Here is a 914,303-nt window from a genome sequence, read left to right as displayed (position 1 = left end):
GCGCCGGGTTCCGAAGGGTCCGCGTCGGCACCTGGGTGTGGGTTCGCAAAGCGGCCAGGCCCTCTCCGAAAGGGGATTTCCGCCCGCCGCACACACCTCTACCGTCGGATTTAGCACGACAGAGTGACCTACGCAACAGACCCATTTGCGTGGTGTTGCGAGCCACCCCACCGAGGAGCACTCACATGACTACCGCACCTGGCCGTGAGCCGACCGCATCCGCCGCTGGCATCGACCCGAAGAACTTCCGGGATCTGATGTCCCGGGTCTGCGCACCGGTGACGATCGTGACGACTGCCGACGACGACGGCCCTCATGGAGCTACTGCCAGCTCGTTCGCCGCGCTGTCGCAGGACCCGCCGCTGATCACGGTCGCCTTCGATCGTCGATCCGCGCTATTGCAGCGCATCCGATCCAGTGGCCGCTTCGGGATCAACCTGCTCGGGCACGGACAGGACGATCTTGCGATGGTGTTCGCCAGCCGCGGTGCCGGCGCCGAGCGATTCAACAGCGCCCCCTGGCATCACGACACCGGCCTGCCACGCATCGACGGCGCCGCCGGCTGGGTCGCCTGCGAGTTGTACGACACCGTCGAGGGTGGTGACCATCTGCTGCTGTTCGGCCTGGTCACCAAGGTCAGTAAGGCGGAGTTGCCTCCGCTGGTGTACGCGCACCGCACCTTCGGCACCCATTCCCGCTACGCCGAACGTCCCCGCCGACCGATCGTCGACCAGATTGCCGCCTGCGCGTCGAGCTGAATCAGCCTTCCTGCCTGCATCCACCCCATTTTCTGAAAGGTTCCATCATGACAACCGTCACCGAACGCGCTAGCTCCAGCGCATCTGTCCCCACCGCCACCGACCTCGTCGGCCGTGTCCGCGAGATCGCGCCCATCTTGACGAAGAACGCCGCCGAGGGTGAGCGCAACCGCCGCGTCGTCGAGGAATCGATCCAGGCGATGACCGATGCCGGGCTGTTCAAGCTCGCGGTACCGAAGCGGTACGGCGGTTATGAGACCTCGATGCGCACCATGCTCGATGTCTCCGCCGCGGTTGCCGAGTCCGACGGGGGCACCGCGTGGGTGCTGACGCTGACCAACGTGTGTGCCTGGCTGACCGGGTTGTTCCCGACCCGCGCTCAGGACGAGGTGTTCGGCGCGGACCCGGACGCGAAGGTGTCCGGTGTTCTGACACCGACCTCGGAGACCACCCGGGTCGACGGTGGCTACCGGGTCACCGGCCGCTGGTACTACAACTCGGGATCCTGGCATGCCACCTGGGCGGTCCTGGGGATCCCGATCACCAACGACGCCGGTGAGGTCATCGATCAGGGGCTCGCTCTCATCCCGACGAGCGAGATGCAGCTCGAGGACACGTGGTTCGTCGCAGGCATGAAATCCTCCGGCAGCAATTGCCTGGTGGCGACGGATGTGTTCGTGCCCGACCACCGCGTGATGGCGGTACCGCCGGCGATCGAGGGAACGTACCCGTCGGAGAATCTGGCCGACGAGCCCTTCTACCGTTCCGCATTCGTCCCGATTCTCGCGCTCGTCCTGGTCGGGCCCCAGCTCGGTTTGGGGCGAGCCGCCCTGCAGCTCGTGCAGGCCAAGGCGAACAAGCCGATCGCCTACACCTACTTCACTGCGCAGTCCGACTCTGTCGCCTTTCAGTTGCAAGTCGCCGAGGCCGCGATGTTGATCGACACCGCCCATTTGCACGCGTACCGGGCGGCGGACGACATCGACACCGCGGCAGCAACCGGCACCTACCCGGACTTCACGCAACGCGCCCGGCTGCGCGCCGATACCGGCTTCGTCGCCGAGAGCATCGTCAAGGCCATCAACATCCTGCTCAGTGCGCACGGTGCCGGCAGTTTCGCCGACGTCAATCCCCTCCAGCGGATTTGGCGGGACTCCTCCACCGCCGCCCGCCATGCCGTCGTCGCCCCGGCGGTGGCGTTCGAGTCGTACGGGAAAGCGCTTCTCGGTGTCGAGGAACGGATCACACCGCTGATCTGAGCACGCGGAGCAATCCCTCGTCCACCAATTGCTGTGGCCAAAAGATGTTTCGCTCAGCACTATTCACACCCTTCTGTAGGAGATCAGTTTCATGCGTATCGCCAACATCGATGGTCAAGCCGCCCTCGTGATCGGGGAAACCGGCGCGGAGCGGGCCGTCGACATCGCCCACGCCTCCCGCGGCCGGTTCGGCCCGGGCCTGCAGGCTCTCTACGAAGCCTGGGACGACGTCACCGAATGGGCCGCAGTCCAAGACCTCTCGGCTCTGGCCGACGACAGCGTCCCGATCGACCGGTCCCACCTCCGGGCACCCTCACCGGCTCCCCGGCAGGTGTTCGCCGTCGGCCTGAACTACCACGCCCACGCCGCCGAATCCGGCTTCGAATCCCCCACCCACCTGCCACCGGTCTTCACCAAATACGCCTCCAGCTTCACCGGCCCCGACACCGACGTGATCATCCCCACCGGCGGCAACGTCGACTGGGAGGTCGAACTCGTCGCCGTCATCGGCCGCGAAGCCGGCAACATCGACGCCGCCGACGCCTGGTCCCACGTCGCCGGACTCACCGCCGGACAGGACATCTCCGAACGCATCACCCAAACCCGTGGTCCCGCACCACAATTCGGTCTCGGAAAATCCTACGCCGGGTTCTCCCCGCAAGGACCGTGGCTGGTCACCCCGGACGAGTTCGCCGACCCCGACGACCTCGAACTCGGCTGCACCATCGACGGCGAACAAGTGCAGAAAGGCCGCACCCGCGACCTGATCTTCCCCGTCTCCACGCTCATCGCCACCCTCTCCCACACCGTCACTCTCTACCCCGGGGACGTGATCTTCACCGGCACCCCCGCCGGCGTCGGTGTCGGCCGCAACCCGCAACGGTTCCTGCAGCCCGGCGACACACTCGACAGCTGGATCGACGGCATCGGCGAACTGCACCAGCGATTCGTCGCCGAACCCGACGCGCAGTAGAGGACACCGATCATGGCACTACACGGACTGGGCAAGGTCACCATCGGCGTCCCCAACGTCGACGACACCATCGCCTACTACACCGACTTCGGACTCGAACACCACGGACACGGGGTGTTCGCCACCCGCAACGGCGGCGAACAACTCCACATCGTGCACGCACCGACCCGGCGACTGGTCGAGCTGACCGTCGCCGCCGACGACCCCGACGACATCACCGCCACCACAGCGCGGCTGACCAGGCTCGGTACCGCGATCCAGCACGACGGCACCTCCGTCAGCGCCGTCGAACCGATCACCGGCACCCTGGTGCACGTCGCGGTGCGACCCCGGATCGTGATCGAGCCCGCGGTGTCGCCGACGCCGTACAACGGTCCGGGCCGGATCGACCGGTGGGGGCGGGCCCCGTTCCTCACCCGCACCGACCCGGTACGCCCCCGCAAACTCGGACACGCGGTAATCGGGTCCACCGACCTCGAGACCACCATGAAGTTCTTCACCGACGGCCTCGGCTTCAAGGTCAGCGATTACATGGGCGACAAGGCCGCGTTCCTGCGCTGCTCCGTCGAGCACCACAACGTCCTCGTCATGGCCGCACCGGTGAACTTCATGCACCACACCAGCTGGCAGGTCGACGACATCGACGAGGTCGGGCGCGGCGCCCACACCATGCTCGAGAACAACCCCGAACGCCACATCTGGGGACTCGGCCGCCACCACGCCGGCGCGAACTTCTTCTGGTACCTCAAGGACCCCGCCGGGAACTTCTCCGAGTACTACTCCGACATGGACACCGTCCCCGAGGACGAACTCTGGTCCCCGGAAGTGCTGCACGGACTCCAAGGCCTCTACGCCTGGGGACCGCCGCCCCCGCCGTCGTTCCTCGAACCCGACGACCTCGCAGCCCTGATGACCGGAGCGCATTCCGCGAAGGGGTGATCGGGTTGGAATTCGCGCGATACGCGCACTCAACCCGCTAGGAACGGGTCCGTGCCACGACCGGAGCGCCTCTTCACCCGCAGGCACGGACCAAGGGGCACGGTCCGGGGCGTCGGTGGTCGACGCCCCGGACCGTGCCCGTCACCCGCTCGTTGCTGTTGTACGACTGAGAGATACTGATGACCTGCGCAGCGAATCCCGTCCGACCGGCACATGACACGTGGGCGTGGCGTCTGCACGCCCTCTGCCGATCGATGGACCCCTACCTGTTCTTCGCCCCCGAGGACGAGCCGAAAGGGCCCCGAGTGCGACGCGAACGGGAGGCGAAACGCATCTGTCTGCGCTGCCCGGTGCTCGACCAGTGCCGCGAGTATGCGCTCTCGGCCCGCGAAGGATACGGGGTCTGGGGCGCAACCTCCGAACTCGACCGCCGAACCGCTTTCACCACCACCAACTCTGCCCAGAACACCGCCCAAGGAGCCCCATCATGGCCATCGGCCACGTCGTCATCTTCACCTTCATGCCGGACCTGCCCACCGCGACACTGACGGCGCTCGCCGAGTCCCTCGACGCTCTGTCGGCGGCGACCGCCGGCATCGAGTCCTACCAGCACGGACCCGACCTGCGGATTCGTCCGGGAAACGCCGACTACGCGGTCTCCGCGGTCTTCACCGACCACGATGCCCTCACCGCGTACATGACCTCGCCCGAACACCAGCGCATCATCACCGAACTCATCGTGCCCCACCTACGCGACAAGAGCTCGGTACAGTTCCCCGTCTCCTCCCACTGATACCGGAACAACACCGTGTCCCGGATCAGTTAACGCCTCCGTCTTTGACCGCGAAGTAGTCGCCGATAGTCGCAGAACATCGTTCGGCCGGAGGCACTCGCACTCAGCACTCGAACCCCGAAATACCGACGTAACTACAAGCAGGAGCCATCCGTTTCTCTTTCGGGTGCGCAGTGTCACCGAACTGTCCGCGATCTCACCTGGAAGTTCGACGGACGCGACTCGTCGTTTACTCGAATCGTGCACAAGATGTGGAGAATGGTGCGCATAGTGCGTCTTACGGACGTCCGAGCGGGGCGGCACTCTGGTCTACAGCTACAAGACGAGTCCCACCCGAGAGAGCTCTTTACTCCGCAGGCAGGGCACGTCGACAGCGAACAGGTGCTTTCCGTGAAGCTTGAAGGAGCTAGCCATCATGTCGTTTGTTCTCAAGCCCGCCGCTGGTGAGCCGACGCAGCGTACGAGCAACCCGGCTGTGGTCGATACTGTCGCATCGGTCATCGCCGACGTGCGCACCAACGGCGACGATGCGGTCAGGAAGTACTCGCAGCAGTTCGACGGGTGGTCCCCGAAGTCGTTCCGCCTGAGCGAGGACGAGGTGCGCTCCATCGTGTCATCCATTCCGGAGTCGACACTGGACGATCTTCGATTCGCGCAGCGTCAGATTCGCGGATTCGCTCAAGCGCAGAAGGACTCGATCCAGGACTTCGAGACCGAGACCCTGCCGGGAGTTTTCCTGGGACAGCGCAACATTCCAATCGACGCCTCGGGCGCCTACGTTCCCGGCGGCCGGTACCCGCTGACGGCCTCGGCGCACATGACGGTGCTGACGGCCAAGGTGGCTGGTGTCGAGCGGGTGGCCGCGACTACTCCTCCCAACGAGGGACTTCCGCCGCAGATCAGTGTCGCGGCGATGCACCTCGCCGGAGCGGACGAAATTCTGGTGCTCGGTGGAGTGCAGGCCATCGCTGCGCTGGCACTGGGAACAGAGACCATCGCGCCGGTCAGCATCCTGACCGGGCCTGGCAACGCATATGTCGCCGAAGCGAAGCGTCAGCTCTTCGGTGAAGTCGGAATCGACCTGTTCGCGGGCCCCACGGAGACCCTGATCGTCGCCGACGATTATGCCGATCCCTTTACCGTCGCGGTCGACCTGCTCAGTCAAGCCGAACATGGGCCAGACTCACCGTGTGTCCTGATCACCACCTCCGAGGCAGTCGGCCGTGCGGTGCTCGATCACATCGATGCGCTGCTTCCCGGGTTGCAGACCAACGCCATCGCCGGACCGGCGTGGCGTGATTACGGCCAGATCCACGTCACGGACACCCTCACCGAGGCGTATGCGCTGGCGGATCGGTTCGCGTCCGAGCACGTGCAGATCCTCACCGAGGAGCCGCGGCAGGCGCTCGAATCGATGCGGAACTATGGGGCGTTGTTCCTCGGTGAGGGAACCTGTGTTCCCTATGGGGACAAGGTGATCGGCACTAACCATGTGCTTCCGACATTGGGGGCGGCGCGATACACCGGTGGTCTGTGGGTGGGTAAGTTCCTCAAGACCCTCACCTACCAGGAGGTGCGTGATCCTGCTGCCAGCGCCCAGCTCGGCGAGATCTGCGGACGTCTGTCACGGCTCGAGAAGTTCGAAGGCCATGCCAGGTCGGGTGATCTGCGGGCCGCGAAGTTCGGTGGCGCCGACCTGCTCTGGGGAGAGATTCCCACCCGCGCCGTGACCGAACAATGACCCGGATCGAGCACGATCTCCTCGGTGACCGCGAGGTTCCGGCGGGCGCGTACTACGGCGTGCATACGCTGCGGGCCATCGAGAACTTCCCGATTACTGGTGTTCCGATCTCCGCGCATCCGGATCTGGTGTCGGGGCTTGCCGCGGTCAAGCAGGCTGCGGCGCAAGCGAACGCCAACCTCGGATTGATCGGACTGCGCGAGGCGGGGGCGATCACGAGGGCGTGCGAGGAGATCCGCTCGGGTGCCCTGCACGACCACTTCGTCGTCGACGTCATCCAGGGTGGGGCCGGCACATCGACCAACATGAACGCGAACGAGGTCGTGGCCAACCGCGCCCTCGAGTTGCTGGGGCATGCAAAGGGGGACTACGAGTTCCTTCATCCGCTCGAGCAGGTCAACCTCGGCCAGAGTACGAACGATGTCTACCCCACTGCAGTCAAGATCGGTCTCCAGACGGCGTTGGTGCATCTACGTCAAGCCATGGGGGAGTTGGCCACCGCATTCGCGGGCAAGGCCGCCGAGTTCGTCGATGTCCTCAAGGTCGGTCGTACCCAGTTACAGGATGCGGTGCCGATGACCCTCGGGCAGGAGTTCGGAACGTACGCGCTCATGCTGGACGAGGACGCGGAGCGGCTCGCCGAGTCGGCGGCCCTGATCTCGGAGATCAACCTTGGTGGCACAGCCATCGGCACGGGGCTCAATGCCCACCCCGAGTACGCATGGCGCGTCCGCGCGCATCTCGCCGCTATCACGGGGTTGTCCTTGATCACCGCGTCGGATCTGATCGAAGCGACCCAGGACGTCGGGGCGTTTGTTCAGCTGTCCGGGGTGCTCAAGCGCACCGCGGTGAAGCTGTCGAAGGTCTGCAATGATCTGCGTCTTTTGTCCTCGGGACCGCGTGCGGGACTGGGGGAGATCACGCTTCCGCCCGTGCAGGCGGGTTCGTCGATCATGCCCGGCAAGGTCAACCCCGTGATCCCGGAAGTAGTCAATCAGATCGCATTTCGTGTCATCGGAAACGATCTGACCGTAACGATGGCGGCCGAGGGCGGGCAGCTTCAGCTCAACGCGTTCGAGCCGATCATCGCGCACAGCCTCTTCGAGTCGATCGAACTGCTGACCCGGGGTTGCAGAACGCTCGCGCAGCGCTGCGTCGTCGGTATCGACGCGAATACCGAACACCTGCAGCAGATGGTGGCTGCCTCGATTGGAGTCGTGACCGCACTCAACCCGTATATCGGGTACACCGAGGCCACGACCATCGCCGCGGACGCACTTGCGAGCGGCCGCACGGTCGTCTCGCTCGTCCTCGAACGTGAACTGCTCACGCAGGATCAATTGGACAAGATCCTCGATCCGCAAAACTTGACGCGAAGTGTCGATCCCATCGACGGGTACGCGACCGTCGCCGACCGTGCCGACAGCAAGCATCGAGTCCCCGGCCCCATCTGACATCGATCCGACGTCACTGCACAGTGTGGGCAATCAGTTACCTCGAGCGTGCACGCAACGCCGCTCGTATTGCCCCCGAAACAGATCTACCGTCGAAGAAGTACACGAGCTGGCGCCGCGCAGGTGGCGCCGACAACCAGGAGCAGCTCCCATGCCCGACCTTTTCGCCCCTGACCAACCTTCGGTCATCACCAATCCACCCCAGGTGGTCGATTGCGATGTCGCCATCATCGGCTCCGGCATGGGCGGCGGCACCCTGGCCTACGCCCTGCGTGAGTCCGGGGCGCGCGTGCTCATCATCGAACAGGGCGACTTCCTGCCCCGTGAGCGCGAGAACTGGTCGATCAAGGCGGTAGTTGCCGAGGGGCGCTACAAGAATTCCGCACCCTGGTACGACGAAATCGCCAAGAAAAGCTTCATTCCTGGGAATTACCACTACGTGGGAGGCAGCACCAAACTCTATGGTGCCACGCTGCCCCGATTCCGGGAGCACGACTTCGGCGAGGTCGAACACCCCGACGGTATCTCCCCAGCCTGGCCGATTTCCTACGCAGACCTCGAATCCCACTACGGTGAGGCCGAGCACATGTTCTGGGTGCACGGCAACAAGGGCGAAGATCCCACCGACCCGTGGCGCTCGACCGACTACCCCTTCCCCGGCATCGCCCACGAAGGAGCCATGGCCCGGCTGGCGGACGGCGCGCGCCGACAAGGCCTCCACCCATTCGCCGCACCACAGTCCCTCGACGTCCGCCCCGGCGGCGCCTGCGTGCTGTGTCCGACGTGCGACGCCTTCCCCTGCATGATCGACGCGAAAGGCGACGCCGACGTCTCCGCGGTGCGGCCAGCTCTCAAATCAGCCACGGTCAAACTCCTCACCAATGCCGAGGTGACCCGCCTGAACACGGACCGCACCGGTCGTCAGGTCACCGGCGCCCAGGTGCGACACAACGGCAGCACGATCACCGTGCAGGCACAACGGTTCGTGGTCGCCGCCGGTGCCGCGAACACGGCCGCACTGCTGCTGCGCTCGTCGTCGTCCACACACCCCAACGGGCTGGCGAATTCCTCCGACCAGGTCGGGCGGAACTACATGGCGCACGTGACGACGTTCTTCCTGGCGATCGACCCCCGTCGCACGAACGACGCCGTTTATCAGAAGACCATCGGTATCAACGACTGGTACACGGCCGGTGCCGACAACCGGTATCCGCTCGGGAACGTGCAGGGTCTGGGCAAGCTGCGCGGCGAGATGGCAAAGCGCGCACGCCCACTCATCCCCACCCCGATCCTCGAGGGGGTCACCCGGCACACCCTCGACCTGTTTCTGCAAACCGAAGACCTCCCGCTACCGGAAAACCGGATCGCGCTCAACTCGAACGGAGACATCACGGTGAGGCGCACAGCCACCAACATGTCCTCACATCGAGAACTGATCAGGCGGATGAAGAAACTCGTCCACCGCGCCGGGTTCCCGATCACCTTGCACGAAGGTCTCGGTGTCGAGGCGACCTCCCATCAGTGCGGTACCGCCCGCATGGGTGACGACCCTGCGACGAGTGTTCTCGACGCGGATCTCAAGGCGCACGATCTCGACAATCTGTGGATCGCGGACAGCTCCCCCTTCCCGTCGTCGGCTGCGGTCAACCCGGCGATCACTGTGGCCGCCCTGGCCCTCCGGTTGGGTCACTCCGGTGCACTGACCGCCTGAGGCCGATCCAGAAGGCGTAAACGGAGGCCGCCCGCGGCCGTCGACGAATGACAGTCGATGGCCGCGGGCGGTCGTTGTCGGGTGCCCCTACCGTTGGATCTGCTGTGTCAAAGCAGTATTCGACCCTGGATCCGAACGTGTCGGATCCAGGGTCGGTTTGTCAGAGCCAGCGGTCGCTCGGCGGCGCCATCCGCTCACCCGGAAGTCCCGCGTAGAACGAACCACCGGGGCACGAGGTGAGTTCCATGTGCATGCCCCACGGTGTGAGGAAGTAGAACCACCGCTGTCCGGCAACGGGGGAGTCCGGCGCGACACCGTTCGGGCCTGCCATGACGACCACGCCCGGAATCGAGCGGACGTAGTCGTAGCCTTCGTCGATGTCGTCGACGTAGAGGGCGAGGTGATGGCCGCCGATGTCACTGTTGCGGGGAGGCTGGGTGGTTTGGTCGGGCGCCGAGTACTCGAACAACTCGATGTTGGTGGTCAGCCCGAGGCGGACCATCGCGAGACGGCACTTGGCGTCGGGGTGGACGTTGAGGCGGCGAGCCATGCCGTTCTCGCTGTCGGAAAAGGGGCCGTCGAAGAAGATGCATTCGCCGGCGAAGTGGTCGACGAAGAAGGCGACCGCGGCATCGAGATCGGGCACGGTGTAGGCGACGTGATCGACCGAGCGCACGGTGGGAATCTTCGGATTTCGTGAAACATGTTCAGACACAGTTGTTGTCCATCCATTATGGGGATTCGAGTGGGAGGCAGAAGTTCGGGTTCTGCACCGATCGTGATCGGTCTGCCGAGGACGGCCCGAGGATACGGAGCGCTACCGATCGCGCATTCTCACTTTACGGCCGGCCCGCCCTTCCCGCGCTACCTAGCGTGTGCATTTCTCGCCCAGAAGTTGCGCAATTCGTTCAATTCAGCACTTGTGCATGAGATCGTGCCCGCGGACCGCAAAGATCAGTGCCTGACGTACGTCGGGGTCGTCGAGTTTTCTTTTCAGCAACTGGTTCAGTCGATCGATTCGGTAGTACATCGTGCGTCGCTGCACGAACAGCGCTTCGGCCGCATGGGTCTTGTTCCCGTCGTACGTCAGGAACGCACGTAGAGTCGGGAGCAACGGACTGGCGGAATTCGCGTCGTGCTTGAGGACGGGACCGAGTTCGTCCTCAACGTAGCGGGCCAGTTCTGGGCCCTGGGCCAGGGAAACCAGGAGCCGAAGCACGCCGAGTTCGTCGAACCGCAGCACTCGTTCGTCGTTTCGCGCAGCCGCGACGGAGGCTGCGCTGCGCGCCTGTTCCACCGCTTGCGGGACCTGACTTGCCGCCACCTGCCTACTGACGCCCGCTCGCACCCGGAGCGTGGACAGCTTCTCCACCAAGGTTTCTTCGGGGCACTGACGCGACAGGCCGATGATTGCCAGTGTGTGATCGCCGATGTCGGCGACCACGGAGGGGACGTGCAGTGTGCGGCACAACTCCTCCAATGCCTCGTCGAGCGGCGAGGCGATCGACGACCGTTTGCTGACGAAGACCACGACCAGTGATCGTTCTCGCAGATCGCGGCCGATTCGGAGGGCACGGGTGACGAAAGCTTCGCCCGAGATGTCGCCCAGGAGCAGCCGATTGACCAGGGCATTCTGTCGCTGAGCCGCCTTCGCGCCGCTCTCGCGGGCACCCAGGAGAGTGATGGCGACCGCATCCGCCGCACGATCGAGAGCGTAGAGGTCAGCCCGGTCGAGCGGTTCGGTGCCGTGGAGTATGTGCAACCATCCCCACCGTTCGCCACGCAGGATGACCGCCCGTCGCGTGCATTCGGATGGCTCCCCCGCCGCGTGCGCGGCACCGTGTGCGTTCGTCGCAGTATCGTGGAGGACTCGCGAGTGTCGTTCCCAATCAGTCAGTGTGACATCGGCTTTCGCGGTGGCGCCGGAGTATGCGACGACCTGGTGAAGGGTGTCTTCCAGGACCACAGGATGATCTACCTCGGCGGCTAGCTTCTCGGCAAACGAGACGTGGTCGCGACCTTCGAGCAGCGACTGCATGAACACATCGTTCAGTCGTTCATATGTGGTGAGTTCTAGCACGCGTTCATCGACCAGCGATTCGTGAACCTGCGCCGACACCTCCACGAATGGAAGCTCGCCTCGCAGACCCACCAAGGGGAAGTTCCTCGATACAGCCTCGTCGACGAGAGCGTCGGGCATGTCACTGTAGGCGCGGCCGCTCAGTTCGAGAATGAGAACGGAGGCGCCTGCGTCGGAGATCTCGCGGATGAAACGCCGTTGCTGCTCCGGGTCTCGGGCGATGCCGAGGCCGGCGGTGAGCAACATTTCTCCACCGGTAAGGAAGCGCGCGATATCAGGTACCTCGACCGGGTGCACCCATCGTATCGATCGCGACAGGTTGGTTTCGCCGGCGAATATCGTCAACGGTATCCGCCTGAAGACCTCGAGTTTCAGCGCCGATTCGATTGTCAGCGGCTTCTCGCTCATTCTGGACCGGCGCGCGGATGAATCGGCAAATGCATGGTGTGCGATCGTGGATGACGTCATTTTCTAGCCTTGGCCTTGTGCCGCGGCGCGTGCGGCCACCAGCTGTTCTGACACGGGCGTGCTTGGAACCGTTGCGCGACTGGGTGAAAATGAGGCATTCGGGACCAGTTGCTCCAGTTGCCGGCGAAGGTGCTGGCTCGTGATGTGTGTGGATGAGAGAGCGCTGTGTATCACGATGCCCTCGATCAGCGCATTCACCGCCTGCGCGGCTTCCTCGTCCATATGGAGCTCGAAGAGCGCTTGCGTGACTCGGACCCAGTCGTCCGCGATGTCGAAGAACGCTGCCTTGCGGGTTGCGAGGGCGTACAGCTCGATCGTCACGACGAGCCCTCGCTTGTCTCCGGTCAGATCCTCGATGACGAGATCGACGAGAGAGTCGAGCAACTGTTCGCGATTTCTGACGCCCTCGAGCCGAGCCTGGAAGACGCCGAAAATGTTCGCGGCATGTCGCGTGATCGCTTCGGCGTGAAGATCTTCCAGAGATTTGAAGTAGTAGGTTGTCGATCCGAGGGGCACGCCCGCAGCTTCGGCAACTGCACGGTGCGTGGCACCTGCGACTCCGCGCTCGGCGATCACCTCGACGGCAACATCAACCAGTCGATCGCGCCGACCCGGGTCGCGTTGTCCTTGCTTGCTCACTGCTGGGCGCGTCGTCACACGCGGTTCCTTCCTCATCGTCACCACTCCTCGATGCCTGGGGACGTCGCTCGGTTCCAGGTCCACCAGGCTCGCCCTGGATCCACACGATTGACACGTGTACAAACGTACACCCATAATGTACAAATGTACATGTACATATGTACACGGATGTGAAGTGCAGACGGCTCCCGCAGTCGGAGCCGCCCACTCGCTCAGCGCCGTCATCGCACCGGATTCCTACTCACCATTGGAGTACTGACATGACACATGGTCACCTCGTCGTGATCGGCGGAAGCGTCGCAGGCCTGATGGCCGCCGCCGCCGCAAGCGACCGTTTCGAGCGCGTCACCGTGGTCGAGCGCGATCAACTTTCGGGCAGCCCCGAGCCCCGAGCAGGTGTTCCCCAAGGAAATCAAGTTCACGTGATCCTCCCGCTCGGCCTCGAACGCATGGAAGAAGTGCTTCCCGGCATTCGACAAAACTTCGTCGAACGCGGGTGCCTCGAGTTCGATCAACTCGCCACAGTGCCGATGATGTCCGAATCCGGTTGGAAGGTGCGGGTAGACAGCGCGAATGCCGTCGCATTCCGCCGCCCACTTTTCGAGCTGGTCATTCGAGAGCGTGTCCTGGCACTCGGCAACGTCAGCATTCGGCACGGGTCTGCGCGCGGATTCCTGTTGTCGGATGATCGTTCGCGCGTCCTCGGCACTCGCCTCCGGGATGGATCCGAGATCGAAGCAGACTTCGTCGTCGACGCCTCGGGCAGACGCACCAAGTCCCCGGCATGGTTGCAAGACCTCGGCTTCGGCGCACCCACCGAAGTCCGCGCGAACGCCTACATGGGTTACGCGACGCAGTTCGTTCGCATCCCGGAAGGAGTTCTCGACGGCGCTCTCGGTCTCGTAGTGCATCCCGCGCCCGGGCACCACCGGGGCGGTGTGCTTTTGCCGGCCGACAACGGGGTTCATTCCCTGAGCGCGATCGGGATGATGCGGGACTACCCGCCGCGAGAAAGAGAAGGCTTCCTCGATTTCCTCGACGATGCCCGCTCGCCGTTGCTCGGCGAGATCGCGCGTCGATCTGTTCCCGTAAGTGATATCAATACCTACCACCAGGATGGCAACCTGCGGCGGCGCTGGGAGGACGAGTCCCTTCCGGACAGGCTGCTCGTCGTCGGTGACGCGTCCGCATCGTTCAATCCCATCTACGGTCAGGGCATGACCCTGGCGGCATCCGGGGGACGTCTCCTCAAAGCCGCGCTCGACACGAGATCGTCGCTCGACGCTCTGGCACACGACGTACAAGGCGATCTGGCGAGAGTAATCGACGCCGCGTTCTCGATGTCCGCGGCAGTCGACTCGATGTTCGAAGGCTCCGAATGCACAAACTTCACCCCGCCCTCACCCGAGGAGTGCGCCTACGCCGCCGCAGTAGAGGAATTGGCGACCGTCGACCCTGAAGTGGCCCTCGCCGCCGGAATGGCAGCGTTCTACATCGACCCGGAGGTTCTGCGGACCGAAGCAATCCAGCTCAGGGTCGAAGACTGGATCGACAGCGAACGCACCACAGGTGGCGCGGATCCAGGCCGTTACCCCACCGAGGTCCGGTCCACCGATTCCACCGCGGCGGCCGCCACTTTCTAGTTTCCAACTGAACTCGGCAGAACCGGAACGATTCTGTACCAACACTGTTCGTTCTCGTGCCGGGCCAGTGCGCGCAAGGAGGATTCAGATGTCCACTATTCAATTCGTCACTCCACAGGGCGAAGCCCACACGCTCGAGGCCGAGCCCGGAACGTCGGTGATGGAAATCGCCGTTCAGGACGGTGTGCCGGGGATCGTCGCCGAGTGCGGCGGCGCAGGAGCGTGCGCAACCTGCCACATCTACATCGACCCGGAGTATGCCGACCGCGTCGGTCCGCCCGGTGATCTCGAAGACGACATGCTCGACGGCACGATGGCCGAACGGAGAAACACCAGCCGGCTGGCCTGCCAGATCGAATACCACCACGGCCTCGACGGCCTCCGCATCGAGATCGCACCGGAGCAGTCATGACCGGCACACTCATCGTCGGCGGCGGCCAGGCCGGAGCGCAGGCGGCGTTCTCATTGCGGGAGATGGGTTACACGGCGGACATCACCATCGTGGGCTCGGAGCCGCACCTCCCGTACCAGAGGCCACCGCTGTCGAAGGCGTTCCTCGCGGGAACCGCCGATCACGAAACCCTTCAGTTCCGCAAACCTGCGTACTACGACAAGATACGTGTCGAAGTCCTGTGCAATCAGCGGGTCACCGACATCGAATTCGATGGCGGGACTGCCGATGCCGCAGGCACCGCGCAGCTCCATGACGGTACGGAGAAGTCGTTCCACCACCTGATGTTGGCGGTGGGAGGCCGACCCCGCCGCTTGACGGTCCCGGGCTCCGACCTCACAGGCGTGTGCTACCTACGGACCATCGCCGACGCGGTACAACTCATCAGCCACCTCGAGCACGGGGCATCCGTCGTCGTCATCGGCGGCGGGTTCGTGGGACTCGAGGCCGCGGCCATGGCACGCGGGCGAGGCAAAACCGTGACAGTGGTCGAACTCGCAGAACGACTGCTCTCGCGCACCGTAGCTCCCGAGATGTCCGCCTTCCTCACCGAAGCCCACCAGCGTCGCGGAACGCACATCCGGCTGGGGGACGGCGTCACCGCGATCGAAGGCAACGACGGACAGGCCACCGGTGTCCGCTTGTCCGACGGAAGTCTGCTGCCGGCGGACGTCGTTATCGTCGGGGTCGGCATGACACCCCGCCTCGAGCTGGCCGAACGCCTCGGACTGGAGACCGCCGGCGGCATCGTCGTCGACTCCTTCGCCCGGACGAGCGATTCCCGGGTCGTCGCCGCAGGAGATTGCACCGTCGGGCCGAATCCGATGACAGGTTCCGGCTTCGTCCGGCTCGAATCGGTACAGAACGCAGTCGACCAGGCCAAGGTTGCCGCTGCATCTATTGCAGGGCAGCCGTTCACGCACTCGGCGCTGCCCTGGTTCTGGTCAAACCAAGGCGATCTCAAGCTCCAGATGGCAGGTCTCACGGAGGGCTACGACCACGTCGAGCTCCGTGGTGAACCTGCGGCCGAGAAGTTTTCGGCGTTCTACTACCGAGACGGACGGCTCCTGGCCGTCCACGCCGTCAACAGGCCGCAGGATTACATGCTCGCGAGGAAGGCTCTGTCACAGCGCATGACCATCCCACCGGACAGAGTCGCGGACGGCGCGGCAGCCCTCGTGGCTGTTCCCTGACATCGGGGTGCATCCGCGAACAGGGGCCGACCGCTGTGGTCGGCCCCAATGTCTCGCAGAATCCTCACGGCAGGCTTGATCCGCTGCAGCCATCAGCGTTCAGGTGGGAGAGTAGGCGTGCCCAGTCGTTCGAGGAACGTCACCCGGAGTGGGCGCATCCGCACGAATCAATTCGGCGGCACGCAAGTCTGCCCACAACTCGGTAGGGATGTCGTATTCGAACAACTCGGCATCGAACTGTTGTTCCTGCTGATTTCCCGCGCGGACACACACACTCGCCACTGCAGGGTGCGCGATCGCGAACTGAAGCGCCACTGCACGAAGCGGCACGTTGTGATCCGAGCAGATCTTTTGAATCCGTGCGGTCTTCTTCCGCACCGCTGGTGGTACGGGTGCATCGTTGAATGTCGCGCCCTTGACCGGTCCTGTTGCGAGGATTCCGCTGTTGTAGACCCCTCCGAGAATCAGCCCGACGCAGGCCTCCTGGCACGCGGGCAAAAGATCGTCGAGCGACTCCTGCTCGAGGAGGGTGTAGCGACCGGAGAGCAAGAAACAATCCGCGTCGGTGTTCTTGAGCGCGCTGTGGCAGACGTCCACCTCGTTGGTCGCGAACCCGAGCGCCTTGACGACGCCCTGGCTTCGCAGAGACTCCAACGCCGGGTACGCCGAGGAGAGAGCTTGACGGAATATCTCAGGCTGATCGTGACCATGAGTGTGGCGGTCGCAGTCGTGGATGAACAGGATGTCGAATCTATCCGTCAGCATCCGGTGCAAGCTCTGTTCGACACTGCGCATCACGCCGCCGTAGCCTGTAGTCGAAGCTCGGCTCGAGCGGCGCGGTGTCCATGCATGATGCGCGTCGCGAGGACAAGGATGACGGGGAGATGCCCCTGCCGACTTTGGTGGACAACACATACGAGTCGCGATCACGCTCACGCAGACCATGGCCCAGCCTGTATTCGCCCAGCCCGTTGCCGTACAACGGAGCGCTGTCAAAGTATCTCGTCCCCAGATCCCATGCCGAGGAGATCAATTCGTGTGCCTCGTCGTCGGTGACGCGCCCGAGAACATTGCCTATGGGCGCGCCGTCGAAACTCATCACACCGAGCGACAGCCCGGACCTGTCCAGCTGCCTGGTATCGGTGATCTTCATCGTTCGCTTTCCGGGGTTCTGGGATTGTTCGCCTTCCGGCCGCGCGGAGCCGCCCCCGCCGGCGGCTCCGCGCGGTGGACGCTCCTACAGGTGCTGTTCCTTCGCGCGCATGGACGAGTATTCGCCCTGGCGTTCGTCGTCGATATACGCGGGAACCGGGAAGTCCCACCAACCCGGAACCCACGGTCCGGCCGCGTCGCGGTCGGTGGGCACCTCGATCAGGGCCGGAGCCTTCGATTCGAAGGCTTTGCGATAGGTCGCCTCGAGATCTGAAGGATCCTCGACGCGGAACGACTCGAGCCCGAATGCCGTTCCGAGGGCCTTGAAATCGGGGCTGTACGGCGTGCCGTCCGGTCGGTTGAATTCGGTACCGATGTGCCGACTGGTCTGCTTACGCTGGCCGCCGCGGATCGACATGAACCCGGAGTTGTCCTGGACGACGAAGACAACCGGAATGTCATGGGTGACGCAGATCCCGATCTCCTGCGCAGTCATCAGGAAGTCCCCGTCACCGACGACACACGCGACCTGACGGTCGGGGGCGGCGAGCTTGGCTCCCATGGCGGCGGGAATCGCCCAACCCATCGAGGAGAACCCACCGGAGGTCAGGTGCGTGCGTGGCTGGTAGACCGGGAAGGTCTGCTTGACCGCGCCCTGGGTGTTGCCGGAGCCGGCGACGATGATTCCGTCTCGCTCCATTACATTGCGTAATCCGCCGAGGGGACGCTGTGACGTGAATGGGTACCGATCCGAGTCGCGGCGAGAGGCGAGTTGTTCCTCCCATTCCTCCTTCAGACGCCCCAGTTCGGCGAGGTACTCGCCACGCTGCGGCGAGGCGGAAGGCAGTGCCGCGGTAATGGCATCGACTGTCGGCTTGGCGTCGGCGACGATGCCGACCTCGGCCGGGTAGTTCTTACCGATTTCGTGCGGGTCGATGTCGATGTGGATGAGCTTGGCCGGCGGAATGGAGAAGGTCACCCCCTGGGCGTAACTCGATGCCGACCAGTCGGTGAACCGGCACCCGACGGAGATCACCACATCCGCTTTGGATGCAATGGCGTTGCCGACGATGGTGCCGGTCTGTCCGACGCTGCCAGCGAACAGGTCGTGGTCTTCGGGGAAGGCGCCCTTGCCGTTCCATGTGGTCACCACGGGGATCTGCCATGTTTCGGCGAGCCGCAGGACTTCCTGAGCGGCATCGGCAGTGATCGCGCCGCCGCCGACAACGATCACCGGACGCGCCGAGTCCACGAGGACGCGGGCAGCTCGATCGACCGCCAAGGGGTCGGGCTGCTGCAGCCCGACCGGCAGCCGCCGCGCGAGGTCATGCAGGGATACCTCGGCTGCCTCTGCCTGCACATCCATCGGAACCTCGATGTGGGCGGGGCCCGGACGGCCGGTCAGCATCGTGTTGAACGCCCGGTGCATGATGAACGGCAGTTCCTCGACGCGGGTCGCGACCCAGCTCCGCTTCGATACCGCGTCGGTGACCTGCGGGAAACCGTTGTCGGTGTGGCGGTCGAGTTCCTGCAGCAAGCCGTGTCCCCGCATGTGGGTCGGCGGGCCGCCGGTGATACAGAGCAGGCTCGTCGAGTCACTGTACGCGGTGGCGAGGCCGAGAACGGTGTTCGCGGCGCCCGCACCAATGGAGGTCACCGCTGCCATCGGCTTGCCGGACGCCCGATAAAAGCCGTCCGCAAGGTGCACGGCGCTCTGCTCGTGGAACACCTGGATGAAGGGGATCTCGGATCCCTTCTCCAGAAACGCATCGGTCAATGACCAGATCCCGTGGCCGGGGATGCCGGCGACGTACGGAACTCCGTACTGTTTCAAGACCTGTGCGACGACCTGGCCGCCTGTCAGCTTAGGCATGGGTGGTCCTTTCCTGCTCTGCAGAATCAAGGGAATCGGTGTGGTTGTGGTGCGCCCGGAGGAGTTCGGCGATCTCGATGGCATCGCCTTCGGGGGCGTTCGAGGCTTCGTGAGGTTTCGCGATGATCCCGTCGCTCAGCTCTGCGATCGACACCGGCAGCCTGCTCTGCCGAGGCTCCACCGTCCCGCGGGGCTCCAGCCGCGAGGCCTGGCAACGCACACGCCGCGGGATCGACGCCCGCTCATGCGACGAATATTGCTTCTGGTAGAGAACATGAATCTCAGAACTTCCTCGCGTGACGTTGTTCATGTTCAGTCTGCAGCGAGACAACTGAGATAGTTAGACCCATAGTGTGCATATGACGGCTCCACTGCTTCGCCTTTTGTGCAGCAACGCTGCATTCGCGAGTGAGAGGTCTCCGATCCACTGGGAATATGGGAACCACCCGGCCGATGCCGTTACGAGTGCGCCTCAGCTTGGGTCTGAACCGAATTCAGAGCCTCAAACGGCCAACCACTGTGCCGGTACCTGATGGCGCCGACGCCTGGGGCACGTCACAGACTGGTTGCCATTCCGGAATTTGGGGAGAGGCCTTCATATCTCATTGATCTGTTCGACCATCCACGCCGCGATCTGGACCCGCGACGCGAATCCGAGTTTGGTGAGGATGTGCTCGACGTGCCCCTGGACCGTCCGCGGGGAGATGCCGAGCTCGGCAGCGATCGCCTTGTTGGTCAGCCCCCGCGCCACGAGTTCGGCGACCTCGTGCTCGCGCTTGGTGAGAAGAGATGGCTTGGGAATCTTGCCCGCTTGGTCGGAGGATTGCCTGTTGAGCGCAAAGGTAACCGAGGCATCGAGGTCGAGAGCATTCCCCTCATGGCGTGCGGCCTCGAAAGTTTTTGTGCCCAGAGCTTGCCGCGCCCTCCGCTCGCAGTCGTTGTGGTAGTCGAGGAGGTTCGGAAGATATGCGGAGGAACTGCCTACCGCACGGCTGAGTACTTCGGCAGCCCCCATCAACACCGCGGCGCGGCGAGGCTCCTCGTCGCTCGCCGCAATCCATGCGAGTGTCTCCAAACAGGTCGTAGCCCCGACCTGGTCGTTCGCGACCTGTGCCAATCGGAGCCCCCGCTCGAGCTGCTCCGTTGCGCGACGCGGTTCGCCCCGCCGCCACCAGGCAACGCCCAGAGCCCACAGCGAATAGGCCTGCAACACCGATTCCCCTCGCGATCGGGTGATCTCGTGGACCTCTTCGAAGCGGGAAATCGCAAGGTCGGTATCGCCCCGCCATTCGTAAGCGATACCGAGCGACATCAACGCCTCGAGCCGGAGGGAGAGATCGCGCGGATCGACGAAAGCCGACACCGAAGCCTCTAGCCGAGAGCACGCCTTGGGCAGGTCACCACTGAACAGTGCGCAAAGCCCCTCCGCATGGGCGGCGAGGGAATCGATCGTCGAGTCCTGCGTCTGCTCGGCGAGCTGGAGTGCCTGCGCCACCAACCGGGCTGCGACCGAGAGGTCCCCCTGCATTTCCGCCAACACGCTATCGGCATACAGCGCCTCGACCCGTTCGATTGTCGGCTGCCCGCTGTGGCGATCCAGAATCCGGTCGAGCCAATACCGTCCTTCACTGAACAGCGACCTCGAGTTCCAGAATTGGAAGAGAGCGCTCGCGATCGTCAAGCCGATGACGGGATCTTCGGAGGCGCAGAATTCCATCGCCTCCCGGAGATTGGGTTGCTCACGTTCGATTCGCTGGAACCATTCCAGCTGTCTGTCACCAATCCACTGTGTATTGGCATCCTCAGCCAACCGGCGGTACCAATCTCTGTGTCGCACTCGCAGGTCGCGGTATCGGCCGCTTTCCTGTGCTTTCTCCGCGCCAAAGCCTCGAAGTGTCTCGAGCATCCGAAATCGAACCACGGGGCCGGATTCCTCGCGAATGAGGATCGATTTGTCGAGCAGAGAGGTCACAACGTCGACCACCCCCGATGGTGAGAGGTCGAAGCCGCAGATTTCCTCTGCCGCATCGAGTTCGAAACTTCCTGCGAAGATCGCTAGCCTTTCCCAAGCCAACTGCTCGGGCGTGGTGCACAGCTCGTAACTCCAGTCGATACACAAGCGAAGCGTCTGCTGTCGGGTCGGCGCGCTTCGGGTGCCACCGGTCAGCAATTCGTAGCGATCGGTGAGCCGTCGAAGAATCTGCTCCGGCGACATGGCGCGCAGGCGGGCGGCAGCCAGTTCGATCGGCAAGGGCAACCCGTCGAGCTTTCGACAGATTTCGGCGACGGCCGCTCGATTGCTGTCGTTGAGTTCGAAGCCCGGGACAGCGGCCGCGGCACGCTCGACGAACAACCGGACTGCGTCGGATCGGGGCATGCTCCTGGATGAGGAAGGACGGTCGGACTCGGGGACGGTGAGCGGGGGAACACGAAGGACTGCTTCGCCGCCGATGGCGAGGGCCTCTCGACTGGTGGCGAGTATGCGGAGTTCCGGGCAGCTGCGCAGGAGGATCTCGACCAGTTTCGCGACGGCGTCCACCAGCTGTTCGCAGTTGTCGAGAACGAGCAGCATCCGCTTCGAGCCGAGGAATTCCACGAGCAGGTCCTGAACCGGCCGTGCCGACTGTTCCCGCACTCTCTCTACCGCGCCATCCGGACCTACGGAATCGCCGTCACGCCAACGGGACGCGATCAGGTGCTCTCGTAGTTCTCCACCGCCCGCTCGAGGTGTCTGCGCATCTCACCCTGCGCACGATCGAGGTCGGCGGATCGTAACTCGCCCAGGAGTTTTCGGTGCTCCGTCGCGAGATCTCGGGGATTCGGGTACGACTTCTGGATCTGCGCCAGGCACAACTGCATTTCGTCTTGCAGTGTCGAATAGATTCGGCTCAGTCGATTGCTGCCGACCGCGTCGATGATGGCGACGTGGAACGCCGAGTGGACTTCGACTCGGTCCGCCCAACTGGCGTCGGCCGGCATCTGCTCCATCTCCTCGAGATACCGCTCGGCCTCACCGAGCGGGATGCCGTTCTCGACGATGACCCGGACGCCTTCGAGTTCGAGTGGAATCCGCACGAAGTACAGATCGCGGACGTCCTCGTGATCGAGAACCGGAACGATCAGCGACCGACCCTGGGACTGCTGGGCGAGGTGACGGCTCGTCAGCACCTGCAGCGCCGACCGCACCGTGGGGCGAGCGACGTCGAACATGGCCGCCAGACCTGTCTCGGTCAACGGGGTACCGGGCGCGAGGGCACCCCCGAGGATCTGGGCACGGATCTCCGCCACCAGCGCGTCGCGGGTGGTCTGGGTTTGCAGCACTGGACTCATACCGTCCTCCTCCGGGCGCAGTATATCTGCTATACCGCCTACCACTCCCGCCCTCCCTGTTGTACTGTATAACAGTAATACCGAGTTACCGCCTGATCAGGGCACTGCGACCACACCGCAAGGAGAACCACCATGAATCTGGCCGACTACGACGCCTTGAGCTTCGACTGCTACGGCACCCTGATCGACTGGGAAGCCGGCATCGCCGCTGTCCTCGCGCCCTGGGCGAAGGAAGTCGGACTTGCGTTGACCGACGAGGAACTGCTCCTCGCCTACGCGGACAACGAGGCCCGGGCCGAACGCGACACCCCCGACGCGCTGTACTCGGCCATCCTCGCCGACGCCTTCCGCCGCACGGGGGAGACGCTCGGCAAAGACGTCGGCGACGAATGGGCAGCCAGGCTCGGCGCATCGGTCCCCGACTGGCCGGCGTTTCCCGACTCCGCCGAAGCGCTTGCCTCCCTGACGAAGGACTACAAGCTGATCATCCTGTCCAACGTCCACCGTGCGGGCTTCGCCGGCAGCAACGCACGCCTGGGAGTCGAGTTCGACAAGATCATCACCGCCGAGGACGTCAAGGCCTACAAGCCTGCGCCGAACCACTTCGAGGCCCTCGACGGCGCGCTCGAAGAACTCGAAGTTCGCCGCGAGCGTCTTCTGCATGTGGCGCAGAGCCTCTTTCACGATCACGTGCCCGCCAAGCGCCACGGTCTGCCCTCGGTGTGGATCAACCGCCGCCACGACCGCCCGGGCTGGGGCGCCACCCCCGAACCCTCCGCCGAGTACACCTACGCCCTCGAATTCCCCACCATGGCGGAATTCGCTGCCGCCGCACGCGTCGCGAAGGAGGCCGGGCGGAACGAATGACTCACCGCGGGGCCCCACGCGGCCAACCGTCAGCGACCGAAGCCCATCGCCGTCACGACCTTCCGTGACGGCGATGGGCTTCCGGCTGTGCGGTACGCGGGACCGCGGTACGCGTCAGAGGACGATGTTGACCATCTTCCCGGGCACGACGATGACCTTGCGCGGATCCTTACCGTCGAGCAGTGCGACGATCTTGTCGTCGGCGAGCGCGATCTTCTCGATCTCACCACGCGGCGCGTCGGCGGCGACGGTCACGCGGCTGCGGACCTTGCCGTTGACCTGGATCGGGTACTCGACGGTGTCTTCGACGAGCCACTTCTCCTCGGCGACCGGGAAGGGTCCGTGCGCCAGCGACTTCTCGTGGCCGAGCCGCGACCACAGTTCCTCCGCGAGGTGCGGGGCCAGCGGTGCGAGCATGAGCACCAGCGGTTCCACCGCCGAGCGGGGGGCACCGGTCGGGGACGCCTTGGTGAGGTGGTTGGTGTACTCGATCAGCTTGGCCGCGGCCGTGTTGTCGCGCAGTGCGGTGTAGTCCTCGCTGACCCCGGCGATCGCCTTGTTCAGCGCGCGCAGCGTGTCCTCGGTCGGGGCGTCGTCGGTGACGCGCACGGCGCCGGACTCCTCGTCGACCACCACACGCCAGGCGCGCTGCAGGAAGCGCTGCGCACCGACGACGTCCTTGGTCGCCCACGGACGGGACGTGTCCAGCGGACCCATCGACATCTCGTACACGCGGAGCGTGTCGGCGCCGTACTCCTCGCAGATGTCGTCCGGCGACACGGAGTTCTTGAGGCTCTTGCCCATCTTTCCGTACTCGCGGTTGACCTCGGCGCCCTGGTGGAAGAACTTGCCGTCCTTCTCCTCCACCTCGTCGGCGGGCACGTACACGCCGCGCGCATCGGTGTACGCGTAGGCCTGGATGTAGCCCTGGTTGTACAGGCGGCGGTACGGCTCGCTCGAGCTGACGTACCCGAGGTCGAACAGCACCTTGTGCCAGAACCGCGAGTACAGCAGGTGCAGCACCGCGTGCTCGACACCACCGACGTACAGGTCGACGCCGCCGGGGTCGTTCGGCCCGTGGATCTCCGGACGCGGACCCGTCCAGTACCGCTCGTTCTCCTTGTCGCAGAACACGTCCGGGTTGGTGGGATCGATGTAGCGCAGCTGGTACCACGAGCTGCCCGCCCACTGCGGCATCACGTTGGTGTCGCGGCGGTACGTCTGCAGTCCGTCGCCGAGGTCGAGTTCGACGTTGACCCAGTCGACGGCCTTCGCCAGCGGGGGAGAGGGCTCCGAGGACGCGTCGTCGGGATCGAACGACACGGGTGCGTAGTCCTCGACCTCCGGGAGCTCCACGGGCAGAGCCGATTCCGGAAGGGCGTGGGCGTTGCCTTCGGCGTCGTACACGATCGGGAACGGCTCGCCCCAGTACCGCTGCCGCGCGAACAGCCAGTCGCGCAACTTGTACTGGATGGTGCCCTTGCCGGTGCCGTCCGCCTCGAGCCGCTCGGTGATGGCCTTCTTCGCGTCGGCGACGGACATGCCGTTCAGGAAGTCGGAGTTCACGATCGTGCCGTCGCCGGTGTACGCGTCCTTGGAGAGGTCGCCGCCGGAGATCACCTCGACGATGTCGAGACCGAACTCGGTGGCGAACTCGTAGTCGCGGTGGTCGTGGCCCGGCACGGCCATGATGGCGCCCGTGCCGTACCCGGTGAGGACGTAGTCGGCGATGAACACCGGCAACTTGTGCCCGTTGACGGGGTTCAGCGCGTACGTGCCGAGGAAGACGCCCGTCTTCTCCTTGTATTCCTGCCGCTCCAGGTCCGACTTGGCCGCGATCGACTTCCGGTACGCCGCAACCGCTTCAGCGGGCGTTGCGGCACCGCCGGTCCAGCGCGAATCCACACCCTCGGGCCACGCGGCCGCGACGATCTCGTCGACCAGTTCGTGCTCCGGCGCCAGCGTCACGTACGTCGCACCGAACAGCGTGTCCGGCCGTGTCGTAAACACCTCGATGTCGTGAGCAGAGGATTCACCCTCGCTTCGCTCGACCACTGCCTGGAACCGCACCTGCGCACCGTGCGAGCGCCCGATCCAGTTGCGCTGCATGGTCTTGACCTTCTCCGGCCAGTCCAGGTAGTCCAGGTCGTCCACCAGACGGTCGGAGTACGCGGTGATGCGCATCATCCACTGCTGCAGGTGCTTACGGAACACGGGGAAGTTGCCGCGGTCGCTGCGACCGTCGGCGGTGACCTCCTCGTTGGCCAGCACCGTGCCCAGACCGGGGCACCAGTTGACCATCGAATCGGAGTGGTACACGAGGCGGTAGGAGTCGAGGACCGCTTCCTTCTCGGTCACGGACAGCGACGCCCAGTCCCGTCCGTCTTCCAGGGCGCGCGCCCCCGACACGAACTCGGCCTCGAGCTCGGAGATGCGGCGGGCCTTGCCGGCCTCCTTGTCGAACCACGCGTCGTGGATCTGCAGGAAGATCCACTGCGTCCAGTGGTAGAAGTCGACGTCGGTGGTCGCGAATGTGCGGCGCTCGTCGTGGCCGAGCCCGAGGCGGCGCAGCTGGCGCTTCATGTTGCCGATGTTGGCCTCGGTGGTGGTCCGCGGGTGCGTGCCCGTCTGCACCGCGTACTGCTCGGCAGGCAGACCGAACGCGTCGTAGCCGAGGGTGTGCAGCACGTTGTGGCCCTGCATGCGGTGATAGCGGGCGAACACGTCGGTGGCGATGTAGCCGAGCGGGTGGCCCACGTGCAGACCCGTCCCCGACGGGTACGGGAACATGTCCTGCACGAACAACTTGTCCGCGGGCACGTCGCCGGCGAGGGGGCCGACCGGGTTGGGCGCGTCGAACGTGCCCTCCTCGCTCCACCGGTCCTGCCAGCGCTGCTCGATCTGGCCGGCGAGCTCCGCGGTGTAGCGGTGCTGCGGGGTCGCGTCGGACGGGTTGGCGGGCTGCACGTGCTCGGTCACTGTGGTCGCTATCTACTTGGCTGACATTCTGGATCAGGGGGATACCGACAACCAGGGTAGAGCCTCACCCCACCCGGGCTCACCTGCGCATCCGGGTCCGCCGTATCCTGGTCACGTGTTGATTGCCTCCGTCGTGCTGTTCGTGCTCGCCGTCGCCGTCTCCGGTGTCGCCGTTGCAGGCCTCGCCGAGCGCCTCCCGCGCAACCGGTGGGCGGGTGTCCGCACCCCCGAGACGATGCGGGACGATCAGACGTTTGCGCTGGCCAACAAGGTCGCGGGGCCCACCCTGCTTGCCGCGGCCGGGCTCCTCGTCATCGGCGGAATCGCCGGAATCCTGATCGGCGGAGTCTTCGGAATCGGCGCCGTCCTCGTCAGCGTCGTGGCCGCCGCGCTCACCGCGGCGACGGGCGGATCGCTCGGTGCCCGTGCCGCCGCGTCGGTGCCCGCCGCCGACACCGGTGGATGCGGCAGTTCCTGCGGCGCGTGCTCCCTGAAGGGCGCCTGCCAGCCGTCCTGACCGGCAGGCGACGGCCCTCCGGTGAACTCCTCGCGCGTCGTCGACCCCGCAGGCGCAGTCTTCGGTCTGCTGCTCCCGGTGATCGCCGCGCTGTCCGGGGTGATCCTCACGAAGGTCTGGGAACCGCGGCTTCCTGCGCAGATCGCGACGCACTGGACCACCACCTCGCCGGACGGCTTCTCCACCCCGATGTCCAGCGCCTGGACGTTCGCCCTGGTGACGGTCTTGTTCGGCGGCGGATGCTCCGCGATCGCCGCCCTCGCCCAGGCAATGCTGATGATGCGCCGCACGATGCTCGTCGTCGGGCTGTCCGTGGTCGGCCTGATCCTCACGGTGCAGGTGCTGCTGCTCTACGTCCAACTCGACGTCACCGACCCCGCGGACACCGAACTCCCGCTGTGGTCGCTCGGCCTCGGTGTCGTGATCGGCGCCGTCGTCGGCCTGATCGGCGCCGCCCTGCTCCGCGACTACCGGCCCCGGGTCGCCGCGACCGGTACTCCCGACCCACGGTTGCCGCGCGCCGACGACCCTGCGACCGTCGCGGACACGGTCGGGTTCGGCACCGTCGGCTCGCTGGTGCTGCTCCTGCTGCTCGGTGTCGCGCCTGCTCTCGCGGTCTGCCTGCTCGTCGACGGATGGTGGCCGCTCGCCGTGTTCGTTCCGGTGGGGCTGCTGATCGTGAGCCTGCTCCGATTCCGGGTGATCGTCGACCGGACCGGCATCCGGGTGGTGAACATGGGCATGACCGCGCTGCAGTACGGGATCGAGGAGATCGAGGGCGCCCGCGTCGACGTCATCGCACCGTTCGACGACTTCGGCGGCTGGGGACTCAAGGTGAAGGGCAGGCGCAACTACGGCGTCGTGACGAGGACCGGCCCCGCCGTGATCGTCACGACCGCGTGCGGCGACCGCCTGACCGTCACCAGCGCGCGGGCCGAGGAGATGGCCGGCGCACTCAACGCGTTCGCCGACAGGCGGCTCCGCCGCCCGTGAGTGCGCAAAGAGTGCAGGGACTCGCTAACCACTCACGGGCGGGAGGCTTGGTGCACCGCGTCGAGCACGCGGTCGAGGTAGCCGAGGGCGGCGCGGACGGCGGCGTCCTCGTCGCGGGCGGCGATCGCGTCGACGACGGCGTGGTGGTCGTCGGTGGTCAGCGACGGCGGGTGGACGCCCTCGGTGAAGTCGTAGGTGGCGCGGGTGGGTTCGAGGATCCCGGCGAACAGGTCGGACAGCACCGGATTGTGCGCGGCCTCCACGACCCCGAGGTGGAACGCGAGGTCGGCGTCCGCGAATCGGGATGCCTCGTCGGCGGTGCGCTGCCGTTCGTCGAGTAGCGCGGACAGCGACCGCAGGTCGTCGTCGGTGCGCCGCCCGCACGCCAGCCGGACGGCCTCCGTCTCGAGGGCCCGCCGGACCTCGAAGACGTTGAGCATCTCGGCGACCGCGACCTGCCGCCCGAGCAGCCCTCCGATGTCGGTGCGTGCCCGCACGAACGTCCCCGATCCCCGCCGGATCTCGAGGATGCCCGTGGACGTCAGGGTCTTGATGGCCTCGCGCACGGTGTTGCGCCCGACCCCGAGCAGCGTCATCAGCTCGGGTTCGGTGGGGATGCGCTCGCCCACCTTCCAGTCGCCCTCGGCGATCCTGCCGCGCATCCAGTCCAGGGACTGCTGATACGCGGACTCGCGCCGAACCACCGTCATGTACTCATCCTCACACCTCGTCGGCTCGCTCGTCCCGACCGGCCCGTCTAAACTACGTAGGACGTCCCATGTATTTGGACAGCTTCACATATTCGGACAGCCCGAGGAGGCGACCCCACACGTCCACGTCAACCGCTCGCGCCGGCACCCTCCCGACCGCCACCGCCCGCACCACCAGCCGCCACTTCCACGGTCTGAACTATCTCCTCGTCGTCCTGCTCCTCGGCTCCAACATGCCCACGGCGCTGTACTCGCTGTACCGCCACGAATTCGGTTTCACCCCGCTGGTCCAGACGCTGATCTTCGCCGTCTACGTCGCCGGTCTGCTTCCCTCGCTGCTGTTCTTCGGCCCGCTGTCGGACGCGCTCGGACGCCGCTTCGTGTTGCTGGCCGCGATCTTCTTCAGCGTGCTGGGCGCCGTGCTCCTCGCCTTCGCCGATTCGACCGTCTGGCTGTTCCTCGGCCGGATCTCCCAGGGGATCGCCGTCGGCGCGTGCTCGGCCGCCGGTTCCGCCGCCCTGATCGAGCACGAACCCGCCCGGAACCTTCGCCGCGCCGGTCTCGCCGCCACCCTCACCACCGCCCTCGGTGCGGCGCTCGGCCCGCTCTTCGGCGGCGCCGTCGCGCAGTACCTTCCGCACGCCCTGGTCTTGCCGTACGTGCTGTTCACGCTGGCTCTCCTGCCCGCGCTGATCCTGGTGCTGCTGCTCCCCGCACCCACCGGCGGACAGTCACGCCCCACCCAGTTGTTCCAGGTGCCGCACGTCCCCGCACCGCTCCGCCGGGTGTTCTGGCTGTCCTCCCTCGGAGTGGCGCTGGCGTGGGGCGCCGTCGGCCTGTTCCAGTCGGTGGTCCCGACGTGGATCATCGACCTGCTCGACGTGAGCAACCTGGTGGTCGCCGGCGGTGCCGCCGCGCTGGTCATGGTGTGCTCGGTGTCGGCGCAACTCGTCGCCAACCGGCTCGGAACGGTGCTCTGCCGAACGCTGGGCATCGGCGCCGTCGGCGTCGGCATGGTGGGTCTGCTCGTCGTCGACTTCGCGCCGTCCCTCGCCCTTCTGTGCGCCGTGACGGTCGTCGTCGGTGTGGGACACGGACTCTCGTTCGCCGGTGCGATGCGCGCGGTGGGCGCCGCGGCCGCCGAGCACGCCCCCGATGCCCAGGGCGGGACGCTCGCCGCGTTCTTTACCGTCGGCTACGTCGGTCTCGCGGTGCCGTCCATCTGCGCGGGCATCGCCATCACCGTCCAGGGCATGCACGTGGCCGTCCTCGAACTCGCGATCATCGGCGCCGTCCTGTGCGGCGTCGTCGCCGTGCTGGGCGTCCGCACGAAGGGTGGGGACCGGGCCGAGGCGGCCAGTACTGTGGCCTGAGGACGTGAAATGCCGATGCCCGAACCGCTTCGCCACTGCGAGTTCCGCTTCTACGAGGAGCTGAACGACTTTCTGCCGCCGGTGCAGCGCAAGCGCACCTTCGAGCACCGATTCGACGGCACACCGTCGGTGAAGGACCGCATCGAGGCGCTGGGCGTCCCGCACACCGAGGTGGATCTGATCCTCGTCGACGAAGTGTCCGTCGATTTCGCGTATCTCCTGCGCGGCGGCGAACGCGTCGCGGTGTATCCCGTGTTCGAGCGTTTCGACCTGACCGGGGTGACGCAACTGCGCCCGCGACCGTTGCGGGACCCGACATTCGTGCTCGACGTGCACCTCGGCCGCCTCGCCCGCTACCTCCGCCTGCTCGGCTTCGACACCCGCTACCGCAACGACTTCGACGACACGGAACTGGTGGACATCTCCCTCGCCGAGCACCGCATCGTCCTGACCCGGGACACGGGACTGCTCAAGAGGTCGGCGGTCACCCACGGGGCGTTCCTGCACGAAACGGACCCACGCCGGCAGCTGCGGGAAGTGTTGGACCGCTTCGACCTTCGGTCGCGGATCACGCCGTTCACGCGGTGCGCGCGATGCAACGGGTTACTCGCGCCGATTCCCCGCGACGACGCGCTCGCCGAGGCGCCGCCGGGGGTCGCGCGCAACGAACACCAGTTCAGCCGGTGCCGGGACTGTGCGCAGCTGTACTGGCCGGGCAGCCATCTCCCGAAGCTGAGCCGGCGATTGTCGGAGGTCGGGGTGACGCTCGAGGTGGATTCTCAGGAGGCGTGACGCAACTGCTCGGCGAACTCCGCCGAGCACCCGCAGTCACCGAATTCGTCACAGTCGATGATCAGTGCGTGCCGGACCTCGGACAACTCGACGCACGACTCGTCGGTGCATTCGGCTCCGTAGAGCGTGTGCACGATCAATGTTCCGTGACAGGTGTCGATCACGTGTGCTGTCCTCCTCACTTCTCGTTCCCCACCTCTGTTGATACCACCCGTCCCCGACAGCCCAGGGACGTGCGCGGGGTGTGTCGGCTAGTTCCGCTCGACGTCGATCGGGTGGGTGGCGAGGAGGGCGAGGGGGAGCGGCTGCCTGCGCAGCACCTGCGCCCACACGTCGACCCGGGCGGGGGCGACGACGTCCGACGCGAGCGCCGAGATGACGATCCAGTCGTCGCGCTGGAGTTCCGAGTCGAGCTGACCGTATGTCCAGCCCGAGTAGCCGGCGAAGATCCGGACACCCTCCACCAGCGGGGCGACGACCTCGGGGTCGGAGTCGAGATCGACCATCACCACGCGGCCGTGGACCCGGCGCAGACCGGGGAGGCCGTCGGCCTGCGCGCCGGTGCGCAGCGTCGCCAGGCACAGTGCGGCGTCACGTTTGACGGGACCGCCGACGTACAGCGCGGACGGGCGCGCGGTGAGCGGCGCCCACTGTGGCAGCACGTCGTGGACGGCGGTTTCGCTGGGACGGTTGATGACCACACCGAGGCTTCCGGCCTCGTTGTGCTCGATCACATAGATCACGGTGCGACGGAATGCGGGTTCGACGAGATCTGTGGACGAGACCAACAGGCTGCCGGGCCGGACCACCGGTTCCGTCGACGCCGTTCGATCTTCGGGTTCTTCTGCGTGCGCCACCTGAACATCATCCCACCGCGGCGAACGCGATGTGACGGAGGACGCGACCTGCGTCCGGTTCGCCGCTTTACGCCGCGGGCAGCCCCGCCGTCTCGGCAAGTACGGCGAGGTGGTGCTCGAACAGTGCGCCCGGTGTGGTGAACGTGTCGGCGCCGTACTGCCCGAACACCTCGAAGTTCACGGCCCCGAACAGTGCCGACCACACCAGCACGCCGCGGGCGAGCAGATGATCGGGTGTGGTGAGGCCGAGTTCGGCGCGAACGCGGTCGAGGTCGGTGGCGAGCCGGTCGTCGATGGGCGCCGCCGCGTCCGCCTCGAGCTTGCCCGCCCGGAACGCGTTGTCGAAGATCCCGACGAGCGCGTAGATCACCCGCGTTCCCGGAGTCGTCGTCTGCTCCCCGGGCGCGTCGTAACCGGGAACCGGGCTGCCGAACAGCAATCCGTAGCGGGCGGGCTCGCGCAGCGCCCACTCCCGCACCGCACGTCCGAGCGCCAGGAACTGCTCCCGCGGTCCGGCCGCGGACGCCACTGCGGCCTCCACGGCGTCGCCGAGTTCGTTGTATCCGTCGACGACGAGCAGCGTCAGCAGTTCGTCGCGGCTCTTGACGTACCGGTACACGGCGGACGACACCACGCCGAGGTCCCTCGCGACGGCCCGCAGCGACAGGGCCGCACCCCCGACCGAGGCCAACTGTTCGCGACCGATCCTCGTGATGTCCTGCAACGTCTGCTCGCGGGCGCGCTCGCGTGGTGTTCCTGGCATGGGGTCCAGCGTCGCAATTTCAGAGAGCAGTGTCAACAAACGAGAGCACTGCTCTTGACATTGCGGACCGGAGGGAGCATTCTCGAATAATAGAGAGCAGTGCTCTCGAATCACCGAAATCGACTCACTCAGCGGGAGCAGGAATGTCGAACCTCGAGATCGTCACCGGAGCAGGACCCGTCGGCTGGACCGTCGCCCGGCAGCTCGCCGAACAGGGCCGACGGGTGCGGGTCCTCACCCGCTCGGGCAGCGGCCCGGACCATCCCCTGATCGAGCGGCGGAAGGTCGACGTCTCCGACGCCGCCGCGCTGCAGGAGGCATTCGACGGAGCGACCGCCGTCTACCACTGCATCCACGCCGCCTACAACGCCGACGCCTGGGAGCGCGAACTCCCCGCCGCCGAGCAGACGGTCCTCGAGGCCGCCGGACGCGTCGGCGCGGTCGTCGTCTTCCCCGAGAGCCTCTACTCCTACGACGCGTCTCGGCAGCCGATGACCGAACACACGCCGCGGTCGGCCGACTCCGGTAAGCGCGGCATCCGGACCCGGTTGCTGAAGGCCCGCGCCGAGTCCTCGACGCCCACCGTCAGCGTCGTCGCGTCCGACTTCTTCGGACCGCGGGTGCTGAACGCGCACGCCGGCGAGCGCATGGTGCCCGTCGTCCTCGCGGGCAAGACGATGCGCGTCCTCGGTTCCGCCGACCTGCCCCACTCGTTCACGTACATCCACGACTTCGCGGCCGCGATGATCGCCGCGGCCCACGACCCGGCGCTGTGGAACTCGGTGCTGCACGCACCGACCGCGCCGGCCGTCACCCAGCGGCAGATGGTCGAGGCCTACGCGAAGGCCGCCGGGGTTCCCGCCCCGAAGGTGGGCACCCTGCCCGGCTGGGTGATCCGCGGCGGCGGGCTCGTCCACCAGGGGACCCGCGAACTCGCGGAGATGCTGTATCAGTTCGAGGAGCCGTTCGTGATGGACTCGTCCGAGAGCGAGGCCCGCCTCGGACTGGCCCCGACGCCACTCGGCCGAGCTGCCGAGGAGACCGTCCGGTGGTGGCAGGACAGGTCGGTCGCGGCCGCCGGATAGGGTCCTGTGAATGGCGAAACAGCTCGGGGACCGGCGCGAGGCGTGGCGCAGAACGGCGTACACGCTCCGGCGGTCGCCCGGACTGGCCCGTCTCGCCACCGTGCGATTCGCCAGCCAACTCGGCGACGGCATGTTCCAGGCCGCACTCGGTGGCGCGATTCTGTTCAACCCCGAGCGGGAGACGGATCCCGTCGCGATCGCCGCCGGCTTCGCGGTGCTGCTGCTGCCGTACTCGGTGATCGGACCGTACGCGGGCGCACTCCTGGACCGCTGGGACCGCCGCAGCGTGCTGCTGTGGGCGAATGTGCTGCGCGGACTGCTGATTCTGGTGACCGCCGCGCTGCTGGAGACCGGGACCAGCGAATCCGCGCTCCTCGTGCTCGCCCTCTCCGCCATCGGTGTGAGCCGGTTCGTTCTCGCGGGAGTCTCGGCGGCGCTGCCGCGCGTGGTGCACCGTTCCTGGCTCGTGGCCACCAATTCGGTGCTCGCCACCACCGGTTCCGTCGTCGCCGCGCTGGGGGCCGCGACGTCCGTCGCCATCATCTCGTTCGTGGGCGCCGGTGACCGCGGCTCCGGAATCGCCGTGGCGGCCGCCGCCTGCGGTTCCGCGGTGGCCGCGTTCGCAGCGTCGCGCTTCCACCATCGACTTCTCGGTCCGCACGCCGACGAGAAACCCGAATACGGGGCGGTCCGCGCCGTCGCCGCCGGACTGCGCAACGGGGCGCTCGCCGTGTGGCATTCGCCGGGCGTCACGACCGCCATGATCGGGATCGGCACGCACCGGATCGTGTTCGGCGTCAACACGTTGATCATGGTTCTGGTGTTGCGCGACACCGCCACCGTCAGCGCCCTGCCAGGCGGCCTCGCCGGTTTCGGTGTCGCGCTCGGCGCCACCGCCACGGGCATGCTGCTGGCAGCGATCTCGACACCGTTCCTCATTCCGCGCATCGGACGGTCCCGCACCATCGTCGGCGGCCTGATCCTCGCGCTCGTCGTGCAGTGCACGTTCGTCGCGACCCTCACGCAGGCGTCGCTGCTGTGCGGCGCGCTGCTGCTTGGATTCGCCGGGCAGTCCATCAAACTCAGCGGCGACGCGGCGATGCAGATCGAGATCGAGGACGACCGCAGGGGACAGGTGTTCGCGCTTCAGGACACCGTGTTCAACGTCGCGTTCATCGGGTCGATCGCCGCGGCGTCCCTCGTGATCGCCCCCGACGGCCGATCACTCGCACTGGTGCTGGCGGGTGGGGCGTTCTACGGCCTCGGACTGGTCGGCGTGCTGTTCAACACCCGGCGCGAACCTGCCTGAGAACCGGGCTATTCCGACCCCGGCATCGGCACGTTCTGCAGGCGGACCTGACCGCGAGCCACCTCCTTGCCGGTGTCGGACGCCGTGATCACCACCGACCACAACTGCTGCACGCGGCCCTGCTGGATGGGCACCGCGACCACGTCGACCCGCCCCTCGGTGCGGGCCCGGAGGAAGTCGGTGCCGTTGTGCACGCCCACCGCGAACTGACCGCGATCGGCGACGGCCGTGCTCGCGCCGATGCTCGCGGCCGATTCGACCGCCGTCGTGTAGACGCCGCCGTGCACTACTCCCCACGGTGTGTGATGGTCGGCGGACAGGTCGATGTGGCCGACCACCTTCGTTCCCGACACTTCGTCGAGTTCCAGTCCGGCTGCGACGACGAAGGCGCTCGCCGCCTCGCGGGTCAGATCGGTCATCGTGTGTTCTCCTCGTCGAACCCTCGGTAAGTTTGAAATCCCAACCCACCTTGCCCGGCTTGGGCGCCGGCGTCAATGGTCCCGGCCGTGCCGACCACCGGATCGGGGCGCCACGTGTGCACCGCCGCGATCACCGGTGGCTCGCGCGGAATCTCGGCGTTCCACGTCCCGTCGCCGGAAGGATCGGTGAAGTAGCGGGACTCGTCCTCGGCGTCGTAGTCGAGCACCGAACGATCGGCCACCCCGTCGCCGTCCGAATCCCACATCGCGTCGTCGAGAAGTCCGTCGCCGTCGAAGTCCAGGCGCACCGCGTCGACGCCGCCCGACGGTCCGAGGTCGAGGTCGGCGGGCGACGTCCACGCCACCGGGGCGTCGGCACCGGTTCCGAACGAGTACTCGAGAGGATCCATATGAAGGTTGGACGCAGCGGGACCGCATCCGGTTCCACCGAATATCCGCGAATTCCGCTGCGACGGTGAAACCGCACTGTGACCGGACCGCAACCGGGCGGGCCGGGCGCGTGCGCCGCGGATGCCGTCCCCCGGTGTTATCTTCGACCCCGCGCGTGCAGGTCGGTCCACCATCACTCCGACCACCGATGTGGAGGGGTCCCGTGGTCGACAAGTCCTGGTCTGTGCCCGGAGTGCCCCTGTGCGTGGCCGCCGCCGTCGCCGCGACGATCGGTTTCACCGCCGCACCCGCGTCGGCCGAGACCCTGCCGTGGCTCCCGGTGAACGCCTGCGGCGAGACCGGATTCAACCCGGCGAAGGAGCCGCCGAGCCCGGGCGGGCCACTGCTGCCCCCGATCCCGCCGACCGTGAGCATCCCGATCCCGTACCCCGACTTCGTGCCCGTCCCCGTTCCCGGACCGCGCGTCGACCAGACCCGCGTCGCCCAGGACCTACCCGCCGATCCGTGCGCGGACCCGTGCCCCGACCTCACCGACGACGTCGACGAACCGGAAACCGGCCCGGGTTCTTCGGGTTCGGCAGGGTCATCGGGGTCGTCGGGCTCGAGTGCGCTGACCATCCCGAAGATCTCGATCGATCCGCGGCCCGAGACCATTCCCATTCCCGTTCCCGGCGGTCCGGGACCCGAACCGCAGCCGGCGCCGCCGGTCGAGATCAACCCGGCCGTACGTGGTTCCCTCACCGCCGCGATGGCGAAGCCGGCCGTCGGCGACGTCCGGCTGGTGTCGCAGCTGACCGGACAGGGTTCGGAGAACCGGACGGACAAGCGCTGGCAGGTGGACGGCACCGACCTCGGCATCACGTGGGAGACGAGGCCCGGCGAGGTGGCGGTCGCGTTCGGTGACACGTTCGGCAAGGACTGGACCCCGCCCGGCGCCTTCGGCGAGGACTGGCGGAGCAACGTTCTCGGCCACAGCACCGACACCGACCTGTCCGACGGCATGACCATCGACAGCATGGTCCAGGACAGCCGGTGCCACGCCGCCGAGATCATCGACAGCAGGCACATCAACAACTTCGAGACGACCACCATCCCCACGTCGGGGTTCGCGATCGGTGACCGTCAGTACCTCAGCTACATGTCGGTGAAGCGCTGGAGCATGGTCCCCGGCATGTGGTACACGAACTACGGCGGCATCGCCTACTCCGACGACAACGGGCAGACCTGGATCAAGGACCAGCACGCCAAGTGGGACAACATCTTCGGTGCCCGGTTCCAGGTGTCCGCGATGGTGCCGCACGGCGACTACGTGTACATGTTCGGCACCCCCAACGGGCGGATCGGCACCATCGGCCTGGCCCGGGTACCCGTCGACCAGGTACTCAACACCACGTCGTACCAGTACTGGTCGGACGGCACGTGGACACCCGTGTCCCAGCGCCTCGCGACCCCCATCGTCGGTGGGGTGGCCAGCGAGTTGTCGGTGCGCTACGACGCGGCCGCGGACACGTGGCAGATGAGCTACCTCGAACCCGTCGGCGGTTCGATCATCCTCCGGCAGTCGTCGAGCCCGCAGGGTGCATGGTCGGACGCGGCGACGCTCGTCGACACGGCCGACTATCCGAAGGCGTACGGCGGCTTCATCCACCCGTGGTCGACGGGCGAGGATCTGTATTTCACGATCTCGGAGTGGGACAGCTACAACGTCTACCTGATGCATGCGTCCCTGCACCCGTGAGTACTTCTTAACCGCCCGACGTTAACAAGTACGCACGGTGTGAAGCGCAACTTCGGTGGCCTTGACCACGAAGTACACGTCCAGGCCCGGCACCAGATCGAGTTCCGCGACGGACGCCGCGGTCACGTCGGCGCTCAGCTCCAGCCGGCCTCCGGCTTCGGCGGCGCGCACCCGGACCGTCGGCCCGCGCACCTCGATCTCCGAGATGGTCACCTGGAAGACGTTGCGTGGACTGCCTTCCGGAGACCGCCTGTGCACGGCCACCGAATGCGGTGCGAACACCGCGACGGCCGGCGCGCCCCCGACGAAGTCGGCGTCGAGCAGACCCTGCATCCGAACACCGGTCTCCGTCTCGAACCCGTCCTGCGCCGCGAACACGGGGACGAGGTTGAGTCCGGCGATCCGCGCGGCGAACGCACTGCGCGGGCGCGTCAGCACGTCGCGCACCGAACCGGATTCGACGACCTGTCCGCCCTCGACGACGATCACCCGGTCGGCCAGTGCCAGCGCGTCGAGAACGTCGTGGGTGACGACGACCGCGGTCCGGTCGCCCTCCCGCAGCACCCGCCTGAGCAGCACCCGCAGGGCGGGGGCCGCAGCGACGTCGAGGGCGGACATGGGTTCGTCGAGCAGCAGCGCCTGCGGTTCCGCGGCGAGTGCCCTGGCGACCGCAACCCGCTGCGCCTGCCCCCCGGACAACTCGTGCGGACGGCGATCGGCGAACTGCGCCGCATCGACTGCGTCCAGCCACTTCTCCGCGACCGCCCGCGACTCCCGGCGTCCGCGGCCCGAACTACGCGGCGCGAACGCCACATTCGCGGCCACCGTCAGATGCGGAAACAGCAGTGCCTGCTGCGCGAGCAGCGCGATACCGCGCCGGTGCGGCGGCACCGCGATGCCACGCTCGGTGTCGGTGAGCACGCGACCGTTCAGTTCGACACGTCCGGCGTCCGGCCGGACCAGGCCCGCGACCACCGACAGCACCGTCGACTTGCCTGCGCCGTTCGGTCCGAGGACCGCCAGCACCTCACCGTCGGCGAGGTCGAATCCCACCTCGACGCCGCGCGCCGCGACCCTGGCCTCGACGCTCAGGCCGGTCACAGCGCCGCCCTCGACGCCCAGCCCCGCGAACCCACCACGATGACGACCGCGACGATCACCAGCACCAGCGACAATGCCACGGCCGCATCCGCGTCCGTCTCGCGCTGCAGGTAGATCTCGAGCGGCAGGGTCCGTGTGACGCCCTGCAGACTGCCCGCGAACGTCAGCGTCGCCCCGAACTCGCCGAGCGCCCGCGCGAACGCCAGCACCGAACCGGACACGAGTCCGGGCAGCACCAGGGGGAGCGTCACCCGCCGGAAGACGGTGGTGGGACTCGCACCGAGCGTGGCGGCGGCGTGCTCGTACCGCCTGCCCGCGGTCCGCAGCGACCCTTCGAGGCTCACCACCAGGAACGGCAGCGCGACGAAGGTCTGTGCGAGCACCACGGCCGTGGTGGTGAACGCGATGTGGATGCCCGCGACCTCGAGGTGCTGCCCGATCAGACCCTTCCGGCCGAACGTGTAGAGCAGGGCGATGCCCCCGACCACCGGTGGGAGTACCAGGGGCAGCAGCACCAGCGAACGCAGCACGTTGAGTCCGCGAAAGCTGCTGCGGGACAACACCGCCGCCATCGGGACGCCCAGCAGGATGCACAGGGCAGTACTTGCGGCGGCGGTGCGCAGACTCAGTTCCAACGCCGCGAGTGAGGATTCCGACGTGACCAGTTCGAAGAAGCGCGTCCAGTCGACACTCGCCAGCATCGCAAACAACGGCAGGACGACGAACAGGCCGCCCACCGCTGCGGGCACGAAGATCCAGCCCGGAAGCCCGGACGGAACCTTCACGCGCGGCGCTCGGATCACGGCTGAGCGAATCCGGCCTTCGCCAGCACCGCCTGGCCCTCGGGTCCGGTGACGAGGTCGAGGAAGCCCTGCGCCGCCTCCGGCTGCTTCGAAGCGGACAGCGCGGCAATCGGATAGGTGTTCACGGCCTGCGCCGCCTCCGGGAAGGGCACGGCGGTCACCTTGTCGCCCGCACCTGCCGCGTCGGTGACGTACACGAGTCCGGCGTCCGCCTGACCGGCCGTCACCTTGTTCAGCACGTCGGTGACCGACGACTCCTCGCTGACGGGGGTGAGGTCGACACCCGAAGCCGTCTCGACCTTCTGTGTCGCGGAACCGCACGGAACCTGCGGGGCACACGTGACGACGAGCGTTCCCTCACGGTTCAGATCCGCGAACGACGTGATGCCCTTGGGGTTTCCGGGTGCCGTCACGATGGTCAGCGTGTTGGTCGCGAAGTTGACGGGGGTTCCCGCGACGAGTCCGGCGTCGACGACCTTCTTCATGTTGTTCGTGTCGGCGGACGCGAACACGTCGGCGCTAGCGCCCTGGTCGAGTTGCGCGGCGAGGTCGGACGAACCCGCGAAGCTGAACTCCACGTGGGATCCGGGGTTCGCGGTCTCGAACATCTCGCCGAGTTCGGTGAACGTGCCCTTCAGCGACGCCGCGGCGAACACCGTGATGTCGCCGCCCGATGCGGCCGCGGACGTCGACTCGGCCGAACCCGAGGCACCGCTGTCGTCGTTCGAACCGCAACCGGTGAGAAGGCCCAGACCGAGCGCGGCCGCAGCAGCCCCCGTCGTGACCCGGCGCCAGGACATTTTCATGAAATTCCTCCAGGAGTTTCGACGATCACCGTGGTCGACTTGACGACGGCTACCGCGACCTTGCCGGGCTCGAGCCCGAGGTCGCGAACGGCTTCACTGCTCATCAGGGAAACGACACGGAAAGGCCCGCACTGCATCTCGACCTGGGCCATCACCTTGTCCATCACGACCGCGGTGACGATGCCGGTGAATCGGTTACGTGCCGAGGATTCCGATCCGAGCAGGTCGGGCGACTTCGACGCGTTGGCGCGCGCGAACTCGGCGAGGGCGGGACCGTCGATCACCTTGCGGCCCGACTCGTCCTTGTCCGCCGCGAGGCTGCCGTTGTCGATCCACCGCCGGACCGTGTCGTCGCTGACGCCGAGGAGTTCCGCGGCCTGTCGTATCCGGATACCCGTCATCCGGAGGTCGTCCGCGCATGCGTCATGACCGCCATACTATGTCGGCATATACGGACCGAACAAGTAGAAACCGCCGAAGATGCGGATCAGTACACGTCCCGCACGTAGCGCTTGTCGCTGGACAGCTGCTTCATGTACAGCTCGGTGTCCTCCTCGTCGAGGCGACCGTGGGTGCGGACGACTTCACGAACCGTCTCGTCGACGTCCTTGGCCATCCGGCTGGCGTCGCCGCACACATAGAGGGAGGCACCCTCCTGCATCCAGCCCCACAGTTTGGCGCCGTGTTCGCGGATGCGGTCCTGCACGTAGATCTTCTGCCGCTGGTCCCGGGAGAACGCCGCATCGAGGTGGGTGAGAAATCCGTCGCGGTGCATAGCTTCCATCTCCTCGCGGTAGTAGAAGTCGGTAGCCTCGTGCTGCTCACCGAAGAACATCCAGTTCTTGCCCGTGTGACCCAATTCCCTGCGTTCGTGCAGAAATCCGCGGAACGGTGCGATCCCGGTGCCGGGACCGACCATGATCATCGGCGCATCGGCGGCCGACGGGGGACGGAAGTGCGCCGACTTCTGCACGAAGATCGGCACGTCGACGTCGTCGCAGTGATCGGCGAGGAACGTCGAGCACACCCCGGAGCGGTTCTTGCCCTCGTGGTTGTAGCGCACCGCGGAGACGGTCAGCTGCACCTCACCCGGGTCCACCTTGGGGCTCGACGAGATCGAGTACAGCCGCGGCTGGAGGCGCTTGAGGACGCCCAGCCACTCCTCCGCGTCGGCGTCGACTTCGTACTGCGCCAGCACGTCCATCGACTGCCGTCCCCACAACCACTGCTGGAGCGCGATCTTGTTGTGCGGGCGCAGCAGTCGCGCCAACTCGGTGTCCTGCGTGCGACTCTGCACGAACCGCAGCAGTTCGGGCGTCACCTTGGTGATCTCGAGCTTCGTGCGCAGCGCCTCCCGCAGTGTCATCTCCGGCAGGTCCGGCAGCGTGACGGGTGTGTCCGGGATCGACCGGGTGACCTTCAACCACTCGTCGACGACGCCATCGCTGTTGGTGGGCCACACACCGAGCGCGTCGCCCGCCTCGTAGGAGAATTCCGGATCGTTCACCTCGAAGCCGAACTGCCGCACGTCCTTCGACGAACCGGCCGCGCTGAGCGGGATGTTCCTCGTCAACCGGGTGACGAGGGGAGACTTCCGGGTGAACGTCGCCGCCTTCTTCGCCGCGGGCCTGGCAGGCGCTGGGGCGGCCTGGGCAGCACCGCCGGCCGCGCGCTCACGGACCAGGTTCTGCACCTGGGTCAGCCACTGGTGCGCCTGGTCCTCGTAGTCGGGTTCGCAGTCGACGCGCTCGGTCAGCCGCTTCGCCTCGAGTTGCTCCAACCGGGCGTCGATCCGCTTGCCGTGCCCGCAGAAGTCGTCGTAGTTCGAGTCTCCGAAAGCCAGTACGGCGTAGCGGGTCTGCGCCAGCCTCGGTGCCTCGTCGCTGCTGAGCGCGGACCAGAAGCTGCTGCCGTTGTCGGGGGCGTCGCCGTCCCCGAACGTGCTGGTGATGATCAGGAGATCGCGGACGTCGGCAAGGCCCGCGACGTCGTAGTCGTCCATGCTGGTCAGGTGCGTGCCGTGGCCGGCTTCCTCGAGCTGGCGGGCGCATTCGGCGGCAAACTCCTCCGCGTTGCCGGTCTGCGACGCCCACACCACGACCACGGGGTGCTGGACCGATTCAGCGGTCGCGGGACTCGTGTCCGGCGCCGCGGAGCCGTCCGGTACGGCGGAGCGGGAGAACAGCCCCGCCATCAGACCGTCCAGCCACACCCTCTTCGACCCGGAGATCGGCGCGGTGCGCGGAAGAACCGGAACGCCCTGCAGTTCGGTGGACTGCAGACCCGCCAGAAGTCCGGCGAGGTACGTGCGCTCGTGTTCGTCGAAGCTGGGGGATGCCGAATCATCCAGTCCGAGAATGCGGCTCATCTCCGCGGCGGGCGAGCCGCTCGCGAGGGTGAGAGCCCCACCCGATTCGGGAACCTCGGGCTCGGACACCGGGGCCACCCGGGTCAGGGAGACGGCACACACCTTGAACTCCGGCTGGAAGGACGTGGGGTCGACGGCGTCGTTGGTGACGGCGTTGATGCTGAGGTATTCACCGAACGAGTCGTTCCAGTGGAACGGGGCGAAACAGCCTCCTGGCAGCACGCGGTCGCTGACGACGGCGGGAAGCACCGCGCGACCGCGCCGGGACGCGACCTCCACTTTGTCACCTTCGGAAATCGACAGCTTCTGCGCATCGGCCGGGTTGATCTCGACGAACGGGCCGGAGTTCAACTTGTTGAGCTTGGCGACCTTGCCGGTCTTCGTCATGGTGTGCCACTGGTGCTGCAGGCGCCCGGTGTTGAGGACCAGGGGGTAGTCGTCGTCGGGCATCTCCGCGGGCAGCATGTGCGGGCGCGGGAAGAAGGCGGCCTTGCCGCTCGCGGTGGCGAACGCGAGGCGGGGGAGTGAACCGTCGGGAGCGGACAGCAGGTTCTGGCTGACGCCGTCGTTGACGTAGCGGATCGGGTTGCGATCGGTACGGTTGCCGGGCGGGCTCGGCCACTGCACCGGCGTCTCCCGCAGCCGGCCGTAGCTGACGCCGCGAAGGTCGTAGCCGGTCTTGGGATTCCAGGTGCGCTTGATCTCCTCGAACACGTCCTCCGAGGATTCGTAGGTGAACGCGTCCGCATATCCCATCTCGCAGGCGACGCGGGCGATGATCTGCCAGTCGGGCAGCGCCTGGCCGACCGGGTCGACGGCCTGCTGGAGCAGGGTGAGGTTGCGCTCGGAGTTGATCATCACCGAATCCGACTCCGCCCACAGCGCGCCGGGCAGCAGGATGTCGGCGTACCCGTTGGTCTCCGTGTCGAGGAAGACGTCCTGGGTGATCACGAGATCGGCGGCCTCGAGGCCCTCGATCACGGTCCGCCGGTTGGCCACGGTGGCAACGGGATTGGTGCAGATGATCCAGCACGCCTTGATGTCGCCCGCCACCATGCGCTCGAACATGTCGACGGTGCCGGTGCCGACCTCGGTGCGGATGCTGCCTTCGGGCAGCTCCCACAGATCCTCGATGAACGCCCGGTCGTCGGCGGCGAGCACGGACCGCTGGCCGGGCAGACCGGGACCCATGTATCCCATCTCGCGGCCGCCCATGGCGTTCGGCTGACCGGTGAGGGAGAACGGGCCGCTGCCCGGACGGCAGATGGCCCCGGTGGCCAGGTGCAGGTTGCAGATCGCGTTGGTGTTCCAGGTGCCGTGGGTGCTCTGGTTGAGGCCCATCGTCCAGCAGCTCATCCAGTTCTCGGCCTCACCGATCCACTGGGCGGCCTGCCGGATGTCGGCCTCGGGGATGCCGGTGATCTCCGCGACCTTCTCGGGGGTGTACTCCTCGAGGAACTCGGGCATCACCTCCCAGCCCTCGGTGAACTCGGCGATGAACGCCGGATCGGTGTGCCCGTTCTGCACGAGCAGGTGCAGCAGGCCGTTGAGCAGTGCGAGGTCGGTGCCCGGCGCGATCTGCATGAACAGGCCGGCCTTGTCGGCCGTCGCGTTGCGGCGCGGGTCGACGACGATCAGCTTGGCGCCGGCCTTGATCCGGTCCATCATCCGCAGGAACAGGATGGGGTGACAGTCCGCCATGTTCGCGCCGATCACGAAGAACACGTCGGCCTTGTCGAAGTCCTGATACGAGCCGGGCGGGCCGTCGGCGCCGAGGGACTGCTTGTAGCCGGTGCCGGCGCTGGCCATGCACAGACGCGAGTTCGACTCGATCTGGTTGGTCCCGACGAAGCCCTTCGCCAGTTTGGTGATCAGGTACTGGGCCTCGATGGACATCTGGCCGGAGACATAGAAGGACAGGGCGTCGGGACCGTGCTCGTCGAGTTGTTCCTTCAGCCGGCGGGCGGTCTCGCTGATGGCGGCGCCGACGTCCACCGCGGTGGGCGCCTCCCCGCGCTCGTCCCGCACGTACCCGGTTTCCATGCGGCCACCGGCCACGAGCATCTCCGCGCTCGTCGCGCCCTTGGTGCAGAGCCGCCCGAAGTTGGTGGGATGGTCCTTGTCGCCGGACGCCTTGAGCACCCGGCGGGCATTCGTCTCGGGATCGATCCCGACCTCGAGCACCATGCCGCAGCCGACACCGCAGTACGAGCAGGCGGTCTTCACTGTGGAAGTCCCGGCTTTCTGCTGCTGCATCGACTCGCTCCTCACCTGCACGGTCGCCGCGTGTCCACCTGGCTCACGACCTGTATCAATGGTGCCGACCGGCGTGTTTCGTCGGGATTAACCCCGGTGAGCGTTCGATGACGTCTCTCGCACCCGGCCGCGGGCGCGGTGGTGATGTCGGCACCACGGCAACGGCCAGTTCATGTGACCGACGTCACTCGATTCGGGTGTGCAGGGTGGCTGAGCAGGGGAGGAACCGGCGGATCGGTCAGGCCTGCTGCGCGGCCCACCACGACAGGAGTTCGGCCTCGGCCTCGTCCCGGCTGAGAGGACCGCGGTCGAGCCGGAGCTCCTTGAGGTACTTCCAGGCCTTCCCGACCTCCGGCCCCGCGGGAATGCCGAGCAGTTCCATGATCGCGTTGCCGTCGAGGTCGGGGCGCACCCGGGCGAGGTCTTCCTGCTCGGCGATCCGGGCGATCCGCTCCTCGATGTCGTCGTACGTCGCCTGCAGCGCAGCCGCCCGCCGCTTGTTGCGGGTGGTGCAATCGGCGCGGACCAGCTTGTGGAGGCGCGGCAGCAGCGGACCGGCGTCCGTCACGTACCGGCGCACCGCGGAATCGGTCCACTGCCCCTTGCCGTAGCCGTGGAACCGCAGGTGCAGGAACACGAGCTGCGAGACGTCGTCGACCATCTGCTTCGAGTACTTCAGGGCCCGCATCCGCTTACGGACCATCTTCGCGCCGACCACCTCGTGGTGGTGGAAACTCACGCCGCCACCCGGCTCGTTGCGCTTCGTGTCCGGTTTGCCGATGTCGTGCAGCAGCGCCGCCCAGCGCAGCACCAGGTCGGGGTCGCCGTCCTCGAGGTCGACGGCCTGCTTCAGCACCGTCAGCGAGTGCCAGTACACGTCCTTGTGCTGGTGGTGCTCGTCTATCTCGAGCTTCATCTGCGGCACCTCGGGCAGCACGAAATCGGCCAGACCGGTCTCGCACATCACGTTCATGCCGTCGATGGGGAACTCGCCGAGGATCAGCTTGTCCAGTTCGGCACGCACGCGTTCGGCGGTGATCCGCTCGATCTGCGAGGCCATGTCGACGATGGCCCGATGCACGCGCTCCTGCAGGGTGAATCCCAGCTGGGACACGAACCGGGCGGCCCGCAGCATGCGCAGCGGGTCGTCGTTGAACGAGTTCTCCGGCGCCGACGGCGTGTCCAGCACCCCGGCCAGCAGCGCGTCCATGCCGTTCAGGGGGTCGACGAAGTCCTGCGAGCCGTCCGCACCGATCCGGACGGCCATCGCGTTGACCGTGAAATCGCGCCGCACCAGATCGTCCTCGAGTTTCGTCCCGAACTGGACGACGGGATTGCGCGACACCCGGTCGTAGGCATCGGCCCGGTACGTCGTGATCTCGATCTGCTGACCCGCCTTGGCGGCGCTGATCGTCCCGAACTCGATACCCGTGTCCCACTGGTTGTCGACCCAGCCGGACAGCAGTTTCTGCACCTGCTCCGGGCGGGCGTCGGTGGTGAAGTCGAGGTCGGTGCCGAGGCGACCCAGGATCGCGTCCCGGACGCTGCCCCCCACCAGGTACAACTCGTGACCGGCGGAAGCGAACTTCTCACCGAGCGGCGTCAGGACTTCGGACAGCTCGCGCAGCGTCACCGCGGCGCCGGCAAGCAGTCGCGTACGGCGCTCGTCGTCGAGAGAAGGGGCAGTCACGTCCAGGAAGCTTACCGAGGTGCGCAAATAGCGGGATACGCATACACGCTGTCACCTCGCAGTTCGGTTCACCACAGGTGTGTCACGAAGCGTCTCGGTTCGGGTGCGGCGTTCCGGTGGAAACGGCAAAGCCAACTACTATCGATGGGGTGTCTGCTGCCGAACGTGCGAACAGGAGTCGCCGCAACTCGCGGCGGCGCGGCGCCGTCGGCAAACCCGCGAAACCCCACATGAGGACGGTGCGGGAAACGTCGGCGGGCGGGCTCGTCGTCAACGGACTCGGCGGACCGCGGGAGAATCTGTGCGCCGCGCTGATCGGGCGCACCGACCGTCGCGGGCGGCTGCTGTGGTCGCTACCCAAGGGGCATATCGAGCAGGGCGAGACCGCCGAACAGACCGCGATGCGTGAGGTCCAGGAAGAGACCGGCATCCAGGGCACCGTCCTGGCGTCACTCGGCAGCATCGACTACTGGTTCGTCACCGAAGGCCGCCGGGTCCACAAGACCGTCCATCACTATCTGCTGAGATGCCTCGGCGGGGAACTGTCGGACGAAGACGTGGAAGTCACCGAGGTAGCGTGGGTGCCGCTCGCCGAGCTGGGATCACGCCTGGCCTACGCAGACGAACGGAAACTCGCAGAAATCGCCGGTGACTTGATCTCCAAGATGACTACCACTCCGCCCACTTCCGACCTGAAGCTCCAGAAGGGGCCAGACGCCGGATGAGGATGGCTTTGCGTCGGGTCGGTGCCGTGACGTTGACCGCACTCGCGGTCGTTCTGGCTCCCACCAGCACCGTGGTGGCGTCGGCCCAGGAACCCGTGCCGCCGGAGAGCGCCGGGACCCAGCTCGTCGACGAGGACCCCGAGTTCCTCGAACTGCACATCGACAACGTCACGCCGTCCACGGTGACCACCACCAGCGACCCGATCGTCACCGTCACGGGCTCGGTGAAGAACATCGGCGACCGCACGGTCCGCGACGTCAGTGTGCGACTGCAACGCGCTCCGGCCGTCGCGAGCAGCGAGGGTCTCCGCACGTCCCTCACCCTCGATCAGTCCCGCTACGACACGGTCGGCATGTTCGACACGGTCGCGGGCCGCCTCGACGAGGGCCAGAGCAAGCAGTTCGCGCTGTCGCTGCCGCTGCGTTCCGACACCGACCTCTCTCTCGACATCACCGAACCCGGCGTGTACCCGCTGATGGTGAACGTGAACGGCACCCCCGAGTACGGCGGGGCCGCGCGCCTCGACGACGCCCGCTTCCTGCTGCCCGTGTTCGGTGTCCCGGGCAGTCCGGCGGTGCCCCCGGACATCTCCAGTCCCGTCGCCGTCACCATGATGTGGCCCCTCGCCGACCGCCCCCGGCTCGCGGCGGGTGTCGCCGGCTCCGTCACCGAACCGGTGCGTCTCGTCGACGACGACCTCGCGACCTCACTGGACGACGGCGGCCGGCTCGACGAACTGCTGGGGGCGGCGGAGTTCGCCACCCGGGAGAGCGTCGACCGCGACCACACGCTGCGGGACAGTCTGTGCCTGGCGGTGGACCCGGACCTGCTGATCACCGTCGAGAACATGACGCGCGGCTATCTGGTGGTGGACGACCCGTCCGATCCCACCGGTTCCGCGCACGAGGGTGCGGGCAAGGATGCCGCGTCGGCGTGGCTCGAGCGTGCCCGGACGCTGGCCGCGACGATGTGCACCACGTCGGTGCCGTTCGCGCAGGCCGACCTGTCCGCGATCACCGAGGTCGGGAACGCCGACCTCACCGCGACCGCCGTCGACGCCCCCGCCGACATCGTCGACAATGTGCTGGGTGTCACGTCGCTGCGCAATTTCGTGTGGAGCGACGCCGGCGTGCTCGACGACGCGACCGCGCAGATGCTCCGCGGAGACGACGCGACCACCGCGCTCGTGGCCGCGAACTCCGTCGACACGACCACGCCCCGGGACAGCGCCCACGTCATCGAGGCGACACCGCCGCCCGCAGCCCCCGTCCCGGCGAACGGGGAGACCACCACCCCGGCGGCCACCGAGACGCCCGCGGCCACGGGGAGCGTCGACGCGCTGCTGTTCGATCCGTCCGTCGGCACGGCGCTCGCCGCGATGGGAACGACTCCGCAGACTCCGTCCTACACACCCCAGCGCGCCCGGTACGACCTCTCGGACGATTCCCAGACCGCCCGGCTGCAGGACGCGCTCGGTGCGGTGTCGTGGTCGGCCCTCGAACCCGAGGCCGCACGGGCCGCCGGTGTCCCCCGATCGCTGATGGTGGTGCCGCCGCAGCTGTGGACGGCAGGCGCCGACGACGCGAAGACGCTGCTGTCGACGGTGTCGTCGCTGATGCGCTCGGGGCTCGCGACGCCCCGGCCGTTGCCCGCGTTGCTCGGACGTCAGCCCGGATCACCCGAGGTCGCGAGCCTGGACTACCCGGATCAGGCCGCCGAGGACAGCGTCCCCGCCCACATCCGCGACGCCGCCGCCACCCAGATGCCCCGGATCGAGGCACTGAACGCGGCGCTGGTCGACGACCCGCAGGCCCCGCTCACCCCGGAGCGGTTCACCGCGCCGCTCCGCGAGGACCTGGTGCGGTCGATGAGCCTCGCGCATCGCCGCGACGACGAACGCCGGTCCGCGGAAGAAGCGTCCGACACGCGCGCCGACGAGGTGGCCGAAACCATGGACGACATGTTCGGGGCCGTCACCGTCGTGTCGCCGGGCGGTGTCTACACGCTGGCGTCGGAACAGAGCCCGCTGCTGCTGGTCGCCAGAAACGACCTCCCGGTCGGGATCACCGTCCGTCTGCAGGTGGACGCGCCTTCCGGGATGACCATCACGGACATCGGCCCCACCACGCTGCCTCCGCGGGGCAGTCGCACCCTCACCGTTCCCACCGAGGCCAACGACTCCCGCAAGCTCGTCGTCAACTTCTCTCTGACCACCGCCGATGGACAGCAACTGGGAGAGCCGACCAGCGTGACGGTACGGTCCAACGCGTACGGGCAGGCGTTGGCGATACTGACAGCATGCGCGGGTGCTCTGCTGCTGTTCCTCGCCGGCCGCCGGCTGTGGCATCGATTCCGCGGCCAGCCGGATCCAGCTGACGAAGGGTACGAACGTTCATGACCGGGAACTTGCCCAGTAGGGGCCAGAGGCTTCCCGATCGCTCTCATCCCCGGGTCGCGCCGTGGGAGCGGGACCACTGGGCTCGGGAGATCCGGCCGGACGAGGCGCCGACGGTGCAGTTCGCGGCCATCCGGGTCGACCCTCCGCCGCCGCCTCCGGTCCAAGACTCGGGGCCGTCGACGGCGCCGCAGAAACAGAGCAACTCCCGCCTGCTGGCGTCGACCGGGTCGATCGCGGTGGCGACGCTCGTCAGCCGCATCACCGGATTCGCCAAGCAGCTTCTCGTCCTGACGCTGCTGGGCGGGTCGGTGGCCAGCTCGTTCACCGTCGCCAGCCAGATCCCGAACATGATCTCCGAGCTGGTGCTGGGCGCGGTGCTCACCGCCATCGTGGTGCCCGTCCTGGTGCGCGCCGAACGGGAGGACCCGGACCAGGGTGCCGCGTTCGTGCGCCGCCTGTTCACCGCCACCTGTGTGCTGCTCGGAACGGCGGCGCTGCTGGCGACCGCCGCGGCGCCCGTGCTCACCACCCACGTCTTCCTCTCGGCCGACGGCAAGGTGAACACGTCCCTCACCACAGCCCTGTCCTATCTGCTGCTGCCCGCGATCCTGTTCTACGGACTGTCGGCGCTGCTCACGGCGATTCTCAACACCCGGCAGGTGTTCAAACCCGGTGCCTGGGCCCCGGTGCTGAACAACGTCGTGATGCTCACCGTGCTGGTGATCTACTACGCCACGCCGGGGGAGATCACCCTCGACCCGGTCCGGATGAGCGACCCGAAACTGCTGGTCCTCGGCGTCGGCGTCACGCTCGGTGTCGTGGTGCAGGCGATGAGTCTGGTGCCGGCGATCCGGCGCGAGGGCATCTCGCTGAAACCGCTGTGGGGCCTCGACGACCGGCTCAAGCAGTTCGGCGGCATGGCCGTCGCCATCATCCTGTATGTGCTGATCAGCCAGGCGGGCATGATCGTCGCCACCCGCATCTCGTCCCACGCGGACGCGTCGGGTCCCGCGATCTACAACAACGCGTGGCTACTGCTGCAGCTGCCGTACGGCGTGCTCGGCGTGACGGTGCTGACGGCGATCATGCCGCGGCTCAGCCGCAACGCCGCCGCCGACGACACCCCCGCCGTGGTCGACGACCTGTCCGTCGCCACCCGGCTGACGATGATCTCCCTGATCCCGATCATCACGTTCCTCACGTTCGCCGGACCGGAGATCGGTCAGGCGCTGTACGGGTACGGCAACTTCGGGTCCGGTGACGCCGAACGTCTCGGCGAGGCCGTCAGCTGGTCCGCGTTCACGCTCATCCCGTACTCGCTCGTGCTGATCCAGCTCCGCGTGTTCTACGCCCGCGAACAGGCGTGGACTCCCACGTGGATCGTCCTCGGCATCACCGCGGTGAAGATCGCGCTGTCCGCGCTCACCCCGATGATCGCCTCGAGCGACGACCAGGTGGTGATCCTGCTCGGCGTGGCCAACGGCCTCGGCTACATCACCGGTGCCCTCGTCGGCGGGTACCTGCTGCACCGCAGTCTCGGCAATCTCCAGATGGCGAACGTCGGCAAGACCGTGTGGGTGGTGGTCCTCGCATCCCTCGCGGGCGCCCTCGCCATGCTCGGCGCCGACCGGCTGCTGCAACTCGACCGGCTCACCGAACTGTTCGGCGGACCGGGTTCCATGGTCCGCGTCGCCATCAGCGGCATGCTGATGCTCGTCGTCACGTTCGCGATCCTCTGGTTCGCGAAGATCCCCGAAATCGTGTCCATCACCGTCGCCGTCACCCGCAAGGTCCGCGCCCTGCGCGGTCGCGGCGCCGCACCGGAACCGGAGGTCGACCCGCTCTCAGACGCCGAAACAGAACTGATTCCCGTGGTCCGCGCCACACCGCGCGACACCGGAGGACAGCCGCGTGGTATCGAACGACCCGGTGGACTCCCGTACCCTGGACACGAGCGGGTCGGATCGCCGCCCGGTACTGGTCGGAGTTGGGCATTCGAAAATGAAGGAGTGAGGGTGAGCGACGACGACGTGGCCGGCAGCAAGAGAGCCGGAGGTTCTACGGTGCAAGCGTCCGAACGCGATTCGGCCGCCGCACCCAACGGCGTCGACGCCCCGACGACCCGGATCTCGTCCGAGTCGGCCTCCACCGACTCCGCGAAGTCCGACAAGAAGGCCGGCGCCGACGCACCGCAGAAGAAAGACGCGGACACCTCGCAAAAGAAGGCCGCCGACGCGTCCGCGGCCTCTGCCGGCACTCCGAAACCTGCGCAGAGCAACGAGACCGGGGCGAACGCCGAGAAGAAGGCGGCGCCGAAGACTCCCAGCGAAGACTCCGGCGAGTCGCCCGCCGACGAACGTCGAGACACACGTCACATGGGCTCCGCACCCGCACGGGATCTCAGCTACGACACCGGCGTGATCCCGATCACACCCGCGCCCGGTCGTGACCCCGGAGCGGGCCCGCGTCGTACTCCCCGTGGCCCCAAGCTCATTCCCGGCGCCTCCGTCGCCGGTGGTCGATATCGCCTGCTGACCCCGCACGGCGGTTCGCGGGGACTGCAGTTCTGGCAGGCACTGGACGTCAAGCTCGACCGCGAGGTGGCGCTGACCTTCGTCGACTCCGAGCAGCGCTCCACCTCGGCCGGTCCCGAAGGCCCGCAAGCAATTCTGTCGCGCACCCTGCGACTGGGCCGGATCAATTCGCCCGGTCTCGCCCGTGTCCTCGACGTGGTCCGGGGAAGCTCCGGCGGCATCGTCGTCGCCGAGTGGACTCCGGGCCGGTCGCTGCGGGAGATGGCCGACACCAAGCCGTCTCCGATCGGCGCCGCCAGCGCCATCCGCACGCTCGCCGCGGCCGCCGAGACCGCGCACCGGGCCGGCGGGGCACTGTCCATCGACCATCCCGACCGCGTCCGGATCAGCATCAACGGCGATGCCGTGCTGGCGTTCCCGGCCACGCTCGCCGACTCCGACTCGAGTTCCGACGTGCGCGGGCTGGGCGCGATGCTCTACGCGCTCATCACCGCCCGCTGGCCGCTCGGCGACCCGTCCGCTCCCGCGGGTGAGCCGTCGGGTTCGAACCGCCCGGGCAGCGTCGGCGGCATGCGACTGGCCGACCGCGACTCCAGCGGGCAGCCCATCGGTCCGCGGGTGATCCGGCCGGAGGTCCCGTTCGAGATCTCCGCGGTGGCCCTGCGCTCGCTCGAGCCGAACGGTGGAATCCGCACGGCGGCCACCGTGCAGCACATCCTCGATCAGGCGGCCGTCGTCAACGACAAGACCGAGTTCATCCCCGTGCTGCGGCTCGGGCAGCGGGGCCCCAGCCCGTCCGGTCACGCTCTCGCCGACCCGGAAGCGCTGGAGGCAGAGAAGAAGAAGTCCAACCGGATGATCGCCGCGCTCGTCGGCCTGGCGGTCGTCACGATCATCGTGCTGGCGCTGCTGGGATTCTGGCTCGCCACGTTCCTCACGGGCAGCAGTTCCGACGCGCCGCTCACCGAACAGGACTTCGGACTCACCACCTCGGCCGAGGCCCCACCGAACCCGGAGTCGCCCGCCGCCGCGCCCGCCCCGGCGGCGAACGTCGCTCCGATCACCCCCTCGGGCGCGACGGTGTTCTCGCCGCAGGGCACACCCGACTCCGCCGCCAACGCCCGGCTGGCCATCGACGGCAACACGTCCACCGTGTGGAGCACCGACTCGTACTTTCAGCCGTTCCCTTCGCTGAAGAACGGTGTGGGCCTGATGGTCACGCTGGACGAGCCGGCGACCCTGTCGAGTGTGTGGATCAACTCGCCGACCCCGGGCACCAACGTCGAGATCCGCAGCGCCCCGTCCGAGAATCCGACGCTCGACCAGACGCAGGTGCTCGGTTCGAAGGTCCTCGGCAACGGCGTCACCGAGATCCCGGTCAAGTCGGAGGGACCCACCAAGAACGTCCTGGTGTGGATCACCGGCCTGAGCAATTCCCGCGGCACGAACCAATCGTCCATCGCCGACATCGGTTTCAACGCCTCCACGTAGTCGGCACCCGGTGCTCGCGGGCCGGCGAACTGAGCTAACATCCGCCGGTGCGAATCTTCCGGGGGGATTCCGAGGGTGAGCCCTCGGACGTCGACCTGTTGGCTGCGCACGTCGCCGGCGATCGGCACGCCTTCGAAACCCTGCTCGGACGGCACTACGACCACCTGTGGCACGTCGCCAAACGCACCAGCTACACCACCGAGGACGCGGCGGACGCCCTGCAGGAGGCGCTGCTGTCGGCCCATCGCAACGCGGGCTCGTTCCGCCGGGACGCCGCGGTCCGGAGCTGGCTGCACACGATCGTCGTCAACGCCTGCCTCGACCGCATCCGCCGGAACAAGGCCCGCCCGGCGGTGTCCCTGTCCGCCGACGAGGACGACGAACCGCGCGACACCCGCGATTACGTCTCCGAGGTGGAGCTCAGCCTGGTGGTCGAGCGCGCGTTGGCGCAGCTCCCGCCGGATCAGCGGACCGCGATCGTGGCCGTGGACCTCGAGGGCCGGTCGACCAGCGAGGCCGCGGCTCTCCTCGGGGTTCCGGAGGGCACCGTGAAGAGCCGCTGCGCCCGCGGCCGGAAGAAGCTGGCCGCTTCTCTCGAATATTTTCGGGTGGAGGGGAACCGATCATGACTCCGCAGCGTCAAAACCTAATAGGAGCGGGGAAGTGTCCTGACGTCCCGGACCATGTCCCGGACCACGATGATTCGGTGAGGAGGTGCCATGGCCGACCGTGAATCCGAGCCGTCCGATGCCGCACTGCCCGAACCTCCCTATTCCGAGGACCTACTCGCGGATCTGCATGCCGGGGTGCTGCCGGAGTCGGTCGGCGATCGTCTGTGGCCGCTCGTCCGCAGCGACCCGCAGGCGATGGCCGTCATCGACGCCCTCGACCGGGTCACCGATCAGCTCGGTGCGCTCGGCCGCGATCACTCCGTCTCGACCCCGATTCCCGCCGACATCGCCGACCGCATCAACCGCGCGCTCGCCGCGGAACGCGACACCCCCGCCGAGGCCACCGTCGTGCCGATCGCCCGGCGCCGGAAGTGGGCTGCCGCGGCCGCGGGAACGTTCGCGGCGGCAGCAGCGGTCGTGGTGGCCGTTGCGGTCGTCGTACCGGACGGCCGGGAATCCGAGCCGCCGCCCGTTGCCCTGCCCAGTTCCGAGACCTCGCAGGCACCGGAGGTTCTCGACCTGGGCTCCGATCTCGATTCCGGACGCCTCCTCACCGTGATCGGTTCGCGGCAGCTCGGACCGCTCGAGGATCCTGATCAGCTGGCAGAATGCCTGCGCGCCAACGGTATCGATCCGGCCCGTGCGCTTCTCGGTTCCGGTGAGGTCCGCCTCGACGGCGTGCCCGGGGTATTGCTCCTGGTGGCCGCGCCGCGCCCGCCGCAGATCACCGCCCTGGTGGTGGGCCGCGAGTGCGGCGCAGGCGACCCGGCAACGATCGCCGTCACCGACATCGGTTGACCCTCAGTTCGTTTCGGGTTCCGAATGGGCGACCGGCATGAGCAACTCGAGGATCTTCGCCCGCAATGCGGGAGTGTCGTCCTCCACGGCGATCAGGCTCGTGAACAGGGCCGCGCCGGCGGCGAGCACCAGCACGGCGGTCGCGGTGCTCGACTCCCCGGAATCCGCGCTTCCGAACAGTTGAGTACTCGGCCCGCTGAATCCCCGCCAGAGCGCGGTCCGGAGATCGTCGTGGTCCCGTATCGCGGCCAGCAGTCCCGGCGTGGCCGCCCGCACCTCGGGTCGTGAGAACAGTTCGGCGCTGCCGGTCACCACCCAGCGGATCCAGCCTTCGCGATCGGTGCCCTCGAACGGCGACAGGTCGGGTGTCGCGCCGAGGATGGCGTCGAGAACCAGGTGTGCCTTCGACGGCCACCGCCTGGTGATGGACGCCCTGCTCACCCCGGACCGCGTCGCGATGGCTCGCATGCTCAGTTGTTCCCAGCCCGACTCCACGAGCATCGCGCGGGTGACCGCGAGGACGTCGGTGTCGATCCGCGGGTCGCGGGGGCGGCCGGTTCCGGTTGCATTCATTGGTTCGAATTGTGGGACAGAAGTGCCGTCCGCGCTATATCGTACCTATTACGAGCCCAGTGGCACCGTAATTCGAACGAGGCGGATACATGAAGATCGCGGTCACCGGCGGCACCGGCTACGTCGGCGCCCACACCGCGCTGGCGTTGCTCGCCGACGGGCACACGGTTCGGCTGCTGGTCCTCCCCACCGAAACTCCCGACGCCCTGCTCGCGGCGGCCGCCGGTGAGGCCGCGCGGATCGAACCGGTGGTCGGCGGCATGCAGATGATCGACGTGCGGGACGTGGCCGCCGTCCATGCCGCCGCGATGCACCCCGGCCGTGGTCCACGCCGGTACGTCTGCGGCGGTGAACTCGTCGAGTTCAATCAGCTCAACGACGTCCTCGAACACTCCTCGGGTCGTCGCATCCGGCGCATCCCACTGTCGGGCAGCGCCTTTCGCATGATCGGGCGGATCGCCGACGTGATCGGCAGACTCACACACCTCAGCCCCGGGCTCGGTTACGAGGCGGCCTGGCTCCTCACCTCGGCCACCCCCACCGACGACTCGAGAACCCGCGACGAACTCGGGCTCACCTGGCGACCGGCCCGCGCGGCGCTGGCCGCGACCTTCGCCTGAGCACCCAGCACCCAAGAAGGCAGACCACCATGACCGTTCCACCACCCCAGCCCGATATCTGGGAGCCGGCCCGCCTGGGCCCCCTGACGCTGCGCAACCGCATCGTGAAGGCGGCCACGTTCGAGGGCGTCATGCCACGCGGCCGCGTCACCGACCGGCTCGTCGACTTCCACGCCGAGGTCGCCCGCGGCGGCGCCGCACTGACGACCGTCGCGTACTGCGCCGTCTCACCCGGCGGACGCGTCCACGCGAACACCCTGGTGCTCGACCGCGCCCGCGTCCCCGACCTGCGCCGGCTCACCGACGCCGTCCACGCCGAGGGGGGATTGGCCGCGGCCCAGATCGGTCATGCCGGTCTGGTCGCGAACACGCTGTCCAACCGCACCAGGACGCTCGCGCCGTCCACTCGGCTCAGCCCGCCGGCGATGGGTCTCGTGCGAGGTGCCACCCGGGAAGAACTCGACGAGGTCACCCACGACTTCGAGAACACGGCACGCAACGCCGTCGACGCCGGATTCGACGCGATCGAGGTCCACCTCGGCCACAACTATCTGCTCAGCTCGTTCATGAGCCCCAATCTCAACCGGCGCACGGACGAGTACGGGGGCAGCCTGGAGCGACGGGCGGCGTTCCCGCGCCGGGTGCTCGAGCGGGTGCGCCACGCCGTCGGCGACTCGGTGGCCGTCACCGCCAAATTCAACATGACGGACGGTGTTCCGAAAGGGCTGTGGCTCGACGACAGTCTCCGCATCGCCCAGCTCCTCGAGGCCGACGGGCACCTCGACGCGATGCAGCTCACCGGCGGCAGCTCGCTGCTCAACGGGATGTACTTCTTCCGTGGCGAAGTCCCGATGGCGGAATTCGTTGCCTCACAGCCGAAGCTGGTGGGCTGGGGACTGAAGGTGTACGGGCCGCGCATCTTTCCGACCTACCCATTCGAGGAGGCCTTCTTCCTGCCGATGGCCCGGCAGTTCCGCGACGCCCTGTCGATGCCGCTCATCCTCCTCGGCGGAATCAACCGGCTCGACACCATCGAGAACGCGCTCGGCGAAGGATTCGAGTTCGTCGCGATGGCCCGCGCACTGCTCCGCGACCCGGACCTCGTGAACAAGTTCCGCGACCGGCACGTCGCCGAGGGACTGTGCATCCACTGCAACAAGTGCATGCCCACGATCTACACGGGGACGCGCTGCGTCATCCGGGAGACTCTGCGCTGATCACGTGGCCTGCCGGGGGAGCGACCGGTATCACCTGCAGTCCGGGAACAACACCCTTTAGTCTTGTGTTGATCCATACGACTGAGCACCCCTCACTACTGGAAGGCCCGCATGACCACTCCATCGACGGTTCATGAACTCATCATCGTTGGTTCGGGACCTGCCGGATACACCGCTGCCGTCTACGCGGCGCGCGCGGAACTCGAGCCGCTGCTGTTCGAGGGGACCCAGTTCGGTGGCGCCCTCATGACCACCACCGACGTCGAGAACTTCCCCGGATTCCGCGAGGGAATCATGGGACCCGACCTGATGGACCAGATGCGCGAGCAGGCCAAGCGCTTCGGTACCGACATCCGCACCGAGGACGTCGAGGAACTCGACCTCACCGGCCCGATCAAGAAGGTCGTCGTGAACGGCGAGACCTACCAGGCTCACGCGGTCGTGCTGGCGATGGGTGCCGCAGCCCGCTACCTGGGGATTCCCGGGGAAGAGAAGTTGCTCGGCCGCGGCGTCAGCGCCTGTGCCACGTGCGACGGATTCTTCTTCAAGGATCAGGACATCGTCGTGGTCGGCGGCGGCGACTCCGCCATGGAGGAGGCCACCTTCCTCACCCGCTTCGCCCGCAGCGTCACCGTGGTGCACCGCCGTGAGGAGTTCCGCGCGTCCCGCATCATGCTCGAGCGCGCCAAGGCGAACGCGAAGATCCGGTTCGTGACCAACGCGGCGCCCGTCGAGGTGCTGGGGGAGAACAGCGTCACCGGCCTCGTGATCCGCGACACCGTCACCGGTGACACGTCCACGCTGGACGTCACCGGCATGTTCGTCGCCATCGGTCACGATCCGCGCAGCGAACTGGTCAAGGGTCAGGTCGACCTCGACGAGGCCGGCTACGTGATCGTCGAGAACCCGTCCACCGCCACCTCGGTGGACGGCGTCTTCGCCGCCGGCGACCTCGTCGATCACATCTACCAGCAGGCGATCACCGCTGCCGGTACCGGATGTTCCGCGGCGATGGATGCCGAGCGCTGGCTGGCCGAGCGCGGCGACATCACCGCCAACACCGTCGCCGCCGCCGGCTCACCGGTCGACGCCTGAGCCGGCCACCCCCACCCACCTACCCATCTCGAGTAAGGGAAATCCCCGTGTCGAATACCGTCACCATCACCGATGATTCGTTCCAGCAGGACGTCATTTCCAGCGACAAGCCCGTCCTCGTCGACTTCTGGGCCACCTGGTGCGGCCCCTGCAAGATGATCGCCCCCGTCCTGGAGGAGATCGCCGGTGAGCACAGCGACAAGCTGACCATCGCGAAGCTCGACATCGACGCCAACCCGGGCGCTGCCCGCGACTTCCAGGTCATGTCGATCCCCACGCTGATCCTGTTCAAGGACGGCAAGCCGATCAACACGATCGTCGGCACCAAGGGCAAGGCTGCGCTGCTGAAAGAGCTCGCCGACGTTCTCTGATCGACACCCGAACACCCAGCGCGATTCCCGATTTTGTGGGAATCTCTGAGACAATCGATCGATGTGCTCCAGTCGCATCAGCTAGACCGACCGGGCACATCGATCGTTTTGTTTGTACCGAGATTCGTATTTCTCGTTGATTCGGACTGAGAGGCCCTGAAACATGCACCGACTCCGTCACGGCGACCATGGTCCGGCCGTCGCTGAGATTCGGGGCACTCTGGCCGGTCTCGGTTTCCTGCACAACGGTGTCCCCGGCACCCGGCGTGAGAGCGCCAACGGATCCCACTGGATCGCCCCCGACGCCGTGTTCGATCATCACCTGGACAGCGCCGTACGGGCCTTCCAGCAGCAGCGTGGGCTCCTCGTCGACGGAATCGTGGGTCCGGCCACCTACCGGTCCATGAAAGAGGCGTCGTACCGCCTGGGCGCGCGCACGCTGATCTACCAGCTGTCCGCACCGCTCTACGGCGACGACGTCGCCACCCTGCAGACCCGCCTGCAGGACCTCGGCTTCTACGTCGGACGGGTCGACGGCTTCTTCGGCCCGCAGACCCACGACTCCCTGTCCTCGTTCCAGCGGGAGATCGGCATCGCCGCCGACGGCATCTGCGGTCCCGCCACCCTGCGGTCGCTCGAGTTGCTCGGCACCCGCGTCACCGGTGGGTCCCCGCACGCGATGAGCGAAGAGGAAATGGTCCGCAGCTCCGGGCCGCAGCTGAGCGGCAAGCGGATCGTCATCGATCCGGGCCTCGGCGGCAACACCTACGGAACCATCGTCCGTTCCCCGTACGGCACGATCTCGGAGTCCGACATCCTGTGGGACCTCGCCAGCCGACTCGAAGGTCGCATGGCCGCCACCGGGATGGAGACGTTCCTGTCCCGCCCGCACCACGAGAACCCCACAGACATCGAACGCGCATCCACGTCGAACGCCTTCGATGCCGACCTGATGATCTCGCTGCGCTGCGACGGAAACACCAGCCCCTCCGCGAACGGTGTCGCCAGCTTCCACTTCGGGAACTCGCACGGTTCGACGTCGATGATCGGTCAGGTTCTCACCGGATTCATCCAGCGGGAGATCGTGGCACGCACGCCGCTGCAGGACTGCCGCACCCACGGCCGCACCTGGGATCTGCTGCGCCTGACGAACATGCCGACCGTGCAGATCGACCTCGGGTACCTCACCAACGACTTGGACGCCGCGGTGCTCTCCAACCCGCGGGCGCGCGACGCCATCGCCGAGGCGATCCTCATCTCCGTGAAGCGCCTGTACCTGCTCGGTCAGGACGATCAGCCGACCGGAACGTTCACGTTCGCGGAGTTGCTCGCCGAAGAGCTGTCTTCCTCCGAACGTTCCTGATCTCCCGCCGAGCGCTCAGTGCGCTCCGACGGGCGTGCGTTCTCCGATGTCGACCATGCTCACCGAGGCGGTGTGGATGAGACGCTCCAGCGCGGCCTCCACGTCTTCCTTCCATCCGTGATCCCGGTTCAGTTCGAGCCGCAGTCGCGGGAACCGGTGGTGGGGCGCGACGATCTCGAAACCGTTGTCCTCGAGGAAGGTCGCCGGAATCATGCACTCCTCGGGGGAGCATTCGCGAGCCGCGGTCGCCGAGGCCAGTCCCATTGTGTCGATCGGCCCGGTTCCCTCCGTGTTGCGGATCCCGAACGCCTCGAGGGCACGAACACCGCGGCGCACCAGATCGGCCACGACGGCCTGGATCAACGTGGTCCCCAGGTTCTGTTCTTCGCCGGCGGGCTCGAGCCGGAGACTCGTGAGGAGGACGGCGTCGGCGCCGACCGGAGCGGTCGGGAGTAACTGCGCGCGGGGCACGGTCCGCGGGGGAGCGTAGAGGGCGCTGCCGACCGGCTTCCCGTCCATGACGGCAACCTGCCCGCACGATCCCCATTCGAGCATGACCATCGACAGCCAGGCTTCCTTCTCGAATTCCTGGTCGCAGAATCCGCGCGAACTGTGGATCGCCGCCGGATCCATCTCCCAGAAGACACAGCGACGGGCATGGGCGGAGAGTTTGTCCAAGCCGTCGAGAGTGAGCGATGTGACGTGAGTCGACACTGGCTAGCTCAGCCTCCAAATGTCACTACCGCAGATCATTCGACATCCTCTGGTATTCAATGTGTTTCGCCCCCGATAGTTCTGCTGGAATCGGTCCGCCGGCGGCCGCTGTCACAGTGACGGATCATCCGCGGGTCCTTCTACCTCTCTCAGGCGCTCACGAATCGGCCTTCTGTGCCTCCATCATCCCAACGATCCTCTGAAGATCGTCCACCGAACCGAACTCGACCACAATCTTGCCCTTGCGCTTACCGAGGCTGACCGTGACCCTCGTGTCGAACGAATCGGACAACCGCTCGGCGACGTCCTGCAGGCCCGGCATCTGGATCGGCTTGCGTCGCTGGACGGGCTGCGCCTGGTCGTCGCTGCGGTTGGCGAGCGTCACCGCCTCCTCCGTCGCGCGCACCGACATGCCCTCCGCGACGATGCGGGCCGCCATCACTTCCTGCGCATCGGCACCCGCCTCCAGGGACAGGAGGGCCCGAGCGTGACCGGCGGACAGCACACCCGCCGCGACGCGTCGTTGCACGGGAATCGGCAACTTCAGCAGTCGGATCATGTTCGTCACGACGGGACGGGAGCGGCCGATCTTCGCCGCCAGTTCCTCGTGGGTCACCTCGAACTCTTCGAGCAACTGCTGGTACGCCGCAGCCTCTTCGAGAGGGTTCAGCTGGACGCGGTGGATGTTCTCCAGCAGCGCGTCGCGGAGCATGGCGTCGTCGCCGGTCTCACGGACGATGGCCGGGATCGTCTCCAGCTCGGCTTCCTGGCTGGCACGCCACCGACGCTCGCCCATGACGAGTTGGAACTTGCCGTCCTCGAGCGGGCGCACCACGATCGGCTGCATCAGACCGAACTCGCGGATCGAATGAACGAGTTCCGCGAGAGCGTCGTCATCGAACACCTGACGCGGCTGCTTCGGGTTCCGCTCGATCAGGTCGGGAGCGATTTCCCGGTACACCGCACCGGTGGGGGAGGGGAGGGGTTGGGCACCGTTGCCGGATGCGCCGTCGGCGCCCTTGCTAGCTCCCTTGCGCCTTCCGTTGTTTCCCGTGGACGCGGGAGCAGATTTCTCGTCGGTCGCAGAGTCCGACGAGTTCGGTGCGGGCGCGGTCAGCACGTTGCGCCGGTCCGTCCCGATCACGACGTCGGCGGCGGCGTTGCCCAACCCCGGTCCGGTCGTGGTCGGCCCGGTAGGAATGAGCGCAGCCAGTCCACGGCCAAGTCCACCCTTACGCGTCTGACTCATCGCTGCTCCTGCTTCGTGATGTGCGCGGTGCGTGCTGCGAGTTCACGTCCCGCATCGAGGTAACTCATGGCCCCCCGTGAACCGGGGTCATAGTCGAGCACAGTCATCCCGTACCCGGGAGCTTCGGACACCTTGACGCTGCGCGGAATGACAGCGCGGAGGACGGCGTCCCCGAAGTGGGTACGAACCTCCTCGGCCACCTGGTCCGCCAACTTGGTGCGGCCGTCGTACATCGTGAGGAGAACCGTCGACACGTGCAGGTCGGGGTTGAGATGCGCCTGCACCAGTTCGATATTCCGCAGCAGCTGTCCCACGCCCTCGAGTGCGTAGTACTCGCACTGGATCGGGATCAGCACCTCCTTGGCGGCGACCATCGCGTTCACCGTGAGCAGTCCGAGCGACGGCGGGCAGTCGATCAGGATGAAATCGGCATCCACCTCGCCGAGCGCCTTCTCGGACAGCGCACCCTTCAGCCGTCCCTCGCGGGCGACCATGGAGACCAGTTCGATCTCGGCGCCGGCGAGGTCGATCGTGGCCGGAATGCAGAACAGCCGGTCGTTGTGCGGACTCTTCTGGATCGCCTCCGCGGCCGTCACCTCACCGAGGAGAAGCTCGTAACTGGACGGCACACCGGAGTGGTGGGCCACCCCCAACGCGGTGCTGGCGTTGCCCTGCGGGTCGAGGTCGATCACCAGAACAGTCAGCCCCTGAACCGCGAGAGCGGATGCGAGGTTGACGGCACTCGTTGTCTTGCCGACGCCGCCCTTCTGGTTGGCGATGGTGAGGATCCGCCGTTCGGGTGGTTTCGGCAGGCCCACCGAGTGCGGGTGCAGCACCTGGCTCGCCCGGTGCGCGGCGGCACCGATCGGAGTCTCCTCGACGGAGATTCCGTTGTAGGGGGCAGTGAATCCGTCGTCTCCGTTCCCGGAGCTAGTCGCCTGGTCGGATTGATGGTCGGTTTCACGTGAAACGGTTTCACGTGAAACGGCGGATTCAGGCCCACCCGACATTGACTACTCCTTCGATTGGGAATCGCTCGTTACTCGACATACTCACTCCCTGGTCCAGTGTGCTCATCGTCATCGACGCTGACGGCGTTTCGGTAAACGTTCTGCCCGAACGACAACGGTGGGGACAGGAAGCAGGCCCACTCCGCATTCCACGATATCCAGCTTGCCAGCACCCAACCGAGTCAAGGAAGCGCGATCACGGGAAATCTCTTCGGCGGCGCTCGAACCCTTCAATGCGAGCATTCTCCCATGCTCATGAATCAGCGGCAGCGACCACTTGGCCAACTTCTCCAACGGGGCCACCGCGCGGGAAGTGACGACATCCGCGCCACCGGCTTCCTTCACCACCCCGGACTCCTCGGCGCGACCCCGGACGACGAGCACGTCCAGACCGTTCGACTCCACGAACTCCGCGAGGTACACCGACCGTCGCAGCAACGGCTCGACCAACGTGATCCGGAGATCGGGCCGGGCGATCGCGAGGGGGATACCGGGCAAACCGGCACCGCTTCCCACGTCGACGACCGACTCGCCCTCAGCGATCAGCTCACCGACGACGGCACAGTTGAGGAGGTGACGTTCCCAGAGTCGCGGAACCTCTCGCGGTCCGATCAACCCCCGCTCGACACCGTCGGTCGCCAACGATTTGTAATAGCGCTCCGCAATATCGAATCGTTCACCGAACACCTGGCGTGCCGCCGCTTGTTCGTCCCATTCGGCCGGCTCTCCAGCATTCGGTTCCACGTGAAACATCCTCCCGCGAATAACGCGAAATCAACAAACACAGCCTCTCCATTATCCGCCCTCGCCCGCGAGTATGTCCCTCAACTCGAACGCGCAACGCCGGACAGTGTCGAGCCGCACCCCTTCCGGTGGGGGAGGGGAGGGGTTGGGCATTCCAACGGCGACGCGACGTATCGCGCCGCGGGCGGGAACGGTTGTCTCGTCACGACGTGACGTCTCGATACGGGACGGATGAGTCTGGCCGCGGGAGCCATGACGCTCGGTGCGCATCCTCCCAACGGCGCGCTGCCTTCGGCGGTTAATGGCGCGACACCGCATCGGGTCGCCCACGGGATGTTTCACGTGGAACCGCAGCGGCGAGCGCGGTGTCGCGGCAAGGTCACGTCGCCGCGCCCCCGATGGCACTGATTCTCGTTCCTACCCGGCCGGACCCGTGTCACCTCGACGAGCAGAGTTCACCGCGCCGGTCGAGTCGCGAGCGGTTTCACGGGGAACATCGGGGCGGTGTTTCACGTGGAACACACTCTGTGGGGATCGATGCCAACCGTCTCGCGAACGTTACTCGAGCCGGGCGCGCCCTTCTATCGAAATTTCGCTTTCACACCTACGATTCCGATTTCGTAATCATCACAGTGACGAAACTCCCGGGTGTGGTTGGGTGGGTGAAACTACAACCTACTTTCGCCCGAAAAGGCCCCAAAGAATGACTGTCGCCGACCCACATCGATCGCCCGTCAGACACTGGTGTCCGGAAAGGAATGATGCTCGTGAGCGACGAGCCAACGACCGTCTTCCTTCCGCAACCCAACGGTGAGCCGAAGACGGTTCTCCGGATTGTCGGCGAGTTCCGCTTCCGTTCCACACCGGAGGAGCGCGTGGGCGAATGAGACATCCTCGCCCGCGGTCACATCCAATGACACCAACTCGAACCTGGCACCACTCGACTGCCATTCGAAGAATGACGGCCATGTCTCGCGATACTCATCGATTCCGCGAGCGCCCTCGTAGGGTGGTGGCACGTCGAACATCACGATGTCGTCGGTGTGGTCCCTGAGAACCCCAGCCATATCACCACCGTGGACAGCCTCGGCCCAACCTTCGATCAGATTCCGGATCTGCTGTTCGTCCTCGCTCATCTGTCACTCCATCCAGTCGACGGGCCCCGGTTCGGCCCCTTGGAAGGTGTGGACTTCGGAACGCGTCGAAACTCACCGCCGGCGCGACGTTCGGCCCGCAATTCATTTCGAGGAGTTACATCGACGGCGCCCATCGTCTCGAGCGGGACTCGAGCACTTACCGGGGCCGCTCGACTTCGGCGCACCGGCAAGATCCACCTGACGATCGGGCTCGCGATCCGTGCCTGTCAGAGTGACGCCGACTGTTGTTCACGACGGTTGCATTGAGGTCTCGCGTCTGGTCGACCTATCCCACTACCGGAACCCGAATACCGACCCCCTCTTCGGCGACCGAAGATTGCCCTTCTCGGTTGGCGGTTGTGGTTGGGGGCGCCCCCGCGGGAAAGTCGTCGGTGACTTCGATCCGCCGGTGCGCAGCCTCTGCCCGACCTTCCACGGACAACATCCCGGCGCCCCTCCTGGCCGACTCGAGTCGGGATCAGCAGGCACCGGAACTTACTCGAGATCCGATACCTCGTCGTGTGCCGCCCACTGCGCCCGCTGCACTGTCGGCGTTCTTCACTGCCACACTGCGTTCAGTTCTCGGGTTCCGCCGCGTCTGAATTCTGCTGCGCGATGGAGGCCGGGCACGGACCCCTCGGTGGGGGAGGGGAGGGGGTCTGTGTTTCACGTGAAACGAAACGCACCCAAAGTGACGGGGTGGGACCAAAAAGGCGGGGCTCCCGGAAGTGAATCCGGGAGCCCCGCCTTGGTGCGTGGGTGGATCAGTCCTTGATGACGACCACGCGACGTGACGGCTCGGCGCCTTCGCTCTCACTCGACACGCCGTCGACCTTCGCGACTGCGTCGTGAACGATCTTGCGCTCGAACGGCGTCATCGGAGCGAGCTCCTCGCGTTCACCGCTCTCGAGTACGCGACGTGCCGCCGAGGAACCCAGCTCGGTGAGTTCGGCGCGACGGCCGGCACGCCATCCGGCGATGTCCAGCATAAGTCGACTGCGTTCGCCCGTCGCCTGCTGCACGGCGAGGCGAGTCAGTTCCTGCAGTGCGTCCAGCACCTCACCCTTGCGCCCGACCAACTTGGTGAGATCGTCTCCACCGTCGATGCTGACAACAGCGCGGTCACCCTCGACGTCCAGGTCGATGTCGCCGTCGAAGTCGAGTACGTCGAGCAGCTGCTCCAGGTAGTCGCCGGCGATTTCCCCTTCCTCGATCAGGTAGTCGTCAGAATCGGAATCCACCTCGGTGTCCGGGTTCTGCGTCGGTGCAGTCACGTCTGTCTCATCTCCGTCCACTGCGATGTCAGGCTCACTAGCCATGCTCGTTCTCTTTTCTGAATCAGCGCCGCTTGCGCTTGGGGGACTTTCCGCGGTTGGACTGGGGGCGGGCACCGGGCTTCGGCTTCGACGCCGAACCGTCACCATTCGGCTGATCGGAGATGTCGCCTTCGACGATGCCCTCGACGATCTCCGGTTCGTTGTCGGCGTCGGAACCGTCCGTTGCGGTCGCGGCCTTCTTCTTTTTCTTGGTGAGATCGGGCCGTGCGCCGGGCTTCGGAGCATTGTCCGCCCGGCGTGCGATGGCAGCCTGCTTCTTCTCTTCCTCTTCCTCGTCGATTTTGCGGAAGACGATGTGCTGCTGCCCGTACGTCCAAATGTTGTTACTCACCCAGTACAGGAGGATCGCGATGGGGAGGAACGGGCCACCGACGAGCACACCGAGCGGGAAGACCCACAGCGCGAGCTTGTTCATGATCGCCGACTGCGGGTTCGCGGCCGCCTCGGGGCTCTGGCGCCCGACGGAGGCACGCGAGTTGAAGTGCGTTGCGATGCTGGCGATGATCATCAGCGGAACCGCGACGACGGCGATGTTCAGCACCGTGGGGATGGGACCGTATGCGGCGAACGCGTCGAGCTGAGCCTTCGGCATGGTGATCCAGGCCGAGATGGGGGCACCGAACAGGCGGGCACTCAGGAAGGACTGCACGTCCTCGACGCTGAAGAAGTAGTTCGGTGTGTTCGCGTTGGCCTCGACCGACATGCCGAGCTGACCGATACCGGTGCCGGTGCGGTTGAACGAGCGAAGCACGTGAAACAGGCCGATGAAGACCGGCGCCTGCGCGAGAACCGGGAGGCAGCCCATGATCGGGTTGAACCCGTGCTCCTTCTGGAGCTTCTGCATCTCGGTGGCCTGACGCTGGCGGTCACCCGAATACTTCTTCTGCAGAGCCTTGATCTGCGGCTGAAGTTCCTGCATCTGGCGCGTCGTGCGGACCTGCTTGACGAACGGCTTGTACAGCACGGCACGCAGCGTGAACACGAGGAACACCACGGAGAGCGCCCACGTGATGCCGCTGTCCGGACCCAGGAAGGGAATGGCACCGAAAACCTTGTGCCAGACCCACAGGATCCCGGACACCGGATAGTAAATGAAGTCGAGCACGGCTCTATGTACTCCTCTGTTCGTCCACGTTCGCCGGACAGCAACGACGGCTACCCGCATGACGGTCGTGACGGGCAGGGACCGGGTCCCACCCTCCAGGGTGCCAGGGGGCACACTTCGCCAACCGAACCACCGTCAAAAGAAGGCCTTTGATCGCCCCGTGGGTACGCAGGGATTCCACCGCGTACTCGCTACAGGTCGGCATGAACCGGCAGGTCGGCAACCTCAGGGGCGACACATACGTCCGGTAGAGCTCGATGAAGAAAATGAGAGTGCGCGCCGGTAACGCACGGACCGACTTCCACGCGGAAGAGGCCGAGGAGCTGCCCTCGGCCGTGTCGGTGCGCGACTCGTGGAGTGCGCGTTTCATGTGGAGTTACTCACGGGCGCAAGAAGGTCCAATCGAAGGAGACCTGCACGAAGTTGCTTCTCCAGGTCCCGGCTACTTGCAGTCGCAGCTCCCGGAAGAGCGCGAATCACCACATCGGTTCCCCGTGGAACCACGTCCACGAGGTCGATGCAGATATGACGAAGCCGGCGTGCGACTCGATGTCGAATCACCGCCGGCCCGACAGCCTTACTCACAACCAGTCCGAATCGCGGACCGCCGCTACTCACCAGCTCATCTGCCTGCACACGGTCGAAAGCGTGCACAACCAGGTCGCGTCTTCCCATCCGACGACCACGTCGCACAGTCAACGAAAAATCTGAATGACGACGCAATCGGTGCGGCTCAGGCAACACCCCGAGCTCCCGAACCCAGTGTCGGGATCAGGCGGTGAGGGATTCGCGGCCCTTACGGCGACGCGCCGAAACGATTGCACGACCCGCACGGGTCCGCATACGAAGACGGAAGCCGTGAACGCGCGCGCGGCGTCGGTTGTTCGGCTGGAACGTCCGCTTGCCCTTGGCCACGGTCAACACTCCTCGAAGTTCATCGACGCCTCCCGGCGTCATGGATCTAACATTGGCGAAAACTCAGGTGTTCATCCACAGGGTGGGGATGAAACGACTTCGAAACTGGACTCGAGCCAGCACGAAACCGCCACCTCACCACAGGGTGACTGTTCGAGAGTACTTACCACTCCCGGTCAGGTCAAACTCGCTCACCTGCGATTCCCCCGCGAATCGGCTGACCGACACGCCGAGGATCGACAAATGCTTGCACCCCAACTTCCAATGTGCCAAACCGCTGTGAGGTTGCCGACACTGTTGCTAGCGTCTATGCATGGTCTCGCCGATGAACCCTGATCGAGTGCCCAGCTCTCGACTTCAGCGTTCTCATCTGCACATTCACCACAATTCATCCACAGGGCACAGATGGTGTCCCGCTTCGGATCATCACGAGGGTTCCTGACACCCTTCACTTCTCGGGTCCCCACACCCGCTCATCCAGGTTTCGCATGCATATGCGCAGGTCAGCGCGCTCAATCTGGACTCCTCACCGTCACACGACGCCGCGACAGCAGGCGTCTGCGGTTTGTCCACATCTGTGGATAATTGTGTGGAAACACAGTTCAGATGGCATATTCGTAGGTCCGTACGGGGTCCATCCTCAGGTCGGGGAAGCTCCCATTTCCGCCTCGACGACGGCACCGACACTGGACTCGGCACAGCACCCGCCGAGTCCGCGAACACACTGGGGAGGAACCACGTGAACGACGATCCGAATGCGCTCGCACGGATCTGGATCGACGTCGTCGCCGACCTCACATCCGATTCGCCCGGCGGCGATCTGCCGCCGTTGACGAGGGGACAGAAGGCGTGGTTGGCGCTCGTCAAACCGCTGACACTCGCACAGGGCTTCGCGCTCCTGTCCGTTCCGTCGCCCTTCGCGCAGGAAGCGATCGAACGGGATCTGCGTGAGCCGATCCTCCACGCGCTCGGCCGGCATCTCGGTGAGCAGGTCGAGGGTCTCGGTGTGCGCATCGCCGCCCCGGTCGACGACGAACCCGAATCCGAGGCCCCGAGCCGGGAGCGCAGGCCGGACCCGGAACCGGTCCACACCCCTCGCCATCTCGAGCCTTCCGTCACCAGTTCCGGCACGTTCCGCAGGCGCCGCTTCGGCTCCGGAGAAGACCAGCCCTACTCGGACACCACGGACTTCGAGGAGGTGGACGACGACACCGAGGCCCTCGCCAGCGTCCACGAATCCTGGCCGTCGTATTTCACGAAGCCGCCCGCGGGCCCGGCACCTGCGGCGACGGGTGGGAACAGCCTCAACGCGAAGTACACGTTCGACACGTTCGTGATCGGCTCGTCCAACCGGTTCGCCCACGCCGCGGCGGTCGCCATCGCCGAGGCACCGGCGCGCGCGTACAACCCGTTGTTCATCTGGGGAGCGTCCGGCCTCGGCAAGACGCACCTGTTGCACGCCGCCGGCCACTACGCCCAGCGGCTGTTCCCGGGGATGCGCGTCAAATACGTCTCCACCGAGGAATTCACCAACGACTTCATCAACAGCCTCCGCGACGACCGCAAGGTGGCGTTCAAACGCCGCTACCGCGAGACCGACGTGCTGCTGGTGGACGACATCCAGTTCATCGAGGGCAAGGAAGGTATCCAGGAGGAGTTCTTCCACACCTTCAACACCCTGCACAACGCGAACAAGCAGATCGTCGTCTCCTCCGACCGGCCGCCGAAGCAGCTGGCGACACTCGAGGAACGCCTGCGCACCCGCTTCGAATGGGGCCTGATCACCGACGTTCAGCCCCCCGAACTCGAAACCCGTATCGCCATCCTCAGCAAGAAGGCCCGAATGGACCGGCTCGAGGTGCCCGACGACGTCCTCGAGTTGATCGCCTCCCGGATCGAACGCAACATCCGGGAACTCGAGGGTGCCCTCATCCGGGTGACGGCGTTCGCGTCCCTGAACAGGCAACCTCTGGACCTCACGCTCGCCGAGGTGGTGCTGCGTGACCTGATGCCGGACTCGTCGAGTCTCGAGATCAATGCGGCGACGATCATGGCGGTCACCGCGGAGTACTTCAACATGTCGATCGACGACCTGTGCGGGCCCGGCAAGGCGCGTCCGCTGGCGTCCGCCCGCCAGATCTCCATGTACCTGTGCCGGGAGCTGACCGATCTGTCCCTTCCGAAGATCGGGCAGACGTTCGGCCGCGACCACACCACCGTCATGTACGCGGACAAGAAGATTCGCAAGGAGATGACGGAGCGGCGGAAGGTCTACGACCAGGTCCAGGAGCTCACCGCCCGGATCAAGCAGCGTTCCAAAAGGTAGTCACCCGCCTCTGCCTCTCCTGTGCCCCTGGTAGCTCGCCTACCGGGGGCACAGGTCGTTTTGCGGGCGTGATGGTCCGACTCCGCCGCCGCAAGCAACTCGAGGGACTCCTCGAGCGGATCCTCGAGGTACCGCTCGAGCGGGTCCTCGAGGTACCGCTCGAGGGTCTACTCGAGGCTCGCGCAAACCCCCGCCGGCGCGACACACCGGGGCAACACGCCGACGCCGGGACCTGGGATAAAGCATGCACACCTGTGGATAAATGTGGGGATGAGGTGGAATCTCTGTGGACAGAACGTGCAGAACTTTGAACAACCTCGAGTAGTCCACACGGGTGCCGGATCGGTCCTCGAGTTTGTCCTCGAGAATTCCCCATACAAGTACGCGGAGGGACCAGCGTCTACAGCTGTTCGTCCACAGATTCCACAGGACCTAATAGTACTTCTCATTAATTCTTATAAAAAACTCTTTGAAAACAGGGTTGGGGATCGCGTCCGTTCACAGGCCTCCGTCGGAGACTCGAGGACGGAGGCGTTCCGCTTTCAAGTTCGTCCTCGAGGGCATACGGTTATGCATCGCCGCTCTGTGAAAGACTGCAGTGCTGTGGTCACGGCCCGACCGTGGCGAACAACCGTGCCTACCGAGAGGAACAACCCGGCGATGGAGCTTGGAAGCCTGAAGTTTCGTGTCTCCCGGGAAGAATTCGCTGATTCAGTGGCATGGGTCGCTCGCAGTCTGCCGTCGCGGCCTCCCGTGCCCGTCCTCGGCGGAGTTCTCCTGGACGCGACCGAGCAAGGGTTGACGGTTTCCGGATTCGACTACGAGGTGTCGGCCCAGGTCAGGGTCGGGGCCGAGGTCGGTAGCGCCGGTCAGGTCCTGGTCTCGGGCAAGCTTCTCGCCGACATCACGAAGTCGCTTCCCAACAAGCCCGTCGACGTGACGCTCGAGGGCACTCGTGTGCTGATCACCTGCGGTAGCGCCAAGTTCTCCCTGCCCACCATGCCGGTCGAGGACTACCCCCAGCTTCCGCAGTTGCCGCAGCAGACCGGCTCGATTCCCGCGGACCTGTTCTCCGAGGCGATCAGTCAGGTGGCTGTCGCGGCGGGCAAGGACGACACCCTGCCGATGCTCACCGGCATCCGGGTCGAGATCGAACGCAACGCGATCGTGCTCGCGGCCACCGACCGGTTCCGTCTCGCGGTTCGTGAACTCGAGTGGTCGCCGGCGAACCCCGACACCGCCGCGGCCGTCCTCATCCCGGCCAAGACCCTCTCCGAGTCGGCGAAAACGCTTGCGGGAGATGCCACTTCACCGGTCGAGCTGGCTCTCGGCTCGGGCTCCGCGGTCGGAAACGACGGCCTCCTCGGCATCGTCAACGAAGGCCGTCGCACCACCACCCGACTGCTGGACGCCGAGTTCCCGAAGTTCCGGCAGCTGCTGCCGTCCGAGCACACTGCACTGGCCACCGTGGAGATCGCTCCGCTCGTCGAGGCCATCAAGCGTGTGGCGCTCGTCGCCGAGCGTGGTGCGCAGGTCCGCCTGCAGTTCTCCACCGAGGGGCTGCTGCTCTCCGCCGGCGGCGACGACGCCGGTCGGGCCGAGGAAGGCTTGAACGCGGTGTTCCAGGGCGAGCCGCTCACCATTGCCTTCAACCCCGGCTACCTGATCGACGGGTTGTCCTCGCTGCACAGCGAGCAGGTGCTGTTCGGCTTCACGACCCCCAGCCGCCCCGCGGTGCTGCGTCCGGCCACCGAGGAAGAGATCGAGCCCGACGATTCCGGCAATTTCGCGGCACCGGAGAGCGCGTACACGTACCTGCTGATGCCGGTGCGTCTGCCGGGCTGACGATTCGCGGAAGCGAAACCAGTACTGCCGTAAGAAATCTCACGAGTGGACGGAGATCACGATGCAGATCGGGTTGGTCGGGCTCGGAAAAATGGGATTCAACATGCGCGAGCGGTTGCGCGCGCACGGGCACGAGGTGGTCGGCTACGACCCCCGCCCCGAGGTCACGGATGTGGCGTCACTGGCGGAACTCGCCCAGCGACTCGAGTCTCCGCGCGTCGTGTGGGTGATGGTTCCGGCAGGAAAGATCACCCAGGACACGGTGACCGGGCTGGCGTCGGTGCTCGAGAGTGGCGACCTGGTGATCGACGGCGGCAACTCGAGATACACCGACGACAAGATTCACGGTGAGCTGCTCGGATCCCACGGCATCGGCTACCTCGACTGCGGTGTGTCCGGCGGGGTCTGGGGACTCGAGAACGGCTACGGGCTGATGGTCGGCGGGTCGGCCGCGGACGTCGAGCGGGCGCTGCCGATCTTCGACGCACTGCGCCCGGAGGGTGAGCGTGCGGACGGGTTCGTTCACGCAGGCCCGATCGGCGCCGGCCACTACGCGAAGATGATCCACAACGGCATCGAGTACGGACTGATGCAGGCGTACGCCGAGGGCTACGAACTGCTCGAGGCCGAAGACCTCGTCACCGACGTCCACGGTGTGCTGCGCGCGTGGACCAACGGCACCGTCGTCCGGTCGTGGCTGCTGGAACTGCTCGTCAAGGCACTGGGTGAGGATCCCGATTTCGCCGAGATCTCCGGTTACACAGACGATTCCGGTGAGGGCCGCTGGACCGTGCTGGAGGCGATCGACCACGCCGTGCCCGCGCCGGTGATCTCGGCCGCGCTGTTCGCGCGGTTCGCGTCCCGTCAGGACGATTCCCCCGCGATGAAGGCCGTCTCGGCGCTGCGCAACCAGTTCGGTGGTCACGCCGTGAAGAAGGCGGCAGGCGAGGCAGAAGCCGGTTCTGGAACGTAGGTGTTCGTTCGCGCACTCTCGCTCAGAGATTTCCGTTCCTGGGACGCCCTCGGTCTGAACCTGCGTCCGGGCTGCACCGTCTTCGTCGGACCCAACGGGCACGGCAAGACGAATGTGCTCGAGGCGCTCGGCTACCTGTCGACGCTCTCGTCGCATCGGGTCAGCTCCGACGCCCCGCTGATCAGGACGGGTACCGCTCAGGCGTTCGCGGGGGCCACCGTCGTCAACACGGGCCGGGAACTGACCGTCGATCTCGAGTTGAACGAGGGTAAGTCGAACCGCGCGCGGATCAACCAGTCGCCCACCCGGCGGCCGCGGGAGATTCTCGGGATTCTGCAGACGGTGCTGTTCGCGCCGGAGGATCTGTCGCTGGTCCGCGGAGATCCGGGGGAGCGACGCCGGTACCTCGACGAACTCCTCACGTCCCGGATCCCCAGGATGGCGGCGGTGCGCGCCGATTACGAACGGGTGCTGCGCCAGCGGTCGGCATTGCTCAAGACCGCGGGCGGCGCGTTGCGGCGGTCTTCGCGGGGCAGCGGTCAGCCGGGCGAGGACGGTGCGAGTGCCCTTGCCACACTGGAGGTCTGGGACGGACACCTCGCCGCGCACGGCGCCCAGCTGCTCGCCGGGCGGCTGCATCTCGTCCACGACCTCGCGCCGCACCTGGCCGAGTCGTACCAGTCGCTGGCACCCGAGTCGAGGCCCGCGAGCATCCGCTACCGCTCGAGTCTGGGGTCCTCGCTGCCGCCGGAGTTCACCGAACCGGCGCGAGCGCCCGAGTCCGGCGACATCGCGTTCCTCGAGGAGCGGTTTCTCCAGGAGTTGTCCGTGATGCGCTCGAAGGAGATCGAGCGGGGTGTGTGCCTCGTCGGACCGCATCGTGACGATCTGGAACTGCAACTCGGCGACACCCCGGCGAAGGGATTCGCGAGTCACGGCGAGTCGTGGTCGTTCGCGCTGTCGCTGCGGCTCGCGGGATTCGCCCTGCTGCGGTCGGAAGGCAGCGATCCGGTCCTCATGCTCGACGACGTGTTCGCCGAACTCGACCGCAAGCGTCGCCGCGCCCTCGCCAAGGTCGCATTGGACGCCGAACAGGTGTTGATCACGGCCGCCGTGCCGGAAGATGTACCGGAAGAACTCGACGCAGTCCGGTACGGCGTCGAGGCCCGCGACACCGATCGAGGAAGAATCTCACACATCCTGGAAGAGACGGAGGACCACCGTGACGGATGATGCCGAACCCACCGTGCCCGCGGCGACCCCCGAACCGGAGGTGAAGGGAATCGATCTCGCCCGGCGTGCCCTCGAGGAGGCGCGGGCCGCGGCGAAGGCGAGCGGAAAATCCGTCGGGCAGGGCCGCCGGTCCGGGACCGGTGTGCGGGCGTTGCGCGCCCGGCGCAGGCGAGGCTGGTCCGGTCCGGGGCCCGACGACCGTGATCCCCAGCCGTTCGGTGCGCTGACCAGCGCGCTCGCGAAACAACGCGGCTGGTCTCCCAAGGTGTCCGAGGGAACGGTCCTCGGTCGATGGGTGCAGGTGGTCGGTGAGGACATCGCCGCGCACGCCGAGCCGACCGGGCTGCGGGACGGGATTCTCAGCGTCTCCGCGGAGTCGACGGCCTGGGCGACCCAGCTTCGGATGATGCAGTCGCAGATTCTCGCGAAGATCGCCGCGGCCGTCGGCGACGGCGTCGTGAAGTCGCTGCGGATCACCGGTCCGACCGCGCCGAGCTGGCGAAAAGGGGAACGGCACATCCGGGGGCGCGGCCCCCGCGACACCTACGGATAGGCCGGAGCGGGCGTTCGGTCCCTAGTTTTGTCTATTACCCGGTGTTACAGTTACTCCAAGTCATCGAGTGAACTGTGCCACAAGCCTTCGTCGTGGCGCAGCCGCCGGCACGAAGGAGTAATGAGATGTCCGCCCCGACTGCGCCCCGGAACGCGATCCCCGAACCGGACCACATCCTGTTGCAGGCCAGAAACGTGGAGTTCGACTGGTCGAACCTCCCGATGCACTGGATCCCGGGCGACCCGTTCAGCACGCACGTCCTCAATGTCCTGCACCTCCTCCTGCCCGCGGGCGAGGAGTGGTTCGTCGAGACGTTCAAAGAGGCCCTGCCGCTGATCGAGGACGAGCAGCTCCGCGACGACGTCGTCGGGTTCATCGGCCAGGAAGCGATGCATGCCAACGCGCACACCGGCGTGCTGGTGCACCTGAAGGAGAAGGGGCTCGATCCGACACCCTTCACCGAGCAGATGGAATGGACCTTCTCCAAGATCCTCGGACCGCGACCGCTGACCGGTCTGCGCGAGAAGAACTACCTGATCGAGCGGCTGGCGGTCATCGCCGCCATCGAGCACATCACCGCGTTCCTCGGCGACTGGGTCCTGGGCGCCGAGGGCCTCGATCGGGTGGGGATGCACCCGACGATGCTCGACCTGCTGCGCTGGCACGGCGCCGAGGAGGTCGAGCACCGGTCGGTGGCGTACGACGTCATGCGGTACTTCGACAAGCGGGAGTCGCGGCGGATCCGCACCCAGCTGATCGTGACTCCGGTCATCGTATGGCTGTGGGTACGCGGCACCCGATTCCTCATGCGGAACGATCCGGAGCTCGCGCAGTGGTCGGCGCACCGGCGTAAGCCGCACCTGACCGATTTCTTCGCGGCGGGCAAGCGCGGCACCCTCCCGACGGCCCGCGAACTCGGCAAGCGGATGTCGACGTACTTCACGCGGTCGTACCACCCGAGCAACGAGGGTTCGACGGCGCAGGCCGTGAAGTACCTGGCGTCCTCGCCGGCGGCTCAGGCGGCCGAGCGATGAAGCTGTCCCAGGTGCGGGAGGTGTTCACCGGGCAGGGCCTGCCCCGGTACGACGCGCCGCCGGACATCAAGGGCCGCTCGCGTCCCGACCGCGCCATGCGGATCACCGAGGCCGTGGCCGCCAAGTACCTTCGTGTTCTCACCGCGTACGAGTACGACCCCGGCGTCGCCGGTCACAACCCCGATGTGGCGATGAAAATGGTTGTCTCCCAACGGGACGTCGTCGCGTTGGACGACAACGTCGTGCAGTTGCGGTTCGAGGCCGAGGACGGCGCCGAACTTCCTGCGTGGCAGCCGGGTTCGCACCTCGACTTCCACCTGCCGTCCGGGCTGCGACGTCAGTACTCGCTGTGCGGGGATCCGTCCGACCGCACGGGCTACAGCATCGCCGTCCGCTGTATCCCCGACGGAGGTGGCGGATCCCTCGAGATGCATGCCCTCGAGCCGGGGGCGTCGGTGACGGTTCGCGGACCCCGCAACGGATTTCCGTTCGTGGGCGAGGGGAGCGCGCTCTTCGTCGCCGGCGGCATCGGCATCACGCCGATCCTGGCGATGGTGCGCGCCGCGCGCGATCTCGGGATGGACTGGCAGTTCGTGTATTCCGGCCGGTCCCGGGAGTCGATGCCGTTCCTCGACGAGATCGAAACATTCGATCCGTCACGGATTTTCATCCGCCCCGACGACGAATTCGGACTGCCAATCGCAGAGGAATTGCTCGAGCGTGCCGCGCCCGGCGGCGCCGTCTACTGCTGCGGGCCGACGCCGATGCTCGAGTCGGTGCGCCGCGCCTTTCCCGGAAGCCCCGCCACCGCGTTGCATTTCGAGCGATTCGGTGCGCCGCCGGTCCGGGGCGGCACCGAATTCGAAGTGCAGCTCGTCAGCACGGGTGAGGTGCTCACCGTGCCCGCCGACGAATCCGCGCTCACGGTGATCAAGAAGACGATGCCCGGAGTGGGGTATTCGTGCCAGCAGGGATTCTGCGGCACCTGCAGGGTCAAGGTGCTGTCCGGCACCCCGGACCACCGCGAGACGCGGCTCACCGACGCCGAGCAGGAGAACGAGATGCTGATCTGCGTGTCCCGCACCGACGGCGGCCGCCTCGTCCTCGACCTGTAATCCACCGATTCCCGAACCCGAACCCAGAGGACACCCATGACTCCATCCACGTCCGGTACCGCCCGGCGGATCACCAACGGTTCCGTCGACCTCGCCGTGTTCGAGGAAGGCAACCCCGCCGGCGAGACGATGGTGCTAGTTCACGGCTGGCCCGACACCCACGAACTGTGGAGCCGGGTGGTGCCGTTCCTGAAGGAACGGTTCCGGGTGGTCAGCTACGACAGCCGCGGCGCCGGCGAGAGCACCGTGCCCACCCGGGTCGAGGACTACCGGCTGCCCGCCCTGGCGGGCGACCTGTTCACGGTGATCGACGCCGTCAGCCCGGGCAGGCCGGTGCACGTGCTCGCGCACGACTGGGGGTCGGTGGAGGCGTGGGAGGCGGTCTGCGAACCGGGCGCCCGTACGCGGATCGCGTCGTTCACGTCCGTCTCCGGGCCGAACCTCGACCACCTCGGGAAGTGGATGCGCCGCCGCATCTCCGACCGCCGGTTCGGCGGGCCGCTCGCGCAGGCCGTCGCGTCCGGCTACACCGTCCTGTTCCAGATCCCGGGCCTGGCGACGCTGCCGCTGCGGCTGTGGTTCTCCCGGCACTGGCCGGCGTTCCTGAAGTTCTTCGACCGCCTCGACCCGGCCCTGGTGCGTCCGGCGCCGACGCTGGCGGACGACATGGTCAACGGTCTCAAGCTGTACCGGGCGAACATCCGGACCAGCCTGCTGCGGCCGCGTGAGCGGTACACCGACGTCCCCGTCCAGCTGATCCTGAACGAGAACGACAAGGCGGTACGGCCCGTCGGGTACGAGGACACCGAGAAATGGGCACCCGATCTGCGCCGTCGAGGGGTCGACGCCGGTCACTGGTCGCCCATCTCCCACGCCGCGGACATTGCGCAACTCGCCGCGGAGTTCGTGCTGGACGTCGAGGACCGGCAATGGGGAAATGCCCCGGACGGGCCGTCCGAGAGCGCGTCAGCCTAGGTTTTCACTCCCGAGGCGCCCTGAAAATTCGTCTACGGGGCGCTCAGGGGTGTCATAGCCCGCTCCTGGGCCAGACGTACCAGTAAGATGGCCGAGGTAACTAGCGGCAAGATTCCCGATTCTCGTCTCCCGCGTGCCCGACCAGGGCGGTGGGCGCCTGCGTCGGGCATTGGACGGAGAAGGAGAGCTACCCACCCGTGGCTGCCCAGAAGTCAGACAAAAGCACCTCCAGCAAGGACTACGGCGCTTCTTCCATCACCGTCCTCGAGGGACTCGAAGCCGTCCGTAAGCGACCGGGTATGTACATCGGTTCCACCGGTGAACGCGGTCTCCACCACCTGATCTGGGAAGTCGTCGACAACTCCGTCGACGAGGCCATGGCCGGCTACGCCAGCAAGGTCGAGATCACCCTTCTCGAAGATGGTGGCGTCCAGGTCGTCGACGACGGCCGAGGCATCCCCGTCGGGATGCACGCCTCCGGTGTCCCCACCGTCGAGGTCGTCCTCACCCAGCTGCACGCCGGCGGCAAGTTCGACTCCGACTCGTATGCCGTGTCCGGCGGTCTGCACGGTGTCGGTATCTCCGTCGTCAACGCGCTGTCCACCCGGCTCGACGTCGACATCAAGCGCGACGGCTTCCGCTGGAACCAGACCTACACCGACTCGAAGCCGGGTGAACTCGTCAAGGGCGAGGCCACCAAGGAGACGGGCACCACGGTCACGTTCTGGGCCGACCCGAACATCTTCGAGACCACGGTCTACAGCTTCGAGACGGTCGCGCGCCGCCTCCAGGAGATGGCCTTCCTCAACAAGGGCCTGACGATCACCCTGACCGACGAGCGCGTGAGCGACGCCGAGGTCACGGAAGAGGTCGTCAGCCAGGTCGCGGACGCCCCGAAGTCCGCCGAGGACGAGCACGCCGAAGCCGATGCGCCGGCCGTCCACAAGGTCAAGACCCGCGTCTACCACTACCCGGGCGGACTCGAGGACTACGTGCGGCACATCAACCGCACGAAGCAGCCGATCCACAACTCCGTCGTCGGTTTCACCGCGAAGGGCACCGGCCACGAACTCGAGATCGCGATGCAGTGGAACTCCGGCTACTCGGAGTCGGTCCACACGTTCGCGAACACCATCAACACCCACGAGGGCGGCACCCACGAAGAGGGGTTCCGGTCCGCTCTGACGGCGACGGTCAACAAGTACGCACTCGACAAGAAGCTGCTCAAGGAGAAGGACCCGAAACTCACCGGTGACGACATCCGTGAGGGTCTCGCGGCGATCATCTCCGTCAAGGTAGGTGAACCGCAGTTCGAGGGTCAGACGAAGACGAAGCTCGGCAACACCGAGGTCCGGTCGTTCGTGCAGAAGGCGAGCAACGAGCACCTCTCGCACTGGTTCGAGGCGAACCCGGCCGACGCGAAGACCATCGTGAACAAGGCGGTGTCGTCGGCGCAGGCCCGCGTCGCCGCCCGCAAGGCCCGCGAACTGGTTCGGCGCAAGAGCGCCACCGACCTCGGCGGCCTGCCGGGCAAGCTCGCCGACTGCCGGTCCAACGACCCGAGCAAGTCCGAGATCTACATCGTGGAGGGCGACTCCGCAGGCGGCTCCGCGAAGTCCGGCCGTGACTCGATGTACCAGGCGATCCTGCCGCTGCGAGGCAAGATCATCAACGTCGAGAAGGCACGTATCGACCGGGTGCTGAAGAACACCGAAGTCCAGTCGATCATCACCGCGTTCGGCACCGGCATCCACGACGAGTTCGACATCGCGAAGCTGCGGTACCACAAGATCGTGCTGATGGCCGACGCCGACGTCGACGGCCAGCACATCGCAACGCTGCTGCTCACGCTGCTGTTCCGCTTCATGCGGCCGCTCGTCGAACACGGCCACGTGTACCTGGCGCAGCCCCCGCTGTACAAGCTCAAGTGGCAGCGCGCCGACCCGGAGTTCGCCTACTCCGACCGCGAGCGCGACGCCCTCGTCAAGGCCGGCCTCGAGTCGGGCAAGAAGATCAACAAGGACGACGGCATCCAGCGCTACAAAGGTCTCGGCGAGATGAACGCCAAGGAACTGTGGGAGACCACGATGGATCCGACCGTGCGTGTCCTGCGTCTCGTGACGCTCGACGACGCGGCCGCAGCCGACGAGTTGTTCAGCGTCCTCATGGGCGAGGACGTCGAGGCCCGGCGAAGCTTCATCACCCGTAACGCCAAGGACGTCCGCTTCCTCGACGTCTAGGTATCCGGCACAACAGAATACGGATCGCGTGCAGCCACCGGTGGTCGGAAGACCCCGGTGGCTGCACCCGTCTGGGCCGGTTGCGGGAACGGATGACGCAGAATTCCGTCCTCGACTGTGAACGGCGATTCTGTGTAGCCTGGTCGGCTGATCCACCCCGCGGCGGCAACGTCTGGGATCAGTGGTGCGGATGTTACTTGGAAGTAAGGATCGGGGAATTTCTGTGGTAAGAACGTTCCCCATGGGGATGTGATGAACTCGTTACATTCGGAAATCGGTGCGTCGGGCAGCGCTGCGCACAGCGCAACTGATCGATCACTTTCCTCTGTCGACGCGTGTCGTCCGATCCGGTACGGCTGCCCTCTCGCGGGCGGGGTCACGAGCACAGAGCGACAAGCTATGAGTGGTTGGAAAGGAAGCGTGGGATGAGCGACGATTCGCCGCCCCGGGCAAAGTTCTGGGATATCGAGGGCTGGGGCCTGCGGTGGAAGGTCACTGCGGTACTCGCAGTTCCCGTCACCGTCGCCATGGTGCTCGGCGGGCTCCGCGTGCAGGGCGAGCTGAGCAACGCCGTCCACTTCACCGAGGCCGCCGACCAGATCGTCGTCGTCCCGGACATCGTGGCCCTCGAGGCCTCGATGGGTACCGTGACCAGTGGTTACGCCTCGGGCACCCTCACCAAGGAAGACCGTGCGGTCGCGGAATCCCTGATGAACGACGTGTCCGAACAGGCCCGGAACCCCGAACTGGATCCCGCCGTCGCGAGTTCCATCAACCAGACCGTCTCGGACGGCCGGGCCCTCCTCAATCTGATGGACTCCCCGGGTGTCGCCACCGATCTGCTCGCGGAACGCCAGCGCGCGTTCGCCGCGGACTTCATCCGGGAAGTCGACGACATCGTCCGCCCCATCGAGGACAGCGAGGTCGTCGACAAGGGCTACCAGCTGACCAACGCCTGGCAGGCGCAGCGTCGCCTGTTCGAACAGGCCATGGGTCTCGTGATCGTGAAGGACGTGTACGCCAGTCCCGAAGGACGGGAGAAGGCCCGCACGGGCAACATTCCCACCTCGGCCGTCGTCGCGGCCGCCGGCGCCGAATCGAGCCTCCTCGACGTCCTCGACCGGTACTACCCGAAGGGCGACGAGCGCCTCCAGACGCTGCGGAACAACATCAACGACCGCAACGCCCTCATCGACCGGGGTCTGGCCGACGCGGCACGCGGCGGGGTGCTGCCCATCCTGCAGCTGCGTTCCTCGCTCATCGCCAGCCGCGACATCTACCAGGACCTGACCAGCGAAGTGGCGAAGGACATCGCGTCCACCGTGCAGATCCGCGCCGCCGAGACCCGGTCCGCCGCGCTGCGTGACACGGCGATCGTCCTCGGAACGCTGCTCGCCGCGCTTGTTCTCGCGCTCCTCGTGTCGCGGTCGCTGATCGGCCCGATCCGCCGACTGCGGTACGGCGCGCTGAAGGCCGCCCGCCGCGACCTGCCGGACGCGATCGAGCAGATCAAGGCCAGCGACGATCCGAGGGGGCTGTCGTTCGAACCGGTGGCCGTGCACTCCTCCGAGGAGATCGGGCAGCTCGCCCGCGCCGTGGACGACATCCACGGGCAGGCACTCAAGCTCGCCGGTGAGCAGGCGCAACTGCGTCTGCAGATCAACGACATGTTCGAAACGCTCGCCCGCCGAAGCAAGTCGCTCGTCGACCAGCAGCTCGGCCTGATCGAGAATCTCGAGTTCGAGGAGAAGGACCCGAAGCGCCTCGAGAGCCTGTTCCGGCTGGACCACCTGGCCGCGCGTATGCGCCGGAACGGCGAGAACCTGCTGATTCTGGCCGGCACCCGCGTGCGTCGGTCACAGGCGGCGCCGATCCCGCTCGGTGACGTGCTGCGCGCCGCGATCTCCGAGGTCGAGGACTACCAGCGGGTCCAGATGGGTGCGACCCCCGAAGGTGCGCTCAGCGGCACCGTCGTCACCGACGTCGTGCACCTGCTCGCCGAACTCGTCGACAACGCGCTGCGCGCCTCGCCGCCGGACACGGCGGTGACGTTCAGCTTCGCTCGCGCCGTCGACGGTGGAGTGCTGCTCGAGATCGCGGACCGCGGCATCGGTATCCCCGCCGACGACATGCGCGCCGTCAACGAGCGTCTGGCGTCGGGTGGCGAGGTCGGTCCCGAGACCGCCCGCCACATGGGCCTGTTCGTCGTGAGCCGGCTCGCGAAGCGTCACGGTCTGACCGTGCGCCTGCGGTCGACGTTCGACACCGCCCGCAACCCGGGTGTGACCGTGAGCATCCACATCCCGAACGCGCTGATCGTGTCGCAGGCGGCGCGGCAGGACACGGGATCGCAGCGGAAGATTCCCGCGGCACCGGTTCGGACCGCCATCCCGGCGCCCGCGGCCCCGGCGCCGCGCAAGGACACCCCGCAGTTGCCGGCGACCCGCAACGGATTGCCGACCCGCACCCCGTCCACGCCTCCGCCGGCGCCGAGCCCGGCTCCCGCGGGTGCGGTGACGACGGCGTCGGGCACCAGCCTGCCCCGACGGCAGCCCGGTGCCAGCGGTATCGCGGCCGGCGCGGGATCGTCGGCCGCTGCCCCGGCCGCGCAGTCCCAGGACACCGTCAACGTCCGCGGATCCGGAGCGATGCCGAAGCTGCCCGTGCGGCGGCCGCAGGCGGCGACCCCGGCATCGCGGCCGGAGACGGCGCCGGCGGAATCGCAGCCGCAGCACGCACCGCACGCACCCCGCAGCGAGAACCGCATCGAGGCGCGGACCGCGGAACAACCGGCGCCCCTGTTGTCGAACGGCGACGACCAGGCACCGGTCCGGCACCGCTACCGCACCAACTCGGCGAAGACCGCGTCGTTCTTCCAGTCGCGGATCGATCCGCCCCCGGCCGCGGCGACCCCGCGGCCCGGCGGCGGCACCCCGATTTTCTCCGACATGGTGTCCGACTGGCTGACCGATCCGACCGGCGCCGAGGGCGCACCCGGCGTCTGGCACTCCGCCGGCGACGCCGGATGGTCCGCCGCGGAACGGGTCAGCGAGACCCCCGTCGAGGTCGACCCGGAGATCGGACTGCCGAAGCGGCGCCCCGGTGACCGGCTGGTTCCCGGCACGGTCGAAGGCGCGCACAATACGGGGACCCTGCGCCGGGTGCGCGACCCCGAGACGATTCGCGCCAATCTCAGTCGTCACCAGCAGGGCGTCCGAAACGGCAGGGCCACGAGGCTCGCGGAACGTAACAGCATTGAAGGAGACCGATGAACACCGCTCATGGATCCGACGTCACGCGACCTCTCGACTGGTTGGTGTCGAACTTCGCCAGTGACGTCCCCGGTGTCTCGCACGCCGTGCTGGTGTCCGCGGACGGTCTCCTGATGGCGGCCAGCGCCCACCTCCCGATCGACCGGGCCGAGCAGCTGGCCGCGGTCACGTCGGGGCTCGCAAGCCTGTCGGCCGGCGTGTCCCGGCTCTTCGAGGGCGGCGGCGTGCTGCAGTCGGTGGTCGAGATGCAGCACGGGTACCTGCTGCTCATGAGCGTCGGCGACGGCTCGCACCTCGCGACGCTCACGGACGCCGAGTGCGACATCGGGCAGGTCGGCTACGAGATGGCGATCCTGGTCGACCGCGTCGGCGCATCGGTGCAGGCCACGGCCCGTACCCCGCAGGGTCTCTGACCAGCCCATGCCCATGAACGACCACCACTCGGAGCAGCGGGGCCCGAACATCGTGCGCCCGTACTCGCTGACGTCGGGCCGGACCCGGCCCGCGGTCGAGCTCGCGCTCGAAGCGTTGATTCAGGCACTGCCGCAGTCGGTGGACCGGCAGTGGGAACTCGACGACGTCAACGCGGCCATCGTCGCGTTGTGCCAGCAGTCGCCTTCGGTCGCCGAGATCGCCGCCCGGGTGGGTGTGCCCCTCGGAGTGGCACGCGTCCTCGTCGCAGACCTGGTCGAGGCCGGTCATCTTCAGATCCTGGCCACCCTGAAGGAAGACTCGACCGACTCCGAACGTCGTGAACTCATCGAAAGGGTCCTCAGTGGACTTCGCGAAATCTGATCCCCGCAATCGGGTGACCTCGACCAAGATCGTGATCGCCGGCGGGTTCGGCGTCGGAAAGACCACGCTGGTGGGGGCGGTCTCCGAGATCGTCCCGCTGCGCACCGAGGCGCTCGTGACCAACGCCAGCGACGGCGTCGACAACCTGGCTGCGACACCGCAGAAGGGCACGACCACCGTCGCCATGGACTTCGGTCGGATCAGCCTGGCCGACGACCTGGTGCTGTACCTGTTCGGCACGCCCGGTCAGCACCGGTTCTGGTTCATGTGGGACGACCTGATCCGCGGTGCGATCGGCGCGATCGTCCTGATCGACACCCGTCGGCTGGACGAGAGTTTCGCGGCGGTCGACTTCTTCGAGGCTCGGCAGCTGCCGTTCCTCGTCGCGATCAACGAGTTCGACGACGCCCCCCGTTACCCGATCGAGGACATTCGGGCGGCCCTCGCGATCTCCGAGGACGTGCCGATCATCCCGATCGACGCGCGTGACCGGGAATCGGCGAAACGCGCCCTGGTCGCGATCACCGAATACGCACTGACCAAGCTCCACACGGCCGCGTACTGAGGATTCGAAACATGTCGGACGAGTTGCAGCACTTCTCCATGGGCACGTGGATCATCGGCCTCGCCGCGGTCACGTCGTTCATCGGCGTCTTCGTCGGTATCGCCAGCGCCCGCAAGGCGGTGACCGCGCCGAACCCGAGTCAGCGGTACCTGTGGCTGGCGTGGGGCGCGCTGTCCATCGGCGGTATCGGCGCGTGGCTGCCGCACTACATCGCGATGGTCGGGTTCGAGGTCTACGGCAGCGTGGTGCGCTACGACGTCCTGTGGATCGTGATCTCGTTCGCCGTGCCCGTCGCGGCCGCCGCGGTGGCGTTGCTGATCATCAGCCCGCCGCCGACGAAGCACCGGCTGCCGAGTGCAACGGTGGAGATCGGCCGCCTCGCAGGTGGTGCGGTGCTCCTCGGCATCGGGTTCACCGGAATGGACCTCGCGATCGTCGCCTCCCTCGAGATCCAGGGTTCGGTGAACTCCGACATCCTGCTGACCTCGGCGTCGGCGGTGATCGGCCTCGTCGTCGGCGCCGGAATCATGTGGTCCATCTCGGCCCTCGAGTCGCGCACGCTGCGGCTGGTGGCGTCGGTGGTCGTGGCCGCCGGACTGGTGGCCATGCACTACACCGGGGTGTTCGGGCTGAGCGCTGCCGTCGACCAGGCCGTGGCTCGTCCGGACGGCCTCGAGGTGTTCTCGATCCTGTTCCCCGTCTTCGTGCTGGGCATGCTGGTGGTCACCATCCCGATCACCGCCCTGCTGATGGCGCCCGACCGCGTCGCCGCCGAGCTCGAACTCGAGGCCGACATGCTCGCCGCCGAATCCCTCGCCGCCGAAACGCAGGGCAGGGAGCTCGAACTCCAGTAGATCGGGCGACTCCTGCGGCACCGATTCCCGGGCGCACCCGAGTCCTTCACCCTCATAGCTGACCTGCACCTATAGACTCGGGTGGTTGCGCGACGTCGTGCTGGACCGCGAGTCCGCGAGGAGACGTCAAGCCGAGTAGAAGAAGGAGCTCATGACCGACACAACGTTGCCGCCGGAGGGACCGGGGCACGACCGCATCGAGCCCGTCGACATTCAGCAGGAGATGCAGAGCAGCTACATCGATTACGCGATGAGCGTGATCGTGGGCCGTGCGCTGCCCGACGTGCGGGACGGCCTCAAGCCGGTGCACCGCCGCGTTCTGTACGCGATGTACGACAACGGGTACCGGCCCGATCGCGGTTATGTGAAGTCTGCGCGACCGGTCGCCGAGACGATGGGTAACTACCACCCGCACGGCGACGCCTCGATCTACGACACGCTCGTCCGCATGGCCCAGCCGTGGTCGCTGCGGTACCCGCTCGTCGACGGCCAGGGCAACTTCGGTTCCCGCGGCAACGACGGCGCGGCCGCGATGCGGTACACCGAGTGCCGGCTGACTCCGCTGGCGATGGAAATGCTCCGGGAGATCGACCACGAGACGGTCGATTTCACCCCGAACTACGACGGGCGTACGCAGGAACCGTCAGTTCTCCCCAGCCGTATCCCCAACCTGTTGATCAATGGTTCCGGCGGCATCGCCGTCGGTATGGCCACCAACATCCCGCCGCACAACCTGCGCGAGGTCGCCGAGGCCATCTACTGGGCCCTGGAGAACTGGGAAGCGGACGAGGAGTCCACCCTCACCGCGGTCATGGAACGCGTCAAGGGTCCCGACTTCCCGACGCACGGCCTGATCGTCGGCGGCCAGGGCATCCATGACGCCTACACCACCGGTCGCGGTTCGGTCCGCATGCGCGGTGTGGTGGAGATCGAGGAGGACGCCAAGGGGCGCACCACGATCGTCATCACCGAACTGCCCTACCAGGTGAACCCCGACAACCTGATCACGTCGATCGCCGAGCAGGTGCGTGACGCGAAGATCGCCGGCATCTCCGACATCCACGACGAGTCCTCGGACCGCGCGGGTATGCGCATCGTCGTCACCGTCAAGCGTGACGCGGTCGCGAAGGTCGTGCTCAACAACCTGTACAAGCACACCCAGCTGCAGACCAGCTTCGGCTGCAACATGCTGTCCATCGTCGACGGCGTGCCGCGCACCCTGCGCCTCGACCAGATGATCCGCCTGTACGTCGCGCACCAGGTCGAGGTCATCCGCAGGCGCACCGAGTACCTGCTCCGCAAGGCCGAGGAACGCGCTCACATCCTGCGCGGACTGGTGAAGGCCCTCGACGCCCTCGACGAGGTCATCGCGCTCATCCGGGCGTCGCAGACCGTGGACATCGCGCGGGCAGGCCTGATCGAGCTGCTCACCGTCGACGAGATCCAGGCCGATGCGATCCTCGCGATGCAGCTGCGCCGCCTCGCCGCCCTCGAGCGTCAGAAGATCATCGACGAACTCGCCGAGATCGAGCGGGAGATCGCCGACCTCAAGGACATCCTCGAGAAGCCCGAGCGTCAGCGCGGGATCGTCCGGGACGAGCTGAAGGAGATCGTCGACAAGCACGGCGACGACCGCCGGACCCGCATCATCGCGGCCGACGGTGACGTGGCCGACGAGGATCTGATCGCCCGCGAGGACGTCGTCGTCACGATCACCGAGACCGGGTACGCCAAGCGCACCAAGACCGACCTGTACCGCTCGCAGAAGCGCGGCGGCAAGGGTGTGCAGGGCGCCGGGCTGAAGCAGGACGACATCGTCTCGCACTTCTTCGTCAGCTCCACCCACGACTGGCTGCTGTTCTTCACCACGAAGGGCCGCGTGTACCGGGCCAAGGCGTACGAGCTGCCGGAGGCGAGCCGCACGGCCCGCGGACAGCACGTCGCCAACCTGCTCGCGTTCCAGCCCGACGAGCGCATCCAGAGCGTCATCCAGATCAAGACGTACGAGGACGCGCCCTACCTGGTTCTCGCCACCCGCAACGGTCTGGTGAAGAAGTCCAAGCTGACCGACTTCGACTCGAACCGCAGCGGCGGCATTGTCGCGATCAACCTGCGCGGCGAGGACGAACTGGTCGGCGCGGTCCTCTGCTCCTCCGACGACGACCTGCTGCTCGTCTCCGCGCAGGGACAGTCGATCCGCTTCTCCGCCACCGACGAGGCGCTGCGCCCGATGGGACGCGCCACGTCCGGCGTCCAGGGCATGCGATTCAACGGCGACGACGAACTGCTGTCGCTCAACGTGGTGCGCGAGGGGACCTACCTGCTGGTGGCGACGTCGGGCGGCTACTCGAAGCGCACCGGCATGGAGGACTACCCGGTCCAGGGACGCGGCGGAAAGGGTGTACTCACGATTCAATACGACAAGAAACGTGGCACCCTGGTCGGAGCGCTCATCGTGAACGACGACGACGAGCTCTACGCGATCACGTCGGGCGGTGGGGTCATCCGCACCGCCGCCAAGCAGGTCCGCAAGGCGGGTCGGCAGACGAAGGGTGTTCGTTTGATGAACCTCGGGGAAGGCGACACCCTGCTCGCGATCGCGCGCAATGCCGACGAACCCGACGAGACCGACGACAACGCCGAGAGCAGCGGCAAAGGAGCTAAGGAGTCCTAGTGAGCACTCCCAACCAGCCAGGCAGTGACCGGCAGAACCCGGGTTCCGCCAATCAGGCGCGACCCGACCAGCAGGCCTCCCGGACTCCCGAGAACGGGTCGGCGCGACCGAACCCGCAGCAGGGTTCCGCGCCGCAGGGGCCGCAGGCGTCAGCCGGTCGTGGCCCCGCTCAGGCGGGGCCGGCTGCCCGGCCGGGCGGTGCTCCCGATGCGAGACCGGATCGGCAGGCTCCGGCCGATCCGACCCGGTCTCCGTCGACGCCCCAGCATCAGGGTCCGCGTACGCAGACCCCGCAGGGCCGGTCCGTGCCACCGCAGCAGGGTCAGGCTCCGAACCAGCAGGCCCCCGGACATCAGGCCCCGCCGCAGCAGGCTCCCGGTAACCGGGCTCCCGCGGGTGGTGCGCCCACCGAGTCCATCCGGGGAAATCAGGCACCGCCGTGGCAGCGGGGAATGCAGCGTGAGCCGCAGACCAACCTGAAGCGGCCCCTGCAGGGCGGGGCAGGAGCCAAGCAGGCCTCGCACCCGGAGGGGCAGCCGAACCCGGCCAACGGTGCGGGAACGGCGGCCGCGGGTGCCGCGGCAGCGAAGGCCCCGGGCGGTTCGCAGACCACCTCGCCGCAGAAGTCGCAGCCCGAGGGTGCACCCCAGGGGCAGCGACCGCAGGGCGGACAGAACCCGGGTGCTCCCACCCAGGCCGTGCCCACCCAGGCGGTGCCCACGCAGAAGTCGCCGGCAGCGAACTCGTCCGCACCCGCCAAGGGTCAGCCCGCGCAGAAGCAGGAGACCAATCGCGCAGCGTCCTCGACGGCTGCCACCGCGGCGGTCGGTGCGGTGTCCGGCGCAGCCGCGGCGGGGGCCGTGACGCAGCGGGAGGCCGCGAAGGCGAAGGCGTCCGCGATCGACGGACCCACCCGGCACATCAACCGGGACGTCCTCCCCAAGGACATGCCGGACCTGTCCGAGGCCAAGCACCCCCTGCCGGGGGCGGCGGCCACAGGTCAGCAGCCGAAGATCGCCGTGGCCCCGCAGCGGGTCGAGGAGGGTGAGGCCCTCCGCGCGTCGGTGCAGGTCCGCAAGATCGACCCGTGGTCGACGCTGAAGATCTCGTCCGTGATCTCGGTGTCGCTGTTCTTCGTGTGGATGGTGGCCGTCGGTCTGCTGTACGTCGTCCTGGACGGGATGGGCGTGTGGGACCGGTTGAACAACGCGTTCACCGATATCGTCGCGGAGTCGAGCTCTGACGGGCTCGTGACGGCCGGGCAGGTCTTCGGATACGCCGCCGTCATCGGTCTCGCCAACATGGTGCTCTTCACCGCGCTGGCGACGATCGGCGCGTTCATCTACAACCTGTGTTCGGACCTCGTCGGGGGCGTCGAAGTGACGCTCGCGGACCGGGACTGAACGCGAAAACCGATAGGGACTGAGCTGGGAAAAGAGCGTCTCGCCGGACCGGTTTTGGTAGTTGCCGGTCCGGTGGGGTAATCTTCCGACTCGGTTCAGGGAACTGTGCGAGATGAGTTTCCGGACTTCAGGGGCCTATAGCTCAGGCGGTTAGAGCGCTTCGCTGATAACGAAGAGGTCGGAGGTTCAAGTCCTCCTAGGCCCACTCCTGGTGCCGGTGAAAGGTCAGTCGCATGAAGGTCCTCCTGTTCGTGGGAGCCGGAGTGCTGGTGGCAATCGGACTGACCAAGTTGCTCCGCGGCAACGAGGTGTGGCACGAGGTAACGGGGCCTTAGCTCAGTTGGTAGAGCGCTGCCTTTGCAAGGCAGATGTCAGGAGTTCGAATCTCCTAGGCTCCACAAGTTGAAAGAAGTAACGGTGTGCCCCGGATTCGGAAGAGTCCGGGGCACACTGCTGTGTGGACCCCATTACGAGTGAGGTTACCCTTACTTCATGACCGCCCTCGATCCCGCAGCCCGTGACCGTCTCGATCCGCGCAGCCGCGTGGCGTCGCACCACCGGACGGGGGAGGGAACCGCGCGCATCGGTTACCCGATCGGAGTCCGCACGGTCACGGTCCGAGCGCGCGAGTACCTCACGCCCCGCATGGTGCGCCTGACGATCGGTGGTCCCGGACTGGACGGGTTCCACACCTATCAGGCCGACGATCACGTGAAGATCGTGTTCCCCGATGCGGACGGCACCCGCCGCATCCCGGTCGCGAACGACGCGATGATGCTCGACTGGCCGCGACCGCTCCCGACCAGCCGGAAGTACACCGTCCGGCGCTACGACGCCGACGCCCGCGAACTCGACCTGGACTTCGTGCTGCACGAGGGCGGGCTCGCGTCGTCCTGGGCGACGACGGTCGAGATCGGCGACGACGTGACAATCGCCGGCCCGCCCGGCGCGAAGGCGTTCGCCCACAACTTCGACCACTACGTCTTCGCCGTCGATTCCACCGCGCTTCCCGCGGTCGCGCGGTGGCTCGACGAATCCCCGGCCGAAGTGTCGGCGCACGTCGTGATCGAGACCGACGACGCCGTCGAGCACGGCTACCCGCTGGCCGCGCGCGACGACGTGGACGTGACGTGGCTCGTTCGCGACGGCAGCGAGTCCACACTGGCGTCGACGGTGCAGTCGCTCGCGCTGCCCGACGGCCGCACGTTCCTGTTCGCGGCCGGCGAGGCGAACGACATCAAGCCGTTGCGCGCGTGGAGCAAGGACCGGATGGAGTCGCTGTTCACGGGCTACTGGAAACGCGGAGTCGCCGGTCTGGACGACTGACCGGCCCTACACTCGCACCATGACGACGGCCCGGCCCGCACTCGCCCGCCGAGCGGTCCTGGCCGCGGCGATGCTCGGAATGCTGACGGCGGCCGGTGCCGCGCCCGCGAATGCGCAGACCCGCCCGCTGCAACCGATCGCCCTGGCGGTGTCGCTGCGCCTCGCCACGGCGGACACGGTCGCGGCCGCCAAGTGGGGCACGCCGTCGCCGATCGACGATCCCGCGCGCGAGGCGCAGGTGCTGGGCGCGGTCGCCACCCAGGCCGCCGACGAGGGCCTCAGCGCGCCGCGGGTGCAGCAGATCTTCCGGGATCAGATCGAGGCCAACAAGGTTGTGCAGCGCGCGCTGTTCTCCTGGTGGAGTGTCGCGCCGGGCGCGGCGCCGACCGTCCGGCCCGACCTGACGCAGGTCCGTCCCATCATCGACCGCCAGAACACGGACATCCTCCTGCAGTTGCGTGAGCAGGAGGATCTGCTCGCGGGTCCGGGCTGCGTGCCCGCTCTCGTCGACGCCGCGGTCGCGGTGGCGGCCGAACAGCGCCTCGACGCACTGCATCAGGCGACGCTGGCCCGCGCGCTCGTGTCGATCTGCGGCGCAGTCCGCGAATGACTGACCGTTTCGACATGGTCCGGCAAGATATCGCCAACTAGACTGGGGGCATGATCTCCAAGGTCGCGACACTCCTCCTCGACCGGGTGTCGATGTTCGAGTTCGGTGTGGTCTGCGAGGTGTTCGGAATCGACCGCACCGAACACGGGGTGCCGGCATTCGATTTCCGGATCTGCGGGATCTGCCCCGGCGAACCACTCGCATCGATCACCCCGGGGCTGACGCTCTCCGCCGAGTACGGGCTGGACTCGCTGCGCGACGCGGATCTCGTCGTGGTCCCGCCGCCGGGGGCGCAGTCCGGCTTTCCGGACGAGGCGCTCGACGCCGTGCGCGCGGCCGCGGAGGCCGGTGCCACGGTCCTCAGCCTGTGCTCCGGTGCGTTCCTGCTCGGCGAGGCGGGACTGCTGGACGGGCGCAAGTGCACCACTCACTGGGGGTACGTCGAGGAACTGGCCGCCCGGTTCCCGACCGCGGTGGTCGACCCCGACGTCCTGTTCGTCGACGAGGGCAACCTCGTCACCAGCGCAGGCACCGCGGCGGGCATCGACGCCTGCCTGCACGTGGTGCGCCGGGAGCTCGGTTCCACGGTGGCCAACACGATCGCCCGCCGGATGGTCGTGCCGCCACAACGCGACGGCGGGCAGCGGCAGTTCATCGAGCAGCCGGTGGTCGCGTGCACGTCGGACAGCCTGAGCGAAACGATGGCGTGGATGAGCGAAAACCTCGAGTTGCCGCACACGATCGACGAGCTCGCGGCCCGCTCGTCCATGTCGACGCGGACGTTCGCGCGCAAGTTCGCGGCCGAGACGGGCACCACCCCGGTGAAGTGGCTGACGACGCAGCGCGTGCTCTACGCGCGGCAGCTACTCGAGGGCACCGACCTCGGTCTCGAGGCGATCTCGAGACGCACCGGATTCGGTTCCGGTGCGCTGCTGCGCCACCACTTCAACCGGGTGGTCGGCCTCGCGCCCGGCGATTACCGTCGCCGGTTCGGCTGCCACACAGCCGAATTCACGCAATGAACGTTCCGATGGCCGGGTTCGCCTGGCAGATCGGGCTGCTGCCGAAGTTGATCGACCCGAACGCCGTGGCCACCACGTTCCCGACGCCGGTGTTCACCGTCGCGGACAGGAACGGGTAGACGCCGCCGAGGTTCACGATCCCCGAACGTCCGCTGTCGGTGTTGACCCAGGCGACGGTGACCTGCGCGGCCGCCGGGATCGGTGGCGCGGCGGGGTGCGACTCGAACCGGATGTCGCCGTCGGCGATCGGCGGGACCGCCTCCGGTCCGGACTGCCCGGTGAGCGCCGTCAACGACATCAGACTGCCCTGGTTCGGACATCCGATGGTGAGGGCCGGTCCGCCGAAGGGGTGGGGTGGGTCGGCGCCGGCGGGCCCGGCCGTGAGCAGGGCCGCGGTGGCGGCGAGCGGAAACGCGACGACGGCGATGCGGTGGGCGATACGTGTGGCGGCCATGTCTGCTCCTCGGAACGGATCCTCGCGCTGGTGCGCATCTACCAGCGGGATACCCCTGGTACAAGCCGTGAAACGAAGACATGACCGCACGCCAGACGACACCGCACGAGCGCGCGCCCTGCCGGTCGGGGAGGACGGATCAGTTGGCCGCGAGGGGCTTCGTCGCCGTCGGCGGCGTGGCCTCCTGCGTGTCCGCGCTGTCGATATCGCTCAGGTTCGGGGGAGCGGACGCCACCCGCGGCTGCTCCCGGCGGCGGCTCTTGAAGAACACCGCGCCCCCGGCGACAGCGGCACCGATCAGCACGATGATCGCGACGCGACGGCCCTTCCGCGACTTCTTCTCCTCGACCGGCGCAACAGTCGAGGTGAGGGGACGAATGACGTCCTGGGCGACCTCTTTCACCGGTGCGGTCCGGGCGCGTTCGTACCCCTTCTTCGCCAGCGACGCCCCCTGCCTGCCGAGGAACACACTGACCTGCCCGGCGCCGCGGGCCGCGGCGAGCGCAGCCGAGCGCGCGCAGCGCAGGGCCTGATCGACAGCCTCGGATTCCTTGACCCGAACAGCCGAATCCTCGACGTGGGCCAGCGCGGTCTCGACTCGTTCGGACACCTGCTCCTGCAGGTGCTCGGCGCGTTCGGTCGGAAGCAGGTGCGTGAGGGACTCCGTCGCTCGTGTCATGACCCCACTTTGTCACAAGAACCGGCGGCACGAACCGATCCGAAGTACTCGAGTCACGGCGGCGGAACCACGCGGAACCGCACAATGGCAACATGGTGGTGTGACTTCACCTCATCAGACCGCAACCGCAACGCTGCACACCAACCGCGGCGACATCAAGATCGCGCTGTTCGGCAACCACGCGCCCAAGACCGTCGAGAACTTCGTCGGCCTGGCCGACGGTTCGAAGGACTACAGCACCGCCAACGCCGGTGGCACCGACTCCGGACCGTTCTACGACGGCGCCGTCTTCCACCGCGTCATCGACGGATTCATGATCCAGGGTGGCGACCCCACCGGCACCGGCGCCGGCGGCCCGGGCTACAAGTTCGGCGACGAGTTCCACCCGGAACTGCAGTTCGACCGCGCCTACATCCTGGCCATGGCCAACGCGGGCCCGGGAACCAACGGTTCGCAGTTCTTCATCACCACCGGCCCGACGCCGCACCTCAACCGTCGCCACACCATCTTCGGTGAGGTCGTCGACGAGGAGTCGAAGAAGGTCGTCGACGCCATCTCGACCACGGCCACCGATCGCGCGGACCGTCCGCTCGAGCCGGTCGTGATCAACAGCGTCACCATCGCGTAGGGAACCGCAGCACATGACCAACCCCGGCTGGGGCGGTGCCGCGAACGAGGGCACTCCGCCCCAGCCGCGGTGCGTCCGCCACCCCGATCGCCCCACTGCACTGTCGTGCAATCGGTGCGGTCGCCCCGCGTGTCCCGAATGCCTGCGTGAAGCCGCAGTCGGCTACCAGTGCGTCGACTGTGTCGCCGCCGGGCAGCGTGACGTCCGCGCGGTCCGCAACGTCGCAGGCGCCGTGACCACGCAGCGTGCGGTGCCGCTGGTGACGTACATCCTGATGGCCGCGAACGTCGGCATCTTCCTGATCACCGCGGCGCAGTCCCGCAGCATCATGCAGAACCAGGCGGGATCGACGCTCTTCGCCGACTGGGCGCTGTTCCCACCCGCTGTCGTGGACGGTCAGTTCGTCCGCGTGATCGGCAGCGGATTCCTGCACTTCGGTCTCATCCACCTGGCCGTCAACATGTTCGCGCTGTGGATCATCGGCCGCGACACCGAACTGGTCCTCGGCCGCGCCCGCTACGCCTTCGTGTACTTCGCGTCGATCCTCGGCGGTTCCGCCGCGGTGATGCTGTTCCAGCTGCACGCGGTCACCGCGGGTGCGTCGGGCGCCGTCTTCGGGCTGATGGGCGCGCAGGCGGTCATCCTCCTGAGGCTGCGACGCAGTCCGGCGCCGGTGATCTCGGTGATCGCCATCAACGTGATCATCAGCATCACCATCCCCGGCATCTCACTGTGGGGGCATCTCGGCGGCCTGGTCGCCGGAGCCGCGGCCACTGCGGCGATCCTCTACGGGCCTCAGCTGCTGGGCGCCGGGAACAACCGGGAGAAGGCCGTCACCGTCGGCTGGGTCTGCCTCGGCGTCGTGGTGCTGGTGCCGCTCGCCGTCATCGCGGTGCGCACCCTGCAGCTCCGCGCGAGCTTCGGCTACTGACCCCGGCCCACCAGACGGTGCACCGCGAGGGCATCGAACACGTCCTCCGGATTGGTGCCGAGATCCCAGCGGCCGAAGATCAGGAGGCGTTCGGTGCCGTCCTCGGTGCGGACGTCGATCTCGAGCATCGGCACCCGACGGCCCAGCCGTGGGTACCGCACCAGACGCGCCCGGTCGATCTGCGAACGGGTGTACCCGTGGCGGCCCGTCAGCCGGTGCACCACGATGCCGCCGCCCTCCTTGTCGACGGCCAGGCGCGGGCGCTGCCGGAGCGCCGACGCGGCGGTCAGCAGCAGCCCGAGGGCGGCGACGCATACGAGGACACGGCCCGCCGGCTCGATCGACACCGACAGTCCCGCGACCCCCAACACGAGCCCGCCCGCGGCCAGAGCGATCACCGCACCGAGCGGCGTCGACCACTCCAGCGGTGCCTCGTCAGCAGACATCGGCACTCGACCTGCGGCTATCCACAGGCGTTGTCCACATTGGGGATGAATGACATACGTGTAATTGTGATCGTCAACGCCAGCGCATTGTCATGATCAGCCCGACCACCATGAAGCCGAATCCGATGAGGAAGTTGTAGGCACCGAGGTTGTTCATCCACTCGAGCTGGTCGGCGGCCAGGTAGTAGACGAGCAGCCACACCAGGCCGACCAGCATGAACCCGAGCATCACCGAGACGTACAGGGTGCTCGAGGGGCCTGCCTTCACCTTCACCGGGGTGCGGCTCGCAGGGTTGATGGTGTAATCGGTCTTCTTTCGGACCTTCGACTTCGGCATGACGTCCTCGTTCGTGCGGCTCTGCGGGAATGTGGGCAGGTAGATTCGGAAATACCTGCGTGTGTACACGCTAACGTAGCCGCGATTCGCGCGGCGAGGACGAGGGGACGGAAACACCGGTGACCAGGTCGATCTTCTGGCGGATCGCGGTGCTGGTGGTGTGTCTCGTGGCCGGCCTGCTGGTGGCCACCACCCGCCAGGTGTCGCACGGCAACGAGATTCGTGCCGGTGATTCCACCCGGTTGTCCGACCTCGTGCGGAACGCACAGTCCGAGACCGATCAGGTGGCCGAGACCCGCGACAACCTGGCGGCGCAGGTGGAGTCGCTGCAGCAGGACGCGGCGGCGTCCGACAGTGGCGTCGCGCAGGCGCTCGCCGACAGCAAAGCGCTCGCCACCGATGCCGGACTCACACCGATGACCGGCCCCGGTGTCACCGTCACACTCACCGACGCCCCCCGCGACGCGGACGGCAAGTACCCCGTCGACGCGTCGCCGGACGATCTCGTCGTCCACCAGCAGGACGTCCAGAGTGTGCTGAACGCGCTGTGGGTGGGCGGCGCCGAGGCCGTCGGCATGCAGGACCAGCGGATCGTCAACACGTCCGCGCCGCGCTGCATCGGCAACACGCTGCTGCTGCACGGCCGCACCTACAGCCCGCCGTACGTGATGTCGGCGATCGGGGATCCGGCGCGACTGGAGGCGGCACTCGCCAACGAACCCGGAATCCGGGTGTTCAAGCAGTACGCGACGCGATTCGGCCTCGGCTACTCGGAGGCCGCGTCCGGCCAATTGTCCGTGCCCGGGTACGCGGGCCACTGACGTGAACGGTCCCCGGCCGTGCGGGGCTCGGGGCGAGCAGAATACCCTGCTCCCATGAGGATTCTCGTCGTCGACAACTACGACAGCTTCGTGTTCAACCTGGTCCAGTACCTCGGACAGCTGGGAACCCGGGCAGTGGTCTGGCGCAACGACGATCCGAACCTCACCGGGCCCGACGCGATCGCGGCCGCAGCGGCCGAGTTCGACGGCATTCTCCTGAGCCCCGGCCCCGGCACACCGCAGCGCGCCGGAGCGACGATGGACCTGGTCACGGCATGCGCCGCGGCCGGCACGCCGCTACTCGGGGTGTGCCTCGGACACCAGGCGATCGGCGCCGCGTTCGGCGCGACCGTCGACAGGGCGCCCGAACTCCTGCACGGCAAGACCAGCATCGTCCACCACACCGGCGAGGGTGTTCTCGCGGGTCTGCCCGACCCGTTCACCGCCACGCGCTACCACTCGCTGACCGTCCTGGAAGACACCATCCCGGACGAACTCGAGGTCACCGCGCACACCGACAGTGGCATCGTCATGGCGATGCGGCACCGGGAACTGCCGATCCACGGCGTCCAGTTCCACCCGGAGTCGGTGCTCACCGAGGGCGGGCACCGGATGCTTGCCAACTGGCTCACCGTCTGCGGCGACGCCCCCAAGGAATCCCTCGTCGCCACCCTCGAAGCCGAGGTCGCGCAGGCATTGGGCGCATAGCACCCGTGAGTGGTTGACGAGTCCAGAGACTCCTCAACCACGCACGGGCGGCGGAGCCGCCTACCGCGGGATGCCGAGCGCGCCGACACCGACCGAGACGACAGCGTTCTTGGTGATTTCCGATCCCGGCGGCTGTTCCTGGCTGATGATCTTGCCGACCATCTCCGGGTCCAGCGTGGACGTCTGCGTCTGATTCAGCGAGGCCGACGACCCGCTCCAGCCGGCGCTGCGCAGCTCTGCGAGTGCCTGCGACACCGTCTTGCCCGTCAGGTCGGGCATCTCGATGTTGTTGCCGTTCGACACCCGGATCTGGATGGTGTCGCCCTTGGCGGCGGTGGAGCCGCCGACGGGATCGGTGGAGACGACCTGTCCCTTGGGCACACCGGAATCGATGTTCTGGATCTGCACCTTGAAGCCGGCGCCCTCGATGTTCGCCTGCGCGACCTCGACCTTCTGGCCGGTGACGTCGGGGATGCGGATCTGCTCGGGTCCGGTGCCCAGCGTGACGGCGACCTCGGAGTCGAGGGAGATGCTCGCGCCGGAGGACGGGTTCTGCTGGATCACCTTGTCGACGTCGGAGGCGTCGGACGGTGCGCGGGCGACGGCGGTGTCGAGCCGCAGACCGACCGCGTTCAGTTCCTGCTGGGCTTCCTGCTGGGTCAGACCCGCGAGCCGCGGGACCTTCACCTGTTCGGGGCCCGACGACACCTCGAGGGTGATCGTGCTGCCCTCGTCCACCTGCACACCGCCGACGGGCCGGGTGGTGATGACGTTGCCGGTCGCCACGACGGCGTCGGGTTTCTGCTGACGGGAGACGCGGAAGCCGAGGTTCTGCAGCGTGGTCTCGGCGTCGTCGGCCGCCTGGTTCGTGACGTCCGGCATGGTCACCTGATCAGCCTTCGAGCCCGGGCCCACGGACCACAGGAACGCGCCGACGATGCCGACGACGATGAGGGCGCCCAGCGCCATCAGTGCCAGCCGCATCGGGTTCTTCTTCTTGTCGGGTTCGCCGCCGTCCGTCTTCGTCGCCGTCGCCTGGGTGGCGGTCTGCGGACGCCGGTAGTGTCCGGCGCCGGAGTCGACGGCACCGAGGATCGTGGTGCGGTCCTCGTCGCTCATGACCATCGGCGCGCTGGGGCGCTGCCCGCCGAGAACCCGGACCAGGTCGCTGCGCATGTCCGCGGCGGTCTGGTAGCGGTTGGCGGGGTTCTTGCTCATCGCCTTGAGGATCACCGAGTCGAGCTCACGCGGAATGTCCGGGTTGACCACGGACGGCGTCTGCGGGTCCTCCCGCACGTGCTGGTACGCGACCGCGACCGGGGAATCACCCTTGAACGGGGGTTCGCCGGTGAGGATCTCGAACAGCACGCAACCGAGCGAGTACACGTCCGACCGGGCGTCGACCTGCTCGCCGCGCGCCTGCTCGGGCGAGAGGTACTGGGCGGTGCCGATCACGGCGGCCGTCTGCGTCATGGGGCTGGACGCGTCGGAGATCGCCCGCGCGATGCCGAAGTCCATCACCTTCACCGCGCCCGCACGGTTGATCATCACGTTGGCGGGCTTCACGTCACGGTGCACGATGCCGTTTCGGTGGCTGAAGTCGAGCGCCGCGCACACGTCCGAAATGACTTCCATCGCCCGGCGCGGCGCCATCGGACCCTCGCCGCGCACGATGTCCCGCAACGTGTCGCCGTCGACGTACTCCATCACGATGTACGGCAGCGGTCCCGCGTCGGTTTCCGCCTCGCCGGTGTCGTAGACGGCCACGATCGCCGGATGGTTCAGCGCCGCCGCGTTCTGCGCCTCGCGGCGGAACCGCAGGTAGAACGTGGGGTCGCGGGCCAGGTCGGCACGCAGGACCTTGATCGCGACATCGCGGCTGAGCCGGACGTCCCGGGCGAGGTGGACCTCGGACATGCCACCGAAGCCGAGAATCTCACCCAGCTCGTAGCGTGAGGAGAGGTTGCGCGGTGTCGTCATGGCTGTCCTTGTGGGGTCGGAGTAGTTGACTCCTCCGACGTGGTCGTCGTGGTCGTCGTCGTGGGTGCGGTGGTGGTCGTGGTGGTAGTCGTCGTCGGCTCTGTCGTCGTCGTGGTCGGCGGCTGGGTGGTGGTCGTCGTGGTCGGCGGCGGCGGGGTGGTCGTCGTCGTGTACGTCGGCTCGGTGGTGTACGTCTCTTCCTCGGTCGTCGTCGTGGTCGTCGGCCGCGGTGTCGTCGTGATCGTCCGCAGCGAGGATGTGATCGCAGGCGACGTCGGGTCCTTCGTGTCACCACCGTCGAACAGGACGAGTGCGAGCGCGATGATCGCCGCCAGCAGGATCAAACCACCTGCACCCCAGGCCACGGCCTTCTGGCCGCTGGTCAACCCGCCTTTCTTGCCGTCACCGTTCGCGTCGTCCGGCGGCACCTGCCCGGTGACCGGTCCCGCGTACGCGGTCTGCGAAGGCGGCATCATCTGGGTCGCACCGGTCATCGGCGGGGGCAGCACCCGCGCCGCCCCCGTGCCCGACACACCCGGCGGCGGAGGCCGCCTGCCGGCCCGGACCGCCGCGACCGCGTCGGCGAACTCTCCGCCGCTGGCGTAGCGGGTGCTCGGATCCTTCGCGATCGTGATGTCGATGAGCTCGCGGATGTTCGGCGGCAGGTCGTTCGGCAACGGTGCCGGCGCCTCCTGCACGTGCTTCATCGCCACCGTGATGGCCCCGTCGCCGATGAACGGGCGCCGTCCCGACAGCGCTTCGTAGCCGACGATGCCGAGAGAGTACACGTCGCTGGCCGCGGTCGCGTCCTGGCCGAGCGCCTGCTCGGGGGCGATGTACTGGGCGGTGCCCATCACCATGCCGGTGCGCGTGACCGGCGAGTTCTCCACGGCCTTGGCGATGCCGAAGTCGGTGATCTTCACCTGACCGGTGGGGGTGATCAGGATGTTGCCCGGTTTCACGTCGCGGTGCACGACTCCGGCGTCGTGCGCCACCTGCAGCGCCCGCCCGGTCTGCTCGAGCATGTCCAGTGCGTGCGGCACCGCGAGACGGCCCACCCGCGCGAGGACGGCGTTGAGCGGCTCACCGTTGACGAGTTCCATCACCAGGTAGGCGGTGGAGTCGCCAGTGGCGTCGCGGACCTCGCCGTAGTCGTAGATCCCGGCGATGCCGGAATGGTTCAGCTGCGCGGTGGTGCGCGCCTCGAAGCGGAACCGTTCGACGAACTCCGGGTCGGAAGAGAACTCGGACTTCAGAACCTTCACCGCGACACGACGGTTGAGCCGGTTGTCGGTCGCTTCCCAGACCTGTCCCATTCCGCCCGTGGCGATGAGCCGGATCAGGCGGTATCGATTGGCGATCAGCGCGCCGTTGTTCAGTGCCACAATCAGCCCCCTTGTAGTCCGGCTGCGATGACGGCACGGCCGATAGGTGCAGCCACCGAGCCGCCGGTTGCGGCCAGTGCACGATCTCCGCCGTCCTCGACGATGACCGCGATGGCCACGGTCGGGTTCTGGGCGGGTGCGAATCCGATGTACCAGGCGTGGGGCGGGGTGTTCCGTGGGTCGGTTCCGTGCTCGGCGGTGCCCGTCTTGGACGCGATCTGGACGCCCGGGATCTTGCCCTCGCCGCTGGTGTTGTTCTCGGAACCGATCATCAGATCGGTCAGGGTAGCCGCCACCTGGGACGACATCGCCTGGCCTTCGGACACCGGGTTGGTGGTCGCGAGGTTGGACAGGTCCGGGCCCTGCAGTTCCGACACCAGCTGTGGTTGCATGCGCACTCCACCGTTGGCGACGGTAGCCGCGATCATCGCGTTCTGCAGCGGGGTGAGCGCCACGTCACGCTGGCCGATGCTGCTCTGGCCGAGCGCGGCGTCGTCGGGGATCGACCCGATGGTGCTGTCGGCGACGGGGAACGGGACGCCGGGCATCTGCCCGCCGATGCCGAGTGCACTGGCCTGGTCGCCGACTGCGTCGGCTCCGGTCTTGATACCGAGTTCGACGAACGCCGTGTTGCAGGACCGCGCGAACGCCTCCCGCAGCGACGCGGTGGGTGCGCCGCCACACGTGGAGCCGTTGTAGTTCTCGAGCGTCGTCGACGTGCCGGGAAGGGTGATCTGCGGGGCCGCGGTCAGCTGGGTGTCGGGGGTGGTTCCGGCGGCGAGCGCGGCGGCGGTGACCACCACCTTGAACGTGGAACCGGGCGGGTACGTCTGCGACACCGCGCGGTTGATCAGCGGCTTCTCCGGGTCGGCGTTCAGGGCCTCCCACGCCTGCGTCGTCTCGGTGCCGTCGTGGCTAGCGAGCGAGTTGGGGTCGTAGCTCGGGGTGCTCACCATCGTGAGGATGCGTCCGGTGCTCGGCTCGATCGCCACGACCGAACCGGTGTAGCCCTTCGCGGTCAGTTCGTCGTACGCCACCTGCTGCATCACCGGGTTGATGGTGCTCACCACGTTGCCGCCGCGCGGGTCGCGTCCGGACACGAGGTCGAAGAAGCGACGCCCGAACAGCCGGTTGTCGGAACCGTTGAGGACCGGGTCCTCGGACCGCTCGAGTCCGGTGCTGCCGTACTGCATGGAGTAGAAACCGGTGACCGGTGCGTTGGCCAGCGGGCTCGACGGCGCCGCCGGGTTCGGCGGGTAGGTGCGCAGGTACTTGTAGCGGTCGTCGGTCGGCACGGATGCCGCGAGCACCTGCCCGGCGGCCGAGATCTGGCCGCGCTGACGCGAGTACTCGTCGAGCAGCACGCGCGAGTTCCGCGGATCGGCCCGCAGGTTGTCCGCCTTGATGACCTGGACGTAGGTGGCGTTGGCGAGGAGGGCGACCACCATCACCATGACGGCGATCGCGACACGACGCAGCGGTGTGTTCATGAGCGCGGCACCATCTCGGTCGGGGCGTCGGCGATGGGTGCGGGGCCCTTCTTCTTCGGGACGGCCGGCTCACGGGCAGCGTCGGAGATCTTGATGAGGATCGCGAGCAGGAGGTAGTTGGCGAGCAGGGACGACCCACCGTACGACATGAACGGCGTGGTCAGACCGGTGAGGGGGATCAGTTTGGTGACGCCGCCGACCACCACGAACACCTGCACCGCGATCGTGAACGACAGACCGGCGGCGAGGAGCTTGCCGAAGCTGTCGCGGACGGCGAGTGCGGTGCGCAGGCCGCGGATGACGAGGATCAGGAACAGCATCAGGACGGCGGCGAGACCGATGAGTCCGAGTTCCTCGCCGATCGTCGCGACGATGAAGTCGGTCTTCGCGAACGGCACCTGGGCGGGCCTGCCGCTGCCGAGCCCCGTCCCCGCGACGCCACCGGTCGCGAGCCCGAACAGCGACTGCGAGATCTGGTAGCCGGTGTTGTTGTAGTCGGCCAGCGGGTCGAGCCAGGTGCTGACCCGGACCCGGACGTGGCCGAACAACTGGTACGCGAAGAAGAAACCGATGCCGAGCAGTCCGACACCGATGAGCAGCCATCCGACGCGTTCGGTGGCGATGTAGAGCATCACGAGCACGGTGCTGAACAGCAGCAGCGACGTGCCGAGGTCCTTCTCCAGCACCAGCACACCCACCGACACCATCCACGCGACGAGGATGGGCCCGAGGTCGCGGGCACGGGGAAGGTCGATGCCGAACACGTGCTTGCCCGCGGTGGTGAACAGGTCGCGCTTCGCGACGAGGACGGAGGCGAAGAAGATGATCAGAAGGATCTTCGCGAACTCGCCGGGCTGAATGCTGAAGCCGGGGAGGCGGATCCAGATCTTCGCGCCGTTCACCTCGGAGAAGCTCGACGGCAGGATCGCCGGGATGGCGAGGAACACCAGTCCGGCGAGGCCCAGGGTGTAGCTGTAGCGGGCGAGGAGGCGGTAGTCCTTGAGCAGCACCAGCACGGCCACGAAACCGGCGATGGCCAGCGTCGTCCACAGCACCTGCTGGTTGGCGTCCGGCGACGGGACGGGCAGCCCGAAGTAGGCGGCGGACTGTGCGTCGGCGAGGTCGAGCCGGTGGATCAGCACCAGGCCGAGTCCGTTGAGCAGCGCGACGATCGGCAGGATCAGGGGGTCGGCGTACGGCGCGAACCGGCGCACCGCGAGATGCGCGATCAGGAACAGCGCCGAGTAGGCGGCGGCGTACTTGGCGAGGTCCCAGGTGATGCTCTGTTCCTGGCTGGCCTCCACCAGCACCAGCGAGATCGTGGTGATCAGGATCGCGAAACCGATCAGGATCAGCTCGGTGCCCCGGCGCGTCGACTGCACGGGGGCTGGCGCGAACCCGCCGGGTGGACTGGGAAACTGCGCCCCCGGTGATGCACTTGCGACCGACATCAGCTAGCCGTCCTGCAGTTCTGACCGGGAACCTGGGTCACGGTCGGCGCCGGGGTGGCGGTCGGGGTCTGGGGTGCAGGTGTCTCCGGTGCCGGCAACGCTGCCGGGGGAGCGGGAGCGGGTGCGGGCGCGGGCGCCGTGGTCTCCGGGACGGGCGCGGGTGCCGGCGTCGGAACTGGACTCGGTGCCGGGGTGGTCGTCGTCGTGGTGGCCGACTCCGACTCGCAGACCGGAAGCAGATCGTTCTGCGCGAGCCGCGTCATCTGGTTGCGGACGTCGTCGAGCTTGCCCGAGGGCAGCCCGGCACGCACCTGTTCACGGGCGGACGGCTGGAGGTCGTCGACCTCGAGGATGGTGCACCCGTTCGGTGCCTCGGTGGGCGACATCAACGTCAGGTCGCCGGAGTCGCTGACACAGCCGACCAGGTTCGCCTCCTGTAGCGAGTAACCGAGCACCGAACCGGGAACTCCGCGCAGCACGGTGACGCGTTCGCCGTCGGCGCCGACGTAGTAGTTGTTGCGGACCAGAGCCCGCCCCACGAAGGCAGCGACGGCGACCACGACGATCAGACCGAGCGCGAGCGCAGCCCACCACATGCGGTGACGCTTCTTCTTCGTCGGCGGTTCCTCGACCTGCGGGACCACCCGCTTCGGCGTCGCACGCGGCGGACGCATCGCCGCGGCACGTCCCGCAGCCGTGTTGGGTGGCGGCGCGTCCTCCTCGTCGTCGGCGGAGGCGGCACCGGCCACGATGGGATGACTCTGCCCGTAGTCGAGGTCGATGACGTCGGCGACGACGACCGTCACGTTGTCCGGGCCGCCGCTGCGCAGGGCGAGTTCGATGAGCCGGTCGGCGCACTCGTCCTGCGAGCCCTCCCGCATCGTGTTCTCGATGGTCTCGTCGCTGACCACGTCCGACAGTCCGTCGGAGCACAGCAGATAGCGGTCGCCGGCGCGGGCCTCGCGGACCGTCAGCGTCGGTTCGATCTCGTTGCCGGTGAGGGCGCGCATGATGAGCGAGCGCTGCGGGTGGGTGTGCGCCTGCTCGGCGGTGATCCGGCCCTCGTCGACCAGCGACTGCACGAACGTGTCGTCCCGGGTGATCTGTGCGAGGGAGTCGTCGCGGAGCAGGTAGGCGCGGGAGTCGCCGATGTGGACCAGCCCGAGCTTGTTGCCGGAGAACAGGATTGCGGTGAGCGTGGTGCCCATGCCGTCGAGTTCGGGGTCTTCCTCGACGTGATCGGCGATGGTGTCGTTGCCCTCGCGGGTGGCGGCCTCCAGCTTGCCGAGCAGGTCTTCGCCGGGCTCGTCGTCGTCGAGATGCGCGAGGGCCGCGATCATCAACTGCGACGCGACCTCACCGGCCGCGTGACCGCCCATGCCGTCCGCGAGCGCCAGCAGGCGGGCCCCGGCGTACACCGAATCTTCGTTGTTGGAACGGACGAGGCCACGATCGCTGCGGGCGGCATAGCGGAGTACGAGGGTCACGGGCGCAACTCGATTACCGTTTTGCCGACCCGTACGGGGGTACCGAGCGGCACGCGGACAGATGTGGTGACCTTGGCGCGATCCAGGTACGTGCCGTTGGTCGAGCCGAGGTCTTCGACGTACCAGTCGGCGCCTCGCGGGGAGAGCCGAGCGTGGCGGGTGGATGCGTAGTCGTCGGTGAGGACGAGCGTGGAGTCGTCGGCCCGGCCGATGAGGACGGGCTGAGTGCCGAGAGTGATGCGCGTGCCGGCGAGGCCGCCCTGCGTCACCACCAGATACTTGGCCGTCTTCGTCTTCCCCAGCGACGGCAGAACATTGCCGCTGCGCGAATATCGGGGCGGCACACGGACGCCGGAGCCGGCGTAGATGTCGCCACGCAACGCCCGCAGGACGGTCCAGACGAACAGCCACAGCAGGAGCAGGAAACCTGCTCGTGTGAGTTGCAGAATCAAACCTTGCACGGCAGTCCACCTCCTTCTGTGGCCGGAACAGTCGAGATTCCGGCGTCTTTTTCTCGCAGCATCATAGGGGCAACCCGCACCCTGCGATCAGGATACGGACAGCCCACAACGATACGGAGTCCCCACCGTGTTACGTCCGACACGGGCTCCGACGCGATGTCGGTCCAGTATCGAAGCCGTCTCGGTTGTGTCTCGGCGAGGGAGTTCGGGTTCGGGTCTCGGCGATGTGTCTTCGGGGTCCCAACTCGGTGGAGCCTCAGAGGATTCGGACCAGGATCTCCGAATGACCCGCCCGGATGATGTCTCCGTCGGCCAGCTGCCAGTCCTGCACCGGCGCACCGTTGACGGTGGTGCCGTTGGTCGAGCCCAGGTCGGACAGCATCGCCACCTGACCGTCCCAGCGAATGTCGATGTGGCGGCGCGACACACCGGTGTCGGGCAGGCGGAACTGTGCCTCCTGGCCGCGGCCGATGATGTTGTTGCCCTCACGCAGCTGGAAGTGGCGTCCGCTGCCGTCCTCGAGCTGCAGGGTCGCCGTGAACGTGTGCCCGTCCGGTGCGTACGCCTGCTGGCCGTAGCCGCCCTGGTCGTAGTCGGCGTACCCCTGCTGGTCGTACTGCTGCTGGTCGTAGCCACCCTGCTGGTAGCCGCCGCGGTCGTAACCCTGGTCGTAGCCCTGCGGCTGCTGGTAGCCGGCGTCGGCGTAGGAGCCGTCCGGGTAGCGCGCGGGAGCCTGCTGGTCGTAGCCGCCCTGGTAGTCCTGCTGGTAGCCGCCCTGCTGGTAGTCGTAACCGGCGTCCGCGGGCTGCTCGTAACCGGGGGCCTGCGCGCCCTGGTCGTATGCCTGACCGTAGGCCTGATCCTGGGGGTACCCGCCGCGCTGGTCGTCGGGGTACTGCTGCTGGTCGTAGCCGCCCTGCTGGTAGCCGCCGCGGTCGTAACCGTTCTGGTAGCCCTGCGGGTACCGCTGGTCCTGACCCGCATGGGCATGACCGTTGCGCGCGTACTGCGGGTCGGGATTGCGGTTGCCCGCTGGTTCGCGGCTGGGGTCGTAGCCTGAGTTCTGCGTCATGGGGCCAGCTCCTGGATTCGACGTGACGGGTACAAACGGTGCCTGTGGTCGCGGTGCGGGACCGCGTGGCGGTTCGGGTCGCCCCGGCGTGGCCGCACCCTGGCGGCCGGCGTCCGGATCCACCGAACCCCGGGTGCGGAACTGCCCGGTGTGCAGTGACGGCGACGGTTCGAACGCGACATGAATGGGACCATACGTCTGCCAGCCCTGGTCGCGAATGAAGTCTTCGAGGTGTCGGGCGAAGGCCTTGACCGTCAACTCGCGGTCGGCGGCAAGTTCTTCGTGGTCCGAGTTGTTGATGGCGATGACATAGCTGTTCGGCGCGAGCAGGTGCCCACCGTCCAGTTGCTGGATCCGGTCGGAGGCTTCCTGCTGAAGCGCGGCCTCCACCTCCTGCGGCACCACACCACCGCCGAAGACCCGGGCGAACGCGTCACCCACGGCTCCCTGGAGCTTCCGCTCGAAACGTTGAACTATCCCCATCGGAACCTCCTCACGGTGCCTGTCGGTCGGGCCTTCTGTCCTCGGTGCGCGGCAGCCGTGACAAGACACGTCCGTGTCGCGCCACTGCCATGCGTGGATCCCACGGTACTGTCATTGCCTCGAGCCATGACACGGGTCTACGCCCTTGCATGATATCGGTCTTTGCCTGGACGGGTGTTTTTGTCGCCGTTTCGGGTCCTGACCTGTACGAATCGTGATTTCTGGCGACCTCGTGTTAATGTTTCCGGGTCGCTCGGGCGAGTGGCGGAATGGCAGACGCGCTGGCTTCAGGTGCCAGTGTCCTTCGGGACGTGGGGGTTCAAGTCCCCCTTCGCCCACCACAGGCGATTCTTCGGAATCGCGAGAACGAGGCCACGAACTCCACGGAGTTCGTGGCCTCGTTTCGTTGGCCGTACCGGTGCCTACTGGGGGCGGATCGGATTGCAGGCGACGCTGACGTACGTGACGATCCCTTCTTGCAGTCCGCAGGTCGTGTAGGCGCCCGTCGAGACGCCGACCTCCCACCACGGGGCGCCGTAACCGGCGACGCACGATCCGGTGGACGGTGTCCCGGCCGGAACCCACACGCCGTCGCGGCGGTAGCCCTGGATCCAGGGAATGTGCGACACACCTCCGGGGCCGGGAATCGCCCGCGGCGTCAGGCCGAAGCACTCGACCGTCCCGATGTGCACGGCGGTCCTGCCGGCGGGCACGTCCTGCGCCGTGCAGTGCGAGGTGCCGGACGTGGGCGTGGTGGCGGTGTGACAGTCGGCCGTGGGTTCGGCCTGGGCGGGTGCGGCGCTGACGGTGACCACCGTCGCGGCGACGGCGGCCGCTCCGGCGAGAATCGTGAGGAACCTGTGGGTCATCGACTACTCCTTCGGGTCCGTACGTTGCTCTTGTCGGTACGGCACCGGAATCCGTTAGCCGACGGGCCCGCCGGGGTGGTGTCATCCCCACCCCAGGGTGCCTACCCGGGTGGTCGGCGCAGCCCGACGATGGAGTGGAAGCCACGTCGCGACCCTCCGGCCCATCCGGACCGAACCCGTCCCCCCGGCGGTTCGTGACGAATGACTCGAGTGTGAACCTGCCGTCCGGCTTCTTCCGCTCGGTTTCTGCGAACGTCGAGAGTGGGTTGTAGATGAGCATCAGCCAGGTCCGGGCCACCAGCTCGGCGAATGTCGGTGAGTACGTCGGTTCCGTCGCGACGATGGTGGAGGCCCTGTCGGTCGACTGGTGGTTCACCCCAGCGTTCGACGTGGTTGTGACCCTTTCCAGCGAGATCCCCTACTACCGCGGCCGGAAGGCGGTCCTGGCCTGGAACCGTCACTTCGGGTGGTCGCTCGGGGTCCACGGACTCTCGCAGGGCAACGTTCTGGTGGTCGAGGCGCTCGGGTTGGGACCGGCCCCGGATCCCGCACTGTGCTCGGATCGGGTCGCCGAGATGCTCACCGAACTCGCCGGCTGGGCCCCTCAGCGGGCGTCCGGACAGCCCGCCCCGCGAATCGTGCACGGCCCCGGCGCTCCTCGCGGGTGACCCAGTTCGCGGGAACCCGTGCGGCCCCGGCGTCGACCGGCTTGGATAGCGAATATGGACGGCAGGAGAGCCCCCGATCCGCTGCACCTCGCGGTCGGCGCCGCCGCGAGCGCCGGCGGCGCGCTGCAGCGCGTGATCGGATTCGGCATCGACACGGCGCGACGCCTGCCGGGAGTCGACCCCGTTCTGGTCACCCTCGAGGAACGCGGCACCGAGACACTCCGCGGCGCCGACGAACTCGCGGACCGGGTGCTGCACGCGGTGCTGCGGAAGGTCGTGCAGGTCGCTCTTCAGGAGGTGGACCTCACGACGATCGTGCGTGATCACGTCGACCTCGACGTCGTCGCCGAGGGAATCGACATCCAGCGGATCATCGACCGGGTGGACGTGGACGCGATCGCCGCCCGGGTCGACATTCCGCAGATCCTCGATCGCGTCGACATCGACGCCGTCGCCGCGCGGGTCGACGTGGATGCGATCGTCGACCGCGTCGATGTGGATTCCGTCATCGGACGCGTCGACCTGGTCGTGCTCGCCGACACCGTGATCGAGGGCGTCGACCTCCCGCGCATCATCCGTGAATCGACCGACTCGATGTCCAACGAGGCGGTCCGCGGGGTGCGCACCCAGGGCATGCAGGCCGACGACGCCGTCGCCGGGTTCGTCGGCAAGTTGTTCGGGCGCGGGCACGAACCGGACGATGCATGAGCGCCCCGGCGCATCGCGCCGCCGGGATCGTCACCCGGGGTCTGGCCTGCGGCATCGATCTGGCGATCGTCATGGCCGTGATGGGCGGAATCTACGTGGGCGCACTGTTCGTGCGGTTGCTGTTCTCCCCGCAGGAGTTCACGTTTCCCGACGCCAGTGCCCTGCTCTCCGTCAGCATGTTCATCGGCGTGGCCGTGCTGTACCTGACCGCGTGCTGGGCGGTGAGCGGCCGCACCGTCGGCGCCGTGATCATGGGGCTGCGGGTGGTCAGCCGCAACGGTGAACTGATCGGCTGGCTGCGCGCCCTTCTCCGCGCGGTGCTGTGCGTGATGTTCGGGTTCGGGTTGCTGTGGGCGGCTGTCGACGGCCGGCGCCGGTCGCTGCAGGACATTCTGCTGCGGACCGCCGTCGTCTACGACTGGGAGCCGGATCTGCACGTCGGCGAGCCGGGCGCCTGACCGCGCACCCCGGCAGATTGTCGTAGGGGCTGCCTAGCATGGGGTCATGTATACGGAGCGGCGGTCGGTGTTTCCCGGCGCCGTCGTGTGGCAGAAGACGGCGGCCGGCGGTGAGGCGGCGATCCTGCCGGACGGCTGCATGGACCTCATCTGGATGAACGGCGACGTCGTCGTGGCCGGCCCGGACTCCCGCCCGTATCTCACTCGCAGCCGAGCGGGCGACCACTACGTCGGGTTACGTTGTTCCCCGGGCACTCTGCCGGATCTTCTCGGAACCCCGGCCGAGGAGTTGATCAATCAGCGGGTGCCGCTCGGCGACGTGCTGAGCGACCGCGCCACCGCAGAATTCCTCGGCAGGATCGCCGACGCCGCCGACCCCGGCCGGGCACTCGAGGAGTTCGCGCGGTCACGCCGGCTCCTCGGGCCGCCGTCGGACGGCAGAATCTCCGTGGTCGTGCGACTTCTGCAGCAGCAGGCCTCCGTCCGCGACGTCGCGGACGGAATCGGTGTCGGCGAGCGTCAACTGCACCGCCTGTGCCGACGGCAGTTCGGTTACGGGCCGAAGATGCTGGCCCGGATCCTCCGGTTGCAGTCGGCGGTCGGGCTGGCGGGGTCGGCCATTCCCGCTGCGCAGGCGGCCGGCATGGCCGGGTTCGCCGACCAGGCCCACCTGATCCGGGAGGCCCAGGAGTTGACGGGCCGCACCTTCGGTCAGCTCGTCACGGCGTGAGCGCGGCGAAGAGGTCGACGGAGTTGCCGTCGGGATCGTCGACGGTGGCGTAGCGCTGCCCCCACGGTGCGTCCCACGGCTTCTTCTTGCCGTTGTACCCGGCGCCCGTGATCTCGTCGAAGAGATTGTCGACGCCGGCAGCGGTCTCGCAGTCGAAGGCGAGCGCGATCCGATGCCCGCCGGAAGGTTCGGTCCAGTCGGGGGTGAACGAGTGGATGGTCTCGATCGTGTCCCACAGCAGGCGGACCCCACCCGGAAGTTCGAATTCGACGTGCGGCGCCTGATCGGCGTCGGCGGGAATGTCGAGTCCGAGCCGCCGGTAGAACGCGAGCGACGTGGGCAGGTCGCGGACGACCAGTTCGATGGCACTGAATGTTGCGGTCATGTCCAGAACGCTAACGATCTCGGGCGGACCCGCATTGAAGGTTTCGGACATCGCGCACCCGGGGGTCCGATTTCTTCAATCATCCGGGTCGTGCAGCGGGGATGCTGGGAGTCATGACCACCGAATCAACCCATGTCAGTGTGTTCATCGCCCGGACCGCCGCCGACGTGTACGCGTACGCGAGCGACCCCGCCAACCTCCCCGCCTGGGCGGCCGGCCTCAGCAGCACCATCACCCGCGACGGCGACCGCTGGCTCGCCGACTCCCCGATGGGCCAGGTCGCCGTGACCTTCGCGCCTGCCAACGACTACGGCATCCTCGACCACGACGTCACCCTCCCCGGCGGCGACACCGTCTACAACCCCGTCCGCGTCATCCCCGACGGCGACCACAGCGAAGTCGTCTTCACCATCCGGCGACGCGACGGCGTGAGCGCCGAAGAATTCGCGCAGGACGCCGCAACCGTCACCGCCGACCTCCAGAAGCTGAAGGAATTGCTGGAGGCATGAGGCGGTCGCGCTGTAGTCGCTTGTTGTTGCGTTTGCACACCGATTAGCCAGAATCTCACGCAATTGCGGGCGCAAATGGCAAATTCGTGTGCGGATGTCTCGCGCGGCTCAGCTCGAACCGAATGGAATCACTTGGCGGTGAGACTGGCGCGCATCTGAGCGAGAGGGACCTCTGTCGATCGCTCGACGTCGAGTTCGTCCTCGATGGTAACCGCTTGGTTTTGCATGTCGATCAGCATGTTGAAGGCATTTAGTGCGATTTCGCGAGTTGAATTCGGCCCGGGATGAGGAGCAGCGCCGAACGGGTTCCCCCAAGACAGCCCCCTGATGTCGAATGTCCTCCCGGCCCGGAAGGGTACTGGACGTGCCGCGCTCAGACTCGTTCCTTACGACCTTCGGCCACGGCCGTTGCCGCTGCGGCGACGCGCTGGTACGCCGCCCGGGTTTCGGGTGCGAGCTTGCCGTGTTCGATGACGATTCCCATGCCGAGGTGTTCGTCGTAGGGGATGGTCTCGACGCCCCATACCTGTCCGCCCAGGTATTCGCGGAGGAGGTCGAGATCCACCTGCCAACCGGTGGAGTCTTGATTGGACACGGTGACGACGGTGCGGGCGAGTCCGGGTTCGCCGAGCGTGTCACCGATCGACTGCAGTGCGGACCGGAGGCGGTTGAACGCGTCGGCCCGGCACGGCACGACGAGGACGATGGGCGACGGGGTGGCCAGCAGCGGCGCGAGGTACGCGGCACGCAACCGGTGGCCGAGATCGTGGACGGCACTCACCCTGCGAGCACGCAGTGCCACTGTGAGAGTGTGGAGTTCACGGTCGGCCGCGATCTGATTCCCGATGCGGTTCAGGATGCGGGTCCCGGCGCTCGTGCGGGAGCAGTATCCGTCGAACACGTCGTCCGCGACGGGGCCTGCGGCGGCGGACGCCACCAGCTGCTCCAGGCCACTCACCGACAGCACGGCGTCGGCGCCGCGTTCGGCGACATCGCCGCCCGCGGGAGTCGCGTCGACGGCGACGACCGCACCGCCGCGGGCCGCCTCGGTGTTGGCGAGCCCGAGCGTCGTCGTGGTGGCGCCTGCTCCTCCGCACGCCCCGAGAACCAGGGTCGACACCGGAAGTGCTTGCTGCAGTGGGTCGGTCACTTCGCGTCTCCAATGGATGTGATGTACGTGCGACCGTCGCGGTCCGCGGTGGTCACGACCTGCTCGTACCGTTTCGTCGACCCGTCCGGTCGCAGTTCCGACAGCGTCACCGCGTAGTGGCCGGGTTCGGTTTCGGTGATGGAGAGGCAGTGCTCGGTGCCTTCGGGCAGCAGCGAGTCGATGCCGCCCTGGATGGTCTCGGCGGACCCCAGCGGCGCGTCGGGAGCGACCACCTCGCGGGCCTTCGCGCCGCTTCGTGCGACGTAGTAGGCGTGATCGAAGGCCAGGATCGCGGCGACGCCGTCGGAGGTCCCGCCGGGACCGTTGCCGACCACCGTCGCACCGTCGCGGGATGCGGTGCACCATCCTGCGGCGACCGGGTTTCCGCGCGCGTCACCGGAAGTCGAGGTGAACACGGCGACCCCACCGGCGACGACGGCGATCACCGCTGCGGCGGCTCCGGCGACCGCGAGTTTCCGCTTGCCGCGACCGTCCCGGACGGGCGGGGTGGGATCGGGTTCGTCGCCCGGCGCCAGCCATGTCGGCGCGGGGGGAGGGGGCAGCTGTTCGGGTTCGGGCTCCGCGACGGGAACCGTCGGTGCCGCGGCCGACGGGAAGGGCGGGTACCAGTGCGAGAAGCGGTCGAGGGCTGCCCTGTTCGGCGGTTCTGTCACAGTTGAATCCTCCACACCTCATTCCCCCGCGCGGAGCCCACCCCTGACGGCTCCGCGCGGGGGAATCGGATCACACGTGCAGCGTCGCCTGGCTGCGCACGTTCACGCCGCCGATCGTGGTGGTCGCCGGACCGCTGTCGGTCGACTGCAGCTGCGGGAGCTGCGGTGCGGGCAGGGACGCGATCGTCTGCACCAGCTGCCCGAACGCCGGGGACCGGTCGGCGGCGTCCGCGATCACGGCGGCGACTTGTGTGACGTCGACGGGTGCCGACCAGTTCGTCGGGTGCTCGGCGTTGGAGTCGGCCGAGAACGCGGAGACGGTGGCGGCGGTCGGCGAGGACGGGTCGACGGCGACGCCCGCGGTGCCGGTGGCGTCACCGACGCGCCAACCGATGGTCCCGACGTACCCCTCGGGGTTGCCGTACTGGCGGCCGTTGACGGCCACCGGCACCGCGCCGACCAGCGTGTCGGCGGCCGCGTTCACCTCGACCACCGGCTTCGGCACGGGCAGGGCGGGGGCGACGGGTGCCTGGTGCGACTTCGGCATGTCGTCGGGGTCGATCCACACGGTCGCGGGCTGGGCGGCCTGCTCGGCGGGCACGGATTACGCCGCGGGTGCCGGTTCCGCCGGAGCCTCGCCCTGTGCCAGGTCGGGTGCTGCGGGGGCGGCCGTCTCGGCGCCCGGGACCGCCAGCGGGGCCTGCGGGGGAGCGGGCGGCGTCGTGGCCGGGGCCGCCGGGTCGGTGACACCCGGCTGGGACGTGCCGGGCGGTGTGGACGGGACCGTCACGCCGGGTTGCGATGTGGTGGGCGGCGTCGAGGGATCGGTGACGCCAGGCTGCGACGTCGACGGCGCTGTGGCCGGAGCGGCGTGTGCCGTCGCGGCCCCGAGCAGAGCGGCGGCGGACACCGAGATCGCGGCGGCCAGAGCGTGCATGCGGATTCTCAAGTCGTGACTCCTGAAGTCGAACGGACATGGTTGATCGAACGGACTGGCGCTGACGAAGCAAACGCAAGAGAGATGCAGATCAGAGGCACCGAAAGAGGGAAGCGAGCACAGCAGAATGCCTCCACCGACACGGTGGATGTGTTGTTTCCCCGATGAGATCCGTCCGTGCTGCCGGCGCACTGCCGCAGCCGTCGTTCACCGCCCCCATGACCGCCCCCGGTTCTTTCTCTTCCCCCTACCGCGGCAAAGTACCAGACGGGCAACCGTTCCCGCGCCCCCGGATTCCGGTCAGGCCAGGCCCGCGGCCAGCCTCACCGTCAGATCGCGCAGCGGACGGAGGCGGCCGGTCATCGCGACGGCGGACATGGCGCGCGATCCACGCACCAGCCGCCGGGTCGCGGGCCGCCGCGTGCGGTCGTAGCGGCGCAGCGCGGTGTGAATGTCGGTGTCGGCGGTGAGGAATCGGCCGAGCGTGACGGCGTCGACGAGGGCCTCGCACGCGCCGCGGCCGAGGTTCGGCGCCATCGCGTGGGCGGCGTCGCCGAGTAGCGCCGTGGTGCCCGACACGTACGACGGGAGGGCCGGCGACTCGTACAGGTCGTGGTGGAGCATCGCGTCGGGGGTGGCCGCATCCAGTACTGCCCGCACGTCGGCGTGCCAGCTCCCGAACCGGGACCGGAGGAAGTCGAGGCCGCCGGGGTGCCCGGCGTCGGTGCGGATGCACGCGAACCAGTTGACGAGTTCGCCGTCGCGCGGGGTGATGCCGAAAAGTGCGTCTGTGTCCCAGGTTTCGCTGACTGTGTCGCGATGTCCGGGCACCCAGCCGCGCCAGGCGGTGGCTCCTACATACTGTGGCTCGAATTTCTCGCCGAACAGTTGCGTGCGGGTGGGGCTGCGCAGACCGTCCGCGCCGATCACGACGTCGCGGTCCGTCAGCGCGTCGAGGGTGGGAGCGGGGGTGCCGAACGAGATCATGCCGTCGGGCAGCGTCTCGGCGAGCGTGGCCAGCAGGGCGGGCCGCGACAGCAGGTAGGCGGTGCGGTCGCGGTTGTCGATGGTGCCGATCAGGGATCCGTCGGGGCGCAGGAGCGAGCCGCGGTGCTGCGGCGATCCCAGCGTGCGCACCCGATCGCCGGCGCCGATCGCGTCCAGCGCGTCGAGGGCCTGCGGCCACATGCCGAGTGCGGTGCCCGACGTGGGCAGGGTGTCGGCACGCTCGAAGACGTCGACGTGCCAGCCCGCGCGGGACAGGTAGCGGGCGACGGCGAGCCCGCCGATGCCGCCGCCGAGGACTGCTGCGGAGTGCGTCATGACCATCACGTTACTACGGGTGTAGTGAATTTACTACCGATGTAGTGTCGGTGTCATGGCAGACAAACGGGAGCAGGTGCTCGACGCCGCCATCGCGCTTCTCGGCACGAAGGGGGTACGGGCCCTCACGCACCGCGGCGTCGACGAACTGGCCGGAATGCCGCAGGGGTCCACGTCCAACTACTTCCGCAGCCGGGGCGCACTGCTCGAAGGGATCGTCACCCGGCTCGTCGAACGGGACCGGGAGGACTGGGAAAAGTTCGCGCATCTCCGCCCCGACAGCAAGCATGCGCTGGTCGACGCGCTGGTCGCGTTCGTGAGATTCTCCACCGGTCCGGACCGGGTCCGCACGGGCGCGCGATACGCGCTCTTCGTCGAGGCCTCCGTCACGCCGGGGCTCGACGCGAAGATCGGATCGGCACGGCGCGCCCTCGTGGAATGGGGCGCGGACATGCTGGAACTCGTGGGTTCGAAAAACCCCGCCTCGGACGCCGTCGTGATCACCGACTACCTGGACGGTCTCATCCTTCACCAGCTCACCGTCCCGGATCTCGATTTCGATCCGACTGCGGGAATTACAGCGGTCCTCGGCGCGCTCACTTAACATGTACTCAGTGCAGTCGGACGAGGTCCGCCCTCGACAATGCCCAGTTCAGAGGGTAAATAGGCCAACCTAAGTTGTGTTTCGTCAGGGGTTCTGAATTATCGTTTTCGTTACACGTTGGACCCACGAAAGTCCGACCCGACCGAAAAGCCACGTCGCCTGGTGCGAGGACCACACCCAGCGTGCTGCAAAAGGGCGATAGCCGATCGGTGGTGCCGAGCACGTCGTGACGGCACCTGCATTGCAAGTTGATGGCCATCAGCGCTGCTGGTCGTCGGTGCATCTTTTGGCATACGAAGGCTAGGTATGAAGCAACTTCCAGGCCCCCAGGGGCTGTATCACCCGTCGAACGAGCACGACTCCTGTGGTGTCGCGTTCGTCGTGGACATGAAGGGCCGCCGCAGCAGGGACATCGTCGAAAAGGCGATCACCGCGCTGGTGAACCTCGAGCACCGTGGTGCCGCGGGCTCCGAACCCAACACGGGTGACGGCGCCGGCATCCTCCTCCAGGTCCCGGACAAGTTCTTCCGCGCCGTGGTCGACTTTCCGCTGCCCGCGGAAGGCACGTATGCCACCGGCATCGCATTCCTGCCGCAGAGCAAGGCCGACGCGCAGCGCGCCGCCGAAGCCGTCGAGAAGATCGTCGAGAGCGAGGGCCTGAAGGTTCTCGGCTGGCGTGAGGTCGCGACCGACGACTCGTCGCTCGGCGCCCTGGCCCGCGACGCCATGCCGACGTTCCGGCAGATCTTCATCGGCAGCGAGAACAACGCCCTCACCGGCCTGGACCTCGAACGCCGCGCCTACGTCGTCCGTAAGCGCACCGAGCACGAACTGGGCAGTGAAGGCGCAGGCAAGGACGGCCCCGGTCGCGAGACCGTGTACTTCCCGAGCCTGTCGAGCCAGACGTTCGTCTACAAGGGCATGCTCACCACCCCGCAGCTCAAGGGTTTCTACCTGGACCTGCAGGACGAGCGCCTCGAGTCGGCCCTCGGCCTCGTGCACTCGCGCTTCTCCACCAACACGTTCCCGTCGTGGCCGCTGGCCCACCCGTTCCGGCGCGTGGCCCACAACGGTGAGATCAACACCGTCACCGGCAACGAGAACTGGATGCGTGCCCGTGAGGCGCTCATCGACAGCGACATCTTCGGCGGTCGCGATCAACTCGAGAAGATCTTCCCCGTCTGTACGAAGGGCGCCAGCGACACCGCGCGGTTCGACGAGGTGCTGGAGATGCTGCACCTCGGTGGCCGCAGCCTGCCGCACGCCGTGCTGATGATGATCCCGGAAGCGTGGGAACGGCACGAGAGCATGGACCCCGCACGCCGGGCGTTCTACCAGTACCACTCGTCGCTCATGGAGCCGTGGGACGGACCGGCGTCGGTGTGCTTCACCGACGGCACCGTCATCGGCGCCGTCCTGGATCGCAACGGCCTGCGCCCCTCGCGTCTCTGGGTCACCGACGACGACCTCGTCGTCATGGCCTCCGAGGTCGGCGTCCTGCCGATCGACCCCGCTACCGTCGTGAAGAAGATCCGGCTGCAGCCCGGCCGCATGTTCCTCGTCGACACCGCCGAGGGTCGCATCATCAGCGACGACGAGATCAAGTCGGAACTGGCCGCCGAGCACCCCTACCAGGAGTGGCTCGACCAGGGTCTGACCCACATGAACGACCTGCCGGACCGCCCGTACACCTACATGTCGCACGAGCGCGTCGTTCTGCGTCAGCAGATGTTCGGGTACACCAACGAAGAGGTCAACCTCCTCGTCAAGCCGATGGCGATCTCCGGTGCCGAGGCTCTCGGTTCCATGGGTACCGACACCCCGATCGCCGTGCTGTCCTCGCGGTCGCGGATGCTGTTCGACTACTTCTCGCAGCTGTTCGCGCAGGTCACGAACCCGCCGCTCGACGCCATCCGCGAGGAGGTCGTCACCAGCCTCGGCGGCACCATCGGCCCCGAGCACGACCTGCTGCACCCCACCGCGGAGTCCTGCCGGCAGATCTTCCTGCCGCAGCCGATCCTGCACAACGACGACCTGTCGAAGCTCATTCACGTCAACGACGACGGTGAATTCCCGAACTTCCGCAGCGTCATCGTCCGCGGTCTGTACCCGGTGGCCGAGGGCGGAGCGGGTCTGCGCAAGGCCCTCGACGACGTCCGCTACCAGGTGTCGGAGGCCATCGCCGGCGGTGCGCGCCTCGTCGTCCTGTCCGACCGTGAGTCGAACGAGACGTACGCGCCCATCCCGTCGCTGCTGCTGACCTCGGCCGTGCACCACCACCTGGTGCGTGAGAAGACCCGCACCAAGGTCGGCCTCATCGTCGAGGCCGGCGACGCCCGCGAGGTGCACCACATGGCGCTCCTCATCGGCTTCGGTGCGGCAGCGGTCAACCCGTACATGGCGTTCGAGACCGTCGACGAGGCGGTGCAGAACAACGAACTGCAGGGTGTCAGCCTCGACAAGGCCATCCAGAACTACATCAAGGCCGCGGGCAAGGGTGTGCTCAAGGTGATGTCCAAGATGGGCATCTCCACCCTCGCGTCCTACACCGGCGCCCAGCTGTTCCAGGTCATCGGCCTGTCGCAGGACCTGGTCGACGAGTACTTCACCGGCTTGCAGTCCAGCCTCGGCGGCATCGGTCTCGACCAGATCGCCGCCGACGTCGCGGTCCGCCACTCCAACGCGTACCTGGACCGTCCCGAGGAGCGCGCGCACCGCGAGCTCGAGGTGGGCGGCGAGTACCAGTGGCGTCGTGAGGGCGAGTACCACCTGTTCAACCCGGACACGGTGTTCAAGCTCCAGCACTCCACGCGCACCGGGCAGTACGAGGTGTTCAAGGAGTACACGAAGCTGGTCGACGACCAGTCCGAGCGCCTCGCAGCGTTGCGCGGCCTCTTCGAATTCAAGAAGGGTGTGCGCGAGCCCGTCCCGCTGGACGAGGTCGAGCCCGCCACCGAGATCGTCAAGCGCTTCTCGACCGGTGCGATGAGCTACGGCTCCATCTCCGCCGAGGCGCACGAGACGCTCGCGATCGCAATGAACCGCCTCGGCGGTCGTTCCAACTCCGGTGAGGGCGGCGAGAACCCGGCCCGCTTCACCCCGGACGAGAACGGCGACTGGCGGCGGTCCGCGATCAAGCAGGTTGCGTCGGGACGCTTCGGTGTCACCTCGCACTACCTGACCAACTGCACCGACATCCAGATCAAGATGGCGCAGGGAGCGAAGCCCGGTGAGGGCGGCCAGCTGCCGGCGCACAAGGTGTACCCGTGGGTGGCCGAGGTCCGGCATTCCACGCCCGGCGTCGGACTGATCTCGCCGCCGCCGCACCACGACATCTACTCGATCGAGGATCTCGCGCAGCTGATCCACGACCTGAAGAACGCCAACCCGCAGGCCCGGATCCACGTGAAGCTGGTGTCCGAGGTCGGTGTCGGCACCGTCGCCGCGGGTGTGTCCAAGGCACACGCGGACGTCGTGCTGATCTCCGGTCACGACGGTGGCACCGGCGCCACCCCGCTGACGTCGATGAAGCACGCGGGCGCCCCGTGGGAGCTCGGCCTCGCCGAGACCCAGCAGACGCTGCTGCTCAACGGTCTGCGCGACCGCATCGTCGTGCAGGTCGACGGCCAGCTCAAGACGGGCCGCGACGTCATGGTCGCCGCGCTGCTCGGTGGCGAGGAGTTCGGTTTCGCGACCGCCCCGCTGGTGGTGTCGGGTTGCATCATGATGCGGGTCTGCCACCTCGACACCTGCCCCGTGGGTGTCGCGACGCAGAACCCGGTGCTGCGCAAGCGGTTCAACGGCAAGCCGGAGTTCGTGGAGAACTTCTTCCTCTTCATCGCCGAAGAGGTGCGCGAGCTGCTGGCGGAGCTCGGCTTCCGCACCCTCGACGAGGCGGTCGGGCAGGTGGACGTCCTCGACACCACGAAGGCGCTCGAGCACTGGAAGGGCAGCAAGGCCGGTAACCTCGACCTGTCGCCGATCCTGCACGAGACCGAGTCGGCGTTCATGGACCAGGACCTGTACTGCACGGGCACCCAGGACCACGGCCTGGACAAGGCGCTCGACCAGCAGCTGATCGTCCAGAGCCGCAACGCTCTCGACAAGGGCGAGAAGGTCACGTTCGAGTCACCGATCACCAACGTCAACCGCACGGTCGGCACCATGCTCGGCCACGAGGTGACGAAGGCGTACGGCGGCGACGGACTGCCGGACAACACGATCGACATCACGTTCACCGGTTCGGCCGGTAACAGCTTCGGTGCGTTCGTCCCCAAGGGCATGACCCTGCGCCTGCACGGCGATGCCAACGACTTCGTCGGCAAGGGCCTGTCCGGTGGACGCCTCGTGGTGCGCCCGCCGCTGGAGACCGCGCCCGGGTTCGTCGCCGAGGACAACATCATCGGCGGCAACGTGATCCTGTTCGGTGCCACGAGCGGTGAGGCTCTGCTCCGCGGTGTGGTGGGCGAGCGATTCGCGGTCCGCAACTCCGGTGCCACCGCCGTCGTCGAAGGTGTCGGCGACCACGGTTGCGAGTACATGACCGGCGGAAAGGTCGTCATCCTCGGTGCGACGGGACGCAACTTCGGTGCCGGCATGTCCGGTGGCGTCGCGTACGTCTACAACCCGGACAAGGCGTTCGAGGACAACCTCAACACCGAACTGGTGGATCTCGAGGACCTGACGGGTGACGACTTCACCTGGCTGAAGTCCGCCATCGAGCGTCACCGCGACGAGACGGGCTCCGAGGTTGCCGCGCGCATCCTCTCCGACTGGTCGCAGCAGGTCAATCATTTCGCGAAGGTCATGCCCCGCGATTACAAGAAGGTGCTCTTGGCCATCGAGGCCGCGAAGAAGGATGGAAAGAACGTGGACGAGGCAGTGATGGAGGCAGCTCGTGGGTGATCCAAGCGGCTTCCTGAAGCACACGTCACGCGAGCTTCCGGTTCGCAGGCCGGTGCCGTTGCGTCTGCTCGACTGGAACGAGGTCTACGAGGAGTTCTCGTCGGACACCCTGAAGACTCAGGCCAGCCGGTGCATGGACTGCGGTATCCCGTTTTGCCACAACGGCTGTCCGCTGGGGAACCTGATTCCCGAGTGGAACGACCTGGTGTACAAGGACCGGTGGCACGACGGCATCGAGCGTCTGCACGCGACCAACAACTTCCCGGAGTTCACCGGGCGGCTGTGCCCCGCACCCTGTGAGGCGTCGTGCGTCCTGGGCATCAACCAGGACCCCGTCACCATCAAGCAGGTCGAGGTCGAGCTCATCGACCGCGCCTTCGACGAGGGCTGGGTCAAGCCGGTGCACCCGACGCGTTCGACGGGCAAGAAGGTCGCCGTCGTCGGTTCCGGTCCCGCGGGTCTCGCTGCAGCGCAGCAGCTGACGCGCGCCGGGCACATGGTCACCGTGTTCGAGCGGGCCGACCGCATCGGCGGGCTCCTGCGGTACGGCATCCCCGAGTTCAAGATGGAGAAGCGGCACATCGACCGCCGTCTGGACCAGATGAACTCCGAGGGCACCGTCTTCAAGACGGGTGTCAACGTGGGCGTCGACATCACCGCGGACGCACTGCGCGAGCAGTTCGACGCCGTGGTCCTGGCCGGCGGCGCCACCGAGGCCCGCGACCTGCCGATCCCCGGCCGCGAGCTGGACGGCATCCATCAGGCGATGGAGTTCCTGCCGATCGCCAACCGCGTGCAGCTCGGCGATCTGGAGCAGCCGACCATCACCGCGGAGGGCAAGAAGGTCGTCATCATCGGCGGCGGCGACACCGGCGCGGACTGCCTGGGCACCTCGCACCGTCAGGGTGCCGAGAGCGTTTACCAGTTCGAGATCATGCCGAGACCGCCCGAGACCCGCGCCGAGCACACCCCGTGGCCGACGTACCCGTTGATGTACCGCGTCGCGTCCGCTCACGAGGAAGGCGGCGAACGCCTCTTCTCCGTGAACACGGAACGGTTCGTCGGTGCCGACGGCAAGGTGACCGCACTGAAGGCCCACGAGGTCGAGATGAAGTCGGGTCGCTTCGAGAAGGTCGAGGGCTCGGACTTCGAGCTCGAAGCCGACCTCGTCCTGCTGGCGATGGGCTTCGTCGGACCCGAGAAGCCGGGCCTGCTCACCGATCTCGGCGTCGACCTCAACGAGCGCGGCAACGTCGCCCGCTCCGCGAAGTGGGCCACCAACGTCGACGGCGTGTTCGTGGCCGGCGACATGGGACGCGGACAGTCGCTGATCGTGTGGGCCATCGCCGAGGGTCGCTCCGCGGCCGCAGCGGTCGATGCGTACCTCGAGGGCAAGACGGCGCTGCCGTCTCCGATCGAGCCCACCACCGCCCCGCAGCGGTAGCTGTAACCGCCAGTTCAATCCGCACCCCGGTAGGTTTTCCTACCGGGGTGCCGGATTATCGTGCGGGGGTCACGTTCGGTCGGTAACGTTCATTTACCGATCGTGCATCTTTAGGTCACGTCGTCCTGGCAGCATCCCGTCTGCCGGACGGCGAAGGGGAGAACAGGTTGATGCCATGGCAATGAGACGGGTTATCGCATTCTTGACCGCAGTGGCCGCTGCCGCGGCCATCCCGGTGGCGTCGGGGGTGATGGGTACGAGCGCAGTAGCCACCGCGGACCCCTGCCCGAGCCTGTACGTGGTCGCCATTCCGGGGACGTGGGAAACGTCCACCAACGCCAATGTCAGGCCGACTCCGGGTCTGCTGTCCGCGGTGACGAACGGCCTGCCGTCGTCGATCCGCACCGACTACGTCACGTACGCCGCCACGGCCTTCCCGTGGGAGTCGGACGTGTACGGGCGCTCGAAGGCGCAGGCGGTCACCAATGCCAAGGGCATGCTGTCGTCGATGTCGCAGCAGTGCCCCGATACCAAGCTGTCGATCATCGGCTACAGCCAGGGCGCCGACGCCGCGGGTGATCTCGCCGCCGAGATCGGCACCGGACTCGGTGTAGTCCCGGCCGACAAGATCGCGGCCGTCGGACTCGTCTCCGATCCGCGGCGGTCGCCGACCGACGCCCTCGTCGGCCCCGCCGTCGCCGGCAGCGGCGCCGGTGGTCCCCGCATCGGCGGGTTCGGCTGGGTCAGCCAGAACACACGCACCTTCTGCGCGTACGGCGACCTGTACTGCTCCACGCCGAAGGAAGACTTCGTGACGCGGCTCGCCGGGTTCCTCGCGCAGACGTCGGATCCGACGCCGAACCTGTTCGGCCGCTACCAGCAGGAAGCGCTCGCGATCTGGAACGACATCCTCGCGGTCGGCGGTGTGCCCGCGCTGATGGCTCAGCTGGACGAGCAGCACAACGAGAAGCGGATCGACGAGCTGGAGCAGTTCTACAAGTCGCAGGCCCACCAGGACTACACCAGCTACGCGGTCGACGGTTCGGGTACGCCGGCCACCACGTGGCTGAGGAACTGGTTGCGCGACAGCGCGTGAGTTCCACCGACGGCGGCAGGGGATGATGTCCATCGTGACCGACTCCCCTGCCGCCGTCGTCGGCTACGACGCCTTCGTGACCGTCCGGTGGTCCGACATGGACGCCTTTCAGCACATCAACCATGCGCGGATGGTGACGTTGCTCGAAGAGGCCCGGATCGACTGGCTGCTCAGCGAGGGCAGCGAGAACTCGTCGCTCATCACGAGCGCGTTCATCGCCGACATCCACGTGCGGTACCGGGGACAGTTGCGGCATTCCGACAGTCCGCTCCGGGTCACGATGTGGATCGCGAAGCACCGGGCCGTCGACTTCACCATCGGCTACGAGGTCCGGGGCGCGCGTACGCCGATCACCGACCCGCCCGCCGTCACCGCGACCACGCAGATGGCCGTTGCGGATGTCGACGCCCAGCGGCTACGCCGCATCACTCCCACCGAGCGCGAGTACCTGGCCCGCTGGTCCCGTACGTGAGCGGCAAAGTGTGTTCCGGCACGCTTTCCCACTCACGTGCGGAAGTCGTCGGGGGCCGGCCGGGTGCAGGCGCCCACCCCCTGACGTCTCGGATCAGCCGAGGTCGAGGCGGGCGCCGAGCCGCATGCTGCCCGGGGTGAGGCGGCTCAGCAGGCGCCCGAACTTGGCCTCGGGCGTGACGGGGACGACGGCCTTGTTGGACTTGACGGCCTTCACGATCTGGGTCGCCACCCGGTCGGGGGTGAAACCGCGTTTGCGATAGAGCTTGTCGGTCCGGTCGCGCATCTTCGCCTGCTCCTCCGGGGTGGCGCCGGCGAAGTCGGTGGCCTGGATGATGTTGGTGTGGACGAGTCCCGGGCAGATGGCGCTGACGCCGATGCCGTGATTCACCAATTCCGCTCGGAGACAGTCCGACAGCATGAACACCGCGGCCTTGCTCGTCGCGTACGCCGTGAGTCGCTTCTGCGGCGTGAACGCCGCGGCGGACGACAGGTTCACGATGTGCCCGCCGGTTCCGCGTTCGATCATCTGCTCGGCGAACGCGCGGGAACCGTAGACGACTCCCCAGAAGTTCACGTCCATCACCCGTTCGAAGTCCTTCTGTGGCGTCTGCGTGAACGTGCCCGAGTATCCGATTCCGGCGTTGTTGATCACGACGTCGGGGGTGCCGTGCTCGGCCTGCACCGTCTCCGCGAAGCGCTGCACCTCGTCCTCCACCGCGACGTCCACCTGATACGCGTGGGAGCCGCCACCGAAGATGGCGACGGCGCCGCCGCCCTTCATCTGGGCGGAGTTGATGAGATCGGAGGTCTGCTGCGCGGATTCGAGATCGCGATCGGCGACCACCACCACCGCGCCCTCGGACGCGAACGCCAGCGCGGTCTCGCGCCCGATCCCGCTGCCGCCGCCGGTGACGACGACGAGGGTGCCGTCGAGATCCCGCAGGCGGTGATGCTTCCGTGCACCGCTGCGCCAGCCCCTGAATTCGCCGAGAAGACTCATGTGACCATCTTGTCCGAGTACGGTCGTTCGTGTGCTGATCTGGTACGTCAGCTATGGATCGAACATGGCTGCGACGCGTCTGACCTGCTACCTGAGTGGTGGGCGCCCGGCCGGGGGCAACCTCGTGCACGCGGGCGCCCGCGACGCGCGTGCTCCACGGGCGTCGATGCCGGTGGTGATACCCGGCACGGTGTTCTTCGCGGGAGAGTCGCGGATCTGGGGCGGCGGCCGCGCGTTCTACGACCCCGACGCGCCCGGCACCGTCGCGGCCCGCGCCTTCCTGGTGACGCGGGAACAGTTCGAGGACATTCACGCGCAGGAACCCGCCTGCTACGACCGCCTGGTCACACTCGGATCCCGCAACGGCGTCCCCATGTGCACGTTCACCACCCGCGCCCGCGGCGACGTCGTCGCCAGGAACGCGCCCGCGCCCGCCTATCTCGCGACCATCGCGGACGGTCTCCGCGAGGCGCACGGCTGGGACGAACCGAAGGTCGCCGATTATTTGACGCGACTTCGGGTTTCCTAGCCGACCCAACTGTGCTTACGTGAGACGGGCCACACGAGGTGGCGTTCACGAAAGGGAGTCGATGTCCGATCTGCATGTCGTAGCGACCATTCCTGCCAAGCCCGGCTCCGAGGACATTGTCGGCGGCGGACTGTCCGCGCTGGCCGCGGAGAGCCGCAAGGAAGAGGGCTGCATCTCGTACGAGGTCTTCGAATCAGCCGCGGTCGCGGGAACCTTCGTCACCGTGGAGGTGTGGACCGGCCAGGAGGCGCTCGACGCGCACATGCAGTCGCCGCACTTCCAGGCCGCGCTCGGGAAGTTCGGTGAGCACCTCGCCGGGGCACCGGGAATCCACCCGCTGAAACCGGTTTCCTAGAGTCGTATTTCGTGACCACACCACTCACCGTCATTGCCCCCGAAGGTCCGGCCCGCGGCGGCGTCGTCGTCATCCAGGAGGCGTTCGGCGTCACCGATCACATCGTCGACGTCTGCCGTCGTTTCGCCTCGGCCGGGTATCACGCCGTCGCGCCGCACCTGTTTCACCGCAGCGGCGATCCGGTGCTGAACTACGACGACCTTCAGGCGGCGATGCCGCTGATGGGTGAGCTCACCGCGGCGAACATCGACGAGGACGTCGACGGGGCCGTCGCGGCTCTGTCGGCGGCCTCGATCGACCCGTCGAACACCGCGATCGTCGGGTTCTGCATGGGCGGGACGGTCGCGTTCCACACGGCGACACGGCTCGAGCTCGGGGCGGCGGTGAGTTTCTACGGCGGTGGCATCGCGAAGGGGCGGTTCGGGTATCCGACGCAACTCGACGCCGCCGGCCTGCTGCGAACGCCGTGGCTGGGCCTGTTCGGTGACCGCGACAAGGGGATCCCGGCCGAGGAGGTCGAGGAGTTGCGCACCGCCGTCGCGCACGCCCCGGTGGACACGGAGATCGTCCGCTACCCCGAGGCCGAGCACGGCTTCCACTGCGACGACCGGCCCGCCGTGTACAACGAGGCGGCCGCCCGGGACGGATGGGCGCGAACCCTGCAGTGGTTCGGCACCCACGTCGACGGCACACGAACAGCCGGAACCGACTGACTGTGGCCGAATCCCCTCGGGTGGACGGAAACGCGATATTCGTCCACCAACGAGACACGTCACGGCGTGTTGCGTTCACCGCGTTTCGGGCGTTGCATTTCCGCAGGTTTCGACGCCGACGGGTCGCCGGGAATACGATGTGCGTCACAGGAGTACGTCGAAAACCCGCCTGACGTGGCCTCCGATCTCCTTCCTGCGCGAGACCCGTAACCGAACCGTTATAGTCGGCGGCATGACTTCAGTTCTCGGTGTATCCGTCGGCGCCAGCGCGGTGCGCTTCGCGTGCCACGACGCCGTGAGCCTCGAAACCCCGACCTTCCAATCGCGGTCGGTGACCGCAACACTCGAACGGCCGGCGGAGCTCGCCGCCGAATCCATCGGGACGGTGCTCGCCGAGCGGGACGAGACCGACGTGGTGGAGGCCATCGGCGTCGCGTACCAGGACGACGCGCAGGCCGGTGCCATGCAGGCTGCGATGGCCCGGCTGCAGATCGGCAACTTCCAACTGGTCCCCGAAGTCACGGCCGCGCTGCAGATGCTGGAGATGTCCGGGGAACTCGGCGACCACTCGACGCTCGTGTTCTACGACCTCGGCAGTTCGGGTCTCACCGTCACCGTCCTCGACCGCGACACCGGCATGGTGCTCAGCAGTGCGCGCTCGGATCAGATCAGCGGCGACCTCGTCGACCGGCTGATCTGCGACAACCAACTCGAACTGCACCGCTTCGCGCATCCCGCCGACGCTGCGGCCGCCTTCGCGCTCGCCGCGCGGTGCCGCGACGCGAAAGAGCAGCTGTCCACGAACGGCGCGGTGTGCATGCCGGGCGAGGGGGGTCTGCTGCTCCTGTCGCAGGACAGCTTCGATTCGCTCATCGTGGGCCCCGTCGAGACCTCGGCGCGCCTCACCCGCGAGGTCATCCGCCGATCGGGACGCGCCCCCGACGCCGCGGTGCTGATCGGCGGCGGCGCGCACATTCCGTTGGTCGCGTCGGTGATGGAGTCCTGGCTCGATCTTCCCGTGATCGTCCCCGCGCAACCCGAATTGGTGGCGGCGGAGGGTGCGGCCCTGCTGGCGCTCCCGACGTTCGACGAGTTCGTGGCACCCCTGCCCCAGCCGGTGCCGGAGCACGAACCTGAGCTGGAGCTGGAACCCGAGACGCAGGCCCTGTGGCATTCGTCCTCGCACTCGTACTCGGACGAGGCGATCGCACCGGCCCGGAAGCGTCGTGGCCTCGTCCTCGCCGGCGTTGCCGTGGTCGCCGCGGTCGGTCTCGGACTCGGCTTCGGCACCGACCTTCTGCAGGGTTCGGAGGAGGACGCCCAGCCGGCCGTCACACAGGCGACGACGGAGGCGCCCGCCGCGCAACAGGCCGCACCGCCGCAGTCCACGACGACCGCGGAAGTGCCCCCGCCGGTGGAGGCGGCTCCGTCGGTCGTCGACGAGCAGCCGGTGATCCCGCCGCAGACCGAGGTGCGCAGCACGTATCAGCCACGGACGCAGACGCGGACGCAGAGTCCGACGCAGGCGCCGGTCGCCCCCGATACGCAGAGTGTCGCGCCGACCGACACGTCGGCTCCGCCGACGACGACGGAACCCGCTCCGCTGATCCCGGGTCTGCCGCAGTTCCAGATGCCGACGATTCCGCCGCCCGCACCGCTGGAATTGCCGCGGATCCCCGGGCTCTGAGCCGAATAACGACGGCGGTCGCAGTGAGGCCCCGGCACGCCTGTCGTGACCAAACCGTTATAGTCTTTCCATGGTTTCAGTTCTCGGTGTATCCGTCGGTGCCAGCGCGGTGCGCGTGGCGTACCCGGACGACGAGGGGGCCGTATTCCGGTCATTTCCCGTGGATTCGGCCCACACCCAACCGGAATTGCTGGTTGCCGACTCCATCGAAACGGTGATGGCCGAGCGCTCCGCCGACGACGACGTGCAGGTCTTCGGTGTCGCGTATCGGGACGAGGCGCAGGCCGCTGCCGTGGAGGCCGCGATCGACTGCCATCTGGTCCCGGAAGTGACTGCGGCGCTCTGGATGCTCGAGGCGTCGGGACAGCTCGGCGACCATTCGACGCTCGCGTTCTACGACCTCGGCAGTTCCGGCCTCACCGTCACCGTGGTCGACCGATTCACCGGTGCGGTGCTCTCGTCGGCGCGTACCGACGAGATCAGCGGCGACGGGATCGATCGCTTGATCCGCGACCACCAGCTCGAGCAGGAACGCATTGCCCACCCGGTCGACGAGGCCGCGGATTGGGCGCTCACCGAACGCTGCCGGCGGGCCAAGGAGGAACTGTCGACCAACACCGCGGTCTGCGTACCCGGCGACGGCGGTCTGCTGCTGCTCTCGCAGGACAATCTCGATTCGCTCATCGTCCGTCCCGTCGAGGCGTCGGCGCGTCTGGCCCGCGAGGTGATCGAATCGTCCGGGCGTGGTGCCGACGCGGTGGTTCTGATCGGGGGCGGCGCGCATATCCCGCTGGTCGCGTCCCTGATGGAATCGTGGCTCGCGCTCCCCGTGATCGTGCCGGTGCAGCCCGAACTGGTGGCCGCGGAAGGCGCTGCGCTGCTGGCACAGGACCGCGCGGACTCTTCGGACCGCGGCGGCGCCGAGAGGTTCGCCAAACCCGTGATCCGCGGTGGTGCGCTGGCAGGCGGTGCGCTGGCCGTCGTCGCCGTGATCGGTCTCGGTCTCGGCTTCGGTGGTAGCCAGAGCTCCGACGGTGACGCACGTCCGGTCGCCACTCAGCCGAGCTCCGAGGAGACGTCACCGTCGCCCGCGCCGTCACCGGCGGCGCCACCGCCGGCCGCGGTGTCGATTCCGGAGCCGGCCCAGCAGGAGGCGAGCGTGCCGGAACCTGCGCCCGCACCGGCCCCCGCCCCGCGACCCCTCATTCCCGGTCTGCCGCAGATTCAGCTGCCGACCCTCCCGCCGCCCCCGCCGCTTCCTCCGCTGCCCCGGATTCCCGGCCTCTAGCGGATCGGAGCGGGTTCTACCGACGCAGCATGTCCCGGACGTGGCCGGTCTCGTTGACCGACGCCACCCGTCGCTCACCGCTGCGGGAGACGAGCACCCGCGTCACGGACACGTATTCGATCGGGAACACGAGGGGCCGGTCGAGGCCGAGAAGCTCCTGCAGGAACACGTTGATGACGCCGCCGTGGGCGAACACCGCGACGGTGTCCTCGTGACCGGACTCCTCGACGATGCGGCCGAGGGATTCGAACACCCTGGTGCGGAACGCGTCGGCGTCGACGGACTTCGGGAACTCGCCTGCCCGGATGCGGGCGTAGGCCTCCGGCGCGTGAGCTTCCGCCTCGTGGAACGGGATGTAGTGGTCGAGGTCGTAGTCGTATTCCGCGAGCCCGACGTACTCGGTGACGGGAAGGTTGAGCGCCTCGGCGACCGGCGCCGCCGTCTCGAGTGCGCGGCGTTGCGGGCTGCTCACGATCCGGGCGATGCGGTACGGGGCCAGAGCGGCGGGCAGCCGCTTGGCCTGCGCGTGACCTTCCTCGGTCAGTGCGGGGTCTGCGCGCCCGCCGGACGTGGTGACGAGCTCGGGCAGCGCGTGGCGGATCAATAGCAGTTGCACGCAGCTCAGCTTGCCAGCTCCCGCACCAACGCCGCGATCTGGCCGGGCTGATCGATCATCGCGTGGTGGTGCGCGGGTCGCACGACGCGGAACGCGGCGCCGAGGAATTGCGCGAACTGCCTTTGCGTGCGGATCCACGCCGACCCCCAGGGCGTCGTGCGGCCGGTGTGGGCGGCGGCCACGACGACGGGCGCCGTGATCGTCGTGGTCTCGCGCAGTGCGGCCAGTTCCTGGGCCAGCGCCGGGTACGACGCGTTCTCGACGATCGAGGATTCGAGGTAGGCGGGCTCGCGGTAGATTCGCTCGACCCACTGGCGGGTGTCCGGGGCGAACCCGTCGGGTGGTGTCGAATGGTTCAGGATCCGGCGGACCGTGGGGCCGAGGAGTTTCTGCAGTCCCACCGCGCTGGCCGCCCGGGCCACCCGCCTGCCTGCCGTGACGCGCCACCGGGTCGGGATCACGCGGTGCGGGCGGGTGGTGACGGTGGCGTCGAGCAGGATCACGCCGCCGGTTCGCTCGGGGTACAGCCGCGCGAACGCCTCGACGTAGATGCCGCCGAGCGAGTGGCCGACGAGCACGGCCGGGGTGGTCACCCGAAGCGCGTCGAGGACGCCGGCGATTCTGTCGGCCTCGCCACGAGCGGACGGCCGATCGCCGGAGGGGGGACTGAGTCCGTATCCGGGTCGATCGATCCGTACGACGAGGCAGATCCCGGACAGCAGTCTCACTACCTCGTCCCAGTCGAACCAGTTCCCGCCGAGGCCGCCGTAGAGGACGACGGGTGGGCCGTCGCCGTCGACGACCACATGCACTCCCGCCACCATTTCCCCAGGACGTTTCACGTGGAACCATCCCTTTCCGGGGTGACGTGAATCACGCTGAGCGCCACGAAGATCAGCCAACCGCAAAACGCGAGCAGTTGGACGCGCTGGCCGAGTCCGAGCCAGGCGTCCTGTTGGCCGCGCAACCCGGCGGCCGTCAGGGTCCACACCGTGCCCCCGACGAACACCGTCGCCACGGCCACGCCGGTAATTTTCAACCACGTCGGCCAGCGGTAGCGGAACGCGGCCAACAGGAACGCCAGGCACGACACCACGGCTCCCGTCGACGCGGACGCGCTGGTCATGGCGTGTAGATCATGGGTGAGGGGCAGGTGTCCGCCGGCCTCACGCGCGGCGCAGACGGGGTCGTTGGTGGCCGCGCAACTCATCGGCAGGCGCGAATCCGCGACGGTCGCGAATGCGAACACGATCAGTGCGATCCACCCGACCGCCGTCACCCAGCCCTGCGAGTACCGCGACAGTCCGAGGACCCCGGCCACGGCGACGATACATCCGGTCAGCAGGTCGCCGGTGCGGAACCAGAATCCGTAGGGCTGGTCCGCGGCGGCGAGTTCGCTCGCGAACCCCCGCAGCGGATCGATGCCGGTGTCGAGGACGAATTCGAGCAGCCACGACGCGTAGCCCACGGCGCCGAGGATCAGCAGAGCCGCGACGGCCACCCGGCCACGGGCGGTCATTGCCTCGGCTTGGCCAGGGGGAAGGCGAGGGTTTCGCGGATGCTGCCGCCGGTGATGAGCATGACCACCCGGTCGACGCCCATGCCGAGCCCACCGGTCGGGGGCATGGCGTGCTCGAGGGCCTGCAGGAAGTCCTCGTCGAGTTCCATCGCCTCCTCGTCGCCGCCGGCCGCGAGCATCGACTGCTCGGTGAGCCGGTTCCGCTGATCCACCGGGTCGGTGAGTTCGCTGTACGCGGTGCCGAGTTCGATGCCCCACGCGACGAGGTCCCACTTCGCGGCGACCCCCGGGATCGTGGGATGCGGCCGCGTCAGCGGTGACATCGACGTCGGGAAGTTGGTGTAGAACGTGGGAAACTCGGTGTAGTCCTCCACCAGGTGCTCGTACATTTCCTGCGCCACGGCGCCGGCGTCCCACGCCGACTGGTACGGGATCTCGTGTTCGTCGCACAGTCGCTGCAGTTCCGCGAGCGGCGTCTCGGGGGAGACGTCGACGCCGAGTTTCTCGGCGACGGCCTGGTGCATCGTCTTGACGGGCCATTCGCCGGAGATGTCGACCTCCACCAGCGCGCCGTCGGGGCCCGGCCGCATGATGATCTCGCGTCCGTACGCCGCGACCGCCGCCGTCTGGATGAGCTCTCGGCACAGGACCATCATCTTCTCGTAGTCGCTGTGCGCCTCGTACGCCTCGAGGATCGTGAATTCCGGGTTGTGCTTGAAATCGACGCCCTCGTTGCGGAAGACGCGGCCGATCTCGAACACCTTCTCCATGCCTGCGACGCACAGCCGCTTGAGGTACAACTCCGGCGCGATCCGCAGGTACAGATCCAGGTTGTAGGCGTTGATGTGGGTGAGGAACGGGGCCGCGTTGGCGCCGCCGTGCACCTGCTGCAGGATCGGGGTCTCCACCTCGAGGAAGCCGCGGCCGCCGAGCGAATCGCGCAGCGACTTCACGACGGCGCTGCGGGCCTCGAGCAGGCGGCGGGCGTCGGAGTTGATGGCGAGGTCCACGTACCGCTGCCGCACCCGGGTTTCCGGGTCGGACAGGCCCTTCCACTTGTCGGGCAGGGGGTGCAGGCACTTGCCGGTCATGCGCCACTCGTTCGCGAGCAGCGACAGCGCACCACGACGGCTGTATCCGATGACGCCGGCGACCTCGATGAGGTCACCGAGGTCGAATTCGGCGGCGAACGCCCGGATTCGATCGGTACCCACCCGTGCCTCGTCGACGAGGATCTGGATGTCGCCGGACCAGTCCCGGACCACCGCGAACACGACGCCGCCGTAGTCGCGGATCCGGAGCAGGCGGCCGGCGATGCGGACGGTGGTCCCCTCCGGCGACTCCACGGCCTCGGTCACCGTGTGGGAGGGCGGATATGCGACCGGGTACGGGTCGATGCCCTGTTCCGCGAGGCCGGCCAACTTGTCGAGCCGGACGCGGACCTGTTCGGGACGCTTCGGTCCGGTCGCCGTCGGCGCGAGCCCCTCGCCGGGTGCGCTGCCGTCGGAGTGAAGTCCCTCGGCGGCGACGAGTGCGGCGGGGACCGCGGCGTGGTGGCCGGTGTGCGCGATGGCGTCGTGGGTTCCGGAACGGCCGAACCGGGGCAACGTCACGAATCCTTCCGCGACGGCCGAGGCGAAGCCGACGCGCAGCAATTGCCGGTTGTCCTCGAAGCAGAGGAACCGCGGCACCCACTCCGGCTGGTACTTCACGTTGGACCGGTAGAGCGCCTCGAGCTGCCACCAGCGGGAGAAGAACACGAGGATCGAGCGCCAGATCCGCAGGATGGGTCCGGCACCGATGCGGGAACCCTCCTCGAAGACCGAGCGGAACACCGCGAAGTTCAGCGACACCCTGGTGATGCCGAATTGGTCGGAGGTGGTGGCCAGTTCGGACACCATCAGCTCGACCACGCCGTTCGGGGAGGTCGGCTTGCGGCGCATCAGGTCGAGGGAGACGCCCGTGGGCCCCCACGGAACCAGCGACAGGATGCCGTCGATTTCGCCGTCCTCGGCGATGGCCTCCACGAGCAGGCAGTCGCCGTCGAGGCGGTCACCGAGCCGGCCGAGAGCCATCGAGAAGCCGCGCTCGGTATCGGTGTCGCGCCAGGCGTCCGCGAGCCGGATGGCCTCGGCCATCTCCTCGGGGGGAACGTCGCGGTGCCTGCGGATCCGGACGGTGACGCCCTGGCGGCGGACCCGGGTGACGGCCTGGCGGACCTGCCGCATGTCGCGTCCGCTGAGGTTGAACTCGCGGGTGCGGAGGATCGCTTCGTCGCCGAGTTGGAGGACGGTGAGACCGGCCTTGTTGTAGGCGGTGGCCCCGGTCTCGCTGGCGCCCATCACGGCGGTGGCCCAACCGTATTGGGACGCGAGCGCCTGCCACGCCTCGATCGCGTGCGGCCACGCCTCCGGATCGCCGATCGGATCGCCACTGGCCAGGCACACGCCCAGTTCGACACGGTACGTGATGGCCGCTTTCCCGCTGGGGGCGAACACGACGGCCTTGTCGCGGCGGGTGGCGAAGTAGCCGAGGGAGTCGTCGGCGCCGCACTGCAACAGCAGTCCGCGCAACGCCGATTCGTCGTTGCCGGTGAGCGCGTTGTGGGAGCGCTGGGCGCGGAACAGGGTGATGACGGCGGCGAGGAGGGCGATCGCGCCGAACAGGCCGAGGAGCGTGTTGACGAATCCGTGTGGTCGACCGCTGAACTGTTCGTTGTCGGCGGCGGCGAGCGCGGTCACGCGGTTGAGCGCCCACAGGAAACGCTCGCCCTGCGGCAGCGTGCCGGGGAACAATTCGACGAGTCCCCACCCGACGAGGGTGCCGATGGCGAGTCCGACGATGAGCACGCCCAGCGCTTTCCAGCCTGCACCGCGCCGGACCCGGGTGTAGAACTCGGGCCGGGCCGCGATCAGGATTCCGATCAGCACCACCTGGACCACGGCGGCGACCATCGCGTTCACGTTCCGGTCGGTGATGCTCACGATCACGTTGGTGATCAGGATCAGAGTCAGATAGATCGTCAGCAGCCACCAGGCGATGCGCTTGCGGCTCGCCAGCGCCGCCGCGAGCAGCGCGACCACCAGCGCCCACGACAGGCTGGTGTCGGGAGCGTCGAAGTAGTAGGTGTCGACGTACTCCCGCGGCACGTGCACGTAGTAGCGCAGTACCGGCGAGATGCTCCACAGGAATACGAGCACCGAGAAGACGCCCAGGATCAGTCCCGCGATGTGGGGAACCTGGTGCAGGCGCCCGTTCTTCGAGCCGAGTGCGGGTCGGGGCCGTGGTGCGGTGAGGTCGGCCTCGGACGCGTGGTGTGTCTCGGTGCTAGCTGACATCGAGCGTTTCCTTCCCGGCAAGAGATACGTACCGATCACGGGAGACAGATGTTCCAGTGTTCAGTGTGAGCCGTTGGGCCGCGATTTGGGTGAAGAGGGAAGATAGAGGCATGTCCGACATTCACGACGCCGTGCCGATCCGCGACGAATCCATCCGTCTCGGCCAATTCCTGAAGCTCGCCAACCTCATCGAGTCGGGGGCCGAGGCGAAGGAAGTGATCGCCGACGGACTCGTGTCGGTGAACGGTGAGGTCGAGGTGCGGCGGGGTCGGCAGTTGCGGGACGGGGACGTCGTGGAGATCGGTGGGATGACGGCTCGGGTGAGTTCTCAGTCCTGACGGCTCGCGGTCGCGAACCGCTGCAGGAACAGTGCGTCGGCGACGGAACCCGACGCGAGACAGGCACATTCGAGCGCGGCGGGGCCGGTCCGGCACGCCTCGCGGCGGGTCGGTCCCGATGGGGACCGATCCCGCCGCTCAGGTTCCCGGCGGGATCAGCGGACGACGACGCCGTCCTGATCGCTGTACACGGTCTCGCCGGGGTTGAACGTCACGCCGCCGATCTCGATCGGGACGTTCTTCTCACCGGAGCCGGTCTGGGTGCTCTTGCGGGGGTTGGTGCCGAGTGCCTTGACGCCGATGTCCAGGGTCTTCAGGATCGCCGAGTCGCGGACCGCGCCGTTGACGATCACGCCGGCCCAGCCGTTGTCGACGCCGCGGCCGGCGATGATGTCGCCGACCAGGGCGGTGTGGATGCTGGCGTCGCCGTCGACCACGAGGACGCCGCCGTTGCCGGGCTCGCCGAGGGTCTGCTTGACCAGCAGGTTGTCCTGGAAGCACTTGATGGTGGTGATGGGGCCGGAGAACACTTCACGGCCGCCGAACTGGATGAACTGCGTGTCGCAGCTCCGGATGTCGGGTCCGATCTCGTCTGCCAGGTCAGCGGTTGCCACGGGTTCAGTCATACGCGCCAGGATAGAGGGCCGGCGCTGGGAGAATTCGGGCCATGACCATCGCAGTGACAGGAGCCACCGGGTCCATCGGCGGCAAGGTGCTCGAGCGGCTCGGCGGCGGCGCCGGTGTGCGGCTGATCGGGCGGAACGCGCAGCGGCTGGGGCCACTGGCCGAGCATTTCGACTCCGGGTTCGCCCTGGCCACCTACGCCGACGGTCCGGCGATGACGGCCGCGCTGGACGGCGTCCGGTTGCTGTTCCTCGTCTCGGGTCACGAGAGCGCGACCCGGCGCGAAGAGCACCGCACCACCGTGGACGCGGCCCGTGCCGCCGGGGTGGAGCGGATCGTCTACCTGTCGTTTCTGGGTGCGGCGCCCGAGTGCACGTTCACGTTCGGCCGCGACCACTACTTCACAGAGCAGCACATCCGGGAGAGCGGCCTGAAGTTCACGTTCCTGCAGGACGGCTGGTATCAGTCGATGATCCCGCTGATGGCCGACGATCAGGGAGTCATCCGGGGACCCGCGGGGAACGGCCGGGTGAGCGCGGTGGCGCCCGACGACGTCGCCGACGCCGTGACGGCCGTCCTCACCACCGGTAACGGCGACCACGACGGCGTCACCTACCGACTGACGGGACCGGACGCGTTCACCCTCACCGAGGCCGCGGAGACGATCACGAGGGTGACCGGACGTTCGGTGCGTTTCGAGAACGAGACCCTGGACGAGGCGTACGCGTCCCGGGCCCACTACGGGGCGCCGGAATTCGAGGTCGCAGGGTGGGTGACCTCGTACGCAGCGATCGCGGCCGGCGAGTTGGCGGTGGTGACGGGCGACGTCGAGGCGCTCACCGGGCGCCCGCCGCAGACCTTCGCCGACTACCTTTACAGCTACACTTGACCCGTCCTGGCATAGCGAGCGGTAGATAGGTCTTTGATGGTCAGCTCATCCAAGGGTGCGACGCCGCCCATCGAGGTCGGCAACGCGGCAGACTGGCGCCGCCTCGAACCCACGAAGTTGACGCCGATCCTCAGCGCCTCCCTCGACGCGTTCTACGAACACGGCTTCCACGGCACCTCGGTGCGCGACATCGCCCGCCGAGTCGGTGTCACGGTACCCGCTCTCTACTACCACCACGAGAACAAGGAAGCTGTTCTCCTCGCGCTTCTCGAGCTGTCCACCAGCGACGTCCTCGAGCGGGCCCACGCCGCGAGCGCCGACGGCGGCGACGATCCGGTGCAACGGCTCGCCAATGTCATCGAGGCGATCGTGCTGCGGATGACCATGAGGTCCCGGCTGGCGGCACTCGAGAGCGAGGTCCGGTACCTCAGCCCGGAGAACCGGCAGCGGTACCGCACCGTCCGCAAGGGTGTGGAGGAACTGGTCCTCGAGATCGTCAAGGAAGGCAAGAAGCGGGAGCTGTTCGACGTTGCGGATGCCGCGGAGACGACGCGGGCGCTTCTCGGTATGTGCCAGTCGATTCCGCGCTGGTATCACGCCGAGGGCAAGCTGACCCCGGACGCCGTGGCCCGCAAGTATGTCGAGATCGCCATGAAGACGGTCGGCTCCACCGAGCTTCCCGTCAAGCCGAAGAAGAGGCGCACCGCCGACGTCTGACCGGCGATGCGCCCCGGCAGGGTGCGGTCGTCAGCTCCCCAGACCCGATGACGCGACGACGTCGAACTGCGCCGTCGCCTCGGTCGGCTCGCCGTTCGGTGGGGCGAACGTGAAGACGGCGGTGTAGCGGCCGGCCTCGTGGGTCCGGATCGCGGCCGTCCCGGCGCCCAGGGTGAGGGGGATCGACCGCGCGGTCACGTCGCCGGAGGGGTCGGTGAGTTCCAGCTCGACCGGGGTGGATCCGTCCGTCCCCGTCGGGGTGGGGGTGACCAGCGCGCCGAGCGTCACCAGATTGTTGGCGCGGACGGTGCCGATCGGCGGAATGACGGTGATCTGGTAGGTGGTGGCGGCGGTTGCCGTGGGCGCCAGAGCGAGTGAGGCCGCTCCTGCCAGTGCGGCAATGGTCAGGGTCCCTCGCGAGAAGTTCACAAAATCCCTTCCTGTCGACGGTCGCTACGCGCAGCCACGTTACGGCAGAACCGGGAGTTACCCATCCCCATTCGCCGTGTGTCCGAGAATAGTTCGAACACACGGCTTTACGTCGATCAGGCGTCCAAAGCGGTTCGGGATGCGGTGTTTTCCGGCGCGACCGTACCGTTGGTGTGCTGCACGGGGCAGGTTCGGGGGAAGGTGCCCAGTTTCTCCACTTCGTACCCGTTCGGGTAGCTGCGAATATTGGGCAGGTCGCGAGCGAACTTGGGCACGGTGCGCACGGGATAGAACCGGACGAGCCGGGCGCGGGCCTTCAGCGCACCCCGGGACAGCGTCCGCGCGAGGCGAGACGGCCGACGGTAGGCGAACGCGTCGAGAAGCGGATCGTCCATCAGGGCCCAGGAGAACCGTTTGATCAGGGCGGCGGGTGCGAGATTGTTCGGGGGGAACGTGCAGAGGAGGTCGAGCGTGGAGTCGGCGACGGCGCGGCCGCCCGAGTCGAAGAGGAAGTGTTCCCGCTCGTAGTCGTCCAGGAACTTCTCGAACGCCTCGAAGGTCTCGGGAATCTCCTTGATGCCCATGTACTTGCCGAGCGCACGGTAGTAGTTGGTGGTACCGACGATCTCGTTGCGGGTGAGCTTCCGCCAGCCGAAGTCCTCGATCCAGCGCTCCGGGATCACCACGAACGTCGACAGCACGTACCGCATGTCGTCGTTGGAGATGTCGTAGGAGCCGTGCATCTGGTTCATCCGTCGGATGCCGGCGCGGCCGGGGTCGCTGGTGAGGCCGTTTTCGAGGACCGCGTCGAGGATCAGGCCGGTGTCGTCGTAGCGTTTCTGCACGCGTTCGGTGAATTCGCCGGTCTCGAACAGCAGCCTGCCGATGGTGGGCACCGCGTATGTCCGGAACAGCGCGAAGCTGAGGGCTTGGTTGATGTCCCAGGGAAATTCCTGCGTTGCGAGAATCCGGGCGATCTCTTCGTACTGCGTCTCGGGGTCGAGGCGGTCGGTCCGGCGACGTAGGTCGAAGCGTCTCATGAGTTTCACTTCCTGCAGCGGCTGTGACAGATGGCCAGGCAATTTAGCGATCGTTCAGATGGCTCGACTGTATCCCCTGTCACAGTGCGACACCAGAGTGGCATTATGCAAACACATGGCACGAAATTCACCCCAGACCGACCGCATCGTGATGCTGACGGAACTCCTCGCCGACGAGCCGGAGACGCCCCGGAGCCTCGCCGACATCGCCCGGCACCTCGGCGTCGCGAAGGCCACCTGCTATCCGATGGTCGTCGCCTTGACGGAGGCCGGCTGGCTGATTCGGCACCCCACCCGCAAGACCTACCGACTCGGTCCCGCGCTGATCCCGGTCGGGCGGGCCGCGGAGGCAGCCACGGACGTCGTCGATCTCGCGCGGTCGGTGATGCACGAACTGGCCGACGCGTCCGACATGGCGTCCATCGCGTTCGTGCAATCGGGAAGCGACGTGGTGGTGGCGGAGGTGGTGCAACCGGTCGGCGGGCGCCGGGGAACCCTCGGGTTGCGCCTCGGCGACAAGGTGCTGCTGGTGCCGCCGATCGGTTCGGGGATCGCGGCCTGGTATCCGCAGGAGCAGCGCGACGAGTGGTATGCCCTCGGCGGGCAGAGCCTGGGTGTCGACGTGGACGTGCTGCGCGCGACGTACGAGCCGGCTCTCGCGCTCGTTCGGGAGCGCGGATACGCGATGGAATGCATGCAGCAGCAACAGCATTCGCTAGCGGATGCGGTATCGGAACTCCGCGGTCGCGGAGTGGGAGGGCACCGGTCGACCGTCGCGCTGCGGGAGGCGCGCAAACTGCTGTCGGCGGATGCGGTGGTCGGTGACATCGACCCGGAGGGCAGCTACCAGCCGCTGTCGATCAACGCGGCGGCGTTCGACCGCGACGGTGAACCTGCGGTCGTGCTGTGCGTCGCCGATGCGTCCCGGCCGATGTCGGGGGTGCGCACGGCGGAAATCGGTGAACTGGTCCGCGACGCCGCGGCCCGGGTGACGACCGCCATGCACGGCCGCCACCCGTGAGTACTTGTTAACCGCGGGCGGTTAACAAGTACTCACAAGCTACTTGAGCTCGGCGAGGACGGTGCCCTGGGTGATGGCGGAGCCGGGTTCGACGGCGAGGCCGGTGACGGTGCCGGCCTTGTGGGCGTTGACGGGGTTTTCCATCTTCATGGCCTCGAGGACGGCGATGAGGTCGCCCTCTTCGACTTGCTGGCCTTCTTCGACGGCGACCTTGACGACGGTGCCCTGCATGGGGGCGGTGACGGCGTCACCGGAGGCGGCGCCGCCGTGGGCGCCGCCGCGGGTGCGGGCCTTGGGCTTCTTACGGGCCGCCCCGGCCGGGGCGCCGCCGGTGCCGAGGGTGAACTGGCCGGGCAGCGACACCTCGACGCGGCGGCCGCCGACCTCGACGACGACGTTCTGCCGGGGCAGGGTGTCCTCGTCGTCGAGCGGGGCTCCGCCGGTGAAGGGTTCGATCTGGTTGTCCCATTCGGTTTCGATCCACTTGGTGTAGACGTCGAATGAGGTGCCGTCGCCGATGAAGGCGGGGTCGGAGACGATGGCCCGGTGGAACGGGATGACGGTGGCGAGGCCTTCGACCTGGAATTCGGCGAGGGCGCGGCGGGCCCGGGCCAACGCCTCGTCGCGGGTGGCGCCGGTGACGATCAGTTTGGCGAGCATGGAGTCGAACTGGCCGCCGATCACCGATCCGGTTTCGACGCCGGAGTCCATCCGGACGCCGGGGCCGGTGGGGGGCACGAACTTGGTGACCGGTCCGGGGGCGGGCAGGAAGCCGCGGCCGGCGTCCTCACCGTTGATGCGGAACTCGAAGGAGTGGCCGCGGGGGGTGGGGTCCTCGAGGATGTCGAGGGGGTCGCCGTTGGCGATCTTGAACTGTTGCAGCACCAGGTCGATGCCGGCGGTTTCCTCGGTGACGGGGTGCTCGACCTGCAGGCGGGTGTTGACCTCGAGGAAGGAGACGGTGTCGCCCTGGACGAGGTATTCGACGGTGCCGGCGCCGTAGTAGCCGGCCTCCTTGCAGATGGCCTTGGCGGAGCTGTGGATGCGGTTGCGTTGGTCGTCGGTGAGGAACGGGGCGGGGGCCTCCTCGACGAGTTTCTGGAAGCGGCGCTGCAGGGAGCAGTCGCGGGTGCCGGCGACGATGACGTTGCCGTGCTGGTCGGCGATGACCTGCGCTTCGACGTGCCGGGCCTTGTCCAGATACTGTTCGACGAAGCATTCGCCGCGGCCGAACGCGGCGACGGCCTCGCGGGTGGCGGAGTCGAACAGTTCGGGGATTTCCTCGATGGTGTGCGCGACCTTCATGCCGCGGCCGCCGCCGCCGAAGGCGGCCTTGATGGCGACGGGGACGCCGTATTCCTTCGCGAAGGCGACGACCTCGTCGGCGTTTTTGACCGGGTCCTTGGTGCCGGCGGCCATCGGGGCCTTCGCCTTTTCGGCGATGTGGCGGGCGGTGACCTTGTCGCCGAGGTCGCGGATCGATTGCGGGGAGGGGCCGATCCAGATCAGGCCGGCATCGATCACGGCCTGGGCGAAGTCGGCGTTTTCGGAGAGGAAGCCGTAGCCGGGGTGGATGGCGTCGGCACCGGACTTTGTGGCGGCGTCCAAAATTTTGTCGAACACCAGGTAGGACTCGGCGGAGGTCTGTCCGCCGAGGGCGAAGGCTTCGTCGGCCAGGCGCACGAACGGGGCGTCGGCGTCGGGTTCGGCGTAGACGGCGACGCTGGCCAGGCCGGCATCGGCGGCGGCCCGGATCACCCGCACTGCGATCTCACCGCGGTTCGCGACGAGCACCTTGGAAATACGTGCACTACTCATCGAAATGTCTTCCCTTTTCTACAGTTTCAGTAGCCTGCGTTGACCAGGACGGCAGCGGCGGCTACTTGCCGACGCAGAATGAGGGCGGGGGTGCCCCACGAATCGTCATCGGACGAGGGCGTTTCCGCTGCGGAACCGGACGAGGCGATCGCAGCGAACACTGCGAGCACCGCGGCGATGTCCGTGTCGCTCGGGTTGCCCGAGAACGTCACGGCCGGCGCCGCCGGCGGCTCTTCGGCGATGCCGGAGCCGAGCGCGATCTCGTCGAGCACCTCGTCGACCGCCAGTTCCGCGGTCATAGCGGGATGTTCCCATGCTTCTTGGGCGGGAGGGTGACCATTTTGCGTTCGAGTAGGCGCAGGGCGGCCACGATCTGCCCGCGGGTGTGGGACGGGGGGATGACGGCGTCGACGTAGCCGCGTTCGGCGGCGACGTACGGGTTGACGAGGGTGTCCTCGTACTCCTGTTGCAGTTGCAGGCGCAGCGCGTCGACGTCGTCACCGTTCGTGGCGGCCTCGAGCAGGCGTTTGCGGTAGACGAACCCGACGGCGCCGGAGGCGCCCATCACGGCGATCTGGGCGGTGGGCCAGGCCAGGTTGACGTCGGCGCCCATGTGCTTGGAGCCCATCACGTCGTAGGCGCCGCCGTAGGCCTTGCGGGTGATGACGGTGATCTTGCCGACGGTGGCCTCGCCGTAGGCGTACAGGAGTTTGGCGCCGCGGCGGATGATGCCGTTGTATTCCTGGTCGGTGCCGGGCAGGAAGCCGGGGACGTCGACGAGGGTGATGATCGGGACGTTGAACGCGTCGCAGGTGCGCACGAAGCGGGCGGCTTTTTCGGAGGCGTCGATGTCGAGGCAGCCGGCGAAGACGGTGGGCTGGTTCGCGACGATGCCGACGGAGCGGCCGTCGACGCGGCCGAAGCCGACGACGATGTTGCCGGCGCGTTCGGCCTGGACCTCGAGGAATTCGTCGTCGTCGAGGATGCGGCGGATGACCTCGTGCATGTCGTAGGGCTGGTTCGCCGAGTCCGGGATCAGGGTGTCGAGTTCGAGGTCCTCGGCGGTGAGGGAGTCCTCGATGGCTCCGGTGATCGGGTCGGTGGGCAGCATCCGGGGGGCGGCGGCCTGATTGTTCGACGGCAGGTAGGAGAGGAGGTCCTTGACGTAGTCGAGGGCGTCCTGTTCGCCGGAGGCGACGTAGTGGGCGACGCCGGACTTGACCATGTGGGTGTGCGCGCCACCGAGGTCTTCCATGGTGACGTCTTCGCCGGTGACGGTCTTGATGACGTCGGGGCCGGTGACGAACATCTGGGAGGTCTGGTCGACCATGACGACGAAGTCGGTCAGGGCGGGGGAGTAGACGTGGCCGCCGGCGGCGGGGCCCATGATCAGGGAGATCTGGGGGATGACGCCGGAGGCCTGGACGTTGCGGTGGAAGATTTCGCCGTAGAGGCCGAGGGAGACGACGCCTTCCTGGATGCGGGCGCCGGCGCCTTCGTTGATGCCGATCAGGGGGCGCCCGGTTTTGAGGGCGAGGTCCATGACCTTGACGATTTTTTCGCCGTAGATTTCGCCGAGGGAGCCGCCGAAGACGGTGGCGTCCTGGGAGAACACGCAGACGTCGCGGCCGTCGACGGTGCCGTAGCCGGTGACGACGCCGTCGCCGACGGGGCGGTTGTCGGCGAGGCCGAAGTTCACCGAGCGGTGGCGGGCGAGGGCGTCGAGTTCGACGAAGGAGCCCTCGTCGAGCAGGGCGGTGATGCGTTCGCGGGCGGTGAGCTTGCCCTTGGCGTGGACCTTGTCGACCGCGGCTTCACCGCTCGGGTGCTGCGCCTCGGCCTGACGATTACGCAGGTCGGCGAGCTTTCCCGCCGTCGTGTGAATATCGGGCGTGACCGCCGAATCTGTGACTGTCATCTATGACTGCTCTTCCCGTCGAGGCTGTCGGAACCTGCGCTGCACCCTGTGGGGTACGCGGTTCGTGGGAGTACCCACTCGGACGCCGCCACTTTAACGCATTACTTATCGATCGTTCACGTGCGCTGCATCACTCTCGACGAGGGGGTGTGATGCGTCACGCTGCTGCTACCGGTCCTCGGTGCGGCCGTGGCGGCGTTCGTAGTCCTCGCGTGTGCGGTCGGCGCGGCGCTGCGCTTTCTCGCCGACGAGGTCCGGATCGAGGCCGTGGCTGAGCAGACGGTGGCGACGGTAGATGTTCATCAGCGCGACCGCAAAGTAGAGCAGCGGGAGCAGCAGCAGGGCCATCATCGCCAGCGGAATCCAGATCGGACCGGGGATGAGGAGGAACAACGCCAGCACCGCCGCGACGGGAAGCATGAAACGGAGGACGTACCGCACCGAGGCGCCCGGCCCGACGAGGTCGTTGCGGACCCAGTCCTGCATCGAATCCGGCAGCGTCCGACCGAACAGATACCCGACGTACTGACTGGGACTGGGACGCTGCGAATCGGACATGCGTTTCAGGATAGTGCTACTGCTTTTCCGCATTCGCGACGATGACGTCCCGCACGTACTGCGCCAGGCCCGGGGCGACGTCGTCGTAGTGCCTGCGGAAGCGGTCGTCGGCGAGGTACATCTCGGCGAGGTTCACCTGCATCGCGTGATCGCAGTCGTAGAACCGCTCGATGCCGGCGCGGTGCTGCTCGGCGAGTGCGTTGGCCCGATCGGATCCGGGTTCGACGCCGTCGGTCATCGCCTGTGCGAGTGCGGCTTCGACTGCGTCGCCCTCGGACTTGATGCGTTTCCAGTCGTCCTTGCTCATCTTCGCGGTGCGCTGCTGGGACTGCTTCCACGCGTCGGTGTCGCCCCACCGCTCCTCGGCCTCGGCCGCGTACTCCTCGCCCGGCCAGTTGTCGCCGAAGATGTCGTTCTGCTCTTCGGGGGTGAGTTGAATGCCCATGCTTTTCGCCTCCATCATCTTCTCCACGGCTGCAGCCATCTCGTGTAAGCGATCGATCCGTTCGCTCAGCAACGCGTGCTGTCGCCGTAGATGCGCGAGGGCATCGACGTCCGGGTCGTCGAGGAGGGCTGCGATCTCCTCGAGGGGGAATCCCAGTTCGCGGTACGTCAGTACGCGGTGCAGACGTTCCACGTCGGCGTCCGAATAGCTGCGGTACCCACCGGGGGTGCGGTCGGACGGGGTCACCAGGCCGATCTCGTCGTAGTGGTGCAGGGTGCGCACACTCACTCCGACCAGTCTGGCGACCACGCCGACCGTGTGTTTCTCACTCACGTCCTCTACCGTGCAGCCTTACGTCGCGTGAGGGTCAACTCAGGTGTAGAGATTTTCCAGTTCGCCGGAGAAGTTGGTCATCACGACCTTGCGCTTGAGTTTCATGCTCGGGGTGATCTCACCGTTCTCGACGGTGAGTTCCCGTTCGAGGATGCGGAACTTCTTGATCTGTTCCCACCGGTTCAGTCCGGCGTTGAGTTCCTCGACGTAGCCGCCGATCAGGTTGCGGGTCTCCTGGGCGTTGGCGATCTCGGCGAGAGATTTGCCGCCCAGGTTGTTGTTCTTCGCCCATTCTTCGATCGATTCGGCGTCGAGGGAGATCAGGGCGACGCAGTACGACTTCCCTTCGCCGTCGACGATGAGTTCACCGACGTAGGGGCAGATGCCTTTGAACGTGGCCGCCAGCGCGGACGGTGCGACGTATTTGCCGTTGGACGTCTTGAACATGTCCTTCTTGCGGTCGGTGATCCGCAGGTAGCCCTTGTCGTCGAGTTCGCCGATGTCGCCGGTGTGGAACCAGCCCTCGTCGGTGAGCGCTTCGGCTGTGGCTTCGGGGTTCTCGTGGTACCCGCTCATGACGCCCGGACCCTTGATGAGGATTTCGCCGTCGTCGGCGATCCGGGTCTCGGTGCCCGGGATGGGCCAGCCGACGGTGCCGAACTGGTATGCCGACGGGCGGTTGACGAACGAGGCGGCGCTGGTCTCGGACAGTCCGTACCCTTCGAGGACGACGATGCCGACGGCGTCGAACCATTGCGCGACATCACGATTGAGTGCCGCGGACCCGGAGATGAAGAACTTCAGGCGTCCGCCGAAGCGTTCGCGAATCGTGCTGTACACCAGCCGATCCGCGACGGCGTGCTGCACCGAGTCGAGCAGCGACGGGCCCTTGCCGGCCTGCTTCGCCTTCGACACCCGCAGGCCGACGCCGATGGCCCAGTCGAAGATCTTCTCCTTCGGCCCGCCCTCCGCTCGGACGGTGGAGACGATCCGCGCGTACGCCTTCTCGAAGATGCGGGGGGCGGCGCCCATGAATGTGGGCTGGACGACCGCGAGGTTCTCGACGATCTTGTCGACGCGACCGTCGACCGCCGTCGCGAAACCGATCTGCAGCGGCAGCGTGAGCAGGACCTTTCCGAACACGTGGGACAGCGGGAGCCAGAGGTATTGCAGGTCGTCGGCGTCGAGGATGCCGGTGGCGTCGATCGCTGCGGCCTCGTACGTCCACGCCGAGTGCGACAGTCGCACACCCTTCGGCCTGCCGGTGGTGCCCGACGTGTAGATCAGGGTGGCGAGGTCGTCGGGATCGATCGCCTCGATCCGGTCGTGCACGGCGTCGGGTGTCTCGGCCAGCAGTTCTTCGCCGAGGTCGTGTAGCTGGTCGAACGTGATGACCCAGTCGTCGTCTCCGGGGGTGCCGTCGATCAGGACGACCTTCTCGACGTCGCCGAGTTCGCTGCGGTTCTCGCGCAGCTTGGCGAGCTGCACGTCGTCCTCGGCGAAGACGACGCGGCTGCCGGAGTTGGCGACGATGTAGGCGACGTCGGCGGCCGTGGTGGTGGGATACACGGTGGTGGTGGCCGCGCCTGCGCACATCACGGCCAGGTCGGCGAGCACCCATTCGTAGCGGGTGGCGGAGGCCAGCGCGACGCGCTGTTCGGCCTGCACGCCGAGGACGATGAGACCGGCCGCGAGGTTGCGCACCCGGTCGCCCGCCTCGGACCAGGTGACGCTGGCCCACATGGTCGGGTCGTCCGGGTCGACGTATCGGAACGCTTCGCGACCGGGCGAGTGGGCCACCCGATCCACGAACAGTGCGGCTACCGACGGAGCCCGATTCTCGATCTTGGAGCGGTCAATGACTTCGTCCGACGCGCGCTGAGCTGCCATGTACCGATCTTAGGAACCGGGAGCGTTCCGGGGAGTGGTTTCGGCGCAGGTCAGCCGATCCCGGACGCCACCGTGCGGGGTTTCGCGACGATGGCCAGAGACATCACGGCCGCGATCGCGCACAGCCCGCCCGCGACGTAGAACGCGGCGTCGTAGCCGCCGAACTGGTCGCGCACCAGTCCCGCGAGGAACGCCACCAGGCCGGCGCCGATCTGGTGGGACGCCAGCACCCAGCCGAACACGATGGGGGCGTCGCCGCCGAAGTGTTTGCGGCACAGCGCGACGGTCGGGGGCACGGTCGCCACCCAGTCGAGGCCGTAGAAGATGACGAACGCGATCATCGGCGGGTGCACGGTGTTCGCGAACAGGATCGGCAAAAGCATCAGCGAGATCCCGCGCAGCACGTAGTAGATGCCGAGGAGCTTGCGTGAATCGAACCGGTCGGTGAACCAGCCCGACGCGATGGTGCCGATCACGTCGAAGATCCCGATCACCGCCAGCAGGGTCGCCGCCGCCGTCACCGGCATGCCGTGGTCGTGCGCGGCCGGGACGAAGTGGGTGCCGACGAGTCCGTTGGTGCTGGCCCCGCAGATCGCGAACGTGCCGGCCAGCAACCAGAACACCCGGGTCCGCGCCGCCGACAGCAGCACCGTCACGGCCCGGCCCGCGGCGCCGCCGCGACCGGTCGGGGCGGGTGGTTCCGCGACGTAGTCGGGCCCGGCGCCGTACGGGACCGTCCCGACGTCCGACGGCCGGTTGCGCAGGAACACGAGCACCAGCGGCACGACGGCGAGGGCGGCGAACGACACCGTCAGCGCCACGGTCTGCCAGTTGTAGTGCTCGGCGACCATCGCGAGGATCGGCAGGAACACCAGCTGTCCGGCGGCGCTGCCTGCGGTGAGGATGCCGGTGACGAGGCCGCGGCGGGCGACGAACCAGCGGTCGACGACGGTGGCGACGAAGGCGAGCGCCATCGAGCCGGTGCCGAGACCGACGAGCACACCCCACAGCAGTACGAGTTGCCAGGTGGCGGTCATGAAGACGGTCAGTCCGCTGCCGGCGGACACCAGGACCAGCGCGGCGGTGACCACCCGGCGCATGCCGAAGCGTTCCATGAGCGCCGCCGCGAATGGCGACGTCAGCCCGTAGAGCACCAGGTTGATCGACACGGCGGACGAGATGCTCGCCCGTGACCAGCCGAAGTCCTCGTGCAGGGGGTCGATCAGGATCGAGGGCGCCGCCCGGAAGCTGGCGGCTCCCACGAGGGCGAGGAACGCGACGGCCGCGACGAGCCAGGCGTAGTGCAGGCGCGGCGGGGCCGTCTGGGCAGGAGGTGCCGGGGGCGCGATGTCGGACGTCACGACGGTAAGTCTGCGGGACGGCGCCGCGCCGGAACAGTTGCCGGAATGACAACATATGAAAGAATCTGGCCATGGTCGTTCGTCATCGTGTGGTCGTGCTCGCCCTGGACGGTGTGATCCCGTTCGAACTCGGCATCCCGTCGCGGGTCTTCGGACGGGCGCACGACGCCGCCGGGAATCTGCTGTACGACGTGCAGACGTGCACGGCCGACGGACGGCCGGTCCGCTCGGACGCCGACTTCTCGGTGTCCGTCGACCACGGCCCGGAGTTGCTGGCCGAGGCCGACACGGTCGTGATCCCCGCGTCCTACGAACTCGGCCCGGCGTACGACGAAGGCCATCTGCCCGCCGACCTCGAGCGGGCCCTCGCATTCGTCCGGCCCGGCACGCGGTACGTCTCGATCTGCACCGGTTCGTACATTCTCGCCGCGGCGGGGTTGCTCGACGGCCTGCGCGCCACCACCCACTGGCGCAACACCGAGCACTTCCAGCGCACGTATCCGCAGGTCCGGGTCGACCCCGACGTGCTGTTCGTCGACGAGGGCCACATCCTCACCTCGGCGGGCGTTGCCGCCGGGCTGGACCTCTGCCTGCACATCGTGCGCCGCGACCACGGGTCGGACGTCGCCAACCGGGTGGCGCGCCGATGCGTCGTCCCACCGTGGCGCGACGGCGGGCAGGCCCAGTACATCGAGCGGCCGATCCCGGAGACCACGTCGGAGTCGACGGCGGCGACCCGCGAGTGGGCGCTGCATCGCCTCGGCGAACCGCTGGCGCTGAACCGGTTGGCGGCGCACGCGAACATGAGCGTCCGCACGTTCACCCGGCGCTTCGGCGAGGAGGTCGGCACCACCCCGAACCGCTGGCTGACCACCCGCCGGGTCGACCGTGCGCGCGAACTCCTCGAGACCACCGACCTGTCCGTCGACGTCATCGCCCGTGAGGTCGGGTTCGGAACCGGCACCTCCCTGCGGCAGCACATGGGTGCGGTGCTGGGGGTTCCGCCGTCGGCGTATCGCAGAACCTTTCGAGGCCAGGCCGTCTGAACGAGTCAGTCTTCCGCCGGATCCCCGGCGCTTTCGGCCCGGTCGCGGAATGCCTCCACCGCGGAGTCGACGGTCGGGTAGAAGTGCGTGGCGTCGAACCTGTCGCCCACCCCGAACCGGATGAGCCGATCCTTGATCGGGCCCTTCATCTCCGCGAACGCCAGCTGGATTCCCTTGCCTTCGAGGTAGGTGTCGAGGTCGACGAGTTCGTCGACGGCGGTGGTGTCGAGTCCGGTGATCGGCTCGGCGGCGATCACGACCCACTCGACCGGGGTCGGCGCCTCCGCCACCACCGAACGCACGTACTCGTCGAAGATCTCACCGTTCGCGAAGAACAGGGGGGCATCGAAGCGCACCAGCACCAGTCCGGGGATGCGGTCCCCGCCGGGGTGGCGCTCGACGTCGTGGAAGCCCGGCCGGTCCGCCGTCCGGACGAGTTCGGTGCGGTACGGCTGCCAGGCCTGCGCGACCACGGCGACGAACGACAGGCCGATCGCGACGAGGATGCCCTGCAGCACACCGACCAGGGCGACCCCGAGGAACGCGGCGACGGCGAGCCCGAATTCCACGCTGCTCATCCGCCACATGCGGACCATGCCGTCCACGTCCACCAGCGCCGTGGCCGCGACGATCACCACGGCGCCCAGCGTCGCGTCGGGGAGGTAGGCGGTGACACCGGGGGCGACGAGGACGAAGATCAGCACCGCGACGGCGCCGACGACACACGCCAATTGCGTTCTGGCGCCACTCTGTTCGGCCACCGGCGTGCGGGACCCGCTGGCCGAGATCGGGAAGCCGCCGAACAGCCCGCCCGCGATGTTGGCGACGCCGACCGCCTTCATCTCGGTGCTGCCGTTCACATCTTCGCCGCGCCGGGCGGCGAACGTGCGCGAGAGCACACCCGTGTCGGCGAACGCGATCAGGGCGATTCCGGCGGCCGGTCCGACGAGTTGTCCCACGTCGCCCCAGTCGACGCCGCCGAACGACGGCAGCGGCAGGCCCGCGGGGAGGGCGCCGACCATCCCGATGTCGTCGGTCAGCCCGAGCGCGGCCGACAGGATCATCGCCCCGACCACCGCGACCAGAACGCCCGGGATGCGGGGAATCCAGATGCGGAACGCCACGATGACGGCGAGGGAGCCGAGACCCACCGCGGCGGCGACGGGGTCGATGTCGCCCCCGAACACCGCCTTTCCGATCCCGCCGATCTCCCCGATGAGTCCGGACGCGTCGACGTCGAACCCGAGCAGTTTGGGTAACTGGCCGACCACGACGATCAACGCGATCGCATTCAGGTACCCGAGCCGGATGGGCTTCGACAGCAGTTCGGTCACGAAGCCGAGATGCAGGAACCCGCCGACCAGGAGGATGAGGCCCATGAGGACGCCCAGGATGCCTGCGAGAGCCAGGGCGCTCTCCGGATCGTCGGTGACGGCGAGGGGCAGGACCGCCGCGGCGATGAGCGGCGCGAGCGACGAATCAGGTCCGAGAACAAGGATTTTCGACGGGCCCACCACCGCGTACGCGAGGAGCGGGACGATGGTGGCGTACAGCCCGGCGTAGGCGGGCAACCCGGCGGCCTCCGCGTATCCCATCCCGGCGGGGATGAGGAGCGCGGTGAGGACGAGTCCGGCGGTGATGTCGGGTCGGAGCCACTCGCGGCGGTACGCCCGTGCCGTCACGATCCCGGGCAACTGCGCGAGGCCTCCTGTCCAGGACATGGTGCCGGCCTCAGCGCGCACGTTGCGGGTCGACCGCGGCTGCCGCGGAGATCGGAGTGACCGGACGCGCGTGCCGCCTGCGGCGCAGAGCCTTCTCCGCCTCCACGACCACCGGGATGATCAGCGACCACCCGAGGCAGGCGAGCCACTGCCCACCGGTCAGCGACGTGGTCATGAGGAGGTCCTGGAGGAAGCCGATCTCGACCGCGAACACGGTGACGACGACCGGGATCGACAGGATCTTCAGTGCGCCGAGGATCGGTGCGGTGAGGCCCGATTCCGGGTCGCGCCGCATGACGAGTCCGGCGAGAATCGACCCGAGCGACAGCACCACGAATGCCGTCGTCATCGGAACGCTCGCCTCGGTCGTGCTCATGTCGCCCGGTGCGAGCAGCATCGCGGCGAGGGTGACGGCGAACTGCAGGATGCCGTACGCCAGCCACTGCCCGAACGCCGTCTTGTTGGCGATCGGCGTGTGCTGGTCGCGGGGCGGCTTGTTCATCAGGTCCGGCGGCGCCGGATCGAGCATGATGACCGCGACGGGGAACAGCGTGATGAAGAAGTGCTGGAACAACACCATGAGCGGGGTGAGCGCGACCCCGTCGTTGATGTCGAAGATACTCGCCACGAGGAACAGCAGAACCAGCGAGAACAGTTTCGACATCTGGTACCGGATGTACGACACGATCTTTTCGTAGATGTTGCGGCCCAGTCGGATCGCGGTGATCAGGGTTCCGAAGTTGTCGTCGGTGAGCACCATCTTGCCCGCCTGTTTCGTCACCTCGCTGCCCGAACCCATGGCGACGCCGATGTCGGCCTTCTTCAGTGCGGCGGCGTCGTTGACGGCGTCGCCGGTCATCGCCACCACCGCACCGCTCCGCTGCATGATGTCGGCGAGACGGAGCTTGTCCTGTGGGGTCACGCGGCCGAACACATGCAGGCGCGGGAGGGCCGCAGTGAGGTCCTCGTCCGTCATGGCCTGGAGTTCGGGACCGCCGATCGCGCCGGGGCCGAGGCCGAGTTCGGCACCGATCGCCGACGCCGTGATCGCGTGGTCGCCGGTGATCATGCGGACCTCGATACCTGCTGCGTGGGCGGTGCGCACGGCGTCGATCGCCTCCGGCCGCAGCGGGTCGATGATGCCGACCATCCCGACGAACGTGAGGTCCTCGACGAACGACATGGGGTCGGCCGCCGCGGCGTCCTCCTGCCCGTCGAGTCTGCGGGCGGCGAACGCCAGCACGCGGAGACCCTTCTCGGACAACTCCCGGTTTGCCGCGGTCAGTTCGTCCCGGACCTGGTCGAGTGGCACCGCGTGCCTGCCCGGCAGGAAGGCGGTGGCGCAGCGGGCGAGGACCACGTCGGGGCCGCCCTTGACGAGTTCGACGAACTGGGTGCTGCCGTCGACCTGGAGGTGGTGGAACGTCGCCATGAACTTGTACGCGGAGTCGAACGGCACTTCCGCGACGCGGGGATACGTGCGCCGGGTGAGCGGAGCGTCGACGCCGATCTTGGCCGCGAGCACGACCAGCGCGGCCTCCGTCGGATCGCCGACGACGTCACCGGTGTCGGAGACGGTGGCGTCGCTGTCGAGGCACAGCCCGTAGGCGAGCAGGGTGAAGTCGGGGGCGGCCTCGCCCGCGGTCTGGGTGATCCGGCCCGTCTTGCTGTATCCCTCGCCGTCGACGGTGTACCACCGGCCGTGGAAGTACAGCGACCGGACGGTCATCTGGTTCATCGTCAGCGTGCCGGTCTTGTCCGAGTTGATCGCGCTGGTGGCGCCGAGGGTCTCGACGTCGGTGAGGTTCTTCACGACGGCTTTCGCCTCGGCCAGTTGACGGGCACCGAAGGCCAGCATCGCCTGCACGAACGTGGGCAGGCCGGTCGGGATCGCGGACACTCCCATGGAGATGCCCAGCAGCAGCACCGTCGTCAGGCTCTGTCCGCGGATCACCCCGAGGATCACGATGAGCGCGACCGCCGTCCACGCGATGATGCCGAGCACCTTGGTGAGCGAATTCAGTTCGCGCTGAAGCGGAGACTTGCTCGGAGCGACGGCCGACAGCATCGACGCGATCTGGCCCATCTGGGTGTTCATGCCGGTTTCGGTGACCACCATGGTCGCGGTGCCCCGGGTGACCGACGTGTTCTGGAAGACCATGTTGCTGCGGTCGCCGAGGGGGACGTCGGCGGCGCCGAGGGTCTGGGTGTCCTTCGGGACGGGTGCGCTCTCACCCGTCAGTGCCGCCTCCTGGGTCTCGAGGGTCGCCGACGTGAGCAATCGGCCGTCGGCGGGGACGACGTCGCCGGCTTCGAGTTGCACGATGTCGCCCGGTACGAGGCCGGTGGCGGCGAGTTGCAGGAGAGTCCCGTCCCGGGTCACCCGCACCTGCGGTGTCTGCATCTTCGCGAGCGCGTCGACACTGGCGCGCGCCTTCAGTTCCTGCCGCGTGCCCAGCACGACGTTGAGCACGACGAGTGCCGCGACGATGATCGCGGTCGAGACCTCGCCGATGACGACGCTGACGATCGCCACAGCGACCAGCATCAGGTTCATCAGATCCTTCAGCTGTTGCAGCGCGATCGCCCACGCGGACGGGCCCGGCTCCGAGGCGATCTCGTTGGGACCGTGCCGTCGGCGCCGTTCGTCCACCTCTCCGGCCGTCAGGCCTGCTTGCCGATCGGATGCTGTCGCGGCGACGACGGCATCGGCGTCCTGGGCGTACCAGGCCGTGTGCGTCTGCGCGGATTCCGTCGAGACCATGACCGCTCGTCCTTTCCGGCTCGGATCCTCAGTACGGGGTGGGGATCCAGTGCAGGGGTTGCCCCGGTTCCTGATAGCCCTCCGCCTTCTGCCGCTTCGGCAGGGTGAGGTCGGGGCGGTCCAGCGGCTCGTACGGGACCTGGCTCAGCAAGTGGCTGATGACGTTGAGCCGTCCGCGTTTCTTGTCGTCGTTGATCGCGACGTACCACGGCGCCCAGCCGGTGTCGGTGAGATGGAACATCTCGTCCCGCGCGCGGGAGTAGTCGTACCAGCGGCTGTACGACTTCAGGTCGAGCTCCGACAGCTTCCAGTACTTCCGGGGGTCGTCCATCCGGCTCTGCAGGCGCATCGTCTGCTGTTCCTCGCTCACTTCCAGCCAGTACTTGAGCAGGATGACTCCCGAGTCGACGATCGAGCGTTCGACCGTCGGGATCAGTTGGAGGAAGTGCTCCGTTTCTTCCTCGGTGCAGAAGCCGAGCACCCGTTCGACCCCCGCGCGGTTGTACCAACTTCGGTCGAAGATGACGACCTCTCCGCCGGCGGGCAGGTGCGGCAGGTACCGCTGCACATACATCTGCGACTTCTCGCGCTCGGTGGGGGCCGGCAGCGCGACCACCCGGAACACCCGCGGGCTCACCCGTTCGGTGATCGCCTTGATGACGCCGCCCTTGCCCGCGGTGTCACGGCCCTCGAAGACGACGCACACCTTCGCGCCGGATGACTTCACCCACTCCTGCAGCGCGACGAGTTCGGCATGGAGGGGTTTCAGGAGTCGCCGGTACTCCTTGTTCTTCATCGGTGCGGACGGCTCGGCGCCGTCGGGCCGGGACAGCTCGGCCCCGGCCCTGTCCTTGCTCTTCTTTCCCACGGTTTCTCCCGCTTTGCCGGGTGATCAGACCTGTTCCGGCTTCCAGGTCGACACGGCCCAGATGACGACGACGTCGAGTGCGATGATGAGCAGCGACCACCACGGGTAGTACGGCAGCCACAGGAAGTTGGCGAGAATCGACACGGCCGCGACCACGATCGCCGACACCCGCGCCCAGCCCGCTCCGGTGAACAGCGCGAGGCCGACCCCCAGGATCACGATGCCCAGCACGATGTGGATCCAGCCCCACGTCGTCAGGTCCAGCTTGTAGACGTATTCGATACCGACGACGAAGACTTCGTTCTCGGCGACCGCGGCGACCCCTTGGAAGAACTGGATGATGCCGACCGTGACGAGGATGATGGCTGCCCCGATCGAGGTGCCTGCCGCGACGCCCTGTTTGACCGATGATGTCTCGGACATGACAGTCCCTTTCTCTACCGCGAGTTCTCTACCGCGAGCCGGCGGCCCGGTACCCCCATTGTCCGCCGTTCCACCCCCGCCGCAGTCGTGAAACGATATTTCCGGACGGAGTCGGATACTGGATTCATTCCAGGATCCCGCACATGCGCGGAGCGGAACCGAACCGCGTTGTTCGAGAGTTCATTTCGTGTCTTGACGGTAGCCGCCCGCCGGGATGACGATTGATCGATGACGGGGGACGACGAACTGCTTCAAGTCGAAAAGGTCATCGAGCGCCTGATCACTCGATACCCGTCGGTCTCGTCGGTCGACATCGAGCACATCGTGCGCACCGTCCACAAACGACTGGCGGAGAGCCGCGTTCGCGACTTCATCCCCCTTCTCGTCGAGAAGGCGGCTCGGCGCGACCTCGCCGCCCGTGCGACAGCGACGGAATCGGTCGGGTGACTTTGTACTCTAGCGGTTCCGCACCGGCTCATGGATACTGAGCGCAGGCCCGTGTGGCTGCCGCTGCTGTCTTCAGAAGAGAGGTCCTGCGGTGAACGACAACGATCTGGATGTACTCGGGCCCATCGACTATCTCGTCGTGGAGTTCCCCGCAGACCGGAAACCCGACGGTTCGGCACTACCACTGCTGATCGATCTCGTCGATCGGAACATCATCCGGGTACTCGACCTGATCTTCGTCCGTAAGGAACCCGACGGAGCGCTGTCCGGTATCGCGATCGAGGACCTCGGGTTCGAGGGCGGAGTGGACGTGACGCTCTTCGCCGAAGCGGCAACGGGCCTGATCGACCGCACCGACCTCGAGGAAGCCGCGGCCGTGCTCGAGCCCGGGTGTTCCGGGGCGATTCTCGTCTATGAGAATTGTTGGGCCGCACCGTTCGCCTCCGCTCTGCGGCGCGAAGGGGCCCAGCTCGTGGCATCCGGGCGCATCCCCGTCCAAGGCATTCTGGCGGCGCTCGACGCGCTCGACGCCTCCAGCTGACAGGCTGCCGAATCCAGAGCTGAGGAGCACATCATGCCAGGACTTCTGCGCGGGATCGCTCGGACCGCCGTCGTGGCGGGTACCGCGACCGCCGTCTCCAACCGGGTCTCCCGACGACAAGGGCAGCGGTGGGCGGGGAACCAGCCGGCCCCGCAGCAGCAGGCTCCGCCTCCGCCTCCGCCGCCTCCGCCGCCTCCGCCGGCGCAACCCGCACCGCCGGCCGTTGGCACGGATCGTATTGCGGCCCTGAAACAACTCGGTGAACTCCGCACTCAGGGGGTCCTCACCGAGGAAGAATTCAACGCAGAGAAGGCCAAGATCCTGGCTTCCTGACCGCAACACCGAGTGGACGGAGCACTGAAAATGGAAGGCTTCTGGGAGTTTTTCTGGTTCATCTTCGTCTGTTTCGCCTTCGTGGCGTACCTGACCGTGCTGTTCTCGATCATCACCGATCTGTTCCGGGACCGCGACACTTCGGGGTGGGTGAAGGCGATCTGGATCTTCTTCCTGTTCTTCGTTCCGTTCCTGTCGGCGCTGATCTACCTGATCGTCAACAGCGACGGCATGGCGAAGCGGTCGATGGCTGCCGCCCAGCAAGTGAAGCAGGCGCAGGACACCTACATTCGGGATGTCGCCGGGCAGTCTCCGGCTCAGCAGATCTCGGATGCCAAGGCGCTCCTCGACTCCGGCGCGATCACCGAGGCCGAGTTCCAGTCGATCAAGGCGAAGACGCTGGCATAGCGTCCGTCGCCGCGGCTGCCCGAAGCCGCGGCGGCTGCGCTGCGCCTTCACTAGTGTCCCTGTGGGCGCGGCGACGCAAGACCGCTGCAGGTTTGGCGGTACGGTCGCGCATCATCCTTGCTGCTGCCGATGGTGGATCGAATACCGAAGTGGCGCAGAGGCTGGGGTTGAACCGAGGACGATCGACGACGACAAGATCAAGGATCTGATTACCTCGACCCTCGAAACGACACCGAAGAACGCCACACACTGGTCCACACGCTCGATGGCCGAGCATTCCGATATCTCGCAATCGACGGTTTCGAGGTGTGGCGCGCGTTCGGTTTGGCCGCGTTCGCCGAGTGCCGACGTCACTCAGTCGATCAAGGCGAAGACGCTGGCATAGCGTCCATCGCCGCGGCGGAGGTGCGGGCCGGACGGATGAGCAACTCGATCGCCACGAGTGCCAGCAGGCCGATGATGACGATCCACAGCACGACCAGTCCGGTGGGGTAGCGCCAGAACATCAGCAGTACTGCGGCGATACCGATCACCGCGCAGCGCAACGGAATGCGGAGCTGGTAGGCCCACCGCTCCACCTCGTTCGGTGGCCGGCCGCTGCCGGACCGCCGAACGAAGTCGAGTGCCTGCCCGTAGCCGCGACGCACGGCGGTCGCCGAGGACGAGCCACCGATGAGGTAGGCGCCGAGTGCGATCACCAGGCCCAGTACCGCGACCGCGCGCAGGCTCGTCCGCAGCGGGACGAGGACCGTGTCGATGACGGCCGTCGCCGCATCGGGCGACAGGATGTCAGGTGGGACGCTGTCGAGATAGATGGCCCGTCCGATGAGAATGCCGATTGCGAGAGCGAGCATTCCGAGAGCGATCGCGAGTCCCGCAAGGGCGAGAGCACGGAGCCTCCTGCCGGTGGGTGCGACGGCCACGGCAGCGGCGGCACAGGCGATGCCCAGCCACGGCAGGATGGCCGACGCCTTGTCGAGTGCGCGGACGGCGCGCTGCGCCTTCACGAGTTCGGGAGATTGGAAGAGCACGAATTGCTTGTCCACCGACGGGATCTTGTCGGCGAACGCGAAGCCGCGGCCGGCGAGTTCCGATTTCACGCGGTCGATGACGGTGCCGAGGGAGATGCTGACGGTGCCACTCTGGTCGACCTCCACGGAGCTGAGGCCGTAGTTTCCGGTCATCACTGCCACGAGTGCGTTGTGTGCGGCCCGGTTCGCCTGGATCCACAGGTCTTCGAACTGCTGGGATCGCACGAGCGAGCTGACGGTGTCGTGGACGAAGTTCTTGGCCTGGCTGGTGAGCACCGGTGCGAGGCCGACGACCGCCTTGTCGAGGCGCGGCGCGTTCGCGGCGAGATTCGTCATGTCGGTCAGCGCGGTGAGGGCTTCGGTGGTGAGACCCTCGACGTCGACGCGCGCGAAGATCTCGTCGGTGATCTGGTTGGTGATGTCAGCCTGCAGTGCGGGATTCGAGCCCAGCGGCGCGACCGTGCTCACGTAGCGGTCGGTGTCGAGGATCTGGCTGCGGGTGAAGCGGGCGGTGACCGACGCGACCGCGAGGACGGCGACCAGCACGAGCAGGATCGTCACCGCGGTCCAGCGCAGCCCGTTGTGGGGTGGGCGGGAAACCGGTTCGGCGGGAACACCGGCAGCTTCACCTGCCGCCTGGGCTCGCAGTGTGGTGACTTCGTCGCGCAACCGGAGTAGTTCGGCGCGTTCGTCCTTGCCGAGCGCGTCCGCGCTCGAGGCCTCGTTCATGGTCGGTCAGGCCTCGTCTGGGTTCCAGGTGGCAACCGCCCAGATCACTACCGCATTCAACGCGATGATCGTGATCGCCCACAGGGGGTAGTACGGCAGCCAGAGGAAGTTGACGAAGATCGAGACGGCGCAGAGCACCATGGCTCCGACGCGGGCCCAGGTCGCTCCGGTGAACAACGCGATGCCGACGGCGGCCACGATCACGCCGAGTACGAGATGGAACCATCCCCACGCGGTGACGTCGAATTTGTAGGTGTACTCGACGCCGACGACGATGACGTCGTCCTTGGCGATTGCGGAGATACCTTGGAGGAATTCGAGCGCGCCGACGGTGACGAGGAGAACCGCCCCGCCCATCGAGGTTCCCTTTGCCACACCTTTTTTGACCAGTGATTCCTCGGACATGACCGTTCCTCTTTCGTCAACGTACGAAATGAACTGGTATAACGAGTATCCCCCGTCGGATTGCTGCTGTCAGCGAGATTCCGGTACCGGGCGTATGTTGACCTTGCGCGACGCGGCGGCAGACAATGTCTGCATCCCACCGCATATCCGGGGAAGGGGATCGTCATGTCCGATCAATCGTTGGCCAAGCAGGGGGTCGCCGCCGCCACGTCCATGGTGGCAGCGATAGTTTTGCTCACTATCGGAATACTGCATGTGCTCTCGGGTATCTCGGCGCTGATGAAGGACGACCTGGTCGTGGCCGGGCCGGAATACGTCTACCAGTTCGACACGACGGCGTGGGGGTGGATCCACCTCGTGCTCGGCGTGATCGTCGCGCTCGTCGGCGTCATGCTGTTCACCGGTGCGACGTGGGCCCGTGTCGGCGCAATGGTGATCTGCGCGTTGTCGATACTCGCTAATTTCCTGTGGCTGCCCCACTACCCGTTGTGGTCGATCGTCATCATTCTGCTCGACGTGTTCGTGATCTGGGCCGTGGCGACGTGGCATCCGGGCTACGAGGAGAGCATTTAGGTCGTTGTTCCCAACGCGGCACGAGGGAATCGTCGCGTCCGCCCCGTCACGGAGAGGATGAGATGACCGACGAATCCGGATCGTCACGACCGCCCCAGCAGTACCGTCGCTGGCTGCCGGACCGGTATGCGTTCGGGGGACTGGTCGTTGCCGTGCTGTTCGTGTGGCTGTCGTTGACGCCGACGTTGCTGCCGCGGGGTCCGTTCTTCCAGGGATTGGTCACCGGTGTTTCGGCGGCGGTCGGCTACGCCCTCGGATTTCTGGGTTCCGTTCTGGTTCGTCATCTCGTGCGGCGGGAGCCGTCGGCGCGCGTGAAGACCTGGGTTCGGCGGGGGGCGTTGGTGATCGGGCTCGTCGGCACCGCGGCGATGCTGGTGTGGTTCGCGAATTGGCAGGATCAGCTTCGGGCACTCATGAGCGCCGCATCGTTCCCGTGGACGGGCTACGTCGTGACGGTGATCGTGGCGGTATTGATTTTCGTGCTGCTGGTTGCGATCTCCCGGTTGCTGCTGCGGGCGGTGCGGTGGGTCGAACGCAAGATCAGCCGTGTCGTGCCGCGACGGATCTCGGCGACCGTGATCGGCGTGCTGGCGATAGCGCTGTTGTTCGCACTCCTCAACGGGGTGGCGGTCCGCGTGATCATGACCGGTCTGAACAATTCGTTCGCCGCGGTGAACCAGGAGACCAAGGCCGGTGACGAACCGCCGACGACGACGCTGCGTTCGGGCGGACCGGAATCGCTGGTCACGTGGGATTCGCTGGGAAGGCAGGGTCGGTCGTTCATCTCGCGTGGCCCGACCGTCGAGGAACTGTCCGCCTTCAACGGTGGACGGCCCGCACTGGAGCCGATCCGGACCTACGCCGGGCTCGCCAGCGGTGGCGATTCGATCCGGGAGAGCGCCCAACTGGCAGCGGACGAACTCGAACGGGCCGGCGGGTTCGATCGCGCGGTGATCGGCGTGGCGACAACCACCGGCACCGGATGGATCAACGAGAGCCTCGCCTCCTCACTCGAGTACATGTACAACGGCGACACCGCGATCGTCGGGTTGCAGTACTCGTATCTCCCCAGCTGGCTGTCGTTCCTCGTGGACAAGGAGCGGGCCCGCCAGGCGGGGGAGGCGCAATTCGACGCGGTGTACGACAAGTGGAAGCAGTTGCCACCGGAGACCCGTCCGAAACTCGTCGTGATGGGGGAGAGCCTGGGCTCCTTCGGCGGCGAGAGCGCGTTCGGCAGCGTCGACGACGTCGAGGCGCGTTCCGACGGCGTTCTGTTCACCGGACCGCCGAACGCGAACGAGATCTGGACCGACGTGACGACCAACCGGGATCCCGGCTCACCCGAATGGCTTCCGATCTACGAGCAGGGCGAGACCGTGCGCTTCGGTGCGCGGGCGCCGGAGGATCTGCCCCGCCCCGACACCCCGTGGGGGAAGCCACGGATGGTGTACCTGCAGCACGCGTCCGACCCGATCGTCTGGTGGTCGCCGGAGCTGCTGGTGAGCGAGCCCGACTGGCTGAAGGAGGAGCGCGGGTACGACGTCCTGGACAGCACGCAATGGTTCCCGTTCGTGACGTTCCTCCAAGTTGCGGCGGACATGGCGGTGTCGACGGGCGTCCCCGACGGGCACGGGCATACCTACGTCGTCGACATCGCGGATGCGTGGAGCGCGATCCTGGCGCCGGACGGCTGGACCCCGGCGGACAACGAGCGATTGCGGACCGTGCTCGCCGAGATGGGGGCGGACGGCTGACCCGTCGTCACGGTTGCGGCGGCGCGGGGTCCTGTTCTCGTCTCATGCGGAACGAGTTGAGCAGTCCGGCGAGACCGGCGAGGAGGGGTACGAGCAGCGCCACCTGCAGGGCGAGTGGCCGTGCGTCGGTGTTGATTCGGACCACCTCGTCTCGTATCTCGGGTGGCTGGCCGACGAGGAGTTGTTCGAGTTGGGTGTTGCTCATGACCTCGGCGTCGTCCTCGAGTACCTGCGCCACGTGCTGCTGGTCGGCCGGCGGGAGGACGGTGCTCGATTGCGCCATGGCGGTGAACGTGATGGACAGTGTCGCCAGCATGATGGCGCCGGCGAACGCCAGTCCGAACGACAGCCCGAACGATCCCGCTGCGGAGTTCGCGCCTGCCGCCTCGCTGACGTGCTCCTCCGAGATCGGGGCGAGCGTGTAGTTGTTGAGTTGGGATACCAGCAAACCCAGCCCCGAGCCCGCGATTGCCAGCGGGAGCAGCAATGCCCAGCCGAACTCGGCCCGCGGCACGATCGGGATCAGTATTGCGACGCCGATCGTGACGAGGACGAATCCCCAGCGGATGATGCTGCTCGGACTGCGATCTCCCGCCTTCTTGCCCGCCAGCAGCGCCACGCCGAACATGCTGAGCGAGAGGGGGGCGAGTGACAGTCCCGCCTGCATCGCGTTGTACTCGAGCACCATCTGGAGGTAGATCGGAAGGGCGATCATCGTGCCGCCCAACGCTATCTGCTGGAGCATCTGCTGTGAGATTCCCAGTCGGAACACTGTGGAGCGGAACAGATCGGGGTCCAGCAGCGGCGGTTCCCCGCGACGCTTCCGGCGGACGAGCCAGTACCCCAGTCCGGCCAGCGCCAGCGCACCCACGACCAGCAGGGCGGCCACCGCTTCGCCGCCTTCCTGCCACACGAGGATTCCCAGCACGATGCCGCCCATCCCGAGGACGGAGAGGCCCGCACCCACCGGGTCGATTCCCCGGGGCCCGGTGTACGGCACGTCGCGGACGAGTCGGATCCCGGACAGCACGATCGCGATGATGACGACCTCGAGCACGAATGCGACGCGCCACGACAGGAAGGTGGTGATGAAACCTCCGAGGAGCGGTCCGACTGCGGCGGCGATCGCCGCCGCCGCGCCGACCAGCGCGTAGACCTTCTTCTGCGCAGCACCTTCGAAGTTGCCGTGGATCAGGGACTGCATGGCGGGCAACAGCAGTGACGCACCGATTCCGCCGAGGATCGCCCAGAACACGATGATCGCGGTCAGGCTCTGCGCGAGCGCCATCGCGGATGCGCCCACGGCATACCCGAGCAGACCGATCACGTACGCCCGTTTGCGTCCGATCAGGTCGCCGACCTTGCCGCCGATCAGGATGAACGCGGCCGACACCAGTGCCTCGAGTGCGATCGCCGCCTGGACGCCGCTGACGGTCGTGTCGAGGTCGCGGACCACGGCTGAGATCGACACGTTCATCAGTGAGGTGTCGACGACGAGCACGAACATCGCCATCGCCAGCAGCAGGGCGAGCAGCCGCTGCGACCCCTCCAGGTTGGTACCCGAGCTGTTGGTTCGGTCTTCGGACACGGGCGCCTCCTGTGCCGACCGGCCACTGCGGTGTCGCGCCGAGCGGTGATTCCCAGACCCGAGTCTCCCACGTGCAGGGGGTGTCCTACGTGGATTCACCCGTTTCCGGGTGTGCGAGGAACCCGGCGACGACCGGTGCGAGTCCGGATGCGTCGGTGACGATGTCGATGTGCCCGCCGGCGTGGATGTGCAACGTCGCGTGTGGCAGCAGTGCGTTCATGATGCGCGCGTTCAGGACGGGAATGATCGGGTCGTCGGTGCCCGCCACGACGAGCGTGGGCTGCCGGATCAGCGGCAGGACGGGAAGGCTCGTCCACAGGGCGCCCGCGAGGAGTTGGTGGAGATAGCCGACCCGGGAGCCGGCCTGCCGCTGCTTCCCGAAGATCCGCGCCACGTCACCGTCGCCGCCGGCGCGGCGGGCGGCGCCGCCGTACAGGTCGCCGGCGACGGCCGACGCGTAGGCGGGATCGGTGAACCGCTTCGGGGTCAGCATCTTCGAGAGCACGCGCGGATGACCCGGAATCATGAGGGCGCCGGTGCCGGTGGCGACGAGGACGAGACGACGGCAGCGCCGCGGGTGCTGCAGGGCGAACTGCTGGGCCAGCGCTCCGCCCCACGACAACCCGAGGACATCGACGGTGCCGACCCCGATCTCGTCGAGCAACCGGCTCAGCCCGTAGGCGAGGGCCGGGATTGCGTACGGAACCGGGGAGGCAGGCGAACCTCCGGTGCCCGGGACGTCGAAGCTGATGATCGTCGCGGCCGGATCCAGTGCGGCGACCAGCGGTTCGAGCACTTCCAGGCCGGCCCCGATGCCGTTGCACAGCACCAGGGGCACCCCGGTGCCGGTGCGGATCCGCACTCGGATCCGCAGCCCGCACACCGGAACGACCCTGTCCTCGAACCGGTCGCGGCCGCCGAACAGTTCGGTCACCGTCACGTGTAGAGCACCACGACGTCGGCGACGCACACCGGACGGGTTCCGCCGTCGATCTCGTAGGTCAGCCGGAACACTGCTTCGACGCCGGCCGGCTTCTGTTCGGCTGCGGTGAGAGCCACGGTGGCGCGCAGGACGGATCCGACCGGAAGCGGCGCCGGGAACCGGACCTTGTTCAGTCCGTAGTTGAGGGCGGCGTCGACGCCGTCGACGGTGAGTGCCTCCGCGAGGATGCTCGGCGCCAGCGACAGCGTCAGATAGCCGTGTGCGACGGTGCCGCCGAAGGGTCCGTCGGCGGCGCGATCCGGATCGGTGTGAATCCACTGGAAGTCGCCGGTCGCCTCCGCGAACAGGTTCACCTGGTCTTGCAGGACCTTGTAGGGGCCAGTGGTTCCGATGGTCCGGCCGACCGACTCGACGAGTTCGGCGGGATGGGTGAGATGCAGGGTCATGGTGTTCCTCTGTCGGTGACGAGCGGGTCAGGAGTGGTGCACATAGGTGCCGGGGGCGGGCGCCAGCGGCGGGTACTGCCGGGCACCGAGGGTGTGCGGTGCGTCGACGTCGGGTCCGCTGCGTTCGGCGAGCCAGTGCGCGTAGTCGGTCCACCACGAGTCCGTCGCAGTCTCCGCGGTGGCGAGCCACGCGTCCGGCGTCTCGGAGACGGGTTCGCCGAACCGGTACGACGCCCGCGGGTTGCCCGGCGGGTTCACGAGTGAGGCGATGTGTCCGTTCGACGACAGCACGAACCGCGCGTCCTTGCTGCCGAGGAGGCGAGCGCTGCGGTAGGTCGACTGCCACGGGCAGAGGTGGTCGGCGGACCCGCCGACCACGTACGAATCCGCGGTCACCGTGCCGAGGTCGACGGGCGTGCCGAGCATGGTGGCGGCACCGGGGATCGTCAGCGCGTTGCGCAGGCCGAGCAGCACGAGGTCGCGGTGCAGTGCCGCCGCCATGCGGGTGGTGTCCGAGTTCCAGAACAGCACGTCGAACGCGGCCGGAGACCGGCCCTGCACGTAGTTGTTGACCCAGTACCGCCAGACCAGATCGGTGGGACGCAGCCATGCGAACATCTCCGCGAGCGTGCGACCGTCGAGGAATCCCTTGGCGGCCGAGTCCCGGATCGCCGCGGCAGCGGCACGCTCGCTCATCATGGCCGACGCCGTTCCGGCGCGGGTCTGATCGAGAACGGTCACGGCCAGGGTGAGGCCGGCGATACGGTCGCCCTCGCCGATCTCGGTGAGGTGTGCGGCGACCATGGCGGCGAGAATGCCGCCCGAGCAGGTGCCGAGGACGTGCGCGCTCGTGGTTCCGGCGATGCACTGCACCGCGTCGAGAGCCTCCAGGATCGCGGCACCGTACGTGTCGGCACCCCAGTCCCGGTGCCGGGCGTGGGGGTTGCGCCAGGAGATCGCGAAGACCTGCTGTCCCTGCTGCACGAGGTGCTCGATCAGGCTGCGGCCCGGTGCGATGTCGAGGATGTAGTACTTGTTGATGACGGGCGGGACGATCAGCAGCGGTGTGGCGTGGACCGTCTCCGTCTGCGGCGCATAGTGGATCAGCTCGAACGTGCGGGTCTGGAAGACCACGGCACCCTTCGTCGCCGCCACGTGCTCCCCGACCTCGAACGCGTCGGGTTCGACCATGGCAGGCACCCGCGGACTCGACTGCATGTCGCGGAGGAAGGCCCGGACACCGCGTACCGCACTGAGTCCGCCGGTGTCCACCATCGCCTTCCACCCGAGCGGGCTGAGGAACGGATTGTTGGTCGGCGACAGTCCTTCGACCAGGTTGTCGAAGACGAACCGCATCCGTTCGTGATCGCGCCAGTCCAGGTCGGCGTCCTCGAGCAGGGCAGTGGCGGTGTGCGAGGTGGCGAGATACGCCTGCATGGCCCGCCGCAGGGCGGGATTCTGCTGCCACGCGGCATCGCCGAAACGCTTGTCCGCCTTGGCGGGAGCCCGGTCGGACGTGCCGGCGACGATCGCACCGAGTTCACGGACGAGGGCGCCGCCGCGCAGGGCGACCGTGCGGGGCCTGCCGGCGAGGCTGATGCCGAACCGGCTCCAGGAGCTGTCGGGGAGCATGCGGGCGGCGACGCCGCGGGTTCCGCGGGTGAGGAGGAGGTCGAGGGGAGCGGTCAGCTCGTCGGGGGTCGTCGGAGTGGGGGACGACGTACTCATGGGCGGAGCTTTCGATGGAAGTGTGCTCTGAGATGTCAGAGTGCGGAGTGAGTCAGAGCGCGGCCGGCGTGCGGCCGAGTTCGCGTTTGAGGATCTTGCCGGTGGCGGTCATCGGCAGGGAGTCGACGAATTCGACGGTGCGAGGGTATTTGTAGCTCGCCATCTGCTGCTTGGACCAGGCGATCAGCTCGCCGGGGGTGATCTGTGCGCCCGGTTCGAGGATGACGTAGGCCTTGACCTCCTCGCCGTGGCTGTCGTCGGGGACACCGACGACGGCGGCGAGGGAGACGGCGTCGTGCCCGATGAGGACGTCCTCGATCTCGCGGGGATAGACGTTGAAACCGCCGCGCACGATGAGGTCCTTGGCGCGGTCGACGATGTAGTAGAAGCCGTCCTCGTCGACCCGCGCGAGGTCGCCGGTGCGGAACCAGCCGTCGCGCAGCACTTCCGCGGTGGCCTCGGGGCGGTTGTAGTAGCCCTTCATGATGTTGTGACCGCGCAGCGCGATCTCACCGATCTGATCGGTCCCGGTGACGGTGTTCCACTCCTTGTCGACGAGACGCGCCTGGATGCCCCAGACGGGAACGCCGATCGATCCGGGCCGGGGTTCGAGAGCGGGGTCGCTGAACGTCGCGAGCGGCGACGTCTCGGACAGCCCGTAGCCCTCGAGGATCTGCACGCCGAACCGGTCGGCGAACCGGGTGAGGATCTCCACCGGCAGGGCGGCGCCGCCGGAGATGGCACGGCGCATGTTCCGGGCGATGCGGTCGATGTCGACGGGATGTTCGTCGAGGGCGCCGAGCAGCCCCCAGTACATGGTGGGCACACCCGCGAAGACGGTGATGTCCTCCCGCTCGATGAGGTCGAGTGCGGCCCGGGCCTCGAACCGGGGCAGCAGCACGAGGGTCGCGCCCACCGAGATGCCTGCGTTGAGGGTGACGGTCTGGCCGAACGAGTGGAACAGCGGCAGTGTCACCAGATACCGGTCGTGGGTCGAGGGTGTGCTGTCGAACAGCCGGTTGGCGGTCAGCGCGTTCAGCGCCATGTTGGCGTGGGTGAGTTCGGCGCCCTTGGGTTTTCCGGTGGTGCCGCTCGTGTACAGGATGACGGCGGTGTCCCCGGGTTCGCGGACCACGGCGTCGAAGTTGCTGTCGTGCCGCGCGAGGGCGTCGGCGAGCGTCCCGACGCCGTCGATCATGGCGGGGGCGGCCGGGTCGGTGGTGATGCGGAACAGGGCGCGGCAGCGGGGACTCTGCGCGAAGCCGGACAGTCCGTACTCGCCCATCGGCAGTTCGGGGGTGCCCTCGAAGCAGAAGTAGGCCTTGGCATCGGAATCGTCGAGGTGATACGCGATCTCACGATCCTTGAGCAGAACGTTGAGCGGCACGACCACCGCGCCCGCCTTGAGGATGCCGTAGTAGACGACGGGGAACTGCGGAATGTTGGGGCACGACAGCGCGATCGTGTCGCCGGGTTCGATGCCGGCCGACACCAGCAGGTTCGCGACCCGGTTCGACTGGGCGTCGAGGTCGGCGTAGGTCATCCGCTGGTCACCGAGCACCAGGGCGACGCGGTCGGGGAATCGGCGGGCCGAGTCTTCGAGAAGTACGGAGAGGTTGAGCACGGTGAACTTTCTCGTCGGGGGAACAGTGCCGTCGCGCTACGCGAACGACGCGGCGGTGGCGGCGGTCGAGTTGATCAGCTCGCGGAGCAGCTCTTCGGCGTACGGCCAGTACCCGTAGCCGGCGGCCGGGTTGAGGTGACCGACGGCGCCGAGGTCGACGAGCTTGCTGCCCCACGATTCGGCCATCCCGGCGACCCGGCGGAACCGGGCCAGCGGGTCGTCGGTGCTCGCCGCCACGATGCTGGGGAACGGGAGCCGGCGCCGGGGGACGGGGTTCCAGCCGTTCGCGTCGAGGTCCCCGCGTGCGGGGTAGCCCGCGGGGAGCGGCTCCTCGAAGTCCGGTGGGGTGGCCAGCAGGGCGCCCTGAACGGGACGGGACGCCTGCTGGGCCCAGTGCACCGTGATCGCCACGCCCGCGCTGTGCGCGACGAGCACCACCGGACCGTCGATGTCGGTGAGAACGGTGTCGAGGGCGGCGATCCGCGCGGCGAGACTGAGCTTGTCCCGCTCGAGCGGCGGCACCGTCCGCACGTTGTCGAGTCGCTCGGCGAGCAACGTCTGCCAGTGGTCGGCGACGTGATCGCGCAGTCCGGGCACGATCACCACGGTCGGTTCGGTGGAGGTGGTCACGGTCGGCTCCAGTTTCCTAAGAGATGGCGGTAAGGGCGGCGAGCTTGCGGCGTCCGGCCGGGTAGGCACGTTTGCCGAGAATCAGGGCGACGATCGCGACGACGTAGATCAGGGGCGCGATCTGCAGGGCGGTGACGAGGCCGAAGCGGTCGGCGAGCAGTCCGACGACGAACGGACCGAGTGCCAGTCCGAGAAGGTTGTTGGCGAGTGTGAGGGTGCCGAAGGCGGAGGCACGCACCGAGGAGTGGGTGAGGTTCGCGACCATCGCGGCGATCGGACCGGACGAGCCGGCGGAGAAGAAGGCGCCGATGCCGATCAGGATCAGCTGGGTGGAACCGGACGGCATCTGGAAACCGGCTCCGAGGAACACGAGCGAGAGCACGCCGTACACGACGGCCGTGGTCCATTTCTTGGTGGGATCGTCCCGGCTCACACGGTCGGTGATGATGCCGCACACCACCATGCCGCTGCCGACGGCGAGGACGAAGATCGACGCCATCGCGCCGGCCTTGTCGGGGGCGAGGCCGTATGAGCGGTTGAAGAAACTCGGCAGCCACGCCAGCAGGACGCCCGCGGTGAACATCTGCAGACCGCCACCGATGTACGCCAGCACGACGGCGGGTGTGGAGAAGAGGCTCGAGAGCGGTGCCCGGAAGCCGGTGGGTGTGTCGGCGGGGTCGTCGAGGACGGCGGCGTCCGTCAGTTTCCGTTCGGATACGAGGGCACGGAACAGGGCGACGAGGATGAGGCCGAAGACGGCCATCGCGGCGAACGACCAGCGCCAGCCGAGGTTGACGGCGATGACGCCGCCGAGGGCGACACCGATCACGGAACCGAACGATCCGCCGCCCATGAAGGCGCCGCTGAGCGCGGAGTGCACGCGCGGGGCGAACACGCTGAGCACCACTGCGATGCCGACACTGCCGTAGGCGGCTTCGCCGACACCGACGAGGAATCTGGCGCCGAGCATCTGCTCGTAGTTGGTGGCGAGCGCACAGAGCAGCGTGGCAGCGCTCCACAGGACGGCCATGAGAAGCAGGCTCTTGACCCGGCCCCACCGGTCGGCCAGTAGCGACAGCGGGAGAGTCAGCAGGCCGACCATGAGTGCGACGACGCTGCTGAGCGAAGCCAGCTGTGAATCGGACAGCGCCCATTCGGTTTTGAGGAGCGGGAAGACGGCGCTGAGAACCTGCCGGGACATGTAGTCCGACAGCAGCAGTCCGAAGGTGAGCGCGAAGACGATCCAGGGGTAGACCCGCGACCGTCGGGCCGGCGCAGCGGTCTCGCCGACAGTGTCCGGGGCGGTGGTGGTGTTCGGTCCCATGAGGCCTCCTATGGCCGACAGGATTGGTAAAGGGTGTGGGGAGGGAGCCGGGCGTGCTCGGCAGGAGCAGCGAATCCTCCGGCTCCCTCCCCGTTCGTGACGAAATCCCCTCGGGTGCGGGAACTCAGGCGTGCTGGGTGAATCCGACCTGGCCGGGACGGCGGTTCGGGGCGTAACCGAGCTTGGCGAGGGTCTCGTCGGCGTCGGCGTAGGTCTGACCGATCCGGTAGATGTCGCGGGCCTCCTTACCGGTGGCCACCTCCCGGCCCAGCTCCCCGGCCACCCGGACCAACTGCTCGACCTGCGCGACCGACGTCATCTTCTCGCCCTTGCGACCCCAGATCGTGTCCTCGTTGCCGCACCGCGGATGCAGACCCATCGCGATCGCCATCGCGTTGACCGGCAGCACACTGCGCATCAACGTCTCGAGGGTCAGGCACGCACCGTCCGGCACCCGCTGCACGAAATTCATGATGTTGTACGGATTCGGGCCGTCGAAGCCGCCACCGATACCGACCCAGGTCAAATTCAGCGGACCGGTGTAGACCCCACGCCGGATCAATCGCTCCACGGTCTCGAGCTGCGGGATGCTCGACAGCTGGAAATGCGGCTGGATCCCGGCCGCCTGCAGACGACGCAGATGCTCCTCCACCCACGCCGGACCGGCCGGGACCGTCATCTCCCGGTACGCCTCGGCCAGCTCGGGCCGCTGCATCGAGGTGCCCGCGATGTCGTCGGCGGTCATCAACTCCATGATGTTCATCTGCGAGGTGTTGATCGCGATCGTCACCTGATCCGGTGCCGGATCGAGGTCGGCGAGCATGTGCCGGGTGTCGTCGGAGAGCCACTTCGCGTCCGCACCCTCACCCTCGGGGGCGAACGAGATGGAACCGCCGACCTGCAGGATCATCTCCGGCACCGCCTGCCGCAGTCCGGCGAGCAGTTCGTTGAACTTCGACAGCCGCTTGGAGCCCTTGCCGTCGAGTTCACGGACGTGGATGTGCAGCACGGTGGCGCCGGCCTCGTAGCAGTCCACCGCCTTCTGCACGTGCTCGTCCATCGTCAGCGGCAGGTCCTCGCGGAAGTCGTCCGGCTCCCACTCCGGACCGTACGGGGCACACGTGATGACCAGCTTCTCCTGGTTTTCGGGGAAGAGGGCGTCGTCGTGGAAATGCATGGGTGTTCTCCGTTTCGAAATCGGAACTGATGACTAGTGGAAGTGAGAAATTCAGAAGGGCCGATCGCCGACGATTCCGGCGCGTTCCATCTTGCGGACGGCGGGCCAGTAGTCCTGGACGGCGTAATGCTGTGTGGACCGGTTATCCCAGATCGCAACACTGTTCGGGGTCCACCGCCACCGCACCTGGTACTCGGGGATCGAGGCCTGGCTGATCAGGTAGTTGAGCAGGTTGCTACTGCCGGGCGCGTAGTCGATGCCGTACCGGATGTTGTCCGGGGTGTGGTAATTGACGAAGTGGGTTGCGAAGGAATTGACGAACAGGATCTTTTCGCCGGTGTCCGGGTGGGTGCGCACCACGGGGTGCTCGGCATCGGGGAACCGATCGTGCAGGGCGTGCCGCTGCTCCAGCGTCTGGGCCGCGCCGAACGAGGCCTCGATGCTGTGCCGGGCGCGCAGTCCGCCGATCTGCTCCTTCACCCGGTCGGGAAGTTTCTCGTAGGCCAGCGCCATGTTCACCCAGATGGTGTCGCCACCCACCGGCGGCGTCTCGACGGCGCGGAGCACGCACCCCATGGGCGGGTTGTCACGCCAGGTGGCGTCGCAGTGGAAGGCGTTCTCGTAGTGCTCGGCCGGGCTGTCGAGGTCCTTGTAGATCCGCACCAGCCCGGGATGCTCGGGGTCGCTGCCCGCGACGGGATGATCCTCGAGCGGGCCGAAACGCTCGGCGAGCGCCACGTGCTCCGCGCGGCTCATGTCCTGGTCGCGGAAGAACAGAACCTTGTACTCGAGCAGCAGTTCCCGGAGTTCGGCGAACAGGGCGTCGTCGCGAGAGACGTCGCCGAGGTTCACGTCGAACAATTCGGCGCCGAGAGAGCAGGTCATCGGCGTCAGCCGGAACGAACCGGAGGGGGAGAGGATCGCGTGCCGCTCGGGCGAATACGTCAGTTGCGCGGTGTCGTTCATGATGGTGTCTCCGTCGTGGTGAGGGGTGGCGCGGCTCAGAGCCGGAACACCGAGGAGCCGATGCTGGTGCCGGATTCGAGGTCGCGGTGCGCCTGGACGGCGTCCTCGAGTCCGTAGCTCTGGTTGATCTCGATGCGGATCCGGCCCGCCTCGACGTGGCCGAACAGTTCACCGGCGAGTTCGGCGCGCTCCGCCGGGTCCGCGATGTAGTCGGCGAGCGCGGGCCGGGTGACGAACAGCGAACCCTTGACGGCCAACTGCATCGCGTTGATCGGCGGAATCGGTCCCGACGCCGTGCCGAAGCACACGAGCAGCCCCCGCCGGGAGAGGCAGTCGAGCGAGGTCTCGAAGGTGGACTGGCCGATGCTGTCGTAGACGACGGGAACGCCGGCGCCGTCGGTGATCTCGCGGACCCGTTCGGCGACGTTCTCACGGGTGTAGACGATCACGTGCTCGCAGCCGTGGTCGCGAGCGATCGCAGCCTTCTCGTCGGTGGAGACCGTCCCGATCACGTTGACGCCCAGCAGCTTCGCCCACTGGGTGAAGATGAGTCCGACGCCACCGGCGGCCGCGTGGAGCAGCACGGTGTCGCCGGCCTTCAGCGGGGCGATGCGGCGCAGCAGGTAGGCCGACGTGAGCCCGCGCATCGTCATCGCGGCGGCCGTGTCGAAGCCGATCGCGGACGGCAGCGGAATGAGCGGGGCGGCAGGCATCACGCGTTCGGTGCTGTACGCGCCGAGCGGACTGCCCGTGTAGGTGACGCGGTCGCCGACCTGCACGTGGGTCACTCCGGTGCCGACCGCCTCGACCACACCGGCGCCCTCGACGCCCATGCCCGCGGGCAGTTCGGCCGGGTAGAGGCCGGTGCGGAAGTAGGTGTCGGCGAAGTTCAGGCCGACCGCCTCGTGGCGGATCCGGACCCCGTGCGGGCCGGGTTCTCCGACCTCGACGGACTCCCACTGCATGACCTCGGGTGCGCCGTGCTCGTAGAACCGAACAGCCTGTGCCACAGTATTTCTCCTCTTCGACGTGATGATCGGCGCGGTACCGCTGCGGAACTGCTCGCGGGGCGGGCCGGGGTGATCCGGTGCCGTGGGGTAGCTCTCCGCGCCGTCTCTCTGTGATGCACCTAACAGTAGGGGCGCGTCCGGTCGTATGCTTATCCTGACGGGACAGGACGCCTATCATTTCGGGACACGGCCAGGTGTCGGGAGAGGGCAGGGACGGGATATGAAACCTCTCGCGCGTTACGCATCATTGAACGGGTACGTGGAACTGTGCCGGTCGCTCGGACTCGAGCCGGCACCGCTGCTGCGCGCCGCCGGCCTCGACCCGTCCGGGCTCGGTCTGCAGGACCGCTGGATACCCGCCGCAGCGATCGCGCGACTGCTCGAGCAGTCGGCGGACAGATCCGGATACGCGGATTTCGGGGTTCGCCTCGCCGAACGCAGGCAGTTCTCCAACCTCGGACCGCTCAGCCTCGTCGTCCGCGAGGAACCCGACGTCCGCAGCGCCCTGCGTGTCCTCACCCGCTACGACCACACGTACAACGAAGCGTTGCGGACCCGGATGTCGGAGCGCGGCGGGCTGGTGACTCTGCGAATCGAACTCGATGTGGGGGAGGCCACCGACATCCGGCAGTCGGTGGAACTGGCGGTGGGGGTGCTGCACCGGCTCCTGCGGGGCTTCCTCGGCGGCGGCTGGAAACCGCTCGCCGTCTGCTTCCCGCACCCGGCCCCGGCCGACGCCGCGACGCACCGCCGGTTGTTCGGGCCTGCGATGAAGTTCGACCACGAGTTCGCAGGCATCGTCCTCGAGGCCGGCGACCTGAACGCGCCGAACAAGATGTCCGATCCGCTGCTCCGCCCCTATACCCAGCAACTGCTCGAATCGTGGGAGCCGTCGGACGACGTGACGATCGTGAGCCGGGTCCGCGAGTTGATCGAACTGCTGCTTCCCACCGGCCGCTGTTCCGTCGAGCAGGTGGCCCGCAGCCTGGGGGTCGACCGGAGAACCGTGCACCGCCGTCTCGCCGAGAGTGGAGAGTCGTTCTCCACCGTCCTCGACGGCACCCGCACCGAACTCGCCGAACGGATGGTCGCGAATCCGCGGCTGAACCTCACCGAGATCGCGGACATGCTGGCGTTCTCGGCGCCGAGCAACTTCTCACGGTGGTTCCGCGGCCGGTTCGGGGTCAGCCCGAGCAGATGGCGAGCCGAGCACGCGGACGTCAGACCCTAGTGGGATGCCAGGCCGCCACAGCCCAGATCACGACCGCGTCGAGCGCGATGAGGGTGATCGCCCACATCGGGTAGTACGGCAGCCACAGGAAGTTGACGACGATCGACAGACCGCAGATCACGAAGGCGGCGCCGCGGGCCCACGTCACCCCGGCGAGCAGAGCGACACCCGCCGCGGCGACCAGCGCCCCGAGCACGATGTGGGTCCACCCCCACGAGGTGACGTCGAATTCGTACGTGTATCCGGCCTCGACGACGAGCACCTCGTCCTTGGACACGGCGGAGAGGCCCTGCAGGATCTCGAGCACCCCGACGGTGACGAGGAGGACCGCCGCGCCCAGTTGCGGTGAGGTGCGGGCCGGACCCGCTGCGGACGTCATGAGCGGATACTCGCGTAGTTCTGCAGGAACCGGGCTTCGACCAGCGACATCGCCGCGATCTCCGAGGGGTCGACACTTTCGTTGGGGGCATGGATCAGTGCCCGGGGTTCCTCGACGCCCATCAAGATGATCTCGGCGTCCGGGTACGTGTCGGCGAGGACGTTGCACAGCGGAATGGAGCCGCCCTGTCCCAGCATGACCATGGGCCGGCCGTAGGCCTCCTCCATGGCCGAACCGAGGGCCCGGTAGGCAGGTCCGTCGGTGCGGGTCCGGTACGGCGCCCCCGAGGCCTCGACCTCGACGTCGACGGCCACCCCCCAGGGCGCCGCGGAGTGCAGATGGTCGATCAGCGCTCGCTGTGCCTGCGCGGGTTCGAGCCCGGGCGGTATCCGCAGGTTCAGGCGGGCGCGTGCCCGCGGTGCGATCGCGGCCGCCGATCCGACCACCGGCGGGCAGTCGATGCCGAGGACGGTCAGCGCCGGACGCGCCCAGAGCATGTCGGAGACGGTGCCGTCGCCGAGAAACGATTCGGTGTCGAGCATTCCGGCGTCGGTGCGGAACTGTTCCGGCGGGTAGAGTTCTCCGGTCCAGGTCTGGGTGTTGTCCACACCGTTGACGGTGGTGTTGCCCTTGGCGTCTCGCAGCGTTGCCAGCATCGCGATCAACGCGGCGAGGGCGTCGGGGGCGGCGCCACCGAACATGCCGGAGTGCAGATCTGAGGTGAGTGCTTCGACGGTGACGACGACGTTGACCAGTCCCCGCAGGCTGACGGTGGCGGCCGGCAGGCCCACATCGGCGTTACCGGTGTCGCACACGAGAATCGCGTCGGCGCGCAGGAGATCGGCATTTTCGCGGACGAAGCCTTCAAGACCGCCGGTGCCCTGCTCCTCCGACCCCTCGACGACGAGTTTCAGGTGCACGGGGAGTTCGGCTCCGAGGGCTCGCAGCGCCGTCAGGTGGACGAGGATGTTGCCTTTGCAGTCGGCGGTGCCGCGTCCGTACCAGCGTCCGTTCCGCTCGGTGAGCTGGAATGGTGGTGTTTCCCAGGCGGTGTCGTCGAGCGGGGGTTGGACGTCGTAGTGGGCGTAGAGCAGCACGGTGGGGGCGTGCGGGTTCGGGGAAGGGCGTGACCCGACCACGGCGTGGCTGCCGTCGGACGTTTCTTCCAGACGGGCGTCGGTGAAGCCGTGCTGCGCGAATTTCGCTCGCACCCATTCGGCCGCACGGTGGCATTCTTCGGGAGGGTACCGGCGGGGGTCGGCCACCGATTGCATGGCGACGAGTTCGGTCAGTTCTTCTCGCGCCTGCGGCATCAGGTCGCTGATGCGTTCTCTCAGGTTCATCGCTCACTCACCCGCCACGTCGCTGGTCTCGAGGTCGCCGACGAACTGTTGGAATTCGGGAAGTTTGTCGGGGCAGTAGATCTGGATGACCAACAGTTCCCCCTTCACCACCCGTTCGTCCACGACGACGGGCCGGGTTCCAGGCCCGCCTGCTCCGTTGGCCATCTGGGACAGCAGCGTGGCCCGGGCCAGGGGAGCGTTCGGGTTGGCGCAGATCGCCCCGCCGTCGTCCCCTAGCACCCCGACGATCTGGTCGTGCGACGGTGTCCGGGCACCGGCCTGGTCGAGGGCCGCGATGAGCTGATCCGCCTTGTCGTCGGCTTCTCGGTTCGACGAGACATAGGGGAAGAGGAGCAGGGCGATGATCGTGAGGATCACGATGATGAAGGTGACGAGACCGTAGATGATCATGCGGTCGCGTCGGCTCGAGGCTTCCTTCGCGGTGGTCATGACTCGCTCTCCTCGGGTTGCTTCCACGAGGGCTTCCGGGCCCTGTAGAACAGATAGGGCACGAGCAGGCCGAGGCCGAGTGCTCCCGCGGCGACGATCAGGACGTACACGCCGGCATTGCCGGAACTGAACTGCGACGGCGGGATGAAGCCGATGAGGAGAGCGGCGAGTGAGGCGGCGAACCCGACCCCGCACAATCCGACCAGCATCGGTGCCCGGTATCCACGCGGGTGGTCGGGGGCCTTGCGGCGCAGCTGAACCGCGGCGACGAACATCAGCAGGTACATGATCAGGTACACCTGCGTGGTGATCACCGAGAAGATCCAGTACGCGCTCGACACGTCGGGGATGAACGCGTAGAGCAGGGCGATCACGGTGGTGACCAGGCCCTGCGTGACCAGAATGTTCTGCTGCACGCCGTGCTTGTTGACCCGCTGCAGGAACGGCGGCAGGTAGCCTTCCTGCCGGGAGATGAGCACCAAGCCCTTGGACGGGCCGGCGAGCCAGGTCAACATGCCACCGAGCGACGCCGCCACCAGCATGATTCCGATCACCGGTGTGAGCCATTGCCAGCCGAACTCCGCGAAGACCGCGTCGAATGCCTGCATCACCCCGGCGGTCAGGGACAGCTGTTCGGCCGGTACCACCCAGCTGATCGCCAGCGCGGGCAGGATGAAGATCGCCAGGACCAGGCCCATGGACAGGAACATCGCGCGAGGGAATTCCTTGCCCGGGTTCCGCAGGGACGACACGTGCACCGCATTCATCTCCATGCCGGAGTAGGAGAGGAAGTTGTTGACGATCAACACGAGGCTGGCCAGGCCGGCCCACGCAGGCAGCAGGTGGTCGGCGGTCATCGGTGCGGCGGAGGCATTGCCCTGGCCCAGGAAGACCGTTCCCAGAATCACCAGCAGTGCACCGGGCACCAGGGTGCCGATGATCAGGCCGGCGCTGGAAAGACCTGCCACACCCTTCGTTCCGCGGGAGGAGATGTAGACCCCGGACCAGTAGGTCACCATGATGACTATCGCGGTCCACACTCCGTTGCTCGCGAGGGCCGGGTTGATGACGTAGGCGAGCGTGCTTGCGACGTACCCGAGCAGACTCGGATAGTAGAAGATCGTCATGGCGAACTGGCACCACACCGCCAGGAATCCCATCGGCTTGGAGATCCCGCGGGAGACCCAGTTGTAGACGCCGCCTTCCCATCCCGATGCCAGCTCGGCCGACACCAGCGATGTCGGTAGCAGGAACACCAGCGCGGGGATGAGGTACAGGAACACGCACGCCAGGCCGTACACGGCCATCGTCGGCGACGGACGCAGGCTCGCCACCGAACTGGTGGTCATCAACGCCAGGGCGAGCCAGGAAATCCACGACCCCGCCGGACCGCGGGTGCGGGCCTCGGCCTGGGCGGGCGGCTGGTCGGCGGGTATGTCCGGTGCACTCATGACATCCACCTGTCCCGGAACCGGCGATCGGCGTTCCCGGCCTCGCTGCTGCGTGTCATCCCACTGCCCTCCTAGTCGACAACCCGCAGGTCGTGGCTGGTGTTGTTCAGGCGGCGTCCGCCGTCTTCGGTGACGGTGACGATGTCTTCGATGCGGATCCCGAACCTGCCCGCGAGGTAGATGCCCGGTTCGATCGAAAAGCACATGCCGGGGACGAGGAGCTGTTCCTCGCCCTCGACGATGTACGGCGGCTCGTGGGTGGTGACCCCGATCCCGTGTCCGGTGCGGTGAATGAACTGCTCGCCGTAGCCGGCGTCGGTGATCACCGACCGCGCCACCCGATCGATCTGCTGGCAGCTGATCCCGGGTCGGACGGCCTCGACGGCCGCTTGCTGCGCCCGCCGGACGATGTCGTGCACCTGCTGCACTTCGGGTGCCGGCTCGCCCACCGCGACCGTGCGGGAGGTGTCCGAGCCGTAGCCGAACATCAGGCCGCCGAAGTCCAGGACGACGGTGTCACCGCGTTCGATCTTCCGGTCACCGGCCTCGTGATGAGGATTCGCGCCGTTGGGTCCGGAGCCGACGACGGTGAAATCGACCTGCTCGTGCCCGAATCGGCGCAACAATCCGGCAAGTTCTGCCGCGACCTCGTTCTCTCGCCGACCGGCGAAACGTGTCTGCACGATCTGCTCGTACACTGCATCGGCTGCGGCGCCGGCCGCGGACAGCCGAGCCAGCTCGGCGGGGTCCTTGACGGCACGCAACATCGGCATTCCGTCGGTCAGTGCCACATACGACGAGCGCGGTAGCTGTCGCTGCAGGCCCAGCAGGTGCATCGCCCAGGCGGAGTCGGAGACGCCGTATCTACCCGTGGGGTCGAGCAGTGCGCCGGCCACCTGGTACGGATCGGTGCCGTCGGACCACTCGACGAGCGACACCGCAGCCGTCCCGTCCGCACCTTCGGCGTCGGGTCGTTCGAGCGCGGGCACCACCATGGTCGGCTGCCGATCCGGGCACAGCACCAGAATCGTGAGTCGTTCGGTGATCGCGGTCGGCCGATACGCCGTCAGCCACACCAGGTCCGGTCCCGGCGTGACGAGCAGACCGTCCAAGCCCGCGGCGACGGCGTCGTGAACGACTCGTGCCATTCGGGCGGCGTAGTCTTCGCCGGTGAACGGCGTGGGCGTCGGATGCGCGATCGATGTCATCGAGCCCTCCGGTGAGTGTGGAGATCTTCGACTGCCACCCGAAATTCGAGACAAAGAAACCGAATTCGCATTGCGAACTCGCCGCGTCCATGACCGCATGACGACGGTTGCTCAGGGCACTCCGCTCGATCGGCACCGCATCGCCACGGTCCACCTCCCACGGGCGCGTGAAGGCCCGCCAAATCGAATTGTGCGCCTGCCCGGACCGAAACCGCAGCAGAATTCCGGTAAAATTCAATTGCCATCTTGGTAACGGGGACGAGGCCGGCACAGTTCTCCAGTTGGACATCGGACTGATGCGACCGATCTCGGCCCTTCGCAGACGTGGCGGTTGCACCATGAATGACATGGACGACATGGCCCGTGAACCCCTCGACGGACGTGACTCCGGCGAGGGTGCCCCCGCGGGCGCTCAGGCCATGACCGTGCGCGGCGCCGCGTTCCTCGGCGTCGGCTCGATGGTCGGTGCCGGCATCTTCGCCCTCCTCGGGGAGGCCGGGGCCGTGGCCGGCTCCGCGGTGTGGCTGTCGTTCCTCCTTGCCGGCGTGGTGGCCACCTTGCAGGGCTATGCCGTCGCGAAGTTGGGGGCGCGCTACCCGTCCTCGGGCGGCATCGTGACATTCCTGCTCCAGGGGTACGGCCGCGGGCACATCACCGCAATCACGTCGTGGCTGCTCTACTTCGCGGCGCTCATCGTCACCGCCATGGTGGCCGTCTCGTTCGGGAGTTACGGCGCCGCACTGTTCTTCGACGATTCGGGTGCGTGGAGTCGCATACTCACCTCCGGCGTGGTCGTGCTCGTGGCGGCGATCAACATCGCGGGCACCAAGTTCATCGACCGGGTCCAGACCGCGATCGTGGTGATCCTGCTCGCGGTGTTCGCCGTCTTCGTCGTCGTCACACTCGCTCAACTCGACCCGAGCCTGCTGGCACCGTCCACGTACCCGCCGACACTGGACATCGTCGGCAGCGTGGCGCTGACCTTCTTCGCCTATCTGGGCTTCACCGTCATCAGTTTCACCGGCGGCGACCTTCCCGACCCGCGTCGCAACCTGCCTCGTGCGATGTACCTGGCCCTGGGCATCACGATCCTCCTGTACGTGCTGATCGCTCTCGGAGTCTTCGGAACCCTGACCGTGCAGGAGGTCATCGACAACGGCGATACGGCCCTCGCCGTTGCGGCCCAACCCGCTCTCGGCGACGCCGGGTTCGCGATCATGGCTCTCGCGGCGCTGCTGGCCACCTCCTCCTCGGTCAACGCCAACGTCTATGCGGCGGCCGGCTCCACCGCCAAACTCGCCGAATCCGGGACCTTTCCACCGGTGTTCGGTAGTCGAGCCTGGGTCGGGGGCACACGCGGGTTGACCATCTCGGTCACGCTGATCCTGCTCCTGGCGAATCTGGTGGATCTCACCGCCATCGCCTCCCTCGGCAGCGCCGTGGCTCTCGCGATCTTTCTCGTGATGTCGATCGCGGCCTACCGGCTCCGCCACGAAACGGATTCCCGCGCAGGCATCCTCGTCGCCGGAATCGTACTGACCGTCGTCGTTCTCGTCGTCTTCGCCGTGCAGACGCTGCTGACCGCCCCGCAGACGTTCGTGGCGATGATCGGGATCGTGGTGCTGGCGGTTGTGCTCGAGTTGTTCTGGAGCGCGGTGCGCGCTCGCCGGGCGTCCCGCACGCGGTGAGGGGAGTGGGGCGCGGTCTCAGCGGACGGGTGGGACGGGCATAAACGGCCGGATCTCGTCGTCGCCGGGGCGGATGACCCCGGCATGGGACTCGGGCACCTCCTGCCACGCGCCCTCGAGGTCGCGCAGCGGTTCGGACACCACGAACCGGGTTTCGTCGCCCAGTTCGCGCAGTACCTCCACCTCGGGGTGCAGGGCACGGACCTTGTCCATCGCGGTGGAGAAGAACAGCGAGCGCGTCTGCTGTTCGGTCGAGTACCGGAACACCCAGACGGAGACGCCGTCGGTGGTGGCGATCGTCGCCTGCACCGGGTTCTCGACCCCGTGCCGGGCGCCGACGTCCTCGACGAACCCGACGGCGCGGGCGACGGCGGTGAACGGGTCGTCGGTGAGTCCGAACGTCAGCGCGAGGAAGAACAGTGTCTCGGAGTCGGTGGATCCTTCGATCTGCGGGTAGAGACTCGGGTCGACGGCCAGGGCCAGTTCGCGCTTCATCTCGGTGAATCCGCGCAGCGCGCCGTTGTGCATCCACAGCCAGTTGCCGTGCCGGAAGGGGTGACAGTTGCTGCGCTGCACGGGAGTTCCCGTCGACGCGCGCACGTGCGCGAAGAGCATCGGCGTCCGGATCTGGCGGGAGATCTCCCGCAGGTTGCGTTCGTTCCAGGCGGGTTCGATGCATTTGAACAGGGCCGGGGTGGGGCCGTCCCCGTACCAGCCGATGCCGAACCCGTCACCGTTCGTGGTGGTCGCACCCATGCGGGAGTGCAAGCTCTGGTCGATCAGGGAATGGACCGGCCGGAAGAGGAGGTCCTCGACGAGGATCGGATCGCCGGAGTATGCCATCCACCTGCACATCTTCTCATTCAAGCAGGTCGAGTCTGCTGACGTAGTGGCTTCCGTCATCGATCGGGTTGTCGGGTGGGAGATAGCCCTCGCCGACGCGTCGGAAGCCGGCCTTCTCCAGCGCCCGCCACGACGCCCGGTTGGGGACGACGACGGGGACGACGATCGCGGTGGCGTCGGGTAGGTCGGCGCGGCACTTGGCGACGAACGCCCGGATCATCGCCGTTCCCAGCCCTCGGCCGATACGCCCGGGGTCGCCGACGAAGTAGTCGATGGAGATGCTGCCCGGTGGGATGTCGACGAGGGCCGTGAGGAGCGCGAGGTCCTCGGGATAGTCGGCGATCCGGTACCGCTGGATGAAGCCGAACGGCACGCCGCCCCGCAGCACGAGGAAATCCTCGCAGGGTTCGGTGCCGTCGATGCTGCCGCCGAAGTCGCGCTCGATGTCGGCGTCCGCGGTGTCGTGGTTCCAGAACCGCGCGACGTGCGGTTCGCGGAGCCATCGTTGCAGTTGAGGGAAGAATTCGCGGGTAGTGTGGACGAACTCGAAGGTGACTGCGCCGGCGCTCACGGTAGGGAAACTAGCACCACCCGAGTCGATACAACTTCGGTATCGATAACGAGAATCTTTGACTTGGACATGTATCGAACATCCCTCTAGCGTGATTCCTATGACTCAGGTCACGCTTCCGGATCGGGGCGTGATCAGAGTCCCCCAACTTCGTCACCCCCCGAATCCAGAGAGAGGAGTCACCGATGACCCTCCCCCTCGCCGTCTCGCCGGCAGTCGACAGCGCGGTCTCCAAGATCTTCCGCCGTGTCGTGCCGCTGTTCATCGTGATGTTGATCTGTAACCAGCTCAATCGCTCGAATATCGGCTACGCCCAGACCCACCTCGAAGCAGATGTGGGCATCGGCGCCGCGGCGTACGGATTCGGCGCGGGTGTCTTCTTCATCGCCTACGCGATCTTCGAACTGCCGTCGAACGTGCTGATGGAGAAGTTCGGCGCCAAGGTGTGGCTGACCCGCATCATGATCTCGTGGGGCCTGGTGTCCGCGGCCATGGCGTTCGTCAACGGCCCCGAGATGTTCTACGCCCTGCGGTTCCTGCTCGGTGTCGCCGAGGCCGGCTTCTTCCCGGCCATCATCTTCTACTTCACCCGCTGGCTGCCGAACAACCACCGCAGCCGCGCCACCGCCCTGTTCATCGCCGGTTCGTCGATCGCGGCCGCCATCTCGGGACCGATGTCCGGACCGCTGTTGTCCCTCGACGGACTCGGCGGGCACCACGGCTGGCAGTGGATGTTCGCCCTCGAGGGCCTGCTGTCGGTGGTCGTCGGGTGCATTGCCTACCGCCTGCTCGACTCGAAGATCGACGACGCGAAGTGGCTCACCGGCCCGGAGAAGCACGACCTGCAGGCCGTCATCGCCGAGGAGGACGTGCTGCGCAGCGAGGCGTCCGCGAAGCGCGGCGAGTCGGGCTCGCGCTGGAAGCTGCTCCTGCAGCCGCGGATCCTGGTGTGCTGCGGCATCTTCTTCGCGATCACCATGGCGATCTACGCCAACACGTTCTGGCTGCCGTCGATCATCCGCCGCATCCCGGGCACCACCGACGTCACCGTCGGGCTGCTGTCCTCGCTCCCGTGGATCTGCGCGATCTTCGCGATGTACTTCTCCAACCGCTCCGCCGACCGCACCGGACGGCACAAGCCGTACCTCGTCGCCGCGCTGCTTATCGGCGGTATCGGCACGATGGCCGCCGCGTTCGTCACGCCCTGGCTGGCCCTGCCGCTGCTGTGCGTCGCGACGATGGGGTTCAAGAGCGCGAGCCCGCTGTTCTGGTCGATTCCGCAGCGTACGCTCCACCCGATGGTGCTGGCACCGGCGATCGCGATCATCAACTCGCTCGGCAACCTGGGTGGCTTCGTGGCCCCGTTCGGCTTCGGTGTCATCAAGGAGCAGACCGGCACGGTGACGATGGGCCTGATCGTGCTGTCGCTCTTCGCCCTGGCCGCCGCCGCGGCGGTGACTTACTTCCGGCGCGACAAGGAAGACATCGACGAAGTCGCGAACGTCGCAGAGGTGGCGTCCGACGACACCCTGGCCACCAAATGACCCGTCACCGGACCATACGAAACGCAGACGAGAATTCGAGGATCGCATCATGACAGCAACGGTGAACCGGACCGACGTGACCGGACAGATGATCATCGCGGGCAACCCCGTCCAGGGTTCCGGCACGACCATCCACGGCATCGACCCCGCCACCGGCCACCAGCTCGAGCCCGGCTTCGCGCACGGTGACGACCGGGACGTCGACGCCGCCTGCGCCGCCGCCGCCGAGGCGTTCGCGCCGTACCGCGCCACGACGTCCGAGGAGCGCGCCCGGTTCCTCGAGACGATCGCCGACAACATCGAGGCGCTCGGCGACACGCTGATCGCCCGGGTGTGCGCCGAATCCGGACTCCCCCAGGGCCGCGTCACCGGCGAGGTGGGCCGCACCTCCGGACAGCTGCGGCTGTTCGCCGGCGTCCTGCGCGACGGCGGCTGGAACGGTGCCCGCATCGATCCTGCGCTGCCCGACCGCACCCCGTTGCCGCGTGCCGACATCCGCCAGCGGAAGGTCCCGCTCGGACCGGTCGCGGTGTTCGGCGCCAGCAACTTCCCCCTCGCGTTCTCCGTCGCCGGCGGCGACACCGCGTCGGCGCTGGCGGCGGGCTGCCCCGTCGTCGTGAAGGCCCACGACGCGCACCCCGGCACGTCCGAACTCGTCGGACGCGCCATCGCCGACGCCGTCGCGAGCACCGGCATGCCTGCGGGGACGTTCTCCCTGCTGTTCGGCTCGGGCCGCGGGCTCGGCACCGCGCTGGTCACGGATCCGCGCATCAAGGCCGTCGGCTTCACCGGATCCCGTTCCGGCGGAACCGCTCTGGTCGCGGCCGCCGCGGGACGCCCGGAACCGATCCCGGTGTACGCGGAGATGAGTTCGATCAACCCGGTGTTCCTCCTCGAGAACGCGCTCACCACCCGCGGCGCCGAACTCGGTCGCGCCTTCGTCGGGTCGCTGACCCTCGGTTCCGGGCAGTTCTGCACCAACCCCGGTCTCGTCATCGCGGTCGACGGTCCCGGCCTCACCTCGTTCGTCGAGTCCGCGCGCGCCGCGGTCGCCGAGAGCACGCCCACCCCGATGCTCACCCCGAACATCGCCGGCTGCTACGCCGACGGCGTCACCGCGCTCAGCGGAGCTGCGACCGTGGAGGCCCGCGGCACCGAATCCGACGCACCCAACACGGGCCGGGCAGCGCTGTTCAGCGCCGCAGCCGACACGTTCCTGGGCTCGGAGGTGTTGCAGCAGGAGGTGTTCGGCTCGTCCAGCCTGATCGTCCGCTGCCGCGACGCCGAGCAGGTGCGCGCCGTGGCGGCGAAGCTGGAAGGCCAGCTGACCGCGACCGTCCACGTCGACGACGCCGATCTCGACGAGGCAGGCCGCCTGCTGCCCGTCCTCGAGCTCAAGGCCGGGCGGATCCTGTTCAACGGCTGGCCCACCGGGGTCGAGGTCGGTCACGCGATGGTGCACGGTGGTCCGCACCCCGCGACGTCCGACTCGCGCACCACGTCCGTGGGTTCGCTGGCGATCGAACGCTTCCTGCGACCCGTTGCCTACCAGGATGTTCCGAGCTCGCTGCTTCCCGCCGCCATCGCCGACGGCAACCCCGACCAGTTGTGGCGTCGCATCGACGGCCGACTCACCCAAGCCTGATTTTTCTCTCGTGAAGGAGTTCCCCATGCTCGACGGCGTCCTGTTCTTCCCCGTCACCCCGTTCACAGCATCCGGCGACGTCGACTACGACCGGCTCGCCGAGCACGTCGCCAAGGGTGTCGACGCCGGCCCCGGAGGCGTCTTCATCGCTTGCGGCACAGGCGAATTCCATGCCCTCGGGCTGGAGGAGTTCGGCAGGATCGTCGCCAAGGCGACGGAGGTCGTCGCCGGACGGGTCCCCGTCTTCGCCGGCGCAGGCGGTTCCGTGCAGCAGGCCAAGGAGTTCGCCGCCAGCGCGAAGACCAACGGCGCCGACGGTATCCTGCTGCTCCCGCCGTACCTGGTGACGATGCCGCAGGCCGGACTGGTGGAGTACACCCGCGCGGTCGCCGAGACCACCGACCTGCCGCTCGTCGTCTACAACCGCGGCAACGCCCGCTTCGACGAGGCGGCAGCCGTGGAGGTCGCGCAGTTCCCGACCGTCGTCGGGTTCAAGGACGGCACCGGTGACCTCGACAAGGTGGGCCGCATCGTCCGTGCGGTGAAGGACGCGCTCGCCCCGTCCGGCAAGCAGTTCCTGTTCTTCAACGGCATGCCCACCGCCGAGGTCACCCAGCAGGCGTACCGCGCGATCGGTGTCACGCTGTACTCGTCCGCCACGTTCGCCTTCGCGCCGGAACTCGCACTCGGCTTCTACGACGCACTCGAATCCGGCAACCAGGAACTCACCGACGCACTGCTCCGCGACTTCTTCCACCCCCTGGTGCGCCTGCGCGACCAGGTGCCCGGATATGCGGTGTCGCTGATCAAGTCGGGTGTCGCGATGGAAGGTATCGACGCCGGGCCCGTGCGGCCGCCGCTCGTCCCCACGAGCGACGTGCACCTGCGTGAGCTCATTCGGATCACCGCGGCCGGCCGCGCCGTTCTCGCCGACGCTCTCGCCGTGCAGGCGGCGGTCTGATGACTGCCGCACCGATCCGGATCACCGGCGCGCGGATCACGCCCGTCGCGTTCGTCGACCCGCCGCTCCTCAACACCGTCGGCGTGCACCAGCCCTACGCGCTGCGCGCGATCATCCAGCTCGACACGGACGGCGGTCTCGTCGGACTCGGTGAAACGTACGCCGACACGGCCCACCTGCTCCGGCTCGAGGCGGCCGCCGAGGCGATCGTCGGGCTGGACGTGTTCGCGCTCAATGCGATCCGCGCGGCGATCGACGCGAAGATCGCCACGCTGACCGTCACGGGCGGCGACGGCGTCGCGGGCATGATCACCACGGCCAGCACCACCGACCGCGTGTTCTCCCCGTTCGAGGTGGCGTGCCTCGACGTGCAGGGCAAGGCGCTCGGCCGTCCGGTGTCCGATCTTCTCGGCGGCAAGGTGCGCGACGCAGTTCCGTTCAGCGCGTACCTGTTCTACAAGTGGGCCGGGCACCCCGGTGCCGAGCCCGACGAATGGGGCGAGGCGATCGACCCCGACGGTCTGGTCCGTCAGGCGCAGAAGATGATCGGCGAGTACGGCTTCGAGGCCATCAAGGTCAAGGGCGGCGTGTTCTCCCCGGACGAGGAGATCGCCGGCATCAAGGCGCTGCGGGCCGCGTTCCCCGACCTGCCGCTGCGCCTCGACCCCAACGCCGCGTGGACCGTCGACACGTCGATCAGGGTGGCGTCGGAACTCGACGGCATCGTCGAATACCTCGAGGACCCCACACCCGGTCTCGACGGCATGGCCGAGGTGGCGCGTGAGGCGAAGATGCCGCTGGCCACGAACATGTGCGTCGTCGCGTTCGATCAGCTCAAGCCTGCGGTGCTGAAGGATTCGGTGCAGGTCGTGCTGTCGGATCACCACTACTGGGGTGGCCTGCAGCGGTCGCGGCTGCTCGCCGGGATCTGCGACAACTTCGGCCTGGGCCTGTCGATGCACTCGAATTCGCATCTCGGCATCAGCCTGGCCGCGATGGTGCACCTCGCCGGCGCCACCCCGAACCTCACGTACGCGTGTGACACGCACTGGCCGTGGAAGACCGAGGACGTCGTCAAGCCGGGTGTGCTGAAGTTCGTCGACGGCGCGGTCGCGGTGCCGACGACGCCGGGGCTCGGCGTCGAGATCGACAAGGACGCGCTCGCCGCCCTGCACCAGCAGTACCTCGACTGCGGGGTGCGCGACCGCGACGACACCGGGTACATGAAGTCGGTGGACCCGACGTTCGAGAACACCTGCCCTCGCTGGTAGCTGTCTCACGGAAGACGCCGACCGCGAACTCGGTCGGCGTCTTCCGGGTGGGCTAGATTGAGCTTCGGGCTCGGGCCCACCTCGAGGCAAAGGAGTGGATCGAATGTTCTCCCTCGCACGGCTGTCGTGTTTCATCGCCGTCGCGGAGGAGCTGCATTTCGGTCGCGCCGCGGAGCGCCTGCACATGACGCAGCCGCCGCTGAGCCGTCAGATCCAGCAGCTCGAAAGCGAACTCGGGGTGCAGTTGATCGACCGCACCAGCCGATCCGTCACCCTCACCGCGGCCGGGGCGGCGTTCCTGCCCGACGCCCGGCGCATTCTGAGTCTGTCGGAGAGTGCCGCCCTGACGGTGCGGCGGGTGCCTGCCGGTGATCTCGGCACCGTCGTCGTCGGGTTCACCGGCGCGTCCGCGCACGCGGTGCTGCCGAGGTTGCTCGAGGCCGCACGCGACCGGCTGCCGGACGTGAAAATCGTTCTGCGGGAGATGGTCACGTCGGTGCAGATCGAATCGCTGATCAGCGGTGAACTGGATCTCGGACTGATCCGCCCCATCCTCACCCGCCCCGGCATCGACACCCGCCCCATCCACCACGAACGTCTCGTCGCCGCGCTACCTGCGGGTCACCCCCTCGCCGACGCCGGCCAGTTGGCGGTGGAGGATTTCGACGACCAGCCCGTCGTCATGTATTCGCCGGTCGATGCGCGGTATTTCCACGAACTGCTCATCAGCACGTTCACGATCGTCGGGGCCTCCCCGCGCTACGTCCAGTACGTCACGCAGGTGCACACCATGCTGGTGCTCGTCCGGTCCGGGCTGGGCCTGGCCCTCGTCCCGGAATCCGCGCAGACGATGCACCCGGAAGGGGTCGTGTTCCGGCCCGTCTCCGCGATCCGCGACCGGCCCGTCCAGATGAACGCCGCCTGGCGCTCGGACAGCCGGAACCCCGCGTTGCGCAGGCTCATGGAGGACGTCCTGCCGCAGCGGGAATGGGAATGAGGGCCGGCACGCTCAGAGCGTGAGCTTGCACGTCTGACCGATGTCGAGCACCCGCAGCACCCGGCCCGTCCCCAGCCACAACGCACACGACAACGCCAGGTCGGTCAGGATCTCGTCGGTGAAATGCTCGTGACACCGCGCCCAGAAGTCCTCGTCCTCGCGCAGCGCCGTGTGATCGGTGGCGAACCGGTGCGCGAACTCCGCCGCCGTCCGCTCCTCCGCGCTGTACCCGGGCCACGACTCCCACTCGAGGACGTGATCGTAGAAGTGCTCGTCGATGCCCGCGTCGGCGCCACTGCTGTCGCGGGTGCCGAGGCACACGGCGCACTCGTTGGCCTCCGCGACCGCCATCCGCGCGATCTCCCGCACGCGTAACGGTAACCGGTTCCGGTTGTAAACCGCGTCCGTGAAGGCGCCGAGCGCACCACCCAGTTCGGGTGAGATCGACAGCCAACCCGCCACGTCATCGTCACTGTAGCTACCTACTCGACTCATCCCCGAATGCTACAGCGAGAGCCGTCGCGGGCGATAGATCTGACACGTGTTCTACGTAGCAGTGGCCTCGGCGGCGGTGGTCATGTCCGCCTCCGACGGGGTGCGGGTTCGCGTTCGTTGTCCGATCCGCCGAGCAGCTCACTGAGCGTTTCGCCCACGCCCTCGAGTACGCCCTTGGTCTTGGATTTCGTGCTGCCGCTGCCCTTGACGTCGGAGACGAGATCGGTCAGGCCTTTCGGTTCGCTGCCGATCGCGAGTCGGTTCGCCGCCTCGGCAAAACGCAGGTAGGTGTCGACGCTCGCGACCACGACGCGGGCGTCGATGGTGAGTAGTTCGATGCCGACCAGCGAGACCCGGACGTAGGCGTCGATGACCAGGCCCTTGTCCAAGATGGTGTCGATGACATCGGCCAGGCTGCTCGAGCTCGGGCCTCCACCGGCTGTGGTCATTGCCGTGCACCTCGCTTTTGCTCGTGCCGCCCGTTACCGCATGCCCTGCGACATGGCGGAAACTGTGAATATCGTGCGGCTACCGGACTACCCGGAACCGAGGGAACCTAATCGGTCAAAGACGGGAATTGACTAGGTAATTCGTTCGTCGTGCCCGCCGGGAAACGGTCCGGACGGTCGGCTCTTTCGGTGCTCGGGTCGCCCCGGGGCCCGCAGGTGCTTATGCTCCTGACCAGGTTCGCCGAACGAAGAGGTGCACGATGGGCGACGCAAGCGATGACAGGTCGGGGCCCGGCCCCGAGTTGACCGTCGGCACACGGGTGCTGGTCCGCAGGAAGGCCGAGGCCGACGCGACCGGTGAGGTCGTCGAGGACTACGCGGCACTCACCGAGCCGGGTGGTGCCGGGCACGACTGGGCGCCGGCGCATCGGTGGGCGATCGCACTCGACGACGGGCGCCTCGTCTTCGCCGACACGGACGAGGTGACCGTCGATCCGAGCCCTCGATCCGGTCGGCGGGGGACGCACCGTCGTGAGAGTTCCGACGGGTAGTCAGATCCAGGACACGGTGTCGGCCGGGTCCAGGCGGGGGAGCCGATCGAACCACGGGTTCGCGCCGGGGTGCCCGACGTTGACGACGAGAATGGAACGGAAGCGGCCGTCGGGGAAGAACTCGGCGTCGATTCCGGCGGCGTCGAAGCCTGCCATCGGGCCTGCGGCCAGGCCGAGGGATCGGACGGCGAGGATGAAGTAGCCGGCCTGGAGTGCACTGTTGAATTCGCCCGTTCGCTCGCGCATCTTCTCGTCGCCTTCGAAGACGTCGCGCAGCTCCGGCCGGAACGGCAGCAACGCCGGGATGTGGTCGTGGAACTGCGTGTCGACGGCCAGGATGGCGACCGCGGGCGCCGACTCGGTCTTTGCCTTGTTGCCCTCGCTCATGTGTGGCAGCAGTCGCGCGCGACCCTCGTCGGTCCGGGCGAAAACGATCCGCAGGGGCTGGGTGTTCGCCGCGGTCGGTGCCCACTTCGCGAGGTCCCAGATCTGGGCGAGCTGCTCGTCGGTCACCGGGGTGGACGCGAAACTGTTGGCCGTGCGTGCCTCGCTGAACAGCAGGGCGCGACCCGCCTCGTCCAGTTCCGGTCGCGTCTGTACGTCTGAGCTCATGGTTGCTTCCCTCTCGATGACTAGCAACAAAAATGTTACTAGTAAAAAACTAGTTGACAGTTGGATGCTAGCACCTTGCTATGGTCGAGGTATGAGCTCAGGCGTCGAACAGCACGATCCGCGCGCGTGCGACGGCGCGCTCGCGAGAGCGTTCACGTTCCTGGGCAAGCGCTGGAACGGCGTCATTCTGGCGACGCTGATGTCGGGCCCGGCGACGTTCTCCGGGCTGCGACGATCGGTCGGGAGCATCAGCGATTCGGTGCTCTCCGACCGTCTCGTCGAACTGGCCGGGGCCGGTTTGGTGACGCGGGAAGTCTGCGAGGGACCGCCCGTGTCGGTCACCTATCAGCTGACCGAGGCCGGCCAGTCACTGATGCCGGTCCTCGACGAACTGGCGGAGTGGGCGAAGACGCATCTCACGGTGCAGTGACCGGCGAGTCCCGACCTGAACTGCCGCAACCGGGGATCAGGGTGCGCGCGTGGAGTCGTCGAGCGCGGGTCGGGTCCACGTCTGTTGCGAACCTGCACCTTTCGCTACGAGGCCGAGCTCGCGCAACTTGGCGATCGTCATCATCGTGTTGAACATGGGGTTCGGATTCGCACCCGATACGCCCAGCTCCTGGGATCGCGCGATGAAGGCGTGAACGAACGCCGGTAGATCGTCGATGCGATCGGTGAGCAATGCCTGTGCGGCGCCGTCGAGCGCCGAAGCCTGATCGAGTAGCGACGCCAGGCGCTCGGCTGCGGCCGGGCGATCGAACACCTCGAACGCGTGGCCCTCCGTGACGACGTCGACGGCGCCGGTCTCGACCAGCGTCAGCGCCAGGGCGGCCGCGGCGAAGATGTTCATCTGGTTGGCGTCGTGCATCGCGCCGCACGGCCCGTTCGGTTCGTCGGACAGGTGCAGCAATCGTGCCCCGGGAAGGTGGACGACGACCTGGCCGGCGCAGTGGCCGTGGGTGCGGACGACCTGGACGGCACCGTCTCCGAACGACCAACCCGACACGTGTTGAGAGCCGATGACGAGGTGCTCGAGCGGGAGTTCCTCATAGGTCCGGGTGACGTCGGTGACGGGAACGTAGGGCCGGTACATGGCAAGGAGCCGGCGCGCTGCGTCAGCCGGATCCTCGAACCCCGGCACCAGTCCGGACACGCGCTCGAGACTCGTGATCCAGTAGGGAAGACCGTCATCGCGGTACTGGCTCGCGTCGTGTGCGCTGACGAAGTGCTGCACGTTCGAGCGGTCGAGTCCGTCGCCGAGGTCGTTGACGAGGTCGTTGTTCCCGACATGGTCGGGGTGGCCGTGGGTGGTGAGCAGCAGGATCTTCGACCACGGGGCGAGGTCGTCGGCGGCGGATCGGATCGCGTCGCGGAAAGCGGTGGTCACCCCGCTGTCGACGAGCACCAGGAGATCTCCGGCCCGGTGGACGATCACGTTGCCCACGTCCGGCTGGTGCGCGGCCATGTCGAGCGCTTGACCCACGATCATGCGCGTCCGAGCGTCGATCTCGATCTGTTCGCCGAGTGCCACTCGTTCGTTCTAACACGCCACCCGACTCGTCGGTGACGGTTCACCCGAAGTAATCCGCCTCCCCGGCTGGGTACGGCCGCCCATACTGGAAACAGTGTTCCACGCAAGCTTCGAGCAGGTCGAGATTCGAGACAGCGATGGGAGAGCGGGGTGGCACGAACATCCTCGGTGCGGCGACTGGTCGCCGTTCTGGCGGTCCTCACGACGGGACTGGCGGGATGCGGTGAATCGGACGATGCACCGGTCCTGCCCGATGCACAGCTCACCGAAACCATCCCGACGGCGATGGAGAACGCCTCGGTTCCGGGGGCGATCGTCGGTGTCTGGCAGGACGGCGCTGCACCCTACGTGCAGGCGTTCGGGGTACGCGACACCGCGACCGGCGACCCCATGTCGCCGGACCTGTTCATGCGCGTCGGCAGCCTCACCAAAACTTTCACCACCACCGCCGTGCTGCAACTGGTCGATGAGGGAAAGGTCGGCCTCGACGATCCGATCGACAGGTATGTGCCCGACGTCCCCAACGGCGAGGCGATCACCCTCCGCCAGTTGGCGGCCATGCGCAGTGGGCTGTTCGACTACTCCGAGGTGGTGATTCCGGCGCTCCCGAGTCAGCCGCAGCGCCAATGGACACCCCAGGAACTGCTCGCGATCAGTTTCAGCCGTCCACCCCTCTTCGCGCCGGGAACCGCGTTCGACTACTCCAACACCAACACCCTCCTCTTGGGTCTCGTGGTCGAGAAGGCATCCGGCCTGCCGCTGAATACCTACATCGCCGAGCGGATCACGGAACCCGAGAATCTCGACGACACCTCGGTCCCCACCACTGCGGCCCTTCCGTCACCGCACGCCCGGGGATACGCGAAAACACCCGACGGCGCGACGGTGGACGCGACCGACTGGAGCCCGTCGTGGGGATTCGGCGCGGGAAACATGATTTCCACGCTCGACGATCTGCGCGTGTGGGTGCGCGACTTGGCAGAAGGAACGATGCTCTCGCCCGCCACCCAGCACGAACGGGAGCAGTTTCAGCCGGCGCCGTCGGAAGGCACGGGTTCGCTGTACGGACTCGGGGTCGAGAACCAGAACGGCTGGATCGGCCACAACGGAAACATCGCGGGCTTCCAGACCTATGCCTACTACCTTCCCCCCGAGGGCAAGACGGTGGTGGTGTTGGTCAATTCGAACGCCGACCCGCTGGGCGTGTGGAACTTCTTCACCGAGATCGTGAAGATCGTCAGCCTCGACCACCCGTGGCCTGCGCCGCCGTCGTAGCGATCCGACGAAACCGCGGGTCGGCGGAGCGGCGCGGCCGGATCCACCCTGGGTGGCGGGACGGTCACCCGCGGGTGATTACGGACAGCACTCGGGGTGCTTATTTCCCGAACCTGCGCGATGGACAGTAGAACCTGTCATCGCGAGGAGGAGGGAGGCCGGCATGTCGATCGAGAGCACCACCCAAACCCCGGTCCAGCGCAGGACCACTGTCTCGGCTGACGACGGTGTTTCGCTTGCGGTTCGCGAGTACGGCCCCACCGACGCCCCCATGACGATCGTCTTTCTGCACGGCCATTGCCTGAGTGCCGAATCGTGGATCCTGGTGCGGGACGAACTGATGCGGCAGTACACCGACGCCAGGATCGTCAGCTACGACCACCGCGGTCACGGCGATTCCGACGTGGCGCCCGCTGCGACTTACACCCTCGAGCAGTTGGGCCGCGACCTCCACGCGGTACTGGACGCCATCGCCCCCACCGATCCGGTCGTTCTGGTCGGACACTCCATGGGTGGGATGACCGCACTGACCTACGCGCGCCGGTATCCGCACGAGATCGGCACCCGCATCGTCGGGATCGGCTTGATCGCAACCGCCGCGAGTGGTCTGGCCGACGCCGGATTCGGCCGACTGCTGCGCGCCCCGGTCCTGTCCTGGGTCCAGGAGGCCGTGCGCCGAGCACCGACATCCATGGAGCAGGTGAAGCGCCTCGGGTGCAAGGTATTCGCACCGGTCATCCGCGGGGCCGAATTCGGTGACCGGAAGGTCAGCACACACGTCCTCGAGCTCGCCATCGCGATGCACGACGAGACCCCGATCGTGACGATGACCAGCTTCCTGGACTCGTTCACGACCTACGACGAGTCCGAGACGTTGCCGGCGCTCTCGGCGATTCCCACGCTCGTGCTGTGCGGTTCCGCGGACCTGATGACGCCGCCCACCCATTCGGTGGCAATCGCCGCGCAGGTCGAGGACGCCGATTTCGTCTGCGTCGACGGCGCCGGCCACTCGGTGATCCTCGAACAACCGACCGCGGTTGCCGATGCGATTGCTCGCCTCGTGACCCGGATACGCGGTTCGGAGACCGCAGAATCCGCGAACCTGGTGCTGACTGCCTGATCGGTGCACAGTTCGCGCACGATCAGCATGTCCAGGACTGGTGCTTCGGGGCCCGCTGAACTCAGCCCTGCGTGAGCCGGGCTACCAGGTCGACGTAGCCCTGCTTGGCGTCGGCGCTGCTCGTACCGGTCAACTTGGCCCAGGCGTCGTACTTGGCGCGTTTGACCATGTCCAACCGACCGGGCCGCTTGCCCTCGACATCACCCTTCGACCCCTGCTTGAACAGCGCGTACAGCTGCAGCAGCTGATCGTTGTCCGGTCGCGAGGTGAGCTTGTTGACGTTCTCCTGTGCATCGGCAAACGCCTGATCCAACTCCGACATGGCACCCCTGGCTCTCGGACGGACGATTCGACACAATCGTAGCGGCCGGAGCAGATGACGGCTGGTTGATGTCAGTCGAGATGGCCGAGTTGTCCGACCATGTAGGTCACCGCGTTGTCGATCTTGCGGCGCCAGAGCCGCGTGACCTCTTCGGGATCCTGGGCCTCGAGAGCGAGGAGTATCGCGGTGTTGTCGGCGACGATCTCATCGACCGAGTACGCGTATTCGAGACCGAGAATCGAGACGAACATCCGCAACTGCAGCGAGAGACGGACGAACATCTTCTCGATTCTCGGCATGTCGGCTGCGGCAGCGAGGGTGTCCTGCCACCGGATGTCGGCGTCGCCCGTGCCGGGAACGTCGCGCATTTCGGCCTGCTGGACGAGGTCGTCCAGCGCGTCTTTCGCCGCGGCCAGACGGGATGATCCGTTCGTGGCGATGCGGCGCAGCAGCAGGGCTCCGAGGGGGCCTCGGGCGGTGTAGGTGTCGTAGACGTCGCGCCGAGTGGGGAGGGGCACGTACGCGCCGCGGTGCGGTTCGAGTTCGATCAGTCCGTCCTCGGCGAGGATTTTCAGGGCGTCCCTGATCGGCCCGCGGGAGACACCGAGCCGAGTGGCGAGAGGCTGTTCTGCGATGCGCTGCCCCGGCCGGAACGCGCCGGTGGCGAGGGACTCGCGTAGTGCTTCGACCACTGCCGATGCCAATATGGGTGAGGGGGAGCGTGACCGGTGGTCTTCGGTCGCGGGCCGGCGAGAAGCGCGGGTGGGTGAGGCGCGGACCCAGGAAAATGGTGTGCTCGGTTGCTCCGCCCACCGGCGCACCCTGTGTTCGAGATCGAGCAGTCCCGGCGATTGGCGAGGGTCGAGGACTGCGGTGATCGAGTTCAGTTGCGCGAGCCACGAGTCGGGATCGACTTCGTACACACTGAATCGGGGATGCCCAACAAGCCAACGGTCCACCCGAGGCGGTATCGGACGATCGACGAGCGCGGTAACCGGCCAATTACGCGGCACCGCGGCGTCGACCTCGCCCAACGTGGTCAGCAGCGTCGGGGAGATGTCGTTCCCGGTGGCCGGGGTTTCGCGAGGGAAGGCGAACTGGGCCGAAAGCAGGACACGGACGGGTTCGGTGAGCTGACTGGTCTGTCTGCTGTGCGGTCGCGCTGCGGGCGTTGCCGGCTGGTGGAAGACGAGGACCCGCACGCCGGGATCGATGACGACAGCCGCGAGCACCATCGAGTTCGGCGAGTCCAGGACCGAATGTGAGATGAGGTCGGGCCGATCTGCGAACCACCGACGCCGAACCCGGCTCACCGCTGCCTGGTTGGTGCCGAGTGCCTCGGCGATCGTGCGTGTGGTCCACCCCCGGTCCGGCGGTCGCTGCAGCGGAATACGCAGGATCGCACGGTGCAAGTCGTCCCCTGAGGCGGTCGGACGACCCGGCCTCGGCAGATCCTCGAGCCCCTGCAGACCGTGGGTGCCGAATCGGGTCCGCCATTTCAGTGCCGTGTTGCGTGAGACCCCAAGGGCGCGAGCAACAGTGGAAATCGACTCCTCGGAACTCGCCAGAACGATGCGGGCGCGGAGGGCCAGCGACTGGGGGGTGCTCGGTGCCGACACCAGCCGCTCGAGTGCACGTCGTTCCGCCTCGGACAGTGGCACGTCTGCCTCCCCTTCCTCGCGATCGACTCACAAATAGTAGAGCAGGCACCGGCTCGGGTGAGCTGGCATGTTGTGCCTTCAGTCTGCTCAGGTACTTATGAATCAAATCCCAACAAGGTGACCGTTTCGACTCGAGTCGATGGTCAACAAACAGGCGGCGCATGCATACTCACCGAGGCGCAGGCACAGGGCGCGCGCGGGTTCCCTGTGCGTGACGACGCGCCCGTCGTCATGCGAGCCCGGATACGGCCCCTGTGGCCGCAATCAGCTCAGGAGAAACTCGATGGACCAGCCACCTCACGCCCGGACAGAAGCGTTCCTCGTCGACGATGCCCCGCTGTTGCGCTTCCACAAACGACTCGCACTCCACGCCGGCGGGGGACCCTTCCTCGACGGATACGTGCTGAGCATCATCGGCATCGCCATGGTGCAGATCACGCCGCAGTGGGGTCTGAATTCGGCGCAGCAAGGCCTCATTGCCGCGTCGGCAACGATCGGTATCTTCCTCGGATCGTTCCTCGGCGGACGGCTCACCGACCGCTTCGGCCGCTGGCGTCTCTATACATTCGACTTGATCGCCGTCGTCGTCTTTTCGGTCGCGCAGTTCTGGGTGGACGGCTTCTGGTGGTTGTTCCTGCTCCGGGTTCTGATCGGAGTGGCAATCGGGGCGGACTATCCCGTGGCCGCCTCACTTCTGACCGAGTTCACCCCGAAGAAATATCGTGGCCCCTTCATCGGTTCGCTCACCGTGATGTGGTTCCTCGGTGCCGCGTCCGCCTATGTCGTCGGTGACCTCGTCAGCGGAGTTGGTGATCAGGGTTGGCGGTGGGTGCTGGCCAGCGCCGCGGTACCGGCTGCCCTGACCGTGCTCGCCCGCACCGGCACACCGGAGTCACCGCGCTGGCTCGCCGGCAAGGGGCGCGTCGCCGAAGCCAGTGCGATCATCACGAAAATCTTCGGCCCACACGCCACACTCGAGATCGAGTCCGGCAGCTCCGCCGGGGCAATCGGCCCGCTCTGGAAGTCGGGCTACCTCGGACGAATCGTCTTCGTCACGACCTTCTGGACCGCGTCGGTCGTGCCGCTGTTCGCGGTGTACGCCTTCGGGCCGAGGATCCTCGCCGGTCTCGGCCTCGACGGGCGAGTGGCGAACATGGGTTCGGCCGTCGTCACGATCCTGCTCCTGGTCAGCTGCGTCATCGCGCTGACCGCCATCAACAAACTGGGTCGCCGCACCCTGCTGATCCACAGCTTCGCGTGGTCCGGACTGACCCTGCTCCTGTTGGGATTGTTCCCGGGCAGTCCGGTACCTGTCATCCTGTGCCTGTTCGCGACGTACGCGATCTTCACCGGAGGCGCCCAGGTCCTTCAGCTCGTGTACCCCAACGAACTGTTCCCGACCGAAATCAGAGGCAGTGCGGTGGGATTGGCCTCGTCACTCAGCCGAGTCGGTGGCGCCGTCGGTACCTATATGGTCCCGATCGCCCTGGACCGCTGGGGCATCGGCCCGACCATGCTCGGCGCTGCCGCGATCGCCCTGATCGGCCTCGCTGTCAGTGCCGCCTGGGCGCCCGAGACGCGTGGTAAGTCCCTCGCCGACTCCGCGCGAATTTGACGTCGGAGGCGGGCTCGACGACGCTCTCGCGTTTCGGTTCGTCTATCTGGCGTTGGTCACCGAACGTCGCGCGAGGGACAAAAGACTTTGTCCGGTCCTCGCGCCCGTCCGGCTGGGGCCTGCCGCGCTCAGATCTTGGCGGGATCCCAGGTCGCCACGGCCCAGATGACGACGGCGTTGAGCACGATGATCGTGATCGCCCACCACGGCTGGTAGGGCAGCCAGAGGAAATTGACGACGATCGACAGGCCGCAGATGATGGGCGCGGAGATTCGCGCCCAGATCACCCCGCTGAACAATCCGATGCCGGTGGCCGCGACGACCGCCCCGAGGACGAGGTGGATCCACCCCCATGCGGTGACGTCGAGTTTGTAGGTGTATTCCACTCCGACGAGGATCACCTCGTCCTTGGCCACCGCGGAGATGCCTTGCAGAAATTCGAGTACACCGACGGTGACGAGGAGAACCGCTCCACCCATCGCGGTTCCTTTTGCCACACTTTGCTTGACCAGCAATTCCTCGGACATGCGCGCCCCTTCCTCGGCACGGTGTTACGTGGTCTGTGCTCTTGCCATTCTTCCCGGGCGTAGTACGCGGTTGCAGGTACGTGGCGGTGTCGTGTCGGCGAAATTCCGGTGCACGAATGTCCGTGCTCAGCCGACGGGTCCGGTTCCGCCGAGCTGTCATTGGTCGGGAATTTCTCCTGTGACCACGAAGATGACGCGCCGCCCGATCTCGACGGTGTGATCGCAGAAGCGTTCGTAGAATCGGCCCAGCAATGTGATGTTCACGGCGGACGCGGCGCCGTGCAGCCACTCGTCGCTCTTGGTGGCGGCGAACAGTCTGCGGAGTAGTTCGTCGGTTCGTTCGTCCGCCCAGATGAGGTCCAATGCGGCCGCCTCGTCGCGGGTGTGGAGGACTTCTCGTGCCGCCGCGGCCTGTGCGGTGGCGGCGACGCCCATGTCCGAGATGATGCCCCGTAGCTCGTGGGGAACGACCGGTTCGGGATGGTGCAGCCGGGCCACCTCGGCGATGTGTGCCGCCAGACTGCCCATCCGCCGTAGATCTGCGATGTTGTGCATGCCGCCGATCAGGGATCGCAGGTCCAGTGCCACCGGTTGTTGGCGGGCGATCAGCGTGAGTGCTCGATGGTCGAGTTCTGCGGCGCGGGCCTCGATGTCGGCACTCAGTTCGGTGGCGCGGTCGGCTGCCGGGAGGTCGGTATCGAGCACGGCCCGGGTCGCGCAGTCGATCGCGGGCTCGGTCAGGGTGCACAGTTCGACCAGGTCGTCCCTGATCTGTTCGAGTTGCTCGTCGAATTGTTCCCGCATCGTCCCGGAGTTCCTCTCGCGATCGACTGGCACCAGGCTCGAGACCGGGCGGGCCGGATGGCGCACAGCCCGGGGATACCCACTCCGGGGGGAAATCAGTCATGCCGCTCACAGTCGGAGAACTCTAGGTATACAGGCGCGGTGGATTGGCCGGATGCCCTGTGAACAGTCGGCAGCGCAACAATCGACTGCCGATCCGATAAGTAAAGGGTGCAACGCCTTTCGTGCCTATCCAGGATCCTTCCCGGTCGTGCGGGTGTGGCGCGGTTGTGTTCCGTTCCGGTCGGCGCCCGGATAGGCTGCCGTCTGCGGGCCTGGGCTCGCACCGTGCTCGATCGACCATCACCCCGTCGTCTTCTCCGCCGTCCGAAGTCAAACCGGGAGTCATCGTGTCGTCCACCTCGCTCCGCATTGCCTCGTTCAACGTCGAGAACCTTTTCTCCCGTCCCCGCGCGATGGGCAGCGCGCCGGACGATGACGGGCGCGACATCCTCGAGGCACACGCCCAGCTCGGCGAGCTGATCGCCCAGGACACCTACACCGACGACGACAAGAAGCTCATCCTCGACCTCTTGGTGGCCCTGGATCTCGACCGATCCGACACCACCACCTACGCGGTACTGCGGCAGGTCCACGGACGACTGGTCAAGCGTTCGAAGGCCGCGGTGTCGGTCGTTGCCGACGGGCGCGGCGACTGGGTCGGGTGGGTGGAGCTGACCAAGGAACGCATCGATGCGCTGGCGATGACGCACACCGCCCAGGTGTTGCGCGAGGTGGACGCCGATATCGCTGCCGTCGTCGAGGTCGAGGGCCGGATCGCTCTCGAGCGTTTCGCCGAGGCCGCGATCGTCGACCAGGACCGGAATCCGCTGTTTCCGCACGCGATGGTGATCGACGGCAACGACGATCGCGGCATCGCTGTAGGAATCCTGTCGAAGAACGCCTATCCGTTGCGGGGCATCCGCTCGCACGTAGACGACCGCACCCCGACCGGTCGACCGGTCTTCAGCCGCGACTGCCCCGAGTTCACCTTCGACTTTCCGGGCGCCAGCACGCTGGCCGGCTCGTCGTTGACGGTGCTGGTCAACCATTTCCAGAGCAAGGGTTACGGCACGCCTGCCGACAGCAACGCGCGCCGCCTTCGGCAGGCCGAGCGGGTCGCCGCGATCTATTGGCAACTGCGCGCCGACGGCGCGGAGTTCGTGGCCGTCGTCGGCGATCTCAACGACACCCCCGACAGTGCGTCGCTCGAGCCGCTGCTGGTCGGCACGGATCTGCGCGACGTCTCGGAGGTGGCCGGGTTCGATGACGGCGGCCGGCCCGGAACCTACGCCAATGGCACCGCGAGCAACAAGATCGACTATGTGCTGCTCTCTCCTGCGCTGTTCGATCGGGCGACGGGTGGGGCGATCTTCCGCAAGGGTGTCTGGGGTGGCAAGCACGGCACGCTGTTCGAGCACTTTCCGACCATGACGGCACCGGTGCACGCTTCCTCCGGCCACGCCGCGATCTACGCCGACATCGACCTCAGCTGACCCCACCACCTCACTGGGGCCGTCCGGGATGCGATCGGGGCCTACCGTGCTTCACCCGGATCGGCGGTCAGCAATGGCAACCAGGACGTTGTCGGACTCATGCGACCCCGGCGGTCGACAGTAGCGAGGACGATCCGATCAGGTCGCACCAGCACCTCGGTGAGGTGATTGCGACGCATCCAGCGGTTGATTTCACCGGTCGATCCCGCGAGGGAGCCGCTGGTGACGACCTTCGCGTCGAGTCGGCGGCCGACATCGGCGAGGGCGTGCGGCGGCTCCCCGGCGCAGACGAGTGCGAAGCCGGGGCCGAGCACACTGTCGGTTCTCGCGGTCCCGGTCTCGCCGTCGAGGACGTCCTGCGGGATCGGTGTGCCGACGGTCCTGGTCCGGTATGACGGCAGAGCGAGGACGCTGGGGGTCAGTGCACTTCCGCGCAGCGGTGGTGCGAGGACGCGTGTCGCCAGTGCGTCGGGTCCCGGTAGCGCCGATGCTCGGCGCAGCACAGCGTGTCCGGCTCGAACGGGACGCGTGGGGCGCGTGGCCATGATTCGGCCGATCGCGGTGGCGGCGCGGATGGCCCGGACGACATGTCTGCTGCGTTCGGGCTCGTAGGTGTCGAGCAGTCGATCGTCGGCGTGGCCGTCGAGGACGGCGGCAAGTTTCCAGGCGAGGTTCACGGCGTCGCGTTGTCCTGCACCGAGACCCTGCCCGATGAATGGCGGCGTGAGGTGGGCGGCGTCGCCGAGCAGAAGGAGCGGTCCCCTGCGCCAGGTGCGTGCGACCCGGGCGCGGTGAGAATAGATGGTGTGCCGCAGCACCCGCAGACCGGTGTCTCCTGCCGGCACCCATGGTTCGAGCAGGTCGCGCACATCGGCCGGGCTGATGTCGTCGTCGGAGTCGAATCGGCACTCGTCCGGGAGGCGAAATTCCCACCGGTATCTGTTGTCACCGATCTGCATGAACGTTGCAGATCCGACGCCGGCGCAGACCTGGTGGACCCCCGGCCACATCCCGAGATCGTGGTCGTACTCGGCATCGACCACCAGCCATCGTTGTGTGAACCCGAGATCTCTTGTGCCTGTGCCGATCGCGGATCGGACCATGCTGTTCGCGCCGTCGCACCCGAGCACGTACCGGGCTGTCGTGACGGTCTCGTGTCCGGTGCGGGTGTCGCGGATCGTGACATCGACGGTGCCGTTCGGCCGTCGTTGCACCCGGACGGCCTCGCATCCGGAGACGAGGGCATTCGCCGCGCGCTCTTCAAGGTTCGTCCGTAGAACCTGTTCCAGGTCAGGCTGATCGAACATGTTGGTCTCCGGCCAACCGTGCAACCCGACCGGGCGGTCACGCCGGATCTCGACCAGTGTCCGTAGCTCGGCGTCGACCAGTCTCATTCCGAGTGCGCGGCGCGATATTCGGGTGATCTCGGCGGCAGCGTCGACCGTTTGCAGGATCCGGAGGACCTCGTCGTCGAGATGGACGGCCCGCGGCAGTGGATAGGGGCCGCGGTGACGTTCGAGGACGATGCTCTCGATGCCATAGCGGGAGAGGAGGTTCGCGGTCGTCAGACCGGTGGGTCCGCCACCGACGATCAGAACCGGAACGGTGGGCGGAATCCGATTGGTGGTGGTGATCGTCGGTCAGCTCCTGCTCAGCACGATCGCGAACTGCACCTGTCCGGCATCCTCGACGACGATGTTCGGGAAGAGGGTCGGTTTGTTGATCTGGTAGTCGGTCCAGATCGTGTCGATCGCGCCCGCCGTCTCGATATTCTGTCCTGACCTGCGGATCTGGAAATTCGTGGTCACGTCGCGGGTCTGGTCGCGCAATGTCAGTGTGCCGTGGACGGGGACGGTGACCGTGGTGCCGTCGGCCGGCAATTCGGAGAGGTCGACGGGTTGGGAAATCTCGAACGTCGCTGTGGGTTGACCGGCTGTGTTCATCACCAGGGTGCGAAACATGTTGTCCCGGCGGGTGTCGTCGGTGGCGATCGATTTCACGTCGACCGTCACGTTCCCGGTTGTGAGTACGGAATTCTCGACAGCTGCGGTGCCGGTGACCTGATCGGTCTGACCGCGCACGAAGGTTCGTTGGCCGCTCAAGGTTTCCCAGACTTCGTACCCGGCGTGCGAGCCGGGAGAAACGGACCACGTGCCGTCGAGGGGGCCTGTCGCGGCGGCCGCCGGGTCGTCCGACAGGTGCAGCGCATCGGGCTGATCACCGTGCAGAAACTTCGCATACGCCCAGGGCCCGACGCCGACAACCAGCACGATCACGGCGACGACACCCGCAATGATCCACCACACCCGTTTGCGCATGGAGTGAACCTAGCCGACCGAACCTGATCGCGCGCGACCTATGATCACCTGCGAGATCGATCTGGTTGCGTCGAGTTCGGCCAACTCGGCAGCCAATTCCTCGGCGCGGGTCCGGTATGCGGGATCGCGGAGAACGGTCTCGACAGCCCGGCGAATCCGGGCCGGGCCGGGGCTGCCCGAGCGCAGTCGCACGCCTGCACCGGATCGCGCGAGTCGCGCACCCACCTCCGCTTTGTCCTCGGTACTGCCCGCGACGACGAGGGGGACGCCGTGCGACAACGCGAAATGCACCCCTCCCCAGCCGCCGTTGGTGACCATGACGTCGACGTGTGGGAGGAGGAGGTCGAAGGGGACGAATTCGGACACGATCAGATTCGGAGAGTCACGCCGCACCGCCGCGATCGGGCGTCCCCCGGTAGTGGCCACGATCAGCGCACCGGTGTCGGCGAGGGCATCGATGGTCGGCTCGACGAGGCGGCCGAGGTCGTGATTGTCCAGGGTGCCCTGTGTGACGAGGACGACGGGCCGATCGGTGTTCAGGCGGTCCCACCACGGCGGCTTCGGTGCGTCGCCGGGGGCGGCAGGCAGAATCGGGCCGACGAAGGTCAGGCGCTGTTCGATGTCGCTTCGCGGATACTCGAAGCCGGGCGTGGTCAGGATGAAGGCCGTCTCGGCGTGCAACACCCAGTCCAGTAGAAAGCACGGGGGCTCGGCCCCGGTGCAGTCACGTGTCGCTGCCGCGGCGACCTGCTGGGCCCGGCGCAGAACGACGCCCCGCGCGCCGGCGTTGAGTACCCGGTTGCGCAGACGTCCGAGCCTTCCGGTCGCCGGGGACAGTCCCGGACCGAACGGCGCGGTATCGACGCTGGTTGCCATCAGCGGGGATGTGCACACGCCGAACACGCGCGGGCGAGTGCCCGGGCTTCGGCCAATCAGCGGAAGCATGCCCAGGAACAGGTTCTCGGCGAGGATCGTGTCGGCGTCCACCCGCTCGAGCGCCTCGAGGACGGCACGGTACTGGTCTGCCAGCGGCGCCGCGAACATCCGCTCCGCGTCGAACCGGGACCGGAGAAACGCCGGCCGCCGGGCGCGACCGGCGAACCGTTCGTTGAGCGAGGCTTCGTCGTAGTCGCAGCTGTCGGGGAGCGCGATGAACCGGATCCCGGCACGTTCGGCGTGGGGCCGAAACTTGCGCCCCGTCAGGATCGACACCTCACACCCGTCCTGCACCAACTGTCGGCCGATCGCAATCATCGGCTGCACATGGCCGGTCAGCGGGGCGCTGCACAGCAGGATCGACGACATCGCGTTCCTCCTGCAGAGGCTCGACGGAACTTGCATGACGTTGCGACCGTACCCTCGAGTGGCGACCGACGGTGCTCTTGCAGAGCGGCGGAACGCGGTCTAACGTTCTCGCCGTCGTCGGTTCAGCGATTGCACCCACACTGCCTCCATCGGTTCCTCATCCAGTTTCGGAGCACCCCGTCATGGTTACTGCCTTTGTCAATCGCATCAGTACGGTTGTTCCGGAGCACGATGTCCATCAGGCATTCGTCGACTTCGCCGACGGCACGTTCAGCCAACGTCGCAAGCAGTTGCTCTTCCGCCGGATGGCCGACAGGTGCCAGATCTCGCACCGATGGGCGGGTATCGCCTCACCGGAATCCTTTTACGGTGACGATCCGAACAAAGTGGACACCGCGACCAGGATGGTCGAATTCGAACGTAACGCACCAGATCTCGCCGTCCGGGCCGTCGAAGGTCTCGAACTCGGCGACCGTGCCGCCGAGATCACCCACCTGATCGTCGTCACCTGCACCGGGTTCTATTCCCCCGGAATCGACTTCGAGCTCATCAAACGGTGCGGAATCAGCTCGTCCGTCGAACGCACCCAGATCGGCTTCATGGGCTGCTTTGCGGGCATCAACGGACTCAAACTCGCCCATCACATCGTGCGGAGCGAACCCGGTGCCCGCGTGCTCGTCGTCAGCCTCGAATTGTGCTCGCTTCACCTGCAGCGGTCCGAGTCGCTCGAAACGATGCTGTCGTTCCTCGTATTCGGTGATGGATCCGCCGCGGTGCTGGTATCCGCGGACGAGGAAGGCATCGCTCTGGACTCGTTCAACGCCGTCATGGTTCCGGACACCTCCGAGCTGATCACCTGGCGCATCGGAGACATCGGCTTCGACATGGTGTTGTCCGGAAAGGTCCCCGGCGCCCTCTCGCGAGCACTCGACGAGAAGAATCTGAAAACCATCCTGGCCGGCGCCGACAAGGATTCCATCGACCTGTGGGCCGTGCATCCCGGTGGACGATCGATCCTCGACGCCGTGGAAGAGTCTCTCGGACTCGACCATCGAGACCTCGCACCGTCCCGTCATGTCCTCGACAACTACGGCAACATGTCCTCGGCGACAGTGCTCTTCGTTCTCGCTGAAATCATGGAACGAGCGAAGAACGGCGGACCCACAGGCTCCGGTTGCGCCATGGCATTCGGCCCGGGCCTGACCGCAGAAACGATGCTGTTCCACATCTGACCCTCACGCGTCGTCGCCGATCTCCGATGCAGAACGTGCAGTGTCGCTTCGGAAGTCATGATCGATTCTTTCCCAGGATGGTGCGCGTCTACCCGACGGTGCCGGTGGACCCGGTCGGGTGGACGCGAGGGTGGTGTTGTCGCGGGAGGCGATCAGGAGCGTAAACGATATCGCTATGCTGCAGCGAGATTCGTGGATGGAACGGTGTGTCTGTGCCAGGCGGGGTCGTACACGTAGGCCAACCGGCCGAGGGTGAGTGCGCCGAGCATCAGTCCGAAGTCGCGCAGTGCGATGTCGTAGAAGCCCGGGTAGGTCAGCAGGTTGATCACGATTCCGGCGAGCCAGGCGGCCACGATATAAGCGGCATATCGTGGTTTGATCGCGACGGCGATCCCGGCGACGATTTCGATGACTCCGACAACGAGCATGGTGTCGTGCGCATCGAGCGGACTCAGGTCGACGATCCACGGTGCCAGGTAGTCCTCCCAGGTGGTGAGCACGTTGGTGAACTTGTCGAGGCCCATGGCGATCGGGAGCACGGTGAATCCGATCCGCAGCAAGAGGAACGCGCTGTATGCGGGGTCGCTGCGGGCGCGTTCGAGAGGCCCGGGTGAGTGTGCAGGCGTTGGGGTGGCCATCAGAAAACCTCCTTGTAAAAGTAATGGGATGTGTTTTTAGAATCGTCCGCCGCGCCCTATTTGTCAATACTGTTTGGTGTTACAGTCGGGGTATGTCCGCATCCGGGTCCGCAGCCCCAAATGCATTGGCGGCGTTGAGCAACCTGGACGATCCGTTGCGGCGCAGACTCTATGATTTCGTGGCCGAAAGCGACACGCCGGTCTCGCGGGAGCAAGCGGCTGCCGCCGTCGACATCGGCCGAACCCTCGCGGCCTATCACCTCGACAAGCTGGCCGACGCCGAGCTGTTGACGGTCAGTTACCAGAGACCGGCCGGTCGCGGCGGACCCGGCGCCGGGCGCCCCGCGAAGCTCTACACCCGGGCGACGACGGAAATGTCTGTCAGCGTGCCTCCCCGGGATTACGAATTGCTTGCCCGGTTGCTGGTCTCCTCGGTCGAACATGACACCAGCGGAGTCGTCAGGGCGGCAGTGAACGAGGCAGCGCTCGACGCCGGCAAGCGGGCTGCGGCCGACGCCGGCGGAGACCTCCTGGCGGCGCTCCGCGGCTGCGGATATCTCCCTCAGATCGACGCGGACGGCCGTGTCGACCTACGCAACTGTCCGTTTCATCGGGTTGCCCGTAACCACCTGGAGGTCGTGTGCGGGTTGAATTTACGACTGGTCGAGGGAGTGATCGCCGGCAGCGGCCGGAGCGGAGCGCGCGCCGAACTGGCCCCCGAGCCGGGTCGATGCTGTGTGGTACTCCACGATGCAGCACCGGTCACTTCGGACTCGCGCCCCGCTTGAGACATCGCCCACCCTGTCGTCATCGCTCGAGACGATCCCGATCGGCCGAAGGACCGGGGTCAGTCGTGACCGTTCTTGTTCCAGAACTGGTGGGTGAGCCCGCTGGGGGAGGCGACGGTCTCGACGGTGAAGCGGTCTTCGATGCCGTCCAAGCCCTCCCAGAGGGATACGCCGCGCCCCAGGGTGATGGGCACGATCACCAAGTGCATGAAATCGATCAGGTCGGCTTGCAGAAACTGCCGCACCGTCGAGGGGCCTCCGCCTATGCGGACGTCCTGACCGTCGGCAGCGTCCTGGGCCATGCGCAGCACCTCATGGGGTGACGCATCCACGAAGTGGAAGCTGGTTCCGTTGGGAAAGTCGATGCTGGGGCGTGGGTGATGGCTCATGACGAACACCGGTGTTCGAAATGGCGGCTCGTCGCCCCACCAGCCTCGCCACCCGTCGTCGGGCCAATCGCCGGTTTGGGGCCCGAACTTGCGGCGGCCCATGATCTCCGCGCCGATGCCCTGGCCCCACAGGCTGGTCACGGCGCGGTCCAGGGTGATCGGGTCGTCTACCCGGTCGACCCCGTGGATGACGCGTCCGTCGAACGAGGCGAACAGCCGTTCGGCACCGCCGATCGGGGCGTCGAACGTCACGTGCTCGCCGGCGGCGTAGCCGTCGAGGGAGATGTTCATGTTGTGGATCCGGGTGCGGGGCATGCGCGACTCCTTCAATGAACGGATGGACCGGGATACGAGTATGCAGACCGCAAGAGGCGGCCGAACTCATCGCGGAACGTCGAACCTCGTGTTCCGTCGGCCCGCGGGGGCACATCCGATCCGTCAGCCAGCGCGGATGCCCTCGATCGCCTGCAGCATCCGTTCCCGCAGCGCCGCGTCACGACGTCGCGTCCCCGCGCCCGCCGAGCAGTTCCACTGTCACCGACAACCAGGTGCGTGCCACCCCCCGAGGATGGCACGCGGACCGCGGCGCTGTCCGGTCATCGCCGCAGACGCGCGCATCGGTGTTGTCAGACGCAGTCCCGGCAGATCAGCTGCCCACCCGGGGCGAGTCGGCTGCGGTGATGGACCAGGAAGCAACTGGTGCAGGTGAATTCGTCGGACTGCTTCGGGATGACGCGGACGGTGAATTCTTCACCGGACAGGTCGGCGCCGGGCAGGTCGAAGGATTCGGCAGGGTCGGTGTCGTCGATGTCCACCGCGGGTGATTGGGATTCTTTCCTGCTGGCGGTCAGCTGTTCGAGCGACGTGTCCGTCGACTCGTCGGAATCGGTGACTCTGGGTGCGTCGTAATCGGTGGCCATAATTTTCAACCTCGTGATCTGCGTGTTCTGACCCGCCAGGTTAGAGCCCCCGGCGGCACGGGATGCGCCCGGGGGGTGTGACGGTGCTCGCAAAGGGCCAGGTCAGGGGTGGCTGGGCTCGGCCGCGTCGATCGGGCACGCGTGTGGCGCGGCGTGTGTCGGGATTGGATACCCCCGGTGGTGGCTGCTATTCCGTTGGGGGCGACGCGCGGTCGCAAGTTCGGTCACGATCGCGGACGGATCTGTCACGATTCTCTCGTAAATGATCTTGCTGTGCTCGATGCCCGGTCAGATGGGACCGCATCGGAATCGTCATTCGAGGGGGAAGGGTTCGTTATGCATCGCTGTCGCCAGCTGTTCCTTGTGGTCGGGTTCGTGTTGTCGATTCTGTTCGCCGAAGGGGCGGTCGCCGGTGCGGCGCCGGGTTCGTCGGCAGGTTCGAGTGATCTTCTCGGCGGGCAGGGTTGTTCGACGGAGTTGTTCGACGGTGACCGGAGGCTCGGACCGCAGACGCTGTCGGATCTGTTCCCGGTTGCCGTGCAGCTTGCCGGATACCAGCGCACCGGCGATCTCACGGCCGATCAGTTTCTGAGCAAGTACTGGGATCCGACGGTGGTTCCGGCGGGTTCCTACAAGTACCCGCCGAAGAACGGTTACGTCCTCGACGGCAGCGGGAACCCCCGGCGGGTGCAGGGGCAGTTGGATGTGGGCACGCTGATCGACCGGTACGGCAGCGAAGGCGGCAACTTCCTGGCCCCGGCCGGCGCGAGTTACACCTCCCGCGCGCTTCCGCCGGTGAACCTGGTGTCCGATCCCGCGGACTTCTGCAACTACCACGTCTACGTCGTGACCAAGCCCCTTCCCCTGTACACCGGTCCTATTGCACCGTGGTTCGAGCAGCAGGGGTTCGGTACGCAGTTCGAGGTGGTGCCTGACTTGCTGCCGCAGGTCGCCGAATGCGGGACGAAGGTCGATGTCAGCTGGCTGCGGTGCGCCGGGTATGTGCGCAGCGTGTACCCGCTGCAGTGACGCGTACATGGTTGATCCGTTGAACGACGACCTGCTCGATCACGACATGCGCCGGCGGATCCTGGAGGTGACGGGGCGGATGGGTGCGCGCCCGGAGGATCTGCCGGCGCTCGGGCAGGCGCACGAGGACGCGCGTCCGTTCTGCTGGAGTGCGCCCGAGGGCGGGTGGCATCTGACCGTCCGGGAACGCGATCGGTTGCTGTCGGACCGGCACACCACCGATCCGGACGAGTTCGTGTCCTGGGTCGCGGAGTCGGTGGCCGAGCGCATCGCTCTGCGCCTGCATCCACCGGAACAGCCCGGATTCCGGGCCGCGTCCTGGCACGCGCAGTACCAGTTGCTGCGCGGCATCGAACCGGCGTGGGCCGATGCGTGGCTCGCCGCGACCCGGTCGGCGTTGACGGCCGCCGGCGCCGAGCGGGCCGTCCTCGACATGCTGCCGGCGCCTCCGTAGGTCGTCAGTTACCGGTCGCCGTCGTGGTCACGCTCAGGTCGAGGGTCCAATTCTGGCCGACGAGGTCGTGGCCGAAGCTGTGGTGTGGTTCTTCGTCGGTGAGGACGAACCCGGCACCCTCGTAGATCCTGCGGGCCGACGCCAGCACGTCGTTGGTCCACAGCGTGACCTGCCGGTAGCCGGCGTCGCGGGCGAACGTGATGCATCGCTCGACCAGCCGGGACCCGACGCCGAGACCGCGGGCGCCCGGGGCGACCAGCAGGATCCGTAGTTTGGCGACTGCGCGTTCGTCGCCGGCGACGCAGAAGATGCACCCCACGCGCTGGCCGTCGACCTCGGCGATCCAGGCGCCTTCCCGGGCCGGGTCATGGTCGGTGGCGTAGTCGGCGACGATCTGTGCAACCAGCGCCTCGAAGCCGGCGTCCCACCCGAACTGCTGGTGGTAGATCTCGCCGTGGGCCATCACGGCCCAGCCCAGATCGCCGGGACGATCGGCCGGGCGCACCACGACTTCCGGTCGCTGGGGTGATTGCGACGACATGGGTTTCCTTTCCCGGAGCGCGTCCCTGGCGGGTGATGCTCTGCACTCACTGACACGACTGTTTCAGTGGAGGTAGGCTACCGCCGTGTCCCCGGAAACGACAACCCCGTCCGCGCGGCAGACCGAGTTGCTCGACGCCGCCTACCGCTACGCGCTCGAGCACGGGTTGGCCGATCTGTCGCTGCGTCCGTTGGCGGCGGCGATCGGCTCGAGCCCACGTGTGCTGATGTTCTTGTTCGGCAACAAGGACGGCTTGGTGCGCGCCTTGCTGGCGAAGGCCCGCAGCGACGAGCTGACGATGCTGGACCGCCTCGGGCAGGACGCGGGCGCGGAGCCGATCGGGCTGCCCGCGGCGGTCGAGCGGGTATGGGAGTGGCTCGCCGCCGAGGAGCATCGTCCGTTGCTGCGGTTGTGGACCGAGGCGTACGCCCGCTCACTCGTCGAACCCGACGGTGCGTGGGCCGGGTTCGCCCGGTCGACGGTCGACGACTGGTTGGCCGTCCTCGCCTCGTGCCAACCGCAGCCGGAGAGGGACCGCGAGGCCGGTGCGGTCCGTCGCACCGCGGCGTTGGCGGTACTGCGGGGCGCCCTGCTCGACCTCCTCGCCACCGACGACCGGCAGCGCGTCACCGCCGCGGTTCGGCACCAGCTCGCCGCGCTGTCCTCGGATGCGGCGACGTAAGGCGAAGTCGGCTGGCTGTCCGGGCCGGTCGGATGGCTGGTGGGGTCAGGTCGCCGGTGACGAGGTGTGAGGAATGTCAGTGTGCAGGGCCGTCTTTCGTTGGGCTGCGATCGGGACGAACTGTGCAAGCGCGTCGGCGTCGTCGAGTGCGGCCGGGTTGGCGACACTCGATAGTGCGGCGCCCTGGAGGACTCGCTTGATGGGGACTTCGAGGCGTTTGCCGGTCATGGTGTGGGGCAGTGCGGGAACGGCGATGACGTCGTCGGGGACGTGGCGGGGGGAGACTTCGGACCGGATCCGGCCGCGAATTCGGGCGATGAGGTCGGGGTCGAGGTCGTGTCCGTCGGCGAGGACCACGAAGAGCGGCATCCAATAGCCGCCGTCGGATTCCTCGACGCCGACGATGACTGCGTCGGCGACTTCTTCGAGTTGGTCGACGACTTCGTAGATTTCGGCGCTGCCCATGCGGACGCCGTACCGGTTCATGGTGGCGTCGGAGCGGCCGTGGACGATGACGCCGCCGCGGGTGTTGACCGTGACCCAGTCGCCGTGGCGCCACACGTCGGGGTAGGTGGAGAAGTAAGCGTCGCGGTATCGGGCTCCGTCGGGGTCGTTCCAGAAGTACAGCGGCATGGACGGCATCGGGCGGGTGACGACGAGCTCGCCGACCTCGTCGGTGACGGGTTGTCCGTGCTGATCCCAGGATTCGAGGGCCACGCCGAGTAACCGGGCCTGCATCTCGCCGGGGTACGACGGGAGGGTGGGTACGCCGCCGGCGAACCCGGAGGCGATGTCGGTGCCGCCGCTGGCGGCGGCGAGCCAGGTCGTGGGCAGGGTGTCGTGGATCCATTGGGCGGTGCCGGCGGGCAGTGGTGAGCCGGTGCTGCCGAGGCCGGTCAGCTGGAGGTCGTAGGCCGCGGCGAGGTGGGTGCCGTCCTTGTGGGCGGCGGTCAGGTAGGCGGCGCTGGTGCCCAGGAATGTCAGCTGCTCGTCGGCGGCCAGCTGCCACAGGGCGCCGGGGTGTGGCCAGCCGGGGCTGCCGTCGTAGAGCACGATCGTGGCGCCGAGGAGCAGGCCGGAGACCTGGATGTTCCACATCATCCAGCTGGTGCTGGTGTACCAGGCGAAGCGGGAGGAGGCGTCGAGGTCGAGGTGGAGGCCGAGGAACTTGAGGTGCTCGAGGGTGACGCCGCCGTGGCCGTGCACGATGCCCTTGGGGCGGCCGGTGGTGCCGCTCGAGTACAGCACCCACAGCGGCTGGTCGAACGGCACCGGGGTCGTTTCGAGCAGGTGGTCGCCCTGGGTGAGGGTGTCGAAGTGCTCGGTGCCGGGTGGCTGGGCCGCGCCGAGGTGCGGCACCCACACGGTGGTTCGCACCGAGGGCAGCAGGCGCCGGAGTTCGTCGTTGTGGGTGGAGCGGTCGTGTTCCTTGCCGGCGTAGCGGTAGCCGTCGGCGATGAACAGCACGGTGGGTTCGAGCTGGCCGAGGCGGTCGGCGGCGCCGTCGGGTGAGTACTCCTGGGAGCAGGCCGACCAGGTGGCGCCGACGGCGGCGGTGGCGAGGAACGCGACGACGGTGGCGGTGATGTTCGGGAGGTAGCCGACGACACGGTCGCCCGGGCCGATGCCCTGGGTTCGGAGCCAGTGTGCGAGGGAGGCGACCTGGTTGCGGAGCTCGTCGCGGGTCACCTCGTGCCGGTGCCCGCCTTCGGAGACGGCGACGATCGCGGTCCTGTCGCCGGTGTGGCGCAGCGCCTGGTCGGCGTAGTTGAGTGTGGCGGCGGGGAACCACTCCGCGCCCGGCATCGCGTCGTCGGCCAGCACTCGCGTTGCCTGCTGGCGGAAGCGCACGTCGTAGAAGTCGGCGATCGCCTGCCAGAACTCCTCGAGTTCGGTGGTCGACCAGCGCCAGAGCTCGTCGTAGCCGCCGAACTCACCACGTCCTTCGGTGGCCAGCCACCGCCCGAACGTGCTGATCTGTGTTCGGGCGGCGGCGTCCGCTGTCGGGGTCCACGCCGGCACGGGGACGTGTGCACGGTCATTAACCGGCATTGTGGGCCCCGGTCATCATCGCGGCGACGTCCTCGGGCATGAGGAAGGACGGCGGCGGGGGCGGGCCCCAGTTGAACAGGCCCTTCACACCTTCCCAGGTGCCGGGTGTCCAGAGCGCGTCGTCGACGATGCAGTCGATGTCGGAGTAGTACTCGGAGAAGTTGCCGGCCGGGTCTTTGAGGTACCAGAAGAAGTTGGATCCGACGTGGTGGCGACCCAGGCCCCAGACGTGCCGCTCGGGGTTCTCCTCGAGCATCGCCATTGCGCCGCGGCCGATTTCGTCGATGTCCTCGACCTGCCAGGAGGTGTGGTGCAAGAAGTTCACCGGTGCCTGCTGAACCAGCACGTTGTGGTGGTCGGTCGAGCACCGCATGAACGCGGCGATGGACGGGACGACGTCGCTGACCTTGAACCCGATGCCCTCGGTGAAGAACCGCTGGGTCGCGGCCTGGTCGGTGGACCCGATGACCACGTGCCCGAGCTTGCGCGGGGCCACCGGGCCCTCGCGCACGATGCCCGGCGCCCGCACGTTGGCGCGGTCGATCCGGCCGGGCCCGTTGTACGGGGTGGGCTCGGTGCGCTGCTGCTCGATGCGGGGTGCCACCGAGACGACGGCGCGAAAGCCCGCGATCGGCTCCTCGGTGACCAGCGCGTCGGCGGTCCGCTCGACCGGCAGGTCCAGGGTGCGGAGCTGACGGGCGATGCGGTCGAGGTCGTCGGGATTCTCCGCGCCGATGCCGATCTCGACGAGGCGCCTGCGGGGTGCGTGGGCGAGCTTGAACTGCTCGCCGCCGTCGGTGGTGGCGAACGCGTTTCCCCCGAGCGGTGTGAGACCGAAGTCGGTGTAGTAGGCGGCGGTTTCCTCGACGTTGGGGACGCCGACGGTGATCGAGGTGAGGCGGTGCAGAGCCATGGCGGGTCTGTCCTTCCCTGTCAGGTGTTACGAGGCGGAGGCGGTGGTGTGCGGGGTGCCGGGCACGCATCGTTGACGGAGTGCACCGATGCCCTCGATCCAGGTGACGACCTCCTCGCCGGGGACGAGGAACCGCTTCGGGGTTCGTCCGCCGCCCACGCCGCTGGGTGTGCCGGTGAAGATCAGGTCACCCGGCTGCAGCGGCAGGACCGCGGAGAGTCGCTCGATGAGGACCGGGATCGAGAAGATCAGGTCGCTGGTGCGGGCCTTCTGGACCTGTTCCCCGTTGATGCTGCAGCCGATCTCGAGGTCTGCGGGGTCCGGCAGCTCGTCGAGCGTGACGACGACCGGGCCGATCGGCGCGAAGCCGGGGAACGACTTGCCGAGGCTGAACTGCGGTGCGGGCGCGACGAGTTGCCGCGTGCGCTCGGAGTAGTCCTGCCCGGCGGTCAGGCCGGCGACGTAGTCCCACGCGTCTGCCGCGGCGACGTGACGGGCCTCGCGGCCGATGACGACGACCAGCTCGGCCTCCCAGTCGACGGTCTCGCCCGGTAGGGCGAGGTCACCGACTGGACCGGTGATCGAGGTGCGGAACTTGGTGAAGACCGGCGGCTCGACCGGGAAGTCGAACCCGCTCTCGGTGGCGTGCGCGCGGTAGTTCAGACCGATCGCGAACACCTGACCCGGCTCCGGGACCGGTGCGCCGAGTTCGGCGTCGTCGTAGGGTCGGCCGGACGGAAGCTCGGCCGATTCGGCCCAGGCGGTGAAGTCGGGCCACCGGCGGTAGATGGCGGTCGGGTCGGGCCCGAACTGGCCCCGGCTGGCCTCTTCGACGTCGACGGCACCGGTGTCGGTGACCAGGACGAGCCGTCCGGCGAGGTTGGCGATACGCATGGGGGATTCTCCTTGTGAGATCTAGGTCAGCGGAGCTCGGTGGAGAGCACCTGGGACAGGGCGTCCTCGAGCGCGGCGTGCGGGTCGGCGACGCCGTCGCTCGACCGGAACGCGACGTATCGGTCGGGCCGCACCAGGACGGCGCCGGTGGAGGAGATGCCGCGGTTCTTCAACCAGGCGCAGCGCACGTCGATGAAGTCGGAGTCGAGGACGCCGACGGTGCCGGCGACCAGCGGGAGGTCGTTCTCGGCGGCGATCTTGTTGGCGGCCTCGACCCAGGCGTGGCCCTCCTCGCCGGCGAGGAGCAGGAACTTGCCGCCGTGGACGAGGGTGCCGAGCGGGATCCGCTCGCCTCGTCGCTCCACGAACGCGTGCGGCATCGGGTGGCCCGGCTGGGTACTGGGCTCGTAGAGGCGGACCGGGTCGAGCGGCACGTACTCCGGGCTCCCGTCGGACACGATGGCGGTGGAGTCGTAGCGGTAGCCGAATTCGACGTTGTGGTGGCGGAACTCCATGGTCTGTGAGCCGATCGCCCGGTTGAGGGCGTGCCGCTTGGCCGCCGACTCCGGAAGCTCGTGCCACAGCGGGGCGAGCTCGGCCCAGTTCTCCTCCGGGGTCTTCTCGGGCGAGAGGCCCAGGGCCTTGTCGATCGTGAAGTGGTTCATCGCGTTGGCGATTGCGTTGTCGATGTTGTTCTGGTCGACGGGCTTGCGCTCGGCCTCGTAGGTGTCCAGCAGGCCGTCGCCGGCGCGGCCGGCCAGGACCGCGGCCAGCTTCCAGCTCAGGTTGTAGACGTCGTGGATCGCCGAGGTCAGGCCCAGGCCACCGGTCGGGGGGTGACGGTGCGCGGCGTCACCCGCGAAGAACACCCGGCCCTGGCGGAACTTGTCCGCGATGACGCCCTCCATCACCCACTGGCTGATTCGGTGCACCGTCGGCACCAGGTCGGGCGGAAGGCCGAGTGAGGCGCGCATCCGAGCGAGGACCTTCTCCTCCTGCATCGCGTCCGGGTCGTCGGTGGCGTACTGCATGTGGAAGACCCACTCCTCCGATTCCGGGCCCCAGTGGTCGGGTCCCATCGGGACCAGCACCCCGCTCCACGAGCCCCCGAAGTCGGGGTTGACCAGCCAGCGGATCAGCACGTCGTCGTCGGCGGCCCACGGGGAGAGGTCCGCGGTCATGTGGATCGAGACCATCTTCATGATGTCCCGCGGTCCGTTCATCTCCACCCCGACGAGCTTGCCGACCGTCCGGCCGCCGTCGGCAGCGATCAGGTACTGCGAGCGCACCTGGTAGGTCGCGTCGGCGTCCTTGTCCCGCACGGTGGCGGTCACACCGTCGGCGTCCTGGACCAGATCGATGAGCTCGTGGTTGAACCGAATCCCACCTGGGTTCAGCTTCTCGGCGTGCCCCTTCAGGACCGGCTCGAGCCGGATCTGCGGCAGGTTGCAGGTCCGGCAGGGGCTCGCGGCCACGTAGTCGGGGTCGGTGTAGCCGCCGCCCCACGCCTCGAGCTCGCCGAGCTTGCGTCCGTAGCCGTCGTGGGCGCCGGCCAGGCCGGCGTACCAGCCGTTCGCCCGCATGTTCGCCGCAGGGGTGCTGCGCTTGTAGATCTCGGGAGCCACCCCCACCTCGGTGAAGATCTCCATCGCGCGCTGGTTGAGCACGTGCGCCTTCGGCAGCGTCGACGTGCCCGGCAGACCGCTCACCAACAGCGAGTCGACGCCGAGGTTGGACAGCGACATCGACGCCGTGAGCCCGGCGCCACCGCCGCCCACGATGAGAACGGGAACCTGGATGTCAGTCATGGAATGTCTCCTTTATCGGGACCGCCGAACGAGTGGACGAGAGGGTTGCCGACGGCCCGGCGCTGAGGCCCTGGCAGGTGTATTGCCTGGATCACAGTGTGCTCCAGGTCTCATCGATGTGTCAACAAAAAATCGATTATTTCTTCCCATACCGATATTTCGGTGGATTCCGTAGACTGACCGCATGACCAACACTCCCGCCAAGCCCACCCGCGTCCAGGAGGTCTACGACCGCATCCGCGGCGACCTCCTCAGCGGCGAGCTGGCGCCTGGGAGCAAGCTCAAGATGAACGACTTCACCGAGCAGTACGGCGTGAGCCTCTCCGTAGTCCGGGAGGCCGTGATCCGACTGGCCGGCGAGGGCCTCGTCGAAGCAACACCCCAGCGCGGCTTCGCCGTCACGACACTCACGATCGACGACCTGCAGGACCTGACGCGCACCCGGGTCCTGATCGAGACCCTGGCCCTCGCGGAGTCGATCAAGCACGGCGACTTGGCATGGGAGGCTTCGGTCATTGCCACGCACCATGCGCTGGCCCACACGCCCATGATGACCAGCGAAGGGCACGTCGACCCGGCCTTCACCACCGTCCACCGCGACTTCCACCGCACTCTGCTCGTCGGCTGCGGCAGCTCACGGCTCGCCGCCATCGCCACCGGCCTGCGCGACTGCGCTGAGCTTTACCAGCACTGGTCCCAGGAGTTCGCCCGCGACGCCACCCGCGACATCGCCGCCGAGCACAAGACCATCGCCGAACTCACCGTCGCCCGCGACGAAACAGGCGCGACCCAGGCGCTGCGCGAGCACATCGAACGCACCACCGCCGCGCTCGTCCGGTACGCCGAGCAGCTCGACGGCAGGGACGACCAGCGCGCCCTCGCCTGAGCAAAGCTCTAGCACCACCTGGCGCAGCTATCCGACATCGATCTCGAGTCTTACGCATCGCTCTCGCAATTCGTGCTTGCCGTGCAGTGGAATCGCTACCCGGAGGAGAACACTTGATGGTCCCGAGGATCTTGTCGCGGCGGGGTTGGCCGTGACGGCGGCCGGCGTGGGGGCGCTGGTCGCTCGCGACTACCGGCAGTGGAAGGCGCTCGGCGAGGGGGGTATCATCGCACCCCACCCAGTCGGCATGATCGAACCGCAGGTGCGAATCCGCGGAATCGCCGAGGCTTCTTCGGCGCCGGAATGCCCTCCAGCGCAACGCATCGGCGACCTAGGTGACGATCGGAACGGGCTCCGTCAGGAGATGCCCTCGAATTGCCTTTGGCGGCGCCGACCGTGAAACCGATCGCGCTGCTCGTCGAGGAGTATCAGGCCGTGATGGTCGCGCCTGCTGTTTGCGCGCGTAATCGCCTCTCGCACAGCGGCCGTATGCCGGTGCAGTTCGGTGGCGCGCCTGTCCGCATTGTGATCACCGAGCAGTTGGGCGGCGGCGCGATCACATTCGATCAGTACCTCTTCGTAGGCGAGCCGGATCGGCGCCTGTTCGTCGAATCGGGTCAGCACCGCTTCGACGAATCGCAGCGGGATACGCGACAGCCGGTAGTTGATTCGCAGGAGGCGCATCGTCGTGCCGCGCAAGGTGACCACGATCGGCTCTGCGGGGGCAGTTGGTGATTGCGTCGGAGCTCCAATCATCAGGGGATTTCGGTCAACCTGCCCGAGTATGTACGCGGCGCGCTGTGAGGACGCTGAGAGACGGCGTCCCCCTGGGTGCCGGGCGACGCCGGTCGCGCTCTCAGCGCTTCCACAGCAGCCGGCGCCGATACTGCGAACGTGAAACAGGCACCACCACTTCTCTTGCTTTCGAAGGCATCCGCGTATGGACACCACGACAATCTGATCGGACGAGCCCACGACGCCGCCGCCGATGTACATCAGAGCACCGGCGCCGCCCTTGCATTCTCGCTGCTGGTGGCCGGAGCGGCTGTTTTCCTGGCCGCAACCACCTGGCGGGCGGTGGCGGGGACGAACCGGCGTTCGGCGACACCACCGCTGATCGGCCTGCAGATCCTCGGGCTGACCGTGGCGTTGAGCGCGCTGGCCTACCAGGTCAGGGTCGGCGCGTGGGTCACCACCGCGGATCCCGTTGTGCTGGGCTGGTTCGCCGATCACCGGACGGAGTGGGTGACCGGCCCGGCAATCGCGATCACCGACGCCGGTGGCCCCGTCGGCACCGCCGTCATCGCGGTGGTGCTGGGGGCGCTGTTGTCCCGGCGGGCACGATCACTCGTCCCGGGACTGATTCTCATCGGGACCGTCGGGGCTGCCGCGCTCGCGTCGACCGTCACCAAATCCATTGTCGGGCGGTCGCGCCCGCCGATCGTGTCCCAGGTACTCCTCGAGACTGACCACTCGTTCCCGTCCGGGCACGCGACGGGGGCGATGGTGCTGTCCACCATGGTCGCGGTCATCCTCGGATACGGGTCGCCGGCTGCCCGGCGCGGGCTGCTGCTCGCCGCGGCGTTCGCGGTGACCGTGGTGGTCGCGGTCACCCGCCTCTACCTCGGCGAGCACTGGCTCACCGACGTGATCGGCGGAATTCTCCTCGGCGGCCTCGCCGCCCTGATCGGTTCCGCGCTCTATGGCATCTGGATGCGGCGAGCCTCTGATCGCGTGCACAGTGCCACACAGGTTGATCCCCCACACGCGGTCTCACCTGTCGATGCGGCGACGACGGGACGAGCGGCATGACGTCCTGGCGCGCCGTTCCGGCTTCTCGCCCGCGGGTGTCCGGTGGCGGAGGATGGCCCCATGAACAGCGCACCTGTGTGGCTCATTCCGTCGCGGTGGGGGCTTGCCCTGCGTTCGGCCCTGAGCGCCGGAGCGGTGGTGGCGGTCGCATTGGTGCTCGGCGCCGCAGCCCTGTTGTTCGTGCTGGACCGGACCCTGTTGTCGGCCCTGGACGACGCCGCGACCGGCCGCGCCGCCGACCTCACCGTTGGATTGCGCACCGATTCGCCCGCTGATCTCGACAGCCAGCTCTTCGACACCGACCAACGCATCGCTCTGGTGCAGGTCGTCGACAACGCCGGCGCGGTGGTGCGCTCCTCACAGGATGATCTCGGGCTCCCGGTCACCGTGGTGCGGCCACCGGTAGGCGGTGCACCGGTCCGCAGTCTGGTCTCTCACGAAACAGGCGGCGCAGATCTGCGGACCACCGTGCAAGGGGCGAACGGGGTCGGCGGCGACTACACCGTGATCGTGGCCGCGAGCGAGGAGTCGGTGGAAGCAACCCTGGCCACGGTCGGCGGGCTCGTCGCCGCCGGAGCACCGGTCATCGCCCTCGTCGCGGCGGGAGTGACCTACAAACTGGTGCGCCGATCGCTGGGCTCGGTCGAGCGCATCCGCACCCAGGTCGCCGCGATCTCGACCACCGACCTCGGTGAACGGGTCCCGGTGCCGCGTCCACGCGACGAGATCGCCGCGCTCGCCCGCACGATGAACGACATGCTTGCCCGCATCCAGGCTGGGCACGCGGCCCAGCGGCGGTTCATCGCCGACGCCTCCCACGAGCTGCGCAGCCCGCTGGCCACGCTGACCACCGCCCTCGACGTAGCCGATGCGCGGCCCGAAGTCCTGAACCGCGACCTGGTCCGCGGGACCCTGCGTCCCGAGACCACCCGCATGCAGCTTCTCGTCGACGACCTGGTGCTGCTCGCACGGGCCGACGAGCACGGATTGCCGCTGCGGGTCGCCGACGTCGATCTCGACGACATCGTCGACACCGAAGTCCGCCGCTCCCGCGCCGACACCACCGTCACGGTGACCGCAACGCTCACCCCGGTCCGCATCCGCGGTGACGCCGCCCAGCTGTCCCGGGCGGTGCGCAACCTCGTCGACAACGCCGTCCGATTCGCCGCCACCACCGTGTCCATCGGGGTGTCCCGATCCGGCCGCCAGGCGTGCGTCACCATCGACGACGACGGACCCGGCATTCCCGAGTCCGATCGTGCGCGTGTGTTCGAGCGTTTCGTGCGACTCGACAGCGCCCGCTCCCGCGCTCACGGGGGTTCCGGACTCGGACTGGCGATCGTCGCAGAAATCGTGTCGGCGCATCGGGGTTCGGTGCGCATCGACGCGGCCGAGCACGGCGGGACACGAGTGGTGGTCACGCTTCCGGTGCAGGAGGTGCGTCCGGACAGCCGGTCGTGAGTCGATAACCGACCCCGCGCACCGTGTCGATCGTGCGGGTACCGAACGGGGTGTCGATCTTGCGACGGAGATACCCCACATACACCTCGACGACGTTTTCGTCCCCCGCGTAATTCGCGTCCCACACGTTCCGCAGAATCTCGTTCTTGGTGAGCGCGGTGTCCGGGTTCCGCATCAGGTACTCGAGCAGTCCGAACTCGCGGCGGGTCAACTGCAACTCCTCGGTCCCGCGGGTGACCCGGCGGCGGCCGGGATCGAGGCTCAGGTCCCCGGCGGTGAGTACTACCGGCCGCATGGGTGCGCCGCGCCGGACCAGCGCCCGCAGCCGCGCGACCAGCACGACGTAGGAGAATGGCTTCGTGAGATAGTCGTCGGCGCCGAGGTCGAAGGCGTCGGCCTCGTCGTACTCGCCGTCCTTGGCGGTCAGCATCAGGATCGGCGTCCAGTTCTGCCTGGCCCGGATTTCGCGGACGACCTGATACCCGCTGATCCCCGGCAGCATGATGTCGAGCACGATCACATCGAACGATTCCTCGGTGGCGCGCCAGAGCCCGTCGGGTCCGGTGGCGGCGGTGACGACCACGAATCCTTCCAGCTCGAGGCCGCGACGGACCATCTGGGCCAGCCTGGGTTCATCCTCGACGACCAGCACCCTCATTGCACAGACCTGTGATCGAACACGTGACCACCGTATCCCGGCCAGGCCCCGAGATGTCCGAGAGGCCTGATGCCGGAGAAATTCCGGACGCCGAGCCGTTCGTCGAGGTGGCTTCGTGTGCCGCGTTCACGTGACCGTCCTGTTTCTCAACTCCGTTGCCGCGAAGCAGAATTCGGGTGAGTGAGTCCCGTGGGGAGGCAGCGCTGTACCGCGAGCGGTGTGTGCCGAAACTGTGTGGAGAGAAGGCATTTACTGCTCGCGGTGGTGGTGGGACGGTTCCGATATGCGTCTGTTGTATCCCCTCTGTCGGTTGGGTCCTTCTGTCAACTGGCGAGTATGCACCCGGCATCCTGTGGGAACGCTGAGAGGCGCCGGGCTCGCCCGTCGGAGTCCGGGCGTGTCTGAGACCCCGCTGAGAATCGGCGCTCAGTACTTTCCGGACAACGTTGCGGTGGAATAGCATTCGGATGCTGATGATGATCGATGCAACCGATACGTCAGTGCACCGGGCCCTCATTCCCAGGCGAGAGATGAGCTCCGGTTCGTCGGCTCCCGCCGGCCGCGACCCCAGAGGCCGGCGGGAGCCGTCGGTGTGCGCGCAGGCGGGGTGATCCCTGCCGTTGTGGCCAGGATTTGCGGTTTTCCTCGTATCCCGAGCAGCAGGCCAAATCGCCGGTTACCCTCAGCTCCTACGCATTTCGTAGAAAATTCCGAACGAATGGGGTCGGTATGACGAACATCAGCAAATCTCGCTCGAAGTACACCGGTCTTACCCGCGCCCTCGCGGTCGCAGGTGTTGCGGCGCTTGCGATGGTGCTGGGCAATGGGACCGCGTCTGCGGGCGTGGACAATTCGAGTTCCGTCGTCGATGCGAGGGGCAATCGCGTCGAGGTCCTGCAGGGCGACACTCAGTTTCAGGTCGTTCCGCCGTTGGACGGTGTGCCCACGTCGGTCGAGTTCTTTCACAACGGCTACGCCGGGGTGAATATCACCGGGCCGAATGCCGCGGAGTTCAAGGGCACCACACTCACCATCGGTTACCAGATCGGCTATCCGATCGCTCTGTCCGGCGCCACTGTGGTGCTCAACTCGCCGGGTCTCGGCTTCGTGATCGGCGCAAGTAACGGAATCGACCTCGGCCTCGTCCCGACACCCTCGCTGAGCCTGAATGCGTCGAACCACGCTGACCTCGCCGGCGACATCATTCCGTCCCAGGAACTGGACATCGATCTGGCGCCGGGTGGCATTACCACAGTTCCGCTCCTGGAGAACCAGTCGTTCGACGGTCCGGCGGCATCGGTGCGATTGCAGGGCATACACGGTTCCATCTCGGGCGCGCTCGGGGCAGTCACCATCCGGCCGTACGCGACAGCTGTGACGGCCCGGGGCGATACCGTCACGACCTACGGGGTGCCGCAGAAGCTCAACTAGCAGTTCACGCTTCGTGGCAGACGTTTCGGCCCGCTGCCCGACACCGATCCGCGATCGGTGCCGGGCAGCGGTGTCTGTGGTGACGCCTGCCTACGCGTCGCCCTGCTCTCGGCGAAATCGTCGGGCCGTGTCGGCGGGCGACCAGGTGCCGGTGCGGGCACGGGTCAGCGGGTAGCAGCACAGGCCGATGAGAACGGCGGCGAAGTGGCCGATCGCGGTGAAGGTCAGATGCACGAAGAGGGGTACCGCGAAGAAGGCGAGCACGCCGGCGAGGTAGAGATAGCGCCAGGGCGCCGCGATTCGGTAGGTGAGGATCGCGACCACCCCGGCCAGTCCGTAGCTGACGCCGACGTCGAGGGTGTCGACCGCCGAGGCAGGGACGCGGCCATGACGGATCGCGGCATACAGTGCACCTTCGCTGATGTAGGTGGCACCGATGTGCGCGATCGCCACCACGCACAACCATCGAAGTGTTCCCAGCCACCGCTCCGCCGGCACGTGGAAGATGTTGTAGACGATGAAGTACGTGATCCATCCGCCGCCGGCGAGCCAGAAGGCGCTCGCGATCAGGACTCGAACGGGGTCCTCGGCGAGGTGGTGCAGGTTGGTCGAGCGGTTACCCAATACGTCGTGGAGCACATCCGGCGACAGGTGCCTCGCCACCACAGTCGTGACCAGCAGTATCGCCAGCCAGACGTAGGTGCCGGGTGCCCGCCGGATGTACGTCCAGGCTGCCCGCGGAAACGATCGAAGGTGCGACGAGATGGCGGCGTCCACCGGGGTAAGTATGCGCCGGGTGGTGGTATCGGCGCAGGCACGCCGCTCGACCTCGTTCCGCATCGCGACCCTCCTCATCATCGTCGCGATGGTGGCAGTCGTTCGCGGGGGATGCCGATCTCGCGCAATTTCTGCAGGGCCCGATGCTGGTCGAGCAGCACCTCGGCGGATGTGCGCCCGAGGGAGGTCGCGGTGTCGTCGACGCTCAGTCCCACCACGAGTCGCAGGATCAGGACCTCTCGTTGGGTGCCCGGTAAGGCCGCGAGCGGTCCGGGTTTCCGGGAGGTCGGGTCGGCCGCGCCGGTGCGGTCGATCATCGAGTTCGTGGTCGCCTCGAGGACGCGCAGCAACGGCTGCTGGGGTGGCCTGCGGTGCGGAAATGCGCGCAGCGCCGTCGATGACACCGCTGTCGCGACGGAATCAGCTGTTGTGCTGTCGAGTTCGGCCCGGCAACGTCGGACCAGGATAGGCCAGACGATGTCGAGCAGGTGCCTGGCGGCGTCCCGATCTCCGGTGGCTGCCGTGTCGGCCAGGGTGTCGAGCGCACCGAACGGTGATGATCTCATCGGACCTCAGCTCACTTTCGTGTTCCACTTACCCGGTGTCAGCTGGACCCGAACAACCCGGCGAAGGGGTTGGTCGCGAGCAGCCCGGCGAAGGGGTTGGTGGTCGGAGCGGGGGTCTGATTGTCGGTCTGCGGGGGCCAGGGGTCGGTGTCCTGCCAGTTCTCGTGCTGTTTGTCGTGGTGGTTCCCGTCGTGCCAGCCTCGGTCCACCTGAACTTGCGCTGGTGTGGTGGTGGCAGCGAATGCCGGCGCGGTGACCGCGGCCAGCGGAATGGCCGTGAGTGCCGCTGTGACGGCGATTCTCGACAGACGTCGCCGTGTTCCCGTCGTCGTGGAGTGTGTGATCATCATCGATCCTTTCACTGGCAAACCCACCGGGGAGGTGGGTTGGTGCACCCCTGGTCGAGGAGTGCACAATCCCAGTGCAGGCCCGCATCCTGGCGGTCGGCTGGCATGAACCTGTGAATCTCCTGGCAGCATTTAGGGCGTGCGAAAAATATAGTGGCACAACGTATATCCGCTGACGTCAATTAGGCGGAGGGTTCGACTCGGGTCCAGTCGCGAGTGATTCGTCCCCGGTCGTGGACTCTCCAGTGCGTGCCGATCCGGCGGCGGGGGCAGGTGACGACTCGACTGAGCATCCACTCGCCACCGGTGTTGTCGAGTTCCGCGTCGACGGCGAGGACGAGTTCAGCGGTGCACCGGTCGACGAACCGATGGCCCAGAATGCCGGCGCGTACGAGGATCTCCCCGCTGCGGAGTGCGAACCCACGCGAGCTGATCGCATTGGTCGACAAGGACACCCGGCCGCCTTCGAGGCTGCGGATCCGCCAGGTCGGCACGTACACCCGGCGCCCGCCGACCGCGGCCACGATTCCGGTTACCGGTGGGGACTCGGTGCCGCCGTCGACTCGGACGACGATGTCGTCGACGCGACCGACAGACCGGCCGGTACGGGCGATGATCGATTTACCGAGCAACCGCGCCACAGTCACGACCGTCCGCGCCGACCCCGTGGTGGGCGCCGCCGAGGAACTGCGCCGATGGGCATTCATTGCGGTCTACTTCTGTTTCATGCCTTGCTGTTTCGTCAATTCATTCTGCGAAATACTGCCGGGGTGATGCGACCCCATGTGACCAGGCTACGCACGGTCGCCGGTCGATGATCCTGCCCTTCCTGAGTATTCGCTGAGGATCTGAAATGAATGGTCTTGCGTCGGAGTATGTTCGATATGTGCCCCGCTTCGCCCAGTGCTGGGAGCACCCCTCGGTCACGCCTTGCGGCAGGCGGAAGTCCCACATGTGGTTGGCGCGCCACGCCGAGGTGGTGTGGGACAGCGGCAGCAACCTCGAAAGGTCGTCATGAATATCGTCAAGAATGTCATCGTGGTCGGATCCGTCGCGGCGGGCTTCGCCCTGGCTGGCCCGGGAATGTCTCTCGCGTCGGCGGCGACGCCCGCGCAGACGGTCGTCAATCAGCCGTCGGCGCCGTCCTCCACGCCGCCCAAGGAACCGACCTGTGGTCCGTTCCAGGACGCCCCGCACTGGGATTTCGACGCGCCGAGCAATCCCCTCGGTGACTGGTGCACGCAGTGGCAAGGGCAGCCGCGGGACACCACCAAGGACGGTGGCGGGGGCACCGTCTTCATGAAATGACGCCGAACCCGCCCCCGGTGTGAATCCTGTTGTGAGGCATGCCGGCGTTTTCACCCGGCACGGGTGATGGCCGGGTGGGCGCCGCGGGGGCACCGTGTTCGGATGGGTACTTCGTTCGACGACGTCGCCAGAGGGTTCACGCCCGCACACGCCGGGCTGGCCCGGTCTGCGGGGGTTCCTGCCGCACTGGCGGGTGAAAGCTATGTGGAGGCCCTCGCCCGCGTCGTCTACTACTGGGGATACCCGGCGGTGGACACGTTCGGCCGCACGTCCATGTGGGACCTCATGGAGGGCAGGGCCGGACTGCAACTCGGCATCCTGCCCGGCGCACCGAAGAACCGCACCGGTGCGCTGGCCGACTACATGAGTCCGGCGCAGCGGTGGGTGGTCTCGCCGAACAACGACACGATCTACGGTGTCGGGTTCGCCGATCTGACCCGGGACGCCGTAGTCGTCCAGACGCCGACCGACGTTCCCGCCGGACACTACTGGACCGTCCAGATCGTCGACGTACTCACCAACGTCATCCACCAACTGGGCTCGGCCGCAGGCACACCCGGCGGTAAGTTCCTGCTCGTCGGACCCGCCTGGGAGGGGCACGAGGCCGCGGAATTCGTGAGCGTCCTGCGGATGCCTACCAACGTGGCCGCGGTGATTCCGCGCAGCTTCGCCGCGCACTCGGAGGAATCCAAGCAGCAGGCCCGCGTCGTCCTCGACCAGATCGGGATGTATCCCCTCGACGAGGATCAGCCCGGGCAACGATCGTTCGGATACGAGGCCGACGCCGCCACTGCCATCTTTCCCCCGGGCCTCACCGCCGAGATGCTCGCGGCGAATCCGGACGCCAGCAGGCCGCAATGGGTCAAGCCGGAATCGTTCTGGGCCGATCTCGGCGCGATGCTCGACTTCAATCCCCGGATGAGTGACTCCGACACCCCGATGGCCGATCAAGCGCGCACACTCGTCGCGTTGCACCGATCCGACGAGTCGTACCGCGCGCTCCTCGACCGTGCCGCGCTCAGCGCCGACGTCGCCCTCCATGCGTCTGCGACCTACGTCCAGGTCGGCGTGGACGTCGGCAACGGGTGGCAGCGCCAACGCAACGGCGGTGTGTGGGGTACCGACTGGTTCGGCCGGGCCCTCGCCTCGGTGATCTACATCTACGTCAACGACTTCCACGAGGCGGTCTACCTGATCCGGGGCACCGACAGCGCCGGTGGTCTCCTCCACGGCCGCGAGCAGTACACGATGACGTTCGCCGAGAACGCCCTGCCACCGGTCGACCGAAGCCGTGGCGGGTTCTGGTCGTTGACCATGTACGACAAGGACGCTTTCATGCTCGCCGGTGCCCCCGGTGGGCGTGTCAATCTCGGCACCGTCGACCTCGACGCCGGCGACCTCGTGTTCCGCGACGGGACACTCACTGTGCACCTGTCGCACGAGGAGCCCAGTGACCCTGCTGCACGGGCGAATTGGCTCCCCGCGCCCGACGGTGAGTTCTGTCTGATCATCCGTGCGTACGTCCCCGACCGGACCATCCTCGACGACTCCTACCAGTTCCCGGACGTCATCCGAAAACAGTAGGCGGGTTCGGGTTCACCCGTGTCGGGTGAGGTGTGTGAGCGCACGAGTGTCGAGGCTGTCAGCAGGAGTGTAGGCGAGGAGAGGCGCATCATGGTCAAGCCATTTCGCGGTGTTGTCAACGTCGATATCCGGGATTCGGTCCCGGATTGGACGCCGTTCGAGCCCCCTCGGGCCCCTGACGGAGCGCCGAACGTGCTCTACATCGTGCTCGACGACGTCGGATTTTCGGCAATGGGATGTTACGGCGGGCCGATCGAGACGCCGAACATCGATCGGATCGCTGCGAAGGGGGTTCGGTACACGCAGTGGCACACCACGGCGCTGTGCTCGCCCACGCGGTCCTGTTTGCTGACCGGGCGAAACCACACGCGTAACAGCATGGCCTGCATCACGGAGGCGTCGATCGGATTCCCCAATGCGAGTGGCACGATCCCGCCGGAGAACGGCATGCTCTCGGAGATCCTCGGCGAGCGGGGTTGGAACACATACATGGTGGGCAAATGGCACCTGTGCCCGACGGACGAGATGAACCTGGCGGCGACCCGCCGAAACTGGCCGAGCGGGCGTGGTTTCGAGCGCTGGTACGGGTTCCTCGGTGCGGAGACCAACCAGTGGTATCCGGATCTGGTCTACGACAACCACCCGGTCGACCAGCCCAGTTCGCCGGAGGACGGTTACCACCTCACCGACGACATCACCGACAAGGCCCTCGAGTTCATCAAGGACGCCAAGGTGATCGCGCCGGAGAAGCCGTTCTTCCTCTACTACGCGCCCGGTGCGTGTCACGCTCCGCATCACGCCCCGGAGGAGTGGATCGCGAAGTTCGAGGGCAAGTTCGACATGGGTTACGACGCGGTCCGTGAGCAGACCCTTGCCCGGCAGAAGGAGATGGGCATCGTCGCGGCGGACACCGAGCTGCCGCCGATCAATCCGATCGGCACCCCCGACACCCGGTCGGGACCCGAGGGGCAGCCGTTCCCGGAACTCGACTACACCCGCCCGTGGGACACGCTCAACGACGACGAGAAGCGGCTGTTCGCGCGGATGGCCGAGGTCTACGCGGGTTTCCTGGCCCACACCGATCATCACATCGGGCGGGTGCTCGACTATCTCGAGCAGAACGACGAGTTGGAGAACACCGTGATCGTGGTCGTCTCCGACAACGGCGCGAGTGGTGAGGGCGGCCCGAACGGCTCCGTCAACGAGATGAAGTTCGCCAACGGCATCCCGGACGACCTCGCGGAGAACCTCTCGAAACTCGACGATCTCGGCGGACCCAAGACGTACAACCACTACCCGAACGGTTGGGCGATGGCGTTCAACACCCCGTTCAAGATGTGGAAGCGCTACGAGTTCAACGGCGGCACCGCGGACCCGTGCATCATCTCGTGGCCGGCCGGAACGAAGGCGCGGGACGAGATCCGTGACCAGTACCATCACGCGATCGACATCGTGCCGACGCTCCTGGACCTGATCGGCGTCGAACCACCCGAGACCATCAAGGGCCATACCCAGGCCCAGTTCGACGGCGTCAGCATGCGGGGCACGTTCGAGGACAAGTCCGCGCCCTCGGCGCGCCGGACCCAGTTCTACTCGATGCTCGGCTCGCGATCGATCTGGCACGAGGGTTGGAAGGCCGTCACGACGCACCCGACCATCGCCGGGTGGGGCCACTTCAACGAAGACGAGTGGGAGCTCTACCACACCGATGTCGACCGGGCAGAGGTGAACAACCTGGCGTCGGAGCACCCGGACAAGCTGCGGGAATTGGTGAACATCTGGTTCGCCGAGGCAGGCGCGAACCTGGCGTTTCCACTCGACGATCGATCGGGTGTCGAAATCATGGGCACGCCCCGCCCCCAACTGGCCGCTGCCCGCGACCGGTACGTGTACTACCCGGACGTGGCCGCGGTGTCCGAATGGCAAGCGGTCAACACCCGCGGGCGGTCCTTCGTGATCGGGGCGCTCGTCGACATCCCCGAGCCGGGCGCCGAGGGCGTGCTCTTCGCGATCGGATCCCGCTTCGGCGGGCACGCACTGTACGTGAAGGACAACCGACTGCACTACGTCAACAACTTCGTGGGCAGCGACGAACAGATGATCGTCGGCTCCGAGGACGTCCCCACCGGCACCGACCTGATTCTGTCCGCGTCCTTCGACAAGGACGAGCAGGAACCTGCCGCCACCTTGGGAACACTGTCCCTCTTCCATGGGGATCGGAAGGTCGGCGAGGGCCGGATCAGAACTCAGATGGGGGCGTTCGCGATCGCCGGTGCGGGGCTGTACGTCGGCAGGCACCCGGGCGAGCCGATCACCGACGACTACCCCGGCGAATCACCCCATCGTTTCACCGGCGGCACGATCAACCGGGTCGCGATCGACGTCAGCGGTGAACCGTACCTCGACCTCGAGCGGGAAGCCGCCCTGATGCTGATGCGGGAATAGAGGACTTGACCGCATTCATGCGAATTGCAGCACGATACGGCCGTCGACCGTGCCCTGGCGCAACTCGTCGAAGACGTCGTTGATCTCGTCGAGTCTGCGGGTGTGCACGGTCGGATGAATCTTCCCGCGCGTATAGAAGTCGAGTGCCTCGCGCATGTCCTGCCGAGTGCCGACGATCGACCCCCGAATGGTCAGCCCCTTGAGGACGGTGTCGAAGATCGGAGCGGGAAAATCCCCGGGTGGCAGACCAATGAAAGTGATCGTCCCACCCCGCCGGGCCATTGCGATGGCCTGCCCGAACGCGGCAGGATGCACGGCCGTGACCAGCACGCCGTCGGTTCCGCCGGTCGCCGCTTGAATTCGAGCGGCCGGATCCTCCTTGGTCGCATTCACGAGGACTTCCGCGCCGAGGTTCCGGGCGAGTTCGAGCTTCGAATCCGACACGTCGACGGCGGCCACCCTGAACCCCATCGCCACCGCGTACTGGACCGCGACGTGACCGAGGCCTCCGATTCCCGAGATCGTCACCCACTGACCCGGCTCGAGGTCGGTGACCTTCAGTGCCTTGTACACCGTCACACCGGCGCAGAGTATCGGCGCCACCTCCACCGGGTCGGAACCGTCCGGAATGCGCGCCGCGAAGCGCGAGTCCACCAGCATGTATTCGGCGAAGGATCCGTTGATCGAGTATCCGCCATTGATCTGCTTCTCACACAAGGTTTCCCAACCCGTGCGGCAGTACCGGCAGTCCAGACAGGCCGACCACAGCCAGGCATTCCCGACCCGCTCGCCGATCTCGAGGTCGGCCACACCCTCGCCCAGTTCAACGACCGTCCCATAGCCCTCGTGGCCGGGGACGAACGGTGGGGCGGGCTTGACCGGCCAGTCTCCGTCCGCGGCGTGGAGGTCGGTGTGGCAAACACCGGTCGTCTCGACCTTCACCAGCGCTTGATGGCGGCCCGGCGTCGGAATCGGCACCTCTTCTATGGTCAGCGGCCGTCCGAATTCTTTGACGACCGCGGCCTTCATCGTGCTGGTCATGGGGCCTCCTTGCGTCTGTGGTGCACACTACGAGCGGGGGTGCCACTACGGTGGGTCGGCTGCGCCGGATGCCACGCGGAATACGCGGTTCAGGCGCCGGATCTCAGGATTTGGACGCCTCGTCGATCTCCTTGCCGACCCGCTCCGTGTCCGCCTCGAGCTGCTTCTTTGTCACCTTGGATGCGCGTTCGAGCGCCTTCTCGACCCGCGCCTCGAGGTCCGTCGCCGCAACGACGATCAGTCCGCTGTCCCCGTCGTCGAGTAGCTCACCCACGTCCTTGAGGTCGGAGCGGCTCATCCCGGCGGCGACGTGCCCGCCGAGTGCCCCGAGACCGGCGCCGCCGGCACCGCCCAGCAACAACCCGGCACCGAGCCCGACGGCCGGGAACAGGGCAACCAGTGCACCTCCAACCAGGCCGATGCCGAGCCCACCCCACGCTCCCTGCCGGGTCGGCTGCTCATGTTTCTTGACGATCTTGACCTTGCCAGTTTCGGTCCGGGTGATGACGGCCGCATCGTATGTATCGATCAGGTCCGCCTCGACGTAGAGATCGTGCACGGCGTCGTAGTCGGCGATCGCTGCGTCTTGCGAGTCATAGACCGCCGCGAGCAGGGCGAATGTATCGAGGGCCATGATTTCCTCCGATGGGTTGGTTGACGGTGAACCCGCTTCCAGCCTCGGCACTCGCGGTCCCGCTCGCATCGCCCAAAACGGGTGATCACCAGCGTGTCGTCGCCGCGCAGCGAGCGCTCACGATGTCTCCGGCGCGCAAACGTCACCGCTGTTGCCCGTCGTCGGCGATATCCTGGGGAGGCGTCCTCGAGAGGTAAGTGGTGCTGAACCGGCGACATGGCTCGGATGAATCGACCTAGCAGTGGCCGATGACGATCCGTTCGAGACCCAACGCGATGTGGACCCGACGGCCACCGCGCAGTTGAGTGCGGACGGATTCGACGACGCCCGGGAGATCGGGCGCGGCGGCTTCGGCGTCGTCTACCGGTGCACGCAGGCCACGCTCGACCGGACCGTCGCCGTCAAGGTTCTGACCACGGATCTCGCGAAGGAGAATCGGGAACGATTCTTCCGGGAACAGCGGGCGATGGGTCGTCTGACCGGCCACCCGAACATTGTGACCGTGCTCGAAGTCGGCATCACGGGAAGCGGTGATCCGTTTCTCGTGATGCCCTACCACCCGCAGGGCTCCCTGGACACTCGTATCCGACAGCACGGTCCGCTGTCGGTGGACGAGGTGCTGCACCTCGGGGTCAAGCTCGCTGGTGCACTCGAGACCGCACACCGGCAGGGCATCGTCCACCGTGACGTGAAACCCGCAAACGTCCTCCTCACCGAATACGGCGAGCCGGCTCTCACGGACTTCGGGATCGCCCACATGTCCGGGGGCTTCGAAACCGCGACGGGCATCGTCACGGGTTCGCCCGCGTTCACCGCGCCCGAGGTCCTCGGCGGCGCGTCCGCGAGCCCGGCGTCGGATATCTACGGGCTGGGTGCGACCCTGTTCTGTGCGATCACCGGGCACGCAGCGTTCGAGCGGCGCAGCGGCGAACAGTTGGTGGCCCAGTTCGTCCGCATCACCACCGAACCGACACCGGACCTTCGGGAGCAGGGGATCGCGGACGACGTCACCGCCGTGATCGAGCAGGCAATGGCCCGCCGACCCGAGGACCGGCCACCCTCTGCCGCCGCATTCGGTGAGAAGCTGCGCGACGTCCAGCTTGGCCGTGGTGTGCCCGTCGACGTCATGGCTCTGCACGCATCGCCGACCACCGCCGCCCCGGACCCGGCGGACACTCCACGGCGAACACCGCTCGGTCCCTCCGCTCATCGGACGGGAAATCTCCCGCTGGAATTGACCAGCTTCGTCGGGCGCAGGCACGAACTCACCGAGGCGAAAAATCTACTGGCAGCATCGCGGCTGCTGACGTTGACCGGAATAGGCGGAGTCGGGAAGACCCGTCTGGCGATACGCGTCGCTACGGCAATGCAGCGCGAATTCGCCGACGGGGCATGGCTCGTCGAACTCGGGGAGGTCCGCGACCCGTCTCTGGTGATCGACGTCGTCGCCACCACCCTCGGATTGCGTGACCAGACGGCTCGGTCTCTTCGTGAAGTCCTGCTGGACTTCCTCTCTTCGCGAGAACTTCTGCTGATACTGGACAATTGCGAACAAGTGGTCGATGCCGTGGCGGACCTCGCGACGACACTGTTGCAACAGAGCCCCCGCCTGCGTGTTCTCGCGACCAGCCGGGAACCCCTGACAATCGGCGGTGAAGCGACCTTGCGCGTCCCACCGCTGGCGGTCCCCGACCCGGATCGCGAGCCGTCACTCCAGGGTCTTCCCCGCTACGACGCCGTGTCGCTGTTCACCGAACGCGCCACCGCCGCGGTACCGGCCTTTGCCCTGACCGAGACGAACAAGACCGCGGTGACCCGAATCTGCCGCCGACTGGACGGGTTGCCGCTACCGATCGAACTGGCGGCGGCGCGGTTGCGGGCGATGTCGCCCGAGCAGATCCTGCAACGCCTGAGCGACCGCTATGCGTTGCTGACGCGCGGAAGCCGCGGGGCACCGTCGCGCCAGCAGACGTTGAGGTTGTGCCTCGATTGGAGCTACGAACTCTGCACCGTGCGAGAGCAACGCGCATGGGAACAACTGTCGGTATTCGCGGGTAGCTTCGAACTGGATGCGGCAGAACAGGTATGCGGTGCAGACAGCGACGCAGAGGACCTCCTGGACGCGGTGGCATCGCTCGTCGACAAGTCGATCCTGAACCGGGAGGACCAGGGCGTCACGGTGCGATACCGGCTGCTCGAGACTCTCCGCGACTACGGCCGGGAAAAGGCTCAGCAGACCGGCGACTATTCGGACCTGCGTCGTCGGCACCGGGATTGGTATCGCCAGCTGGCCCGGACCGCTGAAGCCGAGTTCATAGGCCCTCGGCAGATCGAATGGCTCTCCCGGTTCAGTCGCGAGCAGCCGAACTTGCGGGATGCCATGGAATTCTGCCTGACCGAGGGCGACGTCGAGGAAGGTTTGCAGATCGCGACCGCCTCGTCCCTGCTGTGGAGTACGCGCGGTCTGCTCAGCGAGACACGGCGCTGGCTCGACCGATTCCTCTCGTCACCGAATCTGCCGCCGACGATCGTGACGGTCAAAGCGCTCTACGCCAACTGCCTGATGGCCGAACAGCAACGGGACCATCAGCGAGGTGCTGCCCTCGTCGAGCAGGCGCATGCCCTTGCCGACCATGTGCCCGATCCCGTCGCGCGCGCCATCGTCGATCACGCGGACGGCGTCTTCGGGATCTTCAACGGTGATCTCGTGCGCGCGTGTACCGGTTTCGAGCGGGCCCTCACTGTGCTTCGAGAAGCGGAGCGCGAGTTGGTCATACACGTCGAGACGCTCACGTTGCTCGGTCTGACCTACGAGCTGCTCGACGACGATCCTCGCCGGGCGGTCGACTGCTACGAGGAAGCCCTCTCGATCACCGATCGCCACGGCGAATCCGTGTACCGGGCCTACGTCCTGTGGGTCATGGCGGTTGCGCAGTGGCGACAGGGCGAACGGCGTCGTGCAACCGAATTGCTCGCGGAGGGGCTGCGGCTCAGCCGTCTCGTCGACGATCCGGTCAATTGCGCAAACAGTCTCGAAGCTCTCGCGTGGATCGCCGGCGGCAGTGATCCCAAGCGCGCCGGCATTTTGATGGGAGCCGCCGAAGCCATCGGTCACGCAGTGGGAAGCTCCTCGGTTTTCGTCCCCGACCTGCTCGTTCATCACGACGAGTGCGAACGGGTCGTCCGCGGAGCGCTCACAAAGAACGATTACGAGCAGGCGCTGCAACAAGGCCGGAACATGGATCTCGACTCGGCCGTCTCGTACGCACTCGGCGAACGGCTCCAGAAAGATTCCGGACCCTCCGGATCGGTGAAACTGACGAAACGTGAACGACAGGTCGCCGAGCTGATCGCCGAGGGGCTGACCAACAAGGCCATCGCCGCCCGGCTCGTGATCTCACAACGCACCGCGCAGGGACATGTCGAACACATACTCACCAAACTCGGATTCAACTCGCGAGCCCAGGTCGCGGCCTGGGTCGTGGAGGAGCGGCAATCGACCTGACCTCTGCCTCCACCGTGTCGACGACGAATGCGATCACTGCGTTCGGCCCACTGCTGCACGATCGCGTCCGGTGGCCGGTCAGCGGCGGTTCACCAGCCGAATGGGTTACGGTCCGTGCCGGGCATCCACGGTCGAATGGCCACACCGAGCAGAGTGCTCGAGTCCCAGGCCGAGACGGGATCACCAGCTGCTTGCTACGGCGGCCGACTCGGTGCGGGCGTGTGGACGCAGTACGGTGCCGCCCTGTCCGACCCCATCGGGCGTGTGCACCGGGCAGGCGCGGAAACCTGCGACACCTGGAACGGCTACATGGACGGGGCGATTCGGACCGGCTACCGAGCCGCGGCCGAAGTGCTGGCACAACTGAACTCGTGAGGCCGGCCGGGATTGCCGGTCAGGCCAGTGATGCCGCGATCGCCTCGGCGGCCGCGAAGCTTGCGTTGTCGAGTTCGTCGTCCACCGGTGTCGGGCACGACGACAGTTTCACCACCACGACGTCTCGGTCGAGGTCGACGTAGATGGATTGGCCGTAGATCCCCAGGCACAGCAGCACTTGCCGATCGGCGTGCGGTACCCAGAACTGGTTGCGGTACATGCCACCCGGCAGCGGTGTCGCGGTCGGTGACTCGGCATACGCTGCACGAGAATCGGGCGCGCCGCGCAGGGCGTCCTCGATCCAGGACTGCGGCACCACCTGGTCGGTGCCGTTTCGTCCGCCGCAACGGAGCATCTCGCCGAACCTCGCCACGTCGCGGAGTGTCGCGGCGAGCCCGCCGTCCGCGAATACCGCTCCCGCGCGGTCCACTCCGGCATCCATGTCGTCCGAGGCAATTCGGGACCAGATCACACGCGACAGCAGCGACGGCATGCGCTCACCGGCGGCGCGTTCGCAGACCCATCCGAGTACGTCCGTTTCGCAGGATCGGTATTCGAACGGGCCACCGTGTGGGCGAGCCGCTTTCAGCATCGGAAGGAATCCATACATCGACTGCGGGACCCAATCGTCGACGCGCGGAACCCAGCCGACGGCCTGGTCGAGAAGGCGTACCTCGGCGCCGGGTTCGAGGTACTCCTCCGAGAATCGGATACCCGACCGCATGTCGAGAATGTGCCGCACGGTGGCTCCGGCGTAGCCCGAGTCGGCGAATTCCGGAACATACGCGGTGAGTGGGGCGTCGGGATCCAATGTGCCGGTCGCGATCAGGTTCGCGGCCACCGTGCCGACGATCGACTTGCTCACCGAGAACAGCATGTGGGTCCGGTCGGGGTCGAGATCGCCGGGATACAGCTCGGCGAGCGCGGTGCCGCGGTGCAGGACCATGAAGCCGTCGGTGTAGGTGCGCTCGAGGACCGAGCGCACGGTCTCGTTGCCGACGGGAAGATCGAGGTCGAGTGCGCCGTCCTCGGGTAGCCGCAACGGTGCGGGGCCTGCCGCGACTCGTGCCGTCGGCACCATCTGGCGCATTCGGCCGAAGGTGTACCGGTTGTGCGGGGGACTCTGCCAATCCGCGAGTGTGACAAGTGGTTCGGTTCCGATCATCATTTCCGGCCCTCGCTGATCTGTGCGGCGGCCACGACATCCTGCTCGTGGGTGAGGTTCATTTCGGGTGTCGGCCGGCGGAATCCGCGAGTGAGCCATACCAGGTAGACGATTCCGACGGCGAGCCAGGAGATGCCCGAGATCAGTGCGTGCTCGCTGAGCTGGGTGATCATGCCCAGCGTCACGGCTGCGCCGATCGCCGGCATCACGACGAAGCGAATTCTGCTCAGCGGCCGGGTCGAGCGATGGCGGACGTAGTAGGCGATGACGCAGAGGTTGACAGCGGTGAACGCCGAGAATGCGCCGAAGTTGATGAATCCTGTTGCAGTTTCGAGGGGCATGTTCATGCCGACGAAGCACATCGCGCCGGTCACCAGCACGCAGAAGATCGGAGTGCGCGTGCGGGCGTTGAGCTTCCCGAACAGGCGACGCGAGAGCACACCGTCCCGGCCCATGATGTACAGCAGTCGGCTCGAACTGAGCTGGACGGCCAGGCACGACGCGGACCCGGCGACGATGCCCGCGAGGTTCGTCCAATCGGCGTAGAACTGGCCACCGACGTCGACCGACATCGTGTACGCCACCGCCTGCGCGTCCTCGAAGACACCACCGGGGTGGACCAGCTGCATCACGTACGCGACGGTGACGAAGATCAGGCCGCCGATCGCGACGATCCAGATTATGGCTCGCGGGATGTTGCGGGCGGCGTCCTTGGTCTCCTCGGCGAGAGTGGTGACGGCGTCGAACCCGAGGAACGAGTACGCCGCGATGGCCGCTGCGACCGAGATGCCGGACATCATGCTGTTCGAATTCCAGAACGGTTCCGTGTAGGACGCGACGGGGTTGCCCGCGACGAATTTGACGCAGTAGGCGAAGAACAGCAACACGAGGAACACCGACACGGCGAGCAACACCCGGTTGATGCGGTCGGCGAGCGCGATGCCGATCACGTTCACGGCCGTCGTCAGACCCGCGTTGATCAACATCCACACCCAGATCGGGATGGCGGGGAACTGGGCGTTGAGCAGGATCGACTGTGCCAGCCACGCGACCATCGGCAGGAACAGGTAGTCCAGCAGGATGGCCCATCCCACCAGGAATCCGACCGACGACCCCAGGTTGCGGCGCGCGTAGAAGTACGCCGAACCCGACACCGGATAGATCCGGGCGAGGCGGGCGTAGCTCAGTGCGGTGAGCAGCATCGCCACCGTCGCGACGAGGAACGCGGTGGGCGCCGTGCCCGCGCTCGCCACGGCGATGATGCCGAAAATGATCATGACCAGGCTCGGCGCCATATACGACAGGCCGAATGCCACGACGGACGGAAGCGTCAGTCGCGGGGTCAATCGAGGTTCGTCCGTCGCTGTCGCGGCCTGCGAATCCGTCATGTGAATTCCTCCGTGGAGTGCTGTGATCGACCACACTAAACAGGCATCGCATCAGTGTTGTCAACAACGTTGGCAGTTGTGTTGGTAACGCGGTCGGAAACAGGGATTGCTACGGTGGACGCGGGAATCGAGGGGAGAACGATGGCAAAGGACTCTGCACCTGCGACGACGCCGCGGCCCTCCCGGCGGGAACGCAGGGGTGTGCAACAGGAGGCGGCCGTCGCGGCGGCATTCGAACTCGCCCGACGTGAAGGCGTCGGCGGGCTGACGATGCGACGGCTCGGCGAAGCGCTGAACGTGGACGCGAGCACGTTGTACAGGCTTTTCCGTGACAAGGACGAGTTGCTGCTCGCCGTCTACGATCACGCGACCGCGATCGAACTCGACGAGATCGGCGAGGTGAACGAGGACGAACACTGGCAGGACACGCTGCGGCGGATCGCCGACCGGATCTGGGCGACGGCGGCCCACTCACCGGCGATCGCCGCGCTGACGTTCGCGCGCACGACCGGCGGGCCTGCGGAGCGCCGGATGGTGGAGCTGATTCTCGACACGTTCTCGCGGTCCGGTCTGTCCCGGAGCGCCACCGTCCGGTACTACCGGGCGTTCGTCGACGCCGCGCTCGGGCTCGCGGGCCAGGTCGCCACACTCGCCACCCTGGACCCCGAGATCCAGGCGAAGGACGCGTCGTCGTGGACCCGCATCTACGCCCAGTTGCCCGACGGCGAGTACCCCACCGCCCGTGCCCACATCACCGAACTGACCAGCATCGATCGCCGCGCCGTCTTCGACGTGGTGATCGAGGCGATCCTGGCGGCGGCCGAACGCGAGAGCCGCGAATCCGGTCTGTGAGGCGCTGAGCGACGAGCTATGCCCGCGCGATCTCGCGCAGGTGCAGGCACACCTCGTCGATCGCCTGTTTCGCCTGCGCGAACACGCCGATCTCGGTGACGAAGCCGTGGAAGACGCCGGCATGGCGGGTCAGCGAGACGGGGACGCCGTCGCGCCGCAGCCGTCCGGCGTATGCCTCGGCGTCGTCCCGGATCGGGTCGACCTCCGCGGTCAGAATCAGGGCAGGCGGCAGGCCGCGCAGCGATTCGGCGCGCATGGGGGCCGCGAGGTGGTCGTCCGCCCGATGCCCCGGGCCGACGTAGTGGTCCCAGCACCAGCGCGCGTCCACGGTGCTCAGTAGCGGCGCATCGGCGAATTCCGACCACGACGGCGTAGTGAATGTCCCGTCGACGGCGGGGTAGGCAAGTACCTGAGTCGCGGGTAGGGGGCTGCGCTCGTCGCGTCGGTGCAGGCAGAGGGCGGCGGCGAGATTGCCGCCGGCGGAGTCGCCCCCGACCGCGATCATTCCCGGATCGATACCGAACTCTGATGCTGTCCGGGTCAGCCACGCGTAGGCGTCGAGGCAGTCTTCCAGGGCTGCCGGGTAGGGGTTCTCGGGAGCCAGCCGGTAGTCCAGGGACACGACCGTCCATCCGGATCCGGCGGCGATCGCACGACACAGCTCGTCGGCTCCGTCCAGGGTTCCCAGGACGAAACCTCCGCCGTGCAGATAGACGAGGGCGGGCGTGTCGCCGTCCGGAGCGGCACTGTTCGCGCGGTACAGGCGAGCCCGGATCGCACCTGCGCGGGTCGGCACGGTCAGTTGTTCGACACGGTCGAGCGGCGTGATCGGCTCGGCAGGTGGAGTCGTGTTCAGGAGCGCCCGGGCCTGCTGCGGTCCCAGCTCCCGGATCGGTTTCTGCAGGGCATGGGCGATCATCCGGGCCGCGGCCTGCGCATCGCCGTCGAGCAGATTCCACCAGGTGGGCGCGTCGTCGTTCATCTCGGAAACCTCGCAAGTCATTGACAACAAGTGATCTGTGCCTCACCATCATAGTCACGTGACCAAGACGTTTGACTGTGAAGGTCGCATTCCAACTGGGATCCGCTGCTGACGGTGTACCGCGCACATGATCTCGTCGAATCGAAAGGACTGAAGGATGACCGAAACGACGATCGGCCACGCGACATGCGAGGCCGACGCGGTCGACGGGGTCGACATCCGGATCGAGGACGATGCGAGTCCGATCGTCCGGCTGATCGGCCGCACGATCACCGATTCCGTCCGCGCGAACCGTGCGGATTCCGTCGTGGAGGGGGTGGAAGGAATTGTCGCGGTCCGCTCCCACGACACCCCGCAGGCTGCGACGATCAGCATCTCGAACGGTGTCGTCGCGGTGTCCAGCGGCGTGTTCACCTCACCCGACGTCACCCTGACCGTCGACCTGAACGCGCGGCTCGCTCCGGTCGGCGAGCCCGCGGGCGAGCGCGACCTCGCCGCAACGTCGCTGGCACTGCTGTCGCCGCCGCTGCCGGACTGGCAGGTTGCCGCGGAGACGTTCTGGGCCGCGGCCCGGTCGGTACCGGGGATCCCCGACGTGCTCGTCGCGGTCGCGGACGGCCCCGACGGATTGGCCCAGCTGGTCGTCGGCGAGGGTGAGACGCACTATGTGATCGCCGGCCCCCCGGAGCTGCTGGCCGGGATCTTCTCGGGCGCCGACGATCTGATCGCCGCCCTGTCCACCGGTCTGATCGGCGTGCGCGGCACGCTCTCTCAGCTGTCGGTGCTCGTCGCCGCATCCTGGAAGGTTCGATACGATGTCTGAAATCACCGCCACCGCAACGGATCGCGATGCCGCCGTCCACACGGTCCGGCTCGAGGCCACCAATCACGATGGCTCGTTCCTCGGAAAGAACGTGGCGCCCAAGAAGTTCGCCGCGAGCGCGGGGTCGGGTTTCGCGTTCGCCGATCTCCTGTTCGGCCTCGATCTGGGCAACGACCCCACGTTTGGATTCGCCTACCCCGACTGGCGTGGGCACCTGGCCGACGTCCAGTTCCGGCCCGACATGTCGACGCTCGTGCAGTGGGAGCCCGGCCTGCAGTCCGTGATCGGTGACTACTGGCAGACCGACGGCACCCCGGTCGGGACCTGTCCGCGTAACCTGGCCCGAAAGCTGGTCGACCGACTCGCAACGCATGGTTTCACGGCCACCGTGGCGGTCGAGATCGAGGCGACCCTGTTCCAGGAGTCCATTCACGAGGCCCGCGCCAAGGGATATCGCGACCTGACGCCGCTCGGCGGTTCCGCTGGAACCGCGTACCACCTCGCGAAATCGAAGGACTGGGTCGACTACATGTCGGCGGTCGCCCGTCGCCTCGAAGAGATCGGCATCGAGTGGGAGGCGTGGAGCGACGAGGACGCGGCAGGCCAGGTCGAACTCAACCTGGTTCCCGGTGACCCGATCTCGGTGTGCGATGCCTGGGCTCGCGCCCGGCAGGTGATGCGCGAGGTGGCCTTCGAACTCGGTCACACCGTGACCTTCATGGCCAAGCCGACGGCCGGATACGGTCAGGCCTCGCACGTCAACCTGTCCCTGCAGCGCGACGGGGTCAACGCGTTCTACGCCGAGGACGGACCCTCGCCGACGATGCGGCACGCGATCGGCGGACTCCTCGCGACGATGCAGGGCGCGACGTCGATCGTGCTCCCACAGATCACCTCGTATCGCCGCCTGGTCGACCTGAGCGGCCCGCCGACGACGGTCACCTGGGGCATCAGCAACAAGACCACCGCGGTGCGTGCGGTGTGCGGGCATCCGGCGTACTCCCGCCTCGAGTACCGGGTTCCCGGTGCCGACGCGAATCTGTACCTCGCGGTCGCGGCCATTCTCGCCGGGGTGATCGCCGGCCTCGACGGCGCGATCGAGCCGCCCGAGCCGGTCAACGACATGGCGTGGTGTGCGCCCGATCTCGAGCGGTTGCCGAACACCATCACCAAGGCGGCCGCCGCTCTCGAGGCGGATCCGATCCTGCGCGAACAACTCGGGGACGAGTTCGTCGACTACTGGGTGGGTACCCGCCGGTGGGAGTGGATGCAGTTCCACACCGCGGGGGGCGATCCGTTCGCCGAACTCTCGGAATGGGAGTCGGCGCGATACTTCGAGTTCCCGTGAGCACGGAGAACGCGACGCCGGGCACCATCCGGCCGCTGATCGGCATCACCGGCCGGCGGTTCCGGCTGGGGCTGGTCGATGGACTCGACAAGCGTTACGGCCACCTGTTCGCCGACGCCTTCATGTCCGACTTCTCGGACCGGATCGCCAAAGCCGGTGGCATTCCGGTGAACCTGCCTTACGATGCCGACCCGGAGGCACTCTGCCACTGGCTGGCGGGCGTGGTCGTCACCGGAGGCCAGGACGTTCATCCCGCGCGCTGGGGTGGCGACCCGTCGGTGGTCCGGGACGTGGATCCGCGGGACGATCCGATGGTCCACGACCCTGATCGGGACGAGTTCGAGATCGCTCTCGTGCGTGCCGCACTCGCCAGGCACATTCCGGTACTCGGGGTGTGCCGCGGCCTGCAGATCCTGAACGTCGCTCTCGGTGGCACGCTGATCGCCGACCTCCCGCCCGGCTCCGTCGAGCACCTGTCGGTTTCGCCCCCGCTCACCGACGGTGCCGACGACCACAAGGTGACGTTCGAGCCCGGTTCGATCGCGGAACGGCTGTTCGGTGCCGGCGCGGTGACCAACTCGTGGCACCACCAGGCGGTCGACCGTTGCGGTACCGGCCTCGTGGTCACGGGTCGCGCGGCCGACGGCGTCGTCGAAGCGGTCGAGCTGCCGGGGGCCGCGGTGCTCGGTGTCCAGTGGCATCCCGAGTGGATGGAACGCGACGATCCGGCGCTGAGCTGGATCGTCGCCGAAGGCAACCAGCGGATCTGACCACAAGAGACTGTCGGCCGCCACCGAAAGGGGCGGCCGACAGCTGTCTTTCGGATCAGTGCGGTATCACTCCACGCTCACCCAGGACACGAGCGAGCGCAGGGTTGGCTGGGAGGAGACCGTCGACGCTCGGCCCACCGGCACGGAGGAAGCGCCGAGGTTCGTGGCCATCCACGCGTCGAGCACGCCGAGGGTGAGCTCGATCTGCGGCTCTGCCGATGTGCGGTCGGTAACCAGCCAGTTGAGCGCGAATCCGTCGGACAATACGGACACGATGTACGTCAGTTCGTCGATGGTTCTCGGGTCGACCGGCTGGCCCGCAGCGGTAGCAGCGGCGTCGAGGATCGGCCGCATGGTCGCGAATGCCTCGTTGTACACCATCTCGGCCAGCTTGGCCTCCTGGCGCTGGGCCCAGCTGATCAGCTCGACGATCGCCGCGCCGAGATCGGGATTTGCCACGTACCACTCCATTACGCCGCGCAACAGAGCGCGGGCCGTTGTCGCCACGTCGCCGTGGACATCGTTGCGCGTCAACACCTCTCGATACTGCGCGTTGACGTACTCGAACACCGCCGCGAACAGCACCTCCTTGGAGGAGAAGCAGTAGTGCAGCGTGGCCAGCGGAGCGTTCGCCTCTTCCGCGATGCGGCGAGTGGTGGCGCCGTCCACCCCGTGGGCGGCGATTACGCGTACGGCTGCCGCCACCAGTTCGGCGCGACGTTCGGCGGCGGGGATGCGAGCCATGCGTTCTCCTGTCTGGGCAGAGCTGAGCAGATGATCAAGTCGGTTCCCACGTTAGCAGTCGGATCGGAAAGCGAACTGGCGTATCGCCGAGGAGGGCCGCCTCGAGCTGCAGGTAATGCCATCAAATTTATGAGTCAAACATCTTGATCGTATGACTGACTTGACCTACGGTATGAGCCGGATCACACAGTCGTCGGCGTCCCTTCACTGCGACCAGCCCACTTTCGAAGGAACAGGCCCCTCATGACGACGAACGAACTCCCGCGCCTGATCACGAATCGGAGAAACCTATGACAGAGATCCACCCGCAAGCCGGACTCGCCAGTGAGGTTGTCGGTCGCCCTGCGCCGAACAAAGGAGTGCTCATCGGTGTCGGCACGCTGCTGATCGTCCTGACCAACGCCGTCATCTTCATCCTGCCGCCGCTGCTGCCGATCATCCAGGCGCAGTACGGCCTTGCCACAGTGGCCGAGACGACGTGGCTGTACACGGCGCTGACCCTCGGCGGGGGAGCGGGCTTCATCCTGCTGCCGCGCCTCGCCGATCTGTACGGCGACCGAAACGCCTCCGTGGCGGCGTCCGCATTCCTGGCGGTCGGCGCGCTCATTCCGGCTGTCGGCGACTCCTATCCGACCCTCCTGGTCGGCTGCATGCTCATGGGCTTCGGTGGTGCGGCGCAGCTGCTTCCGCTCGGCTTCCTGCGTCGCAATCTCGGCGAGGAGGGCATCACGGTGGGCGTCGCGGTTCTGGTCGTCGCCACCGGTGTCGGCATCGTCGTGGGCATGATCGGCGGCGGCTTCATCGTCGAGAGCCTGTCGCTGCGGAGCTTCTTCGTCATCCTCACCGCAGTGTGCGCGGCCACGACCATTGCGTGCTTTGTCACGATCCCACATGCCCCGCCTGCCGAGCGTAACGGCCGCATCGCAGTACTCGGCACGGTGTGGATGATCGCGTGGGTCGCGGCGATCCTGCTGACTCTGACGCAAGGCCTCGTGTGGGGCGTCGCGGCACTCGTTCCGTTGGTGGTCGGCATCGTCGGTGGCATCGCATGGGTGCGCGTCGAGCGCCGGTCGACCTCGGCGGTGTTCGACGTCGCAATGATGAAGACGCCTCTGGTCACCGCGTCGTGCCTGTGCATCGCGTTGTTCGCAGCGGTGAACTCGGCCTTTCTGTTGCTGCTCAGCACGTACGCCCAGATCTCTCCCGAGAATCTTCGGCCCGAAGACTCCTACGGACTCGGGCTCAGCGCGCTGCAGACGGGCTGGCTCATGGCACCCTTCGCGGCGGCGTTCCTGGTCCGCGGAACCGTGCTCGACCGCGCCCTGCTCAACGGCCGTGGTGTCCCCGTCTTCGTCATCGGAGCGCTCACCAGCGCATCGGGGCTGGCCTGGCTCGCCCTGGCGCACGACCAGCAGTGGCAATACCTCGTGGGCGCTGCCGTCATGGGGCTCGGGACCAGAATCGGCTACGCAGCCGGCTTCACCATGGTGCAGATGGCAGTGCCCGAAGAGAAGGCCGGGATGGCGGCCGGTGTCGCCGGCACGTCCATGGCCGTGGGTTTCGCCCTCGGCACGGCACTCATCAGCGGCGACCTCAGTGCCTCTTTGGTTCCGGTGGTCGGCACCGGCCTCGAGGTCGCGGCAAAGGGCCTCTACGGCACCGGCTACTGGCTGTCGGGAGTTCTCGCCCTGCTCGTCGTGGTGACCGTGCTGATCTCACGCGCCCGGTCCGGTCGACGCGTCGACAGCGCCGTGTCCTGAATCAGTCCCACGCCTGTCTCCACGCTCGGCGTCGAGGGTGCGTCACTCCACGCTCACCCAGGACACCAGCGAACGCAGGGCGTCTTCGGGTGACGCCTTCGCGGCCGGAGCCGCCGGTCTGGGCACATCGCCGACGTTGGCGGCCATCCACGCGTCGAGGACACCCAGGACGAGCTCGATCTGCAGCTCGGCCGCTGTACGGTCGGTGAACACCAGCCAGTTGAGCGCGAATCCGTCGGACAGTGTGGACACGATGTAGGCCAGTTCGGCGATCGTTTTCGGGTCGACCGACTGGCCCGCATCGGTCGCGGCGGCCTCGAGGATCGGCCGCATGGTCGCGAATGCCTCGTCGTACACCATCTCGGCCTGCTTGCCCTCCTGGCGCTGGGCCCAGCTGATCAGCTCGACGATCGCTGCGCCGAAATCCGGATTCGCCAGGTACCACTCCATCACGCCGCGCAACAGGGCGCGCGCGGTGGTCTCGACGTCTCCTTGGACATCGTTGCACGCCAGCACCTCTCGATACTGCGCGGTGACGTGTTCGAAGACCGCGGCGAACAGCACCTCTTTCGTGGCAAAGCAGTAGTGCAGCGTGGCCAGCGGAGCGTTCGCATCCTGCGCGATGCGGCGTGTGGTCGCACCGTCCACTCCGTGGGCGGCGATCATGCGCACGGCCGCCGCCACCAATTCGGCGCGACGTTCGGCGGCGGGAATGCGGGCCATGCATTTCTCCTGTCGATTCAGATGTGAACGACTGATCAAGTCAATGCAAACGCTACCAGTCGGCTGGGCGGGCGAGCTGCCTCATCGCCGAGATGGGAACCTCACGACTCGCAGCGTTTATAGTCATACGATCATTTGCCTTGATCATATGACTATGTTCTTCTACGCTATGACTGAGCCCACTGCCCGGCGCCATCGCGATCGGAGGGGCACGAGCGCACCGCGAAATGCGCCGTCACGACATGAGATCGCGAGCAGCACCCGCATCAACGCCGCATCGCACCCGACAAGTCTGAAGAGGATGACCATGACCGGAGTCGACTCAGTTCGACTGGAACGTGTACCAGCCCTGGCCCGGTTGGCGCAGGACCCGCCGATCGACACCCTCGTCGGCCTGCTGGCGATCCAGGCCCTCAGGTATCCGGACCGCGAGTTCCTCCGGTTCACGGAAGGGTCGTGGACCTTCGGCGAGATCGACGACTGGACGTCACGCCTGGCGCAGCGACTTGTCTGCGAGGACGGGGTCCGCGAAGGCGACCGGGTCGCGATCATGCTGCCCAATGTGGTGCAGTGGCCGGTCGCCTGGCTCGCGATTCTCGCGGCCGGCGGCGTCGCGGTGCCGATCAATTCGTCATATCAGCGCGCAGACCTCGAATTCGTGCTGCGGGATTCCGGCGCCCGGGTGATGGTCACCGACGCCGAACACACCCCACTCGTCGAACAGGTGCGCGCCGCGAACGCCGATCTGGCCGATGTCCGGATCGTCGAAGCCGCCTCGTGCGACGAACTCGCGCAGTATCCGGCGGACAGGCCGGGGGTCGCCATCTCCGGCGAGACGCTCGCGAATCTCCAGTACACCTCGGGCACTACCGGATTCCCGAAGGCGTGCATGCTGACCCACGACTACTGGGTTCGGTTGGGGTGGGTCTGCGCGAGCGCGGCAGGCCTCGGGGCCGACGACGTGGCGCTCACCTCGCAGCCGTTCTCGTACATGGACCCGCAGTGGAACACCTCGCTGTGTCTCACGATCGGCGCACCGCTGGTGGTACTGCCCCGGTTCTCCGCCTCGGGTTTCATGGCGGACGTCCGCAGGCACCGGGCCACATTCTGCTACGTGCTCGGCTCGATGCCCACGCTGCTGTTCAAGCAGGAGCCGAGTCCGCAGGACCGGGACAACTACCTACGCCTCGTGCTGTGCTCGGCAATCCCCGTCGCGCTGCACGCTGAGCTCGAACAGCGTTGGGGTGCACCGTGGCGGGAGATCTTCGGAATGACCGAAAGCGGGGTCGACCTGGTCAGCTTCCCCGAGCGCTCGGCCGACGTCGGCAGCGGGCGGCTGGGGCAGCCGGTTCCCACGAAGCAGGTCCGGGTGGTCGATCCGCAGGGCGCGGAGGTTGCCGAGGGAGAATCCGGCGAGCTGATCACCTCGGGCAGACCGATGATGCTGGGCTACTGGAACCGGCCCGAAGACACCGCGCAGGTCCTGCGCGACGGCTGGCTGCACACCGGCGATGTCGCGGTCCGCGAGGCGGGCAGCTACCGCCTGGTGGGCCGGATCAAGGACATGGTCCGCCGCGGCGGCGAGAACATCGCGAGCGCCGAGGTCGAACGCGTCCTGGAGCGCGACGACACCGTCGTCGCGGCAGCGGTGGTCGGCGTCCCGGACGAGCTGTTCGGCGAGGAGGTCAAGGCTTTCGTGCAGCTGGCCACCGGCGTCGACGAGAGCCGCGGAACCGCAGAGCGAATCGTCGACGGCGCGCGAGCCCAGCTGGCACGTTTCAAGGTTCCGCGCTACGTCGAGTTCGTCGCCGATTTCCCGCGCACCCCGTCGGAGCGTGTGTCGAAGCCGGTCCTGAAGGCGCGCTCCGCAGAACACCCGCGCACCACCTACGACCTGCAACCGCCGCGCACCGTCCGCAGCGGTAGCTGAGGAGCCGGACATGACCGAGAACTACCTGGACGTGCACATCGACCGCGACGTCGCCGTGCTCACACTGAACCGTCCGGCGAAGCTGAATGTGATGGACGTGGCCACCCGGGTGAGGTTCGCGCAGACGATCCGCCGGTTCGGGACGGGTGACGTCGTCCGCGGGATCGTGCTCACGGGTGCGGGGCGGGCCTTCTCCGCCGGTGAGGACCTGCAGTCGGTGCCGACCAGCTACGACGAGATTCACGAGGCCTTCGCGACGTTCCACGACATCACCCGCGCGATTCTCGAGACGAAGGTCCCCGTGATTGCGGCCGTGAACGGGATCGCGGTCGGCGGCGCCTCGGAGATCACGTTGTGTTGCGACTCCCGGATCGGCACTCCCGCCGCCGAGTACTACCAGCCGGAGAACCACCGCGGGATCATCATCTCGAACGCCTCGAGCTTCCTCCTGGGTCGCCTGGTTCGGAACCATGCGATGCGAATCATTCTGGCCTCCAGCCGGATCGATGCGGACGAGGCTCTGCGGATCGGGCTGCTCGACGAGATCGTGGCCCCGCAGACACTGGTGGACCGCGCGGTAGAGGTGGTCGGGCAGTGGAACTCCGATCCCCGTACCACCGCACTGCACCTGGGTCTGCTGCGGCCGCGGCCCGAAGACATCGAGGCCGCGTTCGCCCGCGAAGACGACGCCGCCCGCCACTCGTGGGAGTCCGGCGCCTTCACCGAGGGCATCGAGGGCTTCTGGGCATCGAAGAACGCGGCGCCGACGGCGCCCACGACGAGCAATTGAGATCGGAGACAAGAGTGATCACCACCGAAGCAGCACTTCTCACCGCGGTGAACGAGCCGCTGGAATTCACCGAGATCCAGGTCGACGACCCGGAGCCCCACGAGGTCCGCGTCGCGGTCTCCAACGTGGGCCTGTGCCACAGCGACCTGCACTACATGACCGGAACCGTGCACGCCGACCTGCCGGTGGTGGTCGGGCACGAGGTGGCGGGCATCGTCGAGTCGGTCGGCTCCGCGGTGACCTCGTTGCGTCCGGGCGACCGCGTCGTCGGCGCCCTCACGCCCTCGTGCGGGTTGTGCCGCAACTGTCAGGCCGGGCACTCGACGCAGTGCCAGCGCGCCTCGCAGATCCGGCAGCGGCCCCGGCCCGCTTTCCAGCGGCCGGGAGGCCGGGTCGTGGAGCGGCTCGGCGACATCGGCGCGTTTTCCCGCCACACCCTGATGCGGGAGAACTCGCTGGTGACGGTGCCCGACGAGGTGGGGCTGCACGTCGGGTGCCTACTGTCGTGCTGCATCATCACCGGCGTCGGTGCCGTCTTCCGCGGCGCGCAGGTACGCCCCGGCGCCACCGTGGCCGTGATCGGTTGCGGCGGTGTCGGGTCGGCCATCATCCAGGGCGCGCGGCTCGCCGGTGCCTCGGCGATCGTCGCCGTGGATCTCGACGATGCGCGGCTCGCGGCGGCGCGGACATACGGTGCCACGCACACCGTGAACGGCGCGGCCGATGTCCCCACCGAGATCCGGAAGGTGCTCGGCGACGGGGTGGACTACTCGTTCGAGGCCGTCGGCTCCGCGCGCACCGCGGCCACCGCGCTGTCGGTCTTGCGCGCCAGGGGTACCGCATGCCTGGTGGGCATCGCACCGGACGGCACCGACCTCACCGTTCCCGCGTCGGATTTCTTCTTCGGCGAGAAGCGCCTCATCGGCTCGTACATGGGCTCCGGCCAGGCGCACGAGGACATCACCCAGTTCGCGCGTCTGTACCTCCAGGGCAGCCTGCTGCTCGACGAGATGGTCAGCGACGTGATCCCGTTCCGCGAGATCGACAAGGGCTTCGAGGCGATGAAGTCGGGCGAGGTGACCCGCATCGTCGCCGACCTCACCGTGTGACCGCACCGACCCCAACCATACCCACGCACCGAAGGAAGACGCGGATGTCGAACCCTCAACTGCCCCAGCCGATCAACTACATCGCCGACGAGTGGTCCGAGTGCCGGACGATCCCGGACGCGTGGAATCTCGACCCCAACACGGGCCGGCCGGTCCACCGCGCCGTCACCACCGGCCCGGACGACGTGGAGCGCGCACTGCGGCATGCCGAGCGGGCATACGGCTTCGAGCGCTGGGACGACGCGGCGAGCGAGGAACGCGCGGCGGTCATCGAGCGTGCGGCCGACGTCGTCGAGTCCCGGATCGAGGACATCGCTCGAACCGATGCCCTCACCAGCGGCGTCCCGATCGCGAAGGCTCGGATGGTCGCGCAGTTCCTTCCGCACCGGATCCGCTCGTCCGCTGCGGATCTGCGCGCCATCCCGCGTCGCACGGCGTTGGAGGCCGGCGGCCGCGACGTGCGGCTGTACAAGGTTCCGTGGGGCCCCGCCGCCGTCCTCACCCCGTGGAACGGTCCGAGTTTCATCCCCGCCGCGAAGATGGTGAGCGCCCTCGCCGCCGGTTGCCCCGTCATCCTCAAGCCGTCCGAGCACGCGCCGAGCAGCGCCCAGATCATCGTCGAATGCTTCGTCAAGGCCGGGCTGCCCGACGGTGCGCTGCAGCTCGTCCACGGCGCGGGCGACGTGGGCGCGGCGATCACCGGCGATCACCGCGTGAAGATCGTCTCGTTCACCGGCGGCCCGAACGCCGGCCGCGCGATCGCCCGCGCGGCCGCGGAGGACTTCAAGGTGCTCCAGCTCGAGCTCGGCGGCAACAACCCCGCCCTCGTGCTGGACGATGCCGACATCGACGTGGCCGCCGACGGGATCCTCGACGGGATGACCAAGCTCAACGGTCAATGGTGTGAGGGCCCCGGAAAGGTGCTGGCGCACAAGAGCCTCGTCGAGCCGCTCCTGGAGTCGCTGCTCGATCGCATCGCCCGCATCGGCATCGGGCACTCGCTCGACGAGAACACGCAGCTGGGCCCGATCTCGAACGCCCCGCATTTCGCCACGCTGCAGAGCCGGATCGAAGGGCTGCGGGCCCACGGCGGGACGATCCATCAGCCCGCAGAGCTCCCCGCACTCGACGGGTTCTTCCTTTCCCCCACAGTCGCTTCGGGAGTCGACGCGTCGATGGCGACCGCCGAACTGTTCGGGCCGCTCGTCAGCCTGCACGCCGTGGAGTCCGACGAGGACGCGTTGCGCGTCGCCAATGCGAACCCTTCGGGCCTCGACGCGTACGTGTTCGGTGGCGACCTGGACCGCGCCATCGAGGTCGGATCCCGGGTGCGGTCGGGCGAGGTGCGGGTGAACGGTGCCAAGATCGCCGATCTCGCCGACGGTTCGGCACAGAGCTTCTGGGGTGCTTCCGGAATCGGCGGTCATGCCCCCGGTGAGTCCGTCCGGGTGTTCTGCGGCGATCGCGTGGTCGGCGTCGATTCTCCCGACCTCCCTCTGTAGCGATCGCGTCTACTTTCGCGTCACCCCTTGACTGTGACCGGGACCACTGGTCTACTCAACTAAGTCAGTTGATCGAGTCGTTTGACCAATACAACGAAAGCGACAGCATGAACTCCACCTCCACCTCAGCCAGCGGGATCGTCGATATCATCGGCGTCGGTGCCGGCTTCTCCGGCCTCTACCTCTCGCACCGGCTCACGAACGCCGGGTGGACCTTCGCGGGTTTCGAGGCCGGACCCAGCGTCGGCGGCACCTGGTTCTGGAACACCTATCCGGGCGCCCGCTGCGACGTCGAGAGCATCTACTACTCCTACTCGTTCGACGAGGCACTCCAGCAGGAATGGACGTGGAGCCAGCGATTCGCGCCGCAGGCCGAAATCCTCAGCTACATCGAACACGTCGCCGACCGCTTCGACCTGCGCAAGCACTTCACCTTCGACACCCGCGTGGTCGGCGCGACGTGGAACGCGGCCGACCGGTTGTGGGAGGTGCGGCTGGACAACGGCGAGACCCGACGTAGCCGCTACCTGATCTCGGGTGCGGGTGGCCTGTCCACCCCCAAGGACTTCGACCTGCCGGGCCTCGGGAACTTCACCGGACTCCAGGTGTCCACCAGCAGGTGGAACATCTCGCTCGACGACCTCGAGGGCAAGCGGGTCGCCGTGATCGGCACCGGATCTTCGGGCGTGCAGGCCATCCCACTGATCGCGGAGGTCGCGGAGCACGTCACGGTGTTCCAGCGCACCCCGAATTACGTGATGCCTGCCCGCAACACCGAACTGTCCACGGAGCAGATCGAATCCATCAAGGTCGACTACCCGGCGATCCGTGAGGAATGCAGGCACTCGCCCGGCGGCATCCCCGACCGCCCAGTGGCCGACAAGGCCTTCGACGTGTCGGAGGAGGAGCGCCGGCGGCGCTACGAGGCGGCGTACGAGCGCAGCGGCTTCCAGGGCGTCGGCGCCGAGTTCGCCGACCTCCTCACCGACGCCGAGGCGAACCGGACCGCCTCGGAATTTCTCCACGACAAGATCCGCGAGATCGTCGAGGATCCGTCCACCGCCGAGCTACTGGTGCCCAGGTACCACCCGCTGGGCGCCAAGCGCAGTGTCTTCGGTACCGACTACTACGAGACCTACAACCGGCCGAACGTGTCGCTGGTGTCGCTGCGCGACGAGCCGCTGGAGACGATGACCGCGAACGCGATCGTCACATCGGAGGGCACGTACGAGGCGGATGCCGTCGTGCTCGCCATCGGGTTCGACGCCTTCACCGGCCCGCTGTACGGGCTCGGTCTCACCGGTGCGTCCGGCACGAAGCTGCAGGAGGCCTGGCGCGACGGTGTCCGGACCTACCTCGGGATGATGACCACGGACTTCCCGAACTTCTTCATGGTCGGCGGCCCCCAGAGCCCCGCGCTCGCCAGCAACGTGGTGATGACCATCGAGCAGGCCGTCGACTGGATCGCCGACCTCATCGAGCACGCCCGCGACTCCGGAGCGACGCTCGTCGAGACCACCGTCGAGGGTCAGAACGACTGGGTCGACATCACCGAGGAGACCGTCGCCCAGACGCTGTACGCCACCACCGACTCCTGGTACCGCGGCTCCAACGTCCAGGGCAAACCCAACACGTTCATGGGCTACGTCGGCGGTGTCGGCAAGTACCGCCGGATGTGCACCGAGATCGCCAAGCGCGGCTACCCCGGCGTCGAAATCGACGGTGAGGCAGAGTCCCGCCACCTCGGCGCGATCCATCAGGAGATTTCATGAGTAAGGCGGTCCACCGGCGCTATGTCGCCTTCTCCGACGCGCACTACGCGGGCAATCTGGTCGACGGCGCCTACGCCCTGAAACTTTTCGGGGACGTCGGCACGAACCTGTCGATCGAGCTGGACGGTCACGAGGGCCTGTTCGCCGGCTACTCGTCCGTCGAGTTCCTCGCCGCTGTTCGTGGCGGCGATGTCGTCGAGGCCGAGGCCACGCTGGTGAAGAAGGGAAATCGCAGTCGCACGGTGGATTTCGAGCTTCGGGTGATCTGCCGCGTCTCCGACGACACGGGCAGCTCGCACGTCCTGGAGCCGCCACTGGTCGCGGTGCGCGCTCGCGGCACCGCGGTCATTCCCGCAGACGAGACGGAGGCGTAACCATGGAGCTGATCTACGACACCGGTTGGGCCGCAACGCCCACCACCGCCGAACAACCCCTGACCGGTGACATCGACTGCGACGTGGTCGTGATCGGCGGCGGCGGGGGCGGCATGTCGGCCGCACTCCGCCTCGCCGAGAAGGGCGTCGACGTGGTGCTCCTCGAGACGCAGACCCTCGGTTGGGGCGCCAGCTCCCGCAACGCCGGATACGTCACGAATTCGATTGCCGCCGATCCGGAGTTGCTGGGCTTTCTGCTGAAGAGCGAGCGGCTGCGCGACCTCTACCGGTACGCCGAGAACGCGGTGCACTTCGCCGAGGACGCCATCGCCCACCACGGGATCGACTGCGGCTACGAGCAGGCCGGCATCGTGATGGCCGCCGTGTCCAAGGGGCAGCTCCGGCATGCGCGCCGCAACGCGAAGGTCATGGCCGAGGCCGGATCGTCGGCCGAATTCGTCGAGGGTCGGGAGGCGGGCCTTCCGGACGGCTTCCTCGGCGGAATGCGCGAGGGCGTCGGTGGGACCCTCAACCCGGGTGAGTTCGTCCTCGGCCTGCGGGCCGCGACGATCGCATCCGGCGTGCGGGTCTACGAGCACACTCCCGCGCGCGACATCACGGACACCGGCGGCGGGGTCTTCGTCGAAACTCCGGACGGAAGGGTTCGGGCGCGCAAGGCGCTGCTGACCACCAACGCCTACAGCGCAGGCCTGTCCAGCGCGCCGAAGAACCTCGCCACCCCGGTGTGGACGTCGCTGGTCGAGACCGAACCCGTTGCGCCCGAGCGACTCGACGAGATCGGCTGGACCAGCCGTGCCCCGATGGTCACGCTGCACATGATCATCGAGAGCTACCGTGTGACCCCACGGGGCACGATCGTGTTCGGCACCCGCCGCGTGCAGACCGGGCGGAATCCGCTGCCGGACCGCACCCCTGCCCGGAACGTCGCCGACGACCTCGTCCGCGGATTCCGCGACCGCTTCCCCGGCCTGCGCGACATCGAACCGCAGAAGGCCTGGGGCGGCTGGATCGGCATGAGCTCCACGTGGCTCCCCGTCGCCGGCGAGGCCTCCGGCAACGTGCTCTACTCGCTCGCCTGCAACGGCCACGGCTTCGCCCAGGCGCAGTACGTGGGCCACCTGCTCGCGGACCGCATCGGCGGCGCGCCCTTACACGACGACCTGGCCGCGATCTGGCACGGCCGGAAGCGCTTCTGGCCCAGCCTCGTCAGCGGCCCCGCGCTGCACGCGGCCTGGCTCGCCGACCGTGCCTCGGATCGCCTGGCAGCCCTCACGAAATAACCATCGGCGTAAGCCACCCTCCAAGGAGAAAATCATGTCCATCCGAGAACTGCTCTTCGCGGTAGCGGACATCTGGATGATCGCCGTCGGATTCACATACGGGATCAAGTTCATCCGGAACTACAAGAACTACCTGCTCGGCCTCGAGTGGATCATCGTTGCAACGTCGGGTTCGAACTTCCTCGTCTACGGCATCCTGAAGGCCGGTCACGACAGTCCGATGTACACCGGCGCAGCCTTTCTGGACGCCTTCTCCCGGTCGGTCGGCATCACGCTGATCCTGGTTCTGGGGCTGATGAAGGTCACCCACCGATACAAGCCGTCCGTCGCGGTGGACATCGGCGCGTTTGCACTCGCCGCGGTGGTGGGCTTCCTCCTCCTCGGGTACCAGTACCACATCGGCACCCCCGCCAAGATCTTCTTCATCGTCGTCAACGTGCTCACCACGTTGTTCCTGATCTACTTCGTCAAGCGCCTGTGGGGTATCGGCGAGCACGGTCACGCCGTGTCGGTCGCCCTCGCCACCGCCTGCGGATTCGTCATCGCCTCGACCTACGACTTCGTCCACATTCCGGGCGACGACGCGGAGCACACGATCTTCTACATCTTCGCGCTGTCCACGTGGGGCCTGCAGATGTTCACGTACTTCCGTGCGTACCGGGCGTTCGACGCCCACAACAAGCGCGTCGACGCTCAGGCCGTCAGCGGCGCTGAGGTCACGGCCTGAGCGGCCGGACCTTCTCTTGTGATCGATCGAGAGTCAGGAACCGAAATGACAACGCACGTACAGGAAGAGACCACCGAGGTGGTCGTCGTCGGCGCCGGAATGGCGGGTTTGACGGCGGCGACGTCGCTGTCGCCCGAGACCGACGTAGTCGTGCTCGAATCCACCGACCGCGTGGGCGGCCGAGTCGAGACCGTTCGGAAGGGCGACTACTGGATCAACGTCGGCACTCAGTTCACCGAGGGCACAGGCACACTGATCGATGCCCTCGACCGGCACGGCATCGAGATGGGCTCACTCGCAGGCAAGAGCGTCGCGCTGTACCTGAACGGCGAGGTGATCGACACCTCGAATCCCGTCGCACTCATGTTCCGCACGCGGATGACCCTGATGGACCGAATCGGCATGGCCATCGTCGGTGCACGCATCCTCGCGGTCACGCCGTTCCTGGAGTCGCAGAGCCGTATTGCACAACGGGTTCGCGCCAACCTCGACACCAAGCTGGCGTCGTACCTACTGAAGGGCGTCCGGTCGAAGCTGGCCGCCGACGTCGTCCGGTCGTGGTCGGCGCAGTGGATGGGATGCGAGGTGGAGGAGACGGCCGCCACCCAGTTCGTCACGTCGGTCGGCCTCGCACTGGCCGACCCGGAGAAGATCCCGAACTTCTCGCTGCCGGTGGGTGGCAACCAAACGCTGACCGACGTGCTGGCGGAGGATCTCGGTGACCGGATCCGGCTGAACTCGGCGGTGCACTCGGTGCGGCGCGACGGTGACGGCGTGGTCGTCGACTACCACGACGGTGACCGACCGGTGCGGCTGCGGGCGAAGCGCGCGATCGTGACCGCACCCGCCGATATCGCCGAGCGGATCATCCCGGACCTCCCGCAGCAGCACCGGAATGCGTTCGACGACATCACCTACGGCCGGTACGTGATCGTCGGATTCTTCACCGACGAAGTCGGGCCGCAACGCTGGGACGAGTACTTCGCTGTCTCGACGCCGCAACTGTCGTTCCAGGCGATGTTCAACCACGCCGCGGCGATGCGGAACGGCGACGACCGCAAGCCCGGTGGAGCACTGGCCTGTTTCGCCGGCGGCGCTCACGCCGACGCGTTGTTCGACCTCCCCGACGAGGAGATCGTGTCGCGATACCGGCAGGACCTGCTCGCAGTGTTCCCCGAGCTGGAAGGGAAGCTGGGCGAGGGCATCGTGCGGAAGCACCATCGGGTCGTGCCCTTCTGGGCGCCCGGGCGAAGGAACTCGCTTCCGACGTTGCGTGATCCGCTCGGCACCATCTACCTCGCCGGCGACTACCAGCTCGATCTGCCGTCGCTCGCCGACGCAGCCACGTCGGGCGAGCGCGCGGCGAAGGCCGTACTGGCGAGCCTGAGCCGGCAGCGCTAGACCAGTCCCCGAACAGAAGAACGAGGAAGCGCATGTTCACCAACACCTTCACCGAGACCTTCGGGATCGAACACCCCATCGTGTGCGGCGGCATGACCGCCGTCGGCACCGCAGACCTGATCGGCGCGGTGGCCAACGCCGGGGCGCTCGGATTCCTCACCGCCCTGACCCAACCGACCCCCGAAGCGTTGGTCAAGGAGATCGCCCGCTGCCGCGACCTCACCGACAAACCGTTCGGCGTCAACCTCACCATCCTGCCGACCATCCAGCCGGTGCCCTACGACGAATACCGCGACGCCATCGTCGACAGCGGCATCACCATCGTCGAAACCGCCGGGGGCAACCCGACCCCACACCTGCCCACCTTCAAAGCCGCGGGTGTCAAGGTGATCCACAAGGCGGTCTCGGTGAGGCACGCCGTCAAGGCCGAGCAACTCGGCGTCGACGCGATCAGCATCGACGGCTTCGAGTGCGCCGGGCACCCCGGTGAGGACGACGTTCCCGGGCTCGTGCTGATCCCCGCTGCGGCCCGGGCACTGTCGATCCCGATCATCGCCAGCGGCGGACTCGCCACCGGCGCCGGACTTGTCGCCGCCCTCGCGCTGGGAGCGTCGGCGGTGAACATGGGCACCCGATTCATGGCGACCACCGAGGCGCCCATCCATCACAACGTCAAACAACAGATCGTCGACAACACCGAACGCGACACCGTCATCGTCTTCCGCGAGTTCCACAACTCCGCCCGTGTCGCCCGCAACTCGGTGTCCGAAGAAATCGCCACACTGTCGCGGCGACCGGGTGCCACGTTCGACGACATCGCCCACTTGGCCAGCGGTGTCCGCGGCCGCGAGCAGGTGTACGGCAACGGAGACGTCGAAGGCGGCATGTGGTGGGCGAGCCAGGCTCAGGGGCTGATCCACGACATCGGCAGCTGCCAGGACGTGGTCGCCTCGATCCTCACCGAAGCCCAGCAGATCATCACCCGCACACTGCCCGATCAGCTCCGCGACTGAATCAGCCCGGCAACCGGACGCTTCAGAATTCGATCTTCAGCGTGAGACTGGTCGGCTTCGCCTGGCAGCCGAGGATGTAGCCGTCGGCGACGTCGTCGGGATCGAGGGCGTCGGTGACCCCGGGATCGACGGTCCCTTCCAGGAGGGTGCAGGCGCAGGATCCGCATTCGCCTTCGCGGCAGGAGTACGGGGCGTCGATCCCGGCGCCCACCATCACGTCGATCAGGGTCGCGTCGGCCGGCCAGGACAGGGTGTGGGTGTCGCCGTCCAGGGTGACGTCCACGGTCGACGACCCGGCGGCGTCGGCGGTGACCTGCTTGATCGGCGCGAAGGGGTCGCCGTCGAGGGACCGGAATTCCTCGATGTGAATCCGGTGCCGGTCGTACCCGATGCTGGTCAGCGTCTCCTTGACCATGGCCATGAAGGGTGCGGGTCCGCAGACGAAGACGGTGCCGTCCTGGCCGCCGTCGGCGAATTGGGTGAGATTGTCCGGGGTCGGTAACCCCGCCTCGCTCTCGAGTCGGTGCTCGACGGTGAGCCGGTCTGCGTGCTTCTTGGCGAGGTCGGCGAGTTCCGCGTCGAAGATGATCGATTCCCGGTCCCGGTTGGCGTAGTACAGGGACACGGTGCCGGTCGCGGACGCCAGCACGGACTTGAGGATCGACATCACCGGGGTGACGCCGCTGCCGGCGGCGAACAGCTGGAAGTCGCCGTCGAGACTGTGCGGGGTGAACGTGCCCGACGGTGGCAGCACATGCACGTCGTCGCCCGCGGTGATGTTGTCGCACAGCCAGTTCGAGCCGTATCCGTCGACGGTGCGTTTGACCGTCACCTTGATCCGGTCGTCGGTGGTGGGCGAGCTGGCGATCGAATAGCAACGCGCCACCGAACCGGTGCGTTCGCTGGGGATCCGGACGGTGAGGAATTGCCCGGGCCGGTACGCGAACCTGTCGGCGATCTCCTGCGGGACGTCGATGACGAGGGAGGAGGCGTCGGGTGTCTCGGCGATGACGTCGGCAACACGGACGGTGTAGCCGAGAGAATCGGGTGCGACGTTGGTCATGGGTGCGTCTTTCGTTGCAGCTCAGGATGGGGAAGCGACACGTGTCGGCCGTCGGCGGCCGAAGGGAGCCGGTGGAATGTGGTCAGTGCTCGGACGGCAACGCGGCCGGGGGCAGCGCCCGGAACCAGACCTCACCGAGGGCGCGGCCGAGTTCGTCGATGCGTTCGCGTTTGGGGGTGGAGGCGGGGAGACCGACGTGCACGTAGGCCATCTGCTCGGTCATGCAGCCGAGCGACTCGGCGAGCAGGTCGAGGTTGGTGTCCCCGATCTCCCCGCGGTCGTGCAGTTTCTCCAGCCAGCGGCGGGTGCGTGCGATGAAGTCGTCACGCAGTTGCAGCCACAGCTGCTGAAAACCCTCGTTGGCGCTGGCGGCGGCAGCTTCACGCAGCAGTCGCAGGATGTGCCGGTGCCGGGAGTAGGCGTGCAGGTAGGTGCTGTTGACCTCGATCAGCGCTTCGAGTTCGCCGCTGGTGGTCGTCTTGCGGCTGGTGGCCTCGGACAATTCCTGGAGCCCGGTGTGCATGGCGGCGAGGAAGACGTCGTCCAGGTCGGTGAAGTGCCGGTAGAAGTTTCCCTGCGCGGTCTTCGCGCGGTGGGTGATGTCGGAGACCCGGGTGCGGGTGTACCCGTACTCGCTGAAGCATTCGATCGCGGCCTGCACGATGCGTTCCCGGGTGAGCTCCCCGCGGCGGTTGGGACGTTTCGGGGTGGCCGCACCGGGTTCGACGAGGCCGACGTGGGTGTAGACGTCGTCGAGCGTGCGTGGTGGGACCTGCCGCTGTGTGGTCATCGCCGCCCCCTCTCCGTCGCCCGAGTTTGCGAACAAGATATCACTGACCGTGGATGTCGCATCGTTCTGACCTCGCGTTATGCCCGTTCCAGGTGCGCAGAGCGCAACTGTGCGAGCGGATGATCCACCGGGACGGTGCCGGGCAGGTAGCCGAGGAGTTCGGTGAGGTACTCGTCGACGTCGCCCTCGTCCGGGGTGTGCAGGGCGTCGCCCTCGTAGACCGCGCCGGTGGTGCCGTCGACGGTCACCGTGAGCCCGGTCAGTTTCGCGACGGTGCCGACTCCGGCGCCGACCACGCACGGCAGCCCGATCTCCCGGCACACCAGCGCCGCGTGGGAGGTGCTGCCGCCGAGTTCGGTGACGACGGCGACCGATTCGAACATCGCGGGCACATCGTCCGGGGCGGTGGAGGGACGAACGAGCACGACGGGTGTGCCGGCCGCGGCGAGGTCGAGGGCCTGGTCGAGGTCGCTGACGGCCTGCCCGACGGCGACACCGGGGCCGGCGCCGAGGCCGCCGGCCAGGACCGTCCGGTCGGCGTGCACCGCCTGCGTTTTCGCCAGGCTCGCGGCCTGCTCGGCCGAGACGCGGGAGACCGCCTCGTCGGCCGTGATGAGACCTTCGCGGACGAGGTCGACGGCGATCCGGACCGCGGCGCGCGGAGCACGCTTCCCGGCCCGGCACTGCAGGACGTACAACCGGCCGCTTTCGACGGTGAACTCGATGTCGACCAGGTCGCGGTGCTCACGTTCGAGGACCTCGGCGATGCGCTCGAGTTCCGGGTACACGTCGGGCAGGATGTCGCCGACGGTGACGAGCGGGTTCGGGGTCTTCTCCCCGGACACGACGTCCTCGCCCTGCGCCTTCGCCAGCCATTCGCCGTAGAGAGTGTTCTCGCCGGTGGCCGGATCCCGGCTGAACAGCACCCCGGTCCCGGACCGTTCGTCGCGGTTGCCGAACACCATGGCCTGCACGGTGACTGCGGTTCCGGCGCCGGCGCCGAGGTTGTGCCGGGCGCGATACGCCTTCACACGCTCGTTGGTCCAGGAATCGAAGACGGCGCCGATCGCCGATCGCAACTGGTCGAGCGGATCGCTCGGCGGCGCGGCACCGGGGTCGCCGGCGACGATGTCGGCGTAACTGTGACAGAACCGCTGCCAGGTGTCCGTCGCCCACCGCTGATCGCCGGTCTCGGCGGCGAGCGCCTCACACAGTTCGGGGGTCAGGCCGAGGTTGAGGACGGTGTCCATCATGCCCGGCATGGACTGCGCGGCGCCGGACCGAACGGACACCAGCAGCGGGGACGGACCGGCGCCGAACCGGCGGCCGGTCTCCGTTTCGAGTCGTCGCAGGTGTTCGAGGACCTGCTGCCAGATCTCGTCCGGCAGGGATCGGCCGTTGTCGTGGTAGACCGCGCAGACACCGGTGGGCAGCGCGAACGCCGGGGGGACCGGCAGTCCCATCGCCCGCATCTTGTTGACGCTGTAGGCCTTGCCGCCGAGTACCTCGCGGGTGCTGGGGTGGGTGCCGTCGAGGGTGATGACGTGCTCGGCCGGACTGCTGGAGGAGGTCATAGCGAGAGTCCTTCGAAAACGGGGGATTTGGCGGCCGCACGGGTGGCGAACAGGCCACCTTCGACCGGGATGTCGATGCCGTTGAGCCACGACGCGGCGGGGGAGAGGGCGAACGCGACGACCGCGCCGATCTCATGGGGGTAGCCGTGTCTGCCGACCGCGTCGTGGGATCGTGCCATCGCGTCGGCGCCCATGCTGGCTTCGAAGTCGGCGAGGATCGGTGTCTCGACCGGTCCGGGGCTGACCGACAGCGCCCGGATGTGGCGTGCCGTCAGTTTCGCCGACAGCAGTTGCGTCCAGTCGACGAGGGCGCGTTTGGAGGTGTCGTAGGCGGCGGGCCCCTTGACGGGGTGATCACGCAACCAGGCGTGCAGGTCCGCGCGGTCGCGGACCCGCAGCAGTTCGTCGATCGACTCCGGGGATTCGGTGTTGCGGTACGCGGCGACGGAGGCGACGTTGACGATCGCCGCTCCCGCAGTCATGCGGGGGAGCAGAAGTTCGGTGAGCAGGCGCGCCCCGAGAAGATTGACCGCCAGCACGGTCTGCGCGGCAGCGGTGCCCGGGACACCGGCGACGTTCGCCAGCCCGGTGACCTCACCGGGGAGGGCCGCGACGGCGTCGCTGATCGAGCCGGGGTCGGAGAGGTCGCACAGCAGGGTGCGCACCGGTCCGATCGGGCAGTCGCGCCGGTCGAGGGCGTAGACCGTGGCGCCTGCCGAGCTCAACTGGCCGGCGAGGGCGAGTCCGATCCCCGATGCCGCGCCGGTGACGACGATGTTTCCGCTGAAAGTGTTGCCGGTCATGACATTACCGCCGTCACGTCGGTGAACTCCTCGATGCCGAGGTGGCCGAGTTCGCGGCCGTAGCCGGAATTCTTGACGCCACCGAAGGGAACTGTGGGCCGATTGCGGGTGCGGACGCCGTTGATCTTGACCTGGCCGACGTCGAGCCGTCCGGCGACGGCGCGGGCGCGCTCGACGTCGCCGGACCACACCTCCGCGGACAACCCGTACGCGCAGTCGTTGGCGATGCGGACGGCGTCGTCGACATCGGTGTAGATCTGCACGGCGATGACGGGGCCGAAGATCTCCTCACGGATGGCCCGGGCGTCCTCGGGCAGTCCGGTGATGACGGTGGGATCGACGAAGTACCCGGTCGGGGACGCCTCCGACGGCTTGCCCGTGCCGGTGAGCAGGTGCCCGCCGGCGGCGACGGCGTCACCGATGTGGTCGAGGACGCGCTCACGTTGGCGCGCCGAGACGAGCGGCCCCTGCCGCGTCCGGGGGTCCGCGGGATTACCCAGGACCTGCTGCGCGACTGCATCTTCGATGATGTCGACGGAGTCGGCGGCGAGGTGTTCCGGGATCAGCAGGCGGGTGGTGGCGTTGCAGGCCTGACCGGAGTTGACCAGACCGGATGTGACGACCCCGGTGAGCGCGGTCTCGAGGTCCGCGTCCGGCAGCACCACGGCAGGTGACTTTCCGCCGAGTTCGAGGGTGCAGCGGGTCAACGTCTGCGCCGCCAGGGAGGCCACCGTGCGACCGGCGACGACGCTGCCGGTGAACGAGACGTGCGCGAGGCCCGGGTGCGCGGCCAGTGCGGCTCCGGTGACCGCACCGGTTCCGGTCACGACGTTGAACACCCCGGCCGGAAATCCCGCCTCGAGGAACAGCGCGGCGAGCGCGTTCGCGTCGTACGGGGTCATCTCCGACGCCTTGAGCACCACGGTCGATCCGGCGGCGAGTGCGGCCGAGACCTTGGCGACGATCTGATGGACCGGCATGTTCCACGGCGTGATCGCGCCGACGACCCCGCTGCCGCGTCGGACCAGGGTGGCCCCGTCGATGTCCTGCGACCACGGGAAGTCGCGGGCGGTGCGGGCGGTGGCCCGCAGCACGTCGGCGGGGAGCTGGGCCTGTGTGACCTCCGCGAGCGAGATCGGCATACCCATTTCCCGGCTGACCAGTGCCGCGATCGCCGAGCCGTCACGGGTGAGCAGATCCGCGGCACGGTCGAGCAACTCCGCCCGCTCGGCGACGTCGGTGCGCCGCCACGCCGGATGGGCTGCTGCGGCCGACCGCACGGCGTCGTCGACGACCTCGGATCCGGCGTCGACGACCTCACCCATCACGGACTCGGTGAACGGGTCGATCACCTCGATCACCGGCCCGGCCGGCACGAACCAGTCGCCGTCGATCAGACAACCGGCCCGGTCGAAGGTGTCAGCCATGGCGCGGCTCCAATCGCACGGGCAGGGTCTTGATGCCGCGGAAGAAGTTGCTCTGCAGTCGCTTCGGGGAATCGGCCACGTCGATGTCGATGCCGCGTTCGACGAGCTTGGTGAAGAACAGCTTCGCCTCGAGGCGGGCGAGGTTGGCGCCGAGGCAGGCGTGATCGCCCCACCCGAAACCCAGGTGCTCGTTCGGGAACCGATCGGCCCGGAACGTGTCCGGCTCCTCGAACACCCGCTCGTCCCGGTTCGCGGAACAGAACCACATGACGACCTTGTCGCCGGCCTTCACGGTCTTGCCGTGTATCTCGACGTCCCGGGTGGCGGTGCGCCGCATCGACAGCACCGGCGACACCCAACGCACCATCTCTTCGACCGCGGAGCGGATCTTGCCCGGATTCTCGCGCAGAACGTCCCACCATTGCGGGTTCTCGTGCAGGGCGAGCACACCGCCCGACAGCAGGTTCCGAGTGGTTTCGTTCCCGGCGACCATCAGGATCAGGTAGTAGGCGTCGAGGTAACCTCGGCTGAGCGGGACCCCGTCGAGTTCGGCGGCGGTCAGCACGCTGACCAGGTCGTCGGCCGGGCAGGCCCGACGCTCGGTCTCGAGGGCCCGGAAGTAGGCGAACACCTCGTCGCGGGCGCGCACGGCGGTCTCGGGGCCCGCGGAGTAGTCGGGGTCCTCCGAGGCCATCTGGTTCGTCCACCGCAGCAGGTTCGGGCAGTCCTCGAGCGGGGCGCCGAGCAGTCGACCGATCATCACCAGTGGCAGTTGGGCGGAGATGTTCGCGACCAGGTCGATCGGCCCCGCGCCGACGGCCTTGTTCAGCAGGTCGTCGATCACCGCCTCGATGTCCGGGACGAGGGCCTTCACCTTGGCGGGTCGCACGTGCGGGGTGACGATCTTGCGCAGCGGACCGTGCTCCGGTGGGTCGACGTGGTGAATGCTGCGGGCGCCTTCGCCTTCGGCGCGCCTGCTCGCGATCTGCGTCCCCTGGGTGACGGTGAACGTGTCGTGGTCCGCGGCAACTGCTTTGACGTCGGCGTATCGAGTCACCGACCAGAATCCCGGGCCGTTCGGTTCCTCGTTCCAGTGCAGAGGGTCCTCGTTGCGCAACTGCGCGAAGATCTCGTCCGCGTAGCCGGAGGCGAATGCCCGCAGGTCCATCAGGTCGATACCACTGCTGGTGGTCATTTGGATGTCTCCCGTCACGGTCACGTTCGTTTGTGACATTGGTGTCACTAAAGCACAAATCGCCGGATTTGCAAATACCCCTTGTAAGACGAGTCAAATCGCTTGTAGCCTGACCTAGATAGTGACGAACAATTCACAAAAAGAGGTCACGTGTACCCACCCGCAATCGCCACCGAGCATCCTGATTCTCTCGCGTTCGTGATGGCCGCCTCCGGTTCTTCGCTCACCTACCGGCAGCTCGACGAGCAGTCCAACCAGCTCGCCCATCTCCTGCGCAGCAGAGGCGTGACAGCAGGCGATTCCATCGTCCTGGTGATGGAGAACCGGATCGAATGGCCGGTGGTGGTCGCGGCCGGAATGCGCGCGGGCCTGTATGTCACACCGGTGAACTGGCACCTCGGCGCCGCCGAACTCGCCGCGCTCCTCGCCGAAGCGACACCGGCCGCGGTCGTCACCAGCGGCTCGCTCGCCGGAGCGGTCGCCGACGCCCTTCCCGGCGGGCACACCGCGCTGACCCTGTGCACCGATCCTGCTCCCGGGGTCGAGCACCTCGCCGCGGCGATCGCGAACCACCCGAGGACTCCCATCGCGGACGAGCGCTTCGGCGCCCGCGTCCTCTACAGCGGCGGCACCACCGGCCGTCCGAAGGCGTTCCGGCAGAAATTGCTGGACATCCATCCCGCGGACGCCCCCACCCGTCACGCGGGCCTCGCCCTGAAACTCGGCATCGACTCGGACACGGTGCTGCTCTCGCCCGCCCCGAACTACCACGCGGCGCCGTTCACCTTCCAGCTGATGACGATGGCCGCCGGCGGCACGGTCGTGTGTATGGAACGCTTCGACGCGTCCGCGGCCATGACGGCGATCGCCGCCCACGGGGTCACCCACTCGCAGTGGGTGCCGACGATGCTGCTGCGCATCCTCGCCCTGCCCGACAGGAGCGCCATCGCGCTGTCGCCGACGCACACCACCGCCGTCACCTCCGGCGCGCCCTGCCCGGTGGAGGTCAAGGAACAGATCAACGCGTGGTGGGGGCCCGTCCTGCACGAGTACTACGGCGCCTCCGAGGGCTACGGGCACACGTACATCTCCGCCGCCGAATCCGCCGACCACCCCGGGTCGGTCGGCCGACCCCTCGGCGGCACCCGTGTGCACGTCACCGACGACGCGGGCACCCCGCTGCCGACGGGTGAGATCGGCAAGGTCTGGTTCGAACCGCCGGCCGCGGCGGCCTACGTCAACGCGGGAGACACCGCGACGAGTGCCGGCTGGAAAAGCATGGGCGACCGCGGCTACCTCGACGAGGACGGATTCCTCTACCTCGCCGGGCGGGAAAGTTTCATGATCATCTCCGGCGGGGTCAACATCTACCCCGAGGAGATCGAGGCCGCCCTGGTGCGCCATCCCGATGTCGTCGACGCTGCGGTATTCGGCATCCCCGACCCGGAATTCGGGGAACAGGTCAAGGCGATGGTGGAATTGCGCGAGGGTGTACCGGGTGACGCCACCACCGCCGCCGACCTCATCGATTACTGCCGCGGCTGCCTGGCGACCTTCAAAGCGCCCCGCTCGATCGACTTCGTCGACCGCCTGCCGCGGCTGCCTACCGGAAAACTCAACAAGAAGGCCCTGCGCTCGCACTATTTCGCGAATTCCTGACGAAGACACAATCTGACCACCGATCACCCGAACAGGAGCCAGACATGGTTCACGCCCAGCAAGATCAACACACCTTCGACGTCCTGCATTCGCTCCGCGTGAAGGGACTGGCCAACGACAACGTGCTCAGCGCCCTGTCGGGCGTGCCCGTCGAGGACCTGCCGGCGGCCCTGGATCCGCTCGTCGAGCAGGGTCTGGTGGTGCGCCGGGAGGGCCGGATGCCGGGAGCGATGCTGACCCCCGCGGGCAAGGCCGAGCATCTGCGGCTACTCGCACAGGATCCGGCCACCACGGGCGCGGCCACCGCGCTGACAGCCTTCTACGACCGATTCCTGCCGATCAACTCCGACTTCAAGATGGTGTGTCAGCGCTGGCAGATGCGCAGCGACGACACCCCCAACGATCACGGCGACCCGACCTACGACGGCGAGGTCGTCGGCGCGCTGGCGCAGACTGACGAGCAACTGCGGGCGTCGCTCCCGGAACTGGTCGATGCGCTGCCGCGGTTCGGTCGCTACCTGCCGCGCCTCTCCGCGGCGCTCGACCGCATCCGCGGCGGCGACAACGCCTCGTTCGCGCGGCCGATGTACGACAGCTACCACGACATCTGGATGGAACTGCACGAAGACCTCATCCTCAGTGCCGGGCGGACCCGGGGCGCCGCCGACGAAGGCTGAACAAGCGCACAACACGGGAAGGGTCGGGCCGGTCGATGACCGGCCCGACCCTTCCGTGTTCGATATACGTTGCAGCGCCAGGGAATCCTGCGCCTAGGACTCGGCGGCCACCGGGAACGGCAGGCACGCCTCGACGTGCGCCGCGACGCCTGAGCCCTCGGAGTTGGCCGCCACGGCCGAGATGGCGCTGATCGACACGTAGCCGTCACGCACGAGAGCGGAGTCGGTTCCGGTGCCGAGGCGTTCGGTATTGGCGAATCGCAACAGCCGCACCGTGTCCGGGGTCTTGTCGAAGGTCAAGCCGAGCAGTCCGCGTGGCGCCAGCGGTGCCATTCGCACACCCTTGACCTCACTGATGTCGAGATCGGGCACATTGACGTTCAGCACGGCACGGTGGGCGCTGTGGGCGAGCATCCACTGTGCCGCGGACACCGCGATGCGGCCGGCTGTGTCGAATCGGTGCTCCGGCGGAAACCCGCAGCTGACGGCGAGACCGCGGACGCCGAGGGTCGACGCGGTCAGCGCGGCCGCCACCGTACTCGAATTCAGAATCATCCGGCCGGTGTTCGGGCCGGGATTGATGCCGCTGACGACCAGGTCCGGCGGAGGGCCGAACACCCCCGCGCACGCCGCGAACACCGCAAATGCGGGCGGGGCGTCGAAGCTGAGCGCCTGGACTCCCGGCAGGTGCTCGAAGCGGCGCTCCGTGTAGGCGATCTCCGCTCCGTGCTCGAGGGTGCCCAGCGAAGAGCCGCTGCCGCTGCACTCGCCGCGCGGCGCGGCGATGGTGATCTCGTACCCCTCGGTTGCCAGAGCTGTCGCCACCGCATGCAGTCCGGGTGCGTCGATGCCGTCGTCGTTGGTGACCAAAATGCGCATGTGAGCGCTCTCCTTCCCTGCCGACCTCCACAAACCAGACGCCAGCTCAGACCTCGTATCCAAGGATTGTGACGCAGTATTCACACTTTTGTCTACCGGCAAGCGTGGAAACTCGTCAGACGTGAGGTCGGTCAAGGCCCGGGAGTCTTGACAGAGTGACGCCACTCACATAAGAATGTGAATTCACAGTCGCTAACACGAAAGGCGACGTGCATCGTTCCGGAATGAAACCGGCACTCCAAAACATTTGTCTGAAAGAAGGCATCGCATGGCTGAGTGGCCCATCAACGACACTGTGTCGAAGGTGTTTCCCCTGTACTCCCGCGCGAACGTCGGGGAGATCTTCCCCGACCCGATCAGTCCGTTGAACGCCTCCGCCGGCTTCCAGCACAATCTCGAACCGGGCTGGCGGGACGCCTTCGTCGCATGCAAGGTCTGGGACCACGACCTCTACGACGCCACGGTCGACTACAACATCCTCCCGGCCTTCGGCAGCTACCTGTACATCAACATGTCGCTGATGCGGCTGTTCGGCGTCCGCGTGCCGGGGATGTCACCGGAAGCGGTCGACCTGCAGTACTTCGGTGACATGCCCGGGATTCCCAGCTACGAGAGCGAGAAGCGGGACTTCGACGAGAACCCGGAGTTCGCCGAGCGCGCCGGCGCCTGGCTGGTCGAAGAAGTCATCGGGGCCACCGGGCTGCCCGAGTACGACGCCGACCGTCAGGACGTGGTGCGGATCCGCGCCGACCGGCCCGACATGACCGCGTTGACCGATCAGCAGTTGCGCGAGCGCATTACCTCCTTCGACTACATCCTGCGGCCGCTGTTCCAGCACCACATCGAGGCCAGCCTCAAATCGGGTGTCGGGCTGGGGGCCGTCGCGCAGATCGCCGCCGCCGTCGGCAGGCCCGAGCTCGCACTCACCCTGGTCGGCGGCATCGGTGACGTCGACTCCACCGGACCCTCCAAGCGGATGTGGACCCTCAGCCGCACCGCCCAGGATCCGGCGGTGGCCGCCGTGTTCGACGAGGGCGTCCCCGGCCTCTACGACCGGCTGTCGGCGAGCACCGACCCAGCCGTCACCGCGTTCCGCACCGATCTCGACGCGTTCCTGTCGGACTGGGACTTCCGCGGCCCGGCGGAATGGGAGATCCGCGCCCAGACGTGGGGCGTCAAACCGGAACTGGCGCTGGCCACCGTCGACCGCATGCGGCGGGTCGGTGACGACGAGGCGCCGGAAGGTAAGGGCGCCATCCGAAGTGAGGAACGCGAGGCCGCCGCTTCGGTGGTCCGTGAGCTCCTCGCCGGGGATCCCGAGACCTCCGCCCAGTTCGAGGCCACCCTCGCCGCCGCCGCTCTCTGGCTCCGCGGCCGCGAACGCGCTCGCACCACGGCGGCCATGGTGATCCACGAAATCCGGCTTCCTGCAAGGGAGCTCGGCCGACGCGGGGTCGAGGCGGGAGCCCTCGACAGCGTGGAGCAGATCTTCATGCTCTTCGCCGACGAACTCGATGCCTACCTCGTCGATCCCGCTGCGTTCACCGACATCGTACGCGAGCGGGAAAAGAGCTACATCGCGCTCTTCGACGTCAAGCCGCCGTTCGTGGTGTCCGAGGAAGTTCCGCCGCTAGAGGGTTGGTCGCTCCGCGCAGGCGCCGCCGGTGCTGCGCTGGCCGCGGGCGAGTCTGTGGTCGGCGTGTCCGGCTGCACCGGCACCGCCCGGGGCATCGCCCGGGTCCTGACCACCCCCGACGACCCCTCCGCGCTCGAGCCCGGAGAGATCCTCATCGCCCCGATCACCGACCCGTCCTGGACACCGCTGTTCGTCGCCGCCTCCGCGGTGGTCGTCGACGTCGGAGCCCCGTTCTCGCACGCCGCGATCGTCAGCCGGGAAATCGGTATCCCGTGCATCGTCTCGGCCACCGACGCGACCAAGCGCATCCCGAACGGAGCACTCATCGAGGTCGACGGCACGACAGGTGTCGTGACGGTGCTCGAGATCTGAGTCGGTACCGGCCCTCGATAAGGAGAAGACATTGCACGCAGCTGATATTTGCGCGAGCTGGCTGGATCGAGTGTTGCGCGACAAGGGAATACTCGCCTCCGGTAACCGCGTGACCGACACGGCAATCGAACCGATAGGCACAGGTCTGGTCGCCGACAGCTATCAGATCACGATCTCGTACTCCGACCCTGGCAGCGGCCCCGTGTCGCTCGTCGCGAAACTGACCTCCGACAGCGAGCAGAGCCGCGCCGCCGGACGCAGCGAGCTCAACTACGCCCGTGAGGTCGGCTTCTACACCGAGATCGCGCCGCACCTCCAGGTCCGCGTCCCGTCCTGTTTCCACGCCGAAATCGATTCGAACAATACCGAATTCGTTCTCATCCTGGAGGATCTCACTCCCGCACGTCCCGGAAACCAGCTGACCGGCTGCACGGTGGCCGAAACGCGGCTCGCCGTCGAACAAGCCGCGCGGATCCACGCGCCTTACTGGGGTTCCGAAGAACTCAGGGGCAACCCGTGGATGGACATCTCGTCGAGCTACTGGCAGCGATTCGCCGAGATGATGCCCGAATGGTACGACGGATTCCGTCAGCGCTACGCCGGCCGGCTCAGCGAGGCCGACATCGCACTGGGGCAGGAATTCGTCGACAACATCGCCGGGTACTACCAGGCGCTGGAGAGGATGCCCTACACCGTCCAGCACGGAGACTACCGACCCGACAACGTTCTGTTCGACGCGCACGGCGGAGAAGTACCGCTCGTTGTACTGGACTGGCAAACAGTGGTGTACGCACCGGGAGTCGTCGACGTCGCCTACTTCATCGGTGGCGCGCTGGACGCCGCGACACGTCGAGCGAACGAGGACGAACTACTCCTCCACTACCACTCGGAACTCGTCGACCTCGGGGTCGAAGGCTATCCGTTCGAACGTCTCGTCCAGGACTATGCGTGCGCGACCTTCCACAACTTCATCATCGGGGTTGCGGCTGCGATGCTGGTGGAACGAACGGAGCGCGGTGACGACCTGTTTCTGTCCATGGTCACCAATTCCCTGACACATGCACGGGACCGCGACGGCGCCCGCCACATCGGGATCCACCCACTCGCCGCGGTGAACCGTGGGTAGGTCGGCGCCCGACTGCGGTTCTCACGAAAGGCACACTCAGTGAACGATTCGATGCCTGAACTGGGCTTCTACGCACTCGGCGGACACGTCGAGTCTCCCCGAGAGATGTACGGCGAACTGGCACTGGCCGAGCGCCTCGGCCTGGGCACCGCGTTCTTTTCCGAACGGTTCAACGTCAAGGAACTCGGGTCGTTGACGGGCGCGGCCGGTGCGGTGACCGAACGCCTGAACATCGCCACTGCTGCGACCAACCACAACACCCGCCACCCGATGGTGACAGCAGCATGGGCGACGACGATGCACCGGCTGACGAACGGCCGCTTCGTCCTCGGCCTCGGTCGTGGGCTGGCACCGCAACTGAAAGCCTTCGGCCTCCCGCCGGTCACCACCGCGCAACTGGAGGATTTCATCGGTCTGATGCGCCGATTGTGGAAGGGAGAGACCGTCGAGGGCCATAGCGGCCCGGCCGGAAACTATCCGGCGCTGCGCCTCGACCCGACATTCGACGAGAACATTCCGATCGGGCTGACCGCATTCGGGCCTGCGACCCTGGCCCTGGCCGGGCGAGCCGCTGACGTCGTCGTTCTCCACACGTACTTCTCGGACGACACTGTCGTGCGGTGTGTGAACGCGGTCCGCACCGCCGCGGAGAAGGCCGGTCGTGATCCCGCAGCGGTCAAGGTGTGGTCCTGCTACGCAACGGTTCCCGATCACCTGCCCGTCGAACTGCAACTGAAGAAGACCGTGGCTAGACTCGCCACCTACCTGCAGGTGTACGGAGACCTGATGGTGAAGACGAACAACTGGGACCCCAACGCGCTCCAGCGGTTCCGAGAAGATCCGGTGGTCGCCGGATTGAACGGCTGGTGCGATGCGGTGGCGACCCCGTCCGAGATCGAGCACATCGGCACAGTGCTGCCCGCCGAGTGGCTCGACGCAGCCGCCACAGGATCAGCCGAGGCCTGCGCGAAGAAGGTCTCCGCCCAACTCGATCTCGGTGTCGACGGTGTCATCCTGCACTGCTCGACCCCGGCAGAACTCGAGCCGGTCGTCGAGACGTACAGGAGTCTCCGGTGAGAACCCCCGTCGAACTCGTCGAACAGTATGTGTTCGAGATCTACAACAAGCAACGGGTCGAGCTCATCCACGAAATCTGCGGAGACCCGGTCATTCGACACGAAGCGGGTAACACCGTCGCGCTCAGCCGGAATCAGCAAATCGAGCGCATTCGTGCCGACCTGGCGTCGAACCAGCCGACATTTGAGGTGACCAACCTCTCCGGCAACGAGGAATTCGCGACGCTGACGTGGAACGCGATCCGCCTGTCCACCGGAGAGCGGCTCTGCGGAATCGAGGTCTTCAAAGCGACCGCGGGACTCATCACGGATGTGTGGAACTCCAACTACTTCGAAGGGTCCTGGTCATGAATCACCCGACTCCCAGAGTGCTCGACGTCGCCACCGAGATCGACACCGCATGGGTGCAGTCCGTGCTACGGCAGGCAGGCCACACTGGGGTCGAGGTCGCGTCGATCTCGGCGCAGCCGATCGGCGCAGGCAACGTGAGCGACACCGTACGAATCGGCATCGAGTACGCACGAGCCGAATCGGGTTCCCCCGCCGCGGTCGTGGTGAAGTTTCGTCCGAGCGCACCGGGTGCGCACGCGCACGGACTGCGGAGCGGTGCATACCACCGCGAAATCGGCGCTTACCGGGAAGTCGGTGGCCGACAGGCTTGCCGGATTCCGCGGTGCTTCTGGGTGGCCGGCGACGAGACGAACATCAACCTCGTCCTGGAGGACTTGACGGCAACGACGACGCCCGGCAATCAAGCCGCGGGGTGTGGTGTGGCCGAGGCGGAATCCCTTGTCGCGGAACTCGCTCGCCTGCACTCCAGCTTCTTCCCACTGACAGACGAGGCAGCGCCAGCGTGGTTGGTGCGCATGTCCGAGGTCTCCGACTACTGGTGCGATGCGGCGGAACGCGGGGCCGCGGCCGCGCTGACTCGCTTCGCCGGGGACCTCCCGCCGGACTTCCTCGCCGCCGTTCGAGATGCCGTCGCACTCGTTCGCACCTGGTACGGGCTGCCGCAGCAACACCTGACACTCACTCACGGCGACCCTCGCGTCGACAATGTTCTCTTCGAGAGGTCGGAGGCGGGAGTGTCGGCCGTGCTCCTGGATTGGCAGTTCACCGGCTTGCGCAATCCGATGTACGACTTCGCGTACTTCATGTCGGGCAGTGTCGACGTCGCCGAACGCCGACTACACGAAACACGATTGCTGAAGACGTACATCGACGTGTTCGCGGAGAAATCCTCCGGATACGACGAGGGGCAGGCGACGGCCGACTACAGGATCCAGCTACTCAGCGGCCTCTACGTCACACTCGCCGCGGTCGCGGTTCTCCCCGACAACGATGTGGTGAACCAGCTGATTCTCGCGCTGCTACGGCGTAACTGCGCAGCCGTGGTCGATTGGAAATCCGTCGAAGCGCTCGGCGACTTGGCCGCATCTCGCCACTGACAGACACCCAGAGACCCGGGCGGTGTGAGCCGACAGACAGATCCGGAACCTACAGCTTCCGCCGTAGGTTCCGGACCTTGATGACGTGCAGATCTACTCCAGTCCGTCAGAGGACGTAGAGCATCTCCTGGTACGTGGGCAGCGGCCAGAGGTCGTCGGCCACGATGTCCTCGAGGCTGTCTGCTGCTGCGCGAACGGCAGCCATCGCGGGCAGGAGGGCGTCCTTGGCATGCGTTGCCTCCGCCAATGCCTCCGATTCACCCTGAGCGGTGAGCGCGGACTTCAACTCGGCGAGCGCGACCCTGAGGTTTGTCAGGAGTGCCGACACGGCTTCGAGCGCGGACAGGTCCGCGTCCACGCCTGCGGCCTTCAGCGCCGCAACGTTCTGCGCCAACTCGGTCTGGTAGCGAATCGCGGCGGGGAGGATCGACGTCTGTCCCAATTCCAGGGTCAGCCGTGCTTCCACACCGATCGTCAGCGCGTACTGTTCGAGACCGATCTCGTAGCGAGAGTGCATCTCCCGGTGGTTGAACACCTGGTACTTGCCGAACAGTTCGACCGCCGATTCGGTGATCAGTTCGGGCAACGCGTCGAGGGTCGTGCGCAGGTTCGGCAGTCCACGCGCGGCCGCCTCGTTCTGCCAGTTCTCCGAGTACCCGTCACCGTTGAACACGACGTCACCGTGGTTGGTGATGATCTCGGTGAGCAGGTTCTGCACCGCGGTGTCGAAGTCGGTGCCGTTCGCGACCGCGGTCTCGAGTTCGGTCGCGATGTAGTCGAGCGACTCGGCCATGATCGTGTTGATCGTGACGATGGGTCCGCTGACGGTCTGCATCGAACCCGGCGCCCGGAACTCGAACCGGTTGCCGGTGAAGGCGAACGGGCTCGTGCGGTTGCGGTCGCCCGGATCGGTCGGGAGCACGGGCAGGGTGTCGACACCGATCTTCATGGTGCCCTTCCCCTTCGACGAGGTGGCCGCACCCTTCGCGATCTGCTCGAACACGCCGGCGAGCTGATCTCCGAGGAAGACGGAGATGATGGCCGGGGGAGCCTCGTTCGCGCCGAGACGGTGATCGTTGGTCGCCGACGCGACGGAGGCGCGGAGCAGGCCGCCGTACTTGTGCACCCCGCGGATGACGGCAGCACAGAAGACGAGGAACTGGGCGTTGTCGTGCGGGTTGTCGCCGGGAACGAGGAGGCTGCCGAGGTCGGAATTGCCGAGCGAGAAGTTGACGTGCTTGCCGGACCCGTTGACACCGTCGAACGGCTTCTCGTGGAACAGGCAGGCCATGCCGTGCTTCTTGGCGATCGTCTTGAGCGTCGTCATCAGCAGTTGCTGGTGGTCGGCGGCGATGTTGCCGCGTTCGAACATCGGTGCGATCTCGAACTGGCCGGGGGCGACCTCGTTGTGCCTGGTCTTCGCCGGAATGCCGAGCTTGAACAGCTCACGTTCGGTGTCCATCATGAAGCCGAGAACGCGCTCCGGGATGGCGCCGAAGTAGTGGTCGTCGAACTCCTGGCCCTTGGGCGGCTTGGCGCCGAACAGGGTGCGGCCGGAATTGAGCAGGTCCGGCCGGGCGAGGAAGAAGTGCCGGTCGACGAGGAAGTACTCCTGTTCCGGTCCACAGAACGAGACGATGTTCTCGACGTCGTCGTGGCCGAAGAGCGTCAGGATGCGTTCCGCGTGGACACCCATCGCCTGCTGCGACCGCAGCAGCGGTGTCTTGTGGTCGAGCGCGTCCCCGGTCATCGACACGAACACCGTCGGAATGCACAGGGTGTTGCCGTTCGGGTTCTCGAGCACATACGCCGGGCTGGTGACGTCCCACCCGGTGTAACCGCGCGCCTCGAACGTGTTGCGTAGCCCGCCGTTGGGGAAGCTCGACGCGTCGGGCTCGCCCTGGACGAGCGTCTTACCTGCGAATTCGGCGAGCGCCGACCCGTCACCGACCGGGTCGAAGAAGCTGTCGTGCTTCTCCGCGGTCAGGCCCGTCAGGGGGTAGAAGACGTGCGCGTAGTGCGTGGCGCCCTTCTCGAGTGCCCAGTCCTTCATCGCCGACGCGACCGCGTCGGCAACCATCGGGTCGAGAGGCTTGCCCTTCTCGATCGTGGCGATGACGGACTTGTAGACCGACTTCGGCAGACGCTTCTGCATCACGGTCTTGCTGAACACGTTCTGACCGAAGATCTCGCCCGGCTTCTCGTCGTCGACGAAACTGACGGCCGGGGGCACGTATGCCTCGACGTCCTTGATCGCCTGCAGACGGACGGCATTCCCACTCATGTGTTTCTCCCTCGCGTGTACCCCGCGGATGAGGTGGGGGTGCGTCGGGGCAACACTGTACGAACGGAACGTAACGTGAATGTTTCGTGCAGATTTCTCGGCCGTGTCAGACCGCCGTGACGGTGCTCACGCGGAGTCCCCTGAGGATAAGGCCCACAGCAAAACTACACCGTTCGGATTCGGTCCGTCGGTTGAGGCTGCCGCCGGCCGGCAGCGGCGGGAACGTCGAGCCCTCGACGAGCTTTACTTGCGCTTTACCTTATTTCGCGATAGCGTCCAATCAGTTGCAGGCGAAGCGAATCGCGAATTCGCCACCTCCAGACCTAGGTGAGAGTCCGCCCATCGAGGGATCGGGCGGTGTGCCCGTACGCAGCGCGCCGACGTCGAATCGAATTCCGTCGGACGCCGCTACACGGGCGGTGGACCCCACCGGTCAGCTTTGGGCGGCCGGGACCGGTGGGGCCATACCGGCGACTGGGCGTGATCGACTGCGCTGTGTGGCGGTGCCCCGCACCGGGCATTCTCGAAGTATGGGATCGAACGCGGGCAGCCCCACCAGTTCGTCGGCCGCGGCAGTCGGCGGCCGGCTGATGCAACTGGTCGGTGACCGCGACGTCGTCCGGTTCTCGGGCGAGATATCCCGGGTGTGCGCCGAACCGCCGGCTGTCGGAGAGCAACCGGAGTACGGCGACGTGCTCGCCTGGGTCGTCGATGCCATCGTCGGCGTTGTCACCGCGCGTTTGGGCGCCGCGCGACCGGGGGAGAGGTTCATCCTCGACCTGCGCTTCACGGACGGCGGGTTCGTCGACGTAGACGCCCTCTCGGCGTCGGAGCGTTGGGTGCTGCGGACGGTGTCGGCGTTCCTCGCCGAGGATCTCGCCGAAGCGCAGCGGTCGCTGACCGCTGCCGAGCAATTCGACGTGACCATGCGGGCGGAGACGCTCTCCGATGCCCTGATCTGGCTCGACTTCGTTCTCGACGTCGACCTTCCCGACCCTCCCGACGTCACCACCGCATAGCGGGGCGGTCAGTCCGGTGTCCTCGCCTCCGCCGGTAGAGGGCACGGCAACGCCGTGAATCCGCGATCTCGTTCAGCGGACTCTCACAGCGCTCCCCGGATCGGATTCTGTGGTGTTCCGCTTTGGAACACCCGCGTCGTGGGGCGGTGGTCGATCCTGGAGTCACCATGCCGGGTAGCCGGCACCGAACGCTCCGTCTGCGGCGTGCGGTCCATCATCAGGAGAATTTCACGTGACCTCAATTGTGACTTCGACGGCGCGCCGGGACCTTCCTCTCGACGGGATCACCGTGGTCAGCTTCGAGCAGGCGGTGGCCGCCCCGATCGCCACCCGGCACCTGGCCGATCTCGGAGCCCGCGTGATCAAGATCGAACGTGTGGGGGAGGGCGATTTCGCCCGCAACTACGACACCGCCGTGCACGGCCTCGCCTCCCATTTCGTGTGGCTCAACCGGGGCAAGGAGTCGGTCTGCGTCGACATGAAGTCAGCGGAGGGGCTCGAGGTGATACGTCGGCTCCTCGACCGGGCCGACGTCGTCGTCCAGAACTTTGCTCCCGGCGCGATGGAACGTCTCGGTCTCGGCGCCGACGCCTTGCGCCGCGACCGCCCCGAACTGATCGTGGTGAACATGACCGGCTACGGCACCGCAGGCCCACTGCAGGCACGTAAGGCGTACGACATGCTGGTGCAGGCAGAGACCGGTTTGTGCTCGATCACCGGCACCCCCGAGACGGCAACCAAGACGGGAATTCCAGCCGCCGACATCGCCGCCGGCATGTATGCGCTGACTGCGGTGCAGGCAGCACTGTTTCGGCGCGAACGCACCGGTGTGGGGGCCGCGGTGGATGTGTCCATGTTCGACGCGACCGTCGAATGGCTCGGGCACCCCATGTACCTGCAGATGTACCAGGACACTCAAGTCGAGCGGATGGGTCTGAGTCACGCCTCGATCGCACCGTACGACGCGTACCCGACCGTTGATGGGCAGATCCTGATCGGGGTGCAGAACGACCGCGGCTGGCGGGCGCTGGTCACCGAGGTGTTCGGCAGATCCGATCTTGCGGAGCATCCGAAGTTCGCGACCAACATCCTGCGGGTGGAGCACCGACCCGAAACCGACCAGGTCGTCGCCGAGCACACCCGCCGTTTCGACACCGAGGAACTGGACAAACGACTCGCCGCGGCAGGCGTGCCCGCCGCCCGCCTGAACGGAATGAGAGACCTCATCGACCATCCTCAACTGTCCGAGCGTGCCCGGTGGCGGGAGGTCGACACCGCCGCCGGGCCAGTGCGAGCGGTACTGCCGCCGATGACGTTCACCGATGTCGAACTGCCCATGGGACCTGTTCCCGCCCTCGGTGAGCACACCGACGCCGTGCTCAGCGAACTCGGCCTCACCGACACCGCGATCGCTGGACTTCGCACCGGAGGCGCCGTCGGTTAGCCTCCCGTCCCGCAGCTGAGATCGCATGGCTCAGCGCATCGACGAAGGCAGATCCGATGGCGGCCACAGAGGTCTCGTGGCCACCAAAGGCGTTGTCGCGCTGAGGCGGTCTATCGTTGCTCTCGCCCTACAGCACAGATCGGTACCCGCGCGTAAGTTCGGTGACCGAAGACACAAGCGTGTCGATGTCCGATGAGTGATGGGCGAAAGACGTCACGAACCGAACGACTCCCGGCTCCCAGCGGTCGCCGTAGAAGGCGTACCCCTGAGCCCTGAGATCAGCCGACAGGTGATCGGGGAAGTGGCAGAACAGAATGTTGGCGCCGCTCTTGCTCAGGATCTTCACGCCGGGGAGGCCTGCGAGGCCGTCGCGCAGTCTCGTCGCCATGTCGTTCGCGTGGCGTGCATTGTTCAGCCAGAGGTCGTCGTCGAGGTAGGCGCCGAGTTGCGCTGTCTGGAAGCGCATTTTGGAAGTGAGTTGACCTGCACGCTTGTGGCGGTATTGCAGTTCGGTAGCCAGCCGGCCGTCGAACGAGATCACGGCGTCCGCGGTCATCGCGCCGTTCTTCGTGGCACCGAACGACAGGATGTCCACTCCTGCCTTCCAACTCATTTCGGCCGGGGTCGCCCCGATGGCGATCAAGGCGTTGGCGAAACGGGCACCGTCCATGTGGACACGAAGACCCGCTTCGTGCGCGATCGACGACAGTTCCGCGAGTTCGTCCAGACTGTATGCGCTGCCGGACTCGGTTGCCTGCGTGAGGCTGACGACGGAGGGCTGCACGCTATGGACATCTCCTCTCCTCCGGCCCACTGCTGCGCGGAACAAGTCCGCGTCGATCTTGGAATCCGGGCCGTCCACCAGGATTGATCTCGCACCATTCGTGAAAAACTCCGGTGCGCCTGCCTCGTCGTTGTTGATGTGAGCGTCCGGGTGGGACAGGACTGCGCCCCACGGAGGCGTCAGAGCGGACAACGCGAGTCCGTTCGCCGCCGAACCGGTGCCGACCGGGAATACGTCGACGTGATGGTCGAAGACGTCGGCGAACTTCGTCCGCACCGACTGCGAAAGCTCGTCATTGCCGTACGGCGCGGCCAGGCCCTCCGCTGCTGCCGTCATCGCGGCGAGGATCTGGGGGGACGCGCCTGCAGCGTTGTCACTGAGGTATCCCTGCAGGGGTGTGGCGGCCGAGGTCATGGATGACCTTTCAATTCGATACTGGAACAATGAATGTCACGGTCAAGTCAACTGGCTCGTTCGACGTGACGTACACGTGCGGCGCGTCGCCGGCAAAGGCGAGTAAGTCGCCCGGTCCCAGCGCGGTGGGGTTGTCCACGGGTCCTGCACGAAGGTGCCCAGACGAGATAAAGAGCTGCTCGACTGTGCCGTCTGCGTGAGGGAGGCCTGTGCTGGAGTGGTTCGCGGGTAGTCGCATCCGCCATATTTCGACCGAATGCCCGCCGCTGATCCTGCGGAGAAGTTCACGCTTCACCTCGCCCGACTCGACGCCGGTTCCTCGCAGATGGAGTGGCCCAGGGTCTCGATCGCCGGAAATGAGGTCCGTGAGCGGAATTCTGAGTGCCACCGCAAGCGAATCCAGGGTAGTGATCGTCGGGTTCCCCGTACCTGATTCGAGTCCCGACAAGGTCGCTTTGCTGATCCCTGCGCGGCGTGCGAGCTCAGCTGCGGACATTCCGCGTTGGGTTCGCCGCATCACGATCTGTTCACCGATGGCGGCGCACCTGTCGTTCACCGATTGCCCCTCGGGTCCGGGCATACTCACACCTCGATCTGGCAACCGTCACTTGGACTCGGCTCACCATTGCGTTCGGTAAAGTGAACTATTCGTTCAGTGTAATGATCGTCGCGCTGGCGGGCAACCCGTCGCTGAGCTGCATTGCGTGGCGTTCCCGGAGCGGATGAGGGGCCGCTGACACCGGAGAAGGTGCCGGCGGCCCTCTTCATTTTGCCCACCGGATGGTTCCGCTGTTGCTAGCCGCCGTCGTCCACGCGAGGACGGACATCGCCCGGCCTCTCCCCGGACGCTTCGATGTGGAGGGTCTCCGGCCGGGGATGCCCCCGGAACCAGGCCGCGTAACGATCGGCGAGCGGCGCGGCGGTGAGTCCGTGGGCGAGGACCGAGACGCCGATGGTGACCAGCGCGGTCGTCAGCAGCAGGTTTTCGTGCGGGAGTTCGCCCGACTCCTCGACGATCAGGACCACGAAGACGATGGTGGCGAGCCCGCGCGGGCCGAACCAGCCGAGAAAGGCGATGGTCGGCCCCCGTGCGTGCAGGCCGACGAGGGAGAGCGCCACCGGCACCATCCGCACGACGGTGAGGCTGAGCGCCGCGTAGACGAGCACCTGCCACGACAGGTGACCGAGCGCGGGGCCGAGCAGCACCGCACCGAAGACGATGAAGGTCACCGCGTTGAAGAGATCGCCGGACTCCTCGATCATGTGCGAGAGCTCGCCCCCCGCCCGCCGCCGAATGGCACCGAAGGCGAGGCCACCGACGAACGCCGCGATGAAACCCGACCCGCCGAGCGGAACGGCGATCGTGTACGCGAGCACGGCGGCGGCGACCGGGACGATCTGGATCCACAGCGGGTCGATCGCATCGCGCCGGCCGGCGACGACCACGATTGCTGCCGCGACCGCTCCGGCGCCCAAGCCGGCGAGGATGCCGTAGCCGATCTGCTCGGCGACCAGGATCGCGGCCGAGCCACCGCCGATCGCCCCCGATTCGGCGCGGGCGATCGCGAGGACGATCAGGAACAGTGGCACGCAGATGCCGTCGTTGAGTCCGCTCTCGACGTTGAGGCCTTGCCGCACCCGCGTCGGTAGAGAGGGCAGCGTCACGACCGCCTGTCCGAGCGCCGCGTCGGTCGGCGCCAGGATCACCGCCAGCAGCAACGCCTCCGGCCAGCCGAAATCGTCGAACACGAGCACCGCGGCGCCGAAGCCCGCGGCGATCGTCAGCGGCAGTCCGAATCCGAGAAGTCGTGCCGGGAGCGCGATCTCGGGACGGAGCGCGGTGAGGTCGACGTTCGACGCGTCGGTGAAGAGCACGAGCGCGAGCGTCACCTCGGCGAGCAATTTGATGATCTCGCCCGTGACGTCCACCTCGATCAGGCCCACCCCTTCCGCACCCAGCGCGAGTCCACCCACCGTGAAGGCGATCGGCGCGGTGAGCGGGGTACCCGCAACTTTCCGGGAGATCGCGGCGAAGGCGAGCAGCATCGCGGCGATCGCCGGTATCGCCCAGGTCATCGCGTCCCTACCCCGGCAGGGCGGGGCGGCGAGGCCACCGCGGCGGATCCCACTTCGTCGAGCGCGGGATCACCAGTGAACGGCTCGTTCATGACCTTGGCTCCTCATCGGGTCTCGTGCATCCAGCCAAGCACGACGAACCCCGCGTTCACCATGGTTTGACCGGATCGCTGCGCTGGTCCAGCCGTGAGGGCCAGAGGACTACCTCGCGGCCGGAGCGCGGGCCATGTACGAACACGAACACGATCTCCTGCGGCGACGTGAGAGCCGTCCTGGCCCCCCTTCAGCCTCGCCGGCATCGTGTCCGCACCGAACGCCGCGTCCGGCGCGAGATTCGCGTAGTCGACTACTCGGTCCAACCGGCGCAGGTCGCCGTACGGTCGGTCCTGTATCGCATTCGCGAATCGACGAAAGGACACTGAAATGGCTTGGTCGACAACGCCGCAGGGGCTTTTTCTCGCCGCTGGTCAGGCGAATCAATTCTCCTTCTCGTTCGGGGACATCTGGAAGGGGCCGCAGTTGGCGACGCCGAAACTCGATGCCAGTCAGGGTGGTGGCGGCACGAAGGTCCTGGTGACGCAGTGGCAGGGCACCGCCAACGAACCGGTATTCGGCGGCCCCAGCAGGCAGTGGTACGCGCTCGGCATTCATAACAGCTCGAATTCGGGCATCTGGTTCCATCTCGAAGGAGGCGTACTCGCATGACGACACAGGAATCACCGAAGGTGTCCCACGTGCAGGTCCTGGCGGACGACAGCGGCAGCATTCTGGCCGCCGTCATGCGGACCGCGGGGGCGGACTCGATCCCGGACTCGGGTGAGGACGTTGCACCCCAGGTCTCGCTTCTCGCCTCGGAAGGGCAAGTGTTGCATGAAGTCTCCGTCTCCGGAGCGTCAGGGGAGGAGATGTTCGAGTCGCTCGATCAGTGTGTGATTCGGGTCGATGCCGGCGTCCCGACGCTGGTGCGACGCGCGGACGCATAGCCGTCGAGGAAGGCGAGGGGAACGCTGGTCCGGGGGCCGGCGGTCCCCGCCCTGCGCCGAGCGGAAACCCATCAAATTCCCCTCGAGAGCTACTTTGTCCGCACAAACGGTTGACTTCGCTGCCGGCGCACAGCACTGTCGTAGAGACACCCGCCGCGCCGAGTAGTTCCGGAGTCGACCTTGACCAACGCCCACCCCACCGAGATCGCAGTTGCAGTGGCCGGATTCGGCTGGATGGGCCGAGTGCACACGAACGCGTATCTGCGGCAGCGCCACCACTTCCCGGAAGCCCCGACGATCCGGCTGGGCGCCGTCGCCGACGAGGTACCCGGTCGCGCCGAGGAAGCCGCCGCCCAGTTCGGGTTCGGCGCAGCGTTGACGGATTGGCGCGACATCGCCGCCGACGAGAACATCGACGCGGTCAGCATCACCGCACCCAACTTCCTGCACCGCGAGATCGGCGTCGCGATGGCCGAAGCGGGCAAACACATCTGGATCGAGAAGCCGGTCGGGCTGTCGTCGGAGGACGCGAAGGCTGTTGCCGCCGCCGTCGAGAAGGCCGGCGTCCAGTCGACCGTCGGGTTCAACTACCGGCACGCACCTGCCGTCGCGATGGCACACGATCTCATCGCCTCGGGCGAACTGGGCACCATCACACATTCACGGTTCCGTTTCCTCAGCGACTACGCCGCACATCCGGACGGCGCGCTGAGCTGGCGTTACGAGAACGCGCGCGGTGGGTCGGGCGTGCTGGGCGATCTCGCCTCGCACGGCGTCGACCTGATCCGGTACCTGCTCGGGGACATCGACGCCGTGGTGGCCGACACTGCCGTCTTCATCCCGCAGCGCGCCGTCCCGACGGGGGCCACCAGCGGGCATGCGCGCGCCACCGGCGGCAAGTTGGGAGCGGTGGAGAACGACGACTTCGTCAGCGCGCTGGTCCGTTTGGCATCGGGCGGACGGGTGACACTGGACGCCAGCCGCGTGGCCGTCGGCGAGCAGAACAACTACGGGTTCGAGATCCACGGCACGAAAGGTGCGGTGTACTGGGACTTCCGCCGGATGAACGAACTCGGCACGAGTCTCGGCAGCAGGTACCAGGACCAGCCGGTCACGACGGTCTGGGTGGGACCCGACGCCGGGGCATACGCCCGCTTCCAGCCGGGTTCCGCGTCCTCGATGAGCTACGACGACCTCAAGGTCATCGAGGGAAACAACTTCATCACGTCGATCGTCGACGGAAAGCCCCAGGGCGCAACGATCGCCGACGCCGTCGCCGCGGCCGAAACCCTCGACGCCATCACGGCATCGGTCGCATCGGGTGCGTGGGTCGGGGTGCGCTGATCCGATCCGCGCCGTGTGGTCGCGGGGTTACGCTTGATCGGTTGGCGGGTCGTTCCCGTACGCGCCCCTTCTCCGCGGAGGTTGGTATGAATGCCAAACCGTTCGGCACAGGCATTGCGATTCTCGCGTTGACGATTTCGGTGGTTTCGTGTTCGTCGGATACTTCCTCCGACAGCGAGGACAGTTGCGTCCGCGCGAGTGACAGTGAGCTGGATGCGCTTTTCACGAGTTGGAACGATGCACTGGTCTCCGGCGACGCGAGCCGGGTGGCCGCGCTGTACCGGCCGGACGCGATACTGCTGCCGACTCTATCGGTGCCCATCGCCGACACCCCGGAGGAGATAACGGAGTATTTCGTCAATCTGATCAAGGCCGATCCCACGGCCCGGATGGAAGAAAGCTACAAGTATTCGGACTGCGACCTGGCCTACAACGTGGGCCGCTGGGTGATCAACGCCAACGGCCAGGACGTGGCAGCGAGGGTCACGTGGGTGTACCGGTACGAAGACGGAAAGTGGCTGATCGCCAACCATCATTCGTCGGTGAACCCCAGCTGAGGCGACGCGGTGGTGGCCGACCCGCAAGGCCGGCCACCACCGTCGGTTCAGGACGACTTGGCGCGTTTACCCGCGACGTACACCTCGGTGATGGACGTCTCGCGGATCCCCATCAGCAGCGCGAACAGGGTCTGATCGCGGGCGAGTTCGGGGTCGGCGGACCGAAAGGCGTTGCGCAGCAACCCGTCGAGTGCGGGTGTGCCCGCCGGGTCGACGACGACGAAGTCGGCTTCCTTCCCGAGGTCGAAGTTGCCGAACCGGTTCTCCATGTCCAGTGCCCGGGCGCCGCCGAGGGTGCCGACGAACAGCATCTCGGCGGGATGCATCGACACCCCGTCGTCACCGGGCTCGGTGATGTGCACCTTGAACGCGTCGCCGAGCACCCGCGGAATCAGCCATTCGTCGCCGCCGCCGAAATCGGTTCCCACGGAGATGGTGACACCCGACGCGACCGTGCGCTTCCACGGCATCGTTCCGGATCCCAGGAACAGCTGCGAGATCGGACAGTGTGAGACCGACGTACCGGTCTCGGCCATCCGCTCGAGCTCGACGTCCTGGCAGTGCACGCAGTGCGCGAGGATCGTGCGCCTGCCGAGCAGGCTCTTTCCGCCGACCGCCGAGCCGGGCAGGAACTTCCCGTCGTAGGTGTCCAGGTACGAGTTCACCTGGTACGTCTCCTTGGTCGAGTCGACCTCGCCGGTGCCGGGACGGTTGTTCTCGTTGAGATGCGAGTGCACGTACACCCCGCGGTCGCGCACCTCGTCGTAGAGTTCCCCGAGATTTTTCAAGGTCTCCGTCGTCACCGACAGCGAGAACCGCGGGATGATCGCCACGTGCAGCAGTGCGGTGTCGACGTCGCCGGTGTCGGCGCCGTGCCACTTGTCGATCTCCTCGCGGGTGAGCCGGATGGCGTCCTCTTCGGACGTCATCAACGGCTGGGCGGTTTCGTCACCGACGGTTTGAATTCCGCGGCCACTCACGATGCGCAGGCCGGCCTTCTGCGTCTCGGTGAACAACGCGTCCTGGGCGTGCGGAAACGCCGAACCGAACACCATGGCGGCGGTCGTGCCCGCCGAGATGCGCCGGTTGGTGAACTCGACGGCCGCCTGCTGCGCGAACTCCGGGTCGGCGAACTTCGCCTCCGACGGGAACATGCACAGGGTCAGCCACTCCAGAAGTTGCCCGCCGCCGTAGGAGTCGCCGGCGTACGTCTGAGGGAAATGGACGTGGGTGTCGACGAATCCGGGCAGCAGAAACCCGGGCCGGTGGTCGTACACGGTGCCGGACTCGTATTCGAACGGGAGCTCGGCGCGGTCACCGCAAAACACGATTCGCCCATCGTCGTCCAGCACCAGGGCGCCGTCGGGTATCGAAACCAAGGCGGCCGCGGCTTCGGTCACTTTCGGCGCGCCTGCGATGTGGAAGATGTGTCCGAGGTGGAGGTGCGTGGCCATGCGTGAACTCCCGTCGAGTGGTAACGGATCATGCGATGAGAAAACAGCCCACACCTACAATGCCACCGATCAGACCTGGATCGCGGCCGAACAGACCAAGCCGTCTGCGTCGGATTCTGCGCGCCCGGCGGTCACCGCAACGGTCAGCGGGCCTCGACGAATCGGCGGATGACCTTGTCCCATCCCAGCGACTCGAGGAGTTCCGCGGCGGCCGCCCGCGAGGTGAGTGGCCGAAGAGCGTCGATGTCGAGGTCGCCGCTGGTGCCCAGGACGTCGTCGAGGCGCAGGCAGTCGACGTATCCGTAGTCGGACCAGGGTTCCACGTGCCCGTCCCAGTCCGCGACGTCGGCGTACGGGCCGCCGAGTCGTAGCTTCCCGCTGCGGTGGATCATCACGTACCGGGGCACCACCTGCATCGTCTCGTCGGCGGTGGCGAGGGTCGTTGCGGGGTCGGCAGCAGGATCCGCGCCCGCGAGCCGACGGTCGTAGGAGGCCGTCTTGACGGTTGCGACCTCGACCAGCGCCCGCACGTAGATCCACCGTGCTCGTTCGACCGAGCCTGCCCACGCCGATTCCTCGTCGGCGCAGGAGAACACGTTCTCGGCGGGGGTCCGGATCAGCAGCCGCGTCCCCACCCGCTCGTGGTCGACGACCAGGTCGCCGTCGACGAGCAACTCGCCGTCGTACTCGCGGACCCCGGTGATCGTCGCGACCGCCAGCACCTCGTCGTCGGGCGCGGTGACGAACAGTTCATGTTCGGAGAAGACGCTCCCGGCGTCGCCGGAAAAGGGGCCCCGACCTCTGGTGAAGGCCTCCTGCTGGGTCAAGCCGGCCCGGAACCCTGCTTCGGTCGTCCCCAACGGATGATCGCGCATCTCCCGCAGGTCGCCGAGTCGAAGCCTCAACGTCACAGGTAGTCCTCCCCGTTCATCTCCGGCGCACCGCAGGCCGACTCTATGATAGCCGTTGACCTGCGGTGATTCCTCACCTGCGCAACCGCTGGTCGCCCAGTAGGGTCGCAGTGACTGTTCGACCGACCGAGGGGGACCGGTGACGGGTTCTGCGTCCGAAAGAATCATCTCGCCTGCCACACGCGTGTTCTGGGACCGCAGCTTCGCGGATCGTCGCGCCCTGTTCGAGGGGCTTCGTCAGCGGTCGCCTATCGAGTTCCACACCGAAACGGACGGTCCGGGTTTCTGGTCGGTCGTCGGCTACGACGACGTGCTGGCGGTGAGCCGGAACCCGGAGGTCTTCTCCTCGGCCAAGGGCTTCACCATCGACGACGTCCCTGTCGAGATCCTCGAGTTCGCCATGTCGATGATCGCGATGGACAACCCCCGGCACCAGCATCTGCGGGGGATCGTGCAATCGGCGTTCACCGCCGCGTCGGTGCGGGGCATCGCCGAGAGGGTGCGCGGTTACGCCGCGCAGATCGCCGCCGACCTGCCCCGAGATACGGTGTTCGACTTCGTCCCCGAGGTCGCGACCCGGTTGCCGGTGCAGGTCATCTGCGAGCTGCTCGGGATCCCGGAGCGCGACCGGCCGATGATCCTGGCGGCGGCCGCCGACGTCATTTCCGGGGGTGGGGATCAGGAGTTCGTCACCGCCCCCGGCGGTGCGGCGGGTCTCGGTCAGATCTACGGGTACGCCCTCGAACTGGGCGAGAAACGCAAGGCGGACCCCGGCGACGACCTGACGTCCCGCCTGGTGTCGACGATGGTCGACGGGGAGACCCTCACGCCGACGGAGTTCGGGTCGTTCGTCATCCTGCTGATCACGGCGGGTTACGAGACCACCCGGCAAGCGCTGGCGTGGGCGCTGCACCTGCTCAGCGAGCACCCCGGCCAGAAGGAATTGCTGCTCGCCGACTTTCCCGGCCACATCGACAACACGATCGACGAGGTGATCCGCTTCGCGTCCCCGGTGCCCTACATGCGGCGCACCGCGACCGTCGACACCGAGATCGGCGGGGCCCACATCGCAGCCGGGGACAAGGTCGTCATGTGGTACCTGTCCGCGAACCACGACGAGCGCGTCTTCGACGATCCGGACCGGTTCGACATCACCCGCCCGAACGCGGGCAAGCAGCTCGGTTTCGGTGCGAAAGACATCCACCACTGCCTGGGCGTGAACCTCGCGAAGCTCGAGCTGCGGGTCATGCTCGAGGAACTGTTCACCGCCCACCCCGGACTCCACACGGTGGGCGAGCCGGAGCTGCTGCTCTCCGCATTCGTCAACGGCATCGCGTCACTGCCGGCCCGGGCAGGCGACCGACCGTGACGTTCACGCCGGCCGGCGACCGGAAATCATGACGAGCGGCATGTCGGTGATGCGCGCTACGGTCGCGTCGTCGAGCTCGATCCGGTCCGCGAGGTCACGCGCCTCGTCGAGACTGATCGAGCGCCCGGCGATCCAGGTGTGGAAGATCGCCAGGTTGACCGGACCGAGAATGCGCGGCGCCTTGTAGTCCTCGACGAACTTCTCGGCGTCCTCGAACCTCGTGCTGCGGTCCGCATCCGTGATCAGCAGCGGTCCGCCCGGCTTCAGGACGCGCACGCACTCGGCGAGGCCGGCCTCGCGCGACGACCAGTGCTTGATGGAGCCGTAGCTGATCACGCCGTCGAATGTCTGATCGGCGAAGTCGAGCTTCGTGGCGTCGCCCACGTCGAAGCGCACCCGGTCGCCGTAGCTGCGCATGCGTTTGGTGGCGCGCTTGATCTGCGCCTGCGACAGATCGAGGCCCAGAATGTGCACGTCGGGGCGCTGGTCGGCGATGTACTTGGTGAACAGCGCCCCACCCGATCCGACGTCCAGAATGCGGGCGTTCGGGGGGAGATGCGGCAGGAAGTACTCGTCGATGACGCGGCGTGAGCGGTAGACGGCCGGTGCCACGATGGTCTCGTACATCCAGGCGTGCGCCGGTGTGTAGATCGCGGTGATGGGGTCGAACGGTGCCAGCGGCATGGTCGCGCTCCTAGGTGTCCCGGTTTCCCACGGCGCCCGAACCTGTGCGGGTCGACTGTCTGCGCCGTTGTCGCTCATAGAGTAAGGGTTACCTGGCGAACACGCGGTCCGTCTATACGGTTGTCCACCTACACGCGGGCGGGTGTCCAGTCGGGGGTTTCGGTGAGCACCACCTGGTTCAGCAATTCGGCCGCCCGGCCTACGCCCTCGATCGAACTGACGAGCGCGTCCTCGTGCTCGATGTTGAGCGTGCCGTCGTAGCCGACGGACCGGAGGTTGTAGACGAAGTCGGCCCAGAACTGCTGCCCGTCCGGATGTCCCAGGCCGAGGGTGACGTAGTTCCATGCGCGGTCGTGCGGGGTGGTGATCGGAACGGTGTCGAGCAGTCCGTCGTTGTCGGCGTTCCACCGGTTGATCCGGATGTCCTTGGCGTGGACGTGGAAGATGGACTCGCCGAGGGATCGGATGACGGCGGGGATGTCTGCGCCCATCCACATGAGGTGTGAGGGGTCGAGATTGGCGCCGACGACGTCGGCCCCGGCGCTGTCGATCAGCCGGTGCAGGGTCGACGCGTTGTGGACGAGTTGGGCGCCACAGGCTTCGACGGCAAGACGCACGTTCGCGTCGCGCGCGAAGGCGGCGAGTTCCTTCCAGTACGGAATTGCCACCTCCTGCCATTGGTAGGCGAGGATGTCCAAGTTCTCCGGCGGCCAGGACGTGGTGATCCAGTTGGGCGACGAGTCACCCTCGGCGCCCGGCAATCCCGACATGAGGACCACTGTCGGGACTCCGAGCGCACTGGCCACCGTGATGGTGTCGCGGACGACTTCGGCCTGCCGCTCCCCGGTGACGGGGTGGAGTTGGTTGCCGTTGGCGGTGAGAGCGCTGAGGGTCAGACCGCGGGACGTGATCTTGCCGAGGAACTCCTCCCTCGCCCCGTCGGACGACACGAGGGCGGGTAGATCGGCATGCGGACTCTCCGACCAGTTTCCCGTGGCGACCTCGACGGACGACAGTCCGTGGGTGCGCGCCAGGTCCAGTGCAGCGTCGAAGGGCAGATGGCTGACCGAGTCGGTGAGTAGTCCGATTTTCATCGCTGTGCACTTCCTGTCGGGAGACGTCGTACACAACTAGTACGTTCCAGTATCCCTATTTGTCAAGACATATGGCCGGCGGCGACGGCGAGCCGGGCAGGCTCGCCGACGCGTCCGCCGCTGCCGTTCACCCGCTCAGGACGTGAAGCTGACGCCCCGGGTCAGGGTGCCGATCTCCTTGAGCACGCGTTCGCCTTCGCTGCGTTCGCGTTGCCAGATGTTGCGGCCGACGATGATTCCGCGGGCGCCGGCGCGCAGGGTCTGCCCGATGGCGTCGACGGTGTCGTCGACGTCGCCGGCCAGTGGTCCGCCGGCGATGACGAGGGGGACGCGGAGTTCGTCGACGAGGCGGGCGGTGCGTTCCTCGCCGGGGAAGGCGATCTTGATGATGTGGGCGCCGAGGTCGTAGGCGATGCGGGCGACCTTTTCTTCTTGGATGACGACGTCGTCGGTGCGGGGTGCGCCCATGATGACCGGTTCGAGGACGAGGGGGATGTCCCAGGCGTCGCAGGCGGTGACGATCTTGCCGACGCGGGCGCACATGGTGGCGCGTTCGCTGCGGGAGATGTTCCAGGGGAAGAGCATTTTGACGGCGTCGACGCCCATGCGGACGGCTTCTTCGACAGTGGTGATCAGTTCGTGGGAGCCGCCGCCGTCGAGGGTGGTGACGTCGTAGTAGGTGTCGATGGTGAGTACGCGGCTCAGGTGTGGGTGTTCGGCGAAGAATTTTTCGGTTTGTTTGACCTGTCCGGGGGTCATCATGAATCCGGTGACGTCGGTGTCGGCCCAGGCGGCGAACGGTGCGGAGGGGGTTTCGAGGCCCTTGATCCTGTCGCATAAGATTATACGTATCGTACGTACAATCTGCACTCTATTGGGTGGGTCGCGAATGGACAAGGGGCAAGGTCGTGGACAACGCCTGGCCGTTCAACACCTACGATCGAGACATCAGTGAGCCGAAAGGAGCCGCTCCGTGACTACGAGTACCGAGGGTTCGATCGATCGGCAGTCGGTTGTGCCGTACTACCAGCAGCTGGCGTCCGTGCTGGAGGGTCGGATCTCGTCGGGGGCCATCGCCCGCGGAGCCAAGCTGCCCAGCGAGAACGAGCTTTCCGTCCAGTTCGAACTGTCGCGGGCCACCGTCCGTCAGGCTCTGCAGTTCCTGGAATCTCGCGGGGTCGCTCAGCGAATCCCGAACCGCGGAGTGTTCGCCAGCGCCCCCAAGGACGGCACCGGTTGGGTCATCCAGGGCAAGGAAGGCTTCCTCGAGAATGCGATGGGCCACCAGAACCGGTCGGTGAGCACCCGGGTGCTGCGCTCGGGAACTGCCACCTTTCCCGACCACGTCTGCCAGGCGCTGAATCTGCCGAGCGAGACAGTGGGTTTCGAGTTGGTGCGGGTTCGCTCCCTCGACGGCACGCCCGCACTGTTCAGTACCAATTACAGCCCGCCGATCCTGACTCCGGTCCTGGCGTCCGCGACCGACGTGCTCGCCGGCGAGGCGTCGCTGACGACACTGCTGACGAACGCGGGATTCAGCCTGGGCGGCGCCAACCGCATCATCCGCGCCGCCAGGCCGACGCCGGAGATCGCCGAGGCGCTGGCGATCGACGAGAACGAACCCATGTTGTGCATCCGCTCGACGTCCTGGACGCCCGAAGGTCTCCGGTACGACGTCTACGAAACCTGGGTGCGCAGCGACATCATCCCGCTGGAGGTCGACGTGAGCACGGTCGACCTCGGCAACGCGGTCCGCTGATCCGGGATCGGACGTCAGACGCCCACGGGCGCCCGGACGATATCGAAACGCGCTCGCGCCCAGGAGCGGTCGCCGAGGCTGCCCGGCGCCGCCGAGGTGTTTCCTCGTCGCTGTGGCACCTCGTGCGCCATGCGATCAGTCCCCTGTGGGGGTGGTTCGTGGTGCGCCTCGGCGTGGCCCACCCCAAGCTGATCGACATCCTCGGCCCCCGGGCCGCCCGCGACCTGCGCAAGGGCGTGGACAGCGGAAGCTTCACGATTCCCGATGTCGAGATAGCCACGGCGTGCGTATTCGGCGCTCTGCTGTCGACCCTCCATCACGTGGTGCCAGTGCCGGCACAGGACCGCACCGACGAAGTCTTCGCCCAGGCGATGCTGTGCATGGTCGGCGTCGCCCCGGACGAGGCACGGGACGTCGCATCCCGGCCGCTGCCCTCACTCCCCGAGGTTTCGGCCGTGCAGTAACAGCGCTGACCGGCCCGCCACATGCGTTTCTTCGGTGAGAGGCGCACTCCGGGACGCTAGTGCGGGTGCGTCTGGGTAAGGAAGGACTCCGGGATGGACGGCCATTCGGGCCGCCAGCGGCCGTGGCGTTGATCGTCGGCGATCCCGGTGAGGAGTGCGGTGACGAGTTCGCCGCCGTCGGCAACCAGTCGGGGCAGGCCGTATTCGGCGCAGTCGGCGGCAACGGGAATGAGGACTTGTTTCGCGTCCATGACCCTTCCCGCGGCGGCCAGGCACTGGGCGTGCAGCATCCTCGCCTCGAGGAGGGCCCGCGGTCGCCGCGCTGTTTCGAGTGTCCGCACCACCGCCTCGACTCGGGTGCAGGCTTGGGCGTAGGCGTGGGCGGTCAGGAGCAGCCGGATCTGGGAGTCTTCGTCGATTTCGGTCGTTCGTCTGCCGATGACGGTGGGTTGGTTTCCGGGCGTCGACCGCTCTGTCCGAGAGTGGAATTCGGTGCCCGGTTCCCATCCGCAGCGAATCCGCTCGTTGTCGATCCGCGCGGCGAGCCGCGGCAGTGACAACTTCCGGGCGGTGTCGGCGCCCTCGTCCAACCGCTGCGCGGCCGCGGGCATGTCACCGCGCAGGGCCTTGATCCGGGCTCCGGTGCCGTAACTGGCGAGCATGAAATCCACGACGCCGCCCTCGGCGCCGAGGCGGTAACTGGCATCCAGCAGGCGCTCGGCCTCATCGATCGTGCCCTGCTGATACAGCAGGTCACCGAGCAGGGCCCCGGACAGCTGTGCCGCATACGAGTGGACACCGACGGTGGAAACGGCGAGGTCCCAGGCGGCCCGGAAGTGATCCTCGGCGGCGGTGATGTCGAGGAGTTCGTTGGCGGCGATACCGGCGAAACAGTGCCCGATCATCCCGAAGTGCGGGCCGCGGGTCTGCTGGTGGTAGGGCCGTGCCCAGTTCTGCAGTCGACGGGCGGCGTCGAAGTCGAAAGTGCAGATGTCGGCGAAGGAAGTGACGTCGGCTGCCGCGGCGACGACGAAGGGCGGCAGGGTGTTCGGCCGTGTCAAACATTCGCGGACCTGCTCGCCGGCCCCGTCGATGACGTCGGCGTGGCACCGACCGACGTCGGCGATGACTGCCGCCTCCACCCGCAGATCGATCACCTGCGCCTCGGTCAGGGTGTGCTCGTCGAGGGCAGCCTCGACCCGCGCCAGGGAGGCCTGCATCGGCTCGAGCCGATGCAGCAGGACGTTGGCCCACGCCACGATCAGCTGGAGCCGGGCCCGGTTCTGTGCGAGCAGTGCGGGAAGTTTCGCGACCAGAGCGAGGACCGTCCCCATCTTCGAGCTTTCGATCAGGTTCATCGCGTGCGACTCGATCAGGTCGACGGCACGGTCGTCATCGCCGGCGGCCAGCGCATGATCGACCGCCTCGCCGAGCGCGTGATGGTTGGCGAACCAGTCCGACGCTCTCCGGTGCAACCGTGCGAGTTGCTCGGGTGCGTCGCGCTCGAGCCGGCGTCGGAGAAACTCGGCGAACAGATGGTGATAGCGGAACCAGTCCCGGTCGTCGTCGAGGCTGCGCAGGAACAGATCCCGCTCTTCGACCTCCTCGAGTAGCGCCTGCCCGCGGGTCGTGTCGGCAAGGACCCCCGCGAGGTCGCCGCAGATTCGTTCCGGAATCGAGGTGGCCATCAGGAAGTCGAGAAGTTCGGGTTCGAGTGCGCTCAGCACATTCTCGGCAAGGAACTCGCCGATGGCGTGATGTCGCCCGGACAGGTGGGCGATCAATTCGCCCGCATCGGATCGGCCGCGGAGCGACAGGGACGCGAGCTGCAGAGCGGCCACCCACCCGTCGGTGGAAGTTGTCAGCGCGGCGAGCTCGGAATCGGCGAGCGCGAGTCCGTTCACGTCGACGAGAAACCGGGTGGATTCGTCCAGGTCGAAACGCAGGTCCGCGGCGGCGACCTCGACCAGTTCGTCGCGAACCTTCATTCGGCCGAGCGGCAGTCCGGACCGGGTCCGGCTGGTGACGATGAGCTGAAGGTGGTGGCAGCCGTTGTCGAGCAGGTAGCCCAGGGCGGCGAGGGTCGCGGAATCGGTGACCCGGTGCCAATCGTCGATCATCACCGCCACCGGTAGCCCTCGGTCGTGCACCTCGTCGACCAATGAGGTCAGCACGTAGCGGTCGGCGTCGGCCCCGCGGTCCTCCAGTACCTGACCGAGATCGTGACCCAGGGTGGGCTGCACACGCCGGATCGCCTCGATCAGGTGCGCGAGAAACCACACGAGGTTGTTGTCGTCGTTGTCGACGGAGAGCCACGCCACCGCAGTGCCTCCGGAGACGAGCACCTCGCGCCACTGGGCGGCAAGGGTGGACTTGCCGTACCCGGCGGGCGCATGGATGAGTACCAGTCGGCGCCGCCTCGCGGCCCGCAGAGCCTCGAGCAGCCGTGCCCGGCGCACCAGGGCCTTCGGTGCGGTGGGTGGCCGGAACTTCGTCGCCGGAGTCGGCGGCGCACGCCGCACACGTTGCGTGCCGGCGGGTGTCTCGGTCGGCACGGGCACCGATTCCGGCGCGACCGTGGGCACGTCGGCGAGTGCTCCGGCCCGGGCCTGAGTGTCGCGCAACTCGTCCCCGAACTCAGCCGCAGTGTGTGGGCGAGCCGTCGGTTCGGCGGCCATGGCGTGCCCGATCACCGCCGTCACCGCAGCGGGAATGGCCGGATCCCGCAGATCCGGCACCGGCTCGGTGGTGATCCGCACGAACTGGGCCACGAGTTGCTCGCCGCTGCGCCGCTCGAACGCTGCGTGCCCGGTAAGCGCGCAGAACAAGCTCGCGCCCAGGCTGTAGATGTCCGACGCCGGGGTGGGGCTCTGCCCGGCGAGGACCTCGGGGGCGGTGAACGCGGGCGAACCGGTGATCACACCGGTACCGGTCTCGAAGCCCCCGGGAATTCGGGCGATCCCGAAATCGGCCAACTGCGGGTCGCCGTACTCGGTCAGCAAGATGTTGGCCGGTTTGACGTCGCGGTGCACGACCCCGGCCCGGTGGGCAGCCTCGAGAGCCCCGGCCAACGCGATCCCCAGATTCAGCGTATCGGCCCAGTTCAGGGGGCCGGTGCGGCGGATCGTGGCGTCGAGCGAGCCGTACCGGTGATACGGCATCACGAGGTAAGGGCGGCCCGCCGCGGTGGTGCCCACCTGCAGAACGGTGACGATGTGGGGATGCCCGGACAGCCGGCCCATCGCCCGTTGCTCGCGCAGGAACCGCTCCAAATCCTCTGGCGCCGGGTCCGCGGCGAGTACCTTGACCGCCACCGTGCGGTCCAAATGCGGCTGACGACATCGGTAGACGACGCCGAACCCTCCGCGGCCGATTTCTTCGAGATCGGTGAATCCGGCGGCTTCCAGCTCTGCCGTGATGTCCCCGGCGTTGTCACGCTGGGTGGCAAACGGGTCGAATTCGGCCATCGCACACCCCATCCCGGTCGGCGTCACCACACCGGTGCCAGGCTCGAGTAATCCCGTCGTCGGCGGGCGGGTGATCCCAGAGTATCCCCGCGACCGATACCAGGGGTACCGACCGGGGACGCCGATCGGCGGCCTTCGGAATATCGACCTGGTAGGGCAAGAGGTGTTTCACATCGGAACACAGGTGGGTTGGAACATTCTCTTACGTTTGATCCACACGCCGTGGCGGCCGTCACAAGGTCGCCCCGCCGATGCCAAGGGTCACAAACATCCTCGGCCCCCGCCCTGCTACCACTGAGCCTGCTTCAGGAGAAACACATGACAAGCACGACCTCGTCGCCGCCCGCGATGACTCCCCGTCGCGCGGCGACGGCCGCGCTCCTCGGCAGCGCGCTGGAGTACTACGACTTCTTCGTATACGGCGCCGCAGCCGCCTTGGTCTTCAACGTGCTGTTCTTCCCCTCCGGCGACCCCACCGTCGCGCTCATCGCATCGTTCGCCACCTTCGCCGTGGGGTACGTCGCCCGCCCGGTCGGCGCTGTGGTGATGGGACACTTCGGCGACCGGCTCGGCCGCAAACGCGTCATGCTGGCCACCGTCGTGATGATGGGCGTCGCGTCCTTTGCCATCGGGTGCCTTCCGACGTATGACCAGCTGGGCCTGGTCGCCCCGGTGCTGCTGGTCGCCCTCCGCGTCGTTCAAGGATTCTCCGCCGGTGCCGAATCGGCAGGCGCATCGACGCTGACCGTCGAGCATTCCCCGGTCGGACGCCGGGGGTTCTTCACCAGTTTCGTCATGGTCGGCTACGCCGTCGGCTGCTCACTGGCCACCGTCGTGTTCCTCCCGATCGCGATGCTGCCCCACGACGCACTCTACACCTGGGGCTGGCGAATTCCCTTCTGGCTCAGTGCCGTAGTCGTCGTCATCACCTACTACGTGCGAAGCCATCTCGACGAAACTCCGGCCTTCACCGAAGCGCGACAGGAAGATCAGGTCCGGAAGCGACCGCTGAACGACGTGATTACGCATCACTGGCGCGACGTGATCCGAGTCGCCGGAGCATCACTGATGGCGTCGATGCAAACGCTGTTCGCCGTGTTCAGCCTTTCGTACGCCACCTCGGTCGGGGTGGAGCGGGGCACGATGCTCGCCATCATCTCCGGGTCGATAGCCCTGTCGATCATCGGCATCCCGGCAGCCGGCTACCTCTCCGACGTCATCGGCCGGAAGCGAACGATGCTGATCGGCGCTGTCGGCGGTGCGCTCAGCATCTTCCCCTACCTGTGGGCGATTTCGACGGCGAATGTCATGCTGATCGCGATCTTCGCGTTCGTCAACATGTCGCTGTTCTTCAGCTGCTACAACGGCGTGTGGACGTCGTTCTTCGCCGAGCAGTTCCCGGCACCCGTGCGATTCACCGGCATGGCTGTGAGCAACCAGCTCGGGAACCTTCTTGCAGGATTCGCTCCATTGATCGCCGCCGTGCTCCTCGGCGCGGGCCCGTCGGGCTGGCTTCCGGTCGCATTCTTCGGTGCGATCGCCACCGGAATCGGTGCGATCGCGGTTATCGGAATGCGCGAGACGTCGAAGACCCCGGCAGAATTCCTCGGCGGTCCGAGAGCTGAAGAGCTGATCGGTCAACTGAGCTCGCCCCAACCTGCCACCCCTGCAGCACGCCCTGCAGACGCAACGATGAGCTAGCCCACCGAGAACTCCTGAATGAACAGACCCCCGACGATCCACTGCCCGGGGGTCTGTTCATTCGGCCCAGGATCTTCGTGGCACGGCCCTTTGTTTCCGCATACTGCCCACAACGCGCCCTTGATTCTGTCGCGCCCGATCGCGCGCAGAAGTTTCCACAAGGTGTTTCACATTGGAACGCAGTTGTGCTGGACCTTGCCTTTATCCTTGATCCAAACGCGGTGGCGGCTATCACATTACGACTGCCGCGGCGGGTAGGGCACAGAACGCGGAAGAGAAATCGACCGTCTGACCCAGCAATCGCGCAGTGCCATTCCGCCCCAACTTCTTTCATCCCTTCCCCGCTTCTTTCTCTGCATCGGAACGACACAGGAGTTCGCCATGACTTCCCGAACCACACCCCAGATCGTTGACGCCGTCGTCATCGGCGCCGGATTCGGCGGTATCTATGCCGTCCACAAGTTGCACAACGAACTCGGTCTCACCACAGTGGGTTTCGACAAGGCCGACGGCCCCGGCGGCACCTGGTACTGGAACCGTTACCCGGGCGCTCTGTCCGACACCGAGAGTCATGTCTACCGGTTTTCCTTCGACGAGGATCTGCTGCAGGACGGCACCTGGGAACACACGTACATCACCCAGCCCGAGATCCTCGACTACCTCGAGGGTGTGGTCGACCGGTTCGATCTGCGCCGCCACTTCCGCTTCGGCACCGAGGTCACCTCCGCGGTCTACCTCGACGATCAGGCCCTGTGGGAGGTCACCACCGACACCGGCGCGGTGTATCGGGCCACGTACGTGATCAATGCCGTCGGGCTGCTCTCGGCCATCAACTTCCCGGACCTGCCCGGCCTGGACACGTTCGAGGGCGAGACCATCCACACCGCCGCCTGGCCCGAGGGCAAGGACCTCGCGGGCCGCCGTGTCGGGGTGATCGGTACCGGTTCCACCGGCCAGCAGGTCGTCACGGCGCTGGCGCCGGAGGTCGAGCACCTGACCGTGTTCGTCCGGACGCCGCAGTATTCCGTCCCGGTCGGCAAGCGTCCCGTGACCGCCGAGCAGATCGATGCGGTCAAGGCCGATTACGACCGGATCTGGTCGCAGGTCAAGAAATCGTCCGTGGCGTTCGGCTTCGAGGAGTCCACGGTGCCGGCGATGAGCGTCTCGGAGCAGGAGCGCCGCCGCGTTTTCGAGGAGGCCTGGCAGCACGGTGGCGGTTTCCGTTTCATGTTCGCCACCTTCGGTGACATCGCCACCGACGAGGAAGCCAACGAGGCGGCCGCGTCGTTCATCCGTGCCAAGATCGCCGAGGTCATCGAGGACCCGGAGACCGCCCGCACACTGACCCCGACCGGTCTGTTCGCCCGGCGCCCGCTGTGCGACGACGGCTACCACCGGGTCTTCAACCGGCCGAACGTCGACGCCGTCGGCATCAAGGAGAACCCGATCCGCGAGGTCACCGCGAACGGTGTGGTCACCGAGGACGGTGTCCTGCACGAGTTGGATGTGCTGGTTTTCGCGACCGGGTTCGACGCCGTGGACGGTAATTACCGGCGGATGGAGATCCGCGGCCGCGGCGGTCTGAACATCAACGACCACTGGGGCGGGCAGCCGACCAGTTATCTGGGCATCTCCACGGCGAACTTCCCGAACTGGTTCATGGTGCTGGGCCCGAACGGCCCGTTCACGAATCTGCCGCCGAGCATCGAAACGCAGGTCGAGTGGATCAGCGACACGATCGCGTATGCCGAGCGCACTGGGTTGCGGGCGATCGAGCCGACGCCGGAGGCCGAGGCCGAATGGACGGACACGTGCACCGAGATCGCGAACATGACGGTGTTCACGAAGGTGGATTCGTGGATTTTCGGCGCGAACATTCCGGGTAAGAAGCCCAGTGTCCTGTTCTATCTGGGTGGTCTGGGCAATTATCGTGCGGTCCTCGCCGACGTCACCGCCGACGGCTACCGCGGCTTCGAGTCCGCGGACACGATCGCGGCCTGACACCGTTCATCACCACCACAGGAGAACGCCCATGGGTGTGTACACCACCACCGACCCGGTCACCGGGGACCAGAACGCGCAATACCCGGAGATCACGGACACGGAGCTGGACGACCTCATCGGACGGAGCACCACGGCCTACCGCTGCTGGCGGACCGCTCCGCTGGAGCGGCGCCGCGCCGTCCTCACCCGGGCCGCCGAGATCCACCGGGAACAGGCCGACGAGCTGGCCAAGCTCCTCACCCTGGAAATGGGCAAGCCGATCGCGCAGGCCCGAGGCGAGGTGGAGCTGGTGGCCTCGATCTACCAGTACTACGCCGACCATGTGGACGACTTCATGGCGGACGAGCCCCTCGACATCACGGGATCCGGCACGGCCGTCGTCCGCACCGAGCCGATCGGCCCGCTCGTCGGGATCATGCCGTGGAACTACCCCTTCTACCAGGTGGCACGCTTCGCTGCCCCGAACATCGCTCTCGGCAACACGATCATCGTCAAGCACGCCCGGAACTGCCCCCAGTCCGCCCTCGCCATCGAACGGGTCCTGACCGAGGCCGGTCTGCCCGCGGGCGTCTACCTCAACGCCTTCATCTCTTCGGCGCAGGTTGCCAACGCCGTTGCGGATCCCCGCGTCCAGGGTGTGTCGCTGACCGGATCCGAGAAGGCCGGGTCCGCCGTCGGCGAGATCGCCGGCAGGCACATGAAGAAGTGCGTGCTGGAACTCGGCGGCTCGGACCCGTTCATCGTGCTCGCCGACGCCGATGTCGACGCCGCGGCGGCCGCCGCGGTCGTCGGCCGCCTCGGCAACGGCGGGCAGGCCTGCACCGCGTCGAAACGGTTCCTCGTGGAGGAACGGGTGTACGACGAGTTCGTGCGGAAATTCGTCGACGGGATGTCCGGCTGGCAGCCCGGCGACCCGACCAGCCCCGAGACCAAGCTCGGACCGATGGCGTCGAACTCGGGAGCCGAGGAGCTGGACGAGCTTGTCCAGGAAGCGATCTCACACGGAGCCGAAGTGCTGTTGGGCGGTGGGCGGCCGGAGGGGGCCTACTACCCGCCCACCGTCCTGACCGGCGTCACACGCGAGATGCGCGCCTTCGACGAGGAACTGTTCGGTCCGGTGGCGGTCGTCCACCGCGTCGGCTCCCTGGACGAGGCGATCGAACTGGCCAACGACTCCCCGTTCGGGCTTTCGTCGAGCGTGTTCACCTCGAGTCCGGAGAAGGCCGACCGCGTCGCCGCGGAACTCGAGACCGGCATGGTGTGGATCAACAGCACCAGTAAGAGTTCGCCCGACCTCCCGTTCGGCGGCGTCAAGGGGTCCGGCGTCGGTCGCGAGCTGGCCCGGTACGGTTTCAACGAGTTCGCCAACAAGAAACTCGTGCGAAACCCACAGGGACAGAAGTAATTCAGTCGTGGATGGGAGGCGCTCCGATCATTCCGGAGCGCTTCCCCCCGGGGCTGCGAACGAGGGGAGCAGCGTGGCGACGAGCCGCTTTCCGAATCCGTCGTCCATGGGCGAGCCGCTCGCTACGCGACGTATCGTTTTTTGCACATCATCCACACTTTCAGACCCGCTCACGAGGAATACTCATGTCCACAGATCGCTACCAGCGCGGCCTCGACCGCATGATGGAGCTCGTCTCCACCGACCACGTCAACACGTTCGACCACGTCAAGCTCGTGGAGTCCTACAAGAGCCTGGACGCGGACCTGTCCGACTACATCGTCTCCTTCGCCTTCGGCGACATCTACTCCCGCAATGGCCTCACCCAGCAGGAGCAGACGATGGTGACCATCTCCACGCTCGTCGCCCTGGGTACCGAACCCCAGTTGAAGCTGCACATCAACACCGGCTTCAACGTCGGCCTGACCAAGGAGAAGATCGTCGGAGCCCTGATCCACTGCATCCCCTACATCGGGTTCCCGCGCGTGCTCAACGGCCTGACCCTCGTCAAGCAGGTCATGGCGGAGCGCGGCCTCACCGAGGGCTGAGAGGCTGCCGCCCGGCACTTCTCACATACATCTCACACCCGAGGAACGTTCATGCACTTGATAATTGGGCTCGGACCCATCGGCGGAAACATCGGAGCACACCTCGCCCAACTCGGGCGGGAGGTGTACGGCTACGACTTCGACGCGGAGCGCGTCCGCGAGTGGTCGGAGGAGACCCAGTCACCGGCCGGCAGCGACCTGGCAGCTCTGGACTGGCCGTCCGTGGACAGCGTTCACGTCGCCGTGCGGCTGGCGGACCAGGTGTCGTCCGTCTTCGCGGCGCTCCGGGAGCACACCACGCGGCCGCTGACCGTTTTCGTCCACACCACGCTGGCGCCGGAAGACGCTCGGAAGATCATGCCCTCGGCCCCGGACGACTGGCGCGTCTTCGAAGCCCCCGTGTCGGGCGGCCCCCAGGGTGCGCGCCGAGGCTCGATGACCATCTTCCTCGCCGGACCCGACACCACCCCCGCCGAGGACCGACTGCTGGACGACATCTCCGGCCGCGTGTTCCGCATGGAGTCCTACGGTCAGCCGGCCCTGGTGAAACTCCTCAACAATGCGCTGGCCACCTACAACCTGGCCGCCACCGCACGGATGCTCGATCTCGCGGAGAATCTCGGCACGCCAGCCGCGGGCCTCCTCGAGGTGATCGGGGTATCGACCGGCCAGAGCTGGATGAGCGACAATCTCGTCGATGTCCAATACGACCTGCTGCTCAAGGACGTCGAGCTGCTCCGCGGCGAAATCGGTGCGCTCCCATCGGGAGATCTCGACGACAACGTCGAACACGCGATCCTGCGGGCGCGTGCACTACTGGGCGCCCGCTAGGTTCGTCTCCCACCGCCACGACGGTCGGTGGAGGGCTGAGGGGTTAGGTCACGCAGGGCACCAGACAGGGGTGCGCCCGCCGGCAGGGGGCGCTATTGTTTGTTTCGGCGATGGATCTCCGCCGAGACACTCCCGCGAAGGGGTTGTCTGAACCGCCCCAGCCCGGGGCTGATGGCTCCTTTCCCTGATGTGGAAGGAGCATGTCCGTGCACGGTCACCACGATCCGAATCCGACGCTGCCGATCGATCCCGATACCGCACCCCGCACGCCGGGGCCGCTGCATGTGCGCCCCGCGGCCATTGCCGCCGTCGGCGTAGGAGGACTCCTGGGAACACCGGTGCGCTATTACCTCGGGGTGTGGTTCCCCACCGTGGCGGGTGGGTGGCCGGTCACCACGTTCACGATCAACATCGCCGGGGCGCTCCTGCTCGGGTGGCTGCTCGAGGCGTTGACCAGGCTCGGCCCGGACACCCGGTGGCGCCAGCGGACCCGCCTGTTGGTGGGGACCGGGGTGCTCGGCTCGTTCACCACCTACAGCACCCTCGCCGTCGATACCGACCTGCTCCTGCGTGGTCACCAGTGGTGGCAGGCCGGCACCTACGCGGCCGGCAGCGTGCTCGCTGGTCTGGTGGCTACCGTCGCCGGGATCGCGGCCGGTGCCCGGATCCGGTCGCGGCGGGCGGAGGCTGCGCAGTGATCGCCGTGTGGATCGCCTGCGCCGGCGGTCTCGGCGCCATCGCCCGGTTCGTGCTCGACGGGGCGATAAGGCACCGGAAGGCGTCGGAGTTCCCCTGGGCGACAGCGACGATCAACGTGACCGGGTCCCTGTTACTGGGCTTCGTCGTCGGGTTGGTGCTCTTCGCCGATGTGTCGCATCAGGTGCAGTGGATCGTCGGTGTCGGGTTCTGCGGTGGGTACACCACCTTCAGCACCGCCAGTTTCGAGACCGTCCGGCTGATCCAACGGCAGCAGTATCTGACAGGGGCAGCGAACGCTGTCGGCACCCTGCTGGTGACGATCGTCGCCGGTGGTATCGGCCTCGCTCTGGCCTCGGTGTGAGGAGAGGATGATGACCAAGAAGGAAAACCACGACGTCGCCCGAGACAATCTGCGGGACTGGCGCACTCCGCTGCGGGTGGACGGACCCGCTGCACCGACCGCCGCGGTGTGCCATCTGGTGGTCGGCTTCGACCGACACCGGGCGAGCCACGCCGCCCTGACCTATGCGATGGACCTCGCCGGCCGACTCGGGGCGTTTCTGCATGTCGCCCACATCGTTGATATCGACGACATGCCCGTCGAACCCGACCGCGACGACTGGGAGCAGCGCTTCGCTGACGCCGTCGAATCCGAGCGCCGTGAGGCCTGCACCATGCTGGGCACGCTGCCCGGCAATTGGGCCTACTACTCCAGGGAAGGGAACCCGGCACAGCTGCTGACCACGATCGCCGAAGCCAACGACGCCCTGATGATCATCATCGGCACCTCCCGCGGCGGAGCGATGTCACTGCTGGAACGGTTCCTCGGCGAATCGGTGTCCGGTGCCCTGGTCCACCACGCCCGACGACCGGTGCTCCTCGTACCGACCTGAACGGTAAGGGGCGGCCGCCGAGCAGGGTGAAGGTGACCGCGGCATTGCCGAGCCGCCGTCATCGTGAGGTGAGCCGGATGACCGGGTACTGACGATCGGATTTGCTCTGATACTTCGCGATGCGGGGCTGGGCGGCGGCGATGCGCTGCCAGGCCTGCTCACGGTCGGCGCCCTCGAGTTGCTGCGGGACGACGGAGGCGGCGTCGCTGCCGGGCAGTTCGATCGACACCTTCCCGGGGTGCGCCATCAGGTTGGCGTGCCAGTCGGGATTCTGGCTCCCCCCGCCCGACGCGACGACCAGCCGGGCGTCGTCACCGTCCGGGAACCACGCCAGGGGTGACTGCCGCGGTTGACCGCTCCGGCGGCCCACCGTGTTGAGGATCAGCACGTCCATGCCCATGAACTGGCCGTGGCCGCGTCGGATCTTGCGGTTCATGCGGGCGTTCATCTTCCGCTGCATCCACCGCGAAAATGCACCCGGCGTACCCGGCTTGCGCTTGTCTGCTCGGTTGTTCGTGGTCATGTGCTCTCTCCCATCGGTCCAGCCGTCGTGTTCCGATAATGACGCTACGGGCGGTCCGGTGAGCGGCGCTTCTCGATTCCTGATCGATCCGAGGCGGGCACTCGGACGAGTGCCCGCCTCGTCACACCTACCGCAGCGGCGGTGCGATCACGCCGTCGACGAGCGGCGAATCGTAGGGCTGCTCCGTGGTTCGTTCGAGGAACTCCTCCTTCGCGAGCTTCAGCAGGGTCGCGTCGGTGAGGAGATTCATCGCCGATCCGGCCATGACCTTGGCGGCGTGGACCATGCCCTTGTGTGCGGCGGGGAGCTTCCCCTGCGCGACCAGTTGCCACGAGTGCGCGGGCGTGCCGCGGCTGACGCAGGCGGTGGTGCACTGCACGGTGGGAGTGACCCAGCTGACGTCGCCGACGTCCGTCGACCCCGTGAGCACTCGCCGGGGCGCGCCGGCGTCGAACGTGATCACGCCGTCGTGCAGTGGGCTGTCACCCTCTTCGATTCGGGTACCGAACATGTCGAGCGGCTTGTCGGTGAGAAACTGCCGCGCCGTGGCGAGGTCCTGCTCGTCGAATGGCACCGGTCCGAGTTCGAGGAGCGTGTCCTGCATCGACGTTTCCAGCACCGTGTTGCCGAGAAGGTTCGAGGAGCCCCCGTCGACCTCGATCTCCACCGTGGTTTCGGTCATCAGGGCGGCGCCCTCGGCGATCTTGCGAACCCGCTCGAACAACGCACGCATCTCCCGGACATTCGGTGCCCGGACGACGTAGTACGCCTCGGCGTACGGTTGGACGACATTCGCCGAGCGGCCGCCGCCATCGAGGATCGCGTAGTGGATGCGGCAGTCGGAGAGCATGTGCTCGCGCAGGAAATTGACGCCCACGTTCATCAGTTCGAGTGCGTCCAACGCGCTGCGACCGAGTTCCGGTGACGCCCCGGCATGGGAGGCGAGGCCCGTGAAACGCACGTACGACTGCATGTACGCGAGACTGTGGTCGCGCTGCACGAGGGTGCTGTCGCCCGGGTGCCAGCAGATCGACGCATCGACGTCGTCGAATGCGCCTGCCGCGACCATGAAGGTCTTCCCGGCCGCGGCTTCCTCGGCCGGGCATCCGTAGTAGCGGACGGTCCCGGGCAGTCCGTTCTTCTCCAGGTAGCGCTTGACGGCGGTGGCGGCGAGGAGGGAACCGGCGCCGAGGAGGTGGTGACCGCAGCCCTGGCCGTTGCCCGAGGTGTTGGCCGGGTCCGGGGTGCGTTCCGGGTTGCCGGACTCCTGGCTGAGGCCGGCGAGTGCGTCGTATTCGCCGAGGACGGCGATGACGGGTTCACCGGAACCGGCTTCCGCGCTGAACGCGGTCGGCACACCGCCGATCGCCGGGGTGATGCGGAATCCTTCCGCGCGTGCCAGCTCGATGTGCCGTTCTGCTGATGCTGTTTCTTCCCAACGTAATTCGGGGTCGTCCCAGATGGCATCGCTGAGTGCGGTGTAGCGGGGTGCGAGCTCGTCGATCAGTCGGGCGAGGTCGTGGGTGGTGCTCATGTCCGTCCTATCGGTCGAAGGAGATGTCGATGGGTGATCAGTCGAGGGAATTCCACTGCGGTGTCGCCTCGGGGCCGCGGTGTGCCTCGTACCATGCGGCGACCTGAAGAACGGTCAGGTCCTGCCGTCGATCGGCGGCGATCTGCAGGCCTATCGGCCGTCCGTCCTTCGAGAAGCCGCAGTTGATCGACGCGGCGGGGGTGCCCGCGGCATTGAACGCGGACGTGAAGTTCGCCGGGCCCGCGAACTCGGTCATCATCCGGCTCTCCGCGGGTCCGGCGAGGATGCCGGAGGTGGGCGACAGGACGGCGTCGTAGCGTCCGAGCATGTTCACGGTCTCCTGTACGAACGGCCCGATCGAGTCGTACGCCTGGATGAGCTCGAGGGAGGACAGCGAGTCGATGCGCGAGACCGCAGCGACCATCTCCTGATCGGCCCGGCTCAGATCGTCGACGATGTTCTTGTCGTTCATCTGCGCCCACAGATGCGCGGTGAAGAACGGGATGAATCCGGTGCTCAGGTAGTCCCGGGACAGATACGGCTCGACGGTCTCCACCTGTGCGCCCGCTGCCTCGAACACGGCGACGGCCCGGCGTATCGCGGCGACGATCTCGGGGTCGGCGGTCTTGCCCTCCACCGGGCCGAAATTGACTCCGAGGCGGAGCCCGCGGATGTCGACGTCCAGGTCGGTCCAGTCGATCGATTCGTCGGGGAGCGAGCTGTGGTCGCGGGAATCGGGGCGGGCGATGAGCGCCATCGTGTGGGCGGCGTCGCGAACGGAGCGGGTGATCGGGCCCGCGCAGCGACCGAGATAGGTGTCGTTGATCGGGACGCGCCCGTAGGACGGTTTGAAACCGAACGCGGCGTTCATCGCCGCGGGTATGCGGATCGACCCGCCGATGTCGGTGCCGATGTTGACCGGCGCGTAGCCGAGTGCGGCGGCGACGGCCGCACCGGAGGACGAGCCGCCCGTGTTCCAGGCAGGATTCCAGGCGTTGCGCGCGATGCCGTGCCGGGACGACACCCCGGATCCGAGCCCGCTGAAATCGGGCATGCTGGTGCTGGCGACCACCACCGCGCCCGCCTCCTGCAGGCGGTCGACGACGGGCGAGTTCTCCGTCGCGATCACCGGTTCCCGCGCGGCGGTTCCGTACGACTGCGGCAGACCGGCTTTCGCGGTGTTCTCCTTGATCGTCACCGGGATTCCGTCCAGCGGGCCCAGTGCGGCGCCGCTGCGCCACCGCTCGCCGCTGCGCCTGGCGGATTCGCGGGCCTCGTCCGCGTCGATCACATAGACCGCACGGTGCGTGTCGTCCTTGGCGGCGATGCGCGCGATGGTCGACTCCAGTGCGTCGAGCGGTGTCAACGATCCGCCGGCGAATGCGTCGTTCAGTTCGGCGACGCTGCGTCCGGCGATTGTCTGGTCGGGCATGGGTATTTCCTCTCGTTCGAATGACGTGACGTGATCAGGCGGGTGCCGGCTCGTTCTCGCCGGCAGGCGGTGCGGGGGTCTCGGAGGCGGTCCGCGGGCGGCGCGAATCGAGGAACGGGGACAGGACGGCGATGCCGATGCAGAGGGCGGCGCAGATCGCCCAGACGGTGGCGTACGAGGTGAACGACGAGATCGAACTCGTCTTCTCACCGACGGTCACCGACGTGACCAGTGATGACATCAGCAGGGCGAACATCGCGCCTGCAATCGATCCCGCACCCGTTCGGGAGCTGTTGTAGACGCCGGAGGCGATTCCGACCGAGTCTTCGGGAGCGCGGCTGACGATGATCGCAGGTACGACGCCGGCGAGCGTTCCGATGCCGAATCCCAGCAGGAACAACCAGATCGAGAAGGTGAGCACGCCGTCGTGGGAGACGATCATCGCCGCATACGCGGCTCCGCTGACGAGGGCGCCGAATGCGACCGCATAACGGGGTGTCAGTGCGCGAGCGATCCGGTCGCTGATCGTCGAGGCGATGAAGGCGCCGGTGGCGGTGATCGACAGGAGGAGACCCGCGATCGTGGCCGACACGCCCAGGCCGTATCCGTACGCATTCGGGTCGGCCCTCGAGAACAGCGAGATGGGCGCCTGGGAACCGAACGACTGGGCTCCAAGCAGTGCGGCGATGAGCATCGGGAGAACCAGCCGGCCCTTCGTCAGGACACGAAAGTCGATGAGGGGATTGACCGTTCGATTCTCGACGACCGCGAACGCGACCAGGGTGGCCGCACCCCCGGCGACGAGGACGACGATCAGTGGGCTTCCCCACCCGATGGCGTTGCCGTTGGACACCCCTCCCAGGACCATGAGCAGACCGGCGGACAGCAGTGCCGCCCCGGCCCAGTCGATCCGCCCCGCACTGCGAACGGTCGTCTCCCGCACCAGGAAATGGGCGACGGGAACGCAGAGCGCCAGCATGATTCCGGGAACCAGCAGCACCACCGTCAGGTTGTCGATTCGGGTCATGAACCAGCCGGCGACGAAACCACCGACGATCACACCGCCGGTGAGTGCCCCGATCAGGTGGCCGATGTTGCGCCCCGCCCGGTCGGGAGCGCGGTGCCGGACGATGGCGAATTCCAAAGGCAGGAAAGCGATCAGCGGGGCCTGCAGGGCGCGGCCCGCGAGAAGCACGGCGAACGACGGAGCGAACGCGACGACGAAGGATCCTACGGCCACCGCCGCTGCGGACGCCACGAGCATCCTGCGGTGGCCGTACATGTCACCGAGCTTGGCGATGATCGGAACGCAGGCCACCGATGCGAGCAGGAAGATCGCATTCACCCAGTTCAGCGCTGCCGCCGAGGTCCCGTGTTCTTGTCCGATGCTCGTGAGGAGCGGGGGATACCACCCCTGCAGCAGACCGCTGCCGAACTCCATGACGATCAGAAAACCGACCGCCGCGGACGTTCCGGTGGTCCGCCTCGTGCCGGTGTGTGGCGCAGTGCTCATATGTTCCTCCAGCAGAAACCGTGTGGTGGCCGTATCCTCAGCTGGATTGAAATCCGATAGGTAAAATGTCAGGAATTGATGCAAAGTGACTTCACCGAATCAGGATTCTCTGCGGAGAGACGCCGATCTACGGCTGATTCACGCACTGCAACTCGAGCCGCGGGCGTCGTGGACCGAACTGGGTAGGGCTCTCGCGACCGATCCGGTCGCGCTCGCCCGGCGCTGGGCCAGGATCACCGAAGAGGGGCTCGCGTGGATCAGCGGGCAGCGTCGTCACTTTCCCGCCGTGGCCGTCGTCGAGATCGAATGCGCGCAGGGAAAGGCCGCCGAGACCGCATTTCTGCTCGCCGACGAAGAAATCGTGCGCACCATCGATCACACGTCCGGTGGGCGCGATCTCGTCGCCGTGGTCGCGGGACCGGACCTGGAGTCCTTGTCGGCGTTCGTCATCGACCGGCTGGGGGATCAGCGTCTGATCACCCACGCCCGTACTCACCTCGTCACCGAGATCCTCGTGGAGGGCAGTGTCTGGAGGTTGAACGCACTCTCCGACGAAGAAGCGCAGCGGGTCCCCGCGGCCAAAGCACCGCGGCCGCGTGCCGCCCGGCAGGTTCCCGCCGACCTTCAGGAGGTCGTCATCCGCGCATTGTACCGCGACGGCCGGACCCCGGCCGGTGACATCGCCGCGAAGGCCGGCGTCAGCACCCAGCGAGTTGCCGACGCCATCGCCACGATGCGCCACTCGGGTGACCTCGTCCTCCGGACGGACGTCGCGCGCAGCTACACCGGGTGGCCGATCAACGCCTGGTACTTCGTGCAGGTGCCTGCGTCGTCCATCGACCGGCTCCGGTCGACGCTGTCCCGGCTCGCGGAAGTCCGGCTCGCGGTGACCACCGCGAGCCGGTACAACCTCCTCATGACCCTGTGGGTGCGAGACCTGGCCGACGTCAACCGTTTCGAAGCCCTACTCGAGAAGGTCCTCGCCGGCGCCCGCATCGCCGACCGCGCCGTCGTCATCCGCCCCGCGGTGCACTCGGGGCGCCTGCTGGATGCCCGGGGATTCGTCACCGGGCTGTCCACACTGCACGACGACCCGGCCTAGAAATTCACCCGACCTTGCACGCCGAACGCAGCAGTCGCACCCGCGACTGCTGCGAAACTAGTTGTCCGGCAAGGGCTGAACGTCAGGTGAGCGGGATGGTCCAGATGATCGCGGGCATGTCCTCGGCCCTGCGCTCCTGCCGCTGTTCACGCTGACGGTCGCGGGTCCGGTCGTCGTTGCCGCCGGGGATGTCGCGGCCGGTGTCGGGGGCGGCCACTGCTACGACCGTGTGGTCGGCGACCGGGGTAACAGCAGCCGCGGCGCCGATGGGAAGGACGCCGAGAGCAGCCGCGGCCACCACCACGGTGACGATCCGCTTCCGCAGCGAGCCGCGGTGGGTGCGTCGGGCGTCCTGGTGCGAATGTGTGGCGTTCATGGTCTGAATTCCTGTCCGAGTGCCGCAAACCCAGCGTTCACAGCTACTAGAACGGTGTCCGCGAGGGCGCGAAACGTTACGCCCCGCCGGACATTATTTTTTGCGGGAACTCTCCCGCCGCTAGCGCCACTCCCGGAACGCGTCGAGCAGACGGTCGCGCAGCGCCGGATCGAGCTCCTCCGGGGGCAGCGTGCCGAGGGTGTGCACCGTCTGCTCGATCTGCTCCAGATAAGTGGCGCAACCCGAGCACTCGCCGAGATGGGTCTCGAATCGGGCCCGGGCGTCGGGATCCATGTCGTCCTCGAGGTACGCCGTGACCAGTTCGACGAGGTCCTGGCAGTCCATTTCTCACGCTCCCGTTCCGAGATAGTCCTCGAGGGCCTGACGCACGTGTGCGCGACCCCGGTGCAGCAGCACCCGCTGATTCGCCGCGGTGATCGACAGCATCGCGGACACTTCCGCGGCGTCGTAGCCGAGGACGTCTCGCAAGACGACCACGATGCGCTGGCGGTCGGGAAGGTGCTCGAGTTCGCGGCTCGCGACGTCGAGGACCTCCGCACCGAGGACCGAACCCTCGGGAGACTCCGGCCAGCTGGTCGGGGGAGTCGCCCAGTGGTGTGGATCCTCCGGTGCCGTCCTCGGCAGGAACCGGCCAGGGTCCACGGTGGGGCTGCCCGTGAAGGCGGCCAGTTCGGCGTCGGAATCGTGCCGGTCCCGGACACCCCGCTTCTTGGCGATGTTGACGAGGATCCGGAACAGCCAGGTTCGGAGCGTCGAGCGGCCCTCGAATCGGTCGATGCCCTGCAGCACGGCGATCCAGGTTTCCTGGACGACGTCCTCCGCGACCTCGGCGCTGGCCACATAACCCCGCGCCACACGCAGCATCATCGGCGTGTGCCGGTCGACCAGTTCGGCGAAAGCTGACTCGTCGCGCGCCCGCAACGAATCGACGAGGCGCTGCTCGTACGAGGTGTCGATCTCCGTCATCCGCTCCTCCTCGGTGATCGAGGTGCTCCGGAAGCGTGGCCGCGTGAGACGGCCGGATGACATATAACCTTACTGACCTCGGCCACAGCCGTCGATCGGTCCGCGCCCGATCGTGTGGTGGGTAGGGCCGAACGGCCCTGTCTTGACCGCACGGTGCGGGGAAGACTCGATTCGGAGGGGTGGTGGCGGTCCGCGGCGATCGGCAACGGTCGCTGCGGCCCGGGTCCCCACGGACCACCCGACCCGGCAATCCCGAAAGGGCGGCGCATGAACGTTCGGCGAACTCCGCAGGCGCGTTCGGAAAGCTACTGGGAGGAACTCGGTTCAACGGAGGCCCGTCACGTCGGCGGCGCCGAGCGGGACCGGCTCCCGGCGGCGCACGAACACGTCTCGCTCGTCGACCACTGCCGAGTTGACCCGCGAGGGTAGGCAACTGTCGCTCGACGTGGCACGATTTCGTAGGTGTCCAGCAGCCCTGCCCCGGCGCACTACCTGCGCGACCTCGCGCGCCTGCGCCGCGTCCGCGACCGGATCGACCGGGAGTATGCACAACCGCTGGACGTGGACGCGCTCGCCCGCGGCGTGAACATGTCGTCCGGGCACCTCAGCCGCCAGTTCCGGCTCGCCTACGGAGAGTCGCCGTACTCGTATTTGATGACGCGGCGCATCGAGCGTGCGATGGCGCTGCTGCGCCGCGGCGACCTCAGCGTCACCGAGGTCTGTTTCGCGGTCGGCTGCGCGTCGCTGGGCACGTTCAGCACGCGCTTCACCGAGTTGGTCGGCGTGCCGCCCAGCACCTACAAGCGCGACGCGGAGCAGGCGACGGCGGGCATACCGTCGTGCGTCGCGAAACAGGTCACCAGACCGATCAGGAATAGAGAAGCGCCGGTCGCCGAGCCGCACTTATCGTGATGGTCATGGACATCACCATTCACCAGACCTACCTCCCACAGGACGATCCGGACGCCGCGCTGGGCTTCTATCGCGACATCCTCGGTTTCGAGGTCCGCAACGACGTCGGATACAACGGACTGCGGTGGATCACCGTTGGCCCCGTCGGCCAGCCCGGCACCTCCATCGTCCTGCACCCGCCTGCCGCCGACCCCGGGGTCACCGACGAGGAACGCCGGACCATCGTCGAGATGATGGCGAAGGGCACCTACGCCGCCATCAACCTGGCGACCAAGGACCTCGACAGCACCTTCGAGAAGCTGCAGGCCGGCGACGTCGAAGTGGTGCAGGAGCCGACCGACCAGCCGTACGGGATCCGCGACTGCGCATTCCGCGACCCCGCGGGCAACATGGTCCGCATCCAAGAGTTGCGCTGAGTTCGAGCAAGTCGACCGACGGAGACCGTGAACGCGGCTCCGCCCGAACAGATGGAGACACGATGAGCATGGCCACGGAATCGGAGTCGCCTGAGCTGCATCTTGCCGACAGTCACGACCTGATCCGCGTGCACGGTGCGCGCGAGAACAACCTCAAGGACATCAGCGTCGAGTTGCCGAAGCGCCGGCTGACGGTGTTCACCGGGGTGTCCGGCTCGGGCAAGAGTTCGCTGGTGTTCGCCACGATCGCCGCGGAGTCGCAGCGGATGATCAACGAAACGTACAGCGCGTTCGTACAGGGGTTCATGCCGACGTTGGCGCGACCCGACGTCGACGTGCTCGACGGTCTGACGACGGCGATCATCGTCGACCAGGAGCGGATGGGCTCGAACCCCCGCTCGACCGTCGGCACCGCCACCGACGCCAACGCGATGCTGCGGATCCTGTTCAGCCGCCTCGGGAAGCCGCACATCGGTTCGCCCCAGGCGTTCTCCTTCAACGTCGCGTCGATCTCCGGCGCGGGCGCGGTCACCATCGAGCGCGGGGGCCAGCAGACGAAGGAGCGGCGCAGTTTCAGCATCACCGGCGGCATGTGTCCGCGGTGTGAGGGCCGGGGATCGGTCACCGATTTCGACCTGACTGCGCTGTACGACGACAGCAAGTCGCTGAACGAGGGCGCGCTGACAATTCCCGGCTACAGCATGGAGGGCTGGTACGGCCGCATCTACCGCGGCTGCGGCTTCTTCGACCCGGACAAGCCGATCTCGAAGTTCACCAAGAAGCAGTTGCAGGACCTGCTCTACAAGGAGCCGACCAAGATCAAGGTCGAGGGCGTCAACATCACGTTCGAGGGCCTGATCCCGAAAATCCAGAAGTCGTTCCTGGCCAAGGACGTCGACGCGATGCAGCCGCACATCCGCGCGTTCGTGGAGCGGGCGATCACGTTCGCCACCTGCCCCGATTGCGACGGCACCCGGCTCAGCGAGGGTGCGCGATCGTCGAAGATCAAGGGGAAGAACATCGCCGACGTCTGCTCGATGCAGATCAGCGACCTCGCCGACTGGGTGCGGAGCCTGAAGGAACCGTCGGTGGCGCCCCTGCTCACCGGGCTGCAGCACCTCCTCGACTCGTTCACGGAAATCGGCCTGGGCTACCTCTCGCTCGACCGGCCGTCCGGCACGCTGTCCGGCGGAGAGGCGCAGCGCACGAAGATGATCCGCCACCTCGGCTCTTCGCTCACCGATGTCACGTACGTCTTCGACGAGCCGACCATCGGCCTGCACCCGCACGACATCCAGCGGATGAACGGCCTGCTGCTGCAACTCCGCGACAAGGGCAACACGGTGCTCGTCGTCGAGCACAAGCCGGAGGCGATCGCGATCGCCGACCACGTCGTCGATCTCGGCCCGCGCGCAGGCACCGAGGGCGGCGAGGTGGTGTTCGAGGGCACCGTCGAGGGTCTGCGGGCCAGTGACACGCTCACCGGACGGCACCTGGACGACCGCGCCACGCTGAAGTCGTCCGTCCGCGAATCGTCGGGGGCGCTGGAGGTGCGCGGCGCAGACACCCACAACCTGTGCGGCGTCGACGTCGACATCCCACTCGGCATGCTGGTGGTCGTGACCGGGGTGGCGGGCTCGGGCAAGAGTTCGCTGATCCACGGTTCGGTGTCCGACCGGGACGGCGTGGTGTCGATCGACCAGGGCGCGATCAAGGGTTCCCGGCGCAGCAACCCCGCCACCTACACCGGACTGCTCGAACCGATCCGCAAGGCGTTCGCGAAGGCCAACGGTGTGAAGCCGGCGCTCTTCAGCTCCAACTCCGAGGGCGCCTGCCCCACCTGCAACGGCGCCGGCGTCATCTACACCGACCTCGGCGTGATGGCCACCGTCGAATCCCCCTGCGAGGAGTGCGAGGGGAAGCGGTTCCAGGCGGAGGTGCTGGAGTACAAACTCGGCGGCCGGAACATCGCCGAAGTGCTCGCGATGCCGGTGGCCGAGGCCGAGGAGTTCTTCGGCGCCGGCGAGGCACGGATCCCGGCGGCGCACAAGATTCTGCAGCGGCTCGCCGACGTCGGACTCGGCTACCTCAGCGTCGGGCAGCCGCTCACCACGCTGTCCGGCGGCGAACGGCAGCGGCTCAAGCTGGCCACCGCCATGGCCGACAAGGGTGAGATCTACGTCCTCGACGAGCCGACCACCGGCCTCCACCTCGCCGACGTCGAACAGTTGCTCGGGCTGCTCGACCGGCTCGTCGACTCCGGCAAGTCGGTCATCGTCATCGAGCACCACCAGGCGGTCATGGCGCACGCCGACTGGATCATCGACCTCGGCCCCGGCGCAGGCCACGACGGCGGCCGGATCGTCTTCGAGGGCAGGCCGGAAGATCTGGTGGCCGCAGGCTCCACCCTCACCGGCGAGCACCTCGCGGCGTACGTCGGCTCCTGACCACGGCGTCGGCCCCCCGGTTGCCCACGGCAGCCGGGGGCCTTTCCGTGTGCCGGTCGCGCCGCGACTGTGACGCCCGCCACCGGATAGTGCCGAACCGAGACGTGCCCTGCCGAACAGAGACGTCCCCACCTTCCCGTCGGTCCTAGCGTCACTTTCCGCCAGTGACCACAGACACGACAGGAGAGTGGAATGTCCGATCTCAATGCCGCGCTCGGCAAGGTTCTCGACGACGTCACCGCGGACGATGCGCCACGGGTCCCCGGAGTGGTCGCGATGGTGACCGACCGCGACCGGACGGTGTTCGAGGGTGCGGCCGGCGTGCGGTCCGTCGCGGACGGCGAACCGATGACCACCGACACCGTCTTCGCGATCTTCTCCACCACCAAGGCGATCACCGGGACCACGGTGCTGCAGTGCGCCGAAGAAGGGCTGCTCGACCTCGACGCGCCCGCCCGCGAGTACGTTCCCGAACTCGGCGACATCCAGGTCATCGAGGGATTCGACGACCACGGCGACCCGGTGCTGCGGGCCCCGAAACGCGACATCACCACCCGGATGCTGTTGCTGCACACCGCCGGGTTCGGATACGCCTTCTTCGACGAGACCTACAACCGGCTGGGGGTGGAACACGACCAGCCCAGCGTGATCACGGCAAGTAGGGCGTCGCTGAAGACGCCGTTGCTGTTCGATCCGGGCACCAAGTGGCAGTACGGGACGAACATCGATTGGGCCGGTCAGGTGGTCGAGGCGATCCGCGGCAAGCGACTCGGTGAGGTGATGGCCGAGCGGGTCTTCGCACCGCTCGACATGCGTGACACGTCGTTCACCCTGACCGGGTCGATGGCGGCCCGGCGCGCGACGATCCACCAGCGGGAGGAGGACGGCCGGCTCACCCCACTGGATCTGGTGCTCCCGCAGGACCCGGAAATCCACATGGGCGGGCACGGCCTGTACTCGACGGTCGGCGACTACCTGAAGTTCCTGCGGATGTGGCTGAACGACGGCGACGCGCCCGGTGGACGACTACTGCGGGCCGACACCGTGCAGGCGGCCGTGTGCAACGGTCTGGAGGGTCAGGAGGTCGGGATGCTGCCGGCCGTGATTCCGTCCCTCACGAACGACGCCGAATTCTTTCCCGGACAGCGTAAGTCGTGGGCGTACACGTTCATGGTGAACGAGGAGGACGCACCCACCGGCCGTCCGCGGGGGTCACTCGGGTGGGCGGGGCTCGCAAACTCGTACTACTGGATCGATCGTCGCACCGGAATCGCCGGGTACTGGGCCACACAGATCCTGCCGTTCGCCGACCCCGTCTCGTTCGGCGGCTACCTGGACTTCGAGACGGCGGCCTACCGGCACGCCCCGCTCGCGTCACCCGTCCAGGTCGGATAGTTTCCGTTCGAGCACGGTCCGCTCGCGCTCGTTGCCGCACAGCGTCACAGCGAGCTCGAGTTCGGTCCGCGCCTCGCCGGTGCGTCCCAGGCGGGTGAGCAGTTCGCCGCGAACACTGGGCAGCAGGTGCGAGTTCGACAGCGCCTGCGCGGCCACCAGTTCGTCCACGATCGGCAGCGCCGCGGCCGGTCCCTGGGCCATGGACACCGCCACCGCCCGGTTGAGGTCGACCACCGGTGACGGCGCCAGCCGGCCGAGTGCCTCGTAGACGAGGACGATCCGCTCCCAGTTCGTCGCGTCGACCGACGGCGCGACGGCATGGCATTCGGCGATCACCGCCTGCAGGCCGTAGGCGCCCAGGCCCCGGCCGACCTGTTCGGCGCGGGCGAGGGCGGCTCGTCCACGCCGGATCGCGGAACGGTCCCATCGGTGGCGGTCCTGCTGCTCGAGCAGCACCGGCTCACCGTCCGCCCCGGTGCGGGCCGGGAACCGCGCCGCGGTCAGCTCGAGCAGCGCGAGCAGGCCGTGGACCTCGGGCTCGTCGGGTACGAGCCGGGTCAGCACCCGGGCGAGGCGCTGCGCCTCGCTCGCCAGGTCGACGCGGATCAGGTCGCCGCCGGAGCTGGCCGACGACCCTTCCGTGAAGATCAGGTAGATCACGCTCAGCACCGAGCCGAGCCGCTCGGCCCGCTCCCCGGCGGGCGGCACCTCGAACGGCACCCGGGCCGCGCCGAGCGTCTTCTTCGCCCGGGTGATCCGGGCCTGCACAGTCGCGGTCGGGACGAGGAACACCTTCGCGATCTCGTCGCTCGTCAGACCGCCGACCACCCGCAGCGTGAGCGCCACCCTCGCCTCCCGCGACAACACAGGGTGGCAGGAGATGAACATCAACGCCAGGATGTCGTCGTCGATCTGGTCCGGATCCCACAGCACGTCGCCGGTGCCGCGGGCCGCATCGGCGGGCGCGGGACCCGAGACGGCGCCGCCCTCGCCCAGTTCGTGGGCGAGGACGGCGTACCGCTCGTCGAGGGCGGCGCGCCGACGGAACGCGTCGATCGCGCGGCGGCGGCCGACGGTGAGCAACCATCCCGCCGGGTTGTGGGGAATGCCGTCGCGTGGCCAGCTCACGAGTGCCTCCGCCAGCGCCTCCTGACCGAGGTCCTCGGCCAGCGCGAAATCGCCGGTGTACCGGGCGAGCGCACCGACGATCCGCGCCGACTCGATCCGCCAGACGGCGGCGACGGCCTCACGCCCGGTGTGGCCGCCGCCCGCCGACCCGCTCAGAGCTGGCCGGTCTCTTCGCGCCACGCCCGCTCCTTCTGAATCCACTCGTTGTCCTGCGGGAACTCGTCGATCGTGGTGACCCGGCGGATCTCCGCCTTCGAACCGGGACCGGCCATCGGGGCACGCTTCGCCCACTCCACGGCCTCCTCCTTCGATGCCACGTTGAGCATCCAGAAGCCGCCGAACAACTCCTTCGTCTCACCGTAGGGGCCGTCGGTCACCACCGGAGTCTCGGAGGAGTAGTCGACCACGACACCCGATTCGGGGTCGGGGTCCAGGCCCTCGGCGGCGAGCAGCACGCCCGCCCGGATCATCTCGTCGTTGAACTTGCCCATCGCGTCCATGATCTCGCCGAAGTCGGCGTCCTGGAATGCCGCGAAGGTCTCGTCCGTGGCGCGCATGATCAGCATGTACTTCATGGTTCGTCTCCTTGGATGTCGGGGCCCTCTTGGACCTTCTCATCCTCAGGTCGAACGGGGGGTGGCATGGATCGACACACCTTCAAAAAACCTTCACGTGAGCGGCAAAGAGTGCTCCCGCACTCTTTGCCACTCACGTATCCGGTCAGTGCAGGTGGCTGCCGCCGTTGATGTCGACGGTGGTGCCGGTGAGGTACGCGGCGTCCTGGGAGGACAGGAAGGTGATGACCGCCGCCACCTCGGTGGTGGTCGCGACCCGGCCGAGGGGAATGTCGCGGCAGAGCGCGGCCTCCTGCTCGGCGGTGCTGCCGACCCGGATGCTGGTGTCGACCGCACCCGGGGTGACGGCGTTGACGGTGACCCCGCTGTCGCCCAGTTCCCGCGCGAGGGACTTGGTGAAACCGAGGACCGCGGCCTTCGCGGACGAGTACGGAACCTTCCCGAAGACGCCGCCTCCGCGCTGGGCGGAGACCGACGACATGTTCACGATGCGGCCCCACCCGTTGTCCATCATCGCGGGCAGGAACGCGCGGGTGACCAGGTAGGTGCCGGTGGCGTTGACCGCCATCACCTTGTTCCACAGTTCGAGCGTGGTCTCGAGGAACGGCACCGGCGACGTGATGCCGGCGATGTTCGCGAGCGCCCCCACGGCCGGGAGGTTTCCGCCGGCGACCTCGGCGGCGACGGCGTCGTGCGCCCGCTGGACCGACTGCTCGTCGGCGACATCGATGTCGTGACCGAACGCGGGGACGCCGAACTCGTTCCCGATCTCGGCGGCGGCCTTCGCGGACTTCTCGCCGTCGAGGTCGAGAACGACGATCGCCCAGCCCTCTTCGGCGTAGCGGCGGGCGGTGGCGAGACCGATACCGCGCTCGGACGTGGCGCCGGTGATGACGGCGGTGCGCTGGATGGACGACATGATCGCTCCTCGTGTAGCTGGGATCGCGGGTCCCGGCCTGCGGTGGAGTGCAGGAAGCCGGTCGACGACGCGGTAGGTGACTGCCACCACAGTAAATCGATCAACTGTTAACAGTCAACCGTCGTCGGATAACGGTTGACAGATGAACGTGGCTCGGATCACACTGTGAACACCGCACTGTTGACAGTCAACAAATCCGCGGCAATCGTAGAAACCGGCAGCCCGAAGAGGAGTCCCCATGAGTACCGAAACACTCAGGATGCGAGGTCCTGTCCATGGCACGAAGGACGCCAGGCGCGTAGCGATCGGCTCCTCCGTGGGTGCCGTCATCGAGACCTACGACTTCATCGGGTTCGGCACCGCCGCGGCGCTGTACTTCGGTACGGCCTTCTTTCCCGGCGCGGATCCGGTCACCGGAACACTCGCGGCGTTCGCGACGCTCGGTGTCGGCTTCGCAGCGCGCCCGCTCGGCGGCGTGCTCGGTGGGCACCTCGGCGACAAGCTGGGCCGCAAGCCGGTGCTGGTGGCGTCGCTGATCGCGATGGGTCTCGCGACCTTCGCGATCGGCCTGCTGCCCACCTATTCGCAGGTGGGGCTGATCGCGCCGGTGCTGCTGGTTCTCGTCCGTGTCATCCAAGGCCTCGCCTTCGGCGCCGAATGGGGCGGCGCGATCCTGATGAGCTACGAGCACGCCCCCTGGAAATCCAAGGGCAAGTTCACCGGCATCGTGCAGGCCGGCTTCCCCGTCGGGCTGCTGCTGGCGAATCTGGTGTTCCTGTTCAGCGTGCACCTCGGCGGCGACTGGGCCTGGCGGGTGCCGTTCCTCGCCAGCATCGTCCTGGTCATGGTCGGCCTGGTCATCAGGTCGAAGGTGCCCGAGTCCCCGGTCTTCGAGGACGTCAAGAACGAAGGCGACATCGTCAAGTCGCCGGTGCTCGAATCCATCAAATACGACTGGCGAAACATCCTGCGCGGCATCGGTCTTCGAGTCGCCGAGACGGCGGGCTACGCGGTGTCGATCACGTACATGATCTCGTACCTGCACAACCAGGGTCTCGCCGGAAAGTCCGAAACCCTCGTCGCCCTGTGCATCGCGTCCGCGATCGGCATCTTCGCCACCGTCGCCTGGGCCCGGCTCACCGACCGCATCGGACGACGCCCCCTCTACATTGCGTCCTGCGCCTTTGCCGCACTGTTCGGAATTCCGATGTTCCTTCTGGTCAACACCGGTCTCTTCGTCCTGATCATCGCCACCATCGTGATCTCCTACGGCGTCTGCCAGAACTCGCTGGCGGGAGCGCAGGGTGCGTGGTTCCCCGAACTCTTCGACGCCTCGCGCCGTGCCTCGGGAGCGTCCCTCGCCTACCAGATCTCGGCGATGGTCTCCGGCTTCACGCCCTTCGTCACCACGCTGCTGTTCGTCTCCTTCGGCTGGTGGGGCCCCGCGCTGCTGTTCAGCACGTACGCCCTGATCGGACTGTGGGCGGCATTGATCACCAGGGAGACCTGGGGACCCACCGAACGTCGCCTCGCCGCCGAGGCCGCGGAGCGCGCCGATTCCAAAAGCGCCGACGCGCCGACGTCGACCGGCACCACGCCCACGATCCGCAAGGAAAAGGAACTCCTGTGACCATCACAACCGCCACCACCGCGGCCGAAGACACGACCAGTGAAGCGTCGCGCATCGCGACCGTCGAGCAGTTCGCGTACCGCATGCGGCACAACGTCATCGACATGGGTGAGGAACAGGGCCAGGGATACGTCGGGCAGGCGCTCGGGGCCGCCGACATCTTCGCCACCGTCTACGCCGACCGACTGCGGTACCGCGCCGACGATCCCGCGTGGGAAGGCCGCGACCGGTTCCTGCTCTCCACCGGCCACTACGCGATCGGCCTCTACGCCGCACTCGCCGAGGCCGGAATCATCCCCCGCAGCGAACTGCAGACGTACGGCTCCGACGACTCCCGGCTGCCGATGTCGGCGATGTCCACGTACACCCCCGGCATGGAAATTTCCGGCGGCTCCCTCGGCCACGGCCTCACCATCGCGGTCGGGATGGCGCTCGGGCTGCGCCACCAGCACTCCACCGCCCGCGTCTTCAACTTCCTGTCCGACGGCGAACTCGACGAGGGCTCGACGTGGGAGGCGGCCATGGGCGCCCACCACCACCGGCTCGGCAATCTCACCGCGATGGTCGACATCAACGCCCTCCAGGCCGACGGTGCGACCTCCACGGTGCTGAGCACCGAACCCGTCCACGACAAGTGGGCGGCCTGTGGGTGGCACGTCGAACGCGTCGACGGCAACGACGTCACCGCGCTGGTGCGCGCGTTCGACAACGCCGCCGCCGAATCCGACGGCAAACCGTCGATCATTCTCTGCGACACCCGCGTCGGGAAGGGTGTGCCCCTGCTCGAGTCCCGGGAGAAGGCGCACTTCATGCGCATCGACGAACACGAGTGGCAGATCTGCCGCGACCAGCTCACCGCCGGCTTCGACAACAAGGACGCCTGACATGACCACCGCCAGCAAGCCGAAGCTCAAGACGTCGGCCATGATCGCCTCGTTCGTCGACGACGGCCAGAAGACCACGTCCGCACCGTTCGGGCACGCCCTCGTGAAGGCTGCCCGGGAGAACGACAAGATCGTCGGGCTGTCCGCCGACCTCGCCAAATACACCGACATGCACATCTTTGCGCAGGAGTTCCCCGACCGCTTCTTCCAGATGGGGATGGCCGAGCAGCTTCTGCTCGGAGCCGCCGCCGGGATGGCCGAGACCGGCCTCGTGCCGTTCGCGTCCACGTACTCGGTGTTCGCCGCACGCCGCGCCTACGACTTCCTGTGCCTCGACATCGCCGAACCGAACCTCAACGTCAACATCATCGGCGGCCTCCCCGGCCTGACCACCGGATACGGGCCCAGCCACCAGGCCACCGAGGACATGGCCATCTTCCGGGGCATCCCCAACCTCACCATCGTCGACCCGTGCGACTCGATCGACATCGAGCAGGCCGTCCCGCAACTCGCCGCGTCCGACGGTCCCACGTACCTGCGGTTGCTGCGGGGGAAGGTCGCGACCGTGCTCGACGAGTACGACTACACGTTCGAGCTGGGCAAGGCGAAGGTGCTCCGCGGCGGCAACGACGTCGTCTTCGTCACCAGCGGGCTGATGACGATGCGCGCGCTGCAGGCCGCCGATCGGCTGGCCGGGCACAACGTCGACGTCGGGGTCGTGCACACGCCGACGATCAAACCGTTCGATGCCGCGACCGTCCTGGCCGAGATCGACACCGACCGCCTGGTGGTCACGCTGGAGAACCACACCGTGATCGGCGGACTCTTCGAAACCGTCGCGGCCGCCGTCGTCACGGCCGGACTCGGCAAGCGTGTCGTGCCGATCGCCCTCCCGGACGAGTTTCTCGACGCCGGCGCCCTGCCCACCCTGCACGATCGGTACGGCCTGAGCACCGACCGGATCGTCGCCAAGGTGCTGGACGAACTGGGATGACCTGCACGTACGGCCCTCGCCGCGGGTCCGGGGGCGAGGGCCGTACGATGGCTGTCAACAGGTTGCTGTCAACAGACCGCTGTCGACAGTTGATCGCCGACCCCACGGAGGCACCCATGGCCGGACAACCCGCCGCACTGCTCGGGCTGGAGAAGACCAGCCTCCGTCAGCAGGCCGTCGCCGCCCTGCGGGTCGCGATCACCAGTGGGGAACTGGCGCCGAGCAGCCCGCTCGTGGAGACGGAACTGTCCGAGATGCTGCAGATCAGCCGCGGCACGCTCCGCGAGGCGATGCGGCAACTCCAGCAAGAGGGCTTGATCTCCGCCGGTGCGCGGGGTCGCCTGTACGTGCGGCACCTCGATTCCAAGGAGATCCGCGACATCTTCGCTGTCCGCGCCGCCCTCGAGGCACTGGCGGTCCGGGAACTCGCCGGCCTGGCCGACCGCACCACCGCCATCGCGGAACTGCGCGCTGCCCTCGACGTCATGGACACCGCGGTCCTCGAGGCTCGCATCGAGGCCGACCTGAACTTCCACCGCACCATGTGCTCGCTGACCGGCAACGACACACTCCTGCACTCCTGGATCTCTCTCGAGGGATCCATCCGGATGTCGATCATGTTCGCCGGCCTCGACCGCGCCGTCGGCAACATGGACGTCGGCCGGCACAGCGCCATCGTCGACGCCATCGAAACCGGCGACGCCGACGAAGCGGCCAAAGCGATTCAGACGCACATGGACTGGGCCTCGGCGAACCTGGTTGCCTGACCCCCACGTGAGTGGCAAAGAGTGCGGGAGCACGCTTTGCCGCTCACGTACCCGGCGTCACCCGGCCACGAACGCGGGTGCGGGCGCGGGGGCGGGGGCGTCGAGGGTGGTCCACGACCGTCGGCGGGCGTCGAGCGGCGTGCCGGGGAGGATGCGGGCCCGCCGGTGCTCGGGTTCGAGCAGCACCGTCGACAGGGTGGCCCAGCGCTGACCGAAGACCGCGTCCGGGGCGGGGACGCAGCACAGCTGGGGCTGCCCCGGATCGGAGTACAGGTACTCGACGAGGTGATCGGCGACGGCAGGCGCCGCGTACCGCTGCTGCCGGGAGGCGATCAGCCCGTAGCGGTCCTGGGAGTCGGGCTCGTACAGGCCGGCCTTCTCGCGGGCGGCGTTGGCCGGGTCGAGAAAGTGGTTGGTGTGCGTCAGGAATCCGTCCGTCGGGTGCAGGGCGGCGACGCCGACGGGGCTGACCTCGGCGCACGCGACGGTGTCGGGGTCGATCAGCGTCAGCGCGCCCGAGGTTGCGATCGGCGCCGAGCGCAGCAGATCGAGGGCCTCGCCGACGGTTCCGGCTTCACCGAGGACCGCCGCCGACAGGATGTGCACGGGCACCCCGGCCGGTGCGTCGTCGCGGTGGCCGAGGATGTTGAAGAACACGCCGAGGCCCGCACTGTTCATCCCGATCTTGCCGAGGATGCCGTGCTCGGTCAGCCCGACGTAGGCGTGGCGGGTTCCGCGCACCTGATGGGTGTGCCAGTACGGGTCGAGTTCCTGATGCCAGTCCCAGGTTTGGATCCCGAACGGCGCCGACGCGCGATCCGCGGGTGCGTAGGCGATGGTGGAGCACTCGCCGGGGCGGGCCGCGGTGGCCTGGGACAGGATCTCCGTGCGGCCGTTCAGTGCCATCACGTGCCAGGTTTCGAGCCCGGCGCCGACAGCGATGCCCTCGATCTCGTCGAGGTACCGGGGACCCCACGCCCCCAGGACATCCGCGAGACAGTGCGCACTGTCGCGGGTCCGGCTCTCGCTCACGCCGACCGTATCGAACAGGCGCAGATACAGTTCCACGGACGCGGGCAGGTCGGTGCGCAGCTGCGTGCCGCGGGCGACACCGCGTTCGCGCGGCCGGGTGTCGTCGACGCAGACGTGAGGGCGGGCAGTGGTGGATTCGGTCATGATCGTCCTCGTTATCCAGATGGTGTGAATAAAGCTGTGGAGCAATTGATCACAGAGGGTCAGCGGGTTCGGTACGAGCGCATCAGCACGACGTACAGCGCCGCGGACACGAGCAAACCGACCGGCAACGACAGATCCACGCCGCCGACCGCGTTCGCGACGGGTCCGGTGTAGACCGGGGCGGCGACGCAGAGCGCGGCCGCGGCGATGCCGGTGAAGACGGCGACCGTTCCCGCCCAGTTGATCCCACCGCTGTACCAGTAGGGGCTGCTGCTGGTTTCGTCGCCGAGCCCGAGGCCGTCGTAGCGGTTGCGGCGCCACAGGACGTCGGCGACGTAGACGGCCATCACGGGACCCATCACGGTCACGACGAGCTGCATCATGTTGCTGACGGTGTCGAGGAAGTTGGAGACGAGCAGGGCGTACAGCGTCATGGCGACACCCATCGAGCCGTCGAGGAGGACGCTGCGCGAGCGACGCAGGCGCAGGCCGACCGATTGCAGCGCGAGCCCGGAACTGTAGGCGGTCATCGCGTTGTTGGCGATGGTGCCGACGATGACGGCGAGCAGGAAGATCGGCGTGAACCAGGAGGGGAGGATGGCCTCGAGTGCGATCTGCGGGTCGGCCATGTCGAGTCCGGTGCCGGCGAGTGCGCCGAGCGCGGTGAACAACACGCTGGGGACGAACGCGCCGAGCGCCGTCCAGGCGGTGACCGACACCGGCGACGTGGTCGCCGGCAGGTAGCGGGCGAAGTCCGCGCTGTTGGTGTAGGACAGCGGAGCCGACGCCACGATGGAAACACCCGCGGCCACCGTCGCCCACAGCCCGATTCCGTGGAGCGCCTCCGCCGGCTGGTAACCCCAGTCGGCGTTCCCGAGGACGTAGCCGGCCATCACCACGAAGATCAGGATCAGCAGGACGGCCAGCGGCTGGTAGAGCCGCACGATCGTCGCGTGCCCGTATACACCGATGGCCAGCGTGGCGGCGGCGATCGCCAGGATGACGACGACCTTCACCGGGGTGGTCGCGTGGATGCCGAACCGTTCGAGGAGCCGGAACGCCGTGTACGACGCGGCCGCCCAGTTCAGTGCCAGGTAGCAGACGCTGATGAACCAGCTGGTCACGAGGATGTTCACCCGGTTGCCGCGGATGCCGAAGATCGCCCGGGTGATCACCTCGCTGGGTGTGCCCGACGCCGGTCCGCTGGCGGCGACGATCCCGGTGAGGATCGAGAACAGGTTGCCGACCACGATCACCGCGAGCGCCTGCCAGAACGACAGGCCCATCAGGATCAGTGCGCCGCCGACGACCAGGGTCAGGTAGCTCACGTTGGGCGCCGCCCACACCGCGAACAGGTCCCGGGCGCGGCCGTGTCGCTCGCCGTCGGGGATGAAGTCGATGCCGTGCGTCTCCACCTTCCCGGCACGGTCGGCCGGCGGCGTCGCGCCGGGTTTCGCCGCGCGGGAGTCTGCTCGAGTCGATGCCATGGGGTCCTCCGGGTAGACGAGCACGGATGTGCGGCTGGTGGCGCAATCGCCGATCTGGCGTGACCCGGGTCACCGTACGGAACCAAATCGATTTGGACAAGAGCGTGAGAAGTAAATTTACAAATCGATTTGGTGCAGGTCGGACAATTGGTAGCCTGATCCGGTGACGGAGAAACGATCGCGGCCCACCATCGCCGACGTGGCACGGCACGCCGGGGTGTCGACCACCACGGTGTCGCACACGTTCAGCGGCAAAGGGGTCGTCGCCGCCGCGACGCGGGAGCGGGTCCGCGCGACCGCGAAGTCCCTGGGCTACCGGCCGGATGTGGTGGCGAGGGGGCTGCGCAGCAACCGTCTCGGCATCCTCGCCCTCGTGCTCCGGCCCCTCGAAACGCTGGATTCTTCGCTCCCCGAGGGCGTCGACTACTTCCTGCGGTTCGCGGGTTCGGCGGCGCTGGCCGCGATGGACTTCGGATACGGACTCATGCTGGTGTCGGACCCGACCCGCGAAGAGTCACCGGCCGCCGCCCTCGCCTGCGACGGGTTCCTGATCACGGAACCCGTCACCAACGATCCCCTCATCGAGATGCTCCTCGGGGAAGGCGTGCCGTTCCTGTCCGTCGGCAAAGATCCGGCACGGGCCGCGTACGAGAACTGGATCGACACCGACACCGAATTCATGACCGACCTGGTGTTGCAGCACCTCGACGAAGCGGGTGCCACGCGAGTGGCCCTCGTTGCCGGGACCGACCCCAACTCGTGGAACCTCGGCGCCGAGGCCGCCTACCGCGCCTGGGCGGAGGCGCGCGGTCAGGACCCGCTGGTCGCCCACCGGCCCGAGACCACCGGGGAGTCCGGCGGCCGCGACGCCGCCGACGAACTGTTCGACCGCGACGACCCGCCCGACGCGGTGTACTGCCTCACCGGCAGGCACGCGGCCGGAGTGCTCGCACGTGTCCGGGAACGCGGACTCGACGTTCCCGGCGACGTCCAGATCGTCGGCGGCTCCGACTCGGAGCACACCCGATCCGCGACGCCCCCCATCACCTCGGTGGACCTGCAGCCCGAACTCCTTGCCCGCGTTGCCGTCACACAGCTCGTCAACCGCCTCGACAACCTCGACCGGCCCGTGCCGCCGGGGAAACTCCACGGACGCCTCATCGTGCGGAACTCCACCCGGACGTCATGATTCGACCGATGGCAGCGATATCCTTGTGGGCACGCCATCGAGAGGCGAGTCCACGGTTGTATCTGTGCTCTGGTCGTGCCGTCGGAACCAGCGCGCGGCGGCACGAGCCGACGGGGTGAGTGGTCCGTCCGATGGGTGAAGGTGATCCGCTCGACACGCAGCGGTACGTCGTCCCCGTCGTGGCGTCGGAGCTGAGTGCGGCCGGTTTCGACGACGCCCGGGAGATCGGACGCGGCGGCTTCGGAGTGGTCTACCGCTGCACCCAGGCGGATCTGGATCGCACGGTGGCGGTGAAGGTGCTCACCGTCGATCTCGACGAGGAGAACAAGGCCCGGTTCTTCCGGGAGCAGCGGGCGATGGGCCGGCTCACCGGTCATCCGAACATCGTCGGCGTCCTGCAGGTCGGGGCCACCGACAGCGGAGTTCCGTACATCGTGATGCCGTATCACCCGCACGGGTCGCTGGAGGCCCGGGTCCGCAAGGACGGTCCCCTCGAACTGGACGAGGTGCTGCGGCTGGGGGTGAAGGTCGCCGGCGCGGTGGAGACGGCGCACCGGCTCGGCATCCTGCACCGGGATATCAAACCCGCGAACATCCTGCTCACCGATTACGGCGAACCGGAGTTGACGGACTTCGGCATCGCCCACATCAGCGGCGGTTTCGAGACCGCGACCGGCGCTGTCACCGGGTCGCCGGCCTACACCGCGCCGGAGGTCCTCCAGGGTGACCCGCCGAGCCCGGCCGCCGACGTCTACGGTCTCGGGGCGACGCTGTTCAGTGCCCTCACCGGTCATGCCGCGTTCGAACGCCGCAGTGGGGAGCAGGTGGTCGCGCAATTCCTGCGCATCACCACGCAACCCGTGCCCGACCTGCGGGAGCACGGGATCCCCGACGACGTGTCCGACGTGATCGCCCGGGCGATGTCCCGTACTCCCGGTGAACGTCCGGCGACGGCCGCCGACTTCGGGGAGGAACTGCGGCGGATTCAACTCGATCGCGGTCTTTCCGTCGACGACATGGCCCTCCGCACGGAACCCGACGCGCAGGTCCACGACCGAGGGCACGGACCGCGCGGCACCACACCAGCGAGCGGCGTGACGGGACACCTCCTCTTGGAACTGACGAGTTTCGTCGGCCGTCGGCACGAACTCACCGAGGCGAAGAACCTGCTCGCCGGGTCGCGGTTGGTGACGCTGACCGGGATCGGAGGGGTCGGCAAGACGAGGCTGGCGATGCGCGTCGCCGCGGGGGTGCAACGCGACTACGGCGACGGTGCGCGGCTGGTCGAGTTGGGCGAACTGCGCGACGGGTCTTCGCTGGTGGACGCGGTGGCCGCGGCAGTGGGGGTGCGGGACCATTCGGCGCGGCCGCTGCGCGAGGTGTTGATCGAGTTCCTCGCCTCCAGGGAACTGCTGCTGGTCCTCGACAATTGCGAGCACCTGGTGGACGCGGTGGCGGAGCTGACCGAGACGCTGTTGCGGGTGTGCCCGGCGCTGCGGATTCTGGCGACCAGCCGCGAATCCCTCGGCATCGGCGGGGAGGCGGTGCTGCAGGTGCCGCCGCTGGCCGTGCCGGATCCCGATCGCAGGCCGTCGTTGCGGGGATTACCGAAATACGATGCGGTGCACCTGTTCGCCGAACGCGCCGCCGCCGCGGTTCCCGGATTCGCACTGACCGAGGACAACGCGGCGGCGGTGGCGGGGATCTGCCACCGCCTCGACGGGTTGCCGTTGCCGATCGAACTGGCCGCCGCCCGTTTGCGGGCGATGTCGCCCGAGCAGATCCTGGGGCGCCTGACAGACCGCTACACCCTGCTGACCCGCGGCAGCCGCGGTGCGCCGACGCGGCAGCAGACCCTGCGTTTGTCGATCGATTGGAGTTTCGAATTATGCACCACCGGTGAGCAACTGATGTGGGGTCGGTTGGCGGTCTTCGCCGGCAGCGTCGAACTCGATGCCGCCGAGCAGGTCTGCGGCGACGGACTGGGCCCGGACGAATTGCTCGACACGCTGACCTCCCTGGTGGAGAAATCGATCCTGATCCGGGAGGGGCACGGGTCGGTGGTGCGGTTCCGGATGCTCGAGACCCTCCGCGCGTACGGCTACGAGAAACTCGAGCAGACCGGCGAGACCGTGACTTTGCGTCGCCGGCACCGGGATTGGTACGAGGCGCTGGCACTCACCGCGGAGGCCGAGTGGATCAGCGCACGGCAACTGGACTGGATCGCCCGTTTGAAGCGGGAGCAACCGAACCTCCGTGAGGCACTGGAGTTCTGCATCGACGACGATCCCGCCGCCGGCCTGCGCACCGCCGCCGCACTCCGCTGGTTCTGGACCTCCCAGGGTCTGTACAGCGAGGGGCGGCGCTGGTTCTCCGACCTACTGGCCCGCTGCCCCGGAGAGCCGACGGTCGAGCGGATCAGGGCGCTCTACTGCGCCAGCGTGATGGCCAACGTGCAGGGCGATCTCGAGTCCGGTGCCGCGCTCGTGGCGGAGGCGCGGAACCTCACCGCGCACACGAGCGACCCTATGATGCGCGCGTTCGTCTCCTTCGCCGACGGAACGCTGGCCCTCTACAGCGGGGACCTCCCAGACGCATGCTCGCACCTCGAAACTGCACTCACGGAGTTCAGCACACGCGGGGATCGCACACTCGAGACGAACGTGCTCTATCTTCTCGGGTTGGCCTACGGACTGTCCGGCCAGACCGAGCGGGCCGTCGAGCGCCACGAGCGGGTCCTCGCGATCACGGAAAAGTACGGCGAGAAGATGTACCGATCGCATTCGCTGTGGGCCTTGGGAATTGCGGTGTGGCGACAGGGCGCCGCCGATCGCGCAGTCCGATACCTCGAGGAATCGCTGGAGCTGTCGCGGCAGGTGCACAGCCCCCGCTTCGCCGCAGCCGCCGTCGAAGCGCTGGCCTGGATCGCGTGCGAGAGGCGAGATCCGACTCGGGCCGCGGTGCTGATGGGAGCCGCGCAATGGCTGGCGAGGTCGGTGGGCAGTGCCGCGGTCATCCATTCCAATCTGATTGTCTACCAGACCGAATTCGCCGAGAAGGCCCGGCAGGGACTCGGGGACACAGCATTCGCGGCGGCCCACCGCAAAGGTGAACAGCTCGGCTTCGACGCGGCCATCGCCTACGCCCTCCACGAAGCGCAGCCCGGTACCTCCACACCGGACACCGACGCGCCGACGCGACTGACCAAGAGGGAACGTCAGGTCGCCGACCTCATCGCCGAAGGCCTGACCAACCAGGCCATCGCCGACCGCCTCGTGATCTCACCGCGCACCGCCCAGGGTCACGTGGAGCACATTCTGGCCAAGCTGGGTTTCACCTCCCGCACCCAGGTTGCGGCCTGGGTCGTGGAGCAGGCGCACGACTAGGTCGGTGGCCGAGTCCGGTCTCTCGGACGCAGTGCACCGATAGCAGCGGCGATCAGGCAGGCGACGGCCCCGAGAAGCAATCCTGCGCGGCCGCCCCACTGCTCACACACCCATCCGGTGATGGGCCCGCCGACCGCGGTGGATCCGATGAATGCCATGCCGAACAGGGCCATGACCCGCCCGCGTTTGTCCGGTGCGGCGGCGAGTTGCAGTGTGCTGTTCGTCGTCGAGTTGAACGCGACACTGCAGGCTCCGACACAGGCCATGACGACCAGCATGACCCACAGATTGGGGACGACGGCGGCGACGAGGAGAACGGCTCCGAACGCCGTCGCGGTGACGACGAGCGGCCCGGTTCCGGTACGGCCCCAGGTTGCGACAGCGAGCCCGCTCACCACCGATCCCGCTCCCATCGCGGCGGTGATGAAGCCGGATGCGCCCGGCCCGGCGTCGAGGGTCTGGTCGGCGATCACCGGTAGCACTACGGGGAATTCGAGGGCGAAACAACCGACCAGCGCCATCATGGTCAGCGGTACGGTCAGTTCAGCGGACTGCCGGACGTACGCGAGACCTTCGCGGAGCTGACCGCGAGCCCGGACCGTCGGTGGTGACGGATTGAGCTGCGAGACATCGAGGGTGAGCAGGGAGATCACGACCGCGACGAAACTTGCGGCGTTGAGAAGGAAACACAGACCGACACCGCCGGCGGCGATGACGAGCCCGGCGACGGCAGGACCGACCATCCGTGCCGTGGAGGTGAGCACCGATTGCAGGCTGACGGCGTTGCGAAGTCGATCGGCCCCGACCATTTCGAGGAGAAACGATTGGCGTGTCGGAGTTTCGAAGCACTGGTTCAGGCCGAGCACGAGAGCGAGAACGTAGACCTGCCAGAGGTGGACTGTTCCGGTGACGGTGAGAATTCCGAGGACCAGTGCCTGCACCCCCATCAGGGTTTGCAAGGCGATCATCAGGCGCCGCTTGTCGACCCGATCGGCAACGACGCCGCCATACGGGGCGACGAGGAGCATCGGCACGGTCTGCAACGCCATCACCGCACCGATTGCGGTGGCGGAGCCGGAAAGTTCGAGGACGAGCCATGATTGGGCGATGGTCTGCATCCACTTGCCGGCCTGCGAGATCGTCTGGCCGGTGATGTAACGGCGGAAGTTGGTGGTGCGCAGCGACGCGAAGGTTTGTCCGCGGAGGCCGGAGAGGACGGTCATCGGCGTGGTTTGCTCCCTTCCATTGGCGATCCTGAACAGGCCGGTCGGCCGGGTGTTCGGCTCGAAAGAACCGAACACCCGGCAAGACCCGCGGGTTTCTCGCGAAAAGTACCTATCCGGCCAGGCCGGGATACAGCCGTCGCGCGGTGCCCGCGAAGATCTCGCGGCGTTCGGGCTCGGGTACGTCGGCCAGTACCTTGTGGGCGAGGGCGACGAGTTCGGGCAGTGACTGTTCGGCGGCGGGCAGGTTGGAACCCCACGCGATCCGGTGTGCTCCGAACGCTGCCAGCACCGGATCGAGGAAACCAGAGGCCTTTTCGCCGGCGTCGTGGAGAGGTTCGAGATTGCGGTGGGTCAGCTTGAGGTGCAGGCCAGGATGGACAGCCAGCTCCGCCACCGCTTCGCCGGCGTCGGTGGGTGAGGCCGCGATGTCGGGGTATCCCATGTGGTCGAGCAGCACGCGGACCGACGGGAACCGGCGAAGCAGCTGGTGCACTTGCTCGGTCGCCGGTCCGAGCCGCATCTGCAGGCATACCGTGACTCCGAGTTCGGTGGCCTTGTCCCAGAAGGGGTACGTCTCCGGCGCGGCGAACCACTCGCCCTGGGTGGGCACCGTGCTGCCGCTGGTGAACAGCCGGACCCCGGCGAGGCCGTTGTCGCCGACCGCCGCCTCCAGGTTGTCGGCGGCGTCCGGCCGCAACGGATCCACGGTGCCCACCACGATGAACCGGTCCGGCCGCTGGGCGCGGCTGTCGAGTACGTAGGAGTTGTCGTAGCCGTAGGCGGTTGTCGCCTGTACCAGTACGGCCTGGCCGATCCCGGCTTCGTCCATGCGCTCGACCATGCCGCCGGCGGTGACCGGGCGGGTGGTCGCCCAACCGGACTGGGTCCCGCCGATCGGGGCCCGGGGGTAGCGGGTCACGTCGTCGGAGATGATGTGGCAGTGGGTGTCGACGATGTCCAAGGTCTACACCTTTCTCGTTCGGTGGGCTGGCTCAGGCGTCTGGGTACTCGCCCTTGGCGAACACCTGGTGGGGATCGGTGGAGAAGTCCGGGTCGAGGAGACCCTGGTCCCGGGAGTACTTCACGAGCGCGCGCACACTCGCGTCGTTGGCATCGAGACCGTAGGGGATCGGATCGCTCTGGATCTGCTTGGCCTGCTTGCCCAGTCGCGCCAGCGCCGACCACTGTGGATCGGCCTCGATCTGACGGCGCTTGCTCTCGGCGAATGCGGCGTACAGGGCGGTGGGCAGCCCCGGGTCGCGGTCGACGAGTTCGCTGCGGATCGCGATCACGGAGTGCAGCGGATAGATCCCGGTGCGTAGGTACCAGTCGGTGGCGAGCACCTCGTGGTCGGGGAACAGTGGGTACGGCCCGTCCTCGACCGCGGGTTGCTCGGCCGCCGCCGACCACCCGGCCCGCGGCGCCCCAGCACGTCCGGTGCCGGCGTTGCCGCTGAATGCGGCGTCGATCTCGCCGGCCCGCAGCAACTCGCCGAGCGACCGGCCGTCGGTGACGCGCTCGACGTTCGAGGGAGCCCGGCCTTCGATGTGGTCGTCGTCGTCCACGACCCACTTCACGGTGTCGATGTCGAGGCCGTACTCGTCGCGCAGGATGCCGCGCATCCACACCCCGGTGGTCACCGTGTACGCGCGGACACCGATCCGCTTACCTTCGAGATCGGCGGGGAAGCGGATTCCCGACGCCGAACCGCACTGCACGTCGGCGTGGTGGAAGCGGCGGTTGAGGAAGACGGGGATGCCGGTGAGCGGAACCCCGGCCTGCAACGCCATCAGGTAGGAGGTCGGCGCGAGTTCGCACACGTCGAACTCGAGGTCGCGGATCATCCGGCGGTATGCGCCGATGATCGGGCTGACCTCGACCGGTTTCACCTCGTAGCCGTTCACCGTGACGTCGCCGCCCAGCAGGGCCTGCACGTGCCGGTAGTCGCCGAGTGCGACCGAGAGCGTGTTCATGTTCAGCCTTTCGTATTCCAGAGGGAGCGAGTGGTTCAGCCGCCGAGCCGGGACGCGGTCACCCCGAGCGCGGCGCAGGTGCGATCGACCAGTTCGTCGAACTCGACGCGGCGCGGCAGCACCCCCTGCTCGTAGGCGTAGCGGGCGGCGTCGGTGACAGGCCCGCGCAGACCGTCGAACCCGACGGGGCTCAGGTTCACCGGACCCGCTGCGGGACCGGCAGTCGTGGCGGCCTCGGCCAGCGCGTCGTACACCGCGAGTATCGCCTTCGGGTCCTCGCCGGCGGCCGCCGCGCTGAACCCCACCACGTGGTTGATCGGAGCGAAACCCTTGCGTGCGGCCCATTCGGCGGCGACCGCGAGGGCGTGGGGAATGGCGGTGCGGATCCGGTCGTCGGAGGGCAGTTCGTTGCCCATGATCCCGTAGTCGAGCCGGCCTTCGAGGAAGTCGGCCTGCAGTTTTGCGCCCTCGGGGGCGCGCGTGACCCACGCCGGGTCGGTGGCCCCGTCGACGTGCCCGCCCTCGTACGTGTGCCAGTCCACTTCGGACAGATCGAGGCCGTACTGCTCGCTGAGGAACCCGCGCAGCCACACCCCGGTGGTCTGGCTCCACGAGCGCACGCCGACGCTCCGGCCCCGTACACCCTCGACGTCCAGTTCGCCCAGTGTCACCAGGGTCTGATGCTGGTACCGGCCGAGCATGGTGATCGGCAGCAGCGCCACCGGCTTGTCGTATGCGGCCGCCTGCAGCAATGTCACCACGGCCAGCTCGCACACGTCCGCCGCCGCGTCGTTCACGAAGCCGCGCGATGCCTTGTGCACGGGCCGGATGTCGAGACGTTCGGGCGTTGCACCGGCGGCCGCGGCCCACTCGACGGCCACGGCAGCGAGATCGTCTCTGCCCAATACGATTTTCATTGACGAGTCCTCGTTTCGTTGGTCGTGATCAGTCCCCGCGTGGTCATACGTCCTCGCCGTACTGCATGCGCCGGTAGGGCACGCTGAGCACGTCGCGGGTGATGCGCACGTCGATCACGGTGGGCCGGGGGTCGCGGACGTACTCGGCCAGCGCGGCGCGCAGTTCGTCGGTCGTGCGGACGGTGGCGCCGCCGCCGCCGAGTGCCTTCCCGACCGTGCCGAGTTCGGGGGTGGGGATGACGGCGAGCTCCGGGTCGAGGCCCTTGGCCTTCGCCTTGTGGTATTCCGCGCCGAGGCCTTCGTCGTTCATGACGACGACGAGCACCGGAAGGCCGTAGCGGCACGCGGTCTCGAACTCCGACAGGTGCATCAGGAAACTCGCGTCGCCTTCGACCACGAACGTCGGCTTGCCGCCGTTGGCGACGACGGTGCCGATGGTCAGCAGCGGAGCCTGGCCGATGGCACCGAACATGCCGTAGTTCGAGGTGATCTCGCGGGACCGCTGGAAGAGCATGGTGCCGAAGTCCGTCTGGTGTCCGCTGCCGAGCACCAGCCCGATCTCGCCGGGAAGTTCGGCGTCGAGCACCGAGATCGCCTCGCGCGGGTCGAGCAGGCCGGGCTGACTGCGGAACTCGGCGGGGTCGATCAGCGGGGCCGTGAGCCGGCCGTGCACCTCGGGGGTGTGGAAGCCTTCCATCTCGATACCGCGAACCCCCAGCGCGCCTGTCAGGGCAACGAGGGCGGTGACCGCGTCGGCCTGCATGTAGCAGTCGGCGACCTGACCGTTGCCCATCACCAGGTGCGGCGCCGTGTCGATCTGGATGAACCGGGCTTCGGGGAACAGGTATCCGCTCTCGATGGTGTAGTGGTTGAGGCTCGCGCCCACCGACACCACGCAGTCGGCCTCCTGCAGCAGTTCCATCGCCAGCCTGCTCCCGAACAGGCCCGCGATCCCCACGTGGTACTCGGTTTCGGCGCTGAGCCAGTTCTTGGCCTGCAACGTGGTGGCGAGTAGGGCGCCGGTGCGACGCTGAAGCGCGAGGATCTGCTCGCCTGCTTCCGCGTTGCGGGCGCCCCGACCGGCGACGATCACGACTCGTTTGCTCGCCCCGATGATTTCGCACGCCTGCTGGATCCGGTCCGGGTGCGGTAGCAGCTTGGGGGTCCGGAGCAGCTCGGTGGACGGGACGTACGGCATGTCGTCCTCGAACTCCTGCAGCTGCACGTCGAACGGGGCGCTGATCATCACCGGCCGGGATTGGGTGCGGGCCAGGTAGAAGGCGCGCTGCACCACTTCTGCGGCCGACTCGGCCTTGGTCACCTGGAGGAACTCGCACTCGATCGCGGCGGCGAACCGGCGCTGGTCGAGGTACTGCACGGCGCCCTCGTCACCCAGCGGCGTCTCCCCGCAGAACGCGACCAGCGGGATGCGCGCACGGCTCGCCACGATCATCGACGTGGCTAGCTGCGCGGTGCCGGGCCCGCTCGTCGTCGTCACGACACCCGGCCGGCCGGAGGCGCGGGCGTACCCGTGCGCCATGCTCAGGCCCGCACCCTCGTGACGCACCTCGTACAGGCGCGTCCCACGGGTGGCCAGGGCATTCATCCAGTGCATGTTGGCGTCGCCCATCATGCCGAACACATCCGTGGTGCCCTCGGCGGCGAACGCTGCTGCGAGCGCTTCGTAAACCTTCACTGCGCGACCTCTTCTTGCTTGTGGTGGTTCCGGACGTGGCTCGCGAGGCGCGGGAACACCTTCAGCGCGTTGCCGCCGTAGATCGCCTGCCGGTCGGCGTCGCTGATGGAGTCGATGGAGTCGAGCAGCGCCTTGGTGTCGTCGAATCGGTGCCCGGTCTCCGGGTCGACGCTGCGGACGGCGCCGATCATCTCGGAGGCGAAGAGCACGTTCTCGGCGGGGATGATGTCGGTGAGAAGTTCGAGGCCCCGCTTGTGGTAGACGCAGGTGTCGAAGAAGACGTTGCGCAGCAACGATTCCTCCAGTGGCGGCCTGCCCTGGTCCTGCATCATCCCGCGGTAGCGGCCCCAGTGGTAGGGCACCGCGCCGCCGCCGTGCGGCAGGATCAGCCGCAGCGTCGGGAAGTCGGTGAACAGGTCCGACTGGCACAGCTGCATGAAGGCTGCGGTGTCGCCGTTGAGGTAGTGCGCGCAGGTGCCCTGGATGGCGGGGTTACGCGACATCGCGACGTGGATCATCGCGGGCACGGCCAGTTCCACCATCTTCTCGTAGAGCGGGTAGTAGATCCGGTCGGTCAGCGGCGGCGCCTGCCAGTACCCGTCGGAGGGGTCCGGGTTGAGGAGGCAGCCGACGAACCCGAGTTCTTCGACGCAGCGCTCGAGTTCCGCCGCCGACCGGCGGATGGAGGAGGCCAGCGCGTCGCCGGGCGACTGAGGAAGCTGGCACACCGCGGCGAAACGGTCCGGGAACAGGCCGCACACCCGGGCGATGAGGTCGTTGCTGACCTGCGACCAGACCAGGCTGGTCTGCTCGTCGCCGTAGTGGTGGGCCATCTTTCCCGCGCCGGGGGAGAAGACCGTGAGGTCGGTGCCGCGTTCGAGTTGGAGCTTGAGCTGCCCCTGTTCGATCGCGGCCGTGATCTCGTCGTCGCCGATGTGCAACTCGTCGGGTGAGACCCGCGCGCCCGAATCGTCGAACGCCTTGATCTGGCGCTCGCGCCACTGTCCGAGCGCGGGTGGCGCGGTGGTGAAGTGGCCGTGACAGTCGATGATCATGAAGGTTGTTCTCCAGGTGAGTGTTCGGGGTCAGGAGCGACCGGTGAGTTTGCGGCCCAGTTCCAGGCCGGGATAGCTGCGCACCGGCGCGGACATGAGGAAGCGGTAGCCCTCGTCGAGCACCCGCTCGACGTTGCTCGTCGTCACGTGCGGGTGGCCGACCACGACTTCGTGTTCGTGACAGATCTTCACGATCCGGCTCCTGGCCTCGACCATCAGCGGGTGGTCGAGTTGACGGGGCACGCCCAGTTCCTGGCTGAGATCGCCTTCACCGATGAGGATGAGACCGATTCCGGGCACCTGTTCGAGGATGGCCGGGAGGTTCTCGATGCCGAGTTGATCCTCGATCTGGATCACGACGAGGATCTCGCCGTCCGGGGCGAGTGGCCACACGTCGGCCTTCGCGTAGTACTCGTCGTTCGACAGGCCCCAGTACCGTGCGGCGGCCGCAGGCGCGTCGCCGCGCAGGCCCGGCGGGTCGTACCGGTCCTCGCCAGGCAGGCGGGGGTACCGGCAGGCCGCGACCGCATTGCGCGCTTCCTCGACCCGGCTGATGTGCGGCCACACGATTCCGTACGCCCCGAGGTCGAGAGCCTGCTTCGCGTGCCACTGGCCCTGTTCGGCACCGTTGACGGGAACCCGGATCAGCGGAGTGGGCGACGGGGCGAGCGTGCCCGATTCGAATATCCGTCGCCGGTTGAGCAGATACTGCAGGCTGTCCCGCAACGTCGTTGCGTCCCAAGGTTTGTGCTCGGCCTCGAACACCAGACCGTCGTAGTCGCTGGTTGCGAAGTCGAGCGCCGCCGCCGGCTCGGGAGCCGCGAACGCCGCGAAGGCGTGCTGCCCCGATTCCAGCGCACCGATCACACTATTGAGTCTTGCCACTTGCCACTCCGCTCTGCTCGCTCTGTCGCTTGTGAATGGTCCTGCGCCACCAGGCGCGCACGCGGGCCCACACGGTCGGCCGGCTCGGCGCCGGCACGACCGCGGTCTCCCCGGCGCACCGGCGCACCAGTTCGTCCGTGAAGTCGTTGGTCATCCGGGACACCACGGCGCCGGCGCCCGCCTCGATCACCGACGCGAGCTTGCCCGCGAGGGCCACCTCGCCGGTCACCTGCACCCGTGCGCCGCCCGCATGGTCCTCGGTGATCCGGAAGTTCGCGTGCGCGGTGAACCGCGTCGCGCCCTGCCCGTCCCGCCCGCGCGCCGAAAGTCGTCCCTCCCAGGCGGGCTCGTCCAGCTCCAGCGACATCCGGGCGCCGAACCGCACCCGGATCGCGCTGAATTTCACGACCAGCGTGCCGTCGAACGAGCCGTCGTCGTGGAACTGGCCGAGTTCGGCACCGTTGATGCACGACACCACCTCGGTGGGGTCGGAAATGACCGCCCACACCCGCCCCGGTGGCGCGGGTACGGCGATTGCTTCGTCGATCTTTATCACAACTGTGTCCTCGCTTGACGATCGTGAACAGCCACCACAGACCACTGTGGCGCTTCGGGGAAACTCGCGAGACTCGATCAGCGAGCTGGTGTCGGAGGGCGTGCCCTCGCCGGCAGCGAGCAGGCCGGTCGCCAGATAACACTGGCGTCATCCGAGTCTCCCCGGTCGGCTCTCAGATTGTTTAACAACTTTCTGTCGTCAGACTAGCAGCGGAGTGCGGCGAACAGCAAGAACTGGATTTCCCGACGCCGGAGTGCCCATCGTGCCCGACTCGATCGCGCTCATTTTGTAGAACAATTCGGGTTGGTGAGCCGATTGCCCCAGCATGATCGCGCCGGCGGACGCGAACCCCGTGTCTTCGCCGCCCGCATCGACCCGGCTTCCGCAAAATTGTTAGACGATCCGAGCCTCAAAGGCTTGTAATGGGCGTCACTCCCGCGTAAATTGAGCGAAACCGTAAGACAAAACCGATATTCACCCATCGGTCGAATGACGGCATCGGCGCACTGACACCAGTGCACTCCCCGGGTTCGGAGGCACACCACATGCACTCCCCGGGTTCGGACGCAACAGAGGAGTTGTATTCATGTCCACAACCTTGTCCATCGCGGCGAAGTCCTACCCGCACACGGCGTTCCTCGCGGAACCCGGCTTCAGCGTCGAGGGACATCCCGTCGAGCTCGCGGCAGCGGATCCGATCTACAAGGCGTTCGCTCCCATGGTGCGTGAGCTCCGGTACGACTTCAGCGAATTGGCCATCGCCACCTATCTGCAGGCCCGCGAGGCAGGAGCCCCGATCGCGCTTCTGCCGGTGGTACTCAGCGGCGACTTCCACCACCACTCCCTGACCCGCTGGCCCGGTTCGGCCGAGATCAGCCCGGCGGACCTGGCAGGCCGGCGGGTCGCGGTCCGGGCCTACAGCCAGACGACCGGTCTGTGGGTGCGCGGAATCCTGCACGAAGAGTTCGGCGTCGACGCCAAGGAAGTCACCTGGGTGACCACCGAGGAGCCGCACGTCGCCAGCTATGTCGAGCCGCCGAACGTCGAGCGCACGACCGGCAAGGTGCTCGACGTGCTCGAGCGCGGCGATGTCGTGGCCGCCGTCCTCGGTCCGCCGGCGCTCGACGGGGCGCAGGGGCCGCTGGTGCCGATCATCCCGAACTGGCGGGAGGCCGAGGAGGCATGGGGAGCCCGGCACAAGACGGTGCCGATCAACCACGTGCTCACCGTCCGGCGTGACCTCCTCGAGGCCGAGCCTCGCACAGTATCGGCGCTCTACCAGGCTTTCGGAGACCGGATCGAGGCGCGCAAGGCCGCTGAAACCGAGCCCGGTCCCCGCGTGCGCGCCCTCCGTTTCGGAGTGACCGACGAGCTCGTCGCCGGTCTGCAGATCGCGATCGACTACGCGTTGCAGCAGAACGTCATCCGCACACCCGTGACGGTGGCCGAACTCCTCGACGACTTCACCCGGCATCTCGGCGAGCTCGCCTGAGCGCGCCCGCCCGCCACTTTCCGCCCGCCACCCCACCCACCAGTCGTGAGGTACTGATGTTCACAGTCGACACACACACCCACATCATTTCGCCCGACACCGATGCCTACCCCGCAGACCCGCTCGGCGGACACCGGTCCACCTGGTCCCAGGAACGGCCCACCGACATCGACGGCCTGTTGCGGGCCGCCGACGCCGCCGACGTCGACCACCTGGTCGTCGTCCAGGCCTCCACGGTGTACGGATTCGACAACAGCTACGTAGCCGACCAGCTCACAAGGCACCCCGACCGCCTCAGCGGGGTGTGCTCGGTGGACTTCCTCTCCCCGAAGGTGGTCGACGACCTCCACCACTGGATCGACGAGCGGGGCTTCTCGGGGGTCCGCATCCGTGCCGCGGACGGAACGACCGCCGTCCCGACACCCGGCCGCGGACTCGACGACGAGCGCATGGCGCCGGTCTGGCAGTTCCTGTCCGACCGCCGCGTGCCGGTCTGCATCCAGATGCACGCCCAGCACGCTCCGATCCTCGCCGGGCTCCTCCAGCAGTACCCGGGACTCACCGCGATCCTCGACCACGCGGGCCGACCGCAATTGGACTCCGCGCCGTACCCGAACTCGGACGGAGCTCCCCAGCTCAGCGAGACGGGCCGCGTGTTCATCAAGATCACGCCGCCGGCCGTACTCCGCGCGCAGCGCGAGAGCGGATCCGCGGCACCGCTGGTCCGCACGCTGATCGAAGAGTTCGGGGCGGCCCACGTCATGTGGGGTTCGAACTTCCCCGCCTCGGCCGGATCGTTGTCGGACTTGGCCGACCTCATCAGGGAGCAACTGCCGTCACTCGACGCCACCGACCTGGAGCTGATCGCGGGCGGCACCGCCGGCCGGCTGTACGGGCTCGCCCAGGGCAGCTCCGTTTCCACCGCCGCGAAGGAATGTTGATCGCTATGAAGCGCTTTCGGCGCAGGCTCTGCATGGCCTCGGTCATGGCAGTCGCCGTCGTCCTGACCGCCTGCGGCGGTCCGCCGCCTGTTCCGGACACGAAGAACCTCGACGAGCTGTACCAGGCGGCCAAGGCCGAAGGGGAGGTCGTCTGGTTCGCGCCGAAGCCGGAGGCTCAGATGAAGCCGGCGATCGACGCGTTCGAGAAGAAATTCCCAGGGATCGAGGTCAGGTACACGAACAAGAAGGCTCCGGATCTGGTCACCCAGCTCAATGTGGAGCAGGCCGCCGACCGGGTGACGTTCGATGTGTCCAACGCAGGTGGGCTCACGGTCTTGCCGTCGCAGTCCATGGCGGCGAAGGTCGACTGGGCATCCTACGAGGTGCCCAGCGACCAGATCTTCGCCGACGACTTCGTCTACGTGTGGGCGGTACCGAAGGTCTGGGCCTACAACACCGACGCCCTGGTCCCGAACGATGTGCCCGCGAGCTGGGACGACCTGCTCGATCCGCGATGGAACGGCGGAAAACTCAGTGTCGAGTCGCGCGGGTCCTTCATGACCGTGTGGGCCCAGGACCCCACCCTCGGCGCCGACGCCGGTCTCGACTACGCGTCCCGGCTGGCCGAGCTGAATCCCCACTACACCGAAAACACGACGCAGGCTCACACACTCGTCGTGTCCGGCCAGACGCCGGTCGGCACCGACCTCATCAACCTCGTGCTCGCGGACGAGTCGAAGGGCGCGCCGGTCGCCGTCGCACCGGTGGGCCCCACGAACGCCAACAAGTCCTACCTGTTCGTGGCCGACGGTGCACCGCACCCGGCGGCGGGTCGCCTGCTCACCGCCTTCCTCGCCTCCGAAGAGGGCCAGTCCGCATTGGTCGGCACGTACAACTCTGTCATTCCCACCAACACGGACTGCACCGACGCCGCCACGAACCGTGTCATCGGCGCCCTATGTGACGCCGGCGTCGAATGGTTCAGCGAGACCGACATCGCGCAGTACGAGCAGTTCTCAGATTTCTTCCCCGAGGTCGAAGAGGCCTTGGGCACCAACGTCAACTGACGGCTCCCACCGCCGCACCGCTGCCCGTGACGGGCGGCAAACTCTATCCCCTCACCCTTGGAGACTTCAGCGATGCAGTCCGGCACCCAGCTCTCCACCGGCGTACGCCCTCGACCCGACGACGTACGCCCTCAGCCCGCCGACGTACACCACCCCAAGCGCCGGGACCGCGTCCTGGTCGGCGTCAACATCGCCATCGGCGCGATCGTCGCCTATCTCATGCTCTTCCCCCTGGGAATGCTGTTGTTCAGCAGCCTCAAGGACAGCGAGACGAAGCTGCCCTTCCAGGTCCCCGGGTTCACGCTCGACAACTTCACCGCGATCTTCTCCTCGAAACGCCTGGTCGACGTCGCGCTCAACTCGTTCGTCTTCGTGGTCGGCACCGTGTCGCTGGCATTGGTTGTCAGCGTCAGCCTGGCCTACCTGTTCGAGCGGACCGACATTCCGGGACGCCGTTTCCTCGCGCCGAGCACGCTGGCCCCCATGGCCGTGCCTGCCACGGTCATGGCGGTGGCGTGGGTCCTGGCGGCCAACCCCACCAACGGCCCCATCGCCATCGTCATCGAGCGGGTCTTCGGGCTCTCGATCGACATCTACTCGCTGCCGGGCATGATCCTGGTGGCCGGCATCTTCGGTGTCCCGGGCATGTACATCATGCTCGCGCCGACGTTCGCCCGGCTCAACCTCGAATTCGAGGAGGCCGCGGCCACGTCGGGTGCAGGCTGGTGGACGCGAACCCGCAAAGTGGTTCTGCCGCTGACGATGCCGGGGATCTCCGCGGCCAGCATGCTGCTCGTCGTCATTGCGCTCGAGGAGTTCGCGATCCCGGCCATCCTCGGAATGCCGGACCAGATCTTCGTGTTCAGCAGCCTCATCCAGGCGTCCCTGCAGCCGCCGTCGGGTCTTGCCAACTACGGCCAGGCCAGTGCCTACGGCATCATGCTCGTCCTGCTGTCCCTCGTGATGATCGCCGTCTACCGGCGTCAGACCCGCGAGTCCCACCGATTCCAGGTGGTGGGCGGCAAGGGGTACCGGTCCACACCGGTGCGGCTGGGGCGGTGGCGCATCCCGGTCGCCGGCATCGTCTCGTTCTACGTTCTCGTCGCGATCATCGTGCCCATCCTGACCCTGGTCTGGACGAGCCTGACCCCGTACCTGCAGCCGATCAACTTCGACAACCTGGGTGCGCTCAGCCTCGCCAACTACGGCGCGATCTTCACCAACCCGAACCTGACGCACGCCGTCGTCAACACCCTGGTGATCAGCCTGATCACGGCGACGCTGACCGCCGGGTTCGCCCTGTGGCTGGCACTGGCCTCGACCCGCGCCGGGCGCCTCGGCAGGGGCCTGTTCGATCTGTCCTTCCTGGTCTTCGCCATCCCCAGCGTCGTGCTCGGCATGGCTGTGCTGTTCCTGTACCTGTACCTGCCCATCCCGATCTACGGCACGATCTGGATCATCATCATCGCGTTCACCACCCGCTACATCCCACGCGGATCACGCATGATTCAGACGGCACTGTTGCAACTCGACAAGGGACTCGAAGAGGTGGGCCGCGTCAGCGGGGCGTCCAACGCCGTCGTGCTGCGCCGGGTGGTCTTCCCGCTCGTCGCTCCCGCGGTGTCGAGCACGTGGCTGTGGGTGTTCGCCAACTCCCTGGGCGAACTCCCGATCGCGCTGCTGCTGTCCAGTTCCGACAACCGCACCGTCGTGGTGCTGCTGTGGGACATGATCGGTGAAAGCGCGAACTATCCCGAGGCCAGCGCCCTCGCGGTCCTCCTGCTCGCCCTGTCCGCCGTCTCCGTCTGGTGGGTCAACCGCCGTGGCTTCCAACAACACATCTGAGGTGCCGTGAACATGAAAACCCTCGTTGGTTCCGACCATTCCGTGCAGATCTCCGGCCTGCAGAAACACTTCACCCGCCCGCACAGCGGCGAGGTGACCCGCGTCATCGACGATGTCAGCTTCTCCGTGCCGCAGAACAGCTTCTTCACCCTGCTCGGGCCCAGTGGGTGCGGCAAGACGACCACCCTCCGCTGTCTCGCCGGACTGGAGACCGCCGACAGCGGCGAGATCTGGATGAACGGCCAGGCCGTTTTCTCGGCCGCGGCGGGGCGCGACGTGTCTCCCGACGTCCGGCCGATCGCGATGGTGCCGCAGTCCTACGGGATCTGGCCGCACATGAAGGTGTTCGACAACGCCGCGTTTCCCCTGCAGTACGGCCGGAAGACGTACCCTCGCGCCGAGCGGGAGCGTCGCGTCCGAACGATGCTCGAACAGGTGGGCCTGTCGGAGTACGCGGACCGATGGTCCACCCAGCTCAGCGGCGGCCAGCAGCAGCGGCTGGCGCTGGCCCGCGCCCTGCTGTGCGAGCCGGAGGTCCTGCTGCTGGACGAACCGCTGTCCAACCTGGACGCCAAGCTGCGCTCACAGCTGCGCGCCGAGTTGCGCTCGTTCCAGCAGAAGTTCGGCGTCACCACCATCTACGTAACGCACGACCAGGGTGAGGCCCTGGCCATGTCCGACACGATCGTCGTCATGAATCGTGGTCGGATCGAACAGATCGGATCACCGAGCGAGATCTACGATTCGCCCGCGACACGGTTCGTGGCCGACTTCGTCGGCAGCGCCAACCTCATCCCCGGAGTGCTCGACCGGCCGGCGGGCTCCGGCGACCGCGTCGTCGACGCCAAGACGACCGTCGGGGTGGTGCGGTGCGAGCGTTTCACCACCCCATCCACCCCGCCCACCCCCGGCCAGGAAATGTTCGTGTGCATCCGGCCCGAAAACATCCGCATCATCCCCGAGGAGCGGGAAACTCACGGTCCCAACCGATTCCCGGGGCGCATCGTGACCACCGAGTATCTCGGCGACCGCCAGGAGATGGTCGTGACCGTCGGGGACGTGTCGCTCCGCGCGCACGCCGACGCGCACCTCCGTGCTCGCCCGGGCGACGACGTGACCGTCGTCCTGGACCCGGCATGGACGGTCGCGCTGTGGTCGTAACCGCCGCGTGGGAGCGGGCGGCCGGCGTGTCGTTCTGAGTCGGTGAGGACCTCCTCACGAATGGAGGAGGTCCTCACCGCCAGTGCTCAGCTGACGGGAGCGCCGAACCACCGCGACAGTTGCTTGTCGAGTCCCGCCTGGTCGTCGCCGGCCCAGGCGACGTGGCCGTCCGGACGGAGTAACACGGCAGGCACGCCCAACTCGGCGTCGGCATCCGCGACGGAGTCGACCCGATCCGCCCAGCCGTCGACCGAGAGCCGGCCGGTCCGGTCGAGCAGAAGTCCGCGGCCATGGTGCATCTGTTCGTACAGGCGCCCGCTCCCGAGACCGATGTCCCGGAGCCGTTTGCCGAGCAGTTCGTGCCCGTCGCCGAAGTCGTAGCGGATCCCGATGGCGGTGACCTTTTCCATCAGGTACCGGCTGACGACCTCGAAGTCCATCAGCTCCGTCACCAGCCGGCGCACAGCTTGGGGGCCCGGTTCGGTGGACATGAGTTCGCTCTGCGCGCGGGTGTTGTTCAGTACGTCGGCGCCCACCGGGTGCCGTTCGGAGTGGTAGCTGTCCAGCAGATCGACCGGTGCCCAGCCGTTGATCTCGGCGGCCAGTTTCCAGCCCAGGTTGAAGGCGTCCTGGATCCCGAGGTTGAGGCCCTGTCCTCCCAGCGGTGGGTGCACGTGCGCGGCGTCGCCCGCCAGGAACACCCGTCCGGCCCGGTAGCGCTCGGCCTGACGGGTGGCGTCGCCGAAGCGGGAGAGCCAGCGTGGTGAGTGGACACCGAAGTCGGTGCCGGCGAACGCTCGCAGCTGCCGCTCGACCTCCTCGAGCGTCGGGGGGACGGTGCTGTCCTCGGTGACGCTCTCGGCGGGGACGACGACCCCGTACAGGCCGTTCCCGGCGGGACCGACGCCGAACCCCTTGTGGGTCTTGCGGACCTCGGCAACGATGGCGGACAGTTCCTCCGGCGGAGTGATCACCTCCATCTCACCCCGTAGCCACTCGACCTTGGCGGGTTCGCCGGGGAATCCGACGCCGAGCAGCTTGCGGACCGTGCTGCGGCCGCCGTCGCAGCCGACGAGGTAACGCGCACGCACCTGCTTGCCGAGCGACCCCGCCTCGGCGAGTTCGACGGTCACCCCGTCGGCGTCCTGGCTCAGGCCGACCAGTTCGCAGCCGCGCCGGATGTCGGCACCGAGTTCGGCGGCGTGCTCGGCCAGCAGCCGGTCGGTGACCGGCTGGGGGATGCCGAGGATGTAGGCGTGCGCGGTGTCCAGATGTTCGGGCCACGGTTTGTCGATGCCGGCGAAGCGACCGCCACCCGGGTACTGCGTGCCCTGCTCGAGGAACCGTTCGAGCAGCCCGCGCTGATCCAGGATCTCGATGCTGCGCACGTGCAGGCCGAGCGAACGGACCTGTTCGTTCGGCTCGACCTCCTTCTCCAGCACCAGCACGTCCACATCGTGCAGTCGCAATTCGGCGGCCAGCATCATGCCGGTCGGTCCGCCGCCGGCGATGATCACATCAGTCATGAAGCCCCGTTCATCCTTTCCGCAGATCCCGCTGGTCGTCCGACGTCGGGAAGTTCAGCTGAAGCGCTCGCCGGGCCGAAGACAGGTGATGCCGCATCGCCGCGGCGGCGGATTCCGGGTTGTGCGTGACGATCGCCGCGAGGATGGCCTCGTGCTCCCTGACGGAGTCGGTGCGTGGGTTCGCGCGACGGTCCGCGTCGCGGTACTGCTGCATGACGAGCGGATAGAGCAGGCTGTCGACGAACCTGGTGAGTGTGGCCTGCCGTGCCGCCCGCTTGACCTGTTCGTGAAACTTGCGGTTGAGATTCCAGTATTCCTCGCGCCCGCCCGGTACCTGCAAGTCCCACATGCGCTTACAGGTCTCGGTCATCGCGGCGATGTCCGCCTCGGTGGCGCGTTCGGCGGCCTTCGCTGCCAGCGCCGACTCCAGGACCGCGCGGGTCTCGAGAATTTCGATCGCCTCGTCCACCGAGAACGAGCGGGTGCGAGCGCTCCGGTTCGCCTCGGTGGTGACATAGCCCTCTTGGGCGAGGCGTGCCAGCACCGAACGGATCGTCCCCCGTGAGACCTGGAGTTGGGTGGTGAGTCCCGACTCGGTGAGGCGGGAGTCCGGTTCGTAATGACCGGAGAGGATCAGGGCGCGCAGATCGTGATACGCCTGCAGCGTCCGGTTGGCGCCCGAATCGGGGCCGCCCTCGTTGTCCGGGTCTGCGCCCGCAGCTAGCACCATCGTGTGTCACCTGACTCGCCGGGACGAGTGGGCAGCGTCGTCATCGGAGCCTCACCCGTCAGGTTGTACAACAACATCGAACGTACCGTGTCGAGCGCTCGATGCGAACGCAGTTCGGGGGCATGAAGATCTTCCCTTCCTGAGTCGATCAGGTCCGTGCTGACGTGCACTATTGTTGCACAATTTCGGTGCAACGCCGATCGCCGGCGCACCACAAGTGATGCGCCGGCGAGCAGGTCCGCGGCGGGCCGATCAGAACAACCAGGGGACCTCGTCGTGGCCGAAGTCGTGGAAGTCGCCGAACCGCCCCGAATAGAACACCAGGCCGGTTCCTTCGCGGCAGCGCATGTCGGTGACTTCACCGTAGAAGACGCGGTGGTCGCCGATGTCGTGGGCGCTGTGGATCCTGCATTCGAGTTGGGCCAGAGCGTCTTTGATCAGCGGCAGGCCCGAGCGGCTGCGATCGCAGGGCAGATCGTCGAATCGGGCGCCGCCGCGGGTGGCGAACCGCCGGGCGAGTGCTTCCTGGCGGGACCCGAGGATCGAGACGGCGAACGAGCCCGCGGCCTCCACGGCCTCGGTGGTGCGGGAGCCGTGGGTGAGCGAGACGAGCAGGATCGCCGGGTCCAGGCTGATCGAGGTCAGGGAGCTGATCGTCATGGCGCTGGGGTCGCCGTCCCCGTCGTCGGCGCTGACGACGGCGACCCCGGTGGTGAACCGGCCCATGCTGCGCCGCATGTCCGTGGGGGTGGGGGCGTGGAATGCCGGAAGGGTCATCGCGGGCCTACTTACTGTGGTACCGGACTTCGAAGGTGACGACACCTTCGTCCGTGCTCCAGGGACCGTGGGGCATGCCCGGCGGCCGGCACGCGTACATTCCGGCGGTGAACGTCTCGCCGAGGGTGAGGTCCGTGAACGATCCCTCGAGGATGTAGACCTCCTCCCAGAAATCGTGCTTCTGCACGCCCATGGGGGTGGAGTCGGCGCCGGGTTCGTAGCGCAGGATCCGGGTGGCGACGTTGCCTTCGGGGTCCTTGGCGAGGATACGTTCGGTGATCTTCGGATCGTCACCCGGACACACGGTCCACTCGACGTCGGTGACCGGGAAGAATTCGAATTCGGGCTTGGCCATGAGGGGTTACTCGCTTTCCGCTTTGTATCCGTCGGTGAACTGCTGCACTGCCGCGACGGCGCTGTCGTAGTCGTAGTTGCGGTACGTGTACGCGCCCTTCACCACGAAGGGGGCGCCGGCGTAGAACATTTCGTACTGCTGGTGTCGTCCGGCGAATTCGGAGCCGATGATGTCCCAGGCCAGTTTGAAGAGTTTGATGCGTTCCTCGGACGGCACACCGGGGGACTGGACGTAGTGTTCGATGTCGCGGGACGTCAGCGGGCTGGTGAGGTCCTTGACGCTCGACGGGAGTTGCAGCACGCCGCCGCCGACGAGGTCACGCAGGATCGCGATCACCCGCGGGTAGATCTCCGACTGCAGGCCCATCGACCCGTACAGGGCCTGCCTGCCCGGCAGCCACATCCCCGCCGAATCCGGCTCGGCGGTGTATTCGGCGGCCAGCACCGCGGACCGGACCCCGCTGACGAGCGCGGCGAGTTCGCCGAGCTTTTCCTGCACGCTGGGGATCTTGTCGACGCCGTTGACCTGGGTGACGCGACGCGCGACGCCGGCGATGAATTCCAGCTTCGTCGCGAACCGGATCTGCGCCTGCCAGTTGCCGAGAACGTGTGCGCCCGTCTCGAAGAACTGCCGGCGGACACCGGTGGTGTCGCGGTCGACGAACACCCGATCCCACGGCACGAGGACGTCGTCGAAGACGAGGAGCGAGTCGGGCTCGTCGTAGCGGCAGGTCAGGGGGTAGTCGAACGAGCTCGTCGCGGCCGGGATGTACGGGCGCCGGACGTACTGCTTGAGGCCGGGGGCGTTGGCCGGGACGACGAAGCCGACGGCGAAGTCCTTGTCGTCCGGGCCGAGCGGTTTGATGCACGAGACGAAGATTTCGTCGGCGATCGCGCCGCCGGTGGCAAGCATCTGCGAACCGCGGATGACCAGACCCTCCGGGGTCTCCTCGACCACGCCGGCCTGCAGGTATTCGCCCTCCCAGCCCGACGCCGTCGTCGCGCGGGAGACCTGTGGCGGGATGATCGCGTACGAGACGTAGAGGTTCTCGTCGAGCAGGCGCCGGTACAACGCGGAGACGTTCGCCCCGAAATCGTGGTCACCCTCGGCGGCGAACACCTCGGGATGCGCCGCGAACGCGGCCAGGAACGTCCCCACGTGGTCGGGGCTGCGGCCGATCCAGCCGTGCGTGTGCCGCGCCCACCGCTCGATCGCCTCCCGTCGCTGCGCGAGTTCCTCCCGCGACCGCGGAATCGAGAACACCCGATTGGCCGGGTTCCCGGTTTCGGGGGCGACGTACTGCATGCCGTTGGCCTCGTCCGCGGCGAGGTCGAACATCTCCGCCATGGTCCGGGTCACGGGCGCGAAGGCCGGATGGGTGGTGACGTCGTCGATCTTCTCCCCGTCGACGAGCACGACTCGCCCGTCGTTCAGGGAGGCCAGGTAGTCGGCTCCGGTGCGCATGTCAGTGTCCTTCGGTGGTGTAGGTGTGGGTGAGGGTCCGGCCGTCGGGCAGGGTGAGTTCGAGGTCCCACCGGTGTCCGGCGGTGAACTTCCCGTCGAGCAGCGGCAGGGTGCCCGCGAAGCAGAGCAGGTCCTCGCCGGTGTCGCCGATCCGGTCGGCGAAGATCTGCAGAAGGTTGTGCGGGGTACGGAGATTGGCCAGCGTGCCGTCCTGGTACAGCACTCCGTCGACCCACGACCGGGCCCGGCACGCGTCCCAGTCGAACGACGCCCAGTCCTCGATTTCGACGACGGCCGGGCCCACCGGCTTCGGGCACGCCCGCTTGGAGTCGCCGATGTCGACGGTCTCGAGTTGCCGGTCGGTGTGATCGGAGCCGACACCGAGGTAGTACCGCCCCCGGTGCCGCAGGATCACCGGCTCCACCTCGCCCGACGTGTGCGCGCCGGTGACCGGGGCCTGCGTCGCGGTGGTGATCGTCGCGATCTCGACGGGGTAGAACATCGGGACCTGCGCCGGCGGTGCGACACCGATGGCGGCGAGTTCGTCGATGTGATGTTGCACCGCCGCTTCGTCGCGGCCGGTGTATCCGGCGACCAGGGTCCGGACGTCGTCGAATCGCAGGGTCTCGGAAGAGTCGAGGGTGTCGAAGGTGAGCACCTGCGTGGTGGCGCCGGTCATGACAGGACCTTTCTGCGGTTGAGGAAGCTGTAGTCGTCGAGCCGGTCGTTCAGGACCGGGAACTCGGCGCGGGTGCGGTCGACCGCGGTGGGGTCGATCTCGGCGATGGTGATGCCCTCGGACGAATCGGCCTCGGCGATCACCGTTCCCCACGGGTCGACGATCCGGCTGTGGCCGCCGAGTTCGACGGAATTGTGGGTCCCGGTGGCGTTGCAAGCGATCACGAAGACCTGGTTGTCGACGGCGCGGGCCGACGTCAGCAGTCGCCAGTGCTCCCTGCGGGCCTTGGGCCAGGCCGCGGGCACGATGACGAGTTTCGCTCCGGCGGCGACCAATTCGGTCCACAGTCCGGGGAATCGCAGATCGTAGCAGGTGGTGGCCGCGATCGGGCCGAACGGGGTGTCGGTGGTGTGGATCTGCGTTCCCGGCTGCAGGAGTTGCGCTTCGAGGGAGGCGTATCCGAACACGTGAACTTTGCTGTAGTGGTGGTGGATCTGGCCGTCCGGGCCGATCAGGACCGCCGTGTTGCGCAGTCTGCCCTCTTCACCCTGTTCGACGATGCTGCCGGCGTGGATGTAGCAGCGCCGTTCGACGGCGACGGAGGCCAGAACCTGGACGGTGCCGCCGCCGAGAGTTTCGGCGGCCGAGGCGTAGTCGTCGAAGTGGTTGTATCCCACGCGCCACAGTTCGGGCAGAACGATCAGGTCGACGCGCTCGTCGAGTCCGGTCAGGAGGTGGCGCACGCGTTCGAGCCGGTGCGCGGGGGTTTCGGAATCGGGGCTGGCCAGCTGGGCCAGGGCTATCTTCATGGGTTTCCTTCGTGCCGTTAGATGTTCGGCCGTTTCATGGATTGCAGCGTGGTGTCGAGGTGTTCCCGCACCGCCTGGACCGCAGCGGCGGGATCTCCGGCCGCGATCGCGTCGGCGATGGCGCGGTGCTCGACGAGGACCTGCTTCTTGCGGGTTTCGTCGGCCATGACGATGCGGATTCCCATCCGCATCTGACGGTCCCGCAGCGAGCTGTAGAAGTTGTTCATCAGTGGGTTGCCGGCCGCGCGGATGATGGCCGTGTGGAATTCGAGGTCGTGTGCGATGAAGTCGACCGGGTCGGTGTCGTTCTCCTGCAGTTCCAGGAGGATGCGGAGCCGGTCCGGCACCAGGCCCGGTTGGGGCGCGACTTCGGTGACGGACCATTCCTCGACCACTCGGCGGGCCTGCATGATGGCTTCGACGTCGCTGTCGGACAACGCCGGGATGAACGCGCCCTTGTGGGGTACTCGCCGGATGAAGCCTTCGGCCTCGAGGCGCAGCAACGCTTCTCGCACGGGGGTTCGGGAGATGCCGGAGGACGCGGCGACCTGCGCTTCGGACAGGAACATCTCTTCGTCGCGGGGCAAGGTGATGATGGTGTTCTTCAGCCACTCGTAGGCCAGCTCCGGTGCGGTTGCTCCGGTGGTCTTCGATGTCGTCATGGCTTGCCCCTTCGAGGAGAATCAGTTGATGACGGACGCAGGCGTTTCCGGCGTCCGGGACGTCGCCTCGTCACCCACGGCTGCGAGATCCACGGACTGCGTTTCCCGCGCGAGGAGTGAGGCGATCAGGGAGATGACTCCCATGGCGGCGAGGTAGGCACCGATGGCGTATCCGGTGCCGAACCGGGTGTAGAGCGCGATCGCGATGATCGGGGCCAGCGAACCGGCGAGGACCGACGCGAGGTTGTAGGCCAGCGAGACTCCGGAGTACCGGACCTCGGTGGGAAACAGTTCGGAGAAGAACGCGCCGATCACGGCGCTGTAGGCCGCGAAGATCAGCAGCCCCACCGCCACCGCGAGGGTGATCGCCGCCGGATTCTTCGTGTCCAGCAGGGCGAAGAACACGAACGCCCACACGATGGTGGCGGCGGACGCGCCGATGTAGATCGGTCGCCGGCCGATCCGGTCGGCGAGCACGGCGAACATCGGGATCGTCACCAGCGCAACGACCATACCGATCATGACGGCGTTCAATCCGGTGCTGCGGTCGAGTTCGAGGATCTGGGTGATGTAGGTGATGACGAACAGCGAGAAGATGTAGAAGCCGGCGTTCTCGCCGAAGCGGGTGAAGGCTGCGAGGAGGATCTGGCGCCAGTGTCCCCGGACGGCCGCGGCGAGCGGCATGCCCTTCTTCTCGGCAGGCGCGGTGTCCCGCGACTGCTCGAACAGCGGGGTCTCCGCGACGTACAGTCGCAACACCAGACCGATGATCACCAGGAGCGCCGACAGTCCGAAGGCGATCCGCCACCCCCACGACAGGAACGCGTCCTCCGACAGCGTGGAACCGAGGACCGCGAGTACCCCGGCAGCCAGCAGATTGCCCAGTGGCGGACCGAGATTGGGCCACGCGGACCAGAACGCCCGTCTCGTCGAATCGCCGTGTTCGGACACCAGCAGGACGGCGCCACCCCACTCGCCGCCGAGCGCGAAGCCCTGCACCAGCCGCAGAAGCACCAGCATCAGCGGTGCGGCGACGCCGATGGACGCGTAGGTGGGCAGGAACGCGATGAGGAAGGTCGACACTCCCATGAGCATCAGGCTGGCGATCAGGGTGGCGCGCCGGCCTTTGACGTCCCCGAAGTGCCCGAGCACCGCGGCGCCGAGCGGGCGCGCCACGAACCCGACCGCGTAGGTGGCGAACGCGAGCATGGTGCCCACCAGGGGATCTTCGGTGGGGAAGAACAGCTTGTTGAACACCAGTGCCGCCGCTGTTCCGTACAGGAAGAAGTCGTACCACTCGACTGCGGTTCCGGCGAGGCTCGAACCTGCGATGACGGGCAGGCTGGTGTGTGGTCTGCGATTGATAGATTTGTCGTTGGCGGTTGCCATAGTCGACTCCTAGGTCGAATCGTCGCTACGTGACGAGCTGCACGTCCTTGCGCCTACCTCCAAGTAGGCGACTCGAACGGTCGCGCAGATGGTGCTGCCTGGGCTCGGTGGTTGCTCCAACAGCCGCCGAGCCCGCTTTTTTTCTTGCCTCCGTCCGGCTGTGAAGCCGATCACCAAAGGCCGTACACCAGTTGTATACGACCGGTCTACGATCCGCAAGAGGGGTCCGGACTCTCCGTTTCATCCCCGTGACCCGGCATCTCTTGACGTCGGCCCGCGCACGACCTAGCTTAATCGAATCATATTCGATTAGTTGAAGGAGGGACCGTGGACGCCGAACTGCTGGTCGTCGGAGGCACGGTGCACACCGGCGATCCCGACCTACCCGTCACCGACGCGCTCGCCGTGTCCGGCGGTCGCGTGGTCGCGCTGGGTGAGCGGGCCCGTGCCCTGCGGGCGAGCGGTACCGAGGTGATCGACCTGGGCGGCGGCGCGTTGTTGCCGTCGTTCGGGGACGGGCACGTCCACCCGTTGCTCGGCGGCCTCGGATTGCGCGGCGCCGCGATCCGCGACTGCGGCAGCGTCGAGGAGGTCCTGCACGAGGTGCGCCGCTGGGCGGACGAGAACCCCGGGGCCGAGTGCGTCTTCGGGGACGGAGTGTCGCCGACGCTCGCGCCCGGCGGGCGCTTCGAGGCGCGCTGGCTCGACAGCGTGGTCCCGGACCGGCCGGTGGTCCTGCGCACGATGGACCATCACACCGCCTGGGTCAACAGTGCGGCGCTGCGGCGGGCCGGACTGACGCGGGACACCCCGGACCCGGCGGGCGGCGAGATCGTGCGGACCGCCGACGGCGAGTTGCTCGGCACTCTGCGCGAATGGGGTGCGATCGATCCGGTGCTCGCGCTGGTGCCGGAGGCGACTCTCGACGTCCGGGTCGACGCGCTCGCGTCGGTGTCGAGGATGCTTGCCGCCGCGGGCATCACGTGGGTGCAGGACGCGTGGACCGAACTGGACGACGTCGACGTGTGGCTGACGGCCGCGGACCGCGGACTGCTCGCCACCCGTGCCAATCTCGCGTTCCGCGCCACCCCGGAGGGCTGGGAGGCCGACCGGGACGCGTTCGCCGTGGCACGCAAGCGGGTCGGGGAACGGGGCGGCGACACGGTCAAGGCGGGAACGGTCAAGTTCTTCGCGGACGGCGTGATCGAGGCAGGCACCGCAGCCCTGCTGGCGCCCTACACGGATTGTCCGCACTCCCACGGCATCAGCAACTGGACGACGGACGAGCTGTGCCGGGCCGCGGCCGAGGTGGACCGGCTCGGATTCCAGATCCACATCCACGCCATCGGCGATGCGGGGGTGCGCATGGCGCTCGACGCGATCGAATACGCCGACCGGTGCAACGGTCCTCGTGATCGTCGCGCCACCATCGCGCATCTGCAGTTGGTCGACGGCGAAGACCTCGACCGGTTCACGTCGCTCGGGGTGGTCGCCAACTTCCAGCCGTTGTGGGCCCAACTCGACGCCCTGATGACGGAATTGACGATCCCGCGAATCGGCGCCGAGCGGAGCGCGCAGCAGTATCGGATCGGAACGCTGTCCGAGCGCGGCGCGCGGGTGGCCTTCGGCAGCGACTGGCCCATCACCGCGTACGAGCCGATCAGGGGCATCGCCACCGCGATTCACCGGCAGACACCGTCCGGCATCCCGTCGGAGGGATGGCTGCCGCGGGAACGCGTCGGCCTCGAACGGGCCCTCGCCGCGTATTCGGCCGGCGTCGCCTATCAGGGATTCGAGGAGGACCTGTGGGGCCGGCTGCTGCCGGGAATGCGCGCCGACATGATTCAGCTGCCGGTCGATCCGTACGACCTGTCGTCCACGCAGGCGCTCGGCGAGCTCGCCGTGACCCGGACCTGGCTGGGCGGCAAGCGGGTTCACTGACGCCCGGTGCTACCGCCGCACCGCGCCGCGGTCCTGCAGGAGGGCGCGAAAGCCCGCCAGTAGTGCCGCCAGGCCGAGTTCGAACGCCTGCTCGGCCCGCTCCGGGCCGCGTGGTGCGGCGGCGAGCGCCCGGGTCAGCGGATCGTCGGCCGTCGTCGCGTCCGCTTCGATCATGACCTCCGGTGCGGCCGCGTCCAGGGCGGCCCCGAGGAGAAAATTCTCCGCGGCGGTGATGACGGCCATGATGTGGTCGTCCGGGAAGCCGGCGTCGCGCAGACCGGCGGCCGCCGAGTGATACACCGAGAGCGAACCGGGATCGCGCACCGTCTCGGTGGCGAGGAGGCGGATGGCCGTGGGGTGCCGGCTGAACGCTGCCCGGTACGACCGCGCCCACTCGGACAGGGCCTCGTCCCACGGCAGGCGCTCGAACGACGATCCGTCGATCTCCCGGACGACACGGTGGCGCACCAGTTCGACGACGGCGGCGCGGCCCTTGGCGTGGTGATAGATCGACGACACCTGCACGTTCAGGTGCCGGGCCAGATCCGGCATCCGGAAGTCGCCGTCGCGATCGACCAGTTCGAGTGCCGCTTCCGCGATTCGTTCGCGGTCCAGGCGTGCGACGCGGGGTCTGCCCATCGCTGCACCCACCTTTCCAATCGAAATTCATTCGATTATGCCCTTGTGGCGCCGGTCACTTCGTTCTAGTCTAATCGAAACACATTCGATTGTTTCTCGTCGCGTATCCGCGCCCTGGTTTCCCCGCCGTCGCGCCCTTGCCCGGACTGGAGAAGTTCCTCATGAAGAAAACCGCACCCGGACCCGCCTCCGGCGCGCAACTCGAGGGCGGCGCCCTCGGCACCGCCGGCATCGTGTTCTTCGTCGTCGCGGCCGCCGCGCCGTTGCTGGTGATGGCGGGCGTCGCGCCCCTGGCGCTGAACGTCGGGGGCATCGGGGCGCCCGGCGGGTACATCCTGGCCGGGCTCGCGCTGGGCGTGTTCGCGATCGGCTTCACCGCGATGAGCAAGTACATCCACAACGCGGGAGCGTTCTACTCGTACATCTCGATCGGGCTCGGCCCCCGGTGGGGTCTGGCCGCCGCGGTCCTCGCCCTCGTGTCCTACAACGCCCTCGAGATCGGGATCTTCGGCGCCCTGGGGTATTTCACCCAGTCCACCATGGCGGATCTGGTCGGCCTGGACCTTCCGTGGGGGCTGTGGTCGCTGATCGGCGTCGGGCTCATCTGGTTCCTCGGGTCGCGGTCGGTCCATGTCGGCGCGCGGTTCCTGATCCTGCTGCTGAGCGCCGAGACCGGGATTCTGGTCCTGCTCGCCGTCGCAGTCCTCCTTCGCGGCGGTGCCGAGGGCCTCGGTGTCGAGTCGTTCGCTCCCGCCCACGTGTTCAGCCCCGGCCTGGGCGGGGTACTGACGCTGGCGTTCGCCGCGTTCATCGGGTTCGAAGCGACCGCCCTGTACCGGGAGGAGGCGAAGGACCCGTCCCGCACGATCCCCCGGGCGACGTACCTCGCGGTCGCGTTCCTCGGCCTCTTCTACGCCTTCATGGTGTGGATCATCATCCAGGCCTACGGCCCCGATCAGGCGCTCGCGCTCGCCGCCTCCGACCCCGCCGCAATGTACTTCGACGCCATCGAGAACTACGTCGGTGGCTGGGCGAGCACGCTCATGGAACTGCTGATCATCACGAGTATTCTCGCGAGCCTGCTGGCGTTCCACAACGCGATCACCCGCTACGCCTTCGCGTTGTCGCGCGAGCACGTACTTCCCCGGGTGCTCGGCAAGCTACACCCGGTCTACAAGTCGCCGTATGTGGCGAGCGCCGTGCAGAGTCTGCTCGCGGCGATCGTGATCGCCGGGTTCGCGCTCGCAGGCGCCGACCCCTACCTCCAGCTCCTGCTCTGGGTGAATTCGCCCGGCGTCGTGGGCATCGTCGTCCTCCAGGCCATGGCCGCCGCAGCCGTTCTCGCATTCTTCTGGCGTGATCGCCGCGGGCATTCGGTCTGGAGGGTCCGGATTGCCCCCGCGGCCGCCCTCGCCATGTTGATGTACGCGACGTGGCTGATCGTGGCCAAGATGGACCTGCTCACCGCCGCTGGACCCGCCGTGAACACGATCCTCGTCGCTGTCACGCCGGTCAGCCTGGCGGTCGGGTTGGCGCTCGGCACGCGGCTCGCGCGACGCAACCCCGACCTCTACGCCCGGCTGGGCACCACAGACGTGGATGCCGAGCCCTCGGTCGCGCCCGAAGAAGTAAGCAATCCGATCCCGCCGGGCACGGTGACCTAGACGTGTCCGCTCCCCGGACCCTCTGGTTCAGGTGGACCTCGCGCCGAGTCGGCCCAGGACAGGGGCCCGACCGATAGAAACGTCGACCCGCTGCGCCTCGTCAGAGCCGTACCCCTTCCGTAACGAATCCTCGTCGGATTCGGACATATCCCGGGAATCCGAACCAGGGGAGGGATCGACGTGAGTCGAGTAGTGCGAAAGTTGACGATCGGGGTGCTCGCGGTGAGCGCATGGATCGGGTGTTCGGTGCCGGCGAATGCCGAATCGCCACAGTTCGACGGCGTGACCACCCTCCAAATCCCCGGAACGGTGGTCGGCTGGCCGCTGACCCGCGGCGGCGCGTTCTACAACCCCGTCGTCCACCACGGACACGGGCAGATCTATCCGACCCCGGATGGCTACGGATACGAGTTCCAGTGGATCAATCTGTCGACCGGAGGGTCCGGGATCATCACCGATCAGCATCCTGATCGCGATGCGGTCACGACCGGCCCCGGTCAGGTGGTCGTCACCGTGACCGCGCACCTCCCGGGCCTGTACGACGTGTACGGCACACCGAGCGTCGGCACGTTCTACGTGGCGCCGTAGACGCGAGATCACGGCGAGGAGCACAGACTTCCTCCTCCCGCACACGGTTGATCCGTGAGTCTTTCGGCGCAAACCCGGTCCTTCAGGGCCGGGATGGCCGATCCGACTTTGTCGGACCCTGGGGCTAGTGTCTGGGGCATGGCGGGGAGGGTGGTGAAGCGGGCGTTCAAGTACCGTTTCTATCCGACTGCGGTGCAGGCGGAACAGCTTGCTCGGACGTTCGGGTGCACCCGGTATGTCTACAACCGGGCGTTGGCCGAGCGGTCGCAGGCGTGGTCGCAGGAGCAGCGACGGGTCACCTACGCGGACACCTCGAAGATGCTCACCGGATGGAAACGCGATGTCGAGACGGAGTGGTTGGCGGAGCCGTCGAAGGGGCCGCTGCAGGAGTCGCTGCGGCAGTTGCAGGGTGCGTTCGAGAAGTTCTGGCGCAAGCAGACCCGCTACCCGCAGTTCAGGAAGAAGGGCCAGTCGAAGGAGTCGGCGACCTACTACTCGAACTGCTTCACCTACCGCGGCGGGCAGATCCGGTTGGCCAAGCAGTCCGAACCCCTGGACGTTCGGTGGTCGAGGCCACTACCGGAGGGGGCGGTGCCGTCGCAGGTGACGGTGTCGCGTAATGCTCGTGGTCAGTACCACATCTCGATCCTCGTCGAGGACACGATCAGCGAACTCGAGCCGGCCGATCGGGTGGTCGGGCTCGACGCCGGGATCACCAACCTGTACACGCTGTCGACGGGGGAGAAGATCACCAACCCGCGACACGAGCGCGCGGACCGCGAGCGGCTGGCGAAGGCGCAACGAGCACTGGCCAGGAAGGAGAAAGGATCCCGGAACCGGGCCAAGGCCCGACTGAAGGTCGCGAAGATTCATGGTCGGATCGCCGATCGGCGTCGCGATTATCTGCACACACTTTCCACTCGGCTGGTGCGCGAAAATCAAGTGATCGCCATCGAGGATCTGAGTGTGCGGAACATGGTCAAGAATCGGTCGTTGTCTCGGGCGATCTCGGATGCGGGGTGGTCCGAGTTCCGGTCGATGCTCGAGTACAAGGCCGACTGGTACGGGCGCCGGCTGGTGGTGATCGACCGGTTCTGTCCGTCGTCGAAGACCTGCTCGGTGTGCGGGGTGATCGCCTTGGCGATGCCGCTGGACGTGCGCGAGTGGACGTGCCGGTGCGGCGTCGTCCATGATCGGGATGTGAACGCGGCAAGGAATATTTTGGCCGTAGGACTGGCGGTGGCAGCCTGCGGAGACGGTGTGAGACCGCCCCGCACATAAAGTGCGGGGAGGCGACTGTCGGTGAAACAGGAACCTCGGGACGCGAGTCTGGAGGGGAATCTCGGTCGTTCACGGCCGAGAGAACGTCAAGCTTTTCTTCACGCTCCAGGCGCCGCCGAAGGCCCTGCTGGGGATGTTCGCGAGTTTCGCGTGCGGCGTCGGCTGGGCCGGGTTGTTCCTGCTCGTCAAGGACGCCCTGCCCGGGGTGCCGTTCGAACTGATGATGGGGGTCGGCGTGGCCCTCGTCATCTTCCTGATTCTGTCGGTGCACCCGATCCTACTGGGGCGCACACCCTTCGGAGTCGTACCCGCGGTGCTGCTGGGGCTGATCGAGTCGCTGCTCGTGACGATGGTGACCCCGATGCTCGTCGACGGCGCGCCGGGACTGAACCTGCTCTGGCTGCTCGTCGTCTTCGGTTACGGCTGTCTCATGACGCTGATCCTCGTGGCGGTCCAGGACCGGCTGATCAGCGCGGTGCTCGGGACGACCTGGCGTTCCGCCCCGACGGAGGATGCACCCATACGTGCACCACGAGTGGTCGGCTGAGCGAGGACTACGGTCTGCCTATGGACGACGGTCGACTCGCGGGACTCGTCGCGCGTGCCCGGGCGCTGGCCGAACCGGGCACGCGCCGCGTTCTCGGTATCGCGGGACCGCCGGGCTCGGGGAAGAGCACGGTGGCCGCGGCGGTGCTGGCGGGGTTGGGGTCGTCCGCGGTGGTCGTGCCGATGGACGGGTTCCACCTGGCGAGTGCGGAACTGGCCCGCCTCGGCCGGGCCGGACGCAAGGGCGCACCGGACACCTTCGACGCCGCCGGGTACGTGGCACTGCTGCACCGGATCCGGGAACCGAACGGCGAGACGGTGTACGCCCCGCAGTTCCACCGCGAGGTCGAGGAGTCGTACGCCGGGGCGATCGCCGTCCCGCCGGACGTTCCGCTGGTGATCACCGAGGGCAACTACCTCCTCCTCGACGAAGGACCGTGGTCGGCGGTGCGTGCCCTGCTCGACGAAGCGTGGTTCCTCGCTCCGGACGGGGACGAGCGCGTCGCCCGCCTCGTCGAGCGGCACATCCGGTTCGGCAAGTCACCCGACGAGGCGCGAGAGTGGGTGCGGCGCAGCGACGAACGCAACGCCGCGTTGGTTGCACCCGGCCGCGCCCGGGCCGACGTCGTCGTCCTCGGCGACCCGGTGTGACCGGGTTCAGGCCGGGTAGTCGATCGCCTCCATGCGACCGCTGGTGAGAGAGCGGGTCGCGGCCTCGGCGATCGCCTGCGCCTTCAACGCCTCCGACAGGGTGGGTCCGATGGCGGCACCGTTCTCCAGTGCGTCGACGAAGTGGTCGAGTGCGATGCGGTAGCTGGCCCGGATCCTCTCGAACCATCCCGCGTGCATCCCGTCGTCGACCACGCGGCCCGCGCTGTACCGGGAAACGGACCCGGCGCGCTGACGTCGCGCCTCGACCATGCCCGTGGAACCGAGCACCTCGATGCGTTCGTCGTAGCCGTAGCCGATCCGCCGGGTGGAGTCGATCTGGACGAGTGCGCCGCCGGGCAGGCGCAGCGTGACCGCCGACGTGTCGACGTCGCCGTACTCGGCGAGGCGGGGTTCGGCCAGTGTGGAACCGGTCGCGAACACCGACTCGGGGTCGAGCCCGGAGATCCACCGGGCCAGGTCGAAGAAGTGGACGGTCTGGTCGCGCATCTGCCCGCCCGAGACGGCGATGTACTCGAGCGGCGGCATCGCCGGGCCACGGCTGGTCATCTGGATCAGCTCCACCGAGCCGATCTCGCCGGACGCGACGACCCGCTGCAGTTCGGCGTAGTCGCGATCGAAGCGGCGGTTGAAATCGACCATCGCCCGCAGCGACCGGGAGTCGGCGAAGCGCACGATGTCGATGGCGCGGGCGAGGTCGAGGTCGATGGGCTTCTCGCACAGGGCCGGGATTCCCGCCGTCGCCGCGGTGCGGAGATGCTCGGCGTGGGTGTCGGTGGACGACGCGATGAAGACGGCGTCGATCGCCGTGGAATCGAAGACTTCCGCGAGATCGGTGGTCGCGCGGCTGCCGTGCCGCTTGGCGAGGTCCGTCGCGCGCGCGAGGTCGATGTCGAAGACGAGTGCCAGGTCGACGTCGGTGTGCGCCGCGAGGTTGGCGCCGTGAACGCCGCCGATGAACCCGGCTCCGATGAGGGCGAAACGCTGCATGTCAGATACCGACCTTTTCGTGTGCGAAAGCGGGAACGACCCAGGCCGAGTCGGCGGCGTCGGAGGCGGCCGTCGCCTCGACGAACTGGACGCCGATCAGCCCGTCGCGTCCGGTGGGGAAGGACAGATCGCGGAGGGTGGTGGGCTCGCCGTCGCGGCGGGCGCGGAGTTCGTCCGCGAGGTCGCGGTAGAAGTTCGCGAACGCCTCGAGGAAGCCCTCGGGGTGTCCCAGACCGGGACGGGTGAGCCGGGCGGCGTCCTCGGACAGCGTGCGCATTCCCTGCGCGAGGATCGTGGTGGCGCCGTCGAGGTCGCGGACCGTCAGGTGGTGTGGATCCTCGTGCCGCCATTCGATGCTCGCGGTGTCGCCGAAGACCCGGATGCGCAGGCCGTGCTCGTTGCCGGTGGCGGCCATGCTCGCCCAGAGCGTCGCGGGTGCCCCGTTGGAGAGGGTGAGGCGCACGGTGGCGTTGTCGAACACCCGCCGCCCGGGGACGAGGGTGTCCAGTTCGGCCGATACCCGGGTCGCCTCGAGACCGGTGACGAAGCGCAACAGCTGGAAGGCGTGGGTACCGAGATCGCCGACGACGCTGGGGAATCCCGCGATGTCGGGGTCGGTACGCCACCGCGCCTGCCGGTGCTCGCCGAGTTCGAGGGGCGTCGCCGCCCAGCCGGACGCGTGTTCCACCGCCACGAACCGGATGCGTCCGAGGTCGCCGTCGCGCACCATCCGGGCCGCGTGCCGGACCATGGCGTAGGCCGAATAGCAGTGTGGGACGGCCAGAATGGCGCCGGACGACTCGGCAATCGCGACGAGTTCCGCTGCCGACTCCGAGTCGCGGGTGAGGGGCTTCTCGCACACCACCGAGATGCCGGCCTCCAGGAACGTGCGCGCGATGTCGAAGTGGCTGTCGTTCGGGGTGGTCACGGCCACCACGTCGACGCCGTCCTCGCGGGTGGATTCCCGTTCGGCCATCTCCCGGTGGTCGCGGTAGGTGCGCTCGGCCGTCACGCCGAGGCTCTCCGCGATCTGCGCCGACGACGCGCTGTCTCGTCCGAAGACTCCCGCTTGCAGGTCGTATCGGTCGTCCAGGCGCATCGCGTAGCGGTGGGTCTTGCCGATGTCGGCGCCCTGTCCGCCGCCGACCATGCCCGCGGACAGTCGCAAACTTCCGTGCTTGCTCAACTCGACTCCTTCCGGAAAGGGACAAACGTGGACCGGTCCCAGGTGTGATGAGCGTAACACGGCCCCGGCTCCATATGCTGTCCCTCGTGAACGAATCAGATCGCGGCACGGCCGAGGGTGAGGCGGCGGACGTGGCGCCGGGAGCGTCGTCGTTTCGCCCACCGACGATCCGCGACGTGGCCGCGCGGGCGGGGGTGTCGAAATCGCTGGTGTCCCGGGTGCTCCGCGGCGAGGCGAACGTCAGCGCCGCCCGCCGCGAGATGGTCACGCAGGCCATGAAGGAACTCGACTACCGGACGAACACCATCGCCCGCGGACTGTCCGAATCGCGCAGCGGCACAGTCGGGGTGATGTTGAACGACCTCCGCAACCCCTGGTTCGTCGAACTGCTCGAGGGGATGACGACGACGCTCGACGCCGTCGGGATCGCGCCGGTGCTGGCCGACAGTCATCTGGATCAGCGCGTCGGGCGGGATACCGTCGAGACCCTGCTGCGACAGCGGATCGACGGGTTGGTGGTGGTGGGCACCACCGACGCCGGCCCCGCGATCGAACGGGCCGCGGCCCTCGTCCCCGTCGTCCTCGCCGGAACCCACGAACCGAGTCTGCCGAACGTCGACATCGCGGCGGACGACGACATCGCCGGTGCCCGGCTGGCCACCCGGCATCTGCTGGACCTCGGCCATCGGCGGATCGCCTACCTGCAGGGTCCCGGAGTGGTGGGCACTCTGCGCCGCGACGGATTCACCGAGGCGATGACCGAGGCCGGGTGCGGCGACCTCGCGTCCGTGCAGTTCGCAGGCATGACCGAGGAGAGCGGATACGTGGCGGCCGGTCGTGTACTCGATGCCGAACCCCGGCCGACGGCGATCCTCGCGTTCAACGACGTCACGTGCGTCGGGGCGCTGTCGGCGGCCGACGACCGCGGCCTGAGAGTCCCCGACGACCTCTCGCTCGTCGGGTACGACGACACGTATCTCGCACGGATCCGGCACCTGTCGCTGACGTCGGTCAACAATGGCAATTTCGCGGTCGGTGCGCAGGCCGCGAAATTCCTGCTGCAGCGGCTGGAGCGACCGACGCAGTCGCGGCGCATCCACCTGCACACGCCGACGCTCAGTGTTCGCCGTTCGACAGCGGCGCCCGGCGGCGGGAAGGGGTGACCTCCCTGCTGCCGGGCGCCGCGCTGGAACGTGAAACCAGCTTCTACTGAGGGCTTTTGACCGCGAGAACCGGGATCGGTGATTGCAGGATGAGGCGCTGGCTCACGCTGCCGAGGAGGGCCTTGCCGACCGCGCTGCGGCGCTTGACCCCGATCACGAGGCGTTCGATGTCGGGCCGGTCGTCGATCAGATCCAGCACCGCGGTTGCGGGATCGCGGTCGCCGCGGCCGATCCGGTCGAGGACGGTCACCCCGTCGTCCGCGAGGGTGTGCACCTCTTCGGGTTCGGTGAGGGAGAGGTTCACCACCAGCAGATCGGTGTCCAGCATCGCGGCTTCCTTCTTGCCGGCGAGGAGGGCGTGCGATCCTTCGGAGGTATCGGTCACTGCTACGAGCACTGTCATGAGGTCAACCTTTCACGGGACTCGGTGCGGAGACGGTCACGAATACTCGCGCCGGAACTGCTCTTCGAGTTCCTCGAGGGAGCGGCCGCGGGTTTCCGGGACCTGGGTGGTGATGAACACGAGAGCCAGCACGCCGAGGCCCGCGAAGATGAAGAAGGTGGCCGCGATTCCCAGTGCTGCCACGAGGGGCGGGAAGACGAGCGCGACAATCGCGTTCGCGATCCACAGCATGAAGATGCAGATGCCGATGGCGAAGCTGCGGATCTTCAGTGGGAAGATCTCCGACAGCATCAGCCACACCAGGGGACCGATCGTGCCCTGCATCGAGAAGACGAACAGAACCACGAACACGAGGATGAAATAGGCCTTCGCGGTGCCGTCGGGCAGCAGGAAGGCCGACAGGCCGACGAGGAGGTGGAACGTGGTGGTGAGCACGAACCCGCCGATGAGCATCTTGCGACGGTCGATCCGGTTGATCAGGGCGATGCCGGTGAGGACGCCGAGCACGCTGAACAGTCCGTTGAGGGTGTTCGCGACAATGGCTGCGTTGGAGGAGAATCCGGCGTCGCCGAGCAGCTGGGTGCCGTAGTACATCACCGAGTTGATGCCGGTGGCCTGCTGGAACACGCCGAGGCCGACGCCGATGAAGATGAGGCGGCGGATCCACTTCACCGACAGGTCCGCGGGACCGCCGGTCTGCGCGAGCTTCTCTTCCTCCGCGAGCGCCTGGACCTCCTCCAGTTCGGCACGCGCCCGCTCCGGGGACCGGACCTGGAGGAGCACGGCGAGCGCTTCGTCGTGCCGATCCTGCGACATCAGCCAGCGCGGGCTCTCCGGCATCCTCAGCATTCCGGCGAACAGGACGATGGCCGGAGCGACGGCGATCAGGAGCATGAAGCGCCAGACGCTCTCGTGCTCACCCCAGATGTTGAAGATGACGGCGTTGATCACGAATGCGGCGAACTGCCCGCACACGATCATGACTTCGTTGCGGGAGACCACGCTGCCGCGCCGTTCGGCGGGGGAGATCTCGGCGAGGTAGACGGGCACGGTCGCGGATGCGCCGCCGACGGCGAGGCCGAGGATGAAGCGGAACAGTGCGAGTATCTCCCACGTGGGGGACAGCACGCAGCCGAGCGTGCCGATCATGAAGATGATCGCGAGTACCAGGATGTTGTGCCGGCGTCCGTACCGGTCGGACATCCGGCCGCCGATGAGGGCGCCGATCGCGGCGCCGAAGATCAGGATGCTCACCACCAGGCCCTCGGTGAACGAGGTGAGCTGGAGGTCTTCCTTGAGCGGTTCGAGTGCGCCGTTGATGACTCCGGTGTCATATCCGAAGAGCAGGCCGCCGAAGGTGGCGACGACGGCGATGACGCCGAGCCTGTGCGAGTGCCGTCCAGGCGCGTCGGCGGGCAGGTGCTGGGCGGTAGTTCGGGTGAGATCGCTGGCCATGAACATCTCCTCGACGTATTCCATGTGCAGAACACGTAATGTGTTTATGTCCGGACAAAGCTAACCCATTGTGACTCGGAGCACAACGGCTAGCCGATCATCGACCGGCTCCCACTGCGCGGCAGGGCCAGTACCTACCGACGAGTAATAGAACGCTTGATCTGTTATTGTTCGACGTATGCCCAGGCCACGCGTCCACGACCTCGACGCCGCGCTCGACACCGCCGAACGGCTGGCCGTCGAGGGCGGGCCGAGCGCGGTGACGCTGCGGGCGGTCGCCGCCACCACGGAGATGTCCAACGGCGCCATCTATCACGCATTCGGCTCCCGCGGAGGGCTCGTCGGACGCGCATGGTTGCGGGCGGCGCACCGATTCCTCGACCTGCAACAGCAATCGGTCGAGCACGCGCTGGAGCGGGGTCCCGTGGACGCCGTCGTCGCGGCCGCCGACACCCCGGCCGGCTTCGCCGAGAAGTTCCCGCAGTCGTCGCGACTCCTGCTCACCGTGCGCCGCGACGAACTGCTCGGATCCGACGTCCCCGAGGACGTCGCGGACGAGTTGGCGCGCCTCGACTCCGTCCTCGTCGAACTGTTCGTCCGGTTGGCGCTGGCGTTGTGGGGGCGCAGGGACGGTCGCGCGGTCGAGGTGATCGAAGCGTGCGTCGTCGGACTCCCCACCGGACTGCTGCTCCGTGCCCGGCGGAAACCGGACGACGCCGTGCGCCGGCGCCTGGAGGTGGCGGTCCGCGCCGTCCTCACCCTCGACCCCCCGCCCCCGGGGAAACGTCACGACAGCACCACGAAAGGTTCCTGATGACCGCCACCCTGACCTACCGGGACAAGATCGCCGTCCTCGACCTCGGCGACGACGAGAACCGTTTCTCCCCCGAGTGGCTCGACACCGTCGACGGTCTCCTCGACGACGCGCACGAGCACGGCGCGCAGGCCCTGGTCACCACGGCCACCGGAAAGTTCTATTCCAACGGCCTCGACCTGGAGTGGCTGCTGGCCAACGGCGACCGCGCGGACTGGTACGTCGGGCGCGTGCAGGCCCTGTTCAGCCGCATTCTGACGCTCCCGCTGCCGACGGTGGCCGCGGTCAACGGGCACGCGTTCGGCGCGGGCGCCATGCTGGGAATCGCCCACGACTACCGGGTGATGCGGTCGGACCGCGGGTTCTACTGCTTCCCCGAGGTCGACATCCACATCCCGTTCACCCCGGGCATGGCGGCGCTGATCCAGGCCAAGCTGACGCCGCAGACCGCGATCACCGCAATGACCACCGGCCACCGGTACGGCGGCACCGAGGCGCACACCAGCGGGCTGGTCGACGGGACCGCGCCCGAAGGCGCGGTCCTGGGTGCCGCTGTCGACCTGATCTCCCCGCTCGCGGGGAAGGACGCCGGCACGCTCGGTGCGATCAAGTCGACCATGTTCGCGCCGGCCGTCGCCGCGCTCGCCACGGGCCGGTCATAACCGGCTCCCACGAAAATTAGGTGACCACCGCGGGTGAGGACAGGGGTCGGTGACCCGCCGGGATTACGACGGGTTGACCGGGTCCGGCGGTGGTGGGTTATGCGGTGTCGGCGAGTGGTTCGAGGATGACGCGGTAGCCGAGTGCCTCGAGCTGGCCGACCGCGCGGGCCCTTGTCTTGGTGGGGGTGCGTCGGGTGAAGTAGTCGGCCCCGGGATCGCGGTAGAGGTCACCGTTGGTGAGCATGTTCCAGGCGGCGACGAGCATCGCATGCTCGACGGCGACGAGCGCCTTCATCGGATCCCGGTGGGATGCGATCCGCTTGTACTTGGCCGAGAAGTAGGTGCCCTTCGAGCGGGACACGGACAGCGCTGCGGTCCCGAGGGCACCCTTCAGGTGCCGGTTGCCGGGCCGGGTCTTGGTCGACTTCACCCGTCCCGCGGACTCGTTCGAGCCGGGTGCGGTCCCCGCCCACGAGGCCAGATGACCGGCGGTCGGGAACACGCTCATGTCGCCGCCGGTCTCGGCGAGGAACACCTCAGCGACGACCGTCGAGAAACCCGGGATGCTGATCAGCAGGTCCCGGGCCGCGCGAAAAGGCTCGATCGCCTCCGCGATCCGGTCATCGAGCTCACCTAGAGCCTGCCCGTACTGGTCGATCAAAGTCAGGTGCATGCGGATCAAGAACCCGTGATGGGCGGTGAACCGTCCGGTCAGCGCCTCGGTCAAGGCCGGGATCTTCACCCGCAGCCGCCGTTTCGCGAGATCCGCCATCGCCGCCGGATCGTCGGATCCGTCGATGAGGGCCTCCAACATCAACCGACCGGAGACACCCATGATGTCGGTGGCGACCGAGGACAGTTTGATCCCGGCGTCCTCGAGGACCTTCTCGATCCGCTGCACCGCCCTGCCGCGGTCGCGGGTCAGCGCGGTGCGAGCGCGGGTGAGATCACGCAGCCGGCGGATCGGAGGCGGCGGCACCAGTGATCCTCGCAGCAGCCCGTGCGCGCCCAGGTCGGCCAGCCAGGCAGCGTCGGAGACGTCGGTTTTGCGGCCTGGCATGTTCCGAGCGTCGTGGGCGTTGACCAGCATCACCGGCAGCGTGTCCTCGAGCAGGTAGTAGTAGGGCTTCCAGTACTCGCCGGTGGCCTCCATCACCACACAGGTGACCTTCTCGGCCAGCAAATGCTCACACAACGCCAGGATCTGGTTGGTCATCGCACCCCAGGTCGTCACCGTCGCGTTCGTCGGCCTCCTCCCGGAGCCCTGGATCCGGACACATACCTTCGCGTCCTTCTTCGAAATGTCGATTCCCGCGCACCGCGGGTGCACCACTTCCATCACCGATCACTCCCTCGCCCTTCATGTGCGACACTGCCCGTTGCAGGCGTGCGCGTTGAGGGGAGGGCGGGATGAAAACAGAACTCTCCCACTCGTGCTCGAAGGCAACAATCCACGGTTCCCGCGGATGAAGATTGGCCCTCCGCCACCATGCTGACACGCAGGCTCACCGGCACCACAGACGGATCGGGGTCGACCACAACACGCACCCTGAAATCGTGCGCCTCCGCCGCGACGCAGGCCAGGGGTGACCACCCGCCCAGGTGAGATCAACGCTCAGATTTTCCGTCCCCACGGAGGGGCCAGCGAAGCGCCCCTGAATTGCTGATACGAAACCTACTGGGCGAGAGTAGGGGTCATTCTCCCGGCACGTGGAGGATCAGGGCGTCGCCCTGTCCGCCGCCGCCGCACAGCGCGGCAGCGCCGGTTCCACCGCCGCGTCGCTTCAGTTCGAGCGCGAGGTGCAGCACGACCCGCGCACCCGACATGCCGAGCGGATGCCCGATGGCGATGGCGCCGCCGTTGACATTGACCTTCGACGGGTCGATTCCGAGTTGCCGGGTCGACTCGATGCCGACGGCGGCGAACGCCTCGTTGATCTCGACGAGATCGAGGGCGGACGCGTCGAGTCCATCTCGGGCGCAGGCCTTGTCGATGGCGTTGGCGGGCTGCTGCTGGAGCGTCGAATCCGGACCGGCGACGACGCCGTGGGCGCCGATCTCGGCGATCCATTCCAGTCCCAGTTCCTCGGCCTTGGCCTTGCTCATCACCACGACGGCCGCGGCGCCGTCGGAGATCTGCGACGCGGACCCGGCGGTGACGGTGCCGTCCTTGCTGAACGCGGGACGCAGCTTCGACAGCGACTCGGCGGTGGTGTCGGCGCGGATGCCCTCGTCCTCGGTGACGACGAGCGGCTCACCCCTGCGCTGCGGGATGGTGACGGGAACGACCTCGTCGTCGAAGAGGCCGTTCTTCCACGCGGCCGCGGCACGCTGATGCGAGGCGGCGGCGAAGGCGTCCTGCTCCTCGCGACCGATCTTGTCGGTGGTCGCGTTCCGGGTCTCGGTGAGTGCGCCCATCGCCTGGTCGGTGAAAATGTCGTACAGGCCGTCGTAGGCGAGGTGGTCGACGAGGGTGGTGTCGCCGTACTTGAACCCGCCCCGTGAGCCCGGGAGCAGGTGCGGCGCCTGGGACATCGACTCCTGCCCACCGGCGACGACGACGTCGAACTCGCCGGCGCGGATCAGCTGGTCGGCGAGCGCGATGGCGTCGAGACCCGACAGGCACACCTTGTTGACGGTCACGGCGGGCACCGACATCGGGATGCCCGCGGCGACCGCGGCCTGCCGGGCCGGGATCTGACCGGCGCCGGCAGTGAGGACCTGCCCCATGATCACGTACTCCACCAGTTCCGGTGCCACGCCGGCCTTGTTGAGGGCGCCCTTGATGGCGATGCCGCCGAGATCGGATCCGGAGAGGGTGGCGAGCGAACCCGTCAGCCGGCCGACGGGGGTCCGGGCCCCGGCGACGATGACGGACCTGGTGCGTGAAGTCATGGAAGTGTCCTTGGTGTCGTGTCGAATGTCGGTCAGACGAGCGCGGATTCGCGGATCTCGAGGGGGGTTCCGGTGGCAGCGACGACGTCGTCGACGGTGACACCGGGGGCGACCTCACGCAGGGCGAGAGTGCCGTCGCCGACCACGTCGATGACGGCGAGGTTGGTGATGATGCGGTTGACGACGCCCTGGCCGGTCAGCGGCAGGGTGCAGGTGTCGATGATCTTGGGGTTGCCGTCCCGGTCGGTGTGTTCCATGAGGACGATGACGCGGCTCGCCCCGTGCACGAGGTCCATCGCGCCTCCCATGCCCTTGACCATCTTGCCGGGGACCATCCAGTTGGCGAGGTCGCCGGTGCGGGAAACCTGCATGCCGCCGAGGACGGCGGTGTCGATGTGACCGCCGCGGATCATGCCGAACGACAGCGCCGAATCGAAGAACGCGGCTCCGGCGTTGACGGTGACCGTCTCCTTGCCCGCGTTGATCAGGTCGGGGTCGACGTTCTCGTCGGTGGGGTAGGGGCCGGTGCCGAGGATCCCGTTCTCCGAATGCAACGTGACGGTGACGTCGGTGCCGAGGTATCCGGGGATGAGCGTCGGCAGTCCGATGCCGAGGTTGACGTATTCGCCGTCGACCATCTCCGCGGCCGCGCGGGCGGCCATCTGGTCACGTGTCCATCCGTTGGTGCCGGTCATCGAGTGGCTCCTTCCGTGCTGCTGACTGTCCGCTTCTCGATCCGCTTGTTCTGGGGGCCGGTCTCGACGATGCGCTGAACGAAGACTCCGGGCAGGTGCACCTGGGCGGGATCGATGGTGCCTGCGGGGACGAGTTCCTCGACCTGCGCGATGGTCACCTTCCCGGCCATGGCCGCGAGGGGGTTGAAGTTCAGGGCCGTCTTGTCGAAGACCAGGTTGCCGGCGGTGTCGCCGCGCAGCGCGTGGACCAGGGCGAAGTCGGCGGTGATGCCGAGTTCGAGGACGTAGCGCTTGTCGCCAAACTGCCGGGTTTCCTTGGCGGGCGACGCGAGCGCGACGGAACCGTCGGCGGCGTAGCGCCACGGCAGGCCGCCGTCGGCGACCGGGCTGCCGACACCGGCGGGGGTGAAGAACGCGGGGATGCCCGCACCGCCGGCCCGGAGGCGTTCGGCCAGCGTGCCCTGCGGGGTGAGTTCCACCTCGAGCTCACCGGAGAGGTACTGGCGGGCGAATTCCTTGTTCTCGCCGACGTAGGACGCGGTGACACGGCGAATCTGGCGGGCGCCCAGCAGGATCCCGAGCCCGTGGTCGTCCACACCGCAGTTGTTGGAGTAGACCTCGAGGTTCCCGACACCCGAGTCGGCGAGCGCGCGGATCAGCGAGTCGGGGATTCCGCACAGGCCGAATCCGCCGACGGCGATCGTCGCGCCGTCGGACACGTCCGCGACAGCTTCTTCCGGGGTGTCGAACACTCTCGATCCCATGTGCATCCTTTCTTCTGGCCGCCGAACCCGGCGATACCGCCTTCCCGCGACATTTCGTCCATTCAGTGGACGACTCCTGCAACGGGCTTTGCTCCACTAAAAGGGGTCGCTTCATGCATTTCAAGGAGATCGAACATGTTGCTCGCGGTCTGGACGTCGTGGACAAGAGCGTTCACTGAGTGGACGTATACTCCGGTCATGAACGAGGCGCAGCGGCCACAGGTCATTCACCGGGTGGGATCGATCCTGCGGGCCGTCGCGGCGCTCGAATCGTCGGGATCCTCGACGTCCGCCCTGGCGCGGGAGACGGGCCTCGCCCGCCCCACCGTGCATCGCCTCCTCGTCTCGCTGGCCGAGGAGGGGCTGGTCGACCGCGACCTGAAGTCGGGCAAATGGTCGCTCGGACCCGAGCTGTACCTGCTCGGCTCGCTCGCCGCCAGCAGGTACGACATCACGGACCGGTCCCGCGACATCCTCCGCGATCTCGCCCGCGAGACCGGTGAAAGCGTGTTCCTGTCCGCTCGCCGCGGCGACGAAACGGTCTGCATTGCGAGCGAGGAGGGCAGCTTCCCGCTGCGCTCGCACGTGCTGCACATCGGAATCCGATTTCCGCTCGGGGTGGCGACGGCGGGGATGGTCATCCTGTCGCACCTGCCGGACCGCGAGATCGACGAGTACCTGGCGCGCGCGGACGTCACCGGCGAATGGGGGCCGCAGCACAGCCGGGAGAAGATCGCCGAGCGCATCGCGGAGACCCGTCTCAACGGCTACACCGTCAACCCCGGACTGCTCGTCGAGGGCAGTTGGGGGATGGGCGCCGCCGTCTTCGACACCCAGGGATCACCGGCCTGGGCGCTGAGCATCACCGGGGTGGAGAGCCGGTTCCGTGAGGAACGACGTCGCGAACTGGGAGAATTCCTCCTCCGCGAGGCACACCGGCTCACCCAGCTACTCGCCGACCGGCCGCGGAGCCGCGGCTGAACCAGCGGTCGGACCCCGCCTACGCGGCCTTCCGGCGACGCCCCGGCCGCCCGTGGCGGGTGTCGATGCTCCACACGTGCGTGCAGTCGGGGCACTGCAGGTGCACGGTGGTTCCCTGATTGCTCAGCAGGTACTGCCAGTGCCGGTGGCAGTTGCGGCCGGACCCGCAGTCGCCGCAGGACGAGCCGTGGTCGCAGCCCGGGCAGGGCAACCAGGCACGACGGGAGAAGTCCGCGGTGGGATCAATCGGCAACACGGCCCACCGTCCGATCCGGGAGCACACCTGCCTGCACCAGTTCGTCGTAGATGCGCTGCTGCTCGGGGTCGAGCCCGGAATACAGCATGTCGTAGGCCCGCTCTTCCTCCGCCAGCACGGCGACGGGATCCCAGTCCTCGCCGATCGCTTCGAGGACAGCGGTGCGCCGACGCGCTTCGTCCAGCGTGAGGTCGAGAGCGAACGAGAGTTCGGAGTCGCTACCCATGTGGTCACCTTCGTTTCGCAGTCGCCGACATCGAACGGGCTCCGACATCGAAGGGGTCAGGGTCACTCGAGCCTGCCCAAGATCACAATGACCTGGATCACGTCGATCGAAAGTGTTGCGTCGTGTTCACAACGACGCGCCCCGTCGTCCGGGTGGACGACGGGGCGCGGGTGGTTCCGGTGGTGCGGGTGGGTCAGGCCTGAAGGCCGGCCTCGATCTCGAGGGTGATGGTGATCTTGTCGCCGACGACGGCGCCGCCGCCTTCGAGGGGCATGTCGATGGTGATGCCGAAGTCCTTGCGGTTGAGGACGGTGGTGGCTTCGAAGCCGGCGACCGGCCCGTTGCCCATGCCGGGGTTGACGCCGTTGAACTCGAGGGCGAGCTCGACCTGCCGGGTGACGCCGTGGAGGGTGAAGTCGCCCTCGACCACGTAGTCGTCGCCCTTGGCGCGGACGGCGGTGGAGGTGAAGGTGGCGGTGGGGTACTGCTCGGCGTCGAAGAAGTCGGCGGACTTGATGTGGGCGTCGCGGTCGGTGTTCTTGGTGTCGATGGACGCGACCTGGATTTCGGCGGTGACGGCAGTGGTGCCGTCCTCGGCGACGGTGATCGCGCCTGCGAAATCGTTGAACGTGCCGCGGACCTTGCTGACCATGAGGTGGCGGACGGAGAAGCCGACGGTGGAGTGGACGGTGTCGATGGTCCAGGTTCCGGCGGTGAGGTTGGGGAGGGTGGCGGTGGCGGTGGTCATGAAAACTCCTTGACGGTGAACGGCACTCGAATCGAGGTAATTGAATCTGCAACTACTAAGGTAGGGGCAAGTCGTTGCGATGTCAACTAAAATCTGCGAAGGGTGGGTGAGCTGCGGTTACTGCTTCGGCCGGACCTGATGGCGACTGACGATGGAGATCCGGTTGAACGCGTTCATCGTGACGGCGATCCAGCTCACCGTGGAGATCTCCTGCTCGGACAGGAACCGCCGCGCGAAGGCGTAGTCGGCGTCCTGGCGGTGCGCGTCCGGGAGCGTGGTGATCGACTCGGCCAGGGTGAGGGCCGCGACCTCGCGTTCGGAGAACAGTGTCGTCTCCCGCCAGGCAGGCAGAACCGCGAGACGCTGCTGGGATTCGCCCGCCGCGATCGCCGCGGCGACGTGCACGTCCAGGCAGTACGCGCAGCGGTTGATCTGGGAGACGCGGACGTTGATCAACTCGACGAACCGCCGGTCCATCCCGGCCTCGGTGGTCGCGTGACGGATGGCCTTGGCGACGCCGATCTGCGCCTGATAGACGGCCGGACTCTGTTTGTCGATGTGGACGTAGTCGTTCTCCGTGGACGTGCTGCTCATGACCGGCCTTTCGGTGGGTGGCTCAGGGGTTCTCCTGCAGGTGGGCGCGCATTTCGCCGAAGTCGTGCCCGAGGATGGCGACGTCCCGGGGGCAGAGCAGGTCGAACATGTCGCGGCGCACCTCCGCCACGTGTCCGGGGCTAGCGGCGGCGAGCTTCTCGGCGCCGGCGTCGGTCAGCTCGGCCAGCATTCCCCGCTTGTCGTCCTTGCACTCCAGCCGCCGCACCCAGCCTGCCTCGACCAGCCGGCTGATCGCCCGGGTCACGCCACTGCGCGTCGTGGTGACCGCGTCGGCGAGTTCCCGCATCCGCAGTTGCCGCTGCGGCGCCTCCGACAGCACGACGAGAAGTTCGAAGTCCGTGAACGAGATTCCGGAGTCGCGGGTGAGCTGCCGATCGAGCGCCTGCAGGAGTAGTCGGGTGGCGTCCAGGTAGGCGCGCCACGTGTTCTGTTCTTCGGCGCTGAGCCATCTGGTCGATTCCACGGGACCAGCATATCCCAAGTAGTTGACAGCGCAACTACTTGGTGTACGGTGGTGATAGTTGAAAGCGCAATCATCGGCGTTTCGCGGAGAGAGGTTCGGGCAATGAGCACCACAGACGAGCAGGAGCGCTCCCAGCGGTTCGCCGCGCAACGCGACAGGATCCGCGCCGAGCATCTGAAGCCCGTCTCGTCGCGGCCCGCATCCTCGGCCCGCGGACTCCACCACACCGCGCTGATCAGCAGCGACGTCGAGCGCACCGTCCGGTTCTATCAGGATCTCCTCGAGTTCCCGCTGACCGAACTGATCGAGAATCGCGACTACCCCGGGTCTTCGCACTTCTTCTTCGACATCGGCAACGGCAACCTGCTCGCCTTCTTCGACTTCCCGGGCCTCGAGGTCGGCCCGTATCAGGAAGTGCTCGGCGGACTCCACCACATCGCGATCAGCGTCGAACCCGGCCGCTGGAATCACCTGCGCACGAAACTGGTCGACGCCGGCGTCGAACTCGTCGAACACAGCGAGGTGTCGCTGTACTTCCGCGATCCCGACGGTGCCCGCCTCGAACTCATCGCCGATCCGCTCGGCGAAATGTACGGCTCACAAGTTCTGTGAAAACCCTGCTCTGAGAACGCTGGAAAGGATTCACTCATGACTGCCGCCATCACCTCACCCCGCCTCGACGTCCGCCGCGCCGACGACCGCTTCAAGACGAACGTGGGCTGGCTCGATTCCAAGCATTCCTTCTCGTTCAGCAACCACTACGACCCGGCCAACACCCACCACGGTGTGCTCATGGTCAACAACGACGACATCGTCGTCCCCGGTCAGGGTTTCGACACCCACCCGCACCAGGACATGGAGATCGTCACCTGGGTTCTCCAGGGTTCGCTGGTGCACCAGGATTCGATGGGCCACTCCGGCGTCATCTACCCCGGACTCGCCCAGCGCATGAGCGCGGGAACCGGAATCCTGCACTCGGAGAAGAACGACTCGTGGCGACTGCAGGGAGACGCCGACGAGCACCGCGATCCGGTCCACTTCATCCAGATGTGGGTCGTCCCCGACGAAGCCGGGATCACCCCCGGCTACGAGCAACTCGAAATCGACCACGAGTTGCTCACCGGCGGGCTGGTTCCCGTCGCGTCCGGCATGCCGGGCCACGCCGACCACTCGGCGATCCGCATCAAGAACAAGTACGCCGCAATGCATGTCGCACGACTGCAGCCCGGCCAGGCGCCCATCACCCTGCCCGACTCCCCGTTCCTCCACGTCTTCGTCGCACGCGGCGAAGCCTCGCTGGAGGGTGTCGGCCTCCTCGCCGAGGGCGACGCCGTCCGGATCGGCGGTGGCGGTGGACAGCAGTTGACCACCGACACCGGTGCCGAGATCATCGTGTGGGAAATGCACGCGAAGATCGCCGGATGACGCGAGCGGCGGGGCAGGTGCGGGTGTAGGTCCCGGACCGGAGGAGTTCCGTCGTATTTCCTAGTCGAAGTTCGCATTCGCTGCCTGCCGGCACGGTCAGGTTCACGGTGAACAGGTCGTCGGTGATCGTCCAGCGCACCGCGATGTTGCCGTACGGGCTGCAGTGCTCGGCGTGGGCGGCATTGATGTCCCCGCCGGGGCGCGGATCGACGACGAATCGGCGATAACCGACGGTGTCGGGGCCGGTGGTCTCGGCCGGGCGCAGGCCGGCGACGAACTGGTGGAGAAACGAGATGATCGCGCCCTTGGCGTAGTGATTCAGTGAGGCGGTGGCGCGGCCGTTCTCGTCGACTCCGTCCCATCGCTCCCAGATGGTGGTGGCGCCGCGGTCGATCATCTCCATCCAGGACGGATTGCCGGTGGACAGCAGTACCCGGTAGGCGGTGTCGAGGTGCCCGTTGCGTGCGAGCGCGGGCAGCAACATCCCGGTGGCCAGGAAACCGGTGCCGAGGTGATCGTCGTTGTCGGCGAGCAACTGTGCGAGTTCGTCGGCGAACCGGTGGCGGGCCTCCGCCGGAACGAGGTCGAACTCCAGGGCGCGGACATAGTTCGCCTGGGTCGGGTGGGTCAGAGTGCCGTCCGGCGCGATGAATTCGCGCTGCCAGGCGTGGACGGCCCCCGCGGCGATCGTGGCATAGCGGCACTCGTCCCGGTTGCGACCCAGCACGCCGGCGATCTGCGCGAGCAGTCCCGCCGACCGCGCGAGGTACGCGGTGGCGACCACACTGTGATCGCGAGCGGGATCGGGCGCGGGAATCTCGTCGGGTTCGAGCCACTCTCCCCAGTGAAAACCGGTGTCCCACAGATATTTCTCGTGGTCGTCCGGTGTGGGACGCGCACGCGCGCGGTCGGGATGGCGGCGGTCGCGCGCCGTGCCGGCGGCCAGCTCGACCCACCGCGTCATGGAATCGTATTGGCGTTCCAGGACTTCGACGTCGCCGTACAGGCGCCACAGCTGCCACGGGACGATGACGGCGGCGTCGCCCCAACCGGCCGAGCCGTTGGCGATGTCGGCGAAATGGTTACCCGACGGCTGGTTGCCTGCCGGGTTGGGCACGATGTTGGGTACCGTGCCGTCCGGCCACTGGTCGGCGGCGAGGTCACGCAGCCATTTGTCGCTGAATCCCGCGACATCATGTGTGAAGGCCGCTGTTTCGACGTAGACCTGCCAGTCGCCGGTGAAGCCCGACCGCTCGCGCTGGGGACAATCGGTCGGGACGTCGCAGGCGTTGCCGCGGAAACTCCACACCGCGGCGGCGTGGAGTTTCTCGACACGATCGTTGTCGCACCCGAAACTTCCCACCTGTTCCAGGTCGGTGTGCACGACGGCGGCGGTGATCGAGTCGGGCCCCGGTTTCGTCTCGGTCCCGTCGATCTGGACGTACCGGAACCCGTGAGTGGTGTGGCGCGGCTCGAATGCCTCGCCGCGGCGCCCCGATGACACGACGTGGTCGACCTGACCGGCAGGCAAACTCTTGCCGGTCGCGAACTCGAAAGCGCGCAGGTGATCCGTGTCGACCCTCCCGTCGGCGGCGAGGGACTCACCGTGGGTGAGGGTCACGCGCGTGCCGGCCGGGCCGAGGTCGGACGCAGCCACCCATCCGTTGATGTTCTGCCCGAAATCCACGACGTACGTTCCGGGTCGGGGCTCGGTGACGGCCACCGCCGCCAGTGTTTCGATCCGGCGCACCGGGGGTGCCACGCCGGTCGTCAACCGGGCACGATCGTCGTAGAGTCCACCGCGAGCGACCACGGCCGGGTGGTGTACCTCGTCGGCGGGCACCCGGCGCAGATCCACCCGCTGGCCGTCCATCAGGTCGGCGGCGTCGATCTCACTCGGTGCGCTGGTCCAGCCGTCGCCGGTGCCGAAGCGTTCCGACGTTCCGTCGGCATAACGGACGTGCAGTTCCGCGAGCGCGGCAAGCCGATCCCCGAATCCGTCGCCGTGGCGCTCGAACCCGTGCCGGCCACGGAACCACCCGTCGCTCAGCAGGATTCCCAGGTCGTTGTGTCCTTGGCGCAGCAGGTCGGTGACGTCGAAATGCTGCACCTGCAGGTGCGCGCGGTAGGCGGTGAAGCCCGGGGTCAGCTCGTGATCGCCGACCCGGACATCGTTGACGAAGAACTCGTAGATGCCGTGAGCGGTCGCGAACAACGAGGCGTGTGTGATCTCCGCCCGCGGTCGCCAGGAGGCGCGCAGCCGGTATGCGGGACGGTGACCGAGCGGCGGAACGTCGGGCTCGTACGGTTCGATCCAGTCGGCCGTGAGGTCGCCGCCGTGCAGAAGGCCGGTGACCCACGGAGCGGGCTCGGACCAATCGCTCGGTCCGAGATCCGTCCAGCACCGCACCTGCCAGGTGCGTGCCTCGCCTGCGGTAGGCACCGGATGTGTTGCTGTCCAGGGCCGTACGAGGACGTGGTCGCGTCCCTCGATGATCTCGGTGGTGAACAGGGTGCTCGACGTGCGGTCGGAAATGCCAGTGACCCGGATTTGGTACGCCAGCTGACCGGTGCTTCCGGTGGGCAGCCACCAGGACAGTCGCGGGTGGGTGGTGCCGCAGGGTTCCCCGGGCCGGAGATGTTCGAGGCGCAGGTGTGTCGGTGTCGTCATCGGATCGACCGCACGAACAGAAGGGCTGCGCCGGCGACGGCGGCGCAGGCCGCCAGGACGCAGAACAGAAGCGCATAGTTGTCGCCGGTGAGTGGAAGGAGCACGGTGCCGATGAGCGGGACGACGGCATAGGGGAGTGTGGCCGCCACCTGGTACACGCTCATCGCCTTGGCCGTCTGCCGGACGTCGGGGATGACCGCGGCGGCGATCGCGATGTCGACCGTGAGGTAGCACGCCTGACCGATCGTGAAGGCGACGAACGCCAGCAGGAACCCGCTGACGTGCGGGTTCACGGCCAGATACACCAGCGCGCCGCCGGTGAGGAACGATGCGACCGCGACGAAGGCCTTGCGCCGGCCCAGTTTGTCGGAGAGGAATCCGGCGAGCAGGAACGACCCGATCGAGATGGGGGTGGTGACAGCGGTGGCGTGGGCGTATTCGGCGGCCGCGTCCGTGATGCTCAGTCCGGCCGCGTCGACCAGGAAGTAGGTCGCGTAGGTGGTGAGCCCGACCATCGCGAGCCCGAACAGAAACCGGCTGATCCAGTTGAGCGCGAAGTCCGCGTGCCGGATCGGGTTGATCCAGTAGCTTGCCGCGAACTCGCGAAAGCTGTAGGGCTGCAACGTGGCCGGGTCCACACCCGAGTCGGCGCCTCGGATGACCACGGCGACGACGGTCAGGCACACGATGGCGGTAATGCCGGGGATGATCATCATCGGCACCGGGTGGTCGGCGAGGCGGCTCCCGAGGGTGACGCCTGCGAGAACGGCGAACGCCGTGACGAAGCCGATCATCCCCGACAACCGGGCGCGCAGATGGTCGGGGACGAAGTCGGGGATGAGCGCGACGAACCCGGCCAGCGCCGCGGAGTAGCCCAGCTGCGCGAGTGCCCAGCCCGCGGCGATCGCCGCGACGTTCGTCGCCAGCGCGATCACGGTGAGGCCGGCCAACGCGACGAGAGCGCCGCCGATCAGCCACGGGGTGCGCCTGCCGAGCCGGCTGGTCGTGCGATCGGACAGGGAGCCGAACAGCGGTATCGAGGCGAGCGCGACGAGGGCGCCGATCAGCACCACCGTAGACAGTCCGAGTGTCTTGCCTTCGGCGTCCACGCCGAAGATGCGGATCGACAGCGTGATGATGGTTGGGGTCAGACTGCCGAAGTACACCCCGAATGCGCCGACGACCAGGGCGGGGACGACGTAGCGGGGGCGCGGCGCGGTGACCGCGGAGGGGTGGCCGAGCTGTGCGGGGGACGGGTGTGTGGAGCGAACGGTAGCCATCGGCGTTCCGCCTTCCGTGAAGTGGAGATCCGCGCGGCGAGGTGGGGCGCAGCGGACGTCGCAGTGTGATGCACAGCACCGTACACGAAAACCGGGTGTATCCGGTTTTCAATCCGAGAATCGTGCTGTCGTATCGTGACGACATGGGAAAACGGGCGCGTGGCAGCTACTCGGTGGGTATCGAGCGGCGCACGCGAATCGTGGAGGCGGCCGCGGGGCGATTCTCGGCGGAGGGGTACCACGCGACCACCATGGCCAGCATCGCCACCGACGCGGGAATCAGCGACAGTGGTCTGCTGCACCACTTTCCGTCTAAGAAGCACCTCCTTCTGGCCGTGGCGCAGTACCGCCTCGACACCTCGGCCGAGTGGTGGGACACCCTCCCCGCCGAGGTGTCGGGTCTGGCGACCCTGGATGCGATGGTCGACGCGGCGCGGCGACTCGTCGGACAGCCGGGTCTCATCGAACTGTTCGTGCTGGTGAGCGCGGAGGCGGCGGATCCGAGCAGTCCCGCCCACGCCGTCCTCGCGCAGCGCTACGACGGCGCCGTCGATGCCCTCGCGGCGCGCCTGCGTCAGGGGGTGCACCGAGACGGGCTGCCGGCATCGCTGGACTTCCCGGCGCTCGCGCGTGAATGCATTGCGGTGAGCGACGGCCTGCAGTTGCAGTGGGTGCTCAGCGACGGCGTCGTCGACATCGTCGAGGGTGTCCGCGGACATGCCGCGCGGCTGACCGCCGCGCTGACCGGCGCGACGGAGGAAGAATCCGGGTCTTCCGTTCAGGTTGTCGAAGCTGCTACTGTGCCCGACAGACAGTGACCTATGGAAGGGCCTTACAACCGCGCGAGCGGCGACCCAGGCCCGGGTCCTGCATCCGAAGGAGTTCAATCCCTTGGACACGGCTTCGACCGTCGTCCGCCGATCCACCGTCGAGTACGCCCCCGATCTGCTACTCGATCTCGTACGCCCCGCCGAGGCAGCGCATCCATTGCCTGCGATCGTGTGGGTGCACGGAGGTGGTTGGCGGCTTCAAGACCGCACTGCATGCCCAGATCTGGTGCAACACTTCGCAGGACACGGCTACGTCATGGTCAGCATCGACTACCGCCTCGCGCCCGGGACCTGCCACCCCGGCCAGCTCTTCGATGTCCGGCGGGCGGTGCGCTGGCTGCGCGCCAACGCCGCGGACCACGGCATCGACCCCGACCGGATCGGTGTGTGGGGATCGTCGGCCGGTGGGCACCTCGCCGCGCTGACCGGAGTGCACTCGGCCACAACACGATTGCGCGGGGAAGAACCCACGACCGTCGACAGCTCGGTGCAGGCCGTCGTCGACGGTTACGGGCCCGCCGACCTGCCCGGCCTCGTAGACCTCTCCGCGGAACGGACACCGGGGGAGGGCCATTCCCCGGAGGCGTCGTTGCTCGGTGGCGCGATCCGGGACCGACTGGACGCGGCGCGATCCGCGAGCCCCGCGCTGCACGTGGCGCCCGGAGCGCCGCCGTTTCTGGTCATGCACGGTGTCGCCGACAACCTGGTGCCGTTCACGCAGAGCGTCGCGTTGTACGACGCGCTCGTCGCTCACGGCAACGACGCCATTCTCTACCTGATCGAGGGATTCGGGCATGGGTTCTTCAACCCGGGGCACGTCCTCGAACTCGGCCCCGACCAGACCCTCGACCAAGGCCGTCTCGAACGAGATCCGCAGGCGCCGGCCTCGACCCGCGCGGTGAGCGACTTCGGTCGCGCACTGACCGAGAGGTACTCCTCCGCCTCATTCGCCGCGATCGAAGCCTTCTTCTCGCACACACTGAAACCAGGAACACGCACACCATGACTACTTTCGACATTCCCGTCCTCGACGAGGTCCACGCTGTCGCCCCGCAACTCGACACCCTTCCCGGCCGCTGCGTGCCCTACGCCATGGCTGCCGGTGAAGGTGAGCGCCACGAACTCGGCGGGCAACTGATCACCGTCATCGCCCGCCCTGAGGACACCGGCGGACAATTCGGCGCCGCATATGTGTATGGCGGCAAGGGAACCGAGACCCCGTTCCTCTCCCACGACCGCGAGCATCGCTTCCTGTACGTCACCGACGGACGGCTGCAGGTGTGGTTGCCGGGCGAATCGCACCTGCTCGTGCCGGGCGACTCGGTCACCGTCCCGGCCGGGACGCCGTACGCGTACCGCATGCTCGCGCACCGGACCCGGTTCCTGAGCTGGCTCACCGTCGGCGACGGGCACCGGTGGTCGCAGGCTACCGGCCACGCAACCCAGTCGCACGTCTTCGACTCCGCCGCGGCGCCGATGTCGGACGCGCGGCAATCCGAACTCGCGGATCGGTTCGGCATCCGGTTCCACGATCTCGAGAAGAAGGACCTGCCTGCGGTGACCGGCACGGCGTTGCCCGCCGCGGAGTCCCCCTATGTGCTGCAGGCGGGCGAAGGCGACCGCTGGGCGAGTCTCGACCAGCTGAACACGTACCTCGCACGGCCCCGGAACACCGGCGGAACGTATTTCGCGATGCACACCATGGGCGGCAAGAGTTCGTACATTCCCCGTCACTTCCACCGCGAGCACACCGAGAACTTCTTCTGCATCGAGGGTCGAATTCTCCTGCACGCCAACGGTCGGGAGATCACGCTGACCAAGGGCGACTTCCTCCATGCGCCTGCCGGAACGATCCACAGTTTCGCGTTCGACAGCCACGACACGCAGATGCTCGGCCTGCTGACCACCGGCGTGTTCGAGAAGTTCTTCGAGTACATGAACGTCCCGACGGACGCGCACGTGCACACCGAGGGCGGCGACATGCAGTTCCCGGCCGACGGGTTCGCACGGGCGCGTGCGGAGCTGGACCTCGAGGTCGTCGGCCCGCCGCCCGCCCGAGGCGCCGGGCGGTGAGTCCCGCCCGGCGCGCACGCCGCCGGAGCGGCTGAGCTCTACACTCGAGCCATGGCGATCCAGAGCACCGTCACCCGGGCAGAGTCCCTGGTCGCCCATATCCAGGATCGGATCGCCGCGGGCGAACTCGCGCCCGGTGATCGGGTGGGCACCCGCAAGGAACTCCAGGAGGAGTCGGGGATGGCCCGCGGAACGGTCATAGAGGCCGTCCGGCTCCTGCAGGATCGGGGAGTCATCACCGTCCGGCCCGGGCCCGGCGGTGGCCTGTTCGTCGCCGAACCGTCGTCGGTGGTCCGGCTCGGCCGCACCCTGCTGACCGTCGAGGGCGACGCGGCGGGAGTCGCCGACGCCATCGCCGTCCGAGAAGAGTTGGAACCCCTCGTGACGGAACTGGCCGCCCGGCACCGGACCGCGGCCGACGTCGCCGACCTGCGGAGACTGATGACCGTCCTCGAGGACTCGGCCGGCGACCCCGAGGCGTTCATCCGCACCGTGTGGGATCTGCACCGCCGGATCGTGGCGATCGGCCCCAACCGGGTGTTGCGCGAAACCTATCTGAGCCTCGAAACCTACGTGGAGCAGCACGCGACGCGCGCGAGCCGCGAACGAAGCGCCACCAACAGCGAGTACTTCGCGCGACGGATCGACGTGCACCGCGCACTGGTCGATGCCATCGAGTCCGGCGACGCGGCGAGTGCCCGCGCGGCCGCGCAGGCGCACGCTCACTGAGCGATCACTTTTCGCCGCCCTTTCCCGAATGCAGTGCTTGACAGGGGGCAGTGGTCTGTGGCTACCATCACACATAACGGTTATAACCGTTTATGGACGAGTTGATCCTCCCTCACTGACCAGGAGTGTTCCGCATGAATTTCTCCACGTCCTCGCCCGGCGGCCGCGGCAGAGTGCTCGTGCCCGTCCTCTGCTGGGCTGCCCTCCTCAGCGACGGATACGACCTGTTCGTCTACGGCGCCACCCTGCCCGCCCTGATCGGGCACGCCCCGTGGTTCATCACCGCCGGCGCGGCAGGCACCGTGGGCAGCGCCGCCCTGGTCGGAGTCCTCATCGGTTCGCTGACGGCCGGGACGCTCACCGACATCCTCGGCCGTCGCCGCCTGTTCCTCGCGTGCCTGACGCTCTTCTCGACGGCAACCCTGGTCACCGCGATCGCCCCGACCTTCGAGATCTTCGCCGCAACCCGGTTGGTGGCCGGCCTGGGCATCGGCGGGTTGATGCCCACCGCCATCGCGATGGCGGCGGAGTTCGCGTCCCCCGCCTACCGGTCCCGGATCCTCGGCATGGTGCTCACCGGGCCGGCATTCGGCGGCGTCCTCGCATCGACCGCGTCCCTGCTGCTGCTCGAAGAGTTCGGCTTCCGCCCGGTCTACGCATTCGGTGCGGTTCCGCTGATCACGTTGCTGCCGTTGGCGTTCGCGTTTCTGCCGGAGTCGCGGGCGTTCGCCGTCGAACGATCCTCCGAGGGCCGGGCGTCGAAGTCGCCGGTCGCCAAGCTGTTCGGTGACGGGATGGGGCGGGCCACGGTCGGCATCTGGTTCGTCGCGATCTGCAGCATGCTCACCATGTTCGGGGTGACCACCTGGCTGCCGCAGATCATGCGTAATGCCGGTTACCCGATCGGTTCGGCGGTGACGTTCCTGCTCGTCTACAGCGCCGGCGCCATCGTCGGAACGCTGCTCGCCTCCGTGCTGGCCGAACGGTTCGGGCCCAAACCGCTGGTCCTGACCGGGTTTTCCACGGCCGCAGTCTCTCTCGCGCTGCTGGGCACGCACCCGCCGACCGCCGTCCTGATGCTGCTGGTGGCGCTGGCCGGATTCGGCGGCCTCGGCACCCAGAACATGCTCAACGATCACATCGCGACGTTCTACCCGGCCCGGTTCCGGGCAACCGGACTCGGGTGGGCGCTCGGAATCGGACGGGCAGGCGCGATCGCGGGCCCCACGTACGGCGCGTTCTTCGTCGCCGGTGGCGGTGCCGTCATCGTCAGCTCACTGGCATTCGCCGTGCCCGCGCTGATCGGCGGTGTTGTGATGGCCACCCTCCCGAGACGCCCCCGCGCGACCTCCGCCGATGCGGACAACCGCGTCGAAGCGGCCACCCCGCGCAGCACCGAAATTTCCCGCTAGAACTCGCCACCGAAGGGTGGCGGACGAAAAGGATGAAATAGATGAAGATTGTCGGTTACCGCAAGAAGGACAAGGACGCCGTAACCGTGGGTGTCCTCCGAGACGGCTTCGTTCGACCGCTCGCCGCACTCGAGGAATTCTGGAGCGACGCGGCCGGCTGGGTGGCACGGGCGGAACATCTCGAGGCGCCGGAGATCGACGTCACGCTCGTCAGCATGGTGCCGCCGGTGCCCGACTCCGCCCGCGTCATCTGCGTCGGCCTCAACTACAAGGCCCACGCCGCCGAGGGCGGCTTCACCCCGCCGACCCACCCGACGCTGTTCGGGCGGTGGACCCCGTCGCTCAGCGTCGATGGCGTCCCGACGCCGGTGCCGGCCAACGAGGCGGGCCTCGACTGGGAAGGTGAGGTGGCCGCGTTCATCGGCACCCGGCTCGAAAGCGTCGACGCGGCCACCGGCCAGGCCGGGGTGCTCGGCTACGCCTGCTTCAACGACCTCACCGCCCGCACGGCGCAGAAGCTGACGGCGCAATGGACGCTTGGCAAGAACGGGGACCGGTCCGGCCCCCTGGGCCCGCTGGTTCCCGTCGGTGAGGTCGGGGATCTGTCCGACGGTCTGCGGGTGCAGACCCGCGTCAACGGAACAGTCGTGCAGGACGGCAACACCCGGGACCTGATCTTTTCGGTCGGCGAGATCATCGCCCTCATCAGCGAGACGTTCACCCTGCACCCCGGCGACATCATCGCCACCGGCACCCCGGAGGGCGTCGGTTACGTGCGGAACCCACCGTGGCTGCTCGGGCCCGGCGATATCGTCGAGGTGGAGATCGACAAGCTCGGCGTCCTGCGGACCCCGATCGTCGATGCCAGCGGAAGGAAGGGCGCATGACCGACAACGCGTCCGAGGTAGCGCGGACCCCGGTACTGATCGCCGGCGGCGGACCGTCCGGACTCGCGGCCGCGCTCGAACTGGCCCACCACGGGGTGGCAAGCCTGGTCGTCGAACCGAGGGTCGACGTCGACGCCGAACGCCCGCGCGCCAAGACCACCAACGCTCGCACCATGACGCACCTGCGGCGGTGGGGACTGGCCGACGAGGTGCGTGCCGCGTCGCCGCTCCCCGTCGAGTGGGCGCAGGACATCGTGTTCTGCTCGACGCTCCTGGGCCACGAGATCACCCGGTTCGAGAACGGCTTCCAGCTCGATGTCGCCACCCCGACGCTGGCGCCCGAGCGCGGCCAGCAGGCACCGCAACCCGTCGTGGAAACTGTGCTGCGGGCAGCGGTGCAGCGCAGCGAACTCGCCACCCTGCAACTCGGCGCCCGCGTCACGTCGCTCGAGGAACTTGCCGACGGCACCGTCCGTGCGACGGTCGAAGGGCCGGGACCGACCCGAACGGTCGTGGCGGACTACGTCCTCGGGTGCGACGGCGGCGCGAGCGTCGTGCGCGAGTCCATCGGCGCCCGGTTCGAGGGCACGTCCGGTGAGCGCCCCAATCTCAGCATCCTGTTCCGTGCGCCGGGCCTGGCGGAGTGGGTGCCGTTCGACGGTGCCGTCCACCACTGGGTGATGGCGCCCGGGGCGGCGGGCATCGTGGGCCGGCTGGACCTGGCGGACACCTGGTGGGCGATCGTGCAGGGCGTCGACGTCCGGGACGAGGAGGTCGACGCCACCGCGCTCGTGCACAGGCTGATCGGTGAGCCGATCCCGGTCGAGATCATCGCCACCGACCCGTGGGTGGCACGAATGTTGCTGTCTGACAGTTACCGCAAGGGCAGGGTGTTTCTCGTCGGCGACGCCGCGCATCTCAATCCGCCGTGGGGCGGGCACGGGTACAACACGTGCATCGGTGACGCCGTCAACATCGCCTGGAAGATCGCGGCGACGCTGCGCGGCTGGGCCGGGCCGCAGCTGCTCGACAGTTACGAAGCCGAACGCCGGCCCGTCGCCGCCCGCACCATCGCCGAAGCCGGAGCGCAGGAAAAGGCTTTGGCACACCACTTCTCCACCGTCGAGATCGGTCAGGAAGGCCCGGTAGCGGAGGAGGCACGCCGTCGCACCGCAGAGGCGCTGGCCGTGAAGAAGAGCGAATTCCACTCGCTCGGACTCGTTCTCGGCTACGCCTACACCGACTCACCGGTCATCATTCCCGACGGGTCGACGCCGCCGGCGGAAGATCCCGTGGAGTACGTGCCCACCGCGTGCCCCGGAGCGCTACTGCCGCACGCGTGGTTGGGCGACGGTCGTTCGCTCTACGACGTTCTCGGCCCGGAGTACACCCTCGTCCTGCTGGATGCCGCGGGATCCTCGCGGCACACCGCAGAACTCGACGCGCTGACGGCGAAGGCCGCGGAACTGGGCGTCCCGCTGACGGTGCTACGGCTGTCCGACACCGGGGGAACTCTGGGCAGCCTCCTCGGCGGCCCCTTCGTCCTCGTCCGACCCGACCAGCACGTGGCGTGGCGGGGCGGCGACCTCGCGAACGCCGAGAAGGCGATCGACATCGCCGCGGGATGGTGACGAAACCTCCCCTCGCCGAACGCTGCTCCACCTCCACTCTCGAGAAGGAAGATTCACGTGTCTGCTCTCCATGAGGCGCCCCAGACGGCGACCAAGCTGCTCGTGACCGCCATGGGTTTGATCGATACGTTCGACCCCCGGCAACGGGCGACCGCGATCATCGACGACTTCGACGACCCGCGACGGCTGAACTGGGACATCATCCCCAAGCCGGACCGCACCGGCATCCCGCTCCACCAGCTGGACCGTCACCAGAAGGTGCTGGTGTGGGATCTGATCCGGTTGGCCGTGCCGCTGCGCACCTTCACGAAGGTGCTGTCGATTCCGCAACTCGAGCACGTGCTCCGGGACTACGAGCAGGATTTCCTCGGACCGGCACTGCAGACATGGCGCACGTCGGATTCGTACTTCCTGACGTTCTTCGGCCGGCCGGGTTTCGAGGACACCTGGACGATGCGCTTCCTCGGTCACCACGTGTGCCTCAACCTGACGATCGTCGACGAGCGGTGGATCTCCGCCACCCCGGTCGCGCTGGGCGCGCAGCCCACCGAGTACGACGGCGTGCTGAAACCGCTGGCCGACGACGAGGGCCTGGCCTTCGACCTGCTGGCCTCGCTGGACGACGAGCAGCGCGGCCACGCCGTCATCCATGACGTCGCGCCGGCCGACTTCGTGACCCGGCAGGTGCCGCGGATCGGGGCCTACGAGTACCCGGACCATTACGACCTCGGCATGCCCGGCTACACCATCACCGACGCGGACCGGGTCGCCCTGAAGTTCGTCCGCGACCGGCCGTCGGGCATCAGCGGCGCGAAATTGTCCGGTGACCAACAGCAAGCGCTGCTGGGGCTCGTGGACTGCTACCTCGAGCGACTGCCGGAGGAGGCCGGCGAACGCCACCGGCAGGCCCTGCGAGATGGGGGTATCGACCGGGTGTTCTTCGCGTGGGCCGGTGCGCAGAAGCGCGGCGCACCGCACTACTTCCGCGTCCACACAGACCGGTACCTCATCGAAGCGGTCAACGCCGTCGGCGGTGGAAATCACCTGCACACCGTGCTGCGGGACTTCGACAACGACTTCGGCCACGACCTGCTCGCACTCCACGCCGGGACCGACTCGAAGTGGGGCGGCGGGCACCTGAGCAGCCGGACGGTCTCCAGCGAACAGTCCGATCCGCACCTCGAACCCTGAGTGCCGCTCGGCCCCGCACAGCGCTGAGCGGGGCCCACTCCGGACTGCACGCCTCTGACCTCGGAGTGTGAGACTCGTCAAGTTTGCCCATTTCGGTTTCCTTGTTGCCTTATCAGTGGCGACACTGGTGAAGCAGGCAATTTACGTGAACGAAACAATGAGGTGAATCGTGTTGGGGCGCTCGAAGGCAACCGTGGTGTACTCGGTGTCGGGTCGACCGTCCAACCCGTTCGCACGACCGGTCGATCGCTACGCGGCCACCCTGAGATCCGTCATCGCTGCACTCGCCGGTATCGCGATCGTGCTCGCCGCCGTGATGGGCACCTGGCAATGGAACCAGGAGAGTGCGCGGGCCGCGCAGCAGCGCGCCACCACCACCCTCGTCAAGGCCGTCACCAGCACCGACGCCCCCATCACCATGTCGCCCCGCGGCTCGGTCCGGACCACTCCGATGGTCGAGGCGACGTGGTCCTGGACCGCCGAGTCGCGCACTCAGAGCATCGAGGTCCCCTCGGGGACGCCTGCGGGCACCGAGAAGACCATCGCCGTCGACGCGGACGGCAACTGGGCAGGCCCGAGGGTCACCACCTCCGACGTCGTCAGCAGCGCTGTCGCGGCCGTGCTCCTCACCCTCGCGGCCAGTGCGCTGCTCCTCGGCATGGTGTGGGCGATGTGCGCCCGCGCCGTCGAACGCCGCCGCCAGCAGTACTGGGACGAGAGCATCCGCAGGCTGTTCGCCACCTACAGTCGCTGATCCTTCCCTCGACGGTCACCTCCTGATTGCGCCGTCCCCACGACGGTTTCGGTGCGCTCGCTCCGGGCTATTCAGGTGATGCCGAGGAAAGGTGGAGCCATGTCCGACAGGGATGCTTCCATATTCGAGAGCGAGCGGGAGCTCGACGAGGATTCCGTCCGGAACGCTCAGCGAACCGTTGCCCACCACTCGATCGACGCCGACGATTGCCGGATGCTGCTCGCTGCGCTCGGCATCCCCCTCGTCCGCGAGACCGACAAACAGACGCTCTCCGGCACGGCCGGCGCCGAAGCACTGTGACCTGCTCACAGTGACTCCGTTGTGACCTGCTCACAGTGACTTCGTGGTGACCTCCTCACAGTGACTTCGCAGCGAATCTCCAGGGTGCCCGCACCGGGGGCCGTTTGTATGGGACCCAACCCCGAAACAGCCCTTGGAGGTCCCCATGACCAACAGCCCGCGTCACCACCACGCCGAAGAAGTGCACGAGCACGATCGCGGTCTCAGCCATGACCTGAAGTCGATGTTGTCGCGTCGCCGCGCCTTGTTCGTGTTCGGCGCCGCGGGAGCGACCGCGCTCGCCGCCTGTTCGACGGCAGGCGGCGAGCAGGCGGCGAGATCGTCCTCGACGACGGACGCGGCAGCGACCACGGCGGACACGGCGAGCGACGGCACGTGCGTGGCGGCGGCGCCGCAGGAAACGGCCGGACCGTATCCCGGTGACGGGTCCAACGGCCCGAACGTCCTGGTCGAGTCGGGGATCGTGCGCCAGGACATCCGCAGCAGCTTCGGTGCGTACTCCGGGACGGCGGAGGGTGTCGCGACGACCATCGAACTCGACCTGCAGGACCTGACGAAGGACTGTGCGGCGGGCGCCGGAATGGCCGTCTACCTGTGGCACTGCGACCGGGACGGCGAGTACTCGCTCTACGGCAAGGGCATCACCGAGCAGAACTACCTGCGCGGCGTCCAGGTGGCGGATTCGGCGGGCAAGGTGTCGTTCACGTCGATCTTCCCGGCCTGCTATTCCGGGCGCTGGCCGCACATCCACTTCGAGGTGTTCGACACCCTCGAATCGGCGGTGGCCGGGGAGGACGCCCGTCTGACGTCGCAGATCGCGGTGCCGCAGGACCCGTGCGCCACGGTCTTCGCGTACGACACCGGCTACGCGAACAGTGTCTCCAACCTGTCGAAGGTCTCCCTCGACTCGGACAACGTGTTCGGCGACGGCTGGGACGCCGAACTGGCCACCGTGACCGGCGAGCCCGCCACCGGCATGACCATCGCGATCACGATCGGCGTCGCCGAGAAGTCGGCGAACACGCAGTCCGCGCCGGCCGGTCCGGGTGGGGGCGGCGGACAACCGCCGGCAGGGGCGCCCGGCCGGTAGTGCCGGCCCGTCAGCTGACGTGCCACCCCGGAGGTCTGTCGAGTTCGTTCCATTCGCGGGTCAACCGGGCCTGCTGGCGGCGGGACGCAACCCAGTGGACGATCAGGAACAGGAGGCAGTAGCCGCCGGTCGACGCCACCCAGATCCCGCACGCGACGCTCACCGCCGTGGCGGCGTTCTGCGAACCGGTCTCCGGTGCGGCGACGAGGTCGCCGTTCGGGCCGAGCCAGACGGTGACGGTCTGACCGGCCTTCGCACCCGCTGCGGTGGGAACGTCGGCGGTGTGCGTCTGCCCGTTCACCGACCACTGCACCCGCGCGTGGGCTTGGTACTGCGGTGCCGCGGACAGGGCCTCGCCGGCGCTCCCGCTGCGGGAATCCTCCACGAGCGTCGCGGGGGTCGAGTGCTGGGTGGCGAGTGCGGCCTGGGTCTGATTGTCCAGCCGCGAGTACGTCTCGGTTCCGACGGCCGCGGCCAGTGGAATCATCAGGAGCACGAAGACCACCCCGACGAGGACCAGCGCGGATCGCAGTCGGTCGCAACCCCGCATGAGTGGGTTGCGGCTCCACGGACCCAGACGCCACAGGCGTATCGGCGCTGCACACGTTTCGCTCATCGCGCACCTCCGGGTGGTTGCCCACCACCATTGTGCAACCGAAACGCCTGCGCGTGTAGGGCCTTCTGTCAGGTCTTCCTGCCTGGCCTCGATTCGCGCCCCGCCCGCCGAGTCAGACCTTTTGCACGAGGTCCGGCCACGGAGGACGGCGGAGCATGGCGAGGGTGGCGATCACGGCGGCCGCCAGTCCGATGAATTCGCCGAAGAGCGCTACCCGATTGCCGTCGACGGCGGGCTCCCACGACACGGTGCCGCCGTGGACGACGAAGACGCCGACCGGCGCGGGGCCCAGGACGCCGCGATATCTGGTCACGGTGAGGATGGTGGCTCCGTCGGTCGTCTCGTAGGGCTCGCCGTAGATCCGCGCGGCGGCGTTTGCCTCCGACTGGTTCACCACGTCCCGAAGTTTCACCGCGACTCCTCTCGCCGTCCGATCGAAGACCGATCTCATGATGGCACTCGGGCCCGCCCCCTACGGGGCATTCCCGGATCGCGCGTCAGGCACCGACGCCGGCGAAGGCCTCGGTCAACGCCTCGATGCCCGCGCGGACCGTGGGCCGGTCGTTGTCGGCGCGGCGGAGTGCGTAGATCTCCCGCTCGAGAGTGGGACGCACCGGGACGATCGCGACGTTGTCCGGCACCCAGACGCGGGCGAGGCGCGGCACGAGGGCGGCGGCGAGTCCGTGTGCGACGAATTCGAGTTGCGCCGCGAATTCGGGTGCTTCGTATCGGATGTCCGGTTCGATGCCGCGGTTGCGCAGCGTCTGCACCAGCCAAGTGTGGAACACCGCCCCCTTCTTCCACGTCGTCCACGGCATGTCCGCGATCTCGTCGAGGTCGACGTGGTCGCGGGATGCGAGGGGATGGTCCCGGGACAGTGCGACGTCGGCCGAGTCCCGGTGCACCAGGGTGTGCACGGCGTCCTCGGGGAGGTGCAGGGGCATCGTGACCCAGCTGTCGACGACGGCGAGGTCGAGTTCGCGGCGCACGATCGCCGGTATGAGCTCCTCGGTCTCGCCGGCGGAGAAGCTGACCGCGAGTTGCGGGTGCCGGCTGCGCAGCGTGGCCACCGCGGTCGGCACGACGACCCTGCCTGCGGAGGAGAACGATCCGATGCGCAGTTCGCCCACCACGTCGCGATCGAGGGAGACGACCTCGGATTCGGCCTGCGCCAGCAGTGATATCGCTTCCTGTCCCCGGCGGGCCAGGAGCCGGCCGGCGTCGGTGAGCTGAACGCCGCGGCCCGCGGGCACCAGGAGTGTGACGCCGACCTCGCGTTCGAACTTGCCGAGTTGCTGCGACACCCCGGACGGTGTGACGTGCAGGGCACGCGCTGCGGCACCGATCGAGCCGTGTTCGGCGACGGCGCACAGCGCGCGGAGGCGCTCCAAACTCAACATGGTAGTGATGCTACTGCTTTCATGACACGACTATTCACTTGTTGTAATGGTTGGCGGCTCGGAGAATTCTCGGTGTGACTACTGCCCTCCGTTTGCGTCCCCGTGCCCTCGTCAGCCCCTCGTTCAGCATCGCGTCCGTGGATCCGCGACTGCTCGTTCTGGCGGGTGCGGTGGCAACTTCGCTGACCGGCAGTCTCATCAAATTGTCCGGGGTGGAGCCGGCCACGTCGACGTTCTTCCGGTGTGCGCTGGCGTTGCCGATTCTCGGTTTCCTCGCCCTGCAGGAGTTTCGGCGGCACGGCGGCATTCCTCTCCGGGTGATCGCCGCCCAGGTGCTCGGCGGGATGATGCTCGGTGTCGACTTCGCACTGTGGGCGCGATCGATCCAGATGATCGGGGCCGGGATCTCGACGGTCGTCGTCAACGTCCAGGTCATCGTCGTGCCACTGCTGGCGTGGATCGTCTTCCGTGCGCGGGTGCCGCTCCGGTTCGTGGTGGCGGTGCCGTTCCTGTTCGCCGGAGTGGCTCTCGCCGGCGGAATCCTCGGCGGCAGCGGCGAGGGCGACCAGTTGTTCCTGGGAACCCTGCTGTCGCTGGCCGCGGGCGTGGCCTACGGGATCTACATCTTCGTCATCGGCCGGGCGGGATCCGCGCACCGGGCGTCGTCGCAGGTGTTCGTGTCGACGATCGCCGCGGGCGTCGTCGGGACCGCGGTGGGATCGCTCTGGGGAACGGTGGACCTCACGCCCGGCTGGCCCGCGCTGGGTTGGTTGGCGGCGCTGTCGCTGAGCAGCCAGGTGCTCGGCTGGGTCCTCATCGGATTCGCGCTGCCGAGGCTCGCCGCCGAGGTGGGTGCCACGCTGCTGCTGCTCCAGCCGGTCCTGGCGATGCTGTTCTCCATCGTGATCGTGCACGAGCGTCCGAGCATCGGGCAGTTCGCCGGCTGCGCACTGGTCGTCGCGGCGGTGTGGATGGTCACCCGGGTGCGACCGGCGGGCCGTCGTTCGGTGACCGCGCGCATCGCCGAATCACCCGCGGCACGACCCGTGGTCAGGCGTTCCACCCCGTCCGCAGTGACGGTTCGTCGGCCGGCGGCTCGGGCGGGTGGTGTCGCTGCTTCGCGGTGTACAGCTCACGGTCGGCCCGTCGATAGAGCGCGGTGAGCGGGTCGGACTCTCCGGTGCACGACGCGACGCCGAAGCTGAACGAGGTGGGGCTCTGCCGCGCGAGTCGCACCATCACCTCGGGCAGCTCGGCGTGGTGCTCGCCGACCATGCAGCTGACGAACTCGTCGCCACCGACCCGGGCGAGCAGGGCGCCGCGGGGCAGGTGCGCGGCGAGGTAGTTCGCCAGATCGACGAGAACGGCGTCCCCCGCAGCGTGGCCGTAGTGGTCGTTGGTCGACTTGAATTGGTCGACGTCGATGAGCGCCAACGTGACCGAGGCCTGCTCCGTGCCCGCGCTCGCGAGCGCGTCCCGGAACGCGAGTTCGAACCCTGCGCGGTTGAGCAGGGCGGTCAGTGCGTCGGTGCTGGCCGATTCGATCAGCGTCCGGGTCAGTGATCCGAACATCTCGGCCGCACCGATCACACAGGTGACCGCCACGACGAGAACGGCAGCCTTCACGGTCGCCGTGTCGACGTCGACGGGCACCAGTGTGAAGGCGGTGGGAGCGAGAACGACCCCGACCGCCATGAATCCGGTGAGGCAACCGACGAGGAGCCTCGCCTGCAGTTTCGGGTAGAACACGACGAAATACATCGCCAGGAACGTCGCCGCGATCGCGCAGAGCAATTGGGCGGCGGCAAGAATGAGACCCGACATCACGATCGGTGTGGCGAGCAGTGCCGCCGCGGTGCTGACCTGGTAGGCCCGCCGTCCCGGCCTGCGTCCGCCCCGGTACAGCACCACGAGTGCGATCACTCCGAGGAGGATGCCGGCCGAGCGCGCGACGACGGTCTCCGGCCGGATCGGCAACCCGACCATCGGAGGCAGAACGAACCCGGCCAGGTGCAGCGCCGTCGTGATCCACAGGTAGCGGCGCAGGATGCGCGGCTGATAGTCCTGAAGGACCGTGTCGACGGACGAAGCAGCGAGGGGCCTCACTCTGGCAATTATCCAGGACCGGTCCCGGGAAAGGCGGGGCCTTTGGTCACCGCCCCTCCCGGGGAGACGTGTCAGCCGGTGGTGGCCGCCTGGATCGGCGCGGCGGCGTCGTGCCACGGCGGTGTCTGGATTCCGGCGCCCTCGTACATCGGGAGTCGAATGTCGCTGCCGTACCGGGCGATCTGGTGCCAGGGGCGGTTGAGACCGAACGTGCCGTAGGTGCGGACCCGGGTCACGGCGTCGAGGTCGAGGGTGTCGACGAGGATCTCCTCGCCCGAGCCTGCCTGCTGGCGGATGATGCCCTCGGGGTCGACCACCACGCTCGCACCGACGCCGGCCGGGTCGGCGCCGTTGACATTGACGACGTAGACCTGGTTGGTCCAGGCGTTGGCCCGCGAACAGACGAGTTCCATCTCGCGGTCGCGGGTGGTGGTGAGGGTGGGTTGGATGATCACTTCGGCGCCGAGCCACGCGAGTTGGCGTGCGGTCTCGGGGAAGGAGCCGTCGTAGCAGATCGCCAGCCCGATCCGGCCGGTGCCGGGGATGTCGAAGACGACGAATTCGCTGCCGGGTGCGGTGTGCTCGTAGGGCTGCCAGGGGAAGACCTTGCGGTAGCGGGCCACGACCTCGCCGAGCGGCGACACGGCGACGGCGGTGTTGTAGATCCTGTTGTCGTCGCGTTCGTAGAGGCTTCCCGGCACCAGCCACAGGCCGGTCTCCTCGGCGAGCGCGCAGATCCGGTCGAGGTGGGGGCCGTCGAGCGGCAGGGCCACCCGGTCCATCCAGTCGGAGCGGGACTCGAGGAGGGGCGCCTCGGCGGCCAGCAGGAGTTCGGGGACCACGACGAGTTCGACGTGCGGGAAGGTGTCGCGCACGGCGCGGATCTGGTCGGCGAACCGCTGCCAGGTGGCGTCCACGTCGAACGCGATCGGGGCGGTCTGGATGGCGGCGATGGTCAGTGTGCGCATGGTTCAGTCCTCTGTGACGGTCAGTCGGGTGACGGCGGTGCGGCCGTCTCGGAAGAAGCGGCGGAAGCGGGTGCGGACGAGCACCATCGCGACGGCACCGACGGCGATCGAACCGACACCGAGCAGGAACACCCCGCCGATGCCGTGGAACGAGGTCGCCCCGTAGTCGGGGGCGAGCATGTCGTGGGCGCTGCGCGCGAAGGCGGCGAGCATGATCGCCGCGCCCAGTGCGGGCAGGATGCCGCGGAGGAACAGGTTGCGCGGGGAGTCGTTCAGGCGGTGCCGGAAGTGCCAGACGCAGGCGAGGCCGGTGACGCCGTAGTAGAACGCGATGAGCAGGCCGATCGACAGGATGGCGTCGCCGAGGAAGTTGCCCGAGACGAGCGTGAGGGCGGTGAGCAGGACCGCGGCGGTCGCCCCGAAGAACACGGTGCCGAACGCGGGGGTGCGGTAGGTGGGGTGAATGCGGGTGAAGGCGCGGGGCAGTGCGCCGTGAGCGCCCATGGAAAGGGTGGCGCGTGAGCTCCCGATGACACAGGTGAGCAGCGCCGAGATCGCCGACACGCAGATGGCGAGTTCGACCACCTTCGACAGGCCCGCGCCGAGAACCGGTGGCCCGAGCGTGGCGAGTACGTCGCCCGCGTTGTCCGGATTGCCCAGGCCCAGCCCGTCGGTGCCGATGCCGGCGAAGCTGATCGCGGCGAATCCGGTGAAGAGGTACGTGCCCAGTAGGACGAGGGTGGAGATCACCGCGGCCTGACCCGGGATGCGGTCGCTGTCGCGGGTTTCCTCGTTGACGGTGATCAGCGCGTCCCACCCCCAGTAGATGAACAGGCACAGCAGTACCGCCTCCGCGAAGGGGCCGAAGCCGCCGAACGCGAACGGGTTCAGCCAGGACAGGCTCGGTGCGGACGCGCCGGTGCGGGCGAACGCGGCCGCTCCGAAGCCGAACAGGGCGACCAGTTGCAGCCCCAGCAGCACGTATTGCACGGACGCGGCGAGTTGCAGACCGCGGTAGGCGATCGTGGTGACCGCGGCGACGAGCAGGACGGCCGTGACGATCACCGCGACATTGTTGGTCGCCAGCGACTCCAGGCCGAGCAGCGTCAAGAGGTACCCGGCTCCGACCCGGGCGAGTGCCGTCATCGCGATGAGGGTCGCGATCTGCACCACCCAGCCGCCGGACAGCCATCCCGTGTGCGGACCGAACGCGCGGGTGGTCCAGACGAACGTGGTGCCGCAGTCCGGCATCTCCCGATTCAGCTCGCGAAAAGCGAACGCGGTCAGAAGGATCGGCACGAAGCCGAGAAGCAGGGCGGCGGGTGCGAGGTTGCCGACGACCATCGTCACGAAACCGAGGGTGACGGCGATGCTGTACGCCGGCGCGACCGACGACAGGCCGAGCGCGACGGCGGCGAGCAGGCCGACGGAACCGCCCTGCAGGCCCTTCCCGGTGGGTGCCTGCGGTGGGTCGAGGCTTGTCTCGGCGTCGGTGGGGTTGGTCGGCACGGTGACTCCTGAGCTCGAATGGATTCTTTAAATAGAAATTTAAGAACAGTGTGATCTACCTGTCAACAGCTGGGCAGGTATTGTCTAAACTTTCGTATAAGAACTCGGTGAGAGTGGGGCGAAGGCAGTGGCGCGGAAGAAGGACCAGAGAGCACGCCGGGCCGAACTCGGCGAGGCCGTCCAGCGGGCGGTGCTCGCGCGCGGACTGGAGGGGGTGCGTCTGCGCGACATCGCGGAGCAGGCCGGGGTCACGCCCGCGGCGGTGCTCTACTACGGCGACCTCGATGCGCTGATCTACGAGACGTACCAGCGGGCCATCGAGCGCTTCAGTCAGGAGCGCGAGCGCGTCGCCGAACAGTTTCCCGACGCGCGTGACCGCCTCCGCGCCTGCATCGACCACGGCGTTGCCAGTGGGCCGGACGACGAACTGGTTCGGCTCCTGTTCGAGTGCTGGCCGCGATCGCTGCGCGACGCCAAGGCCGCGGCCCTGGACAGTTCCTTGACCGAGCGTCAAATTGCCGTCTACTACGGCATTCTCGTCATCGGGCAGACGCAGGGACACTTCGCGCTCACCGACCCGCCGCGCATGCTCGCCGCCAATTTCGTCGCGATGGAGGACGGCTACCAGATGGAGGTGCTGGCCGGGCGGCGCAGCCGCGTCGAAGTGATCGCCAGCCTTCACTCCTACGCGCGCGCGGCGACGGGCCACGATCTGGGCTAGGCGGAGTACGGGATACTCGGAGTAACGGATAGGTTGGACGCCCGTCACCGCCCGGCGCCGAGTACCGACAAGGAGTCTCTCTTGACTTCCTCTCGGCCGTGAACGACCGAGGTTCCCCGGGACTCGCGTCCCGAGGTTTCCTGTTTCACCGACAGTCGCCTCCCCGCACGTTATGTGCGGGGCGGTCTCACACCGTCTCCGCAGGCTGCCACCGTCAGTCCGACGGCCAAAATGTTCCTTGCCGCGTTCACATCCCGGTCATGGACGACGCCACATCGGCACGTCCACTCCCGCACGTTCAGCGGCATCGCCGAGACGATCACCCCGCACACCGAGCAGGTCTTCGACGACGGATAGAACCGGTCGACCGCCACCACCCGGCGCCCGTACCAGTCGGCCTTGTACTCGAGCATCGACCGGAACTCGGACCACCCCGCATCCGAGATCGCCCGAGACAACGACCGATTCTTCACCATATTCCGCACACTCAGATCCTCGATGACGATCACTTGATTTTCGCGCACCAGTCGAGTGGAGAGTGTGTGCAGATAATCGCGGCGCCGATCGGCGATCCGGCCATGAATCTTCGCGACCTTCAGTCGGGCCTTGGCCCGGTTCCGGGATCCTTTCTGTTTCTTGGCGAGTGCCCGCTGCGCCTTCGCCAGCCGCGCACGGTCCGCGCGCTCGTGGCGCGGGTTGGTGATCTTCTCCCCCGTCGAGAGCGTGTACAGGCTGGTGATCCCGGCGTCGAGCCCGACCACCCGATCGGTCGACTCTAGTTCGGTGATGGTGTCTTCGACGAGGATCGAGATGTGGTACTGACCGCGGGCATTGCGCGACACCGTCACCTGCGACGGCACGGCCCCCTCCGGTAGTGGCCTCGACCACCGAATATCCAGGGGTTCGGCCTGCTTGGCCAACCGGACCTGCCCACCCCGGTAGGTGAAGCAGTTCGAATAGTAGGTCGCCGAATCCTTCGATTGGCCCTTCTTCTTGAATTGCGGGTAGCGGGTCTGCTTGCGCCAGAACTTCTCGAACGCACCCTGCAGTTGCCGCAGCGATTCCTGCAACGGCCCCTTCGACGGCTCCGCCAACCACGCGGTCTCGGCATCGCGTTTCCATCCGGTGAGCATCTTCGAGGTGTCCGCGTAGGTCACCTGCCGCTGCTCCTGCGACCAGGCACGCGTCCGCTCGGCCAACGCCCGGTTGTAGACATACCGGGTGCACCCGAACGTCCGAGCAAGCTGTTCCGCCTGCACTGCAGTCGGATAGAAGCGGTATTTGAACGCCCGCTTCACCACCTTCCCCGCCATGACCCAGACACTAGCCACACGGTCCGACAAACCAGATCGGCTATCCCGGACCTGAAGGACCGGGTTTGCGCCGAAAGACTCACGGATCAAGATCCTGCAGCACGTCTCGCGCGAGATCCGCGAGTGGGAACAGGCCGTCGCGACGGTCGTGCTCCGGATACGCCAGATCGGGGTACTGATCGACCGCCTGGGTCCCGCCCTCGACGACCTGTCCGAACTACTCGACGCCGCGAAGCAGATCGCGGAGACCGCGGAAGGGCTCGCCGTCAGCGCGAAGGGAATCGATCAGAGCGCCGAGATCATTGCCCGTGACGCGGAGAAGATCGCGTACGCCTTGCCCGCGGTCGAGCGGCTGGGACGGCTCGCGGACCGCCTGCCCGGGGGCGGGAGACGGTCCGCGGCCGGCCGGTGACGAACGCCGGTCGGGTTACTGCGCGCGGTCGAGCGTCCCCGGTGCGGTGGGGTGCTCGCCAGATTCTGCATCGAGGTCGTCGGCGACCCCGGCAATCGGCATCACGGCGAGGGCCTGGTCGAACGCGTCGGCGAGCCATTCCCCGGTCACCTCCACGAGCTGAGTGATCTCGGCGTCGGGTTGCCGCTGAAAGAACCGCACGACCCAGGGGCTCTGCGCGTCCGGATCGGAACTGAGATCCCCCGGCGCGTTGGTGGCGAGCAAATGGATGCTGCGCTCGAAATCGACCCGGACGGCGTATCCGGCGCCGGTGTTGACGACGGTGGCCGGACGATGCGCGGCGAGGGCCAGCGTCATCAGGGCATCGGAGTAACGAGCGGTGTGCTCCGCGGTGAGTGGCATGAACGATCACCTTTCAATTTCTGTGACCGTCGCCGTGGCACAGCAGGCTCGGAGGTTGGTCCGAAAATGCAATTCGCCGACAGATCACGAGAAGGTAGAAGTCAAGCTGTTCGTCGGGAGCTTGGGCTGCGAGAGCGTCGCTGTCGGCCACCTTCGAGGTGGGCGTCCTGGCACCGCGTGACAGTTGGGTACGCCCGATGGGAGCACGGACACGCCGGGCGCCCGTGAACTCGGTAGCTGTGTACTCAACTACGGGTAACCGTACGGGGCCTGACCCGGATACGCGACACGGGGTGGTCCGCAGGTGGTCTTCTACCCGAGGTCGCCGGCCAGCACGCGGCTCTGCTTGAGGGTTTCCAGGATCAGCGAGCTTTCCAGTCGGTCGACGTGCTCGAGCCACTCGGCTTCGAGCATCAACTCGCGTAGCGCTTCCTTCGACGGCAGCCGGAAGTCCGCGACGACCTGGTAATCACCCATGATGATCGCCGCGTACCGGAGAAACGGCTGACCGGCGAGCGCCTCGGCGACCGCCGACACCCGCGACGGCCGGGCCCGGATCCACAGCAGCGCGGCGACGGGCAGGCCGATCAGCGCCGGGTCGAACACCGCGCGGAACGTGAGCAGCCCGGACTGCCGCATCTTGTCGAGGCGTCGTTTGACGGTCTGTTCGGAGATGCCCACGAGCCGGGACAATTCCTCGAAACTCGCCCGGCCGTTCTCGACGACCAACCGCACCAGTGCCTTGTCCTCCCGGTCGAGGACGACCGGGTCGGTGAATTGCGGCCAGCGGGTTTTCGGGATCCGGCGGATCTCGGCGGTCTGTGTTTCGGTCAGGATTCCCGGTTCCCAGTCGTGAAGCGTACGTATGTATTCGAGCACCGGCGAGATGTCCATCTGCAGAAAACCGGACGGCGCCGCCATTTCCTGCAGGAACAGGCGGGACTGCCGGCGGCGCGGAGCCCAGATGTCGGCGTAGCAGTGCTGCGGCCCGGACAGGACGTAGACCGTCACGCTCTCCGGTCGGTGCGCGAGCGCGACGGCCGCCGTCAACGTGCTGTCCGGCCGGCACCGGCCGTGGACGATGAACGGATCGGAGTCGGCGGTGCGGTGCGGGTCCGCCATCCCGCGAACCTCCACCATCCCCGTCTCCAGCAGCCGCGAACCCCGGCGTGCCACCGTGCGCTCGGCCTCGCCGAGGGCGGCCGCGATCGTCGACCACGTCGCGCGGCCGTCGACGATCAGCGCGGCGATGATCTTGCGGTCCAGGGGATCGGCTGTGCGTTCCGGCATGATCGGCCAATCGTACGGCTGAATCCTCCATATTACTGGTTTTCATTGCTTGAATCCGACTCCAGGGTGACGCTTGGGGCCGAAACTGACGTTCGTCCCATGAGGAGCCCTCAATGTCCGATCTGATCCAGAAACCCGCACGCGAGGTCGTCCGGCTGCTGCGCGAAGGGACCGAGACGCCGACGAGCGTGCTCGAAGCCCTCCGCAGGTACGTTGCCGACGCAGACCGGCAAGTCAACTCCCTCCCGATCCAGTTCTTCGATGCCGCCGCCGAACGCGCGGCGCGGTTGGAGGCCGAAGTTCCGGATCCGGCCGGGCGCGGCCTGCTGGCCGGACTACCGGTCGCGGTGAAGGACTACAACGACGTGGCGGGGCAGCGCACGACGCACGGCTCGCCCCTGTTCGCCGACCACGTCGCCACCCGGTCCGACGCGATGGTGAGCGTCCTCGAGAACAACGGCGGCATCCCGTACGCCAAGTCCAACGTGCCCGAGTTCGCCGGCGGTCACACGTACAACACGCTGTTCGGGCCCAGCCGTAACCCGTGGAACCTCGACCGTTCGGTGGGCGGTTCCTCCGGTGGTTCGGCGGCCGCGCTCGCCTCCGGCAGCGCCTGGCTGGCGACCGGCAACGACCTGGGCGGCAGCCTCCGCACCCCGTCCGGATACAACGCGACCGTCGGTCTGCGCCCGACTCCCGGGCGGATCCCGCGCCGCAGGCCCGCCATCCCGTTCGACCCGCTGTGGGTGGAGGGGCCGATGGCACGCGATGTCGGTGACGTCGCCCTCATGCTGGATGCGATGGTCGGGCACGACCTGCACGACCCGTTGACGAAACCGGAACAGCCGCGGTCGTTCCTGGAACGTCTGACGACCTTCGACCCGCCCGCCCGCGTCGGATTCAGCCCGGACCTCGGGTGCCTCCCGGTGGAGCCGGCGATGCGCCGCGTCTGCGGTGACGCGATGAAACATTTCGACGCACTGGGTGCCGACGTCGTGACGGACTGCCCGGACTTCACCGGCGCCTACGACGCCTTCCAGGCGCTGCGCAGCCATCTGGTGGCGGCCGTGCACGGCGGGCTTCTCGCCGAGCATCGCGGCGCGATCAAGCCCGACATCGTCTGGAACATCGAGCGTGGACTCACCCAGTCCACGGAGACGTTGCTGTCGGCGGAACGCGTTCGCGGACAACTGTTCCACGAGATCGCGGACTACTTCGAGACCCACGATCTGCTGGTGATCCCGTCGGCGCCGCTCGATCCCTTCCCTGTGGAGTGGACGTATCCCGAACGCATCGACGGCGTGGAATCGCGGACGTACATCGACTGGATCGCGATTACGTTCTGTGTGAGTCTCACCGGGTGCCCGGTCGTTGCGCTCCCGTGCGGATTCTCCGACGCCGGACTGCCGGTGGGACTGCAGCTGGTCGGTGCGCCGGGGCAGGAGGCGCGGCTGCTCGCGCACGCGCAGATGTTCGAGTCCTCGGTGGGCATCGCGGCGAGCCTTCCCATCGTGCCACGTCGGCCGAAGGTGGCGACATCATGAGCAGCACAGTCGAATCCGAGCTTCGCGACGAGGAACAGCAGGGCGCCCGCGAGGGTTTCCTGGCCCGGGTCGCGCTGCGGTTCGCGTCGGTCATCGAGCGGTGGTTCCCGGACGCGTTCATCTTCGCGCTGCTCGCGGTGGCGTTGGTGGCCGGAGCCGCGCTGGCCATCGGGGCGTCGCCGGCGACGGTGGCGACGAACTTCTCGACCGGTTTCTGGGATCTGATCCCGTTCACGATGCAGATGGCGATGGTCGTGGTCACCGGCTACATCGTGGCGTCGTCGCCACCTGCCGAACGTCTCATCACGCGGCTCGCGGCGATACCGCGCACTGCCCGCGGCGGCGTCACGTTCATCGCGGTGGTGAGCCTCGTGACGTCGATGGTGAACTGGGGTTTCGGACTGGTCTTCGCCGGTCTGCTGGCGCGGGCGATGGCGCGCCGCACCGAACTCGGCCTCGACTACCGGGCCGCGGGCGCGGCCGCCTATCTGGGAATCGGCGGAATCTGGGCGCTCGGGCTGAGCTCCTCGGCGGCGCAGCTGCAGGCGAATCCGAAGAGTCTCACCCCGGAGCTGCTCGCGATCACGGGTGTCATCCCGTTCCGGGACACGATCTTCCTGTGGCAGTCGCTGTTCCTCGCGGCGGTGATCTTCGTGGTCAGCATCGTGATCGCGTATCTGTCCGCGCCGCACAAGGCGAACTCGGTGACGGCGGAGGATCTGGGGGTGGACGTCCACGACGTGCCGCCGCCGCTGCCGAAGCGGGAGCGTCCCGGCGACTGGCTCGAGTACAGCCCGGTGCTTCCCCTGATCGTCGGAGCGCTCGTCTTCGGCTGGCTGCTACGGGAATTCGCGTCGAACGATCCGATTCTCGTGATCTCCAACCTGAGCACGTACAACCTGCTGTTCCTGACGTTGGGCATGCTGCTGCACTGGCGTCCGCGGCGCTTCCTGCTCGCGGTGAAGAACGCGGTGCCCGCGTGCGCGAGCATCCTGGTGCAGTTCCCGTTCTACGCCGGGATCGCGGCCATCATGACCCGGGCGCAGGACGCCGACGGCAACACGGTGGCGCACTACATTTCCGAGGGCTTCGTCAGCGTCGCGTCGCACGGCACGTTCGGATTGGTCATCGGTATCTACTCGGCGGTGCTCGGATTGTTCATTCCGTCGGGCGGCGGCAAATGGATCATCGAGGCCCCGTACGTGATGCAGGCGTCCAACGACCTGCAGGCGCATCTCGGGTGGACGGTCCAGATCTACAACGCCGCGGAGGCGCTGCCCAATCTCGTCAACCCGTTCTGGATGCTGCCGCTCCTCGGCATCCTGGGCCTGCGCGCCCGGCACCTCGTCGGGTTCACCGCGGTGCAGCTCGTCTTCCACCTGCCCATCGTGCTCGGACTGTTGTGGTTCCTCGGCAACACGCTCACCTACAACCCGCCCGTGCAACCCTGAGCGGCACTACAGGTTGTGGTCGCGTTCGAGGAGGGCGTCGAGCCACAGCAATGCTTCGACGAGGGCCTGCACCCGTGCGAGTTCGGTGTCGGCGGGCACGGGCGGCGGGGAACCGGATCCCGCCCCGTGCCTGCCCTGCAGGTGACTCACGACGGCGCTGAACAGCCATTCGGCGGGCGCGGGCAGCTCGTCGTCCAGCTCGGGTGCGTCGTGCACGACGGGGACGACGCTGATGAAGCTGTCGACGGCGTCGGTGACACTGGCGGTCGGGTCCGCGACGAGGTCGGCGATGGTGGCGACCATCCACGTCACGACCGCGGTGAACGCCGCGCCGTCGCTCCCGGTGCCGCAGGTGATCCGCGAGATCTCGCGGGCGAGCACGTGGAAGTCGCGGTCGCCGACCAAGGTCAGGAGGCGACCGCCCAGTTGTGCGCCGTCCGCGCGATCGGGCCCGTCGATCATGGCTGTCCCACGGCAGGTATTCGGCGCCGCCACGGCCCCGGATGGGGTCGGGCCGGCGAGATCTAACTACCGAACGGAATGCACAGAGAACCCGTGCACGCTGCGGTGGCTGCGACGGAAAACGGCTGGTCGAGTCCGGCGGCCAGAACGGTGGGGGTTCCCCCGGTGGCGGGCAGGGAGACCACGGAGCCGTTACTCGAGCCTGCATCGCCCGCGGCCGCGACGTACACCGTGCCCGCCGAGACCGTGAGACCGAACGGGCGGACGAGCCCGGTCGTCAGGACGGTCGGGGTGCCGCCGGTGGCCGGCAGGGAAACTACGGATCCGTCACCGGCGACCGCGACGTGGAGGGTGCCGCCGGAGACGTCGATTCCCGCCGGGAGATTCAGGCCGGCGGCCAGCACGGTGGGGGTGCCGCCGGTGACGGGCACGGCGATGACGGAACCGGTGCCGGGCGTCCCCGCACCGGCGACGGTGACGTAGAGGGTGCTCCCGGAGACGGCGACCCCGACCGGTTGCTGGAGGCCGGTGACGACCGGGCTGGGGGTGCCACCGCCTGCGGGCAGCGCGACGACGTTGCCGGAATCGAACTCGGTGACGTAGAGCGTCCCGCCGGACACCGCCACGTCGAACGCGTTACCCAGGCCGGTGGCGAGGGTGGTGGGGCTACCGCCCGCGGCGGGCACCGACACGACCGAGGCGCCGGCGGTGACGAACAGCGTGTCACCCGACACCGCTATCCCGCCCGGTCCGGCGATCCCGGTGGCCACGGCGCTCGGGTTGCCGCCGGTGGCGGGCAGGGACAGCACGGAACCGGTGCCGTTCTCGGTCACGTAGAGCGTGTTCGCGGCCGGCATCGCCGAAATGGCGGGTGCGGCGGCCACCGCGGTGGCGAGGATCAGCGCGGTGGCGAGGATCAGCGCGCCGGTGATGACGGCCGCCCGACGGCCGAGTCGGGTGAACGGTGATCGGCGCATCGGCAGTCCTCTCGTGGCCCGTGCCCGGAAGAATACCGCCGCCGCAGCACGATCCACCGCGATTCGGGCACTTCGCCGGGGCGGCTCAGACCTCCGCGGCGACCGGCGGCTTGACCCCGACGACCGGGCACTGCGCCTCGAGGAGCACGCGCTGGGCGACGCTGCCCATGAGGAGTTTGCCGACCGGGGAGCGGCGGCGCATGCCGAGGACGAGGAGTTCGGCGGCGGAGTCGTAGGACGCGTCGATGAGGTTGTCGGCGTGGGAGCGGCCGGGTTCGTTCCGTGCGATGCGGTAGTCGACGGCGCCCGCGTCCGCTTCCTCCCTGGCGGAGTGCAGTTCGGCCTCGAATCCGGCTGCCGAGGCGCTGTCGCCGTCGGCGATCACCACGAGATCCGTTGCGCGCATGCGGGCTTCGATGAACCCGAAGGTCAGGGCGCCACGACCTTCGACGGTCGGGACGTAACTGAGAATGACGCTCATCGTGACCTCGGATCGAGAACGGGGGTGGTCAGGGTGCCCTGGGCGAGGTACTCGTCGAGGTTCTGCAGGGTCAGAGCCTCCATCGCGGCGCGGGTCTCGGTGGTTCCGCTCCCGACGTGGGGGAGGAGGACGACGGTGTCGAGCGCGAGGAGCGCCTCGGGAACGTGGGGCTCCCGGGTGAACACGTCCAGTCCGGCGCCGGCGAGTTTGCGTTCGGTGAGCAGTTCGACGAGCGCGTCCTCGTCGACGACGCTTCCGCGTGCCACGTTGATCAGATAGCCGCCTGGCCCAAGTGCTTCGAGAACCTCTCGGTCCACCAGCTTCTGGGTTCCCTTGCCGCCGGCCGCGGCGACGATCAGCACGTCGACCCCGGCGGCGAGGGCGGCGGCCGAGTCGACGTACGCGAACGGCGAACCGGGGACCTCCCGCCGATTGTGGTACGAGATCGTGCAGCCGAAGCCGGTGAGGCGGGCGGCGATGGCGGAGCCGATGCGGCCGAGGCCGACGATGCCGACCCGGGTGCCGCTGACCTTCCGGGTGAGGGGGTAGTTGCCCTCGGCGGGCCAGCGGCCCGCGCGCACGAAGCGGTCCGAGGCGGAGAATCCGCGGAGCGTGTCGATCAGCAGTCCGACGGCGGTGTCGGCGACGCAGTCGGTGAGGACGTCGGGGGTGTTGCTGACGCCGATTCCGAGTTCTTCGGCGCGCTCGACATCCGTTGTGTCGTAACCGACTCCGAAGTGCACGATGGCGCCGAGATTCGGCAGTTCCGTCATCAGGGCGGCGTCGACTCCGGTGCGTCCGGACGTCACGACGGCGGTGACGGTTTCGCCGTGCTCGGCGAGGAAGCTGCTCCGGTCTTCTCCGAGGGGGAGGGTGCGGGCGTCGTACTTCTCGGAGAGCGTTGCGGTGAGCGACGGCTTCAGCGGCCCGACCTGCAGAACCTGCCCTCCCGAAACGGTCTGTGCGGCAGCTTCTTTCACGGACGCCTCTGCGGTCACCATCGTGCCTCCTGACGAGTGGCGACGCGGCTGTCCGCGCCGCCGGTTACCCGTAAGTTAAGCGGCCCTCGGAATACCTGTCCAACACGTAAATAACATGGATCGATACTGAAACGGCATTGGTCGGCGGCGCGCTGACGTGCGCAGATGTCAAAACTTCGGGTATGCGCCGGTCAGGGGCCCGCCGGGGTGATCGCAGTCTCCCTGATATCGCGTCTGTGACGGCCCTCACGAGCCGTTTTGCGCCGTCACCCCCTGTTGACGCTCCCCGGGGCCGCTCATAGCGTTGTGGCTACCGTCACAGGCGGGCCCTCTTCACTCGCGTCGAGTACGCGACACATCCCTACGGAGGACACCATGAGCCCTGCACGTTCGCTGCAGCAGGGAACCCGTTACCGCGTCGTCGCCGTGGCCACCGCCGCTCTGACGGTGCCGGCTCTGGCCGCAGGTTGCTCGGTGGCCAATTCGAGCCACAGCGACGCCGCCAGCCCCGACACGTTGCGGATCGTGCTCCCGCAGGAGCCGCCCACGCTCGAGCCCTGCGACGCGTCACTCACCTCGACCGGAGTCGTCGTCCGCTCCAACATCACCGAGCCGCTGGTGGAACGCAACGCCGACACCGGCGACCTGGAGCCGAAGCTCGCCGACTCGTGGGAGCAGACGTCGGACACCGTCTGGACGTTCCGGATCCGTCCCGGTGTCACGTTCAGCGACGGCAGCGCGTTCGACGCCGAGGACGCCGCGTTCTCGATCGACCGCACCGTCAACTCGACCATCGGCTGCGACGTCGACGGGTACGTCTTCGGCGACGACGCGCTCGTGGTGAACGCGATCGACCCGTCGACCGTGACGGTCCAGACGCCCACCGCCGACCCGATCCTGCCGCTGCGGATCTCGTTCGTGGAGATGGTGCCGTCCACCACCGACGCCAAGGACAAGGTGCGCGACCCCATCGGCACCGGCCCCTACAAGATCGACTACTGGGATCACGGCCAGCGGCTGTCCCTGGTCCGCAACGACACGTACTGGGGCACGGCCCCCGAGTACGCGCGGGCGATCTACCAGTGGCGGACCGAGGGCAGCGTGCGGGCCGCGATGGTCGCCAACGACGAGGCCGAACTCGCCACGTACCTCGGTCCGGAGGACGGCGCCGGCGACCTCGGCGTCGCCTACCCCAACAACGAGACGACGGCGCTGCGGATGATGGCCACCGAACCGCCGCTCGACGACTACCGTGTCCGCGAGGCCATCGACCTGTCCGTCAACCGGGCGGGGATCGTCAAGGCGCTGTTCCAGGGCCTCGGCGACCCGGCCGGGCAACTCGTCGGCAGCAGCATCGTCGGGTTCGACCCCGACCTGCAGCCGACCCCCTACGACCCCGACCGCGCCGCGCAACTGGTGGCGGAGGCCAAGGCCGACGGCGTCCCCGTCGACAACCAGATCCGGCTGATCGGGCGCACAGGCCAGTTCCCCAAGATCAACGAGACCATCGAGGTCATCCAGAACTCGCTGAGCAAGGCCGGCCTGAACGTGAAGATCGAGATGATGGACACGGCCGGGCAGATGCAGTACCAGATCCGGCCGTTTCCGCAGGGCACCGGACCGATTCTGCTGATGATCCAGCACGGTAACCAGGCAGGTGACGCGCAGTTCACCGTCGACCAGTACATGCGCAGCGACGGCTACCAGAGCTACTTCGGCTCGGCCGGATACGACGCGCAGATCGACGCCGCCGAGCAACTCGTCGGCGACGCCCGCCAGGACGCGTTCGCGTCGGTCCTGGCGAACGAGCCGGAAGAGATCCGGCAGTTTGCGTACATCGCCCACATGAACGCGGTTCTCGCCAAGTCCCCGACCGTGCAGTACACGCCCAACTCCGCGACCGGCGACGAGATGCGCCTGAGCGAGATGACCCACGCGGACACATCCGCAAACGGCTAAACCCTCTTCCCAGCCCCCGGAGGAACTGTGATGTCCCAACCGAACCCGATCCGAAGGCGGTGAGTCATGTTCGCCTTCCTGCGCCGACGCGTCTACACCAGCCTCGTACCTCTCCTCGTCGTCCTTTTCGGTGTGTTCCTGCTCGCCCGCCTCACCGGCGACCCGACCAACCTCTACCTCCCGGTCTCCGCGACCCCCGATCAGCGCGCCGAGTTCGCGGCCGAGAACGGCCTCGACAAGCCGGTGCTGAGCCAGATGGCCGACTACCTGTCCGGGGTCGCCCACCTCGACTTCGGGGAGTCGCTGCGCACGGGTGAATCCGCCGCGACCATGGCGCTGCGGGCGTTCCCCGCCACGTTGCAGCTGGCGTTCTTCACGATGCTGCTCGCGATCATCGGCGCCGTCGTGATCGGCTGCTGGGCGGCGTACCGGCCGAACTCGCTGGCCGACCGGATCTCGAGCCTGCTGTCGATGACCGCGGCCAGCATCCCCGACTTCTGGTTCGCCATCACCGGCGTGTGGATCTTCGCGGTGGTGCTGGGAGTGCTGCCCACGTCGGGCACCGGAAGCGCGCTGTCGTGGATCCTGCCGATCGCGACCCTGCTGATCCGCCCGCTGGGCGTGCTCACCCAGGTGGTGCGCGGCGCGATGGTGTCGGCGCTGTCCGCACCATACGTACGTCTTGCGCGCAGCAAGGGTGCCGGCGACCTGCGCGTCGTCACCCATCACGCGCTCCGCAACGCTGCTGCCCCGGCGCTGACGGTGGCCGGCGACCTCACCGTCGGCCTGGTCAACGGCGCCGTCGTCGTCGAGGCGATCTTCGGGTGGCCCGGCATCGGGAAGCTGATGATCGACGCGATCCTGCAGCGAGACTTCGCGGTCCTGCAGGCGGCGGTGCTCCTGACCGCGGTCAGCATCTTCGTCCTCAACATCCTGATCGACGCGGGCTACGCACTTCTCGACGCGCGTGTCCGCGAGAAGACCAAGGTCTAGGAGGCCGCCGACATGTCCATAGACAACGCTCCCCGCCTCGACGGAGCCGGCGACGTCCACCAGGGCCCCGACGAGACGCCCCCGGCCCCGGCCGATCCCGCGCCCAAGCCCGCACGGAACAAGACGCCGTTGTGGAAACTGCTTCTTCGGGACCGGGTGGCCACGGTCGCGGCGGCGATCCTGGTGTTCGTGTTCCTCGTCGCCGTCTTCGGCCCGTGGCTGGTCGGCGACGCCGCAACCGATCAGAACCTGGACCAGTCCAACCTCGCACCGTTCCACGTGGCGAACGGGTGGATGAACATCCTCGGCACCGACCCGCTCGGGCGCAGCATGCTCGCCCGGTTGATCGTCGCGTGCCGCACCACCCTCCTGGTGGCGCTGCCCGCGGTCGCGCTGTCCTGCATCGTCGGTTCGCTCATCGGCATGTGGGCCGGTTACCACCGCGGCTGGCGGGAGACGACGGCGATGCGCGCCGCCGACGTCATCATGAGCTTCCCGTCGCTGCTGATGGCCGTCGTCGTCCTGTACGTGTTCTCGCCCAGCGCGGCCAACATCGTCCTGGTGCTGGCGATCACCCGCATCCCGATCTACCTCCGCACCGCCCGCGCGGAGTCGGCGGAACTGCAGAGCCGGTTGTTCGTGGACGCCGCACGGACGTTCGGCGCCCGCAGCGGGGCCGTCATCCGCAGGCACGTGTTCCCCATCCTGCTGCCGACTCTGCTCACCGTCGCCACCCTCGACTTCTGCTACGTGATGCTCGCCGAGTCGTCGCTGAGCTTCCTCGGCATCGGCATCCAGCCGCCCGACATCAGCTGGGGCCTGATGGTGTCCCAGGGCCGGACGTACCTGCAGACGGCGTGGTGGCTGTCCTTCTTCCCCGGACTCGCCATCGTCATCACCACCGTGTCGGCGACCGTGCTCGCCGCGTGGGCCCGGATCGCCACCGATCCCGCCCAGCGCTGGCGCCTGACCGTCCCGCGGTCGCGTCGCTCCCGGCTGTTCCCCACCCGAAAGGTCGTCTCATGAGTGCACCTGCACCGGCTGTCGAATCACCCGACTTCGCAGACACCGACCGCGTCGCACTCGAGGTCGCGGATCTCACCGTCGACCTGCGCACTCCCTCGGGCACGGTTCGGGCCGTCGACCACGTGTCGTTCACCGCGCGACGCGGGGAGACCCTCGCGTTGCTCGGTGAGTCGGGGTGCGGCAAGTCGATGACCGCGCAGGCGCTCGTCGGCCTGCTCGAGCCGATCGCCGACGTCACCGACGGCTCGGTCCGCCTCGGCGACGTCGACCTGGTGACGGCGAAGGCGAAGACCCGCCGCGCCCTCGCTGCGACCGAACTCGCCATCGTGTTCCAGGACGCGCTGACCGCGCTCAACCCCGTCTACACCGTCGGCAAGCAGTTGGCCGAACCGTTCCGGATCCACCGCGGGCTGTCCGCGAAAGAGGCGAGGCGCGAAGCGATCTCGCTGATGCAGAGGGTCGGGATTCCCGAGCCGGAATCGCGCATCGACTCCTACCCGCACCAGTTCTCCGGCGGCATGCGGCAGCGCCTGCTGATCGCGATGGCCGTCGCGCTGAGCCCGACGGTCCTGCTCGCCGACGAGCCGACCACCGCACTCGACGTCACCGTGCAGGCGCAGATCATGTCGCTGCTGCGGGACCTGCGCACCGAGCACGACATGGCCGTCATCCTCATCACCCACGACCTCGCGCTGGTGGCGGAGGAGGCCGACCGCGTCGCGATCATGTACGCCGGCAACGTCGTCGAGACCGGACCGGTCGCCGAGGTCTTCTCCTCGCCACAGCACCCGTATACGAAGGGCCTGCTCGATTCGGTCCCCGTGCACGCGGTCCGCGGCGAGGACCTGAAGTCGATCGGCGGCACCCCGCCCGACCTGCACTCCATCCCGTCCGGCTGCGTCTACCAGGCGCGCTGCCCGCTCGCCCGCGACCTGTGCCGCACCACCCGCCCGCCGCTCGCCGGCGTCGCGGCCGGCCGCCGCTCGGCGTGCCATTTCCCCGAGGAGGTCTGACATGTCCGAGTCGATTCTGAAGGTGCGGGGCCTCACCAAGACGTTCAAGGTGCCTGCCAACGCGGCGGGCAAGAACCAGTTGCGTGCGCTCGACGGCATCGACCTCGACCTCGCCCGCGGCGAAACGCTCGGGCTCGTCGGCGAATCGGGCTGCGGCAAGTCCACCCTCGCCCGGACGCTGATGATGCTCGAGCGTCCCGACTCCGGTTCGGTGACGTGGGACGGCGTCGACCCGTTCTCGCTCAAGGGCAAGGATCTGCTGGCGCTGCGCCGCCGGGTGCAGATGGTGTTCCAGGACCCGTACGCGTCGCTGAACTCCCGGATGTCGGCGGCGGACATCATCGCCGAGCCGTGGCGCACCCACAAGACGATGTACAAGACCAGCCGCGACCGGGCGGCGCGGGTGCGCGAACTGCTGCACCTCGTGGGGCTGCGGCCGAGCGACGAGCACCGCTACCCGCAGGAGTTCTCCGGCGGTCAGCGTCAGCGTCTCGGGATCGCCCGGGCCCTGGCGCTGAACCCGAGCGTCGTCATCTGTGACGAACCCGTGTCGGCCCTCGACCTGTCGGTGCAGGCTCAGGTGCTCAATCTGCTGAACGACCTGCAGAAACAGCTCGGCATCTCGTACGTGTTCATTTCGCACGACCTGTCGGTGGTCCGGCACGTCGCCGACCGCGTCGCCGTGATGTACCTCGGCCGGATCGTGGAGACGGGTGCGACGGACGCCGTCTTCGACCGTCCCGCCCACCCCTACACCGAGGCGCTGATGTCGGCGGCACCGAAGCTGGACGCCGGATCCCGCGGCAAGCGGATCATCCTCGAGGGTGAGGTCCCGTCGCCGCTGAACCCGCCGTCGGGCTGCCGGTTCCGCACCCGCTGCGCGCACGCCACCGACATCTGCGCGAGCACGGTGCCGCCCGCCGCCGTCGATGCGAGCGAAAGCGGCCACGTCGCCGAATGCCACCATCCTCGCCGTCCGGTCTCGCTCGGCGTGCCGGTCGCGGTCGGGTGAGCGGGGCCGAGTTCGCGGTCATCGCGCTCGCCGTCTTCCTCGCCTCGTGCATGCAGGCGTCGATCGGATTCGGGATGGGCATGCTCGCGGCACCGGTCGTGGCGCTCGTCGATCCGAGCCTGCTGCCCGGGACGCTGATCATGACGGCGACGGTCGTGACGGTGATGGTGGTGTGGCGGGAACGGGAGGCCCTGGACCTGACCGGCACGGGGTGGGCTCTGGCCGGCCGGGTGCCGGGCACCGTCGCGGGCGCGGTACTGCTGGTGGTGCTGCCGGAACGGGGGTTGTCGCTGCTGCTCGCGGGCGTGGTGCTGTCCGGGGTCGTCTTCGCGACCCTGGGCTGGGCGCCGCCACCACGACGCCGGAACCTCGCCGTCGCCGGGGCCGCGTCGGGTCTCCTCGGCACGGCCACGTCGATCGGCGGACCGCCGATGGCGCTGGTGATGCAGGGGTCGAAGGGGGCGCAGCTGCGCGGCAACATGAGCGCGTTCTTCCTGGTGGGCTCCACGCTGTCGGTCGCGGTTCTCGCCGCGACGGGTTCGGTGCATCGCGAGTCGGCGGTGATGTTCGCGTTGCTCGCCCCGGTGACGGTGCTCGGATACGTGGCGTCGCGGTTCGTGAACCGCCACCTGGACGCGTCTCGCCTGCGCCGGACCTCGATCGCGGTGTCCTGTGTGGGCGCGTTGATGCTGATCGGGCAGCAGCTTCTCTGATGCAGTGTCTGCATCGTTCGATGCTCAACAAGTCTTGGACATGTATCGATCGGGCCACTTAGAGTTTTCGTTGTGAGGCGCCTCACGGGCGGCGCTGCGCTGTGAAGGAAGGTTTCGGAAGATGAGTACAACGAGCACCCCGGTCGTCACCGACATGCGAGTGGTCCCGATCGCGGGACACGACAGCATGCTCCTGAACCTGTCCGGCGCGCATGCCCCGTACTTCACCCGGAACCTGGTGATCCTCACCGATTCCGACGGCAACACCGGTGTCGGCGAGGTCCCCGGCGGTGAGCCGATCCGGCGTACCCTCGAGGACGCCCGCGCCATCGTGACCGGGCGCAGCATCGGCGAGTACAACGGCGTGCTCGCCGACCTGCGGCGCACGTTCGCCGACCGCGACTCCGCAGGCCGCGGCAACCAGACGTTCGACCTCCGCGTCGCGATCCACGCCGTCACCGCCGTCGAGTCGGCGCTCCTCGACGTTCTCGGGCAGCACCTCGGTGTCCCCGTCGCGGCCCTGCTCGGCGACGGTCAGCAGCGCGAGAAGGTGCAGGCGCTCGGCTACCTCTTCTTCGTCGGTGACCGCAACAAGACCGACCTGGACTATCAGTCGGGTGCGGGCGAGTCCGACGACTGGCTGCGCCTGCGGCACGAGGAGGCGCTGACACCGGACGCCGTCGTGCGACTCGCGGAGGCCGCGCAGGCGCGGTACGGGTTCGCCGACTTCAAGCTCAAGGGTGGCGTCCTCGCGCCCCGCGAGGAGGCGGCGGCTGTCACGGCGCTGGCCGAACGGTTCCCCGACGCCCGGGTCACCCTCGACCCCAACGGCGGGTGGCTGCTGTCGGAGGCCATCGAGACCTGCCGCGGGCTGAAGGACGTGCTCGCGTACGCCGAGGACCCGGTCGGCCCCGAGGGCGGCTTCTCCGGCCGCGAGGTGATGAGCGAGTTCAAGCGCGCCACCGGACTGCCGACCGCCACCAACATGATCGCCACCGACTGGCGCGAGATGGGGCACACCATTCGCTCCGGCGCCGTCGACATCCCCCTCGCCGACCCGCACTTCTGGACGATGGCCGGATCGGTCCGCGTCGCCCAGCTCTGCGATGCGTGGGGCCTCACCTGGGGATCGCATTCCAATAACCACTTCGACGTGTCGCTCGCCATGTTCACCCACGTGGCCGCCGCGGCCCCGGGCGACATCACCGCCATCGACACCCACTGGATCTGGCAGGACGGTCAGCGGATCACCCGAGACCCGTATGAGATCGAGGGCGGCTACCTGACGGTGCCGTCGACGCCGGGCCTCGGGGTGGAGCTCGACATGGACCGGGTCGAGGCCGCGCACGAGCTGTACCTCCAGAAGGGTCTCGGTGCGCGCGACGACTCGGTCGGCATGCAGTTCCTGGTGCCCGGCTGGTCGTTCGACAGCAAGCGCCCGGCGCTGGTCCGCGCCTGATGAAGATCGTCGTCGGCGACCGGAATCTGCTGCCGCATCGCGAACTGTTCGAGTCGGGGCTGCCGTCCGGCGCCGTGGTGTCGTGGCATCGGACGTTCGACGAGTCGGCGATCGTCCCCGACCTCGCCGACGCCGACGTGTACGTGGGCGGCCGGTTCACCGCCGCGATGGCGGCCGCGGCGCCGAAGCTGCGCCTGCTGCACGTCGCCGGCGCGGGCACCGACAACGTGGCCTTCGACGCCCTTCCCCCCGACACCCTGGTCGCCAACACGTTCCACCACGAGGACTCGATCGCGGAGTACATCGTGTCGTCGGCGCTGATGCTGCGCCGCGGATTCCTCCGACACGATCGCGCCCTCCGCGGCGACGTGTGGGCGACGTCGGTCTACGACGACGCGATCGCGCAGTCCCGGTCCATGCGTGGTGCGCGGATCGGATTCGTCGGCTTCGGTCACATCGGCGGGAGGTCGTGGAGCCTGCTCCGCAAGTTCGGTGCAGAGGGTTGCGCGGTCACCGGCCGGGGAAATCTCGACGCCGACGCGGAAGGCCTCCAATGGGCGGGCGACAACACCTCGCTGCTCCGGCTCATGACCGAGTCCGACGTCGTCGTGGTGTCCGCGCCGCTGGGCGATCACACCCGCGGCATGATCGGCGGGCCGGAACTCGAGGCTCTCGGCCCTGACGGAGTTCTGATCAACGTCGGGCGCGGACCCCTCGTTCAGGAACAGCCGCTGTACGACGCACTGGCGTCGCATCGGATCGCGGGCGCGGCCATCGACGTCTGGTACTCCTATCCCGATGCCGGCGGTCACGGTGCGCCGAGCGCACTGCCGTTCCGCGACCTGCCGAACGTCCTGATGACCCCGCACTCGTCCGGCGTCACCGACCACACGTTCCTCGGCCGCGTCCGCGACATCACCGACAACATCCGCCGGCTGGACACGGGGCGGACGGTCCTGCGCACCTGTCGCTGAGGACCGCCGCAGTCTTGCGACCTTCTATATAGGAGTTCCTATATAGAAGGAGTCGGTGCCGGCGACAGTGGCAGATCCTGAAGATCGGCGGCCGGAATCGCTGCGACCAGGCGATTTGGAAAACGGCGCACGGTTCGCGTAACTTATTCCAAGTCAGAGCGACACGGACACCGACCTTCACCGCAAGGTGAATGCAACGAGGTTGTACGAAGTGCCTGGCAAATCCGAAGTTCACCATCGTGTATGGTGGTGCTTCAACCCCGGAATGTCTTCAGCGGGTGCCGGTTTGCGCCGGTCAGCCCGATGAGATAAGCTGGAAAAGTTGCCCCGGAGCGACTGGCGAGTGAGTCAGAAGTGATGGTGTGCGCGTGTTCTTTGAGAACTCAACAGTGTGTCGATGAATGTCAGTGCCAAATGTTTTTGGTACTCCGCATCATGAATGTTCAACCGCCTCTTGGGGTTTGGTTGATGTTGTGGTGTGGGTATTTGCTGGCTTCCCTCCTTCTTCCGTCGGTGGGGGGTCAGTGTTTGATAATGCTAGTTTGAGTTTTTGATCGCTAGTGATTTGACTCGATGTCTATGACTGATTAACGGGTTCGCCTGTGAAATCTAGAGTCTTCAACGGAGAGTTTGATCCTGGCTCAGGACGAACGCTGGCGGCGTGCTTAACACATGCAAGTCGAGCGGTAAGGCCCTTCGGGGTACACGAGCGGCGAACGGGTGAGTAACACGTGGGTGATCTGCCCTGCACTTCGGGATAAGCCTGGGAAACTGGGTCTAATACCGGATATGACCAAGGACTGCATGGTTTTTGGTGGAAAGGTTTACTGGTGCAGGATGGGCCCGCGGCCTATCAGCTTGTTGGTGGGGTAATGGCCTACCAAGGCGACGACGGGTAGCCGACCTGAGAGGGTGACCGGCCACACTGGGACTGAGACACGGCCCAGACTCCTACGGGAGGCAGCAGTGGGGAATATTGCACAATGGGCGAAAGCCTGATGCAGCGACGCCGCGTGAGGGATGACGGCCTTCGGGTTGTAAACCTCTTTCAGCAGGGACGAAGCGAGAGTGACGGTACCTGCAGAAGAAGCACCGGCCAACTACGTGCCAGCAGCCGCGGTAATACGTAGGGTGCAAGCGTTGTCCGGAATTACTGGGCGTAAAGAGCTCGTAGGCGGTTTGTCGCGTCGTCTGTGAAAACTCGAGGCTCAACCTCGAGCTTGCAGGCGATACGGGCAGACTTGAGTACTGCAGGGGAGACTGGAATTCCTGGTGTAGCGGTGAAATGCGCAGATATCAGGAGGAACACCGGTGGCGAAGGCGGGTCTCTGGGCAGTAACTGACGCTGAGGAGCGAAAGCGTGGGTAGCGAACAGGATTAGATACCCTGGTAGTCCACGCCGTAAACGGTGGGCGCTAGGTGTGGGTTTCCTTCCACGGGATCCGTGCCGTAGCTAACGCATTAAGCGCCCCGCCTGGGGAGTACGGCCGCAAGGCTAAAACTCAAAGGAATTGACGGGGGCCCGCACAAGCGGCGGAGCATGTGGATTAATTCGATGCAACGCGAAGAACCTTACCTGGGTTTGACATATACCGGAAAGCCGTAGAGATACGGCCCCCCTTGTGGTCGGTATACAGGTGGTGCATGGCTGTCGTCAGCTCGTGTCGTGAGATGTTGGGTTAAGTCCCGCAACGAGCGCAACCCTTGTCTTATGTTGCCAGCACGTAATGGTGGGGACTCGTAAGAGACTGCCGGGGTCAACTCGGAGGAAGGTGGGGACGACGTCAAGTCATCATGCCCCTTATGTCCAGGGCTTCACACATGCTACAATGGCCAGTACAGAGGGCTGCGAGACCGTGAGGTGGAGCGAATCCCTTAAAGCTGGTCTCAGTTCGGATCGGGGTCTGCAACTCGACCCCGTGAAGTCGGAGTCGCTAGTAATCGCAGATCAGCAACGCTGCGGTGAATACGTTCCCGGGCCTTGTACACACCGCCCGTCACGTCATGAAAGTCGGTAACACCCGAAGCCGGTGGCCTAACCCCTTGTGGGAGGGAGCCGTCGAAGGTGGGATCGGCGATTGGGACGAAGTCGTAACAAGGTAGCCGTACCGGAAGGTGCGGCTGGATCACCTCCTTTCTAAGGAGCACATCTCCAATGCTGTTGTCACACAGGTGCACAACGGGTTGGCAGAGACTGTTTCGTTCCCACATGTGGAACGGCAGACGCTCATGGGTGGAACACTGACACATTTTCCCGCGTATCGGTCGATCTGATGATCGGCCGGCGGGTGATATATCGATGCACTGTTGGGTCCTGAGAGAACACGCGAGTGTTTTTTCCAGGTAAGAACGACAAGCGATCATGGTGGTCATACCGGCCGGGTTTTTCCGGTGTTCGGTGGCGACAAGAACATGGTTGGTTGTGTGTTGTTTGAGAACTGCACAGTGGACGCGAGCATCTTTGTTGTAAGTAATGAAGAGCGTACGGTGGATGCCTTGGCACCAGGAGCCGATGAAGGACGTAGGAGGCTGCGATAAGCCTCGGGGAGCTGTCAACCGAGCTGAGATCCGAGGATGTCCGAATGGGGAAACCCAGCACGAGTGATGTCGTGTTACCCGCACCTGAATATATAGGGTGTGTGGAGGGAACGTGGGGAAGTGAAACATCTCAGTACCCACAGGAAGAGAAAACAATAGTGATTCCGTGAGTAGTGGCGAGCGAAAGCGGAAGAGGCTAAACCATGGATGTGTGATAGCCGGCAGGTGTTGCATTCGTGGGGTTGTGGGGTTCATCTTGTCAATGCTGCCGTGTTGGCCGACAGTAAGAAATCATTGTGTTAGTGGAAGTGGTCTGGAACGGCCTGTCGTAGAGGGTGAGAGTCCCGTACACGAAAACATGATGACTGTCGTGATGGAAACCCAAGTAGCACCGGGCCCGTGAAATCTGGTGTGAATCTGTCGGGACCACCCGATAAGCCTGAATACTCCCTGGTGACCGATAGCGGACTAGTACCGTGAGGGAAAGGTGAAAAGTACCCCGGGAGGGGAGTGAAATAGTACCTGAAACCGTGCGCTTACAATCCGTCAAAGCCTTCGAGTGACTTGTCACTGGGGGTGATGGCGTGCCTTTTGAAGAATGAGCCTGCGAGTTAGTGGCATGTCGCGAGGTTAACCCGTGTGGGGTAGCCGTAGCGAAAGCGAGTCCGAATAGGGCGTTTTAGTGGCATGTTCTAGACCCGAAGCGGAGTGATCTACCCATGGCCAGGTTGAAGCGACGGTAAGACGTCGTGGAGGACCGAACCCACTTAGGTTGAAAACTGAGGGGATGAGCTGTGGGTAGGGGTGAAAGGCCAATCAAACTCCGTGATAGCTGGTTCTCCCCGAAATGCATTTAGGTGCAGCGTCGCGTGTTTCTCACCGGAGGTAGAGCTACTGGATGGTCTAGGGGGCCCACAAGCTTACCGAAATCAGCCAAACTCCGAATGCCGGTGAGTGAGAGCGCGGCAGTGAGACTGCGGGCGATAAGGTTCGTAGTCGAGAGGGAAACAGCCCAGATCGCCAGCTAAGGTCCCTAAGCGTGTACTAAGTGGAAAAGGATGTGGGGTCGCGAAGACAACCAGGAGGTTGGCTTAGAAGCAGCCACCCTTGAAAGAGTGCGTAATAGCTCACTGGTCAAGTGATCCTGCGCCGACAATGTAGCGGGGCTCAAGTACACCACCGAAGCTGCGGCATTCACACAATGCACCCCTGCGATTCTGCGGAGTCGTGGGCAGTGGTGTGGATGGGTAGGGGAGCGTCGTGTGGCCATGGAAGCGGCGGGGTGACCCAGCCGTGGAGGCCACACGAGTGAGAATGCAGGCATGAGTAGCGAAAGACGAGTGAGAAACTCGTCCGCCGAATGACCAAGGGTTCCTGGGCCAGGTTAATCCGCCCAGGGTGAGTCGGGACCTAAGACGAGGCCGACAGGCGTAGCCGATGGACAACGGGTTGATATTCCCGTACCCGTGTGAACGCGCCCCTGGTGAATCAGTGATACTAACCATCCTGAAGCGTCCTTACGTCCCTTCGGGGGCCCTGGATGTGGATGCATGGGACCTGATCTGGTAGTAGCCAAGCGATGGGGTGACGCAGGAAGGTAGCTGAGCCAGTCAGTGGTAATACTGGTGTAAGCCTGTAGGGCGAATGGTAGGCAAATCCGCCATTCACACAGCCTGAGAGGTGACGCATAGCCGAATGAGGCGAATTCAGTGATCCTATGCTGCCGAGAAAAGCCTCTAGCGAGCTTTCACACGGCCCGTACCCCAAACCGACACAGGTGGTCAGGTAGAGAATACTAAGGCGATCGAGATAACTATGGTTAAGGAACTCGGCAAAATGCCCCCGTAACTTCGGGAGAAGGGGGGCCTCGTCCGGTGATCACTCTTGCAGTGTGAGCTGGGTGGGGCCGCAGAGACCAGTGAGAAGCGACTGTTTACTAAAAACACAGGTCCGTGCGAAGTCGTAAGACGATGTATACGGACTGACGCCTGCCCGGTGCTGGAAGGTTAAGAGGACCGGTTAGCTCTTCGGAGCGAAGCTGAGAATTTAAGCCCCAGTAAACGGCGGTGGTAACTATAACCATCCTAAGGTAGCGAAATTCCTTGTCGGGTAAGTTCCGACCTGCACGAATGGCGTAACGACTTCTCAGCTGTCTCAACCATAGACTCGGCGAAATTGCATTACGAGTAAAGATGCTCGTTACGCGCGGCAGGACGAAAAGACCCCGGGACCTTCACTACAGCTTGGTATTGGTGTTCGGTTCGGTTTGTGTAGGATAGGTGGGAGACTGTGAAGCGCTCACGCCAGTGAGTGTGGAGTCGTTGTTGAAATACCACTCTGATCGTATTGGACCTCTAACCTCGGACCATGATCTGGTTCAGGGACAGTGCCTGGTGGGTAGTTTAACTGGGGCGGTTGCCTCCCAAAATGTAACGGAGGCGCCCAAAGGTTCCCTCAGCCTGGTTGGCAATCAGGTGTCGAGTGCAAGTGCACAAGGGAGCTTGACTGTGAGACTGACAGGTCGAGCAGGGACGAAAGTCGGGACTAGTGATCCGGCACCGGCAAGTGGAAGCGGTGTCGCTCAACGGATAAAAGGTACCCCGGGGATAACAGGCTGATCTTCCCCAAGAGTCCATATCGACGGGATGGTTTGGCACCTCGATGTCGGCTCGTCGCATCCTGGGGCTGGAGTAGGTCCCAAGGGTTGGGCTGTTCGCCCATTAAAGCGGCACGCGAGCTGGGTTTAGAACGTCGTGAGACAGTTCGGTCTCTATCCGCCGCGCGCGTTAGAAACTTGAGGAAGGCTGTCCCTAGTACGAGAGGACCGGGACGGACGAACCTCTGGTGTGCCAGTTGTTCCACCAGGAGCACCGCTGGTTAGCTACGTTCGGAAGGGATAACCGCTGAAAGCATCTAAGCGGGAAGCCTGTTCCAAGATGAGGTTTCTCACCCCCTCGAGGGGGTAAGGCCCCCGGCAGACCACCGGGTTGATAGGCCAGAACTGGAAGTCCGGTAACGGATGCAGGTGACTGGTACTAATAGGCCGAGGACTTACCACAAAGAAGCTACGCGTCCACTGTGCAGTATCTGAAACAACACACGTTTCGGAACTGAAGAAGAAGAACCACCACCACCATCGGTCCAACGATGTGTGGTTGTGTCTTCGCTGATGTTCCGTGTGACAGTTTCATAGAGTTACGGCGGCCATAGCGGAGGGGAAACGCCCGGTCCCATTCCGAACCCGGAAGCTAAGCCCTCCAGCGCCGATGGTACTGCACCCGACAGGGTGTGGGAGAGTAGGACACCGCCGAACATCCGTTACCGAAAGCCCCCCAACCATGTTGGGGGGCTTTCGGCATTTCACAACACTTTTGGCCGACGGCAAAGCGAAAACCGTTGCGGCACGATCTCTGTCGACCGTGACTGGCGTCCCTCAGTAGTTGCCGCAGGTCTCGGCGATCGTCAGTGCCTTCGCGCGCCACTCGACAGCCGGTCCCTCGGTTGGAACGGTCTCCAGCCGGCTCTTCAGCTGCGGGTGCGAATCGAGGACGGCCTGACGATCGGCAGGGGACTTCGAGAAGAAGTCCGCCAGTTGAGCCTTGCGCTCGGGTGCCTGATCCAGGCGCGCGGCGAGCTGCGGGGTGACGTCGTGCATCGCCGCATCGATCTGGGCGAAGCTGCAGGTGCTGTTCACGAGGCGGGCGGAGTCGGTGTCGGCCGGATCCGCGGAGGCGATCCCCGGTACCAGCGCGGCGGCGGCGAGGGTGCCGGCCGCTGCGATGCCGAGGTGCAGACGTGCTCGTGAAACGTTCATGACGAGTCCTCCAATGTCGGTGGGTATGCCGGGGACACGTTAGGGGTACGAGTTGTGATTCGTCTGAGGACCGTCTGCGAATGGGGGCCCGCGGTCACGTCGGGTCGGGCGAAATCATGGACACCACCGGACCCGTCGCGCGTCCGCGGTCGTCCAGGATGTGCCCGAGGTGTTTGCCGATCTGCATGACCACCGAGCGGTCCGCCACCCGCGACCCGGGCAGGAGCTTCTCCAGGAGAAGTTCGAACCGGTGGACGTCGTTGAGGGTGCGCAACCAGACGGCCATGATCAGGTTGTATTCGCTGGCCACGAGCACCGCCAACCGCACTTCCTCGATCTTGCCCAGCGAGGTCCTCAGTCGCTCGACGAGGGGCGCGGGAACCTGCATGAAGTACCAGGCATAGATCGGCCACTCCGAGTAGGTCCGGGCGACATCGGTGCGCAGTCGGAGAGAGCCGTCCCGCCGCATCGTCGCGATCGCGTCGGTGATGCGCTGATTGCTGACGCCTGCGCGTTCCGCGATCGCCGTGGTCGGTGCGCGGCCGTCGATTCCCAGTTCGTGATGGATCAGGCGCTTGAGGCCGGGTGCGACCGTCCGCGCTGCGCGGGGACGCGGCGGTCGGGCTGCGGGAACCTTGGCGACCTGCTCCGCCGACAGCGTCCGGAGCCGCCAGTTCCCGGCCTCGAAGAGCACCTCCGTGATGAGGTGCGTCCGGGCTCGCCGGATCGCCGGATACTCCCCGAGGCGGTGGAGCAGGAATCGTGACGTGTCCACCGAATCCTCTGCCATCAGGGTGAGCAGCAGGTCGCGTCCGCCCGCCGTGAAATCGATACTCGCGACCATCGGATCTTCGGAGATGGCCTCCGCGGTGGAGACGGATTGTCCGGGTGCGCATTCGATTTCGATCAGCGCGCCGCGCCCGGGCGTCCCGGGGTCGTATCCGGTGATCCAGATCAGGCCGGCGTTGAGGAGCCGCTGATAGCGCCTCGACAACGTCACGGGGTCGACGGCCAATGCGGGCGCGAGCGCCTTCCACGATGCCCGTGGCTCGATTTGCAGTGCATGGATGAGTGCGAAGTCGACGTCATCTGGCTCGTAATCCTGCATAGTTTGCCCTTCGATGCCGAGAATGCTGCAAATTTACACGACGGAATTCACGCGGCGGCACTCTTCCATGAGTCACTTTCCACTCGTCCTCTTGGAGTCGACATGAGTTCTTCGCCCCACATCCGGGGAGGCGACGCTGCCACCGCAGCGGTCGGGTTCCTCGTGGTCATGGAGTTCGCGAGCGGGTTGCTGCAGGGGTGGTTCTCCCCGCTGCTGCCCGCCATCGGCGAACGCTTCGACGCGTCGTCCGCCGCATTGAACTGGGTGAGCGCCATGTACCTGCTGGGAACGGCCGCCTGCGTGCCGCTGATCGCCAAACTGGGGGACCTCTTCGGGCACAAACGCCTTCTCGTTCTCGCCACCGCTTCCGTCGCGTTCGGTTCGTACCTCGTCGCGTTCGCGCCGTCCTACGAACTGCTGCTCGTCGGCCGGGCGCTGCAGGCACCGCTCGCGGCGTTCCTGCCGCTCGAATTCGCGATCGTGCGGGACCGAAACGCGGCCACGGCCGGCCGGAGCATCGGCCGGCTCGTCGGGTCACTGACGCTGGGCGCCGCCGTCGGCGGCCTGCTCTCGGGATTCCTCCTCGACTCCGTCGTCGACAATGTCGGGCTGGTCCTGCTCGTCCCCGCCGTGCTCATGACGATCTGCCTGCCCGTCGTGTACTTCCTCGTCCCGGAGACGACGGTACGTAAGGAAGGAACAGTCGACTGGGCCGGTGCGGTCCTGCTCACGGTCGGACTGCTCGGCGTGCTCGGCGGTGTGTCCAACGCGAGCACCTGGGGTTGGACGAGCGCGCTGACGTGGTCGGCCATCGGCGTCGGGGCCGCGGTTCTCGTCGTGTGGGTGTTCGTGGAACGACGCGTCCAGCACCCCCTCGTGGACCTCGACGTCATCGGACGAGGGATGCGGGTACCGATGCTGATGGCGTTGCTGTTCGGCGCCCAGTTGTTCGGTGTCCAGACCCCCTGCGCCCTCTTCCTCCGTGCCGTGCCGGAGACGACCGGCTACGGGATGGGTGTCACCGCGTCCGTGACCGGACTGATCCTGGCGCTGTTCGCGCTCGCGATGTTCGTCGGCGCGTCCGTCAGCGACCGGCTCGCCCGATCCGCCCTCACCGTCCCCGGATCCCTCGCGCTCGGTGCGCTGCTCTCGGCGGCGGCCTACGGACTGATGATCGTCGTCCCGGGGAGCGCCCCACTGTTCGCCCTGTGGCTCGTCGTCGCGGGCCTCGGCGGCGGAGTGGTGGTCGGGGTGCTGCCCACCGTCATCGTGCAGCAGGCGCCGCCGGATTCGGTCGGCATCGCGTCCGGACTCTACAACACGTCCCGCACCGCGGCGGGCGCCGTGTCCGGCGCCGTGTTCGCGCTCGTGATGTCGTCGATGGTCACCCCGGCACTCACCGCCGGCGGCAAGCAGATCCCCTCCGCGAGCGCCTATCACGTGGTCTGGGCAGTCTGCGCGGCACTGTGCGTCGTCACGGCCATCCTGGCGCGCAAACTCCGGTCTCCCGCGACGACCACCGAGAACGACAAGCCCACCCTCGCCGACGGCGAGCAAGTACACGCCTGACAACCCGTGACACCGAACGAAAGGACATCGAAGTGTCTGTCGATCCACAACTCCTCGGCACCATCGACGAGCTCGGCCCGCAGTACGCCGCGTTGAGCGATGCCATCTGGGACAACCCCGAATTGCGTTGGGAAGAGCACGCGTCCGTCGATGCGCAGATCGCTGCTGCCGAGGCGGAGGGCTTCACCGTCACCCGGTCGGTGGCGGGAATCCCGACCGCATTCAGCGCGGAAGCGGGCAGCGGTCAACCGGTGATCGCCATCGTCGGTGAGTACGACGCCCTCGCCGGGCTGAGCCAGAAGTCGGGAAGTGCTGTGCCGGAGCCGGAACCCGGCAACGAGTCCGGCAACGGACAAGGCTGCGGCCACCACCTGCTCGGCGGCGGCTCCCTCCTCGCCGCGACCGCGGTCAAACGCTACCTCGACGCGAACGGCCTGCCCGGAACCGTCCGCTACTACGGCTGTCCCGCGGAGGAAGCAGCCGCCGGAAAGACGTTCATGGTCAAGGAAGGTGCCTTCGACGACGTCGATGCCGCCGTGTCCTGGCATCCCGGCGACACCACCACCGTGCAACGGATCCGGACGCTCGCCTATGTCCAGGCGTACGTCCGGTTCACCGGCATCGCCGCGCACGCCGGAGTGTCTCCTGAACGTGGCCGCAGCGCACTCGACGCACTCGAACTGATGAACGTGGGCACGAACTTCCTCCGTGAGCACATGCCCTCGGACTGCCGGATCCACTACGCGATCCTCGACACCGGAGGCCGCTCGCCGAATGTCGTGCAGGCGTCCGCCGAGGCCTACTACCTGGTGCGCTCGCCCGACGTGGCCGGCATGCGCGAGCTGTTCGCCCGCGTGACGAAGATCGCCGAAGGCGCCGCCCTGATGACGGAGACGACGGTCGAGATCGAGGTCGACGGCGGCTGCTCGGACATCCTGCCCAACGTCGTCCTCGAGGATTCGATGCAGGAGCGGCTCCGCGAGCTCGGGCCGGTGCCCTTCGACGTCACCGATCTCGCGACCGCGGAGGCGTTCATTACCAAGACGGCGTCGGGACGCACGGCGAGCACGCTCGGCGGTGAATTCGATGGCGACGGAGGCGCTCTGCACACCGGGATCGTCACGTTCGACGCGCGCTCGCTGCGCCCGACGATGACCGGATCCAGCGACCTCGGCGACGTCAGCTGGGTGACGCCGCTCGTGCAGTGCGCCACCGCGTGCGTCGGTGTCGGCACGGCCGCCCACTCGTGGCAGATGGTCGCGCAGGGCAAGCTGCCCGCTGCGCACAAGGGGATGATCCACGCCGCGAAGATCATGGCCTCGACCGCCGTGGACCTCCTGACGGACGCCGAACTGCTGGCGTCGGCGCGCAAGGAATTCAGCACCCGCACGACGCAAACTCCCTACGACTCACCGCTTCCCGACGGGATCGTCGCGCCGCCTCTGCGCGACGCCGTCGCCGTCGCGCAGTGACCGTCGTTCATACCCACCAGGAAGGCACCCGCTCATGACTCTCGCCACCTCCGCAGGCGACACCACCGACGCGCGCACGGTTGCGCTGAAGGATGCTGCGGCGCAAATCATCCGGAACAACGAGCAGAAACTGCTCGAGCTCAGCCATCGTATTCACGACACCCCCGAGATCGCGTTCGAGGAGCACCGCGCGGCCGCGCTCGTCGGGGACACACTCCGGAACGCCGGCTTCGATACCGCCGTCGGCGTCTACGGACTCGACACGGCCGTCGAGGCGACCTACGGAAGCGGCGACCTCACCGTCGCGATCTGCGCCGAGTACGACGCACTGCCCGAGGTCGGACACGCATGCGGGCACAACATGATCGCGGCCGCCGGGGTCGGCACCGCACTCGCGCTCGCGGCCGTCGCCGACGAGGCCGGACTCCGGATCAAACTGCTGGGCACACCCGCCGAGGAGCACGGCGGCGGCAAGAGTCCCATGCTCGAAGCCGGCGCGTGGGAGGACGCGGCGCTGTCGCTGATGGTCCACGGCACGTCGGGCACGGACATGCCCTGCGCCTCACTGTGGATGCAGGCGGTCGACCGGTTCGAGGTCACGTTCACCGGCCGCGCCGCACACGCCGCCGGCGCACCCGAGCACGGGATCAACGCCGGAGCCGCCGCGACGATCGCGCTGAACGCCATCGGGCTGGTCCGCCAGCAGTTCCGGGCGAAGACCCGCGTCAACGCGTTCGTCTCGCACGGCGGCGACGTCACCAACATCATCCCGGCCCGGACGGTCGTGCAGGTCGAGGTGCGGGCACCGGAGATCGACGAGTGGCGCGAGGTGAAGGCACGCGTGCTCGCCTGCTTCGAAGCGGGTGCGATCGCGACCGGATGCGAGTGGACTTACGAGGCGACGGAACCGCCGTACGCGCCGATGGTGCAGAATCCGGTGCTCGCGGACATCTGGGACCGGAACCTGCAGGCCACCGGCCGCGAACTGACGTCCGCCGCACTGGGCGGCGGGTCCAGCGACATGGGCAACGTGTCCCAGGTCGTGCCGTCCATCCACCCCGGGATCGCCGTCCTCGGGAGCACCGCGATCCCGCACAACGCCGACTTCGCGGACGCCGCGGCGACTCCTGCCGCGGACACGGCGATCATCGACGGTGCGACGGCGCTGGCATGGACGGTCCTCGACGCCGCACTGGACGCCGGGGTCCGCGGTGAGCTGCTCCGGCTGCAGGCGGAACGCCCGGAGGGATTCACCCGGACCGCGAACTGGGCATGAGCGCGTACGTCTCCCTGACGGAACTGTTCTCCCTCGGGATCGGGCCCAGCAGCTCCCACACCGTCGGCCCGATGCGGGCGGCGGCGGACTTCGTCGACGAACTGCACGCGGCCGGTCGGCTCGACCGGGTCGAGAAGGTGGAGTGCATTCTCTACGGGGCGCTGGCGGCGACCGGCATCGGCCACGGAACCCCCGATGCGGTCGTCGCCGGGCTCGCCGGGGCCCGGCCGGAGACGTGCGATCCCGACGACGTCCGGGGCGCGTGGCGAAGGCTCGGCGACGGCGCCCCCGTGGCCCTCGGCGGGACGCGTCCGGTGATCGTGCGCGAACGGGACGTGGTGTTCGCGCCGCTCACTCGGATGCCGGTGCACACCAACGCATTGCGGCTGCGAGCCGTCGACGGCGCCGGATCCGCCGTCGCCGACCGGGTGTACTACTCGGTCGGCGGCGGGTTCGTCGTTCCGGAGAATGCGCGACCGCCCGCAGTCGACGACGGGCCCGCCGTGCCGTTCCCCTTCACGACCGCCGGTGAGCTGCTCGAGATCTGCGCCGAGACCGGGAACAGCATCGCCGAGGTCGCGGACGCGAACGAGGCAGTACTGATCGGGGCCGACCGCGTGCCGGAAGCGGTCGACCGCATCTGGTCGGCGATGGTGTCGTGCATCGAGTCCGGCGTCGCCACCGAGGGCAGGCTGCCCGGTGGACTGGACGTGGTGCGCCGGGCACCGGGTCTGTACCGGCGACTGGTGTCCACCGGCGCGTCCCACGATGCGATCGACTGGCTGCAGACGTACGCGATGGCCGTCAACGAGGAGAACGCCGCCGGTGGTCGCGTCGTCACGGCGCCGACGAACGGGGCAGCGGGGATCGTCCCGGCCGTCGGGAGGTACTACGAGCAGTTCCTCGCCGGCGGCACCGCGGACATGCGGACGTTCCTGCTCACCGCCACGGCGATCGGATCGCTGGTGAAGGCGAACGCGTCCATCTCGGGCGCGGAAGCAGGCTGCCAGGGTGAGGTCGGATCGGCGTGCGCGATGGCTGGCGGGGCGCTGTGCGCGGTGCTCGGCGGAACGCCGGCGCAGGTCGAGTACGCCGCCGAGATCGCGATGGAACACCACCTCGGTCTCACCTGCGACCCGGTCGGAGGTCTCGTGCAGATCCCCTGCATCGAGCGGAACGGGATCGCGGCGGTCACCGCACTGAGCGCGGCCCGGATGGCGCTCAACCGCGACGGCAGCCACGTCGTCTCCCTCGACACCGTCATCGAGACGATGCGGCAGACCGGCCTCGACATGTCCGACAAGTACAAGGAGACGTCGACGGGCGGTCTCGCGCTCAACGTTGTGATGTGTTGAAACGGGCATATCAGTTGAAACGGGCATATCGGGAGTGGTGGCTGAGCCTAGACTCCGAAGATGGAACGCAGTGCGAAGGCTGCACGCGAGCAGCGCACCGATCAGCGGTCGACGTTCGACAAGTTCGTCGAGCAGATCGAACTCCGGGTCAGCCAGGCGCCGTTCTTCGGGATCTGCGCCGGCGTCGTGGTCCTGTGGGTGGTCAGCATTCCGCTGTGGAAGGACCTCCACGAGTGGCAGATCGCCATCCACACCGTCGGCGCCGTGTTCACGCTGCTGCTGGTGGTGCTGCTCGAGAACGCGAGCAGGCGTTCGTCGGAGGCGCTGCAGGAGAAACTCAACGTCATCGCCGAGGCCCTTGCCGACCTGCTCGACTCCTCCGCCCAGGACGATCCCGAACTGAAGAAGGCGGAGGTGAAGCTGCGGGAGGCGGTCGGGCTCGAGGAGCGGCACTGATCCATGCGCCCCTGTGACACAGCGCACCGAACAGGTAAGTTATGTGTAACCGCGAAAACTACTAACCAGTAGGGGTACGAAATGCCTGTTCCGACCGCCGCCACGTTCGCGCGGCTCGCCGACCTCATCGCCATCCCGGACGCCGCAGATCGCCCGACGCGGTCCGTCGTCGAGGCGTTCACGGGCAAGGAACTGGCCACCGTCCCTGTCGGCACGGCCCAGGACGCCGAGGACGCGATCGCACGTGCGCGGGTGGCACAGAAGGACTGGGCCACGCGTCCCGTCACGGAACGCGCCGCGATCTTCCACCGCTACCGCGACCTGGTGCTCGCGAACCGCGACGCCCTGATGGACATGGCGCAGGCCGAGACGGGCAAGTCCCGCGCCGCCGCGCAGGAGGAGGTCCTCGACATCTCGATGACCGCCCGCCACTATGCGCGCGTCGCCCCCAAGCTGCTGCGTCCCCGCCGCATCTCCGGCATGCTGCCCGGCCTCACCAAGACGGTCGTGCGGTACCAGCCGAAGGGCGTCGTCGGCGTCATCTCGCCGTGGAACTACCCCATGACCCTCGCGGTGTCGGACGCCGTCGCCGCGCTCCTCGCCGGCAACGCCGTCGTCCTCAAGCCCGACAGCCAGACCCCGTACTGCGCCCTGGCCTGCGTCGACCTGCTGTACCAGGCCGGGCTGCCGCGCGACCTGTTCGCCGTCGTTCCCGGACCGGGCTCGGTGGTCGGCACCGCCCTCGTCGAGAACACCGAGTACCTGATGTTCACCGGGTCCTCGGCGACGGGTCAGCTCCTCGCCGAGCAGGCCGGTCGCCGCCTCATCGGCTTCTCCGCCGAACTCGGCGGCAAGAACCCGATGATCGTCACCGCGGGCGCCAACCTCCGTGAGGTCACCGACGCCGCCGTGCGTGCCTGCTACTCCAACTCCGGGCAGCTGTGCATCTCCATCGAGCGCATCTACGTCGAGGAGTCCATCGCACCCGAATTCACCCGGATGTTCGGCGAACGCGTCCGCAACATGAAGCTCGGCGCCGGCTACGACTTCGGCATCGAAATGGGCAGCCTCGTGTCCGAGGACCAGGTCAAGGCCGTGTCCAGCCACGTCGACGACGCCGTCGTCAAGGGCGCCACCGTGGTGGCGGGCGGCAAGGCGCGCCCCGACCTCGGACCCCTGTTCTACGAGCCGACGGTCCTGACCGGTGTTCCCGAGGACGCCGAGTGCTACCGCGACGAGACGTTCGGACCGCTGGTCTCGATCTACCCCGTCGCCGACGTCGACGAAGCGGTCGAACGCGCCAACGACACCGAGTACGGCCTGAACGCGAGCGTGTGGGCGGGAACCAAGGCGGAGGGCGAGGCCATCGCCGCACGGATCCACGCCGGAACCGTCAACGTCGACGAGGGTTACGCGCCGGCGTGGGGCAGCACCGGAGCGCCGATGGGCGGCATGGGGGTGTCCGGCGTCGGGCGCCGCCACGGCGAGGACGGGCTCCTCAAGTACACCGAGCCGCAGACCATCGCCACCACCCGCGTCCTCAACCTCGGTGGCCCGCGGGGACTGTCGCCGAAGGTGTGGGCCAAGATCATGCCGCCCTTCGTGAAGGCGCTGCAGTGGATTCCGGGCCGCTAGACGTGGACAGCGCGAAAATCCTGATCGACGTTCCGCCCACCCAAGTGTGGGGTGTGGTGACCGACGTCGAGGGCATCGGCCGGTTCAGTCCCGAGAACACCGGCGCGCGCTGGACATCGGGCACACCGGCGACGGTGGGATCGCGGTTCGTCGGCGCCAACCGGCACGGACCGGTGCGCTGGAAGACGCACTGCACCGTCGTGGATGTCGTTCCGGACCAGAGGTTCTCGTTCGAGGCGGACGAACCGAAGGCCCGCTGGACGTACCACCTCGAACCCTCCGGCTCCGGCACTCTCGTCACCGAGACCCGGGAGATCTACGCGACGCCCGTATGGTGGGTGCGACTGGTGCAGAAATCGAAGGTGCTGGGCAGCAACCGCGACCGGCTGATGCAGGACGGGATGCGGCAGACTCTCGAGCGTATGAAAGTCGCCCTCGAGAGCTGATCTTCCACCCTGGGGTGCGGATTCGTCACCCTAGGGTGCCTGTCGCAGTTCTCCGAAGAGCCCGAGACTGAACGGTGTCCACACCTCTCGGAGGCGCCTCCATGAATCCTCGGCCGACACCCGTCGAAGCTGGTCGGTCGTGCCCTGACGTCCGCCGCGAGGACGTCTCGTTCACCTCACGGGGGCAGCGCTGCGCCGCCTGGCTGTACCGTTGCCGAGCCGAAACACCCACGCCGGCAGCCTGTGTGGTGCTCGCGCACGGCTGGAGCGGAGTGCGCGAGCAGCGACTCGACGCCTTCGCGGCGCGGTTCGCGGCCGCGGGAATCGCGGCGCTGGTGTTCGACTACCGCCACTTCGGTGCCAGCGAGGGCGAACCCCGGCAACTGCTCGACATCGGCAGCCAGCTCGACGACTGGGACAGCGCCGTCGCATACGTGTGCACCCGCCCTGATATCGACCCCGCCCGGGTTGCGCTCTGGGGGACCTCCCTGTCCGGCGGACTCGTCCTGACCACGGCAGCGCGGGACCGTCGCGTGGCCGCGGTCGTGTCGCAGGTTCCGTACGTCGACGGACTGACCAACCTCCCGCGACTCGGGCCGGCCGGGCTCGGCCGCATGGCGGTCGCCTACCTGCGCGACCGGTACGCCCAACTGCGACACCGTCCGCCGCACATGTTCCCCGTCGTCGGACCGCCGGGCTCGTTCGCGGCCATGACGTCCCCCGACGCGGAGGCGGGGTATCACGCGATGGATCCGCCCGGTTCGACGTGGCGCAACGAAACCCCGGGCCGGGTGGCGTTGCAGGCGGCGCTGTACCGGCCGACGAGGACCGTCGCGAAGATCGCCTGCCCCGTCTTCTTCGCCATCGCAGACAACGACGTCGTCACGTTCACCCGCAGTGCGCAGAAAGCCGCGGCCAGGACCCCCGACGCCGAGGTGCACGTGTACCCGGGCGGGCACTTCGACCCGTACTTCGATGCACTGTTCGAGCAGGTGGTCGCGGACGAGACCGACTTCCTGGTCCGCCACCTCCTGCCCCCGGCCGGCTAACTTCTCACGGCGCCGAACTGTTCGCGCAGAACGCCTTTGACGACCTTGCCGCTGGCATTGCGGGGCAATTGGGGGAGGACCTCGACGAACCTGGGCCGCTTGTACCGGGCGACCCGGCCGTCGAGCCAGTCCGCGAGGGCGTCGACCCCCGGCGCGGCCCCGGCCCGCGGGACCACGACCGCGACGGGAACCTCGCCCCACCGCTCGTCGGCCCGCCCGATCACCGCGACGTCGAGAATGTCCGGGTGAGCGGCGAGGGCATTCTCGACCTCGGCGCAGTAGATGTTCTCCCCGCCCGAGATGATCATGTCCTTCTTGCGGTCCACCACATACACGAATCCCTCGGAATCCACGCGCACCAGATCGCCGGAGTGGAACCAGCCGCCGCCGAACGCGTCCGCGGTGGCCTCGGGGTTGCGCCAGTATCCCTCCATGAGTCCCGGTCCGCGGTAGACGATCTCACCGATCTCGCCCTGCGGCACGTCGTTCATCGTCTCGTCGACCACGCGCATCGCGACCGTGTCGATGGGCTTCCCGACCGAGCCGATCTTGCGCACGGCATCCTTGCCGTCGAGCATGCACGTCACCGGCGACATCTCGGTCTGCCCGAAGAAGGCCACGATCGCGGCGTCGGGGAATGCGGCGTTCAGCCGGTCGAGGAGTGTCGGGGTGGCAGGCGCGGCGCCCCATCCCAGCACCCGCAGGGCCAGATCCCGGCCCTCGGGGCCGGCGTCGTCGAGGATGGCCTGCCACTGGGTGGGCACCATGAACACACTGGTCACCCGCTCGCGCTCGAGCGCGTCGAGTAGTTCGGTCGCGTCGAACGCACCGGTCGGATGGATCACGACGGTCGCGCCGATCAACAGGAACGGCCCGACGCTGCCGAGGGCGGCGATGTGGAACAGCGGCGACGAGACCAGGTTGACCTCGGACTCGGTGTCGAACAGTCGCCATCCCCGGATGAGGGTCAGCGCCTGCGCCTGCAGATTCAGGTGCGACAGCACCGCGCCCTTCGGACGCCCGGTGGTGCCGGACGTGTACATGATGGCGGCAGGCGAGTTTTCCGGTACGTCCGCGATCGGAACGTCGGGATCGGCGGCGCGCAACTGCTTCTCGAGCGACACGTCGTCGGGGGCGTCGCCGACCACGAGCACCGGCACGGCGCCGTCGACCTCGGCGGCGAGATCGGCGAGTGAAGCCTCGACGACCACGACGGCGGCGTCGCTGTCGGCGACGATGAACTTCACCTCGCCGGGACTCAGCCGGAAATTGACGGGGACGGCGATCGCGCCCAGGCGAGTCGCGGCGAGCATCACCTCGAGGAACTCGGGGCGGTTGGTGAGCAGCAGCACGACGCGGTCGCCGCGAGCGACACCGCGGGCGGCGAGTACCGCCGCGGTCCGCGCGCTGCGGTCGTCGAGTTCACGCCAGGTGGTCGACACGCCCCGGAACCGGAGCGCCACCGCATCGGGTTTTCGCGAAAGCATGCCGGGCAACATGATTGGCCCAGTGCGTCCGCCGCGAGGCGAACGGCTGCGCGTGCGACGACGCTGTCACGGTGACGTCCGCTGTCATGATGACGTCCTCAGGCCCGGCCGAACACGGCGGGACGCTTTTCCAGGAACGCCGCGACGCCCTCCTGGAAATCGGCGGCGGCGAGAAGGTCGATCTGGCCCGAACGCTCGCGGGCGAACGCGTTGTCGAGTTCGATGAGCGTCGCGTCGTTGACGGCGTCCTTGGTGAAGTGGAAGGCCTCCGACGGTCCGTCGGCGAGACGTCGCGCGAGGGCGTCGACGGTCGCGGCGAACTCGTCGTCGGGGTATACGTCGGCGATCAACCCGGCCGCGAGAGCCTCACGCGCGGGCAGTCGTTCGGCCAGGAGTGCCATCTTCAGGGCGCGGGCGCGACCGATCGACGCGGCGACCAACGCGGTGGCGCCGCCGTCGGGCATCAGACCGACCTTCGTGAAGGCGAGCAGGAAATAGCTGGACTCGGTGGCGATCGTGAGGTCGCAGGCCAGGGCGAGCGAGACCCCGACACCCGCCGAGGGACCGTTGACCGCACCGATCACGGGCCGCGGGAACGCGCGGATCGCGGCCGCCGCGCGGTTCGCGGCGTCGATCGTCGCGGACGACGGTGGCCCGGAGATGTCGAGGCCACCCAGGTCGGCACCCGTGCAGAAGGCGCGGCCGGCGCCGGTGAGGATCGCGACCCGCGCCTCCGTGTCACCGGCGTGCTTGTCGAAGGCGTCGGCGATGGCGTCGAGGGACTCGGTGGTGACGGCGTTCATGCGGGACGGGCGGTCGAGGGTGACGCGGAGGACGCCGTTGTCGACGGTCGTGTGCACGCCGGGAATGTCGGAGGTCATGAGGATCCTTAGTCAGGAAGGGCGGACGGAGAGGGCGATCTTGCCGGTGGCGGAACGGGTCTCGAGTGTCCGCAGTGCGTCGCCGGCGTGTTCGAACGAGTAGACGGTGGGTTCGGTGATCCGGAGCGCGCCGGATTCGAGGAGAGGGCTCAGGGCCGCCCACTGCCGGCCCGTGTAACCGGGATGGGTGCGCACGTACTCGCCCCATCCCGCGCCGAGAACCGAGATGTTACGCAGCAGAAGCCGATTGACCTTGACGGTGGGGATCTCGCCGCTGGTGAAACCGAGGACCACGAGCCGCCCGTTGGGCGCGAGGCTGCGCAGACTGTCGGTGAAACGGTCGCCGCCCACCGGGTCGAGGATGATGTCGACGCCGCGGCCGTCGGTGAGGTCGCGGACCCGGTCCTTCCACCCGTCCACGAGGACGACGTGGTCGGCGCGGTTGGCCTTCGCGATGCCGGCCTTCTCCTCCGTGCTGACCACGGCGATCGTCTCGAGTCCCAGCGCGGCCGCGACCTGCAGCGCGGCCACCCCGACACCGCCGGCGGCGCCGTGCACCAGCACGGTCTCGCCTGCGCGGTAGCGGGCACGCTCGTCGAGGGCGAAGTGCACGGTGAGGTAGTTCAGCAGGAATCCGGCGCCCGCCTCGAGCGACACCGAGTCGGGGAGCGGGAACACCGAGTCGGGTTCCACCGCGACGGTCTGCTGCCACGCCCCGTCCGTCGCGAGCACGGCCACCCGTTGTCCTGCCCGGATGCCGCTGTCTGCGGGGGCGCTGCGGACGACGCCCGCGCCCTCGAGTCCCAGCACGAAGGGCATGTCGCGGACGATCTGATAGCTGCCGGTGGTCTGCAGCAGGTCGGGAAAGGCGACGCCGGCGGCGTGCAGATCGACGACGACACGTCCGGTTCCGTCGGGTTCGTCGATCTCGGCGAGCTGTACTCCGGCGGGGCCGGAAGCGCTGGTCAGTTGCTGGGCATACACGTGGTGGTCTCCTCCGTCGGTCCCTGACTATCCATACCAGACGCTACTGAACGGGCGCTAGATAAAGTCGGCCATTGACCGTGTGCTCGGCGGCGTGGTACTAACTTTAACGAGCGATCAGTAATCAGGCCGAGTCGGAGGATGAGACGTGCCAGAACAGACCGAGACGGTGGAGGCAGCCGCACTGTGGGAGCGGCGCGGAGGCATCGGCATCATCACGTTGAACCGCCCCAAGGCGCTCAATGCGGTGAACGGCGCGCTGTCGACCGCCGTGGGCAATCTGCTCGAGCAGGCCGAGAACGACCCCGACGTACGGGTGGTCGTGGTGACCGGGTCCGGCCGCGCGTTCTGCGCAGGCGCCGACCTCAAGGCCCTCTCCACGGGTGGGAACATCGCTGCGGACGGGCACCCCGAATGGGGCTTCGCCGGATACGCGCAACACTGGATCAGCAAGCCGACCATCGCCGCGGTCAACGGCTTCGCCCTCGGCGGCGGCACCGAACTGGTGCTGGCCAGCGACCTCGCGGTCGTCGATGAGGAAGCGAAACTCGGGCTTCCCGAGGTCAAGCGCGGACTGTTCGCCGCCGCGGGCGGCGTGATCCGCCTGCAGCAGCAGATCCCCAAGAAGGTCGCGCTGGAGATCGCGCTGACCGGCGAACCGATCACCGCGGCGCAGGGCAAGGAACTGGGCCTCGTCAACCGGGTCGCCCCGGCGGGCACCGCCCTCGACGTCGCGCTCGAACTTGCCGAGCAGATCGCCGCCAACGCACCCCTGTCGGTGCGTGAATCGAAGGCCATGATCCACCGCACCGCAACCGAGCCCGACTGGGGCGACGGGGCATGGGAGGCGAACACCGCCGCCATCGCCACCATCTTCACCAGCGCGGACGCCAAGGAAGGGCCGACGGCATTCGCCGAGAAGCGGCAACCGGTCTGGCAGGGCCGCTGACCCGTGAGTACTTGTTAACCGCGGGCGGTTAACAAGTACTCACGGGTGGCGCAGCCGCACACACTTTCTCCTCCTCGAAAGGGAACATCATGACCAACGCTGTCATCGTGGACGTAGTCCGCCTCGCCTCCGGCAAGGGCAAACCCGGCGGTGCGCTGTCGGGTACGCACCCGGTGGAACTGCTCGCGCACGTGCTGCGCACCATCGTCGAACGGAACGGCATCGACCCCGTACTGGTCGACGACGTCATCGGCGGCTGTGTCGGCCAGGCCGGCGAGCAGGCCCTCAACATCACCCGGACCGCGGTTCTGTCGGCCGGGTTCCCGGATTCGGTTCCGGCGACCACCGTCGACCGCCAGTGCGGCTCCAGCCAGCAGGCGGCGCACTTCGCGGCGCAGGGCGTGATCGCCGGCGCCTACGACATCGTGATCGCCGCGGGTGTCGAGTCGATGTCGCGTGTTCCGATGGGTACGACCACCATCGGGCAGGACGCGTCCGGTCCGGGCATCGCCGCCCGCTACCCGGAAGGCCTTGTCAACCAGGGTATTTCCGCGGAACTGATCGCCGCCAAGTGGAAGTTCGACCGCGACGCCCTCGACGCGTTCTCCGCGCAGTCGCATCAGCGGGCCGCCGACGCCGCGTCGAAGGGGTTGTTCGCCAAGGAGATCATCCCGATCGACGTGACCAACGCCGCCGGTGAGACGGTCACGCACACTGTCGACGAGACGGTGCGCGCCACGACCACCGCCGAGGGACTGTCCGGGCTGAAGTCGTCGTTCTACTCGGAGAAGTACGCGGCCCGGTTCCCCGAGGCGCAGTGGCACATCACCCCGGGCAACTCGTCGCCGCTGACCGACGGTGCATCCGCGGCACTGATCATGAGCGAGGAGATGGCGTCGAAGCTGGGGCTGACCCCGCGGGCACGGTTTCACTCGTTCGCCGTCGCCGGTGACGACCCGGTCTTCATGCTCACCGCGCCGATCCCGGCGACGAAGAAGATCCTCGCCAAGTCGGGGCTGAGCATCGACGACATCGACGCCTACGAGGTCAACGAGGCGTTCGCGCCGGTGCCGCTGGCGTGGGCGCACGAGTTCGGGGCCGACCCGGCCAAGCTCAACCCGTGGGGCGGCGCCATCGCGCTCGGGCACGCGCTCGGATCGTCGGGCACCCGCCTGCTGAGCACCCTGGTCAACAACCTCGAGGCCACCGGCGGACGCTACGGCCTGCAGACCATGTGCGAGGGCGCGGGCATGGCCAACGCCACCATCATCGAACGCATCTGACCCACACCCCCGAAAACCCTGCTTCCGAAAGGTAAGACATGATCGTCAACGACAGCGTCGCACTCGTCACCGGCGGTGCCTCCGGCCTCGGCCTCGCCACCACCAAGGCCCTGCTCGCCGACGGCGCCAGCGTCGTCATCATCGACCTGCCCTCCTCCGACGGTGAGACCGTCGCCAAGGAACTCGGCGACCGCGTGCGTTTCGCCGCAGGCGACGTCACCAGCGAGGCCGACGTGTCCGCTGCACTCGACGTCGCGGAGTCGCTCGGACCGCTGCGTGTCGCCGTGAACTGCGCCGGCATCGGCAACGCCATCAAGACCGTGAGCAAGAACGGCGCGTTCCCGCTCGCCGACTTCACCAAGATCGTCACCGTCAACCTGATCGGCACGTTCAACGTGATCCGCCTTGCCGCCGAGCGCATCTCGAAGAACGAGCCGATCGAGGGCGAGCGCGGCGTCATCATCAACACCGCCTCCGTCGCCGCATACGAGGGCCAGATCGGTCAGGCCGCGTACTCCGCGTCCAAGGGCGGCGTCGTCGGCATGACGCTGCCGATCGCCCGCGACCTCGCCTCGCTGCTGATCCGCGTCAACACGATCGCTCCCGGCCTGTTCAAGACGCCGCTGCTCGGATCCCTGCCGGAGGCTGCGCAGCAGTCGCTCGGTGGGCAGGTGCCGCACCCCTCGCGTCTCGGCGACCCGTCGGAGTACGGCGCCCTCGCCGCGCACATCGTGTCGAACCCGATGCTCAACGGTGAGACCATCCGTCTCGACGGCGCCATCCGCATGGCACCGCGCTGATCGGCGACCTGTGACTCTGCGCGAGGACGGGCCTGCCACCACCGAGACGGTGTATGCCGACTGGCGGACCTTCGAGGCCCTGACGATGACGCCCATCCTCGAGCAGGCACTGGATCTGTTCAACGAGAACGGTTACCACGGCACGACGGTGCGGCAGATCGCCCGTCGTGTCGGGGTGACCGTCCCCGCCCTGTACTACCACCACGAGAGCAAGGAAGCCGTTCTCGTGGCCCTGTTCGAACTGCAGATGCGCGAACTGAACGAACGCGCCGAGGCAGCCGCCCGCGAGGCCGGCGACGACGTGGTGGCGCAATTCGCCAACGTCGTCGAGGCCATCGTCCTGTACATGACGTACCGGGTGCGGCACGTCTCCCTCGACACCGAGTTGCGGCACGTCTCGGCCGACAGCCGCAGTCGCTACGCCGCGACCCGCAAGCGGCTCGAACTGATGATGGTCGACCTCGTCGCCGACGGCGTCGCCCGCGACGTGTTCCACAGCGGCGACGTCCCCGAGACCGTGCGCGCTCTCCTCGGGATGTTCCAGTCGATTCCGCGGTGGTATCAGCTCGGCGGAGCACTGACTCCCGAGCAGGTCGCCGGCCGCTACGTCGACATCGCTCTCCACACCGTCGGGTATCTACCCGCTCACTGACCGTTTCCCCAGAGGAGCCGTGCCATGCTCTCCACCGCATTCACCAAGACCTTCGGCGTCCGCCACCCGATCGTGCAGGGCGGCATGCAGTGGGTCGGTCGCGCCGACCTCGTCGCCGCCGTCGCCAACGCCGGCGCGCTGGGTCTGCTGACCGCACTGACCCAGCCGACCCCGGAGGACCTCGCCAAGGAGATCGCCCGCACCCGCGAACTCACCGACCAGCCCTTCGGCGTGAACCTGACGATCCTGCCGGCGATCACGCCGCCGCCGTACGAGGAGTACCGGCAGGTCATCATCGAGTCCGGCATCAAGATCGTCGAGACGGCCGGCTCCAACCCCGCGCCGCACCTGCCCGACTTCCACGCCGCGGGCGTGAAGGTGCTGCACAAGTGCACCAGCGTGCGGCACGCGATCAAGGCCCAGGACAGCGGTGTCGACGGCATCAGCATCGACGGCTTCGAATGCGCCGGCCACCCCGGCGAGGACGACATCCCCGGGCTCGTGCTCATCGCGGCCGCCGCCGAACAGATCACCATCCCGATGGTCGCGTCGGGCGGATTCGCCGACGGGCGTGGGCTGGTCGCGGCCCTTGCGCTCGGCGCCGACGGGATCAACATGGGCACCCGCTTCATGTGCACCGCCGAATCGCCGATCCACCAGAACATCAAGGAAGCGATCGTCGCCGCCAAGGAGACCGACACCGAGTTGATCTTCCGTCCGCTGCGGAACACCGCCCGCGTCGCGAGCAACACCGTGAGCCGGGAGGTCGTCGAGATCCTCGACCGCGGAGGAAAATTCGAGGACGTCCGGGAACTCGTCGCCGGTGCCCGCGGGCGCACCGTGTTCGAGAACGGCGACCCCGAGGCGGGCATCTGGACCGCAGGCACCGTCCAGGGCATCATTCACGACATCCCGACCGCTGGTGAACTCGTCGAACGCATCGTCGACGAGGCGGAAGCCCTGATCGCGGAGCGCCTCGCCGGCCTGTCGGTTCCCGTCAGCGCCTGATCGTAGGAGAGAAGTCATGCAGCGCACCATCTTCGAGCAGGATCACGAGGCGTACCGGGAGACGGTGCGCGAGTTCCTCGCCCGCGAGATCGAACCGAACTACGAACAGTGGGAAGCCGACCGGCTGATCGACCGCTCGGCGTGGCTGGCCGCCGGAAAGTCGGGGATCGTCGGACTCGCCGTGCCGGAGGAGTTCGGCGGCTCCGGTGTCACCGACTTCCGATTCCGGTACGTCGTCGCCGAGGAGATCGCCCGCACCGCGACGACGTCGTTCGGTTCGGGGCTGGCGCTCCAGGACGACATCGCCATCCCGTACATCGTGAATCTCGGCACGCACGAGCAGAAGCAGCGGTGGCTGCCCGGCATGGCCGCGGGCGAACTGATCGGTGCGATCGCGATGACCGAGCCGGGCACCGGAAGTGACCTGCAGGGCATCAAGACCACCGCGGTGCGAGACGGCGACGACTGGGTGATCAACGGTCAGAAGACGTTCATCACCAACGGTATTCACTCCGACCTCGTCATCGTCGTGGCCCGCACCGACCTGAACGCCGGCTCCAAGGGTTTCTCGCTCCTGGTCGTGGAGCGGGGCATGCCCGGCTTCAGCCGGGGCCGCAAACTGCACAAGGTCGGACTGGCCGGTCAGGACACCGCCGAACTCGTGTTCGAGGACGTGCGGGTGCCCGCAGCGAACCTGCTCGGCACCGAAGGCCGTGGCTTCGTCCACCTCATGGAAAACCTGCCCCTCGAACGTATTTCGATCGCAGTCAACGCAATCGCGGCCGCCAAGGCCGCCTACCGGTGGACCCGGGACTACGTGTTCGAGCGCAAGGCGTTCGGCAAACCGATCGGGGATCTGCAGAACACCCGGTTCGCGCTGGCCGAGATGCTCACCGAGATCGAGGTGACCGAATCGCACATCGACCGGTGCGTCCTCGCCTTGAACGCAGACGAACTCACCGCCGTCGACGCGTCGAAGGGCAAGTGGTGGGCCAGTGAACTGCAGAAGCGCGTCGTCGACCGCTGCGTCCAGTTGCACGGCGGCTACGGCTACATGATGGAGTACCCCATCGGCCGCGCGTACGTCGACAGCCGGATCCAGACGATCTACGGCGGAACCACCGAAATCATGAAGGAAATCATCGGCCGCGACATCGCGGCCGGGTAGGCGGCTCCGCCGCCCGTGCGCCTTTCTGGTTGTTCCCGCTACCAGAAAGGCGCACGGGCGCGTAGCGCCTATCCCAGGCGGGCCTTCGCGTCGGCGTACTCACGGCTGAGGCGTTCGACGATCTGCGCCGCCGGGACTACGGCGTCGACGGCGCCGATGCCCTGCCCGGCGCCCCAGATGTCGCGCCAGGGCTTGGCTTCCGACTTCGCGGCGGTGTCCGCGTCCTCACCGACGCCGAAGTTCATGGCGGACGGGTCGGAGACGGCGAGGTTGTTCGGGTCGAGTCCGGCGGCCTCGATGCTGCCGCGCAGGTAGTTGCCGTGCACGCCGGTGAACAGGTTGGAGTAGACGATGTCGGAGGCGGTGGAGTCGACGATCATCTGCTTGTAGCCCTGATCGGCGTTGGCCTCTTCGGTGGCGATGAACGCGGAGCCGACGTAGGCGAGGTCGGCGCCGGCAGCCTGCGCGGCGAGGACCGAGCGGCCGTGGGCGATGGAGCCCGACAGCAGGAGCGGTCCGTCGAACCATTCGCGGATCTCCTGGATCAGCGCGAACGGTGACAGCGTTCCCGCGTGTCCGCCCGCGCCGGCGGCGACGGCGATGAGGCCGTCGGCGCCCTTCTCCACGGCCTTCTTCGCGAACTTGTTGTTGATGACGTCGTGGAGGACGATGCCGCCGTAACTGTGGATGGCGTCGTTGACGTCGGCGCGGGCGCCGAGGGAGGTGATGACGATCGGGACCTCGAATTCGACGATGGTGGCGAGGTCTTCGTCGAGGCGGTCGTTGCTCTTGTGGACGATGAGGTTGACCGCGTACGGGGCGGACGGTGTCTCGGGGTTGTTGGCGTCGTGCTTGGCGAGTTCCTCGGTGATGCGGGTGAGCCATTCGCGCAGCACGGGTTGCGGGCGGGCGTTGAGGGAGGGGAAGGATCCGACGACGCCGGAGGTGGATTGGGCGATCACCAGGTCGGGACCCGAGACGATGAACATCGGCGACGCCACCACGGGCAGGCGGAGCCGGTCTTGCAGGATGGGGGGCAGGCTCATGAATTTCTCCTTCATGCAGTGATGAGTGATGCGGTGGTGCAGGGTTTTACGACTGGGACAGCTGGGCGGCCATCCGTGGGATGAGCGCCTGCAGGCCCTTCACGGGCCGGACCATCACCTTGAACGACGTGATCTGGTCACGGTCGTTCCAGTGGATCAGGTCGATGCCGTTGACGTGGATGCCGTCGAGTTCGGTGGCGAATTCCAGGACCGCGGAACGATCGCCGTACCACTCCTCGACGTACCGGAAGCCGGTGCCGTCGAAGACGGTCAGGGCGGCGCCGAGGTAGGCCAGGACCTTCGGCTTCCCTTCCTGTGGACCGCGGGGGAGGAGAACACGGCGTCGTCCGCGACCAGGGCGTCGAGGGCGGCGAGGTCGCGGTGTTCGACGACGTGGTGCCAGCGGTCGACGACGCCGGGCCGGGCCGGCTGTGCGGCGGTCATCCGCGGAACGCCGGGGTCGGAAGGTCTTCGCCGAACACGTCCGGCAGGTCGTCGCGGACGCTGTCGGGGAACACGGCGGGCCGCTTCTCGAGGAACGCGGAGATGCCCTCATGCGCGTCCGGCCCGATGCCGCGGATGTTGATGCCGCGGGTTTCGACGCGGTGCGCGATCATCGGATGCTCGGCGCCGAGCGCCCGCCACATCATCTGGCGGGACAGCGCCACGGACACCGGGGCGGAGTGCTCGGTGAGGCTCCGGGCCAGCGCGTAGGCCTCGTCGAGCAGGGACTCGCGCGGGTACAGCTTGTACACGAGGCCGGCGTCGTGGGCTTCCGTCGCGGGGAACACCCGGCCGGAGTACACCCAGTCGAGGGCCGTCTGCAGCGGGACGAGGCGCGGGAGGAACCACGTCGAGCAGGATTCGGGCACGATGCCGCGGCGGTTGAAGACGAATCCGATGCGGGCGTCGTCGGCGGCGAGACGGAAGTCGGCGGCGAGGGTCATCGTGATGCCCACGCCGACGGCGGGTCCGTTGATCGCGGCGATGATCGGCTTGCGGGATTCGAACATCCGGAGCACCACCCGGCCGCCGCCGTCGCGGCGGGCGTCGGCGCCCTCGTCCTCGTCCTGCCAGTGGTCGAACGTGGCGGCACCGGCCGACAGGTCGGCGCCCGCGCAGAACGCTCGTCCGGCTCCGGTGAGCACGATCGCCCGGACCGTGTCGTCCGCGTCGAGCTGGTCGTATGCGGCGATCAGCTCGTTCTCCATCGTGGTGGTGAATGCGTTGAGCTGGTCGGGCCGGTTCAGGGTGATCGTCGCGATGCCGTCGGCGACGTCGAGTCCGATGTGATCCATCGCACCAGCATGACATCGCTACCGAACGATCGCTAGAGCGGAATCTGTGACGGGACCCACTACTCTGGTGTGGTCGTGTGACGATCGGAGCGGGGACGGAGTACCAGGGATGTGCGCTGCAAAGGTGGCCGCTACGAGCACGGGTACCGGGCGGCAGGTGATCCTCGATTCCGCGGTCGCCAACATGAACGAACGCGGCTATCACGGCACGTCCATGCGCGATATCGCGCGCGGCGCCGATATCACCGTCGCGTCGATCTACCACCACTTCGCGTCGAAGCAGGAGATCCTGCAGGACATCATGGTGCGCGCACTGCACGACGCCATCGCGATGACCCGCGGCGCGCTGCTGCGTTCGGGCGGCGCCCCCGCCGACCAGTTGCAGGCGCTGATGCGGGCGTGGGTCATGTTCCACACCACCCGGCAGCGGGACGCGATGGTCGGTGCCACCGAGATCCGCAGCCTCGACGACCCGGGGCGCCGACTCGTCGTGGCCCTCCGCGACGAACAGGAGCACCTCTTCCGCGACGTCATCGAGCGTGGTGTCGAGGAGGGCGATTTCGCGACCGAATACCCGCGGGACGCGGTTCGCGGCATCATCAACATGGGGCAGTCTGTGTGCACGTGGTGGCACGCCGACGGTCCCCTGAAACCCGAAGAACTCGCCGAGCGCTACGCCGACCTCGCCCTCGCGATGGTGAAACCGGCCGTCTGATCGCATGAAATTCGCCCGAAGACTCGACGCCCTCCAGCAGCGATATCCGGCGATGGGTTTCCCGATCGCCGTCGCGTACAAATTCCTCGACGATCAGGGCGTGTACCTCGCGGCGTTGATCGCCTACTACGGGTTCATCTCGCTGTTTCCCCTCCTGCTGCTGCTGTCCACGGTGCTCGGGTTCGTGCTGTCCGGGCATCCCGAACTGCAGCAGGACATCATCGACTCGGCGCTCAGCCAGTTCCCCGTCATCGGAGCCGACCTGGCCGACCCGCACCGGATCGGCGGCGGAGTGACCGGCCTGGTGATCGGACTGGTCGGAGCCCTCTACGGCGGCCTCGGCGTGGCGCTGGCCTGCCAGAACGCCATGAACACGGCCTGGTCGGTTCCGCGCAACATGCGCCCCGACCCGATCCGCGGCCGGCTGCGGGGTCTGCTGCTGCTCGGCACCATCGGGCTCGCAATCCTGGGGACGGCCGCGGTCGCCGGGATCGGTGCCGCGACGCACCTGTCCGGGTCGTTCACGGTGCTGCTGACGCTCGCCGCGATCGCGATCAACTCGGTGATCTTCATCCTCGCGTTCCGGCTCGCCACCGCCCGCCCGCTGTCCGTCGCCGACGTGGCCCCCGGGGCCGTTGCGGCGGCCGTGCTGTGGCAGGTGCTGCAGTCGTTCGGTGCGTACTACGTGAGCAAGGTGGTGAGCACCGCGTCCGTGACGAACGGGGTGTTCGCCGTCGTGCTGGGACTGCTGGCGTTCCTCTTCCTCGCCGCCGCGGCCGTCGTGGTGTGCGTGGAGATCAACGTCGTCCGCGTGGACAGGCTGCATCCGCGGGCGCTGCTCGTGCCGTTCACCGACAAGGCGGAACTCGCGGACGGCGACAAGCGGACGTTCACCGACCAGGCGAAGGCGCAACGCGCGGTCCCGCGTCAGGGAATCCACGTCACCTTCGACGAACTTTCTGGGACGATGGACGAGTCCGCACCGACGTCGAAGGAGGAGCCGTGACCGATCCGATCTTCGACAAGTCGGAACAGCTGAAACAGGTTCAGCAGGGGATTCTGCCCGGCGAGACGATCATCGCCGTGTACGACTGCATCGGCGCGGGCACCGGCTTCCTCGCGATCACGAACCTGCGCGTCGTGATCCAGGACAAGAGCTTCGTCGGCAAGCGCACCGCGATCACGTCCATCCCGTACAAGAACATCCGGTCGGTCTCGTTTCTCAGCAACAAGTCGTGGGCCGGCCAGTTCTTCTCGTCCAGCAGCATCGCCGTCGACGTCGCCGACACCACGTACGAGGCCGATTTCCGCGGCATGGACAAGGCCCACCACGTGCACACGGTGATCCTGCAGCACATCACGTGACGTAGGTCGCTCCGGTCCGGTGCACCGGGCCCACGTCTCACCTGCGGGCCCGGTGAGTGGAATCACGCCCGCGCGGATTGTTAATTCGCTTGCGGCCTCACCCATACTGGTACGAGCCGGATTGCCACCATCTCGGCCCGGTTCATCCTCAGGCGAGTCCACTGGACGTGCTCGCCGATCCTACGATCAGCCCGACGGGAGTCTTGCTGCCATGACGCCGCCTGCAGTTCACCTCACCGAACCTGCGGTCACCGCTCGTCCGTCTCTGCGTCCGCGGATTCCGTCACCGAGTCGGCGGGGCGCGATGCTCGCGCTTGCGCTCGGCGGGTTCGGTATCGGCACAACGGAATTCGCGTCCATGGGCCTGTTGCCGGCGATGGCTTCCGCGACGGGGGTGTCGGAGCCGGTGGCCGGGCACTTCGTGTCCGCGTACGCGCTCGGTGTCGTCGTCGGGGCGCCCGTCATCGCGGCACTGGCCGCCCGCGTGGAGCGGCGCACGCTGCTCATCGCGTTGATGGGCACGTTCGTGATCGGCAATCTCGCGACCGCGCTCGCCCCCGGATACGAAACGCTGCTCGCCGCCCGATTCCTCGCCGGGTTGCCGCACGGCGCGTACTTCGGCGTCGCGGCGCTGGTCGCCGCGCACCTCGCGGAACCGGGCAAGCGTGCCAAGGCGGTCGCGACCGTGATGATGGGTCTGTCCGTCGCCAACGTGATCGGGGTGCCCGCGACGGCGTTCTTCGGCCAGATCCTCGGCTGGCGGTCGGCGTTCGCGTTCGTGGTGCTCATCGGAATCGTGACGCTGGTGGCACTGGCGCGTCTCGTCCCGCCGCTGGCCGGGGTGCACGTGAGCAACCCGGTGGCCGAACTCGGGGCGCTGCGCCGGGGACAGGTGTGGATGACGCTGATTTTCGCGACGGTCGGGTTCGGTGGCTCGTTCGCGGTGTACACGTACATCAGTTCGACGCTCACCGACGTGTCCGGGCTGCCGCACTCGATGGTGCCGGTGGCGTTGATGCTGTTCGGTTCGGGGATGATCCTCGGCAACGTCGTGGGTGGGCGCATCGCCGACAACGCGGTGGTCCCCGGGCTGTTCGGGTGCATGATCGCCCTGATCTGCGTCCTCGCCCTGTTCGTCGTCGCCGCACACAACCCGGTGACGGCGCTGATCGTGCTGTTCTTCATCGGCATGGCGGTGACGTCGATCTTCCCGGCCGTCCAATCGCGGCTGATGGACGCGGCGGGTGACGCCAAGACGCTCGCGTCGACGCTGATCCACAGCGCGTTCAACCTCGCCAATGCGGGTGGTGCGTGGATCGGTGGCGTGGTGATCGCCGCCGGATACGGCTACACCGCCCCGGCCGCCGTCGGCACCCTGCTCGGCGTCGCCGGACTGATCGTCCTCACGATCGCCGTCCTCCTCGACCGCCGGCGCCGGCCGGAACCGGTCGCCGGCTGACGGTTCAGGCGTGCACCCCGGCGGCGTAGCGATCTCGTAGCGTGCCCTTGACGAGCTTCCCCGTGGGGGTGCGGGGGAGGTCGTCGCTGAAGACGAGGTTCCGCGGGACCTTGAACCGGGCGAGCCGTCCCCGCACGTGGTCGAGGAGTGCGCCGGCCAGCGCGTCGTCCCCGGTCACCCCCGGAACGGTCTGGACGACGGCCAGCACCGATTCGCCCATCTCCTCGTCCGGGATCCCGATCACCGCGACGTCGAGGACGGCCGGGTGCTCGGTGAGGGTGTTCTCGATCTCCTGCGGATAGATGTTGACGCCGCCGGAGATGATCATGAACGACTTCCGGTCGGTGAGGAACAGATACCCGTCCTCGTCGAGATAGCCGACGTCGCCGGTGGTGGTCCACGTCGGGTGCTGCGGGTGCTGGGCGTCGCGCGTCTTCTCGGGGGCGTTGTGATATTCGAACGGCAGGGTGTCCCGCTCGAAGTACAGGGTGCCGACCTCGCCCGGTGCGAGGTCGGCACCGTCGTCGCCGCAGATGTGGGCGACGCCGAGGGCGGCGCGGCCGACGGTTCCGGGCCTGTGCAGCCATTCCTCCGAGTTCACCAGGGTCATGCCGTTGAGTTCGGTGGACGAGTAGTACTCCGACAGGATCGGACCCCACCAGTCGATCATCTGCCGTTTCACGTCCACCGGACACGGGGCGGCGGCGTGCACGGCGACACGCAGGCTGGACACGTCGTACTTCTCCCGCGTCGGCGCGGGCAGTTTCAGCATGCGGACGAACATCGTGGGCACCCACTGGCTGTAGGTGACGCGGAACTCCTCGATGTACGCGAGCGCCTTCTCGGCGTCGAAGCGGTCCATCACGACGACGGTGCCGCCGAGGGCCTGCACCGACGCGCAGGTGCGGAGCGGCGCGGCGTGGTACAGCGGGGCGGGTGACAGGTAGACAGTGTCGGGCGTGACTCCCCACACCGTCGCGTTCATCCCGGTCATGGTGTCGCCCGGGTCCTGGATCTGCCGTGCGGGCAACTCCGGTTTGATGCCCTTCGGGCGGCCGGTGGTGCCGGAGGAGTACAGCATGTCCGCCCCGCGCGGCTGGTCGGGCAGCGGAACGTCGGACTCCGCGGCCGCGGCCTCGTCGAGGGAGGCGTAGCCGGGAATCGTTCCCCCGAACGCCAGTCGGTGCTCGACACCGGGGGTGAGGGCGGGAAGTTCACCGGCGACCACGTCGAGTGCTGCGTCGACGATCAGCGCCCTGGCACCGCAATCGTCGACGACGTACGCGATCTCCGGTGGCGTGAGATGCCAGTTCACCATGGTGAGGTAGAGCCCGGAACGCATGGCGGCCCAGTAGATGTCGAAGATGGCGGGGGTGTTCGTGGCCAGCACCGCGACGTGATCCCCGCGGCGCAGGCCGAGGGCGTGCAGGTGGCGGGCGATGCGGACCGAGCGGGACTCGAGTTCGGCGAAGGTGACCGTCTGCCCGGTGCCGGCCATGATCACGGCCGGCTTGTCGGGTGTGGTGGCAGCATGAGCGCCGGGATACATGGTTACTCCAATTCGTGGTGGATCTCGAGTGGTGAATCCGCCTCGGCGTCAGCCGAGCTGCTCCTGCGCGACCTTGGACCGGCGTGCCACGCCGGCCACCGAGATCAGTCCGATCACCGCCGCCACGATCACGAAGACGGCGGGGGAGAGGATGTTTCCGGTCTTCTCCACGAGCCAGACAGCGACGAACGGCGCGGTGCCACCGGCGATGACGACACCGAGGTTCCAGCCCATCGCGACACCGGTGAAGCGGACGTCCTTGTCGAACAGCAGCGGCATGAGCGTGTACGAGCCGACCTGGGCTCCGATGGTGTTGACCATGATCAGCAGATAGGCGATCGCGGCGATCCACAGGCTGTGGTGCATGACGGCCATGGCGGGGTAGGTGACGATCGCGAATCCGGCGAAGCTGATCACGGTGAACCGCAACCGTCCGATGCGGTCGGCGAGCATGCCGCCGAGCGGCATCGCGAGTGCGACGACGCCGATGACGGCGGTCGCGATCCAGTAGACCGGGGTGCGTTCGTAGCCGAGGCTCTTCATCAGATGGATGCTCATGTAGGTGAGGCCGATGTATGCGGTTCCGTTGCACGCCACACTGATTCCGACCGACTGCAGGAGGGCGAGCGGCTGACGCCGGAAGACGGCGACGACGGGCGCCTGGGCCGGCCCGGAATCGGCGTCCTCGCCGTGGGTTTCCTCGACCCGGGTGCGGGCCCACAGGCAGAGCAGCGTCAGCGGCAGCGCGAGCAGGAACGGGACCCGCCATCCCCAGCTCTCGAGTTGCACGTCGGTGGTGAACGCCGACACCGTGCCCGCGACCGCAGCGGCCATCGCGAACCCCATCGTGGAGCCGAGCGGGGTGAACGCGCCGTAGGTGGCCTTGAGATGCCGCGGCGCCGATTCGGAGATGAACGTGGCCGAGCCGCCGACCTCGCCGCCGGCCGAGAATCCCTGGACCATCCGCACGAGAACGAGCAGCACCGTGGCCCAGATCCCCGCCTGCGCGTGGGTGGGCAGGAAGCCCATCGCCATGCTGCCGAGGCCCATGCAGACGAGCGTCGCGAGGAGGGCCTTCTTCCGCCCGAACCGGTCACCGATGTGCCCGAACACGATGCCGCCGAGCGGACGCATGAGGTAGGCGGTCCCGAACACGGCGAGCGCGGACAGCAGCGCGGTAGCCGGGTCGCTGCTGGGGAAGAACAGCGGCGCCATCACGATCGCGAGGTAGCCGTACAGGCTGAAGTCGTAGTACTCGATGAGGGTGCCCACGCCGCCTGCGATCGCGGCGCGGCGCGCTCGGACGCGGTCTTCGGCCCGCCATTCGGTGGTGGCAGCAGTCCCGGTCAACTGGTCCGTCATGGGTGTCCTGACCTTTCGAGGCGGATGAGACGTGCATCACTTCCGGGAGATCATGCCAACTGAACGATCGCTTGGCAAGTGCTTCAATTTTCGGGAATCTCAGCTATTAATTGCAGAATATAGGGATATTGACTTTCGACGCCCGTTCGGCTGATGATGGGCACTGGCCGAACGAGCGTTTGGCTGAAGATCGAAGGACTTGAAAGGACGCAGCGGATGACGACGTCCCACGCCGAAGCGGACACCCACGAGGACCGGGAGGATTCGGCAGGCGTCGATCTCACCGCCCTCGCCCACTACCTCGACGGCGCGCTCGACGGCGGCGTGAGCGGCGACCTCGCTGTCTCGCTCATCAGCGGCGGCCGATCGAACCCCACCTACCGCGTCGCCGACGCCGACCGGACGTGGGTCCTGCGGCGGCCTCCGTACGGGCACGTTCTGCCGAGCGCCCACGACATGAAACGCGAGTTCACCGTGATCCGGGGGCTGGCCGGAACCGCCGTCCCGGTGCCCGAAGCGGTGCTGCTGTGCGAGGACGCGGACGTGCTCGGCGCGTCGTTCTACCTCATGGAACTGGTGGACGGCATGCCCGTCGGGACGGTCGAGCAGGCGTCCGCACTCACCCCCGGCGAGCGCCGCCGGCTCGGACTGGACCTGGCCGACACCCTGGCCGCACTCCACGACGTCGACCCGGACGCGGTCGGGCTCGGCTCGTTCGGACGCCCCGACGGCTACCTGGAACGCCAACTCGACCGCTGGTCCCGGCAATGGGAGGCCTCGCGCGCCGTCGATCGCCCCGAGGTGGCCGTGCTGCTCGACAAGCTGCGCCGTGCGCTGCCCACCTCACACTTCCCGGGCATCGTCCACGGCGACGTCAAACTCGACAACGTGCTCGCGTCCCGCGGCGACGCCGGGAAGATCGTCGCCGTCCTGGACTGGGAAATGGCCACCCTCGGCGACACCCTCGCCGACGTCGGGATCATGCTGAGCTTCTGGGACCAGCCCGGAGCGGTCGACAACCCGGTGACCAAGGGCCTCGCCCGACTCGACGGATTCCCCACCCGCGCCGAACTTCTCGACCGCTACGCCACACAGCGCGGCATCGAGATCCCCGACATCGACTGGTACACGGTGTTCGCCGACTTCAAGATCGCCGTCATCCTCGAGGGCATCAACGCCCGGCACGCACAGGGCGACACCGTCGGTGGGGGTTTCGACGACGTCGGCGACATGGTCGGCCCGCTGCTGCAGCGGGCGCTCGACCTCGCCGCGGCGTCGCCCGTGTCCGAGCTTCGCCGCTGACCGCGGCACCACCGAAACAGATTGGAGCCACGGAAGTGGAATTCGAGTACAGCCCGAAAGTCGTGGAACTGCAGGCGAAGCTGACGAAGTTCATGCAGGAGCGGGTGCTGCCCGCCGAGGCGATCGCCGAGGAACAGCTCGCGTCCAAACCGGACCACTGGGGTGCGCCGCCGATCGTGGCCGACCTGAAGGCCGCCGCCAAACGCGAGGGCCTGTGGAACCTCTTCCTCCCCGCCCGCGAGGGCGCGGGCCTGACCAACCTCGAGTACGCGCCGCTCGCCGAACTCACCGGCTGGAGCCCGCTGATCGCCCCCGAGGCGGTCAACTGCAACCCGCCGGACACCGGCAACATGGAACTGCTGCACCTCTACGGCACCGACGAGCAGAAGCAGCAATGGCTCGCCCCGCTGCTCGACGGCGAATTCCGCTCGTGCTTCTCGATGACCGAACCGGACGTCGCGAGCTCGGACGCCAACAACGTCCGCCTCGAGATCGCCGACGACGGCGACAGCTGGGTGCTGACCGGACGCAAGTGGTGGTCCACCGCGGCGCTGCGCGACGACTGCCGGGTGGCGATGGTCATGGGCGTCACCGACCCCGGCGCCCCGATCGGCAACCGGCACAGCATCGTTCTCGTCCCGATGGACACGCCGGGCCTGACCATCGTCCGGTCCACCACCGTGCTCGGTTTCGCCGACCGCCACGAAGGCGGCCACGGCGAGGTCGTCTTCGACAAGGTCCGCGTCCCCAAGGCGAACCTCCTCGGTCCGCGCGGCAAGGGCTTCGCCGTCGCGCAGGCCCGGCTCGGTCCGGGGCGCATCCACCACTGCATGCGACTGATCGGGATGGCCGAACGGGCCATCGCGCTGATGACCGAACGCGCCCGCACCCGCGTCGCGTTCGGCAAGCCCCTCGCGGACGAGGGCGTCGTGCAGGCGACCGTCGCGGACGCCCGGATCCACCTCGACGCCGCCCGGCTGCTGGTGCTGCGGGCCGCCTGGCGGATGGACGTCGAGGGCACCAAGGCGGCCCGCCACGACATCGCCGCCGCCAAGGTGATGGTCCCGCTGACCGTCAAGCGGATCGTCGACGACGCGATGCAGATCTTCGGTGGCGCCGGCCTGTCGCAGGACACGATCCTGCCGGTCCTGTACGCGCAGGCCCGGTTCCTGCAGATCGCCGACGGCCCCGACCAGGTGCACCGCCGCTCGCTCGCCCGCGCCGAGTTCGCCGCCACCCCGGTCCTGAAAGAAGTCCGCGGGTGACCGAGGACAGGACGCGCGCCCGGCAGCAGAGCATCGGCGACATTCCACGTCGTTCCGCGGCGCGTTTCCCGCACAAGCTCGCCGTGGTGCACCGCGACGTCCGGCTCACGTTCGCCGAATTCGACGCCGTGATCGACCGGGTCGCGGCGGCCCTGCACGCCGAGGGGCTGACGCGGGGCGACCGGCTGGCGTTGCTGTCGCACAACTGCTGGCAGTACCCGGTGCTGAACTTCGCGACCGCCCGGCTCGGGGTGGTCCTCGTCCCGATCAACTTCATGCTCACCGGCGGGGAGATCGGGTACATCCTCGACGACTGCGCCGCCGACGCGTTCGTCGTCGAGGACGCGCTGGTGCCCGTCGCCGAGACGGCGCTCACGGAGTCGAAGGGAAGCGTCCGGGTGCGGGCGGCGATCCCGCTGGCCGGGTCGGGGGTTCCGGACGGGTGGGTCTCGATGGCCGGTTGGACGGACGGCGAATTCGCCTCGCCACCCGAGGTGTTCGTGGCGGACGACGACGTCGTCCGCATCATGTACACGTCGGGCACCGAATCACGGCCGAAAGGCGCGATGCTCACCAGCCGGTCCCTGATGTGGCAGTACATCAGTTGCATCGTCACCGGCGGCATGAGCAGCGACGACGTGGAGGTGCACGCACTGCCGCTGTACCACTGTGCCCAGCTCGACAACTTCCTCAGCACCGACATCTATCTCGGCGCGACGAGCATCATCGTCGACGGACCCGACCCCCGGGTGCTGCTGCGCACCATCGAGACCGAGCGGGTGACCAACCTGTTCTGCCCGCCGACGGTGTGGATCTCGCTGCTGCAGTCGCCCGACTTCGAGCACACCGACCTGCGGTCGCTGCGCAAGGGCTACTACGGGGCGTCGCCGCTGCCGCTGGAGATCCTGCGGGAGATGAACCGCCGATTGCCGGGCATCCGGTTGTGGAACTTCTACGGGCAGACGGAGATGGCGTCGCTCGCGACGGCTCTCGGGCCGGAAGATCAAGAGACACGCGGCGGTTCGGCGGGGAAGCCCGCTCTCAACGTGGAGACGCGGATCGTGGACGACCGCAACCTGCCGCTCCCCGCGGGCGAGGTCGGCGAGATCGTGCACCGCAGCCCGCACGCCACCGTCGGCTATCTGGGGCAACCTGAGAAGACCGCGGAAGCGTTCGCGGGCAGCTGGTTTCACTCCGGCGACCTCGGCTACCTCGACGAGGACGGGTACCTGTGGGTGGTCGACCGCAAGAAGGACATGATCAAGACCGGCGGCGAGAACGTCGCCACCCGCGAGGTCGAGGAAACGCTCTACGAACTCGACGGTGTCGGTGAGGCCGCCGTGTTCGCGGTGCCGCACCCCCGGTGGATCGAGGCGGTCGCCGCCGTCGTGGTTCCGTCCGCCGGCGTCGAACTCGACGAGAAAGACGTCGTCGAGCACTGCCGCACCCGGCTCGCCGGCTACAAGGTGCCCAAATACGTGATCGTCGCCGACTCCCTACCGAAGAACCCGAGCGGCAAGATCCTCAAACGCGTCCTCCGAGACACTTTCGGTTCCATTGCCCAAGACTGAGCAGGAGACCCCCATGCCCACCGCCTCGCATGCGGTCCCGCCGAAGCCGCGCGCGGCCCGCGCGTCCTTCGCCGCCGCCATCTCGACGTCGCTCGAGTGGTACGACTTCTTCATCTACGCCACCGCGGCCGCACTCGTCTTCAACACCACTTTCTTCGCGACCGACAGTCAGGTCGTCGCCGCACTCAATTCATTCGCCACCGTGGCGGTCGGGTTCATCGCCCGGCCCATCGGCGGTGTGCTCGCCGGCCACTTCGGCGACAAGGTCGGCCGCAAACCCGTTCTCGTCGCCGCCATCGTGATGATGGCCGTCGCCACCTCACTGATCGGTCTCGTGCCGAACACCCAGCTCGTCTGGCTCGCGCCCACGATTCTCGTGACCCTGCGGATCTGCCAGGGCCTCGCTGTCGGGGCGCAATGGGGCGGCGCCGTCCTCCTCGCCACCGAAAACGCCCCCGCGGGACGTCGCGGGTTCTACGGCAGCTTCGCGCAACTCGGCGTGCCCATCGGCGTCGTCCTCGGAAACGTCGTCTTCCTCGTCATCACAGCGGCATTCGACTCCGAGTCGTTCCTCGCCTGGGCGTGGCGCATCCCGTTCTGGATCAGCCTCGTGATGCTCCCGGTCGCGTTCCTCATCCACCGCTACCTGGAGGAGACACCCGAGTTCCAGGAGCTGTCGAAGAAGCTGGCCGAGGCGCCGGCGGCACGAAAGTCTCCGATCCTGCAGGTGCTGCGCAAGAACCCCGGCACCGTCCTCACCGCCGCCGGAGCGAACGCCATCGGCGTCATCTTCTTCTACACGATGATCACCGGCTCCGTGCAGTTCGCCACCACGTACCTCGGGATCGAACGATCCACCGTCCTCGGGTTCATCCTCGCCGCCTGCGTCCTGATGATTCCGCTGGTCCCGTTGGCCGGATACCTCTCCGACCTCTACGGCCGGAAGCTGATCTTCGGCATCGGCACCGCCGGGATGCTGCTGTGGGGAATTCCGATGTGGCTGATGATCGGACACTCGAGCCAGGGCGAACTGTGGCCGTTCGCGCTGGCCGTCTTCGGCGCCGTGATCGTCATGTCGTTCCAGACCGGAACGCAGGGAACGCTGTTCGCGGAACTGTTCCCGCCCGAGATCCGATTCTCCGGAGCGTCCCTCGGCTATCAGATCTCCGCCATCATCGGTGGCTTCTCCCCGATGGTCATGGTGCTGCTCATCAACGGCGACGCCTCCAACGCGTGGCGGGTCGGGGCCTTCCTCGCCGGCGCCGGAATCGTCGGGCTGCTGTGCCTCGTCGCGATCGTGCGGAAGTACTCGTCGCCGGACGTCCAGCAGTCGGCTGCCCGCCGGTCCACCGTCGCAGCCTGAGGTGACGTGAGTGGCAAAGTGTGGTCGGGCACGCTTTGCCACTCACCTGGGGATCGGAGGCGAACATGGGTACCGGATCCTGGAGGGACGTGCTGTCCCGCTCGCAGATGCACGGCATCCTCGAGGTCCTCGAATCGTGCTGCGACGTCGACGACCCCGCCGACTACAAGCGGACCGTCGTGGAATCCATTGCGACGGTGTTCCGGGTCCGCGACGTCACGTTCTTCTTCGGACCGACATTTGCCGACATCTTCGCCGACCCCGCTCCGCTGCTGACGGGTGCCGCCTCCCCGCTGCTGCACGAGTATCACGCCCGCTGGCGCGACAAGGACATCTTCGCGCTCCCCGAGGCGCGCCGCTCGCTGACCGATACCGGGTTCATTTCCCTGGACCACCTGCATGCGCTGCCCGCGCCGCAACGCTCCTACGTCGAGGACTACCTGCACCCACACGGGATGGGAACGGCGTCGGCGCTGCACCTCCGGCTCGCCGACGGCGAAGCTCTGGTGGGCATGTTCGATCGGGAACGGAGCTGGGATGCGAGTGAGACTCTGGCAGTGCAGTTTCTTGCTCGCCAACTCCGCGCCCAGAGCAGGTCGATACGGCTGGCGGGGGACGACGGAACCGTCGACCAACTGAGCAGCCTGACCCCGCGCCAGATGCAGGTGGCCGAATTGGTGAGCGACGGTTTGAGCAACAACGAGATCGCCGGAGTGCTCTCGCTGTCCGAATTCACCGTCAAGAAGTATGTGAGCCGAATCTTCGAGTCCACCGGTCTGAAGAACCGGGCGTCACTGACCGCGTGCGTACTCCGGCGAAGACCTACGGTGTGAGCGGCGAATAGGCGATGACGGTCAGCCCGTGGGGTGACCGAAGCATCACACGGCACTCGTGATCGCCGACGGTCGGTTCGCCCACATCCCATCCCGCGTCCCGTGCGAGCGTCGCGGCCGCGGTGACGTCGTGCGTCTTCCCCATCAGGCACCAGGGCGGCACGTCCGTCTCGTCGGACAGGCACAGGGTCGTGAACTTCGCCCACGCACGCCCGTCGCTGAACGCAGCGGGGCCGAGGACCTCGGTGAGGTCGTCGAATGCCTCCGCCCAGTGCGGGGTGGAATGCATCACCGACAGCTTCTCGAATACGTGACTCAGCGGGACGCGTTCCATGGTTTCTCCTGACGTGTCAGTGGCGGGTGACGAGATGTGCGTGGGTGAGGTTGTGGCCGAGCCGATCCCGCTTCGATGCGAGATACCGGGTGTTGTGATCGTTCGGCGCGATCTCGAGCGGCGTGGTGCCCGCGACGGTGATGCCGGCCGCGGCAAGCCCGGCGGTCTTGGCCGGGTTGTTGCTGAGCAGATCGATGCGGTCGACGCGCAGGTCGCGGAGAATGGCCGCGGCATCGGCGTAGTCGCGGGCGTCGACGGGCAACCCGAGTTGCAGGTTGGCGTCGACGGTGTCGAGGCCCAACCGGTCCTGGAGTTGGTACGCGGCGATCTTCGCGGCCAGCCCGATGCCGCGGCCTTCGTGCCCCCGCAGGTACAGCAGCACCCCGGCGCCGGCGTCGGCGATACGCTCCAGCGCGGCGGACAGTTGCGGGCCGCAGTCGCAGCGCCGCGATCCGAGGACGTCGCCGGTGAGGCACTCGCTGTGGACGCGGGTCAGCGCGGTGCCGACGGTCGGATCGCCGAACACTATGGCCAGGTGCTCGATCCCGGTGGCCGAGCGGTAGGCGATCGCGGTGAACGCGCCGTGATCGGTGGGGACGACGGCGTCGGCGCAGCGGACGACGCAGGGAATAGGTTCGACCGCAGTCATGCCGGGCTCGCGGGGGTGAGCTGGTGGAACGTGGACGTGTAGAACAGCAGCGGGTCGGGGGTGTCGGTGGCGCCGAGTTCGACGACACGGCCGACGACGAGGTCGTGGTCGCCGACAGCTTGGACGAGGTCGATGTGGCAGTCGACCCAGGCGTGCGCGCCGGTGAGGCGGGGAGAACCGGTGGTGGCGGGGGTCCAGTCGATTCCGTGGAATTTGTCGGTGCCGCTGCGGGCGAAGGCGCGGCCGAGTTCGTGTTGGTCGGCGGCGAGGATGTTGGCGCAGAAGCGGCCGGAGGCGGCGACCTTGGGGAAGGTGGTGGAATGCCGGCCGACGAAGAAGGCGACGAGGGCGGGGTCGAGGGAGACGGAGCTGAAGGAGCCGACGGTCAGTCCGACGGGGTTGCCGGTGTCGTCGAGTGCGGTGACGGCGACGACGCCGGTGCAGAATTTTCCGAGGACGGTGCGGTAGGCGTCCGCGATGTCTTCGGGGGTGGTGGCGGTGATGTGCGGTGAGGTGGGGGTTCGCATCGGTACCTTCTTCGGTGCTGAATGTTCGGAGTCCGCCGGACGGAAGCGGACTCCGAACAAGGTCTATCCGCGGACGGACGGATTCGAGACGAGGATCGACAACTCGTCGAGCGCAGCGCGATAGATCGATTCGATCGCCGTCGCCAACTCCGACTCGACCTCCGCCGAGTCCGCGGCGAACGTCGCGGCCCACTCCACGGTGCAGGACTCCGACGACGTGCCGAGCACGGAGATGGTGGACCGGTAGTGCGTCAACGGCAATGGGCCGTCGATGTACTCGTAGGTGTACCGGCGTTCGCTGTCACTGTGCTCGGCGATCCGCTCACGGGCGGGCTGACCGTCGGCGAAGACGATGTGGCGGATCCCCTGCTCCATCCGGGCGGCCGCGACTGACGGAATCCATTCGGCGATGGTTCCCGGGTCGCCGACGCGGTCCCAGATCGTGTCGGCACCGACGGGGAACTGCTTCTGAATGCTGATCTCGGCCATCGTCCTACACCCGTCCCAGCTCGGCCTCGTACTTCTTCGTCATGTGCGCGACGGCCTTCCTGTGTTCGTCCGCCTGCCCCTCCCGCACCCGGCGGGCACGCTCGTCCGCGTCGAGCAGCGGCTGCGCCTGGCCCTGGAAGAACGGCATGACGTCCTGGGCGAACAGCTCGTACGATCGCGCGGTGGCCTGCGGGTTGGCCCAATCATGACCCTGCAGAAGCAGAGTGCCGAAGCCGCCCGACTGATCGACGAGACGCTGGACCTGTGCGCGGGCCTCCTCCGCGGTGCCGATGACGCCGATGCCGGAGTTGTTGATGAAGTCGATCATCTCGCGCTTGTTCTCGCCCTCGACCGCCATCTGCGGGAACGCGGCAACGTGCTGCAGGTACTTGAACCAGTGTTCGATGCCGTGCTCGACATCGCGGTAGGCCTGCTCCCGCGTTTCGGCGATGTGGAAGGGACCCACCAGCCGCCACTTCGAGCGATCGACGTCCTCGCTCCGGCCCGCGAGCGTCGCGAATTCCTCGAGCATTCCCCAATGATGTTGCAGAGCACTGAATCCGTCGGCGGTCAGTGTCGCGGCGATCGACAGCAGCCCGATTCCGTGGTGGCCGGCCAGTCGCGCTCCCGTCGGGGAGGCGATCGCGGCGACGACCACGTCGAAGAGGGGAGAGGAGTACGGCGCCATCTGAATGCACGCGTCGACGAGCGTATGGGTCCGCGTCTTCGCGCTCACCGTCTCACCCCGCAGCAGGCGCATGATGATGTCGGTGTTCTCCGCGAGCAATTCGCGGGTGTCGATCTGCGACAGACCGAGCATCGCCGCATCGGTCGGCAGGGACCCGGGACCGAGGCCGAACAGGACGCGACCGTGGGTCAGGTGGTCGAGCATCACCATCCGCTCCGCCGCCCACAGCGGATTGTGGTACGACACCGACGTCACCCCCGTTCCCAGCTTGATGCGGCTGGTCCGTTCGCCGGCGGCGGCGATCATGATTTCCGGGGACGCGTAGATTTCGGAGCCCGCCGAATGATGTTCCCCGAACCAGGCCTCGTCGTAGCCCAGCCTCTCGAGCAACTGAACCAACTCCAGGTCGCGCTGCAACAACAGCGTCGGATTCTGACCCGGTGTGTGGATCGGCGCCAGAAACGTTCCGAACTTCAGCCTGCTCATGATCACTCCTGTGTGACGGGGGCAACAGTGAGTGAAACGCTATGGCCGCGAGTACATCGCGTGTAGTCCTCTAAAGGAGACACTTCGCGCCGAGCGCCGGATCAGCGGGACAGCTTGCGCTGCCTCGCATAGGCCAGGCCGACGAGTGCGCGCAGTGCCTGCGGTGCCCGCTTCGCGGTCCGCAGGATGGCCTGGTCGATCATGCTCAGCTTCGGTGTGAGTCGCGGGACGGTCCGGGGCGCGTGGTCGGCGTCGGTGAGGGAGTACAAGGGCCATCGGCCCGGCACGCCCTTGAGTTCGCGTTCACCGACAGCGGCGAACCGCAGTCCCGACCCCACCACGAGGTCGCGCACGGTCCGCGACACCAGCACCTCCCCGGCTCCGGCCGCGGAACCGATGCGCGCGCCGACGTGGACGGTCATCCCGCTGACGTCGGGTCCGTTCCGCTCCACCTGTCCGGTGTGGACGCCGGCCCGCACCTCGAGGCCGAGGGTGCACGCGTCGTCGACGACGCCCCGCGCACACCGGACCGCCGCGACGGGGCCGTCGAAGATGCTGAACGTGCCGTCGCCCGCCACGTTGAGGAGACGTCCGCCCGCGTTCTCCACCGCGTCGCGGACCTGCCGTTCGTGGGTGGCGCGCAGGTCGCGGTAGGCGGCGTCGCCGATCCGGGCGAGCATCTCCGTCGACCCGACGACATCGGTGAACAGCACGGACGCGACGAACTGTCCGGCGTCCGGTGTCGGGTGCCCGCCGGTCGCGACTTGCTCGACGTGATCGATGATCGGCTTCCACGCCTCACCGAGCGACGCGCCGGACGGCGCAGGCGGCAGCAGATGGAAGGTGCCGGGAATATGGGTGGCGACGTACCGGGAGGCCGTCGCGGGGACGGGACTACCGGAGACGAGCACAACCCGGGCCGGGCACTGGATCGACGGCAGAATGTCCGAGTAGTCGAGGCGGAAGATCCACTCCATGTGGGCGCGCGCGACGGCCGGCGCCGCGGAGTTCCGCTCGAGCATCGCCATCAGCCGCCGGTTGAACGGGGAATCCTCGAGGGGATCCCACAGCGGCACGGTCGCGCCCGACCCCCACGACTCCGTGGCCGCGCGCCATGCGGAGACGAACTGGTCCCGCTCGGTGGCCGTCCAGCCGTCCGGATCGTGGTCGCCGCCGATCAGCCGCTCGGCGAACGGCTGGATCAGCACCACCCCGGTGACCCGCTCCGGCGACCGCGCCGCCACGAGTGCCACGGCACCGCTCGCGCTGGCCACACCCACCAGCATTGCCTCACGCATCCCGATCTCGTCCATCACGGCGACGATGTCGTCGGCCTGCTCCTCGAGTGTCGGCAGGTGGTCGACCGGTTCGGACAGTCCCAGCCCCCGCTGCTGGAAATACGCGGTGCGGGCGAACGTGCTGCCGCGTTCCATCAGGTAGTGGATCTGCGGGTCGGTCCACATCAGGTCGAGGTGCATGTTGATCTCGAACAGCCACACGACGTCCAGCGCGCCGCCGCCCACCACCTGATACGCCAGCGCGTGTCCGTCCCGCTGGATGTACTGGACGACCGGTGGGTCCATTTTCCCAGCGTAAACGCATGTGAGCGGCAAAGTGTGCGTCCGGACGCTTTGCCGCTCACCTGGGGAGGGTGCCCAGCTCGCGGGCGCGGGCTATTGCGGAGGTCCGAGACTTGACGCCGAGTTTGCCGAAGATGTGAACGAGATGGGACTTCACGGTCGTCTCGGAGAGAAACAGTTCCTTCCCGACCTCCCGATTGGATCGCCCCGCGGCCACCAACGTCAGCACCTGGATCTCCCGCGGGCTGAGGCTGGTGGCCGGTCGGCGGACGCGTGTCATCAGTTTCGACGCCACGGCCGGGGAGAGCACGCTGTCGCCGGCCGACGCGGCCCGGACGGCGGCGAGGAGTTCGGGCGGGGGAGTGTCCTTCAGGAGATACCCGGCGGCGCCGGCGGCGATCGCGTCGAGGATGTCCGCATCCGTGTCGTAGTTCGTGACGACCAGTACGTGCGGCGGATTCGGCAGGGACCGCAGGTTCCGGGTGGCGTCCACCCCCGACGTGCCGGCGCCGAACCGGAGGTCCATGAGGACGAGGTCGACCGGGGTCGTCGCGCACAACGCCACGGCGGCGTCGGCGGTGGCCGCCTCGCCGACCACCTCGATGTCGTCCTCGTGCTCGAGCAGGGCGCGCAGGCCCGCGCGCACGATCGCGTGGTCGTCGGCGAGCAGCAGTCGGATCATGCGCCGGCCTCGAGCGGGAACGACACCGCGACCGCGGTCAGTCCCGGTTCCGACTCCACCGACATCGACCCGTCGAGCAGCTCGACGCGACGGCGAATCGAATTCAGCCCGAACGCTTTCGACGGTTCACGGTCGAGAAGTGCGACATCGAAGCCGATGCCGTCGTCGACGACGTCCAACCGGACCGCATCCTCGTAGTAGGTGAGAGTGACCGCCATCCGGGACGACTGCGCGTGCCGGACCACGTTCGACACCGCACCCTGCGCGATCCGCACCAACGCGGCCTCGACGGGCATCGGCAACCGCACCGGATCCCCCACGACGACGGCAATGGTGTCGAAGGTGTCGCTCCTCGCCTGCGTGCAGATCCGCGCGAGCGCGTCCGCGAGCGACTGCCCGTCGAGGACGGCGGGTGTGAGATCGCCGATGAGCTGACGGGTTTCGGCGAGGCTGTCGGCGGCGGTCTCCCGCGCCAACCGGATACGGTCCCGGGCGGGGTGGCCGGGGTCCGCGCGTTCCACGGCGTGGAGCAGCATCTGAATGCTCGACAGGTCCTGCGCGACGGTGTCGTGGATCTCGCGTGCGAGCCGCTCACGCTCGGCCAGGGAACCGGCGGCACGTTCCTGCTCGGCGAGTTCGGCTCGGGTCCGGGTCAATTCGTCGATGAGGCGATCGCGTTCGACGGCCTCCCGGTACAACGCCCGGTAGCCGAGGCCGATCGCCACCGCGACGCACGCGCCGATCACCGGACCGACGACACCCGCGACGCTCCAGCCGCGGTGCATTCCGGTGCCTGCCACCGCCACGACGGTCGCGGCTGCGACCGCCAGGACTCCCCATCGTCGCGGCAGCAGATGCAGATACAGGAAGAACAGTCCGAACGCGAGATAGGCGGCGTCGGGGGCGAGGACCATCAGGGCCACCCACAGTGCCGTCAGCGCTGCGAGCCACCACCCCCCGCGCAGACGTCGCGTCGCCCCCGCCGCGTACACCGCGAGAAACGCCACCGACAGCACCACGATCGCCGGCGCGTTCGGCGCGTCCAGTAGGACGGCACGCAAGATCACGACTGCAGTGAGCGCCGCGGTCAGCGCATGCAGCCCGAGTTGGAGTCCCGCGAACACGGGAGTGAGAGGGGAGCGGTGCACCCCGTCCAGCTTATCGACGTGAGCGCACCCGGCATCCATCGAAAGTCGGAACCCGCACCCGACCTTCGACCGCCGAGAATTCCATCCCACGTGCGATGGAACCGTGCCGTGCCGGGGGCACGGTGAGTTCGGAGGCCGTGAGCGCCGCCCCGGCCCACATCGACTGCGGCGCCGGTCGTGATCTGGAGAGGACCATCTGTGTTCGTCGCATCGAGAGACCTGCGTGCCGCGCGTGGTCGCTTCGCGCTGATATCCGTCGTCGTGGTGCTGATTGCGCTGCTCGTCACGTTTCTCAGCGGTCTCACGGCCGGATTGCGCCACCAGAACGTGTCCGTCGTGGAACGTATCGACGCCCAGTCGGTGGTCTTCGCGGCCTCCGACGACGGTCCGTCGTTCGACGAGTCCGCGCTGACGTCCGAGCAGGTGGCCGTCTGGCGGCGGAGTGCCGACTCGGTGCACCCGATCGGGGTGGGACGAGGCTCGGCGTCGGCAGCTGGAGGTGCGACGAAGGGGGTGGCGCTCGTCGGCGCGGACGGCGGTGTGGGCGACCGCGCACCGTCCGCGCCGGGAACCGTGATCGTCGGGGACGGCGCGGCGCGGTCGCTCGGGGTATCCGCCGGCGACACGGTGACGATCGCCGGCCAGGCGTTCACCGTCACCGCGGTCCGCGGCGACGACTGGTACGGCCACAGCCCGGCCGTGTGGATGACGCTCGCCGACTGGCAGCACGCGAACCCGCGCGGGGGCGCGGCGACGGTGCTCGCGGTGTCTGGCGGGGACGACGCCACGAACTCCCTCGCGGGGACGACCTCCCGAACCGTGGCCGACTCCTTCTCCGCCGTCGGCTCCTACACCTCCGAGAACGGGTCGCTGACGTTGATGACGGTGATGCTGTTCGCGATCTCCGCGCTGGTCATCGGCGCGTTCTTCACGGTCTGGACACTCCAGCGCACCCCCGACGTCGCGACGCTGAAGGCGCTCGGAGCGTCCACCGGGTCGCTCGTGCGGGACGCGCTCGGGCAGGCGCTCGTCGTTCTGCTCGCCGGCGTGGGTGCCGGTGTCGGGATGGCGGCCGTCGCCGGGGCGATGATCGGCGACGCGGTGCCGTTCGTGCTGGACATCTCCACCACTCTCCTGCCCGCCACCGCACTCGTCGGGCTCGGCCTCCTCGGCGCCGCCTTCGCGCTCCGCTTCCTCTTCACCACCGACCCCCTCACCGCACTCGGGAGCACACGATGACCACACCCGCCCTCACGCTCGACGACGTCACCCTCACCTACCCGGACGGCGCCGGACGCGTCACCGCCCTCGACTCCGTGTCGCTGACCCTCGGCCGGGGTGAGATCGCCGCGATCACCGGTCCGTCCGGTTCCGGAAAGTCGACGCTCCTCGCGGTGGCGTCGACACTGATCCGGCCCGACTCTGGCTCCGTCCGGTTGGGCGACACCGAACTCACCGCGCTCAGCCGGCGCGAGGCGTCCACGCTGCGCCGCGACCGGATCGGCATCGTGTTCCAGCAGTCCAACCTGGTGTCGTCGCTGACGGCCCTCGAACAACTCGAGGCGATGGCGCATCTCGGGCAGCGGTGGTTCGTGCCGCGGCGGGCGGGGCGCGCGAAGGCTCGCGATCTGCTCGACGCCGTCGGCCTCGCAGATCACGCCGGAAAACGGCCGGCGCAGTTGTCGGGTGGGCAGCGGCAGCGGGTCAACCTCGCCCGGGCGCTGATGAACGATCCGTCGCTGCTGGTCGTCGACGAGCCGACCAGCGCGCTCGACCAGGAACGGGGCGCCGCGATCATGGATCTGATCCTCGGTGTCGTGCGAGAACGCGAGGTCGCGACGCTGCTGGTGACACACGACCGCACGCACCTGTGCAGAATGGATGCAGTCCACCGCGTGGTCGACGGCTCACTCACCTGTGAGTACTTGTTAACCACGGGCGGTTAACAAGTACTCACAGGTGTGAACAATATGTTTCTTTCAAAGTCAAGGGTTGACGTTTCTCATGTGCGTGAGATTACATCTTAGCGGTAAGCCTTTGAGGGCTTAAGTAAATGCCTCGACCCGACCCTGAGGATGCTCATGACGACGGTATCGCCCGCCATGGCTGCCACAGCTGAGATGATCAGCGCCCGACTCGAACGCCTGCCGATGAGCAGGTGGCACATCAAGGCCCGCGTCATCGTCGGCGCCGTCACGTTCTTCGACGGCTTCGACCAGTTGATGATCGCGTACTCGCTCCCCGTCCTCATTCCCAAGTGGGGCCTGACCCCCGGCGACATCGCCTGGGTAATCGCCATCGGCGGCATCGGCATGCTCGTCGGCGCGCTCGCCGGCGGCTGGTTCGCCGACCGCGTCGGCCGGCTCAACGTCATCATCTTCTCGCTCGCGCTCTATGCGGTAATGAGCCTGGGCATGGCGTTCACCGACTCCCTGGAGCTCTTCCTCATCTTCCGATTCGTGCAGGGCATCGGCCTCGGCGCCGAGGTCCCGGTGGCGGCGAGCTACATCGGCGAGATCACCAAAGCCCACAAGCGTGGACGATTCGTGCTGCTCTACGAGGTGATCTTCCCCGTCGGACTCGTGATGTCGGCGATCGTGTCGGCGTGGGTGGTCCCGAACTACGGCTACAAGATCCTCTTCGCGCTCGGTGCGCTGCCCGTCCTGCTGCTGCCGATGTTGTGGAAGCTTCCCGAGTCGCCGCGCTGGCTCGCGTCCCGCGGCCGCCACGAAGACGCGCACAACGCCATGACCCGCATCGAGAACGAGATCACCGAGAAGTACGGCAAGACGCTCCCGGCTCCGCAGCCGTTGCCTTCCGTCACCGTCGACGTGCGCCGCGGAACCTTCGCGGAGGCGTTCCGGGGCGTCTACCTGCGCCGCACGCTGATGCTCGCCGCGATCTGGGGCTGCGCCTACTTCGTCAACTACGGCATCGCGTCCTGGCTGCCGACGCTCTACCGGTCCGCATTCAATGTCAGCGTCGACACCGCCCTGCACTACAGCATCGTCACCAGCGTCGCCGGTCTGCTCGGCTGCATCCTCGTCGCGTTCCTCATCGACAACCTCGGACGCCGCATCTGCATCACCGCGTCGATGGTCCTGTGCTCGTCGCTGCTCTTCCTGCTCGCCGCCACCGGCGCCGACACCGCGACGAAGGTCCTGTTCTGGTCGGCCGGATCCGCCCTGTTCGTCTTCGCCGTCAACATGGCGCTCTACGTCTACACCGCAGAGCTGTACCCCACCCGGATGCGCGCCATCGGCTGCGCGATCGGCGGAGCGAGCGGACGCCTCGGCATCATCGTCGGCCCCCTCGCCGTCGGCGCCATCCTGGACGGGGGCGGCACGCTCACCGTCGTCTTCGGAATGTTCTCCGCGGTCGCGCTGATCGGTGCCCTCGTGGTCGGCTTCTTCGCCGTCGAAACCCGCGAAAAGACCCTCGAGGAGATCTCCCAGTGACCATCCTCGACACCGCACCACAGACACTGCCGTTCGTCCCGGTCGCCGACCGGATCCTCGTCGCCGGGCAGTGGCGGCAGGCGAGCGGCCCCGCCTTCGCGGTCACGGACCCATCGAACGGCGACACCCTCCAGGTGATCCACCAGGCCACCGCCGACGACGCCGACGAGGCGGTTCGGAAGGGCCGCGCCGCCGCCGACGACCCGGCGTGGCGCGCGCTGCTCCCGCACCAGCGGGCCAAGTACCTGCACCGCATCGCCGACGCCATCGAGGCGAACACGTCCCGGCTGGCACTGCTGCAGAGCTACAACACCGGCAAGACGGTCGCCGAGACCACGGCACTCGTCGGCAGCGCGGCGGGCACGTTCCGCTACTTCGCCGCCGTCCTCGAAACCGCCGACGACGACCTCACCGCCCCGCGCGGCAACTTCCTCACGATGAGCGTTCTCGAACCCATCGGCGTGGTCGGCGCCATCGCGCCGTGGAACTCGCCGGTGGCCAGCGACGCGCAGAAGATCGCCCCCGCCCTGGCGGCCGGCAACGCCGTCGTCCTCAAACCCGCCGAGTGGACGCCGCTGGTGTCCCTCGAACTGGCGCGGCTGATCGACCAAACACAACTGCCTGCCGGGCTGCTGTCGGTGCTCCCCGGCAAGGGCTCGGTGGTCGGCGACGCCATCGTCACCCACCCCGGCGTCGGGAAGGTGACGTTCACCGGCGGCACCAACACCGGACGCTCCATCGCGCACGCGGCAGCCGACAAACTGATGCCCGTGTCGCTGGAACTCGGCGGCAAGTCGCCGACGATCGTCCTCGACGACGCCGACCTCGACGCCGCCGTCAACGGCGTGATGTACGGAATCTTCTCGTCCACCGGGCAGAGCTGCATCGCCGGATCCCGCCTGTTCGTCGACCGCCGCATCTACGAAAAGTTCGTCGAGAAACTGGTGGCCAAGACGACCCGGCTCCGCCTCGGACCCGGCCGCGACCCCGACACCCAGGTCGGGCCGATGGTCCACCGCAAGCACCGCGACAGCGTCGCCGCCTACGTGGACCTCGCTCGCGAAGAAGGCGGCCGAGTGCTGTGCGGCGGGGCGATCCCCGACGACGAGCGACTGCGCGACGGCGCGTACTACCTGCCGACGATCATCGACGGGCTGCCCAACAATTCGCGCACCTGTCAGGAGGAGATCTTCGGACCCGTCCTGGTGGTCCTGCCGTTCGACGGCGAAGCGGACCTCGTTGCGCAGGCCAATGATTCGGTGTTCGGCCTGGCATCCGGAATCTGGACCGGCGACTACCGCCGCGCCTGGAAACTCGCCCGCCGACTCCAGGCCGGCACCGTGTGGATCAACACCTACAAGCAGTTCAGCATCTCCACGCCGTTCGGCGGCGTCAAGGAAAGCGGACTCGGGGTGGAGAAGGGGCGCAGTGGCATCGCCGCCTACTCGAGGCAGAAGAGCATCTACTGGGGCCTCGACGAGGAACCCAACCCCTGGGCAAATTGAGCGACCCGCTCGTGGGCAAATTGATGTAGTAGGTCGTCCGGAAAGAAATTCCCGCCACCTCTGTACGACCTATTACTTTAGCGCTAAGATATTGAGACCTAAGCAACTGGAGGCTTGCGATGAACCAACCCATAGCCCGGCTGCGGTGCCTGCGCTCCGTCGAACTGCGCACACAGGCCAGCCTCGAATCCACCGATTTCTACTCGGAGGTGTGGGGACTGCGCGTGGTCGAACAGGGCACGAACGGTGCCTGGCTGCGGGGGACCGGTGAGCACCACCACGCGCTGCAACTCACGCAGGCCGAACGGAACGGACTCGGCCGCATCACGTTCGCCGTCGCCACACCCGCCGAGGTCGACGAGGCCGCCCGCAGGCTCGAACTGCGCGGTGTCCCGATCGTCAGCGGCCCGGGGCCGGTCGACGACCTCGGTGGCGGCTACGGCGTGAGCCTCGTCGACCCCGAGGGGCGCGTCGTCGAACTGCTCGCCGACGCGCTCGCGGTCCCCAGGCTCGGCCGCGACGACGCCGTCCCCGTGGGTGTCACGCACGTCGTCCTCAACACCGTCGACATCGACGCCGCGGTGAAGTTCTACTGCGACATCCTGGGCATGCGGGTCTCCGACTGGTCCGAGCACCAGATGGCGTTCCTGCGTTGCAACACCGACCATCACAGCATCGCGTTCAACCAGGCCGAGTGGACGTCGGTGAACCACGTCGCCTACGAGATGCCCACCGTGGACCACTTCATGCGCGGCATCGGCCGGTTGCGGCACCACGGCACCGTGCCGCTGTGGGGTCCGGGCAAGCACGGTCCCGGGGACAACACGTTCTCCTACTTCGCCGACCCGGCGGGGCTGGTGTGCGAGTACACGTCCGGCATCGCGCAGGTCGACGAGGACCGGTGGCTGTGCAAGGTGTGGCGCCGGGTTCCGGAACTGTCCGACCTGTGGGGCACCGCGGGCCCGCCGTCCAAACAGGTCCGCGACCACATGGCCGGCGTCCCCGACCCCGGGGCGTTCGAGCGGTTCGACCTCGGGCGGGCGTCATGACGCACGTCGTCGAATCCGGCTCCGGTCCCGCGCTGCTGATGCTGCACGGAATCGGCGGCAGCGCGGACAGTTTCGCGCCGCAGTTCGACGAACTCGCGGGGTCGCTGCGACTGCTGGCCTGGGACGCTCCCGGCTACGGCCGCAGCGAGGACCCCGGCCGTCCGTTCGACCTCGACGACTACGCCGACGCCGCCGCCGACGTGATCCGCGACCGATGCGGGGACGCGGGGGCGCACGTCCTCGGAATGTCGTGGGGCGGCGTGATCGCCACCCGGCTGGCGCTGCGCCACCCCGGGCTCGTGCGGAGTCTGCTGCTCGGCAGTTCCACCGTCGGCTCGGGAGCGGACGGCGAAGCCGCCGACCGGATGCGTGCCCGGGCCGCAACGCTCGAGCAGCAGGGCGCGGAAGCCTTTGCCGCCGAACGGGCCCCGCGGCTACTGTCCGGGACCGCCGACGACGAACTGACCGCGAAGGCCACGGCGATCATGGCGTCGTCGATCCGGCTGCCCGGCTACGGGTACGCCGCGGAGTCGATGGCGGCCGCCGATCACACGGCCGATCTGCCGAAGATCGACGTCCCGACACTCGTCCTCAGTGGCGACGAGGACGGGGTGACCGGTGTTCCCGCGAGTCAGGTTCTCGCAGGCGGAATTCCGGGCGCCGTGTTCGTCACCATCCGCGGTGCCGGACACCTCGCGAACCAGGAGCGGCCGGACGCCTTCGACGCCTGGGTCGAATCCTTCATCCACATCACCGAACGCCTACGCAACCACCTCTAGAGAAGGAGCACGACATGACACTCGAATACGGCACCGCCGATCTGAAGGAATTCACCGACTCGCTGATCCTCACCCGTGGCTCCCGCCACGAGGACTGGGACACCCTGGGCTTCCAGGCCAAGGCCGGCGACCAGTTCAAGCGCGCGCAGATCCGCTACGTCGGCTCCGGCGCGACCGGCAACCACGAGAACGACAACCGCACCATCGGATCGCGCGGATTCACGTTCTCCAACATGCTGCTTCCCCCCGGCGCCGAGGGCCCGGAGCACACCCACCACGACGCCGAGGAAGCCTTCTTCGTCCTCGAGGGCGAGGTGGAGGTCGGCGTCCACCGCGACGGCCAGGTGGAGAAGCGCACCCTCGGCTACCGCGACATGATCGTCGTCCCCGCCGGCGTGCCCCGCAGCCTGAAGAACAACGGCGACAAGGACGCCCTGTTCTGCGTCATCATCGGCGCGCAGAAGCCGCAGATCCCGACGTACCCCGAGACGTCGGCCATGCACGGCGTGACCCGGGACTGACCGTGAGTCTCGACGGCCGCAGTATCCTCGTCACCGGGGCGGGGCGGGGTCTCGGCCTCGCCCTGGCCCGCCGGCTCGGCGAGGACGGCGCCACCCTGTGGCTCGCCGACATCCGCGAGGACTGGGGCGAGGCCGCGGCGGAAAGCCTGCGCGCGGACGGCGTCAAGGCGCAGTTCGTGCGGGTCGATCTCCGCGATGCGGAGTCCGTCGACGCGATGGCGGCCACCGTCACCTCGGGTGGCCCGCTGTACGGCCTCGTCAACAACGCGGCCCTCGCGGACGGCGTGGGCGGCAAACCGATTCACGAACTCGACATCGACGAGTGGGACCGTGTGCTGGGCGTGAATCTGCGCGGCACGTTCCTCGTGAGCAGGGCGATCGTTCCCTCCATCATCGGGAACGGAGGCGGACGAGTCGTCACCATCGGCTCCGACGCCGCCCTGTACGGTTCGCCGCGACTCGCGCACTACATCGCATCCAAGGGCGGGGTGGCCGCGCTGACCCGCGCCATGTCCCGCGACCTCGGCCCGCACGGCATCACCGTCAACACCGTCTCGCCCGGTCTGACCGAAAGCGAATCGGCGCAGAAGGTTCCGGAGCACCGGCACGAGCTGTACCGCCTCAATCGCGCGCTCGAACGGCCGCAGCAGCCGTCGGATCTCGTCGGCGCCGTCGCGTTCCTGATGGGACCCGAGGCGTCGTACATCACCGGCCAGCAACTCGTCGTCAACGGCGGATTCGTCCTGCACTAGAGAAGGGGACCACGTCGTGGACCTGCAACTGAAAGACCGCACCCACCTGGTGACCGGCGGAAGCTCGGGAGTCGGGCTCGCCACCGTCGCGATGCTGCTCGAGGAGGGTGCCAACGTCGTCACCTGTGCCCGCGACCGCGACCGGCTCGACTCCGTGATCGCGCCGCTGCCCGGCAGCGACCGCGTCCTCACCGCGTCGTGCGACGTCCGTGATCCGGCCGCGGTCGCCGCACTGGTTGACGCCGGTGTCGCCCGATTCGGCGGCCTCGACGGTCTGGTCAACAACGCAGGCAAGTCCCGCATGGTCCCGCGCGGCGAGGCGACCCTCGACGACTGGCGCGACGAACTCGACCTCAAGTTCTCCAGCGTCCTCAACACCGTCGACGCGGCGCTGCCGGCGCTGCGCAAGTCCGACGCCGCGTCCATCGTCAACATCTCGGCGGTCCTCGCGCGCCAGCCCGAGCCGCGGCTGGTCACCACCAGCGCCGCCCGGGCCGGGCTGCTGAACCTCAGCAAGTCGCTGTCGCTGGAACTCGCGACCGACGGCATCCGCGTCAACTCGGTGTCGCTCGGCCTGGTCGACACCGGTCAGTGGCGCCGCCGCTACGAGGAATCCGGCACCGACGCCACCTTCGCCGAATGGGAGGCGGAGATCGCCCAGGACCGCGGGATCGGCCTCGGCCGGTTCGGCCGCGCCGACGAGGTGGCCGCCATGATCGTGACCCTGCTGTCCCCCCGCTCGTCCTACGTGACGGGCACCAGCCTCGACGTCTGCGGAGGCGTCGCGCGCTATGTCTGAGAGGAACACCATGTCGGTAGGAAACGGGGGCGACCTGCTCGTCCAGGTGCTGCGCGAAGCCGGTGTCGACACCGTCTTCGGCATCGTGAGCGTGCACAACCAGCCCCTCGTGCAGGCGGTCGCCAAGCACCTGCGGTTCGTGCCGGTCCGGCACGAGGCCACCGCGGTCAGCGCCGCCGACGGATACGCCCGGGCGACCGGGGGACTGGGCTGTGCGCTCACGAGCACCGGGACGGGCGCCGGTAACGCGGCCGGGTCGCTGATCGAATCGCTCAGCGCCGGAACGTCGGTGCTGCACGTGACGGGCAACGTCGAGAGCCGGTACCTGGGATCGGGTCGCGGGTTCATCCACGAGACAAAGGATCAGCTGGGGATGCTGACGGCGACGTCGAAGCACGCCGCCACCATCCTCGACACGGACAGCGCCGGAAAGGTGTTGCGGGAAGGCATCGCCGCCGCACTCGCCGCGCCCGGCGGGCCGTCGAGCATCGAATGGCCCATCGACCTGCAGTACGCGGAGCACGTCATCGACGTGGTCGAGCCGGTCGTCGAACCGCTGCGCACGCCGGACGTCGACGACTTGGCCGTCGCCTTCGCGCTGCTGCGGTCGGCGGAACGCCCGGTGATCTGGGCGGGCGGCGGCGTCGCCACGGCCGGTGCCGAGCTGACCGCACTGGTGGAGCAGTGGGGAGTCCCGTTGCTCACCAGCAACTCCGGGCGCGGCGCCGTGCCGGAGGACCACCCGCTGTGCATCGGCAACTACGGCAACACCCCGGCTGGGCGCGAACTCCTCGCCGACGCCGACCTGCTGCTGTCGCTGGGCACCCACTTCCGGTCCAACGAGACCGGCGACTACTCCATGCCCGTCCCCGCCGTGCACGTGCAGGTCGACCTCGACGCCGCCGCGATCGGACGGGTCTACCCGGCGCAGGCCGGGGTGACCGCCGACGTCGCGACGTTCCTGCGGTCGCTGTCCGAACTGGCCCCGGTCGACGGTTCGTGGACCGAGCGTGGCCGGGCGACAAGGGAACTGGTCCGCACCCGGCAGCGCGCCGGACTCGGCGACCACGCCGTGCTGTGCGACGCCGTCCGCGCCGCGTTCCCGAAGGACTCCGTGATCGCCCGCGACGTCACCATCGCGTCCAGTTCCTGGGGTAACCGGCTGCTGCCGATGTTCGACCCCAGGTCCAACGTCTTCCCCCGCGGCGGCGGCATCGGGCAGGGCCTGGGCATGGCCATCGGTTCCGCACTGGTCGACGAGACCCGCCCCACCCTGGCGCTGGTCGGCGACGGCGGCCTGGCCGTCCACTTCGGCGAGATCCTCACCATGGCGCAGGAGAAGCCGTGGCTGGTGCTGCTCGTGTTCAACGACGGCGGGTACGGTGTGCTGCGCAACATGCAGCAGGGCGGCGGCGAAGACACCTACGCCGTCGATCTCGTCACCCCCGACTTCCCGTTGCTGGCACAGTCGATCGGCGTGCCCTACCTGCGGATCGGCGGCGCGGCCGAGGCGCACAGCGTGCTCGCTGACGCCGTGTCCCGGCAGGCCCCCGTGATCGTCGAGGTCGACCTCGCCGCCTACGGCGACATGCCGGCACCGTTCACGCCGCCCGTGACGGTGCCAGGAAAGGGTGCACAGTGACCACGGTCGCCGTCTGCGGCGGCGGCATCGGCGGACTCGCCACAGCCATCGCCCTCCGCAAGTTCGGCCTCGACGTCACGGTCTACGAGCAGACGAGGCAGTTCGCCCGCGTCGGCGCCGACATCAACCTCACCCCCAACGCGGTCCGGGCGCTCGACGGTCTCGGTGTCGGGCCGGCGATCCGCGACTCCGCCGCCCGGCCGCAGTTCCGGATCAGCCGCACGTGGGACACGGGAGCCGAGACGTCCCGGCTGCCGATGGGCGACAGCGCGGAACAGCAGTACGGCGCACCGCAGTTGACCATGCACCGCGGCGACCTGATGACCGCGCTCGAGAACCGGCTGCCGTCGGGGTCCGTCGAAATGGGCCGCCGGGTCGCCGGCGTCGCGGACGGGCGCATCGAGTTCACCGACGGCAGTGCGGTTTCCGCGGACGTGATCGTCGGTGCCGACGGCATCCACTCCGCGGTCCGGACCGCGCTCCTCGGACGGGAACAGCCGACATTCACGGGAGTCGTGGCGTTCCGCGCCGTCGTCCCCACCGAACGCGTCGGCAACCTGCCGAACCTCGACTGCTTCACCAAGTGGTGGGGCCCCGACAGTGCGACGCAGATCGTGACGTTCCCCCTCAACCAGGGCAAGGACATCTTCGTCTTCGCCACCTGCGGCCAGGAGGAGTGGACCGAGGAATCGTGGACCACACCCGGTTCCGTCGCCGAACTGCGGGAGCTGTACCGCGACTTCCACCCCGAGGCGCGGGCCCTGCTCGACGCGTGCGACGACGTCCTGAAATCGGCTCTCTACGTTCGGGACCCGCTGGCATCGTGGACCGACGGCCGCTCCGTGCTCCTCGGCGACGCCGCGCACCCGATGATGCCGTTCATGGCGCAGGGCGCAGGCATGGCGATCGAAGACGCCGTCGTCCTGTCCCGCTGCCTGAGTCTGTTCGACGACCCCGCGGTCGCCCTGCAGACCTACCAGGACACGCGACTGCAGCGGACCTCCCGCATCCAGCGGGGCTCCCGGTCCAACGAGTGGCTGAAGGTCGCGGGCAACGGCGACTGGGTCTACGAATACGACGCCTGGCAGGTGCCGTTGGAATTGGCCGCGGCCTGAACGGACGCATGATCGGCGCGACGCCGCCGGACACCTACGGGTTGTCCGGTGGCGTCGACGTCTATGTCGAGGCATCGCCGCCGTACCCGCGTGATCTTGCGCGCCGCCGCGGTCCCGAGAAGGCTGGATCTCACGACACCGCGACGTGATCGGAGCCAGGGATGGACACCACGATTACCGAGATCGCTCCCGACATCTACCGGCTGTCCACGTATCTGGACGAGCCGAACCTGATCATGAACCAGTTCGTCGTCGACGGTGAGGAACCGCTGCTGTTCCACGCCGGTCAGCGTGCGCTGTTCCCGGTCGTGTCCGAGGCGGTCGGCCGGCTGATTCCCCTCGACAGGCTGCGGTGGATCACGTTCGGCCACGTCGAGGCCGACGAGTGCGGCGCGATGAACTCGTGGCTGGCGGCCGCGCCGAACGCGGAGGTCGCGCACGGGGCGATGGGCTGCTTCGTGCAGGTCAACGACCTGGCCGATCGCGCGCCGCGTCCCCTGCAGCACGGCGACGTGCTGGAGACGGGCAGCAGGCGAGTCCGTCACCTCGATACCCCGCACGTGCCGCACGGGTGGGACGCCGGGCTGATCTTCGAGGAGACGACGCAGACGCTGTTCTGCGGCGACCTGTTCACCGCGTTCGGCCATCACCCCACGACCACCGAGGAAGAGATCGTCGGCCCGGCCATCGCGGCCGAGGACATGGGGAGCGCGACGTGCCTGACGCCGGCGCTCGGGCCCACGATCCGGGGGCTCGCCGATCTGGAACCGCTGCTGCTGGCGCCGATGCACGCGCCGGTGTTCACCGGTGACTGTGTGCGGAGTCTGCAGGATCTCGCGCAGGCGTACGAGGAGCGGATGGCGGCCGAGGCCGCGCGGTACCGCGAAGCCGAATAGCCGACCCGGAAATTTCCCCTCGACTGTGGCGCAGAATACATCTTAGTGCTAAATTATTGAGCACTAAGGAACTATGCCTTCGGGTCGAGCTTGGGAGTGAGCGATGACAACAGACGCAGACACCGTCCCCATGATGGTGCGTCAGATGCGGGTCGAGTCCTCGGGCGTCGTCTCGCTCCGCCTCGAACGGCAGGACGGCGGCACGGTCGACCGGTGGACGCCGGGCGCCCACCTGGACCTGCACCTGAACCGCGGGACGATCCGTCAGTACTCCCTCTGCGGAGACCCCGACGACAAGACCGGGTACCGCGTCGCGATCCTCCACGAGGTGACCGGCCGAGGCGGCTCCCGGCACGTCCACGAGACGCTGCGGCCCGGCGACAGTCTGTCGGTGAGCGCACCTCGCAACAACTTCGAACTCCTGCCGTCGCCGCGCTATGTGTTCATCGCCGGCGGCATCGGCATCACGCCGATCCTCGCGATGATCGGCGAGGTCGAACGCATGGGTGCCGAATGGGAACTCCACTACGGCGGCCGCGCCCGCTCGTCGATGGCGTTCCTCGACGAGCTGTCCCCGTACGGCGACCGCGTCCACGTCGTCACCGAGGAGGCCGACGGCATCCTCGACCTCGACGGCATCCTCGGCACCGCCCGCGCGGAGACCCTCGTCTACGCCTGTGGCCCCGAGGGACTGCTCGGCGCGGTCGAGGGGTATGCCGGCTCCTGGCCGGACGGCGCGATCCGGCTCGAACGGTTCAAGGCCAAGGAGATCCCCGCCGACACCCTCGCCGGCGACCGTCCCGTCCGCGTGATCTGCGAACGATCCGGCATCTCCGCCACCGTCGCCCCCGACCGGACCATCCTCGACACCCTCGAGGAGTCCGGCGTCGACGTCCCCAACTCCTGCCGCGAAGGCATCTGCGGGACCTGCGAAACCCGTGTCCTCGCCGGCACCCCCGACCACCGCGACTCCCTGCTCTCCAGCTCCGAGCAGGAGTCCGGCACCACCATCATGATCTGCGTTTCCCGCGCCCGCTCCGACGAGCTCGTGCTGGATCTCTAGAAGGGAAGAACCATGAGCCTGTATCTGCAACCACGCCAGTCCGGCGCGGCGCCCACCCCGTACGAACGGAAACTGGCCGGTGCGATCGAAGAGGTCTTCGGCACCGGGGTGCACCACCTCGAAGGCCTGGTGAAGGGCCTGAACGCCCTCGGAATCCACAGTCCCGGCGGCGACGCCTGGACCACCGACACTTTCACGGACGAGATCCGACGGATGGGGGCCTGACCATGGTGAACCGACTGCACAAGGCGGCACTGACCGGCGACGAGATCTTCGCGACCGGGATGCGCGACCAGTGGCACGCGGTGTGCCCGTCCGACTTCGTCGCGCGCGGAGACATGAAGAAGATCCGCCGCCTCGGCGAGGACTGGCTGCTGTTCCGTCAGTCCGACGGCACCCTCCGCATGCTCGCCGACCGCTGCCCGCACCGCGGCGCTCCGCTGTCGCAGGGGCAGCACCTCGGCGACCGCGTCGCCTGCCAGTACCACGGTGTGCAGGTGGACGGCGGCGGCACCGTCGTCTCCGTCCCCGGGATGCCCGGCTGCAACCTCGAAGGCAAGCGGCTGGTGACCAGCCTCCCCGTGCGGGAAGTGGCCGGCGCCGTGCTCGCCTGGTTCGGCACCGACCCCGACGCCGAACCCGCACCCCTCGAACTGCCCGAGCGCCTCACCGACGACGGCATCTCGCACTTCCTCTGCTACGCGGAGTGGAAGGCGCCGTGGCGGTTCACGCTGGAGAACCTGCTCGACCCGATGCACGGGGCGTTCCTGCACCGCGAATCCCACTCGATGTTCGGCGGGGAGACGTCCGCGAAGTTCCGGATCCGCGAAACCGACCGCGGATTCTTCTTCGAGAAGACCGACCAGCGCGGCGTGAACTTCGACTGGGTCGAATTCTGCCGGACAGGCATCGACTGGGTGGACCTCGAGATCCCGTACCCGCCGACCGCGGGCCCGGGCGGGTCGTTCGGCATCGTCGGCATGGGAACTCCGATCGACGCCGAGACCACCGCGGTGTTCTTCTGGCGCTACCGCCGCGTCGAGGGCTGGGAGCGCGACGTCTGGCGGTTCCTGTACCGCACCAAGCTCGAAGAACGGCACTGGGTGGTGCTCGAGCAGGACCGCACCATGCTCGAGGCGATGGCATTCGACGCGGACCAGGCGGAGAACCTGTACCAGCACGACCTCGGCGTCATCCGGCTCCGCAGGCTCTACCGGGCGCAGGCCGAGGCCCAGGCGAAGGCGCTTCAGGAGGCGTAGGGTCGCGCGGGTTGACTCGAGTGAAATGTCAACTAAGAATGTGTGACGGCCGACACGTGGGCGCCGGCCGGGTGCGAGGAGGCGCGAGCGGTGCTTACGAACGGTGACGATCGGGGTCGGCTCGCGCTGGTCGAAGCGGCGGGGCGGTGCTTCGCCGAACTGGGGTACGAGCGCACCACCGAGGCGGTCATCGCCGCTGCTGCCGGAGTGTCCGAGGCCGAATTCCGCGCCCGGTTCGCGTCCCGCGACGACGCCTTCCGTGCCGTCGCAGCCGAAGTGTTCGACACGTTCGTCGAGGCTCAGCGCATCCCGGTCCCGCCGGACGCGGACCCCCGCAGCGTCCTGCGCGCCGCCACCGCGGCGTTCATCGAGACCGTCTACAGCAGCGGCCGCCTGTTCACGATGGTCGAGGACCGCGCGGCCGTCGACCCCGTGATCGGCGAACAACTCGAGGCGGCACACAACCGGATTCTCGGCCGGTACATCCGGTTCATCGAACGGCTCAACGAGGCCGGGATCGCGACGCCGTGCGCCGAACCCGCCCAACTCGCCCGCAAACTGGCCGAGGCGCAGTGGACGGGTGCGGCGCGCCTGATCGGTGCGTCGCCGGACGAGCAGCGACGCTTCATCGTGGAGATGACGGCGGCCTCCGAACGATTCATCGGATTCGGTGAGGTCGCCGATCTGACCGCCCGCACGGCCAGCTGAGTTTTCCGCTCAGGCGGTGGGGGCCTGGTTCTCGACGATCGAGTGCTCGAGCTTGCGGAGCAATTCGGCCAGCGCCGCCTGATCGTCCTTCGACATCCCGCTGAGGATCTGGGACTCGTTGGCGAAGTGGGCCTCCGCGACCTTCTCGATCACCCGCAGGCCCTCGTCGGTGAGTTGCGCGTGCACGATGCGGCGGTCCTCGGCGTCGCGCTCCCGCTGCACGAGTCCCGCCTTCTCGAGACGGTCGACGCGCAGTGTCACACCCCCGGTAGTGACGAGGGCGGACTCCGCCAACTGTCCGGACGTCATCCGGTACGGCGGACCCGAACGTCGGAGGGCGGCCATGACGTCGAACGACGCCATGTTGATGCCATGCTCCTCGAACACCGCCGCGAGGGACGACTGGTACCGCAGATACGAACGGTGCAGGCGGCCCAGCACTTTCAGCGGACTCACATCCAGGTCCGGCCACTGGTGGGCCCACTGGTCGACGATGTCGTCGACGGCATCGCGATCTGGAACGGGGCGTTGCGTCACCGGGCGCACCTCCTGGATTCTCGAGGGTCTCATCTGTTTAGTACCAAGATATCGAAACGAGCATAGGTGACGGCGACGCTCCGCGGGTCCCCGTCGATTGCTCGAAACGGGGACCCGCGGCGCGGCCGGACGTCAGTGCCGTCAGTGGCCCGCGACCGCCGCGACGGCGTCGATCTCGGCGATGGCGCCGTAGGGGAGGCTGCTCACCTCGAGGAACGTGCGTGCGGGACGCGGCTCGTCGAAGATGCGCTCGAACTGGCGGTTCGCCTCCTCGCGCAGCGACAGGTCGGTGACGTAGTAGGTGAGCTTGACGACGTCCTGCAGCTGCCCGCCGACGGTCGCGAGGCGATCGACCATGCGGTCGACGGCGGCGTCGAGCGCCTCGGTGCGGCCCGGGACGGCGGTGCCCTCGGCGTCGACGGACAGTGCGCCGGAGACGAACGCCAGTCCGCCCGCGACCACGGCCGGGCTGTAGGGGTGGTGGGCGGTGACTTCGGTGAGGGACATGGAGGCTCGCTTTCTCGGGGGGCTGCTCCGGCCACTATATCTTAGCGCTAAACTAATTGACAGGGTCTGGGAAGCGAAGTCCGACCGAACTCCTGGCGCGACGGACCGCCGAGGACGAGATTGAGGGCATGACGAATTCGAACCAGACCATGAAGGCAGTCTCCTACTCGTCCTACGGCGGTCCCGAGGTGCTCGAGATCCACGACGTGCCGGTACCCGAGCCCACCGGAAACCAGGTGCGCCTCCTCATCAGGGCCGCTGGCGTCAACCCGATCGACTGGAAGCTGCGGTCGGGATCGATGGCCGAGGTGATGTCGGTGCAGTTCCCGAAGATCCCCGGCAGCGAGGTCGCCGGCGTGGTCGACGCGGTCGGTCCGGACGCGACCGGTGTGCTGGTGGGCGACGACGTGTTCGGCTGGTCCGACACCGGCGGCTACGCCGAATACGCGCTCGCCTCGATAGTCGTGCCGAAGCCGAGTGGGCTGAGCTGGACGGACGCCGCCACCATTCCCGTCGCCGGCGAGGCCGCCACTCGGGGACTCCGGCTCCTGAAGCTGAAGTCCGGTGAGACGCTGCTGGTGAACGGCGCCTCGGGCGCGGTGGGAACCATTGCGGCGCAACTGGCGCTGGACGTGGGAGTCACCGTGATCGGCACCGCGAGCGAGAAACACCACGACACGCTGCGGGAGCTGGGCGTGACCCCCACGACGTACGGCGAGGGACTGGCGGACCGGGTGCGTGAACTCGCCCCGAACGGCGTCGACGCCGTCCTCGACCTCGGCTTCGGCGGACTCGAGGTGGCGATGGAACTGCGCGGGGGCACCGACCGGATCGTGACGCTGTCGGACGGTGCCGCGTTCGGGCTGGGAATCACCTTCTCGTCCGGCAACGCCGGCGACCGCAGCGCGGAGACACTGCGCACGCTGGGCGCCCTCGTCGTGGACGGGAAGCTGGCCCTCCCGCCGGCCCGGACGTTCCCGCTGGCCGAAGCGGCCGACGCGCAGCGCGCCGGCGAGAAGGGCGGCAGCCGCGGGAAGCTCCTCCTCGTGCGCTGACGCGCCCGTGAGTACTTATTAACCGCCCGGGGGATGTTGCGGAATTGAGTGAGGGTGGTGTGGCCCTCTCGTGGCTTGTGGCGGGTGCCGGTGCGGGCGGGGGTGGCCCCGCCTGGTCAGGTGGTGGCCGGGAGGGTGTGTCCTGCGGTCAGGTGGGTGAGGATCTTGCCGATGTTGTGGACCGCGGCGTGGAAGGCCCATTCGCTGCGGGCCCGGTCGAGGCCGCGGCTGGTGAACCGGCGGAATCCGAGGTTGTGTTTGGCGTGCCCGAACACGGTTTCGGCGATGGGTGAGCGTTGGCGGTAGGTGGCGATGCCGGCCTCGGTGCGCAGTCGGTGGGTCATCGCTGCGATCGGATCGGCGTGTGGTGGTGGGGATCCGGTGACCGGGTTCTCGGCCGCCGCGGTTTCGAGATCACGGGCTTTGCCGGTGGCGATCAACCGGTCCGGGCCCGGGGCGGTCAGATTCTCGCGGGAACAGTAGCCGGCGTCGAAGAGCATCACCCCGATCAACTCCTCCGGAGCCGGAGCCGGAGCGGGGGCGGGGGCGGGGTTCGGGTTGGTGTGGCGGCGGGTGGTGTCGATCACTTGCGCGGCCTTACCGGCCTTGTCGACCATCTCGGGGAAGTAGTCGTAGTCGGCGGGGCCGGTCCCGACCCCGGTGGCCAGGATCACCCCGTCCACGCTGGTGAAGGCCTGGCAGTTGTAGCCCTGCAGCCAGCCGCCGCCGCGTAGCGGCTGCAGCCGCGAGTCGGGGTCGGTGGTGTTGCGGCGACGCTGCCCGGCGGTGGCATCGCGTGCGGCCTGCTTGCGCAGGGCGGTGTCGAGTTCGGTGCGCCGCCGCCGGACCAGGTGGTGCTCGTCGACCGGTTTCGGGACGAACCCGCCCCGGGCCCCGGACGCGGTGCGCTCCTCGTATCGGTCGAGCACCGCCTGCTGGGCGGTGACCGCCTGGGCCAGTCGCCGCTCGGCGGCGGCGACCTCGGCCCCGACCGGGACCCGGCCCATCACCGTCTGGCCGGCGTCGAGCCGGGCCAGGTAGTGCCGTGACTTCCCGTCCCGCTCGGACTGCTCGGCCCGCTTGTCCGCGTCGAGCTGCGCCAACGCCTCCGCGATCCGCGCCGACCGGGTGCCCGGATCGGCCAACTCCGCCGGCACCTGGCCCGAGCCCGGATCGTCCTCGCCGTAGAGGTCGTCCTCGGCATCATCGGTGGCCGCGTGCGCCGCCGCGGCGGCCGCGGCGATCCGCGCGGCCTCGGCGGCGGCGGCCTTGCGGAGCCCGGCCTCGGTGCGGTTGGCGTCCTTCGAGGCGTTCGAGGCGATCTTCACCCCGTCCAACGCGATCGTTTCGAGCCGCCCCAACCCCAGCGACGCCGCCAGGATCAGGACCTGCGTGAACAGGTCCTGACAGGCGGTGTGATTGTCCTTGCGGAACCGGGAGATCGTCACGTGGTCGGGGGTGTCACCGGCGCAGATCACCCGGTAGGACACCACCTCGGTGCAGGCCCGCTCGATCTGCCGGGAGGACCGCATCCCCCGCGACCACGCCCAGATCAGCAGGGTCACCAGCATGTCCGGGTCGTACCCGGCCCGGCCCGCGCCCCCGGTGCGACGAGAAGCGTGGAACGCCGAGGTGTCGAGGTGCTCGTCGACGATCTCGATCACCGTCCACACCGGATGCGTGGGCGGCACCCACTCCCGCATGTCCGGCGGCAACAGGAACTGCTGATCACGATTCACCGGTCGATATCTCTTGGCCACCAACACATTATCCAGGAACCCCAGGTCAGACCATGGTGACACGCGGACACCCCGACCCGGAATTTTGCAACAGCCCCCCCGTGGTTAACAAGTACTCACGGGTCAGGCGGTGGTGGCCAAGGCGGCGGCGAGACCGAACGGAACGGCCATCACCACCACCTCGACGATCGCGCGCCGCAGGGACCCTTCCGCGGTGATCCGGTGCGCGGCGGCCTGGACGACCCACGTTCGCCGCCACCACCAGCCGAGCCCGAGAAGCGCCGCCAACGCCACCGCCTTGGCGAGCACGATGCGGCCGTAACCGGTGTCGAACAGGGGCGTCACCCCACCCAGCCGGACCGCGGCGTCGATCACACCGGTCGCGGTCAGCAGCCACACGCACCGCCACGCGACGACGGAATAGCGCGGCAGCCACGACGACCAGTCCCCACGCGACCGGAGCATCAGGGCGAGCGCGGCGAGGAGTCCGAACCACACGGCGGCGGACAGCGCGTGGACGACGTCGAGGACCGAGCCGAGGACCTGCTGCGACATGTGGCCGGTGATCGGCCGGGCCACCAGGGCCAGTGCCGCGAGCACCAGCACCGGGACGGGAAGCCGGGCGTCGCTGCGACGGAACGCGACCGCCGACCACACGGTGGCCGCGGCCGTGCACACGAGAACGGCGAGGTCGACGCGTCCCGCACTGATCTCGGTCACGTAGGCACCGAACCGCCCGACCGACAGCTCGGACAACCCCAGGGCGTCGGCCTCCGCCGCCGTCATCGACAGCAGCACGGCCTCGGCGAGCATCCACGCGCCGGCGACCGCGGTCGACAACCGCCACAGCCGTTGGTCCCGCAAGAGGGGACGGCTGTCCGCCCGACTGCACCAGCCCAGCGCGGCGAGTCCGAGGACGACCGAACCGAGCACCAGGCACAGCGCCCGGACAGCGCTCGACGGCGACGGGTCTTCCGGTTGCGCCAGCGCCCAACCGCACGCGACCCCGACGAGCGACGTGGGTACGGCGAACAGCAGCCAGGACTGTCGCGCCGCACCCACCGTGCTCAGTTCTCGCCGCGAGGCTTGCGAAGCGCGAACCACAGCCCGCCGCCGAACACGAGCACACCGGCAACAATGAACGGCCACAGCGGAACTCCGCCACTGCCGGATTCACCCGAGCTGTCGGCCGCGGCGCCGGGTGTGCCCGACCCCTCCTGGGTGAGGGTGAACGTGCGGGTCCCGCTCACCGGATGCCCGTCGGCGGAGGTGACGCGAAACGCGACGGTGTACACGCCTGCCGGTCCCAGCTCGCCGAGTTCGGCACTGACCGTGGGCCCTTCGACGACCGGGTCGCCCTTGGTCCACAGGTTCCCGTCGGGTCCCACCACGGTCAGCGACGCGAACGATTCCTGCAGCGCCTCGTTGAACGTGACGCTCACCCGTTCCGGGCCGGACGCGATTTCCGCGCCGTTCTCGGGGGTGGAGCTGATCACGACGGAATGGGCGAGAGCGGTGCCGGCGCCGAGCATGCTCGCGAGCATTGTCAGCAGTCCGACCGCGATCACCTTCACCGACGTGAAAGTGGTGTGTCGTCTCATTTTCGACGGCTCCGGACCATCGCGCCGAGACCGAGCGCCGCACCGAGTGCGCCCAGGACCAGGGCGATGCCGCCGAGCCAGCGGGCGGTGTCGTCGGTGCCGGACGCCGTCGTCTCGGTCTCCTCGGACGTCGTGGCGCCGCCGGCGTCGTGGCTGTGGTCTTCACCGCTCGCCGCGGCGAGCGTCAGGGTGGGGGCCGGCTTGTCGGGCTCCGCGCCGTCGGGGCCTTCCGCCTGATCCCAGTTGACGACCTCCCCGTCGCTGTACGTCTGGGTGGCCGGGAACGACACGTCTTCCTGCTCCGGCAGCGGTCCGGCGGACAGCTCGAACTGCTGGAACTGCCCGGGCGCGACACCGACACCGGGGTCGGCGGACCACGTCACAGACTTCGCGACCTGGGACGTCGGGTCCTTCTCGACGACGGACGTCCACCCCGGCATCGGTGTGGTGCGGGCCGACTTCAGGTCGGGGAGTGTGACGGTCAGCTTGGTGGTAGACGCCGTCTCGGACTCGGTGGGAACGCGGAACGTCAGGACGGAGTAGCCGCCCTGCTCGGCGCCGGGGGCGACGACGGTCACGTGGGCGGCGGCCACACCGGCCGCGAGCAGCATGGCGCCACCGGCCGCACCGGCCGTGAAAAGGGCACGGGAAACGAGGGAATTCATCAAAGGTCCTTTGAAAGGTCTGAAGGGAGAAAAGGTGAGAATCAGACCAGGACCGGTGGGCCGCGACGCGAAATGCTCGCGCGCAGGAGGGCGTCCACGGGATTCGCGGGACGCGCGGGGAGGTGCGCCGTTTTTGCTGCCGAGACGGGCTGCGGTTCACCGCGCAGAACCACCCGCCAGACGTGGACGAGGGGACCGTACAGCCGCTCGGCGTTGGCGATCAGCAGCGCGCAGACGACGGTGGCGGCCGCGTGCGCGGCGACCATCGGCACGGCGGGGACCGCCGAGTGCAGGTGCGAGGTGAGCGTGAGCGCGAAGTGCGCGGCAACCTGGCCGGCGCCGAGGGCCGCCACGAGTGCGAGCGGTCCGTGGAAGCGGGCGGGCAGTTGTGCGGTGACCGCGCCGACACCGCTGCACGTGACGAGCAGCAGGGTCAGGGCCGCGGATTCGGGAAGGCCGCCCCCGCCGATGCCGTGCGCCGCGACCGCGAGACCGGCGACGAGCGCACCGACCGCCGACCCACGAAGGGTGGCGGTCGCGGCGGGGCGGGCGGGGGACATCGAGTGGTCGGGTCGTTCAGCGCACGCCGAGGCGGGCGAGGAGATCGGCTTCGACTCCGTCGAGTTCGGACGAGATGGCGTGATGGGCGGCCTTGCGGCGGGCCTGCGGCATCTGCTCGGCCGCGCGGACGGCGGTGTTGAGATCACTGAGGCGGTCGCGGATGGCGGCGGCGAACTTCTGCGTCTCCGCGTCGTCCGGCTTCTGCGCGAGGATCTCCGTGGTGGTGCTTTCGGCACCGGCGATGCGGGCGCTGAGCTTGGCGCCGTGCCCGGTGAAGTTGGCGAGCTGGTCGACGTCGATGCCCATCCGGTCGGCACGCCGGGCGTCGATCTGCCCGCGCACGACGGTGGCGGCGCGGTAGGCGATCGGCAGCAGCACCGGTGTCAGCAGTCGAGCGACACCGAGGTACTTGCGGACGGCGGCGACCGTGAAACCCTTCTGGGCGGCGGCCTTCTCCTCGGCCTTCAACGCAGCGATCTGAGCCTTCTCGACCTTCTTCAGCGACCTCAGTTCGGCGGCCTCGAGCTTGCGCCCGGCCTTCGCGGCATGCTTGTCGCGTTTCCGTTCGTTCTTCGCGCTCAGCTTCGCCTCCACTCCAGCCTTGTGCCGGAGTGCCTTGGCTTCCGCCTTGCGGGTGGCTCGGGACTTACGTTTCTTCAACAACCCCATCGAAAAGACCCCTTTTCCTGGTGTTTCAGCGGAGCCCACGCTACCAACTGCATCCGGTGCTTCGGGATCAGCCTAGGGGAGCACATAATCTTCGTCATCGTGTGTTCCCATATCGGTCAGCAATCAGAACCCGACGCCTCTCCCGGAAAGGTGTCGGGGACGGTGATCGATGCCAGCGCCCTGACGCGGTGCCGCCACCGGGTGCACCTCGACGCGGCGTTCCCCGAACAACTCGCGGCCGCGCCGGAGGACCCGGGCGTCCGCCAGCGCCAGGATGCTGCCGCCGCCAAACGTGACGAGGTCCGCCGGACCCTCACCGAGCACGCACCGGAACGGTGGGTGCAGATCGACACCGAGCAGAGCCTGCGCCGGCGCGCCGAGGACACCCTCGCCGCATGCGAGGCGGGCGTGGACCGCATCTGGGGAGCCGTGCTCCCGCTCGACCGCGACGCCGGCCGGAGGGCGCGCTGCGAGATTCTGCTCCGCGACGAGGACCGCGGTGGGTACATCCCGGTGATCGTCGTCAACCACAAGGTCACCGATCCCGGCCGCGGCGCGGTGACGTCGGGAATGTTCGAGTGGAAACCGCAGGAGGACGTGGCGCGGAAGCCCCGCAGCCAGGTCCGCGACCAGATGCGCGTCGCGCAGGTGTACCGGATGCTCGAGCGGCACGGGCTGGCGAGTCCCGCCCTGGTGGCCGGCGCCATCGGTTACGGCTCCGACGTCATCTACGTGCACGACCTCACCACCATCCTCGACGACTACGACGAACGCTTCGCCGACCGGCTCGCCGTCGCACGCGGGGAATCGGCGACCGTGCCGTCGAGGATCGGCGAATGCCGGTCCTGCCCGTGGTGGCCCGGGTGCGAGGAACAGCTGACACAGACGCACGACGTGAGCCTGGTGGCCACGGGGTCGCGCGCCGACATGCTGCGCGACGCGGGCTGCCACACCATCGACGACCTCGCCGCATGGGACCGCGAACCCCTCGAGGACTGGCCGCACGGCGCGTTCGAGGACGCCGTCGTCACCGCCAAGGCCTGGCTCGCGGGGGCGCCGCTGGTGCGACGCTTCCCCGAGATCCGGGTGACGCGCGCCGACGTCGAGGTCGACGTCGACATGGAGAGCTACCAGGAGCACGGCGCCTACCTGTGGGGGACACTGCTCAACGTGGACGGGGTGTCCGCGTACCGGCCGTTCGTCAGCTGGGACCCGGTGCCGACGCAGGACGAGGCCCGGTCGTTCGCGGAATTCTGGACGTGGCTGATGGCCGAGCGGGAAGCGGCGGCCCTGAGCGGCAGAACCTTCGCCGCCTACTGCTATTCGCGGTCCGCCGAGGACAAGTGGTTGCTGGACTCCGCCCGCCGGTTCGCCGGGACGCCCGGCATCCCCACCGAAGCCGAGATCCGCGAATTCATCGACAGCCCACAATGGGTCGACATCTACCAGGCGATCAGCGACCAGTTCATCTGCCCCGGCGGCAAGGGCCTCAAGAAGATCGCCCCCGTCGCCGGATTCCGGTGGCGCGACGCCGACGCCGGTGGCGAAGCATCCATGAGCTGGTACCGCGAAGCCGTCGGCTACGACGGCGAACCCGACCTCACCCAGCGCGAACGACTGCTGCAATACAACGAGGACGACGTTATCGCCACGAAAGTACTGCGCGAATGGATGTCGGATCGGGCCGAGAACGAGATCCCGCTCGCATCCGACCTCTAGGCTGCAATGCAGGGCCCGATTCGGTAGGGGTGGTCAGGTGGAGGTGCCGAAGACATCCACGACGCTGCGGTTCGCGCTGCTCCTCACCGCCGCGGGCGGCTTCCTCGACGCCTACACCTACATCAGCCGCGGCGGCGTCTTCGCGAACGCCCAGACCGGCAACGTCATCCTCATGGCCATCGACCTGTCCGAGCGGCACTTCCACGCCGCACGCGCACACCTGTGGCCGATCCTCGCGTTCATCGTCGGAGTCGCATTCGCGCACCTGCTCAAGGGCGAACTCGCCCACAGCGTCTTCGACCACCCGATCCGGATCGCGATGGTCGCGCAGATCGTCGTCCTCGTCGCGGTCGCGTTCGTCCCCCCGGACGTCCCCAACGCGCTCGTCACCGTGCCCATCGCGTTCGTCGCGGCCATGCAGTTCGGCCTGTTCCGCACCATCGGATCGCTGTCCTACATCGCCGTCGCCACCACCGGCAACCTCATGCGCTTCACCGAGGCGGCGTACGCCGGATTCATCGAGAAGATCCCCGAATCGCGGCGGCACACCCGGGTGTACGCAGCCATCGTGAGCAGCTTCGCGGGCGGCGCCGTCCTCGGCGCCTTCGCCACCCGCTACTTCGGCGGATCCGCCGCCTGGATCCCCGCGGCCCTCCTCATCGTCGCCCTCATCCTGTTCTACGTCGACGACGTGCGGCGCCGCCGCCTGTGAGCGGTTGACGAGTCCAGGGACTCCTTACGCACGCACGGGCGGCGAAGCCGCCTACTCCGAATTCGCGGGCCCGATCCACTCCGGATACTGGACGGCGACCGGCATCGTCGGCGGCTCGAAACCGGGAGGCGGAACGAGGTTGCCGGACGCATTCGCGGCGAATGCCGGGAACTGCTGCTGCCACCAGTCCGTGCACCCCTGAGGAATGACATCACCGTCCAGCCGGCGCAGGTAGTGGAGCTTGGTGATCTTCCAGCCCTCGAACACATTCCACGTCGGCACCCGATTCGCACGAGCGTCCTGCTGGGCAGGGTCGGTGTCGGGAATTCCCGGCTGCCCCGGGTCGGCGGCGGTCCGTTCCAGCTCGACACGGAACGCCGCATTCAATGGATTCAGGGTGATGTTTGGGCGCGGCTCGGAAAAGAGCTCGTAACTACATACCGTGGCCGCCACTCTTGAATCCGTGGTTGCAAAGTCGGCGATGTACACGAAGTTCGTTCCCGCAGCCTGGCTGGTGTCCTCAGGTTCTCGCCAGGTGAGGAACTCCTCCTTGTCGCGATCACCTTGTCTCGCGGGGCCGCCGACAGCACTTTCATATCCGGGATACGAGTTGCTCAGGCCTACATAGGACGTGAGTTCTCCCGCCTCGTAGGCCGCGCGTACGAGTTCGGCGCTCCGGTTGGACACGTCGACATCGGATCCGCCAGACCAGACGTTGGAGTACAAGACCGTGGTCTCTGCCGGAGGAGGCGGATCCGGTTCAGGTGCAGTTTCCTCGGCGCAGCTGGTCGACAGAAGAACCACCGTTCCCAAGGTGAGTGCGAAACCCGCGCGATCAACCATCGTTGCGTACCACGTCGTCGTAACCGTTTCGGATACGTTCCCCGTTCCCGTCGGCCGGATCGCCGAGGTTGCTGAACATGGTTTGGAGAGGATCCTTTCCGTAACCTTTCATCTCGGCATTCGAACGGAGGTCCTCCCAAGACAGGAGGTCGCCAGACGAATCGAATGCCCAGGGGTAATCCCCTCGGAAGCTCGCGGGAAGCTCCGGCGTCGCTTGGAGAATGTTGTAGTAGTCGCGGTAGAAGTCCGGAGCTTCCAGGGCGACGGAGGGTGCCGGCCCCGGCGCCTTGCCGATGACGGCGTCTTTCAGGGGGTCGCCGCCCGCGTCGATCATGGTGTTGATGAATTCCCCGCCGGGAAGGCGGTCCAGGCCTACGGAGCCGATGCTGGTGAGAGCGCCGTATGCCGCCGCTTTGCGGTCGTAGATTGCCTGCGCCTGCTCGGCCTTGTCGCTGTAGCTGTCCTCGGTCGAGAGGAGTAGTCCCCTGTCCATGAGGCCGTGGATTCGGCCTGCGGTGGAGAGGTCGCCACCGGCCAGGGGTGCCGCGGGGTCGTGTGCGTACCGGCCCTCCGCGGCAAGGATTTCCTGCATCGAGGACTGGGTGAAGTGTGTTCCGGCCTCGGGGTCGGTGTTCATCACGGCGAATACGTTCGACGAGCCGCCGAAGTGGTTGTTGTCGGCGGGGTCTGCCCAGGTGCCGATGTTGAAGCCGGGGTTCTCTGGTCGGCCGGCGCCCGCGAGGTCGCTGATGTACGGACTCATGCTGTGGGACATGGTCCGAAGGAGGTCCGGGTTGACCTCTCCGACGGATTGCCCGTCGGTGCCGGGTATTCCCCGGAACGTGTCCCAGTCGGTACTCATGTTCTCGGCGAGGGCTGACATGATCTGCCCGCTGCGTGTCGCGGCTTCGACGTCGGCCGGGTTGCGGGGGTCCTCGACAGTGGCCTCTGCGTCGTCGAACCGGAACATCGAGGCTGCTGCTTGCCCGTTGTCGGACCAGTTGTGAGTGAGGACGTCGCGCACCAGATTCTGGCCGGTGTCGGGCTGGGTGACCGCGTTTTGAACGGCGATCTTGTCGTCGCCGACGGCGGTGAAGATGCCTTCGGTGATCGCCGTGTTCTCGGTTCCCCGGCCGTCGACCGTGAAGTACTCGAACTTGTGGTTTGGGTTCTGTTCGTGCGCGACCTGGGCGTCGAGGTACTGGCGACCGACCTCCAGAAGGTGCTGATCGAGGCTGCTGCCGCTCTTGTACTGCGCATCGCCTGCCTGGACGATGTCGGCGATCGCCTGGTTGTCGGCGACTCCGTTCAGTTCGACGCTGGATGCACCGGTGGGCCCGACCATCTTGAAACCGCGGGTCACGAGATCGTCCCGGGTCAGCGATTCGACCATCTTATCGGGTAGCAGGTTCAGGCCGCCGGTCGTCGGCACCTGCGAGTCGCCCTTGATGGTGGCCGTGATCTTGTCGTTCGACACGATTTGAAGCGAGTTCGCCAGGGCACGCGCAGAGTCCGGAGGTAGCTTGTCCATGATCTGCTGGATCTCCTGTGGACTCTTTCCGTCCAGTGACCGGCTGACCTGATTCAGGTACTCCATCTGCGACGCAGGGATCGTCGCGGCGTTGCCGGAGTTCACGGCGTCGAGCTGCTCGGGGGTAAGTTCCCCGGCCTCGGTCAGTCTCTGGACCTGCTCGGGATTCAATCCGGCGGGGTCGGAGACGAGTTGCGTACCGTCGGACGCACCCTGATCGGAGCCCAGCGCCGCGGCGGAGGTGAACGTTGCCCGGAGCCCGTCGCGAGCGGAAGCGAGTGCGTCCCTGACGGTTGCGTCGGCAGTTTCCGTCGCCGACGCGGCGTCGGCGATGTCGCGTTGCCATCCGGTCATGTCGTTCACGCGATCGTTGTCGGGATCGGGGGTCCCGGGATCGGTGACCGTCAGGTCGTCGGCTACGCGGAAACCCGCAGACTCGGCGGCCACGATCGCCATCCGCGCACGCTGCAAGGGTGCGTCGACGTCGTGGAAACCCTGCTTCGCACGGTTGGCGAGTGCTTCCAGTTGATCGACCACGACAAGCGCCGTCTTCTTGTCGGCATTCGCCCGGTTCTGGGCGGCCTCGGCGGTTTTGCCCTCCCAGTAGGTGTCGTTGACCTTGGTCACGCCGTCGACGTATCGGGTGAAGAGATCTTCGACCTTGGTGCCGAGGGCGATCCATGCGTCACCGATCTCGGTCAGAGTCGCGGGATTCCAGGAGTCGATCTGGGTGCGAGTGAGGCTCATGCTTCGCCGCTCCACTCGCCGGTGGCGTTCGTGTAGGCGGCGACGAACCGGTCGGCTGACGATTCGTCCTGGTTCCGGTACTCCTGCGCGACATGGATCATCACGTCGCCGGTCTCGCCGAGTCGTTCCTTGATCGCCGGCACGAGCGCTGCATCCACGAGATCCGCGGAGATGCCGGATGCCTCGATGACGGAGCTCATCACACCTCCAAGCGTGGACGCGAACGGTCCTGCCGCCGGACCGGTTCGCAGACCACCGGCCTCGTCGGCCAGTGCGCGCAAAGTTCCCCCCAGCTTGTCGAGCTGCTCCAGATCAGCTTTCAACGTCCCCACGAAGCCCCCCTCGTCTGTTCACGGATCGACAGCAGCCTAGCGCCCCGTGAGTGGTTGACGAGTCCCTGGACTCCTCAGCCGCGCACGGGTGGCGAAGCCGCAACCCCGAGTGAGTAGGCGCCGACGATTTTCGGTGCGGCTGTCTCGTAGAAGCGGTCGAGGTCCTGGATGTCGAAACCGGCGTTCGTGACCAGGGCGGGGATGTCGCGGGTGAGGTGGCAACCACCGGCGACGGTTTTCTGGATCGGTTCGAGCCGGCGCTGCCACCGCTGGACGTTTTCGTCCGGGGCGAGACCGTGCTCGACGAAATGCAGTGTGCCGCCGGGTTTCAGGACGCGCAGGACCTCTCGGAGCGCGGCGTCGGCGTCGGGGATGGTGCACATCGTCCAGGTGGACAGTGCGGTGTCGAAACTGTTGTCGGGGAAGGGGAGTGACTGACCGTCGAGGCCGGACCTTTCGACCGGCGTCGTCGACGCCGCCAGGCGCTTGCCGGCCAGCTTCCAGCCGAGGTCGGCGGGTTCGACGGCGCTCACCGACTCGACGGCGGCCGGGTAGAACGGGATGTTGAGGCCCGACCCGAATCCGATCTCCACCACGCGCCCGCGCAGCCCGGCGCAGACGCGTCGCCGCGTCGGTTCGGTGAACTTCATCCCGCAACTGATGTCGACGAGTCGCGGGACGATCCGGTCCGAGTAGAACCCCATTTCAGCCCTCCTAGGGCGCTTCGCGCCCGTGCGCGGTTGAAGAGTCCAGAGACTCGTTAACCACGCACGGGCGGCGGAGCCGCCTACCGCGGCGCCATGCGCAGGGCGCCGTCCATACGAATGGTCTCACCGTTGAGGTAGTCGTGTTCGACGATCATCTGGACGAGTTGTGCGTACTCGGCGGGCTGTCCGAGGCGGGACGGGAACGGCACGCCGGCTTCGAGGCCCTTGCGGTATTCGTCGGTGACACCGGCGAGCATCGGGGTGTCGATGATGCCGGGGGCGATGGTGTTGACGCGGATGCCGAACTGGGCGAGGTCGCGGGCGGCGGGGACGGTCATGCCGTGCACCCCGCCCTTGGATGCGGAGTAGGCGATCTGGCCGATCTGGCCCTCGAATGCGGCGACGGATGCGGTGTTGACGATGACGCCGCGCTGCCCGGACTCGTCGACGGTGTCGGTCTTGGAGATGGCGTCGGCGGCGAGGCGCAGGACGTTGAACGTGCCGAGCAGGTTGACGGTGATGACGGTGCGGAACAGTTCGAGGTCGTGCGGGCCCTTCTTCGACAGAATGCGGCCGGCCCAGCCGACGCCGGCGCAGTTGACGACGATGCGCAGCGGCAGACCCGACTCGACGATCGTGTCGATCGCGGCCTGGACCTCGTCGCCGCTGGTGACGTCGGTGGCGAGGAGGGTGACACCGTCGGGGACGGTGTCGCCGGCGCGTTCGATGGACTGCTGCAGGTCCAGTCCGAACACGGTGGCGCCGGCGTCGGCGAGACGCTTGGCGGTGGCGGCACCGAGGCCCGAGGCTGCTCCGGTGACCAGTGCGGCGGTTCCCTGAATTTCCACAGTTCGCATCCTTCGTTTCCGGCGACCTTCGTTGGCCGACCCTGGTGACCTGCACCATAACGGTCGCTCGGTGTGAAGGCAGCGCTGAGGGAAGCATTGCCGGCGGGGGAGCGGGTAGTTTCTCTCGCGGGTGGAGCGACGACCGTAGGGGGACGGATGACCGAGGATCGGCTCGAAGTGGATCGGGACGCGTTGGTGCGGTGTATCGCCGCGTGCGAGGTGTTGGCGGCGGACATGCGGGACCTGCGGGAGCGGGCGCACCGCGAACTCGCGCCGGAGAACTTCGGCCTCGGCGAAACCCATCTGCGGTCGGCGGCGGAACTGGCCGCGCGGTTCCGGGCGACGGCGATCGGCGGCCCGGGCGTCGCGGAAGAGAATTCGGCGGTCGGGACGTTCGCCGCGCACGAGCGTTACGCCTTGGACCTGAAGGCGAAGTTCGAAGCGGCGCTGGCCCGGTACGACGAGCAGGACGCGGCGACGGCACAGCGTTTCGCGCAACTCTGAGTCAGTGAACGTGCGCCTGCCAGTCCGACGGAACCCGGGGGCCGGGACCGGGGACGGTCTGATCGATCGGATGATGTTGCGGCGGGGCAAGTTCGGGACCTTCGAACGCCGTCTCGGTGGCGTAGTTCCAGAACCAGTCCTCGCCCGGTTCGAAGCTCCGCACGACGGGGTGCCCGGTGTCGGCGGCGTGTTTGGTGGCGTGCTGTTCCGGGGAGGAGTCGCAGCACCCGATGTGACCGCACTGCGCGCAGCGGCGCAGGTGCACCCACCACCCGCCGGCGCTGTCGCATTCGACGCAGCCTTCCCCGCTCGGCGGCACATTCGGGTCGATTCCGTCCAGCTCACCCATCGGTGACTCCTTCTGCTGCTGCGACTTCGGGTTCGATCGGAATGCGGACCTGGAACCGGGTGTCGCCCGGTTCGGATTCCACGCGCAGGTCGCCGCGGTGCTTCTTCACGACGATGCGCCAGGAGATGTCGAGGCCGAGCCCGGTTCCCTCGCCCACGGGTTTCGTGGTGAAGAACGGTTCGAAGATGCGTGACCGGATCTCTTCGGGCACACCCGGTCCGGTGTCGCCGATCTCGATGAGCGCCATGTCGCCGTCGCGCCGGGTGCGGACGGTGAGGGTGCCGTGGCCGTTCATGGCGGCGACCGCGTTGTCGATGAGGTTCGTCCACACCTGATTGAGTTCCGCGGCGTACGCGGGGATCTGCGGCAGCGTGGGATCGTATTCCTTGACCACCGCGATCGAGTCGCCGATCTTGCGGCCGAGCATCACCAGCGAGCTGTCGAGCAGTTCCCGCAGGTCGATGCGCTGGTAGGGGGCACGGTCCATCTGCGAGTACTGTTTCGCGGCGTTCACGAGCGTGGAGACCCGGGCGGTGGAGTCGGCGATTTCGTTCATCAGCAGTTCGGTCTCGATGGTGTAGTTGAGCCAGCGGATCGCGCTCTCGACCATCGCTGCGTCGTCGACACTGGCGACGATCCGTTCCAGCCACGGCACGTCGAGCCCGGCCTGCACGAACGTGGGCGCCAGGTCCCAGCCGCCGGAGACGCCGTGGTCGTCGAACCAGTCGCCGAGTTCGTCCTCGCGGTCGGACGCCTCGAGGGGAGAGAGCGTCGGCGCCTTCGCCACCAGTTCGGCGGTCTCCTCCTGCAACCGGATCAACGTGGCCAGCGCCTGCCGGTCGTACACCCCCGACGCGATGACACCGAGTTTCTGCCGCATGTGCGACACCCGGTCGCGTAGCGACGCCGTCGCCCGGACCGCGGCGGCCGCCGGGTTGTTCAGCTCATGCGTGAGCCCCGCCGACAGTGACCCCAGCGCGAGGAGGCGCTCCCGCTGATCGACGACCTGCTTCGCGTTCTGGTTGCCGAAGAACAGTCCCTCCAGCAGGTGCACGGCCATCGGGAACCATTCGCGCATCAGCTGCCCGAACCGGTCGGCGTCGAGGACGAAGAACTTCGACGGCGCGGTGACGCGCATCGACGCGGTGTACGTCTGGGGTGCGCGGTCGCCGAGGTACGACTGCCAGGCCCCGGAGTACACGCCGCGCTGCGACGTCCGGTTGAACTCGATCTCCTCGCCGCCCGACAGCTTGCTCAGCACGAGTTCGCCCTCGATCAGCACGTAGAAGCACGTCGCGATCTCACCCTCCGCGAACACCGGGCCGGGTTCGATCAGCTCGACGTGCCCCTTCTCGCAGAGCTGCTCGAGCTGGTGGTCGGTGAGCTTCTCGAAGAGGAACAGCGTCCTCAGCTCGGGGGGATCGCACGGAAGTCGGCTCATGGTCTGCCCCTGGTCATGGTTGGCCGATGTAGCGGTGGACGAGCATCACGGCCATGGCGCCTTCGCCGACCGCCGACGCCACCCGCTTCGCCGACTCCGAGCGCACGTCCCCGGCGGCGAAGATCCCCGGAACACTCGTCTCGAGGTGGTGCGGGAGGCGGTCGAGGGGCCAGCCGCGCGGCGGCTTGCCGTCGACGACGAGGTCGGGGCCGGACACGACGAACCCGTTCTCGTCCCGCGCGACGACGCCGTCGAGCCAGTCGGTTCGCGGGGCGGCGCCGATGAACAGGAACAGGAATCCGGCGTCGACGGTCTGCTCGTCGCCGGTCGCGTTGTTGCGCAGCCGGATCTTCTCGAGGTGCGCGTCGCCCTCGACGCCGATCACCTCGGTGCACGGTCGGACGCGGATGCGCGGGTTCCGTTCGATCTGCTGGACGAGGTAGTACGACATCGAATCCTCAAGCGACTGTGCCCGCACGACGATGGTGACCGTCCGGGCGCCCCGTGACAGGTAGACGGCGGCCTGTCCGGCGGAGTTGGCCCCGCCGACGATGTACACGTCCTGGTCGGTGCAGCGGGCCGCCTCGGTGACGGCGGAACCGTAGTAGACGCCGCGGCCGGTGAGGTCGTCGACGCCGGGCGCGGGATGACGCCGGTACGAGACGCCGGTCGCCAGGATGATCGTGTGCGCGTCGACGGTGTCGCCGTCCGCGAACCGGACCGTCCGCGCCGAGCCGTTGACCTCGAGTGCCACGACGTCGCGGGTGGTGATCAGTTCGGCCCCGAACCGGGTGGCCTGCCGGCGGGCCCGTTCGGCGAGTTGCGCGCCGGACACGCCGTCGGGGAACCCGAGGTAGTTTTCGATGCGCGAACTCTGCCCCGCCTGTCCACCGGTGGCCGTCCGCTCGATCAGCGCGGTGCGCAGCCCCTCCGAAGCGCCGTACACGGCGGCGCCGAGACCGGCCGGGCCTCCGCCGACGACGACGAGGTCGTAGAAGTTCTCCGACGGGTCGGTCCGCAGTCCGAGATGCCGGCCCAGTTCGGTGTCCGACGGTTCCACCAGGCATTCGCCGTCGGCGCAGATCACGACCGGCAGGCGCCGGCCGTCCTCGCCGGCGGCGCTGAGCAACCGCCCGCCCTCCGGCTCGTCCGACATGTACCAGCGGTACGACAGCTGGTTGCGGGCCAGGAACTCGCGCACCTCCGAAGACCGCGGCGCCCAGCGATGCCCCACGACCTTCGTCTCCTCGGCGGGGTGGTGATCGGACGACGCCCACGCCTCGAGCAGGGCGTCGACCACCGGGTACAGCTTCTCTTCGGGCGGATCCCACGGCTTGAGCAGGTAGTGATCGAGGTCGATGACGTTGATCGCCTCGATGGCCGCGTCCGTGTCGGCGTACGCGGTGAGCAGCACCCGGCGCGCGACCGGGTACAGGTCCATGGCCTTCTCGAGGAACTCGATCCCGCTCATCGCCGGCATGCGGTAGTCCGCGAGGATGGCCGCGACGGGATCGCCGCGCAGCTTCATCTGCTTCATCGCGTCGAGTGCGGATTCGCCGGATTCGGCGCGGATGATCCGGTACTTCTCACCGTATCGGCGCCGCAGATCGCGGGCGACGGCGCGCGACACCCCGGGGTCGTCGTCGACGGTGAGAATCGCAGGCTTGCCGCTCGCTACGGGATGGTTCACACACGCCCTCTCGTCCGTGAGAACTGCGAGGTACTCCAAGGACTCCGAGTATTGCCCCGGGGCGCGTCTTTGTCGACCGGGTTCAGTCCTGGCGCTGCATCTGTTCGGGCTCGGCCGCGGCCGTCCGGCGGCGCCGCGACCACACCGTGCGTCCGGCGGCACCGGCCAGCGCCAGAACGACGACGGCGGCCCCGGCGATCGGACCGGCGATGTTGCCGGGGAACAGGCCCTCGAGCAGCAGCCAGACGCCGAACGCGAAGAACAGCACGGCCGCGCCGATGCGGATGACGCTCTCGGGCAGATGCTTGCCCAGGACGGCGCCGACGACGATGGCCAGGGCATCGGCCGCCACCATGCCGACGGTCGAGCCGATCCACACGCCGATCGTGTCGTGGTCGGTGGCGAGGGTGATGGTGGCGAGCATGGTCTTGTCGCCGAGTTCGGCGAGGAAGAACGCGGAGGTGACGGCCAGGAACGCGGAGCGGGTCGCGCGGCCCGCCTTGAGTTGCTCGTCTTCGCTGAGGTTGTCGCCGCGCAGCGTCCACGCGCCGAAGATCAGGAAGGCGATACCGCCGACGACGCTGATCGCCGCGGTCGGCAGCGCGACACCGAGGTAGTGGCCGACGGCCACGGACACCAGGTGGACCACGGTGGTCGCGACGGTGATGCCGGCGATGACGACCCACCAGCGGTAGCGCAGGGCGAACGTCATCGCCATCAGCTGGGACTTGTCTCCCAGTTCAGCGACGAAGATCACGCCGAAACTCAGCAGCGCGGCGGTCAGCACGGCACATCCTCCTCCAGTAGTGGGTCGGAGGATGGAATGGATTCCTCCGGCCTGGCAGACGCGGCGATGCGTCTGTCGGCCGAAGGTCTCGCCCACCGGTGTGGAAACCGGTCCGCCAGGCCGGGCCCGGAACCTCGCAGTGCGAGATTGCCGCGCCAGTATGTCGACACAGGCGATTGGGGGCTACTCCCCTTCGTTGCGACCCACGTTAGCGAGGGCCGAACGAAAAGGCAAAAGCGACAATAAGTTTGGGGTCCCGGGGGCTCAAACTTCGGGTACCCTCACGAGGCCAGCAGCATGGCCAAAACAGCGGTGTCGGGATCGCTGATCGGGTCGATGCCGACCCGGCTGACCATGGACGTCACCGTCCCGTCCGCCTCCGCCTCCACCCATGCCGCGCGGTGTTCGAGCCCGAGGTGGGGGAGACCCGGGAGCAGAACACAGCCCGAGGCCGCGCCCGCGCACTCCGGGAGCGACGGGGTGGTCTCCGACGGCGGGTGCAGCATCATCAGCGCCGGCGGCAGATGATCCGCGAACCGGCCCGGAGCGAGCGCGAACTCCCCGAGGACCGTGCCCTCGGCCACCACGAGACCAACCGTCTCGGGCTCGGGTTCCTCGGGCAGGTCCTCGTGCGCTCCGAAGACCGTGGTGGTGCGGAGCAACCCCGGAACGCACGCCACCCGCACGGCGAGCGCGAGGAGCTGAGCCCACTCCTTGGTGGTGTCGGGCCAGCGCCCGGAAATGACGAATCCCCGCAAGGTACCCGCGGCCTGGAAGGGCGAGATGCCGATGTAGCCGTCCCTGTTCATCTCTGCCTCCTCGGTGTGTGATGACACGCTTCGAACATGATTCGTTCTGCACACCTCGTTGGGTACTTGAAGAATGCGCCCGACAGTGTCTGGCACACAAGAGCATGGGAGTGCTAACTGCCTCAGGTGAACACAGACGTCTCAGAGAATCCTCAGAATCGTCACAATCTGCCGCTACGAAAGCCACCTACCCTCACCGGAATGACCTCTGAGCGCACACGGAATCCCGCGAATCACGCCCGAACCGAGTCGACGCGAAAGGTCCTCACACCGCGGCGGGTCGCCGCGGCCGCCATGGCAGGTCTGGTCCTGGCATCCGCAGGCGGGCTCGGATATGTGTTCCTCGGCGACGGCTCGGCCGACAGCCGGACCGTGGCGATCGTCAACACCGATGCCGGTGCGACCGTGGACGGAAAACCGGTGCGGGCGAGCGACACCCTGATCGAGAAGCTCGAGGCGAACGGGGCGTTCGACTGGCAGGTGGTCGACGCGGGCGCGGCGGCGGGCGGCGACTGGTTCGCCACGGTGACCGTGCCCGAGGACTTCAGCGAGGCCGTCTCCTCGGTGTGGGGTGCGAAGCCGCGGCAGGCGACCCTCGACCTCGACGTCGCGGGTTCCGACTCCGCGGCGTCCGAGGAACTGTCCGGGGTGGTGTCCTCCCAGATCGGCGCGGACGGCATCACGGATCTGCTGGCGGACATGTCCTCGTCGCGGACGCGGTTCCAGCAGGCGGGAATGACGGCCGGGTTCCTCGCGGCCGGGACCGCCGCGGCGGACGATGCTGCGCAACAGCTCACCGAGGGCGCCGACACCCTGCTCCCGTATCTCGAGACGGCCCGAGCCGGTTCGGTGCAACTGCTGGAGGTGGCCGATCAGGTGGCGGGCGTGGTCGGTGAGACGTCGGGAACGGCTAACGGCCTCGCGGACCGGCTGAGCGCGCTGGGGCTGACCCTGGGCCAAGCGAACGCCAGCGCGACCCAGATGCGCACCAGGATCGACGACGCGATCCGCGTCCTCGACGCCACACCCGTTGCATCGGACGTGGTCCCGTCGCTCCGGCAGGTCGGTGCCGACCTCGACCTGCTCTCCGCTCAGCTGGGTTCGGTGCCCGGTCTGCTCGGCGGACAGGTCGGCCCCGACACCGACCTCGGCGAACTCGTGCGGGTGGCGATGGGTCAACTCACCGACGCCAGCGCTCAGCTGAGCAGCGGGGCCCGGCAACTGAACGACGGCATCGTCCCGATCGCCGATCAGGCGCCTGCGATGCTCGAGGGCGCCACCTCGCAGATCGTCGACGGGTTCGCGAAGCTGAAGACGCTGTCCGGGCAGCTGTCCACGGACCTCAAAAACGGGGTCGCGGCGATGCCGGTGCGCACGGCGGCCCAGCAGAATCAGCTGGCGACGGTGCTCGCCGAACCGGTCGCGGTGACGCGCACGCTGTCCGCACCGGCGCCGATCCTCACCGCCGAGCACCTCGCCGTCGGCTTCGGGATCACCACCGTGCTGCTCGCCGGCGCCGTCGTGTGGATGGGCCTGCGGCGCAGGGCCTGACCGTCAGCCGGCGTCCTGGATCCGACGCCACGGCGCGGCCTGCTCGAGTTCGAACGCCAACTCGAGCAGGGTCCGCTCGTCGCCGTGGTCGGCCGAGAAGTGCGACGCCAGCGGCAGACCGCGGGACGTCTCGTGCATCGGCAGCGAGATGGCGGGCCCGCCCGACGCGTTGTTCAGCGGCGTGAACGCCGTGTAGGCGATCAGCTTGTCGAACAGTTCCTCGAAACTCTGTGCCGGCGAAAGATATCCGAGCTCCGGAGTGGTGTGGGCCAGGGTCGGGGACAGGATCACGTCGTACTTCTGGAAGATCTGCGCGTACTCGCGGTACGTGCGCCGCAACCGGTACAGCACCCGCGGCGTCTTCGCGATGTTCTTGCGGTACATCGCGGCGAGTCCGCGCGTCAGGTTGTCCGTGGCGTCGCGGTCGAAGTCCGGTCCGAGCATCCGTTTGCCGTTGCTGGAGATGACGAACGACAGGAACCCCCAGTAGATGCAGAAGTCCTCGACGAACGAGGTGCCCACCGGCATCGGGCACTCCTCGACGTGGTGGCCGAGATCCGCGAGCAGATCGGCGGTCGCGTGGACCGATTTGCGGGTCTCGTCGTCCGTGCGGGACGCGGTGACCGAATCGACCACCACCCCGACCTTCAGGCGGGTGTTGCTCGGCCCCTCGACCAACCGGATGGGCGGCAGCGTGGGATTGCGGTAGTAGCGTTCGGCGGCCGCCATCCACCGTGCGGTGTCCCGCACCGAGCGGGTGACGGCGCCCTGCGCGATGATCCGGATCGGCAGCGTCTTGTCCATGGCGTCGGGGACCGTCCGCCCGCGGGACGGTTTCAGGCCGACGAGACCACAGGCGGCGGCGGGGATGCGGATGGATCCGCCGCCGTCGTTGGCGTGCGCGATGGGCACCACACCCGAGGCGACGAGCGCCGCCGAACCACCCGACGACGCACCCGGCGAAAACGCGGGATTCCACGGATTGTGCACGGCCTCGGCGTCCATGAACTCGGTGGACGCGCTGAACCCGAACTCCGGCAGCCTGCTCTTGCCCAGCGAGAGCACACCCGTGGACAGGTACTGCGTGACGAAGTCGCTGTCCACCCGGGCGGGTTTCGCGGCGAACGCGACGCTGCCGTGCTGGGTGGGCACTCCGGCGACGTCCACATTGTCCTTGACGACGGTCGGCACTCCCGCGAACACGCCCTCGTGCGGGCGGTCCGCCTCCGTCAGTGCACGATCGAAGTCGGCGAACGCCAGGGCGTTCAGGGTCGGCCCGACCGACTCGGCGCGCGCGATCGCCGCCTCCGTCACCTCGCGGACCGACACCTCCCCGGCGGCGATCCAGGCCGCGAGGCCGGTGGCGTCGAGGTCGCCGAGCGCGTCGTCGCGGAAGGCGTGGACGACGGCGTCGTCCCTGGCAGAGGTGCTGGACTCGGTCACTCGAGAAGCCTATTGGACGCTCGGCCTGCTCGGACGGGATTTCGCACCCGAAATGGCCACGGGCACCCGGAACACCGAGACGGTGTTCCGGGCGCCCGTGGCCGCGAAAAGCGAGAACTAGACGATCAGACCCGCGGTCTGGGTGCGTGCCTTCTCGAAGCGAGCGGCAACGTCCGCCCAGTTCACGATGTTCCAGAATGCCTTGACGTAGTCGCCCTTGACGTTCTGGTAGTCGAGGTAGAAGGCGTGCTCCCACATGTCGAGGAGCAGCAGCGGCGTGAGGCCGATCGGGATGTTGCCCTGCTGGTCGTACAGCTGCACGATGAGCAGGCGCTGGCCGATGGAATCCCAGGCCAGGATGGACCAGCCGGAGCCCTGAATGGCGTTGGCGTTGGCCGAGAAGTGGTTGCGGAAAGCGTCGAAGCCGCCGAACTGGTCGTCGATCGCGGCCGCGAGCTCACCGGTCGGCTTGTCGCCGCCGTCCGGCGAGAGGTTGTTCCAGAAGACGGTGTGGTTCGTGTGGCCGCCCAGGTGGAAGGCGAGGTTCTTCTCGTGCAGGTTGACCACGGCGGGCAGGGTGTCCGACTCGCGGAGCTCGGCCAGCTTGTCGAGCGCCGTGTTGGCACCGGTCACGTACGCGGCGTGATGCTTGTCGTGGTGCAGTTCCATGATCTTGCCGGAGATGTGCGGCTCGAGAGCTGCATAGTCGTACGGGAGTTCCGGCAGCGTGTAAACAGACACGAGGGTCCCTTCATCAACGGGCTGTGAGCCCTGGTGTGTTCCGGGTGTCGACGGCACGTGGGCACGCGCCTGACACCCGCCTTTGGCGAATCGTTCTCGGGTATATACCCAATCTCATTGGTACACCCTGCGCAACAGTTGGGGTCACGGAGCGATTCCCGGAACGGAAAGTTCGGGCACCCGAAGAAAGGCTGGCACGGCGACACTGAATGTCGTGAGAATTCGTCCGAGCGGTGAACGGAACCTTAAGCTGACGCGATGCCTTCGCTGACACCTGTTGCAGATTCGCATGCGGCCGCGCCGCGTGTGGAGCTCACGGGCGCGAATCTGCTCCGCTTTTTCGCTGTTCTGGCCGTGATCTACTCACACATCTCGTTCTATCTGATCGACGACCTCGGAACCGGATGGTGGTTCATCGACGTCGTCTATCAGATCTTCATCGAGCGGGGCGGACTCAACCAGCATCTGTCGTTTCTCGGGGTCGCCGTCTTCATGATGCTGACCGGTTTGTTGATCACCCGTTCGGCCATTCGCCATGAACCCGGGCAGTTCCTGTTCAATCGGCTCGGCCGCATCCTGCCCGCATTCTGGGTGGCCGTCCTCGCCGCGATCGTGCTGGTCCGCCTCGGCATCAACGGCATGTTCAGCGGCCAGGACGGGGTGTCGAACGTCGACGCCGCGCTGAGTTTCGTGCTCGGCGGTTTCTTCCTCAAACCGGAGGTCGCGGTGCTGGGGGTCACGTGGACCCTCGCCGTGCAGATCCTGTTCTACTTCGCCTGCGTCGCCGCGCGTCCCGTGCTGCGGACCCTGCCCATCGCGATGCCGATGGCCGGCGCCTCGATCTGCGCCCTGATCCTGCTCTACAACCTGTACGTGCCGCAGCCGTACACGGTCCCGATGCTGTCGAAGATCGCCGCGACGCTGCCCGCCGTGTTCCTCGGGCAGATCATCTACCTCGGCTGGGCGCGGCTCGCGGACTGCCGGTGGATCGTCGTCGCCGGGCTGGCGCAGGTCGAGGTGATCCGCCTCGCCACCGACTTCCGCGTGTACTGGGCGGGCGATCACTACCTCTGGACGTTCGCCGTCGTCACCGCGTGCGTCGTGCTGGTGGGCCGGTACGACGGACCCGCGGCGCACTGGGCCGTGGTGCGGTGGACCGCGACCCGCAGTTACGCGATCTACCTCGTCCACACCCTGATCCTCTATCGGGTGTACGAGCACACGGTCGGCTCGTTCGGCAAGACCGGGGCCGTCATCGCGTTTCTGGTGGTGACGGCGCTGGTGTCGGAGGCGCTCTATCGGTGGGTGGAGGTGCCGGCGACGGGCTGGGTCACCGCCCGCGCCGAGCGGATGCGCATGCAGTCGGCGCTCGCCCGGGAGACCACTCCGGCACCGCGCGTAGCATCGAACCATGTCTTGGTACGACGAGCTTCTGGGTCGAGCAGCCGCTAAGTCCGTGATGGTCACCGCTGAGGACGCCCTCCCCGGACGTAGTCAGCCGATCCCGGTTCCGGCGACGCACTTCGTCAACGGTCACCCCCTGAAACCCCCGTTCCCCGAGGGCATGCAGACCGCGGTGCTGGGCATGGGATGTTTCTGGGGCGCCGAGAAGGAGTTCTGGCAACTCGACGGCGTCTACACCACCGCGGTGGGGTACGCAGGCGGTTACACGCCGAACCCCACCTACGAGGAGACCTGCTCGGGACGCACCGGGCACACCGAGGCGGTGCTCGTGGTCTTCGATCCGAAGGTGATCTCCTACGCCGAGATCCTCAAGGAGTTCTGGGAGAACCACGATCCCACGCAGGGTATGCGGCAGGGCAACGATCAGGGAACGCAGTACCGTTCGGCCATCTACACCATCGACGAACAGCAGGTGGAGATCGCCGAGGCCACCGGTGAGGCCTTCGAGAAGCGGCTCGCCGAAGCCGGGTACGGCGCGATCACCACGGAGATCGCGCCGCTCACGCAGTTCTACTACGCCGAGGACTACCACCAGCAGTACCTCGCGAAGAACCCCGGCGGATACTGCCCCGTGCACGCGACCGGCGTCAGCTGCCCCGTCGGCCTGTTGAAGCAGGACGAGGTCCCGGCGCAGACCGACATCCTGCCGCCCTCGTAGGTCCCGGACTCTCAACCACGGGTCGCGGACCACGTGAGCACTGCGGACGCCGCGATGGCGCTGACGGTGCGCACGTGGTTCCACCCGGTCCAGCCCGACACGTAGTCGCGCCAGAAGTCCGCCGAGCCCGTCGCGTAGGGATCGATCGCGTCCAGCGCGTTGTTGTGCGGCACGTGGTAGACGATGGTCAGGACGATTCCCACGAGATACAGCGCGCACGCGATCACCGCGTAGACGGCCGAACCGTCGTGCCGCACCACACTGACGATCGCGAGCGCGATCGACGTCAGCGCGGTGCCGAACAGCGCCGTCATGAACCAGAAGTTCGGCGCCTCGCGGTTGATCGCCTGCATCGCCGAGATGCCCTGGGCCGGATCCAGGCGACCGAGCCCGGTCATGATGAACGTGGAGAACGCGAACATCACCCCGCCCACCACGCCGGCGCCGACCGCCGTGACGATCGTCAGATAGCGCTCCATGATCAAACCCTCCAGACCCCGGCCGCTGCTGCGGCGCGGACGTAGTCGGTGAAGTCGCGGGGCGCGCGCCCCAGTGCGCGTTCCACCCCGTCGGTGAGTGAGGCGTTGCGTCCGTCCAGCACCTCGTCGAACAGGTAGGTGAGCAGGCCGATCGCGTCGGACGGTACCCCCTGGCCTGCCAGCGCCGTCGAGTACTCCTCCGAAGTAACTGGCGTGTATCGGATTTCGCGGCCGGTTGCCTCCGCGATCTCGGCGACGGCGTCGCCGAACGACAGCAATCGGGGCCCGGTCAGTTCGTAGAGTTCGCCGGCGTGACCGTCCTCGGTCAATGCGGCGACGGCGATCTCGGCGAGATCGTCCGCGTCGACGAACGGTTCGAGCACGTGCCCGTCGACGGGCAGCGCGAGGTCGCCGGTGAGCAGCGAGTCGAGCATGAAACTTTCGCCGAAATTCTGGCCGAACCAACTGGACCGCAGGATCGTCCACTCGGCGCCCGCCGTGCGGATCGCGAGTTCGCCACGCTCCGCCTCGGTTTCACCGCGACCGGACAGCAGGACGAGGCGACGCGCCCCGTTCGCGACGGCCAGGCCGGCGAACTCCTCGACGGCCTCCGCCGCTCCCGGCACCGCGAGATCCGGGTAGTACGCGATGTACACCGAGGTGATGCCGTCGAGCGCCGGAAGCCAGGTGTCCCGGTTCTCCCAGTCGAACGGGGGAGTGCCGGCCCGGGAGGCGCCGCGGGCGGGCACGCCTGCGGCGGTGAGCCGGGCAAGGACGCGGCTGCCGACCTTGCCGGTGGCGGTGAGGACGAGGGTGTGCGGAGTCGTTGTCATGTTTTCAGTCAAGACGGCGGCAGCGAGACTTTCCATGGTTGAAAAGCGCTGTTCCATACGCGAGCGTCTACGCTGAACGTGTGGATCCCCTCGCCGGTCTCATCAGTGGTCCCCGCGCCGCCGGAGCATTCGTGCTCCGATCGATCATGGAACCGCCGTGGTCGCTGCAGATCGACGACCACGCGCCGCTCAGCCTCGTCGCGATGGGCCGCGGCGAAGCCTGGATCCTCCCGCACACCGGCGAACCGGTGCAGCTCACCGAAGGCGACGTCGCGATCATCCGCGGCCCCGAGCGGTACGTCATCGCCGACCACCCGGACACCCCGCCGCACGTGATCATCAACCCCGACCAGAGTTGCACGACGCTCCGCGGCGAACCGCTCGCCGAGGCGATGGACCTCGGCGTGCGCACCTGGGGCAACAGCGCGAACGGCCGCACGGTCATGCTGACCGGCACGTATCAAACCCCCGGCGAGATCAGCCGGCGACTGCTGTCCGCGCTCCCCGAACTCGTCGTGCAACGCCGCGCCGACTGGGACTCCCGGCTCGTCACGCTCATGCACGACGAAGTGGTGCGCGACGAGCCCGGGCAGGAAGCGGTCCTCGACCGCCTCCTCGACCTGCTGCTGATCGCCGTGCTGCGCGCCTGGTTCGCGAGGCCGGCGGCCGAAGCGCCGTCCTGGGTGCGGGCGCAGGGCGACCCGGTGGTCGGCAAGGCGATGCGCATCCTGCAGAACAACCCCTCACACCAGTGGACGGTGGAGTCGCTCGCCGCGGAAACCGGCCTGTCGCGGGCGGCCCTCGCCCGCCGGTTCACGGAACTCGTCGGCGAACCGCCTATGACCTTCCTCGCAGGCTGGCGGCTGTCCCTGGCCGCGGATCTGCTCCGCGAACCCGACGCCACGGTCGCGTCGGTGGCGCAACGGGTGGGATACGGGAGTGCATTCGCGTTGAGTGCGGCGTTCAAACGCGTGCGCGGAGTGAGCCCCAAGGAGCATCGTGAGATGGCGGAGAGCAGATGAGTGTATTACGGCACAGTGCCCAATAACACACCGGATCGACTTGATCTTGTTTGCCTTGCGTACGACCCTGGATGGTAGGGAATTGTCGGCGAGAGGACCGGATCCGGAATGTGGAACAACTCTCAACCACGAGGGCTGCGCAAGCGGTCGGCTCGTCAGCGGCACAACCCGCTTCTCCGGCGCTCGGACCGGATCGAGAACATGCTCACCCTCGCGGTCGTGGTGCTCGCCTTCGCGATGCTGCCCCTCGCCATCCTCGTGGGCGCCCGGACCATCGACAGTCAGCTGACGCTGGCGGAGAAGCAGGTCGCGGACTACCGCACCGTCACCGCCACCACGCTCGCCGACTCCACCGGTGTGTCCGTCACCTCCGACGTCGCACCGTCGGGCGTCGACACCGCCCCCGCCAAGTGGGCCTGGGGTGACGAAACCCGGCACGCCGACATCACGGTCGACCCCGCAACTCCTTCGGGAACGAAGCAGGACATCTGGGTCAACGCCGACGGCAACCTCACCACCGAACCGATGTCGTCGTCCGCCGCCCGCGTGGCCGGCGTGATCGCCGGACTGTTCACCTGGTTCGCGGTGATGATGATCGCGCTGTCCGGCTTCCTCATCTGCCGCGCCTCCCTGAACCGCTCCCGCGACGCGCAGTGGGATCGCGACCTCCGCCAGTTCCTGGATTCGACCACCCGGCACTGAGCCGGGATCAGCTGATCGCACCCCGGAATTCGACCGCGTGCTGCGCGGCCTGCGTGGTGACGGCGATGTCGGCAACCGGGTAGACGTGGAACTCGAAGAAGGGCCCGAACTTCGTCGGACCGTCCAGGATGTCGTTCGGATCGTCCGCCTCGACGAACGCGAATCCGCCGGTGCCGTCCAGGCGGCCGAGGAACTGATGGAAGTTCGCCCCTTCGGCCGGCGTCCATCTTGCGAACACTTCGAGGCTCCGCCGTGCGGCCTCCTCGTTCTCGGCGGCGGAACCGCCCTCACGCACCGTCCACGTAATCACGTACTTCATCGCACCTGTTCATCTCCTCGTGGAGTCGACGCACGGCCGTTCCGGACGTACCTCGAGCATTCCACCGCCGGAGAGGGAACGGAACGTTGCTGAGCCCGCCGAACCAACGTGCCGGTCTCGAACGGACGGTGTGACGGGCGGTTCCGCCTCCGCCTAGCTCAGCTGCGGGACGACCTCGCCGGCGACCAGTTCCAGGTGGTCGAGGTCGCCGAGGTCGAGGGTCTGCAGGTAGATCCGTTGCGACCCGGCCTCTGCGTAACGGCCGATCTTGTCGACGAGTTCGGCAGGCGACCCGGCGAGGCCGTTCTCCCGCAGTTCGCTCACCTCACGTCCGATGTTGAGGGCGCGCTTCGCGATCTCCTCCTCCGTCCGCCCGCAGCACAGGACGAGCGCGTTGGAGTACACCAACTCCTCGGGGTCCCGGTCGATCGTCTTGCACGCGACCCGGACCCGTTCGAACACCTCCCGCGTCTCGTCGATCGACTGGAACGGGACGTTGAACTCGCTCGCGTACTTCGCGGCCAGCGCGGGGGTCTTCTTCTTACCGGTGCCGCCGATCAGGACGGGCGGACCCTGCGGCTGCCGCGGCTTCGGGAGTGCCGGCGAATTCTTGACCGCCAGATGCGTCCCGTCGTAGGAGAACGTCTCCCCGAGCGGAGTGCGCCACAGTCCGGTGATCACGGCGAGGGACTCCTCGAGCCGCTCGAACCGCTCCTTCAGCGGCGGGAACGGGATGCCGTACGCATGGTGCTCCTCCTCGTACCAGCCGGCGCCGATGCCGAGGTCGACGCGACCGCCGCTCATCTGATCCACCTGCGCCACCGAGATCGCCAGCGGCCCCGGGTGCCGGAACGTCGCGGACGTGACGAGGGTGCCGAGGCGGATCGTGGACGTCTCCCGGGCGATGCCCGCCAGCGTGATCCACGCATCCGTCGGTCCGGGCAGGCCCTCGGTGTTCATCGCGAGGTAGTGATCCGAGCGGAAGAACGCGCCGTACCCGAAACGTTCGGCGGCCTGCGCCACCGCCAGAAGATCATCGTAGGTGGCACCCTGCTGGGGTTCGGTAAAGATTCGCAACTCCATGCGAACCACTCTGCCCGATCCCTGATCGGTACGCTGATTTCATGGCGAAGATCCCACTGAACCTGCCGAAACCGCTGGCCGACAAGCTGCCCGACGCGTTCGGGGGCTCCGCCGCCGGGGTGGTCCCTGTGGTGCGGCTGCAGGGGATGATCGCGTCCGGCGGAGCGGGTTTCGGGCGCGTGCTGAGCGCCGAGTCCGTCGAGGAACCGTTGCGGCGCGCGTTCACCACGCACGGCGCGAAGGCGGTGGCGCTGCTGATCAACAGTCCCGGCGGATCTCCGACGCAGAGCGAATACATCGCCGCCCGCATCCGCCAGCTCGCCACCGAACACGAACTGCCCGTGCTCGCGTTCTGCGAGGACGTCGTCGCGTCCGGCGGCTACTGGCTGGCCTGCGCGGCCGACGAAATCTACGCGACCGCCACCTCGGTGGTCGGCTCCGTCGGCGTCATCTCGGCGGGATTCGGGTTCTCCGAACTGATCGACCGCCTGGGCATCGAACGACGGCTGCATTCGGCAGGCGAGGCGAAGGCCCGCCTCGACCCGTTCTTCGCGGAGAAGTCCGAGGACGTGCAGTGGCTCGAACAGATCCAGGAAGGCATCCACGACGAGTTCCGCGACTGGGTGGTCGGTCGCCGCGGGGACAAGCTGAAGGCGGCCGAGGCGGAACTCTTCGACGGCGACGTCTGGCTGGGGCGCCGAGCCGTCGAACTCGGCATCGTCGACGGGATCGGCACACTGCGCGAGGTGGTGGAGAAGCGGTTCCCCGACGCCACGATCGAGATGACCGGGCCGCGCCGCTCCCTCTTCGCGAAACTCGGGCTGCCCGCCGCGAGCTGGGACGACGTGGCCGCCGCGATCGTCGGTGCGGCGAACACCCGCGTCGCCTGGTCGCGGTACGGGCGGTAGCTACTTCGGCACGACCACCCCGACCGGGCCCACCCCGATGCACACGGACAGGTCCGGGGTCAGGGTGCTCACGCGCAGGCTCTGACCGCCGCCGGTGAGCCGCACGAACACCGAGTTCGGGCCGCGGTGCACCGGCACCCGCACCGGGCTGCCGTCTTCCATCGCGACGGCGATCTCACCGTCTGCCGTGGCCAGGTAGTTGAGCTGCGCTGTCCACTCCCAGCCGGTCAGCGGCCCGTCGAGGGGAATCGGCTCGAAACTGCGCCGGTCCACCAGGTGCCCGCAGTCCGGGACGGTTCCGGGCTCGATCGCGCGCACCCACGTCACCTGGGCGTCGACCACCGAACCGGCGTCGTCGATCATCCGGAGGTCCGGGGTGCTGTCGGAGAACGCGGGGCGGTCGCGGAGCGGGGCGAAGACCCGGCTCACCAGGTTGTTCGGGTACGCCACCGGCAACAGCACCCAGATGGACGTGGGCTGCTGGAGGATCGGCGCGTCGTCCCGGTCGGCGAGCGACGCCCGCGCGGTCGCGAGGTAGTCGGTGGTCGGGTTCTCCTCCCAGCTGCGGGTGAACGTGTACGTCGACCACAGGCTGCTCGCGACGAACGCGACCACGGCACCGGCCGCCACCAGCGGCCGCAACCGGACCGGCTCGGCTCGGCGACGGGGTGCACGGGCGATCACGGCGACGGCGATCGCGAGGATCACCGCGGTGTCGGTGAAGTAGCGCAGGGTCTGCGCGAGTTCGTACGTGGTGTCCGCGCCCCACCGCGTGACGACCATCGCCGTCACCGACAGCAGGAAGTACCCGGCGGTGAGCACCCACACCCAGCCGATCCGCCGCTTCGGCCGGACCGTCGCGACGACCGCCGCGACGAGAACGACCCAGCCGACCACCTCCAGCGACGTCGACGGGGACGCCCACGGGGGACTCGGAATCCACCGCTCCCACGTCCACGGCCCACCCACGAACGTGGGCAGCAGGCCGAGCGACGTGCCGTGGTGGAGCAACTCCAACGCGCGCGACGCCCCCGCCCATTCCCACTGCGACGCGACGGTGGAGAAGTAGAAGCCGGCCCACACCGCGAGCACCGCCGCCGACGGGATCCACAGGGCCGCGCCCCGCCGCAACGTCGACCGCACCGGCCGCTCCCGCTCGCCGACGTGCGCGAGCAGGGCGACGGTCGCGAACGCGGCGAACGGGACGACGACGGACTTTTCGAAGAACAGCAGCGACACGATCAGCACGAGCGTGCCCGACACGGCGTACCGCCGCCGTCCGGTGCGGCACAGTTCGAGGGCGTCGCCGGCCACCCACGCCAGCGCGATCTGCAGAGGCAGCGCGTTGAGCGCCGCCGCCCACCACGCGAACGCCGGCACGGTCAGCGGAGAGAACAGATACAGCGCCAGCGGAACCAGCAGCACGGGCCGCGGGCCGAGGATCTTGCGAAGCAACCGGAACACCGCGTACGACGCCACCGCCTGCAGCACGACCATCGTCAGCATCGGCAGGATCCACTGATACGGCGCGATCCGCGTCGCGATACCCGCCACCACGAAGGCCCCCGGCATGAGGTGACCGTCGTGGTCGTAGAGCAGGAGGTCGCCCGAGAGCAGGGGGAGGCTGCCGCCGCGCCCGGCGAGGATCAGGTCGTCCCAGTAGAAGTCGCTGTTCGCGGCAACCCACGTCCGCACGAGAAGTTGCACCACGATCAGGGCGGCGGCCACCCGGAGGACACGGGCGGGCCCGAGGTCCCACCGCGATCCGGCGTCTTCCGTCATCGGTTTCCGAGATTACAGATTGGGTGGAACCAAACCGCGCCGGGCTGCGTCAGATCAAGTGTCGGGACATTTTCGCCCGGCACAGGTGGGGGAGACGACGGCCGGTCCGGAGTTCTCGGGTCGCTTCGCGGGCGATCCGAACTGGAGGGGTAATTCCGGGCCGAGCCGTCGGTCACCGAGTCCGAATGTTCACCGAGCTGCGATGTCAAATTCATCCACCGTTGTGGACCGTTCACCCGAAGCTGTCAACAATCCCGGATTCACATGCGCTCTGACCTGTGTATAAGCACCACTCACACTGTCCATAACTGTGTATGAACCTGTGGAAACTGTGGATAACTCGGCATTTCCGGTGGTGCAGCTCACACATTCTCCCCAAAAAGGACGATTCGGTCGTGGGCTGCCCGTATTCGCGGGCCGTGACAGAATCGGCAATGTGAAGTGGGTGCGGAGGGCATGAGCGTCGTCGTTCAGGTGTGCGCGCGATGCGCGGCCCGGTGGCCGGTCCTCGGCGCCCCGGCGCAGTGGTGCCCGCGCTGCCACGGTGTGCTGCTCGCGCCCGTCCGGACCGATCACAACCAGCCGCCCGCGAGCCGGGGATTCCGCTGGATCGCGCGGTCCCCACTGCAGCGCAGCGGTCTCGCGGCCGAGCCGCCGACGCCGAGCCCCACCCCGCACTACACCGAGATCCCCCGCTGGGGACTCCACGATCACGTCGAAGCCCCCTCCACCCGCCGGGACTGGCCGGAACTGCTCGCAAACAAGGCCGCGCGCTTCCTCACCGTCACCATCGGCCTGTACGCATTCGGAGTGCTCGCCGAACTGGGCCGGTACGCCGTCCTCCTCCGCAACCGGACCCGGCTGATCGACCCCACCGTGCTCGCCGTGTCCGACATCGCCGTGTTCCTCGGCCAGGCCGGCGGGATGCTCTTCGCGCTGCTGTCGGGAATCGCCGGAGTGTGCTGGCTGCTGCGCATGCGTCGCCGCACGTTCGCCCGGGCGAAGAAGTCCGACCCCCGCACGCCGACCGACGTCGTCGTCGGGTGCGCGGTGCCCGGCCTGAACCTGGTGATGCCGGGAGTCTTCCTGCTCGAGGTGATCCGCCGCGACCCCCGCGCGGTCCTGCTGGTCCGCGCCTGGTGGAGTCTGTTTGTCTTCGGTGCCGTGCTCGTTCTCTTCAACTGGTTCTGGCGGTCCAGGCCGGGCCTGCAGGCCATGGCGGACGGCGTTCTGCTGGCCGCATTCACGGCGCTGGTCGCCTCGGCGACCGCGCTCCTCGCGCTGATGGTGCTCCGGCGGCTCGAGGGCCGGACGCTGAAGGGCACGAAGGAACCCGTCACCCGCTGGGTGATCGCCACCGATCCGCTGCCGCGGAACGATGCGGACAAGCCCGCCGCGAAGTCGGCCGAGAAGACGTCCGGGGACGCCGACCGGGAAGCCGTCGCATCGTGAGCCCCGACCGGCGCGGGCCCCTCGTGGTGGCCCACCGAGGCGCATCCGCCGCCATGCCGGAACACACGCTCGCCGCCTACGAACTGGCCCTGGAAGAAGGCGCGGACGGACTCGAATGCGACGTGCGGCTCACCCGCGACGGCCACCTCGTCTGCGTCCACGACCGCACCGTCGACCGGACGTCCACCGGCACCGGCGTCGTCAGCGAGATGACGCTCGAGGAACTGGCGGAGTTCAACTACGGGACCGAGGAGGAGCCCGCCGAACTTCTCGAGCTGAGCGCGCTGATCGCGCTCACCCTGGACTGGACGGCGCGCCCGGTGAAACTCTTCATCGAAACCAAGCACCCCGTGCGCTTCGGCGGGCTGGTCGAAAGCAAGGTCCTCGCCGAACTGCAACGTTTCGGCATCGCCGCACCCCCGTCCGCCGACCACTCCCGCGCCGTCGTGATGTCGTTCTCCGCCGGAGCGGTGTGGCGGATCCGCCGGTCGGCGCCGATGCTCCCGACCGTGCTGCTCGGCGAATCCGCCCGGTACCTCGGCGGGGGAGCCGCGACCACCGTCGGCGCCACCGCGGTCGGTCCGTCGGTGAAAACGCTGCACGAACACCCGGACATCGTCGACAAGGCCGCCGCCGCGGGACGGGCCACGTACTGCTGGACCGTCGACAACCGCAGCGACGTCGAACTGTGCCGCGAACTCGGAGTCAGCTGGGTGGCCACCAACCACCCCGGGCGCACCAAGAAATGGCTGGCCTCCTGACCGGACCGGCGTCGGCGTGTAGGTTTTGGCGTCGTGGCAAAGAAGAGCAAGAGAAACAGTGGTCCGAAGCCGGGTAGCGCCCGCGCCGAGAAGCTCGCGCAGCGGCAGGCGGAACGGGAGAGCGCCGCGGCGGCCGTGACCCGGCCGTTCGAAGGCCTCGCCGCCGAATGCGATCTGGTGGCGCTGCGCGAGTTCGTCCCGTCGGCGACCGCCCCGCTCCCGGTCAAGGATTCGTCCCGTCCCGTGACCCTCGCGACCGTGCTGCCCGGAGCCGTCGCGGCGCTGGTCCGCGACGAGGGGGACAGCGCCACCGGGTTCGTCGGTGTGCAGGTCCAGGCGCACTCCGCCGACCTCGGCGCCGACCTGGCCGCGTCCGTCGCCTGGGTCCGTGATGCCGCCGCCGGCGAATCGCTGGCCTCCGCCAACCCGGGATCCGAGACCCCGGCACTGGCCGACGTGATCGACGCGGACGCACCGCTCGACATCACCGTGCACCAGGATTTCAACTGGTGGATTCCCGAAGGCGTGGAGCCGGCACCCGAGGTCGCGACGACCGTGCAGCACGCGAATGCGGCGATCATGCCGTCCGCGCGCGTCGAGGCCGAGGGTGTCGTCGCGGCGTGGTGGGTCGACGCGGGCGAGAAGGCGCACATCCGCTGGGTCCGCCCGGAGAACGAGGACGATCTGATGCTGGCCCTGGCACGCGTGCACGCGACCGGTGGCCTGCACCTCGGTGAGGGTTCGCGCTACGCCGGGTCCTTCCGGACACACGGACTGCTGGTCCCGGTGTTCGACCTGGACCGCGAGAAGCACGCGAACGAATGGGCCGCCGCCACCGTCGAACTCGGTCAGCGACTGGCCGAGGCCCTGGCCGTCGACGCGCCCCTCACCACCGAGGAGCGCCGCGCCCGCGACGGACTGCGGGGCCGCCAGGTGACGTTGCGATAGGCCCTCCGGGCCCGTGCGCCTTTCTGGTAGCCACCACAACCAGAAAGGCGCACGGGCGCGAAGCGCCTAGATGGAACCGCCCGCCGCGTGCGGTGCGCCGGACGTGTCTGCGGGGCCGCTCATCTCGCGTGCGACGAACTCCTCGAGGTCGAACAGGTTGCTGCCCGCGCGGTCGGCGATGGTCAGCAGCGTCGTCATGCTCGCGACCTCCTCGACCTGCTCCTTGAGGAACCACTGCATGAACTGCTCGCCGAGGTAGTCACCCTCCTCGCGGGCGGTGCTCGCCAGCTGCACGATCTGCTCGGTGACCGTCTTCTCCTGAGTCAGAGCGAGTGCGATCGGCTCGCGTGCGTTCTCGAACTGGCCCTTCGCCGCGTCGACACCCGACAGTTCCACCGAAATGTCGCGGTCGAGAAAGTACTGGACGATCATCATGGCGTGGTTACGCTCTTCGACGGCCTGCTTGTAGAAGTGCTTGGCCAGCTGCGGCAGGTCCGAGTTGTCGAAATAGACGGCAGTCGCGATGTACTGGTGTGACGCGTTGAATTCGTTGCGAATCTGGTCGTGAAGCAGAGCGTGGAATTTCGTCTTGTGCGCGTCAGTGGAAGTCATGAAATGGATAATATCGCTGGTCAGAGCACGTGTCATCCAAGTTCGACCTAATATTGGCAAGCGTTCCCAAACTAAAGTCAACCTAAATTCGGAACCATTCTGGTGACAATTTCCTTGTCTGAGCTGGCGGCGGATCACGGATGGGAACCGGGCAATCCGCGTCGGCGGCCCCGGGCTCGCGTATAAAATTCACAGCGATCTGACGACGCGGCCGGAGGGGCAGGCACATGTTGCGACGATCCGGTGCGTGGATAGCGTTTATTCTCGGTGCCGTTTTCCTGGGCGCGACGATTCCGGCTCCCGTGCAGGCCGACCCGTTGTATCCCTGGCCGGACCCCGACCCCTTCTATTCGGCCCCCGCCGACCTCGGGGTCCTGAATCCCGGCGACGTCGTGCGGACGCGGCGGATCGACACCTGGATGTACGCGAACTCCGACGGGTGGCAGATCGCGTTCCGGTCGACGAACTCTGCGGGACATCCGATCGTGGCCGTCACCACCGTGCTGCTTCCCCGCGGTGTCGCGAATCCTCCGCTCGTGTCGTATCAGGCGATCGTGAATTCGCTCGGAACCAAATGTGCCCCGTCGCACTCGCTGTTCAATCTGGAACTGCAGGAGTCGCCGGGCCTGTATCTGGGGCTGCAGCGCGGCTGGGCGGTGTCGGTGCCCGATCATCTCGGCCCGACGGGCGCGTACGGTGCCGCGAAGCTCGGCGGCATGATCACCCTCGACAGCGTGCGGGCGTTGCAGCGGGTGGCCGAACTGGGGTTGACGCACAGCCCGGTGGCGCTGGCCGGCTATTCCGGGGGTGGCATGGCCAGCGCGTGGGCGGCGGCGCTGGCCCCAACGTATGCGCCCGAACTGAAACTCGACGCGGTGGTGGCGGGTGGGATTCCCGCGGACCTCGAGCAGATGGCCCTGGGTCTGGGGTTCAATCCGCATCCGGGGTTCGGGCTCGCGTTCGCCGCCGCGATCGGTTTGGAACGTGAATACCCGGAGCAGCTGCCGATCTCGTCGCAGCTGAACGCGACCGGGCTGTGGCTGCGCGAGTGGATGTCGAACGAATGCCGCCGGTTCCTGCTGTTCCACGGCGCCTTCCGCAGCGCCGGACAGCTGGCCGCGTCCACCAGCCTCATGGCGAGTTCGGGTGCGCACCAGGTGTTGCGCGAGAACAGTTTGAGGTACTACGAGGGTGTCCCGACCGCGCCCCTCTACCTGTGGCACGGCACCCTCGACGGGCTGACGCCGTTCGATTCGATCGCGGAGACCGCGCACCGCTACTGCGCGGCAGGCGCCAGACTGACGTTCGTCCCGTACGAGATTTCCGAGCACATGACGACGGCAGTGGTGGGCTTTCCGGACGCGTACGAATACGTGGCCGCGCGATTCCGCGGCGAACCGGCGCCCACCCGCTGCTGACCCGAACGGGTCAGACGCCGCCGCCCGCCCTCTTCGGCGCACCCGGCCGGACCGGCGAGTTGCCGCTCATCTCGCGGGCGATGAAATCCTCGATGTCGAACAGGTTGTCGCCGGCGCGCTCGACGATCGTCAGGAGCGTGTGCATGCTTGCGACCTCCTCGACCTGTTCCTCGAGGAACCACTGGATGAACCGCTCACCGAGGTAGTCGCCGGTGTCGCGGGCCGTTCGGGCGAGTTTGGTGATCTGCTCGGTGACGGCACGTTCCCGTTCCACCGCCAGTGCGACGGGGGCGCGCACCGAATCGAAATCGGTGACCACGTCGTCGATGCCGGGGACGGTCACCTGGAGGTTGTTGTCGATCAGGTACTGGACCATCATCAGCGCATGGCCGCGCTCCTCGGCGGCCTGCGAATAGAACCGGTGAGCCAGTTGTGGGAGATCGTGCGAGTCGAAATAGACGGCCACCGCGATGTACTGCTGGGATGCGGTGAACTCGTTGCGGATCTGCTGCTGCAGGAGGGCATGGAACTCGCTGGGTGCCTTCGGCTCCGGGTGCGTCATGGGTGTCAGTTTACGGCCGCGCGTCACGGTCCGGTGGTGACCAGTTCGGCTGGGACCTGACGGTCGTTGGCCAGCGCGTCGAAGAACTGCGATGCCCGGTCGTGATCCCAGAGCAGCACGTTCCCGGAGCCGTCGACGTCCTCGAAACCGCCCACGGGGACGGTGGTGGTGACCATGTCGCCGCGAACCGCCCAGGCGAGTGCGGCCAGGTTCCAGATGTGGTCGCTCTCGTCGACGCGCAACGATGCGGCGGTGTCGGTGACGAGCGGCCAGACGCGGAACGGGTTGAGCCACGTCGCCGGACTGGTGGCCTTCGACATCAACGCCGCCATGAACATCCGCTGATGGTTCATCCGGTCGATGTCGGCGAGCGCGGTCGCGCGGCTGCGGACGAAGCCGAGCGCCTGCGCCCCCGACAGTTCCTGGCAGCCGGGTGCGAGGTTGATCCCCGCGAGTGGGTCGTCGATGGCGGTGTCCAGGCACATGTCGACGCCGCCGATCGCGTCGACGATGCCGGCGAATCCGCCGAATCCGATCTCCGCGTAGTGGTCGATGTGCAGACCGGACGCCTCCTCGACCGTCTGGGTCAGCAGTTGCGGACCACCGAACGCGAACGACGCGTTGATCTTGTCCTCGCCGTAGCCGGGGATCGACACGTACGAGTCGCGCGGGATGCTCACCATCGTCGCCGGGCCGCCGCCGCTGGGGACGTGCACCACGATGATGGTGTCGGTGCGGTCGGGACCGCTGTTGCCGCCGGTCGACAGCTGCTGTTCCTGCTCGGGGGTCAGCCCGGTGCGGCTGTCCGAACCGACCAGCAGCCAGTTCGTGCCGGGGGTGTCACCGATCCGGCCGGGGTAGTCGGCCAGCGCGTCGATCCGGTTCAGCGAACTGTCGAGGTAATAGGTCATGCCCGCGAGCGCCATGACCAGCACCAGGAACAGGATGCCGATGCGACGCCCCCAGTGCCGTGGTCGCCTGGGCCTGCGCTGCTGCGGCGGCTCCGGGGCCCGCGACGGTGCGGGCGGCGGCGGAGGTGGTGGCGTGCGCGGGGGACGCCGGTCGGGCACCTGCGGTGGCGGTGGCGGTGGTGCGTCGCGGTACGGCTGCGGCGTCTGGGTGGGTGCGTAGCCGCGCGGACCCTGCGGCGGGGCCGAGCGGGACAGTTGCGGTTCCGGGGCCTGCGACCAGGCCTGCTGGGGCGGCGGCGGGGCGCCCCAGCCGTCGCGGCGGATCACCTGGGTGCCCTCCTGCGGCGGCGGACCCTGACGTGGCGCGGGGTGTCGCGGGCGAGGCGCAGGAGGCCCCTGTTGCGGCGGACCCTGCGGCGGCACCCGCCGCGTCTGCGGAGGAACCCGCTGGTCGGGAGGCGGGATTCGGCGGTTCGGGGGTGGCGGCACCTGCTGCCCGCCCGGCGTCCGCCGAGGCGGACGGGGCGGCAGCGGAGGATAGGGGGCGTCGCCGGTCACCCGCACGACTTTACTGGTCCGGCCGGATTACGGAATCCAGCCGACGTGCCCGCGCAGCGCGGCGTAGCCGACGAACGCGACCGAATCGATGGTGGCGTGCGCGATCACGAGAGGCCACAACCGTCCGGTCTTCTGCCAGTACCGGCCGAACACCAGACCCATCGCGACGTTGCCCAGCCCGCCGCCGAAGCCCTGGTAGAGGTGGTACGTCCCCCGCAGCAGCGCCGACGCGAGCAGCGAAGAATTCTCGCTCCACCCGAGTTGCCGCAGCCGGGTGATCAGATACGCGACGACGAGCACTTCCTCCGCGCCGGAATTCGCGATCGCCCACAGGATCAGCGCGGGCAGACGCCACCAGTGGTCCCCGATCGTGCTGGGGACGACGGTGAGGTTGGCGCCGATCGCGCGGGCCAGCAGGTAGAAGCCGAGCCCGGGCAGACCGATCAGTGCGGCGAGCCCGACACCGTGCGTCGCGTCGGGGCGCCAGCGGAATCGGCCGAGCCCGACGTCACGTGGGCCGGCACCGCTCCGCCACAGGAGATACAGCCCCAGGGCGCCCCACGCGAGGAGTTTCACGACGCCGAGCAGTTGCCGGGCGACGTCGATGATCTGGTTCTCGGCGCGGGCGACGTTGAGCGCGACGGCCTGGTCGGCCAGGTTGCCGGGTGTGAGCAGCGATTCGGTCAGCGACAGCAGTCCCGACAGCCCGCTCGTCCCGAACGTGACGAGCAGGACGATCGTGATCTCGATCCACAGGGCCCTGCGCTCGGTGCCGGCGGCCACCGGGGCGGCCGGTTCGGGTGAGGCCGGCTGTAGCCAGGAGGTGAGCGTTGCGCGCGAGATCACGCCGCACACGCTAGCGTGCGGCGAACCGGAAGGCCGGTCAGCCGCGCGCGCGGAGTCCGTTCACGAACGGGCATCCCACCAGCAGCCGGATCGCCCTGCTCAGGGCGACGGCGTCGTCGACCGGCGCGGAGAACGGCATCCAGATGTCGCGATCGCCGTGGTCGTTCTCGACGCGCAGTCGCAGTCCGTACCGGTCGATGCCCAGGGGGCGGACGCGTCCGCGCCGCATGTGGGGCGGAAGTTTGCGCGACAGCATGTCGATGAGGTCGCGGTGGTCTTCGTCGAGGTGCTGGAGCCAGGCGGTCTCCATCTCCCAGAACGGGTCGGGCCGGGCGGCGAGCAGATCGTCCAGGGCGACGGGTTCGGCGCCACTCGAATCGGCGACCACCGCCGATTCGAGACGCAGTTGCAGCAGCGTCGCATCGTGTCCGACGTCGAGTAGTCCGGGGTGCGGGTATTCGGAGGCCACCTCGTCGGCGAGGGTGCGGGTGTGTGCCTCGCACAGCGCGTGGAGGTTGCCGCGCAGCCAGACGAGCGACCGCACGGGCTCGCGCAGCGCGAGCGGTGAGTTGTCGGTCAGTTCGAGCACGGCCGGGATTCCGCCGCCGCCGGCGAGCCAGGACAGCGTGGCGGCCGCCGACTCGGTGGGCACCGCGACGACGACGTCGCCGCTGGACCGCAGGTGGTGGACCGACGTGACGGTCGGTGCGCTGCCTTCGACGGCGAGTACCGCGTCCTGGGTCCGTGCGCACGAGCTACGCACACGCTCGGCGGTGGACGGACCGGTGGTCGTGACGGGCATGGAGCCTCCTTCAGGGTTCCGCGATACTGAGGTAACCCTAACCTAATGTGACGGAACCGGCGAGGGCAAGACCCGAAAAGATTCCGGTCCACGAGGCGGGCATACGGTGGGAAGGTGGCCATACCTCTCTCCCTCGGTGTTCCGCGCTCCCGCGGACCGCAGTCGTTGCTCGCGGATCTGCTCAGCGGGACCCGGGACACGAGCCCGGCCGCCGGTGGCGCATTCGGACCGCGGGTGGTCGCGGCGTCCGCGCTGCTCGACGCCGTCGGCACCGACGCCGGCCGTGTGATCGTGGGGCTCGACGTCGACCCGGCCGTTCTCCGCACCAGCGAGCAGGCCTCCTACGAGGCGGTCCGGTTCCACCTCGACTGCCCGGCGGGCCAGCTCGGCGACGCGGTCGCGCTGCGGCTGCCGTCCCCGCTCGCGGTGTTCGTCGTCGCGGACGGCAGCGACGACGCCGGCCTGGCCGAGACGGCGCAGCACCTCGCGGACGTAGGCCGCATCCCGGGACTCGCGAGCGGGCACTCCATCGGCGAGGTCGCCGACTTCCTCGCCGTCCTCGCGCACGCCGACGTCGGATACGTGGCGCGGGCCCGTGACACCGCCGAGGTGCTCGCGCTGCTGTCGGGGACGGTCGCGTCCCTCCGCGGCGACGACGTGCGGGCGGCGCTCGCGACCCCGGATCCCACGAGACTCGCCTCGCTGATCCCCGAGGCCGCGGAGGCCGTCCGCGAGGTCCTGCTCGGGGTCGAGGTCGACGACCCGGTGCTCGTCGCCGGTGAGCTGGCGGACGCGGGTCTGCGGTAAAACATTCACCGTCAATGCGCCGGACCGTCAACGCTCGGTGCGTAATCTCGTAGTCGTGCCAAAGATCGCGTATTTCGGACCGTCGGGAACCTTCACGGAGATGGCGCTCGCCCAGCTCGAGGCCGAGGGTGCCTTCGACGGGCCCGTGGAGCGGGTGGCCGCGACGAGTCCGCCCGCCACCCTGGCCATGGTGCGTGACGGCGTCGTCGACGGCGCCGTCGTTCCCATCGAGAGCTCCGTCGAGGGCGCCGTGGTGCCCACCCTCGACTCGCTCGCGCTGGGTGACCGCCTGCAGATCGTGGCCGAGACCGAACTCGACGTGGCGTTCACGATCCTCGGCGGGGCGGGCGTCGAGCGGCTCGACCAGGTGCGCACCGTGCGGGCGTACCCGGTGGCGGCCGGTCAGGTGCGAATCTGGCTGGAGGAGAACTGCCCCGGCGCCCAACTCCAGACGGCGTCCTCCAACGCCGGCGCCGCCGAGGACGTGGCGAACGGCCTCGCCGACGCCGCCGTGTCCACCGCCCTCGCCGGCGAACGGCTCGGGCTCCGCAGCCTCGCCGACGGGGTCGCCGACGAGAAGAGCGCCCGCACCCGATTCGTTCTGGTCACCGCGCCCACCCGGGTGCCCGCCCGCACCGGCGGCGACCGCACCTCCGCCGTCCTCGAACCCCACAACACCCCCGGCTCCCTCGTCGGTGTGCTCTCCGAGTTCGCGACGCGCGGAATCGATCTCATCCGCATCGAATCACGCCCGGTGCGCACCACCCCCGGCCTGTACCGCTTCTTCGTCGACTGCATCGGGCACATCGAGGACCCGCTCGTCGCCGAGGCGTTCCGTGCGCTGCACCGGAAGTCGCACGTGCGGTTCCTCGGGTCCTGGCCCGCCGCCAACCCGAGCGGCCCGCCCCCGCCGTCCGACGGAGACGCGGCGGACTGGATCGAACGAATCCGTCAGGGAGAGAGGGAATCGTGAGCGGCAGGCTGATCCTGGTCCGGCACGGGCAGACCGAGGCGAACGTCGAGCGCAGGCTCGACACGAGGCTGCCCGGCGCCCGGCTGACACCCGAAGGACTCTCCCAGGCGGAGCGGCTCGGAAACGACCTCGCCGCACGCGCGACGACGGCCGCACTCGTGTCCTCGCAGGCACTGCGCGCCCGGCAGACGGCGCGGTTCGTGGAACTGGCGTCGGGCATCGCCGTCCAGGTGCGGGAAGGACTGCACGAGGCGCAGGCCGGTGAACTCGAGGACCGCAGCGACGAGGAGTCGCACAAGCTGTTCATGAAGACGTTCCACCTGTGGCACACCGGCGAACTGGACGCCCGAGTTCCCGGCGGGGAATCCGCCAACGACATCCTCGACCGGTACGTCCCGGTCGTGGACTCCCTGCGTGAGCAGTACCTCGACGATCCGGCGGCCTCGGGCGACGTCGTGCTGGTCAGCCACGGCGCCGCCATCCGGCTCGTGGCAGCACAACTGGCCGGGGTGCCGGGGCTGTTCGCCGCCAACAATCACCTGGCCAACACCCAGACGGTGGAGTTGACCCCGCTCGCGGGCGGCAGCTGGGAGTGCGTGCGCTGGGGAACCGTGGAGCCGCCGTTCGAGCACCGGGTGATCCCCGGCGCCGACGATCCGATGGGGTGACGTCGTTGCGCGCACCCTGCGGTTGCGCGACGATGGAGGAAACCGTCCTCGAGGAGTGACGGCGTTGGATTGGTTCGTTGGCGAAAACTATTCGCTCGGTCGGCTGCTCGTCACCGAGGGGCTCGCCGCGATCTACCTCGTCGCGTTCCTGGCCGCGAGAAACCAGTTCAGGCCGCTCGTCGGCAGCACCGGGATGCTGCCCATCCCGAAGTTTCTCCGTGCCGTCCCGTTCACGCGTTCGCCGAGTATCTTCCACCTGCACTACTCCGACCGGTTCTTCGAGGGGATCTGCTGGACCGGCGCCGGACTGTCGCTCGCCGCGCTGCTCGGTCTGACGCAGGTCGTCCCGCTCGCCGTGTGCATGCTGGTGTGGTTCGCCCTGTGGGTGCTGTACCTCTCGATCGTCAACGTCTCCCAGCTCTGGTACAGCTTCGGCTGGGAGTCGCTGCTGCTAGAGGCAGGTTTCCTGGCGATCTTCCTGGGCAACGCGTCGGTCGGGCCACCGATCCTGGTGCTGCTGATGCTGAGGTGGTTGCTGTTCCGGCTCGAATTCGGGGCCGGGCTGATCAAGATGCGCGGCGACCGATGCTGGAAGAACCTCACCTGCCTGTACTACCACCACGAAACCCAGCCCATGCCCGGACCGTTCAGCTGGTACTTCCACCGGCTACCGAAGCCGCTGCACCGGGTCGAGGTGCTCGGCAACCACTTCGCTCAGCTGGTGGTGCCGTTCGGGCTGTTCGCGCCGCAACCGGTCGCGGCCGTCGCCGCGACGATCATGATCGTCACCCAGCTGTGGCTGGTGGCGAGCGGCAACTTCTCGTGGCTGAACTGGACGACCATCGTGCTCGGTCTGTCCGCCATCCCCGACAGCGTGTACGAGACGGTGCTGCCCGTCGACGTCCCGGCGGGCAGCGACTCGGCGCCCGTCCCGTTCGCTGCGCTGGTGATCGCGGTGACCGCGCTCGTCGTCGTGTTGAGCTACTGGCCCATTCGCAACCTGATCTCCCACGGCCAGCGCATGAATGCGTCGTTCAACAAATGGCACTTCGTCAACACGTACGGCGCGTTCGGCAGCATCACCCGGGTGCGGTACGAGGTGATCGTGGAGGGCACGTCCGACGCTCATCGCGGCCTGCATTCCGAGTGGAAGGAGTACGGCTTCAAGGGGAAACCGGGTGACGTCAACCGGCGGCCGCGCCAATTCGCGCCGTATCACCTGCGGCTCGACTGGTTGCTCTGGTTCACGGCGATCTCGCCCGGCTACGCCGAACCGTGGTTCCGGGGGTTCGTCGAGCGGCTGCTGCGCAACGACCCGGACACCCTGAAGTTGTTGCAGTACAACCCGTTCCCGGATCAGCCGCCGAAACATGTGCGTGCGCGCATGTACCGGTACGAATTCACCACCTGGAAGGAGCGCCGCGAGACCGGTGCGTGGTGGAAGCGGCAACCCGTGTAGGTCAGCGGAGCCGGTCGGCCAGCGATTCCAGCGCCTGCCGCAGGCGTTGCGGGGTGCCGGGGCTGAGCGACGACCACGCCACGCCGTGCGCGGACACACTGGACGTGCCGACGATGCGCCCGGCCTCCGTGTCGAATACCGTGACGGGCCCGCCGACCGGATCGTATTGCCCGTCGCCGTAGACGATTCCGACGATCTCGGCGTAGGTGGTGCAGCCGGCCATCGCGTTGCCCAGAACCGTCGCGTCGACCGCGGGCACGCCGAGCACGGCGAGCGCGGCCGCGAGCGACTTGCCGTCCCCGCCCTGATCGAACGCCGCGCCGAGTTGGACCGTGGGTGCGTTGACGACGCCGGCGTTCAACGGTTCCACCGCCCCCAGCGCACCGATCACGGGCGCGAAGATGTCGGCGCCCGCATCCTGGACGACGTACGTGTCGCCGGCCCGCAGGGCCAGCACCGACAGTGCCTCGCCCCGGGAGACGCACAGTCGCGAGATTCTGCCGTCGACGTACCAGCGCAGGGCGATCTCCCACAGCGGCCGGGCCAGAACCCGCAGGCGGTCGGCGAGTTCGGGGTGGACCCCACCGCCCGGGAGCAGATCCCGGGCGGCGAGGGCGCCGGCGGCGCCGCGGAACGCGGCGTCCCTGGCGTCGTACGTGTCGTACCGCGGGGTGGCGTCGAGCACCACCGGCAGCACGTCGAGCGCGAGCGTGTCGACGAGATAATCCATTTCGTCGAGGCTCAGGGTCACCGCCGGCAGGGTCGGTACGCCCGGCTGGGTGCCCAGGTCGATCAACGTCCCGACTCCCGGTGGTCGGGGTTCGCGCCGATGACCGAGGGAATGACCGTGCGCCCGTCCGAGAAGTGCTCGAAGTTCTTCAGGTAGTCGGGGGTCTCCCGCTCGTCGTCGTCCTGTGAACCGGCCGCGCCCGCCCCGCGACCGACCGACATCGGTCCGCTACCGGTGCCGCCGCGCGTCGCCGCGGCCGGGTTCACGTCGGCGCGAACGTCTCCGATCACCCCGCCGGGTGCGGCTGCCGGTGCGCCGGGCCGTGCCCCCTGGCCGCCGTCGGTCCTGCCCCAGCCCTCGGGCAGCGTCGCCCCGCCTGCCGCGCCGGCGCCGATGCCACCGACGGAGGTGCGGGCGGCCGCGGCACTGGTCGCCGCGGAACCGCCGCCGTACGAGCCACCGGACAGCACCGGCGCACCGCCCATCATCGGGGCGGCGCCGCCACCGGTGACCGCGGACAACGCCGCGCCGCCGATGTTGCTCGCCGCCGACGTGGCGGTGGAGACGGTGGTGCCCGCGATGCTGCCAACCTGTGACGCGGCCGTGGTGACGGCCGGGTTCTGGCCTGCGGCCATCAGAGCGGCCGCCGCGGCACGTGTCGGATCGAATTCACCGTCGGCCGGGATTTCGTCGAACGTCCCGACCTCCTTCGAATCGGCCTTGGTGACGATCCGCGGGGGCTGCCGGTACGCGCGCTTCAGTGCCAGGATGTTCGACGCGGCCTCGTAACCTTCCATCACGAGCCCCGCGCGGATGTCCATCGCACGGTCCGCGGCCTCCGCGGCCGCGGCGGTGCCGTTGAGCGCACCACCCGTCGTGTACGCGGTGGCCTTCGCGGTCTTCACGGCGACGATCTCGGGAATACTCGGCATGATGAGCGCGGCGGTGGTGTACGCGCCCGCTTCGAGCCCCGCCTTCGCGGCCGTGTCCGCGGCGAGTTCCGCGCATTCGGCCGTCCACACCGTGAACGGCGTGATCTTCGCGAGTGCCGCGACCGCGGACACACCCTGCCAGCCGGCCGCGAGTTCGGCCATCACACGCACCAGCGTGAGGTTGGCGTCGACGAAGCTGGTGGACAGCGCCGTCCACGCCGCGCTCGCCACGCTCAGCGGCACCGGTCCCGCGCCCGCGACGAGGGTGGTCGAGTTGACGGTCGCCCCTCGGGGCAACCAGATGACACCTGTCAGTCCCATGGTCATGTCTGATCTCCTGGTGGTTTCGAGGCGCCGGCCGTCACATGCCCGCAGCGAGGGTCGCGCCGAGCGCGACGTCCTCGGCGACATACAACGCGGCCTGGGTGCGGAGCGTGTTCGCGGTCTCGCGCATCTCGAGAATGCCCTGCGCGACAGCGGGGGTGAACGTGCCCGCGACGGTGTTGAAGTAACCGGCGGCGTGCAGGGAGACCTCTTCGCTCCCGGAGGGGAGCACACGGATGGCCGCGGAGTTGAGAGCGACCGCTGCCTCGAGACGCGCGGCGAGCGCGTCGAGTTCCACGGCGGCGGCGACGAGAGCTTCAGGTGCGACGTGCAGATCCGGCATGTGCGACGAACTCCTTCTTGACCTAGGCAGGCGGAAGGCAGTTGCCCCCCGGCAAACGAACTGCATGTGCAGCTGTCCCTACACACTTGGACGCTGCACCGCGCTCTTCGGTTCCCCCCGATCCCGAGAAATTCTTCTCGGGAAAACCGTTCATCCCCAGCCGAGCTCGTGCAAGCGATCTTCTTCTATCCCGAAGTAGTGCGCAACCTCGTGTATCACGGTGACGGCGACCTCGTGGACGACTTCCTCCTCCGAACTGCAGATTTCGAGGAGGGCGTCGCGATAGACGGTAATCGTATCGGGCAGCGATCCGCCGTAATGACTGTCCCGCTGCGTCAGGGCGATCCCGTGATACAGGCCCAGAAGATACGGGTCCTCGTCGTTGCGGTCGTCGACCAGCACGACGACGTTGTCGATCGCTGCCGCGAGCTGGGGTGGGATCAGATCGAGTGCGTCGCCCACCAATTCCTCGAATCGGTCGGGCGTCATGCTCACCGCCACATCAGTTCCCGGGGGGTGGGGCCGCGCCGGGGAGCGGCGTCGGCATCGACCTGCCCTCCGGGACCGGCGGCGGAGGCACGGGCGCGGCGCCGTTGATGAGGATCTCGCCCTTCGCCGAACCGGTGATGGTCGAGAAGCCGCCTGCGTCGGTCTCCTTACCCACCGAGCAGTTCACCCGTCTGCTGCCCGCGAGCCAGCTGTCGAGTTCCAGGTTGTCCCAGAACAGCGTGAGCGTCTTGTTCCGCAGCGCGTCTGCGGAACCGAGGTATTCGTTGGCGGCCTGCGTGCACACGCCTTCGAGATACTTGTCCTGATCCTCGACGGACGGCATCGACGACGGGAACTGGGTAGCCAGGTCGACGACGGAGATCACTTCGAAGGCATGGGGTTGCGCGCAGTCGACGGGATCGGTCGGCACGTTCTGGTTGATGCCGATGCAGGTGCCCGGGTCCCAGATGTTGGATTGGTCCTGCTCGGCCACCTTCCCGGTGAACGGCAGCAACGTTCCTGCCGTGCTGGAGAATTGGAGGCCGCACCGCAGGGTGCGTTCGCCCGCGGCCCAACCGGACTCGCTGGGGAACATCAGGCCCACACTGAACTTGCCGTACGGATCGAACTTCGCGCCGAGATAGGAGTCGACGGCGGGCACGCAGTGCTCGTCCCGCAGTGCGGCGAACCGCAACGCACCCGGGTAACGCGAACCGGGACCGAACTCGGCGCCGGGATACACGCTGAGATCCAGCGGCGCCGCCACCTCGAACCGGTGCTCGTCCGCACAGTCGACCTTCGCGACGTCCTTCCGGTCTTCCTGGGGGTCGTTCGACGGCGTCCAGTCGAGGCAGTCGCCCGCCGTCGCTGAAGAGAACGCGTCGCCCTCCGCCGAACCCGTCGCCTGCGGTCCGGCACCCGTCGAGTGCGTGGGGAGATTCTCGCTGCGGTTGAAACCGCCGGCGATCGCGACCGTGGCGATCGCGGCCACCACGGCACCTGCCGCGACGGCCGCGAGCGCGCGACGCGTCGTGGTCGCGGACATGCTGCGGGGAGCCTTCTCCGGTTGCCCGGCATTCTGCGGCTGGGGGTCGGCGCCGTTCGACTGATCTGAGGACATCGATTTCCATAATGCCCGTTCCGATCGAGGAAGCAGAACAACTGCCGCAATCGGCTCGAACCCGGCGTACCTTCGACAACCATGAGCGACGACTCTCAGCGCTCCGCCGAGCCGGTGGATCCCGAACTGCAGGAGCTCGCCGGGCGCGTGTTCGATACGGCACGATCCGGCGACGCCGTGTCCCTCGCCACGTACCTCGACGCGGGCGTCCCGGTGAACCTCGCCAATCAGAACGGCGACACGCTGGTGATGCTGGCCGCCTACCACGGTCACGCCGAGGCCGTTCAGGTTCTGATCGACCGCGGGGCCGACGTCGACCGGCTCAACGACAAGGGGCAGTCCCCGCTGGCAGGGGCGCTGTTCAAGGGCGAGGACGCCGTCGTGCGAGCCCTCGTCGCCGGTGGTGCCGACGCCACCGCGGGCCACCCGACCGCCGTCGACGCCGCCCGGATGTTCGGCCGCGAGGACCTCCTGACCCTGCTGGAACCGAAACCGGAGTGAGCCGCTCGGCGGCGCCCGGTAGGGTTTGAAGCCGTGATTGACCTGAAGTTCCTCCGCGAGAACCCCGACGCCGTCCGCGAGTCGCAGCGCACCCGTGGCGAAGATCCCGCCCTGGTCGACGCGTTGCTCGAGGCCGACGCGTCCCGTCGCGCCGCCGTTCTCGCCGGCGACAACCTGCGTGCCGAGCAGAAGGCGTTCGGCAAGAAGGTCGGTCAGGCGTCCCCGGAGGAGCGTCCGGCCCTGCTCGAGGGATCCAAGGAACTCGCGGCCAAGGTGAAGCAGGCCGAGGCCGAGCAGCACGAGGCGCAGGCCGCGCTCGACGCCGCGCACCGGGCGATCTCCAACGTCGTCCAGGACGGCGCCCCCGCGGGCGGGGAGGACGACTTCGTCACACTCGAGACGGTCGGAGAGATTCCGGCGTTCGACTTCGAACCCAAGGACCACCTCGAGCTGGGTGAGTCGCTGGGGCTGATCGACATGGAGCGCGGCGCGAAGGTCTCGGGCGCCCGCTTCTACTTCCTCACCGGCTTCGGCGCCATGCTGCAGCTGGGAATGCTGCAGCTGGCCGCACAGAAGGCGATGGCCAACGGCTTCCAGATGATGATCCCGCCGGTGCTGGTGCGGCCGGAGATCATGGCGGGTACCGGGTTCCTCGGCGCCCACGCGGACGAGATCTACCACCTCGCCGACGACGACCTCTACCTCGTCGGCACGTCCGAGGTCCCGCTGGCCGGGTACCACTCGGGGGAGATCCTCGACCTCGCCGACGGCCCCAAGCGGTACGCCGGCTGGTCGACGTGCTTCCGCCGCGAGGCAGGCAGCTACGGCAAGGACACCCGCGGCATCATCCGGGTGCACCAGTTCGACAAGGTGGAGATGTTCACCTACTGCAAGCCCGAGGACGCCGACGCCGAGCACCAGCGCCTGCTCGCGTGGGAGCGCGACATGCTCGCCGCCATCGACGTGCCGTACCGCGTGATCGACGTGGCCGGCGGCGACCTGGGGTCGTCGGCAGCCCGCAAGTTCGACTGCGAGGCCTGGGTGCCGACGCAGCAGGCGTACCGCGAGCTCACGTCGACGTCCAACTGCACGACGTTCCAGGCACGTCGCCTCGGCGTGCGGTACCGCGACGAGAACGGGAAGCCGCAGACGGCCGCAACCCTCAACGGCACCCTCGCCACCACCCGGTGGATCGTCGCCATCCTGGAGAACCACCAGCAGTCCGACGGCACCGTGCGGGTGCCCGAGGCGCTCGTGCCGTTCGTAGGGACGGATGTTTTGAAACCGTGATGCGCCGCCCCGAGATTTTGGGAAGGCTACCCTTGCGCGATCGCGAGAATGATGTAACCCTTACCTAATCCAGTTGGTTGGTGAGGAGCTCCATATGTTCGTGTGCATCTGCAAGGCCGTGACGGAAGACGAAGTGCATGAGCACTGTGCCGCCGGGGCCGACAGCGCGGATGCGATCGGTGAGCGGTGCGGTGCCGGCTGGGGATGTGGAACGTGCGTAGATCGGTTGAAGGAGATTCTGGGCGAGCGGACGGTCGTCGGTAGCACGGCCGCGTGACAAAACTGCAGCACAACTGAATCCCGCGATTCGCCACACCGTGGTATCGCCAGTGGTACGTTCGCCACAACCGGGGCGAACGGAGAAGTCATGCGTGGCGACGACGAGATCATTGCTCTTCTCAACGAACAGTTGACCAGTGAGCTGACCGCGATCAACCAGTACTTCCTGCACTCGAAGATGCAAGCCAATTGGGGATTCACCAAACTTGCGGACAAGACCCGGGCGGAGTCCATCGAGGAGATGACTCACGCCGAGATCCTCACCGACCGGATCCTGTTCCTCGAAGCGCTTCCGAACTATCAGAAGCTGCTGCCGCTGCGCATCGGGCAGGACCTGCGCGAGCAGTTCCACTCCGACCTCTCCATCGAAGTCGAGGTCGTCGAGCGCCTGCGTCCGGGCATCCAGATGTGCCGCGAGAAGGGCGATGCCACGTCGGCGAAACTGCTCGAGGGGATCCTCAAGGAAGAAGAGGATCACATCGACTACCTCGAGACGCAGATCGAGTTGATGGACAAGATGGGCGACCAGCTCTACATGGCCCAGCTCGTCGATCAGCCGCCGACCGTCGGCTAGGTCGAAAACGGGGTGAGACCCCCGGCGCGGAGTGCGAGACTGGGCGCGTGAGATACCCCGCCGCCCAGCCTTGACCCAGTTCGCAGCGTTCTCTCGCCGTCCGCGTGGTCGGCTACGTGTCGACGCGCGACCTCATCCCGCTCTACGGTCTCTACGACCTGCTGTTCGCCGACCACGGACTGAGCGTCGGTCAGATCTCGTCGCTGTTCGTCATCTGGTCGGTGGTGTCGTTCGTCGCCGAGGTGCCGTCCGGTGCCTGGGCCGACACGGTGTCGCGCCGCGGCCTCCTCGTCCTCGCGTCCGTGCTGTACACGGCCGGTTTCACCGTGTGGATCCTGGTGCCGTCGTATCCGGGATTCGCCGCGGGTTCGTGTTGTGGGGAATCAGCGGCGCCATCTCGTCGGGCACGTTCGAGGCGCTGCTGTACGACGAGCTCGTGGCGCGAGGCGCCGCCGCCTACTTCGCCAAGTTGCTCGGCTACGCGAACTCCGGCGCCATGGTGTGCAACCTTCTCGCGACCCTGACCGCAGCGCCGCTGTACGTTCTCGGCGGGTATCCGCTGGTGGGGTGGGTCAGCGTCGGGGCGACCGCGGTCCACGGCTGCTTCGCCGTGCTGCTGCCCGCCGCTGGCCGTCCCGTGCTGCTGTCGGCGGTCCTGGTGCGCCGGTGGCTGCCGCCGCTGGTGCACGAACGGGACGTTCGTTCGATCTGACCGAACGAGCGTCCCGTTCGTACGACGGGTCAGAGCTTCGTGGACCGCAGTTCGTGCCCCTTGGACGTCTTGCAGCGCCCCGACTCGAGGTCCCACTGCCAGCCGTGCAGGTTGCAGGTGAGGTTGGTGCCGTCGACGACGCCGAACTTCGACAGGTCGGCCTTCAGGTGCGGGCAGCGCCGCTGGATCTCGTAACCGCCGAGTTCGATCGACGCGGAGTCGTCGTGGGCCTCGGCGAACCAGCCGTCGGCGTACGCGATGCGCTCGTCGGTGAGGCACTTGAAGAACGTGTAGAGGAACTCGTTGTACCCGCCGACGCGCCACGCCTCGAAGCGGGTGGACAGGAAGATGGTGTTCACCCAGTCGGGCTCGTCGTCGCGCAGCACCGTGCGCACCAGTTCGGGGGCGATGCGGAAGCCGTACCGGTACTTGCCGTCCTTCTCGCCGCGCGGGCGGACGGTGCGCGCCGGGAAGTCGAGGACGACGGTCTCGTCGCCCATCACCAGGCCGACGGGGTAGCCGATGCCGTCGCAGATCAGGTCGGACTGCTTCATGATCGGCTCGAACTTCGCCTTCAGCGCCTCGAGCAGCGGCTCACCCTCGGCGGGGGCCCACGTGGCCTTCTCGGCGGCGAGGACCGGTGCCAAGCGCTGCGCCATGTCCTCGATGTATGCGGCCTTATCGGAGAAGATCTTGTCGACCTCGGCGTCCGGGATCGGGTGCGTGAGCGTCAGCTCGGCACCCTTCATGTCCGCGGTGGACCCCGGGATCATCAGGATCCCGCCGTCGTTGCCGTGGATCCGCATCTGCTCGAGGAACGTGATCTGGTCGGGGAAGATGTTGCCCTCGTCACCCCGGTCGTCGTTCAGGTAGCGCAGCGCGTCGTCGAGGAACACGGGCGGCCCCGCGGACGGCACCACCCACGTGGCCGCGACCTGCTCGATGTAGCTGCGACAGCGGTCCATGCCGCGCTGACGCTTCTGCTTGCCGAAGTTGGCCTTCGTCTTGGTCGGAATGTCGTAGACCATCGGGTACCAGATGGCGCCCGAGTACTGCAGCAGGTGGATATCGATCTTGCCGAACTCGTCGTGCAGGACGTCCATGTCGACGGGCCGGGCGTCGTTCATGTTGAAACAGGTGGTCTCGCCATCGGACACCACGAGACCCGAGTCGCCGATCGGACCGTCGGCGGGCGCGCGCAGCGCGATGATCATGATGTCCAAGTCACCTTTGGGCCCGGTGACCTTGTGCTTGACGGAGTCCTCGGTCTCGAAGAATTTGTGGAAGCCCAGCGCCTCGAGCTCACGCCTGAGGTCCGGCACCGGATAGTCGGGGAGCAGCACGGTCGCGTCTTTGTCGACGTGCTTGGCCAGGTTCTCCGGGTCGAAGTGGTCCTTGTGCAGGTGCGACACGTACAGGTAGTCGCAGTTGCCGAGGGTGTCCCAGTCGAGCTGCGTGTTGTCCGGAAACGGGAACCAGGACCCGAAGTACGCGGGGTTGACCCACGGGTCGCACAGGATCGAGCCTGCCTCGGTCTGGATGTGGAATCCGGCGTGTCCGACGCTGGTGACCTGCACTGGTATGCCTCCTGGGAGCTGAGCGACTGTTCCAGGGTAGGCGTTCCCCCCAGGTGAGTGACAATGCGCGCTCCAGCACACCGTGCCACTCACGTGCGGTCAGGTCACTTCGCCCAGGCAATATCCGTCGGGTCCGATGGACAGCGTGACCTGCTTGGTGACGGTCACACCGGACACGTCGGTGACCGGAACGGACACGTCCAGGTAGTCACCGCGGACGGGTGTGGCGGTCATCGCGTCGGCGGCGAACGCGGTGGTCCCGGCCAGGACGTCGGGGTCGAGCCGGAGCGGCGGACGGCCGCCTGCGCCCGTGCCCGCCGGGTCCCATGGGCTCAGGCCGGGGCAGATCAGCGGGTAGGCGGTCTCGGTGTCCGCCCGGTTCACCGGCGCGCCGGACTCCCGCGACAGGAACCGGGTGACGGCGTACTCGGCGTCGGCGGGGGTGTAGAAGTCGACGGTCCCGGCGGGGTGGACGTGGGGGCAGGCGTAGCCGGACGCGATCTCGCTGCGTTTGACGGACACCGTGGTCCCGCCGCCCGTCCACGACACCGCGAACTGCCCGTCGAGGCCGGGTTGCGCGAGCGCCCCGAGGATTGTGGACGCGTCGGCGTACTGGTCGGCGGCCTGCGCGGGCGGCAGCGTCCAGCATTTCGCGGGGACGGCGGCGGGCCGGGTGACCAGGTCGGTGGCCCAGGCTCTGACCGCGTCCACCGCCGCGGGGTTGCCGGGCACCTCACCGACGACCACCTGCGGCACGGGGGCAGGCGGTGTGGTGGTCGTGGGCTCGGCCGCGGAGGTGGGCGCGGACACGGCGTCGGCCGGGGGCTCCTCCGTCGGGATGCCGGACTGCGAATCGCACGCCGCCCCCGCCCCGAGGATCACCGCGACGACCGGCGCGATGAGCGCCCTCCTGCCCGTGCCACCCATGTCCAGCGCGCCCTTTCTGTCGACTCCCCACCGAATGTCCGTCCCCGACGGCGGGCCAGATCGCGGATACCCGGCTACGCTAGCCGATTGTGGAACCCGTCTACCGAACCGTCATCGGCATCGCCCGCACCGTATTTGCCCTCGAGGGGCTGAAGTTCACGGTGAAGGGTGATCAGCACATTCCGGCGACGGGTGGGGCGGTGATCGCGATCAATCACACCGGCTACATGGACTTCACCTACGCCGGACTTCCGGCCCGCAGGGTGAAGCGGTACGTCCGCTTCATGGCGAAGAAGGAAGTGTTCGACAACAAGATCTCGGGCCCGATCATGCGCGCGCTCAAGCACATTCCGGTCGACCGGGCCGCCGGCTCGGATTCGTACAAGGCGGCCGTCGACTTCCTGCGTCGCGGCGAACTGGTGGGCGTCTATCCGGAGGCCACCATCAGCCGGAGCTTCGAGATCAAGGAATTCAAGTCGGGTGCCGCGCGGATGGCGATCGAGGCGAATGTGCCGATCGTCCCGGTGGTCATCTGGGGCGCACAGCGGGTGTGGACCAAGGGGTTCCCGAAGCGTCTGGGCCGCACGAACACTCCCATCTCGATCGCCGTCGGTGAGCCGATCCAGCCGTTCGAGCCGGCGTCCGAGCTGACCGAGAAGCTGCACACCACCATGACCGCGATGCTCGCGGACCTTCAGCAGGGGTACGACCACCCGGCAGGGGAGTACTGGGTGCCCGCGCGACTCGGTGGCAGTGCGCCGACGCTCGACGAGGCGAACAAGATGGACGCCGCCGACGCCGAGGCGAAGGCGCAGGCCCGCCGGTCCCGGGAGACCGGTAGCTAGAGACGGTGGCGGTGGAGCCGGTCTACGCGGCTGTCGAGTCGACGGCCAGGGCGTTGTCCCTGTTCCAGGGGCTGAGGATGACGCGAGTCGGCCTCGACAACATCCCCGCCGAGGGCGGTGCGGTGCTCGCGGTCAATCACACCGGGTACCTGGACTTCGTCCAGCTGGCACTCGCGGTCGGTGCAGTGGACCGCAAACTGCGGATCATGGCCAAGGCCGAACTCGCGAACAACAAGGTGATGGCGTTCCTGATGCGCGGATGCGGGGTGATCCCGGTCGACCGGACCGCGGGAGCGGGCGCCTACCTCACCGCGGTGGAGCGGCTGCGCGAGGGCGAACTGGTGGGGGTGTACCCGGAGGCGACCATCAGCCGGAGCTTCGAGATCAAGGAACTGAAGTCGGGTGCGGCGCGCATGGCGATTGATGCCGGGGTGCCGATCGTGCCCGTCATCGTGTGGGGTGCTCAGCGGATCGCCACCAAAGGCCGGCCGAGACAACTTGGACGGCACCGCTTCCCGGTGACCGTTGAGGTGGGACGGCCGATCGAGCCGCGCGAACCGGCGGACGCCCTCACCGAGACCCTGCACGCGGAGATGGACGCGATCCTGCGCCGGGTGCAGGACGGATTCGACCATCCGGCGGGCGCGTACTGGGTGCCCCGACGTCTCGGTGGCAGTGCGCCGACCATCGAGGAAGCCACCGAGCTGGACCGCCGCGAGGCGGAGGAACGCCGGTCCCGGTAACGGCCGCCCGGTGGCGTCGCGGGCCCGGCAGGCAGAATGGCTGGGTGAGCCCAGACCGACCGAGCCTTGTAGCGTCCGATGTCGACGGCACCCTGATCGGGGAGGACGAGCGCATCAGCGCCCGCACCCGGGACGCCGTCGCGTCGGTCGTCGCGTCGGGGACACCCTTCGTGCTGGCCACCGGCAGGCCCCCGCGCTGGATCCATCCCGTGGTCGAGGGCCTCGGCTACGCGCCGCTCGCCGTCTGCGCGAACGGCGCCGTCATCTACGACAGCGACAGCGACCGCGTGCTCAGCGCCGCGACCCTGGACGTGGACACCCTCACCTGGCTGTCGGCGATCGCGCTCGACGTGCTGCCCGGCGCCGGTCTCGCGGCCGAGCGGGTCGGGGTCAGCGCCCACGACGCCGCCACGCCGCAGTTCGTCAGCTCGCCCGGCTACCAGCACGCGTGGCTCAACCCCGACAACACCGAGATGTCCGAGAACGAGGTCGTCGCGGCCCCCGCGGTGAAGTTGCTGATCCGGGTGCCGGAAATGTCCAGTCAGGCGATGGTCGACGCGCTGGCGCCGCACATCGGGCGCCGCGCCGACGTCACGTTCTCCACCGACAACGGGCTGATCGAACTGTCGGCGGCGGGCATCACGAAGGCGTCCGGGCTCGCGCTGGTCGCGGAGCGGCTCGGCGTAACGGCGTCGCAGATCGTGGCGTTCGGCGACATGCCCAACGACATCCCGATGCTGAACCTCGCGGGCCGCGGTGTCGCCGTCGAGAACGCGCATCCCGACGCCAAGGCCGCCGCCGACGAGGTGACGGCCACCAACTGGGACGACGGGGTCGCGAAAGTACTCGAGCGCTGGTGGTCCTGAGACCACCAGCGCCCGAGAGGGGGTAACCCGGTCAGCCGGCCGGAACCGGTGCCGGCTCGACGGGAGCGGGCGCGGGAGCCGGTTCGGGTGCAGGTGCAGGTGCCGGAGCGGGCTCGGCGGGGGCAGGCGGAATCTGTGCCGGGTCCGCGGGCGGTGCGACGGGAGCCGCGGCATTGACCCGGGCGCCGTTCTTGTAGGCCTCCGCGTAGGTGTCGTTGTACGTCTTCAACACCTTGGTCACGATGCCGGTGAGCTCGTTGAAGATCAGCGAGCCGTTCTCGAAGTCGGTGCGCAGACCGCCCGGGATCGAGTACTCGTCACTGGTCGGCAGGCCCAATTCACCGTTGTCGGCCCCGAGGCTCTGCCACGTCTTGAAGATCTGGCCGAGGACCGCCCACACGCCGCCGTTGGGCGAGGTGAAGATGGCGCCGTTGGCGAACTCTGCGCCCGAGTTCCCGGCCTTGGCCTGCAATAGTCCCGTGATGGCCTGGCCGAGCCTGCCGGTGTCGCCGCCTTCCGCGACCCACTTCTGGGCGACGGGCGACGGATCGGTGAGCCGCAGCAGTTCGTTGACCAGGGCGGGGATCCCGGCGCCGAGGCTGCCGCTGGCATCCGTGCCCGGACCGCCGGACGGCGCCGGAGCCTCACCCGCGTGTGCGTCCGAGGCCAGCGACGCGTTGCCGCCAAGGTTGGCGGCCGCGATCTGCCGGATCTCGTCCATGTGCGAGTACGCCGCGTCGCCCGGGCAGGACGTGTTGCCGACATCGCGGTGCGCGAAGATCACCGGCAGGTCGACGGCCTCACCCTCCGCGTACGGGGTGAACTCGGTGCCCTCGGAGTACATCGTCGTCTCGCCGAGCGGGTCGAGTCCGGCATTGCCGAGCTTCCAGCCGAGGAACTTGCCGACGGCGTCGAGCGTGGCCTGCGGCGGATCCTCGGACGAGAAGTCGCCCATCATCGCGACGCCGGTGGTGTTCTCGTTGAACCCGCCCGCGTGTGCGCCCTGGACGGGACGGTCGAGACCGCCTGCGCGGCCCTCGAAGATCTGGCCGTATTTGTCGACCAGCGCGTTGTAGCCGATGTCGCACCAGCCGAGCGTCTGCGCGTGGTACGCGTAGATCGCCCGGACGATCTCGGCCGATTCGGCCTTCGAGTAGTCGTTGGCGCCCGCGGTGTGGTGCACGGTTGCACCGCCGATGAAGTCGTCGTAGTCGGGGTCCTGGCAGCGGATGGACTCGTCCGCGCCCCACTGCTGGCGGCTGATGACCTTGGGGCCGCCGCTGTCGAGCGGGCTCGCGATGTCGCTGAGCGTGGCGTCGCCGGGGCCGCTGCCCGGTTCGATGAGCACGGCGGTGACGTCGTCGGCGCCCGCTCGTGCCGGCTGCTGTCGCAGCGGCGTGTTGACGGCGGCGGGGGTGTACCCGAGCGGCGCGGCCCCGCCGGCGGCGGGCGCCGGTGCGGGAGCGGGTGCCTCGGGTGCGGGAACCGCGTCCGGTGCGGGTGCGGGTGCGCCCGCCTGGGCGGGTGCGGAGGTGGGTGTGAGGATCTGGATCGCCTTCGTCAGCCCGACGTAGACGGGTTCGGTGGCGACCGTGCCGTCCGACGCGGTCTTGTCGGTGCGACGGGTGTCGATCATGTCGGGGGAGACCCACTGTCCCCACGTTCCGTCGGCCTGCAGCGCACGGACCTTCGACTCCGCGGACGCGAGGGATTCGGACGTGAGCGCCACCATGCTGAACGGGGTGTCGCGGGACAGTTCCTTGACGATCGCGCCGGGCTGCTGATCGGCCGGGGGCAGGATCGCGGGGTCGGAGACGTCGCCCGGGGCGGGGATTTTCAGCGGGATCTGCAGGCTCGGGATCTGGATTCCGCCGGGGAGTTGCACGTTGCTGGGGATGTGGAGGTACGGCGGGATCTTCAGGTTCCGGAGGTCGCCGATGTTGACGTCCGGCAGGTTCAGCCCGGTCAGTTCCTTCAGCGGGATCACGATGTCGGGGATCTGCGACAGCACTACCTGCGCGATCTCGGTGGACACGGCGGAGTTGGAGGTTTCGTTCGTGGATCGGACGTCCGAGGGTGCGCTACTGATGCCGTAGACCGCAACGGGACTTGCGACAGCCAGCGCGGCGACAGCCCCGAGGACGATCGAGGGCTTCGGTCGACGGTGCGGCAAGGGGGACTCTCCTCAGTTGTAGTTTCCTGCGAGCGACCTCGCGTGTCTGCAACTCGTGATGCTTGTGTGACGGAAGAGACTGTTGTTGCTAACTCCAATCACTCTTGCCACACTAGTCACACAGGTCCATAACGCTCAACCTTACATTGAGACTTTATCCCGAATTTCTCGGACCCGCTGAGACGAGGTGCACGCCCCGTCTCAGCGCTCGTTGTTCAGCGATGAGGAGTGCAGTGATGGCGAAGACCGAATTCGGGGTTCGTGCAGGTAGACCTGCCTGGACTCGCAGGAGGCGGTACATCGCGGGCCCTCCCGCCCCGCGCGGGTTCAGGGCCAGACTTCTGCGCGCGTCGGCGCTCGGCATCGCACCCGTCCTCGTCGTCGGCGCCGTCACCGGCGTGGTCGTGCAGGTGCGCTCCTCCGGCCAGGACGTCCGGGAAACCGTCGCCTCCGACACGCCGTTCACGCTGTCCGGGCACGGCAACGGCCACGGCCGCGGGATGGGCCAGTGGGGCGCCTACGGATACGCGAAGGATCAGGGGTGGGCGGCCGAGCGCATCCTCGGCCACTACTACGGCGGCACCACACTCGGCACCCTCGCCGACGCGCAGATCAGCGTCCGGCTGCAGGCGCGTGACGACCAGCCGCTCGACGTCTACTCCGACGCCGGCGCCGTCGTCGCCGGCAAGCCCGTCGGACCGGGCGAGGCCGTCCACCTGACGCCGACCGCGGACGGCGGCGCCAACGTCGTCGTCACCCGCGGATGTGCCGGCGACGTCCTGTGGCAGGACGCCACCGACCACCCGTGGGTCGACCCGGTCGACCTCGCCCCGGACCGTCCCGCGAACGAACACCTCAAGCTGTGCGCCGGTGACACCCCCTACCGCGGCGCCCTCGGGGTCGCGCTCGACGGCGCCGCCGTGCGCACCGTCAACGTCGTCGACATGGACGACTACCTGCTGGGTGTGGTGCCCGCCGAGGCGAAGGCGGGCTGGGCCGACACCGGTGGGGCCGAGGCGCTTCGGGCGCAGGCCGTCGCGGCCCGCTCCTATGCCGCCGCCGAGAACCGGGAAGAGTACGCGAAGACCTGCGACACCCAGAGCTGCCAGGTCTACGGCGGTTCCTCGAAGGAGGACCCGCGGACCACGGACGCCGTCCGTTCCACCAAGGGCATGATCCTGACGAAGGACAACAAGCCCGTCGCTGCCGAATTCTCCTCGTCCACAGGCGGATACACCGCCGGCGGCGAGTTCCCGGCCGTCGAGGACCAGGGCGACACCGTGTCGCCGAACCACGACTGGGTGGTGACCCTCACCGCGGGCGACATCGCGTCCGCGTTCAACGTCGGCGAGCTCGAATCGTTCGAGGTGGTCACCCGCAACAACTTCGGGGTCGACGGCGGACGCGTCACCGGTGTGAAGGTTGTCGGAACGTCGGGGACCGCCGAGGCGACCGGCGCCGAGGCGAGGGCGAAGCTGAAGCTCAAGTCCGACTGGTTCACCCTCGGTGACGGACTCGCTGTCCCGGCTCCGCCTGCCGTCCCCGGCGAACCCGACCCGTCCATCCTCGCCTCCGCCGGCGAGGACGAGGACACCGTCGGCACCACCGAGGGTTCGCCGATCGCCGAGAAGTACAAGGAACTCGGCGGGGTCAACAGCACACTCGGCGCGCCGATCGGTCCCGAGATGATGCTGCCGTCGGAGGCGGGGAAGTTCCGGATGTTCACCAACGGCACCATCATCTGGACGAAGAAACTGGGGGCGCAGGTGATCGACGCCAGCGTGCTCCGCGAGTGGCTGCCGACCGGCGGCAGCTAAACGGAAGACAGCGGAGCGGCCCCCTCGAGCACGGCGAGCATCCCGTCGACCGACTCGGCCCAGCCGAAGTCCTCGGCCCGCCGCCGGGCCGACGCCCGGCGGGTGCGGGAGGGGATCTCGAGGATGCCGCTCACCGCGTCGGCGAACGCCGGACCCCGGTCCCGGGCCAGGGCGCCGCAGCCGGGTGTGATGATCTCGGCGAGAGCCGAAGACTGTGACGCGACCACCGGCGTGCCCGCCGCCAGCGACTCGAGCGCCGACAGGCAGAACGTCTCGTGCGGTCCGGGCGCCAGCGACACGTCCGCCGACGCGAACAGCGACGCCAGGCGGCCCTTGTCGCTGATGAACCCGGTGAAGTGCACGGGAAGCCCCCGGGCCCGGTACTGAAGCGCCTCCCGCCGGGGGCCGTCGCCTGCGATGACCAGCCGGGCGTCGTGCCCCTGCCGCCGCAACAGCCGGACGGCGTCGATGCTCCGTTCCACCTGCTTCTCCACCGACAACCGGCCGCAGTGCAGAAGGAAACGCTGCGCCGGATCGGCGAAGGAGTCGCGCATCTCCTGGTCGTGTTTGCCGGGGTGGAACATCGCGAGGTCGACACCGAGCGGGACCCGGTGCAGGTTGGGGGCCCCGATCCGGGTGAACTCCTCGCTCGCGAAGTCCGTCGTGCAGACCACGGCGTCGTAGTTGCGTGCCATCCGGCGGTTCGCGACGTCGGCCCAGCCGCGGGCCACGCGCCGGGGAGCGAACTGGCCGAGCAGCCGGTCGAGGCGCTCGTGTGACACGACGACACTGCGCACCTCGCGGGCGCGGGCCCAGCCCCCGAAACCGCGCAGCGTCAGCCGGTCGGACACCTCCAGGACGTCCGGTCCGAGCCCGGTGACGACGTCGGCCACCCGGCGCGGATCGACGACGCGATAACCCCCGGTCCAGGGGATGGTCGGAGCGGACCGGGTGATCCGCAGGACCCCACTCGGCAGCAGCTCCTCACAGTCCCGCTGACCTGGGACGACGAGGATCACCTCGTGTCCGCGTTCGACGTACCCCTGACCCCAGTTGTGGAGGGCGGTGCGGAGCCCGCCCGACCGCGGTCCGTAGAAGTTCGCCAGCTGGACGATGCGCACCCGCTCATGAAGCGCGATCGCCGCGTCGACGCGAACAACGAGGTCTGCAGAACCGGTGAATACAGGGAGAACTCCTCGTGCGTGCCGAAGGGGTCCCTGCACCCCTTGGCCGCGCACAGGTCGCGGAGTCGCTTACCCTGGTTCATCGTGACCGCTGCAACCCCAGAGACAACCGCCCCTGGCCGGTACGACCTCATCGTCGTCGGCTCCGGATTTTTCGGACTGACCGTCGCCGAGCGTGCAGCAACACAGCTGGGTAAGCGTGTGCTGGTGCTCGACCGTCGTCATCACCTGGGCGGAAACGCCTATTCGGAGGCCGAACCCGAGACCGGCATCGAGATCCACAAGTACGGAGCGCACCTGTTCCACACCTCGAACAAGAGGGTGTGGGACTACGTCACCCAGTTCACCGAATTCACGAACTACCAGCACCGCGTGTTCGCGCTGCACAAGGGCCAGGCGTACCAGTTCCCGATGGGCCTGGGTCTGGTGTCGCAGTTCTTCGGGCGCTACTTCACCCCGGACGAGGCGCGGAAGCTGATCGCCGACCAATCCTCCGAGATCGACTCCAAGGAGGCGTCGAACCTGGAGGAGAAGGCGATCTCCCTGATCGGGCGGCCGCTGTACGAGGCGTTCGTGCGCGACTACACCGCCAAGCAGTGGCAGACGGATCCGAAGAATCTGCCGGCGGGCAACATCACCCGCCTGCCGGTGCGGTACACGTTCGACAACCGCTACTTCAACGACACGTACGAGGGCCTGCCCGTCGACGGCTACACCGCGTGGCTCGAGAACATGGCGAAGGACCCGAAGATCGAGGTCCGGCTCGAGACCGACTGGTTCGACGTCCGCGACGACCTGCGCGCGGAGAGCCCCGACGCCCCCGTCGTCTACACGGGCCCCCTCGACCGCTACTTCGACTACTCCGAGGGCGAGCTGGGCTGGCGCACCCTCGACTTCGAGACCGAGGTGCTGGAGACGGGTGACTTCCAGGGAACACCGGTCATGAACTACAACGACGCCGACGTGCCCTTCACCCGGATCCACGAGTTCCGCCACTTCCACCCGGAGCGGGACTACCCGAAGGACAAGACGGTCATCATGCGGGAGTTCTCCCGGTTCGCGGAGAGCAAGGACGAGCCGTACTACCCGATCAACACGCCGGACGACCGCGCCATGCTCGCCGCCTACCGCGACCGTGCCAAGGAGGAGATGTCCGCGAACAAGGTCCTGTTCGGCGGCCGTCTCGGCACCTACCAGTACCTGGACATGCACATGGCGATCGCCAGCGCGCTGTCGATGTTCGACAACTCCCTGCGTCCGCACTTCGAATCCGGTGCGGACCTGGTGGGGGAGGCCGAATGAGCGCCCGGCATCTGCTCGAATCGGAGAAGGTCACCGAGGACGCGCCGCTTCTCGGCAAGTCACTGCTGCAGCGGGTGATCCTGCCGCGCGCCGGTGAACCGCTCGACGTCCGCACCCTCTACCTGGAGGAAGCGAAGACCAACAGTCGCCGCGCGCATTCGCTGTCGCGGACGTCGCTGTCGGTCGGCGCCGAGTCCGAGGCGTCGTTCTGCACCTACTTCAACGCGTTCCCGGCCAGCTACTGGCGCCGGTGGAGCACGCTGAACTCCGTGGTGCTGCGGCTCGAGCTGTCGGGGCACTGCCGCATCGACGTGTACCGGTCGAAGGCCGATTCCTCGCGCATCCACGTCGAGGGCCGCGAGTTCCAGGACGGCGACGCCGCCCTCGAGTTCGAGATCGAGCTGGCGCCGTTCGAGGACGGCGGCTGGATCTGGTTCGACATCACCAGCGATACCGAGGTCGTGCTGGAGAGCGCAGGCTGGTACGCGCCGGTCGACGCTCCCGGTGAGGCCACCGTCGCCGTCGGCATCCCCACGTTCAACCGGCCCACCGACTGCGTCAAGGCGCTGACGGCGCTGGCGTCCGACGAGCTCGTCATGGATGTCGTCAAGGCCGTCATCATCCCGGACCAGGGCACCCGCAAGGTCAAGGACGAGCCCGGCTTCGCGGAGGCCGCGGAGGCGCTCGGCGACCGGCTGGCGATGCACGACCAGGCGAACCTCGGCGGGTCCGGCGGCTACAGCCGGATCATGTACGAGGCGCTGAAGACCACCGACTGCCAGCACATCCTGTTCATGGACGACGACATCGAGATCGAGCCCGACTCGATCCTCCGCGCGCTCGCCATGTCCCGGTTCGCGAAGTCGCCGATGCTCGTCGGCGGGCAGATGCTGAACCTCCAGGAGCGCAGCCACCTGCACTCGATGGGCGAGGTCGTCGACCGCAGCATCTTCATGTGGACGGCCGCCCCGAACGTCGAGTACGACCACGACTTCTCCCGCTACCCGCTGAGCGACCGCGAGAACTCCCGCCTGCTGCACCGCCGCATCGACGTCGACTACAACGGCTGGTGGATGTGCATGATCCCCCGGCAGGCCGCCGAGGAACTCGGTCAGCCGCTGCCGCTGTTCATCAAATGGGACGACGCCGAATACGGTCTGCGGGCCCGCGCCGCCGGCTACCCGACCGTCACCATGCCCGGTGCCGCGATCTGGCACATGGCGTGGAGCGACAAGGACGACGCCATCGACTGGCAGGCGTACTTCCACCTGCGGAACCGTCTCGTCGTCGCGTCCCTGCACATGCCCGGGAACGGCCGCGGCCTCGTGATCAACACGGTCAAGGCCACGATCAAGCACCTGCTGTGCCTCGAATACTCGACGGTCGCGATCCAGAACCAGGCCATCGCCGACTTCCTGCAGGGTCCCGAGCACATCTTCGAACTGCTCCCCACCGCGCTCGGCAACGTCCACGCGATGCGCAAGGAGTACCCGGACGCCGTCGTGCTGCCGTCGTCGACGAGCCTGCCGATGCCCTCCGGTGAGGAAGTCGGCGCGGTCGGCCTGCCGACGAACCCGCTCGCGAAGATCGTCCGACTCGGTAAGGGCCTGGTCCACAACGTCAAGCCCGCGCACGAGCAGCACCACGAGCGTCCCCAGCTCAACGTGCCCACCATCGACGCGCGCTGGTTCCTGCTGTCCCAGGTGGACGGTGTCACCGTCACCACCGCGGACGGGCGCGGAGTCGTCTACCGCAAGCGCAACCCCAAGCTGGCGCTCGCGCTGCTGAAGGAAGCGATCCGGCTGCGCCGCGAACTGGCCCAGCGATTCCCCGAACTCAAGCGCGAGTACCAGGACGCCGTTCCTGCCCTGACCAGCAAGGAGAGGTGGGAACGTGTCTTCGGCATCCAGTGAGATCCAGATCCTGCAGACAGTCCAGTCGACGATCGCGAGCCGTCCCGGCGTCGTCTCGACCGCGCGGGGCATGTCCCACTTCGGTGAGCACGCCCTCGGGTGGGTGGCCGTCGCCGGCATCGGCGCGGCGCTCGACAAGCCCCGCCGCCGGCAGTGGGCGGGCGTCGCCGTGGGCGCCGTCGGTGCCCATGCGGCCTCGATCGTGATCAAACGCATCGTCCGCCGCCCCCGGCCGAACGACCCGTCGATCCAGGTCAACGTGTCGACGCCCAGCAAATTGAGCTTCCCGTCCTCGCATGCGACATCCACCACAGCGGCTGCGGTGCTGCTCGGCCGACTCACCGGGCTACCCTTGCCTGCGTTGTTGGTACCGCCGATGCTGCTTTCCCGGCTCGTTCTGGGAGTGCACTACCCGACCGATGTGCTCGCCGGATCTGCCCTGGGGGCCGCCTCCGCGGTCGCGGTGCTGAAGGCCGAGCAGAAGTTTGGAGAAAAATGAGCGAGGAACCGGCCGTCGTCACCGGACCCCCGACATCCCTGGCGGCTGGCATCGTCAAGGCCGTCCGCCCGCGTCAGTGGGTCAAGAACGTCCTGGTCCTCGCAGCTCCCGTCGCCGCGGGCACGGCGACGGAATCCGCCGTCCTGCTTCCCGTCGCACTCGCCTTCGTGGTGTTCTGCATGGCAGCGTCCGGCATCTACCTCGTCAACGACGCGATGGACGTCGAAGCGGACCGTGCGCACCCCACCAAGCGATTCCGGCCCATCGCGGCCGGTGTGCTGCCCGTCAACCTGGCGTTCGCGATGGCGGTCGTGCTGCTCGGCGGCTCGATCGCCCTGTCGTTCCTCGCCAACTGGCAGCTGGCGGTCGTGATGGCCGTCTACATCGGCATCCAGCTGGCGTACTGCTTCGGCCTCAAACACCAGGCCGTCCTCGACATCTGCATCGTCTCGTCCGGCTTCCTGCTGCGCGCCATCGCCGGTGGTGTGGCCGCCGAGATCGCACTGTCGCAGTGGTTCCTGCTGGTCATGGCATTCGGTTCGCTGTTCATGGCGGCAGGTAAGCGGTACGCCGAACTGCAGCTCGCCGAGCGCACCGGCGCGAAGATCCGCAAGTCCCTCGAGAACTACACCACGACGTATCTGCGGTTCGTCTGGACGCTGAGCGCCACCGCGGTCGTGCTCTGCTACGGGCTGTGGGCGTTCCAGCAGGACGACCTGAAGGGCACCAACTGGTACGCCATCTCCATGGTTCCGTTCACGATCGCGATCCTGCGTTACGCCGTCGACGTCGACGGCGGCGAGGCCGGGGAGCCCGAGGAGATCGCGCTGGGCGACCGCGTGCTCCAACTTCTCGCGATTGCCTGGATCGGAGTGGTGGGTGTCGCTGTCTACCTCGTCTGACTTGGTAGGCGACGCCGAGGAATCGGGCGCCGCCGCGGAGCGGACCACCGAACACCACCGGAAGGCCATCCTCTCGAGGGTGGTCTTCCTCGGGGGTGTGGCCGTCTCGGCTCTCCTGATGTTCTGGGGCGCCTGGGAGCGGCGATGGATTGCCGACGACGGTCTGATCGTGCTGCGCACGGTCCGGAACCTGCTCGCGGGCAACGGTCCGGTGTTCAACTCGGGCGAGCGGGTCGAGGCCAACACCAGCACCGCGTGGACGTACATCGTCTACGCGTTCAGCTGGCTGTCCCAGGCCCGGCTCGAATACGTCGTTCTGACGATCGCGCTCATCCTGTCCACGGCGGCGATCGTGCTCGCCATGTTCGGCACCGCACGCCTGTACCGCGGTGGATCCTTCGCCGGCGGCGGCACGCTGTTCCTGATGCCCGCCGGTGTGCTCGTGTACATCGCGGTGCCCCCGGCCCGCGACTTCGCGACGTCGGGCCTCGAAAGCTGCCTCGTCATCTTCTGGATCGCGCTGCTCTGGCTGCTGCTGGTCCGGTGGAGCCAGGCGGCCTCCCCGTCCACCACTTCGGTGCTGACGCTCGCGTTCGTCGCCGGCATGGGCCCGCTCGTGCGGCCCGAACTGGCGATCCTGGGTGTGCTGTCGCTGGCCATGATCTTCCTGGCGCCCGGCCTCACGTGGGTGGTGCGGGTGGCGATGGTGTTCGTCGCCGGCATCGTCCCGGTGGGCTACCAGATCTGGCGCATGGGCTACTACGCCCTCCCGTACCCCAATACCGCGGTGTCGAAGGACGCCGGCGGCGCGAAGTGGTCGCAGGGTTTCGCGTACCTCTGGAACCTGCTCGGCCCGTACCTGCTGTGGCTGCCGCTGGTCTTCCTGTTCGCCGGCGCCGTGATCGCCTGGCGCGGCCGGGACAAGGACATCGAGCATGGTGTTCGTCACACCGAAGGGAATTGGCTGACGCGCCTGCGCGGAGGGCTGCGCACGCAGAATGCCGTGGTCGTCTTCATTCTCGCGAGCGGGCTGATCCTCGGTCTGTACTCGTTGCGCGTCGGCGGCGACTTCATGCACGGCCGCGTTCTTCTCCCCGTTCTGTTCTGTTTCATCGTTCCTGTCGCCGTAATTCCGGTGCGAATTCCGGACCGCGCATCATGGGGGCGTAACAGGGAATCGTCGATTTTCCTGGCAATGGCTTTCCTGTGGGTCGGCACCGTCGTGTGGGCATTTTTCGCGTCGAACACGACGGGAATGCCGGAAGGTGTCGTTATCGGACGTTCCGGAATTGTCGACGAACGCGCCTTCTACGTTCTCAACACCGGTCATGCGCACCCGATTCGCGCGGACGACTACCTGGACTATCCGCGCATGCGCGCGATGGTCCAGACCATTTCGGACACCCCTGACGGCGGCCTGCTCATCCCGTCCGCCGACTACACGTACTGGTTCGTCGTTCCACCGCCCCTTCCGATCCCGGAGGACGGAGCGGGCCACACCGTGTACTTCCTGAACCTCGGCATGACGAGCATGAACGTCGGCCTCGACGTGCGGGTGCTGGACCAGATGGGTCTCGCCTACCCGCTTGCGGCGCACACCGAGCGGTTGGACGACGGCCGTATCGGGCACGACAAGGCTCTGTACCCCGACTGGGTCGTGGTGGACACGGGAATGATCGACAAGCACCCGTGGATGCCCGGATTCCTCGACGAGGATTGGGTGACCGAGGCGCGGGTCGCGCTCACGTGCCCCGAGACTCAGGACCTGCTGACGTCGTACCGGTCGGAACTGACGTGGCCGCGATTCAAACAGAATTTCAAGGATGCGCTGCATTTCGCGAGTTATCGAATCGAGCGAGTGCCCGCATATGAAATTCAGCGGTGCAATCTCGAGCCGCCGTTCCCGGAACCGGCCAAATAGGGCGTACCGGGCGGGGCCTGTGTCACCGGGGCGTCCCGGCCAGATCTCGATGTCGGAACATCAGATCTCGTTTGTGTAACGCTGGAACTGTCGGCGACGATGTACGTCGATGATGAGTCATCGTGACGGTGGTCTGGAAGTTCCCCGAAAAGCGCTCCGCGAGCGTTTGTCAGGGAAGTTCGTGTGACATACAGTCCACCAAGCGCAGTGTGACTCGGAAGAGGTCCGCTGCCGGCCCGGCCACGTGCCCGGGGCGGCAGGTCGCCTGTTCCCCGACGGAATCCGCCGGAGCCGCCCAGTTGGCGGAGTCCGCAGACGAAGAGAGTGAGCAGTATTCATGCGTTTTGCCAGACCGAGGTTGTCTCAGCGCCTCAAGCAGCGTGCGATGGCCATCGGCGCCGTCGCACTGGTACTGCCTGTAGGCGCAGGAATCGCTGGTGGAGCCGTTGCTGCAGCAGCACCGACGCACGCGGGGCCCGCCAAGACCGCGCCGGCCGGTGGCTACGAGGAACTGTGGGTTCCCTCTTCCATGGGACCGATCAAGGTTCAGGTCCAGTGGGCGGCCCGTGGCGGTAGCTCGGCGCTGTACCTGCTCGACGGACTGCGCGCCCGCAACGACCGCAACGCATGGAGTTTCGAGACCAACGCGTTCGACCAGTACCGCAACGACAACGTGACCCTGGTCATGCCCGTCGGCGGCGAGTCCAGCTTCTACTCGGACTGGTACTCGGCGAGCAACTTCAACGGTCAGCCCGTCACCTACAAGTGGGAGACGTTCCTGACCCAGGAACTGCCCGACTTCCTGGCCAATTACGGTGTCTCGCGCACCAACAACGCCGTCCTCGGCCTGTCGATGGGTGGCAGCGCCGCCCTGACGCTCGCCGCGTACCACCGCGACCAGTTCAAGTTCGCCGGTTCGCTGTCCGGCTACCTGAACATCTCGGCTCCCGGCATGCGTGAGGCGATCCGCGTCGCGATGCTCGACGCCGGCCGCTTCAACGTCGACGCCATGTGGGGCCCGCCGTGGAACCCGGCGTGGCTGCGCAACGACCCGTTCGTCTTCGCGCCGCGCCTGAACGGCCTGTCGATGTTCATCTCGGCCGCCAGCGGCCTGCCCGGTGAATTCGATCACCCGCGCGCGCCGATCGACTACTACAACACCGCGAACGGCATGGGCCTCGAGGCCCTCGCCCTGGCCAACACCCGCGCCTTCCAGGTGCGTCTGGCCAGCCTCGGTGTGCCGGCCACCTTCGACTTCCCGGCCAACGGCACGCACTCGTGGCCGTACTGGGGTGCCGAGCTGTGGAAGGCCCGCGGCCAGATCCTGGACACGCTGGGCGCCTGGTGATCTAGACGCCACCACATTCGTGGCGAATGCCGCCCCGCCTCACCGGCGGGGCGGCGCTCGTGCGTTCTGAAGTGCACGGTCCCGGATCGGAGGGTGAGAGGAAAACCTCGGAATCCGTTCCCCCCGGGAGTGCACAACGGGTCCTTTTGTCAGTAAGGTGATCCCGTCGAGACGCCACCCGCGCAGCGAGCGCTGCGCGGGTGGCGTCTGTACGTGAGATTTTCACGAGAGTTATCGAGAGGTTGCCGCGGCCGCGGCGCGAGACGCATCAAGCGGAGGGAAGACGAGTTCATGCGAGTTGGGGGTTCGACGAGAACAAGCGGATGGGCCAGGCGTACCGCCGCCGCAATTGCTCTGGCGGTCGCACTGCCACTGGGCGTGACCATGGTGGGCGGCGGCGCAACGGCCTCCGCAGCCTTCGACCCCGCAGCGCAGGACTTCTGGGTCGACTCCTCCATGGGTCCGATCAAGAGCCGCATCTGGCGGGCCGCTGACGGCAACACCAACCGGGTCGTCTACCTGCTCGACGGCCTGCGCGCGCAGGACGACCTGAGCGGCTGGGAAGTCAACACCGATGCGGGCCCGTTCCTCGCCTCGCAGAACATCAACGTCGTCCAGCCGGTCGGCGGACAGTCCAGCTTCTACTCCGACTGGTTGTCGAACTCGAACTTCAACGGCCAGAAGACCCCGTACAAGTGGGAGACGTTCCTCACCGAGGAACTGCGCGACGCACTGGCGAACCGCCTCGGCTTCCAGTCCACCCGCAACGGCGTCATCGGCCTGTCGATGGGTGGCAGCGCCGCCCTGACGCTTGCCGCCTACCACCCGGAGCAGTTCAACTACGCGGGCTCGCTGTCGGGCTACCTGAACATCTCGGCTCCCGGCATGCGTGAGGCGATCCGCGTCGCGATGCTCGACGCCGGCCGCTACAACGTCGACGCCATGTGGGGCCCGCCGTGGAACCCGGCGTGGCTGCGCAACGACCCGTTCGTGTTCGCGAACAAGCTTCGCGACAACAACACCCGCCTGTGGGTGTCGGCCGCCAACGGCATCCCCGCCCCCGGCGGAGCCGCACCGACCGGCGTCATCGACGTGTTCAACGCGAGCACCGGTGCGAGCCTCGAGGCGCTGTCGCTGGCGAACACGCGTGCCTTCCAGGTCAAGATGGCGACCCTCGGCGCGAAGAACGTCACATACAGCTTCCCGCCGCGCGGCATCCACACGTGGCGCTACTGGCAGCAGCAGATCCACGATCTGGCCGGGGATCTCGGCAACACGATCGGGTAGTTCGGAAGTAACAATTGCACCAGCTGTAACAGCGCGGCACTCCCACTCGTCTGTTGTTTGCGTGTAGAAAGAACCGGAACGCGAGGCCGTGCTCCGTGTTGGCCTCGACGCGCAGAGAGAGAGTGAACGTCATGCGAGTAGGCCTGTTCAGGGCAGAACGTCAGCGTTCGTCGACCGGAAACGTTCGAAGGCGCGCGCTCGCCTCGCTTGCCGCTGTGCTCGTGGTGCCGGTGGCGGTCGGGTTCACCCAGACCGCCACCGTCTCGGCTGCGCCCGTCGCGGCGCAGGCCCCGGTGGCCACCCAGGCCCCGGGCGGCGCGACGATCCATCACGTCGACTGGCTCACCGACCGTCGCGTGGCGATCTGGATCAACTCCCCGTCGATGGGTGTGCCGATCCAGGTGCAGATGCTGCTGGCGCGGGACTGGAACTCGAAGCCGACGGAGAAGTTCCCGTCCGTCTACATGCTCGACGGCCTCCGCGCGCAGGACAACGAAAACGGCTGGACGCTCGAGACCGACGCCGAATCGTTCTTCGCCGACAAGAACATCAACGTCGTCCTCCCGGTCGGCGGCCAGTCCAGCTTCTACTCCGACTGGGTGGCCCAGGACAACGGTCAGAACTACCAGTGGGAGACGTTCCTCACGAAGGAACTGCCCCCGATCCTCGAAAGCGATTGGCGCACCACCAAGACACGCGGCGTCGTCGGACTGTCGATGGGCGGCACGTCCGCGATGTTCCTCGCGGCCCGCAACCAGGGATTCTTCAAGTTCGCCGCGTCGCTGTCGGGCATGCTCACCACCACGGCGCTCGGCATGCCGCAGGCCGTCGCCTACGCGATGAGCGATGCGGGCGGATTCGACGCGGACGCGATGTGGGGGCCCCCGACCAGCTCTGCGTGGGAGGAACACGACCCCTACCTGCTGGCCGACAAGCTCAAGGGCGTCAGCCTGTACATCTCCAGCGGCAGCGGCACCACGGGTCCGTACGACCAGCCGTCCGGAATCCCGGGCGTCAGCACCAATTACGCGGGCATGGGGCTCGAGATCCTCAGCCGGCTCACGTCCCAGACGTTCGCGACCAAGCTCAACAAGCTGGGCATCCCCGCCCAGGTCAACTACCGGCCGTCCGGCACGCACTCGTGGCCGTACTGGCAATTCGAACTCCACCAGCTGTGGCCGCAGCTCGCCGGCGCCGTCGACGTCGAACCCGAGAAGCCGGTGTGCACCACCGGTGGGTCCATCGCCGGTGTCGCAGGCGCGAACCCGTGGATCGGCGACTGCCTGACCCCCGAGTACAGCCTCGCGGGCGGAACGGTCCAGGACTTCCGCAACGGCCGGATCTTCGTCAAGTCCGACACCGGCGCGCAGCCGGTGGCCGGCGCCATCGGTGGCGTCTACCAGGCGACCGGCGGTCCGGGCGGGTCGCTCGGCTACCCGACGACGCCCGAACTGGCCACCCCCGACGGACGTGGTCGCTTCAACCACTTCGAGCGCGGGTCCGTCTACTGGTCGCCGCAGACCGGGGCGCACGCCGTCCGCGGCGCGATCCGGGACGAGTGGGCACGGCAGGGCTGGGAGGCCGGACCGCTCGGATACCCGGTGGCCGAGGAAGTTCCCACGCCCGGCAAGGACGGCGCAGTGCAGGGCTTCGAGATCGGCGCCATGTACTTCAGTCCCGCGAACGGCACCCACCGCGTGCAGGGAATGATCATGGGCAAGTACGCCGAACTCGGTTACGAGGGCGGCTGGCTCGGATTCCCGAAGACCAGCGAGATCCCCGTCAAGGACGGCGGCCGGTTCAACCAGTTCGAGGGCGGCAACATCTACTGGAGTCCGCTGTCGGGCGCCTGGGCCGTCGAGAACGGACCGATCTTCGACGCCTGGAAGAGCGCAGGCTACGAGGGCGGCCGGCTCGGGTTCCCGATCAGCGACAAGTTCGCCATTCCCGGTGGCGTACAGCAGAACTTCCAGACCGGTTACGTCACAGTGATCGACAACAAGGCCGAGATTCACTGATGGCCGCACCGTACTAGAAATCTCACGCGCAGCGGGCGGGGCCGGGTCCGGCGGACCAGGTTTCCGCCCGATCTGCGTCTGTACCCTGTCGAGAGACAACGACTTGGAAAGCAAGGACGGAAATAGATGCCGCAGCACTCACGTATCAGCACCACCTTCCGACGGTCGATCGCGGTAGGCGCGCTCGCCGTCGCAGCGAGCGGATTGTTGGTCGGGTGCGGTAGCGACGACTCCACGGCCACGTCGAACCCGTCCACCAGCGCCCCGACGTCGGCGGCCGTGTCCAGCGCCGCCGAGAGTTCGGCGTCCGCCGCGCCCAGCGTGAGCGCCTCGGCCTCGGCCTCCGCGCCGGTGACCAGCCCGGGTGAGGCGGCGACGGCGCCGCCGGCGCAGCCCGAGGAAGTTCCGGGCGACTTCCCCGGCCCCAGCGAGGTCCCGGTCAGTGCCGACGGCCAGAAGTTCCTCGACGCGCTGAAGGCCAAGGGCATCGAGCCCGCCGCCGACGGCACCATGGCCGTGAGCACCGCCGACTTCATCTGCCAGGCCAAGGCCGAGGGCAAGAGCGACGCCGAAGCGATGGTGTTCGTCACAGCGATGGTCGGCACCGAGGCGTCCGCTGCGGGGAAGGAACTGACCCAGGAGCAGGCGACGGCCAACGCCACGACCTACATGGACGTCGCACACGCGACCTACTGCAAGTAGACGCCGATGTCGGTGACCGGGCGCGGAACGCGGAAGAAGAAGAGCAGCCTCCTGCGCAAACTGCTGGTGCTGATCGTGGTCCTGCTGGTGATTCTCGTCGCAGTGATCGCACTCTGGTATCTGCTCGCCGGGCGGCTGCCCAAACCGATCCCGACGCCGCCCGGTCCCGAGCGTCCCAATGCCCAGCCGGCGAGCTGTCCCGACGTCCAGGTGGTCGTCGTCCCGGGCACATGGGAGTCCAGCGCCACCGACGACCCGTACAACCCGACGGCCAACCCGGCGTCGCTGATGCTCAACGTGTCGCGTCCGCTGCAGGAGCAGTTCGAGTCCTCGCGCGCCGACGTGTACACGGTTCCGTACGTCGCGCAGTTCTCCAACCCGGTCGCGTTCCCGCCGGACGGGCAGCAGTCGTACAACAACAGCCGCGGCGCCGGCACCGCCGCCACCAACGACATCCTGGTCCGCCGGCACGCCGAGTGCCCGCTGACCAGCTTCCTGCTCACCGGCTTCTCCCAGGGTGCGGTCATCGCCGGCGACGTCGCTTCGAGCATCGGCGCAGGTGACGGCCCTGTTCCGGCGGATCTGGTGCTGGGTGTCGGGCTCATCGCCGATGGCCGTCGCGACCCGGCCGCAGCGACGAACGTCGGGCAGCCGGTCACCGGTGTGGGAGCCGAACTGTCCCTGGCCGGTCTGCAGATCCCGGGCATCACGATGACCGGTCAGCGGCCCGGTGGTTTCGGTGACCTCACCGACCGGGCGGTCGAGATCTGCGCCCCCACGGACGGGATCTGCGACGCGCCGGCGCAGGCGCTGAAGCCGAGCAACTGGATCGGCAGCGGGCTGCGTCTTCTCGAGTACAACAACAACCCGGTCCACGCGATGTACAACTCGTACGTCGTCGACGACTCCGGCACGACGGCCACGCAGTGGATCGCCGGATGGGCAGCCGAGAAGATAGAGGCCGCCCCGACCCCGGCCCACAGTTGATTTTGTGGCGGATGGGTTCACCGTGGTCGGTGTGCCGTGAATCGTCCCGAGCAGATGGCCGCGGCGCGTACTCGCCGGTAGTGTGCGTTTCCCGGCACCGGTAGAGTGCTGCACTGTTGCTGCACCACCCGTGCCCGACCCACCGATGTTCACGTCCTGAACGGGGGCGTTACACCACAGGAGAAGCTATTCATGAGTTCCGACGCCAGCTCGTTGCGTAAGTTCCGATTCGCGGCAGGCGGAGAGGGCAACGCGGACGAGGGCGGCGCGCGTCGGTTCGTCAAGCTTGCGCAGAAGGCCGAGGAACTCGGGTTCGACAGCTTCATGATCCCGGACCACCTGGGTAACCAGGTGGGGCCGATCGCCGCGCTCGGCGCGCTCGCGATCGCGACGGACAAGATCCGGCTCGGCACTGCCGTCCTCGCCAACGGCTTCCGGCATCCGGCGATCCTCGCCAAGGACGCCGCCACCATCGACGTGCTGTCGGGTGGCCGCCTCGAACTCGGCATCGGCGCAGGCTGGATGAAGGAAGAGTTCGACAAGGGCGGCATCGACTACGAGCGCCCGGGCGTCAGGATCGCCAAGCTCGAGGAGACCCTGCAGATTCTCGACGTGCTGCTGCGCGGCCAGGAGTGCAACTTCGACGGCAAGTACTACCAGATCAAGGGCCTGACGGGCAGCCCGCGACCGCGGCAGGGTCCGCGTCCCCCGATCGCCGTCGGCGGCGGCGGCCCCAAGATGCTGGCGCTCGCCGCCAAGTACGCCGACATCATCTCCGTGGCGACGCCGACCAGCAAGGAAGGCAAGCTCCTCCTGTCGGGTGTCACGCTCGAGAAGACGATGGAGCGCGTCGACCGGATCCGGGAGGCCGCCGGTGACCGGTTCGACGACATCGAACTGAACTGGACGATCACCACCATCGTCATCACCGACGACCGTGAGCAGACCGCCGAGATGGCGCTCGCCGCACTCGACCAGGGCTTCCCGCCCAACATCGAGGTCGACACCAAGCTGTCCGTCGAAGACATCCTGAGCTCGCCGTATCTCGCGATCGGCAGCTTCGAGGAGATCGCCGATCAGATCCGTATGGTGCGAGAAAAGACGACAATGTCCTACGTCGGTGTGTTCCCCACACAGATGGATGCGTTCGCGCCGATCATCTCGCAACTGAAGGGCGAGTAGACGCAGCGTACCGAGGGCGGCGATGCCAATCTGTAACATATCGATGGTTTGGAATCGATGAACTTATTCGGGTGAGTGGCGTGTTACGTCGTTTCCCACGAGTTTTACAAGATCCGATTCGGCGAAGGAAGTCTGGGGCGCAGTCATGCCGGTGGCATGCCTGTGTGATCGCTTCGGAGGAGATGGAATGAACGCGAAGTTCGATGATTTTATCGACGAGACGGGCCACATCAGGCTCGACTCGGGAAGCACGCTGGTCGACTACGTCCAGCGGCACACCCGGGAGAACTCGGACGAGCTGGCATACCGCTACATCGACTATTCGCGGGACAGAGACGGCGAAGCGCAGGAGCTGACCTGGGAACAGTTCGGCCACCGGCTGCGTGCCGTCGCGGCGCGCCTCCAGCAGGTCACCAAGCCCGGCGACCGTGTCGCGGTCCTGGCGCCGCAGGGTCTCGACTACGTCATCTCCTTCTTCGCCGCCATCCACGCCGGAACGATTTCGGTGCCGCTGTTCGACCCCGACGAACCCGGCCACACCGACCGTCTGCACGCCGTCCTCGGTGACTGCAAGCCTGCCGCCATCCTCACGGCCACCTCCTCCGCCGCGGGTGTTCGACAGTTCTTCCGGTCCCTCCCCGCCGCCGAACGCCCCCGGATCATCGCCGTCGACGCCATCCCCGACAGCGTCGGCGAGTCCTGGGTGCGCCCCGAGATCGATCTCGACGACATCGCGTACCTGCAGTACACGTCCGGCTCGACCCGGGTGCCCGCCGGTGTGGAGATCACGCACCGCGCCGTCGGCACGAACGCGCTGCAGATGGTCGACTCCATCGAGCTGAACGAGAACTCGCGCGGCGTCACCTGGCTGCCGCTGTTCCACGACATGGGGCTGCTGACCGTCATCCTGCCCGCCCTCGGCGGCAAGTACATCACCATCATGAGTCCGCGCGCGTTCGTGCAGCGGCCGTACCGGTGGATCAAGGAACTGGCCGCGGTGTCGGACGGCGCAGGTACGTTCGCGGCCGCACCCAACTTCGCGTTCGAGCACGCTGCCGCCCGCGGCCTGCCGAAGAACGGCGAGAGCCTCGACCTGAGCAACGTGATCGGCCTCATCAACGGCAGCGAACCGGTCACCACGTCGTCGATGCGCAAGTTCAACGAGGCGTTCGCGCCGTACGGCCTGCCGAAGACGGCGATCAAGCCCTCGTACGGCATGGCCGAGGCCACGCTGTTCGTGTCCTCCACCCGGCACTCGGACGAGGCCCGCGTCATCTACGTCGATCGCGACGAACTCAACGCCGGTCGCGTCGTGAAGGTGGACCAGGACGCCGAGAACGCCATCCCGCAGGTGTCCTGCGGTTACGTCGCGCGCAGCCAGTGGGCCGCCATCGTCGACCCGGAGTCGCGCATCGAGCAGCCCGACGACCGGGTCGGTGAGATCTGGCTGCACGGCGAGAACATCGGCATCGGCTACTGGGGACGCACCGACGAGACCGCGGAGACGTTCCACAACAAGCTCACCAACCGGCTCGCCGAGGGCAGCCACGCGGAGGGTACGTCCGCGGACGCCAACTGGATGCGCACCGGCGACTACGGCGTGTACATCGACGGTGAGCTGTTCATCACAGGCCGCGTCAAGGACCTCGTGATCGTCGACGGGCGCAACCATTACCCGCAGGACCTCGAGTTCTCGGCGCAGGAGGCCAGCACCGCGCTGCGCCCCGGCTTCGTGGCCGCGTTCGCGGTCCCTGCCAACCAGCTGCCGGCCGTCGTGTTCGAGAACACGCACTCGGGTCTGAATTACGACGCGGACGACTCCTCCGAGCAGCTCGTGATCGTGGCCGAACGCGCACCGGGTGCCGGCAAGGCCGACCCGCAGCCCGTCGCCGACACGGTGCGGGCTGCGCTGTCGACCAGGCACGGGGTCACGGCGCGCGACATCCTGCTGGTGCCCGCGGGCTCGATTCCTCGCACGTCGAGCGGCAAGATCGCCCGCCGGGCGTGCAAGGCGAGCTACATCGAAGGCACCCTGCGCGGCGGATACACGCAGACGGCCTTCCCCGATAGCGTTTCCGAATAGTCCACTTCCTGACGGGTAGCTTGGTGAGTTGATGGCTGAAAAAGATGATGACCGGGTCGGGGCGAGCGAAGCGACGGGGAATGTCACCGGCAGCACAGGTGACATGACGGTCGCGCAGCTGCGCGACTGGCTGCGCAACTGGATTGCCGACGCAACCGGGCAACCGGTCGGTCAGATCACCGACGACCGCCCGATGGAAGAGTTCGGTCTGTCGTCGCGTGACGCCGTCGCACTCAGCGGCGAGATCGAAGAACTGGTCGGAGTCACGCTCACCGCGACGGTCGCCTACCAGCACCCCACCATTGCGTCGCTGGCCACCCGGATCATCGAGGGCGAACCCGAGCAGCCCGACGACTCCGCCGACGCCGCCTACTACGCGTCGGCGCCGACGTCGGACGCGCACGACATCGCGATCGTGGGCCTGGCCGCACGCTTCCCGGGTGCGGGCACGACTCCCGCCGAGATGTGGCAGATGCTCGCGGAGGGCCGCGACGGCATCTCCGACCTGCCCGAGGGCCGCTGGGAGGAGTTCACCTCCGACCCGCAGATCAAGGCCGCCGTGGAGAAGGCCAACACGCAGGGCGGCTACCTCGACGACGTGAAGACGTTCGACGCGGAGTTCTTCGCGATGTCCCCGCTGGAGGTCGCGAACGTCGACCCGCAGCAGCGCCTCGCGATGGAACTGACGTGGGAGGCACTCGAGCACGCCCGCATCCCGGCCAGCGACCTCAAGGGCGAGCAGGTCGGTGTGTTCATCGGCAGCTCGGCGAACGACTACCAGTTGCTCGCCGTCAGCGACCCCGTCCACGCGCACCCGTACGCGCTGACCGGTACGTCGACATCCATCGTCGCCAACCGGGTGTCGTACTTCTACGACTTCCGCGGACCGTCCATCGCCCTCGACACGGCCTGCTCGTCCTCGCTCGTCGCGGTGCACCAGGCGGTGCGCTCGCTGCGGACCGGTGAGTCGGACCTCGCGCTCGCCGGCGGCGTCAACATGCTCGTCGCGCCGCCCGCCACGCTGGGCTTCGACCAGCTGGGTGTGATGGCCCCCAACGGCCGCATCAAGGCGTTCTCCTCCGACGCCGACGGCATGATCCGCGCGGAGGGCGGCGGTCTCGTCGTCCTGAAGCGCCTCGAGGACGCCGAGCGCGACGGCGACGAGATCTTCGCCGTCATCGCCGGTAGCGCCGTCAACCAGGACGGCCGTTCCAACGGTCTCGCGGCCCCGAACCCGGACGCGCAGGCCGACGTCCTGCGGCACGCCTACCGGGACGCGGGCATCAACCCGGCAGGCGTCGACTACATCGAGGCGCACGGCACCGGCACCATCCTCGGCGATCCCATCGAGGCGGACGCGCTCGGACGCGTCGTCGGTCGTGGACGCGCCGACGACAAGCCCGCCCTGCTCGGCTCGGCCAAGACCAACTTCGGTCACCTCGAGGCCGCCGCGGGCGCCGCGGGTCTGATCAAGGTCGTGCTGTCGATGCGGGAGGACACACTTCCCCCGACGCTGAACTTCGCCGGACCCAACCCGTACATCGCGTTCGACAAGGCGCACCTGCAAGTCATTCCCGAGGGTGCGGCGTGGCCGCGCTACACGGGCGCGGCCGTCGCCGGTGTATCCGGATTCGGTTTCGGTGGCACCAACGCCCACGTCGTGGTGCGCGAGTACACCGGGCCTGCCGTCGACGACACCGCCGAGCCCGCCGACACGGTCGTGCCCGCCGAGGTAGCGGTGGCCGAGACCGAGCCGACGGTCGTCCTCGCGGTGTCCGGTGCGCTGCCGTCGCGTCGTCGCCGGGCCGCCGCCGATCTGGCCGACTGGCTGGAAACGGAAGAGGGCAGCACCACCCCGCTCGCCGACGTCGCCCGCGCTCTCGCGCGCCGCAACCACGGTCGCTCGCGGGCCGTCGTCCTGGCGAAGACCCGCTCGGAGGCCGTCACCGGTCTGCGCGCCGTCGCCGCAGGCAAGCCCGGGCAGGGTGTGTTCACCGCGGACTCGCCGTCGTCGAAGGGCGCCGTCTGGGTTCTGTCGGGCTTCGGTTCGCAGCACCGCAAGATGGCCAAGCAGCTGTACCTGGAGAACCCGGTGTTCGCCGCGGCCATCGACGAGGTCGACGCGCTGATCGAGGACGAGGCCGGCTACTCCATGAAGGAGAAGTTCCTCGACGACGCGATCGACTACGACGTCGAGACGTCGCAGGTCGGCATCTTCACCATCCAGATCGGTCTGGCTGCCCTGCTGCGTCACCACGGCGCCGAGGCCGAGGCCGTCGTCGGACACTCGATGGGCGAGGCCGCTGCCGCATACATCTCGGGTGGCCTGCCGCTCGAGGATGCGGTCCGGGTGATCTGCGCCCGGTCCCGCCTCATGGGCGAGGCCGAGGCCACGCTCGAGGGCGACGACATCCGTCTGATGGCGCTCGTCGAGTACAGCGCATCCGAGATCGAGACCGTTTTCACCGATTTCCCGCACCTCGAGGTCTGCGTGTACGCGGCCCCGACGCACACCGTCATCGGCGGCCCGGAGCCTGAGGTCAACGCCATCGTCGCGCGGGCCGAGGGCGAGGAGAAGATGGCCCGCGTCCTCAAGACGAAGGGTGCCAGCCACACCTCTCAGGTCGACCCGCTGCTGGGCGAGCTGGCCGCGGAACTGGCGGGCATCGAACCGACCAAGCTGAAGCTGGGCGTGTACTCGTCCGTCGACAAGGACACCTACTACCGCGCAGGCCACGAGCCGATCCACCGCGAGGAGTACTGGACCAAGGGTCTGCGCCACAGCGTGTACTTCACCAACGCCGTCCGCCTCGCCGTCGGCAGCGGGCACACCACGTTCGTGGAGCTGGCGCCCAACCCGGTGGCCCTGATGTCCGTGGCCGCCACCGCGTTCGACGCCGGCCTGCACGACATGCAGCTCATCCAGACGCTCAAGCGCAAGGAGGACGAGCCGCTCGGTGTCCTCGCCGCGCTCGCACAGCTGTACGTCCACGGGCACGCCGTCGACCTGTCCTCGCTGCTGCCCGAGGGCGACTTCGCGGCCGTTCCGCGCACCGCGTGGATCCGCAAGCCGTACTGGGTGGAGACGCGGATCGACTCGAGCGGCAACACCCGTGTTCCGGGTGCGCACGTGTCGCTGCCCGACGGCCGCCACGTGTGGGAGGTCCAGGCCGGCGCGGTCACCGACCTGCCCGCCCTGGTCACCGCCGCCGCGTCGCAGGTGCTGTCGGACGTGACGCTCGCCGCGTCCGTCCTGCACGCCCACGCGCCCGCGGAGGGAACGCTCACCACCACACTCAACCCGCATCCGGGTGGCGCATCGCTGCAGGTGCACGCGAAGAGCGGTGCGAGTTTCACGCTGCTGTTCGACGCCGCCGTCACGTCCGGTGAGGCATTGCCTGAACCGGTTGTCGGGGCGAGCGAAGCGACGGGGAATGTTGGTGCGGCGCCGGTGCAGACGACGGTGCCGGTGGAGGAGCTGCCCGAGGTCGTCGAGGACATCGGCGAGAAGTGGGACCCGAACGGTTCGCAGACGCTCGAAGACCGTCTCGCGCTGATCGTCGCCGAGTCCATGGGTTACGCCCCGGAGGACCTGCCCGCCGAGATCCCGCTGATCGAGCTGGGACTCGATTCGCTGATGGCCGTCCGCATCAAGAACCGCGTCGAGTACGAGTTCGACATCCCGCAGCTGCAGCTGCAGGCGGTCCGTGACGCGAACCTGATGGAGGTCGGCAAGTACCTGCGCTACGCGGTCGAGAACCGCGAAGAGGTGCAGGCCCTCGCCGACAAGCAGAAGGCCGAGAAGGAAGCGGAGGAGGCCGCGGAGGCCGACCGTGATGAGGAGGCCGCGGAGGCCGACCGTGATGCGGAGGCCGCGGAGGCCGACCGTGATGCGGAGGCCGACGGTGATTCCGCGGCCCCGCTCGACGCCGAGGACACGTCCGTGGAGGCGGAGGCCGAGGCGATCATCGCGGCCACCCCTGTCCCGGAGGCTGCGCCCGAGGAAACCGCCGTGGACAGCAAGGAAGCGTTCGCCGAGGCGACCGGCACCGACGTTCCGCCGCGCGACGCCGCCGAACGTCTGACGTTCGCCACGTGGGCCGTCGTCACCGGCGAGTCCGCCAAGGGCATCTTCAACACGCTGCCGATCCTGAACGACGAGACGGCGGAGAAGCTGGCGGCACGGCTGTCGGAGCGCGCGAACGGTGAGATCACGTTCGACGACGTCCTCGATTCCACCACCATCGAGGAACTGGCCAATGTGGTGCGCGGCTTCCTCGAGGATTCCGGCAAGATCGACGGGCTGGTCCGCGCGCTGCGGGCTCGCCCGGAGGGATCCGACGCCGTCCCGGTGTTCGTGTTCCACCCGGCAGGCGGGTCGACCGTCGCGTACGAGCCGCTGCTGAAGCGTCTGCCCGAGGGCACGCCGATGTACGGGTTCGAGCGCACCGAGGGGCCGATCGATGTCCGCGCGGCGGAGTACCTGCCGTTGATCCGCGAGATCCAGGGCGACGGACCGTACGTGCTGTACGGCTGGTCGCTGGGCGGTGTGCTGGCGTACGCGGTGGCGAAGCTGCTGCGCGAGTCGGGCGCGGACGTCCGGATCGTCGGCCTGATCGACACGGTCATGGCCGGGGAAAAGGTGGAGGACACTCCCGACGAGATCCGTAAGCGCTGGCAGCGGTACGCGGCGTTCGCGAAGAAGACGTACAACGTCGACTACCCGCTGCCGTACGACAAGCTCGCGGCGGCGGAGAGCGACGAAGAGCAGATCAAGATCCTGACGGAACTGCTCAAGCTGAGTGGCACCAAGATTCCGGGCGGAATCATCGAGCACCAGCGCACGTCGTGGCTCGACAACCGGGCCATCCAGACCGCCGAGCTCGAGCAGTACGACGGCGACGTCGTCCTGTACATGGCCGACCGCTACCACGACGACGTGATGAACCTGGAGCCCGCGTTCAAGACCCGGAAGCCGGACGGCGGCTGGGGCGACGCGGTGAAGAACCTGGAGATCATCCACGTGGGCGGCGATCACATCCAGATCGTCGACGAGCCGTACATCGCGAAGGTCGGTGCCGACCTCACCAAGAAGCTGGCGGCGATCCAGGCCGCCGGAACCGGAGCGCATCAGTGACCACCACGACCGCAGAGAAGCTTGCCGAACTGCGCGAAAAGCTGGAAACGGCAAAGGAACCCGCGGGCGAGCAGGCTATTGCCAAGCGCGCGAAGAAGGGCATTCCGAGCGCACGGGAACGCATCGACATGCTCCTGGACCCGGGGAGTTTCATCGAGGTCGGCGGTCTGATGCGCCAGCCCGGTGACCCGAATGCGCTGTACAGCGACGGCGTGGTCACCGGCCACGGGACCGTCGAGGGACGCCCGGTCGCGGTGTTCTCGCACGATCAGACCGTGTTCGGTGGTTCGGTCGGCGAGATGTTCGGGCGCAAGGTCGCCGCGATCATGGAGTTCGCCGCGAAGATCGGCTGCCCGTGTGTCGGCATCAACGACTCCGGCGGAGCCCGAGTGCAGGACGCGGTGACGTCGCTGGCCTGGTACGCGGAGCTGGGCCGTCGGCAGGAGCCGCTGTCGGGCATGTGCCCGCAGATCTCGATGATTCTCGGCAAGTGCGCGGGCGGTGCGGTGTACGCGCCGATCAACACGGACGTCTTGGTGGCCACCGAGGAGTCGTACATGTTCGTCACCGGGCCCGAGGTGGTCCGGAAGATCACCGGCGAGGACGTCAGCCTCGACGAACTCGGTGGTGCCCGGAATCAGGCCCAGTACGGCAACCTGCACCATGTGGCGCCCGACGAGAAGGCCGCGTTCGAGTGGGTGCGCAAGTACCTGAGCTTCCTGCCGTCGAGTTGCATGGAGAAGCCGCCGGTCGTCAATCCGGGTCTCGAACCGGAGATCACGGACTCCGACCGCGATCTGGACACGTTCATCCCGGACGCCGACAACGCCGGCTACGACATGCACGACATCCTGCTGCGGATCTTCGACGACGGCGAGTTCCACGAGATCGGCGGGCAGGTGGCGCTGAACATCATCACCGGCTTCGCCCGCGTCGACGGCCGCACGGTCGGGGTGATCGCGAACCAGCCGCTGGTCGCGGCGGGTGCGCTGGACGCGCAGGCCTCGGACAAGGCCGCGCATTTCATCCGCATCTGTGACGCCTTCGACATCCCGCTGGTGTTCGCGGTCGACACCCCGGGATTCCTTCCCGGGCTCGAGCAGGAGCGGATCGGTGTCATCAAGCGCGGTGGCCGGTTCATCTTCGCGTTCGTGACGGCGACCGTGCCGAAGGTGACCGTCGTGATCCGCAAGGCCTACGGCGGCGCCTACGCCGTCATGGGCTCGAAGCAGTTGGGCGCCGACATCAACTTCGCGTGGCCGACCGCCCGCATCGCGGTGATGGGCGCCGAGGGCGCTGTCGACCTGATCGGTCGCAGGCAGATCGAGGCCGCGGGCGAGAACGCGCCCGCCGTCCGCCGGCAGTTGATCAACTTCTACAACGAGAACATCGCGACGCCGTACATCGCCGCGGAGCGCGGATACATCGACGCCGTCATCGAGCCCGCCACCACCCGGCTCGAGATCCGCAAGGCGCTGACGATGCTGCGCGACAAGACGGTGCAGCGCAATCCGCGCAAGCACGACCTGATGCCGCTGTAGTTCGTTCCCGCACCTGCGGTCGGCGGTCATGCCGACCGCAGGTGCGTTTCGGTGTGCACGAACACCGGCGGCCGGGGGCGCGACGCGGCCAGCGTGTACGCAGCGCGCAGGTCGGCGAGAACGGTCGACGGGTCGCCCCGGATCTGCTCCGGCAGGTGTGTCACGACGACGATTCCCTCACGTTGCATCCGTGCCCGCCGCTGCCTCGTCGCCTCGTGCAGTTCGGGTGAGAAGTGGTACTTCGGCGAGTCGATCTCCCAGGCGACGGCGACGTCGTCGAGCCAGCCGTCGGGCCGGGCGACCCACAGCCCGGCCGCGGACAGCACGTCCACGTCGTGCCGCATCGGCGGAAGCCCGCTCGTCGCATACACATTCTGCGCGTGGACCCGGACGGCGGAATGCGCGTCTTCGGTCAGTTCACGCAGGACTGCCCGCGGCAGGTGGCTTCCGCGGTCGCTGCCGTGTGCGATTTCGCGGACCAGTTCGTCTATCGTCACGTCGCCACGCCGGATTCCCTCGGTCAGGAGCGCGTGACAGGCCTCGGCCGTGAGCGTGCGACGTCCGGCGTCCAGAAGGCTGCGCCGCGGCGGAGCGAGGCGCAGGAGCCCCCGGTGGACGGGTGCGGGCAGGTGCCGCGTCCGCTCGACCTTCACGTACGACCAGTCCCGGCGATGCCGGGTGGACGGGATGAGCAGCAGCACGTCGTTCCGGGGCGGTGACGCCGGGTAGCCGAGCGCGGCCAGCGCGGCGTGACCCGACAGGAGCGCGTCCGGGCCGCCGTATTCGAGCGCCGCCAGGTTGCGCTGCAGCGTTGTCGGTGGCCCGTCGTGCAGGAGGACGACGCCGGGGAGGATCCGCTGCCAGGGACCACCGTCGCGGCGGCGCGCGGCGATGGTGTCCTTGGCGACGCCCAGCCGTTCCAGGGCAGCCGCTCGGACCACTCCGTCGCGGCCGGCAGCGGCTGTCCCGGGGAGGTCTTCGGCCCAGCTTTCGGTTCGCATGGGTCCGAGCCTGCCCCGGGCGCAGCGATCCGCGGCCGAAAAGCCCAGGTCGGAAATTGGCCTGTGGATGGACGGAAAGTTGTGGACAACTCCGCCTCTCCGAGACCGCTACGGGGTGGGGTACACCCGCAGAGTGCCCGGCTTCCACAGTCCGGACCGGGTGGCGGTCTCGGTGTCGACGGTGGCCGCGGTGGCGTCCGGGTAGTACCGGTCGAAGCGCTCGAGGGAGCCCCAGTCGCGTCCCCAGTCGTCCCGCATGTAGGTGGGGATGGCGGTGGCGCTGGCGAGCAGTTCGGTGAAGCCGAGGGGGCCACCGTTCTCCGCGGACTGCCAGGTGTCGGTGGAGCTGACGGCCAGCGGACGGTCGGGGAGGATGCGGTAGTTCGGCATCTCCGCGACACCGTACTGGTGGTCGAACGGGCGCTGGCACGGGAACTGCAGTCCGACGGCCCAGTCCAGCAGCACGGGCTGCGAGCTGCCGATCGTCGAGTTGAGGGTCTCGAGCTTCGGAACCCGCGGCGGGGTGAACGCAAGCCACTGATCGCCGGTGAGGTTGGGATCGTTGGCGACGATCCGCACGGAGTCGGCGTCGGGGGACAGTTCGCTGATCGGCACGCGCAGGTTGCGCCACGACGGTGCGGGCCCGATGTCCTTGGGCAGGTAGGTGCCCTGGGCCTGGACGGTGCCGTCGGGCTGACGCTTGCCGTATTCGAGCAGCAGCGACTGACCGTAGGTGAGGGCGCCGGTCGCGTCGACCGACCAGATGCGGCCCGCGGCGGACATGACGATCAGCGGGGTGTCGTGGCTGCGTTCGGGGAGGGCGTACCAGCTGGACGACAGCGTCGCCGGCTCCTGCACGCCTTCCTGGTAGCTGCCCATGACGGGTGTCGTGGCCGGGTTGAGTCCGAACGGCAGCTTGGCGGTGCTGCCGTTGACGCCGACATTTCCGGTGCCGCCGCTGGTTCCGGCGCTCGATCCGGTCTCGAAGCTGGGGCCGACGCTCTGGTTGTCGGTGTTGCCCATGCCCTGCTTGACCTCGACGTAGTCGGCGGTCAGGTCGGACGGCACCCCGTTGGGCGAGAATCCGACGGGGTTCGCTCCGCCGAGCGGGTCGGCGGGGTTCGCGAGCGGCTGCGCGGGATCGTTGATGGGAGTGAGGTTTCCGCCGTTGGTGTCGCCTTCGACGAGGACGTCCTCGGCGAGCCCGCACGTCTGCCCGGTGAGGGAGTCGAAGTTGGAGCGGGCCAGCGAGTACGCCGGGTACTGGGAGACGGCGCCCTTGAGGAGGGAGAGGACTTCGAACAGCACCATGATGCCGGCGACGACGGTGAGGGGGGCGGCCGCGAATTTCCTGATCCGCCTGCCCTTCTCGGTGTTGGCGCGGACGGGTGGCGCGGCGAATCCCTCACGCAGGTACTGCCAGGCGGCCAGGGCGACGGCCAGCCCGAACAGGACGAGGAAGAACGTGTTGGACTGGCGTCCGCCGATGGAGACGGTCTTGTCGAACCACGGCACGCCGTAGCTCGAGACGTACCAGTAGCCGTTGATGCCCGCGAACGTCAACGCCAGCATGAGCAGCAGTCCGGCCAGGAAGATCGTCCGGTTGCGGCGCGACCGTAGCGCGGACGCCGACACCGCGACAGCGGTCAGCGCGGCCAGCGAACCGGCGATGCCCGCGTACGCCCCGAAGTGGTGGGTCCACTTGGTGGGGTTGAACATCATGAAGAAGATCGTGCCGAACACGACACCGAGCAGGCGCCACGACGGTCCGGTGGCGGCACCGGGAATCCGCCTGCGGCGCAACAGGATGAACAGCGTCGTCAGCAGGCACAGGATCATCGTCAGGAACGCGAAGCGGCGGGCCACGGAACCGTCGACGGTCGGGACGAAGAGGTAGTAGTAGCGCAGGAAGTCCTTGTACCACTCGAGGTTCGGGCCGATCAGGGTGCGGACCCGGGTGGCCTCCATCACCGCGGCGACGGTCTGGTCGGCGAACACGACCACGAGGACGATCGTGCCCGCGGCCGCGATCGGCGCCAGCAGCGGCAGCGTCCCCACCTGACGGTGGCGCTTGACGACGATCCGGACGAGCGGGCGGGCGCCGGCGAGCAGGGCGGCCACACACATCAGGCCCGTCGGGGCGGCCGCGAGTGTGAACGCGCCGATCAGGACGGCGACGGCCGCGGGGAGAAGGCGTCCGGTCGCGATGGAACGCTCGATGGAGCACCACGTGAGCAGGGCGCCGAGCGCCACGATGGGCTCGGGCCGCAGACCGTTGTTGTAGGGCAGCCAGAACGCGAGGAACACGAGTCCGCCGGTCCACAGCGCGACCTTGTTGCGCCGGACCGACCGGCCGAGGCGCGGAGCGACCTCCCGGCTGATCACCATCCAGCACAGGATCCCGGCGATCAGGGCGGGCAGTCGCATGAACGGGCTGGCCGTCGAGATCTTGGCCATCGCGGCGAGGACGTCGTAATACCAGCCGAACGGCGCCTCGGGGACGCCGAACCAGCGGAAGTAGTTGGCCATGTAGCCGGCGTGGTCGGAGACCCGGGCCATGGTGAGCAGATAGCCGTCGTCGGAGGTGTTCGCGCCGATGAAGTGCCACAGCACCAGCGTGCCCACGACGATCGTGTCGAGTCCGGTGAACTTCCACCAGTGCGACGGCAGGAAGTTGCGGTGCCCGCGCCCGTCCGTGCCGTCGAGGCGGCCGAGGGCGACCAGGGCGATCGCCGTGGCGAGGAGAGCCACGATCATGGCGACGAGCTTGATCAGCGTGGGGCTCGACGAGAACCGGGAGTCCACGTTCATCGTGAACGACAGACCGGCCGGCGCCGCCCCGTCGCGGAGGTCGCTGAACACACCCACCACCTGCGGGCGGAGGTCACCGGTGAGGGAACCGGCGATCGGGTCGCCGGCCGGGGTGGTCAGGCCCACGAACTCGGCGGACGTCGCGCCGATGTTCGATGTGATGCGGATCTCGCTGCAGGCGCCCGACTGCACCTGTTCGCGGGGCGCCGTGGCGATGGTGACGTTGCGGTCGAGCACGTCCACGGACTTGTCCGACACCCGCACGAACATCGCGTTGAGCGCTGCACCCTCGCCCTGCGCGGGGGCCGTGGCCAGCAGGATTCCGCCCTGCGGGGGAAGCCCGGCCACCGCCGAACACGGGATCGACGCCGACATGTCGATCGGGACCTGCGACACCAGCGGTGCCTCGAGGTCGCCGACGACGCCGTTCTCCGGCCAGTTCACCGCTGCGGTGGTCTGTTGCACCGGCATGAACGGGGTGGCCACCGCCAGCACGAACCCGATGAGGCCGGTGACGATGGCGATCAGACGAGCGGTCCGGTACTCACTCCGCCGGTCCTGGCGAGCAGGCGGCGAAGTGGCTTCGGGATCGGAGACGGAAGTTGTCAGAGCGTCGGGCACGGTTGTCGATGGTATGTCAGGAACCTGAGGAGGCATATTGCCGCCTACCAGAGGGTAGGGGCGCTTCTAGTAGTAACGCACCGGTCCGGCCGACCAGGTACCCGACCTGGTCACCTGTTCGGATTCGACCTCGGCGGGCGTCGCCGACTCGTCCAGCGGCGTGTACCGCTCGAGCGAACCCCAGTCGCGGTCCCAGTCGTTCGACAGGTAGGTGGCCAGGGTGCTCGCCGACAGCAACTGGTCGGTCCAGCCCAGCGGGCCGCCGCCGAACTTGTCCTGCCAGGCGTTCGTGGACTCGGCGCCGATGCGGTCGGGAAGAACGCGCCACTGCGGGACCTCGGCGACCCCGTACCGGTGGTCGAACGGGCGTTGGCAGGGGAATGCGAGCCCGACGGCCCAGTCGAGGAGCACGGGGTCGCTGGACCCGACGACGGTCTGCAGGGTCTGCATCTTCGGCACCCGGGGCGGCGTGACGGCCAGCCATTGTCCGGGGTCGGTGTCCGGGTCGTCCGCGACGAGCCGGACCGTGTTCGCCTCGGCGGGCAGTTGATTGAGCGGCACCCGCAGGTTGCGCCAGGACGGGGACGGTCCGATGTCGATCGGGTCGACCGCGCCGAGCGCGGTGACGGACCCGTCGGGACCGGCCACCCCGTACTCGACCTTCAGGCTCTGGCCGGGGGTGACGACGCCGTCCGCGTCGACCGACCGGATGCGTCCGGCCGCCGAAATCGTCAGGATCGGTGCGTCGTCGCTGCGGTCGGGCAGCCCGTACCAGCCGGTGGTGAGGGAGGCGGGTTTCTGCTCCCCGCCCGGCTGGTAGCTGCCGAGGACGGGGGTTCGGGCGGGGTCGAGACCGAACGGCAGCGTCACGGTGCTGCCGTTGACTCCGGCGGTGGCCTCGGTGCCGCCACCGGTGCCGGAACTGGTGCCCGTGGTCGTCTCGTCGGTTTCGGTGTCGACGGTGTTGGCGCCGCCGGTGGCGATCTTCTCGGAGTCGGCGGTGAGGTCGTCGGCGATGCCGTTGGGGGTGAAGCCCTCCGCGGACGTCGCACCGAACGCGCCTGCACCGTTCGGGTCGGTGACGGGGGTGAGCGGTTGCAGCAGGGCGGCGGTCGGGTCGGTTTCGACGAGGACCTCGTCGGCGAGCGCACACGTGCCGCCGGTGACCGATTCGATGTTGGCCTTCGCGATGGAGTACCCCGGGTACTGCGCGACGGCCCCCTTCAGCAGCGACAGCACCTCGAACAGGACGACGGCACCGGCCGCGACGGTCAGCGGCGACGGCGCGAGCATCCGGGCGCGCTTCCCGTTGGGCTTCTTGCCCGTCTCGTACGGTTCGCGGACGTGGTACCAGGCGGCCAGGAGCAGCGTGAGGACCGTGAGTCCCAGGAACAGCGTGGAGAAACCCTTGCCCGCGATCATCGGCGGCTTGTCCCACCACGGAACGCCGTAGCTGGAGACGTACCACCAGCCGTTGGAACTGGTGAACGCGACCGCGAGGATGAACAGGACACCCGCGGCGAACAGCGTGCGGTTCCGTTTCGAGCGGATACTCGCCGCCCCCACCCCGACCGCGGCGAGCACCGCGACCGAACCCGCGAGCCCCGCGTACACCCCGAAGTGGTGGGTCCACTTGGTGGGCGTGAACATCATCAGCAGCAGCGACGCGAACACGATGCCGAGGATGCGGCGCGACGGCCCGATCGCGGTCCCGGGCACCTTCCCCTTGCGCAGGATCAGCATCACGCAGACCACGACGCACAGCAGCATCACGAACACACCGAACCGGCGGGCCAGCGAGCCGTCCGGGGAGATCCCCATCAGCGAATCCCAGCGCAGCCGCTCGTCGAACCAGGCCACGTTGGGTCCGAGGGCGGTGCGGACACGCGTCGATTCGAGCACCGTCGCGAGTGTCTGATCCGCGAAGACGGCCACCATCACGACCGTTCCCGCGGCGAGGATCGGCAGGATCTGGGACGCAAATCCCACCCGGTGGCCGCGCGCGATGATGATCTGCAGGATCGGCCGCGCACCCGCGATCAGGGCCGCGATGCAGATCAGCCCGGACGGTCCGGCGGCGAGGGAGAACGCGGCGATCAGCACGGCGACGGCACCGGGAAGCAGTCGTCCGGTGGCGATGGCCCGTTCGATGGAACACCACGTGAGGAGGGCGCCGAGCGCGATGACCGGTTCGGGGCGCAACCCGTTGTCGTACGGCAACCAGAACGCCAGGAAGACCAGGCCACCGGTCCAGAGGGCAGTCCTGTTGCGGCGCACGGCGACACCGAGGCGAGGAATGACCTCCCGGCTGATCACCATCCAGCAGAGCAGCGCCGCGAGCAGCGTCGGCAGTCGCATCCACATGCTCGCCGTGCTCACCTTCGCCAGCGTCGCGAGCAGTTCGTACGACCAGCCGAACGGCGCCTCGGGGACGCCGAACCAGCGGAAGTAGTTGGCCATGTAACCGGAATGCTCCGACACCCGCGCCATGCCCAGGAGATAGCCGTCGTCGGACGTGTTCGCGCCCACCACGTGCCACAGCAGCAGCGTCCCGATCATGACGGCGTCGACACCGGTGAACTTCCACCAGTGCGCAGGCAGGAAGCGGCGGGCGCGCCTGCCGTCGATGCCGTCCACGCGGTGCAACGCGTACAGCGACGTCAGCGTCGCGAGGACGCACACGATCATCGCCAGCAGTTTGAGCAGCGTCGGGCTCGACGAGAACCGGGAGTCGAGGTCGACGTGCACATTCAGGTCGGCGGGCGCCGCCCCCTGCAGGTCGGTGAACAGGCCGACCATCTGCGGTCGCTGGTCGCCCTCGACGGAACCGGCGAGCGGTTCGGCGGTGCCCGTGACCTCGGCCGACGTCCGCTGGTAGTCGGACGTGACGGTGAGACCGGTGCAGCCCTGCAGGTCCGCCGCACCCGCCGAGATCAGGGACCTGCCGCGAAGGGTGACGTCGACCGTGCCGCCGGCGCCCGCCTTCACGACGAGGCCGTTCTTCTCGAAGTCTGGCGCCCGGTTCGGGAGGGTCGAGACGACGGTGCCGCCGTCGGGCCCGAGTTGCGTGAACACCGAGCAGGGAACGTTCACCTGCAGGGCCAGCGGTGTGTACGAGACCAGGGGCGCCTCGACGCTACCGAGCGTGCCGTTCTGCGGCCAGTCGATCGTCGCGGCGTCCTGCTTGACCGGCAGGAACGGGGTGGCCAGCGCGAGAACGAAACCGATCAGGCCGGTGACGATCGCGATGAGCCGGGAAGTGCGGATGCTCCGGACGTCGGGCAGCGGCGGTTGTGGCACAGCACGATGTTAGTCACCCGTGAGTACTTATTAACGTCCGGCGGTTAATAAGTACTCACGGGTGGCGCAGCCACCGCACGTCCCACAGCCACACGCCGTCGACGGGTTTCGCCGGCGCCCCGACGAGTTGCCGGACCGTCTCCCGCAGGACGCGATCGTTCTGGGTGTGCGGCAGGACCAGGACGTCGGCGTTCCAGAACTTCAGGTCGGTCAGCGCCTGGGCCCTCGTCGCGTCGTCGATGACCGGCACCTGGCCGGACGACTGCGCGGACGCGAGCAGTAGTGCGGTGGGGCGGTCGTCGGGCCCGTACTTGCCCCGCTGCTCGCTGCCGGCCGGGCCGACGAAATATCCACCGGCAATGGGGAATGCGAGATCCTGCTCGGTCTGCCAGCGCAGCATCCGGGCGTTTTCCGGGGAGGGGAGCGGCACCGTGACGACGGAACCGTCGGTGACGTAGTCCCGCCACGTACCGTCGGCGAAGAAGTTCGGCGCGGCGTCCCGCTGCACGACTGCCAGGGGTGTCGGCGTCAGCGGAAGCAGCGCCACCGCGAGCCACCCCACCCACAGCAGCGTGGTGGTCCGCTGGCCCTCGCGGGCGGACGCCAGGGCGCGGTCGGTGCCCAGCGTGAGCAGCAGCGCGGCGGCGGGCAGGCAGCCCATCGCAAAGCGTGATTCGAGGACGGACTCGAGGAGCGGCAGGTGTGAGATCAGCTTCCACGGCAACGGAATTCCGGTGTCCCAGCCGCCGATCGTCAGCGACGTCCCGAGCGACAGGACGCCCATCACGGCGACCGTCGCGGCCGCGGCGCGTGCGAGCGGCATCCGCCACAGCCACAGGGCGGACAGACCGAGGAGAATCAGCAGGGGCCAGCCGAAGTACGCGTTCTCCTCGGTGGCGTTCATGCTGAACTCGGCGGACCCGGGCTCGCCTGCCAGGGAGGATGTCGGAAAGCTGGTGAACGATTCGGTGTCGTTGCCCACCGGGCCGTGTTCGATCGCGCGGTAGCTGTCGGGCCCGAAGAACTGCCACCACAGGGGAACGGCGGCGACGGCCAGCGCGACGCCGCCCGCGACCGCAAAACCCTTGATGCTGTGCCTGACTGCCGCGAACGCGGTCCGCGGGCGCGACGCCGCGTAGGCGATCCCGAAGACCGTGAACGCCAGCGCGTAGATCAGCAGGGGTTCCTCGCCGAGGAAGATCTGGTAGGCGATCAGCAGTCCCAGCACGATGCCGTCGCGCACGGGTCGCGCGCCGCTGCCCAGCCTGATCACGGCGAGCGCGATGAAGGGCAGCAGGAACAGGGCGACGAAGTTGGGATGCCCGTTGGTGTGCGAGATCAGGGCGGGTGCGAAACCGCACAGGCCGCCGCCGACGGCCGCCGCGAGTCGCGAGGACACGACGTGCCGTGAGAAGACCCAATACCAGGCAATTGCCGTGCCCGACAGGCCAAGTGTGAGTGCCAGAGTGAATGTGACGTTCGGTCCGAACAACAGTGTGACGGGCGCCAGCGGAATGCTGATGCCGAACATCGCCGTGTTGCCCATGAGATTGACGCCCAGCGGATAGTTCTGCAGGTCGCTGGACAGCGGGTTCTCCAGATGGACCAGCGAGCGTGCGGCGACCGCGAAGAACCACTCCCACATGGTCTGGTCCTGGCCGCTGCGCACCAGATAGCCGGTTCCGAGGTGTTTCCACTGGCGGGCCAACACGAATGCGGCCAGGCCGACGTAGAAGACGACCGCTGCGACATCGGCCGGGTGCGGCCGGAAACGGGAGCGGACAGGGCGAGCGGTGGTGCTGGTGCTCCCGGCGGGCCGAGTCGTCTCGACCGGGGTGAGTATCTCAGTCACGCAGCAGCGCCTCCGGTTCTCGGGTCGATGTCAATCGATCGAGGGTACCGGAGGTCGCTGAGAGCTTCCTGGGTTGCGATCGGGTAATTGTTGCGTGTATCACATCAAGTTGATTTGTGAACTTCTGATCAATACAGGGATATTCTTCTGCCCCACTGGTTACGCTCAGCATGCTTTTCCGTATCGGTTGCAGTGCATTCTGAATGGGGTCGGCATGACGGACATCAGCACATCTCGATTTGGGTACAAACGCTTCACACGGACGGTTGCAGTCGCAGGCATCGCCGCGCTCGCCATGGTCATGGGCAACGGCACGGCGTCGGCCGGCGTGGACAATTCCAGCTCCGTGATCGATGCACGAGGGAATCGCATCGAAGTCGTCCAGGGCGACACGCAGTATCAGGTCGTACCGCCGCTGGACGGCGTACCTACCAGCGTGGAGTTCTTCCACAACGGTTACGCGGGGGTCGCCATCACCGGGCCGAACGCGGAAGAGTTCAAGGGAACTCAGCTCACCGTCGGTTATCAGATCGGTTACCCGGTCTCGTTGGCAGGCGCGACCATCGTCCTCAACTCGCCCGGACTCGGGTTCGCAATCGGGTCGAGTAATGGAATCAACCTGGGACTCGTCCCCGACTTCACGCTGGACCTGAACGCAGGGACCAACGCGGAACTCGCCGGTGACATCATTCCGTCGCAGGAACTCGATATCGACCTGGAACCGGGTGGAATCACCACCGTCCCGCTCCTCGAGGGGCAGGAGTTCGACGGATCGGCGGCTGTGGTCAGGATGCAGGGAGTTCATGGCTCCATCTCCGGTGCTATCGGGCCGGTCACCATCCGTCCGTACGCGATGGCCGTGACGGAGAACGGTGACACCGTGATGACTTACGGCGTGCCGCAGAAGCTCAACTAGGCAGCCCGCCCGACAGGGTGCCTGACAGGGGTCGCCGGACTGATGTCCGGCGACCTTTGTCGACTCAGATGGACGACGACGTCGCCGGCGACGAACACGGCGGCGCCGAGCACTGCGACCACGAAAAGCGCCCAGTGCCCGACGTAGACACCGATGATCGCTCCGATCGTCGTTGCGAGTCCGGCATGCACGATCACCTCACCGGGAGCGGTGCCGAGAAGATAGTCTTCGGCACCGCTGCCGGCACGTCGAGGCTCCACTGCATCCGGCATGACCGCTCCTCGCGACGACCCGACAATTCCCCTCAGGGCGCGGAAAATACCCGCTTCCCTGATTGGCTGCGGTGTTCCCGCGAGCAGGGCCGAGTAAACGCGAACAGACCGATCAGTTTCTTGTGACGACGACGAACGGTCCGGTCTCCGACACCGTGAATCGCGGGTCGTCGAACAGTTCCTTCGGGAACGTGACGGTGTAGCGGCGCACGTTGGGGTCGTTGGGATACACGTCCTCGGCGAGCCGCAGCGTGTATCCGTCGGGGCCCTGCCGGAACACGAACGCGTCGGGCGCCCGCCACGGCGCCGCGTCGAGTGCGGCCACCAGCTGGTCGGGTGTCTCGAGCTCGCTCCACTCCGCGATGGTCCGGGCGCGTCCGGCGAAGTCCGCCAAGGGATTCGAGTAATGCGACGTCAGCGCCTGGAACCCGAGGTAGGGGTAGAAGCTGAGGAAGCTGGTGTCGGCGGTGAGGACCACCGTGTCGTCGCGGTCGCGGGGGACCTGCGCCCGGATGAGTTCGTCGACCGCCGCGTAGTGGGCGGCGGCACCGGGTGGGCGCTGGTCGGCGCGTTCGCCGTTGCCGTCGGTGTCGGTGTAGGCGACGGCAATGTCGGAGTCGAGGAACTTCGGGATGTTCTGGACGAACGACAGCGCACCCAGCACGCCGATCACCAGGACCGCACCCTTGACCCGCGGGTTGTCGCTGGTCGCGAGCACGAGCCACCCCGCGAATTCGACGAATCCGAAGACGCCTGCCGCGCCGAGCAGGACGATCAGCACGGGCTCGAGCCGGAACGAGAGCAGGGTGCTGCCGAGCACCGTGAACGCCATCGACAACAGCGACCACAGGTAGATGGCCACCACTCCGACGCCGAGGGCCTGCGCGCGCCGTGACGTCGACGCGCGGGCGACGAGCCAGATGGTGCCGAGCAGGCACAACGCCCCGGTGAGGGAGAAGTGGATCATCGGCAACGGCAGCTGTGCGCCCGCCTCGGGCAGGTAGTGCAGCGCGGTTCCCGACGCGGCGGGCGAACCACCCACGACCTTCAGTAGATACGGCAGCCACACGGTCAGTGCGAGGAGCCCGGACACGGCGGCGATCACGATCAGCCGGACCAGCGGGTCGACCGCCGCCCGCCACGACTTCCGGGCGCGCACGCGCAGCGCCGCCGCCAGCAGTGCGAGCAGGGTGATCGCGAAGGCGGCGAGACCGAGATACAGCGTGTAGAACGTGGCGGCGAGACCGAGGAACAGGCCGGTGCCGATCACGGCACCCCAACCGCCGCGCCCGTCGGCACGATTCAGGCCGCCCCAGGCGAGGACGAGCGCGGGACCGATCAGCAGCGTGATGACGGCGCCGTACGGTTCCGGCGAACCGTAGGCCAGGACGAGGGCCGTCGTCGCGAGGGACACCACGATGGCCAGGTCGTGGCGGATCAGGTTGCTCCACAACACCAGTGCGACGACGGCGGCGACGGCGAGGGATCCGATGGCGTACGGCTTGAACGCTTCCCAGCCGTCCATGCCGAGGAGGTTGGCGACGCGCCCACCCGCCCAGAACCAGCCGGCCGGGTAGTACGGCGGCAGGTCGGCGTACGTCATGTCACGCAGTGCGGCCGAGTCCGTCAGCCGCGTGAGGTATTCGGTGCGGAACTCCTGGTCGACGGAGACACCGTGCAGATACAGCTTGGTCGCGGCCAGCGGCAGACCGAGTGTGACGGTGACGAAGCCGGACAGGCTCGCCCACGACAGCAGCCGGGCGAACCGCGCGGCCCGGTGCAACCGGACCAGCAGCACCGACGCCGCGATACCCGCGATGGCCACGACCTGGCCGACCGTCGTGACGGCCTGGGTCACGTTGGACGAGTTGAACGCCGGCCACTGCACCCGCCCGAACGCGAACAGTCCGACCGCTGCCACCACCGCGGCCACGACGGCCCCCAGCAGCATTTCGGCAGCTGTCGACAGGGACCGTCGGGCCGGTGCTACGTCTGCTTCCGTCACGAGGGCGAAGCTTAGATGGGCAGCTTCTTGAAGATCGGTCGCGGGATGTGCCGCAGGATCATCATCACGTACCGGAATGCGCCGGGCGCCCAGACGAGATCCTTGCCCTTCTCCGCCGACGTGACGGCGAGCTTGGCCACGTCTTCCTTGTTCACCGTCAGCGGGGCTTCCTTCACGTCCGCGGACATGCGGGTACGGACCTGGCCGGGACGGATGACGAGGACGCGCGGACCGAACTCACGCAGGGCCTCACCGAGTCCGAGGTAGAAGCCGTCGAGTCCGGCCTTGGTGGAGCCGTACACGAAGTTGGAGCGGCGCACGCGCTCGCCCGCGGCGGACGACATGGCGATGATCTGGCCGAAGCCCTGTGCCTTCATCTTCTCGCCGACCAGGACGCCGACGGACACGGCCGCGGTGTAGTTGACCTCGGCGATCTGGACGGCCTTGCGCTGGTTCTGCCACAGTTCCTCGGCGTCGCCGAGCAGGCCGAACGCGACGATGGTGACGTCGACGTCGCCTTTCGCCCAGGCGTCGTCGATGACCTTCGGGTGGCTCTCGGTGTCGACGGCGTCGAAGTCGATGACATCGACGGCGTTGGCGCCTGCCGCCTTCAACTGGGCCACCGCGCCGTCGCGCCCGGGGTCGCCGGGCAGCGCGGCGAGGATCACCCGCATCGGCGCCTTCTTCAGGTACTCCTCGCAGATCGCGAGACCGATCTCGGAGGTGCCACCGAGCAGCAGGAGGGTCTGGGGGTTCCCGACAGCGTTGATCACTACAGTTCCAACCTTCTGGACATATCGGAGGCGAAGACATTGGTGGGGTCGTACTTGCGGCGGGTGGCGATCCACTCGTCGATCCGCGGGTACATGGCGTGGAACGTCTCGGCGGTGGTCCGCGAATCCTTGGCCGTGTAGAGACGGCCGCCGAACTTCAGGACCCGCTTGTCGAGTTCGGTGACGAATTCGTTCAGGCCGGGCTTGATGCGGAAGTCGACGCAGATGTTCCAGCCCGGGATCGGGAAGCTCAGCGGCGCCTGGTTGCCCTCGCCGAACAGCTTGAACACGTTGAGGAACGAGTAGTGCCCCGACGTCTGGATGTCGCGGATGATCGCCTTGAACTCCTCGACCGCGGTGGTCGGCACCACGAACTGGTACTGCAGGAATCCGTTCGACCCGTAGGCGCGGTTCCACTCACCGAACATGTCGAGCGGGTGGTAGAACTGCGTCAGGTTCTGAACCTTGTCGCGGTAGGTGCCGGACTTCCGGAACCACAACTCGCCGATCATCGAGAAGTTGAACTTGTTGGCCAGGCCGTTCGGGAACACGTCCGGGAACGTCAGCAGCTGCGGCGCGTCGAACGCCAGCGGATTCTTCTGCAACTTCGCCGGCAACTGGTCGAGCTTCGCCAGCGAGCCCCGGGAGACCGCGGCCCGGCCCAGCTTCGGGGGCGCGGCGATGGCGTCGAACCAGGCGCTCGAGTACTCGTAGTTGGCCTCGCTGCCGTCGCTGTGCAGCGCGATGGTCTCGTCGAGCGTCTGCGTGACGTCGCCGTCGGCGATGAAATACGCCGTCTCGGTCGGCGTCATCTTGATGGTCGCCTTGAGGATGATGCCCGTCAGGCCCATGCCGCCGATCGTCGCCCAGAACAGTGCGCCCTTGGGGTCGTTGCGGCCGCCCTTCGGCGTCAGCGTCCGCACCTTGCCGTCGGCGGTGAGCAGGTCCAGCGACACCACATGGTTGCCGAAGCTGCCGGCGCTGTGATGGTTCTTGCCGTGGATGTCGGAGCCGATGGCACCGCCGATGGTGACCTGCCGGGTGCCCGGCAGTACCGGAACCCACAGTCCGAACGGCAGAGCCGCCTTCATCAGCTGATCCAGGTTGACGCCGGCGTCGACCTCCACGAGGTGGGTGTCGCGGTCGATGCGATGGATCCGGTTCAGCGCATTCATGTCGATGACCAGGCCACCGGCGTTCTGCGCCGGGTCGCCGTAGGAGCGGCCGAGGCCACGGGCGATCACCCCACGCTGCAGGTGAGCGGGCTTCGACTCGTTCTGCTCCGCGACCTGGGCGACCGCTTGCGCGATCACCTCCACGTCGGGAGTGGACAGCACCTGCGCGGTGGTGGGCGCGGTGCGTCCCCAGCCGGTGAGGGTGCGGGTCTGTGTGGGGAGCGCCTGGGTGGGCGTCTCTTCTGCTGTCGTGGACATCGGCATAGAGGCTACCGCCTGTGAGTACTTGTTAACCGCGGGCGGTTAAGAAGTACTCACGGGGCGCTAGCCTCGTCGTCGTGTCAGAAACCCAGCCGAGTCACGAGCACGAACCTCACGTTCCGCTCCCCGTCGAGATCCCCGTCACCGAGAACATCGCCGACGACGCACTGGACCTGAAGACGCAGATCGTCCGTTTCGTCCTGACCGGTGGACTGTCGGCGGTCGTCGACTTCGGCCTCTACTTCCTGCTGTTCGAGGTGGTCGGGCTGCCCGTCAACGTGGCGAAGTCGATCAGCTTCATCGCGGGCACCACCACCGCGTACCTGATCAATCGCCGGTGGACGTTCAAGGCCGAACCGAGCCGCGCCCGCTTCGTCGCCGTCGTGATCCTGTACGCCGTCACGTTTGCGGTGCAGGTGGGCCTCAACTGGGTGATGTACCACGCATTCCCCGACGAATGGTGGCGTCTGCCGCTCGCGTTCGTCATCGCGCAGGGCACGGCGACGGTCATCAACTTCGTCGTGCAGCGCGCGGTGATCTTCAAGATCCATTGAGACGGCCGCCCGGCAACCGGGCGGCAATGCCCCGGCGGGTGCTGCGATACCGACTGGTCGGGTGTTTCGGTAACGACTCAGCAACTTCCCTGGCGCTGCCGACGCGTTCGGTGAGAATCGATCAATGCTGATTGTTCTCGATACCTCGGCCGTCACGCGAGACGCGCGCTTCGAGACGTTCGTCCGCGACGCCCTCGACCGGGGCAGCCGAGTGCTCGTCCCCCGACTCGTCCTCGTCGAGGTCGCCCACCGGTACCAGCGGGAGTCGGTCGCGATGATCGAGGCCCTCACCGTCCAGGCACGGATGTACGACCGGCTCGGGCTCCGCGACGACCTGTCGGTGTTCGTGGACGCCGCGCGGGCCAAGGCCGACGGCTACGTCGACTCGCTCGCCCGGCAGTTGGAGGCGATGGGCTGCGATGTGATCGAGCCGGCGTACACCTCGCACCTCGAAGTCGCCGCCCGTGAACTGCAGCGCCGCCGCCCGTATGTGGACCGGAAGCGGCGCGGCTACACGGCCACGGTGAACTGGCTGACGGTCCTGGACATCGCGGACCGCCGCCCGTCCGAGGACGTGGTGTGGGTCAGCGCGAACTCCCGGGCGTTCGGGAGCGGCGAGCCCGGGGCGTGGCACGACGAGATCTGGGCCGAGTTGCAGGACCGCGGTCTCGACCACCGGCTGCGGTGGGTGACCGGGCTCGACGACGTGGATCTGCGGGACACCGGCCTGCCCCGCCGTGAACGGGTCTCCGTGCCGATCGCCGCCCCGCCTGCCGCGGTCCCCGCCCCGCCTGCCGCCGTCGCGGCACCGCCCACCGTGGCCGCGGCACCACGGCCCGTGGTCGCGGCCCCGCCGCCCCGGACGCCCCTCGTCGTGTCCGACCCCGTGGAACCCCGGGTCGCGCCGCCGCCCGCGCACGTGGCGCGCCCCCGGGTGGCGCCGCAGCGGATCCTGCCCTCCGGCAACGCGGACACCGGCGGACGCCGTGGCATCGGCCGGATGCGGGGCGGCCGCAAGCGCAAGGTCACCGTGGTGGAGGAGCTGGACGACCTCGATTTCGGCTGATCCGACCCGCCGGTAACGATTCGGGCACCGGGCATAACGACTTGGGGCCGAAGCCACCATCAGCGACACACGAGCGTGGCGGGTACTCCAAGGTTGAACTTACGTATCCGTCAACGGCGACGGGTATCGGCGACCAGGGGAGAAGGCATGAAATCTGTGCCGAACGACCGCAAGCCGTCTGTGCAGCAGCGGAATGGGACACCGACCGTCCAATACCGTTCGGGTGCGCGGCTGGCGGGGCCGAGTATCGAATCCCAGGTTCTCTACCAGGCATGCAGATGGTTCCTCCGGCCCGTGGTGCGGATGGCGCCGATCAACGAGTCGGCGATCCGCAGGGCCGCGCTGCTGGACCTCGCGGCGGGGATGCGCCCCGCTTCCGGTATCCGCCGCCAGAAGGTGCGGCTGCCCGGGTTCGACGCGGAGATCGTGCGGGCCCCGGGAGTCTCACCGGAGCTGAGCGACGGTGTCGTCCTCTATCTCCACGGCGGCGGGTTCCTGTGCTGCGGGCTGAACACGCACCGGCCGGTGGTCGCGACGATCGCGAAGCTCACCGGACTGCCGGTGATGCACGTCGGCTACCGGCAACTGCCCGACACGAACATCAGCGGTTCCGTCGACGACTGTCTGACGGCGTACAAGTGGTTGCTGGAGAACGGAGCCCAGGCGGGCGGGACGGTGTTCGCCGGTGATTCGGCGGGTGGGTTCCTCGTGTTCGCGACGGCGTTGAAGGCCCGCGAGGAGGGTGTCGATCTCCCCGCCGGGCTGGTCGGGCTGTCGCCGCTGCTGGACCTGGACTGCGCCGACAAGCTGGTGCACGCCAACGCCGCCCGCGACGTGTTCGCGCCCGTGGAGGCGCTCGTCACCATCGGCAAGCTGGGCGGCGAGGTGGACGGTGTGCTCGACCCCGCGCTGTCGCCCGTGAACGGTGCGCTCGAGGGTCTGCCGCCGTCGTTGCTCTTCGCCGCGGAGGGCGAGGTGCTGCGGTCGGATTCGGAGCTGATGGCGCATCGGCTGAGCGGTGCGGGTGTGCCGACGACGCTGCAGATCTGGGACGGTCAGGTGCATGCGTTTCCGGCGTTGTGGCCCGGTCTGCCGGAAAGTCGTGTGGTGCTTCGGCGTATCGCGCGGTTCGTCGCGACGCGGGTGCGGCCGGACGACGGTGTCGCCCGGGACAAGACCGCCTGACTACCGCGGCGGGCCCTTCTCCAGCACGATCGTCGTCGACCGCGGCCTCCCGGTCTCGTCGAGCCAGCGGATTTCGACCGCGTCGCCGGGGTGCCGCGCGATCATGAGCCCGCTGAGATCGTCCGAGGACCGGATCGGGATTCCGTCGAATTCGGTGACGACGTCCCCGATCTCGATGCCCGCGTCGTCGGCGGGGGTGCCGATGCTGACCCAGAGGACCTCGGCGCCACGAGGATCGTCGGTGACGCTGATCCCGAGGAGGGGAGTGTCGCCGATGTGCACGGTGGCGGACGCCGTCCCGGCGCGAACCTGATCGACGATCGTCATCGCGGTGTCGATGGGCACCGCATACGACCTCGGCTGGGCGGGAGCGGGTTTGGTGGGATCGGAGTCGGCGTTGCCCGCGGTGTTCACGCCGATGACGGCGGCGGTGGCGTCGACGAGCGGGCCACCGGAGTCGCCGGGCCGGACCGCCGCATCGATCTGGATCAACCCGTTCAGCCGGTTCCGGGAACCGTCGGTGGAACTGCGAGCGGTGATCGCCTGCCCGAGATCGGTCACGAAACCCCGTGCCGCCACCGGGACTCCGCCCCCTTCGGCGTTGCCCACCGCGGTGACCGGATCACCGATGCCGACGGCGGTGTCCTTCGCGAGGGGCGCGGCGGAAAGGTCGCCCGCGCCCTGGAGCCGGAGGACCGCGATGTCGCGCGAACTGTCGTAACCGAGCACGTCCGCGACGTACTCCGCACCGTTGCCGAGGCTCACCGCGCTGATGTCGAGTGCACCGTCGATCACGTGATGATTGGTGAGGACGACGCCGTCGGGGGTGAGCACTATCCCCGTTCCCGCGGTTTCGACGAGCCCCGAGTCGGCGACGAGGGTGACGATCGCCGGGATCACCCTGGCCTCGACCTCTTCCGGGGTCAGGACGACGGGCGGCGGTGGCGGAGGCGGCGCGGGCTGGGCCACCGTTGCCGCGGGCGGCCCCGATTCGCGGACCGTCGGTGCGCTCAGCAGCAGGCTGCCGATCACCGCCGTGGCCACGGCGAGGACCGTTGCGGCGCGGGGCGTCGTCATGCCCGGTTGTTTTCGTCGCGGAGTCGGTTCAGGACTGTTTCAGCGACCCCCAGCCGTGCCAGGTGTCGATCTCGATCCAGGCGCTGACCCGTTTGCGGTCGCGGACGGGGTACGGCTTGCCGGTGTAATGCGTGGCGAGGCGGTCGATGTCGGCGAGGTCTTCGTCGTCGACGAACTCCGTCACCCGGCCCTGGACGCTGACGTGGGTGATCCAGTCGCCGGGGTCCATCGCGGTGAGGCTGACCCGGGGATCGCCCCGCAGGTAGTCGAGGCGCTTCCGCTCGGCGTCCATGTTGACCAGCACCCTGCCGCCCTCGAACAGATACCAGGTGGCCACGGACACGGGCTGCCCGTCGGGTCGGACGCAGGCGACGGTGGCGTAATTGGGCCGGGCGAACATCTCGGCGGCCTTCGGTGTCAGAGGTGGCTTCGACATGTCCGAAAGATACCCCTGAGGCCTCCGGCCCGGTGCGTGGTTGACGAGTCCAGACGCTCGTCAACCACGCACGGGGCAGGCGGCCGTGGACTCGCGGACGACGAGGGTCGGGGTGAACGAGAGCTGCTGGTGCCGGTGGGTGTCGGGGTTGTTCACCTGATCGAGCAGGAGTTCGGCCGCCGCTCGTCCCAGTTCGTTCCGTGGCTGGGCGACGGAGGTCAGCGGCACGGCCGCGCCGGCGGCGTAGTCGATGTCGTCGTACCCGACGATCGCGAGGTCTTCGGGCACGCGCTTGCCGTGCTGGATGAACTCCTGGAGCACACCGAGTGCGAGCAGGTCGTTGGCGCAGAACGCCGCCGTGGGCCGCTCCTGCGGCGGCATCGCGAGAATCTCGCGGGCCGCGTGGGTGCCGGCCTCGATGCTGAGGGATCGGGTGGCGACGGTGCGCATGCGGGTGCTCGCCGATTCCGCGACGGCGCTGAGCGCCCCGTCCCGGCGGTCGCGGACCTGCCTGATGGTGTCGGGCCCGCCGACGAACACGAGGTTCCGGTGCCCCTGCTCCATCAGGTGGCGGGCGGCGATCCTGCCGCCGTGGACGTCGTCGACGGCGACGGAGGATCGGCCGGGTGTGCGGGACCCGCGGTCGAGCAGGACCACCGGGGTGCCCTGACGGTCGAGGTTGGCGAGCATCGGCGTGCTCTCGCCGGTGGGGCAGAGCAGGATTCCGTGGACGCGTTGTTCCATGAGCTGGCCGAGCTGCCGGTTCTCGCGTTCTTCCGATTCGCCGGTGCTGATCATGACCATCAGCAGTTCGTTCGCCTCGGCGACTTCCTCGGCTCCCGACGCGACGTCGACGAAGAAGGGGTTCCGCGCGTCGAGGACGACGACGGCGAGCATCCGTGACTGGCCGGCGCGGAGTTGGCGGGCGGCGTCGTTGCGGACGAAGCCGAGCTGGGTGATGGCCTCGTGTACTCGCTGGCGGGTCGCCTCCGACACCAGTTCGGGGTGGTTGAGCACGTTGCTGATCGTTCCCATCGAGACGCCCGCGAGTGCGGCGACCTCGCGCATGGACGCTGCCATCCGATTCCCCCTTCAGCCGGCTCGTTCGACAGCGCACATTGTCGCGTCGGCCGGTGCCCGAGAACAATCCAGTGCTCTTGAATCGCTTCATTCACAGTATCGCCGTCCGCGGGGCCGGAATCAAGACCGGCTGTCAGGCGAGACGATGCGGAATATCCGGTAAGCGACCTGGCGTGCTTTTATAACGATAAGGTCACGGCGGTGACCGGCTCTACCGAACCTCTTGACTTGTGGCGCCTGTCACTTCTAGCTTCATAAACAAGAAATGAACCGTTTCAATCGGAGGTGCTGAATGAGCGTCCCCCCTGCGGTGCCGTTGCTGGAAGTACGGGACGTCACCAAGTCCTTCGGCAACGTCGCTGCTGTTCAGGGTGTGTCGTTTCCGCTCTACGGCGGCGAGGCGCACGCCCTCGTCGGAGAGAACGGTGCAGGCAAGTCGACCATCGTGAAGATGCTCGCCGGCGTGCACGGCCCCGACACCGGATCGATGCTCGTCGGCGGTGAGGAAGTGTCGCTCGGGTCGCCCTCGGATGCCAAGGCCAGGGGTATCGCGGTCATCTACCAGGAGCCGACCCTGTTCCCCGACCTCACGATCGCGGAGAACATCTTCATCGGCACCCAGCCGCGGGCCCGCTTCGGCATGATCGACCGCGGCGCGATGAACACAGCCGCCCGCGCGCTGTTCGACCGTCTCGGGGTCCCGATGGACCCGGACCGGCCGGCCAGCGGACTGTCGATCGCCGATCAGCAGTTGGTCGAGATCGCGAAGGCGCTGTCCACCGACGCCAACGTCATCGTCATGGACGAGCCGACCGCGGCCCTGTCCGGCAACGAGGTGGAGCGGCTGTTCAAGGTCTCCCGGTCCCTGTGCGCGTCCGGCGCGGCGGTCATGTTCATCTCGCACCGCTTCGAGGAGATCTTCGCGCTGTGCCAGCGGGTCACCGTGATGCGCGACGGACGGCACATCGCCACATCGGAACTGGCGGGCCTGACGGTCGACGACCTCGTCCGCAGCATGGTCGGCCGCGACCTCGGCGCCCTGTTCCCGAAGATCGACGTGGAACCGGGGGCGGTCGTCCTCGAGGTCGAGAACCTGTCGCGAGCCGGGGTGTTCTCCGACATCAGTTTCCAGGTGCGCGCCGGCGAGATCGTGGCACTGTCCGGGCTGGTCGGTGCCGGCCGCTCCGAGGTCATGCAGTCGGCGTTCGGTGTGGACCCCCGTGACAGCGGCGACGTCCGGGTGCGAGGCAAGAGCCTGCGCAAGGGCGATCCGAAGGCCGCGATGCGCGCGGGAATGGCGCTCGTCCCGGAGGACCGTCGCCAGCAGGGCCTGATCCTGGACATGTCGATCGAGCGCAACGCCACGTTGACGCGGTCGTCCGCTCTCGCCCGGTTCGGGTTCCTCTTCGGGGGACGTGAGCGCCGGTCGGCCTACGAGTGGACGAAGAAACTGCAGACCAAGTACGCGCGCATCACCGACCCCGTCGGGGTGCTGTCCGGCGGCAATCAGCAGAAGGTCGTGCTCGCCAAGTGGATGGCCACCGCGCCGAGCGTCCTGATCGTGGACGAACCCACCCGCGGGATCGACGTCGGCACCAAAGCCGAAGTGCACCGGATCATCTCGACGCTCGCCAGTGAAGGCGTCGCCGTCGTGATGATCTCCTCCGAATTGCCGGAGGTGCTCGGAATGGCCGATCGCGTCCTTGTGATGAGGGAAGGACGAATCGTGTCGGAACTGAGCAGGGCCGAGGCCGACGAGGAGAAGATCATGTTCGCTGCAACGGGTTCGGAGGCCGCCGCATGAGCGCACCCACCCGCGTCGCGCCTGCGGGCGCCGCGAAGCCACCGGTGAAGTCGGACGGGGGTCCGTCGCTGATCGAGAAGGTGCTGCAGGTCCGTTCGCTCGGCATCCTCGCCGCGCTGATCGTGCTGGTCGTGGTCACCACGATGCAGAACGGCAATTTCCTTTCCTCCCAGAGCATTCGCGACATTCTGCTGGCCGCGTCGATCGTCGGTGTGCTGGTGGTCGGGCAGACCGTCGTCATGATCACCAAGAACATCGACCTGTCGGTCGGCTCGGTGCTCGGGCTGTCGGCGTTCGCCGCGGGCAGTGTGATGTCGGGTGCCGACGGTGCACCGATCGTGGTGGGGATCCTCGCGGGGATCGCCGTCGGCGCGGTCTGCGGACTCGCCAACGCGCTGCTGGTGCGGTTCGGCGGCGTTCCCGCCCTGGTCGTCACGCTCGGCACGATGTACATCTTCCGCGGCATCGCCTACCTGTGGGCGGGTGGCGAGCAGATCACCGCCGACGAGATGCCGCCGGACTTCCTGAAGCTCGGCACCGCAACGCTTCTCGGTGTGCCGGTGCTCGTGATCGTCGCGGTGGTGGCCGTTGTTCTCGCCGGTGTGTATCTGCGTCGCTATCGCAGTGGACGCGACCTCTACGCCATCGGGTCGAACGGCCACGCCGCCGAACTCGCGGGCATCGCCGTCGGCAAGCGCGTCCTGCTCGCCTTCGTGTTCTCCGGGGCCATGGCCGGAGTCGCCGGGGTCATGTTCGCGGCGCGGTTCGGCACCGTCGACGCCGCCGCCGGATCCGGCTACGAACTCAACGTGATCGCGGCCGCCGTCGTGGGCGGTGTCGCCGTGGTCGGCGGCGTCGGCACCGTCTGGGGCGCGGCGCTCGGCGCGCTGCTCCTGACCACCATCAACAGTTCGCTGCCCGTTCTCCAGATCAACCAGTTCTGGCAGCAGGCCATCGTCGGTGCGCTGATTCTCATCGCCATCGCGGCCGATCGACTGCTCGCGGTGCGTGCCGCACAGCAACTTCGGAAGAGGAGCGCCCATGTCGACTGACACCATCGAGCCGGCGACGACCGCACAGCCGGACACCGCGGGGACGTCGACGGTCGGCCGAATCCGCGAGGTGCTCGCCGGCTGGGACTCGGTGATCATCGCCATCACGGTCGTCGTGCTGGTGGTCGCCTCGGTCACCAACCCCGACTTCGGGAGCAGCCGGAACTTCGCGTTCCTCGTCCTCGACCTGGCGCCGATCTTCCTGATCGCACTGCCGATGACGTTCATCATCATCACCGGCGAGATCGACCTGTCGGTGGCGAGCGTCCTGGGGCTGAGCGGCGCCGCGATGGGCTGGATGTGGAACAACGGCTTCGCCATCGAGGCGATCATCCCGATGTGCATCCTGCTCGGCTGCCTCCTCGGTGCCCTCAACGGTTTCCTCGTCGCCAGGCTGGGGTTGCCGTCTCTCGCCGTCACGATCGGTACCCTGGCCCTGTTCCGGGGGCTCGCGTTCGTCCTCCTCGGTGACCAGGCGGTGTCCAACTTCCCCCGCGCATACACGTCGTGGGTCACGGGAACGGTCGGCGGCACGGTCATCCCCAATCTCGCCCTCCCACTGGTCGTCGCGGCCGTCGTGTTCGCGGTGATCCTCCAGGCCACCCCGCTCGGCCGCGACATCTACGCCACCGGCGCCAGCGACACGGCCGCACGCTTCGCCGGCATCGACGGGGCGCGGCTGAAGTTCTGGCTCTACGTGGTGTGCGGGGCGGTCGCCGCCCTCGCCGGGGTGCTGTGGAGCCTGCGGTACTCGAGCGCCCGGGCCGACAACGGATCCGGTCTCGAACTGGCCGTGGTCGCGGCGGTGCTCCTCGGCGGGGTGTCGATCTTCGGCGGCAAGGGCCGGCTGGCGGGTGTGCTCGCCGCGGTGGTGCTGCTCGCCACGCTGCAGAATGCGCTGCGCCTCGAGGACATCTCGAACGAGGCGCTCACCATCGTCACCGGTGTTCTCCTGATCGTCGCGGTTCTGCTTCCGAACCTGCTGAAGACCGTGCGGACGTCCGCGCAGCGTCGAAAGCTGAAAAACGCGCCCTGAATTCCCTGCTTCACCGCTCTTTCTCACTTCAGCGTTCGCGGTGACGCGAACACGAGGAAAGGATCCACCATGACCCGATTCCGCCGGACCTTCGTTCCCCTGGCGGGGATCGTCGCAGTCTCGATCGGATTGACGGCCTGCGGCGGCACCACCCAGGATTCGGCATCGAACTCGGGGGGTGGCGACCGCGCCACCGGGACCGCGAACCCCGACGCGCCGATCCAGGACGGTCTGCAGGTCGCGTTCCTCCCCAAGCAGCTCAACAACCCGTACTCCGACATCGAGGTCGGCGGTGGCAAGACCGCCGTGGAGGAGTTCGGCGGCGAGTACAAGCTCGTCGGCCCCAACGATGCGAGCGCGTCCTCGCAGGTGTCGTACATCAACACGCTGATCCAGCAGGGCCAGAACGTCATCAACATCGCCGCCAACGATCCGAATGCCGTGTGCCCCTCGCTGAACCAGGCCCGCGACGCAGGCATCAAGGTCGTGACGTTCGATTCCGACGCGGCCGAGGACTGCCGCGACTTGTTCATCAACCAGGCCACCACGCAGGGGGTCGGTGAGACGCTCGCGAAGATGACGAGCGAGCAGATCGGCGGCACCGGCAAGATCGCGGTGCTGTCCGCGACCCCGAACGCCACCAACCAGAACGCGTGGATCGAGGTGCTGAAGGCGGAGCTCGCGAGCAAGCCGGAATACCGGAACATCGAACTGGTGGCCACGGTGTACGGCAACGACGACGACCAGAAGTCGTTCCAGGAAACGCAGGGCCTGCTCCAGACCTACCCCGACCTGAAGGCGATCGTGTCGCCCACCACGGTCGGTATCGCCGCCGCGGCGCGCTACATCTCGTCGTCGAGCTACAAGGGCAACGTCGTCCTCACCGGTCTCGGCACCCCGAACCAGATGCGGGAGTATGTGAAGAACGGCACAGTCAAGGAATTCGCCCTCTGGGACCCGACGAACATCGGCTACCTCTCCGCCTACGCCGGTGCCGCGCTGGCCTCCGGTCAGATCACCGGGGCCGAGGGGCAGAAGTTCACGGCAGGCAAGCTCGGCGAGTACACGATCGGCGCCGGCGGCGAGGTCGTGCTCGGCCCGCCCACCGTGTTCGACGCGAACACCATCGACCAGTACAACTTCTGAACCGTCCGATGAACAAGTACTGCTTCACCCTGCAACTCCGGCCGGACCGGATCGACGAGTACGTCCGTCGCCACACCCAGGTCTGGCCGGAGATGCTGGAGGCCCTGAAATCCAGTGGGTGGAATAACTATTCGCTGCACATCCGGCCGGACGGGCTGATCGTCGGCTACGTCGAGTCGGAGAATCTCGAAGAATCGCAGGCGGCCATGGCCCGCACCGACGTCAACCGGCGGTGGCAACACGACATGGCGCCGTTCTTCGAACTCGACGGGGTGGCCCCCGACGAGGGATTCACGCTCCTCACCGAGATCTTCGACCTGGACGCCCAACTCCACACCCCTCTCGACCACACGATCTCCACCGAAGGATGATTCACCATGACGGCAACTGACATTCGGCGCACCGCCGGCGACATCTCCGCCCTTGCCGACTTCGGAATCGAAGTTCCCAGTTGGGCATACGGGAACTCCGGCACCCGATTCAAGGTGTTCGCCACGGCAGGTGTCCCGCGCGACCCGTACGAGAAAATCGAGGACGCCGCACAGGTGCATCGCGTGACCGGGGCGGCGCCGCGGGTGTCGTTGCACATCCCGTGGGACCGCGTCGACGACTTCGGCAAACTCGCCGCGTACGCCGCCGATCAGGGGGTGTCGCTGGGGGCGATCAACTCCAACGTGTTCCAGGACGACGACTACAAGCTGGGGTCGCTGACCAACGCCGACCCGAAGATCCGCGCGAAGGCCGTCGCCCACCACGTCGAGTGCGTCGACGTCATGCGGGCCACGGGATCGAAGGATCTGAAGCTGTGGCTGCCCGACGGCACCAACTACGCAGGCCAGGATTCGATCCGCGCCCGGCAGGATCGGCTCGCCGATTCGCTGCAGAAGATCTACGCCGAACTCGACGACGATCACCGCCTGCTGATCGAGTACAAGTTCTTCGAGCCGTACTTCTACACCACCGACATCCCCGACTGGGGAACGTCGCTGCTGCACTGTCTGGCGCTGGGCGAGAAGGCCCAGGTCGTGCTGGACACCGGTCATCACGCACCGGGCACGAACATCGAATTCATCGTCGCCCAGCTGATCCGGCAGGGACGGCTCGGCGCGTTCGACTTCAACTCCCGCTTCTACGCCGACGACGACCTGATCGTCGGATCCGCGGACCCGTTCCAGCTGTTCCGGATCATGCACGAGATCGTCCGGGCCGGCGCGCACCTCCCGGACTCGCGCGTGAACTTCATGCTCGACCAGTGTCACAACATCGAGCCGAAGATCCCCGGCCAGATCCGGTCGATCATGAACGTCCAGGAAGCCACGGCCAAGGCACTGCTCGTCGACGGGGACGCCCTCGAGGCGGCCCAGCAGTCGGGTGACGTGCTCGGCGCGCACGCGGTGCTGATGGACGGTTACAACACCGACGTCCGGCCGCTGCTCGCGGAACTGCGCGAATCGCAGGGCAGGGAAGCCGACCCGATCGGCGCGTTCGCGCGCTCCGGGTACCTGGAGCGGATCGAGCACGAGCGGGTGGGCGGAAACCAGGCGAGTTGGGGCGCGTGATGACCGTGGCGACGACGAATACCGTGCCCGCTCACCTCGACCGGGTGCGTCCCCGGAAGACTCGGCTGGGGCTGGTGTCGGGTGGGCTCGGCGCCTACTGGCCGCAGTTCCCCGGCCTCCGGGGTGTCCTCCAGGAGTCCGCCCGGTATGTGACGGGCCGATTCGAGGAGCAGGACTGTCAGGTCGTCGATGCCGGGTTCGTCTCGGACCCGCAGGAGTCCGCCGTCGCAGCCGAGACGCTGAGGCAGGCCGACTGCGACCTGGTGGTGATCTTCCTGACCACCTACCTGACGTCGTCGATGGTGCTCCCGATCGCGCAGCGGACCAACGTGCCGGTGCTGCTGATCGATCTGCAGCCGACCGAGGCGATGGATCACGCGAACACCGACACGGGGACGTGGCTGGCCTACTGCGGGCAGTGCCCGCTGCCGGAGGTCGCGAACGTGTTCCGGCGCAGCGGCATCGACTTCCGGTCGGTGTCCGGCTACCTGCACGACGAGAACGCCTGGCGGCGCATCGACGCCTGGGTGAGTGCCGCCTCGGCACGGGCTGCCCTGCGGCACGGCCGGCTCGGACTCATGGGTCACCTGTACCCGGGGATGCTCGACATCTCGACGGACATGACCCTGTTGTCGTCCCAGTTCGGCGCGCACGTGGAGGTGCTCGAATTCGACGACCTCCGGGTGCGGGTCGATGCGGTCTCCGAACGTGAGACCGCGGACCGCATCGCCCTCGCGAAAGAGGTTTTCGCGCTCGACGGTTCGGTGAACGCGGACGATCTGGCCTGGGGAGCCCGGGTCTCCGTGGGACTCGACCGTCTCGTTGCGGACTTCGAACTCGACGCCATGGCGTACTACCACCGCGGGCTGGGTGGTGAGATACACGAACAGCTGGGCGCCGGAATGATTCTCGGAGCGTCCCTGCTGACCGCACGCGGTATTCCGCTGGCCGGGGAGTACGACATCCGCACCGCGGTCGCGATGCTGGTCTCGGACCGGATGGGCGCGGGCGGATCGTTCACGGAACTGCAGGCACTGAACTTCCGCGACGGCATCGTCGAAATGGGTCACGACGGACCGGCCCACCTGCAGATCTCGTCAACCGAACCGCTGCTCCGCGGTCTCGGTGTCTATCACGGCAAGCGAGGGTACGGCGTCAGCGTCGAGTTCGACGTGACCCACGGGCCCGTCACGACCTTCGCGGTCGGGCAGAACCGCGACGGCTCGTACTCGTTCATCGCGTCCGAGGGCGAAGTGGTCCCCGGGCCGCTCCTCGCCATCGGCAACACCACGTCGCGGGTCGACTTCGGCCGGGACCCGGGGGAGTGGACGGACGAGTGGAGTGCCACCGGGACCGGCCACCACTGGGCGTTGTGCGTCGGCCACCGGGCCGGCGCGATCAAGGCCGCAGCAGAGCTGCTCGGCGTCGAATTCATCCGGGTCTGAAGTCAAGAATCTCGAGGGAGAAACAAGAAGTGAACGCCACGAGCACCGTCGCCGAACTGATCGCACGGTCCAACAGACTGGGCGCCGACGCCCGGAACACCAACTACGCCGGCGGCAACACCTCCGCCAAGGGCACCGACGTCGATCCCGTGACCGGCGCCGAGGTGGACCTCGTCTGGGTGAAGGGTTCCGGCGGAGACCTCGGCACGCTGAAGCCCGCCGGACTCGCCGCGCTGCGCCTCGACCGGGTCCGCGCCCTGACCGACGTCTACCCGGGCCTCGACGCCGAGGACGACATGGTCGCCGCATTCGACTACTGCCTGCACGGCAAGGGCGGCGCCGCGCCGTCCATCGACACCGCCATGCACGGTCTGGTGAACGCGCCGCACGTCGACCACCTGCACCCCGATTCCGGTATCGCGTTCGCGACCGCCGCGGACGGTGAGGAGTTGACCCGCAAGTGCTTCGGCGACCGGGTGGTGTGGGTTCCGTGGCGCCGCCCCGGTTTCCAGCTTGGTCTCGACATCTCGGCCATCGCGGAGGCGAACCCGCAGGCGATCGGCTGCATCCTGGGCGGGCACGGCATCACCGCGTGGGGGTCGACGAGCGAGGAGTGCGAGCAGCGTTCGCTCGAGATCATCCGCACCGCCGAGCAGTTCATCGCCGACAACGGCCACGAGGAGCCGTTCGGTCCCGCGATCGCGGGCTACGAAGCACTGCCCGCCGAGGAGCGCCGCCGCCGCGCCGCCGCGCTGTTCCCGCTGCTGCGGGGACTGGCCTCCACCGATCGCCCGCAGGTGGGGCACTTCACCGACAGCGAGGAGGTGCTGAACTTCCTGGCGGCGCACGAGCATCCGCGTCTCGCCGCGCTGGGTACGTCGTGCCCGGATCACTTCCTCCGCACCAAGGTCCGGCCGATGGTCCTCGACCTGCCGGCGACCGCGTCGCTCGAGGAGGTCACCGCGCGACTGCGTGAGCTGCACACCGCCTACCGCGAGGACTACGCCCGGTACTACGCCGAGTACGCGGAGCCGGACAGCCCGGCGATGCGCGGCGCCGACCCGGCCATCGTCCTGGTCCCCGGCGTCGGGATGTTCTCGTTCGGCGCGAACAAGCAGACCGCGCGGGTGGCGGGCGAGTTCTACGTCAACGCGATCAACGTGATGCGCGGCGCCGAGGCCATCTCCACGTACCAGCCGATCGACGAGCGGGAGAAGTTCCGCATCGAGTACTGGGCCCTCGAGGAGGCGAAGCTGGCCCGCATGCCGAAGCCGGCGCCGCTCGCCACCCGCATCGCGCTGGTCACCGGTTCCGCGTCGGGAATCGGCAAGGCGATCGCGCAGCGCCTCGCCGCGGAGGGCACGTGCGTCGTCATCGCCGACCTCGACCAGGCGAAGGCGGCCGAGGCCGCCGCCGAGATCGGCGGCAGTGACGTCGCCGTCGGCGTCGCAGCGGACGTGACCAGCGCCGACCAGGTCGCCGCCGCGTTCGAGGCCGCGGTCCTGGCGTTCGGCGGTGTCGATCTCGTCGTGAACAATGCGGGACTGTCGATCTCCAAGCCGCTGCTCGAGACCACCGAGAAGGACTGGGACCTGCAGCACGACGTGATGGCGAAGGGATCGTTCCTGGTGTCGAGGGAGGCGGCGCGGGTGATGACCGCCCAGGCGATGGGCGGTGACATCGTCTACATCTCCTCGAAGAACTCGGTGTTCGCCGGGCCCAACAACATCGCGTACTCCGCGACGAAGGCCGACCAGGCGCACCAGGTGCGGCTGCTCGCGGCGGAGCTGGGCGAGTACGGCATCCGCGTCAACGGCATCAACCCGGACGGTGTGGTGCGGGGCTCGGGCATCTTCGCCGGCGGCTGGGGCGCCAAGCGGGCCGCCGTGTACGGCGTCGAGGAGGAGAAGCTGGGCGAGTACTACGCGCAGCGCACCCTGCTCAAGCGGGAGGTGCTGCCCGAGCACGTCGCCAACGCGGTGTTTGCGCTCACCGGCGGCGACCTCACGCATACCACCGGACTGCACATCCCGGTGGATGCCGGTGTTGCTGCGGCCTTCCTGCGCTGATGGACGTGTTCGCCGCGATCGACCTGGGCGCGTCCAGTGGGCGGGTGATGCTGGGCCGCGTCGCCGACGGTGTGATCACCCTCGACGAGGTCGCGCGCTTCCCCAACCGTCCGATGCGGCTGGGTGGATCGCTGCACTGGGATCTGGCCGGCCTCTACCGGGGTGTGCTGGACGGACTGCGGGCCGCGGCAACGGAGGCCGTGGCCCGCGGTGACGTCCTCGTGTCGATCGGAATCGACACGTGGGCCGTGGATTACGGGCTGCTCGGCGGCGACGGCTCCCTCCTCGGGATGCCGTACCACTACCGCGACCAGCGGACGGGGGGCGTCGCGGCCGGGGTGCGATCGTCGATACCGGATCGGGAGTTGTTCGAGCGCAACGGCATCGCGCAGCTGCCGTTCAACACGGTGTACCAACTGCTGGCCGAGCGGGAGAGCGGCGCGCAGAGGCTCGACGTCGCGGAGCAGTTGCTGATGATCCCCGACATTCTGGCCTACTGGCTCAGCGGAGTGCGGGCCGGCGAAGTGACCAACGCGTCCACCACCGGGCTGCTCGACCCGGTGCGCCGCGACTGGGACCGTGCGCTCGTCGCCCGGCTCGGTCTCGACGACCGCGTGCTGCCGCCGCTGGTGGAGCCCGGTTCGGTGATCGGACCCGTCCGGCCCGACGTGGCTGAAGAGATCGGGACCACAGACCATCCCCCGATGGTGGTGGCCGTCGGCAGCCACGACACCGCGTCGGCCGTGGCCGCAGTGCCCGCCGCGGGCCCGCGGTTCGCGTACATCGCGTCGGGCACCTGGTCGCTGGTCGGGACGGAACTGCCCGCACCCGTGCGCACCGAGGCAGTGCGCACGGCAGGGTTCACCAACGAGGCCGGCGTCGACGGCACCACCCGGCTGCTGCGGAACGTGATGGGCATGTGGCTGGTGCAGGAGTCGATGCGGCAGTGGCAGGCCGACGGACTCGACGTGTCGCTGCAGGACTTGCTGCAGGACGCCGCAGCGCTGACCGACCTCGGCTCCGTGATCGACCCGGACCTGCCGGTGTTCCTGCCGCCGGGCGACATGCCCGCCCGCATCGCCGCCGAATGCGCGCGGACGGGTCAGCGCGTGCCGGACGGTCCGGCCGAGGTGATCCGCTCCGTGATGGACAGTCTCGCGGACGCGTACCGGCGGTCGGTGCAGTCGATCGTCGAACTGACCGGCACCCCGATCGACGTGGTGCACATCGTCGGCGGCGGATCCCAGAACGCGCTGCTGTGCCGGCTGACGGCGGACGCCACCGGGCTGCCCGTCGTCGCCGGACCCGTCGAGGGGTCCGCCCTCGGGAACGTCCTGGTGCAGGCGCGGGCGGCCGGCGCGCTGTCCGGGGGGCTCGCCGAACTGCGTGCGGTCGTGGCGAATTCGTTCGCCCTGCGCGAGTTCACGCCGTCGCTGTCCCGGGCCTAGCGCCGGTCCCGGAACCGCGGTTCGCGCTTGTCCTTCCGCGCGGCGGTCGCCTCCTCGAAGTTGTCGGTCAGCAGCCGCACCAGCAGCTGTCCGAGACCCTCCTGGTGGAGGTGGGCTTCGAGTGAGGCGGCGTCGAGTCCCGACCACAGCGTGCGCTTCGTCAACTCCAGACCCGGCCGGGAGAAGCGCGACATGCGTTCGGCGAGGTCGAAGCATTCGTCCAGGAGGTCCTCACCGGGCACGCACCGCGACACGAGTCCGATCCGCTCCGCCTCCGCGGCGTGCACGTCCCGCCCGGACAGCATGATCTCGAAGGCCCGGGACGAACCGATCGCGCGGGGCAGCAGGTAGCTCAGGCCCAGTTCGCTGGCCGTCAGCCCGTTGTTGATGCCGGCCGCCCGGAAGTAGGCGTCCTCCGCCGCGATCCGGATGTCGGAGGCGAGCGCCAGGCACAGCCCGCCGCCGATGGCGGCGCCGTTGACGGCGCTGATCACCGGCTGATGCATCCGGCGGAGCGAGAGCACCACGTTGTCGAGCATCTCCATGGCCCGCAGCGCCACGGTCGGCGGGGTGAGGCCGTCGACGTGGGGGAGCGGGCCCGCGGATCTCTGGTCGGCGCCCGAGCAGAAGCCGCGGCCGGCGCCGGTGACGACCACCGCGCGGACCGAGTTGTCGTTGCTTATCTCCTCCAGCGCGTCGCGGAACGGGATCATCACGTCGAACGCCATCGCGTTCATGCGTTCCGGGCGGTTGAGCGTGACCAGGGCGATACCCGGCCGGGGGTGGTCGACGACGACGAAGGTCACGCCCTCGATACTAGAACACGTTCTCGTGAGTCACCGGCCATGTGAGTGTTTTCGTGTACCCGGGCACACGAAAACACTCACATGGGGGGCAGTAGCCCGGCGTCCAGCGCCTGCTTCAGCGACGGCGCCGCCGAATCCTTCTCGGACAGCTGGAACGTCAGCGGGTTGCCGTCCCGGCCCGTCGTGGGCCAGTCGATGCCCAGATCGGGGTCGAGCGGGTGCAGGTCGTGGTCGAGGGCCGGGGTGTACTCGATCGAGCACAGGTACATCACGGTCGACGCGTCCTCGAGGGACAGGATCGCGTGGCCGACGCCGGCCGGAAGGTAGACGGCGCGGCGGTCGACGTCGTCGATGAGCACTGAATCCCACTGCCCGAACATCGGCGACCCCACCCGGAGATCGACGATGACGTCGAGGAACGCGCCCTTGACGCAGGTGACGTATTTCGCCTGCCCGGGCGGATTGTCGGTGTAGTGGATACCGCGCAGGACACCGGCGGCGGACACCGAGCAGTTGGCCTGAGCGAGTTCGAGAGGGTGCCCGACGGCGGCCTCGAACTCCGAGCCCTTGAACCATTCGAGGAACACGCCGCGGTCGTCGCCGAACTGCCGTGGGGTGATCTCCCAGGCGCCGGGGACCTTCAGTTCCCGATACTCCACGTCACCAGTCCTTGCCGCGTTCGAGAAGTTCGAGGAGGTAGTCGCCGTACCCCGATTTGCCGAGAGCCTCAGCACGCGAACACAGTTCGGCGTCGGTGATGAACCCGCGGCGCCACGCGACCTCTTCCGGGACGCCGATCTTCAGTCCCTGCCGGTGCTCGAGCGTGCGGACGAAGTTCGACGCCTCGAGCAGCGAATCGACGGTGCCGGTGTCGAGCCACGCGGTTCCGCGGGGAAGCACCTCTACCTGCAACCGTCCCGCCTGCAGGTAGGCCTGGTTGACATCGGTGATCTCGTATTCGCCGCGATCCGACGGCTTCAGATTGCGCGCGATCGAGACGACGTCGTTGTCGTAGAAATACAGCCCGGGGATCGAGAAGTTCGACTTCGGGGTGGCGGGCTTCTCCTCGATCGACATCGCCCGGCCGGTGTCGTCGAACTCGACCACACCGTAGGAGCTGGGATCGGACACCCAGTAGGCGAACACGGCGCCGCCGTCGATGTTCTCGAAGCGGTTCAGCCGGGAACCGAGGCCGGGGCCGTAGAAGATGTTGTCGCCGAGTACGAGGGACACGGATTCGCCGCCGATGTGGTCGGCGCCGAGGACGAACGCCTGCGCCAGGCCGTTCGGCTCCTCCTGCACCTTGTACGTGAGGTTCACCCCGAACTGGGAGCCGTCGCCGAGGAGCCGGCGGAACTGCTCGGCGTCGTGCGGGGTGGTGATGACGAGGATGTCGCGGATGTTCGCCAGCATCAGGGTGGAGAGCGGGTAGTAGATCATCGGCTTGTCGTAGACCGGGACCAGTTGCTTGCTCACGCCGAGGGTGATCGGGTGCAACCGGGACCCGGTGCCGCCTGCCAGGATGATTCCGCGCATGTGCGCAGTGTTCCAGTGTTCGCGCCGGATAGAAACTCGGGCTCGCCACTAGGGTGGGTGCACATGAGGCTTCTCGTGACAGGCGGCGCCGGGTTCATCGGTGCGAATTTCGTGCACCAGACGGTCGCCGAGCGGCCGGACGTGCAGGTGACGGTGCTCGACGCGCTGACGTACGCCGGCAACCGGCGCTCGCTCGACGCCGTGGCCGACCGCATCGAGTTCGTGCACGGCGATGTGGCGGATTTCGCGCTGGTGGATCGCCTGGTCGCGGAGTCGGACGCGGTGGTCCACTTCGCCGCGGAATCGCACAACGACAATTCGCTGGCCGATCCGACGCCGTTCGTGCAGACCAATGTGATGGGCACGTTCTCGCTGCTGCAGGCCGTCCGCGCCCACGACGTCCGTTATCACCACATCTCCACCGACGAGGTGTACGGCGACCTCGAACTGGACGACCCCGAGCGCTTCACCGAGTCGACCCCCTACAACCCGTCGAGCCCGTACTCGGCGACGAAGGCGTCGAGTGACCTGCTGGTGCGGGCGTGGGCGCGGTCGTTCGGGGTGCGGGCCACCCTGTCGAACTGTTCCAACAACTACGGCCCGTACCAGCACGTCGAGAAGTTCATTCCGCGTCAGATCACCAACCTGATCGACGGGGTGCGCCCCCGCCTGTACGGCAGCGGGAAGAACGTGCGCGACTGGATCCACGTCGACGACCACAACGCGGCCGTCTGGACCATCCTGGAGAAGGGCAGTCTCGGCCAGACATACCTGATCGGCGCGGACGGCGAGGTCGACAACCGGACCGTCGTCGGGACGCTGCTCGAGCTGTTCGGCCGCGACGCCGACGACCTCGACTTCGTCACCGACCGCCCGGGCCACGACCTGCGCTACGCGATCGACTCGACGCGCCTGCGCACCGAACTGGGCTGGACGCCGCAGTACGAGGATTTCCGCAGCGGGCTCGAGGCCACCGTGCGGTGGTACCGCGACAACGAGTCGTGGTGGCGAGCGCAGAAGGAATCCGCGGAGAAGGCGTACGCGGCTACGGAATCCGTCATCGGCTGAGCGCCCGGTAGCTGCACAGCAGTCAGGCCGGGACCGATCCGCGGAACGCCCACGCTCTTGCCGTCAGTGCGATGCGCCCGGCGTCGTCGCGCGGTAGGCGGGTATCGAGGAGGTCGTGAAGAGCGGTTCGGCGTCCGGCGGGCAGAGAGGTGCAGTAGCCGGGTGCAGGGCCCTGACCGCCCAGGAACGGCCGCCAGAAATCGTCGAAGCCGGCGAACACGGTGGGAACGTCGAGCGGGTGCACGGCCACCTCGGTGAACCCGGCGGTGGACAGCGCGTCGCGGAGCGGCTGCGGCCGGCAGAGCGGGAAGCGGGCACCCTCGTCGAGGGTCGCGGCCGTGGCGTCGAGCTCGCGCGCGGCGTCCCAGAAGACGCGGATCATCTGCATGCCGTCCGCGTAGTCCCACACGTATCCGGCGACGGTCCCGCCGGCCCGGGTGACGCGGCGCATCTCGGCGAGCCCCTCGACGGGATGGGGAACGAAGTTGAGGACGAGCCCGGACACCACGCGGTCGAACTCGCCGTCGGCGGCGGGGATCGCTTCGGCGGTTCCCGGCCGCACCTCGAAGCGGGGATCGTCCGCGCCGGCCCGGGCCGCCGCGGCGAACGGCGCCGAAGGCTCGACCCCGACCACCCGGGCCGGGTCGGCTGTGCGGAGAACCGTGTGGGAGAGGGCGCCGGTCCCGCAACCCACGTCGCACCAGGCGCCGCCCGGGCCTGCGGCCAGCCACCGCAGGAACTGCGGCGCGACCAGCCTGCTCCAGCGGCCGATGTAGTTCTCGTACGCGGGATCGACCTCCCAGGCGTCCGTCATCGCGGTCTCCTCACGACGGCTGCGGCACCCGGGAATCCTCGTGCACGAGGGCGTTGCGCAGTGAACGCGAACCGGCGACCGCGGCGACGAAGCCGGCGAGCACCTCGCACAGCGTGAACACCAGTCGGGACGCGAGGGCCAGCCCGAGCGCCACCCCGCTGTCCATGAACGGGGACAGCGCCGCGACGACGACGGCCTCGCGTACCCCGATGCCGGACGGCGCGACGACCACCAGCACGCCGGCGCACATGCCGAGGGCGATCGCGCCGATGCACTGCACCAGGGTGCCCACCGCGAATCCCGACGTGCTCGACGCGAGGAACCAGAGATGCACGCCGTACAGCACCCAGCTGGCGGCGCACCAGCCGAGGGCACGCCCGATCTTGTGCATCGTCAACTGCCGGTGCAGCGGGGCGCGCCGCAGGATTCGCAGGGCCAGGTTCACCAGCCGCGTGAGGATCGGGGGATAGCAGCAGACGAGGGCGATGGGGACGAGGACGATCACCGCGACCGCCGCGACGGTGCTGATGTGGAACAGGGCGGGCAGCGCCAGCAGCCCGACGACCAGTGCGGACGTGATGCTCAGCCCCACGGTGACGAGGACGGCGACGAATCCGTTGGCACGCGACACCCCGGCCCGGCGGACGAGTTCGGTCTGGAGGACGAACGCCCACACGCTGCCCGGCAGATATTTGCCGAGCTGGCCGACCAGGTAGCAGCGGGCGGCGTCGAACGCGGGAATCGGGTGTTCGAGCGCGCCGAGCGCGTGCTGCCACGCGCGCACCGCGGCGCCCATGCCGAGGAAGACGAACACCGCGGAGACGGCGAGCGCCCACCAGTCCAGCTGGGTGATCGTGTCCCGGACCTCGGCCCACTGCGATTTCACGGCGAACACGACGGCGACGACGATCGCGAGGGTGACGAGGATCCGCAGCGCGTGCATCAGGACGGCGCGGCCACCGCGGTCCGGGACGATCTCGGGATCGGTGTCCACGAGAACCACCCCCTCACCGGCAGTGCGCTGCAGCAGTGCAGCGTTCGGTTCCGACGATAGCAATCGGCGGGCGCAGGATCAGGAAACGAGCGGTTTCACCGCCAACTCCCGCCACCAGGCGAATGCGTCGGCGAGCGACCGCGGGAGTTCCGCGCCGGCGTCGAGCCGCCCCGAGGCGAACAGATTCTCCACCGCCTCGATGTCCCGGTCGGCGATCCCGGACCGGCTCATCCCCACCCGGTTGGTGCCGCGCAGGGCGGCGGGATTGCCGAACACCGTGGCGAACGGCGGAATGTCCTTGGCGACGACCGATCCCATTCCGACCATTGCGCGCGCCCCGATCACCCGCCGCTGATGCACCACCGCGCTCATGCCGAGATTGACGCCGTCGCCGAGGGTCACGTGACCGCCGAGGGTGCTCGACGGCGAGAGGACGCAGTCCTCGCCGATCCGGACGTCGTGCTCGACGGACGTGTGGTTCATGACGAATCCGCCCCGCCCGATGGTCGTCGGCCGCTCGGCGCCCTGCTGGACGGCGCTCATCTCCCGGATCACGGTGCCCGCGCCGATCACCACACCCCGGTGCGGGCTGACCTCCGTCCACGTGCGGGGATGCGTCTTCCCGATCCACTCCGGCGGGGCCCCGAGCGTCGCGTGGGCGCCGATCCAGCAGTCGTCGCCGATGTCGAGGGGGCCGGTGAGGACGGCATACGGTCCGATGCTGACCCGGTCTCCGACGGTGACGCCGTCGCCTATCACGACGGTCGGGTGGATCTCGCAGTTTTCACCGATGGTCATGAAAGTTTCGGATTCCTTCCAGGAGCCGTGCAGACCGTGGGAACCTTCAAGTGGTTGCAATCTGTGAAGACGGTGTGAACTGCACGTCAATCTATCGGAGGAACCGTGATCGCGATCTCGAGTATTTCCTTCGGCGAGGATGTCGAGCGCGAGGTCCTCGACACCCTGCGATCCGGGATGGTCGCGCAGGGACCGAAGGTCGCGAGGTTCGAGGAGGGGTTCGCCGAACTCGTCGGCACCCGGCACGCGGTGGCCGTCAACAGCGGCACCACCGCGCTGATCGCGGCCCTGCGGGTGCTGGACCTCCAGCCCGGGGACGAGGTGCTCACCACCCCGTTCACGTTCGTGGCCACGCTCAACGCGATCCTCGACGCCGGCGCGACGGCACGGTTCGCCGACATCGGGGAGGCCGACTTCGCGATCGACCCCGACGTGGCGGAGCACTGCGTGAACGAACGCACCCGGGTGCTGATGCCGGTGCACCTGTACGGGCAGACCGCGGACATGGGTGCGCTGATGCCGCTGGCCGAGTCACGGGGGCTGGCCGTGGTCGAGGACGCCGCGCAGGCGCACGGCGCCACGTTCGACGGCAGGGGCGCGGGCAGTTTCGGGCTCGGCTGCTTCTCGTTCTACGCCACCAAGAATCTCACCACCGCCGAGGGCGGAATGGTCACGACGGACGACGACGCGGTGGCCGACCGGTTGCGGGTGCTGCGGAACCAGGGCATGCGCAGGCGCTACGAGTACGAGATGGCGGGCCAGAACTTCCGGATGACGGATCTGCAGGCCAGTGTCGGGTTGCCGCAACTGGGTTCGTATCTGCAGCAGGTGGAGTCGCGCCGGCGCAACGCGGAGGCGCTGCGGACCGGGCTGAAGGACGTCGAAGGTCTCGTGCTGCCTTCGGAACTCGCGGGCCGCGGGCACGTGTGGCACCAGTTCACCGTGGTCCTCGCGCCGGATGCGCCGATCGACCGCGACGCCCTCGCGCAGCGTCTGGGCGAGCGGGGAGTGGGCAGCGGCGTCTACTACCCGAGGACCGTCTACGACTACGACTGCTACCGCGACCATCCCCGGGTGATCGCCTCGCCGACACCGGTCGCGACGTCGGTGGCCCGCCGGTGCCTCAGCATCCCCGTTCACGCCGCGCTCTCCACCGACGACGTCGACCGGATCGTCGCGGCGGTGCGCGAGGCGATGGAGGCGTGATGACGTCCACGCGACCGCGGATCGCGCTCGTCGGATCCGGGAAGATGGGTTCGCTGCACGCCCGCGTCCTCGCGCAGTCGCCGCTGTGCGACCTGGCGCTGCTGGTGGAGCCGCGGGAAGACCACGGACGGGACGTCGCCGCCCGGTTCGGTACCGAGTGGGCCGCGGATTTCGACGACCTGGACGGCATCGACGCCGTCGTCGTCGCGGCGGCGACCCCCGCACACTACGAAGTGGCGGGCCGCATCCTGGACCTCGGGAAGCCGCTGCTCGTCGAAAAGCCGCTCGCCGCAACGTACGAGGAGAGCACCGATCTGGTGAAACGTGCCGCCGCGACCGGCGTCCCGCTGATGTGCGGTCTGCTCGAGCGATTCAACCCGGCGGTCCGGACGGCCCGCGAATTCGCCGGTGACGTGTGGCAGGTCAACGGAATCCGGCACTCGCCGTTCGTGTCCCGCATCCCCACCGGCGTCGCGACGGACCTGCTGATCCACGACGTGGACCTCGCGATCGGATTCGTCGGATCGCCGCCGGTCGGGGTGAAGGCCGAATTCGGTTACTTCCACGACAGTTCGCGGCGCAACGAGGCCGAGGACTGCGCGGAGGCGGTGCTGCGGTTCGAATCCGGGGCGGTGGCGACCATCTCGGCGAGCCGGGTGAGTCAGCGGAAGGTCCGGCAGCTGTCGCTGCTGGAGCCGGACCGTCTGATCGAGATCGACCTGCTGCGCCGCGACATCACCATCTACCGGCACATCGACGACGACCTGCCCGCCGACGGGTACAAGCAGCAGACCGTCATCGAGATCCCGACCATCCGCTACAGCGACGAACCCCTCGCCGCCCAGCTCGCGCATTATGTCGGGCTGGTCGGCGGCGAGGGGGACGCCGACGCGGAGCGCGAGTCGATCCTGCCCGCGCACCGCGTGGTCCACGAGGCGACCGTGTCGGCTACCGGCTGAGCGCTCCGGCGACCGCCAGGCGGGTGTCTTCCGCGATGAGGTCGGCGTTGAGGGTGGCGGCGGCGGTCAGTCCGGCTCCGGCGGCGACGATGACCTGCGCCTTCGGGTCCGCGACGTTGCCGGCCACCCACACCCCGGGAACCGCGGTGGCGCCGGTCGCGTCGGCGGCGACGGCGGTGCCGATCACGTGTCCGGCCATCTCCATCTCGGTGGTGCCCAGGCCGAGGGTCGTGAGGAAGTCGGCGCGGGCCCGGAACAGCGGCGGGACCACGACGGCGGCGAGGGGGAAGACCCGGCCCGTGCGCAGCCGGACACCGGTCAGCCGGTCGCCGCGCACCTCGAGTCCGGCCACCGCGCCGTCGATCACGGCGACGCCGCGGGCGGCGAGTTGCTCGTACTCCTCGCCGGTGGGCTCGTTCGCGTCGTTCAGGAACAACGTCACCCGATCGGTCCACTGGCTCCACATCAGCGCCTGGTGCACCGCCAGCGGACTGCCGGCCAGGACGCCCACCGGCTGGTCCCGGACCTCCCACCCGTGGCAGTACGGGCAGTGCAGGACGTCGCGTCCCCACCGTTCGGCCACCCCGGGGATGTCGGGGAGGACGTCGACGAGGCCGGTGGTCACGAGTAGCCGTCGCGCCCCGACGGTCCGGCCGTCGGCGAGCGTCACCCGGAACTCCCCGTCCCCGACCTTCTCGGCGGACGTGACGGTGCCGGTCACGATCTCCCCGCCGTATCCGGCGACCTCCTTGCGTCCGATGGCCAGGAGTTCACCGGGAGGGGTGCCCTCTCGGCCAAGATAGTTGTGAATGTGCCCGGCCGGTGCGTTGCGGGGTTCGCCCGCGTCGATCACGAGCACGGATCGGCGGGCCCGCGACAGGGTCAGTGCCCCGCTGAGTCCGGCCGCGCCGCCGCCGATGACCACCACGTCGTAACTGTCATCCATCGCGTTCTCCTTCGTTCGTCGACCTCGTGACGTCCACTGTCCGGGCAGATCGCGATCCTGGCAAGAATGTTTGCCAGTGTGGCAACATGGGTGGTGTGAACGACGACCTACCCGATCTGGACGGTGTCCTCGACGCCGTGGGACCGCGGCTCAAAGCACTGCGGCAGCAGCGCGGCGCGACCCTCGCCCAGCTCTCCGAGTCCACCGGGATCTCGGTGAGCACGCTGTCGCGGCTGGAGGCCGGCCAGCGCAAACCCACCCTCGAACTGATGCTGCTGCTGGCCCGCGCCCACCAGTTGCCCCTGGACGAACTGGTCGACGCACCCGCCACCGGCGACCCCCGCGTCCACCTGCGGCCCCTCGACCGCAACGGCACGACGATCATCCCGCTCACCCGCAGGCCCGGCGGAATCCAGGCGTTCAAGCACGTGATCCCGCCGGGCGACCCGACCGCGGTACCGAACCTGCAGGTCCACGAGGGCTACGAATGGCTGTACGTCCTGTCGGGCCGGCTGCGACTGCTGCTCGGCGAACACGACGTGATCCTGACGCCGGGGGAGGTCGCGGAGTTCGACACCCATGTGCCGCACTGGTTCGGCAATCCCGGACCGCAGCCGGTGGAGATCCTCAGCCTGTTCGGTCCCCAGGGCGAGCGGGCGCACGTCCGGACCGTCCCGCGGGGAACGGCGTCCGGCACCGACCGTCGGTAGAATTCGTGCGGACCGGTGACGAGCGCTACCTCCGAGGCGCAGGACGTGATGGGGAGGCCCCGTGCGACGCTGGATTCTCGGTGTTCCCTTAGCGGTTCTGATTCCGCTCCTCGCCGGCTGCTCCACGTCGACGGCACCGCCGGTGGCGCAACCGCAGCCGCAGCCGGAGTCGCCGCCCGCGGTCGCGACCCTCGTGGGCCTGGGCGATTCGATCCCGGCCGGTGACGGATGCCCCGGATGCACGCCGTTCGTGGAACTGTTCGGCGATCAGCTGTCCGGCGACACGGCCCTGCCCGTCCAGGTGGCGAACCTCGGTGTCGGGGGCTGGACCAGCACCGACCTGCTCGATTCCCTCGAACCCGGTGCATACGACGCCGACGCCGTGGGTGCCGCCGATCTCGTCACCGTCACGATCGGCGCCAACGACTTCTACACCGAACTCGACGACTACCTGGACGGCGACTGCGGCGGCGACGACGGGCTCGGCTGCTTCGCGCCGGTGCTGCCGCAACTGCAGACCACGTTGACGTCCGTGCTCGACCGCATCACCGAACTGCGGGCCGGTCAGCCGACCGCGGTGCTCGTCACCGGGTACTGGGACGTCTTCCCGGACGGCGACGTGGCCCGCGAGTTGTACGGCCCGCAGTTCCTGCGGGACAGCGCCGCGCTGACGTTGCGCGCCAACGACGTCATCTCGGAGGTCGCGGGCTCGGAGGGCGCCACGTACGTCGACCTGTTCAGCACGTTCAAGGGAACGTGGGGCGACGGCGATCCCACCGGACTGCTGGCCGACGACGGCGACCACCCGAACCAGATCGGCCACCAGTTGATCGCCGACGCGTTGTCGTCCGCGGCGGTCGCGGGGTCCGGCTCCACCGAGGTGTCGGCGCTCACGTCGTCCGGGTGGTCGCCGCGCTGAGCTTCCGGCGGCGGACCACCGGGTCGACGACGGACAGGATCAGCACCACGACCGTCGCGGCGCCGAACGCCGCGACGGACAGGTTCTGCCGCGGCGGCCGGAACGTCACCACCAGTTCGTGGTCACCCGGCGGCACCGACACCTCGAGCAGACCGTGCCAGCCCGCGGTCGCGTCCACCGGCTCGCCGTCCACGGTGGCCGAGTAGCCGGGCCACGCGAGGCGGGCGAACGAGACGGTGCCGCCGCTGCCCGTCACCCGCACGGTCTCCGTCGCCGCTTCGGTGTCGGACGAGAGCACCCGGACGCCGTCGGACGCGAACGACACCCGCCCGGGCAGGGGCAGCGGCCGGTCGCGCTGCAGTACCGTCCGGGAGTCGCTGCGTTCGGTGACGTGCCAGCCGGGTGGGGGCGGTGCCGTCTCCGCCTCGGGCACGAGGCGGTGCTCCACCACCAGCGTCGACACCCGCAGGTAGTCGATCAGCGGAATCGGAATGTCCGCGTTCACCGGCTGCCAGAGTGCCCCGTACACCCCGGGGCAGACGGCGCCCCGGTAGTCCATGCACAGGGCCTCCTGGAATTCGGTGAACCCGATGCCGGTGTACGCGTTGATGCTGCTCACCGCGGACGACGCCATGATCTCGTTGCCGAACAGGATCCGGCCTGCGGTGACGTCCTCGGGGGAGGTGTCGCCGAGGTCGGCGAGTTGCAGGACGGTGCCCTGGTAGCGGTCGGTCTGCGCGGACAGCAGCGACGTGCTGGACGGGTCGACGCGGCTGCCGCGGTCGACGTAGTGGGTGAGGGACCAGACCTGCGCGGCGGTCACCGCCACCGTTCCCAGGACGAGAGCGGCGACGAGACCGCTCGGGCCCAGGGTGCGCCAGGCGACGTACGCGATCGCGCACAGCGCCGCGACGAGCAGCGTGAACAGCGCATGCCTGCCGGTCAGGGCCGGGGAGGACGCGAACGCCAGATAGAAGCCCAATGCGATCAGCACCGCCGACGCCGTCGCCCGACGGCGCACCCGGTCACGGGCAAGGCCCAGCGACAGCGCGAGCGACAGACCGATCACCACGCACAGGTAGAGGTATTCGACCAGCCGGATCGGCCAGCGGAACATTCCGACGTTCGACGGTCCGAACGTGAAGAGGAAGTAGACGACCGTGATGATCGCGAGGCTGACGAGCGGTCGCCCGTGCGCGCGGCGGAACCCCGGGGACGCGAACAGCGCGCGGATCCGGCCCCACGGCAGCCACGGCAGCAGCGGCAGCACGAACCACGCGAGGTACAGCGACGGGATCACCTCGACGGGACCCCCGAACGTCATGATCACGGGGAGATACGACGGGCTGCTCATTCCCGCGGGCCCGCCGATCTGCGGCTGCAGGAACGTGTCGTTGAAGATGCCGGTGCTGCCTGCGCGGGTGGTGACGTCGACGCTGAGGAACAGCGGCAGGTACGTCACCAGCGCGGCGGTGCCCGCGCACGCGCCGGTGATCACGAGCACGAGCAACCGGAAGAACTCCCGCTGGACCAGGAGGCCGATCCCGAGGCCGAGGAGAATCACCACGGCGCCGAGCGCGGCGTACGGGTTGCCCATGCTCACCGTCAGCGCGCCGATCAGGAACGTGATCAGCGGGTTCGTGCGGCCGCGCGAGAGACGGAGCGCCGACCACCAGAACAGCGTCACCCAGGCGATGGCCATCATCCCGGACGGCCAGCCCGCCGCCTCGTAGAACAGGGTGAAACCGCTGAACGGAATCGTCAGCCCGGCGAGGACCGCGGCACCGCGGCGGGCGCCGTATTCGCGGCACAGCAGATACGTGCCGAGGGCGAACAGCGCGAGGAACTCGGCCATGATCACGAACGACGCGACCGACAGGTTCTCGAACTTCGCGGCCAGCATGTAGTTGGCGAGGTTGACGGGGTTGTAGAGACCGTAGGCGGCCTCGCCCGCGTAGTTGCCACCGATCCAGGCGTCGGGATTGACGGCGAGCCACCGCCCGGCGAGCAGTTCCCCGCCGATCCGGTGCCAGGACGGCACGAACGATTCGAGCATGTCGCCGCCGTAGTAGAAGCGGTCGTACACGATCCGGGGAACCGTCGCGACGGCCGCGGCAGCCACCGCGACCGCGAGTGCCACCGCCCACTCCGGGACGCCGCGTATCGATCGGGTGAACGTCGAGGACACGGACGCGGAGGGTGCCACGGACTCCGAGCCTACGAGTTAGGCTGCGCCCGTGCGCCTTTTCGGTTGTTCCCACGACCAGAAAGGCGCACGTGCGCCGAAGGCGCTCTCCGTCGTCGTGCCCGCCTACAATTCCGCCGCCGTCATCGAGCAGACCGTCCGCCGGGTGGCCGAACGGCTGGCAGGCCACGACGTCGAGATCATCGTCGTCGAGAACGGCTCCACCGACGGCACCGTGGACATCTGCACCCGCCTCGCCGCGGACTGGGCGCCCGGGCCGGTGACGCTCACCGTCCTGCGGAGCGAGAAGGGCATGGGCAACGCATTGCGGACGGGAGCGGAGGCGAGTCGCGGCGCGCACGTGCTGCTCACCGCCGACGACCTGCCGTTCGGGTTCGACGACCTCGACGGCGCCGAGACGTTCGCCGAGAGCCACGACGGCCGCCTGCCCGAAGTCGTGATCGGGTCCAAGGCCCACCCCGACTCGCAGGTGCGGCGCGGCGCCCTCCGGGGAACCCTGACGTGGGGTTTCGCGGCGCTGCGCCGGGTGGTCCTCGGGATGCGCACCGGCGACCCCCAGGGCACCGTCCTGATGGACGGAGACCTGATCCGCCGCCTCGTTCCCGACCTCGTCGAGCCCGGGTTCCTGTTCACCACCGAACTCGTCTACCTCGCGGAGCGCGCAGGCCTCGTCCCGGTCGAGGTGCCGGTGCGTCTGAGCGCCGACCACGACAGCCACGAAACCCGCATATCCAGGGCCGATGTGCTCGCGATGGGGGTGGGACTGTTCCGGCTGCGGGCCCGTCACCGGGACGGAGGTCGCCTCGCATGGTCGGGGAGCGCGCCGCGAGGTTGATACCCTGCGAACCGAGAAGAGGATCGTGCCGTCGCGTTGGTGCGGTCCAGCCCACCTCTCGCGGGGAACAGTAGGAGCACTATGAACGAGTCTGCGTCGGTAGCACCTGTGGACGGGAGCACGGCCGCGGTCCGGAGTGCTCTCACCGAGCATCGCGCACCCGACCGCCTGGTGGTGGCGCGAGGTCTGTTCACGGGACCGACCACCCGGGTGAAGGACGACCTGTACGCCAGGATCGTCAAGGGACGCGCCCACCGCGAGCGGCACGTCGTGCACCTCGAGAAGGGTGCGACGGTCGACACCGACACCTACTTCGGCCGGTTCGCGGCCAGCTATTACCAGCGCTGGACCTCGGTCACCGACGTGACCGTCGGTTTCCGCCACGAGGCCGACGGCCGCGCCGTGGTGGCGCTGCGCGGCTCCGATTCGGGCGGCAACTCCCGCATCCTGTCGACGACGGAGATCGACGGCTCGGGCACGGCGACGCTGTCCGCGAAGCTCGACGCCTACCTCGACGGCGGCTCCCTGTGGGTGGAGTTCACCGCCGTCGACGGCGCCCTCGCCGTGAGTGAACTGGAGTGGACCGTCGCCGCGCCGTCGGTGATCCGTCCCGCCGCGATCGCGATCTGCACGTTCAACCGCGCCGACGACTGCGCCGAGACCGTCGCCGCCATCGCGAACGACCCGACGATGGCGTCCGGCATCGACGCCGTGTACGTCGTCGACCAGGGCAGCGACCACGTTTCGGACCGGGAGAAGTTCACCGAGGTCGCCGAGATCCTGGGCGACAAACTCGTGTACCTGCGACAGCCGAACCTGGGCGGGGCCGGCGGCTTCACCCGCGGCATGTACGAGGTGTCGGGCATCAACGAGCACGCCAACCTGATCCTGATGGACGACGACATCCTGTGCGAGCCGGAGTCGATCCTGCGGATGAACGCGTTCGCCAACGTCACCACCGAGCCGACGCTCGTCGGCGCGCAGATGCTGTACCTGATGAACCCGGAGCACCTGCACGTCAGCGCGGAGGAAGCGGACCTGTCGAAGCTGAAGGCGGGCCGCTGGGCGGCCGGGTCGCGGCACGACATCAACCTGCTGAAGAAGAAGCAGCACAAGCGCGTCGACGCCGGCTACAACGCGTGGTGGTCGTGCCTGATCCCGGCCGAGGTGGTCGCGCAGATCGGGCTCCCGCTGCCGATGTTCTTCCAGTGGGACGACATCGAGTACGGCATTCGCGCCCGCGCGGCCGGATTCGTCACGGTCACGCTGCCCAACGCTGGTGTGTGGCACGCGGACTTCCACTGGAAGGACCGCGACGACTGGGCCAAGTACTTCAGCATCCGCAACTCGCTGATCGCCGCCGCGCTGCACAGTGACTTCGACGCGAAGTCGCTGAGCAAGATGATGACGCGGGAGATCACCCAGTACCTCGTGTCGATGCAGTACGGGTTGGCGTACACCATGATCCGCGGTATCGAGGACTTCCTCGAGGGGCCGAAGGTGCTCGAGGACGGCGGTCAGGCCGTGCTGGCGGCGATCCGGGAGGAACGCAAGCGGTTCCCCGAAACCGTCAAGCATCCCGCGACGAACATCCCCGGTGTCCGCAACTCCGACCTCGTCACCCGGTATGCGGGTTTCGAGCCGGACAAGAGCAAGATCGACCTCGTCCTCGCCAAGCGTGCGGCGTACCAGTGGCTCGGCCGCACCCAGCACGGTGTCGCGAGTATTCCTGTGGCCGAGGCGCACTGGTGGCACGTGTCGCTGTTCGATACCGCCGTCATCACCGACGCGTCCCAGTCCGGGGTGCGGGTGCGCCGCCGCGACAAGGAGACCGCGCGCGAACTCACGGCCCGGACCGCGAAGCTGATGAAGCGGTTCCGCGAGGATGCGGCGTCGACGCAGCGCCAGTACCGGGATGCGTTGCCGCAGCTCACCAGCCGGGAGAACTGGGCTCGCCTGTACGGTCAGTGACGTTGCCCGGACCGTCGCCGGCCCGCGACGTCCGTGGGCTGTCCCGGGATTCGCTGCTCGTCTTCGCTGTCGGTGTGCTGCTCGGTGCGGCGTGGAGTTGGCGTCCGTCGTTCTGGTACGACGAGGTCGCGACGCTGTATTCGAGTCAGCGGTCCCGGCCGGACCTGTCGAATCTGCTCGGCCACATCGATGCCGTGCACGGTCTGTATTACGTCGCGATGCGCTATTGGTTCGCGGTGTTCGGGGCCTCGGAGTTCTCGGCGCGGTTCCCGAGCGCCCTGGCCGTGGGCGCCGCGGGCGCGGGTGTGGTGGTGCTCGGTGCGCTGATCTCGACCCGGCGGGTGGCGGTGCTGTCCGGGCTCCTGTTCGTGATTCTGCCCAGCGTCACGTGGGCGGCCGCGGAGGCCCGCGGATACGCGGCCACGGCGGCGGCCGCGGTCTGGCTGACCGTGATTCTCCTTGCGGCACTGAGGCTCCGGCGGTGGTGGTTGTGGGCGTTGTACGCCGCGGGCCTGGCGGTGTCGATCGTGCTGTTCGTCTACCTCCTCACGCTGGTGCCCGCGCATCTGCTGACGCTCCTGCTGCTGCGTGCGGCCCGGCGGTCCTGGCTCGGATGGGGGTCGGCGACGGCGGTGGGGATGGTGGTCGCGGCGCCGTTCGTGGCGCTGGTGCGCCGGGAAGCCGTCCAGGTGGCGTGGATCCCGCCGCTCGACCGCAACCTGCCGCGGGCCGTGGCCGAGTACCAGTGGTTCGTCGGCGCACCGTGGTTCGCCGTGCTGTTCGCCGTGCTCGTGGTGGCCGGGGCGGTCGCCCTGGTGCGCGGTCACCGGCTGCCGCCGGCGCTGTCCGTCGCGCTGCCGTGGGTCGCGGTGCCGATGGCGCTGCTGCTCGCCTACTCGCTGCTGCGCAGTCCGGTGTACCTTCCGCGGTACTTCACGTTCACGACGCCGGCGGTGGCCCTGATCGGCGGGCTGTGCCTGGCCGCGCTGACCCGGAAATGGTGGCAGTCCGCCGCGGTGCTGGCCGTGCTCGCGGTCGCCGCGTCGCCGGGCTACGTCGCCCAGCGCGAACAGTGGGCGAAACCCAGCGGTATGGACTTCAGCACCGTCAACGTCTTCGCCGGGCAGCACCTCCGGCCCGGTGACTGCGTGCTGTTCGACAAACCGGCGTGGAACCCCACGTCGCTGCGGCTCGTCAAGGACGTGCGGCCGGAGGCGTTCGACGGGACCCGCGACATCGGGCTCGGGACCACCGCCGCGAGCCGGGGGTCGCTGTGGGACGACGAACTCGCCGTCCCGGACCTCGCCGGCGCGCTCGACTCCTGCTCCGTGGTCTGGTTCTTCACCGACTACGAACGCGACAGCGAGCGCATCATCCGGCACACGTCCAACGAGGTGTGGACGCTGCCGCCGTACCACTTCGAGGACACCGAGGCGTTCGCCGCGCTCGCCCGGTCCGGGCTGCGGATCGACGACCGCGCGACGTTCAACGTCACCCAGGCGGTGAAACTGGTGCGGTGATCCGCACGACCACCTGCTCGTGGTTGGCGGTGTAGCTGAGGTACTCGAATCCGACGTCGGTGCGGTCGACGAACTCCGTCCACGCCCGGTACTCGTGCTCCTGCCAGCCGGGGAAGTTGAAGAACTCGTCGAACACGATCACCGTGCCCGCGACGAGCCGTTGTTCGAGCCGGTCGAGCACCGACTTCGTCGACGAGTACAGGTCGGCGTCGAGGTGCACGAACGACACCGGTCCGGGATGCTTCTCGAGGAAGCCCGACAGCGTGTCCTCGAACAGTCCGGGCACCAACTCCGCGCCGCGCACCTTGGGTAGTTTCTCCTGCGCGAACTCCCCGGCCGGGAACCCGGTGCGCCACGTCTGCGGCAGACCGGAGAACACGTCGAACCCGAACACCTCGTGCTCGGCGTCCTTCAACTGTTCGACGATGATCCGGAGCGTCGTGCCCGACGCCACCCCGAACTCGAGCGCCAGCCCCTCGACCTCCACCCGCGACAGCCCGTACCGCAACGTGTCCTGCGGGTTCCAGAACACGGGCGCCTTCGGCATGTGCTCGAGCACGAACCCCGCGGCCTCCTTCGTGGCCCGCACGTCCAGCGCCTGGGTGATGTCGCGGCGGGCCTGCTGCTCGAGTTCGCCGAGCCGCTGCTGGACGTCGGAGATCTCCATGCGGGCGTCGGACAGCTCGGACAGCACCCGGGCCAGTTCCTGGTTGGTCGCGCTCAGCTCGGCCAGGGTCTGGTCGTGCTGGTTCTCGACGAGTTCGCGGGACCGCCGGTCGGACTCGGCGACCACCTCGGACATGGCACGTTGAAACTTGAGACGGGCCTTTCTCCGAAGGTCGAACATAGCCCCATGTTGCCACCCGCATCCCGGCTCAGGGAGTCAACCGGGATGCGGGTCGTTTACCCGGATCAGTGACCGCGACTGCGGTACATCTGGCGTTGCCAACGGGCGATGGTCTTCCACTCGCGCTCCCGCTCGGCCCGCAGCCGTACGTCGGTACGGGACGCGATCCACCCGTTCTCGCGAATCAGCTTGCGGTAGCTGGCGAGTCTGCGTTCGGGTAGCTCGCCGCCCGCCACCGCGCCCTGGACCGCGCACCCGGGTTCGGCCTCGTGCGAGCAGTCCGCGAACCGGCACTGCGCCGCGAGTTCCTCGATCTCGGGGAACGTCTTGTCGATGCCGTCGGCCGCGTCCCACATGCCGACACCCCGCAGACCCGGCGTGTCGATCAGGGCGCCGCCGGACGGCAGCGGCAGCAGTTCCCGGTGTGCCGTCGTGTGCCGTCCCTTGTTGTCGCCCTCGCGGACGCGTCCGGTGGCGAGCACGTCCTCGCCGAGCAACGCGTTCGCGAGCGTCGACTTGCCCGCGCCCGACGGTCCGATGAGGGCGACGGTCCCGTCGATCACTGCGGTGAGGATGTCGATGCCGTCGCCGGTGTCGGCGCTCACCGCGACCACGGTCGCGCCCGGCGCCACCGCCGCCACTTCGGCGGTCGCGAGGGAAATGTCGTGCACGGTATCGGATTTGGTGAGGTCGACCACCGGCTGCGCGCCGCTCTCCCACGACAGTGCGAGCAGTCGTTCGATGCGCCCGAGATCGAGGGCGGTGTCCAGTGCGGCGGCGATCACCACCGTGTCGACGTTGGCCGCGAGGAGTTGCCCCTCGGACCGGCCGGACGCGGACGACCGGACGATCGCGCTGCGCCGGGGGAACAGGTCGGCGACGGCGATCTCGTCGCCGTGCCGGTGGAGCGTCACCCAGTCGCCGGTGCAGAGCGGGTGCTCGCCGACGAGGGCGCGGACGATGCCCGCGGGCGCGGCCACGTCGCAGCGACCGCGGTCCACGCGGATCACCCGACCGGGCTCGCGGCCGTCGGCCGGGTAACTGTCGAAGGTGTCGGAAAGTGTGTCGTTCCAGCCGTAGGGCAGGAGGTGTCCGGAATCGAACATGATGGGTGTGATCCTCGGGTCGATGAGTGCCGACCGGACCACTGCGCGGGTTCGGTCAGGCGAGGGGGAAGGGGGAGCGGACGCACGCGGCGTCGACCGACGAGACAGTCATCGGACACTCACTCCTTCGCGACACATCGGGACCTTCGACCGGAACCCCACGATGCTCCCACCCGGCGGAACCCGGGCGCAACCGAATTTACGGCCGCTCGAACCGCTCCTGACGGCCCAGCTTCCGCAGCCGCATCCACTCCCGCAGACCCTGCGGATCACGCCGCGTGACGAGGAAGTACCACCCGAACCGCACCCACTCCTGCGGCAGCAGCTTCCGCATACCCGGCTGGGACAGCAGATAGCCGCGGTTGCGGTAGGTGAAGAACCGTTTCGTCTCGTTGTCCGGGTACTGCGTGTGCATCCGGCCGCCGAGGATCGGCTTGAACTCCTCCGCGCCGTTCGGGTGCACGTACGCCGTCTGCAGGCAGGTGCCGAACGGCAGCCCCGACCGCACCAGCCGGCGATGCACCTCCACCTCGTCGCCGCGGACGAACAGCCGCAGGTCGGGGACACCGACCGTGTCGATCGCCGACGCCCGGAACAGGGCGCCGTTGAACAGCGACGCGATCCCGGGGAGCAGGTCGGCCGAGTCGTCGCCGTCGGTGAACAGTTCGGACCGCAGCCGACGCCACTCGACGCCGCGGCGCAGCGGGAACGCGAGACGGTCGGGGTCGTCGATGTCGCAGACCACCGGCGACACCTCGGCCAGCCCGTGCCGCTCGGCGCAGTCGAGCAGCGTCTCCAGGACCTTCGGCCCCTCGGGCCTGCCGTCGTCGTCGGCGAGCCACACCCAGTCGGCGCCGAGCGAGAGGGCGTACAGAATCCCCAGCGCGAAGCCGCCCGCCCCGCCCAGATTGTGCTGCGACCCGAGGTAGCTGGTGGGGATCCCTGCCGATTCGACGAGTACGCGCACATCGTCCTCGGCGGCGTTGTCCACGACCACCAGATGGTCCAGCGGACGCGTCTGCGAGCCGAGGACCTTCAGCGACTCCGCCAGCAGTTCGCGGCGTTTGTGGGTGACGACGACGCCGACGATCCGCTCGGCAGCAGCGCTCACGCGGACTCCGCCTCGGCTTCCGCGACCGTGCGAACGGGACGCTCGTTCGATCTGTCGCTACGGACGTCCCGTTCGGCCGAGGCGCTCAGCCCGGACTTCTCCCGGTCCATCTCGTAGATGACATGGCGGACGTGGTCGGCGGCGTCGTCGCCCTCGTACGCGCGGACGACGTCCTCGATGCCGCCCTCCTGCCGGACCTGACCGTGGTCGATCCACATGGCCCGGTCGCACAGCTGGGCCAGGAACTCGTTGGAGTGGCTGGCGAACACCAGGATGCCGGACCGCTCCACCAGCGCCTGCAGCCGTACGCGCGCCTTCTTCATGAACTCCGCGTCGACGGCGCCGATGCCCTCGTCGAGCAGCAGGATCTCCGGGTCGATGCTGGTGACCACGCCCATCGCGACGCGCACGCGCATACCGGTGGAGTACGTGCGCAGCGGCATCGACAGGTACTCGCCCAGTTCGGTGAACTCGGCGATCTCGTCCATCTTCGCGAGCATCTGCTTACGGGTCTGCCCGAGGAACAGCCCGCGGATGATGATGTTCTCGTAGCCGGAGATCTCGGGGTCCATGCCGACACCGAGGTCGAAGACCGGCGCCACGCGGCCGCGGATGCTCGCGCTGCCGCGGGTGGGCTCGTAGATGCCGGACAGCAGGCGCAGCAGCGTCGACTTGCCGGCACCGTTGTGGCCGACCAGACCGATGCGGTCGCCTTCCTTCAGCGACAGGTTGATGTCGCGCAGGGCCTCGACCACCACGACGTCCGAGTTGTTGCGACCGATGGATCCGCCGGCCTTGCCGAGGAACGCCTTCTTCAGCGACCGGGACTTGGCGTCGAAGATCGGAAAGTCGACGCAGGCGTTCCGCGTCTCGATGCTCACGTGTTCTGTCATGGCAAACCCCTATACCCAGTAGGGCACGCGGGCCCGGTACTTGCGAAGCGCGAGGATGGCGGCGGTCCACCCGACGACGGTGATGGCCAGCACGATGTACCAGTGGTACGCCTGCTGGTCCTGGCCGATCATCGGCGCGCGCACGATGTCGAGGTAGTGGAACAGCGGGTTCAGCTCGGCGAGCTTGACGCGCTCGGCGGCCTGACCGCCCTGCGCCTCGAGGCTCTGCGTGGTCCACATGATCGGTGTCAGCACGAACAGCAGCAGCGTCATGCTGCCGAGGATCGGCGCGATGTCCCGGTAGCGGGTGGAGAAGATGCCGAACATGATCGACACCCACGCCGCGTTGACGACGATCAGTGCGATCGCGGGAATCGCGGCCAGCGACATCCAGGTCAGGTGCCGCCACACCCCGAACGCGAACAGCATGATCACGTAGATGACGAGGTTGTGGGCGAACAGCAGCAGCTGCCGCCACACCAGCCGGTACACGTGGACGCTCAGCGCCGACGGCAGCTGTTTGATCAGCCCCTCGTTGGCGATGAACACCTCGGACCCCTCGAGGATGCTCGCGCTGATCAGGTTCCAGACGATCAGACCCACCGTGACGTACGGCAGGAACTCGTCCAGCGGGATGTCCAGCAGGGCCGAGTAGAGGATGCCCATCGCCGCTGCCTGCACGCCGGTGGCGATCGTGATCCAGAACGGGCCGATCACCGACCGGCGGTAGCGCTGCTTGATGTCCTGCCAGCCGAGGCTCAGCCACAGCTCGCGCTGAGCGAAGCCGTCCCTGAGGTCCTTGAACGCGCGACGGAAGGTCTGCGAATCGGACGCCGGGAGCGGGCCGCCTGCGGCCTCGGTTTCGATAGCGGATGCTGACACGGGCACCGAGCCTACCGGGAGTCGAGTTCCATGCTGTTTTGCCCGTTGCTACAGGTACTGGCCGGTACCGCTCGACTGCGATCCCGGATCGTTGTTGTGCGGCCCGTGCGGGTTGCCCATGCTGATGCCCGGAGGCAGGGCTCCCTGACGCATCTGCTCGAGCTGGGAGCGGGCCGCCATCTGCTGGGCGAACAGGGCCGTCTGGATGCCGTGGAACAGTCCTTCGAGCCACCCCACCAGCTGCGCCTGCGCGATGCGGAGTTCGGCGTCGGTGGGGACGGTGTCGTCGGTGAAGGGCAGCGTGAGGCGTTCGAGTTCCTCGCGCAGCTCGGGGGCCAGGCCCTGCTCGAGCTCGCGGATAGACGACTTGTGGATCTCCTTCAACCGGTTGCGGCTGGCGTCGTCGAGCGGTGCCGCACGCACCTCCTCGAGGAGCTGCTTGATCATCGTTCCGATGCGCATGACCTTGGCCGGCTGCTCCACCATGTCGGCCACCGACTCGGCGCCGTTCCCGTTCTCGGCGGCGGCTGCGGCGGCTGCGGCGGCGTCGGAGCCCTCGGGCTTGCTCGCGGCCTCCGCGACGGGAATCGCCATGGGCTGACCGTCGGGACCGATCACGACTACGTGTTCATTCTCCGAGTTCGTCATGCCTCCATCTTGGCTGTTCCTGCGCGGCAGTGCGAAAGTGCGTCCGATTTGGCCCTTTCCCTCTTTGTTGCATTCGACAACAATCGATGGCTGGCTTCGACCGTATTGACTTGGGGTCTTAGAGTGTCGGGCATGGCTTACGACGTTGCCCGCGTTCGGGGACTCATCCCCTCACTCGGCGACGGTTGGATCCATCTCGATCCGCAGGCCGGCATGCAGATTCCGGACGCGGTGTCGCGCACTGTCTCCACGGCCTTCCGGGCTTCTGCCTCCTCGTCGACCGGACGACATGTGTCCAGCCGGCGCAGTGCGGCGGTTCTCGATGCGGCCCGAGCAGCCGTCGCCGACCTGGTCGGAGGCGATCCCGCCGGGGTCGTCCTCGGACCCGACCGATCCGTTCTCCTGGCCTGGCTGGCGGAGTCGCTGAGCACGCGACTCGGTCTCGGAACCGGGCTCGTGCTCTCCCGCCTCGACGAGGAAGCGAACGTGGCCCCCTGGCTGCGCGTCGCCAGCCGCTACGGCGCCCAGGTGCGGTGGGCGGAGGTCGAGATCGAGACCTGCGAACTCCCCAGCTGGCAGTTCCAGGACCTCATCACCACCACGACGCGCCTGGTCGCACTCACCGCCGCCTCCCCGATCGTCGGCTCGGCGCCCGACGTCCGCGTCGCCTCGGACCGCGTCCACGAAGTCGGCGGACTGATGGTCGTCGACGCGATCGGCGCCGCCCCCTACGCGCATGTCGACATCAACGAACTCGGTGCGGACGTCGTCGCCGTCGGCGCCACCTCCTGGGGCGGACCGCAGGTCGGGGCACTTGTGTTCCGCGACCCGTCGCTCCTCGACCGCATCCCGGCCGTGTCGCTCAACCCGTATGCGCGGGGTGTCGAACGTCTCGAGGTCGGGGTGCACCAGTTCGCGCTCCTCGCCGGCCTCACCACGTCGATCGACTTCCTCGCGAACCTCGACGAGTCGGCCACCGGTTCCCGGCGCGAGAAGCTCGAGGCGTCCATCAGCTCGCTGCAGAACTACCAGGACACCCTGTTCGACCACCTCATGTCCTCGCTGAAGCGGCTACCGCAGGTCATGGTCATCGGGCGGTCGCCGAGCCGGGTTCCGACGCTCAGCTTCACCGTCGCCGGAGTCTCGGCCGACAAGGTGGCGTCGCACCTCGCCGACAAGCGCATCGCCACCGTCAGCGGTGTCCACGGCGGCTCCCGGCTGCTCGACGCCCTCGGCGTCAACGACGAGGGCGGCGCCGTCACCATCGGTCTCGCGCCGTACACCACCCGCTACGAGATCGACCAGCTCGTGAACGAGCTCGCCACCCTCGGCTGAACACAGCCGGCCGGCCCGGTGTGACATTCGTTGCACCGGAGGGGAACGACGAATGTCACACCGGACGAAGCGTCAGTTCCGCGGGATCGTCAGGATCACCTTGCCGACGGTGTCGGCGGAGTCGAGCAGTTCGTGTCCGCGCGGCGCCTCGGTGATCGGCAGTTCCGCCGAGACGATGGGATGCACCGCGCCCTCCGCGATCAGCGGCCACAACCGCTTGCGGACGTCGGCGACGATGTCGGCCTTGCCCTCGCGACCCGACTCGGGCCGCCCCCGCAGTCCCGCCGCCGTGACGTGGGCGCGTTTGGCGAGCACCTTGCCCAGGTCCAGTTCGCCCTTCCGGCCGCCCTGCATCCCGATGACGACGAGCCGGCCGTCGGCGGCGAGCACGTCGACGTTGCGGCCCAGGTACGCGCCGCCCATGTTGTCGAGGATCACATCGGCGCCGTGTCCGTCCGTCGCCTTGCGGATCTCGTCGACGAAATCGGCTTCCCGGTAGTTGACGAGGATGTCGGCGCCGAGTTCGCGGCAGCGCGCCAGTTTCTCCTCGGAGCCGGCGGTGACGGCCACCCGGGCCCCCAGCGCGACGCCGACCTGGATGGCGTGGGTGCCGATGCCGCCGCCACCGCCGTGGACCAGCAGCACGTCGCCGCGGGACAGTCCGGCGCCCATCACGACGTTCGCCCACACCGTGCACGCCACCTCCGGCAGCGACGCCGCGACGAGCAGATCGACGCCCTCGGGCAGCGGGAGAAGCTGTGACGCGGGGACGGCCACCTTCTCCGCGTACCCGCCGCCGGCCAGCAGCGCACACACCTGGTCGCCGACGGACCACCCGGACACTCCCTCGCCGAGTTCGGCGATGGTGCCGGAGCATTCGAGCCCGAGGATGTCGCTGGCCCCGGGCGGCGGGGGATAGAACCCCTGACGCTGCAGCAGGTCGGCGCGGTTGACGGCCGTCGCGGCGACGTCGAGGAGAACGTGACCGGGGGGAAGTTCCGGGTCCGGCTGCTCGGCCCACGTCATGACTTCGGGGCCGCCCGGCTGATCGATCGTGATCGCATACATGGGAACGACGCTAGCGAAACGCGGCGCCGTCCGGTGCCCGCGACCGGTCCGAGCGACCGCTCGGCCTCTTCGGGCACCGCACGCTACTGGAAAGTAATGTTGCACTACTAGAATGTGAACCTGTGACAGCAGAAACCTCCGACGCCGAAGCCGCGACCAACTGGTTGACGCCGGCCGAGATGCGCGCATGGCGCGGCTACATGGACGGCAACCAGCGGCTGATGGACGTCCTCAACCGGGATCTGCAGGAGAAGCACGACCTCTCCCTCGCGGACTACCGGATTCTGGTGCTGTTGTCCGAGTCGCCGGACGGCTCGCTGCGCATGAGCGATCTCGCGGACGGCGTCCTCTCCTCCCGCAGCCGCCTCACCCACCAGATCCGGCGGATGGAATCGCAGGGCATGGTCACCCGCGACACCTGCCTCGAGGACGGCCGTGGGGTGCTCGCCGTCATCACCGACGAAGGTCGCGCCCGGCTCGCCGACGCGGCCCCCACCCATGTGGCCGGGGTGCGCAGCAACCTCGTCGATCTGCTCACCAAGTCTCAGCTCAAGGTTCTCGCCGAGGTGTTCGAACGCGTCGACAAGGCCATCGGCGACCGCTGACCGGTTGCCCGATGCCGCCTCCGTACCGATAAGATCGCCCACGGAAGCGTGGCAGAGCGGCCGAATGCACTCGCCTTGAAAGCGAGCGTCGTGAAAGCGACCGGGGGTTCAAATCCCTCCGCTTCCGCCAACGACCGGCAGCCCCGACCTGGTTTCGCCCCAGGTCGGGGCTGCTGTCGTTTCCTATTTCTTCCGCGGCTTCGGCTGCTTCGGCGGAAGTTCGGCGATCTCGGCGAGCGCGCGTTCGATCCACGGGGTGGTGAGGTCCGGGGTGTCCCGCCACCGGTCGGGCAGGGCCAGGTACTCGCGCATCGGCTTCTCACCCGGGCCGAAACCGCCGACGCCGTCGGCAGACGCTAGTTCGGCCTTCGCCTGCTCGGTGAGGAGCCGCACCCCGACGCTCGGCCCGAGCAGCCCGGCGAACATGTTGCCGTTCACGAACGCGCCCAGATTGCCGAACATCGGCTTCACCTCGACGCCGGGGGTGTCGGGGATCAGCGAGCGGAAGAACTGCTTGTCCTCCTCGGAGGGTGTGGGCATCTTCACGGTTACTGATCCTGACGTTCCTCGGGCGTCATGATGCTGAACGTCGCGCCCTGCGGGTCGGTGACACCGGCCATGCGGCCGACGGTGGGGATGTCCATCGCTTCTTCGACGATCGTGCCGCCGAGTTCGACGACCTTGGCTGCGCTCGCGTCGACGTTCTCGACGGCGAAGTACACCCGCCAGTGATTCGGGGTGCCGGAGGTCATCGGCTGACCGCAGCCACCGACCTGATCCTCGCCCACCTCCAGCAGGTGGTACGTGTACTCCGGCCCCATGGACATCGTCGACGAGGTGATCCCGAAGACGCTGTTGTAGAACGCGAGCGCCTTGTCGACGTCGCCGGTGTTCAGTTCGTTCCACAGGCACGCGCCCGGGTCGCCGACGAGCGAGGCGCCGATGTGCCTCTTCGCCTGCCACAATCCGACGGCCGCCCCGGTGGGGTCGGTGACGAAGGACATGCGGCCGGCGTCCGAGATGTCGAATGCAGGCATTAGCACCTGGCCGCCGGCGCCGGGGACCTTCGCGACCGTCGCGTCGACGTCGTCGACGGCGATGTACGTGTTCCAGTTCGCCGGCGCCCCGGCCTTCGCCGCCTCGGGCGGCAGCGGCGCGATGGCGGCGACGTTCTCGCCGCGCACAGTGGCCATCGAGTAGACGGGGCCCTCGGGCATCGGCCGGTCGTCGTACTTCCAGCCGAGCAGTTCCGCATAGAAGTTCTTGGCCGCGTCCTGATCGCTGGTTTGCAGGTCTACCCAGCTCGGTGTTCCCTGGGCGTATTCCGACTTGATGGGCATGACTGGACCTTTCCGTGTGAGGGGTGTCAGGCCGCCGGGACGGGGTGGCGGCCGGTGTAAGCGATGAGCCGGGTCACCGCGTCGCTGGTGTGCGGGGCGGGTACGGGGTCGTCGAACCCGACGGCCTTCCTGCCTTCGGGCGAGATGATCTTGTGTGCCAACGCCAGCACGTATTCGGCGAGTGGCTCGGAAACGGCCACGTCGCCATCGGTCGCTGCCGCGAAATCCCAGGCATGGACCAGGAATTCGATCGACAGAATCCCCGCCGCGACGGTTGCGGGAGCGTTGTTCGGTCCGAGTGTCACGGTGCCGTCGAGGCCGCGATTGCGCCATGCCTCCAGCGCGGGCTGGGCGAGGTCGGCGATTCTGGCCTCGACGGGTTTGCCGGGGTCGTCGTCGAATGTCGCGCCCGCCGCGCCGCCGAGGGCGGTGATCGAACCGGCCAGGTGATCGGTGAGTTGCGAGACGGTGAACTCGGTGCACGGCGTCTGCTTGGACATGTCGTCCGCCGTGACGCCGCGCAGGACGTGTTGCACGACAGCCAATGTCGCCTCGGCGCTGGACAGTTCGTCGAGCGGGTCCGGTGCGGCCGCCCAGTCGTCGGGCCCGGCGTCGCTCGTCTGCGCGGCGGCGACGAGCCGGTCGAGGTAATGGTTCCAGCCCTCCGCGTGGCGGGCGGCCTGTTCGGCATCGAGCCCGTCGTGCACGAGGCGCACCTCGGTGCCGCCGGCGGTCGGGGTGAGAGTGACCGTCACGGTGGACGATCCCGGTGGGAGTTCCTCGTCGCCTTCCCAGCCCCACCCGAACACCACCCGCTTGCCGGGCACGACCTCCCGGAAGGTGCCCGCCGCCGAGTGCCCGGGAACGACGGTCCACCGGTACTCGCCGCCGGCCTGCAGGTCGACGCGGGCCGCGACGGTCTGCCACCGCCGCAAGCGGTCCGGTCTGGTGACGAGATCGAACGTGGCGTCGGGGTCCAGCGGGACGACGACGGTTTTGTCGAATGGCATCAGCTGTCTCCTTTGGGTCCTGCTTCGTCGGTGGCGTCCGCGACGAGGCGGTCGAGTTCGTCGATCCAGAAGGAGTCGAACAACATGCGGAGCTGTGCGAGTCCCTGAGGATCGAGCCGGTAGTACCTGAAGCGTCCGTCCTTGCGCGCGGTGACCAGTCCGGCCTCGGTGAGCACCCGGAGATGTTGCGAGATCGCAGACCGGCTCGCGGGGAAGTGTGCGGCGAGGTTGTTGACGGTCTGTTCACCTGCGGTCAGCAGTTGCATGAGGCGTCTCCGGGTGGGCTCAGCTGCGACTTCCAACTGATCGAGCACGATCAATACGTTAGTCGTGACTAACACGTTGTGCAATGGGTCTCGCCGCCGACGTCCTGAGGTGGGAGAATTCTTGGCGACGAGGGAGTGAAAAATGACAACGTCAAGCCCCTGGCCCACGATTCACGAAGAACGCCGCGCCCTGGTGGACGACCTCGAACCGCTGACCGACACTCAGTGGTCGACGCCGTCGCTCTGCGAGCGGTGGACAGTGCGGGACGTGTTCGCGCACATGACGGCGACGGAGAAGATGACGCCGCCGAAGTTCGTCGGAAAGCTCGTCGGGTCGGGATTTCGGATCAACACCATGTTCGAGAAGGACATCGCGCACGAAGAGGAAGGAACACCGGCGGAGGCGCTCGACGAGTTCCGGGCGCACATGGCCGACTCCACCCACCCACCAGGCCCGATCGACGCCATGCTGGGCGAGATGATCGTCCACGGCGAGGACATCCGCCGGCCGCTCGGCATCGCGCACGAGTACCCGATGGACGCCGTCGTCCGCGTCGCCGACTTCTACAAAAATTCGAACCTGCTGATCGGGTCGAAGTCGCGGGTCGCCGGGCTGACGCTGCGGGCCACCGACACCGACTGGACCACCGGATCGGGACCCGAGGTCTCCGGCCCGATGCTGGCGCTGGTGCTGGCGATGACGGGTCGGCGCGCCGCGCTCGACGAACTCAGCGGAGACGGTCTGGACCAGTTGAAGTCGGCCTTGCCCAAGTAGCGGTCGCGCAATCCGCAGCCGTGTGAACCGTGGTGACTACAACGTGATCACGGTGGAGCACACAGCTGTCGCAAACCCTCTAAGCTCTTGTTGACCGGACGCATTTTGTACTGTGCAATCGGGGTCCACACAGTCCGGGGAAGAGGGTTTACTTTATGCGTCGCGAAGCAATGGCTGCTGTCGGTCTGGCAGTGTCACTGACCCTTCTGGGGCCGGCGTTCACTGCTGTGGCCGATCCGGCGCCCGCTCCGGTCGCGCCCCAGAGCAACGGCGTCGCGAGCGTCGACAAGATCGTCCCGCTCACCGATACCCGCAGCGCCGTCTTCATCAATTCCCCCGCCATGGGCCGCGTCGTGCAGGTCCAGGTCCTGCACCCGGCCGGTGGCGGCTCGCGGCCGTCGCTGTATCTGCTCGACGGCGTCAGCGCCGGCGCCGAGTCGGACTTCCGGGAAAGCACGTGGACGCAGAAGACGGACGTCGTCCAGTTCTTCGCCGACAAGGAGGTCAACGTGGTGCTCCCGGTGGGTGGCACCGCCAGCTATTACACCGACTGGCTGCAGCCCGACCCCACACTGGGAATCAACAAGTGGGAGACGTTCCTGGCCAACGAACTCCCGCCCATCATCGACAAGAACTTCAGCGGCAACGGCGTCAACGCTGTCGCGGGTGTGTCGATGGGCGCGATGGGCGCCGCCAACCTCGTCACCAGGCACCCGCAGCTCTACCGCGGACTGGCGGCCTACAGCGGATGCCTCGACAACTCGAACCCCAGCTCGCGTGACTCGGTCCGCGGCACGGTGGCGTTCAAGGGCGGGAACCCGGCCAACATGTGGGGTCCCGACACCGATCCCGCCTGGACCGCTCACGATCCGTCGGTGAACGCCGAAGCGCTGCGCGGCAAGCAGATCTACATCTCCACCGGCAACGGTCTTCCCGGACCGTACGAGATCACCGGAGACATCGCGTCGACCATCGCGGTGGGCGGTCCCCTCGAGGCGGCGGCGAATCTCTGCACGCAGACGTTCCAGCAGCGCCTGACCCAGCTCGCGATCCCGGCGACGTTCACCTACCGCAACTTCGGCACGCATTCGTGGCCGTACTGGCAGGACGAACTGCGCACGTCGTGGCCGGTACTGAAGAGCGCGCTCGGCGTCTGACCGGCGTTCCTAACCGACCACGGTGATCCGGTCGGTGTTCGGCGGCGTGACCGGTGAATTCGTTCCCAGATACGTCGTGAAGGCGTCGAGGTCGCAGCCCGCGTGCACCGCGTCCGTGCGGGTGCGGAAGGCGTCGAAGCCGTCGCCGCCGTCGGCGAGGAACTTGTTGACCGCCACCCGGTAGGAGACGGCGGGGTCGACTGCCTCGCCGTTCACCCGGAGGTCCGAGATACGTTCGCCGACGATCGCCGAGCGATTCAGGGTGTACGTCAGCGAACGAGACGGCGCCAGGATCCGTTCCGTGACCGTGCCGTCGCCGCGGGGCTGGAACTGCTGCTCCAAAGCGGCCTTCAGCACCGCGCCGGTGACGGTCAGGACCTCGAGGGTGTTGCCGAACGGTTGAGCGGCGTACGTCTGCCCGTAGGTGACGGCGCCGTCGGCGCCCCGCAGCAGGTCTTCGCGGAGCCCGCCGGGGTTGGTGAGCGCCACCTGGGCGCCGTGCCCGGACCCGGCGGACAGCTGGGCGTCGGCGACGGCGTTCCCGAGGGCCGATTCACCGCTGCGGGTCTCGTCGCGGGTGAGGTCGCCGGACAGCGACGCCACCCGCGACGCACCGACCCGGGAGGCCTGGGCGGCAGCGCTGTCGGCGAGCGCCTGGATGTCGGGGTCGGGCGGGATGTCGTGGGTGACCACCTGATTGAACGCGGACGCGCGGTCGCGCAGGACGTCGCGGGTGGTGCGGTCGATCGACACGTCGACCACGGAGATGATGCGGCCGTGGGACGCGCCCTGCATCATCACGCGCGGGTTCCCCATCGGGTCGGGAAACGAGCAGTTGTACTGCTGGTGGCTGTCGGCCGTGAAGATGACGTCGACCTTCGGGGACGCCCGCAGTGCGAGGTCGCGTGCCGGTCCCGACGTCACCTCGCACGAATTGGGGCCGTTGTCGGCGACGGGTTCGGCTCCCCTGTGCATCAGCAGCACGATGGCCCGCACGCCGAAGAAGTCGAGGAGATCCGCGGTCCGGTCGACGGCGGTGAGCTCGTCCGTGAAGCGCAGTCCGCCCACGCCCTCCGGTGTCACCATCGTGGCGGTGTCGGCGGGCATGGTCGCGATGACCCCGACCGGGATGCCTTCCACGTAGTCGACGGTGAACGGCAGTGTCGCGGGTGCGCCGTCGTCGAACTCCATGTTCGCGGCGAGGAGTGGGAAGTCCGCGCCCGCGAACGTGTTTCCGAACCGGCAGCCGTCGACGGGATGGCAGCCGCCGGTCTGCATCCGCCGGAACTCCGTGTACCCCTCGTCGAGCTCGTGATTGCCGATCGCGGACGCGTCGACGCCCATTCTGTCGAGCAGCTGCACGGTCGGTTCGTCGTGAAACATCGCGGATTCGAGCGCCGACGACCCCCAGTTGTCGCCGACCGAATACAGCAGCGAACGGGTGGCCTGCCCGCGCAGCTGGGCGACGTAGGCGGCCAGGTAGGCGGCGCCGCCGGCCGGGACCAGCGAACCGTCGGCGTGCTTGACCTGGCTGCGGACGCCGGGCGGCGGTTGGAGGCTGCCGTGGAGGTCGTTGAAGGCGAGGAGCCGGACGGAGACCGCCGAATCCTGGGCCTGCGCCGTCGGCCCCGACGTCACCGAGATCGCCAGCGTCGTCGCCAGTCCGGCCGCCAGCACGGCGGTGCGGATCACGGCGCGGCGACGCATGTGCGGTCTCCCTTCGGCAAAACCTCACTGAGTCTGCCAACAAGGAGTGACGGGCGTTGTACCCGTGGGTAACGGTTACGTCTCGAGCGTTACGCCCGGACCGCGACGTTCGCGATCGAGCGCGCCTCGGTGCTCGTCGCGAACGCGAGGAACGCATCGTTCTCGGCGGGATCGCCGATCGTGATCCGCACCCCGTCGTCGCCGTACGGGCGCAGCAGAACACCGGCCTCGGCGCTGGCCGCACCGAACGCTCCGGAACGGGTGCCCAGCGGGAGGTAGACGAAGTTGGCGGCGGATTCGGGTACCTCGTACCCGGCGGCGAGGAGGGCGTCGCGAACCCGGTTCCGCTCGGCGACGACGCCGTCCGTGCGTGCCAGCAGTTCTCCGGACGCGGCCAGCGACGCGATGGCGGCGGCCTGCGCGACGGCATTGACCGCGAACGCGATGTGCACCTTGCTCAGCGCGGTGACGACCGCCGGATCGGCGACCGCGTACCCCACGCGGATGCCGGCCAGGCCGTACGCCTTGGAGAACGTGCGCAGCACCACCACGTTGGGGCGTCCGCGGAACAGGGCGACGCCGTCGGCGTCGGACCGGTTGTACTCGAAGTAGGCCTCGTCGAGGGCCACGAGGACGTCGGAGGGAACGGCGTCGAGGAACCGCTCGAGTTCGGCCTTCGTCAGCGCGTTGCCGGTGGGGTTGTTCGGGTTGCAGACGAAGATCAGCCGGGTGCGGTCGGTGATCGCGGCCAGCATCGCGTCGAGGTCGTGCCCGTGGTCGGCGGTGAGCGGAACCTTGACGGGCGTCGCCCCGCCGACCTGGGTGACCACGGGATAGGCCTCGAAGGAGCGCCAGGCGAAGATGACCTCGTCGCCGTCGTTGCACGTGGCCTGCACCAATTCCTGGCACAGGCTCACCGAACCGCACCCCGCGGCGATGTTCTCCGTGGCCACCCCGAGGTGGTCGGCGAGGGCCGCGATCAGGGTGACGTGACCGTTGTCCGGGTACCGGTTCGCGTTGGCGGCGGCGTCCGCGATGGCGTCCCGCACGCTCGGCAGCGGGCCCAGCGTGGTCTCGTTGCTCGCCAGCTTGATCGCGCCCGGAAAGCTCTTGCCGGGGATGTAGGCCGGGATCGTGTCGAGGTCTGCCCTGGTTCGCGGAGTCACCAGGCGATTATGCGCCTCCCGATCGACTGCGCCGACGCCCCCTTCGTGCCAAGGTAGGGACATGTCGGGATTCTTCAGGGACAGTGCAGCCCTGCGGACGTCCGGAGACGCGCCGGAAAGCCCTCAGATGCGTGTTCCGCTCACCGCGGTGGAGCCGGACGGTCCGGCGCGGGGCGGGATCGTGGTCCTGCACGAGTCGCGCACGTTCAGCGAACCTCTCCTCGATCTGATGCGCTCGCTCGCGATGGAAGGGTGGGTGACGGTAGCGCCGCACCTCTTCCACCGGGAACCGGCGCCCAGCGACGTCGAGGTGTTCGGCGAATCGCTGTTCGCCGACTTCGATGCCACCTTCGACTGGCTGATCGCGCGGGGCATCTACGCCGACTGCGTGGGGGTGCTGGGTTTCGACGACGCCGGGACCGCCGCCCTGCTCGTCGCCACGACGCGTCCCGTCGGCGCCGCCGTGAGTGTCGCCGCCCGTGGGATCGTCGACCCGCTGTCGGAGGAGGCGCCTGCGCTGGTGCACGCCGCCCCCGAGCTGAAGGCCCCGTGGCTCGGTCTGTACGGGGAGGACGATCCGTCCACGCCGCCCGATCAGGTCGAGCTGCTGCGCGACGCCACCGCCAAATCCGACGTCGCGGGGCTCGTCGTGAGTTATGCCGGGCTCGCGCACCGGGCCGACGAACCGCCTCAGGTGCCCGACGGCAAGGACGACGACCCGGGAGCCCAGGCCATCGTCGACGCGCAGCGGCGGATCTTCGACTGGTTCGACAGCCACCTGCGATAAAGCGGCCATCCGTACGCTCTGACCAGCCGTTTTGCCTTTGTGGTGGAAAGGTGTGTAATCTTTCGCACCGGCGGTCCGAAGGGATCGGAACCACCCCAGGGAGGCGTGCCAGAGCGGCCGAATGGGACTCACTGCTAATGAGTTGTCCCTTTTACGAGGGACCGGAGGTTCAAATCCTCTCGCCTCCGCCACACCGGGCCTAGTCGGCCGGTGAGAGTTAGACAACTGAAGAACATGCGCCCGTAGCTCAACGGATAGAGCACTTGACTACGGATCAAGAGGTTAGGGGTTCGAATCCCTTCGGGCGCACAAAGAAGCCCCGTCGACTGCAGTGATGCAGGTGGCGGGGTTTCTCTTTGTCGGCTAGCAGCAGGTGGCCCCCTCGGCATCGGGGTCGAGGTGCCGAGGGCTCGACCCGAACGTGTCGGAGTCGGCGAGCACGGTGTAGACCTCCCACTTCTCGCCGGCGGGGCCGGTGACCCACACCTTGTCCTGGGTCGCGAAGCAACAGGTGGTGCCGAGCTCCTCGTCGGTGAAGAGGCCTTCCCCGGTCAGCCGTGCGATCTCCTCGTGCACTTCGGCGCTCGATTCGACCTCGACGCCGAGGTGGTTGATGGTGCCGCCCTCGCCGGGGTTCTCCAGCAGCACCAGCTTGAGGGGTGGCTGCGCGATGGCGAAGTTCGCGTATCCCGGCTTCAGTTTCGCCGGTGGTGTATCGAACAGTTTCGAGTAGAACGTGACTGCTTCCTCCAGATTGTCGACATTGAGGGCGAGTTGGGCGCGGGACATGACAACCTCCACCTGTGCGACATATGTCGAATTTCTTGCACTCCCAGGATCCCACCTTTTTGACATATGTCAAGAACCTGGGAGGATGGATTCATGCCCAAGACGTTGCCGGTCGTAGATGTCTCCGCGCCGATCTGCTGCGCGCCCGTCTCGGCCGCCCCGATGACTGACGAGGCCGCCCTGCACCTCGCGCTGCGCCTCAAGGCACTGGCCGACCCGGTCCGCATCAAGCTGATGTCGATCCTGCTGACCGCGAGCGAGGGTGAGGTGTGCACGTGCGATCTCGCGACCGGCGTGGGGCTGTCCGAATCGACCGTCAGCCACCACCTCGGCCAGCTGAAGAAGGCGGGAATGGTCCAGCCTGTCCGTCGCGGCATGAACGTCTTCTACAGCGCTCGACCGGATGCTCTCGACGCACTGCGGGTCGTCCTCGACCCCAACTGCTGCACCTGACGGTCACGACGTTCGCGTGCTCGATTCGAGGCCGATGGTGGTGGTCGTCGAACCGAGGCCGATCCTCGGCCAGCCGGCGGTGACCGAGATGAATCCCGACGCCGGGATCGCGTCGAGCCAGTAGTGCGGCTCGGTCCGGTACTCGGGCGGCCCGCTCCCGCACGGTTTCGACGCCGCCGCCGGATGGTAGGGGTCGGCTTCACCCTCGATGTCGTCGACGCGCGCCCGCACCGACAGGTAGGACCACCGCGTCGAGGGATCGCCGGGGTCGGACAGTGAGCGGGTCTCGTACTGCGCCAGCTCCGCGGGCCTGCCCGTGGCGGTCAGGGCCATCCGGAGTTGGAGTCCGTCCGCGAACGCCACGACCTCGAACAGCTCGAGCGTGAGGTCGTCTTCGGCCGTGAGGAGCAGGGGGCCGTGCACCCGGTGTCCTCCGGTGGTGGGTGGTGCTACTGCCGGCCAACGCGGTCTGCGCATGACCTCTATGATCCCACCGATCCGAATGCAGATGCAATGGTGGACAACGAAGTTCATGCCGTGTAGAGGCCGGCGCAGACCCGGTCTCAGCTGGTGGGCGGGATGAACTCCGGTTGGTCGAGGAGCCGGAGCCAGGTTCCGTCCGGCTGCCTGCGGACGACCTGCGCCCGCGCGCCGGATCCGTCCTTCGGCGGGGTGGACGTGAGCGCGATGTCGTCACTGATCAGGGTGGGGAGCGGTGTCTCCGGTTCGAAGCGCGGCGCGTTTGCGAGCACCGACTCCCACAGCTTCCGGATGGCGGCCCGGCCGACCGTCCGGCTGCCGGGCGGGTACGCCATGACGGCGTGCTCCTCGTACAGGGCGGCGACTCCGGCCGCGTCTCCGGCGTTGCTGCGCTCGACGAACAGCCGGGTGAGGTCTTCGGGGTTCTGGGCCTTCTCGTAGTCGGTCACCGGGAATCCTTTCGTGGGTGAACTGCTGTCCCTTTCCAGGGTGGTGCCGCCGCAACCGGAAGTCCAACAGATAGTTCTGCTGAATACTAGAATCATTGGTTATGGAACTGAGGCAGCTGGAGTACTTCGTCGCGGTCGCCGAGGAAGCGAACTTCACCCGCGCCGCGGAACGCGTCCACATCAGCCAGTCGGGGATCAGCGCGCAGATCCGGCAGCTCGAGCATGATCTCGGCGCCACGCTGATCGACCGCTCCAGCCGGACGGCGACGCTCACGGCGGCGGGGGAGGCGGCGCTGCTGCACGCCCGCGCCGCACTCGCCTCGGCCGACGCCATGCGGCAGGCCGTCGACGACGTGAACCAGCTGATCCGGGGCAGGCTCGTCGTCGGGATGGTCACCGCGTGCACGATCACACCGCTGTTCGACGCGCTGTCCGCGTTCCACCTCGCTCACCCCGGGATCGAGATCACGCTGACGGAGGACAGCTCCGACCGCCTCGTCGAACGCGTCCGCGCCGGTGCGATCGATCTCGCTCTCGTCGCCACCTCGACCGCCCCGCCGGAGGGGTTGGACGCCTTCCCGATCATCAGCGAAGGGCTGGTCGCCGCCGTGTCGCCGGATCACCCGCTGGCGGGGCAGTCGCGAGTCACGCTTGCCGAACTCGGCGACCATGCGATCGTATGTATGCCGACCGGAACGGGCATCCGGACGGTGTTCGACGAGGCGTGTGCGGCCGCCGGCCTCCGCCCCGGCATCGCCCTGCAGGCGAGCGCACCCGACGCCGTCGCCGATCTCGCGATCCGCGGGCTGGGGGTCGCGATCCTCAGTGAGTCGATGGCCACGGACTACCGGGGCCGGTTGACGGCGGTCGCCCTCGACGGCGTCGACATCCCGGCCGTGCTCGCGCTGGTCTGGAAGAGCCTCGGAGGTCCCGCGCTCCGCGAACTCGTCCGGCACACCCGCCGCTCCTTCGGGGACGTGCAGACCGCACCCGCCGCCGCCGTCGGCCGGTGACTCCTCACACCACCGACGTCATCCCGCCGTCGACGAAGATCACCTGACCGTTGACGTACCGGGAGGCGTCCGACGCCAGCCACACCGCCGGACCCACGAGGTCGTCCGGGGTGCCCCACCGGCCTGCCGGCGCCCGGCCGCGGAGCCAGGTGTCGAACTCGGTGTCGTCGACGAGGGCCTGCGTCATCTCGGTGTGGATGTAGCCGGGCGCGAGGCCGTTGATCTGCAGCCCGGAGCGTGCCCACTCCGCCGTCATCGCGCGGGTCAGATTCCGCAGCCCGCCCTTCGCGGCGTGTACGGCGCGATGGTGGGCCGGGCCAGGTCGCTCTGCACCGAGCAGACGTTGACGATCTTCCCGCTCCCACGGCCGATCTGGAACCGGGCGACCGCACGCCCGACGAGGAAGGCGCTGGTGAGGTCGGTCGTGAGCACCCTGTTCCAATCCTCGAGCGTGACGTCGAGGAGGGGCTGGCGGTGTTGCAGCGCAGCGTTGTTCACCAGGATCTCGATCGGCCCGACCTCCGACTCGATCCGGTCGACGGCGTCGGTTACCCGCTCGGGATCCGTGACGTCGAACGCGTACGCGTGGACACGGGTGTCGCCGAATTCCTCGCCGAGGCGCTCACGTGCCTGTGCGAGGCGCTCGGCCGACACCCCGTTGAGGACGATCGTGGCGCCCGCCCCGGCCAGGCCCCGCGCGAGGGCGTAGCCGATTCCCCGGCTCGAACCGGTGACCAGGGCGAAGCGCCCGGACAGATCGAAGAGGTTCACAGAGCACGCACCGGATTGCTCAGTGTGCCGATTCCGTCGAGCGTGATCTCGGCACGGTCGCCCGGTTCGACCGGGCCCGACGTGAACGGGCAACCCGTGAGCACGACGTCTCCCGGTCCCAGCGTCAGATACCGGGTGAGATGGACCAGTTGCTCGGACACGTTCCACGCCAGCTGCTCCGTGGACGCCTCCGCCACGGTGACCCCGTTGACGCGCACGGCGATCGGCACGTCGCCGGGGTCGAGGTCCGTTTCGATCCACGGACCCAGCGGGGTGAAGCCGTCGCCGTGTTTCGCCTGGGTGAGCTTGTCGTCCAGTGCGATCTGCTCCACGGCGGTGACGTCGTTGCCGATCGCGTAGCCGAGGATCGCGGACGGGACGTCCTCGGGGCGCAGGTTGCGGCACGTGCGCCGGATGACGACGGCCAGTTCGCCCTCCACGACGACCTTCCCCAGCCGTTGGTCGACGACGATCGGATGTTCGGGGCCGATCACCGTGCGCGCCGATTTCATGAACGCCTGCAACGGGAGGTCGCGATCTCCGGGTGCGCCGTTGTGCGCCATCCCGAGCAGGACCCGCGGTTCGGAAGGCGCGAGCAGGCGCGCCCCGTCGACGTCGTGTGCGGGTCCGGTGAACGTCAAGATGTCCGCGAACGGGTCGGCCACCTCGTGCCAGCGACCGTCCCGCAGGCACACCGGCCGCGGTCCCGAATCGGTCGCGATGCGGGCGAGCCTCATGCGTCGACCCGATCCTTGGACGGGGCAACGGCATCCGGTCCGTGCACCGGGTCGGCCATCGCATCCCACGCGAGCCCGAGGTCGCGGCCACGGGTTTCGGGTGTCACGAACGTCGTGGCGAACGTGATGACGCTGAGGACCAGCACGTAGATCGCGAGCGGCACCCACGAGTTGTTCATCAGCGACAGCAGCAGCGCACCGACGAAGGGTGCGATGCCGCCGGCGAGGATCGCGCTCGTCTCCCGGGCGACCGCGACGCCGATGTAGCGGTGACGGTTTCCGAACAGCTCGGGCAGGGCGGCGCACTGCGCGCCGAGCATCACGTTGACGCCGATCCCGTAGCTGACGGCGAGGGTCGCGACCACGAGGTAGGGGTTGCCGAGCGAGAGCAGCCACCACGACGGGACGGCGAGGACGAGTTGCAGCGCCGCACCGAATCGGTACACCCGCATCCGGCCGAAGCGGTCCGACAGCGCGCCCGAGAACGGGATGACGAGCATGCCGATGGCGGCGCCGCAGGCGATGGCGAGCGGTCCGATCGACTTGCTGACACCCACCACCGTCGTCACGTAGCTGATGCCGAGGGTCTGGAAGATGTACGAGCCGCCGTTCTCGGCCATCCGCAGGCCGATGCCGCGGAGCACGCTGGGCATCGAACTTCCGATCAGTTCCCGGAACGGGCTCTCGCTGATCCGTGAGTCTTTCGGCGCAAACCCGGTCCTTCAGGGCCGGGATAGCCGATCTGGATTTGTCGGACTGTGTGGCTAGTGTCTGGGTCATGGCGGGGAGGGTGGTGAAGCGGGCGTTCAAGTACCGTTTCTATCCGTCTGCGGTGCAGGCGGAACAGCTTGCCCGAACGTTCGGGTGCACCCGGTATGTCTACAACCGGGCACTGGCGGAGCGGACGCGTGCGTGGTCGCAGGAGCGGCGGCGGGTCACCTACGCGGATACCTCGAAGATGCTCACCGGATGGAAGCGGGACCCCGAGACGGAGTGGTTGGCGGAGCCGTCGAAGGGGCCGCTGCAGGAGGCGCTGCGGCAGTTGCAGGGTGCGTTCGAGAAGTTCTGGCGCACGCAGACTGGCTACCCGCAGTTCATTAGGAAGGGGCGGTCGAAGGATTCGGCGACCTACTACTCGAACTGCTTCATTTTCAGGGATGGGCAGGTCCGGTTGGCCAAGCAGTCCGAACCGCTGGATATTCGGTGGTCGAGGCCGCTGCCGGAGGGGACAGTACCGTCGCAGGTGACGGTGTCGCGTAATGCTCGTGGTCAGTACCACATCTCGATCCTCGTCGAGGACACCATCAGCGAACTCGAGCCGATCGATCGGGTGGTCGGGCTCGACGCCGGGATCACGAGCCTGTACACGCTGTCGACGGGGGAGAAGATCACCAACCCGCGCCATGAGCGCAGGGATCGTGAGCGGCTGGCGACGGCATGTGCTGGCCAGGAAGCAGAAGGGATCCCGGAACCGGGCCAAGGCCCGACTGAAGGTCGTGAAGATTCATGGTCGGATCGCTGATCGGCGTCGCGATTATCTGCACACACTTTCCACTCGGCTGGTGCGCGAAAATCAAGTGATCGCCATCGAGGATCTGAGTGTGCGGAACATGGTGAAGAATCGGTCGTTGTCTCGGGTGATCTCGGATGCGAGTTGGTCCGAGTTCCGGTCGATGCTCGAGTACAAGGCCGACTGGTACGGGCGCCGGGTGGTGGTGATCGACCGGTTCTGTCCGTCGTCGAAGACCTGCTCGGTGTGCGGGGTGATCGCGTCGACGATGCCGCTGGACGTGCGGGAATGGGCGTGCCGATGTGGCGTCGTCCACGATCGGGATGTGAACGCGGCAAGGAACATTTTGGCCGTCGGACTGACGGTGGCAGCCTGCGGAGACGGTGTGAGACCGCCCCGCACATAACGTGTGGGGTGGCGACTGTCGGTGAAACAGGAACCTCGGGACGCGAGTCCCGAGGGGAATCTCGATCGTTCACGGCCGAGAGGACGTCAACTGGTCCTGCTTCTCCATAAACGTGGGGCTCTCCTGCATGCCTGCATGCGGAGCGGATGAACACGGTGACGGCGATGAGGAAGATGGAGGCCAGGAACAGCACCCGCCACACCCAGGCGAGGAGCAGTTCACGATCGATCTGCCCCCGTCAGCGAGGAACTCATCGGTCTCGTCACCCGGGCGGAACCGCGCATCGACTTCGTCCGCGAGCAGGATCTGCTGCCGCCGTCCCGATTCCCGGGCGATCACTCCGGCGATCCGTCGTTCACCCGGACCGCGGAGCAGCAGAAAGCCTTCGACGACCTGGTCGATTCGGCGCAGGCCCTGTACGGCGTGCCCGACGAAACCCCCGCGGCACTGACGAGAACGGCGCGCGTCAACCCCGGCCTCCGCTGGGTGCACACGATGCCGGCCGGCGGCGGGGCCCAGGTGAAGGCGGCCGGGCATCGTCATCGTCGGACTGGGCAGCATCGGCCGGGCGACGGCACTGAAGCTGAAGGCCCTCGGCGCGACGGTCGTGGGAACGAGCAGGCGCGACACCGCGGTCGAGGGGGTCGACGAGATCGTGCACCCCGACCGGCTGGCCGACGTGGTCGGCGACGCGGACGGCATCGTCGTGACGCTCCCCGGAACCAGCGCCACCGAAGGCCTGGTCAGCGCAAAGGTATTCGGTGCCGTCAAGCCCGGAGTGACGATGGTGAGCGTGGGCCGGGGCAGCGTCGTCGACGAGGTCGCCATGACCGCGGCCATCGAGGACGGGCGGGTCGGCTTCGCCGCGCTGGACGTGTTCGCGTCCGAGCCGCTGGCATCCGACAGCCCGCTGTGGACTCATCCGAACGTGCTGGTCAGCCCGCACACCGCGGCGTTGAATCCCGCGGAGGACCGCCTCATCGCGGAACTGTTCGCGCGCAACGCCACCCGGTTCCTCGACGGCGAGGAACTGATCAACCGCGTCGACACCGTCGAGTTCTACTGACGATCCGGAGCCACGACGGCGCGTCCGGCGGGCGGATCGTCGTGGCCCCGTCAGGACCCGAGTAGTTTCGCCTTCGCCGCCGCGAACTCCTCGTCCGTGAGCACGCCGGCCTCCTTCAGGCGGGCGAGTTCCTGGAGGCGGGACACCAGGTCGTCGCCTGCGGGTGCCGGCGGCGGAGGTGCCTGCTGTTGTGCTGCTTGCTGTTCCGCATACCGCTGCTGCGCCGCCTCGTCGATCCGAGCCTGCTGCTCCGCGTCCTTGTTGGCGGCGCGCCGGTTCATCGCGTTCGACGTCGCCCGTGCGGTGCCGGTGATGACCGCTGTCCGGGCCACCGTGCCGAGCAGCCCGGGACGTCCCATGCGGCGTGGACCCCTGAAAACCATGTCGTTTCTCCGTTTCCGTTCGTGACCGTCAGACCGCGGCGGCGATGGCCGCCTCGACCACCTCGCGCGGGATGTGCAGGTGGAGAGCCACCTCGCCGCCGGCGTGGCGGGACGCGGCCGCGAGCTTGCGCGCCCACGTCTGCTCGTACACGATCGCCACCGCCGACGTGCCCGGCTCCAGTGATTCGCGCACCACCTCGAGGTCCTCGTCGCTGATCAGCGCCTTGGCTTCGAGGGACAGGGCGGCGAGTCCGATGCTGTCGAGGTCCTCGTCCACCTCCACCTGGCGCAGCGTGCCGTCGGTTCCCTTGGAGACGAACACGAGATCGAGGATGGTGACCACACCCTGGGCGACCACCTCGCGGAACGTGTCGATCACCGCGGGATCGGCCCGCTCGCCCGGAAAGGTGAGAAACAGGAACGCGACCGGACCGACATCTTCAGCTGAAATCGACATCTTCTCTCCCTGCGCTGGGGTGCCCTGGTGTCGATGATCGCCACCGGCCGGTGGATGCGCATCATCCGCGACGGGTGATTCCGCGCGCCGCCGTTCATCCCTGACGGATGATGCCCCGGGGTCCGGGTTCTGTGAGGCTCGAGCCCAGTGTTGTTGCCGGGTGGTTCGAGAGACGGGTGATGCATGCCTTCCGTGGGAGCCTCGCTTTTCTGGATCGTGGCCTGCGCCGTGATCGCCCCGCTGCTCGCCGGGCTGTTCCCCCGCAAGCTGGTGCCCGAGGTCGTGCTGCTGCTCGTAGCCGGGATCGTCGTCGGCCCGCACGTCTTCGACCTTGCGGTCGCGGGCAGCGAGATCGACCTGCTGCGCGAACTGGGGCTGGGACTGCTGTTCCTGCTGGCCGGCTACGAGATCGACACGGCCGAGATCACCGGTCGTGGCGGCAGGCGGGCACTGTTGACGTGGCTGATCTCGCTGGCGCTGGCGTTCACGGTGGTGTCGCTGCTGAGCCTGTCCCACGTGGTCGACGCGGGTACGGCGGTGGCCATCGCCATGACGTCGACCGCGCTCGGCACGCTCCTGCCGATCCTCCGGGACGCGGGCGGACTCGACACCCGGCTGGGTCGGACGATCCTCGATCACGGCGCGTTCGGCGAACTCGGACCCGTCGTCGCGATGGCGGTCCTGCTCGGGTCCCGTGGGTCGGTGGCGTCCATCGTGGTCCTCGGACTGTTCACGGCCGCGGCGGTGCTGGTCGCATTCATTCCCGCCCGCGTGCGGCGCGAGGGCTCCCGGATCACCGCGATCATCCGGTCGGGGTCGGAGACGACGTCGCAGACCACGGTCCGGCTGACGATGCTGCTCCTCGTCGCACTCACCGTGCTCGCGGCGGAGTTCGGCCTCGACACCATCCTCGGAGCATTCGCGGCGGGATTCATCCTGCGGCGTACCACCCCCGAAGGCGACGAGACACTCGAAACCAAACTCGACGGCCTCGCGTTCGGTTTCCTGATCCCGATCTTCTTCGTGACGTCGGGCATGGCCATCGACGTCGCCGCGGTGGCGTCCGAACCCGGCGTCCTGATCGCGTTCGTCCTGCTGATTCTGCTGGTGCGGTCGGGACCGGTCTACGTCGCCGGAAGATTCGACCGCGGCGCCGACGGTACGGACCCGCCCTTCACCGTCCGCGAACGCACCCAGCTGGCGCTGTACGCGGGAACCGGTCTGCCGCTGATCGTCGCCGTCACCGGAGTGGCCGTCGACTCGGGCGACATGACGTCCGCCAATGCCTCCGTGCTCGTCGCGGCGGGTGCGATCACCGTCCTCCTCTTCCCGCTCGCGGCATCGTTGCTCGCGTCGACGCCGGAACCGGTGGCCGACTCGACCGGCCCGGGCGCACGAGGAGACCAGAACCCCGGGAGCAGACCGTGACTCGAACCGAATCGACGCAGGCCCCGGCCCGGGCGACGCTGACCCTCGCGACCCTCATCCTCGTCGCCGCCGTCGCCAACCTGAACCTGTCCGTCGCGAACGTCGCGCTCCCCGACATCGGCCGCGCGTTCGACGCGAGTCAGACGCAGCTGAACCTCATCGCCGTGGCCTACTCCCTCGGGCTGGCCGCGTCGGTCCTCTACCTCGGGGCGCTCGGCGACCGCTACGGGCGCAAGCAGATGCTGGTGCTCGGCATGGCGCTGTCGCTGCCGGCGTCGGCGATCGCGGGTTTCGCCGGAAACTTCGAAATACTGTTTCTCGCACGAGTTCTCGGCGGCGTCTCCGCCGGGCTCGCGTTCCCCACCACCCTCGCGATCATCACCGCGTTGTGGTCGGGACCGCCGCGCACCAAGGCGATCGCACTGTGGTCGGCTCTCGGTGGCGCGATCTCCTCGCTCGGACCGATCGTGTCGGGGGCGCTCCTCGAGCAGTTCCATTGGGGCTCGGTGTTCCTCGTGACCCTTCCGCTCGCCGGTCTCGCCCTCGTCAGCGCCATCCTGTGGGTGCCCGCCCACGTCAACGAAACGACCGATCCCGTCGACAATCTCGGCGGCATCATCTCCGTCGTCTTCATCGCCGCCCTCATCCTCGCGATCAATTTCGCGCCCGTGGACGGCTCCGGGGCACTCGCCGTCGGTCTCGGCCTGATCGCTCTCGCCGCGGGTGCCGCGTTCTTCCTGCAGCAACGGCGGGCGGCGCACCCACTGTTCGATCTGCACGTCGCCGCCCGCCCGACGTTCTGGGTGGCCGCTGTCGGCGGGGTGATCGTGTTCGGCGCCTTGATGGGAGCGATGTTCATCGGGCAGCAGTTCCTCCAGAACGTGCTCGAGTACTCCACGCTCGCCGCCGGATCCGCGATCATCCCGGCCGCCGTCGCGATGGTCGTCGTCGCACCCCGCTCCGCGAAACTCATCGAATCGCACGGCTCCCGGTTCACCCTGCTCCTGGGTTACCTGTTCGTCGTCCTCGGACTGGTCGTCGCGCTGGTGTGGTGGGACGAGAACGCGACGTTCTGGTGGGTGGCGCTGGCCTACGCGTTCGTCGGCATCGGGGTCGGGTTCGCGGGAACCCCGGCGTCGCGGTCGCTGACCGGTTCGGTGCCGGTGTCGCGGGCGGGTATGGCGTCGGGCACGTCCGACCTGCAACGCGACCTCGGTGGCGCGATCATGCAGTCGATCCTCGGCGCGGTGCTCACCGCCGGTTACGCGAAGTCGCTGTCCGCCACGATCGCCTCGTCGCCGGACGCCGGCCAGATCAACGCGGAAACCCAAGCGGCGCTCACGAAGTCGTACTCCAGCGCCGAGGTGCTCGCGGAACGCTATCCGCAGTACGCCGAGCAGATCATCGCGGCCGCCCGTAGCGCCTTCCTGGACGGCGACGACCGCGCGTACCTCGCCGCGATCCTGGTGGTGTGCGCCGGGGCGCTGGTGGTGTTCTTCTTCTTCCCCCGCCGCGACGAGGAGAAGCGGCTGCTGGCCGAATACGCGACCGAGAGTGCGCAGTAGGGCGAACGTACCGTCGGTCGCCTCGGAAGCGCCGAAAGGTACATTCGCCCGGCGGTCGCGGGGTAAATTCCCGAGAGGGGCACCTCGACGACGGGACCGCACGATGACAGCTCAGGTCGTGACCAAGACGAATCGGCGACGGGGCCTCGCGGCGGTCGCGGCAGCATTGCTGCTGGTGGTGACGGCGGCGTGCTCCGATGACTCCTCCTCCACGGGCACCTCCGCGACCTCGACGACGACGCAGGCGGGATCGGCGGGTGCCGAGGCGGGCGCCGCCCAGATCGACCCCGGTGTCGCGGACCGACTCGACGAGGCGATCGAGAAGACGATGTCGATGGCGGCGATTCCCGGCGCGATCGTCGGCGTGTGGGGGCCGGACGGTGACTACGTGAAGGCGTTCGGCGTCGCCGACAAGTCGACGGGCGCGCCGATGGAGACCGACTTCTATCACCGGATCGGCAGTGTAACAAAGACATTCACGGTCACGGGTCTGCTGCAGCTGGTCGACGAAGACAAGGTGGCCCTCGACGACCCGATCTCGAAATACGTGGAGGGCGTGCCGGCGGGCGACCAGATCACGCTGCGCCAGCTCGCCCGGATGCAAAGTGGGCTGCCCAACTACACGGCAAACAAGGACTTCCAGCAGGCGTTGCTCTCCGACCCGATGCGGGCATTCACGCCGCAAGAACTGCTGGGTTACGCGTTCACGCAGCCCGCGTCCTTCCCACCCGGTCAGGGTTTCGAGTATTCGAACACGAACACGGTCCTGCTGGGGCTCGTCGTCGAGAAGGTCAGCGGAATACCGCTCCCGGAGTACGTCTCGCAGAAGATTCTCCAGCCGTTGAAGATGGCGGACACCAGTTTCCCTACCACCAACGCGTTCCCCGAACCGCACGCGCAGGGCTACACCGAGCAGACCCTGGACGAGAAGGAAGCCGTCGCCACCGACTGGAATCCGTCCTGGGGATGGGCGGCAGGCGCCATGATCTCCACCCTCGACGACCTGCGCATCTGGGCGCCCGCGCTGGCCACCGGAACACTGCTGCAGCCTGCCACGCAGGCACAGCGGCTCGAGACGGTGACCGCGCCGGGGCTGGCGTCCGATGTCGGCTACGGCCTGGGCATCTTCGACATCGCGGGCTGGATCGGACACAACGGCAGCCTCCCCGGCTACCAGACCGTGTGCATCTACCTTCCCGAGAAGGAGACCACGGTCGCGATCATGCTCAACACCGACGTCCCCTACGAGGACAGCGAACCGAGCACGGCGCTGGCGGGAGCCGTCACCGAGATCATTTCGCCCGAACACGTCTACCGGCTCAGGCCCGGGGTGCAGAATCCGGACGCGTCGTCCCCCGCCACGCCGACGCCGTCGGAGACCCCGGCGTCGTCCACGACCCCCGCCCCGCCGACCAGCTGACCCCCGACGTGAGTGGCAAAGCGTGCCCGGGCACGCTTTGCCACTCACGTGCCCGGGCGCGGTAGTAGCGTGCAGACATGACGATTCTCGTGACGGGGGCAACCGGGAACATCGGCCGAATGCTCGTCGACCACCTGCTCGCGCGGGGTGCGACGGACGTCCGTGCCCTCACGAATCATCCTGACAAGGCGCAACTTCCGGACTCGGTCACCGTCGTCGAGGGATACCTGCGCAGACTCGACAGCCTGCCCGTGGCGTTCGACGGCGTCGATTCCCTCTACCTCGCACCGACTCCCGACACCGCCCCGGACGCGCTGCGCCTGGCGAAGCAGGCCGGAGTCCTGCACGTCGTCGACCTCTCCGGCCCCCACGACGGCCATTGGGGCGACGTCGCACGCGCCGTCGAGGCGTCCGGCATCGAATGGACCCACTTGTGGCCCGGCGAATTCATGGAGAACGCGGGAATCCTGGCACCGCAGATCGCCGCCGGCGACACCGTCCGTGAGCCGTACCCGGCCGCGGCGAACGCGCCGATAGCCATGGACGACATCGCGGAGGTCGCGGCCGTCGCCCTCCTCGACGACGGACACGTCGGCAAGTCGTACGCACTGACCGGTCCCGCGACGATCACCCGCGCGGACCTCGTCCGGGAACTGGGCGCCGCCCTCGGCCGGAACCTCGAGTACCGGCAGGTGCCGCTGGACGAGGCGGTGGACGTCCTGACACCGGCGATGGGGGAGTACGCCCGCTGGTACCTGGACGGGATGGCGAGCCTGGTCGACGCCCCGCAGCAGGCGAACCGCCTCGTCGAGCAACTCACCGGGCGCCCGGCGACCACGTTCGCGCAGTGGGCGTCGGCGCACGCCGCCGAGTTCAGCGGTTCGGGGTGAGCGCGATGACGGGAATCGGGCGGTCCGTCTTCTTCTGATAGTCGCGGTACCGGCCGTGGTTGATCTCGTTCATCGTCGCCCACATCCGGTCGTAATCCGGTTCGCCCGGAAGCACTTTCCGCGCCGCCACGGTGATGTGTTCGCGGCCCACCTGGATCTCGCAGGTCGGGGCGGCCAGCACGTTGTGCATCCAGGCCGGCGACGTCGGCGCACCGCCCTTCGACGCGACGACCAGATAACTCGCGCCGTCGCGGCCGTAGGTCAACGCCGAGGTGCGCGGCTGCCCGGACTTCCGGCCGACGCTGCGCAGCAGTAGGGTCGGCATCCCGAACAACAACCGATGCCCCACCCAGCCGCCGCTGTGTTCGTAGACGAACTGGTGCAGCTGAAGGGTTTTCACGAACAGGTCGGCCACGGCGTCCTCGTCTCGGCATCGGAAGAGATCGTGCCCACAGGGTAGACCGTCGTCAGGCCCGGCGAACCGCGTGCAGAACGGCGTCGTGAATCGTGACGGGCCGACCGTCGGGGTCGAGCGCCTCACGGGACGGGACCGCCGACACGAGAATCTCCCATTCCGCGGGGTCCAGCACAGCCGCGACCTGCTCCGGGGTGAACAACATGTCGGGAACATTGGGTCGCCCGACGGACGTCTCCAGATCGGACGGATGGTGTCCGACGACGAGCAGGCGCCCGCCGGGGCGGACCGCTCCCGCCAGACGCCGGTGCAGGGACTCGCGGGCGGGTCCGGGCAGATGCATGAAATGCGCCGACACCAGGTCGAATCGGCGAGCAGGCGGCTCCCACGACACAATGTCGGCCTGCTCCCACGTCGTCCGGTCCGCGATTTCGGAACCGGCCTCGGCGGCTCGTGCGGCGGCGCGTTCCAATGCCACCGTGGACACGTCCACTCCGGTGACGTTCCACCCGCGGGTAGCCAGCCAGATCGCGTCGGCACCCTCGCCGCTGCCGACGTCGAGGGCGCCGCCGGTGGTGACGTCCGCGATCTGCTCGACGAGGCGCGGGTTGGGGTTGCCGCTCCACACCGCGGTGGTCGAACGGTACCGCTCGTCCCAGAACTCCTGGCTGAGGAAATCGGTCGTGTCCGGTGTGTGCTCGTGGGTCATGCCCCCACTGTGCCGCGCGGAGCCGTCCAACCGGGAATTCCGTTGCCGGAACGGCAAGCGATTACGGGCTGGAGAACGTGTAGATCCGGCAACCGCTCATGTTCGCGGCCGACACGACGCCGTCGGCACGCGCGAAGTCGCCCTTGGCGGCGAGATTGTTGGCGAGGGCGGCCTGGTCCTCGCAGAAGCCCTGATCTGCAGGGTTGGCGGGGGGATTGCTGATGTACGTGTCGCCGGGGGCAGCCACCGCATAGGCCCCCGGACCGACGAGTGGGACGGCCGCTGCTGCAATCGCAATGGAGGCCGCCGCGACGATACGGCGGATCATCATGCGCCTCCGAATGTGGTTCGAACGGTTGCTGATGACACCATCCTGCACCGATCCGGCGTCGGCGACCAGACCCCCAAGGGGTGGGAAGTGCAACACCTTCACCGTCAGCGACGCAGCGCGGCCTGAACCCGATCCGCGGCGACCACCGGATTCTCGTGCTCCCAGATCCGCACCACCGTCCACCCGGCGTCGGTGAGCGCCGCGTCGGTGTCCCGGTCGCGGGTGACGTTTCCAGCGAGTTTCTCGGCCCACCACTGCGCGTTGTTCTTCGGGAACGTGGCGTGCTGCGGGCAGCTGTGCCAGAAACACCCGTCCACATACACGGCCACCTTGCGTCGCGGAAACACCAGGTCGGCGCGCCGCCGGACACCCTTCATCGGCGCCCGGTCCACGTAGTACCGGGCCCCGCGCCGGTGCAGTTCGCGGCGCAACGCGAGTTCGGGTGCCGTGTCGCGCCGCCGCTGCGCCCGCATCCGGGCGCTGGTCGCGGGGTCGGTCGCCGGCATCGCAGGTCCGTCCGGCTACGCGGCAGCCTCGGGGAAGCCGCCCATGCGGTCGAGGTGGCTCTCGACGTCGTCGATGAACCCGGGCACGAAACGCAGATTGCCCATCCGGGCCCGCTTCAGGAACCCGGCGGTCGCGCGCGCCGACAGCAACCGGGTGTCCTCGAGGAAGCCACTGAGATCCTCGTACGGCTCCTGCACCGGCCACGTCGACGTGTGCACGCGGAAGGCCTGACGGTTGCTGCCCCACGCCGCGACCGGCCACGCGTCGCCGGGTTTCATCGGCGTCTCGATGCCCCGCTCGTACTCGGCCGGCTCGAGCAGCCGCCGCCCGACCCACGACGCCATCCGCACACTCACCGCGTTGCCGACGAGCTTCCACCGATGACTGTTCCGCAGACCCGGGACCAGCGCCGCGGGCGCCGTCCAGTCGGGGTCGAAGCCCTGCAGGCGTTCGGCGTCCACGAGACCCGGGGTGACGATCTCGCCCGACGGCAGTCGCACGGCGGGCGGGCTCGCGATCCCGACGGACGAACCGCCCTTGAGGGTGGGCACCGCGTTGACCGCCCACCCGAGGCCGCGGGTGCCCTCGGTCCAGTAGAAACCGCACGGGAAGTCGGTGGGGTCGTCGACGGGGCGTTCCCCGGCGTCCTCACCGAACAGGACCGCGCGGGGATCCTCGGTGCGGGAGGCGAGCATCAGGACCCGCTGCCGGCGCTGGGGGAGTCCGAAAGCGCGCGCGTCGACCACCCGGTACGCCCACGTGTAGCCGAGGTCCTCGAGGGCGTCCGTGATGTGCCTCATAGCGGCCCCGCGACCCAGCTGCAGCATGAACGGCACGTTCTCGATGAGGAGCCAGCGCGGGCCCTTCTTCCGCTTCACCAACCGGAACACTTCGTCGACGAGACCGGAGCGTGCACCGGTGATGCCTGCGGTCCGGCCGGCCTGGGAGAGGTCCTGGCAGGGGAATCCGGCGGCGACGAGTTCGATGTCCTGGGGGAGGGAACGCAGCTTGGTGACGTCGGAATGCACTGGGACGTCCGCGAATCGGGTACGCAGAACCGCCTGGGCGCCCGGGTCGATCTCACAGAGCAGTTCGGTGTTCCAGCCGTGCTCTCTCAGACCCAACTCGAGCCCGCCGATACCGGCGAACAGGCCCACCATGCTCCCGGTTGACGTCACGGCACCCTTCCTCACGAACCAGTCACCCGAGAACGTTACTCGAGATCTGTGGCCGCTTTGACCAACGACCCGTGAGTACTTATTAACCTCGGGCGGTTAACAAGTACTCACGGGTGGCGCAGCCACACATGATAACGAGCCGAGGAGGCGTCCCAGCGTGGATCAGCTGATCGTGGTGATCGGGCTCATGCTCGTCACAGTCCTGATCGTCGGACTCGGTGACCGATTCCACGCACCCTGGCCGGTGCTGCTCACGATCGTCACCGCAGGCGCCGCGTTCGTCCCCGGCATTCCGCACGTCGAACTCGAACCCGAACTGATCCTGCCGCTGTTCCTGCCGCCGCTGCTGTGGGCGCTGGCCCGCCGGACGTCGTGGGCGATGTTCGTCGACCGCTGGAAGACCATCGTCGTCCACTCCGTCGGCCTCGTCATCGTCACGACGGCTGCGGTCGCGTGGACGGCCTGGGCGCTGGTGCCCGGCATCACACTGGCGGCCGCCATCGCGATCGGCGCGATGACGGCCCCACCCGACCCGGTGGCGGTCGAGGCCGTCGCCGAACCCGTCGGGATTCCGCGTCGGCTCGTCGGAGTCCTGCAGACGGAGGGCCTGTTCAACGACGCCGCCGCGCTGGTCGCGTTCCAGGCGGCGCTCGCCGCGACGATTGCCGGCGAGGACCTGCACTTCGGGTTCGAGGTGCTGCACTTTCTGTACACCGTGGTGGCCGCGGTGCTGATCGGTCTGGCCTCCGGCTGGGTGGGTTCGTGGCTGGTGGTGCGGATCGTGGACGTCCCGGGTCGCAGCGGACTGACCCTGGTCATCCCGTTCGTCGTGTACTTGCTGGCCGAGGAGATCCACGCATCCGGCGTCATCGCCGTGGTGGTCGCCGCGGTGCAGATGAGCGCCGCCGACTCCGAGGTGGACGCCGAGGACCGCCTGGCCAGTGCCTCCTTCTGGCACGTCGCCGAACTGCTGGTCACCGGCATCGCGTTCGGTCTGATGGGTCTCGAATTCCGCCAGATCGTCGTCGACGCAGGCAGTGACCTGTGGACGATGGTGTGGCACGGCGTCGTCATCGGGGTGGTGCTGGTGGTGGTCCGCGCGCTGTGGATGGGGGTCACCTGGCTGTACATCCGCGGCTACGAGGACAACGCGTCGTCCGCGCCCCGCACGCCCGCCGAAGCCGTGGTCATGACGTGGTGCGGGATGCGGGGGCTCGTCACCCTGGCGTTGGCGCTGAGTCTGCCGGTCGACGACTTCCCGTGGCGGTCCGAAGCCGTCGTCATCGCGGCCGTCGTGTTGGTGATGAGCATGGTCATTCCGGGATTCACGCTGCCGTGGCTGGTGAAGGCGCTCGGCGTCGCCGGGGTCGCGGACGCGGAGGACGCCGAGGAGCGGGCGCTGGTCGAGCGGGCCCGGCACGCGGCTCTCGAGGTCGTGACCTCCGCGCCCACCACGCTGCCTCCCGAATCGGTGGCCCGGCTCAAGGCCCTCTACGACCGCCTCGAGGAGGACTCCGCACCCGGCACCCACTCGCCCGAATACTCGCAGCGCATCGAACAACTCAAGACCCGCCGCGACGAACTGCGGGCGCTGCAGCGCGGGGCGCTGACCGCGGCGCAGGCCGAAGTGCTGCGGGCCCGCAACGAAAAGGGGCAGGACCCGCACGTCGTCGACCGCGTACTCGAGCGTCTGGACCGGCTGTCCTCGGCGAGCAACACGCAGACTTTCCACCACTGAGAGTCCTAGACTTCCTGTAGGTGGGAACACAGGGAGGCGGCATGATCTCGGGTTTCCGGAACCGGTCGCACCTCGTGCGTGACGCCCAGGGCAGCGGCCTCGTCGAAGCGTTCGTCATCATCGGGATCTGCACGATCCTGCTCACCCGCGCCTACCTCCACCTCACCGGTTATCCACAGGTCGGAGGATCGTCGCTACACATCGCGCACGTCCTGTGGGGCGGGCTCGGCATGGTCGTGGCGCTCGTGACCGTGTTCTCGTTCCTCGGGATGAAACCGCGGGTCCTGGGTGTCGTGATCGGCGGCATCGGATTCGGGCTGTTCCTCGACGAGATCGGCAAGTTCGTCACCAAGACCAACGACTACTTCTACCGGCCGTCCGTCGCGATCATGTACGTGGTGATCGTCGTGTTACTGCTGGTCAACCGGTCGCTGCACGACGTGCGCCCGCCGACCCCGACGGAGGACGTCGCCAACGCCGCCGCCATCGCGCTCGGCGGCCTGGACCGCGGTCTGGACCGGGCGCGCCGGCTACAGGCGCTGGCACAGTTGCGCCGGGCGGCCGCCGCCGGGGCGGACGAGGCGACACTGACGTCGGTGCGGGATCTGCTCGACCACTGCCCGGACCGGAACGGCCGGACCGTGCCGACGGCCAGGGAGCTGGCCCGCCGCGCGACCCCCGCCTTCGCGAAGGGCCCCGGCATGCTCTGGACCGCGGCCGTGCTCCTCACCCTGTTCTCCACCCTGGGACTGCTCAGCGCCGTGATCACCCTCGACGACGACCTCCGCGGCGACGAGGGAACCGACATCACGACGATCGGCCAGCTCACCGGATCCGCGATCGCGTTCGTCCTGTGCTGGTCGGCCGTCGTGCGACTGCGGAACGGCAAACTGTGGCCGCTGCAGTTCCTGCGGGCGGCAGCACTGGTCACGGTGCTCCTCACCGAGGTGTTCGATTTCGTCGCACAGGAATTCGGGGCACTGCTGAACGTCGCGGTCGGACTCGGCGCCCTCGTCGTCTTCTCGTCGCGCATCGCGGTCACGGAACGAGCCCGGGCACTGACTCTCGACAACTCTGCTGCAACGAAACTCGGCCCGTTGCCACCCCGGGAGCCGTCGTCGCTTACCGTAGACAGGTGAGCATCCAAGCCTCCGGTGCCTCGACCTGGCCCGCAGTACTGACGTGGCGGGCGGACAACGCACCCCGAATGGAATCGGTGCGCGTCCAGCTCAATGGCGACCGCATCAAGGCTGCAGGCCGGATCATCGGCGGCGAGTGCCCCGAGCATCCCGCGTTCAGCGCGTCCTACGACCTCGTCACCGACGAGAGCGGCGTCACCCGCCGGCTGTCGTTGCGGACGTCCGTCGCGGCCGGTGAGCGGCAGATGTCGATCAGCCGGGACGAAGAGGGCACGTGGATGGTGGAGCACGGCGCCAACCACCAGCGGTCCACGTTCGAGGGAGCCCTCGACGTCGACATGGTGCTCAGCCCCTTCTTCAACGCCCTGCCCATCCGGCGGTACGGACTGCACCTCGGGTCCGAGGACGTCGAGGTCCCCGTCGTCTACGTGAACCTCCTGGACCTGCGGGTCGAGGGCGCGATCCTCACCTACAGCAGCGGTCCGGACGGCATCCACGTGCTGTCGCCGGTGTCGAGTTCCTCGGTGACGGTCGACCGGGACGGGTTCATCATCGACTACCCGGGGCTGGCGGAACGGATTTAGGCGCTTCGCGCCCGTGCGCGGTTAACGAGTCCCTGCACTCGCCGGGCACTCACAGGCGGCGGAGCCGCCCCCCGCGCCGGCCGGCGTCACGCATCTCCTCGATCCAGCCTTCGTGGCCGGGAACGATGCCGGTGATCTCCCAGGTCTCCTGGTTGTCGTACGTCTGGCGCGCGCCGTGACCGTCTTCGACGAGTCCCGCCGTCGACGACTGTTCCGCCAGTTCGGTCCGCGCGTCCTGCAGTAGCACCAACGCCTCGTCCAGTGCGATCAGCAGGGCGTCCCGGTTGCCCTCACACATGGCACGGACGAGCCCGGGCGCGCTGCCCGCCACCCGGGTGCCGTCGCGGAACGAGCCGGCCGCCAGGCCCAGCGCCAGCGGTCCGCCGCGGGCTCCGGTGATCGCGAGGGTCTCGGCCAGCAGGTGCGGCAGGTGCGAGATGCGCGCGACCGCCCGGTCGTGCTCGGCAGACTCGGCGGGCACGACGACGGAACCGCAGTCCAATGCGAGCTGCGCGACCTGCGTCCAGATGCCCGGGTCGACGCCGTCGTCCGTGCCGACCACCCACACGGCCTCCCGGAACAGGTCGGGGCTGCCGACGCTCCACCCGGACGCCGACGTTCCCGCCATCGGATGCCCGCCCACATACCGGCCGGCGAGTCCCTGGCGGGCCGCGGCCGCCGCGACCTCGGCCTTGACGCTGACGACGTCGGTGATCGGGCAGTTCGATGCGTACAGGGCGATCGCGGTGAGGGTGGCGGCGACGGCGGGCACGGGGACCGCGATCACGATCAGCGCGGATTCGGCGGACGCACGCTGCAGCACCGCGACCAGATCGGTGTCGGCGTCGAATCCGTCCGCGCGGGCGGCGTCGACGGACGGTGCGGACCGGTTGTGACCCCACGCTTCGCGGCCCGCGCGCACTGCCGCACGCAGCAGCGAACCGCCGATCAATCCCAGGCCGAGCACGCACACCGGAGGTGTGGAAGGGGTTTCAGACACCCGAACAGGTTGGCACATTCGACGGCGGACTTCATTTACCGGCACCCAGCGGGCTACCGTTGCGCTCATGGGTGCACAGCGCGCGGAAAACAACAGCGCCTCCACGGATCGGGCAGAGGATCTGGAGGGCTTCGGTGTCGCAGTAGTACACGAGGACGGCCGGTGGAAGGTGAAGGCCCTCACGTCGGCTGCTCTGACCAGTCTGAGCGTCGCGGAGGAGGAGCTTCGGGCCCTCCGTAGCGCGGGCGCGTTCTTCGGTCTGCTGGACGTGGACGACGAGTTCTTCATCGTGCTCCGTCCGGCGCCGTCGGGAACGCGTCTGCTGCTGTCCGACGCCACCGCCGCCATCGACTACGACATCGCCGCCGACGTCCTCGAGGCGCTCAACGTCGAGGTTCCGGACATCGATCCGGACGACCTCGACGACATCGAGCCGTGGGAGGAGGGCGACCTGTCGCTGCTCGCCGACCTCGGGCTGCCCGAACCCGTTCTGGCGGTCATCACGTCCGAGACGGATCTGTACCCCGACGAGCAGCTCGGGATGATCGCGCAGCGGCTCGGATTCACCACGGAGCTGACCGGGGTCCTCGACAAGCTTCCCCGGTAGTCCCGCACGCCGTGACTCTTCAGGACGACGAGCGGATGATCCGCGCGGCGATCGAGGCGGCCCGCGCCGCCACCGACGCCGACGTGCCCGTGGGTGCGGTGGTGTTCGACGCGGACGGCGTCGAGGTGTCGCGGGCCGTGAACTCGCGGGAGGCGATGTCGGATCCGACGGCCCACGCGGAGATCATCGCGTTGCGGGCCGCGGCGCGGGTGTACGGAGACGGGTGGCGCCTCGAGGGGGCGACGCTCGCGGTGACGCTGGAGCCGTGCACGATGTGCGCGGGCGCGCTGGTGCTGGCCCGGATCTCCCGGGTCGTGTTCGGGGCGTGGGAGCCGAAGACCGGTGCCGTCGGCTCGCTGTGGGATGTGGTCCGCGATCGGCGTCTCACGCACCGCCCGCAGGTCAGGGGCGGTGTTCTCGAGGACGAGTGCGCCGGCATTCTCGAAGACTTCTTCCGTGAGCGGCGCTGACCGGTTTTAAACGCTTTCGTGGGGTACTCGACACATTGTGGCCGGGTCCACATGACCCGTGCTTCTCTGGAGACAGGCGCTGACGAGGCGCCGCCGGACCCGTCACCGGGTTCGAAATCGGATTCACGGAGGTATCTCGTGGGAATCGCAGACAAAGCTTCGAACAAGGCGGAAGACCTCAAGGGCCAGGCGAAGGAAGCCACGGGCAAAGCGACCGGCGACCCGGACCTTCGCGACGAGGGCAAGGCCGACCAGGCTTCCTCGGCGGTGAAGGATGCCGGCGAGAAGGTCAAGGACGCCGCGAAGAACCTCAAGGACAAGCTCACGTAAAGCGGCTTCACCTGGCGATTTCAGGCTCGGGCGCCACATCCGGTAAAGTCACCGGCGGTGGCGTGTCCGAGCGGCCTAAGGAGCACGCCTCGAAAGCGTGTGACGGGTAACCCCCGTCCGAGGGTTCAAATCCCTCCGCCACCGCCAAAGCTCCCCACCTGCGCATGCAGGTGGGGAGCTTTTTTTGTGTGTCGGTCCCGTGACGCTCGTTCACAGCACTTTCGCAGGTCGTTCCGGGTGACATCCCTTGAAGCTGCAACTAGCCTGAGCTCATGAAAAAGCTGTGGTGGTTGGTCGGCGCAGTGGTCGTTGTCGTACTCGCGCTCCTGGTGGGACCGTGGTTCTACGGCCAATTCATCGCAGAGGACGACGCACCGGCGGCGTCGGTGTCGACCGAGGGCGCGGAGGCGGCCACCGGATCGGTCGACGGGCAGTGGACCGTCACACCCGGGCAGGGCTCCAACGAGACGGCGGCCGGGTACACCGTCCACGAGATCCTCAACGGCGCCAGTGTCACCGTGGTCGGGTCGACCGGCGACGTGACCGGCAACGCGACCGTCGAGGGCGAGAAACTCACCGCCGGCGACGTGACCGTGCAGGTGGCGACGATCGCGACCGATCAGTCCCGGCGCGACGGCCAGTTCCGCGGCAACGTGATGGACACCGCGACGTTCCCGACGGCCACGTTCACGCTCGACTCCCCGGTCGATCTGTCGGGGCTGCCCGCGGACGGTTCCGTGGGTACGGTGTCCGCGCAGGGCACGCTGACGCTGAAGGGGCAGTCGCGTCCGGTGACCGTCGACGTCGACGTGCTGCGTTCCGGCGACGACCTCATCGCGTCGGGCAGCATCCCGGTCACCTGGACGGACTTCGGTGTGACGCCGCCGTCACTGGGTTTCGTGACCGTGGACGGCAACGGCACGGTCGACTTCCTGGTCAGCTTCGCCCGTTCCTGACGGCGTCCAGCCGGGCGGGCCGAAAACGTAGCCGAGCTTGTCGCGCCACGACGACGCCCGGCGCCAGTCCCGGCCGATGGCGGCGTATTCGTGGGTCTGCAGCTTCCAGATGTTGTAGGTGCCCACCGGTTTGGTGAGTCCGTAGGTGGGGCGGTGCGTTTCGGGTTGGAACGTGCCGAACATCCGGTCCCACACGATGAGGATGCCGGCGTAGTTCCGGTCGAGGTATTCGGGGTCGCAGCCGTGGTGGACGCGATGGTGTGACGGGGTGTTGAACACGAACTCGACGGGCCGGGGCAACTTGTCGATGCGCTCGGTGTGGACCCAGAATTGGTAGACGAGGTTCACGGAGAATCCGATGAACACCATCCACGGCGGAATGCCGATCAGCGGCAACGGAATCCACATCAGGATCTCGGCGCTGTTGTTCCACTTCTGGCGGAGTGCGGTGGAGAAGTTGAAGTACTCGCTCGAATGGTGCGCCTGGTGGGTGGCCCAGATCAGGCGGATGCGGTGTGACATCCGGTGATACGTGTAGAACAGCACGTCGACGCCGAGGATGAGGATCACCCACGTGTACCAGGCGTCCGCGGGCAGGTGCCACGGCGCGAGGTACACCCAGATCGCGGAGTACCCGATCAGGGCCAGCACCTTCCAGAACGTCGTCGTCAGGATGGACACGGCACCCATCGAGATGCTCGCCCGGGCGTCGCGGCGCTCGTAACCCCCGCGAACCGGGCGGGACCGTCCGTCGGGGTCGATGGCCGCGTCCTCGAGGTGCCGGGCCGCGAACCATTCGAGGGCGAGGAACAGCACGAACGCGGGGATGGCCAGTGTCACCGGCTCGTGCAGGGGTGTCAGCAGCGCCGAATTCCATGCCGACGTCACGGTCTCCCACATGCTGCTTTCCTCCATACAAGACGATCGTCCAGTTCAATGTACCTCGGAGTGACACGCATCACTAAGCGTGAGTTGCCGGTTTTCATACTTGGATGGTAGGAATTCGGTGTGCACATCACCGCAAAGGTGGACTACGCCGTGCGGACGCTGATCGAACTCGCCGCGGCCGGGCCGTCCCCGTCCAAGGCCGAGTTCCTGGCACAGTCGCAGGCGATTCCGCACAAGTTCCTCGAGGCCGTGCTCGCCGACCTCCGCCGCGGCGGACTGGTCAACAGCAGGCGCGGACCCGACGGCGGCTACTGGCTGGCGCGGCCCGCCGAGGACATCACGATCGCCGACGTGATCCGGACCGTCGAGGGTCCGCTGGCGTCGGTGCGCGGTGAACGCCCCGAAGACGTCGACTACGGTGGACCGGCCGCGAAACTGCAGGACGTGTGGATCGCGGTGCGGGTGAACCTGCGCGCCGTGCTCGAGAACGTGAGCCTCGCGGACGTGGCGAACGGGCAACTGCCGGGATTCCTCACCACGTTGACGTCCGACCCCGGCGCCTGGGAGCGTCGCACCCGGCCGGCTACGTCGGCTGACGAGGGCGCAGCGCGCGGCTGATCGTCCGGCCTGCCGCGCGCACGAGCGGGACCAGCGCGTTGAGCGACGCCCCCTCCGCCGACACCACCAGCGACACGGCCGCGACCGCCGTTCCGGGACGTTCGAAGATCGGGGCCGCGACGGAGACGGCGTCCATGGTCACCTGACGATCACTGATCGCGACCTCGGACCGGCGGATCTCGGCGAGCGTGCGCCGCAGCACGACGGGGTCGGTGACGGTCCGTTCGGTGAACTTCTCGATCGGCCCGGCCAGCACCTGCTCCTGCACGTCGGTCGGCATGTACGCGAGCAGGGCCAGCCCGATGCCGGACGCCGTCAGCGGGAACCTGCCGCCGACGCGGGTCTGGACGGGCACCGCCTTCTGTCCGGCGATGCGTTCGACGAACACGACCTCGGTGCCCTCCGCGATGCCGAGCTGCACGTTCTCCCGCGTGATCTGCGACAGGTCCTCCATCACCGGCATCGCCAGTTCGCGGAGCATCGTGCCGCGCGGTGCGAGCGACGCGATCTCCCACAGCTTCAGCCCAACCGTGAAGCGACCGCTGCTGTCACGTTCGAGGGCGCCCCATTCGATGAGGTCGCTGGTCAGCCGGTGCACGGTGCTCAGCGGGTACCCGGACTTGCGCGACAGGTCGCTGAGGGTCAGCCGCGGCGACGCGGGGGTGAACAGTTCGAGGAGCCGCAACGAGCGAATGGTCACCGAACCGGTGATCGCCATTACTCGGTCTCCGTCTCACAGTTCCAGCGTCAGGCGTGGACAGCTCGCACGCGAGACGCAGATCATCATGGTGTCGCCCTCGGCCTGCTCGTCCGCTGTGAGCAGGGAATCCCGGTGATCGACAGTACCGCCGAGCACGGTCGTCTCGCAGGTTCCGCACGTCCCCTCCTCGCAGGACGACAGCACCTGGACGCCTGCGGCGGTGACGGCCTGCAGGATCGACTGCTCGGGCGGCACGATGACGGTCTTGCCGCTCAGCGTCAGCTCCACCTCGAACCCCTCGGCCCGGACCGGTTCGTCGAGGTCCTTGGCCGCGAACCGCTCGAGGTGCAGCGTGCCGGACGGCCAGCGGTCGCAGTGAGCGGTGACGGCGTCGAGCAGCGGCGCGGGCCCGCAGCAGTAGACGAGGGTGTTCTCCCGGACGTCGCCGAGCAGCCCCGGCAGGTCGATGAACCCGTGCTCGTCCTGGGGGTGGATCACCACCCGCTCGCCGAACCGCTCGGCGAGGACGTCGGCGAACGCCATCGAACTGCGGCTGCGTCCGCCGTAGACGAGGGTCCAGTCGGCGCCCGCGGTCTCCGCGGCCTGCGCCATCGTGAGGATCGGGGTGATCCCGATGCCGCCGGCGACGAACACGTACCGCGGTGACGGCTCGAGCTCGAAATGGTTGCGCGGACCCCGGACCGTGACGCGGTCGCCCTCGCTCAGCTTGTCGTGCACGAACTGCGAACCGCCGCGGCCCATCGCCTCCCGCAGCACGGCGACGCGCCAGGTGCCGGTGTCGGCCGGGTCGCCGCACAGCGAGTATTGGCGGGTGAGCTCGGGTGTCAGGATCAGGTCGACGTGCGCACCCGGCGTCCACGCGGGCAGGTCGGCGCCTGCAGGGTCGCGGAATTCCAGCACGACGACGCCGTCGGCGCCGAGGGTCCGGGTGGTCAGCTCCAGTTCGAGCACGGGTTCGGGTGGGGTAGGCATGGCGGTCTCTTCCGGGAGGTCAGGCGGGGACGGGGGTGGATGCCGGCGCGGCGGGCAGCGGCACCGCGGGCACCGGCGGGTCGGCGGGGTGGTGGCCGTCGGGGCAGGCGAGCAACCACTCCCACAGGGCGGCGGGTTCCTCGGCCACGTGGCGGGCGCCGCAGTGGCACTCGCCCTCGAGCAGGTCCGAACCTGGCAGCCACACGATGCGCATCACGCGGGTCCCGCGGAGCATCCTCATCGGTTCCACCGGTCAGCCCGCCGCGGCGGTGACGGCCTGCGACGCGCCGGCCAGCTTCTTCAGGAGGCGGCGAGCGCCGAGTCCGCCGGCGTCGATGTTGATCGACAACTCCTGGTAGCCGTCTTTCTCGGTGCCGAGCGCCTGCTGCAGGATGTTCAGCGCCACGACGTCCTGCATGACGACGGTGCGGTTGTTCTCGGCCAGGAACGTCGTGACGGCGTCGTCGCCGATCGCGAAGTCGCGGGCCACGGCCCAGAAGTCGAGGGTGGAGTTCTCCGTCGACGGGGTGATCGCGTAGACGATCTCGCTGTGGAACGCGTGCGGGTCGGAGCCGTCGTCGCCGGGCAGCGGTGCGCCGACCGGGGCGATGCGGCTGTGCAGCAGGTACAGGCACGGCGGCGTGTACTCGATGTCCTGCCAGCGGGTGATGCGACCCTCGATGCCCGTGGACTCGGAGTAGAACGGCGGGCACTCCGCGTCGTCCATGTGCCGCGATACGTAGATGACGTTCCGGTCCTCGTCGATCTCCGTGGTGATCGGGGTTTCCGCCACCTCGGGGGTGCCGATGTAGCCGCCGTGCAGGTACGTCTCGTGCGAGAGATCCATCAGGTTGTCGACGAGCAGGCCGTAGTTGCAGTCGATCGGCTCCATGCCGGACACGACGGTGTAGTCGGGGGAGTCCATCCACGGTGCGCGGGGGATGCGGGTGGGATCGCCCTGCTCGGGGTTGTCCGGGTCGGCGATCCACACCCACACGAACGAGTCCTGCTCGACCACCTGGTACGAGCGCAGCCGGGCCGTGCGGGGAACGCGGGCCTGGCCGGGGACGAACACGCAGCCGCCGTCGCTGCCGTAGGTGAAACCGTGGTAGCCGCAGACCACACTGTCGCCGTCGAGCCGGCTCGGCGCCTCGGACAGCGGGTAGCGGCGGTGCACGCAGCGGTCGCTCATCGCGACGGCCTCCCCGGCCTCGGTGCGCCAGAACAGGATCGGCTCCTCGCAGATGGTGCGCGAGAACAGTTCGCGTCCGACCTCGCGGCCGTAGGCTGCGACGTACCACTGGTTGCGGGCGATCGTGGACATGAGTGCCTCCGGAATATGCTGGGCTGCTGTGTGATTCGTGACGCCGGACTCGAAGAGGCGGCAGCGTCGTCCCCACCACTGTGCGGCACCGGAGGTGATCCACCACACTCGGTTTCCGAATGTCGGAAGGATTTCGTCAGGGCTTGCGAACGAGATACGCGAACATCGTCACCGACATGTGGAAGTCGCCGCTGCGGGCGGCGGTGGTCAGCTGGTCCAGCAGGTCGTCGCGCTGCGCGTCGGTGATCGCTCCCTCGGCGATCGCGGCGGCGGTCATCATCTGGACGAGGGGGCCGGTCACGTCCGCCGGATCCTGGATCAACGCCTCCGAGCCGACGTCCTCGACGACGAGTCCGGCGGCGGTGAGCTGACCCGGGAGCAGTCGCCCGGAGTGCGGGTTGGCGGTGTGCGCCAGCATCACGTCCATGATCTTCCGCAGGACCAGGGGATCGCCGGGGTGCATGATCGCCGTGCCCCAGTCGCTGTCGACGATCGCGCCGCGCCCACCGGGCCGCAGAACGCGGACCACTTCCGCCACCGCGCGGTCCGGTTCGCTCAGGTGCTGGAAGACCCGCTCGCTGCGCACGACGTCGAGGCGGTTGTCGGGGAACGGCAGCGAGTATGCGTCGCCGATCACGAATTGCGCGGTCGAGCCCTCCTCCTCGGTCCGCTCCCGGGCGAGGAGGGCCATGCCGGGATTGGGATCGAGCCCGATCGCCCGGCCCGCCGCGGTGACCGCGGCCGCGAGTGCTCGGGTCTCCGATCCGGTGCCCGAGCCGATGTCGAGCGCGCTCTCGCCCGGCTGCACGTGCAGGGCGGCGAACGACCACTCGCGCAGTCGCCGGATTCCCGGGCGCGCGGCCTGGACGTCGAGAACGGACGCGAGTTGGTCCAGGGCGGCGCGGTCGATCTCGTCCGCCCGGAACGACAGCGGTGCCGTCGGATCGGGCATGGGTCCACCGTAACGCCGCGGTGACCCCCGACACAGTGTCTCGGGAACTGTGGGCAAGGACATAAAAATTGCACACTCACGCAAATTTGCAGAGCTGCGCAAGTTCTGTACCGTCGGTGTAGTGATTTCGGAAATCGGACTGCGGGACCGCAAGAAGGCCGCCACCCGCGCAGCCCTCAGCGGCGCCGCCGCACGCCTGGCCCGGGCGCTGGGCATCGAATGCGTCACCGCTGACGCCATCGCGTCCGAGGCGGGAGTCTCTACCCGGACGTTCCACAACTACTTCTCCAGCAAGGAAGAGGCGGTCCTCGCGCACTTCGAGCAGTCCGTCCACGACTGGGTGGACCTGCTCCGCGCCCGCCCCGAGGACGAGCCGATCTGGGATTCCCTCGAGCACGTGGTGGTCCAGATCGTCACCGCTCCCGGGAAGCCGCTCGAAGAGACCGCCGTGATGATGGACCTCGTCGAGTCCAGCCCCGCGCTGCTCGCGAAGAAGCTCGAAGTGCATCTCCGGGTCACGCGCCTCATCGGCGAAGTGATCGCCGAACGCACCGGCACGAACATCGACACCGACCTCTACCCCAACCTGCTGCACATGGCGGTCGGATCGGCGTGCAAGGCGTCGATCGACCTGTGGCGCAGCGGCAAGACCGGCGCCAGCGGACCCGAAGAACTCGTCCGCGACGCCATGCGTCAACTCCGTCAGGGAATCCCGCAGCCGTAACCGGCTGCCCCGAACCACCCTTCTTTCCACCGACTCACAAGGAGCCTCCCGTGGCCACCTATCTCTATCGGATCGGCAGATTCGCCTATCGGCGAAAAGGCGCGGTCCTCAGCGTCTGGTTGGTGATCCTGGTGCTCATGGGCGTCGGGGCGGCCACGCTGTCCGGGCCCACGAAGGACTCGTTCTCCATCCCGGGCACCCCTGCGCAGCAGGCGCAGGACCTGATGGCCGAACGCTTCCCCGAGGCCGCGGGCAGCGATCCGATGAACGCCGTCAGCGCGCGCTACGTGTTCGCCGCACCCGAGGGGCAGACCCTCGAGAGCGAGCAGAGTCAGCAGGCGATGGACGCCGTGCTCGCCAAGGTGCGCGGCATCGAACAGGTCCAGGACGCCGCCAAGGTCGATCCCGCCAGTGCTTCGGGCGCCGACGCCGCGAAGGCGCTGGTCAACCCCGTCACGGCGAACGATCAGCTCGTCGAGATGGCGAAATCGACGGCGGCCGACAAGGGAATCAGCGAAGCGGACGCCGTCGCGAACGCGCAGGCGCTGTCGCCGCTGAACGCCGACAAGACCGTCGGCTACGTCGAGGTGCCGTTCAAGGGCGGCATGGGCGACGTCGACCAGGCCCTGCGCGACCAGATCTCGGCCGCTGCCGACGCCGGCCGCAACGCCGGACTGACCGTCGAGATCAGCGGGTCCGCCGCCAACGAAGCCGAGCCGCCCGGCGGCTCCACCGAACTCGTCGGCATCGGCGTGGCCGCGGTCGTGCTCGCGCTGACGTTCGGTTCTCTGGTGGCCGCGGGTCTGCCGTTGATCACCGCGATCATCGGCATCATGATCGGCAGCCTCGGCATCACCGTCGCCACCGGCTTCACCGACCTCAGCTCGATGACACCCACGCTGGCCATCATGATCGGCCTGGCCGTCGCCATCGACTACTCGCTGTTCATCGTGTCCCGGTTCCGGCACGAACTCACCCTCACGGACGACCGCTCGGAGGCGGCCGGACGGGCCGTCGGCACCGCCGGCTCCGCCGTGGTGTTCGCCGGTCTCACGGTGATCATCGCCCTGATCGCGCTGCGCGTCGTCGGGATCCCGTTCCTCTCCGACATGGGTGCGGCCGCCGCGTTCACGGTGTTCATCGCCGTCTCGATCGCCCTGACACTCCTGCCCGCGATCCTCGGGCTGTTCGGGAAGAAGGCGTTCGCAGGCAAGATCCCGTTCCTCAGCAGTCGCGACCTCGAGGACGACGAGGGCAAGCCGAGCCTCGCCCTGCGGTACATCAGCGCCGTCGTCCGCAGGCCCGCGATTCCGCTGATCGCCGGCGTCGTGGTGCTCGGGGCGCTCGCCATCCCCGCGACCGGCCTGAGCCTGGCCCTGCCCGGCGAGGGCACCGGCGACCCCGCCACCAGCTCCCGGCAGGCCTACGACCTCGTCAGCGAGGGCTTCGGCCCCGGCAAGAACGGTCCGCTGCTCGTCGTCGTCGACGCGAAGGACGTCACCACCGGCACACCGTCGGAGGCGTTCGGTGAGGTCGTGAAGACAATCAGCGCGCAGGACGACGTGTCCAACGCGCAGGTCGTCGGCGTCAACAAGGCCGGCGACACCGCGCAGATCCTGGTCACGCCGAGCAGCGCCCCCAGCGATCCGGCCACGATGGACCTGGTGAGCAACATCCGCGGGGCGGAGGTAGATCTGCAGAACTCGATCGGCGTCAACTACGGCGTCACCGGACAGACCGCGCTCGAAGGCGACGTGTCCGACACGCTGCAGGACGCGCTGATCCCGTACCTCGCGGTGGTCGTGGGCCTGGCCTTCCTCCTGCTGCTGCTCGTGTTCCGCTCGCTGCTGGTGCCGCTGACCGCCACGCTCGGCTTCCTCCTCAGCGTCGCGGCCACGTTCGGTGCCACCGTCGCGGTGTTCCAGCAAGGCTGGGGCGGCATCATCTCCAACCCGCAGCCGATCGTCAGCTTCATGCCGATCTTCCTGATCGGTGTCGTGTTCGGACTCGCGATGGACTACCAGGTGTTCCTGGTGACCCGGATGCGGGAGGAATATGTGCACGGCGCGACCTCGAAACAGGCCGTCACCGTCGGCTTCAACCACGGTGCCCGGGTGGTCAGCGCCGCCGCGGTCATCATGATCTCGGTGTTCGCGGCCTTCATCGCCGAGCCGAACTCGTTCATCAAGTCGATCGGCTTCGCCCTCGCGGCCGCCGTGTTCTTCGACGCCTTCATCGTGCGCATGGTGATCATCCCGTCGGTGATGGCACTGCTCGGCGACAAGGCCTGGTGGCTGCCGAAGTGGCTGGACAAGATCCTGCCCAACGTCGACATCGAAGGCGAGAAGCTGAAGAAGGTGCTGCACGACGCGGACGAATCGCTGCAGCCCGTCCGCTAGGCGCTCCGCGCCCGTGCGCCTTTTTGGTAGTTCCCGCTACCAGAAAGGCGCACAAGGCCGCAGGCCCGAAAATCCGCGGGCCTGCGGTCGTTTCTGTTGGTAACCTTCGGACATAATGATGACCCGCCAGGATCGCTGCTGCCCATGTTGAATGCCCTGCTCACCACGTACCTCCGCCCGTACAAGCGGGAGCTCACGGCGGTCGTCCTGTTCCAGCTGGTCGCGACCGCGGCCGCGCTCTACCTGCCCAGTCTGAACGCCGACCTCATCGACAACGGCGTCACCAAGGGCGACACGGCCTACATCCTGTCCACGGGTGTCATGATGCTGCTCGTCACCGTCGTGCAGATCATCTGCTCGATCGGTTCGGTGTTCTTCGGTGCCCGTGCCGCAATGGGTTTCGGGCGCGATGTGCGCCGCGCCGTCATGCATCAGGTCGGGAGTTTCTCGTCCCGGGAGTTCGGCCGTTTCGGCGCGCCGTCGCTGATCACCCGCAACACGAACGACGTGCAGCAGGTGCAGATGCTCGTCGTGATGAGCTGCACGATTCTTGTGATGGCCCCGATCATGTGCGTCGGCGGTGTCGTGATGTCGATCCGGGAGGACGCCGGACTGGCCTGGATCCTGGCGGTCACCGTGCCGGTGCTCGCGCTGTCCATGGGTTTCGTGATCTCGCGGATGGTGCCCGCGTTCCGGGAGATGCAGACCCGCATCGACGGGGTCAACCGGGTTCTCCGTGAGCAGATCACCGGCATCCGTGTGGTGCGGGCGTTCGTCCGCGAGCGCTCCGAGATGCAGCGGTTCGGCGACGCCAACGAGCAGCTCACCCAGACCGCCCTGCGCGTCGGCAGGCTGACGGCGGTGATGTTCCCCCTCGTGATGGTGATCGCGAACGTCACCAGCGTCGCCGTCATCTGGTTCGGCGGTCACGAGATCAACAGCGGCACCATGCAGGTCGGCTCGCTGACCGCGATGCTCAGCTACATCATGCAGATCCTGATGTCGGTGATGATGGCCTCGTTCATCGCGATGATGGCGCCCCGCGCCACCGTGTGCGCCGAACGCATCGGCGAGGTGCTCGGCACGGACTCCACCGTGGTGCCGCCGGTCGATCCGGTCACCGTGCTGCAGAACCCCGGGGTGGTGGAACTGCGCGACGCCCAGTTCAAGTTCCCCGGCGCCGACGAGCCCGTGTTGCGCGACATCAGTTTCCGCGCCGAACCCGGCAAGACCACCGCGATCATCGGCGGCACCGGCTCCGGTAAGACGACGCTGCTGTCGCTGATCCCGCGCCTCATCGACGCCACGTCGGGCGCGGTCACCGTGTCCGACACGGATGTGCGCCGCATCGACCTGGACGTCCTGCGGGCCGGCATCGGACTGGTCCCGCAGCGGCCGTACCTGTTCTCGGGCACCGTCGCCACCAATCTCCGGTACGGCAAACCCGACGCCACCGACGAGGAACTGTGGCGGGCGCTGGAGATCGCGCAGGCCGCCGATTTCGTGCGCGCCATGCCCGAGGGCCTCGACACCCCGGTCGCGCAGGGCGGCACGACCGTCTCCGGCGGTCAGCGGCAGCGGCTCGCCATCGCGCGGGCGCTGGTGCGTCGTCCGTCGATCTACCTGTTCGACGACTCGTTCTCCGCCCTCGACCTCACCACCGACGCCCGGCTGCGTGCCGCACTCAAACCCGAGACCTCGGACGCGTGCGTCATCGTCGTCGCCCAGCGGGTCTCGACGATCGTGGAGGCCGAGCAGATCGTGGTCCTCGAGGACGGCGCGGTGGTCGGAATCGGAACCCACGACGAACTGCTCGAGACGTGTCCGTGTTACGTCGAGATCGTCGAATCCCAACGATCGGTCCAGGAAGCACTATGAGCGATCGCGCAACCACCACCACCGCCGAAAGGCCCGTCGGCCCACGTATTCCGGGACCGGTCGCTCCGGGAGCCCCGGGGTCCAAGCCGCACGATCTGTGGCCGTCCACCAAGCGGCTGCTGCGTCGGCTGCGTCCCCACCGGATCGCCGTCGGCGTCGTTTTCCTCGTCGCCGCCGTCTCGGTGGTGCTCACGTCGATCGCGCCGCGCATGCTCGGCCAGGGCACGAACCTGATCTTCGACGGCATCATCGGCGCGCAGTTGCCCGCCGGAATGTCGAAGGATCAGGCCGTCGCCGCGCTGCGGGCCGACGGTCAGAACACGTTCGCCGACATGGTGTCCGGCATGGCCGTCGTCCCCGGGGTCGGTATCGACTTCACGGCACTCGGCCGGGTGCTGGCGATCGTGCTGGCCCTGTACCTGGGGTCGTCGGTGTTCATGTGGCTGTCGGGTTTCCTGCTGAACATCGTCGTGCAGGGCGTCGTGAAGAACCTGCGCGCCGAGGTCGAACGGAAAATCCACCGACTTCCGCTGCGGTACTTCGACTCCCACTCCCGCGGCGACCTGCTCAGCCGGGTCACCAACGACATCGACAACGTCTCGCAGTCGCTGCAGCAGACGATGAGCCAGCTGATCGTGTCGGCGATGACGGTGATCGGCATCCTCGTGATGATGATCGTCATCTCGCCGCTGCTCGCGCTGATCGCCGTGCTGACGGTGCCGCTGTCGATCCTGGTGACGGCGCAGATCGCGAAACGGTCCAAGACCCACTTCGTGTCGCAGTGGAAGTCGACCGGCGAACTCAACTCGCACGTGGAAGAGGCGTACACGGGCCACGAACTGGTCACCGTGTTCGGCCGCGGCCGTGAGGTGGAGGCACGGTTCGAGGAGCAGAACGAGGCGCTCTACCAGGCCAGCTACCGGGCCCAGTTCATCTCGGGCCTGATCATGCCCGCGATCATGTTCCTCGGAAACCTCAACTTCGTGGCCATCGCCGTCCTCGGTGGCATGCGGGTGGCGTCCGGCACCATGAGCCTCGGCGACGTGCAGGCCTTCATCCAGTACTCGCGCCAGTTCACCCAGCCCCTCACCCAGATCGGGGCCATGGTCAACCTCATGCAGTCGGGTGTGGCGTCCGCCGAGCGGGTGTTCGCCATCCTCGACGAGGACGAGGAAAACCCGGACCCGGCCGACGCACCCAACCCGGCCGAGGTCTCGGGCCGGGTGGAGTTCTCGGACGTCTCGTTCGGCTACACGCCGGAGAAGCCGCTGATCGAGAACCTGTCGCTGGTCGCCGAACCCGGCCAGATGGTGGCCATCGTCGGACCCACCGGCGCAGGCAAGACCACCCTCGTCAACCTGATCCTGCGGTTCTACGAACTCGACGGCGGCAGAATTCTCCTCGACGGCGTCGACATCGCCGAGATGTCGCGCGACGACCTGCGGTCCCGCATCGGCATGGTCCTGCAGGACGCGTGGCTGTTCGGCGGCACCATCCGCGACAATATCGCGTACGGACGTCCCGGCGCCACCGAGGAAGAGATCCAGGCGGCCGCCCGGATCAGCTATGTCGACCGGTTCGTCCACTCGCTGCCCGACGGCTACGACACCGTCATCGACGAAGAGGGCAGCAACATCAGCGCCGGTGAGAAGCAGCTGATCACCATCGCCCGGGCCTTTATCTCGCAACCGTCGATCCTGATCCTGGACGAGGCAACCAGTTCCGTCGACACCCGCACCGAACTGCTCGTCCAGCACGCGACGGCAGTCCTGCGCAGCGATCGCACGAGTTTCGTGATCGCCCACCGGCTGTCGACCATCCGCGACGCCGACCTCATCGTCGTCATGGAGGACGGTCGCATCGTCGAGCAGGGCAGTCACGAAGACCTGCTCCTCACCCGCGGCGCGTACTACCGTCTCTACAACAGCCAGTTCGTCAGTGCGTAAACGCCCGTGAGTACTTATTAACCACGGGCGGTTAACAAGTACTCACAGGCACGCAGCGCTTCCGCCGGCCTCGAAGGTGGCGGTGTCGCAGTAGGCGGAGCGCGGATAGTACGGACCCATCGTGGTGGCGGGGTCGGTGTGATTGCTCTGCGACGCCTGCACCGACTGCGGGTAGAAGGCGTCGGACGGCAGCATGTACCGCAGGAACAGCACCTTCTTCGCGACGTCGGTGGAGCCCCAGGGGATGACGGTGACGGTCGGGTCGGCTGCGGCGCGGGCGGGGACGTCCTGAGGTGCGGCGACGACGTACGTGTAGTTGCCGTCGCCGTCGGTGCGGGTCTGGAAGTCGGCGGCGCACGCGACGACCGGGTAGGGCGTCAGCTGGTCGTTCTGGCACATCGACCAGTACCGCACCTGGCGGCCGGGTGCCGTGACGGGTTGTCCCGCACGGGTGTCGGGGAACGTGGGCGCCCGGCCCTGCACGACGACGATGCGTCCGGGCTGATAGGTCAGCCCCGCTCCGACGTATTTGTTGTCGCCGTTGGGGAACAGGCCCGACGTGCTCGCCGGGTTCACGAACGTCGCCTCGGGCACGTTGCCGGGGAACGCGCCGGACGCGGCGCCGGCGATGATCTGATCGAAGCCGGCCTCCGCGACCTGTCCGAGCGGGCCGTTGTCGTAGGCGGACGGGTCGAATTCGGATCCGCACGTCGGCACCGGCGACGTCCGGCCCGCGGACGTCAGCGTCACGTCGGGCAATGGGACTCCGCCCGACGGTGATGCCGGATCGTCGGGCACGTACACCCGGATGATGAGGAAGCCGACGGGTACCGACTGCGCGCCGGCCCCGGCGGGCAGGGCCTGGATCTGGTTGCGCGCGTGATCGGCCGGACCGGTCACGACCGTCGCGTGCCAGCGCTTCTGCGTTGCAGGCAGCGAACCTGCTGAGGCGTCGGTGAAAGGGTTGCCGCTGCCCGGGTCGGGCCCGATCTGGTTGTCGCGCAAAGTGTCGACCGTGTCGAAGTTGGTTCCGTACGTGTTGAGCGAGAAATAGCGGGCGGCCGGGTAGGTGCCGCTCAGTTCGATGGTGTCGCCGGACGCCAACGCGTAGGGCAGAACCCAGTACGTCGCGTTGGCGTCGGGGAACGCGACATTCAGCACCGTCGAGTTGGACATGAACTGCCACGCGCACTGCGCCGTCGGCGGCGGGGCCGCGGAGGCGACGGAGACCCCACCCGACCACATCAGCAGAACCAGCACGGCGGCAACAATTTTCCCGGCCATATCCGTCAGAACACCTCCCCGAACGCGGTCAGCTTGTCGATGCCCTCGCGGTCGATCTGGCCGGGGGTGTACCGGTTGATCACCTGGATGTAGGTGAGGTACCGGGCCATCGCGTCCGCGCTCTGCTGAGCGAACGCCGGGGGCAGCGGCGCGGCGAGCTGAGTCGGCAGATACTGGGTCATCAACTGGGCGGCCATCGCGGGGCCGCGCGGGTCGTGATCGAAGGTGTTGTCGAGTTCCGCCCGACCGCGGTCGGTGGCGTAGTCGTAGAACTCGTACTGGAACGACGCCGGGTCGACGTAGGCGGTGGGCCCCAACCACTTCGAGTACACCGCGACCTTCGCCTCGGGGGTGCGCAGCACGTAGATGTGGGTGGGGGAGTTGTTCCAGTTGATCCCCTGCGGTGCGTGCTCGTTGGTGGCGAGGAGGACGTGGTCGCGTCCTGCCGCGGCGTTGCTCCGCAGCAGCGGCAGGAGGTCGACGCGCTCGGCGTACGTCGCGAACAGGTCCCCGGACATCCAGTTCCGGTCGCCGTGGCCGAGCGTCGCGAGCAGCGGCACGACGTCGACGCTCGACGTGAGCTGGCCGCGCGGGGTGTCGGTGTCGCCGGTGAACCGCCCGGTCGGGTCGGCGACGATCAGCGGGATGTGGAACGCCTCGTCGTAGGCGGTGGACAGCTTGCCCGCGACGAAGCCGTGCGCCCCGGCGTATTCGCCGTGATCGGACGTCATGACGAAGACGGTGTTCGCCGCGACGTCTTCCGGCAGCGAATCGATCACGGTGCCGATGTGGTGATCGACCATCGACAGCACGTTGGTGTAACTGTCCAGTGCCCGTTCCCAGTACGTGTACGGCGCGAACGCGATGTGCCGGTCGGGATCGGTGCCCTGGCCGTATGGCTGGAGGTAGTAGTTCGACAGGTTCTGGACGTCGTCGGTGACGCCGCCCCACACCAGGGCCTGGAACTCCCGCGCGAACACCTGGGTGCTCGGTTTCGACTGCAGCGCCTTCTCGGGTTCCCAGTTGGGCGGCACGGACGGGTAGCCCAGCCGCGGCGGGTCGCTCTCACCGGTGGTCACCGACCACGTCCGGGCGGGGCTGAGCGGGGGAACGTTGTTCGCGTACAGCGACTGGTAGCGTTCCGCTTCCGTTCCGGCCCAGAAGAACTGCTGGTCGTGGGGGTTGACGAAGCTCGCCGTCAGGCAGAACGGGCCGTCGGAGGGTTTGCGCGTCGACAACCACGCCGCGGCCTGGTCGGCGATGTGCCCGTCGAATTCGAAGCCCTCACCGTTCAATCCGATGATGTCGGGCATCGTCAGTCCGTCGAACCCGTACTCCTCGAGGTAGCCGGGGGCGAGCCCCGAATCCTCGTCCGGCGACGGCGACAGATGCCACTTCCCGACGTACGGCGTGACGTATCCCGCCTGCCGCAGCAGTTTGCCGTACGTCGGGAACTCCCGTCCCATCGCCGGGGACGGGACCGGCGACGCCCGATTACCGGTCCGGGTCTGCAGCATCCAGTTCTGCAGCGGGTAGAGCCCGGTGACGAAACACGCGCGGCCGGGGCTGCACGCCACCCCGGCCGTGTAGTGCTGCGTGAACTTCACCCCGGGCGCCCACAACTTGTAGAGGTTGGGCATGAACCGCTGCAGGAACTGATCGGGAGTGGTGATACCGGCCGGAAAGACCTGGGGAAACCGCATCTCGTCGACGACGATGAACACGATGTTGGGCTGCACGTAGTTGTTCGGCTGGCGGCGCAGCGGTTGCTCCGACGCGTCCGCCCGACGGTCGAAGAGACCCGACATCACGGTCACCCCGCCCGCGACCGCGGCACCCGAGAGAAACGTTCGCCTGTCGATCCGATGGCCGGTCTTCTCGTCGCTCATGGCGGTTCCTCCGGTCGAGGGGATGGGATCGTCACACTCTCTGTACCCACTTTCGAACGAAGTAGTGATGTGTCGCCGGAAATGTCGCGCGTGATTGGATACACCCGTGAATGCCGTAGTCCCGACCCCGCCCGATCCGTTCTTCACCGTCGGCACCCGACTCGACGGACAGCTCGGCCGAACCGGAACCATTCACACCCCGCACGGCGACATCGCGACGCCGTCGTTCGTGGCCGTCGGCACCAAGGCCACCGTCAAGGCGGTGCTGCCGGAGAGCATGAAGGACCTGGGCGCGCAGTCGCTGCTCGCCAACGCGTACCACCTGTACCTGCAGCCGGGACCGGACATCGTCGACGAGGCCGGCGGGCTCGGCAAGTTCATGAACTGGGACGGCCCGACGTTCACCGACAGCGGCGGATTCCAGGTGATGTCGCTGGGTGTCGGATTCAAGAAGGTCCTCGCGATGGAAGCGGTCGGGGTGCGCTCCGACGATGTCATCGCGAAGGGCAAGGAACGCCTCGCGACCGTCGACGACGACGGCGTCACGTTCAAATCGCACCTGGACGGGTCGCGGCACCGGTTCACCCCCGAGGTGTCGATGCAGATCCAGCATCAGCTGGGCGCCGACATCATGTTCGCGTTCGACGAGCTCACGACGCTGCTGAACACCCGCGGTTACCAGGAGCAGTCGGTGGAGCGGACGCAGGCGTGGGCGGTGCGCTGCATCGCCGAGCACGAGAAGCTCACCGCCGAGCGGTCCCACCGCCCGTACCAGGCGCTGTTCGGGGTCGTCCAGGGCGCGCAGTACGAGGACCTGCGGCGGCAGGCGTGCCGGGGGCTGGAGTCGATCACCGGGGAGAGCGGACGCGGCTTCGACGGGTACGGCATCGGCGGGGCGCTCGAGAAGCAGAATCTGGGCACCATCGTCCGCTGGTGCAACGAGGAGCTGCCCGAGCACAAGCCGCGGCACATGCTCGGCATCAGCGAGCCGGACGACGTCTTCGTGGCCATCGAGAACGGCGCCGACACGTTCGACTGTGTGAACCCGTCGCGGGTCGCGCGCAACGCCGCGATCTACCACCCGGACGGCCGGTTCAACATCAACACCAGCCGCTTCCGGCGTGATTTCACCCCGATCGACGAGAACTGCGACTGCTACACGTGCGCGAACTACACCAGCGCCTACATCCACCACCTGTTCAAAGCGAAGGAAATGCTGGCGTCCACGTTGTGCACGATTCACAACGAACGCTTCACGGTGCGGTTGGTCGATCAGATCCGCGCCAGCATCGAGGGCGGCTACTTCGCCGAGTTCAAGGCCGAGACGCTGGGCCGCTTCTACCGCACGTGAGTGGGAAAGCGTCCCCGGGGACGCTTTCCCACTCACGTGCGGGTCAGAGCTGGTAGGTGGGTTCGCGCTTCTTCACGTACGCGATGACGCGGTACGTGATCGGCATGACCAGCACCTCCACCAGGGTCTTCCACAGGAATCCGACGATCACGTAGTTGACGAAATCGCTCCACGTGCTGATGCCGATCGCGCCGGCGGCGATGGAGCAGAAGATCAGGGTGTCGGCGAACTCACCGACGATGGTGGAGCCGATGAGCCGCGCCCACAGGTGCTTCTCCTTGGTCCGCTCCTTGATCAGGACCAGCGTCATCGAGTTCAGCATCTGCCCGACGAAGTACCCGGCCAGCCCGGCGAGCAGCAGTCGCGGGTAGACGCCGACGACGGACCGCAGCGCCTCCTGGTTCTCGTAGAAGTCGGCGGACGGCAGTTCGATGAGGAGCCAGAAGCAGAACGCGGCGAGGATCAGCGCACCGAAGCCCAGGTAGATCGCGCGTCGCGTCGCTTTGAACCCGTACAGCTCGCTGAGCACGTCGCCGAGGATGTAGGCCAGCGGGAACAGGAAGAAGCCGCCATCGGTGATGACCGGCAGGATCTGCAGCGGGCCGATGGTGAGCGACGAGTCGGCGAAGAATGCGACGCCTTTCGTCGCGCAGATATTCGAGATCAGCAGCGTCGCCGTGAAGAGGGCAACGAACGTGGGGTAGTACCCCCGGCTGACGTGCGCGAACGTCGCGTGGTCTGGCTTGGTCTGCTGATCTGAGGCTGTCACGCCGCAATCCAAGCACTTGCACGGGGAGAGGCGCGAATCAGGAACGGGTGAACGTACCTTTTGTCCGATCTGAGGCGTTGAAAGGTACGTTCACCCGCGCGATGGCCGTGCCGGGCTAACCCTGGACGACGCGCGTGCCGCCTGCCAGTTCGTCGTGCTTGCCCTGCTTGGTGGGGCTGCCGTTGATCGTCACGGCGATGACGATCGCCGTGACGAACCCGACCAGTCCGAACAGGAACCCGAGGAACGGGAACCCGCCGAGCGCGGCGAGGACGTAGAAGCCGTTCCTGGTCAGCGACTGCTGCTGGGTGGGCAGTCCGCCGTCCGGGCCCTCGACGCGCAGACCCAGAACCTGCTTGCCGACGGTCTGGCCCCGCGTCGTCTCGAAGAACACGAAGTAGCCCACGGCGGCGGCGGCGGTGAGGATCGCGCCCAGAGCACTGCCCAGGAAGGTGCCCAGCACCAGCGAGATGACGATGGTGACCACGGCCGTCGGAATGCCGACGATCAGGCCGTCGATCACCCGCGCGCCCAGGCGGGGAAGGAGTTCGCCCGGCCGGGACGGGGTGAATCCGAAGTCGGGCTGCGCGAACGGCTGGGTGCCGGCTTGCTGCGCCGAATCGAACTGCGGTGGTGCGCCGAACTGTTGCTGCCCGTACTGCTGCCCCGCCCCGTTGTAGTGCGGTTGCCCGTACTGCTGCCCGCCGAACGGTTGCTGTCCCTGGTTGGGATCGAATCCGCCAGTAGTCATGTGTTCCCCCTCGAATCGTCTCGGATGACGCCTGAGCACCTTACGCAAGGGGTGGGAGTGACTCGAGTGACGGGAGTAGCAAAACGGGTGAGCGCGCTTCCTGCCCGAGGGGCGGGAGCGCGCTCACCCGTGGGGAGCGAACGGTCAGGCCGCGACGTAACGGCCGGTGAGCACGCGGTACGCGTAGGTCGACGCGATGATCGTGATCGGGATCGAGACGAGAAGTCCGACGCCGCAGAGGATTGCACCGACGATGTTGATGCCGACGAGGGCCAGGGCCAGCAGCAGTACCGGTCCGACGTTCTGCGAGATCGTGCGGAAACTCGACTTGATGCCGGTGATCGCATCCTCGTTCTGATCGATGACGAACTGCAGCGTCCACCAGGTCAGGAAGATAACGATCAGACCCGGGATGACGAGCAGGAAGAAACCGATGATGGAGGCGACACCGATGATGACGCTGGCGATGATGATCGCCCCGACGTTGGTGAACTGGAAGAACGACCCGAACGCCGGCTTGTTGCCGTCCACCTCGTGCAGCGCGCCCCGCACGAGCGCCGCGTTGATCAGGTATCCGACGATGGTGGTGACGATCGAACCGATGATGCGCCACACCGAGAACGCCGAACTCATGTCGGACGACGTGCTGAAGCCGCCGAAGATGAGGTTCAGCACCACCTGGATGACGGCGGCGATCAGCAGGATGCCGATCCAGATGAGCGCGTTGTCCTTGAACTTGTTCCAGCCGTAGCCGATCGCGTCACCCACCGAGAACTGTCCCGGCGTCTGCCCCGGGGCGCCGTAATCCGACATCGGCGGGGGCGGCGGATATCCGCCGAGCGGTCCCTGCGGAGGGGGCGGGTAATTTCCCTGCGGCGGCGGGTAATTACCGCCGGGCGGGGGTCCTTGCGGCGGCGGTGGGTAATTACCGGGGGGCGGCGGGTAGTTTCCACCGGGCGGAGGGGGATAGTTTCCGCCGGGAGGCGGTGGCGGATATCCGCCGGGCGGCGGTCCCTGCGGCGGCGGTGGGTAATTCCCCGGGGGCGGCGGATATCCGCCGGGCGGCGGTGGAGGATTGCCCCGCGGAGGGTATCCGCCCTGGTCACCACCTTCGGGTTTGTCGTTAGGGTCGTATCCACCAGTCGTCATGTGATCCCCTCAGCAAGAGTTGAGTGCTCGCGCGTGACAGTGCGAATAAACACTACGTGGACAATCCTTTACCCGCCTCCCTTTGGTCTGCTTCTTCTCCTGCGGTTTTGATGCTTTACGCTGGTTATCGTGACTAATTCTGGGGGATCGGACGATTCGAATCCGTACAACGGGCAGACACCACCCACTTACGGCGAGGTTCCGCCCTTGCCGCGCGACGGCTACGGGGTCGACGAATCCGGTTATCCCACGTATTCGGCGCCCACCGAGAAGTACCCCGACTATCAGCAGCCGGGCGCGTACGGGACGTCTCCGAATCCGTATGCCGCGCCGAATCAATACGGCGGCGACCAGTACGGGGTCCCCAGCCAGCAGCAGTACGGGACGCCCAACCCGTACGCCGCCCCGAATCAGTACGGCACCCCGAATCAGTACGGCGCCCCCAATCAGTACGGGGCGGCGGGCCAATACGGTGGCCCCGCCCCGCAGTACGGCGCCCCGAACCCATACGGCGCGCCCTACCCGCAGTCGCGCGGGACGAACGGTCTCGCGATCGCGTCGCTGATCACGTCGATCGTCGGAGGTTGCTTCTACGGTGTCGGCTCCATTGTCGGCATCATCCTCGGCATCGTGGCGCTGGGCCAGATCAAGCAGTCCGGTCAGGAAGGCCGTGGGCTCGCGATCGCCGGGATCGCCATCGGCGGCGCCTACGTCGTCGGGTGGATCCTGTTCTTCGTGATCATGCTGATCGCGGCGGCGTCGGGGGCCTGACCACCCACGGTTCGCGGTGCAGGCGGGCCGGGTCGAATCGGGCGAGGAGGGTCCCGAGATCCACGGCCTCGCCCGGTTCCGCGAGCCCGAGCGACGCCGCCAGCACCCCGAGGACGTCGCTCGGTGTGCGTCCCAACGCTTTCTGGTCGGTGAGGGTGATGGCGCCGTCACGTTTCGCGAGCCGTTTGCCGTCCTCGTTGAGGGCGAGCGCGACGTGTGCGTACGCGGGGGCGGTGAGCCCGAGCAGTCCCGCGAGGTACGCCTGGCGGGGCGCGGACGAGAGCAGGTCGTCGCCGCGCACCACCTGATCGATCCCCTGGGCGGCGTCGTCGACGACCACCGCGAGGTTGTACGCGGGTGTTCCGTCGCCGCGGCGCAGCACGAGGTCGTCCACCATTCCGGAGTAGCTTCCGTGCAGGACGTCGTCGATGGTGAACGACGTGACGTCGGCGCGCAGACGCAGGGCCGGTGGTCGCCCGCCGGCGAGCCGGTCGGCACGCTCGTCCGGTGTCAGGTTGCGGCAGGTCCCCGGGTAGGCGCCCTGGGGTGCGTGCGGGGCCGACGCCGCCTTCAGGATTTCTCTTCTCGTGCAGAAGCACTCGTACGTGAGGCCGGCGGCGTGGAGTTCGGCGATGGCGGCGTCGTACCGCGGCAGTCGGTGCGACTGCGACACGACGTCGCCGTCCCAGTCGAGACCGAGTTCCGCGAGGTCGGCCAGTTGCCGGTCCCGGGCGCCGTCGCGGACGCGGTCCAGGTCTTCGACGCGCAGGAGAAATCGCCGGCCGGTGGACCGGGCGAACAGCCATGCCAGCACGGCCGTCCGCAGGTTGCCGAGGTGCAGGTCGCCGGAGGGGCTGGGCGCGAACCGTCCCGCGCCCTCCGCGTGACGGGGCAGCGGTTCACTCTGACGAGACGGATGTGACATCGGCCGAGGGGTCAGCTGGCCAGTTCGATCGACGACGACGGCACGACGTCGGCGCCCAGCAGAGTCATGCCGATCTGGACGTTCAGGGCGTGCTCGAGGTACTCGGCCGGGTACAGGTCCGGACTGCCGATCGCCTCGAGGGCGAGACCGTCGACGGTGGCGAGGAGAAGCGCCGCACGGGTTTCCGCTTCCGGGGTGCCGATCCCGATGAGCACCGCGGACAGTCCGGTGCGGATGGTGAACAGGGTCGTGCGCCGGATCTCGGCGAGCGACGGGGAGGTGGCCGCCCGGACGGCGAATGCCGCCCTGACGTGCGCTTCCCGCGACCGTGACTCGTCGAGGGGGAGCAACTGCGACATCGCGGCGAACAGGTCCTCGGCGGGGTCGCCGCCGCGGTCGATCTCCGCCAGGCGGGTGAGCAGTGTGTCGACGAGGGTGCGCAGCGCGAACGCGAACATCTCGTCCTTCGTGGAGAAGTGGTGCTGCACGGCGCCGATGGACACACCCGCCCTCTTGGCGACCTCGCGCACGCTGGCGCCCTCGAGGCCCGACTCGGCCGCGACGTCGAACAGGGCCGCAGCCAGGTGTTCGGGGCTGGTGGACGAGTACCGGCGTTCGCGCATGCCTCGAACATTACTTACGTATTGAATCAATACATGCGTCAGGTGCCCGTGTCGCCGCAAGTGGCGGGTGTGACTCCGGTTATCGGCGAACGTACGTCAGGAAAATCATCCCGCTCTCGAATGCGCGGGTCGAGGTCAGCCGGAACCGCTGGGGGTCGAATTCGCCGTCGAACAGCGGAATGCCGGTGCCGATCGCCACGGGTTGAGCTTGATCCGGAGTTCGTCGACCTCGGGTTGCACCGCGGCGGCCAGCTTCCCGCCGCCGCACAGCCAGATGTCCTTGCCGTCCTCCTTCTTGAGTTCGCGCACCTTCTCGATCGGATCGCCCGAGACGATCTGAACGTCCGGGTCGGGCGACTCGGTGATCGTCGTCGAGAACACGTACTGTCGCAGATGCGCGTACGGGCTGGTCACGCCGAGGTCGAGGCCGGGCTGGTAGCTGGCGCGGCCCATGAGCAGTGTGTCGAAATGCCGGTTGGGGGCATCGATTCCCATCGCTGCCCGCACATGGGTGGGGACCGTTTCGGGGTACTCGGCGATCATCGCGGGCATGTGATCACCCTCGAGCTCGAAGACGGTGCCGCTGGGGTCCGAACCGTCGGCCCCGGCGATGAATCCGTCGATGGTGGTGGCGACGTAGTAGACGAGTTTTCGCATGTGAGTCCTCCCGCAGTCGGTAATTACTCCAGTTGTAGTACTATGACTGCAGTGGTTGCAAGTCCTTTTTCGAGGAGTGTCGATGGCGCAGAATCCGGAACGACGTGCGGCACTCGTGAACGCAGCGATCGAAGTGCTTGCGCGAGAGGGTGCGCGCGGCCTCACCTTCCGTGCCGTCGACGTCGAGGCGAACGTGCCCAAGGGGACGGCCTCCAACTACTTCGCCAGCCGCGACGACCTGTTCGACCAGGTCGGCAAGCGGATTCACGAGCGGATGGGCCCCGACCCCGCGGTCATAGAGGAAAGCGGTCGTAAGCCGCAGAATCTCGACCTCGTGATCGAGTACATGCAGGGACTGTTCGGCCGGATCACCGGCGACCGGACGGGCTACCTCGCGTTGCAGGAGTTGCGGCTCGAAGCGGTCCGTCGACCCGAGTTACGCACCACGTTGACGCGCACCATCTCCGGCAACCTGGAGCGCGACATCGGGTTTCACCTCGGCTCGGGACTGCCCGGCGACCGCAGCACCGTGCTGATGCTCTACCTCGCGATGAATGCGCTCATCGTCGAGCACCTGACGCTGCCCGGGGTGCTCGAGGGCGTCGACACCGAGCGGCTCATCGCCGATCTGGTGACGCGCGCCGTCGCTACGCCGGTCGCCTGAGCGCGTAGTCGTCCACGTACTCCTGGCCCGACAGCGTCATGAGGGGGTGCATCAGTTCGTCCGTCGCGGCCCGGACGACGTGCCGGTTGTCGCGCAGCTGATCGACTCCATCTCAGGGCGCGGGGATGACGGCGCGCGGCAGGTCGGCCCGCAACTCCACGTCGGTGACGAAGTCGCCGTCACCGGCCGCGTAGCGGCGCTGCGGATCGAAGTCCTCCACCCGGAAGCTGTCCAGGGTCGGGGAGTGCGTCGTGACCGCGAGGGCTCCACCGTCGACGTCGAACTGCAGCAGTCGCTGGAAGCCGGTCTCGCGGAGACCGTTCACCGTGAAGTACTGGTAGTCGGCCAGCAACTCCACGACCTTCCGGTCGGTGTCGCCCACCTTCCGGTCGGTGACCGTCGTCTGCCCGTCGACGTGCCCCGCGAGGACCAGGAACACCGTGTCGAACGGGACGACGAGCCGATTCCAGATCTGCTGTCCGGCACTGGTACCGATGTCGCCGAACCCGCTCATCCGCAGCGAGCCGTCCTCGTCCAGGTAATAGTGGCTGCCGATCACCACGTTGCGGTCCGGGTGGGCGGCCAGCACGTCCTCGGCCCACTGCAGGACGTGCTCGGGCGGGTTGTAGCCGATGTAGAGCATCAGGAATTTCGCGCCGGCGATGTCGAGCAGGTCGTAGTGCGCCGAATTGTCCGTGTCCGTGACGGATTCACCCCAGTACGGCCGGTCGCGGAACCGCCACGGACCGAAGAACTCGTTGTAGAGGGCGTGGTTCTTCTCGTGCTCGCCGGGAATGAGCCGTCCGCCCACGTTCCACAGGTTGTCGTGGTTGCCGGGCAGGACCCCGTACGGGACTCCGGCGTCCTCGAGCGTCGCCATCGCGCGGTCCGCCACCTCGAACTCGGGGCGCGCGCGGGACTCGGGCGCCCCCGGACGTATCCAGCTCTGGACGAGGTCGCCGGTGTGCATCGAATACGCGATCTTGCGTTCGGCGGCGTTCTCCGCGGTCCAGCGGGTCATGTCGAAATACACCTCGGGCCGGTCCCGGGACACGTACTGGGTGTCGGTGATGTGCTGCAACGCGAAGTCGTACGTGTCCGGGTCGGCGAACTGCTGGTCGGCGGTCGCGTTGGCCTCGCGGAAACTCCGGTCCTGTCGCGGGCTGTCGATGACGAGGATCTGCGCGGCGTCCTCGCCCTCGATCCGGGTGGTCAGCGTGACCGGGCCGCCAGGCTCGGACGGCTGCGCTGTCGCGACCGGCTCACCCCAACTCTGCGTTTCCTCGTCCCACACGTGCATCGCGAGGTCGTCGAGATTCACCGAACGTCCGTGCCACGTCACGTCCGAGCCCGCGGTGTCCGGACCGAACCGGACCTCGTACCGCATGTACGGGTATTCGCCGAAGTCGTGACCGGTGGCCGACATCCCGTCCGACTCCGCACCCGGAACCCGCTGCGACGGGGTGGCCTCGCCGGAGGTCCCGGCGAACATCAGCGCCGACGTGAGCGGCGCCGACGTGACCAGGCCGCGGGCGGGCAGTCCGGACGCACCCCGGGGTTCGGGATCGGCCACCGCGACCACGTCACCGCCGAGCAGCGCCGCGGCCAGTGACACCGCCGTCAGCGCGGCGATCCTGCCCGGCACGCTCATGACTCGAGGTTACAAGCGCGGCCGGGCAGGGGTGAGGTGGATGGACCGTCAGGCCTTGCGGCCGAGGAAGGCCAGGACCCGGGTCTGCTCGTCGGAGTCCGCGGGGACGTCCACGGCCGGGCCGCACACTCCGGCCGTGCGGATGTTGTCGCCCAGCTGCTCCGCGACGCCACCCACCCAGGTCAGGTCGTCGGCAGGGATGGTATCGTCGAGGCCGGTGGCCCGCGCGAGGTCCCAGCCGTGCACCACCAGGTCGAAGCAGTAGAAGCTGTCGACGGTCTTGCCGAGTTCGGTGCGGCCGAAATGCCCGTCGTACTCGCGGCCCGCCTTGGCCGGATCGTCCAGGATCTCCTGCATGCCGTCGCGCGTTGCCGCCCACGCGGCAACCGGGTCTTCGTCGACGGACGGCGGCTCCGGCAGTTCCAGATCGACGACGGTGACGATGTAGCGCTGTGTGTCGATCACGTGCCGCACGACGTCGCGGGCCGTCCAGCCGTCACACGGAGACGCGTCGTCCCAGCGTGCGGCGGGCACGGATTCGACGCGCTTCGTGAACTTCGCGGCGAGGTCGCGGTAGTGGGCTGCGGGGGTTTCGGTTGTCGAGGTCATGCTGCCGATTCTTCCCCCGTCCGGGGCCCGACGGCTTGAACATTTCCGACATCGACGACGGATTCGTTTCCGTGCCAGTCGGGGGCCTCGCTGGCGAGGAGCTCGGACGGGGTGAGCGAGGAGATCCGCCGGCATTCCCGCGACAGGTGCGCCTGGTCGCTGTAGCCGGCGGTGGCGGCGAGTGCGGCGAGACCCGTCCGGGTCCCCGACTGCGCGAGCGCCATGAACCGTTGCAGCCGCAGGATTCCGCGGAGCGTCGCGGGACCGTATCCGAACGCGTCGTTGCATCGCCGCTGCAGTTGCCGCTCCGTGACGGAGGCGGCGTCGGCGAGCGCGCCCACATTCCACGACTGCCGGGCCAGGGCCCGCCGCACGGTGCCGATCAGCGGGTCGGCCTCCGGCCCGCGGCTCCGCCACGCGCGCACGGCGTTCTCGAACAGGGCGATTCGTTCCGCGTGGCCGGACGCGTTGTCGAGCCGGTCGGTCAGTGTCCGTTCCCACGTGGACCCGAGTACGTCGCCGAGGCCGACCCGGATGTTGCGGACCTCGGCCGCCGACGTCCGCAGCAGATGCGAGCCGGCGCCGGGACGGAAACGGACACCGACGGATTCGGTGCCCGGCGGCAGCGTGAACGACCAGGCCGTGGTCTCGGGACCGCACACCCGGATCCCCACACCCCGGATCCACAGGATGTCCATGCACGCGTCCGGCACCAGCAGATGCTCGCCCTGCGTGCGCGCGGACCACCCGCACACGAGCGTGCCGGCGAGGTCGGGTGCCGGCGAGGTCGGCGTGTACCAGCCCATGCACAGGAGCCTAATGACGGATACCGACACGTGCGGGCCCGTCACATCGCCCGAAGTACCCGCACCGGCACGCAACTCGAGGTGAACTGTATGTACGGGTCCGCAGAGGTTCCCCAGGAGGCCCGCCACTTCGCCGTCACAGAGAACGAGGACTCCATGAGACGAACATGGGCGCTGGCAGCGATCGTCGCCGTCAGCCTGACCTTCTCGAGTTGCGCCTACGACCGCACGGATTCCGGTGACACGGGCGGCAACGCCCCGGTGTCCCCGACGCCGACGTCCCCACCGGCCTTGCCCGGAACACCCGTCCTGAAGATGGGACCGACGACGCTCGGCGAGGTGATGGTCGACGAAGGCGGGATGACGGTCTACGTGTACGACAAGGACGAGGTCGGCTCCGGTGCCAGTTCGTGCCGCGACACGTGCCTGCAGTCGTGGCCGCCGGTCACCTCCGTCACCGAGAACCCGACGGTGCAGGGGCTGCAGGAAGTCGTCATCGACACCATCCCCGCGGCGGACGGCACCCATCAGCTCACCGTGAACGGGCGACCCGTGTACCGGTACAAGGATGACAACGAACCCGGTGACGCATACGGGCAGGCGGTCGGCAGCGTGTGGTGGACCCTCGACTCCGCAGGAAATCCGGTCACGACAACTGCGGGCGGCGAGTAGCGCGGTCGATCCGCAGATGGACGGTGACGGTCAGCGCCGCCGACAGTCCGGCGGCGAACCACAGGGCGTCCAGCCCGATCCAGTGATGCGCGAGAGCGCCCGTCACCGCTCCAGCCACCAGGCCCGCCCACAGCGCGAAATGTCGTAGCCACGCCCACCGCGGCCCGCCGAGCAGCGCCGCGGCAAGCCGGTGGCCCATCTTCACGAGGGCGCCCGTCATGTAGGTGAGGCCGATCGTGACCTCGCCGTCCTTCTGGAAGAAGGAGTTCTCCGCGCCCATGGCGAGCAGCATCGCGCCGACGGCCACGGTGCTCGCCCCGACGGTCGCGGCGACGGCGCCTGCGATCAGAAGGCCGGACACGACGGCGAGCACCGTCGTCCGGACGGGCAGCCGCCTGCGATCGGACAGGTGCACGACCACGGCGCCCAGGGCGCAGCCGAGGACGAACGTGCCGATCACCGCGGCGGCCGTCAGCGCATGCGCCCACGACCCGTCCGCGAACCCGACACTGAACCGGGTGAGATTGCCGCTCATGAACGCGACGAAGAACCCGCCGAGCGTGATGAATCCGAGCGCGTCGACGTAGCCGGCCAGCGCGGACAGCACCACCGCCAGCACGAGCATCTGCCTGCTGTCGTCGATCGGCACATCACACATCAAACACTGCGGCGAACGACAGCGGCCCCCGATCCGGAGATCGGGGGCCGCTGTGGCGGAGTTCAGGACGTGCGAACACCTCGACTAAGACGTGCCGAGTGCGGGCGCGAGCGTGTTGGCCCAGGACTCGTGCAGGCGGTCCTGCCAGTAGTTCCACGTGTGCAGGCCCTCGTCGGCGATGTGCGTCTGCAGCTTGGCGCCTGCGCGCTGCGCCGCGGGGACGAAGACCTTGCTGCTGAGGCCCGAGGCGGTCTCGAGGGGAACCGTCTGCGAGAACTTCACCGGGTCGAACGACTTGCTGTCCGGGTCGACGGTGGGATCGCCTGCCGCCGAACCCGCACCGGACGAGATGTAGACGGACTTGCCGCGCAGTGCGCCGACGTTGAGCAGCGGATCGTTGCGGACCCAGGCTGCGGACGGCCAGAAGCCCCACATGTTCTGCGCGTTGCCGCCCATCTGGGCGACCGAAACCTGAATGCCCTGCGCGAAGCCGGGCGAGCTGGCCGTCGGGTACCCGCTGTAGGACGCGACCGCCTTGTAGAAGTCGGGGCGGTGAATGGCGAGGTTCAACGCGGAGGTACCGCTCATCGACAGACCCGCGACCGCGTTGTTCACGCCGTCGCTGCCGAACTGCGAAGCCATCACCGGGGGCAGTTCGTTGGTCAGGAAGGTCTCCCACTTCACGCGGCCCAGCTTCGGGTCGTCACGCAGCCAGTCGGAGTAGAAGGTGCCGCCGCCGCCGAACGGGATGACCACGTTGACGTGCTTGCCGGCGAAGAAATTCTCCACGTCGGTCTCGATCAGCCAGCCGTTGTTGTCGTCCGGCGCGCGCAGACCGTCGAGCAGGTACAGCGTCGGCGCGGGACCGCCACCCGCGGCCTTGAGCACCTTGACGGGAATGTCCTTGTCCATCGACGGTGAGTACACCGAGATCAGGGCCGAGTCGGCATGCGCGATGCCGGTTCCGGCCAGTACGGACACGAGGCCCGATGCCAACACTGCGACCAGGCCCACGATCAGCGCGCGGGTGCGACGTATCGCCATCCGAATGTCCTTTTATCTCGTAACAGACACTGCACAGCGAACGCTGCACCGGAGACGATAACAGGGAGATAACGGGTTGTGCCTGTCGTGGCCTGGGATTGTCGGCGCGGACGGGTCTGCAAACGGCGGTCCGAGGGCGGCGCCGCCTGGTTTGCCCGGAGATGCAAGAAACCCCTGCGAACCACGTTTCAGCGGTTCACAGGGGTTCCTGTGGCGGAGGATAGGGGATTTGAACCCCTGAGGGCGTTAACCCAACCCGCGTTCCAGGCGAGCGCCATAGGCCACTAGGCGAATCCTCCGTGGAGGAGCATACCCAACGACGACGGCTCACCGTTAAACGACCAGGTGGCTGCCGGTTCTACGCCCACTTCAGCTGGCTGAGGGCGTGCTCGGCGAGGGGCACGGACCGGTCGCAGGACGTGTCCGGGTTCGCGGTCGCGTCCAGGCCGAATTTCGACTCGATCGACAGCGTGCCCGCGTCGGTGGTGACCTCGAGGATGCACTGGTACTTGCTCTCGGCGAGCGCCCGGCCCTCGAGTCCGCCGACGTCGATCGTGCGCAGGGCGTCGACCGGTTCCGGCGCGCTCGTGGTGGTGACGGTCACAGTGTTCAGCGCCTCCGGTTTGCCCCACGTGCACGCGCGACGTTCCGGACTGTCGGTGGCGGTGCCCTCGCCGGCGCCTGCCGTCAGGAGCGGTGCGAGCGTCGCGTCGTCCGCGAGCGAGCACGGCTCGGCCGCGTCCCAGCTGACCGCATCGGACGTGGCTGCGTCTTCGCTGCTCCCGCCGCACGCCGACAGTGCTGCGACGACGACGGCGAGGGCCGCTGCGTGTGCTGTCCTTCTGAGTTTCATCCCGATCCTTTGCCGACGGTGGCCGAATGCGGGGGCGACCGTAGCACTGGACGTGGTCTGACGTGCGGCGTCGGGCGCGGGCCGGGGTGGATCCCGGTAGCGGCTCGGGGCCGTCTACACTCTGTGGTGGATCCCGCGCGGCGCGCATCCTGTGAACTCCCCCAGGGCCGGAAGGCAGCAAGGGTCAACGGGCTCTGCCGGGTGCGCGGGGTCCCCTATCTTTCGCATACCCGACCCCCGATGTCGGTGAGAGGCCGCTCCTGATGACCAACCAGACCCAGATCGGGTTGATGAGCCATGAGGAACTACTTTCGGAGCATGAGCGCCAGACTGCGAGCTACGCGCAGCTGAAGACGGAGAAGCTCACGCTCGACCTCACCCGCGGCAAGCCTTCGCCCGAGCAACTGGATCTGTCGGCGGCGCTGCTGGCGCTGCCCGGTGACGGCGACTTCCGCGACGGCAACGGCACCGACACCCGCAACTACGGCGGGCTCACCGGTCTGCCGGAACTGCGCGCGATCTTCGGTGAACTGCTCGGCATCCCCGTCGAGAACCTGCTCGCCGGCAACAACGCCAGCCTCGAGATCATGCACGACAACGTCGTGTTCGCTCTGCTGCACGGCACCCCCGACTCCCCGCGCCCGTGGTCGCAGGAGGAGAAGGTCAAGTTCCTGTGCCCGGCACCCGGCTACGACCGGCACTTCGGGATCACCGAGACCTACGGCATCGAGATGATCCCGGTGCCGATGCGCCCGGACGGCCCCGACGTCGGCGTCATCGCCGAACTCGTCGCGAACGATCCGCAGATCAAGGGTCTGTGGGCCGTTCCCAACTACTCCAACCCCACGGGCGCGGTGTACTCGGAAGAGGTCACGCGCGCGCTGGCGTCGATGCCGGCCGCCGCCCCCGACTTCCGGCTGTTCTGGGACAACGCCTACGCGGTGCATCCGCTGGTCGGCGAGACGGCGCCGTCGCTGGACATCCTCGGGATGGCAGCGGAGGCGGGTCACCCCAACCGGCCGCTCGTGTTCGCGTCGACGTCGAAGATCACGTTCGCCGGTGCGGGCGTCAGCTTCTTCGGTTCCTCGACCGCGAACCTGGCCTGGTACCAGAAGTTCCTCGGCAAGAAGAGCATCGGCCCGGACAAGCTGAACCAGCTGCGGCACCTGCGGTTCTTCGGTGACGCCGACGGGGTTCGCGCCCACATGGAGAAGCACCGCGAGATCCTGGCGCCGAAGTTCGCGCTCGTCCTGAAGATCCTCGAGGACCGTCTCGGGGCGTCGAAGGTGGCGTCGTGGACGGAGCCGAAGGGCGGATACTTCATCAGCCTGGACGTCGTCGAGGGCACCGCGAAGCGCGTCATCGCCCTGGCGAAGGACGCGGGGATCGCGCTCACCGCCGCGGGATCGGCGTTCCCGTACGGAATCGACCCGGAAGACAAGAACATCCGGCTCGCGCCGAGCTTCCCCTCGATGGAGGATCTGGACAAGTCGATGAACGGCGTCGCGACGTGCGTGCTGCTCGCGGCCACCGAATCACGCCTGGACCTGCCGAAGTCCTAGCAGCAGACCTCCGGCCGCTCACCTGTCTCGGGTGCGCGGCCGGAGGTGTCTCTACATCCTGGCGTAGCGCGCCATCACGAAGCTATACAGCCCGTACGCGGCGATGCCCAGCGCGGCGAGGACCAGCAGGAACTGCCCGAACGGCGCCGAGCCGAGGGTTTTCACCGCGCCGTCGAGGCCGGTGGCCTTGGACGGGTCGGAGTTGAAGACCGCCACGATCACCAGCAGGCCCGCGCCCGCGATGACGAGGCCCTTGGCCACGTAGCCGACCACTCCGAGGGGCTCGACGAGTTTCGACGGGGTGCCCTTCAGGTCGTCCAGGAAGTTCTTCGACGCGCCCTTGTAGACGTGGTACCCGCCGATCGCGATGGCGACGAGACCCACCACCACGAGCAGGAACTTGCCGCCCCCGGACTCCATGAGGCGTGCACTCATTCCGGCGTTCTGCTGTCCGCTCGATTTCCCGCCGCCACTCGCGAACTGGTAGGCCGAGAAGGCGAACGCGAAGTAGACGACGGCCAGACCGAACGCCTTCGCACGGTCGAGCAGCGACGTGTCGTCGTCGGACTTCTCGGTGGCGTGCGGGCCGAGAACGGTCTCGGCGAGCCGCCACAGCGCCATCGCGATGAACGCGACCATCGCCACCCACAGCGCGAACCGGCCGCCGGGCTCGGCGGCCAGCGTGCCGAGGGCCCCGGACTGATCGGCGTTGCCGCCGCTGCCGAACGCCAGCTGAACGATGATGTACGCGATCAGCAGGTGCACGAAGCCGCTCATCACGTGGCCCGCCCGCGCGACCCGTTCGAAAGTGGTGCTGTCGGTTGCCCTGTCCACGGCACGGCTCATCCCGCTGGCTCGATTCGTTCCGTCCTGGGCCATCGGATGTCCTTCGGTGTCGTGTGTATGGACCGGAGTCCCTTGACGTAGAGGTACCCGGTACGGGCCGCGCCGACACGGACCGAGCGCTATCGCACTGCGTTCGTGACCCGGTCGATCAGGTTGGTGGCGCTGTAGTAGTCGAGCCGGAAGCTGTCCTTCCCGAGACCGATCACCTGCTTCTTCTCCACGGACGGGGTCTGCTGCAACGTCGGATCGGCGAGGAACCGCTCGGCGTCCGCCGCGTCACCGATCACGATGAACGTGGTGTTGCCGGGCACGGCCCGCGGCAGGTTCTCCTGCCCGACCGGCACGACGTCCTTGCGGCCGGACATGATGCCCTTGTCGGCTGCGCTGATGTCGGCGGGCAGCTCGGCGAGCGAGAATCCGAGGCGTTCCAGCAGAATGCCCTGCGCCGATTCGGCGGTGAACATCCGCGACTCCTCGGGCGAGTTGTAGGCGGGCACGTTCACCGGGTTCGCGGCGGCGACCTTGTCGCCGAGTGCCGACTTGGCGTCGTCGAGTTGCCGGTCGAACTTCGCGACGAGGGCTTCGGCCTGCTCCTCGGCCCCGATGGCCGCCGCGATCCGACCGCTGAGGTCCTGCCACGACTTGTCGTCGTACCGCAGTACCACGACGGGCGCGATCTGCCTCAGCGTGTCCACCTGATCGACTGCCGAGTCGCCGCCCGTGGCGGACACGAAGATGAGGTCCGGATCGGCGGCGGTGATCTCCTCGACGTTGGGTTCGCCCTGGTAGAGCGTGTTGACGCCACGTTCGGCGGCGATGTCCGCCCACTGCGTGAAAAGGCCGTTCTCGTCGGTCACGTCGCTCGGTCGCTGCGCGCCGGTGCCGATGAGGGGTGCGTCGAGGGCGAGCAGCGAGCCGGTGAGTGTGACGCTGGTCGACACGATCCGCTCGGGCTTGTGTTCGATCGTGACGCTGCCCGTCTCGTCCGTGACGGTGCGCGGCCAGCTCTGGTCGGACGCTGCGGGGTTGCCGGTGGTCGCGGACTCGGTAGCGGGATCGGACGAGCACGCGGCCGCGCCGATCCCGGCGGCGAGGACAGCGAGGGCTGCCAGTGAGCGACGAAGTTTCACGGGGGGACTCTCTTTCGCACGGGTAAGGAATGTGACTTAGGCTAGCGTTACCTACGTTCGAATGGGGAAGTGGATGCTGAAACGGGTGCCCGGACCGGAGCGCCGCGTCGCGCGCACGCGGGCGATCGACGACCTGGCACCCGACGACGTCCCCGCGTTCTGGGACCGCCTCGCCGCAGCGGGCAGCCCCCTCGTCGAACGCGACGGGGCCGACCGCGGCTGCGTGATCGCGACGTTCTGCTGGCGGGACCCCGAGGGCGACGAACGCGTGTCACACACGCGGCACGTCTACCTCGACGCCAACGGAATCACCGACCGATCCCGGCCGGAACGGGCCGCGCTGTCGCGGCTCCCCGGCACCGACCTGTGGTCGCTGTCGATCGAGGTGCCCGAGAACTGGCGTGGCGCCTACCGTTTCATTCCCCGGACGGAACCGCTGACCCGTCCCGGCGACGGCACCCCGGGCTGGCAGTGGTGGCGGAACATACTCGCCGGCGCACGACCCGACCCGTTCAACCCGCTGCCCACCCGAGCGGTGCAGGCCGGCGACTGCTCCGAGGCGGTGATGCCCGCGGCGCCCGCGCAGCGCTGGTGGACGGACCGGCCCGGTCGCGGCGAACTCCACGAGACGAAGTTCACGCTGTCGGGCACACCACGGTCGGTGTGGGTCTACGAACCGCCCGGACTCGCCGCCGGATCTCGTCCGGTGGTGGTGCTGCTCGACGGCCGGACGTGGGCGGTCGACCTGCCGATCGCGGGTGCCGTCGACGCGCTCGGACCTGCCGGTCACCGGGTTCCGCTCGTCGTGATGGTCGACAGCGTCGGACCCGGACTGCGATCCGAGGAATTGGGCTGCAGCCCCGCGTTCGCCGTGGGTCTCACCGGCGAACTGCTCCCGTGGCTGCGGCGGGACCGGGCCGTCACCGACGACCCGGCGTCGACGATCGTGGCCGGCTGCAGCCTGGGCGGATTGACGGCCTGCCACCTCGCGCTGGCGGTGCCGCACGTGTTCGGGTGCGCCGTCAGCCTGTCCGGGTCGTTCTGGTGGCCCGGATCGGGGCCGGGAGTCCCGTTCCAGGACCGTATCCGCGCCGTCGCCCCGTCGCGCAGTCGGTTCAGCCTGGAGGTCGGGACACTCGAATGGATGCTCGTCGAACCCAACCGCGAAGTCCGCGACCTGCTGGCCGGCGCCGGCCACGACGTGCGCTACCGCGAGTTCTGCGGGGGTCACGACGCGCTGCACTGGCGTGACGGACTCGTCGCCGGCGTCGCCTCGATGCTGGGTTACGCACCGGTAATGCAGTGATGTGGATAACTCTGTGAATAAACCGCGCGTCGCGGTGAAGGGCGCACCCGCCCCACCGCGGGATGGCAGGATCGAACCATGGCACGCACGCTGAACCTGGTAGGGGATCCGGACGCCGACGCACTCCTCGCGAGTGATCCGCTGGCGTTGCTCATCGGGATGCTGCTCGATCAGCAGGTTCCGATGGAGACGGCGTTCGCGGGCCCCAAGAAACTCGACGACCGGATCGGCGGCCTCGAAGTGCACCGCATCGCGGAGATGGATCCGGAAGCGTTCGCGGCCGTCTGCTCACAGACCCCCGCCGTCCACCGGTTCCCCGGATCGATGGCCACCCGCATCCAGTCGTTGTGCGCGTTCCTCGTCGAGAACTACGACGGCAGCGTCGAGGCGCTGTGGACGAGCGGCGACCCCGACGGCAAAGAAGTGCTGAAACGGTTGAAGGCGCTCCCGGGGTACGGCGACCAGAAGGCCCGCATCTTCCTGGCGCTGCTCGGCAAGCAGATCGGAGTCGAGCCGAAGGGCTGGCGCGAAGCAGCAGGCGACTACGGCACCGAGGGGTCCCGGCGTTCGATCGCGGACGTCGTCGACGACAAGAGTCTCCACGAGGTCCGCGAGTTCAAGAAGGCCGCGAAGGCAGACGCGAAGAAGGCGGCGGCAGCGAAGAAGATGTAGCCGCCGCTACTCCGTGTCGTCAAAAAGTAGCCGCCGCTACTCCGTGTCGTCTCGGTCCTGCTTCCGTTCCGCGTCGAGTTGCCGCCTGCGTTCGGCCTCGTGCATCCACGGAAAGACGCTGTTGCCCTGGCCGCCGCCGAGGGGTCCGTGGCCGAGCACACCGTGTTCGTACGCCGATTCGGCGTGCAGCGCGAGGTCGATGCCGGAGGACTCGTCCTCGGCGCTCACCCGGAACCCGAAGATCCGGTCGATCAGCTTGCCCAGCCCGTATGTCACACCGAACGCGTACAGGGCGACGACCACCACGGCCAGCACCTGCTTGCCGAGTTGCGCGAACCCGCCCCCGTACAGGAGGCCTTCGGCTCCGCCCGTCATCACCTCGGTGGCCAGCAGTCCGATCAGGATCGTGCCGACGATGCCGCCCATCAGGTGGACACCGACGACGTCGAGCGAGTCGTCGTATCCGAGGCGGAACTTCCAGCCGACGGCGAACGAGCAGACCACACCGGCCACTGCGCCGACGATCACCGCGCCGACCATGCTCACCGTGCCGCAGGACGGGGTGATCGCGACCAGCCCGGCGACGACGCCGGACGCCGCACCGAACGTCGTGGGGTGACCGTCGCGCTTCTGCTCGACGAGGAGCCAGCCGAGCAGGCCGGTGCACCCGGCGACGAGGGTGTTCAGGAAGATCGCGGCGGCCGTGCCGTCGGCGGCGAGAGCGGAACCCGCGTTGAAACCGAACCAGCCGAACCAGAGCAGGCCGACACCGAGCAGCACCAGCGGAAGGTTGTGGGGCCGCATCGACTCGGACTTGAATCCGAGCCGCGGGCCCAGGACCAGGGCCAACGCCAGGCCCGACGCGCCGGACACGATCTCGACGACCAGTCCGCCCGCGTAGTCAAGGGCGCCGAACTGCGCGATCCAGCCCTGCGGGTTCCACACCCAGTGCGCGACGGGCGCGTAGACGACGAGGGCCCAGACGGGCACGAAGATCATCCAGGCCGAGAACTTGGCCCGGTCGGCGATCGCACCGCTGATCAGCGCGGCGGTGATGATCGCGAATGTCAGCTGGAACGTGGCGAACAGGATCTCGGGGACCTGCCCGTGGACGGTGGTCGGGTCGATGCCCGCCATCCCCAGGTGCTCGAGCCCGCCGATCAGTCCGCCGCCGATGTCGTCGCCGAAGATGAGGGAGTACCCGGCCACCAGCCAGGCGACCGTGACGAGTGCGATCGACACGAAGCTCATCATGATCATGTTCAGTACGCCGGTGGAGCGGACCATCCCGCCGTAGAACAGGGCGAGCCCCGGGGTCATCAGCAGGACCAGCGCGGTACTGATCAGAAGCCAGGCGGTTGCTCCGGCGTCGATTGCAGGCACGACATTCTCCTCACACACCCGGACGAAACCAGGTGCGGAAATTCACGATGGCCGCGGGCCGTTTCAACGGTGATGCCGATGCGTTGCGAACGTGTTACGCAATCCGGTCAGGTCCGGATTTCTGCTTGTGAGTAGGGCCCCGAGCGGGTGCCGAACAGGCGCTTCGACCACCCGGGCCGGACTGTCGGGGACCGCCGGTAGTCTTTCCGCGTGGCCCTGTACCGGAAGTACCGACCCGCATCCTTCGCCGAGGTGGTGGGGCAGGAGCACGTCACCGAACCACTGAGCACCGCTCTCGACGCCGGACGGATCAACCACGCGTATCTGTTCTCCGGTCCCCGCGGCTGTGGCAAGACGTCGTCTGCCCGCATCCTGGCCCGATCGCTGAACTGCGTGGAGGGCCCGACCTCGACGCCGTGCGGCCAGTGCCCCTCGTGCGTGGCGCTCGGCCCCGGCGGGTCGGGCAACCTCGACGTCACCGAACTCGACGCGGCCAGCCACGGTGGCGTCGACGACACCCGTGAACTGCGCGACCGCGCGTTCTACGCGCCTGCCGAGTCCCGGTACCGGGTGTTCATCGTGGACGAGGCCCACATGGTCACCACGGCGGGTTTCAACGCCCTCCTCAAGATCGTGGAGGAGCCGCCGGAGCACCTCATCTTCATCTTCGCCACCACCGAACCCGAGAAGGTGCTGCCGACCATCCGTTCGCGCACCCATCACTACCCGTTCCGGCTGCTCGCGCCGACGACGATGCGCGGGTTGCTGGAGAAGATCTGCCAGCAGGAGAGCGTGCCGGTCGCCGACCCGGTGTATCCGCTGGTCATCCGTGCCGGCGGCGGGTCCCCGCGTGACTCGCTGAGCATCCTCGACCAACTCCTCGCCGGCGCCGGCAACGAGGGCGTCACCTACCCGCGCGCGCTCGCGCTGCTCGGCGTCACCGACGTCGCGCTGATCGACGACGCCGTGGACGCGCTGGCCACCGGCGACGGTGCCGCACTGTTCGGGACGGTCGACCGCGTCATGGACGCCGGGCACGATCCGCGGCGCTTCGCCGTCGACCTGCTCGAGCGCCTCCGCGACCTCATCCTGATGCAGGCCGTCCCCGACGCCGCCGAACGCGGCCTCGTCGATGCACCCGGCGACGTGCTCGAGCACATGCGCGCCCAGGTCCAGCGGATCGGTCCCGCCACGCTCACCCGCTACGCCGAGGTGATCCACGCCGGTCTCGGCGAGATGCGCGGCGCCACGGCCCCCCGACTGCTGCTCGAAGTGATGTGCGCCCGGATGCTGCTGCCGTCCGCGTCCGATGCGGAGTCCGCCGTGCTGCAGCGGCTCGAACGCGTCGAGCGCGGACTTCCGCCCGCAGGCTCCGCGCCGGTCGCCGCCGCAGCCGAGCGGCCCGCCGCGGCACCGGAGCGCGCGCCGCAACCGCCCGCCGAACCGGAACCCGAGCCGAAGTTCCAGCGACCGTCGATGCGCCAGGCCGCGGCGGCCACCGTGCCGCCGCCGCCCGAGCCGGAACCGGAGCCGATGCCGCGGCCCGTTCCGGAGCCCGCGCCCGCCCCCGTTCCCGAACCGGAGCCGACGCCGCAGCCCGAGCCGACGCCCGTTCCGGAGCCGACCCCGGCACCCGAGCCGACGCCGCGGCCCGTGCCCGAGCCGGCGCCCGAACCCGCGCCCGTTCCGGTCCCCGAACCCGAGCCGACTCCTGTACCCGCACCCGAGCCGACTCCCGAACCGGAGCCGGAGCCGCCGCTCGCACCCGAGGTGGAGGCGGCACCCGCCGCATCCGCGGGTCCGGATGCTGCGGTCCTGCGCGAGGCCTGGAATTCGCTGCGCGAGAAGGTGAGCCAGCGGAACAAGATCCTGCCCGCGATGTTGTCCGCCGCCACGGTGCACGACGTGCAAGGCAACCGCCTGATCCTGGCGCACCCGGTCCCCAATCTGGGCGCTCGGATCGCGTCGCCGCACAACGCTCAGGTGATCACCGAGGTGCTGTCCGAGATGTTCGGCGGCACCTGGGAAGTGGAGTATCAGGCCGGTGCCCCGACGGCGCCGCCCCCACCGGTCGCGAAGGCTGCCGCGGCGCCGACGAAGCCTGCAGGCGCACCCCGGTTCTCCCGGCCCAGCCAGGAGCGGGCTGCGCAGCGCCCGCAGCAGCAGTCCGACGCACGGAGCACCGATGCGGGTCCGGGTGCGGCGCAGGCACGTCCGCCATCCGAACCGGACGACGACATTCCGCCGCCGGAGGCACCGGACTACCCGGACGATCCCGGGCCGATCGACTACGAGGCTTCGGCGTCGACGCCGCCCGTCTCCACACCCGAGGACGAAGAAGAGATGTTCAAGGAGGCGGCGGAACCCGCCGACCCCGCGACTCGCCGCGACCCGGAAGACGTGGCGTTCGAACTGCTCAAGGACATGCTCGGGGCCAAGAAGCTCGAAGGCTGACCCGGAGGGGCAGGCGTCGCAGGTCCCGCCACATCGGGACATCCGCCCCTGGTGCCCGGGACGCCGGGTGCCCGATCGTCGTCTCATGAGCACAGTGAATGTTCCAGACGGCGTGCAGAACGAGGTCCCGGCGACCGCGCGACCGCGAAGCGGCCGGTGGTGGGCGTACTTCGGGGTCCTCGCCGGCGTGGCCGGAATCGTCGGCATCCAGGCGAGCATGTCGGTCGACGCGGTGTACGTGGAGGCGTCGGCCGGCGACGCGGTCGCCATCATGACCGGGCTCGTCGGACAGCGCACCGGGATCCTGGTGATGCACGTGTCGATCATGACCGCGGCGCTGCTGATCCTCGTCTTCGCCGCCGGGCTGTGCCAGCGACTGCGGGCGGCGTTACCTGCCGAGAGCATCCTGCCGTCGGTCGCGGCGTTCGGACTGGTCCTGACGTCGGCGGCGTGCCTGCTGGGGACCGGGCTGACCACCGAGCTGGTGTTCGGCCTCGGTGACACGAGCCGGCTGGTGCCGGAGTTCGCGGTGGTCGGCGGCCACTGGATGGGCACCATTCCGTGGCTGTGGGCGGGTGCGGGAGTCAGTGCGCTGGCGGTGGCCGTCGCGTTGCTCCGCGGGCACGCGGGCCCGCGGTGGATCGGCTGGGTCAGCCTGGTGCTGGGCCTGGTGACCGCCGTCATCGGCGTCTCACCGCTGCAGTACCTCGCGGGGTTCACCGGGCCGCTGTGGGTGCTGGTGAGCGCGATCGGGTTCGCTTTCGCCGACACCGTGCACGAGTAAGGGAGATACTCGTTCGCACCATGGCGAAGCAGAAGGACACTCCGAGGACCGAGGGGTCGGCAGGTGCGGGCGGTGCGCCCGTACCCGCTGCCGTCATGGCGGTGTCCGCGTGGATCCTGGTCGTCCTGTCGGTGGTGGCGTTCGTCCGGGCCGATCCGGGCATCGATTCGAATCAGCTGTTCTTCCTGGTGGACGTCGTCGGGGCGGCGGTCTACGGAACTGTGGCGGGTGTCGTGCTCGCGCGGCGGGTGCACCCGGTGCCGATCATCCTGGGGCTCACCGCGATCGGCGTGGGTCTCGCCGCACTCGGCTACAGCTACTCGCAACTCGCGGCCGTGCGTTCGGGGCTGCCGTGGGTCGATGTGCTGTCGCCGTTGCAGAACACGGCGTGGATTCCCGGGACGCTGAGCCTGTTCCTGATCGTGCCGTGGCTGATCCGCGACCATCCGCTCGGCGTCGGCGCGAAACTCGGCGTCCTCGCCGGTGTCGCCGCGACGGCCTGGTACTTCTGGTCCCGCACGTTTACCGGGATCCCCGCGGTCTGGCAGATCGCGCCCGTCCTCGTGGTCGGCTTCGCGGCGGCAGCGGACTGCGGGTGGCGGTGGCGGCACGGCCCACCCGGCGAGCGCGTCGGTCTCGGCTGGATGTGCCTCGGCACGGCGCTGATGACGGCCGCGTACATTCCGCTGGCGCTGCCCGCGTCGCTTCCGGGGCTGTGGGTGCTCAACCCGTTGGTGCACTTGGCGGTTCAGGCGTTCTACCCGGTCGCGATTCTGGTGTGCATCCTGCGTCAGCGCATGTGGGGGTTGAACCTGGCCGTCAGCCGCGCGACGGTGGCCGGCACCCTCACCGTTGCGCTGCTGGTGCTGTACGTGGTGGTGGTCGCGGCGCTGACGGCACTGCTGCCCGACGGCGATTCGGTGGGGGCGCAGGTGGTCGCGGCGGGTGTCGTCGCCGTCGCGGTGCAGCCGGTGCGGTTGTGGTTGCAGCGGCGGGTGCACCGCCTGGTGTACGGCGAGGGTGAGGATCCGGCGCGGGCCGTCCGCACCCTCGGCAGGCAGTTCGGCAGCGCCGAGACCCCGGAACAACTCCTCGAGGGTCTCGCTGCCGGCGTCGGCGTCGCGTTGCGGCTCGAATCCGTGTCCGTGCGGCGCGCCAGCGGGGTTGCCGCCGTGTGGGGTTCGGCGACGGGACCTGCCGAGTCGGTGGAGTTGGTGCACCGCGGTGCGGTGCTGGGGACGATGGTCGTGACGGCGCCGCCGGGGGAATCGCTGGGGGCGCGCACCCGACGATCGCTCACCGAACTGTCGGCGGTCGTGACGGCCGGTCTCGTCGTGCTGCAGTCGGCGGAGAACCTGCAGGAGGCGCGGCGTCGGCTGGCGTCCGTGCGACTGGAGGAGCGGCAGATGATTCGCCGCGAACTGCACGACGGCCTGGGTCCCTCGCTCGCGGGCATCCGGCTGGGCCTGCAGGGCGCCCGGAACCTGCTCGGCTCCGATCCGGTGGCCGCCGCGGAACTCATCGACGCGCTGCAGGAGCAACTCGACCATCAGGTGGAAGGCGTCCGGCAGCTGTCGCGCAGCATGTTCCCGCCGGTGCTCGACGAACTCGGACTGGTCCCGGCGCTGCACGAACTGGCGGCCAGCCAGTCGCGCAGCGGGTTCCAGCTGCGGGTGCAGGCCGATCCGCCGCCGAGGCTGGGCGCGGAGATCAGCGCCGCGGCGTACGGGATCGTCGTCGAGGCCGTCACCAACGCGCGCAGGCACAGCGGTGCCGACGGCTGCCGGGTCGACGCCACGGTCGCCCGGGAGGTGCTGACGGTCGTCATCCACGACGACGGGTGCGGGTTCGATCCGGCCGGGGGCGGCGGCGTCGGCACCCGGTCGATGCGCGAGCGGGCACACGAACTCGGCGGCACGCTGCACATCGAATCCGGCCGTCCGACAGGCACGGTGGTCACCGCCCGGTTACCGTTGACCGCATCATGAGCGCGGGCACGAAAAGTTCCACCACCTCGTCCATCCGGGTAGCCGTCGTCGACGACCACCCGGTGTTCCGGCTGGGCATGGTCGCGTTGCTGTCGACCCTGGACGGCATGGAGGTGGCCGCGCAGGCCAGTTCCGTCGCGGAGGCGCTCGACGTCGTCGACGGGGACGTCGACGTCGTGCTCATGGATCTCGAACTCGGCGACGGTTCGGGGGTGGACGCCACGCGGCGGCTCGTCGAGCGGCACCCCGCCCTGCGGGTGCTCGTGGTCACCATGCACGAGGACGACGAATCGCTGGTCGCGTCGGTGCGTGCCGGGGCGCGCGGCTACCTGGTGAAGGGGGCCGATCCGGGGGAGGTCGAACGCGCGGTCCGGGCGGTCGCCAACGGGGAGGTGATTCTCGGCGCCGCGGTCGCGGCCCGCGCGATGAGCTTCATGGCCGCCTCGCGCCGGATGGAACCCACCGTGTTTCCGGAACTCACCGACCGCGAACGGGAGGTTCTCGACCTCGTCGCCCGCGGCTACGACAACGCGAGCATCTCGCGCAGACTCGTGCTGAGCCCGAAGACGGTGCGCAACCACGTGTCGAACGTGCTCGCCAAGCTGGGTGTGCCCGACCGTCCCGCCGCCATCGTGCGGGCACGGGACGCGGGCCTCGGACTCGACACCTGAGGCGCCGGGGTCACACCGCCGCAGTCGAGGTGGTCGGCACGAATCGGATGCCCGGGCCGGTGTCGTCCGTGTTGGTCGCGGTGGGGCCGGAGCCCGGGGCCGCGACCCGCGCTTCGGGGATCTGCCGGGGCGCGGCGCCGAGTGGCGGCGCGTCCCGCCACACCGGCTGCGCCTCCTGCAGTTCCAGGACGATGGAGATCAGCGCCGCCTCGGACCACGGGACCCCGCCCAGCTGCACCCCGAACGGAATGCCGGTGGCCGCGGACCGGCCCACCGGCGTGCAGACGACCGGTGCGCCCGTGTAGTTGGCCCAGAAGTAGTTCTCCCGCGCACCGGCGAACACACTCGAATCGGAGAGGTCGTCGCGCCGTACCCCGTCGGCGAGCGCGCCGGGACGCAGAATTGCGTCCAGTCGGTGCTCGGCGAACATCCGGTTGTAGTCGTGCTGGAAACGCAGGCGCGCGCGTTCGAGGGCGAAGTAGTCGGCGACGGGCAGGGCGAGGCTCGCCATCGCCGCGGTCGCGGCGAGCGCCGACTCCGCGCCGTATGCCGGGAGCCGGTCCGCGAACTGCCGGTGGTACGAGCCGAATTCGGCGTAATCCCCGCTCAGCAGCCCCGTCGGGACCTCGGGCTCGATAACGTCGACGATCTCGCCGCCCAGTGCGCGGACGAGGTCGAGGAACCCGGCGAACAACGTCCCGATCGGGCCGGGCAGGTCGTCGGCGACACCGTGCGGCAACCCGAAACGTCTGCCGGACAGCGGACGTGACCCGCCCGCGGCGGCCAGCGGGTACCCCTCCGCGGGAACGTCGGGGCCCACCGACGTGCTGGGATCGTCGACGTCGACGCCCGCCATGTGGCTCAGGAGCAGCGACGCGTCGGCGATGCTGCGGCCCATCGGACCGGTGTGATCGCGGGTCCAGGTCAGCGGAATCACCCCGCTGGTGCTGCACCGACCGAACGTCGCTTTGATCGACGTGATCCCGCACGCGCTCGCGGGGATGCGCAACGAACCGCCGGTGTCCGTTCCCAGCGCGCAGGGCGTGAACCGGGCGGCGAGAGCGGCGGCGCTGCCACCGGACGAGCCGCCCGGCGAATACGCGACGTCCCACGGGTTCCCGACCTGCGGCGTCGCGGTTCCGATGGCGAATTCGTGGGTGTGCGCGTGGCCCATCAGCACCATGCCCGCGTCGCGCAGTTGCCGCCACACCCCGGCGTCGCCCGCGGCGATGTTCCCGTCGAGGACGCCGCTCGACGCGGTCACGGGCAGCCCGGCCACCGCGTACAGATCCTTCAGCGCGATCGGCAGTCCGCAGACCAGCGGGGCGGACCCGGCCGCCAGTCGCCGCGCGGCGGACTCCGCGGCCTCGTAGGCCTGCTCCGGGTAGATCCGGATCCACGCCTCGACGCCGCCGTCGTGCGCCGCGCTGCGCGACAGGCACGCGTCGAGCAGTTCGCGCGGATGCAGCGCCCGGGACTGCAACAGCGCCGCCGCCTCGACGGCACTCAGAAGTGCCGGATCGGACGCGGAAATCGCGGCGGGCGACGGCAGGCGGCGTGCCGGATTCGCGGTCGCGCCGGCACGCCCCAGGCCGGCAACGGTCACCGCACCCGCGGTCGCGGCGCCGAACAATTGCCGGCGGGACAGTCGGGTGGTCACAGCGTATTCTCCTCCGCTCGGGTCGCGTCGAGCGCCGCGCCATTACAGCACGAAACGGCGGTTCCGGCAGGGCCGAGATCGCCCCGTCGTGATCGCCTGGGTCACGATCCACGATCGCTTCGGTCCTTCCTCCTGTTTTGCAACACGTTCTAAGGTAAATGTGCCGGGGTATGCCCCGTGCAGAGCGCCGTGTGCACGGTCGGCGTCGACGCAGATAAGGAAGGAACACTCCACAGTGACCACAGAGGCATTCATTTATGAAGCCATCCGGACCCCGCGCGGCCGCGGAAAGAAGACCGGTTCCCTGCACTCGGTCAAGCCGATCTCGCTGGTCACCGGCCTGATCGACGAGCTCCGCGCCCGCTTCCCCGACCTGGACGAGGATCGCATCTCCGATCTGGTCCTCGGCGTCGTCACCCCCGTCGGCGATCAGGGCATGGACATCGCCCGCGTCGCGGTCAACGACGCCGGACTGCCCGATACCGTCGGCGGCGTGCAGCTGAACCGGTTCTGCGCGTCCGGCCTCGAGGCCGTCAACACCGCCGCGCAGAAGGTGCGGTCCGGCTGGGACGAACTGGTCATCGCCGGCGGCGTCGAATCAATGTCCCGCGTGCCGATGGGCTCCGACGGCGGACCGTGGGCGCTCGACCCGGCCACCAACTACGACAACTACTTCGTCCCCCAGGGCGTGGGCGCCGACCTGATCGCCACCATCGAAGGCTTCTCCCGCGAGGACGTCGACGCGTACGCCGTCCGCTCGCAGGACCTCGCCGCGAAGGCGTGGACCGGCGGCTACTTCGCCAAGTCCGTCGTCCCGGTCAAGGACATCAACGGCCTCGTCGTCCTCGACCAGGACGAGCACATGCGTCCCGGCACCACTCTCGAGAACCTCGCGGGCCTCAACCCGTCCTTCGCCGGCGTCGGCGAGATGGGCGGCTTCGACGCCGTGGCGCTGCAGAAGTACCACTGGGTGGAGAAGATCAACCACGTCCACCACGGCGGCAACAGCTCCGGCATCGTCGACGGCGCCGCACTGGTCCTCGTCGGATCCGAGCAGGCCGGCAAGGACATGAGCCTGACCCCGCGCGCCCGCGTCGTCGCGACGGCCACCAGCGGTGCCGACTCCACGATCATGCTCACCGGCCCCACCCCGGCCTCGAAGAAGGTGCTCGCCGCCGCCGGTCTGACCGTCGACGACATCGACCTGTTCGAGATCAACGAGGCGTTCGCGTCCGTGGTGCTCAAGTTCCAGAAGGACCTGAACATCCCCGACGAGAAGCTCAACGTCAACGGCGGTGCCATCGCGATGGGGCACCCGCTCGGAGCCACCGGCGCCATGATCACCGGCACCATGATCGACGAGCTCGAGCGCCGGTACGCCCGGTACGCCCTCATCACCCTGTGCATCGGCGGCGGTATGGGCGTCGCCACCATCATCGAGCGCGTCTGACCGCCCGGACCATCAGGAGACTTGAAGCAGTGAGCGAGCAGAACATCATCAACTGGGAACAAGACGCCGACGGCATCGTCTTGCTCACCATCGACGATCCCAACCAGGGCGCGAACACCATGAACGACGCCTACATCTCCTCGATGAAGGCGACCGTCGACCGCCTCGTCGACGAGAAGGACTCCATCACCGGTGTCGTGATCACGTCCGGCAAGAAGACGTTCTTCGCCGGCGGGGACCTGAAGAACATGATCAAGGTCGGCCCGGAGAACGCCGACGAGATCTACAGCCACAGCGTCGCGATCAAGTCGGATCTGCGCCGCCTCGAGACTCTGGGCAAGCCCGTCGTCGCCGCCATCAACGGCGCCGCACTCGGCGGCGGACTCGAGATCGCCCTGGCCACGCATCACCGCGTCGCGGCGGACGTGAAGGGCGTCAAGATCGGCCTGCCCGAGGTCACCCTCGGCCTGCTGCCCGGCGGCGGTGGCGTCGTGCGCACCGTCCGCATGCTCGGACTGCAGAACGCCCTCATGCAGGTGCTGCTGCAGGGCCAGCAGCGTGGACCGGTGCAGGCCAAGGAGGTCGGACTCGTCGACGAGGTCGTGTCCTCGGTCGAGGATCTGGTGCCCGCCGCGAAGGCGTGGATCAAGGCCAACCCCGAGGGCGGCGTCCAGCCGTGGGACAAGAAGGGCTACCGGATCCCCGGCGGCACCCCGTCCACCCCGGCGTTCGCCGCGAACCTGCCCGCGTTTCCCGCGAACCTGCGCAAGCAGCTCAAGGGCGCACCCATGCCGGCACCGCGCGCCATCATGGCCGCCGCCGTCGAGGGTTCGCAGGTCGACATCGACAACGCGCTCCTCATCGAGGCCCGCTACTTCACGTCGCTGGTCACCGGTCAGGTCGCGAAGAACATGATCCAGGCGTTCTTCTTCGACCTGCAGGCCATCAACTCCGGCGCGTCCCGCCCTGAGGGCATCGAGAAGACACCCATCACCAAGGTCGGTGTGCTCGGTGCCGGAATGATGGGCGCCGGAATCGCCTACGTCTCCGCGAAAGCCGGATTCGACGTCGTCCTCAAGGACGTCACCATCGAGGCCGCCACCAAGGGCAAGGCGTACTCCGAGGGCATCGAGGCCAAGGCGCTGTCGCGGGGCAAGACCACCGAGGAGAAGTCGAAGACGCTGCTCGACCGCATCACGCCGACCGCCGACCCCGCCGACTTCGCCGGTGTCGACTTCGTCATCGAGGCCGTGTTCGAGTCGCAGGAACTGAAGCACAAGGTCTTCCAGGAGATCGAGGACATCGTCGACCCGAAGGCGCTGCTCGGCTCGAACACGTCGACCCTGCCCATCACCGGTCTGGCGACGGGCGTGAAGCGGCAAGAGGACTTCATCGGAATCCACTTCTTCTCTCCCGTGGACAAGATGCCGCTCGTCGAGATCATCCGCGGCGAGAAGACGTCCGACGAGGCCCTCGCCCGCGTCTTCGACTACGTGCAGGCCATCCGCAAGACGCCGATCGTCGTCAACGACTCGCGCGGCTTCTTCACCTCGCGCGTCATCGGCACGTTCATCAACGAGGCCATCGCCATGCTCGCGGAGGGCATCGAGCCCGCCACCATCGAACAGGCAGGCATGCAGGCCGGCTACCCGGCGGCACCCCTGCAGCTGTCCGACGAGCTGAACCTCACGCTGATGCAGAAGATCCGCAAGGAAACCGCGGAAGCCGCGAAGGCCGAAGGCAAGGAACTGCCCGCCGACCCGGCAGGCGACGTCATCAACACGATGGTCGACAAGTTCGACCGCAAGGGCAAACTCGGCGGCGCAGGCTTCTACGACTACGCCGACGGCAAACGTACCGGCCTGTGGCCCGGGCTGCGGGAGAACTTCGGTTCCAAGGAACTCGAAGTCCCGTTCCAGGACCTCATCGAGCGCATGCTGTTCATCGAGGCCATCGAAACGCAGAAATGCTTCGACGAGGGCGTGCTCCTCACCACCGCCGACGCCAACATCGGCTCCATCATGGGTATCGGCTTCCCCGCCTGGACCGGCGGTGTGTCGCAGTACATCCAGGGCTACGAAGGCGGCCAGGCCGGCTTCGTCAAGCGCGCCGAAGAACTCGCCGCCAAGTACGGCGAGCGTTTCACCCCGCCGGCGTCGCTGAAGGCGTAGGCGGCTCCGCCGCCCGTGCGTGGTTAAGGAGTCTCTGGACTCGTTAACCACGCACGGGCTGAGTTATCCCCAATCTGTGGGTTATCCACAGGGCAATTCATTTCCCCAGGTGCGACACCGAGACCCGTCGGGGGTCTCGGTGACCGTGCCCGGTATGACCTCCACGCAATTCGCCGCCCTGAAAGACGTCGCCGACGCGCAGTTCGGCCTGATCACCCACACGCAACTCCACGCCCTCGGGTTTCCCCGCAGCCGGGTCCGGCACCGCGTCGAATCCGGTCGATGGCAAGCAGTGCTCCACGGTATCTATTCGGTGAGCAACGGACCGATCACTCGTGAGATGTCGCTGGAAGCCGCGTTGCTCTTCGGAGGCAAGGGCGCAGTCCTCAGCCACCACACTGCCGCCGAGGAATGGCACATGATTCGTGTCGATCCTGCACGCCCCGTGCACATCACCGTTCCCTACGGAAGATCGGCGATCACCCAGCCGCCGACCGTTGTCGGTGCGGGCCTCGCGTCGGTCAGTCTGTGCCACCGGGAAGGAACTGTCGTGCATCCGGGAGTCATCGTGCACCGGTCGCGGGCGCACGATTACATTGCCGTCGATACGGAGCAACCCCGGACGGCAAGGGCGGACACGGCTCTGGATGTGGCGATCGCCGAGCCGATGGCACGGGACGCTTACACCCGGCTCGTCGCGCTCGTGACCAATGCCCGGATCCCACTGCGCGACATCCGGCGACGCATGGAGGAGCGACGACCACGTCGGTACGGCAAGGCGCTCGTGGATGCGGTACGACTGCTCGCCGACGGAGTGCAGTCGGTGCTCGAGTACCGCTATGCCACCGACGTCGAGGATGCGCACGCGCTGCCGCGGGCGCGGAGGCAGTCACCGGTAGTCGTGGACGGACGCACCCTCTTCGAGGACTGCGACTACTCCGACCACGGTGTGCCGCTCATCGTCCGACTCGACGGTCGCCGCGCGCACGCGATGGCGGAGGTGGCGTTCCGGGACCGCCGACGCGACAACGCGGCGGAACTGCAGGGGCGGCCGCGACTCGTGTACGGGTTCGACGAGGTGACGAAAAATCCGTGCGTCGTGGCCCAGGAAGTGGAGACCGTGCTGGTGCGGGAGGGGTGGAGCAGGCCCGGCGAAAACCCCTGCCGGGCCTGTGAGTGGTCAAGGAGTGCAGAGACTCCTTAACCACTCACGGGCGGCGGAGCCGCCTACTTCCACCACGGCCGGAGCGGGACGTGCGCCTCGCCCTTCGGCCCGAGCTTGACGGCGAGGACCTGGTGCAGCTGAACGACGTTGCGTTCGAAGCCGAGTCGCGACCCGGCCATGTAGAGGCCCCACACGCGGGCGGTGCCTTCCCCGACCTCTTCGACGCAGGCGTCCCAGTTGTCGACCAGGTTCTGGCACCATCCGGCGAGGGTGAGTGCGTAGTGTTCGCGCAGGTTCTCCTCGTGTCGCACCTCGAGTCCGACGTTCTGGATCTCGGAGATGATGCGTCCGGAGCCGGTGAGTTCGCCGTCTGGGAACACGTACCGGTCGATGAACCCGCCTGCGCGGGCCTGACTCTGGTTGTCGGGCCGGGTGATGCAGTGGTTCAGCAGCCGGCCGCCTTCGCGGAGTTTGCTCTGCAGCAGTCCGAAGTAGGCGGGGTAGTTGCCGACGCCGATGTGCTCGGTCAGTCCGATGGAGGAGATGGCGTCGAATCCGGTTTCGGGGACGTCGCGGTAGTCGGAGAACCGGACCTCGGCGAGGTCGGACAGCCCCTCTTCGGCGATGGCCTTCTGCGCCCATTCGGCCTGTTCGCGGGACAGGGTGACGCCGATGACCTTGACGCCGCGGCGTGCGGCGAACCGGACCATCGATCCCCAGCCGCAACCGATGTCGAGCAGGCGGTCGCCGGGCTGGAGGCCGAGCTTCTCGAAGACGAGGCGGTACTTGTTTTCCTGTGCCTCCTCGAGGGTCTGCTCGGCGTTCTCGTAACACGCGCACGTGTACGTCATGGATGGCCCGAGGACGTACTCGTAGAAGGTGTTCGAGACGTCGTAGTGGTGGTGGATGACCTCGGCGTCGCGGGACTTGGAGTGCCGCAGTCCTTCTGCGACCCGGCGCCACCGCGGGAGGTGCTCCTGCGGGGGAGGGGCGATGGGGCGCAGCAGATCCCAGCCGAGCGAGCGGGTGATGGCGGCGAGCGTGAGCGCGGACGGACGACGGAAGTGCAGTTCGTCGCCCATGACGCGGAGGATCTCGTACGGGTCGCCGGGGTGGACGCCGCGGGCCTCGAGGTCGCCGGATACGTAGGCCCGGGCCATGCCGAGGTCGCCGGGGGCGGTCGCCAGGTAGGTGGTGCCCCTGGTCGTCTTGAGGTGGAGCCCGTAGGGGGCGTCCTCCGGGCCTGCGGCGCTGCCGTCGTAGGCGGAGAACCGCAGGGGGAGCATGCCGTCGGACAGAGTTTCGAGAATCTCTGCGATGGTCAGCTTGTGGTCTTGCGAGCGTGAAGCTTTCAGGGTTGTCATCGACGTTGCACCGCCTTGGAGAAAAGGTCCAGTAATCGTGATTTGGGGTCGTAGCGTTTTTTCAGTTCCGTGTATCGATCGCCGCCGTAGTAGAGGCGTTCGAAGTCTTCTCGTGAATAGTACGAATCGGAGTAGAGGGACTTGTGTCCGTCGAAGTCGCTGACCTTGTCTTCGATCAGCCGATTCGCCGCCCCCTCGGGCCGGCCCGGGACGATGGGTACCGAGGACCAGAAGCCGATGTTCACGTACGTGCGTTTCGGTTCGAGGGGGTACAGGGGCCAGGGGCGTTGCGAAGACGCGCCTGCGGGGGCGGGTTCCCGCAACCGCAACGGGCACAGCCACAGCGGCTCGATGGGGATCTCGTCGAGGAACCAGCGGACGAAGTCCGCGGTGCGCTCGATGGGCACTTCGACGTCCTGCACGACGCGTTCCCGCGGCGGGTTGCCCTTGCGCTTCTCGAGTCGGTCGCCGATGTCGTACTTGTGGTCGAGGGCGATGAGCTTCCAGTAGAAGCTGCTGCGGAGGAGCTTCTTCGGCCACAGCCGGCGGACGGTGGGGTTCTGGGCGCCGAAGGCGCGCGAGCACCAGAACCAGTCGGTGTCCCAGCGCCACAGATAGTCTCGGATGGTGAGTTTGTCCGTTTTCGGGTGGTTCACGGAACTGTGCTGGATGGACCGGTAGAAGATGTTCTGGCCGGTGTAGTCACTGACGGGGCCGCCCTCGTCGGTCTGATGGCCCAGCGTGAGGTAACTCTCGGACTCGGTGAAGACGACACCGTCCAGGTAGTCGACGGGGATGCCGTCGTGGACGCGCTCGGTGACGATGCGATCCATCGCCGACTGCAGTTCGTCCAGCGAGTCGAAACGCAGATGCCGCAGTGCCACATACCGTTTGACGGGCTCGAGCTGGATGCGCAGACGCGTCGAGTAGCCGAGTGTTCCGTAGGAGTTGGGGAACCCCCAGAACAGGTCGGAGTTCTCGCCTTCCGGTGTCGCGGTGACGATGTCGCCGTTGCCGGTCAGGACGTCGATCTCGAGGACCGATTCGTGGGGGAGCCCGCTGCGGAACGACGTCGACTCGATGCCGAGGCCGGTGACCGCGCCACCGAGGGTGATGGTCTTGAGCTGCGGAACCACCAGCGGCGCCAACCCATACGGCAGGGTGGCGTCCACCAGGTCCTCGTAGGTGCACATTCCGGCGACATCCGCCGTCCGGGCCTGCGGGTCGACGGCGATGACCCCGCCGAGGCCGGAGACGTCGAGGCCGGGTGCGCTGGTCTGCGCCCGGGCCCGGAACAGATTGGACGTCTTCTTCGCGAGCCGCACGGTGGCGTCCGTGGGAATCGCGCGGTAGGACGCGAGGAGTCGTCGGACGCCGGCGCGATGGGCGTCGATCCCCGTGACGGGCAGAGTGCGATGCGCACGGAAGGGGCGTCCACCCTCCCGCATGCTTTTCAGTAGTTCAACCGAAGAGGCAGCCACACCTTGACGCTATCCCTCTCCGGGGGTTCAAGCCACGCATATCGGCGCGCGCGACCCAAGATTCACACAAATGTCTCATCAATGTGCGGGTCGCGACCATGCCGAAGTGAGCTACCTCACAATAGATTGCCACGTCATCGCCCGGACTCGAGGACGGAAGGCAGGATGGGAGGAGGAAGCAGTTTCGTACAAATCGTACAAGAGGAGTCAGACAGTGGGCCAGGTCAGCGCGAGCAGTTCGATCACCGTCGCAGCCACACCGGAGAAGGCGCTCGCGGCTTTGACGGACTACGAGACGGTGCGTCCGCGCATCCTCTCGGAGCAGTACCTGGACTACCGCGTCCTCGAGGGCGGGCAGGGCGACGGCACCGTCGCGCAGTGGACGCTGAAGGCCACCGAGAAGCGGTCCCGCGACATCAAGGCGACGGTCACCGTGGCGGGCAACACGATCACCGAGACGGACGCGAACTCGTCGCTCGTCACCACCTGGGTCGTCGCGCCGAGCGGCAGCGGGTCGACGGTCACCACGACCACCGAGTGGAAGGGTGCGGGCGGCATCGGCGGCTTCTTCGAGAAGACGTTCGCCCCGCTGGGTCTGAAGAAGATCCAGGGGCAGGTGCTGGCGAACCTCGAGCGCGAACTCGGCTGACCCGGTCCCGTTCGCTCCGGCGCCGTCGACGGGATTCGCACGACGGCGTCGGCGCCGGACCGCGCTGACGGTCACGGTCTACGCTGGCAGGGGAAACAGCAGAAAGGACCACGTCAGTGCAACCAGGTGGACAACCCGACATGTCGCAGCTCCTCGCGCAGGCGCAGCAGATGCAGCAGCAGCTGATGGCCGCGCAGCAGGAGATGGCCGAGGCCGAGGTCACCGGGCAGGCCGGTGGCGGACTCGTGACCGCGACGGTCAAGGGGACAGGTGAAGTGGTCGGTCTGAAGATCGATCCGAAGGTCGTCGATCCCGACGACGTGGAGACTCTGCAGGACCTCGTGATCGGTGCGATCGAGGACGCGTCGAGCAAGGCACAGGAGATCGCGGCGCAGAAGCTCGGTCCGCTCGCGGGTGGATTCGGTGGGGGCGGCCTGCCTGGCCTCCCCGGTTTCTAGAGGCGCGGCGTGTACGAAGGTCCGGTTCAGGATCTGATCGACGAGCTGGGCAAGCTGCCCGGCGTCGGGCCGAAGAGCGCGCAGCGCATCGCGTTCCACCTGCTCAGTGTCGAGCCGCCGGAGATCGACCGGCTCAAGAACGCGCTGCAGCGGGTGCGTGACGGCGTCCAGTTCTGCGTGGTGTGCGGCACGGTGTCCGACAAGGAGCACTGCCGCATCTGCGCCGATCCGCGCCGCGACCGCACGGTGATCTGTGTGGTCGAGGAGCCGAAGGACGTCCAGGCCGTGGAGCGCACCCGCGAGTTCAAGGGCCGCTATCACGTTCTGGGCGGCGCGCTGGATCCGCTGTCCGGGGTGGGCCCCGACCAGCTGCGGATCCGGGAGTTGCTCGCGCGCATCGGTAATCAGGAGGACGGCGTCGACGTCTCCGAGGTGATCATCGCGACCGATCCCAACACCGAGGGCGAGGCCACCGCGACGTATCTGGTGCGGATGCTTCGGGACTTCCCCGGTCTCACGGTCAGCCGGCTCGCGTCGGGTCTGCCGATGGGCGGCGACCTCGAGTTCGCCGACGAGCTCACGCTGGGCCGGGCGTTGTCGGGGAGGCGCACGCTGTGACGTCGGATCCGGGCACCGCGGCGCCGGTGAAGCGGACGGCCGAACAGTCGCGGTCGCTGATCGTCGACGCTGCGGGCCGGGCGTTCGCGACGCGTCCGTACCGGGAGATCACGCTCAAGGACATCGCCGAGGACGCGGGGGTCAGCGCACCGCTGATCATCAAGTACTTCGGGTCGAAGGAGCAGCTGTTCGACGCCCTCGTCGACTTCCGTGCCGCCGCGGAGCTGCTGTTCAGCGGTCCGCTGGACGGTCTCGGTGAGCGGATGGTGTCGATGTTCGCGCGGCCGCTCGAGCCGTACAAGCCGTTGTCGCTGAGCATCCTGTTCATGAGCGGGCCGAGCGAGGAGGCCAGCCGGAAGCTGCGGGCCAATTATTCGACGCAGATGATCGACACGCTGGCCGAACGACTGCCCGGGTCGGGTGGCCGGCTGCGCGCGGAACTGGTGATGTCGATGCTGACGGGTCTCGCCGTCATGCGCCGCAAGATGATGCAGGAGCATGCGACGGGCACCCCGGACGAGGTCGTGGCGCAGTACGCCCCGCTGGTGCAGGAGTTGCTCGACGGCTGAGGGCGGATTGTCGGGCTTGCGGGGTAAATGGTTGTTCACCTAATGTGGTGAACAACCATTTACCAGCTGCGCGAGGGGTGACATTTGACGATCTCGTTGCCGCGCCCGCTCTCGGCGCTCGCGGATCACCCGGGCGCGCAACCCGCATCGGCCAACGGATCGCGTTACCTCTTCCCGATTCTCGCGTTCGCGGGCGTGTTCCAGGCCGTCCTGCAGACGGTCATGGTGCCCCTCCTGCCCAGCATGCCGACGTTCACCGGCGCGAGTCAGACGTCGGTGTCCTGGCTGATCACCACCACCCTCCTGGTCGGCGCGGTGGTCACCCCGATCTTCGGCAGGCTCGCCGACATGTTCGGCAAGAAGCGGATGCTTCTCGTCGCCTTCGCGTTCATGACGATCGGCGCGTTGATCTGCGCCGTGACGTCCGACATCGCCTTCCTGATCTTCGCGCGGGGACTGCAGGGGGCGGGCGCCGCCGTCATCCCGGTCGGAATCTCGATCCTCCGCGACGAACTGCCGCGTGAGAAGGTCCACGGCGCCATTGCCATGATGAGTTCGACCCTCGGGATCGGCACCGCGCTCGGACTGCCGTTCGCGGCGGCCGTCGCCGAGTACTCCAACTGGCACGTGCTCTTCTGGGTCATCGCGGGAATCGGGCTCGCGGTCACCGTGGCCGCGGTGCTGTTCATCCGCGAGTCCGAGGTGCGGTCGGGCGGGCGGTTCGACGGGGTCGGCGCCGTCGGCCTCACCGCCGCGCTCGTCTGCCTGCTCGTCCCGATCACCCAGGGCAGCTCGTGGGGCTGGGGAAGTCCCGCGGTGCTCGGCATGTTCGGGTCCGCGGTGTTCCTGTTCGCGCTGTGGGGATATCAGCAGCTACGCAACCGGAACCCGCTCGTGGACCTGCGGGTGTCGGCGCGACGGTCGGTGCTGCTGCCCCACGTCACGGCGCTGCTCGTCGGCTTCGCGTTCTACGGAAACGCCCTCATCACCACGCAGCTGCTTCAGGCGCCCCGTGGCGACGCCGGCTACGGCCTGACCATCCTCCAGGCCGCGGTGTGCCAGCTCCCGACGAGCCTGTCGATGATTGTGTTCGCGCAGGTCGGCGCCCGGGTGTCCGAGCGCTACGGGTCCAAGGTGACGATCCTGTCGGGCGCGATCTGCCTGGTCCTCGGCTACGCACTGCACACCGTGCCGCACAAGGAGCTGTGGCTGGTGATCGCGGCTCTCGGGGTCGCGGCCACCGGCACGGCGCTGGTGTACAGCACGCTGCCGATGCTGATCGTCCGTGCCGTGCCGTCCACGCAGATGGCCGCGGCCAACGGCGTCAACGTGTTGCTGCGGACGATGGGCACGACCATGTGCAGTGCGGTCGTCGCGACGGTCCTGGCGGCGAGCATGGTGGGCGGGGTCGCATCCGCCGCCGGATTCTCGATCGCCTACGGGGTGTGCGCCGTGCTCGCGGTCCTGGTGTTCGCGGTATCCCTGACCCTGCCCGGGCACGATCGGACGAAGAAAAGTCCGGTGGAACCCCTTGTGACGTAGATCACTCGCGTGTATCGTCAGTGATGCGGATCGAGGAAATGTACCTGTGAGCAGAGAAAACTCGAGAAGCAGAGATCCGGCCGAGAATGCAGAAGCATTCCCGGCCGAACCCCTGTCTGGGGTCTTTACTCCTCCATCGATTCCGCGATCTCCTTGATGGCGGCCAAACGACGGTCCCACTCGGCCCCGATCCGCTCCAGCGTCCGCGCCGTCTTGTTCAGTTCGGCGCCCAGCGCGCGGTAGCGGATCTCGCGGCCCACCTTCACCGACTCGACCAGCCCGCACGCCTGTAGCGCGGTCAGGTGCTTCGCGATGGCCTGCCGCGACACCGGAAGTCGCGTGGCCAGCGACGACGCCGACTGGTCTGATCGCCCCAGTTCGGTCAGGATCTCCCAGCGGGTCTCGTCGGACAGCGCCGCGAACACCGAGGCCAGTTCGGCATACGTGCCCACCGTCATGCCTTCACGCCGTGCAGGTACGCGACCAGTTCGTCGAGTTCGGCGTGCCAGCCCTGGACGTTGGCCTCGCGGGCCCGCTTCTGGTCGGCAACGTCGCGGTCGAGGTCGTCGAATCCAGTTTCGACGACGGTCAGTTCGGTGCCGGCGGCGTGCTCGGACAGCGTGAACCGCACCAGAGTCGAGTTGCCGATCACCGGGTCGGCGTCGATGTCGGCGGCCCAGCGGAAGCCGAACGCGTTCGGTTCGTCGACCTCCGTGACGACGGCGCGGGCGGTGCCGTGCTCGTCCCACGTGAAGGCGGCCTCGCCGCCGACGCTGAGATCGAGCGATGTGCGCTGCCCGAACCACTGACTGATCTTGTCGGGATCCGTGATTGCCGCCCACACCGCCGATCTCGGGGCGTTCACGACAACGGTCCGGGTGATGCTGCTCGATGCGTCCATGACGGCCACCTTCCTCGCGGTTATTCTGCAACTCCATGGTTGCACATGTCGCCCGCTTTGTGCAACTGTCAGGTTGCACTGATACGTGAGTGGCAAAGCGTGCCCCAGGACGCTTTGCCACTCACCTGGTTTATGCACAGCCTGTGGATAACTGGGTCTGCGGGACCGATCCGTGTCGGAGCGGGCCGACACCGTTTCCGGCATGGAACACGACTCTTGGCAAGCACTTCTCGACGCCCAGGACGGCGTCGTCACCACGGCACAGCTACGGGCGCACGGCGTCAGTGCCACCGCGCTCCGGCACCGGGTGGTCACCGGGCAATGGTTGAGGGTGTTTCCCCGGGTAATCGCGGTGACCAACGGCCCGCTCACGCGCCCGATGGCCCTCTCCGCCGCGCTTCTCTACGGTGGCGGGCGCGCGATCCTCAGTCACCGGACCGCGGCCGAGGAGTGGGGGATGCTCCGCATCGACGACCCGTCCGCTCCCGTCCACATCACCGTGCCCTACAAGTGCTCGGCGGTGAACCAGGGGCCGACGGTACGTGCACCGGGCGGTCCACGCCCGACCTCCGCCGGCAACGCCGTCGTGCACGGTGGCGTCGTGGTCCATCGGTCCCGGGCGTTCGGGCACATCGCCGTCCCGTTCCGCCAACCCCGAACATCGAGGGCCGACACGGTGTTCGACCTCGCTGTGTCCGAGGCAACCCCGAAGGAAGCGGCTGCGCGATTGATCGAAGCGGCCACGAACGGCAAGGTCCACGTCGACGCCCTCCGTCGGAAACTCGAGCTGCGGCGCCCGTACCGGCACGCGACGGACATCGCCGACGCCGTGACGCTGCTCGGCGACGGCGTCCAATCCGTCCTCGAACACCGATATGCGCTCGACGTCGAGAGGTCGCACGGACTGCCGACGGGGAAACGCCAGATGCCGCACGTCGTGGACGGCCGGATTCTGTACGAGGACGTCGACTACAGCCCGACGGGAGTCCCGCTGATCGTCCGGCTCGACGGGCAGCAGTACCACAGCGGCCGGCAGTCCCGCTTCCGTGACCGTCGACGTGACAATGCCGCGGAACTCGCCGATCGTCCGCGGTTGGTCTACGGGTGGGACGAGACCACCCGCGACCCGTGCGGGGTGTTCGAGGAGGTGCGCCGGGTGCTGGTCCGTGAGGGCTGGGCCGACACGACGCACCGCTGTCCCGCCTGCCCACGTGAGTGAAAAAGAGTGTCCGGGGACGCTTTCCCACTCACCTGCGCAGGTGAGTGGAAAAGCGTGCGGGACCACGCTTTGGCGCTCACCTAGACGCGCAGGCGCTCCCGGCGCAGCTGCTCGACCTCGGGCAGGTCGAGGGGCGCGAGTTCGTCGACGCCCAGTGCCCGCTTCAGTAGCAGGTCGGCGAGTTCGGGGTTGCGGGCGAGCGCGGGTCCGTGCATGTACGTGCCGATCACGGAACCCTGGACGACGCCCTCGAGCCCGTCCCCGACACCGTTGCCGACGCCGTGCGTGACCCGGGCGAGGCCGCGGGCTCCGGCGCCGAGTGTGGTTCCGCCGCGGTGGTTTTCGAACCCCGTCAGCGGCTGCGTCAACCCGTCGATCTGCGGGGCCGTGATCACCTCGCCGATGGACCGCGTCGCCTGCGGGGACGTGGTGACGTCGAGCATCGACACACCGTCGACGCGTTCGCCGCTCGACGTCTCGTACCAGTTGCCGAGCACCTGGATGGCGGCACAGATCGCCAGGACGGGGGCGCCGCGTTCGGCGGCCTTCTGCAGTCCGGGGTACTTGGCGAGGTGCCGGGTGGCGAGGCGCTGCGCCGAGTCCTCGGCGCCGCCGAGCGTGTACACGTCGAGGGACTCCGGGACCGGGTCGTTCAGCGTGATCTCGACGATCTCCGCGTCGTAGCCGCGCATCCGCAGCCGCTGCCGGAGGATCAGGGCGTTGCCGCCGTCGCCGTAGGTGCCCATCACGTCGGGCAGCACCAGGCCGATGCGGACGGTCGAGTCAGGCATTGCGCGCCTCCTTCGCGATGGCGGTGTTGAGGTCGCGGAACGCGGTGTAGTTGGCGAGCACCTCGACGCGTCCGGGCGGGCAGGACGCGATGGCCCGCAACGGGTTCGGGTCGAGGGTGTGCTCGACTCCGGCGTACGTGAGGCGGACGGCCAGGTCGGTGCCGCGTTCGCCGGCCGCCACCACCTTGACGCCCTCGAAGTGCTCGAACCGCACGTCCCACAGCCAGGACAGGTCCTCGCCGTCGGGGACCTGCCCGTTCACGGCGATCACGAGGCCGTCGACGGTGGGGTCGATCATCGACAGCGCTTCCTGCCAGCCGGCGGGGTTCTTGGCGAGCAGCATGTGCACGGAGTGCGAACCGACCTCGACGGTGCTGTAGCGGCCCGCGACCTCCTGCACGGTGGCCGCGGCGGCGACCGCGTCCTCCGCCTTGGCGCCCATCGCGACGGCCGCCGCGACGGCCTGCGCGGCGTTGCCGCGGTTGGCGCGCCCGGGTAGGGCGAGCGTCATCGGGATCTTCAGACCGTCGGGCCCGTACAGGTTTTCGTCGTCCAGCCACCAGTCGGGGGTGGGGCGCGCGAAGTCGGAGCCGGTGCTGCGCCAGTGGGAGCCCTCCCAGACGATGGGTTCGCCGGTGCGCGGACAGCTGGCGGCGTCGCTGGCCCAGCCGCCGCCCGCGGCGACCCAGACGACGTTCTTCGCGTCGTAGGCGACCGAGGTGACGAGGACGTCGTCGCAATTGGCGATCACGACGGACTCCGGGTGCGCGGCGACGCAGGCGCGGAGTTTGCGTTCGATCATGTTGATCTCGCCGACGCGGTCGAGCTGATCGCGGCTGAGATTGAGCAGAACGAGGGCTTCGGGGTTGACGGCGTCGCTGACGTGCGGGACGTGCAGTTCGTCGACCTCGAGGGCGGCGAGGGGCGCGTGGACGCGGGTGCTGAGCGCGGCGACGATGCCGGCGTCCATGTTGGCGCCGTCCGCCTGCGTCGCGACCTCACCGAGCGTGGAGAGCGCCGCCGCTGTCATCCGGGTGGTGGTGGACTTGCCGTTGGTGCCGGTGATCACCGCGGTGCGCCGGTGGGCGCCGAGCTGTTCCATCAGGGTCGGGTCGATCTTGAGGGCGATCAGTCCGCCGATCATCGAGCCCTTGCCGCGCCCGGCCTTCTGCGACGCCCACGAGGCCGCGGCCGCTGCGCGCAGGGCGACCTTGCCGCGCGTCGTGATCCCAGTTCCAGTACTCACTCCGCGAGTTTTGCACAGGGTCCGGTCAGACGCCGACTCGCGCGGGGGCACGTGAGTGCGAAAGTGTGCTCGGACGCACTTTGCCACTCACCTGGGTGGCGGTGGCACCGGCGATGACGACGGCCCCGCCGATCAGCGACAGGACGCTCGGCTCCTCGTGCAGCACCAGCCAGGACGCCCCGATCCCGACGATCGGGACCAGCAGGGAGAACGGCGCGACCATCCCGGCGGGGTAGCGGCTGAGCAGCGCCGTCCACAGACCCGAGCCCGCGACCGTGCCGAGGATCACGATGTAGGCGAGGCCCGCGAGCGCCAGCGGGCCGGCGCCGTGCAGCGAGGACGTCAGGGAGTCCCAGCCGGCCGACGGGCCCTCCACACCGAGCGACAGCGCCAGCATCGGCAGCGGTGGGATGACGCACATCCACAGCATCAGACGCATCGGCTGATCCGACGCGGCCTTGCGATTGCCGATGTTGCCCAGCGCCCACGACAGTCCCGCGAACAGGGTCAGGGCCACCGGCAGCAGCGCGGCGTGCTGGGCGCGGTCCCAGCCGATGAGGGTCATCCCGGCCATCGCCACGAGCAGCCCGCCCACCTGCGTCGGCCGCAGCCGCTCCCGCAGCGCGGCCGCGCCGAGGACCACCGTGAACGGCGCCGAGGACTGCAGCACCAGCGACGCCAGCCCGGTCGGCATCCCGACGTGCATGGCCCAGAACAGGAAGGCGAACTGGCCGACACCGAATCCGAGGCCGTACACGAGCAGCCATTTCAGCGGGACCTGCGGACGGGGAACGAACAGGATCACCGGGATCGCGATGACGAAGAATCGCAGGGCCGCGAAGAAGAACGGCGGGAAGTGGTCGAGGCCTGCGCGGATGGCGAGGAAGTTGAGCCCCCACAGGACGACGACGGTGAGTCCGAGCAGCCGGTCGCGGGAGGTCATGCATTCCATCGTGAGGGCCGGAAACAATCAGGACAAGCGCATAAATGTGCACCATCGATGTAGTTTTGCTACATGGATGCGACCCGGTTGCGCGTGCTCCGCGAGCTCGCGGACCGCGGGACGGTGGCGGCGACCGCGCAGGCGTTGTCGATGACGCCGTCGGCGGTGTCGCAGCAGCTCAAGATCCTCTCGCGGGAGGCCGGGGTGACGCTGCTCGAACCGGCAGGCCGCCGGCTGCGGCTCACCGATGCCGGTCAGGCCCTCGTCGTCCGCGCCGATGACGTCGTGGCCGCCCTGGACCGCGCGGCGGCGGAGATGAGCGCCTACCGCGGTTCGCCGCGCGGCCGGGTGCGGGTGGCGCTGTTCCCGTCCGGGGCCGCGCTGCTGCTGCCCGGATTGTTGGACGCGCTCGCGGGAAGCTGGGTGGATGTGCAGGCGCGGGACGAGGACCTGCCCGCGGCCGCGGTGCCCGCACTGCTCGCCGATTACGACGTGGTGCTGACCCACCGCGACGAGCGGGCCCCGGACACGTCGTCGCCGCGGGTGACGGCCGAGCCGCTGATGCGCGAGCCCATCGACCTCATCCTGCCGCCCGGCCATCTGCTCGCCGGACAGGACGCGGTCCGGCCGGACCAGCTGGCGGACGAGCGGTGGATCAGTGTGCGCGGCGGATTTCCCGTCGACGACGTGCTGATGTCGGTGGCCGCCGCGACCGGTGTGCAGCCGCACGTGGCGATGCGCATCAACGACTTCCGGGTCATCGAGGAACTCGTCGCCGGCGGTCACGGCGTGGCCCTGCTGGCCCGGCACGCGGTGACCAGCCGCGCGGTGGTCCAGCTTCCCCTGGCCGGGGTGCGCGCCGCCCGCATCTACGAACTGGCGCGCAGACCCGCAGCCGACGACGTTCCCGCCGTCGCCACCGTGCTGCAGGCGTTCCGGGACGTCGCGGCCCGGATCGCGGAGTGAAGGGACCGGAAACGGAAGAAGGCCCGCCGGGCAGGCGGGCCTTCGTCGGGGCGGGCGCTCAGCTGCTCAGCGCCTTCGCCTTCAGCGTGTCGTATTCCGCCTGCGTGATCGTGCCCGCGTCGAGGAGGGCCTTCGCGTCAGCGATCTGCTCGGCCGAGGACTTGCCCGCGACGGAACGGATGTAGCTGTCCTGCGCCTGCTTCGCCTCCTGCGCGGCCGCCATCGACCGCTCGGCCATGCTCTTGCTCCGGGTGATGAGGTACACGAGCGCGGTCAGCAGCGGGACGAAGAACAGGAAGACGATCCAGATCGCCTTCACCCAGCCCGACGTCTTATGGTCGCGGAACAGGTCGGTGATGATGGAGAACAACAGGATCAGGTAGGCCACGAAGCCGAAGGTGACGATGATCACCCAGAGAAAGTCCCAGAAAGAGTCCATAGCAGCGCTCCATTCACAGTCGAATTCACTCTGCGCTGACTATCGCACCGGGTCGGGGCGCCCGCGTCATCCGAAACAGGTGAAATGCGGGCCGACCTGACGCCACGCCCGCGAACGCCGAACGGCCGCGACACCGGTAGGTGCCGCGGCCGTTCGGGTGGGGACTACTTGCCGGCTTCGACCGCCCGGCGCATGCCGCGCTCGACCGCACCGATGATGTACGGACGCAGCTCCACGGCGGGGATGACGGCGTCGACGGAGCCGACCCGCTGTGCCCGCTGGATGTTGTGCACGGCCTCGAACTCGGCCGCGACCTCACCGAGCTTCTCGTTCCGCACCGCAGCCTGCTGGGCCGCCAGCTCCACCCGCAGGTGAGCCTGCTGGGCGTCGTTCTGGGCGCCCGCCAGGTTGGCCTCGAGCTCCCGGATCGACGGGTCCGCCGCCACCCGCGAGTTGACCTCACGGGTGAAGACGACGGCCGCGGCGGGGGCGCCACCGAGGACCGAGGCGAACGAGCCCTCGACCGCCAGCACCTCCATGTTGTCGTTCAGTGCTCCGGAGAACACCACGAACGCGCCACCGTGGTAGCGGGAGACGACGCAGAACACGATCGGGCCGTCGAAATTGACGATGGCGCGGCCGATCTCGGCGCCGTACTCGAGCTGGATGTGCCGCAGCGAGTCCGGGGAACCGTCGAATCCGGACAGGTTGGCCAGCACCACGAGCGGCCGGCTGCCGCTGGCGGCGTTGATCGCGCGGGCCGTCTTCTTCGACGACTGCGGGAACAGCGTGCCCGCGGTCCACTGGTCGGGACCGTTGGCCGGCGACCATCCCTTACGGGCGATGGCCCGCGACTCGATGCCGATGACGCTCACCGGGTATCCGCCGAGGTGTGCGTCGAACACGACGGACGTGTCGGCGTCCGCCATGTCGGCCCACCGCTCCAGCACCGTGTGGTCCTGGTCGACGAGTGAACGCATCACCGTGCGAATGTCGAACGGCTTCTTGCGTTCCGGGTTCGTCTCCGCGGAGAAGATGTCGCCGACCGTGGTGAAGTCGCTGGACGGGTGGATGTGCGGGAAGGACCGCACGTCGCGCCCGATCGGGTCGCTGGTCTGCGCCCGACGCGGGAAGCGTTCTCCGGCAACGACGTACGCGTGGTCGTAGTGCGCGAACAGGATCTCGCACGCGGCGGGCAGGTTCGGCGCCCAGTACTGCGCCTCACCGTTGGGGCCCATCACGCGGTCGTAACCACCGATGCCGAAGTTGTCCTCGGCCGAGACGCCACCCGAGTAGTCGAGCGAGTTCTTGCCGGTGAGCACCATGGCGCTGTCGGGCGTCATGACGAGGATGCCCTTGGTGTGCATCAGCATCGTGGCTTCGGCGTTCCAGTACGGCTGCGCACCGACGTTGATGCCGGCCACGATCACGTTGACCTCGCCACCGTCCTGCGTGAACGTGATGAGGCGACGCAGGCCGCGGGACACCCAGTCCATGTTCTCGGTGCCGCTGTCCATGGAGATCGTCGCGCCGGACGACAGCGCGAACCACTCGACGGGAACACCCAGCTTCTCGGCCAGGTCGACACCGGCGACGAGGCGGGCGCACTCGGCCTCCGCGACGGTGCCCAGTGCCTTCGTCGGGTCACCGAACAGCGCGACGCGGGTCATGCCCTCGGGGTGCCGGTCGGTGCGGGCCGTGACCAGACCGACGACGAGGCCGGCCTTGTTCTGGCCGTACGGACGCTCCACGGGCACCAACTGGCCCGACTCGTCCAGGTCGTGCTCGACGAAGCTGCCGTCGCGACCGGTGAGCAGCGGGATCAGCTCGTACGGGTAGACGGTGCCGCGGGCACGGGAGCTGCGGACCTTCTGCGTGTACGCGTCGAGCGGCTGCAGCGGCTCGGTCGGCGGTTCGGTGACCTTGACGACCACACCGGCGCCGGTGCGGTAGGAGAAGCGCAGAGCCTTCTCCCGCGACTCCGTGCCGGGCTCGCCCTGGAGGCGGGCGATCACGGTGATCTCCTCGAGTCCGGCACCCGCGGTGAGCGGTGCCGCGACCCGGGCGAACGCCTCGAGATCCTCGACGGGAACGTCGATCTTCGGCCACACGTACAGCACGACGCGGTTGGCGTCGAGCTTGCGCTTGCTGCCGCGCGTGGCCTGCGCCCGGCGGATGCCGTCGAGGCACGACTGCAGCACGCGTTCCGCGGCGGGAACACCGATGACCTGGCCGTCCTCGTTGCGGACCGGCGTGATGTCGCGGACCTCGGCGAGCGCGATGAGGCGTTCGTCGGTGGGGTTGTCGCGCGAGACCAGGTTGAACAGGAACGTCTCGGCGGCCGCGGGGAGGCGGGTGCCGTCGAAGTTCTTCAGACGCCACAGGTCGAGTCGCTGGCCGGTGAGCGGGTGCATGTCCCGGATCAGCTTCTCCTCCGCGAGGACACCAGCGTCCGGGCGGTAGGTGAACTTGCGGACGTCAACGTCGGTTCCGCCGAAGACGGACACCGTGACGCGGCGGCAGGTCGCGGCCAGCGGCAGCGCCGTCAGTGCCTTCCGCAGGTCCTCGGACATGGTGTCCGGGTCGGCGGGCGGCGCGGTCCACGACAGGTAGAGGTCGAGGACGAGGTTCTCGGGGTTCTCCGAGGCGACGGCACCGATCTCGTCGAGCGCGCCGGGCAGTTCGGCGTACTCGCCGACGGCGGAGACCAGGTTCAGGCGCTCGCCGAGCAGGTCGAAGTTGCCGGTGACGAAACGGCGTCCGTTGCGTTCGAAGGCGGTGACGTCCTCGAGCGTGCGGATGTCGTAGTAGCGCCGGGTGACGACCTCGAGCAGCGGGCCCACGGTCGTGCTCTTGCGTGCGATCCGCTGTCCGAGGAGCTCGGTCAGCGACTGCGGGGTGGCGACCAGGGCCTCGAGGCGTTCCTGGTAGTCGCCGGCGCCGGGGTTCTCGGCGAGGTACTCGAGGCTGCCGCGGACACCGTCGTACACCTGCTCGCGGGCCTTGCGGATCTGCGGCTCGTCGAAGAACCGGAACCGCACGTTGCGGGCGACGTTGCCGATCACCGGGTAACGGACCTGGGTGGCGGTGATGAGCCGGTCCAGGACCTCGCCGAGTCCGCTGGGTGCGCGGCCGGGAGCGTTGCCCTCGTTCAGCCACCGGTCGAGCAGGGCGGCGATGACGGGAACCTGGTTGTCCATGCGCTGCTGCGCGAGGAACAGGCGGTAGACCGCCTCCTCCAGCTCGCCGTTGCGCTCGAGGTCGGTGACGTCGTAGTGACGCAGCGCCCGCGACAGACGGGTCGTGAACGACTCCGGCAGGCCTTCGAGTTCGACGTCGAGGGTGTGCAGGTAGGTGTGGAAGTGCTCGCGCGGGCTGTGGACGCGCTCGTCAGCGTCCTCCTCGGCTGCGGTGGGACGGTTACGTCCGATCTCGCAGATGTCGGCGAACGTGTTCAGCAGGGCGAGTTCCGCCTGCACCAGATCCGCGTCGCCCGCGATGTCGGCGCGAAGCTTCTCGTAGTCGGCGAGGAGCACGCCTGCCCGCTTCGCGCTGACGTCGTACCCGGTGAGCAGCGCGGCGAGCGCGTCGATCTGCTCGAGGGCGTCGGTGCGGACGTCGCCCTTCGAGGCGGGGACGGCGACCGCGAATTCGACGCGCGGCGACTTCGGAGCGGTGGACTCCTCCGCGGTCTCCTCGACGCGCAGCAGTGCGGTGCCGGCGTCGACCTGGGAGTTGACCATCGCGAGAACTTCGCGGACCCGGCCTGCGACGGGCGCACGGACGGCGGTCTCCATCTTCATGCTCTCGAGGACGACCAGCGTGTCGCCTACCTCGACCTCGTCGCCGACGGACACGGGCACCGCGACCACGACTGCGGGAGCGGGTGCGCGGACGACACCGGCCTCGTCCTGGCTGATCTGGTGGCTGATGCCGTCGACCTCGACGAGGTACTGGGCGCGGCCGGCGACCGACACCACGTGGTGGCGGCGGGTGCCGACGACGAGGCGGCTCTCGAATTCGCTGAGCCGATCGACCTCGACCTCGACGTCGGGGCTGTCGCCGTCGACACGGTAGGTGTGGGCGCCGACCTGCGTGACGGTGAGGCCGTAGGCCTGACCCTGGTAGCTGAGCTCCACCTTGCGGCCGATGGCGTGACCGGCGCGGGGGCGGCCACCGCGAGCGGACGACAGGAACGCCTCCCGCTCGAGCTTCTCCTCGGCGTCGTAGACGTCGATGGCGGCGGCGATCAGTGCGACATCGGCCACCTTGGTGGGCGTCGTGACGCTACCGACGCCGGTGCGGTCGAGCCAGCCGGTGTCCGCGGACGCGGAGATGACCTCGTCGCGGTCGAGCAGTTCGAGGAGGAACGACTTCGTGGTGGTGCCGCCCTGCAGGACGACGGTGGTCTCGCGCAGTGCGGTGCGCAGACGCGCGAGGGCCTCGGAGCGGTCGCGACCCCAGGCGATGACCTTGGCGACCATCGAGTCGTAGTCGGGCGGGATGACGTCGCCCTGGGCGATGCCGGTGTCGACGCGGAGACCGCTGCCGAGCGGGAACTTGAGCAGCTGCACGGCGCCGGGTGCGGGAGCGAAGCCGTTGGCGGCGTCCTCCGCGTTGAGGCGGGCCTCGACGGCGTGACCGAACTCGGGTGGGCAGTCGCCGACGAGCGGCTCACCGCTGGCGACGAGGATCTGCAGCTTCACCAGGTCGATGCCCGTGGTGGCCTCGGTGATGGGGTGCTCCACCTGCAGGCGGGTGTTGACCTCGAGGAACGTGAACGTCTTCTGCTCGGGCTGGTACAGGTACTCGACCGTGCCGGCGCCGCGGTAGCCGGCGGCGCGCACGAGCTCGGCGGAGACGGTGCGCAAGTGGTTCGACTGCTCGGTGGTGAGGAGCGGGGAGCTGGACTCCTCGATGACCTTCTGGTTCTTGCGCTGGATGGAGCAGTCGCGCACACCGGGAGCCCAGACGTTGCCGAAGTTGTCGGCAATGACCTGTACCTCGACGTGGCGTGCGTCGGTGACCAGCCGCTCGATGAACACGACGGGGTCGCCGAAGGACCGCTGGGCCTCACCCTGGGTGCGTTCGAGCGCGAGTTCGAGTTCGTCTTCCGACCACACCTTGCGGATACCGCGGCCACCGCCGCCGGAGCGGGCCTTGATGATGAGCGGGTAGCCGATGGCCTGGGCGTGACGGCGGGCGTCGGCGCGGGTGGCGACGGGGCCACCGCTCCACGGTGCGACCGGGACCTCCACCTTCTCGGCGAGGAGCTTGGCCTCGACCTTGTCGCCCAGCAGGCGCATCGATTCGGCGGGCGGGCCGATGAACGTGATGCCGAGCTGCTCGCAGACCTCGACGAACGCGGGATCCTCGGCGACGAAGCCCCAGCCGACCCACACGGCGTCGGCCTTGCTCTCGCGCAGCGCGCGGGCCAGCTCGGCGTGGTCGAGGTAGGCGGTGCCGGTCTTGACTGTGCGCAAGCACACACCTTCGTCGGCCTGCCGGACGAACATCGCGCGACGTTCCGCCTCGGTGTGCAGGGCGATCGTGCGGATGCCGTAGTTGTGCTCGGCGTTCAGTTCGCGCACCGCGCGAATCAGGCGGACGGCCGCCTCGCCGCGGTTCACTATCGCTATTCGCTTGAACATCTGTTATCGCTCCGTTTCCGTAAAACTCATTGATCCGCAGAGTGTTTCGATGGCCAAGGCCATGTCCGCCGAGGACTGGGTGCCGCCTTCGCGGACACGTGCACCCCTGCACAACCCGCTTGACTACCTCCAGGGGCGCCCCGAACGCGATCGTCGGACCTGCGTCGTTGCAGGGCCGATGCTCGGGGAATGCGAGCATAACGTCGAAAATATGTACCCGCGCGTAACTTCTGCGGGGCCCCGATCGGCTTGTCAAGTCTTCAAGGAATTGCGTGTCGACCCTACGAGAGAGTAAGAAGGCCGGAATTCCGTCGAACTGGGCGTCCTTCGGCGAGTTGTCTGCAACCCGTTGTCACGGAGTCGGTTTCGTCCGGTTTTTCGAGATGTTCTCGCAGACGGGAACTTTCACACGGAAGTTACTGAGGGTTCACCTTCGGTTCGGCGGCGGCGGGTTCGGTCGCGTGCGCCACCGCGCCCCGCAGGCCCACGTGCGCCTCGCGGTGCATCCGGTCGACCATGTGCGGATAGTGCAGTTCGAACGCCGGCCGCTCGGAGCGGATGCGCGGCAACTCCGTGAAGTTGTGCCGCGGCGGCGGGCAGCTGGTCGCCCACTCGAGGGAGTTGCCGAAACCCCACGGGTCGTCCACCGTCACCACCTCGCCGTACCGGTAGCTCTTGAAGACGTTCCAGACGAACGGCACCGTCGATGCCCCGAGGACGAACGCGAACACCGTCGACACCGAGTTGAGGACGGTGAAGCCGTCCGAGGGCAGGTAGTCGGCGTAGCGGCGCGGCATCCCCTCCGCACCGAGCCAGTGCTGGACGAGGAACGTGCCGTGGAACCCCGTGAACGTCGTCCAGAAGTGCCACTTGCCGAGGCGTTCGTCGAGCATGCGTCCGGTCATCTTCGGGAACCAGAAGTAGATGCCGGCGTAGGTGGCGAAGACGATCGTCCCGAACAGCACGTAGTGGAAGTGGGCGATGACGAAGTAGCTGTCCGTGACGTGGAAGTCCAGCGGCGGGCTCGCGAGGATGACGCCGGTGAGGCCGCCGAAGATGAACGTGATGAGGAAGCCGAGCGAGAACAGCATGGGGGTCTCAAACGTCAGCTGACCCTTCCACATGGTGCCGACCCAGTTGAAGATCTTCACCCCGGTGGGCACCGCGATCAGGAACGTCATGAACGAGAAGAACGGCAGCAGTACCGCGCCGGTCGCGTACATGTGGTGCGCCCACACGGCGATCGACAGGGCCGCGATGGCGATCGTCGCGTAGACGAGCCCGTTGTACCCGAACACCGGCTTGCGGCTGAACACCGGGAAGACCTCAGTGACGATGCCGAAGAACGGCAGCGCCACGATGTACACCTCCGGGTGGCCGAAGAACCAGAACAGGTGCTGCCACAACAGCACGCCGCCGGTCGCCGGGTCGTACAGGTTCCCGCCCAGGTGCCGGTCGACGAACAGACCCATCAGCGCGGCCGTGAGGATCGGGAACGCGACCAGGATCAGGATGCTGGTGACGAAGATGTTCCACGTGAAGATCGGCATCCGGAACATCGTCATGCCCGGCGCCCGCAGGCAGATGACGGTGGTGATCATGTTGACCCCGCCGAGGATGGTGCCGAGGCCGGACAGCGCCAGCCCCATGATCCACAGGTCGGCGCCGACGCCCGGCGAGTGCAGCGCGCTCGTCAGCGGCGAGTACGCCGTCCAGCCGAAGTCCGCGGCACCGCCCGGGGTGACGAAGCCCGCGATCGCGATGGTCCCGCCGAACAGGAACGCCCAGTAACTGAATGCGTTGAGGCGGGGAAACGCGACGTCGGGGGCACCGATCTGCAGCGGCAGGATGTAGTTGGCGAACCCGAACACGATCGGCGTCGCATACAGCAGCAGCATGATCGTGCCGTGCATCGTGAACAGCTGGTTGTACTGCTCGTTCGACAGGAACTGCAGACCCGGGACGGCCAGTTCGCCGCGGATCAGCAGCGCCATCAGACCGCCGGCCATGAAGAAGGCGAACGACGTGATCAGGTACAGAATCCCCAGGTCCTTGGGATCCGTCGTCGTGATCATCTTGTAGAAGAAGCTGCCCTTGGCGCGGCGCCGGGCCGGATACGGACGGACCGGACGATGCTGTTGAAATGCCAGATTCACGACGCCCCCCGAGGGGTCCGAGGCGGTTCGGGTCCGGTGTGGACTCCGTTACCAGGGTAGTCACCCGGTGCCCGGAGAGCGCCATTTTCCGAGGGCCTGAAAATGAGCGGCCCCGGAAACGACGCTGCCGCAGGTGCACGTGATGCGCGCCTGCGGCAGCGGTGGTGCGGCAGCGGTCAGTGCGCCCGGTTGACCGCCGAGACGACGGCGCGCAGCGACGCGGTGGTGATCGACGTCGCGATGCCGACACCCCAGACCACGGTGTTCCGCCCGTCGGGAGCGGTCACCGCGCACTCGACGTACGCGGCCGCCTGGGCGTCGTCGCCCGCCGACATGGCGTGCTCCGAGTAGTCGAGGACGCGCACGTCGAAGTCGATCGTGGCGAGCGCGTCGACGAACGCGGCGAGCGGGCCGTTGCCCGAACCCGAGATCTCGTGCTCCTTGCCGTCGACCTTCACCGTCGCGGTGATGGAGTCGGTGCCGCCGTCCTCCTCGGCCGCGGTGACCTTCTGCTTCATCCGCTCGAGCGGCGTGATCGGAGCCAGGTACTCCTCGTGGAAAACGTCCCACATCTCCTTGGGCGACACCTCCCCGCCCTCGCCGTCGGTGATCCGCTGGACGGCCTGCGAGAACTCGATCTGCAGGCGACGCGGCAGCACCAGCCCGTGATCGGCCTTCATGATGTACGCGACGCCGCCCTTGCCGGACTGCGAGTTCACGCGGATCACGGCCTCGTACGTGCGGCCCACGTCCTTCGGGTCGATCGGCAGGTAGGGGACCGCCCACAGGATGTCGTCGACGTCCGCGTCCTGCGAGTCGGCGTCGAACTTCATCGCGTCGAGACCCTTGTTGATCGCGTCCTGGTGGCTGCCGGAGAACGCGGTGTACACGAGGTCGCCGCCGTACGGGTGGCGCTCGTGGACGGGCAGCTGGTTGCAGTACTCGACGGTGCGGCGGATCTCGTCGATGTTCGAGAAGTCGATCTGCGGGTCGACGCCGCGGGTGAACATGTTGAGTCCGAGCGTGACCAGGCAGACGTTGCCGGTGCGCTCGCCGTTACCGAACAGGCAGCCCTCGATGCGGTCGGCGCCGGCCTGGTAGCCCAGCTCGGCGGCGGCCACACCGGTGCCGCGGTCGTTGTGGGGATGCAGCGACAGGATGACCGAGTCGCGGCGGGCGAGGTTGCGGTGCATCCACTCGATGGAGTCGGCGTACACGTTCGGCGTCGCCATCTCGACGGTGGCGGGCAGGTTCAGGATCACCGGGTTCTGCGGCGTCGGCTGCAGCACCTCGGTGACGGCGTCGCACACCTCCTTGGCGTACTCGAGTTCCGTGCCGGTGTACGACTCGGGGGAGTACTCCCAGCGCCACTGCGTGTCCGGGTAGTTCTTCGCCTCTTCGAGGGCCAGGGTCGCCGCGTCCGTCGCGATCTTCTTGATCACCTCGCGGTCGGCCTTGAACACCACCCGGCGCTGCAGGACGGACGTCGAATTGTAGAAGTGGACGATCACCTTGTTCGCGCCCTCACAGGCCTCGAACGTGCGCTTGATCAGCTCCGGCCGGGACTGCGTGAGCACCTGAATGGTGACGTCGTCCGGAATCGCGCCGTCTTCGATGATCTCGCGGACGAAGTCGAAATCCGTCTGGCTCGCCGACGGGAAGCCGACCTCGATCTCCTTGTACCCCATCCGCACCAGCAGTTCGAACATGCGGCGCTTGCGGGCGGGGCTCATCGGGTCGATCAGTGCCTGGTTGCCGTCACGGAGATCGACGGCGCACCACTGCGGGGCGCGGTCGATGATCTTGTCGGGCCACGTGCGATCCGGCAGCGACACCGGCTCCACTTCCTCGGAGAAGGAGCGGTAGCGGAACGTCGGCATCGACGAATTCTTCTGCGTGTTCCATTCCGGCTGATCGGAGGGAGCAGGCTTGGAAGGCGGCGTGATGGTGCGCGTTCCGGAGGTAAAGGCGTCAGCGGGGGACATGGGATTGATCTCCAGGTTCGATGTGGACTTTCTGAGTCCAACGGCTGTGTCGACCGGCGCACGCGAAACCCCGCGACGGGAAGCCAGTCTGGATCAGACCCCGTCGCGGCAACCAAGGAGGAGTGCGCGCTGCATACTCAGCACTGTACTCCGGGCACCATCGTTCGCGTGCCGGGGTTCGAAGTCCGAGTGAGGAGAGAGCGGTGGGCCGCAGCGCGACGGTGGTATCACCGCTGGTGGCCGCCACTTTTGCGATGCTGCTGGTGTCGTGTTCCGGCGTCGTCGCGGGGGCGCCGAGCGTCACCCGGACAGGCGAGCCGATCTACGGCCTGCCGGTCAGCGAGCACACCCGCGCGGAGTTGGCCGTCGCCGCCGCGGCCCGCGACCTCGCCCCGTGCGGTCTGCTCGACCGAGATCTGATCGCCTCGTTCGGGCAGGTCACCGCGTACGGGCCCGTCGGCGACCTGTCGACCTGCCACGCCGAACTGGTGCCTGCCCGCGGCACACCCGCCAACCCCGTCTGGGTCGAGGTGACGGTGGGTGAACGCGAACCCACGGAGCGCACCGGTGCGGGGGAGGCGACGTCGGGAATCGAGGTGCGTCCCGCGGCCGGCGCACTCCCGGGCACGTGCACCCTCTACTTCTCGCTGCCGCCGGTCCCGGGCGCGGCAGACGCGCCGGGGCGCTGGGGGCACGTGTCGTACCTCGACGGGGCAGGCGGGACGGGCGACTCCGCGGCGGGCGACGACTGCGCGGAGGCGCGCACGGTACTCGCATCGGTCGTGGGCAGGCTGGGGTCCCCGGTGTCTTGGCCGTCGGATATTCCTCTCGCGCAACAGGATCCGTGCCGGGTGGTCGAGAAGCTGTCCGGACGGGGCGTCGAGGCGTTCACCCCCGGCAGCCGCCCCTACGAATGCCTCCTGACACTCCGCGGCGGCGCCGAGGCGTCCGTGCAACTGGCGCTGTCGCCGGAACCGTCGCACGCCGGCGGACCCGAAACGGTCGAACTCGACGACAAGCCGTTCACCTACTTCCGGGACGCGATCGAATGCCACTACTACTTCTATCCGGGGGCCGTGTTCGACACGAACGTGCCGTCGAGCCCGATGAGCGAACGGGACAAAATCGGCAACCGGCTGACGGCGTCCGTCGCGGCGTCCGCACCTAGCTGCGACGACGCGGAAACGCTGGTGCTCGCCGCGACCGAAGTGTTCGACTACTGAGATGAACACACAGGTCGATGTCGCCCGGGCCTATCTGGATGCGTTGCTCAGCCACGACGGCAACTCGGTGCCCATCGAACCCCGGGCCGTGCGGTACGAGATGGGGCTGAAGACGGCATTCTCCGGAAATCACCTGCGCCGAAGCCTGTCCGGCGGCCCCCAGTACCGGGTGATCCGGTCGATCCGCGACTGCGTGTGGACGGTCGACGGCGACGACGTCACCGTCGACTACCTCCTGGACGCCGGACTCCTCGGCCGCACCCTCGCGACGGTCCGGGTGGTCGAGACGTTCCGGATCCCGCCACACGACCTGCGCATCCACCGCATCGACGCGAAGATCCGGCGACCCTGACGGGTCGCCCCCTGAGCGGTTGTCGCGCTGGGACTTCCGGTACGTGAGTGGCAAAGTGTGCTCGCGCGCGCTTTGCCGCTCACGTACCCGTCAGGCGAGCGTCTCGTGCGCTGCGGGAACGGAACCCAGGCGACCGGCCTGGAAGTCCTCGAACGCCTGCAGTACCTCGGCCTTGGTGTTCATGACGAACGGTCCGGCCATCGCGACGGGCTCGCGGATCGGCTTGCCGCCGAGGAGGAACACCTCGAACGACTTGGTCCGCGAGTCCTGTGTGTCGGCCGCGGCGATCGTCAGGGTGTCACCGCGTCCGAAGACGGCCGTCTGACCCATGCGGATCGGACGGCGCTCCGACCCGACGAGCCCCTCGCCCGCGAGGACGTAGGCGAGCGCGTTGAACTCGGGGTTCCACGGCAGCGTCAGGCTCGCACCCGGCGCGACCGTCGCGTGGACGAGGCTGATCGGCGTGTAGGTGGAACCGGGACCGTGGTGACCGTCCACGTCGCCGGCGATCACGCGAACGAGAGCGCCGCCGTCGGACGAGGACAGCAGGGCCACTTTCGCGCCGGTGATGTCCTGGTAGCGGGGTGCGGCCATCTTGTTGTCGCGCGGCAGGTTCACCCACAGTTGGACGCCGTGGAACAGGCCACCGCTCGTCACCAGATGCTCGGGCGGGGTCTCGATGTGCAGGATGCCGCCACCCGCGGTCATCCACTGGGTGTCGCCGCCACCGATGGTTCCGCCGCCGCCGTTGGAATCCTGGTGCTCCATGATGCCGTCGATCATGTAGGTGACGGTCTCGAAGCCGCGGTGCGGATGCCACGGGGTGCCCTTGGGTTCACCGGGTGCGTAGTCGACCTCGCCCATCTGGTCCATGTGGATGAACGGGTCGAGGGCCGGCAGGTCGATGCCGGCGAACGCGCGGCGCACCGGGAACCCTTCGCCCTCGTACCCGACGGGTGCGGTGGTGAGCGAACGGACCGGGCGGTCGACGGCGCCGGGGGCAGGTGCGTCGATACGCGGCAGGGCAAGGATGTTGTCGACCGTCACGGCTGGCATGGGGTGTCTCCTCGTACTCAGGTAATTGATTGTTCAACTACTGCATGGTGTGTAACACCCGCTGCGTCCAGGTATTCCCACAGGGCGGCTCCGCCGCCCGTGCGTGGCCGGCGAGCGCAGAGACTCGTTAACCACGCACGGGCGCGGAGCGCCTAGTTGAGGACGTTCTCGTGGTCCGGGCAGTACCGCGTGATCGCGCCGATGATGTACGGGTAGACGCCGTCGTTGGTGAGCATCGGCGTCCACTCCTCACGCACCTGGTCGAGCGGTTTGCCCGCGTCGAGGGCGGTGCAGATCTCGCCGGCCTGATGGACCGCCAGGTCGTCGTCGGTGACGGTCTGGTTGTTCGCGCGCAGGTAGGCCAGGTAGTCGGCGGCCGTCTGCGGGTCGTCGGCGACCGCGAACACTCGGCTGCCGGGCGCGGTGGCGGCGGTCGTCCGCGCCGCCACGGACGCCGAGGCGGACGTGGTCTCGGATGCTGCGGTGTCGGTGTCGCCACCACCGCAGGCGGTGAGGAGTGCCGCGGAGCAGACGGTGAGGGCGGTCAGAGCAAGGGTGCGGCGCATGGGGCGTGTGATTCCTTTCGAGGCCTGTGACGGCGACGATCGTATCGCCTGCGGGGCCGGTGTTCCCGGCGGCGATCACCCACGCTGTTCCCGGTCAGAGACCGCGATCGATCAGGTCCAGGATCTCCTCACTCGTCGCGGCATGAATCTTGTCGACCGCGGCGGCATGCGCGTCGTCGGACGTTCCGACCTCGGCGAGGAGGCTTCCGAGGCGTTGCGCGATGGCCGACCGCGCCTCGGCGTCGTCGCCGAGTTCGGCGATGGTGGCGCGAAGCCGGTCGACGTCGGCGAGCGCCACCGACATCGGATCCGGAACGAGTTCCGAGCGAAGGAACTCGGCGACGGCCCGCGGACTCGGGTGGTCGAACACCATGGTCGGCGGCAACCGCAGCCCTGTGGCGGCGCCGAGATGGTTGCGGAGCGCGACGGCCGCGAGTGAATCGAAGCCGAGTTCCTTGAACGCCTGGTCGGGGTCCACGGAGTCGGACGCGTCGTAGCCGAGCACGGTGGCGGCCCCGCCCCGCACGAGGTCGAGCATCAGGTGCCGCTGTTCGGGGATCGACAGGTCGGCGAGTCGCTGCGACCAGTCCGACGGCCCCGACCCGTTCGGCCCGGTCACGACCGAATCCGATCCCGCGGCGTGGGGGCGCGACTCCCGGATCAGGCCCCGCAGCGGTGGGGGAACGTACGGTGCGGCCGAACCGGAGTGGTCGAACCGCGCGGCCGCGACGGTGGGGGCACCGGCGGCCAGCGCGCTGTCGAACAGCGCCAGGCCGTCGGCTGCGGGCATGGGAACCATCCCGCTGAGGCGGGCGCGGGCGAGGTCGATGGCACCGAGGTTGTCGGTCATGGCGCTGGGTGTCGCCCACATGCCCCACGCGATCGAGAGTCCGGGCAGCCCGAGGGCGTGCCGGTGGTGGGCGAGGGCGTCGAGGAACATGTTCGCGGCCGCATAGTTCGCCTGCCCGGGAGCGCCGAGGACGCCGGCGAGTGAGGAGAACACGACGAACGCCCGCAGGTCGCTGTCCGCGGTCAACCGGTGCAGGTGCCAGGCCGCGTCGACCTTCGGCCGCAGGACCGTGTCGAGTCGCTCGGGAGTCAGCGACGCCAGGGTGCCGTCGTCGATCACTCCTGCCGCGTGGATCACCGCCGTCAGTGGATGCTCGGACGGTATTCCCGCCAGCAACCCGGCGACCGCCGACTCGTCCGCGGTGTCGCAGGCGACGATGCTCACCTCGGCGCCCAGATCGCCCAGTTCGCGGCGCAACCGGTCGCTGCCCTCGGCGCCGGGCCCGCGCCTGCTGGTCAGCACCAGGTGTCGTACCCCGTGCTCGGTCACCAGGTGGTGGGCGACCAGAGACCCGACCGTGCCGGTGCCGCCGGTGACCAGCACCGTGCCGCCGGGATCGAACGGGGTCGGTTCGTCGACGGCGGGCATGCGCCGCAACCGCGGTGCACAGAGGGTGCCGTTCCGGGCCGCCACCTGCGGTTCCCCGCTCGCCAGTGCCGACGTGATCGCGGCCTCGGCGTCCGACGCGTCGTCGAGGTCGATCAGCACGAACCGGTCCGGGTTCTCGTTCTGGGCGGAGCCCACCAGGCCCCACACCGCCGCGGCCGCGAGGTCGGGGCGAGCGTCGTGGTCCTGCCCGTCGTCGGTGACCATGGCGTTGCGGGTCACGATCACGAGCGGGTTGTCGGCGAACGTCTCGTCGTCCTGCCACTCCTGCAGCAGTCGCAGCACCCGCGTGCACAGTTCGTGGGTCGCGTCCGGACCGTGGTCGCCGTCGGTCGCGCACCCGACCAGCACCGTCCACGGACGCCGGTCGTCTTCGTCCGGCCCGGACTCCATCGCCGTCCGCAACGCCTCCAGGTCGGGACACCCCGGGAACGTCGAACCGGTGCCCGGGTCGCCGAACCCGTCGGCGCCGAGGACGACCACCGGTCCGCGAGGCTCGGACGGCGCGACCTCCACCCGGATCCAGGCGGTCCGGTGCAGTCGCAGCGACGCCGGACGACCCCCGTCGTCCGCCCGCTGCACCACGCGCAGCGCATCGACGGTCAGCACCGGTTCACCGGCGGGGTCGACGGCGGCGACGCGGTGCCTCCCGTCGTCGCCGGGCGTGAACCGGGCGGTCACCGCGTCGGCACCGACGGTGTGCAGACGGATTCCAGACCACGTCTGGGGCCAGCCGTCCCACCCGAGGAGGGGTTCGATCGCGGCCTGCAGCAGCACCGGGTGGATGCCGAACCCACTCGTGTCGACGCCGTCCCCGAGCCGCACCTCGGTCTCGGTGTCGCCCGGATCCTGTTGCGGCACTTGGGCCGACGAGCCGGTGACGTCGTCGATTGTCGCCGACGCGTTCCGAACCCAGCTGTCCGGGCTGTCGGGGTCACCCGACTTCGACGAGACGGTGACGCTGCGGGCCCCGGTGGTGCCCGGCGGCGACACGAGCACCCGGATCGAGGCCAGCCCCGACGTCGGGAGGACGAGCGGGTGGTGCAGGGTGAGTTCGTCGATGTGGTCGAGACCGACGTGGTGGGCCGCGTGCAGGGCGAGTTCGACCGGCACCGCGGGCAGCACCGTCTTCGCCTCGCCGTGGTCGGGTACCGGGGTGTCGCCGTCGTCGACCGACGGTGACACGAGCCAGGGATCCCGGTGCAGCGACAGCTGTCCCGTGAACAGGGTCGCATCGTCGTCGAGGGTCACCGCGGCACCGAGCAGCGGATGATCGGACGGGGTCAGCCCCAGTTCGGTCGGATCGCCGGTGTTCCGGACGGCCGCCGTCGGCCAGTAGGAGCGGCGCTGGAATGCGTACGTGGGCAGGGCCACGCGGCGGCGGCCGGGCAGCACCCGATCCCAGTCGACGGTTGCGCCCTGCACGTAGGCGGCGGCGACCGCCTCGATGATCCCGTGCGCCTCGTTCTCGCGCCCGGGCAGTGTGGCGATCGTGTTCGGGACGACCTCGGCGGCGAGTGCCGCCAGGGTCGCGCCGGGACCGACCTCGACGAGGCGGGTGACGCCGAGTTCGTCGAGGGCGCGAATGCCGTCGTGGAACCGCACCGTGTGCCGGATGTGCCGGGTCCAGTACTCCGGGGACACGAGTTCCTCGGCGGCGGCGACGCGTCCGGTGACGTTGGAGACGACCGGGATCTTCGGCGGCTGCGCCGTCAGCTTGGACAGCACGGCGGTGAACTGGTCGAGGATGGGATCCATCAGGGTCGAGTGGAAGGCCCGTTCGACCCGCAGGCTCGTGGTCTTCAGTCCGGCGGCGGACAGTTCGGCGGCGACGGCGTGCACGTCGCGTTCGCCGCCGGCGAGGACGACGGATTCGGCGCCGTTGACGGCCGCGAGATCGACGCGGCCGTCGATCCGCGGCAGGATGTCCTCCTCGCGTGCCCGGACGGCGATCATCAGACCCGGTTTGGTGGACTGCATCAACCGTCCCCGGTCACCGACCAGGGCAGCCGCATCGGGCAGGCTGAAGACACCCGCGACGTGGGCCGCGGTGATCTCGCCGATCGAATGGCCGATCAGGTAGTCGGGGGTGATGCCCCACTCCCGCAGCAGCCGATACAGCGCGACCTCGATCGCGAACAGGGCCGGCTGGGTGTATTCGGTGCTGTCGAGCTTCGCGCCGTCGTCCTCGTCCCAGATGACCTGCCGTACCGGCGTTTCCACATGCTCGTCGAGGACGGAGCAGACCTCGTCCAGTGCCGTCGCGAACACCGGGTAGGTGTCGTAGAGGCCGCGGCCCATGCCGATGCGCTGCGCGCCCTGGCCGGTGAACATGAACGCCGTCTTGCCGCGGGCGCTCGTCCCGGTGACGACGTTGCCGCCGGGACGCTCCGTGACGATGCGGGCGAGGCCGTCGCGCAGGTCGTCCAGCGTTTGCCCGATCACCGCGGCGCGGTGCGTGAAACCGGATCGGGTGGTGGCCAGCGAGTAGGCGAGGTCGGCCGGGTCCGGGAGTTCGGTCTCGCTCGTGTCGAGGAATTCCGCCAACCGGGTGGCCTGCGCGCGCAGTGCGTCGCCGGTCTTCCCTGAGAGCACCCACACCAGTGGCGACGCCGACGGCGGCGAGGCCTCCGGCACCACGTCCTCGGGTGGCTGTTCGAGGATCATGTGCGAATTGGTGCCGCTGATCCCGAAGGACGACACGGCCGCCCGCCGGGGCCGCCCGGTTTCCGGCCACGCAACCGATTCGCCGAGCAGCGACACCTCGCCCGCGGTCCAGTCGACGTGCCGGGTGGGGACGTCGCCGTGCAGGCTCGGGGGCAGCACCCCGTGCCGCATCGCCATCACCATCTTGATCACGCCGGCGACGCCCGCCGCCGCCTGGGAATGGCCGATGTTCGACTTGACGGAACCGAGCCAGAGCGGCCTGCCCTCCCGGCCCTGCCCGTACGCGGCGAGCAGCGCCTGCGCCTCGATCGGGTCGCCGAGCGTCGTGCCGGTGCCGTGCGCCTCCACGGCGTCGATGTCGGTGGGGCCGAGCGCGGCGTCGGCCAGAGCCTGGCGGATGACGCGTTCCTGGGACGGCCCGTTCGGGGCGGTCAACCCGTTGGACGCCCCGTCCTGGTTGACCGCGGATCCGCGGACGATCGCCAGCACCCGGTGCCCGTTGCGCCGGGCGTCGCTGAGCCGTTCCAGCACCACCATTCCCGCGCCCTCGCTGAGCCCGGTGCCGTCGGCCCGGTCGGAGAACGGCTTGCAGCGTCCGTCCGAGGCGAGCCCGCGCTGGCGGCTGAACTCGACCAGCACACCGGGTGTGGCCATCACCGTCGCCCCGCCGGCCAGCGCCAGCGCGCATTCACCGTCGCGCAGCGCCCGCGCCGCGAGATGCATGGCCACCAGCGACGACGAGCACGCCGTGTCCACCGTGACCGCGGGACCGGTGAAGCCGAGCGTGTAGGAGATCCGGCCGGACGCCACGCTGTTGCTGGTCCCGGTCATCAGATAGCCCTCGGCGTCGACGTTGCGCTGCGCCATCAGGTGGAAGCCGTAGTCGCCGCCCATCAGCCCGACGAACACACCGGTGTCGGTGAGCCCGGGCGCGGTCGGCTGGATCCCGGCCTCTTCCAGGGCTTCCCAGGCGCTCTCGAGGAGCAGCCGGTGCTGTGGGTCCATCGCGATCGCCTCGCGCGGGCTGATTCCGAAGAATGCGGCGTCGAATTCGTCTGCGTCGTAGAGGAACCCGCCCTCCTTCATGTACGTGGTGCCGGGCCGGTTCGGGTCGGGGTCGTACACCTCGTCGAGATTCCAGCCCCGGTTGTGGGGATACGCGCCCACCGCGTTGTGGCCGTCGCGGACGAGTCGCCACAGGTCCTCCGGGCTGTACACCTTGCCCGGGTAGCGGCACGCCATCCCGACGATCACGATCGGGTCGTCGTCCCGCCGGGCCCGCGTCGGGCCTGCCGGCTGCGGAGCCGCCTCGTCCCCGAGCAGGCGGGACACCAGTTCCTGGGTGAGCGCGTCCGCGGTGGGATGGTCGAACACCACCGTCGCGGCCAGACGCACACCGGTGGCGGTCGCCAGCTGATTGCGCAGTTGCACCGCGGTCAGCGAGTCGAAACCGAGTTGCTTGAAGGCACGTTCCGGGTCGATCGCCTCCTTGCCTTCGTGACCCAGCACGGCCGCCACGTGGGTGGTGACGATGTCGAGCACCCGGCTGTGCCGCTCTCCGGGGTCCAGTGCCCGCAACTCCTCGGCCAGGCCGGTCGGGGAATCGGCGGCAGCGGCGCGGCGACGACGGACCCCGAGCACCCGGCGCAGGATCGGCGGCAGCGACTCGCCCTCGGACCGGGAGGCGCGCGTCGACAGCCGGACCGGCACGATCAACGGACGATTCACGGCGAGTGCGGCGTCGAACAGCGCCAGCCCCGCCTCCGGGCTGATGGTGTCGATGCCGTTGCGCTGCAACCTGTCCAGATCGGCCGCATTCAGATGGGACGTCATCCCGCTGGGCCGGTCCCACAGCCCCCAGGCCATGGATGTCGCGGGCAGCCCGCGGGCACGGCGGTGCTGTGCGAGTGCGTCGAGGAAGACGTTCGCCGCCGCATAGTTCGCCTGTCCCGCGCCGCCGAGCACGCCCGCCGCCGAGGAGAACAGCACGAACGCCGACAGGTCGCGGTCCCGCGTGAGGTCGTGCAGATGCCAGGCGCCGTCCACCTTGGGGCGCAGAACCGCGTGCAACTGCTCCGCGCTCAGGGTGGCGGCGGTGGCGTCCTCGAGCACGCCGGCGGCGTGGATCACGCCGGACAGGTCGGGAATGCCGGCGAGCAGCGCGGCCACCGCGTCGCGGTCGGCCACGTCGCACGAGACAGCGTCGACTTCCGTTCCCGACTCGGCGAACTCGGCCCGCAGTTCGTCTTCGGCCTCGGCGTCGAGCGCGCGCCGGCCGGTCAGCACCAGCCGCCGCACCCCGTGCTGCGCGACGAGGTGCCGGGCGATCAGCCTGCCGATGGTGCCGGTGCCGCCCGTGATCAGGACGGTGCCGTCCGGGCCGAACGTGGCGGGGCCCGCGTCGGGCGCGGCCGTCGCGGGGGTCACCGCCGCGAGCATCGGCGCCAGCAACACCCCGTCCCGGACCGCCAGCTGAGGTTCGTTGCAGGCCAGGGCCATGGACAGCAGCGCGGGATCGGAGAGTTCACCGGCCGCCGCGTCCAGGTCGACCAGGGTGATGCGGTCCGGGTGCTCGTTCTGCACCGCGCCGATCAGCCCCCACGCGGGCGCGGCGGACACGTCGTCGACCGGGTCGTCGTCCCGGACCGCCACCGCGAGCCGCGTCGTGACCAGCAGGCGGGTCTCGGCCAGGCGATCGTCGCCGAGCCAGGACCGGACCGCCTGCAGCGTCGACTCCGCGGCGGCGTGCGACCGGGCCGGCACGTCCGCCTCGTCGCCCGGTGCGCGGTCGAGCCACAGCACGCGACCGTCCGGGTCGCCGCCCGCCAGCGCCTCGTCGAGCGGCAGCAGGTCCGCCGGCGAAGTGCTGGACGCACCCACCGGCATCCACTCCACCCGGTACAGGCTGTCGCGGACCCGGGCGGCGGGCACACCCGCCTCGCCGAGCGGCCGCAGCGCCAGCGACTCGGCGGTCAACACCGGTCTGCCTGCCGCGTCGTACGCGGAGACCCGGTACCGCTCGGGCCCGGTCGTGGTGACGTGCACGCGCAGGGCGGTGGCGCCCACGGCGTGCAGTTGCACCTTGTCCCAGGCGAACGGCAGCCGGATGCCGGTGTCCGCGGCTCCGAGCGCAATCAGGTGCAGCGCCGCATCGAGTACCGCCGGATGGATCCCGTACCCCGCGACCGCGGCGGCCGGATCCTCTCCGCTCAGCCGGACCTCGCCGTACAGGTCGTCGCCGCGGCGCCACGCCGCCTTCAGGCCCCGGAAGGCCGGGCCGTACTCGTAGCCGGCGTCGTCGAGCACGTCGTACAGGCCCCGCACGTCGATCGGCGTGACCTCCGCGGGCGGCCACTGCTGTTCGAGGGAGTCGGCGGTGTCCGCGGCGACCGTGAGCGTGCCGGTGGCGTGCCGGGTCCACGGCGTGTCCGGCGCGGCATCCGCGGGCCGGGAGTGCACCGACACCGTGGATCGGCCCGTCTCGCCGTCGGCGAGCACGCTCACCTGCAATGCCACCTCGCCCTCCGCGGGAATCACCAGGGGTGCCTCGATGGCGAGTTCCTCGAGCCGGCCGCACCCGACGCGGTTCCCCGCGTGCAGGGCGAGTTCCACGAAAGCCGTGCCCGGCAGGATGACGGTGCCGTCGACGCCGTGGTCGCTCAGCCAGGGAAGTCGTTGGGGCGACAGCAGTCCCGTGAACACGGCGCCCCGGCCGTCGCCGAGTTCGACCGACGCGGCGAGCATCGGATGCCCGCCCGACTCCATGCCCGTGGACGCGAAGTCGCCCTGCGGAACCGGGCTCTCCAGCCAGTAGCGGCGATGCTGGAAGGCGTACGTGGGGAGGTCCACCCACCGCTGCCGGTCGTCGTGCCGGGCCCAGCTCACCCGGTCCCACTCGACGTGCAGTCCGTGGACCTGCGCCTCGGCGAGCGCGGCGGTGAACTGCCGGAGCCCCGCGCGGTCGCGGCGGATGGTGCCGATGGCGCGGCCGGCGACGCCCGCCGAGTCGAGGGTTTCCTGCAACGCCACTGTGAGGACGGGGTGGCTGCACGACTCGACGAACAACCGGTACCCGTCCGCGGCCAGTGATCTCGTCGCCTGCTCGAACCGGACGGTCCGGCGCAGATTGCGGTACCAGTAGTCGGCGTCCAGCGCGGTGCCGTCCAGCACGCCACCGGTCACCGACGAGTAGAACGGAATCCGCGACCGGCGGGGGGTGATCGACGCGAGGACGTCGAGAATCGGCTCACGCAGTACGGACACGTCCGCGCAGTGCGAGGCGTATTCCACCGCGATCCGCCTGGCCTGGACGCCGTCGCTCTGCAACTGTGCGATCAGCAGGTCGAGGGCGTCGACGGGGCCGGAGATCACCGTCGCGGACGGACCGTTGATCGCCGCGACCTCGACGGCCCCGGCCCAGGGCTGAATCTTCTCCCGCACGAGGTCCGCGGGCAGCGTCACCGACGCCATCCCGCCGCCCCGCCGGGCCGACGCGCCGATCACCCGGCTGCGGGCCGCCACGACGAGCGCCGCGTCGGAAAGACTCAGCGCCCCCGAGACGTACGCGGCCGCGATCTCGCCCTGCGAATGCCCGACCACCGCCGCCGGTTCGACGCCGTGGGAACGCCACAGCCCGGCGAGCCCGACCATCATCGCGAACAGCGCCGGTTGCACCACGTCGACCCGGTCGAGCGCGGCAGGATCGCGGTCGCGCAGCACGTCCAGCAGCGAGAAGTTCGTGTACGGAGCCAGCGCTTCGGCGCACTCCCGCACGGTGTCGGCGAACACCGGTGACGTGTCCAGCAGTTCGGTGGCCATGCCCACCCACTGCGAACCCTGGCCGGGGAAGACGAACACCGGCCGGTCGCCGGCCTCCAGCGCCACACCGGTGACCACGTCGGCGCTGGGCGCGCCGCGGCTGAGCGCGTCGAGACCGTTCAGCAGGGCGTGGGGCTGTGCGCCGATCACGGCGGCGCGATGGTCGAACGTGGCCCGGGAACCCAGCAGGGCGCCTGCCACCGCGGCGGGCGTCAGGTCGGGGTGGCCGCTGACGTACTCGCGGAGCCGCTCGGCCTGCGCGCGCAGTGCGGGCTCGGTGTGTCCCGACACGAACCAGGCGACGACTTCGTCAGGTGGACGGGGTGGTTCGCCGAGTGAAGGCTCGACCGGCGGCGCCTCTTCCAGCACGACGTGGGCGTTGGTGCCGCTGATGCCGAACGACGAGACCGCGGCCCGGCGGGGACGGTCGGATTCGGGCCACTCCCGGTTCTCGGTGAGCAGCGACACCGCACCGGCAGACCAGTCGACGTGCGGAGTCGGCCGGTCCACGTGCAGAGTCTTCGGCAGGACACCGTGCCGCATCGCCATGATCATCTTGATCACCCCGGCGACGCCCGCGGCCGCCTGGGTGTGCCCGAGATTCGACTTCACCGAGCCGAGCCACAACGGACGGTCGGCGGGGCGCTCGCGGCCGTAAGCGGCCAGGAGGGCGGACGCCTCGATCGGGTCACCCAGTTTCGTGCCCGTGCCGTGCGCCTCGACCACGTCGACGTCGCCGGGTCCGAGCCCCGCATTCGCCAGCGCCTGCGCGATCACCCGCTCCTGAGCCTGCCGGTTCGGCGCGGTCAGGCCGTTGCTGGCGCCGTCCTGGTTCACCGCGCTGCCCCGGATGACGGCCAGGATCCGGCGGCCCTTGCGCTCCGCGTCGGACAGTCGCTCCAGCGCGACCATCCCCGCGCCCTCGCCCCACGCCGTGCCGTCCGCCGCGGCGGAGAACGCCTTGCACCGCCCGTCGCGGGCCAGCCCGCGCTGACGGCTGAACTCTACGAACACCGCGGGGGTCGCCATGACGGTCGCTCCGCCCGCCAGCGCCAGTTCGCACTCACCGCTGCGCAGCGCCTGCATGGCGAGGTGGATGGACACCAACGACGACGAGCACGCGGTGTCGACCGTGATCGCGGGTCCGTTGAGGCCGAAGCTGTACGCCACCCGGCCGGACGCGACGCTCATCGCGTTGCCGGTGATGAAGTAACCCTCCAGATCCTCGGGCGGCATGCCGCCCGCCCGCGCCGCGTAGTCGATGCCGGACAGCCCGGTGAAGACGCCGACCTGCCTGCCGTGCACCGACCGCGGGTCGATGCCGGCATGCTCGAACGTCTCCCAGCTCGTCTCGAGGAGAAGCCGCTGCTGCGGATCCATCGCCAGCGCCTCGCGCGGCGAGATGCCGAAGACCTCGGGGTCGAACCCGGCGGGGTCGTCGAGGAAACTGCCCTGCACCGTGTACGTCTTACCGGCCTGCTCGGCCTTCGGGTCGTAGAGATCCGCCAGGCCCCAGCCGCGGTCCTCGGGGAACCCGGCGACGGTGTCCGAACCCGACTCGACCAGCCGCCACAGGTCCCGCGGCGATCGCACACCGCCGGGGAACCTGCAGCCCATGCCGATGACGGCGATCGGTTCGCGGCTCACGCCCTCGACCTCACGGAGCTTCTCCCGCGCCTGATAGAGGTCCGCGGTGACGCGCTTCAGATAGTCGAGAAGCTTCGCCTGATCGGCCATACGAGGTCCTATCCGAGATCCGCCATACGTAGCGCGGAAACCTCGATTGTATCCGCCGTCACGATGCGGATGGAGCGGTCTGAGCTTCGCGCCGACGACCGATCCACCTGGTCAGCTCGGCACGCCAAGGGGATACCCACCGTCGCTCCGGTGTATGCCGATTCCGGCTGTTCGGCTTCCCGGCGACCACCGCTGTCGGTAGTGTTGCGACTCCGAGCAGGATCCGTATCGAGGAGGTGAGTCCCGTGTCCGTTCGTTCAGGTCGGGTGCTCTCACTTCGCGACCGCGCGGTCGTACCGACATAAGGTGACCGGGAGAGCGCCCATCGGCATTCCGAAAGGCTCTCCCATGCCAGTGTCTCTCTCCCCGTCCCTCGAGTTCGTCCTCGTCACGAGGCTGCGCGCCGCCGGCTGTGTGTTCGCCGAGGACGAGGCGCGCCTGATCGTCGCCGCCGCCCGGACGTCGGACGAACTCGCCTCGATGCTGGACCGCCGCGTCGCAGGCGTCCCGCTCGAACACGTCCTCGGCTGGGCCGAATTCTGCGGGCTCCGGATCGAGGTCGATCCGCGGGTGTTCGTGCCGCGGCGTCGCACCGCGTTCCTCGTCGAGCAGGCCGCCGCCCTCGCGTGCCCGCACGCGGTCGTGGTCGACCTGTGCTGCGGTTCGGGAGCGGTGGGCGCCGCGCTCGCCGACACCCTCGACGGCGTCGAGTTGTACGCGGTCGACATCGACCCTGCCGCGGTCCGGTGCGCGCGACGCAACCTCGCCGAACCGGCCCGGGTGTTCGAGGGCGACCTGTACGCACCGTTGCCGACCGCGCTGAGGGGACGCATCGACGTCCTGGTGGCCAACGCCCCCTACGTGCCCACCGACGCGATCAGGTTGATGCCGCCGGAGGCCCGGTTCCACGAGCCGCGGGTCTCACTGGACGGCGGCGCCGACGGACTCGACATCCAGCGGCGCGTCACCGCCGGGGCGCGCGACTGGCTCGCGCCGGGCGGCCATCTGCTGATCGAGACCAGCGAGAGTCAGGCCCCGCTTACCGCCGAGGCGTTCGCGGCGGCCGGGCTCACCACCCGGATCGAGACGTCCGGCGAGGTGGGCGCCACCGTCGTCGTCGGCGCCAATCCCAGGTGAGCGACCACCCCCAGGTGAGCGACCCCCCAGGTGAGTGGCAAAGCGTCCCGGGGCACACTTTGTCACTCACGTGGGGAGTCACACGTGAGATGCACCTCATCGACTGCTTCGAGTGACGCGACCGCTCGTAGGGTGAGTGGTCGTGTCGGTAGGTGCGCAGGATCAGGGAACCGGATCGCGGGATCACGGTGTGCCGATCCCTGCGCCGGCCCCGGCACGGTCGCTGCTTCTCGGGGTGCCCAAGCTGGGTCGACGCTGGCCGGGCGTGGTCCGCGCCGGCGTGGCCGTGGGCCTGCCCGCGCTGGCGGGGGTCGCGCTCGGACATTCGGCTGTCGCGGCGACCGCCACCCTGGGTGCGTTCGCCGTCGTCTACGGCGAGGGCCGGGCGTACCGGGTGCGGTGGCGGGTGGTGTCGATCGCCGCCGCCGTGATGGTGCTCCTGGCCGGCGTCGGCGCCGCGGTCGGCGCATTCGTGCACGACGCGACGGCGGCGGGCGGGTCCGCGTTGTGGGGGATGGCGCTCGTCCTCGCGATGACCGTGGTCGTCGCCGTCTGCGCGTTCGTCGTCGACGGACTGCGACTCGGCGCGCCGGGCGCCTTCCTTCCGCTGCTCACCGTGGAGATCTCGTCCGCGCTGCCTGCGCTCGGTGTCTCCGTGGCGGAGGTGACGGCCTGGGCGGCGGCCGGGGCGGTGTCGGCGTTGATCGTGTCGATGTCGGGGCTGATCGTTCGGCCACGCACCCCCGAGCGTGCCGCGGTCGCGACTGCGGTCGCCGCAGTCGACACCGCACTCTCCGACGGGTCCTCGCCCGGTTCCCGGCGGGACGCGGTGCGGTCGCTGCACGCCGCCTGGCAATGCCTCCACGACGCCGCCCTCGTCGGCGGTGATCACCCGCTGACCCGCACGTTGCGCGCGGCGCACCTGCGCTGTGCGGCGACGGTGGACGGTGTCGACGCGGACCACGCGTCGGATGTCGACGACCTGCGGCCGCAGGTCCCGCTGCCGCGGCCGTCGATCCGCTATCGGCTCGGCCGGGCTTCGCATCTGCGGGGCCGGTCCTGGACGATCGTCGCGCGACTGCTGGTCGCGTGCCCCGCGGCCGGTCTCCTCGCGCTGGGGTTCGGTGTCGGCAGGCCCGACTGGGCGGTGATCACCGCGGCGATGATCCTGCACCAGGGACCGGACCGGGTGCTGGGGACGTACCGCGGGCTGCACCGGTTCTTCGGAACGGTGCTCGGACTGGTGGTGCTCGCCGTGCTGTCGTCGCTCGACCTGTCGGCGGCGGTGCTGGTCCTCGTGGTGGCGGGTCTGATGGCGGGGATCGAGGCGTTCCTCGTCCGCAATTACGGGCTGGCGATGGTGTTCATCACCCCGCTCGCCCTGGTGCTCGGTAGCCGCGGCACGCACGTGGACCTGATGACCGTGTCCCGCGACCGGCTCGTCGAGACCGTGCTCGGTGTCGCGGTGGCGCTGGTGGTGTTGTGGACCGTGCTCCCTGGTTCGTACCGGCGGATCCTGAGCGACGCGGACGAGCAGGTGGCCGCGACGATCGGGCGGCTCGGCGACGCCCGGGAACCGGCTGCCGTCGCCGAACTCTGCCGGGACCTCGAGTTCGATCTGCACGCATCGACGACCGCCGCGATCACCGCCGCCCACACCGACCCGGCGTGGACCCGCGACCGGTGGCGCGAGCACCACCATCTGCACGAGCTCGGGTACCGAATCCTCACCCGGCACTTCGGACCTCGTCTTTAGCCGGTCGTCGCCGGATTCCCGCTGTTAGGGTTCGGTGATGGGTCCTGTGACGGGAATCGGAACAGTATTTCGGGCCTCGTTGGCCGCGGCTCTCTGCGTCGGGGTGCTGGCCGCGTGCTCGTCGGACGAGGAACCGCAGAGCGATCCGGCGGCCACGTGCGCGGATGTTCCCAACGGCACCCCGGTCTCCAAGGCGCCGCCACCGCCCGGCCCGGCGCCGACCACCCAGAACCTCGCGACCAACCCCGAGATCGCCACCGTGTACCGCTCCGGGATGACGCCCGTGACCACCGCGTCGTATGCGGTCTCCACCGCCAATCCGGTGTCGACGCAGGCCGCGTGCGAGGTGCTGCGGGACGGCGGGACGGCCGCCGACGCGCTGATCGTGGCCCAGACCGTTCTCGGTCTCGTCGAACCGCAGTCCTCCGGAATCGGCGGCGGCGCGTTCCTGCTCTATTACGACGCCGGGCAGAACAGTGTCGAGGCGTACGACGGGCGCGAGGTCGCGCCGATGGCCGCGACGGAGAACTACCTCCGCTGGATCAGCGACACCGACCGCACCGAGCCCAAGCCCGACGCCCGCGCGAGCGGACGGTCCATCGGGGTGCCCGGCGTCCTGCGGATGCTCGAGATGGCGCACCGCGACCACGGGCGGGACGCGTGGCGGGAACTGTTCGACCCGGCCATCTCCCTCGCCGACCAGGGGCTGGAGATCAGCCCGCGGATGGCCGGGCAGATCGCCGCGTCCGCGCCCGACCTGGCCGTCGACGAGCCGTCGAAGGCGTACTTCCTGAACCCCGACGGCAGCCCGAAGCCGGCCGGGACGAAGCTGACGAACCCGGCCATGGCCAAGACGCTCGGAGCGATCGCCGCGGGCGGCGCCGACGCCTTCTACACAGGGGCGATCGCCCAGGGCATCGTCGACGCGACGGCGACCGCGTCGGGCGGCCGCACACCCGGCCAGATGACCCTCGACGACCTCGCCAACTACCAGGCGAAGAAGCGGACACCGCTGTGCACGCCGTACCGCGACCACGAGATCTGCGGCATGCCGAACCCGTCGTCCGGCGGCACCGCGGTCGCGGCGACGCTCGGCATCCTGGAGAACTTCGACCTGTCGCAGTACGGGCCGACGAATCTCGACGACAACGGCGGAAAGCCGACGGCGGAGGCCGTGCACCTCATCTCCGAGGCCGAGCGCCTGGCGTACGCCGACCGGGACAAATACGTCGCGGACTCCGATTTCGTTCCGCTGCCCGGCAATTCCCTCGACACACTGCTGAACGAGGACTACCTGAAGCAGCGGGCCGGCCTCATCGACCCGGGCAAGAGCATGGGCACCGCGCAACCCGGCAACTTCGGGCCCGTTCCGCTCGGTGTGCAGCCGCAGGACAAGGAACACGGCACCAGCCACATCTCGATCGCCGACCAATACGGCAACGTCGCATCGATGACGACGACGGTGGAATCGGCGTTCGGCTCGTTCCACATGACGGACGGCTTCGTGCTCAACAATCAGCTCACCGACTTCTCGGCCCAGCCGGTCGGCCCCGACGGGGCGCCCCTCGCCAACCGCGTCGAACCGGGTAAGCGGCCGCGGAGTTCGATGGCACCGACACTCGTCTTCGACCGCGGCAGCGACGGCTCACGCGGCGACGTCCAGTTCGCGACCGGGTCGCCGGGCGGTTCGGTGATCATCCAGTTCGTCGTGAAAACGCTCGTGGGAATGCTGGATTGGGGCCTGAACCCGCAGCAGGCCGTGTCGGCGGTCGACTTCGGGGCGGCCAACACCCCGGTCACCGGCGTCGGCGGAGAGCATCCGAACATCGACGCGGTCGACGACGGCGCCGCCGACCCGTTGATCGTGCAACTGCGGGCGATGGGTCACCAGGTGTCGGTCGCACCGCAGTCCAGCGGGCTCAGTGCGCTGCAGCGTCAGGACTCGGGGTGGGTCGGCGGCGCGGACCCGCGGCGGGAGGGCGCGGTGATGGGTGACGGCACCGGCTGAACCGCGAATGCGGTGTGAAGAAGAGGGGATAGTCCATCCGATGGTTCAGACCCCGGCCGGCGGGGAACCCATCGACCATGGCGAACAACGATGTGAACGATCCCCCGGACGGCACCTGGGCGTTCTTCGACCATACCGAGGGTGCCACAGGGAAATAGAGGCACATCGTGCTCGTCAGCGACCCACGGAAAGTGGGGGTCGAAGAGGAATTCCATCTCATCGATCGCAAGACCCGGCGCCTGACCACCCGCGCGCCGGAGTTGCTGGCACGACTTCCCGACGACGTGTACGTCGACGAACTCCAGCAGTGCGTCGTCGAGGTGAACAGCGGTGTGTACGCCGACCTCGACGGCCTGCGCAGCGATCTGGAGCGGCACCGAACGGTGCTGATCGACGCGGCCGAGGGACTCGGGATCGGGGTGGCGGCCGCGGGTTCGATGCCGCTGGCGCTGCCCGCCGAGATGCACGTGACGGGGACGCAGCGCTACCGGCGGATGCTCGCGGACTACCAGGTGCTCGCCCGTGAGCAGCTGATCTGCGGCACCCAGGTTCACGTCGACCTGCCCGACCGTGACGAGGCCGTGCAGGTCGCGCACCGTGTCGCCCCGCACATGCCCGTCCTCCTGGCGCTCAGCGCAAGTTCCCCGTTCCGGTCGGACGGTGCGGACACCGGCTATGCGAGCGCGCGGACGCTTCTGTGGTTGCGCTGGCCCAGCACCGGTCCGGCCGCGCCCGTCGCCTCGGCCGTCGAGTACGGCGCCCTGATCGACGACCTGGTCGCCAGCGGGGTGATCAGCGACCCGGGCATGGCGTATTTCGACGTCCGGCCGTCGGTGAAGCTTCCGACCCTGGAGTTGCGGGTGTGCGACAGCTGCCCCCGGCTGGACACGGTCGTGCTCGTCGCCGCCCTCTTCCGGGCGCTCGTCGAACGCGAGGTGGAGGGTCTGCGCGCAGGGACGAAGGGCGTCGAGGTGGTCCCGACCCTGACGCGGGCGGCGTTGTGGCGGGCGGCGCGGTCGGGGTTGGAGGGGGAGTTGGTCGACGTGCGGTTTCCGCAGGCGCGTCCCGCGTCCGACCTCGTCGGCGACTTCGTGAACTCGCTGCGACCGCAGCTCGAGCAGGCAGGCGACTGGGACACCGTGCTGGAGTTGTCCGCCGAGGCGTCCGCCCACGGGAGTTCCGCGGCTCGGCAACGTCACGCGCTCGCTCGCCGAGGCCGGCTCACCGACGTCGTCGACCTGCTGCTCGCAGAGACGGCGGGCCGCACCGAACACCTCCCGGAGGTGGAGGTCTCGCCCGCGCCGCCCCGGACGGACCCGACCTCGATCGGTGGTCGCCGGACCCGGCGGTACTGGAGCGCCAGGCTGTGGGATCGCGCCGACACCGCCGACATGACGTGGACGGAGTCGACGGAGCTCGACGAGAAGAAGCTGATCGAGTGGCGCCGGGATCTGCACGCGCATCCGGAGCTGTCGTTCGAGGAACGCCGGACCACCGGAATCGTGCGCAACCACCTCATGGGTCTCGGACTCGAACCCGTCGTGTTGCCCGGCGGCACCGGCCTGTGGTGCGACCTCGGCCCGGAGACGGGCGACTGCGTCGCACTGCGCGCCGACCTCGATGCACTCCCGGTCGCCGAGGCGACGGGTCTCCCGTTCGAGTCGACGGTCCCCGGGGTGTCGCACGCGTGCGGTCACGACGCCCACACCACGATGCTGATGGGGGCGGCGTCGGTCCTCGTGAAGTACCCGCCGCCGACCCGGGTCCGGCTCATCTTCCAGCCCGCCGAGGAGACGACACCCGGCGGCTCCGTCGACACGATCGCCGCGGGCGCACTCGACGGGGTGTCGAAGATCTTCGCGCTGCACTGCGACCCGCACCTCGAAGTCGGCAAGCTGGCCACCCGGACCGGGCCGATCACCTCGTCCAACGACTCCGTCACCGTGCGGTTGTGGTCGTCGGGCGGGCACACCGCCCGGCCGCACCTGACCGGCGATCTGATCCACGCCGCCGCCGTCCTGGTGACGGGACTCGCGTCCGTGCTCGACCGCCGCATCGACGCCCGCACCGCGACCGTCCTCACGTGGGGCAAGGTGGCCGCGGGGCAGGCCGCGAACTCCGTGCCCGAGTCGGGTGAACTGGTCGGCACCCTGCGCAGTGCGTCCCGCGAGACGTGGGCCTTGCTCGAACCGCTGGTCACGGACGCGATCTGCCACCTGCTCGCACCGTACAACGTGCGGTACGAGCTCTCCTACCGGCAAGGTGTCCCGCCCGTCGTCAACGATCCCGACTGCACCGCCGACCTGCGTGAGGCGATCGAATCGGTCGTCGGCTTCGACCACCTGGGCGAGGCCCACCAGTCCAGCGGCGGCGAGGACTTCGCCTGGTACCTCGAGAAGGTCCCGGGCGCGATGGCCAGGCTCGGCGTGTGGGACGGCACCGGCACACCCCAGGAGCTGCACCAGCCGGGTTTCAACCTCGACGAACGCGCCATGGTGCACGGGGTCCGGACGCTGGTCGCGCTCACCCGGCTCGAAGACGAGTCGGAGTGAACGGTCAGGCCGGTTTGGCGGCGGCCTCCGCCAGTTTCGGCACGAGGGCGTCGACGGCATAAGGGAGGCTGAGGACGGTGCCCCAGGTGAGAGCGCCGGAGACGGTGGGGTCGTCGACGAACACGGCCCGTCCGGCCTTCGCCACCGGCAGTGACTGATAGACGGGGTCCGCGGTGATCTGCGCTTCGGCGCCGGGGCTGCTGCCCACGTTCCAGACGAGGACGTCGACGTCGACGTCGAGGATGTTCAGCTGTTCCTTGCTGATGGTGAACGCGTCCTGGTCGCCCGCGAGCTGGGTGATCTGCTCCGGGACGACGAACCCGAGCGATGTCATCAGGCGTGAGCGGGGGTCGTTCGGGGAGCGGACGTAGAACGAGCCGGCGTCGCCCAGTTCGGCCACCGCGACCGTCTTGCCCTCGAATTCGGGGTGGGCGGCGCGCTGTTGCGCGACCAGGTCGTCGACGTCGGCGACGAGTTGATCCGCCTTCCGGTCCTCGCCGAGGGTGGTGCCGACGATGCGGACGGCGTCCTGCCACGGCATGCCGAAATCGGGGTAGTCCGGAGATGTCGTGACGGTGGGCGCGATGGCCGAAAGTCGCTGATACGCGTCGTCGTCGACGTCGATGTACAGCGCGAGGATCAGGTCGGGGCCGAGTTTCGCGATCTCCTCGTACGCGAAGTTGGCCTCACCGGTGAACTGTCCGCGGTTGAAGACTTCGGGGTGCGCACCGCCGAGCGCGTCCTGGGCCCAGGGCCAGGTGGCGTCCGGATAGTCGCCGTACCAGTCGGTGACGCCGACCGGCGTCCGTCCGAACGCGAGGAGCGTGTCCTGGTCGGAGTAGCCGACGGTGACGATCCGCTGGGGGTCGCCCGGGACTTCGGTCGTTCCCTTCTTGTGCGTCACCGTCCGGGTGTCGCCTTCGGAGCCGGCTTCGGTGCCGGACGAGCACGCTGCGGCGACGGCGGCCATGCCGACCCCGGCGCTCACGGTCAGGAACTTGCGACGGTTGAGCGTTCGCATCCACTACCTCACCTGTAGGTGAGGCTAACCTACAGGGAGTGGGTGGGGCTGTGCATCTGTGGCGGAAACGGGGGAGTCGGCTCGGGAATCGGCGGACCAGGGGGCGGCGTCGGCCCCGGCGGACCAGGCTGCGGTCCCGGCTCGGGCGGTGCGGGTTCCGGACCCGGCTCCGGCGGAAACGGGTGGGGTGGTGTCGGCGTCGGCGGCACCGGAGGAGGGCCCGGTGACGGCGGCACCGGCTCCGGGTCGGGCACGGGATTGCCGTGCTCGTCGCGCGCACTCGTCATCGACAGACCACCTTCCGATCGGCTGATTGAGTGGTACCCGGAACGGGCATCCCGCAATCACAGGGCAGCTGTGGCCGCCCGGGAACAAAATGCGGGATCGGTGCGTTGTCTAGCAACCGTGCCCCGCAAGTGTGGAATTTCACGACACGGGGAACATGAGCCAAAGGGAGGAAGTCATGGCAACCGACTACGACGCACCACGGGTTACCGTCGACGACGAACTCGCCGCGGACTCGCTCGAAGAACTGAAGACACGGAGGAACGACTCGCAGTCGTCCGTCGTCGACGTCGAGGAGACCGACACGGCGGAGTCCTTCGAACTGCCCGGCGCCGACCTGTCCGGTGAGGAACTCACGGTCCGGGTCGTCCCGAAGAGGGCCGACGAATTCACCTGTAGCAGTTGCTTCCTGGTCCATCATCGTTCGCGTCTCGCGTCCGAAGAGGGCGGGCAGCTGATCTGCCGCGACTGCGCATAGGAGGCCCGCGTGGCCGACGTCAGCAGAACGTTCACCGTCGCCTCACCGCTCGGGGAAGTCGTCGCATACCTGCGTGACTTCGCGAACACCACGGCCTGGGATCCCGGGACCGAGAAGTGCGAGCAGACCACGCCCGGTCCGGTGGCGGTGGGCACGGAATGGCGCAACGTGTCCTCGTTCTTCGGGCGCACCACCGAACTCACCTACCGCATGACCCGCGACGACCCCGATCACGTCGTCTTCGAGGGTCGCAACGGAGCCGCGGTCACGTCGGACGACCTGTCGTTCGAGAAGGTGCACGACGCCTCGACGTCGATCACCTACCGCGCGCATCTCGAATTCACCGGCCTGGCGCGCTTCGCCGACCCCGCCGCCCGCCTCGCGTTCGAGGTACTCGCGGGCAAGACCGTCAAACAGATGACCGGGGTCCTCGAGGCGAGGTAACAATCTGCCGCACACCGTGTCTGGCCGCACACCGTGTCTGGACGCACACAGTGTGCGGGCGCCCCGCACGATGCGAGGCGCCCGCGTTGTGTCGGGACCGATCAGCTGAGGTGATGCACCTCCTGCAGCCCGTAGACCGGTGTCGGGATCTCCTCGTGCCGCGCTTTGAGCTGCAGGGCGAGGTACAGCGAGTAGTGCCGCGACTGGTGCAGGTTGCCGCCGTGGAACCACAGCGCTTCCTGCTGGGTGGGCTTCCACATGTTGCGCTGTTCGCCCTCCCACGGCCCGGGGTCCTTGGTGGTGTCGGAGCCGAGACCCCAGCACTTTCCGACCTTGTCGGCCACTTCCTGGCCCATGAGGTCGGCGGCCCAGCCGTTCATCGACCCGTAGCCGGTGGCGTAGACGACGAGGTCGGCAGGCAACTCGGTGCCGTCGGTGAGAACCACGGCGTCCTCGCTGAGATGGTCGACCTGTCCGGACACGAGGTGGATGCTGCCGTCCGCGACTAGTTCGGACGCGCCGACGTCGATGTAGTAGCCGGACCCGCGGCGCAGGTACTTCATGAACAGACCGGAACCGTCGTCACCGAAATCGAGCTTGAAACCGGCCTTTTCGAGTCGCTCGTAGAAGTCTTTGTCCCGTTCGGCGATCTTCTGATAGATCGGGATCTGGAATTCGTGCATGATCTTGTACGGCAGCGACGCGAACGTGAGGTCGGCCTTCTCCGTCGTCATGCCCGCCGCGAGCGCGCGCTCCGAGTAGAGGTCGCCGAGGCCGAGGTCCATCAGCGAATCCGACTTCACGATGTGCGTGGACGACCGCTGCAGCATCGTCACGTCGGCGCCGGTCTCGAAGAGCGCCTTGCAGATGTCGTGCGCCGAGTTGTTGGCTCCGACGACGACGACGCGCTTCCCGGCGTAGGCGTCCGGACCGGGGTGCCGGCTCGAGTGGTGCTGCTCACCGCGGAAGACGTCCTGGCCGGGGAACGTCGGAACGTTCGGTTTGCCCGACATGCCGGTGGCGAGCACCAACTGCTTCGGGTGGAGCACCACCTCTTCGCCGTCGCGGTCGAGGACGACGGTCCACTCCTTCGTTTCTTCGTCGAACCTCGCGGACGTGCAGGTGGTGGACGCCCAGTACGGAATCTCCATCACCTTCGTGTACATCTCGAGCCAGTCGCCGATCTTGTCCTTCGGGGCGAACACCGGCCAGTTGTCCGGGAACTGCATGTACGGCAGGTGGTCGTACCAGACCGGGTCGTGCAGGCACAGCGACTTGTACCGGTTGCGCCACTGGTCGCCGGGGCGTTCGTTCTTGTCGACGACGATGGCCGGCACCCCGAGTTGGCGCAGCCGTGCGCCGAGCGCGATGCCGCCCTGGCCGCCGCCGATCACGAGAACGTACGGCTGCCGGGTGTAGCCGAGTTCCCGCTCCTCGATCTCCCGCTTCTCCGCCCAGCTCTGGGTGTCGCCGCCGGAGCCGTGGACCGCGCCCTTGACGCGGTTCCGTCCCCGGCGTTCCTCGTGGCCCTTCAACTCCTGCATGGTGGTGAGGAACGTCCACGCCTCGTCGTCCTTCAGCCGCAGGTGCCCCTTGCCCCGGCCCGTCGCCGTCTCGAATTCGATCCACGCGGACGTGACGCCGTCCGCCTCGTCCGGGGTCTCGGTGGTGCGGAAGTTCGTCGGGTCGGTGTCGTCGAGGCGTGCGTGCAGCATCGCGGCGACGGCGTCGCGCCCCTCCACGGTCTTGAGGTTCCAGGTGAACGCCACCAGGTCCCGCCAGAAACTGTCGACGGCGAACATGCCCGCGGCGCGATCGACGTCGCGCGTGGCGAGAGCGGATTCGAAGCTCGCCAACCACAGGTCGACGCGTTCCTGGGGGGTCAGGGTCGTCTGCACCTCAGTCGGCTGGACCGTCTGTGTCATGTACCTCTCCTTCGCTCGGTATGTGACATGCAGCACACGCCGGTCGGAGCTGAGCGGCAAGCGTTGCATCGTGTTGCAATCGCCCCCGTGAGTACTTGCCAACCGCTGGCGGTTAACAAGTACTCACGGCTGATGTCGAAAACCGGGCCCGCCGTTCGACGTACCGTGTGAGTCCGGGCAGAGGCCGGGACCGACCACAATCGAGGAGGAAATCATGCGGGTCATGGTGATGATCGAGGGTGCCGGAGCCGACGAAGACAAGATCGCCCCGACGGAGGCGATGCTCGCCGCGATGAGCGCGTACAACGAGGACTTGGTGAACGCCGGGATCATGCTCGACGGGCAGGGTCTGAAGCCGACCAGCGCCGGGGCGCGGGTGGTGTTCGAGGGCGGCACGACGTCGGTGGTCGACGGCCCGTTCACGGAGTCGAAGGAGATCGTCGCGGGTTTCTGGATCTGGGAGGTGCGGTCTCTCGAGGAGGCGATCGAGTGGGTGAAGAAGTGCCCCGCCGACCCCGGCACCGGAATACGACAGCTGATCGAGGTGCGGCCGATCTTCGAGTCGGACGACTTCGGGGACGAGTTCACGCCGGAGTTGCGGGAGCGGGAAGAGGCGCTCGCGGCGCGGATCCGCGAGCAGCACCCCGACCGCTGACATGGACGCGCGGCGCACGGTCGAGGCGGTGTGGCGGATGGAGTCGCCGCGGCTCATCGCGTCCCTCACCCGTCTCGTCCGTGATGTCGGCACGGCCGAGGAGATCGCGCAGGACGCGTTCGTGCTGGCGCTGGAGCAGTGGCCGCGGGACGGCGTCCCGGACAATCCGGGTGCGTGGCTGACGGCGACGGCCAAACACAAGGCGATCGATCGGATTCGCCGTGAGCGGTCGCAGCAGTCGAAGTACACGCAGATCGCCGTGGACCCCTCGGCGCAGCAGCCGAGCGCGATGCCCGCGCCGGACGCGGTCGAGGGTGTGGAGGACGATCTGCTGGCGCTGGTGTTCGTGGCGTGTCACCCGGTGCTTCCCCGGGAGTCGCGGGTGGCGTTGACACTCCGGCTGGTGGGTGGTCTCCGGACGGACGAGATCGCGCGGGCGTTCCTGGTGCCGTCGGCGACGATGGGACAGCGGATCAGCAGGGCCAAGCGGACGCTGTCGGAGGCGAAGGTGCCGTTCGAGGTGCCGGCGCGCGAGGAACTTCCGGCGCGACTGTCGGCGGTGCTCGAGGTGGTCTACCTGGTGTTCAACGAGGGCTACGCCGCCACGTCGGGTGAGGACTGGATACGACGTGACCTCGCCGCCGAGGCGATGCGGCTCGCCCGTGTCCTCGCCGGACTGCTACCCCGTGAGCCCGAGGTGCACGGACTGGTGGCGCTGACCGAGTTGCAGGCGTCGCGGTTCGCCGCTCGGCTGGGCCCGGGCGGTGAACCGATCCTGTTGCAGGATCAGGACCGGTCGCGGTGGGACCGCATCCTGTTGAAGCACGGTAATGCCGCGCTGGAGCGGGCCGTCGCGCTGGGCCGCCCGCTCGGTCCCTATTCGTTGCAGGCCGCGATCGCCGGATGTCACGCCCGGGCGCCTCGTTTCGAGGACACGGACTGGGAGGCGATCGTCGCCCTGTACGACGCGCTGGCGCAGGTGGCGCCGTCGCCGGTGGTGGAACTCAATCGCGCGGTGGCGCTGCTGCATTCGGACGGCCCGGACGCGGCGCTGGCCGCCCTCGACGCGGTGCGGGACGATCCCCGGCTGGCCCGCCTCCATCTGTACGGCGCGGTGCGAGGCGAAGTTCTCGAACGCCTCGGCCGCTACGAGGAGGCAGCCCGGACGCTCGAGGACGCCGCGGCCGCCGCACCCACCCGGCGGGAACGCAACCTGCTCATGGCACGGGCCGCCGCCGCGTCCGCGCGCACCGAAGCGTGAGGCGGCCGGGTGGTCGCGGAGCGGATCAGCGCCCCGGACGGGACTGCTTGTGGTCGCCGAACGGCTCGTCGCGTTCGCGGACGGCCTCACGGAATCCGGCGGTGGCCGAGCGCAATTGGAACGCATACCCCTCGCGGGTGTGCCGGGACATCCCGTCGAAGACGGTGCCCACCATCGTCGAGTTGGCGACGCCCTGCGCGAGCAGCGCGCTGTTCAGCGCGAGTTTGACCATCATCAGCTGGTTGATCGGCATCTGCGCGATCCGCTCGACGAGGTCCTCGGTGCGGCGGTCGAGTTCGTCCGCGGGCGCCGACTCCACGGCGAGACCCCACTCGGCCGCCTGCCGTCCGGTGATGCAGTCGCCGGTGAGGAGGAGTCGTTTCGCCCGCTGGTCGCCGAGGCGGTGCGCCCACATGCCGGCCGCCGGCACACCCCACACCCGGGTCGGGGGATAGCCGATCTTCGTGTCGTCCGCGGCGACGATCTGGTCGCAGTACAGCGCGATGTCGGTGCCGCCCGCCACGCAGAATCCGTGGATCTTCGCGACGGTCGGCTTGTTCGCGTGCAGCAGGCTCGCGAAGCCACGGTTGAACCGGCTCATCATCGCGTAGTCGGCCATCGGATCCCAGTTGGCGAACGGATTGTGGTTGCGTGCCTGCACGATCGGATCGAGGACGGTGCCCGTCGTCTCGCCCGGTCGTTCGCCGCTGCCGCCGCTGTTCTCCGCGAAGACGCCCAGGTCGTATCCGCCGCAAAATCCTTTACCGCGCCCCGACAGCAGGATCACGTGCACGCGCGGGTCGAGGTCGGCGCGTTCCACGGTGGCGGCGAGCTCCACGGGAGTGTCGGCGGTGATCGCGTTGCCGTGCTCCGGCCGGTCGAACGTGATCCGGGCGATGCGTCCGGTCACCTCGTAGCTGAGGGTCCGGTACTCCGGCTCGTCGGCCCGGTCCGGTTCACGACCCGCGAACAGGGAGTCTGCGCCCTCGTCCCAGCCGTCGCGCCAGGCCGCCGGGCGGGTGCCGGCGTGGTCGGTCATGACCCCACCTTGGGGGTGGCGCGGTCGATGATGGCGGCGGTGTCGACGCCGGTCGGCAGTGTGCCGAACACGGTGCCCCAGTCGCCGGACAGCCGGCTGACGCAGAACGCGTCGGCCACCGCCGGGTGCCCGTGGCGGACGAGCAGCGAACCCTGGAGGGCGACCGCCATGTCGCCGACGATTCGCCGCGCCCGGTGCTCGAGCGTGTCGAGGTCGCCGAAACTCGCCTTCAGATCCGTGACGGCGGCGTCGAGTCGCGCGTCGGCGCCGGCGGTCGCGCCGAGTTCGTCGAAGAACACCTGAAGCGTCTCCGGCTGTTTGGCCATCGCGCGCAGGGTGTCCAGGGCGGCGACGTTGCCGGAGCCCTCCCACACCGACAGCAGGGGCGCCTCCCGGTACAGTCGCGGCATCCGGGATTCCTCCACGTACCCGTTGCCGCCCAGGCATTCCAGGGCCTCGGCGGCATGGATCGGCCCGCGCTTGCAGACGAAATACTTGCTGACCGACAGCGAGATGCGGCGGAGCGTGTTCGCGTGCTCGTCGCCCGCGGTCGCCCGGTCGGTCAGCGCGGCCAGCCACAGGGCGACGGTCGTAGCCGCCTCCGACTCGACGGCGAGGTCGGCGAGCACGTTCCGCATCAGCGGCTGATCCACCAGGTGGGCGCCGAACGCGCTCCGGTGCACGGCGTGATGTGCGGCCTGCGCCGTGCCGACCCGCATGCCGGTGGACGTGCCGATGGTGCAGTCGAGGCGGGTCATGTTGACCATCTCGATGATCGTCGGAACCCCGCGACCTTCCTCGCCGACGAGCCAGGCAACGGCCTCGTCGTACTCGACCTCGCTGCTGGCGTTGGAGTGGTTGCCGAGCTTGTCCTTGAGGCGCTGCAGGTGCATTCGGTTGCGGGTCCCGTCCGGCAGGACTCTGGGCAGGAAGAAGCACGACAGTCCGCCGGGTGCCTGGGCGAGCACCAGGAACACGTCGGACATCGGCGCCGACGTGAACCACTTGTGCCCGGTCAGCAGGTAGCTGCCATCGGACTGCGGCACGGCCCGGGTGGTGCCCGCGCGGACGTCGGAGCCGCCCTGCTTCTCCGTCATCGACATCCCGGCGATCAGCCCGGCCTTCGTCAGCGGAGGATGCAGCGCGGGATCGTAGACCCGGGCGGTGAGCAACGGTTCGTATCGTTCCGCCAGCTCACGGTTGTGCCGGAGGGCGGGGACGACGGCATACGTCATGGAGATCGGGCAGCCGTGGCCGGCGTCGACCTGGCCCCACACCGCCATCTTCGCGGCCCGTACCAGGTGGGCGCGCGGGTGCGGGTCGGCCCACGGTGCGCCGTGCAGGCCCATCTCGACGGCGGTGGTCATCAGCTGGTGGTAGGCCGGGTCGTACTCGACCTCGTCGATTCGGTGGCCGTAGCGGTCGTGGGTGCGCAGGACGGGAGGGTGCGCCTCGGCGAGGTCGCCCCAGCGCTGCGCCTCCTCGCTCCCGGCGAGGCGTCCGACGTCGTGCAATTCTTCGAGCGCGTCGTGGGCGCCTTCGCGTTGCAGCGCTTCGAGGATCGGTGCGTAATCGGCGGCGTCGAAATTGATCAGCGGCGGCACCTGGTTGACGACCTCGTGTGTGGCACTCATGTCGGGCTCCCGAGGGATCGAAGGGTGAACGTGAGCAGGGCGGGGATGATCGCGGCGTCGGCGGCGCCGCGGGCGAGGGGCAGGATCAGTGCTTCGCCGATGGCGCCGACGATGCAGGCGGCCGTGACCGACGCGTCCTGGTCCGGGATCTCCCCGGCCTCGACGGCGCCGGCGATCGCCACCGCGAGGGCGTCGCGGAACGATTCGCGGAACAGCAGGCGCTCCGTGTCGACCTGCGGGTCGACGGGTTCCACGAGCAGTGCGTACGCCAGGGTGGGTGCGCGCAGCGCGCGTTCGGCGAACGTGGCGACGGAGGCGGAAACGGCGGCGACGCAACGACCCTCGTCGGCACGGGCGGTGTTACCGGATTCGACGGCGGCGCTCACCTCGCGACTGCAGACGATGCGGAACACTTCCGCGAACAGTTCGCCCTTGTTCGAGAAGTGCCGGTAGACGGTGCCGGTGCCGACGCCGGCCTCCGCGGCGACCGCGGAGATCGAGCATCCGGCGTAACCGTCGCGGGCGATCAGCCCGATCGCGGAGTCGATGAGGGTGGTGCGGAGAGCGTCCAGGCGTTCCTGGACGGCGGGTGTGCGCCGGTAGGCCATACCCAAGAAGTGAACACCCGTTCCGTTCTTGCGTCAAGGGTGCTAGCGTCGGCTACACCGGCGAGGAAAGGCGCATGCGATGACTTCCGATTTGGTACTCGTCCGCAAGGACGGCCCGGTCACGACGATCAGCCTGAATCGGCCCGAAGTCCGCAACGCGGTCGACCGGCCCACCGCCGAGGCGCTCGCCGACGCCTTCCGCGCCTTCGACGCTGACGAGGCCGCGTCCGTCGCGGTGCTGCACGGCGAGGGCGGAACATTTTGCGGGGGAGCGGATCTCAAGGCGATCAGTTCCGGGACCGGGAATCGGGTGGCGCCCGACGGCGACGCACCGATGGGCATCTCCCGAATGCGGTTGTCGAAACCGGTGATCGCCGCGATCGACGGGCACGCGGTGGCAGGCGGACTCGAACTCGCGTTGTGGGCCGACCTGCGGGTCGCCGGTGCGGACGCCGTCCTCGGAGTGTTCTGCCGACGCTGGGGCGTGCCGCTCATCGACGGCGGCACCGTCCGCCTGCCGCGGCTCATCGGGGAGAGCCGCGCGATGGACCTCGTCCTCACCGGGCGGCCCGTCGACGCCGACGAGGCCCTGAGCATGGGGCTGATCAACCGGAAGGTCGCGGCGGGGGAGGCACTCACCGCAGCCCGGCAACTGGCCACCGAGATCGCCGGCCTGCCCCAGATGTGCCTGCGGCAGGACCGGTTGTCGCTGCTGGAGCAGTCGGGGCTCACCGAGGATCAGGCCCTGCTGAACGAATTCCGGCACGGCGCAATCTCGCTGGCCAACGGAATGATCGAGGGCGCCGCGCGCTTCGCCGCCGGGGCAGGCAGGCACGGGGATGCTGCGCCCGTGAGTACTTCTTAACCGCCCGTGGTTAACAAGTACTCACGGGCGGTGGCATGGAGCGCATACCTGCTCGCGCTGACCGTCACGATCTTCACGCTGGGGCTGCCCACCGACCGCATCTACCAGGCGACGTGGATCGTCGCGGGCCTGATCGCGTTCACGATCGACCGGCCGTGGCGGGACCATGTGCGGGTCGTGTGGGACTGGTTGCCGCTCATCGCTGCCCTCGTCGTCTACGACCTCAGCCGGGGTGTCGCCCACCACCTCGGGATGCCCGTGCGGGCGCAGGAACTGGTGACCGTGGAGAGCTGGCTCTTCGGTGGCACGATTCCCACCGTGTGGTTGCAGGAGACTCTGCTGCCTCCGACGGGTGAGCTGCCGTGGTGGACTCTGCTCACGGGGATCGTCTACACCAGTCACTTCCTCGTGCCGTGGGTGCTCGCGGCCGTCTTCTACGTGTATTCGCGCGACGTGTGGTCGGGGTACATGCGTCGGGTGCTGCTGTTGTCGTACCTCGGGCTGGTCACGTACATTCTGCTTCCGTCCGTGCCGCCGTGGCTGGCCGCCGAGGGGGACGTGATCTCCGGCAGCGTGGGTCGCGTCGCGGGCTTCGGATTCGGTGTCGTTCCCATGGATGTCAGCACGCGGTGGCTGGAGGCGCAGAGCAATCCGGTCGCCGCGCTGCCGTCGCTGCACGCCGCGTTCGCGCTGCTGGTGGCGGTCGCGTTGTGGCCGTTCGCGAAGAATCTGTGGTCGCGCGTGCTGCTGGCGGCGTACCCGGTCGCCATGGCGTTCGTCCTGGTCTACGGCGGCGAGCACTACGTCGTGGACGTGCTGGCGGGATGGGCGTATCTGGGGCTGGCGATCCTCCTGGCGCGGGCGTGGGAGTCCCACACGACGACGTTGCCTGGCCGAGATCTCACCGTCGGCCACCCGAGGCGTCGCTGGTGACCGACACCTCGTCGAGCGTGGTGCGGAGGAACGGCAGGATGCGCTTGACGATCGCCTCGTTGTACACGACCGGTTGCTGGTTCGGGTTCGCGTGGCCGGTTCCGTCGAGTTTCGCCACCAGCAGTGCGCCGTCGGTCCCACCGGACTGTTCGACGAGGATCTTCTGCGTGTAGTCGACGTCGACCACCGGATCCTTCCAGCCCGCGCGGGGACGCACGAAGACGATCCCCGGTCGCGGTTTGTCGTCCGACTCCACCGCCAGCGACTTCAGGTTGTCGATGGCGCCGGACGCGACGATCGTCTTGAACTGCGATTCGATCAGCCCGTTGCTCGCGACGTCCTCCGACAGGACCTTCTCGGTGAGGACCTCGTCGAGGACGTCGCGGAATTCGTCGACGTCGACGTGCGGATACCAGTCCGACTTCGTGTCGAGGAATCTGCTCTGCCGGGCCGCGGTCTCCACCAGCACGCGCATGGTCCGGCTCTCCCGCGCGCCGGGCAGCCAGCCGATCCACCGCAGCATGTCTTCGCCGCTGTCCCGGCTCCCGGCCCGGACGGCGTGCAGGTCCACCGGGGTGCAGTCGAGCACCACGCCGATGAGGTTGGCGTCGGTGTCCTCATAGATGTGCTGTGCCACCTCCAGCGCGACGACGCCGCCCATGCTGTGCCCGGACAGGACGACGTTGTCGATCCCTTCGTCGGCTGCGCGGGCGGCGATCAGTTCGCTGATCACCTTGGTGTCGATACCGCCGTTGTCGTACTGGACCGCCCAGACCCGCCCGATGCCGCCGTACGAGGACAGTGTCCTGGCCGTGTCGGTGGCGTCCTTGTTGCCGAGGCCGACGAGGTCGACGACGGCGGTGTCGTGGTCGGTGGGCGACTGCGCGTCGTACACCTCGTGGATCTGCGGCTGGGTCAGTGCGAGCCGCTGGCGTTCGGGTTGGACGTCGTGGACCCAGTACTGGCCGCCGGCAAGGAGCAGGGGAACGGTCCCGAGCGCGACCGCGGCGAGGAAGCGCCTGGTGCGACCGAATTTCTGCCACCGGTGACCGAGCCGTGTCGCGTGCAGTCGCGCCTTGCGGCGGTCGTTGCTCCAGTCGGCCACGGTGGACGGATGGCGTGTCACTCTCTCCGGCATCTACTCCGAGGGTACGCGTGGCGGCTCCGCCGCCCGTGAGTACTTGTCAACCGCCCGACGTTGACAAGTACTCACGGCGGAAGCGGCTGGAATCCGGGCAGAGCGCGGCGACCGGGGCGACGTCGGACGCGTAGTCGACGTCGCGGAGCGTCGGCAGCGACAGCACCTCGGCGCCGGCCGCGAGCAGTGCCGCTCGGGTGAGGCGCCCGGTGTCCGGACTCGACGTGGGAACGGAGAGTATCGCCCGCGCCGAAACCGCATCGGGCACACCGAGAATCCACCACCCGCCGTCCTCCGCGAGCCCGAGGGCGCATCGGCCCCGCCGCTCGGTGAGGAGGTCCGCCGAGTCGGCGAGCAGTCCCGCCGTCACTTGTGGTGTGTCCATTCCGATCTGGAGAATCGGCAGTCCGAAATGGCCGAACGTGTCGGCGTGGGCGTTCACCAACCGCTCCGCGAAACTCTCACCCCGCTGCGGCACCACGGTGAAACTGCTCAGCGTCGCGGCGATGTCGCTGCCCCGGACCGCGCGGGCGAGGTCGCCGGTCATCGCCACCACCCGCTGCGCCACCCCGGCCCCGGCGACGGCGTCGAGCGTGTCCAGCAGCGAGGCGGCGGCGAGGCCGGCGGCCCTTGTGTCGCCGACGTCCCGCGCCAGCCGGGTTTTCGCGAAGCCGGGCACTGGAGCCTTCGCGACGACGAGGACGGCGACGTCGAGGGTCACCCGATCACCTTCCAGAAGTCGTGGACGGCGACGACGGTGCCCTTCAGCGAACCCGACACCTTCGACGTGCCCGCGGTGCGCGGGCGATACGTGACGTCCTGCTCCACGACCCGCCAGTGGGCGCGGCCCGCGAGCACGAGAAGCTGCAGTGGGTAGCCGGACCTGCGGTCGTCGACCCCCAGATCGAGAAGGTCCTGCCTGCGTACGGCTCTCATCGCACCGAGGTCGTGGATCGGCAGCCCGTACCGGCGCCGGAGCCGGGCAGCGAGGACGGCGTTGCCGATCCTGCTGTGCAGCGGCCACGTTCCCCGTCGCCGCCCTACGGCGAGGTCGGCGCCCGAGTCCAGGGCGGCGACCAGCCGGGGGAGTTCACCCGGATCCATCGAGCCGTCGCCGTCCAGCACGCAGACGGCCATGGTCTGCGCCGCCAGCACCCCGGCGTGCACGGCCGAACCGTATCCCGGGACGGGCTCCCGCACCACCGACGCTCCGTGTGCCACCGCGACCGCGGCGGTGTCGTCGGTGGAGTTGTTGTCCACCACCACTGTCCGGTAATCGGGCGGCACCGCGGCCAGTACTCCGGGCAGGGAACCGGCCTCGTTCATGCACGGGATCACGACGGTGACGTCCCGCGGAGAGATCGGCGCGCGCTCAGACACGGGGAGGTCCCGCCGGCGCGGCATCCCTCAGGGGTGCATACGCGAACGCCGCGATCCCCTCGGCGGGCAGGATCTGCGCCCGGAACCCCAGCCGCTCCCGGGCCAGCCGGGGGTCGGCGACGATGTGCCGCACGTCGCCGGGACGGTACTCGCCGGTGACGACGGGTTCGGACCCTCCGTACGAACGCGCGAGCGTCGCGGCCACCTCGCCGATCGTGATCGGTTGTCCCGAACACACATTGAACGCCGAGAAACCCGGCAACGCCGCCTCGATCGCGGCCACGTTCGCCGCCGCGACGTCGTGGACGTGCACGAAATCCCGCGTCTGCCTGCCGTCCTCGAACACGCGCGGAGGGTCGCCGTTCTCGAGGGCGGAGCGGAACATCGCGGCCACCCCGGAGTACGGGGTGTTGCGCGGCATGTGGTCGCCGTACACGTTGTGGTAGCGCAGCGCCGTCACGGAACCGCCGGTGGCCAGTGCCCAGGCGAGGGCGTAGTGCTCCTGGGCCACCTTGGCCGCGGCGTAGAGACTCCGCGGCCGCAGCGGCGAATTCTCCTCCACGAGCGCCCACTCCAGGGGCTCACCCGTGCCGGGGTCCGTCTCGTCGAAGATCCCCGCCTCGAGGTCCTCGGCCCGCCGGGGTGCCGGCTCCACGAACTCGCCCCGGCTGTTGCGATACCGGCCCGCCCCGTAGACGACCATCGACGACGCGAGTATCAGCCGCCGGCAACCCGACTCGTGCATCGCGGCGAGCAGCGTCGCCGTGCCGAGATCGTTGTGACTGGCATAGGCCGGGGCGTCGCTCACATCCACGCCGGCGCCGACGACGGCAGCCTGATGACACACCACGTCCACACCCCTCAGCAATTCGGTCAGGGCTGGCAGGTCGCGCACGTCGGCACGCCGCACACCGTCCGGGGGTTCGGCGCCGGCGCCGTGCGCGGACGGAAGCAGTGCGTCGACGGCGACGACGTCGTGACCGGCCCCGGTCAGTGCGGTGCGGACGTGGCCGCCGATGAATCCGGCTGCGCCCGTGAGCAGTACGCGTGTTGCCGTCATGGCAACTCGATCGGCAGGATCACACCCTCGTGGACCCGGCAGGCGTCGCAGGGTCCGTCGGGGGCGGCGGCGATCGCGGACCGGACCAACGTCTTCAGTGAACCGAGGTTGCGCTGGAACTCGGCGAACACGTCCACGGCCCGCACCCCGTCGCCGGTCTCGATTCCCGCATCGAGATCGGTGACCAAAGCGATGGTGGCATAGCACATCTCGAGCTCCCGGGCGAGTACCGCCTCGGGATGGCCCGTCATGTTGACGAGGGTCCAGCCCTGCCGGGCGAACCACAGGCTCTCGGCCCGGGTCGAGAACCGTGGTCCCTCGACCACCACCAGCACACCGCCCTCGACGGTGCCCGGCCGGGCGGCGGCCTTGCGCAGGTCGGCGCAGTACGGGTCGGCGAACTGGACGTGCACGCCGCCGCCGTCGAAGTACGTCTGCGCGCGGCCGCTGGTGCGGTCGACCAGCTGGTCCGGCACGACCATCGTGCCCGGTCCCAGGTCCGGGGTGAGGCTGCCGGCGGCGCAGGGTGCGAACACCCGCTGCACGCCCAGCGTGCGCAGCGCCCACAGGTTCGCGCGGTACGGGATGGTGTGGGGAGCGAATTCGTGCCTTGCTCCGTGGCGGGGGAGGAACGCCACCGTCCTGCCGTCCACGTCGCCGACCGTGATCGGGGCGCTGGGGCGGCCGTGCGGAGTGTCGATCGTGACTTCCATGGCTCCCTCGTCGAAGAACGAGTAGAAGCCGCTTCCCCCGATCACGGCGACGTCCGCGCGGACCGGGTCGTGTGAACTCGTTGCGGTCATACGCTCTATCCTCCGTCGTTATGCTGGGCGCGAGTGCGACTTTCGTCGAAGGAGATGACGTCATCGGATCCCCACAGCGCACCGGCGAGCGGAATTTCCTCTACCGCGACTTCGCCGGCGCCGGGCTCGCCCTGGTCCTCGTGGTGGTTGCGTTCGTCGTCCCGTACCTGGGGAACGAGACGATCACCCCCATCGTCAACCGGACGGTGGAGAGTGTGCGGGATTTCGCGGACGCCGCGCCGCTGTTCGGGTTCCGCGACGTGCATTTCGGGTGGGGCAGCCCGGTCGCCGTCGTCGTCGCGGCGGCGGTCGTGGTGTGGGGCCGCGGGCTGGCGCAGACGCTGTCGTGGCGGCGCCTCACGGTCGGGGTGTGGCTCGGGTCCGCCCTGTGGGCGATGGCGCTCGCACTGGTCGACGGCTGGCAGCGCGGGTTCGTCGACCGCCTGACCTCCACCGACGAGTACCTGCACGACGTCCCCGCTGTCACGGACATCCCGGCGACGCTGCGGGGCTTCGCCGACCGGATCCTGGACCTGCAGCCCGATTCGTGGACCACCCACGTGTCGGGGCACCCGCCCGGTGCGCTCTTGACCTTCATCTGGCTCGACCGGATCGGACTCGACGGCGGCGCGTGGGCGTCCACGCTGTGCGTCACGGTCGGGTCGAGTGCCGGCGCCGCCGTGATCGTCGCCGTCCGGGCGCTCGGTGACGAGGCGACGGCCCGGCGCGCGGCCCCGTTCCTCGTGCTCGCACCCGCCGCGATCTGGGTGGCGGTGTCGGCGGACGCGCTGTTCGCCGGCGTGGTGGCGTGGGGGATCGCCCTGCTGGCGCTGTCGGCGACCCGCGCCGTTCCGGTCCCCGCGCTCGTCGCCGTGGCCGCAGGGGTGCTGCTCGGATTCGGCGTCTACCTCAGCTACGGGCTCACCCTGATGGCGATTCCCGCGGTCGCCGTCCTGGTGATCGCGCGCACGGCCCGGCCGCTGGCCGGCGCACTGGTCGGCGCGCTCGCGGTGGCCGCCGTGTTCACGCTGTGCGGATTCTGGTGGTTCGACGGCTACCAGTTGGTGCAGGAACGGTACTACCAGGGCATCGCGTCGGACCGCCCCTTCGCCTACTGGGGCTGGGCCAACTTCGCGTCGCTGATCTGCGCGGTCGGGTTGGCGGTGCCCGCCGCACTGCCCCGGACGTTCGCCTGGTCGCGGGTGCGGGCGCTGTCGCCGGTTCCCGTTCTGGCGGCCGCCGCGCTCCTCGCGGTGGTGATCGCCGACCTGAGCGCGCTGAGCAAGGCGGAGACCGAGCGGATCTGGTTGCCGTTCGAATGGTGGCTCCTCTCCGCCCCCGCACTCCTGCCGCGCGGAAGCCATCGGTTCTGGCTCGCGGTGCAGGCCGCCGGTGCGCTGGCCGTCAACCATCTGCTGTTCACGAACTGGTGACGGCCGGCGCATCCGGGTAGCCGTTCGACGGCCTACAGTCACTTGGTCGCGATCGTGATGGTGGCGATCCCGACCAGCAGCCCCGGCGTGACGGTGTCGGTCTTGAACGTCTGGTTCAGCAGACCGGCGGCGTCCGCCGAGATCTTGACCTCGGTGCCCTGCAGGATCGCCGTGTCGTTCGGTCCGGTCTGCAGAGGCTTCAGCGTGCGGCCGTTGAGATCGAACAGCACCGCGTCGGTTGCCGCGGGTGAACCGTTGACGCTCACGTCGCCGGTGAGGAGCGACGTGCCCGGATCGATCGCGAAATCGGTGAGTTCGACCACGGTTCCGGGCGCCGCCAGCGACAATCCGCTGCCGTCGTGCATGATCTCGCCCTGCACGTAGGGGTCGACCGTGCCCGGCTCCCAGTACTTCACGTTGCCGCCGGTGATCGGGAAGCTGACCGATCCGTCGGCGAGGGTTGCCGTGCCCACCACTCCGGGTGTGAGGCCGAGCGTCGTCAGCGCCCCGGTGAAGCCGGGATCGAGAGCGACGGCGGTACTCACCCCGGTCAGGTTGTCGACCTGGGCGACGGGTGCGGGCTGGGAGGATGCTGCTGCGCTCATATTCGAGGATGCACTCGAATCATTGCTCGAGCACGCCGCGAGCGGGGTCAGTGCCAGGGCGCCGATGGCCGCTGCTGCGAGTGCTTTTCGATAGTTCGACATGATGATCAAACAACCTTTCCGGAGGAAGGGGTGGTGGGTGGATGTTCACTAGGTATTCGGCGCTACTTCCCCGGCGGATGGGAGCTCTTACGCCCATTCCATCCGCGCGAAGTGCCGATTCGCATGCTGCAGAACATCGATCACCCGCAGCCCGGCCACGCGCGCGACCTCGGACACGGCGGCCACGCCCACGCTCGCCCAGGCGAACCAGTCTCCGACGAGATGCTCCGTCTCCCAGCGCAGGAGTTCACGGCGCACCCCCGCCGTGGTCGGCGGATCCACCTCGGCGATCACAATTCCGTTCGGTTGCAACAGCTCTCGTGCGCGGCTGAGCACGCGAACGGGTTCGCCGCCGATGCCGATGTTGCCGTCGGCGAGCAGCACGCGGTCCCAGTTCCCCGACCGCGGCAGCGGCGCGAAGATGTCCCGATGCAACGCGACGCCGCCGCGGCGGATCGTGAGTTGCACTGCCGTGAAGGATGAATCGACGCCCAGCGCTGTGACACCGGCGGACACGAGCGCCGCGGTGAGCCGGCCCGGACCGCATCCGAGATCGACGGTGGCGCCGTGACACGCCGCCAGCATCACACGGTCGGCGATCCGATCGGCGAGCGAAGCCGAGTCGCCGCCCATCCACCGGTCGAGCGGCAGGGCGCGCCGCGTTCCCCGCGCATCACGCACCCAGCACGGGAGCCCCGCCGACGCCCGCCGCAGCAGGAGGTCCGTGGACATCCCGCTCTTCCTCATGGTCGGCTCACCGCGCCGTCGTCGTTGCGGGACAGCGCGAGTCGGGTGGCGTAGGTGAGAGCGGAGAGCGCGAAGAACGCGGCACTGAGCAGCAGCCAGCGGTCGAGATACGGTTCCTGCGTCAACCCTGTTGCCGCAAGATATGCGTCGGCGCCCTGCTCGATGATCCCCGGCAGGAACAGCAGCAGCGTCAGCCCGGATGCGAGCGCCGGCACGCGAATGTAGTTCAGCGCCGGAACCGTCCGGGACCGTGGGCGTCTCCGTCCCCGGACCGCGTCCAGCCCCGACGTCAAAGACCGGTCGGCGAGTGCGTACAGCGGGAACAGCACGAGGTCGTGGGCGATCACCGCACCGAGGAACCACACGGCGATCGACTTCCACCACACGTCCGGATTCCACAGATTCGGCAGACCCACCACCGAGACCGCGTACACGGCGAGTGCGAACGTGAACAGCACGGCCAGCAGATGCAGCGGGTCGGCTCCGTAGACGCGGGCGAATCGGCGCATCTCACGCCTCCCGGAATTCGATGGACTGCACCCATTTGGTGTTGTGGACGCCGGGCAGGGCGGGAACAATGATCCGGGCGGGATAGCCGTGGTCGAGGGACAGTTCCGCGCCGTTCACCTCGAGGGCGAGCAGGGCGTCGGCGTCGCGCACCTGATCGGCCGTGAGCACCGCCTGATTGAACGCCCCCGACCGCTCCAGCGACGTCACCTTCGCCGAGGCGAACGCCGTCACCCCGGCGGCGTCCGCGAGGTCACGCAGTCGCACTCCCGTCCACGTCTCGACGGTGGACCACCCCTCGACGCACGCGATCGGGAGGGACGCGGTGTGCGACGGCATCGCGCGCAGCTGACTTCGGCTCAGCTGCACCGGTTCCGCGCCACCCGCCACCGCGAGTCGCCAGGTGTCGTCCGTCTGTTCCGGGGTGATCTGCGCGGCCGCGGCCGTCCGGTTGATCTGAAAGTCGTTGGGGCCGTTGCCGTACGAGCGACCGCGCGGCAGCAGCAGCGCGGCGCCCCGCAGGAATCCGCCGGTGGTCTGCCCGACCGACAGCACCGCGACGAGCGCGGCGCCGCCACCGACGAGGGCGAGGGCGCCGCGCCTGCTGATCGTGGCCGGGGTGGGGTCCTCGGCCACGAGGCCGTTCTCGTCCGCCGGTTCGGGCCGGGTGTCGGCGCGGGACGTACGCAGCACTTCCCGGAACGACCGGGACCGCAGCGACCGCACCATCAACGGCACCTTCAGGATCGTGTGTGTCACGAACCCGGCGATGAAGACCCACGCGCCCCAGTAGTGCGCCGTGTAGAAGTCGAAACCGAAGATGTAGTCGTACTGGATGTTCAGGACCCCGGTGATGATCTCGAACAGCGCACCGCCGACCAGGGCGATCAGCGACAGCCGTTCGAGGGCCTGCGCCGGCGACCGCACCGGTGGGAACACGAAGAGTTTGGGGATCACCGACCACAGTTTGGCGAGCACGATCGGCACCAGGATCAGTCCGAGCCCGACGTGCAGACCCTGCGTGAGCCGGTACAGCCACGACGGCCGGGTGGGCCACGCGAAGTACGGGAGGTGCAGCCAGCCGACGTCGCCGGGGCGGGCCTGCCCGAACTGGGGCCCGTACGCGATGTAGGAGAGCAGCCCCGTGACGATGACGACGGGCAGTCCGATCAGCAGTACGAGGCCGAATACCGAGGTCAACCATGGTCCGCGCAGTGGACTGCGGAGCCGTGGGCCGCGTGAATGGTCGGTCATCGTGATCAATCCCTCCGGCTCGATCGTCTCGAGCCTCAGAGGTGATTCGGTACCGCCGCCGTGCAGGACGGGTATGCCCTTCGGGCCCGTGAGTACTTGTTAACCGCCCGACGTTAACAAGTACTCACGGGTGGCCGTGCCTGATCTCGTCCCGGGGCTGGTCGTAGCGAACCATCTCGTATCCGATCATCGCGAGCAGGACTGCGGTCAGCACGCCGAGGGTGGCGAGGGCGGGGATATGCCAGACGACGGGGAGCAGCGCGATCAGCACGACCGCCGTCACGACGCGCGGCACGGTTACCGACCTCGTCGCGTACGCCTTGAAGGCGACCAGCGCGAGGAGGTACAGAGCCGCGCCACCGAACAGTGCCACCAGCGGCCAGCCGTACAGCGGATCCACCAGCCGGTGATGGTTGCCGTCGCCGACGTACGACAGGATCTTCTTCAGACCCAGCGACAGCATCACGATCCCGATCACCATCGGCAGGTGGATGAAGCTGTAGCAGTTGCGGGCGATCTTGATCTGACGCGCACCGCTCGCCTCCTCGAACGCGTGCTCCACCGCCAGGGACGTGACGTCGAAGTACGACCACCACAGCAGTCCCGACACCGCGAGCCCCAGCAGGGACGCGACGATGATCGCCCACGAGATCGGCAGGCTCGCGACGCCGATGCCGATCGACACGATCGACTCGCCCAGCGCGACGATGATGATGAGCCCGTGCCGCTCCGCGAAGTGGCTGACCGACCGCAACCGCCAGTCGGTCCCGCCGACCAGTGTCCCGAGGTAGTCGCCGGCGAGGGCCAGGATCCACATGACGGTCTGCGCGGTACCGGTGAGCTGCGACGCGACGAGCAGGAACACGGTGCCGGTCAGCATGCTGGGCGCGAAGCGGAGCACCTGGCCGCGCAGTTGCGGGTCCTCGCGGCTGACCACCCAGAACATCACCAGGTGCAGGAGCCGGACGACGAAGTAGCCGAGGGCGAAGATGACGGGTCCGTCGAGTCCGCCCGCGAGGTCGTCGAAGGCCTCGGGGATCGTCAACGCGGTGACGAACATGGCGCCCATCGCACCGAACATCACGACCCGGACGATGCCCTCGTCGGCGCGCACGAGGTTGCAGAGCCAGGCGTACCCCACCCAGCTCCACCACAGCACGGCCATCACGAGGGCGCCGCGCAGCAGATTGACGCCGGTGGGGTCCTCGGCCATCAGGTCGGTGACACGGGTGAGCGCGAAGACGAAGACGAGGTCGAAGAACAGCTCGAGCGGCGACACCGACGCTCGCTCTTCGACGAGACGGGGACGCAGACGATGGGCAAAGGTCACGGGAAGAATGCTGCCACCGGAGGGCGGCCCGGCAAAACCCCCCGTGAGTACTTGTTAACGTCGGGCGGTTAACAAGTACTCACGGGTGCTCTACTTGACGCCGCCCGCGGTGAGGCCCGACACGATGCGGCGCTGCAGGAGCAGCACGATGATGACGAGCGGGATGGTCACGATCGTTCCCGCGGCCATCACGGACGTGAACGGCTCCTCGTGCGGTTTGCTTCCCGCGAATTGTGCGATGGCGACGGTGGCCGGCTGGGTGATGTCGTTGGACAGCTGGCTCGAGATCAGGTATTCGTTCCACGACGCGATGAAGGCGAGGATCGCGGTGGTGAACAGTCCCGGTGCGGCCAAGGGCAGCAGCACCATTCGGAACGCCTGCCGCCTGCTGGCCCCGTCGATCCGGGCCGCCTCCTCGAGTTCCCACGGCAGTTCCTTGAAGAATGCGGTGAGGGTGTAGATGGTGAGGGGCAGCACGAACGAGATGTTCGGGATGATCAGCGCCTGATACGTGCCGAACCAGCCCATCGACGTGAACAGCTGGAACAGCGGTGTCAGGACGGCGACACCCGGGAACATCGACGCGGCCAGGATGATCCCGAGGACCGCGTGTTTGCCCCGGAACTGCAACCGCGCCAGTGCGTACGCGGTGCCGACCCCCACGATCAGTCCGATCGCGGTGGTGACGGCGCCGATGATCGTGCTGTTGACGAGCGCCCGGGCGAAGTGGTTACCGGCGTCCGTGGAGAACACGTTCGCGAAGTTGTCCAACGTGACGTGGGTGGGCCACGGGGTGGTGTCGAACGTGTAGTCGGAGTCCCGGAAGGCGGTGACCACCATCCAGTAGACGGGGGCCAGACCCCAGACGACGATCACCGCGAGGCCCGCGTAAGTGCGGATCGACGCGAGCGACGGTCCCCGGCGCCTGCGCGCCACCGTGGGCCGGGGAATTCCCGGCGTGACGACTGCTGTGGACATGGGTCAGGCCTTTCGCTGCTGCTCTTGGGTGTCGATCACGTTGACGCCCATCACCTTCACGAGGACGTAGGCGACGGCGAAGATGAACAGGAACGTGATCGTGGAGAGGGCGGACGCGCTGTTGAATCCCTGGCGCATCTGGTCGATCACGAGGATCGACAGTGTGGTGGTGGCGGTGCCGTCGCCGCCGCCACCGCCGGTGAGGATCGCCGGGAGGTCGTAGATCCGCAGGACGTCGAGGACGCGGAAGAGGACCGCCACCAGAATGGCCGGCTTGATGAGGGGCAACGTGATCGAACGGAACCGCTGCCACGCGCCGGCGCCGTCCATCCGCGCCGCCTCGTACACCTCGGCGGGCACCATCTGCAGTCCGGCGAGGATCAGCAACGCCACGAACGGAGTGGTCTTCCAGGCGTCGGCGATCACGACGGCGAACCGGGCGGGCCACGTGTCACCCGTCCACAGAATGTCCGTGCCGAGCAATTTGTTGGCGATGCCGTCGTAGGCGAAGACGAAGTACCACAGTTTCGCGGTGACGGCGGTCGGGATGGCCCACGCGACGAGGATGCTGGTCCGCAGCAGTGCCCGGCCGCGGAACGCCCGGTTCATGATGGTGGCGAACCAGAGTCCCAGCGCGACCTCGATGGTGACGGTGACCACGGTGAAGAACACGGTGACCCACATCGACTGCCAGAACAGTGATCCCAGTGTGCCGCCGGGGCAGGACACCGACGCTCCGGTCGTGTCGGTGCACCGCTGGAACAGCCAGTGCGTGTAGTTCGACAGTCCCGCGAAGCCCTGGTCGACGAATTTGCCGGTGGCGGGGTCGATGGTCGGGTCCTTGAACAGCGACATCACCATCGCACTGATCACCGGGTACAGGACGACGATGCCGAGCAGGATCATGGTCGGCAGAACCAGGAGCATTGCTGCCCTGCTGCGTCCCTTCCGGGGCCGTGGCGGCGTTTCGGACGAATCCGGTTGCGGGACGACCTCGGTCGTCGGTTCCGAGAGTTCGTGAACGGTCATCGGCTTGTCTCCTCTAGGACCCGGCCGCGGCGATCGCGGACTGGATGTCGGCGGCGGCCTGGTCCACCGTCTTCTCGCCCTTGATCGCGGCGTACGCGTTGTTCTGCACGGCCCGGGTGACCGCGGGATAGAACGGGGTCACCGGCCGGGTCACGGCGTTCTCGATCGACGTCTTCAGCGTGGGGATGTACGGGTACTGCTCGATCAGTTCCGGGTCGTCGTAGACGTCGGCGCGGACGGGCGCGAGCGACCCCTGCGACAGGAAGAACGCCTGCGACTTCTTCTCCAGGAAGAACTTCAGGAAGTCGGATGCGGTGGCCTTGTGCTCCGAGTACACGTTGATCGCGGCGCTGTGCCCGCCGAGTGTCGAGTGACCGGGCCCGTTCTTCCCCGGCAGCGGCGCCACCGCGAACTTGCCGGACACCGCGGAACTGCCCTGACCGTTCATCAGGCTGTACGCGTACGGCCAGTTGCGCATGAACAGCAGGTCGCCGCTCTGGAACGCCTGCCGTGCCTGCTCTTCCTGGAACGTGACGGACTCGCGGGGAATCGCACCCGAACGGTACGCGTCGACCAGGGACTGCAGGCCCGCCTTGGCTTCCGGGGTGGTCATCGTCGGGGTCACGCCGTCCGGTCCGAGGATCGACCCGCCCGCCGTGTTGATGGCCTCGGACGCGTTGACGGTCAGGCCCTCGTACTTGGCGTACTGGCCTGCGTAGCAGCCGATTCCGGCCTGCCGCGCCGTCCCGCACGCGCCGATCAGCTCATCCCAGGTGGCGGGCGGGTGATCGAGCAGGTCGGTGCGGTAGTAGAGCAGGGCGCCGTCGCTGGTCTGCGGCGCCGCGTACAGGACGCCCCCGTATGTGGCCCCCGCGACGGTGGCGGGGAGCAGGCCGGACGTGTCGATCGCCATCGGGCCCTCGAGCGGTTGCAGCCATCCGCGGGCCGCGAATTCGGCGGTCCACACGACGTCGACGACGGCGACGTCGTAGCCGGGATCGCGGGACTGGAAATGCTGCACCAGGTCCTCGTGCTGCTGGTCGGCCTGGTCGGACTGCTCCTTGAACGTCACCTCCTCACCGGGATGGGTGGCGTTCCACTCGTCGATCAGCGGCCGGACGACGTTGGAGTTGTCCTTACCCTGCACGTAGGTGATGGGTCCGCGGCCGTCCAGGTTCTGCTTTTCCGCCTGCGCGGCGGCCTCGATGCCCTGATCGGCGCAGGACGTCGCCGCGAACAGGACCCCGACGGCCACCGCGGCGGCGGCGACGCGCTTCATCGTGATTCACCCGAGCCCGGTTCCGACAGCCACACCGCGGCGTCGGACGGGAGTCCGCCGGTGATGCCGGCGATCGAACCGAGCACCACGGTCGAGCCTTCGGGAAGTGCGGCCGGTTCGGTGCCGGTGTTCACCCAGCACTGCACTGCGCCGCGGGCGAACGCGAGAACGCCCGGGGGAGTGTCGAGCCACTCGACGGGATGCGGGGTGTCGAAGAACTCGGGCCGCAGTTCCAGCGCCCGGCGGTACAGCGTGAGGAACGACTCGGGGTGGCCCGCCTGCGCTTCCGCGGTGTGCGGGGCCCAGTGCCCGGGCTGCGGAAGCCAGGTGTCCTCTTCCGCGTCGAACGGGGAGAAGCCGTACGGCACTGCGTCGTTCGACCACGGGATCGGCACCCGGCAGCCGTCGCGGCCGCAGTCGGTGAAGCCGGTCTGGAACCACGTCGGATCCTGACGGACGTCGTCGGGAAGGTCCTCGACCTCTTCCAGTCCGAGTTCCTCGCCCTGGTAGATGTACGCGGTGCCGGGCAATGCCAGCTGCAGCAGCGCGGCGGCGCGGGCACGGCGCCTGCCCAGGTCGTGGTTCGGCTCCTCGAGCGCCCAGCGGGCGCGCTCCCAATCGGTTTCGACGAGGTGGTCGGGCTGCGAGCGGGAGTAGCGGGTGACGGTGCGGGGCACGTCGTGGTTGGAGAGCACCCAGGTGGCGGGTGCGCCGACGGTGGCAGCCTGCTCGAGCGCGTCGTCGATCACGGCGCGAATGCTGTCCGAGCGCCACGGGGCGCGCAGGAAGTCGAACTGGAACGCGGTGTGGAGTTCGTCGGGGCGCAGGTACCGGGCCAGCCGGTCGTTGCCGGGAACCCAGGCCTCGGCGACGAAGACGCGGTCGTTGTAGGCGTTGGCGACGGTCCGCCAGCCCCGGTACACCTCGTGGACGGCATCCTGGTCCCAGGCGGGGTGCGGATCGGTGTGCTGCGAACCGGGAAGGCGCTCACCGGCATCGGGCAGTGCGGGATCCTTGGCCAGGCCGTGGGCGACGTCGATCCGGAAGCCGTCGACGCCCTTGTCGAACCAGAACCGCAGGATGTCCTCGAACTCCGCACGGACCTCGGGGTGCTCCCAGTTGAGGTCGGGCTGTGCGGGAGCGAACAGGTGCAGGTACCACTCGCCGGTGTCGAGACGGCTCCACGCGGGACCGCCGAATGCGCTCTGCCAGTCGTTGGGCGGCTCGTCGCCCGCCGGGCCGCGGCCGGGCCGGAAGATGTAGCGCTCGCGTGCCCCGGGCTCGTCGCGGAGCGCGGCCCCGAACCAGCGGTGCTCGCTGGAGGTGTGGTTGGGCACGATGTCGAGGATCACGCGGATCCCCAGCTCGTGGGCCTCGGCGATGAACGCCTCACCCTCCGCGAGCGTGCCGTACGACGGCTCGATGTCGCGGAAGTCGGCGACGTCGTAGCCGGCATCCGCCATCGGCGACGGGTACCAGGGGTTGATCCACACGGCGTCGACGCCGAGGTCGGCGAGGTAGGGCAGCTTGGAACGCAACCCGGTGAGGTCGCCGATGCCGTCGCCGTTCCCGTCGGCGAAGCTGCGGATGTAGACCTGGTAGACGACGGCCGTCTTCCACCAGGCTTCGGGGTGCCGGCTCGCGACGGTGGTTGCGGTCGACTCCACGGACTGGGTCATCGAATCTCCTCGGTGCGGGGATGGGATGGGCGAATGTGATGCGTAAACGTTTGCGTAATGAGCGTGAGGCACATCACAGGTTGCTGTCAACTCGAACAGGGTGATTTCTTTTCCGCACTACAGCGGCTTGCGTTCCGTGAGGAATTTGCGCAAATATTTGCGTTGCTCGCTTACTGTGGGAACGTGATCCCCAAGCAGTCCGTGAACATGGCCGACGTCGCGCGCCGCACCGGCGTCTCGATCGCCACCGTCTCCCGTGCGCTGCGCGGCGAGAAGGGGGTGTCCGACGCGACGCGACTGCGGATTCAGCGGGTCGCCGACGAGTTGGCGTACGTCATCTCGCCCGAGGCGTCGAAGCTGTCGGGCGGCGCGACGGGCCGGGTGGCCGTCGTCGTGCCGTGGATCGACGCCTGGTTCTACTCACGGGTCCTCGCCGGCATCGAGCACGAACTCCGTGCCGCCGACCTGGACGTGATGCTGTACTGCCTCGAGGAGTCGTCCCAGCGTGAATCGTTCTTCGAACGACTTCCGTTGCGCCGCAAGGTCGATGCGGTCATCGCCGTGGCGTTTCCGCTGACCGGGCCGGAGCGGGCACGGCTCGAGGAGATGGACGTGACCGTGGTGGTCATCGGCGCGCACGCCGGCGACTTCCCGTCCGTCCGGATCGACGACGAACTGGCCGCGCGTCAGGCCGTCGGCCATCTGATCAGGATCGGGCACACGCGGATCGGCATGATCCGCACCGTCGACCCGGAAGGGCAGTCCTGGGCGGGCGACATCGCCCGGGTCGCGGGTTTCCACGGTGCACTCGCCGACGCCGGACTCGACGACGACTGCATCGCGACCGTGCCCTGGGGCGTCGAGGGCGGCGAGCGGGGCATGGAACTGCTGCTCAGCCGAGCCGACGTGCCCACCGCGGTGTTCTGTCATTCCGACGAGGTCGCCGTCGGAGCGCTACGCACGCTGCGGCGAGCGGGGGTACCCGTCCCGGCCGGGATGTCGGTGATCGGCATCGACGATCACCCGACGGCGGAGCTGGCCGACCTGACCACGGTCCGGCAACCGGTGGCAGAGCAGGGAGCGGCGGCGGGCCGGGTGGTCGTGGACCTGCTGAGCGGGCGGGAACCGGCGGAACGGACGGTCGTGCTCCCGACCCACCTGGTGGTCAGGGGCTCGACCGCCCGTCCCGCGGAACTCTGAGGTCAGCGCACCAGGCGCTCGCCCGCCGCGTCGGTGGCGAAGAGGTGCGCGTGTGCCTCGTCGACGCGGACGTGCACGACCTGGCCCTTCTCGGGTGGGTTGCGCCAGTCCACGCGCGCGACCAGGTTCTCGGTTCGTCCGTGGACGGTGGTGCGGCCGAACACGAATGCCTCGGAGCCGAGCTCCTCGACGACGTCGATCTCGAGTTTCAGTCCACCGGAATCGGCGATCTCGACGTGCTCGGGACGGATCCCGAAGATCACCTCGCGGCCCGCCGCCGCGAGCGCATCGCGGGGGACGGGCACCAGCTGGTCGCCGATCAGCACGCCGCCGTCGGTGACGGGCACGGTGAACAGATTCATCGACGGTGAGCCCATGAACCCGGCGACGAACACGTTCGCGGGCCTGCGGTAGAGCTCGCGCGGGGAGGCGCACTGCTGCAGCACGCCGCCCTTGAGGACGGCGACGCGGTCGCCCATCGTCATGGCCTCGACCTGGTCGTGGGTGACGTAGACGGTGGTGGTGCCGAGGCGGCGCTGGAGCTGGGCGATCTGGGTGCGGGTCTGCACGCGCAGCTTCGCGTCGAGGTTCGACAGCGGCTCGTCCATCAGGAACACCTGCGGTTGCCGGACGATGGCGCGGCCCATGGCAACTCGCTGCCGCTGGCCGCCGGAGAGTGCCTTGGGTTTGCGGTCGAGGTAGGCGCCGAGGTCGAGCATGTCGGCGGCCTCCGCGACGCGGGTGCGGATCTCGGACTTGTCGGTGCCTGCGAGTTTGAGGGCGAAGCCCATGTTCTCGGCGACGGTCATGTGCGGGTAGAGCGCGTAGTTCTGGAACACCATCGCGATGTCGCGGTCCTTGGGTTCGGCGTGCGTGACGTCGCGGCCGCCGATCAGGATCTGGCCGCCGTCGACGTCCTCGAGCCCGGCGAGCATCCGCAGCGACGTGGATTTTCCGCAGCCGGACGGGCCGACGAGGACGAGGAACTCGCCGTCCTCGATGTGCAGATCGAGTTGATCGACGGCGGGGACGTCGGACCCGGGAAAGAGCCTGGTCGCGCGGTCGTACGTGATTGTTGCCATGAGAAATGAATCCCTCCACCGGCAGGAACGTGCCGGACGATCCGAGTGTCAGGGGCGTGCCGGCTTGTGCCGACGGGAGAGAACTATGGCGCAGATCACAGGGCTTGTCCACTCGGGCGTCCGGCGTCCACGCCCACTCCGGACCAACGGGACGCTCGTTGCGTCAGATCGAACGAGCGTCCCGTTCGTCCAGTGGCGGTTGGACGCGGTCAGTGTGACCACTGCGTCCGACGCCCCAGGGTGGGGACGGCGATGCCGAAGAGGAACGCGATGGCGACGCCGAGCACGGTTTCGGAAAGCCGTTCGGTGAAGCGGTATCCGGCCTGTTCGGGATCGGAATACAGCAGCAGGACGAACACGAGGAACGTGGTGAACGTGGAGGTCACGTACCAGCGACTGCGGTGGGTTGCCGCGGCGGTCGCGACGACCGCGACGACGGCGGCGCTGTAGACCCAGTCGGCGGGAGTCGCACCGACGACGAGCACGGCCGCCGTGCCCCCGATGAGCATCGACGCGATCCGTCCCGCCATGCGGGTCACCTGTTCGTCGGTGTCGGGACGCATCACGAGAAGTGCTGCTGCGCAGGCCCAGCCGACGTGGTCGAGGTCGAGGGCGAACCCGATCGCGGCGGCGGTCGCGCCTGCGGCGCCGAGTCGGACGCCGTACCCGAGGGTGATCGCGGTCCCGGGCCGAACGGGCGCGACGGCAGCATGTTCGGGGAGCAGCAGCGAAACGACATACGCGAACACCGAACCGCCGATCATGAGCACGGCGAGTCCGACTGCTGTGGCCGGGTCGTCGTAGCTGAGCCCGACTCCGACCAGCGGCACCGACAGCGTCGACAAGACCCTGCCGAGGTTTCGCCGCTTCGCGACGGTGGTCCGTGCGAGCGCCGCCGCACCGACTGCGAGGGTGAACACGACCACGATCGCCAGCAGGGGTGTGTGGGCGACGAGTGAGCCCAGCACCATCGGCAGCCCGGTCAGGATCCCGATGAGAATCAGTGCAGCCCGCGCCCGTCGGGTCGGCGGCAGTCCCATGATCGCCGCGGGCAGCACCCCCACCGCCAGCGCGACACCCGACGGGACGGCGACGGCGGCGGTGACCGCGGCGGCCGGCGCGGCGTCGACGGCGCCCAGCGCCGCGGCCCGCCATTGCCAGTCGATGCGCCGGGTGCCGGTCTCGCCCGGTTCCGGCTGCTGGTGGGCGCCGGGCACGAGCTACGGGCCTGCCGGCTCGATCGACCATGGGGAGCTCATCGAATCCTCCTTCGTGCGATTCGGCGATCGCGATCTCAGATTCCTCCTACCTGTGCGGATGCGGATCACTCCTCGGGGATGAGATCGGGAAGCGGCCGATCGGTGCTGACATACCCAGCACTTTGTTCTCAGAAAAACCAAAGTACGTATTGATAACGAGCCAAAGGTCCTCTAGTGTCAGCGTGACACCGCTCACTCGTAGATTTGAAGAGGACACGAGACATGGCTCTGACAATTGGCATCGACGTGGGTGGCACGAAGATCGCTGCCGGCGTGGTCGACACCGACGGAGTCATCCACCGGATGGTGCGTCGTGACACCCCGTCCCACGATGCGCGCGGTGTCGAGAACGTCATCGCCGAACTCGTCCGGGATCTGGCCGATACCCACCCGGTCCAGGCCGTCGGCATCGGCGCGGCAGGCTTCGTCGCCGCCGACCTCAGCACCGTGCTGTTCGCCCCGAACCTCGCCTGGCGCAACGAACCGCTCGGTGCGGTGGTCGAAGCGGCGTGCGGATTGCCGACGGTGGTGGAGAACGACGCCAACGCCGCCGCCTGGGGCGAAGCGCGCTTCGGGGCCGGGCGGACGGGACAGACCGTCGTCGTGCTCACCGTGGGAACCGGGATCGGCGGCGGTATCGTCGTCGACGGCGTCCTCCACCGCGGCAAGTTCGGGGTGGCCGCGGAGTTCGGGCACCTCAACGTCGAACCGCACGGCCGCCGGTGCGGCTGCGGCAACCACGGCTGCTGGGAGCGTTACGCCAGCGGGCGGGCACTCGTCCGGGAAGCGCAGGACCTCGCGAACGTGTCGCCCGGTTTCGCCGCCGACCTCCTCGCCCGCGCAGGCGGCAGGGCCGACGCCATCACCGGCCTGCACGTCACCGCCGCCGCACAGGACGGCGACCCCGCCGCGCTCGAATGTTTCCGGGTGATCGGTTCCTGGCTGGGACACGGCATGGCGGACATCGCCGCGTTCTTCGACCCCGACCTGTTCATCATCGGCGGGGGAGTCTGCGAGGCCGGTGAACTGCTGCGCGGTCCCGCCGCCGCCGCTTTCGAGAACCGTCTCACGGGACGCGCACATCGACCGGTCGCCGAGGTGCGACTGGCGGAACTCGGCGCGAACGTCGGCATCGTCGGCGCCGCCGATCTGGCCCGGGAACGAGTTCTCGGGCTCGCACACAACGGCTCACGAGTATCTGGAGGAGTGCAATGTCCAATCGGTTGAGTCTTCCCATTCCGGTCGCCGAGGTGTGGGACTGGCAGAGGGACGCCGCGTGCCGCGGCTACGAATCGTCCACCTTCTTCCACCCCGACCGCGAACGCGGCCGGGCACGCGAGATGCGGGACTTCCGCGCCAAGATGATCTGCCGCGGCTGCCCCGTGCTGGTGCAGTGCCGGGAGCACGCGCTCAGTGTCGGTGAACCGTACGGCATCTGGGGCGGTCTCTCCGCGAACGAACGCGAAGAACTGCTCGCCAATCACCACGGCCGGGTCGACGAGGCGGTCGCGGAATCGTTCGGGTTCGACCTGGCACGCCAGGCCTGAGCGGTCAGCTGCCCGCGGGCAGCATGACCACCCGGCTGTTGTCGGTGTCCGCGACGTACACATCGCCCCGGCTCGACACGGCGATCCCTTCCGGCTGGTCCAGGCCCGTGAACGGGAGGACCTCCTGCTCGTCCGAACCGGCGGGCAGCCGCAGAATCCGATTGTGGTTCTGGTCGATCGCGTACACGGTTCCTTCGTCGTCGACCGCGACACCACCGACGCTCTGGAGGTCGGTGAACGGCAGGAAGCTCTGGGCGCGGGTGGCAGCGTTCCACGCGAGCACCTTGTTGGGCGTGCCGACGTACAGATCGCCCTGCTCACCGACGGCGACGGCGAACGGCCCGATCACCGTCAGGGGTACCGCGACGGGGGCGGCGGTGACGTCGCGCAGGGCCATCACCCGGTTGTTCAGCGTGTCCGCGACGTACAGCGTTCCATCCGGTCCGAGCGCGATTCCGAACGGCTGGTTCAGCCCGCCGATCGGCATCGGTACCTGGGTGCTGCCGTGCAGCATCGTCACGGTGTTGGTCACGAGATCGGAGACGTACACGTCGCCGGACGTGCTGACCGCAACTCCCTGCGGAACGTCGAGTCCGGTGAAGGGAAGAACCGTCTGCTCGTAGGACCCGGCGCGCACCTCCAGAACCTGTTTGGCCGCGCTGTCCGCGATGTACAGGTTCCCGCTGCCCGAGACCGCGAGCCCGGCCGGGCCCTGCAAGCCGGTCAGCGGGAGCACCACCTGCCTGTCGGCCGACTCCTCGCCAGGCCAGACGACATAGGCGACAGCGGCGGCGACGAGGACAACCGCCAGAAGGGCGGCGAGCAGCCAGCGTGTGCGCCGCCACCGGCCCGCGACCGTTGTCGGTGTCGTCGGCTCCGCACCCGGCTCGGCGTCGGGCCGGGTCACGGCGGGACGGCTCGTCCGGGTGGTCGCCGCGGAGTCGGCGAGGCCGGCAGGGCGGGTGACACTGCCCGGCCCGTCCCACTCGATCGCGTGGACGGCGTCGCTGAACTCACGACACGTCGAGTAGCGCTCCTCGCGGTCCTTGGCCATGGCGCGCGCGACGACGGCGTCGACACCGGCGGGCAGCCCGGGTCGCACCACACTCGGCTTGGGAATCGGCCCGTTCAGATGACCGTGCATCACCGACGACGCGGTGGTCCCGGGAAACGGCGGTTCGTTGGTGAGCAGATGGAAGAACGTGCAGCCCAACGCGTAGATGTCGACACGGTGGTCGAGTTTCCGGCCCTCGATCTGCTCGGGCGCCGCGTAGTGCAGCGTCGCCACCAGCATCCCGGTGCGGGTCAGCTGATGCGTCTCGTCCAGGGCCTTGGCGGTGCCGAAATCGGTGAGCAGCACACGTTCGGGGTCGCCCGGCGCGAGCAGGATGTTCGCCGGCTTCACGTCGCGATGCAGGATCCCCGCCTCGTGCGCGTGATCGAGCGCCTTCCCGGTCTCGCTGACGATGTGCACGGCGCGCTCCACGTCCAGTGCCCCGGAATTGAGCGCTCTCCGGGCGTCGACGCCGGGAACGTACTGCATCGCGATCCACAACCGGCCGCCCTCGCGGCCGCGGTCGTGGACGGTGACGATGTTGGGATGGTCGAGATGGGCGGCGTGGTCCGCTTCCGACTCGAAACGCGACCGGACGTAGTCGTCGCTCGTCCACGACGTGTCGAGCAGTTTGAGAGCGACCTTGCGCGGCAGGTTGGGATGCTGGGCGAGGTAGACGGTGCCCATCCCGCCTCGTCCCAGAACCCGTTCGATCACGTAGCCGGCAAACACCGTGCCCGGTTCGAACTCGCCGCTCACTCGGCTTCACCGCCTCCCGGGACCCTTCCCCATTGAACCCCGACGCCCGGTCAGTCCGGTAGCCTGCGCATCTCGATGACGGTCAGTCCCAGCGCGTCGAAGCGGGCCAGCATGCCCCGGAGATCCGTCGGGCCGTCGACCGGACCGTAGAGCGTCGTGTCACCGGTCGTGACGTCCGAGACGTCCAACTCGGGGAAGGCCGCCAGCACCCGATCGGACAGGGCGCCGCTGATCAGGAAGGCGTACCTGACCTTGCCGGGCCAGTTCGATTCAGGACGCACCACGGCGGGCTCCTTCATTCGCATCGTCGTTCCAGAACTCGGTCAGCCGTAGATTTCAGGGTGACCGACGGAACGGCGACGCGCCTCACCCGCAAGTGGTGAACCGTCTCAGAGCAAACCGTTGTGTTGCGCGGCGGCGATCGCGTCGCGGCGGGACGTGACGCCGAGTTTGCGGTAGATCCCGCGCAGATGCGTCTTCACCGTGTTCACCGACACGCACAGGTCGGCCGCGATCTGCTCGGCGGTGCGCCACGACGGAAGCTCCACGAGGAGTTCCAGTTCACGGGGAGTGAGCATGTCGGATGCCGTGCTCTCCGACCGCGGGAACGACGCGCGGAGCCTCTCCGCGAACGGTTCGAGGACCCCGAACCGGCCGGTGCTCCGCACGAGGAGATCCCGGATCTGTGGTCCGCAGTCGTGGAACGGACGCAGCACCGACTGCGGCTCCGCGAGACGCAACGCCTCGGTGAGTGCGCTGTGGGCGCGCGAATCATGTTTGCGGGCAAGCGCGATCGACGCGTCCACGAGCCACGCCGCGATCAGGTTGGTGCCCGCCGCGCATTCCAGTTCACCGTCCAGGACCGGCTGGATCGTCCGGCGGGCCAGGTCGAGGCGGTGCAGGTGCAGGTGAATGATCGCCTCGACGAGGGGTGTGTCGCCGGTGGGCCCGAGGAAGGCCTGCGCCTCGGTGGCCAACTCGTGCGCCCACCCGATCTCACCGGCGGACAGATACGCGTACTGGATGGCGGGCAGCAGCACCGCCCGGATTCCCGGCGGCATCGGCAGCGCGGACGACACGGGGCTGTCCGCATGCACCATCGTCACCGAACCGTGCCGGTGTTCGGACTCGTCGAGACCGAACAGGGCCGTGGCGCCGTCGGCGAGACCCGCGGTTCCGGTGCTCGCGCGACGCAACGCCTCGGCGGATTCGGCGGCGACGCGGGCGGCGTCGGGGTCCATCCGCATGTAGCGGCACCAGGAGTCGATGAGCTTCGTCAACTGGAACGTCGGATCGCTCGTCGCCGACTGCGTCCGGCCGATCGTCAGGGCCTCGTCCACCAGTTCGGACACCACCGTCACGGCGCCCCGCGACATCGAGACGGCGGCGAGAGTCCCCAGGCAGTACATGACGCTCAACGGTGCGTCGCCGAGCCTCGCGTGCGCGAGCGACCTCCCGAGCACAGCCTCCGCGTCGTCGTCCCGTCCGAGGAAGAGCAGCGCACGCCCTTCCTGGAGCAGGACGAACGCATCGAGATCGGGGTCGCCGCTCGATCCGCCGCCCACGCTCTGCAGCCGCTTCAGCGCGGTCTCGATGTCGCCGGTGCCGATCGCGGTCTGCACCCGCAGCGATTCGCGGAGCAGCAGGTGCACCCGGGATTCGGTGGCGCCGTCCACCAGCAGACCCGACTTCCTGCGGTCGAGGAGTTCGAGGGTGGACGTGGCCACCGGGATGTTTCCCGAGGCGAGCGCGGCGGCGGCGCGGAGCAGCCGCGCCGACGGATGGTCCTGCGACGCACGGGGCGCCCTCGTGAGAATCCGGTCGACGGCCTCGCCGTGGCCGCCGATGATCAGGGGCAGCGACGTCCGGGCCAGCAGAGCCACGATCTCGTCGTGATCACCGGAGTTCACCGCGTGTTCGAGTGCGAGCAGTGCATCCCCGAATTCGTCGTGCCAGTGGGCCGCCGTCAATTCGAGATGCTCGACTTCGACGTGGCCGATCCGGCTGATCTCCGCGCGCAGATAGCTGCGCAGCAGCGGGTGGTAGCGGTAGTGCGTGGGGTTCTCGGTGATCCGGCTGATCAGGAAATTGTGGTGCTCGAGCCAATCGATGTTGCCGTGCGCGTCGGTGCAGCCCGTGAGCTTCTCGGCGAGTTCGACCGTGAACGAGACGGGGACGGACGTGCGCAGGAGGAACTCGCGCATCTCGTCGGTCTGGCCGGCGAGGACCTCCTCGATGAGATAGTCGGCGACGGCCCGGCGGTCGCCCGAGAACTCGGCGATCAACCGGCTCGGATCCGGATGTCCTTCCAAAGACATTCCCGCCAGCCGGATTCCGGCAGCCCAGCCCTCCGTGCGAACCATCAGGGCGTCGAGATCGTCCGGGGACAGCACCACGCCGTGCTCGTCGAGCATCTCGGCGGACTCGTCGGACGTGAAGGCGAGATCCGTTGCCGTGAGCGTGAACAGCCTGCCGTCCAGGCGAAGTCGCTGCAGCGCGAGCGGCGGCTCGAACCGTCCGACGATGACCGTCCGCAGCATCGGTGGTTGCCAGCGCATGAACGACTCGAGGTCGGTGAGCACGTCGGTGTCGCGCAGGAGATGGGCGTCGTCGATGATCATCCAGATGTTCTCGCCGAGTTCGTGCAACGCGGCCGACAATGTGGCGCCGAGGTCCGGTGACTCGGAAACGAGCCCGGCGCACGCCTTCTGCAGACGAGGATTTCCGGAGTCGGTGAGCGCGCGGAGGATCGCCCGGTGGACGACGTCGAGGTCGTTGTGCCGCTCCTCGATCGTGAGCCAGGCAATGGTCGGAGCGTCGTCGGCGGCCAGCAACTCCCGCGCCCAGTCGGCCACCGCCCGCGTCTTTCCCGACCCGGCAGGCGCGCAGACCAGCGCGACCGGATAGGGGTGGGTCTCGTCGGTGAGCGCGTCGGTGAGCATGGTGTGCAGGCGGGTCCGGGTGACCGTTCGACCCCCTGCACTCGAAGGTATTCGAGTACTCAGATGAAATTCCCCGAGCGGTGCTGCCGCCACGCCGACCCCCAATTCTCGCTGCACCGAGAAACGATCTTCGACAAACGTCAATCTCCGACGCAGTAAGCCGGTGCGATGATTTTAGCGAGAACCCGGTGTTCTGTGTGGATGAACGTGGTTTCCGCAAACCGGCAGCAATCCGAAGTTCACACGAGACGGGTGAATCCGTAGCCGGCGGATCGGCGGACCATGGCCACGTCGGAGAGCACACGGCAGCGGCGAAGTGCCTGAATGGAGTGACCATGAAGTTGGCAGTGGCCGGGCTGATGATGTCGATCGCACTCGTCGCGGCGGGGTGCTCGACCAGCGACGATGCGCCGGAGACGAGCGCGTCGCCGACGACGGCAGGCGGGACCGGCGCGGTCACCGTGCCCGACGCCTACACGGGACTGATCCTCACCCCGATCGGTGATCCGACCTTCCCGTTCCCGGGAACCGACGGGAAGTACCACGTCGCCTACGACCTCCAGTTGACGAACGCGACACCCGTCCCGGCGACCCTCGACAAACTGGACGTCGTCGACGGGACCGACCCGTCGAAGGTGATCGCGTCGTTCTCCGGTGCGGCGCTCGTCGAGCCGAATTGTCCGTACGGCGACTGCAACCGGTTGCGGATGCTCACCGCGCCGGCCGCGACCTCCACGGCGATTCCGCCGCAGGAAAGTCGCATCGTGTTCGTCGACTACACGTTCGACTCGCTCGATCAGGCCCCGAAGGCGGTGCTTCACCACCTCTACGGCAGCGCCGCCGCGGCCCCGTCGTCGCGGGAACCGTCCGCCGTCGACTATCTGGCCACCGCCCTCGACATCGATGCCGGGACCCCACGCGTCATCTCGCCACCGCTGAAGGGCGACAACTGGATTGCCCTCAACGGCTGCTGCCTGCCGGGCTTCCCGCACCGGACGTCGCCGCTCCCGGTCGACGGCAAGATCAACAACAGTCAGCGGTTCGCGATCGACTGGAAACGCACCAACGACCAGGGCGAGTTCTACACCGGCGACCGGACGAAGAACGAAAGCTACGTCGACTACGGGTCCGACGTGTACGCCGTCGCCGACGGAACGGTCGTGGCCACGCTCGACAACGTGCCCGCCAACGCCCCGGGCACACTGCCCGCCGAGGTGCCGGAACTCGCCGCGAAACTCACCGTCGAGAACGTCGACGGAAACCACGTCGTCCTCGACCTCGGGGGCGGCGTCTACGCGATGTACGCGCACTTCATCGAGGGTTCGCTGCTCGTCAAGCCCGGGGACAAGGTCTCGAAGGGCGACACCCTCGCGAAACTCGGGAACACCGGCAACGCCAACGCGTCGCACCTGCACTTCCAGCTTATGAACGGCCCGAGCCTGCTCTACGCCGACTCCCTGCCGTACGTCTTCGACAGCTTCGAATACGAGGGGCAGGTGGCGCCGCAGCAGATCCTCGACGCGGACGACTACCTGTCGGGGCAGTTCCTGCAGGGAAAACTGCCCAGCGGTGAGCCGCGGACGGATCAGCTTCCGAGCAACCTCGCGATCGTCGACTTCGGATAGGCGGCTCCGCCGCCCGTGAGTGGTCAAGGAGTCCAGAGACTCTCTAACCACTCACGGGCGCGGAGCGCCTACGGCGTGACGATCGGGAACGCGTTGTCGGGCGGGTCGAGCAATTCGGTGAGGGCGAGGAGTTTCGACGGGTCACCCGTCACCTCGATGCCCTCCAGACCCCGGCCGGCGAACAGGGCGAGCAATTGCATCTTCGTCAGGGTCAGCGTGACGTCCGGTTGCGTCGGCGTCCTCGGCGCGACCGTCTGGATGAGCGCGCCGTTGGACAACGTCGTCCGGTAGTGCGCTTCGGGGTCGGTGAAGTGCCACTCCGCGACGAGGGTCGCGTCCCAGGCCCGCGGGCCGTTGATGCGGAGGGCGACGGAGTCGAAGATCTGGTCGATCGTCAGGGCGCTCAGCATGTCCGCGCCGAGGTCGCTGAGCGGCGGGGCGACGATGCCGCCGCGCAGTTCGAGTGCCCCGGTGAGGTAGAAGTTGCGCCACGTCGCGTTCTCTGCGCCGAACCCGAGTTGCTCGTACGTGCGGGCCAGCAGGTCCTTGGCCGCGTCGTCGGAGGGGTCGGCGAACACGGCATGCTTGAGCAGTTCGGCCGCGAACCGCAGATCTCCGCGCTCGAGGTACTGCGTCGCCTTCGACCGGACCTCGTCCTGGCCGCCCATGCACTCGACGTAGCGGGTGGCCACGCTTTCGGGTGGATGCTGCCACAGCGACGTCGGGTTGCCGTCGAACCAGCCCATGTATCGCTGGTAGATCGCCTTCACGTTGTGGCTGACCGAGCCGTAGTACCCGCGCGCATGCCAGGCGGATTCGAGGGCGGGCGGCAGCGGGAAGTTTTCGGCGATCTCGATCCCGGTCAATCCCGCGTTGAGCATTCTCAGCGTCTGGTCGTGCAGGTACTGGTACAGGTCGCGCTGCTCCGACAGGAATTTCACCACCCGGTCGCGACCCCACGTCGGCCAGTGGTGGGACGCGAACGCGACGTCGTAGCCGCCATCGAACATCTCGATCGCCTGGTCGAGATACCGCGACCAGGCGCGGGGATCGCGGACCAGTGCGCCGCGCAACGTGAGGAGATTGTGCAGGTTGTGGGTGGCGTTCTCCGCCATGCACAGTGCCCGGTGGTCCGGGAACAGGAAGTTCATCTCGGCGGGCGCCTCCGTTCCCGGTGTCACCTGGAAGAGGATCCGGATGCCGTCGACGGTCTCCTCCTGACCGGTGTGGGTGATGTCGACGGTCGGCGGGATCAGCCCCGGCCTGCCGGTCGACGTGTTCGTTCCGAGCCCCGCACCGAGGTGCCCGCGCGGACCCTTGGGCAGCAGCGGTCCGTACATGTAGGTGGCGCGCCTGCCCATTGCCGTTCCGGCGTAGATGTTCTCGGAGACCGCGTGTTCGAGGAACCCTTCGGGGGCGAGGATCGGGACGTCGCCGCGACCGTCCGGGAGGACGCCGAAGACACCGCCGAAGTGGTCGATGTGGGAGTGCGTGTAGATGACGCCGGTGACGGGCCGGTCGCCCCGGTTCTTCCGGTACAGCGCGAGCGCGGCGGCCGCGGTCTCCTGCGAGATGAGCGGGTCGATCACCAGGACACCTGTCTCGCCCTCGACGATCGTCATGTTGGACAGGTCGATTCCGCGTAGCTGGTAGATGCCCTCGGTGACCTCGTACAGACCGTCCTTCGCGCACAGTTGCGATTGCCGCCACAGACTCGGGTCGGCCGTGTCCGGGCAGTCGCCGGACAGGAACGCATACTCCTGCATGTCCCACACCGCGCGACCGTCCGCGTCCGTGACGGTGCAGGGGTCGAGACGGTCGACGAAACCGCGGTCGGCGTCCTCGAAATCGGTGGTGTCGGAGAAGTCGGGTGTCATGGTTCTTCCTTCTCGTGTCGTGGCGGGGTGGGGGTGGTGGCCGGTGCCGGGGGTGTGGGAGAGCTGCTGAGGATCGTGTTGACCCACCTCGTGGACGGGTCGATGTCGATCAGCAGTGCCTTCGCCATCAGCGTCAGCGGGATGGCGAGGATCGCGCCGAGCGGTCCGAGGATCCACGTCCAGAACACCAGCGACAGGAACGTGAAGGTCACGGACAGGCCGACGGCGTCCCCGACGAACTTGGGCTGGATCACGGACTGGATGATGACGTTGATGACGCTGTACAGGACGATGACCGTCAGCATCAGTCCCGGACCGCCCTGGAGCAGCGCGAGCAGGGCAGGCGGGACGAGCCCGAGAACGAAGCCGACGTTCGGGATGTAGTTGGTGATGAACGACAGCAGGCCCCACAGGACCGGCAACGGAATCCCCAGTGCCCACAGTGCTCCGGTGTCGATGACCGCGACGATCAATCCGAAGACGGTGGTCACGACCAGGTACTTGCGGGTGCCGAGGGAGAAGGCGGACAGGGCGGTGGCGATGTCGGGGCGCATCCGCGTGACGATGCCCATCCGCGAACCGTAGGAGCTTCCGTCGACCGCCATGAACAGCAGGAGGGCGGCGAGGAACAGCAGGTTCGAGAAGATTCCCAGCATCGCCTGCAGGATGCCGTCCACGAAACCGAACACCGTGGCGTAATCCACTTGGGAGAGCATGGTCTGGGCGCTGGCGGAGTTCACGCCGTTGCTGTTCAGGAAGCTCTCGGCGTCGTCGATGAGGGACGTGAAGTCGTCCGCGTACTGCGGGAGCAGCGTGGCGAGCTGCGCGACCGACAGCGCCAGCGACAGCACGAGTACGACGAGGATGCCGTTGACGACCAGGATCGCGGCGATCGTCGCGAGCCACGCCGGCACGCCCTTCCTGTGCAGCCATACGGGCAGCGGATGGACCGCGACGGTGAGCATGAGGGCGAGGAAGATCGGGGCGAGGATCGGTGCCGCCACCTGGATCCCGGCCACGGTGACGACGAGCGCGGCCAGTCCGAGGATCACGATCAGGCCCCGCGGCATCGACCACCGAGAGTCCGGCTCCGCGCCGGATACGTCCTGCGGATCGATCATCGCGTGTCCCTTCGCAACGCCGGGGGTTCCGGGATGCCCCGATTCGACTCTTGCACCGGCGCGTCGGCGTCACATCATCCGTTGCAGATGAGGATCACCCGGCGCGGATGATGCCTCCCACCGCCGGGGGTCGGACGATTCGACTGTTCGCAAACACACTTTCGAGAAGGGCATGGACATGACGACTACCCCGGAGTCCAGGACGGACAGCCCTGTGAAACAGGGTTTTGCAGCAGGAACTTCACTGGCAGCGGCGATATTGCTGCTGACCGTCGGCGTGATCTCGTTCTTCCAGGGCATCGCCGCAGTCGCGTCCGACGATCTGCTGGTCATCGGCGTCCAGTACACCTACCAGTTCGACACCACCGCGTGGGGCTGGATCCACATCGTGCTGGGCGTCGTCCTGGCCATCAGCGCGATCGGACTGATGACGGGCGCCACGTGGGCTCGCGTCGTCGCGGTCTGCATCGCCGCGCTGTCGATCCTCGCCAACTTCCTGTGGCTGCCCTACTACCCGCTGTGGTCGATTCTGATCATCGCACTCGACGTCGTCGTGATCTGGGCGGTCACCACCTGGGACACCGCCAGGGACTAGGACGATGACGACGTGGTGAGTACCGTAACCGGCACCTGGCCGGTGTTCGGCTCGCTGCGGGACTACCAACGGGGGTGGGTCAGGCCCGATGTGATCGCGGGCCTGACCGTGTGGGCGGTGCTGGTCCCGGAGGCACTGGCCTACGCGACCATCGCGGGGGTGCCACCGGTCGCCGGCCTCTACGCGGCGGTCCCGGCACTGATCCTGTACGCGGCGGCGGGCAGTTCGCGTCACCTCGTGGTGGGTCCGATGTCGGCGACCGCAGCCCTGTCGGCGGCGATCGTCGCGCCGCTGGCCGGTGCGGACGGCGGAAAGTATGCAGCGCTGTCCGCCGTCCTCGCGATCGCCACCGGGATCGCGGGGCTGCTGGCCGGTTTGCTGCGCCTCGGATTCATCGCCTCGTTCATCTCCGAGCCGGTGCTGAAGGGCTTCATCGTCGGCCTCGCCCTCACCATCATCGTCGGACAGGTGCCCGCGCTGTTCGGAGTGGAGAAGGAGAAGGGCAACTTCTTCGAACAGGCCTGGGGGGTGCTCACCCATCTCGGGGACACGCACTGGGTGACGCTCGTCGTCGGCGGTCTCAGCCTGGTGGTGGTGCTCGGGTTCAAACGCTGGCTGCCGCTGGTCCCGGGATCCCTGCTCGCCGTGCTCCTCGGGATCGCGGCGGTGTCGCTGTTCGGGCTGGACGACCGGGGCGTCGACATCGTCGGTCACATCGATCCGGGTCTGCCCTCGCTCGGTCTGCCGGCCGGAGTCGGGTTCGACGACTACGTGGACCTGCTGGGTCCGGCGGTCGGGGTGCTGCTGATCGGCTTCGCCGAAGGTCTCGGCGCCGCGAAGACGTACGCGGCGAAGGAAGGCTACGAGATCGATCCGAACCGGGAACTTCTCGGCCTCGGCACCGCAAACCTCGGTTCCGGGCTGTGCTCGGGAATGGTGGTCAACGGCAGCCTCTCCAAGACGGCGGTGAATGGAGGGGCGGGCGCGAAATCTCAGGTCAGCGGTCTCGTCGTCGCCGCGCTGACCGTGGTCACGCTGCTGTTCCTCACCGGCCTCTTCGAGAACCTGCCCGAGGCGACCCTGGCCGCGGTGGTGATCGCCGCCGTCGTCGAACTCGTAGACATCGCCGCGCTCCGCGGGCTGTACGGGGTGTGGACGAGGCGGCTGGGCAGCATCTACGGCCACGCCGCGCGCGCCGACTTCGCGGCGGCTCTCGCGGCGATGGTGGGCGTCCTGCTCTTCGACACCCTGCCCGGGCTGGTCATCGGCATCGGCGTGTCCATGCTCCTGCTGCTCTACCGGGCCTCCCGCCCGCACGTCGCGGCGCTCGTGAAGGACGGGTCGCTGTGGGTGGACGCCGAACGCCACCCCGAACTGCCCTCCACTCCGCACGTGGTGGTCGTGCGGGTCGAGTCCGGATTGTTCTTCGCCAACGCCGATCACGTGAAGGACCGCATCGAAGAACTGTGCACCGACGACACCAGGACGGTGGTGCTCGACGCGGAGACGTCCCCGTTCATCGACGTCAGTGCGGCGCAGATGCTCGGGCAACTGCGGGACGCCCTGAAACGCAAGGGCGTCGACCTCCGGGTGGCCCGCGACATCGGCCAGTTCCGCGACACGATGCGCCGGGCGGACTCCGAAACTTCACCCGTCGGTCTGTACCCGACCGTGCGGGAAGCGCTTGCCGATGTGAGCCGGAAACGGCCAGAGGAGGATTCGTGACCGTCAGCGCAGAATTGCAGGAACTCGCCGCGAAGGCGTGGGTGTACGGGTTTCCGCTGGTGTTCGATCTCGACCAGGTGAACCGCTTCGTGTCGGAGGGGATGGGGAGCCTCGACGCGGGACCCTTCAACACGTTCAGCCATGCCCGCACACTCGCTGGGCCGCGGGACACGTTCGTCTCGGTCAACAACGACACCGTCTACTCGATCGCCCAGATCGACCTCGGCCACGGACCGCAACTGCTCCGGGTGCCCGACAGCGGCGGCGCGTACTACGTGCTGCAGTTCGTCGACGCGTGGACCGACAATTTCGCGTACGTCGGCAAACGCGCGACGGGAACGGCGGCCGGCCGTTATCTGCTGACCGGCCCCGGGTGGTCCGGCGAGGTCCCCGCCGGCGCGACGCGGATCGCGTTCCCCACGTCGGTGGGCACCATCGTCGGCCGCTGGGCCTGCGACGGCGAGGCCGATCTGGAGCGGGTGAAGGCACTGCAGTCGGCCCTGACGTTGGAACCTGTCGGCGACCAGGCACAGGTGGTCGGTCTGCCCGCACCCGACCCGAACGTCCCCGAGCACCTTCGGTTCTGGGAGAAGCTGCGGGTGTATTCGCAGGCGTACCCGCCCGCCGCGCAGGACCTGATCGCCGAGCAGATGTTCGCCCCACTCGGGTTGCTCGAGACCGGGGCGTCGCCGTACCTCGAGGCGCCGCCGGATCTCGCGTCCGTCCTCACGGCGGGCGCCGAGGCCGGGCACCAATCGTTGGTTGCCGCACTGAAATCGGGTGCCGGTGCGGCGGTCGTCAACGGCTGGCAGTTGATGTACCACGCCTTCGACTACAACGACGACTTCTTCGAGGTCGGCACCGTGAACTCACCCGAGTGGCGGATCGAGGACCGCTCGAAGGCACTGGGACTGCGGGCCGGCGCCGCGATGGCGGGACTGTGGGGCAACCACGGCTACGAGGCCGCATACGCGCCGATCTACCACGACAGCGAAGGCAACGAACTGTCCGGCGAACACACCTACATACTCACGTTCGCGCCGACCCCGCCCGTCGACGCGTTCTGGTCGATCACCATGTACGACCTCCCGGAGTTCTTTCTCGTCGACAATCCCCTCGACCGCTACTCGATCGGCGACCGCACCCCGGGACTGGTGTTCGCCGACGACGGTTCGCTGACCATCACGCTCGGCGCGACCGCCCCGGCCGACCCGGTCGCCCGCGCCAACTGGCTGCCCACACCGGACGCCGGATTCCGGCCGATGCTGCGGATGTACAGCCCCCGGGCCGAGGTGTTCGACGGAACGTTCGAGATCCCGCCGATCGTGAAGACCAGGTGATCCGGGAGACAGTGAATCGGCGGTAGTGTTCGGGCCGATTCGAGGGGGGATCGAGTGAAGAAAGTCGCCGCGGCGCTCCTGTGCGCCGCGATCACGTCCGGGTGCGCGCACAGCGTGTCGGGGACCGCGGGAGCGTCCCCGCTGCAGGAACTGAGTCCGGACCAGCAGCGGCACGTCCACGTCGAGGATGAGCTCCGCGCCGCCGATCCGTGCGGACTGCTCGACGAGGCGGTGGTGCGGCACGCCGGGACGGTCCAGCAGTACGGGTCGGCCGTGCAACTGCCGGTGTGCTCGGCGCTGATGACGCGGCCCGACGGCGTCACCACCTATGTGGAGGTGTCCCTGCTGCCGTCGATGCTGTCCGACGCATCGCTGACGCGGCCGGAGACGGTGGACGGGGTGACCGTCTACCGCGGTGCGGGCGCCGACCTGACCCGCGGGACGTGCGAGCGTGTCTTCCGGCTGCCCCTCGGAACCGACGACGAACAGGTGGGACGGCCGCCTGCGACCGTCCGCGCCGGAACCGTCGCGGGCCAGGACGCCTGCCCGCTGGCCGACGCGGTGCTGGACTCGGCGATCGACAGGATGCGGTCGGGGCTGCCCGCCCGCGACGCCGGCTCCCCGGATCAGGTGGTGCTCGCCGTCCACGACCCCTGCGAAGTCCTCGACGTGCTGGGGACCACGGCCGGCGGACGTGTCGTCGATCCGGAGTCGCCACCTGCCCCGTTCGACTGCGTCCTGTTCCCGAATCCGAATCGGGTGCCCGGGAGCGAGGTGACCGTGTCGTTCACGATGTCGCCGGTGAAGGAAAACAGACCACTTGTTCCCGCCGAGCCGGAGACGGTCGGCGACCGGTGCCGGTGGACGAGCCCGATGGGTGAGCCGATCGACATCACACGGCCCGGGGCGGGTGTCGACGAGTTCACCCGCAGGCTCGGCCACGCGGGTGCAGTCGTCACTGTTCACGGCCCGAACTGCGCCGCCGTGGCAAGGGTCGCGGACGCCGCGAACACGGCGTTCGGATAGGCCGCCGAACGGACTCACCCGGGATCAGATTGGACTCCGCCGGTAAGCTCGACAGCTGGACCAGTACAGATTCATCGACCTGGAGGTAGAAACGCGTGGCTCTCGTCGTCCAGAAGTACGGCGGATCCTCGGTGGCAACCGCCGAGAGAATCCGACGAGTGGCTGAACGGATCGTCGAGACCAAGAAGGCCGGCAACGATGTCGTCGTCGTGGTTTCAGCGATGGGGGACACCACTGATGAGCTGCTCGATCTGGCTCAGCAGGTGTGCCCAGCCCCACCCGCCCGCGAAATGGACATGCTGCTGACCTCCGGTGAGCGCATCTCCAATTCTCTCGTCGCAATGGCAATTCATTCGCTCGGTGCGGAGGCCCGTTCGTTCACGGGCTCGCAGGCGGGTGTCATCACCACCGGTGCTCACGGCAACGCCAAGATCATCGACGTCACACCGGGCCGCGTCCGGGATGCGCTCGACGAGGGCTCGATCGTCCTCGTCGCCGGATTCCAGGGCGTCAGCCAGGACAGCAAGGACGTGACGACCCTCGGGCGCGGCGGTTCGGACACCACCGCGGTGGCCCTCGCCGCAGCCCTCGAGGCCGACGTCTGCGAGATCTACACCGACGTCGACGGAATTTTCACCGCCGACCCGCGCATCGTTCCCGACGCGCAGCGGCTCGAGACGGTGTCGTTCGAGGAGATGCTCGAACTCGCGGCGTGCGGCGCGAAGGTGCTCATGCTCCGCTGCGTCGAGTACGCCCGCCGCTACAACGTGCCTGTGCACGTCCGTTCGTCATACACGACCAAGCCGGGCACCATCGTGTCCGGATCGATGGAGGACATCCCCGTGGAAGAGGCAATCATCACCGGAGTCGCGCACGATCGCGGCGAGTCCAAGATCACCGTCGTCGGCCTGCCCGACACCCCCGGTTACGCCGCGCAGGTCTTCCGCGCGGTGGCTGATGCGGAGATCAACATCGACATGGTGCTGCAGAACATCTCGAAGGTCGAGACCGGCAAGACGGACATCACGTTCACCCTGCCGACGGCCGACGGCCCGCGGGCGGTCGAGAAGCTGACCAAGCTGCAGGGCGAGATCGGCTTCACGCAGGTGCTGTTCGACGACCACATCGGCAAGGTGTCGCTGGTCGGTGCGGGCATGAAGAGCCACCCGGGCGTCACCGCGACATTCTGTGAGGCGCTCGCGAAGGCCGGCGTCAACATCGACCTCATCTCCACGTCGGAGATCCGCATCTCGGTGCTCGTCAAGGACGTGGAGCTGGACAAGGCCGTGAAGGCGATCCACGATGCATTCGAGCTCGGCGGCGACGAAGAAGCCGTCGTGCACGCAGGAACGGGACGGTAATCATGACCACCATCGCTGTCGTCGGTGCCACCGGACAGGTCGGCATCGTCATGCGCACCCTCCTCGAGGAACGCAATTTCCCCGCGGACAAGGTGCGGTTCTTCGCCTCCGCGCGGTCGGCGGGCAAGAAGCTGCCGTTCCGCGGCGAGGAGATCGTCGTCGAGGACGCGTCCGCGACGTCCGACGAGGACCTGAAGGGCATCGACATCGCCCTGTTCTCGGCCGGTGCCACGCTGTCTCGTGAGCAGGCCCCGCGCTTCGCGGCGGCCGGTGCCACCGTCGTCGACAACTCTTCGGCGTTCCGCAAGGATCCCGACGTGCCGCTGGTCGTCAGCGAGGTGAACCCGGAGCAGGCGAAGAACCCGCCGAAGGGCATCATCGCCAACCCCAACTGCACCACCATGGCCGCGATGCCGGTGCTGAAGGTCCTGCACGACGAGGCCGGACTGCAGCGTCTCATCGTGTCGAGCTACCAGGCCGTCTCCGGCAGCGGCATCGCCGGTGTCGAGGAGCTGGTGGGCCAGGCCCGCGCCGTCATCGGCGACGCGGAGAAGCTGGTCCACGACGGCAGCGCCGTCGACTTCCCGGCCCCGAACAAGTACGTCGCACCGATCGCGTTCAACGTGCTGCCGCTGGCCGGCTCCATCGTCGACGACGGCAGCGGTGAGACGGACGAGGACCAGAAGCTCCGCAACGAGAGCCGCAAGATTCTCGGCCTGCCCGACCTGCTGGTGTCGGGCACGTGCGTCCGCGTCCCCGTGATCACGGGTCACTCGTTGTCGATCAACGCCGAGTTCGAGCGTCCGCTGTCGGTGGCACGCGCGCAGGAGATCCTGTCGAAGGCTCCCGGTGTGCAGCTCGTGGACGTCCCCACCCCGCTCCAGGCTGCGGGCAGCGACCCGTCGCTGGTCGGGCGCATCCGTCAGGATCCGGGTGTTCCGGAGGGCCGCGGGCTCGCGCTGTTCGTGTCCGGCGATAACCTGCGTAAGGGTGCCGCCCTCAACACCATTCAGATCGCCGAACTGCTCGTCTAGCTCCCCCCACGTGATGCTCCTATGAGTGTCAACCCGGGTTTGCGGGGTTGAGGAGGGCGAAGATTTCTCGGGCGACGGCTCGTTTGAGGCAGCGGATGATGTCGCGTTTGCTTTTGCTTTGGGCGAGTCGTTTGTCCCGGTAGGCGCGGGTGCGGTCGTCGTACTTGAGTCTGGAGAGCACGATCACGTGCAGTGCCCGGTTGGCTTGCCGGTCACCGCCCCGGTTGAGGCGGTGCCGGGTCGTCTGCCCGGACGACGCCGGGATCGGGGCGACCCCGCAGAGGTTCGCGAAGGCACCCTCGGAGGTGATGCGGCCCCGGGTTGTCGCCGGCGGTGATCAGCAGCTGGGCGGCGGTCTCGACACCGACGCCGCACCGTTCGAGCAGCCGTGGTGCGGTGTGGGCGACCAGGGCCGCGATGTTCGTGCGCAGGGCCCGACCCTCGGCGGTGAGGGCGCGGATCCGGCGGGCGAGGGACCGCAACGCCGTCTTGACGGCCGCGGTCAGGTCGCCGGGGACGATCGGGCCGGGACGCAGCGCGGCACAGGCGGCGAACAGGGCGGGGTCGGACAGCCCGCGCAGGGCGGCGCGGAGGGGTTCGGGTGCGTTCACGATCATCGCCTTGAGGGTGGTGATCGCCTCGGCCCGGGACTTGATCACGCTGCGGCGGGCGTTGTGCAGGAACCGGATTGCCTCGACGTCCCCGCCGTGGGTCTTGGGGACGGTGGTGGCGCGTCCGGTCAGGGCCGCGGTGGCGGCGGCGTAGGCGTCGAGCGGGTCGGATTTGCCGTGCCGTCGTCGGGAACGACGGTCGGGGCGGTCGACCTCGACGACGGTGAGGCCGGCGTCGTGCAACACGTGGGTGAGGCCGGCGCCGTAGCTGCCGGTGCCCTCGACACCGACGGAGGCGATGATGCCGGTGCCGGCGAGCCAGCTCAGGAGTTGGTGGTAGCCGGCGTCGGTGGCGGGGAACTCGCGGTCGGCGAGGGGGCGACCGAGGTGGTCGACGATCGCGGCGTGGTGGGTGTGTTTGTGGGTGTCGACGCCGGCGTGGATGGTCAGGCTGACATCCGGCGGGGTTTCGGTCATGCTGGTCATGGCTGTCCCTTTCATCTGGTGGCCACGCACCGGTCGGGAACGGCGGACAACTCAGTGATGGGACTTGTCGAAGTCAGGCTCCTATCAGGTCACTCCGCCCGACCGGCCGCGTGTGTTCGTCGACGCGGTCGGTCGACACATCACGTGAAGGACAGTCCTTGCGGGCGTCAGAGTGGCAACGAGTCAGACCGGCCGCGTCAACGAACCCAACCAGTATCACTGAGTGGCAAAGTGTGCTCCCGCACGCTTTGCCGCTCACGTGTCGGTTGCGGGTGGATACTGGGCCGATGAGAGTGGTCGGGGCTGCGGTGGCGGCGGTTCTGCTGCTGCTCACCGGCGCGGCCGAGGTCTCCGCGCAGCCGCCCGGGATCCTGCTGTCGCAGGAGCAGCTGCCCCCCGGTACGGTCCCCGCCCAGGCGGGAGACAGCGTCCGGGTGCGGTACTCCACCCTCCGTACCTCCACCGCGACCGGTGAATCGACCGGATCGGTCTTCCTTCCCCACGGCGACCCGCCCGCCGGCGGCTGGCCGGTGGTGTCCTACGCCCACGGCACCGTCGGTGTCGCCGACCAGTGCGCACCGTCCGTCGCCGGGTTCAACTACGTCGAGCTGCCCGCGATCGAGCAGTGGCTCGCAGCCGGGTACGCCGTCGCCGCAACGGATTACGCGGGAATCGGCACAGCGGGTGTCAACGCCTATCTGGACGGTCCGGCGGCCGCCGCGAACGCCGTCGACGTCGTCCTGGCCGCACACGAGGTCTACGGCGACGTGCTCGCCGACCGGTGGACCGTCACCGGACTGTCGCAGGGCGGGCAGGCGACCTACTTCGCCGCCCGCGAGGCCACCACCAGGGCACCCGCGCTCGACTTCCGCGGCGCCGTCGCCGTGGCCGCGCCGACCCACCTCGACCAGCTCTTCCCGGCCGTGGGTCCGGCCATTCCGGCTCTGCCGACCACCGGAATCGTGAACTACGCACTGCTGACCCTCGCCGGTATCGACGACCAGCGTCCCGAGGTCGACATCCGGCGCTACCTGTCGCCGACAGGACTCGACCTGATGGAGTTCGCGAAGGTGACGTGCAGCCGCGAACTCGGCCGGTACCTGCTGGCCCACCCCACGTCGGTCGGCGACCTGTTCGCGGCGCCGCTGTGGAACGACCGGTTCCGGGAGCTGTTCCGGGAGATGCAGCAGGTGCCCGTCGACGGCTTCGACCGTCCCCTGCGGGTGGTGCACAGTTTGTCCGATGCGTCGGTGCCGATTCCGTTGACGTGGGCGCAGCTCGCCGAGATGCGGCAGCACGGGGTGAACGTCGAATTCCAGCAACTCGTCGGTGAGGACCATCGCGGGTCGCTGATGGCCTCCATGCCGGACTCCCTCGCGTTCGCCGCGCGCGTGCTGTCCCCCAGGTGAGTGGCAAAGCGTCCCCGAGCACGCTTTGCCGCTCACCTCACCCGGGACGTGCGAGGCGGACACGGCCGCCCGACCCTACGGTTCGGACATGGGCTCAGTCATCGGAGAACTGTTACCGCTCGCGGTGGGTGTCGCGATCTCGCCGATACCGATCATCGCCGTCATCCTGATGTTGCTGTCGAAGCGTGCAGGCGGGGCGAGCGCGGGCTTCGGTGTCGGCTGGATCCTGGGCATCGTCGTCGCGACAGGGATCTTCGTGCTCCTCGCCGGCAGCGTCGACACGTCCGACTCCGACGGCCCTTCCGCGACGGCGTCGTGGGTGAAAGTCGTTCTGGGTGTGCTGCTGCTCCTGCTCGCGGGGCGGCAGTGGCGAAGTCGCAACGCCGACGCGGAACCCCCGAAGTGGATGCAGGCCATCGACGACCTGAACTTCGTGAAGTCCACGGGACTCGGATTCGCGCTGGCGGCGATCAATCCCAAGAACCTGCTGCTCTGCGTGTCCGCGGGCGTCGGAATCGGCACCGCCGGCGTGAGCGGGGCAGAGCAGGTGGTGGCCCTTCTCGTGTACACCGTGCTGGCCGGGTCGACCGTCCTCGTCCCGGTGGTCGCGTACGCCGTGGCCGCCGACAGGATGCGCGGGACCCTCGACAGCCTCAAGGTCTGGCTGCAGGCCAACAACGCCGCCGTGATGAGCGTGCTGCTACTCGTGATGGGCGCCGTCGTCCTCGGTAAGGGACTCGGCGGCCTGTTCTGACGCGATCGCGTCCGGTCCGCGCAGGTAGTGCCCGACGTAGCCCTCGTCGAGCGCGATGGCCTTGACGATCACCGCGGACCCTACGATCACGACGGACAGGACGAACAGCCAGCTGATCGCGGTGAATACCAGGCCGAGCGGCCCGAACTGGTGTTGCGCGGCTGCGGTGATCCGGGGCAGGACGAGGCGTCCACCGACGTGGAGGGCGGTGAGCGCGGCGGCGGTCAGCATCCCGGTCGCCCAGAGAACGCGACCCTTGAGGGTGCCTATCGTCAACAGGTACGGGCTGAGGGTCCACACGGCCATCCACACCGCGAACTCCCCGGCGACTGCGAGAGGTGGACCGATGAACCGGACGTTCGTGAGCTCGCTGGCCAGGCCGATCGCCGTCCCCGACAGCGCGACGGCGAACAGGACGACGAGCCACCGCCAGGCGTCTCGGAGGCTGATCGACGGGACGTTCCAGATCTTGCCGTAGACCCGGGCGAGGGCCCGCGCGAAGGACGTGCCGCTGATCGCGATCATCAGCAGCCCGACGACCCCGAACGCGGCGAAGGAGGGGTTCGTGGTGTCGACGTCGCCGGAGGTGGATGTCAGTTCCGTGGGGTCGAAGCCGAACTGGGTCTTGATGGTGCTTGCGGTCACGTTCCAACTGCTCAGTGTGGATGCCGCGATCATCACGGGCAGCACGGACGTGAAGATCCTGGCGGCGAGCGTCATCGACCTGTCGAAGAGTTCGATCCCCACCAGCCCGTCGATGATGCGCCGGACCGTGCGCCCGGGCGGGGTCCCCTGGAGCCAGCCGTTTGCCGTTTCGGTGTGCGCGGCCAGAGCTTCCCTGGCCAGCGCCACAGATAGTTTCGTCGACCGCACTCTTCGAGCGAACACCGATTCGGACGGGTTGTCATCATCCGCGTCAGGTGAGAACGCGGGGTCCGGTCACGGGCGGACGATGCACCGGAACCCGATGTGGCAGGTCGACGTCTCCTCGGTGTCACCCTGCCGGGCCGAGGGCCGGTAGCGGAGGCAGTAGTTGGGCGCGCAGAGATGCGAGCCGCCCTTGATCACGCGGCGCGCGTACGGCTCGTGCGGGTCCGCGGCGACAGCGGTGTCGATGCGGGGATTCGCCGGAATGCAGCAGGAACTCGCCGGTGCCACGTTCTTGCCGCCCGCGGAGTGATCCGCCGTGAAGTAATCGGTGGTCCATTCCCACACGTTGCCGGCCATGTCGCCGAGTCCGTAACCGTTGGGCCGGAAATGGCCCACCGGCGACGTCCCGGCGAACCCGTCCTCGAGGAGGTTCTCCCACGGGAACCGGCCCTGCCACACGTTTCCGCCGGGCCTGCCACCCGGTTCGTGCTCGTCGCCCCACACGAACGGCTTCCGGTCCAGGCCGCCGCGGGCGGCGAACTCCCATTCGGCCTCGGTCGGCAGGTCCTTGCCCGCCCACTCCGCGTAGGCGCGGGCGTCGAACCACGACACGTGCGTGACGGGATGGCGTTCGCGTCCGCCGACGTTGCTGCCCGGACCCTCCGGGTGCCGCCAGTCGGCGCCCGGCGTGAACGACCACCAGCGGGTGAAGTCGTCGAGGGGCACGGGACCGGGGGTCGGGGTGAACACCAGCGAACCGGGCACGAGCAACGCCGGATCCGCGCCGGGGTACTGGGCGGGGTCGGGGGCGATCTCGGCGGTCGTGACGTGGCCGGTGTCCTTCACGAACCGCCGGAACTCGGCGACGGTGACCTGGTGCGAGTCCATCCAGAACCCGTCGACCGTCACCTGGTGGACGGGGCGTTCCTCGGGGTAGAAGTCCTCCGAACCCATCCAGAAGGTGCCCCCGGGGATCCATGCCATGTTCTTCTGAACTGCACGAGTCATGGGGTCAGACTGGCACGACGACGGCCGTCGTGCGACGGTGCGCCCGTAAACCGGGTGCGCGCAGCGACGGTTGGGGTACCGTCGGCTACTCGAGTCGGCTACTCCAGTCGCAGCGCTGGTCGCATCGTGCAGGGGGCTCCACCGTATGGATGGACGAATTCCGCGTAGGTCGTTCGTGCGTGGTCTGGCGCTGACGGCCGGGCTCGGCGCCGTCGGAGCGGGATCGGCGAGCGCCTACCCGTTCGGGATCGATCCACTGCGGCCGTTCGTCTTCTCCTCGCCGCCGCTGCAGCCGTTCCGGGAACAGTTGCCGCCGTTGCCGGTGCTCGGCGGGACCGCCGTCGAGGTGCACGCGAGCAGCACGATGCACGTGTTCCATCCCGACCTGCCTGCATCCCCGGCCCTCGGCTACGGCGGCATGGATTACCTGGGCCCGACGATCGAGGCGCACGTCGGCGAACGGACCTCACTGACCTACCGCAACGACATCACGAGCAACCCCCTCGCCGCCGACGTCGACACGCGGATCCACGGCGTGAGCGAGCAGGACCGCACCCAGGTCCCGACGTCGCTGCACCTGCACGGCGGACGGACGCCCCCCGAGTTCGACGGACATCCCGAGGACACGATGCGGCCGGGACAGGGGATGGTGCACGAGTTCCCGAACCGGCAGGACGCCTGCGCGCTCTGGTATCACGACCACGCGATGGGCGTCACCCGGCTCAACATCTACGCCGGGCTGGCGGGCATGTACCTGCTGCGCGACGAGTACGACACCGGTCAGACCGGCAACCCGCTCGGTCTGCCTGCGGGCGAGTTCGAACTGCCGCTTGTGTTGCAGGACAAGAACTTCACCGACGGCGGACGGCAGAGTGTCCGCTCCAACCCGCTGAATCCGCAGGGCAGCTGGGAGGCCGCCACCCCCGGTGACGTGGGGGTGGTGAACGGCAAGGTGTGGCCGGAGATGCCGGTGGCGCGCGGCCTGTACCGGCTGCGGATGGTGAACGCGGCGTCGTTCAGCGTGTGGAATCTGTTCTTCGAGAACCGGATGAGGTTCTGGGTGATCGGCGCCGAGGGCGGGCTGCTCGACGCGCCCGTCCCCACCGACCACGTCCGCCTCGGACCGGGGGAGCGGGTGGACCTCCTCGTCGACTTCGGGGCCCTCGCCCCCGGGACGACGGTGGAACTGCGTAACGACGAGCCGATTCCGGCGCAGGTCGCGCAACGCGGCGTGCAGATCATGCCGCGGTTCTGCCGGTTCCGGGTCGGGACGGCCGCCGGCTTCACCGGCGGAGTGCCGGAGACACTGCGGGGAGGCAGTCGTGGCCTCGCCGTACTCCCGCCCGTCGCGCGGCCGTCGGTGGTGCGCAACGTGTCGGTGATGCAGCTCGCGCAGGGCCTGGGTCAGCCGTCGCCGCTGATGTCGCTGAACAACCTGCGCTACACCACCGACGACATCGAGATGCCCCGGCAGGGGACCGTCGAGCAGTGGAACATCGTCAACGTCACGCCCGAACCGCATCCGATCCACCTGCATCTGGTGACGTTCCGGGTGATCGGACGGCAGGCGATCGACACGAACGCCCTGATGCAGGCCGTCCCGGTACCCGCGGTCGGGGTGCGGTGGACGCCGTCGGCGGACCCGTTCGTTCTCGGGCCGAACCTGGCGCCGCAGGTGTGGGAGTCCGGGTTCAAGGACACCGTGATCGCGGACGCGAACTCGATCACCCGGATCGTCGTCCGGTTCCCGACGGCCGACGAACTCGGCTTCGACCCGGACGCCACCTTCGGGATGTCGGCGGCGCACACGATGGATCACTCCGGTGGCGGCCACATGGAGCAGTCGTCGCATCCCCTGCAGGGGTACGTGTGGCACTGCCACATGCTCGACCACGAGGACCACGACATGATGCTGCGGTACCGCCTCGTGCCGTAGGCCCGTGAGTACTTATTAACGTCCCGCCCCGCGGTTAATAAGTACTCACAGGTGCATTTACAAGCAGTCTGGACTGTTTTCTTTTTCCCGCCTACAGTGCTGGGTGTGACACCTGACACAGCAGTAGTCAAAACGACCCGCACGCAGGCCGAGCGGACCGCGGCGATGCGCACGAAGCTGCTCGACGCGGCCGTCGACTCCCTGGTCGAGTTCGGATACGCCCGCACCACGACGCAGGGCATCGCGCGGCGGGCCGGGGTGTCGCGCGGCGCGCAGTTGCACCACTTCCCGACCAAGGAGTCGCTGGTGGTGGCCGCGGTGGAGCATCTCGTGGACAAGCGGATGGAGGAGATCCTCGCCACCGAAGTGGATGCCGGCCGCGGCATCGAGGTGCTCGCCGACGCCTTCTCCGGACCGCTGTTCTACGCGGCCCTCGAACTGTGGGTGGCCGCCCGCACCGACCCGGCCCTGTTCGAGGCGACGGTCCCGCTGGAGCGGAAGGTCACCGACGCGCTGCGTCGCGGGTCGGCGGAGGTGTTCGGCGATCGGTTCGACTCCGACGCCATCGAGCTCAGTATCGAATTGGTTCGCGGTCTGGCGGTGTCGGCACTGTTCCGCACCCCCGAGGCCGAACAGTCACTACGCGCGCGGCTGTTGCCCGTGTGGGAATCGAAGGTGGAGAAGTCGTGAATCTTCCGCAGCACGTACACACCCTGATCGTGGGGGCGGGTTTCGCGGGCATGGGCCTGGCGGCGCGCATCCTGCAGACGCAGCCGCAGGCCGACGTCCTGATCATCGAGCGCGGCGACGACGTCGGCGGCACGTGGCGCGACAACACCTACCCGGGGTCCGCGTGCGACGTCCCGACGTCGCTGTACTCGTACTCGTTCGCGCCCAGCGCCGACTGGAGTCACACGTTCGCCCGCCAGCCCGAGATCCATCGCTACCTGAAGAAGGTCGCGGCCGACACCGGTGTCCGGTCCCGGGTGGTCACCGAGTGCGAACTGCAGGAGGCGCACTGGGGCGACGACGCGGCCGTCTGGACCGTTCGGACGAGCCGCGGAACGCTGACGGCCGACGTCGTGGTGGCCGCGACCGGTGCGCTGTCGACACCCAGCGTCCCGGACATGCCCGGGCTGGAAACCTTCGGCGGCACCACGTTCCATTCGGCCACGTGGAATCACGACCACGACCTCACCGGTGAACGCGTGGCTGTCATCGGAACCGGCGCGTCGGCGGTGCAGTTCGTGCCCGAGATCGCGCCCGTCGCCGAGCACCTCACCGTGTTCCAGCGCACCCCCGCCTGGGTGATCCCGCGACTCGACCGTGCATTGCCGGACGCCGAGAAGACCCTCTACCGGCGACTGCCGTTGGTGCAGAAGGTAGTCCGCGGTTCGGTGTACAGCTTCCGGGAAGCCCTGGGCGGGGTGCTCGCCCACGCCACCGGACTGCTGCCGGTGTTCGAGGCGGTGGCCCGGGTGCACCTCCGCAGGCAGGTGCGCGATCCCGAACTGCGCCGCAAGCTCACACCGAACTTCACGATCGGCTGCAAGCGGATGCTGCTGTCGAACGACTGGCTCCGGACCCTCGACCGCCCCGACGTCACGCTCGTCGACGCCGGACTCGCCGGGGTGACAGCGGACGGCGTCGTCGACGCGGTGGGCAACGAGCACAAGGTCGACACCATCATCTTCGCGACCGGGTTCACGCCGACGGAACCGCCGGTGGCGCACGCGTTGCGCGGGGCGAACGGCCGCACCCTCGCCGAGCACTGGGCCGGGAGCCCGAGTGCGTACAAGGGGACCACCGTCGCCGGGTTCCCCAACCTGTTCCTGATGTACGGGCCCAACACCAATCTCGGTCACAGCTCCATCGTCTACATGCTCGAATCGCAGTCCGCGTACATCGCCGACGCGTTGACGGCGATGCACCACAACGGAATCGCGGCTTTCGAGGTCACCGAGGAGGCGCAGCGCCGATACAACACCCGCATCCAGTCCGAACTGCAGACCACCGTCTGGAACAAGGGCGGCTGCTCGAGCTGGTACTACGACTCCGAGGGCCGGAACTCCGTCCAGTGGCCGACGTTCACCTGGAAGTTCCGCTCGCAGTTGCAGCGCTTCGACCGGGAGAACTACGTATCCCGGCGCAGGACGGCGAAGGAGACCGTCGCGTGACGCATTACGACGTGGTCGTGGTCGGCTCCGGTTTCGGCGGCAGCGTCGCGGCGCTCCGGCTCACCGAGAAGGGGTACCGGGTCGGTGTTCTCGAGGCGGGCAGGCGCTTCACCGACGACGAACTGCCCGAGACGAGCTGGCGGTTGCGACGCTACCTGTGGGCACCCTGGCTGGGCTGTTACGGCGTGCAACGGATCCACCTCCTGCCTGACGTCCTGGTCATGGCCGGCGCCGGGGTCGGCGGTGGTTCGCTGAACTACGCGAACACGCTGTACCAGCCGCCGCGCCGCTTCTTCGAGGACCGGCAGTGGGCGCACATCACCGACTGGCAGTCGGAGCTGGCCCCGTACTACGAGCAGGCGAAGCGGATGTTGGGGGTGACGACCAATCCGTCGTTCACCCCCGCCGACGCCGTCATGCGCGAGGTGGCCGAGGAGATGGGCGTCGGTGCGACGTTCACGTCCACACCGGTGGGTGTCTTCTTCGGCGAACCGGGGTCGCGGGTGGCCGACCCGTTCTTCGGCGGCGAGGGTCCCGACCGCACGGGGTGCACCGAGTGCGGCAGTTGCATGACGGGTTGCCGTGTGGGAGCGAAGAACACGCTCGTCAAGAATTACCTCCACCTCGCGGAGAAGGCGGGCGCCCGGGTCCATCCGCTGACGACGGTGAAAGCGTTGCGCCCCCGGCTGGGCGGCGGCTACGAGTTGCGGACCCGCCGCACCGACGGAATCCGTAGGCGGGAGCGCACGTTCACCGCCGACCAGGTGGTGGTCGCCGCGGGCACGTACGGTACCGCCCGGCTGCTGCTGGCGATGAAGGAATCCGGTGCGCTGCCACGGTTGTCGCCGAGGCTGGGGTCGGTGGTGCGCACCAACTCGGAGGCGGTGCTCGCGGCCACGGCCAGGAACCGCGACACCGACTTCACGAAAGGCGTGGCCATCACGTCCTCGTTCCACCCGGACGACCACACCCACATCGAGCCGGTGCGGTACGGCAAGGGCAGCAACGCGATCGGGCTGCTGCAGACCGTCCTCAGCGACGGCGGCGGCCGGGCGCCGCGGCTGCTGAAAACGGTGGGAGTCGCGCTGCGCCGGCCCGGGGCGTTCGCCCGCAGCCTATCGGTGCGGCACTGGTCGGAGCGCACCGTGATCGCGCTCGTGATGCAGACCGACGACAATTCGCTCGAGCTCGCCAAAGGGAAGGGCCGACTCGGGCGCGCGGTCACCAGCCGTCCGGGTCCCGGAGATCCGCCGCCTGAATGGATCCCGCAGGGGCACAAAGCCATCAGGAAGGTGGCCGAGCGGATCGGAGGAGACCCCGGCGGTTCCGTCGCCGACGTCGTGAACATACCGATGACCGCGCATTTCCTCGGGGGATGTGCCATCGGGGACTCGCCGGACACCGGGGTCGTCGACCCCTACCTGCGCGCGTACGGACACGACGGGCTGCACGTGGCCGACGGGTCGGCGGTGAGCGCGAACCTCGGCGTCAATCCGTCGCTCACCATCACCGCACAGGCCGAGCGCGCGTTCGCGCTGTGGCCCAACAGGGGTGAGACCGACACCCGGCCCGAGCCGGGCGAGCCATACGTACGTATCGCACCGTCACCGCCCCGGAATCCGGTGGTGCCGGCCGACGCGCCGGGCGCACTGCGGCTTCCGCTGACGGTCGTGAACCGAAGGGAGACAGTCGATGTGGAGCGTGCCTGAATCGACCACCGACCGCACCGACTGGCCCGAGAGCTCACCGCCCCCGTGGCCGGCGGCCGTCCGCGCGACGCTGTGGTGGCACCGCAGCACCGCGGCCGCCCGCGCCCTCGGACCCGGCGGCGCCACCGTCCCGATGACCCTCGCGATGATGGTCGACTATCTCGACTCGCCCGTCGGGCCCTACCGGGAAATCCTCGCCAGCCCGGTGCTCCGCGCGCCGGGACGTCGTATCGGCGTCCTGCCGCGCATGGCGGTCCCGTTCATCGCCGTAGATTCGGAACCCTCCGTGCACGGTGGACGCGCGCACTGGAGCCTGCCCAAGGTGCCTGCCAAGTTCGACGGCGACGTGCACGGCGAGTTCGCGGCGTCGTCCGGGGCATGGCGCGTCACCATGAGCACCCGGCCGCGTGGACCGCGGCTACCGATCGCCGGAGCGCTGGGGTTCGCGCAACCGGGTGACGACGGTCGCGGTCTCGTGACGGCGTCCGCGCGGCTCCGCGGCCACTTCCGGTACGCCCGCGTGGACGTGGCGGCCGACGGGCCCACGCTCGCCGACTGGCTGACGCCGGGAACGCATCACGGCATCGTGATCACCGACGGCCGGATGACCACCGGACCCGCGCGTCGGCGCTGACAGCCCGGGGCGCTACGCGATCTCCGCGGCGACGCCGGCGAGGCGCGGCAACACGGTGTTCCGCCAGCCCGGACCCATCCGCTCGAACGCGTCGCGGCTGCGTTTGTCGTCGAGGTCGAAGCCCGAGTGGTCGAGGAACAGGCGCGTGCCCGCACCCTCGGGAACGAGGCGCCACACCAGCGTCCAGTTCTCGGTGAACGTGTAGACGAAGCGCCGTTCCGGCTCGACCTCGACCACTTCGCAGGGCACGGCGCCCCAGCCGGGCATGTCGAGGTGGAACCGGTGCCCGACGGTGGCGGCGATGTCGCCCGCTGCCCACCAGCGGGCGAGCAGATCCGGCTCGGTGAGGGCGCGCCACACCTTGGCCGGCGGCGCGGCGATGAACTGGTCGACGGAGATCCGGGTGGTGGTGCGGTCGGTCACGAGTCCTCCTCGAGGAAGTCGGCGAGTGTGCGCAGGCGGTGATGCCAGAACCGCTCGAACGGGTGCAGCCAGTCGCCGACGTCGGCGAGCGGCTCGGCGGTCAGGTGGTAGTGCCGCTGCCGTCCGGACGGTTCGTCGCGGACGAGCCCGGCCCGGCGCAGCACCTGCAGATGCTCCGCCACCGCGGGGCGGCTGAGGTCGAACCGGCCCGCGAGGTCCCCGGCGGTGAGCGGTCCGTCCACGAGGATTTCCAGCAGACGCCGTCGCACGGGGTTGGCGAGGGCGAGGAAGACGTCGTCGTCGGGCACGGGGCGAGCTTATGTCGGAGATTTCCGACATGTCAATAATCTCCGACACATCCTTTTCTTGACTAATTCCAAAAAGGCGCGATACTGGAACACATGCAACACGGCACGGATCCCACAGCGCAGCTGCGCGGCGTGGGCCTCCGTGTCACTGCACCACGTGTTGCAGTGTTGAATGCGGTTGCCGTACGGCCGCATTCCGACGTCGACGACATCGCAGCCGTAGTCCGCGAAGAGCTGGGATCGGTCTCCACCCAGGCGGTATACGACGTCCTCAAGGCGTGCACCGCCGCCGGTCTGCTCAGACGTATCGAACCCGCGGGATCGCCCGCACGGTTCGAAACCCGTACCGGAGACAACCACCACCACCTCGTGTGTCGCAGCTGCGGGACCGTCGTGGACGTGGACTGCGCGGTCGGCGAGGCACCGTGCCTCGACCCCTCGCAGGCCCACGGATTCGAGATCGACGAGGCCGAGGTCGTCTTCTGGGGGCTCTGCTCTCAGTGCCAGGCCGACGCGCAGAGCGAAACCGGGTCGGCAGCAGCCCTGTCCTGATCCCGGTTCGTTCCCGCCGATACACCCTCACCCGATTGCAACCTGGAGGCTCTCAACTGGGTGGGGGTCGAGGGGGCCGCGTCGTAGGCCCCTCGGCGTACAGGTTTCCGGTCAGCGAGTTTTCGACCGGGAGGATCGCGACGTCAACCTGGATGGACCTGCACCGGAGAGTGTTCGGGCCGACGGGGCGGAAGCAGTTGTATTGCTGGGTGTCCGGCTCGACTGGCCAGGACCCCTCACCCGCCGATCAGGATGTGACGTTGCGTGGGCGTGCCAACGGCACCTGGTGCAGAGCCTACCAGGATCGTGGTTCCGGTCCACGGGAGAGACTCGAGCGGGTGTGAATCGGGTGGGTGACGACGCGGCCACCGGCCGGTTCGCGGTGGTGCGGGTGGTGGCGGGATCGGTCGGCGTGGGTTTCGGGGTGGCGTGGATCGAGCGTGACGTGTCGGTGGTCGGCGTTAGGGTCGAGACCGTCGGTGAGGATGGGGACACAGTCTCGGGTGGGGGAGCTGATGGGAGACGATCATGGCGTTGAGGTGGGCCAGCTGATGGCCGATGCCGGATTGCCTGCGCTGCGGCAGTTCTCGTTCACCACCCGCCCGTACCTGGCGGTCGATGACATCACCGGTGAGCCGATCGGACTCGACGATGTCGACACCCGGGTGGGGTGGCTGCTCGACCTGATCTCGGGCGCCGAAGCGCGGCTGCTGGCGCGGCTGTGGCGACCGGCCACCTTCGATGTCCTCGCCGCCGGCGTGGACCGCCAGGGCCGCAAGCTCCCGATACAGGGTCATGTCGCTGCTGCGCGTCTGGGCTGGACCCCGCACTACCCGGACGATGTCTACATTCCGTCACGTGTTACCCGGGTGGTCACCGCACAGGCGATGGCGACGCTGCGGACCCTGACATACCGAGACACCGCGATTACTGCACTGTCGGCCCGGTTCGACCCGGCCACTGGCACTCTGGCGCCGCCGACCGAACCGGGTGACTGGGTGCCATTGGGTTTCGCCCGGGGCGTGGTGCGGCAGCTCACCGCGCGCGCCTGCCGCACCGACGGCGCGGTGCAGGCGCGGCTGCGGATCACCGACATGCAGGCACCACCGAAGACCTCGGCGATGGCTCGGCTGTCCGCAGCGGATCGACAACTCGCACACCTCACCGTCACCGACGCCGTCATGACGTTGACCGTCAAACTGCCCACCACCGTCGCCCCGACAGGACATGCGCAGTGGCGACGAGTCCGGTTGACCGCCGCGATCCCACCGCACCTGCACGACCGGCCGATCACCGACTGGCATCTCCCCACCCTCGTCCTCGACCGGAAAGGCCTGTTGTGGCGGTGCGCGGCCACCGAGACGGTCCCCGCCGCTGATCTGACATCGGGAACTTCTGCGGTGGGCGTGGACTGGTGCCCGTCCACGCTCGGTGCCGCCGCCACCGCAGCAGAGGGCCCGGAGGGGCTGGTCTCCGATTACCGGGGCGTCACCTACGACGACCGCGGCCTCGGGACGAAACTCGCCCGCCTGCAGGCCGAGGGGCAGATGCTGCACCGCAAGGCGGCCCGGCTGACGCGACTGGCCGCCACCGCCCCACCCGAGGTCCGCGCCCGGCTGGAGGCGAAGATCGCCGTCCTCGACGCCCACCGCGAGGCGGTGGGTATCAAGCGGGGAAAGATCAACCGAGAACTGGCCTTCCACTTCGCCCGGCAGGTCACCGACTACGCCACCTCGGCGGGCGCACGGGTGATCGCGGTGGAAGACCTGACCACCCTCGAGACCCGCGGGCACGGCCGGGTCAACAACAATCGGGCCGCGCAGTCCGCCCGCCGTAAAGCGACCGCCGCCCTCGCCCACACCGCCGCCGGTGTCGGTATCGTGGTGGTCTCGGTGCCCGCCCGAGGATCCTCGGCACAGTGTCCGGGCTGCGACGCACCCCTCGCCCGCCCCGGCGGCTATCACACCGCGTGGTGCCCGGGCTGCCGGGTCGGCGGCAACCGGGACCACGTCGCGGGGGTGAACCTCGCCAAACGCGCGCTCCTCGGCAAAAACAAGGCCACCCGGCGGCGGGGGCAGATGCCCGCGATTCGGGTCGCCGAGCACGCACCGGTGCGCCGGTCCCGGGACAAGACCAGTCCGACCCCGCGTCGGCCGCGGCATCGCCGGGTCCGCCGCAGCCTGCCCACCGTGACACCGCGGGCGGGGGTGACTCCGAACAGATATGTTCCTGCACCACAAGCGTCGGTGTGGGACACGGTCAAACCCGCACCACCTCACGGTGATGCGGGTAGCCGTGACACACGTCCATCTCCCACGCCGCCACGCAAGTGGCAGACAGTATGAGATCTACGTAGACGCTTTGCCATGCCTGAAACACAGCGCGCGACCACCACCAACGCCGGGATTCCCGTCGCCAGCGACAACGAGTCGCTCACCGCCGGGACTCAGGGCCCCATCCTGCTGCACGACCACTACCTCGTCGAGAAGCTCGCGCAGTTCAACCGCGAGCGCGTCCCGGAGCGCGTCGTCCACGCCAAGGGCGCCGGCGCGTTCGGCGAACTGGTCGTCACCCACGACGTGAGCCGGTACACGAAGGCCACGCTGTTCCAGCCCGGCGCGAAGACCGAATCGCTGGTGCGCTTCTCCACGGTCGCAGGTGAGCAGGGCAGCCCCGACACCTGGCGCGACCCGCGCGGATTCGCCGTGAAGTTCTACACCGAGGACGGCAACTACGACCTCGTCGGCAACAACACGCCCGTCTTCTTCATCAAGGACCCGATCAAGTTCCCCGACTTCATCCACTCGCAGAAGCGGCTGCCCGGATCCGGTCTGCGCGACCACAACATGCAGTGGGACTTCTGGACGCTGCGGCCCGAGTCCGCACACCAGGTGACGTGGCTGATGGGTGACCGCGGCATCCCGAAGACGTGGCGGCACATGGACGGCTTCGGCTCGCACACGTACCAGTGGGTCAACGCCGACGGCGAGCGGTTCTGGGTGAAGTACCACTTCAAGACCGACCAGGGCATCGAGTTTCTCACCCAGGACGAGGCCGACACCCTCGCGGGCACCGACCCCGACCATCACCGCGCCGACCTGTACGACACGATCGCCCGCGGCGAGTTCCCCAGCTGGACGCTGAAGGTCCAGGTCATGCCCGTCGACGAGGCCGAGGGCTACCGGTTCAACCCGTTCGACCTCACGAAGGTGTGGTCGCAGAAGGACTACCCGCTGATCGAGGTCGGCAAGTGGACCCTCAACCGGAACCCCGACAACTTCTTCGCCCAGATCGAGCAGGCGTCGTTCGAACCGTCGAATGTCGTTCCGGGAATCGGTTTCTCACCCGACAAGATGCTGCTCGGGCGGGTCTTCTCCTACGCGGACGCGCACCGGTACCGCATCGGCGCCAACTACGCGCAACTGCCGGTCAACGCCCCGAAGAACCAGGTGAACTCGTACTCGCAGGACGGCGCGATGCGGTACGCCACCAATTCACCCGAGACCCCGGTGTACGCGCCGAACTCGTACGGCGGCCCGCACGCCGACGCGTCGCTCGCGGGCGACGAAGGCCTCTGGGCGTTCGACGGTGAGTCGGTGCGCGCCGGTTACGTCGAGCACGCCGAGGACGGCGATTTCACGCAGGCGGGCACCCTCGTCCGCGAGGTCCTGAGCGACGACGAACGCGACCGCCTGGTGAACAACATCGTCGGTCACGCACTCGGCGGTGTCAGCGAACCGGTTCTGCTGCGGGTGTTCGACTACTGGAAGAGCGTCGACCCCGACCTGGGCAAGCGAGTGGAAATCGGTGTCCGGGAAGGACAGGCCGGGAACTGATGTCGTTGGTGGGGCACGCTCAGAGCAGGCCCCACCAATAGATCAGCAACGCGAGAACGAATACCACCACAGTTTCCACGACGACCCTCCTTCGCCCGGCTGCACGCACCGCACGATTCCATCATCCCCCATGCGCTTCGCGCCCGTGAGTACTTCTTAACCGCCGGCGGTTAACAAGTACTCACAGGTGTGTGACGGGTGTGTCGGATGTTGTTGCTAGGTTGAGCGGTGTCAGGACACCGGCTCGGATGACCGTGTCCCGAGTCGGGGTCGAAAGGTGCTGTCTTCCATGGTGATGGGTCCCACCCACGCAATGTCCGGTGCGGCCGTCGGTCTGGCGGTGGCAGATCTGCTGCCGCTCGACTGGGGTGGGCCCACGTCCACCGCCGAGACCCTCACGTTCGCGGCGGTGTGCGCCGGGGCGGCGCTGCTCCCGGACCTCGACACGAGCCAGTCGACGGTGTCGCGTTCGTTCGGTCCGGTCAGCAGCGTCGTCGCGAAGGGTGTCGATGCGGTGTCGCTGGGTTTCTACACGATCACCAAGGGCAAACGGGACGGCAAGCGGCGGGGTGGGCACCGCACGCTCACCCACACCGCCCTGTTTGCGGCCGGCATCGGGGCCGGAGTGTCCGCGCTCGTCGTCCAGTTCGGCAAGCCCGCCATCATCGCGACGCTGTTCGTCTGCCTCGGCCTGGCCCTGCGCGGGCTGGCCGGTGAGCTGGCCAAAGAAAAAGGCTGGCTGGCGGTTTCGGCGGTCGCCGCGGTGCTGTCCGCGCTCACCTGGCAGTCGTATCCCACCGAGGCCGGTTCCACCGGGCTCGGCGTCGCGGTGGCCCTCGGCTGCGCAACCCACTGTCTTGGGGACGCCATCACCAAGGAGGGCGTCCCCTTTCTTGCGCCGTTCCTCACGCTCGGCAAGGAACGGTGGTGGGAGTTCCGGCTCCCGTCGTTCCTGTCCATCCGGGCGGGCGGGCCCTTCGAGAAGGTCGTGCTCGGGCCCGCCCTGACGGTGGCCGTCGGACTCATGGTCATCTGGGCCATCGACGGTGCGCCGCAGGCAATCTACGACGCGTTCGTGCCCGCGCCGAAGTGACTCGGGGATTCGGGAACTCAGGCGGCGAGCATCTTCTCGAGGTCGTCGAGGACGAGCATCGCCCCGGTCGGTCCGAGCGCGAGGAACCAGGTCTCGTCGCTGACGTGCACGGACTTGCCGTCCTTCACTGCCTGCATCTGATTCCACAGCGGGCCGCCGACCACGGTCGACTCGTCGGTGGTCTCGGGTGCGCCGTAGCTGGAGTAGAAGATCCGGTCGGCGTCCGCTTCACCGATCGTCTCCTGGCTCACCTCGACGGCGAGTTCGTCGATGTTCTGCACCGTGGGGCGCGGGAGCCCGACGTCCTGCAGGATGACACCGATGAACGACAGGTTGCCGTAGAGGCGGATCTTGCCGGACATGAACCGGACCAGCGAGATCGTCGGCTCGCCGGTGATGGACTCCCGGACCTCGTCCGCGCGAGTCTGGTAGGCGTTGAGCACGTCCTCCGCCTTGGTCTCCTCGCCGAGGGCGTCCGCGACGAGCAGGAAGTTCTCCTTCCACGGGAAGCCGGGGCGGATGCTGAATACGGTCGGTGCGATCGACGACAGCTGCGGGTACAGCTTGTCGGCGCGCAGCTTGCTGCCGAGGATCAGATCGGGCTGGAGCGCGGAGATCGCCTCGAGGTTCAGGTTGTTGGTGGTCCCGACGTCCGGGACTCCGGCGAGCTTGTCGGCCAGGTAGGACGGCTGTCCGGCGGCGCTCTCTGGGCTGGCCAGTCCGACGGGCGTGATTCCCAGGGAGAGCACGTCGTCCAGCTCGCCGCCGTCGAGGACGATCACCCGCTCGGGCTTCTTCTCGATGACGGTTTCCCCGAGCGCGTGGGTGATGGTCCGGGGGAAGACGCCGGGTTCGGCATCGGTGCCGAGTTTGGCGGTCTCGGCGTCCGCCGTGGCGAACTGGCGGCCGCCGGTGGCGACGTCGGTGTTGCCGGCGGTCGAACCGGTGTCGGTGGTGCCGCAGGCGGCGAGAAAGACGCTGGCCAGGGCGACCAGCCCGGCGCGTACGTAGAGCCTCGATGACATGAGGTGAGGCTAGCCTGAGGTTTCGGAGCGGTGGCCGCGGGGTCCGGGCAACCGGAAAACGTCCCCACCACGCAGAAGAGGCCTCGACCGGCGAACCGGTCGAGGCCTCTTCTCGGTGTCTCACACTGTCGGGGTGGCGGGATTTGAACCCACGACCTCTTCGTCCCGAACGAAGCGCGCTACCAAGCTGCGCCACACCCCGTGTTGAACCTCGGCTAGCTTACATTACCCAACCAGTCACCATTAAATCCCCTGGTCAATTGCGTAAAACGGTGCTCTCCGACGACTCGGCGCGAGCCCGCGCGGTGTCGGAGTCCGAGCCGCCGCGCTGAGCCGGGACCAACGTCAGGAGCGTCGCCTCGGGGCGGCAGCAGAAGCGGGCCGGCGCCCACGGCGACGTCCCGATCCCGGCGGACACGTGCAGCTGGGTGTGCGCCCCCCACTTGGACGGCCCCTTCACCCGTGAGCGGTCGATGTCGCAGTTGGTGACGAGTGCGCCGTAGAACGGCAGGCACAGCTGACCGCCGTGCGTGTGGCCGGCCAGCACCAGGTCGTACCCGTCGTCCGCGAACCGATCGAGAACCCGCGGCTCGGGCGAGTGGGTGATGCCCAGCCGGAGATCGGCCAGCGGATTGGGCGGACCGGCGATGGTGTCGTACCGGTCGCGCTGGAGGTGCGGATCGTCGACCCCGGCCGACGCGATCCGGACCCCCGACACCTCGAGGTCGCGGCGCACGTGCGTGACGTCGAACCAGCCGCGTTCGGTGAACGCGGCCCGCAGGTCGCCCCACGGCAGCGGCTCGCCGAGGATGCGCTTGCGATCCTTGCGGAAGTACTCGAACGGGTTCTTCGGTTTCGGCGCGAAGTAGTCGTTGCTGCCGAACACGAACAGTCCGGGGCGGGCGAGCAGATTCCCCAGCGCCTGGACCACGGCGGGCACCGCCCGCTGGTGCGACAGGTTGTCGCCGGTGTTCACGACGAGGTCGGGGTCGAGGTTGTCGAGTTCCCGCAGCCAGTTCTGTTTCAGCCGCTGTCCGGGCATCATGTGCAGGTCGCTGATGTGCAGCACACGGAGCGTCGACGACCCGGGTTCGAGCACCGGCATCGTGACCTCACGCAGCGCGAACGCATTGCGCTCGATGAGCGAGGCGTAGCCGATGCCGAGGGCGGCGGCACCCGCCGTACCCAGGGCGGCGCGGGTCAGGTTGGTGCGGAACTCGTCAGACACTCTTCCAGGATACTGATGAGCGCAATCGAGATGCAGTGGACAAATCGGGGCGCGTAGCGTTTCGCCCATGCCAGATTCACTGAAAGCAAGACTGCGCTCCGACATGACGGCCGCCATGAAGGCCAAGGATTCGCTGCGCACCGCCACGATCCGCATGCTGATGGCCGCCGTGCAGACCGAAGAGGTTTCCGGCAAGGAAGCCCGCGAACTCACCGACGACGAGGTGCTGAAGGTCCTCGCGAAGGAGTCGAAGAAGCGCGGCGAGTCCGCCGAGATCTACACCGAGAACGGTCGGGGTGAGCTGGCAGCGCAGGAGCGGGCCGAGGCGCAGATCATCGACGAGTACCTGCCGACGCCGCTGACCGACGCCGAACTCGTCGACGTCGTGGACACCGCCATCGCCCAGGTGGCCGAGGAGATCGGTGAGCGTCCCGGCATGCGTCAGATGGGTCAGGTCATGAAGGCCGCCGGCGCGCTTGCGGGCGGCAAGGCGGACGGTTCGCGGCTCTCGCACGCGGTGAAGTCCCGCCTCTGACCCGCGCGTGAGTGGGAAAGCGTGCGCCTACACACTTTCCCACTCACCTGCGGGTCACCGGGGTATGGGCGGCAGCTGGATCGGCGGCAGGCCGGGCAGCTGGATGGGCGGAACGGGGATTCCCTGAGCCGGGGCCTGCGGGGGAGCGGCCTTCACCGATCCGTCGCTGACGTAGATCGTGATCGTCGACCCCGGAATCGCCGAACCGGACGGCGCCGAGCTCGTGACCGTCCCCTTGGCGACCTGTGACGCGGTGGTGATCGCGTTCACGGTGAATCCGGCTCCCTGCAGGCGGGACGTCGCGGCCGACTGGCTCAGGCCGGTGACGTCCGGAACCTGACCGTTCTGCGAACCCCGCGCGTACTTCTGATCGATCGGCGGCAGCGTCGTCGGCCCGAAGTTGTTGGCGACGGGATTCATCGCAGCGAACCACGTCTGGGCGGGCTCGTTACCGCCGTAGAGATTTCCGTCGCCACAGGGCCGTAGCGGGCCCGAGCAGATCTCGCCCGGTGTCGGCGAGTCGCCGAACACGTAGACGGCGGCGGCGAAGTTGTTGGTGAACCCGAGGAAGCCCGACGACATGTGGGACTCGGTGGTTCCGGTCTTACCCGCCATCGGGAGGGTCCAGCCGGCGCTGCCCGCGGCCCCGGCCGACGTGCCGCCTGCCTTGTCGTCCTTGCTCATGGCATTGGCGAGGGTGTCCGCGAGGCCGGGCTCGACCACCTGCTCGCAGGCCTGCTGCGTGACCGAGACGGGCTTGCCTTCACGGTCGAAGACCGAATCGATGGGGGTGGGCGGGCACCACTTGCCGTGCGACGCGAGCGTTGCCGCGACATTCGACAGTTCCAGCGGATTGACCCAGGTGGGTCCGAGGGTGAACGAACCCAGATTCTGATCCTTCTGGAAATCCGCCATGCTGCGGTCGTCGAATCCGGAGGTGCCGGGGTCGGCGTACGACCGTAGCCCCAGCCGCACCGCCATGTCGACGGTGGGGGCGACGCCGGTGGCCTGGATGAGCTTGACGAACGCCGTGTTGGGCGACTGTGCGAGCGCGTCCGTCACCGACAGCGACGCCGGGTACTTGCCTGCGTTCTCGACGCAGTACGTGGCCGCCGGGCATCCGCGGGCACCACCGCTACCCATGCCGCGGGCCTCGAACCGTCCGGGGACGTCCAGGACGGCGTTGGTGCCGAGGCCCTTCTCCATGGCGGCGGCGGTCGTGAAGATCTTGAAGATCGACCCGGCGCCGTGACCGGCCAGCGAGTACGGCTGGGCCTGCACGGTTTCGTTGGCGTTCGCGTCGAGACCGTAGGTGCGGCTACTGCCCATCGCGAGGATGCGGTGTGAATCCTGGCCGGGCTGGACCACGTTCATGACGTTGGCGATGCCGTCGAGTCCGGGGCTGGCCTTCGCGGTGAGCGCAGCCTTGGTGGACGCCTGCACCGCGGGGTCGAGCGTCGTCTTGATCAGGTAGCCGCCCTTGTCGATCTGCTCCCGGCTGATGCCGGCGTTCGCCAGGTACTGCAGGGCGTAGTCGCAGAAGAAGCCGCGGTCGCCGGCGGCGATGCACCCGCGGGGCAGCCGGTTGGGTTCGGGCAGCACGCCGAGGGGCGTCTCCTTGAGTTCCCGCAGTTCGGCGGCGCGCTCGGGGATGCTCGAGATCATCGTGTCGAGAACCACGTTGCGGCGTTCGAGGACGCCCTCGGGGTTCGTGTACGGGTTCAGCGCCGAACTGGACTGCACCATGCCCGCGAGCATCGCGGACTGCTGGGTGTTCAGTTCGGACGCGTCGATGCCGAAGTACGTCTGGGCGGCGTCCTGGATGCCGAACGAGGCGTTGCCGAACGGCACCAGGTTGAGGTAGCGGGTGAGGATCTCGTCCTTGGTGAGTTCCTTGTCGAGCGTCAGCGCCATCCGGATCTCGCGGATCTTGCGGGCGGGCGTCGTCTCGATCGCGGCCCGGCGTTCGGCGTCGGTTTTGGCGACGACGAGCAGCTGGTAGTTCTTCACGTACTGCTGGTCGAGTGTCGACGCGCCCTGCTGCACCTCACCGCTGGTGGTGTTGGTCAGGAAGGCGCGCATCGTGCCCTGCCAGTCGACGCCCTTGTGCTCCGGGAACCGGCGGTCCTCGACGGAGACGATGGCGAGCTTCATCTCGTTGGAGATCTTGTCGCTGGGCACTTCGAAGCGGCGCTGGTCGTACAGCCACGCGATGGGATTGCCCGCGGAGTCGACCATCGTCGAGACTGCGGGAACCGTTCCTTCGACCAGTTCGGCGGAGACGTTGTCGACGGTGTCAGCCGCCCTGTTGGAGGCGTAACCGAAGCCTCCGGCGAGCGGAAACATCACGCCGGCGAGGAGCACTCCTGCCAAGGCGGAGGATCCTGCGAGCTTCCCCACTGTTTTTGCAATCGACACGATCTACAGACTACGTGGGGTCTGAGGGTGCGCTGGTTGGGCGCAGAATTCGGCCAGGAAAATGCCCTGAGCACGGGGTATGGACGGGCGTACCAAAAAAGCGTGTTCACCGTCTTGCGCGTGGCGGTTTCTTTACCTAAATTGTTGGAACAGTGTGATGGAGATAACACCCCATCGCTTATGTGGTGCAGCCTCGGCGTGCTACGCGCTGGGTTTGCGCAGACTCGAAGAGGGGAAACGAATGCACATGACCACCCCAACCAGCCGTCTGGACGTCGAGCAAGCAGAAGCGCGAATCGCCTGGGTCACCCAGGCCCGTTGCCGGGAAGTCGATCCCGATCAACTCTTTGTACGCGGCGCAGCACAGCGCAAGGCCGCAACCATTTGCCGGCATTGCCCGGTATTGATGCAGTGCGGAGCCGATGCACTCGACAACCGTGTCGAGTTCGGCGTGTGGGGTGGCATGACGGAACGTCAACGCCGGGCGTTGCTCAAGCAGCACCCCGAGGTGGACTCATGGTCCGATTTCTTCGAAGCTCAGCGGCAGCACCAGTCCGCTGTCTGAGATTCGGGATCGGATTCGCAGTCAGGCAGGACACAGGCGGGTGACCGGTTCTCCGGTAGCGAGCTGATCAGCTCGTCCGGGTGAGCTGGTCGCCTACCGCTCTCAAGGCCTCGAGGTCCGACACCTCGAACGGCAGCGAGGGCACGCCGACGATCGGCACCCGAGGGTGGGCCGCCGTGAACCGGCTCAGTAGTTGGACCTCACGCTTGGCGATCACCGCCCGATGGGCGTGGATTCGCAGCACAGCGGCGGTGAGGGGGTCTTGGTCCCCGAGTTGGTCGGCGGCAGTGACCGCGTGATCGGCCGACAGGGAACTGAGAGTGGGGTGCGTCCGATTCAGGACGAGGCCCGCGAGCGGCATCTCGTCGCCTGCGAGCCGGTCGACGAAGAAAGCCGCCTCACGCAGCGCATCCGGTTCCGCTGCGGCGATCACCAGAAACTTCGTTCCCGGCTGCCGGAGCAATTCGTAAGTGCGCGTTGCCCTTTCCCGGAATCCGCCGAACATCGAGTCCAGTGACTGCACGAAACTCGAGGCGTCCGACAGCATCTGACTGCCGACGATGGTGGACACACCGCGCAGCGCCAGGCCCATCGCGCCGGTGACGAGCCGGGTGAGGCCGCGGCCGGGCGCGGTGAGCAACCGGATCATGCGGCCGTCGAGAAACGCGCCCAGACGCTGGGGTGCGTCGAGGAAGTCCAGGGCGTTGCGCGACGGTGGCGTGTCGACGACCACCAGATCCCACTCGTCGCTGGAGGCGAGTTGCCCCAGCTTCTCCATCGCCATGTATTCCTGCGTTCCCGAGAACGAGCTGGCGACGGTCTGATAGAAGGGGTTCGCGAGAATCTGCTCCGCCTTCTCCGGCGTGGAGTGCTCGATCACCATCTCGTCGAACGTGCGGCGCATGTTGAGCATCATGGCGTGCAGTTCGCCCGTCGCGTCCGGTCCGAGCTGCACGGGCTGCGGCGTGTTGTCGAGTTCCGCGACGCCGAGAGCCTGCGCGAGCCGGCGTGCCGGGTCGATGGTCAGCACGACCACCTTGCGTCCCTGCTCCGCCGCGCGCAGTGCCAGCGACGCCGCCGTGGTGGTCTTACCGACGCCGCCGGCTCCGCAGCAGACGACGATCCGCGTTGCCCTGTTCTCCAGAATCCCCGCGACGTCGAGTGCGGAGGCGGTGCGGCGACGCTCGTGTTCAGTTGTCTGGGTCATCGGACACCCTGTTCCGTCAGATATTCCGCGAGCTCGTACAGCCCGCCCAGGTCCACACCGTCGGCGAGGGACGGCAGGTGCAGCCGCGCCCCGTCCACTTCGCTGAGCTGTCCGGCGCTCTCCTCCTGCGCTTCGAGGACGGACGCGTGTTCGATCGTCTCGGTGAGCAACCCGGCGAAATTCTCTTCGTCCAGGGTGATCCCGGTCTTCTGCAGTCCGGCCCGGACGGCCTCGGCGTCGATGCGGCCCTTCGCGACGTCGGCGAGGGTGTCGGCGGGCAGGAACTGCGGGCTGGTGCGGTTGACGACGACGGTGCCCAGCCGCAGGTCGGCGCGGGCCAGTTCCTCTGCGGCGTCGGTGGTCTCCTGCACCGGCAGCGCCTCGAGCAGCGTCACGAGGTGGACGACGGTCTCGTCGGAATGCAGCAGGCGCACCACGCCCTCGCTCTGCGAGCGCACCGGCCCGCCCTTCGCGAGGTCGGCCATCGCCTTCGTCACGTCGAGGAAGTTGCCGATCCGCCCGGTCGGCGGGGCGTCGACGACGACGGCGTCGTACACCCGTTTACCCGACTTGTCGGAGCGCACCACACATTCCTTGATCTTGCCGGTCAGCAGCACGTCCCGGAGACCCGGTGCGATGGTGGTGGCGAACTCGATGGCGCCGAACTTGCGCATAGCGCGGCCCGCGAACCCGAGGTTGTAGAACATCTCGAGGTATTCGAGGAACGCGGTCTCGATGTCGATGGCCAGTGCCATGACCTCTCCGCCACCCTCGGCGGCCGCGACCTTCGTCTCCTGCGGCGGCAGCGGGGGCACGTCGAAGAGCTGAGCGATCCCCTGCCTGCCCTCGACTTCCACCAGTAGCACGCGGCGCCCACCCTCGGCCAGGGCGAGCGCCAACGTGGCGGCCACCGTGGACTTTCCGGTGCCGCCCTTTCCGGAGACGAAGTGCAGCCGGGCCCGCGCGGCCTTCTCGGGCCACGTCGGGGTGAGCTGGTCTGGGGATGCAACCACGGGGTCGAGCCTATAAGTCTGGGAGCCAGGATGTGCGGGGGATAGGCTCACCGGCATGAGTGAATTGACTTCCTGGGAGTACGCCACCGTTCCGCTGCTCACACATGCGACCAAGCAGATCCTCGATCAGTGGGGCACCGACGGCTGGGAACTGGTGACGGTGCTGCCCGGACCCACCGGTGAGCAGCACGTCGCGTACCTGAAGCGTCCGAAGGGCTGAGGGCCGTGGCAGAGACTCGGAACTGGTCCGCCCGCCTGAGTGAACTCGGCATCACGCTGCCGTCCGTCGTTCCGCCGGTGGCCGCCTACGTGCCCGCCGTGCGCACCGGCAATTACGTCTACACGTCCGGGCAGCTGCCGATCGTCGAGGGCAAGCTGACGATCGCGGGCAAGCTCGGCGCCGGTGTGTCGGACGAGGACGCCAAGGCCGCGGCCCGGGCGTGTGTACTCAACGCGCTGGCGGCGGTCGACGCCCTCGTCGGCATCGACTCGGTGGTGCGGATCGTCAAGGTCGTCGGGTTCGTCGCCTCCGCCGAGGGCTTCACCGGTCAGCCCGGCGTCGTGAACGGTGCCTCCGAATTCCTCGGCGAGGTGTTCGGCGAAGCCGGGGCCCACGCACGCTCGGCCGTCGGTGTCGCGGAACTGCCGCTCGGCGCCCCCGTCGAGGTGGAACTCATCGCCGAAGTGCAACCGGAGTCGTAGAGCCATGACGCTTGCCCATCCGGCCTACGCCCAGGTGCGGGAGGTCACCCCGATCGTCTCGGTCGTGCTCGAAAACAATCCCGGCATGATGACGCTCGACGGAACCAACACGTGGATTCTGCGCGCGCCGGGCCGGGACGAGTGCGTGGTGGTCGACCCGGGCGACGCCGACGAGGAGCACCTCGCCCGCGTCGCGGCACTCGGACCGGTCGCATTGACGCTGATCACTCACCGTCACTTCGACCACACCGGGGGAGTGCAGCGGTTCTTCGAACTCACCGGCGCGCCCGTGCGCTCGGTGGACCCCGAGTTCCTTCGCGGCGGCGGCGAACCCCTCGTGGACGGCGAGACCATCGACGTCGCCGGGCTCACCGTCACGGTGATCGCCACGCCCGGGCACACGAAGGACTCGGTGTCCTTCACCGTGGAAGGTGAGGGCACCGTCCTCACCGGCGATACGATCCTCGGCCGCGGCACCACGGTGCTCGACGACTCGGACGGCGACCTCGCCGACTACCTGTCGTCGCTGCGCCGGCTGCTGGACCTCGGCACCGGACACCGGGTGATGCCCGGCCACGGACCCGAACTGCCCGAACTGAACGTGGTGGCGCAGCAGTACCTCGATCATCGCGAGGAGCGGCTCGACCAGGTGCGGGCCGCGCTCGGTGCGCTCGGGGGCACCCCCACGGTCCGCGAGGTGGTCGAGCACGTCTACTCCGACGTCGACCCGAAGTTGTGGCCGGTGGCGGAGAAGTCCGTCAACGTGCAGCTCGCCTATCTGCGCAGCCTCGACTGACCGCATAACGACTTCGGCCACCCCCTCGCTGTGAGGGGGTGGCCGAAGTCGTGGATGCGGGGACTACCGTGCGCGACGTGCCAGGCGCTCGGAGTCGGAGATCAGCACACTCTTGCCTTCGAGGCGCAGCCATCCGCGGTGCGCGAAGTCGGCGAGCGCCTTGTTGACGGTCTCGCGGGAAGCGCCGACGAGCTGGGCGATCTCTTCCTGCGTGAGGTCGTGGGTGACGCGCAGTGAGCCCGCCTCCTGGGTGCCGAACCGCTGTGCGAGCTGCAGCAGCGCCTTGGCGACACGACCGGGGACGTCCGTGAAGATGAGGTCGGCCAGGTTGTTGTTGGTACGACGCAGACGGCGCGCGAGGACCCGCAGCAGCTGTTCGGCGATCTCGGGGCGGTGGTCGATCCACGCCTTGAGCGCTTCGCGGTCCATGCTGACCGCGCGGACCTCGGTGACCGTGGTCGCGGTGGACGTACGCGGACCCGGGTCGAAGATGGACAGCTCACCGAACATGTCGGACGGGCCCATGATCGTCAGCAGGTTCTCACGGCCGTCCGGCGAGCGGCGGCCGATCTTCACCTTGCCGGAAACGATGATGTACAGGCGGTCACCGGGCTCACCTTCGTTGAAGATGACATGTCCGCGGGGGAAGTCGACAGGCTGCAGCTGCTTGGTCAGCGCCGCTACCGCTGAGGGCTCGACTCCTTGGAAGATGCCGGCTCTTGCCAGGACGTCGTCCACGTGCGCTCCTTGGGAATATTGTTCGTCTGTATGCATATTGTGCGCGATTTGCTGCATGTCGACGATGCCCCGGTGATCCGCGGCGTGTCGCTGTGCAACAGGTACGGCTCTGAAGTCTACGTTGAGACGGCTCGGTCTGAGTGACCGATGCCACGGAAGTCGCAAAAGTTAACCGGATGATGCGTCCGGTGGTGCGTCTTTGCGGGGGTTTCCAGGGGTCAGCTGGCGCGCCGCGAGCCCACTCCGGTGATGTCGGCGTCGTCGGATTCGAAGCCCGACCGACCCTTGCGACGTCGATGGAAGCGTGCCAATGCGTGGGGGAAACCTTCGTGGGCCAGGGTGGCCACTTCGTCGTGACTTGCCTGGTCGAGGAACTCTTCCACCTCTTGCTGACGAACCGTGAGCCGGCGGAGTCTGAACTCCACCCGCTCCATTGCCAGCGCAAACAGCATCAGCAGCACTGGGAAGAGGACCACAGCGAGACCTTGCATACCGGGAAGTAAACACTGCAAATGTCTCAGAAGCGACACAGCAGCAATTCGGATCGGTCGGGTATCCGTAGAGTTGATCCCGTGCATGCGACCCCCAGCGACGGCTCCGAAGTGCGTGGACGCACCCGTTCGCGGGCCGCGAAGCAGGAAGAAACCCGACTCGGACTCGTCCGGCGCGCCCGGCGGATGAACCGCAGGCTCGCCGAGGCCTTCCCTCACGTCTATTGCGAACTCGACTTCACCACACCCCTGGACCTCGCCGTCGCGACGATCCTGTCCGCGCAGTGCACTGACGTGCGGGTGAACATGGTGACGCCGGCGCTGTTCGCCCGCTACCCCGATGCGAAGGCGTACGCGGAGGCCGAACGGACCGAACTCGAGGAGTACATCCGGTCCACGGGTTTCTACCGCAACAAGACGAACTCGCTGATCGGGCTCGGGCAGGCTCTGCTCGAACGCTTCGACGGCGAGGTCCCCGGCAATCTGAAGGACCTCGTGACGCTGCCCGGGATCGGCCGGAAGACGGCCAACGTGATCCTCGGCAACGCGTTCGATGTGCCGGGAATCACCGTCGACACCCACTTCGGCCGGCTCGTGCGGCGGTGGAAGTGGACCGAGGAGGAAGACCCGGTCAAGGTCGAGCACGCGATCGGCGCCCTGATCGAGCGCAAGGAGTGGACGCTGCTCTCGCACCGGGTGATCTTCCACGGCAGGCGCGTCTGCCACGCCCGCAAGCCCGCCTGCGGGGTGTGTGTGCTCGCCAAGGACTGTCCGTCGTACGGGCTCGGCCCGATCGACCCGGATGTCGCCGCCGAACTGGTTCGTGGACCGGAGACGGAGCATCTGCTGCGTCTGGCCGGCAGGTGAGGGTAGATACGAGTGTCTAGTGCAGCGCGGTGGAGTCTGGCCGCCCTCGTGGTCGTGGTGGCTCTCGTCGTCGCGATCTGGCCGCGGGGCGACGACGCGGAGACGCCGTCGTACGAGGACCGGTTCGGTGCGGGCGGCAGCACCCCGACGTCGGTGAGCGCCGATCCCGACGCGCTCGCGGCACAGAGGACGCAGGCGGGCCTGGCCCCGTGCCCCGCCCCGGCGGCCGCGTCCGGGCCTTCGGCGGATCCGGTGCTGTCCGGCATCACGCTGGAATGCGTGGGCGACGGCAGTCAGGTGGATCTGGCGGCCGCGCTCGGTGGTAAACCGGCGCTGCTGAACCTGTGGGCGTACTGGTGTGGCCCCTGCGCCGAGGAGCTGCCCTATATGCAGCAGTTTTCGGATCGTGCGGGCGACGCGGTTACCGTGCTTACGGTGCACACCGATCCCAACGAGTCCAGCGCGCTGTCGCGGCTCATCGATTACTCCGTCACCCTGCCCGGTGTGCAAGACGGCGACGGTCGCGTCCGCGTCGCGGTCGGGGCCCCTCCCGTCCTCCCGGTCTCGGTGCTGATCCGGCCCGACGGCACGGTGGCGAAGGTGCTGCCGCAGCCGTTCCGCAGTGTCGACGAGATCGCGGACGCCGTCGAACAGAACCTGGGGGTGGCGGCATGACGTCTTCCGTGGACGGCGTCGCCGTTCCGCCCTGGCTGCGCCGGGTCGTGCACCGCACGCCGGCCGACCCGCACAGGATCAACCCCGTCCTCGATCGGCGCGCACCCCGTGGTGCGATCACCCGTGAGGCGGCGGTGCTCGTGTTGTTCGGCGGTCCCGTCGAGGCGGACCCGTTGATGTCGGGCGGCCTGCCCGCCGGCGCCGACGTCCTGCTCACCCAGCGTGCGTCCACGATGCGTCAGCACAGTGGTCAGGTGGCATTCCCGGGCGGTGCCAGCGATCCCGGAGACGAGGGACCCATCGCCACCGCGTTGCGGGAGGCCCAGGAGGAAACGGGACTCGACCCGTCCGGTGTCCGCCCACTCGCCGTGCTCGAGGAGATCTTCATCCCGCCGTCCGGCTTCGACGTCACTCCCGTCCTCGCGTACTGGGAGAAGCCCAGCGCGGTCGGCGTGGTCGATCCCGCGGAGGCCGAACGCGTCGCCCGGGTTCCCGTGCACACCCTGATCGATCCGCGGAACCGGTTCCAGGTGCGCCACCCGGCCGGATACCAGGGGCCCGCGTTCGCCGTCGACGGCATGCTCGTGTGGGGTTTCACCGCCGGCATCCTGGCCGCCCTGTTCGCGGTCTCCGGCTGGGAACAGGAGTGGGACCGCCACGACATCCGCGACCTCGACACCGTCCTCGCCGAACTCGACAACGACCTGGACGACGACCACCTGACCCACGGTCACGGCCGGCCGGCGGCCGAGCGATGACGGGCTCGCACTGGATCGACCTGGCGATCGTGCTGATCGCCTTCGTCGCCGCGACGTCGGGCTGGCGTCAGGGCGCCGTGGCGTCGGTACTCGCCTTCATCGGCGTGGTGCTGGGCGCGGTCGCGGGCATCCTGATCGCCCCCCACGTGCTGGTGCACGTGGACGAGGGCCGCGGTCGCGTGCTGGTCGGCATCGCCCTCATCGTGGTGCTGGTCATCGTCGGCGAAGTCGCGGGCATGGTCCTCGGCCGAGCCGCGCGGGGAAGCATGCACAGTCCGGTCGCGCGGTCCGTCGACAGCGTGATCGGCGCCTGCGTACAGGCGGTCGCGGTGTTCGTCGCGGCGTGGCTGCTGGCGATCCCGCTCACGTCCTCGTCCCAGCCTCAGCTGGCGGCGGCGGTGCGCGGGTCGACCGTCCTCGAGACGGTCGACAACATCGCGCCCGCCTGGATGCGGCAACTGCCCACCGAGTTCACCGCGCTGCTCGACACGTCCGGGCTTCCCGACGTCATCGGGCCGTTCGGGCGCACCCCCATCACGACCGTCGACCCGCCGGACGCCAGCGTCCTGGAGAGCCCCGTCGCGTCCTCGCTGCAGTCGAGCGTGCTGAGGATCCGGGGTGTTGCCCCGAGTTGCCAGCGCGCGCTGGAGGGATCCGGGTTCGTCGTGGCACCCGACCGGGTGATGACCAACGCGCACGTGGTCGCGGGAACGGCCGGGATCGTCGTCGACACCGCGAACGGGCCGATGGACGCCGAGGTCGTGCTGTTCGACCCGTCCGCCGACGTCGCGGTCCTCGAGGTGCCCGGACTGGACGCGCCCGTCCTGAACTTCGCCCCCGAGCCGGCGCAGACCGGCGACAACGCGCTGGTGCTCGGCTACCCGGGCGGCGGCCCGTACACGGCCAGCGCCGCGCGGGTCCGGGAGATCCTGGACCTCAGCGGTCCCGACATCTACCGGGCGGGCACCGTCCAGCGTGAGGTGTACACGGTCCGCGGTTCCATCCGGCAGGGCAACTCCGGCGGACCGCTCGTCGACAGCGACGGCCGGGTGCTCGGGGTGGTCTTCGGCGCCGCCGTCGACAACAGCGACACCGGGTTCGTGCTCACCGCCGCCGAGGTGTCGCGTCAGTTGCAGGCGGCGTCCGGGGCGTCGGTCGCCGTGGACACCGGGGCGTGCATCCTCTGACGGTCAGGCCGTGCGGGGCGCGACGAGGTCGAGCAGTGCGGCGTTGACGCGTTCCGGGGCTTCCCAGTGCGCGTAGTGGCCCACGCCGGGCACGGTCTGCATCTGCTGGGTGGGTGCGAAGCGGTGGCTGCGGCGCACGGTGTCCGCGAGCACGTACGGGTCGAGGTCGCCGTGCAGGTGCAGGACGGGGATCCGCAGCGTCTGATCCATCGACGCCATGAACCGGCTGCCGTCCGGCCGGAACTGGCTGCGGAACGCCCACCGCTGGTACTCCAGGGTGCAGTGCGCGGTGCCGGGAATCTGGATCGCCGACCGCATCCGTGACACGACGACGTCGAATTCCGGATTCTCGGTCCAGCCGGGGCCGGAGCGTTCGCGGATCAACCGCTCGACCTCCGACCCGTTGTCCCGGGTGAGGCGACGTTCGGGACGCCACGGCACCTGGCAGGAGACGAACGAGGGCAGCAAAGCTTTGCGCTGGTAGCGGTCGTGGAGGACGGCCTGCTTGAGCGCGAGTGGATGCGGCGAGCTGACCAGTGCAATCGACCGGACGAGACGAGCATGGAGGACCGCCGTGGCCCAGCAGACCAGGCCGCCGTCGGCATGCCCGACCAGTGTTGCCTCGCCATAGCCCATCGCCCGGATCAGGCCGGCGATGTCGCCGGCCAGCGTCCACCCGTCGTAGCCGCGCGGCGGTTTGTCGGAATCGCCGTAGCCGCGGAGGTCGACGGCGACGGCCCGGTACCCCTGCTCGGACAGCGCGGTCAGCTGGTGGCGCCACGACCACCAGAAGTCCGCGAACCCGTGCAGCAGGATGACGAGCGGCGCATCCGGTGCGGATGCGCCGACCTCGACGGTGTGGAATCGGATTCCGTTGGCATGGATGTCGCGATGAATCCAGGGGCCGTCGAAACGGACGGTGGACGGATCGGGTGGTGCCACAGGAGCGAGTTACCGCGCGTGACGTCCGGTGGGCGATGCGAGATGGGCCTCCGCATCCGAGTACGACGTGGGCAGCACCGTCTTGGCCTGCCTCAGGGAGTCGATGGTCTTCTCGGGTGCGCGGAGTTTGCGTACCCGCAGATAACCGAGCAGCGCGAGGATCGCCGTCACCACGAGCATGATCAGGAAGACGATCAGGAACGCCAGCCAGCGGGCGATCCACACGTCGAGGAGTTCGGCGAGGAAGAAGAAGAAGAAGAACGAGCTGAACAGCAGCACGGTGAACGCGAGGATGAAGAACAGGCTGCCCTGCAGGCCCTTCTTGACCTCACCGGTGACCTCGGCCTTCGCGAGCTCGACCTCGGCGCGGACGAGGGTGGACACCTGCGCGGTCGCATGCTTGACCAGCGTGCCGAGGCTCGCCTCGCCGGGTGTCTGAGCGTCCACGTCCGTGAGCGGGATCGACGACACCGTGTTCGGCACCCCGTCTCCCGTATAACGCGGGCTGTCTCCCTTGCCGTGAGTGATGCTCACTTGTCGACCCCTCCAGGTAGCTCTTGCACGTCCGAGTCATCCTGCCGGGCCGCATGGGCCCGACCGCGTCGCCACAGTAACGCTGATCCGATCAGCGACGCTGTCAACGATGTCACGAGCACCGCGACCTTAGCTATTTCGGCCGCGCTGCCGTCACCGATTCCCGCAAGCGCGAGATCCGCTACGAGAAGGCTAACGGTGAACCCGATCGCACCGAGCACTGAGAGGGCAAACATGTCCCGGAACCCCAGTGCACGCGGTTTCTTCGCGATACCCAGGCGGATCGCGAGCCAGGAGACGCCGAAGATGCCGACGGTCTTGCCGACGAGGAGCCCGGCGATCACGGCCTGCGAGATGGGGTCGGTGAACAGCTGCCCCAGGAGCTCGCTGCTGAGGGCGACCCCGGACGCAAACAGGGCGAACACCGGGACACAGAAGCCCGCCGACAACGGCTGGATGCGGTGCTCGAGGCGGGACGCGGGGGATTCGCGTTCGCCGGGGTCGCGCCGCACCCGGGTGAGGAGGCCGAGAGCGACGCCGGCCAGCGTGGCGTGGATTCCGGCTTGGTGCATGCAGTACCAGGCGAACAGTGCGAGCGGAACGTAGAGCAGTGGAGTGGTGATGCGCCGGTGCTGGGCGACGACGTAGACGACCAGGCACACGGCGGCGCCCAGCAGCCACAGCACGGCGATCGAACTGGTGAACAGGACGGCGATGAGCACGATCGCGAGAAGGTCGTCGACGACGGCCAGGCTGAGCAGGAACACGCGGGCGCTCGCGGGGATGCGGGACCCGGTCAGCGCCAGCACACCCAGTGCGAACGCGATGTCGGTGGCGACGGGGATGGCCCAGCCGCGGTCCATGCCGGGTGTTCCGGCGCCGATCGTCGCGGCGATGATCGCGGGCACCACCACCCCGCCGCAGGCCGCGATGATCGGGAGCAGCGCACGTTTGCGGTCGGCGAGTTCGCCCACCACCAGTTCTCGTTTCAGTTCCAGGCCGGCGACGAAGAAGAAGACCGCCAGCAGCCCGTCCTGCGCCCACGTCCCGACCGTCAGGTTCAGGTGGAGCGCCTCCGGGCCGATCGTCCAGTCGCGCAACGCGAAGTAGGAATCCGAGACGGGGGAGTTCGCCCACAGGAGGGCGACCGCGGCGGCGGCGAGCAGGATCGAACCGCCGACCGTCTCGGTGCGGAGGTAGCGGGAGAGTTCGGAGCGGAGGGGCTGGGTCACCGGGGTCGCTCGCTTTCGATGTGGTCGGGGTACGGCAAATGCTCTGCCGACCAGACTTCCCGGCGCACCGAGGAGAGCTTATCCAATTTGCCAAGCGAAAGACACGAGGTGTTCAATTCCTAAGGAATGGACTGTCGTCCCAATAGTTGAAATAGCATCGTGCAGGAGTAAGTCGAGTGAGCAGTGCCGTCGATACGTCGAAGCCAGAACCGGACGGCGGGGCCACCGTCGCCGGCGTACCCAGAAGCCGGATCGTCGTTGCGAGCATGGTGGGAACGTCCATCGAGTTCTACGACTTCTACATCTATGCGACCGCGGCCGTATCCGTGTTCCCGCATCTGTTCTTCCCCAAGGGAAACGGCACCACCGCCCTGCTGGCGTCCCTCGCCACGTTCGGTCTCGCCTTCGTCGCCCGGCCGCTCGGTTCGATCCTGTTCGGCCACTTCGGCGACCGCATCGGACGCAAGACGACGCTCGTCGGCTCACTCCTCACCATGGGCATCGCGACGTTCGTGATCGGTCTGCTGCCGACCTACCATCAGATCGGCATCGTCGCGCCCGCGCTGCTGGCGTTGATGCGCTTCTGCCAGGGTCTGGGACTGGGCGGTGAGTGGAGTGGCGCGGCACTGCTCGCGACCGAGACCGCCCAGAAGGGCAAGCGCGCGTGGGCGGCCATGTGGCCGCAGCTGGGCGCGCCGATCGGCTTCTTCCTCGCCAACGGTCTGTTCCTGATCATCACGCTGTTCCTGGACCACGACAACAGCAGCCCCGACCTGGACGGCGCGTTCCTCACCTGGGGCTGGCGGATCCCGTTCCTGCTCAGCGCGATCATGGTGATGATCGGTCTGTACGTGCGGCTCAAGCTGGAGGAGACGCCCGTGTTCGCCCGCGCCGTCGCGCGCGGCGAGAAGGTGAAGACCCCGATCGCCGAGGTGTTCAAGACCAGCTGGCGTCAGTTGATCATCGGCACGTTCGTCATGCTCGCCACCTACACGCTCTTCTACATCATGACCACCTGGGTGCTGAGTTACGGCACCGGCAAGACCCCCGCGCAGGGCGGCACGGGAGCCGGGTTCCATTACACCGACTTCCTGGTGCTGCAACTGGTCGCGGTCCTGTTCTTCGCGGCCGCCGTCCCCGTGTCGGGGTGGCTGGCCGACCGCTTCGGGCGCCGCATCACGCTGCTCACGATCACCGGGTTCATCATGCTGTTCGGCCTCACGTTCGGTGTCATGCTGAACCAGGACGGCATGGGCAACGCCCGCATGCTCGTGTTCCTGGCAATCGGAATGTTGTTGATGGGAATGACCTTCGGGCCGATGAGCGCCGTTCTGCCGGAGCTGTTCCCGACCAACGTGCGCTACACGGGTTCGGGGATCGCCTACAACACCGCCAGCATCCTGGGCGCCGCCGTCGCACCGTTCATCGCCACCTGGCTCGCCACGTCGTACGGCGTCGGTTGGGTGGGCATCTACCTGCTGATCGCCGCCGCGCTCACGTTCATCGCGCTGCTGGTGATGAAGGAGACGAAGAACGAGTCCCTCGACGACGTAGGGGTGTAGTCCCCGTGCGCCTTTCTGGTAGCAGGAGCAACCAGAAAGGCGCACAGGCGCGGAGCGCCTATAGTTCTTGCATGGCGAAAGCCGTGCTGCTGTCCAGGACGGCCCGGATCCGGCTGCCGAAGCAGGATCTGTGGTCGTTCCTCGCCGATACCGATCGGCTCAATCGCAACATCGATCTGTCGCCGGTGCGCTTCGCTCCGATGCTGGACCGCCGGCGCAAGGGGCACTATTCCGCGGAGACGCGTTCGTACGGGCGGCGGGTGCGGTACGAGGAGTTCCCGTTCGAGTGGGTCGAGGGCCGCTTCTATCAGGTCCTTCGACGTTTCTCCCGCGGTCCGCTCGTGGAGGTGTCCACGGGTGTCCGGCTCCACCCGGCCGCTGACGCCACCGAGGTCGAGGTGTTCGCCCGGATCGTCCCGCGCACCCGGTTCGGGACGATCGCCGCGCGAACGCTGCTGGCGCGCACGGGAATAAGGAAGACGGTGGCGCTCGCGCACGCGCTGGAACGACACGTCCGCGACCCGCGCGCGCATGCCGTCCCCGCCCTGCCGCCGCCGGAGCAACTCGACGCAGGCAGGCTGGAACTCCGCACGGCGCAGCTGTCGCGATCGCACGACGCCCCGAACCTGATCGGGCGCTTGGAGTCCCACTTGCGGACCGCGTCCGACCTGGAGGTGACGGGCATGCGCCCGTTCGAGCTTGCGGACCGCTGGGGTGCCGACAGGATACAGCTGCTGTACGTCTTCCTCCACGCCGCGGACTGTGGTCTGCTGGACCTGAGCTGGAGCGTGCTGTGCCCGGTCTGCCGGACCGCCCGCGAGGACGCCGCCCACATTCGACAGTTGCCGAGCCGCGTCCACTGCGACACCTGCGACATCGCGTTCGACACGGACCTCGCGCGGTCGGTGGAGATCCGCTTCGACGTCAACCCGGCGGTCCGCCGGGCGGAGCGGGCCCGGTACTGCATCGGTGGTCCGGCGAATTCACCGTCGGCGGTGGCTCAGTTGCGGCTCGAGCCGGGGGAGCGGCGCTGCGAGCGACTCGAACTCGACCCCGGGTGGCTGCGCATCCGGTGCTACCAGGTGGGCGCCCCGGTGGCCTGGGAGGTCGGTCCGGCCGGCGGCACGCTTCGGGTCGACTGCGGGCCCGGTGAACTCCGAGTGCGTGATGCGCCCGGCACCGACGGTGCCTGCCTGCTGGAGGTCGCGAACCGGCTTCCCGGTGAGGCGCTTGTGGTGGTCGAGCGGGAGCGGTGGAAGGACGCTGCGGCGACCGGCGCGCTCGTGACGTCGCTCGACGGTTTCCAGGACCTGTTCCCGGATCAGGGGGTGGCGCCGGGCGACGAGATCGGGATCGCGAACCTGGCGGTGCTGTTCACGGATCTGAGCGGTTCGACCGCCCTGTACGAGCGCATCGGCGACGTCCGGGCGTTTGCGTTCGTGCAGAGCCATTTCCGCTACCTGCGTGACGCGGTGGTCCGCGAGAACGGCAGCGTCGTGAAGCAGATGGGTGACGCGGTCATGGCGACGTTCGCCGACGCGCGGGAGGGCTGGTCTGCGGCGGCGTCGATGCAGGCGGGCTGGGACGACTTCCGCCGCCGGCACCTGGGCGACGACGACTCGGTGTCGTTGAAAGTCGGGTTGCACCAGGGGCCCGCCGTGATGATCGACAACGCCGGCCGCACCGACTACTTCGGTGCGACGGTCAACCTGGCGGCCCGGGTGCAGGGCTGTGCCGCGGGCGGCGACATCGTCCTGTCCCGGGCCGTTCACGACGACCCGGAGGTGGCGCCGCTGCTCGCGACGTCCGGCTACCGGTGCGACGTCTTCACCACCGGGCTGAAGGGAATCGGCGAGGAGCAGACGCTGTGGAGGCTTCGCCGCCCGTGAGTGGTTGAGGAGTGCAGAGACTCGTCAACCACTCACGGGGCGCGGAGCGCCCTACTTGCCGCGGATCGCGTCGAAGACCTTGGGGTCGACGAGGGTGGAGGTGTCGCCGAGGTCGCGGCCTTCGGCGATGTCCTTGAGCAGGCGTCGCATGATCTTGCCCGACCTCGTCTTGGGGAGTTCGGGGACGATCGTGATCTGGCGGGGCTTGGCGATCGGGCTGATCTCCCGGGACACCTCGGCCTTGAGTTCGGCGATGAGGGTGTCGCCGGTGTTCTCCACACCTTCGCGGAGGATGACGAACGCGACGATGCCCTGGCCGGTGGTCTCGTCGGCGGCGCCGACGACGGCGGCCTCGGCGACGCCGTGGTGTCCGACGAGGGCGGATTCGACCTCGGAGGTGGAGATGCGGTGTCCGGAGACGTTCATGACGTCGTCGACGCGGCCGAGCACCCACAGGGCGCCGTCCTCGTCGTACTTGGCACCGTCACCGGCGAAGTACCAGCCCTGCTCGGGGTAGCGGGACCAGTAGGTGTCGCGGTAGCGGTCCATGTCGCCCCAGATGCCGCGGAGCATCGCCGGCCACGGCTTGTCGAGGACGAGGTAGCCGGAGCCGCCGGCGCCGAGTTCGTTGGCGTCGTCGTCGACGATCTTCGCGGAGATGCCGGGCAGCGGTGCCATCGCGGAGCCGGGTTTGGTGGCGGTGATCCCGGGCAGCGGGGAGATCATGATGGCGCCGGTCTCGGTCTGCCACCAGGTGTCGACGATCGGGGCCTGGTTGCCGCCGATCACCTCGCGGAACCATTTCCAGGCCTCGGGGTTGATGGGTTCGCCCACCGAGCCGAGGAGCCGGATGCTGGACAGGTCGTGGGCGTCGGGGATGTCGCGGCCCCACTTCATGAATGTGCGCACCAGGGTGGGTGCGGTGTAGTAGATGCTGACACCGTATTTTTCGATGATCTGGAAGTGGCGGTGCTCGTCGGGGGAGTTCGGGGTGCCCTCGTAGACCACCTGGGTGACGCCGTTGGACAGGGGCCCGTAGACGATGTAGCTGTGGCCGGTGACCCAGCCGATGTCGGCGGTGCACCAGTACACGTCCTGGCCGGCCTTGTGGTCGAAGACGTTGTGGTGGGTGTAGGAGGCCTGGGTGAGGTAGCCGCCGGAGGTGTGGATGATGCCCTTGGGTTTTCCGGTGGTGCCGGAGGTGTAGAGGATGAACAGCGGGTGCTCGGAGTAGAACGGGGTCGCCTGATGGGTGCCGGAGGCCTTGTCGACGGTCTCGTGCCACCACAGGTCCCGGCCCTCGGTGACCGCGACGTCGATGCCGGTGCGCTTGACGACGAGGACGTGCTCGACGGACGCGGCCCCGTCGACCGCCTCGTCGACGGCGGGCTTGAGGGGTGCGGCCTGGCCGCGGCGCCACTGCCCGTCGACGGTGACGACGAGCTTGGCTTCGGCGTCGTCGATGCGGGAGCGCAGGGCGCTGGCGGAGAAGCCGGCGAAGACCACCGAGTGGGTCAGGCCCAGGCGGGCGCAGGCGAGCATGGTGACGATGGCCTCGGGGATCATCGGCATGTAGATCGCGACGCGGTCGCCGGCGACGAGTCCGAGGTCGGTGAAGGTGTTGGCGGCCTTGCTGACTTCGGTGAGCAGGTCGTTGTAGGTGAGGTCGCGGGTGTCGCCCGGTTCGCCTTCGAAGTGGATGGCGACGCGGTCGCCGTTGCCGGCGAGAACGTGCCGGTCGACGCAGTTGTAGGCGACATTCAACTCGCCGCCGACGAACCATTTCGCGACGGGTGCGTCGGACCAGTCGAGTACCTCGGAGAAGGGCGTGTGCCAGTGCAGGCGCTCGGCCTGTGTCGCCCAGAATGCGAGTCGGTCCTCGTCTGCGGCAGCCTGCAGTTCGGGGCCGGCGTTGGCCGCGGCGGTGAACTCGGGGCTCGGCGGATATACCTGCGGGACGGCATCAGAGTGGTCCGACTGATCCGTCGCTCCGCTCGCCTGTGCGGCATTCCCCGTCGCTCCGCTCGCCTGTGCTGCACTGGTCATTGTGGGCCGGCCTTCTTTCCAGTCTCGAATTCGGCACTTCTAGCACGTGTGAGGGTAGTCACAAGGGCTCCCGAGCGCACCGTTGCACAAGGTTGCATGCCCATATTCTGCGACGATCGGTCGAATGGGCGCGACGGACGGCAAGCGCGGACGACGAGTGGCGACCCCAGCGCCGACGATGTTTCGATCGGATGCCGATTCCGCGAGTTTCACCCGTCGTGGCCACACAGATTGAAACGTTGACTTATCGTCATCCCATCGTTCGGGCTGCGCCCGGCACGGCTGCCCGGAACCATGCAGATCTGGGAGGATCGTCTTGCGCATCACACGTGTGGCAACCGCCGTTCTGGCGGTTGGCCTGGCAGCAGGGATGCTGTCCGCCTGCTCGTCCGGTGACTCGACGGGCGGGGGTGGCAGCGGAATCGTCAACGCCTGGGCAGGTGAACCGCAGAATCCGTTGATTCCCACCAATACCAGCGAGAATCAGGGTGGCCGCGTCGTCGATGCGCTGTTCGCGGGGCTCGTCTCCTACGACTCCGACGGTGGAGTGAACAACGAGGTCGCCGAGTCCATCGAGACGACCGACGGCAAGAACTTCACCGTGAAGCTGAAGGACGGCTGGACGTTCACGGACGGCACGCCGGTCACCGCGGCCTCGTTCGTCGACGCCTGGAACTACGGCGCGCTGTCGACGAACGCGCAGCTCCAGGCGTCCTTCTTCGACCCGATCCAGGGCTACGACGAGGTGGCTGCCGAGAACCCCACGGCGCAGACCATGTCGGGACTGAAGGTGGTCGACGATTCGACGTTCACGATCGAACTGAAGCAACCCGAGTCCGCCTTCCCGGACCGTCTCGGTTTCGCCGCGTACTACCCGCTGCCCGCGGTGGCGTACCAGGACATGGCCGCGTTCGGCGAGAATCCCATCGGCAACGGGCCATACATGATGTCGGGTCCCGGGGCGTGGCAGCACAACGTGCGAATCGACACCGTCGTGAACCCCGACTACAACGGCAACCGTAAGCCGAAGAACGCCGGCGTCGACTTCGTCATGTACAACAGCCTCGACACGGCATACACGGATCTGCTCGCGGGCAATGTCGACGTCCTCGACCAGGTGCCGCCGAGTGCCGTCACCACGTTCGAGACCGACCTGCCGGGTCGCACCGTGAACCAGCCGTCCGCGACCATCGAGACGTTCACCATCCCGGGCCGTCTACCGCATTTCAGCGGTGAGGAGGGCACGCTGCGCCGGCAGGCCATCTCGATGGCGATCAACCGAGACCAGATCACCCAGCAGATCTACAACAACACCCGCACCCCCGCGCTCGACTTCACCAGCCCCGCCATCGAGGGCTGGTCGGATTCGCTCGTCGGCAACAGCAACCTGAAGTACGACCCGGAGGCGGCGAAGAGGCTGTGGGCCCAGGCCGACGCCATCGCCCCGTGGTCGGGCAGTTTCGAGATCGCGTACAACGGCGACGGCGGCCACAAGGAATGGGTCGACGCCACCGCCAACAACATCCGCAACACCCTCGGAATCGACGCGAAGGGCAAGGAGTATCCGACGTTCGCGCAGATTCGCACGGAGGCCACCAACCGGACCATCCCCAGCGCGTTCCGTTCGGGGTGGCAGGGCGACTACCCGCAGCAGTACGGCTTCCTCGCGCAGAACTACCAGACCGGCGGCAGCTCCAACGACGGCGACTATTCGAACCCCGAGTTCGACCGGCTGCTGCGAGCCTCCGCGGGTGAGGTCGATCCCGGAAAGGCGCAGGACCTGCTGAACCAGGCGCAGGAGGTTCTCCTGCACGACCTGCCCGCGGTCCCGACGTGGTACCGCAACGCGGCGAGCGGCTGGTCCGAGAACGTGTCGAACGTGGTCATCGACTGGAAGGGCATCCCGATGTACTCGGACATCGAGAAGAACTGACGCACGGGAGTTTTCTCCGACGGGTGGGGCCGCGAGCTGTCAGTTCGCGGCCCCGTTCGGGAATACGGGCCGAGGCTCCGGATTCCTGACGTCACGGCCCCCGACGAATAGGAGGTGATCCGATGCTCTGGTACGTCGGTCGCCGTTTGCTCCAGATGATTCCCGTGTTCATCGGGGCCACGTTCCTGATCTACGCGATGGTTTTCTTGCTGCCCGGAGACCCGATCGCGGCATTGGCGGGCGACAAGGCCCTCAGCCCCGCGGTGGCGGCGCAGCTCCGCGCCCGGTACCACCTCGACCAACCGTTCCTGATGCAGTATTTCCTGTATCTGAAAGGCATCTTCACGCTCGACTTCGGTACGTCCTTCTCCGGTCGCCCGGTCAGCGAGGTTCTGGCGCAGGCCTTTCCGATCACCATCAAGTTGTCTCTGATGGCACTCGCGATCGAGGGGATCTTCGGGATCGGCTTCGGCCTGTTCGCCGGGCTCCGCAAGGGCGGCATCTTCGACAGCACCGTCCTCCTCGTCAGCCTGGTGATCATCGCGATCCCGATCTTCGTCATCGGTTTCCTCGCCCAGTTCTTCATCGGCGTGAAGTGGGGGCTGGTGCCGCCGACGGTCGGGGGCAACACCAGCTTCAAGAATCTTCTGCTGCCCGCCTTCGTCCTCGGGTCGGTGTCGTTCGCGTACGTGCTCCGGCTCACGCGGACGTCGGTCGCCGAGAACCTCACCGCCGACTACGTGAGGACCGCGACCGCCAAGGGTCTTTCGCGGCGCCGGGTGGTGCAGGTGCACGTGCTGCGGAACTCGCTGATCCCGGTGGTCACCTTCCTCGGCGCCGATCTCGCCACCCTGATGGGCGGCGCGATCGTCACGGAGGGCATCTTCAACATCAACGGTGTCGGCGGCACGATCTATCAGGCGGTCACCCGCGGTGAGGCGCCCACGGTGGTGTCCTTCGTGACGGTGCTGATCGTCATCTATCTGCTCGCCAACCTGATCGTCGACCTTCTGTACGCCGCGCTCGACCCGAGGATTCGTTATGTCTGAGAAAGTGGAGAACGAGTCCGCCGGAACGGGCGACCGGAAGACCCGTCAGGCGCATTTCGTGGCGCCCGAGGAAGTGGCGGCGCCCGGGGAGACCGACGCCGTCCACATCGACCAGCCGCCGACGAGCATGTGGTCGGATGCATGGCGCGATCTGCGTAAGCGCCCGCTGTTCCTGGTCGCATCGGTGATCATCGTCGTGGTGATCGCCGTGGCGGCGTTTCCGGACGTGTTCACCAGCACCGACCCGCGGTTCTGCGATCTCGCGTTCAGCATGCAGGGGCCGTCGGCGGGGCACTGGTTCGGATTCGACAAGCAGGGCTGCGACATCTACTCCCGCACGATCCACGGGGCGCGGGCGTCGGTGCTGGTGGGTGTCGGCGTCACGTCGATCGTGCTCGTGGTGGGCGTGGTGTTCGGTTCGGTCGCCGGGTTCTACGGCGGCGCGGTGGACTCGCTGCTGTCCCGGGTCGCCGACATCTTCTTCGGCATCCCGCTCATCCTCGCGGCGATCGTCCTGATGCAGCTGTTCACCAACCGCACCATCTGGACGCTGATCGTCGTCCTCGCCCTGTTCGGGTGGCCGCAGATGGCGAGAATCGCTCGGGGCGCGGTGATCTCGGCGAAGGGCAACGACTACGTGATGGCGTCGCGGGCGCTCGGCGTCTCGAACGTGCGCACCCTGATCCGGCACGTGCTGCCGAACTCCCTCGCTCCGATCATCGTGATCGCGACCATCTCCCTCGGCATCTACATCGTGGCCGAGGCGACGCTGTCCTTCCTCGGCATCGGGCTGCCGTCCACCGAGATCTCGTGGGGCGGAGACATCAGCACCGCCCAGGTCACCCTGCGCCAGGGTTCGCCGATCCTGTTCTACCCGGCGACCGCCCTGGCGATCACGGTCCTCGGCTTCATCATGATGGGCGACGCTCTCCGGGACGCGCTCGACCCCAAGGCCCGGAAGAGGTGAGCGCGATGACCGCGAACGATCCGGCCGGACCGCAGAATTCGGCCGACGAGGTGCCGCTGCTCGAGATCCGGGACCTGGAGGTGTCGTTCCAGTCCCATTCCGGGCTCGTGCCCGCGGTGCGTGGGGCCAGCCTCACGGTGTATCCGGGGCAGACGGTGGCTATCGTCGGTGAGTCCGGTTCGGGCAAATCCACCACCGCCCACGCGATCATCAACCTGCTGCCCGGAACGGGAAAGGTGACCGGCGGCCGGATCCTGTTCGAGGGGCAGGACCTCGCGGAGGCGCCCGAGCGGGAGTTCGTCGCACTGCGCGGGAAGAAGATCGGCCTCGTCCCGCAGGACCCGATGTCCAACCTCAACCCGGTGTGGAAGGTCGGGTTCCAGATCGAGGAGGCGTTGGAAGCCAACGGGATCGCGAAGGGCAAGGCCGCGAAGGCGCGGGCCGCCGAACTCCTCGAGGAGGCGGGCCTCGCCGACGCCGAGAACCGGCTGGGCCAGTATCCGCACGAGTTCTCCGGGGGCATGCGCCAGCGCGCGCTCATCGCCATCGGGCTGTCGGCCCGCCCGCAACTGCTGATCGCGGACGAGCCCACGTCCGCCCTCGACGTGACGGTCCAACGTCAGATCCTCGACCACCTCGACGGTCTCACCGACGAACTCGGCACCGCGGTCCTGCTCATCACCCACGACCTCGGTCTGGCGGCCGAGCGGGCGGAGCACCTGATCGTGATGAGCAAGGGACGGGTGGTCGAGGCGGGGCCCGCGCTGGAGATCCTGCAGCGGCCGCGTCACCCGTACACCCGGAAACTGGTGGCCGCGGCGCCGTCGCTGGCGTCGCAACGGCGGAGTTCTTCGCTGGCCCGGGCGGACATCCGGGAGCACGCGCTCGAGGTGGTGGGCGAGGCCGAGGAGCACGGGCAGATCGGCGTCGAATTCGGCAAGGCCACCGACGACGTGGTCGTGGCCACCGGGCTGACGAAGGTGTTCAAGATCCGCCACGGGCTACGGAAGTCCACCGACTTCACCGCCGTCGACGACGTTTCGTTCGCGGTCCGGCGTGGGACGACCACGGCCATCGTCGGCGAGTCGGGGTCGGGCAAGTCGACGGTCGCGCAGATGGTGCTGGGACTGCTCGCTCCGACGGCGGGGAATGTGGTGTTCGACGGCAAGGACGTCGCGACGCTGGACCGCAGGGAGACGTTCGCGTTCCGCCGGCGGGTGCAGCCGATCTTCCAGAACCCGTACGGCACGCTCGACCCGATGTACTCGATCTTCCGCACCGTCGAGGAGCCCCTGCGCACCCACAAGGTGGGGACGAAGGCGGAGCGGGAAGCGCGGGTACGCGACCTGCTGGACAAGGTGGCGTTGCCGGCTTCTGTCATGCGGAGGTTCCCGAACGAGTTGTCGGGTGGCCAGCGGCAGCGGGTGGCGATCGCCCGGGCGCTGGCGCTGCAGCCCGAGATGGTGGTGTGCGACGAGGCGGTGTCGGCGCTCGACGTGCTGGTCCAGGACCAGATCCTCACGCTGCTGAACGACCTGCAGGCGGAGCTGGGGCTGACGTACCTGTTCATCACCCACGACCTGGCGGTGGTGCGGCAGATCGCCGACGACGTGCTCGTCATGTCTGTCGGCGCGATCGTGGAGAAAGCCACCACCGACGAGGTCTTCACGTCGCCGAAGGAGGAGTACACGCGGAAGCTGCTGGACGCGATTCCCGGCGGATCGATCCGGCTCGGCGCCTGACCCGCGGCGGCGCCGGGTAGCGTTCCAGTACGTGAGCGACCCGTTGCAGCCCCTCGTCGACCTTCCCGGTGTCCGCGAAGCCGCGGACCGTGCGCGCGACGCGCTCGGCGCGGTTCACCGGCACAAGACCAACCGGCGCGGCTGGCCGACCACGGCGGCCGAGGCGGCGGTCCGGGCGGCCCGCGCCTCCGCGTCGCTGGACGGGGGCAGCACCGAACTGCCCGCCCCCGGCGAGGCCGGCGACCCCATCCTGTCGGGTGCCCTGCGCGTCGGGCAGGCTCTCGACGGTGACGCCCTCACGCTTCTGCAGTCCACGTGGCAGCGGGCGCCCCTGCAGGCCCTTGCCCGGCTGCATCTGCTGGCCGCGGCCGACCTCGTGGAGGATCAGGAATTGCTCGGCAGGCCGCGAGCCGGGTCCGGCGTCGCGGAGCGGCTGGACGGTCTGGCTCAGCTCGTGACGGGAGGAACCGCTGCACCCGCGCCCGTTCTGGCGGCTGTGGTGCACGGGGAATTGTTGACGCTGAGGCCGTTCGGGGTGGGCGACGGCATCGTCGCGCGCGCCGCATCCCGTCTGGTCTCGGTGTCGAGCGGGCTCGATCCCCACAATCTCGGGGTTCCGGAGGTCAGCTGGCTGCGCCGGCAGCAGGCGTACCGCAACGGGGCAGCGGCCTTCGCCTCGGGCGAGCCGGACGGGGTCGGGAGCTGGGTCGTCCTCTGCTGCGGTGCGCTGGAGGCCGGGGCCCGTGAGGCCACGTCCATCGCGGAAGCGGCGGCAAGTTAACTCGAATCCGTTGCACTGCAACATGTTCCCGACATGTGAAACGGGCGGCGCTGCCGACTGGTGTCGACTTCGCCGCCCGTTAGCACGGACAACCGGTTACCAAGCGTGCAATGGTGGGTTGTGTGGGTGGCCTCGGCGAGAGTCCGAATATCGTCGGGTCGTCCTTGCAACCTGTGCAGGGTCCTTGCCGGTGAAGACTCGAGTCTCGCAGGCCCACAACGCTTTTGCCCTTATAGTGGCTTATGCTTCGCGTGGGTGCCTAGTGCCCGTGCTGGGAATCCTGGTCGGGAGATCGATCCTTCTCTTCTGGGTCGACCTTGGCCTTCCGTTCTTCCGTAACTCCTTTGTACCCCGTGACCCCCCTCACAGCAAGTATCAAATTAGGTTTGTGACCGTGTCGCGGGTTGCGGCGGTCAGCGCTTGCGGCGCAACACTCCATAGGTGAATGCGCCCGCCACCAGGGCCCCGACGCTCACCGCGGCGGTGGTCGCCAGGGTGGTGGCGGACGGCGCCTGGAGGCGCGCCCTGAGGGAGACCGGATTCGAGAAAGTCAATATGGGCCAACCGTTTCCGGCCGCGGCCTTCCGGAGCGCCCGGTCCGGGTTGACGGCCGTCGGGTGGCCGACCGCGGTCAGCATCGGCAGGTCGGTCACGGAGTCGGAGTAGGCGTAGCATGCCGACAGGTCGTAGTGGTATTCGTCGGCCAGTTGCCGCATCGCCTCGACCTTGCCCTCGCCGTAGCAGTAGAACTCCACCTCGCCCGTGTAGAGCCCGTCCGCGACCGCCATGCGGGTGGCCATGCTGCGTGTCGCCCCGAGTGCTTCGGCGATCGGCGTCACCACCTCCTCGCCCGACGCCGAGACGACGATGACGTCGTGACCCCGCAGCTTGTGGTCCGCGATGAGGTCGGCGGCCTCCGCGAACACCAGGGGGTCGACGATGTCGTGGAGGGTCTCGGCGACGACGGACCGGACCTGCTCCACGTTCCAGCCCGCGCACATGCTCGTGAGGTAGGCGCGCATCCGCTCCATCTGATCGTGGTCCGCGCCCGACAGCAGGAACAGGAACTGCGCGTAACTGCTCTTGAGGACGGACCGTCGATTGATCAGGCCCTGGTCGAAGAACGGTCTGCTGAACGCGAGGGTGCTGGATTTCGCGATGATCGTCTTGTCGAGGTCGAAGAATGCGGCAACCCGACCCGTCTCGGTGTGTCGACCTGTCTTGGCACTTCTCTGTGGCTTCGCGGTCACAATTTCCAAGGATATGCGGACTTCGGCCCGGGGTGCGCGTTCCGTGCAACGGCCCGGAACAGGGGCGTTCGGTATCTCCGACACCGTAAAACATTTGAACAGTTGAACTTGCAAATACTGATCTGGGGAGGTGTAGTATTGCTGATGTCCGGATTTGATCCGGACGATGTTCAGCCCGACCCCCCGGGGCTGAACACTGACGACCCTCGCCTCCTCCCCCCCTGGCGAGGGTCGTCCTCTGTTTGTGGGCGCTCTGCCATCCTTCGCTCTCTGCTCGCTAGAAATTGGTGCGGTAGTACCAGTTCTTATCCCCAGCCCCGAAGTTGTCCACAATTCGCAAAGGGCACCTTTCCGCGGTCTCCGGCAGCGGGCACGCTCGCTGCATGGACGCACATGACGGTGGCGAAGTGCTGGTTCTGGTAGACGATCCGGCGCTGCTGCACAGCATCAGGCGCGTGGCGGCAGCGGCCGACCGGACGCTGAACGAGACCGACGTCGCCGACGCCCGGCACGCCTGGGGCAGCGCGCCGATCGTCGTGCTCGACGCGCGTGCCGCCGCCGCGTGCCGCAACCGGCTTCCACGCCGGCGGCGGGTCGTGCTGCTGTGCGACGGGCCGCCGGGCATCGACGAGTGGCGGATCGCGACAGCGGTCGGTGCCGAACACGTGCTGGCCGTGCCCGACGACGAGTCGGCCCTGGTCGCCGTTCTCGGCGAGCAACCCCAGCGGCCCGAAGCGGACGGAACCGTCGTCGCCGTGGTCGGCGGGTGCGGCGGAGCCGGCGCCTCCACCCTGGCGGCGGCGACCGCCCTCACCGCGGCGGCGCGGTCGCAGCTCACACTGCTGCTCGACACCGACTCGTGGGGATCCGGGCTCGACGTGCTGCTGGGCATCGAGGACGTGCCCGGACTGCGGTGGTCGGGACTGTCGATCGAAGGCGGCCGGATCTCTTCGGGCGCGCTCCGGGACGCGCTGCCCGCTCGAGGCGAGCACCTGCGGGTCCTCGCCTGCAGCAGGACCGGGCACGGCGCGGGACCGACGGCGGCCGCGGTCCGCGCCGTCACCGACGCCGGGCGTCACGCCGGCGAACTGGTCGTGTGCGACGTGTCGCGGTTCCCGGGTCCGGTCACGGAGGCCGTCCTCGAACTCGCCGACCTCGTGGTTCTCGTCGTGCCCGCGACCGTCCGGGCCTGCATCGCCGCGGGGAAGGTGTCGCAGTGGATCACCGAACGGAATCCCAATCAGGGACTCGTGGTCCGTGGCCCGGCACCTGGCGGGCTTCGCGGGGCAGACGTGGCGGAGGTCCTCGACCTGCCGCTGATCGCGTCGATGCGCGCCGAGCGCGCGCTCACCGGAATGCTTGAACACGGCGGTCTGCGGCCGGGGCGGCGCTCCCCGCTGGGCGCCGCGGCCGAGGCGGTCCTCGACACCGTCGGCAGCAGACCGCGCACACGGGAGTGGGCGGCATGAGTTCCCTCGTCACCCCCGACCTCCTCGACCGGGTGCGCGAACGCCTCGCGCACACGTCCGGCGAGCCGACACCCGCGACGGTTGCCGCGGCCATCCGGACCGAGTCCGGCGGCGTGCTCGGCGACACCGACCTGCTCGGTGCGTTGCGGGTGCTCATGACCGAACTCACGGGCGCAGGCCCGCTCGAGTCGCTGCTGACGGAGCCCGGTGTCGCGGACGTGCTCGTCACGGCGCCGGACCGGGTGTGGGTGGACCGCGGCCGCGGACTCGAGCGCGCAGCGGTCCGGTTCACGGACGAAGCAGCCGTGCGCCGACTCGCCCAGCGACTCGCGCTGTCTGCCGGCCGCCGCCTCGACGACGCCCAGCCGTGGGTCGACGGAAGGCTGCGGGACGTCGGAAACGGCTCGTTCGGTGTACGGCTTCATGCCGTACTGGCGCCCGTCGCTCAGGGCGGCACCTGCCTGTCGCTGCGGGTGCTGCGCCCGGCCACCCAGGGGCTGGGTGCGCTCGTCGCGGGCGGCGCCGTGACCGAGGCGGCCCACGATCTGCTGGTGAAGATCGTGCACGCACGCCTCGCCTTCCTCGTCACCGGCGGCACCGGGGCGGGGAAGACCACGCTGCTGGCCGCGTTGCTGGGTGCGGTGGACCCGGCGGAACGGATCGTGTGCGTGGAGGACGCCGCAGAGTTGGCGCCGACGCACCCGCACGTGGTCAGGCTGGTGGCCCGGGCACCCAACGTCGAGGGCGTGGGCGAGGTGACCGTCCGGGACCTCGTCCGTCAGTCCCTCCGTATGCGACCCGATCGGATCGTCGTGGGCGAGGTGCGCGGCGCGGAGGTGGTCGACCTGCTGACGGCGCTCAACACGGGGCACGACGGCGGCGCCGGGACGGTGCACGCCAACTCGCCCGAGGAGGTGCCCGCCCGGCTCGAAGCGCTTGCGGCACTGGGCGGAATGGACCGCGCGGCGCTGCACAGTCAGCTGGCCGCGGCCGTGCAGGTGATCCTGCACGTCCACCGGTCGTCGAGTGGAGCGCGGCAGTTGACGCAGATCGGTGTCGTCACTCGCGACGAGCACGGACGCGTCACGATCGTTCCCGCCTGGAGTCACGACAGGGGGGAGGGGCCGGCGGTGGACCGGCTCCGCCTCTGGTGTTCTCGGCGGGAACGGTCGGCTTCTCCTCGGGAGGCGTCGTGATCGCAGGTCTGGTGGTGCTTGCGTGTGCGGTACTGGCGGTGCCGTCCGCGCGGTCGCGTCCGCGCTTGCTCGCGGTGACCGGGCGGGGAGGTTCCGGGCGGCGGATGCGTCTGCCCTGGGCGGTTCCGGCGGCGGTCGTCTGCGCTCCGGTCGTGTACGAACTCGGCGGGATCTGCGCGGTTCTGGCGTCGGTGATCGTCTGTGCGACAGTGCGGTTCAGGTCGGTGCGACGTCGGTCGGCGAAGGCGAAGGACGCCGATCTGCGCGTCGTGCTGGCGGGCCTCGAGGTGGTAACGGCGGAACTTCGGGTGGGCGCGCATCCCGCCGCGGCATGTCAGACCGCGGCCGACGAATCGGTGGGCAGTGTGTCGGCGGCGTTCCGGGCCGCTTCGGCGCGCTCGCGGCTCGGGGGATCCGCCGCCGACGGGTTCCGGATCGCGGACTCCCGTGTCGGCACCGAGTTGGGGCGGATCGCCGACATCTGGGCGGTGGCCGACGCGCACGGTCTCGCGCTGGCGGAACTGCTCGAGGCGGCGCGGACGGACCTCCTGGGGCGCAGTCGCTTCCGTCGGCGGACCGAGGCGTCCCTCGCCGGAGCGAGGGCGACGGCGACCGTGCTGGCCGGGCTGCCGCTCCTGGGTGTCGGTCTGGGTCAGATGATGGGGGCGTCCCCGCTGGCGGTGCTGTTCGGCGGCGGGGTGGGCGGCATCCTGCTGCTGCTCGGTGCGGGATTGGTGTGCGCGGGACTGCTGTGGACCGACCGGATCACCGGGCGGGTGACGGGATGATCTGGGGCGCGGTACTTCTCCTCGCCTGCGCCGTGTTGGTTCTCCCCGCACCCAGATCACCGGTGCAGCGACTGCGCGGCGACACCGGCGGTCCGGGCAATGCGGTGGCCACGGCGGACGACCCCGCGCGCCGCGAGGACCCGCTCGCGACCGCCGCCGCCTTCGACCTGCTGGCAGCGTGCCTGCGCGCAGGGTTGCCGGTCGCGACCGCGGCGCAGGCCGTGTCGCGGTCCGCGCCGGCGCCGCTGTCGGAATCGCTCCGCCGCGCCGCAGACCTACTCGCGCTGGGGGCCGACGCGGCGACCGCGTGGGAGGCGGCGGCGTCGGACCCGGCCACCGAATCGCTCGCTCGGATGGCGCGACGGTCGGCGGCATCGGGTTCGTCGCTCGCCGGTTCGATGACGGAACTCGCCGCCGACGGCCGAACCCAGGTCGAGCATCTGGCGGCGGCATCGGCCGAACGAGCGGGTGTGCTCATCAGCGGTCCGCTCGGGTTGTGCTTCCTGCCGGCGTTCATCTGCCTCGGGATCATCCCGGTCGTCGTGGGGCTCGCCTCGCGCGTGCTGGACGGCGGGTTGCTGTGACACGCAGACACTTCCGGCGCAGAACCGCTGCGCCGGACACTCTGAAGGGGGAACACCATGAAACACGGAATCCGGTCTCTGGCGGCAGTGCGGGCACTGACGGCGCACCTCGCGCTGCTCGCGACGGACGAGGACGGCATGTCGACCGCCGAGTACGCCATCGGCACCATCGCGGCCGCGGCGTTCGGGGCCGTCCTGTATTCGGTCGTCACCGGCGACAGCATCGTCACGGCGTTGACCAACATCATCGACAAAGCGCTGAACACCGCGGTGTGATGAGGTCCGCCGAGAACCTGCGCCGGTCGGAGGCAGGCGGCGTCACGGTGGAGGCGGCGATTGCGATCGCGTCGATCGTCGCGGTGGTCGTGCTGTGTGTCGGCGCGATCACCGCGGTGACGCTGCACGTCCGGTGTGTCGATTCGGCGCGCGAGGCCGCCCGGCTCGCCGCCCGCGGAGATCACGAGTCGGCGATCTCCGCGGCGGAGGGGGTGGCCCCGGGCGGCGCCGAGGTGTCGGTACGGACCGAGGGGGAGTTCGTCGTCGCGACCGTGCGGGCACACAGCCCACTTCTTCCGCTGGTGAACATCTCCGCGGAGGCGGTGGCCGCTCTCGAACCCACGGTGCCGGGGTGGAGTGGGGGAAGCCGGTGAGTGCGGGGATCTCCGACGACCGCGGTGCCGCGACGGTGCTGGCGTGTTGTGCGCTCGCGGCCTTGGTGGTGGTCACGGCGATGCTGGTGCACGTCGGTTCGGCGGTGGCGGTGCGGCACCGGGCGCAGTCGGCCGCGGATCTGGCCGCTCTCGCCGCGGCCGTCGGTCTGGACCGCGGCACCGCCGCGGCGTGCGACGCGGCGCGGGAGGTCGCGGGGCGGATGCACACCGAGGTCGTGTCCTGTGAGGTCGACGACTGGGACGTGGAGGTCGCGGTCACCGCGCCGGTGCTGCTGTCCGTGCCGGGGGTCCGGGACGCCCGGGCGGTGGCGAGGGCGGGCCCCGCGGAGTGACGTCGACGGCGGGGCGGCACTGGTGACGCCCATCGCTCCAGCGTGCGCGGGGTTTCCCGGATTATGACCAGATCGGTAATAATCCCCGGCCGGAGAAGTATTGGACGGCATGGATCCTGTGATGCGAGTCTCACTGAAGCGAGCTGGTTTCCATTCACACCACTCCCCTTGGCGAGAGAGGGCACTACATGACCACGGCACCACCGAAGCGGACCGAGGCCGAGACGAAAGCGCGGAGAGCGGGCATCGCCTCGTTCATCGGCACCACCATCGAGTGGTACGACTTCTACATCTACGGCACCGCGTCCGCCCTGGTCTTCGGTCAGGTGTTCTTCTCCGACACCCTGCCCGCAGGCATGGGCACCCTGCTCGCGTTCGTCACGCTGTGGGCCGGGTTCCTCGCCCGACCGATCGGTGGCATCGTCTTCGGGCATCTCGGCGACAAGATCGGCCGGAAGACCACCCTCGTCATCACGCTCGTGATGATGGGGACCGCCACGGTCGGGATCGGCCTCCTGCCCTCCTACGCACAGATCGGGGTGTGGGCGCCTGTCGCACTGGTCTTCCTCCGCGTCGTTCAGGGCGTGGCCGTGGGTGGCGAGTGGGGCGGGGCCGTCCTGATCGCCAGTGAGAACGCACCCAAGGGCAAGGGAATTCTGTACTCCGCGTTCGCGCAGCAGGGGTCGCCCGCCGGAAACCTTCTGGCCACGATGGCGTTCTTCCTGCTCTCCGCGATGCCCACCCCGGAATTCGTGCTGTACGGCTGGCGAATCCCGTTCCTGATCTCCGCGGTCCTGGTGATCGTCGGCATGATCATCCGCCTCAAACTCGAAGAGTCGGACGCCATGAAGACCGTGCTGAAGCGCAAGAAGACCGTCGCACTGCCGATCGGTGAGGTGTTGCGCAAGCATTGGGTCCTCGTCCTGCTCGGTGCGGGCGCGCTGCCCCTGGCGCAGGTGACGTACTTCAAGAACACCTTTGCGTTGTCGTGGGCCACCAGCGAACTCGGCTACGACCGTGGCACGTTCCTCGGTGCCATCGCGATCGCCCTCGTGGTGCAGTTCATCGTGCAGCCGTTCGGCGCCGTCCTGGTCTCCCGGATCGATATGCGGAAAGCCATGTGCATCATGGTGATTCCCGAGTTCGTCCTGATGCCGGCGATGTTCTTCGCGATCCGGACCGAGAACTTCGCCGTCGCCGTGGTCATGATGTGCCTCGCAACCATTCCGCATTCGATGTTCTACGGCGCCATCGCCGGTGTGCTCGCGCGTGCCTTCCCCGCCAACATCCGCTACACCGGCTTGTCAGCGGCCTACCAGCTGTGTTCGCTGATCGTCGGCGGCGGCACACCGGTGCTGGCGCAGTGGATGCTCAACTCGTCCGGCAACATTGTCGGTGTCGCCTTCGTGTCGGCCGGCTACGCCGCCGTGTCGCTGGTCTGCACGCTCCTGCTATTGAACCGGACCGGATTCGACGCGCGCCGGTTGTCGACGGCGGAGCAATCCGACGCCGACGAACTGCAACTCGACGTCGAGGAAGACGACGAGGCGGACGGCACTCCGAGCGCAGGGCAGGCACATGCGACAGCCCACTCCTGACCGCGCGGTGTCATTCCGGAGTGGGCAGTCATTCCGGAGTCGGCAACGCCTCTTCGGACAGCCTGAGGACTTCCCGCAACGCGGCGCTGTCGTCGTCTGCACGCCACGCGATCCGCAACTGCAGGGTGCTGGGACCTCCGACCAGCGGGAGGAACACGACATCCGGGTTGTTGACGTTCTCGACGACGGAGGAGACGGTCAACGCGCAGCCGACCTCCGCGGACACCAACGCCATCAACGACATCGAGTCCGGCGCACTCTGCACGATCCGGGGCGTGAAACCGGCGTCGTGGGCGGCCCTCTGCAGGGAGTCGCGCAGCGCGGATCCGGGATCGGCGGGCAGCGCCACCCAGGGCTCGGTCGCGAGCTCCTCGATCCGGACGCCGTCCCTGCCCGCGAGCGGGTGGTCGACGGTCATGGCCACCACGAAGTCCTCGTTGAGGATGACGCGGGACGCGATGCCGGGTGGGGTGAAGATCCACCGGCCCAGGCCGATATCGAGGGTTCCGTCGAGGAGTTTGTTCAGTGCCTCGCTCGCGAAAGCGGAACTGTTCAAAACGAATTCGATTCCCGGATGAGTGTGCCGGACGAGTTTCGCCCACCGTCCGATGAGCAGATGGGACGAGACGCCGGAGAAGCCGATGCGCACCCGGCCGACCTGGCCGCGCCCGGCGGCGGCAACGGCGATCTCCGCGAGCCGGCAGGCGTCCAGGACCTCGCGCGCCGGGCCGAGCAGTGCCTCGCCGGCGGAGGTGAGGCGGACGTTCCGCGTGTTCCGGTCGAACAGGGTTGCCCCGAGCTGCTTCTCCAGTTGCCGAATGGTTCTGCTCAGCGGCGGCTGAGCCGAGTGCAGGCGCTGTGCGGCCCTGCCGAAGTGCAACTCCTCGGCGACCGCGAGAAAGGCAGTGATCTGAGAAATCTCCACACCAGAACTATTGCAGTTCGAGCAATAGAACTGTCAACACTATTGAGCGCGACGGCGGTAGTCCGGTGGGAAGGTTCCCGAAGCGACCCCCGGCCGGTCCGGAGAAGGGCATGGCAATGAGCAAAGTGGTCAGTATGGCGGACGCCATCGAGACGTACGTCGAAGACGGCATGACCGTGTGCCTCGAGGGCTTCTCGCATCTCATCTCGTTCGCGGCTGCGCACGAGATCATCCGGCAGCAGCGCCAGAACCTGACGCTGTGCCGGATGACGCCGGACATCGTGTCGGATCAACTCGTGGCCGCCGGCTGCGTCACCAAGCTCGTGGCGTCGTTCTTCGCGAGCGGCTCGGCCGGGTCCCTGCACGAGTTGCGACGACGCATCGAGCGTCACGATCCGGTGCCGCTCGAGGTCGAGGAGTACAGCCACTACGGAATGGTCTGCCGCTATCAGGCGGGCGCCGCCGGTCTGCCGTTCTTTCCGCTGCGGTCCTACGCCGGAAGCGACCTTCCGCGGCTCAATCCCCGAATTCGACTGGTCGACGACCCCTACGGGGAGGGCACCGTCTACGTCGTGCCGCCGCTGAACCCGGACGTCACCATCGTTCACGCGCAGCGCGCGGACCGCCACGGCAATGTGCAGATCTGGGGGATCTCCGGGGTCCAGCAGGAGGCGGTCTACGCCGCGAGGAAGGCGATCGTGGTCGTCGAGGAGATCGTCGACGACGAGGTCGTCCGCTCCGACCCCAACCGCACGTTGATCCCCTCCCACGCTGTCGACGCCGTCGTCGTCTGTCCGCGTGGGGCGCATCCCTCGTACGTGCAGGGCTACTACGACCGGGACTGCGCGTTCTACCGGCGCTGGACCGCTATCAGCAAGGACTCGGGACTCCTGCAGGCGTGGCTGAAGGATTGGGTGCACGGCACCGCGAATCACGAGGAGTACCTGGACAAACTCGGCGGCGACTACTGGGACGACCTCGCCGTCGCGCCTCGATTGTCCGAACCAGTCGACTACGGGAGCAGAAAATGACCACAGCACGAGTCGGAGGGATCTCGGCGACCGAGGTCATCGTGTCCGTTGCCGCCCGCGAACTCGCAGGCAAGAGGCGTGTCTTCGCCGGCGTCGGCCTGCCGACGCTCGCCGTCGACCTGGCCAAGCGGACCAGCAACCCGGACGTCGAACTGATCTACGAATCGGGTGTGTGCGGCGCCCATCCCAGCGCGATGGCCGAGGGCATCGCAGACTCGGTGGTCGTGTCGGGTGCGGAGTCGGTGGTGTCGATGTCGGCGTTGTTCGGGTACGTGCTGCAGGGCGGCAACGTCGACGTCGGGTTTCTCGGTGCGGCCCAGATCGACAGGTACGGCAGCCTCAACACCAGCATCATCGGCGACTGGGACAGGCCGACGGTCCGATTGCCCGGTGCCGGTGGTGCCGTGGAAATCATGCCCAACGCCGGCGAGATCTTCGTGGTGATGCGGCGACACGATCCGAGCGCCTTCCCCGCGGAACTCGACTTCTGCACGTCGCCGAGCCCGGTCCGGGCCCGGGCGGCGGGTGACGGGATCGCTCCTCGCGGCCGCGGGGTGACGAAGGTGTTCACGAACCTCGGCGTGCTGTCGCGGCAGGGCCCGTTCGACGAACTCGAGTTGGTCAGCGTGCACGAGGGGGTCACCGTCGACGACGTGCGGGCGCAGACCGGCTGGGAGTTGAAGGTCGCCGACGATCTCACGGTCACCGCGCCGCCGACCGGCGAGGAGATTCACCTGCTCCGCGATGTGATCGACACGGTGCGGTTGTATCTGCGCTGATCGGAAGGCGGTATCTCAGCCGAGCGAGTCCAGCACCGCGGAGAGGACCTGGATCGCCCCGTCCTTGTCCAGGGGATCGTTGCCGTTTCCGCACTTCGGCGAGTACACGCAGGACGGGCACCCGGACGCGCATTCGCACGAGCGGATCGCTTCGCGGGTCGCGCCGAGCCAGCGGGTGAGTTCGGCGTGCCCCCGGTCGGCGAATCCGGCGCCACCGGCGTGACCGTCGTAGACGAACACGGTGGGAAGTCCGGTGTCGGCGTGCAACGCCGTGGAGACGCCGCCGATGTCGCCTCGATCGCACACCGCGACGAGGGGCAGGAGCCCGATCGCCGCATGTTCCGCGGCGTGGAGTGCCCCGGGCACGCGTTCCGCCGGAACACCCGCCTGCAGCAGGAGTTCCGGGGTGACCGTGTACATCACCGCGCGGGTGGGGAGGGTGTGCTTCGGCATGTCCAGTTCGACGGCGTCGAGGATCTCGCCGGACGACAGTCGCCGCAGGTACCCGATCACCTGATGGGTCACCTCGACCTCGACGAGCGCGACCTCGACATCGCCGAACTGCTTCTGCTCGAGCACCGAGGTGACGGTGATCTCGGTGGTTTCGCGGGCCGACGTCGTCCAGTCGGGGTCCTCCGCGTGCACGAGGGCGAGGCCCTGGTCGAGGTCGAGTTCGTCGACGACGTACGACTCGCCCTGATGGATGTGGACGGCACCGGGGTGCGCTGTGGCGGGAGCGCGGCCGGTGTCGACGGTCCCGAGCATGCGTCCGGATTCCGACACGACAATCGCCACCTGGGTACCGATTCCACCCCGGATATCCACTGCGCCATGAGGATTTGTGCCGGCGGTGACGAACCAGCCGTGTGCGCGCCGTCGGATCAGGCCCTGCTCCGACAGCTTCGCGAGCACGTCGAGCGCCCCGAACGCTTCGGCCTCCGCGTCGGACAGTGGTAGTTCCATTGCCGCGCAGAGCAACTGCGGGCCGAGAACGTACGGATTGCTCGGGTCGGTGACGGTGGCCTCGACGGGCTTGTCGAGCAGCGCGGACGGATGATGGACGAGGTACGTGTCGAGCGGGTCGTCGCGCGCGACCAGCACGACGAGCGAGCCTTCGCCGCGCCGGCCGGACCGGCCGCCCTGCTGCCAGAACGACGCCACCGTCCCGGGGAACCCGGCGACCACGACGGCGTCGAGGCCGGCGATGTCGACGCCCAGTTCCAGCGCATTCGTCGTCGCCGCCCCCAGCAGGGTGCCGTCGGCGAGGGCTGTCTCGAGTTCACGCCGGTCCTCGGCCAGGTAACCGGCCCGGTACGACGCGACGCGCGACGCGAGTTCGGGATCGATCTCCCCGAGTAGGCGTTTGGTCGCCATCGCGGTCAGCTCGGCGCCCCGGCGGGAGCGCACGAACGTCAGCGTGCGGGCGCCTTCGACCATCAGATCGGCCATGATGCGGGCGGCCTCGGAGCCGGCGGGCCGCCTGACGGGGCTCCCGTTCTCCCCGGTGACCTCCCGCATGAGCGGGGGTTCCCACAGTGCGACGGTCCGGGGACCGTGCGGCGAACCGTCTTCCACGATCTCGGCGCAGGGCGCCCCGATCAGCCTCGACGCCGCCGCCCCGGGGTCGGCTGTGGTGGCGGACGCGAGGACGAAGACGGGGTCGGCGCCGTACCGCGCCGCGATGCGCCGCAGCCGCCGCAGCACGAGCGCGACGTTCGAACCGAAGACGCCACGGTAGGAGTGGCATTCGTCGATCACCACGTACGCCAGATTGCGGAAGAAGTGCGCCCATCGCTGATGGGTCCGGAGAAGCGAGATGTGCAGCATGTCGGGGTTCGTGAAGAGCCACCGCGAGTTCTCCCGGGCCCAGTGCCGCACCTCGAGGGGGGTGTCGCCGTCGAACACACACGGGCACGCACCGCGCAGGTCGTCCCCGGCGTCCAGGACCTCGGAGTCGATGAGGGCCGTCACCGCCCGGAGCTGGTCCGCTCCCAGCGCCTTGGTCGGCGAGAGGTAGAGCGCGGTCGCCCGCGGATCCGTTGCCAGAGTGGTGAGTACCGGAAGCTGGTAGGCGAGGGATTTACCCGAAGCGGTGCCGGTGGACACCACGACGTTCGTCCCGTGATGCGCCAGGTCGGCGGCAGCGGCCTGATGAGTCCAGGGACGGGCGATCCCGTTCTCCTGCATGGCCCGGACGACGCTGGGGTGCGCCCAGGCCGGCCATTCCGACAGCTGAGAAGTCCGGGCGGGCATTTCTGCGGCGAAAGTGAGCGGTTTTTCGTCCCGGGGAACACCCTCGAGGACTCGGTTCAGCAGTGTTCGGCCGTATGTTTCGCCCGTATTTCCACTGTCGTCACGGGGTGAAAACGGTGTGCTCACTGAAGTCTCCGGGCTGTCGTAGGGACGGGCGAGTAGCTTCCACACCGCCACGACCTGCGCATTTGATGATAACGAGTGCCCCTTCGGGCCTGTCGCCCGGGGTGTCGCGACGCCGTCGCTAATGCCCAGTTCCGTGCCTGTTCGCTACAAGATCAACTTTTTGTGTGAATTGTTCGGATTTCGACTGTTGCGTTCCCGGAGTTCATGGTTGACTACAACTGGTCGCAGCTTCTGTGTTCGTAGGCTTGAAAGAGTGAACGTTCGCAGGATCGATGTTGCGAACGCGGTGCTCTGCTTTTCCTGAGGGGGAAATCTAGAAGTACAGCGGTCGGAACCGGCCCGGCGGACTGTATGTGCTGTCCGCCGAATCCGGTGGTTAGAAAGAGAAGGAAAAGCATGGCACAGGGCACTGTGAAGTGGTTCAACGCGGAAAAGGGCTTCGGCTTCATCGCACCCGAAGACGGCTCCGCTGACGTCTTCGTTCACTACTCCGAGATCCAGGGCAGCGGCTTCCGCACCCTCGAGGAGAACCAGCGCGTGGAGTTCGAGGTCGGCCAGGGCACCAAGGGTCCCCAGGCAACCGGCGTTCGCGCAGTCTGATTCTGCCGTTCACGTTCGTGAACACGTAAATCAGATAGGCGGGGTCCTCGTGGCCGCGTCTGATTCGTCCCCCATCGCCTGAGGCGGTGGGGGACGAGTCGTTTTCACGGCAACGGTGCCGTGGCAAAAGGGGGTACTTCAGTGAGCCAGCTCTCCTTCTTCTCTGCGGAGGCGATGCCGCCGGCGATCACCGATCTGTGTGGTCTTCTCGCGGCGACGGGCCAGGTGGTCACGTCCGGCGGGCGGGCGCGCATCTCCATCGTGGTCGACGCGCAGTGGCGGGCGGAGGCGATCGCGGAGCTGATCGCGCAGGCCGGACTCGAGGTCGAGATCACGCGGAGCGACGAAGGTAGTCCCCTGGTCCGCACCGCGTCCGTCGTCGACCTGCGGCCTCTCGCGGACCAGTGGACGAGGGGAGCGGTCAAGGCGGTGCCCTCCGGCTGGGTGCCGTCGGGGCGTCAGCTGAGGGTGTGGGCGCTGGCGTCGGGTAGGGGTGAAGCGGAGGGCGAACGGTTCGTCCTCGGACTCGATCCGCACGCCCCGGATACCCACGCGCCGTTGGCCCAGGCCTTGATGCGGTCGGGCATCGCGCCGACGCTGATCGGCACCCGTGGGTCCGGTCCGGGTCTCCGGATCTCGGGTCGGCGTAGGCTCGGCAGACTCGTCGAGAGCATCGGCGAGGCTCCCGGAAATGTGGACGACCGTACCGGTTGGCCCCACGTGTAGGGCCGCGTAGACGGTACTGATCTGCGAGGATGGGTTCCGGGTATGTCACTCTAGTAATAGGCGAACCGGGTATAAAAGGGTTTGTCTGCACAACTGTCGAGTGGCAGCGATCGACTTCAGGAAGGCTCGGGCTTCACGTGGCTAAAGGGGACAACGGCAGTGCACAGGGTGCGGCGGGAGCGTCCGGCCAGCCTCGCCGCCTCGTGATCGTCGAGTCGCCGACCAAGGCCCGCAAGATCGCCCCGTACCTCGGAAAGAACTATGTCGTCGAGGCGTCGGTCGGCCACATCCGCGACCTTCCGCGAGGAGCCGCCGACGTCCCGGCCAAGTACAAAGGTGAGCCGTGGGCGCGGCTCGGCGTCAACGTCGACCAGGACTTCGAACCTCTCTACGTGGTCAGCCCGGAGAAGAAGTCCAAGGTCACGGAGCTGAAGAGCCTCCTCAAGGACGCCGACGAACTCTTCCTCGCCACCGACCCCGACCGCGAGGGCGAAGCGATCGCCTGGCACCTCCTCGAGACGCTCAAGCCGAAGATCCCGGTTCGCCGGATGGTCTTCCACGAGATCACCGAGCCGGCCATCCGCGCGGCGGCCGAGGACACCCGCGAGCTCGACACCGACCTGGTCGACGCGCAGGAGACCCGCCGCATCCTCGACCGTCTGTACGGCTACGAGGTCAGCCCCGTGCTGTGGAAGAAGGTCATGCCGCGGCTGTCGGCAGGCCGCGTGCAGTCCGTCGCGACCCGCGTCATCGTGCAGCGCGAACGCGAGCGGATGGCGTTCCGCTCGGCCTCCTACTGGGACATCTCCGCCACTCTCGACGCCGGCGCGGACGCCAGCCCCCGCAGTTTCGGGGCGCGTCTGGTGACCGTCGACGGGTCCCGGGTGGCCTCCGGCCGCGACTTCGGTTCGGACGGACAGCTGAAGACGAGCACCGTCACGGTTCTGGACGAGGCGCGGGCGCAGCGCCTGGCCGAGTCCCTCGCGGGTGTCGATCTCACCGTCTCCTCCGCGGAGAGCAAGCCGTACACCCGCAAGCCCTATGCACCGTTCATGACGTCGACGCTGCAGCAGGAGGCGGGCCGCAAGCTGCGGTTCACGTCCGAGCGGACCATGCGCATCGCGCAGCGGCTGTACGAGAACGGCTACATCACCTACATGCGAACCGACTCGACGACGCTGTCGTCGTCGGCGATCGCTGCCGCCCGGGCGCAGGCCACCGAGTTGTACGGGGCCGAGTATGTGCACGACACTCCGCGGCAGTACACCCGCAAGGTGAAGAACGCGCAGGAGGCACACGAGGCGATCCGCCCCGCCGGCGACGTGTTCCAGACCCCCGGTCAGCTGCATTCGCGCCTCGACACCGACGAGTTCCGTCTGTACGAGCTGATCTGGCAGCGCACCGTCGCGTCGCAGATGGCCGACGCACGGGGCACGACGCTGACGCTGCGGATCACCGGAACCGCGGGCACCGGCGAGGAGTGCACGTTCTCGTCGTCGGGCCGCACCATCACGTTCGCCGGCTTCCTGAAGGCCTACGTGGAGAGCGTCGACGAGGAGGCCGGCGGCCAGTCCGACGACGCCGAGTCCCGTCTGCCGGTGCTCGTCGAGGGCCAGGCGGTCACCGCCACCAAACTCGACCCCGACGGCCACACCACCAACCCACCCGCCCGGTACACCGAGGCGAGCCTGATCAAGACCCTCGAAGAGCTGGGCATCGGCCGCCCGTCCACGTATTCGTCGATCATCAAGACCATCCTCGATCGCGGATACGTCTATAAGCGCGGCAGCGCGCTGGTCCCGTCCTGGGTGGCGTTCGCCGTCATCGGCCTTCTCGAGATGCACTTCGGACGGTTGGTCGACTTCGACTTCACCGCCGGCATGGAAGACGACCTCGACGCGATCGCCGGTGGCCGCGAACAGCGCGGCAACTGGCTCAGCAGTTTCTACTTCGGCGGCGATCACGGAGCCGAGGGTTCGGTGGCCCGTGAGGGCGGCCTGAAGAAGATGGTCGGCGTCAACCTCGAAGAGATCGACGCCCGCGAGGTCAACTCGATCCGGCTCTTCGACGACGCCGAGGGACGGGAAGTGCACGTCCGCGTCGGACGGTTCGGTCCGTATCTCGAACGGATGGTCCAGAACCCGGACGACCCCGAGGGCGACCTCATCTCCCAGCGCGCCAACCTGCCCGACGACCTTCCGCCGGACGAGTTGACACCGGAGTACGCGGAGAAGCTGTTCTCGACGCCGCAGGAGGGTCGCAAGCTGGGCGTCGACCCGCTGACCGGGCACGAGATCGTCGCGAAGGAGGGCCGCTTCGGCCCGTACGTCACCGAGATCCTGCCCGAGCCGGAACCGGAGCCCGAGCCGGCCGTGGTGCCGGTGCCCGACGAATCGGCCGACGGGACGACCAAGACGAAGACCGCTGCTGCCAAGAAGGCACCCGCGAAGAAGGCGGCGAAGAAGGCCACCGGCCCGAAGCCGCGGACGGGCTCGCTGCTCAAGTCCATGGACCTGGCGACGGTGACCCTCGACGACGCCCTCAAGCTGCTGTCGCTGCCGCGTGTGGTGGGTGTCGATCCGGAGTCGAAGGAGGAGATCACCGCGCAGAACGGCCGCTACGGCCCGTACCTGAAGAAGGGCACGGACTCGCGGTCCCTCGCCAACGAGGACCAGATGTTCACGGTGACCCTCGACGAGGCGCTGAAGATCTACGCGGAACCGAAACGTCGCGGACGTCAGGCCGCCGCCACCCCGCCGCTGCGTGAGCTGGGCGTCGACTCGGTCAGCGAGAAGCCGATGGTGATCAAGGACGGCCGGTTCGGACCGTACGTCACGGACGGTGAAACCAACGCCAGCCTCCGCAAGGGCGACGAGGTGGAGTCCATCACCGACGCTCGCGCTTCGGAACTGCTCGCGGATCGGCGTGCCCGCGGCCCCGTCAAGAAGAAGGCCGCTGCGAAGAAGGCGCCCGCCAAGAAGGCTGCGAAAAAGACCGCCGCCAAGAAGGCACCCGCCAAGAAGGCCGCCTCGACGAAGGCCGCGGACAAGAAGGCGTGAGCCGGTACCGCGGGCCGGTAGGGATGTCGCACGTGCCGGTTAGGCTGGCGCGATGACGGTATTCGACCGGTTGGTGGGCCAGGAGGACGTCGAGTCCGAGCTGACGGCCGCGGCGACTGCCGCCCGTCGTGGAGTCGGCGAGATGGGCTCCGCGATGACGCATTCGTGGCTGTTCACCGGCCCGCCCGGCTCGGGTAGGTCGGTGGCGGCGCAGTGTTTCGCCGCCGCCCTGCAGTGCACGAGCGACGGCACACCCGGCTGCGGCGCCTGCCACGCCTGCACCACCGCGATGGCCGGCACCCACGGCGACGTCCGGCAGGTCGTCCCCGAGGGCCTGAGCATCAGCGTCAAGGAGATGCGCGCCATCGTGCAGACCGCCGCCCGCCGTCCCAGTACCGGGCGCTGGCAGATTGTCGTCGTCGAGGACGCGGACCGGCTCACCGAGGGTGCGGCCAACGCGCTCCTGAAAGTGGTGGAGGAGCCACCGGACCGCACCGTGTTCCTGCTGTGCGCGCCGTCCGTCGACCCGCAGGACATCTCCGTGACGCTGCGGTCGCGCTGCCGGCACATCCATCTCGTGACGCCTTCGGCCGACTCCATCGCCAAGGTCCTGCGCGAGCGGGACGGCCTGGCCCCCGAAGACGCGCAACTGGCGGCCTCGATCAGCGGCGGCCACGTCGGGCGCGCCCGGCGTCTCGCGACGGATCTGAACGCCAAGGTGCGTCGGAAGGACGCGCTCGATCTGGCGGTCGCGGCGCTGCGGCCGGCCACCGCGTTCGCCGCAGCGGAGGAACTTGTGCGTTCCGCCGACGCGGAGGCGAAGGAGATGAGCGCCGCTCGGGACGAGCAGGAGACCGAAGAGTTGCGCACCGCTCTGGGCGCGGGCGGTACCGGTAAGGGTGCGGCCGGAGCCCTCCGTGGTTCGGCAGGCGTGCTGAAGGATCTCGAGAAGCGCCAGAAGTCCCGGGCCACCCGCACGGGCCGCGACGCACTCGACCGCGCACTGATCGATCTGGCCGGTCTCTACCGCGACGCGCTCGCCGTCGCGTGGAAGTCGAACGCCGCCGCGAATCACCCGGACATGGCCGATCGAGCCGCCGACCTCGCGTCGCGAACAACCCCGGAAGGCCTTCTGAAGTGCATCGAAGCCGTCCTGGAGTGCCGCGAGGCGATCACCGTCAACGTCAAACCGCAGTGGGCTGTCGACGCCATGGTGGCCAGTCTCGGCGACGCGTTCAGGGAGCCGTTTTCGCATACTCGGGGTTGAGGCGCTAGACTCGCCACCGCCGAAAGGCACCGCTGCCTTAGCTCAGTCGGTAGAGCATTTCACTCGTAATGAAAAGGTCGAGAGTTCGATTCTCTCAGGCAGCTCAGCGGTCCTCTGGCCCTTCCCGATCAGTCGGGAAGGGCCAGAGTCGTCTCCGGGGTCCGATCCACCGCAGACCGGAAGAATCGGGAAGACTGGACGGGTGGACACCCAGAGTGGAACTCCGGCGACGCGGGCGGTCGGTCTGCGTGCACTCGGAGCACCCGCCGCTGTCGCCGCCGGCGCCGTGGTCGCGACCGCCGTCCTCCACTTCCGGGATCCGCATCAACCGGGTTCGTACGGTTTCTGTCCCGTCTACGCCCTGACCGGGTGGTGGTGCCCGGCCTGTGGCGGGCTGCGGGCAGTGCACGACCTGACCAACCTCGACCTCGGCGCGGCCGTCGCCGGCAATGTTCTGATCGTCCCGTTCATCGCGGTCATGGTTTTCGCCTGGATCGGCTGGGCACGTCACCGCTGGCAAGGACGACGCGACCGCGTCTTCGTGGTGGGACCGCGAGTGACAGTGGGTGTGCTCATTGTGCTTGCGGCGTTTACCGTCACCAGGAACACATCTTGGGGAAGCTGGCTCGCGCCGGTCTGACACCTGGTCGCCGCGGGCACGAAACAGAGAGTCGGTTCACAGATGGCAATGCAGGTCTTTTCGTTGATCGCGATCCTGGGCGCGCTGATCGTCCTCATTCCGACCGCGCTGCGAGTCTTCGGCAAGAGCGACAACGTGAAGGCGCCGGACGAGACCGAGGAGTGACCGTGTTGCACTCTCGACAACCCATCGCCGCACGACCATGATTTCGATATGAGCGATTCGCTGAAGGACCGGGTGCGCGAGAAGCTGTTGCGTCAGCTGGCCGAGGACGGGGGGCACCCGGTCCAGGAGGCGGAGGGGGACGACCCACGATTGGTCTCCATCGACTCCGACCTCGCGACGTTGGAACAGGCATCGGAGGGAGATCTGGTGATCGAGGAGCTGGCTGCCAAGTACTGGGTGCCCTGAATCGGCCGAATAGCGACGTTGACCTGGCGATTTGGTGTTCTCGTTTCCCTTCGCGTAACTTATTCCAGGTCAGAGCGACACGGACACCGACCCCGGCCGGAAGGCGGGGGACACGAGGTTGGACGAAGGCGCCTGGTAAATCGGAAGTTCACCGCCGTGTATGGTGGTGCTTCAATCCCGGTTTGATCTTGATCAGCGTCACGGCTTGCGCCGGTGAGGCTGGTAGGATAAGATGGAACGGTTGCCCCGGAGAGGCTGAAGTTGATACTTCGGCAGTGATGGTGTGCGCGTGTTCTTTGAGAACTCAACAGTGTGTCGATGAATGTCAGTGCCAAATGTTTTTGGTACTCCGCATCACGGATTGCTTTCGGGGCCTTCGGGTTTCGGGGTGTGTGGTGTGGGTATTTGCTGGCTTCCCTCCTTCTTCCGTCGGTGGGGGGTCAGTGTTTGATAATGCTAGTTTGAGTTTTTGATCGCTAGTGATTTGACTCGATGTCTATGACTGATTAACGGGTTCGCCTGTGAAATCTAGAGTCTTCAACGGAGAGTTTGATCCTGGCTCAGGACGAACGCTGGCGGCGTGCTTAACACATGCAAGTCGAGCGGTAAGGCCCTTCGGGGTACACGAGCGGCGAACGGGTGAGTAACACGTGGGTGATCTGCCCTGCACTTCGGGATAAGCCTGGGAAACTGGGTCTAATACCGGATATGACCAAGGACTGCATGGTTTTTGGTGGAAAGGTTTACTGGTGCAGGATGGGCCCGCGGCCTATCAGCTTGTTGGTGGGGTAATGGCCTACCAAGGCGACGACGGGTAGCCGACCTGAGAGGGTGACCGGCCACACTGGGACTGAGACACGGCCCAGACTCCTACGGGAGGCAGCAGTGGGGAATATTGCACAATGGGCGAAAGCCTGATGCAGCGACGCCGCGTGAGGGATGACGGCCTTCGGGTTGTAAACCTCTTTCAGCAGGGACGAAGCGAGAGTGACGGTACCTGCAGAAGAAGCACCGGCCAACTACGTGCCAGCAGCCGCGGTAATACGTAGGGTGCAAGCGTTGTCCGGAATTACTGGGCGTAAAGAGCTCGTAGGCGGTTTGTCGCGTCGTCTGTGAAAACTCGAGGCTCAACCTCGAGCTTGCAGGCGATACGGGCAGACTTGAGTACTGCAGGGGAGACTGGAATTCCTGGTGTAGCGGTGAAATGCGCAGATATCAGGAGGAACACCGGTGGCGAAGGCGGGTCTCTGGGCAGTAACTGACGCTGAGGAGCGAAAGCGTGGGTAGCGAACAGGATTAGATACCCTGGTAGTCCACGCCGTAAACGGTGGGCGCTAGGTGTGGGTTTCCTTCCACGGGATCCGTGCCGTAGCTAACGCATTAAGCGCCCCGCCTGGGGAGTACGGCCGCAAGGCTAAAACTCAAAGGAATTGACGGGGGCCCGCACAAGCGGCGGAGCATGTGGATTAATTCGATGCAACGCGAAGAACCTTACCTGGGTTTGACATATACCGGAAAGCCGTAGAGATACGGCCCCCCTTGTGGTCGGTATACAGGTGGTGCATGGCTGTCGTCAGCTCGTGTCGTGAGATGTTGGGTTAAGTCCCGCAACGAGCGCAACCCTTGTCTTATGTTGCCAGCACGTAATGGTGGGGACTCGTAAGAGACTGCCGGGGTCAACTCGGAGGAAGGTGGGGACGACGTCAAGTCATCATGCCCCTTATGTCCAGGGCTTCACACATGCTACAATGGCCAGTACAGAGGGCTGCGAGACCGTGAGGTGGAGCGAATCCCTTAAAGCTGGTCTCAGTTCGGATCGGGGTCTGCAACTCGACCCCGTGAAGTCGGAGTCGCTAGTAATCGCAGATCAGCAACGCTGCGGTGAATACGTTCCCGGGCCTTGTACACACCGCCCGTCACGTCATGAAAGTCGGTAACACCCGAAGCCGGTGGCCTAACCCCTTGTGGGAGGGAGCCGTCGAAGGTGGGATCGGCGATTGGGACGAAGTCGTAACAAGGTAGCCGTACCGGAAGGTGCGGCTGGATCACCTCCTTTCTAAGGAGCACATCTCCAATGCTGTTGTCACACAGGTGCACAACGGGTTGGCAGAGACTGTTTCGTTCCCACATGTGGAACGGCAGACGCTCATGGGTGGAACACTGACACATTTTCCCGCGTATCGGTCGATCTGATGATCGGCCGGCGGGTGATATATCGATGCACTGTTGGGTCCTGAGAGAACACGCGAGTGTTTTTTCCAGGTAAGAACGACAAGCGATCATGGTGGTCATACCGGCCGGGTTTTTCCGGTGTTCGGTGGCGACAAGAACATGGTTGGTTGTGTGTTGTTTGAGAACTGCACAGTGGACGCGAGCATCTTTGTTGTAAGTAATGAAGAGCGTACGGTGGATGCCTTGGCACCAGGAGCCGATGAAGGACGTAGGAGGCTGCGATAAGCCTCGGGGAGCTGTCAACCGAGCTGAGATCCGAGGATGTCCGAATGGGGAAACCCAGCACGAGTGATGTCGTGTTACCCGCACCTGAATATATAGGGTGTGTGGAGGGAACGTGGGGAAGTGAAACATCTCAGTACCCACAGGAAGAGAAAACAATAGTGATTCCGTGAGTAGTGGCGAGCGAAAGCGGAAGAGGCTAAACCATGGATGTGTGATAGCCGGCAGGTGTTGCATTCGTGGGGTTGTGGGGTTCATCTTGTCAATGCTGCCGTGTTGGCCGACAGTAAGAAATCATTGTGTTAGTGGAAGTGGTCTGGAACGGCCTGTCGTAGAGGGTGAGAGTCCCGTACACGAAAACATGATGACTGTCGTGATGGAAACCCAAGTAGCACCGGGCCCGTGAAATCTGGTGTGAATCTGTCGGGACCACCCGATAAGCCTGAATACTCCCTGGTGACCGATAGCGGACTAGTACCGTGAGGGAAAGGTGAAAAGTACCCCGGGAGGGGAGTGAAATAGTACCTGAAACCGTGCGCTTACAATCCGTCAAAGCCTTCGAGTGACTTGTCACTGGGGGTGATGGCGTGCCTTTTGAAGAATGAGCCTGCGAGTTAGTGGCATGTCGCGAGGTTAACCCGTGTGGGGTAGCCGTAGCGAAAGCGAGTCCGAATAGGGCGTTTTAGTGGCATGTTCTAGACCCGAAGCGGAGTGATCTACCCATGGCCAGGTTGAAGCGACGGTAAGACGTCGTGGAGGACCGAACCCACTTAGGTTGAAAACTGAGGGGATGAGCTGTGGGTAGGGGTGAAAGGCCAATCAAACTCCGTGATAGCTGGTTCTCCCCGAAATGCATTTAGGTGCAGCGTCGCGTGTTTCTCACCGGAGGTAGAGCTACTGGATGGTCTAGGGGGCCCACAAGCTTACCGAAATCAGCCAAACTCCGAATGCCGGTGAGTGAGAGCGCGGCAGTGAGACTGCGGGCGATAAGGTTCGTAGTCGAGAGGGAAACAGCCCAGATCGCCAGCTAAGGTCCCTAAGCGTGTACTAAGTGGAAAAGGATGTGGGGTCGCGAAGACAACCAGGAGGTTGGCTTAGAAGCAGCCACCCTTGAAAGAGTGCGTAATAGCTCACTGGTCAAGTGATCCTGCGCCGACAATGTAGCGGGGCTCAAGTACACCACCGAAGCTGCGGCATTCACACAATGCACCCCTGCGATTCTGCGGAGTCGTGGGCAGTGGTGTGGATGGGTAGGGGAGCGTCGTGTGGCCATGGAAGCGGCGGGGTGACCCAGCCGTGGAGGCCACACGAGTGAGAATGCAGGCATGAGTAGCGAAAGACGAGTGAGAAACTCGTCCGCCGAATGACCAAGGGTTCCTGGGCCAGGTTAATCCGCCCAGGGTGAGTCGGGACCTAAGACGAGGCCGACAGGCGTAGCCGATGGACAACGGGTTGATATTCCCGTACCCGTGTGAACGCGCCCCTGGTGAATCAGTGATACTAACCATCCTGAAGCGTCCTTACGTCCCTTCGGGGGCCCTGGATGTGGATGCATGGGACCTGATCTGGTAGTAGCCAAGCGATGGGGTGACGCAGGAAGGTAGCTGAGCCAGTCAGTGGTAATACTGGTGTAAGCCTGTAGGGCGAATGGTAGGCAAATCCGCCATTCACACAGCCTGAGAGGTGACGCATAGCCGAATGAGGCGAATTCAGTGATCCTATGCTGCCGAGAAAAGCCTCTAGCGAGCTTTCACACGGCCCGTACCCCAAACCGACACAGGTGGTCAGGTAGAGAATACTAAGGCGATCGAGATAACTATGGTTAAGGAACTCGGCAAAATGCCCCCGTAACTTCGGGAGAAGGGGGGCCTCGTCCGGTGATCACTCTTGCAGTGTGAGCTGGGTGGGGCCGCAGAGACCAGTGAGAAGCGACTGTTTACTAAAAACACAGGTCCGTGCGAAGTCGTAAGACGATGTATACGGACTGACGCCTGCCCGGTGCTGGAAGGTTAAGAGGACCGGTTAGCTCTTCGGAGCGAAGCTGAGAATTTAAGCCCCAGTAAACGGCGGTGGTAACTATAACCATCCTAAGGTAGCGAAATTCCTTGTCGGGTAAGTTCCGACCTGCACGAATGGCGTAACGACTTCTCAGCTGTCTCAACCATAGACTCGGCGAAATTGCATTACGAGTAAAGATGCTCGTTACGCGCGGCAGGACGAAAAGACCCCGGGACCTTCACTACAGCTTGGTATTGGTGTTCGGTTCGGTTTGTGTAGGATAGGTGGGAGACTGTGAAGCGCTCACGCCAGTGAGTGTGGAGTCGTTGTTGAAATACCACTCTGATCGTATTGGACCTCTAACCTCGGACCATGATCTGGTTCAGGGACAGTGCCTGGTGGGTAGTTTAACTGGGGCGGTTGCCTCCCAAAATGTAACGGAGGCGCCCAAAGGTTCCCTCAGCCTGGTTGGCAATCAGGTGTCGAGTGCAAGTGCACAAGGGAGCTTGACTGTGAGACTGACAGGTCGAGCAGGGACGAAAGTCGGGACTAGTGATCCGGCACCGGCAAGTGGAAGCGGTGTCGCTCAACGGATAAAAGGTACCCCGGGGATAACAGGCTGATCTTCCCCAAGAGTCCATATCGACGGGATGGTTTGGCACCTCGATGTCGGCTCGTCGCATCCTGGGGCTGGAGTAGGTCCCAAGGGTTGGGCTGTTCGCCCATTAAAGCGGCACGCGAGCTGGGTTTAGAACGTCGTGAGACAGTTCGGTCTCTATCCGCCGCGCGCGTTAGAAACTTGAGGAAGGCTGTCCCTAGTACGAGAGGACCGGGACGGACGAACCTCTGGTGTGCCAGTTGTTCCACCAGGAGCACCGCTGGTTAGCTACGTTCGGAAGGGATAACCGCTGAAAGCATCTAAGCGGGAAGCCTGTTCCAAGATGAGGTTTCTCACCCCCTCGAGGGGGTAAGGCCCCCGGCAGACCACCGGGTTGATAGGCCAGAACTGGAAGTCCGGTAACGGATGCAGGTGACTGGTACTAATAGGCCGAGGACTTACCACAAAGAAGCTACGCGTCCACTGTGCAGTATCTGAAACAACACACGTTTCGGAACTGAAGAAGAAGAACCACCACCACCATCGGTCCAACGATGTGTGGTTGTGTCTTCGCTGATGTTCCGTGTGACAGTTTCATAGAGTTACGGCGGCCATAGCGGAGGGGAAACGCCCGGTCCCATTCCGAACCCGGAAGCTAAGCCCTCCAGCGCCGATGGTACTGCACCCGACAGGGTGTGGGAGAGTAGGACACCGCCGAACATCCGTTACCGAAAGCCCCCCAGCCTCGTTGGGGGGCTTTCGGCATTTCACAACACTTTCACCCACCGCAACTTGATAACGCTGCGGTAACGTCCCCCCGGTTCCCCTTTGGCAGGTCCTTCGCCTGCGTAACGTGGCCCGGGCAGATCCGTTGGGATCGTGCCGTGCGGTGCGCGTCCTCCCGGATCACCCGAGGTGACGAAGGGGAATCTGTGGTGACGAGCACGATGTCGAAACAACGTCCGGCTGTCAGAGCGGCTGTCGCGTTCGCAGGCTTGATGGTGGCCGCCGGCTCCGTCGCGGGGTGCACGAAGACCGACACCGCGAGCGGCGGATCGCTCCTCCAGCAACTGCAGGACAGCGGAACGGTGACCGTCGGTTTCGCCGGCGAGGCGCCGTACAGCTTCGAGCAGGACGGAAAGTTGACCGGCGCCACCGTGGCGTTGCACCGGGAAATCTTCGAGAACCTCGGCATCGACAACGTCGAGGGCGTGAGCACCGACTTCGGAGCCCTCATTCCCGGACTGCAGGCCCGCCGCTTCGACGTCGTCAGTGCCGGCATGTCGATCCTGCCGCAGCGCTGCGAGCAGGCAGCGTTCAGTGAGCCGGAATTCAACTACACGACCGCGCTGATGGTGCCCAAGGGCAATCCCGCGAACCTCACCGACATGCAATCGGTGCAGCAGAGCGGGGTGCGGATGGCCGCGATGACCGGGGCGATCGAATCGGACTACGCGCAGCAACTCGGAATCGACGCGATGCAGGTGGCGTCGCCGCAGGACGGAATGGACGCCGTCGCCAACGGGCGAGCGGATGTCTTTGCGCTCACCGGGATCTCGCTGAACTGGCTGGCGCAGAACAACCCGCAGGTCCCGGTGGAGGTGACCAACTCGTTCGTCGCAGTGATCGACGGGGTGCCCCAGGTCGGCGCCGGCGGAACGGTCTTCCGGAAGGAGGACACGGAGTTGCGCGACGCCTACAACGCCGAACTCGCCAAGATCACCTCCGACAAGGAGAAGTACCTGTCGATCGTCGGACCGTTCGGATTCACCGAAGAGGAACTGCCCGATCCGAACCTGACCACCGCCAAACTCTGCGGCGAGACCGGCTGATCGACGCCGGGGTCTGCTGCCTGTGAAGGACAACATCGACGCGCTGCTGGATGCGTGGCCGAGCATCCAGGAAGGCATCGTCGTCACGCTCCAACTGACGGCGGGAGGCGCGCTCCTGGCGTTCGTGCTCGCGCTCGCTCTCGGGTTGGCTGCCCGTGCCCACAACATCGTGATCCGGGGATCGGCTCGCGCGTTCATCGAATTCTTCCGGGGCACTTCGCTGTTGGTGCAGTTGTTCTGGTTGTTCTACGTGGTTCCGCTGTTCGGCTATCTCATCGACCCGGTGCTGTGCGGGATCCTCGCGCTCGGGCTCAACTACGGCGCCTACGGAGCCGAGGTGGTCCGCGGTGCGATCAACTCGGTGCCGCAATCGCAGTGGGAGGCGGCGACGGCACTGGACTTCAGTCACTGGCAACGGCTGCGCCGGGTGGTCTTCCCGCAGGCGTGGGCCGAGATGATTCCTCCGCTGACGAATCTGCTGATCCAGCTCCTCAAGGGCACCGCGCTCGCGAGCTACATCCTTTTGCAGGACTTGACCTTCGAGATCGACCAGCTGCGGCAGACGACCGGGAACACGCTCTTCGCGTTCGGTGTGGGGCTCGTCATCTATTTCGTCATCGGCTATGTGCTGACCCTGCTGATGAACGCGCTCGAGGTGCGGGCGAAGAATCGCCTCGGCACGGGGCCGTCTCTGCGTGAAATCTTCAGTCTCGCACCGTCCGATCCACGGGGATTGGAGGCGGCGAAACAATGAGTGCCCACTGGAGCTGGGACCGCGCATTCGAGGCTCTGCCCGTGCTGCTCGAGGGTTTCAAGATCACCCTGATCGCCACCGTGCTCGGGTTCCTGATCTCCGTCGTACTCGGACTCGTCATCGCGTTGATCCGGCAGGCCGCACCGCGGTGGGTGAGTGTGCCGGTCCGCGCGGTCAGCGAATTCATCCGGCTGACCCCGCTCGTCGTGCAACTGCTGTTCGTGTACTACACGTTCACGGGACTGTCTCCGCTGCAGATCGGTGTGGTGGTGCTCGGAATTCATTATTCGACGTACATGGCAGAGGTGTACCGGGCGGGGATCGAAGCGGTGCCCGTCGGTCAGTGGGAGGCGGCGCGGGCGTTGTCCATAGCGCCGACCCGGACGTGGCGGGCGATCATTCTGCCGCAGGCCATCCGTCGCGTCGTCCCGGCGCTGGGCAACTACGCGGTGTCGATGTTCAAGGACACCCCGTTCCTGTTCGCCATCACTGTGGTGGAGATGGTGACGGCCGCACAACAGTTCGGTGCCCGGCACTTCCAGTACCTCGAACCGTTGACGCTGGCGGGTGTGATCTTCCTGCTCGCCAGCTACCCGACGTCCCTGCTCATACGGCGATTGGAGAGACGTCTTGCCCGATGACGCGAGCGCAGCAACCCCGATGATCCGATTCGACGACGTCGTCAAGCAGTTCGGCGACCATGTCGTGCTCGATCACCTGGATTTTCAGGTCGAACGCGGCGACCGTGTGACCCTCATCGGTCCGAGCGGATCGGGGAAGACGACGATCCTGCGGCTGCTCATGACCCTCGAGAAGGTGAACGACGGCGTCATCTGGGTGGACGGAGCGCCGCTGACGCACGAGGAGAAGGGCAGCAAACTCGTTCCGGCGTCGGAGAAGTACGTGCGCCGGATACGACGCCGGATCGGCATGGTCTTCCAGCAGTTCAACCTGTTCCCCAACATGAACGTGATCGAGAACATCACCGAAGCGCCTATCCACGTGCTCGGCCTGGACAAGGCCGCGGCCGCGAAGCGGGCACGTGAGTTGCTCGAGACGGTCGGTCTGTCGGACAAGGAGACCGCGCACCCGACGCAGCTGTCCGGCGGTCAGCAGCAGCGGGTCGCGATCGCGCGAGCCCTGGCGATGGACCCCGACATCCTGCTGCTCGACGAGGTGACGTCGGCACTGGATCCGGAGTTGGTGGCGGACGTCCTCGACGTGCTCAGGGACGTCGCGCGCACCACCGACATCACGATGCTGATCGTCACACACGAGATGCAGTTCGCGCGGGACGTGTCGAACCGGGTGATGATGTTCGACGCGGGCCGCATCGTGGAAGAAGGCGACCCGGCCACGATCTTCACTGCGCCGAAACACGAGCGCACCAAGACGTTCCTGAAGGCTGTACTGGCCGACTGATTCCCGGACTAGCGTGAGGTGGTCGCGAGTTCCGTGTCGTCGGCGGGAGCGCGCCGTGCCAGCCTGCCTGCCATCCACGCGCACACCAGCAACTGCAGTTGGTGGAACAGCATGAGCGGCAGCACGATCAGGCCGATCGGCTGGCTGGCGAACAGGACGGTGGCCATCGGAAGACCGGTGGCGAGGCTCTTCTTCGACCCGCAGAACGTAATCGTGATCTGATCGGCCCGGTCGAACCCGAGTCGCTTCGACCCGAACCAGGTGAGGGACAGGACGATCGCGAGCAGCACCGCGCACACCGCGAGCAGGCCGAGGAGCCGGCCGACGGACAGCGTGCCCCAGATGCCCTCGTTCATTCCTTCGCTGAATGCGACGTAGACGACCAGCAGGATCGACCCCCGGTCGACGAGCTTGAGCGGTGCGCCGTGCTTCTTCACCCACGGACCGATCCACCGTCGCACGGCCTGACCGGCGATGAACGGGAGCAGCAGCATGACGAGGATGCCGATCGCGGAGGACGCGTCGAAACCCGCACCCTCGCTCGTCATCAACAACGCCACGAGCAGCGGAGTGACGACGATGCCGAGGATGTTGGAGAACGACGCGCTGACGATCGCCCCGGGCACGTTGCCGCGGGCGATCGACACGAAGGCGATCGACGACTGGACGGTCGACGGCAGGAGGCAGACGTACAGAAGGCCCAGATACAGCGGCTGGGTCAGGATCGTCGGGACCAGCACGCGTGCGGCGATTCCGAGGAGCGGGAAGATGACGAACGTCGCCGCGAGGATGGTGAGGTGGAGCCGCCAGTGACGCAGGCCCTGCAGCGCCTCCTGTGTGGAGAGCCGGGCGCCGTAGAGGAAGAACAGAATTCCGACAGCAACCTTCGTGGCCCAGGTGAACGCCGTCAGGGCCGTGCCGTCAGCGGGGAGCAGGCTGGCGATCCCGACGGTGATCAGGATGCCGATGATGAACGGATCGAGTCTTCCGAGCAGCGGGATCTTGGTCAGCATGGTTCGACCGTAAGGAATCCGCGGATATTTCGAAAGGCGATAGTGACGTTTACTGTAATGCTGAACCGTGATAACAATGGATCATGTTCGATCCGGTTCACCTGCGGAGCTTCCTGGCGGTCGCGCGCACCAGGAGCTTCACCGCCGCCGCCCGGCGCCTGGACCTGCGGCAATCGACGGTCAGCCAGCACGTCGGCAAACTCGAGAACGCCGCCGGTCGCCGCCTGTTTCTGCGGGACACGCATTCGGTCGAACTGACGGCGGACGGCTCCGTGATGGTGGGGTTCGCGACGTCGATACTCGAGCGGCACTCGGACGCCGAACGCTACTTCACGCAGTCCGGGGTGCGCGGACGCGTCCGGTTCGGCGCGTCCGAAGATCTGGTTCTGCACGAACTCCCCCGGATTCTGGGCGAGTTCCGGCGCAGCCATCCGCTCGTGGATCTCGAACTCACCGTGGCGTTGAGCGAAGTGCTGTTCCGGCAACTGCACGAAGGCCGGCTGGACCTGGTCTTCGGGAAGCGGCGCCGAGGAGACAGGCACGGGGAACTGGTGTGGACCGACCGGTTGGCGTTCTTCGCCGCACCCGATTTCGTGCCGGACGCCGAGGGCCCGGTGCCGCTGGTGACGTACCCGCCGCCGTCGATCACGCGGGCAGCGGCGCTGGACGCCCTGGAGAAATCCGGGCGCGGCGCGCGCGTGGCCTGCGTGACGGACAGCTTGAACGGGTTGCGGGCCGCCTGCCTCGCGGGTCTCGGCGTCGTGTTCCACGCGGAGACCCTTCCACCCGCGGGGCTGGTTCCGGTGCGGATGCGTTCGCGCGACGAGTGGGGGCCCGCGGTCGACGTCGAATTCGTGCTGGAGGCCCGCCGGAGCGTTCTCAGCGAACCGGAGCAGGCGTTGCGCGCCGCCATCCTCGAGAACGCGGATCGACTGCGCGCGTGACCTCGGTGGGAGGGCTGCCCCACCGAGGCCGTCGAGCTTTCAGAAGATGAGGACGGACAGCGCTGTGGACAGCACCAGGCCGGACACCACCGGCACGAAACACTTCCGGGCGAGTTCGAGGACGGGAACCCGGGCGAAACCGGCCACCGCGATCAGCGACGACCACGCGACGAGCGTTCCGCCGCCGGACCAGATGTTTCCCATCTGACCGATCGCAGCCAGGGTTGCGGGATCCATTCCGACCGCGGGTCCGAGTGCGCCTGCGAGCGAACCGGTCAGCGGCAGGCCCGTGAAGCCGGAGCCTTCGAGTCCCGCGATCATTCCGATGGCGAGAATGCCGAACGACGTGACGAACGCGTTCTGGGGCAGGTGGGACTGTGCGGCGTTGACCAGGTCGAACAGCAACGTCGGACCGGTCGCGTCCGCGGGAAGCCCGAGAATGGCGGCGGAGAAGTCACCGTTGCCGATGAAGAAGAAGCCGGCGATCGGGATCACGATGCCCATCGCCTTGAACGCGAAGACCAGGCCGTCGATCAGGTGCTCGGACGTCGTTTCGAGGAAGCCCTTCTTGTCGTTGGTCGCGGCGGCCGCGAACAGGATGAGCGCCGCGATTCCGCCGACCATCGCTGCCGCGTCGCCGCCCTTGAGGTCGGGCACCAGGTCGGTGAATTTGCCGACCATGAGGTAGACGATGAACGCCAGATACGCGGTGGGCACGAGCACCGCGAAAGTCTTTGCGGCGCGGATGCTCTTGAACGTGTCGTCGATGACCTGCCGCGCCGACGCCGTGACGGGTTCGGCGAGGACTGCCGTCGACGTCTGCGGAGCGGTAGTCGTCGCCGCCTCGGCCGGTGCGGGACCGGTCGTCGTCCCGCCGCCGGTGGGGGCCGCACCGCCGTCGGGGGCGTCGCCGACGGGCTTGCCGAAGTCGCTCTCCGCGCGTGACTCCCAGTCGGTGAGCAGTTCCGGCGCGGGGCGGCGCATGTGCCTGCGCTGCGTGACGTAGGCGATGACGAGCGCGGTGAGGCCGACGATCAGGGACATCACCAGGGCGCGGTCCGCGACGACGTCCGGATCGACGCCCGCCGACTTGGCCGACAGGCCCGGCGCCACCTTGATGATGTAGTCCGAGGACAGCGCCATGCCCTGCCCGCAGATGGCGATGGCCATGCCGACGGCCATCGGGGGAAGGCCGGCGCGAATGGCGACGGGGATGAGGACGGCGCCGATCAACGGAACCGCCGGGGTGGGCCAGAAGAACAGCGAGATCGTGTAGGTGACGACGGCCAGGACGATGAAGCTGCTGGTGCCGCCGCGCATGACGCGCCGGAACGGGGCGACCATCAACCTGTCGGCGCCCATCTGCCGGAGGGCGCCGAGCATTGCGGTCACCAACGAGATGATGAGGAAGATGTTGAAGAGCTCGCGGGCGGCGACGAGGCTCGCGTTGAAGATCGACGCGAGACCGGTGACGAGGCTGTCGGAGAACACGAACGCGGTCAGGAACGTGCCGATGACGGCGGGGACGACGATGTTCTTCCGCATGAGCATCGTCCCGAGGATGACGACGATTCCTCCGAGATACACCCAATGTGCGGCGGTGAGACTTACATCCACGGTGCGCCCCTTCGAAATAGGTACAGACTAGTGGCACTAGTCACAGTGCAGTGATACTGCGCGGGGCGTTTTCCAGGGTCAACGTCCAGAGTGCACATCGATAACCAGCGTATTTGTGCATTGTGCCCGGCATTTTTCCGCAGGATTGCTTGTTGTCACGCGTAAGTAAAGGAATGCTCGGGAGAGGCCCTTTCCCGGAATCTTGTGTTCATAATTAGGATTGCCTAACCAAATTTGAGGGCGGGCGTGTCAAGGGTTGCGCGGCGAGAACGGGCATCGCCGAAGCGCGAATTCTCGGATGAAAGTGGACTCTATGATGACGGCGATCGGTCAGGCGCGGAGCGCAACCGCGAGTGAGGAACGAGGACCGGGCACGTCGCCCGCGCTGGCGGCGCTGCTCGCCGGAACGTTCGTCGGCACGGTCAGCAACAACATCGTCAACGTTCCGCTGAACGCGATCCTCACGGACTTCGACGCCGGACTCGGTGGCGGCATCTTCGTCGTCGTCGGATTCCTCCTCACGTTCGCGACGACGATGCCGCTGGCCGGGTGGATCGGGGACCGGTTCGGTCGCAGGCGCATGTACTGCGCCGCCCTGCTGGGGACCGCGGTCTGTTCCCTCGGCGCGGCGCTCGCGCCGTCGCTGCTCGTGCTCGTGCTGTGGCGGTCGCTCGGCGGGATCGCGGCGGCCGCGTTCGCGCCCGCGGTCATGGGGCTGATCGCGTGGCTGTTCGGGCCCGCAAGGCGGGCGAGCGCCGTCGGCGCGTGGGCGGCGGTGAACGGCATCGGTCAGGCCGTGGGTCCGTCCATGGGCGGAATCGTCAGCGACTGGTGGGGCTGGCGGTGGGCGTTCGTGCCACTGGTGCCGGTCGCCCTGATCGGATTCGCCGCGACCCTCCGCTACATCCCGAGATACCCCGGCAAGAAGATGCGGCTCGACGCGATCGGGGCGCTCACCGTCACACTCGGGGCGGCCCTGCTGATCCTCGGTCTCACGACCGTCTCGCAGGAGCAGGTGCCCGCCTGGGCCAGCATCGCGACCATCGGCCTCGGAGTCGCCGTCATTGCCGCGTTCGTGATCCACTGCAGGCGGGCGGCGAACCCGTTCGTGCCCATCGACCTGGTGATCGAATCACGTTTTCTGCGTAGCGCTCTCGCCGCCTTCACTCAAATGTTCGCGCTGGGGGCAGTATTGCTCGCGCTTCCGCTCTACCTGACGGGCTCGGGCAGTTCGACCACGCAGGCCGGGCTGATGCTCTTCGTGCTGCCGGTCGTCATGACGTGCGTGGCACCCGTCGTCGGGCGTCTCGTCGACAGGATCGGGGCCCGGGTGGTGATGCGATCCGGTCTGGCCGTGTTGATCGGTAGCCAAGTGGCACTGGCGATCACATTGTCCGCCGACGTCCGGAACCCGGTCGCGCTCGGAGCCGTACTCGTCGTCGCCGGACTGGGAATCGGCATGGTTCAGACGCCCGCCGCGGCCGGTTCGACCCGATCGCCCGCGGGGGCCGTGGGGACGGGTCTGGGACTGTTCAACCTCATCCGCTTCGGCGGCTCCGCCGTGGGCGCCGCCTGGGTCGGCGTGTCCGCACACCTGGCGTCCGATCCGTACGGGCTGCTGTTCGTCGTCGCCGCCCTCGTCGTCGTCGCAGGATTGGCCGGGACCTTCATCGGCGAAGACCCGGTGGCCGCGTGAGGTCTAGCGAGTCACGATCTCGTTGTTGACCGTGTCCTGCACCTGGGAGAGCAGATCGAGCCGGAGCGCCAGCCACAGCGTGAACTGGTTCTCCGGTTCCCGGATGTCCATGCCGATGAGCCGCGACGTGCGGTCGAGCTTGGCGATCATCGTGTTCCGGTGGATCCGGAGCCGCCGCGCGGCGGCGTTGATGTTGCCGCCTTCTTCGAGATAGGCGAACAGCAACTCCTCGGTGTCGGCGTGCGAATTCGACGCCCGAAGGGGGCCGAGAACGTCACGGATGAGCCTACGGCTCTCGTCGGTGTCGGTGGCGCGGGCGAGCACGCTGAACCCGCGCAGGTCGTTGTAGGCCACCGAGCCGGACAGCCCGAGCCGCTGGGCGATACCCAGGGTGATGCGGGCCTCGCGGTAGCTTTCCCCGATGTCGCGGGCGCCCGCCGCCGGGCGACCGTGGGCAACGGGAATCCGCTGGCCCAAACGGGTTTCGAGATCGAGCGCCATGGCGTGCGCGTACTCGCCGATCTCCGAGTCGACGCCGGGGGCGCCGGCGGAACTCAGGGATCGGATCACCACGAGCACGTCGCCGATGACGGTGACATGAGAACGTACGCCCGGACGGGGGAGCACGCCGGCGGCGTAGCGAGCCAGCCGGACCATGCTCGCGCCGGGTCGTCCCGCCGCCCGGTCGACGAGACCGGGAGCGACGAACACGATGTAGTGCAGGTCCAGATCGATCTCGTGCAGTGCGGCCCGGGTGCGCAGGTCGTGGTCGTTGGCGAAGTTGCCGTGCACCAGGGCCTGAACGAAGTCGCCCCGGGCCCGCTCCTCGGCCTCGTCCACGCTCCGCTGCCGGAGCATCTCGGTGCCGATGATCGTCCCGGCCTGCTCGACGACCACCCGGTGCTGCGCGATGTCGTGCCTGCGCGGGTTGGCCCCGGGCACGATGACGACGACCCAGCCCTCGTAGCGGCCTGCCAGTTGCATCGCCCCGGCGACCGCCGTCGTGGGGGCGAACAGTCCATCCGGATGCTCCAGGCGGATCACGTGCACGTTGTGCATCCGTGCCGGTGGCGATTCCTCCAACCGCGGCAGGGCGTCGGCGAGCGCGTCGAGCAGCGCGACGGTGCCCGCGTCCTCGGCGTCCGGAAGTCCGGCGTGCGCGAGGAGGCGTCCCCGGACATCCAGAGCGACCGCGACGTCCGAGGTCAGCGCCGCGACCTCGCGGATCAGCATCGGCAGGCCCGCCCCGCGGTGCAGCAACCCCGCGAGCGACTGATGCACGGTGAGCGCATAACGCATCACGTGCGCTTCCTGGGTGAGTGCGCGCTCGGCGAGGAGTCGGTTGAGCGCCGTGAACCCTACGGGAAATCCCAGTTCCACGACCGTCAGTCCGGTCGGCCAGGTGATGCCTACGGGCGCCGACCCGTCGACCAGGAGGACGCCGGCACCCCGCGCCACCAGCGACTCGAGTTCGCGTCCGGGTGCGGACAGGGTTTCGGGCCGGGTGTAGACGGCGACCTCGGCGAGCGAGTCGGGCCTGCTCATCACCTCACCCCACGGCAGGCACCACGTCACCGGGCCGCTCAGGGCGTCCGTGCCGGACAGCACCCGGGCCGACGCGAGCAGTGGCTCTTCGAGCAGGCCGCGCAGCGACAGTCGCTCGTCGTCCGCGTTCGGCGTCGTGGTGTCGTCCACTACGGACCTCCTCGGCTGGAGTCGAAAGGTGCAGTATGGCGGAGCGCGCACCTGCACTGCCTATGCACTATGCCCTGATTTCACGGAAATTGCCGGATAGTTTGACCATGGTTCCGCCGGCGATGCCGGTGATAGAAATCGGTGCATCACTTCCTCCCGAATACGCAACGGAGAAGACCATGCATCAGGTTCACCGCATCACCCTCGACGACGCACTCCCGCTGCTCGCCGCGGGACGCGCGAAGGCCGAGGAAATCGGCGTCAAGCAGACCCTGTGCGTCTGCGACGACGGCGGCAACGTCCTGGCCCTGCACCGACTGCCCGGAGCGCGCCTCACCGGAGTCGACATCGCGATCGCCAAGGCGTTCACCGCGGCCGGCCACGAGCGGGCCACGCACCTGTTCAACGAGGCCCCGGACGGCCCCGCTCTGCCCGGGAACGAGGCATTCGGCATCAGCCACATGCTGCCGGGCAAGTTCGCGGTGTTCGTCGGCGGATTCCCCCTCGTCTTCGACGGCCAGATCGTCGGCGGCATCGGGATCAGCGGCGGAAACGGCAAGCAGGACAAGGCGGTCGGAGCGGCGATGCTGGCCGAGTTCGAAGCTCTCGCGGTAGTGCGCAACTGACAAACTTCCCCGTGTGCCGACAACGTGCACATCGAAACCGTTCCGTCGCAGTCACTTCGACCGTGGTCGCCCCGATCTCGAGTCGATACCGTCGAATTCACTCCAGTCGGAGCATTCCCCAACCATCTCATATCCGAGGAAGACGAGGCACATCATGACCGAACTACTGGGCAGGGACGAATTCCGCACAGCTCTGGAGAACGCCATCAAGGGCCGCGAGGCGAAGAACGCGTCGTTCAGCAAGGCGTGGGCCGAGGGCAAGCTCGAGAAGCACCACTTCGCGCGGTGGGCGGAGAACCACTACCACTACGTCGGTCCCTTCGCCGACTACCTCGCGAATATCTACTCGAACACCCCCGACACCTTCACCAATGCAAAGGATTTCACCCTCCAGAACATGTACGAGGAGGAACTGGCCGACATCCGGCACACCGACCTCCTCATCAAGTTCGCCGAGGCGTGCGGCACCACGAAGGAACGCGTCGAGGATCCGTCGAACATGAATGCGATCACCCGCGGATTGCAGTCCTGGTGCTACGCGGTGTCGCAGCGTGAACACTTCGTCGTGGCCACCGCCGCACTCGTCGTCGGACTCGAGTCGCAGGTTCCGAGCATCTACAAGAAGCAGATCGTCCCGCTGCGTGAGGTGTACGGGTTCACCGAGGACGAGATCGAGTTCTTCGACCTGCACATCACGTCGGACGTCGTGCACGGTGAGCGCGGATACCAGATCGTGCTCGACCACGCGGACACCCCGCAGCTGCAGCAGCGTTGCCTGCAACTCGTGCAGTGGGGAGCCGAGATGCGCTTCTCGTACACGAAGGGTCTCTACGACACGTACGTGGCACCGGACCTCACGCTCGCGACCGCCTGACCGTGCGAAGGGAGGGGCCCGGACCGGGCCCCTCCGGACGCAGGCCGCCCGACAGGAGAGAACGATGGAGACGAACTGGACCCGGCTGGTCACCGTGCGCGAACTCGGCCGACGCCGGAAGCTTCGAGTCGAGGCCGGGGACACCGCGATCGCCCTGTTCCAGACCGACGACCAGATCTACGCCTTCCGTGATCTGTGCGTCCATCAGGATCGGTCGCTGGCGAAAGGCACACTGCTGCACGGGCGCGTCATCTGCCCGGGCCACCAGTGGGCGTTCGACCTCGACACCGGCTACGAGGAAGACCAGGACCTGTGCCAGCCGACCTACGCGGTGAAGGTCGAGGACGACGTCGTCTACGTCGATCTCACCCGCAGCCCCGATTACGCCGAGACCGCGACTTCGCCGGCCGAAGTCGACTGAGAGAGCGAGTGACACCATGACGCTGAACACCATCGTCACCATCGGTGCCGGCCAGACCGCCGCTGTCGCGGCGCGCACCCTGCGGCGCCGAGGGTTCGACGGCAGGATCCTCCTCGTCGGCGACGAGCCGCACGCGCCGTATCAGCGCCCACCGCTGTCCAAGGAATTCCTCGCCGGGCAGGAGGACCGCGAATCGTTGATGCTCCTGCCCGACGCATGGCGAGACCAGCAGAACGTCGAACTCCTCACCGGCACGACGGTGACGCGGATCGACGCGAGCGGCGGATCGGTCGAACTGTCCGACGGGCGGAGCATCGCGGCCGATGCCGTCCTCGTCGCGACCGGCGGCAGGCCGCGCACGATGCCGGTGACCGGCCCCGCACCGGAACGGGTGCACTACCTGAGGACGATCGACGACGCCGAACGGCTCGCCGCCCAGCTTCGCCCCGGCGTTCGACTGGTGCTGATCGGCGGCGGTTTCGTCGGACTCGAAATTGCTGCCACCGCGCGAACTCTCGGCGCGGAGGTGACGGTCCTCGAGGCGGACGCGGTGCCTCTCGCCCGGATTCTCGGGCCCGAGATGGGCGATGTCTGCACGCGGTTGCAGCGCGAGAACGGCGTCACCGTACGCGGCGGCGTCCGGGTCGACGCCGTGACGACCCGGCCGGACGGCGTGCTCATCGCGCTCGAGGGCGGAGACGTGATTGAGGCCGACGTCGTGGTGGTCGGGATCGGGATCGTCCCCAACGTCGAGGTCGCGCAGGCCTCCGGACTGGCCGTCGACGGCGGAATCCTCGTGGATGCGCAGGGGCGGACGTCGGTTCCGCACGTGTACGCCGCCGGCGACGTGGCGGCCCGATTCTCCGACGCGGCAGGCAGGCACGTGCGCGTCGAACACTTCGACAACGCGAGTAAACAGGGGGCCGCGACGGCGAACCTGATGCTCGGGCGCGTCGGGGCCGTGGACCCCGCGCACTGGTTCTGGTCCGATCAGTTCGGCAAGAACATCCAGTTCACCGGCGCCGCCACCTACACGGACCTGGTATTCCGCGGCAGCGCCGACAGCGGCGAATTCACCGCCTTCTATCTGGACCGCGGCGTCGTGCGCGGCGCCTTCACGCTCGACCGCGGCGAGGAGATCGGCGCGGCCAGGGAACTGATCGGCCGGGCGATCGCACCGGCCCGGTTGGCGGACGAGAGCGTCGACCTGTTCGACCTGATGGACGAGGACGACGAGGAATTGGTGACGGTGTCATGATCGAGGGACTCAATTTGATCGACGGGCAGTGGGTTCCGTCGTTCTCGGGCGAGGTGTTCGAGCGGCGCAACCCCGCCGACCACCACGACGTGATCGGCGTGTTCCCCGATTCCACCGAGGCGGACGTGGATGCCGCCGTGGGCGCGCTGGCCAAGGCGGCGCCGCAGTGGGCCGCGACGCCCCCGGAACGCCGCGCGGCGATTCTGGAAGGTGCCGCCGCGCACCTCGAGACGCGGGCAGCCGAACTCGTCGACGAACTCGTTCGAGAGGAGGGCAAGACCCGGGCGGAGGCGACGATGGAAGTCGGCCGCACTCCGATGAACCTGCGCTTCTACGCGGGTGAGGCGCTCCGGACCACCGGCAGCACGTATCCCACCCCGGGCGAGGGACTGGTCATCACCCTGCGCGAACCCGTCGGCATCGTCGGCGCGATCACCCCGTGGAACTTCCCGCTCAACATCCCGTCACGCAAACTGGGACCTTCCCTCGCCGCGGGAAATGTCGTGGTGTTCAAACCGTCCGAGTTGACGCCGCTGATGGGACAGCGGCTGGTCGAGGCACTGCTGGCCGGGGGGCTTCCGGCCGGGGCCGTCGCTCTGGTCCAGGGCTCCGGCCGCGCCGGCGCCGCAATCGCGGCGGACGAGCGCGTCGACGCCGTGACGTTCACCGGCTCCACCGGCGTGGGCCGCGCGATCCACGCGGCGGTGGGTCCGTCGCGCCGGAGTCAACTCGAGATGGGCGGCAAGAATCCCGTCGTCGTCCTCGACGACGCAGACGTGGACAAGGCGGCAGCGCTGATCGTCAAGGGCGCCTTCGGGTTGTCCGGGCAGGCCTGCACGGGCACCAGTCGGGTGATCGCGGTGGGCTCGATCCACGACCGGTTGCTGGACCGCGTGGTGGAACTCGCCGGCGAGATCACCGTCGGGCCGGGCGCGGACCCGGGAGTGGGGATGGGTGCTCTCGCGAGCGCGGGGCAGCTCGCCAAGTTCCTCGAGTACGTGCAGATTGGCCGTGACGAAGGCGCCGAACTGGTCTGTGGCGGAACCAGTCTCGACAGCGAGAACGGCTATTTCGCCGTCCCGACCGTGTTCGCCGGAGGCCGCCCGGACATGCGGGTGGTGACGGAAGAGGTGTTCGGACCTCTGCTGGTATTCTTGCGGGCCGCCGGCTTCGACGAGGCGGTCGCACTCGCGAACGACACCGAATTCGGGCTCAGCGCCGGAATCGTCACCAACGACGTGACCAGGGCGCTCGCGTTCGCGGGCCGTTCCGAATCGGGCCTGGTGAAGATCAACCAGCCCACCACCGGCATGAGCATGAACGCGCCGTTCGGCGGGTACAAGGCGTCGAGCACGCAGACCCACAAGGAACAGGCGGGGGACTCGATGATGCAGTTCTACCAAGCCGAAAAGACCGTCTACCTCAGCCCTTCGGCCTGAGACCGACCTGTCGACAGAGGGAGAAGACCATGGAATTCACTCGCGTTGCGCGCTCCGGACAGGTTTCCGAAGGCATCGTGCGCCGCTTCTTCGCCGGTGACCACGAGTTCGCCGTGGCCCGCCTGAACGGGAAGGCCTACGCCACGTCCAACTACTGCACGCACCTGGACTGCCTGCTCTCGTCCGGGAAACTCGTGGACGACGGCATCGGATGTTCCTGCCACGGAAGCGTGTTCGACCTCGAGACCGGTGAGCCCGTGTGCCCGCCGGCGACGGTGGCCATCAAGACCTATCCCGTAGAGGAACGTGACGGCGAGATCTTCGTCGGCATCGACCCGGACGACATGAGCTCCATTCCGCGCCGGCGGGCCGCGCGGGGGTGCATGAAGTGAACCCTCGACCGTCCACCCTCTCCACCGACGGCATGGTCTCGTCCAGTCATCCCGCGGCGAGCACGGTCGGTGCGCGCGTACTCGCCGACGGCGGCAACGCGATCGACGCGACACTGGCCATGGCCGCGATGACCTGGCTGACGTTGCCCGGCCAGTGCGGGATCGGCGGCGACGCGTTCGCCGTCGTCCGCGAACCCGACGGAACGGTGTGGACGGTCGGGGGCAGCGGCTTCGGGCCCGACGGCGCCGACGTGGACTTCTACACCGAACGCGGGCTGCGGTCGGTTCCCCTCGACGGGGCGCTGGCGGTGGCGGTTCCCGGAGCGCCGGCCGCCCTCGCCGCACTCCACGCGGGCGGGGCCACCCGCTCGCTGACGGATCTCTGGGCGCCGGCGGTCCGCGCGGCCGAGAAGGGGCTGCCCTGCTCGGCCAAGACTCGCGACGACGTGCGGGAGGCGCAGGCCGCGGTCGCCGCCGACCCCGGACTGCGTGCCGTGTATCTGCCGGGCGGGCGGTTACCGCAGGTCGGGGAGTTGCTGCCGCAGCGCGACCTGGCCGGATTCCTCCGTCAACTGGCGCGCGACGTGCACGGTTTCTACACCGGCTCGTTCGCTCGGCGGGCCGTCGACGCGCTCCGCGCCGGAGGGGCGCCGTTCGGCGGGGACGAGTGGGCGGCAGGCGCCGACGTGCGACCGGAGTCCGCGATCAGCGGCCACTACGCCGGCGCGGTCGTGCACCAGACGCCGTTGCCCACACCCGGATGGATGGTGCTGCAGCAGGCAGCGCTGAATGATGGCGTCGTCGGCTTCTCCCCGTGGCTGACCGCTCCGGCCGTCGACCGCATGGCGAGAGCGGCGCGCCTGGCGTTCGAGGATCGGCTCGCGACCTGCGGCGCCGGCAACGACGGGTGGCAGGCGGTCCTCGAGCCGGCCGCGGTCGGGTCGGCGCGGGACCGGCTGGACGGTCACCGGGCGTCGTCGGGCGCCTTCAGTGTGAGCGCGGGAGACACCACCTCCACCGTCGCGGTGGACGCCGACGGCCGTGCCGTCAGTTTCATCCACTCCCTCGCCTTCACGTTCGGCGCCAAGATGACCGTCCCCGGCACCGGGGTGGTGCTGAACAACCGATACGGTCGCGGGGCCTACCTGATCCCGGGACATCCGAACGCCGCGGCGCCGCGGCGCAAGCCGCTGCACACCCTCAACGCGTGGGTCGTCACCGACACGTCCGGGAATCTGCTGCACGTCGGCAACACCCCGGGCGGAGACGGGCAGGTGCAGTGGAACATGCAACTGATCTCGCACCTGCTCGACCACGGACTCGACCCGGCGGAGGCCGTCGCGGCCCCCCGCTTCACGGTCTTCCCCGGCAGCGACGCCGACGTGGTCGGCCGCCCGGCGGAACTGCGCTGCGAGTCCCGCATCCCGGAGAAGGTGCGTGCCGAGTTGGAGCGGCTGGGTCACGACGTCGCGGTGCAGGGGCCGTGGGCGGCAGGCGGCAGCGCTCAGATCATCTCCGTCGACACCGCACGCGGACTGCTGTCCGGTGCCGCCGACCCTCGTCAGGAAGGGATAGCACTCGGTGTCTGAGCCGGAATCCGTGCCACGACCGCAGGGCCGCTACATCCCCGCCGTCGTGCACGACGGGATCGCGTACAGCGCGGGGATGACACCGCGCCGCGACGGGGTGCTGACCGTGACCGGTGTCGTCGGACGAGACCTGGACATTCCGCGGGCCCGGGAGGCCGCCGGGTTGGCGGCGAGAAACGCGATCGCCGCCGTCGCCGCGGCCGTCGGTGGCACGGCCGCCATCTCCCGGTGCCTGCGGATGAGCGTCTTCGTCGCGTGTGCCCCGGACTTCCGCGAGCTGTCCGCGGTGGCCGACGGTGCATCCGACGTGCTGGTCGAATGCCTGGGACCCGGCGCGCTGCCGGTGCGCAGCGCGATCGGCGTGTACGCCCTGCCGTCCGGCGCGCCCGTGGAGATAGAGCTCACAGTGGCCGTCTCGGCATAGACCCGTCCTCGGCTCAGGAGTATAAATACATCTTGTGTCTATGTTGTATTCCGCCGCGGAGCAGGCCTATCGCGAGGTCAAGGAACTCATCCTGTCGGGCGGCCTGCCCGGCGGTGAGCTGATCAGCGAGGGCGAGATCGCCGGACGGATGGGGCTCAGCCGCACCCCGGTGCGCGAGGCCTTCCTCCGGCTCGAGGCCGAGGGCTGGATGCGGCTGTACCCGAAGCGGGGCGCGCTCGTCGTGCCCGTCGCGGACGGCGAGGCGGAACACGTGGTCGACGCCCGCCAACTCGTCGAGACACACAGCGTCCGGGTGCTCGCCGATCAGCCGCACGCCCGCCAACTCCTCGTCGCCCGCCTGCGCGAGAACCTCGCGGAGCAGCGCGAGATCGCCGCACGAGGCGACGTCGCGGCCTTCAGCGCCGCCGACGCCGACTTCCACCGGATGATCGTCGAGGCGGGCGAGAACCCGCTGCTCGCGACGTTCTACTCCAGCATCCGCGAGCGCCAGCGCCGGATGACGACACACTCCATCACCCGCGACCCGGGACAGCTGCCCAGGATCATCGCCGACCACGAACAGCTGACGGAACTCGTCGAGGCCGGTGACGCCGCCGGCTTCGACGCCGCGGTGCTCGTCCACATGCGCCAGGTCCACGCCCTCAACCCGAGAGGAGTTGCGCGATGACCGCCGTCCGCGAATACCCGACGGAGATGCCGCAGGCCCTCGCGTCGCCGCGCGCCTGGATGCTGGTGGCCGCGACCATGTTCGCCGTCGCCTGGGGTGGCAACGAGTTCACGCCGCTGCTCGGGATGTACCGCGCCGATCACGGATTCTCACCGGTCACGGTCGACCTGTTCCTGTTCGCCTACGTCGTCGGGATCGTGCCCGCCCTGCTCCTCGGCGGACCACTGTCCGACCGGCTGGGACGACGGCCGATCCTGCTCCCCGCGCCGTTCCTGACGGTCGCCGGCTCCGCACTCCTGGCCCTCGGCGCCGACTCCGCGGCGATGCTCATCGTCGGCCGCGTCCTGTGCGGCGTCGCGCTCGGCCTCGGCATGGCCGTCGGCGGCAGCTGGGTGAAGGAGTTGTCGACCCCGCCGTGGGATCCCGCGGCCGCGGACGGTGCGGGTGCGCGGCGGGCCGCGATGAGCCTGACGGGTGGGTTCGGCCTGGGTGCCGGTGTCGCCGGTGTTCTCGCGCAGTGGGCGCCGCTGCCGAGCGTCCTGTCCTACGCCGTGCACAGTGCGATCGCCGTCGCCGCAGCCGTCGCGCTGTGGCGGGCCCCCGAGACCCGCGCGGCCCAGCCCGTCTCCGAACGAGTCCCCCTCGCCCGCGACCTCGCGATCCCGTCCGCCGCGCACAAGCGGTTCCTGTTCGTGATCGTGCCGCTCGCGCCGTGGGTGTTCGGCACGGCGGCCGCCGCCTACGCGGTGCTCCCGTCGCTGATGTCCCGGAACACCGGTGGGCTGCCGCTCGCGTTCTCCGCGCTCATGTGCATGGTCGGCCTCGGGGCGGGTTTCGCCATCCAGGCTCTCGGCCGCAAGATCGACACTCCCCGGAACGCGCGGGCCGTCGTGGTCTCGCTCGTTGTCGTCGTCGCCGGAATGGGTGTCGCGGTGATTGCGGCGTCCGCGCTGACCGTCCCGCTCGCGCTCGCCGCGGCCGTCGTGCTCGGCTGCGGATACGGCATGGCGATGGTGTCGGGACTGCAGGAGATCCAGCGGATCGCGGGTCCGGACGACCTCGCCGGACTGACCGCCGTCTTCTACTCGCTGACGTATCTGGGGTTCGGGACACCCGTCGGGATGGCGTACCTGTCCGAGACGTTCCCGGCGGTGACGTACCCGAGAATGTTCGTGTTCGGGGCGGTCGCGGCCGTCGGCTGCCTCGCGCTCGCCCTCACGAAGTGGCGCGCGCACCTGCCGAATTCGGAAGCGGCGTCAGATCACATCGACGGCAGCGTCTTCTCCCCGAGCCACGAATCCCACAGCAGGCGCAGCGATTCGTCGGTGTAGTGGGCGGCCAGGTCGGTGAACTGCTCGCTCGTGACGGTGGAGTGGCGATGGGCCAGGGTCCACTCGCGCAGCAACGCGAAGAACTTGTCGTCGCCGAGCCGGCGCCGCAGCGCGTGGAGCGTGAGCGCGCCGCGCTTGTAGACGCGGTCGTCGAACATCAGCTGCGGTCCCGGATCGGCGATCATCAGGTCCTGTGGTTTACGGGCCAGGCCCTGATGCGCCTGCAGGGCGAGTTGGTGCGCCGAATGTCCACCGGAATTCTCCGACCAGATCCACTCGGCGTAACAGGCGAAGCCTTCGTGCAACCAGATGTCCCGCCACTGGCCGAGCGTCAGGCTGTTGCCGAACCATTGGTGGGCCAGTTCGTGCGCCACCAGACGCTCGGCCCAGCGCCTGCCGGTGCAATGGTTGGCGCCGAAGATGGACAGTCCCTGCGCCTCGAGCGGGATCTCCAACTCGTCGTCCGTCACGACCACCGTGTAGTCGGCGAACGGGTAGGGGCCGAACAACCGGGAGAACACGTCCATCATCTGGGGCTGTCGGCCGAAGTCCACGTCGAACGACGCTCGTAGCCGCGGCGGGTGGACGGCGAACATGGGAACACCACCGGAACCGAACCTGCGGCGCTCGTACGGCCCGATTTGGATGGTGGCGAGGTAACTCGGCATCGGCTCGGTCTGCTCGTACACCCACGTCGTCTGACTGGCCCGGGTCTGTTTGCTCACCAGCGCGCCGTTGGCCACCGTGTAGTACGGCGAATCGGTCGTGATCGCGATGCGGTAGCTGGCTTTCGAGCTGGGATGGTCGTCGCACGGGAACCAGGACGCCGCCCCGTTGGGCTGACTGGCGACGAGGGCGCCCTCGGACAATTCCTCCCACCCGACCTCACCCCACATGCTGCGGATCGGTTTCGGCGAACCCCCGTACTGGATGGTGAGCACGAGAGCGCCGCCCGGGGGGATCTTCTGCGCGGGCGTGATGATCAGCTTGCCGTTGCGGTGCAGCCACTTCGTGTTGCGGGAACCGTTGGCCGCGACCTTCGTGACGTGCATGCCGGCCGCCAGGTCCAGGGCGAACCGGGAACGTACCGCGGTCGTGACCGCGGTGATCGTGGCCTTGCCCGTCAGCCGGTTGCTGTGGACCTTGTAGGTGAGGTCGAGTTCGTACCGGGACACCCGGTATCCACGGTTGCCGTTTTGGGGGAGGTACGGGTCGACCGGCTCGTCCATCCCCTTGTCGGACTTCACGTGGCCGCCCAGGGGGCGATCGGGTTCCCCTGCCACCGCGTGGACGGCGGCACGGAGTCGCCGCGCATGACGAGGGAGGCCGGTCCGACCGTGCCGCCTTCGCCGATCCGGGCGGCGGGCAGCGCGACACAGTGCGGCCCGAGGGTGGCTCCGGCTCCGAGGATGACGGTGTCCATGGACATGATCCGATCATGGAACAGGTGAGTCTGCACCACGCACCCCCGTTCCACGGTCGCCCCGTCGCCCAGCGTCACGAGATCGGCCTCGGGGAGCCAGTAGGTTTCACACCACACCCCCTTGCCGATGGTGGCGCCGAGGCCGCGCAACCAGACGTTCAGCACTGCGGTGCCGGTGGCGGCGCGCGCGAACCAGGGTGCGGCGACGGTCTCCACGAACGCGTCCGACACCTCGTTCCGCCACACGAACGAACTCCACAGCGGGTGTTCGATCTTGCCGATCCGACCCACCACCAGCCACTTCGCGATGACGGAGATCAGTCCGGCGGCCGCACCCGCGATGAGGAGCACGAGCCCGCTGGCCAGCGCCGCGAGCCAGAAACCGACGCGGCCGGCCATCACCTCCACCGCGAACAGCACGCCGAGCCCGATCCCGAACGTCACCATCACGGGAAGGAGACGGCACGTTTCGACGACGGCACGAGCGACCTTGAGCCGGAACGGCGGACGGAACGTGCGGGAGGCGTCGGTGTCGCCGGGCGCCCGGCGGAGGCGGACAGGCGGACTGCCCAGCCAGGAGGAACCGGATTTCGCCTTCGACGGCGTGGCCGACAGCACGGCGACGAGACCGTTCTTGGGAACCCGCCTACCCGGGCCGGTCATCCCGGAGTTGCCGAGGAACGCGCGCTTACCGACCTTCGCGTGCTCGATGTGCATCCAGCCGCCGCCGAGTTCGTAACTCGCGATCATCGTGTCGTCGGCGAGGAACGCGCCGTCCGCCACGGTCGTGAACTTCGGCAGCATGAGGACGGTCGACGCCTCCACGTTCTTGCCGATCCGGGCGCCGAGCAACCGCAACCAACCCGGTGTCAGCAGGCTCGCGTACAGCGGGAACAGGAACGTGCGGGCCGAATCCATGAGCCGTTCGGTGGCCCACACCTGCCAGCCGATGCGACTACGGACCGGGTGGTAGCCCTCGCGCAACCTGATCGACAGCAGCCGGACGGACACGACCGTGAGGACGGCGAACACGGCGAGGCTGACGAGCGTCGCGACGGGGAGGATCACCAGCGACTGGAGTGCGGCCGCCCCGACCGTTGCCGCGTCGCGGATCCACCACCCGACGACCACGATGCCTGCGACGAGGGCGAAGATCGGCAGTCCGGCGATGAGCATGGACGTCACGCCGAACGCGGGAACCCAGTAGGCCGCGCGGCGCGGGGTCCCTTCCGGCCACGGGTGGACCGCCTTGCCGACCTTGACCGCCGGTGAACCGGCCCAGTGCTGATTTGCCTTGACGCGTCCGAACACGGCGGAACCGGCCTCGACTTCGGCGTTACGTCCGATGGTGGCGCCGGGCAGCAGCGTCGATCGCGCGCCGACCGAGGCGCCGGGGCCGATCTTGATCCCGCCGATGTGCACGACGTCGCCGTCCACCCAGTGCCCGGACAGGTCGACCTCCGGTTCGACGGAGCAGCCGTCGCCGAGTTCGAGCATGCCGGTGACGGGCGGCAGTGTGTGCAGGTCGACGCCCTTGCCGACGTCGGCGCCGAGCGCCCGCGCGTAGTAGAGCATCCACGGGGCCCCGGACAGGTTCGCGGCGCCGCTGGCCTCGGTGAGGCGCAGTGCCACCCACAGTCGCAGGTGTTCGCTGCCGCCGCGGGGGTACGTTCCCGGCTCGAGCCCGCGCAGCAGGATCCGTGAACCGAGCACCGAGATCGCCATCCGGCCGACCGGGCTGATGAACGCGAAGAACGCGAGCAGAATCCACCACCACGACACCGTCGGCGCCCAGGACACGGTCGTGAACCAGGAGAAGACGTTGTTCGCGATCGCCAGCCACGTCACCCACTGCAGACCGGTGAGCGTGGTGAGCGGGACCGTGGCCGCGATCTGCGCGAGCTGGCTTCGCCGCGGAGTCGGGGTGACGATGCGGGGTTCGGCTGCGTCGATCGGCGCCAGCTCGTCGAGGTATTCGGCGAGGGAACCGAGCCGCGGATGATCGTAGAGTTGCGCGACAGTCACTTCGGGGAACCGTTCGCGCAGCGCCGTGACCAGCTGGGCGGCGGAGAGGGAACCCCCGCCGAGTTCGAAGAAGTCATCGTCGGTTCCGGTGATCTCGGCGCCCAGAATCGACGTCCACAACTCGGCGACCCACGCCGGTGTGCCCTCGAGGCCCAGCTTCTCCGCGGCGTCGTCGACGCCCGGCGGCGGCCAGGGAAGGGCGTTGCGATCGACCTTCCCCGACGTGCGGGTGGGGAGTTCGTCGACCAGCACCAGCCGCGGGACCAGCGCAGCCGGAAGCTGGCCGGTGAGCGCGGTGTGCGCGGCCTTGAGGTCGAAGTCGGGGTTGGTGCTGGCCAGGTAGCCGACGAGGATCTGGTGACCGGCGCCGGTCCGGCGCACGGCCGCGGCGGCGCCGCCGACGCCGGGGAGGTTCTGCAGCGCGTTGTCGACCTCGCCCAGCTCGATCCGCCTGCCGCCGAGTTTCACCTGGTCGTCGGCGCGGCCCTGGAACAGCAGTCCGCGGCGGTCGAGGCGGACCAGGTCGCCGCTCCGGTAGGCCCGATCCCAGCCGAGCGTCGGCATCGGGGCGTACTTCTCGGCGTCCTTCGCCGGGTCGAGGTACCGGGCCAGGCCGACGCCGCCGATGACCAGTTCGCCCACCTCGCCCTCGGGTACGGGTTCGCCGGATCCGTCGACGACGGCGAGGTCCCAGCCGTCCAGCGGGAGGCCGATGCTGACCGGGCTCCGGCCGTCCATCAGCGCGCCGCAGGCCACGACCGTCGCCTCGGTGGGCCCGTACGTGTTCCACACCTCGCGACCGTCGACGGCGAGGCGTTCGGCCAGTTCGGGCGGGCAGGCCTCGCCGCCGAAGATCAGCAGGCGCACGGCCTCGAGGGCCTCGGCGGGCCACAGCGACGCCAGGGTCGGCACCGTCGAGACGATGCTGACGTCGCGGGCGACGAGCCACGGGCCGAGGTCCATGCCGCTGCGCACCAGCGACCGGGGTGCGGGAACCAGGCAGGCGCCGTGACGCCACGCCAGCCACATCTCCTCGCAGGACGCGTCGAACGCCACCGACAGTCCGGCGAGCACCCGGTCGCCGGGCCGGATCGGGTCTTCCTGCAGAAACATCCGGGCCTCGGCGTCCACGAACGCGGCCGCGTTGCGATGGTTCACCGCGACACCCTTGGGGGTGCCGGTGGACCCGGAGGTGAAGATGATCCACGCGTCGTCGTCGACGGTCGGCGGGCGGGCGCTCGGCGCGTCGGCCCTGGCCGGTGCGGTGCCGGCCATGATCCCGGTACCGGTCACCACACACCGCACCTGCGCCTCGCCGAACACGAGTTCGGCGCGTTCTTCGGGGTCGTCCGCGTCGACCGGCACGTACGCGGCGCCGACGGCGAGCGTCGCCAGAATGGCGACGTAGAGCGAGCAGGATCCGGACGGCATGCGGATTCCGACACGATCGCCGGCCCCGACTCCCGATCCGGCGAGGACGTCGGCGGTCTGCCGGATCTCCTCGAGCAGTTCCTGGTACGTCAGCGACGTGGTGCCGTCGTCGATCGCGGGGGCTTCGGGGTTCGCCTCGGCCGTCGCGAACAGGATGTCGACGAGGGTGCGCGGCGCCGGTGCGAATTCACGGCGGAGGAATTCCCGGGGTATACGGAGCGACAGGTCCGAATCCGTCGGCGACTGGAGAGACAATCCAGGATTCCTTCTCTGAGCGGGTAGTGGTGCGTACGGCTCGTTATCTCACGATCAAGTGGCCAGATGGTGAACAGTTGGTGGTTGGCAGGCCTTCTTCGACCATTCTTCACCTGCTGTTGGAGGTTTCTCGCCGCGGATGTAGAAGTTCGCTACTTTTCTTCGTCGTCTGGTCAGAGGGAGCACCCGAGTTCCTTCGAACCGAGGAAGGATGACCCCATGTACTACCTGGCATTGCTGGCGGACGAGAAGAACGCCACAGAATGGGCACCGGACAGTCCGGAGTTCGCGGTGGCCGTTGCGCGCCATCAGGCGTTCACGGAGAGAGCGGGCTCCGCGATCGTCGGAGGTGGTGCCTTGTATCCGAGCACGGAGGCGGCGACCATCCGGAACGAGGGCGGCCGCGCGCTGATCACGGACGGTCCGTTCGCGGAGACCGCGGAGGTGATCGGTGGTTTCTACGTTCTCGAGGGACCGGACCTGGACGAGGTGCTGAATGTCGCGCGGCACATCCCCGAGGCGATCATCGAGTTGTGGCCGATGTTCGAGTGGATGCCCGTGACCGATCAGAAAGGCTGCTGGATGGCGCTGCTCCGCGAACCGGTGGCGGCGGCGGTGGCGCCGGGCACACCCCAGTGGGACGAGGGGATGGCCGAGCACGAGAAGTTCGGTCGCCTCGCCGGGTCCGCGGTGCATGGTGGCGGAGCCCTGTATCCGCCGGACTCCGCGACGACGATCCGCGTCCGCGACGGCGAACTTCTGCTCACCGACGGCCCCTTCGCCGAGACCACCGAGGTCGCGAACGGTCTGTACGTGCTCGCAGCCGACGACCGGGAGAGCGCGATCGCGTTGTCGGCGAAGATCCCGGTGTCGCCGAAAGGCTGCATCGAACTCCGGCAGATCGTCGACTTCGCCGAGTAATGGACGGCGACACGCTGAGCCGCGTCTTTCGGGAGGAGTCCGGTCGGGCGCTGGCCACCGTGGCTCGGATGGTCGGCGATCTGTCCCTCGCGGAAGACGCGGTGCAGGAGGCGTTCGCCGAGGCGATCCGCAGCTGGCCGGATTCGGGTGTGCCGAACAACCCGGGGGCGTGGATCACGACCGTCGCCCGCAACCGGGCACTGGACCGGTTACGCAGGGAGTCGCTGCGCGGCGACAAGGAGCACGATGCGGCGAGGCTCGTTCCGCCTCCGGACGAGGAAGAGGTGTGGCCGGTGCGTGACGACCAGTTGCGGCTCATGTTCACGTGCTGCCATCCCGCGCTGTCCTCGGAGTCGCAGGTGGCGTTGACGCTCCGGCTGGTGGCCGGGCTGAGGCCTGCGGAGATCGCCCGGTTGTTCCTCGCCCCGGAACCGACCGTGTCCCAACGGCTCAGCCGCGCCAAGGCCAAGATCCGGACGGCCGGGATCCCGTTCCGGGTTCCGCCCGACCATCTGCTTCCCGAGCGCACCCCGCAGGTGCTCGCCTGCATCTACCTGGTGTTCACCGAGGGGTATTCGGCCACGTCCGGTGACGCCGCGATCCGGGACGAACTCTGCGACGAGGCGCTGCGGCTCGGCCGGTTGCTGTGCGAGCTGATGCCGGACGAGGGTGAGGCGTGGGCGTTGATGGCGCTCATGCTGTTCCACGACAGCAGGCGGACCCAGCGCACCGACGACGCCGGTGACCTTGTCCCGCTCGAGTGCCAGGATCGCAGGCGGTGGGACCGGGCGAAGATCGAGGAAGGCGTCGTGTGCCTGCGGGCCGCCCGGCGCCGGGGAGGCGGTCCGTACAGCGCGCAGGCCGCGATTGCCGCCGCCCACGCGACGGCGCCGAACTGGGAAGCCACCGACTGGGATGCCGTCGTCTCCGGATACGACGATCTCGCCGCGTACGGTGACTCACCCGCGGTCCGTCTCAATCACGCTGTCGCCGTGAGTTTCCGTGACGGTCCCGACGCCGGCCTCGCCGAGGTGGACGCGCTCGTCGGGGAACCGAGGCTGGCCCGGACGCACACCCTGCACGCCACCCGCGCCGACCTGCTGCGCCGAGCAGGCAGGCCGGCGGAGGCGAGCGTGGAATACCGCGCCGCGATCGCACTGGCGGCGAACGAACCGACCCGGCGTTTCCTGACCCGACGGCTCACGGAAGTGGACGGCGAAACCGGTGCCCGTCAGATCCGCCCGCGCGGCTGATGCTGGGTGATGCAGTGGATGCCGCCGCCCCGCGCGAAGATCTGCCGGGCATCGACGGTGACGACGCGACGACCCGGGTAGACGCTCGACAGGATGTCGCGGGCGAGGGCGTCGTGGGGGTCGTCGAAGCCGCACGCGATGACGCCGCCGTTGACGACGAGGTGATTGATGTAGCTGTAGTCGACCCACCCCTCCTCGTCACGCAGGACCGTCGGCGCGGGCACCTCGACGATCCGCCACGGCGCACCGGACCGGTCACGGCTGTCGGACAGCACCTTCAGGATCTCGGCGGTCACCTCGTGGTCGGGGTGGGACGGGTCGCGCTGGCAGTGCACCAGGACCACCCCGGGTGCGGGAAGCGCCGCGACGATGTCGACGTGCCCCTTGGTGCCGAACTTCTCGGAATCCCGCGTCAGGCCGCGCGGCAGCCAGACGACGTGCTCGGCGCCGATCGTGCGCGCGAGTTCCGCCTCGACCCCGGCCGCGTCCAGGCCGGGGTTGCGCAGTGGGTCCAGTTGCACCGTTTCGGTGACGAACACGGTTCCGTGGCCGTCCACCTGAATTCCGCCGCCTTCGTTGACCATCGACGATGGGACCGGCCGGGCGCCCGACCACGCCGTGACGGCCGCGCCGATCGAGCGGTCGTGGTCCCAGGTGGCCCACTCCTGCTGTCCCCAGCCGTTGAACACCCAGTCGACGGCACCGAGGCGGTCCTCCTCGTCGAGGACGAACGTGGGACCGATGTCGCGCATCCAGGCGTCGTCGAGGGGCGCCTCGACCACGTCGATGTCCGGGGACAGGTACTGCCGGGCGACGTTCCTGTCTGCCGGATCGACGACCATGGTGACCGGTTCGAATTCGGCGACCGCGTGGGCGGCGGCCGCCCACGCGGTCCGCGCCTCGTGGGCGTCGTCCGCCGTCGCGGTCATCGACGCCCCGAGAGGCGGGAACGCCATCCAGACCCGCTCCTGAGGTTCCGTCTCGCTGGGCATCCGCCAGGTCATGACAGGGTCTCCGCGGCGGCGACCGTCGATGGAAGACCGTAGGGGTGCTCGTGGTCGACGGCGTCCGTCAGCCGGGTGTACGTGTCCGGCCTACGGGTGGTCAGGAACGGGAAGAGGTCGAGCCAGTCCTTGCGCTGGTCGAGGTCGAGGTCGGCCACGAGGACCGCTTCCTCGTCGCGGGGAGCGGACACCAGCACTCGGCCGTACGGGTCGGAGATGAACGAGGAACCGTAGAAGTCGATGCCGCCCTCGTTGCCGCAACGGTTCGGGACAACCATGAATGTGCCACTGGTGATGCCGTTTCCGACGATCACGTGCTGCCAGATCGGCTGCGTGTCGAACGCCGGGAAGCTCGGCTCGGACCCGATCGCGGTGGGGTAGACCAGGATCTCCGCGCCGGCGAGCGAGTACATCCGCGCCACCTCGGGGAACCATTCGTCCCAGCACGTCGGCAGTCCGAGGGCGGCGCCGCCCAGTTCGGCAGGCCGGTAGACGGGGTAGGCGTCGTCGGCGGGGCCGCCGCGGAAGTAGGTGTCCTCGTAGTAGCCGGCGCTGACGGGGATGTGCAGCTTGCGTGTCCGGGAGAGCAGTTCACCGGACGGGGACACGAGGATGGCGGTGTTGAAACCGAGACCGTCCGGGGCGTCGGCCCTCTCGTACAGCGAGGCGTGGACGCAGACCTGGTGGCGGGCAGCGGCGGCGGCCGCGAAACTGTATGTCGGTCCGGTCGTGAGGTCCTCGGCGTCGCGCCCGGGTGTCCCGGTCGCGCGGGTGTCGGCGGGGTACTTCGACAGCGTGAGTTCCGGCAGGAACACCACTGCCGCGCCGAGGGCGGCCGCCTCGCCGATCGCGTCGGTCAACCCGGTGCGCAATGCGTCCGCGTCGGCGAGCCAGCGGTGCTGCACCAACCCGACCCGCAGCGGAGTGCGGGCGGACGCCGTGGAACGTGCGGGGGAGGAGGGTGCGGGCAGCGCGGTGATCGTGCGGATGGTCATCGTTTTTCCTTCGTTCTGGTGGTGACGGGGTTGTCGGTGGTGCGGTTGGGGGGCTCGGACATCACGACGTCGATCGCGCCGAGCAGGTGGGAGCGGGCGTCCTCGGTGGAGATCTCCTTGCAGAGCCACCGCCCGGACAGTCCTTCGACGAGGGCGGTCATCGTGACCGCGGTGCGCCGGGGGTCGAGGGAGGGGGAGATCTCGCCGGTGGCCTGCGCCTGCGTGATCGCGTCGGCGATCTCGGCAACCCACGCGGCGGTGGTCCGCGCGAGGGGCTCCCGCAGCGCCTCCTCGTACACGGCGGAGGCGCGTAACTCGTTCCAGGCCAGCGAGTTCTCCACGACCTCGGGGCGGTCCTGGATCTCGCCGAGGAGCGAGCGGGTGAGCCGGTCGCGTGCGGAGTCCGCGGACCCCTCGCCCTCGCTGCGGTAGTCGCGGGCACGGTCGTTGATGTAGTTCAGGGCGGCCTCGAGCAGGCCGATGCGATCCTTGAAGTGGTAGTACAGCAGTCCCGGCGAGACGCCCGCGACCTCCGCGACATCGTTGACGCGCAGCCCGCGGATACCTCGCTGGGCAATCGCCGTCGCGCTGGCCTTCAGAATCGCGTCGCGTCGCTCGCTCATCGGAATCTCCTTCGGTTCGTGTCGTGCTAGGACGACGGCGCCTCGACCGGGGCCACGTGTTCGGGCCACAGTCGCAGCGCGACGAGGTAGCCGGCCACGGCGATGACCGACGATCCGATCAGACTGACATCGACACCGTGCGCGATGTCGGCAAGAGGCCCGGAGTACAGCGACGTGTCGACCGCGAGCAGGCCGAACAGCGATCCTGCGGCCCAGGGGATGACGGCGCGAAGGTTCCAGCCGCCGGTGAACCAGTACCGCCCGCCCTTCCGGGCCAGGTTGAACACCTGGAGATCGACGGCGTCGTACTGCCCTCGCCGCGCAACCAGGAAGCCGGCGACGTTGATCGCGACCCACGGCGCGGCGAAACCGTTGAGCACCAACGTCATCGCCGTGATCGAATCGACGGCGTCGACGACGAAGACACCGATGTAGAGCAGGGCCACCGCGAGCGCCGACGTGATCAGCGTCGTGTGGACGCGGCGCAAACGGGGGATCAGCGCCTCCAGGTCGAGCCCGCTGGCGTAGACGTTGAGGACGCCCTGGCCGAGTCCGCCCGCGAGGGCGACGAGGACGATCGGCAGCACGTACCAGCCGGGAGCCTCCGCCACCAGGTCGGCGACGTAGGAGTCGCTCAGCGTTGTGAACGTCGACGCGGTGAACGAACCGAACGCCGCGGTCAGGAACAGTCCGAAGAAGATCCCGGCCATCGTGGCCGCGACGATCGAACGGTCGCTGAACCGCACCCGGGAGATCCGCCTGCTGTAGTCGCCGAGCGTCGGGGCGTAGGACAGCGGACCGCCGACGGCGAGGACCACGGCCAGAATCCAGGTCGGCCAGAAACCGCCGAGCAGGTAGTCGCCGCTGCCCGCGCCGCCGTCGAAGTGGCCACCGAACGCGAAGACCCCCAGCAAGAGTAGTGCGGCGACGACGGGCAGCACGAACTTCTGGAGCGCGACCACCGTGCCGTGGCCGAACAGTGCGACGGCCACGATCTCGGCGGCGATGATGCCGTAGCCGAGGGCGAGCATGCCGTTGTCGACCGGTGTGCCGAACAGGCGGTGGGCGGCGGCGATCAGTGCGTCCCCCGACGTCCAGACCGCGATCGCCGCGTACGCGAGGGCGAAGAGGAGGGTGAGCCCCGAGCCGATCATCCGTCCGCTCACGCCGAAGTGCGCACCACTCGACACGGTGTTGTTCGTGCCGGTGCGCGGTCCCAGGAGTGACAGGGGAGCGATGAGGAGCGTTCCGAGCCCGATGCCGATCGCGCTGGCCGCCAGCGCGCTGCCGAAGCTGAGCCCGAATGTGATGGGGAGCCAGCCGAACACGATCACGGAGAACGCCAGATTGCCGCCGAAGAACACCGCGAGCATGTTGAGCGGTCGCGAATCGCGTTCCGATTCGGGGATGTACTCCACGCCGATCGTCTCGACGTGGCCGAACCGATCCTCCGGCGGGGAGGGAGCGGTGTCGTCGAGGGGCGTCGTCGGGTCGAGATTCGTGGACACTGCGGACCTCACATTCGGGGCGGAGGTGACCGGTATCACGTCCTGTTGGCTACCGAACATATTCCAAACTGAAAATTCAGTCAAGACCAGACGGTGACGTGCGCCACCGCGGACTGTGCGGAGTTTGCGCTGCTCCGGCGACCGGACTAGCTATATGTGTGACCGTTCGTCTCATGTAGCTACCTGTCATCGGAGTGCCTGTGTCTGCGGCCGCCATCGCCAGTCGTCTCGTGAGCCGGCGCCGGCTCACCGCCGCGGGGGCGGTGCTCGACCGGTGCGACATCGAGGGCGCACGGTGAGGTCGCCGATGGTCCGGTGGCAGCTGATCGGCTTCGTTCTCGTCGCCCCCCCCGGGGGGCACGGCCAAGCCGATGCCCGTCGAGGAGTTACTCGCCAGCGCAAAGGGATTGACCGAATCCGCGCCGATCGACGCGCTCCACACCGTCGTGACGGAACTCGGCGCGGCATTCGACGGAAAGGGTGAAGACCTTCAGTCGCTGGCGGACCGGCTGCGCAGCAGCGACCCCGATGTCCGGCGGCTGATCGATAACGGAAATCCCGCGAGAAAGCAACTGGGGCAACTGGTCTCGGATGCGGGCCCCGGCATCACGACGAACCTCGCCAACCTGTCCGCCACGGCGAAGGTGATCTCCGTGCACCTGGGCCGGGTGGCCGAGACGAACAACCCGCCGTCGTGCACCGTCGGGTAGGAGGGCACCCGGGCGATCCTCCGGGAGATGAAGCGCCAGGATCCGAACTTCGACGACACGCAGCAGGACTTCCCGCAGAACACCGCCGCCACCTGTGCGGCCCCGCAGGGCAGTCTCACCGGCGTCCGCAGCGCGAACCGGATCGTGTTCGGCGACCCCGCCACCGTTCAGCCGTGGGACTCCACACCCAAGAAGGACCCGAACAAGCTGGACCTCAACCCGATTGCGAATCGGCTCGCCCCGCTGCTCGGAGTCACCCCCAACTGACGCGAGCGCCGAGCCCGGATCCCGGACCCTCCCGGTGTCGGGTTGACAACTGCGCGCCGATCCTGCAATCTTCGAAACAGGTCACGAGTACCAGCGTCAAGCCCCGGCTAGCTGGTCGGCAACCCTCCACCGCGGCGGGGTGCTCCGGGTGACGACCAGGCTGAGGTTCATACCGAACCCGGCAAGCGCGGACTCCGAGAGGGCACCGACCCTGCGACGAGTCCCTGACTACGAGGGATGTCGTGATGACTGCTGTATTGACTGCTGACGTGTGTGTTGCCCCCCTGGCTCAGGTTTCGGGTTCCGACCTGCGGGTTCCGCTCGTTCAGGGCGGCGACTGCACCTACGTGAACTTCGACTACGCGGCCAGTGCGCCGGCGTTGGCGCAGGTGACGGACCGTATCGGTGCCCTGCTTCCGACGTACTCCAGCGTGCACCGCGGCGCCGGTTACGCCTCGCGGGTGTCGACCGAGTGCTACGAGAAGGCCCGCGACTCGGTGGCCCGGTTCGTCGGAGCGTGCGATGACCAGGTGGTGGTGTTCACCCGCAACACCACCGACTCGCTGAACCTGCTCGCCGGCTGCGTTCCCGGCAGCACCGTCGTCCTCGACATCGAACACCACGCGAACCTGCTGCCGTGGAAGGACTCTCGCGTCGTTCGGGCGGCGGACACGCTGGCCGAGACCGTCCGGCTGCTCGTCGCCGAACTGTGCTCGAAGCCCACCGCCCTGCTCGCGGTGACGGGGGCGTCCAACGTCACCGGTGAGGTGCTGCCGATCGCCGCCCTCGCCGAGGTGGCGCATCGTTGCGGCGCACGGATTCTCGTCGACGCCGCTCAGCTCGCACCGCACCGCCGCATCGACGTCGAGGAGTGGGGTGTCGACTACCTCGCCTTCTCCGGGCACAAGCTGTACGCCCCGTTCGGCGCCGGCGTGCTCGTGGGCCGCCGGGACTGGCTCGACGCCGCCGAGCCCTACCTCGCGGGCGGCGGCGCGGTCCGGAACGTGACCGTCGAATCCACCCAGTGGGCGCCTGCCCCCGCCCGGCACGAGGCGGGAACCCCCAACGTGCTCGGCGCCGCTGCCCTCGCCGCCGCGTGCGATGCGCTGTCCGAACTCGACTTCGGCACGGTGGCCGAACACGAGGCGGCACTCACCGGCCGGCTGCTCGACGGCCTCGGTTCCGTCGACGGCCTGGAGTTCCTGCGGCTGTGGTCGGACGCCCCCGACACCGTGGGAATCGTGACGTTCACGATCGACGGTTTCGAGCCGGGGGAGATCGCCGCCTACCTGTCCGCCGAACACGGAATCGGAGTTCGCGACGGACGCTTCTGCGCACACCCGCTGCTCGGCCGCCTCGGCAAGCCCGACGGTGCCGTGCGGGTGAGCCTGGGTCTCGGAAGCTGCTCGGAGGACGTGGATCGGCTGGTCGACGCCGTGTGCTCCCTGGTGGCGGGACGCCGGAACTGGGCCTACGCCAAGGAGAGCGGCCAGTGGAATCCGGTGCCCGAGACCCGCTTTTCGCGAGACGCGCTAGTATGACGGCATGGCATCGCAGGCTGGGAGCACAATGATTGCTCACTGGTGCCGTCGGCATGTCGATCTGTGCCGAACCGCCTCGGGTATGTGTTCGAGCTGACCGGTCTTCCCGCTCCGTTTCACTCACACGCACACGTCATTCCCGAGGAACCCTTATGTCTCGAGACAATGCCTTCGTTTCCCGTCCCCTTCGCGTCGCCGTCGAGCTGACCGGATCGGGACACCACCCGGCCGCCGAGGGCGCCGCAGGCACGCGGCCGATCAACGGTGCCGACTACTGGGTGGACCTGACCGCCGACTCGACGGATCAGCTCGACCTCACGTCGTTCCCGCCGAACGTCGTCCGGATCCGGGCCGCCGATCTGCGTGAGGCGCAGCAGGAGCGCGCGCGGATCCGTGCCGAGATCGTCGCCGACGGCCGCGACCCCGACAGCGTCACCGTCCTGGTGGACCTCGAGGTGCTCATCGCCGGAGAAGCCCGCGCCGCGCGCAAGGAACTGGCTCTCCTCGACAGTGCGCTGGACACACCGCGCACACCGGTGTCGTTGCAGTACATCGGAACTCCGGTCGGCCTCGCCGGCCTCATCGCCGACATCCAGGCGGCCGGCGTCGCCGACGGCGTGACCCTGCTCCCGCTGTCGCTGCCCAGGGTTCTCGAGCAGCTCGTCGACGGCACCCTCCCGTGGCTGGAGCAGCGGGGTCTCGTCACGTCCGCCGAAGCGGTGGACGAGGCGCTGCGCCGCTTCGACCTGCCCCGCGTCGAACGGGTGCTGGCGTCCTGACCAGGTCAGTTGCCGTTGTTCGCTGAACCCAGCGGAGTGGGCCGGTAGTACCGGCCCTCGTGATACAGCAGGGGAGCCGACGCGGAATCGTCGTCGGCCTCGGCGTGGACGCGGGTGACGAGGCCGATGACGAGCGTGTGGTCGCCGACCGGGATCAACTGGTCCACGACGACCCGCATCCAGCTGGGAGTTCCGTGGAGAACCGGTTCGCCGGTGTCGAGCCGCGCCCACAGCGACTCGTCGGAGAACCGCTGGTCCGCGCTCCGCGAGAAGCGCTGAGCCAGGTGCTGCTGGTGCTCCCCGAGCAGGTGGATCACCAGCGAGCCCGCCGAGTGGAGCGCATCGATGCTCGACGACGTGTTCGCGATGTTGAACGACACCAGCGGCGGGGCCAGCGAGACGGACGAAAACGAGGATGCGGTGAAGCCGACCGGGCCCGATCCCGAGTCGAGGGTCACGATGGTGACGCCCGCCGGGTGACGGCGCAGGGCTGCGCGGTAATCCTCCGCACAGATTCCGGGGGCGAGTTCGGGGTCGCGGGGGAGGTCCGAACCATCGACGGTATCGGCGTTCTCGGCTCTGTCGGACAAATCATTCTCCGGGTCGGCCCGTGTGGGCACTGTGTCATTCTCGAGCGCGGTCATTCTCGCGCGCGTCTTTCTCGTTCACGAGATCTGACGTCAACTATAAGGGCGGGAACCGCCCGGGATTCAGTCGACGTCGATCGCCAGGCCCGCGGTGATCCGGACCAACTCCGAGAACGACGTGCGGAAGACGGTGTCCGGGTGACCGGCGGCCGCCCACAGTTCCGCGTACTCCGACAGGGCGTTGTCGACGTAGGTCGGAAGGTTCGTGGGATGGCCGAGCGGGGCGATACCGCCGATCGGCTGCCCGGTCGCGATCCGCACCATGTCGAGGGGTGCCTGGGTCAGATTCCCCTGCAGTCGTTTGCCCGTGTTCGCCAGATCCACCTCGTGCGCCCCCGACACGAGGAGCAGGATCGGGTCGTCGTCGAGGAGGAACACCAGCGACTTGGTGATGGCGCCGACATCGACCCCCAGAGACTCCGCCGCCTCGGCCGCGGTGTGGGTGGAGTCGGGCTGGGTCACGATCACCCCATGGTGCCCTCGCGCGATCAGAGTCTCGGCGACATGCGCGGCGTGGGGGTGCAAGGGCGTCGGCATGAACCAAGAGTAGGTCCATTCCCCTGGAACGACATCAAGAAGCGTCTTCCGACACGACATCGGAACGGGGCGTAGTCGATTCCAGCTTCCGGAGCCGCCGGACGGTGAACCCGAACAGCAGTCCCAGCCCGACCGCGGAGTACAGCGCGAGGGCGAGCGCGGGCTGTCCCAGCCCCACGTCGTCGAAATACACGATGCTGCGGATTCCCTCGGTACCCGCGCCGGGGGTGATCCACCGTCCGATGGCCGCGTAGAACGTGGGGATGACGTTCGAACCGAACGCCCCGCCGGCGCTGGGATTGCCCAGGATGACGAAGACGGCGATCGCGAGCGGCACCGCGAGGATGCCGACCGAGGCGCGCAGGCCGAGCGTGAACACGGCCGTGCCGAAGACGACACCGGTCCCGAGAAGCCACAGCGGGAACCAGTGGCCCGCGAACGTGCCGAGCACGTGCGTCGTGATCAGGGCGCCGAGTGCGCCGGAGAGCAGGGCGTAGCCGAACAGGACGGCCGTGTGCGCCGACGCCTGGCGCAGCGTCCGAGGGGCGCCGATGAACAGGCCGATCGCCGCCGCGAGCAGGTAGCCGCCGACCACCCACCCGATCGCCAGATAGAAACCGGACAGCCCGCGGTTGTCGTGTGCACCGACGGGAATCTCGTCGCGAACGGTGAACTCGCGACCCTGACTGTTCTCCACCTGGGTGAAGACAGATTCGAGTGCGCTGGAGATGGAACTGCCGCCCGCGCTCGCCGTGATCAGGGTGTCGGGGCCGGCGGGATTGATGACGAACGCGCCCTGGATCTCGCGGTCGTGGAGGAGGCGACGGGCGTCCGCGGTGTCCGAGACGACCCGTGCGCGGAGCGGCCTGCCGTCGATCGCGTCGAGCCGGTTGGCCACCTGCTGGTCCGTCCCGGCGGGCAGTCCCGCCGCGGCGACGACACCGATCTCGATGTCGCGGGGCGTCGGCTGATGGAACGCGGCCACGTAACTGAGGATGAAGCCGAGCTGGAGGAGGAGAACACCGAAGACCAGCGCGGCCATCACCTTGGGCGCGCCGTATTTCGACACCGGGCTGTCGTGGTGCGCGGGAGCCGGGGTGGTGGTTTCGCTGGCGGTGATGGTCATCGGACGTCCTCGATCCTTGTCGATACCGTAGGTATTGAATACCATAGGTATCGTGACTGAAGAACGTCAACCGGACAGTCGTCACACCGAATGGACGCCGACGACGCGTCCCGGTCGCGACGTCGTACGCCGGCGCCTCCTCGACGCGGCGGCGGAGGAATTCGCGGAACGCGGCTTCAGCGCGGCCAGGCTCGCCGAAGTGGCGCGCCGGGCCGGGTTCACCAAGGGGGCGGTCTACTCGAACTTCGAGTCGAAACAGGACCTGTTCGCGGAACTCTTCGCGGCGCGCTCCCTCGAACTGGCGGGACGGGTCCTCGCCGAGATCGCCGGCATGAACCCCACGGACGCCGCGGGCAAAGGCGGCGAGGCCGTCGCGTCGTGGATGGTGCGCGAGCCGGGCTGGTCGCTGCTGGTGCTCGAATTCGGTGTGCTCGCCGCCCGCGACCCGCAGATCGCGCAGGCCTACCTGCGGGAACGGCGGCAACTACGGGGACGGCTCGTCGGATTGATAGGCGAGCGCGCGCGGGAGTGGGGAGTCGACGACACGTTCGACGTCCGCACCACGGCCATCTCGCTGATGGCCCTCATCTCCGGCCTCGTGCTCGAACACTCCGTCGACCCGGAGGAAGTGGACCAGCAGACGATGGGCGCCGCGGTCACCGCGTTGTTCGCAGGTGCTGTCGCCCGGGCCGGGCTCGTTTGAACAGCCCGGGCCGGGCTGATGTCAGGCGGTCTGCGCGACGACCCCGTCGAGGAAGCCGTCGATGTGTGCCCACGTGGAGTCCTTGGCCTTCGGGCCGGCGACGAGTCCCAGGTGGCTGCCCGGCGCGGACTCGAACCGCACCGACAGTGACCCGGTGAGCACGTCCGTCGCCGCCCGGACCGACGGGATCGGGGCGATGACGTCCTCGGTGCCGCCGATCGCGAGGACCGGCACCGTCAGATCGGCGAGCGCGATCGCGCCGTTCCGGGTCTCGAAGTTCCCCTCGGTGAGCGCGTTCCCGAGGATCAGCTGAGTGCAGACCTGGCGGAAGAAGCGTGCGGGGTACCCGGGCATGTCGGCCATGAACCGGTCGATGGACTCCATGCGGGCCAGGGTCTCGGTGTCGTGCAGGTTCCGCGCGATGAACCACGGCTTGGTGAGTTCGCGCTGGAGTGCGGTGAAACGGTAGCTGGCCTGGACCAGTGGCGCGGGCAGTCCGCCCATCGCTCCCGTGGCGGTGGTGAGGGGACGGTCGCCGGTGAACCGGCCGACCGCCCGCAACGGCGCGATCATGGTCACTGACTCGTAGTCGATCGGCGTGCCGATCGCCGTCACCGAACCGATCGGCAGATCGCCCCGGCCGGCGGCCGTGAGCAGCGACATCGTGCCGCCGAGGCTCCAGCCGATCAGGTCGACGGGTGCGCCGTCGTGGAGTCGGGACACGCGGTCGACGGCGGCCGGGATGAAGTCGTCCACCCAGTCCTCGAACCCCAGGCCGCGGTCGGCGTAGCCCATCGTTCCGTAGTCGACGAGATACGTGGCCTTTCCCGACCCGGCCAGGTGCGCGGCCAGGCTCTGGCCGGGCCGGAGGTCGAAGCACTGTGCGGGCGCGGCGAGCGGCGGCACGAGGAGGATGGGCCGGTCGTCGTCGGTGTCGGAACCGTCGAACCGGTACAGGTCCTGATGGGGTGCCTCGTGGATGCGGGTCGACGGGGTGCGCTGGACGGGCGCGATGCCGCCGCCGAAGGACAGCCGCCAGGCGTTGCGGGTCAGCGTGTTCAGCGTCGGGTTCCAGGCGATGTCGAGCACGGATTTCCTCTCGTGGCGGCGCAGATCCTCCAGGTATCTGTGACGTCAACATACAGGTAATCCTGCGGTGGTCCGTCAGCGGGAGGCGAGCAGAACCCGCAGCACCGTCGCCGGTCGGAGCAACGTCCCCGGACGGTCGAGGAGATGCGTCACCCGGAGGAAAGCGGACCCCACGGCCGGGTCCACGGACGCGGCCCGGTCGAGCCGGGACGCATAGGCATTGGCGAACCGCACCCGCGCCGACCGTCGTCCCGGCACGGCCGGGATCCGGAGGTCATTGTCGGCGGTGAGGGTCCACGCGGCATCGATGCACCGGTTCGCCCCGCGCAGGAACCGGCGAGCGAGATGCGTCCGACCCGACCGCAGGCAGTCCCGCAGGATCTGCGCCTCCACCGCGGCGACACTCATCCCCTGACCGTAGATGGGATTGAACGAGCAGATGGCGTCCGCGAACGGCAGATAGTTCGGCGGCAGATCGTCCGCGGAATAGTGCCGCCGGACGGTCGTCGGGATCCGGTAGCGCACGCCGTCGTCCACCGGCACGGCCGTGCGCAGTGCGTCGTACATGTCCGGAGCCGGGAACGACTTCACGAAGTCGAGGAACCCGCCCGGATCCAGCGGCGGCACGTCGTCGCCGTACCCGGCGAGCGTGACGATCCACGTGCCGTTCTCCTGCACGCCCATGAATCCACTGCGCGGACTCGACGGTCCCGGCGCCATCCCGATGCCGGAATCGCCGTCCAGGTGCGGCGGGTCGAGCCGGAAGTGCCTCGTCGCGTAGCTGACGGCCACGGCCACCTGTGACTCGGACGGCGGCGAAAACCCCAGCGCGCCGAGCCGGGCGACGCTTTGCGAACTGCGGCCCGACGAATCCACGACGAGATCGGCCCGGACGACCTCCGGCGGAACCCCGCCCCGGTGCTGCACGGTCACGCCGGTCACCCTCTCGCCGTCCAGGGCGAGACCCGTGACGTCGGAACGGTCCAGGATCCGCACGTTCGGCAGGGCCTGGATCCGCCGCCGCACCTGCCACTCGACGAGCGGCCTGCTGGCGAGGATGCCGGGAACCCCGCTGGTCGCGCGGGCCATCCGATGCCCGTCGACGATCCACCGGATGTCGCCGAGCGCGTCGCCCGCGGTGGCGCCGAGGGCGAGGAGTTCGGACACGAGACCTGGCAGGAGGTCCTCCATCGCGGCCTGCCCGCCGGCGAGGAGAGCGTGCACGTGGCGGGCCTGCGGCACACACCGGCGCGCCGTGGCCGCGTCGGGAAGAACGTCGCGGTCGAGGACGACGACATTCCGGAACGTGCTGCCGAGCGCCGCGGCGGCCAGTAGACCACCCATTCCGGCGCCGACGACCACGGCGTCGCCACCCGGGGTCGTCCGATGCGTCATCGCGGCTGTCCGTTCGCAAGGCGATGCAGAGACCTCCAGGGTATTTCTCCTGACACCGGCGAGCGGAGGTTACTCTCGAGTAATGACCGAACAGAAGACCTGGAATGCGTTCACCGTCGAGCGCAAGGATCACGTCGCGCAGGTGACGCTCACCGGACCCGGCAAGGGCAACGCGATGGGGCCGGATTTCTGGAGCGAGCTCCCCGAGATCTTCGGTGAACTCGACTCCGATCCGGATGTGCGGGCCGTGGTGATCGCGGGCTCGGGCAAGAACTTCTCCTTCGGTCTCGACCTGCCCGCCATGAGCGGCAGCTTCGGCTCCGTGCTCGCGGACAAGGCACAGGCAGGCCCGCGCACCGCGTTCCACGACATGATCAAGCGGATGCAGTCCGGCATCAACGCGGTTGCCGACTGCCGCAAGCCGGTGGTCGCGGCCATCCAGGGCTGGTGCATCGGCGGCGGCGTCGACCTGATCTCCGCCTGCGACATCCGTTATGCCGGCGCCGACGCGAAGTTCAGCATCCGCGAGGTGAAGGTCGCGATCGTCGCCGACATGGGCAGCTTCGCCCGGCTGCCCGCCATCATCGGCGACGGCCATCTGCGGGAACTCGCGCTCACCGGCAAGGACATCGACGCGGACCGCGCGCAGAAGATCGGTCTCGTCAACGACGTCTTCGCGGACGCCGACGCCGTCCTCGCGGCCGCGCACGCCACCGCAGCCGAGATCGCGGCGAACCCGCCGCTCGTCGTGCACGGCATCAAGGACGTCCTCGACCACTCCCGGGCGGCCGCCGTCGACGACAGCCTCCGTTACGTCGCCGCGTGGAACGCTGCGTTCCTGCCGTCTCAGGACCTGACCGAGGCGATCACCGCAGTCTTCGAGAAGCGCGCCCCCGAGTTCAAGGGCGAGTAGTCCGGCGGCGGCAGGGCTTATCCGCAGGTAAAGCCCAGTCCAACAGTTGCCCGAATCCTCGCTGCGCTCGCATACTTGCCGACTACAAGTAAACGACAGCGCAGCGAGGAAACAGTGTCGAATTCGGTCGAAACGCCGGTGGCCTACACCCACCGGCAGATCCTGGCTGTACTCAGCGGGTTGATGCTCGGCATGTTCCTCGCCGCGCTCGATCAGACGATCGTGGCGACGGCGATCCGCACCATCGCCGACGACCTCGACGGCTACTCGCTCCAGGCGTGGGCCACCACCGCCTACCTCGTCACCGCCACCCTCGCGACGCCGCTCTACGGCAAGCTGTCCGACATCTACGGCCGCAAGCCGTTCTTCATGTTCGCCATCACGGTGTTCGTGATCGGCTCGGTCCTGTGCACGTTCTCGACGTCGATGTACATGCTCGCGGCCTTCCGTGCGGTGCAGGGACTCGGCGCCGGCGGCCTGTTCTCGTTGGCGCTCACCATCATCGGCGACATCGTCTCCCCGCGTGAGCGCGCCAAGTACCAGGGCTACTTCCTGGCCGTGTTCGGCACGTCCAGCGTGCTCGGGCCGGTGCTCGGCGGACTGTTCGCCGGGCAGGACGTGATCCTCGGAATCGACGGCTGGCGTTGGGTTTTCCTGGTCAATGTGCCGGTGGGGCTGGTCGCGCTCACCGTCGTCTCCCGGGTGCTGCAGCTTCCGCGGCGACCGGGCGGAAGCAGGCGGATCGACTGGTGGGGCGCGATCGCCCTCGCGGTGGGTGTCGTGCCGTTGCTCGTCGTCGCCGAACAGGGGCACACCTGGGGATGGGGCAACTCGAAGTCGTTGGCGTGCTACGTGATCGGCGCAGTCGGCGTGCTCGCGTTCGTGCTCGTGGAACTGGCGATGAAAGACGACGCGCTCATCCCGATGCGCTTCTTCCGCAACAGCACCTTCGCGCTCGGCGTCGTCATCAGCCTCGTCGTGGGCGCCGTGATGTTCGGCGGCATCACCCTCCTGCCCCAGTACCTGCAGGTGGTGAAGGGCTCGAGCCCCACCCTCGCCGGGTTCCAGATCCTGCCGATGGTCCTCGGTCTCATGGCCGGGTCGGTGGTCAGCGGCCAGATGATCTCGCGGACCGGGCGGTACCGGTACTTCCCGATCCTGGGGACCGCCCTGATCGCGGTCGCCGCGTTCCTGCTGCACACGCTCGCAGCCGACACCCCGATGCCCGTCGTGATGGCGTTCATGCTGATCCTGGGACTCGGTCTCGGAAACCTGATGCAGCCGCTCACCCTCGCCATTCAGAACGCCCTGCCCCCGCAGGACATGGGGGTGTCGACCGGAGCGGCCACCTTCTTCCGGCAGATCGGCGGCACGGCAGGCGTCGCGATCTTCCTGTCGATCCTCTTCTCCCGCCTCACCCCGGCCATCGGCGAGCGCGTGACGGCCGCCGCGGGCACCTCCGACTTCCGGCGGGCAGTGGTAGCCGCCGCGCAGAGCAACGACCCCGCCGAGGCCGCCATGGGTCAGGGAATGCTCAGCCCCGACCACGCAGGCGTCAGCGGCGTCCTCACGGACAGTTCGGTGATCGGAAGACTCGACGACGTGCTCGCCCTGCCGTTCCGGCAAGGATTCGCCGACGCCATCGGATCCGTCTTCCTCAGCGTCTCGATACTCGCCGTCGTCGCGTTCGTCCTCACCGTGCTGTGGAAGGAAGTACCCCTGCGGAGTGAGTCCGGACTGCAGGCCGCGGCCCGCGGCGACGCGGGGGAGTGAGACGGCAACGGCGCCCGGTCCACCCGATGACGGGAGAACTGGGCGCCGCTCGAACGAACGTCGGGCTCAGTGCCCGCCGTTGTCCTTCAGACGCTCGAGCGAGGCCTCGACCTCTGCCTTCGCCTCGGCGAGCCCGACCCAGTCGGCCGCCTCGACGTGCTTGCCCGGCTCGAGGTCCTTGTAGTGGACGAAGAAGTGCTTGATGGCGTCCAGTTCGAACTGCGGGACGTCGCCGATGTCCTGGATGTGGTCCCAGCGCGGGTCGCCGGCGGGCACACACAGCACCTTGTCGTCGCCGCCGGCCTCGTCGACCATCTTGAACATGCCGACGGGACGTGCCTCGACGATGACTCCCGGGAACACGGACTCGGGGAGCAGAACCAGCGCGTCCAGCGGGTCGCCGTCCTCGCCGAGGGTGTTCTCGATGTAGCCGTAGTCGGCCGGGTAGCCGAACGCGGTGTACAGGTAGCGGTCCAGCTTCACGCGACCGGTCACGTGGTCGACCTCGTACTTGTTTCGCTGACCCTTGGGGATCTCGATGGTGACGTCGAACTCCACGCCGATTCCTCGCTGTCGTGTCGATGATGATTCGGGGAGAGGATATCGGGTCGAGGATAAGGTTGGTTGTCTGACCACCCACGAATCACAGTGAAGACGGAGGCGCGTTGCCGGGCCAGGGAAAGAAGAAGATGGGCTCGTTGGCGGGACGCCACCGTCGGAACATGCGAATTCTGTTCGCGTCGGT

The 914,303-nt window shown here is 67.9% G+C and carries 822 protein-coding genes, 10 tRNA genes, 6 rRNA genes, 1 other RNA gene, 16 pseudogenes and 1 riboswitch (1 of these 856 only partly in view); of the genes and pseudogenes, 456 read left to right on the top strand and 399 right to left on the bottom strand.

Annotated features, from left to right (window positions below):
- Window positions 1–185 precede the first annotated feature (185 nt).
- The 9 genes from BLV94_RS27860 to BLV94_RS27820 all read left to right on the top strand — a co-directional run bounded on the left by BLV94_RS27860 (window position 186) and on the right by BLV94_RS27820 (window position 9,628).
- Window positions 186–758 carry a flavin reductase family protein gene (locus BLV94_RS27860; protein ID WP_072942641.1) on the top strand — a complete coding sequence of 191 codons (573 nt, stop codon included), beginning with the start codon at window positions 186–188 and terminating at the stop codon, window positions 756–758.
- Between the two features lie 47 nt (window positions 759–805).
- Window positions 806–2,017 carry an acyl-CoA dehydrogenase family protein gene (locus tag BLV94_RS27855; RefSeq protein ID WP_072942643.1) on the top strand — a complete coding sequence of 404 codons (1,212 nt, stop codon included), beginning with the start codon at window positions 806–808 and terminating at the stop codon, window positions 2,015–2,017.
- 91 nt (window positions 2,018–2,108) lie between these two features.
- The gene (locus tag BLV94_RS27850; protein ID WP_072942644.1) at window positions 2,109–2,990 is read left to right on the top strand and encodes a fumarylacetoacetate hydrolase family protein; all 882 of its coding nucleotides are present in this window, start codon (window positions 2,109–2,111) and stop codon (window positions 2,988–2,990) included.
- A gap of 12 nt (window positions 2,991–3,002) precedes the next feature.
- Window positions 3,003–3,929: a VOC family protein gene (locus BLV94_RS27845; protein WP_072942646.1), complete on the top strand. Its 927-nt coding sequence runs from the start codon at window positions 3,003–3,005 to the stop codon at window positions 3,927–3,929.
- A 179-nt stretch (window positions 3,930–4,108) separates the two neighbouring features.
- A complete protein-coding gene (locus tag BLV94_RS27840) occupies window positions 4,109–4,477 on the top strand; it encodes a WhiB family transcriptional regulator (RefSeq protein ID WP_072942656.1) in 369 nt (122 codons plus the stop codon).
- Window positions 4,417–4,722, top strand: a complete 306-nt coding sequence (locus BLV94_RS27835) for a Dabb family protein (protein WP_072942657.1) — start codon at window positions 4,417–4,419, stop codon at window positions 4,720–4,722. Before BLV94_RS27840 ends, BLV94_RS27835 begins: the two co-directional genes overlap by 61 nt.
- Before the next feature lie 415 nt (window positions 4,723–5,137).
- A complete protein-coding gene (gene hisD / locus BLV94_RS27830) occupies window positions 5,138–6,463 on the top strand; it encodes a histidinol dehydrogenase (protein ID WP_072942659.1) in 1,326 nt (441 codons plus the stop codon).
- On the top strand, window positions 6,460–7,917 hold the full coding sequence (aspA, locus tag BLV94_RS27825) for an aspartate ammonia-lyase (protein ID WP_083395686.1): 1,458 nt from the start codon (window positions 6,460–6,462) through the stop codon (window positions 7,915–7,917). Before hisD ends, aspA begins: the two co-directional genes overlap by 4 nt.
- A gap of 151 nt (window positions 7,918–8,068) precedes the next feature.
- Window positions 8,069–9,628, top strand: coding sequence for a GMC oxidoreductase (locus tag BLV94_RS27820; protein WP_083395685.1), 1,560 nt, complete (start codon window positions 8,069–8,071; stop codon window positions 9,626–9,628).
- A 160-nt stretch (window positions 9,629–9,788) separates the two neighbouring features.
- Here BLV94_RS27820 and BLV94_RS27815 read toward each other — a convergent pair whose 3' ends face one another.
- Together BLV94_RS27815 and BLV94_RS27810 are read right to left on the bottom strand one after the other, a co-directional pair.
- The gene (locus BLV94_RS27815; RefSeq protein WP_208613716.1) at window positions 9,789–10,304 is read right to left on the bottom strand and encodes a VOC family protein; all 516 of its coding nucleotides are present in this window, start codon (window positions 10,302–10,304) and stop codon (window positions 9,789–9,791) included.
- Window positions 10,305–10,541: 237 nt separating this feature from the next.
- Complete coding sequence (locus tag BLV94_RS27810; protein WP_244163857.1) at window positions 10,542–12,053, bottom strand: PucR family transcriptional regulator; 1,512 nt, start codon at window positions 12,051–12,053, stop codon at window positions 10,542–10,544.
- Between BLV94_RS27810 and BLV94_RS51025 the strand changes: the two genes are divergently transcribed.
- The gene (locus BLV94_RS51025; RefSeq protein ID WP_244163884.1) at window positions 11,944–12,183 is read left to right on the top strand and encodes a hypothetical protein; all 240 of its coding nucleotides are present in this window, start codon (window positions 11,944–11,946) and stop codon (window positions 12,181–12,183) included. The two genes, BLV94_RS27810 and BLV94_RS51025, sit on opposite strands and share 110 nt — an antisense overlap.
- Here BLV94_RS51025 and BLV94_RS27805 read toward each other — a convergent pair.
- The gene (locus tag BLV94_RS27805; RefSeq protein WP_167372187.1) at window positions 12,180–12,833 is read right to left on the bottom strand and encodes a TetR/AcrR family transcriptional regulator; all 654 of its coding nucleotides are present in this window, start codon (window positions 12,831–12,833) and stop codon (window positions 12,180–12,182) included. The two genes, BLV94_RS51025 and BLV94_RS27805, sit on opposite strands and share 4 nt — an antisense overlap.
- Before the next feature lie 242 nt (window positions 12,834–13,075).
- Between BLV94_RS27805 and BLV94_RS27800 the strand changes: the two genes are divergently transcribed.
- From BLV94_RS27800 to BLV94_RS27790, 3 genes are all read left to right on the top strand, one after another.
- Window positions 13,076–14,458: an NAD(P)/FAD-dependent oxidoreductase gene (locus tag BLV94_RS27800; protein WP_072942666.1), complete on the top strand. Its 1,383-nt coding sequence runs from the start codon at window positions 13,076–13,078 to the stop codon at window positions 14,456–14,458.
- Between the two features lie 88 nt (window positions 14,459–14,546).
- Window positions 14,547–14,870 (top strand): 2Fe-2S iron-sulfur cluster-binding protein, encoded by a 324-nt coding sequence (locus tag BLV94_RS27795; protein ID WP_072942668.1) that lies wholly within the window; start codon window positions 14,547–14,549, stop codon window positions 14,868–14,870.
- Entirely contained in the window at window positions 14,867–16,102 is a 1,236-nt protein-coding gene (locus BLV94_RS27790) for an NAD(P)/FAD-dependent oxidoreductase (protein WP_072942670.1), read from the top strand. The genes BLV94_RS27795 and BLV94_RS27790 overlap by 4 nt, the downstream gene beginning before the upstream one ends.
- Window positions 16,103–16,201: 99 nt before the next feature.
- On the opposite strand, the gene BLV94_RS27785 is transcribed toward BLV94_RS27790, so the two are convergent.
- From BLV94_RS27785 to BLV94_RS27770, 6 genes are all read right to left on the bottom strand, one after another.
- Window positions 16,202–16,897 (bottom strand): aldo/keto reductase, encoded by a 696-nt coding sequence (locus tag BLV94_RS27785; protein WP_341866472.1) that lies wholly within the window; start codon window positions 16,895–16,897, stop codon window positions 16,202–16,204.
- Complete coding sequence (locus tag BLV94_RS51855; protein ID WP_341866471.1) at window positions 16,854–17,255, bottom strand: aldo/keto reductase; 402 nt, start codon at window positions 17,253–17,255, stop codon at window positions 16,854–16,856. Before BLV94_RS51855 ends, BLV94_RS27785 begins: the two co-directional genes overlap by 44 nt.
- An 84-nt stretch (window positions 17,256–17,339) precedes the next feature.
- Complete coding sequence (locus BLV94_RS27780; RefSeq protein ID WP_072942672.1) at window positions 17,340–19,127, bottom strand: thiamine pyrophosphate-binding protein; 1,788 nt, start codon at window positions 19,125–19,127, stop codon at window positions 17,340–17,342.
- Entirely contained in the window at window positions 19,120–19,437 is a 318-nt protein-coding gene (locus BLV94_RS48845; RefSeq protein ID WP_143051425.1) for a hypothetical protein, read from the bottom strand. Before BLV94_RS48845 ends, BLV94_RS27780 begins: the two co-directional genes overlap by 8 nt.
- A 285-nt stretch (window positions 19,438–19,722) precedes the next feature.
- Entirely contained in the window at window positions 19,723–21,723 is a 2,001-nt protein-coding gene (locus BLV94_RS27775) for an ATP-binding protein (protein ID WP_244163669.1), read from the bottom strand.
- A 95-nt stretch (window positions 21,724–21,818) separates the two neighbouring features.
- Entirely contained in the window at window positions 21,819–22,457 is a 639-nt protein-coding gene (locus BLV94_RS27770) for a GntR family transcriptional regulator (RefSeq protein ID WP_072942676.1), read from the bottom strand.
- A gap of 132 nt (window positions 22,458–22,589) precedes the next feature.
- Here BLV94_RS27770 and BLV94_RS27765 point away from each other — a divergent pair, with 132 nt between their 5' ends.
- Complete coding sequence (locus BLV94_RS27765; protein WP_072942678.1) at window positions 22,590–23,324, top strand: haloacid dehalogenase type II; 735 nt, start codon at window positions 22,590–22,592, stop codon at window positions 23,322–23,324.
- 114 nt (window positions 23,325–23,438) lie between these two features.
- Here BLV94_RS27765 and leuS read toward each other — a convergent pair whose 3' ends face one another.
- On the bottom strand, window positions 23,439–26,303 hold the full coding sequence (gene leuS, locus BLV94_RS27760; RefSeq protein ID WP_072942680.1) for a leucine--tRNA ligase: 2,865 nt from the start codon (window positions 26,301–26,303) through the stop codon (window positions 23,439–23,441).
- A 115-nt stretch (window positions 26,304–26,418) separates the two neighbouring features.
- Here leuS and BLV94_RS27755 point away from each other — a divergent pair, with 115 nt between their 5' ends.
- Complete coding sequence (locus BLV94_RS27755; protein ID WP_072942681.1) at window positions 26,419–26,820, top strand: SdpI family protein; 402 nt, start codon at window positions 26,419–26,421, stop codon at window positions 26,818–26,820.
- A 21-nt stretch (window positions 26,821–26,841) separates the two neighbouring features.
- Complete coding sequence (locus BLV94_RS27750) at window positions 26,842–27,813, top strand: DUF1648 domain-containing protein (RefSeq protein ID WP_072942683.1); 972 nt, start codon at window positions 26,842–26,844, stop codon at window positions 27,811–27,813.
- Between the two features lie 32 nt (window positions 27,814–27,845).
- On the opposite strand, the gene BLV94_RS27745 is transcribed toward BLV94_RS27750, so the two are convergent.
- A complete protein-coding gene (locus tag BLV94_RS27745; protein WP_072942684.1) occupies window positions 27,846–28,523 on the bottom strand; it encodes a FadR/GntR family transcriptional regulator in 678 nt (225 codons plus the stop codon).
- 68 nt (window positions 28,524–28,591) lie between these two features.
- On the opposite strand from BLV94_RS27745, the gene BLV94_RS27740 reads away from it, so the two are divergent.
- Window positions 28,592–29,896 carry an MFS transporter gene (locus BLV94_RS27740; protein ID WP_083395683.1) on the top strand — a complete coding sequence of 435 codons (1,305 nt, stop codon included), beginning with the start codon at window positions 28,592–28,594 and terminating at the stop codon, window positions 29,894–29,896.
- Between the two features lie 9 nt (window positions 29,897–29,905).
- Entirely contained in the window at window positions 29,906–30,688 is a 783-nt protein-coding gene (locus BLV94_RS27735) for a Mut7-C RNAse domain-containing protein (protein ID WP_072942686.1), read from the top strand.
- Here BLV94_RS27735 and BLV94_RS27730 read toward each other — a convergent pair.
- The 3 genes from BLV94_RS27730 to BLV94_RS27720 all read right to left on the bottom strand — a co-directional run bounded on the left by BLV94_RS27730 (window position 30,676) and on the right by BLV94_RS27720 (window position 32,308).
- On the bottom strand, window positions 30,676–30,852 hold the full coding sequence (locus BLV94_RS27730; protein WP_174705501.1) for a hypothetical protein: 177 nt from the start codon (window positions 30,850–30,852) through the stop codon (window positions 30,676–30,678). The two genes, BLV94_RS27735 and BLV94_RS27730, sit on opposite strands and share 13 nt — an antisense overlap.
- Before the next feature lie 87 nt (window positions 30,853–30,939).
- Window positions 30,940–31,545 carry a YqgE/AlgH family protein gene (locus BLV94_RS27725; RefSeq protein WP_072942690.1) on the bottom strand — a complete coding sequence of 202 codons (606 nt, stop codon included), beginning with the start codon at window positions 31,543–31,545 and terminating at the stop codon, window positions 30,940–30,942.
- Between the two features lie 67 nt (window positions 31,546–31,612).
- Window positions 31,613–32,308, bottom strand: coding sequence for a TetR/AcrR family transcriptional regulator (locus BLV94_RS27720; RefSeq protein WP_072942692.1), 696 nt, complete (start codon window positions 32,306–32,308; stop codon window positions 31,613–31,615).
- Between the two features lie 143 nt (window positions 32,309–32,451).
- On the opposite strand from BLV94_RS27720, the gene BLV94_RS27715 reads away from it, so the two are divergent.
- Complete coding sequence (locus BLV94_RS27715) at window positions 32,452–33,393, top strand: NAD-dependent epimerase/dehydratase family protein (RefSeq protein WP_072942694.1); 942 nt, start codon at window positions 32,452–32,454, stop codon at window positions 33,391–33,393.
- Between the two features lie 10 nt (window positions 33,394–33,403).
- On the top strand, window positions 33,404–34,702 hold the full coding sequence (locus BLV94_RS27710; RefSeq protein WP_072942696.1) for an MFS transporter: 1,299 nt from the start codon (window positions 33,404–33,406) through the stop codon (window positions 34,700–34,702).
- 8 nt (window positions 34,703–34,710) lie between these two features.
- Here the strand turns inward: BLV94_RS27710 and BLV94_RS27705 are convergent, their stop codons facing one another.
- Together BLV94_RS27705 and BLV94_RS52170 are read right to left on the bottom strand one after the other, a co-directional pair.
- Entirely contained in the window at window positions 34,711–35,121 is a 411-nt protein-coding gene (locus BLV94_RS27705) for a PaaI family thioesterase (protein ID WP_072942698.1), read from the bottom strand.
- Window positions 35,118–35,531 (bottom strand): hypothetical protein, encoded by a 414-nt coding sequence (locus BLV94_RS52170; protein WP_072942699.1) that lies wholly within the window; start codon window positions 35,529–35,531, stop codon window positions 35,118–35,120. Before BLV94_RS52170 ends, BLV94_RS27705 begins: the two co-directional genes overlap by 4 nt.
- A 224-nt stretch (window positions 35,532–35,755) precedes the next feature.
- Here BLV94_RS52170 and BLV94_RS27695 point away from each other — a divergent pair, with 224 nt between their 5' ends.
- Window positions 35,756–37,270, top strand: coding sequence for a DUF4185 domain-containing protein (locus BLV94_RS27695; RefSeq protein WP_072942762.1), 1,515 nt, complete (start codon window positions 35,756–35,758; stop codon window positions 37,268–37,270).
- Between the two features lie 21 nt (window positions 37,271–37,291).
- On the opposite strand, the gene BLV94_RS27690 is transcribed toward BLV94_RS27695, so the two are convergent.
- The 6 genes from BLV94_RS27690 to BLV94_RS27665 form a co-directional block, all read right to left on the bottom strand.
- A complete protein-coding gene (locus tag BLV94_RS27690) occupies window positions 37,292–38,371 on the bottom strand; it encodes a sulfate/molybdate ABC transporter ATP-binding protein (RefSeq protein WP_072942701.1) in 1,080 nt (359 codons plus the stop codon).
- The gene (locus tag BLV94_RS27685; protein WP_072942702.1) at window positions 38,368–39,174 is read right to left on the bottom strand and encodes an ABC transporter permease; all 807 of its coding nucleotides are present in this window, start codon (window positions 39,172–39,174) and stop codon (window positions 38,368–38,370) included. The genes BLV94_RS27690 and BLV94_RS27685 overlap by 4 nt, the downstream gene beginning before the upstream one ends.
- The gene (gene modA / locus BLV94_RS27680) at window positions 39,171–39,980 is read right to left on the bottom strand and encodes a molybdate ABC transporter substrate-binding protein (protein ID WP_072942704.1); all 810 of its coding nucleotides are present in this window, start codon (window positions 39,978–39,980) and stop codon (window positions 39,171–39,173) included. The genes BLV94_RS27685 and modA overlap by 4 nt, the downstream gene beginning before the upstream one ends.
- Window positions 39,977–40,381: a TOBE domain-containing protein gene (locus tag BLV94_RS27675; protein WP_072942706.1), complete on the bottom strand. Its 405-nt coding sequence runs from the start codon at window positions 40,379–40,381 to the stop codon at window positions 39,977–39,979. The genes modA and BLV94_RS27675 overlap by 4 nt, the downstream gene beginning before the upstream one ends.
- A gap of 86 nt (window positions 40,382–40,467) precedes the next feature.
- On the bottom strand, window positions 40,468–44,604 hold the full coding sequence (locus BLV94_RS27670; protein WP_072942707.1) for a bifunctional nitrate reductase/sulfite reductase flavoprotein subunit alpha: 4,137 nt from the start codon (window positions 44,602–44,604) through the stop codon (window positions 40,468–40,470).
- Between the two features lie 238 nt (window positions 44,605–44,842).
- The gene (locus BLV94_RS27665; protein ID WP_072942709.1) at window positions 44,843–46,294 is read right to left on the bottom strand and encodes a CCA tRNA nucleotidyltransferase; all 1,452 of its coding nucleotides are present in this window, start codon (window positions 46,292–46,294) and stop codon (window positions 44,843–44,845) included.
- A 149-nt stretch (window positions 46,295–46,443) separates the two neighbouring features.
- On the opposite strand from BLV94_RS27665, the gene BLV94_RS27660 reads away from it, so the two are divergent.
- From BLV94_RS27660 to BLV94_RS27640, 5 genes are all read left to right on the top strand, one after another.
- Window positions 46,444–47,019 (top strand): NUDIX hydrolase, encoded by a 576-nt coding sequence (locus BLV94_RS27660; RefSeq protein WP_072942710.1) that lies wholly within the window; start codon window positions 46,444–46,446, stop codon window positions 47,017–47,019.
- Window positions 47,020–47,021: 2 nt separating this feature from the next.
- Entirely contained in the window at window positions 47,022–49,418 is a 2,397-nt protein-coding gene (locus BLV94_RS27655) for a DUF6049 family protein (protein WP_072942712.1), read from the top strand.
- A 113-nt stretch (window positions 49,419–49,531) separates the two neighbouring features.
- A complete protein-coding gene (murJ, locus tag BLV94_RS27650; protein WP_072942714.1) occupies window positions 49,532–53,443 on the top strand; it encodes a murein biosynthesis integral membrane protein MurJ in 3,912 nt (1,303 codons plus the stop codon).
- Between the two features lie 47 nt (window positions 53,444–53,490).
- On the top strand, window positions 53,491–54,072 hold the full coding sequence (sigM, locus tag BLV94_RS27645; RefSeq protein ID WP_005263510.1) for an RNA polymerase sigma factor SigM: 582 nt from the start codon (window positions 53,491–53,493) through the stop codon (window positions 54,070–54,072).
- Between the two features lie 90 nt (window positions 54,073–54,162).
- Window positions 54,163–54,912 (top strand): hypothetical protein, encoded by a 750-nt coding sequence (locus tag BLV94_RS27640; protein WP_072942716.1) that lies wholly within the window; start codon window positions 54,163–54,165, stop codon window positions 54,910–54,912.
- 3 nt (window positions 54,913–54,915) lie between these two features.
- Here BLV94_RS27640 and BLV94_RS27635 read toward each other — a convergent pair whose 3' ends face one another.
- Window positions 54,916–55,485 carry a TetR/AcrR family transcriptional regulator gene (locus tag BLV94_RS27635; protein WP_072942718.1) on the bottom strand — a complete coding sequence of 190 codons (570 nt, stop codon included), beginning with the start codon at window positions 55,483–55,485 and terminating at the stop codon, window positions 54,916–54,918.
- 89 nt (window positions 55,486–55,574) lie between these two features.
- Here BLV94_RS27635 and BLV94_RS27630 point away from each other — a divergent pair, with 89 nt between their 5' ends.
- The 5 genes from BLV94_RS27630 (at window position 55,575) to BLV94_RS27610 (ending at window position 60,151) form a co-directional block, all read left to right on the top strand.
- Window positions 55,575–56,105 carry a Rossmann-fold NAD(P)-binding domain-containing protein gene (locus tag BLV94_RS27630; protein ID WP_072942720.1) on the top strand — a complete coding sequence of 177 codons (531 nt, stop codon included), beginning with the start codon at window positions 55,575–55,577 and terminating at the stop codon, window positions 56,103–56,105.
- Between the two features lie 29 nt (window positions 56,106–56,134).
- The gene (gene nox, locus BLV94_RS27625) at window positions 56,135–57,322 is read left to right on the top strand and encodes a 4,4'-dithiodibutanoate disulfide reductase (RefSeq protein ID WP_072942722.1); all 1,188 of its coding nucleotides are present in this window, start codon (window positions 56,135–56,137) and stop codon (window positions 57,320–57,322) included.
- Window positions 57,323–57,433: 111 nt separating this feature from the next.
- Window positions 57,434–58,417, top strand: coding sequence for a thioredoxin-disulfide reductase (gene trxB / locus BLV94_RS27620; RefSeq protein WP_072942724.1), 984 nt, complete (start codon window positions 57,434–57,436; stop codon window positions 58,415–58,417).
- A 47-nt stretch (window positions 58,418–58,464) separates the two neighbouring features.
- Window positions 58,465–58,788, top strand: coding sequence for a thioredoxin (gene trxA, locus BLV94_RS27615; RefSeq protein ID WP_005249122.1), 324 nt, complete (start codon window positions 58,465–58,467; stop codon window positions 58,786–58,788).
- Between the two features lie 163 nt (window positions 58,789–58,951).
- On the top strand, window positions 58,952–60,151 hold the full coding sequence (locus BLV94_RS27610) for an N-acetylmuramoyl-L-alanine amidase (protein WP_072942726.1): 1,200 nt from the start codon (window positions 58,952–58,954) through the stop codon (window positions 60,149–60,151).
- A 15-nt stretch (window positions 60,152–60,166) separates the two neighbouring features.
- Here BLV94_RS27610 and BLV94_RS27605 read toward each other — a convergent pair whose 3' ends face one another.
- The 10 genes from BLV94_RS27605 to rpmH form a co-directional block, all read right to left on the bottom strand.
- Window positions 60,167–60,865, bottom strand: coding sequence for a GNAT family N-acetyltransferase (locus BLV94_RS27605; RefSeq protein ID WP_072942728.1), 699 nt, complete (start codon window positions 60,863–60,865; stop codon window positions 60,167–60,169).
- Window positions 60,866–61,022: 157 nt separating this feature from the next.
- Window positions 61,023–62,114 (bottom strand): ParB/RepB/Spo0J family partition protein, encoded by a 1,092-nt coding sequence (locus tag BLV94_RS27600; protein WP_072942730.1) that lies wholly within the window; start codon window positions 62,112–62,114, stop codon window positions 61,023–61,025.
- Entirely contained in the window at window positions 62,111–63,124 is a 1,014-nt protein-coding gene (locus BLV94_RS27595) for a ParA family protein (protein WP_072942732.1), read from the bottom strand. The genes BLV94_RS27600 and BLV94_RS27595 overlap by 4 nt, the downstream gene beginning before the upstream one ends.
- Before the next feature lie 69 nt (window positions 63,125–63,193).
- The gene (gene rsmG / locus BLV94_RS27590; RefSeq protein ID WP_012690670.1) at window positions 63,194–63,877 is read right to left on the bottom strand and encodes a 16S rRNA (guanine(527)-N(7))-methyltransferase RsmG; all 684 of its coding nucleotides are present in this window, start codon (window positions 63,875–63,877) and stop codon (window positions 63,194–63,196) included.
- Between the two features lie 725 nt (window positions 63,878–64,602).
- Window positions 64,603–65,004, bottom strand: a complete 402-nt coding sequence (locus BLV94_RS27585; protein ID WP_072942735.1) for a YybH family protein — start codon at window positions 65,002–65,004, stop codon at window positions 64,603–64,605.
- Between the two features lie 764 nt (window positions 65,005–65,768).
- The gene (locus tag BLV94_RS27580) at window positions 65,769–66,323 is read right to left on the bottom strand and encodes a Jag family protein (RefSeq protein ID WP_037234922.1); all 555 of its coding nucleotides are present in this window, start codon (window positions 66,321–66,323) and stop codon (window positions 65,769–65,771) included.
- Window positions 66,324–66,342: 19 nt separating this feature from the next.
- Window positions 66,343–67,446 carry a membrane protein insertase YidC gene (yidC, locus tag BLV94_RS27575; protein WP_072942736.1) on the bottom strand — a complete coding sequence of 368 codons (1,104 nt, stop codon included), beginning with the start codon at window positions 67,444–67,446 and terminating at the stop codon, window positions 66,343–66,345.
- Between the two features lie 4 nt (window positions 67,447–67,450).
- Window positions 67,451–67,816 carry a membrane protein insertion efficiency factor YidD gene (gene yidD / locus BLV94_RS27570; RefSeq protein WP_072942738.1) on the bottom strand — a complete coding sequence of 122 codons (366 nt, stop codon included), beginning with the start codon at window positions 67,814–67,816 and terminating at the stop codon, window positions 67,451–67,453.
- A complete protein-coding gene (rnpA, locus tag BLV94_RS27565) occupies window positions 67,813–68,190 on the bottom strand; it encodes a ribonuclease P protein component (protein ID WP_072942740.1) in 378 nt (125 codons plus the stop codon). Before rnpA ends, yidD begins: the two co-directional genes overlap by 4 nt.
- Before the next feature lie 27 nt (window positions 68,191–68,217).
- A complete protein-coding gene (gene rpmH, locus BLV94_RS27560) occupies window positions 68,218–68,361 on the bottom strand; it encodes a 50S ribosomal protein L34 (protein WP_005263481.1) in 144 nt (47 codons plus the stop codon).
- 739 nt (window positions 68,362–69,100) lie between these two features.
- Here rpmH and dnaA point away from each other — a divergent pair.
- The 21 genes and pseudogenes from dnaA (at window position 69,101) to BLV94_RS27455 (ending at window position 93,176) form a co-directional block, all read left to right on the top strand.
- Window positions 69,101–70,687, top strand: a complete 1,587-nt coding sequence (dnaA, locus tag BLV94_RS27555; RefSeq protein ID WP_072942742.1) for a chromosomal replication initiator protein DnaA — start codon at window positions 69,101–69,103, stop codon at window positions 70,685–70,687.
- 660 nt (window positions 70,688–71,347) lie between these two features.
- Window positions 71,348–72,532 (top strand): DNA polymerase III subunit beta, encoded by a 1,185-nt coding sequence (dnaN, locus tag BLV94_RS27550; protein ID WP_072942744.1) that lies wholly within the window; start codon window positions 71,348–71,350, stop codon window positions 72,530–72,532.
- A 40-nt stretch (window positions 72,533–72,572) separates the two neighbouring features.
- Window positions 72,573–73,505 (top strand): annotated as a pseudogene (gnd, locus tag BLV94_RS27545) (phosphogluconate dehydrogenase (NAD(+)-dependent, decarboxylating)); the annotation flags it as partial.
- On the top strand, window positions 73,506–74,738 hold the full coding sequence (recF, locus tag BLV94_RS27540) for a DNA replication/repair protein RecF (RefSeq protein WP_072942745.1): 1,233 nt from the start codon (window positions 73,506–73,508) through the stop codon (window positions 74,736–74,738).
- Window positions 74,728–75,291 (top strand): DUF721 family protein, encoded by a 564-nt coding sequence (locus tag BLV94_RS27535; RefSeq protein WP_072942747.1) that lies wholly within the window; start codon window positions 74,728–74,730, stop codon window positions 75,289–75,291. The genes recF and BLV94_RS27535 overlap by 11 nt, the downstream gene beginning before the upstream one ends.
- 125 nt (window positions 75,292–75,416) lie before the next feature.
- Window positions 75,417–76,325 (top strand): metal-dependent hydrolase, encoded by a 909-nt coding sequence (locus BLV94_RS27530; RefSeq protein ID WP_072942749.1) that lies wholly within the window; start codon window positions 75,417–75,419, stop codon window positions 76,323–76,325.
- Window positions 76,322–77,440 (top strand): PDR/VanB family oxidoreductase, encoded by a 1,119-nt coding sequence (locus BLV94_RS27525; protein WP_072942750.1) that lies wholly within the window; start codon window positions 76,322–76,324, stop codon window positions 77,438–77,440. Before BLV94_RS27530 ends, BLV94_RS27525 begins: the two co-directional genes overlap by 4 nt.
- Window positions 77,441–77,476: 36 nt before the next feature.
- Entirely contained in the window at window positions 77,477–78,415 is a 939-nt protein-coding gene (locus BLV94_RS27520) for an alpha/beta fold hydrolase (RefSeq protein ID WP_072942752.1), read from the top strand.
- Between the two features lie 197 nt (window positions 78,416–78,612).
- Entirely contained in the window at window positions 78,613–80,655 is a 2,043-nt protein-coding gene (gyrB, locus tag BLV94_RS27515) for a DNA topoisomerase (ATP-hydrolyzing) subunit B (protein WP_072942754.1), read from the top strand.
- A 425-nt stretch (window positions 80,656–81,080) separates the two neighbouring features.
- On the top strand, window positions 81,081–83,927 hold the full coding sequence (locus BLV94_RS27510) for a sensor histidine kinase (RefSeq protein WP_072942756.1): 2,847 nt from the start codon (window positions 81,081–81,083) through the stop codon (window positions 83,925–83,927).
- Window positions 83,924–84,340: a roadblock/LC7 domain-containing protein gene (locus BLV94_RS27505; RefSeq protein ID WP_005249096.1), complete on the top strand. Its 417-nt coding sequence runs from the start codon at window positions 83,924–83,926 to the stop codon at window positions 84,338–84,340. Before BLV94_RS27510 ends, BLV94_RS27505 begins: the two co-directional genes overlap by 4 nt.
- 7 nt (window positions 84,341–84,347) lie before the next feature.
- Window positions 84,348–84,722 (top strand): DUF742 domain-containing protein, encoded by a 375-nt coding sequence (locus BLV94_RS27500; RefSeq protein WP_072942764.1) that lies wholly within the window; start codon window positions 84,348–84,350, stop codon window positions 84,720–84,722.
- A 13-nt stretch (window positions 84,723–84,735) separates the two neighbouring features.
- Window positions 84,736–85,287, top strand: coding sequence for a GTP-binding protein (locus BLV94_RS27495; protein ID WP_005249094.1), 552 nt, complete (start codon window positions 84,736–84,738; stop codon window positions 85,285–85,287).
- Window positions 85,288–85,298: 11 nt separating this feature from the next.
- The gene (locus BLV94_RS27490; RefSeq protein WP_072942766.1) at window positions 85,299–86,141 is read left to right on the top strand and encodes an MHYT domain-containing protein; all 843 of its coding nucleotides are present in this window, start codon (window positions 85,299–85,301) and stop codon (window positions 86,139–86,141) included.
- A gap of 151 nt (window positions 86,142–86,292) precedes the next feature.
- Complete coding sequence (gene gyrA, locus BLV94_RS27485) at window positions 86,293–88,815, top strand: DNA gyrase subunit A (RefSeq protein ID WP_072942768.1); 2,523 nt, start codon at window positions 86,293–86,295, stop codon at window positions 88,813–88,815.
- Complete coding sequence (locus BLV94_RS27480; protein WP_072942769.1) at window positions 88,815–90,218, top strand: DUF3566 domain-containing protein; 1,404 nt, start codon at window positions 88,815–88,817, stop codon at window positions 90,216–90,218. The genes gyrA and BLV94_RS27480 overlap by 1 nt, the downstream gene beginning before the upstream one ends.
- A 131-nt stretch (window positions 90,219–90,349) precedes the next feature.
- A tRNA-Ile gene (locus tag BLV94_RS27475) sits at window positions 90,350–90,423 on the top strand.
- Window positions 90,424–90,543: 120 nt separating this feature from the next.
- Window positions 90,544–90,616 (top strand) — tRNA-Ala (locus tag BLV94_RS27470).
- A gap of 94 nt (window positions 90,617–90,710) precedes the next feature.
- Entirely contained in the window at window positions 90,711–91,544 is an 834-nt protein-coding gene (locus BLV94_RS27465; RefSeq protein ID WP_072942770.1) for a siderophore-interacting protein, read from the top strand.
- Window positions 91,545–91,563: 19 nt separating this feature from the next.
- A complete protein-coding gene (locus BLV94_RS27460) occupies window positions 91,564–92,154 on the top strand; it encodes a chorismate mutase (RefSeq protein WP_072942771.1) in 591 nt (196 codons plus the stop codon).
- A gap of 50 nt (window positions 92,155–92,204) precedes the next feature.
- On the top strand, window positions 92,205–93,176 hold the full coding sequence (locus BLV94_RS27455) for a helix-turn-helix domain-containing protein (RefSeq protein ID WP_072942772.1): 972 nt from the start codon (window positions 92,205–92,207) through the stop codon (window positions 93,174–93,176).
- Here the strand turns inward: BLV94_RS27455 and BLV94_RS27450 are convergent.
- The gene (locus BLV94_RS27450) at window positions 93,166–93,630 is read right to left on the bottom strand and encodes a hypothetical protein (RefSeq protein ID WP_072942773.1); all 465 of its coding nucleotides are present in this window, start codon (window positions 93,628–93,630) and stop codon (window positions 93,166–93,168) included. The genes BLV94_RS27455 and BLV94_RS27450 overlap by 11 nt on opposite strands.
- A 139-nt stretch (window positions 93,631–93,769) precedes the next feature.
- On the bottom strand, window positions 93,770–94,309 hold the full coding sequence (locus BLV94_RS27445; protein WP_072942774.1) for a hypothetical protein: 540 nt from the start codon (window positions 94,307–94,309) through the stop codon (window positions 93,770–93,772).
- 100 nt (window positions 94,310–94,409) lie between these two features.
- Between BLV94_RS27445 and BLV94_RS27440 the strand changes: the two genes are divergently transcribed.
- Window positions 94,410–94,937: a peptidylprolyl isomerase gene (locus tag BLV94_RS27440; protein WP_025431550.1), complete on the top strand. Its 528-nt coding sequence runs from the start codon at window positions 94,410–94,412 to the stop codon at window positions 94,935–94,937.
- Between the two features lie 13 nt (window positions 94,938–94,950).
- Window positions 94,951–95,868: a rhomboid family intramembrane serine protease gene (locus BLV94_RS27435; protein WP_072942775.1), complete on the top strand. Its 918-nt coding sequence runs from the start codon at window positions 94,951–94,953 to the stop codon at window positions 95,866–95,868.
- Here BLV94_RS27435 and BLV94_RS27430 read toward each other — a convergent pair.
- The gene (locus tag BLV94_RS27430; RefSeq protein WP_083395680.1) at window positions 95,862–96,320 is read right to left on the bottom strand and encodes a PH domain-containing protein; all 459 of its coding nucleotides are present in this window, start codon (window positions 96,318–96,320) and stop codon (window positions 95,862–95,864) included. The two genes, BLV94_RS27435 and BLV94_RS27430, sit on opposite strands and share 7 nt — an antisense overlap.
- A 67-nt stretch (window positions 96,321–96,387) precedes the next feature.
- Window positions 96,388–96,651, bottom strand: coding sequence for a cell division protein CrgA (gene crgA / locus BLV94_RS27425; protein WP_005249082.1), 264 nt, complete (start codon window positions 96,649–96,651; stop codon window positions 96,388–96,390).
- A gap of 119 nt (window positions 96,652–96,770) precedes the next feature.
- Here crgA and BLV94_RS27420 point away from each other — a divergent pair, with 119 nt between their 5' ends.
- Complete coding sequence (locus BLV94_RS27420) at window positions 96,771–97,472, top strand: DUF881 domain-containing protein (RefSeq protein WP_072942777.1); 702 nt, start codon at window positions 96,771–96,773, stop codon at window positions 97,470–97,472.
- 54 nt (window positions 97,473–97,526) lie between these two features.
- Window positions 97,527–98,180, top strand: a complete 654-nt coding sequence (locus BLV94_RS27415) for an aminodeoxychorismate/anthranilate synthase component II (RefSeq protein ID WP_072942778.1) — start codon at window positions 97,527–97,529, stop codon at window positions 98,178–98,180.
- Between the two features lie 60 nt (window positions 98,181–98,240).
- On the opposite strand, the gene pknB is transcribed toward BLV94_RS27415, so the two are convergent.
- From pknB to BLV94_RS27375, 7 genes are all read right to left on the bottom strand, one after another.
- Window positions 98,241–100,160 (bottom strand): Stk1 family PASTA domain-containing Ser/Thr kinase, encoded by a 1,920-nt coding sequence (gene pknB / locus BLV94_RS27410; protein ID WP_072942779.1) that lies wholly within the window; start codon window positions 100,158–100,160, stop codon window positions 98,241–98,243.
- Window positions 100,157–101,545, bottom strand: a complete 1,389-nt coding sequence (locus BLV94_RS27405; protein ID WP_072942781.1) for a serine/threonine-protein kinase — start codon at window positions 101,543–101,545, stop codon at window positions 100,157–100,159. The genes pknB and BLV94_RS27405 overlap by 4 nt, the downstream gene beginning before the upstream one ends.
- 2 nt (window positions 101,546–101,547) lie before the next feature.
- Entirely contained in the window at window positions 101,548–103,035 is a 1,488-nt protein-coding gene (locus BLV94_RS27400) for a penicillin-binding transpeptidase domain-containing protein (RefSeq protein WP_072942782.1), read from the bottom strand.
- On the bottom strand, window positions 103,032–104,486 hold the full coding sequence (locus tag BLV94_RS27395) for an FtsW/RodA/SpoVE family cell cycle protein (RefSeq protein ID WP_009476773.1): 1,455 nt from the start codon (window positions 104,484–104,486) through the stop codon (window positions 103,032–103,034). Before BLV94_RS27395 ends, BLV94_RS27400 begins: the two co-directional genes overlap by 4 nt.
- Complete coding sequence (locus tag BLV94_RS27390; RefSeq protein ID WP_072942784.1) at window positions 104,486–105,973, bottom strand: PP2C family protein-serine/threonine phosphatase; 1,488 nt, start codon at window positions 105,971–105,973, stop codon at window positions 104,486–104,488. Before BLV94_RS27390 ends, BLV94_RS27395 begins: the two co-directional genes overlap by 1 nt.
- Window positions 105,970–106,434 (bottom strand): FHA domain-containing protein FhaB/FipA, encoded by a 465-nt coding sequence (locus tag BLV94_RS27385; RefSeq protein WP_005249074.1) that lies wholly within the window; start codon window positions 106,432–106,434, stop codon window positions 105,970–105,972. The genes BLV94_RS27390 and BLV94_RS27385 overlap by 4 nt, the downstream gene beginning before the upstream one ends.
- A 256-nt stretch (window positions 106,435–106,690) precedes the next feature.
- On the bottom strand, window positions 106,691–107,989 hold the full coding sequence (locus BLV94_RS27375) for a DUF3662 and FHA domain-containing protein (protein ID WP_072942786.1): 1,299 nt from the start codon (window positions 107,987–107,989) through the stop codon (window positions 106,691–106,693).
- Window positions 107,990–108,244: 255 nt separating this feature from the next.
- On the opposite strand from BLV94_RS27375, the gene BLV94_RS27370 reads away from it, so the two are divergent.
- Window positions 108,245–108,330 (top strand) — tRNA-Leu (locus BLV94_RS27370).
- Between the two features lie 81 nt (window positions 108,331–108,411).
- Here BLV94_RS27370 and BLV94_RS27365 read toward each other — a convergent pair.
- Window positions 108,412–108,858, bottom strand: coding sequence for a hypothetical protein (locus tag BLV94_RS27365; protein WP_072942788.1), 447 nt, complete (start codon window positions 108,856–108,858; stop codon window positions 108,412–108,414).
- 272 nt (window positions 108,859–109,130) lie between these two features.
- Between BLV94_RS27365 and BLV94_RS27360 the strand changes: the two genes are divergently transcribed.
- From BLV94_RS27360 to BLV94_RS27345, 4 genes are read left to right on the top strand one after another with little or no spacing between them, the layout of a single operon-like run.
- Window positions 109,131–109,526, top strand: coding sequence for a DUF6292 family protein (locus BLV94_RS27360; protein WP_072942790.1), 396 nt, complete (start codon window positions 109,131–109,133; stop codon window positions 109,524–109,526).
- A 54-nt stretch (window positions 109,527–109,580) separates the two neighbouring features.
- Entirely contained in the window at window positions 109,581–110,234 is a 654-nt protein-coding gene (locus tag BLV94_RS27355; RefSeq protein WP_072942792.1) for a hypothetical protein, read from the top strand.
- Window positions 110,231–110,692, top strand: a complete 462-nt coding sequence (locus tag BLV94_RS27350; RefSeq protein WP_072942794.1) for an RDD family protein — start codon at window positions 110,231–110,233, stop codon at window positions 110,690–110,692. The genes BLV94_RS27355 and BLV94_RS27350 overlap by 4 nt, the downstream gene beginning before the upstream one ends.
- A gap of 46 nt (window positions 110,693–110,738) precedes the next feature.
- Window positions 110,739–111,422: a helix-turn-helix domain-containing protein gene (locus BLV94_RS27345; protein WP_072942796.1), complete on the top strand. Its 684-nt coding sequence runs from the start codon at window positions 110,739–110,741 to the stop codon at window positions 111,420–111,422.
- On the opposite strand, the gene BLV94_RS27340 is transcribed toward BLV94_RS27345, so the two are convergent.
- Window positions 111,412–111,807: a VOC family protein gene (locus BLV94_RS27340; protein WP_083395937.1), complete on the bottom strand. Its 396-nt coding sequence runs from the start codon at window positions 111,805–111,807 to the stop codon at window positions 111,412–111,414. The genes BLV94_RS27345 and BLV94_RS27340 overlap by 11 nt on opposite strands.
- A gap of 113 nt (window positions 111,808–111,920) precedes the next feature.
- Here BLV94_RS27340 and BLV94_RS27335 point away from each other — a divergent pair, with 113 nt between their 5' ends.
- Window positions 111,921–112,316 carry an SRPBCC family protein gene (locus BLV94_RS27335; RefSeq protein WP_174705503.1) on the top strand — a complete coding sequence of 132 codons (396 nt, stop codon included), beginning with the start codon at window positions 111,921–111,923 and terminating at the stop codon, window positions 112,314–112,316.
- Window positions 112,317–112,689: 373 nt separating this feature from the next.
- Here BLV94_RS27335 and BLV94_RS27330 read toward each other — a convergent pair whose 3' ends face one another.
- The 5 genes from BLV94_RS27330 to BLV94_RS27315 all read right to left on the bottom strand — a co-directional run bounded on the left by BLV94_RS27330 (window position 112,690) and on the right by BLV94_RS27315 (window position 116,400).
- Window positions 112,690–113,466: a hypothetical protein gene (locus BLV94_RS27330; protein ID WP_072942801.1), complete on the bottom strand. Its 777-nt coding sequence runs from the start codon at window positions 113,464–113,466 to the stop codon at window positions 112,690–112,692.
- On the bottom strand, window positions 113,463–114,140 hold the full coding sequence (locus tag BLV94_RS27325; protein ID WP_083395679.1) for a DUF8176 domain-containing protein: 678 nt from the start codon (window positions 114,138–114,140) through the stop codon (window positions 113,463–113,465). Before BLV94_RS27325 ends, BLV94_RS27330 begins: the two co-directional genes overlap by 4 nt.
- A 70-nt stretch (window positions 114,141–114,210) precedes the next feature.
- Window positions 114,211–114,741 (bottom strand): hypothetical protein, encoded by a 531-nt coding sequence (locus BLV94_RS52165; protein WP_279635359.1) that lies wholly within the window; start codon window positions 114,739–114,741, stop codon window positions 114,211–114,213.
- Window positions 114,742–114,744: 3 nt separating this feature from the next.
- On the bottom strand, window positions 114,745–115,089 hold the full coding sequence (locus BLV94_RS52160; protein WP_279635358.1) for a hypothetical protein: 345 nt from the start codon (window positions 115,087–115,089) through the stop codon (window positions 114,745–114,747).
- A 288-nt stretch (window positions 115,090–115,377) separates the two neighbouring features.
- Complete coding sequence (locus BLV94_RS27315; protein WP_072942840.1) at window positions 115,378–116,400, bottom strand: FAD-dependent oxidoreductase; 1,023 nt, start codon at window positions 116,398–116,400, stop codon at window positions 115,378–115,380.
- Window positions 116,401–116,455: 55 nt separating this feature from the next.
- On the opposite strand from BLV94_RS27315, the gene BLV94_RS27310 reads away from it, so the two are divergent.
- From BLV94_RS27310 to BLV94_RS27285, 5 genes are all read left to right on the top strand, one after another.
- A complete protein-coding gene (locus BLV94_RS27310; protein ID WP_072942804.1) occupies window positions 116,456–117,004 on the top strand; it encodes a TetR/AcrR family transcriptional regulator in 549 nt (182 codons plus the stop codon).
- A gap of 306 nt (window positions 117,005–117,310) precedes the next feature.
- Complete coding sequence (gene gltB / locus BLV94_RS27300; RefSeq protein WP_072942808.1) at window positions 117,311–121,909, top strand: glutamate synthase large subunit; 4,599 nt, start codon at window positions 117,311–117,313, stop codon at window positions 121,907–121,909.
- Complete coding sequence (locus BLV94_RS27295; RefSeq protein ID WP_072942810.1) at window positions 121,902–123,353, top strand: glutamate synthase subunit beta; 1,452 nt, start codon at window positions 121,902–121,904, stop codon at window positions 123,351–123,353. The genes gltB and BLV94_RS27295 overlap by 8 nt, the downstream gene beginning before the upstream one ends.
- Window positions 123,354–123,534: 181 nt before the next feature.
- Entirely contained in the window at window positions 123,535–124,449 is a 915-nt protein-coding gene (locus BLV94_RS27290; protein WP_072942812.1) for a cutinase family protein, read from the top strand.
- 22 nt (window positions 124,450–124,471) lie between these two features.
- Window positions 124,472–124,921 carry an acyl-CoA thioesterase gene (locus BLV94_RS27285; protein WP_083395677.1) on the top strand — a complete coding sequence of 150 codons (450 nt, stop codon included), beginning with the start codon at window positions 124,472–124,474 and terminating at the stop codon, window positions 124,919–124,921.
- Between the two features lie 93 nt (window positions 124,922–125,014).
- Here the strand turns inward: BLV94_RS27285 and BLV94_RS27280 are convergent, their stop codons facing one another.
- Window positions 125,015–125,923: an SDR family NAD(P)-dependent oxidoreductase gene (locus BLV94_RS27280; RefSeq protein WP_072942814.1), complete on the bottom strand. Its 909-nt coding sequence runs from the start codon at window positions 125,921–125,923 to the stop codon at window positions 125,015–125,017.
- Window positions 125,924–125,954: 31 nt separating this feature from the next.
- Here BLV94_RS27280 and BLV94_RS27275 point away from each other — a divergent pair, with 31 nt between their 5' ends.
- The 5 genes from BLV94_RS27275 to BLV94_RS27255 all read left to right on the top strand — a co-directional run bounded on the left by BLV94_RS27275 (window position 125,955) and on the right by BLV94_RS27255 (window position 130,495).
- Complete coding sequence (locus tag BLV94_RS27275; protein WP_072942815.1) at window positions 125,955–126,452, top strand: hypothetical protein; 498 nt, start codon at window positions 125,955–125,957, stop codon at window positions 126,450–126,452.
- A gap of 61 nt (window positions 126,453–126,513) precedes the next feature.
- Complete coding sequence (locus tag BLV94_RS27270) at window positions 126,514–126,807, top strand: putative quinol monooxygenase (RefSeq protein WP_072942817.1); 294 nt, start codon at window positions 126,514–126,516, stop codon at window positions 126,805–126,807.
- Between the two features lie 11 nt (window positions 126,808–126,818).
- Window positions 126,819–127,520 carry a dienelactone hydrolase family protein gene (locus BLV94_RS27265; protein ID WP_072942819.1) on the top strand — a complete coding sequence of 234 codons (702 nt, stop codon included), beginning with the start codon at window positions 126,819–126,821 and terminating at the stop codon, window positions 127,518–127,520.
- Window positions 127,521–127,752: 232 nt separating this feature from the next.
- Window positions 127,753–129,207 (top strand): DUF7159 family protein, encoded by a 1,455-nt coding sequence (locus tag BLV94_RS27260; RefSeq protein ID WP_174705504.1) that lies wholly within the window; start codon window positions 127,753–127,755, stop codon window positions 129,205–129,207.
- Between the two features lie 70 nt (window positions 129,208–129,277).
- Window positions 129,278–130,495, top strand: a complete 1,218-nt coding sequence (locus BLV94_RS27255) for a DUF7159 family protein (protein WP_072942821.1) — start codon at window positions 129,278–129,280, stop codon at window positions 130,493–130,495.
- Between the two features lie 16 nt (window positions 130,496–130,511).
- Here the strand turns inward: BLV94_RS27255 and BLV94_RS27250 are convergent, their stop codons facing one another.
- The 4 genes from BLV94_RS27250 to lysX are packed head-to-tail and all read right to left on the bottom strand — an operon-like array spanning window position 130,512 to window position 135,968.
- Complete coding sequence (locus BLV94_RS27250; protein WP_072942823.1) at window positions 130,512–131,111, bottom strand: histidine phosphatase family protein; 600 nt, start codon at window positions 131,109–131,111, stop codon at window positions 130,512–130,514.
- Between the two features lie 5 nt (window positions 131,112–131,116).
- Entirely contained in the window at window positions 131,117–131,935 is an 819-nt protein-coding gene (locus BLV94_RS27245) for an alpha/beta fold hydrolase (protein WP_072942825.1), read from the bottom strand.
- Window positions 131,936–131,949: 14 nt separating this feature from the next.
- Window positions 131,950–132,630, bottom strand: coding sequence for a DUF998 domain-containing protein (locus BLV94_RS27240; RefSeq protein WP_072942827.1), 681 nt, complete (start codon window positions 132,628–132,630; stop codon window positions 131,950–131,952).
- Window positions 132,627–135,968, bottom strand: coding sequence for a bifunctional lysylphosphatidylglycerol synthetase/lysine--tRNA ligase LysX (gene lysX / locus BLV94_RS27235; RefSeq protein ID WP_072942829.1), 3,342 nt, complete (start codon window positions 135,966–135,968; stop codon window positions 132,627–132,629). The genes BLV94_RS27240 and lysX overlap by 4 nt, the downstream gene beginning before the upstream one ends.
- Before the next feature lie 110 nt (window positions 135,969–136,078).
- Between lysX and BLV94_RS27230 the strand changes: the two genes are divergently transcribed.
- The gene (locus BLV94_RS27230) at window positions 136,079–136,306 is read left to right on the top strand and encodes an RNA-binding S4 domain-containing protein (protein WP_005263380.1); all 228 of its coding nucleotides are present in this window, start codon (window positions 136,079–136,081) and stop codon (window positions 136,304–136,306) included.
- Between the two features lie 155 nt (window positions 136,307–136,461).
- Here BLV94_RS27230 and rraA read toward each other — a convergent pair whose 3' ends face one another.
- The gene (gene rraA / locus BLV94_RS27225) at window positions 136,462–136,932 is read right to left on the bottom strand and encodes a ribonuclease E activity regulator RraA (protein ID WP_005563989.1); all 471 of its coding nucleotides are present in this window, start codon (window positions 136,930–136,932) and stop codon (window positions 136,462–136,464) included.
- 41 nt (window positions 136,933–136,973) lie between these two features.
- On the opposite strand from rraA, the gene BLV94_RS27220 reads away from it, so the two are divergent.
- Both BLV94_RS27220 and BLV94_RS27215 read left to right on the top strand, forming a co-directional pair.
- A complete protein-coding gene (locus BLV94_RS27220) occupies window positions 136,974–137,819 on the top strand; it encodes an SDR family oxidoreductase (RefSeq protein WP_072942831.1) in 846 nt (281 codons plus the stop codon).
- 36 nt (window positions 137,820–137,855) lie between these two features.
- On the top strand, window positions 137,856–138,536 hold the full coding sequence (locus BLV94_RS27215; protein ID WP_072942833.1) for a TetR/AcrR family transcriptional regulator: 681 nt from the start codon (window positions 137,856–137,858) through the stop codon (window positions 138,534–138,536).
- Between the two features lie 30 nt (window positions 138,537–138,566).
- Here the strand turns inward: BLV94_RS27215 and BLV94_RS27210 are convergent, their stop codons facing one another.
- The gene (locus tag BLV94_RS27210) at window positions 138,567–138,965 is read right to left on the bottom strand and encodes a hypothetical protein (protein WP_072942835.1); all 399 of its coding nucleotides are present in this window, start codon (window positions 138,963–138,965) and stop codon (window positions 138,567–138,569) included.
- Window positions 138,966–139,081: 116 nt separating this feature from the next.
- Window positions 139,082–140,005 (bottom strand): oxygenase MpaB family protein, encoded by a 924-nt coding sequence (locus BLV94_RS27205; RefSeq protein WP_072942837.1) that lies wholly within the window; start codon window positions 140,003–140,005, stop codon window positions 139,082–139,084.
- Between the two features lie 115 nt (window positions 140,006–140,120).
- Between BLV94_RS27205 and BLV94_RS27200 the strand changes: the two genes are divergently transcribed.
- Window positions 140,121–141,026, top strand: a complete 906-nt coding sequence (locus tag BLV94_RS27200) for an IclR family transcriptional regulator (protein ID WP_072942838.1) — start codon at window positions 140,121–140,123, stop codon at window positions 141,024–141,026.
- A gap of 39 nt (window positions 141,027–141,065) precedes the next feature.
- On the opposite strand, the gene BLV94_RS27195 is transcribed toward BLV94_RS27200, so the two are convergent.
- The 7 genes from BLV94_RS27195 to BLV94_RS27165 form a co-directional block, all read right to left on the bottom strand.
- Window positions 141,066–142,844, bottom strand: coding sequence for an acetyl/propionyl/methylcrotonyl-CoA carboxylase subunit alpha (locus BLV94_RS27195; protein ID WP_074933815.1), 1,779 nt, complete (start codon window positions 142,842–142,844; stop codon window positions 141,066–141,068).
- Between the two features lie 26 nt (window positions 142,845–142,870).
- Window positions 142,871–143,143: an acyl-CoA carboxylase subunit epsilon gene (locus BLV94_RS27190; protein ID WP_072951836.1), complete on the bottom strand. Its 273-nt coding sequence runs from the start codon at window positions 143,141–143,143 to the stop codon at window positions 142,871–142,873.
- The gene (locus BLV94_RS27185) at window positions 143,140–144,762 is read right to left on the bottom strand and encodes an acyl-CoA carboxylase subunit beta (RefSeq protein ID WP_074933812.1); all 1,623 of its coding nucleotides are present in this window, start codon (window positions 144,760–144,762) and stop codon (window positions 143,140–143,142) included. The genes BLV94_RS27190 and BLV94_RS27185 overlap by 4 nt, the downstream gene beginning before the upstream one ends.
- Before the next feature lie 168 nt (window positions 144,763–144,930).
- Window positions 144,931–145,320, bottom strand: coding sequence for a DUF5313 family protein (locus BLV94_RS27180; RefSeq protein ID WP_072943834.1), 390 nt, complete (start codon window positions 145,318–145,320; stop codon window positions 144,931–144,933).
- Window positions 145,321–145,336: 16 nt separating this feature from the next.
- Window positions 145,337–146,098, bottom strand: coding sequence for a MerR family transcriptional regulator (locus BLV94_RS27175; protein ID WP_072943832.1), 762 nt, complete (start codon window positions 146,096–146,098; stop codon window positions 145,337–145,339).
- A 39-nt stretch (window positions 146,099–146,137) separates the two neighbouring features.
- Window positions 146,138–147,988, bottom strand: coding sequence for an AMP-dependent synthetase/ligase (locus BLV94_RS27170; protein WP_072943830.1), 1,851 nt, complete (start codon window positions 147,986–147,988; stop codon window positions 146,138–146,140).
- 50 nt (window positions 147,989–148,038) lie between these two features.
- Entirely contained in the window at window positions 148,039–149,349 is a 1,311-nt protein-coding gene (locus BLV94_RS27165) for an MFS transporter (protein WP_072943829.1), read from the bottom strand.
- Window positions 149,350–149,420: 71 nt separating this feature from the next.
- Here BLV94_RS27165 and BLV94_RS27160 point away from each other — a divergent pair, with 71 nt between their 5' ends.
- On the top strand, window positions 149,421–150,395 hold the full coding sequence (locus tag BLV94_RS27160) for a GlxA family transcriptional regulator (RefSeq protein WP_072943828.1): 975 nt from the start codon (window positions 149,421–149,423) through the stop codon (window positions 150,393–150,395).
- Between the two features lie 5 nt (window positions 150,396–150,400).
- On the opposite strand, the gene BLV94_RS27155 is transcribed toward BLV94_RS27160, so the two are convergent.
- From BLV94_RS27155 to BLV94_RS27140, 4 genes are read right to left on the bottom strand one after another with little or no spacing between them, the layout of a single operon-like run.
- Window positions 150,401–152,116 carry a SulP family inorganic anion transporter gene (locus tag BLV94_RS27155; RefSeq protein WP_072943859.1) on the bottom strand — a complete coding sequence of 572 codons (1,716 nt, stop codon included), beginning with the start codon at window positions 152,114–152,116 and terminating at the stop codon, window positions 150,401–150,403.
- A gap of 10 nt (window positions 152,117–152,126) precedes the next feature.
- Window positions 152,127–154,880 carry a cation-translocating P-type ATPase gene (locus BLV94_RS27150; RefSeq protein WP_072943827.1) on the bottom strand — a complete coding sequence of 918 codons (2,754 nt, stop codon included), beginning with the start codon at window positions 154,878–154,880 and terminating at the stop codon, window positions 152,127–152,129.
- Window positions 154,881–154,908: 28 nt separating this feature from the next.
- The gene (gene ppk2, locus BLV94_RS27145) at window positions 154,909–155,748 is read right to left on the bottom strand and encodes a polyphosphate kinase 2 (protein WP_072943826.1); all 840 of its coding nucleotides are present in this window, start codon (window positions 155,746–155,748) and stop codon (window positions 154,909–154,911) included.
- A gap of 24 nt (window positions 155,749–155,772) precedes the next feature.
- Window positions 155,773–156,171: a DUF7144 family membrane protein gene (locus BLV94_RS27140; protein ID WP_072943825.1), complete on the bottom strand. Its 399-nt coding sequence runs from the start codon at window positions 156,169–156,171 to the stop codon at window positions 155,773–155,775.
- A 228-nt stretch (window positions 156,172–156,399) separates the two neighbouring features.
- Between BLV94_RS27140 and BLV94_RS27135 the strand changes: the two genes are divergently transcribed.
- From BLV94_RS27135 to BLV94_RS27115, 5 genes and pseudogenes are all read left to right on the top strand, one after another.
- Window positions 156,400–156,618: a three-helix bundle dimerization domain-containing protein gene (locus BLV94_RS27135; protein WP_072943824.1), complete on the top strand. Its 219-nt coding sequence runs from the start codon at window positions 156,400–156,402 to the stop codon at window positions 156,616–156,618.
- 91 nt (window positions 156,619–156,709) lie between these two features.
- Window positions 156,710–157,159: a DUF6325 family protein gene (locus BLV94_RS27130; protein ID WP_072943823.1), complete on the top strand. Its 450-nt coding sequence runs from the start codon at window positions 156,710–156,712 to the stop codon at window positions 157,157–157,159.
- Window positions 157,160–157,192: 33 nt separating this feature from the next.
- Window positions 157,193–157,492, top strand: coding sequence for an SHOCT domain-containing protein (locus BLV94_RS27125; RefSeq protein WP_072943821.1), 300 nt, complete (start codon window positions 157,193–157,195; stop codon window positions 157,490–157,492).
- 30 nt (window positions 157,493–157,522) lie between these two features.
- The gene (locus tag BLV94_RS27120; RefSeq protein ID WP_072943820.1) at window positions 157,523–157,900 is read left to right on the top strand and encodes an SHOCT domain-containing protein; all 378 of its coding nucleotides are present in this window, start codon (window positions 157,523–157,525) and stop codon (window positions 157,898–157,900) included.
- A 62-nt stretch (window positions 157,901–157,962) separates the two neighbouring features.
- Window positions 157,963–158,230 (top strand): annotated as a pseudogene (locus BLV94_RS27115) (IS630 family transposase); the annotation flags it as partial.
- Between the two features lie 32 nt (window positions 158,231–158,262).
- Here BLV94_RS27115 and BLV94_RS27110 read toward each other — a convergent pair.
- Both BLV94_RS27110 and BLV94_RS27105 read right to left on the bottom strand, forming a co-directional pair.
- Entirely contained in the window at window positions 158,263–159,660 is a 1,398-nt protein-coding gene (locus BLV94_RS27110; protein ID WP_072943818.1) for a hypothetical protein, read from the bottom strand.
- A 6-nt stretch (window positions 159,661–159,666) separates the two neighbouring features.
- Window positions 159,667–160,065: a DUF7144 family membrane protein gene (locus tag BLV94_RS27105; RefSeq protein ID WP_072943816.1), complete on the bottom strand. Its 399-nt coding sequence runs from the start codon at window positions 160,063–160,065 to the stop codon at window positions 159,667–159,669.
- A 165-nt stretch (window positions 160,066–160,230) separates the two neighbouring features.
- Between BLV94_RS27105 and BLV94_RS27100 the strand changes: the two genes are divergently transcribed.
- Window positions 160,231–160,638: a DUF7144 family membrane protein gene (locus tag BLV94_RS27100; RefSeq protein ID WP_072943814.1), complete on the top strand. Its 408-nt coding sequence runs from the start codon at window positions 160,231–160,233 to the stop codon at window positions 160,636–160,638.
- Between the two features lie 62 nt (window positions 160,639–160,700).
- Window positions 160,701–162,392 (top strand): alpha/beta hydrolase, encoded by a 1,692-nt coding sequence (locus BLV94_RS27095; RefSeq protein ID WP_072943812.1) that lies wholly within the window; start codon window positions 160,701–160,703, stop codon window positions 162,390–162,392.
- Window positions 162,393–162,399: 7 nt separating this feature from the next.
- Here BLV94_RS27095 and BLV94_RS27090 read toward each other — a convergent pair whose 3' ends face one another.
- The 10 genes from BLV94_RS27090 to BLV94_RS27045 all read right to left on the bottom strand — a co-directional run bounded on the left by BLV94_RS27090 (window position 162,400) and on the right by BLV94_RS27045 (window position 173,828).
- Window positions 162,400–163,980, bottom strand: coding sequence for an MFS transporter (locus BLV94_RS27090; RefSeq protein WP_072943810.1), 1,581 nt, complete (start codon window positions 163,978–163,980; stop codon window positions 162,400–162,402).
- An 85-nt stretch (window positions 163,981–164,065) separates the two neighbouring features.
- Entirely contained in the window at window positions 164,066–164,920 is an 855-nt protein-coding gene (gene phaZ / locus BLV94_RS27085; RefSeq protein ID WP_072943809.1) for a poly(3-hydroxyalkanoate) depolymerase, read from the bottom strand.
- Window positions 164,917–165,369 carry a MaoC family dehydratase gene (locus BLV94_RS27080; RefSeq protein ID WP_072943807.1) on the bottom strand — a complete coding sequence of 151 codons (453 nt, stop codon included), beginning with the start codon at window positions 165,367–165,369 and terminating at the stop codon, window positions 164,917–164,919. The genes phaZ and BLV94_RS27080 overlap by 4 nt, the downstream gene beginning before the upstream one ends.
- A 27-nt stretch (window positions 165,370–165,396) precedes the next feature.
- Complete coding sequence (locus BLV94_RS27075; RefSeq protein WP_072943805.1) at window positions 165,397–167,097, bottom strand: PHA/PHB synthase family protein; 1,701 nt, start codon at window positions 167,095–167,097, stop codon at window positions 165,397–165,399.
- Between the two features lie 52 nt (window positions 167,098–167,149).
- Complete coding sequence (locus tag BLV94_RS27070; protein WP_072943803.1) at window positions 167,150–168,721, bottom strand: long-chain-fatty-acid--CoA ligase; 1,572 nt, start codon at window positions 168,719–168,721, stop codon at window positions 167,150–167,152.
- A gap of 36 nt (window positions 168,722–168,757) precedes the next feature.
- Window positions 168,758–169,351, bottom strand: coding sequence for an RBBP9/YdeN family alpha/beta hydrolase (locus tag BLV94_RS27065; RefSeq protein WP_072943801.1), 594 nt, complete (start codon window positions 169,349–169,351; stop codon window positions 168,758–168,760).
- 16 nt (window positions 169,352–169,367) lie between these two features.
- Window positions 169,368–170,675 carry an MFS transporter gene (locus BLV94_RS27060; protein ID WP_072943799.1) on the bottom strand — a complete coding sequence of 436 codons (1,308 nt, stop codon included), beginning with the start codon at window positions 170,673–170,675 and terminating at the stop codon, window positions 169,368–169,370.
- A gap of 124 nt (window positions 170,676–170,799) precedes the next feature.
- Entirely contained in the window at window positions 170,800–171,852 is a 1,053-nt protein-coding gene (locus tag BLV94_RS27055; protein WP_072943797.1) for a beta-keto acid cleavage family enzyme, read from the bottom strand.
- A 51-nt stretch (window positions 171,853–171,903) separates the two neighbouring features.
- Window positions 171,904–172,818: a TauD/TfdA dioxygenase family protein gene (locus tag BLV94_RS27050; RefSeq protein WP_072943795.1), complete on the bottom strand. Its 915-nt coding sequence runs from the start codon at window positions 172,816–172,818 to the stop codon at window positions 171,904–171,906.
- 35 nt (window positions 172,819–172,853) lie between these two features.
- A complete protein-coding gene (locus BLV94_RS27045) occupies window positions 172,854–173,828 on the bottom strand; it encodes a quinone oxidoreductase family protein (protein ID WP_072943793.1) in 975 nt (324 codons plus the stop codon).
- A gap of 220 nt (window positions 173,829–174,048) precedes the next feature.
- Between BLV94_RS27045 and BLV94_RS27040 the strand changes: the two genes are divergently transcribed.
- Window positions 174,049–175,059 carry an AraC family transcriptional regulator gene (locus BLV94_RS27040; RefSeq protein ID WP_072943791.1) on the top strand — a complete coding sequence of 337 codons (1,011 nt, stop codon included), beginning with the start codon at window positions 174,049–174,051 and terminating at the stop codon, window positions 175,057–175,059.
- On the opposite strand, the gene BLV94_RS27035 is transcribed toward BLV94_RS27040, so the two are convergent.
- The 5 genes from BLV94_RS27035 to BLV94_RS27015 all read right to left on the bottom strand — a co-directional run bounded on the left by BLV94_RS27035 (window position 175,049) and on the right by BLV94_RS27015 (window position 179,890).
- Window positions 175,049–175,438: a DUF7144 family membrane protein gene (locus tag BLV94_RS27035; RefSeq protein WP_072943790.1), complete on the bottom strand. Its 390-nt coding sequence runs from the start codon at window positions 175,436–175,438 to the stop codon at window positions 175,049–175,051. The two genes, BLV94_RS27040 and BLV94_RS27035, sit on opposite strands and share 11 nt — an antisense overlap.
- Complete coding sequence (locus BLV94_RS27030) at window positions 175,435–176,781, bottom strand: dipeptidase (protein ID WP_072943788.1); 1,347 nt, start codon at window positions 176,779–176,781, stop codon at window positions 175,435–175,437. The genes BLV94_RS27035 and BLV94_RS27030 overlap by 4 nt, the downstream gene beginning before the upstream one ends.
- 3 nt (window positions 176,782–176,784) lie before the next feature.
- Complete coding sequence (locus BLV94_RS27025; protein WP_072943786.1) at window positions 176,785–177,231, bottom strand: hypothetical protein; 447 nt, start codon at window positions 177,229–177,231, stop codon at window positions 176,785–176,787.
- Window positions 177,228–178,682 carry a glutamate/gamma-aminobutyrate antiporter GadC gene (gene gadC, locus BLV94_RS27020; protein ID WP_072943784.1) on the bottom strand — a complete coding sequence of 485 codons (1,455 nt, stop codon included), beginning with the start codon at window positions 178,680–178,682 and terminating at the stop codon, window positions 177,228–177,230. Before gadC ends, BLV94_RS27025 begins: the two co-directional genes overlap by 4 nt.
- 71 nt (window positions 178,683–178,753) lie before the next feature.
- Window positions 178,754–179,890, bottom strand: a complete 1,137-nt coding sequence (locus tag BLV94_RS27015) for a M24 family metallopeptidase (RefSeq protein ID WP_072943782.1) — start codon at window positions 179,888–179,890, stop codon at window positions 178,754–178,756.
- Between the two features lie 338 nt (window positions 179,891–180,228).
- On the opposite strand from BLV94_RS27015, the gene BLV94_RS27010 reads away from it, so the two are divergent.
- On the top strand, window positions 180,229–181,578 hold the full coding sequence (locus BLV94_RS27010; protein ID WP_083395936.1) for an APC family permease: 1,350 nt from the start codon (window positions 180,229–180,231) through the stop codon (window positions 181,576–181,578).
- Window positions 181,579–181,596: 18 nt separating this feature from the next.
- Here BLV94_RS27010 and BLV94_RS27005 read toward each other — a convergent pair whose 3' ends face one another.
- Together BLV94_RS27005 and BLV94_RS27000 are read right to left on the bottom strand one after the other, a co-directional pair.
- Entirely contained in the window at window positions 181,597–182,421 is an 825-nt protein-coding gene (locus tag BLV94_RS27005) for a class II glutamine amidotransferase (protein ID WP_072943781.1), read from the bottom strand.
- Between the two features lie 16 nt (window positions 182,422–182,437).
- Complete coding sequence (locus BLV94_RS27000) at window positions 182,438–182,992, bottom strand: GNAT family N-acetyltransferase (protein WP_072943779.1); 555 nt, start codon at window positions 182,990–182,992, stop codon at window positions 182,438–182,440.
- 185 nt (window positions 182,993–183,177) lie between these two features.
- Between BLV94_RS27000 and BLV94_RS26995 the strand changes: the two genes are divergently transcribed.
- The 5 genes from BLV94_RS26995 (at window position 183,178) to BLV94_RS26975 (ending at window position 189,410) form a co-directional block, all read left to right on the top strand.
- Entirely contained in the window at window positions 183,178–184,536 is a 1,359-nt protein-coding gene (locus BLV94_RS26995; protein WP_072943777.1) for an MFS transporter, read from the top strand.
- A 49-nt stretch (window positions 184,537–184,585) separates the two neighbouring features.
- Entirely contained in the window at window positions 184,586–186,181 is a 1,596-nt protein-coding gene (locus tag BLV94_RS26990; RefSeq protein ID WP_072943775.1) for an aldehyde dehydrogenase (NADP(+)), read from the top strand.
- Window positions 186,182–186,206: 25 nt separating this feature from the next.
- Window positions 186,207–187,142: a 5-dehydro-4-deoxyglucarate dehydratase gene (locus BLV94_RS26985; protein ID WP_072943773.1), complete on the top strand. Its 936-nt coding sequence runs from the start codon at window positions 186,207–186,209 to the stop codon at window positions 187,140–187,142.
- Complete coding sequence (locus tag BLV94_RS26980; RefSeq protein ID WP_072943772.1) at window positions 187,142–188,413, top strand: glucarate dehydratase family protein; 1,272 nt, start codon at window positions 187,142–187,144, stop codon at window positions 188,411–188,413. Before BLV94_RS26985 ends, BLV94_RS26980 begins: the two co-directional genes overlap by 1 nt.
- Before the next feature lie 103 nt (window positions 188,414–188,516).
- The gene (locus BLV94_RS26975) at window positions 188,517–189,410 is read left to right on the top strand and encodes a LysR family transcriptional regulator (protein WP_072943770.1); all 894 of its coding nucleotides are present in this window, start codon (window positions 188,517–188,519) and stop codon (window positions 189,408–189,410) included.
- Between the two features lie 12 nt (window positions 189,411–189,422).
- Here BLV94_RS26975 and BLV94_RS26970 read toward each other — a convergent pair whose 3' ends face one another.
- Both BLV94_RS26970 and gvpJ read right to left on the bottom strand, forming a co-directional pair.
- Window positions 189,423–189,905 carry a carboxymuconolactone decarboxylase family protein gene (locus tag BLV94_RS26970; protein WP_072943768.1) on the bottom strand — a complete coding sequence of 161 codons (483 nt, stop codon included), beginning with the start codon at window positions 189,903–189,905 and terminating at the stop codon, window positions 189,423–189,425.
- Between the two features lie 80 nt (window positions 189,906–189,985).
- Window positions 189,986–190,354: a gas vesicle protein GvpJ gene (gvpJ, locus tag BLV94_RS26965; RefSeq protein WP_072943766.1), complete on the bottom strand. Its 369-nt coding sequence runs from the start codon at window positions 190,352–190,354 to the stop codon at window positions 189,986–189,988.
- A gap of 260 nt (window positions 190,355–190,614) precedes the next feature.
- Between gvpJ and BLV94_RS26960 the strand changes: the two genes are divergently transcribed.
- Window positions 190,615–190,905, top strand: a complete 291-nt coding sequence (locus tag BLV94_RS26960; protein WP_072943765.1) for a hypothetical protein — start codon at window positions 190,615–190,617, stop codon at window positions 190,903–190,905.
- Here BLV94_RS26960 and BLV94_RS26955 read toward each other — a convergent pair whose 3' ends face one another.
- On the bottom strand, window positions 190,906–191,517 hold the full coding sequence (locus BLV94_RS26955) for a malonic semialdehyde reductase (protein WP_072943764.1): 612 nt from the start codon (window positions 191,515–191,517) through the stop codon (window positions 190,906–190,908). It abuts the gene before it with no gap.
- Window positions 191,518–191,608: 91 nt separating this feature from the next.
- On the opposite strand from BLV94_RS26955, the gene BLV94_RS26950 reads away from it, so the two are divergent.
- The gene (locus BLV94_RS26950; RefSeq protein ID WP_072943763.1) at window positions 191,609–191,947 is read left to right on the top strand and encodes a winged helix-turn-helix transcriptional regulator; all 339 of its coding nucleotides are present in this window, start codon (window positions 191,609–191,611) and stop codon (window positions 191,945–191,947) included.
- Between the two features lie 36 nt (window positions 191,948–191,983).
- Here the strand turns inward: BLV94_RS26950 and BLV94_RS26945 are convergent, their stop codons facing one another.
- On the bottom strand, window positions 191,984–193,048 hold the full coding sequence (locus tag BLV94_RS26945; RefSeq protein WP_072943762.1) for an MBL fold metallo-hydrolase: 1,065 nt from the start codon (window positions 193,046–193,048) through the stop codon (window positions 191,984–191,986).
- Window positions 193,049–193,198: 150 nt separating this feature from the next.
- Between BLV94_RS26945 and BLV94_RS26940 the strand changes: the two genes are divergently transcribed.
- Window positions 193,199–194,323, top strand: coding sequence for a serine hydrolase domain-containing protein (locus BLV94_RS26940; RefSeq protein WP_072943761.1), 1,125 nt, complete (start codon window positions 193,199–193,201; stop codon window positions 194,321–194,323).
- Between the two features lie 163 nt (window positions 194,324–194,486).
- Complete coding sequence (locus tag BLV94_RS26935) at window positions 194,487–195,443, top strand: alpha/beta fold hydrolase (protein ID WP_072943760.1); 957 nt, start codon at window positions 194,487–194,489, stop codon at window positions 195,441–195,443.
- Window positions 195,444–195,504: 61 nt separating this feature from the next.
- Here BLV94_RS26935 and BLV94_RS26930 read toward each other — a convergent pair whose 3' ends face one another.
- Window positions 195,505–195,765, bottom strand: coding sequence for an acyl-CoA-binding protein (locus tag BLV94_RS26930; RefSeq protein ID WP_072943759.1), 261 nt, complete (start codon window positions 195,763–195,765; stop codon window positions 195,505–195,507).
- A 71-nt stretch (window positions 195,766–195,836) separates the two neighbouring features.
- Complete coding sequence (locus BLV94_RS26925; protein WP_072943757.1) at window positions 195,837–197,426, bottom strand: GntR family transcriptional regulator; 1,590 nt, start codon at window positions 197,424–197,426, stop codon at window positions 195,837–195,839.
- Between the two features lie 283 nt (window positions 197,427–197,709).
- Here BLV94_RS26925 and BLV94_RS26920 point away from each other — a divergent pair, with 283 nt between their 5' ends.
- Window positions 197,710–199,041, top strand: a complete 1,332-nt coding sequence (locus BLV94_RS26920) for an MFS transporter (RefSeq protein ID WP_072943755.1) — start codon at window positions 197,710–197,712, stop codon at window positions 199,039–199,041.
- A gap of 128 nt (window positions 199,042–199,169) precedes the next feature.
- On the opposite strand, the gene BLV94_RS26915 is transcribed toward BLV94_RS26920, so the two are convergent.
- Together BLV94_RS26915 and phoU are read right to left on the bottom strand one after the other, a co-directional pair.
- Window positions 199,170–199,568: a DUF7144 family membrane protein gene (locus BLV94_RS26915; RefSeq protein ID WP_072943753.1), complete on the bottom strand. Its 399-nt coding sequence runs from the start codon at window positions 199,566–199,568 to the stop codon at window positions 199,170–199,172.
- A 156-nt stretch (window positions 199,569–199,724) separates the two neighbouring features.
- Window positions 199,725–200,372, bottom strand: coding sequence for a phosphate signaling complex protein PhoU (phoU, locus tag BLV94_RS26910; protein ID WP_072943751.1), 648 nt, complete (start codon window positions 200,370–200,372; stop codon window positions 199,725–199,727).
- 389 nt (window positions 200,373–200,761) lie between these two features.
- Between phoU and BLV94_RS26905 the strand changes: the two genes are divergently transcribed.
- Window positions 200,762–201,907, top strand: coding sequence for an endonuclease/exonuclease/phosphatase family protein (locus tag BLV94_RS26905; RefSeq protein WP_208613715.1), 1,146 nt, complete (start codon window positions 200,762–200,764; stop codon window positions 201,905–201,907).
- 41 nt (window positions 201,908–201,948) lie between these two features.
- Here BLV94_RS26905 and BLV94_RS26900 read toward each other — a convergent pair whose 3' ends face one another.
- From BLV94_RS26900 to BLV94_RS26890, 3 genes are read right to left on the bottom strand one after another with little or no spacing between them, the layout of a single operon-like run.
- Window positions 201,949–203,523 (bottom strand): bifunctional 3-(3-hydroxy-phenyl)propionate/3-hydroxycinnamic acid hydroxylase, encoded by a 1,575-nt coding sequence (locus BLV94_RS26900; protein ID WP_072943749.1) that lies wholly within the window; start codon window positions 203,521–203,523, stop codon window positions 201,949–201,951.
- Window positions 203,524–203,547: 24 nt separating this feature from the next.
- On the bottom strand, window positions 203,548–204,225 hold the full coding sequence (locus BLV94_RS26895; RefSeq protein WP_072943748.1) for a YceI family protein: 678 nt from the start codon (window positions 204,223–204,225) through the stop codon (window positions 203,548–203,550).
- Window positions 204,226–204,234: 9 nt separating this feature from the next.
- Complete coding sequence (locus tag BLV94_RS26890) at window positions 204,235–205,530, bottom strand: nucleotide disphospho-sugar-binding domain-containing protein (protein WP_072943746.1); 1,296 nt, start codon at window positions 205,528–205,530, stop codon at window positions 204,235–204,237.
- A gap of 182 nt (window positions 205,531–205,712) precedes the next feature.
- Between BLV94_RS26890 and BLV94_RS26885 the strand changes: the two genes are divergently transcribed.
- Window positions 205,713–206,762, top strand: coding sequence for a type III polyketide synthase (locus tag BLV94_RS26885; RefSeq protein ID WP_072943744.1), 1,050 nt, complete (start codon window positions 205,713–205,715; stop codon window positions 206,760–206,762).
- A 173-nt stretch (window positions 206,763–206,935) separates the two neighbouring features.
- On the opposite strand, the gene BLV94_RS26880 is transcribed toward BLV94_RS26885, so the two are convergent.
- Window positions 206,936–207,400 carry a DoxX family protein gene (locus BLV94_RS26880; RefSeq protein ID WP_072943743.1) on the bottom strand — a complete coding sequence of 155 codons (465 nt, stop codon included), beginning with the start codon at window positions 207,398–207,400 and terminating at the stop codon, window positions 206,936–206,938.
- Between the two features lie 92 nt (window positions 207,401–207,492).
- Here BLV94_RS26880 and BLV94_RS26875 point away from each other — a divergent pair, with 92 nt between their 5' ends.
- A complete protein-coding gene (locus BLV94_RS26875; protein WP_072943742.1) occupies window positions 207,493–208,188 on the top strand; it encodes a helix-turn-helix transcriptional regulator in 696 nt (231 codons plus the stop codon).
- Between the two features lie 59 nt (window positions 208,189–208,247).
- Here BLV94_RS26875 and BLV94_RS26870 read toward each other — a convergent pair whose 3' ends face one another.
- The gene (locus BLV94_RS26870) at window positions 208,248–208,892 is read right to left on the bottom strand and encodes a dihydrofolate reductase family protein (RefSeq protein ID WP_072943740.1); all 645 of its coding nucleotides are present in this window, start codon (window positions 208,890–208,892) and stop codon (window positions 208,248–208,250) included.
- A gap of 311 nt (window positions 208,893–209,203) precedes the next feature.
- On the bottom strand, window positions 209,204–209,497 hold the full coding sequence (locus tag BLV94_RS26865; RefSeq protein ID WP_072943739.1) for a DUF4193 domain-containing protein: 294 nt from the start codon (window positions 209,495–209,497) through the stop codon (window positions 209,204–209,206).
- A gap of 336 nt (window positions 209,498–209,833) precedes the next feature.
- Here BLV94_RS26865 and BLV94_RS26860 point away from each other — a divergent pair, with 336 nt between their 5' ends.
- Both BLV94_RS26860 and BLV94_RS26855 read left to right on the top strand, forming a co-directional pair.
- Window positions 209,834–210,526, top strand: a complete 693-nt coding sequence (locus tag BLV94_RS26860; protein ID WP_072943738.1) for a TNT domain-containing protein — start codon at window positions 209,834–209,836, stop codon at window positions 210,524–210,526.
- 7 nt (window positions 210,527–210,533) lie between these two features.
- Complete coding sequence (locus BLV94_RS26855) at window positions 210,534–210,980, top strand: Imm63 family immunity protein (protein ID WP_072943737.1); 447 nt, start codon at window positions 210,534–210,536, stop codon at window positions 210,978–210,980.
- A 4-nt stretch (window positions 210,981–210,984) separates the two neighbouring features.
- Here BLV94_RS26855 and BLV94_RS26850 read toward each other — a convergent pair whose 3' ends face one another.
- Entirely contained in the window at window positions 210,985–211,521 is a 537-nt protein-coding gene (locus BLV94_RS26850; RefSeq protein WP_072943736.1) for a GNAT family N-acetyltransferase, read from the bottom strand.
- A gap of 85 nt (window positions 211,522–211,606) precedes the next feature.
- On the opposite strand from BLV94_RS26850, the gene BLV94_RS26845 reads away from it, so the two are divergent.
- A complete protein-coding gene (locus BLV94_RS26845; protein WP_072943735.1) occupies window positions 211,607–212,203 on the top strand; it encodes a TetR/AcrR family transcriptional regulator in 597 nt (198 codons plus the stop codon).
- A gap of 45 nt (window positions 212,204–212,248) precedes the next feature.
- On the opposite strand, the gene BLV94_RS26840 is transcribed toward BLV94_RS26845, so the two are convergent.
- The 4 genes from BLV94_RS26840 to BLV94_RS26825 are packed head-to-tail and all read right to left on the bottom strand — an operon-like array spanning window position 212,249 to window position 217,870.
- Complete coding sequence (locus tag BLV94_RS26840; RefSeq protein ID WP_072943734.1) at window positions 212,249–214,255, bottom strand: acetoacetate--CoA ligase; 2,007 nt, start codon at window positions 214,253–214,255, stop codon at window positions 212,249–212,251.
- Complete coding sequence (locus BLV94_RS26835) at window positions 214,245–215,168, bottom strand: VOC family protein (protein ID WP_072943733.1); 924 nt, start codon at window positions 215,166–215,168, stop codon at window positions 214,245–214,247. Before BLV94_RS26835 ends, BLV94_RS26840 begins: the two co-directional genes overlap by 11 nt.
- Before the next feature lie 27 nt (window positions 215,169–215,195).
- Window positions 215,196–216,062 (bottom strand): fumarylacetoacetate hydrolase family protein, encoded by an 867-nt coding sequence (locus tag BLV94_RS26830; protein ID WP_072943732.1) that lies wholly within the window; start codon window positions 216,060–216,062, stop codon window positions 215,196–215,198.
- A 26-nt stretch (window positions 216,063–216,088) separates the two neighbouring features.
- Complete coding sequence (locus BLV94_RS26825; protein WP_072943731.1) at window positions 216,089–217,870, bottom strand: FAD-dependent monooxygenase; 1,782 nt, start codon at window positions 217,868–217,870, stop codon at window positions 216,089–216,091.
- A gap of 184 nt (window positions 217,871–218,054) precedes the next feature.
- On the opposite strand from BLV94_RS26825, the gene BLV94_RS26820 reads away from it, so the two are divergent.
- The 4 genes from BLV94_RS26820 to BLV94_RS26805 all read left to right on the top strand — a co-directional run bounded on the left by BLV94_RS26820 (window position 218,055) and on the right by BLV94_RS26805 (window position 222,029).
- On the top strand, window positions 218,055–218,756 hold the full coding sequence (locus tag BLV94_RS26820) for a GntR family transcriptional regulator (protein WP_072943730.1): 702 nt from the start codon (window positions 218,055–218,057) through the stop codon (window positions 218,754–218,756).
- 396 nt (window positions 218,757–219,152) lie between these two features.
- Window positions 219,153–219,491: a hypothetical protein gene (locus BLV94_RS51840; protein ID WP_167372186.1), complete on the top strand. Its 339-nt coding sequence runs from the start codon at window positions 219,153–219,155 to the stop codon at window positions 219,489–219,491.
- Window positions 219,492–219,650: 159 nt separating this feature from the next.
- Window positions 219,651–220,568, top strand: a complete 918-nt coding sequence (locus BLV94_RS26810; RefSeq protein ID WP_083395676.1) for a phosphatase PAP2 family protein — start codon at window positions 219,651–219,653, stop codon at window positions 220,566–220,568.
- 60 nt (window positions 220,569–220,628) lie between these two features.
- Window positions 220,629–222,029, top strand: coding sequence for a sensor histidine kinase (locus BLV94_RS26805; RefSeq protein ID WP_072943728.1), 1,401 nt, complete (start codon window positions 220,629–220,631; stop codon window positions 222,027–222,029).
- Here BLV94_RS26805 and BLV94_RS26800 read toward each other — a convergent pair.
- A complete protein-coding gene (locus BLV94_RS26800) occupies window positions 221,986–222,687 on the bottom strand; it encodes a response regulator transcription factor (RefSeq protein WP_072943726.1) in 702 nt (233 codons plus the stop codon). The genes BLV94_RS26805 and BLV94_RS26800 overlap by 44 nt on opposite strands.
- A 729-nt stretch (window positions 222,688–223,416) precedes the next feature.
- On the opposite strand from BLV94_RS26800, the gene BLV94_RS26795 reads away from it, so the two are divergent.
- Entirely contained in the window at window positions 223,417–224,118 is a 702-nt protein-coding gene (locus BLV94_RS26795) for an MspA family porin (protein ID WP_072943725.1), read from the top strand.
- A gap of 90 nt (window positions 224,119–224,208) precedes the next feature.
- On the opposite strand, the gene BLV94_RS26790 is transcribed toward BLV94_RS26795, so the two are convergent.
- From BLV94_RS26790 to BLV94_RS26775, 4 genes are all read right to left on the bottom strand, one after another.
- Window positions 224,209–224,958 carry a rhomboid-like protein gene (locus BLV94_RS26790; RefSeq protein WP_244163667.1) on the bottom strand — a complete coding sequence of 250 codons (750 nt, stop codon included), beginning with the start codon at window positions 224,956–224,958 and terminating at the stop codon, window positions 224,209–224,211.
- A gap of 14 nt (window positions 224,959–224,972) precedes the next feature.
- Complete coding sequence (locus BLV94_RS26785; protein ID WP_072943723.1) at window positions 224,973–225,461, bottom strand: sigma factor-like helix-turn-helix DNA-binding protein; 489 nt, start codon at window positions 225,459–225,461, stop codon at window positions 224,973–224,975.
- Window positions 225,462–225,499: 38 nt separating this feature from the next.
- A complete protein-coding gene (locus tag BLV94_RS26780; protein ID WP_143169020.1) occupies window positions 225,500–225,808 on the bottom strand; it encodes a hypothetical protein in 309 nt (102 codons plus the stop codon).
- A gap of 182 nt (window positions 225,809–225,990) precedes the next feature.
- Window positions 225,991–226,515: a PRC-barrel domain-containing protein gene (locus tag BLV94_RS26775; protein WP_072943719.1), complete on the bottom strand. Its 525-nt coding sequence runs from the start codon at window positions 226,513–226,515 to the stop codon at window positions 225,991–225,993.
- Window positions 226,516–226,822: 307 nt separating this feature from the next.
- On the opposite strand from BLV94_RS26775, the gene BLV94_RS26770 reads away from it, so the two are divergent.
- The 3 genes from BLV94_RS26770 (at window position 226,823) to BLV94_RS26760 (ending at window position 231,145) form a co-directional block, all read left to right on the top strand.
- Entirely contained in the window at window positions 226,823–227,116 is a 294-nt protein-coding gene (locus BLV94_RS26770; protein WP_072943717.1) for a hypothetical protein, read from the top strand.
- A gap of 102 nt (window positions 227,117–227,218) precedes the next feature.
- Window positions 227,219–228,700, top strand: coding sequence for a DUF1254 domain-containing protein (locus BLV94_RS26765; RefSeq protein WP_072943716.1), 1,482 nt, complete (start codon window positions 227,219–227,221; stop codon window positions 228,698–228,700).
- Between the two features lie 90 nt (window positions 228,701–228,790).
- Complete coding sequence (locus tag BLV94_RS26760) at window positions 228,791–231,145, top strand: arylsulfatase (protein WP_072943714.1); 2,355 nt, start codon at window positions 228,791–228,793, stop codon at window positions 231,143–231,145.
- A gap of 15 nt (window positions 231,146–231,160) precedes the next feature.
- On the opposite strand, the gene adhP is transcribed toward BLV94_RS26760, so the two are convergent.
- Entirely contained in the window at window positions 231,161–232,186 is a 1,026-nt protein-coding gene (gene adhP / locus BLV94_RS26755) for an alcohol dehydrogenase AdhP (RefSeq protein WP_174705514.1), read from the bottom strand.
- Between the two features lie 103 nt (window positions 232,187–232,289).
- Complete coding sequence (locus BLV94_RS26750) at window positions 232,290–232,820, bottom strand: DUF1269 domain-containing protein (RefSeq protein WP_072943712.1); 531 nt, start codon at window positions 232,818–232,820, stop codon at window positions 232,290–232,292.
- A gap of 241 nt (window positions 232,821–233,061) precedes the next feature.
- Between BLV94_RS26750 and BLV94_RS26745 the strand changes: the two genes are divergently transcribed.
- Window positions 233,062–236,325, top strand: a complete 3,264-nt coding sequence (locus BLV94_RS26745) for a protein kinase domain-containing protein (RefSeq protein ID WP_072943710.1) — start codon at window positions 233,062–233,064, stop codon at window positions 236,323–236,325.
- A gap of 192 nt (window positions 236,326–236,517) precedes the next feature.
- Window positions 236,518–236,700: pseudogene (locus tag BLV94_RS26740) on the top strand (FAD-dependent oxidoreductase); the annotation flags it as partial.
- Window positions 236,701–236,719: 19 nt separating this feature from the next.
- On the opposite strand, the gene BLV94_RS26735 reads toward BLV94_RS26740, so the two are convergent.
- Together BLV94_RS26735 and BLV94_RS26730 are read right to left on the bottom strand one after the other, a co-directional pair.
- Window positions 236,720–237,865 (bottom strand): serine hydrolase domain-containing protein, encoded by a 1,146-nt coding sequence (locus BLV94_RS26735; protein ID WP_072943709.1) that lies wholly within the window; start codon window positions 237,863–237,865, stop codon window positions 236,720–236,722.
- A complete protein-coding gene (locus tag BLV94_RS26730; RefSeq protein WP_072943707.1) occupies window positions 237,865–239,253 on the bottom strand; it encodes an APC family permease in 1,389 nt (462 codons plus the stop codon). The genes BLV94_RS26735 and BLV94_RS26730 overlap by 1 nt, the downstream gene beginning before the upstream one ends.
- 141 nt (window positions 239,254–239,394) lie before the next feature.
- Between BLV94_RS26730 and BLV94_RS26725 the strand changes: the two genes are divergently transcribed.
- Entirely contained in the window at window positions 239,395–240,105 is a 711-nt protein-coding gene (locus tag BLV94_RS26725; RefSeq protein WP_072943705.1) for a TetR/AcrR family transcriptional regulator, read from the top strand.
- Window positions 240,106–240,121: 16 nt separating this feature from the next.
- Here BLV94_RS26725 and BLV94_RS26720 read toward each other — a convergent pair whose 3' ends face one another.
- Window positions 240,122–241,087, bottom strand: coding sequence for an alpha/beta hydrolase (locus tag BLV94_RS26720; protein ID WP_072943704.1), 966 nt, complete (start codon window positions 241,085–241,087; stop codon window positions 240,122–240,124).
- 157 nt (window positions 241,088–241,244) lie between these two features.
- Between BLV94_RS26720 and BLV94_RS26715 the strand changes: the two genes are divergently transcribed.
- Genes BLV94_RS26715 through BLV94_RS26705 form a run of 3 tightly spaced genes read left to right on the top strand, consistent with a single transcriptional unit; the run spans window position 241,245 to window position 244,028 of the window.
- Complete coding sequence (locus tag BLV94_RS26715; protein WP_072943702.1) at window positions 241,245–241,910, top strand: hypothetical protein; 666 nt, start codon at window positions 241,245–241,247, stop codon at window positions 241,908–241,910.
- Entirely contained in the window at window positions 241,903–243,258 is a 1,356-nt protein-coding gene (locus BLV94_RS26710) for a glutamine synthetase family protein (protein ID WP_072943700.1), read from the top strand. The genes BLV94_RS26715 and BLV94_RS26710 overlap by 8 nt, the downstream gene beginning before the upstream one ends.
- Window positions 243,255–244,028: a gamma-glutamyl-gamma-aminobutyrate hydrolase family protein gene (locus tag BLV94_RS26705; RefSeq protein WP_072943697.1), complete on the top strand. Its 774-nt coding sequence runs from the start codon at window positions 243,255–243,257 to the stop codon at window positions 244,026–244,028. Before BLV94_RS26710 ends, BLV94_RS26705 begins: the two co-directional genes overlap by 4 nt.
- Window positions 244,029–244,094: 66 nt before the next feature.
- Here BLV94_RS26705 and BLV94_RS26700 read toward each other — a convergent pair whose 3' ends face one another.
- Window positions 244,095–244,772: a TetR/AcrR family transcriptional regulator gene (locus tag BLV94_RS26700; RefSeq protein WP_072943695.1), complete on the bottom strand. Its 678-nt coding sequence runs from the start codon at window positions 244,770–244,772 to the stop codon at window positions 244,095–244,097.
- Between the two features lie 290 nt (window positions 244,773–245,062).
- On the opposite strand from BLV94_RS26700, the gene BLV94_RS26695 reads away from it, so the two are divergent.
- Entirely contained in the window at window positions 245,063–246,532 is a 1,470-nt protein-coding gene (locus BLV94_RS26695; protein ID WP_072943693.1) for an MFS transporter, read from the top strand.
- 42 nt (window positions 246,533–246,574) lie between these two features.
- Here the strand turns inward: BLV94_RS26695 and BLV94_RS26690 are convergent, their stop codons facing one another.
- Entirely contained in the window at window positions 246,575–247,255 is a 681-nt protein-coding gene (locus BLV94_RS26690) for a TetR/AcrR family transcriptional regulator (protein ID WP_072943692.1), read from the bottom strand.
- 307 nt (window positions 247,256–247,562) lie between these two features.
- Between BLV94_RS26690 and BLV94_RS26685 the strand changes: the two genes are divergently transcribed.
- The 10 genes from BLV94_RS26685 to BLV94_RS26640 all read left to right on the top strand — a co-directional run bounded on the left by BLV94_RS26685 (window position 247,563) and on the right by BLV94_RS26640 (window position 259,174).
- Window positions 247,563–249,185: a class I adenylate-forming enzyme family protein gene (locus tag BLV94_RS26685; RefSeq protein ID WP_244163666.1), complete on the top strand. Its 1,623-nt coding sequence runs from the start codon at window positions 247,563–247,565 to the stop codon at window positions 249,183–249,185.
- Between the two features lie 10 nt (window positions 249,186–249,195).
- Window positions 249,196–249,975: an enoyl-CoA hydratase/isomerase family protein gene (locus tag BLV94_RS26680; RefSeq protein ID WP_072943688.1), complete on the top strand. Its 780-nt coding sequence runs from the start codon at window positions 249,196–249,198 to the stop codon at window positions 249,973–249,975.
- 14 nt (window positions 249,976–249,989) lie between these two features.
- Entirely contained in the window at window positions 249,990–251,084 is a 1,095-nt protein-coding gene (locus BLV94_RS26675; RefSeq protein WP_072943686.1) for a Zn-dependent alcohol dehydrogenase, read from the top strand.
- A 44-nt stretch (window positions 251,085–251,128) separates the two neighbouring features.
- Window positions 251,129–252,586, top strand: coding sequence for an aldehyde dehydrogenase family protein (locus BLV94_RS26670; RefSeq protein WP_072943684.1), 1,458 nt, complete (start codon window positions 251,129–251,131; stop codon window positions 252,584–252,586).
- A 107-nt stretch (window positions 252,587–252,693) separates the two neighbouring features.
- Complete coding sequence (locus BLV94_RS26665; protein ID WP_072943682.1) at window positions 252,694–254,358, top strand: flavin-containing monooxygenase; 1,665 nt, start codon at window positions 252,694–252,696, stop codon at window positions 254,356–254,358.
- Window positions 254,355–254,732: a hotdog fold domain-containing protein gene (locus tag BLV94_RS26660; RefSeq protein WP_072943681.1), complete on the top strand. Its 378-nt coding sequence runs from the start codon at window positions 254,355–254,357 to the stop codon at window positions 254,730–254,732. Before BLV94_RS26665 ends, BLV94_RS26660 begins: the two co-directional genes overlap by 4 nt.
- Before the next feature lie 2 nt (window positions 254,733–254,734).
- A complete protein-coding gene (locus tag BLV94_RS26655) occupies window positions 254,735–256,033 on the top strand; it encodes an NAD(P)/FAD-dependent oxidoreductase (protein ID WP_072943679.1) in 1,299 nt (432 codons plus the stop codon).
- A 34-nt stretch (window positions 256,034–256,067) separates the two neighbouring features.
- Window positions 256,068–256,760, top strand: coding sequence for a transporter (locus tag BLV94_RS26650; RefSeq protein WP_072943678.1), 693 nt, complete (start codon window positions 256,068–256,070; stop codon window positions 256,758–256,760).
- Between the two features lie 45 nt (window positions 256,761–256,805).
- Window positions 256,806–258,161: a flavin monoamine oxidase family protein gene (locus tag BLV94_RS26645; RefSeq protein ID WP_072943676.1), complete on the top strand. Its 1,356-nt coding sequence runs from the start codon at window positions 256,806–256,808 to the stop codon at window positions 258,159–258,161.
- 32 nt (window positions 258,162–258,193) lie between these two features.
- Window positions 258,194–259,174, top strand: coding sequence for an NAD(P)H-dependent flavin oxidoreductase (locus BLV94_RS26640; RefSeq protein ID WP_072943674.1), 981 nt, complete (start codon window positions 258,194–258,196; stop codon window positions 259,172–259,174).
- A gap of 22 nt (window positions 259,175–259,196) precedes the next feature.
- Here BLV94_RS26640 and BLV94_RS26635 read toward each other — a convergent pair whose 3' ends face one another.
- The 6 genes from BLV94_RS26635 to BLV94_RS26610 all read right to left on the bottom strand — a co-directional run bounded on the left by BLV94_RS26635 (window position 259,197) and on the right by BLV94_RS26610 (window position 266,026).
- Window positions 259,197–260,237, bottom strand: coding sequence for a ferredoxin--NADP reductase (locus BLV94_RS26635; RefSeq protein ID WP_072943672.1), 1,041 nt, complete (start codon window positions 260,235–260,237; stop codon window positions 259,197–259,199).
- Between the two features lie 82 nt (window positions 260,238–260,319).
- Window positions 260,320–261,027 carry a TetR/AcrR family transcriptional regulator gene (locus BLV94_RS26630; protein ID WP_072943670.1) on the bottom strand — a complete coding sequence of 236 codons (708 nt, stop codon included), beginning with the start codon at window positions 261,025–261,027 and terminating at the stop codon, window positions 260,320–260,322.
- Between the two features lie 77 nt (window positions 261,028–261,104).
- Entirely contained in the window at window positions 261,105–262,601 is a 1,497-nt protein-coding gene (locus BLV94_RS26625; protein ID WP_072943669.1) for a pyruvate, phosphate dikinase, read from the bottom strand.
- Window positions 262,598–263,404, bottom strand: a complete 807-nt coding sequence (locus tag BLV94_RS26620) for a coniferyl-alcohol dehydrogenase (protein ID WP_072943667.1) — start codon at window positions 263,402–263,404, stop codon at window positions 262,598–262,600. The genes BLV94_RS26625 and BLV94_RS26620 overlap by 4 nt, the downstream gene beginning before the upstream one ends.
- On the bottom strand, window positions 263,401–264,831 hold the full coding sequence (locus BLV94_RS26615; protein ID WP_072943665.1) for an aldehyde dehydrogenase family protein: 1,431 nt from the start codon (window positions 264,829–264,831) through the stop codon (window positions 263,401–263,403). The genes BLV94_RS26620 and BLV94_RS26615 overlap by 4 nt, the downstream gene beginning before the upstream one ends.
- On the bottom strand, window positions 264,824–266,026 hold the full coding sequence (locus BLV94_RS26610; RefSeq protein ID WP_072943664.1) for a cytochrome P450: 1,203 nt from the start codon (window positions 266,024–266,026) through the stop codon (window positions 264,824–264,826). The genes BLV94_RS26615 and BLV94_RS26610 overlap by 8 nt, the downstream gene beginning before the upstream one ends.
- Window positions 266,027–266,176: 150 nt before the next feature.
- On the opposite strand from BLV94_RS26610, the gene BLV94_RS26605 reads away from it, so the two are divergent.
- Both BLV94_RS26605 and BLV94_RS26600 read left to right on the top strand, forming a co-directional pair.
- The gene (locus tag BLV94_RS26605) at window positions 266,177–267,685 is read left to right on the top strand and encodes an AMP-binding protein (protein WP_072943663.1); all 1,509 of its coding nucleotides are present in this window, start codon (window positions 266,177–266,179) and stop codon (window positions 267,683–267,685) included.
- 44 nt (window positions 267,686–267,729) lie between these two features.
- On the top strand, window positions 267,730–268,362 hold the full coding sequence (locus BLV94_RS26600; protein WP_072943661.1) for a hypothetical protein: 633 nt from the start codon (window positions 267,730–267,732) through the stop codon (window positions 268,360–268,362).
- A 93-nt stretch (window positions 268,363–268,455) separates the two neighbouring features.
- Here BLV94_RS26600 and surE read toward each other — a convergent pair whose 3' ends face one another.
- Window positions 268,456–269,241: a 5'/3'-nucleotidase SurE gene (gene surE, locus BLV94_RS26595; protein WP_072943659.1), complete on the bottom strand. Its 786-nt coding sequence runs from the start codon at window positions 269,239–269,241 to the stop codon at window positions 268,456–268,458.
- Window positions 269,242–269,509: 268 nt separating this feature from the next.
- Between surE and BLV94_RS26590 the strand changes: the two genes are divergently transcribed.
- The 5 genes from BLV94_RS26590 (at window position 269,510) to BLV94_RS26570 (ending at window position 274,899) form a co-directional block, all read left to right on the top strand.
- Window positions 269,510–271,249: a PEP-utilizing enzyme gene (locus tag BLV94_RS26590; protein ID WP_072943657.1), complete on the top strand. Its 1,740-nt coding sequence runs from the start codon at window positions 269,510–269,512 to the stop codon at window positions 271,247–271,249.
- A gap of 109 nt (window positions 271,250–271,358) precedes the next feature.
- Window positions 271,359–272,375, top strand: coding sequence for a phosphotransferase (locus BLV94_RS26585; protein ID WP_307718320.1), 1,017 nt, complete (start codon window positions 271,359–271,361; stop codon window positions 272,373–272,375).
- 51 nt (window positions 272,376–272,426) lie between these two features.
- Window positions 272,427–273,452 carry a TIGR03857 family LLM class F420-dependent oxidoreductase gene (locus BLV94_RS26580; RefSeq protein WP_083395935.1) on the top strand — a complete coding sequence of 342 codons (1,026 nt, stop codon included), beginning with the start codon at window positions 272,427–272,429 and terminating at the stop codon, window positions 273,450–273,452.
- Window positions 273,449–273,802: a hypothetical protein gene (locus tag BLV94_RS26575; RefSeq protein ID WP_072943653.1), complete on the top strand. Its 354-nt coding sequence runs from the start codon at window positions 273,449–273,451 to the stop codon at window positions 273,800–273,802. Before BLV94_RS26580 ends, BLV94_RS26575 begins: the two co-directional genes overlap by 4 nt.
- Window positions 273,799–274,899 carry a phosphotransferase gene (locus BLV94_RS26570; protein ID WP_072943651.1) on the top strand — a complete coding sequence of 367 codons (1,101 nt, stop codon included), beginning with the start codon at window positions 273,799–273,801 and terminating at the stop codon, window positions 274,897–274,899. Before BLV94_RS26575 ends, BLV94_RS26570 begins: the two co-directional genes overlap by 4 nt.
- A 106-nt stretch (window positions 274,900–275,005) precedes the next feature.
- On the opposite strand, the gene BLV94_RS26565 is transcribed toward BLV94_RS26570, so the two are convergent.
- Window positions 275,006–277,183, bottom strand: coding sequence for a glutamine synthetase III family protein (locus BLV94_RS26565; RefSeq protein WP_072943649.1), 2,178 nt, complete (start codon window positions 277,181–277,183; stop codon window positions 275,006–275,008).
- 530 nt (window positions 277,184–277,713) lie between these two features.
- Here BLV94_RS26565 and BLV94_RS26560 point away from each other — a divergent pair.
- Window positions 277,714–278,202, top strand: a complete 489-nt coding sequence (locus BLV94_RS26560) for a hypothetical protein (protein ID WP_072943648.1) — start codon at window positions 277,714–277,716, stop codon at window positions 278,200–278,202.
- A gap of 232 nt (window positions 278,203–278,434) precedes the next feature.
- Window positions 278,435–279,646, top strand: a complete 1,212-nt coding sequence (locus BLV94_RS26555; protein ID WP_072943646.1) for a CaiB/BaiF CoA transferase family protein — start codon at window positions 278,435–278,437, stop codon at window positions 279,644–279,646.
- 127 nt (window positions 279,647–279,773) lie between these two features.
- Here BLV94_RS26555 and BLV94_RS26550 read toward each other — a convergent pair whose 3' ends face one another.
- From BLV94_RS26550 to BLV94_RS26540, 3 genes are all read right to left on the bottom strand, one after another.
- The gene (locus BLV94_RS26550) at window positions 279,774–280,844 is read right to left on the bottom strand and encodes a threonine aldolase family protein (RefSeq protein WP_072943644.1); all 1,071 of its coding nucleotides are present in this window, start codon (window positions 280,842–280,844) and stop codon (window positions 279,774–279,776) included.
- A gap of 10 nt (window positions 280,845–280,854) precedes the next feature.
- The gene (locus tag BLV94_RS52155) at window positions 280,855–281,424 is read right to left on the bottom strand and encodes an XRE family transcriptional regulator (RefSeq protein WP_072943643.1); all 570 of its coding nucleotides are present in this window, start codon (window positions 281,422–281,424) and stop codon (window positions 280,855–280,857) included.
- 215 nt (window positions 281,425–281,639) lie between these two features.
- On the bottom strand, window positions 281,640–282,920 hold the full coding sequence (locus tag BLV94_RS26540; RefSeq protein WP_072943641.1) for a cation:proton antiporter: 1,281 nt from the start codon (window positions 282,918–282,920) through the stop codon (window positions 281,640–281,642).
- Between the two features lie 423 nt (window positions 282,921–283,343).
- Between BLV94_RS26540 and BLV94_RS26535 the strand changes: the two genes are divergently transcribed.
- The 4 genes from BLV94_RS26535 to BLV94_RS26520 all read left to right on the top strand — a co-directional run bounded on the left by BLV94_RS26535 (window position 283,344) and on the right by BLV94_RS26520 (window position 285,804).
- Window positions 283,344–283,625: a hypothetical protein gene (locus tag BLV94_RS26535; RefSeq protein ID WP_072943640.1), complete on the top strand. Its 282-nt coding sequence runs from the start codon at window positions 283,344–283,346 to the stop codon at window positions 283,623–283,625.
- Complete coding sequence (locus BLV94_RS26530) at window positions 283,622–283,903, top strand: hypothetical protein (RefSeq protein ID WP_072943639.1); 282 nt, start codon at window positions 283,622–283,624, stop codon at window positions 283,901–283,903. Before BLV94_RS26535 ends, BLV94_RS26530 begins: the two co-directional genes overlap by 4 nt.
- Before the next feature lie 180 nt (window positions 283,904–284,083).
- The gene (locus BLV94_RS26525) at window positions 284,084–285,247 is read left to right on the top strand and encodes a Gfo/Idh/MocA family protein (RefSeq protein WP_072943638.1); all 1,164 of its coding nucleotides are present in this window, start codon (window positions 284,084–284,086) and stop codon (window positions 285,245–285,247) included.
- A gap of 86 nt (window positions 285,248–285,333) precedes the next feature.
- The gene (locus BLV94_RS26520; protein WP_072943637.1) at window positions 285,334–285,804 is read left to right on the top strand and encodes an SgcJ/EcaC family oxidoreductase; all 471 of its coding nucleotides are present in this window, start codon (window positions 285,334–285,336) and stop codon (window positions 285,802–285,804) included.
- A 47-nt stretch (window positions 285,805–285,851) separates the two neighbouring features.
- Here the strand turns inward: BLV94_RS26520 and BLV94_RS26515 are convergent, their stop codons facing one another.
- Both BLV94_RS26515 and BLV94_RS26510 read right to left on the bottom strand, forming a co-directional pair.
- Complete coding sequence (locus BLV94_RS26515) at window positions 285,852–287,258, bottom strand: guanine deaminase (protein ID WP_072943636.1); 1,407 nt, start codon at window positions 287,256–287,258, stop codon at window positions 285,852–285,854.
- Between the two features lie 143 nt (window positions 287,259–287,401).
- A complete protein-coding gene (locus tag BLV94_RS26510) occupies window positions 287,402–288,169 on the bottom strand; it encodes a hypothetical protein (protein WP_143051423.1) in 768 nt (255 codons plus the stop codon).
- Between the two features lie 139 nt (window positions 288,170–288,308).
- Between BLV94_RS26510 and BLV94_RS26505 the strand changes: the two genes are divergently transcribed.
- Window positions 288,309–289,538, top strand: a complete 1,230-nt coding sequence (locus tag BLV94_RS26505) for a cytochrome P450 (RefSeq protein ID WP_072943635.1) — start codon at window positions 288,309–288,311, stop codon at window positions 289,536–289,538.
- A 3-nt stretch (window positions 289,539–289,541) separates the two neighbouring features.
- Here the strand turns inward: BLV94_RS26505 and BLV94_RS26500 are convergent, their stop codons facing one another.
- The 3 genes from BLV94_RS26500 to BLV94_RS26490 form a co-directional block, all read right to left on the bottom strand.
- Window positions 289,542–290,222: a class I SAM-dependent methyltransferase gene (locus BLV94_RS26500; RefSeq protein ID WP_072943634.1), complete on the bottom strand. Its 681-nt coding sequence runs from the start codon at window positions 290,220–290,222 to the stop codon at window positions 289,542–289,544.
- Between the two features lie 128 nt (window positions 290,223–290,350).
- Window positions 290,351–291,316, bottom strand: coding sequence for a sugar phosphate isomerase/epimerase family protein (locus tag BLV94_RS26495; RefSeq protein ID WP_072943633.1), 966 nt, complete (start codon window positions 291,314–291,316; stop codon window positions 290,351–290,353).
- 135 nt (window positions 291,317–291,451) lie between these two features.
- A complete protein-coding gene (locus BLV94_RS26490) occupies window positions 291,452–292,186 on the bottom strand; it encodes a class I fructose-bisphosphate aldolase (protein WP_072943632.1) in 735 nt (244 codons plus the stop codon).
- 103 nt (window positions 292,187–292,289) lie between these two features.
- Between BLV94_RS26490 and BLV94_RS26485 the strand changes: the two genes are divergently transcribed.
- Both BLV94_RS26485 and BLV94_RS52150 read left to right on the top strand, forming a co-directional pair.
- Window positions 292,290–293,075, top strand: coding sequence for a GntR family transcriptional regulator (locus BLV94_RS26485; RefSeq protein ID WP_072943631.1), 786 nt, complete (start codon window positions 292,290–292,292; stop codon window positions 293,073–293,075).
- 122 nt (window positions 293,076–293,197) lie between these two features.
- Window positions 293,198–293,539: a hypothetical protein gene (locus BLV94_RS52150; RefSeq protein ID WP_244163665.1), complete on the top strand. Its 342-nt coding sequence runs from the start codon at window positions 293,198–293,200 to the stop codon at window positions 293,537–293,539.
- Between the two features lie 56 nt (window positions 293,540–293,595).
- Here the strand turns inward: BLV94_RS52150 and BLV94_RS26475 are convergent, their stop codons facing one another.
- A complete protein-coding gene (locus BLV94_RS26475) occupies window positions 293,596–297,006 on the bottom strand; it encodes a serine/threonine-protein kinase (protein WP_072943847.1) in 3,411 nt (1,136 codons plus the stop codon).
- Window positions 297,007–297,324: 318 nt separating this feature from the next.
- On the opposite strand from BLV94_RS26475, the gene BLV94_RS26470 reads away from it, so the two are divergent.
- The 8 genes from BLV94_RS26470 (at window position 297,325) to BLV94_RS26435 (ending at window position 305,126) form a co-directional block, all read left to right on the top strand.
- Window positions 297,325–298,707, top strand: a complete 1,383-nt coding sequence (locus BLV94_RS26470; RefSeq protein WP_244163664.1) for an MFS transporter — start codon at window positions 297,325–297,327, stop codon at window positions 298,705–298,707.
- Between the two features lie 381 nt (window positions 298,708–299,088).
- Window positions 299,089–300,708 carry a flavin-containing monooxygenase gene (locus BLV94_RS26465; RefSeq protein ID WP_072943629.1) on the top strand — a complete coding sequence of 540 codons (1,620 nt, stop codon included), beginning with the start codon at window positions 299,089–299,091 and terminating at the stop codon, window positions 300,706–300,708.
- Window positions 300,709–300,739: 31 nt separating this feature from the next.
- The gene (locus BLV94_RS26460; protein WP_072943628.1) at window positions 300,740–302,116 is read left to right on the top strand and encodes an NAD-dependent succinate-semialdehyde dehydrogenase; all 1,377 of its coding nucleotides are present in this window, start codon (window positions 300,740–300,742) and stop codon (window positions 302,114–302,116) included.
- Between the two features lie 185 nt (window positions 302,117–302,301).
- Window positions 302,302–302,703: a carboxymuconolactone decarboxylase family protein gene (locus tag BLV94_RS26455; RefSeq protein WP_072943626.1), complete on the top strand. Its 402-nt coding sequence runs from the start codon at window positions 302,302–302,304 to the stop codon at window positions 302,701–302,703.
- A 51-nt stretch (window positions 302,704–302,754) separates the two neighbouring features.
- Window positions 302,755–303,534 carry an NAD(P)-binding domain-containing protein gene (locus BLV94_RS26450; RefSeq protein ID WP_072943625.1) on the top strand — a complete coding sequence of 260 codons (780 nt, stop codon included), beginning with the start codon at window positions 302,755–302,757 and terminating at the stop codon, window positions 303,532–303,534.
- Window positions 303,535–303,740: 206 nt separating this feature from the next.
- Entirely contained in the window at window positions 303,741–304,232 is a 492-nt protein-coding gene (locus BLV94_RS26445) for a fluoride efflux transporter FluC (RefSeq protein WP_072943843.1), read from the top strand.
- Window positions 304,229–304,594: a fluoride efflux transporter CrcB gene (gene crcB / locus BLV94_RS26440; protein ID WP_072943623.1), complete on the top strand. Its 366-nt coding sequence runs from the start codon at window positions 304,229–304,231 to the stop codon at window positions 304,592–304,594. The genes BLV94_RS26445 and crcB overlap by 4 nt, the downstream gene beginning before the upstream one ends.
- A 10-nt stretch (window positions 304,595–304,604) precedes the next feature.
- Window positions 304,605–305,126, top strand: a complete 522-nt coding sequence (locus tag BLV94_RS26435; protein WP_072943622.1) for a universal stress protein — start codon at window positions 304,605–304,607, stop codon at window positions 305,124–305,126.
- Between the two features lie 58 nt (window positions 305,127–305,184).
- Here BLV94_RS26435 and BLV94_RS26430 read toward each other — a convergent pair whose 3' ends face one another.
- From BLV94_RS26430 to BLV94_RS26415, 4 genes are all read right to left on the bottom strand, one after another.
- A complete protein-coding gene (locus BLV94_RS26430) occupies window positions 305,185–305,649 on the bottom strand; it encodes a nitroreductase family deazaflavin-dependent oxidoreductase (RefSeq protein WP_072943620.1) in 465 nt (154 codons plus the stop codon).
- Between the two features lie 127 nt (window positions 305,650–305,776).
- Entirely contained in the window at window positions 305,777–307,183 is a 1,407-nt protein-coding gene (locus tag BLV94_RS26425) for a M20 family metallopeptidase (protein WP_072943618.1), read from the bottom strand.
- Between the two features lie 37 nt (window positions 307,184–307,220).
- Entirely contained in the window at window positions 307,221–308,615 is a 1,395-nt protein-coding gene (locus BLV94_RS26420) for an amidase (RefSeq protein WP_072943617.1), read from the bottom strand.
- Between the two features lie 34 nt (window positions 308,616–308,649).
- A complete protein-coding gene (locus BLV94_RS26415; RefSeq protein WP_072943615.1) occupies window positions 308,650–310,128 on the bottom strand; it encodes an MFS transporter in 1,479 nt (492 codons plus the stop codon).
- A gap of 85 nt (window positions 310,129–310,213) precedes the next feature.
- Here BLV94_RS26415 and BLV94_RS26410 point away from each other — a divergent pair, with 85 nt between their 5' ends.
- Window positions 310,214–311,230 (top strand): Lrp/AsnC family transcriptional regulator, encoded by a 1,017-nt coding sequence (locus BLV94_RS26410; RefSeq protein WP_072943613.1) that lies wholly within the window; start codon window positions 310,214–310,216, stop codon window positions 311,228–311,230.
- Between the two features lie 82 nt (window positions 311,231–311,312).
- On the opposite strand, the gene BLV94_RS26405 is transcribed toward BLV94_RS26410, so the two are convergent.
- The 3 genes from BLV94_RS26405 to BLV94_RS26395 all read right to left on the bottom strand — a co-directional run bounded on the left by BLV94_RS26405 (window position 311,313) and on the right by BLV94_RS26395 (window position 312,656).
- The gene (locus tag BLV94_RS26405) at window positions 311,313–311,606 is read right to left on the bottom strand and encodes a hypothetical protein (protein WP_072943611.1); all 294 of its coding nucleotides are present in this window, start codon (window positions 311,604–311,606) and stop codon (window positions 311,313–311,315) included.
- Window positions 311,607–311,726: 120 nt separating this feature from the next.
- Window positions 311,727–311,951, bottom strand: a complete 225-nt coding sequence (locus tag BLV94_RS26400) for an anti-sigma factor family protein (RefSeq protein WP_072943609.1) — start codon at window positions 311,949–311,951, stop codon at window positions 311,727–311,729.
- Between the two features lie 3 nt (window positions 311,952–311,954).
- Entirely contained in the window at window positions 311,955–312,656 is a 702-nt protein-coding gene (locus tag BLV94_RS26395) for an RNA polymerase sigma factor (RefSeq protein WP_072943608.1), read from the bottom strand.
- Between the two features lie 399 nt (window positions 312,657–313,055).
- Between BLV94_RS26395 and BLV94_RS26390 the strand changes: the two genes are divergently transcribed.
- The 4 genes from BLV94_RS26390 to acmB all read left to right on the top strand — a co-directional run bounded on the left by BLV94_RS26390 (window position 313,056) and on the right by acmB (window position 317,763).
- Entirely contained in the window at window positions 313,056–313,505 is a 450-nt protein-coding gene (locus tag BLV94_RS26390; protein ID WP_072943606.1) for a helix-turn-helix transcriptional regulator, read from the top strand.
- A gap of 5 nt (window positions 313,506–313,510) precedes the next feature.
- Window positions 313,511–313,921, top strand: a complete 411-nt coding sequence (locus BLV94_RS26385) for a VOC family protein (RefSeq protein WP_072943842.1) — start codon at window positions 313,511–313,513, stop codon at window positions 313,919–313,921.
- Between the two features lie 62 nt (window positions 313,922–313,983).
- Window positions 313,984–316,368, top strand: coding sequence for an ATP-binding cassette domain-containing protein (locus BLV94_RS26380; protein ID WP_072943604.1), 2,385 nt, complete (start codon window positions 313,984–313,986; stop codon window positions 316,366–316,368).
- A gap of 192 nt (window positions 316,369–316,560) precedes the next feature.
- Entirely contained in the window at window positions 316,561–317,763 is a 1,203-nt protein-coding gene (acmB, locus tag BLV94_RS26375) for a methyl acetate hydrolase AcmB (RefSeq protein WP_072943602.1), read from the top strand.
- On the opposite strand, the gene BLV94_RS26370 is transcribed toward acmB, so the two are convergent.
- The 3 genes from BLV94_RS26370 to BLV94_RS26360 all read right to left on the bottom strand — a co-directional run bounded on the left by BLV94_RS26370 (window position 317,743) and on the right by BLV94_RS26360 (window position 320,385).
- Window positions 317,743–319,071: an RNA polymerase sigma factor gene (locus BLV94_RS26370; RefSeq protein ID WP_072943601.1), complete on the bottom strand. Its 1,329-nt coding sequence runs from the start codon at window positions 319,069–319,071 to the stop codon at window positions 317,743–317,745. The two genes, acmB and BLV94_RS26370, sit on opposite strands and share 21 nt — an antisense overlap.
- Complete coding sequence (locus BLV94_RS26365; protein WP_072943599.1) at window positions 319,044–319,466, bottom strand: YciI family protein; 423 nt, start codon at window positions 319,464–319,466, stop codon at window positions 319,044–319,046. Before BLV94_RS26365 ends, BLV94_RS26370 begins: the two co-directional genes overlap by 28 nt.
- 145 nt (window positions 319,467–319,611) lie before the next feature.
- On the bottom strand, window positions 319,612–320,385 hold the full coding sequence (locus BLV94_RS26360) for an SDR family NAD(P)-dependent oxidoreductase (protein ID WP_072943597.1): 774 nt from the start codon (window positions 320,383–320,385) through the stop codon (window positions 319,612–319,614).
- Window positions 320,386–320,623: 238 nt separating this feature from the next.
- On the opposite strand from BLV94_RS26360, the gene BLV94_RS26355 reads away from it, so the two are divergent.
- From BLV94_RS26355 to BLV94_RS26340, 4 genes are all read left to right on the top strand, one after another.
- Window positions 320,624–322,015 carry an MFS transporter gene (locus BLV94_RS26355; protein WP_072943595.1) on the top strand — a complete coding sequence of 464 codons (1,392 nt, stop codon included), beginning with the start codon at window positions 320,624–320,626 and terminating at the stop codon, window positions 322,013–322,015.
- Window positions 322,012–322,899 (top strand): transketolase, encoded by an 888-nt coding sequence (locus BLV94_RS26350; protein WP_072943593.1) that lies wholly within the window; start codon window positions 322,012–322,014, stop codon window positions 322,897–322,899. The genes BLV94_RS26355 and BLV94_RS26350 overlap by 4 nt, the downstream gene beginning before the upstream one ends.
- Before the next feature lies 1 nt (window position 322,900).
- Window positions 322,901–323,893: a transketolase family protein gene (locus BLV94_RS26345; RefSeq protein WP_072943591.1), complete on the top strand. Its 993-nt coding sequence runs from the start codon at window positions 322,901–322,903 to the stop codon at window positions 323,891–323,893.
- A 116-nt stretch (window positions 323,894–324,009) separates the two neighbouring features.
- On the top strand, window positions 324,010–324,660 hold the full coding sequence (locus BLV94_RS26340; RefSeq protein ID WP_072943589.1) for a GntR family transcriptional regulator: 651 nt from the start codon (window positions 324,010–324,012) through the stop codon (window positions 324,658–324,660).
- Window positions 324,661–324,717: 57 nt separating this feature from the next.
- On the opposite strand, the gene BLV94_RS26335 is transcribed toward BLV94_RS26340, so the two are convergent.
- Together BLV94_RS26335 and BLV94_RS26330 are read right to left on the bottom strand one after the other, a co-directional pair.
- Window positions 324,718–325,836 (bottom strand): C45 family autoproteolytic acyltransferase/hydrolase, encoded by a 1,119-nt coding sequence (locus BLV94_RS26335; protein WP_072943588.1) that lies wholly within the window; start codon window positions 325,834–325,836, stop codon window positions 324,718–324,720.
- Window positions 325,837–325,895: 59 nt separating this feature from the next.
- Window positions 325,896–327,323: a purine-cytosine permease family protein gene (locus tag BLV94_RS26330; RefSeq protein WP_072943586.1), complete on the bottom strand. Its 1,428-nt coding sequence runs from the start codon at window positions 327,321–327,323 to the stop codon at window positions 325,896–325,898.
- Window positions 327,324–327,486: 163 nt separating this feature from the next.
- Between BLV94_RS26330 and BLV94_RS26325 the strand changes: the two genes are divergently transcribed.
- Window positions 327,487–328,512: a LacI family DNA-binding transcriptional regulator gene (locus BLV94_RS26325; protein WP_072943584.1), complete on the top strand. Its 1,026-nt coding sequence runs from the start codon at window positions 327,487–327,489 to the stop codon at window positions 328,510–328,512.
- A 131-nt stretch (window positions 328,513–328,643) separates the two neighbouring features.
- A complete protein-coding gene (locus tag BLV94_RS26320) occupies window positions 328,644–331,898 on the top strand; it encodes a protein kinase domain-containing protein (RefSeq protein ID WP_072943583.1) in 3,255 nt (1,084 codons plus the stop codon).
- On the opposite strand, the gene BLV94_RS26315 is transcribed toward BLV94_RS26320, so the two are convergent.
- From BLV94_RS26315 to BLV94_RS26280, 8 genes are all read right to left on the bottom strand, one after another.
- Window positions 331,895–333,121 (bottom strand): MFS transporter, encoded by a 1,227-nt coding sequence (locus tag BLV94_RS26315; RefSeq protein WP_072943581.1) that lies wholly within the window; start codon window positions 333,119–333,121, stop codon window positions 331,895–331,897. The genes BLV94_RS26320 and BLV94_RS26315 overlap by 4 nt on opposite strands.
- A gap of 112 nt (window positions 333,122–333,233) precedes the next feature.
- Window positions 333,234–334,085: an amidohydrolase family protein gene (locus BLV94_RS26310; RefSeq protein WP_072943580.1), complete on the bottom strand. Its 852-nt coding sequence runs from the start codon at window positions 334,083–334,085 to the stop codon at window positions 333,234–333,236.
- A 31-nt stretch (window positions 334,086–334,116) separates the two neighbouring features.
- Complete coding sequence (locus tag BLV94_RS26305) at window positions 334,117–335,097, bottom strand: substrate-binding domain-containing protein (RefSeq protein ID WP_072943578.1); 981 nt, start codon at window positions 335,095–335,097, stop codon at window positions 334,117–334,119.
- A gap of 35 nt (window positions 335,098–335,132) precedes the next feature.
- A complete protein-coding gene (locus tag BLV94_RS26300) occupies window positions 335,133–336,014 on the bottom strand; it encodes a hypothetical protein (RefSeq protein ID WP_072943576.1) in 882 nt (293 codons plus the stop codon).
- Window positions 336,015–336,057: 43 nt separating this feature from the next.
- On the bottom strand, window positions 336,058–337,710 hold the full coding sequence (locus tag BLV94_RS26295; protein WP_072943575.1) for a thiamine pyrophosphate-binding protein: 1,653 nt from the start codon (window positions 337,708–337,710) through the stop codon (window positions 336,058–336,060).
- Entirely contained in the window at window positions 337,707–338,765 is a 1,059-nt protein-coding gene (locus tag BLV94_RS26290) for an amidohydrolase family protein (RefSeq protein WP_072943573.1), read from the bottom strand. Before BLV94_RS26290 ends, BLV94_RS26295 begins: the two co-directional genes overlap by 4 nt.
- A gap of 30 nt (window positions 338,766–338,795) precedes the next feature.
- The gene (locus tag BLV94_RS26285) at window positions 338,796–339,650 is read right to left on the bottom strand and encodes an HpcH/HpaI aldolase family protein (RefSeq protein WP_072943570.1); all 855 of its coding nucleotides are present in this window, start codon (window positions 339,648–339,650) and stop codon (window positions 338,796–338,798) included.
- Complete coding sequence (locus BLV94_RS26280) at window positions 339,634–340,206, bottom strand: SRPBCC family protein (protein WP_072943569.1); 573 nt, start codon at window positions 340,204–340,206, stop codon at window positions 339,634–339,636. The genes BLV94_RS26285 and BLV94_RS26280 overlap by 17 nt, the downstream gene beginning before the upstream one ends.
- Window positions 340,207–340,792: 586 nt before the next feature.
- On the opposite strand from BLV94_RS26280, the gene BLV94_RS26275 reads away from it, so the two are divergent.
- From BLV94_RS26275 to BLV94_RS26255, 5 genes are all read left to right on the top strand, one after another.
- Window positions 340,793–341,698: a substrate-binding domain-containing protein gene (locus tag BLV94_RS26275; protein WP_072943567.1), complete on the top strand. Its 906-nt coding sequence runs from the start codon at window positions 340,793–340,795 to the stop codon at window positions 341,696–341,698.
- A gap of 56 nt (window positions 341,699–341,754) precedes the next feature.
- Window positions 341,755–342,639, top strand: a complete 885-nt coding sequence (locus BLV94_RS26270) for an amidohydrolase family protein (protein WP_072943566.1) — start codon at window positions 341,755–341,757, stop codon at window positions 342,637–342,639.
- A gap of 5 nt (window positions 342,640–342,644) precedes the next feature.
- Window positions 342,645–343,706 (top strand): ABC transporter substrate-binding protein, encoded by a 1,062-nt coding sequence (locus tag BLV94_RS26265; protein WP_244163663.1) that lies wholly within the window; start codon window positions 342,645–342,647, stop codon window positions 343,704–343,706.
- A gap of 72 nt (window positions 343,707–343,778) precedes the next feature.
- Entirely contained in the window at window positions 343,779–345,551 is a 1,773-nt protein-coding gene (locus tag BLV94_RS26260; RefSeq protein ID WP_072943562.1) for an ABC transporter permease, read from the top strand.
- A 12-nt stretch (window positions 345,552–345,563) separates the two neighbouring features.
- On the top strand, window positions 345,564–346,712 hold the full coding sequence (locus BLV94_RS26255; protein ID WP_072943560.1) for an ABC transporter ATP-binding protein: 1,149 nt from the start codon (window positions 345,564–345,566) through the stop codon (window positions 346,710–346,712).
- A gap of 86 nt (window positions 346,713–346,798) precedes the next feature.
- Here BLV94_RS26255 and rox read toward each other — a convergent pair whose 3' ends face one another.
- The 9 genes from rox to BLV94_RS26210 all read right to left on the bottom strand — a co-directional run bounded on the left by rox (window position 346,799) and on the right by BLV94_RS26210 (window position 355,103).
- Window positions 346,799–348,238 (bottom strand): rifampin monooxygenase, encoded by a 1,440-nt coding sequence (gene rox, locus BLV94_RS26250; protein WP_072943558.1) that lies wholly within the window; start codon window positions 348,236–348,238, stop codon window positions 346,799–346,801.
- A gap of 10 nt (window positions 348,239–348,248) precedes the next feature.
- Entirely contained in the window at window positions 348,249–348,968 is a 720-nt protein-coding gene (locus BLV94_RS26245) for a GntR family transcriptional regulator (RefSeq protein ID WP_143051421.1), read from the bottom strand.
- 252 nt (window positions 348,969–349,220) lie between these two features.
- Window positions 349,221–349,745, bottom strand: coding sequence for a flavin reductase family protein (locus BLV94_RS26240; protein WP_072943556.1), 525 nt, complete (start codon window positions 349,743–349,745; stop codon window positions 349,221–349,223).
- Between the two features lie 7 nt (window positions 349,746–349,752).
- Window positions 349,753–350,100 (bottom strand): cupin domain-containing protein, encoded by a 348-nt coding sequence (locus BLV94_RS26235; protein ID WP_016884597.1) that lies wholly within the window; start codon window positions 350,098–350,100, stop codon window positions 349,753–349,755.
- Window positions 350,101–350,106: 6 nt separating this feature from the next.
- Complete coding sequence (locus tag BLV94_RS26230; RefSeq protein ID WP_072943554.1) at window positions 350,107–351,564, bottom strand: pyrrole-2-carboxylate monooxygenase subunit; 1,458 nt, start codon at window positions 351,562–351,564, stop codon at window positions 350,107–350,109.
- Window position 351,565: 1 nt separating this feature from the next.
- Window positions 351,566–352,243, bottom strand: coding sequence for a DUF2848 domain-containing protein (locus BLV94_RS26225; protein ID WP_072943552.1), 678 nt, complete (start codon window positions 352,241–352,243; stop codon window positions 351,566–351,568).
- Complete coding sequence (locus BLV94_RS26220) at window positions 352,240–353,052, bottom strand: carbon-nitrogen family hydrolase (protein WP_072943550.1); 813 nt, start codon at window positions 353,050–353,052, stop codon at window positions 352,240–352,242. Before BLV94_RS26220 ends, BLV94_RS26225 begins: the two co-directional genes overlap by 4 nt.
- Window positions 353,053–353,069: 17 nt before the next feature.
- Entirely contained in the window at window positions 353,070–353,714 is a 645-nt protein-coding gene (locus tag BLV94_RS26215) for a GntR family transcriptional regulator (RefSeq protein WP_072943549.1), read from the bottom strand.
- A 21-nt stretch (window positions 353,715–353,735) separates the two neighbouring features.
- Complete coding sequence (locus tag BLV94_RS26210; RefSeq protein WP_072943547.1) at window positions 353,736–355,103, bottom strand: MFS transporter; 1,368 nt, start codon at window positions 355,101–355,103, stop codon at window positions 353,736–353,738.
- A gap of 327 nt (window positions 355,104–355,430) precedes the next feature.
- On the opposite strand from BLV94_RS26210, the gene BLV94_RS26205 reads away from it, so the two are divergent.
- On the top strand, window positions 355,431–357,044 hold the full coding sequence (locus BLV94_RS26205; protein WP_072943546.1) for an amidohydrolase: 1,614 nt from the start codon (window positions 355,431–355,433) through the stop codon (window positions 357,042–357,044).
- A 9-nt stretch (window positions 357,045–357,053) separates the two neighbouring features.
- Here the strand turns inward: BLV94_RS26205 and BLV94_RS26200 are convergent, their stop codons facing one another.
- A complete protein-coding gene (locus BLV94_RS26200) occupies window positions 357,054–357,683 on the bottom strand; it encodes a TetR/AcrR family transcriptional regulator (RefSeq protein WP_072943544.1) in 630 nt (209 codons plus the stop codon).
- A 161-nt stretch (window positions 357,684–357,844) separates the two neighbouring features.
- Between BLV94_RS26200 and BLV94_RS26195 the strand changes: the two genes are divergently transcribed.
- The 5 genes from BLV94_RS26195 (at window position 357,845) to BLV94_RS26175 (ending at window position 362,413) form a co-directional block, all read left to right on the top strand.
- Complete coding sequence (locus BLV94_RS26195; RefSeq protein WP_072943838.1) at window positions 357,845–359,347, top strand: APC family permease; 1,503 nt, start codon at window positions 357,845–357,847, stop codon at window positions 359,345–359,347.
- Window positions 359,348–359,629: 282 nt separating this feature from the next.
- Complete coding sequence (locus BLV94_RS26190; protein WP_143051420.1) at window positions 359,630–359,935, top strand: hypothetical protein; 306 nt, start codon at window positions 359,630–359,632, stop codon at window positions 359,933–359,935.
- Between the two features lie 138 nt (window positions 359,936–360,073).
- Window positions 360,074–361,216, top strand: coding sequence for an RNA-guided endonuclease InsQ/TnpB family protein (locus tag BLV94_RS26185; protein ID WP_072943540.1), 1,143 nt, complete (start codon window positions 360,074–360,076; stop codon window positions 361,214–361,216).
- Window positions 361,217–361,349: 133 nt separating this feature from the next.
- A complete protein-coding gene (locus BLV94_RS26180) occupies window positions 361,350–361,763 on the top strand; it encodes a hypothetical protein (RefSeq protein ID WP_174705513.1) in 414 nt (137 codons plus the stop codon).
- Window positions 361,764–361,783: 20 nt separating this feature from the next.
- Entirely contained in the window at window positions 361,784–362,413 is a 630-nt protein-coding gene (locus tag BLV94_RS26175; RefSeq protein ID WP_072943539.1) for a nucleoside/nucleotide kinase family protein, read from the top strand.
- Window positions 362,414–362,419: 6 nt separating this feature from the next.
- On the opposite strand, the gene BLV94_RS26170 is transcribed toward BLV94_RS26175, so the two are convergent.
- Window positions 362,420–363,421, bottom strand: coding sequence for a Gfo/Idh/MocA family protein (locus BLV94_RS26170; RefSeq protein WP_072943537.1), 1,002 nt, complete (start codon window positions 363,419–363,421; stop codon window positions 362,420–362,422).
- Between the two features lies 1 nt (window position 363,422).
- Window positions 363,423–364,607, bottom strand: a complete 1,185-nt coding sequence (locus tag BLV94_RS26165) for a Gfo/Idh/MocA family protein (protein WP_072943536.1) — start codon at window positions 364,605–364,607, stop codon at window positions 363,423–363,425.
- An 86-nt stretch (window positions 364,608–364,693) separates the two neighbouring features.
- Here BLV94_RS26165 and BLV94_RS26160 point away from each other — a divergent pair, with 86 nt between their 5' ends.
- On the top strand, window positions 364,694–365,770 hold the full coding sequence (locus BLV94_RS26160) for a LacI family DNA-binding transcriptional regulator (protein WP_244163662.1): 1,077 nt from the start codon (window positions 364,694–364,696) through the stop codon (window positions 365,768–365,770).
- A gap of 43 nt (window positions 365,771–365,813) precedes the next feature.
- Here BLV94_RS26160 and BLV94_RS26155 read toward each other — a convergent pair whose 3' ends face one another.
- Window positions 365,814–366,173 (bottom strand): universal stress protein, encoded by a 360-nt coding sequence (locus tag BLV94_RS26155; RefSeq protein ID WP_072943534.1) that lies wholly within the window; start codon window positions 366,171–366,173, stop codon window positions 365,814–365,816.
- Window positions 366,174–366,209: 36 nt separating this feature from the next.
- Window positions 366,210–367,652, bottom strand: coding sequence for a sugar porter family MFS transporter (locus tag BLV94_RS26150; RefSeq protein WP_072943532.1), 1,443 nt, complete (start codon window positions 367,650–367,652; stop codon window positions 366,210–366,212).
- A gap of 154 nt (window positions 367,653–367,806) precedes the next feature.
- Between BLV94_RS26150 and BLV94_RS26145 the strand changes: the two genes are divergently transcribed.
- Complete coding sequence (locus BLV94_RS26145; RefSeq protein WP_072943531.1) at window positions 367,807–368,442, top strand: TetR/AcrR family transcriptional regulator; 636 nt, start codon at window positions 367,807–367,809, stop codon at window positions 368,440–368,442.
- On the top strand, window positions 368,442–369,104 hold the full coding sequence (locus BLV94_RS26140; RefSeq protein ID WP_072943521.1) for an enoyl-CoA hydratase-related protein: 663 nt from the start codon (window positions 368,442–368,444) through the stop codon (window positions 369,102–369,104). Before BLV94_RS26145 ends, BLV94_RS26140 begins: the two co-directional genes overlap by 1 nt.
- Before the next feature lie 97 nt (window positions 369,105–369,201).
- Here BLV94_RS26140 and BLV94_RS26135 read toward each other — a convergent pair whose 3' ends face one another.
- The 4 genes from BLV94_RS26135 to BLV94_RS26120 all read right to left on the bottom strand — a co-directional run bounded on the left by BLV94_RS26135 (window position 369,202) and on the right by BLV94_RS26120 (window position 373,458).
- A complete protein-coding gene (locus BLV94_RS26135; protein ID WP_072951796.1) occupies window positions 369,202–370,443 on the bottom strand; it encodes an IS110 family RNA-guided transposase in 1,242 nt (413 codons plus the stop codon).
- Window positions 370,444–370,799: 356 nt separating this feature from the next.
- A complete protein-coding gene (locus tag BLV94_RS26130) occupies window positions 370,800–371,999 on the bottom strand; it encodes an acetyl-CoA C-acetyltransferase (protein WP_072949588.1) in 1,200 nt (399 codons plus the stop codon).
- Between the two features lie 32 nt (window positions 372,000–372,031).
- The gene (locus BLV94_RS26125) at window positions 372,032–372,694 is read right to left on the bottom strand and encodes a 3-oxoacid CoA-transferase subunit B (RefSeq protein WP_072949585.1); all 663 of its coding nucleotides are present in this window, start codon (window positions 372,692–372,694) and stop codon (window positions 372,032–372,034) included.
- Window positions 372,691–373,458, bottom strand: a complete 768-nt coding sequence (locus tag BLV94_RS26120) for a CoA transferase subunit A (protein ID WP_072949583.1) — start codon at window positions 373,456–373,458, stop codon at window positions 372,691–372,693. The genes BLV94_RS26125 and BLV94_RS26120 overlap by 4 nt, the downstream gene beginning before the upstream one ends.
- A 198-nt stretch (window positions 373,459–373,656) precedes the next feature.
- On the opposite strand from BLV94_RS26120, the gene BLV94_RS26115 reads away from it, so the two are divergent.
- On the top strand, window positions 373,657–374,439 hold the full coding sequence (locus tag BLV94_RS26115) for an IclR family transcriptional regulator (protein ID WP_072949581.1): 783 nt from the start codon (window positions 373,657–373,659) through the stop codon (window positions 374,437–374,439).
- Between the two features lie 19 nt (window positions 374,440–374,458).
- Here BLV94_RS26115 and BLV94_RS26110 read toward each other — a convergent pair whose 3' ends face one another.
- The 5 genes from BLV94_RS26110 to BLV94_RS26090 form a co-directional block, all read right to left on the bottom strand.
- Entirely contained in the window at window positions 374,459–374,695 is a 237-nt protein-coding gene (locus BLV94_RS26110) for a hypothetical protein (RefSeq protein ID WP_072949578.1), read from the bottom strand.
- Window positions 374,682–374,921 (bottom strand): DUF6400 family protein, encoded by a 240-nt coding sequence (locus BLV94_RS26105; protein WP_072949576.1) that lies wholly within the window; start codon window positions 374,919–374,921, stop codon window positions 374,682–374,684. Before BLV94_RS26105 ends, BLV94_RS26110 begins: the two co-directional genes overlap by 14 nt.
- A 193-nt stretch (window positions 374,922–375,114) precedes the next feature.
- Window positions 375,115–375,669 (bottom strand): YceI family protein, encoded by a 555-nt coding sequence (locus BLV94_RS26100; RefSeq protein WP_072949574.1) that lies wholly within the window; start codon window positions 375,667–375,669, stop codon window positions 375,115–375,117.
- Window positions 375,670–375,786: 117 nt separating this feature from the next.
- Entirely contained in the window at window positions 375,787–376,263 is a 477-nt protein-coding gene (locus tag BLV94_RS26095; protein ID WP_072949571.1) for a carboxymuconolactone decarboxylase family protein, read from the bottom strand.
- Window positions 376,264–376,285: 22 nt separating this feature from the next.
- The gene (locus BLV94_RS26090) at window positions 376,286–376,747 is read right to left on the bottom strand and encodes a MarR family winged helix-turn-helix transcriptional regulator (protein WP_072949569.1); all 462 of its coding nucleotides are present in this window, start codon (window positions 376,745–376,747) and stop codon (window positions 376,286–376,288) included.
- A gap of 102 nt (window positions 376,748–376,849) precedes the next feature.
- On the opposite strand from BLV94_RS26090, the gene BLV94_RS26085 reads away from it, so the two are divergent.
- A complete protein-coding gene (locus BLV94_RS26085; protein ID WP_072949567.1) occupies window positions 376,850–377,359 on the top strand; it encodes a VOC family protein in 510 nt (169 codons plus the stop codon).
- Window positions 377,360–377,395: 36 nt separating this feature from the next.
- A complete protein-coding gene (locus BLV94_RS26080) occupies window positions 377,396–378,172 on the top strand; it encodes a pirin family protein (RefSeq protein WP_072949564.1) in 777 nt (258 codons plus the stop codon).
- On the opposite strand, the gene BLV94_RS26075 is transcribed toward BLV94_RS26080, so the two are convergent.
- On the bottom strand, window positions 378,135–380,843 hold the full coding sequence (locus tag BLV94_RS26075; protein ID WP_072949562.1) for an alpha-L-rhamnosidase: 2,709 nt from the start codon (window positions 380,841–380,843) through the stop codon (window positions 378,135–378,137). The genes BLV94_RS26080 and BLV94_RS26075 overlap by 38 nt on opposite strands.
- Window positions 380,840–382,123, bottom strand: a complete 1,284-nt coding sequence (locus tag BLV94_RS26070; protein WP_072949559.1) for an MFS transporter — start codon at window positions 382,121–382,123, stop codon at window positions 380,840–380,842. Before BLV94_RS26070 ends, BLV94_RS26075 begins: the two co-directional genes overlap by 4 nt.
- Window positions 382,124–382,266: 143 nt before the next feature.
- On the opposite strand from BLV94_RS26070, the gene BLV94_RS26065 reads away from it, so the two are divergent.
- From BLV94_RS26065 to BLV94_RS26015, 11 genes are all read left to right on the top strand, one after another.
- Window positions 382,267–382,941 carry a TetR/AcrR family transcriptional regulator gene (locus BLV94_RS26065; protein ID WP_241031429.1) on the top strand — a complete coding sequence of 225 codons (675 nt, stop codon included), beginning with the start codon at window positions 382,267–382,269 and terminating at the stop codon, window positions 382,939–382,941.
- Window positions 382,942–383,014: 73 nt separating this feature from the next.
- The gene (locus BLV94_RS26060; protein WP_072949554.1) at window positions 383,015–383,959 is read left to right on the top strand and encodes an alpha/beta hydrolase; all 945 of its coding nucleotides are present in this window, start codon (window positions 383,015–383,017) and stop codon (window positions 383,957–383,959) included.
- The gene (locus BLV94_RS26055; protein ID WP_072949551.1) at window positions 383,956–385,026 is read left to right on the top strand and encodes a quercetin 2,3-dioxygenase; all 1,071 of its coding nucleotides are present in this window, start codon (window positions 383,956–383,958) and stop codon (window positions 385,024–385,026) included. Before BLV94_RS26060 ends, BLV94_RS26055 begins: the two co-directional genes overlap by 4 nt.
- 51 nt (window positions 385,027–385,077) lie before the next feature.
- A complete protein-coding gene (locus BLV94_RS26050; protein WP_072949549.1) occupies window positions 385,078–385,755 on the top strand; it encodes a FadR/GntR family transcriptional regulator in 678 nt (225 codons plus the stop codon).
- A 134-nt stretch (window positions 385,756–385,889) separates the two neighbouring features.
- Window positions 385,890–387,167, top strand: a complete 1,278-nt coding sequence (locus BLV94_RS26045) for an MFS transporter (RefSeq protein WP_072949592.1) — start codon at window positions 385,890–385,892, stop codon at window positions 387,165–387,167.
- 41 nt (window positions 387,168–387,208) lie between these two features.
- Window positions 387,209–388,054 (top strand): fumarylacetoacetate hydrolase family protein, encoded by an 846-nt coding sequence (locus BLV94_RS26040; RefSeq protein ID WP_072949546.1) that lies wholly within the window; start codon window positions 387,209–387,211, stop codon window positions 388,052–388,054.
- Window positions 388,051–389,685 (top strand): FAD-dependent oxidoreductase, encoded by a 1,635-nt coding sequence (locus BLV94_RS26035; protein ID WP_072949544.1) that lies wholly within the window; start codon window positions 388,051–388,053, stop codon window positions 389,683–389,685. The genes BLV94_RS26040 and BLV94_RS26035 overlap by 4 nt, the downstream gene beginning before the upstream one ends.
- 57 nt (window positions 389,686–389,742) lie before the next feature.
- Entirely contained in the window at window positions 389,743–390,876 is a 1,134-nt protein-coding gene (locus BLV94_RS26030; protein ID WP_072949542.1) for a DUF3500 domain-containing protein, read from the top strand.
- A gap of 169 nt (window positions 390,877–391,045) precedes the next feature.
- Window positions 391,046–391,630, top strand: a complete 585-nt coding sequence (locus tag BLV94_RS26025; RefSeq protein ID WP_072949540.1) for an Rv1733c family protein — start codon at window positions 391,046–391,048, stop codon at window positions 391,628–391,630.
- Window positions 391,631–391,729: 99 nt separating this feature from the next.
- The gene (locus BLV94_RS26020; protein WP_072949538.1) at window positions 391,730–391,930 is read left to right on the top strand and encodes a hypothetical protein; all 201 of its coding nucleotides are present in this window, start codon (window positions 391,730–391,732) and stop codon (window positions 391,928–391,930) included.
- A 145-nt stretch (window positions 391,931–392,075) separates the two neighbouring features.
- Window positions 392,076–393,020 carry a dioxygenase family protein gene (locus tag BLV94_RS26015; protein ID WP_072949535.1) on the top strand — a complete coding sequence of 315 codons (945 nt, stop codon included), beginning with the start codon at window positions 392,076–392,078 and terminating at the stop codon, window positions 393,018–393,020.
- 10 nt (window positions 393,021–393,030) lie between these two features.
- On the opposite strand, the gene BLV94_RS26010 is transcribed toward BLV94_RS26015, so the two are convergent.
- The 3 genes from BLV94_RS26010 to BLV94_RS26000 all read right to left on the bottom strand — a co-directional run bounded on the left by BLV94_RS26010 (window position 393,031) and on the right by BLV94_RS26000 (window position 395,036).
- On the bottom strand, window positions 393,031–393,636 hold the full coding sequence (locus BLV94_RS26010; RefSeq protein WP_179377888.1) for an Rv1733c family protein: 606 nt from the start codon (window positions 393,634–393,636) through the stop codon (window positions 393,031–393,033).
- A gap of 112 nt (window positions 393,637–393,748) precedes the next feature.
- Window positions 393,749–394,048 (bottom strand): hypothetical protein, encoded by a 300-nt coding sequence (locus tag BLV94_RS26005; RefSeq protein WP_095865705.1) that lies wholly within the window; start codon window positions 394,046–394,048, stop codon window positions 393,749–393,751.
- A gap of 85 nt (window positions 394,049–394,133) precedes the next feature.
- Entirely contained in the window at window positions 394,134–395,036 is a 903-nt protein-coding gene (locus BLV94_RS26000) for a LysR family transcriptional regulator (protein ID WP_072949528.1), read from the bottom strand.
- A 74-nt stretch (window positions 395,037–395,110) separates the two neighbouring features.
- Here BLV94_RS26000 and BLV94_RS25995 point away from each other — a divergent pair, with 74 nt between their 5' ends.
- On the top strand, window positions 395,111–396,199 hold the full coding sequence (locus tag BLV94_RS25995; RefSeq protein WP_072949526.1) for a DMT family transporter: 1,089 nt from the start codon (window positions 395,111–395,113) through the stop codon (window positions 396,197–396,199).
- On the opposite strand, the gene BLV94_RS25990 is transcribed toward BLV94_RS25995, so the two are convergent.
- The 3 genes from BLV94_RS25990 to BLV94_RS25980 all read right to left on the bottom strand — a co-directional run bounded on the left by BLV94_RS25990 (window position 396,087) and on the right by BLV94_RS25980 (window position 399,619).
- Complete coding sequence (locus tag BLV94_RS25990) at window positions 396,087–397,142, bottom strand: GGDEF domain-containing protein (protein ID WP_072949524.1); 1,056 nt, start codon at window positions 397,140–397,142, stop codon at window positions 396,087–396,089. The two genes, BLV94_RS25995 and BLV94_RS25990, sit on opposite strands and share 113 nt — an antisense overlap.
- 71 nt (window positions 397,143–397,213) lie before the next feature.
- Complete coding sequence (locus BLV94_RS25985; protein ID WP_072949521.1) at window positions 397,214–398,110, bottom strand: carbon-nitrogen hydrolase family protein; 897 nt, start codon at window positions 398,108–398,110, stop codon at window positions 397,214–397,216.
- A gap of 3 nt (window positions 398,111–398,113) precedes the next feature.
- Window positions 398,114–399,619: an APC family permease gene (locus BLV94_RS25980; protein ID WP_072949519.1), complete on the bottom strand. Its 1,506-nt coding sequence runs from the start codon at window positions 399,617–399,619 to the stop codon at window positions 398,114–398,116.
- Window positions 399,620–399,746: 127 nt separating this feature from the next.
- Here BLV94_RS25980 and BLV94_RS25975 point away from each other — a divergent pair, with 127 nt between their 5' ends.
- The gene (locus BLV94_RS25975) at window positions 399,747–400,340 is read left to right on the top strand and encodes a TetR/AcrR family transcriptional regulator (protein WP_072949517.1); all 594 of its coding nucleotides are present in this window, start codon (window positions 399,747–399,749) and stop codon (window positions 400,338–400,340) included.
- A gap of 170 nt (window positions 400,341–400,510) precedes the next feature.
- Here the strand turns inward: BLV94_RS25975 and BLV94_RS25970 are convergent, their stop codons facing one another.
- Entirely contained in the window at window positions 400,511–401,653 is a 1,143-nt protein-coding gene (locus tag BLV94_RS25970; RefSeq protein ID WP_072949515.1) for an RNA-guided endonuclease InsQ/TnpB family protein, read from the bottom strand.
- Window positions 401,654–401,801: 148 nt separating this feature from the next.
- Here BLV94_RS25970 and BLV94_RS25965 point away from each other — a divergent pair, with 148 nt between their 5' ends.
- Window positions 401,802–402,065 (top strand): hypothetical protein, encoded by a 264-nt coding sequence (locus tag BLV94_RS25965; RefSeq protein ID WP_241031430.1) that lies wholly within the window; start codon window positions 401,802–401,804, stop codon window positions 402,063–402,065.
- A gap of 15 nt (window positions 402,066–402,080) precedes the next feature.
- Here the strand turns inward: BLV94_RS25965 and BLV94_RS25960 are convergent, their stop codons facing one another.
- Together BLV94_RS25960 and BLV94_RS25955 are read right to left on the bottom strand one after the other, a co-directional pair.
- Window positions 402,081–402,467 (bottom strand): hypothetical protein, encoded by a 387-nt coding sequence (locus BLV94_RS25960; protein WP_072949510.1) that lies wholly within the window; start codon window positions 402,465–402,467, stop codon window positions 402,081–402,083.
- 312 nt (window positions 402,468–402,779) lie between these two features.
- Window positions 402,780–403,757 carry an Lrp/AsnC family transcriptional regulator gene (locus BLV94_RS25955; RefSeq protein ID WP_072949508.1) on the bottom strand — a complete coding sequence of 326 codons (978 nt, stop codon included), beginning with the start codon at window positions 403,755–403,757 and terminating at the stop codon, window positions 402,780–402,782.
- A gap of 113 nt (window positions 403,758–403,870) precedes the next feature.
- Between BLV94_RS25955 and BLV94_RS25950 the strand changes: the two genes are divergently transcribed.
- Both BLV94_RS25950 and BLV94_RS25945 read left to right on the top strand, forming a co-directional pair.
- A complete protein-coding gene (locus tag BLV94_RS25950) occupies window positions 403,871–405,301 on the top strand; it encodes an amidase (RefSeq protein ID WP_072949506.1) in 1,431 nt (476 codons plus the stop codon).
- On the top strand, window positions 405,298–406,752 hold the full coding sequence (locus BLV94_RS25945; RefSeq protein WP_083395672.1) for a short-chain fatty acid transporter: 1,455 nt from the start codon (window positions 405,298–405,300) through the stop codon (window positions 406,750–406,752). Before BLV94_RS25950 ends, BLV94_RS25945 begins: the two co-directional genes overlap by 4 nt.
- Before the next feature lie 6 nt (window positions 406,753–406,758).
- Here the strand turns inward: BLV94_RS25945 and BLV94_RS25940 are convergent, their stop codons facing one another.
- From BLV94_RS25940 to BLV94_RS25925, 4 genes are all read right to left on the bottom strand, one after another.
- Window positions 406,759–407,214, bottom strand: a complete 456-nt coding sequence (locus BLV94_RS25940) for a hypothetical protein (RefSeq protein ID WP_072949504.1) — start codon at window positions 407,212–407,214, stop codon at window positions 406,759–406,761.
- Window positions 407,215–407,276: 62 nt separating this feature from the next.
- On the bottom strand, window positions 407,277–408,191 hold the full coding sequence (locus BLV94_RS25935) for an NHL repeat-containing protein (RefSeq protein ID WP_072949502.1): 915 nt from the start codon (window positions 408,189–408,191) through the stop codon (window positions 407,277–407,279).
- 85 nt (window positions 408,192–408,276) lie between these two features.
- Entirely contained in the window at window positions 408,277–408,672 is a 396-nt protein-coding gene (locus BLV94_RS25930; protein WP_072949500.1) for a universal stress protein, read from the bottom strand.
- Window positions 408,669–409,673, bottom strand: a complete 1,005-nt coding sequence (locus BLV94_RS25925; RefSeq protein WP_072949498.1) for a 2-hydroxyacid dehydrogenase — start codon at window positions 409,671–409,673, stop codon at window positions 408,669–408,671. Before BLV94_RS25925 ends, BLV94_RS25930 begins: the two co-directional genes overlap by 4 nt.
- Before the next feature lie 354 nt (window positions 409,674–410,027).
- Here BLV94_RS25925 and BLV94_RS25920 point away from each other — a divergent pair, with 354 nt between their 5' ends.
- The 11 genes from BLV94_RS25920 (at window position 410,028) to rrf (BLV94_RS25870) (ending at window position 424,652) form a co-directional block, all read left to right on the top strand.
- Window positions 410,028–411,611, top strand: coding sequence for an ABC transporter substrate-binding protein (locus BLV94_RS25920; protein WP_072949495.1), 1,584 nt, complete (start codon window positions 410,028–410,030; stop codon window positions 411,609–411,611).
- A gap of 66 nt (window positions 411,612–411,677) precedes the next feature.
- Complete coding sequence (locus BLV94_RS25915) at window positions 411,678–412,604, top strand: ABC transporter permease (protein ID WP_072949493.1); 927 nt, start codon at window positions 411,678–411,680, stop codon at window positions 412,602–412,604.
- Window positions 412,605–412,616: 12 nt separating this feature from the next.
- Window positions 412,617–413,630 (top strand): ABC transporter permease, encoded by a 1,014-nt coding sequence (locus BLV94_RS25910; RefSeq protein ID WP_072949491.1) that lies wholly within the window; start codon window positions 412,617–412,619, stop codon window positions 413,628–413,630.
- Window positions 413,627–414,643, top strand: coding sequence for an ABC transporter ATP-binding protein (locus BLV94_RS25905; RefSeq protein ID WP_072949489.1), 1,017 nt, complete (start codon window positions 413,627–413,629; stop codon window positions 414,641–414,643). Before BLV94_RS25910 ends, BLV94_RS25905 begins: the two co-directional genes overlap by 4 nt.
- Window position 414,644: 1 nt before the next feature.
- Complete coding sequence (locus tag BLV94_RS25900) at window positions 414,645–415,655, top strand: ABC transporter ATP-binding protein (protein ID WP_072949487.1); 1,011 nt, start codon at window positions 414,645–414,647, stop codon at window positions 415,653–415,655.
- The gene (locus tag BLV94_RS25895) at window positions 415,652–416,368 is read left to right on the top strand and encodes a sulfite exporter TauE/SafE family protein (protein ID WP_072949485.1); all 717 of its coding nucleotides are present in this window, start codon (window positions 415,652–415,654) and stop codon (window positions 416,366–416,368) included. Before BLV94_RS25900 ends, BLV94_RS25895 begins: the two co-directional genes overlap by 4 nt.
- A gap of 121 nt (window positions 416,369–416,489) precedes the next feature.
- Window positions 416,490–417,827: a glucarate dehydratase gene (gene gudD, locus BLV94_RS25890; RefSeq protein WP_072949482.1), complete on the top strand. Its 1,338-nt coding sequence runs from the start codon at window positions 416,490–416,492 to the stop codon at window positions 417,825–417,827.
- Entirely contained in the window at window positions 417,827–418,801 is a 975-nt protein-coding gene (locus BLV94_RS25885; RefSeq protein WP_072949480.1) for a 2-hydroxyacid dehydrogenase, read from the top strand. Before gudD ends, BLV94_RS25885 begins: the two co-directional genes overlap by 1 nt.
- A gap of 618 nt (window positions 418,802–419,419) precedes the next feature.
- Window positions 419,420–420,938: ribosomal RNA gene (locus tag BLV94_RS25880) — 16S ribosomal RNA — on the top strand.
- 327 nt (window positions 420,939–421,265) lie between these two features.
- Window positions 421,266–424,398 (top strand): 23S ribosomal RNA (locus tag BLV94_RS25875).
- A gap of 137 nt (window positions 424,399–424,535) precedes the next feature.
- Window positions 424,536–424,652, top strand: a 5S ribosomal RNA gene (gene rrf, locus BLV94_RS25870).
- The 16S, 23S and 5S rRNA genes sit together here, the layout of an rRNA operon.
- Before the next feature lie 120 nt (window positions 424,653–424,772).
- Here the strand turns inward: rrf (BLV94_RS25870) and BLV94_RS25865 are convergent.
- Window positions 424,773–425,153, bottom strand: coding sequence for a hemophore-related protein (locus BLV94_RS25865; RefSeq protein WP_072949256.1), 381 nt, complete (start codon window positions 425,151–425,153; stop codon window positions 424,773–424,775).
- Between the two features lie 94 nt (window positions 425,154–425,247).
- On the bottom strand, window positions 425,248–426,261 hold the full coding sequence (locus BLV94_RS25860) for an Lrp/AsnC family transcriptional regulator (protein ID WP_072949254.1): 1,014 nt from the start codon (window positions 426,259–426,261) through the stop codon (window positions 425,248–425,250).
- Window positions 426,262–426,363: 102 nt separating this feature from the next.
- Here BLV94_RS25860 and BLV94_RS25855 point away from each other — a divergent pair, with 102 nt between their 5' ends.
- The 8 genes from BLV94_RS25855 (at window position 426,364) to BLV94_RS25820 (ending at window position 435,519) form a co-directional block, all read left to right on the top strand.
- Window positions 426,364–427,830, top strand: a complete 1,467-nt coding sequence (locus BLV94_RS25855; protein WP_072949252.1) for an MFS transporter — start codon at window positions 426,364–426,366, stop codon at window positions 427,828–427,830.
- A 32-nt stretch (window positions 427,831–427,862) separates the two neighbouring features.
- Window positions 427,863–429,302, top strand: a complete 1,440-nt coding sequence (locus BLV94_RS25850; RefSeq protein ID WP_072949251.1) for an amidohydrolase — start codon at window positions 427,863–427,865, stop codon at window positions 429,300–429,302.
- 34 nt (window positions 429,303–429,336) lie between these two features.
- A complete protein-coding gene (locus BLV94_RS25845) occupies window positions 429,337–430,578 on the top strand; it encodes an amidohydrolase (protein ID WP_072949249.1) in 1,242 nt (413 codons plus the stop codon).
- Entirely contained in the window at window positions 430,575–431,933 is a 1,359-nt protein-coding gene (locus tag BLV94_RS25840) for an L-serine ammonia-lyase (RefSeq protein WP_072949247.1), read from the top strand. The genes BLV94_RS25845 and BLV94_RS25840 overlap by 4 nt, the downstream gene beginning before the upstream one ends.
- Before the next feature lie 60 nt (window positions 431,934–431,993).
- Window positions 431,994–432,389 (top strand): low affinity iron permease family protein, encoded by a 396-nt coding sequence (locus BLV94_RS25835; RefSeq protein WP_072949245.1) that lies wholly within the window; start codon window positions 431,994–431,996, stop codon window positions 432,387–432,389.
- Window positions 432,390–432,470: 81 nt separating this feature from the next.
- Window positions 432,471–434,024 (top strand): succinic semialdehyde dehydrogenase, encoded by a 1,554-nt coding sequence (locus BLV94_RS25830; protein WP_072949243.1) that lies wholly within the window; start codon window positions 432,471–432,473, stop codon window positions 434,022–434,024.
- Between the two features lie 2 nt (window positions 434,025–434,026).
- A complete protein-coding gene (locus BLV94_RS25825) occupies window positions 434,027–434,470 on the top strand; it encodes an SRPBCC family protein (RefSeq protein WP_072949241.1) in 444 nt (147 codons plus the stop codon).
- Between the two features lie 101 nt (window positions 434,471–434,571).
- The gene (locus BLV94_RS25820; protein ID WP_072949239.1) at window positions 434,572–435,519 is read left to right on the top strand and encodes an alpha/beta hydrolase; all 948 of its coding nucleotides are present in this window, start codon (window positions 434,572–434,574) and stop codon (window positions 435,517–435,519) included.
- Here the strand turns inward: BLV94_RS25820 and BLV94_RS25815 are convergent.
- From BLV94_RS25815 to BLV94_RS25805, 3 genes and pseudogenes are all read right to left on the bottom strand, one after another.
- Window positions 435,516–437,094, bottom strand: a pseudogene (locus BLV94_RS25815) (long-chain-fatty-acid--CoA ligase). The gene BLV94_RS25820 and the pseudogene BLV94_RS25815 sit on opposite strands and share 4 nt — an antisense overlap.
- Before the next feature lie 10 nt (window positions 437,095–437,104).
- Window positions 437,105–437,887: an enoyl-CoA hydratase gene (locus BLV94_RS25810; protein ID WP_072949235.1), complete on the bottom strand. Its 783-nt coding sequence runs from the start codon at window positions 437,885–437,887 to the stop codon at window positions 437,105–437,107.
- Window positions 437,888–437,899: 12 nt separating this feature from the next.
- Complete coding sequence (locus tag BLV94_RS25805) at window positions 437,900–438,871, bottom strand: NADPH:quinone oxidoreductase family protein (protein ID WP_072949234.1); 972 nt, start codon at window positions 438,869–438,871, stop codon at window positions 437,900–437,902.
- Between the two features lie 148 nt (window positions 438,872–439,019).
- On the opposite strand from BLV94_RS25805, the gene BLV94_RS25800 reads away from it, so the two are divergent.
- From BLV94_RS25800 to BLV94_RS25775, 6 genes are all read left to right on the top strand, one after another.
- Window positions 439,020–439,820, top strand: coding sequence for a crotonase/enoyl-CoA hydratase family protein (locus BLV94_RS25800; RefSeq protein WP_072949232.1), 801 nt, complete (start codon window positions 439,020–439,022; stop codon window positions 439,818–439,820).
- Window positions 439,821–439,909: 89 nt separating this feature from the next.
- Window positions 439,910–441,103, top strand: a complete 1,194-nt coding sequence (locus BLV94_RS25795) for a thiolase family protein (RefSeq protein WP_072949230.1) — start codon at window positions 439,910–439,912, stop codon at window positions 441,101–441,103.
- 38 nt (window positions 441,104–441,141) lie between these two features.
- Complete coding sequence (locus BLV94_RS25790) at window positions 441,142–441,903, top strand: 3-hydroxyacyl-CoA dehydrogenase (RefSeq protein WP_072949228.1); 762 nt, start codon at window positions 441,142–441,144, stop codon at window positions 441,901–441,903.
- Between the two features lie 10 nt (window positions 441,904–441,913).
- Window positions 441,914–442,555 (top strand): TetR/AcrR family transcriptional regulator, encoded by a 642-nt coding sequence (locus tag BLV94_RS25785; RefSeq protein ID WP_072949227.1) that lies wholly within the window; start codon window positions 441,914–441,916, stop codon window positions 442,553–442,555.
- A 24-nt stretch (window positions 442,556–442,579) separates the two neighbouring features.
- Window positions 442,580–443,563, top strand: a complete 984-nt coding sequence (locus BLV94_RS25780; RefSeq protein WP_072949225.1) for an NAD(P)H-dependent flavin oxidoreductase — start codon at window positions 442,580–442,582, stop codon at window positions 443,561–443,563.
- A gap of 16 nt (window positions 443,564–443,579) precedes the next feature.
- The gene (locus tag BLV94_RS25775; protein ID WP_072949223.1) at window positions 443,580–444,731 is read left to right on the top strand and encodes an acyl-CoA dehydrogenase family protein; all 1,152 of its coding nucleotides are present in this window, start codon (window positions 443,580–443,582) and stop codon (window positions 444,729–444,731) included.
- Between the two features lie 68 nt (window positions 444,732–444,799).
- Here BLV94_RS25775 and BLV94_RS25770 read toward each other — a convergent pair whose 3' ends face one another.
- The 3 genes and pseudogenes from BLV94_RS25770 to BLV94_RS25760 all read right to left on the bottom strand — a co-directional run bounded on the left by BLV94_RS25770 (window position 444,800) and on the right by BLV94_RS25760 (window position 447,075).
- Window positions 444,800–445,777 (bottom strand): NAD(P)H-dependent flavin oxidoreductase, encoded by a 978-nt coding sequence (locus BLV94_RS25770; protein WP_072949258.1) that lies wholly within the window; start codon window positions 445,775–445,777, stop codon window positions 444,800–444,802.
- A 46-nt stretch (window positions 445,778–445,823) separates the two neighbouring features.
- Window positions 445,824–446,221: pseudogene (locus tag BLV94_RS25765) on the bottom strand (nuclear transport factor 2 family protein).
- A complete protein-coding gene (locus tag BLV94_RS25760; RefSeq protein ID WP_072949222.1) occupies window positions 446,218–447,075 on the bottom strand; it encodes a crotonase/enoyl-CoA hydratase family protein in 858 nt (285 codons plus the stop codon). Before BLV94_RS25760 ends, BLV94_RS25765 begins: the two are co-directional and overlap by 4 nt.
- Window positions 447,076–447,184: 109 nt before the next feature.
- Here BLV94_RS25760 and BLV94_RS25755 point away from each other — a divergent pair, with 109 nt between their 5' ends.
- From BLV94_RS25755 to BLV94_RS25740, 4 genes are all read left to right on the top strand, one after another.
- Window positions 447,185–447,790 (top strand): TetR/AcrR family transcriptional regulator, encoded by a 606-nt coding sequence (locus tag BLV94_RS25755; protein WP_072949220.1) that lies wholly within the window; start codon window positions 447,185–447,187, stop codon window positions 447,788–447,790.
- Between the two features lie 4 nt (window positions 447,791–447,794).
- Entirely contained in the window at window positions 447,795–448,796 is a 1,002-nt protein-coding gene (locus BLV94_RS25750) for a YihY/virulence factor BrkB family protein (RefSeq protein WP_072949219.1), read from the top strand.
- Window positions 448,793–449,155, top strand: coding sequence for a PH domain-containing protein (locus BLV94_RS25745; RefSeq protein ID WP_072949217.1), 363 nt, complete (start codon window positions 448,793–448,795; stop codon window positions 449,153–449,155). The genes BLV94_RS25750 and BLV94_RS25745 overlap by 4 nt, the downstream gene beginning before the upstream one ends.
- 211 nt (window positions 449,156–449,366) lie before the next feature.
- Window positions 449,367–450,614 (top strand): MFS transporter, encoded by a 1,248-nt coding sequence (locus tag BLV94_RS25740; RefSeq protein WP_072949215.1) that lies wholly within the window; start codon window positions 449,367–449,369, stop codon window positions 450,612–450,614.
- Between the two features lie 4 nt (window positions 450,615–450,618).
- Here BLV94_RS25740 and BLV94_RS25735 read toward each other — a convergent pair whose 3' ends face one another.
- Both BLV94_RS25735 and BLV94_RS25730 read right to left on the bottom strand, forming a co-directional pair.
- On the bottom strand, window positions 450,619–452,163 hold the full coding sequence (locus BLV94_RS25735) for an acyl-CoA synthetase (RefSeq protein ID WP_072949214.1): 1,545 nt from the start codon (window positions 452,161–452,163) through the stop codon (window positions 450,619–450,621).
- A gap of 48 nt (window positions 452,164–452,211) precedes the next feature.
- Entirely contained in the window at window positions 452,212–453,525 is a 1,314-nt protein-coding gene (locus tag BLV94_RS25730) for an MFS transporter (protein WP_072949212.1), read from the bottom strand.
- Between the two features lie 216 nt (window positions 453,526–453,741).
- On the opposite strand from BLV94_RS25730, the gene BLV94_RS25725 reads away from it, so the two are divergent.
- From BLV94_RS25725 to BLV94_RS25705, 5 genes are all read left to right on the top strand, one after another.
- Entirely contained in the window at window positions 453,742–454,827 is a 1,086-nt protein-coding gene (locus tag BLV94_RS25725) for a phosphotransferase family protein (protein WP_072949210.1), read from the top strand.
- A gap of 35 nt (window positions 454,828–454,862) precedes the next feature.
- The gene (locus BLV94_RS25720) at window positions 454,863–456,092 is read left to right on the top strand and encodes an acyl-CoA dehydrogenase family protein (protein WP_072949208.1); all 1,230 of its coding nucleotides are present in this window, start codon (window positions 454,863–454,865) and stop codon (window positions 456,090–456,092) included.
- On the top strand, window positions 456,089–457,663 hold the full coding sequence (locus BLV94_RS25715) for an acyl-CoA synthetase (RefSeq protein ID WP_072949206.1): 1,575 nt from the start codon (window positions 456,089–456,091) through the stop codon (window positions 457,661–457,663). The genes BLV94_RS25720 and BLV94_RS25715 overlap by 4 nt, the downstream gene beginning before the upstream one ends.
- Window positions 457,664–457,676: 13 nt before the next feature.
- Window positions 457,677–459,026 (top strand): MFS transporter, encoded by a 1,350-nt coding sequence (locus BLV94_RS25710; protein WP_072949204.1) that lies wholly within the window; start codon window positions 457,677–457,679, stop codon window positions 459,024–459,026.
- A gap of 65 nt (window positions 459,027–459,091) precedes the next feature.
- Window positions 459,092–459,859: a helix-turn-helix transcriptional regulator gene (locus tag BLV94_RS25705; RefSeq protein ID WP_072949202.1), complete on the top strand. Its 768-nt coding sequence runs from the start codon at window positions 459,092–459,094 to the stop codon at window positions 459,857–459,859.
- On the opposite strand, the gene BLV94_RS25700 is transcribed toward BLV94_RS25705, so the two are convergent.
- The 8 genes and pseudogenes from BLV94_RS25700 to BLV94_RS25665 form a co-directional block, all read right to left on the bottom strand.
- Complete coding sequence (locus BLV94_RS25700; protein WP_072949200.1) at window positions 459,849–460,193, bottom strand: hypothetical protein; 345 nt, start codon at window positions 460,191–460,193, stop codon at window positions 459,849–459,851. The genes BLV94_RS25705 and BLV94_RS25700 overlap by 11 nt on opposite strands.
- 16 nt (window positions 460,194–460,209) lie before the next feature.
- Window positions 460,210–460,815: pseudogene (locus tag BLV94_RS25695) on the bottom strand (GTP cyclohydrolase II); the annotation flags it as partial.
- Window positions 460,816–460,838: 23 nt separating this feature from the next.
- Window positions 460,839–461,369 carry a flavin reductase family protein gene (locus tag BLV94_RS25690; protein WP_072949196.1) on the bottom strand — a complete coding sequence of 177 codons (531 nt, stop codon included), beginning with the start codon at window positions 461,367–461,369 and terminating at the stop codon, window positions 460,839–460,841.
- A gap of 63 nt (window positions 461,370–461,432) precedes the next feature.
- The gene (locus BLV94_RS25685; protein WP_072949194.1) at window positions 461,433–461,858 is read right to left on the bottom strand and encodes an SRPBCC family protein; all 426 of its coding nucleotides are present in this window, start codon (window positions 461,856–461,858) and stop codon (window positions 461,433–461,435) included.
- A gap of 4 nt (window positions 461,859–461,862) precedes the next feature.
- Window positions 461,863–463,032, bottom strand: a complete 1,170-nt coding sequence (locus tag BLV94_RS25680; RefSeq protein ID WP_072949192.1) for an LLM class flavin-dependent oxidoreductase — start codon at window positions 463,030–463,032, stop codon at window positions 461,863–461,865.
- 101 nt (window positions 463,033–463,133) lie between these two features.
- A complete protein-coding gene (locus BLV94_RS25675) occupies window positions 463,134–464,615 on the bottom strand; it encodes an adenylate/guanylate cyclase domain-containing protein (protein WP_072949190.1) in 1,482 nt (493 codons plus the stop codon).
- A 55-nt stretch (window positions 464,616–464,670) separates the two neighbouring features.
- Window positions 464,671–465,294: a response regulator gene (locus tag BLV94_RS25670; protein WP_074933809.1), complete on the bottom strand. Its 624-nt coding sequence runs from the start codon at window positions 465,292–465,294 to the stop codon at window positions 464,671–464,673.
- Window positions 465,291–466,481, bottom strand: a complete 1,191-nt coding sequence (locus BLV94_RS25665) for a sensor histidine kinase (RefSeq protein WP_072949184.1) — start codon at window positions 466,479–466,481, stop codon at window positions 465,291–465,293. Before BLV94_RS25665 ends, BLV94_RS25670 begins: the two co-directional genes overlap by 4 nt.
- Before the next feature lie 159 nt (window positions 466,482–466,640).
- Between BLV94_RS25665 and BLV94_RS25660 the strand changes: the two genes are divergently transcribed.
- The 17 genes from BLV94_RS25660 to BLV94_RS25585 all read left to right on the top strand — a co-directional run bounded on the left by BLV94_RS25660 (window position 466,641) and on the right by BLV94_RS25585 (window position 481,988).
- A complete protein-coding gene (locus BLV94_RS25660) occupies window positions 466,641–467,681 on the top strand; it encodes an ABC transporter permease (RefSeq protein ID WP_072949182.1) in 1,041 nt (346 codons plus the stop codon).
- On the top strand, window positions 467,678–468,388 hold the full coding sequence (locus BLV94_RS25655; protein WP_072949180.1) for an ABC transporter ATP-binding protein: 711 nt from the start codon (window positions 467,678–467,680) through the stop codon (window positions 468,386–468,388). Before BLV94_RS25660 ends, BLV94_RS25655 begins: the two co-directional genes overlap by 4 nt.
- Window positions 468,389–468,517: 129 nt before the next feature.
- Window positions 468,518–469,900, top strand: coding sequence for an MFS transporter (locus tag BLV94_RS25650; protein WP_072949179.1), 1,383 nt, complete (start codon window positions 468,518–468,520; stop codon window positions 469,898–469,900).
- Window positions 469,897–471,405 (top strand): aldehyde dehydrogenase, encoded by a 1,509-nt coding sequence (locus BLV94_RS25645; protein WP_072949177.1) that lies wholly within the window; start codon window positions 469,897–469,899, stop codon window positions 471,403–471,405. The genes BLV94_RS25650 and BLV94_RS25645 overlap by 4 nt, the downstream gene beginning before the upstream one ends.
- Window positions 471,406–471,524: 119 nt before the next feature.
- The gene (locus tag BLV94_RS25640) at window positions 471,525–472,454 is read left to right on the top strand and encodes a VOC family protein (protein WP_072949175.1); all 930 of its coding nucleotides are present in this window, start codon (window positions 471,525–471,527) and stop codon (window positions 472,452–472,454) included.
- The gene (locus BLV94_RS25635) at window positions 472,451–473,233 is read left to right on the top strand and encodes an alpha/beta fold hydrolase (protein ID WP_072949173.1); all 783 of its coding nucleotides are present in this window, start codon (window positions 472,451–472,453) and stop codon (window positions 473,231–473,233) included. The genes BLV94_RS25640 and BLV94_RS25635 overlap by 4 nt, the downstream gene beginning before the upstream one ends.
- 14 nt (window positions 473,234–473,247) lie before the next feature.
- A complete protein-coding gene (locus tag BLV94_RS25630; protein WP_072949171.1) occupies window positions 473,248–473,754 on the top strand; it encodes a cupin domain-containing protein in 507 nt (168 codons plus the stop codon).
- A gap of 2 nt (window positions 473,755–473,756) precedes the next feature.
- Window positions 473,757–474,506 (top strand): 3-oxoacyl-ACP reductase family protein, encoded by a 750-nt coding sequence (locus tag BLV94_RS25625; RefSeq protein WP_072949169.1) that lies wholly within the window; start codon window positions 473,757–473,759, stop codon window positions 474,504–474,506.
- Between the two features lie 16 nt (window positions 474,507–474,522).
- The gene (locus BLV94_RS25620; protein ID WP_072949168.1) at window positions 474,523–475,305 is read left to right on the top strand and encodes an SDR family oxidoreductase; all 783 of its coding nucleotides are present in this window, start codon (window positions 474,523–474,525) and stop codon (window positions 475,303–475,305) included.
- Window positions 475,298–476,947, top strand: coding sequence for a thiamine pyrophosphate-binding protein (locus BLV94_RS25615; RefSeq protein WP_083395671.1), 1,650 nt, complete (start codon window positions 475,298–475,300; stop codon window positions 476,945–476,947). The genes BLV94_RS25620 and BLV94_RS25615 overlap by 8 nt, the downstream gene beginning before the upstream one ends.
- On the top strand, window positions 476,944–478,062 hold the full coding sequence (locus tag BLV94_RS25610; RefSeq protein WP_072949164.1) for an FAD-dependent monooxygenase: 1,119 nt from the start codon (window positions 476,944–476,946) through the stop codon (window positions 478,060–478,062). Before BLV94_RS25615 ends, BLV94_RS25610 begins: the two co-directional genes overlap by 4 nt.
- Window positions 478,063–478,070: 8 nt before the next feature.
- Window positions 478,071–478,211: a hypothetical protein gene (locus BLV94_RS49655; protein ID WP_167372184.1), complete on the top strand. Its 141-nt coding sequence runs from the start codon at window positions 478,071–478,073 to the stop codon at window positions 478,209–478,211.
- A 12-nt stretch (window positions 478,212–478,223) separates the two neighbouring features.
- Entirely contained in the window at window positions 478,224–478,958 is a 735-nt protein-coding gene (locus tag BLV94_RS25605; RefSeq protein WP_072949163.1) for an oxygen-binding di-iron domain-containing protein, read from the top strand.
- A gap of 103 nt (window positions 478,959–479,061) precedes the next feature.
- Window positions 479,062–480,021 carry a PDR/VanB family oxidoreductase gene (locus BLV94_RS25600; RefSeq protein WP_174705576.1) on the top strand — a complete coding sequence of 320 codons (960 nt, stop codon included), beginning with the start codon at window positions 479,062–479,064 and terminating at the stop codon, window positions 480,019–480,021.
- A gap of 12 nt (window positions 480,022–480,033) precedes the next feature.
- Window positions 480,034–480,246, top strand: coding sequence for a recombinase-like helix-turn-helix domain-containing protein (locus BLV94_RS25595; protein WP_072949161.1), 213 nt, complete (start codon window positions 480,034–480,036; stop codon window positions 480,244–480,246).
- Between the two features lie 2 nt (window positions 480,247–480,248).
- Entirely contained in the window at window positions 480,249–481,280 is a 1,032-nt protein-coding gene (locus BLV94_RS25590) for an aromatic ring-hydroxylating oxygenase subunit alpha (protein ID WP_072949159.1), read from the top strand.
- Between the two features lie 90 nt (window positions 481,281–481,370).
- The gene (locus BLV94_RS25585; protein ID WP_072949187.1) at window positions 481,371–481,988 is read left to right on the top strand and encodes a TetR/AcrR family transcriptional regulator; all 618 of its coding nucleotides are present in this window, start codon (window positions 481,371–481,373) and stop codon (window positions 481,986–481,988) included.
- A 9-nt stretch (window positions 481,989–481,997) separates the two neighbouring features.
- Here BLV94_RS25585 and BLV94_RS25580 read toward each other — a convergent pair whose 3' ends face one another.
- Window positions 481,998–482,558: a MarR family winged helix-turn-helix transcriptional regulator gene (locus tag BLV94_RS25580; RefSeq protein ID WP_174705575.1), complete on the bottom strand. Its 561-nt coding sequence runs from the start codon at window positions 482,556–482,558 to the stop codon at window positions 481,998–482,000.
- A 108-nt stretch (window positions 482,559–482,666) separates the two neighbouring features.
- Window positions 482,667–483,032, bottom strand: a complete 366-nt coding sequence (locus BLV94_RS25575) for a RidA family protein (RefSeq protein ID WP_072949157.1) — start codon at window positions 483,030–483,032, stop codon at window positions 482,667–482,669.
- 128 nt (window positions 483,033–483,160) lie between these two features.
- Here BLV94_RS25575 and BLV94_RS25570 point away from each other — a divergent pair, with 128 nt between their 5' ends.
- Window positions 483,161–484,087: an NADP-dependent oxidoreductase gene (locus BLV94_RS25570; protein ID WP_072949155.1), complete on the top strand. Its 927-nt coding sequence runs from the start codon at window positions 483,161–483,163 to the stop codon at window positions 484,085–484,087.
- 116 nt (window positions 484,088–484,203) lie between these two features.
- Here the strand turns inward: BLV94_RS25570 and BLV94_RS25565 are convergent, their stop codons facing one another.
- The 6 genes from BLV94_RS25565 to BLV94_RS25540 form a co-directional block, all read right to left on the bottom strand.
- On the bottom strand, window positions 484,204–485,853 hold the full coding sequence (locus BLV94_RS25565; RefSeq protein WP_425272515.1) for a transposase: 1,650 nt from the start codon (window positions 485,851–485,853) through the stop codon (window positions 484,204–484,206).
- A 96-nt stretch (window positions 485,854–485,949) separates the two neighbouring features.
- Entirely contained in the window at window positions 485,950–486,888 is a 939-nt protein-coding gene (locus BLV94_RS25560) for a CopD family protein (protein WP_072938754.1), read from the bottom strand.
- Between the two features lie 5 nt (window positions 486,889–486,893).
- A complete protein-coding gene (locus BLV94_RS25555) occupies window positions 486,894–487,427 on the bottom strand; it encodes a copper resistance CopC family protein (protein ID WP_072938752.1) in 534 nt (177 codons plus the stop codon).
- Entirely contained in the window at window positions 487,424–488,092 is a 669-nt protein-coding gene (locus tag BLV94_RS25550) for a YcnI family copper-binding membrane protein (protein WP_072938751.1), read from the bottom strand. Before BLV94_RS25550 ends, BLV94_RS25555 begins: the two co-directional genes overlap by 4 nt.
- 41 nt (window positions 488,093–488,133) lie before the next feature.
- Window positions 488,134–488,652, bottom strand: a complete 519-nt coding sequence (locus BLV94_RS25545) for a hypothetical protein (protein ID WP_072938749.1) — start codon at window positions 488,650–488,652, stop codon at window positions 488,134–488,136.
- A 16-nt stretch (window positions 488,653–488,668) separates the two neighbouring features.
- Complete coding sequence (locus BLV94_RS25540) at window positions 488,669–489,322, bottom strand: DUF6474 family protein (RefSeq protein WP_072938747.1); 654 nt, start codon at window positions 489,320–489,322, stop codon at window positions 488,669–488,671.
- Between the two features lie 162 nt (window positions 489,323–489,484).
- Here BLV94_RS25540 and BLV94_RS25535 point away from each other — a divergent pair, with 162 nt between their 5' ends.
- Both BLV94_RS25535 and BLV94_RS25530 read left to right on the top strand, forming a co-directional pair.
- Complete coding sequence (locus BLV94_RS25535; protein ID WP_072938746.1) at window positions 489,485–491,041, top strand: TM0106 family RecB-like putative nuclease; 1,557 nt, start codon at window positions 489,485–489,487, stop codon at window positions 491,039–491,041.
- Window positions 491,042–491,078: 37 nt separating this feature from the next.
- Window positions 491,079–491,753 carry a YoaK family protein gene (locus BLV94_RS25530; protein WP_072938743.1) on the top strand — a complete coding sequence of 225 codons (675 nt, stop codon included), beginning with the start codon at window positions 491,079–491,081 and terminating at the stop codon, window positions 491,751–491,753.
- Between the two features lie 51 nt (window positions 491,754–491,804).
- Here BLV94_RS25530 and BLV94_RS25525 read toward each other — a convergent pair whose 3' ends face one another.
- From BLV94_RS25525 to BLV94_RS25505, 5 genes are all read right to left on the bottom strand, one after another.
- Complete coding sequence (locus tag BLV94_RS25525) at window positions 491,805–492,440, bottom strand: hypothetical protein (protein ID WP_143051418.1); 636 nt, start codon at window positions 492,438–492,440, stop codon at window positions 491,805–491,807.
- Window positions 492,441–492,588: 148 nt separating this feature from the next.
- Complete coding sequence (locus tag BLV94_RS25520; protein WP_072938740.1) at window positions 492,589–494,874, bottom strand: TPR repeat domain-containing protein; 2,286 nt, start codon at window positions 494,872–494,874, stop codon at window positions 492,589–492,591.
- A complete protein-coding gene (locus BLV94_RS25515; RefSeq protein ID WP_072938737.1) occupies window positions 494,871–495,206 on the bottom strand; it encodes a hypothetical protein in 336 nt (111 codons plus the stop codon). Before BLV94_RS25515 ends, BLV94_RS25520 begins: the two co-directional genes overlap by 4 nt.
- A 74-nt stretch (window positions 495,207–495,280) precedes the next feature.
- Window positions 495,281–495,910 (bottom strand): class I SAM-dependent methyltransferase, encoded by a 630-nt coding sequence (locus BLV94_RS25510; RefSeq protein WP_072938734.1) that lies wholly within the window; start codon window positions 495,908–495,910, stop codon window positions 495,281–495,283.
- 83 nt (window positions 495,911–495,993) lie between these two features.
- The gene (locus BLV94_RS25505) at window positions 495,994–496,761 is read right to left on the bottom strand and encodes an SDR family NAD(P)-dependent oxidoreductase (protein WP_072938731.1); all 768 of its coding nucleotides are present in this window, start codon (window positions 496,759–496,761) and stop codon (window positions 495,994–495,996) included.
- Window positions 496,762–496,917: 156 nt separating this feature from the next.
- Between BLV94_RS25505 and BLV94_RS25500 the strand changes: the two genes are divergently transcribed.
- Complete coding sequence (locus BLV94_RS25500; RefSeq protein ID WP_072938728.1) at window positions 496,918–497,265, top strand: hypothetical protein; 348 nt, start codon at window positions 496,918–496,920, stop codon at window positions 497,263–497,265.
- 1 nt (window position 497,266) lies between these two features.
- On the opposite strand, the gene BLV94_RS25495 is transcribed toward BLV94_RS25500, so the two are convergent.
- From BLV94_RS25495 to BLV94_RS25475, 5 genes are all read right to left on the bottom strand, one after another.
- Window positions 497,267–497,614 (bottom strand): UBP-type zinc finger domain-containing protein, encoded by a 348-nt coding sequence (locus BLV94_RS25495; protein ID WP_072938725.1) that lies wholly within the window; start codon window positions 497,612–497,614, stop codon window positions 497,267–497,269.
- Complete coding sequence (locus BLV94_RS25490) at window positions 497,607–499,055, bottom strand: ATP-binding protein (protein ID WP_072938722.1); 1,449 nt, start codon at window positions 499,053–499,055, stop codon at window positions 497,607–497,609. Before BLV94_RS25490 ends, BLV94_RS25495 begins: the two co-directional genes overlap by 8 nt.
- Before the next feature lie 13 nt (window positions 499,056–499,068).
- Window positions 499,069–500,745 (bottom strand): NAD(P)/FAD-dependent oxidoreductase, encoded by a 1,677-nt coding sequence (locus BLV94_RS25485; RefSeq protein WP_072938720.1) that lies wholly within the window; start codon window positions 500,743–500,745, stop codon window positions 499,069–499,071.
- Window positions 500,746–500,827: 82 nt separating this feature from the next.
- Entirely contained in the window at window positions 500,828–501,532 is a 705-nt protein-coding gene (locus tag BLV94_RS25480; protein WP_072938717.1) for a TMEM165/GDT1 family protein, read from the bottom strand.
- Window positions 501,533–501,813: 281 nt separating this feature from the next.
- Window positions 501,814–502,341, bottom strand: coding sequence for a peptidase (locus tag BLV94_RS25475; protein ID WP_072938714.1), 528 nt, complete (start codon window positions 502,339–502,341; stop codon window positions 501,814–501,816).
- A gap of 201 nt (window positions 502,342–502,542) precedes the next feature.
- Between BLV94_RS25475 and BLV94_RS25470 the strand changes: the two genes are divergently transcribed.
- Window positions 502,543–503,892 (top strand): YhgE/Pip domain-containing protein, encoded by a 1,350-nt coding sequence (locus BLV94_RS25470; protein ID WP_072938712.1) that lies wholly within the window; start codon window positions 502,543–502,545, stop codon window positions 503,890–503,892.
- A 3-nt stretch (window positions 503,893–503,895) separates the two neighbouring features.
- On the opposite strand, the gene BLV94_RS25465 is transcribed toward BLV94_RS25470, so the two are convergent.
- Both BLV94_RS25465 and BLV94_RS25460 read right to left on the bottom strand, forming a co-directional pair.
- Window positions 503,896–505,335, bottom strand: a complete 1,440-nt coding sequence (locus BLV94_RS25465; RefSeq protein ID WP_072938709.1) for an amidase — start codon at window positions 505,333–505,335, stop codon at window positions 503,896–503,898.
- 117 nt (window positions 505,336–505,452) lie between these two features.
- Window positions 505,453–506,076 carry a superoxide dismutase gene (locus BLV94_RS25460; protein WP_012691075.1) on the bottom strand — a complete coding sequence of 208 codons (624 nt, stop codon included), beginning with the start codon at window positions 506,074–506,076 and terminating at the stop codon, window positions 505,453–505,455.
- Window positions 506,077–506,334: 258 nt separating this feature from the next.
- On the opposite strand from BLV94_RS25460, the gene BLV94_RS25450 reads away from it, so the two are divergent.
- Both BLV94_RS25450 and msrA read left to right on the top strand, forming a co-directional pair.
- Window positions 506,335–507,528 carry an acyltransferase family protein gene (locus tag BLV94_RS25450; protein ID WP_072938703.1) on the top strand — a complete coding sequence of 398 codons (1,194 nt, stop codon included), beginning with the start codon at window positions 506,335–506,337 and terminating at the stop codon, window positions 507,526–507,528.
- Window positions 507,488–508,198, top strand: coding sequence for a peptide-methionine (S)-S-oxide reductase MsrA (gene msrA / locus BLV94_RS25445; RefSeq protein WP_072938700.1), 711 nt, complete (start codon window positions 507,488–507,490; stop codon window positions 508,196–508,198). The genes BLV94_RS25450 and msrA overlap by 41 nt, the downstream gene beginning before the upstream one ends.
- Before the next feature lie 11 nt (window positions 508,199–508,209).
- Here msrA and BLV94_RS25440 read toward each other — a convergent pair whose 3' ends face one another.
- Together BLV94_RS25440 and BLV94_RS25435 are read right to left on the bottom strand one after the other, a co-directional pair.
- Window positions 508,210–508,677, bottom strand: a complete 468-nt coding sequence (locus BLV94_RS25440; RefSeq protein ID WP_072938697.1) for an anthrone oxygenase family protein — start codon at window positions 508,675–508,677, stop codon at window positions 508,210–508,212.
- Window positions 508,678–508,679: 2 nt separating this feature from the next.
- On the bottom strand, window positions 508,680–509,510 hold the full coding sequence (locus tag BLV94_RS25435) for a Rossmann-fold NAD(P)-binding domain-containing protein (protein ID WP_072938694.1): 831 nt from the start codon (window positions 509,508–509,510) through the stop codon (window positions 508,680–508,682).
- 80 nt (window positions 509,511–509,590) lie between these two features.
- Here BLV94_RS25435 and BLV94_RS25430 point away from each other — a divergent pair, with 80 nt between their 5' ends.
- Together BLV94_RS25430 and BLV94_RS25425 are read left to right on the top strand one after the other, a co-directional pair.
- A complete protein-coding gene (locus BLV94_RS25430) occupies window positions 509,591–510,532 on the top strand; it encodes an AraC family transcriptional regulator (RefSeq protein WP_072938691.1) in 942 nt (313 codons plus the stop codon).
- A gap of 108 nt (window positions 510,533–510,640) precedes the next feature.
- Entirely contained in the window at window positions 510,641–511,234 is a 594-nt protein-coding gene (locus BLV94_RS25425) for an Rv1733c family protein (RefSeq protein ID WP_072938689.1), read from the top strand.
- A gap of 7 nt (window positions 511,235–511,241) precedes the next feature.
- On the opposite strand, the gene BLV94_RS25420 is transcribed toward BLV94_RS25425, so the two are convergent.
- Both BLV94_RS25420 and BLV94_RS25415 read right to left on the bottom strand, forming a co-directional pair.
- Entirely contained in the window at window positions 511,242–511,553 is a 312-nt protein-coding gene (locus BLV94_RS25420) for a DUF3303 domain-containing protein (protein ID WP_072938686.1), read from the bottom strand.
- A 153-nt stretch (window positions 511,554–511,706) separates the two neighbouring features.
- Complete coding sequence (locus BLV94_RS25415) at window positions 511,707–512,636, bottom strand: LLM class F420-dependent oxidoreductase (protein ID WP_072938683.1); 930 nt, start codon at window positions 512,634–512,636, stop codon at window positions 511,707–511,709.
- Between the two features lie 41 nt (window positions 512,637–512,677).
- Between BLV94_RS25415 and BLV94_RS25410 the strand changes: the two genes are divergently transcribed.
- Complete coding sequence (locus BLV94_RS25410; protein ID WP_072938680.1) at window positions 512,678–513,544, top strand: S49 family peptidase; 867 nt, start codon at window positions 512,678–512,680, stop codon at window positions 513,542–513,544.
- On the opposite strand, the gene BLV94_RS25405 is transcribed toward BLV94_RS25410, so the two are convergent.
- Window positions 513,545–515,326, bottom strand: coding sequence for a hypothetical protein (locus BLV94_RS25405; RefSeq protein ID WP_072938678.1), 1,782 nt, complete (start codon window positions 515,324–515,326; stop codon window positions 513,545–513,547).
- Between the two features lie 456 nt (window positions 515,327–515,782).
- Between BLV94_RS25405 and BLV94_RS25395 the strand changes: the two genes are divergently transcribed.
- The 3 genes from BLV94_RS25395 to BLV94_RS25385 are packed head-to-tail and all read left to right on the top strand — an operon-like array spanning window position 515,783 to window position 518,487.
- On the top strand, window positions 515,783–516,778 hold the full coding sequence (locus tag BLV94_RS25395; RefSeq protein WP_072938673.1) for a DUF4328 domain-containing protein: 996 nt from the start codon (window positions 515,783–515,785) through the stop codon (window positions 516,776–516,778).
- A complete protein-coding gene (locus tag BLV94_RS25390) occupies window positions 516,775–517,539 on the top strand; it encodes a glycerophosphodiester phosphodiesterase (RefSeq protein ID WP_072938670.1) in 765 nt (254 codons plus the stop codon). Before BLV94_RS25395 ends, BLV94_RS25390 begins: the two co-directional genes overlap by 4 nt.
- Before the next feature lie 33 nt (window positions 517,540–517,572).
- Window positions 517,573–518,487 carry a DUF5926 family protein gene (locus BLV94_RS25385; protein WP_005248874.1) on the top strand — a complete coding sequence of 305 codons (915 nt, stop codon included), beginning with the start codon at window positions 517,573–517,575 and terminating at the stop codon, window positions 518,485–518,487.
- 66 nt (window positions 518,488–518,553) lie between these two features.
- Here BLV94_RS25385 and BLV94_RS25380 read toward each other — a convergent pair whose 3' ends face one another.
- Window positions 518,554–519,099, bottom strand: coding sequence for a ferritin (locus BLV94_RS25380; RefSeq protein ID WP_124390723.1), 546 nt, complete (start codon window positions 519,097–519,099; stop codon window positions 518,554–518,556).
- 227 nt (window positions 519,100–519,326) lie between these two features.
- On the opposite strand from BLV94_RS25380, the gene BLV94_RS25375 reads away from it, so the two are divergent.
- Complete coding sequence (locus tag BLV94_RS25375) at window positions 519,327–520,517, top strand: lipase family protein (RefSeq protein ID WP_072938664.1); 1,191 nt, start codon at window positions 519,327–519,329, stop codon at window positions 520,515–520,517.
- Window positions 520,518–520,527: 10 nt separating this feature from the next.
- Here the strand turns inward: BLV94_RS25375 and BLV94_RS25370 are convergent, their stop codons facing one another.
- From BLV94_RS25370 to BLV94_RS25355, 4 genes are all read right to left on the bottom strand, one after another.
- Window positions 520,528–521,079, bottom strand: a complete 552-nt coding sequence (locus BLV94_RS25370; RefSeq protein ID WP_072938662.1) for a ferritin — start codon at window positions 521,077–521,079, stop codon at window positions 520,528–520,530.
- A gap of 23 nt (window positions 521,080–521,102) precedes the next feature.
- Window positions 521,103–522,317, bottom strand: a complete 1,215-nt coding sequence (locus tag BLV94_RS25365) for an LCP family protein (protein ID WP_244163661.1) — start codon at window positions 522,315–522,317, stop codon at window positions 521,103–521,105.
- A 258-nt stretch (window positions 522,318–522,575) separates the two neighbouring features.
- Window positions 522,576–523,394: a CPBP family intramembrane glutamic endopeptidase gene (locus tag BLV94_RS25360; RefSeq protein ID WP_072938656.1), complete on the bottom strand. Its 819-nt coding sequence runs from the start codon at window positions 523,392–523,394 to the stop codon at window positions 522,576–522,578.
- Between the two features lie 37 nt (window positions 523,395–523,431).
- Window positions 523,432–524,196 carry a DUF2470 domain-containing protein gene (locus tag BLV94_RS25355; protein ID WP_007298301.1) on the bottom strand — a complete coding sequence of 255 codons (765 nt, stop codon included), beginning with the start codon at window positions 524,194–524,196 and terminating at the stop codon, window positions 523,432–523,434.
- 114 nt (window positions 524,197–524,310) lie between these two features.
- Here BLV94_RS25355 and BLV94_RS25350 point away from each other — a divergent pair, with 114 nt between their 5' ends.
- From BLV94_RS25350 to BLV94_RS25335, 4 genes are read left to right on the top strand one after another with little or no spacing between them, the layout of a single operon-like run.
- The gene (locus BLV94_RS25350) at window positions 524,311–525,003 is read left to right on the top strand and encodes a hypothetical protein (protein WP_072938653.1); all 693 of its coding nucleotides are present in this window, start codon (window positions 524,311–524,313) and stop codon (window positions 525,001–525,003) included.
- 55 nt (window positions 525,004–525,058) lie between these two features.
- Window positions 525,059–525,976 (top strand): prephenate dehydratase, encoded by a 918-nt coding sequence (gene pheA, locus BLV94_RS25345; RefSeq protein ID WP_072938652.1) that lies wholly within the window; start codon window positions 525,059–525,061, stop codon window positions 525,974–525,976.
- Window positions 525,973–526,644 carry a histidine phosphatase family protein gene (locus tag BLV94_RS25340; protein WP_072938650.1) on the top strand — a complete coding sequence of 224 codons (672 nt, stop codon included), beginning with the start codon at window positions 525,973–525,975 and terminating at the stop codon, window positions 526,642–526,644. Before pheA ends, BLV94_RS25340 begins: the two co-directional genes overlap by 4 nt.
- 55 nt (window positions 526,645–526,699) lie before the next feature.
- Window positions 526,700–528,103 (top strand): lipase maturation factor family protein, encoded by a 1,404-nt coding sequence (locus BLV94_RS25335; protein ID WP_072938648.1) that lies wholly within the window; start codon window positions 526,700–526,702, stop codon window positions 528,101–528,103.
- Window position 528,104: 1 nt separating this feature from the next.
- On the opposite strand, the gene BLV94_RS25330 is transcribed toward BLV94_RS25335, so the two are convergent.
- The 5 genes from BLV94_RS25330 to BLV94_RS25310 all read right to left on the bottom strand — a co-directional run bounded on the left by BLV94_RS25330 (window position 528,105) and on the right by BLV94_RS25310 (window position 532,041).
- Window positions 528,105–528,899: an ESX secretion-associated protein EspG gene (locus tag BLV94_RS25330; RefSeq protein WP_072938646.1), complete on the bottom strand. Its 795-nt coding sequence runs from the start codon at window positions 528,897–528,899 to the stop codon at window positions 528,105–528,107.
- Window positions 528,896–530,092: a PPE family protein gene (locus BLV94_RS25325; protein WP_072938644.1), complete on the bottom strand. Its 1,197-nt coding sequence runs from the start codon at window positions 530,090–530,092 to the stop codon at window positions 528,896–528,898. Before BLV94_RS25325 ends, BLV94_RS25330 begins: the two co-directional genes overlap by 4 nt.
- A 34-nt stretch (window positions 530,093–530,126) precedes the next feature.
- Window positions 530,127–530,432 carry a PE family protein gene (locus BLV94_RS25320; RefSeq protein WP_072938642.1) on the bottom strand — a complete coding sequence of 102 codons (306 nt, stop codon included), beginning with the start codon at window positions 530,430–530,432 and terminating at the stop codon, window positions 530,127–530,129.
- Between the two features lie 150 nt (window positions 530,433–530,582).
- A complete protein-coding gene (locus BLV94_RS25315) occupies window positions 530,583–530,933 on the bottom strand; it encodes a metallopeptidase family protein (protein ID WP_072938640.1) in 351 nt (116 codons plus the stop codon).
- A 1-nt stretch (window position 530,934) separates the two neighbouring features.
- A complete protein-coding gene (locus tag BLV94_RS25310; RefSeq protein WP_072938637.1) occupies window positions 530,935–532,041 on the bottom strand; it encodes a septum formation family protein in 1,107 nt (368 codons plus the stop codon).
- 81 nt (window positions 532,042–532,122) lie between these two features.
- On the opposite strand from BLV94_RS25310, the gene BLV94_RS25305 reads away from it, so the two are divergent.
- The 5 genes and pseudogenes from BLV94_RS25305 to BLV94_RS25285 form a co-directional block, all read left to right on the top strand.
- On the top strand, window positions 532,123–532,542 hold the full coding sequence (locus tag BLV94_RS25305) for an ankyrin repeat domain-containing protein (RefSeq protein ID WP_072938635.1): 420 nt from the start codon (window positions 532,123–532,125) through the stop codon (window positions 532,540–532,542).
- Window positions 532,543–532,575: 33 nt separating this feature from the next.
- Window positions 532,576–533,832 carry a serine--tRNA ligase gene (serS, locus tag BLV94_RS25300; protein WP_072938633.1) on the top strand — a complete coding sequence of 419 codons (1,257 nt, stop codon included), beginning with the start codon at window positions 532,576–532,578 and terminating at the stop codon, window positions 533,830–533,832.
- 94 nt (window positions 533,833–533,926) lie between these two features.
- Window positions 533,927–534,109, top strand: a complete 183-nt coding sequence (locus tag BLV94_RS25295) for a (2Fe-2S)-binding protein (RefSeq protein ID WP_012691106.1) — start codon at window positions 533,927–533,929, stop codon at window positions 534,107–534,109.
- 90 nt (window positions 534,110–534,199) lie between these two features.
- Window positions 534,200–534,685 carry a bacterioferritin gene (bfr, locus tag BLV94_RS25290; RefSeq protein ID WP_072938629.1) on the top strand — a complete coding sequence of 162 codons (486 nt, stop codon included), beginning with the start codon at window positions 534,200–534,202 and terminating at the stop codon, window positions 534,683–534,685.
- 104 nt (window positions 534,686–534,789) lie between these two features.
- Window positions 534,790–535,313: pseudogene (locus tag BLV94_RS25285) on the top strand (MFS transporter); the annotation flags it as partial.
- A gap of 113 nt (window positions 535,314–535,426) precedes the next feature.
- Here BLV94_RS25285 and BLV94_RS25280 read toward each other — a convergent pair.
- Complete coding sequence (locus BLV94_RS25280) at window positions 535,427–536,974, bottom strand: Rieske 2Fe-2S domain-containing protein (RefSeq protein WP_072938627.1); 1,548 nt, start codon at window positions 536,972–536,974, stop codon at window positions 535,427–535,429.
- Between the two features lie 99 nt (window positions 536,975–537,073).
- Window positions 537,074–537,901 carry a hypothetical protein gene (locus BLV94_RS25275; protein WP_072938624.1) on the bottom strand — a complete coding sequence of 276 codons (828 nt, stop codon included), beginning with the start codon at window positions 537,899–537,901 and terminating at the stop codon, window positions 537,074–537,076.
- Between the two features lie 89 nt (window positions 537,902–537,990).
- Here BLV94_RS25275 and BLV94_RS25270 point away from each other — a divergent pair, with 89 nt between their 5' ends.
- The 3 genes from BLV94_RS25270 to BLV94_RS25260 are packed head-to-tail and all read left to right on the top strand — an operon-like array spanning window position 537,991 to window position 540,355.
- On the top strand, window positions 537,991–538,746 hold the full coding sequence (locus BLV94_RS25270) for a lysophospholipid acyltransferase family protein (RefSeq protein ID WP_072938622.1): 756 nt from the start codon (window positions 537,991–537,993) through the stop codon (window positions 538,744–538,746).
- A gap of 11 nt (window positions 538,747–538,757) precedes the next feature.
- Entirely contained in the window at window positions 538,758–539,489 is a 732-nt protein-coding gene (locus BLV94_RS25265) for a lysophospholipid acyltransferase family protein (protein ID WP_072938761.1), read from the top strand.
- A 44-nt stretch (window positions 539,490–539,533) separates the two neighbouring features.
- Window positions 539,534–540,355, top strand: a complete 822-nt coding sequence (locus tag BLV94_RS25260; protein WP_072938619.1) for a Cof-type HAD-IIB family hydrolase — start codon at window positions 539,534–539,536, stop codon at window positions 540,353–540,355.
- A 31-nt stretch (window positions 540,356–540,386) separates the two neighbouring features.
- Here the strand turns inward: BLV94_RS25260 and BLV94_RS25255 are convergent, their stop codons facing one another.
- Window positions 540,387–542,528, bottom strand: a complete 2,142-nt coding sequence (locus BLV94_RS25255; RefSeq protein WP_072938616.1) for an N-acetylmuramoyl-L-alanine amidase — start codon at window positions 542,526–542,528, stop codon at window positions 540,387–540,389.
- A gap of 236 nt (window positions 542,529–542,764) precedes the next feature.
- Between BLV94_RS25255 and BLV94_RS25250 the strand changes: the two genes are divergently transcribed.
- A complete protein-coding gene (locus BLV94_RS25250) occupies window positions 542,765–544,345 on the top strand; it encodes a SpoIID/LytB domain-containing protein (protein WP_072938613.1) in 1,581 nt (526 codons plus the stop codon).
- Here the strand turns inward: BLV94_RS25250 and BLV94_RS25245 are convergent.
- Window positions 544,342–545,466, bottom strand: coding sequence for a glycosyltransferase (locus BLV94_RS25245; protein ID WP_072938611.1), 1,125 nt, complete (start codon window positions 545,464–545,466; stop codon window positions 544,342–544,344). The two genes, BLV94_RS25250 and BLV94_RS25245, sit on opposite strands and share 4 nt — an antisense overlap.
- Before the next feature lie 147 nt (window positions 545,467–545,613).
- Between BLV94_RS25245 and glf the strand changes: the two genes are divergently transcribed.
- From glf to BLV94_RS25175, 14 genes are all read left to right on the top strand, one after another.
- Complete coding sequence (gene glf / locus BLV94_RS25240; protein WP_072938759.1) at window positions 545,614–546,831, top strand: UDP-galactopyranose mutase; 1,218 nt, start codon at window positions 545,614–545,616, stop codon at window positions 546,829–546,831.
- Entirely contained in the window at window positions 546,828–548,744 is a 1,917-nt protein-coding gene (locus BLV94_RS25235) for a glycosyltransferase (protein WP_072938608.1), read from the top strand. The genes glf and BLV94_RS25235 overlap by 4 nt, the downstream gene beginning before the upstream one ends.
- Window positions 548,725–549,243: a phosphatase PAP2 family protein gene (locus tag BLV94_RS25230; RefSeq protein ID WP_012691118.1), complete on the top strand. Its 519-nt coding sequence runs from the start codon at window positions 548,725–548,727 to the stop codon at window positions 549,241–549,243. The genes BLV94_RS25235 and BLV94_RS25230 overlap by 20 nt, the downstream gene beginning before the upstream one ends.
- Window positions 549,240–550,145, top strand: coding sequence for a decaprenyl-phosphate phosphoribosyltransferase (locus BLV94_RS25225; protein WP_072938605.1), 906 nt, complete (start codon window positions 549,240–549,242; stop codon window positions 550,143–550,145). The genes BLV94_RS25230 and BLV94_RS25225 overlap by 4 nt, the downstream gene beginning before the upstream one ends.
- A gap of 1 nt (window position 550,146) precedes the next feature.
- A complete protein-coding gene (locus BLV94_RS25220) occupies window positions 550,147–552,066 on the top strand; it encodes an arabinofuranosyltransferase AftB family protein (protein WP_072938602.1) in 1,920 nt (639 codons plus the stop codon).
- A 337-nt stretch (window positions 552,067–552,403) separates the two neighbouring features.
- On the top strand, window positions 552,404–553,414 hold the full coding sequence (locus BLV94_RS25215) for an alpha/beta hydrolase (RefSeq protein WP_072938600.1): 1,011 nt from the start codon (window positions 552,404–552,406) through the stop codon (window positions 553,412–553,414).
- 291 nt (window positions 553,415–553,705) lie between these two features.
- Window positions 553,706–554,701: an alpha/beta hydrolase gene (locus BLV94_RS25210; RefSeq protein WP_083395667.1), complete on the top strand. Its 996-nt coding sequence runs from the start codon at window positions 553,706–553,708 to the stop codon at window positions 554,699–554,701.
- Between the two features lie 131 nt (window positions 554,702–554,832).
- Window positions 554,833–556,719 carry an alpha/beta hydrolase-fold protein gene (locus BLV94_RS25205; RefSeq protein WP_072938756.1) on the top strand — a complete coding sequence of 629 codons (1,887 nt, stop codon included), beginning with the start codon at window positions 554,833–554,835 and terminating at the stop codon, window positions 556,717–556,719.
- A 126-nt stretch (window positions 556,720–556,845) separates the two neighbouring features.
- Window positions 556,846–557,421 (top strand): DUF732 domain-containing protein, encoded by a 576-nt coding sequence (locus tag BLV94_RS25200; RefSeq protein ID WP_072938597.1) that lies wholly within the window; start codon window positions 556,846–556,848, stop codon window positions 557,419–557,421.
- A gap of 6 nt (window positions 557,422–557,427) precedes the next feature.
- Entirely contained in the window at window positions 557,428–558,408 is a 981-nt protein-coding gene (locus BLV94_RS25195) for a cutinase family protein (RefSeq protein ID WP_074933804.1), read from the top strand.
- Window positions 558,409–558,600: 192 nt separating this feature from the next.
- Window positions 558,601–559,590 (top strand): LLM class F420-dependent oxidoreductase, encoded by a 990-nt coding sequence (locus BLV94_RS25190; RefSeq protein ID WP_009477140.1) that lies wholly within the window; start codon window positions 558,601–558,603, stop codon window positions 559,588–559,590.
- 187 nt (window positions 559,591–559,777) lie between these two features.
- Complete coding sequence (gene fadD32 / locus BLV94_RS25185; RefSeq protein WP_072938582.1) at window positions 559,778–561,673, top strand: long-chain-fatty-acid--AMP ligase FadD32; 1,896 nt, start codon at window positions 559,778–559,780, stop codon at window positions 561,671–561,673.
- Window positions 561,674–561,776: 103 nt separating this feature from the next.
- A complete protein-coding gene (gene pks13, locus BLV94_RS25180) occupies window positions 561,777–566,810 on the top strand; it encodes a polyketide synthase Pks13 (protein ID WP_072938580.1) in 5,034 nt (1,677 codons plus the stop codon).
- A complete protein-coding gene (locus BLV94_RS25175; RefSeq protein ID WP_072938577.1) occupies window positions 566,807–568,351 on the top strand; it encodes an acyl-CoA carboxylase subunit beta in 1,545 nt (514 codons plus the stop codon). Before pks13 ends, BLV94_RS25175 begins: the two co-directional genes overlap by 4 nt.
- Window positions 568,352–568,377: 26 nt before the next feature.
- Here the strand turns inward: BLV94_RS25175 and BLV94_RS25170 are convergent, their stop codons facing one another.
- The 4 genes from BLV94_RS25170 to BLV94_RS25155 form a co-directional block, all read right to left on the bottom strand.
- Window positions 568,378–569,352, bottom strand: a complete 975-nt coding sequence (locus BLV94_RS25170; protein ID WP_072938574.1) for a hypothetical protein — start codon at window positions 569,350–569,352, stop codon at window positions 568,378–568,380.
- A 108-nt stretch (window positions 569,353–569,460) separates the two neighbouring features.
- On the bottom strand, window positions 569,461–572,784 hold the full coding sequence (locus tag BLV94_RS25165) for an arabinosyltransferase domain-containing protein (RefSeq protein ID WP_072938571.1): 3,324 nt from the start codon (window positions 572,782–572,784) through the stop codon (window positions 569,461–569,463).
- Window positions 572,785–572,850: 66 nt separating this feature from the next.
- On the bottom strand, window positions 572,851–576,084 hold the full coding sequence (locus BLV94_RS25160) for an arabinosyltransferase domain-containing protein (protein ID WP_072938568.1): 3,234 nt from the start codon (window positions 576,082–576,084) through the stop codon (window positions 572,851–572,853).
- 55 nt (window positions 576,085–576,139) lie between these two features.
- Entirely contained in the window at window positions 576,140–577,936 is a 1,797-nt protein-coding gene (locus tag BLV94_RS25155; RefSeq protein ID WP_072938565.1) for a glycosyl transferase, read from the bottom strand.
- Between the two features lie 214 nt (window positions 577,937–578,150).
- On the opposite strand from BLV94_RS25155, the gene BLV94_RS25150 reads away from it, so the two are divergent.
- Window positions 578,151–578,852 (top strand): MspA family porin, encoded by a 702-nt coding sequence (locus tag BLV94_RS25150; RefSeq protein ID WP_072938563.1) that lies wholly within the window; start codon window positions 578,151–578,153, stop codon window positions 578,850–578,852.
- Here BLV94_RS25150 and BLV94_RS25145 read toward each other — a convergent pair.
- From BLV94_RS25145 to dprE1, 4 genes are all read right to left on the bottom strand, one after another.
- Window positions 578,849–579,124, bottom strand: coding sequence for a hypothetical protein (locus BLV94_RS25145; protein ID WP_072938560.1), 276 nt, complete (start codon window positions 579,122–579,124; stop codon window positions 578,849–578,851). The two genes, BLV94_RS25150 and BLV94_RS25145, sit on opposite strands and share 4 nt — an antisense overlap.
- Before the next feature lie 112 nt (window positions 579,125–579,236).
- Entirely contained in the window at window positions 579,237–581,129 is a 1,893-nt protein-coding gene (locus tag BLV94_RS25140; protein ID WP_208613712.1) for a galactan 5-O-arabinofuranosyltransferase, read from the bottom strand.
- Window positions 581,130–581,140: 11 nt separating this feature from the next.
- Window positions 581,141–581,902, bottom strand: coding sequence for a decaprenylphospho-beta-D-erythro-pentofuranosid-2-ulose 2-reductase (gene dprE2, locus BLV94_RS25135; protein WP_072938555.1), 762 nt, complete (start codon window positions 581,900–581,902; stop codon window positions 581,141–581,143).
- A complete protein-coding gene (gene dprE1 / locus BLV94_RS25130; RefSeq protein ID WP_072938591.1) occupies window positions 581,902–583,335 on the bottom strand; it encodes a decaprenylphosphoryl-beta-D-ribose oxidase in 1,434 nt (477 codons plus the stop codon). The genes dprE2 and dprE1 overlap by 1 nt, the downstream gene beginning before the upstream one ends.
- Window positions 583,336–583,415: 80 nt before the next feature.
- On the opposite strand from dprE1, the gene BLV94_RS25125 reads away from it, so the two are divergent.
- From BLV94_RS25125 to BLV94_RS25115, 3 genes are all read left to right on the top strand, one after another.
- Window positions 583,416–583,892, top strand: coding sequence for a GtrA family protein (locus BLV94_RS25125; protein WP_072938553.1), 477 nt, complete (start codon window positions 583,416–583,418; stop codon window positions 583,890–583,892).
- 124 nt (window positions 583,893–584,016) lie between these two features.
- A complete protein-coding gene (locus tag BLV94_RS25120; protein ID WP_072938550.1) occupies window positions 584,017–584,958 on the top strand; it encodes a PIN domain-containing protein in 942 nt (313 codons plus the stop codon).
- Between the two features lie 147 nt (window positions 584,959–585,105).
- A complete protein-coding gene (locus BLV94_RS25115) occupies window positions 585,106–586,143 on the top strand; it encodes an alpha/beta hydrolase (protein WP_072938547.1) in 1,038 nt (345 codons plus the stop codon).
- Here the strand turns inward: BLV94_RS25115 and BLV94_RS25110 are convergent, their stop codons facing one another.
- Genes BLV94_RS25110 through BLV94_RS25100 form a run of 3 tightly spaced genes read right to left on the bottom strand, consistent with a single transcriptional unit; the run spans window position 586,144 to window position 588,736 of the window.
- Window positions 586,144–587,220, bottom strand: a complete 1,077-nt coding sequence (locus BLV94_RS25110; RefSeq protein WP_072938544.1) for a S1C family serine protease — start codon at window positions 587,218–587,220, stop codon at window positions 586,144–586,146.
- A gap of 28 nt (window positions 587,221–587,248) precedes the next feature.
- A complete protein-coding gene (locus tag BLV94_RS25105; protein ID WP_072938541.1) occupies window positions 587,249–587,656 on the bottom strand; it encodes a TIGR03618 family F420-dependent PPOX class oxidoreductase in 408 nt (135 codons plus the stop codon).
- 60 nt (window positions 587,657–587,716) lie between these two features.
- Window positions 587,717–588,736 (bottom strand): LacI family DNA-binding transcriptional regulator, encoded by a 1,020-nt coding sequence (locus tag BLV94_RS25100; protein ID WP_072938538.1) that lies wholly within the window; start codon window positions 588,734–588,736, stop codon window positions 587,717–587,719.
- A 292-nt stretch (window positions 588,737–589,028) separates the two neighbouring features.
- On the opposite strand from BLV94_RS25100, the gene BLV94_RS25095 reads away from it, so the two are divergent.
- The 9 genes from BLV94_RS25095 to BLV94_RS25055 all read left to right on the top strand — a co-directional run bounded on the left by BLV94_RS25095 (window position 589,029) and on the right by BLV94_RS25055 (window position 600,295).
- Complete coding sequence (locus tag BLV94_RS25095) at window positions 589,029–590,540, top strand: sugar ABC transporter ATP-binding protein (RefSeq protein ID WP_072938535.1); 1,512 nt, start codon at window positions 589,029–589,031, stop codon at window positions 590,538–590,540.
- Window positions 590,537–591,592, top strand: a complete 1,056-nt coding sequence (locus BLV94_RS25090) for an ABC transporter permease (RefSeq protein ID WP_072938533.1) — start codon at window positions 590,537–590,539, stop codon at window positions 591,590–591,592. Before BLV94_RS25095 ends, BLV94_RS25090 begins: the two co-directional genes overlap by 4 nt.
- Window positions 591,582–592,628 carry an ABC transporter permease gene (locus BLV94_RS25085; RefSeq protein WP_083395665.1) on the top strand — a complete coding sequence of 349 codons (1,047 nt, stop codon included), beginning with the start codon at window positions 591,582–591,584 and terminating at the stop codon, window positions 592,626–592,628. Before BLV94_RS25090 ends, BLV94_RS25085 begins: the two co-directional genes overlap by 11 nt.
- Window positions 592,629–592,697: 69 nt before the next feature.
- Complete coding sequence (gene rhaS / locus BLV94_RS25080; RefSeq protein ID WP_072938530.1) at window positions 592,698–593,774, top strand: rhamnose ABC transporter substrate-binding protein; 1,077 nt, start codon at window positions 592,698–592,700, stop codon at window positions 593,772–593,774.
- Window positions 593,775–593,782: 8 nt separating this feature from the next.
- Window positions 593,783–594,145 (top strand): L-rhamnose mutarotase, encoded by a 363-nt coding sequence (locus tag BLV94_RS25075; RefSeq protein ID WP_072938527.1) that lies wholly within the window; start codon window positions 593,783–593,785, stop codon window positions 594,143–594,145.
- A gap of 6 nt (window positions 594,146–594,151) precedes the next feature.
- Complete coding sequence (rhaI, locus tag BLV94_RS25070) at window positions 594,152–595,333, top strand: L-rhamnose isomerase (RefSeq protein WP_072938524.1); 1,182 nt, start codon at window positions 594,152–594,154, stop codon at window positions 595,331–595,333.
- On the top strand, window positions 595,333–596,778 hold the full coding sequence (locus BLV94_RS25065; RefSeq protein ID WP_072938585.1) for an L-fucose/L-arabinose isomerase family protein: 1,446 nt from the start codon (window positions 595,333–595,335) through the stop codon (window positions 596,776–596,778). Before rhaI ends, BLV94_RS25065 begins: the two co-directional genes overlap by 1 nt.
- A gap of 29 nt (window positions 596,779–596,807) precedes the next feature.
- Window positions 596,808–598,847 (top strand): bifunctional rhamnulose-1-phosphate aldolase/short-chain dehydrogenase, encoded by a 2,040-nt coding sequence (locus BLV94_RS25060; protein ID WP_072938522.1) that lies wholly within the window; start codon window positions 596,808–596,810, stop codon window positions 598,845–598,847.
- Window positions 598,847–600,295, top strand: coding sequence for a rhamnulokinase (locus BLV94_RS25055; RefSeq protein WP_072938519.1), 1,449 nt, complete (start codon window positions 598,847–598,849; stop codon window positions 600,293–600,295). Before BLV94_RS25060 ends, BLV94_RS25055 begins: the two co-directional genes overlap by 1 nt.
- Here the strand turns inward: BLV94_RS25055 and BLV94_RS25050 are convergent.
- The 3 genes from BLV94_RS25050 to rfbA all read right to left on the bottom strand — a co-directional run bounded on the left by BLV94_RS25050 (window position 600,292) and on the right by rfbA (window position 602,637).
- On the bottom strand, window positions 600,292–601,101 hold the full coding sequence (locus BLV94_RS25050; protein ID WP_072938518.1) for an enoyl-CoA hydratase: 810 nt from the start codon (window positions 601,099–601,101) through the stop codon (window positions 600,292–600,294). The genes BLV94_RS25055 and BLV94_RS25050 overlap by 4 nt on opposite strands.
- A gap of 77 nt (window positions 601,102–601,178) precedes the next feature.
- Window positions 601,179–601,760: a dTDP-4-dehydrorhamnose 3,5-epimerase family protein gene (locus BLV94_RS25045; RefSeq protein ID WP_072938515.1), complete on the bottom strand. Its 582-nt coding sequence runs from the start codon at window positions 601,758–601,760 to the stop codon at window positions 601,179–601,181.
- Between the two features lies 1 nt (window position 601,761).
- Entirely contained in the window at window positions 601,762–602,637 is an 876-nt protein-coding gene (gene rfbA, locus BLV94_RS25040) for a glucose-1-phosphate thymidylyltransferase RfbA (protein WP_072938513.1), read from the bottom strand.
- A gap of 63 nt (window positions 602,638–602,700) precedes the next feature.
- On the opposite strand from rfbA, the gene rfbB reads away from it, so the two are divergent.
- Window positions 602,701–603,705, top strand: coding sequence for a dTDP-glucose 4,6-dehydratase (rfbB, locus tag BLV94_RS25035; RefSeq protein ID WP_072938511.1), 1,005 nt, complete (start codon window positions 602,701–602,703; stop codon window positions 603,703–603,705).
- A 22-nt stretch (window positions 603,706–603,727) separates the two neighbouring features.
- Here the strand turns inward: rfbB and BLV94_RS25030 are convergent, their stop codons facing one another.
- From BLV94_RS25030 to BLV94_RS25020, 3 genes are all read right to left on the bottom strand, one after another.
- Complete coding sequence (locus BLV94_RS25030) at window positions 603,728–604,519, bottom strand: class I SAM-dependent methyltransferase (protein WP_072938508.1); 792 nt, start codon at window positions 604,517–604,519, stop codon at window positions 603,728–603,730.
- A 10-nt stretch (window positions 604,520–604,529) separates the two neighbouring features.
- Entirely contained in the window at window positions 604,530–605,522 is a 993-nt protein-coding gene (locus BLV94_RS25025; protein ID WP_072938505.1) for a lysylphosphatidylglycerol synthase transmembrane domain-containing protein, read from the bottom strand.
- Between the two features lie 69 nt (window positions 605,523–605,591).
- Window positions 605,592–606,311, bottom strand: a complete 720-nt coding sequence (locus tag BLV94_RS25020) for a DapH/DapD/GlmU-related protein (RefSeq protein WP_072938502.1) — start codon at window positions 606,309–606,311, stop codon at window positions 605,592–605,594.
- Window positions 606,312–606,416: 105 nt separating this feature from the next.
- On the opposite strand from BLV94_RS25020, the gene BLV94_RS25015 reads away from it, so the two are divergent.
- Together BLV94_RS25015 and BLV94_RS25010 are read left to right on the top strand one after the other, a co-directional pair.
- Window positions 606,417–607,517: a DegT/DnrJ/EryC1/StrS family aminotransferase gene (locus BLV94_RS25015; protein WP_072938499.1), complete on the top strand. Its 1,101-nt coding sequence runs from the start codon at window positions 606,417–606,419 to the stop codon at window positions 607,515–607,517.
- The gene (locus BLV94_RS25010) at window positions 607,517–608,476 is read left to right on the top strand and encodes a Gfo/Idh/MocA family protein (RefSeq protein ID WP_072938496.1); all 960 of its coding nucleotides are present in this window, start codon (window positions 607,517–607,519) and stop codon (window positions 608,474–608,476) included. The genes BLV94_RS25015 and BLV94_RS25010 overlap by 1 nt, the downstream gene beginning before the upstream one ends.
- Here the strand turns inward: BLV94_RS25010 and BLV94_RS25005 are convergent.
- The gene (locus BLV94_RS25005) at window positions 608,466–609,422 is read right to left on the bottom strand and encodes an NAD(P)/FAD-dependent oxidoreductase (protein ID WP_072938494.1); all 957 of its coding nucleotides are present in this window, start codon (window positions 609,420–609,422) and stop codon (window positions 608,466–608,468) included. The two genes, BLV94_RS25010 and BLV94_RS25005, sit on opposite strands and share 11 nt — an antisense overlap.
- Before the next feature lie 86 nt (window positions 609,423–609,508).
- Here BLV94_RS25005 and BLV94_RS25000 point away from each other — a divergent pair, with 86 nt between their 5' ends.
- Window positions 609,509–610,132: a helix-turn-helix domain-containing protein gene (locus BLV94_RS25000; protein WP_072938491.1), complete on the top strand. Its 624-nt coding sequence runs from the start codon at window positions 609,509–609,511 to the stop codon at window positions 610,130–610,132.
- Window positions 610,133–610,193: 61 nt separating this feature from the next.
- Window positions 610,194–611,051, top strand: a complete 858-nt coding sequence (locus BLV94_RS24995; RefSeq protein ID WP_072938489.1) for an SGNH/GDSL hydrolase family protein — start codon at window positions 610,194–610,196, stop codon at window positions 611,049–611,051.
- Here the strand turns inward: BLV94_RS24995 and BLV94_RS24990 are convergent.
- Complete coding sequence (locus tag BLV94_RS24990) at window positions 611,023–613,239, bottom strand: glycosyltransferase family protein (RefSeq protein ID WP_208613742.1); 2,217 nt, start codon at window positions 613,237–613,239, stop codon at window positions 611,023–611,025. The two genes, BLV94_RS24995 and BLV94_RS24990, sit on opposite strands and share 29 nt — an antisense overlap.
- 49 nt (window positions 613,240–613,288) lie before the next feature.
- On the opposite strand from BLV94_RS24990, the gene BLV94_RS24985 reads away from it, so the two are divergent.
- The 3 genes from BLV94_RS24985 (at window position 613,289) to BLV94_RS24975 (ending at window position 617,583) form a co-directional block, all read left to right on the top strand.
- A complete protein-coding gene (locus BLV94_RS24985; protein WP_072938446.1) occupies window positions 613,289–614,092 on the top strand; it encodes a glycosyltransferase in 804 nt (267 codons plus the stop codon).
- 81 nt (window positions 614,093–614,173) lie between these two features.
- Window positions 614,174–616,063 (top strand): glycosyltransferase, encoded by a 1,890-nt coding sequence (locus BLV94_RS24980; protein WP_072938443.1) that lies wholly within the window; start codon window positions 614,174–614,176, stop codon window positions 616,061–616,063.
- Entirely contained in the window at window positions 616,060–617,583 is a 1,524-nt protein-coding gene (locus tag BLV94_RS24975; RefSeq protein ID WP_072938440.1) for a glycosyltransferase family 39 protein, read from the top strand. The genes BLV94_RS24980 and BLV94_RS24975 overlap by 4 nt, the downstream gene beginning before the upstream one ends.
- On the opposite strand, the gene BLV94_RS24970 is transcribed toward BLV94_RS24975, so the two are convergent.
- The 6 genes from BLV94_RS24970 to BLV94_RS24945 all read right to left on the bottom strand — a co-directional run bounded on the left by BLV94_RS24970 (window position 617,555) and on the right by BLV94_RS24945 (window position 623,070).
- The gene (locus BLV94_RS24970) at window positions 617,555–618,430 is read right to left on the bottom strand and encodes a class I SAM-dependent methyltransferase (RefSeq protein ID WP_072938437.1); all 876 of its coding nucleotides are present in this window, start codon (window positions 618,428–618,430) and stop codon (window positions 617,555–617,557) included. The two genes, BLV94_RS24975 and BLV94_RS24970, sit on opposite strands and share 29 nt — an antisense overlap.
- Window positions 618,431–618,495: 65 nt before the next feature.
- On the bottom strand, window positions 618,496–619,578 hold the full coding sequence (gene rsgA / locus BLV94_RS24965) for a ribosome small subunit-dependent GTPase A (RefSeq protein ID WP_072938435.1): 1,083 nt from the start codon (window positions 619,576–619,578) through the stop codon (window positions 618,496–618,498).
- A 157-nt stretch (window positions 619,579–619,735) separates the two neighbouring features.
- Window positions 619,736–620,647: a galactofuranosyltransferase GlfT1 gene (glfT1, locus tag BLV94_RS24960; RefSeq protein ID WP_072938432.1), complete on the bottom strand. Its 912-nt coding sequence runs from the start codon at window positions 620,645–620,647 to the stop codon at window positions 619,736–619,738.
- On the bottom strand, window positions 620,644–621,540 hold the full coding sequence (gene wzt / locus BLV94_RS24955) for a galactan export ABC transporter ATP-binding subunit Wzt/RfbE (protein WP_072938429.1): 897 nt from the start codon (window positions 621,538–621,540) through the stop codon (window positions 620,644–620,646). The genes glfT1 and wzt overlap by 4 nt, the downstream gene beginning before the upstream one ends.
- A 9-nt stretch (window positions 621,541–621,549) precedes the next feature.
- Window positions 621,550–622,422: a galactan export ABC transporter permease subunit Wzm/RfbD gene (gene wzm, locus BLV94_RS24950; RefSeq protein WP_005248784.1), complete on the bottom strand. Its 873-nt coding sequence runs from the start codon at window positions 622,420–622,422 to the stop codon at window positions 621,550–621,552.
- Window positions 622,423–622,470: 48 nt separating this feature from the next.
- Entirely contained in the window at window positions 622,471–623,070 is a 600-nt protein-coding gene (locus BLV94_RS24945; RefSeq protein ID WP_072938426.1) for a bacterial proteasome activator family protein, read from the bottom strand.
- Window positions 623,071–623,202: 132 nt separating this feature from the next.
- Here BLV94_RS24945 and BLV94_RS24940 point away from each other — a divergent pair, with 132 nt between their 5' ends.
- On the top strand, window positions 623,203–624,405 hold the full coding sequence (locus tag BLV94_RS24940; protein WP_012691164.1) for a cysteine desulfurase-like protein: 1,203 nt from the start codon (window positions 623,203–623,205) through the stop codon (window positions 624,403–624,405).
- 72 nt (window positions 624,406–624,477) lie between these two features.
- Here BLV94_RS24940 and BLV94_RS24935 read toward each other — a convergent pair whose 3' ends face one another.
- Window positions 624,478–625,473 (bottom strand): NAD(P)H-quinone oxidoreductase, encoded by a 996-nt coding sequence (locus tag BLV94_RS24935; RefSeq protein ID WP_072938423.1) that lies wholly within the window; start codon window positions 625,471–625,473, stop codon window positions 624,478–624,480.
- 122 nt (window positions 625,474–625,595) lie between these two features.
- Between BLV94_RS24935 and BLV94_RS24930 the strand changes: the two genes are divergently transcribed.
- Together BLV94_RS24930 and BLV94_RS24925 are read left to right on the top strand one after the other, a co-directional pair.
- A complete protein-coding gene (locus tag BLV94_RS24930; RefSeq protein ID WP_072938420.1) occupies window positions 625,596–626,078 on the top strand; it encodes a MarR family winged helix-turn-helix transcriptional regulator in 483 nt (160 codons plus the stop codon).
- 42 nt (window positions 626,079–626,120) lie between these two features.
- A tRNA-Ser gene (locus BLV94_RS24925) sits at window positions 626,121–626,208 on the top strand.
- Between the two features lie 53 nt (window positions 626,209–626,261).
- Here the strand turns inward: BLV94_RS24925 and BLV94_RS24920 are convergent.
- From BLV94_RS24920 to BLV94_RS52145, 4 genes are read right to left on the bottom strand one after another with little or no spacing between them, the layout of a single operon-like run.
- On the bottom strand, window positions 626,262–626,624 hold the full coding sequence (locus tag BLV94_RS24920) for a TfoX/Sxy family protein (protein ID WP_072938417.1): 363 nt from the start codon (window positions 626,622–626,624) through the stop codon (window positions 626,262–626,264).
- 2 nt (window positions 626,625–626,626) lie between these two features.
- On the bottom strand, window positions 626,627–627,418 hold the full coding sequence (locus BLV94_RS24915) for a VOC family protein (RefSeq protein ID WP_072938415.1): 792 nt from the start codon (window positions 627,416–627,418) through the stop codon (window positions 626,627–626,629).
- Window positions 627,419–627,444: 26 nt separating this feature from the next.
- Window positions 627,445–628,428 (bottom strand): TIGR03086 family metal-binding protein, encoded by a 984-nt coding sequence (locus BLV94_RS24910; RefSeq protein WP_072938412.1) that lies wholly within the window; start codon window positions 628,426–628,428, stop codon window positions 627,445–627,447.
- Window positions 628,428–628,694 carry an ArsR/SmtB family transcription factor gene (locus BLV94_RS52145; protein WP_241031441.1) on the bottom strand — a complete coding sequence of 89 codons (267 nt, stop codon included), beginning with the start codon at window positions 628,692–628,694 and terminating at the stop codon, window positions 628,428–628,430. Before BLV94_RS52145 ends, BLV94_RS24910 begins: the two co-directional genes overlap by 1 nt.
- Before the next feature lie 142 nt (window positions 628,695–628,836).
- On the opposite strand from BLV94_RS52145, the gene BLV94_RS24900 reads away from it, so the two are divergent.
- Together BLV94_RS24900 and BLV94_RS24895 are read left to right on the top strand one after the other, a co-directional pair.
- Window positions 628,837–629,469 carry a maleylpyruvate isomerase family mycothiol-dependent enzyme gene (locus BLV94_RS24900; RefSeq protein ID WP_072938407.1) on the top strand — a complete coding sequence of 211 codons (633 nt, stop codon included), beginning with the start codon at window positions 628,837–628,839 and terminating at the stop codon, window positions 629,467–629,469.
- 155 nt (window positions 629,470–629,624) lie between these two features.
- Window positions 629,625–630,626, top strand: a complete 1,002-nt coding sequence (locus BLV94_RS24895) for an alpha/beta hydrolase (protein WP_072938400.1) — start codon at window positions 629,625–629,627, stop codon at window positions 630,624–630,626.
- Between the two features lie 9 nt (window positions 630,627–630,635).
- Here BLV94_RS24895 and BLV94_RS24890 read toward each other — a convergent pair whose 3' ends face one another.
- Both BLV94_RS24890 and hisC read right to left on the bottom strand, forming a co-directional pair.
- Window positions 630,636–632,333 (bottom strand): bifunctional metallophosphatase/5'-nucleotidase, encoded by a 1,698-nt coding sequence (locus tag BLV94_RS24890; protein WP_072938399.1) that lies wholly within the window; start codon window positions 632,331–632,333, stop codon window positions 630,636–630,638.
- A gap of 89 nt (window positions 632,334–632,422) precedes the next feature.
- Window positions 632,423–633,499 carry a histidinol-phosphate transaminase gene (hisC, locus tag BLV94_RS24885; protein ID WP_072938396.1) on the bottom strand — a complete coding sequence of 359 codons (1,077 nt, stop codon included), beginning with the start codon at window positions 633,497–633,499 and terminating at the stop codon, window positions 632,423–632,425.
- 61 nt (window positions 633,500–633,560) lie between these two features.
- On the opposite strand from hisC, the gene BLV94_RS24880 reads away from it, so the two are divergent.
- From BLV94_RS24880 to BLV94_RS24870, 3 genes are all read left to right on the top strand, one after another.
- Window positions 633,561–634,286, top strand: a complete 726-nt coding sequence (locus BLV94_RS24880; protein ID WP_072938393.1) for a dienelactone hydrolase family protein — start codon at window positions 633,561–633,563, stop codon at window positions 634,284–634,286.
- A 99-nt stretch (window positions 634,287–634,385) separates the two neighbouring features.
- Window positions 634,386–634,477, top strand: a tRNA-Ser gene (locus BLV94_RS24875).
- A 45-nt stretch (window positions 634,478–634,522) separates the two neighbouring features.
- Window positions 634,523–634,595 (top strand) — tRNA-Arg (locus tag BLV94_RS24870).
- A 54-nt stretch (window positions 634,596–634,649) separates the two neighbouring features.
- Here BLV94_RS24870 and BLV94_RS24865 read toward each other — a convergent pair.
- Window positions 634,650–635,075 (bottom strand): ArsI/CadI family heavy metal resistance metalloenzyme, encoded by a 426-nt coding sequence (locus tag BLV94_RS24865; protein ID WP_072938390.1) that lies wholly within the window; start codon window positions 635,073–635,075, stop codon window positions 634,650–634,652.
- A 93-nt stretch (window positions 635,076–635,168) separates the two neighbouring features.
- Here BLV94_RS24865 and BLV94_RS24860 point away from each other — a divergent pair, with 93 nt between their 5' ends.
- Window positions 635,169–635,528, top strand: a complete 360-nt coding sequence (locus BLV94_RS24860) for an Rv2640c family ArsR-like transcriptional regulator (protein ID WP_072938387.1) — start codon at window positions 635,169–635,171, stop codon at window positions 635,526–635,528.
- Window positions 635,529–635,531: 3 nt separating this feature from the next.
- Here the strand turns inward: BLV94_RS24860 and BLV94_RS24855 are convergent, their stop codons facing one another.
- The gene (locus BLV94_RS24855; RefSeq protein WP_072938384.1) at window positions 635,532–636,005 is read right to left on the bottom strand and encodes a hypothetical protein; all 474 of its coding nucleotides are present in this window, start codon (window positions 636,003–636,005) and stop codon (window positions 635,532–635,534) included.
- Window positions 636,006–636,091: 86 nt separating this feature from the next.
- On the bottom strand, window positions 636,092–636,457 hold the full coding sequence (locus tag BLV94_RS24850; protein ID WP_072938382.1) for a YybH family protein: 366 nt from the start codon (window positions 636,455–636,457) through the stop codon (window positions 636,092–636,094).
- A 101-nt stretch (window positions 636,458–636,558) separates the two neighbouring features.
- Here BLV94_RS24850 and BLV94_RS24845 point away from each other — a divergent pair, with 101 nt between their 5' ends.
- Window positions 636,559–637,470 carry a LysR family transcriptional regulator gene (locus BLV94_RS24845; protein ID WP_072938378.1) on the top strand — a complete coding sequence of 304 codons (912 nt, stop codon included), beginning with the start codon at window positions 636,559–636,561 and terminating at the stop codon, window positions 637,468–637,470.
- A 4-nt stretch (window positions 637,471–637,474) separates the two neighbouring features.
- Here the strand turns inward: BLV94_RS24845 and BLV94_RS24840 are convergent.
- The 3 genes and pseudogenes from BLV94_RS24840 to BLV94_RS24830 all read right to left on the bottom strand — a co-directional run.
- A pseudogene (locus tag BLV94_RS24840) lies at window positions 637,475–638,241 on the bottom strand (SDR family oxidoreductase).
- Window positions 638,238–638,978, bottom strand: coding sequence for a fumarylacetoacetate hydrolase family protein (locus tag BLV94_RS24835; protein ID WP_072938375.1), 741 nt, complete (start codon window positions 638,976–638,978; stop codon window positions 638,238–638,240). The pseudogene BLV94_RS24840 and the gene BLV94_RS24835 overlap by 4 nt, the downstream one beginning before the upstream one ends.
- Window positions 638,975–639,682 (bottom strand): annotated as a pseudogene (locus BLV94_RS24830) (MFS transporter); the annotation flags it as partial. The pseudogene BLV94_RS24830 and the gene BLV94_RS24835, both read right to left, overlap by 4 nt.
- Before the next feature lie 74 nt (window positions 639,683–639,756).
- Here BLV94_RS24830 and BLV94_RS24825 point away from each other — a divergent pair.
- Window positions 639,757–640,894, top strand: a pseudogene (locus BLV94_RS24825) (RNA-guided endonuclease InsQ/TnpB family protein).
- A gap of 78 nt (window positions 640,895–640,972) precedes the next feature.
- Here the strand turns inward: BLV94_RS24825 and BLV94_RS51830 are convergent.
- A pseudogene (locus BLV94_RS51830) lies at window positions 640,973–641,129 on the bottom strand (MFS transporter); the annotation flags it as partial.
- 17 nt (window positions 641,130–641,146) lie between these two features.
- Here BLV94_RS51830 and BLV94_RS24820 point away from each other — a divergent pair.
- Window positions 641,147–641,960: pseudogene (locus tag BLV94_RS24820) on the top strand (NAD(P)-dependent oxidoreductase).
- Between the two features lie 50 nt (window positions 641,961–642,010).
- Here BLV94_RS24820 and BLV94_RS24815 read toward each other — a convergent pair.
- Both BLV94_RS24815 and BLV94_RS24810 read right to left on the bottom strand, forming a co-directional pair.
- The gene (locus tag BLV94_RS24815; protein ID WP_072938373.1) at window positions 642,011–642,343 is read right to left on the bottom strand and encodes an SHOCT domain-containing protein; all 333 of its coding nucleotides are present in this window, start codon (window positions 642,341–642,343) and stop codon (window positions 642,011–642,013) included.
- 28 nt (window positions 642,344–642,371) lie between these two features.
- Window positions 642,372–642,800: a DUF6325 family protein gene (locus tag BLV94_RS24810; RefSeq protein WP_072938371.1), complete on the bottom strand. Its 429-nt coding sequence runs from the start codon at window positions 642,798–642,800 to the stop codon at window positions 642,372–642,374.
- Window positions 642,801–642,983: 183 nt separating this feature from the next.
- Here BLV94_RS24810 and BLV94_RS24805 point away from each other — a divergent pair, with 183 nt between their 5' ends.
- From BLV94_RS24805 to BLV94_RS24790, 4 genes are all read left to right on the top strand, one after another.
- Window positions 642,984–644,228 carry a cation:proton antiporter gene (locus BLV94_RS24805; RefSeq protein WP_072938369.1) on the top strand — a complete coding sequence of 415 codons (1,245 nt, stop codon included), beginning with the start codon at window positions 642,984–642,986 and terminating at the stop codon, window positions 644,226–644,228.
- A complete protein-coding gene (locus BLV94_RS24800; RefSeq protein ID WP_072938366.1) occupies window positions 644,225–645,793 on the top strand; it encodes an MFS transporter in 1,569 nt (522 codons plus the stop codon). Before BLV94_RS24805 ends, BLV94_RS24800 begins: the two co-directional genes overlap by 4 nt.
- A 103-nt stretch (window positions 645,794–645,896) precedes the next feature.
- Window positions 645,897–647,213, top strand: coding sequence for a serine hydrolase domain-containing protein (locus tag BLV94_RS24795; protein ID WP_072938364.1), 1,317 nt, complete (start codon window positions 645,897–645,899; stop codon window positions 647,211–647,213).
- 77 nt (window positions 647,214–647,290) lie between these two features.
- Window positions 647,291–648,103, top strand: a complete 813-nt coding sequence (locus tag BLV94_RS24790) for an NmrA family NAD(P)-binding protein (protein ID WP_072938361.1) — start codon at window positions 647,291–647,293, stop codon at window positions 648,101–648,103.
- On the opposite strand, the gene BLV94_RS24785 is transcribed toward BLV94_RS24790, so the two are convergent.
- The 5 genes from BLV94_RS24785 to BLV94_RS24765 all read right to left on the bottom strand — a co-directional run bounded on the left by BLV94_RS24785 (window position 648,087) and on the right by BLV94_RS24765 (window position 651,225).
- Window positions 648,087–648,518 carry a nitroreductase family deazaflavin-dependent oxidoreductase gene (locus BLV94_RS24785; protein WP_072938359.1) on the bottom strand — a complete coding sequence of 144 codons (432 nt, stop codon included), beginning with the start codon at window positions 648,516–648,518 and terminating at the stop codon, window positions 648,087–648,089. The genes BLV94_RS24790 and BLV94_RS24785 overlap by 17 nt on opposite strands.
- A gap of 52 nt (window positions 648,519–648,570) precedes the next feature.
- Window positions 648,571–649,227, bottom strand: a complete 657-nt coding sequence (locus BLV94_RS24780; protein WP_072938356.1) for a class I SAM-dependent methyltransferase — start codon at window positions 649,225–649,227, stop codon at window positions 648,571–648,573.
- Between the two features lie 61 nt (window positions 649,228–649,288).
- Window positions 649,289–649,558, bottom strand: a complete 270-nt coding sequence (locus BLV94_RS24775) for a hypothetical protein (protein WP_072938482.1) — start codon at window positions 649,556–649,558, stop codon at window positions 649,289–649,291.
- Window positions 649,559–649,662: 104 nt separating this feature from the next.
- On the bottom strand, window positions 649,663–650,064 hold the full coding sequence (locus BLV94_RS24770) for a very short patch repair endonuclease (protein WP_072938353.1): 402 nt from the start codon (window positions 650,062–650,064) through the stop codon (window positions 649,663–649,665).
- Between the two features lie 15 nt (window positions 650,065–650,079).
- Window positions 650,080–651,225: a DNA cytosine methyltransferase gene (locus BLV94_RS24765; RefSeq protein WP_072938350.1), complete on the bottom strand. Its 1,146-nt coding sequence runs from the start codon at window positions 651,223–651,225 to the stop codon at window positions 650,080–650,082.
- A gap of 175 nt (window positions 651,226–651,400) precedes the next feature.
- Between BLV94_RS24765 and BLV94_RS24760 the strand changes: the two genes are divergently transcribed.
- The 3 genes from BLV94_RS24760 to BLV94_RS24750 are packed head-to-tail and all read left to right on the top strand — an operon-like array spanning window position 651,401 to window position 654,704.
- Window positions 651,401–652,981 (top strand): cation:proton antiporter, encoded by a 1,581-nt coding sequence (locus BLV94_RS24760; RefSeq protein ID WP_072938347.1) that lies wholly within the window; start codon window positions 651,401–651,403, stop codon window positions 652,979–652,981.
- A gap of 41 nt (window positions 652,982–653,022) precedes the next feature.
- Window positions 653,023–654,120, top strand: a complete 1,098-nt coding sequence (locus BLV94_RS24755; protein ID WP_072938344.1) for a hypothetical protein — start codon at window positions 653,023–653,025, stop codon at window positions 654,118–654,120.
- Window positions 654,117–654,704 carry a putative glycolipid-binding domain-containing protein gene (locus tag BLV94_RS24750; RefSeq protein WP_072938341.1) on the top strand — a complete coding sequence of 196 codons (588 nt, stop codon included), beginning with the start codon at window positions 654,117–654,119 and terminating at the stop codon, window positions 654,702–654,704. Before BLV94_RS24755 ends, BLV94_RS24750 begins: the two co-directional genes overlap by 4 nt.
- 49 nt (window positions 654,705–654,753) lie before the next feature.
- Here BLV94_RS24750 and BLV94_RS24745 read toward each other — a convergent pair whose 3' ends face one another.
- A complete protein-coding gene (locus tag BLV94_RS24745; protein WP_072938338.1) occupies window positions 654,754–655,722 on the bottom strand; it encodes a prephenate dehydrogenase in 969 nt (322 codons plus the stop codon).
- A 49-nt stretch (window positions 655,723–655,771) separates the two neighbouring features.
- On the opposite strand from BLV94_RS24745, the gene BLV94_RS24740 reads away from it, so the two are divergent.
- The 5 genes from BLV94_RS24740 to BLV94_RS24720 all read left to right on the top strand — a co-directional run bounded on the left by BLV94_RS24740 (window position 655,772) and on the right by BLV94_RS24720 (window position 658,067).
- On the top strand, window positions 655,772–656,311 hold the full coding sequence (locus BLV94_RS24740) for a tRNA adenosine deaminase-associated protein (protein WP_072938335.1): 540 nt from the start codon (window positions 655,772–655,774) through the stop codon (window positions 656,309–656,311).
- An 11-nt stretch (window positions 656,312–656,322) separates the two neighbouring features.
- Entirely contained in the window at window positions 656,323–656,781 is a 459-nt protein-coding gene (locus BLV94_RS24735) for a nucleoside deaminase (RefSeq protein WP_005561213.1), read from the top strand.
- A 138-nt stretch (window positions 656,782–656,919) separates the two neighbouring features.
- On the top strand, window positions 656,920–657,111 hold the full coding sequence (locus BLV94_RS24730) for a CsbD family protein (protein ID WP_009477222.1): 192 nt from the start codon (window positions 656,920–656,922) through the stop codon (window positions 657,109–657,111).
- Between the two features lie 56 nt (window positions 657,112–657,167).
- A tRNA-Ser gene (locus BLV94_RS24725) sits at window positions 657,168–657,258 on the top strand.
- A 125-nt stretch (window positions 657,259–657,383) separates the two neighbouring features.
- Window positions 657,384–658,067: a YceI family protein gene (locus BLV94_RS24720; RefSeq protein WP_072938333.1), complete on the top strand. Its 684-nt coding sequence runs from the start codon at window positions 657,384–657,386 to the stop codon at window positions 658,065–658,067.
- Here the strand turns inward: BLV94_RS24720 and BLV94_RS24715 are convergent.
- Window positions 657,999–658,967, bottom strand: coding sequence for a sterol desaturase family protein (locus BLV94_RS24715; protein ID WP_072938479.1), 969 nt, complete (start codon window positions 658,965–658,967; stop codon window positions 657,999–658,001). The genes BLV94_RS24720 and BLV94_RS24715 overlap by 69 nt on opposite strands.
- 108 nt (window positions 658,968–659,075) lie before the next feature.
- Between BLV94_RS24715 and BLV94_RS24710 the strand changes: the two genes are divergently transcribed.
- Window positions 659,076–659,573, top strand: coding sequence for an RrF2 family transcriptional regulator (locus BLV94_RS24710; protein ID WP_072938330.1), 498 nt, complete (start codon window positions 659,076–659,078; stop codon window positions 659,571–659,573).
- Here the strand turns inward: BLV94_RS24710 and BLV94_RS24705 are convergent.
- From BLV94_RS24705 to BLV94_RS24685, 5 genes are all read right to left on the bottom strand, one after another.
- The gene (locus BLV94_RS24705) at window positions 659,539–660,291 is read right to left on the bottom strand and encodes an IclR family transcriptional regulator (RefSeq protein ID WP_072938327.1); all 753 of its coding nucleotides are present in this window, start codon (window positions 660,289–660,291) and stop codon (window positions 659,539–659,541) included. The genes BLV94_RS24710 and BLV94_RS24705 overlap by 35 nt on opposite strands.
- A gap of 15 nt (window positions 660,292–660,306) precedes the next feature.
- On the bottom strand, window positions 660,307–661,266 hold the full coding sequence (locus BLV94_RS24700) for a PDR/VanB family oxidoreductase (RefSeq protein WP_072938324.1): 960 nt from the start codon (window positions 661,264–661,266) through the stop codon (window positions 660,307–660,309).
- Between the two features lie 19 nt (window positions 661,267–661,285).
- The gene (locus BLV94_RS24695; protein ID WP_072938321.1) at window positions 661,286–661,501 is read right to left on the bottom strand and encodes a hypothetical protein; all 216 of its coding nucleotides are present in this window, start codon (window positions 661,499–661,501) and stop codon (window positions 661,286–661,288) included.
- Between the two features lie 18 nt (window positions 661,502–661,519).
- Entirely contained in the window at window positions 661,520–662,590 is a 1,071-nt protein-coding gene (locus tag BLV94_RS24690; RefSeq protein ID WP_072938477.1) for an aromatic ring-hydroxylating oxygenase subunit alpha, read from the bottom strand.
- 136 nt (window positions 662,591–662,726) lie between these two features.
- Window positions 662,727–663,542 (bottom strand): class I SAM-dependent methyltransferase, encoded by an 816-nt coding sequence (locus BLV94_RS24685; protein ID WP_072938318.1) that lies wholly within the window; start codon window positions 663,540–663,542, stop codon window positions 662,727–662,729.
- A 121-nt stretch (window positions 663,543–663,663) separates the two neighbouring features.
- Between BLV94_RS24685 and BLV94_RS24680 the strand changes: the two genes are divergently transcribed.
- The 4 genes from BLV94_RS24680 to BLV94_RS24665 all read left to right on the top strand — a co-directional run bounded on the left by BLV94_RS24680 (window position 663,664) and on the right by BLV94_RS24665 (window position 670,489).
- Entirely contained in the window at window positions 663,664–664,266 is a 603-nt protein-coding gene (locus BLV94_RS24680) for a TetR/AcrR family transcriptional regulator (RefSeq protein WP_072938316.1), read from the top strand.
- A 50-nt stretch (window positions 664,267–664,316) separates the two neighbouring features.
- A complete protein-coding gene (locus tag BLV94_RS24675) occupies window positions 664,317–666,665 on the top strand; it encodes an MMPL family transporter (protein ID WP_072938313.1) in 2,349 nt (782 codons plus the stop codon).
- A gap of 144 nt (window positions 666,666–666,809) precedes the next feature.
- The gene (locus BLV94_RS24670) at window positions 666,810–668,543 is read left to right on the top strand and encodes an ABC transporter ATP-binding protein (protein ID WP_072938310.1); all 1,734 of its coding nucleotides are present in this window, start codon (window positions 666,810–666,812) and stop codon (window positions 668,541–668,543) included.
- Window positions 668,540–670,489 carry an ABC transporter ATP-binding protein gene (locus BLV94_RS24665; protein WP_072938308.1) on the top strand — a complete coding sequence of 650 codons (1,950 nt, stop codon included), beginning with the start codon at window positions 668,540–668,542 and terminating at the stop codon, window positions 670,487–670,489. The genes BLV94_RS24670 and BLV94_RS24665 overlap by 4 nt, the downstream gene beginning before the upstream one ends.
- 42 nt (window positions 670,490–670,531) lie before the next feature.
- Here BLV94_RS24665 and BLV94_RS24660 read toward each other — a convergent pair whose 3' ends face one another.
- Window positions 670,532–671,773: a hypothetical protein gene (locus BLV94_RS24660; protein WP_072938306.1), complete on the bottom strand. Its 1,242-nt coding sequence runs from the start codon at window positions 671,771–671,773 to the stop codon at window positions 670,532–670,534.
- A gap of 5 nt (window positions 671,774–671,778) precedes the next feature.
- A complete protein-coding gene (locus BLV94_RS24655; protein WP_072938304.1) occupies window positions 671,779–673,662 on the bottom strand; it encodes a sulfatase-like hydrolase/transferase in 1,884 nt (627 codons plus the stop codon).
- Window positions 673,663–673,768: 106 nt separating this feature from the next.
- Here BLV94_RS24655 and tgt point away from each other — a divergent pair, with 106 nt between their 5' ends.
- Entirely contained in the window at window positions 673,769–675,013 is a 1,245-nt protein-coding gene (tgt, locus tag BLV94_RS24650; protein ID WP_072938301.1) for a tRNA guanosine(34) transglycosylase Tgt, read from the top strand.
- A gap of 43 nt (window positions 675,014–675,056) precedes the next feature.
- Here the strand turns inward: tgt and BLV94_RS24645 are convergent, their stop codons facing one another.
- From BLV94_RS24645 to BLV94_RS24635, 3 genes are all read right to left on the bottom strand, one after another.
- Complete coding sequence (locus BLV94_RS24645; protein ID WP_072938298.1) at window positions 675,057–675,782, bottom strand: queuosine precursor transporter; 726 nt, start codon at window positions 675,780–675,782, stop codon at window positions 675,057–675,059.
- A gap of 115 nt (window positions 675,783–675,897) precedes the next feature.
- The gene (locus tag BLV94_RS24640; protein ID WP_072938295.1) at window positions 675,898–676,533 is read right to left on the bottom strand and encodes an RDD family protein; all 636 of its coding nucleotides are present in this window, start codon (window positions 676,531–676,533) and stop codon (window positions 675,898–675,900) included.
- 144 nt (window positions 676,534–676,677) lie between these two features.
- Window positions 676,678–677,682, bottom strand: a complete 1,005-nt coding sequence (locus tag BLV94_RS24635; protein ID WP_244163656.1) for a DUF2189 domain-containing protein — start codon at window positions 677,680–677,682, stop codon at window positions 676,678–676,680.
- A gap of 207 nt (window positions 677,683–677,889) precedes the next feature.
- Here BLV94_RS24635 and BLV94_RS24630 point away from each other — a divergent pair, with 207 nt between their 5' ends.
- Window positions 677,890–678,453, top strand: a complete 564-nt coding sequence (locus BLV94_RS24630) for a DUF4190 domain-containing protein (protein ID WP_072938289.1) — start codon at window positions 677,890–677,892, stop codon at window positions 678,451–678,453.
- Here the strand turns inward: BLV94_RS24630 and gluQRS are convergent.
- The 3 genes and pseudogenes from gluQRS to BLV94_RS24615 all read right to left on the bottom strand — a co-directional run bounded on the left by gluQRS (window position 678,422) and on the right by BLV94_RS24615 (window position 680,658).
- Window positions 678,422–679,378 carry a tRNA glutamyl-Q(34) synthetase GluQRS gene (gluQRS, locus tag BLV94_RS24625; protein WP_072938286.1) on the bottom strand — a complete coding sequence of 319 codons (957 nt, stop codon included), beginning with the start codon at window positions 679,376–679,378 and terminating at the stop codon, window positions 678,422–678,424. The two genes, BLV94_RS24630 and gluQRS, sit on opposite strands and share 32 nt — an antisense overlap.
- 11 nt (window positions 679,379–679,389) lie before the next feature.
- On the bottom strand, window positions 679,390–680,001 hold the full coding sequence (locus tag BLV94_RS24620) for a TetR/AcrR family transcriptional regulator (protein WP_072938283.1): 612 nt from the start codon (window positions 679,999–680,001) through the stop codon (window positions 679,390–679,392).
- Window positions 680,002–680,080: 79 nt separating this feature from the next.
- A pseudogene (locus tag BLV94_RS24615) lies at window positions 680,081–680,658 on the bottom strand (dihydrofolate reductase family protein).
- Between the two features lie 82 nt (window positions 680,659–680,740).
- On the opposite strand from BLV94_RS24615, the gene BLV94_RS24610 reads away from it, so the two are divergent.
- Window positions 680,741–681,322: a TetR/AcrR family transcriptional regulator gene (locus BLV94_RS24610; RefSeq protein WP_072938280.1), complete on the top strand. Its 582-nt coding sequence runs from the start codon at window positions 680,741–680,743 to the stop codon at window positions 681,320–681,322.
- Window positions 681,323–681,434: 112 nt separating this feature from the next.
- Here the strand turns inward: BLV94_RS24610 and BLV94_RS24605 are convergent, their stop codons facing one another.
- From BLV94_RS24605 to BLV94_RS24595, 3 genes are read right to left on the bottom strand one after another with little or no spacing between them, the layout of a single operon-like run.
- A complete protein-coding gene (locus tag BLV94_RS24605; RefSeq protein WP_072938277.1) occupies window positions 681,435–682,973 on the bottom strand; it encodes a metallophosphoesterase in 1,539 nt (512 codons plus the stop codon).
- 48 nt (window positions 682,974–683,021) lie between these two features.
- Window positions 683,022–683,582 (bottom strand): TIGR03086 family metal-binding protein, encoded by a 561-nt coding sequence (locus tag BLV94_RS24600; RefSeq protein ID WP_072938275.1) that lies wholly within the window; start codon window positions 683,580–683,582, stop codon window positions 683,022–683,024.
- On the bottom strand, window positions 683,579–684,388 hold the full coding sequence (locus BLV94_RS24595; RefSeq protein ID WP_072938474.1) for a helix-turn-helix domain-containing protein: 810 nt from the start codon (window positions 684,386–684,388) through the stop codon (window positions 683,579–683,581). The genes BLV94_RS24600 and BLV94_RS24595 overlap by 4 nt, the downstream gene beginning before the upstream one ends.
- 90 nt (window positions 684,389–684,478) lie before the next feature.
- Here BLV94_RS24595 and BLV94_RS24590 point away from each other — a divergent pair, with 90 nt between their 5' ends.
- Entirely contained in the window at window positions 684,479–685,060 is a 582-nt protein-coding gene (locus tag BLV94_RS24590) for a COG4315 family predicted lipoprotein (protein WP_244163655.1), read from the top strand.
- Here the strand turns inward: BLV94_RS24590 and BLV94_RS24585 are convergent.
- The 4 genes from BLV94_RS24585 to BLV94_RS24570 form a co-directional block, all read right to left on the bottom strand.
- Window positions 685,035–685,718: a YoaK family protein gene (locus BLV94_RS24585; RefSeq protein WP_072938272.1), complete on the bottom strand. Its 684-nt coding sequence runs from the start codon at window positions 685,716–685,718 to the stop codon at window positions 685,035–685,037. The genes BLV94_RS24590 and BLV94_RS24585 overlap by 26 nt on opposite strands.
- An 84-nt stretch (window positions 685,719–685,802) precedes the next feature.
- The gene (locus BLV94_RS24580; RefSeq protein ID WP_072938269.1) at window positions 685,803–686,762 is read right to left on the bottom strand and encodes an alpha/beta hydrolase; all 960 of its coding nucleotides are present in this window, start codon (window positions 686,760–686,762) and stop codon (window positions 685,803–685,805) included.
- 211 nt (window positions 686,763–686,973) lie between these two features.
- A tRNA-Ser gene (locus BLV94_RS24575) sits at window positions 686,974–687,061 on the bottom strand.
- 59 nt (window positions 687,062–687,120) lie between these two features.
- Complete coding sequence (locus tag BLV94_RS24570) at window positions 687,121–687,615, bottom strand: hypothetical protein (RefSeq protein ID WP_072938267.1); 495 nt, start codon at window positions 687,613–687,615, stop codon at window positions 687,121–687,123.
- A 125-nt stretch (window positions 687,616–687,740) separates the two neighbouring features.
- On the opposite strand from BLV94_RS24570, the gene ffs reads away from it, so the two are divergent.
- An RNA gene (gene ffs / locus BLV94_RS24565) (signal recognition particle sRNA small type) lies at window positions 687,741–687,835 on the top strand.
- 43 nt (window positions 687,836–687,878) lie between these two features.
- Window positions 687,879–689,177, top strand: a complete 1,299-nt coding sequence (locus BLV94_RS24560) for an aspartate aminotransferase type Ic (RefSeq protein ID WP_072938263.1) — start codon at window positions 687,879–687,881, stop codon at window positions 689,175–689,177.
- A gap of 51 nt (window positions 689,178–689,228) precedes the next feature.
- Here BLV94_RS24560 and BLV94_RS24555 read toward each other — a convergent pair whose 3' ends face one another.
- Together BLV94_RS24555 and fepB are read right to left on the bottom strand one after the other, a co-directional pair.
- Window positions 689,229–690,056: a DUF1206 domain-containing protein gene (locus tag BLV94_RS24555; RefSeq protein WP_072938260.1), complete on the bottom strand. Its 828-nt coding sequence runs from the start codon at window positions 690,054–690,056 to the stop codon at window positions 689,229–689,231.
- Between the two features lie 86 nt (window positions 690,057–690,142).
- Window positions 690,143–691,153, bottom strand: coding sequence for a Fe2+-enterobactin ABC transporter substrate-binding protein (fepB, locus tag BLV94_RS24550; RefSeq protein ID WP_072938257.1), 1,011 nt, complete (start codon window positions 691,151–691,153; stop codon window positions 690,143–690,145).
- Between the two features lie 73 nt (window positions 691,154–691,226).
- Between fepB and fes the strand changes: the two genes are divergently transcribed.
- Together fes and BLV94_RS24540 are read left to right on the top strand one after the other, a co-directional pair.
- Window positions 691,227–692,459, top strand: a complete 1,233-nt coding sequence (fes, locus tag BLV94_RS24545; RefSeq protein ID WP_072938470.1) for an enterochelin esterase — start codon at window positions 691,227–691,229, stop codon at window positions 692,457–692,459.
- Between the two features lie 78 nt (window positions 692,460–692,537).
- The gene (locus BLV94_RS24540) at window positions 692,538–693,131 is read left to right on the top strand and encodes an HhH-GPD-type base excision DNA repair protein (RefSeq protein WP_072938255.1); all 594 of its coding nucleotides are present in this window, start codon (window positions 692,538–692,540) and stop codon (window positions 693,129–693,131) included.
- Between the two features lie 36 nt (window positions 693,132–693,167).
- On the opposite strand, the gene BLV94_RS24535 is transcribed toward BLV94_RS24540, so the two are convergent.
- Window positions 693,168–694,514, bottom strand: coding sequence for an ammonium transporter (locus BLV94_RS24535; RefSeq protein ID WP_072938252.1), 1,347 nt, complete (start codon window positions 694,512–694,514; stop codon window positions 693,168–693,170).
- Between the two features lie 210 nt (window positions 694,515–694,724).
- Here BLV94_RS24535 and BLV94_RS24530 point away from each other — a divergent pair, with 210 nt between their 5' ends.
- The 4 genes from BLV94_RS24530 to BLV94_RS24515 all read left to right on the top strand — a co-directional run bounded on the left by BLV94_RS24530 (window position 694,725) and on the right by BLV94_RS24515 (window position 700,411).
- Window positions 694,725–696,968, top strand: a complete 2,244-nt coding sequence (locus BLV94_RS24530) for a DNA polymerase III subunit gamma and tau (protein ID WP_072938250.1) — start codon at window positions 694,725–694,727, stop codon at window positions 696,966–696,968.
- 85 nt (window positions 696,969–697,053) lie between these two features.
- Complete coding sequence (locus tag BLV94_RS24525) at window positions 697,054–697,752, top strand: hypothetical protein (protein ID WP_174705460.1); 699 nt, start codon at window positions 697,054–697,056, stop codon at window positions 697,750–697,752.
- Window positions 697,753–697,772: 20 nt separating this feature from the next.
- On the top strand, window positions 697,773–699,740 hold the full coding sequence (locus BLV94_RS24520) for a sensor histidine kinase (RefSeq protein WP_072938245.1): 1,968 nt from the start codon (window positions 697,773–697,775) through the stop codon (window positions 699,738–699,740).
- Entirely contained in the window at window positions 699,737–700,411 is a 675-nt protein-coding gene (locus BLV94_RS24515; protein WP_072938243.1) for a response regulator, read from the top strand. The genes BLV94_RS24520 and BLV94_RS24515 overlap by 4 nt, the downstream gene beginning before the upstream one ends.
- A gap of 10 nt (window positions 700,412–700,421) precedes the next feature.
- Here the strand turns inward: BLV94_RS24515 and BLV94_RS24510 are convergent, their stop codons facing one another.
- On the bottom strand, window positions 700,422–702,071 hold the full coding sequence (locus BLV94_RS24510; RefSeq protein ID WP_072938241.1) for an amidase: 1,650 nt from the start codon (window positions 702,069–702,071) through the stop codon (window positions 700,422–700,424).
- A 235-nt stretch (window positions 702,072–702,306) separates the two neighbouring features.
- On the opposite strand from BLV94_RS24510, the gene BLV94_RS24505 reads away from it, so the two are divergent.
- From BLV94_RS24505 to BLV94_RS24495, 3 genes are all read left to right on the top strand, one after another.
- The gene (locus BLV94_RS24505) at window positions 702,307–703,521 is read left to right on the top strand and encodes an acetyl-CoA C-acetyltransferase (protein WP_072938238.1); all 1,215 of its coding nucleotides are present in this window, start codon (window positions 702,307–702,309) and stop codon (window positions 703,519–703,521) included.
- A gap of 29 nt (window positions 703,522–703,550) precedes the next feature.
- Window positions 703,551–705,692, top strand: coding sequence for a 3-hydroxyacyl-CoA dehydrogenase NAD-binding domain-containing protein (locus tag BLV94_RS24500; RefSeq protein WP_072938235.1), 2,142 nt, complete (start codon window positions 703,551–703,553; stop codon window positions 705,690–705,692).
- A gap of 154 nt (window positions 705,693–705,846) precedes the next feature.
- On the top strand, window positions 705,847–706,896 hold the full coding sequence (locus tag BLV94_RS24495; protein WP_072938233.1) for a type IV toxin-antitoxin system AbiEi family antitoxin domain-containing protein: 1,050 nt from the start codon (window positions 705,847–705,849) through the stop codon (window positions 706,894–706,896).
- Window positions 706,897–706,919: 23 nt separating this feature from the next.
- Here the strand turns inward: BLV94_RS24495 and BLV94_RS24490 are convergent, their stop codons facing one another.
- Window positions 706,920–708,221: a class I SAM-dependent methyltransferase gene (locus tag BLV94_RS24490; RefSeq protein WP_072938230.1), complete on the bottom strand. Its 1,302-nt coding sequence runs from the start codon at window positions 708,219–708,221 to the stop codon at window positions 706,920–706,922.
- Window positions 708,218–709,669: an FAD-binding oxidoreductase gene (locus BLV94_RS24485; protein ID WP_072938227.1), complete on the bottom strand. Its 1,452-nt coding sequence runs from the start codon at window positions 709,667–709,669 to the stop codon at window positions 708,218–708,220. Before BLV94_RS24485 ends, BLV94_RS24490 begins: the two co-directional genes overlap by 4 nt.
- 247 nt (window positions 709,670–709,916) lie before the next feature.
- Here BLV94_RS24485 and BLV94_RS24480 point away from each other — a divergent pair, with 247 nt between their 5' ends.
- The 5 genes from BLV94_RS24480 to BLV94_RS24460 all read left to right on the top strand — a co-directional run bounded on the left by BLV94_RS24480 (window position 709,917) and on the right by BLV94_RS24460 (window position 713,538).
- Complete coding sequence (locus BLV94_RS24480) at window positions 709,917–710,351, top strand: SRPBCC family protein (RefSeq protein WP_072938224.1); 435 nt, start codon at window positions 709,917–709,919, stop codon at window positions 710,349–710,351.
- Between the two features lie 116 nt (window positions 710,352–710,467).
- On the top strand, window positions 710,468–710,809 hold the full coding sequence (locus BLV94_RS24475; RefSeq protein WP_012691319.1) for a YbaB/EbfC family nucleoid-associated protein: 342 nt from the start codon (window positions 710,468–710,470) through the stop codon (window positions 710,807–710,809).
- Between the two features lie 9 nt (window positions 710,810–710,818).
- The gene (gene recR, locus BLV94_RS24470; protein WP_005248644.1) at window positions 710,819–711,427 is read left to right on the top strand and encodes a recombination mediator RecR; all 609 of its coding nucleotides are present in this window, start codon (window positions 710,819–710,821) and stop codon (window positions 711,425–711,427) included.
- Window positions 711,424–711,996: a TetR/AcrR family transcriptional regulator gene (locus BLV94_RS24465; protein WP_072938221.1), complete on the top strand. Its 573-nt coding sequence runs from the start codon at window positions 711,424–711,426 to the stop codon at window positions 711,994–711,996. Before recR ends, BLV94_RS24465 begins: the two co-directional genes overlap by 4 nt.
- Before the next feature lie 84 nt (window positions 711,997–712,080).
- The gene (locus BLV94_RS24460) at window positions 712,081–713,538 is read left to right on the top strand and encodes an MFS transporter (protein WP_072938218.1); all 1,458 of its coding nucleotides are present in this window, start codon (window positions 712,081–712,083) and stop codon (window positions 713,536–713,538) included.
- Window positions 713,539–713,663: 125 nt separating this feature from the next.
- Here the strand turns inward: BLV94_RS24460 and BLV94_RS24455 are convergent, their stop codons facing one another.
- Window positions 713,664–713,996, bottom strand: a complete 333-nt coding sequence (locus BLV94_RS24455) for an ArsR/SmtB family transcription factor (protein ID WP_072938215.1) — start codon at window positions 713,994–713,996, stop codon at window positions 713,664–713,666.
- Window positions 713,993–714,439 carry an SRPBCC family protein gene (locus BLV94_RS24450; RefSeq protein WP_072938213.1) on the bottom strand — a complete coding sequence of 149 codons (447 nt, stop codon included), beginning with the start codon at window positions 714,437–714,439 and terminating at the stop codon, window positions 713,993–713,995. Before BLV94_RS24450 ends, BLV94_RS24455 begins: the two co-directional genes overlap by 4 nt.
- Before the next feature lie 202 nt (window positions 714,440–714,641).
- Between BLV94_RS24450 and BLV94_RS24445 the strand changes: the two genes are divergently transcribed.
- Window positions 714,642–715,658: a type IV toxin-antitoxin system AbiEi family antitoxin domain-containing protein gene (locus tag BLV94_RS24445; RefSeq protein WP_072938468.1), complete on the top strand. Its 1,017-nt coding sequence runs from the start codon at window positions 714,642–714,644 to the stop codon at window positions 715,656–715,658.
- Between the two features lie 80 nt (window positions 715,659–715,738).
- Here the strand turns inward: BLV94_RS24445 and BLV94_RS24440 are convergent, their stop codons facing one another.
- Genes BLV94_RS24440 through BLV94_RS24430 form a run of 3 tightly spaced genes read right to left on the bottom strand, consistent with a single transcriptional unit; the run spans window position 715,739 to window position 718,638 of the window.
- On the bottom strand, window positions 715,739–716,449 hold the full coding sequence (locus BLV94_RS24440; protein WP_072938210.1) for a type 1 glutamine amidotransferase: 711 nt from the start codon (window positions 716,447–716,449) through the stop codon (window positions 715,739–715,741).
- Window positions 716,442–717,695 (bottom strand): Mur ligase family protein, encoded by a 1,254-nt coding sequence (locus BLV94_RS24435; protein WP_072938465.1) that lies wholly within the window; start codon window positions 717,693–717,695, stop codon window positions 716,442–716,444. The genes BLV94_RS24440 and BLV94_RS24435 overlap by 8 nt, the downstream gene beginning before the upstream one ends.
- Window positions 717,696–717,720: 25 nt before the next feature.
- On the bottom strand, window positions 717,721–718,638 hold the full coding sequence (locus tag BLV94_RS24430) for an EamA family transporter (RefSeq protein ID WP_072938208.1): 918 nt from the start codon (window positions 718,636–718,638) through the stop codon (window positions 717,721–717,723).
- Between the two features lie 72 nt (window positions 718,639–718,710).
- On the opposite strand from BLV94_RS24430, the gene BLV94_RS24425 reads away from it, so the two are divergent.
- Window positions 718,711–719,604 carry a LysR family transcriptional regulator gene (locus BLV94_RS24425; protein ID WP_072938205.1) on the top strand — a complete coding sequence of 298 codons (894 nt, stop codon included), beginning with the start codon at window positions 718,711–718,713 and terminating at the stop codon, window positions 719,602–719,604.
- Between the two features lie 58 nt (window positions 719,605–719,662).
- On the opposite strand, the gene BLV94_RS24420 is transcribed toward BLV94_RS24425, so the two are convergent.
- The 4 genes from BLV94_RS24420 to leuA form a co-directional block, all read right to left on the bottom strand.
- Complete coding sequence (locus BLV94_RS24420) at window positions 719,663–720,043, bottom strand: SHOCT domain-containing protein (protein ID WP_072938202.1); 381 nt, start codon at window positions 720,041–720,043, stop codon at window positions 719,663–719,665.
- A 164-nt stretch (window positions 720,044–720,207) separates the two neighbouring features.
- A complete protein-coding gene (locus BLV94_RS24415; protein WP_072938199.1) occupies window positions 720,208–725,694 on the bottom strand; it encodes an ATP-binding protein in 5,487 nt (1,828 codons plus the stop codon).
- Window positions 725,695–726,110: 416 nt separating this feature from the next.
- Complete coding sequence (gene ctaD / locus BLV94_RS24405) at window positions 726,111–727,850, bottom strand: aa3-type cytochrome oxidase subunit I (protein WP_072938193.1); 1,740 nt, start codon at window positions 727,848–727,850, stop codon at window positions 726,111–726,113.
- Between the two features lie 176 nt (window positions 727,851–728,026).
- Window positions 728,027–729,835 carry a 2-isopropylmalate synthase gene (gene leuA, locus BLV94_RS24400; protein WP_072938191.1) on the bottom strand — a complete coding sequence of 603 codons (1,809 nt, stop codon included), beginning with the start codon at window positions 729,833–729,835 and terminating at the stop codon, window positions 728,027–728,029.
- A gap of 203 nt (window positions 729,836–730,038) precedes the next feature.
- On the opposite strand from leuA, the gene BLV94_RS24395 reads away from it, so the two are divergent.
- The gene (locus BLV94_RS24395) at window positions 730,039–731,058 is read left to right on the top strand and encodes a hypothetical protein (RefSeq protein WP_072938188.1); all 1,020 of its coding nucleotides are present in this window, start codon (window positions 730,039–730,041) and stop codon (window positions 731,056–731,058) included.
- 1 nt (window position 731,059) lies between these two features.
- The gene (locus tag BLV94_RS24390) at window positions 731,060–731,410 is read left to right on the top strand and encodes a DUF8021 domain-containing protein (RefSeq protein WP_072938185.1); all 351 of its coding nucleotides are present in this window, start codon (window positions 731,060–731,062) and stop codon (window positions 731,408–731,410) included.
- A 90-nt stretch (window positions 731,411–731,500) separates the two neighbouring features.
- Here the strand turns inward: BLV94_RS24390 and BLV94_RS24385 are convergent, their stop codons facing one another.
- The 3 genes from BLV94_RS24385 to BLV94_RS24375 form a co-directional block, all read right to left on the bottom strand.
- Window positions 731,501–732,466, bottom strand: coding sequence for a pirin family protein (locus tag BLV94_RS24385; RefSeq protein ID WP_072938182.1), 966 nt, complete (start codon window positions 732,464–732,466; stop codon window positions 731,501–731,503).
- 152 nt (window positions 732,467–732,618) lie between these two features.
- Window positions 732,619–733,032: a DUF732 domain-containing protein gene (locus BLV94_RS24380; protein WP_072938179.1), complete on the bottom strand. Its 414-nt coding sequence runs from the start codon at window positions 733,030–733,032 to the stop codon at window positions 732,619–732,621.
- Window positions 733,033–733,126: 94 nt separating this feature from the next.
- Window positions 733,127–743,710, bottom strand: a complete 10,584-nt coding sequence (locus BLV94_RS24375; protein WP_072938177.1) for a type I polyketide synthase — start codon at window positions 743,708–743,710, stop codon at window positions 733,127–733,129.
- A 348-nt stretch (window positions 743,711–744,058) separates the two neighbouring features.
- Between BLV94_RS24375 and BLV94_RS24370 the strand changes: the two genes are divergently transcribed.
- The 4 genes from BLV94_RS24370 (at window position 744,059) to BLV94_RS24355 (ending at window position 751,163) form a co-directional block, all read left to right on the top strand.
- Complete coding sequence (locus BLV94_RS24370; RefSeq protein ID WP_072938174.1) at window positions 744,059–744,847, top strand: putative protein N(5)-glutamine methyltransferase; 789 nt, start codon at window positions 744,059–744,061, stop codon at window positions 744,845–744,847.
- Between the two features lie 190 nt (window positions 744,848–745,037).
- Window positions 745,038–746,603, top strand: coding sequence for an FUSC family protein (locus tag BLV94_RS24365; protein ID WP_167372183.1), 1,566 nt, complete (start codon window positions 745,038–745,040; stop codon window positions 746,601–746,603).
- A gap of 37 nt (window positions 746,604–746,640) precedes the next feature.
- Window positions 746,641–748,611: a gamma-glutamyltransferase gene (ggt, locus tag BLV94_RS24360; protein ID WP_072938171.1), complete on the top strand. Its 1,971-nt coding sequence runs from the start codon at window positions 746,641–746,643 to the stop codon at window positions 748,609–748,611.
- 167 nt (window positions 748,612–748,778) lie between these two features.
- Window positions 748,779–751,163: a glutamate--cysteine ligase gene (locus BLV94_RS24355; RefSeq protein WP_072938168.1), complete on the top strand. Its 2,385-nt coding sequence runs from the start codon at window positions 748,779–748,781 to the stop codon at window positions 751,161–751,163.
- Between the two features lie 4 nt (window positions 751,164–751,167).
- Here the strand turns inward: BLV94_RS24355 and BLV94_RS24350 are convergent, their stop codons facing one another.
- Window positions 751,168–752,184 carry an iron-siderophore ABC transporter substrate-binding protein gene (locus BLV94_RS24350; protein ID WP_072938165.1) on the bottom strand — a complete coding sequence of 339 codons (1,017 nt, stop codon included), beginning with the start codon at window positions 752,182–752,184 and terminating at the stop codon, window positions 751,168–751,170.
- Window positions 752,185–752,647: 463 nt separating this feature from the next.
- On the opposite strand from BLV94_RS24350, the gene BLV94_RS24340 reads away from it, so the two are divergent.
- Both BLV94_RS24340 and BLV94_RS24335 read left to right on the top strand, forming a co-directional pair.
- Entirely contained in the window at window positions 752,648–752,947 is a 300-nt protein-coding gene (locus BLV94_RS24340; RefSeq protein ID WP_005248611.1) for a DUF4193 domain-containing protein, read from the top strand.
- Window positions 752,948–752,956: 9 nt separating this feature from the next.
- Complete coding sequence (locus BLV94_RS24335) at window positions 752,957–753,391, top strand: SRPBCC family protein (protein ID WP_072938160.1); 435 nt, start codon at window positions 752,957–752,959, stop codon at window positions 753,389–753,391.
- 101 nt (window positions 753,392–753,492) lie between these two features.
- On the opposite strand, the gene BLV94_RS24330 is transcribed toward BLV94_RS24335, so the two are convergent.
- Entirely contained in the window at window positions 753,493–755,316 is a 1,824-nt protein-coding gene (locus BLV94_RS24330; protein WP_072938157.1) for a flavin-containing monooxygenase, read from the bottom strand.
- 214 nt (window positions 755,317–755,530) lie between these two features.
- Here BLV94_RS24330 and BLV94_RS24325 point away from each other — a divergent pair, with 214 nt between their 5' ends.
- Window positions 755,531–755,971, top strand: coding sequence for a YciI family protein (locus BLV94_RS24325; RefSeq protein WP_072938154.1), 441 nt, complete (start codon window positions 755,531–755,533; stop codon window positions 755,969–755,971).
- A 1-nt stretch (window position 755,972) separates the two neighbouring features.
- The gene (locus BLV94_RS24320; RefSeq protein ID WP_072938151.1) at window positions 755,973–757,232 is read left to right on the top strand and encodes an RNA polymerase sigma factor; all 1,260 of its coding nucleotides are present in this window, start codon (window positions 755,973–755,975) and stop codon (window positions 757,230–757,232) included.
- A gap of 25 nt (window positions 757,233–757,257) precedes the next feature.
- Here BLV94_RS24320 and BLV94_RS24315 read toward each other — a convergent pair whose 3' ends face one another.
- Genes BLV94_RS24315 through BLV94_RS24305 form a run of 3 tightly spaced genes read right to left on the bottom strand, consistent with a single transcriptional unit; the run spans window position 757,258 to window position 760,513 of the window.
- On the bottom strand, window positions 757,258–758,271 hold the full coding sequence (locus BLV94_RS24315) for a crotonase/enoyl-CoA hydratase family protein (RefSeq protein WP_072938149.1): 1,014 nt from the start codon (window positions 758,269–758,271) through the stop codon (window positions 757,258–757,260).
- The gene (locus BLV94_RS24310) at window positions 758,268–759,905 is read right to left on the bottom strand and encodes an acyl-CoA dehydrogenase family protein (protein WP_072938147.1); all 1,638 of its coding nucleotides are present in this window, start codon (window positions 759,903–759,905) and stop codon (window positions 758,268–758,270) included. Before BLV94_RS24310 ends, BLV94_RS24315 begins: the two co-directional genes overlap by 4 nt.
- Window positions 759,902–760,513 (bottom strand): TetR/AcrR family transcriptional regulator, encoded by a 612-nt coding sequence (locus BLV94_RS24305; RefSeq protein WP_072938145.1) that lies wholly within the window; start codon window positions 760,511–760,513, stop codon window positions 759,902–759,904. The genes BLV94_RS24310 and BLV94_RS24305 overlap by 4 nt, the downstream gene beginning before the upstream one ends.
- Before the next feature lie 79 nt (window positions 760,514–760,592).
- Between BLV94_RS24305 and BLV94_RS24300 the strand changes: the two genes are divergently transcribed.
- Together BLV94_RS24300 and BLV94_RS24295 are read left to right on the top strand one after the other, a co-directional pair.
- Entirely contained in the window at window positions 760,593–761,378 is a 786-nt protein-coding gene (locus BLV94_RS24300) for a crotonase/enoyl-CoA hydratase family protein (RefSeq protein ID WP_072938143.1), read from the top strand.
- 6 nt (window positions 761,379–761,384) lie between these two features.
- Window positions 761,385–762,311: a phosphatase PAP2 family protein gene (locus BLV94_RS24295; protein ID WP_083395663.1), complete on the top strand. Its 927-nt coding sequence runs from the start codon at window positions 761,385–761,387 to the stop codon at window positions 762,309–762,311.
- On the opposite strand, the gene BLV94_RS24290 is transcribed toward BLV94_RS24295, so the two are convergent.
- From BLV94_RS24290 to BLV94_RS24270, 5 genes are read right to left on the bottom strand one after another with little or no spacing between them, the layout of a single operon-like run.
- Window positions 762,280–763,449: an alpha/beta fold hydrolase gene (locus tag BLV94_RS24290; protein ID WP_072938139.1), complete on the bottom strand. Its 1,170-nt coding sequence runs from the start codon at window positions 763,447–763,449 to the stop codon at window positions 762,280–762,282. The two genes, BLV94_RS24295 and BLV94_RS24290, sit on opposite strands and share 32 nt — an antisense overlap.
- A gap of 46 nt (window positions 763,450–763,495) precedes the next feature.
- Window positions 763,496–764,170: a TIGR04282 family arsenosugar biosynthesis glycosyltransferase gene (locus tag BLV94_RS24285; protein ID WP_072938138.1), complete on the bottom strand. Its 675-nt coding sequence runs from the start codon at window positions 764,168–764,170 to the stop codon at window positions 763,496–763,498.
- A complete protein-coding gene (locus tag BLV94_RS24280) occupies window positions 764,167–764,853 on the bottom strand; it encodes a glycosyltransferase family 2 protein (protein ID WP_072938136.1) in 687 nt (228 codons plus the stop codon). The genes BLV94_RS24285 and BLV94_RS24280 overlap by 4 nt, the downstream gene beginning before the upstream one ends.
- Complete coding sequence (locus BLV94_RS24275; RefSeq protein WP_072938134.1) at window positions 764,822–765,889, bottom strand: NAD-dependent epimerase/dehydratase family protein; 1,068 nt, start codon at window positions 765,887–765,889, stop codon at window positions 764,822–764,824. The genes BLV94_RS24280 and BLV94_RS24275 overlap by 32 nt, the downstream gene beginning before the upstream one ends.
- Entirely contained in the window at window positions 765,886–766,692 is an 807-nt protein-coding gene (locus BLV94_RS24270; RefSeq protein WP_072938133.1) for an S-methyl-5'-thioadenosine phosphorylase, read from the bottom strand. Before BLV94_RS24270 ends, BLV94_RS24275 begins: the two co-directional genes overlap by 4 nt.
- 20 nt (window positions 766,693–766,712) lie before the next feature.
- Between BLV94_RS24270 and BLV94_RS24265 the strand changes: the two genes are divergently transcribed.
- Window positions 766,713–768,125: a hypothetical protein gene (locus BLV94_RS24265; protein ID WP_072938131.1), complete on the top strand. Its 1,413-nt coding sequence runs from the start codon at window positions 766,713–766,715 to the stop codon at window positions 768,123–768,125.
- Between the two features lie 38 nt (window positions 768,126–768,163).
- Here the strand turns inward: BLV94_RS24265 and BLV94_RS24260 are convergent, their stop codons facing one another.
- The 9 genes from BLV94_RS24260 to BLV94_RS24220 form a co-directional block, all read right to left on the bottom strand.
- Window positions 768,164–768,832 (bottom strand): hypothetical protein, encoded by a 669-nt coding sequence (locus BLV94_RS24260; protein ID WP_072938461.1) that lies wholly within the window; start codon window positions 768,830–768,832, stop codon window positions 768,164–768,166.
- An 87-nt stretch (window positions 768,833–768,919) separates the two neighbouring features.
- Complete coding sequence (locus BLV94_RS24255; protein WP_244163654.1) at window positions 768,920–769,564, bottom strand: methyltransferase domain-containing protein; 645 nt, start codon at window positions 769,562–769,564, stop codon at window positions 768,920–768,922.
- A gap of 11 nt (window positions 769,565–769,575) precedes the next feature.
- Window positions 769,576–770,088: a hypothetical protein gene (locus tag BLV94_RS24250; protein ID WP_072938128.1), complete on the bottom strand. Its 513-nt coding sequence runs from the start codon at window positions 770,086–770,088 to the stop codon at window positions 769,576–769,578.
- 1 nt (window position 770,089) lies between these two features.
- Window positions 770,090–771,340 (bottom strand): molybdopterin-dependent oxidoreductase, encoded by a 1,251-nt coding sequence (locus BLV94_RS24245; protein ID WP_072938458.1) that lies wholly within the window; start codon window positions 771,338–771,340, stop codon window positions 770,090–770,092.
- Window positions 771,341–771,464: 124 nt separating this feature from the next.
- Window positions 771,465–772,670, bottom strand: coding sequence for a low temperature requirement protein A (locus BLV94_RS24240; protein ID WP_072938126.1), 1,206 nt, complete (start codon window positions 772,668–772,670; stop codon window positions 771,465–771,467).
- 90 nt (window positions 772,671–772,760) lie between these two features.
- Window positions 772,761–773,648, bottom strand: coding sequence for a carbohydrate ABC transporter permease (locus BLV94_RS24235; RefSeq protein ID WP_072938124.1), 888 nt, complete (start codon window positions 773,646–773,648; stop codon window positions 772,761–772,763).
- A gap of 3 nt (window positions 773,649–773,651) precedes the next feature.
- Window positions 773,652–774,677 carry a carbohydrate ABC transporter permease gene (locus BLV94_RS24230; protein WP_072938123.1) on the bottom strand — a complete coding sequence of 342 codons (1,026 nt, stop codon included), beginning with the start codon at window positions 774,675–774,677 and terminating at the stop codon, window positions 773,652–773,654.
- Window positions 774,678–774,690: 13 nt separating this feature from the next.
- Complete coding sequence (locus BLV94_RS24225) at window positions 774,691–775,956, bottom strand: ABC transporter substrate-binding protein (protein ID WP_072938122.1); 1,266 nt, start codon at window positions 775,954–775,956, stop codon at window positions 774,691–774,693.
- The gene (locus tag BLV94_RS24220) at window positions 775,953–777,635 is read right to left on the bottom strand and encodes a glycoside hydrolase family 13 protein (protein ID WP_072938121.1); all 1,683 of its coding nucleotides are present in this window, start codon (window positions 777,633–777,635) and stop codon (window positions 775,953–775,955) included. The genes BLV94_RS24225 and BLV94_RS24220 overlap by 4 nt, the downstream gene beginning before the upstream one ends.
- A gap of 183 nt (window positions 777,636–777,818) precedes the next feature.
- Here BLV94_RS24220 and BLV94_RS24215 point away from each other — a divergent pair, with 183 nt between their 5' ends.
- The gene (locus tag BLV94_RS24215) at window positions 777,819–778,835 is read left to right on the top strand and encodes a LacI family DNA-binding transcriptional regulator (protein WP_072938120.1); all 1,017 of its coding nucleotides are present in this window, start codon (window positions 777,819–777,821) and stop codon (window positions 778,833–778,835) included.
- Between the two features lie 2 nt (window positions 778,836–778,837).
- Here BLV94_RS24215 and BLV94_RS24210 read toward each other — a convergent pair whose 3' ends face one another.
- Window positions 778,838–779,917, bottom strand: a complete 1,080-nt coding sequence (locus tag BLV94_RS24210; protein ID WP_072938119.1) for an ABC transporter ATP-binding protein — start codon at window positions 779,915–779,917, stop codon at window positions 778,838–778,840.
- Window positions 779,918–780,126: 209 nt separating this feature from the next.
- Window positions 780,127–781,134 (bottom strand): FUSC family protein, encoded by a 1,008-nt coding sequence (locus BLV94_RS24205; protein ID WP_083395662.1) that lies wholly within the window; start codon window positions 781,132–781,134, stop codon window positions 780,127–780,129.
- 264 nt (window positions 781,135–781,398) lie between these two features.
- Here BLV94_RS24205 and BLV94_RS24200 point away from each other — a divergent pair, with 264 nt between their 5' ends.
- Both BLV94_RS24200 and BLV94_RS24195 read left to right on the top strand, forming a co-directional pair.
- A complete protein-coding gene (locus BLV94_RS24200; RefSeq protein WP_072938118.1) occupies window positions 781,399–782,403 on the top strand; it encodes an ROK family glucokinase in 1,005 nt (334 codons plus the stop codon).
- Window positions 782,388–782,723, top strand: a complete 336-nt coding sequence (locus BLV94_RS24195; protein WP_005253437.1) for a WhiB family transcriptional regulator — start codon at window positions 782,388–782,390, stop codon at window positions 782,721–782,723. Before BLV94_RS24200 ends, BLV94_RS24195 begins: the two co-directional genes overlap by 16 nt.
- Before the next feature lie 4 nt (window positions 782,724–782,727).
- Here the strand turns inward: BLV94_RS24195 and BLV94_RS24190 are convergent, their stop codons facing one another.
- The 3 genes from BLV94_RS24190 to BLV94_RS24180 all read right to left on the bottom strand — a co-directional run bounded on the left by BLV94_RS24190 (window position 782,728) and on the right by BLV94_RS24180 (window position 787,478).
- Window positions 782,728–784,536 (bottom strand): serine/threonine-protein kinase PknD, encoded by a 1,809-nt coding sequence (locus BLV94_RS24190; protein WP_072938117.1) that lies wholly within the window; start codon window positions 784,534–784,536, stop codon window positions 782,728–782,730.
- A gap of 50 nt (window positions 784,537–784,586) precedes the next feature.
- A complete protein-coding gene (locus BLV94_RS24185; RefSeq protein WP_072938116.1) occupies window positions 784,587–784,835 on the bottom strand; it encodes a hypothetical protein in 249 nt (82 codons plus the stop codon).
- Window positions 784,836–784,925: 90 nt separating this feature from the next.
- The gene (locus BLV94_RS24180; RefSeq protein WP_083395661.1) at window positions 784,926–787,478 is read right to left on the bottom strand and encodes a winged helix-turn-helix domain-containing protein; all 2,553 of its coding nucleotides are present in this window, start codon (window positions 787,476–787,478) and stop codon (window positions 784,926–784,928) included.
- 335 nt (window positions 787,479–787,813) lie between these two features.
- Here BLV94_RS24180 and BLV94_RS24175 point away from each other — a divergent pair, with 335 nt between their 5' ends.
- Window positions 787,814–789,103 carry a M23 family metallopeptidase gene (locus tag BLV94_RS24175; RefSeq protein ID WP_072938115.1) on the top strand — a complete coding sequence of 430 codons (1,290 nt, stop codon included), beginning with the start codon at window positions 787,814–787,816 and terminating at the stop codon, window positions 789,101–789,103.
- Between the two features lie 68 nt (window positions 789,104–789,171).
- Here the strand turns inward: BLV94_RS24175 and BLV94_RS24170 are convergent, their stop codons facing one another.
- Entirely contained in the window at window positions 789,172–790,980 is a 1,809-nt protein-coding gene (locus BLV94_RS24170) for an alkyl/aryl-sulfatase (RefSeq protein ID WP_072938114.1), read from the bottom strand.
- Window positions 790,977–792,101: an AI-2E family transporter gene (locus BLV94_RS24165; RefSeq protein ID WP_072938113.1), complete on the bottom strand. Its 1,125-nt coding sequence runs from the start codon at window positions 792,099–792,101 to the stop codon at window positions 790,977–790,979. Before BLV94_RS24165 ends, BLV94_RS24170 begins: the two co-directional genes overlap by 4 nt.
- Before the next feature lie 172 nt (window positions 792,102–792,273).
- On the opposite strand from BLV94_RS24165, the gene BLV94_RS24160 reads away from it, so the two are divergent.
- From BLV94_RS24160 to BLV94_RS24135, 6 genes are all read left to right on the top strand, one after another.
- A complete protein-coding gene (locus BLV94_RS24160) occupies window positions 792,274–792,696 on the top strand; it encodes a DUF7144 family membrane protein (protein WP_083395660.1) in 423 nt (140 codons plus the stop codon).
- A gap of 12 nt (window positions 792,697–792,708) precedes the next feature.
- Window positions 792,709–794,421: a SulP family inorganic anion transporter gene (locus tag BLV94_RS24155; protein WP_072938112.1), complete on the top strand. Its 1,713-nt coding sequence runs from the start codon at window positions 792,709–792,711 to the stop codon at window positions 794,419–794,421.
- Window positions 794,418–795,761, top strand: a complete 1,344-nt coding sequence (locus tag BLV94_RS24150; protein WP_074933802.1) for a DUF1254 domain-containing protein — start codon at window positions 794,418–794,420, stop codon at window positions 795,759–795,761. The genes BLV94_RS24155 and BLV94_RS24150 overlap by 4 nt, the downstream gene beginning before the upstream one ends.
- Window positions 795,762–795,815: 54 nt before the next feature.
- On the top strand, window positions 795,816–796,787 hold the full coding sequence (locus BLV94_RS24145; protein ID WP_072938099.1) for a hypothetical protein: 972 nt from the start codon (window positions 795,816–795,818) through the stop codon (window positions 796,785–796,787).
- Window positions 796,788–796,882: 95 nt separating this feature from the next.
- Window positions 796,883–798,148 carry an aspartate kinase gene (locus BLV94_RS24140; RefSeq protein ID WP_072938098.1) on the top strand — a complete coding sequence of 422 codons (1,266 nt, stop codon included), beginning with the start codon at window positions 796,883–796,885 and terminating at the stop codon, window positions 798,146–798,148.
- Window positions 798,149–798,150: 2 nt separating this feature from the next.
- Window positions 798,151–799,182, top strand: a complete 1,032-nt coding sequence (locus BLV94_RS24135) for an aspartate-semialdehyde dehydrogenase (RefSeq protein WP_072938097.1) — start codon at window positions 798,151–798,153, stop codon at window positions 799,180–799,182.
- Window positions 799,183–799,210: 28 nt separating this feature from the next.
- Here BLV94_RS24135 and BLV94_RS24130 read toward each other — a convergent pair.
- A pseudogene (locus BLV94_RS24130) lies at window positions 799,211–800,279 on the bottom strand (IS110 family RNA-guided transposase).
- Window positions 800,280–800,566: 287 nt separating this feature from the next.
- On the opposite strand from BLV94_RS24130, the gene BLV94_RS24125 reads away from it, so the two are divergent.
- Together BLV94_RS24125 and BLV94_RS24120 are read left to right on the top strand one after the other, a co-directional pair.
- Window positions 800,567–801,688: an alpha/beta hydrolase gene (locus BLV94_RS24125; RefSeq protein ID WP_072938096.1), complete on the top strand. Its 1,122-nt coding sequence runs from the start codon at window positions 800,567–800,569 to the stop codon at window positions 801,686–801,688.
- Window positions 801,689–801,776: 88 nt separating this feature from the next.
- A complete protein-coding gene (locus BLV94_RS24120; protein ID WP_072938108.1) occupies window positions 801,777–802,442 on the top strand; it encodes a GAP family protein in 666 nt (221 codons plus the stop codon).
- Here the strand turns inward: BLV94_RS24120 and BLV94_RS24115 are convergent.
- Complete coding sequence (locus BLV94_RS24115; protein WP_072938095.1) at window positions 802,389–803,294, bottom strand: hypothetical protein; 906 nt, start codon at window positions 803,292–803,294, stop codon at window positions 802,389–802,391. The genes BLV94_RS24120 and BLV94_RS24115 overlap by 54 nt on opposite strands.
- Before the next feature lie 87 nt (window positions 803,295–803,381).
- Window positions 803,382–804,320 (bottom strand): formylglycine-generating enzyme family protein, encoded by a 939-nt coding sequence (locus tag BLV94_RS24110; RefSeq protein WP_072938094.1) that lies wholly within the window; start codon window positions 804,318–804,320, stop codon window positions 803,382–803,384.
- A gap of 145 nt (window positions 804,321–804,465) precedes the next feature.
- Between BLV94_RS24110 and BLV94_RS24105 the strand changes: the two genes are divergently transcribed.
- From BLV94_RS24105 to BLV94_RS24085, 5 genes are all read left to right on the top strand, one after another.
- The gene (locus tag BLV94_RS24105; protein WP_072938093.1) at window positions 804,466–806,256 is read left to right on the top strand and encodes a multicopper oxidase family protein; all 1,791 of its coding nucleotides are present in this window, start codon (window positions 804,466–804,468) and stop codon (window positions 806,254–806,256) included.
- A gap of 96 nt (window positions 806,257–806,352) precedes the next feature.
- Window positions 806,353–806,946, top strand: a complete 594-nt coding sequence (locus BLV94_RS24100; RefSeq protein WP_072938092.1) for a TetR/AcrR family transcriptional regulator — start codon at window positions 806,353–806,355, stop codon at window positions 806,944–806,946.
- The gene (locus BLV94_RS24095) at window positions 806,943–808,433 is read left to right on the top strand and encodes a flavin-containing monooxygenase (protein WP_072938091.1); all 1,491 of its coding nucleotides are present in this window, start codon (window positions 806,943–806,945) and stop codon (window positions 808,431–808,433) included. Before BLV94_RS24100 ends, BLV94_RS24095 begins: the two co-directional genes overlap by 4 nt.
- On the top strand, window positions 808,430–810,142 hold the full coding sequence (locus BLV94_RS24090) for an FAD-dependent oxidoreductase (RefSeq protein ID WP_072938090.1): 1,713 nt from the start codon (window positions 808,430–808,432) through the stop codon (window positions 810,140–810,142). Before BLV94_RS24095 ends, BLV94_RS24090 begins: the two co-directional genes overlap by 4 nt.
- Window positions 810,126–810,776 carry a hypothetical protein gene (locus tag BLV94_RS24085; RefSeq protein WP_072938089.1) on the top strand — a complete coding sequence of 217 codons (651 nt, stop codon included), beginning with the start codon at window positions 810,126–810,128 and terminating at the stop codon, window positions 810,774–810,776. The genes BLV94_RS24090 and BLV94_RS24085 overlap by 17 nt, the downstream gene beginning before the upstream one ends.
- Before the next feature lie 12 nt (window positions 810,777–810,788).
- Here BLV94_RS24085 and BLV94_RS24080 read toward each other — a convergent pair whose 3' ends face one another.
- Window positions 810,789–811,199 (bottom strand): SRPBCC family protein, encoded by a 411-nt coding sequence (locus tag BLV94_RS24080; protein WP_072938088.1) that lies wholly within the window; start codon window positions 811,197–811,199, stop codon window positions 810,789–810,791.
- Entirely contained in the window at window positions 811,196–811,507 is a 312-nt protein-coding gene (locus BLV94_RS24075) for an ArsR/SmtB family transcription factor (RefSeq protein ID WP_072938086.1), read from the bottom strand. Before BLV94_RS24075 ends, BLV94_RS24080 begins: the two co-directional genes overlap by 4 nt.
- A 93-nt stretch (window positions 811,508–811,600) precedes the next feature.
- On the opposite strand from BLV94_RS24075, the gene BLV94_RS24070 reads away from it, so the two are divergent.
- The 4 genes and pseudogenes from BLV94_RS24070 (at window position 811,601) to BLV94_RS24050 (ending at window position 816,988) form a co-directional block, all read left to right on the top strand.
- On the top strand, window positions 811,601–812,059 hold the full coding sequence (locus BLV94_RS24070) for a Fur family transcriptional regulator (RefSeq protein WP_072938085.1): 459 nt from the start codon (window positions 811,601–811,603) through the stop codon (window positions 812,057–812,059).
- Between the two features lie 551 nt (window positions 812,060–812,610).
- A pseudogene (locus BLV94_RS24060) lies at window positions 812,611–814,415 on the top strand (zinc ribbon domain-containing protein).
- Window positions 814,416–814,425: 10 nt separating this feature from the next.
- Complete coding sequence (locus BLV94_RS24055; RefSeq protein ID WP_072938083.1) at window positions 814,426–815,895, top strand: catalase; 1,470 nt, start codon at window positions 814,426–814,428, stop codon at window positions 815,893–815,895.
- A gap of 289 nt (window positions 815,896–816,184) precedes the next feature.
- Complete coding sequence (locus BLV94_RS24050) at window positions 816,185–816,988, top strand: metal-dependent hydrolase (RefSeq protein ID WP_072938080.1); 804 nt, start codon at window positions 816,185–816,187, stop codon at window positions 816,986–816,988.
- A 17-nt stretch (window positions 816,989–817,005) separates the two neighbouring features.
- Here BLV94_RS24050 and BLV94_RS24045 read toward each other — a convergent pair whose 3' ends face one another.
- The 3 genes from BLV94_RS24045 to BLV94_RS24035 all read right to left on the bottom strand — a co-directional run bounded on the left by BLV94_RS24045 (window position 817,006) and on the right by BLV94_RS24035 (window position 819,241).
- On the bottom strand, window positions 817,006–818,013 hold the full coding sequence (locus BLV94_RS24045; RefSeq protein WP_072938078.1) for an ABC transporter substrate-binding protein: 1,008 nt from the start codon (window positions 818,011–818,013) through the stop codon (window positions 817,006–817,008).
- Window positions 818,014–818,141: 128 nt separating this feature from the next.
- A tRNA-Pro gene (locus BLV94_RS24040) sits at window positions 818,142–818,215 on the bottom strand.
- 54 nt (window positions 818,216–818,269) lie between these two features.
- On the bottom strand, window positions 818,270–819,241 hold the full coding sequence (locus tag BLV94_RS24035) for a metallophosphoesterase (RefSeq protein WP_072938076.1): 972 nt from the start codon (window positions 819,239–819,241) through the stop codon (window positions 818,270–818,272).
- A 67-nt stretch (window positions 819,242–819,308) separates the two neighbouring features.
- Here BLV94_RS24035 and BLV94_RS24030 point away from each other — a divergent pair, with 67 nt between their 5' ends.
- Complete coding sequence (locus BLV94_RS24030; protein ID WP_005248498.1) at window positions 819,309–819,776, top strand: GatB/YqeY domain-containing protein; 468 nt, start codon at window positions 819,309–819,311, stop codon at window positions 819,774–819,776.
- A gap of 54 nt (window positions 819,777–819,830) precedes the next feature.
- Here BLV94_RS24030 and BLV94_RS24025 read toward each other — a convergent pair whose 3' ends face one another.
- A complete protein-coding gene (locus BLV94_RS24025) occupies window positions 819,831–822,176 on the bottom strand; it encodes a penicillin-binding protein (protein ID WP_072938074.1) in 2,346 nt (781 codons plus the stop codon).
- A gap of 259 nt (window positions 822,177–822,435) precedes the next feature.
- Between BLV94_RS24025 and BLV94_RS24020 the strand changes: the two genes are divergently transcribed.
- Window positions 822,436–822,759: a WhiB family transcriptional regulator gene (locus BLV94_RS24020; RefSeq protein ID WP_072938072.1), complete on the top strand. Its 324-nt coding sequence runs from the start codon at window positions 822,436–822,438 to the stop codon at window positions 822,757–822,759.
- 67 nt (window positions 822,760–822,826) lie between these two features.
- Here the strand turns inward: BLV94_RS24020 and bagB are convergent, their stop codons facing one another.
- Window positions 822,827–823,966, bottom strand: coding sequence for an ATPase BagB (gene bagB / locus BLV94_RS24015; RefSeq protein ID WP_072938071.1), 1,140 nt, complete (start codon window positions 823,964–823,966; stop codon window positions 822,827–822,829).
- The gene (gene bagA / locus BLV94_RS24010; protein WP_072938069.1) at window positions 823,963–824,979 is read right to left on the bottom strand and encodes an ATPase BagA; all 1,017 of its coding nucleotides are present in this window, start codon (window positions 824,977–824,979) and stop codon (window positions 823,963–823,965) included. The genes bagB and bagA overlap by 4 nt, the downstream gene beginning before the upstream one ends.
- Before the next feature lie 55 nt (window positions 824,980–825,034).
- Here bagA and sp36 point away from each other — a divergent pair, with 55 nt between their 5' ends.
- From sp36 to BLV94_RS23995, 3 genes are read left to right on the top strand one after another with little or no spacing between them, the layout of a single operon-like run.
- A complete protein-coding gene (gene sp36 / locus BLV94_RS48820) occupies window positions 825,035–825,199 on the top strand; it encodes a Sp36 family protein (RefSeq protein ID WP_005248493.1) in 165 nt (54 codons plus the stop codon).
- A gap of 5 nt (window positions 825,200–825,204) precedes the next feature.
- The gene (locus BLV94_RS24000) at window positions 825,205–825,681 is read left to right on the top strand and encodes a RidA family protein (protein WP_072938067.1); all 477 of its coding nucleotides are present in this window, start codon (window positions 825,205–825,207) and stop codon (window positions 825,679–825,681) included.
- Window positions 825,682–825,685: 4 nt separating this feature from the next.
- Window positions 825,686–826,477: an MBL fold metallo-hydrolase gene (locus tag BLV94_RS23995; protein WP_072938065.1), complete on the top strand. Its 792-nt coding sequence runs from the start codon at window positions 825,686–825,688 to the stop codon at window positions 826,475–826,477.
- A 63-nt stretch (window positions 826,478–826,540) separates the two neighbouring features.
- Here BLV94_RS23995 and BLV94_RS23990 read toward each other — a convergent pair whose 3' ends face one another.
- Complete coding sequence (locus tag BLV94_RS23990; protein WP_005256089.1) at window positions 826,541–827,215, bottom strand: Crp/Fnr family transcriptional regulator; 675 nt, start codon at window positions 827,213–827,215, stop codon at window positions 826,541–826,543.
- Between the two features lie 218 nt (window positions 827,216–827,433).
- Window positions 827,434–827,706, bottom strand: a complete 273-nt coding sequence (locus BLV94_RS23985; RefSeq protein ID WP_072938063.1) for a hypothetical protein — start codon at window positions 827,704–827,706, stop codon at window positions 827,434–827,436.
- Window positions 827,707–827,727: 21 nt separating this feature from the next.
- On the opposite strand from BLV94_RS23985, the gene nth reads away from it, so the two are divergent.
- From nth to marP, 4 genes are read left to right on the top strand one after another with little or no spacing between them, the layout of a single operon-like run.
- Complete coding sequence (nth, locus tag BLV94_RS23980; protein ID WP_072938061.1) at window positions 827,728–828,573, top strand: endonuclease III; 846 nt, start codon at window positions 827,728–827,730, stop codon at window positions 828,571–828,573.
- 12 nt (window positions 828,574–828,585) lie between these two features.
- Window positions 828,586–829,248, top strand: a complete 663-nt coding sequence (locus BLV94_RS23975; RefSeq protein WP_072938059.1) for a TlpA family protein disulfide reductase — start codon at window positions 828,586–828,588, stop codon at window positions 829,246–829,248.
- A complete protein-coding gene (locus BLV94_RS23970) occupies window positions 829,245–830,006 on the top strand; it encodes an NUDIX hydrolase (RefSeq protein WP_072938058.1) in 762 nt (253 codons plus the stop codon). The genes BLV94_RS23975 and BLV94_RS23970 overlap by 4 nt, the downstream gene beginning before the upstream one ends.
- Window positions 830,003–831,193 (top strand): acid resistance serine protease MarP, encoded by a 1,191-nt coding sequence (marP, locus tag BLV94_RS23965; protein WP_072938056.1) that lies wholly within the window; start codon window positions 830,003–830,005, stop codon window positions 831,191–831,193. The genes BLV94_RS23970 and marP overlap by 4 nt, the downstream gene beginning before the upstream one ends.
- Window positions 831,194–831,196: 3 nt before the next feature.
- Here marP and BLV94_RS23960 read toward each other — a convergent pair whose 3' ends face one another.
- From BLV94_RS23960 to nhaA, 3 genes are read right to left on the bottom strand one after another with little or no spacing between them, the layout of a single operon-like run.
- Entirely contained in the window at window positions 831,197–832,135 is a 939-nt protein-coding gene (locus BLV94_RS23960; protein WP_072938054.1) for an alpha/beta fold hydrolase, read from the bottom strand.
- A gap of 9 nt (window positions 832,136–832,144) precedes the next feature.
- Window positions 832,145–832,669, bottom strand: coding sequence for a phage holin family protein (locus tag BLV94_RS23955; protein WP_072938053.1), 525 nt, complete (start codon window positions 832,667–832,669; stop codon window positions 832,145–832,147).
- Window positions 832,666–833,901: a Na+/H+ antiporter NhaA gene (gene nhaA / locus BLV94_RS23950; protein WP_072938051.1), complete on the bottom strand. Its 1,236-nt coding sequence runs from the start codon at window positions 833,899–833,901 to the stop codon at window positions 832,666–832,668. Before nhaA ends, BLV94_RS23955 begins: the two co-directional genes overlap by 4 nt.
- 176 nt (window positions 833,902–834,077) lie before the next feature.
- Here nhaA and BLV94_RS23945 point away from each other — a divergent pair, with 176 nt between their 5' ends.
- Window positions 834,078–835,463, top strand: coding sequence for an MFS transporter (locus BLV94_RS23945; protein WP_072938050.1), 1,386 nt, complete (start codon window positions 834,078–834,080; stop codon window positions 835,461–835,463).
- A 71-nt stretch (window positions 835,464–835,534) separates the two neighbouring features.
- Window positions 835,535–837,352 carry an adenylate/guanylate cyclase domain-containing protein gene (locus BLV94_RS23940; RefSeq protein ID WP_072938048.1) on the top strand — a complete coding sequence of 606 codons (1,818 nt, stop codon included), beginning with the start codon at window positions 835,535–835,537 and terminating at the stop codon, window positions 837,350–837,352.
- Between the two features lie 51 nt (window positions 837,353–837,403).
- Here the strand turns inward: BLV94_RS23940 and acs are convergent, their stop codons facing one another.
- Window positions 837,404–839,398 (bottom strand): acetate--CoA ligase, encoded by a 1,995-nt coding sequence (gene acs, locus BLV94_RS23935; protein WP_072938046.1) that lies wholly within the window; start codon window positions 839,396–839,398, stop codon window positions 837,404–837,406.
- A gap of 316 nt (window positions 839,399–839,714) precedes the next feature.
- On the opposite strand from acs, the gene BLV94_RS23930 reads away from it, so the two are divergent.
- From BLV94_RS23930 to BLV94_RS23910, 5 genes are all read left to right on the top strand, one after another.
- Window positions 839,715–841,331: a peptide ABC transporter substrate-binding protein gene (locus BLV94_RS23930; RefSeq protein ID WP_072938044.1), complete on the top strand. Its 1,617-nt coding sequence runs from the start codon at window positions 839,715–839,717 to the stop codon at window positions 841,329–841,331.
- 122 nt (window positions 841,332–841,453) lie between these two features.
- Window positions 841,454–842,380, top strand: coding sequence for an ABC transporter permease (locus BLV94_RS23925; RefSeq protein WP_072938042.1), 927 nt, complete (start codon window positions 841,454–841,456; stop codon window positions 842,378–842,380).
- A complete protein-coding gene (locus BLV94_RS23920) occupies window positions 842,373–843,347 on the top strand; it encodes an ABC transporter permease (RefSeq protein WP_072938040.1) in 975 nt (324 codons plus the stop codon). The genes BLV94_RS23925 and BLV94_RS23920 overlap by 8 nt, the downstream gene beginning before the upstream one ends.
- A gap of 5 nt (window positions 843,348–843,352) precedes the next feature.
- Window positions 843,353–845,089 carry a dipeptide ABC transporter ATP-binding protein gene (locus BLV94_RS23915; protein ID WP_072938107.1) on the top strand — a complete coding sequence of 579 codons (1,737 nt, stop codon included), beginning with the start codon at window positions 843,353–843,355 and terminating at the stop codon, window positions 845,087–845,089.
- A 31-nt stretch (window positions 845,090–845,120) separates the two neighbouring features.
- Entirely contained in the window at window positions 845,121–845,870 is a 750-nt protein-coding gene (locus BLV94_RS23910; RefSeq protein WP_072938038.1) for a Fic family protein, read from the top strand.
- A gap of 413 nt (window positions 845,871–846,283) precedes the next feature.
- Here BLV94_RS23910 and BLV94_RS23905 read toward each other — a convergent pair whose 3' ends face one another.
- A complete protein-coding gene (locus BLV94_RS23905; RefSeq protein ID WP_072938036.1) occupies window positions 846,284–847,120 on the bottom strand; it encodes an HAD-IB family hydrolase in 837 nt (278 codons plus the stop codon).
- 383 nt (window positions 847,121–847,503) lie between these two features.
- Between BLV94_RS23905 and ssd the strand changes: the two genes are divergently transcribed.
- The 8 genes from ssd (at window position 847,504) to BLV94_RS23865 (ending at window position 853,758) form a co-directional block, all read left to right on the top strand.
- On the top strand, window positions 847,504–848,589 hold the full coding sequence (gene ssd, locus BLV94_RS23900) for a septum site-determining protein Ssd (protein WP_072938034.1): 1,086 nt from the start codon (window positions 847,504–847,506) through the stop codon (window positions 848,587–848,589).
- Entirely contained in the window at window positions 848,586–849,785 is a 1,200-nt protein-coding gene (locus BLV94_RS23895; RefSeq protein WP_072938103.1) for a TadA family conjugal transfer-associated ATPase, read from the top strand. The genes ssd and BLV94_RS23895 overlap by 4 nt, the downstream gene beginning before the upstream one ends.
- Window positions 849,782–850,573 (top strand): type II secretion system F family protein, encoded by a 792-nt coding sequence (locus tag BLV94_RS23890; RefSeq protein WP_072938105.1) that lies wholly within the window; start codon window positions 849,782–849,784, stop codon window positions 850,571–850,573. Before BLV94_RS23895 ends, BLV94_RS23890 begins: the two co-directional genes overlap by 4 nt.
- Window positions 850,570–851,157, top strand: a complete 588-nt coding sequence (locus BLV94_RS23885) for a type II secretion system F family protein (protein WP_072938032.1) — start codon at window positions 850,570–850,572, stop codon at window positions 851,155–851,157. Before BLV94_RS23890 ends, BLV94_RS23885 begins: the two co-directional genes overlap by 4 nt.
- A 57-nt stretch (window positions 851,158–851,214) precedes the next feature.
- Window positions 851,215–851,433, top strand: coding sequence for a DUF4244 domain-containing protein (locus BLV94_RS23880; protein ID WP_012691430.1), 219 nt, complete (start codon window positions 851,215–851,217; stop codon window positions 851,431–851,433).
- Window positions 851,433–851,807, top strand: a complete 375-nt coding sequence (locus BLV94_RS23875; RefSeq protein ID WP_072938030.1) for a TadE family type IV pilus minor pilin — start codon at window positions 851,433–851,435, stop codon at window positions 851,805–851,807. The genes BLV94_RS23880 and BLV94_RS23875 overlap by 1 nt, the downstream gene beginning before the upstream one ends.
- Window positions 851,804–852,160 carry an Rv3654c family TadE-like protein gene (locus BLV94_RS23870; RefSeq protein ID WP_072938028.1) on the top strand — a complete coding sequence of 119 codons (357 nt, stop codon included), beginning with the start codon at window positions 851,804–851,806 and terminating at the stop codon, window positions 852,158–852,160. The genes BLV94_RS23875 and BLV94_RS23870 overlap by 4 nt, the downstream gene beginning before the upstream one ends.
- Before the next feature lie 188 nt (window positions 852,161–852,348).
- A complete protein-coding gene (locus tag BLV94_RS23865) occupies window positions 852,349–853,758 on the top strand; it encodes an MFS transporter (protein ID WP_072938026.1) in 1,410 nt (469 codons plus the stop codon).
- A 28-nt stretch (window positions 853,759–853,786) separates the two neighbouring features.
- Here BLV94_RS23865 and BLV94_RS23860 read toward each other — a convergent pair whose 3' ends face one another.
- The gene (locus BLV94_RS23860; RefSeq protein WP_072938024.1) at window positions 853,787–854,683 is read right to left on the bottom strand and encodes a LysR family transcriptional regulator; all 897 of its coding nucleotides are present in this window, start codon (window positions 854,681–854,683) and stop codon (window positions 853,787–853,789) included.
- Window positions 854,684–854,793: 110 nt separating this feature from the next.
- Here BLV94_RS23860 and BLV94_RS23855 point away from each other — a divergent pair, with 110 nt between their 5' ends.
- Together BLV94_RS23855 and BLV94_RS23850 are read left to right on the top strand one after the other, a co-directional pair.
- Complete coding sequence (locus BLV94_RS23855) at window positions 854,794–855,714, top strand: CoA transferase subunit A (protein WP_072938022.1); 921 nt, start codon at window positions 854,794–854,796, stop codon at window positions 855,712–855,714.
- Window positions 855,711–856,493: a CoA-transferase subunit beta gene (locus BLV94_RS23850; protein WP_072938021.1), complete on the top strand. Its 783-nt coding sequence runs from the start codon at window positions 855,711–855,713 to the stop codon at window positions 856,491–856,493. Before BLV94_RS23855 ends, BLV94_RS23850 begins: the two co-directional genes overlap by 4 nt.
- Window positions 856,494–856,508: 15 nt before the next feature.
- On the opposite strand, the gene BLV94_RS23845 is transcribed toward BLV94_RS23850, so the two are convergent.
- Window positions 856,509–858,872 (bottom strand): DEAD/DEAH box helicase, encoded by a 2,364-nt coding sequence (locus BLV94_RS23845; RefSeq protein WP_072938101.1) that lies wholly within the window; start codon window positions 858,870–858,872, stop codon window positions 856,509–856,511.
- Window positions 858,873–859,268: 396 nt separating this feature from the next.
- Here BLV94_RS23845 and BLV94_RS23840 point away from each other — a divergent pair, with 396 nt between their 5' ends.
- The 15 genes from BLV94_RS23840 to ehuA all read left to right on the top strand — a co-directional run bounded on the left by BLV94_RS23840 (window position 859,269) and on the right by ehuA (window position 874,633).
- Window positions 859,269–859,472 (top strand): cold-shock protein, encoded by a 204-nt coding sequence (locus BLV94_RS23840; protein WP_005248460.1) that lies wholly within the window; start codon window positions 859,269–859,271, stop codon window positions 859,470–859,472.
- A 141-nt stretch (window positions 859,473–859,613) separates the two neighbouring features.
- Window positions 859,614–860,198: a hypothetical protein gene (locus BLV94_RS23835; protein ID WP_072938019.1), complete on the top strand. Its 585-nt coding sequence runs from the start codon at window positions 859,614–859,616 to the stop codon at window positions 860,196–860,198.
- Window positions 860,199–860,335: 137 nt separating this feature from the next.
- A complete protein-coding gene (gene topA, locus BLV94_RS23830) occupies window positions 860,336–863,257 on the top strand; it encodes a type I DNA topoisomerase (protein WP_072938018.1) in 2,922 nt (973 codons plus the stop codon).
- 52 nt (window positions 863,258–863,309) lie between these two features.
- Window positions 863,310–864,524: a DNA polymerase III subunit delta' gene (locus BLV94_RS23825; protein ID WP_072938016.1), complete on the top strand. Its 1,215-nt coding sequence runs from the start codon at window positions 863,310–863,312 to the stop codon at window positions 864,522–864,524.
- A 31-nt stretch (window positions 864,525–864,555) separates the two neighbouring features.
- A tRNA-Thr gene (locus BLV94_RS23820) sits at window positions 864,556–864,628 on the top strand.
- A gap of 98 nt (window positions 864,629–864,726) precedes the next feature.
- Window positions 864,727–865,164, top strand: a complete 438-nt coding sequence (locus BLV94_RS23815) for a DUF2752 domain-containing protein (RefSeq protein WP_072938015.1) — start codon at window positions 864,727–864,729, stop codon at window positions 865,162–865,164.
- Between the two features lie 42 nt (window positions 865,165–865,206).
- A complete protein-coding gene (locus tag BLV94_RS51600) occupies window positions 865,207–865,329 on the top strand; it encodes a hypothetical protein (protein WP_005248443.1) in 123 nt (40 codons plus the stop codon).
- Window positions 865,330–865,377: 48 nt separating this feature from the next.
- Complete coding sequence (locus BLV94_RS23810) at window positions 865,378–865,575, top strand: hypothetical protein (protein ID WP_072938013.1); 198 nt, start codon at window positions 865,378–865,380, stop codon at window positions 865,573–865,575.
- A 537-nt stretch (window positions 865,576–866,112) separates the two neighbouring features.
- Window positions 866,113–867,631, top strand: a 16S ribosomal RNA gene (locus BLV94_RS23805).
- A gap of 327 nt (window positions 867,632–867,958) precedes the next feature.
- Window positions 867,959–871,091, top strand: a 23S ribosomal RNA gene (locus BLV94_RS23800).
- 137 nt (window positions 871,092–871,228) lie between these two features.
- A 5S ribosomal RNA gene (gene rrf, locus BLV94_RS23795) occupies window positions 871,229–871,345 on the top strand.
- Window positions 871,346–871,572: 227 nt separating this feature from the next.
- A complete protein-coding gene (gene ehuB / locus BLV94_RS23790; protein WP_072947390.1) occupies window positions 871,573–872,457 on the top strand; it encodes an ectoine/hydroxyectoine ABC transporter substrate-binding protein EhuB in 885 nt (294 codons plus the stop codon).
- A gap of 22 nt (window positions 872,458–872,479) precedes the next feature.
- Window positions 872,480–873,211, top strand: a complete 732-nt coding sequence (gene ehuC / locus BLV94_RS23785) for an ectoine/hydroxyectoine ABC transporter permease subunit EhuC (RefSeq protein ID WP_072947316.1) — start codon at window positions 872,480–872,482, stop codon at window positions 873,209–873,211.
- Window positions 873,208–873,852 carry an ectoine/hydroxyectoine ABC transporter permease subunit EhuD gene (gene ehuD / locus BLV94_RS23780; RefSeq protein ID WP_072947317.1) on the top strand — a complete coding sequence of 215 codons (645 nt, stop codon included), beginning with the start codon at window positions 873,208–873,210 and terminating at the stop codon, window positions 873,850–873,852. The genes ehuC and ehuD overlap by 4 nt, the downstream gene beginning before the upstream one ends.
- A 19-nt stretch (window positions 873,853–873,871) precedes the next feature.
- Complete coding sequence (gene ehuA, locus BLV94_RS23775) at window positions 873,872–874,633, top strand: ectoine/hydroxyectoine ABC transporter ATP-binding protein EhuA (RefSeq protein WP_072947318.1); 762 nt, start codon at window positions 873,872–873,874, stop codon at window positions 874,631–874,633.
- Between the two features lie 8 nt (window positions 874,634–874,641).
- Here the strand turns inward: ehuA and BLV94_RS23770 are convergent, their stop codons facing one another.
- On the bottom strand, window positions 874,642–875,646 hold the full coding sequence (locus BLV94_RS23770) for a bile acid:sodium symporter family protein (protein WP_072947319.1): 1,005 nt from the start codon (window positions 875,644–875,646) through the stop codon (window positions 874,642–874,644).
- 83 nt (window positions 875,647–875,729) lie between these two features.
- Between BLV94_RS23770 and BLV94_RS23765 the strand changes: the two genes are divergently transcribed.
- The gene (locus BLV94_RS23765) at window positions 875,730–876,590 is read left to right on the top strand and encodes a LysR family transcriptional regulator (protein WP_072947320.1); all 861 of its coding nucleotides are present in this window, start codon (window positions 875,730–875,732) and stop codon (window positions 876,588–876,590) included.
- Between the two features lie 39 nt (window positions 876,591–876,629).
- On the opposite strand, the gene BLV94_RS23760 is transcribed toward BLV94_RS23765, so the two are convergent.
- On the bottom strand, window positions 876,630–878,207 hold the full coding sequence (locus BLV94_RS23760) for a hypothetical protein (protein WP_072947321.1): 1,578 nt from the start codon (window positions 878,205–878,207) through the stop codon (window positions 876,630–876,632).
- Between the two features lie 313 nt (window positions 878,208–878,520).
- Between BLV94_RS23760 and BLV94_RS23755 the strand changes: the two genes are divergently transcribed.
- On the top strand, window positions 878,521–879,903 hold the full coding sequence (locus BLV94_RS23755) for an MFS transporter (protein WP_083395656.1): 1,383 nt from the start codon (window positions 878,521–878,523) through the stop codon (window positions 879,901–879,903).
- 3 nt (window positions 879,904–879,906) lie between these two features.
- Here BLV94_RS23755 and BLV94_RS23750 read toward each other — a convergent pair whose 3' ends face one another.
- Window positions 879,907–881,598 (bottom strand): PucR family transcriptional regulator, encoded by a 1,692-nt coding sequence (locus BLV94_RS23750; protein ID WP_072947322.1) that lies wholly within the window; start codon window positions 881,596–881,598, stop codon window positions 879,907–879,909.
- Window positions 881,599–881,777: 179 nt separating this feature from the next.
- On the opposite strand from BLV94_RS23750, the gene BLV94_RS23745 reads away from it, so the two are divergent.
- The 10 genes from BLV94_RS23745 (at window position 881,778) to BLV94_RS23700 (ending at window position 890,640) form a co-directional block, all read left to right on the top strand.
- Window positions 881,778–882,224 carry a GlcG/HbpS family heme-binding protein gene (locus tag BLV94_RS23745; protein WP_072947392.1) on the top strand — a complete coding sequence of 149 codons (447 nt, stop codon included), beginning with the start codon at window positions 881,778–881,780 and terminating at the stop codon, window positions 882,222–882,224.
- A gap of 154 nt (window positions 882,225–882,378) precedes the next feature.
- Window positions 882,379–883,098: an iron-containing redox enzyme family protein gene (locus tag BLV94_RS23740; RefSeq protein WP_072947323.1), complete on the top strand. Its 720-nt coding sequence runs from the start codon at window positions 882,379–882,381 to the stop codon at window positions 883,096–883,098.
- Window positions 883,099–883,162: 64 nt separating this feature from the next.
- Window positions 883,163–883,519 (top strand): Rieske (2Fe-2S) protein, encoded by a 357-nt coding sequence (locus BLV94_RS23735; protein ID WP_072947324.1) that lies wholly within the window; start codon window positions 883,163–883,165, stop codon window positions 883,517–883,519.
- Between the two features lie 16 nt (window positions 883,520–883,535).
- Complete coding sequence (locus BLV94_RS23730; protein ID WP_072947325.1) at window positions 883,536–884,777, top strand: NAD(P)/FAD-dependent oxidoreductase; 1,242 nt, start codon at window positions 883,536–883,538, stop codon at window positions 884,775–884,777.
- Entirely contained in the window at window positions 884,774–886,216 is a 1,443-nt protein-coding gene (locus tag BLV94_RS23725; protein ID WP_072947326.1) for an aldehyde dehydrogenase family protein, read from the top strand. Before BLV94_RS23730 ends, BLV94_RS23725 begins: the two co-directional genes overlap by 4 nt.
- A gap of 29 nt (window positions 886,217–886,245) precedes the next feature.
- Complete coding sequence (locus tag BLV94_RS23720; protein ID WP_072947327.1) at window positions 886,246–886,608, top strand: Rieske (2Fe-2S) protein; 363 nt, start codon at window positions 886,246–886,248, stop codon at window positions 886,606–886,608.
- Window positions 886,605–888,197, top strand: a complete 1,593-nt coding sequence (locus BLV94_RS23715; RefSeq protein WP_072947328.1) for a gamma-glutamyltransferase family protein — start codon at window positions 886,605–886,607, stop codon at window positions 888,195–888,197. The genes BLV94_RS23720 and BLV94_RS23715 overlap by 4 nt, the downstream gene beginning before the upstream one ends.
- Window positions 888,190–888,621: a RidA family protein gene (locus BLV94_RS23710; RefSeq protein WP_072947329.1), complete on the top strand. Its 432-nt coding sequence runs from the start codon at window positions 888,190–888,192 to the stop codon at window positions 888,619–888,621. The genes BLV94_RS23715 and BLV94_RS23710 overlap by 8 nt, the downstream gene beginning before the upstream one ends.
- A 40-nt stretch (window positions 888,622–888,661) precedes the next feature.
- A complete protein-coding gene (locus tag BLV94_RS23705; RefSeq protein ID WP_072947330.1) occupies window positions 888,662–889,309 on the top strand; it encodes a GntR family transcriptional regulator in 648 nt (215 codons plus the stop codon).
- The gene (locus tag BLV94_RS23700; protein WP_072947331.1) at window positions 889,306–890,640 is read left to right on the top strand and encodes an MFS transporter; all 1,335 of its coding nucleotides are present in this window, start codon (window positions 889,306–889,308) and stop codon (window positions 890,638–890,640) included. The genes BLV94_RS23705 and BLV94_RS23700 overlap by 4 nt, the downstream gene beginning before the upstream one ends.
- Here BLV94_RS23700 and BLV94_RS23695 read toward each other — a convergent pair.
- Both BLV94_RS23695 and BLV94_RS23690 read right to left on the bottom strand, forming a co-directional pair.
- Window positions 890,571–891,869, bottom strand: coding sequence for a M1 family metallopeptidase (locus BLV94_RS23695; protein WP_072947393.1), 1,299 nt, complete (start codon window positions 891,867–891,869; stop codon window positions 890,571–890,573). The two genes, BLV94_RS23700 and BLV94_RS23695, sit on opposite strands and share 70 nt — an antisense overlap.
- 14 nt (window positions 891,870–891,883) lie before the next feature.
- Complete coding sequence (locus tag BLV94_RS23690; RefSeq protein WP_072947332.1) at window positions 891,884–895,774, bottom strand: Pls/PosA family non-ribosomal peptide synthetase; 3,891 nt, start codon at window positions 895,772–895,774, stop codon at window positions 891,884–891,886.
- A gap of 219 nt (window positions 895,775–895,993) precedes the next feature.
- On the opposite strand from BLV94_RS23690, the gene BLV94_RS23685 reads away from it, so the two are divergent.
- Together BLV94_RS23685 and BLV94_RS23680 are read left to right on the top strand one after the other, a co-directional pair.
- Window positions 895,994–896,695: a YciI family protein gene (locus BLV94_RS23685; RefSeq protein WP_072947333.1), complete on the top strand. Its 702-nt coding sequence runs from the start codon at window positions 895,994–895,996 to the stop codon at window positions 896,693–896,695.
- The gene (locus BLV94_RS23680; protein WP_072947334.1) at window positions 896,695–897,948 is read left to right on the top strand and encodes an RNA polymerase sigma factor; all 1,254 of its coding nucleotides are present in this window, start codon (window positions 896,695–896,697) and stop codon (window positions 897,946–897,948) included. The genes BLV94_RS23685 and BLV94_RS23680 overlap by 1 nt, the downstream gene beginning before the upstream one ends.
- Here BLV94_RS23680 and BLV94_RS23675 read toward each other — a convergent pair.
- The 4 genes from BLV94_RS23675 to BLV94_RS23660 are packed head-to-tail and all read right to left on the bottom strand — an operon-like array spanning window position 897,927 to window position 902,078.
- Window positions 897,927–898,952 (bottom strand): agmatine deiminase family protein, encoded by a 1,026-nt coding sequence (locus tag BLV94_RS23675; RefSeq protein ID WP_072947335.1) that lies wholly within the window; start codon window positions 898,950–898,952, stop codon window positions 897,927–897,929. The genes BLV94_RS23680 and BLV94_RS23675 overlap by 22 nt on opposite strands.
- Window positions 898,949–899,947, bottom strand: a complete 999-nt coding sequence (locus BLV94_RS23670; RefSeq protein WP_072947336.1) for a nitrilase-related carbon-nitrogen hydrolase — start codon at window positions 899,945–899,947, stop codon at window positions 898,949–898,951. Before BLV94_RS23670 ends, BLV94_RS23675 begins: the two co-directional genes overlap by 4 nt.
- Window positions 899,944–900,570: a TetR/AcrR family transcriptional regulator gene (locus BLV94_RS23665; RefSeq protein WP_072947337.1), complete on the bottom strand. Its 627-nt coding sequence runs from the start codon at window positions 900,568–900,570 to the stop codon at window positions 899,944–899,946. Before BLV94_RS23665 ends, BLV94_RS23670 begins: the two co-directional genes overlap by 4 nt.
- A 26-nt stretch (window positions 900,571–900,596) precedes the next feature.
- Entirely contained in the window at window positions 900,597–902,078 is a 1,482-nt protein-coding gene (locus BLV94_RS23660) for a purine-cytosine permease family protein (protein WP_072947394.1), read from the bottom strand.
- Between the two features lie 359 nt (window positions 902,079–902,437).
- Between BLV94_RS23660 and BLV94_RS48005 the strand changes: the two are divergent.
- The 4 genes and pseudogenes from BLV94_RS48005 to BLV94_RS23640 all read left to right on the top strand — a co-directional run.
- Window positions 902,438–903,055: pseudogene (locus BLV94_RS48005) on the top strand (mammalian cell entry protein); the annotation flags it as partial.
- Window positions 903,056–903,134: 79 nt separating this feature from the next.
- Window positions 903,135–903,249, top strand: a riboswitch (SAM riboswitch).
- 51 nt (window positions 903,250–903,300) lie between these two features.
- Window positions 903,301–904,596 carry an aminotransferase class V-fold PLP-dependent enzyme gene (locus tag BLV94_RS23645; protein WP_072947340.1) on the top strand — a complete coding sequence of 432 codons (1,296 nt, stop codon included), beginning with the start codon at window positions 903,301–903,303 and terminating at the stop codon, window positions 904,594–904,596.
- 4 nt (window positions 904,597–904,600) lie between these two features.
- Window positions 904,601–904,693 (top strand): putative leader peptide, encoded by a 93-nt coding sequence (locus BLV94_RS52140; protein WP_368680942.1) that lies wholly within the window; start codon window positions 904,601–904,603, stop codon window positions 904,691–904,693.
- Window positions 904,694–904,748: 55 nt separating this feature from the next.
- Window positions 904,749–905,375 (top strand): LLM class oxidoreductase, encoded by a 627-nt coding sequence (locus BLV94_RS23640; protein ID WP_072947341.1) that lies wholly within the window; start codon window positions 904,749–904,751, stop codon window positions 905,373–905,375.
- 5 nt (window positions 905,376–905,380) lie between these two features.
- Here BLV94_RS23640 and BLV94_RS23635 read toward each other — a convergent pair whose 3' ends face one another.
- The 3 genes from BLV94_RS23635 to BLV94_RS23625 all read right to left on the bottom strand — a co-directional run bounded on the left by BLV94_RS23635 (window position 905,381) and on the right by BLV94_RS23625 (window position 907,685).
- Window positions 905,381–906,019 (bottom strand): flavin reductase family protein, encoded by a 639-nt coding sequence (locus BLV94_RS23635; protein WP_095862984.1) that lies wholly within the window; start codon window positions 906,017–906,019, stop codon window positions 905,381–905,383.
- A 66-nt stretch (window positions 906,020–906,085) separates the two neighbouring features.
- Entirely contained in the window at window positions 906,086–906,559 is a 474-nt protein-coding gene (locus BLV94_RS23630; protein ID WP_072947342.1) for a YbaK/EbsC family protein, read from the bottom strand.
- A 34-nt stretch (window positions 906,560–906,593) separates the two neighbouring features.
- Window positions 906,594–907,685 carry an ABC transporter permease gene (locus BLV94_RS23625; RefSeq protein ID WP_072947396.1) on the bottom strand — a complete coding sequence of 364 codons (1,092 nt, stop codon included), beginning with the start codon at window positions 907,683–907,685 and terminating at the stop codon, window positions 906,594–906,596.
- 52 nt (window positions 907,686–907,737) lie between these two features.
- Between BLV94_RS23625 and BLV94_RS23620 the strand changes: the two genes are divergently transcribed.
- On the top strand, window positions 907,738–908,388 hold the full coding sequence (locus tag BLV94_RS23620) for a TetR/AcrR family transcriptional regulator (RefSeq protein ID WP_072947343.1): 651 nt from the start codon (window positions 907,738–907,740) through the stop codon (window positions 908,386–908,388).
- A 21-nt stretch (window positions 908,389–908,409) separates the two neighbouring features.
- Here the strand turns inward: BLV94_RS23620 and BLV94_RS23615 are convergent, their stop codons facing one another.
- A complete protein-coding gene (locus BLV94_RS23615) occupies window positions 908,410–909,477 on the bottom strand; it encodes an alpha/beta fold hydrolase (RefSeq protein ID WP_072947344.1) in 1,068 nt (355 codons plus the stop codon).
- Between the two features lie 75 nt (window positions 909,478–909,552).
- On the bottom strand, window positions 909,553–910,872 hold the full coding sequence (locus tag BLV94_RS23610; RefSeq protein ID WP_072947345.1) for an FAD-dependent monooxygenase family protein: 1,320 nt from the start codon (window positions 910,870–910,872) through the stop codon (window positions 909,553–909,555).
- Window positions 910,873–910,954: 82 nt separating this feature from the next.
- Here BLV94_RS23610 and BLV94_RS23605 point away from each other — a divergent pair, with 82 nt between their 5' ends.
- On the top strand, window positions 910,955–911,785 hold the full coding sequence (locus BLV94_RS23605) for a crotonase/enoyl-CoA hydratase family protein (RefSeq protein ID WP_072947346.1): 831 nt from the start codon (window positions 910,955–910,957) through the stop codon (window positions 911,783–911,785).
- Window positions 911,786–911,860: 75 nt separating this feature from the next.
- Window positions 911,861–913,558 (top strand): MDR family MFS transporter, encoded by a 1,698-nt coding sequence (locus BLV94_RS23600; protein WP_072947347.1) that lies wholly within the window; start codon window positions 911,861–911,863, stop codon window positions 913,556–913,558.
- A gap of 66 nt (window positions 913,559–913,624) precedes the next feature.
- Here the strand turns inward: BLV94_RS23600 and BLV94_RS23595 are convergent, their stop codons facing one another.
- Window positions 913,625–914,116 carry an inorganic diphosphatase gene (locus BLV94_RS23595; RefSeq protein ID WP_072947348.1) on the bottom strand — a complete coding sequence of 164 codons (492 nt, stop codon included), beginning with the start codon at window positions 914,114–914,116 and terminating at the stop codon, window positions 913,625–913,627.
- Window positions 914,117–914,247: 131 nt separating this feature from the next.
- Between BLV94_RS23595 and dacB the strand changes: the two genes are divergently transcribed.
- On the top strand, window positions 914,248–914,303 hold the 5' portion of the coding sequence (gene dacB / locus BLV94_RS23590) for a D-alanyl-D-alanine carboxypeptidase/D-alanyl-D-alanine endopeptidase (protein WP_072947397.1). The gene runs 1,330 nt beyond the window's last position; 56 of the gene's 1,386 nt are visible here — the first part of the coding sequence; its start codon is at window positions 914,248–914,250; its stop codon lies off the right edge, out of view.

This window comes from Rhodococcus koreensis (assembly GCF_900105905.1).
GTDB lineage: Bacteria > Actinomycetota > Actinomycetes > Mycobacteriales > Mycobacteriaceae > Rhodococcus_F > Rhodococcus_F koreensis.
The sequence above is the reverse complement of the archived record's forward strand: the minus strand, read 5'-3'. Positions and strand labels throughout refer to the sequence as shown.

Excerpts from the sequence above, each read along its gene's own strand:
- BLV94_RS24855 (WP_072938384.1), bottom strand. The coding sequence starts at position 636,005 with ATGCGCAGACCGCGTTGGCCGGCAGTAGCACCACCCACCACCGGAGGA.
- bfr (WP_072938629.1), top strand. The coding sequence starts at position 534,200 with ATGCGTGGCGACGACGAGATCATTGCTCTTCTCAACGAACAGTTGACC.
- BLV94_RS25415 (WP_072938683.1), bottom strand. The coding sequence starts at position 512,636 with ATGGAGTTGCGAATCTTTACCGAACCCCAGCAGGGTGCCACCTACGAT.
- BLV94_RS27190 (WP_072951836.1), bottom strand. The coding sequence starts at position 143,143 with ATGACCGCGGAACTGGCGGTCGACGAGGTGCTCGACGAGATCGCGCTC.
- BLV94_RS24590 (WP_244163655.1), top strand. The coding sequence starts at position 684,479 with ATGTACGGGTCCGCAGAGGTTCCCCAGGAGGCCCGCCACTTCGCCGTC.
- BLV94_RS27845 (WP_072942646.1), top strand. The coding sequence starts at position 3,003 with ATGGCACTACACGGACTGGGCAAGGTCACCATCGGCGTCCCCAACGTC.
- BLV94_RS24055 (WP_072938083.1), top strand. The coding sequence starts at position 814,426 with ATGCCTGAAACACAGCGCGCGACCACCACCAACGCCGGGATTCCCGTC.
- BLV94_RS26180 (WP_174705513.1), top strand. The coding sequence starts at position 361,350 with ATGTTCGCGAGTTTCGCGTGCGGCGTCGGCTGGGCCGGGTTGTTCCTG.
- BLV94_RS24490 (WP_072938230.1), bottom strand. The coding sequence starts at position 708,221 with ATGACAACCCTGAAAGCTTCACGCTCGCAAGACCACAAGCTGACCATC.
- BLV94_RS24780 (WP_072938356.1), bottom strand. The coding sequence starts at position 649,227 with ATGACCCACGAGCACACACCGGACACGACCGATTTCCTCAGCCAGGAG.
- BLV94_RS26600 (WP_072943661.1), top strand. The coding sequence starts at position 267,730 with ATGGTTCACGCCCAGCAAGATCAACACACCTTCGACGTCCTGCATTCG.
- BLV94_RS24670 (WP_072938310.1), top strand. The coding sequence starts at position 666,810 with ATGTTGAATGCCCTGCTCACCACGTACCTCCGCCCGTACAAGCGGGAG.
- BLV94_RS27395 (WP_009476773.1), bottom strand. The coding sequence starts at position 104,486 with ATGTCGGTCGCAAGTGCATCACCGGGGGCGCAGTTTCCCAGTCCACCC.
- BLV94_RS24420 (WP_072938202.1), bottom strand. The coding sequence starts at position 720,043 with ATGGACTCTTTCTGGGACTTTCTCTGGGTGATCATCGTCACCTTCGGC.
- BLV94_RS27415 (WP_072942778.1), top strand. The coding sequence starts at position 97,527 with ATGAGGATTCTCGTCGTCGACAACTACGACAGCTTCGTGTTCAACCTG.
- BLV94_RS26080 (WP_072949564.1), top strand. The coding sequence starts at position 377,396 with ATGACTGCCGCCATCACCTCACCCCGCCTCGACGTCCGCCGCGCCGAC.
- crgA (WP_005249082.1), bottom strand. The coding sequence starts at position 96,651 with ATGCCGAAGTCGAAGGTCCGAAAGAAGACCGATTACACCATCAACCCT.
- BLV94_RS23695 (WP_072947393.1), bottom strand. The coding sequence starts at position 891,869 with ATGGACGAGCCGGTCGACCCGTACCTCCCCCAAAACGGCAACCGTGGA.
- BLV94_RS26875 (WP_072943742.1), top strand. The coding sequence starts at position 207,493 with ATGTCCGCATCCGGGTCCGCAGCCCCAAATGCATTGGCGGCGTTGAGC.
- BLV94_RS25680 (WP_072949192.1), bottom strand. The coding sequence starts at position 463,032 with ATGAGCAGGCTGAAGTTCGGAACGTTTCTGGCGCCGATCCACACACCG.
- BLV94_RS25820 (WP_072949239.1), top strand. The coding sequence starts at position 434,572 with ATGAATCCTCGGCCGACACCCGTCGAAGCTGGTCGGTCGTGCCCTGAC.
- gvpJ (WP_072943766.1), bottom strand. The coding sequence starts at position 190,354 with ATGACCACAGCCGGTGGAGGCCCGAGCTCGAGCAGCCTGGCCGATGTC.
- BLV94_RS27520 (WP_072942752.1), top strand. The coding sequence starts at position 77,477 with ATGACTCCATCCACGTCCGGTACCGCCCGGCGGATCACCAACGGTTCC.
- BLV94_RS27735 (WP_072942686.1), top strand. The coding sequence starts at position 29,906 with ATGCCGATGCCCGAACCGCTTCGCCACTGCGAGTTCCGCTTCTACGAG.
- BLV94_RS25210 (WP_083395667.1), top strand. The coding sequence starts at position 553,706 with ATGCGAGTTGGGGGTTCGACGAGAACAAGCGGATGGGCCAGGCGTACC.
- BLV94_RS24770 (WP_072938353.1), bottom strand. The coding sequence starts at position 650,064 with ATGCCGGCGACCGACCCCGCGACCAGCGCCCGGATGCGGGCGCAGCGG.
- BLV94_RS24585 (WP_072938272.1), bottom strand. The coding sequence starts at position 685,718 with ATGTGTGATGTGCCGATCGACGACAGCAGGCAGATGCTCGTGCTGGCG.
- BLV94_RS26560 (WP_072943648.1), top strand. The coding sequence starts at position 277,714 with ATGGGATCGAACGCGGGCAGCCCCACCAGTTCGTCGGCCGCGGCAGTC.
- BLV94_RS26330 (WP_072943586.1), bottom strand. The coding sequence starts at position 327,323 with ATGGCATCGACTCGAGCAGACTCCCGCGCGGCGAAACCCGGCGCGACG.
- BLV94_RS25970 (WP_072949515.1), bottom strand. The coding sequence starts at position 401,653 with ATGGCGGGGAAGGTGGTGAAGCGGGCGTTCAAATACCGCTTCTATCCG.
- BLV94_RS26535 (WP_072943640.1), top strand. The coding sequence starts at position 283,344 with ATGGCTTGGTCGACAACGCCGCAGGGGCTTTTTCTCGCCGCTGGTCAG.
- rraA (WP_005563989.1), bottom strand. The coding sequence starts at position 136,932 with ATGACTGAACCCGTGGCAACCGCTGACCTGGCAGACGAGATCGGACCC.
- BLV94_RS25030 (WP_072938508.1), bottom strand. The coding sequence starts at position 604,519 with ATGACGGACGCCTGGGAGGTCGATCCCGCGTACGAGAACTACATCGGC.
- BLV94_RS24600 (WP_072938275.1), bottom strand. The coding sequence starts at position 683,582 with ATGACCTCGACAACCGAAACCCCCGCAGCCCACTACCGCGACCTCGCC.
- BLV94_RS25910 (WP_072949491.1), top strand. The coding sequence starts at position 412,617 with ATGTCCATAGACAACGCTCCCCGCCTCGACGGAGCCGGCGACGTCCAC.
- BLV94_RS25930 (WP_072949500.1), bottom strand. The coding sequence starts at position 408,672 with ATGAGCGTCATTCTCAGTTACGTCCCGACCGTCGAAGGTCGTGGCGCC.
- BLV94_RS25490 (WP_072938722.1), bottom strand. The coding sequence starts at position 499,055 with ATGAGCCGACTTCCGTGCGATCCCCCCGAGCTGAGGACGCTGTTCCTC.
- BLV94_RS24290 (WP_072938139.1), bottom strand. The coding sequence starts at position 763,449 with ATGCCGGAGAGAGTGACACGCCATCCGTCCACCGTGGCCGACTGGAGC.
- BLV94_RS24415 (WP_072938199.1), bottom strand. The coding sequence starts at position 725,694 with ATGTTCAAGCGAATAGCGATAGTGAACCGCGGCGAGGCGGCCGTCCGC.
- BLV94_RS26750 (WP_072943712.1), bottom strand. The coding sequence starts at position 232,820 with ATGGCCCTCGATACATTCGCCCTGCTCGCGGCGGTCTATGACTCGCAA.
- gluQRS (WP_072938286.1), bottom strand. The coding sequence starts at position 679,378 with ATGTCACATCCGTCTCGTCAGAGTGAACCGCTGCCCCGTCACGCGGAG.
- BLV94_RS52170 (WP_072942699.1), bottom strand. The coding sequence starts at position 35,531 with ATGGATCCTCTCGAGTACTCGTTCGGAACCGGTGCCGACGCCCCGGTG.
- BLV94_RS27260 (WP_174705504.1), top strand. The coding sequence starts at position 127,753 with ATGACTTCAGTTCTCGGTGTATCCGTCGGCGCCAGCGCGGTGCGCTTC.
- BLV94_RS24245 (WP_072938458.1), bottom strand. The coding sequence starts at position 771,340 with ATGACCGACCATTCACGCGGCCCACGGCTCCGCAGTCCACTGCGCGGA.
- ehuA (WP_072947318.1), top strand. The coding sequence starts at position 873,872 with ATGATCCGATTCGACGACGTCGTCAAGCAGTTCGGCGACCATGTCGTG.
- BLV94_RS24935 (WP_072938423.1), bottom strand. The coding sequence starts at position 625,473 with ATGTATGCGATCACGATCGATCAGCCGGGCGGCCCCGAAGTCATGACG.
- pks13 (WP_072938580.1), top strand. The coding sequence starts at position 561,777 with ATGACGGTCGCGCAGCTGCGCGACTGGCTGCGCAACTGGATTGCCGAC.
- BLV94_RS26420 (WP_072943617.1), bottom strand. The coding sequence starts at position 308,615 with ATGCCCGACCAGACAATCGCCGGACGCAGCGTCGCCGAACTGAACGAC.
- BLV94_RS23720 (WP_072947327.1), top strand. The coding sequence starts at position 886,246 with ATGGAATTCACTCGCGTTGCGCGCTCCGGACAGGTTTCCGAAGGCATC.
- BLV94_RS26975 (WP_072943770.1), top strand. The coding sequence starts at position 188,517 with ATGTTCTCCCTCGCACGGCTGTCGTGTTTCATCGCCGTCGCGGAGGAG.
- BLV94_RS26455 (WP_072943626.1), top strand. The coding sequence starts at position 302,302 with ATGTCCACAGATCGCTACCAGCGCGGCCTCGACCGCATGATGGAGCTC.
- BLV94_RS48845 (WP_143051425.1), bottom strand. The coding sequence starts at position 19,437 with ATGAACAACGTCACGCGAGGAAGTTCTGAGATTCATGTTCTCTACCAG.
- BLV94_RS25310 (WP_072938637.1), bottom strand. The coding sequence starts at position 532,041 with ATGTCCTCAGATCAGTCGAACGGCGCCGACCCCCAGCCGCAGAATGCC.
- BLV94_RS26070 (WP_072949559.1), bottom strand. The coding sequence starts at position 382,123 with ATGGCTACCGTTCGCTCCACACACCCGTCCCCCGCACAGCTCGGCCAC.
- BLV94_RS27160 (WP_072943828.1), top strand. The coding sequence starts at position 149,421 with ATGGTCGTTCGTCATCGTGTGGTCGTGCTCGCCCTGGACGGTGTGATC.
- BLV94_RS26620 (WP_072943667.1), bottom strand. The coding sequence starts at position 263,404 with ATGACCGGCAACACTTTCAGCGGAAACATCGTCGTCACCGGCGCGGCA.
- BLV94_RS24570 (WP_072938267.1), bottom strand. The coding sequence starts at position 687,615 with ATGAAACTCAGAAGGACAGCACACGCAGCGGCCCTCGCCGTCGTCGTC.
- BLV94_RS27375 (WP_072942786.1), bottom strand. The coding sequence starts at position 107,989 with ATGGGGATAGTTCAACGTTTCGAGCGGAAGCTCCAGGGAGCCGTGGGT.
- BLV94_RS25945 (WP_083395672.1), top strand. The coding sequence starts at position 405,298 with ATGAGCAGCACAGTCGAATCCGAGCTTCGCGACGAGGAACAGCAGGGC.
- ehuB (WP_072947390.1), top strand. The coding sequence starts at position 871,573 with ATGTCGAAACAACGTCCGGCTGTCAGAGCGGCTGTCGCGTTCGCAGGC.
- BLV94_RS24175 (WP_072938115.1), top strand. The coding sequence starts at position 787,814 with ATGAAGTTGGCAGTGGCCGGGCTGATGATGTCGATCGCACTCGTCGCG.
- BLV94_RS26570 (WP_072943651.1), top strand. The coding sequence starts at position 273,799 with ATGAATCACCCGACTCCCAGAGTGCTCGACGTCGCCACCGAGATCGAC.
- BLV94_RS27110 (WP_072943818.1), bottom strand. The coding sequence starts at position 159,660 with ATGAACGAGGCCTCGAGCGCGGACGCGCTCGGCAAGGACGAACGCGCC.
- BLV94_RS27505 (WP_005249096.1), top strand. The coding sequence starts at position 83,924 with ATGAACACCGCTCATGGATCCGACGTCACGCGACCTCTCGACTGGTTG.
- BLV94_RS26075 (WP_072949562.1), bottom strand. The coding sequence starts at position 380,843 with ATGACGACACCGACACACCTGCGCCTCGAACATCTCCGGCCCGGGGAA.
- BLV94_RS27340 (WP_083395937.1), bottom strand. The coding sequence starts at position 111,807 with ATGACCGCAACATTCAGTGCCATCGAACTGGTCGTCCGCGACCTGCCC.
- BLV94_RS24695 (WP_072938321.1), bottom strand. The coding sequence starts at position 661,501 with ATGCTCCGCGGGACCCGCGTGATGCGCATCGTGTGGCTGCCAGGTTCG.
- BLV94_RS26790 (WP_244163667.1), bottom strand. The coding sequence starts at position 224,958 with ATGCGGAACGAGGTCGAGCGGCGTGCCTGCGCCGATACCACCACCCGG.
- aspA (WP_083395686.1), top strand. The coding sequence starts at position 6,460 with ATGACCCGGATCGAGCACGATCTCCTCGGTGACCGCGAGGTTCCGGCG.
- BLV94_RS25440 (WP_072938697.1), bottom strand. The coding sequence starts at position 508,677 with ATGGAGCGCTATCTGACGATCGTCACGGCGGTCGGCGCCGGCGTGGTG.
- BLV94_RS23755 (WP_083395656.1), top strand. The coding sequence starts at position 878,521 with ATGATGACGGCGATCGGTCAGGCGCGGAGCGCAACCGCGAGTGAGGAA.
- BLV94_RS24610 (WP_072938280.1), top strand. The coding sequence starts at position 680,741 with ATGGCGCAGAATCCGGAACGACGTGCGGCACTCGTGAACGCAGCGATC.
- BLV94_RS26735 (WP_072943709.1), bottom strand. The coding sequence starts at position 237,865 with ATGATCGGAACCGAACCACTTGTCACACTCGCGGATTGGCAGAGTCCC.
- BLV94_RS26580 (WP_083395935.1), top strand. The coding sequence starts at position 272,427 with ATGCCTGAACTGGGCTTCTACGCACTCGGCGGACACGTCGAGTCTCCC.
- BLV94_RS24560 (WP_072938263.1), top strand. The coding sequence starts at position 687,879 with ATGACCAACCAGACCCAGATCGGGTTGATGAGCCATGAGGAACTACTT.
- BLV94_RS26215 (WP_072943549.1), bottom strand. The coding sequence starts at position 353,714 with ATGACGACATCGAAGACCACCGGAGCAACCGCACCGGAGCTGGCCTAC.
- BLV94_RS25555 (WP_072938752.1), bottom strand. The coding sequence starts at position 487,427 with ATGAGACGACACACCACTTTCACGTCGGTGAAGGTGATCGCGGTCGGA.
- BLV94_RS25615 (WP_083395671.1), top strand. The coding sequence starts at position 475,298 with ATGTCTGAGAGGAACACCATGTCGGTAGGAAACGGGGGCGACCTGCTC.
- BLV94_RS27720 (WP_072942692.1), bottom strand. The coding sequence starts at position 32,308 with ATGCCAGGAACACCACGCGAGCGCGCCCGCGAGCAGACGTTGCAGGAC.
- BLV94_RS27200 (WP_072942838.1), top strand. The coding sequence starts at position 140,121 with ATGGCACGAAATTCACCCCAGACCGACCGCATCGTGATGCTGACGGAA.
- BLV94_RS25275 (WP_072938624.1), bottom strand. The coding sequence starts at position 537,901 with ATGGGTGGCACGGGCAGGAGGGCGCTCATCGCGCCGGTCGTCGCGGTG.
- BLV94_RS25325 (WP_072938644.1), bottom strand. The coding sequence starts at position 530,092 with ATGACCATGGGACTGACAGGTGTCATCTGGTTGCCCCGAGGGGCGACC.
- BLV94_RS26890 (WP_072943746.1), bottom strand. The coding sequence starts at position 205,530 with ATGTCGTCGATCCTGCTGTGCAGCGCCCCGCTGACCGGCCATGTGCAG.
- BLV94_RS27490 (WP_072942766.1), top strand. The coding sequence starts at position 85,299 with ATGTCGGACGAGTTGCAGCACTTCTCCATGGGCACGTGGATCATCGGC.
- BLV94_RS23915 (WP_072938107.1), top strand. The coding sequence starts at position 843,353 with ATGACCGCGAACGATCCGGCCGGACCGCAGAATTCGGCCGACGAGGTG.
- BLV94_RS27800 (WP_072942666.1), top strand. The coding sequence starts at position 13,076 with ATGACACATGGTCACCTCGTCGTGATCGGCGGAAGCGTCGCAGGCCTG.
- BLV94_RS26235 (WP_016884597.1), bottom strand. The coding sequence starts at position 350,100 with ATGGCCAAGCCCGAATTCGAATTCTTCCCGGTCACCGACGTCGAGTGG.
- BLV94_RS26380 (WP_072943604.1), top strand. The coding sequence starts at position 313,984 with ATGAGCATGGCCACGGAATCGGAGTCGCCTGAGCTGCATCTTGCCGAC.
- BLV94_RS24900 (WP_072938407.1), top strand. The coding sequence starts at position 628,837 with ATGACAACGTCAAGCCCCTGGCCCACGATTCACGAAGAACGCCGCGCC.
- BLV94_RS23920 (WP_072938040.1), top strand. The coding sequence starts at position 842,373 with ATGTCTGAGAAAGTGGAGAACGAGTCCGCCGGAACGGGCGACCGGAAG.
- BLV94_RS26640 (WP_072943674.1), top strand. The coding sequence starts at position 258,194 with ATGTTCACCAACACCTTCACCGAGACCTTCGGGATCGAACACCCCATC.
- BLV94_RS24865 (WP_072938390.1), bottom strand. The coding sequence starts at position 635,075 with ATGTCCCGCGCCCAACTCGCCCTCAATGTCGACAATCTGGAGGAAGCA.
- BLV94_RS26265 (WP_244163663.1), top strand. The coding sequence starts at position 342,645 with ATGAAGCGCTTTCGGCGCAGGCTCTGCATGGCCTCGGTCATGGCAGTC.
- BLV94_RS27155 (WP_072943859.1), bottom strand. The coding sequence starts at position 152,116 with ATGTCCTGGACAGGAGGCCTCGCGCAGTTGCCCGGGATCGTGACGGCA.
- BLV94_RS27355 (WP_072942792.1), top strand. The coding sequence starts at position 109,581 with ATGGACGGCAGGAGAGCCCCCGATCCGCTGCACCTCGCGGTCGGCGCC.
- BLV94_RS26830 (WP_072943732.1), bottom strand. The coding sequence starts at position 216,062 with ATGCGTATCGCCAACCTCGCCGGACGGCTCGTCCTGGTCACCGACACC.
- BLV94_RS26170 (WP_072943537.1), bottom strand. The coding sequence starts at position 363,421 with ATGCAGCGTTTCGCCCTCATCGGAGCCGGGTTCATCGGCGGCGTTCAC.
- BLV94_RS26990 (WP_072943775.1), top strand. The coding sequence starts at position 184,586 with ATGACAGCAACGGTGAACCGGACCGACGTGACCGGACAGATGATCATC.
- BLV94_RS27765 (WP_072942678.1), top strand. The coding sequence starts at position 22,590 with ATGAATCTGGCCGACTACGACGCCTTGAGCTTCGACTGCTACGGCACC.
- BLV94_RS26430 (WP_072943620.1), bottom strand. The coding sequence starts at position 305,649 with ATGACCACGAACAACCGAGCAGACAAGCGCAAGCCGGGTACGCCGGGT.
- BLV94_RS23665 (WP_072947337.1), bottom strand. The coding sequence starts at position 900,570 with ATGAGCGAGCGACGCGACGCGATTCTGAAGGCCAGCGCGACGGCGATT.
- BLV94_RS23840 (WP_005248460.1), top strand. The coding sequence starts at position 859,269 with ATGGCACAGGGCACTGTGAAGTGGTTCAACGCGGAAAAGGGCTTCGGC.
- BLV94_RS26710 (WP_072943700.1), top strand. The coding sequence starts at position 241,903 with ATGTCTGAAATCACCGCCACCGCAACGGATCGCGATGCCGCCGTCCAC.
- BLV94_RS24380 (WP_072938179.1), bottom strand. The coding sequence starts at position 733,032 with ATGCGCCGCACCCTTGCTCTGACCGCCCTCACCGTCTGCTCCGCGGCA.
- BLV94_RS25550 (WP_072938751.1), bottom strand. The coding sequence starts at position 488,092 with ATGAATTCCCTCGTTTCCCGTGCCCTTTTCACGGCCGGTGCGGCCGGT.
- BLV94_RS24685 (WP_072938318.1), bottom strand. The coding sequence starts at position 663,542 with ATGCCCGATCCGACGGCACCGCTGTCGTTCCGGGCGGACGAGATCGAC.
- BLV94_RS27855 (WP_072942643.1), top strand. The coding sequence starts at position 806 with ATGACAACCGTCACCGAACGCGCTAGCTCCAGCGCATCTGTCCCCACC.
- msrA (WP_072938700.1), top strand. The coding sequence starts at position 507,488 with ATGTCTTGGTACGACGAGCTTCTGGGTCGAGCAGCCGCTAAGTCCGTG.
- BLV94_RS25150 (WP_072938563.1), top strand. The coding sequence starts at position 578,151 with ATGACGGACATCAGCACATCTCGATTTGGGTACAAACGCTTCACACGG.
- pknB (WP_072942779.1), bottom strand. The coding sequence starts at position 100,160 with ATGACGACACCGCGCAACCTCTCCTCACGCTACGAGCTGGGTGAGATT.
- BLV94_RS26175 (WP_072943539.1), top strand. The coding sequence starts at position 361,784 with ATGGACGACGGTCGACTCGCGGGACTCGTCGCGCGTGCCCGGGCGCTG.
- BLV94_RS24385 (WP_072938182.1), bottom strand. The coding sequence starts at position 732,466 with ATGCCAGCCGTGACGGTCGACAACATCCTTGCCCTGCCGCGTATCGAC.
- BLV94_RS23625 (WP_072947396.1), bottom strand. The coding sequence starts at position 907,685 with ATGACCATCACCGCCAGCGAAACCACCACCCCGGCTCCCGCGCACCAC.
- BLV94_RS24185 (WP_072938116.1), bottom strand. The coding sequence starts at position 784,835 with ATGAAGGAGCCCGCCGTGGTGCGTCCTGAATCGAACTGGCCCGGCAAG.
- BLV94_RS25475 (WP_072938714.1), bottom strand. The coding sequence starts at position 502,341 with ATGAACAGGGACGGCTACATCGGCATCTCGCCCTTCCAGGCCGCGGGT.
- BLV94_RS25920 (WP_072949495.1), top strand. The coding sequence starts at position 410,028 with ATGAGCCCTGCACGTTCGCTGCAGCAGGGAACCCGTTACCGCGTCGTC.
- BLV94_RS26000 (WP_072949528.1), bottom strand. The coding sequence starts at position 395,036 with ATGTTGAGTTTGGAGCGCCTCCGCGCGCTGTGCGCCGTCGCCGAACAC.
- BLV94_RS24720 (WP_072938333.1), top strand. The coding sequence starts at position 657,384 with ATGAAAAAGCTGTGGTGGTTGGTCGGCGCAGTGGTCGTTGTCGTACTC.
- ssd (WP_072938034.1), top strand. The coding sequence starts at position 847,504 with ATGGACGCACATGACGGTGGCGAAGTGCTGGTTCTGGTAGACGATCCG.
- BLV94_RS25170 (WP_072938574.1), bottom strand. The coding sequence starts at position 569,352 with ATGCGAACCGAAAGCTGGGCCGAAGACCTCCCCGGGACAGCCGCTGCC.
- BLV94_RS26260 (WP_072943562.1), top strand. The coding sequence starts at position 343,779 with ATGCAGTCCGGCACCCAGCTCTCCACCGGCGTACGCCCTCGACCCGAC.
- BLV94_RS25835 (WP_072949245.1), top strand. The coding sequence starts at position 431,994 with ATGGAACGCAGTGCGAAGGCTGCACGCGAGCAGCGCACCGATCAGCGG.
- BLV94_RS24270 (WP_072938133.1), bottom strand. The coding sequence starts at position 766,692 with ATGACCGCAACGAGTTCACACGACCCGGTCCGCGCGGACGTCGCCGTG.
- nox (WP_072942722.1), top strand. The coding sequence starts at position 56,135 with ATGACCGTTCCACCACCCCAGCCCGATATCTGGGAGCCGGCCCGCCTG.
- BLV94_RS25950 (WP_072949506.1), top strand. The coding sequence starts at position 403,871 with ATGTCCGATCTGATCCAGAAACCCGCACGCGAGGTCGTCCGGCTGCTG.
- BLV94_RS26955 (WP_072943764.1), bottom strand. The coding sequence starts at position 191,517 with ATGAGCTCAGACGTACAGACGCGACCGGAACTGGACGAGGCGGGTCGC.
- BLV94_RS26670 (WP_072943684.1), top strand. The coding sequence starts at position 251,129 with ATGTCGAACCCTCAACTGCCCCAGCCGATCAACTACATCGCCGACGAG.
- BLV94_RS25020 (WP_072938502.1), bottom strand. The coding sequence starts at position 606,311 with ATGACCATCGGTGAAAACTGCGAGATCCACCCGACCGTCGTGATAGGC.
- BLV94_RS24230 (WP_072938123.1), bottom strand. The coding sequence starts at position 774,677 with ATGACCGTTCACGAACTCTCGGAACCGACGACCGAGGTCGTCCCGCAA.
- BLV94_RS26155 (WP_072943534.1), bottom strand. The coding sequence starts at position 366,173 with ATGACAGTGCTCGTAGCAGTGACCGATACCTCCGAAGGATCGCACGCC.
- BLV94_RS23735 (WP_072947324.1), top strand. The coding sequence starts at position 883,163 with ATGGAGACGAACTGGACCCGGCTGGTCACCGTGCGCGAACTCGGCCGA.
- BLV94_RS26400 (WP_072943609.1), bottom strand. The coding sequence starts at position 311,951 with ATGGACTGCCAGGACCTCGTCGAACTGGTCACGGCGTACCTCGAGGAC.
- BLV94_RS27600 (WP_072942730.1), bottom strand. The coding sequence starts at position 62,114 with ATGAGTCAGACGCGTAAGGGTGGACTTGGCCGTGGACTGGCTGCGCTC.
- BLV94_RS27120 (WP_072943820.1), top strand. The coding sequence starts at position 157,523 with ATGGAAGGCTTCTGGGAGTTTTTCTGGTTCATCTTCGTCTGTTTCGCC.
- BLV94_RS25495 (WP_072938725.1), bottom strand. The coding sequence starts at position 497,614 with ATGGGTGAGCTGGACGGAATCGACCCGAATGTGCCGCCGAGCGGGGAA.
- marP (WP_072938056.1), top strand. The coding sequence starts at position 830,003 with ATGACGGGCTCGCACTGGATCGACCTGGCGATCGTGCTGATCGCCTTC.
- BLV94_RS27055 (WP_072943797.1), bottom strand. The coding sequence starts at position 171,852 with ATGCATTTCCACGACGACGCCCTCTTCCCCGAAAACCAGGAGAAGCTG.
- BLV94_RS27860 (WP_072942641.1), top strand. The coding sequence starts at position 186 with ATGACTACCGCACCTGGCCGTGAGCCGACCGCATCCGCCGCTGGCATC.
- BLV94_RS26960 (WP_072943765.1), top strand. The coding sequence starts at position 190,615 with ATGGGCGACGCAAGCGATGACAGGTCGGGGCCCGGCCCCGAGTTGACC.
- BLV94_RS26185 (WP_072943540.1), top strand. The coding sequence starts at position 360,074 with ATGGCGGGGAGGGTGGTGAAGCGGGCGTTCAAGTACCGTTTCTATCCG.
- BLV94_RS26935 (WP_072943760.1), top strand. The coding sequence starts at position 194,487 with ATGTCGATCGAGAGCACCACCCAAACCCCGGTCCAGCGCAGGACCACT.
- BLV94_RS27850 (WP_072942644.1), top strand. The coding sequence starts at position 2,109 with ATGCGTATCGCCAACATCGATGGTCAAGCCGCCCTCGTGATCGGGGAA.
- BLV94_RS24390 (WP_072938185.1), top strand. The coding sequence starts at position 731,060 with ATGAACACACAGGTCGATGTCGCCCGGGCCTATCTGGATGCGTTGCTC.
- BLV94_RS26300 (WP_072943576.1), bottom strand. The coding sequence starts at position 336,014 with ATGAAAATCGTATTGGGCAGAGACGATCTCGCTGCCGTGGCCGTCGAG.
- gyrA (WP_072942768.1), top strand. The coding sequence starts at position 86,293 with ATGACCGACACAACGTTGCCGCCGGAGGGACCGGGGCACGACCGCATC.
- BLV94_RS25860 (WP_072949254.1), bottom strand. The coding sequence starts at position 426,261 with ATGCAGGATTACGAGCCAGATGACGTCGACTTCGCACTCATCCATGCA.
- BLV94_RS26715 (WP_072943702.1), top strand. The coding sequence starts at position 241,245 with ATGACCGAAACGACGATCGGCCACGCGACATGCGAGGCCGACGCGGTC.
- BLV94_RS26515 (WP_072943636.1), bottom strand. The coding sequence starts at position 287,258 with ATGGCCACGCACCTCCACCTCGGACACATCTTCCACATCGCAGGCGCG.
- BLV94_RS24030 (WP_005248498.1), top strand. The coding sequence starts at position 819,309 with ATGCCAGATTCACTGAAAGCAAGACTGCGCTCCGACATGACGGCCGCC.
- BLV94_RS27015 (WP_072943782.1), bottom strand. The coding sequence starts at position 179,890 with ATGACATCGATCGCGCATCCGACGCCCACGCCGTTCACCGGCGAAGAC.
- BLV94_RS26225 (WP_072943552.1), bottom strand. The coding sequence starts at position 352,243 with ATGACCGGCGCCACCACGCAGGTGCTCACCTTCGACACCCTCGACTCT.
- BLV94_RS24255 (WP_244163654.1), bottom strand. The coding sequence starts at position 769,564 with ATGTCCACGGACCTCCTGCTGCGGCGGGCGTCGGCGGGGCTCCCGTGC.
- BLV94_RS26010 (WP_179377888.1), bottom strand. The coding sequence starts at position 393,636 with ATGAGCGAAACGTGTGCAGCGCCGATACGCCTGTGGCGTCTGGGTCCG.
- BLV94_RS26395 (WP_072943608.1), bottom strand. The coding sequence starts at position 312,656 with ATGTCATCCGGCCGTCTCACGCGGCCACGCTTCCGGAGCACCTCGATC.
- BLV94_RS27585 (WP_072942735.1), bottom strand. The coding sequence starts at position 65,004 with ATGAGCGAGGACGAACAGCAGATCCGGAATCTGATCGAAGGTTGGGCC.
- BLV94_RS26385 (WP_072943842.1), top strand. The coding sequence starts at position 313,511 with ATGGACATCACCATTCACCAGACCTACCTCCCACAGGACGATCCGGAC.
- BLV94_RS52140 (WP_368680942.1), top strand. The coding sequence starts at position 904,601 with ATGGCATCGCAGGCTGGGAGCACAATGATTGCTCACTGGTGCCGTCGG.
- BLV94_RS24260 (WP_072938461.1), bottom strand. The coding sequence starts at position 768,832 with ATGTCGAACTATCGAAAAGCACTCGCAGCAGCGGCCATCGGCGCCCTG.
- BLV94_RS26615 (WP_072943665.1), bottom strand. The coding sequence starts at position 264,831 with ATGGCTGACACCTTCGACCGGGCCGGTTGTCTGATCGACGGCGACTGG.
- BLV94_RS25115 (WP_072938547.1), top strand. The coding sequence starts at position 585,106 with ATGAAATCTGTGCCGAACGACCGCAAGCCGTCTGTGCAGCAGCGGAAT.
- BLV94_RS25790 (WP_072949228.1), top strand. The coding sequence starts at position 441,142 with ATGATCGTCAACGACAGCGTCGCACTCGTCACCGGCGGTGCCTCCGGC.
- BLV94_RS25630 (WP_072949171.1), top strand. The coding sequence starts at position 473,248 with ATGACACTCGAATACGGCACCGCCGATCTGAAGGAATTCACCGACTCG.
- BLV94_RS26355 (WP_072943595.1), top strand. The coding sequence starts at position 320,624 with ATGAGTACCGAAACACTCAGGATGCGAGGTCCTGTCCATGGCACGAAG.
- BLV94_RS26495 (WP_072943633.1), bottom strand. The coding sequence starts at position 291,316 with ATGAAAATCGGACTACTCACCGACTCGGTCAGCCATCTGCCCTTCGAC.
- BLV94_RS27820 (WP_083395685.1), top strand. The coding sequence starts at position 8,069 with ATGCCCGACCTTTTCGCCCCTGACCAACCTTCGGTCATCACCAATCCA.
- BLV94_RS25420 (WP_072938686.1), bottom strand. The coding sequence starts at position 511,553 with ATGAAGTACGTGATTACGTGGACGGTGCGTGAGGGCGGTTCCGCCGCC.
- BLV94_RS25520 (WP_072938740.1), bottom strand. The coding sequence starts at position 494,874 with ATGAGCCTCACTCGCACCCAGATCGACTCCTGGAATCCCGCGACTCTG.
- acmB (WP_072943602.1), top strand. The coding sequence starts at position 316,561 with ATGTCCGATCTCAATGCCGCGCTCGGCAAGGTTCTCGACGACGTCACC.
- BLV94_RS26865 (WP_072943739.1), bottom strand. The coding sequence starts at position 209,497 with ATGGCCACCGATTACGACGCACCCAGAGTCACCGATTCCGACGAGTCG.
- BLV94_RS26140 (WP_072943521.1), top strand. The coding sequence starts at position 368,442 with ATGACCGCCACCCTGACCTACCGGGACAAGATCGCCGTCCTCGACCTC.
- BLV94_RS25105 (WP_072938541.1), bottom strand. The coding sequence starts at position 587,656 with ATGTCGAAGCCACCTCTGACACCGAAGGCCGCCGAGATGTTCGCCCGG.
- BLV94_RS25435 (WP_072938694.1), bottom strand. The coding sequence starts at position 509,510 with ATGACAACGACTCCGCACACCCTCGTCCTCACCGCCACCGGCAAGGTC.
- BLV94_RS27060 (WP_072943799.1), bottom strand. The coding sequence starts at position 170,675 with ATGGGACCGAACACCACCACCGCCCCGGACACTGTCGGCGAGACCGCT.
- BLV94_RS49655 (WP_167372184.1), top strand. The coding sequence starts at position 478,071 with ATGATCGGCGCGACGCCGCCGGACACCTACGGGTTGTCCGGTGGCGTC.
- BLV94_RS27040 (WP_072943791.1), top strand. The coding sequence starts at position 174,049 with ATGAAACCTCTCGCGCGTTACGCATCATTGAACGGGTACGTGGAACTG.
- BLV94_RS27630 (WP_072942720.1), top strand. The coding sequence starts at position 55,575 with ATGAAGATCGCGGTCACCGGCGGCACCGGCTACGTCGGCGCCCACACC.
- BLV94_RS25755 (WP_072949220.1), top strand. The coding sequence starts at position 447,185 with ATGTGCGCTGCAAAGGTGGCCGCTACGAGCACGGGTACCGGGCGGCAG.
- BLV94_RS25545 (WP_072938749.1), bottom strand. The coding sequence starts at position 488,652 with ATGTCCCCCGCCCGCCCCGCCGCGACCGCCACCCTTCGTGGGTCGGCG.
- BLV94_RS25865 (WP_072949256.1), bottom strand. The coding sequence starts at position 425,153 with ATGAACGTTTCACGAGCACGTCTGCACCTCGGCATCGCAGCGGCCGGC.
- BLV94_RS26665 (WP_072943682.1), top strand. The coding sequence starts at position 252,694 with ATGAACTCCACCTCCACCTCAGCCAGCGGGATCGTCGATATCATCGGC.
- BLV94_RS24880 (WP_072938393.1), top strand. The coding sequence starts at position 633,561 with ATGTCGGGATTCTTCAGGGACAGTGCAGCCCTGCGGACGTCCGGAGAC.
- BLV94_RS25090 (WP_072938533.1), top strand. The coding sequence starts at position 590,537 with ATGAGCGCACCCACCCGCGTCGCGCCTGCGGGCGCCGCGAAGCCACCG.
- BLV94_RS27270 (WP_072942817.1), top strand. The coding sequence starts at position 126,514 with ATGTCCGATCTGCATGTCGTAGCGACCATTCCTGCCAAGCCCGGCTCC.
- BLV94_RS24085 (WP_072938089.1), top strand. The coding sequence starts at position 810,126 with ATGTGGAGCGTGCCTGAATCGACCACCGACCGCACCGACTGGCCCGAG.
- BLV94_RS27785 (WP_341866472.1), bottom strand. The coding sequence starts at position 16,897 with ATGCGCAGTGTCGAACAGAGCTTGCACCGGATGCTGACGGATAGATTC.
- BLV94_RS26680 (WP_072943688.1), top strand. The coding sequence starts at position 249,196 with ATGACCGAGAACTACCTGGACGTGCACATCGACCGCGACGTCGCCGTG.
- BLV94_RS51600 (WP_005248443.1), top strand. The coding sequence starts at position 865,207 with ATGGCAATGCAGGTCTTTTCGTTGATCGCGATCCTGGGCGCGCTGATC.
- BLV94_RS26045 (WP_072949592.1), top strand. The coding sequence starts at position 385,890 with ATGAATTTCTCCACGTCCTCGCCCGGCGGCCGCGGCAGAGTGCTCGTG.
- BLV94_RS27125 (WP_072943821.1), top strand. The coding sequence starts at position 157,193 with ATGCCAGGACTTCTGCGCGGGATCGCTCGGACCGCCGTCGTGGCGGGT.
- BLV94_RS26920 (WP_072943755.1), top strand. The coding sequence starts at position 197,710 with ATGGACCAGCCACCTCACGCCCGGACAGAAGCGTTCCTCGTCGACGAT.
- BLV94_RS24970 (WP_072938437.1), bottom strand. The coding sequence starts at position 618,430 with ATGTTCGACCTTCGGAGAAAGGCCCGTCTCAAGTTTCAACGTGCCATG.
- BLV94_RS24200 (WP_072938118.1), top strand. The coding sequence starts at position 781,399 with ATGGCTCTGACAATTGGCATCGACGTGGGTGGCACGAAGATCGCTGCC.
- BLV94_RS26800 (WP_072943726.1), bottom strand. The coding sequence starts at position 222,687 with ATGAGGGTGCTGGTCGTCGAGGATGAACCCAGGCTGGCCCAGATGGTC.
- BLV94_RS23635 (WP_095862984.1), bottom strand. The coding sequence starts at position 906,019 with ATGACCGCGCTCGAGAATGACACAGTGCCCACACGGGCCGACCCGGAG.
- BLV94_RS26860 (WP_072943738.1), top strand. The coding sequence starts at position 209,834 with ATGCATCGCTGTCGCCAGCTGTTCCTTGTGGTCGGGTTCGTGTTGTCG.
- BLV94_RS25935 (WP_072949502.1), bottom strand. The coding sequence starts at position 408,191 with ATGCGCCGATCACCGTTCACCCGACTCGGCCGTCGGGCGGCCGTCATC.
- rhaI (WP_072938524.1), top strand. The coding sequence starts at position 594,152 with ATGACGGCAACTGACATTCGGCGCACCGCCGGCGACATCTCCGCCCTT.
- BLV94_RS24775 (WP_072938482.1), bottom strand. The coding sequence starts at position 649,558 with ATGATGATCCGCCGTATCGTCGCGGCGGCCTCCATTGCGATTGCAGCA.
- BLV94_RS24330 (WP_072938157.1), bottom strand. The coding sequence starts at position 755,316 with ATGACACAGACGGTCCAGCCGACTGAGGTGCAGACGACCCTGACCCCC.
- BLV94_RS26520 (WP_072943637.1), top strand. The coding sequence starts at position 285,334 with ATGAATGCCAAACCGTTCGGCACAGGCATTGCGATTCTCGCGTTGACG.
- BLV94_RS26855 (WP_072943737.1), top strand. The coding sequence starts at position 210,534 with ATGGTTGATCCGTTGAACGACGACCTGCTCGATCACGACATGCGCCGG.
- BLV94_RS27080 (WP_072943807.1), bottom strand. The coding sequence starts at position 165,369 with ATGACCCTGCATCTCACCCATCCCGCCGAACTCGTCGAGTCGGTCGGC.
- BLV94_RS25305 (WP_072938635.1), top strand. The coding sequence starts at position 532,123 with ATGAGCGACGACTCTCAGCGCTCCGCCGAGCCGGTGGATCCCGAACTG.
- BLV94_RS23685 (WP_072947333.1), top strand. The coding sequence starts at position 895,994 with ATGTACTACCTGGCATTGCTGGCGGACGAGAAGAACGCCACAGAATGG.
- BLV94_RS25450 (WP_072938703.1), top strand. The coding sequence starts at position 506,335 with ATGCCTTCGCTGACACCTGTTGCAGATTCGCATGCGGCCGCGCCGCGT.
- BLV94_RS25370 (WP_072938662.1), bottom strand. The coding sequence starts at position 521,079 with ATGACGCACCCGGAGCCGAAGGCACCCAGCGAGTTCCATGCCCTCCTG.
- BLV94_RS24555 (WP_072938260.1), bottom strand. The coding sequence starts at position 690,056 with ATGGCCCAGGACGGAACGAATCGAGCCAGCGGGATGAGCCGTGCCGTG.
- BLV94_RS25655 (WP_072949180.1), top strand. The coding sequence starts at position 467,678 with ATGACCACACCCGCCCTCACGCTCGACGACGTCACCCTCACCTACCCG.
- BLV94_RS25580 (WP_174705575.1), bottom strand. The coding sequence starts at position 482,558 with ATGAGACCCTCGAGAATCCAGGAGGTGCGCCCGGTGACGCAACGCCCC.
- BLV94_RS26725 (WP_072943705.1), top strand. The coding sequence starts at position 239,395 with ATGGCAAAGGACTCTGCACCTGCGACGACGCCGCGGCCCTCCCGGCGG.
- BLV94_RS24665 (WP_072938308.1), top strand. The coding sequence starts at position 668,540 with ATGAGCGATCGCGCAACCACCACCACCGCCGAAAGGCCCGTCGGCCCA.
- BLV94_RS27180 (WP_072943834.1), bottom strand. The coding sequence starts at position 145,320 with ATGTCCGATTCGCAGCGTCCCAGTCCCAGTCAGTACGTCGGGTATCTG.
- BLV94_RS27840 (WP_072942656.1), top strand. The coding sequence starts at position 4,109 with ATGACCTGCGCAGCGAATCCCGTCCGACCGGCACATGACACGTGGGCG.
- BLV94_RS25705 (WP_072949202.1), top strand. The coding sequence starts at position 459,092 with ATGGGTACCGGATCCTGGAGGGACGTGCTGTCCCGCTCGCAGATGCAC.
- rfbA (WP_072938513.1), bottom strand. The coding sequence starts at position 602,637 with ATGCGCGGAATCATCCTGGCAGGCGGCACCGGGTCCCGGTTGCACCCG.
- rfbB (WP_072938511.1), top strand. The coding sequence starts at position 602,701 with ATGAGGCTTCTCGTGACAGGCGGCGCCGGGTTCATCGGTGCGAATTTC.
- BLV94_RS25650 (WP_072949179.1), top strand. The coding sequence starts at position 468,518 with ATGCTCATGACGACGGTATCGCCCGCCATGGCTGCCACAGCTGAGATG.
- BLV94_RS26365 (WP_072943599.1), bottom strand. The coding sequence starts at position 319,466 with ATGAAGTACATGCTGATCATGCGCGCCACGGACGAGACCTTCGCGGCA.
- BLV94_RS26500 (WP_072943634.1), bottom strand. The coding sequence starts at position 290,222 with ATGCCGCTGGCACCGTTCGACCCCATCACCGCGATCTACACACCGGCG.
- BLV94_RS25590 (WP_072949159.1), top strand. The coding sequence starts at position 480,249 with ATGGTGAACCGACTGCACAAGGCGGCACTGACCGGCGACGAGATCTTC.
- BLV94_RS24910 (WP_072938412.1), bottom strand. The coding sequence starts at position 628,428 with ATGCCATTCGACAAAACCGTCGTCGTCCCGCTGGACCCCGACGCCACG.
- BLV94_RS24325 (WP_072938154.1), top strand. The coding sequence starts at position 755,531 with ATGCGGGTCATGGTGATGATCGAGGGTGCCGGAGCCGACGAAGACAAG.
- BLV94_RS25845 (WP_072949249.1), top strand. The coding sequence starts at position 429,337 with ATGACTCTCGCCACCTCCGCAGGCGACACCACCGACGCGCGCACGGTT.
- BLV94_RS26305 (WP_072943578.1), bottom strand. The coding sequence starts at position 335,097 with ATGAACACGCTCTCGGTCGCACTCGGCGACTACCGGCACGTGCAGGCC.
- BLV94_RS24635 (WP_244163656.1), bottom strand. The coding sequence starts at position 677,682 with ATGACGACTGGTGGATACGACCCTAACGACAAACCCGAAGGTGGTGAC.
- BLV94_RS24250 (WP_072938128.1), bottom strand. The coding sequence starts at position 770,088 with ATGCGCCGATTCGCCCGCGTCTACGGAGCCGACCCGCTGCATCTGCTG.
- BLV94_RS26255 (WP_072943560.1), top strand. The coding sequence starts at position 345,564 with ATGAAAACCCTCGTTGGTTCCGACCATTCCGTGCAGATCTCCGGCCTG.
- BLV94_RS27240 (WP_072942827.1), bottom strand. The coding sequence starts at position 132,630 with ATGACCGCCCGTGGCCGGGTGGCCGTCGCGGCTCTGCTGATCCTCGGC.
- BLV94_RS24370 (WP_072938174.1), top strand. The coding sequence starts at position 744,059 with ATGCCAGTGTCTCTCTCCCCGTCCCTCGAGTTCGTCCTCGTCACGAGG.
- BLV94_RS23640 (WP_072947341.1), top strand. The coding sequence starts at position 904,749 with ATGTCTCGAGACAATGCCTTCGTTTCCCGTCCCCTTCGCGTCGCCGTC.
- BLV94_RS24845 (WP_072938378.1), top strand. The coding sequence starts at position 636,559 with ATGGAACTGAGGCAGCTGGAGTACTTCGTCGCGGTCGCCGAGGAAGCG.
- BLV94_RS26405 (WP_072943611.1), bottom strand. The coding sequence starts at position 311,606 with ATGAACGCCACACATTCGCACCAGGACGCCCGACGCACCCACCGCGGC.
- BLV94_RS27245 (WP_072942825.1), bottom strand. The coding sequence starts at position 131,935 with ATGGTGGCGGGAGTGCATGTGGTCGTCGACGGCGACGGCCCACCCGTC.
- BLV94_RS26435 (WP_072943622.1), top strand. The coding sequence starts at position 304,605 with ATGACCAAGAAGGAAAACCACGACGTCGCCCGAGACAATCTGCGGGAC.
- BLV94_RS24945 (WP_072938426.1), bottom strand. The coding sequence starts at position 623,070 with ATGACGAACTCGGAGAATGAACACGTAGTCGTGATCGGTCCCGACGGT.
- BLV94_RS25570 (WP_072949155.1), top strand. The coding sequence starts at position 483,161 with ATGACGAATTCGAACCAGACCATGAAGGCAGTCTCCTACTCGTCCTAC.
- BLV94_RS26775 (WP_072943719.1), bottom strand. The coding sequence starts at position 226,515 with ATGAATGCCCATCGGCGCAGTTCCTCGGCGGCGCCCACCACGGGGTCG.
- BLV94_RS24595 (WP_072938474.1), bottom strand. The coding sequence starts at position 684,388 with ATGGGCTGGTACACGCCGACCTCGCCGGCACCCGACCTCGCCGGCACG.
- BLV94_RS27025 (WP_072943786.1), bottom strand. The coding sequence starts at position 177,231 with ATGACCACCGCGAAGGAAGCCTCGAGCCGACGCGACCGCATGATCATC.
- BLV94_RS25940 (WP_072949504.1), bottom strand. The coding sequence starts at position 407,214 with ATGATCGACGGGCCCGATCGCGCGGACGGCGCACAACTGGGCGGTCGC.
- BLV94_RS27745 (WP_072942684.1), bottom strand. The coding sequence starts at position 28,523 with ATGACGGTGGTTCGGCGCGAGTCCGCGTATCAGCAGTCCCTGGACTGG.
- BLV94_RS24375 (WP_072938177.1), bottom strand. The coding sequence starts at position 743,710 with ATGGCCGATCAGGCGAAGCTTCTCGACTATCTGAAGCGCGTCACCGCG.
- BLV94_RS25665 (WP_072949184.1), bottom strand. The coding sequence starts at position 466,481 with ATGGATGCCGGGTGCGCTCACGTCGATAAGCTGGACGGGGTGCACCGC.
- BLV94_RS26685 (WP_244163666.1), top strand. The coding sequence starts at position 247,563 with ATGACCGGAGTCGACTCAGTTCGACTGGAACGTGTACCAGCCCTGGCC.
- BLV94_RS25195 (WP_074933804.1), top strand. The coding sequence starts at position 557,428 with ATGTCGGTGACCGGGCGCGGAACGCGGAAGAAGAAGAGCAGCCTCCTG.
- BLV94_RS24315 (WP_072938149.1), bottom strand. The coding sequence starts at position 758,271 with ATGACCGACCACGCCGGCACCCGCCCGGCGGCCTGGCGCGACGGCTGG.
- BLV94_RS24765 (WP_072938350.1), bottom strand. The coding sequence starts at position 651,225 with ATGGTGGGCCTGTTCGCCGGTATCGGCGGGCTCGAGTTGGGTCTGAGA.
- BLV94_RS25085 (WP_083395665.1), top strand. The coding sequence starts at position 591,582 with ATGTCGACTGACACCATCGAGCCGGCGACGACCGCACAGCCGGACACC.
- BLV94_RS27285 (WP_083395677.1), top strand. The coding sequence starts at position 124,472 with ATGATGTCCATCGTGACCGACTCCCCTGCCGCCGTCGTCGGCTACGAC.
- BLV94_RS26530 (WP_072943639.1), top strand. The coding sequence starts at position 283,622 with ATGACGACACAGGAATCACCGAAGGTGTCCCACGTGCAGGTCCTGGCG.
- BLV94_RS24280 (WP_072938136.1), bottom strand. The coding sequence starts at position 764,853 with ATGCCGCGCCGGCGGGACCTCCCCGTGTCTGAGCGCGCGCCGATCTCT.
- BLV94_RS52145 (WP_241031441.1), bottom strand. The coding sequence starts at position 628,694 with ATGCAACTGCTGACCGCAGGTGAACAGACCGTCAACAACCTCGCCGCA.
- BLV94_RS26150 (WP_072943532.1), bottom strand. The coding sequence starts at position 367,652 with ATGGAATACGTCGAGGAGATGTTCATGGCCAGCGATCTCACCCGAACT.
- BLV94_RS26850 (WP_072943736.1), bottom strand. The coding sequence starts at position 211,521 with ATGTCGTCGCAATCACCCCAGCGACCGGAAGTCGTGGTGCGCCCGGCC.
- rox (WP_072943558.1), bottom strand. The coding sequence starts at position 348,238 with ATGACTGATGTGATCATCGCCGGCGGCGGACCGACCGGCATGATGCTG.
- BLV94_RS26195 (WP_072943838.1), top strand. The coding sequence starts at position 357,845 with ATGAAGAAAACCGCACCCGGACCCGCCTCCGGCGCGCAACTCGAGGGC.
- BLV94_RS25775 (WP_072949223.1), top strand. The coding sequence starts at position 443,580 with ATGCAGCGCACCATCTTCGAGCAGGATCACGAGGCGTACCGGGAGACG.
- BLV94_RS26290 (WP_072943573.1), bottom strand. The coding sequence starts at position 338,765 with ATGATCATCGACTGTCACGGCCACTTCACCACCGCGCCACCCGCGCTC.
- BLV94_RS25005 (WP_072938494.1), bottom strand. The coding sequence starts at position 609,422 with ATGGATGACAGTTACGACGTGGTGGTCATCGGCGGCGGCGCGGCCGGA.
- BLV94_RS27455 (WP_072942772.1), top strand. The coding sequence starts at position 92,205 with ATGATCTCCAAGGTCGCGACACTCCTCCTCGACCGGGTGTCGATGTTC.
- BLV94_RS23770 (WP_072947319.1), bottom strand. The coding sequence starts at position 875,646 with ATGCTGACCAAGATCCCGCTGCTCGGAAGACTCGATCCGTTCATCATC.
- fadD32 (WP_072938582.1), top strand. The coding sequence starts at position 559,778 with ATGAACGCGAAGTTCGATGATTTTATCGACGAGACGGGCCACATCAGG.
- BLV94_RS27655 (WP_072942712.1), top strand. The coding sequence starts at position 47,022 with ATGGCTTTGCGTCGGGTCGGTGCCGTGACGTTGACCGCACTCGCGGTC.
- BLV94_RS26930 (WP_072943759.1), bottom strand. The coding sequence starts at position 195,765 with ATGTCGGAGTTGGATCAGGCGTTTGCCGATGCACAGGAGAACGTCAAC.
- adhP (WP_174705514.1), bottom strand. The coding sequence starts at position 232,186 with ATGACCAGCACGATGAAGGCCGCGGTCGTCAAAGAATTCGGACGGCCG.
- BLV94_RS24915 (WP_072938415.1), bottom strand. The coding sequence starts at position 627,418 with ATGCCCATCAAGTCGGAATACGCCCAGGGAACACCGAGCTGGGTAGAC.
- BLV94_RS27790 (WP_072942670.1), top strand. The coding sequence starts at position 14,867 with ATGACCGGCACACTCATCGTCGGCGGCGGCCAGGCCGGAGCGCAGGCG.
- BLV94_RS24705 (WP_072938327.1), bottom strand. The coding sequence starts at position 660,291 with ATGGCGATCACCGGTTCGGTGACCATTCGCTCGTTGCGGCTCCTCGAA.
- BLV94_RS24815 (WP_072938373.1), bottom strand. The coding sequence starts at position 642,343 with ATGGTTTTCAGGGGTCCACGCCGCATGGGACGTCCCGGGCTGCTCGGC.
- BLV94_RS27185 (WP_074933812.1), bottom strand. The coding sequence starts at position 144,762 with ATGACAGTCACAGATTCGGCGGTCACGCCCGATATTCACACGACGGCG.
- BLV94_RS25225 (WP_072938605.1), top strand. The coding sequence starts at position 549,240 with ATGAGCGAGGAACCGGCCGTCGTCACCGGACCCCCGACATCCCTGGCG.
- BLV94_RS25900 (WP_072949487.1), top strand. The coding sequence starts at position 414,645 with ATGTCCGAGTCGATTCTGAAGGTGCGGGGCCTCACCAAGACGTTCAAG.
- BLV94_RS25605 (WP_072949163.1), top strand. The coding sequence starts at position 478,224 with ATGGACACCACGATTACCGAGATCGCTCCCGACATCTACCGGCTGTCC.
- BLV94_RS27640 (WP_072942716.1), top strand. The coding sequence starts at position 54,163 with ATGGCCGACCGTGAATCCGAGCCGTCCGATGCCGCACTGCCCGAACCT.
- BLV94_RS26100 (WP_072949574.1), bottom strand. The coding sequence starts at position 375,669 with ATGACCACCGCCACCGCCACCCTCCCCAACCTCACCGCCGGAACCTGG.
- BLV94_RS23855 (WP_072938022.1), top strand. The coding sequence starts at position 854,794 with ATGGCAATGAGCAAAGTGGTCAGTATGGCGGACGCCATCGAGACGTAC.
- BLV94_RS25395 (WP_072938673.1), top strand. The coding sequence starts at position 515,783 with ATGAGCGTCGTCGTTCAGGTGTGCGCGCGATGCGCGGCCCGGTGGCCG.
- BLV94_RS26820 (WP_072943730.1), top strand. The coding sequence starts at position 218,055 with ATGACCAACACTCCCGCCAAGCCCACCCGCGTCCAGGAGGTCTACGAC.
- BLV94_RS27220 (WP_072942831.1), top strand. The coding sequence starts at position 136,974 with ATGACCATCGCAGTGACAGGAGCCACCGGGTCCATCGGCGGCAAGGTG.
- surE (WP_072943659.1), bottom strand. The coding sequence starts at position 269,241 with ATGCGCATTTTGGTCACCAACGACGACGGCATCGACGCACCCGGACTG.
- BLV94_RS24755 (WP_072938344.1), top strand. The coding sequence starts at position 653,023 with ATGATCTCGGGTTTCCGGAACCGGTCGCACCTCGTGCGTGACGCCCAG.
- BLV94_RS24525 (WP_174705460.1), top strand. The coding sequence starts at position 697,054 with ATGAGCACAGTGAATGTTCCAGACGGCGTGCAGAACGAGGTCCCGGCG.
- BLV94_RS25320 (WP_072938642.1), bottom strand. The coding sequence starts at position 530,432 with ATGCCGGATCTGCACGTCGCACCTGAAGCTCTCGTCGCCGCCGCCGTG.
- BLV94_RS25750 (WP_072949219.1), top strand. The coding sequence starts at position 447,795 with ATGAAATTCGCCCGAAGACTCGACGCCCTCCAGCAGCGATATCCGGCG.
- BLV94_RS26125 (WP_072949585.1), bottom strand. The coding sequence starts at position 372,694 with ATGACCGGCACCAACGGATGGACACGTGACCAGATGGCCGCCCGCGCG.
- BLV94_RS27105 (WP_072943816.1), bottom strand. The coding sequence starts at position 160,065 with ATGTCCGAGGAATCACTGGTCAAAAAAGGTGTGGCAAAGGGAACCTCG.
- BLV94_RS26035 (WP_072949544.1), top strand. The coding sequence starts at position 388,051 with ATGACCGACAACGCGTCCGAGGTAGCGCGGACCCCGGTACTGATCGCC.
- BLV94_RS24640 (WP_072938295.1), bottom strand. The coding sequence starts at position 676,533 with ATGACTACTGGCGGATTCGATCCCAACCAGGGACAGCAACCGTTCGGC.
- BLV94_RS26885 (WP_072943744.1), top strand. The coding sequence starts at position 205,713 with ATGGTTACTGCCTTTGTCAATCGCATCAGTACGGTTGTTCCGGAGCAC.
- BLV94_RS25540 (WP_072938747.1), bottom strand. The coding sequence starts at position 489,322 with ATGGGGTTGTTGAAGAAACGTAAGTCCCGAGCCACCCGCAAGGCGGAA.
- BLV94_RS26020 (WP_072949538.1), top strand. The coding sequence starts at position 391,730 with ATGTCCGACAGGGATGCTTCCATATTCGAGAGCGAGCGGGAGCTCGAC.
- BLV94_RS26695 (WP_072943693.1), top strand. The coding sequence starts at position 245,063 with ATGACAGAGATCCACCCGCAAGCCGGACTCGCCAGTGAGGTTGTCGGT.
- bagB (WP_072938071.1), bottom strand. The coding sequence starts at position 823,966 with ATGACCCAGACAACTGAACACGAGCGTCGCCGCACCGCCTCCGCACTC.
- BLV94_RS25235 (WP_072938608.1), top strand. The coding sequence starts at position 546,828 with ATGAGCGCCCGGCATCTGCTCGAATCGGAGAAGGTCACCGAGGACGCG.
- BLV94_RS26645 (WP_072943676.1), top strand. The coding sequence starts at position 256,806 with ATGACAACGCACGTACAGGAAGAGACCACCGAGGTGGTCGTCGTCGGC.
- nth (WP_072938061.1), top strand. The coding sequence starts at position 827,728 with ATGTCTCAGAAGCGACACAGCAGCAATTCGGATCGGTCGGGTATCCGT.
- BLV94_RS23705 (WP_072947330.1), top strand. The coding sequence starts at position 888,662 with ATGTTGTATTCCGCCGCGGAGCAGGCCTATCGCGAGGTCAAGGAACTC.
- BLV94_RS26970 (WP_072943768.1), bottom strand. The coding sequence starts at position 189,905 with ATGAGTCGAGTAGGTAGCTACAGTGACGATGACGTGGCGGGTTGGCTG.
- yidD (WP_072942738.1), bottom strand. The coding sequence starts at position 67,816 with ATGAAACGCGCACTCCACGAGTCGCGCACCGACACGGCCGAGGGCAGC.
- BLV94_RS27315 (WP_072942840.1), bottom strand. The coding sequence starts at position 116,400 with ATGACGCACTCCGCAGCAGTCCTCGGCGGCGGCATCGGCGGGCTCGCC.
- BLV94_RS24715 (WP_072938479.1), bottom strand. The coding sequence starts at position 658,967 with ATGTGGGAGACCGTGACGTCGGCATGGAATTCGGCGCTGCTGACACCC.
- BLV94_RS27140 (WP_072943825.1), bottom strand. The coding sequence starts at position 156,171 with ATGTCCGAGACATCATCGGTCAAACAGGGCGTCGCGGCAGGCACCTCG.
- BLV94_RS24700 (WP_072938324.1), bottom strand. The coding sequence starts at position 661,266 with ATGCCTACCCCACCCGAACCCGTGCTCGAACTGGAGCTGACCACCCGG.
- BLV94_RS26610 (WP_072943664.1), bottom strand. The coding sequence starts at position 266,026 with ATGACCACCAGCAGTGGTATCGACCTGATGGACCTGCGGGCATTCGCC.
- BLV94_RS25955 (WP_072949508.1), bottom strand. The coding sequence starts at position 403,757 with ATGCCGGAACGCACAGCCGATCCCCTGGACCGCAAGATCATCGCCGCG.
- BLV94_RS26210 (WP_072943547.1), bottom strand. The coding sequence starts at position 355,103 with ATGGCAACCGCCAACGACAAATCTATCAATCGCAGACCACACACCAGC.
- BLV94_RS25840 (WP_072949247.1), top strand. The coding sequence starts at position 430,575 with ATGAGCGCGTACGTCTCCCTGACGGAACTGTTCTCCCTCGGGATCGGG.
- BLV94_RS25510 (WP_072938734.1), bottom strand. The coding sequence starts at position 495,910 with ATGGGGTTCTACTCGGACCGGATCGTCCCGCGACTCGTCGACATCAGT.
- BLV94_RS25700 (WP_072949200.1), bottom strand. The coding sequence starts at position 460,193 with ATGGAACGCGTCCCGCTGAGTCACGTATTCGAGAAGCTGTCGGTGATG.
- BLV94_RS25830 (WP_072949243.1), top strand. The coding sequence starts at position 432,471 with ATGCCTGTTCCGACCGCCGCCACGTTCGCGCGGCTCGCCGACCTCATC.
- BLV94_RS26460 (WP_072943628.1), top strand. The coding sequence starts at position 300,740 with ATGGGTGTGTACACCACCACCGACCCGGTCACCGGGGACCAGAACGCG.
- BLV94_RS25760 (WP_072949222.1), bottom strand. The coding sequence starts at position 447,075 with ATGGATCACATCGGACTCGACGTCGCCGACGGCATCGCGACGATCACC.
- BLV94_RS26085 (WP_072949567.1), top strand. The coding sequence starts at position 376,850 with ATGAGCACCACAGACGAGCAGGAGCGCTCCCAGCGGTTCGCCGCGCAA.
- BLV94_RS26780 (WP_143169020.1), bottom strand. The coding sequence starts at position 225,808 with ATGATCACACACTCCACGACGACGGGAACACGGCGACGTCTGTCGAGA.
- BLV94_RS25065 (WP_072938585.1), top strand. The coding sequence starts at position 595,333 with ATGACCGTGGCGACGACGAATACCGTGCCCGCTCACCTCGACCGGGTG.
- gltB (WP_072942808.1), top strand. The coding sequence starts at position 117,311 with ATGAAGCAACTTCCAGGCCCCCAGGGGCTGTATCACCCGTCGAACGAG.
- BLV94_RS23925 (WP_072938042.1), top strand. The coding sequence starts at position 841,454 with ATGCTCTGGTACGTCGGTCGCCGTTTGCTCCAGATGATTCCCGTGTTC.
- wzt (WP_072938429.1), bottom strand. The coding sequence starts at position 621,540 with ATGACAGAACACGTGAGCATCGAGACGCGGAACGCCTGCGTCGACTTT.
- BLV94_RS24980 (WP_072938443.1), top strand. The coding sequence starts at position 614,174 with ATGAACGAGTCTGCGTCGGTAGCACCTGTGGACGGGAGCACGGCCGCG.
- BLV94_RS25985 (WP_072949521.1), bottom strand. The coding sequence starts at position 398,110 with ATGCGCACACTGACCATCGCCGCCATCCAGACCGCCCCGATCGCGTTC.
- BLV94_RS23610 (WP_072947345.1), bottom strand. The coding sequence starts at position 910,872 with ATGACGCATCGGACGACCCCGGGTGGCGACGCCGTGGTCGTCGGCGCC.
- BLV94_RS24810 (WP_072938371.1), bottom strand. The coding sequence starts at position 642,800 with ATGTCGATTTCAGCTGAAGATGTCGGTCCGGTCGCGTTCCTGTTTCTC.
- BLV94_RS24310 (WP_072938147.1), bottom strand. The coding sequence starts at position 759,905 with ATGAGTGCCACACACGAGGTCGTCAACCAGGTGCCGCCGCTGATCAAT.
- BLV94_RS24795 (WP_072938364.1), top strand. The coding sequence starts at position 645,897 with ATGACAGCTCAGGTCGTGACCAAGACGAATCGGCGACGGGGCCTCGCG.
- BLV94_RS23880 (WP_012691430.1), top strand. The coding sequence starts at position 851,215 with ATGAAACACGGAATCCGGTCTCTGGCGGCAGTGCGGGCACTGACGGCG.
- BLV94_RS25110 (WP_072938544.1), bottom strand. The coding sequence starts at position 587,220 with ATGACGACGCCCCGCGCCGCAACGGTCCTCGCCGTGGCCACGGCGGTG.
- BLV94_RS27710 (WP_072942696.1), top strand. The coding sequence starts at position 33,404 with ATGGCGAAACAGCTCGGGGACCGGCGCGAGGCGTGGCGCAGAACGGCG.
- BLV94_RS26240 (WP_072943556.1), bottom strand. The coding sequence starts at position 349,745 with ATGACCCTTCCGGCATTCCACGCCCCCACCCCCACGGACATGCGGCGC.
- BLV94_RS27510 (WP_072942756.1), top strand. The coding sequence starts at position 81,081 with ATGAGCGACGATTCGCCGCCCCGGGCAAAGTTCTGGGATATCGAGGGC.
- BLV94_RS26230 (WP_072943554.1), bottom strand. The coding sequence starts at position 351,564 with ATGCGCACCGGAGCCGACTACCTGGCCTCCCTGAACGACGGGCGAGTC.
- BLV94_RS24790 (WP_072938361.1), top strand. The coding sequence starts at position 647,291 with ATGACGATTCTCGTGACGGGGGCAACCGGGAACATCGGCCGAATGCTC.
- BLV94_RS27795 (WP_072942668.1), top strand. The coding sequence starts at position 14,547 with ATGTCCACTATTCAATTCGTCACTCCACAGGGCGAAGCCCACACGCTC.
- BLV94_RS26450 (WP_072943625.1), top strand. The coding sequence starts at position 302,755 with ATGCACTTGATAATTGGGCTCGGACCCATCGGCGGAAACATCGGAGCA.
- BLV94_RS25000 (WP_072938491.1), top strand. The coding sequence starts at position 609,509 with ATGGGTGGTGTGAACGACGACCTACCCGATCTGGACGGTGTCCTCGAC.
- BLV94_RS24350 (WP_072938165.1), bottom strand. The coding sequence starts at position 752,184 with ATGCGAACGCTCAACCGTCGCAAGTTCCTGACCGTGAGCGCCGGGGTC.
- BLV94_RS26590 (WP_072943657.1), top strand. The coding sequence starts at position 269,510 with ATGGCTGAGTGGCCCATCAACGACACTGTGTCGAAGGTGTTTCCCCTG.
- BLV94_RS24895 (WP_072938400.1), top strand. The coding sequence starts at position 629,625 with ATGCGTCGCGAAGCAATGGCTGCTGTCGGTCTGGCAGTGTCACTGACC.
- BLV94_RS26630 (WP_072943670.1), bottom strand. The coding sequence starts at position 261,027 with ATGACCACACAGCGGCAGGTCCCACCACGCACGCTCGACGACGTCTAC.
- BLV94_RS24690 (WP_072938477.1), bottom strand. The coding sequence starts at position 662,590 with ATGTCCACGATCGCCCGCAACCAGTGGTACGTCGCAGCCTACGGCCGC.
- fes (WP_072938470.1), top strand. The coding sequence starts at position 691,227 with ATGCTGAAACGGGTGCCCGGACCGGAGCGCCGCGTCGCGCGCACGCGG.
- BLV94_RS24520 (WP_072938245.1), top strand. The coding sequence starts at position 697,773 with ATGGCGAAGCAGAAGGACACTCCGAGGACCGAGGGGTCGGCAGGTGCG.
- BLV94_RS26720 (WP_072943704.1), bottom strand. The coding sequence starts at position 241,087 with ATGAACGACGACGCGCCCACCTGGTGGAATCTGCTCGACGGCGATGCG.
- BLV94_RS25425 (WP_072938689.1), top strand. The coding sequence starts at position 510,641 with ATGTGGAACAACTCTCAACCACGAGGGCTGCGCAAGCGGTCGGCTCGT.
- BLV94_RS24135 (WP_072938097.1), top strand. The coding sequence starts at position 798,151 with ATGACCACCATCGCTGTCGTCGGTGCCACCGGACAGGTCGGCATCGTC.
- BLV94_RS25595 (WP_072949161.1), top strand. The coding sequence starts at position 480,034 with ATGAGCCTGTATCTGCAACCACGCCAGTCCGGCGCGGCGCCCACCCCG.
- BLV94_RS25055 (WP_072938519.1), top strand. The coding sequence starts at position 598,847 with ATGGACGTGTTCGCCGCGATCGACCTGGGCGCGTCCAGTGGGCGGGTG.
- BLV94_RS27170 (WP_072943830.1), bottom strand. The coding sequence starts at position 147,988 with ATGGCAGCTCAGCGCGCGTCGGACGAAGTCATTGACCGCTCCAAGATC.
- BLV94_RS24165 (WP_072938113.1), bottom strand. The coding sequence starts at position 792,101 with ATGATCGATCCGCAGGACGTATCCGGCGCGGAGCCGGACTCTCGGTGG.
- BLV94_RS24515 (WP_072938243.1), top strand. The coding sequence starts at position 699,737 with ATGAGCGCGGGCACGAAAAGTTCCACCACCTCGTCCATCCGGGTAGCC.
- BLV94_RS26055 (WP_072949551.1), top strand. The coding sequence starts at position 383,956 with ATGACTACTTTCGACATTCCCGTCCTCGACGAGGTCCACGCTGTCGCC.
- BLV94_RS26765 (WP_072943716.1), top strand. The coding sequence starts at position 227,219 with ATGGGTACTTCGTTCGACGACGTCGCCAGAGGGTTCACGCCCGCACAC.
- BLV94_RS26635 (WP_072943672.1), bottom strand. The coding sequence starts at position 260,237 with ATGACCAACGTCGCACCCGATTCTCTCGGCTACACCGTCCGTGTTGCC.
- leuA (WP_072938191.1), bottom strand. The coding sequence starts at position 729,835 with ATGTCCCCCGCTGACGCCTTTACCTCCGGAACGCGCACCATCACGCCG.
- BLV94_RS27150 (WP_072943827.1), bottom strand. The coding sequence starts at position 154,880 with ATGGTCTCGACGGAATCCGCGCAGACGCACACGGCCTGGTACGCCCAG.
- BLV94_RS26320 (WP_072943583.1), top strand. The coding sequence starts at position 328,644 with ATGGGTGAAGGTGATCCGCTCGACACGCAGCGGTACGTCGTCCCCGTC.
- BLV94_RS24440 (WP_072938210.1), bottom strand. The coding sequence starts at position 716,449 with ATGCCTGACTCGACCGTCCGCATCGGCCTGGTGCTGCCCGACGTGATG.
- BLV94_RS27530 (WP_072942749.1), top strand. The coding sequence starts at position 75,417 with ATGTCCGCCCCGACTGCGCCCCGGAACGCGATCCCCGAACCGGACCAC.
- BLV94_RS27100 (WP_072943814.1), top strand. The coding sequence starts at position 160,231 with ATGTCCGATCAATCGTTGGCCAAGCAGGGGGTCGCCGCCGCCACGTCC.
- BLV94_RS27005 (WP_072943781.1), bottom strand. The coding sequence starts at position 182,421 with ATGGCATACTCCGGCGATCCGATCCTCGTCGAGGACCTCCTCTTCCGG.
- dprE1 (WP_072938591.1), bottom strand. The coding sequence starts at position 583,335 with ATGTCCACGACAGCAGAAGAGACGCCCACCCAGGCGCTCCCCACACAG.
- BLV94_RS26275 (WP_072943567.1), top strand. The coding sequence starts at position 340,793 with ATGTCCACAACCTTGTCCATCGCGGCGAAGTCCTACCCGCACACGGCG.
- BLV94_RS23700 (WP_072947331.1), top strand. The coding sequence starts at position 889,306 with ATGACCGCCGTCCGCGAATACCCGACGGAGATGCCGCAGGCCCTCGCG.
- lysX (WP_072942829.1), bottom strand. The coding sequence starts at position 135,968 with ATGTCAGCTAGCACCGAGACACACCACGCGTCCGAGGCCGACCTCACC.
- BLV94_RS27400 (WP_072942782.1), bottom strand. The coding sequence starts at position 103,035 with ATGAACACACCGCTGCGTCGTGTCGCGATCGCCGTCATGGTGATGGTG.
- BLV94_RS24120 (WP_072938108.1), top strand. The coding sequence starts at position 801,777 with ATGGGCTCAGTCATCGGAGAACTGTTACCGCTCGCGGTGGGTGTCGCG.
- BLV94_RS26655 (WP_072943679.1), top strand. The coding sequence starts at position 254,735 with ATGGAGCTGATCTACGACACCGGTTGGGCCGCAACGCCCACCACCGCC.
- gudD (WP_072949482.1), top strand. The coding sequence starts at position 416,490 with ATGAGTACAACGAGCACCCCGGTCGTCACCGACATGCGAGTGGTCCCG.
- BLV94_RS27595 (WP_072942732.1), bottom strand. The coding sequence starts at position 63,124 with ATGTCGGGTGGGCCTGAATCCGCCGTTTCACGTGAAACCGTTTCACGT.
- trxB (WP_072942724.1), top strand. The coding sequence starts at position 57,434 with ATGACCACTCCATCGACGGTTCATGAACTCATCATCGTTGGTTCGGGA.
- BLV94_RS24225 (WP_072938122.1), bottom strand. The coding sequence starts at position 775,956 with ATGAAGCGCGTCGCCGCCGCCGCGGTGGCCGTCGGGGTCCTGTTCGCG.
- BLV94_RS26565 (WP_072943649.1), bottom strand. The coding sequence starts at position 277,183 with ATGAGTGGGAATGCCGTCCGTCTGCAGGCGATCAAGGACGTCGAGGCA.
- BLV94_RS27675 (WP_072942706.1), bottom strand. The coding sequence starts at position 40,381 with ATGACGGGTATCCGGATACGACAGGCCGCGGAACTCCTCGGCGTCAGC.
- BLV94_RS26985 (WP_072943773.1), top strand. The coding sequence starts at position 186,207 with ATGCTCGACGGCGTCCTGTTCTTCCCCGTCACCCCGTTCACAGCATCC.
- BLV94_RS27135 (WP_072943824.1), top strand. The coding sequence starts at position 156,400 with ATGACGGGGGACGACGAACTGCTTCAAGTCGAAAAGGTCATCGAGCGC.
- BLV94_RS24340 (WP_005248611.1), top strand. The coding sequence starts at position 752,648 with ATGGCAACCGACTACGACGCACCACGGGTTACCGTCGACGACGAACTC.
- BLV94_RS26040 (WP_072949546.1), top strand. The coding sequence starts at position 387,209 with ATGAAGATTGTCGGTTACCGCAAGAAGGACAAGGACGCCGTAACCGTG.
- BLV94_RS26650 (WP_072943678.1), top strand. The coding sequence starts at position 256,068 with ATGTCCATCCGAGAACTGCTCTTCGCGGTAGCGGACATCTGGATGATC.
- BLV94_RS24455 (WP_072938215.1), bottom strand. The coding sequence starts at position 713,996 with ATGACGGTGGGCACGTATGCCGAACTGGCCTCGGTGTTCGCGGCGCTG.
- BLV94_RS24860 (WP_072938387.1), top strand. The coding sequence starts at position 635,169 with ATGCCCAAGACGTTGCCGGTCGTAGATGTCTCCGCGCCGATCTGCTGC.
- BLV94_RS25960 (WP_072949510.1), bottom strand. The coding sequence starts at position 402,467 with ATGCCACTCACCGCGGAGCACACCGCTCGTTACTCCGATGCCCTGATG.
- BLV94_RS26335 (WP_072943588.1), bottom strand. The coding sequence starts at position 325,836 with ATGACCGAATCCACCACTGCCCGCCCTCACGTCTGCGTCGACGACACC.
- BLV94_RS27205 (WP_072942837.1), bottom strand. The coding sequence starts at position 140,005 with ATGAGACGCTTCGACCTACGTCGCCGGACCGACCGCCTCGACCCCGAG.
- BLV94_RS27500 (WP_072942764.1), top strand. The coding sequence starts at position 84,348 with ATGCCCATGAACGACCACCACTCGGAGCAGCGGGGCCCGAACATCGTG.
- modA (WP_072942704.1), bottom strand. The coding sequence starts at position 39,980 with ATGAAAATGTCCTGGCGCCGGGTCACGACGGGGGCTGCTGCGGCCGCG.
- BLV94_RS25640 (WP_072949175.1), top strand. The coding sequence starts at position 471,525 with ATGAACCAACCCATAGCCCGGCTGCGGTGCCTGCGCTCCGTCGAACTG.
- BLV94_RS26475 (WP_072943847.1), bottom strand. The coding sequence starts at position 297,006 with ATGGCCGAATTCGACCCGTTTGCCACCCAGCGTGACAACGCCGGGGAC.
- BLV94_RS25410 (WP_072938680.1), top strand. The coding sequence starts at position 512,678 with ATGGCGAAGATCCCACTGAACCTGCCGAAACCGCTGGCCGACAAGCTG.
- BLV94_RS25670 (WP_074933809.1), bottom strand. The coding sequence starts at position 465,294 with ATGATCCGACTGCTGCTCGCCGACGACCACGCGATCGTGCGCGCGGGC.
- BLV94_RS24180 (WP_083395661.1), bottom strand. The coding sequence starts at position 787,478 with ATGCTCACCGACGCGCTCACCGACGAGACCCACCCCTATCCGGTCGCG.
- BLV94_RS25690 (WP_072949196.1), bottom strand. The coding sequence starts at position 461,369 with ATGCGAACCCCCACCTCACCGCACATCACCGCCACCACCCCCGAAGAC.
- BLV94_RS27075 (WP_072943805.1), bottom strand. The coding sequence starts at position 167,097 with ATGAGTACGTCGTCCCCCACTCCGACGACCCCCGACGAGCTGACCGCT.
- BLV94_RS23885 (WP_072938032.1), top strand. The coding sequence starts at position 850,570 with ATGATCTGGGGCGCGGTACTTCTCCTCGCCTGCGCCGTGTTGGTTCTC.
- BLV94_RS24300 (WP_072938143.1), top strand. The coding sequence starts at position 760,593 with ATGACTTCCGATTTGGTACTCGTCCGCAAGGACGGCCCGGTCACGACG.
- dnaN (WP_072942744.1), top strand. The coding sequence starts at position 71,348 with ATGGAGCTTGGAAGCCTGAAGTTTCGTGTCTCCCGGGAAGAATTCGCT.
- BLV94_RS23740 (WP_072947323.1), top strand. The coding sequence starts at position 882,379 with ATGACCGAACTACTGGGCAGGGACGAATTCCGCACAGCTCTGGAGAAC.
- BLV94_RS23850 (WP_072938021.1), top strand. The coding sequence starts at position 855,711 with ATGACCACAGCACGAGTCGGAGGGATCTCGGCGACCGAGGTCATCGTG.
- BLV94_RS24430 (WP_072938208.1), bottom strand. The coding sequence starts at position 718,638 with ATGACCTCCCGCGACCGGCTGCTCGGACTCACCGTCGTCGTCCTGTGG.
- BLV94_RS27335 (WP_174705503.1), top strand. The coding sequence starts at position 111,921 with ATGACCACCGAATCAACCCATGTCAGTGTGTTCATCGCCCGGACCGCC.
- BLV94_RS26245 (WP_143051421.1), bottom strand. The coding sequence starts at position 348,968 with ATGGTGCTAGCTGCGGGCGCAGACCCGGACAACGAGGGCGGCCCCGAT.
- BLV94_RS27280 (WP_072942814.1), bottom strand. The coding sequence starts at position 125,923 with ATGAGTCTTCTCGGCGAATTCAGGGGCTGGCGCAGCGGTGCACGGAAG.
- BLV94_RS23895 (WP_072938103.1), top strand. The coding sequence starts at position 848,586 with ATGAGTTCCCTCGTCACCCCCGACCTCCTCGACCGGGTGCGCGAACGC.
- BLV94_RS25915 (WP_072949493.1), top strand. The coding sequence starts at position 411,678 with ATGTTCGCCTTCCTGCGCCGACGCGTCTACACCAGCCTCGTACCTCTC.
- BLV94_RS25250 (WP_072938613.1), top strand. The coding sequence starts at position 542,765 with ATGGCGAAGACCGAATTCGGGGTTCGTGCAGGTAGACCTGCCTGGACT.
- BLV94_RS25730 (WP_072949212.1), bottom strand. The coding sequence starts at position 453,525 with ATGACGGACCAGTTGACCGGGACTGCTGCCACCACCGAATGGCGGGCC.
- BLV94_RS27050 (WP_072943795.1), bottom strand. The coding sequence starts at position 172,818 with ATGAACGACACCGCGCAACTGACGTATTCGCCCGAGCGGCACGCGATC.
- BLV94_RS25120 (WP_072938550.1), top strand. The coding sequence starts at position 584,017 with ATGCTGATTGTTCTCGATACCTCGGCCGTCACGCGAGACGCGCGCTTC.
- BLV94_RS24450 (WP_072938213.1), bottom strand. The coding sequence starts at position 714,439 with ATGGACGCATCGAGCAGCATCACCCGGACCGTTGTCGTGAACGCCCCG.
- BLV94_RS25010 (WP_072938496.1), top strand. The coding sequence starts at position 607,517 with ATGACGTCCACGCGACCGCGGATCGCGCTCGTCGGATCCGGGAAGATG.
- BLV94_RS26760 (WP_072943714.1), top strand. The coding sequence starts at position 228,791 with ATGGTCAAGCCATTTCGCGGTGTTGTCAACGTCGATATCCGGGATTCG.
- BLV94_RS25770 (WP_072949258.1), bottom strand. The coding sequence starts at position 445,777 with ATGAGCCTGCCCCCCATCCTGCAAGACCGGCTCCGCCTGCCCGTGGTG.
- BLV94_RS24495 (WP_072938233.1), top strand. The coding sequence starts at position 705,847 with ATGACCTCCACGCAATTCGCCGCCCTGAAAGACGTCGCCGACGCGCAG.
- BLV94_RS24045 (WP_072938078.1), bottom strand. The coding sequence starts at position 818,013 with ATGTCATCGAGGCTCTACGTACGCGCCGGGCTGGTCGCCCTGGCCAGC.
- BLV94_RS27195 (WP_074933815.1), bottom strand. The coding sequence starts at position 142,844 with ATGAGTAGTGCACGTATTTCCAAGGTGCTCGTCGCGAACCGCGGTGAG.
- rhaS (WP_072938530.1), top strand. The coding sequence starts at position 592,698 with ATGACCCGATTCCGCCGGACCTTCGTTCCCCTGGCGGGGATCGTCGCA.
- BLV94_RS27465 (WP_072942770.1), top strand. The coding sequence starts at position 90,711 with ATGACCGCCCTCGATCCCGCAGCCCGTGACCGTCTCGATCCGCGCAGC.
- BLV94_RS26785 (WP_072943723.1), bottom strand. The coding sequence starts at position 225,461 with ATGAGATCATCACCGTTCGGTGCGCTCGACACCCTGGCCGACACGGCA.
- BLV94_RS26805 (WP_072943728.1), top strand. The coding sequence starts at position 220,629 with ATGAACAGCGCACCTGTGTGGCTCATTCCGTCGCGGTGGGGGCTTGCC.
- BLV94_RS27715 (WP_072942694.1), top strand. The coding sequence starts at position 32,452 with ATGTCGAACCTCGAGATCGTCACCGGAGCAGGACCCGTCGGCTGGACC.
- BLV94_RS26880 (WP_072943743.1), bottom strand. The coding sequence starts at position 207,400 with ATGGCCACCCCAACGCCTGCACACTCACCCGGGCCTCTCGAACGCGCC.
- BLV94_RS23825 (WP_072938016.1), top strand. The coding sequence starts at position 863,310 with ATGACGGTATTCGACCGGTTGGTGGGCCAGGAGGACGTCGAGTCCGAG.
- BLV94_RS25190 (WP_009477140.1), top strand. The coding sequence starts at position 558,601 with ATGAGTTCCGACGCCAGCTCGTTGCGTAAGTTCCGATTCGCGGCAGGC.
- BLV94_RS26065 (WP_241031429.1), top strand. The coding sequence starts at position 382,267 with ATGGGAAAACGGGCGCGTGGCAGCTACTCGGTGGGTATCGAGCGGCGC.
- BLV94_RS26825 (WP_072943731.1), bottom strand. The coding sequence starts at position 217,870 with ATGACTGACATCCAGGTTCCCGTTCTCATCGTGGGCGGCGGTGGCGCC.
- BLV94_RS26550 (WP_072943644.1), bottom strand. The coding sequence starts at position 280,844 with ATGACCTCGGCCGCCACACCCCTGCAGGGATACCTCAGTGACAACGCT.
- BLV94_RS26700 (WP_072943695.1), bottom strand. The coding sequence starts at position 244,772 with ATGGCTCGCATCCCCGCCGCCGAACGTCGCGCCGAACTGGTGGCGGCA.
- BLV94_RS24235 (WP_072938124.1), bottom strand. The coding sequence starts at position 773,648 with ATGTCCACAGCAGTCGTCACGCCGGGAATTCCCCGGCCCACGGTGGCG.
- BLV94_RS26625 (WP_072943669.1), bottom strand. The coding sequence starts at position 262,601 with ATGACCTCCTCCAGCAGTCCGGCCGAGCACGTCATCACCCTCGACGGC.
- BLV94_RS24265 (WP_072938131.1), top strand. The coding sequence starts at position 766,713 with ATGCTGGGCGCGAGTGCGACTTTCGTCGAAGGAGATGACGTCATCGGA.
- BLV94_RS26660 (WP_072943681.1), top strand. The coding sequence starts at position 254,355 with ATGAGTAAGGCGGTCCACCGGCGCTATGTCGCCTTCTCCGACGCGCAC.
- BLV94_RS27740 (WP_083395683.1), top strand. The coding sequence starts at position 28,592 with ATGTATTTGGACAGCTTCACATATTCGGACAGCCCGAGGAGGCGACCC.
- BLV94_RS27835 (WP_072942657.1), top strand. The coding sequence starts at position 4,417 with ATGGCCATCGGCCACGTCGTCATCTTCACCTTCATGCCGGACCTGCCC.
- BLV94_RS24425 (WP_072938205.1), top strand. The coding sequence starts at position 718,711 with ATGGATGCGACCCGGTTGCGCGTGCTCCGCGAGCTCGCGGACCGCGGG.
- BLV94_RS25075 (WP_072938527.1), top strand. The coding sequence starts at position 593,783 with ATGAACAAGTACTGCTTCACCCTGCAACTCCGGCCGGACCGGATCGAC.
- BLV94_RS26470 (WP_244163664.1), top strand. The coding sequence starts at position 297,325 with ATGACAAGCACGACCTCGTCGCCGCCCGCGATGACTCCCCGTCGCGCG.
- BLV94_RS27345 (WP_072942796.1), top strand. The coding sequence starts at position 110,739 with ATGTATACGGAGCGGCGGTCGGTGTTTCCCGGCGCCGTCGTGTGGCAG.
- BLV94_RS25885 (WP_072949480.1), top strand. The coding sequence starts at position 417,827 with ATGAAGATCGTCGTCGGCGACCGGAATCTGCTGCCGCATCGCGAACTG.
- BLV94_RS26360 (WP_072943597.1), bottom strand. The coding sequence starts at position 320,385 with ATGTCGTCCATCCAGCGCACCGCCGTCATCACCGGCGCCACGTCCGAG.
- BLV94_RS25905 (WP_072949489.1), top strand. The coding sequence starts at position 413,627 with ATGAGTGCACCTGCACCGGCTGTCGAATCACCCGACTTCGCAGACACC.
- BLV94_RS26345 (WP_072943591.1), top strand. The coding sequence starts at position 322,901 with ATGACCACCGCCAGCAAGCCGAAGCTCAAGACGTCGGCCATGATCGCC.
- BLV94_RS24050 (WP_072938080.1), top strand. The coding sequence starts at position 816,185 with ATGGTGATGGGTCCCACCCACGCAATGTCCGGTGCGGCCGTCGGTCTG.
- rsmG (WP_012690670.1), bottom strand. The coding sequence starts at position 63,877 with ATGTTTCACGTGGAACCGAATGCTGGAGAGCCGGCCGAATGGGACGAA.
- BLV94_RS27610 (WP_072942726.1), top strand. The coding sequence starts at position 58,952 with ATGCACCGACTCCGTCACGGCGACCATGGTCCGGCCGTCGCTGAGATT.
- BLV94_RS52155 (WP_072943643.1), bottom strand. The coding sequence starts at position 281,424 with ATGCCCGGACCCGAGGGGCAATCGGTGAACGACAGGTGCGCCGCCATC.
- BLV94_RS26050 (WP_072949549.1), top strand. The coding sequence starts at position 385,078 with ATGGCGATCCAGAGCACCGTCACCCGGGCAGAGTCCCTGGTCGCCCAT.
- BLV94_RS25575 (WP_072949157.1), bottom strand. The coding sequence starts at position 483,032 with ATGTCCCTCACCGAAGTCACCGCCCACCACCCCTACAGCCCGGCCGTG.
- BLV94_RS25375 (WP_072938664.1), top strand. The coding sequence starts at position 519,327 with ATGTTGCGACGATCCGGTGCGTGGATAGCGTTTATTCTCGGTGCCGTT.
- BLV94_RS27310 (WP_072942804.1), top strand. The coding sequence starts at position 116,456 with ATGGCAGACAAACGGGAGCAGGTGCTCGACGCCGCCATCGCGCTTCTC.
- BLV94_RS26980 (WP_072943772.1), top strand. The coding sequence starts at position 187,142 with ATGACTGCCGCACCGATCCGGATCACCGGCGCGCGGATCACGCCCGTC.
- BLV94_RS27445 (WP_072942774.1), bottom strand. The coding sequence starts at position 94,309 with ATGACACGAGCGACGGAGTCCCTCACGCACCTGCTTCCGACCGAACGC.
- BLV94_RS26135 (WP_072951796.1), bottom strand. The coding sequence starts at position 370,443 with ATGGAAGTGGTGCACCCGCGGTGCGCGGGAATCGACATTTCGAAGAAG.
- BLV94_RS23745 (WP_072947392.1), top strand. The coding sequence starts at position 881,778 with ATGCATCAGGTTCACCGCATCACCCTCGACGACGCACTCCCGCTGCTC.
- BLV94_RS25740 (WP_072949215.1), top strand. The coding sequence starts at position 449,367 with ATGACGCCGCCTGCAGTTCACCTCACCGAACCTGCGGTCACCGCTCGT.
- BLV94_RS27460 (WP_072942771.1), top strand. The coding sequence starts at position 91,564 with ATGACGACGGCCCGGCCCGCACTCGCCCGCCGAGCGGTCCTGGCCGCG.
- BLV94_RS24540 (WP_072938255.1), top strand. The coding sequence starts at position 692,538 with ATGGCACGCACGCTGAACCTGGTAGGGGATCCGGACGCCGACGCACTC.
- BLV94_RS26115 (WP_072949581.1), top strand. The coding sequence starts at position 373,657 with ATGAACGAGGCGCAGCGGCCACAGGTCATTCACCGGGTGGGATCGATC.
- BLV94_RS27770 (WP_072942676.1), bottom strand. The coding sequence starts at position 22,457 with ATGAGTCCAGTGCTGCAAACCCAGACCACCCGCGACGCGCTGGTGGCG.
- BLV94_RS27365 (WP_072942788.1), bottom strand. The coding sequence starts at position 108,858 with ATGACCCACAGGTTCCTCACGATTCTCGCCGGAGCGGCCGCCGTCGCC.
- BLV94_RS27095 (WP_072943812.1), top strand. The coding sequence starts at position 160,701 with ATGACCGACGAATCCGGATCGTCACGACCGCCCCAGCAGTACCGTCGC.
- BLV94_RS26415 (WP_072943615.1), bottom strand. The coding sequence starts at position 310,128 with ATGAGCACTGCGCCACACACCGGCACGAGGCGGACCACCGGAACGTCC.
- BLV94_RS26840 (WP_072943734.1), bottom strand. The coding sequence starts at position 214,255 with ATGCCGGTTAATGACCGTGCACACGTCCCCGTGCCGGCGTGGACCCCG.
- BLV94_RS23670 (WP_072947336.1), bottom strand. The coding sequence starts at position 899,947 with ATGACCATCCGCACGATCACCGCGCTGCCCGCACCCTCCTCCCCCGCA.
- BLV94_RS26895 (WP_072943748.1), bottom strand. The coding sequence starts at position 204,225 with ATGCGCAAACGGGTGTGGTGGATCATTGCGGGTGTCGTCGCCGTGATC.
- BLV94_RS24105 (WP_072938093.1), top strand. The coding sequence starts at position 804,466 with ATGGATGGACGAATTCCGCGTAGGTCGTTCGTGCGTGGTCTGGCGCTG.
- BLV94_RS27780 (WP_072942672.1), bottom strand. The coding sequence starts at position 19,127 with ATGCCTAAGCTGACAGGCGGCCAGGTCGTCGCACAGGTCTTGAAACAG.
- BLV94_RS25100 (WP_072938538.1), bottom strand. The coding sequence starts at position 588,736 with ATGGCAGCGTCCATGCGCGAGGTCGCCGCACTCGCGGGCGTCTCGATG.
- BLV94_RS27350 (WP_072942794.1), top strand. The coding sequence starts at position 110,231 with ATGAGCGCCCCGGCGCATCGCGCCGCCGGGATCGTCACCCGGGGTCTG.
- BLV94_RS26795 (WP_072943725.1), top strand. The coding sequence starts at position 223,417 with ATGACGAACATCAGCAAATCTCGCTCGAAGTACACCGGTCTTACCCGC.
- ggt (WP_072938171.1), top strand. The coding sequence starts at position 746,641 with ATGGGTCCTGTGACGGGAATCGGAACAGTATTTCGGGCCTCGTTGGCC.
- BLV94_RS26145 (WP_072943531.1), top strand. The coding sequence starts at position 367,807 with ATGCCCAGGCCACGCGTCCACGACCTCGACGCCGCGCTCGACACCGCC.
- BLV94_RS23875 (WP_072938030.1), top strand. The coding sequence starts at position 851,433 with ATGAGGTCCGCCGAGAACCTGCGCCGGTCGGAGGCAGGCGGCGTCACG.
- BLV94_RS23730 (WP_072947325.1), top strand. The coding sequence starts at position 883,536 with ATGACGCTGAACACCATCGTCACCATCGGTGCCGGCCAGACCGCCGCT.
- BLV94_RS24275 (WP_072938134.1), bottom strand. The coding sequence starts at position 765,889 with ATGACGGCAACACGCGTACTGCTCACGGGCGCAGCCGGATTCATCGGC.
- BLV94_RS25735 (WP_072949214.1), bottom strand. The coding sequence starts at position 452,163 with ATGTATCCCGGCGCTCATGCTGCCACCACACCCGACAAGCCGGCCGTG.
- BLV94_RS26130 (WP_072949588.1), bottom strand. The coding sequence starts at position 371,999 with ATGACTTCACGCACCAGGTCCGTCATCGTCGCCGGGGCCCGGACCCCC.
- BLV94_RS26015 (WP_072949535.1), top strand. The coding sequence starts at position 392,076 with ATGACCAACAGCCCGCGTCACCACCACGCCGAAGAAGTGCACGAGCAC.
- ehuD (WP_072947317.1), top strand. The coding sequence starts at position 873,208 with ATGAGTGCCCACTGGAGCTGGGACCGCGCATTCGAGGCTCTGCCCGTG.
- BLV94_RS24655 (WP_072938304.1), bottom strand. The coding sequence starts at position 673,662 with ATGAGCGACGAGAAGACCGGCCATCGGATCGACAGGCGAACGTTTCTC.
- BLV94_RS24745 (WP_072938338.1), bottom strand. The coding sequence starts at position 655,722 with ATGTGCCAACCTGTTCGGGTGTCTGAAACCCCTTCCACACCTCCGGTG.
- BLV94_RS27215 (WP_072942833.1), top strand. The coding sequence starts at position 137,856 with ATGGTCAGCTCATCCAAGGGTGCGACGCCGCCCATCGAGGTCGGCAAC.
- BLV94_RS23645 (WP_072947340.1), top strand. The coding sequence starts at position 903,301 with ATGACTGCTGTATTGACTGCTGACGTGTGTGTTGCCCCCCTGGCTCAG.
- BLV94_RS27635 (WP_072942718.1), bottom strand. The coding sequence starts at position 55,485 with ATGAATGCAACCGGAACCGGCCGCCCCCGCGACCCGCGGATCGACACC.
- BLV94_RS23995 (WP_072938065.1), top strand. The coding sequence starts at position 825,686 with ATGACGCTTGCCCATCCGGCCTACGCCCAGGTGCGGGAGGTCACCCCG.
- BLV94_RS24070 (WP_072938085.1), top strand. The coding sequence starts at position 811,601 with ATGCAACACGGCACGGATCCCACAGCGCAGCTGCGCGGCGTGGGCCTC.
- BLV94_RS26730 (WP_072943707.1), bottom strand. The coding sequence starts at position 239,253 with ATGACGGATTCGCAGGCCGCGACAGCGACGGACGAACCTCGATTGACC.
- BLV94_RS25095 (WP_072938535.1), top strand. The coding sequence starts at position 589,029 with ATGAGCGTCCCCCCTGCGGTGCCGTTGCTGGAAGTACGGGACGTCACC.
- BLV94_RS24210 (WP_072938119.1), bottom strand. The coding sequence starts at position 779,917 with ATGGCAACAATCACGTACGACCGCGCGACCAGGCTCTTTCCCGGGTCC.
- BLV94_RS24020 (WP_072938072.1), top strand. The coding sequence starts at position 822,436 with ATGCACATGACCACCCCAACCAGCCGTCTGGACGTCGAGCAAGCAGAA.
- BLV94_RS25795 (WP_072949230.1), top strand. The coding sequence starts at position 439,910 with ATGACCAACGCTGTCATCGTGGACGTAGTCCGCCTCGCCTCCGGCAAG.
- BLV94_RS24620 (WP_072938283.1), bottom strand. The coding sequence starts at position 680,001 with ATGCGCGAACGCCGGTACTCGTCCACCAGCCCCGAACACCTGGCTGCG.
- BLV94_RS26200 (WP_072943544.1), bottom strand. The coding sequence starts at position 357,683 with ATGGGCAGACCCCGCGTCGCACGCCTGGACCGCGAACGAATCGCGGAA.
- BLV94_RS27230 (WP_005263380.1), top strand. The coding sequence starts at position 136,079 with ATGTCCGACATTCACGACGCCGTGCCGATCCGCGACGAATCCATCCGT.
- BLV94_RS25855 (WP_072949252.1), top strand. The coding sequence starts at position 426,364 with ATGAGTTCTTCGCCCCACATCCGGGGAGGCGACGCTGCCACCGCAGCG.
- BLV94_RS25500 (WP_072938728.1), top strand. The coding sequence starts at position 496,918 with ATGACCGAGGATCGGCTCGAAGTGGATCGGGACGCGTTGGTGCGGTGT.
- BLV94_RS51855 (WP_341866471.1), bottom strand. The coding sequence starts at position 17,255 with ATGAAGATCACCGATACCAGGCAGCTGGACAGGTCCGGGCTGTCGCTC.
- BLV94_RS27290 (WP_072942812.1), top strand. The coding sequence starts at position 123,535 with ATGAGACGGGTTATCGCATTCTTGACCGCAGTGGCCGCTGCCGCGGCC.
- BLV94_RS24195 (WP_005253437.1), top strand. The coding sequence starts at position 782,388 with ATGTCCAATCGGTTGAGTCTTCCCATTCCGGTCGCCGAGGTGTGGGAC.
- BLV94_RS24125 (WP_072938096.1), top strand. The coding sequence starts at position 800,567 with ATGAGAGTGGTCGGGGCTGCGGTGGCGGCGGTTCTGCTGCTGCTCACC.
- BLV94_RS24940 (WP_012691164.1), top strand. The coding sequence starts at position 623,203 with ATGGCTTACGACGTTGCCCGCGTTCGGGGACTCATCCCCTCACTCGGC.
- BLV94_RS25710 (WP_072949204.1), top strand. The coding sequence starts at position 457,677 with ATGCCCACCGCCTCGCATGCGGTCCCGCCGAAGCCGCGCGCGGCCCGC.
- BLV94_RS25925 (WP_072949498.1), bottom strand. The coding sequence starts at position 409,673 with ATGGTGACCGCAGAGGCGTCCGTGAAAGAAGCTGCCGCACAGACCGTT.
- BLV94_RS25725 (WP_072949210.1), top strand. The coding sequence starts at position 453,742 with ATGACGACGTCCCACGCCGAAGCGGACACCCACGAGGACCGGGAGGAT.
- BLV94_RS26120 (WP_072949583.1), bottom strand. The coding sequence starts at position 373,458 with ATGGGATCGAGAGTGTTCGACACCCCGGAAGAAGCTGTCGCGGACGTG.
- BLV94_RS25205 (WP_072938756.1), top strand. The coding sequence starts at position 554,833 with ATGCGAGTAGGCCTGTTCAGGGCAGAACGTCAGCGTTCGTCGACCGGA.
- BLV94_RS26095 (WP_072949571.1), bottom strand. The coding sequence starts at position 376,263 with ATGAGCAGCACGTCCACGGAGAACGACTACGTCCACATCGACAAACAG.
- BLV94_RS26105 (WP_072949576.1), bottom strand. The coding sequence starts at position 374,921 with ATGGGTAGCGACTCCGAACTCTCGTTCGCTCTCGACCTCACGCTGGAC.
- phoU (WP_072943751.1), bottom strand. The coding sequence starts at position 200,372 with ATGCGGGAACAATTCGACGAGCAACTCGAACAGATCAGGGACGACCTG.
- BLV94_RS26220 (WP_072943550.1), bottom strand. The coding sequence starts at position 353,052 with ATGAAGATAGCCCTGGCCCAGCTGGCCAGCCCCGATTCCGAAACCCCC.
- BLV94_RS25145 (WP_072938560.1), bottom strand. The coding sequence starts at position 579,124 with ATGCCGGATGCAGTGGAGCCTCGACGTGCCGGCAGCGGTGCCGAAGAC.
- BLV94_RS27435 (WP_072942775.1), top strand. The coding sequence starts at position 94,951 with ATGACCAACCCCGGCTGGGGCGGTGCCGCGAACGAGGGCACTCCGCCC.
- BLV94_RS25685 (WP_072949194.1), bottom strand. The coding sequence starts at position 461,858 with ATGGCCGAGATCAGCATTCAGAAGCAGTTCCCCGTCGGTGCCGACACG.
- BLV94_RS27360 (WP_072942790.1), top strand. The coding sequence starts at position 109,131 with ATGAGCATCAGCCAGGTCCGGGCCACCAGCTCGGCGAATGTCGGTGAG.
- BLV94_RS27030 (WP_072943788.1), bottom strand. The coding sequence starts at position 176,781 with ATGAACCTGAGAGAACGCATCAGCGACCTGATGCCGCAGGCGCGAGAA.
- BLV94_RS26540 (WP_072943641.1), bottom strand. The coding sequence starts at position 282,920 with ATGACCTGGGCGATACCGGCGATCGCCGCGATGCTGCTCGCCTTCGCC.
- BLV94_RS24805 (WP_072938369.1), top strand. The coding sequence starts at position 642,984 with ATGCCTTCCGTGGGAGCCTCGCTTTTCTGGATCGTGGCCTGCGCCGTG.
- BLV94_RS26270 (WP_072943566.1), top strand. The coding sequence starts at position 341,755 with ATGTTCACAGTCGACACACACACCCACATCATTTCGCCCGACACCGAT.
- BLV94_RS27670 (WP_072942707.1), bottom strand. The coding sequence starts at position 44,604 with ATGCAGCAGCAGAAAGCCGGGACTTCCACAGTGAAGACCGCCTGCTCG.
- BLV94_RS23675 (WP_072947335.1), bottom strand. The coding sequence starts at position 898,952 with ATGACCTGGCGGATGCCCAGCGAGACGGAACCTCAGGAGCGGGTCTGG.
- BLV94_RS25675 (WP_072949190.1), bottom strand. The coding sequence starts at position 464,615 with ATGGACCCACCGGTCGTCCAGTACATCCAGCGGGACGGACACGCGCTG.
- BLV94_RS26315 (WP_072943581.1), bottom strand. The coding sequence starts at position 333,121 with ATGACCGTCCTCTCCGGCCTCCGCGGACAAACCTTCGCGTCGCTGCGC.
- BLV94_RS26340 (WP_072943589.1), top strand. The coding sequence starts at position 324,010 with ATGGCCGGACAACCCGCCGCACTGCTCGGGCTGGAGAAGACCAGCCTC.
- BLV94_RS27010 (WP_083395936.1), top strand. The coding sequence starts at position 180,229 with ATGAATGACATGGACGACATGGCCCGTGAACCCCTCGACGGACGTGAC.
- BLV94_RS25810 (WP_072949235.1), bottom strand. The coding sequence starts at position 437,887 with ATGACCTCCGACATTCCCGGCGTGCACACGACCGTCGACAACGGCGTC.
- BLV94_RS24320 (WP_072938151.1), top strand. The coding sequence starts at position 755,973 with ATGGACGCGCGGCGCACGGTCGAGGCGGTGTGGCGGATGGAGTCGCCG.
- BLV94_RS26770 (WP_072943717.1), top strand. The coding sequence starts at position 226,823 with ATGAATATCGTCAAGAATGTCATCGTGGTCGGATCCGTCGCGGCGGGC.
- BLV94_RS24110 (WP_072938094.1), bottom strand. The coding sequence starts at position 804,320 with ATGACTCGTGCAGTTCAGAAGAACATGGCATGGATCCCCGGGGGCACC.
- BLV94_RS24160 (WP_083395660.1), top strand. The coding sequence starts at position 792,274 with ATGGACATGACGACTACCCCGGAGTCCAGGACGGACAGCCCTGTGAAA.
- BLV94_RS25470 (WP_072938712.1), top strand. The coding sequence starts at position 502,543 with ATGACCTCTGAGCGCACACGGAATCCCGCGAATCACGCCCGAACCGAG.
- BLV94_RS26950 (WP_072943763.1), top strand. The coding sequence starts at position 191,609 with ATGAGCTCAGGCGTCGAACAGCACGATCCGCGCGCGTGCGACGGCGCG.
- BLV94_RS25405 (WP_072938678.1), bottom strand. The coding sequence starts at position 515,326 with ATGACGGAAGACGCCGGATCGCGGTGGGACCTCGGGCCCGCCCGTGTC.
- BLV94_RS27580 (WP_037234922.1), bottom strand. The coding sequence starts at position 66,323 with ATGGCTAGTGAGCCTGACATCGCAGTGGACGGAGATGAGACAGACGTG.
- BLV94_RS24220 (WP_072938121.1), bottom strand. The coding sequence starts at position 777,635 with ATGACCCAGTCCGTGGAGTCGACCGCAACCACCGTCGCGAGCCGGCAC.
- BLV94_RS25780 (WP_072949225.1), top strand. The coding sequence starts at position 442,580 with ATGCTCTCCACCGCATTCACCAAGACCTTCGGCGTCCGCCACCCGATC.
- BLV94_RS23680 (WP_072947334.1), top strand. The coding sequence starts at position 896,695 with ATGGACGGCGACACGCTGAGCCGCGTCTTTCGGGAGGAGTCCGGTCGG.
- BLV94_RS23865 (WP_072938026.1), top strand. The coding sequence starts at position 852,349 with ATGACCACGGCACCACCGAAGCGGACCGAGGCCGAGACGAAAGCGCGG.
- BLV94_RS23985 (WP_072938063.1), bottom strand. The coding sequence starts at position 827,706 with ATGCAAGGTCTCGCTGTGGTCCTCTTCCCAGTGCTGCTGATGCTGTTT.
- BLV94_RS25215 (WP_072938600.1), top strand. The coding sequence starts at position 552,404 with ATGCGTTTTGCCAGACCGAGGTTGTCTCAGCGCCTCAAGCAGCGTGCG.
- BLV94_RS23630 (WP_072947342.1), bottom strand. The coding sequence starts at position 906,559 with ATGCCGACGCCCTTGCACCCCCACGCCGCGCATGTCGCCGAGACTCTG.
- gadC (WP_072943784.1), bottom strand. The coding sequence starts at position 178,682 with ATGAGTGCACCGGACATACCCGCCGACCAGCCGCCCGCCCAGGCCGAG.
- BLV94_RS25200 (WP_072938597.1), top strand. The coding sequence starts at position 556,846 with ATGCCGCAGCACTCACGTATCAGCACCACCTTCCGACGGTCGATCGCG.
- BLV94_RS26465 (WP_072943629.1), top strand. The coding sequence starts at position 299,089 with ATGACTTCCCGAACCACACCCCAGATCGTTGACGCCGTCGTCATCGGC.
- BLV94_RS24485 (WP_072938227.1), bottom strand. The coding sequence starts at position 709,669 with ATGCGGGAGGGTGGACGCCCCTTCCGTGCGCATCGCACTCTGCCCGTC.
- BLV94_RS24660 (WP_072938306.1), bottom strand. The coding sequence starts at position 671,773 with ATGGCCGGGAAAATTGTTGCCGCCGTGCTGGTTCTGCTGATGTGGTCG.
- BLV94_RS25295 (WP_012691106.1), top strand. The coding sequence starts at position 533,927 with ATGTTCGTGTGCATCTGCAAGGCCGTGACGGAAGACGAAGTGCATGAG.
- BLV94_RS27525 (WP_072942750.1), top strand. The coding sequence starts at position 76,322 with ATGAAGCTGTCCCAGGTGCGGGAGGTGTTCACCGGGCAGGGCCTGCCC.
- BLV94_RS23940 (WP_072938048.1), top strand. The coding sequence starts at position 835,535 with ATGGCGAAAGCCGTGCTGCTGTCCAGGACGGCCCGGATCCGGCTGCCG.
- BLV94_RS23765 (WP_072947320.1), top strand. The coding sequence starts at position 875,730 with ATGTTCGATCCGGTTCACCTGCGGAGCTTCCTGGCGGTCGCGCGCACC.
- BLV94_RS23725 (WP_072947326.1), top strand. The coding sequence starts at position 884,774 with ATGATCGAGGGACTCAATTTGATCGACGGGCAGTGGGTTCCGTCGTTC.
- BLV94_RS27255 (WP_072942821.1), top strand. The coding sequence starts at position 129,278 with ATGGTTTCAGTTCTCGGTGTATCCGTCGGTGCCAGCGCGGTGCGCGTG.
- BLV94_RS23970 (WP_072938058.1), top strand. The coding sequence starts at position 829,245 with ATGACGTCTTCCGTGGACGGCGTCGCCGTTCCGCCCTGGCTGCGCCGG.
- BLV94_RS25355 (WP_007298301.1), bottom strand. The coding sequence starts at position 524,196 with ATGCCCGTCACGACCACCGGTCCGTCCACCGCCGAGCGTGTGCGTAGC.
- hisD (WP_072942659.1), top strand. The coding sequence starts at position 5,138 with ATGTCGTTTGTTCTCAAGCCCGCCGCTGGTGAGCCGACGCAGCGTACG.
- BLV94_RS26835 (WP_072943733.1), bottom strand. The coding sequence starts at position 215,168 with ATGGCTCTGCACCGCCTCACCTCGATCACCGTCGGCGTCCCCAACGTC.
- BLV94_RS26915 (WP_072943753.1), bottom strand. The coding sequence starts at position 199,568 with ATGTCCGAGGAATTGCTGGTCAAGCAAAGTGTGGCAAAAGGAACCGCG.
- BLV94_RS25600 (WP_174705576.1), top strand. The coding sequence starts at position 479,062 with ATGACAACAGACGCAGACACCGTCCCCATGATGGTGCGTCAGATGCGG.
- BLV94_RS25635 (WP_072949173.1), top strand. The coding sequence starts at position 472,451 with ATGACGCACGTCGTCGAATCCGGCTCCGGTCCCGCGCTGCTGATGCTG.
- BLV94_RS24890 (WP_072938399.1), bottom strand. The coding sequence starts at position 632,333 with ATGCGTCGCCGCGCCGTGATCCGCACCGCCGTGCTGGCGGCCGGACTG.
- sp36 (WP_005248493.1), top strand. The coding sequence starts at position 825,035 with ATGAGTGAATTGACTTCCTGGGAGTACGCCACCGTTCCGCTGCTCACA.
- BLV94_RS24305 (WP_072938145.1), bottom strand. The coding sequence starts at position 760,513 with ATGGCCTACCGGCGCACACCCGCCGTCCAGGAACGCCTGGACGCTCTC.
- BLV94_RS27035 (WP_072943790.1), bottom strand. The coding sequence starts at position 175,438 with ATGACGTCCGCAGCGGGTCCGGCCCGCACCTCACCGCAACTGGGCGCG.
- BLV94_RS25380 (WP_124390723.1), bottom strand. The coding sequence starts at position 519,099 with ATGACTTCCACTGACGCGCACAAGACGAAATTCCACGCTCTGCTTCAC.
- BLV94_RS24580 (WP_072938269.1), bottom strand. The coding sequence starts at position 686,762 with ATGGCGATACGTCGCACCCGCGCGCTGATCGTGGGCCTGGTCGCAGTG.
- BLV94_RS26425 (WP_072943618.1), bottom strand. The coding sequence starts at position 307,183 with ATGAGCACCACCCACGACCTCGCCCGACTGATCGACGAGCTCGCACCC.
- BLV94_RS24170 (WP_072938114.1), bottom strand. The coding sequence starts at position 790,980 with ATGACACCCGACTTCTCCGACACCACCGATTTCGAGGACGCCGACCGC.
- BLV94_RS27705 (WP_072942698.1), bottom strand. The coding sequence starts at position 35,121 with ATGACCGATCTGACCCGCGAGGCGGCGAGCGCCTTCGTCGTCGCAGCC.
- BLV94_RS24740 (WP_072938335.1), top strand. The coding sequence starts at position 655,772 with ATGGGTGCACAGCGCGCGGAAAACAACAGCGCCTCCACGGATCGGGCA.
- acs (WP_072938046.1), bottom strand. The coding sequence starts at position 839,398 with ATGACCAGTGCAGCACAGGCGAGCGGAGCGACGGGGAATGCCGCACAG.
- BLV94_RS27450 (WP_072942773.1), bottom strand. The coding sequence starts at position 93,630 with ATGGCCGCCACACGTATCGCCCACCGCATCGCCGTCGTCGCGTTTCCG.
- BLV94_RS26995 (WP_072943777.1), top strand. The coding sequence starts at position 183,178 with ATGACCCTCCCCCTCGCCGTCTCGCCGGCAGTCGACAGCGCGGTCTCC.
- BLV94_RS24835 (WP_072938375.1), bottom strand. The coding sequence starts at position 638,978 with ATGAGGCTCGCCCGCATCGCGACCGATTCGGGACCGCGGCCGGTGTGC.
- BLV94_RS23605 (WP_072947346.1), top strand. The coding sequence starts at position 910,955 with ATGACCGAACAGAAGACCTGGAATGCGTTCACCGTCGAGCGCAAGGAT.
- BLV94_RS23810 (WP_072938013.1), top strand. The coding sequence starts at position 865,378 with ATGAGCGATTCGCTGAAGGACCGGGTGCGCGAGAAGCTGTTGCGTCAG.
- BLV94_RS24445 (WP_072938468.1), top strand. The coding sequence starts at position 714,642 with ATGGAACACGACTCTTGGCAAGCACTTCTCGACGCCCAGGACGGCGTC.
- BLV94_RS24605 (WP_072938277.1), bottom strand. The coding sequence starts at position 682,973 with ATGAGCGTGCCGGGCAGGATCGCCGCGCTGACGGCGGTGTCACTGGCC.
- BLV94_RS26870 (WP_072943740.1), bottom strand. The coding sequence starts at position 208,892 with ATGCCCCGCACCCGGATCCACAACATGAACATCTCCCTCGACGGCTAC.
- BLV94_RS26690 (WP_072943692.1), bottom strand. The coding sequence starts at position 247,255 with ATGGCCCGCATTCCCGCCGCCGAACGTCGCGCCGAATTGGTGGCGGCG.